General features: G+C 67.0%; 735 protein-coding genes, 6 tRNA genes, 2 rRNA genes, 1 other RNA gene, 25 pseudogenes and 2 riboswitches (2 of these 771 running past the window's edge). Of the genes and pseudogenes, 424 read left to right on the top strand and 345 right to left on the bottom strand.

The genetic code is table 11. The features are described from left to right. From HND92_RS16970 to HND92_RS16925, 10 genes are all read left to right on the top strand, one after another. Nucleotides 1-2,671 (top strand): 23S ribosomal RNA (locus HND92_RS16970); it begins 204 nt to the left of the window's first position. Between the two features lie 120 nt (nucleotides 2,672-2,791). Then, nucleotides 2,792-2,904: ribosomal RNA gene (gene rrf, locus HND92_RS16965) — 5S ribosomal RNA — on the top strand. 219 nt (nucleotides 2,905-3,123) lie between these two features. Continuing rightward, nucleotides 3,124-3,534, top strand: a complete 411-nt coding sequence (locus tag HND92_RS16960; RefSeq protein WP_011806870.1) for a MerR family DNA-binding transcriptional regulator — start codon at nucleotides 3,124-3,126, stop codon at nucleotides 3,532-3,534. A gap of 129 nt (nucleotides 3,535-3,663) precedes the next feature. Next, nucleotides 3,664-4,854 carry an isovaleryl-CoA dehydrogenase gene (locus HND92_RS16955; protein ID WP_011806869.1) on the top strand — a complete coding sequence of 397 codons (1,191 nt, stop codon included), beginning with the start codon at nucleotides 3,664-3,666 and terminating at the stop codon, nucleotides 4,852-4,854. A 55-nt stretch (nucleotides 4,855-4,909) separates the two neighbouring features. Then, nucleotides 4,910-5,572, top strand: a complete 663-nt coding sequence (can, locus tag HND92_RS16950; protein ID WP_015914330.1) for a carbonate dehydratase — start codon at nucleotides 4,910-4,912, stop codon at nucleotides 5,570-5,572. A 37-nt stretch (nucleotides 5,573-5,609) separates the two neighbouring features. Then, a complete protein-coding gene (gene aceK / locus HND92_RS16945; protein WP_172208654.1) occupies nucleotides 5,610-7,439 on the top strand; it encodes a bifunctional isocitrate dehydrogenase kinase/phosphatase in 1,830 nt (609 codons plus the stop codon). Further along, nucleotides 7,436-8,626: an acetyl-CoA C-acyltransferase gene (locus HND92_RS16940; protein WP_172208652.1), complete on the top strand. Its 1,191-nt coding sequence runs from the start codon at nucleotides 7,436-7,438 to the stop codon at nucleotides 8,624-8,626. The genes aceK and HND92_RS16940 overlap by 4 nt, the downstream gene beginning before the upstream one ends. A 102-nt stretch (nucleotides 8,627-8,728) precedes the next feature. Further along, a complete protein-coding gene (locus tag HND92_RS16935; protein WP_172208650.1) occupies nucleotides 8,729-9,397 on the top strand; it encodes an SDR family oxidoreductase in 669 nt (222 codons plus the stop codon). A gap of 49 nt (nucleotides 9,398-9,446) precedes the next feature. Continuing rightward, the gene (locus HND92_RS16930; protein ID WP_011806864.1) at nucleotides 9,447-10,577 is read left to right on the top strand and encodes an acyl-CoA dehydrogenase family protein; all 1,131 of its coding nucleotides are present in this window, start codon (nucleotides 9,447-9,449) and stop codon (nucleotides 10,575-10,577) included. Nucleotides 10,578-10,647: 70 nt separating this feature from the next. After that, nucleotides 10,648-11,310 carry an HAD family phosphatase gene (locus tag HND92_RS16925; protein ID WP_172208648.1) on the top strand — a complete coding sequence of 221 codons (663 nt, stop codon included), beginning with the start codon at nucleotides 10,648-10,650 and terminating at the stop codon, nucleotides 11,308-11,310. Between the two features lie 263 nt (nucleotides 11,311-11,573). On the opposite strand, the gene HND92_RS19515 is transcribed toward HND92_RS16925, so the two are convergent. After that, nucleotides 11,574-13,334, bottom strand: coding sequence for a methyl-accepting chemotaxis protein (locus tag HND92_RS19515; protein WP_172208646.1), 1,761 nt, complete (start codon nucleotides 13,332-13,334; stop codon nucleotides 11,574-11,576). Between the two features lie 314 nt (nucleotides 13,335-13,648). Between HND92_RS19515 and HND92_RS16915 the strand changes: the two genes are divergently transcribed. After that, complete coding sequence (locus HND92_RS16915; protein ID WP_172208644.1) at nucleotides 13,649-14,080, top strand: YchJ family protein; 432 nt, start codon at nucleotides 13,649-13,651, stop codon at nucleotides 14,078-14,080. 304 nt (nucleotides 14,081-14,384) lie between these two features. Further along, complete coding sequence (locus HND92_RS16910; RefSeq protein WP_172208642.1) at nucleotides 14,385-15,080, top strand: DUF4197 domain-containing protein; 696 nt, start codon at nucleotides 14,385-14,387, stop codon at nucleotides 15,078-15,080. Nucleotides 15,081-15,199: 119 nt separating this feature from the next. On the opposite strand, the gene HND92_RS16905 is transcribed toward HND92_RS16910, so the two are convergent. From HND92_RS16905 to HND92_RS16890, 4 genes are all read right to left on the bottom strand, one after another. Continuing rightward, the gene (locus HND92_RS16905) at nucleotides 15,200-16,753 is read right to left on the bottom strand and encodes an AMP-binding protein (protein WP_253940062.1); all 1,554 of its coding nucleotides are present in this window, start codon (nucleotides 16,751-16,753) and stop codon (nucleotides 15,200-15,202) included. Nucleotides 16,754-16,859: 106 nt separating this feature from the next. Continuing rightward, nucleotides 16,860-17,528: a glutathione S-transferase family protein gene (locus HND92_RS16900; protein ID WP_172208640.1), complete on the bottom strand. Its 669-nt coding sequence runs from the start codon at nucleotides 17,526-17,528 to the stop codon at nucleotides 16,860-16,862. Between the two features lie 62 nt (nucleotides 17,529-17,590). Beyond that, nucleotides 17,591-18,415: an HTH domain-containing protein gene (locus HND92_RS16895; protein WP_253940061.1), complete on the bottom strand. Its 825-nt coding sequence runs from the start codon at nucleotides 18,413-18,415 to the stop codon at nucleotides 17,591-17,593. Nucleotides 18,416-18,540: 125 nt separating this feature from the next. Further along, complete coding sequence (locus tag HND92_RS16890) at nucleotides 18,541-19,623, bottom strand: AraC family transcriptional regulator (RefSeq protein WP_172208636.1); 1,083 nt, start codon at nucleotides 19,621-19,623, stop codon at nucleotides 18,541-18,543. A 145-nt stretch (nucleotides 19,624-19,768) separates the two neighbouring features. Here HND92_RS16890 and HND92_RS16885 point away from each other — a divergent pair, with 145 nt between their 5' ends. From HND92_RS16885 to HND92_RS16850, 8 genes are read left to right on the top strand one after another with little or no spacing between them, the layout of a single operon-like run. Then, entirely contained in the window at nucleotides 19,769-21,505 is a 1,737-nt protein-coding gene (locus HND92_RS16885) for an AMP-binding protein (RefSeq protein ID WP_172208634.1), read from the top strand. 14 nt (nucleotides 21,506-21,519) lie between these two features. Beyond that, nucleotides 21,520-23,124 (top strand): carboxyl transferase domain-containing protein, encoded by a 1,605-nt coding sequence (locus HND92_RS16880; RefSeq protein ID WP_015914318.1) that lies wholly within the window; start codon nucleotides 21,520-21,522, stop codon nucleotides 23,122-23,124. A gap of 10 nt (nucleotides 23,125-23,134) precedes the next feature. Continuing rightward, entirely contained in the window at nucleotides 23,135-23,644 is a 510-nt protein-coding gene (locus HND92_RS16875) for a DinB family protein (RefSeq protein WP_172208632.1), read from the top strand. Continuing rightward, on the top strand, nucleotides 23,641-24,423 hold the full coding sequence (locus tag HND92_RS16870; protein WP_011806852.1) for an enoyl-CoA hydratase/isomerase family protein: 783 nt from the start codon (nucleotides 23,641-23,643) through the stop codon (nucleotides 24,421-24,423). The genes HND92_RS16875 and HND92_RS16870 overlap by 4 nt, the downstream gene beginning before the upstream one ends. Before the next feature lie 6 nt (nucleotides 24,424-24,429). Then, nucleotides 24,430-25,149, top strand: a complete 720-nt coding sequence (locus HND92_RS16865) for a DUF4126 domain-containing protein (protein ID WP_172208630.1) — start codon at nucleotides 24,430-24,432, stop codon at nucleotides 25,147-25,149. Next, nucleotides 25,150-27,168, top strand: a complete 2,019-nt coding sequence (locus tag HND92_RS16860; RefSeq protein WP_172208628.1) for an acetyl/propionyl/methylcrotonyl-CoA carboxylase subunit alpha — start codon at nucleotides 25,150-25,152, stop codon at nucleotides 27,166-27,168. A gap of 38 nt (nucleotides 27,169-27,206) precedes the next feature. Continuing rightward, nucleotides 27,207-28,127: a glyoxylate/hydroxypyruvate reductase A gene (locus HND92_RS16855; RefSeq protein WP_103738665.1), complete on the top strand. Its 921-nt coding sequence runs from the start codon at nucleotides 27,207-27,209 to the stop codon at nucleotides 28,125-28,127. Between the two features lie 28 nt (nucleotides 28,128-28,155). Next, a complete protein-coding gene (locus tag HND92_RS16850; protein WP_172208626.1) occupies nucleotides 28,156-29,070 on the top strand; it encodes a hydroxymethylglutaryl-CoA lyase in 915 nt (304 codons plus the stop codon). A 14-nt stretch (nucleotides 29,071-29,084) separates the two neighbouring features. Here the strand turns inward: HND92_RS16850 and HND92_RS16845 are convergent, their stop codons facing one another. Further along, nucleotides 29,085-30,605, bottom strand: a complete 1,521-nt coding sequence (locus HND92_RS16845) for a diguanylate cyclase (RefSeq protein WP_172208624.1) — start codon at nucleotides 30,603-30,605, stop codon at nucleotides 29,085-29,087. A 325-nt stretch (nucleotides 30,606-30,930) separates the two neighbouring features. Between HND92_RS16845 and HND92_RS16840 the strand changes: the two genes are divergently transcribed. The 6 genes from HND92_RS16840 (at nucleotide 30,931) to HND92_RS16815 (ending at nucleotide 36,050) form a co-directional block, all read left to right on the top strand. Next, nucleotides 30,931-31,419 carry a YbaK/EbsC family protein gene (locus HND92_RS16840; RefSeq protein WP_011806846.1) on the top strand — a complete coding sequence of 163 codons (489 nt, stop codon included), beginning with the start codon at nucleotides 30,931-30,933 and terminating at the stop codon, nucleotides 31,417-31,419. After that, on the top strand, nucleotides 31,416-31,700 hold the full coding sequence (locus HND92_RS16835) for a DUF1289 domain-containing protein (protein WP_172208622.1): 285 nt from the start codon (nucleotides 31,416-31,418) through the stop codon (nucleotides 31,698-31,700). The genes HND92_RS16840 and HND92_RS16835 overlap by 4 nt, the downstream gene beginning before the upstream one ends. Further along, nucleotides 31,697-32,350: a 2-hydroxychromene-2-carboxylate isomerase gene (locus HND92_RS16830; protein ID WP_103738662.1), complete on the top strand. Its 654-nt coding sequence runs from the start codon at nucleotides 31,697-31,699 to the stop codon at nucleotides 32,348-32,350. The genes HND92_RS16835 and HND92_RS16830 overlap by 4 nt, the downstream gene beginning before the upstream one ends. Nucleotides 32,351-32,796: 446 nt before the next feature. Then, nucleotides 32,797-34,491 carry an MFS transporter gene (locus HND92_RS16825; RefSeq protein ID WP_172208620.1) on the top strand — a complete coding sequence of 565 codons (1,695 nt, stop codon included), beginning with the start codon at nucleotides 32,797-32,799 and terminating at the stop codon, nucleotides 34,489-34,491. A 238-nt stretch (nucleotides 34,492-34,729) separates the two neighbouring features. Further along, the gene (locus HND92_RS16820) at nucleotides 34,730-35,740 is read left to right on the top strand and encodes a porin (RefSeq protein ID WP_172208618.1); all 1,011 of its coding nucleotides are present in this window, start codon (nucleotides 34,730-34,732) and stop codon (nucleotides 35,738-35,740) included. A gap of 136 nt (nucleotides 35,741-35,876) precedes the next feature. Further along, on the top strand, nucleotides 35,877-36,050 hold the full coding sequence (locus tag HND92_RS16815; RefSeq protein WP_162844577.1) for a hypothetical protein: 174 nt from the start codon (nucleotides 35,877-35,879) through the stop codon (nucleotides 36,048-36,050). Between the two features lie 86 nt (nucleotides 36,051-36,136). Here HND92_RS16815 and HND92_RS16810 read toward each other — a convergent pair whose 3' ends face one another. Next, nucleotides 36,137-37,261, bottom strand: coding sequence for an ABC transporter substrate-binding protein (locus tag HND92_RS16810; protein WP_172208616.1), 1,125 nt, complete (start codon nucleotides 37,259-37,261; stop codon nucleotides 36,137-36,139). Between the two features lie 134 nt (nucleotides 37,262-37,395). Next, a complete protein-coding gene (locus HND92_RS16805; RefSeq protein WP_088888310.1) occupies nucleotides 37,396-38,508 on the bottom strand; it encodes an ABC transporter substrate-binding protein in 1,113 nt (370 codons plus the stop codon). Nucleotides 38,509-38,666: 158 nt separating this feature from the next. Here HND92_RS16805 and uvrA point away from each other — a divergent pair, with 158 nt between their 5' ends. The 7 genes from uvrA to HND92_RS16770 all read left to right on the top strand — a co-directional run bounded on the left by uvrA (nucleotide 38,667) and on the right by HND92_RS16770 (nucleotide 49,449). Then, the gene (uvrA, locus tag HND92_RS16800) at nucleotides 38,667-44,492 is read left to right on the top strand and encodes an excinuclease ABC subunit UvrA (RefSeq protein ID WP_172208614.1); all 5,826 of its coding nucleotides are present in this window, start codon (nucleotides 38,667-38,669) and stop codon (nucleotides 44,490-44,492) included. A gap of 137 nt (nucleotides 44,493-44,629) precedes the next feature. After that, nucleotides 44,630-45,142 carry a hypothetical protein gene (locus HND92_RS16795; protein ID WP_172208612.1) on the top strand — a complete coding sequence of 171 codons (513 nt, stop codon included), beginning with the start codon at nucleotides 44,630-44,632 and terminating at the stop codon, nucleotides 45,140-45,142. A 138-nt stretch (nucleotides 45,143-45,280) separates the two neighbouring features. Beyond that, nucleotides 45,281-46,324 carry a dihydroorotase gene (gene pyrC / locus HND92_RS16790; RefSeq protein WP_253940060.1) on the top strand — a complete coding sequence of 348 codons (1,044 nt, stop codon included), beginning with the start codon at nucleotides 45,281-45,283 and terminating at the stop codon, nucleotides 46,322-46,324. Between the two features lie 34 nt (nucleotides 46,325-46,358). Continuing rightward, nucleotides 46,359-47,216, top strand: coding sequence for an NYN domain-containing protein (locus tag HND92_RS16785; RefSeq protein ID WP_172208608.1), 858 nt, complete (start codon nucleotides 46,359-46,361; stop codon nucleotides 47,214-47,216). Further along, the gene (locus HND92_RS16780) at nucleotides 47,213-47,986 is read left to right on the top strand and encodes a DUF3025 domain-containing protein (protein ID WP_172208606.1); all 774 of its coding nucleotides are present in this window, start codon (nucleotides 47,213-47,215) and stop codon (nucleotides 47,984-47,986) included. The genes HND92_RS16785 and HND92_RS16780 overlap by 4 nt, the downstream gene beginning before the upstream one ends. A 127-nt stretch (nucleotides 47,987-48,113) precedes the next feature. After that, nucleotides 48,114-48,992 carry a protease HtpX gene (htpX, locus tag HND92_RS16775; RefSeq protein ID WP_047350709.1) on the top strand — a complete coding sequence of 293 codons (879 nt, stop codon included), beginning with the start codon at nucleotides 48,114-48,116 and terminating at the stop codon, nucleotides 48,990-48,992. A gap of 94 nt (nucleotides 48,993-49,086) precedes the next feature. Beyond that, nucleotides 49,087-49,449, top strand: coding sequence for a YXWGXW repeat-containing protein (locus tag HND92_RS16770; RefSeq protein WP_011806832.1), 363 nt, complete (start codon nucleotides 49,087-49,089; stop codon nucleotides 49,447-49,449). Between the two features lie 13 nt (nucleotides 49,450-49,462). On the opposite strand, the gene HND92_RS16765 is transcribed toward HND92_RS16770, so the two are convergent. Further along, nucleotides 49,463-50,401, bottom strand: a complete 939-nt coding sequence (locus HND92_RS16765; protein ID WP_011806831.1) for a LysR family transcriptional regulator — start codon at nucleotides 50,399-50,401, stop codon at nucleotides 49,463-49,465. A 132-nt stretch (nucleotides 50,402-50,533) separates the two neighbouring features. On the opposite strand from HND92_RS16765, the gene HND92_RS16760 reads away from it, so the two are divergent. From HND92_RS16760 to HND92_RS16710, 11 genes are all read left to right on the top strand, one after another. Continuing rightward, nucleotides 50,534-52,651, top strand: a complete 2,118-nt coding sequence (locus HND92_RS16760) for a 3-hydroxyacyl-CoA dehydrogenase NAD-binding domain-containing protein (RefSeq protein WP_172208604.1) — start codon at nucleotides 50,534-50,536, stop codon at nucleotides 52,649-52,651. Between the two features lie 142 nt (nucleotides 52,652-52,793). After that, nucleotides 52,794-53,993, top strand: a complete 1,200-nt coding sequence (locus HND92_RS16755; RefSeq protein WP_011806829.1) for an acetyl-CoA C-acyltransferase — start codon at nucleotides 52,794-52,796, stop codon at nucleotides 53,991-53,993. A gap of 10 nt (nucleotides 53,994-54,003) precedes the next feature. Next, the gene (locus HND92_RS16750; protein WP_172208602.1) at nucleotides 54,004-55,215 is read left to right on the top strand and encodes an acyl-CoA dehydrogenase family protein; all 1,212 of its coding nucleotides are present in this window, start codon (nucleotides 54,004-54,006) and stop codon (nucleotides 55,213-55,215) included. A 25-nt stretch (nucleotides 55,216-55,240) separates the two neighbouring features. Beyond that, nucleotides 55,241-56,371 carry an acyl-CoA dehydrogenase family protein gene (locus HND92_RS16745; protein WP_172208600.1) on the top strand — a complete coding sequence of 377 codons (1,131 nt, stop codon included), beginning with the start codon at nucleotides 55,241-55,243 and terminating at the stop codon, nucleotides 56,369-56,371. A gap of 112 nt (nucleotides 56,372-56,483) precedes the next feature. Then, complete coding sequence (locus HND92_RS16740) at nucleotides 56,484-57,314, top strand: oxepin-CoA hydrolase, alternative type (RefSeq protein ID WP_172208598.1); 831 nt, start codon at nucleotides 56,484-56,486, stop codon at nucleotides 57,312-57,314. Between the two features lie 35 nt (nucleotides 57,315-57,349). Further along, nucleotides 57,350-58,585: a CaiB/BaiF CoA-transferase family protein gene (locus HND92_RS16735; protein ID WP_011806825.1), complete on the top strand. Its 1,236-nt coding sequence runs from the start codon at nucleotides 57,350-57,352 to the stop codon at nucleotides 58,583-58,585. 70 nt (nucleotides 58,586-58,655) lie between these two features. Then, a complete protein-coding gene (locus HND92_RS16730) occupies nucleotides 58,656-59,651 on the top strand; it encodes a tripartite tricarboxylate transporter substrate binding protein (protein WP_011806824.1) in 996 nt (331 codons plus the stop codon). A gap of 11 nt (nucleotides 59,652-59,662) precedes the next feature. After that, the gene (locus HND92_RS16725; RefSeq protein ID WP_011806823.1) at nucleotides 59,663-60,637 is read left to right on the top strand and encodes a nitronate monooxygenase family protein; all 975 of its coding nucleotides are present in this window, start codon (nucleotides 59,663-59,665) and stop codon (nucleotides 60,635-60,637) included. A gap of 21 nt (nucleotides 60,638-60,658) precedes the next feature. Continuing rightward, nucleotides 60,659-61,408 (top strand): electron transfer flavoprotein subunit beta/FixA family protein, encoded by a 750-nt coding sequence (locus HND92_RS16720; protein ID WP_011806822.1) that lies wholly within the window; start codon nucleotides 60,659-60,661, stop codon nucleotides 61,406-61,408. 21 nt (nucleotides 61,409-61,429) lie between these two features. Next, a complete protein-coding gene (locus HND92_RS16715; RefSeq protein WP_135148239.1) occupies nucleotides 61,430-62,362 on the top strand; it encodes an electron transfer flavoprotein subunit alpha/FixB family protein in 933 nt (310 codons plus the stop codon). Nucleotides 62,363-62,626: 264 nt separating this feature from the next. Further along, the gene (locus HND92_RS16710; RefSeq protein ID WP_234305472.1) at nucleotides 62,627-62,878 is read left to right on the top strand and encodes a trimeric intracellular cation channel family protein; all 252 of its coding nucleotides are present in this window, start codon (nucleotides 62,627-62,629) and stop codon (nucleotides 62,876-62,878) included. A 12-nt stretch (nucleotides 62,879-62,890) separates the two neighbouring features. On the opposite strand, the gene HND92_RS16705 is transcribed toward HND92_RS16710, so the two are convergent. The 5 genes from HND92_RS16705 to cysK all read right to left on the bottom strand — a co-directional run bounded on the left by HND92_RS16705 (nucleotide 62,891) and on the right by cysK (nucleotide 68,946). Beyond that, complete coding sequence (locus tag HND92_RS16705; protein WP_172208596.1) at nucleotides 62,891-64,672, bottom strand: NAD(P)/FAD-dependent oxidoreductase; 1,782 nt, start codon at nucleotides 64,670-64,672, stop codon at nucleotides 62,891-62,893. 102 nt (nucleotides 64,673-64,774) lie between these two features. Beyond that, the gene (locus HND92_RS16700; RefSeq protein ID WP_172208594.1) at nucleotides 64,775-65,827 is read right to left on the bottom strand and encodes a YbhN family protein; all 1,053 of its coding nucleotides are present in this window, start codon (nucleotides 65,825-65,827) and stop codon (nucleotides 64,775-64,777) included. Between the two features lie 8 nt (nucleotides 65,828-65,835). Then, on the bottom strand, nucleotides 65,836-67,053 hold the full coding sequence (gene clsB / locus HND92_RS16695) for a cardiolipin synthase ClsB (RefSeq protein WP_172208592.1): 1,218 nt from the start codon (nucleotides 67,051-67,053) through the stop codon (nucleotides 65,836-65,838). Next, a complete protein-coding gene (locus HND92_RS16690) occupies nucleotides 67,053-67,823 on the bottom strand; it encodes an endonuclease/exonuclease/phosphatase family protein (RefSeq protein WP_172208590.1) in 771 nt (256 codons plus the stop codon). The genes clsB and HND92_RS16690 overlap by 1 nt, the downstream gene beginning before the upstream one ends. A 205-nt stretch (nucleotides 67,824-68,028) precedes the next feature. After that, a complete protein-coding gene (gene cysK, locus HND92_RS16685; RefSeq protein ID WP_011806815.1) occupies nucleotides 68,029-68,946 on the bottom strand; it encodes a cysteine synthase A in 918 nt (305 codons plus the stop codon). Between the two features lie 243 nt (nucleotides 68,947-69,189). Here cysK and HND92_RS16680 point away from each other — a divergent pair, with 243 nt between their 5' ends. Both HND92_RS16680 and rnpB read left to right on the top strand, forming a co-directional pair. Then, a complete protein-coding gene (locus HND92_RS16680; RefSeq protein WP_015914283.1) occupies nucleotides 69,190-69,360 on the top strand; it encodes a hypothetical protein in 171 nt (56 codons plus the stop codon). Nucleotides 69,361-69,409: 49 nt separating this feature from the next. Further along, nucleotides 69,410-69,751: RNase P RNA component class A (gene rnpB, locus HND92_RS16675), an RNA gene on the top strand. Between the two features lie 65 nt (nucleotides 69,752-69,816). Here rnpB and HND92_RS16670 read toward each other — a convergent pair. From HND92_RS16670 to HND92_RS16655, 4 genes are all read right to left on the bottom strand, one after another. Beyond that, a complete protein-coding gene (locus HND92_RS16670) occupies nucleotides 69,817-70,941 on the bottom strand; it encodes a M48 family metallopeptidase (RefSeq protein WP_172208588.1) in 1,125 nt (374 codons plus the stop codon). A 58-nt stretch (nucleotides 70,942-70,999) separates the two neighbouring features. Further along, on the bottom strand, nucleotides 71,000-72,259 hold the full coding sequence (locus tag HND92_RS16665; protein WP_047349375.1) for a YjgN family protein: 1,260 nt from the start codon (nucleotides 72,257-72,259) through the stop codon (nucleotides 71,000-71,002). A 466-nt stretch (nucleotides 72,260-72,725) separates the two neighbouring features. Continuing rightward, the gene (locus tag HND92_RS16660) at nucleotides 72,726-73,526 is read right to left on the bottom strand and encodes an HpcH/HpaI aldolase/citrate lyase family protein (protein WP_172208586.1); all 801 of its coding nucleotides are present in this window, start codon (nucleotides 73,524-73,526) and stop codon (nucleotides 72,726-72,728) included. Between the two features lie 20 nt (nucleotides 73,527-73,546). Then, a complete protein-coding gene (locus tag HND92_RS16655; protein ID WP_172208584.1) occupies nucleotides 73,547-74,395 on the bottom strand; it encodes a 3-hydroxybutyryl-CoA dehydrogenase in 849 nt (282 codons plus the stop codon). 112 nt (nucleotides 74,396-74,507) lie between these two features. Here HND92_RS16655 and HND92_RS16650 point away from each other — a divergent pair, with 112 nt between their 5' ends. The 3 genes from HND92_RS16650 (at nucleotide 74,508) to HND92_RS16640 (ending at nucleotide 77,426) form a co-directional block, all read left to right on the top strand. Continuing rightward, nucleotides 74,508-76,103: a GMC family oxidoreductase gene (locus HND92_RS16650; protein WP_172208582.1), complete on the top strand. Its 1,596-nt coding sequence runs from the start codon at nucleotides 74,508-74,510 to the stop codon at nucleotides 76,101-76,103. Between the two features lie 175 nt (nucleotides 76,104-76,278). After that, nucleotides 76,279-76,998 carry a hypothetical protein gene (locus HND92_RS16645; protein WP_172208580.1) on the top strand — a complete coding sequence of 240 codons (720 nt, stop codon included), beginning with the start codon at nucleotides 76,279-76,281 and terminating at the stop codon, nucleotides 76,996-76,998. Next, the gene (locus HND92_RS16640) at nucleotides 76,995-77,426 is read left to right on the top strand and encodes a hypothetical protein (RefSeq protein ID WP_011806807.1); all 432 of its coding nucleotides are present in this window, start codon (nucleotides 76,995-76,997) and stop codon (nucleotides 77,424-77,426) included. Before HND92_RS16645 ends, HND92_RS16640 begins: the two co-directional genes overlap by 4 nt. Nucleotides 77,427-77,446: 20 nt before the next feature. On the opposite strand, the pseudogene HND92_RS16635 reads toward HND92_RS16640, so the two are convergent. From HND92_RS16635 to HND92_RS16620, 4 genes and pseudogenes are all read right to left on the bottom strand, one after another. Then, nucleotides 77,447-78,792: pseudogene (locus HND92_RS16635) on the bottom strand (GAF domain-containing protein). Next, nucleotides 78,789-79,058: a hypothetical protein gene (locus HND92_RS19425; RefSeq protein ID WP_246867541.1), complete on the bottom strand. Its 270-nt coding sequence runs from the start codon at nucleotides 79,056-79,058 to the stop codon at nucleotides 78,789-78,791. Before HND92_RS19425 ends, HND92_RS16635 begins: the two are co-directional and overlap by 4 nt. 227 nt (nucleotides 79,059-79,285) lie before the next feature. Further along, a complete protein-coding gene (locus HND92_RS16625) occupies nucleotides 79,286-80,095 on the bottom strand; it encodes an ABC transporter permease (protein WP_011806805.1) in 810 nt (269 codons plus the stop codon). A 1-nt stretch (nucleotide 80,096) separates the two neighbouring features. After that, entirely contained in the window at nucleotides 80,097-81,038 is a 942-nt protein-coding gene (locus tag HND92_RS16620) for an ATP-binding cassette domain-containing protein (RefSeq protein ID WP_172208578.1), read from the bottom strand. 178 nt (nucleotides 81,039-81,216) lie between these two features. On the opposite strand from HND92_RS16620, the gene HND92_RS16615 reads away from it, so the two are divergent. Beyond that, entirely contained in the window at nucleotides 81,217-82,467 is a 1,251-nt protein-coding gene (locus HND92_RS16615; protein ID WP_253940059.1) for a DUF4010 domain-containing protein, read from the top strand. A 72-nt stretch (nucleotides 82,468-82,539) separates the two neighbouring features. Here the strand turns inward: HND92_RS16615 and HND92_RS16610 are convergent, their stop codons facing one another. Together HND92_RS16610 and HND92_RS16605 are read right to left on the bottom strand one after the other, a co-directional pair. Next, nucleotides 82,540-84,021, bottom strand: a complete 1,482-nt coding sequence (locus tag HND92_RS16610; RefSeq protein WP_012655520.1) for an AMP nucleosidase — start codon at nucleotides 84,019-84,021, stop codon at nucleotides 82,540-82,542. Between the two features lie 61 nt (nucleotides 84,022-84,082). Next, nucleotides 84,083-86,074 (bottom strand): bifunctional diguanylate cyclase/phosphodiesterase, encoded by a 1,992-nt coding sequence (locus HND92_RS16605; RefSeq protein WP_253940156.1) that lies wholly within the window; start codon nucleotides 86,072-86,074, stop codon nucleotides 84,083-84,085. A 229-nt stretch (nucleotides 86,075-86,303) separates the two neighbouring features. Here HND92_RS16605 and HND92_RS16600 point away from each other — a divergent pair, with 229 nt between their 5' ends. Genes HND92_RS16600 through dbpA form a run of 3 tightly spaced genes read left to right on the top strand, consistent with a single transcriptional unit; the run spans nucleotide 86,304 to nucleotide 89,143 of the window. Continuing rightward, nucleotides 86,304-87,263, top strand: coding sequence for a cation diffusion facilitator family transporter (locus HND92_RS16600; RefSeq protein WP_012655522.1), 960 nt, complete (start codon nucleotides 86,304-86,306; stop codon nucleotides 87,261-87,263). Next, nucleotides 87,260-87,724 carry a D-aminoacyl-tRNA deacylase gene (dtd, locus tag HND92_RS16595; RefSeq protein ID WP_011806799.1) on the top strand — a complete coding sequence of 155 codons (465 nt, stop codon included), beginning with the start codon at nucleotides 87,260-87,262 and terminating at the stop codon, nucleotides 87,722-87,724. The genes HND92_RS16600 and dtd overlap by 4 nt, the downstream gene beginning before the upstream one ends. A 9-nt stretch (nucleotides 87,725-87,733) precedes the next feature. After that, nucleotides 87,734-89,143: an ATP-dependent RNA helicase DbpA gene (gene dbpA, locus HND92_RS16590; RefSeq protein WP_172208565.1), complete on the top strand. Its 1,410-nt coding sequence runs from the start codon at nucleotides 87,734-87,736 to the stop codon at nucleotides 89,141-89,143. A 26-nt stretch (nucleotides 89,144-89,169) separates the two neighbouring features. Here the strand turns inward: dbpA and HND92_RS16585 are convergent, their stop codons facing one another. The 3 genes and pseudogenes from HND92_RS16585 to HND92_RS16575 all read right to left on the bottom strand — a co-directional run bounded on the left by HND92_RS16585 (nucleotide 89,170) and on the right by HND92_RS16575 (nucleotide 91,598). Then, entirely contained in the window at nucleotides 89,170-89,946 is a 777-nt protein-coding gene (locus HND92_RS16585) for a sulfite exporter TauE/SafE family protein (RefSeq protein WP_011806797.1), read from the bottom strand. Between the two features lie 175 nt (nucleotides 89,947-90,121). After that, nucleotides 90,122-90,580 carry an rRNA maturation RNase YbeY gene (ybeY, locus tag HND92_RS16580; protein WP_011806796.1) on the bottom strand — a complete coding sequence of 153 codons (459 nt, stop codon included), beginning with the start codon at nucleotides 90,578-90,580 and terminating at the stop codon, nucleotides 90,122-90,124. A 65-nt stretch (nucleotides 90,581-90,645) separates the two neighbouring features. Then, nucleotides 90,646-91,598, bottom strand: a pseudogene (locus tag HND92_RS16575) (PhoH family protein). 56 nt (nucleotides 91,599-91,654) lie between these two features. Here HND92_RS16575 and ruvA point away from each other — a divergent pair. From ruvA to HND92_RS16560, 4 genes are all read left to right on the top strand, one after another. Then, nucleotides 91,655-92,227, top strand: a complete 573-nt coding sequence (ruvA, locus tag HND92_RS16570) for a Holliday junction branch migration protein RuvA (RefSeq protein ID WP_172208563.1) — start codon at nucleotides 91,655-91,657, stop codon at nucleotides 92,225-92,227. A 22-nt stretch (nucleotides 92,228-92,249) separates the two neighbouring features. After that, on the top strand, nucleotides 92,250-92,603 hold the full coding sequence (locus HND92_RS19420) for a hypothetical protein (RefSeq protein ID WP_253940058.1): 354 nt from the start codon (nucleotides 92,250-92,252) through the stop codon (nucleotides 92,601-92,603). A 60-nt stretch (nucleotides 92,604-92,663) separates the two neighbouring features. After that, complete coding sequence (locus tag HND92_RS16565) at nucleotides 92,664-93,716, top strand: serine protease (RefSeq protein ID WP_253940057.1); 1,053 nt, start codon at nucleotides 92,664-92,666, stop codon at nucleotides 93,714-93,716. A 76-nt stretch (nucleotides 93,717-93,792) separates the two neighbouring features. After that, nucleotides 93,793-94,872, top strand: coding sequence for an IS630 family transposase (locus HND92_RS16560; RefSeq protein ID WP_005801445.1), 1,080 nt, complete (start codon nucleotides 93,793-93,795; stop codon nucleotides 94,870-94,872). A gap of 290 nt (nucleotides 94,873-95,162) precedes the next feature. Here HND92_RS16560 and HND92_RS16555 read toward each other — a convergent pair whose 3' ends face one another. The 4 genes from HND92_RS16555 to HND92_RS16540 are packed head-to-tail and all read right to left on the bottom strand — an operon-like array spanning nucleotide 95,163 to nucleotide 101,199. Beyond that, nucleotides 95,163-98,033: an Hsp70 family protein gene (locus HND92_RS16555; RefSeq protein WP_172208561.1), complete on the bottom strand. Its 2,871-nt coding sequence runs from the start codon at nucleotides 98,031-98,033 to the stop codon at nucleotides 95,163-95,165. 4 nt (nucleotides 98,034-98,037) lie between these two features. After that, a complete protein-coding gene (locus HND92_RS16550; protein WP_172208559.1) occupies nucleotides 98,038-98,631 on the bottom strand; it encodes an NAD(P)H-dependent oxidoreductase in 594 nt (197 codons plus the stop codon). A gap of 10 nt (nucleotides 98,632-98,641) precedes the next feature. Continuing rightward, nucleotides 98,642-100,552: an Hsp70 family protein gene (locus tag HND92_RS16545; RefSeq protein WP_172208557.1), complete on the bottom strand. Its 1,911-nt coding sequence runs from the start codon at nucleotides 100,550-100,552 to the stop codon at nucleotides 98,642-98,644. An 8-nt stretch (nucleotides 100,553-100,560) separates the two neighbouring features. Continuing rightward, nucleotides 100,561-101,199, bottom strand: a complete 639-nt coding sequence (locus HND92_RS16540) for a DUF2760 domain-containing protein (RefSeq protein ID WP_172208555.1) — start codon at nucleotides 101,197-101,199, stop codon at nucleotides 100,561-100,563. 222 nt (nucleotides 101,200-101,421) lie between these two features. Between HND92_RS16540 and ruvB the strand changes: the two genes are divergently transcribed. Beyond that, entirely contained in the window at nucleotides 101,422-102,492 is a 1,071-nt protein-coding gene (ruvB, locus tag HND92_RS16535) for a Holliday junction branch migration DNA helicase RuvB (protein WP_011806788.1), read from the top strand. 4 nt (nucleotides 102,493-102,496) lie between these two features. Here ruvB and HND92_RS16530 read toward each other — a convergent pair whose 3' ends face one another. From HND92_RS16530 to HND92_RS16510, 5 genes and pseudogenes are all read right to left on the bottom strand, one after another. Further along, entirely contained in the window at nucleotides 102,497-104,290 is a 1,794-nt protein-coding gene (locus HND92_RS16530; RefSeq protein ID WP_172208553.1) for a lysoplasmalogenase family protein, read from the bottom strand. A gap of 181 nt (nucleotides 104,291-104,471) precedes the next feature. Beyond that, nucleotides 104,472-105,272: an rRNA pseudouridine synthase gene (locus tag HND92_RS16525; protein WP_172208543.1), complete on the bottom strand. Its 801-nt coding sequence runs from the start codon at nucleotides 105,270-105,272 to the stop codon at nucleotides 104,472-104,474. Beyond that, a pseudogene (locus tag HND92_RS16520) lies at nucleotides 105,265-106,972 on the bottom strand (MBL fold metallo-hydrolase). The gene HND92_RS16525 and the pseudogene HND92_RS16520 overlap by 8 nt, the downstream one beginning before the upstream one ends. 34 nt (nucleotides 106,973-107,006) lie before the next feature. Continuing rightward, entirely contained in the window at nucleotides 107,007-107,207 is a 201-nt protein-coding gene (locus HND92_RS16515) for a hypothetical protein (RefSeq protein ID WP_011806784.1), read from the bottom strand. An 82-nt stretch (nucleotides 107,208-107,289) separates the two neighbouring features. Beyond that, on the bottom strand, nucleotides 107,290-107,487 hold the full coding sequence (locus HND92_RS16510; protein ID WP_015914278.1) for a hypothetical protein: 198 nt from the start codon (nucleotides 107,485-107,487) through the stop codon (nucleotides 107,290-107,292). 194 nt (nucleotides 107,488-107,681) lie between these two features. Between HND92_RS16510 and dapF the strand changes: the two genes are divergently transcribed. The 25 genes and pseudogenes from dapF (at nucleotide 107,682) to ftsZ (ending at nucleotide 137,192) form a co-directional block, all read left to right on the top strand. Next, a complete protein-coding gene (dapF, locus tag HND92_RS16505) occupies nucleotides 107,682-108,560 on the top strand; it encodes a diaminopimelate epimerase (RefSeq protein WP_088888328.1) in 879 nt (292 codons plus the stop codon). After that, complete coding sequence (locus tag HND92_RS16500; protein ID WP_011806781.1) at nucleotides 108,557-109,249, top strand: DUF484 family protein; 693 nt, start codon at nucleotides 108,557-108,559, stop codon at nucleotides 109,247-109,249. Before dapF ends, HND92_RS16500 begins: the two co-directional genes overlap by 4 nt. Before the next feature lie 99 nt (nucleotides 109,250-109,348). Further along, the gene (locus HND92_RS16495) at nucleotides 109,349-110,320 is read left to right on the top strand and encodes a tyrosine-type recombinase/integrase (RefSeq protein ID WP_172208541.1); all 972 of its coding nucleotides are present in this window, start codon (nucleotides 109,349-109,351) and stop codon (nucleotides 110,318-110,320) included. An 81-nt stretch (nucleotides 110,321-110,401) separates the two neighbouring features. Next, a pseudogene (locus HND92_RS16490) lies at nucleotides 110,402-111,489 on the top strand (IS5-like element ISDisp1 family transposase). Nucleotides 111,490-111,734: 245 nt separating this feature from the next. Next, entirely contained in the window at nucleotides 111,735-112,922 is a 1,188-nt protein-coding gene (locus HND92_RS16485; protein ID WP_172208531.1) for a class I SAM-dependent rRNA methyltransferase, read from the top strand. Between the two features lie 107 nt (nucleotides 112,923-113,029). After that, a complete protein-coding gene (locus HND92_RS16480; RefSeq protein WP_103737188.1) occupies nucleotides 113,030-114,139 on the top strand; it encodes a GTP-binding protein in 1,110 nt (369 codons plus the stop codon). A 116-nt stretch (nucleotides 114,140-114,255) separates the two neighbouring features. Continuing rightward, the gene (gene dksA / locus HND92_RS16475) at nucleotides 114,256-115,008 is read left to right on the top strand and encodes an RNA polymerase-binding protein DksA (protein WP_371814804.1); all 753 of its coding nucleotides are present in this window, start codon (nucleotides 114,256-114,258) and stop codon (nucleotides 115,006-115,008) included. Between the two features lie 53 nt (nucleotides 115,009-115,061). Further along, nucleotides 115,062-116,870 (top strand): STAS domain-containing protein, encoded by a 1,809-nt coding sequence (locus HND92_RS16470; RefSeq protein WP_172208520.1) that lies wholly within the window; start codon nucleotides 115,062-115,064, stop codon nucleotides 116,868-116,870. A 93-nt stretch (nucleotides 116,871-116,963) separates the two neighbouring features. After that, on the top strand, nucleotides 116,964-117,509 hold the full coding sequence (gene hslV, locus HND92_RS16465; RefSeq protein WP_015914271.1) for an ATP-dependent protease subunit HslV: 546 nt from the start codon (nucleotides 116,964-116,966) through the stop codon (nucleotides 117,507-117,509). A gap of 95 nt (nucleotides 117,510-117,604) precedes the next feature. Then, nucleotides 117,605-118,945 (top strand): ATP-dependent protease ATPase subunit HslU, encoded by a 1,341-nt coding sequence (gene hslU, locus HND92_RS16460; RefSeq protein ID WP_088888335.1) that lies wholly within the window; start codon nucleotides 117,605-117,607, stop codon nucleotides 118,943-118,945. A gap of 264 nt (nucleotides 118,946-119,209) precedes the next feature. Continuing rightward, the gene (gene mraZ / locus HND92_RS16455; protein WP_011806773.1) at nucleotides 119,210-119,638 is read left to right on the top strand and encodes a division/cell wall cluster transcriptional repressor MraZ; all 429 of its coding nucleotides are present in this window, start codon (nucleotides 119,210-119,212) and stop codon (nucleotides 119,636-119,638) included. Between the two features lie 9 nt (nucleotides 119,639-119,647). Beyond that, complete coding sequence (rsmH, locus tag HND92_RS16450; RefSeq protein ID WP_011806772.1) at nucleotides 119,648-120,574, top strand: 16S rRNA (cytosine(1402)-N(4))-methyltransferase RsmH; 927 nt, start codon at nucleotides 119,648-119,650, stop codon at nucleotides 120,572-120,574. 106 nt (nucleotides 120,575-120,680) lie between these two features. Continuing rightward, nucleotides 120,681-120,983, top strand: a complete 303-nt coding sequence (ftsL, locus tag HND92_RS16445; RefSeq protein WP_088888337.1) for a cell division protein FtsL — start codon at nucleotides 120,681-120,683, stop codon at nucleotides 120,981-120,983. Then, on the top strand, nucleotides 120,980-122,728 hold the full coding sequence (locus HND92_RS16440) for a penicillin-binding protein 2 (protein ID WP_172208518.1): 1,749 nt from the start codon (nucleotides 120,980-120,982) through the stop codon (nucleotides 122,726-122,728). Before ftsL ends, HND92_RS16440 begins: the two co-directional genes overlap by 4 nt. Then, a complete protein-coding gene (locus tag HND92_RS16435; protein ID WP_047350618.1) occupies nucleotides 122,725-124,230 on the top strand; it encodes a UDP-N-acetylmuramoyl-L-alanyl-D-glutamate--2,6-diaminopimelate ligase in 1,506 nt (501 codons plus the stop codon). The genes HND92_RS16440 and HND92_RS16435 overlap by 4 nt, the downstream gene beginning before the upstream one ends. Continuing rightward, entirely contained in the window at nucleotides 124,227-125,675 is a 1,449-nt protein-coding gene (gene murF, locus HND92_RS16430) for a UDP-N-acetylmuramoyl-tripeptide--D-alanyl-D-alanine ligase (protein WP_011806768.1), read from the top strand. The genes HND92_RS16435 and murF overlap by 4 nt, the downstream gene beginning before the upstream one ends. Beyond that, a complete protein-coding gene (gene mraY / locus HND92_RS16425) occupies nucleotides 125,666-126,844 on the top strand; it encodes a phospho-N-acetylmuramoyl-pentapeptide-transferase (protein WP_088888341.1) in 1,179 nt (392 codons plus the stop codon). Before murF ends, mraY begins: the two co-directional genes overlap by 10 nt. After that, a complete protein-coding gene (murD, locus tag HND92_RS16420) occupies nucleotides 126,841-128,733 on the top strand; it encodes a UDP-N-acetylmuramoyl-L-alanine--D-glutamate ligase (protein WP_172208516.1) in 1,893 nt (630 codons plus the stop codon). The genes mraY and murD overlap by 4 nt, the downstream gene beginning before the upstream one ends. Then, nucleotides 128,730-130,010 carry a putative lipid II flippase FtsW gene (gene ftsW, locus HND92_RS16415; RefSeq protein ID WP_015914263.1) on the top strand — a complete coding sequence of 427 codons (1,281 nt, stop codon included), beginning with the start codon at nucleotides 128,730-128,732 and terminating at the stop codon, nucleotides 130,008-130,010. The genes murD and ftsW overlap by 4 nt, the downstream gene beginning before the upstream one ends. A gap of 94 nt (nucleotides 130,011-130,104) precedes the next feature. Next, nucleotides 130,105-131,304 (top strand): undecaprenyldiphospho-muramoylpentapeptide beta-N-acetylglucosaminyltransferase, encoded by a 1,200-nt coding sequence (gene murG / locus HND92_RS16410; RefSeq protein ID WP_011806764.1) that lies wholly within the window; start codon nucleotides 130,105-130,107, stop codon nucleotides 131,302-131,304. Then, nucleotides 131,301-132,734 (top strand): UDP-N-acetylmuramate--L-alanine ligase, encoded by a 1,434-nt coding sequence (gene murC, locus HND92_RS16405; protein ID WP_123676129.1) that lies wholly within the window; start codon nucleotides 131,301-131,303, stop codon nucleotides 132,732-132,734. The genes murG and murC overlap by 4 nt, the downstream gene beginning before the upstream one ends. Next, nucleotides 132,731-133,729, top strand: coding sequence for a D-alanine--D-alanine ligase (locus HND92_RS16400; protein ID WP_172208514.1), 999 nt, complete (start codon nucleotides 132,731-132,733; stop codon nucleotides 133,727-133,729). The genes murC and HND92_RS16400 overlap by 4 nt, the downstream gene beginning before the upstream one ends. Next, nucleotides 133,726-134,559, top strand: coding sequence for a cell division protein FtsQ/DivIB (locus tag HND92_RS16395; protein WP_015914260.1), 834 nt, complete (start codon nucleotides 133,726-133,728; stop codon nucleotides 134,557-134,559). Before HND92_RS16400 ends, HND92_RS16395 begins: the two co-directional genes overlap by 4 nt. Nucleotides 134,560-134,576: 17 nt before the next feature. Then, nucleotides 134,577-135,806: a cell division protein FtsA gene (gene ftsA / locus HND92_RS16390; protein WP_015914259.1), complete on the top strand. Its 1,230-nt coding sequence runs from the start codon at nucleotides 134,577-134,579 to the stop codon at nucleotides 135,804-135,806. A 162-nt stretch (nucleotides 135,807-135,968) separates the two neighbouring features. Beyond that, on the top strand, nucleotides 135,969-137,192 hold the full coding sequence (gene ftsZ, locus HND92_RS16385) for a cell division protein FtsZ (RefSeq protein ID WP_172208512.1): 1,224 nt from the start codon (nucleotides 135,969-135,971) through the stop codon (nucleotides 137,190-137,192). A 78-nt stretch (nucleotides 137,193-137,270) separates the two neighbouring features. On the opposite strand, the gene HND92_RS16380 is transcribed toward ftsZ, so the two are convergent. From HND92_RS16380 to HND92_RS16355, 6 genes are all read right to left on the bottom strand, one after another. Continuing rightward, nucleotides 137,271-138,470, bottom strand: a complete 1,200-nt coding sequence (locus HND92_RS16380) for an acyl-CoA dehydrogenase family protein (protein WP_094438324.1) — start codon at nucleotides 138,468-138,470, stop codon at nucleotides 137,271-137,273. A gap of 3 nt (nucleotides 138,471-138,473) precedes the next feature. Then, nucleotides 138,474-139,436, bottom strand: a complete 963-nt coding sequence (locus HND92_RS16375; protein WP_172208510.1) for a tripartite tricarboxylate transporter substrate binding protein — start codon at nucleotides 139,434-139,436, stop codon at nucleotides 138,474-138,476. A gap of 53 nt (nucleotides 139,437-139,489) precedes the next feature. Then, nucleotides 139,490-140,695, bottom strand: a complete 1,206-nt coding sequence (locus tag HND92_RS16370) for an ABC transporter substrate-binding protein (protein WP_094438322.1) — start codon at nucleotides 140,693-140,695, stop codon at nucleotides 139,490-139,492. A gap of 70 nt (nucleotides 140,696-140,765) precedes the next feature. Continuing rightward, entirely contained in the window at nucleotides 140,766-141,509 is a 744-nt protein-coding gene (locus tag HND92_RS16365; protein ID WP_172208508.1) for an SDR family oxidoreductase, read from the bottom strand. Further along, nucleotides 141,506-143,227, bottom strand: a complete 1,722-nt coding sequence (locus HND92_RS16360; protein ID WP_172208506.1) for an AMP-binding protein — start codon at nucleotides 143,225-143,227, stop codon at nucleotides 141,506-141,508. The genes HND92_RS16365 and HND92_RS16360 overlap by 4 nt, the downstream gene beginning before the upstream one ends. A gap of 11 nt (nucleotides 143,228-143,238) precedes the next feature. Beyond that, nucleotides 143,239-144,321, bottom strand: coding sequence for a cyclase family protein (locus HND92_RS16355; RefSeq protein ID WP_172208497.1), 1,083 nt, complete (start codon nucleotides 144,319-144,321; stop codon nucleotides 143,239-143,241). 89 nt (nucleotides 144,322-144,410) lie between these two features. Between HND92_RS16355 and HND92_RS16350 the strand changes: the two genes are divergently transcribed. From HND92_RS16350 to thiC, 4 genes are all read left to right on the top strand, one after another. Beyond that, on the top strand, nucleotides 144,411-145,175 hold the full coding sequence (locus tag HND92_RS16350; protein ID WP_172208495.1) for an IclR family transcriptional regulator: 765 nt from the start codon (nucleotides 144,411-144,413) through the stop codon (nucleotides 145,173-145,175). 39 nt (nucleotides 145,176-145,214) lie between these two features. Continuing rightward, nucleotides 145,215-146,138, top strand: a complete 924-nt coding sequence (lpxC, locus tag HND92_RS16345; RefSeq protein ID WP_172208493.1) for a UDP-3-O-acyl-N-acetylglucosamine deacetylase — start codon at nucleotides 145,215-145,217, stop codon at nucleotides 146,136-146,138. A gap of 9 nt (nucleotides 146,139-146,147) precedes the next feature. Further along, nucleotides 146,148-146,324, top strand: a complete 177-nt coding sequence (locus tag HND92_RS16340) for a hypothetical protein (RefSeq protein ID WP_172208490.1) — start codon at nucleotides 146,148-146,150, stop codon at nucleotides 146,322-146,324. A gap of 33 nt (nucleotides 146,325-146,357) precedes the next feature. Beyond that, nucleotides 146,358-146,467: riboswitch (TPP riboswitch) on the top strand. Between the two features lie 101 nt (nucleotides 146,468-146,568). Further along, nucleotides 146,569-148,413: a phosphomethylpyrimidine synthase ThiC gene (gene thiC / locus HND92_RS16335; RefSeq protein ID WP_172208488.1), complete on the top strand. Its 1,845-nt coding sequence runs from the start codon at nucleotides 146,569-146,571 to the stop codon at nucleotides 148,411-148,413. Nucleotides 148,414-148,464: 51 nt separating this feature from the next. Here thiC and HND92_RS16330 read toward each other — a convergent pair whose 3' ends face one another. Continuing rightward, nucleotides 148,465-150,090, bottom strand: a complete 1,626-nt coding sequence (locus HND92_RS16330; RefSeq protein WP_172208486.1) for a methyl-accepting chemotaxis protein — start codon at nucleotides 150,088-150,090, stop codon at nucleotides 148,465-148,467. A 254-nt stretch (nucleotides 150,091-150,344) separates the two neighbouring features. Here HND92_RS16330 and HND92_RS16325 point away from each other — a divergent pair, with 254 nt between their 5' ends. After that, nucleotides 150,345-151,997 carry a methyl-accepting chemotaxis protein gene (locus HND92_RS16325; RefSeq protein ID WP_172208484.1) on the top strand — a complete coding sequence of 551 codons (1,653 nt, stop codon included), beginning with the start codon at nucleotides 150,345-150,347 and terminating at the stop codon, nucleotides 151,995-151,997. Nucleotides 151,998-152,033: 36 nt separating this feature from the next. Here the strand turns inward: HND92_RS16325 and ruvC are convergent, their stop codons facing one another. The 5 genes from ruvC to HND92_RS16300 form a co-directional block, all read right to left on the bottom strand. After that, entirely contained in the window at nucleotides 152,034-152,594 is a 561-nt protein-coding gene (gene ruvC / locus HND92_RS16320) for a crossover junction endodeoxyribonuclease RuvC (RefSeq protein WP_015914253.1), read from the bottom strand. Nucleotides 152,595-152,673: 79 nt separating this feature from the next. After that, a complete protein-coding gene (gene mtgA / locus HND92_RS16315; RefSeq protein WP_041838892.1) occupies nucleotides 152,674-153,396 on the bottom strand; it encodes a monofunctional biosynthetic peptidoglycan transglycosylase in 723 nt (240 codons plus the stop codon). A gap of 3 nt (nucleotides 153,397-153,399) precedes the next feature. Continuing rightward, a complete protein-coding gene (aroE, locus tag HND92_RS16310) occupies nucleotides 153,400-154,248 on the bottom strand; it encodes a shikimate dehydrogenase (protein WP_172208482.1) in 849 nt (282 codons plus the stop codon). Continuing rightward, nucleotides 154,248-155,108, bottom strand: a complete 861-nt coding sequence (locus HND92_RS16305; RefSeq protein ID WP_015914250.1) for an energy transducer TonB — start codon at nucleotides 155,106-155,108, stop codon at nucleotides 154,248-154,250. The genes aroE and HND92_RS16305 overlap by 1 nt, the downstream gene beginning before the upstream one ends. A gap of 79 nt (nucleotides 155,109-155,187) precedes the next feature. Further along, nucleotides 155,188-157,359, bottom strand: coding sequence for a ribonuclease catalytic domain-containing protein (locus tag HND92_RS16300; RefSeq protein WP_172208480.1), 2,172 nt, complete (start codon nucleotides 157,357-157,359; stop codon nucleotides 155,188-155,190). A 128-nt stretch (nucleotides 157,360-157,487) separates the two neighbouring features. Here HND92_RS16300 and HND92_RS16295 point away from each other — a divergent pair, with 128 nt between their 5' ends. The 4 genes from HND92_RS16295 (at nucleotide 157,488) to HND92_RS16280 (ending at nucleotide 161,347) form a co-directional block, all read left to right on the top strand. Further along, on the top strand, nucleotides 157,488-158,219 hold the full coding sequence (locus HND92_RS16295; protein ID WP_172208478.1) for an RNA polymerase sigma factor: 732 nt from the start codon (nucleotides 157,488-157,490) through the stop codon (nucleotides 158,217-158,219). A gap of 108 nt (nucleotides 158,220-158,327) precedes the next feature. Next, nucleotides 158,328-158,912, top strand: a complete 585-nt coding sequence (locus tag HND92_RS16290) for a ferritin-like domain-containing protein (protein WP_172208476.1) — start codon at nucleotides 158,328-158,330, stop codon at nucleotides 158,910-158,912. A 71-nt stretch (nucleotides 158,913-158,983) separates the two neighbouring features. After that, the gene (locus HND92_RS16285) at nucleotides 158,984-159,379 is read left to right on the top strand and encodes a cytochrome c family protein (protein WP_371814800.1); all 396 of its coding nucleotides are present in this window, start codon (nucleotides 158,984-158,986) and stop codon (nucleotides 159,377-159,379) included. A gap of 414 nt (nucleotides 159,380-159,793) precedes the next feature. Further along, nucleotides 159,794-161,347: a Wzy polymerase domain-containing protein gene (locus HND92_RS16280; protein ID WP_172208474.1), complete on the top strand. Its 1,554-nt coding sequence runs from the start codon at nucleotides 159,794-159,796 to the stop codon at nucleotides 161,345-161,347. Here the strand turns inward: HND92_RS16280 and HND92_RS16275 are convergent, their stop codons facing one another. Then, the gene (locus HND92_RS16275; protein WP_172208472.1) at nucleotides 161,348-161,935 is read right to left on the bottom strand and encodes a YqiA/YcfP family alpha/beta fold hydrolase; all 588 of its coding nucleotides are present in this window, start codon (nucleotides 161,933-161,935) and stop codon (nucleotides 161,348-161,350) included. It abuts the gene before it with no gap. Between the two features lie 91 nt (nucleotides 161,936-162,026). On the opposite strand from HND92_RS16275, the gene HND92_RS19625 reads away from it, so the two are divergent. The 7 genes from HND92_RS19625 (at nucleotide 162,027) to HND92_RS16245 (ending at nucleotide 169,552) form a co-directional block, all read left to right on the top strand. Next, nucleotides 162,027-163,694 carry an HDOD domain-containing protein gene (locus tag HND92_RS19625; protein ID WP_371814798.1) on the top strand — a complete coding sequence of 556 codons (1,668 nt, stop codon included), beginning with the start codon at nucleotides 162,027-162,029 and terminating at the stop codon, nucleotides 163,692-163,694. Beyond that, complete coding sequence (locus HND92_RS19620; protein ID WP_371814797.1) at nucleotides 163,616-164,449, top strand: hypothetical protein; 834 nt, start codon at nucleotides 163,616-163,618, stop codon at nucleotides 164,447-164,449. Before HND92_RS19625 ends, HND92_RS19620 begins: the two co-directional genes overlap by 79 nt. Nucleotides 164,450-164,505: 56 nt before the next feature. Further along, nucleotides 164,506-165,678, top strand: coding sequence for a rod shape-determining protein RodA (rodA, locus tag HND92_RS16265; protein WP_047350660.1), 1,173 nt, complete (start codon nucleotides 164,506-164,508; stop codon nucleotides 165,676-165,678). 61 nt (nucleotides 165,679-165,739) lie between these two features. Continuing rightward, the gene (gene tldD / locus HND92_RS16260) at nucleotides 165,740-167,200 is read left to right on the top strand and encodes a metalloprotease TldD (protein ID WP_103737173.1); all 1,461 of its coding nucleotides are present in this window, start codon (nucleotides 165,740-165,742) and stop codon (nucleotides 167,198-167,200) included. A gap of 22 nt (nucleotides 167,201-167,222) precedes the next feature. Further along, complete coding sequence (locus HND92_RS16255) at nucleotides 167,223-167,771, top strand: hypothetical protein (RefSeq protein WP_172208470.1); 549 nt, start codon at nucleotides 167,223-167,225, stop codon at nucleotides 167,769-167,771. A 256-nt stretch (nucleotides 167,772-168,027) separates the two neighbouring features. Beyond that, the gene (locus tag HND92_RS16250; RefSeq protein ID WP_047350663.1) at nucleotides 168,028-169,146 is read left to right on the top strand and encodes a 3-deoxy-7-phosphoheptulonate synthase; all 1,119 of its coding nucleotides are present in this window, start codon (nucleotides 168,028-168,030) and stop codon (nucleotides 169,144-169,146) included. A gap of 94 nt (nucleotides 169,147-169,240) precedes the next feature. Continuing rightward, complete coding sequence (locus HND92_RS16245; protein ID WP_011806738.1) at nucleotides 169,241-169,552, top strand: hypothetical protein; 312 nt, start codon at nucleotides 169,241-169,243, stop codon at nucleotides 169,550-169,552. Between the two features lie 48 nt (nucleotides 169,553-169,600). Here the strand turns inward: HND92_RS16245 and mpl are convergent, their stop codons facing one another. Further along, nucleotides 169,601-171,025: a UDP-N-acetylmuramate:L-alanyl-gamma-D-glutamyl-meso-diaminopimelate ligase gene (gene mpl, locus HND92_RS16240; protein WP_172208468.1), complete on the bottom strand. Its 1,425-nt coding sequence runs from the start codon at nucleotides 171,023-171,025 to the stop codon at nucleotides 169,601-169,603. 216 nt (nucleotides 171,026-171,241) lie between these two features. Between mpl and HND92_RS16235 the strand changes: the two genes are divergently transcribed. The 7 genes from HND92_RS16235 to HND92_RS16205 all read left to right on the top strand — a co-directional run bounded on the left by HND92_RS16235 (nucleotide 171,242) and on the right by HND92_RS16205 (nucleotide 177,790). Then, complete coding sequence (locus HND92_RS16235; RefSeq protein WP_172208466.1) at nucleotides 171,242-171,853, top strand: hypothetical protein; 612 nt, start codon at nucleotides 171,242-171,244, stop codon at nucleotides 171,851-171,853. Beyond that, nucleotides 171,850-172,437: a TlpA disulfide reductase family protein gene (locus HND92_RS16230; protein WP_172208464.1), complete on the top strand. Its 588-nt coding sequence runs from the start codon at nucleotides 171,850-171,852 to the stop codon at nucleotides 172,435-172,437. The genes HND92_RS16235 and HND92_RS16230 overlap by 4 nt, the downstream gene beginning before the upstream one ends. 110 nt (nucleotides 172,438-172,547) lie before the next feature. Then, complete coding sequence (gene accB, locus HND92_RS16225) at nucleotides 172,548-173,012, top strand: acetyl-CoA carboxylase biotin carboxyl carrier protein (protein WP_011806734.1); 465 nt, start codon at nucleotides 172,548-172,550, stop codon at nucleotides 173,010-173,012. A 113-nt stretch (nucleotides 173,013-173,125) separates the two neighbouring features. Then, the gene (accC, locus tag HND92_RS16220; RefSeq protein ID WP_011806733.1) at nucleotides 173,126-174,475 is read left to right on the top strand and encodes an acetyl-CoA carboxylase biotin carboxylase subunit; all 1,350 of its coding nucleotides are present in this window, start codon (nucleotides 173,126-173,128) and stop codon (nucleotides 174,473-174,475) included. 84 nt (nucleotides 174,476-174,559) lie between these two features. Next, on the top strand, nucleotides 174,560-175,453 hold the full coding sequence (gene prmA / locus HND92_RS16215) for a 50S ribosomal protein L11 methyltransferase (RefSeq protein ID WP_047350667.1): 894 nt from the start codon (nucleotides 174,560-174,562) through the stop codon (nucleotides 175,451-175,453). 77 nt (nucleotides 175,454-175,530) lie between these two features. Then, a complete protein-coding gene (locus tag HND92_RS16210; protein WP_172208462.1) occupies nucleotides 175,531-176,868 on the top strand; it encodes a DUF3426 domain-containing protein in 1,338 nt (445 codons plus the stop codon). Nucleotides 176,869-176,893: 25 nt separating this feature from the next. Then, nucleotides 176,894-177,790 (top strand): carbohydrate kinase family protein, encoded by an 897-nt coding sequence (locus HND92_RS16205; RefSeq protein ID WP_047350669.1) that lies wholly within the window; start codon nucleotides 176,894-176,896, stop codon nucleotides 177,788-177,790. A 97-nt stretch (nucleotides 177,791-177,887) separates the two neighbouring features. On the opposite strand, the gene HND92_RS19415 is transcribed toward HND92_RS16205, so the two are convergent. The 8 genes from HND92_RS19415 to HND92_RS16165 all read right to left on the bottom strand — a co-directional run bounded on the left by HND92_RS19415 (nucleotide 177,888) and on the right by HND92_RS16165 (nucleotide 188,092). Beyond that, the gene (locus tag HND92_RS19415; protein WP_172208460.1) at nucleotides 177,888-178,469 is read right to left on the bottom strand and encodes a histone; all 582 of its coding nucleotides are present in this window, start codon (nucleotides 178,467-178,469) and stop codon (nucleotides 177,888-177,890) included. A 180-nt stretch (nucleotides 178,470-178,649) separates the two neighbouring features. Beyond that, nucleotides 178,650-179,840: a ribonucleotide-diphosphate reductase subunit beta gene (locus HND92_RS16195; protein ID WP_011806728.1), complete on the bottom strand. Its 1,191-nt coding sequence runs from the start codon at nucleotides 179,838-179,840 to the stop codon at nucleotides 178,650-178,652. A gap of 138 nt (nucleotides 179,841-179,978) precedes the next feature. After that, nucleotides 179,979-182,897: a ribonucleoside-diphosphate reductase subunit alpha gene (locus tag HND92_RS16190; RefSeq protein ID WP_135148845.1), complete on the bottom strand. Its 2,919-nt coding sequence runs from the start codon at nucleotides 182,895-182,897 to the stop codon at nucleotides 179,979-179,981. A gap of 355 nt (nucleotides 182,898-183,252) precedes the next feature. Then, nucleotides 183,253-183,852, bottom strand: coding sequence for a 1,6-anhydro-N-acetylmuramyl-L-alanine amidase AmpD (ampD, locus tag HND92_RS16185; RefSeq protein ID WP_172208458.1), 600 nt, complete (start codon nucleotides 183,850-183,852; stop codon nucleotides 183,253-183,255). Continuing rightward, nucleotides 183,833-185,341: a sigma-54 dependent transcriptional regulator gene (locus tag HND92_RS16180; RefSeq protein WP_135148847.1), complete on the bottom strand. Its 1,509-nt coding sequence runs from the start codon at nucleotides 185,339-185,341 to the stop codon at nucleotides 183,833-183,835. Before HND92_RS16180 ends, ampD begins: the two co-directional genes overlap by 20 nt. 15 nt (nucleotides 185,342-185,356) lie before the next feature. After that, nucleotides 185,357-187,057 carry a PAS domain-containing sensor histidine kinase gene (locus HND92_RS16175; RefSeq protein WP_172208456.1) on the bottom strand — a complete coding sequence of 567 codons (1,701 nt, stop codon included), beginning with the start codon at nucleotides 187,055-187,057 and terminating at the stop codon, nucleotides 185,357-185,359. 4 nt (nucleotides 187,058-187,061) lie between these two features. Then, nucleotides 187,062-187,295: a PP0621 family protein gene (locus tag HND92_RS16170; protein ID WP_172208454.1), complete on the bottom strand. Its 234-nt coding sequence runs from the start codon at nucleotides 187,293-187,295 to the stop codon at nucleotides 187,062-187,064. Beyond that, nucleotides 187,292-188,092, bottom strand: coding sequence for an inner membrane protein YpjD (locus tag HND92_RS16165; RefSeq protein ID WP_172208452.1), 801 nt, complete (start codon nucleotides 188,090-188,092; stop codon nucleotides 187,292-187,294). The genes HND92_RS16170 and HND92_RS16165 overlap by 4 nt, the downstream gene beginning before the upstream one ends. Before the next feature lie 91 nt (nucleotides 188,093-188,183). On the opposite strand from HND92_RS16165, the gene ffh reads away from it, so the two are divergent. Further along, nucleotides 188,184-189,563 (top strand): signal recognition particle protein, encoded by a 1,380-nt coding sequence (gene ffh / locus HND92_RS16160; protein ID WP_011806721.1) that lies wholly within the window; start codon nucleotides 188,184-188,186, stop codon nucleotides 189,561-189,563. 121 nt (nucleotides 189,564-189,684) lie between these two features. Here ffh and miaB read toward each other — a convergent pair whose 3' ends face one another. The 7 genes from miaB to HND92_RS16125 form a co-directional block, all read right to left on the bottom strand. Further along, nucleotides 189,685-191,031 (bottom strand): tRNA (N6-isopentenyl adenosine(37)-C2)-methylthiotransferase MiaB, encoded by a 1,347-nt coding sequence (miaB, locus tag HND92_RS16155; protein WP_172208444.1) that lies wholly within the window; start codon nucleotides 191,029-191,031, stop codon nucleotides 189,685-189,687. A 137-nt stretch (nucleotides 191,032-191,168) separates the two neighbouring features. Continuing rightward, nucleotides 191,169-191,618, bottom strand: a complete 450-nt coding sequence (locus HND92_RS16150; protein WP_172208442.1) for a hypothetical protein — start codon at nucleotides 191,616-191,618, stop codon at nucleotides 191,169-191,171. A 102-nt stretch (nucleotides 191,619-191,720) separates the two neighbouring features. Then, nucleotides 191,721-191,797: transfer RNA gene (locus HND92_RS16145), tRNA-Met, on the bottom strand. 26 nt (nucleotides 191,798-191,823) lie between these two features. Next, nucleotides 191,824-192,603: an enoyl-CoA hydratase gene (locus tag HND92_RS16140; RefSeq protein WP_015914224.1), complete on the bottom strand. Its 780-nt coding sequence runs from the start codon at nucleotides 192,601-192,603 to the stop codon at nucleotides 191,824-191,826. Nucleotides 192,604-192,653: 50 nt separating this feature from the next. Beyond that, nucleotides 192,654-194,435: a M61 family metallopeptidase gene (locus HND92_RS16135; protein WP_172208440.1), complete on the bottom strand. Its 1,782-nt coding sequence runs from the start codon at nucleotides 194,433-194,435 to the stop codon at nucleotides 192,654-192,656. A 167-nt stretch (nucleotides 194,436-194,602) separates the two neighbouring features. Beyond that, entirely contained in the window at nucleotides 194,603-195,313 is a 711-nt protein-coding gene (locus HND92_RS16130; RefSeq protein WP_011806716.1) for a DsbC family protein, read from the bottom strand. 44 nt (nucleotides 195,314-195,357) lie between these two features. Next, nucleotides 195,358-196,497, bottom strand: a complete 1,140-nt coding sequence (locus HND92_RS16125; RefSeq protein ID WP_172208438.1) for an FAD-dependent monooxygenase — start codon at nucleotides 196,495-196,497, stop codon at nucleotides 195,358-195,360. A gap of 101 nt (nucleotides 196,498-196,598) precedes the next feature. Between HND92_RS16125 and HND92_RS16120 the strand changes: the two genes are divergently transcribed. From HND92_RS16120 to HND92_RS16075, 10 genes are all read left to right on the top strand, one after another. After that, nucleotides 196,599-197,468 (top strand): MOSC domain-containing protein, encoded by an 870-nt coding sequence (locus tag HND92_RS16120; RefSeq protein ID WP_172208436.1) that lies wholly within the window; start codon nucleotides 196,599-196,601, stop codon nucleotides 197,466-197,468. Nucleotides 197,469-197,592: 124 nt separating this feature from the next. Next, nucleotides 197,593-198,687: a redox-regulated ATPase YchF gene (gene ychF, locus HND92_RS16115; RefSeq protein ID WP_011806713.1), complete on the top strand. Its 1,095-nt coding sequence runs from the start codon at nucleotides 197,593-197,595 to the stop codon at nucleotides 198,685-198,687. A gap of 196 nt (nucleotides 198,688-198,883) precedes the next feature. Continuing rightward, the gene (locus tag HND92_RS16110; RefSeq protein ID WP_172208434.1) at nucleotides 198,884-200,095 is read left to right on the top strand and encodes an integrase arm-type DNA-binding domain-containing protein; all 1,212 of its coding nucleotides are present in this window, start codon (nucleotides 198,884-198,886) and stop codon (nucleotides 200,093-200,095) included. 345 nt (nucleotides 200,096-200,440) lie between these two features. Next, entirely contained in the window at nucleotides 200,441-201,487 is a 1,047-nt protein-coding gene (locus HND92_RS16105) for a Fic family protein (protein WP_172208432.1), read from the top strand. A gap of 10 nt (nucleotides 201,488-201,497) precedes the next feature. Further along, nucleotides 201,498-204,785: a helicase-related protein gene (locus HND92_RS16100; protein ID WP_172208430.1), complete on the top strand. Its 3,288-nt coding sequence runs from the start codon at nucleotides 201,498-201,500 to the stop codon at nucleotides 204,783-204,785. Next, nucleotides 204,782-205,441, top strand: coding sequence for a DUF4391 domain-containing protein (locus HND92_RS16095; protein WP_172208428.1), 660 nt, complete (start codon nucleotides 204,782-204,784; stop codon nucleotides 205,439-205,441). The genes HND92_RS16100 and HND92_RS16095 overlap by 4 nt, the downstream gene beginning before the upstream one ends. 61 nt (nucleotides 205,442-205,502) lie before the next feature. Next, the gene (locus HND92_RS16090) at nucleotides 205,503-206,498 is read left to right on the top strand and encodes an AAA family ATPase (RefSeq protein ID WP_172208426.1); all 996 of its coding nucleotides are present in this window, start codon (nucleotides 205,503-205,505) and stop codon (nucleotides 206,496-206,498) included. Nucleotides 206,499-206,504: 6 nt separating this feature from the next. Beyond that, the gene (locus HND92_RS16085) at nucleotides 206,505-208,859 is read left to right on the top strand and encodes a S8 family peptidase (RefSeq protein ID WP_172208424.1); all 2,355 of its coding nucleotides are present in this window, start codon (nucleotides 206,505-206,507) and stop codon (nucleotides 208,857-208,859) included. A gap of 63 nt (nucleotides 208,860-208,922) precedes the next feature. After that, on the top strand, nucleotides 208,923-210,785 hold the full coding sequence (locus tag HND92_RS16080) for a site-specific DNA-methyltransferase (protein ID WP_172208422.1): 1,863 nt from the start codon (nucleotides 208,923-208,925) through the stop codon (nucleotides 210,783-210,785). 10 nt (nucleotides 210,786-210,795) lie between these two features. Continuing rightward, nucleotides 210,796-213,882, top strand: coding sequence for a type III restriction-modification system endonuclease (locus tag HND92_RS16075; protein ID WP_172208420.1), 3,087 nt, complete (start codon nucleotides 210,796-210,798; stop codon nucleotides 213,880-213,882). A gap of 15 nt (nucleotides 213,883-213,897) precedes the next feature. Here the strand turns inward: HND92_RS16075 and HND92_RS16070 are convergent, their stop codons facing one another. The 3 genes from HND92_RS16070 to HND92_RS16060 all read right to left on the bottom strand — a co-directional run bounded on the left by HND92_RS16070 (nucleotide 213,898) and on the right by HND92_RS16060 (nucleotide 217,514). Further along, entirely contained in the window at nucleotides 213,898-214,761 is an 864-nt protein-coding gene (locus HND92_RS16070; RefSeq protein ID WP_172208418.1) for an integrase domain-containing protein, read from the bottom strand. A 602-nt stretch (nucleotides 214,762-215,363) separates the two neighbouring features. Next, nucleotides 215,364-216,506, bottom strand: coding sequence for an STY4528 family pathogenicity island replication protein (locus HND92_RS16065; protein WP_172208416.1), 1,143 nt, complete (start codon nucleotides 216,504-216,506; stop codon nucleotides 215,364-215,366). A 474-nt stretch (nucleotides 216,507-216,980) separates the two neighbouring features. Further along, on the bottom strand, nucleotides 216,981-217,514 hold the full coding sequence (locus HND92_RS16060) for a YqaA family protein (RefSeq protein ID WP_172209370.1): 534 nt from the start codon (nucleotides 217,512-217,514) through the stop codon (nucleotides 216,981-216,983). 167 nt (nucleotides 217,515-217,681) lie between these two features. Here HND92_RS16060 and dusB point away from each other — a divergent pair, with 167 nt between their 5' ends. From dusB to HND92_RS16040, 4 genes are all read left to right on the top strand, one after another. Continuing rightward, a complete protein-coding gene (dusB, locus tag HND92_RS16055) occupies nucleotides 217,682-218,743 on the top strand; it encodes a tRNA dihydrouridine synthase DusB (protein WP_103737159.1) in 1,062 nt (353 codons plus the stop codon). Then, the gene (locus HND92_RS16050; protein WP_011806682.1) at nucleotides 218,724-218,957 is read left to right on the top strand and encodes a Fis family transcriptional regulator; all 234 of its coding nucleotides are present in this window, start codon (nucleotides 218,724-218,726) and stop codon (nucleotides 218,955-218,957) included. Before dusB ends, HND92_RS16050 begins: the two co-directional genes overlap by 20 nt. Before the next feature lie 82 nt (nucleotides 218,958-219,039). Next, the gene (purH, locus tag HND92_RS16045; RefSeq protein WP_172208414.1) at nucleotides 219,040-220,641 is read left to right on the top strand and encodes a bifunctional phosphoribosylaminoimidazolecarboxamide formyltransferase/IMP cyclohydrolase; all 1,602 of its coding nucleotides are present in this window, start codon (nucleotides 219,040-219,042) and stop codon (nucleotides 220,639-220,641) included. A gap of 19 nt (nucleotides 220,642-220,660) precedes the next feature. Further along, complete coding sequence (locus HND92_RS16040; RefSeq protein WP_172208412.1) at nucleotides 220,661-221,131, top strand: c-type cytochrome; 471 nt, start codon at nucleotides 220,661-220,663, stop codon at nucleotides 221,129-221,131. An 86-nt stretch (nucleotides 221,132-221,217) separates the two neighbouring features. Here the strand turns inward: HND92_RS16040 and HND92_RS16035 are convergent, their stop codons facing one another. The 3 genes from HND92_RS16035 to HND92_RS16025 form a co-directional block, all read right to left on the bottom strand. Continuing rightward, nucleotides 221,218-222,978, bottom strand: a complete 1,761-nt coding sequence (locus HND92_RS16035; protein ID WP_172208410.1) for an alkaline phosphatase — start codon at nucleotides 222,976-222,978, stop codon at nucleotides 221,218-221,220. 182 nt (nucleotides 222,979-223,160) lie between these two features. Next, nucleotides 223,161-224,465 carry a glutamate-1-semialdehyde 2,1-aminomutase gene (hemL, locus tag HND92_RS16030; RefSeq protein ID WP_015914198.1) on the bottom strand — a complete coding sequence of 435 codons (1,305 nt, stop codon included), beginning with the start codon at nucleotides 224,463-224,465 and terminating at the stop codon, nucleotides 223,161-223,163. Then, nucleotides 224,449-225,393, bottom strand: a complete 945-nt coding sequence (locus tag HND92_RS16025) for a bifunctional hydroxymethylpyrimidine kinase/phosphomethylpyrimidine kinase (protein ID WP_011806677.1) — start codon at nucleotides 225,391-225,393, stop codon at nucleotides 224,449-224,451. The genes hemL and HND92_RS16025 overlap by 17 nt, the downstream gene beginning before the upstream one ends. A gap of 115 nt (nucleotides 225,394-225,508) precedes the next feature. Between HND92_RS16025 and HND92_RS16020 the strand changes: the two genes are divergently transcribed. The 13 genes from HND92_RS16020 (at nucleotide 225,509) to HND92_RS15960 (ending at nucleotide 241,702) form a co-directional block, all read left to right on the top strand. Continuing rightward, complete coding sequence (locus HND92_RS16020; protein ID WP_011806676.1) at nucleotides 225,509-225,661, top strand: rubredoxin; 153 nt, start codon at nucleotides 225,509-225,511, stop codon at nucleotides 225,659-225,661. Between the two features lie 51 nt (nucleotides 225,662-225,712). Beyond that, complete coding sequence (locus HND92_RS16015) at nucleotides 225,713-226,105, top strand: PleD family two-component system response regulator (protein WP_011806675.1); 393 nt, start codon at nucleotides 225,713-225,715, stop codon at nucleotides 226,103-226,105. An 11-nt stretch (nucleotides 226,106-226,116) separates the two neighbouring features. Then, nucleotides 226,117-226,482: a PleD family two-component system response regulator gene (locus HND92_RS16010; RefSeq protein WP_011806674.1), complete on the top strand. Its 366-nt coding sequence runs from the start codon at nucleotides 226,117-226,119 to the stop codon at nucleotides 226,480-226,482. A 16-nt stretch (nucleotides 226,483-226,498) separates the two neighbouring features. Then, nucleotides 226,499-227,026 (top strand): chemotaxis protein CheW, encoded by a 528-nt coding sequence (locus HND92_RS16005; protein WP_011806673.1) that lies wholly within the window; start codon nucleotides 226,499-226,501, stop codon nucleotides 227,024-227,026. Between the two features lie 21 nt (nucleotides 227,027-227,047). Then, complete coding sequence (locus HND92_RS16000) at nucleotides 227,048-229,312, top strand: methyl-accepting chemotaxis protein (protein ID WP_172208406.1); 2,265 nt, start codon at nucleotides 227,048-227,050, stop codon at nucleotides 229,310-229,312. Nucleotides 229,313-229,358: 46 nt separating this feature from the next. Continuing rightward, the gene (locus tag HND92_RS15995; protein WP_172208404.1) at nucleotides 229,359-235,439 is read left to right on the top strand and encodes an Hpt domain-containing protein; all 6,081 of its coding nucleotides are present in this window, start codon (nucleotides 229,359-229,361) and stop codon (nucleotides 235,437-235,439) included. 126 nt (nucleotides 235,440-235,565) lie between these two features. Next, nucleotides 235,566-236,165: a YqgE/AlgH family protein gene (locus HND92_RS15990; RefSeq protein ID WP_011806670.1), complete on the top strand. Its 600-nt coding sequence runs from the start codon at nucleotides 235,566-235,568 to the stop codon at nucleotides 236,163-236,165. Further along, nucleotides 236,162-236,581: a Holliday junction resolvase RuvX gene (gene ruvX / locus HND92_RS15985; RefSeq protein ID WP_015914192.1), complete on the top strand. Its 420-nt coding sequence runs from the start codon at nucleotides 236,162-236,164 to the stop codon at nucleotides 236,579-236,581. Before HND92_RS15990 ends, ruvX begins: the two co-directional genes overlap by 4 nt. Next, the gene (gene pyrR / locus HND92_RS15980; RefSeq protein WP_011806668.1) at nucleotides 236,578-237,111 is read left to right on the top strand and encodes a bifunctional pyr operon transcriptional regulator/uracil phosphoribosyltransferase PyrR; all 534 of its coding nucleotides are present in this window, start codon (nucleotides 236,578-236,580) and stop codon (nucleotides 237,109-237,111) included. Before ruvX ends, pyrR begins: the two co-directional genes overlap by 4 nt. A 2-nt stretch (nucleotides 237,112-237,113) precedes the next feature. Beyond that, nucleotides 237,114-238,076 carry an aspartate carbamoyltransferase catalytic subunit gene (locus HND92_RS15975; protein WP_011806667.1) on the top strand — a complete coding sequence of 321 codons (963 nt, stop codon included), beginning with the start codon at nucleotides 237,114-237,116 and terminating at the stop codon, nucleotides 238,074-238,076. 213 nt (nucleotides 238,077-238,289) lie between these two features. Then, complete coding sequence (locus HND92_RS15970; RefSeq protein WP_172208402.1) at nucleotides 238,290-239,585, top strand: dihydroorotase; 1,296 nt, start codon at nucleotides 238,290-238,292, stop codon at nucleotides 239,583-239,585. A 19-nt stretch (nucleotides 239,586-239,604) separates the two neighbouring features. Further along, the gene (locus HND92_RS15965; protein WP_172208400.1) at nucleotides 239,605-240,345 is read left to right on the top strand and encodes a 1-acyl-sn-glycerol-3-phosphate acyltransferase; all 741 of its coding nucleotides are present in this window, start codon (nucleotides 239,605-239,607) and stop codon (nucleotides 240,343-240,345) included. 130 nt (nucleotides 240,346-240,475) lie between these two features. Then, entirely contained in the window at nucleotides 240,476-241,702 is a 1,227-nt protein-coding gene (locus HND92_RS15960; RefSeq protein ID WP_172208398.1) for a Yip1 family protein, read from the top strand. Between the two features lie 41 nt (nucleotides 241,703-241,743). Here the strand turns inward: HND92_RS15960 and HND92_RS15955 are convergent. Next, a pseudogene (locus HND92_RS15955) lies at nucleotides 241,744-242,818 on the bottom strand (ABC transporter ATP-binding protein). Nucleotides 242,819-243,061: 243 nt separating this feature from the next. On the opposite strand from HND92_RS15955, the gene HND92_RS15950 reads away from it, so the two are divergent. From HND92_RS15950 to HND92_RS15935, 4 genes are all read left to right on the top strand, one after another. After that, nucleotides 243,062-244,696 (top strand): iron ABC transporter permease, encoded by a 1,635-nt coding sequence (locus HND92_RS15950; protein WP_172208396.1) that lies wholly within the window; start codon nucleotides 243,062-243,064, stop codon nucleotides 244,694-244,696. A gap of 68 nt (nucleotides 244,697-244,764) precedes the next feature. Next, nucleotides 244,765-245,121, top strand: coding sequence for an arsenate reductase (glutaredoxin) (gene arsC / locus HND92_RS15945; RefSeq protein WP_103737212.1), 357 nt, complete (start codon nucleotides 244,765-244,767; stop codon nucleotides 245,119-245,121). A 330-nt stretch (nucleotides 245,122-245,451) separates the two neighbouring features. Next, nucleotides 245,452-246,855, top strand: coding sequence for a phosphatidylserine/phosphatidylglycerophosphate/cardiolipin synthase family protein (locus tag HND92_RS15940; RefSeq protein WP_172208394.1), 1,404 nt, complete (start codon nucleotides 245,452-245,454; stop codon nucleotides 246,853-246,855). Between the two features lie 290 nt (nucleotides 246,856-247,145). After that, nucleotides 247,146-247,508: a hypothetical protein gene (locus tag HND92_RS15935; RefSeq protein ID WP_015914186.1), complete on the top strand. Its 363-nt coding sequence runs from the start codon at nucleotides 247,146-247,148 to the stop codon at nucleotides 247,506-247,508. A gap of 30 nt (nucleotides 247,509-247,538) precedes the next feature. Here the strand turns inward: HND92_RS15935 and HND92_RS15930 are convergent. The 7 genes from HND92_RS15930 to HND92_RS15900 all read right to left on the bottom strand — a co-directional run bounded on the left by HND92_RS15930 (nucleotide 247,539) and on the right by HND92_RS15900 (nucleotide 256,787). Beyond that, a tRNA-Arg gene (locus HND92_RS15930) sits at nucleotides 247,539-247,613 on the bottom strand. A 105-nt stretch (nucleotides 247,614-247,718) separates the two neighbouring features. Continuing rightward, nucleotides 247,719-251,795, bottom strand: coding sequence for a translocation/assembly module TamB domain-containing protein (locus HND92_RS15925; RefSeq protein ID WP_253940054.1), 4,077 nt, complete (start codon nucleotides 251,793-251,795; stop codon nucleotides 247,719-247,721). Between the two features lie 172 nt (nucleotides 251,796-251,967). Then, nucleotides 251,968-253,872: an autotransporter assembly complex family protein gene (locus HND92_RS15920; protein WP_172208392.1), complete on the bottom strand. Its 1,905-nt coding sequence runs from the start codon at nucleotides 253,870-253,872 to the stop codon at nucleotides 251,968-251,970. Nucleotides 253,873-253,877: 5 nt separating this feature from the next. Further along, the gene (locus HND92_RS15915) at nucleotides 253,878-255,065 is read right to left on the bottom strand and encodes a VWA domain-containing protein (protein ID WP_103737148.1); all 1,188 of its coding nucleotides are present in this window, start codon (nucleotides 255,063-255,065) and stop codon (nucleotides 253,878-253,880) included. Between the two features lie 18 nt (nucleotides 255,066-255,083). Further along, nucleotides 255,084-255,686 (bottom strand): GNAT family N-acetyltransferase, encoded by a 603-nt coding sequence (locus HND92_RS15910; RefSeq protein ID WP_103737211.1) that lies wholly within the window; start codon nucleotides 255,684-255,686, stop codon nucleotides 255,084-255,086. Between the two features lie 17 nt (nucleotides 255,687-255,703). After that, nucleotides 255,704-255,931, bottom strand: a complete 228-nt coding sequence (locus HND92_RS15905) for a hypothetical protein (protein ID WP_011806654.1) — start codon at nucleotides 255,929-255,931, stop codon at nucleotides 255,704-255,706. A gap of 13 nt (nucleotides 255,932-255,944) precedes the next feature. Next, a complete protein-coding gene (locus tag HND92_RS15900; protein ID WP_011806653.1) occupies nucleotides 255,945-256,787 on the bottom strand; it encodes a MoxR family ATPase in 843 nt (280 codons plus the stop codon). A gap of 108 nt (nucleotides 256,788-256,895) precedes the next feature. On the opposite strand from HND92_RS15900, the gene HND92_RS15895 reads away from it, so the two are divergent. Next, nucleotides 256,896-257,555 carry a cytochrome c gene (locus HND92_RS15895; protein WP_015914180.1) on the top strand — a complete coding sequence of 220 codons (660 nt, stop codon included), beginning with the start codon at nucleotides 256,896-256,898 and terminating at the stop codon, nucleotides 257,553-257,555. 459 nt (nucleotides 257,556-258,014) lie between these two features. Further along, nucleotides 258,015-258,917 (top strand): universal stress protein, encoded by a 903-nt coding sequence (locus tag HND92_RS15890; protein WP_172208390.1) that lies wholly within the window; start codon nucleotides 258,015-258,017, stop codon nucleotides 258,915-258,917. Here the strand turns inward: HND92_RS15890 and HND92_RS15885 are convergent. Then, a complete protein-coding gene (locus tag HND92_RS15885; protein ID WP_041836092.1) occupies nucleotides 258,878-259,312 on the bottom strand; it encodes a DUF1841 family protein in 435 nt (144 codons plus the stop codon). The genes HND92_RS15890 and HND92_RS15885 overlap by 40 nt on opposite strands. A 150-nt stretch (nucleotides 259,313-259,462) precedes the next feature. On the opposite strand from HND92_RS15885, the gene HND92_RS15880 reads away from it, so the two are divergent. Further along, nucleotides 259,463-259,684: a hypothetical protein gene (locus HND92_RS15880; RefSeq protein ID WP_015914177.1), complete on the top strand. Its 222-nt coding sequence runs from the start codon at nucleotides 259,463-259,465 to the stop codon at nucleotides 259,682-259,684. 66 nt (nucleotides 259,685-259,750) lie between these two features. Here the strand turns inward: HND92_RS15880 and HND92_RS15875 are convergent, their stop codons facing one another. Then, complete coding sequence (locus HND92_RS15875) at nucleotides 259,751-260,554, bottom strand: IclR family transcriptional regulator (protein ID WP_047349744.1); 804 nt, start codon at nucleotides 260,552-260,554, stop codon at nucleotides 259,751-259,753. Between the two features lie 115 nt (nucleotides 260,555-260,669). Here HND92_RS15875 and HND92_RS15870 point away from each other — a divergent pair, with 115 nt between their 5' ends. The 5 genes from HND92_RS15870 (at nucleotide 260,670) to HND92_RS15850 (ending at nucleotide 265,242) form a co-directional block, all read left to right on the top strand. Continuing rightward, complete coding sequence (locus HND92_RS15870; protein ID WP_015914175.1) at nucleotides 260,670-261,365, top strand: 3-oxoacid CoA-transferase subunit A; 696 nt, start codon at nucleotides 260,670-260,672, stop codon at nucleotides 261,363-261,365. 27 nt (nucleotides 261,366-261,392) lie between these two features. Then, nucleotides 261,393-262,046, top strand: coding sequence for a 3-oxoacid CoA-transferase subunit B (locus HND92_RS15865; RefSeq protein WP_172208388.1), 654 nt, complete (start codon nucleotides 261,393-261,395; stop codon nucleotides 262,044-262,046). A 75-nt stretch (nucleotides 262,047-262,121) separates the two neighbouring features. Continuing rightward, the gene (gene pcaF / locus HND92_RS15860; protein WP_015914173.1) at nucleotides 262,122-263,333 is read left to right on the top strand and encodes a 3-oxoadipyl-CoA thiolase; all 1,212 of its coding nucleotides are present in this window, start codon (nucleotides 262,122-262,124) and stop codon (nucleotides 263,331-263,333) included. 27 nt (nucleotides 263,334-263,360) lie between these two features. Continuing rightward, nucleotides 263,361-264,161 carry a 3-oxoadipate enol-lactonase gene (gene pcaD, locus HND92_RS15855; RefSeq protein WP_172208386.1) on the top strand — a complete coding sequence of 267 codons (801 nt, stop codon included), beginning with the start codon at nucleotides 263,361-263,363 and terminating at the stop codon, nucleotides 264,159-264,161. An 88-nt stretch (nucleotides 264,162-264,249) separates the two neighbouring features. Then, nucleotides 264,250-265,242, top strand: a complete 993-nt coding sequence (locus tag HND92_RS15850; RefSeq protein ID WP_172208384.1) for a tripartite tricarboxylate transporter substrate binding protein — start codon at nucleotides 264,250-264,252, stop codon at nucleotides 265,240-265,242. Between the two features lie 122 nt (nucleotides 265,243-265,364). On the opposite strand, the pseudogene kefC reads toward HND92_RS15850, so the two are convergent. Continuing rightward, a pseudogene (gene kefC, locus HND92_RS15845) lies at nucleotides 265,365-267,234 on the bottom strand (glutathione-regulated potassium-efflux system protein KefC). Between the two features lie 287 nt (nucleotides 267,235-267,521). Here kefC and HND92_RS15840 point away from each other — a divergent pair. The 3 genes and pseudogenes from HND92_RS15840 (at nucleotide 267,522) to HND92_RS15830 (ending at nucleotide 269,474) form a co-directional block, all read left to right on the top strand. Beyond that, a pseudogene (locus tag HND92_RS15840) lies at nucleotides 267,522-268,159 on the top strand (LysE family transporter). Between the two features lie 147 nt (nucleotides 268,160-268,306). Further along, nucleotides 268,307-268,927, top strand: a complete 621-nt coding sequence (locus HND92_RS15835; RefSeq protein ID WP_047349749.1) for a ParA family protein — start codon at nucleotides 268,307-268,309, stop codon at nucleotides 268,925-268,927. An 82-nt stretch (nucleotides 268,928-269,009) separates the two neighbouring features. Beyond that, nucleotides 269,010-269,474 (top strand): MaoC family dehydratase, encoded by a 465-nt coding sequence (locus HND92_RS15830; RefSeq protein WP_011806640.1) that lies wholly within the window; start codon nucleotides 269,010-269,012, stop codon nucleotides 269,472-269,474. A 31-nt stretch (nucleotides 269,475-269,505) separates the two neighbouring features. On the opposite strand, the gene HND92_RS15825 is transcribed toward HND92_RS15830, so the two are convergent. Next, the gene (locus HND92_RS15825; protein WP_172208380.1) at nucleotides 269,506-269,994 is read right to left on the bottom strand and encodes a tRNA (cytidine(34)-2'-O)-methyltransferase; all 489 of its coding nucleotides are present in this window, start codon (nucleotides 269,992-269,994) and stop codon (nucleotides 269,506-269,508) included. A gap of 90 nt (nucleotides 269,995-270,084) precedes the next feature. Next, a complete protein-coding gene (locus HND92_RS15820) occupies nucleotides 270,085-270,813 on the bottom strand; it encodes a ComF family protein (RefSeq protein WP_172208378.1) in 729 nt (242 codons plus the stop codon). Between the two features lie 35 nt (nucleotides 270,814-270,848). On the opposite strand from HND92_RS15820, the gene HND92_RS15815 reads away from it, so the two are divergent. The 7 genes from HND92_RS15815 to HND92_RS15790 all read left to right on the top strand — a co-directional run bounded on the left by HND92_RS15815 (nucleotide 270,849) and on the right by HND92_RS15790 (nucleotide 276,927). After that, nucleotides 270,849-271,757, top strand: coding sequence for a class I SAM-dependent methyltransferase (locus HND92_RS15815; protein WP_172208376.1), 909 nt, complete (start codon nucleotides 270,849-270,851; stop codon nucleotides 271,755-271,757). A gap of 423 nt (nucleotides 271,758-272,180) precedes the next feature. Continuing rightward, complete coding sequence (gene coxB / locus HND92_RS15810) at nucleotides 272,181-273,350, top strand: cytochrome c oxidase subunit II (protein WP_172208374.1); 1,170 nt, start codon at nucleotides 272,181-272,183, stop codon at nucleotides 273,348-273,350. 32 nt (nucleotides 273,351-273,382) lie between these two features. Continuing rightward, the gene (ctaD, locus tag HND92_RS15805) at nucleotides 273,383-275,017 is read left to right on the top strand and encodes a cytochrome c oxidase subunit I (RefSeq protein ID WP_172208364.1); all 1,635 of its coding nucleotides are present in this window, start codon (nucleotides 273,383-273,385) and stop codon (nucleotides 275,015-275,017) included. Nucleotides 275,018-275,034: 17 nt separating this feature from the next. Then, nucleotides 275,035-275,145: a cytochrome oxidase small assembly protein gene (locus HND92_RS19205; protein WP_011806633.1), complete on the top strand. Its 111-nt coding sequence runs from the start codon at nucleotides 275,035-275,037 to the stop codon at nucleotides 275,143-275,145. Between the two features lie 15 nt (nucleotides 275,146-275,160). Continuing rightward, a complete protein-coding gene (locus HND92_RS15800; protein ID WP_088888409.1) occupies nucleotides 275,161-275,781 on the top strand; it encodes a cytochrome c oxidase assembly protein in 621 nt (206 codons plus the stop codon). Beyond that, nucleotides 275,778-275,987, top strand: coding sequence for a DUF2970 domain-containing protein (locus HND92_RS15795; RefSeq protein WP_011806631.1), 210 nt, complete (start codon nucleotides 275,778-275,780; stop codon nucleotides 275,985-275,987). Before HND92_RS15800 ends, HND92_RS15795 begins: the two co-directional genes overlap by 4 nt. 58 nt (nucleotides 275,988-276,045) lie before the next feature. Continuing rightward, nucleotides 276,046-276,927, top strand: coding sequence for a cytochrome c oxidase subunit 3 (locus tag HND92_RS15790; RefSeq protein ID WP_172208362.1), 882 nt, complete (start codon nucleotides 276,046-276,048; stop codon nucleotides 276,925-276,927). Nucleotides 276,928-277,104: 177 nt separating this feature from the next. Here HND92_RS15790 and HND92_RS15785 read toward each other — a convergent pair whose 3' ends face one another. Continuing rightward, nucleotides 277,105-277,329 carry a twin transmembrane helix small protein gene (locus tag HND92_RS15785; RefSeq protein WP_015914161.1) on the bottom strand — a complete coding sequence of 75 codons (225 nt, stop codon included), beginning with the start codon at nucleotides 277,327-277,329 and terminating at the stop codon, nucleotides 277,105-277,107. A 15-nt stretch (nucleotides 277,330-277,344) separates the two neighbouring features. Between HND92_RS15785 and HND92_RS15780 the strand changes: the two genes are divergently transcribed. The 6 genes from HND92_RS15780 to HND92_RS15755 all read left to right on the top strand — a co-directional run bounded on the left by HND92_RS15780 (nucleotide 277,345) and on the right by HND92_RS15755 (nucleotide 283,585). Then, complete coding sequence (locus tag HND92_RS15780; protein ID WP_088888411.1) at nucleotides 277,345-278,121, top strand: SURF1 family protein; 777 nt, start codon at nucleotides 277,345-277,347, stop codon at nucleotides 278,119-278,121. Next, nucleotides 278,063-278,812 (top strand): hypothetical protein, encoded by a 750-nt coding sequence (locus tag HND92_RS15775; RefSeq protein ID WP_172208360.1) that lies wholly within the window; start codon nucleotides 278,063-278,065, stop codon nucleotides 278,810-278,812. Before HND92_RS15780 ends, HND92_RS15775 begins: the two co-directional genes overlap by 59 nt. Further along, a complete protein-coding gene (locus HND92_RS15770) occupies nucleotides 278,809-280,008 on the top strand; it encodes a heme A synthase (RefSeq protein ID WP_172208358.1) in 1,200 nt (399 codons plus the stop codon). Before HND92_RS15775 ends, HND92_RS15770 begins: the two co-directional genes overlap by 4 nt. Then, nucleotides 280,005-280,925 carry a heme o synthase gene (gene cyoE, locus HND92_RS15765; RefSeq protein WP_011806625.1) on the top strand — a complete coding sequence of 307 codons (921 nt, stop codon included), beginning with the start codon at nucleotides 280,005-280,007 and terminating at the stop codon, nucleotides 280,923-280,925. Before HND92_RS15770 ends, cyoE begins: the two co-directional genes overlap by 4 nt. A 57-nt stretch (nucleotides 280,926-280,982) precedes the next feature. Further along, entirely contained in the window at nucleotides 280,983-281,546 is a 564-nt protein-coding gene (locus tag HND92_RS15760; protein ID WP_015914157.1) for an SCO family protein, read from the top strand. Between the two features lie 215 nt (nucleotides 281,547-281,761). After that, nucleotides 281,762-283,585, top strand: coding sequence for a bifunctional diguanylate cyclase/phosphodiesterase (locus HND92_RS15755; RefSeq protein WP_172208356.1), 1,824 nt, complete (start codon nucleotides 281,762-281,764; stop codon nucleotides 283,583-283,585). Nucleotides 283,586-283,606: 21 nt separating this feature from the next. Here HND92_RS15755 and HND92_RS15750 read toward each other — a convergent pair whose 3' ends face one another. The 3 genes from HND92_RS15750 to rpoH all read right to left on the bottom strand — a co-directional run bounded on the left by HND92_RS15750 (nucleotide 283,607) and on the right by rpoH (nucleotide 286,710). Next, nucleotides 283,607-284,389, bottom strand: a complete 783-nt coding sequence (locus tag HND92_RS15750) for a Crp/Fnr family transcriptional regulator (RefSeq protein WP_172208354.1) — start codon at nucleotides 284,387-284,389, stop codon at nucleotides 283,607-283,609. A gap of 248 nt (nucleotides 284,390-284,637) precedes the next feature. After that, nucleotides 284,638-285,648 carry a tripartite tricarboxylate transporter substrate binding protein gene (locus HND92_RS15745; protein ID WP_172208352.1) on the bottom strand — a complete coding sequence of 337 codons (1,011 nt, stop codon included), beginning with the start codon at nucleotides 285,646-285,648 and terminating at the stop codon, nucleotides 284,638-284,640. 126 nt (nucleotides 285,649-285,774) lie between these two features. Continuing rightward, nucleotides 285,775-286,710 carry an RNA polymerase sigma factor RpoH gene (rpoH, locus tag HND92_RS15740; RefSeq protein ID WP_172208350.1) on the bottom strand — a complete coding sequence of 312 codons (936 nt, stop codon included), beginning with the start codon at nucleotides 286,708-286,710 and terminating at the stop codon, nucleotides 285,775-285,777. Nucleotides 286,711-286,901: 191 nt separating this feature from the next. Here rpoH and cutA point away from each other — a divergent pair, with 191 nt between their 5' ends. Beyond that, on the top strand, nucleotides 286,902-287,264 hold the full coding sequence (gene cutA / locus HND92_RS15735; protein WP_011806619.1) for a divalent-cation tolerance protein CutA: 363 nt from the start codon (nucleotides 286,902-286,904) through the stop codon (nucleotides 287,262-287,264). 54 nt (nucleotides 287,265-287,318) lie between these two features. Here cutA and ftsY read toward each other — a convergent pair. Beyond that, nucleotides 287,319-288,466 (bottom strand): annotated as a pseudogene (ftsY, locus tag HND92_RS15730) (signal recognition particle-docking protein FtsY). Nucleotides 288,467-288,495: 29 nt separating this feature from the next. Here ftsY and HND92_RS15725 point away from each other — a divergent pair. The 4 genes from HND92_RS15725 (at nucleotide 288,496) to coaD (ending at nucleotide 292,611) form a co-directional block, all read left to right on the top strand. Continuing rightward, nucleotides 288,496-289,950: a pitrilysin family protein gene (locus HND92_RS15725; RefSeq protein WP_172208348.1), complete on the top strand. Its 1,455-nt coding sequence runs from the start codon at nucleotides 288,496-288,498 to the stop codon at nucleotides 289,948-289,950. 15 nt (nucleotides 289,951-289,965) lie between these two features. Continuing rightward, a complete protein-coding gene (locus HND92_RS15720; RefSeq protein ID WP_172208346.1) occupies nucleotides 289,966-291,348 on the top strand; it encodes a pitrilysin family protein in 1,383 nt (460 codons plus the stop codon). Continuing rightward, on the top strand, nucleotides 291,345-291,968 hold the full coding sequence (gene rsmD, locus HND92_RS15715) for a 16S rRNA (guanine(966)-N(2))-methyltransferase RsmD (protein ID WP_011806615.1): 624 nt from the start codon (nucleotides 291,345-291,347) through the stop codon (nucleotides 291,966-291,968). Before HND92_RS15720 ends, rsmD begins: the two co-directional genes overlap by 4 nt. Nucleotides 291,969-292,113: 145 nt before the next feature. After that, nucleotides 292,114-292,611, top strand: a complete 498-nt coding sequence (gene coaD / locus HND92_RS15710) for a pantetheine-phosphate adenylyltransferase (protein WP_011806614.1) — start codon at nucleotides 292,114-292,116, stop codon at nucleotides 292,609-292,611. Here the strand turns inward: coaD and HND92_RS15705 are convergent, their stop codons facing one another. The 6 genes from HND92_RS15705 to HND92_RS15680 form a co-directional block, all read right to left on the bottom strand. Further along, complete coding sequence (locus HND92_RS15705; protein WP_172208344.1) at nucleotides 292,612-293,712, bottom strand: putative zinc-binding metallopeptidase; 1,101 nt, start codon at nucleotides 293,710-293,712, stop codon at nucleotides 292,612-292,614. A 90-nt stretch (nucleotides 293,713-293,802) separates the two neighbouring features. After that, nucleotides 293,803-294,117 carry a BON domain-containing protein gene (locus tag HND92_RS15700; protein ID WP_172208321.1) on the bottom strand — a complete coding sequence of 105 codons (315 nt, stop codon included), beginning with the start codon at nucleotides 294,115-294,117 and terminating at the stop codon, nucleotides 293,803-293,805. A gap of 99 nt (nucleotides 294,118-294,216) precedes the next feature. Further along, the gene (locus tag HND92_RS15695; protein ID WP_011806611.1) at nucleotides 294,217-294,762 is read right to left on the bottom strand and encodes a bacterioferritin; all 546 of its coding nucleotides are present in this window, start codon (nucleotides 294,760-294,762) and stop codon (nucleotides 294,217-294,219) included. 22 nt (nucleotides 294,763-294,784) lie between these two features. After that, the gene (locus HND92_RS15690) at nucleotides 294,785-295,177 is read right to left on the bottom strand and encodes a hypothetical protein (protein WP_011806610.1); all 393 of its coding nucleotides are present in this window, start codon (nucleotides 295,175-295,177) and stop codon (nucleotides 294,785-294,787) included. A 55-nt stretch (nucleotides 295,178-295,232) separates the two neighbouring features. Next, a complete protein-coding gene (locus tag HND92_RS15685; protein WP_011806609.1) occupies nucleotides 295,233-295,397 on the bottom strand; it encodes a DUF1328 domain-containing protein in 165 nt (54 codons plus the stop codon). Between the two features lie 167 nt (nucleotides 295,398-295,564). Beyond that, nucleotides 295,565-296,908 (bottom strand): CHASE3 domain-containing protein, encoded by a 1,344-nt coding sequence (locus HND92_RS15680; RefSeq protein WP_172208319.1) that lies wholly within the window; start codon nucleotides 296,906-296,908, stop codon nucleotides 295,565-295,567. 153 nt (nucleotides 296,909-297,061) lie between these two features. On the opposite strand from HND92_RS15680, the gene HND92_RS15675 reads away from it, so the two are divergent. Next, nucleotides 297,062-297,694, top strand: coding sequence for a response regulator transcription factor (locus HND92_RS15675; RefSeq protein ID WP_015914143.1), 633 nt, complete (start codon nucleotides 297,062-297,064; stop codon nucleotides 297,692-297,694). A 118-nt stretch (nucleotides 297,695-297,812) separates the two neighbouring features. Here HND92_RS15675 and HND92_RS15670 read toward each other — a convergent pair whose 3' ends face one another. The 4 genes from HND92_RS15670 to gpmA all read right to left on the bottom strand — a co-directional run bounded on the left by HND92_RS15670 (nucleotide 297,813) and on the right by gpmA (nucleotide 301,458). Continuing rightward, nucleotides 297,813-298,223 (bottom strand): response regulator, encoded by a 411-nt coding sequence (locus HND92_RS15670; protein ID WP_011806606.1) that lies wholly within the window; start codon nucleotides 298,221-298,223, stop codon nucleotides 297,813-297,815. A 108-nt stretch (nucleotides 298,224-298,331) separates the two neighbouring features. Further along, entirely contained in the window at nucleotides 298,332-299,096 is a 765-nt protein-coding gene (locus HND92_RS15665; protein WP_135147750.1) for a molybdopterin-synthase adenylyltransferase MoeB, read from the bottom strand. A gap of 67 nt (nucleotides 299,097-299,163) precedes the next feature. After that, complete coding sequence (locus tag HND92_RS15660; protein ID WP_015914140.1) at nucleotides 299,164-300,600, bottom strand: S41 family peptidase; 1,437 nt, start codon at nucleotides 300,598-300,600, stop codon at nucleotides 299,164-299,166. A 114-nt stretch (nucleotides 300,601-300,714) separates the two neighbouring features. Next, on the bottom strand, nucleotides 300,715-301,458 hold the full coding sequence (gene gpmA / locus HND92_RS15655; protein ID WP_172208316.1) for a 2,3-diphosphoglycerate-dependent phosphoglycerate mutase: 744 nt from the start codon (nucleotides 301,456-301,458) through the stop codon (nucleotides 300,715-300,717). A 73-nt stretch (nucleotides 301,459-301,531) separates the two neighbouring features. Between gpmA and HND92_RS15650 the strand changes: the two genes are divergently transcribed. The 4 genes from HND92_RS15650 to HND92_RS15635 all read left to right on the top strand — a co-directional run bounded on the left by HND92_RS15650 (nucleotide 301,532) and on the right by HND92_RS15635 (nucleotide 303,864). Then, nucleotides 301,532-301,939, top strand: a complete 408-nt coding sequence (locus HND92_RS15650) for a rhodanese-like domain-containing protein (RefSeq protein ID WP_172208314.1) — start codon at nucleotides 301,532-301,534, stop codon at nucleotides 301,937-301,939. Nucleotides 301,940-301,988: 49 nt separating this feature from the next. Beyond that, nucleotides 301,989-302,246 carry a glutaredoxin 3 gene (gene grxC / locus HND92_RS15645; protein WP_011806601.1) on the top strand — a complete coding sequence of 86 codons (258 nt, stop codon included), beginning with the start codon at nucleotides 301,989-301,991 and terminating at the stop codon, nucleotides 302,244-302,246. 101 nt (nucleotides 302,247-302,347) lie between these two features. Further along, entirely contained in the window at nucleotides 302,348-302,800 is a 453-nt protein-coding gene (gene secB / locus HND92_RS15640; RefSeq protein ID WP_011806600.1) for a protein-export chaperone SecB, read from the top strand. A gap of 71 nt (nucleotides 302,801-302,871) precedes the next feature. Beyond that, nucleotides 302,872-303,864 carry an NAD(P)H-dependent glycerol-3-phosphate dehydrogenase gene (locus tag HND92_RS15635; protein ID WP_172208312.1) on the top strand — a complete coding sequence of 331 codons (993 nt, stop codon included), beginning with the start codon at nucleotides 302,872-302,874 and terminating at the stop codon, nucleotides 303,862-303,864. A gap of 304 nt (nucleotides 303,865-304,168) precedes the next feature. Here the strand turns inward: HND92_RS15635 and panC are convergent, their stop codons facing one another. Both panC and panB read right to left on the bottom strand, forming a co-directional pair. Further along, nucleotides 304,169-305,038 (bottom strand): pantoate--beta-alanine ligase, encoded by an 870-nt coding sequence (gene panC, locus HND92_RS15630; protein ID WP_172208310.1) that lies wholly within the window; start codon nucleotides 305,036-305,038, stop codon nucleotides 304,169-304,171. 16 nt (nucleotides 305,039-305,054) lie between these two features. After that, the gene (gene panB, locus HND92_RS15625; protein WP_011806597.1) at nucleotides 305,055-305,936 is read right to left on the bottom strand and encodes a 3-methyl-2-oxobutanoate hydroxymethyltransferase; all 882 of its coding nucleotides are present in this window, start codon (nucleotides 305,934-305,936) and stop codon (nucleotides 305,055-305,057) included. Nucleotides 305,937-306,001: 65 nt separating this feature from the next. Between panB and nadC the strand changes: the two genes are divergently transcribed. From nadC to pabB, 3 genes are all read left to right on the top strand, one after another. Continuing rightward, nucleotides 306,002-306,880, top strand: a complete 879-nt coding sequence (gene nadC / locus HND92_RS15620; protein ID WP_172208308.1) for a carboxylating nicotinate-nucleotide diphosphorylase — start codon at nucleotides 306,002-306,004, stop codon at nucleotides 306,878-306,880. A gap of 79 nt (nucleotides 306,881-306,959) precedes the next feature. Then, nucleotides 306,960-308,084: a quinolinate synthase NadA gene (gene nadA / locus HND92_RS15615; protein WP_172208306.1), complete on the top strand. Its 1,125-nt coding sequence runs from the start codon at nucleotides 306,960-306,962 to the stop codon at nucleotides 308,082-308,084. 53 nt (nucleotides 308,085-308,137) lie between these two features. Next, nucleotides 308,138-309,907 (top strand): aminodeoxychorismate synthase component I, encoded by a 1,770-nt coding sequence (pabB, locus tag HND92_RS15610; protein ID WP_172208304.1) that lies wholly within the window; start codon nucleotides 308,138-308,140, stop codon nucleotides 309,905-309,907. A gap of 51 nt (nucleotides 309,908-309,958) precedes the next feature. Here pabB and HND92_RS15605 read toward each other — a convergent pair whose 3' ends face one another. From HND92_RS15605 to HND92_RS15560, 10 genes are all read right to left on the bottom strand, one after another. Next, entirely contained in the window at nucleotides 309,959-310,318 is a 360-nt protein-coding gene (locus HND92_RS15605) for a 5-carboxymethyl-2-hydroxymuconate Delta-isomerase (RefSeq protein ID WP_172208302.1), read from the bottom strand. 30 nt (nucleotides 310,319-310,348) lie between these two features. Further along, nucleotides 310,349-310,735 (bottom strand): 6-carboxytetrahydropterin synthase, encoded by a 387-nt coding sequence (locus HND92_RS15600; protein ID WP_231403436.1) that lies wholly within the window; start codon nucleotides 310,733-310,735, stop codon nucleotides 310,349-310,351. A gap of 2 nt (nucleotides 310,736-310,737) precedes the next feature. Further along, nucleotides 310,738-311,376 (bottom strand): 7-carboxy-7-deazaguanine synthase, encoded by a 639-nt coding sequence (gene queE, locus HND92_RS15595; RefSeq protein WP_172208300.1) that lies wholly within the window; start codon nucleotides 311,374-311,376, stop codon nucleotides 310,738-310,740. Nucleotides 311,377-311,437: 61 nt separating this feature from the next. After that, nucleotides 311,438-312,640 (bottom strand): 8-amino-7-oxononanoate synthase, encoded by a 1,203-nt coding sequence (gene bioF, locus HND92_RS15590; RefSeq protein ID WP_172208298.1) that lies wholly within the window; start codon nucleotides 312,638-312,640, stop codon nucleotides 311,438-311,440. Beyond that, nucleotides 312,637-313,317: a dethiobiotin synthase gene (bioD, locus tag HND92_RS15585; protein WP_172208296.1), complete on the bottom strand. Its 681-nt coding sequence runs from the start codon at nucleotides 313,315-313,317 to the stop codon at nucleotides 312,637-312,639. Before bioD ends, bioF begins: the two co-directional genes overlap by 4 nt. After that, on the bottom strand, nucleotides 313,314-314,663 hold the full coding sequence (gene bioA / locus HND92_RS15580) for an adenosylmethionine--8-amino-7-oxononanoate transaminase (protein WP_172208294.1): 1,350 nt from the start codon (nucleotides 314,661-314,663) through the stop codon (nucleotides 313,314-313,316). The genes bioD and bioA overlap by 4 nt, the downstream gene beginning before the upstream one ends. A gap of 9 nt (nucleotides 314,664-314,672) precedes the next feature. Beyond that, entirely contained in the window at nucleotides 314,673-315,053 is a 381-nt protein-coding gene (gene panD, locus HND92_RS15575) for an aspartate 1-decarboxylase (RefSeq protein ID WP_172208292.1), read from the bottom strand. Nucleotides 315,054-315,080: 27 nt separating this feature from the next. Beyond that, nucleotides 315,081-316,670 carry an L-aspartate oxidase gene (gene nadB, locus HND92_RS15570; RefSeq protein WP_172208290.1) on the bottom strand — a complete coding sequence of 530 codons (1,590 nt, stop codon included), beginning with the start codon at nucleotides 316,668-316,670 and terminating at the stop codon, nucleotides 315,081-315,083. Nucleotides 316,671-316,719: 49 nt separating this feature from the next. Beyond that, complete coding sequence (locus HND92_RS15565) at nucleotides 316,720-317,580, bottom strand: ScpA family protein (RefSeq protein WP_172208288.1); 861 nt, start codon at nucleotides 317,578-317,580, stop codon at nucleotides 316,720-316,722. A gap of 75 nt (nucleotides 317,581-317,655) precedes the next feature. Continuing rightward, a complete protein-coding gene (locus HND92_RS15560; protein WP_011806589.1) occupies nucleotides 317,656-317,859 on the bottom strand; it encodes a DUF3460 family protein in 204 nt (67 codons plus the stop codon). Nucleotides 317,860-318,003: 144 nt separating this feature from the next. Here HND92_RS15560 and bamE point away from each other — a divergent pair, with 144 nt between their 5' ends. Further along, the gene (bamE, locus tag HND92_RS15555) at nucleotides 318,004-318,504 is read left to right on the top strand and encodes an outer membrane protein assembly factor BamE (protein WP_011806588.1); all 501 of its coding nucleotides are present in this window, start codon (nucleotides 318,004-318,006) and stop codon (nucleotides 318,502-318,504) included. A 149-nt stretch (nucleotides 318,505-318,653) separates the two neighbouring features. After that, nucleotides 318,654-319,340 (top strand): YitT family protein, encoded by a 687-nt coding sequence (locus HND92_RS15550; protein WP_011806587.1) that lies wholly within the window; start codon nucleotides 318,654-318,656, stop codon nucleotides 319,338-319,340. A 120-nt stretch (nucleotides 319,341-319,460) separates the two neighbouring features. Here HND92_RS15550 and HND92_RS15545 read toward each other — a convergent pair whose 3' ends face one another. The 3 genes from HND92_RS15545 to HND92_RS15535 all read right to left on the bottom strand — a co-directional run bounded on the left by HND92_RS15545 (nucleotide 319,461) and on the right by HND92_RS15535 (nucleotide 323,958). Further along, on the bottom strand, nucleotides 319,461-321,128 hold the full coding sequence (locus HND92_RS15545) for an acetolactate synthase large subunit (protein ID WP_172208286.1): 1,668 nt from the start codon (nucleotides 321,126-321,128) through the stop codon (nucleotides 319,461-319,463). 68 nt (nucleotides 321,129-321,196) lie between these two features. Further along, entirely contained in the window at nucleotides 321,197-322,348 is a 1,152-nt protein-coding gene (locus HND92_RS15540; RefSeq protein WP_172208284.1) for an L-lactate dehydrogenase, read from the bottom strand. Beyond that, a complete protein-coding gene (locus HND92_RS15535; RefSeq protein ID WP_172208282.1) occupies nucleotides 322,345-323,958 on the bottom strand; it encodes an FAD-dependent oxidoreductase in 1,614 nt (537 codons plus the stop codon). Before HND92_RS15535 ends, HND92_RS15540 begins: the two co-directional genes overlap by 4 nt. Before the next feature lie 115 nt (nucleotides 323,959-324,073). Between HND92_RS15535 and HND92_RS15530 the strand changes: the two genes are divergently transcribed. Then, nucleotides 324,074-325,087, top strand: a complete 1,014-nt coding sequence (locus HND92_RS15530; protein WP_253940053.1) for an AraC family transcriptional regulator — start codon at nucleotides 324,074-324,076, stop codon at nucleotides 325,085-325,087. Nucleotides 325,088-325,135: 48 nt separating this feature from the next. Here HND92_RS15530 and HND92_RS15525 read toward each other — a convergent pair whose 3' ends face one another. The 5 genes from HND92_RS15525 to mnmH all read right to left on the bottom strand — a co-directional run bounded on the left by HND92_RS15525 (nucleotide 325,136) and on the right by mnmH (nucleotide 330,639). Then, the gene (locus tag HND92_RS15525) at nucleotides 325,136-325,378 is read right to left on the bottom strand and encodes a hypothetical protein (RefSeq protein WP_253940052.1); all 243 of its coding nucleotides are present in this window, start codon (nucleotides 325,376-325,378) and stop codon (nucleotides 325,136-325,138) included. An 83-nt stretch (nucleotides 325,379-325,461) separates the two neighbouring features. Then, the gene (gene metG, locus HND92_RS15520; RefSeq protein ID WP_172208278.1) at nucleotides 325,462-327,528 is read right to left on the bottom strand and encodes a methionine--tRNA ligase; all 2,067 of its coding nucleotides are present in this window, start codon (nucleotides 327,526-327,528) and stop codon (nucleotides 325,462-325,464) included. 59 nt (nucleotides 327,529-327,587) lie between these two features. After that, nucleotides 327,588-328,820 (bottom strand): patatin-like phospholipase family protein, encoded by a 1,233-nt coding sequence (locus HND92_RS15515; protein ID WP_172208266.1) that lies wholly within the window; start codon nucleotides 328,818-328,820, stop codon nucleotides 327,588-327,590. Nucleotides 328,821-328,853: 33 nt separating this feature from the next. Next, nucleotides 328,854-329,423, bottom strand: a complete 570-nt coding sequence (locus tag HND92_RS15510; RefSeq protein ID WP_011806580.1) for a restriction endonuclease — start codon at nucleotides 329,421-329,423, stop codon at nucleotides 328,854-328,856. A gap of 166 nt (nucleotides 329,424-329,589) precedes the next feature. Continuing rightward, nucleotides 329,590-330,639 (bottom strand): tRNA 2-selenouridine(34) synthase MnmH, encoded by a 1,050-nt coding sequence (gene mnmH / locus HND92_RS15505; RefSeq protein WP_172208256.1) that lies wholly within the window; start codon nucleotides 330,637-330,639, stop codon nucleotides 329,590-329,592. A 128-nt stretch (nucleotides 330,640-330,767) separates the two neighbouring features. On the opposite strand from mnmH, the gene selD reads away from it, so the two are divergent. The 3 genes and pseudogenes from selD (at nucleotide 330,768) to apbC (ending at nucleotide 334,076) form a co-directional block, all read left to right on the top strand. Next, nucleotides 330,768-331,838, top strand: coding sequence for a selenide, water dikinase SelD (gene selD, locus HND92_RS15500; RefSeq protein ID WP_172208246.1), 1,071 nt, complete (start codon nucleotides 330,768-330,770; stop codon nucleotides 331,836-331,838). After that, nucleotides 331,835-332,884: pseudogene (locus HND92_RS15495) on the top strand (tellurite resistance/C4-dicarboxylate transporter family protein); the annotation flags it as partial. The gene selD and the pseudogene HND92_RS15495, both read left to right, overlap by 4 nt. A 100-nt stretch (nucleotides 332,885-332,984) precedes the next feature. Continuing rightward, complete coding sequence (apbC, locus tag HND92_RS15490) at nucleotides 332,985-334,076, top strand: iron-sulfur cluster carrier protein ApbC (protein ID WP_172208244.1); 1,092 nt, start codon at nucleotides 332,985-332,987, stop codon at nucleotides 334,074-334,076. 21 nt (nucleotides 334,077-334,097) lie between these two features. Here the strand turns inward: apbC and pstS are convergent, their stop codons facing one another. Further along, nucleotides 334,098-335,213 (bottom strand): phosphate ABC transporter substrate-binding protein PstS, encoded by a 1,116-nt coding sequence (gene pstS / locus HND92_RS15485; protein WP_172208242.1) that lies wholly within the window; start codon nucleotides 335,211-335,213, stop codon nucleotides 334,098-334,100. 339 nt (nucleotides 335,214-335,552) lie between these two features. Here pstS and HND92_RS15480 point away from each other — a divergent pair, with 339 nt between their 5' ends. The 19 genes from HND92_RS15480 (at nucleotide 335,553) to HND92_RS15390 (ending at nucleotide 358,828) form a co-directional block, all read left to right on the top strand. Further along, nucleotides 335,553-337,538 carry an NADH-ubiquinone oxidoreductase-F iron-sulfur binding region domain-containing protein gene (locus HND92_RS15480; protein ID WP_172208240.1) on the top strand — a complete coding sequence of 662 codons (1,986 nt, stop codon included), beginning with the start codon at nucleotides 335,553-335,555 and terminating at the stop codon, nucleotides 337,536-337,538. Continuing rightward, a complete protein-coding gene (fdhF, locus tag HND92_RS15475) occupies nucleotides 337,535-340,426 on the top strand; it encodes a formate dehydrogenase subunit alpha (RefSeq protein ID WP_172208238.1) in 2,892 nt (963 codons plus the stop codon). Before HND92_RS15480 ends, fdhF begins: the two co-directional genes overlap by 4 nt. A gap of 21 nt (nucleotides 340,427-340,447) precedes the next feature. Next, entirely contained in the window at nucleotides 340,448-341,029 is a 582-nt protein-coding gene (locus HND92_RS15470; RefSeq protein WP_015914112.1) for a DUF3305 domain-containing protein, read from the top strand. After that, complete coding sequence (locus HND92_RS15465; RefSeq protein WP_172208236.1) at nucleotides 341,022-341,705, top strand: DUF3306 domain-containing protein; 684 nt, start codon at nucleotides 341,022-341,024, stop codon at nucleotides 341,703-341,705. Before HND92_RS15470 ends, HND92_RS15465 begins: the two co-directional genes overlap by 8 nt. Then, entirely contained in the window at nucleotides 341,665-343,728 is a 2,064-nt protein-coding gene (locus HND92_RS15460; RefSeq protein ID WP_172208234.1) for a 4Fe-4S dicluster domain-containing protein, read from the top strand. The genes HND92_RS15465 and HND92_RS15460 overlap by 41 nt, the downstream gene beginning before the upstream one ends. After that, nucleotides 343,725-344,363 (top strand): molecular chaperone, encoded by a 639-nt coding sequence (locus HND92_RS15455; protein ID WP_011806566.1) that lies wholly within the window; start codon nucleotides 343,725-343,727, stop codon nucleotides 344,361-344,363. The genes HND92_RS15460 and HND92_RS15455 overlap by 4 nt, the downstream gene beginning before the upstream one ends. Nucleotides 344,364-344,538: 175 nt before the next feature. Beyond that, complete coding sequence (locus HND92_RS15450; RefSeq protein WP_172208232.1) at nucleotides 344,539-344,751, top strand: formate dehydrogenase; 213 nt, start codon at nucleotides 344,539-344,541, stop codon at nucleotides 344,749-344,751. Nucleotides 344,752-344,772: 21 nt separating this feature from the next. Further along, nucleotides 344,773-347,742: a formate dehydrogenase subunit alpha gene (locus tag HND92_RS15445; RefSeq protein ID WP_172208230.1), complete on the top strand. Its 2,970-nt coding sequence runs from the start codon at nucleotides 344,773-344,775 to the stop codon at nucleotides 347,740-347,742. A 10-nt stretch (nucleotides 347,743-347,752) separates the two neighbouring features. Next, entirely contained in the window at nucleotides 347,753-348,373 is a 621-nt protein-coding gene (gene fdh3B, locus HND92_RS15440) for a formate dehydrogenase FDH3 subunit beta (RefSeq protein WP_011806563.1), read from the top strand. Further along, on the top strand, nucleotides 348,370-348,603 hold the full coding sequence (locus HND92_RS15435) for a hypothetical protein (RefSeq protein WP_011806562.1): 234 nt from the start codon (nucleotides 348,370-348,372) through the stop codon (nucleotides 348,601-348,603). The genes fdh3B and HND92_RS15435 overlap by 4 nt, the downstream gene beginning before the upstream one ends. 13 nt (nucleotides 348,604-348,616) lie before the next feature. Continuing rightward, a complete protein-coding gene (locus HND92_RS15430) occupies nucleotides 348,617-349,822 on the top strand; it encodes a formate dehydrogenase subunit gamma (protein ID WP_172208228.1) in 1,206 nt (401 codons plus the stop codon). Then, nucleotides 349,819-350,211 (top strand): hypothetical protein, encoded by a 393-nt coding sequence (locus tag HND92_RS15425; protein WP_011806560.1) that lies wholly within the window; start codon nucleotides 349,819-349,821, stop codon nucleotides 350,209-350,211. Before HND92_RS15430 ends, HND92_RS15425 begins: the two co-directional genes overlap by 4 nt. A gap of 114 nt (nucleotides 350,212-350,325) precedes the next feature. Further along, nucleotides 350,326-351,216: a formate dehydrogenase accessory sulfurtransferase FdhD gene (locus HND92_RS15420; RefSeq protein WP_135149745.1), complete on the top strand. Its 891-nt coding sequence runs from the start codon at nucleotides 350,326-350,328 to the stop codon at nucleotides 351,214-351,216. 72 nt (nucleotides 351,217-351,288) lie between these two features. Then, nucleotides 351,289-353,862, top strand: a complete 2,574-nt coding sequence (locus tag HND92_RS15415) for an ABC transporter permease (protein ID WP_253940051.1) — start codon at nucleotides 351,289-351,291, stop codon at nucleotides 353,860-353,862. A gap of 9 nt (nucleotides 353,863-353,871) precedes the next feature. Then, nucleotides 353,872-354,099: a hypothetical protein gene (locus tag HND92_RS15410; RefSeq protein ID WP_015914103.1), complete on the top strand. Its 228-nt coding sequence runs from the start codon at nucleotides 353,872-353,874 to the stop codon at nucleotides 354,097-354,099. Between the two features lie 45 nt (nucleotides 354,100-354,144). Continuing rightward, entirely contained in the window at nucleotides 354,145-355,716 is a 1,572-nt protein-coding gene (locus tag HND92_RS15405) for a bifunctional aminoglycoside phosphotransferase/ATP-binding protein (RefSeq protein ID WP_172208226.1), read from the top strand. 43 nt (nucleotides 355,717-355,759) lie between these two features. Next, nucleotides 355,760-356,146: a TraR/DksA family transcriptional regulator gene (locus HND92_RS15400; protein ID WP_172208224.1), complete on the top strand. Its 387-nt coding sequence runs from the start codon at nucleotides 355,760-355,762 to the stop codon at nucleotides 356,144-356,146. 36 nt (nucleotides 356,147-356,182) lie between these two features. Further along, the gene (locus HND92_RS15395; protein WP_047349808.1) at nucleotides 356,183-356,608 is read left to right on the top strand and encodes a group II truncated hemoglobin; all 426 of its coding nucleotides are present in this window, start codon (nucleotides 356,183-356,185) and stop codon (nucleotides 356,606-356,608) included. Nucleotides 356,609-356,746: 138 nt separating this feature from the next. Beyond that, nucleotides 356,747-358,828 (top strand): bifunctional 2',3'-cyclic-nucleotide 2'-phosphodiesterase/3'-nucleotidase, encoded by a 2,082-nt coding sequence (locus tag HND92_RS15390; RefSeq protein WP_172208222.1) that lies wholly within the window; start codon nucleotides 356,747-356,749, stop codon nucleotides 358,826-358,828. A gap of 134 nt (nucleotides 358,829-358,962) precedes the next feature. Here the strand turns inward: HND92_RS15390 and HND92_RS15385 are convergent, their stop codons facing one another. Genes HND92_RS15385 through radC form a run of 3 tightly spaced genes read right to left on the bottom strand, consistent with a single transcriptional unit; the run spans nucleotide 358,963 to nucleotide 361,555 of the window. After that, nucleotides 358,963-359,631 (bottom strand): Smr/MutS family protein, encoded by a 669-nt coding sequence (locus tag HND92_RS15385; RefSeq protein WP_253940050.1) that lies wholly within the window; start codon nucleotides 359,629-359,631, stop codon nucleotides 358,963-358,965. Further along, nucleotides 359,628-360,842 carry an esterase-like activity of phytase family protein gene (locus tag HND92_RS15380; RefSeq protein ID WP_172208218.1) on the bottom strand — a complete coding sequence of 405 codons (1,215 nt, stop codon included), beginning with the start codon at nucleotides 360,840-360,842 and terminating at the stop codon, nucleotides 359,628-359,630. The genes HND92_RS15385 and HND92_RS15380 overlap by 4 nt, the downstream gene beginning before the upstream one ends. Further along, the gene (radC, locus tag HND92_RS15375) at nucleotides 360,839-361,555 is read right to left on the bottom strand and encodes a DNA repair protein RadC (protein ID WP_015914096.1); all 717 of its coding nucleotides are present in this window, start codon (nucleotides 361,553-361,555) and stop codon (nucleotides 360,839-360,841) included. The genes HND92_RS15380 and radC overlap by 4 nt, the downstream gene beginning before the upstream one ends. 82 nt (nucleotides 361,556-361,637) lie before the next feature. On the opposite strand from radC, the gene HND92_RS15370 reads away from it, so the two are divergent. The 3 genes from HND92_RS15370 to HND92_RS15360 all read left to right on the top strand — a co-directional run bounded on the left by HND92_RS15370 (nucleotide 361,638) and on the right by HND92_RS15360 (nucleotide 364,695). Next, nucleotides 361,638-362,114, top strand: a complete 477-nt coding sequence (locus HND92_RS15370; RefSeq protein WP_172208216.1) for a peptidylprolyl isomerase — start codon at nucleotides 361,638-361,640, stop codon at nucleotides 362,112-362,114. 13 nt (nucleotides 362,115-362,127) lie between these two features. Then, entirely contained in the window at nucleotides 362,128-363,123 is a 996-nt protein-coding gene (gene ispH, locus HND92_RS15365; protein ID WP_172208214.1) for a 4-hydroxy-3-methylbut-2-enyl diphosphate reductase, read from the top strand. A gap of 249 nt (nucleotides 363,124-363,372) precedes the next feature. Beyond that, nucleotides 363,373-364,695 (top strand): hemolysin family protein, encoded by a 1,323-nt coding sequence (locus tag HND92_RS15360; RefSeq protein WP_172208212.1) that lies wholly within the window; start codon nucleotides 363,373-363,375, stop codon nucleotides 364,693-364,695. 3 nt (nucleotides 364,696-364,698) lie between these two features. On the opposite strand, the gene HND92_RS15355 is transcribed toward HND92_RS15360, so the two are convergent. After that, a complete protein-coding gene (locus HND92_RS15355; protein WP_172208210.1) occupies nucleotides 364,699-365,379 on the bottom strand; it encodes an HPP family protein in 681 nt (226 codons plus the stop codon). A gap of 132 nt (nucleotides 365,380-365,511) precedes the next feature. Between HND92_RS15355 and serS the strand changes: the two genes are divergently transcribed. Together serS and HND92_RS15345 are read left to right on the top strand one after the other, a co-directional pair. Then, a complete protein-coding gene (gene serS, locus HND92_RS15350; RefSeq protein ID WP_172208200.1) occupies nucleotides 365,512-366,840 on the top strand; it encodes a serine--tRNA ligase in 1,329 nt (442 codons plus the stop codon). A gap of 34 nt (nucleotides 366,841-366,874) precedes the next feature. Continuing rightward, nucleotides 366,875-366,959 (top strand) — tRNA-Ser (locus tag HND92_RS15345). A gap of 116 nt (nucleotides 366,960-367,075) precedes the next feature. Here the strand turns inward: HND92_RS15345 and HND92_RS15340 are convergent. From HND92_RS15340 to HND92_RS15310, 7 genes are all read right to left on the bottom strand, one after another. Beyond that, nucleotides 367,076-367,870 (bottom strand): hypothetical protein, encoded by a 795-nt coding sequence (locus tag HND92_RS15340; protein ID WP_157497322.1) that lies wholly within the window; start codon nucleotides 367,868-367,870, stop codon nucleotides 367,076-367,078. Nucleotides 367,871-368,133: 263 nt separating this feature from the next. Next, complete coding sequence (locus HND92_RS15335; protein ID WP_172208198.1) at nucleotides 368,134-368,787, bottom strand: hypothetical protein; 654 nt, start codon at nucleotides 368,785-368,787, stop codon at nucleotides 368,134-368,136. A gap of 141 nt (nucleotides 368,788-368,928) precedes the next feature. Next, complete coding sequence (locus tag HND92_RS15330; protein WP_052952242.1) at nucleotides 368,929-369,234, bottom strand: hypothetical protein; 306 nt, start codon at nucleotides 369,232-369,234, stop codon at nucleotides 368,929-368,931. A 7-nt stretch (nucleotides 369,235-369,241) separates the two neighbouring features. After that, entirely contained in the window at nucleotides 369,242-370,162 is a 921-nt protein-coding gene (locus HND92_RS15325) for a hypothetical protein (protein WP_172208196.1), read from the bottom strand. After that, entirely contained in the window at nucleotides 370,159-371,496 is a 1,338-nt protein-coding gene (locus HND92_RS15320; protein WP_253940049.1) for a site-specific integrase, read from the bottom strand. Before HND92_RS15320 ends, HND92_RS15325 begins: the two co-directional genes overlap by 4 nt. A gap of 2 nt (nucleotides 371,497-371,498) precedes the next feature. Beyond that, entirely contained in the window at nucleotides 371,499-371,891 is a 393-nt protein-coding gene (locus HND92_RS15315; RefSeq protein ID WP_172208194.1) for a hypothetical protein, read from the bottom strand. A 188-nt stretch (nucleotides 371,892-372,079) separates the two neighbouring features. Then, nucleotides 372,080-372,577 (bottom strand): DUF1643 domain-containing protein, encoded by a 498-nt coding sequence (locus HND92_RS15310; RefSeq protein ID WP_172208192.1) that lies wholly within the window; start codon nucleotides 372,575-372,577, stop codon nucleotides 372,080-372,082. A 119-nt stretch (nucleotides 372,578-372,696) separates the two neighbouring features. Here HND92_RS15310 and HND92_RS15305 point away from each other — a divergent pair, with 119 nt between their 5' ends. After that, nucleotides 372,697-372,930 (top strand): helix-turn-helix domain-containing protein, encoded by a 234-nt coding sequence (locus HND92_RS15305; protein WP_172208190.1) that lies wholly within the window; start codon nucleotides 372,697-372,699, stop codon nucleotides 372,928-372,930. A 294-nt stretch (nucleotides 372,931-373,224) separates the two neighbouring features. Here HND92_RS15305 and HND92_RS15300 read toward each other — a convergent pair whose 3' ends face one another. Continuing rightward, on the bottom strand, nucleotides 373,225-374,877 hold the full coding sequence (locus tag HND92_RS15300) for an AAA family ATPase (protein ID WP_172208188.1): 1,653 nt from the start codon (nucleotides 374,875-374,877) through the stop codon (nucleotides 373,225-373,227). A 152-nt stretch (nucleotides 374,878-375,029) separates the two neighbouring features. Continuing rightward, nucleotides 375,030-375,416 carry a hypothetical protein gene (locus HND92_RS15295; protein ID WP_172208186.1) on the bottom strand — a complete coding sequence of 129 codons (387 nt, stop codon included), beginning with the start codon at nucleotides 375,414-375,416 and terminating at the stop codon, nucleotides 375,030-375,032. A 350-nt stretch (nucleotides 375,417-375,766) separates the two neighbouring features. Here HND92_RS15295 and HND92_RS15290 point away from each other — a divergent pair, with 350 nt between their 5' ends. After that, a complete protein-coding gene (locus tag HND92_RS15290) occupies nucleotides 375,767-376,618 on the top strand; it encodes an FRG domain-containing protein (protein WP_172208184.1) in 852 nt (283 codons plus the stop codon). Between the two features lie 49 nt (nucleotides 376,619-376,667). Here the strand turns inward: HND92_RS15290 and HND92_RS15285 are convergent, their stop codons facing one another. Both HND92_RS15285 and HND92_RS15280 read right to left on the bottom strand, forming a co-directional pair. Beyond that, a complete protein-coding gene (locus HND92_RS15285) occupies nucleotides 376,668-377,492 on the bottom strand; it encodes a hypothetical protein (RefSeq protein ID WP_172208182.1) in 825 nt (274 codons plus the stop codon). A gap of 251 nt (nucleotides 377,493-377,743) precedes the next feature. Further along, nucleotides 377,744-378,076 carry a YegP family protein gene (locus tag HND92_RS15280; RefSeq protein ID WP_172208180.1) on the bottom strand — a complete coding sequence of 111 codons (333 nt, stop codon included), beginning with the start codon at nucleotides 378,074-378,076 and terminating at the stop codon, nucleotides 377,744-377,746. A gap of 552 nt (nucleotides 378,077-378,628) precedes the next feature. On the opposite strand from HND92_RS15280, the gene HND92_RS15275 reads away from it, so the two are divergent. After that, the gene (locus HND92_RS15275) at nucleotides 378,629-378,814 is read left to right on the top strand and encodes a hypothetical protein (protein WP_216662932.1); all 186 of its coding nucleotides are present in this window, start codon (nucleotides 378,629-378,631) and stop codon (nucleotides 378,812-378,814) included. 34 nt (nucleotides 378,815-378,848) lie between these two features. Further along, nucleotides 378,849-378,938 (top strand) — tRNA-Ser (locus tag HND92_RS15270). A 159-nt stretch (nucleotides 378,939-379,097) separates the two neighbouring features. Here HND92_RS15270 and HND92_RS15265 read toward each other — a convergent pair. Together HND92_RS15265 and HND92_RS15260 are read right to left on the bottom strand one after the other, a co-directional pair. Continuing rightward, complete coding sequence (locus tag HND92_RS15265) at nucleotides 379,098-380,402, bottom strand: tryptophan--tRNA ligase (RefSeq protein WP_172208178.1); 1,305 nt, start codon at nucleotides 380,400-380,402, stop codon at nucleotides 379,098-379,100. A 24-nt stretch (nucleotides 380,403-380,426) separates the two neighbouring features. Next, nucleotides 380,427-381,113 (bottom strand): site-2 protease family protein, encoded by a 687-nt coding sequence (locus tag HND92_RS15260; protein ID WP_371814899.1) that lies wholly within the window; start codon nucleotides 381,111-381,113, stop codon nucleotides 380,427-380,429. A gap of 273 nt (nucleotides 381,114-381,386) precedes the next feature. Here HND92_RS15260 and HND92_RS15255 point away from each other — a divergent pair, with 273 nt between their 5' ends. The 4 genes from HND92_RS15255 (at nucleotide 381,387) to HND92_RS19410 (ending at nucleotide 386,557) form a co-directional block, all read left to right on the top strand. After that, a complete protein-coding gene (locus tag HND92_RS15255) occupies nucleotides 381,387-382,259 on the top strand; it encodes a c-type cytochrome (RefSeq protein ID WP_015914087.1) in 873 nt (290 codons plus the stop codon). Nucleotides 382,260-382,289: 30 nt separating this feature from the next. Next, nucleotides 382,290-383,663: a cbb3-type cytochrome c oxidase subunit I gene (locus HND92_RS15250; protein ID WP_172208176.1), complete on the top strand. Its 1,374-nt coding sequence runs from the start codon at nucleotides 382,290-382,292 to the stop codon at nucleotides 383,661-383,663. Nucleotides 383,664-383,682: 19 nt separating this feature from the next. Beyond that, complete coding sequence (locus HND92_RS15245) at nucleotides 383,683-384,486, top strand: CbbQ/NirQ/NorQ/GpvN family protein (RefSeq protein ID WP_011806537.1); 804 nt, start codon at nucleotides 383,683-383,685, stop codon at nucleotides 384,484-384,486. Nucleotides 384,487-385,249: 763 nt separating this feature from the next. Continuing rightward, on the top strand, nucleotides 385,250-386,557 hold the full coding sequence (locus tag HND92_RS19410; RefSeq protein ID WP_253940048.1) for a nitric oxide reductase activation protein NorD: 1,308 nt from the start codon (nucleotides 385,250-385,252) through the stop codon (nucleotides 386,555-386,557). Between the two features lie 124 nt (nucleotides 386,558-386,681). Here HND92_RS19410 and HND92_RS15235 read toward each other — a convergent pair whose 3' ends face one another. Together HND92_RS15235 and HND92_RS15230 are read right to left on the bottom strand one after the other, a co-directional pair. Beyond that, nucleotides 386,682-387,317 (bottom strand): L-threonylcarbamoyladenylate synthase, encoded by a 636-nt coding sequence (locus HND92_RS15235; RefSeq protein ID WP_015914083.1) that lies wholly within the window; start codon nucleotides 387,315-387,317, stop codon nucleotides 386,682-386,684. Nucleotides 387,318-387,334: 17 nt separating this feature from the next. Beyond that, nucleotides 387,335-388,213 (bottom strand): 3',5'-nucleoside bisphosphate phosphatase, encoded by an 879-nt coding sequence (locus HND92_RS15230; RefSeq protein ID WP_172208174.1) that lies wholly within the window; start codon nucleotides 388,211-388,213, stop codon nucleotides 387,335-387,337. Nucleotides 388,214-388,426: 213 nt separating this feature from the next. Here HND92_RS15230 and HND92_RS15225 point away from each other — a divergent pair, with 213 nt between their 5' ends. Further along, nucleotides 388,427-390,181, top strand: coding sequence for a methyl-accepting chemotaxis protein (locus HND92_RS15225; RefSeq protein WP_172208172.1), 1,755 nt, complete (start codon nucleotides 388,427-388,429; stop codon nucleotides 390,179-390,181). A gap of 108 nt (nucleotides 390,182-390,289) precedes the next feature. Here the strand turns inward: HND92_RS15225 and HND92_RS15220 are convergent, their stop codons facing one another. The 5 genes from HND92_RS15220 to HND92_RS15200 all read right to left on the bottom strand — a co-directional run bounded on the left by HND92_RS15220 (nucleotide 390,290) and on the right by HND92_RS15200 (nucleotide 394,787). Then, entirely contained in the window at nucleotides 390,290-390,964 is a 675-nt protein-coding gene (locus HND92_RS15220; RefSeq protein WP_172208170.1) for a DUF799 domain-containing protein, read from the bottom strand. After that, the gene (locus HND92_RS15215; protein ID WP_172208168.1) at nucleotides 390,961-391,338 is read right to left on the bottom strand and encodes a DUF4810 domain-containing protein; all 378 of its coding nucleotides are present in this window, start codon (nucleotides 391,336-391,338) and stop codon (nucleotides 390,961-390,963) included. Before HND92_RS15215 ends, HND92_RS15220 begins: the two co-directional genes overlap by 4 nt. Then, the gene (locus HND92_RS15210) at nucleotides 391,335-392,015 is read right to left on the bottom strand and encodes a CsgG/HfaB family protein (protein WP_172208166.1); all 681 of its coding nucleotides are present in this window, start codon (nucleotides 392,013-392,015) and stop codon (nucleotides 391,335-391,337) included. Before HND92_RS15210 ends, HND92_RS15215 begins: the two co-directional genes overlap by 4 nt. 94 nt (nucleotides 392,016-392,109) lie before the next feature. Beyond that, nucleotides 392,110-393,834, bottom strand: a complete 1,725-nt coding sequence (gene recJ / locus HND92_RS15205; RefSeq protein ID WP_172208164.1) for a single-stranded-DNA-specific exonuclease RecJ — start codon at nucleotides 393,832-393,834, stop codon at nucleotides 392,110-392,112. Then, on the bottom strand, nucleotides 393,831-394,787 hold the full coding sequence (locus tag HND92_RS15200) for a phosphoglycerate mutase (protein ID WP_172208162.1): 957 nt from the start codon (nucleotides 394,785-394,787) through the stop codon (nucleotides 393,831-393,833). The genes recJ and HND92_RS15200 overlap by 4 nt, the downstream gene beginning before the upstream one ends. Before the next feature lie 116 nt (nucleotides 394,788-394,903). On the opposite strand from HND92_RS15200, the gene HND92_RS15195 reads away from it, so the two are divergent. The 3 genes from HND92_RS15195 to lolD all read left to right on the top strand — a co-directional run bounded on the left by HND92_RS15195 (nucleotide 394,904) and on the right by lolD (nucleotide 398,158). Then, nucleotides 394,904-396,094 (top strand): glycerophosphodiester phosphodiesterase, encoded by a 1,191-nt coding sequence (locus HND92_RS15195; RefSeq protein WP_011806527.1) that lies wholly within the window; start codon nucleotides 394,904-394,906, stop codon nucleotides 396,092-396,094. Nucleotides 396,095-396,231: 137 nt separating this feature from the next. Beyond that, complete coding sequence (locus HND92_RS15190) at nucleotides 396,232-397,485, top strand: lipoprotein-releasing ABC transporter permease subunit (protein WP_015914075.1); 1,254 nt, start codon at nucleotides 396,232-396,234, stop codon at nucleotides 397,483-397,485. After that, nucleotides 397,478-398,158, top strand: a complete 681-nt coding sequence (lolD, locus tag HND92_RS15185) for a lipoprotein-releasing ABC transporter ATP-binding protein LolD (protein ID WP_011806525.1) — start codon at nucleotides 397,478-397,480, stop codon at nucleotides 398,156-398,158. The genes HND92_RS15190 and lolD overlap by 8 nt, the downstream gene beginning before the upstream one ends. A 55-nt stretch (nucleotides 398,159-398,213) precedes the next feature. Here the strand turns inward: lolD and HND92_RS15180 are convergent, their stop codons facing one another. Beyond that, nucleotides 398,214-398,585, bottom strand: coding sequence for a carboxymuconolactone decarboxylase family protein (locus HND92_RS15180; RefSeq protein WP_011806524.1), 372 nt, complete (start codon nucleotides 398,583-398,585; stop codon nucleotides 398,214-398,216). 140 nt (nucleotides 398,586-398,725) lie between these two features. Here HND92_RS15180 and HND92_RS15175 point away from each other — a divergent pair, with 140 nt between their 5' ends. The 11 genes from HND92_RS15175 to HND92_RS15125 all read left to right on the top strand — a co-directional run bounded on the left by HND92_RS15175 (nucleotide 398,726) and on the right by HND92_RS15125 (nucleotide 411,141). Next, entirely contained in the window at nucleotides 398,726-399,007 is a 282-nt protein-coding gene (locus HND92_RS15175; protein ID WP_172209352.1) for a helix-turn-helix transcriptional regulator, read from the top strand. Nucleotides 399,008-399,061: 54 nt separating this feature from the next. Continuing rightward, the gene (locus HND92_RS15170) at nucleotides 399,062-399,259 is read left to right on the top strand and encodes a DUF2892 domain-containing protein (protein ID WP_011806522.1); all 198 of its coding nucleotides are present in this window, start codon (nucleotides 399,062-399,064) and stop codon (nucleotides 399,257-399,259) included. Between the two features lie 121 nt (nucleotides 399,260-399,380). Next, nucleotides 399,381-400,220 (top strand): TatD family hydrolase, encoded by an 840-nt coding sequence (locus HND92_RS15165; RefSeq protein WP_172208160.1) that lies wholly within the window; start codon nucleotides 399,381-399,383, stop codon nucleotides 400,218-400,220. A gap of 93 nt (nucleotides 400,221-400,313) precedes the next feature. Then, nucleotides 400,314-400,844 carry a DNA-deoxyinosine glycosylase gene (locus HND92_RS15160; protein WP_103737203.1) on the top strand — a complete coding sequence of 177 codons (531 nt, stop codon included), beginning with the start codon at nucleotides 400,314-400,316 and terminating at the stop codon, nucleotides 400,842-400,844. Between the two features lie 4 nt (nucleotides 400,845-400,848). Then, nucleotides 400,849-401,610 (top strand): hypothetical protein, encoded by a 762-nt coding sequence (locus HND92_RS15155; RefSeq protein ID WP_011806519.1) that lies wholly within the window; start codon nucleotides 400,849-400,851, stop codon nucleotides 401,608-401,610. 20 nt (nucleotides 401,611-401,630) lie between these two features. Continuing rightward, on the top strand, nucleotides 401,631-403,427 hold the full coding sequence (locus HND92_RS15150) for a GspE/PulE family protein (protein WP_011806518.1): 1,797 nt from the start codon (nucleotides 401,631-401,633) through the stop codon (nucleotides 403,425-403,427). 299 nt (nucleotides 403,428-403,726) lie between these two features. Then, nucleotides 403,727-404,215 (top strand): tripartite tricarboxylate transporter TctB family protein, encoded by a 489-nt coding sequence (locus tag HND92_RS15145; RefSeq protein WP_011806517.1) that lies wholly within the window; start codon nucleotides 403,727-403,729, stop codon nucleotides 404,213-404,215. A gap of 16 nt (nucleotides 404,216-404,231) precedes the next feature. Beyond that, nucleotides 404,232-405,743: a tripartite tricarboxylate transporter permease gene (locus tag HND92_RS15140; protein ID WP_135148087.1), complete on the top strand. Its 1,512-nt coding sequence runs from the start codon at nucleotides 404,232-404,234 to the stop codon at nucleotides 405,741-405,743. Between the two features lie 676 nt (nucleotides 405,744-406,419). Further along, a complete protein-coding gene (locus tag HND92_RS15135; RefSeq protein ID WP_172208158.1) occupies nucleotides 406,420-407,250 on the top strand; it encodes an SDR family oxidoreductase in 831 nt (276 codons plus the stop codon). A 127-nt stretch (nucleotides 407,251-407,377) separates the two neighbouring features. Then, nucleotides 407,378-408,460, top strand: coding sequence for a TRAP transporter substrate-binding protein (locus tag HND92_RS15130; protein WP_172209350.1), 1,083 nt, complete (start codon nucleotides 407,378-407,380; stop codon nucleotides 408,458-408,460). Next, a complete protein-coding gene (locus HND92_RS15125) occupies nucleotides 408,457-411,141 on the top strand; it encodes an EAL domain-containing protein (protein ID WP_172208156.1) in 2,685 nt (894 codons plus the stop codon). Before HND92_RS15130 ends, HND92_RS15125 begins: the two co-directional genes overlap by 4 nt. Nucleotides 411,142-411,164: 23 nt before the next feature. On the opposite strand, the gene HND92_RS15120 is transcribed toward HND92_RS15125, so the two are convergent. Then, the gene (locus HND92_RS15120) at nucleotides 411,165-412,067 is read right to left on the bottom strand and encodes a DMT family transporter (RefSeq protein ID WP_041838882.1); all 903 of its coding nucleotides are present in this window, start codon (nucleotides 412,065-412,067) and stop codon (nucleotides 411,165-411,167) included. Between the two features lie 132 nt (nucleotides 412,068-412,199). Here HND92_RS15120 and HND92_RS15115 point away from each other — a divergent pair, with 132 nt between their 5' ends. The 3 genes from HND92_RS15115 to HND92_RS15105 all read left to right on the top strand — a co-directional run bounded on the left by HND92_RS15115 (nucleotide 412,200) and on the right by HND92_RS15105 (nucleotide 415,194). Next, nucleotides 412,200-413,186 carry a quinone oxidoreductase gene (locus HND92_RS15115; protein ID WP_103737068.1) on the top strand — a complete coding sequence of 329 codons (987 nt, stop codon included), beginning with the start codon at nucleotides 412,200-412,202 and terminating at the stop codon, nucleotides 413,184-413,186. Then, entirely contained in the window at nucleotides 413,183-414,004 is an 822-nt protein-coding gene (locus HND92_RS15110; protein WP_172208154.1) for an NUDIX domain-containing protein, read from the top strand. The genes HND92_RS15115 and HND92_RS15110 overlap by 4 nt, the downstream gene beginning before the upstream one ends. Nucleotides 414,005-414,225: 221 nt before the next feature. Next, nucleotides 414,226-415,194: a bile acid:sodium symporter family protein gene (locus HND92_RS15105; RefSeq protein WP_172208152.1), complete on the top strand. Its 969-nt coding sequence runs from the start codon at nucleotides 414,226-414,228 to the stop codon at nucleotides 415,192-415,194. Here HND92_RS15105 and HND92_RS15100 read toward each other — a convergent pair whose 3' ends face one another. From HND92_RS15100 to HND92_RS15050, 11 genes are all read right to left on the bottom strand, one after another. Next, the gene (locus HND92_RS15100) at nucleotides 415,195-416,865 is read right to left on the bottom strand and encodes a Na/Pi cotransporter family protein (protein ID WP_135149635.1); all 1,671 of its coding nucleotides are present in this window, start codon (nucleotides 416,863-416,865) and stop codon (nucleotides 415,195-415,197) included. It lies immediately after the preceding gene. A 22-nt stretch (nucleotides 416,866-416,887) separates the two neighbouring features. Next, nucleotides 416,888-417,727, bottom strand: coding sequence for a phosphodiesterase (locus HND92_RS15095; RefSeq protein ID WP_172208150.1), 840 nt, complete (start codon nucleotides 417,725-417,727; stop codon nucleotides 416,888-416,890). Next, nucleotides 417,724-418,785: an ABC transporter ATP-binding protein gene (locus HND92_RS15090; protein ID WP_172208148.1), complete on the bottom strand. Its 1,062-nt coding sequence runs from the start codon at nucleotides 418,783-418,785 to the stop codon at nucleotides 417,724-417,726. The genes HND92_RS15095 and HND92_RS15090 overlap by 4 nt, the downstream gene beginning before the upstream one ends. Next, complete coding sequence (locus tag HND92_RS15085) at nucleotides 418,775-419,575, bottom strand: ABC transporter permease (protein ID WP_172208146.1); 801 nt, start codon at nucleotides 419,573-419,575, stop codon at nucleotides 418,775-418,777. The genes HND92_RS15090 and HND92_RS15085 overlap by 11 nt, the downstream gene beginning before the upstream one ends. A 9-nt stretch (nucleotides 419,576-419,584) precedes the next feature. Continuing rightward, entirely contained in the window at nucleotides 419,585-420,394 is an 810-nt protein-coding gene (locus HND92_RS15080) for an iron ABC transporter permease (protein WP_172208144.1), read from the bottom strand. Further along, a complete protein-coding gene (locus tag HND92_RS15075) occupies nucleotides 420,391-421,404 on the bottom strand; it encodes an ABC transporter substrate-binding protein (protein WP_172208142.1) in 1,014 nt (337 codons plus the stop codon). The genes HND92_RS15080 and HND92_RS15075 overlap by 4 nt, the downstream gene beginning before the upstream one ends. A gap of 32 nt (nucleotides 421,405-421,436) precedes the next feature. After that, nucleotides 421,437-422,438, bottom strand: a complete 1,002-nt coding sequence (locus HND92_RS15070) for a LacI family DNA-binding transcriptional regulator (RefSeq protein WP_172209348.1) — start codon at nucleotides 422,436-422,438, stop codon at nucleotides 421,437-421,439. A gap of 83 nt (nucleotides 422,439-422,521) precedes the next feature. Continuing rightward, nucleotides 422,522-422,839 carry an EamA family transporter gene (locus HND92_RS15065; protein ID WP_172208140.1) on the bottom strand — a complete coding sequence of 106 codons (318 nt, stop codon included), beginning with the start codon at nucleotides 422,837-422,839 and terminating at the stop codon, nucleotides 422,522-422,524. A 46-nt stretch (nucleotides 422,840-422,885) separates the two neighbouring features. Continuing rightward, nucleotides 422,886-423,383, bottom strand: coding sequence for a signal peptidase II (gene lspA, locus HND92_RS15060; RefSeq protein ID WP_172208138.1), 498 nt, complete (start codon nucleotides 423,381-423,383; stop codon nucleotides 422,886-422,888). Next, nucleotides 423,383-426,238: an isoleucine--tRNA ligase gene (ileS, locus tag HND92_RS15055; protein ID WP_172208136.1), complete on the bottom strand. Its 2,856-nt coding sequence runs from the start codon at nucleotides 426,236-426,238 to the stop codon at nucleotides 423,383-423,385. The genes lspA and ileS overlap by 1 nt, the downstream gene beginning before the upstream one ends. A 114-nt stretch (nucleotides 426,239-426,352) precedes the next feature. Beyond that, the gene (locus HND92_RS15050) at nucleotides 426,353-427,396 is read right to left on the bottom strand and encodes a bifunctional riboflavin kinase/FAD synthetase (protein ID WP_011806508.1); all 1,044 of its coding nucleotides are present in this window, start codon (nucleotides 427,394-427,396) and stop codon (nucleotides 426,353-426,355) included. A 162-nt stretch (nucleotides 427,397-427,558) separates the two neighbouring features. Between HND92_RS15050 and HND92_RS15045 the strand changes: the two genes are divergently transcribed. Beyond that, nucleotides 427,559-428,116: an HNH endonuclease gene (locus HND92_RS15045; RefSeq protein WP_011806507.1), complete on the top strand. Its 558-nt coding sequence runs from the start codon at nucleotides 427,559-427,561 to the stop codon at nucleotides 428,114-428,116. Between the two features lie 187 nt (nucleotides 428,117-428,303). On the opposite strand, the gene HND92_RS15040 is transcribed toward HND92_RS15045, so the two are convergent. From HND92_RS15040 to HND92_RS15025, 4 genes are all read right to left on the bottom strand, one after another. Next, nucleotides 428,304-429,278, bottom strand: a complete 975-nt coding sequence (locus HND92_RS15040) for an IS5 family transposase (RefSeq protein ID WP_172208134.1) — start codon at nucleotides 429,276-429,278, stop codon at nucleotides 428,304-428,306. A 51-nt stretch (nucleotides 429,279-429,329) separates the two neighbouring features. Continuing rightward, on the bottom strand, nucleotides 429,330-430,445 hold the full coding sequence (locus HND92_RS15035; RefSeq protein ID WP_172208132.1) for an acyl-CoA dehydrogenase family protein: 1,116 nt from the start codon (nucleotides 430,443-430,445) through the stop codon (nucleotides 429,330-429,332). Nucleotides 430,446-430,457: 12 nt separating this feature from the next. Then, on the bottom strand, nucleotides 430,458-431,639 hold the full coding sequence (locus HND92_RS15030; protein WP_015914057.1) for an acyl-CoA dehydrogenase family protein: 1,182 nt from the start codon (nucleotides 431,637-431,639) through the stop codon (nucleotides 430,458-430,460). Nucleotides 431,640-431,724: 85 nt separating this feature from the next. After that, entirely contained in the window at nucleotides 431,725-432,402 is a 678-nt protein-coding gene (locus HND92_RS15025; protein ID WP_172208130.1) for a YceH family protein, read from the bottom strand. A 23-nt stretch (nucleotides 432,403-432,425) separates the two neighbouring features. On the opposite strand from HND92_RS15025, the gene purN reads away from it, so the two are divergent. Next, nucleotides 432,426-433,007, top strand: a complete 582-nt coding sequence (purN, locus tag HND92_RS15020; protein WP_172208128.1) for a phosphoribosylglycinamide formyltransferase — start codon at nucleotides 432,426-432,428, stop codon at nucleotides 433,005-433,007. Nucleotides 433,008-433,074: 67 nt separating this feature from the next. Here purN and HND92_RS15015 read toward each other — a convergent pair whose 3' ends face one another. Then, nucleotides 433,075-433,632 (bottom strand): hypothetical protein, encoded by a 558-nt coding sequence (locus HND92_RS15015; RefSeq protein ID WP_172208126.1) that lies wholly within the window; start codon nucleotides 433,630-433,632, stop codon nucleotides 433,075-433,077. Nucleotides 433,633-433,840: 208 nt separating this feature from the next. Next, the gene (locus tag HND92_RS15010; RefSeq protein WP_041836404.1) at nucleotides 433,841-434,089 is read right to left on the bottom strand and encodes a DUF1653 domain-containing protein; all 249 of its coding nucleotides are present in this window, start codon (nucleotides 434,087-434,089) and stop codon (nucleotides 433,841-433,843) included. A 50-nt stretch (nucleotides 434,090-434,139) separates the two neighbouring features. On the opposite strand from HND92_RS15010, the gene HND92_RS15005 reads away from it, so the two are divergent. The 3 genes from HND92_RS15005 to HND92_RS14995 all read left to right on the top strand — a co-directional run bounded on the left by HND92_RS15005 (nucleotide 434,140) and on the right by HND92_RS14995 (nucleotide 438,676). Beyond that, the gene (locus HND92_RS15005; protein ID WP_172208124.1) at nucleotides 434,140-436,011 is read left to right on the top strand and encodes a M48 family metallopeptidase; all 1,872 of its coding nucleotides are present in this window, start codon (nucleotides 434,140-434,142) and stop codon (nucleotides 436,009-436,011) included. Nucleotides 436,012-436,054: 43 nt separating this feature from the next. Beyond that, nucleotides 436,055-437,332 carry an RsmB/NOP family class I SAM-dependent RNA methyltransferase gene (locus HND92_RS15000; RefSeq protein ID WP_015914051.1) on the top strand — a complete coding sequence of 426 codons (1,278 nt, stop codon included), beginning with the start codon at nucleotides 436,055-436,057 and terminating at the stop codon, nucleotides 437,330-437,332. A gap of 132 nt (nucleotides 437,333-437,464) precedes the next feature. After that, on the top strand, nucleotides 437,465-438,676 hold the full coding sequence (locus HND92_RS14995) for a fatty acid desaturase (RefSeq protein ID WP_011806496.1): 1,212 nt from the start codon (nucleotides 437,465-437,467) through the stop codon (nucleotides 438,674-438,676). Between the two features lie 138 nt (nucleotides 438,677-438,814). Here the strand turns inward: HND92_RS14995 and rpmG are convergent, their stop codons facing one another. The 3 genes from rpmG to trxB form a co-directional block, all read right to left on the bottom strand. After that, nucleotides 438,815-438,985, bottom strand: coding sequence for a 50S ribosomal protein L33 (gene rpmG, locus HND92_RS14990; protein WP_011806495.1), 171 nt, complete (start codon nucleotides 438,983-438,985; stop codon nucleotides 438,815-438,817). Between the two features lie 20 nt (nucleotides 438,986-439,005). Further along, nucleotides 439,006-439,239, bottom strand: a complete 234-nt coding sequence (rpmB, locus tag HND92_RS14985; protein WP_003058229.1) for a 50S ribosomal protein L28 — start codon at nucleotides 439,237-439,239, stop codon at nucleotides 439,006-439,008. Nucleotides 439,240-439,472: 233 nt separating this feature from the next. After that, the gene (gene trxB / locus HND92_RS14980; RefSeq protein ID WP_172208122.1) at nucleotides 439,473-440,426 is read right to left on the bottom strand and encodes a thioredoxin-disulfide reductase; all 954 of its coding nucleotides are present in this window, start codon (nucleotides 440,424-440,426) and stop codon (nucleotides 439,473-439,475) included. A gap of 291 nt (nucleotides 440,427-440,717) precedes the next feature. Here trxB and HND92_RS14975 point away from each other — a divergent pair, with 291 nt between their 5' ends. Both HND92_RS14975 and lolA read left to right on the top strand, forming a co-directional pair. Continuing rightward, nucleotides 440,718-443,048, top strand: coding sequence for a DNA translocase FtsK (locus HND92_RS14975; protein ID WP_015914048.1), 2,331 nt, complete (start codon nucleotides 440,718-440,720; stop codon nucleotides 443,046-443,048). Between the two features lie 55 nt (nucleotides 443,049-443,103). After that, nucleotides 443,104-443,742, top strand: coding sequence for an outer membrane lipoprotein chaperone LolA (gene lolA / locus HND92_RS14970; RefSeq protein WP_371814789.1), 639 nt, complete (start codon nucleotides 443,104-443,106; stop codon nucleotides 443,740-443,742). A 60-nt stretch (nucleotides 443,743-443,802) separates the two neighbouring features. On the opposite strand, the gene HND92_RS14965 is transcribed toward lolA, so the two are convergent. The 20 genes and pseudogenes from HND92_RS14965 to HND92_RS14875 all read right to left on the bottom strand — a co-directional run bounded on the left by HND92_RS14965 (nucleotide 443,803) and on the right by HND92_RS14875 (nucleotide 454,550). Next, the gene (locus tag HND92_RS14965) at nucleotides 443,803-444,444 is read right to left on the bottom strand and encodes a uracil-DNA glycosylase family protein (protein ID WP_371814898.1); all 642 of its coding nucleotides are present in this window, start codon (nucleotides 444,442-444,444) and stop codon (nucleotides 443,803-443,805) included. A gap of 98 nt (nucleotides 444,445-444,542) precedes the next feature. Further along, on the bottom strand, nucleotides 444,543-444,932 hold the full coding sequence (locus HND92_RS14960) for a DUF488 domain-containing protein (RefSeq protein WP_135147904.1): 390 nt from the start codon (nucleotides 444,930-444,932) through the stop codon (nucleotides 444,543-444,545). A 313-nt stretch (nucleotides 444,933-445,245) separates the two neighbouring features. Next, nucleotides 445,246-445,859 (bottom strand): annotated as a pseudogene (locus HND92_RS14955) (IS110-like element ISAisp4 family transposase); the annotation flags it as partial. An 84-nt stretch (nucleotides 445,860-445,943) separates the two neighbouring features. Continuing rightward, nucleotides 445,944-447,169 (bottom strand): annotated as a pseudogene (locus HND92_RS14950) (IS110-like element ISAisp4 family transposase). A gap of 875 nt (nucleotides 447,170-448,044) precedes the next feature. Beyond that, complete coding sequence (locus HND92_RS19615) at nucleotides 448,045-448,116, bottom strand: DUF1010 domain-containing protein (protein WP_371814897.1); 72 nt, start codon at nucleotides 448,114-448,116, stop codon at nucleotides 448,045-448,047. Further along, nucleotides 448,097-448,324, bottom strand: coding sequence for a hypothetical protein (locus HND92_RS14945; protein WP_172204916.1), 228 nt, complete (start codon nucleotides 448,322-448,324; stop codon nucleotides 448,097-448,099). Before HND92_RS14945 ends, HND92_RS19615 begins: the two co-directional genes overlap by 20 nt. A gap of 143 nt (nucleotides 448,325-448,467) precedes the next feature. Continuing rightward, a complete protein-coding gene (locus tag HND92_RS14940; protein WP_172208116.1) occupies nucleotides 448,468-448,905 on the bottom strand; it encodes a hypothetical protein in 438 nt (145 codons plus the stop codon). A gap of 85 nt (nucleotides 448,906-448,990) precedes the next feature. After that, nucleotides 448,991-449,248, bottom strand: a complete 258-nt coding sequence (locus HND92_RS14935; protein ID WP_172208114.1) for a hypothetical protein — start codon at nucleotides 449,246-449,248, stop codon at nucleotides 448,991-448,993. A gap of 88 nt (nucleotides 449,249-449,336) precedes the next feature. After that, on the bottom strand, nucleotides 449,337-449,798 hold the full coding sequence (locus HND92_RS14930) for a hypothetical protein (protein ID WP_172208112.1): 462 nt from the start codon (nucleotides 449,796-449,798) through the stop codon (nucleotides 449,337-449,339). Nucleotides 449,799-449,862: 64 nt separating this feature from the next. Next, a complete protein-coding gene (locus HND92_RS14925) occupies nucleotides 449,863-450,108 on the bottom strand; it encodes a DUF1010 domain-containing protein (RefSeq protein ID WP_172208104.1) in 246 nt (81 codons plus the stop codon). Between the two features lie 16 nt (nucleotides 450,109-450,124). After that, a pseudogene (locus HND92_RS19405) lies at nucleotides 450,125-450,247 on the bottom strand (DUF1010 domain-containing protein); the annotation flags it as partial. Between the two features lie 211 nt (nucleotides 450,248-450,458). Continuing rightward, a complete protein-coding gene (locus HND92_RS14915; RefSeq protein WP_172208110.1) occupies nucleotides 450,459-450,860 on the bottom strand; it encodes a hypothetical protein in 402 nt (133 codons plus the stop codon). 91 nt (nucleotides 450,861-450,951) lie between these two features. Next, entirely contained in the window at nucleotides 450,952-451,251 is a 300-nt protein-coding gene (locus HND92_RS14910) for a DUF1010 domain-containing protein (protein WP_172208108.1), read from the bottom strand. A 19-nt stretch (nucleotides 451,252-451,270) separates the two neighbouring features. Continuing rightward, nucleotides 451,271-451,570, bottom strand: coding sequence for a DUF1010 domain-containing protein (locus HND92_RS14905; RefSeq protein WP_172208106.1), 300 nt, complete (start codon nucleotides 451,568-451,570; stop codon nucleotides 451,271-451,273). A gap of 20 nt (nucleotides 451,571-451,590) precedes the next feature. Continuing rightward, nucleotides 451,591-451,836: a DUF1010 domain-containing protein gene (locus tag HND92_RS14900; protein WP_172208104.1), complete on the bottom strand. Its 246-nt coding sequence runs from the start codon at nucleotides 451,834-451,836 to the stop codon at nucleotides 451,591-451,593. Nucleotides 451,837-451,988: 152 nt separating this feature from the next. Continuing rightward, nucleotides 451,989-453,215: an IS110-like element ISAisp4 family transposase gene (locus HND92_RS14895; protein WP_011803789.1), complete on the bottom strand. Its 1,227-nt coding sequence runs from the start codon at nucleotides 453,213-453,215 to the stop codon at nucleotides 451,989-451,991. 211 nt (nucleotides 453,216-453,426) lie between these two features. Next, entirely contained in the window at nucleotides 453,427-453,708 is a 282-nt protein-coding gene (locus HND92_RS14890; RefSeq protein WP_172208102.1) for a DUF1010 domain-containing protein, read from the bottom strand. A gap of 16 nt (nucleotides 453,709-453,724) precedes the next feature. Then, on the bottom strand, nucleotides 453,725-453,970 hold the full coding sequence (locus HND92_RS14885) for a DUF1010 domain-containing protein (protein ID WP_123675840.1): 246 nt from the start codon (nucleotides 453,968-453,970) through the stop codon (nucleotides 453,725-453,727). Nucleotides 453,971-454,000: 30 nt separating this feature from the next. Next, nucleotides 454,001-454,285: a DUF1010 domain-containing protein gene (locus HND92_RS14880; protein ID WP_172208100.1), complete on the bottom strand. Its 285-nt coding sequence runs from the start codon at nucleotides 454,283-454,285 to the stop codon at nucleotides 454,001-454,003. 19 nt (nucleotides 454,286-454,304) lie between these two features. Beyond that, nucleotides 454,305-454,550 carry a DUF1010 domain-containing protein gene (locus tag HND92_RS14875; protein WP_103737378.1) on the bottom strand — a complete coding sequence of 82 codons (246 nt, stop codon included), beginning with the start codon at nucleotides 454,548-454,550 and terminating at the stop codon, nucleotides 454,305-454,307. Between the two features lie 135 nt (nucleotides 454,551-454,685). Here HND92_RS14875 and HND92_RS14870 point away from each other — a divergent pair, with 135 nt between their 5' ends. The 9 genes from HND92_RS14870 to HND92_RS14830 all read left to right on the top strand — a co-directional run bounded on the left by HND92_RS14870 (nucleotide 454,686) and on the right by HND92_RS14830 (nucleotide 463,301). Next, entirely contained in the window at nucleotides 454,686-455,684 is a 999-nt protein-coding gene (locus HND92_RS14870) for an integron integrase (RefSeq protein WP_172208098.1), read from the top strand. After that, entirely contained in the window at nucleotides 455,681-457,009 is a 1,329-nt protein-coding gene (locus HND92_RS14865; protein ID WP_172208096.1) for a replication-associated recombination protein A, read from the top strand. The genes HND92_RS14870 and HND92_RS14865 overlap by 4 nt, the downstream gene beginning before the upstream one ends. Nucleotides 457,010-457,365: 356 nt before the next feature. Further along, nucleotides 457,366-458,295, top strand: a complete 930-nt coding sequence (locus HND92_RS14860) for a branched-chain amino acid ABC transporter permease (RefSeq protein ID WP_011806482.1) — start codon at nucleotides 457,366-457,368, stop codon at nucleotides 458,293-458,295. Between the two features lie 13 nt (nucleotides 458,296-458,308). Next, nucleotides 458,309-459,385 (top strand): ABC transporter ATP-binding protein, encoded by a 1,077-nt coding sequence (locus HND92_RS14855; RefSeq protein ID WP_047349897.1) that lies wholly within the window; start codon nucleotides 458,309-458,311, stop codon nucleotides 459,383-459,385. Between the two features lie 21 nt (nucleotides 459,386-459,406). After that, nucleotides 459,407-460,189, top strand: coding sequence for an ABC transporter ATP-binding protein (locus HND92_RS14850; RefSeq protein WP_011806480.1), 783 nt, complete (start codon nucleotides 459,407-459,409; stop codon nucleotides 460,187-460,189). A gap of 12 nt (nucleotides 460,190-460,201) precedes the next feature. Beyond that, entirely contained in the window at nucleotides 460,202-460,930 is a 729-nt protein-coding gene (locus HND92_RS14845) for an ABC transporter ATP-binding protein (RefSeq protein WP_047349847.1), read from the top strand. A 119-nt stretch (nucleotides 460,931-461,049) separates the two neighbouring features. Beyond that, entirely contained in the window at nucleotides 461,050-461,412 is a 363-nt protein-coding gene (locus HND92_RS14840; protein WP_011806478.1) for a DMT family protein, read from the top strand. A gap of 171 nt (nucleotides 461,413-461,583) precedes the next feature. Next, a complete protein-coding gene (locus HND92_RS14835; RefSeq protein ID WP_011806477.1) occupies nucleotides 461,584-462,231 on the top strand; it encodes a DUF47 domain-containing protein in 648 nt (215 codons plus the stop codon). Between the two features lie 59 nt (nucleotides 462,232-462,290). Continuing rightward, nucleotides 462,291-463,301, top strand: coding sequence for an inorganic phosphate transporter (locus HND92_RS14830; protein WP_011806476.1), 1,011 nt, complete (start codon nucleotides 462,291-462,293; stop codon nucleotides 463,299-463,301). A gap of 141 nt (nucleotides 463,302-463,442) precedes the next feature. Here HND92_RS14830 and HND92_RS14825 read toward each other — a convergent pair whose 3' ends face one another. Continuing rightward, nucleotides 463,443-463,889 (bottom strand): NINE protein, encoded by a 447-nt coding sequence (locus tag HND92_RS14825; RefSeq protein WP_011806475.1) that lies wholly within the window; start codon nucleotides 463,887-463,889, stop codon nucleotides 463,443-463,445. A gap of 22 nt (nucleotides 463,890-463,911) precedes the next feature. Next, a complete protein-coding gene (locus HND92_RS14820) occupies nucleotides 463,912-464,433 on the bottom strand; it encodes a GNAT family N-acetyltransferase (RefSeq protein ID WP_172208094.1) in 522 nt (173 codons plus the stop codon). 127 nt (nucleotides 464,434-464,560) lie between these two features. Here HND92_RS14820 and rpsP point away from each other — a divergent pair, with 127 nt between their 5' ends. The 6 genes from rpsP to HND92_RS14790 all read left to right on the top strand — a co-directional run bounded on the left by rpsP (nucleotide 464,561) and on the right by HND92_RS14790 (nucleotide 468,624). Further along, the gene (gene rpsP / locus HND92_RS14815; RefSeq protein ID WP_011806473.1) at nucleotides 464,561-464,812 is read left to right on the top strand and encodes a 30S ribosomal protein S16; all 252 of its coding nucleotides are present in this window, start codon (nucleotides 464,561-464,563) and stop codon (nucleotides 464,810-464,812) included. Nucleotides 464,813-464,901: 89 nt separating this feature from the next. Then, nucleotides 464,902-465,474: a ribosome maturation factor RimM gene (rimM, locus tag HND92_RS14810; RefSeq protein WP_047349845.1), complete on the top strand. Its 573-nt coding sequence runs from the start codon at nucleotides 464,902-464,904 to the stop codon at nucleotides 465,472-465,474. A gap of 18 nt (nucleotides 465,475-465,492) precedes the next feature. After that, complete coding sequence (trmD, locus tag HND92_RS14805) at nucleotides 465,493-466,260, top strand: tRNA (guanosine(37)-N1)-methyltransferase TrmD (RefSeq protein WP_172208091.1); 768 nt, start codon at nucleotides 465,493-465,495, stop codon at nucleotides 466,258-466,260. A gap of 113 nt (nucleotides 466,261-466,373) precedes the next feature. Further along, on the top strand, nucleotides 466,374-466,757 hold the full coding sequence (gene rplS, locus HND92_RS14800; RefSeq protein WP_011806470.1) for a 50S ribosomal protein L19: 384 nt from the start codon (nucleotides 466,374-466,376) through the stop codon (nucleotides 466,755-466,757). A 118-nt stretch (nucleotides 466,758-466,875) separates the two neighbouring features. Further along, a complete protein-coding gene (locus HND92_RS14795; RefSeq protein ID WP_103737507.1) occupies nucleotides 466,876-467,559 on the top strand; it encodes a CoA pyrophosphatase in 684 nt (227 codons plus the stop codon). Between the two features lie 78 nt (nucleotides 467,560-467,637). After that, nucleotides 467,638-468,624, top strand: coding sequence for a CobD/CbiB family protein (locus tag HND92_RS14790; protein ID WP_172208090.1), 987 nt, complete (start codon nucleotides 467,638-467,640; stop codon nucleotides 468,622-468,624). A gap of 65 nt (nucleotides 468,625-468,689) precedes the next feature. On the opposite strand, the gene rsgA is transcribed toward HND92_RS14790, so the two are convergent. From rsgA to HND92_RS14775, 3 genes are read right to left on the bottom strand one after another with little or no spacing between them, the layout of a single operon-like run. Beyond that, nucleotides 468,690-469,658, bottom strand: coding sequence for a ribosome small subunit-dependent GTPase A (gene rsgA / locus HND92_RS14785; RefSeq protein ID WP_041838880.1), 969 nt, complete (start codon nucleotides 469,656-469,658; stop codon nucleotides 468,690-468,692). Nucleotides 469,659-469,662: 4 nt separating this feature from the next. Then, a complete protein-coding gene (locus tag HND92_RS14780; RefSeq protein WP_172208089.1) occupies nucleotides 469,663-470,001 on the bottom strand; it encodes a 4a-hydroxytetrahydrobiopterin dehydratase in 339 nt (112 codons plus the stop codon). Further along, nucleotides 469,998-471,311 carry a M48 family metallopeptidase gene (locus HND92_RS14775; RefSeq protein WP_172208088.1) on the bottom strand — a complete coding sequence of 438 codons (1,314 nt, stop codon included), beginning with the start codon at nucleotides 471,309-471,311 and terminating at the stop codon, nucleotides 469,998-470,000. Before HND92_RS14775 ends, HND92_RS14780 begins: the two co-directional genes overlap by 4 nt. Before the next feature lie 38 nt (nucleotides 471,312-471,349). On the opposite strand from HND92_RS14775, the gene orn reads away from it, so the two are divergent. Next, nucleotides 471,350-471,928, top strand: coding sequence for an oligoribonuclease (orn, locus tag HND92_RS14770; protein ID WP_011806464.1), 579 nt, complete (start codon nucleotides 471,350-471,352; stop codon nucleotides 471,926-471,928). Nucleotides 471,929-472,210: 282 nt separating this feature from the next. Then, entirely contained in the window at nucleotides 472,211-474,088 is a 1,878-nt protein-coding gene (locus tag HND92_RS14765; RefSeq protein ID WP_088886187.1) for a DEAD/DEAH box helicase, read from the top strand. Nucleotides 474,089-474,364: 276 nt separating this feature from the next. Here HND92_RS14765 and HND92_RS14760 read toward each other — a convergent pair whose 3' ends face one another. From HND92_RS14760 to HND92_RS14745, 4 genes are all read right to left on the bottom strand, one after another. After that, on the bottom strand, nucleotides 474,365-475,600 hold the full coding sequence (locus tag HND92_RS14760; protein ID WP_172208087.1) for a multidrug effflux MFS transporter: 1,236 nt from the start codon (nucleotides 475,598-475,600) through the stop codon (nucleotides 474,365-474,367). Nucleotides 475,601-475,780: 180 nt separating this feature from the next. Further along, nucleotides 475,781-476,269: a copper chaperone PCu(A)C gene (locus HND92_RS14755; RefSeq protein ID WP_172208086.1), complete on the bottom strand. Its 489-nt coding sequence runs from the start codon at nucleotides 476,267-476,269 to the stop codon at nucleotides 475,781-475,783. A 93-nt stretch (nucleotides 476,270-476,362) separates the two neighbouring features. Then, complete coding sequence (locus HND92_RS14750; protein WP_041836083.1) at nucleotides 476,363-476,755, bottom strand: DUF2946 family protein; 393 nt, start codon at nucleotides 476,753-476,755, stop codon at nucleotides 476,363-476,365. A gap of 77 nt (nucleotides 476,756-476,832) precedes the next feature. After that, a complete protein-coding gene (locus HND92_RS14745; RefSeq protein ID WP_253940047.1) occupies nucleotides 476,833-477,573 on the bottom strand; it encodes a Crp/Fnr family transcriptional regulator in 741 nt (246 codons plus the stop codon). A gap of 75 nt (nucleotides 477,574-477,648) precedes the next feature. Here HND92_RS14745 and HND92_RS14740 point away from each other — a divergent pair, with 75 nt between their 5' ends. From HND92_RS14740 to HND92_RS14700, 10 genes are all read left to right on the top strand, one after another. Next, nucleotides 477,649-479,802, top strand: coding sequence for a TonB-dependent receptor domain-containing protein (locus tag HND92_RS14740; protein WP_172208085.1), 2,154 nt, complete (start codon nucleotides 477,649-477,651; stop codon nucleotides 479,800-479,802). Between the two features lie 10 nt (nucleotides 479,803-479,812). Next, nucleotides 479,813-480,952 (top strand): ABC transporter substrate-binding protein, encoded by a 1,140-nt coding sequence (locus tag HND92_RS14735; protein WP_172208084.1) that lies wholly within the window; start codon nucleotides 479,813-479,815, stop codon nucleotides 480,950-480,952. Further along, nucleotides 480,937-482,889 (top strand): TonB-dependent siderophore receptor, encoded by a 1,953-nt coding sequence (locus HND92_RS14730; RefSeq protein WP_172208083.1) that lies wholly within the window; start codon nucleotides 480,937-480,939, stop codon nucleotides 482,887-482,889. Before HND92_RS14735 ends, HND92_RS14730 begins: the two co-directional genes overlap by 16 nt. 94 nt (nucleotides 482,890-482,983) lie before the next feature. Next, a complete protein-coding gene (gene cobN, locus HND92_RS14725; RefSeq protein ID WP_253940046.1) occupies nucleotides 482,984-486,841 on the top strand; it encodes a cobaltochelatase subunit CobN in 3,858 nt (1,285 codons plus the stop codon). 5 nt (nucleotides 486,842-486,846) lie between these two features. Next, a complete protein-coding gene (locus tag HND92_RS19400; RefSeq protein ID WP_253940045.1) occupies nucleotides 486,847-486,984 on the top strand; it encodes a hypothetical protein in 138 nt (45 codons plus the stop codon). A 13-nt stretch (nucleotides 486,985-486,997) separates the two neighbouring features. Then, nucleotides 486,998-487,543, top strand: coding sequence for a MotA/TolQ/ExbB proton channel family protein (locus HND92_RS14720; RefSeq protein ID WP_172208082.1), 546 nt, complete (start codon nucleotides 486,998-487,000; stop codon nucleotides 487,541-487,543). Beyond that, the gene (locus HND92_RS14715) at nucleotides 487,540-487,869 is read left to right on the top strand and encodes a DUF2149 domain-containing protein (RefSeq protein ID WP_015914020.1); all 330 of its coding nucleotides are present in this window, start codon (nucleotides 487,540-487,542) and stop codon (nucleotides 487,867-487,869) included. Before HND92_RS14720 ends, HND92_RS14715 begins: the two co-directional genes overlap by 4 nt. A gap of 1 nt (nucleotide 487,870) precedes the next feature. Further along, on the top strand, nucleotides 487,871-488,662 hold the full coding sequence (locus HND92_RS14710) for an ABC transporter permease (protein WP_015914019.1): 792 nt from the start codon (nucleotides 487,871-487,873) through the stop codon (nucleotides 488,660-488,662). After that, a complete protein-coding gene (locus tag HND92_RS14705) occupies nucleotides 488,659-489,492 on the top strand; it encodes an ATP-binding cassette domain-containing protein (RefSeq protein ID WP_047349832.1) in 834 nt (277 codons plus the stop codon). Before HND92_RS14710 ends, HND92_RS14705 begins: the two co-directional genes overlap by 4 nt. Nucleotides 489,493-489,554: 62 nt before the next feature. Continuing rightward, entirely contained in the window at nucleotides 489,555-490,775 is a 1,221-nt protein-coding gene (locus HND92_RS14700) for an NnrS family protein (protein ID WP_172208081.1), read from the top strand. A gap of 118 nt (nucleotides 490,776-490,893) precedes the next feature. On the opposite strand, the gene HND92_RS14695 is transcribed toward HND92_RS14700, so the two are convergent. From HND92_RS14695 to HND92_RS14685, 3 genes are all read right to left on the bottom strand, one after another. Continuing rightward, a tRNA-Lys gene (locus HND92_RS14695) sits at nucleotides 490,894-490,969 on the bottom strand. 84 nt (nucleotides 490,970-491,053) lie between these two features. Then, entirely contained in the window at nucleotides 491,054-492,031 is a 978-nt protein-coding gene (locus HND92_RS14690) for a GMP reductase (RefSeq protein ID WP_172208080.1), read from the bottom strand. 196 nt (nucleotides 492,032-492,227) lie between these two features. After that, nucleotides 492,228-492,902, bottom strand: coding sequence for a TetR/AcrR family transcriptional regulator (locus HND92_RS14685; RefSeq protein ID WP_172208079.1), 675 nt, complete (start codon nucleotides 492,900-492,902; stop codon nucleotides 492,228-492,230). Nucleotides 492,903-493,052: 150 nt separating this feature from the next. Here HND92_RS14685 and HND92_RS14680 point away from each other — a divergent pair, with 150 nt between their 5' ends. The 6 genes from HND92_RS14680 to HND92_RS14655 all read left to right on the top strand — a co-directional run bounded on the left by HND92_RS14680 (nucleotide 493,053) and on the right by HND92_RS14655 (nucleotide 502,598). Next, nucleotides 493,053-494,687 carry an acyl-CoA dehydrogenase family protein gene (locus HND92_RS14680; protein ID WP_172208078.1) on the top strand — a complete coding sequence of 545 codons (1,635 nt, stop codon included), beginning with the start codon at nucleotides 493,053-493,055 and terminating at the stop codon, nucleotides 494,685-494,687. 39 nt (nucleotides 494,688-494,726) lie between these two features. Continuing rightward, entirely contained in the window at nucleotides 494,727-496,247 is a 1,521-nt protein-coding gene (locus HND92_RS14675; RefSeq protein WP_172208077.1) for a class I adenylate-forming enzyme family protein, read from the top strand. Nucleotides 496,248-496,281: 34 nt separating this feature from the next. Continuing rightward, nucleotides 496,282-498,675, top strand: a complete 2,394-nt coding sequence (locus tag HND92_RS14670; RefSeq protein WP_172208076.1) for a UvrD-helicase domain-containing protein — start codon at nucleotides 496,282-496,284, stop codon at nucleotides 498,673-498,675. Between the two features lie 288 nt (nucleotides 498,676-498,963). Beyond that, nucleotides 498,964-499,566, top strand: coding sequence for a hypothetical protein (locus HND92_RS14665; RefSeq protein ID WP_253940044.1), 603 nt, complete (start codon nucleotides 498,964-498,966; stop codon nucleotides 499,564-499,566). A gap of 173 nt (nucleotides 499,567-499,739) precedes the next feature. After that, nucleotides 499,740-500,267 (top strand): OmpA family protein, encoded by a 528-nt coding sequence (locus HND92_RS14660; protein WP_253940043.1) that lies wholly within the window; start codon nucleotides 499,740-499,742, stop codon nucleotides 500,265-500,267. A 180-nt stretch (nucleotides 500,268-500,447) separates the two neighbouring features. Further along, nucleotides 500,448-502,598 carry a PhoX family phosphatase gene (locus HND92_RS14655; protein WP_172208073.1) on the top strand — a complete coding sequence of 717 codons (2,151 nt, stop codon included), beginning with the start codon at nucleotides 500,448-500,450 and terminating at the stop codon, nucleotides 502,596-502,598. 266 nt (nucleotides 502,599-502,864) lie between these two features. On the opposite strand, the gene HND92_RS14650 is transcribed toward HND92_RS14655, so the two are convergent. From HND92_RS14650 to HND92_RS14635, 4 genes are all read right to left on the bottom strand, one after another. Next, nucleotides 502,865-503,692: a BPSS1780 family membrane protein gene (locus tag HND92_RS14650; RefSeq protein WP_103737397.1), complete on the bottom strand. Its 828-nt coding sequence runs from the start codon at nucleotides 503,690-503,692 to the stop codon at nucleotides 502,865-502,867. Nucleotides 503,693-503,842: 150 nt separating this feature from the next. Then, nucleotides 503,843-504,793, bottom strand: coding sequence for a homoserine kinase (locus tag HND92_RS14645; protein ID WP_172208072.1), 951 nt, complete (start codon nucleotides 504,791-504,793; stop codon nucleotides 503,843-503,845). Nucleotides 504,794-504,884: 91 nt separating this feature from the next. Continuing rightward, nucleotides 504,885-505,253, bottom strand: coding sequence for a hypothetical protein (locus HND92_RS14640; RefSeq protein ID WP_011806438.1), 369 nt, complete (start codon nucleotides 505,251-505,253; stop codon nucleotides 504,885-504,887). Between the two features lie 36 nt (nucleotides 505,254-505,289). Next, entirely contained in the window at nucleotides 505,290-505,706 is a 417-nt protein-coding gene (locus tag HND92_RS14635) for a hypothetical protein (RefSeq protein ID WP_172208070.1), read from the bottom strand. Between the two features lie 142 nt (nucleotides 505,707-505,848). Between HND92_RS14635 and polA the strand changes: the two genes are divergently transcribed. The 3 genes from polA to HND92_RS14620 all read left to right on the top strand — a co-directional run bounded on the left by polA (nucleotide 505,849) and on the right by HND92_RS14620 (nucleotide 510,605). Next, complete coding sequence (gene polA / locus HND92_RS14630; protein WP_047351589.1) at nucleotides 505,849-508,617, top strand: DNA polymerase I; 2,769 nt, start codon at nucleotides 505,849-505,851, stop codon at nucleotides 508,615-508,617. Between the two features lie 149 nt (nucleotides 508,618-508,766). Continuing rightward, a complete protein-coding gene (locus HND92_RS14625) occupies nucleotides 508,767-509,660 on the top strand; it encodes a dienelactone hydrolase family protein (protein ID WP_011806435.1) in 894 nt (297 codons plus the stop codon). Between the two features lie 114 nt (nucleotides 509,661-509,774). Further along, nucleotides 509,775-510,605, top strand: a complete 831-nt coding sequence (locus HND92_RS14620) for a ZIP family metal transporter (RefSeq protein ID WP_172208068.1) — start codon at nucleotides 509,775-509,777, stop codon at nucleotides 510,603-510,605. 154 nt (nucleotides 510,606-510,759) lie between these two features. On the opposite strand, the gene HND92_RS14615 is transcribed toward HND92_RS14620, so the two are convergent. Then, complete coding sequence (locus tag HND92_RS14615; protein WP_015914004.1) at nucleotides 510,760-511,512, bottom strand: LytTR family DNA-binding domain-containing protein; 753 nt, start codon at nucleotides 511,510-511,512, stop codon at nucleotides 510,760-510,762. Between the two features lie 46 nt (nucleotides 511,513-511,558). Then, nucleotides 511,559-512,626, bottom strand: coding sequence for a sensor histidine kinase (locus HND92_RS14610; RefSeq protein WP_172208066.1), 1,068 nt, complete (start codon nucleotides 512,624-512,626; stop codon nucleotides 511,559-511,561). 49 nt (nucleotides 512,627-512,675) lie between these two features. Between HND92_RS14610 and argH the strand changes: the two genes are divergently transcribed. Together argH and HND92_RS14600 are read left to right on the top strand one after the other, a co-directional pair. Beyond that, entirely contained in the window at nucleotides 512,676-514,136 is a 1,461-nt protein-coding gene (argH, locus tag HND92_RS14605) for an argininosuccinate lyase (protein WP_172208064.1), read from the top strand. Between the two features lie 133 nt (nucleotides 514,137-514,269). Next, nucleotides 514,270-515,244 carry a Bug family tripartite tricarboxylate transporter substrate binding protein gene (locus tag HND92_RS14600; protein WP_172208062.1) on the top strand — a complete coding sequence of 325 codons (975 nt, stop codon included), beginning with the start codon at nucleotides 514,270-514,272 and terminating at the stop codon, nucleotides 515,242-515,244. An 89-nt stretch (nucleotides 515,245-515,333) separates the two neighbouring features. On the opposite strand, the gene HND92_RS14595 is transcribed toward HND92_RS14600, so the two are convergent. Further along, nucleotides 515,334-517,442, bottom strand: coding sequence for a catalase (locus HND92_RS14595; RefSeq protein WP_103737405.1), 2,109 nt, complete (start codon nucleotides 517,440-517,442; stop codon nucleotides 515,334-515,336). Nucleotides 517,443-517,669: 227 nt separating this feature from the next. On the opposite strand from HND92_RS14595, the gene HND92_RS14590 reads away from it, so the two are divergent. The 7 genes from HND92_RS14590 to HND92_RS14560 all read left to right on the top strand — a co-directional run bounded on the left by HND92_RS14590 (nucleotide 517,670) and on the right by HND92_RS14560 (nucleotide 531,915). Further along, nucleotides 517,670-523,690, top strand: a complete 6,021-nt coding sequence (locus HND92_RS14590) for an alpha-2-macroglobulin (RefSeq protein WP_172208060.1) — start codon at nucleotides 517,670-517,672, stop codon at nucleotides 523,688-523,690. 544 nt (nucleotides 523,691-524,234) lie between these two features. Further along, nucleotides 524,235-526,331 carry a BCCT family transporter gene (locus HND92_RS14585; RefSeq protein ID WP_011806427.1) on the top strand — a complete coding sequence of 699 codons (2,097 nt, stop codon included), beginning with the start codon at nucleotides 524,235-524,237 and terminating at the stop codon, nucleotides 526,329-526,331. Between the two features lie 323 nt (nucleotides 526,332-526,654). Next, nucleotides 526,655-527,695, top strand: coding sequence for an ABC transporter ATP-binding protein (locus tag HND92_RS14580; protein ID WP_015913999.1), 1,041 nt, complete (start codon nucleotides 526,655-526,657; stop codon nucleotides 527,693-527,695). Between the two features lie 93 nt (nucleotides 527,696-527,788). Then, nucleotides 527,789-529,084, top strand: a complete 1,296-nt coding sequence (locus tag HND92_RS14575) for an ABC transporter substrate-binding protein (protein ID WP_172208058.1) — start codon at nucleotides 527,789-527,791, stop codon at nucleotides 529,082-529,084. 13 nt (nucleotides 529,085-529,097) lie between these two features. Beyond that, nucleotides 529,098-530,000 (top strand): carbohydrate ABC transporter permease, encoded by a 903-nt coding sequence (locus HND92_RS14570; RefSeq protein ID WP_172208056.1) that lies wholly within the window; start codon nucleotides 529,098-529,100, stop codon nucleotides 529,998-530,000. Between the two features lie 147 nt (nucleotides 530,001-530,147). Continuing rightward, nucleotides 530,148-530,969 carry a carbohydrate ABC transporter permease gene (locus HND92_RS14565; protein ID WP_011806423.1) on the top strand — a complete coding sequence of 274 codons (822 nt, stop codon included), beginning with the start codon at nucleotides 530,148-530,150 and terminating at the stop codon, nucleotides 530,967-530,969. 70 nt (nucleotides 530,970-531,039) lie between these two features. Further along, complete coding sequence (locus HND92_RS14560) at nucleotides 531,040-531,915, top strand: endonuclease/exonuclease/phosphatase family protein (RefSeq protein ID WP_172208054.1); 876 nt, start codon at nucleotides 531,040-531,042, stop codon at nucleotides 531,913-531,915. A 12-nt stretch (nucleotides 531,916-531,927) separates the two neighbouring features. Here HND92_RS14560 and HND92_RS14555 read toward each other — a convergent pair whose 3' ends face one another. Continuing rightward, on the bottom strand, nucleotides 531,928-532,143 hold the full coding sequence (locus HND92_RS14555; RefSeq protein WP_172208052.1) for a DUF3079 domain-containing protein: 216 nt from the start codon (nucleotides 532,141-532,143) through the stop codon (nucleotides 531,928-531,930). 144 nt (nucleotides 532,144-532,287) lie between these two features. Between HND92_RS14555 and HND92_RS14550 the strand changes: the two genes are divergently transcribed. The 7 genes from HND92_RS14550 (at nucleotide 532,288) to HND92_RS14520 (ending at nucleotide 541,453) form a co-directional block, all read left to right on the top strand. Next, on the top strand, nucleotides 532,288-532,665 hold the full coding sequence (locus tag HND92_RS14550) for a YkvA family protein (protein WP_172208050.1): 378 nt from the start codon (nucleotides 532,288-532,290) through the stop codon (nucleotides 532,663-532,665). Nucleotides 532,666-532,743: 78 nt separating this feature from the next. Continuing rightward, entirely contained in the window at nucleotides 532,744-533,616 is an 873-nt protein-coding gene (locus HND92_RS14545; RefSeq protein WP_172208048.1) for a methylglyoxal synthase, read from the top strand. Further along, nucleotides 533,588-535,894, top strand: coding sequence for a penicillin-binding protein 1C (pbpC, locus tag HND92_RS14540; protein WP_172208046.1), 2,307 nt, complete (start codon nucleotides 533,588-533,590; stop codon nucleotides 535,892-535,894). Before HND92_RS14545 ends, pbpC begins: the two co-directional genes overlap by 29 nt. 222 nt (nucleotides 535,895-536,116) lie before the next feature. Beyond that, on the top strand, nucleotides 536,117-537,289 hold the full coding sequence (locus tag HND92_RS14535; protein WP_172208045.1) for an alpha-hydroxy acid oxidase: 1,173 nt from the start codon (nucleotides 536,117-536,119) through the stop codon (nucleotides 537,287-537,289). A gap of 157 nt (nucleotides 537,290-537,446) precedes the next feature. Continuing rightward, nucleotides 537,447-538,382 (top strand): DMT family transporter, encoded by a 936-nt coding sequence (locus HND92_RS14530; protein ID WP_172208043.1) that lies wholly within the window; start codon nucleotides 537,447-537,449, stop codon nucleotides 538,380-538,382. Between the two features lie 216 nt (nucleotides 538,383-538,598). Further along, nucleotides 538,599-539,756, top strand: a complete 1,158-nt coding sequence (locus HND92_RS14525; protein ID WP_172209344.1) for a DNA polymerase IV — start codon at nucleotides 538,599-538,601, stop codon at nucleotides 539,754-539,756. 137 nt (nucleotides 539,757-539,893) lie between these two features. Then, the gene (locus HND92_RS14520) at nucleotides 539,894-541,453 is read left to right on the top strand and encodes a PAS domain-containing methyl-accepting chemotaxis protein (protein WP_172208041.1); all 1,560 of its coding nucleotides are present in this window, start codon (nucleotides 539,894-539,896) and stop codon (nucleotides 541,451-541,453) included. Nucleotides 541,454-541,568: 115 nt separating this feature from the next. Here HND92_RS14520 and queF read toward each other — a convergent pair whose 3' ends face one another. The 5 genes and pseudogenes from queF to HND92_RS14495 form a co-directional block, all read right to left on the bottom strand. Continuing rightward, entirely contained in the window at nucleotides 541,569-542,414 is an 846-nt protein-coding gene (gene queF / locus HND92_RS14515) for an NADPH-dependent 7-cyano-7-deazaguanine reductase QueF (protein WP_011806413.1), read from the bottom strand. Between the two features lie 58 nt (nucleotides 542,415-542,472). Continuing rightward, nucleotides 542,473-543,342: a 2OG-Fe(II) oxygenase gene (locus HND92_RS14510; protein WP_172208039.1), complete on the bottom strand. Its 870-nt coding sequence runs from the start codon at nucleotides 543,340-543,342 to the stop codon at nucleotides 542,473-542,475. A gap of 23 nt (nucleotides 543,343-543,365) precedes the next feature. Continuing rightward, complete coding sequence (locus HND92_RS14505) at nucleotides 543,366-543,752, bottom strand: hypothetical protein (protein ID WP_172208038.1); 387 nt, start codon at nucleotides 543,750-543,752, stop codon at nucleotides 543,366-543,368. A 31-nt stretch (nucleotides 543,753-543,783) separates the two neighbouring features. Further along, on the bottom strand, nucleotides 543,784-544,566 hold the full coding sequence (gene yaaA, locus HND92_RS14500) for a peroxide stress protein YaaA (RefSeq protein ID WP_172209342.1): 783 nt from the start codon (nucleotides 544,564-544,566) through the stop codon (nucleotides 543,784-543,786). 146 nt (nucleotides 544,567-544,712) lie between these two features. After that, nucleotides 544,713-547,799: pseudogene (locus HND92_RS14495) on the bottom strand (ribonuclease E/G). Between the two features lie 589 nt (nucleotides 547,800-548,388). Here HND92_RS14495 and HND92_RS14490 point away from each other — a divergent pair. The 4 genes from HND92_RS14490 to HND92_RS14475 are packed head-to-tail and all read left to right on the top strand — an operon-like array spanning nucleotide 548,389 to nucleotide 551,494. Further along, a complete protein-coding gene (locus tag HND92_RS14490; protein ID WP_172208036.1) occupies nucleotides 548,389-549,408 on the top strand; it encodes an RluA family pseudouridine synthase in 1,020 nt (339 codons plus the stop codon). Next, complete coding sequence (locus tag HND92_RS14485; RefSeq protein WP_015913984.1) at nucleotides 549,401-550,069, top strand: HAD family hydrolase; 669 nt, start codon at nucleotides 549,401-549,403, stop codon at nucleotides 550,067-550,069. The genes HND92_RS14490 and HND92_RS14485 overlap by 8 nt, the downstream gene beginning before the upstream one ends. Continuing rightward, on the top strand, nucleotides 550,069-550,446 hold the full coding sequence (locus HND92_RS14480) for a Rieske 2Fe-2S domain-containing protein (RefSeq protein ID WP_172208034.1): 378 nt from the start codon (nucleotides 550,069-550,071) through the stop codon (nucleotides 550,444-550,446). Before HND92_RS14485 ends, HND92_RS14480 begins: the two co-directional genes overlap by 1 nt. 4 nt (nucleotides 550,447-550,450) lie before the next feature. Next, nucleotides 550,451-551,494: a S49 family peptidase gene (locus HND92_RS14475; RefSeq protein ID WP_172208022.1), complete on the top strand. Its 1,044-nt coding sequence runs from the start codon at nucleotides 550,451-550,453 to the stop codon at nucleotides 551,492-551,494. 84 nt (nucleotides 551,495-551,578) lie between these two features. Here the strand turns inward: HND92_RS14475 and HND92_RS14470 are convergent, their stop codons facing one another. Beyond that, on the bottom strand, nucleotides 551,579-552,385 hold the full coding sequence (locus HND92_RS14470; protein ID WP_172208020.1) for an SAM-dependent methyltransferase: 807 nt from the start codon (nucleotides 552,383-552,385) through the stop codon (nucleotides 551,579-551,581). Beyond that, a complete protein-coding gene (locus HND92_RS14465; RefSeq protein WP_172208016.1) occupies nucleotides 552,382-552,981 on the bottom strand; it encodes a Maf family nucleotide pyrophosphatase in 600 nt (199 codons plus the stop codon). The genes HND92_RS14470 and HND92_RS14465 overlap by 4 nt, the downstream gene beginning before the upstream one ends. 26 nt (nucleotides 552,982-553,007) lie before the next feature. Here HND92_RS14465 and HND92_RS14460 point away from each other — a divergent pair, with 26 nt between their 5' ends. From HND92_RS14460 to HND92_RS14345, 24 genes are all read left to right on the top strand, one after another. Continuing rightward, nucleotides 553,008-553,559, top strand: coding sequence for a DUF177 domain-containing protein (locus tag HND92_RS14460; RefSeq protein ID WP_015913981.1), 552 nt, complete (start codon nucleotides 553,008-553,010; stop codon nucleotides 553,557-553,559). 132 nt (nucleotides 553,560-553,691) lie between these two features. Continuing rightward, complete coding sequence (gene rpmF, locus HND92_RS14455) at nucleotides 553,692-553,874, top strand: 50S ribosomal protein L32 (RefSeq protein WP_011806402.1); 183 nt, start codon at nucleotides 553,692-553,694, stop codon at nucleotides 553,872-553,874. Between the two features lie 122 nt (nucleotides 553,875-553,996). Continuing rightward, nucleotides 553,997-555,028, top strand: coding sequence for a phosphate acyltransferase PlsX (gene plsX / locus HND92_RS14450; protein ID WP_172208012.1), 1,032 nt, complete (start codon nucleotides 553,997-553,999; stop codon nucleotides 555,026-555,028). An 18-nt stretch (nucleotides 555,029-555,046) separates the two neighbouring features. Next, nucleotides 555,047-556,024: a beta-ketoacyl-ACP synthase III gene (locus HND92_RS14445; RefSeq protein ID WP_011806400.1), complete on the top strand. Its 978-nt coding sequence runs from the start codon at nucleotides 555,047-555,049 to the stop codon at nucleotides 556,022-556,024. Nucleotides 556,025-556,081: 57 nt separating this feature from the next. Further along, nucleotides 556,082-557,035 carry an ACP S-malonyltransferase gene (fabD, locus tag HND92_RS14440; RefSeq protein ID WP_172208010.1) on the top strand — a complete coding sequence of 318 codons (954 nt, stop codon included), beginning with the start codon at nucleotides 556,082-556,084 and terminating at the stop codon, nucleotides 557,033-557,035. Beyond that, nucleotides 557,032-557,772, top strand: a complete 741-nt coding sequence (gene fabG, locus HND92_RS14435) for a 3-oxoacyl-ACP reductase FabG (RefSeq protein ID WP_047351564.1) — start codon at nucleotides 557,032-557,034, stop codon at nucleotides 557,770-557,772. The genes fabD and fabG overlap by 4 nt, the downstream gene beginning before the upstream one ends. Before the next feature lie 103 nt (nucleotides 557,773-557,875). Next, complete coding sequence (gene acpP / locus HND92_RS14430; protein ID WP_003058049.1) at nucleotides 557,876-558,115, top strand: acyl carrier protein; 240 nt, start codon at nucleotides 557,876-557,878, stop codon at nucleotides 558,113-558,115. Nucleotides 558,116-558,172: 57 nt separating this feature from the next. Then, entirely contained in the window at nucleotides 558,173-559,417 is a 1,245-nt protein-coding gene (fabF, locus tag HND92_RS14425; protein WP_172208008.1) for a beta-ketoacyl-ACP synthase II, read from the top strand. Nucleotides 559,418-560,038: 621 nt separating this feature from the next. Beyond that, complete coding sequence (gene rpoE / locus HND92_RS14420) at nucleotides 560,039-560,674, top strand: RNA polymerase sigma factor RpoE (protein ID WP_172208006.1); 636 nt, start codon at nucleotides 560,039-560,041, stop codon at nucleotides 560,672-560,674. Between the two features lie 40 nt (nucleotides 560,675-560,714). After that, the gene (locus tag HND92_RS14415) at nucleotides 560,715-561,338 is read left to right on the top strand and encodes a sigma-E factor negative regulatory protein (RefSeq protein ID WP_172208004.1); all 624 of its coding nucleotides are present in this window, start codon (nucleotides 560,715-560,717) and stop codon (nucleotides 561,336-561,338) included. Nucleotides 561,339-561,403: 65 nt separating this feature from the next. Further along, nucleotides 561,404-562,429: a MucB/RseB C-terminal domain-containing protein gene (locus tag HND92_RS14410; RefSeq protein ID WP_172208002.1), complete on the top strand. Its 1,026-nt coding sequence runs from the start codon at nucleotides 561,404-561,406 to the stop codon at nucleotides 562,427-562,429. Between the two features lie 139 nt (nucleotides 562,430-562,568). Beyond that, on the top strand, nucleotides 562,569-563,999 hold the full coding sequence (locus HND92_RS14405; protein ID WP_370567828.1) for a DegQ family serine endoprotease: 1,431 nt from the start codon (nucleotides 562,569-562,571) through the stop codon (nucleotides 563,997-563,999). A 440-nt stretch (nucleotides 564,000-564,439) separates the two neighbouring features. Then, the gene (gene lepA / locus HND92_RS14400) at nucleotides 564,440-566,248 is read left to right on the top strand and encodes a translation elongation factor 4 (RefSeq protein ID WP_015913971.1); all 1,809 of its coding nucleotides are present in this window, start codon (nucleotides 564,440-564,442) and stop codon (nucleotides 566,246-566,248) included. Nucleotides 566,249-566,253: 5 nt separating this feature from the next. Continuing rightward, nucleotides 566,254-567,231, top strand: coding sequence for a signal peptidase I (gene lepB / locus HND92_RS14395; protein ID WP_041836392.1), 978 nt, complete (start codon nucleotides 566,254-566,256; stop codon nucleotides 567,229-567,231). 27 nt (nucleotides 567,232-567,258) lie between these two features. After that, the gene (locus HND92_RS14390; protein WP_172207998.1) at nucleotides 567,259-567,636 is read left to right on the top strand and encodes a DUF4845 domain-containing protein; all 378 of its coding nucleotides are present in this window, start codon (nucleotides 567,259-567,261) and stop codon (nucleotides 567,634-567,636) included. A gap of 5 nt (nucleotides 567,637-567,641) precedes the next feature. Then, nucleotides 567,642-568,328, top strand: coding sequence for a ribonuclease III (gene rnc, locus HND92_RS14385; RefSeq protein ID WP_172207995.1), 687 nt, complete (start codon nucleotides 567,642-567,644; stop codon nucleotides 568,326-568,328). Further along, a complete protein-coding gene (gene era, locus HND92_RS14380) occupies nucleotides 568,325-569,338 on the top strand; it encodes a GTPase Era (protein WP_011806387.1) in 1,014 nt (337 codons plus the stop codon). Before rnc ends, era begins: the two co-directional genes overlap by 4 nt. A gap of 253 nt (nucleotides 569,339-569,591) precedes the next feature. After that, nucleotides 569,592-570,380 (top strand): DNA repair protein RecO, encoded by a 789-nt coding sequence (gene recO / locus HND92_RS14375; protein WP_011806386.1) that lies wholly within the window; start codon nucleotides 569,592-569,594, stop codon nucleotides 570,378-570,380. Between the two features lie 216 nt (nucleotides 570,381-570,596). Further along, a complete protein-coding gene (locus HND92_RS14370) occupies nucleotides 570,597-572,285 on the top strand; it encodes a DUF4153 domain-containing protein (RefSeq protein WP_253940042.1) in 1,689 nt (562 codons plus the stop codon). 139 nt (nucleotides 572,286-572,424) lie between these two features. Then, entirely contained in the window at nucleotides 572,425-573,204 is a 780-nt protein-coding gene (locus HND92_RS14365; RefSeq protein WP_103737430.1) for a pyridoxine 5'-phosphate synthase, read from the top strand. A 51-nt stretch (nucleotides 573,205-573,255) separates the two neighbouring features. After that, the gene (gene acpS / locus HND92_RS14360) at nucleotides 573,256-573,648 is read left to right on the top strand and encodes a holo-ACP synthase (RefSeq protein ID WP_172207989.1); all 393 of its coding nucleotides are present in this window, start codon (nucleotides 573,256-573,258) and stop codon (nucleotides 573,646-573,648) included. Between the two features lie 67 nt (nucleotides 573,649-573,715). Beyond that, nucleotides 573,716-574,816, top strand: coding sequence for a beta-N-acetylhexosaminidase (gene nagZ, locus HND92_RS14355; protein WP_172207987.1), 1,101 nt, complete (start codon nucleotides 573,716-573,718; stop codon nucleotides 574,814-574,816). Nucleotides 574,817-574,830: 14 nt separating this feature from the next. Continuing rightward, on the top strand, nucleotides 574,831-575,883 hold the full coding sequence (locus HND92_RS14350; protein WP_047351555.1) for a 6-phosphofructokinase: 1,053 nt from the start codon (nucleotides 574,831-574,833) through the stop codon (nucleotides 575,881-575,883). A 241-nt stretch (nucleotides 575,884-576,124) separates the two neighbouring features. Further along, complete coding sequence (locus tag HND92_RS14345) at nucleotides 576,125-576,565, top strand: carboxymuconolactone decarboxylase family protein (protein ID WP_253940041.1); 441 nt, start codon at nucleotides 576,125-576,127, stop codon at nucleotides 576,563-576,565. A 352-nt stretch (nucleotides 576,566-576,917) separates the two neighbouring features. On the opposite strand, the gene HND92_RS14340 is transcribed toward HND92_RS14345, so the two are convergent. The 12 genes from HND92_RS14340 to HND92_RS14285 form a co-directional block, all read right to left on the bottom strand. Next, a complete protein-coding gene (locus HND92_RS14340; RefSeq protein WP_172207973.1) occupies nucleotides 576,918-577,220 on the bottom strand; it encodes a hypothetical protein in 303 nt (100 codons plus the stop codon). 329 nt (nucleotides 577,221-577,549) lie between these two features. Further along, nucleotides 577,550-578,263, bottom strand: coding sequence for an ABC transporter ATP-binding protein (locus HND92_RS14335; RefSeq protein WP_011806378.1), 714 nt, complete (start codon nucleotides 578,261-578,263; stop codon nucleotides 577,550-577,552). Continuing rightward, the gene (livG, locus tag HND92_RS14330; protein ID WP_015913961.1) at nucleotides 578,263-579,030 is read right to left on the bottom strand and encodes a high-affinity branched-chain amino acid ABC transporter ATP-binding protein LivG; all 768 of its coding nucleotides are present in this window, start codon (nucleotides 579,028-579,030) and stop codon (nucleotides 578,263-578,265) included. The genes HND92_RS14335 and livG overlap by 1 nt, the downstream gene beginning before the upstream one ends. Further along, the gene (locus HND92_RS14325) at nucleotides 579,027-580,268 is read right to left on the bottom strand and encodes a high-affinity branched-chain amino acid ABC transporter permease LivM (protein WP_011806376.1); all 1,242 of its coding nucleotides are present in this window, start codon (nucleotides 580,266-580,268) and stop codon (nucleotides 579,027-579,029) included. Before HND92_RS14325 ends, livG begins: the two co-directional genes overlap by 4 nt. Beyond that, a complete protein-coding gene (gene livH / locus HND92_RS14320) occupies nucleotides 580,268-581,194 on the bottom strand; it encodes a high-affinity branched-chain amino acid ABC transporter permease LivH (protein ID WP_011806375.1) in 927 nt (308 codons plus the stop codon). Before livH ends, HND92_RS14325 begins: the two co-directional genes overlap by 1 nt. A gap of 101 nt (nucleotides 581,195-581,295) precedes the next feature. Beyond that, nucleotides 581,296-582,417, bottom strand: coding sequence for a branched-chain amino acid ABC transporter substrate-binding protein (locus HND92_RS14315; protein ID WP_011806374.1), 1,122 nt, complete (start codon nucleotides 582,415-582,417; stop codon nucleotides 581,296-581,298). A gap of 359 nt (nucleotides 582,418-582,776) precedes the next feature. Then, the gene (locus tag HND92_RS14310) at nucleotides 582,777-583,445 is read right to left on the bottom strand and encodes a mechanosensitive ion channel domain-containing protein (protein WP_172207970.1); all 669 of its coding nucleotides are present in this window, start codon (nucleotides 583,443-583,445) and stop codon (nucleotides 582,777-582,779) included. Between the two features lie 39 nt (nucleotides 583,446-583,484). Then, on the bottom strand, nucleotides 583,485-584,510 hold the full coding sequence (locus HND92_RS14305; RefSeq protein WP_015913959.1) for a diguanylate cyclase domain-containing protein: 1,026 nt from the start codon (nucleotides 584,508-584,510) through the stop codon (nucleotides 583,485-583,487). 73 nt (nucleotides 584,511-584,583) lie between these two features. Then, a complete protein-coding gene (lysS, locus tag HND92_RS14300) occupies nucleotides 584,584-586,131 on the bottom strand; it encodes a lysine--tRNA ligase (RefSeq protein WP_011806371.1) in 1,548 nt (515 codons plus the stop codon). A 35-nt stretch (nucleotides 586,132-586,166) separates the two neighbouring features. Continuing rightward, on the bottom strand, nucleotides 586,167-587,318 hold the full coding sequence (locus HND92_RS14295) for a hypothetical protein (protein WP_253940040.1): 1,152 nt from the start codon (nucleotides 587,316-587,318) through the stop codon (nucleotides 586,167-586,169). Beyond that, complete coding sequence (locus tag HND92_RS14290) at nucleotides 587,315-588,187, bottom strand: glycosyltransferase (RefSeq protein WP_047350763.1); 873 nt, start codon at nucleotides 588,185-588,187, stop codon at nucleotides 587,315-587,317. Before HND92_RS14290 ends, HND92_RS14295 begins: the two co-directional genes overlap by 4 nt. Next, a complete protein-coding gene (locus tag HND92_RS14285; RefSeq protein ID WP_172207960.1) occupies nucleotides 588,181-589,176 on the bottom strand; it encodes a glycosyltransferase family 4 protein in 996 nt (331 codons plus the stop codon). Before HND92_RS14285 ends, HND92_RS14290 begins: the two co-directional genes overlap by 7 nt. Here HND92_RS14285 and HND92_RS14280 point away from each other — a divergent pair. Beyond that, nucleotides 589,171-589,911, top strand: coding sequence for a bifunctional 2-polyprenyl-6-hydroxyphenol methylase/3-demethylubiquinol 3-O-methyltransferase UbiG (locus HND92_RS14280; RefSeq protein WP_253940039.1), 741 nt, complete (start codon nucleotides 589,171-589,173; stop codon nucleotides 589,909-589,911). The two genes, HND92_RS14285 and HND92_RS14280, sit on opposite strands and share 6 nt — an antisense overlap. A 3-nt stretch (nucleotides 589,912-589,914) precedes the next feature. Here HND92_RS14280 and HND92_RS14275 read toward each other — a convergent pair whose 3' ends face one another. Genes HND92_RS14275 through HND92_RS14265 form a run of 3 tightly spaced genes read right to left on the bottom strand, consistent with a single transcriptional unit; the run spans nucleotide 589,915 to nucleotide 592,982 of the window. Then, complete coding sequence (locus HND92_RS14275) at nucleotides 589,915-591,228, bottom strand: exopolysaccharide biosynthesis polyprenyl glycosylphosphotransferase (protein ID WP_172207954.1); 1,314 nt, start codon at nucleotides 591,226-591,228, stop codon at nucleotides 589,915-589,917. Continuing rightward, nucleotides 591,225-592,328 (bottom strand): glycosyltransferase family 4 protein, encoded by a 1,104-nt coding sequence (locus HND92_RS14270; protein ID WP_172207941.1) that lies wholly within the window; start codon nucleotides 592,326-592,328, stop codon nucleotides 591,225-591,227. Before HND92_RS14270 ends, HND92_RS14275 begins: the two co-directional genes overlap by 4 nt. Before the next feature lie 6 nt (nucleotides 592,329-592,334). Next, nucleotides 592,335-592,982 (bottom strand): LON peptidase substrate-binding domain-containing protein, encoded by a 648-nt coding sequence (locus HND92_RS14265; RefSeq protein ID WP_172207937.1) that lies wholly within the window; start codon nucleotides 592,980-592,982, stop codon nucleotides 592,335-592,337. Nucleotides 592,983-593,067: 85 nt separating this feature from the next. Here HND92_RS14265 and HND92_RS14260 point away from each other — a divergent pair, with 85 nt between their 5' ends. Further along, entirely contained in the window at nucleotides 593,068-593,616 is a 549-nt protein-coding gene (locus HND92_RS14260; protein ID WP_015913950.1) for a YggT family protein, read from the top strand. Nucleotides 593,617-593,695: 79 nt separating this feature from the next. Here the strand turns inward: HND92_RS14260 and accD are convergent, their stop codons facing one another. The 25 genes from accD to grpE all read right to left on the bottom strand — a co-directional run bounded on the left by accD (nucleotide 593,696) and on the right by grpE (nucleotide 620,392). Continuing rightward, entirely contained in the window at nucleotides 593,696-594,568 is an 873-nt protein-coding gene (accD, locus tag HND92_RS14255) for an acetyl-CoA carboxylase, carboxyltransferase subunit beta (protein ID WP_135148127.1), read from the bottom strand. A 60-nt stretch (nucleotides 594,569-594,628) separates the two neighbouring features. Then, a complete protein-coding gene (gene trpA / locus HND92_RS14250) occupies nucleotides 594,629-595,438 on the bottom strand; it encodes a tryptophan synthase subunit alpha (RefSeq protein ID WP_088886264.1) in 810 nt (269 codons plus the stop codon). Next, nucleotides 595,435-596,703 (bottom strand): tryptophan synthase subunit beta, encoded by a 1,269-nt coding sequence (gene trpB, locus HND92_RS14245; protein WP_172207935.1) that lies wholly within the window; start codon nucleotides 596,701-596,703, stop codon nucleotides 595,435-595,437. Before trpB ends, trpA begins: the two co-directional genes overlap by 4 nt. Continuing rightward, complete coding sequence (locus tag HND92_RS14240) at nucleotides 596,704-597,447, bottom strand: phosphoribosylanthranilate isomerase (RefSeq protein WP_172207933.1); 744 nt, start codon at nucleotides 597,445-597,447, stop codon at nucleotides 596,704-596,706. Then, nucleotides 597,444-598,268: a tRNA pseudouridine(38-40) synthase TruA gene (gene truA / locus HND92_RS14235; RefSeq protein ID WP_172207931.1), complete on the bottom strand. Its 825-nt coding sequence runs from the start codon at nucleotides 598,266-598,268 to the stop codon at nucleotides 597,444-597,446. The genes HND92_RS14240 and truA overlap by 4 nt, the downstream gene beginning before the upstream one ends. Nucleotides 598,269-598,338: 70 nt before the next feature. Continuing rightward, a complete protein-coding gene (locus HND92_RS14230; RefSeq protein ID WP_172207929.1) occupies nucleotides 598,339-600,996 on the bottom strand; it encodes a FimV/HubP family polar landmark protein in 2,658 nt (885 codons plus the stop codon). A gap of 269 nt (nucleotides 600,997-601,265) precedes the next feature. Further along, nucleotides 601,266-602,396 carry an aspartate-semialdehyde dehydrogenase gene (gene asd, locus HND92_RS14225; RefSeq protein WP_011806356.1) on the bottom strand — a complete coding sequence of 377 codons (1,131 nt, stop codon included), beginning with the start codon at nucleotides 602,394-602,396 and terminating at the stop codon, nucleotides 601,266-601,268. A 279-nt stretch (nucleotides 602,397-602,675) separates the two neighbouring features. Next, a complete protein-coding gene (locus HND92_RS14220; protein WP_172207927.1) occupies nucleotides 602,676-603,446 on the bottom strand; it encodes an SDR family oxidoreductase in 771 nt (256 codons plus the stop codon). A gap of 163 nt (nucleotides 603,447-603,609) precedes the next feature. Beyond that, the gene (leuB, locus tag HND92_RS14215) at nucleotides 603,610-604,683 is read right to left on the bottom strand and encodes a 3-isopropylmalate dehydrogenase (RefSeq protein WP_172207923.1); all 1,074 of its coding nucleotides are present in this window, start codon (nucleotides 604,681-604,683) and stop codon (nucleotides 603,610-603,612) included. A gap of 96 nt (nucleotides 604,684-604,779) precedes the next feature. After that, the gene (leuD, locus tag HND92_RS14210) at nucleotides 604,780-605,430 is read right to left on the bottom strand and encodes a 3-isopropylmalate dehydratase small subunit (protein ID WP_011806353.1); all 651 of its coding nucleotides are present in this window, start codon (nucleotides 605,428-605,430) and stop codon (nucleotides 604,780-604,782) included. A gap of 41 nt (nucleotides 605,431-605,471) precedes the next feature. Next, nucleotides 605,472-605,879, bottom strand: a complete 408-nt coding sequence (locus HND92_RS14205) for a hypothetical protein (RefSeq protein WP_011806352.1) — start codon at nucleotides 605,877-605,879, stop codon at nucleotides 605,472-605,474. A gap of 32 nt (nucleotides 605,880-605,911) precedes the next feature. Then, the gene (locus tag HND92_RS14200; RefSeq protein WP_172207920.1) at nucleotides 605,912-606,034 is read right to left on the bottom strand and encodes an entericidin A/B family lipoprotein; all 123 of its coding nucleotides are present in this window, start codon (nucleotides 606,032-606,034) and stop codon (nucleotides 605,912-605,914) included. Nucleotides 606,035-606,047: 13 nt separating this feature from the next. Beyond that, the gene (gene leuC / locus HND92_RS14195) at nucleotides 606,048-607,469 is read right to left on the bottom strand and encodes a 3-isopropylmalate dehydratase large subunit (protein WP_172207917.1); all 1,422 of its coding nucleotides are present in this window, start codon (nucleotides 607,467-607,469) and stop codon (nucleotides 606,048-606,050) included. A gap of 40 nt (nucleotides 607,470-607,509) precedes the next feature. Continuing rightward, nucleotides 607,510-608,466 (bottom strand): LysR family transcriptional regulator, encoded by a 957-nt coding sequence (locus HND92_RS14190; RefSeq protein WP_047350751.1) that lies wholly within the window; start codon nucleotides 608,464-608,466, stop codon nucleotides 607,510-607,512. A gap of 153 nt (nucleotides 608,467-608,619) precedes the next feature. Then, complete coding sequence (locus tag HND92_RS14185; protein WP_172207914.1) at nucleotides 608,620-610,020, bottom strand: MBL fold metallo-hydrolase; 1,401 nt, start codon at nucleotides 610,018-610,020, stop codon at nucleotides 608,620-608,622. 44 nt (nucleotides 610,021-610,064) lie between these two features. Then, nucleotides 610,065-611,225: a cytochrome P450 gene (locus HND92_RS14180; protein ID WP_172207911.1), complete on the bottom strand. Its 1,161-nt coding sequence runs from the start codon at nucleotides 611,223-611,225 to the stop codon at nucleotides 610,065-610,067. Nucleotides 611,226-611,288: 63 nt separating this feature from the next. Beyond that, nucleotides 611,289-612,773, bottom strand: coding sequence for a 4-hydroxy-3-polyprenylbenzoate decarboxylase (gene ubiD, locus HND92_RS14175; RefSeq protein WP_172207910.1), 1,485 nt, complete (start codon nucleotides 612,771-612,773; stop codon nucleotides 611,289-611,291). Between the two features lie 56 nt (nucleotides 612,774-612,829). Then, nucleotides 612,830-613,417, bottom strand: a complete 588-nt coding sequence (locus HND92_RS14170; protein WP_011806345.1) for a UbiX family flavin prenyltransferase — start codon at nucleotides 613,415-613,417, stop codon at nucleotides 612,830-612,832. Then, entirely contained in the window at nucleotides 613,414-613,812 is a 399-nt protein-coding gene (locus HND92_RS14165) for a putative zinc-binding protein (RefSeq protein WP_015913934.1), read from the bottom strand. The genes HND92_RS14170 and HND92_RS14165 overlap by 4 nt, the downstream gene beginning before the upstream one ends. Beyond that, nucleotides 613,809-614,327, bottom strand: coding sequence for an SCP2 domain-containing protein (locus HND92_RS14160; RefSeq protein ID WP_172207908.1), 519 nt, complete (start codon nucleotides 614,325-614,327; stop codon nucleotides 613,809-613,811). The genes HND92_RS14165 and HND92_RS14160 overlap by 4 nt, the downstream gene beginning before the upstream one ends. A 25-nt stretch (nucleotides 614,328-614,352) precedes the next feature. Further along, nucleotides 614,353-615,255 carry a U32 family peptidase gene (locus HND92_RS14155; RefSeq protein WP_088886277.1) on the bottom strand — a complete coding sequence of 301 codons (903 nt, stop codon included), beginning with the start codon at nucleotides 615,253-615,255 and terminating at the stop codon, nucleotides 614,353-614,355. Nucleotides 615,256-615,364: 109 nt separating this feature from the next. After that, nucleotides 615,365-616,411, bottom strand: coding sequence for a peptidase U32 family protein (locus HND92_RS14150; RefSeq protein WP_011806341.1), 1,047 nt, complete (start codon nucleotides 616,409-616,411; stop codon nucleotides 615,365-615,367). 190 nt (nucleotides 616,412-616,601) lie between these two features. Continuing rightward, nucleotides 616,602-617,732 carry a molecular chaperone DnaJ gene (dnaJ, locus tag HND92_RS14145; protein WP_135148585.1) on the bottom strand — a complete coding sequence of 377 codons (1,131 nt, stop codon included), beginning with the start codon at nucleotides 617,730-617,732 and terminating at the stop codon, nucleotides 616,602-616,604. A gap of 95 nt (nucleotides 617,733-617,827) precedes the next feature. Beyond that, complete coding sequence (gene dnaK / locus HND92_RS14140; RefSeq protein ID WP_172207906.1) at nucleotides 617,828-619,768, bottom strand: molecular chaperone DnaK; 1,941 nt, start codon at nucleotides 619,766-619,768, stop codon at nucleotides 617,828-617,830. A gap of 87 nt (nucleotides 619,769-619,855) precedes the next feature. After that, the gene (gene grpE, locus HND92_RS14135; RefSeq protein WP_011806338.1) at nucleotides 619,856-620,392 is read right to left on the bottom strand and encodes a nucleotide exchange factor GrpE; all 537 of its coding nucleotides are present in this window, start codon (nucleotides 620,390-620,392) and stop codon (nucleotides 619,856-619,858) included. Between the two features lie 239 nt (nucleotides 620,393-620,631). Between grpE and rpsF the strand changes: the two genes are divergently transcribed. The 5 genes from rpsF to dnaB all read left to right on the top strand — a co-directional run bounded on the left by rpsF (nucleotide 620,632) and on the right by dnaB (nucleotide 623,692). Then, complete coding sequence (gene rpsF / locus HND92_RS14130; protein WP_172207904.1) at nucleotides 620,632-621,009, top strand: 30S ribosomal protein S6; 378 nt, start codon at nucleotides 620,632-620,634, stop codon at nucleotides 621,007-621,009. A 25-nt stretch (nucleotides 621,010-621,034) separates the two neighbouring features. Further along, entirely contained in the window at nucleotides 621,035-621,325 is a 291-nt protein-coding gene (gene priB / locus HND92_RS14125) for a primosomal replication protein N (RefSeq protein ID WP_088886279.1), read from the top strand. A gap of 18 nt (nucleotides 621,326-621,343) precedes the next feature. Further along, nucleotides 621,344-621,625 (top strand): 30S ribosomal protein S18, encoded by a 282-nt coding sequence (gene rpsR, locus HND92_RS14120; RefSeq protein WP_011806335.1) that lies wholly within the window; start codon nucleotides 621,344-621,346, stop codon nucleotides 621,623-621,625. A gap of 14 nt (nucleotides 621,626-621,639) precedes the next feature. Beyond that, nucleotides 621,640-622,092: a 50S ribosomal protein L9 gene (gene rplI, locus HND92_RS14115; RefSeq protein ID WP_011806334.1), complete on the top strand. Its 453-nt coding sequence runs from the start codon at nucleotides 621,640-621,642 to the stop codon at nucleotides 622,090-622,092. 181 nt (nucleotides 622,093-622,273) lie between these two features. Next, nucleotides 622,274-623,692, top strand: a complete 1,419-nt coding sequence (dnaB, locus tag HND92_RS14110; protein WP_172207902.1) for a replicative DNA helicase — start codon at nucleotides 622,274-622,276, stop codon at nucleotides 623,690-623,692. A gap of 71 nt (nucleotides 623,693-623,763) precedes the next feature. Here dnaB and HND92_RS14105 read toward each other — a convergent pair whose 3' ends face one another. The 4 genes from HND92_RS14105 to HND92_RS14090 form a co-directional block, all read right to left on the bottom strand. Continuing rightward, nucleotides 623,764-624,129 carry a hypothetical protein gene (locus HND92_RS14105; RefSeq protein ID WP_011806332.1) on the bottom strand — a complete coding sequence of 122 codons (366 nt, stop codon included), beginning with the start codon at nucleotides 624,127-624,129 and terminating at the stop codon, nucleotides 623,764-623,766. Beyond that, nucleotides 624,129-625,892 (bottom strand): PhoH family protein, encoded by a 1,764-nt coding sequence (locus HND92_RS14100; protein WP_172207900.1) that lies wholly within the window; start codon nucleotides 625,890-625,892, stop codon nucleotides 624,129-624,131. Before HND92_RS14100 ends, HND92_RS14105 begins: the two co-directional genes overlap by 1 nt. Nucleotides 625,893-626,047: 155 nt before the next feature. Further along, nucleotides 626,048-626,536 (bottom strand): peroxiredoxin, encoded by a 489-nt coding sequence (locus tag HND92_RS14095; RefSeq protein ID WP_011806330.1) that lies wholly within the window; start codon nucleotides 626,534-626,536, stop codon nucleotides 626,048-626,050. Between the two features lie 165 nt (nucleotides 626,537-626,701). After that, entirely contained in the window at nucleotides 626,702-627,076 is a 375-nt protein-coding gene (locus HND92_RS14090; protein ID WP_015913925.1) for an Mth938-like domain-containing protein, read from the bottom strand. Nucleotides 627,077-627,228: 152 nt separating this feature from the next. Here HND92_RS14090 and HND92_RS14085 point away from each other — a divergent pair, with 152 nt between their 5' ends. The 6 genes from HND92_RS14085 to moaD all read left to right on the top strand — a co-directional run bounded on the left by HND92_RS14085 (nucleotide 627,229) and on the right by moaD (nucleotide 633,471). Next, nucleotides 627,229-628,461 carry a pyridoxal phosphate-dependent aminotransferase gene (locus HND92_RS14085; RefSeq protein ID WP_172207898.1) on the top strand — a complete coding sequence of 411 codons (1,233 nt, stop codon included), beginning with the start codon at nucleotides 627,229-627,231 and terminating at the stop codon, nucleotides 628,459-628,461. Between the two features lie 70 nt (nucleotides 628,462-628,531). Then, a complete protein-coding gene (locus HND92_RS14080; protein WP_172207896.1) occupies nucleotides 628,532-629,893 on the top strand; it encodes a homoserine dehydrogenase in 1,362 nt (453 codons plus the stop codon). 15 nt (nucleotides 629,894-629,908) lie between these two features. Continuing rightward, nucleotides 629,909-631,339 carry a threonine synthase gene (thrC, locus tag HND92_RS14075; RefSeq protein WP_047349455.1) on the top strand — a complete coding sequence of 477 codons (1,431 nt, stop codon included), beginning with the start codon at nucleotides 629,909-629,911 and terminating at the stop codon, nucleotides 631,337-631,339. A 79-nt stretch (nucleotides 631,340-631,418) separates the two neighbouring features. Continuing rightward, nucleotides 631,419-631,970, top strand: coding sequence for a molybdopterin-guanine dinucleotide biosynthesis protein B (mobB, locus tag HND92_RS14070; RefSeq protein WP_103737464.1), 552 nt, complete (start codon nucleotides 631,419-631,421; stop codon nucleotides 631,968-631,970). After that, nucleotides 631,967-633,211, top strand: a complete 1,245-nt coding sequence (glp, locus tag HND92_RS14065) for a gephyrin-like molybdotransferase Glp (RefSeq protein ID WP_172207894.1) — start codon at nucleotides 631,967-631,969, stop codon at nucleotides 633,209-633,211. Before mobB ends, glp begins: the two co-directional genes overlap by 4 nt. After that, on the top strand, nucleotides 633,208-633,471 hold the full coding sequence (moaD, locus tag HND92_RS14060) for a molybdopterin converting factor subunit 1 (RefSeq protein WP_172207892.1): 264 nt from the start codon (nucleotides 633,208-633,210) through the stop codon (nucleotides 633,469-633,471). Before glp ends, moaD begins: the two co-directional genes overlap by 4 nt. Before the next feature lie 6 nt (nucleotides 633,472-633,477). On the opposite strand, the gene HND92_RS14055 is transcribed toward moaD, so the two are convergent. The 3 genes from HND92_RS14055 to HND92_RS14045 all read right to left on the bottom strand — a co-directional run bounded on the left by HND92_RS14055 (nucleotide 633,478) and on the right by HND92_RS14045 (nucleotide 634,391). Beyond that, nucleotides 633,478-633,807, bottom strand: coding sequence for a hypothetical protein (locus HND92_RS14055; RefSeq protein WP_172207890.1), 330 nt, complete (start codon nucleotides 633,805-633,807; stop codon nucleotides 633,478-633,480). 78 nt (nucleotides 633,808-633,885) lie between these two features. Next, on the bottom strand, nucleotides 633,886-634,026 hold the full coding sequence (locus HND92_RS14050) for a DUF3149 domain-containing protein (protein ID WP_123675929.1): 141 nt from the start codon (nucleotides 634,024-634,026) through the stop codon (nucleotides 633,886-633,888). A 110-nt stretch (nucleotides 634,027-634,136) separates the two neighbouring features. Further along, the gene (locus HND92_RS14045; RefSeq protein WP_172207888.1) at nucleotides 634,137-634,391 is read right to left on the bottom strand and encodes a hypothetical protein; all 255 of its coding nucleotides are present in this window, start codon (nucleotides 634,389-634,391) and stop codon (nucleotides 634,137-634,139) included. A 66-nt stretch (nucleotides 634,392-634,457) separates the two neighbouring features. On the opposite strand from HND92_RS14045, the gene moaE reads away from it, so the two are divergent. The 3 genes from moaE (at nucleotide 634,458) to HND92_RS14030 (ending at nucleotide 637,976) form a co-directional block, all read left to right on the top strand. After that, nucleotides 634,458-634,934, top strand: coding sequence for a molybdopterin synthase catalytic subunit MoaE (gene moaE / locus HND92_RS14040; protein WP_172207886.1), 477 nt, complete (start codon nucleotides 634,458-634,460; stop codon nucleotides 634,932-634,934). A 68-nt stretch (nucleotides 634,935-635,002) separates the two neighbouring features. Continuing rightward, a complete protein-coding gene (gene clpB, locus HND92_RS14035) occupies nucleotides 635,003-637,606 on the top strand; it encodes an ATP-dependent chaperone ClpB (protein WP_172207884.1) in 2,604 nt (867 codons plus the stop codon). 64 nt (nucleotides 637,607-637,670) lie between these two features. Next, nucleotides 637,671-637,976, top strand: coding sequence for a hypothetical protein (locus tag HND92_RS14030; protein ID WP_172207882.1), 306 nt, complete (start codon nucleotides 637,671-637,673; stop codon nucleotides 637,974-637,976). 83 nt (nucleotides 637,977-638,059) lie between these two features. Here HND92_RS14030 and HND92_RS14025 read toward each other — a convergent pair whose 3' ends face one another. After that, entirely contained in the window at nucleotides 638,060-638,464 is a 405-nt protein-coding gene (locus HND92_RS14025) for a GFA family protein (protein WP_015913916.1), read from the bottom strand. Nucleotides 638,465-638,579: 115 nt separating this feature from the next. Here HND92_RS14025 and HND92_RS14020 point away from each other — a divergent pair, with 115 nt between their 5' ends. Both HND92_RS14020 and HND92_RS14015 read left to right on the top strand, forming a co-directional pair. Next, nucleotides 638,580-640,016, top strand: a complete 1,437-nt coding sequence (locus HND92_RS14020; protein WP_172207880.1) for a coniferyl aldehyde dehydrogenase — start codon at nucleotides 638,580-638,582, stop codon at nucleotides 640,014-640,016. 155 nt (nucleotides 640,017-640,171) lie between these two features. Continuing rightward, entirely contained in the window at nucleotides 640,172-640,693 is a 522-nt protein-coding gene (locus tag HND92_RS14015; RefSeq protein ID WP_047349507.1) for a GNAT family N-acetyltransferase, read from the top strand. 78 nt (nucleotides 640,694-640,771) lie between these two features. On the opposite strand, the gene HND92_RS14010 is transcribed toward HND92_RS14015, so the two are convergent. Beyond that, entirely contained in the window at nucleotides 640,772-641,344 is a 573-nt protein-coding gene (locus HND92_RS14010; protein WP_172207878.1) for a hypothetical protein, read from the bottom strand. Nucleotides 641,345-641,553: 209 nt separating this feature from the next. On the opposite strand from HND92_RS14010, the gene HND92_RS14000 reads away from it, so the two are divergent. After that, nucleotides 641,554-642,552, top strand: coding sequence for a tRNA-dihydrouridine synthase (locus HND92_RS14000; RefSeq protein ID WP_172207875.1), 999 nt, complete (start codon nucleotides 641,554-641,556; stop codon nucleotides 642,550-642,552). On the opposite strand, the gene HND92_RS13995 is transcribed toward HND92_RS14000, so the two are convergent. The 9 genes from HND92_RS13995 to HND92_RS13955 form a co-directional block, all read right to left on the bottom strand. After that, nucleotides 642,512-644,242: a phosphatidylserine/phosphatidylglycerophosphate/cardiolipin synthase family protein gene (locus tag HND92_RS13995; RefSeq protein ID WP_172207871.1), complete on the bottom strand. Its 1,731-nt coding sequence runs from the start codon at nucleotides 644,240-644,242 to the stop codon at nucleotides 642,512-642,514. The genes HND92_RS14000 and HND92_RS13995 overlap by 41 nt on opposite strands. A gap of 122 nt (nucleotides 644,243-644,364) precedes the next feature. Next, nucleotides 644,365-645,474 carry a bifunctional diaminohydroxyphosphoribosylaminopyrimidine deaminase/5-amino-6-(5-phosphoribosylamino)uracil reductase RibD gene (gene ribD / locus HND92_RS13990; RefSeq protein ID WP_172207867.1) on the bottom strand — a complete coding sequence of 370 codons (1,110 nt, stop codon included), beginning with the start codon at nucleotides 645,472-645,474 and terminating at the stop codon, nucleotides 644,365-644,367. A gap of 26 nt (nucleotides 645,475-645,500) precedes the next feature. Beyond that, a complete protein-coding gene (locus HND92_RS13985; protein WP_011806310.1) occupies nucleotides 645,501-645,989 on the bottom strand; it encodes a type IV pilin protein in 489 nt (162 codons plus the stop codon). Between the two features lie 85 nt (nucleotides 645,990-646,074). After that, nucleotides 646,075-649,551: a pilus assembly protein gene (locus tag HND92_RS13980; RefSeq protein WP_172209336.1), complete on the bottom strand. Its 3,477-nt coding sequence runs from the start codon at nucleotides 649,549-649,551 to the stop codon at nucleotides 646,075-646,077. Between the two features lie 82 nt (nucleotides 649,552-649,633). Continuing rightward, nucleotides 649,634-650,386, bottom strand: coding sequence for a PilX N-terminal domain-containing pilus assembly protein (locus HND92_RS13975; RefSeq protein WP_172207863.1), 753 nt, complete (start codon nucleotides 650,384-650,386; stop codon nucleotides 649,634-649,636). A gap of 21 nt (nucleotides 650,387-650,407) precedes the next feature. After that, nucleotides 650,408-651,301: a PilW family protein gene (locus tag HND92_RS13970; protein WP_172207860.1), complete on the bottom strand. Its 894-nt coding sequence runs from the start codon at nucleotides 651,299-651,301 to the stop codon at nucleotides 650,408-650,410. 31 nt (nucleotides 651,302-651,332) lie between these two features. Continuing rightward, nucleotides 651,333-652,043 (bottom strand): type IV pilus modification protein PilV, encoded by a 711-nt coding sequence (gene pilV, locus HND92_RS13965; RefSeq protein WP_172209334.1) that lies wholly within the window; start codon nucleotides 652,041-652,043, stop codon nucleotides 651,333-651,335. After that, nucleotides 652,040-652,624, bottom strand: a complete 585-nt coding sequence (locus HND92_RS13960) for a GspH/FimT family pseudopilin (RefSeq protein ID WP_011806304.1) — start codon at nucleotides 652,622-652,624, stop codon at nucleotides 652,040-652,042. The genes pilV and HND92_RS13960 overlap by 4 nt, the downstream gene beginning before the upstream one ends. A gap of 37 nt (nucleotides 652,625-652,661) precedes the next feature. Next, the gene (locus HND92_RS13955; protein WP_011806303.1) at nucleotides 652,662-653,189 is read right to left on the bottom strand and encodes a GspH/FimT family pseudopilin; all 528 of its coding nucleotides are present in this window, start codon (nucleotides 653,187-653,189) and stop codon (nucleotides 652,662-652,664) included. A 178-nt stretch (nucleotides 653,190-653,367) separates the two neighbouring features. Here HND92_RS13955 and cbiB point away from each other — a divergent pair, with 178 nt between their 5' ends. From cbiB to HND92_RS13900, 12 genes are all read left to right on the top strand, one after another. Next, nucleotides 653,368-654,288, top strand: coding sequence for an adenosylcobinamide-phosphate synthase CbiB (gene cbiB / locus HND92_RS13950; RefSeq protein ID WP_172207857.1), 921 nt, complete (start codon nucleotides 653,368-653,370; stop codon nucleotides 654,286-654,288). A gap of 42 nt (nucleotides 654,289-654,330) precedes the next feature. Continuing rightward, nucleotides 654,331-655,449: an IS630 family transposase gene (locus tag HND92_RS13945; protein ID WP_231403305.1), complete on the top strand. Its 1,119-nt coding sequence runs from the start codon at nucleotides 654,331-654,333 to the stop codon at nucleotides 655,447-655,449. Nucleotides 655,450-655,503: 54 nt separating this feature from the next. Next, nucleotides 655,504-656,508 (top strand): aminotransferase class I/II-fold pyridoxal phosphate-dependent enzyme, encoded by a 1,005-nt coding sequence (locus tag HND92_RS13940; protein WP_172207846.1) that lies wholly within the window; start codon nucleotides 655,504-655,506, stop codon nucleotides 656,506-656,508. Continuing rightward, nucleotides 656,505-657,986: a cobyric acid synthase gene (locus HND92_RS13935; protein ID WP_172207836.1), complete on the top strand. Its 1,482-nt coding sequence runs from the start codon at nucleotides 656,505-656,507 to the stop codon at nucleotides 657,984-657,986. Before HND92_RS13940 ends, HND92_RS13935 begins: the two co-directional genes overlap by 4 nt. A gap of 30 nt (nucleotides 657,987-658,016) precedes the next feature. Beyond that, nucleotides 658,017-658,209, top strand: a riboswitch (cobalamin riboswitch). A 44-nt stretch (nucleotides 658,210-658,253) separates the two neighbouring features. Beyond that, nucleotides 658,254-659,015, top strand: coding sequence for a 5,6-dimethylbenzimidazole synthase (bluB, locus tag HND92_RS13930; RefSeq protein ID WP_047349473.1), 762 nt, complete (start codon nucleotides 658,254-658,256; stop codon nucleotides 659,013-659,015). 104 nt (nucleotides 659,016-659,119) lie between these two features. Next, the gene (gene cobT / locus HND92_RS13925; protein WP_172207832.1) at nucleotides 659,120-660,178 is read left to right on the top strand and encodes a nicotinate-nucleotide--dimethylbenzimidazole phosphoribosyltransferase; all 1,059 of its coding nucleotides are present in this window, start codon (nucleotides 659,120-659,122) and stop codon (nucleotides 660,176-660,178) included. Between the two features lie 92 nt (nucleotides 660,179-660,270). After that, a complete protein-coding gene (locus HND92_RS13920; protein ID WP_305792971.1) occupies nucleotides 660,271-660,714 on the top strand; it encodes a UDP-N-acetylglucosamine 2-epimerase in 444 nt (147 codons plus the stop codon). Between the two features lie 57 nt (nucleotides 660,715-660,771). Then, complete coding sequence (locus tag HND92_RS19395; RefSeq protein WP_253940036.1) at nucleotides 660,772-662,259, top strand: glycosyltransferase family 2 protein; 1,488 nt, start codon at nucleotides 660,772-660,774, stop codon at nucleotides 662,257-662,259. After that, entirely contained in the window at nucleotides 662,141-662,956 is an 816-nt protein-coding gene (locus tag HND92_RS19390) for a hypothetical protein (RefSeq protein WP_253940035.1), read from the top strand. The genes HND92_RS19395 and HND92_RS19390 overlap by 119 nt, the downstream gene beginning before the upstream one ends. A gap of 13 nt (nucleotides 662,957-662,969) precedes the next feature. Beyond that, complete coding sequence (locus HND92_RS13910) at nucleotides 662,970-665,783, top strand: tetratricopeptide repeat protein (RefSeq protein WP_172207829.1); 2,814 nt, start codon at nucleotides 662,970-662,972, stop codon at nucleotides 665,781-665,783. A gap of 155 nt (nucleotides 665,784-665,938) precedes the next feature. After that, nucleotides 665,939-667,672 (top strand): DUF2334 domain-containing protein, encoded by a 1,734-nt coding sequence (locus HND92_RS13905; protein WP_172207826.1) that lies wholly within the window; start codon nucleotides 665,939-665,941, stop codon nucleotides 667,670-667,672. Continuing rightward, complete coding sequence (locus HND92_RS13900) at nucleotides 667,639-668,520, top strand: hypothetical protein (RefSeq protein WP_371814783.1); 882 nt, start codon at nucleotides 667,639-667,641, stop codon at nucleotides 668,518-668,520. Before HND92_RS13905 ends, HND92_RS13900 begins: the two co-directional genes overlap by 34 nt. Before the next feature lie 37 nt (nucleotides 668,521-668,557). On the opposite strand, the gene nth is transcribed toward HND92_RS13900, so the two are convergent. Further along, the gene (nth, locus tag HND92_RS13895) at nucleotides 668,558-669,208 is read right to left on the bottom strand and encodes an endonuclease III (protein ID WP_047349476.1); all 651 of its coding nucleotides are present in this window, start codon (nucleotides 669,206-669,208) and stop codon (nucleotides 668,558-668,560) included. Between the two features lie 104 nt (nucleotides 669,209-669,312). Here nth and HND92_RS13890 point away from each other — a divergent pair, with 104 nt between their 5' ends. The 5 genes from HND92_RS13890 (at nucleotide 669,313) to HND92_RS13870 (ending at nucleotide 672,530) form a co-directional block, all read left to right on the top strand. Continuing rightward, nucleotides 669,313-670,515: a PLP-dependent aminotransferase family protein gene (locus tag HND92_RS13890; RefSeq protein WP_041836073.1), complete on the top strand. Its 1,203-nt coding sequence runs from the start codon at nucleotides 669,313-669,315 to the stop codon at nucleotides 670,513-670,515. A 5-nt stretch (nucleotides 670,516-670,520) separates the two neighbouring features. Next, complete coding sequence (locus HND92_RS13885; protein WP_011806292.1) at nucleotides 670,521-670,736, top strand: SlyX family protein; 216 nt, start codon at nucleotides 670,521-670,523, stop codon at nucleotides 670,734-670,736. A 76-nt stretch (nucleotides 670,737-670,812) separates the two neighbouring features. After that, nucleotides 670,813-671,814, top strand: coding sequence for an aldo/keto reductase (locus HND92_RS13880; protein WP_172207824.1), 1,002 nt, complete (start codon nucleotides 670,813-670,815; stop codon nucleotides 671,812-671,814). A gap of 18 nt (nucleotides 671,815-671,832) precedes the next feature. Beyond that, nucleotides 671,833-672,279 carry a CopD family protein gene (locus tag HND92_RS13875; protein WP_123675951.1) on the top strand — a complete coding sequence of 149 codons (447 nt, stop codon included), beginning with the start codon at nucleotides 671,833-671,835 and terminating at the stop codon, nucleotides 672,277-672,279. Beyond that, on the top strand, nucleotides 672,279-672,530 hold the full coding sequence (locus HND92_RS13870) for a DUF3820 family protein (protein WP_015913885.1): 252 nt from the start codon (nucleotides 672,279-672,281) through the stop codon (nucleotides 672,528-672,530). The genes HND92_RS13875 and HND92_RS13870 overlap by 1 nt, the downstream gene beginning before the upstream one ends. Nucleotides 672,531-672,643: 113 nt before the next feature. On the opposite strand, the gene ytfE is transcribed toward HND92_RS13870, so the two are convergent. Continuing rightward, a complete protein-coding gene (gene ytfE, locus HND92_RS13865) occupies nucleotides 672,644-673,366 on the bottom strand; it encodes an iron-sulfur cluster repair protein YtfE (protein ID WP_015913884.1) in 723 nt (240 codons plus the stop codon). Nucleotides 673,367-673,455: 89 nt separating this feature from the next. Between ytfE and HND92_RS13860 the strand changes: the two genes are divergently transcribed. Continuing rightward, the gene (locus HND92_RS13860) at nucleotides 673,456-673,956 is read left to right on the top strand and encodes an Rrf2 family transcriptional regulator (protein ID WP_047349478.1); all 501 of its coding nucleotides are present in this window, start codon (nucleotides 673,456-673,458) and stop codon (nucleotides 673,954-673,956) included. A 54-nt stretch (nucleotides 673,957-674,010) separates the two neighbouring features. Here HND92_RS13860 and HND92_RS13855 read toward each other — a convergent pair whose 3' ends face one another. Further along, entirely contained in the window at nucleotides 674,011-674,919 is a 909-nt protein-coding gene (locus tag HND92_RS13855) for an HTH-type transcriptional regulator ArgP (protein WP_172207822.1), read from the bottom strand. 70 nt (nucleotides 674,920-674,989) lie between these two features. Here HND92_RS13855 and HND92_RS13850 point away from each other — a divergent pair, with 70 nt between their 5' ends. Then, complete coding sequence (locus HND92_RS13850) at nucleotides 674,990-675,622, top strand: LysE/ArgO family amino acid transporter (protein ID WP_041836071.1); 633 nt, start codon at nucleotides 674,990-674,992, stop codon at nucleotides 675,620-675,622. Between the two features lie 80 nt (nucleotides 675,623-675,702). Here the strand turns inward: HND92_RS13850 and HND92_RS13845 are convergent, their stop codons facing one another. From HND92_RS13845 to mfd, 4 genes are all read right to left on the bottom strand, one after another. After that, nucleotides 675,703-676,488, bottom strand: a complete 786-nt coding sequence (locus HND92_RS13845) for a MetQ/NlpA family ABC transporter substrate-binding protein (RefSeq protein WP_011806284.1) — start codon at nucleotides 676,486-676,488, stop codon at nucleotides 675,703-675,705. Nucleotides 676,489-676,723: 235 nt separating this feature from the next. After that, the gene (serB, locus tag HND92_RS13840) at nucleotides 676,724-677,440 is read right to left on the bottom strand and encodes a phosphoserine phosphatase SerB (RefSeq protein WP_011806283.1); all 717 of its coding nucleotides are present in this window, start codon (nucleotides 677,438-677,440) and stop codon (nucleotides 676,724-676,726) included. A gap of 41 nt (nucleotides 677,441-677,481) precedes the next feature. Then, nucleotides 677,482-678,156 (bottom strand): hypothetical protein, encoded by a 675-nt coding sequence (locus tag HND92_RS13835; protein ID WP_172207820.1) that lies wholly within the window; start codon nucleotides 678,154-678,156, stop codon nucleotides 677,482-677,484. An 8-nt stretch (nucleotides 678,157-678,164) separates the two neighbouring features. After that, a complete protein-coding gene (mfd, locus tag HND92_RS13830) occupies nucleotides 678,165-681,668 on the bottom strand; it encodes a transcription-repair coupling factor (RefSeq protein WP_172207818.1) in 3,504 nt (1,167 codons plus the stop codon). Nucleotides 681,669-681,769: 101 nt separating this feature from the next. On the opposite strand from mfd, the gene HND92_RS13825 reads away from it, so the two are divergent. After that, complete coding sequence (locus tag HND92_RS13825) at nucleotides 681,770-682,609, top strand: 2-C-methyl-D-erythritol 4-phosphate cytidylyltransferase (RefSeq protein WP_015913878.1); 840 nt, start codon at nucleotides 681,770-681,772, stop codon at nucleotides 682,607-682,609. Between the two features lie 20 nt (nucleotides 682,610-682,629). After that, complete coding sequence (gene ispF / locus HND92_RS13820; protein WP_135148652.1) at nucleotides 682,630-683,109, top strand: 2-C-methyl-D-erythritol 2,4-cyclodiphosphate synthase; 480 nt, start codon at nucleotides 682,630-682,632, stop codon at nucleotides 683,107-683,109. Nucleotides 683,110-683,181: 72 nt separating this feature from the next. Here the strand turns inward: ispF and HND92_RS13815 are convergent, their stop codons facing one another. Both HND92_RS13815 and ompR read right to left on the bottom strand, forming a co-directional pair. Next, nucleotides 683,182-684,690 carry an ATP-binding protein gene (locus HND92_RS13815; protein ID WP_172207815.1) on the bottom strand — a complete coding sequence of 503 codons (1,509 nt, stop codon included), beginning with the start codon at nucleotides 684,688-684,690 and terminating at the stop codon, nucleotides 683,182-683,184. Nucleotides 684,691-684,773: 83 nt separating this feature from the next. Continuing rightward, nucleotides 684,774-685,505, bottom strand: coding sequence for a two-component system response regulator OmpR (ompR, locus tag HND92_RS13810; RefSeq protein ID WP_011806277.1), 732 nt, complete (start codon nucleotides 685,503-685,505; stop codon nucleotides 684,774-684,776). A gap of 220 nt (nucleotides 685,506-685,725) precedes the next feature. Here ompR and HND92_RS13805 point away from each other — a divergent pair, with 220 nt between their 5' ends. Beyond that, entirely contained in the window at nucleotides 685,726-686,439 is a 714-nt protein-coding gene (locus tag HND92_RS13805) for an SIMPL domain-containing protein (protein ID WP_172207813.1), read from the top strand. A 79-nt stretch (nucleotides 686,440-686,518) separates the two neighbouring features. Here HND92_RS13805 and HND92_RS13800 read toward each other — a convergent pair whose 3' ends face one another. Continuing rightward, complete coding sequence (locus tag HND92_RS13800) at nucleotides 686,519-687,301, bottom strand: 3-hydroxybutyrate dehydrogenase (RefSeq protein WP_011806275.1); 783 nt, start codon at nucleotides 687,299-687,301, stop codon at nucleotides 686,519-686,521. A gap of 69 nt (nucleotides 687,302-687,370) precedes the next feature. On the opposite strand from HND92_RS13800, the gene HND92_RS13795 reads away from it, so the two are divergent. The 5 genes from HND92_RS13795 to rimO all read left to right on the top strand — a co-directional run bounded on the left by HND92_RS13795 (nucleotide 687,371) and on the right by rimO (nucleotide 692,871). Next, nucleotides 687,371-688,306, top strand: coding sequence for an alpha/beta fold hydrolase (locus tag HND92_RS13795; RefSeq protein WP_172207802.1), 936 nt, complete (start codon nucleotides 687,371-687,373; stop codon nucleotides 688,304-688,306). 26 nt (nucleotides 688,307-688,332) lie between these two features. After that, the gene (locus HND92_RS13790) at nucleotides 688,333-690,546 is read left to right on the top strand and encodes a bifunctional (p)ppGpp synthetase/guanosine-3',5'-bis(diphosphate) 3'-pyrophosphohydrolase (protein WP_228403809.1); all 2,214 of its coding nucleotides are present in this window, start codon (nucleotides 688,333-688,335) and stop codon (nucleotides 690,544-690,546) included. Between the two features lie 60 nt (nucleotides 690,547-690,606). Then, nucleotides 690,607-690,683: transfer RNA gene (locus HND92_RS13785), tRNA-Val, on the top strand. Nucleotides 690,684-690,882: 199 nt separating this feature from the next. Further along, nucleotides 690,883-691,452, top strand: coding sequence for a polyhydroxyalkanoate synthesis repressor PhaR (gene phaR / locus HND92_RS13780; protein WP_011806272.1), 570 nt, complete (start codon nucleotides 690,883-690,885; stop codon nucleotides 691,450-691,452). A 27-nt stretch (nucleotides 691,453-691,479) separates the two neighbouring features. After that, nucleotides 691,480-692,871: a 30S ribosomal protein S12 methylthiotransferase RimO gene (gene rimO, locus HND92_RS13775; protein ID WP_015913872.1), complete on the top strand. Its 1,392-nt coding sequence runs from the start codon at nucleotides 691,480-691,482 to the stop codon at nucleotides 692,869-692,871. A 92-nt stretch (nucleotides 692,872-692,963) separates the two neighbouring features. On the opposite strand, the gene HND92_RS13770 is transcribed toward rimO, so the two are convergent. The 3 genes from HND92_RS13770 to HND92_RS13760 form a co-directional block, all read right to left on the bottom strand. Next, nucleotides 692,964-693,323, bottom strand: a complete 360-nt coding sequence (locus HND92_RS13770) for an FKBP-type peptidyl-prolyl cis-trans isomerase (RefSeq protein WP_011806270.1) — start codon at nucleotides 693,321-693,323, stop codon at nucleotides 692,964-692,966. A gap of 128 nt (nucleotides 693,324-693,451) precedes the next feature. Next, entirely contained in the window at nucleotides 693,452-693,757 is a 306-nt protein-coding gene (locus HND92_RS13765) for a helix-turn-helix domain-containing protein (RefSeq protein ID WP_011806269.1), read from the bottom strand. A gap of 174 nt (nucleotides 693,758-693,931) precedes the next feature. Then, nucleotides 693,932-694,834, bottom strand: a complete 903-nt coding sequence (locus tag HND92_RS13760; protein ID WP_047349488.1) for a LysR family transcriptional regulator — start codon at nucleotides 694,832-694,834, stop codon at nucleotides 693,932-693,934. 111 nt (nucleotides 694,835-694,945) lie between these two features. Between HND92_RS13760 and HND92_RS13755 the strand changes: the two genes are divergently transcribed. From HND92_RS13755 to HND92_RS13745, 3 genes are all read left to right on the top strand, one after another. After that, nucleotides 694,946-695,917 (top strand): hydroxymethylglutaryl-CoA lyase, encoded by a 972-nt coding sequence (locus tag HND92_RS13755; protein WP_172207799.1) that lies wholly within the window; start codon nucleotides 694,946-694,948, stop codon nucleotides 695,915-695,917. A gap of 41 nt (nucleotides 695,918-695,958) precedes the next feature. Further along, nucleotides 695,959-697,167 (top strand): CaiB/BaiF CoA-transferase family protein, encoded by a 1,209-nt coding sequence (locus HND92_RS13750; protein WP_172207797.1) that lies wholly within the window; start codon nucleotides 695,959-695,961, stop codon nucleotides 697,165-697,167. Nucleotides 697,168-697,263: 96 nt separating this feature from the next. Next, nucleotides 697,264-698,265 (top strand): tripartite tricarboxylate transporter substrate binding protein, encoded by a 1,002-nt coding sequence (locus HND92_RS13745; RefSeq protein WP_172207793.1) that lies wholly within the window; start codon nucleotides 697,264-697,266, stop codon nucleotides 698,263-698,265. A 44-nt stretch (nucleotides 698,266-698,309) separates the two neighbouring features. On the opposite strand, the gene HND92_RS13740 is transcribed toward HND92_RS13745, so the two are convergent. From HND92_RS13740 to dnaG, 4 genes are all read right to left on the bottom strand, one after another. After that, a complete protein-coding gene (locus HND92_RS13740; RefSeq protein WP_172207790.1) occupies nucleotides 698,310-698,768 on the bottom strand; it encodes an isoprenylcysteine carboxylmethyltransferase family protein in 459 nt (152 codons plus the stop codon). Between the two features lie 164 nt (nucleotides 698,769-698,932). Continuing rightward, on the bottom strand, nucleotides 698,933-699,892 hold the full coding sequence (locus HND92_RS13735; protein WP_172207788.1) for a ketopantoate reductase family protein: 960 nt from the start codon (nucleotides 699,890-699,892) through the stop codon (nucleotides 698,933-698,935). A 204-nt stretch (nucleotides 699,893-700,096) separates the two neighbouring features. Then, nucleotides 700,097-702,490 (bottom strand): RNA polymerase sigma factor RpoD, encoded by a 2,394-nt coding sequence (rpoD, locus tag HND92_RS13730; protein ID WP_172207786.1) that lies wholly within the window; start codon nucleotides 702,488-702,490, stop codon nucleotides 700,097-700,099. Nucleotides 702,491-702,775: 285 nt separating this feature from the next. Then, nucleotides 702,776-704,722, bottom strand: coding sequence for a DNA primase (gene dnaG, locus HND92_RS13725; protein WP_172209330.1), 1,947 nt, complete (start codon nucleotides 704,720-704,722; stop codon nucleotides 702,776-702,778). Between the two features lie 95 nt (nucleotides 704,723-704,817). Here dnaG and HND92_RS13720 point away from each other — a divergent pair, with 95 nt between their 5' ends. Together HND92_RS13720 and HND92_RS13715 are read left to right on the top strand one after the other, a co-directional pair. Continuing rightward, nucleotides 704,818-706,464 carry an acyl-CoA synthetase gene (locus HND92_RS13720; protein ID WP_088886322.1) on the top strand — a complete coding sequence of 549 codons (1,647 nt, stop codon included), beginning with the start codon at nucleotides 704,818-704,820 and terminating at the stop codon, nucleotides 706,462-706,464. Nucleotides 706,465-706,523: 59 nt separating this feature from the next. Further along, complete coding sequence (locus HND92_RS13715) at nucleotides 706,524-707,741, top strand: multidrug effflux MFS transporter (protein ID WP_172207784.1); 1,218 nt, start codon at nucleotides 706,524-706,526, stop codon at nucleotides 707,739-707,741. Nucleotides 707,742-707,835: 94 nt separating this feature from the next. Here the strand turns inward: HND92_RS13715 and HND92_RS13710 are convergent, their stop codons facing one another. Next, nucleotides 707,836-708,888 carry an Ldh family oxidoreductase gene (locus HND92_RS13710; protein ID WP_172207782.1) on the bottom strand — a complete coding sequence of 351 codons (1,053 nt, stop codon included), beginning with the start codon at nucleotides 708,886-708,888 and terminating at the stop codon, nucleotides 707,836-707,838. A 432-nt stretch (nucleotides 708,889-709,320) separates the two neighbouring features. Between HND92_RS13710 and HND92_RS13705 the strand changes: the two genes are divergently transcribed. The 3 genes from HND92_RS13705 to HND92_RS13695 all read left to right on the top strand — a co-directional run bounded on the left by HND92_RS13705 (nucleotide 709,321) and on the right by HND92_RS13695 (nucleotide 713,142). Beyond that, nucleotides 709,321-710,436, top strand: coding sequence for a TRAP transporter substrate-binding protein (locus HND92_RS13705; RefSeq protein WP_011806257.1), 1,116 nt, complete (start codon nucleotides 709,321-709,323; stop codon nucleotides 710,434-710,436). A gap of 127 nt (nucleotides 710,437-710,563) precedes the next feature. Next, entirely contained in the window at nucleotides 710,564-711,184 is a 621-nt protein-coding gene (locus HND92_RS13700; RefSeq protein ID WP_011806256.1) for a TRAP transporter small permease subunit, read from the top strand. Continuing rightward, entirely contained in the window at nucleotides 711,181-713,142 is a 1,962-nt protein-coding gene (locus HND92_RS13695; protein WP_172207780.1) for a TRAP transporter large permease subunit, read from the top strand. Before HND92_RS13700 ends, HND92_RS13695 begins: the two co-directional genes overlap by 4 nt. Before the next feature lie 36 nt (nucleotides 713,143-713,178). Here the strand turns inward: HND92_RS13695 and HND92_RS13690 are convergent, their stop codons facing one another. Then, nucleotides 713,179-714,300 (bottom strand): substrate-binding domain-containing protein, encoded by a 1,122-nt coding sequence (locus HND92_RS13690; RefSeq protein ID WP_172207770.1) that lies wholly within the window; start codon nucleotides 714,298-714,300, stop codon nucleotides 713,179-713,181. Between the two features lie 50 nt (nucleotides 714,301-714,350). Between HND92_RS13690 and HND92_RS13685 the strand changes: the two genes are divergently transcribed. Genes HND92_RS13685 through HND92_RS13670 form a run of 4 tightly spaced genes read left to right on the top strand, consistent with a single transcriptional unit; the run spans nucleotide 714,351 to nucleotide 717,546 of the window. After that, nucleotides 714,351-715,088 carry an ABC transporter permease gene (locus HND92_RS13685; RefSeq protein ID WP_103739104.1) on the top strand — a complete coding sequence of 246 codons (738 nt, stop codon included), beginning with the start codon at nucleotides 714,351-714,353 and terminating at the stop codon, nucleotides 715,086-715,088. Next, nucleotides 715,085-715,861: a phosphate ABC transporter ATP-binding protein gene (locus tag HND92_RS13680; RefSeq protein ID WP_103739103.1), complete on the top strand. Its 777-nt coding sequence runs from the start codon at nucleotides 715,085-715,087 to the stop codon at nucleotides 715,859-715,861. The genes HND92_RS13685 and HND92_RS13680 overlap by 4 nt, the downstream gene beginning before the upstream one ends. After that, nucleotides 715,858-716,682: a substrate-binding domain-containing protein gene (locus tag HND92_RS13675; RefSeq protein WP_172207766.1), complete on the top strand. Its 825-nt coding sequence runs from the start codon at nucleotides 715,858-715,860 to the stop codon at nucleotides 716,680-716,682. The genes HND92_RS13680 and HND92_RS13675 overlap by 4 nt, the downstream gene beginning before the upstream one ends. A 9-nt stretch (nucleotides 716,683-716,691) precedes the next feature. Beyond that, nucleotides 716,692-717,546: a molybdate ABC transporter substrate-binding protein gene (locus HND92_RS13670; RefSeq protein ID WP_088886328.1), complete on the top strand. Its 855-nt coding sequence runs from the start codon at nucleotides 716,692-716,694 to the stop codon at nucleotides 717,544-717,546. Nucleotides 717,547-717,670: 124 nt separating this feature from the next. Here HND92_RS13670 and modC read toward each other — a convergent pair whose 3' ends face one another. The 3 genes from modC to modA all read right to left on the bottom strand — a co-directional run bounded on the left by modC (nucleotide 717,671) and on the right by modA (nucleotide 720,270). After that, nucleotides 717,671-718,747, bottom strand: coding sequence for a molybdenum ABC transporter ATP-binding protein (gene modC, locus HND92_RS13665; RefSeq protein WP_371814779.1), 1,077 nt, complete (start codon nucleotides 718,745-718,747; stop codon nucleotides 717,671-717,673). An 8-nt stretch (nucleotides 718,748-718,755) separates the two neighbouring features. Continuing rightward, nucleotides 718,756-719,439 (bottom strand): molybdate ABC transporter permease subunit, encoded by a 684-nt coding sequence (gene modB / locus HND92_RS13660; RefSeq protein WP_371814778.1) that lies wholly within the window; start codon nucleotides 719,437-719,439, stop codon nucleotides 718,756-718,758. A gap of 75 nt (nucleotides 719,440-719,514) precedes the next feature. Next, nucleotides 719,515-720,270, bottom strand: a complete 756-nt coding sequence (gene modA / locus HND92_RS13655) for a molybdate ABC transporter substrate-binding protein (RefSeq protein ID WP_011806248.1) — start codon at nucleotides 720,268-720,270, stop codon at nucleotides 719,515-719,517. A gap of 78 nt (nucleotides 720,271-720,348) precedes the next feature. Here modA and HND92_RS13650 point away from each other — a divergent pair, with 78 nt between their 5' ends. The 6 genes from HND92_RS13650 to HND92_RS13625 all read left to right on the top strand — a co-directional run bounded on the left by HND92_RS13650 (nucleotide 720,349) and on the right by HND92_RS13625 (nucleotide 725,980). Further along, on the top strand, nucleotides 720,349-721,134 hold the full coding sequence (locus HND92_RS13650) for a TOBE domain-containing protein (RefSeq protein ID WP_246867557.1): 786 nt from the start codon (nucleotides 720,349-720,351) through the stop codon (nucleotides 721,132-721,134). Nucleotides 721,135-721,306: 172 nt separating this feature from the next. Beyond that, nucleotides 721,307-722,077, top strand: a complete 771-nt coding sequence (locus HND92_RS13645) for an ABC transporter ATP-binding protein (RefSeq protein ID WP_103738990.1) — start codon at nucleotides 721,307-721,309, stop codon at nucleotides 722,075-722,077. A gap of 1 nt (nucleotide 722,078) precedes the next feature. Continuing rightward, entirely contained in the window at nucleotides 722,079-722,792 is a 714-nt protein-coding gene (locus HND92_RS13640) for an ABC transporter ATP-binding protein (protein ID WP_172207755.1), read from the top strand. 44 nt (nucleotides 722,793-722,836) lie between these two features. Continuing rightward, nucleotides 722,837-724,039: an ABC transporter substrate-binding protein gene (locus tag HND92_RS13635; protein WP_172207752.1), complete on the top strand. Its 1,203-nt coding sequence runs from the start codon at nucleotides 722,837-722,839 to the stop codon at nucleotides 724,037-724,039. Between the two features lie 36 nt (nucleotides 724,040-724,075). Further along, nucleotides 724,076-724,960 (top strand): branched-chain amino acid ABC transporter permease, encoded by an 885-nt coding sequence (locus tag HND92_RS13630; RefSeq protein WP_011806242.1) that lies wholly within the window; start codon nucleotides 724,076-724,078, stop codon nucleotides 724,958-724,960. Nucleotides 724,961-724,978: 18 nt separating this feature from the next. After that, nucleotides 724,979-725,980 carry a branched-chain amino acid ABC transporter permease gene (locus HND92_RS13625; RefSeq protein ID WP_172207749.1) on the top strand — a complete coding sequence of 334 codons (1,002 nt, stop codon included), beginning with the start codon at nucleotides 724,979-724,981 and terminating at the stop codon, nucleotides 725,978-725,980. A gap of 201 nt (nucleotides 725,981-726,181) precedes the next feature. Here the strand turns inward: HND92_RS13625 and HND92_RS13620 are convergent, their stop codons facing one another. From HND92_RS13620 to HND92_RS13610, 3 genes are read right to left on the bottom strand one after another with little or no spacing between them, the layout of a single operon-like run. Beyond that, a complete protein-coding gene (locus HND92_RS13620; RefSeq protein ID WP_172207747.1) occupies nucleotides 726,182-727,324 on the bottom strand; it encodes a carotenoid 1,2-hydratase in 1,143 nt (380 codons plus the stop codon). Next, the gene (locus HND92_RS13615) at nucleotides 727,324-728,415 is read right to left on the bottom strand and encodes a PLP-dependent cysteine synthase family protein (RefSeq protein ID WP_172207744.1); all 1,092 of its coding nucleotides are present in this window, start codon (nucleotides 728,413-728,415) and stop codon (nucleotides 727,324-727,326) included. Before HND92_RS13615 ends, HND92_RS13620 begins: the two co-directional genes overlap by 1 nt. 9 nt (nucleotides 728,416-728,424) lie before the next feature. Continuing rightward, nucleotides 728,425-731,058 carry an ABC transporter permease gene (locus tag HND92_RS13610; RefSeq protein WP_172207742.1) on the bottom strand — a complete coding sequence of 878 codons (2,634 nt, stop codon included), beginning with the start codon at nucleotides 731,056-731,058 and terminating at the stop codon, nucleotides 728,425-728,427. A 135-nt stretch (nucleotides 731,059-731,193) separates the two neighbouring features. Between HND92_RS13610 and HND92_RS13605 the strand changes: the two genes are divergently transcribed. Then, nucleotides 731,194-731,622: an Hsp20/alpha crystallin family protein gene (locus tag HND92_RS13605; RefSeq protein ID WP_172207739.1), complete on the top strand. Its 429-nt coding sequence runs from the start codon at nucleotides 731,194-731,196 to the stop codon at nucleotides 731,620-731,622. On the opposite strand, the gene HND92_RS13600 is transcribed toward HND92_RS13605, so the two are convergent. From HND92_RS13600 to HND92_RS13590, 3 genes are read right to left on the bottom strand one after another with little or no spacing between them, the layout of a single operon-like run. Then, nucleotides 731,619-732,296: an ABC transporter ATP-binding protein gene (locus HND92_RS13600; protein ID WP_172207736.1), complete on the bottom strand. Its 678-nt coding sequence runs from the start codon at nucleotides 732,294-732,296 to the stop codon at nucleotides 731,619-731,621. The two genes, HND92_RS13605 and HND92_RS13600, sit on opposite strands and share 4 nt — an antisense overlap. Further along, a complete protein-coding gene (gene miaA / locus HND92_RS13595; protein WP_011806235.1) occupies nucleotides 732,293-733,264 on the bottom strand; it encodes a tRNA (adenosine(37)-N6)-dimethylallyltransferase MiaA in 972 nt (323 codons plus the stop codon). The genes HND92_RS13600 and miaA overlap by 4 nt, the downstream gene beginning before the upstream one ends. Beyond that, nucleotides 733,254-734,510: a multidrug effflux MFS transporter gene (locus tag HND92_RS13590; RefSeq protein WP_172207733.1), complete on the bottom strand. Its 1,257-nt coding sequence runs from the start codon at nucleotides 734,508-734,510 to the stop codon at nucleotides 733,254-733,256. The genes miaA and HND92_RS13590 overlap by 11 nt, the downstream gene beginning before the upstream one ends. Nucleotides 734,511-734,654: 144 nt before the next feature. On the opposite strand from HND92_RS13590, the gene HND92_RS13585 reads away from it, so the two are divergent. Continuing rightward, a complete protein-coding gene (locus tag HND92_RS13585) occupies nucleotides 734,655-735,644 on the top strand; it encodes a 2-hydroxyacid dehydrogenase (RefSeq protein ID WP_172207730.1) in 990 nt (329 codons plus the stop codon). A gap of 7 nt (nucleotides 735,645-735,651) precedes the next feature. On the opposite strand, the gene HND92_RS13580 is transcribed toward HND92_RS13585, so the two are convergent. From HND92_RS13580 to HND92_RS13570, 3 genes and pseudogenes are all read right to left on the bottom strand, one after another. Beyond that, a complete protein-coding gene (locus tag HND92_RS13580) occupies nucleotides 735,652-736,089 on the bottom strand; it encodes an HIT family protein (protein WP_015913835.1) in 438 nt (145 codons plus the stop codon). A 152-nt stretch (nucleotides 736,090-736,241) separates the two neighbouring features. Beyond that, nucleotides 736,242-738,074 (bottom strand): phosphodiesterase, encoded by a 1,833-nt coding sequence (locus tag HND92_RS13575; protein WP_172207727.1) that lies wholly within the window; start codon nucleotides 738,072-738,074, stop codon nucleotides 736,242-736,244. 222 nt (nucleotides 738,075-738,296) lie between these two features. Then, nucleotides 738,297-739,319, bottom strand: a pseudogene (locus HND92_RS13570) (porin). Between the two features lie 255 nt (nucleotides 739,320-739,574). Between HND92_RS13570 and HND92_RS13565 the strand changes: the two are divergent. Both HND92_RS13565 and HND92_RS13560 read left to right on the top strand, forming a co-directional pair. Beyond that, the gene (locus tag HND92_RS13565; RefSeq protein ID WP_047351073.1) at nucleotides 739,575-740,198 is read left to right on the top strand and encodes a Crp/Fnr family transcriptional regulator; all 624 of its coding nucleotides are present in this window, start codon (nucleotides 739,575-739,577) and stop codon (nucleotides 740,196-740,198) included. A 250-nt stretch (nucleotides 740,199-740,448) separates the two neighbouring features. Continuing rightward, the gene (locus HND92_RS13560) at nucleotides 740,449-742,551 is read left to right on the top strand and encodes a diguanylate cyclase (RefSeq protein ID WP_172207724.1); all 2,103 of its coding nucleotides are present in this window, start codon (nucleotides 740,449-740,451) and stop codon (nucleotides 742,549-742,551) included. A gap of 35 nt (nucleotides 742,552-742,586) precedes the next feature. Here HND92_RS13560 and xdhB read toward each other — a convergent pair whose 3' ends face one another. Both xdhB and xdhA read right to left on the bottom strand, forming a co-directional pair. Further along, nucleotides 742,587-744,914, bottom strand: a complete 2,328-nt coding sequence (gene xdhB / locus HND92_RS13555) for a xanthine dehydrogenase molybdopterin binding subunit (protein ID WP_371814896.1) — start codon at nucleotides 744,912-744,914, stop codon at nucleotides 742,587-742,589. A gap of 86 nt (nucleotides 744,915-745,000) precedes the next feature. Then, nucleotides 745,001-746,524: a xanthine dehydrogenase small subunit gene (xdhA, locus tag HND92_RS13550; RefSeq protein WP_172207703.1), complete on the bottom strand. Its 1,524-nt coding sequence runs from the start codon at nucleotides 746,522-746,524 to the stop codon at nucleotides 745,001-745,003. 180 nt (nucleotides 746,525-746,704) lie between these two features. On the opposite strand from xdhA, the gene HND92_RS13545 reads away from it, so the two are divergent. The 7 genes and pseudogenes from HND92_RS13545 (at nucleotide 746,705) to HND92_RS13515 (ending at nucleotide 756,519) form a co-directional block, all read left to right on the top strand. Then, the gene (locus HND92_RS13545) at nucleotides 746,705-748,306 is read left to right on the top strand and encodes an ABC transporter ATP-binding protein (protein ID WP_172207700.1); all 1,602 of its coding nucleotides are present in this window, start codon (nucleotides 746,705-746,707) and stop codon (nucleotides 748,304-748,306) included. Further along, on the top strand, nucleotides 748,293-749,357 hold the full coding sequence (locus HND92_RS13540) for an ABC transporter permease (RefSeq protein ID WP_172207697.1): 1,065 nt from the start codon (nucleotides 748,293-748,295) through the stop codon (nucleotides 749,355-749,357). Before HND92_RS13545 ends, HND92_RS13540 begins: the two co-directional genes overlap by 14 nt. Beyond that, the gene (locus HND92_RS13535) at nucleotides 749,357-750,277 is read left to right on the top strand and encodes an ABC transporter permease (RefSeq protein ID WP_172207694.1); all 921 of its coding nucleotides are present in this window, start codon (nucleotides 749,357-749,359) and stop codon (nucleotides 750,275-750,277) included. The genes HND92_RS13540 and HND92_RS13535 overlap by 1 nt, the downstream gene beginning before the upstream one ends. Nucleotides 750,278-750,307: 30 nt before the next feature. Further along, nucleotides 750,308-751,455: pseudogene (locus tag HND92_RS13530) on the top strand (BMP family ABC transporter substrate-binding protein). An 84-nt stretch (nucleotides 751,456-751,539) separates the two neighbouring features. Continuing rightward, nucleotides 751,540-752,694: a BMP family ABC transporter substrate-binding protein gene (locus HND92_RS13525; protein WP_047351071.1), complete on the top strand. Its 1,155-nt coding sequence runs from the start codon at nucleotides 751,540-751,542 to the stop codon at nucleotides 752,692-752,694. A 204-nt stretch (nucleotides 752,695-752,898) separates the two neighbouring features. Then, nucleotides 752,899-753,951 (top strand): adenosine deaminase, encoded by a 1,053-nt coding sequence (locus HND92_RS13520; RefSeq protein WP_015913824.1) that lies wholly within the window; start codon nucleotides 752,899-752,901, stop codon nucleotides 753,949-753,951. 123 nt (nucleotides 753,952-754,074) lie between these two features. Continuing rightward, nucleotides 754,075-756,519 (top strand): annotated as a pseudogene (locus HND92_RS13515) (penicillin acylase family protein). A gap of 118 nt (nucleotides 756,520-756,637) precedes the next feature. On the opposite strand, the gene kynA reads toward HND92_RS13515, so the two are convergent. The 3 genes from kynA to kynB form a co-directional block, all read right to left on the bottom strand. Next, nucleotides 756,638-757,507, bottom strand: coding sequence for a tryptophan 2,3-dioxygenase (kynA, locus tag HND92_RS13510; protein ID WP_172207690.1), 870 nt, complete (start codon nucleotides 757,505-757,507; stop codon nucleotides 756,638-756,640). Nucleotides 757,508-757,509: 2 nt separating this feature from the next. Beyond that, on the bottom strand, nucleotides 757,510-758,823 hold the full coding sequence (gene kynU / locus HND92_RS13505) for a kynureninase (RefSeq protein WP_172207677.1): 1,314 nt from the start codon (nucleotides 758,821-758,823) through the stop codon (nucleotides 757,510-757,512). A 73-nt stretch (nucleotides 758,824-758,896) separates the two neighbouring features. Then, nucleotides 758,897-759,568, bottom strand: a complete 672-nt coding sequence (gene kynB / locus HND92_RS13500; RefSeq protein WP_015913820.1) for an arylformamidase — start codon at nucleotides 759,566-759,568, stop codon at nucleotides 758,897-758,899. Between the two features lie 94 nt (nucleotides 759,569-759,662). Here kynB and HND92_RS13495 point away from each other — a divergent pair, with 94 nt between their 5' ends. Continuing rightward, nucleotides 759,663-760,130 carry an Lrp/AsnC family transcriptional regulator gene (locus HND92_RS13495; RefSeq protein ID WP_088886353.1) on the top strand — a complete coding sequence of 156 codons (468 nt, stop codon included), beginning with the start codon at nucleotides 759,663-759,665 and terminating at the stop codon, nucleotides 760,128-760,130. Between the two features lie 18 nt (nucleotides 760,131-760,148). On the opposite strand, the gene HND92_RS13490 is transcribed toward HND92_RS13495, so the two are convergent. Next, entirely contained in the window at nucleotides 760,149-760,475 is a 327-nt protein-coding gene (locus HND92_RS13490) for a YkgJ family cysteine cluster protein (protein WP_123675997.1), read from the bottom strand. Nucleotides 760,476-760,592: 117 nt separating this feature from the next. On the opposite strand from HND92_RS13490, the gene HND92_RS13485 reads away from it, so the two are divergent. Together HND92_RS13485 and feoB are read left to right on the top strand one after the other, a co-directional pair. Continuing rightward, complete coding sequence (locus tag HND92_RS13485) at nucleotides 760,593-760,886, top strand: FeoA family protein (RefSeq protein ID WP_015913817.1); 294 nt, start codon at nucleotides 760,593-760,595, stop codon at nucleotides 760,884-760,886. After that, nucleotides 760,883-762,616: pseudogene (gene feoB, locus HND92_RS13480) on the top strand (ferrous iron transport protein B); the annotation flags it as partial. The gene HND92_RS13485 and the pseudogene feoB, both read left to right, overlap by 4 nt. A 142-nt stretch (nucleotides 762,617-762,758) precedes the next feature. On the opposite strand, the pseudogene HND92_RS19385 reads toward feoB, so the two are convergent. From HND92_RS19385 to HND92_RS13470, 3 genes and pseudogenes are all read right to left on the bottom strand, one after another. Continuing rightward, nucleotides 762,759-763,939, bottom strand: a pseudogene (locus HND92_RS19385) (Tn3 family transposase). A gap of 332 nt (nucleotides 763,940-764,271) precedes the next feature. Further along, nucleotides 764,272-765,672, bottom strand: a complete 1,401-nt coding sequence (locus HND92_RS19380; protein ID WP_253940031.1) for a DUF4158 domain-containing protein — start codon at nucleotides 765,670-765,672, stop codon at nucleotides 764,272-764,274. A gap of 142 nt (nucleotides 765,673-765,814) precedes the next feature. Next, the gene (locus HND92_RS13470; protein ID WP_172207665.1) at nucleotides 765,815-766,006 is read right to left on the bottom strand and encodes a hypothetical protein; all 192 of its coding nucleotides are present in this window, start codon (nucleotides 766,004-766,006) and stop codon (nucleotides 765,815-765,817) included. A 98-nt stretch (nucleotides 766,007-766,104) separates the two neighbouring features. Between HND92_RS13470 and HND92_RS13465 the strand changes: the two genes are divergently transcribed. Both HND92_RS13465 and HND92_RS19375 read left to right on the top strand, forming a co-directional pair. Then, complete coding sequence (locus HND92_RS13465; RefSeq protein WP_087743484.1) at nucleotides 766,105-767,091, top strand: NAD(P)-dependent oxidoreductase; 987 nt, start codon at nucleotides 766,105-766,107, stop codon at nucleotides 767,089-767,091. Further along, nucleotides 767,048-767,917, top strand: a pseudogene (locus HND92_RS19375) (ELM1/GtrOC1 family putative glycosyltransferase); the annotation flags it as partial. The gene HND92_RS13465 and the pseudogene HND92_RS19375, both read left to right, overlap by 44 nt. 269 nt (nucleotides 767,918-768,186) lie before the next feature. On the opposite strand, the gene HND92_RS19370 reads toward HND92_RS19375, so the two are convergent. Next, complete coding sequence (locus tag HND92_RS19370; RefSeq protein WP_011806212.1) at nucleotides 768,187-769,071, bottom strand: hypothetical protein; 885 nt, start codon at nucleotides 769,069-769,071, stop codon at nucleotides 768,187-768,189. A gap of 187 nt (nucleotides 769,072-769,258) precedes the next feature. On the opposite strand from HND92_RS19370, the gene HND92_RS13455 reads away from it, so the two are divergent. Continuing rightward, on the top strand, nucleotides 769,259-770,164 hold the full coding sequence (locus tag HND92_RS13455; RefSeq protein ID WP_135148047.1) for a hypothetical protein: 906 nt from the start codon (nucleotides 769,259-769,261) through the stop codon (nucleotides 770,162-770,164). 4 nt (nucleotides 770,165-770,168) lie between these two features. Here the strand turns inward: HND92_RS13455 and HND92_RS13450 are convergent, their stop codons facing one another. The 5 genes from HND92_RS13450 to HND92_RS13430 form a co-directional block, all read right to left on the bottom strand. After that, the gene (locus HND92_RS13450) at nucleotides 770,169-771,350 is read right to left on the bottom strand and encodes an aminotransferase class I/II-fold pyridoxal phosphate-dependent enzyme (protein ID WP_011806210.1); all 1,182 of its coding nucleotides are present in this window, start codon (nucleotides 771,348-771,350) and stop codon (nucleotides 770,169-770,171) included. Beyond that, nucleotides 771,347-771,604: an acyl carrier protein gene (locus tag HND92_RS13445; protein ID WP_049756493.1), complete on the bottom strand. Its 258-nt coding sequence runs from the start codon at nucleotides 771,602-771,604 to the stop codon at nucleotides 771,347-771,349. The genes HND92_RS13450 and HND92_RS13445 overlap by 4 nt, the downstream gene beginning before the upstream one ends. 10 nt (nucleotides 771,605-771,614) lie before the next feature. Beyond that, complete coding sequence (locus HND92_RS13440) at nucleotides 771,615-773,426, bottom strand: fatty acyl-AMP ligase (RefSeq protein WP_087743489.1); 1,812 nt, start codon at nucleotides 773,424-773,426, stop codon at nucleotides 771,615-771,617. 229 nt (nucleotides 773,427-773,655) lie between these two features. Beyond that, nucleotides 773,656-775,617 (bottom strand): non-ribosomal peptide synthetase, encoded by a 1,962-nt coding sequence (locus HND92_RS13435; protein ID WP_172207662.1) that lies wholly within the window; start codon nucleotides 775,615-775,617, stop codon nucleotides 773,656-773,658. A 14-nt stretch (nucleotides 775,618-775,631) separates the two neighbouring features. After that, the gene (locus tag HND92_RS13430; RefSeq protein WP_087743492.1) at nucleotides 775,632-776,945 is read right to left on the bottom strand and encodes a cytochrome P450; all 1,314 of its coding nucleotides are present in this window, start codon (nucleotides 776,943-776,945) and stop codon (nucleotides 775,632-775,634) included. 63 nt (nucleotides 776,946-777,008) lie between these two features. Here HND92_RS13430 and HND92_RS13425 point away from each other — a divergent pair, with 63 nt between their 5' ends. Both HND92_RS13425 and HND92_RS13420 read left to right on the top strand, forming a co-directional pair. Beyond that, nucleotides 777,009-777,665, top strand: coding sequence for a 4'-phosphopantetheinyl transferase superfamily protein (locus HND92_RS13425; RefSeq protein WP_172207659.1), 657 nt, complete (start codon nucleotides 777,009-777,011; stop codon nucleotides 777,663-777,665). Nucleotides 777,666-777,728: 63 nt separating this feature from the next. Beyond that, nucleotides 777,729-778,520, top strand: a complete 792-nt coding sequence (locus tag HND92_RS13420; RefSeq protein WP_172207647.1) for a sugar phosphate nucleotidyltransferase — start codon at nucleotides 777,729-777,731, stop codon at nucleotides 778,518-778,520. On the opposite strand, the gene HND92_RS13415 is transcribed toward HND92_RS13420, so the two are convergent. From HND92_RS13415 to HND92_RS13380, 8 genes are all read right to left on the bottom strand, one after another. Continuing rightward, on the bottom strand, nucleotides 778,506-779,312 hold the full coding sequence (locus HND92_RS13415) for a nucleotidyltransferase family protein (RefSeq protein ID WP_011806203.1): 807 nt from the start codon (nucleotides 779,310-779,312) through the stop codon (nucleotides 778,506-778,508). The two genes, HND92_RS13420 and HND92_RS13415, sit on opposite strands and share 15 nt — an antisense overlap. A gap of 1 nt (nucleotide 779,313) precedes the next feature. Next, nucleotides 779,314-780,441: a hypothetical protein gene (locus tag HND92_RS13410; protein ID WP_011806202.1), complete on the bottom strand. Its 1,128-nt coding sequence runs from the start codon at nucleotides 780,439-780,441 to the stop codon at nucleotides 779,314-779,316. 6 nt (nucleotides 780,442-780,447) lie between these two features. After that, nucleotides 780,448-781,656, bottom strand: a complete 1,209-nt coding sequence (locus HND92_RS13405) for a CDP-alcohol phosphatidyltransferase family protein (RefSeq protein WP_011806201.1) — start codon at nucleotides 781,654-781,656, stop codon at nucleotides 780,448-780,450. Then, entirely contained in the window at nucleotides 781,653-782,720 is a 1,068-nt protein-coding gene (locus HND92_RS13400; RefSeq protein WP_011806200.1) for an LptF/LptG family permease, read from the bottom strand. The genes HND92_RS13405 and HND92_RS13400 overlap by 4 nt, the downstream gene beginning before the upstream one ends. Next, nucleotides 782,717-783,757 (bottom strand): LptF/LptG family permease, encoded by a 1,041-nt coding sequence (locus HND92_RS13395; protein ID WP_256376610.1) that lies wholly within the window; start codon nucleotides 783,755-783,757, stop codon nucleotides 782,717-782,719. Before HND92_RS13395 ends, HND92_RS13400 begins: the two co-directional genes overlap by 4 nt. A 167-nt stretch (nucleotides 783,758-783,924) precedes the next feature. Continuing rightward, a complete protein-coding gene (locus HND92_RS13390; RefSeq protein ID WP_172207642.1) occupies nucleotides 783,925-784,368 on the bottom strand; it encodes an HIT family protein in 444 nt (147 codons plus the stop codon). Between the two features lie 34 nt (nucleotides 784,369-784,402). Next, on the bottom strand, nucleotides 784,403-784,789 hold the full coding sequence (locus HND92_RS13385) for a metallophosphoesterase (RefSeq protein WP_172207639.1): 387 nt from the start codon (nucleotides 784,787-784,789) through the stop codon (nucleotides 784,403-784,405). 27 nt (nucleotides 784,790-784,816) lie between these two features. Further along, nucleotides 784,817-785,326: a metallophosphoesterase gene (locus tag HND92_RS13380; protein ID WP_172207636.1), complete on the bottom strand. Its 510-nt coding sequence runs from the start codon at nucleotides 785,324-785,326 to the stop codon at nucleotides 784,817-784,819. Nucleotides 785,327-785,408: 82 nt separating this feature from the next. Between HND92_RS13380 and HND92_RS13375 the strand changes: the two genes are divergently transcribed. From HND92_RS13375 to istB, 12 genes and pseudogenes are all read left to right on the top strand, one after another. Beyond that, a complete protein-coding gene (locus HND92_RS13375) occupies nucleotides 785,409-786,560 on the top strand; it encodes a CDP-alcohol phosphatidyltransferase family protein (RefSeq protein ID WP_172207633.1) in 1,152 nt (383 codons plus the stop codon). After that, nucleotides 786,557-787,489 (top strand): hypothetical protein, encoded by a 933-nt coding sequence (locus HND92_RS13370; protein WP_011806195.1) that lies wholly within the window; start codon nucleotides 786,557-786,559, stop codon nucleotides 787,487-787,489. The genes HND92_RS13375 and HND92_RS13370 overlap by 4 nt, the downstream gene beginning before the upstream one ends. A gap of 39 nt (nucleotides 787,490-787,528) precedes the next feature. Continuing rightward, entirely contained in the window at nucleotides 787,529-788,302 is a 774-nt protein-coding gene (locus HND92_RS13365) for a DUF3108 domain-containing protein (RefSeq protein WP_172207630.1), read from the top strand. Nucleotides 788,303-788,399: 97 nt separating this feature from the next. Next, on the top strand, nucleotides 788,400-789,515 hold the full coding sequence (locus HND92_RS13360) for a fatty acid desaturase (RefSeq protein WP_011806193.1): 1,116 nt from the start codon (nucleotides 788,400-788,402) through the stop codon (nucleotides 789,513-789,515). Then, entirely contained in the window at nucleotides 789,488-790,534 is a 1,047-nt protein-coding gene (locus tag HND92_RS13355; RefSeq protein ID WP_172207626.1) for a diacylglycerol kinase family protein, read from the top strand. The genes HND92_RS13360 and HND92_RS13355 overlap by 28 nt, the downstream gene beginning before the upstream one ends. Further along, nucleotides 790,531-792,303 carry an ABC transporter ATP-binding protein gene (locus HND92_RS13350; protein ID WP_083766767.1) on the top strand — a complete coding sequence of 591 codons (1,773 nt, stop codon included), beginning with the start codon at nucleotides 790,531-790,533 and terminating at the stop codon, nucleotides 792,301-792,303. Before HND92_RS13355 ends, HND92_RS13350 begins: the two co-directional genes overlap by 4 nt. 61 nt (nucleotides 792,304-792,364) lie before the next feature. Continuing rightward, complete coding sequence (locus tag HND92_RS13345) at nucleotides 792,365-793,312, top strand: lysophospholipid acyltransferase family protein (protein ID WP_011806190.1); 948 nt, start codon at nucleotides 792,365-792,367, stop codon at nucleotides 793,310-793,312. Between the two features lie 94 nt (nucleotides 793,313-793,406). Continuing rightward, a complete protein-coding gene (locus tag HND92_RS13340; protein ID WP_011806189.1) occupies nucleotides 793,407-793,727 on the top strand; it encodes a helix-turn-helix transcriptional regulator in 321 nt (106 codons plus the stop codon). Between the two features lie 20 nt (nucleotides 793,728-793,747). Next, a complete protein-coding gene (locus HND92_RS13335) occupies nucleotides 793,748-794,248 on the top strand; it encodes an arsenate reductase ArsC (protein WP_041836362.1) in 501 nt (166 codons plus the stop codon). 58 nt (nucleotides 794,249-794,306) lie between these two features. Next, nucleotides 794,307-794,462, top strand: a pseudogene (locus HND92_RS13330) (ArsB/NhaD family transporter); the annotation flags it as partial. A gap of 114 nt (nucleotides 794,463-794,576) precedes the next feature. Further along, nucleotides 794,577-796,091, top strand: coding sequence for an IS21 family transposase (gene istA / locus HND92_RS13325; protein WP_087748140.1), 1,515 nt, complete (start codon nucleotides 794,577-794,579; stop codon nucleotides 796,089-796,091). Further along, the gene (gene istB, locus HND92_RS13320) at nucleotides 796,084-796,884 is read left to right on the top strand and encodes an IS21-like element helper ATPase IstB (RefSeq protein ID WP_011806186.1); all 801 of its coding nucleotides are present in this window, start codon (nucleotides 796,084-796,086) and stop codon (nucleotides 796,882-796,884) included. The genes istA and istB overlap by 8 nt, the downstream gene beginning before the upstream one ends. Before the next feature lie 190 nt (nucleotides 796,885-797,074). Here the strand turns inward: istB and HND92_RS13315 are convergent, their stop codons facing one another. After that, a complete protein-coding gene (locus HND92_RS13315; protein ID WP_011806185.1) occupies nucleotides 797,075-798,613 on the bottom strand; it encodes an IS3 family transposase in 1,539 nt (512 codons plus the stop codon). Between the two features lie 99 nt (nucleotides 798,614-798,712). Here HND92_RS13315 and HND92_RS13310 point away from each other — a divergent pair, with 99 nt between their 5' ends. The 3 genes from HND92_RS13310 to HND92_RS13300 all read left to right on the top strand — a co-directional run bounded on the left by HND92_RS13310 (nucleotide 798,713) and on the right by HND92_RS13300 (nucleotide 802,261). Continuing rightward, on the top strand, nucleotides 798,713-799,225 hold the full coding sequence (locus HND92_RS13310) for a hypothetical protein (RefSeq protein ID WP_041836066.1): 513 nt from the start codon (nucleotides 798,713-798,715) through the stop codon (nucleotides 799,223-799,225). Next, the gene (locus HND92_RS13305; RefSeq protein WP_011806184.1) at nucleotides 799,218-800,396 is read left to right on the top strand and encodes a GIY-YIG nuclease family protein; all 1,179 of its coding nucleotides are present in this window, start codon (nucleotides 799,218-799,220) and stop codon (nucleotides 800,394-800,396) included. Before HND92_RS13310 ends, HND92_RS13305 begins: the two co-directional genes overlap by 8 nt. A gap of 728 nt (nucleotides 800,397-801,124) precedes the next feature. Further along, the gene (locus HND92_RS13300; RefSeq protein ID WP_011806183.1) at nucleotides 801,125-802,261 is read left to right on the top strand and encodes a helix-turn-helix transcriptional regulator; all 1,137 of its coding nucleotides are present in this window, start codon (nucleotides 801,125-801,127) and stop codon (nucleotides 802,259-802,261) included. Between the two features lie 226 nt (nucleotides 802,262-802,487). Here HND92_RS13300 and HND92_RS13295 read toward each other — a convergent pair whose 3' ends face one another. From HND92_RS13295 to nagB, 5 genes and pseudogenes are all read right to left on the bottom strand, one after another. Next, on the bottom strand, nucleotides 802,488-803,174 hold the full coding sequence (locus HND92_RS13295; RefSeq protein ID WP_172207623.1) for a choice-of-anchor K domain-containing protein: 687 nt from the start codon (nucleotides 803,172-803,174) through the stop codon (nucleotides 802,488-802,490). Then, on the bottom strand, nucleotides 803,171-803,470 hold the full coding sequence (locus HND92_RS13290) for a hypothetical protein (protein ID WP_172207619.1): 300 nt from the start codon (nucleotides 803,468-803,470) through the stop codon (nucleotides 803,171-803,173). Before HND92_RS13290 ends, HND92_RS13295 begins: the two co-directional genes overlap by 4 nt. Nucleotides 803,471-803,626: 156 nt before the next feature. Further along, a complete protein-coding gene (locus tag HND92_RS13285; RefSeq protein WP_003049965.1) occupies nucleotides 803,627-806,542 on the bottom strand; it encodes a Tn3-like element IS1071 family transposase in 2,916 nt (971 codons plus the stop codon). A 145-nt stretch (nucleotides 806,543-806,687) separates the two neighbouring features. After that, nucleotides 806,688-807,254: pseudogene (locus tag HND92_RS13280) on the bottom strand (aldehyde dehydrogenase family protein); the annotation flags it as partial. Between the two features lie 48 nt (nucleotides 807,255-807,302). After that, a pseudogene (gene nagB, locus HND92_RS19510) lies at nucleotides 807,303-808,083 on the bottom strand (1,2-dihydroxy-1,2-dihydronaphthalene dehydrogenase NagB). A 65-nt stretch (nucleotides 808,084-808,148) separates the two neighbouring features. Here nagB and HND92_RS13270 point away from each other — a divergent pair. Then, nucleotides 808,149-809,183, top strand: coding sequence for an IS30 family transposase (locus tag HND92_RS13270; protein ID WP_172207615.1), 1,035 nt, complete (start codon nucleotides 808,149-808,151; stop codon nucleotides 809,181-809,183). 86 nt (nucleotides 809,184-809,269) lie between these two features. Here HND92_RS13270 and nagAd read toward each other — a convergent pair whose 3' ends face one another. From nagAd to nagAa, 5 genes and pseudogenes are all read right to left on the bottom strand, one after another. Further along, complete coding sequence (gene nagAd / locus HND92_RS13265; protein ID WP_172207613.1) at nucleotides 809,270-809,854, bottom strand: naphthalene 1,2-dioxygenase system small oxygenase NagAd; 585 nt, start codon at nucleotides 809,852-809,854, stop codon at nucleotides 809,270-809,272. A gap of 14 nt (nucleotides 809,855-809,868) precedes the next feature. After that, nucleotides 809,869-811,209 carry an aromatic ring-hydroxylating dioxygenase subunit alpha gene (locus HND92_RS13260; protein WP_172207611.1) on the bottom strand — a complete coding sequence of 447 codons (1,341 nt, stop codon included), beginning with the start codon at nucleotides 811,207-811,209 and terminating at the stop codon, nucleotides 809,869-809,871. Between the two features lie 106 nt (nucleotides 811,210-811,315). Further along, entirely contained in the window at nucleotides 811,316-811,630 is a 315-nt protein-coding gene (locus HND92_RS13255) for a non-heme iron oxygenase ferredoxin subunit (protein ID WP_172207609.1), read from the bottom strand. A gap of 64 nt (nucleotides 811,631-811,694) precedes the next feature. Then, nucleotides 811,695-812,231, bottom strand: a pseudogene (gene nagG / locus HND92_RS13250) (salicylate 5-hydroxylase large oxygenase NagG); the annotation flags it as partial. 45 nt (nucleotides 812,232-812,276) lie between these two features. After that, entirely contained in the window at nucleotides 812,277-813,263 is a 987-nt protein-coding gene (gene nagAa / locus HND92_RS13245; RefSeq protein WP_172207607.1) for a naphthalene 1,2-dioxygenase/salicylate 5-hydroxylase systems ferredoxin--NAD(P)(+) reductase NagAa, read from the bottom strand. Nucleotides 813,264-813,383: 120 nt separating this feature from the next. Here nagAa and nagR point away from each other — a divergent pair, with 120 nt between their 5' ends. After that, nucleotides 813,384-814,289, top strand: coding sequence for a naphthalene degradation transcriptional regulator NagR (nagR, locus tag HND92_RS13240; protein ID WP_172207604.1), 906 nt, complete (start codon nucleotides 813,384-813,386; stop codon nucleotides 814,287-814,289). A 48-nt stretch (nucleotides 814,290-814,337) separates the two neighbouring features. On the opposite strand, the gene HND92_RS13235 is transcribed toward nagR, so the two are convergent. Further along, nucleotides 814,338-815,903 (bottom strand): methyl-accepting chemotaxis protein, encoded by a 1,566-nt coding sequence (locus tag HND92_RS13235; protein ID WP_172207601.1) that lies wholly within the window; start codon nucleotides 815,901-815,903, stop codon nucleotides 814,338-814,340. Between the two features lie 168 nt (nucleotides 815,904-816,071). Beyond that, a pseudogene (locus tag HND92_RS13230) lies at nucleotides 816,072-818,990 on the bottom strand (Tn3-like element IS1071 family transposase). Nucleotides 818,991-819,135: 145 nt separating this feature from the next. Between HND92_RS13230 and HND92_RS13225 the strand changes: the two are divergent. Both HND92_RS13225 and HND92_RS13220 read left to right on the top strand, forming a co-directional pair. Continuing rightward, nucleotides 819,136-819,321: pseudogene (locus tag HND92_RS13225) on the top strand (hypothetical protein); the annotation flags it as partial. Between the two features lie 24 nt (nucleotides 819,322-819,345). Beyond that, complete coding sequence (locus HND92_RS13220; protein ID WP_011806146.1) at nucleotides 819,346-819,543, top strand: hypothetical protein; 198 nt, start codon at nucleotides 819,346-819,348, stop codon at nucleotides 819,541-819,543. A gap of 131 nt (nucleotides 819,544-819,674) precedes the next feature. Here the strand turns inward: HND92_RS13220 and HND92_RS13215 are convergent, their stop codons facing one another. From HND92_RS13215 to HND92_RS13200, 4 genes are all read right to left on the bottom strand, one after another. After that, the gene (locus tag HND92_RS13215; RefSeq protein ID WP_011806145.1) at nucleotides 819,675-820,019 is read right to left on the bottom strand and encodes a YkgJ family cysteine cluster protein; all 345 of its coding nucleotides are present in this window, start codon (nucleotides 820,017-820,019) and stop codon (nucleotides 819,675-819,677) included. A gap of 143 nt (nucleotides 820,020-820,162) precedes the next feature. Beyond that, nucleotides 820,163-820,336: a hypothetical protein gene (locus tag HND92_RS13210; protein WP_172207598.1), complete on the bottom strand. Its 174-nt coding sequence runs from the start codon at nucleotides 820,334-820,336 to the stop codon at nucleotides 820,163-820,165. A 20-nt stretch (nucleotides 820,337-820,356) separates the two neighbouring features. Next, nucleotides 820,357-821,274 carry an ornithine carbamoyltransferase gene (gene argF, locus HND92_RS13205; RefSeq protein ID WP_172207595.1) on the bottom strand — a complete coding sequence of 306 codons (918 nt, stop codon included), beginning with the start codon at nucleotides 821,272-821,274 and terminating at the stop codon, nucleotides 820,357-820,359. A gap of 16 nt (nucleotides 821,275-821,290) precedes the next feature. After that, nucleotides 821,291-822,487, bottom strand: a complete 1,197-nt coding sequence (locus HND92_RS13200) for an aspartate aminotransferase family protein (protein ID WP_172207582.1) — start codon at nucleotides 822,485-822,487, stop codon at nucleotides 821,291-821,293. 234 nt (nucleotides 822,488-822,721) lie between these two features. Here HND92_RS13200 and HND92_RS13195 point away from each other — a divergent pair, with 234 nt between their 5' ends. Beyond that, entirely contained in the window at nucleotides 822,722-823,036 is a 315-nt protein-coding gene (locus tag HND92_RS13195; RefSeq protein WP_011806142.1) for a DUF3579 domain-containing protein, read from the top strand. Nucleotides 823,037-823,214: 178 nt separating this feature from the next. Here HND92_RS13195 and rpsT read toward each other — a convergent pair whose 3' ends face one another. Continuing rightward, on the bottom strand, nucleotides 823,215-823,517 hold the full coding sequence (gene rpsT / locus HND92_RS13190) for a 30S ribosomal protein S20 (RefSeq protein ID WP_011806141.1): 303 nt from the start codon (nucleotides 823,515-823,517) through the stop codon (nucleotides 823,215-823,217). Nucleotides 823,518-823,621: 104 nt separating this feature from the next. Here rpsT and murJ point away from each other — a divergent pair, with 104 nt between their 5' ends. The 3 genes from murJ (at nucleotide 823,622) to ppk2 (ending at nucleotide 827,071) form a co-directional block, all read left to right on the top strand. Further along, nucleotides 823,622-825,187 (top strand): murein biosynthesis integral membrane protein MurJ, encoded by a 1,566-nt coding sequence (gene murJ, locus HND92_RS13185; protein ID WP_047350742.1) that lies wholly within the window; start codon nucleotides 823,622-823,624, stop codon nucleotides 825,185-825,187. Nucleotides 825,188-825,200: 13 nt separating this feature from the next. Next, nucleotides 825,201-826,049: a SirB1 family protein gene (locus tag HND92_RS13180; protein ID WP_172207579.1), complete on the top strand. Its 849-nt coding sequence runs from the start codon at nucleotides 825,201-825,203 to the stop codon at nucleotides 826,047-826,049. Nucleotides 826,050-826,156: 107 nt separating this feature from the next. Beyond that, entirely contained in the window at nucleotides 826,157-827,071 is a 915-nt protein-coding gene (gene ppk2, locus HND92_RS13175) for a polyphosphate kinase 2 (protein WP_011806138.1), read from the top strand. Nucleotides 827,072-827,159: 88 nt separating this feature from the next. Here the strand turns inward: ppk2 and HND92_RS13170 are convergent, their stop codons facing one another. Next, nucleotides 827,160-827,552 carry a universal stress protein gene (locus tag HND92_RS13170; RefSeq protein WP_123676001.1) on the bottom strand — a complete coding sequence of 131 codons (393 nt, stop codon included), beginning with the start codon at nucleotides 827,550-827,552 and terminating at the stop codon, nucleotides 827,160-827,162. 223 nt (nucleotides 827,553-827,775) lie between these two features. Beyond that, nucleotides 827,776-828,706, bottom strand: the 3' portion of a protein-coding gene (locus tag HND92_RS13165) for an AI-2E family transporter (protein ID WP_172207576.1). 149 nt of this gene lie beyond the right edge of the window; 931 of the gene's 1,080 nt are visible here — the last part of the coding sequence; its start codon lies off the right edge, out of view; the stop codon is at nucleotides 827,776-827,778.

Below are 828,706 nucleotides of genomic sequence, written 5' to 3'. Positions count from 1 at the left end.
CGAGGAAAAGACATCAACCGAGATTCCGAAAGTAGTGGCGAGCGAAATCGGAGGAGCCTTCTAGTGATAGCACGACTGTTAGCAAAGCGGCATGGAAAGGCCGGCCATAGTGGGTGATAGCCCCGTATGCGAAAACAGACGTGTGGTACTGAGCTAGAGAAAAGTAGGGCGGGGCACGAGAAACCCTGTCTGAACATGGGGGGACCATCCTCCAAGGCTAAATACTCATCATCGACCGATAGTGAACCAGTACCGTGAGGGAAAGGCGAAAAGAACCCCGGGAGGGGAGTGAAATAGATCCTGAAACCGCATGCTTACAAAAAGTCGGAGCCCTTAGGGGTGACGGCGTACCTTTTGTATAATGGGTCAGCGACTTACATTCAGTGGCGAGCTTAACCGAATAGGGGAGGCGTAGAGAAATCGAGTCCGAACAGGGCGTTCAGTCGCTGGGTGTAGACCCGAAACCAAGTGATCTATCCATGGCCAGGATGAAGGTGCCGTAACAGGTACTGGAGGTCCGAACCGACTAGTGTTGCAAAACTAGCGGATGAGCTGTGGATAGGGGTGAAAGGCTAAACAAACTTGGAAATAGCTGGTTCTCTCCGAAAACTATTTAGGTAGTGCCTCAAGTATTACCTGCGGGGGTAGAGCACTGTTTTGGCTAGGGGGTCATGGCGACTTACCAAACCAAGGCAAACTCCGAATACTGCAGAGTACAGCTTGGGAGACAGAGCACCGGGTGCTAACGTCCGGACTCAAGAGGGAAACAACCCAGACCGCCAGCTAAGGTCCCTAAAATTGGCTAAGTGGGAAACGAAGTGGGAAGGCTAAAACAGTCAGGATGTTGGCTTAGAAGCAGCCATCATTTAAAGAAAGCGTAATAGCTCACTGATCGAGTCGTCCTGCGCGGAAGATGTAACGGGGCTAAGCCAGTTACCGAAGCTGCGGATGTGCAATTTATTGCACGTGGTAGGAGAGCGTTCTGTAAGCCTGTGAAGGTGTCTGGTAACGGATGCTGGAGGTATCAGAAGTGCGAATGCTGACATGAGTAGCGTTAAAGCGGGTGAAAAGCCCGCTCGCCGTAAGCGCAAGGTTTCCTACGCAACGTTCATCGGCGTAGGGTGAGTCGGCCCCTAAGGCGAGGCAGAGATGCGTAGCTGATGGGAAACAGGTCAATATTCCTGTACCGATCAATAGTGCGATGTGGGGACGGAGAAGGTTAGCTCAGCCAACTGTTGGATATGTTGGTTCAAGCCTGTAGTCGTGCCTGGTAGGCAAATCCGCCGGGCTTAGATGAGGGGTGATAACGAGTCTGCTTGCAGACGAAGTGAGTGATACCCTGCTTCCAGGAAAAGCCACTAAGCTTCAGCTATTGACGACCGTACCGCAAACCGACACTGGTGCGCGAGATGAGTATTCTAAGGCGCTTGAGAGAACTCAGGAGAAGGAACTCGGCAAATTGATACCGTAACTTCGGGAGAAGGTATGCCGCAAGTAGGTGAACTTGTACAAAGGAAGCCCAAAGCGGTTGCAAAAAATCGGTGGCTGCGACTGTTTAATAAAAACACAGCACTCTGCAAACACGAAAGTGGACGTATAGGGTGTGACGCCTGCCCGGTGCTGGAAGATTAAATGATGGGGTGCAAGCTCTTGATTGAAGTCCCAGTAAACGGCGGCCGTAACTATAACGGTCCTAAGGTAGCGAAATTCCTTGTCGGGTAAGTTCCGACCTGCACGAATGGCGTAACGATGGCCACACTGTCTCCTCCTGAGACTCAGCGAAGTTGAAATGTTTGTGATGATGCAATCTCCCCGCGGAAAGACGGAAAGACCCCATGAACCTTTACTGTAGCTTTGTATTGGACTTTGAACGGATCTGTGTAGGATAGGTGGGAGGCTTTGAAGTGAGGTCGCTAGATCTCATGGAGCCAACGTTGAAATACCACCCTGGTGCGTTTGAGGTTCTAACCTAGGTCCATTAGCTGGATCGGGGACAGTGCATGGTAGGCAGTTTGACTGGGGCGGTCTCCTCCCAAAGCGTAACGGAGGAGTTCGAAGGTACGCTAGTTACGGTCGGACATCGTGACGATAGTGCAATGGCATAAGCGTGCTTAACTGCGAGACTGACAAGTCGAGCAGATGCGAAAGCAGGACATAGTGATCCGGTGGTTCTGTATGGAAGGGCCATCGCTCAACGGATAAAAGGTACTCTGGGGATAACAGGCTGATACCGCCCAAGAGTTCATATCGACGGCGGTGTTTGGCACCTCGATGTCGGCTCATCTCATCCTGGGGCTGTAGTCGGTCCCAAGGGTATGGCTGTTCGCCATTTAAAGAGGTACGTGAGCTGGGTTTAAAACGTCGTGAGACAGTTTGGTCCCTATCTTCCGTGGGCGCTGCAGATTTGAGGAAGCCTGCTCCTAGTACGAGAGGACCGGAGTGGACACACCTCTGGTGTATCGGTTGTCACGCCAGTGGCATTGCCGAGTAGCTAAGTGTGGAAGAGATAACCGCTGAAAGCATCTAAGCGGGAAACTCGTTTCAAGATGAGATCTGCCGGGCCTTGAGCCCCCTGAAGGGTCGTTGTAGACCACGACGTTGATAGGCTGGGTGTGGAAGTGCAGCAATGCATTAAGCTAACCAGTACTAATTGCCCGTGCGGCTTGACCCTATAACTTTGACTGCCAATCGCAGTTCAAGACTGTTATGCCAAGTACGCAATCAAATCCACGCTGATTCACAGACTCTATGAATTCGCTGTGCAGTCCTCACTGCTCAGCAACCCTTTATGCCTGATGACCATAGCAAGTTGGTCCCACTCCTTCCCATCCCGAACAGGACAGTGAAACGACTTCGCGCCGATGATAGTGCGGGTTCCCGTGTGAAAGTAGGTCATCGTCAGGCTCTTACAGCCCAAACCGCCCTCCCACTAACATAGTGGGAGGGCGTTTTGCTTTGGGCTTGAGCGGTCTCAACATCGACTGGCGCACAGCATTCAACAACTCCCAGTTGTCCTGTAGACCTGCAGCCGCTTGGTGTGTTGACGAGGATGTATCTGCTGTAGCATTGACGTTCACGTCAACTAATACGCTACATTGGAGCAGATCTCCCGGTCTGCAATGCATGGCTACCTACACCATCAGTGACCTTGCCAAAGAATTCGATCTCACGACTCGCGCCATGCGGTTCTACGAGGACATGGGCTTGCTGCGTCCGGAACGGGCAGGTCCCGGGGGACGGAATCGGATTTACAGCGCACGCGATCGCACACGGCTCAAATTGACACTGCGGGCAAAGCGCCTGGGTCTATCGCTCACCGAAGCCAAAGAAATCATCGACCTCTACGACAGCCCTCGTGACACGGGGGTGCAACTGCGCAAGTTCCTAGAGGTTCTTGCGGTTCATCGCAGGCAGTTGGAGTCCCAGATGACGGATCTGCAAGCCAATCTGGACGAGGTGCGGGAGCATGAGCGCGAGGCTCAGGAACTGCTTCAAAAAATTGAGGCCCCAACGCCCAAAGTCGTGGATAATTGACGTTAACGTAAACGTCATATTTGCGCGTCCTGGCTTTGTCCGGCCTGTAGCGTCGTCGTCTTGGGCGTATCGCAGTGGGGACATATCGAGCCAACGACCCGTGAGAGATCATCTTCCGAGGAGACACCCATGAGCACCGCCACCCAGTTGCCAGGCCTGAACTTTCAGTTGGGCGAAGACATTGACGCCCTGCGCGACGCGGTGCGCGAATTCGCGCAAGCCGAGATTGCGCCTCGCGCTGCCGAGATCGACCGCAACGACCAGTTTCCCATGGACCTGTGGCGCAAGTTCGGTGATCTGGGCGTGTTGGGTATCACCGTGCCGGAGCAATACGGTGGTGCCGACATGGGCTACCTCGCGCACATGGTGGCCATGGAGGAGATTTCTCGCGCCAGCGCATCGGTGGGTTTGAGCTATGGCGCGCACAGCAACCTGTGCGTGAACCAGATCAACCGCAATGGCAACGAAGCACAGCGAAAGAAATACCTGCCCAAGCTGATCAGCGGGGAGCACGTTGGCGCCCTCGCCATGAGCGAGCCCGGTGCCGGCTCCGACGTGATCAGCATGAAGCTGCGTGCGGAGGACAAGGGCGGCTACTACCTCCTCAACGGTTCCAAGATGTGGATCACCAATGGTCCGGATGCCGACACGCTGGTGGTGTACGCCAAGACCGAGCCTGAACTGGGTGCGCGCGGCGTGACTGCCTTCCTTATCGAAAAAGGCATGCAAGGCTTCAGCATTGCGCAGAAGCTCGACAAACTCGGCATGCGCGGCAGTCATACGGGGGAACTGGTGTTCCAGAACGTCGAGGTACCGGCTGAGAACGTGCTGGGCGGCGTGAACAACGGTGCCAAAGTGCTGATGAGCGGCCTGGACTACGAGCGCGCCGTACTGACGGGTGGGCCGCTGGGCATCATGCAGAGCGTGATGGACAACGTAGTGCCCTACATCCACGACCGCAAGCAGTTCGGCCAGAGCATTGGCGAGTTCCAGCTCATCCAGGGCAAGGTGGCCGACATGTACACCGTGCTGCAGGCGGGCCGCTCGTTCGCCTACACGGTGGCCAAGAACCTGGACATGCTGGGTTCCGACCACGTGCGCCAGGTGCGCAAGGATTGCGCCAGCGTCATCCTCTGGTGCGCCGAGAAAGCCACTTGGATGGCCGGCGAAGGTGTGCAGATCTACGGTGGCAACGGCTATATCAACGAATATCCGCTCGGTCGCCTGTGGCGGGATGCGAAACTCTACGAAATCGGCGCCGGTACCAGCGAGATCCGCCGCATGCTGATCGGCCGGGAGCTGTTTGCCGAAACCTGCTGATGGCCCGCGCCGACGCCGCTCATTCATTCACAGCAAGAAGAAAAGGATTGCCTTTATGACCACCGCCTCCATCGACGAGCTGTTTGCCCACAACCGCGAGTGGGCGGAACGGATGGAGCGTGACCGGCCAGGTTTCTTCACCGGCTTGTTGGCGCAGCAGAAACCGCGCTACATGTGGATCGGTTGCTCCGACAGCCGCGTACCGGCCAACCAGATCACGGGGCTGGAGCCGGGCGAGGTGTTCGTCCACCGCAACATCGCCAACGTGGTCGTGCCCACTGACCTCAACTGCCTGTCGACCATCCAGTACGCGGTCGATCAGCTCAAGGTCGAGCACCTGATGGTCGTGGGCCACTACGGCTGCGGTGGCGTACTGGCGGCGCTGCAGGACGCACGCATTGGTTTGGCGGACAACTGGATCCGCCATGTGAAGGACGTGCGCGACAAGCACGCCGCCCTGCTTGAAGGCATGGACGTGCAGTGGCGCCACGACGCGCTGTGCGAACTCAACGCGATCGAGCAGGTGATGAACATCGCCCACTCCACGGTGATGCAGGATGCCTGGGCGCGTGGCCAGAAGGTGCAGTTGCACGGATGGTGCTACAGCCTGAACAACGGCTTGATCACCAATCTGCAGATGTCCGTACCTGACGTGGCGGGGCTCGGCGAGGCGCACCGCCAGGCGGTGGCCCTGGTGGCCAGCCGCGTGCGCCAATAGGGCGCACCGCACTGCGCGCGGTTCTGCAGGCACGGTCATGTTTCCCGAGCGACTCGATGCCCCGCAGGCCTACGACATCGCCAAGGCGATGATGGATGGCTTCAACCGCCACTACCGCCTGTTTCGCGCCGAGTCTGCGCGCGCCAAGCACCGCTTCGAGACCGCCGACTGGCATGGCCAGCAACGCGCCCAGCGCGAGCGCATCGAGTTCTACGATCTGCGCGTCAAGGAGTGCGTGCGCCGCCTCGACAAGGAGTTCCACGCGGGCGACCAGTCCATGGAGGTGTGGCACCAGATCAAGCTGCACTACATCGGGCTCATGGTGAACCACCTGCAGCCCGAGCTGGCCGAGACCTTCTTCAATTCGGTCACCACCAAGATCCTGCACCGCACGCACTTCCATAACGACTTCATCTTCGTGCGACCCGCGGTGAGCACGGAGTACATCGAAAGCGACGACCCCGGGGCGCGGCCCACCTATCGCGCCTACTACCCGTCGCGCGACAACCTGCACGAAACCGTCGTGCGGATCGTCGAGCACTGCGCGCTGCAGCGGGACTTCGAGAACCTGCCGCGCGATGCGGGCCACGTGGTGCAGGCCCTGCAGCAGCGCCTGGGCGCGGTCAAGCTGCGCACCAACTTTCAGGTCCAGGTGCTGTCCAGCCTGTTCTTTCGCAACAAGGGTGCGTACCTGGTCGGCAAGGTCATCAACGGCTATAACGAACTGCCGTTTGCGTTGCCCATCCTGCATGGTGAGGATGGTCGCCTGCTGATCGACGCGGTGCTGTTCGGCGAGAACGACCTGCAGATGCTGTTCTCCTTTGCGCGGGCCTACTTCATGGTGGACATGGAGATCCCCAGTGCCTACGTGCAGTTCTTGCGCAGCCTCATGCCGCGCAAGCCCCGTGCCGAGCTCTACACCGCGCTGGGCTTGGCCAAGCAGGGCAAAACGCTGTTCTACCGCGATTTCCTGCACCACCTGCGTTATTCCACCGACAAATTCCGCATCGCCCCCGGCATCAAGGGCATGGTGATGCTGGTGTTCGACCTGCCGAGCTTTCCCTACGTCTTCAAGCTCATCAAGGATCAGTTCCCAGCACCGAAGGACACCACGCGTGAACAGGTGCAGGGCAAGTACCTGCTGGTCAAGCAGCACGACCGCGTGGGGCGGATGGCCGACACGCTGGAGTACAGCCTGGTTGCCTTCCCGCGTGAGCGTTTCTCCGACGAGCTCATCGAGGAGATCCGAAGGCATGCGCCGAGCCAGATCGAGATCAGCGACCGCGACGGCGATGGCCGCCAGGAGGTCATCATTGCGCACCTGTACATCGAGCGGCGCATGATCCCGCTGAACATCCACCTGCAGGAATGCTTCGATACCGGGCTGGACAAGCCCGAGGCACGCAGCGCGCTGGAGCATGCCGTCACCGAATACGGCAACGCCATCAAGGACATGGTCGCGGCCAACATCTTCCCCGGGGACATGCTCTGGAAGAACTTCGGCATCACCCGCAATGGCAAGGTCGTGTTCTACGACTATGACGAGATCGAATACCTCACCGATTGCAACTTCCGCCGCGTGCCGCCGCCGCGTTGTGAGGAGGACGAAGTGTCTGGCGAGGTCTGGTGGCCCGTGGGGCCGCACGATGTGTTCCCCGAGACCTTCGGCCCGTTCCTGCTGGGTAACGACGCCGTGCGCGAGGCGTTCATGCGCCACCACGCCGACCTGCTGGACGTGGAGTTCTGGCAGTCGCACAAGGAACGCATCCAGGCCGGCCACGTGTACGACGTGTTTCCCTATGACAGCGCGCGGCGCTTTCGCTGCGCAAACCCTTCTTCATTTCAAACCCAAGGAGATTCCACATGAGCCAACACCACGACCCCGTCGTCATCGTCAGCGCCGCGCGCACGCCCATGGGCGCCTTCATGAGCGACTTTGCCGACCTCGCGGCGCATGACCTGGGCGGCGCCGCCATCAAGGCCGCCGTCGAGCGTGCCGGCATTGCCCCCGAGAAGGTGGACGAAGTGCTGTTCGGCAACTGTTTGATGGCCGGCCAGGGCCAGGCGCCTGCGCGCCAGGCAGGCTTCAAGGGTGGGTTGCCGCAGAGCACCGGCGCGGTGACGCTGTCCAAGATGTGCGGCGCGGGCATGGAGGCCACCATCCTGGCCCATGACCAGCTGATCGCCGGCAGCCGCGACGTGATGGTCTCCGGCGGCATGGAGAGCATGACCAACGCCCCCTACCTGCTCAAGAAGGGGCGCAGCGGCTACCGCATGGGCCATGACAAGGTGTACGACCACATGATGCTCGATGGCCTGGAAGACGCCTACGAGGCTGGCCGCTCCATGGGCACCTTTGGTGAGGACTGCGCCGCCAAGTACAGCTTCACGCGCGAGCAGCAGGACGCCTTTGCCATCGAAAGCGTCAAGCGCGCGCAGCAGGCGACGCAAAGCGGCGCCTTCGCAACCGAGATCACACCCGTCACGGTCAAGACCCGCAAGGGCGATGTGACGGTGAGCATCGACGAAGGCCCGGCCAAGGCCAAGCTGGACAAGATCGCCGGCCTCAAGCCCGCGTTCAAGAAGGACGGCACCATCACCGCCGCCTCCAGCTCCAGCATCAACGACGGCGCCGCCGCCCTGGTGCTGATGCGCCAGTCCACCGCCCAGCAACTGGGCTGCAAGCCCCTGGCCAAGATCGTGGCGCACGCCACCCATTCCCAGGCGCCCGAGTGGTTCACCACCGCCCCCGTGGGTGCAACCCAGAAGGCCCTGAAGAAGGCCGGCTGGAAGGTCGAGGACGTGGACCTGTGGGAAGTGAACGAGGCCTTCGCCGTCGTGCCCATGGCGCTGATGGCCGAGCTGAACGTGCCGCACGACAAGGTCAACGTGCATGGCGGCGCTTGCGCTCTGGGCCACCCCATCGGCGCCAGCGGCGCGCGCATCATCGTCACATTGATCCACGCGCTGCAGCGCCATGGCAAGAAGAAGGGCCTGGCCACGCTGTGCATCGGCGGCGGCGAAGGCACGGCGATGGCCATCGAACTGGTCTGACCCGCCAGCCATGGGCGCCCCTGCACACGCAGTGGCGCTCTTTTTATGATAGCTGCTAGCGCTTGCTGAATAAGCGCTGGCGGCCTATTTGGCTTATCACTTATGTCCACAGTCCTGGTGATTGGAGCGTCGCGCGGCATTGGTCTGGAGCTGGTGCGCCAGTACGCGACCGACGGCTGGCGCGTGCTGGCCACGGTGCGTGACGAAGCCGGCCGCGCGCGCGTGCAGACGCTGGGCGCGCAGGCCCTCACCGTGGACGTGGCCCAGCCCGCCAGCGTAAGCGGACTGGCCTGGATGCTGGACGGCGAAAAGCCCGACCTGGCGTTGTATGTCGCAGGCGTGATGCGCCGCCCCGGTGCGCGCACCCCGCCCACGCGCGAGGACTTCGACGCCGTCATGCACACCAACGTGCTGGGCTCCATGCAGGTCATTCCGCAGGTGGCGCCGCTGGTGGAGGCCGCGGGCGGCGTGTTTGCCTTCGTGTCCTCGTCCATGTCGCTGATCGGCGGCGTGCCGGACAGCAACGCCTGGCTGTACCGCACCAGCAAGGCGGCGCTGAACATGGCCGTGGCAGCGGCGCAGCACGATTACCCAGCCGCGACGCTCGTCACCATCGACCCCGGCTGGGTGCAGACCGACATGGGCGGCGAGGCCGCTCCGCTCACCGTGGCCGACAGCGTGCGCGGCATGCGCGCGGTGCTGGCCCAGGTCACGCCCCAAGACAAGGGGCGCCTGCTGCACCACGACGGCCGGCGCGCCACGCACTGGTAAGCCCGCGCAACGCGCCACTTCAAGAACCACTGAACCCTACGGAGACACGATGCTGCTGACCCAAGACCAGGAAATGATCCGCGACGCCGTGCGCGACTTCGCCCAGCAGGAGCTGTGGCCGAATGCCGCGCGCTGGGACAAGGAACACCACTTTCCACGCGAGGCGCACCAGGGCCTGGCCGCACTGGGCGCTTACGGCATCTGCGTGCCCGAGGAGCTGGGCGGTGCGGGCCTGGACTACCTGACGCTGGCCCTGGTGCTGGAGGAAATCGCCGCCGGCGACGGTGGCACGAGCACCGCGATCAGCGTGACCAACTGCCCGGTCAACGCCATCCTCATGCGCTACGGCAACGCGCAGCAGCAGCGCGACTGGCTCACGCCCCTGGCGCGCGGCGAGATGCTGGGCGCGTTCTGCCTGACCGAGCCGCATGTGGGCTCCGACGCTTCGGCCTTGCGCACGACGGCCGTCAAAGAAGGCAACGAGTACGTCATCAACGGCGTCAAGCAGTTCATCACCAGTGGCAAGAACGGGCATGTGGCCATCGTGATTGCCGTGACCGACAAGGGCGCGGGCAAGAAAGGCATGAGCGCGTTCCTGGTGCCCACGAATACGCCCGGCTACGTGGTCGCGCGCCTGGAGGACAAGCTGGGCCAGCACAGCAGCGACACGGCGCAGATCAACTTCGACCACTGCCGCATCCCGGCCGAGAACCTCATTGGCGCGGAGGGCGAGGGCTACAAGATCGCGCTGGGCGCGCTCGAAGGTGGCCGCATCGGTATCGCCGCGCAAAGCGTGGGCATGGCACGCAGCGCGTTTGATGCGGCGCTGGCGTACTCGAAAGAGCGCGAGAGCTTCGGCCAGCCCATCTTCAACCACCAGGCCGTGGGCTTTCGCCTGGCCGACTGCGCCACGCAGATCGAGGCCGCGCGCCAGCTCATCTGGCATGCCGCCGCGTTGCGCGACGCGGGCCGCCCCTGCTTGAAGGAAGCCGCCATGGCCAAGCTGTTTGCCAGCGAGATGGCCGAGCGCGTGTGCAGCGCCGCCATCCAGACGCTGGGCGGCTATGGCGTGGTGAATGACTTCCCGGTGGAACGCATCTACCGCGACGTGCGCGTGTGCCAGATCTACGAAGGCACGAGCGACGTACAAAAGATCATCATCCAGCGCGCGCTGGCTTGAATGCTATAAATACAATAGCTAATAGCGCTTGATGCATAAGCGCTAGAGGCCAAAAATACCTGATAAGTTGATGAACTACGAAGCCCTTCTGTTTGACTGCGACGGCGTGCTGGTGGACAGCGAGGCCATCACCAATGGCGTGCTGTGCGCCATGCTGAACGAGGCCGGCTGGGCGCTGGCGCCTGACGAGTGCATGCGGATCTTCATTGGCAAGACGGTGCGCAGCGAGGCCGCGCGCATCGAGGCGCACACCGGCCAGCCGCTGACCGACGCATGGATGGCCGCGTTTTACGCGCGCCGCAACGCGCTGCTGGAGGCCGAGCTGCAGCCGATCGAAGGCGCCATTGAGGCCGTGCGCGCCGTGCATGCGCGCCTGGGCGGGCGCATTGCCTGCGCCTCGGGAGCCGACCGCTACAAGGTCGAAATGCAGCTGCAGAAAGTGGGCTTGGCGCCGTACTTTGGTGCCAACGTGTTCAGCGGCCACGAAATGCCGCGCACCAAGCCCGCGCCCGATGTGTACCTGGCCGCTGCCGCCGCACTGGGCGTGCCGCCGCAGCGCTGTCTGGTGGTGGAAGACACGGTGACGGGCGTTGCCGCCGGGGTGGCCGCCGGCGCCATGGTGGTGGGCTTCAGCCCCTCGCTGGTGGGGCACGGCGCACCCGAGGCCCTGCTTGCCGCCGGGGCGGTGCGCGTCATTGCCCACATGAGCGAGCTGCCCGCCCTGCTGGGCTGAGAGGCGGAGGCTCTATGGCCCCTGCCCGCCTTGCACGCCAGAGCACGCCGCACAGGTTCCGTCAATGCCCCGCCATCGCCTGTTGGGCCATGGCCTTGCTTTGCGCCTTGATCAGGGGTGTTGACGCGCCGTGCGGGCACGGCCGAAAAAACCTCGGCCTTTGACGCGTCTGCGGCGGGCGCTGCTGGCGCGGCAGGTTCCCGGCTTTCAGTGCGGCAATGCAATGCAGCCCGCCCGCGCAAGGCCGGGCTGCAACCGGTGCCTTAAAACGATTCCCAGTCGTCCTCTGCGCCTGCACTGGCGGTCTTGACGGGTTTTGGCGGATTGGGGGCGTGCAGTGCGGCCGGTTTGGCGGGCGCTGCCTTGAAGGCCGTGGGCTTGCGTGCCGGTGCGGGCATGCGCACCGGGGCAGCGTTGGGTGCGGGGCGGGCTGTGGGCGTGCTGTAAGCGCTGGCGCCGCTCTGGCTGGCATCGAGCTTGAACACCGCCACGGCCTGCACCAGTTCTTGCGCCTGGCTGCTCAGGCTGCCTGCGGCGGCAGCCATCTCTTCAACCAGCGCGGCATTTTGCTGCGTGGCCTGGTCCATCTGCGTCACGGCTTCGCCCACCTGGGCCACGCCGCTGGCCTGCTCGGAGCTGGCCGCGTTGATCTCGCCCATCAGGTCGGTCACGCGGCGAATGCTCTGCACCACCTCGGTCATGGTCTCGCCCGCCTGGTCGGCCATGGCGCTGCCTTGCTCCACGCGCTCCACACTGGCGCTGATGAGCTGCTTGATCTCTTTGGCGGCCTCGGCGCTGCGCCCGGCCAGGGACCGCACCTCGCTGGCCACCACGGCAAAACCCCGGCCCTGCTCGCCGGCACGCGCGGCTTCCACAGCGGCGTTCAGCGCCAGGATGTTGGTCTGAAAAGCAATGCCATCAATCACGCCAATGATGTCGGCAATGCGCTGTGAGCTCTCGTTGATGCCCTTCATGGTCTGCACCACCTGGCCCACCACCTCGCCGCCGCGCACGGCCACGTCCGAAGCGCTGCGTGCCAAGGCGTTGGCCTGGCTGGCATTTTCGGCGTTCTGGCGCACGGTGGCGCCCAGCTGCTCCATGGAGGCAGCGGTTTCTTCCAGTGCGCTGGCCTGGCTCTCGGTGCGGGCCGACAAGTCCTGGTTGCCCTGTGCGATCTCCGAGCTGGCCATGGCCACGCTGTCTGAGCTGCGCCGCACCTGCGCGACGACTTGGGCAAGGCCTTCTTTCATGGCGGCAAGCTGGGCCATCAGGCTGGTGGTGTCGCCATCCTTCACGGCAATCGACTGGGTGAAATCACCGGCGGCCACGGCGCGGGCCACCTCGGCGGCGATGCTGGGCTCGCCGCCCAGTTCACGCGTCAGGCTGCGGCTGATCAGCCAGCCCAGGCCTATAGCCAACAGCAATGCTCCAATGCCCAACGCGATGAGTACAGTGCGTGCATTCGAGGCGGTGGTCTGTGCGTCCTGGCCTGCTTCAGTGATGGCTTGCTTTCCATGATCCACCAAGGCGGTGACAACCGATCTGTAAGTCTCCAGTTCAGGTCGCAGCTTGGTGTTCAGAAATTCCCGGCTTTGGTCAGGCTGATCGGACTTGACCAACTTGATCAATTCGTCCTGTCCGGCGATATAGCGCGCGCGCTGCTCTTTGACCTTTTCCAGTTTGGCGCGCTCGGTTGGGTCAGTCACCGACTTGTCCAGTGCGTCAATTTGCTTGCCGATTTCCTGGCGTGCCTTGGCAATGGCCTGCACTTGGCGCTCGCGGTCGGCTGCATCGGGGGTCAGCATCATGTTGCGCAGCGCTATGGCAATCTCGTTGGTATGCGTCAAAATGGTAGTGGATGCAACGATGCGGGGGAAATGGTCGGCGACCACGGCTTTGAGGTCTGCTCCCATGCGGCTCATGGCCATCAGGCCCATGAGCACTGAAGCCACCAGCAAGACACAGACCACGCCAAAACCAACGGTCAGGCGCGTGCGCACGCGCCAGGAAGAAAAATCAAACACGGCAACTCCAGATGAGGGGTAGGTACCTGCAAGGCAATCCGACGACGCTCGCCGCAGGCGGGTCAGCCACTTCACCTTGGAGGATTGAAAATACAGCACCTGCGCAGGTTGCAGTAGTGCAGTTTTTACTCAATTTTACATTTTAGGGGTTTTCCCTTGGTTTGGCTACCGGCGTGGCATGGTCTGGATCAAGGCGAACACTTGCGCGCGGTTGTATGTGCTCATCTCGGTGCGTCCGTGGGGCCCCGGGCTGCACAGACGGCATTCAATAATCAGAGGGTTGTCCCGCCGATTGCTTCCACCGCCCGTCTGCCATGCCCCAAACCCCGCACCCACCCCAGTTTTTGCCCGCCTCTCCCTGTCCCTGCGGTGCTTTGTCGCCCCGGCAAAAAGCCCGGGTCTACGCCGACTGCTGCGGGCGTTATGTGGAGGATTTCGATGCCACGCCCGCGCCCGACGCCGAGCGGTTGATGCGCTCGCGCTATAGCGCTTTTGTGTTGCAACGGCGCGACTATTTGCTGGCCACCTGGCACGCCAGCCAGCGCCCGGCCACGCTGGAGTTCGAGCCCGGCGCGCACTGGCTGGGCCTTGCGGTGCGCAGCCACCGCGTGCTGGATGCCGACCACGCCGAGGTCGAGTTTGTGGCCCGCTACCGTGTGGCCGGGCGCGCCGTGCGACTGCACGAATGCAGCCGCTTCGTGCGCGAGGCCGGGCGCTGGTACTACGTGGATGGTGACAGCCGCTGAGTTGAGGCCAAAAATGGCTCTAGCCCTTATGGAGTAAGCGCAAGCAGCTATCAAAAACAAAGTGCTTGCGGTGCAGGCCGTTGGAAAAAAAGAAATTTCAATGAAAACTGCCCCAAGCGCTTATGTAGCAAGCGCCCTTAGCTATTTATTACAGAGCAATTTTGTCGCGCTGTGGGGCAGGAAGAGGGGACATCGGTGGCGCGGCCACACTGCGGGTGGCGCCCGGTCAGCGGCCCGTCACAACACCACGGGCGCACACGGCACACTCGGGGGAGTTTCCCGTTTTTTCTTCAAGGAGCACTCCATGCAACGACGCCAATTCCAGGCCTGTACTTTTGCCGCACTGATCGCCCTGGCCACCACGCGGGCGCAGGCCCTGTCGCTGGGTGAGCTCAGCAATGCCGACGCCAGCAGCGGCGTGAAGGCCGCGCTGGAGCAGGGCGCGCTGGCGGCTGTGGGCTTGCTGGGCCAATCTGGCGGGTTTTTGAACAACCCCAAGGTGCGCATCCCGCTGCCGGGTTACCTCAACGACGCGGCCAAGCTGATGAAGCGATTTGGCCAGGGCCAGCGCATCGAAGAGTTGGAAACCTCGATCAACCGCGCGGCCGAAGCCGCCGTGCCCATGGGCAAGGACCTGCTGGTCGGCGCCGTGCGCAGCATGACGGTGACCGACGCCAAAAACATCCTGGCGGGCGGCGACACCTCGGTCACGCAGTTCTTTTCCGAAAAAACCCGCGCCCCGCTGGGCCAGAAGTTTCTGCCCGTCGTCACCCAGGCCACCAAGAAAGTGGGCCTGGCACAGCAATACAACGCCTTTGCGGGCAAGGCGGCGGGTTTTGGCCTGGTGAAGAAGGAAGACGCGACCATCGAGCAGTACGTGACTGGCAAGACGCTGGACGGCCTGTATCTGGTGATTGGCGAGCAAGAGCAGCAACTGCGCCAGAACCCGGCGGCAGCGGGCAGCGCCATCCTGAAGAAGGTGTTTGGGGCGCTGAAGTAAGGGGAGAAGGGCAGCGAAAAGAGTTTGAGCCAGATCGGGCTCTGGCGCTTATCTGGTAAGCGCCAGAAGCTATTATTTAAATAGCATCTGCCCGGGCAAAGCGCACGCAGCCAGCCCCGTCACCCCGCCTGCCGCTTCTTGAGCGCGCACAAATCCACCATGCCCGCCAGCGCCCGCGGGTCGCTGCCCGCCGGGAAGATGCGGTGCTTCTGGATCTTCTGCGTGCCGGTGGTCGGGATCTCGTCGGCAAACCACCACCAGCCCGGCGCCTTGTAGTAAGCCAGCTCGCGCAGGCAGAACGCCTGCAGGGTGTGCGCCGCGTCGGCGTGTGCCATGCCCGCTGCGGCAGCGGGGTCGAGCACCACGCAGGCCAGCACTTCCTCTTCGCGCACCGCGTCGGGCACAGCCATCACGGCCGCCTGGTGCACCAGCGGGTGGGTGAGCAGGAGCGCCTCGACCTCGGCGGCGGCAATGTTCTCGCCCGAGCGGCGGATAATGTTCTTGCGCCGGTCCATGAAGCGCAGCATGCCGCTGGCATCGCGCGTGACGATGTCGCCGGTGTGAAACCAGCCGCCGCGCCAGGCGGCCTCGGTGGCCTCCGGGTCGTTCAGGTAACCGCTGAAAAAGTCCTTGCGCGGCGTGGCCGCCGAATGGCGCACCCACATCTCGCCGGGCTGGCCGTCGGCCACCTCGGTGCCCGCTTCGTCCACCACGCACACCTCCAGGCCGGGCTCGGCGCGGCCAAAGGCGCGCGTGCCGATCTGGCGCGGCGCGTGGTGGTCGGAGATGACGCGCACGATCTCGGTCATGCCCCACAGCTCCACCAAGGGCAGGCCAAAGCGCTCTTCGAATACGGTGTGCAACTGCGGCTCGACACCGGCGCCGTAGCCAAAGCGCACGCTGTGCGCGCGCTCCAGCGGACTGGCAGGCTGGGCCAGCAGCATGGGCACCACCACGCCCAGGTAATGCACGATGGTGGCCCGGCTCTCGCACACCTCCTGCCACCAGCGCGACGGTGCAAAGCGGTCGGTCTGCACCTGGCAGCCGCCGGTCAGCAGCATGCAATAGAACGACAGGATGGACGCGTTCACATGGAACAGCGGCAGCGGGTTGTACAGCCGCTCCTGGCCTTCGCGGATGGCCACCATGCCACCCCGGCGCGCATACCAGTCGCCGGCCGCCAGTTCGTAGCGGTGCGACAGCACGCAACCCTTGGGCTGCCCGGTGGTGCCCGAGGTGTAAAGGATGCTGGCGGGCGTGTCGGCCTGCGGCGCGCCAGCCTGTGCGGGCTGTGCCGGTGGCGGCAGCGCAGCCATGTCATCGGGTGTGGCCACTGGCGGCTGGTGGCGCGCCTCGGCCAGCGCGGCGCGCACGGCGGGCAGGCGCGTGGGCAGGGCCACCACCAGGTCCACGCGCGCATGGTCGATCAGATAGGCCAGCTCGCGCGGGCGGTAGTCGCGGTTGATGGGCACCACGCACACACCCAGGGTGTTCAGCGCCAGTTTGTGCAGCAGGTGCTCGGGCCGGCTTTCCAGAAACAGGCCCACGCGGTGGCCCAGACCATAGCCGGCGGCGCGGTAGTGCTGCATGAGTGCGCGCACGGCGCTGGCGGCCTCGTCATAGCGGATCTCGCGGCCTTGCGGGTCGTAGCTGCGCGCCGGGTTGGCGGGCACGGCCAGCAGGCTGTTGGGCCCGTAGGCTGCGGCGGCGCGCTCGAAGGCGTCGCCGATGGTGGTGGCGGTGTCGATGGAAATCTTGGCGCGGAATTGGGAGGGACGCTCAAGGGCGAATATCGGGCGAGGGTTGGGGCGAAACGCCCTGGTCCAGTGCCGCCTGGTGCTGCACCGCCAGCGCGCGCTGATAGGCCGGACGCTGTTGAAGGCGCTCCCAGTAGGCGCGCGTGGCAGACCCCCACTGCGTGTGAAGGCCCAGGTGCTGCGCCAGTAAAAGCGCGTAACCCACGGCCACATCGGCAGCGGTGAAGCGGCCGGCGCAGAGCCAGTCGCTGTGCGCCGTGGCGCTTTCCACCGCCCGCAGCCGTGCCAGAAACCAGCGCGTGTAATCCTCCACCACCTGCGGCTGCTGCCGCTCTGCGGGCTCAAACTGGCCGTAGCGCAGCACCAGCGTCTGCGGAAAGGTCAGCGTGGCATCGCTCATGTGCAGCCAGTTCAGGTAGGCGCCATAGGCGGGGTCGGTGGGCGGTACATCCAGGCCCGCGTCGGGGTGCGTGGCGGCGAGGTACTGGCACATCGCGGCGGATTCGGTCATGCGCACATCGCCCTGGGTCAGCAGCGGCACCGTGCCCAGTGGGTTCAGTTCCAGAAAGCTGCGCGCCAGCGCCCGAGGCGGAAAGGGCAGCATGTGCAGCTGGTAGGGCAGTTGCAGCTCTTCGAGCATCCACAGGGGGCGGAAGGAGCGGGCGCTGATGCAGTGGTGGGGGTGGAGCATGGGAAAGTTGGGTACGTCGCCCCATGGCAAATAGTGAGCGGGGCCTTCGGCGCGATTGAACTTCAGCTTTGCCCTCGAAGCTTCTGCTCGATTGCACGTAGTGTGTTCTGTAGCTCGCGCTCTTTGAGTTCAGGGTCTACGTCTTGGATGTACTCCATCACTGAGAAATCGTCCCCTCTTTTTCGATTTTGAGGAGGCTCAAGTGCCTCGATCAATAACGCCTCAAGCGTCGCAATCAATGAGGGAAGTGTTACTTGAATCGGGATTTCTTCCAGTGTTCCGTCGTCTGTCACATCAAGGAGGCCAAACCAAGAGAAGCGATCCCAGCGACTACCTAACCGGTCAATGGTGTGTTCATAGAGGCGTTTGCCCAAGGGACGGTCCACAGAGCGCCCCACATATACGACAGTGTGGTGGTCGTAAAGGATGTAAATGCCTCTCTGATTACCGAAGTCCACTGGCTTGGACGAGGCTTGCTGCTTTCCAAATACTCGGGGCGTATTCTTCCAAACGACTAGATCCCGTTGCCAGTACATCCCGAGGCAGCGTATGACCGACTCGTCTGAATTCTCCTCAACCGTTGCCGTTTGAGCTTCTTTCAGAACAAGCGGTGTCGGGGGTGGGAGAGTGACGGGAGGCTTGCTGACTGATTGATCCAGCGGGGCAGCTTTACGTAGCGCAAACGTGCCTCGACTCACTTTCAGGAATGGCGATTTTTCGCCTTCGTGCTTGATGGAACTTGTTATTTGAGCATTTACTGTCGCATCGGGAGTCGCGCCTTCCGTTTTGTAGTACCCCTTCGAAAGAATTAGCTCAGAGATTTCGGAGTAGTGAAGCGCGCGCGCTTCCTCTTGAAGAACGCGTTCTATTGCTTCGCGCCATGACATAGCCATATGTGCTTCCTCAAATTTAAATGAGCCTTGCGGCCTCGTGCGCCTGCGGCTCTCGACCGGGAGTATGGTCGTTGTGTTAGGAGCAGAGGTCCAAAATCGTACGCAGACGATGGCGATTCTCACATCCTCACCACCCTCCGAAACTCCGCCGGCGACTGCCCCGTCCACCCCCGAAACGCCCGGATAAAACTCTTCTCGTTCTCAAACCCCGCCGCCTCGGCCACCTGCTTGATGGGGCGCTGCGTACGGTGCAGCAGCCCCACCGCGCGGGTGCGGCGCACCTCGTCCTTCAGGCCCTGCAGCGTGGCGCCTTCTTCCTTCAATTGCCGGTGCAGGGTGCGTGGCGACACATGCAGCAGTGCGGCCAGGGATTCGGCGCTGTGCTGGGGCAGGGCGTGGGCCGGTTGCCCCGGCAGGGGCGCGGCCAGCAGCTGGCGCACGCGCTGCACCAGCAGGCGGTCGCGGCGGTAGTGCAGCACCGTCAGGGGCAGGGCGTGCTGCAGCATCTGGCGCAGGGCCTGCTCGTCGCGGCGCAGAGGCAGGTGCAGGTATCGGGCGTCAAAGTGGATGGCGGTGCGCGGCGCGTGGAAGGTGACAGGGCCACGGAACAGCACGGCATACGCATCGGCATGCAGCGGCGCGTCAAACGCAAATTCGGCGGCGATGAGGGGGATGCGCGAGTCCACCATCCAGCAGGCCAGGCCGTGGGCATTGCGCAGCACCGATACCAGGCAGAACTCGCGCAGCGCGCCCAGGTCGCGCGCCTCGGTGATGGCCAGGGTGGCAGTGTCGCCGGTGGTGGTGAGATGCAGCGCAATGTCGTCCGCCAGCAGGCCGTGGTGGCGGCACCAGCGGGCCAGTGCCACTTGCAGCGTGGGTGAGCTGATGCTGGCGCGCGCCAGCATGCCGTAACTGCCCCAGGGCAGGCGGCGGCTGAACCAGCCCAGGGCTTCGTCGTCCAGCTCGCGCATCGCAGCGGCGGACAGCATCTCCATCTGCTGCGCCGTGATGCGGCCCGCAGAGTTGCCAACCTGCTCTGGCGGGATTTGTGCCAGCGCCAGCACCTGCGCCGCGTCCATTCCGCGCGCTGCGTAGGCCTGCCCGATGGCCTGCACAAACGCCATGGGCGTGGCGGCCGTGGGTGTAGCGAGGAGTGCGGTGGGTGCGGGCGGTGGCGGCGCGGGGTCAGGGCGGTCGGGCATGCGTGGAGTCTGCAACTCCGTGGCGCAATTTGCAACCTTTCTGACCCATCCCGGTCACCGCGCGTGCGGGGGTGCGGCGTATGCTGTGCAGCCTGTTGCCGGGCCCCGCGCGGGCGCTGGCCCACCCCGACCAGGAGACAAGCCCATGGAACCCGCATCCACCCCATCGGCCGCGTTGAGCCATGCGCGTGGCAGTGCCGCCACCCCCCTCATCGAGCAGACGCTGGGCGACTTCTTCGCCGGCATGGCGCAGCGCCAGCCCACGCGCGAGGCACTGGTCAGCCGCCACCAGGGCCTGCGCTACACCTACGCCGAGCTGCACCAGGCGGCCCGCCAACTGGCCAGCGCGCTGCTGGGCCTGGGGCTCGCCAAGGGCGACCGCATCGGCATCTGGTCGCACAACAATGCCGAATGGGTGCTGATGCAACTGGCCACGGCGCAGGTGGGCCTCATCCTGGTGAACATCAACCCGGCTTACCGCACGGCCGAGGTGGAGTACGCGCTGAACAAGGTCGGCTGCAAGGCGCTGGTGGCCATGCCGCAGTTCAAGACCAGCGACTATCTGGGCATGCTGCGCGAGCTGGCACCCGAGTTGGCCGCGTCCCAGCCCGGCGCACTGCAGGCCGCGCGCCTGCCCACGCTGCGCACGGTGGTGTGGATCGACGCGGCCGGCTCAGGCGTGGCGGGCCAAGGCGACGAACAGCCGGGCATGCTGCGGTTTTCCACGCTGATGGCGCGGGGCGACGCGCAGGACGCGCGCATCGACGCCATTGCCGCCCAGCTGCACAACACCGACCCCATCAACATCCAGTTCACCAGCGGCACCACCGGGTTCCCGAAGGGCGCCACGCTCACGCACCGCAACATCCTGAACAACGGTTTTTTCATCGGCGAGTGCATGCGCCTCACGCCCGAGGACCGGCTGTGCATTCCCGTGCCGCTGTACCACTGCTTCGGCATGGTGCTGGGCAACCTGGCCTGCCTCACGCACGGCAGCACCATCGTGTACCCCAACGACGGCTTCGACGCCCTGACCGTGCTGGAGACCGTGCAGGCCGAGCGCTGCACCGGCCTGCACGGCGTGCCCACCATGTTCATTGCCGAGCTGGACCACCCGCGCTTTGCCGAGTTCAACCTCAGCACCCTGCGTACCGGCATCATGGCTGGCAGCCCATGCCCGATCGAGGTGATGAAGCGCGTGGTGGGCGACATGCACCTGTCGGAGATCACCATCGCCTATGGCATGACCGAGACCAGCCCCGTGAGCTGCCAGAGCGACGCCGAAACGCCGCTGGCCAAGCGCGTGTCCACCGTGGGCCGCGTGCAGCCGCACCTGGAGGTGAAGATCATCGACCCCGAGACCGGCGCCGTGGTGCCGCGCGGCGAGCGCGGCGAGCTGTGCACCCAGGGCTACTCCGTCATGCACGGCTACTGGGGCGACGATGCCAAGACCCGCGAGGCGATCGACGAAGGCGGCTGGATGCACACGGGCGACCTGGCCACCATGGACGACGAGGGCTACGTGAATATCGTCGGCCGCATCAAGGACATGGTGATCCGCGGCGGCGAGAACGTGTACCCGCGCGAGATCGAGGAATTTCTCTACCGCCACCCCATGGTGCAGGACGTGCAGGTGGTGGGCGTGCCCGACCAGCGCTTCGGCGAGGAGCTGTGCGCCTGGATCATCGCCAAGCCCGGCACGCGCCCCAGCGAGGACGACATCCGTGCCTTCTGCAAAGGCCAGATCGCGCACTACAAGGTGCCGCGCTACATCCGCTTCGTTACCAGCTTCCCGATGACGGTGACGGGCAAGATCCAGAAGTTCAAGATCCGCGACGTCATGAAAGACGAGCTGGGCCTTGCCGAAGACAAAACCGCTTGAAACGAGCCACCGCCATGATTCTTGAATCCCAACTCAACCCGCGCTCGGCCGACTTCCAGGCCAATGCCGCCGCCATGCGCGCCGTGGTGGAGGACCTGCGCGCCCAGATCGAGCGCGTGTCCCAGGGCGGCGGCGAGGCCGCCCGCGCCAAGCATGTGGCGCGCGGCAAGCTGCTGCCGCGCGAGCGCGTGGAGATGCTGCTGGACCCCGGCACGCCGTTCCTGGAGATCGCCCCGCTGGCAGCCCTCAACATGTACGGCAACGACGCGCCCGGCGCGGGCCTGATCGCGGGCATCGGCAGCGTGGCCGGCATCGCCTGCATGATCGTGTGCAACGACGCCACGGTGAAGGGCGGCACCTACTACCCCATGACGGTGAAGAAGCACCTGCGCGCGCAAGAGATCGCGCAGCAGAACTGCCTGCCGTGCATCTACCTGGTGGACTCGGGCGGCGCCAACCTGCCCAACCAGGACGAGGTCTTCCCCGACCGCGACCACTTCGGCCGCATCTTCTACAACCAGGCCAACATGAGCGCGCAGGGCCTGGCGCAGATCGCCGTGGTCATGGGTTCGTGCACGGCCGGCGGCGCCTATGTGCCGGCCATGAGCGACGAGACCATCATCGTCAAGAACCAGGGCACCATCTTCCTGGGCGGCCCGCCGCTGGTGAAGGCCGCCACGGGCGAGGTCGTCAGCAGCGAAGACCTGGGCGGCGGCGACGTGCACACGCGCCTGTCCGGCGTGGCCGACCACCTGGCACAGAATGACCTGCATGCACTCTCGCTGGCGCGCGGGGCCGTCAAGAATTTGAATAGAAATCAGCCCGTAGCGCCCGCGGATCAAGCGCCAGTAGCTCCTAAATATGCAGCAGACGAGCTGTATGGCGTGATCCCCGTGGACACGCGCAAGCCCTTCGACGTGCGCGAGATCATCGCCCGCATCGTGGACGGCAGTGCGTTCGACGAGTTCAAGGCGCGCTACGGCAACACCCTGGTGTGCGGCTTCGCGCGCATCGAGGGCATGGCCGTGGGCATCGTGGCCAACAACGGCATCCTGTTCAGCGAAAGCGCGCAGAAGGGCGCGCACTTCATCGAGCTGTGCTGCCAGCGCAAGATTCCGCTCGTCTTCCTGCAGAACATCACCGGCTTCATGGTCGGGCGCAAGTACGAAAACGAGGGCATCGCCCGCCACGGCGCCAAGATGGTCACGGCGGTGGCCACGGCCAACGTGCCCAAGTTCACGGTGATCATCGGCGGCAGCTTCGGCGCGGGCAACTACGGCATGTGCGGCCGCGCGTACTCGCCGCGCTTTCTGTGGATGTGGCCCAACGCGCGCATCAGCGTGATGGGCGGCGAGCAGGCCGCCAGCGTGCTGGCCACCGTCAAGCGCGACGGCATCGAGGGCAAGGGCGGCAGCTGGAGCATGGAGGAAGAAGAGGCCTTCAAGACGCCCATCCGCCGCCAGTACGAGGAACAGGGCCACCCCTACTACGCCACCGCCCGCCTGTGGGACGACGGCATCATCGACCCCGCCGACACGCGCCGCGTGCTGGCGCTGGCGCTGGCGGCTTCGCGCCATGCACCGATCGAAGACATGAAGTTCGGCGTGTTCCGCATGTAAGGCGCGGTCCATGGATGCCGTCACCCATTTCAGCCGGCTCGCGCGCTACAACGTGTGGGCCACGGCGCGCCTGCTGGCAGCCGTGCAGGTGCTGCCCGAGGCGGACTACCGGCGCGACATGGGCCTGTTCTTTCGCAGCATCCATGGCACGCTCAACCATCTGCTGGTGGGCGAGCACCTGCTGTGGTTCGCGCGCTTTGCCGAAGGCGCGTCGCCCCGCATGGCGCTGGATGCCGAGGTGGAGAGCGATCGCGCGCGCCTGGCCGAGCGGCTGCGTGAAGGCGCCGCGCGCTGGGAGCCGCTGATCGCCGGCTTTGCGCCAGCGCGCTGGGAGGGTGCGCTGTCTTACACCACCACGCGCGGCACGCCCGCCGTGCTGCCGTTTGCCGCCACGCTGGCGCATGTGTTCAACCACGGCACGCACCACCGCGGACAGATCACGGCGGCACTCACCGCGCTGGGCCAGCCGTGCCCGTCGCTCGACCTTGTCTACTTCCTGCAGAACCCGGATACGCCATGAGCCAGAACCTTTCCATCACCCAATCGGGCGCGGTGGCGCGCATCACGCTGACGCAGCCCGAGATCCGCAATGCCTTCAGCGACGAAGTGATCGCAGAGATCACCGCGGCCTTCACGGAAGTCGGGGGCCGCGCGGACGTGCGCGCCGTGGTGCTGGCCGCTGAGGGGCCGGCCTTCTGCGCGGGTGCCAATCTGAACTGGATGCGCCGCATGGCCGACTACACGCGCCAAGAGAACCTTGCCGACGCCGCCAAGCTGGCCGAGATGCTGCGCGTGATCTACGAATGCCCCAAGCCCACCGTGGCGCGCGTGCAGGGTGACGTGTACGCCGGCGGCATGGGGCTGGTCGCGGCCTGCGACATGGCGGTGGCGGTCGATACCGCGGGCTTTTGCCTGTCCGAGGTGAAGATCGGCCTGATCCCCGCCACCATCAGCCCCTACGTGATCCGCGCCATGGGCGCGCGCGCCGCGCACCGCTACTTCCTCACCGCGGAACGCTTCAGCGCGGCCGAGGCCCTGCGCATCGGTTTCGTGCACCAAGTGGTCGGCGCAGAGCAGCTCGACGCCCAGGTGGACGAGCTGCTCAAGGCACTGACGGCCGCGAGCCCGAACGCCGTGCGCGCCTGCAAGACGCTGGTGCGCGACGTGGCCGGGCGCGAGATCGACGCCGCACTCATCGCCGCCACGGTGGAGGGCATTGCCGACATCCGCGCGAGCAGCGAGGGCCGCGAGGGCGTGCAGTCGTTCCTGCAAAAGCGCAAGCCGTCCTGGCTGGGCTGATCCGCCATGGACGCGCTCTGGCTCCAGATCGTGCAGTGGCTCCACGGCGTGGGGCTGCATGTCGATGCGGGTGCCGCCCAGGCGGTGGCCGAAGGGGCTGCGCGCGCCACGCAGCAGCTGGACATGCCCGCCCTGCTGGCGCTGGCCGCCGCACTGGGCTGGGCCAGCGGCTTTCGCCTGTACGCCGTGGTGTTCCTGGTGGGCATGATGGGCGTGGCCGGCTGGCTGGCGCTGCCGCCGGGGCTGGCGCTGCTGCAGCACCCGCTGGTGCTGATGGCCAGCGGCTTCATGCTGCTGGTGGAGTTCTTCGCCGACAAGGTGCCCTGGTTCGACAGCGCCTGGGATGCCATCCATGCCTTCATCCGCGTGCCCGCCGGCGCGCTGCTGGCCGCCGGCGTGTTCGGTGCCGACAACGCCACCATGGCGCTGGCCGCGGGGCTGCTGGGCGGCTCGCTCTCGGCCACGGCGCTGGCCACCAAGATGACCACGCGGGCGGCGGCCAACACCTCGCCCGAGCCGTTTTCCAACTGGGGCCTGTCGTTCTTTGAGGACGGCCTGGTCGTCGGCGTGGTCTGGCTGGCTACGCAGTATCCGCTGGCCTTCGGCATTGCGCTGGTGGTGATGCTGGCGTTGTCGGCGCTGCTGCTGGTGGTGCTGTTCAAGTTCCTGCGCGCCGTGCTGCGGCGCATTTCCTCATTCTTTTCCGATTCCGCCAAGGTGGCCTGAATGTTCCAAAAAATCCTGATTGCCAATCGTGGGGAGATCGCCTGCCGCGTGGCCGCAACCGCCCGCCGCATGGGCGTGAAGACCGTGGCCGTGTACTCCGACGCCGATGCCCAGGCCAAGCACGTGGCCGCCTGCGACGAGGCCGTGCATATCGGCGGCAGCGCCCCCAAGGACAGCTACCTGCGCTGGGAGCGCATCATCGAGGCCGCCCAGGCCACGGGTGCGCAAGCCATCCACCCAGGCTACGGCTTCCTGAGCGAGAACGAAGACTTCGCCCAGGCCTGTGCCGCTGCGGGGCTGGTGTTCATCGGCCCGCCGCCTTCGGCCATCAAGGACATGGGTTTGAAGGCCGAGTCCAAGCAGCTGATGGAGAAGGCGGGCGTGCCGCTGGTGCCTGGCTACCACGGCAAGGACCAGGACCCGCAACTGCTGCAGCGCGAGGCCGACCGTATCGGCTACCCCGTGCTCATCAAGGCCAGCGCCGGTGGCGGCGGCAAGGGCATGCGCCTGGTGGAAAAGAGCGAGGACTTTGCCGCGGCGCTGGCCAGCTGCCAGCGCGAGGCCATCAACAGCTTTGGCGATGATGCCGTGCTGGTGGAGAAGTACGTGCTGCGCCCGCGCCACATCGAGATCCAGGTGTTCGGCGACACGCAGGGCAACTGCGTCTATCTGTTCGAGCGCGATTGCTCCGTGCAGCGCCGCCACCAGAAGGTGCTGGAAGAAGCCCCCGCCCCCGGCATGACCGAGGCCCTGCGTCGCCAGATGGGCGAGGCTGCGGTGGCAGCCGCCAAGGCCGTGGGCTACGTGGGCGCGGGCACAGTGGAGTTCATCGTGGAACAGCCCGGCGGCTACGACGCGCCCGAGCAGATGAAGTTCTACTTCATGGAGATGAACACCCGCCTGCAGGTGGAGCACCCCGTGACCGAGGCCATCACCGGCGAAGACCTGGTGGAGTGGCAGCTGTGCGTGGCCAGCGGGCAGCCTTTGCCCAAGCGCCAGGACGAGCTGAAGATCATCGGCCACGCCATCGAGGCGCGTATCTGCGCCGAGAACCCTGACAACAACTTCTTGCCCGCCACCGGCCAGCTGCACGTGTACCGCAAGCCGGCATGCACCAGCTTCGAACGGGGCAGCGTGCGCGTGGATGACGGCGTGCGCGAGGGCGACGCCATCAGCCCCTTCTACGACAGCATGATCGCCAAGCTCATCGTGCACGGCGACACGCGCGCGCAGGCCCTGGCGCGGCTGGACGATGCGCTGGCGCAGACCCACATCGTGGGCCTGGCGACCAACGTGCAGTTCCTGCGCCATGTGGTGAAGAGCGATTCGTTCGCCCAGGCGCGGCTGGACACCGCGTTGATCCCGCGCGAAGAGGCCGTGTTGTTCGGCCAGGAGCGCGTAGGCCTGCCTTTGGCCGCGGCAGCCGCCGTGGCCAGCCAGTTGCAGCGTGAGCAGGCGCAGGAAGGCGCCAATCCGTTCAGCCGCCGCGACGGCTGGCGTTCGCTCGTAGCGTGCCGCCGGCGTTTCGAGTTCGACTTCAATGGCACACATGCCAAGGCCTGGCTGACCTATGAACGCGATGGCGGCTACCAACTGACCGTGGGAGAAGGCGAGGGAGCCGCGCGGGGTCCGCTGGCTTTCACGCCCTGGGCGGGCGGCCTGGACCTGCAATACGCCGGCCAGCGCACCCGCGCAACGGTCTATGCCCAGGGCGAGACCGACCACATCTTCACCCCCCGTGGCGCCACGCGCATCGAGGCATTGGACCTGCTGGCCCATGCGGGCGAAGCGGCCAGCGAGGGCGGGCGTCTCACCGCGCCCATGCCGGGCAAGGTGGTGTCGTTTGCCGTGCAGGCCGGCGACAAGGTGACCAAGGGCCAGCCCCTGGCGGTGATGGAGGCCATGAAGATGGAGCACACCATCGCCGCCCCCGCCGATGGCGTGGTGCAGGAGCTGCTCTACGCGCCAGGCGACCAGGTGGCCGAAGGCGCAGAACTGCTGCGGCTTTCCGCCGAGTGACGGCGGGGGCTTGCCCAGCCGCGGTACGCTCGTTGGCCATGAAGATCACCTTTTGCTGTACCGATACCAAGGCCGAACCCTGGCTGCAGGGGCTGGCCGCCGCCCTGCCGGGAGCCGACATTACCGTCTGGCAGCCCGGAGCCCCGCAGGCCGACTACGCCGTGGTCTGGGCACCGCCCCAGCAGTTCATCGACGAACAGCCCGCTTTGCGGGCGCTGTTCAACATCGGCGCGGGGGTGGATGCGCTGCTCAAGCTGCGCCTGCCGCCGTCCGTGCGCGTCGTGCGTCTGGATGACGCCGGCATGGCCGTGCAGATGGCCGAATACGTGTGCCACGCGCTGATCCGGCATTTCCGCGAGTTCGACCAGTACGAAGCCGCCATGCAGGCGGGCCAGTGGAGCTACCGCAAGCCGCGCCTGCGCCAGGACTTTCCTGTGGGCGTGATGGGCCTGGGCGTACTGGGCGAGCGCGTGGCGCGCGCGGTGGCGCAGTTCGACTTTCCCGTGCTCGGCTGGAGCCGCAGTCCGAAGCAGATGGCGGGCGTGCGCTGTTTCAGCGGGCAGGAGGGCTTCAACGAGTTCCTGGCCGCTACCCGCGTGCTGGTCAATCTGCTCCCGCTCACGCCCGAGACGCAGGGCATCATGAACCGCGACACGCTGGCCCGCCTCCTGCCCGGCGCCTACGTGATCAATGTGGCGCGTGGCGCGCACCTGGTCGAGGAGGACCTGCTCGCGCTGATCGCCGCCGGCCATGTGGCGGGCGCCACGCTGGACGTGTTCCGCACCGAGCCGTTGCCTGCCGGGCATCCCTTCTGGGGACATCCCAAGATCACCCTCACACCCCACACTTCGGCACGCACGCTGCGCGACGAGAGCATCGCCCAGATCGCCGGCAAGATCGCGGCGCTCGCGCGCGGCGAGGCCGTGGCCGGCGTGGTGGATGCCGGACGCGGCTACTGACGAATCCCTCACCCAAGGACACCCACCGATGAACCCGAACATCCCCTCCCGCGTCAAGCTTGTGGACGTGGGCCCGCGCGACGGGCTGCAAAATGAGAAGCACCCGGTGCCGGCGGCCGTCAAGATCGAATTGGTACACCGCCTGCAGCAGGCGGGCCTCAAGGAAATCGAGGTCACCAGCTACGTTTCTCCGAAGTGGGTGCCGCAGATGGCCGACAACCACGAGGTCATGCAAGGCATTACACGCATGCCCGGCGTGCGCTATTCGGTACTGACGCCCAACCTGAAAGGCTGGGAGGCGGCCGTGCTCGACAAGCCCGACGAGATCGTGGTCTTCGGCGCCGCCAGCGAGGCCTTCAGCCAGAAGAACATCAACTGCAGCATTGCCGAGAGCATCGAGCGCTTCGCCCCCGTGGTCGAAGCCGCGCGCGCCGCTGGCGTGTATGTGCGTGGCGCCATGAGCTGCACCGTGGGCTGCCCCTACGAGGGCGAGATTGCGCCCGAGCGCGTGCAATACCTGGCCGGGCTCATGAAGGGCATCGGCGTGCAGCACATCGGCGTGGCCGACACCATTGGCGTGGGTACGCCGCGCAAGGTGCAGCGCGCCATCGAGGCAACGCTCAAGCACTACGACCTGAACGACGTGTCCGGCCACTTCCACGACACCTACGGCCAGGCGCTGGCCAACACGCTGGCGGCGCTGGAGCTGGGCGTGTGGCAGTTCGACACGTCCGTGGCCGGCCTGGGCGGCTGTCCCTATGCCAAGGGCGCCACGGGTAACGTGGCCACCGAGGACGTGGTCTACATGCTGCACGGCATGGGCATCGAGACCGGTATCGATCTGGACCAGCTGATCGACGCCGGCGCCTACATCAGCGACTTCCTGGGCCGCAAGCCGCAGTCGCGCGTGGCCGTGGCGGTGCTCACCAAGCGCAAGGGCTGAGCGGCCAGCCGGCGTCAGGCCAACGGCAGAGCCGGCGCTGCCGGGTGCTGCGCCGCGTCCTTGTGCGCCTGCTTGGCCTGGTACATGCGCTGGTCGGCGCAGCGCATCAGCTCCGTCAGCGTGGGGCCGTCCTGCGGGCTGTGCGCAACGCCCGTGCTGCCGCCCACGCACAGTTCCTGGTGCTGGAAGTACACCGGCTGGCAGATAGCCAGCTCCAGATGCTTGACCAGCGCCGTCAGGGCGTCGCCCGCGGGCGCGTGGGCCAGCATGACCACGAACTCGTCGCCGCCCAGCCGGGCCACGATGTCGCCGGACCGCGTGTGCGTCTGCAGCCGTGTGGCAACGGCGCGCAGCACCTCGTCGCCGGCGTCATGGCCATAGGTGTCGTTGATGGGTTTGAAGCGGTCCAGGTCGAGCAGCAGCAGGGCGTGCGTGCCCCCTTCCGACAGTAGTTGCGTTGCGCCCTGGGTCAGCCCCATGCGGTTGGTCAGGCCCGTGAGAGGGTCGGTGGTCGCGGCCTTGGCCAGATGGTCCGCGCGCAGCCGCAGGGCGATCTGGGAGGCGTTCAGGCTGTCGATGCGGGTGCTCAACGCAACGGCGAACACCACCATCTCGGCCGCCACGCCGATCTGCAGGCCGTTGGCGAGCATGAAGGGCGCGTCAATCACCTTCCAGTTGCTCAGCACCACGCCGGCCACCGTGACGAACAGCAGCGCCTGCGCGCCCAGGTACCAGCGCGCGGGCGTGAAGCCTCGGCGCAGCACCAGAATGGCCGCGAGCGACGCGGCCGCGATGCCGGCGCTGGCCAGCAGTTCGTTCTGCGTCTGGGCGATGGCAAATTGCCCGAGCCCGCCGAGCACGGCGGTGAGCGCCGCCAGCAGGCCGATTGCCACCAGCACTCCGTCCATCAAGGGCGTCTGCCGGGTGTCCAGGAAACTGCGCGTGAACAGCGCGCCGAAGAACAGCCACAGGCTGGGCAATACGAAATAGCTGCGCTCCTGCCACCACGGCGCGTCGCCCCACAGGTAATGGGCCGTGTGGCCGTTGAAGGTGGCCAGCGTCAACAGCGCGAAGATGCACTGGCCGACGTAGAAGGTGTACGTGGTGTCGCGGAAGATGCCCACGAGTGTGAGGTTGTAGACCAGCAGTGCGATCAGGATGCCGTAGCAGATGCCGTCGAACAGCCGCTTGTGCTGGCGCCATTGCAGGTATTCGGCCGTGTCCCAGACGGACAGGTCGAAGGACGGCGCCGTCTCGCTGTACAGCCGGGCGTAGACCGTGTAGGTGCCCGGGCCCGGGGGCTGCAGGCGCATGAGGTAGCGCTCGCTGCCCAGGGGCCGCGTGGCGAAGGGCTGCGCCAGGCCCGTATGCACTGGCGGCGCAAGCGCCGTACCCGACGCATCGAACGGGCCGTAGAACCGCACGTCCTGCAAAGACGTGGTCTGGGTGGCCAGCACCCAGTCGCCGCTGGCCGCGCGCTGCTCCAGGACCACTTTGAACCAGTGGTAGGCCGGTGTGGCCCCGCGCAGCGGCATGCGGGGGGCGGGCCGAAGCGCGCATCGGTAGCCGCTGCGCGCACATCGTCGATGGTGAGGGTGCCCAGGTCGTCCACGAGCCACAAAAGCTGGCCGGTGCTTCCCAGCGATAGGCCCTTGCGGTGATCGTCCAGCACCGCAGGGGCGCCACCGGCCCAGGCCAGTTTGCCGACGAGAAGCCACAAGAGCAGGCAGGCGCGAAGCAGGTTCATGGACAATGGATGGCAGCCATCACACTGTAACCCCGCCTGGGGCTTGTGGTTGCGCCGAGGCACTCCGCATCCGTGCGTGCGCTTCGCCGTCCCAGGCCCCGGATTGCCCTGTTATGCACGCATTACCTGAAAGCACCCAGCGGGTGGCTGCCGAGTTGCAGCGCCTGCGCCACCCCCACGCGCCGCGCATGCTTGACGACGCCGCGCGCACCGCGCAGCAGGCGGCTGACGGGCTGGGCGTGGCGCTGGGGCAGATCGCCAAGAGCATCATCTTCCGGCGCAAGAGCGATGACGCGGCCGTGCTGGTCGTTACCTCCGGCGACCGGCGCGTGGACGAGAAGAAGGTCGACGCCCTCGTGGGCAAGACGGGCCGCGCCGACGCGGAATTCGTCAAGGCCAAGACCGGATTCGCCATCGGCGGCGTCTCGCCCGTGGCCCATTCCACCACGCCTGTCACCCTCATCGACCGCGAGCTGTTCCGCTTCGATGTGATCTGGGCTGCCGCCGGCCATCCCCACGGTGTGTTCCAGTTGAGCCCGCACGATCTGCAGCGGCTCACCGGTGCCCCGGTGGCCGACGTGGTGCAGGAGGTCAGCGCATGAGCGACGCCGCAGTGAATGCTTCTGAATTGATAGCTGCTCGCGCTTGTGAAATAAGCGCTAGAGGCCAATTTGGCTTAAATTCCCAGGAGCCGGTTCCGTCGCCCTGCGTGTCGGTCTGCCGCATGACGGCCGACCGCAGCCACTGCGAGGGGTGCTTCCGTACGATCGACGAGATCCGCGCCTGGTCGCAAGCCGATGGCGCCGCGCGCCGCGCGATCTGGACCGCCGCATTGCAACGCGCGGGGGTGGACCTTCCCGAAGAGCTGGAGCCACTGGCATGAAGCACATCACGTTCTACCTGGATTTCGTCTCGCCGTACGCGTGGCTGGCCTTCGAGCGGCTGCCGCAGGTACTGGAGGGGCTGAACTACCACCTGCACTACAAGCCGGTGTTGTTGGGCGCGCTGCTGCAGCAGCATGCCAACCCCGGGCCGGCCGGCGTGCCGCCCAAGCGCGACTGGACGTACCGGCACGCCACCTGGCTGGGCCATACGCTGGGCTGCGGTCTGGACATGCCGGCGCGCCACCCCTTCAATCCGCTGCCGTTGCTGCGCCAGGCGCTGGCGTGCAGCGACGATGGCACGGTCAACCGCTATGTCGCCGGCACCGTGCTGCGGCATGTCTGGCTGGGCGGGCAGGATGCGCTGGACCCCGCGCGCCTGGACGTGCTGGCGCAGGCCCTGGCAGAGCAGTTGCGGCCCGACGCCGAAGGCGCGGGCGCCCTGCCCAAGGCCCTGCTGCGCGCCAACACGGACGAGGCGTCGGCCCGTGGCGTGTTTGGCGTGCCGGCCTTTGAGGTGGATGGGCGCCTGTTCTGGGGGCTCGACAGCCTGCCCATGTTGCGCGCCTACCTGGACGGCGACGCGTGGTTTGACGGGCCGGCATGGGATGCGGCCCCCGCGGTGCCATCGGGCCTGCCTTCCGTGCGCTGAAGCGCATTCCTCGGCGGCGGCCGACGGGGCCGCGGCAGGCGTTCCAGGGCGCCGCAGACAGCGTTCTGCGGCGCCTTTTTGCATGGGGCCGTGCCCAGCACTGTGCGGCGGGCGTGGGTTTGTCATGCGTCAAGGGTTTGTCCTAGGGAGGGCAAACCCTGGCGAAAAACTGCGGGGTTACCCGTGTCTGGTGCCGTGCGCGGGACTCACCGCAGCCTCGCGCAGTCCAATTTTTCGCATCAAGAAAAACGATCTGCGGGTTGCCACGGAGTTTGTCAGATGGCCGTAAGACTGGGGTGGCGGCAGCGTTTGGCGCATGTCAGCTTTCGGTCAGATGGCGGCCCGATATTGCGTCGCAAGCACCGCAGAGTGCTTCAGATCGTCGGTTTTTCGCGCTTTCTTACGCGCATTTTCGATTCCATCCCAATAAGCAGGAGACAGCATTCATGGCTACCAGCACTGCATACGCCGGCCGCCCCGGCGCTGCCGCCCGACCGATGTCGGCGGAAGAAAAGAAGGTGATCTTCGCCTCGTCCCTCGGCACCGTGTTCGAGTGGTACGACTTCTACCTCTACGGCTCGCTCGCGGCCATCATTGCCAAGCAGTTCTTCAGCGGGCTGGATGCTGGCGCGGCGTTCATCTTCGCGCTGCTGGCCTTCGCGGCCGGCTTCCTGGTGCGCCCGTTCGGCGCGCTGGTGTTCGGCCGCCTGGGCGACATGATCGGGCGCAAGTACACCTTCCTGGTGACCATCCTGATCATGGGCATCTCGACCTTCATCGTCGGCATCCTGCCCACCTACGCCAGCATCGGCATCGCGGCACCGGTCATCCTGATCGCGCTGCGCATGCTGCAAGGCCTGGCGCTGGGCGGTGAATACGGCGGTGCGGCCACCTACGTGGCCGAGCACGCCCCGCACGGCCGCCGTGGTGCCTACACCTCGTGGATCCAGACCACGGCCACGCTGGGCCTGTTCCTGTCGCTGCTGGTCATCCTGGGCACGCGCACCGCCATGGGCGAGGCGGCGTTCAACGACTGGGGCTGGCGCATTCCGTTCCTGGTGTCGATCCTGCTGCTGGGCATCTCGGTGTGGATCCGCTTGTCGCTGTCCGAGTCGCCGGCCTTCCAGAAGATGAAGGCCGAGGGCAAGACCTCCAAGGCGCCCCTGTCCGAATCGTTCGGCCAGTGGAAGAACCTGAAGATCGTGATCCTGGCGCTGGTGGGCCTGACGGCTGGTCAGGCCGTGGTCTGGTACACCGGCCAGTTCTACGCGCTGTTCTTCCTGACGCAGCAACTCAAGGTGGACGCCGTCACGGCCAACCTGATGATCGCCGCGGCCCTGCTGATCGGCACCCCGTTCTTCGTGGTGTTCGGCTCGCTGTCCGACAAGATCGGCCGCAAGCCCATCATCATGCTGGGTTGCGTGCTGGCCGTGCTGACCTACTTCCCGGCCTTCAAGATGCTGACGGAAGCCGCCAACCCCGACCTGGCCAAGGCCCAGGCGACAGCGGGTGTCGTGGTGATCGCCGATCCCGCCACCTGCTCGTTCCAGGGCAACCCCGTGGCACGCGAGATCGACTTCAAGAGCTCCTGCGACATCGCCAAGCGCTACCTGGTGCAGAACTCGGTGAGCTATGAGAACGTGGCCGGCCCCGCGGGCTCGCCCGCGGTCGTGAAGATCGGCGAAAAGACCATCACCGCGCCCACCGGCAACGTGGTCAACCACAAGTTCGACGAGGCAAGCGTGAAGGCCATCGCCGCCTTCAAGAAGGAGATGGCCGAAGACCTGAAGCTCGCCGGCTACCCCTCCAAGGCCGATCCCGCCAAGATGAACAAGGTGATGATGATCGTCATCCTGACGTATCTGGTGATCCTGGTGACCATGGTGTACGGCCCCATCGCGGCCATGCTGGTGGAACTGTTCCCCACGCGCATCCGCTATACCTCCATGAGCCTGCCGTACCACATTGGCAATGGCTGGTTCGGCGGCCTGCTGCCCACGACATCGTTCGCCATCGTGGCGTCCACCGGCAATATGTATAACGGCTTGTGGTACCCCATCATCATCGCCGGCATGACGGCAGTGATCGGCACGCTGTTCATCCGCGAAACCAAGGACGTGGACATCTACGCCAACGACTGACCTCGTTCCGCTCTTTTGTCAGGGTTTTCCCTGGCTGAGCCCTGCCGCCACACCTTTGCCTGTGCGAAAGTGTGGCGGCAATACGTCAGGGGTATTACAGGCGGGACTTTCCTCTGTGTTGGCCCAGATGGTTACACCTAGAATTTGCGCCGTAGCTGCACATTGTGCTAATCGGCTCCCTGCGGGCGGCGAGCTGTGCCTACCACAACTGATGGACACAAGCATTCAAGGAACTCAAATGCAAAAACCAAGTCGTTTGCTGCTCGCTACCCTGGCTCTGCTGGGTACTTCCGCTGTTTTCGCGCAAAGCAGCGTGACCCTGTACGGCCGCGTGAACACGTCGGTGGAACGCCAGAAGGTCGGCGGTACCAGCAACACCGTCATGCAGAACAACGCCTCGCGCTTCGGCTTCAAGGGCACTGAGGACCTGGGCGGCGGCCTGAAGGCCGGCTTCCAGCTGGAAAGCGGCTTCAACTCCGATACCGGCACGGGCTCGGGCTGGACCCACCCCACTACCGGCATGACCTTCGCCCGCCAGAGCGAAGTGAACCTGTCCGGCGGCTTCGGCATGATCCGCCTGGGCAACTTCATGCCCGAGTCGTACTACGCTACGGCCGACTACGTGAGCATGCACAACCATGACACGGGCACGTCTTCGGACGCTCTGTACTACGATCCCGTGTGGTTCGGCGGCCTGAGCACCACCAACAAGATCGGCTATCGCACGCCCAGCTTCGGTGGGCTGACGGTGGACGCTTCCGTCTCGTTGCATGAGAAAAACGCTGCCATTCCGCAAAAGAATGGCTATGACCTGGCTGCCAACTACAACATCGGCGCGCTGAACCTGGGCGCCGGCTACAGCCAAGTGGACAGCAATCGCCAGCTGGGCCTGCGCGCGTTGTACACCTTCGGCCAGTTCGTCGTGGGTGGCTACTACCAGCGTAACAAGGACGACAACCAGCTCCTCGCCACGGGCGCAGGCAACCGCAACAACTTCCGCCTGGCGGGCGCCTACATGATGGGTGCTTCCGAGTTCCACGTGAACGTGGGCCGCGCTGGCAAGTGGAGCGACATTGCCGACAGCTCCGCTACGCAGTGGACCCTGGGCTACAACTACAACTTCAGCAAGCGCACCAAGGTGTACGCTTTCTACACGAAGGTGGACAACAAGGCAGGTGCTACCTACATGACGGGCGCCGCTGGCCAGGACTTCAGCTCGCTGGCGCTGGGCGTTCGCCACAACTTCTGATGCACCGGCAGCGTAAGCTGCATGCAATGCAAGCCTGATTCAATGGAGTCGGGCTTGCGATCAGACAGGCCTCACACGATGGTGTGAGGCTTTTTTATTGGTGCCGCCCTTTTCCGTCGACAACAATTTTCAGGAGATGAGCATGTGGAAGATCGTGGTGGGTTTCGTGGTGTTCGCAGTGATCATGCTGTTCGTGATCATGAAGGCAGGAGACCAGGTGGACATGAGCGGTGAAAAGCATGGGGTGGAAGCGACGCACGTGCCCGAGTCCGCAGCTGCTCCCGCGTCCGGCGCCAGCGCAGCGCAGTGAACCGGCCCCACCCATCCAAAACGCGGAGCCAGGCTCCGCGTTTTGGATGGGGCGGTGGACTCCGCCGCCTTGGCGTTACGGCCCGCTCAGCGCTGGAACCGGCCGTCCGCTCCGATGATGGACAGGTCGGCGAAGTCCAGCCCCGAGTGTTCCTTTGCGCTGTAGGAAAGCTCCAGGCCCCCCAGGTCGAATTTGCTCAGGCTTTCCAGGGCCGCGTGCAGCCGTGCACGGTCCGGCTTGGGGCCGGCGCGGCGCAGGCCCTCGGCCAGCACCTTGGCGTTCATGAAGCCCTCGACCATGGCCGGAGTGAGTTCCTTCAGCCCTTGCGCCTTCGCCAATTCCAGGGCTTCTTTGATCACCGGGTAGTTCAGCGACCGCTCGGACGGAAAGACCTGCGTGACGATGACGCCGCGGGCCTGGTCGCCCAGCGCCTTGGTGAAGCCCCCCGACGCATTGTTTGACAGCGTGACGATCTGCCCGCCCACGCCGGCCGCGCGCAGTGCCTTGATGCCGTCCACGACCGCCGCGCCGGTGCCGATGAAGATGACGGCCTGGGGATCCTGCGCACGCACGCGCGGGGCGATGGCTGAGAAGTCTGGCTTCGCCCGGTCGAACTTCTCCACGAACAAGGCGGGCAGCTTGTTGTTCTGCAGGCCCTTTTGCGCACCGGCCAGGCCGTCCTGGCCGAAGGCGTCGTCCACATGCACGATGCCGATGCGCTGAACTCCCAGCAGCGCAAGGTGGGCGATGGCTTTCTCCACCTCGCGCTGGTAGGGCGCGCGGACGTTGAAGATATTGCGGGAAACGGGCTGGTGCAGCGCCATGGCGCCCGTGGAGGGCCCCACCAGCGGCACGCCGTACTTGTCCAGCAGCGCAACAATGCCCTGGGTGTGGGGTGTGCCGCGCGTCATGAACAGTGCCAGCACACCCTTGTCCTCGATGAGCGTGCGGGCGTTGTCCTGCGTCAGCTTGGGGTCGAACTTGTCGTCGAGCGCGACGAGTTCGATCTTCTGCCCGTTCACGCCGCCGCGGGCGTTGACATGGTCCAGGTACAGCGACGCGCCCAGCATCGATTCCTTGACGGTTGCCGCCGCGGACCCGGTGATGCCGACGGTCTGACCCACGAGCAACTGCGCGTGGGCCAATGATGAGGCCGCACTGACCACCGCAAGGGCGCACGCTGCGCCCCACTTTTTCCAATGTGTCTTCATGAGGTGTCTCTTCCCTGTGTATTTGCGCGTGAGTGCGAGCAGGGGCGAGTGTATCGGCGGCAGCCTACGCTGGAATGACGTGCCGCAGACGCCGCGCGATCACCCAGGCGGCGTCTGACCTCATGAAAGGGGTTTCAGCGGCGGAACTTGCCGTCCGTGCCGATGATGGAAAGATCGGCGAAATCCAGGCCCGTGTGATCGTCGGGGCCGTAGGAGATGTCCAGCCCGCCCAGATCGAACTTCTGGATGGATTCCAGGGCCGTCTGAATCTTCTCGCGCGACGGCTTCGGGCCGGCGCGGCGCAGGCCTTCGACCAGCACCTTGGCGGCGGCAAAACCTTCGAGCATGGCCGGGCTGACCTCGGTCATTCCCTTGGCCTTGGCCAGGTCGATGGCTTCCTTGACCAGCGGGAAGGTCAGGCTGCGCTCGTTCGGGTAGACCTGCGTGACGATCACGCCGCGGGCATTTTCGCCCAGGCTCTTGATGAAGCCGCCCGAGGCATTGTTGGACAGCGTGACCACCTGTGCCGTGGAGCCCGCCTGGCGCAGCGCGTTGTAGCCATCCACCACCGACGTGCCCGAGGCGACCATCAGGACGGCCTGGGCCTGCGCCTGGGAGATCTTGGCCACCAGCGGGGTGAAGTCCGGCTTGGCGCGATTGAACTTCTCCAGCACCACGGGCTGCAGCTTGGCCTGGGCCAGGCCTTTCTGCGCGCCCGTCACGCCATCGGCGCCGAAGCTGTCGTCCGCATACAGCACGGCGATGCGCGTGATGCCCATCGAGGCCAGGTGGGTCATGGCCTTCTCGGCCTCGCGCTGGTAGGTGGCGCGCACGTTGAAGATGTGCTTGCGCACCGGCTGGTGCAGCACCATGGCGCCCGTGGACGGGCCCACCAGGGCCACGCCATGCTTGTCCAGGTGCGGGATCATGGATTCGGTGTGGGGCGTGCCGCGCGTGAGGAACATGACATGCACGTTCTTGTCCTCGATCAGCGTGCGCGCGTTCTCGCCGGCGGTTTTGGGGTCGAACTTGTCGTCCATCGAGATCAGTTCGATCTTCTGCCCGTGCACGCCGCCCTTGCCATTGACCGCGTCCAGGAACAGCTTGGCGCCCTGCGTGGTCTCCTGCACCCCTGCGGCCACCTGGCCGGAGAACCCGGCCGTTTGCCCCACCAGGATCTGTGCATGGCTTGCGCCCAGCGTTGCGCCCAGGACCAGGGCGGCCCCCCATTTATGCCATGGCTGCATGGCGTCTCCTCTCTTTGGTTGTTGGTGCGGCGCAGTCTAACGGATAGGGCCGGATGCGCCATCACCTGCGTGACCGGCTGTGGTGTGGTGTCCACCCGGTCGATGCGGAATCCGGCTCGTCCCTAGAATGTTCCGCCTCATTGCAGAAAGACCCGCTCATGACCCAGGGACTGATCCGTATCCACGGCGCGCGCCAGCACAACCTCAAGAACATCGACCTGGACATCCGCACGGGCGAGCTCACCGTGGTCACCGGTCCCAGCGGCTCCGGCAAGTCCAGCCTGGTGTTCGACACGCTGTATGCCGAGGGCCAGCGCCGCTACGTGGAGACCTTCAGCGCCTACGCGCGCCAGTTCCTGGACCGCATGGACAAGCCCGCCGTGGACAAGGTGGAGGGCGTGCCCCCGGCCATCGCCATCGACCAGACCAACCCGGTGCGCTCGTCGCGCTCCACCGTGGGCACGATGACCGAGCTGAACGACCACCTCAAGCTGCTGTTCGCGCGCGCCGGCCAACTCTTCGACCGCGAGACGGCGCTGCCTGTGCGCCACGATTCGCCGGACACCATCCATGCCGAGTTGCAGCGGCGCTGCGCGGCGGAGGACGACCCGCGCATCGTGCTCACTTTTCCCGTGGAACTGCCCGCGGGCACCACCGCGGAACAGCTGGAGCAATGGCTGTCGGCCAGCGGCTTCACCAAGGTGCAGGCCGAGCGCGAGGTGGCCACGCCCACCGGCCCGCGCAAGCTGCTGGACGTGGTGGCCGACCGCTTCCGCATGGGCAACGTGGAGCGCGCGCGCGCGGTCGAGGCGATCGAGGTCGCGCTCAAGCGCGGCGGGGGGCGGCTCAACGTCTATCGCCTGCGGGACGATGGCGAAGCGGACCTGTGGCGCTTCTCCACCGGCCTGCATTGCCCCGAGAGCGACCTGCGCTACGCCGAACCCATCGCGTCCATGTTCTCGTTCAACTCCGCCGTGGGCGCCTGCGACACCTGCCGGGGCTTCGGCCGCGTGATCGGCGTGGACTACGGCCTGGTCATTCCCAACGACAAGCTCACGCTGCGCGCCGGTGCGATCAAGACCATCCAGACCCCCGCCTGGAAAGAAGCGCAGGACGACCTCATGCGCCACGCCGAGGCCGCCGGTATCCCGCGCGACACACCCTGGTACAAGCTCACCGCGGAGCAAAAGCACTGGGTGATCGAAGGCACACCCGGCTTCAAGAACGGCAACTGGAACAAGCAGTGGTACGGCATCCGCCGCTTCTTCGAGTACCTGGAGAGCAAGGCCTACAAGATGCACATCCGCGTGCTGCTGTCCAAGTACCGCAGCTACACGCCATGCCCGGTGTGCGCCGGCGCGCGCCTGAAGACCGAGAGCCTGCTGTGGCGGCTGGGCAGCAAGGAGGACGCCGATGCCGTGCTCGACCCCGCGCAGCGCTTCCTGCCGCAGGGCGTGGCCTGGACGCGCGCGCAGCTGGAGGCGCTGCCCGGCCTGTGCCTGCACGACCTGATGTTGTTGCCCATCGACCGCCTGCGGCGCTTCTTCGCGCGCATGGCGCGTGTGCAGAATGCTCCTGTTTCAATAGCTGGTGACGCTCTACAGGTAAGCGCTACAGTCCAAAACGACTCTCAGGCTGGCGATCGTCAGGCGCTGCAGCTGCTGCATGACGAGATCGCCACGCGCCTCAAGTACCTGTGCGACGTGGGCATCGGCTACCTCACGCTGGACCGGCAAAGCCGCACGCTGTCGGGTGGCGAGGTGCAGCGCATCAACCTCACCACGGCGTTGGGCACCTCGCTGGTGAACACGCTGTTCGTGCTGGACGAGCCCAGCATCGGCCTGCACCCGCGCGACATGCACCGCATCACCGAGGCCATGCTGCGCCTGCGCGACGCGGGCAACACGCTGGTGGTGGTGGAGCACGACCCCGCCGTGATGCTCGCGGCCGACCGTGTCCTCGACTTCGGCCCGGGTCCCGGCGAGCGCGGCGGGCAGATCGTGTTCGACGGCACGGTGGGCGAACTGCGCCGCGCGCCCACGCTGACCGGCCAGTACCTCGGCGGGCACAAACAGATCGGCACCGGGCTCAAGCGCCTGGTGACGGATGCCACGCCGCGCCTGGTGCTGGAGGGTGCGCGCGAGCACAACCTGCGCGATGTGAACGTGGAGTTCCCGCTGCAGCGCCTGGTCACCATCACCGGCGTGTCGGGCTCGGGCAAGTCCACGCTGATCCAGGACGTGCTGGCGCCCGCGCTCATGCGCCACTTCGGCAAGGCCACGGAGACGCCCGGCGCGCATGAGCGCCTGCTGGGCGCCGACCACCTGAGCGACGTGGTGTTCGTGGACCAGTCGCCCATTGGCAAGACGGCGCGCTCCAACCCCGTGAGCTATGTGGGTGCGTGGGATGCCATCCGCGAGCTGTTCGCTGTGGCGCCGCTGGCCCGGGAGCGCGGCTACACCGCGGCCAAGTTCAGCTTCAATTCGGGCGACGGGCGCTGCCCGACCTGCGGCGGCTCGGGTTTCGAGCATGTGGAGATGCAGTTCCTGTCGGATGTGTACCTGCGCTGCCCCGACTGCGACGGCAAGCGCTACCGGCCCGAGATCCTGGAGGTGCGCATCGAACGCGGTGGCAGGCTGCTCAACGTGGCGGACGCGCTGGACCTCACCGTGCACGAGGCAGCAGAACTGTTTGCGAAAGACCGCGAGGTGATCCGCGCGCTGCAGCCCATCGTGGACGTGGGGCTGGAGTACGTGAAGCTGGGCCAGCCCGTGCCCACGCTGAGCGGTGGCGAGGCGCAGCGCTTGAAGCTCGCCGGCTTCCTGGCCGAGGCGGCCCGGAGCCAGGCCAAGTCGCGCCAGCCGCTGGCCCGCAAGGGCACGCTGTTCCTGTTCGACGAGCCCACCACCGGCCTGCACTTCGACGACATCGCCAAGCTCATGCGCGCGCTGCGCAAGCTGCTGGACGCGGGGCACTCGCTCATCGTCATCGAGCACAACCTGGACGTGATCCGCGCCAGCGACTGGCTCATCGACCTGGGGCCTGAAGGCGGCGACGCCGGCGGCCAGGTGGTGGCCGAGGGCGCACCCGAGGAGGTGCGCCAGCACCCCACGTCGCACACCGCGCAGGCGCTGCGCGAGTACGAACTGGCGCTGGGCGAGGGCGGCCATTCGGTGCACGAGCAGCAGGCGGTGCTACGAAAAGAGAAGCTGCTCGCGCTGGATGGAAAAGCGCCAGAGGCCAAAAACGCCATAGAGATCGTGAACGCGCGCGAGCACAACCTGCGGCACCTCACGCTGGACATTCCGCGCGGCCGGTTCAACGTGATCACCGGCGTGAGCGGCTCGGGCAAGTCCACGCTGGCGTTCGACATCCTGTTCAACGAAGGCCAGCGCCGCTACCTGGAGAGCCTGAACGCCTACGCCCGCAGCATCGTGCAGCCGGCCGGGCGGCCCGAGGTGGACGCGGTGTACGGCATACCGCCCACCGTGGCCATCGAGCAGCGCCTGTCGCGCGGCGGGCGCAAGAGCACCGTGGGCACGACCACCGAGGTGTGGCACTTTCTTCGCCTGCTGTATGTGAAGCTGGGCGTGCAGCACTGCGTGCACGACGGCGCGGCGGTGCAGCCACAGACGGCCGAGAGCATCGCCGCGCAACTGCTGCGCGACTACCGCGGCCAGCACATCGGCCTGCTGGCGCCGCTGGTGGTGAACCGCAAGGGCGTCTATACCGAACTGGCCGACTGGGCGCGCCCGCGTGGCTACACCCACCTGCGCGTGGACGGCCACTTCCTGCCGACCGCGGGTTTTCCGCGCATCGACCGCTTCAAGGAGCACACCATCGAGCTGCCCGTGGCCAGCGTGGACGTGTCGCCGGAGCATGAAGACACGCTGCGCACGCAACTGTCCAAGGCGCTGGAGCTGGGCAAGGGCGTGGTGCATGTGCTGAGCGGCCTGGACGGCCTGCAGCAGGCGCTGCAGGACGGAGCGCCCACGGCGCACATCGGGCGGTTGCAGGTGTTTTCCACCAAGCGCGCCTGCCCCGTGTGCGCCACCAGCTATGCCGAGCTTCAGCCTTCCCTGTTCTCCTACAACAGCAAGCATGGCTGGTGCCCCGACTGCGTGGGCACGGGCGTCAAGCTCACATCGGCGCAGCGCAAGGTGTTGGACGACTCCGTGCAGTCGGAGGACAACCGCGGCCGCGAGCAAACCTTTGCCGAGCCCGAAGTGGAGGACGTGGCCGACGCCGCCTGTCCCACCTGCCAGGGCACGCGCCTGAACCCGGTGGCGCGCGCCGTGCGGTTCGCCGGCACGCCGATCACCGAGGTGGCGCGCCTGTCGGTGGCCGAGGTGCGGCAGTGGATCGCCGGGCTGCAGCTGTCGGGGCGCGAGGCGGAGATTGCGCGCGACCTTGTGCCCGAGATCCAGAGCCGGCTGGAATTCCTGGAGGAAGTCGGGCTGTCCTACCTCACGCTGGACCGCGGCGCGCCCACGCTCAGCGGCGGCGAGGCGCAGCGCATCCGCCTGGCGGCGCAGCTGGGCAGCAACCTGCAGGGCGTGTGCTATGTGCTGGACGAGCCGACCATCGGCCTGCACGCGCGCGACAACCAGATCCTGCTGAACGCCCTGCACAAGCTCGGCGACAAGGGCAACACCCTGGTGGTGGTGGAGCACGACGAGGACACCATCCGCCGCGCCGACCACATCATCGACATCGGCCCCAGCGCGGGCAAGCGCGGCGGGCGCCTGGTGGCCCAGGGCACGGTGGCCGACGTGCAGGCGGCTGCGGACTCGCAGACCGGCCGCTACCTGCTGCATGCCATGCGCCACCCGCTGCAGGCGCGTCGCCCGGTGGATGCTATTGAAAAAGTAGCTGGTGGCGCACATCCGGCGGGCGCTGGAGGCCAAAACGATGCGGAACCCCTGCGCTGGCTCACCGTGCACGGCGCGCACCTGCACAACCTGCAGCAGGTCACTGCACGCGTGCCGCTGCAGCGGCTGGTGGCCGTCACGGGCGTGAGCGGCTCGGGCAAGTCCACGCTGGCACGCGACGTGCTGCTGGCCAACGTGGCGGCCTGGGTGGGCCAGCGCGCCACCAAGGCCGGGCGCGACGCCATGGATGCGGGCAAGGCGCCGCCGCTGGCCGGCTGCACCGGCCTGTCGGGCTTCGAGACCATCGACCGCGTGCTGGAGGTGGACCAGACGCCCATCGGCAAGACGCCGCGCAGCTGCCCCGCCACCTACATCGGCTTCTGGGACACCATCCGCAAGCTGTTCGCCGAGACCCTGGAGGCCAAGGCGCGCGGCTATGCTCCCGGGCGCTTCAGCTTCAACACCGGCGAGGGGCGCTGCCCGGCCTGCGAAGGGCAGGGCGTGCGCACCATCGAGATGAGCTTCCTGCCCGATGTGAAGGTGCCCTGCGAGGTCTGCCACGGCGCGCGCTTCAACCCCGAGACGCTGGCCGTCACCTGGCGCGGCAAGAGCATCGGCGATGTGCTGCAGATGGAGGTGGACGAGGCCGTGGAGTTCTTCGCCAGCATGCCCGGCATCGCGCACCCACTGCAGCTCTTGAAGGACGTGGGCCTGGGCTACCTCACACTGGGCCAGCCCAGCCCCACGCTCAGCGGCGGCGAGGCACAGCGCATCAAGCTGGTGACCGAGCTCACCAAGGTGCGCGACGACGTAGGCCGGCGCGGGCAGAAAAGCCCGCACACGCTCTACGTGCTGGATGAGCCCACCGTGGGCCTGCACATGGCCGACGTGCACAAGCTCATCCAGGTGCTGCACCGCCTGGTGAACGGCGGCCACAGCGTGGTCGTGATCGAGCACGACCTGGACGTGATTGCCGAGGCCGACTGGATCATTGACCTGGGCCCCGAAGGCGGCAAGGAGGGCGGGCGCATCGTGGCCGCGGCCACGCCGGAGGACGTGGTGCGCCAGGGCACGCACACCGGCAAGGCGCTGGCACCGGTGTTGGCACGCTGACCGGGCCGCGGGGGCTTTTCCTACAGGGGGCGGCGTGCGTGGCTCACACGCCGCCCCCGGGCGCGCTTTCTAGGATCGAACCCATGTTGCCAGCACGCGTTGCTGGCGGTGTTCAACCCCCAACAGCACACAGCGCCATGAATTCCTTTGTCAGAACCTCCTGCGCCGCGGCGGTGGCCGCCGCCACTGCCCTTCTTCTCAGCGCCTGCGGCGGAGGCAACGACGACGATCCCACGCCCAGCGACCAACTGGGCGTGCTGACCGTCACCGGCTCCACCGTGGACGGCCTCAACGGGGTGTATGGCGACGGCAACATCAACCTCACCGATGTGGACAAGAAGAACCCCATCGGCTCCTATCCCGAGGTGTGCACCTTCCGCTTCGACGGTGCCAACCGCGTGGGCGGCAGCGGCCAGGCGTTTGGCGACATCCGCTACCGGCCCGATGCCACATCGGTGTACGAGGCCTTCTTCACCTTCATGGACCGCGAGTTCCGCGCCGACGACGGCTGGAGCGACGTGGCCGTGGTGCGCGACACCGATCGCATCCGCCTGGTCAACAAGACGCTGACGGCCACCGACGGCTCGGGCGCCCGGGTGACGGTATCAGGCGTGATCCCCATGCGGCCCAACCGCCCGCCGGGCTGCTGAGCACCGCTTCCTTCCGCTCTTTCACGGCTCTCTTTTGCTTACCCCTCGCCCCTACTACGGGGTTTGCCCCGGCCCGCTACGGCGCCGGGGCTCTTTTTTGCGCGTGTTGCGCACGTAGTGGATGGGACAATGCGGTCCATGACCGCCACCACCGACACCCTCACGATCACCCGCCCCGACGACTGGCACCTGCACGTGCGCGACGGGGAGCCGCTGCGCACCGTGGTGCCGCACACGGCCGCGCAGTTCGGCCGCGCCATCATCATGCCCAACCTGCGACCGCCGGTGACCACGGCGCAGCAGGCCGCTGAGTACAAGCAGCGCATCCTCGCCGCCGTCCCGGAGGGGGTGGCCTTCGAGCCGTTGATGACGCTCTACCTCACCGACAACCTGCCGCCCGACGAGATCGCGCGCGCCAGGGATGCGGGCGTGGTCGCCGCCAAGCTCTACCCCGCAGGCGCCACCACCAACAGCGACGCGGGCGTGACCGATCTGCGCAAGACCTACAAGACGCTGGAGGCCATGCAGGAGGCGGGTCTGCTGCTGCTGGTGCATGGCGAGGTGACCAGCAGCGACATCGACCTGTTCGACCGCGAGGCGGTGTTCATCGAGCAGCAACTCATTCCGCTGCGCCGCGACTTCCCCGAACTGAAGATCGTCTTCGAGCACATCACCACGAAAGAGGCGGCGCAGTACGTGCAGGAGGCTGGCCGCCTTACGGCCGCCACCATCACCGCGCACCACCTGCTGTACAACCGCAACGCCATCTTCACCGGCGGCATCCGCCCGCACTACTACTGCCTGCCCGTGCTCAAGCGCGAGGTGCACCGCCAGGCGCTGGTGCAAGCGGCCACCAGCGGCAGCGACAAGTTCTTCCTGGGCACCGACAGCGCGCCGCACCCCGCGCACCTGAAGGAGCATGCCACCGGCTGCGCGGGCTGCTATACCGCGCACGCCGCCATCGAGATGTACGCCGAGGCCTTCGACAACGCGGGCGCGCTGGACAAGTTGGAAGGCTTTGCCAGCTTCCACGGCCCGGCGTTCTACGGTCTGCCGCGCAACACGGGCACGGTCACGCTGCGCCGCGAGAGCTGGACGCCGCCCGACAGCTTCGCCTTCGGCGAAGCCGCGCTCAAGCCGCTGCGCGCGGGCGAGGCGCTGCCCTGGCGCCTGGTGGCATAAAAAGCGTCACAACCCACACAGGGGGAGGTCACCCATGGCGGAACGCCAATTGCGCATTGCGCTGCTGATCGACGCCGACAACGCGCCGGCCGACAAGATCGACGAGATCCTCACCGAACTGTCCACGCTGGGCGAGATCAACGTGCGCCGCGCCTACGGCAACTGGACCAAGTCCGGCCTGGGCGGCTGGCAGCAGCGGCTGCTGGAGTTCGCCATCCGACCGATCCAGCAGTTCGACTACTCCAAGCGCAAGAACGCCACCGACATGGCGATGACGGTGGACGCGATGGAACTGCTCTATTCAGAGCGGCCCGACGCGTTCGGCCTCGTGTCGTCCGACGCTGACTTCACCCCCTTGGTCATGCACCTGCGGGCCAAGGGCTCGGCGGTGTACGGCTTTGGCGCCGCGCAGACGCCCAAGCCTTTCGTGAATGCCTGCTCGCGTTTCCTGTACCTGGAGTCGCTGGTCAGCGAGGAAGACGCCGAGGGCGCACCCCTGCCGGCGCAGCCCGAGGCCACGGCCGCGCCCGCGCAACCCGCCCCCGCCAAGACCGAGGATGTGCCCGCCCCCGGCGTGCCGCTGTGCCCCGCCACGCTGCGCGTGCCCACGGCCCAACTGCGCCAGGACACGCGCCTCATGAACCTGCTGCGTGATGCCGTGCAGGCGTGCGCGGACGAAACCGGCTGGGCCCGCGTGGGCGCGGTGGGCACACAGATTGGCAACAAGACCTCGTTCGATGCCCGCAACTACGGTTATGCCTCACTGTCCAAGCTGCTGGCGGCCACGCAGGCCTTCGAGTTCCGCGACGAGGGCACCTCGCGCGTGGCCGTGCGCGACAAGCGCGCGGCGCGTGCTCCGGCCCCGCCCGCCGGTGGGCCGGCCAGCACGTGAGCGAACCCTCCGCCGCGCAGGCGTTGGCGGCCATCGACTGGCAACGCCCCTGGCTTGCGCCGCTGGCGGTTCTGGGGCCACAGGTGGCGGCGCGCGTGCGGGCCGGCGCCTGCGTGGCCGACGCGCTCAACGCTGCCATGGACTGCGCGGGGCTGGCGCCGGGTATTCGCTTCGCGCCGCAGCAGGCACTCCCAGTGGGCGAGGCCTATGAGCAGTTCGTCCATGGCCAGCGCCGCGTGCCCACGCGCGACAACCTGCATGACTTCTTCAACGGCCTGATCTGGCTGCACTACCCGGCTACCAAGCGGCGTCTCAACGACTTGCAGGCCCGCGCCATCGCTGCGCAGGGCGTGGGCGCGGTGCGCGGGCCGCTGCGTGACGCGGTCACGGTGTTCGACGAGAACGGCGCCGTGCTGCTGGCGCCGCAACCTCTGCACGAAGCCCTGGCCGCGCGCGAGTGGCGCCGGCTGTGCGTGGAACTGCGCCCGCTGTGGCGGCAGGCGCGGCTGCTGGTCCTGGGCCATGCCCTGCTGGAAAAGCTGGTTTCACCCCGAAAATCGATCACAGCGCACGTCTATCAAGCGCAGGCAGCTATCAAAAACGAAGCAATGGCGGACCAGGCGCTGGCGCGAGACCTCAGCGCGCCATGGCTCGCGGCCAAGCCGTTCAATCCCCTGCCGATTCTGGGTGTGCCGGGCTGGTGGCCCGAGAACGAGAACTTTTGCTTCTATGATGACTCCCTCGTTTTCCGCAGCGCGCGCGTCGCATAATGCAACCACAACAGGCGCACCCTTCGCTGCCCGCGCGGCTTGAAGCGCCGCGCTCCATCCCCAACTTGTTTTCTGCCCGCCGCGCCTGTCCGCGGCCTTACCGTCGCTTTCCACGGAGAAGCCATCGATGAAACGCATTGCGCTCTTTTTGCTGACCAACGTCGCCGTCGTGGTGGTGCTGGGCATCGTTGCCAGCCTGCTGGGGGTGAACCGCTACCTGACGGCCAACGGCCTGAACCTGGGCGCCCTGCTGGGCTTTGCCTTCATCATGGGTTTTGGCGGCGCCATCATCTCGCTGCTCATGAGCAAGCCCATGGCCAAGATGAGCATGGGCGTGCAGATCATCAACGCGCCGCGCAATGCCGACGAGGCCTGGATCGTCGAGACCGTGCGCCGCTTCTCCGAAAAGGCTGGCATCCAGATGCCCGAAGTCGGCATTTACGAGGGCGAGCCCAATGCCTTCGCCACGGGCGCGTTCAAGAACTCGGCCCTGGTCGCCGTCTCCACGGGTCTCTTGCAGGGCATGACGCGCGAGGAGGTCGAGGCCGTGATCGGCCACGAGGTCGCGCACGTGGCCAATGGCGACATGGTCACCATGGCGCTGATCCAGGGCGTGATGAACACCTTCGTGGTGTTCCTGTCGCGCGTGATCGGCTACGCGGTGGACAGCTTCCTGCGCAGGAACGACGAGAACAGCTCGGGCCCCGGCATCGGCTACATGATCACCACCATCGTGCTGGACATCGTGCTGGGCTTCCTGGCTGCCATCATCGTGGCCTGGTTCTCGCGCCAGCGCGAGTTCCGCGCCGACGCCGGCGCCGCCCAGCTCATGGGGCGCAAGCAGCCCATGATCAACGCGCTGCGCCGTCTGGGCGGCATGCGCCCGGGCGCCATGCCCCCGAGCCTGCAGGCCATGGGCATCACGGGCAACATCGGCAAGCTGTTCAGCTCGCACCCGCCCATCGAGGAGCGCGTGGCCGCACTGCAAAACAGCCCGAGCGCCTGATCCAGCGCACGGTCTTTACTTTCGCTTCACAAGCCCCTGTCAACAACCGGCAGGGGCTTTTGCGTTGTAAAAGCATGACTGCCAGGAATGCGCCATGACGATGAACTTCCCTGTTTCTCTGGGCATGCGCCGCGTGCTGCCAGCCGTGGCGCTGGCCAGCGCCATCGCGGCACTGACCGGCTGCGTGGTGGCGCCGGCGTATCCCGTCGTGCCGCAGGGCGAGGTGGTGTATGCGCCGGCGCCCCCGCCGCCGCTGCGCACCGAGGTGATTCCTGTCGCGCCCTCGCCGGTGCATGTGTGGATCAACGGTTACTGGGGCTGGGGTGGCGGGCGCTATGCATGGACGCCGGGCTACTGGGCCGTGCCGCCGCACCGCGGCCACGTGTGGCACCCCTACCGCTGGCAACAGGGCCCGCAGGGCTGGTACCGCGGCGGCGGGCGCTGGGGGCCGCGCTGAACCCGACCGGCGATCAACCGCCGGTCGCTGCTGTCTCTGGCGCCGCCTGCGGGGCGGGCGGCAGCGCACTGCGGCCGGCCTTGGCCAACAGGAAGTCGATGCAGGTGCGCACCGCGCGCGTCTGGTGCCGGTTGGGCATGTACAGCAGGTACATGTGGGTGCCGAAGATGCTCAGCCGGTAGTCCTGCAGCGTGGTCAGCACCTCGCCGCTGGCGATCTTGTCCTGCACCACATAGTCCGGCACCACGCCCACGCCCAAGCCCGCCAACACACCCTGGCGCAGGAAGGGAAAGTGCTCTGAGATCAGCGTGGGCTCCAGCATCACCTCTTGCCGCTCCAGCCCCTGGTAGGCCGCCAGGCGCAACTGGCGCCCCATCACGCCGGCCGTGATCACCGGGGCATTGCGCAGCTCCAGCAGCGTGCGCGGCAGGCCGTGGCGCGCGGCGTAGTCCAGCGATGCGCAGGCCACATAGCGCACGTCGCCCAGGCTGCGCGCCACCACCGACAGCGGCGGCTCCTGGATCACGCGGATGGCGATGTCCACCTCGTCGCGCAGGTTGTCGGCGCGGTTCTCGAACAGCACGTCCAGCACGATGCCCGGGTACAGCTGCTTGAACTCGATCAGCCAGTCGCTCATCACCATCTGGCCGTAGCCGCTGGGCACGCTGATGCCCACGCGCCCGCGCAGCTCCTGGCCCAGGCTGGTGATGGTCTCCTGTGCGGCGGCCAACTCGTTGCGCACATTGCGGCCATGTTCATACAGGCGCAGCCCCAGCTCGGTGGGCTCCACGCGGCGCGTGGTGCGCTTGACCAGCTGCACGCCCAGCGACTTCTCCAGCTGCGCCAGGTGGTAGCTGACGTTGGCGCGGGTCATCTTCAGCTTGCGCGCGGCCTGGCTCAGGTTGCCGCTGTCCACGATCTCCACCAGCAGGGTCAGGGCATTCAGGTCCATGTCAGGCTCCGGTGGAAGGTAGGTATTTGTTCAAAAGGATTTGACGCTCTGTCAATTTGACTGTGGATTGTAAAGAACCATTATCAGAACAAGAATGCGACTTTTCCGTTACGAGACACCGGAGACGTACGCATGAGCCCTGCCGCCCAGGCCCCTGAAGTCCAGACCCGCCGCGAAGGCGCGGTGCTGGTGGTCAGCATCAACAACCCGCCCGTCAATGCCCTGGGGCAGGCGGTGCGCGCCGGCTTGCTGGCCGCGGTGGAGCAGGCCGAGGGCGATGCCGCCGTGCGCGCCCTGCTGATCGTGGGCGAGGGCAAGGCCTTCATCGCCGGTGCCGACATCCGCGAGTTCGGCAAGCCCCCGGTGCCGCCGTCGCTGCCCGAGGTGTGCAACCGCCTGGAGTCCTGCGGCAAGCTGGTGGTCGCCGCCATCCACGGCGCCGCGCTGGGCGGCGGGCTGGAAGTGGCGCTGTCTGCGCACTACCGCCTGGCCTTGCCCGCGGCCAGCCTGGGCCTGCCCGAGGTGAACCTGGGCCTGCTGCCCGGCGCCGGCGGCACCCAGCGCGCGCCGCGCCTGATGGGCGTGAAGGCGGCAGCCGAGCTGATGCTCAGCGGCAAGCATTTGAGCGCCAAGGCCGCCGCCGCGGCGGGCCTGGTGGACCGACTGGTCGAAGGCACCGACCCCGTGGCCGCCGGCCTGGCCTACGCCAACGAGCTGCTGGCCCAGGGCGCGCAGCCGCGCCGCACGCGGGACCTGAAGATTGCCGACCAGGCCGCCGCGCTGGCCGAGCTGGACGCGCTGGCGCTTGAGACCGCCAAGAAGACCCGCGGCCTGTTCTCGCCCGGCAAGATCGTGGAATGCGTGCGAGCCGCTGTGGAGCTGCCGTTCGACGAGGGCATCGCCAAGGAGCGCGCGCTGTTCGTCGAATGCCTGAACAGCCCGCAGCGCCAGGGCCTGGTGCACGCGTTCTTCGCCGAGCGCGAGACGGCCAAGATCCCCGAGGCGCAGGCCGCCGCGCCGCGCCACTTTGCCAAGATCGCCGTCATCGGCGGCGGCACCATGGGCGCAGGCATCACCGTGGCCGCGCTGGACGCAGGCCTCACCGTGACCATGATCGAACGCGACGCCGAGTCCATCGCGCGCGGCCAGAAGAACGTCGAGAAGGTCTACGACGGCCTGATCGCCAAGGGCCGCATGACCGCGGAAGGCAAGGCCGCCATCCTGGCGCGCTACACGCCCAGCACCCGCTACGACGACATCGCCGATGTGGACCTGGTGATCGAGGCCGTGTTCGAGGACCTGGAGGTCAAGAAGGCCGTGTTCAAGGAGCTGGACCGCGTCTGCAAGCCGGGCGCGGTGCTGGCCACCAACACCTCGTACCTGGACATCGACGCGATTGCCGCCGCCACCTCGCGCCCGCAGGATGTGATCGGCCTGCATTTCTTCAGCCCGGCGAACATCATGAAGCTGCTGGAGATCGTGGTGCCCGCCAAGGTGGCGCCCGACGTGGTGACCACCGCCTTCGCGCTGGCCAAGAAGATGAAGAAGGTGCCCGTGCGCGCCGGCGTGTGCGACGGCTTCATCGGCAACCGCATCCTGGCCGTGTACAAGCAGGCGGCTGACTACCTGATGGAAGACGGCGCCAGCCCCTACGAGATCGACGAGGCCGTGCGCGGCTTCGGCTTTGCGATGGGCCCGTTCCAGGTGACCGACCTGGCCGGTGGCGACATCGGCTGGGCCACGCGCAAGCGGCGCGCCGCCACGCGCGACCCTCAGGCCCGCTACGTCGAGGTGGCCGACCGCGTCTGCGAGCGCGGCTGGTTCGGCCAGAAGACCGGCCGGGGCTTTTACCTCTACCCGCAGGGCGCCCGCGTGGGCCAGCCCGACCCCGAGGTGCTGGCCATCGTGGACGCCGAGCGCGCCAGGAAGGGCATCACGCCGCGCCAATTCACGGCCGACGAGATCATGCGCCGCTACATGGCTGCCATGGTCAACGAAGGCGCCAAGGTGGTGCAAGAGGGCATTGCCCTGCGCCCGCTGGATGTGGACGTGACCTTCCTGTCCGGCTACGGTTTTCCGCGCTGGCGCGGCGGCCCGATGAAGTGGGCCGACATGACGGGCCTGGACAAGGTGCTGGCCGACATCCGCGCCTTCGAGAAGGAAGACCCGCTGTTCTGGAAGCCCGCGCCGCTGCTGGAGCAGCTGGTGGCCGAGGGCCGCAACTTCGACAGCCTGAACAAGGCAGCTTGATTCTCTGGCCGATTATCAAAAACAGGAGCTGCCAGCGCTTGTCATTCAAAGGTTTCAAGGGGTTTTCATGCTTGAAGGCCCGTTGAACAAGCGCTAGCAGCTATCAAAAACACAGCATCCCGAGACACCCAGGAGACCCGCCATGCGCGAAGCCGTCATCGTTTCCACCGCCCGCACGCCGCTCACCAAGTCGCACCGCGGCGAATTCAACCAAACCCCGGGCGCCCAGTTGGGGGCCTTCTCGGTGCAGGCCGCCGTGCAGCGCGCCGGCATCGACCCCGGCCTGATCGAGGACCTGGTCTGGGGCTGTGGCTACCCCGAGGGCACCACCGGCCGCAACATCGGCCGCCAGACTGCGCTGCGCGCCGGCCTGCCGGTGACGGTGGGCGGCACGGTGATCAACCGCTTCTGCTCCTCGGGCCTGCAGGCGATCGCCGTGGCCGCAGGCCGCATCGTGCTGGAGGGCGTGCCGGCCATGGTCGCCGGCGGCGTGGAGAGTATCTCGCTCATGAACCCCGCCGGCCGCAGCGGCGCCTCGCACCTGGACCCCTGGTTGGTGGAGCACAAGCCCGCGCTGTTCATGGAGATGATCGACACCGCCGACGTGGTGGCCCAGCGCTATGGCATCACGCGCGAGGACCAGGACGCGTTTTCGCTGCAGAGCCAGCAGCGCACGGCGGCCGCGCAGGCCAGTGGCGTGTTCGACAACGAGATCGTGCCCTGCGCCACCACCATGGCCGAGAAGAACAAGGAAACCGGCGAGGTGACCTACCGCGAGGTGGTCGCCACCATGGACAACTGCAACCGCCCCGGCACCACGCTCGAAGGCCTGGCCAAGCTGGAGCCCGTGAAGGGCGCGGGCAAGTTCGTCACGGCGGGCAATGCCTCGCAGTTGTCAGACGGCTCGGCCGCCTGCGTGATGATGGAAGCGAAAGAGGCCGAGCGCCGCGGCCTGCAGGCCCTGGGCGCGTTCCGCGGCTTTGCCGTGGCGGGCTGCGAGCCCGACGAAATGGGCATTGGCCCCGTGTTTGCCGTGCCCCGCCTGCTGGAGCGTGCGGGCCTGAAGGTCGAAGACATCGCCCTGTGGGAGCTGAACGAGGCCTTTGCCTCGCAGGCCCTGTACTGCCAGCGGCAGCTCGGCATTCCCATGGAGCGGCTGAACGTCAACGGCGGCGCGATTTCCATCGGCCACCCGTTCGGTATGACGGGCGCGCGGCTGGCCGGCCACGTCTTGCTGGAAGGCCAGCGCCGCAAGGCCAAGGACCCGTCCGTGAAATGGGCCGTGGTGACCATGTGCATCGGCGGCGGCCAGGGCGCGGCCGGGCTGTTTGAAATTTTCTGAAGAGACTTCCATGGATCTGCAATTCACCCCCGAGGAGCAGGCATTTCGCGACGAAGTGCGTGCGTTCCTGAAAGACAAGCTGCCCGCGCGCATCGCCGCCAAGGTCAAGGCCGGCCAGCGCCTGACCAAGGAAGACCAGGAGGAATGGCACGCCATCCTCAACGAGCGCGGCTGGCTGGCCAACCACTGGCCCCAGGAGCACGGCGGCCCCGGCTGGGGCGCGGTGCAGAAGTTCATCTTCGACACCGAATGCGCGCTGGCCGGCGGCCCGCGCATCGTGCCGTTTGGCGTGAACATGCTCGGCCCGGTGCTGATCAAGTACGGCAACGATCAGCAAAAGAAGTACTGGCTGCCCCGCATCCTGAACGGCGATGACTGGTGGTGCCAGGGCTATTCGGAGCCCGGCGCGGGCTCGGATCTGGCCTCGGTCAAGACCACGGCCGTGCGAGTCACTGACGAAACAGGCGACCACTACATCGTTAACGGGCAAAAGACCTGGACCACCCAGGGCCAGCACGCCAACATGATCTTCTGCCTGGTGCGCACCAACAAGGAAGCCAAGGCGCAGGCCGGTATCAGCTTCCTGCTGGTGGACATGACGGCGCCCGGCGTGGAGCTGCGCCCCATCCGCACGCTGGACGGCGACAAGGAAGTCAACGAAGTCTTCTTCACCGATGTGAAGGTGCCCGTGGAAAACCTGGTCGGCGAAGAGAACAAGGGCTGGACCTATGCCAAGTACCTGCTGACGTATGAGCGCACCGGCATCGCCGGCGTGGGCTTTTGCATCTCGGCGCTGGCCAAGCTCAAGGTCATCGCCGCCAAGGTGCACAAGAACGGCAAGCCGCTGAACCAGGACCCGCTGTTCGCCGCCCGCATGGCCCGCGTGGAGATCGACCTGGAGAACATGAAGACCACCAACCTGCGCGTGATCGCCGCCGTGGCCGGCGGCGGCGTGCCCGGTGCGGAAAGCTCCATGCTGAAGATCCGCGGCACCGAGATCCGACAGGAAATCCTGTCGCTGATCCGCCGCGCCATGGGGCCGTATGCCGTGCCCTACATCGACGAGGCCCAGTACGAGGGCTGGAACGAGGCGCCCGTGGGCGGCATCGACGAGGCCGCCACCGCCGCTGCCAGCTACTTCAACTACCGCAAGCTGTCGATCTTCGGCGGCTCCAACGAAATCCAGAAGAACATCATCTCCAAGATGATCCTGGGCCTGTGACCTGATCGCGCGGGAAGAAAAGCACATGAACTTCGCACACACCGAAGACCGCCGCATGCTGGCGGACACGCTCGGCCGCTTCGTCTCCGAGCAGTACGCCATCGAGGCGCGCAACCGCATCGCCTATGGCGACGAGGGCCACAGCCCGCAGCTGTACGCGCAGATTGCCGAGCTGGGCGCCATTGGCGCGCTGTTTCCTGAATCTGCAGGCGGCTTTGGCGGCGCGGGCTTTGACATCAGCGTGGTGTTCGAGAGCCTGGGCCGCGGCCTGGTGGCCGAGCCGCTGCTGGGCGCACTGCTGGTGGGCCAGGCGTTGATCGCCGCAGGCAGCGACGCGCAAAAGGCGCGGCTGGAGGACATCATCAGCGGCGCCGCCATCGCAGCACTGGCGCACGATGAGCCCGGCAGCCACTACGAGCTGAACCGCGTGACCGCCACCGCCACGCGCACGGCCAACGGCTGGGTGCTGAACGGCGCCAAGGGCGTGGTGGCCTTCGGCGAAAAGGCCGACCTGCTGCTGGTCTCGGCACGCACGGCCTGCGGGCCGCTGGACGAGGCGGGCATCAGCCTGTTCCTGGTCGATGGCAACGCGGCCGGCATCGCCAAGCGCGCCTACAACCGCTTCGAGGGCGGCCGTGCGGCCGAACTCACCTTCAACAATGTGCAACTGCCGGCCGACGCGCTGCTGGGCGCCGAGGGCGAGGGCCACGCCGTGCTGCAGCACATCGCGGGCTATGCGCTGCTGGCGCTGTCGGCCGAGTCGCTGGGCGCGATGGACGTGGCCAAGGACATGACGCTGGAATACCTGCGCACGCGCAAGCAGTTTGGCGTGGCCATCGGCACTTTCCAGGCGCTGCAGCACCGCATGGCCGACCTGCTGCTGGAGGTGGAGCAGGCGCGCTCGGCCGTGATCAACGCGGCCGACGCCATCGACAACGCCCAGGGCGCCGCACGCGCCAGGGCGCTCAGCGCTGCCAAGTACACCGTGGGCTATGTGGGCACGATGGTGGCCGAGGAGAGCATCCAGCTGCACGGCGGCATTGGCATGACCTGGGAGCTGCCGCTGGCCCACTACGCCAAGCGCCTGGTGATGATCGACCACCAGTTTGGCGACGAAGACCACCACCTGCAGTGCTTCATGGCGCTGGCTGCCTGAGGCAGTTTGCTGCAGCCCCCCCCTCTTCTTTGGAAGAGGGGGTTAAAGATAAAAAATGCTTCAAGCTGTTGCGCATAAAGCGTCAATAGCTACAAAATAAATAGCATAGGAGATGCCCGTGACCGACCAAGCCCTGGATGACGCGCCAGACAGCGTCCTGCTCACCCGCTGCGAAGGCGCCGTGCTGGTGTTGTCCAACAACAACGTGGCGGCGCGCAATGCGCTGTCGCCCGCGTTCTATGCGGCCGTCACCCGGGCTCTGACCGATGCTGCGGCCGACCCCGCCATCGGCGCCGTGGTGCTGACCGGCGAGGGCGGGCATTTCTGCGCGGGCGGCGACCTGCGCCAGCTGGCCAGGCGGCGCGATCTGCCCGTCGAAGAGCGCCGCGCCAAGCTGGAAGGCCTGCACAACCTGATCCGCACCGTGCGCGACTGCCCCAAGCCCGTGATCGCGGCAGTGGAGGGCGCGGCCGCGGGCGCCGGCCTGTCGCTGGCGCTGGCCTGCGACATGCTGGTGGCGGCAAAGAATGCGGTGTTCTCCGTGGCCTACGTCAAGGTGGGCCTTACGCCCGACGGCGGCGCCACCGCTTTCCTGGCCGAGTTCGTCTCGCGCCAGGTGCTGACCGAGCTGTGCCTGACGGGCGAGCGCATCAGCGGCGAGCGCCTGCACCAGCTGGGCCCCGTGAACCGGCTGTCCGAGCCTGGTCAGGCGCTGACCGATGCGGTGGCGCTGGCTGCGCAGGTGGCCAGCGGCCCCGCATGGACCATGGCCCGCATCAAGGAGCTGTGCCGCGCCGCGCCGCGCACCACGCTGGAGCAGCAGCTGGAGCTGGAGGCGCAGTGCATGGTGCGTGCGCAGGAGACCGCCGAATCGCGCGAGGGCATCGGGGCCTTTCTGGAAAAGCGCGCACCCGACTACACGAAACTGCGCGGCGCGCACTGATTTTCGTATTGGCCGATATCCAAGGAGACAAGCCCATGGCATCCAACGCACCGACCCACGACATCGACTTTCCGCTCGACGGCGTGAGGGTGCTTGATCTTTCCCGCGTGTTCGCCGGGCCGCTGTGCGGCCAGGTACTGGCGGACCTGGGGGCCGAGGTCATCAAGGTGGAGCACCCGGGCCGCGGCGACGATACCCGCGACTGGGGCATGCGCATCGGCAAGACCGAGACCACCTACTACAACAGCATGAACCGCAACAAGCGGTCCATCACCCTCGACCTGCAAAGTCCCGAGGGGCTGAAGATCGTCCACGAGCTGCTGCCGCAGTGCGACGTGGTGATCCACAACTTCAAGACCGGTGGCGCCGAGAAGCTGGGCCTGGGCTACGAGCAGCTCAAGGCGATCAAGCCAGATCTGATTTACTGCGCCGTGGCCGGCTACGACACCAGCGGCCCCGAGGCCAAGCGCCCCGGCTACGACCTGGTGATCCAGGGCGAGACCGGCCTCATGGCGCTCAATGGCGAGGCGGGCACGCCGCCGCTGAAGTTCGGTGTCGCCGTGGTGGACCTGATGACCGGCATGTACGCCGGCCAGGCCGTGCTGGCGGCGCTGTTCCAGCGCAGCAGAACGGGGCGCGGGCGCCTGATCGAGATGGCGCTGTACGACTGCGGCCTCACCATCACCGGCTACTACGGCCTGGACGCGCTCAAGCTCGGCCACGACCCCGAGCGCTACGGCAACGCCCACCCGTCCATCGTGCCGTACGGCATGTACGAGTCCGCTGACGGCCCGCTGATCATTGCGGTGGGCAACAACGCGCAGTTCGACAAGTTCTGCCGCCAGGTGATCGAGCGGCCCGACATCGTCGAGGACCCGCGCTTTGCCACCAACGTGAACCGCGCCAAGCACCGGCTGGAGCTGGGTCCCATGCTCAAGGAGCTGATCGCCACCTTCCCGCGCGACCTGCTGCTGCAGCGCCTGACCGCGGCCGGCATCCCCTGCGGCAAGGTGGCAGGCCTGCACGAAGCGCTGACCAGCGAGCGCACGCGCCGCGGCCGCCTGGTGCAGGACATGCCGCACCCCGTCGAGGGCACCACGCCGGTGTTCGCACCGCCGTACCGGCTGGACGGCCAGCGCCTGCCGATCCGCAATGCCCCGCCCACGCTGGGAGAGGGCACGCGTGAGGTCTTGCACCGGCTGCTGGCGCTCAGCGATGAGCAGCTGCAGGCCTTGCAGGCGCAGGGTGTGCTGACGCTGCCGCCGCAGTGAGCTATCTAAAAGATAGCTGCCAGCGCTTGATGGGTAAGCGCTGGAACCATTTTTTATTCTAGGAGACGTCATGAAATTTTCTGCAATCACCCGCCGCACCGCACTGGCCCTGGCCGCCGCGCCCCTGCTTGCCAGTGTGGCCGGCGGCGCCATGGCGCAGGCCGCCTGGCCCGACAAGATGGTCAAGCTGATCGTCCCCTTCCCGGCGGGCGGACCTACCGACACGGCCTCGCGCATCGTGGGCCAGAAGCTGGCCGACCGCCTCAAGCAGCCCGTGGTGGTGGAAAACCGCGCTGGTGCCTCCGGCTCGATCGCTGCCGCACAGGTCGCCAAGAGCCCGGCCGACGGCTACACGCTGATGATGCTGGCCACCCCCACGCTGCTGGCGCCGCACCTGTACAAGAAGGCGGGCTACGACACGGTGAAGGACTTCACCCCCGTGGCCATGGTGTACGACCTGCCCATCGTGGTCGTGGTGAACCCCACGCAGCTGCCCAACGTGACCGACCTGGGCTCGCTCATCCAGCATGCCAAGGCGCAGAAGGTGCCGATGAACTACACCAGCTCGGGCACGGGCAGCTTCGGCCACCTGAGCATGGAACTGCTCAAGCAGATGGGCGGCTTCGACATGCAGCACGTGCCCTACAAGGGCAGCGCCCCTGCCATCACCGACACCATCGGCGGCCAGGTGCCCGTGATGTACTCGGACCTCATCGCCGCACTGCCGCACATCCAGGCCGGCAAGCTGCGCGCCATCGCCGTGGGATCGCCCCAGCGCGTGGGCGTGGTGCCCGATGTGAAGACCATTGCCGAGCAAGGCTTCAAGGGCTACGAGGCCGTGTCCTGGGGCGGCTTGGTGGCGCCCTCGGGCACGCCCAAGGCCGTCGTGGACCGCGTGGCCCATGAGGTGCGCCAGATCCTGGCCGAGAAGGAAGTGCAGGACCGCCTGCTGGGCGCCGGGGCCATTGCCCATTTCATGGACCCCGCCCAGATGGGCCAGCGCGTGCAGCAGGACTACACCCGCTGGGGCCAGGTGATCCGCGACAAGGGCATCGCCAACGACTGAGCGAGCGCGCCATGAAGACCCGCATCACCGAGCTCTTCGGCATAGAGCACCCGATCCTCCAGGGCGGCATGCACCACGTGGGGTATGCCGAGCTGGCCGCAGCCGTCTCCAATGCCGGAGGGCTGGGCATCATCACCGGCCTGACGCAGAAGACGCCCGAGCTGCTGGCGCAGGAGATCGCACGCTGCCGCACGATGACCGACAAGCCGTTCGGCGTGAACCTCACGTTCCTGCCGTCGGTGAATCCGCCCGACTACCCGGGCTATGTGAAGGCGATCATCGAGGGCGGCGTGAAGATCGTCGAGACGGCAGGCAACAACCCGCAGAAGTGGATGCCCGCGCTGAAGGAGGCCGGCATCAAGGTCATCCACAAGTGCACCTCGGTGCGCCACGCGCTCAAGGCCGAGTCCATCGGCTGCGACGCGATCAGCGTGGACGGCTTCGAATGCGGCGGCCACCCGGGCGAGGACGACATTCCCAACTTCATCCTGCTGCCGCGCGCGGCCGAAGAACTCAAGATCCCCTTCGTCGCCTCGGGCGGCATGGCCGATGGGCGCAGCCTGGTGGCTGCGCTGGCGCTTGGCGCTGACGGCATCAACATGGGCACGCGCTTCATCGCCACCCAGGAAGCGCCGGTGCACGAGAACGTCAAGCAGGCGATCGTTGCGGCCTCCGAACTGGATACGCGGCTCATCATGCGCCCGCTGCGCAATACCGAGCGCGTGCTCACCAACAGCGCCACCGAGCGCGTGCTGGACAAGGAGCGCGCACTGGGCGCCGCCATCACCTTCGCGGACATTGCGCCCGAGGTGGCCGGCGTCTACCCGCGCATCATGCAGCAGGGCGACATGCAGGCCGGCGTGTGGTCCTGCGGCATGGTTGCCGGGCTGATCCATGACGTGCCCACCGTGCAGCAGCTCATCGACTCCATCATGTCCCAGGCCGAAGCGCTGATCTCCCAGCGCCTGGCGGGCATGCTCCGATAACCCAGCAGAAAGAGACTTGTTATGAAAATCCTCGTCCCCGTCAAGCGCGTGGTGGACTACAACGTGAAGGTCCGGGTGAAGTCGGACGGCACGGGCGTAGACATCGCGAACGTGAAGATGAGCATGAACCCCTTTGACGAAATCGCCGTGGAAGAGGCGGTGCGGCTCAAAGAAAAAGGCGTGGCCACGGAAGTGATCGCGGTGAGCTGCGGCGTGGCGCAATGCCAGGAAACGCTGCGCACGGCGATGGCCATTGGCGCCGACCGCGGCATCCTGGTGGAGACCGATGCCGAGCTGCAACCCCTGGCCGTGGCCAAGCTGCTCAAGGCCCTGGTGGACAAAGAGCAACCGGGCCTGATCATCCTGGGCAAGCAAGCCATCGACGACGACGCCAACCAGACCGGCCAGATGCTGGCGGCCCTGGCCGACCTGCCCCAGGCCACCTTCGCCAGCAAGGTCGAAGTGGCCGGCGACAAGGTCAGCGTCACACGCGAAGTCGACGGCGGCCTGGAAACCCTGCAACTGACCACCCCGGCCGTCATCACCACCGACCTGCGCCTGAACGAGCCGCGCTACGTCACGCTGCCCAACATCATGAAGGCCAAGAAAAAGCCGCTGGACACCATCAAGCCCGAAGACCTCGGCGTGGACGTGGCCCCGCGCCTCAAGACCCTCAAGGTGGCCGAACCCCCGAAGCGCGGCGCTGGCGTGAAAGTGCCCGACGTCGCCACACTGGTGGACAAGCTCAAGAACGAAGCCAAGGTCATCTAAAGGCAGGACAGGAGAAACAACATGACCGTACTCGTCATTGCAGAACACGACAACGCCAGCCTCAAGGCCGCCACCCTGAACACCGTCACCGCCGCACTCGCCTGCGGGGGCGACGTGCACGTGCTCGTAGCCGGTGAAGGCGCGCAGGCCGCCGCCCAGGCCGCCTCCCAAATCGCCGGCGTCGCCAAAGTCCTGCACGCCGACGGCGCCAGCCTGAAGGACGGCCTGGCCGAGAACCTGGCCGCCCAGGTGCTGCAGATTGCCGGCAACTACAGCCACATCCTGTTCCCGGCCACCGCCAGCGGCAAGAACGTCGCCCCGCGTGTGGCCGCCAAGCTGGACGTGGCGCAGATCAGCGACATCACCAAAGTGATCTCCGCCGACACCTTCGAGCGCCCCATCTACGCGGGCAACGCCATCGCCACCGTGCAAAGCGCGGACAGCGTCAAGGTCATCACCGTGCGCGGCACCGGCTTTGACGCGGCGCCCGCCACGGGTGGCAGCGCCGCGGTGGAACCCACCGCCGCCGTGGCCGACGCCGGCAAGAGCAGCTTTGCCGGACGCGAAGTCACCAAGAGCGACCGCCCCGAGCTCACCGCCGCCAAGATCATCGTCTCGGGCGGCCGGGCGCTGGGCAGCAGCGAGAAGTTCAACGAAGTCATGACCCCGCTGGCGGACAAGCTGGGCGCGGCCATTGGCGCGAGCCGCGCAGCGGTGGACGCGGGCTACGCCCCGAACGACCTGCAGGTGGGGCAAACGGGCAAGATCGTTGCGCCGCAGCTGTACATCGCGGCGGGGATCTCGGGGGCCATCCAGCACCTGGCAGGGATGAAGGACAGCAAGGTGATCGTGGCGATCAACAAAGACCCGGAGGCGCCGATCTTTGCGGTGGCCGACTACGGGCTGGAGGCCGATCTGTTCCAGGCCGTGCCGGAGATGGCCTCTCGGTTGTAACCGGGCGCACCCGCACGGCACTGGGGTGCCGTGCGGGATCGAACCTCTCGTTCTTCCTCAGGCTCCTGAGCGACGATCCGCGGGACCTTCTTGATCCCCCAGCTTGGCGTCGGAGTGGGCATTTCCGGCCGCATCGCGCTGCGCCGCCTGCCCCCAGCGGCATTCGTGTGCTGCCAGTAGTGTTTTGCGCATCGACCGCGGACGGTGGTGTCGTGCGGCGACAGAATGCGGCACAGTTGCACACGCACACCCATCCTCCTGGGGATGGTGACGGCCGTCGGCGGCGGCGTGGTGCGCGACGTGCTGCTCAACCGCGTACCGATCATCCTGCACAAGGAGATCTACGCGCTTCCGGCATTGCTGGCGGCGGCGATCCAGGTGATGGGGCAGCACATGGAATGGTGGGTGACGCTGACGCCCTGGTTTGCCGCGTCGGTCTGCCTGGCCGTGCGTCTGCTGGCGTTGCGGTATTCGTGGAGCCTTCCGCCGGTCTGGAGAAAGGCGCCGCCGCAGTGAACTGGCCCCGGCTCAGGCCGCGCCGCCCGAACCGCGCGTGCCCGAGGAGGGCAGCGGCAGACCCAGCATGGCACAGGCCACGGCTTCGCCGACCTTGATGCCGTCCACGCCGGCCGAGAGGATGCCGCCCGCGTAGCCCGCGCCCTCGCCGGCGGGGTACAGGCCGGCGGTGTTCAGGCTCTGGAAGTCGTCGCCGCGGCCGATGCGCAGCGGTGACGAGGTGCGCGTTTCCACGCCGGTCAGCACCGCGTCGTGCATGTCGTAGCCACGGATCTTGCGGCCGAAGGCGGGCAGGGCCTCGCGCATGGCCTCGGTGGCGAAGGCGGGCAGGGCGTCGTCCATGCCGACCAGCGTGACGCCGGGCTTGTACGAGGGCTGCACGTCCCCCAGCGCGGTGGATGCGCGGCGCGCCAGGAAGTCGCCCACGCGCTGCGCGGGGGCGTTGTAGTTGCCGCCGCCCAGGCGGTAGGCGTTCGACTCCAGCTGGCGCTGCAGCACGATACCGGCCAGCGGATGCACCTGCCCGGCGGGCAACGTGTCCACGCCGTGGGAGGTGCCCAGCGCGGCCTCGAAGGCCGCGGGGTCGCGCGGATAATCCTGCGGGTCCACGCCCACCACCATGCCGGCGTTGGCGTTGCGCTCGGCGCGCGAATACTGGCTCATGCCGTTGGTGACCACGCGCCCGGGCTCGCTGGTGGCGGCCACCACGGTGCCGCCGGGGCACATGCAGAAGCTGTACACGGTGCGCCCCTGGCTGGCGTGGTGCACCAGCTTGTAGTCGGCCGCGCCCAGCAGCGGGTGGCCTGCATGCTTGCCCCAGCGCGCGCGGTCGATCACGCTCTGCGGATGCTCGATGCGCACGCCCACGGAGAACGGCTTGGCCTCCATGGCCACGCCATGCGTGTGCAGCATGGCGAAGCTGTCGCGCGCGCTGTGTCCCAGGGCCATGACCACGTGATCGGCGCGCAGCTCCTGCACTGCGCCGCTGGCCAGATCGCGCACGCGCAGGCCGCGCAGGTGGCGCCGGCCGGCGGTGTCGGTTTCGATGACCACGTCGTCCACACGCTGCTCGAAGCGCACCTCGCCGCCCAGCGCGATGATCTGTGCGCGCAGCGACTCCACCACTTTCACCAGCTTGAAGGTGCCGATGTGCGGGTGGGCCACGTACAGAATCTCGGGCGGGGCGCCCGCTGCGACGAATTCCTCCATCACCTTGCGGCCCAGGTGACGCGGGTCCTTGATCTGGCTGTAGAGCTTGCCGTCGCTGAAGGTGCCGGCGCCGCCTTCGCCGAACTGCACGTTGGACTCGGGGTTCAGTGCGCGCTTGCGCCACAGGCCCCAGGTGTCTTTGGTGCGCTCGCGCACGGGCTTGCCGCGCTCCAGCACGATGGGCCGGAACCCCATCTGCGCCAGCACCAGCGCCGCGAAGATGCCGCAGGGCCCGAAGCCCACCACCACCGGGCGCTGTGCGGGCGCTTCGCCAGCGCAGTCCACCGGGTGCCAGGCCATGTCGGGCGTGGGCTGGATGTGCGGGTGGCCGGCATGGCGTGCCAGCAGGGCGCCGGCCTGGGACGCGTCCGCGAGCTGCAGGTCCAGGATGTACACCGCCATCAGGTCGGCCTTGCGCGCGTCGAAGCTGCGCTTGTGTACGTGCAGGGCGGCGATGGCGGACTGGGGCACGCCCAGCACCTGTGCGGCCTGGGCGCGCAGCAGGGCCTCGGGGTGGGTGTCGGCGTCGTAGGCGCCGGCGGGCAGGGCTGCCAGCGGCAGCTTGATTTCGGAGAGGCGAATCATGGGGTGCGGCCCGTGACTATCGGGCGGTGCCAAAGAGGAGGGCGATCATAAGGGAGCGCCGCACGCCCATGACCGGTGAGGAGAACTCAATTTGCTATTGTATTAATAGCTGCTTGCGCTTGTCTGAAAAGCGCTAGGGGCTGTTTTTTCTTGAGAACTGGTGGTCGGCTGATGCCGCCGCCACCACAGCTCGGTCGCCAGCAGGGCCAGCGCCGCGGGCGCGAGCGGTGCGAAGTAGTACACCGCGCGGAAGGCCAGCACCACGGCCAGCGCCTGGCTCACGGGCAGGTGCACGGCCAGCACGGCCGTACCCACGGCCTCCAGCACACCCAGGCCGGCGGGGATGCGCGAGACCAGCCCGGCCACCGCGCCCAGCAGCACCGTGGCCAGCGCCGCGGCGTAGGGCACCTGCTGGCGCGCCAGCACCCACACGGACGCGGCCATCAACGCCCAGTGGGTGCACGACAGCACCAATTGCAGCAGCGCCACGCGGCAGGTCGGTAGCGGCAGGCATCGCCCGCGCAGCATCAGCGGTCGGTGCCCGCCGCGCTGCGCGCACAGCGCCAGGTAGCCCAGCGCCACGCAGGCCAGCACCGTGCCCAGCCAAGGGAGCTGGCCGCTGCCCATGCGCCAACCCTCGGGCAGCGGCGGTGTCCAGGCCCAGAACAGCGCACAGGCCAGCACGCAGTAGCCCAGCCAGTTGGTGGCGATGGACAGGCTGATCACCTGCGCGATCTGGCCCACGTCCAGGCCCTGGCGCGAATACAACCGGTAGCGCACCGAAGCGCCGCCGATCAGCGAGCCCAGGTTGAGGGTGAAAGGGTAGGCGATCAGCGTGACGCCCATGGTGCGGGCGACGCCCAGCCCGTGGCGTACCACGTGGCGACCGAACAGGTCGAAGCACCCGTACACCAGGTGGCCGGCCCAGGCCAGGGCCGCCGCTGCAGCCAGCGTGGGCACAGGCAGCGCGCGCAGCGCCTGCCACACGCCGGGCCAGTCCACCTGCAGGCCCTGGCGCACCAGCAGCCATACCACCAGGGCGGCCACCGCTGCCATGGCGAGCCCGGCCAGCCAGCGCCAGCCCCGTAACCGGCGCCACCCGCTGCGGCGCTGGCGGCGCGCGGTGTGGACAGGCGAAGTGGCAGGGCCGTGCATGGGCTGCCTCAGGACGCGCGCGCAGTTTGGTCAGCGGGCGGCTCGGCCTGCATGACGGCGATGGCGGGCTCGTGTCGCGGCAGCCAGCCCGCCCAGGCGGGAAACCAGCGCATGAGGTGGTACACGCAGTAGCCGCGCAGCAGGCGCAGTGCCTCCCAGGCGCCGCGCGGAGCGGGCTCCACCTGGCGGCAGTGCCGCTGCATCAGGCGCGACAGGCGCTGATACAGCAGCGCATTGAAGGAGGCATCGCGGATGACGACGTTCGCCTCCAGGTTGAGCGACAGGCTGAGGGGGTCGAGGTTGCTGGAGCCCACGGTGGACCACTCGCGGTCCACCAGCGCCACCTTGCCGTGCAGCGGGCGCTCGCAGTACTCGTAGATGCGCACCCCCGCGCGCAGCAGGTGGTCGTACAGCAGCCCGGCCGCGGTCTTCACGATGGGCATGTCGGGTTCGCCCTGCAGGATCAGGCGCACGTCCACCCCGCGTCGCGCGGCGCGGCGCAGCTCGCGCACCAGCCGGTAGCCGGGGAAGAAATACGCGTTGGCGATCACCACGCGCTCGCGCGCGGCCCGCAGGGCGATACGGTAGTGGCGCTCGATGTCGTTGGTATGCCGGTGGTTGTCGCGCGTGACGAACATGGCGTGGGCCGAGCCCGCCGCGGGCAGCTGCGGCAGCGGCTCGTGGCGGTGGGTGCGCTGGACAGATGGGGGCAGGACCGCCGTGCGGGTGAAGCGGTGCATGTGCGCCACGATGGGGCCATGCACCTCGACGGCATAGTCTTGCTTGGCCTGCGGGCCGAAGTCCGCCACATGGTCCGCCGAGTAGTTGATGCCGCCGATGAAGCCCAGCGTGCCGTCCACCACCACAATCTTGCGGTGCATGCGCCGCAGCAGGTTCAGGCGCTGGCCGAAGAGGCGCCGCCCTGGGTCGAACACACGAAAACGCACGCCCGCCTGCACCAGGCTGTCGACAAAATGATCAGGCAGGTCGGGCGAGCCAAAGCCGTCCACCAGCAGGTGCACCGACACGCCGCGCCGCGCCGCCTGCAGCAGCGCCGCGTGCAGCCCCTGGCCGATGTGGTCGTCGAACAGGATGAAGGTCTCCACCATCACCTCGCGCTGCGCCTGGGCAATGGCCTCGAACACGCGCGGGAAGAACTCCTCGCCGTTCTCCAGCAGGCGAAAGTGGTTGCCGGGTATCCAGCGCGAGGACGGTCGCGGGCGCATCACAGGAGGATCTCCGCGGCCAGCGGCGCATGGTCCGACAGGCGGTTCCAGGGCCTGCGCGGCAGGCTCATCGGCGTGTGCACCGAGGTGCCGCGCACATAGATGCGGTCCAGCGGCAGCAGCGGCAGCGATGCGGGAAAGGTGCGCACGGCACGCCCGCAGGCTTGCACGAACACTTCATGCAGGCCGGCTTCGCGCTGCAGCACGTCGTGCGCGCGGCCGCGCCAGTCGTTGAAGTCACCCGCGACGATCACCGGGTCCTGCGCGGGAAAAGAATGCACCAGCGCGGACACGCGGCGCAACTGCTGCTGGCGGTGCGCCTCCTGCAGGCCCAGGTGCACGCAGATGGCATGGACCGGCCTTGAATGCTGGGGCGGCTGCAGCACGCAGTGCAGCATGCCGCGGCGTTCCGGGCCGCTGACCGAGATGTCGTGGTTCTCGTAGTGCACGATCGGGAACTTGGACAGCAACGCGTTGCCGTGGTGGCCATCGGTGTAGACCGCATTGCGGCCATAGGCGTACTGCGTCCAGATGGAGTCGGCCAGGAACTCGTAGTGCGGCTCCTGTGGGAAATTGGTCACGCGCCCCGCATGGCGCTGGTGCGTGCCCAGCACCTCCTGCAGGAACACGAGGTCGGCCGATACCTGGCGCACCGCCTCGCGCAACTCGTGCAACATGAAGCGGCGGTTGAAGGACGTGAACCCCTTGTGCACGTTCACGGTCAGCACCTTGAACACGACGGGGGAGGAAGAGGGCGGGTTCTGAGTCATGGGGGAATCCAATGCCGGCCCGCTGCCGGGGGGCGCACCGCAGCGCGGCAGCGGAGGGCGATGGGGCATTGTTTCCCTGGCGGCCGGCACGCGGCTGTAGGACGGTGGACCATGCCGGTGCGTGAACATGCCGCGTCGTTGCGTTGGCGGCAAGGCATAAAAAAGGCCCCTTGCGGGGCCTTGTCAAAAAGGTGCGCCAGGCGTGTCAGGCGGGCAGGAAACCCTCGACCGACAGATAGCGTTCGCCGGTGTCGTAGTTGAAGCCCAGCACCCGCGCGCCCGCGGGCAGCTCGGGCAGCTTCTGGGCAATGGCGGCCAGTGTGGCGCCGGAGGAAATGCCCACCAGCAGACCTTCCTCGCGCGCGGCGCGGCGGGCGTATTCACGCGCGGGCTCGGCCTCGACCTGGATCACGCCGTCCAGCAGGCTGGTGTCCATGATCTGCGGCACGAAGCCCGCGCCCAGGCCCTGGATGGGGTGCGGGCCGGGCTGGCCGCCCGACAGCACGGGCGATTGCGAAGGCTCCACCGCGAACACCTTGAGCTGCGGAAACTGCGCCTTGAGCACGCGCGCCACGCCCGTGATGTGCCCGCCCGTGCCCACACCGGTGACGAGTGCGTCCAGCCCGTCGGGGAAGTCGGCGGCGATTTCCTGCGCCGTGGTGCGCATGTGCACCTCGACGTTGGCCGGGTTTTCGAACTGTTGGGGCATCCAACTGCCGGGTGTCGCGGCCACCAGTTCCTGCGCGCGGGCGATGGCGCCTTTCATGCCCTTTTCCTTGGGCGTGAGGTCGAAGCGGGCGCCGTAGGCCAGCATCAGGCGGCGGCGTTCGATGGACATGCTGTCAGGCATCACCAGCACCAGCTGGTAGCCCTTGACGGCCGCTACCAGCGCCAAGCCAATGCCGGTGTTGCCCGAGGTGGGCTCGATGATGGTGCCGCCTGGCTGCAGAGCGCCACTGCGCTCGGCCGCCTCGACCATCGCCAGGGCGATGCGGTCCTTGATGGAACCGCCGGGGTTGGCGCGCTCGGACTTCACCCACACGTTGGCACCCGCGCCGAACAGGCGATTGATGCGCACATGGGGGGTGTTGCCGATGGTGTGCAGGATGTTGTCGACTCGCATGGTGTCTCCAGGGTAGAGGGTGGGAATCCGGCAAAGCGGGAGAGGCGTCCATTGTGGGGGAGTCGTTCAGCGGCGTCGCGATATGGATATTCCCGCTGTGGATATGGCGCCGGCGTGAATCGTCCGCCTGTGGGCCGGCTCGATTGATATGCATCAAGATTTGCCGGCGCGTGCGCGCCTGCCTGTGCCATCAGTAGGGTGTGTGCGCGACAATGGTCTCGTCTTCACTTTCCCTCCTGCGCCATGACCTTGCTGCACACCACCATGCTCATGCTCACCGCGAGCTGTGCGCTGATGCTGATCGGTTTCTCGGCGCGCGAGTCGCGCTGGGGCCCGGCGCTGATGATGGTGGGCATCGTGGGCGCGCTGCTGCTCATCGCCTACAACATCTTCCAGTTGTTGCCCGCGCATTGAGCGCGCCGGCCGCGCGCCGCAGCGGAGAAACGCGGATAATTGCGCCCGTGAAGCACGCCAGACCGCCGCTGGTGCAATCTGGGAAACCAGGCACTGGAGGAACGTCCGGACTGCACAGGACAGCGTAGCAGCTAACGGCTGCCCACCGTGAGGTGAGGATCAGAGCAACAGAGACGAGTCCCGGGGGAGTGCCTGCGAAGGCAGACCACTGGGGGTGAAACGGGCAATCTCTACGCGCAGCAATACCAAGTAGGCCAGCGTTGACGTGGTTCCGCGGAGCTGGCGGGTAGGTAGCACCGAGCCGTGGTGGTGACACCCGGCCCAGATTAATGGCGGTCACGCTGCGGGCAACCGCAGTGCACAGAATCCGGCTTATCGGCGCGCTTCACACTTTTATGCCAAAACAGCTGCCAGCCCTTGACAATCAAGCGCTGGCAGCTCTTTTTTCAGGAGCGCTCAGGAGCAATACGGCGCACGGCCGGCGCGCAGCGCGGTGGCGCGCTCCAGCGTGTCCGGATGGGTGCTCAGCAGCGTCCACAGGCCGTGGGATTGCGGCGGGTCCTCGGGCGTGGACGGGGCCTTGCCGGCCTGCGGGGAGGGGGTTGCGGAATCCTCGTCCCGCAGCATGGCCAACAGCAGGTCGCCCATCGGTGCGGTGGGCAGGCCGGCATGGCGCATCAGTGCGAGCGCATGGCAGTCGGCCTCGCGCTCATGGCTGCGGCTGTAGGCCAAGCCCGTGAGCAACGAACTGCCCGTGGCCACCAGGCCGGACACGTCACCCAGCGCCAGCCCCAGACCCACCTGCAGCACCCCCTGCTCGACGAGCATGCGCGTGGTATGCCGGTGGGCCACATGGCCGATCTCGTGTGCCAGCACGCCCACCAGCGCGTCGTCGTCCAGGCGTTGCGCGCGGGCGGTTTCCACCAGCGCATCGGTCATCACCACCGTGCCGCCGGGCAAGGCGAAGGCATTGGGCCCCAGGCCGGAGCGGAACGCGAGCGTGAAGTGCGGCGCGTAACCGCCATAGCGCTGCAGCGCCGCGGGCGAAGCGGCCAGCAGTGCATCGAAACGTGCGCGCAGCGCGGCTTGGCGCGCAGGTGTGAGCGTGGTGGGCTTGAGCGTGCCCGCGTCCATCTGCGCCAGCGCACTCTGGGCCAGCGCCACCTCCCAGGCCAGCGGCACATGGCGCGTGAGCTGCGCGGCCAGCCAGGGCGTGCCGTGGCGGTAGAACGCGAACAACCCGGCCACGGCCAGCACCAGGACGACGGCAAACACGCCCCAGCGCGTTTGCATGCGCTGCGCCAGCCCCGGCCGGTGGCCGGCCGCATCCAGCGCGGCCTGCCAGGCGGCGGGGTCGTCGATCTCCAGGCTGCCGTCGTCGCCCAGATCGGCCACGAGTTTTGGTTGCGGACGCCGGGCGTTCCAGGACTCGGGCCAGGTCACGTCTCGGTGGGCAAAGCGGCGCGGCGGCGCACCGGGCACATGCAGTTCCAGCGCGGGGCCGTCGGGCGCGGGCAGCAGCCGCACCTGCACCGCGCGCGGTCGGCTGCTGCGCCCGTCGAACCAATGGGCGAGCACCATGCCCGTCAATCGCGTCTCCGCGAGGGGGCGCCGGGCGAAGGTGTTTTGGGGCGGCCGGTCATCCGATCAGGTCCAGGCCCGCCGCGTCAGCCAGTGCGTCGCCGATGCCGCCCGGCTGCTGCCGGCCCAGGCGCCCCGCCACCTGGTCCACGCCGCCCTTGACATGGACGGTGACGGATTCGAGCTTCATGCGGTATTCGCTCACCATGGCGAATGGGCGGAAGAACCCCAGCGTCAGTACCGTGAGCAGCATGTTGCGCAGCCGCAGCAGCACATAGCCGCCCGTGCTGAGGTTGCACTTGAAGCGCGCGATGCGGCTCACACCGATGTTGCTCCAGGTCAGGCGAAACAGCGCGGCCTCGCGATAGGCGCGTGCCGGCGCGGTGGCCAGCATCATCGCCAGCAGCGCGCCCACGAAGGCCGCCATGATCAGCACGAAGATGCCCAGCCCCATCCCGCCCTTGCCCAGCTTGGACACGAGTCCGAGCGAGCCCGTGAAGAGGCCCGCGACCAGCGCGACGAGCACCAGCAGCGAGACGAGAAACACCGCCAGCGTGGCCAGCCACAGCTTCACGAAATCCATGTACACGGGCTTCCAGCGGCCGGCCTCGTTGCCGATGCGTGAGCGCAGCACCAGGAGGCTGCGGTAGTTGAACTCCAGCCGGATGATGCACAGCACCGTGAGCAGCAGGCCCAGCGCCACCAGACCTATCAGCGGCGCGGTGACCTCGGGCAGCTTGCGGCCGGTTTCTTCGTTCACCACCGCGGCCGGGGCCAGGGACTGCAGGCCCCAGAACACGCCCAGCCACACCAGTGCCAGAGCGAACACGGGCCAGCTGGCGGTGTAGACCTCGCGCCAGCTCGCCACGAACTGCAGACGCAGCCCGCGCCAGCGCGTGTTGGCCAGGCGAAAGCGCATGGCGCTGCCCCAGATCAGCGGCGACAGGGCCGCGCCGCCCAGGATGAAAAGGCCCACGGCCGTGTCCTGCCCCGTGTTGACGGCCAACTGGTAGGCGACCGTGAGCAGCAGCAGCACGACGAAGCCCACCACCATGCGCCGCTGCTGCGCGGTGAATTCCAGGGGGCTGCCTGCCACCAGCGTGTGGCCGTAGAAGTACTGAGCCGTACGCCGCCGCGCCCAGGGGGTGTACAGGCCCAGCGTCAGAATGCTCAGCAGTACGTTCACGATCCACACGCGGAAGTACTCGCCGCCGCTGCCCGTGAAGCGCATGGCGTGTGGCTCGATGTCTTGTGACTCGAAGGACGAGCGCAGCCCAGAGCGCGCCCGCGCGCGCTCGGACGATACCTGGACGTCCATGGTTTTTCCCTCTCTGGTGGTTGTTGGCGCGCAGTGTAGCGCAGCGCCCAGATGGAATTTTTCTAGACGTAGAAAGCTGGAACCGCCGCCATATCACCGCTGGCAGCTATAGCTAGGGCCTGTTCACACTATTTTTGCCAGATGCGTTGCGATCAAAAAGGGCCAGGCGCAAGGCGCCAAACGAAGCTGGGGTGCTACCCCAGCGAGGCTTGGCAACGCCGCGAATGGCCCTTTTTGATCGCAACCCGGAGGGAACGGAGTGAAAACCGCGCCACGCGTCGTTGCCCTCCTAGCCAAGGCCCCGGCCTTGGCGTCGTCACGCGCCTAGATTGGCGCGGTTTTCACGCCATTCGCACTGGCAAAAATAGTGTGAACAGGCCCTAATGTAGCGAGATTGACGACCGGGACACGCTGTGGCGGGCGGTTTGGTAGGCGGAAGCGCCGACCGCGCGGGCGGCGCTCGGGGTCAGTAGCTCGTGGCGACGGGCCCGCGTGCGCCTGGCCGGAAGCGCGCGGCCAGCCCGTCCGCGGCCTGGCGCAGCAGGAGCATGTCCATGCCCACGGCCACGAACTGCGCGCCCAGGGCCAGGCATTCGCGCGCCCGGGCTTCGTCCACCACGAGGATGCCCGGTGCCTTGCCGGCCGCGCGGATGCGGCGGATCGCGTCGTCGATCGCGGCGCGCACCGTGGGGTGGTTGGCCTCACCCGGGAAGCCCATGCTGGCGGACAGGTCGGCCGGGCCGATGAAGATGCCGTCCACGCCCTCCACCGCGGCGATGGCCTCAATATGCTCCAGCGCCTCGGCCGTCTCCACCTGCACCAGCAGGCAGAGCTCGTTCTCCGCATCGCGTACATAGGCCGCGTCGCGGCCGAAGTCCGAGGCGCGCATGGAGCCGCCCATGCCGCGGATGCCGCGCGGCGCGTAGCGCATGGCGGCCACGGCGGCGCGCGCCTCGTCCGCGTTCTGCACGAAGGGCAGCAGCAGCGTTTGCGCGCCGATGTCCAGGTAGCGCTTGATCAGTACCAGATCGTTCCAGGCCGGGCGCACCACGCCGTGCGTGTGGTTCCGGCAGCCGGCGGCCACAGCCTGCAGCTGCTGCACCATGAGCGGTACGTCGCTGGGCGTGTGTTCCGTGTCCAGCAGCACCCAGTCAAAGCCCGATCCCGCGATCAGCTCGGTGACCAGGGGCGATGGCAGGGTGGACCAGATGCCGATCTGCGCCTGACCGGCGGCCAGTGCGTGCTTGAAGGGGTTGCGAACGGGCATGGCAGGTGGTCTGGGTCAGGTCAGTACTGGTACACGCCGCGGCCGGTCTTGCGGCCCAGGCGGCCGGCGGCCACCATCTCCTTGAGCAGCGGGCAGGGGCGGTACTTGCTGTCGCCGAACTCGGTCAGGTACACATCCATCACGGCCAGGCACACGTCCAGGCCGATCATGTCGGCCAGCGCCAGCGGGCCGATGGGCTGGTTGCAGCCGAGCTTCATGCCGGCGTCGATGTCCTCGGGCGTTGCCAGGCCCTCTGCCAGCACGAAGAAGGCCTCGTTGATCATGGGCACCAGGATGCGGTTGACCACGAAGCCGGGGGCGTTCTTCACGGTGATAGGCGACTTGCCCAGGCGCTCGGAGAGCTGCTTCACCGTGTCGTGCGTGGCGTCGGAAGTCTGCAGGCCGCGAATGATCTCCACCAGCGCCATCATCGGCACGGGGTTGAAGAAATGCATGCCGATGAACCGGTCGGCGCGCGACGTGGCGGCCGCCAGCTTGGTGATGGAGATCGAAGAGGTGTTGGACGCAATGATCACTTCGGGCGCCACCAGCGCGTCCACCTGCTTGAGGATCTTGAGCTTGAGTTCGTAGTTCTCGGTGGCAGCCTCGATCACGATCTGGGCGGCCTTCAGGTCGTCGTAGTTGGTGGAGGTTTGGATGCGCGCGAGGGCGGCGCTCTTGTCGGCTTCGGCGATCTTTTCTTTCTTGATCAGGCGGTCCAGGCTGCCCGCCACGGTGGCCACGCCCTTTTGCACGGCGGCGTCGGAGATGTCCACCATCACCACATTGATGCCCGACACAGCGCATGCCTGGGCAATGCCGTTGCCCATGGTGCCCGCGCCGATGATGCCGACGGTCGAAATCGTCATATAAATGTCCCTTGAAAGTGTAGTGGTGAGAAAAAAACGATGCCGTGATGGTATCGGCAATCGCGCGTCTGCTGCTGCGTTGCAGCATCGCCATACAACGAGGGGACACTGCATGCGTGAGTTCGACTATGTCGTGATCGGGGGCGGCTCGGCGGGCTGCGTGCTGGCGGGGCGGCTGAGCGAGGACCCCACGGTGCGCGTGTGCCTGCTGGAGGCGGGCGGCAGCGATGCCAGTGTGCTCATCCATTGCCCGGCGGGGCTGGCCGCCATGGCGCGCAGCGGCGCCTTCAACTGGGGGCTGCACACCACGCCGCAGGCGGGCCTGGGCGGGCGTCGGGGCTACCAGCCGCGCGGCAAGGTGCTGGGTGGTTCCAGCTCGGTCAACGCCATGATCTACGCGCGCGGCCACGCCAGCGACTACGACCACTGGGCTGCGGCCGGCAATGCAGGCTGGGGCTGGAACGACGTGCTGCCGTACTTCCTTCGGGCCGAGCACAACGAGCGCGGTGCAAGCGCCTGGCACGGCACGGACGGGCCGCTGAATGTGGCGGACCTGCAGTCGCCGCAGCGTGCCAGCCGCGCCTTCGTCGAAGCCGGCGTGCAGGCTGGTCATCCACGCAATGACGACTTCAACGGCGCGCAACTGGAGGGCGTGGGTCTCTACCAGGTCACGCACCGGGCGGGCGAACGCTTCAGCGTGGCCAAGGCCTACCTCACGCCCCACCTGGGCCGGACCAATCTGCAGGTCGTGACCGGCGCGCAGGCCACGCGCATCCTGTTTGAGGGCCGGCGCGCCACGGGCGTGGAATACCGCCGAGGCGGCCAGACGCAGCAGGTGCGCGCCACGCGTGAGGTGCTGCTGTCGGCGGGGGCGCTGCTGTCGCCGCAATTGCTCATGCTCTCGGGTGTGGGGCCGGGCGCGCAGTTGCAGAGCCACGGCATTGGCGTGGTGCACGATCTGCCGGGCGTGGGCGCGCATCTGCACGACCATCCCGACGTGGTGCAGGTGATGGACGCACCGCGGTTGACGGACCTCTTCGGCCTGTCGCTGCCCGGGGCGCTGAACGTGTTGCGCGGCGTGCGGGAGTGGCGTGCGCACCGCAGCGGCATGCTGACCACCAACTTCGCCGAGGCTGGAGGCTTCATCAAGAGTCGCCCCGAGGAGCCATTGCCCGACCTGCAGCTGCACTTCGTGGTCGGCAAGCTGCTGGACCACGGCCGGCAGGCCACATGGGGCCATGGCTATTCCTGCCATGTATGCCTGCTGCAGCCCCGAAGCCGCGGCCGGGTGACGCTGGCCAGCGCCGACCCGGCGGCCGCTCCGCTGGTGGACCCGGCATTCTTCAGTGATCCCGACGACATGCAGCGCCTGGTGCGCGGCGTGCGGCGCATGCGCGAGATCCTGGCGCAGCCCGCCCTGGCCAGCCTGGGCGCGCGTGAGCTGTCCCATTCGTCCCGTGCGCAAAGCGATGCACAGATCGAGCAGTTCATCCGCGACTGGGCCGACACCATCTACCACCCCGTGGGCACGTGCCGCATGGGCTGCGGTCCGCTGGACGTGGTGGATGCCCAACTGCGTGTGCATGGCCTGCAGGCTCTGCGTGTGGTGGACGCATCCATCATGCCGCGCATTGTGAGCGGCAACACGAATGCACCCACGGTGATGATTGCCGAGCGCGCGGTGGACTTGCTGCGCCAGGCTGCATGACGCGCTCCGGTTCGCCAGTGCGCGCTTAAGAAATTTTGAGGGTTCGCATAAGCGTTTTCTAGCAGCACGCGCGCTGCACCGTTCCTAGACTGCACAGCACCTGTGAGACACACGATGTGCCGCATGGGAAGGCGAGGCTCCCAAGCCGCAACACCCACAAGAACCGGAACCGACAATGCAGTTCAACCCTCAGGAAATCACCGCGCTCGCGCAGGCCGACGCCGCCGCACCGCGCATGGACCTCTATGCCTTCATCCACAAGGCCTTGCGCGCCTATATGGTCGACACACTCGTGGGCCTGGGTCGCGTGGACGCCGAGGACGACCTCGAACTGTCCCAGGCCGGCGCACGCGTGCTGCAGCTGCTGAGCTTTTGCCGCGCGCACCTGTACCACGAGAACACCTACGTGCATCCCGCCATGGAGCGCCATGCACCTGGCAGCGCCGCCGCGGTTGAGCAGGAACATGATGGTCATGGACAGGCGATTGCGGCGCTGGCGGATGCGGCGCAGCAGCTCATGCAATGCCCGCGCGAGCGGCGAGCGCGCGTGGCTCATGCGCTGTACCAGCAGCTGGCGCTGTTCGTGGCGCACAACTTCGAGTACATGCAGTTGGAGGAGACGGCGCACAACGCGGTGCTCTGGGCGCATTACAGCGACGCGGAACTGGCTGCCATCGAGGGTGCGCTGGTCGCGTCGATACCGCCGGACGAGATGCTCGTCACGCTGCGCTGGATGCTGCCCAGCATGACCCCGAGCGAGCGGGCCATGGTGCTCGGTGACATGCGGCGCAATGCGCCTTCCGGCATCTTTGACACGGCATTGAGTGTCATGCGTCCGCACCTGTCGGATGGCCAGTGGGGCAAGCTGGCACATGCTTTGGAGCTGGCGCGATGAGCCATGGGTTGCTGCGCCATACCCTGGCTGCATTCTGGCTTTGCATGGCCAGCGCGAGTGCCCTGGCTGCGGGCCCCCCGCCCCCCGAACGCTTTCGGCTCACGCCCCAATTGCTGGAGCGCATGGAGGCACCGCAGGCTGCGTCGCCAGAAGCCGCACGTCCCTGCGACGACGACGAGCCGGACGCGCAGTCCGTTCAGGAGCTGGCGCGTCAGCTGGATGCGGATCCGCGCATCCGTGCCTTGCTGGCCCGCCACCGGGTTAGCAGCATCGAGTACGCCACGGCGGTGTATGCCGCACTGCACGCGGGCATGTTCCTCGCCATGGAATCGCTGGCTGACAAGGCTTCGCGCACCAGCGCGCTGGCATCCTTCACCCCAGAGCAGCGCGCCAACATCGAGTTGCTGCGCCGGCGCCCAATCAAGTGAGCGCCGCGGCGGCGCGACCTTCAACCGCCGGCCATCTCTTCCAACTGCACAGGTGCGTCCAGCCGCAGCCGCAGTCGCCCACGGCCGGTCTTGTCGATATGGATGCCGGTGTCGCTTTCCTGCAGCCGGCGCTGCAGCAACAGCAGGCGCGCCTCCAGGTTGTCGGCCACGCCTGGCAGGCGCAGGCTGGGGTCCAGACGCAGTTCACGGTTGCTGAAGTCCTGCCGTCCGGTGCGCTCATGGTCGCGCAGCAGCTTCCACAGGATCGCGCCCGCCACGCCCTTGATAAGGTAGGTGTCATTGACGAACACGCTGTCGTTCACCGCGAAATGCCGCACCCGCACGGGCGCCCCCTGCGGCGCCGGCGCGGGCGCTGGTTCTTGCGATGCCTCCGTGGCTTCGTCGGCCGACTGCAGCAGGTCGATCGCGGCGGCCAGCTGTCCTGCCAGCGCCACCAGCGCATCTTCCTCGGGGTAGCGGAACTGCAGTCCAGCGGGCTTTCCACGAACAGCACCCCCAGGGTGCGGCCGCAGCTCAACAGGGGCACGGCCAGCTGGCTGTGCGGCGCGGGCAGGCCCGGGTAGGGGATCTCGTGCGCGGGCGCGCTCTGTCCCAGGCTGCTGCGCATGGCATGGCTGTACAGCGCGGCATGGGTCATGTGGCTGATGCGTACCGGCGTGGCTTCGCGCGCGGCCACGCCTATCACGCCCTGGCCCAGCTTGATCTCCGAGCCCACGCCCGAATGTGTGTAGCCATGGCTTGCCACGGTGTACAGGTGGCCCGCTTGCGCATCCAGCATGAGCACCATCGCATGCTGCACGTGCAGATGCTCGTGTAGGCCCGCCAGCAGTGTCTGTAGCAGCTCGTCGAGCGTGGTGCAGCGCGCCAGGCGCTGGCTGCACAGGCGCACGGCGCCCAGCAGATCGGCGCGTGGCAGTTGCGCGGGGCTGGGTGCCAGTCCTTCTCCGGGCACGGGTTCGATGCGCTCGAAGGCGTAGCCATCCGATCCCTTGAGTTCGAAGACGCCCGCCATGCCGTTGTGCGAGGCGATGCCCGCCAGCTGCGCGCGCATGCGCTCGAACAGTGCGCCTTCCGCCTCCGTGCGCAAGAAGCGCAGGTGCAGGCGAAAGCAGCGCGCTGTCACGGGGTCCAGCACCAGCACGCTGGCATAGGGGTTGGCGAGGATGTTGGCGCGCGTCTTGTTGAAGAACTGGAACGACAGGGCCACATGCTGCTCATCGACGTAGACCACCTGTGAGATGTAGGCCACGTTGGGCGTGCCGTCGGGGGCGCAGGTGGCCATGATGGCAGGAATCGCGCCCTCCAGGCAGGCGCGGATGGAGCGCAGGGTGGGCGGCACGTTCACGGCTGGCGCTCCTTGCGCAACGGTTCGCCGGCATGCGGGCCGGGGGTCTGGTCGAACGCGGCTTCGGGTGAAAACTCCACTGCCACCAGATCGTCCCGTGGTGCATTCAGCATGGCCGCGGTGTACTGCGGGCCATAGCCCACCTGGGCCACGGCATGCTGCATGGCGGACAGGTAGCTTTGCAGCGCGGGCTCGTCGGCCGGCAGCACGGCACGTTGCACGGCGGCGGTGGCCTTGACCTGCACCGTGCGGTGCGAGGGGGGCACTGAAGACCACGGCAATGTGGCCGGTGGTGGCAATGTCGGCCAGAAGCTGTCGTGACTGGCTTCGCCGCAGGAAGACCGTGATGCGCTGGCCGTTGGTGCTGATGCGCGCGTCTACCGCGTCACGCTGGGACGCAACTGCGCGTCGCGCGAGGCCACGATGGTGGAGACGCCCCGGTCCACCAGGGCGATGTATTCGGCGCTCAGAAGCGTAGGCATGCGTGAAAGGCTCAGGCGCGAAAGCGCTTGCGGGTGAGCGCCAGGGCCACCCAGTACGCGGCCACGGTGGTCACGGCGATCACCAGGCCGTGGCGCAGCGGGTGCTGCGGCCACTGGTCCATGAAGAGGGGGCGCACCAGCTCCACGGCATTGGTGAGCGGCAGCCAGTCCGAGGCGAGGCGTATGGCCGTGGGCAGCTGCTCGCGCGGGAAGAAAACACCCGACAGGAACATCATGGGCGTGAGCACCAGCGTGAAGTAGTAGGTGAAGAAGTCATAGCCCTTGGCCAGCGCATTGAAGATGAGCGCGATGCTGGAAAACATGATGCCCACGCACAGCAGCACCGGCCAGGCCACGATCAGCTTGGGGCTGTAGCTGATGCCCAGCGCGAGCATCACCCCCAGGATGGCGGTGGTGGTGAACAGCGCCTTGAATGCGGCCCACAGCATCTCGGCCAGCAGCACGCTGTCCAGACTGATGGGGGCGTTCATGATGCCGTCCCAGGTCTTTTGCACATGCATGCGCGAGAAGGCCGAGTACAGCGCTTCGAAGCTGGCCGCATTCATGGCGCTCATGCAGATCGACCCGCTGGCCAGGAACAGGATGTAGGGCACGTTCTGCCCGCCCACCTGCACCTGTCCCACCAGCGCACCCATGCCGTAGCCGAAGGCCACCAGCCACATCAGCGGCTCGGCGATGTTGCCCAGCAGGCTGGGCACCGCCAGCTTGCGCCACACCAGCAGGTTGCGCAGAAACACGGGCCACCAGCGCATCGACAGGTCGGGCGCGCGCCAGGGGCTGGGCGTGGTGGGCGTGGGCATGTCAGCCTTCCTCGCGGATTTGACGTCCGGTGAGCTTGAGGAACAGGTCCTCCAGGTTCGCGGGCCGGTGCAGGGTGCGCAGGCTGCCGTGGGCCGACAGCGCCTGCAGCAGCGGGCGGGCGTCCTTCGTGTAGAAGAACACGGTCTCGCCGCTGACTTCCACACGCCGCGCCAGCGGACGCAACTGCGCATCCTGCGCCAGGGCCAGCGCGCCGGGGCCGTAGGCCTCGACCACGTCGGGCTCCAGGTGCTCGGCGATCAGCACGCGCGGCGTGCCTTCGGCGATCTTGCGGCCATGGTCCAGCACCAGCAGGCGCGAGCACAGGCGCTCGGCCTCATCCATGAAGTGCGTCGTCAGCAGGATGGCCTTGCCGCCCTGCAGCAGCTGCTGCAGCCGCTCCCACATCAGGTGGCGTGCCTGCGGGTCCAGGCCGGTGGTGGGCTCGTCCAGCAACAGCAGGCGCGGGTCATTGACCAGGGCGCGCGCCAGCGACAGGCGCCGGCGCATGCCCCCCGACAGTTCGCCCGGCCGCGCGTCGGCCTTGGCCGTGAGCGCGGCGAACTCCAGCAGCGGCGCGATGCGCTGTGCCATGGCCGCGCCCTTCAGGCCGAAGTAGCGGCCGAACACGCGCAGGTTTTCGGCGCAGCTGAAGTCCGGGTCCAGGCTGTCGAACTGCGTGACCACGCCCAGTTGGGCCTTGATAGCCAGCGCGTCCTGCGGCATGGCGAGCGGCGCAGCGCCGCCGCCAGGGTGAAAGTGCACGCTGCCCTCGTCGGGCGCCGTGAGGCCCAGGCACATGCGCAGGGTGGTGGTCTTGCCCGCGCCGTTGGGGCCGATCACGCCCAGGCACTCCCCCGGCGCGATGGCGAACGACAGCCCATCCACCACGGTGGCGGTGCCATAGCGCTTGCGCAGGTCGCGGGCTTCCAGAAGCACTTGCATGGCGCGATTGTGGGGGGAAGACCGCGCCATTGCAGAGGTTTATGAGAAAAATGGCGCTGGCGCTTTATTGATAAGCGCTGATAGCTATCAAAACCAGAGTGTTCTGAGAGCGGGGCGCCCTTTGGATGCCCGCTTTCCATGGTCCAATCGTCAAAGCCAACCAACCACGATGGACACCATGGACACAACCGGCTTCCAGGACACGCTGGCCGTTCTGGCGGGCGCCCTGGGCAGCGGCCTGCTGATGGGGATCGAGCGCGAACGGCGCAAGGGCCAGGGCCCGTTGCGCGCGCTCGCGGGCGTGCGCTCGTTCACGCTGGCGGCGGTGTCGGGTGCGACGGCGGCGCTGCTGGGCAGCGAGGCGCTGGTGGCGGTGGGCGCGGTGTTCATTGCGCTGCTGGGCGTGGTGGCCTATGCGCGCGACCGCTCCGAAGACCCCGGCGTGACCACCGAGATCGCGCTGCTGCTGGCCTACCTGATCGGCGTGCTGTGCACGCAGAGCCTGCCCGTGGCGGCAGGGCTGGCCGTCGCCGTGACCAGCCTGCTGGCGGCGCGTGAGGCGCTGCACGAGTTTTCGCGCGAGTGGCTGCGCCAGGGCGAGGTGCGGGGCGGGCTGATCCTGGCTGCGCTGGCGCTGCTGGTATTGCCGCTGGCGCCCAACCAGCCCCTGTGGGGGGAGGCGCTGAACCCCCAGGTGCTGGTGCGCCTGGTGGTGGTGCTGCTGGTGATCCAGGCGCTGGCGCATCTGGCGCGCCGGCTCATGGACGCACGCCGCGCGAACGCCCTGTCGGCGCTGGCCTCGGGTTTCATCTCCAGCACCGCCACCATCGCCAGCCTGGGCGTGGCCGTGCGCGAGGGGCGCGAGCCCGTGCGCGCGCAGGGGGGCGCGGCCGTGCTGTCGTGCGTGGCGACCATGGTGCAGATCCTGGTGGTGGCGGCCACCGTGCAGCCCCAGTGGCTGGTGCGGCTGTGGGCGCCGGCACTGGCGGGCGGGGTGGTGGCGCTGGTCTGGGGGTGGGCACTGTTGCGCAGCATGCCCGCGGGTGAGGCGCCGGTCCCGGCGGACGTGGACGGCACGGCGCTGTTCAAGCTGCGCGACGCGCTGCTGATCGCCGCGCTGCTCACGGCTGTGCAGGTGCTGGTGCAGGCACTGCGCGGCTGGTGGGGCGACGCGGGCCTGCTGGCCGGCGCCCTGGTGGCGGCGCTGGCCGACGTCCATGCGGCCGCCGCGGCCATCATGTCGCAGGGCCGGCCGCTGGACCCCGTGGGGCCCAGCCTGGTGAGCGCGCTGGCGGCGGGGCTGAGCGTGCACGCCGTCAGCAAATGCGTGACGGCGCTGGTCAGCGGGGGCTGGCGTTATGCCGTGGCGGCCGGTGGCGGCGTGGTGCTGCACACGCTGGCCTTCGTCGCGGTGCTGGTGCTACTCTAAATTGATAAAAAACGGCTCAAACGCTTATGGGGTAAGCGCGAGAAGCTATCGATGAAGTAGCAATGGCTGCGGCTACTGGAACGCCACCTCGGCAAAGCTGCGCAGCTTGCGGCTGTGCAGCCGGTGCACTCCACCCGCGCGCAGGATGTCGATGGCGCGCATGCCGATGCGCAGATGCTGGTCCACGCGTTCGCGGTAGAAATGGTTGGCCATGCCGGGCAGCTTGATCTCGCCGTGCAGCGGCTTGTCGCTCACGCACAGCAGGGTGCCGTAGGGCACGCGAAAGCGAAAGCCGTTGGCGGCTATTGTTGCGCTTTCCATGTCCAGCGCCACTGCGCGGCTTTGGCTGAAGCGGCGCTGGGGCATGTTGTCGGGCAGCAGCTCCCAGTTGCGGTTGTCGGTGCTGGCCACGGTGCCGGTGCGCATGATGCGCTTGAGCTGGTCCTGCGGCATCTGCGTCACGTCGGCCACGGCCTGCTGCAGCGCCATCTGGATCTCGGCCAGCGCGGGGATGGGCACCCACAGCGGCAGCTCCTCGTCCAGCACATGGTCCTCGCGCACGTAGGCGTGGGCCAGCACGTAGTCGCCCAGCTGCTGGCTGTTGCGCAGGCCCGCGCAGTGGCCCAGCATCATCCAGGCGTGGGGGCGCAGCACGGCGATGTGGTCGGTGATGGTCTTGGCGTTGCTCGGGCCCACGCCGATGTTGACCATGGTGATGCCGCTGCGGTCCGCGCGCACGAGGTGGTAGGCGGGCATCTGCGGCAGGCGGGCCGGGGCCACGCCCAGGTCGTCGCCGACCTGCGCGGGCAGGCCCGTGCGGCGCGTGACCACGTTGCCCGGCTCAATGAAGGCGATGTACTCGCTGTCGGGCTTGGCCATCTCGGCATGGCCCAGGCGCACGAACTCGTCGATGTAGAACTGGTAATTGGTGAACAGCACGAAGTTCTGGAACCACTCGGGCTGCGTGCCGGTGTAGTGGCGCAGGCGGTGCAGCGAATAGTCCACGCGCGGCGCGGTAAACAGCGACAGCGGCTGCGCCTCGCCAGCGCGCGGCGACCAGGTGCCGTTGGCAATGCCGTCGTCCATGGCCTCCAGGTCGGGCAGGTCGAACACGTCGCGCATCAGCATGCGCCGCTCGGGGCTGAGCGTGCCTTCGATGTGGTCGTGCTCGGCGAACGAGAAGTGGATGGGGATGGGCTGATTGCTCACGCCCACTTCCAGCTCGACGTTGTGGCTGGCGCGCAACAGGCGTAGCTGCTCCGTGTAGTAGTCGGCGAACAGGTCAGGCCGCGTGAGCGTGGTCTCGTAGCGCCCCGGCCCCTCCACGAAGCCATAGGCCAGGTGCGTGGGCGCGCGCGCCACGGTGCTGGTCTGCACGCGCACGAAGGGATAGAACGCGCGCACGGGCGCGGCGGGCGTCTCTCCCGCCACGAAGCGCTGCATGGCGCTGCGCAGGTGGTCGATCTGCTGCTGGTAGATGCGCTGCACCTGGGCCAGTGCTTCGGTCTCGGTCGCGTGGAAGGTGGGATCGGGAAGTGCGGGGATCTGAGCCATGGTGCCTATTGTCCACGCCGCATGTGTCAGCGTGGGCACGGCGCCGGGCCAGGCCGGCCGCTCACTCGGCCTGGGCGCGCAGCCACTCGCGGGCGCGCTGCGCATCCATGGGCGGTGCGATGCCAAAGCCCTGCGCCAGTTCGCAGCCCAGGCGCTGCAGCAGCGCGAGCTGCTCCGCGGTCTCCACGCCTTCGGCCACGGGCTGCAGCTGCAGGCTGTGCGCGAGCTGGATGATGGCGGTGACGATGGCCACGTCTTCGCTGTCGGCAGGCGTGTCGGTGACGAAGGAGCGGTCCACCTTGATCTTGTCCAGCGGGTAGCGTTTGAGGTAGGCCAGCGACGAGTAGCCCGTGCCGAAGTCGTCCACCGTTACGGCAACGCCCAGGGCCTGCAGGGCCTGCAGGGTGGTGCGCGTGTGGTCGGCCTGCTGCATGAGGGCGGATTCGGTGATCTCCACCTCCAGGTACTGCGGTGCGAGCCCCGCGGACTGCAGCACCTGGGCGATCTCGCCCACCACGTCGCGCTGGCGGAACTCGATGGCCGAGAGGTTCACCGCCACCGGCACCCGGGGCAGCCCTTCGTCGTGCCATGCCTTGAGCTGACGACAGGCTTCGTGCAGCACCCAGCGGCCAATGGGCGTGATGAGCCCGCGCGATTCGGCGAGCGGAATGAACTCATCCGGCCCCACGAGGCCGCGCACCGGGTGTCGCCAACGCACCAGCGCCTCAAAGCCCACCAGCCGGCCGTCGGCCACCCGCACCTGGGGCTGGTAGTGCAGTGCGAAAGCCCCTTGGAACACCGCCTCGCGCAGCAGGTGCTCTTGCTGCAGCAGCTCCGTGGGTTGGCCTTCCATGCCCGGTTCATAGAACATGCGCGTGCCCCGCCCGCTTTCCTTGGTGTGGTGCATGGCCGCGTCGGCGCGGCGCAGCAGCTCGTCGGGGCTGTAGCCGTCGTCCGGAAAGACGCTGATGCCGATGGAAGGCGACAGCGACAGCGGCGTGCCCCCGATGGCGAACTCGGCGCGCACGCGCGCCAGCAGCGCATCGGCCACTTCGGCCGCTGCGGCGCGGTTGGCCAGGTCGGGCAGCAGCACGATGAATTGGTCGCCGCCCACACGCGCGACGAAGTCGGTGGCCTTCACTCCGTCCTGCAGGCGCCGCGCAATCTCGATCAGCAGCTGGTCGCCGGCCTGGTTTCCCAGCGACTCGTTGACTGTCTTGAAGTGGTCCAGGTCGATGAACAGCACGGCGGCGCGGGTCTGCCGCTCCTGCGCGGCACTCGCCATGCGTGCCAGCTGCATCATGAGGTGGCGCCGGTTGGGCAGTTGGGTCAGCGTGTCATGCAGCACCAGGAAGCGCGCCTGCTCCTGCGCCTGCTTGCGCGCCGTGATGTCGCGCACCACCACCACGCGGTAGTCACCCTCCTGCTGGGGCATGGTCTTGCCCACCACCTCGATCGGGATCACGCGGCCGTCCTTGTGGCGCATGGCGAGCTCGCAGGGCTTCTCGCTGCCGCGGCGCGTGTATTCCACGGCCAGCGCGCGGTACTCGGGCAGCGCGAAATCGAAGATGGACTGGCCTACGAGCTCGGCCAGCGAATAGCCAACCATGCGCTGCAGCGCTTCGTTGGCATCCAGAATGCGCCCGTCGCGGTGAAAGGCAAGTCCCTCCTCGGTAGCGATGGCGAACTTGCGCATGCGCTCCTCGCTCTGGCGCACGGCGCGCTCGGCCTCCCAGTGGTGGGTGATGTCGTTGATGAGCACGAATGCACCCACCATCGCGTTGCGTCCTTCGCGCACCCCGAAGTGCGGCTGCAGGCTGATCTCCAGCATATGCGCGCGCCCCTGCGGGCCGACGTATTCGCGGGTGTACTGAACGCTCTCCCCAGCCAGCGCGCGCTGCACGTAGGGCAGGATCTCCTGCCAGGCCTTTTCGCCGATCGCCTCGCGCACCGTCTTGCCGATGATGCTCTGCACCGTTTGCCCGCTGAAGGCGGCATAGCGCTGGTTGGCGAACACGCAGCGCAGGCTGGTCGATTCGTAATAGGCCAGCATGACGGGCACCGAGTCGGCGATGAGCCGCAGCAGCGCATCACTGGCGCGGGGGCCCAGGTCGGGCAGGGGGGGGAGGCAGGGGGGCGAGGGGAGGGCATATCCAGTGCCAGTGGGCGGTCGGTCCCGGAGCTTATATCCCAACGCCTGGCCTTTGGCGAGCAGGCGCGTCCGGCGGCGCGCCGGGCGCTTGTGTGCCAGCAGGGCGGCAAGGCGGCGGGATAATCGCTGCATGCCTTCCGCACCCTCCGGCCCCTTGAGCGTTCCCGCGTGGATGACGCCCCACAACCTGCTGCGCGCCTCGGTGGGCGTGGCCCTGCTCACCATCGTGCTCAAGACGCTGGCCTGGTGGGTCAGCGGCTCGGTGGGCCTGCTGTCGGATGCGCTGGAGTCGTTCGTCAATCTGGCGGGCGCGATGTTCGCGCTGGCCATGGTGACCATTGCGCGCCGCCCGGCGGACGAGGACCACCCCTACGGACACCACAAGGCGGAATATTTCTCGTCCGGCTTCGAGGGCATTCTCATCGTGGGGGCCAGCATCGCCATCCTCTGGGCGGCCGTGCTGCGGCTGATGCACCCGCAACCGCTGGAGCAACTGGGCTGGGGCATGGGCCTGTCGCTGTTGAGCACGGCCTGCAACGGCCTGCTCGCATGGGGCATGCTGCGCGCGGCGCAGGTGCACCGGTCGCTGGCGCTGGAAGGCGATGCGCGGCACCTGATGACCGATGTGTGGACCTCCATCGGCGTGGTGGGCGGGCTACTGGCCGCTGGCGCCACCGGTTGGCTGTGGCTGGACCCGCTGGTGGCGATCGCGGTGGCGTTGAACATCCTGCGCGAAGGGGGCGCACTGATCTGGCGCGCCTCGCAGGGTCTCATGGACGAAGCCATGGAGCCTGGCCTGCTGGCGCGCGTGTTCACGGTGTTGGGCGAGCACAACCACGCCAGCGCAGGGGTGGTGTATTTCGACAGCCTCACCTCGCGCCGCGCCGGCGCGCGCAACTACGTGGATCTGCACATGCATGTGCCCGCGCACTGGACGCTGGGGCACGCCGCCGAGCAGCGCACCGCCGTCGAGCAGGCCCTGATGCAGGCCGTGCCCGGCCTGCGCGCCACCATCGAACTGCTGCCCGAAGGGCAGGCTACGGTGTTCGAGACTGCCGAGGCGGCCGCGCCGGGAGGAGCCGGCACATGATCGGCCTGCTGCAGCGCGTGCGCGAGGCGCGCGTGGAAGTGGCCGGCGAGATCGTGGGCCGCATCGGCCCGGGGCTGCTGGCGCTGGTGTGCGCCGAGCAGGGCGACAGCGAGGCGCAGGCCGACAAGCTGCTGGCCAAAATGCTCAAGCTGCGCATCTTCAGCGACGAGGCCGGCAAGATGAACCGCAGCGTGCAGGACCTGGACGGGCAGGGCACCTGCGGCGGCCTGCTCATCGTCAGCCAGTTCACCCTGGCCGCCGACACGCGCGGCGGCAACCGGCCCAGCTTCACGCAGGCGGCACCGCCGGCGCAGGGGGAGCGGCTGTACGACTACTTCGTCGCCCAGGCGCGCGCCGTGCACCCCATGGTGGCCACGGGCCGCTTTGCCGCCGACATGCAGGTGCACCTGGTCAACGACGGACCGGTGACCCTTCCGCTGCGGATAGCGCCGCCGGGATAATTGGCGACCATGACCATCTCTTCAGGCGCGTCGCCTGCCCCGTCCGCCACCGCCTTCTCATCGCTGCCTCTGTCCCCTGAAATGCTGGCCAACCTGCAGCAGCTGGGCTATGCGCAGATGACGCCCATCCAGGCCGCCAGCCTGCCTTTCAGCCTGCAGGGCCGTGATCTGATCGCCCAGGCCAGCACCGGCAGCGGCAAGACAGCGGCCTTTGGCTTGGCCATGGTCGATCGGCTGAACCCGCGCTGGTTCGCCGTCCAGGGCCTGGTGCTGTGCCCCACGCGCGAGCTGGCCGATCAGGTGGCCACCGAGATCCGCCGCTTGGCGCGTGCGCAAGACAACATCAAGGTCGTCACTGTGTATGGGGGCGTGCCTTCGCGCGGCCAGATTGCTTCGCTGGAGAACGGTGCCCACATCGTGGTCGGCACGCCGGGCCGCGTGATGGACCTGATGGAGCGCGGCAAGCTCGACATCGCCAACCTCAAGACCTTGGTGCTTGACGAGGCCGACCGCATGCTGGACATGGGCTTCCTGGCCGATATTGAGACCGTGGTGCGCCAGTGTCCGGCCGAGCGCCAGACCCTGCTGTTCTCCGCCACCTATCCCGACGGCATTGCGGGACTGGCACAGCGTTTCATGCGCGCGCCCCAGATGGTGAAGGTGGCCGCCCAGCACGGTGCAGGCAAGATCGCGCAGCGCTGGTATGAGGTGGATGCACGCGAGAAGGTCGACGTGGTGGCGCGCATGCTCGCGCACTTTCGCCCTGCGTCGAGCATTGCCTTCTGCAATACCAAGCAGCAGTGCCGTAACGTGGTGACTGCGCTGCAGAGCCAGGGATTCAGTGCCCTCGCCCTGTTTGGCGAGTTGGAGCAGCGCGAGCGTGACGAGGTGCTGGTGCAGTTTGCCAACAAGAGCTGCAGCGTGCTCGTGGCCACCGACGTGGCGGCGCGCGGCATCGATATTGCCGACCTCTCGGCCGTGATCAACGTCGACGTGACGCCCGATCCCGAGGTGCACATCCACCGCATCGGCCGCACGGGCCGTGGCGATGCCGAGGGGCTGGCGCTGAACCTGGTCAGCATGGATGAGATGGGCAGCGTGGGCAAGATCGAATTGCTGCAAGGCCGTGCCTGCGAGTTCTTTCCGGTGGATGAACTCACCCCTACGGCAGGGGGCGAACTGCGGCCACCCATGTGCACCATCCAAATCATCGGCGGGCGCAGGGAGAAGATCCGCGCCGGCGACGTGATGGGCGCCATGTGCGCCGACTTCGGCTATGCGCGCGAGCAGATCGGCAAGATCAGCGTCAACGATTTTTCCACCTATGTGGCCGTGGACCGCGCCATCGCGGCCCAGGCCTGCGCCAAGCTGAATGCGGGCCGCGTCAAAGGCAAGATGGTGAAGGCGCGCTTGCTGTAGCGCGCCTGGGGCCTTGGGGGCGGGGTTCAGCCCTTCAGGAAGAACAGCCCCGCCATCACCAGCCCCGTGGCCACAATGCCCCAGCGCAGCACCGGCGCAGGCAGTTGGCGCGCCACGCGCGCGCCGCCATAGCCGCCCAACGTGGCGGCCACCATCATCACCAGGGCCTGCGGCCACAGCACGATGCCGCCTGCGGCATAGATGGCCACGGCAATCGCCGTGAGCAGGGCCGACACGAGGTTCTTCATGCCGTTCATGGCGTTGAGCTGCGTCTGCCCCAGCAGCCCGAACAGCGCCAGCAGCAGGATGCCCAGGCCCCCGTTGAAATAGCCCCCGTAGGCCGCCACCGCCAGCATGCCCGCGCCGGCTTTCAGAGCCGAGGGCGTGCCATGGCCGGCTTTGCCGGCCCATTGCCGCAGCTGCGGGCCAAAGGCGAAGAGTGCCGTGGCCGCCAGCAGCAGCCAGGGCACGACCTTGCGGAAGGTGGCGTCGGGCGTGAACAGCAGCAGCGCCGCACCGGCCGAGCCGCCGATGAGCGACAGCACGACCACGGCGCGCATCGACAGGCCCGGCGGCGGTTGCATGTCTTCCCGAAAGCCCCAGGCACCGGCCATGTAGCCGGGCAGCAAGGCCACAGTGCCGGTGGCGTTGGCGACCACGGGCGGCACGCCGGTGAACACCAGCGCGGGCAGGGTGAGGAAGCTGCCGCCGCCGGCTACCGCGTTGAGCGCACCGGCGATGAATGCGGCGGTGAGCAGAAGTGCCAAGTGGCCGATGGAGGTCGTCCAGCCCAGGATGTCCATGCGTGGGTTCTTCCCTTAAGAGATGGTCGCCGCGTGAGAGGCGGACCTGCAGGACGCAGCTCGCGCGGCATCTTAGGCCGCACCGGCGGGCGCGTTTGTGACCTGGGCGCAAAACAGCTTTCCGCACCCCGGCGCCCGCGGTGGCGAGCGCCTGCGCGGTCGCGCCGCCTGCCAGTTATGCCGCGTAGGGGTCCGCGAAGCCCAACTCCTGCAGGATGGCGGTCTCGTAGGCCTCCATTTCCTGCGCGTCCTGTTCGCTGGTTTCGTGGTCCCAGCCCTGGGCGTGCAGCGTGCCGTGCACCAGCAGGTGGGCGTAGTGTTCCTCTAGCGTCTTGTTCTGCTCGCGGGCCTCGCGCTCGACCACGGGGGCGCACAGCACCAGGTCGGCCACGGCCACGGGCTCTTGCTGGTAGTCGAAGGTGAGCACGTTGGTGGCGTAGTCCTTGTGGCGGAACTCGCGGTTCAAGCGCTGGCCTTCCTCGGCGCCCACGATGCGCACCGTGATCTCGGCATCTACGGCCAGGGCGTGGCGGATCCAGCGCGCAACCGCGTGGCGGGGCAGGGTGGCGCGGTGCGCGGTGGCCTCCGCGTCGCGTGCAAATTGGAGGGACAAGGACAATTGGTTCAAAGCCATTTTGGCCTCCAGCGCTTATCTATCAAGCGCGAGTAGCTACGAATTTATGAGCTTTTGGCCGGCGACTACTCGCCTGCGCCGCGGCGGCTGCGCTGCGCGTCGTAGGCATCCACGATGCGCGCCACCAGCGGGTGGCGCACCACGTCGGCGCTGGTGAAGCGCGTGACGGCGATGCCCTTGACGCGCTTCAAAACCCGCTCGGCGTCGATCAGGCCGCTCATCGCGCCCTTGGGCAAGTCGATCTGGCTCACGTCGCCTGTGACCACCGCGCGCGCGCCGAAGCCGATCCGCGTGAGGAACATCTTCATCTGCTCGGGCGTGGTGTTCTGCGCCTCGTCGAGGATGACGAAGGCATTGTTCAGCGTGCGCCCGCGCATGAAGGCCAGCGGCGCGATCTCGAGCGCATTGCGCTCGAAGGCCTTCTGCACGCGGTCAAAGCCCATCAGGTCGTACAGCGCGTCATACAGTGGGCGCAGGTACGGGTCCACCTTCTGCGTCAGGTCGCCCGGCAGGAAGCCCAGGCGCTCGCCAGCCTCCACGGCCGGGCGGGTGAGCACGATGCGCTGCACGCTGCTGCGCTCCAGCGCATCCACCGCGCAGGCCACGGCCAGGTACGTCTTGCCGGTGCCCGCCGGGCCGATGCCGAAGGTGATGTCGTGCGTGGCGATGTTTTCCAGGTAGGTGGCCTGCGTGGGCGTGCGCGCGCGCAGGTCGGCGCGGCGCGTGGTGAGCTGGATGGCGCTGGCTTCGTCATCGCCCTGCATGCTGGCGTCGCCGGCCAGCATGAGCTGCAGGTGTTCTTCCTTGATGGGGCGATCCGCCATCTCGTACAGCGCCTGCAGCAACTCCATGGCTTGCGTGGCCTTGGCCTTGGGGCCGTCCACCTTGAACTGCTCGTGCCGGTGGGCGATGGAGACCTGCAGCGCCGCCTCGATGGTGCGCAGGTGCACATCGGCGGGGCCGCACAGATGGGTCAGGCGCGTGTTGTTATGGGGGTGAAGGTGTGGCGCAGGATCACGCTGATAATTCCGGTCGAAGTTCCGCGGCGGGTGTCCGGCGCGGCAAAGGACATCCATGATAGGCAAATTGACCGGCACGCTGCTGGAAAAGAACCCCCCCGAGGTGCTGGTGGACTGCCACGGCGTGGGCTACGAGGTGCAGGTCAGCATGAGCACCTTCTACAACCTGCCCGCCGTGGGTGAGCGGGTGAGCCTGCTCACGCAGTTCATCGTGCGCGAGGATGCGCAGCTGCTGTACGGCTTTGGTACGGCGCAGGAGCGCCAGGCGTTTCGCGAACTCATCAAGATCAGCGGCGTGGGTCCGCGCACAGCGCTGTCCATCCTCTCGGGCATGGGCGTGGCGGACCTGGCGCAGGCCGTCTCGCTGCAGGAAACAGGGCGCCTGGTCAAAGTGCCGGGCATCGGCAAGAAAACCGCCGAGCGGCTGCTGCTGGAGTTGAAAGGCAAGCTGGGCGCGGACGTCGGCGTGCGCGCGCATGCGACCAACGACAACCAGGCCGACATCCTGCAGGCGCTGCTGGCCCTGGGCTATAACGACAAGGAGGCCGCCGCTGCGCTCAAGGCGCTGCCGGCGGATGTGGGAGTGAGCGAGGGGATCAAGCTGGCGCTGAAGTCGCTATCCAAATAGTTCTTACGTAGAGGAGAGAGCAATGCAATTACTGACAACAACTGCGGCGCAATGGGCCGCGATACCCCTGGTGCTGGCCTTGTCCGCTTGCGGTGGAGGTGGCGGCGGCAACGACACTCCCTCTCCTGCGCCTCCGGTGGCGGGCGACCGCATCGAGCCCTACGACCCCAGCGGCACGGCCAAGGTGGCCACCTCGCAGCAGCCGGTGAGCCCGGTCGTCAGTGCGCAGGCAACCCGCACCATCGCCCTCGGCGCGCTCACGGCCGTGAAGGGCGTGGTCTCCGCCACTCCCGGAACGCCCTTGCAGATCGGCGAGGCGCGCAGCGTGGCGGACACCGCCACCGTCGCGGCCACTGCGGCCCTGCTGCGCTGGTAACCGACGGCGCGGGGCACGCAGGCCGCTGCGCTGCGCTTCACGGCCGACGGGGCGCATGGCGTGCGCCTGGGCGTGCTCGTGCAGTCGCTGCCCGAGGGCGCGGTGCTGCGCTTCTACGGCGAGCAGGGCGCGGGGGCCATGGAGGTGCGCGCGTCCGAGCTGCAGGACATCGCTGCGCGCAATGCGCGTGGCGGTGCGGATGACACCACCGCGCGCACCTATTGGAGCCCGGACTTCAGCGGCCCGCAGACCACACTGGAAGTGGAGATTCCCGCTGCGGCCTCGCCAGCGGCCGTCCGGCTGTCCGTGCCGCGGCTGTCGCATTTCACGCTGGCGCCCGCACAGGCCGAGCAGGCCCTTGCCCAGAAGGTGGGCGAGTCGGGCAGCTGCAACGTGGACGCGACCTGCCGGCCGGAGTTCAACGACCAGAGCCGCTCGGTGGCGCGCATGATCTTTGTGCGCGACGATGGCAAGAGCTACCTGTGCACCGGCACGCTGCTCAACGATGCCGCGTCCAGCGGTACGCCCTACTTCCTGAGCGCCAACCATTGCATTTCCACGCAGCCCGTGGCGTCCACGCTCACCACGGACTGGTTCTACCGTTCCAGCAGCTGCGGCATTGCCACCGTGAACCCCGCCGCCGTGCGCGTCACCGGCGGTGCGGCGCTGCTGTACGCGTCCGCCACCACGGACACGGCCTTCATGCAGCTCAACAGCCAGGCGCCTGCCGGCATCGTCTATGCAGGCTCGTACTTTGGCAGCGTGGGCGTTGGCACGGTGCTGGCGGGTGTGCACCATCCCCAGGGCGATCTGCAGAAGGTCAGCCTGGGCTCCGTGCAGCGCTACAGCACGTGCGTGGACAACAGTTGCCGTTCCAGTAATGCGGACGACGGCACCTTCCTTACGCTGGGCTGGCAGGAGGGGACGACCGAAGGCGGCAGCAGCGGCTCGGCCGCGTTCGTGACGTTTGGCGAGCGCCGCTATGTGGTGGGCCAGCTTCTGGGCGGAACCGCCAGCTGCGCTGCGCGCGACGGCGTGGACTATTACGGTCGTTTCGACACCAGCTACCGCACGGCGCTGCGGCGCTGGCTGAATCCGACGGCGGCCAACTAGTGTGGTGTCTCAAAAATAGATAGAACTATTTTGACCGGTGTTGGTCGAATCAGCTTCCTTATAGGAGACTACGCTGATGGCCCACCCTGGACGCCCCGCCACGAAGCTGCAGATCACCGATGCCGAGCGCGCAGAGCTGCATGCGCGACTGCGCGTACGCAAAGCGCCCGAGGACGAGAAGCTGCGCATGCGAATCGTGCTGGGCTGCGCAGATGGGGAGTCGGGCACCATGATTGCCCAACGCTTGGGCACGACGGTGCAAACTGTCTCCAAGTGGCGGCGGCGCTACCGGGCGTATCGTCTGGCGGGTTTGACCGATGCCCCGCGCGCTGGCCGCCCGCGCAGTGTGGGCGACGAGCAGGTTCAGCTCATTGTGGACAAGGTTCGCCAGAGCAAGCCTGACAACGCCACGCACTGGAGCGTGCGCCAGATGAGTCGGCACGCTGGCGTATCGCCCGCGACGGTGCAGCGCATCTGGCATGCCTTTGGGCTGAAGCCGCACCTGCAAGAAACCTTCAAGCTATCGACGGATCCCCATTTCGTGGACAAGGTACGGGATGTGGTGGGGCTGTATATGGCACCACCCGATCGCGCCTTGGTGCTGTGCGTGGACGAGAAGAGCCAGATCCAGGCTCTGGATCGCACCCAACCAGGGTTACCACTGACGTTTGGCAAACCCAGCACGCGCACGCACGATTACAAGCGCCATGGCACAACGTCGCTGTTTGCAGCGCTGGATGTGGCCACTGGCAAAGTCATAGGACAGCTCAAGCGCCGTCACCGCAGTGTGGAATTCCTGCAGTTCCTCAAAGCCATCGATGCAGCGGTGCCTGGCGAACAAGACATCCACCTGATCATGGACAACTACGGCACGCACAAGACGCAGGCAGTGCGGGCCTGGCTAGCAGCCCATCCTCGCTACCACGTTCACTTCACGCCCACCTCAGCGTCCTGGCTCAATCTGGTCGAGCGTTTCTTTAGCCAGATCAGCGAGCAGTGGATCAAGCGCAGCGCCCACACCAGCGTTGCTCAGCTGGAGCAATCCATACGGGAATACATTGATCGTCACAACGAGGATCCCAAGCCGTTCGTGTGGCATAAAAGTGCGGACACCATCTTGGCATCTGTGGCGCGGGCAGCGAGTACCATTATTTGATGATTACTTTTGAGACACCACACTAGGGCCTGTTCACACTATTTTTGCCAGTGCGAATGGCGTGAAAACCGCGCCAATCTAGGCGCGTGACGACGCCAAGGCCGGGGCCTTGGCTAGGAGGGCAACGACGAATGGCGTGGTTTTCACTCCGTTCCCTCCGGGTTGCGATCAAAAAGGGCCATTCGCGGCGTTGCCAAGCCTCGCTGGGGTAGCACCCCAGCTTCGTTTGGCGCCTTGCGCCTGGCCCTTTTTGATCGCAACGCATCTGGCAAAAATAGTGTGAACAGGCCCTAACCCACCAGCACCAACCCGGGCGGCAGGCTGTCGCCCAGGCTGCGCTGCTGGTCCTCGGCCTCCATGGCCGTGGGCTGTTCCACCAGCGCGATCCAGCGTGCGGGCGCGTGGGTGGCGCGCATCTTTTCCAGCACTTCGGTGCGCAGAGCGTCGGGCAGGTCGCGAGCGCGGTCGCCGGTCATGCGGGCGATCTGCACGGCGGCGAACAGGGCATGCTCGTTGTGGCGCCAGTCCTCGCGCAGCGTGGCATGCAGAAACTCGGCCGCGGCCTCGGGCGGCATCACGCGGTGGGCGTTGGCTGCCAGCGGCTGGCGCGCGGCCAGGCGGCCGATGGCCCACCAGGTCTGTGCGGACTCATCGGGCCGCAGCAGGCGCTGCAGCATCCACTGGCCCATTTCCTGGCGGTACTGCCAGGGCACGGCCTCCATGGCGGCGAACAGGCGCAGCATGTCGTCGTAGCTGCCCCACGCGGCCTTGCCCTGGCTGCGTTGCACGGTCTTTTGCATGCAGCCGGCCACCGCTTCCAGCACCTGCATCTGCTGCGCCTCGTCCAGACCCGCGGCCACACGGCGCCAGAACACCCACCATTCGGTCCAGTTGGCGGCGTCCTGGCCGTGGCCCAGGCCCTGGGGGTAGAGCTGCCAGACCTGCGCGATGCGCCACGCGTCCAGCTCGGCGCCCACCCCCGGGCGCAAGCACCAGCCTGCCAGGTTGAGCCACGTGCGTTCGTGCTCGGGCGTGCGCCGGCGGCGGCGCGCACGCGCCAGCAATGCATCGAACAGCGCGCGCAGCAAGGCCACGTCCCAGCCGGCGCGCGGGCCCAGGAGTTTTTCCAGCGACTGGCGCAGCTGGCGCACCTCCCTGGGCGCCACGTCCTGTGCCTGGGTGCCGAAGATGCGGTCGATCAGCGCCAGCGCCTGGGGCAGGCGTGAGGCTTTACCCTCCGAGCCTTTTTGGCCGCTGACGCTTTCCGATTCTGCGCTGGCAGCTATCGATTTGGAAGCGCCATCGGTGCCCGCCGCGCCGCGCACGGCGAAGGGCAGCAGCCAGGATTGGTCCGCCTCCTGCGTTGCCACGCAGCGCACCTCCAGCGTGCCCACCTCGGTCATGCAGGCCTGCAGCTGCACCTCCACCTGGGCGGTGGCGCGGCCTTCGGGTGCGGGCAGCACCGTGGCCAGCGGCGGCAATTCCGCCCAGCCGTCGCCCTCCAGCGGTGCGATCTGCCCGGCCTGCGCCTGGCCCTGGCTGCGCGCCACCAGCGCGAAGCGCACGGCCTGGCCCAGCCGCAGCGCGAAGCGCCGGCTCGTCAGGACCAGGCGCACGCCTTCTTCGGTGCCGCGGGGCAGCAGGCAGATGCCCTGCGGCGCAGTGCCCGCCTTGCCCGGCAGCACCAGCCAGTAGCTGCGCGCCGAGCCGCCGCCGATGCGTGGGACTATGGTTTTAGGAGCTGCTGGCGCTTGTTCTGACTGGGCTGTGTGCGTATTTGATGATGAATGCTGCGCCAACCCGTACGCCGCAGCGCCGCGCGCCACGGCCCAGTCGGGGTGCGGGTTGTGCAGCACGCGGGGCAGTGCGCCGCGCCAGTGCGCAAGCACCTCCGCGAGCCGCTGCACCAGCGCCGGTGCATGGAATACCCCGCCGTTGAGCAGCAGGGTGTCGGGCAAGTCGCCCCCGGCGTGCTGCGCCAGGAACTGCGCCAGATGGCGCGTGATGGCCGCGTCGGCGGGGTAGGGCAGGCCCAGCCCGCGCAGCGCACCCTGGCGGCGCGCCGGGCGATCGCCGATCGGCACCTGCGGCAGAAAGCCGTCCACCACGCATTGCAGCACCTGCGCGCGCGTGAGCGTGGCCGTGTGTGTCTGCGCCAGCATGCGGCTGCCTGTGCCCAGCAGCGTGACTGCGGCGCTGTCGGGGGCGCCGTCGGCCAGCAGCAACTCCTTGGCCTGCCGGCAGCGCTGCACCAGTTGGGCAAAGCGCGCGGCGGGCAAGCGCGCGGCGGGCAAACGCGCGGCGGGTAACCGCGCGGCGGGCAGGTGGCCACCGTCGCCGGCGAACTGCGGCTCCAGCAGGTGCGCCAGCGCCAGGTCCATGTTGTCGCCGCCCAGCATCAGGTGCTCTCCCACGGCGATGCGCGTCAGCCGGGGCGTGCCATCGGCCTGCGTGTCCACGCGGATCAGCGTGAGGTCCGTGGTGCCGCCGCCCACGTCCACCACCAGCACCAGGCGGCAGCCCGCCAATTGCGCGGCCAGTTGTTCGCCTTGCAGCGCCAGCCAGTCGTGGAATGCGGCCTTGGGCTCTTCCAAGAGCTGCAGCGCTGGCAAGCCGGCCAGGCGTGCGGCTTCCAGCGTGAGCGCGCGCGCGCCCTCGTCGAACGAAGCCGGCACGGTGAGCACCAGGTCTTGCGCATGCAGCGGCGCATCGGGGTGGGCGGCGTCCCATGCCGCGCGCACATGTGCCAGGTACGACGCGCTGGCCTGCACCGGCGAGACCCGGGCCACGTCCTGCGGCGCGCCCCAGGGCAGGATGGGCGCCGTGCGGTCCACGCCTGGGTGGGACAACCAGCTTTTGGCGCTTTCCACCAGCCGCCCTGGCACGGCTGCACCCAGGTCGCGTGCCCAGCGGCCGAGGGTGGCGGGGGTGTCGTCCGTGGCCTCCAGGGGCGGCCAGGGCTGTCGCCACGCCTCGCCCAACTCGCCGGGTGCCGCCTGGTAGCGCGCCGAGGGCAGCAGCGGCTGCGCCTGCACCTCGCCCGCCGAGAGGCGCTGCGGGATGGGCAGCAGTGCGATGTCCGCCGCGCGGCCTTCCAGCGGCGCATAGGCGCAGGCGGTGTGGCTGGTGCCCAGGTCGATGCCGACGGTGTAGCGCTTCACCCGGCTAAGCCCACGAAGACAGCGCGCGTGCGATGCGCGCGTTGAACCGCTGCACCTGGGCGGCGGACAGGCGCTCGGCGCCGTAGAGCGAGAGCATGTCGAAGGCACTGCGTGGCGCGCAGGTGCCCAGCAGCGCGGTCTTGAGCACGCGCCGCACAGGCCGGCGCAGCACCAGCCGGTCCACCCACCAGGGCGACCCCAGCGTGGTGATGGCCAGCGTCGTGCGCAGCCGGTGCAGGCGGGGGCGGATGGGCCCCAGGTCGCTCGCATGGTCGTAAGCCACGCCGGGCGCCCATACGCGGTCGAACCAGCCCTTGAGCACCGCCGGAAAGCCGAACCACCAGGTCGGAAAGACCAGCACCAGCGCCTCGGCCTGCAGCAGCCGGTCGATCTGCGCTTGCACGGCGCCGCCGTCGAAGGCCGTGCCGTAGTAGCTGCGGCGCTCCGCCGCCGTGAGCGCGGGCGCGAAGCCCGTGCGGCACAGGTCCTCCACCTGCACCGTGTGCCCTGCGGCGGTGAGGGTGCGGATGGCTTCCTGCGCCAGCGAATGGCACAGGCTGTCCTCCAGCGGATGCGCGATGACGACCAGGCAGTGCATGGCGCCGGCGTCAGGCCTGTGTCTGGGCGCGCACGTCGAACTCCACCTTCCAGCGCTCATGGCCTCCCACGGGCACGGCGCTCAGCTCCAGCGTGCCGATGTCGGTCACGCGGGCGTGCAGGGTGACGGGTACGACCTCGCCGGGCGTGCGGCCCTCGGGGGGCAGGTGGGCCTCGATCTCCTGCAGTTCCACCAGCTCTTCGGGTCCCCAGAAGTCCAGCAGCGTGCCCACGGTGTCGCCGCGGCGCACGCTGGAGCCGAAGAAGCGCAGCCGCACCGGCTCGCCCACCACCAGGCCGAATTCCTGGGCATGCAGCGCGACCTCGGTGCCTTCCTCCATGCCGAACGGCGCCAGGCACAGGGCGCTCAGGGGCGGCTCCATGCCGGGAATGGCGGGCATGTTGCTCTCCACGCCCACGTAGTAGCTTTGCGCCGTGCCGCCGCGGATGCGCACGCCGCGCCCCGCCGCAGTGACATGGCCGAAGTACGCCGCGCCGCGTGCCACGGCCAGGTCCAGCTGGGCGCCTTCCAGCAGCCGGGCCGGGGCGGCGCCCTCGGCAGCCAGCCAGCCGTTGATGACACCGACGATGCGCTCAGCGATCTGGGGGGCCTTCAGCACGCCCCCGTTGAACAGAAGGGCCGTGGGGTGCAGGAAGCTGGCGCCCCCCGCTTGCCTGCCGGCCAGGCCAGGGATCTGTGCCGTGGCATCCAGCTGGCGCGACAGGAAGGCCGCCAGGTGGCGCGTGACGGCCGCGTCCTGCGCGTAGGGCAGGCCCAGTTGCGTGAGCGCGCCGCGCGCGCGGGTCAGCGGCTTGTCGCCCACGGCCACCTGCGGGAAGAACCCCTCGACCAGCAGCGCCTGCACTTCGGCGCGCGTCACCTCGGTGCGGATGCTGCCGCCGATCAGCTTGCTGCCGCGGCTGGGGACAACCACAGGCACGGATGGCAGCGCCTCGTCGGCCAGCAGCTGCTCCTTGGCCGCGCGGCAGCCATGGGCCAGGGCGCGGGTCTGCCAGGCATCCAGCGGCTTGCCCTCCTGGGCCAGCTTGCGCGCCACGCCATAGGCCAGCGCCAGGTCCATGTTGTCGCCGCCCAGCAGGATGTGCTCTCCCACCGCCACGCGCTGCAGTTCCAGGGCGCCGTCCTTCTCCAGCACCGCGATCAGCGACAGGTCCGTGGTGCCGCCGCCCACGTCCACCACCAGGATGACGTCGCCGCTCGCGACCTGCTTGCGCCATCCGCCGCCGCTGGCCTGGATCCAGCTGTACAGCGCGGCCTGGGGCTCTTCCAGCAGCGTCAGGCGCTCCAGGCCGGCGGCGCGGCAGGCCTCGGCGGTCAGCTCGCGCGCGGCCGGGTCGAACGATGCGGGAATGGTGACGGTGATGTCCTGCTGCTCCAGCGGCGCCTCGGGGTGGGCCTGGTTCCAGGCCCAGCGCAGGTGCGACAGGTAGCGCGCCGATGCGGCCAGGGGCGACACGCGCGGCACCTCCGGCGGCGCATCGGGCGGCAGGATGGGCGCACGCCGGTCCACGCCCGGGTGGCACAGCCAGCTCTTGGCGCTGGACACCAGGCGGATCGGCGTGGCCGCGCCGCGCGTGCGCGCCAGCTCGCCCACCACGCCGTCCTGGCCTGCGCCGCCACCGGGCAGCGCCGTGTCGGCGGCGCTCAGCTCGCTCTCATGCGGCAGGTACAGGAAGGAGGGCAGCAGCGGCCGCGCCTCCACGCTGGCCGGTCCGGTGAGCTGCGGAATATCCAGCACCTGCTGCACGACGGTGTCGCCGTCGCTGGCGTGCCGGTCCACGTACGACAGCGCGCAGTGCGTGGTGCCCAGATCGATGCCGATGCTGTACTGGGCGTTGTTTTTGCCTGTAGCGCTTGCAGGGTAAGCGCTGGCAGCTATGGTTTCAGGAGTGTTGGGCATATCCGTGTTCACAGCTCCACCTCGGCCTGGGCCAGCACGGCGGCGGCCCGCGGGTCGGTGAGCTGCGGCAGGCGCACGGCGGTCGCCTTCCAGCCGCGGTGGGTCAGCTGGCCCGTGAACGGCGCCTGGCCCAGCACATTGCCCGTGAGGCGCACGGCCGTGGCGTCAAAGCCGACCGGCAGGGTGACGTGGCTGCCCTCGCCCTCCGGGCGCACGGCCTCGATGGTGAAATGCTCGCGCAGCACCTTGCGGCAGCCCTCGTGGACCACGCGCGCGGCGGCGCCGATCTCGGCGTCGGAGTAGGGCGCCACGTCTTCCTGCAGAAAGTCCACCAGACGCGCCTCGCGCTGCAGCAGGCCCAGCAGCTGCAGCGCGGCGGTGTCGGTGGCGACTTCGACGCGCTTTTCCACCACTTTCTCGACGGGCACCTCCACGCGGACCTCGACGATCTTCTCCACGATTGTCTCCACGGGCACTTCCACCCGCACTGCCTGGGGAGCCGGCGGCGCCACGTCGGCGGCCAGCGCTTCACCCGCGCGCAGGCGCTGGATGTCGGCGGCCAGGCGGCCGTTGCCCAGGATGGCGAAAAAGCTGCCGATGGCGATGGCCATGCGGCTCAGGAAGGAGGGGGGTGCTGGAGTGTTCATGGGCTGTCGCTGCAAGGGGGGCGCCGGGCCGAGGCGGCGCGGCGCACAGGGGCGGGTGCGGCGTTCGAGTGGTCCGGGAGGGGGGCGGTCGCCCGCGCGCGGCGCGCGAAGGCGGCGATGTTACCGAAAGGCGGCTATCCCTGGCCCGCGCGGGGTGGCGGGGCGGCCCGGCAGCGCGGGGGAATGGGGGACAATGCACGCGCCCTTCCTGGTCCGCTTCGCATGACGATCCATACCGACGACTTTGCCCCCTCTCCCCCTCCGGCGCGCGAGCGCGTGGTGTCGGCCGCGCCGGCCTCCTCGCAGGAGGAAGCGCTGGAGCGTGCGCTGCGCCCCAAGCTGCTGCAGGAGTACGTGGGCCAGGCCAAGGCGCGCGAACAGCTCGAGATCTTCATCGGCGCGGCCAAGAAGCGCGGCGAGGCGCTGGACCATGTGCTGCTGTTCGGCCCGCCGGGCTTAGGGAAGACCACGCTCAGCCACATCATCGCCACCGAACTGGGCGTGAACCTGCGCCAGACCAGCGGCCCCGTGCTGGAAAAGCCCAAGGATCTGGCAGCGCTGCTCACCAACCTGGAACGCAACGACGTTCTCTTCATCGACGAGATCCACCGCCTTTCGCCCGTGGTCGAGGAAATCCTCTACCCCGCGCTGGAGGACTACCAGATCGACATCATGATCGGCGAGGGGCCGGCCGCGCGCAGCATCAAGCTGGACCTGCAGCCCTTCACGCTGGTGGGCGCCACCACGCGCGCGGGCATGCTCACCAACCCGCTGCGCGACCGCTTCGGCATCGTTGCGCGGCTGGAGTTCTACACGCCCGATGAATTGGCGCGCATCGTCATGCGATCGGCCGGCCTGCTGGGCGCGCCCATCGATGCCGAGGGCGGCATGGAAATCGCGCGCCGCTCGCGCGGCACGCCGCGCATCGCCAACCGCCTGCTGCGCCGCGTGCGCGACTATGCCGAGGTGAAGGGTTCGGGCCACATCACCCTGGACATTGCCAACCGCGCGCTGACCATGCTGGACGTGGATCCGCAGGGCTTCGACGTGATGGACCGCAAGCTGCTGGAGGCCGTGGTGCATCGCTTCGACGGCGGCCCCGTGGGACTGGACAACATTGCCGCCAGCATCGGCGAGGAGAGCGGCACCATCGAGGACGTCATCGAGCCCTACCTGATTCAGCAGGGCTATCTGCAGCGCACCCCACGCGGGCGCGTGGCCACGCTGGCCGCCTACCGCCACCTGGGCGTGGCGCCGCCGCGCGCCGCGGGCGGGCTGTTCGAGTCCGCCTGATCGCTCAGGCCGCGTGGGGGGTGAGCGGCTGCGTCCGCGCGTCGGCTTGGTGCGCCGCGCCGCGGGTCAGCGCTGTGACCATCCCGCTCACGATGAGCACCTGGGCCGCATAGTAGGTGGCCAGCACCCACAGCTGCGACAAGGGCAGCGGCTGCACGAAGCGGTTGGTGGCCAGCAGCGAATCGCTGAGCATGAAGCAGCACGCGCCCAGCGCCACCGCAAGCGACGAGCGCTCGCGCAGCGCCGCGTGGCGCCCCCAGGCCTGCGCCGCCATCAGCGCGATCACCACCACATACACGGCCACCGGCACCCGCAGCGCGGCCGGCAATCCGCCCTGCCACAGGAAGGCGTACATGCCGATGCCCAGCGCCAGCGTACCCCCGAGTGCCCCGCGGTGGCCGAACCACCCCACGCCCTGCTTGAACAGCGCGATGTAGCACAGGTGCGCCAGCAGGAAGCTCACCAGCCCGGGAATGAACAGGTGCTCTGACAGCATCAGGAACACGTCGCCCGCCAGCGAACCCAGCAGCGCGCCCAGCAGCAGCCAGCATGATCGGTTCAAGCCAAAACGGCCTGTAGCGCTCATTGGATAAGCGCGAATAGCTACATAAGTGATAGCAATCGCCATGGTCAGCGGCTTGAACAGCAGGTGCCACGCCGTGAACCCCAGCGCGCTGGTCGCCGTGGCCAGCGCCCCGGCTTCGATCATCAGCGCCAACCCCATGCCAATGCGCCCCTGCATGGCCGCGCCCAGCGCCCACTGGCAGGCCAGCAGCGTGGCGAACCACACGGCGTTGGTCGCCAGCGGTGCGCCGTCGGCCTGCCACAGGAATGCCGCCACGCCCGCCAGCAGCAGCACGAACTGCACGCCGGCAAACCAGCGCAGCGGCGCGGACAGGGGCGGGTCGAACAGGGGCATGTCGTGGAGGTTGAAGGCCGGCTTGGGGAAGCGCTGCGCCACGTCGGCGGGGCGCCAGCCGGGGGCTTTCAGCCACACGCGCAGCTTGTCCGCCCAGCGGCGGGCGTGCCAGCTGTCGTGCAGCAGACCTGCATACACCTGGGCGTTGGCCCAGAGCGGGTCCCAGCTGTTGAGCAGGCCGCGCGTGCCGTACACGCATTTCTCCCGGGGGTCCTCGTCCTTGAAGGTACCGAACAGCCGGTCCCACACGATCAGGATGCCGCCGTAGTTCTTGTCCAGGTAGCTGTCGTTCACGGCGTGGTGCACGCGGTGGTTGCTGGGGCTGCAGAACCAGCGGTCGAACCAGCCCAGCCGCCCCACCTGCTCGGTATGCACCCAGAACTGGTACAGCAGGTCGACCAGCCCCACCACCACGAACACCAGCGGCGGCACGCCCGCCAGCGCCATCGGCAGGTAGAACACCCAGCCCAGCACCGCGCCGGAACTGGTCTGGCGCAGCGCGGTGGACAGGTTGTAGTCCTGGCTCTGGTGGTGCACCGCATGCGCGGCCCACAGCACGGCCACTTCGTGCCCCATGCGGTGCAGCCAGTAGTAGCAGAAGTCGTAGAACACCAGCGCGATGAGCCAGCCGTACCAGGTGGTCCAGAACGCCTCGCTGCGCCACAGCGCCAGGTGCTCATAGGCCAGCGTGTACAGCCCCACGCGCAGCAGCACGGTGAACACCGCGCTGGTCTGGCTGAGCATGCCCAGGCTGACGCTGCTCACCGCATCGGCCAGCCGCAACGCGGGCCGCCCGCGCCAACGGCCGATGGCCCATTCCAGCGCCATGAGGGCGAGGAACACCGGGGTGACGAGGACGATGATCTGGCTGCCGGACATGGGAACGATTGTGGGCTGCAGCCAAGTCCGCCGCGAGGAGGGCAACCCTTAAGCGCCTGCGCCTGAAAATCGGGTAGGTGGGCCTGGTTGCGCTGAAGGGGGCCGCGCCCTTCCACGCCGCCGCAAGGCGACCCGCGTCGCCGTCATCGCTGTCCGTCCCCGCCGCCGGGGCCCGCGTCGTTCAGAACCGCTCCCACGGTTGCAGGTAGCGCCACTGCCCCTGGGGCACCTTGGCGAGCGGCACGCGGCCGATGCGGATGCGCTTGATGGCCCGCACGGACAGGCCCACGGCTTCGCACATGGCCGGGATCTGGCCGGGGCGGATGCCCTTGAGCGCGAAGCGCAGGCGTGTCTCGCTTTGCCAGCTGACCTTGATGGGCGGCAGCGGCCGGCCGTTGAAGCTCAGGCCGTGGCAGAGCTTTTGCAGGCCGCCGTCCGCGATCTGGCCTGCCACCTCCACGATGCACTCCTGTTCCAGCGTTTCGATGTCTTCCTGCAGCTTGCGGGCCACGCGCCGGTCCTGCGTGTAGACCACCAGGCCGCTGGCCTCGGTGGGCAGCGGCGTGAAGCATTCGAGCTGTTTGAAATGGCGCAGCAGCACGCGCGTGCCGGCGGCGTCTTCGGGCAGGTGCGACTGCGCGTTGAGCAGCGCGACGGCTTGCGGCGCACCCTGGCTGCGGCTGCCGTGCGCGCCCGGTGCGCCGTGCGTCGCGCCAGTGACCAGGCCCAGCCCCGCCTCGTAGCCCGGCGGCTTGTGCAGCAGCAGGGTGACGGGGGTGAGCTCCATCAGACTGGCGTCTGGCGCCAGCACCACGCTTTGCGCGGACGCCACGCGCGCGCCGGGCAGCTCGACCACCTGGCCGTCCACCGACACCCATCCGCCCTCGATGTACTGCTCTGCCGTGGTGCGCGAGCACTGGAACTGCTGCGCCACGCGCTTGGACAGGCGCACCGCGTCCGTTGGATGGCTGGACTCAGTCATTGCCGGGCTCCAGCATGCGGATGCGCTCCACATGCGCGAGCAGCGAGCGCTGCGCGATGGGCCACATGCGCGGCGGCACGTCGTCGTAGGCCAGGCGCACCCAGTCATCCATGCTGCCTTCGGGCTGGGCCTGCATGGCGGCCAGCACCTTGGCCTCGCGCGCCAGGCGGTGGGCCTTCAGGCGCGCGATGGCGGTGCGCGCCCCATCTTCCGGGCCTCCCAGCACGTAGCCGTGCGCGGGCAGGATGAAATCGGCGCCGTGCTCGGCGCACAGCGCGTCCAGCCGGTCCAGCGAATCCAGGTAGTCCGCCATGTTGCCGTCGGGCGGGTCGATGACCGTGGTGCTGCCGTTCAGGATGTGGTCGCCCGAGAACAGCAACCCGTCCTCGCGCAGCAGCAGGCACAGATGGTTGGCTGCATGGCCGGGCGTGTGGATGACCTGCAGGGTATGGGTGATTTCGCCGTCCGGCCCTTGTCCAGCAAGCGTGAGCAGCTCACTATCTTGTAGCGAGCGGTCGGGCGTGAATTGGCTGGCCGCACGCGCCGTGGGCGCCGAGGGCAGGCCCAGAATGGGGGGCGCCGCGCGCCCGGCGCGCACGCACATCGCCTGCAGCGGCGCGGCGCCGGGGGAATGGTCGGCGTGCGAATGGGTGCACACGATCATGCGGATGTCCCCCCCCCGCGGCGCGCCAGAGCTTGTCCAGGTGCTCGGTGTCGGCCGGACCGGGGTCGATGGCGATGTAGCCCGTGGCCGGGTCGCCCACCAGGTAGCTGTTGGTGCCGGGGCCGGTCATCACGCCGGGGTTGGGGGCAGTGAGGCGCTGCACGTTCTTCAGCAGGGGCACGGGCGTCTCGCTCTGCCAGTCCAGCGCATGCTCGCCGCGGCCCGTGGGCGTGACCAGCGCCAGCTCGCCAAAGGGCGCCTCGTCCTCCATGAAGCGCGCCTCCTTGCCGCCCAGCAGGCCCGAGCGCGGGCTGCTGACCCACAGGGGCTGCTCGTGCGCGACGGCGGCGAGCACGGCGTCCACGTCCGCAAACTGCGCCAGGCGCTGCAGCGTGCGGATGGTGGGGAAGATCATGAAGAACTGCCCCGCCTCGTGGCGCGCCAGCGCGTCGGCCGGGCTCACCCACACGGGCTCGAACTGCTCGGACTCGTCGGCCACGGGCTCCTGCCCCTCGGGCATGCGCGCGACGAGAAAGGGCACGGCGAAGCGCTTCGGTAAATTGCGGTCGGCCGTCCAGTGGGCCAGCCAGTACACGCGGTCGGCCGCCAGGCGCAGGCCGCGCTCGGCGCATTGCGCGGCGAACGTGGTGCCGGCCGGTGCTTGGCGTGCGATGGCGGCGATGTCGTCGGCCCCGGCCCAGCGGCCGTCGCCGTGGCGCGCCAGCAGCACGCCCAGCTCCTCGAAGCTTTCGCGGATGGCGGCCAGCGCGTCGGTCAGGCGCGCGGCGGTCTGCGCCGGGCGGTGGTCGGCCAGGGCGTGGGTGGCGGGGTCGGCGTCCTGCGTCTCGATGCCGCCGCCGGGGAACACGTAGGCGCCGGGCACGAAGCTGGCCTTGTCGGAGCGGCGCGTCATCAGCACCTGCAGCGTGCTGCCGCCGCCGGGTTGGGGCGCATCGCGCAGCAGCAGCACGGTGGCCGCGTGAAGGGGGGTGACCGGCTCGCGGTGGGGGTGTAGTTGTTGGCTCAGGCGTGGCATCGGCGCATTATCGGCAGGCGCACGCCGCCCGCCATCAGCCCTGCAGCGGGCGCAGCTGGGACAGGCGCTCCAGCACCGGGCCGATCAGCGGCTTGGCGCGCGGGATGCCCACGCTCCAGAGCATCTCCAGCAGCTCGATCAGCGCGGCGCCGTCGGCGCTGCGCTGCACGAGATGGGTGGCGGTGGCAACGTCTTCGGCATGCAGCCGGTCAAGTACGTCAACGGTCAGAGTCATGGTGGCCTCGCTATCTCTTTTCTGGGGCGATCAAAGGGACAACCTGCCCGTGCCGGCCGAACCGCACCCGCGGCGGACGTGTTCAATCCGTGGGACGCAGCTGCAGCAGCCGCTGGAGCACGGGCTCCAGCAACTGCGGCGCGCGCGGAATGCCGCAGTTCCACAGCATCTCCAGCAGTTCGATGAGCGCCACGGCGTCGGCGCTGTCTTGCACCAGTTCCGTCGCGGCATTCGGGTCGGCGGCATGCAGCCGGTCGAGTACATCCATCGTCAGGGTCATCGCACCTCCGTTGTCGTTATCGTGGCCCGCCGCTGCCGGCAGGGCGGCGCGGCGGGAACCCCGGATGCTCCCCATGCAGCCCAGGGGCGGGCTGATCGAAATCAATAGCCGAGCAAAAAACTCGGATGTCAGCCGTGCGGGGTTTCCCCGTGGTTGCACCCAGGCGACGCGCGCATGCGGCGGATAATCGCGCCATGCACATCCGCTTCACCAAGATGCAGGGCGCGGGCAACGACTTCGTGGTACTCGACGAGACGCAGGGGCGCCTGGGGCTCACGCCCGCGCAGTACCGCTTTCTGGCCGACCGCCACTTCGGCGTGGGCGCCGACCAGATCCTCACCGTGCGCCCCTCGCCCGGCGCGGGCATCGACTTCGAATACGTGATCCACAACGCCGACGGCGGCCAGGTGGAGCAGTGCGGCAACGGCGCGCGCTGTTTCGCGCGCTATGTGCGCGACAAGGGCCTCACCGCGCAGGACACGATCCGCGTGCAGACCATGGCCGGCGTCATCGCCCCGCATCTGACCGCCGACGGCCGTGTGACGGTGGACATGGGCCGCCCCGAGCTGGAGCCGGCGCGCGTGCCGTTCGACACCACGGGCCTCGCGCCCGTGTCGCAAGGTTCAGGCCAAAAATGGCCTCTGGCGCTTGATGGACAGGCGTCAGCAGCTACGCTATTGGTAGCAGTGGTGTCCATGGGCAACCCGCACGCCGTCCAGTTGGTCGACGATGTGGACACTGCCCCCGTGGCGCAGACCGGTCCCTTGATCGAAAGCCACCCGCGCTTTCCCCAGCGCGTGAACGCGGGCTACCTGCAGATCGTGAACCGTGGTGAAGTGCGCCTGCGCGTGTACGAGCGCGGCGCGGGCGAGACGCTGGCCTGCGGCACGGGCGCCTGCGCCGCCGTGGTGGCCGGCATCCGCCTGGGGCTGCTGGATGCGCGCGTGCAGGTGCACACGCGGGGCGGCCTGCTCACCATCGACTGGGCCGGCGGCTTGCAAGACCCCGTGTTCATGACCGGCCCCGCTACCACCGTCTTCGAAGGCGAGATCGACATTCCGGACGCTTTATGACCTCTTCCTCTCCCGTATCCCCCATCACCGAAGACGACATCGCGCACTTCCTGGCGAACACGCCGGGCTTCTTCGAGCGCCATGCCGAGTTGCTGGCCAGTGTCACCATCGCCAGCCCCCACGGCCAGCGCGCCGTGAGCCTGCACGAGCGCCAGGCCGAGATGCTGCGCGAGAAGATCAAGGGCCTGGAACACCGCGTGATGGAGATGGTGCGCCACGGCACCGAGAACGCCGCCATCACCCAGAAGATCCACCAGTGGACGCGCGAGGTGGCCGCGGTGCGCGATGCGGCCCGCCTGCCGCGCGCCGTGGAGAACGGCCTGCGCACGCTGTTCGACGTGCCACAGGTCGCGCTGCGGGTGTGGAACGTCGCGCCCGAGCACGCGGGCCTCGTCGCCACCCAGCCGGTGAGCGAGGACCTGCGCCTGTTCGCCTCGTCGCTGACCATGCCGTTCTGCGGGCCCAACCTGGGTTTCGAGGCCACGGCCTGGCTGCCCGAGGCGGGCGAGGTGCAGTCGCTGGCGCTGCTGCCGCTGCGCGAAGGCGCGATCGACAGCGCCGACCAGCCGGCCTTCGGCCTGATCGTGCTGGGCTCGCACGACCCGCACCGCTTCGAGGCCACCATGGGCACGGAATTCCTCTCGCGCATGGCCGAGCTGGCCAGCTCGGCGCTGTCGCGCATGCGATGAAAAAGTGAGCGGCTTGCGCTGGATGGATAAGGGTTTGCGTAGGTTTTTTGCCTGAAAACACCACGCATCAAGCGCAAGAAGCTCCTTATTCAGTAGCAAATGAACGACACGCCAGTTGCCCTGCACCTGCCGCCTGAGGCGTTGCAGTACCTGGAGCATGTGCGCGTGGAAAAGCGCCTGGCCGCGCGCACCCTCACGCTCTACACGCTGGACCTGCAGCGCCTGGCCGCCATGGCCGCGGGCGTGGATCTGCCGCTGCTGCGCCTGACCAGCGCGCACATCCGCCGCTTCGTGGCGCAGATGCATGCCGGCGGGCGCAGCGGGCGCGGTATCGCGCTCATCCTCTCGGGCTGGCGGGGGTTCTACACCTGGGCCGCGCGCCAGGGGCTGGTGCCGCACAACCCCGTGCAGGACGTGCGCGCGCCCAAGGCGCCCAAGCCCCTGCCCAAGGCCCTGCCCGTGGACGAAGCGGTGCGCCTGGCCGAGCACCAAGAGACGGGCGTCGACCCCTGGCTGGAGGCGCGCGACGCGGCCATCGTCGAGCTGCTCTATGGCTGCGGCCTGCGCGTGGGCGAACTGGTGGGCCTGGACGTGGCGCCCAGCCCCGCCGCGCACCAGCAGGGGCGCGGCTGGGTGGACCTGCAGGCGGGCGAGGCGCATGTCTTCGGCAAGGGCTCCAAGCGCCGCAGCGTGCCCGTGGGCCGCGCCGCGGCCGCGGCGCTGCAGGCCTGGCTGGCGCAGCGCGCGCTGCCGTTGGGTGCCACGGGCGCGGCGCGGCTGGAGTCGGCGCTGTTCATCGGCCGGCGCGGCGCGCGGCTCACGGCGCAGTCCGTCTGGTCGCGCCTGCGCCAGCGCAGCCAGGTGGCGGGCCTGACCACGCCCGTGCACCCGCACATGCTGCGCCACTCGTTCGCCAGCCACCTGCTGCAGTCCAGCGGCGACCTGCGCGCCGTGCAGGAGCTGCTGGGCCACGCCAACATCACCACCACCCAGGTCTACACGCGGCTGGATTTCCAGCACCTGGCGCGGGTGTACGACGCGGCGCACCCGCGCGCACGGCGCAAGCCCTAGCAGGCCGTTGAAAAATCCCCGCCGACGCCCGCGTTGGCCGCTACGATCTGAAGCCATCGGTGAACGACCCAGACGAGGACGATGAGAGGCAGTCAAGATTTCCAGGGGGCGATGTTCAGCTACATCAGCCTTGAAGAGCGCGTGCCGCAGGCACACCCGCTGCGCAAGTTGCGCGCGGTGGTTGATGCGCTGCTGGCAACCATGAACCGCGAGTTCGAAGCGGTGTACGCCCGCCGTGGCCGCCCATCGGTGCCACCGGAGATGCTGCTCAAGGCCTTGCTGCTGCAGATCCTGTTCTCCATCCGCAGCGAGCGCCAGTTGGTCGAAGCGATCAACTACAACCTGCTGTACCGCTGGTTCGTGGGCCTGAACATCGAAGACAAGGTCTGGGACCACTCCACTTTCAGCGCCAACCGCGAACGTCTGTTCAACGAAGACCTCGCCCGCGCCTTCTTCGAGCGCGTCAAGCTCAGTGCCCAGTGGGGCAAGCTCGCCAGCGACGAGCACTTCAGCGTGGACGGCACGCTCATTGACGCCTGGGCCTCGCACAAGAGCTTCAAGCGCAAAGACGACGACAGCGGCACGCCGCCTGGGCGCAACCCCGAGGTGGACTTCAAGGGCAGGAGCGCTGCAACGACACCCACGAGAGCACCACGGACGCCGATGCCCGGCTGTTCAAGAAGAGCCAGGGCGACAAATCCCGCCTGTGCCACATGGGGCACATCCTCATGGAGAACCGCAACGGGCTGATCGTGGATGTCGAGATCACCCACGCCAGCGGCACGGCCGAGCGCGAGGCGGCGCTGGCCATGTTGGAGCGTCGGGGCAACAGGAACAAACGGGCCACGGTCGGTGCCGACAAGGGCTACGACAGCAAGGCCTTCATCAAAGGCTGCAGAAAGCTCAAAGTCACGCCCCACGTGGCGGCCAAGGACAAACACTCGGCGGTGGATGCGCGAGTGACACGGCACGAGGGCTACAAGACCAGCCTGAAGGTGCGCAAGCGCATCGAAGAGGCCTTTGGCTGGATCAAGACCGTCGGTGGTCTGGCAAAGACCAAGCTGATCGGTCAGGCCAAGCTCACGGGCCAGGCGCTGCTGTGCTTTGCCACCTACAACCTTGTGCGAATGGGCAGCATCGGCGGCTGGTGGGACGCGCATCATGCGTGAGCCCAGGGATACGTGCGCCCGAAATGGGCGGGAGGGCCTGCAAACCGGCCAGATGGGCCGTTGCAATCGCTGCGCAGACGCGTCTGGGCCACTCGTTTCTTCGAAAACAGCGTCCCTGATGCGTTCGATGCCCACTTTTTCAACGGCCTGCTAGGTGGCGGGCGGCGGGCGGTAGCCTGGTCCCGCACGCTCTGCGTCCGGCCGGGTGCGACAAAAGCGCTCACCCGCGCGCGCACAATCCGGGGATGAAAACCATTCGACTGAAACCCGGCAAGGAGCGTTCGCTGCAGCGCCGCCATCCCTGGATTTTTGAAGGTGCCATCGCCAAGGGCGGCGGCGACAGCGGCGAGACGGTGCGGGTGGAGTCGGCGCAGGGCCAGTTTCTTGCCTGGGCGGCGTTCAGCCCCCAGTCGCGCATCCGTGCCCGGGTGTGGAGCTTTGACGAGAAGCAGCGCATCGACGCTTCTTTTTTTATAGCTGCTTGCGCCCGATCCATAAGCGCTAGAGACCGTTTCCCCATTGAAAGCAATGGCGTGCGGCTGGTCCATGGCGAATCCGATGGGCTTCCGGGGCTGATCGTCGACCGCTACGAGGACACGCTGGTGGCCCAGTTCACCAGCGCGGGCACGGAGCGCTGGAAGGCCGTCATCGCCGATGCGCTGCTTCAGGCGACAGGCCTGTCGCGCCTGTACGAGCGCTCCGACGCCAGCGTGCGCCAGTTGGAAGGCCTGGCGCCCGCCACCGGCTGGCTGCGCGGGCAGGGGCCGCAAGAGCTGACGATCCGCGAGCATGGCTGGCGGCTCACGCTCGATATTGCCGAAGGGCACAAGACGGGCTTCTACCTCGACCAGCGCGACAGCCGGCACCATTTCTTTGCCACGGTGCAGCGCCTGGGCCTGCAGCGCGTACTCAACTGCTATTGCTATACGGGCGGCTTCACGGTGGCGGCGCTGGCCGGCGGCGCGGGGCAGGTCACGTCCATCGATTCTTCCGGTCCCGCGCTGGAGCGTGCGCGGGCGCACGTGCAATTGAACGGGTTCGACGCGGCGCGGGCCGAATTTCTGGATGCCGACGTGAATGGATCCCTGCGCCGCTTCCTGGCCGAAGGGCGGCGCTTCGACGCGATCGTGCTCGACCCGCCGAAGTTCGCCCCCACCGCGGCGCATGCCGAGCGTGCGGCGCGCGCGTACAAGGACATCAACCGCCTCGCGCTGCAACTGCTGGAGCCGGGCGGCGTGCTGTATACCTTTTCCTGCTCGGGCGGCATCAGCGCCGAGCTGTTTCACAAGATCGTGGCCTCGGCGGGGGCGGATGCGGGCGTGGACGGCTACGTGCTGGGGCGCCTGGCCGGCGCGCCCGACCACCCGATGACGCTGGAGTTCCCCGAGGGCGAGTACCTCAAGGGTCTGGCCGTCATGCGCAAGCCGGCATGACGCTGCGGGCGCGAAGGTCTTGACAGGCTCTGTACACTGAAATTCGATTCCCATGCGGCGGTCGTCCAGGCCGCCGTTTTGCGTTTGCACTCCACGGAAAGCGACCCATGGCCCTGATTCCCGTCACCATCCTCACCGGCTTCCTCGGCTCCGGCAAGACCACGCTGCTCAAGCGCGTGCTGTCCGAAATGCACGGCCAGAAGATCGCCGTGATCGAAAACGAGTTCGGCGAGGAAAACATCGACACCGACATCCTCAAGACCGAGTCCAAAGAGCAGATTCTGCAGATGAGCAACGGCTGCATCTGCTGCACCATCCGCGAGGATCTGCGCGAAACCCTGCAGCTGTTGGCTGCCAAGCGCCGCAAGGGGCTGGTGGCGTTCGACCGCGTGGTGATCGAGACCACGGGGCTTGCCGACCCCGGCCCCGTGGCGCAGACTTTTTTCATGGACGATGAGATCGCCGAGACCTATCTCATCGATTCCATCATTACTTTGGTGGACGCCAAGCACGCCCAGCAGCAGCTGGACGACCGCCAGGAAGCACGCCGGCAGGTGGGCTTTGCCGACCAGATCTTCCTGTCCAAGACCGACCTGGTGAGCGAGGAGGAGAAGAACGACCTGATCCACCGCCTCAAGCACATGAACCCGCGCGCGCCCATCCGCGCGGTGCATTTTGGCGATGTGCCGCTGGCCGAGGTGCTGGACCTGCGTGGCTTCAATCTCAATGCCAAGCTGGACATCGACCCGGACTTCTTGAAGGAAGAAGACGCGCACGACCACAGCCATTGCGACCATGACCACGGGCACTGCGAACACGAGCACGACCATGGTCATGGCCATGCGCACGGCGGCCACGACCATGGCCATGAGCACAAGCACGACGAGCACTGCAAGCACCCGCATCACCACCACCATGACGACGACGTCAAGAGCTTTGTCTACCGCGCCGACCGTGCCTTCGATCCGGCCAAGCTGGAGGACTTCCTGGGCGCCATCGTCAATATCTACGGCCCGCGCATGCTGCGCTACAAGGGCGTGCTGAATATGAAAGGCACCGACCGCAAGGTGATCTTCCAGGGCGTGCACCAGCTCATGGGCAGCGACCTGGGTCCCCAGTGGGCCGAAGGCGAGGCGCGCCAGAGCAAGATGGTGTTCATCGGCATCGACCTGCCGCAGGACATCCTGCAACAGGGGCTGGAGCAGTGCCTGGTGTGAGACCCGTGGTGGCTGGCGGCAAAGTGCACTACGCCTGTGTGGTATCCACAACGTTTTGCGCTCGGCCAGCGCAGGTCTATACAATCGCGCCCCGGCAAAAACGCCCCCTGGGGCGCGTGCCATTCGCACCGTGCTGCACGAGGGGCCCTGGGCCCCGCACGCAGGCGGAAAAAGCCCGAACTGCGAGGAGACAGGAAGTGAAAGCCCAGTCCAGCAAAGCCCAGGCTGCGGCCCAGGCCAAGCGCGCGGGCGACGAACCCGCGCCGGTAACCGCGCGGCGCCTCCGGCCTTCTCCTTCCGGTTCCGGGCAATTGACCGTACCATCCAAGGCCACCGCGGCGGCGCCCGGCGCCCCCGAAGCCAGCTTTACCCAAACTATGCCTACGACCCTGCAAACCCCTGTGGCGGCCGCCAAGAAAGATCCCAAGCTGGCCAACAACTGGAAGACCAAGTCTGCCGAAGACCTGACGGATGCCGAAGTGCTGGCCATGCCCGAGAGCGAGTACATGAATGAGAAGCAGCTGGCGTTCTTCCGCCACAAGCTGACTCAGCTCAAGCAGGACATGCACCACAACGCGGGTGAAACCACCGAGCACCTGCGCGAGGACACCGTGGTGGTCCCTGATCCGGCCGACCGCGCGACGATCGAGGAAGAGCACGCGCTGGAACTGCGCACGCGCGACCGCGAGCGCAAGCTGCTCAAGAAGATCGAGCAGTCCATCGCGCGCATCGACGCCGGCGACTACGGTTATTGCGACGAGACGGGCGAGCCCATCGGCGTAGGCCGCCTGCTGGCGCGCCCCACGGCCACGCTGTCGCTGGAGGCGCAGCAGCGCCGCGAACTCAAGCAGAAAATGTTTGGCGACTGACCCAGCGGTCGATTGCCGCGAGACGTCCGCACTGCGCACGCCCATTTGCATCCATGAGCAAGGAGGACACCACCACATCCGGCGGCCTGCTGTCCAAGATGGTGCGGTTCGTGCGCAATCCCACCGTCAACTGGTCCGATCTCGATGCGGTCGAGGCGGACCGCGAGAGCCAGTACAGCAAGCAGATGCTCAAGGAGATGATCGAGCGCAAGCGGCGCAACGATTTCGTGCGCCGCCGCGAGTTCGATCAGCTGCGCAAGCTGCGCCAGCGCGAGGCCCTGCACGGCCAGCGCCCTGAAGACATCACTGCGCGCACGTCGTTCTTCCAGACCAGCATGACCTCGCCCGATGAGCGGGCCGTCACGCTCAAGAAGATCGACGAGATCGAGGCGCAGATGTCGCAGCAATGGTGGAAGGGCAAAGGGTCGGGCGAAACCCCGGCCCCAACCCCTGCGGCGCCCGCGCCTGACGGTGCGGCGCTGCCCGCAGCGTCCGCAGCCCCCGCGCCGCGACCCCCACCGGTGGCTGCCGCGGCTTTTGCCGCCGCACCCACCGCAGGACAACCGTCGCCTGCGGCCGCGGCCATGGCGGCGGCGCTGGCCTCCAGCGGGCTGGCCGGCGACCCCGCGCGCGCCTTTGCGCCGACGGCGCCGCTGAGCCTGCCGCCGACGCTCGACAAGGCGCCCGCCGTCGAGCCGATGTTCCACGACGCGAGCCCGGTGGTCGTACCCCCGCCGCTCGCGGAGGACGCGCCGCAGCCCGCGCCGTCCCAACCGGAGAAGTTCGTGCACGAACCCGACCTGGAAGAGGCCGCGATCCGCTTTGCCAATGGCGACTATGCCGGCGCGGAGTCGGGCCTGAAGGAAGTGCTGGTCCAACACGAGCACAGTGACCCCCAGCAGCAGCATGACATCTGGATGACCCTGTTTGACCTGTACCGGGCCACGGGCCAGCAGGAGCCTTTCGACGCGCTGGCCATTGACTATGCCGCTCGTTTCGGTCGCTCGGCGCCGCTGTGGTTCTCGTTGCCCGAACAGCTGGGTTTGAAGGCCATGACGCCTGACGTGGGTGCACCCGCCATCCCGCAGAGGGAACTGAGCTGGAGTGCGCAATCCACCCTCACGCAGCAATCGATTGCGGCGCTGCAGGCCTCGCTGGCGCGTTCCGCGCCGCCCTGGACCCTGAACTGGACGCGGCTGACCGCGATCGATCTGCCGGCGGTCACCGCGCTGGCCGAGCTGTTCGAGGCCTGCGCGGAGCGGGATGTGCAGATCCACTTCGTCGGCACCGCCGCGCTGCAGGGGGTCCTGCAGGCCCACACCCAGTCGGGGGACCGCGGCGCCGATCCACAGTGGTGGCGGCTGCGCATGGCGGCACTGCGGCTCATGGGGCTGCCCGATGAATTCGAACTCGTCGCGCTGGACTACTGCGTCACCTACGAGGTCTCGCCGCCATCGTGGGTGCCTCCGCGCTGCGGCTACAGCGGCGACGACGGTGCGCAGCCACCGGCCACGCCAGACGCGGCCGACAGCGCGCTGTACGCGTCGGGGTTCGCGCTGTCGCAGCCGGGCGGCGTGGACGAGGGGCCTGCCGCCACGCTCGAAGGCCACATCGAGGGGGATGCGGCCTCCGTCCTGGAGCCGCTGGAGCCTCTCGTGCGCCCCGGTGTGCCGCTGAACGTGGCCTGCGACCGGCTGATCCGCATCGATTTCGCTGCCGTGGGCTCGGTGCTGAACTGGGCGGCCACCCAGCAGGCGCAAGGGCATGTGGTGCAGTTCACCAACCTGCACCGGTTGGTCGCCGTGTTCTTCAACGTGATCGGCGTGAACGAGCACGCCTGGGTGGTGCCCCGCAAGAACTGAGGCCGCACCGGCTATTTGCCACTCCGGGGCCGTTGCCGAGAAGGTGCTCTGCCGTGCTTGCAAGGCGGCGCGGCGCCCCCATATGCACGAGCTATGGAACAGTACCACGGCACCACCATCCTCAGCGTCCGGCGCCAGACGGCAGACGGCATCCAGGTCGCCCTTGGCGGCGACGGCCAGGTCACCCTGGGCAACATCGTTGTCAAGGGCACGGCGCGCAAGGTGCGCAAGCTCTACCAGGGGCGGGTCCTGGCGGGCTTTGCCGGCGCCACGGCCGATGCGTTCACGCTGTTCGAGCGTTTCGAGGCCAAGCTGGAAAAGCACCAGGGCCAACTGACGCGCGCGGCCATCGAACTCACCAAGGATTGGCGTACCGACCGCGTGCTGCGCCGCCTGGAGGCCATGCTGGCCGTGGCGGACCATTCCGCGTCCCTCATCATCACCGGTAACGGCGACGTGCTGGAGCCCGAGCAGGGCATCGTCGCCATCGGCTCGGGCGGCGCCTACGCCCATTCGGCCGCCAAGGCGCTCTTGAGCAACACCGACCTGCCCGCGGCCGAGATCGTCAAGAAGTCGCTGGAGATCGCTGGTGAGCTGTGCATCTACACCAACATGCACCACACCATCGAGACGTTGTAGGCGTCGTGTGGTTGGCTATCTTTTTTGTAGCTGTTTGCGCTTGTCTATCAAGCGCCAGCGGCTCATTTGACTCATAAAGACAGGCAGGCTGCAGCATGTCCTCCATGACTCCCCAGGAAATCGTCTCCGAGCTCGACCGCCACATCGTCGGCCAGAACGGCGCCAAGCGCGCCGTGGCCATTGCACTGCGCAACCGCTGGCGCCGCCAGCAGGTGGACGCCAGCCTGCGGCACGAGATCACGCCCAAGAACATCCTCATGATCGGCCCCACGGGCGTGGGCAAGACCGAGATCGCGCGGCGCCTGGCGCGCCTGGCGGACGCGCCGTTCATCAAGGTCGAGGCCACCAAGTTCACCGAGGTGGGCTACGTGGGCAAGGACGTGGATTCCATCGTCCGCGATCTGGTGGAAGTGGCCGTGAAACAGACGCGCGAAGCCGACATGAAGAAGGTGCGCGTGCGTGCCGAAGACGCCGCCGAGGACCGCATCCTGGATGTGCTCATTCCTCCGGCGCGCGGCGCCAGCGTCGATACCGCGCGCACCGGCGAGCCCGCGGGTGACAGCACGGCGCGCCAGGTGTTCCGCAAGAAACTGCGCGAGGGCCAGCTGGACGACAAGGAGATCGAGATCGACCTGGCGGATGCGCGGCCGCAGTTCGAAATCATGAGCCCGGCCGGCATGGAGGAGATGACCGAGCAGTTGCGTGGCATGTTCAGCCAGATGGGCCAGGAGCGGCGTCGCGCGCGCAAGCTCAAGATCGCCGAGGCCATGAAGCTGCTGGTCGAGGAAGAGGCCGCCAAGCTGGTCAATGAGGAAGAAGTCAAGACGCGGGCGCTGGCCAACGCCGAGCAGAACGGTATTGTTTTCATCGATGAGATCGACAAGGTCGCGTCGCGCCAGGAGGCCGGCGGCGCCGACGTCTCGCGTCAGGGCGTGCAGCGCGACCTGCTGCCGCTGGTGGAGGGCACCACGGTGTCCACAAAGTACGGCATGGTCAAGACCGACCACATCCTGTTCATCGCCTCGGGGGCGTTCCACCTGGCCAAGCCGAGCGACCTGATCCCCGAGCTGCAGGGGCGCTTCCCCATCCGCGTGGAACTCACCTCCCTGTCGGTGCAGGACTTCGAGGCCATCCTCACGCAGACCCATGCGTCGCTGGTCAAGCAGTACCAGGCGCTGCTGGAGACGGAAGGCGTCACCCTGGATTTCACGCCCGAGGGCATCACCCGCCTGGCCCACATTGCCTTCGAGGTGAATGAGCGCACCGAAAACATCGGCGCGCGCCGCCTGTCCACGGTGATGGAGCGGCTGCTGGACGAGGTGAGTTATGACGCCACGCGCCTGTCGGGGCAGACCGTGGTGGTGGATGCCGGCTACGTGAATGCGCGGCTGCAGTCGCTGAGCCAGGACGAAGACTTGTCCCGATACATCCTGTGATGCCTGGTTGCGCGGGGCGTCAAGCCTTCATAAACCACTTGCATACCTGCAGCTAAGTGCTTAATCAATAAGGACATTTGCCCGATTTTCACCTTGGAAATCGGCGCTAAGTCCTTGATTTCATTGCAAAATTTTGTTGCGGCGCCTCTTGCCTGGTGTTCTTTTCCTGCTACAGTGCAAAAAAGTGCAATTAAGTGGTGAAAAGTGCCCTTTGCGCCCTCTCTCGGGGTGGAAAGCGGCAGTAGCGGGCAAGGGGTTCCATCGGTGTTTCAAGGGGCGTCATCGCTGAGTCTGGATGCAAAGGGGCGGCTGTCCGTGCCGACCCGGCATCGTGACGCCCTCACGGCGCAGGCGGGCGGCCAGCTCACCCTCACCAAGCACCCCGATGGCTGCCTGATGGTCTTCCCCCGTCCCGAGTGGGAGAAGTTCCGCGAGCGCATTGCCCAGCTGCCCATGTCCGCGCAATGGTGGAAGCGCATCTTCCTCGGCAACGCGATGGACGTGGAGATGGACGGCACCGGCCGGGTGCTGGTCTCGCCCGAATTGCGCGAGGCGGCCGGCCTGTCCAAGGACGCCATCCTGCTGGGCATGGGCAACCACTTCGAGCTGTGGGACAAGGCCACCTACGAGGCCAAGGAAGCCGCGGCCATGCAGGCCGAGATGCCCGATGTCTTCAAGGATTTCTCTTTCTAGGGGCCGCGTGTGAACCAGCCCCTGCAACACACCACGGTCCTGCTCGACGAGGCGGTGCACGCCTTGCTGGGCGATGGCGATGCGCCTGCGGGCACCTTCGTGGACGGCACCTTTGGCAGGGGAGGGCATTCGCGGCTCATCCTGCAGCGGTTGGGGCCGCAAGGCCGGCTGGTGGCGTTCGACAAGGACACCGAAGCCATTCAAGCAGCGGCGCGCATCACGGATGCGCGCTTTTCCATTCGGCACCAGGGGTTCAGCCATCTCGGGGAACTGCCCGCCGCCAGCGTGTCCGGTGTGCTGCTGGACCTGGGCGTGAGCTCCCCGCAGATCGACGACCCCCAGCGCGGGTTCAGTTTTCGTTTCGATGGTCCGCTGGACATGCGCATGGACACCACGCGTGGCCAGAGCGTGGCCGAGTGGCTGGCAGATGCCGAAACGGCACAGATTGCGGAGGTGATACGTGACTACGGTGAAGAACGGTTTGCTGGCCCCATTGCAAAGGCGATTGTTGCTCGGCGCACGGAACGCGGCCCCATTGCAAGCACCGCCGAACTGGCCGACATCGTGGCTGGCGCGGTCAAGACCCGCGAGCCGGGCCAGAACCCTGCAACGCGCACATTTCAGGCTCTTCGGATTTTCATCAACGCCGAGCTTGAGGAGCTGCAGCAGGCGCTAGAGGGCAGCCTGCACGTGCTGCGGCCCGGTGGCCGGCTGGTGGTCATCAGCTTCCACTCGCTGGAAGACCGCATCGTCAAGCAGTTCATCGCACAGCACTCCAAGGAGGTCTACGACCGCCGTGCGCCGTTCGCGCCGCCCCAGCCGATGCGGCTCAGGGCGCTGGAGCGCATCAAGCCGAGCACGGACGAGGTGGCCGCCAACGCGCGTGCGCGCAGCGCCGTGATGCGCGTGGCGGAACGCACGGAGGTGCCCGCATGAGCGACGCGCGGATGCGCCATGTGGCCACGCTGCACGCGCATGCACGGGGCGCGCTCGCTCCGCGGCACAGTCCTTCGAGCGTTGCAGGGCACACGGGAGGCGGGCGATGACGCGCATCAGCCTTGTGCTGCTGCTGGCGGTGATGGCCAGCGCTCTATACCTCGTGCATACGCAATACCAGTCGCGCAGGCTGTTCACCGAACTCGATCGCGCGGTGGCTGAGTCGCGCCGCCTGGAGACCGAGCACCAGCGTCTGCAGGTGGAAAAGCGCGCGCAGGCCACGCCGCTGCGCGTGGAGCGCCTGGCGCGCGACCGGCTGCAGATGCGTACCGCCACGCCGGCCATTACCGAATACGTGACCGACGGCGGTAACGTCGTCGTGCCAGCTGGCGAGGGGCGCGCGCCGTGAGCAGCCGCAGCGTCAACTACACCTCCAGCCCTCTGCTGGCCAGCAAGACACCTGTCTGGCGCAGCAAGTTCATCGTCGCCCTGGTGGCGCTGGGTTTCGTGGGCCTGGCGGGGCGCGCCGCCTACGTGCAGGTGATTGGCAACGACTTCTTTCAGCGCCAGGGCGAGGTACGTTTTGCGCGCACGCTGGAGCTGCCGGCCAACCGGGGCCGCATCCTCGACCGCAATGGCCTCATCCTCGCTTCCAGCGTTCCGGCGGCCAGCATCTGGGCCATCCCTGAAGATGTGGAAATGGCCAAACCCGAGGTGCGCGCCAAGCTCAAGGACCTGGCGCGTCTCATGGACATGCCGCTGTCCACGCTGCAGGGCAAGCTGGCCGACGAGGACAAGACCTTCGTCTGGATCAAGCGCCAGCTCGACTGGGACGTGGGCCAGCAGGTCACCGCCCTGGGGCTGAAGGGCATCTACCTGCGCAAGGAATACAAGCGCCAGTATCCCGAGGGCGAAGCCGCCGCGCACGTGGTGGGCTTCACGAACGTGGAAGACCATGGCCAGGAAGGCATGGAACTGGCCTTCGACAAGGATCTGGCGGGCAAGCCGGGGTCGCGCCGCGTGATCAAGGATCGCCTGGGCCGCGTGGTGGAGGGCGTAGGCGCCGAAGTGCCGCCCGTGGATGGCAAGGACATGCAGCTGTCCATCGACAGCAAGGTGCAGTTCTTCGCCTACCAGAAGCTGCGCGACACCGTGCAGGCGCACAACGCCAAGGCCGGCAGCGTGGTGGTGCTGGATGCGCGCACGGGCGAGGTGCTGGCCTTGGCCAACTACCCCAGCTATGTGCCCGACAAGCGCCAGAACCTGACGGGCGAGCAACTGCGCAACCGCGCGCTCACCGACGTGTTCGAACCCGGCTCCACCATCAAGCCCATCACGGTGGGGCTGGCGCTGGAGAGCGGCCGCTTCAAGCCCGAAACCAGCGTGGACACCACGCCAGGCCGCTTGACCATCACCGGCTCGACGATCAGCGATACGCACAACTACGGGCTGTTGACCGTGGAGGGCGTGATCCAGAAGTCCAGCAACGTGGGTACGACGAAGATCGCGATGCAGCTGCCGGCGCAGGAAATGTGGGAAACCTTCTCTGCCGTCGGCTTCGGGCAAAAGCCGCAGATCGCCTTTCCGGGGGTGGCGAGCGGGCGGCTGCGCCCCTACAAGAGCTGGCGGCCCATCGAGCAGGCCACCATGTCCTACGGCTACGGGCTGTCGGCCAGCCTGTTCCAGATGGCGCGCTCCTATACCGTGTTTTCCAACGGCGGCAAGGTGATTCCCGCCACCATGCTGAAGACCCACGAAGCGCCCGTGGGCGTGCCCGTGTTCTCCGAACGCACCGCCAACCAGGTGCGCAAGATGCTGCAGATGGCCGCGGGACCCGGCGGCACGGGCCAGAAGGCGCAGACGGTGGGCTATTCCGTGGGCGGCAAGTCCGGCACGGCGCGCAAGCAGGTGGGCAAGAGCTACGCCTCGGGCAAGTACCGCGCCTGGTTCACCGGGCTTGCGCCCATCGACCACCCGCGCATCATCGTGGCCGTGATGGTCGACGAACCCAGCAACGGCGTGATCTACGGCGGTGCGGTTGCGGCACCGGTGTTCAGTGAGGTGGTGCAGCAGACCCTGCGCATGATGGGAGTGGCGCCCGACATGGCTGTCAAGCCGCTCATCGTCTCCAACGGTGTGGAGGAATCGCTGTGAACGCACTGCACACGCTCACCACCCTGCAGGAGGCCGTGGACTGGCTGCGCCAGCGCGTCACGGGCACGCTGCAGACGGACAGTCGCCTGATCCAGCCGGGCGATGGGTTCATCGCGTGGCCCGGCGCGGCCACGGACGGGCGCGCCCACGTGGGCGACGCCGTGGCGCGCGGCGCTGCCGCCTGCCTGGTGGAGTGCGAGGGCGTGGAGCCCTTCGCCCTCGCGGGAGACCACATCGCGGCGCTGCGCGGCCTCAAGGCCGCGACCGGCATGATTGCCTCCGAGTGGTTCGGCCACCCCACCCAGCGCCTGCAGGTGCTGGCCGTGACCGGCACCAACGGCAAGACCAGCACGGCCTGGTGGCTGGCGGATGCGCTCAATCAGCTATCAAAAGAAGAGCTTCCAGCGCTTGCTGGATGCGCGCTGGTGGGTACTTTGGGCATGGGCGTTCCGCCAGCGTTGCAGACCACGGGCATGACGACCCCCGACCCGGTGCGCCTGCAGCGCGCCTTTGCGCAGTTTGCGGAAGCGGGCCATCGCGCCTGCGCCATCGAGGCATCGTCTATCGGCCTGGCCGAGCACCGCCTGGACGGCACACGCATTCACGTGGCGCTGTTCACCAACTTCACGCAGGACCACCTGGACTACCACCCGGGCATGGCCGCCTACTGGCAAGCCAAGCGCGCACTGTTCGACTGGCCGGGGCTGCGCGCATCCGTAGTCAATGTGGACGACCCGCAGGGCGCCGCTCTGCATGCCGAGCTGCAGGGCAGTGACCTGGATCTGTGGAGCGTCTCCCTGCAGGGCCCCGCCCGCCTGCAGGCCAAGCACATCGTGCACACGGGTGCCGGCCTGGCCTTCACGGTGGCCGAAGGCGCGCATACCGAGGTGCTGCAAACCCAGGTCATCGGCCTGTACAACGTGTCCAACCTGCTGGGCGTGATTGCAGGCATGCGTGCGCTGGGGGTGCCCCTGGCGCAGGCGCTCCAGGCCTGTGCGCGCCTGCGGCCCGTGCCCGGGCGCATGGAGCAGTTGGCGGCCGCTGGCCAGCCGCTGGTGGCTGTGGACTATGCCCACACGCCCGATGCGCTGCACCAGGCGCTGGCCGCGCTCAAGCCCGTGGCGGCGCAGCGCGGAGGGCGGCTGTGGTGCGTGTTCGGCTGCGGTGGCAACCGCGACGCCGGCAAGCGTCCGCTGATGGGAGCCGTGGCACAGCGCGAGGCCGACGAGGTCATCGTCACCAGCGATAACCCGCGGGGTGAGGAGCCGCAATCCATCATCCATCAGATCCTGCTGGGCACGATTGCAGGCACCAGCGTGCGTGCCGAGGTCGACCGCGCCGCGGCCATCGCGCAAGCGCTGGCCGAGGCCGGCGCCAACGATGTGGTGCTGATTGCCGGCAAGGGCCATGAGGACTACCAGGAGACGGCGGGCCAGCGTGTGCCGTTCTCCGACATGGCGCACGCGCGTGCAGCGCTCGCGCGCCGAGGAGGCGTGGCATGAGCCACCACCAGAACAACTCCCCCATGATGACGCTGCACCAGGCGTTTGATCTGCTGCGCGCCCGCATTCCTGGTGTGCGACTGGTCGGCGAAGGTGCCACGCCGCTCGCGCGCGCGCACACCGATACCCGCACGCTGGCCGCAGGTGACCTGTTCGTGGCGCTCAAGGGTGAGCGTTTCGATGCGCACCAGTTTCTGTCCCAGGCGCGAAGGGCCGGCGCCGCGGCGGCCATTGCGCATGCGGGCCTGGCCGACGCCGGTCTGCCCGGCATCGAGGTCCCCGACACCCTGGCCGCCCTGGGTGCGCTGGCCGCTGGCTGGCGCGCGCAGCGGGATCTGCCGCTGATCGCCGTGACCGGCAGCAACGGCAAGACCACGGTCACGCAAATGATCGCGGCGGTGCTGCGGGCCTGGAAAGGCGACGCCGCGCTGGCCACACAGGGCAACTTCAATAACGACGTGGGCGTGCCCCTCACGCTGCTGCGCCTGCGGCCGGGCCATGAGGCTGCGGTGGTCGAGTTGGGCATGAACCATCCCGGCGAGATCGCGAATCTGGCGGACATTGCCCGGCCCACCGTGGCCCTGGTCAACAACGCCCAGCGCGAGCACCTGGAATTCATGCACACGGTCGAGGCCGTAGCGCGCGAGAACGGCAGCGTGCTGTCTGCCCTGCCGGCCGATGGCACGGCTGTGTTCCCGGCGGCAGATGCCTTCACGCCCTTGTGGCGCGAGCTGGCCGGCACGCGGCACTGCCTGACCTTTGGTGAGACCGCGGGCGAGGTGCGTTGCGCCGCTGCGCAATGGGGCGGCGGTGCTTGGCAGGTGCGCATTGACACCCCCAACGGCGCATTCGATACGCGGCTGGCCATCGCAGGGCGCCACAACGTCACCAATGCCCTGGCCGCCACCGCCTGCGCGCTGGCGGCGGGGGTGCCTCTGGCGAGCATTGCGCAAGGGCTGGCGGCTTTCGCGCCGGTCAACGGGCGCTCGCGGGCGCTGGCCGTGCGTTGCGGGGGGCGTTCCATCACGGTGGTGGACGACAGCTACAACGCCAACCCCGACTCGGTGCATGCGGCCATCGAGGTGTTGGCCGCACTGCCTGGCCCGCGCCTGCTGGTGCTGGGGGACATGGGCGAGGTGGGCGACCAGGGGCCGCAGTTCCACGCCGAGGCCGGCGCGCACGCCCGTGCGCGCGGCATCGAGCAGCTGTTTGCGCTGGGCGACCTGAGCGCCCACGCCGTGCAGGCCTGTGGGACGGCCGCACGGCATTTCAAGGACATGGCCACGCTGCAGGCCGCAGTGGGGCAGGCCCTGCCCACGGTGGGCAGCGTGCTGGTGAAGGGATCGCGATTCATGAAGATGGAACAGGTCGTGCAGGCGCTGCAGGCACTGCATGAGGACGGCGCCGCAGGCGCGGCCGCGCAAGGGGGAGCCGCATGCTGCTGATGCTGACCCAATGGCTGCAAGGCCTGTCGCCCGAGCTGAGCTTTCTGCGGGTGTTCCAGTACCTCACGCTGCGGGCGGTGATGGCGGCGCTGACGGCGCTGCTCATCGGCCTGATCGCGGGGCCGAAGGTCATCCGCATGCTGACCTCGCTCAAGATCGGCCAGCCGATCCGCGGCTACGCCATGCAGACGCACCTGTCCAAGAGCGGCACGCCCACCATGGGCGGCGTGTTGATTCTGGGCTCCATTGCCATCTCCACGCTGCTGTGGTTCGACCTGTCCAACCGTTTCGTGTGGATCGTGCTGGCCGTGACGCTGGGGTTTGGCGCCATCGGCTGGGTGGACGACTGGCGCAAGGTGGTCAACAAGGACCCCGAGGGCATGCGTTCGCGCGAGAAGTATTTCTGGCAATCGGTGATCGGGCTGCTGGCCGCGCTGTACCTCGTCTTCAGCATTTCCGAGAACTCCAACACGCGGGTGTTCGAGCTGTTCATCACCTGGGTGCAGTCCGGCTTTTCGATGGACCTGCCGCCCAAGGCAGGCCTGCTGGTGCCGTTCTTCAAGGAAGTGAGCTACCCGCTGGGGGTGCTGGGCTTCGTGATCCTGACCTACCTGGTGATCGTGGGCTCCAGCAACGCCGTGAACCTGACCGACGGCCTGGACGGCCTGGCCATCATGCCCGTGATCATGGTGGGTGCCTCGCTGGGCATCTTCGCCTACGTGACCGGTAACGCGGGCTATGCGAAATACCTGCTGTTCCCTTATATCGCCGGCTCGGGCGAGTTGTTGATCTTCTGCGCCGCCATGGCGGGCGCGGGCCTCGCCTTCCTGTGGTTCAACACCCACCCCGCCCAGGTCTTCATGGGCGACGTCGGCGCGCTGGCTTTGGGCGCTGCGCTGGGCACGATCGCGGTCATCGTGCGCCAGGAGATCGTGCTGGCCATCATGGGCGGCATCTTCGTGGTGGAAGCGCTGTCGGTGATGCTGCAGGTGACCTGGTTCAAGTACACCAAGCGCAAGTATGGCGAGGGCCGGCGCCTCCTCAAGATGGCGCCGCTGCACCACCACTTTGAGAAGAGCGGCTGGAAGGAGACGCAGGTCGTCGTGCGCTTCTGGATCATCACCATGCTGTTGTGCCTCGTGGGTCTGACCACGCTGAAGCTGCGATGAACACTGGCCACCACGATCCCCTGCACCCCGACGCATTCGGCGCCGCAGCGACGACTGTGCCGCCGGCGCCCGTGTCCGCGCCCGGGGAGCGGGACGACGCGTTGCCGCAGGATGCGGCGCACGACAGTCCGCCGCAGGATCTATCGCCCTTGCCAGCGCCCGCGCAAGATGCAGCGGCGCGCTATGACTACACCGCACCCGCGGTGTCGGCCGCGGCCGCCGCTGCCGAGTTCGTGGCGCGCATCTTTGCCGACGCGGCTCCGGCGGAGGGTGGCGCTGGCACGTCTGCTGAAGACCCCCCCGGTTCTCCGGCTGCGGACCACGCCGTTGAGGAGCCTGCCGTCGCGTCCGAGGAGGCCCCGCAGGCGCCGCCCGCGCTTGCCGGCAAGCAGGTGCTGGTGCTGGGCCTGGGCGCCTCGGGCCTGGCCATGGCGCGCTGGTGTGTGCGCTGTGGTGCGCAGGTCACCGTGGCCGACACGCGCAGCAGTCCGCCGCAGCTGGCGGTGCTGCGCGCAGAACTGCCGCAGGTGGAGTTCATCGCCGGCGCCTTCGATGAGACCCTGGTGCAGGGGCGCGCGCTGCACGCGGTATACCGTTCGCCAGGTCTGAGTCCGAATGAGATTGCTCCTGTTGTTATAGCTGCTCGCGCCCGCCAGATAAGCGTGGAAGGCGAATTGGGTTTGTATGCGCAGGCGCTGCGCGAGCTGCGCGCCGGTCAGGGCTACGCGCCCGCGGTGCTGGCCATCACCGGCACCAATGGCAAGACCACCGTGACCTCGCTCACGGGGCTGCTGGTGGAGTGCGCGGACAAGCGCGTGGCGGTGGCCGGCAACATCGGCCCCACGCTGCTGGATACGCTGGCGCAGCACATCGACGCGGGCACGCTGCCCGAGGTGTGGGTGCTGGAGCTGTCGAGCTTTCAGCTCGATGGCGTGCAGGGCTTCGAGCCCACAGCCGCGGCCGTGCTCAACATCACGCAGGACCACCTGGACTGGCACGGCAGCCTGCAGGCCTACGCACAGGCCAAGGGGCGCATCTTCGGCGAAACCGGCCTCATGGTGCTCAACCGCGAGGACGCGGAAGTCATGGCCCTGCTGCCACCGCCAGTGCGCGTGAAGCTGCAAAAGCCCCAGTTGCGCGCACACGTGACCTTCGGTGGCGACATGCCGCAGCGCCCGGGGGACTTCGGCATCGAGGTGGTCAGCGGCATGGCCTGGCTGGTGCGTGCACACGAAGCGGACGAAACGGCCAAGCGCGGCAAGGCGCAGGACGCCGAGCTGCACATCCAGCGCCTGATGCCCGCCGACGCGCTGCGCATCCGCGGGCGGCACAACGCCATCAATGCCCTGGCTGCGCTGGCGCTGGCCCAGGCTGCGGGCTGCCCGCTCGCGCCCATGCTCTACGGCCTGCGCGAATACCGCGGCGAGCCGCACCGCGTGGAGTCCGTGGGCATCGTGCGCGAGGTGGAGTACTTCGACGACAGCAAGGGCACCAACGTGGGCGCCACGGTGGCTGCGCTGACCGGGCTGGGCGCCGACCGGCGCCTGGTGGTGATCCTGGGTGGCGACGGCAAGGGTCAGGACTTCTCGCCGCTGGCCGCGCCCGTGGCGCGCTATGCGCGCGCGGTGGTGTTGATCGGGCGCGACGCGCCGCAGATCCGCGCCGCGCTGCAGGGCTGCGGCGTGCCGCTGCAGGACGCCGCCACGCTGCCCGAGGCCGTGCAGTTGGCCACACAGCGCGCCCATGCGGGCGACGCCGTGCTGCTGTCGCCCGCCTGCGCCAGCCTGGACATGTTCGACAACTACGCGCACCGCGCTCGCGTTTTCTGCGAAGCCGTGCAGGCGCTGGCCGAAGACGCCGGCCAGACGCTGGAAGGAGGGACGGCATGACCGCCGCGACCGCCGCTTCCCGTCCCTCGTTGTGGCAGCGCATGCGGGCCTGGGCGGGTGCCGCGCCGGCCGCAAACGCCGACGTCCTGCCCGTGCGCGTGGGCGGCACCGAATACCGGCGCACGGCCGCCACGCCCGCGCGCGTGCTGGGCTTCGACCAGGCGCTGCTGTGGGTGGTGGTCCTGCTGCTGGCCTTCAGCGTGGTGATGGTGTATTCGGCCTCGATCGCCATGCCGGACAACCCGCGCTTTGGCAACATCGCGCCCACGCACTTCCTGCTGCGCCACGCGATTGCCATCGGCGTGGGGTTCGTCGCGGCACTGATCGCGTTCCAGGTATCGATGGACACCTGGGAGCGCATGGCGCCGTGGTTGTTCGTGGCCTCCATCGTGCTGTTGATCGCGGTGCTGATCCCGCACGTGGGCACCATGGTGAACGGCGCGCGGCGCTGGCTCAGCCTGGGGTTCATGAACTTCCAGCCGTCCGAGCTGGCGAAGTTCGCGGTGCTGATCTACGCATCGGACTACATGGTGCGCAAGATGGAGGTCAAGGAGCGGTTCTTTCGCGCCGTGCTGCCCATGGCCGCCGCCGTGGCGGTGGTGGGTGCGCTGCTGCTGGCAGAGCCCGACATGGGCGCCTTCATGGTGATCGCGGTGATCGCCATGGGCATCCTGTTCCTGGGGGGCGTGAACGCGCGCATGTTCTTCCTGATTGCGGGTGTGCTGGTGGCGGCCTTCGCCATCATGATCGCCAGCTCACCCTGGCGCCGCGAGCGCGTGTTTGCCTACCTCGATCCGTTCAGCGAGCAACACGCCCTGGGCAAGGGCTACCAGCTCTCGCATGCGCTGATCGCCATCGGCCGCGGCGAGATCTTCGGTGTGGGGCTGGGTGGCAGCGTCGAGAAGCTGCACTGGCTGCCCGAGGCGCATACCGACTTCCTGCTGGCGGTGATCGGCGAAGAATTTGGCCTGGTGGGTGTGCTCACGCTGATCGTCGCCTTCCTGTGGATGACGCGGCGCATCATGCACATCGGCCGCCAGGCCATCGCGCTGGACCGCGTGTTCTCGGGCCTCGTGGCCCAGGGCGTGGCGATCTGGGTGGGCTTTCAGGCCTTCATCAACATGGGAGTGAACCTGGGGGCGCTGCCCACCAAGGGGCTGACGCTGCCGCTGATGAGCTTTGGCGGATCGGCCATCCTGATGAACCTGGTCGCCATCGCGGTGGTCCTGCGTGTGGATTACGAAAACAAGCTGCTCATGCGCGGAGGCCGTGCATGAGGAACCTTATTCACCGCCTCGGGCTTGTGGCAGTGCGTCGGTACTGCCGGCTTGCCATGCCCCTGCGCGCGCGCCGCGCACCAGGAGCGCCGACATGACGTCACGTTTCGGCCACAGCCAGCACCCCCGCCGTGGGCGATCCGCGCGCGCGCGGGCCGGACGGCGCGAGGGCGTTCAGTCCAACTTTCCCGCGACGCAGGTCCTGGAGCGCTCTGCGCACTCCCTTCCCGCGCGCCAACGCACGGCGCTGGTCATGGCCGGTGGAACGGGTGGACATATCTTTCCTGGCCTGGCACTGGCCGAGGCGCTGCGCGAACGTGGCTGGCAGGTGCATTGGCTGGGCACGCCCGGCAGCATGGAAGAGCGCCTGGTGCCGCCGCGCGGTTTTGCGTTCGAGCCCATCGATTTCTCCGGCGTGCGCGGCAAGGGCCTGAAGACGCTGCTGGCCTTGCCGCTGCGGCTGGCACGCGCATGCCTGCAGGCGCGCGCGGTGGTGCGCCGGTTGCAGCCGGACGTGGTGATCGGTCTGGGCGGGTACGTCACCTTCCCTGGCGGCATTGCCGCGCGCCTGGCGCGCAAGCCGCTGCTGCTGCACGAGCAGAACTCCGTGCCCGGCATGGCCAACAAGCTGCTGTCGCGGCTGGCCACGCGGGTCTACACGGCCTTTCCCAATGTGCTGCCCGATGCGCAGTGGGTGGGCAACCCCATGCGGCGCGCCTTTACGCGCCAGCCCCGTCCCGAGCGGCGCCTTGCCGGGCGCGAAGGTCCGCTGCGCCTGCTGGTGGTGGGCGGCAGCCTGGGCGCCAAGGCGCTCAACGACATCGTGCCCCAGGCGCTGGCATGGATCCATGAGCAGGACCGCCCCATCGTCACCCACCAGAGCGGAGAGTCCCAGATCGAGGCGCTGCGCCGCAGCTACGCGGCGGCGGGCGTCGAGGCCACGCTCACGCCGTTCATCGAGGACACCGCGGCCGCGTTCGCCGAAGCGGACCTGGTGCTGTGCCGCGCGGGCGCCAGCACGGTGACGGAGATTGCGGCCGTGGGGGCTGCGGCGGTGTTCGTGCCATTCCCGCACGCGGTGGACGACCACCAGACCACCAACGCGCAGTACCTGGTGAAGGTGGGCGGGGGCTGGCTGGTGCAGCAGGCCGACCTGACCGCCCACGGCCTGGCCGAGATGCTGCAGAACATGAAGCGCCAGGACCTGCTGGCCAAGGCGCAAAAGGCACGCACGATGCGAAAGATCAACGCAACCCGCGACATCGTCGCGGCATGTGAAAGGCTGGCACGATGAAGCAGGCCATTCGCCACATCCACTTCGTCGGCATCGGCGGCTCCGGCATGTGCGGCATTGCCGAGGTGTTGCACAACCTGGGCTATGTGGTTTCCGGCTCCGACCTGGCCGACAGCCCCACGCTGCGCCGCCTGCAGTCACTGGGCGTGGCCACCCATGTGGGCCACGCGGCGGCGCACATCGCTGGTGCGGACGCCGTCGTGACCTCCACCGCTGTGCAGGCCGACAACCCCGAGGTGCTGGCCGCACGTGAGCGCAAGATTCCCGTGGTGCCGCGCGCGTTGATGCTGACCGAGCTGATGCGCCTGCGCAAGGGCATCGCCATTGCCGGCGCACACGGCAAGACCACCACCACCAGCCTGGTGGCCAGCGTGCTGGGGGAGGCGGGGCTGGACCCGACCTTCGTGATCGGCGGGCGGCTGAACAGCGCGGGCACCAATGCCAAGCTCGGCCAGGGCGAGTACATCGTGGTCGAGGCCGACGAGTCGGATGGCTCGTTCCTCAACCTGCTGCCCGTGATGGCCGTGGTCACCAACATCGATGCCGATCACATGGAGACCTACGGCCACGACTTCGGCCGGCTCAAGCAGGCATTCGTGGACTTCCTGCACCGCATGCCGTTTTACGGCACGGCCATCCTGTGCATCGACAACCCGGCGGTGCGCGACATCCTGCCGCTGGTGACCTGCCCGGTGACGAGCTACGGCCTGTCCGAAGATGCCGAGGTGCGCGCCGTGGATGTGCGTGCCGTGGGCACGCAGATGCATTTCACCGTGCAGCGGCGCAACGGCGTGACGCTGCCGGACCTGCAGGTCGTGCTCAACCTGGCCGGCGAGCACAACGTGCTCAACGCCCTGGCGGTGATCGCCGTGGCGGCCGAGCTGAACGTGCCCGACGAGGCCCTGCTGCGCGCACTCGCCGGTTTCACCGGGGTGGGTCGGCGCTTCCAGCGCCACGGCGACCTGCCCGCGCAGGGCGGGGGGCACTTCACGCTCATCGAGGACTACGGGCACCACCCTGTGGAGATGGCGGCCACGCTTGCGGCCGCGCGCGGGGCGTATCCGGGGCGGCGCCTGGTGCTGGCCTTCCAGCCGCACCGCTACAGCCGCACGCGCGACTGCTTCGAGGACTTCGTCAAGGTGCTGGGCACAGCCGACGCGGTGCTGCTGACCGAGGTCTATGCCGCGGGCGAGGCGCCCATCGTGGCGGCCGACGGCCGGTCGCTGGCGCGCGCACTGCGCGTGGCCGGGACGGTGGAGCCGGTGTTCATCGACAACGTGGCCGACATGCCGCAGCGCATTGCCGCGGGCGCCCGGGATGGCGATGTGGTGCTGTGCATGGGGGCGGGCTCGATCGGTGGCGTACCCGCCAAGGTGGTTGATTTGCTACAAAAAAATGAGCTGCTAGCGCAGGAAGGACGGGCGCAATGAGCCAAAATGACCTCAAGATTGATGTGAAGGCGCTGGGCAAAGTGGCCGTGCTCATGGGGGGCACGTCGGCCGAGCGTGAGGTGTCGCTGATGTCGGGCGGCGGCGTGCTGCAGGCGCTGCGCTCGCGTGGCGTGGACGCGCATGCGTTCGACCCCGCGCACAGTGATCTGTCGGAGCTCAAGGCCCACGGCTACAGCCGCTGCTTCATCGCGCTGCACGGCCGCCATGGCGAGGACGGTACGGTGCAGGGCGCGCTGGAGCTGCTGGGCATTCCGTACACCGGTCCCGGCGTGATGGCGTCCAGCATCGCCATGGACAAGATCATGACCAAGCGCATCTGGCGCGCGGACGGCCTGCCCACGCCAGACTGGCGCCTGGTGTCCAGCAGTGCGGAGACGGCCCAGGCCTTCCAGGAGCTGGGCGCGCCGATGATCGTCAAGCCCTCGCGCGAGGGCTCCACCATCGGCCTGACCAAGGTCACTTCGCTGGGGCAGTGCGAACAGGCGTATCGGCTGGCCGCGCAGCATGACCCCGAGGTGCTGTGCGAGCAGTTCATCGATGGTGACGAGACCACCTGTCCCATACTGGGCCAAGGCGCCGAGGCGCGCGCGCTGCCGGTGATCCGCATCGAGGCGCCGCAAGGCAACTACGACTACCAGAACAAGTACTTCACCGACGTCACGCAGTACCACTGCCCGAGCGGCCTGCCCGAGGCCGAGGAGCGCGAGATCCAGCGCATCGTCGTGCAGGCTTACCGTACGCTGGGTTGCCGCGGCTGGGCGCGCGCCGACATCATGATCCGCGCGAGCGACCGCAAGCCCTTCCTGCTGGAAATCAACACCTCGCCCGGCATGACCGGCCACTCGCTGGTGCCGATGTCGGCCAATGCCAGCGGCGTCAGCTACCCCGACCTGTGCCTGCGCATCCTGGCGAGCGCGTCGCTGGACGCGCTGCAGGGCCGGGCCGGTGCGGCAGGAGGACGGGAGCCGGTATGAACAACACGCTGCCCGCACCGCTGGACGTTCGCCTCATGAACATGACCGCCACGGTCCTGTTCCTGGGCTGCGCCCTGGCCGTGCTGGCGGTGGGCGGGGGCTGGCTGCTGCGCCACCCTGCGTTTTCGATCGGGCGCATCGTGGTGGAGGGCGACCTCGTGCACACCAGCGCGTTGAGCCTGCGTGCCAACGTTGCGCCGCAACTCGTGGGCAACTTCTTCACCATCGACCTGCAGGCCGCGCGCCGCGCCTTCGAGCAGGTGCCCTGGGTGCGGCAGGCCTATGTGCGCCGCGAGTTCCCCAGTGGCCTGCGCGTGCAGCTGCAGGAGCACGACGTGGTCGCCTACTGGGGCGCCGAAGGCAGCGACACCCTGGTCAATAGCCGGGGCGAGGTCTTCGAAGCCGACGCGGGCGACCTGGAGCAGGACAACCTGCCGCGCCTGATGGGCACGCCCGAGCGCTCCGCGGAGTTGCTGCAGATGTACCGCCAGCTGGCGCCCGCGTTGGCGCCGCTGGGTTCCGGCATCGACTCGTTGCAGCTCACGGGAAATGGAGGCTGGCGGGTCACGCTGGACAGCGGGGCGGTGCTGGAGCTGGGGAGTGGCTCGACGCAATTGCTGATGCAGCGCGTGTCGCGCTTGGTGCACACGCTGCCGGACGTGGCGCAGCGGCAGGGGCGTCGCGTGGATGCGCTGGAGTACGCCGACTTGCGGCATGAAAGCGGCTATGCGCTGCGCCTGCGCGGCGTCACCACCGTGAGTACGGATGCACAGAAGGCGGCTGCGCTGCGCGCGGCGTCGCGTGCGCGCAGGGCGGGGCAGAACAACTGAGGGCAGGACAGAGAACTATGGCAAGAGAATACAAAGACGTGGTCGTGGGGCTGGACATCGGCACCGCCAAGGTCATGGCAGTCGTCGCTGAAGTGCTGCCCGGGGGCGAGCTGAAGCTGGCCGGCCTGGGCGTAGCCCCCAGCAACGGCTTGAAGCGCGGCGTGGTGGTGAACATCGACGCCACGGTGCAGAGCATCCAGCAGGCGCTGAAGGAGGCCGAGTTGATGGCCGACTGCAAGATCCAGCGCGTCTATACCGGCATCACGGGCAGCCATATCCGCGGCCTCAACTCCAGCGGCATGGTGGCCGTGAAGGACAAGGAGGTCACGCCGGCAGACGTGGCGCGCGTGGTGGAGACGGCCAAGGCCATCAACATCTCCAGCGATCAGCGGCTGCTGCTGGTGGAGCCGCAGGAATTCGTGATCGACGGGCAGGATGTCAAAGAGCCCATCGGCATGAGCGGCATCCGCCTGGAGGCCAAGATCCACATCGTGACCGGCGCGCAGAGCGCGGCCGAGAACATCATCAAGTGCGTGCGCCGCTGCGGCCTGGAAGTGGAGCAGCTGATGCTGAACCCGCTGGCGAGCAGCCAGGCCGTCCTTACCGATGACGAGCGCGAACTGGGCGTGGCCGTGGTGGACATTGGCGCGGGCACCACCGATGTGGCCATCTTCACCGGGGGGGCGATCCGCCACACGGCGGTGATCCCGATCGCGGGCGACCTGATCACCAGCGATATCGCGATGGCGCTGCGCACACCCACCAAGGACGCCGAGGACATCAAGGTGGAGAGCGGCTACGCCAAGCAGTTGCTCGCCGACCCTGAGGCGCAGGTCGAGGTGCCGGGCCTGGGCGACCGCAGCCCGCGCATGCTGTCCAAGCAGGCGCTGGCGGGTGTGATCGAACCGCGCGTGGAGGAGATCTTCTCGCTGGTGCAGCAGGTGATCCGCGAGTCCGGCTATGAGGAGGTGCTGTCCTCGGGCATCGTGATCACGGGCGGCAGCTCCGTCATGCCGGGCATGGTGGAGCTGGGCGAGGACATCTTCCTCAAGCCCGTGCGCCGCGGCATCCCGAAGTACTCCAGCGCGCTGGCCGACATGATTGCCCAGCCGCGCGCCGCCACGGTCATGGGCCTGCTGGAAGAGGCGCGCCTGGCGCGCCTGCGCGGCTTCAAGGTGGCAGCCAAGAGCGGGTCGGTGAAGACCGCATTTGGCCGGTTCAAGGACTTCATCGTGGGGAACTTCTGACATGACCTTCCCCCCGCTCTGGATGGCACGCGCCAGTCCGCCGCCGCGGCGCCGGGGGCGATGGCGAAGTACCGCGCCTCCGCCCGACGGCAATGACCGTCCCCTAACAAACACCAACCTACGGCAATTGCAAATCACAACCCAAGTTTCAGGAGCACCATCATGACCATCGAAATGATCGAGTCCGAAGAGTTCAACCAGGGCACGCAGATCAAGGTGATCGGTGTCGGCGGGGGCGGCGGCAACGCCGTCGAGCACATGATCTCGCGCAACGTGCAGGGCGTGGAGTTCGTCACGGCCAACACCGACGCGCAGGCGCTCACCCGCAGCACGGCGCATCGCACCATCCAACTGGGCGCAAGCGGCTTGGGCGCGGGCAGCAAGCCCGACAAGGGCCGCGAGGCCGCCGAGGCTGCGCAGGAGGACATCCGCCAGGCCATCCAGGGCTCGCACATGCTGTTCATTACCGCCGGCATGGGCGGCGGCACGGGCACGGGCGCTGCGCCCGTGATCGCGCGCGTGGCCAAGGAGATGGGCATCCTCACGGTGGGCGTGGTCACCAAGCCCTTCGATTGGGAGGGCGGGCGCCGCATGAAGAACGCCGACGATGGGCTGGCCGAGCTCGAAGCCAACGTCGACTCGCTGATCGTCGTGCTCAACGAGAAGCTGCTGGAGGTGCTGGGCGATGACATCACCCAGGAAGAAGCCTTCGCGCACGCCAACGATGTGCTCAAGAACGCGGTCGGCGGTATCGCCGAGATCATCAACGAGTACGGCCAGGTGAACGTGGACTTCGAGGACGTGCGCACCGTGATGGGCGAGCCCGGCAAGGCGATGATGGGCACGGCCACGGCCAGCGGCCCGGATCGCGCGCGCATCGCGGCCGAGCAGGCCATCGCCTGCCCGCTGCTCGAAGGTATCGACCTGTCGGGCGCCAAGGGCGTGCTGGTGCTGGTCACGGCTAGCAAGGGCAGCCTCAAGCTGGCTGAGTCGCGCCTGGCGATGAATACCATCAACGCCTACGCCTCGCCGGACGCGCATGTGATCTTCGGCGCGGCATACGACGACACGCTGGGTGACGAGATCCGCGTGACCGTGGTGGCCACGGGCCTGTCGCGCCAGAACGCGCGCCGCCAGCCCATGCAGGTGGTGCAGGGCAGCCTGCGCACCGGCACGGACAACGTGGCGTACCAGATGCCGATGGCGGGCGCCGCCGTGCCGGGCGGCGTGCTCGGCGGCGCGGCCCAGGCCGAGTACGGCAACATGCAGGTGCCCAGCGTCTGGCGCAGCACCCGCACGGCGGCCACGGCGCGCGTGGACGCGCTGTCCTCGGGCGGCATGGACGAGCTGGAGATTCCCGCGTTCCTGCGCAAGCAGGCGGATTGACCGCACGGCGGCAACGCCCGCGGCCCAGAAAAAAACCGGTGACTCGTCACCGGTTTTTTGTTGGGTGCGACCGCCGGCTCAATGCGGCGCGAAGGGCTTGAGCACCTCCCGGCTGATGATGAGCTTTTGGACTTCCGTCGCGCCTTCGTAGATGCGCAGCGAGCGGATGTCCCGGTATAGGCGTTCGAGCGGATTGCCCACGGTCACGCCCTTGCCGCCGAACATTTGCAGCGCGCGGTCTATCACCTGCTGCGCCGACTCGGTGGCTGCCATTTTCGCCATCGCCGTTTCCGCGGTGGATGCGCGCTTTTGCACGTCACGCACCCACGCGGCCCTGTAGGTGAGCAGGGCGCTCTGGTCTATGGCCGTGGCCATGTCCCCGAAGGCGGCCTGCGTCAGCTGGAAGTCCGCCAGCGTCTGCCCGAACATCCTGCGCCGGGTGGCGTGCTGCAGGCCTTCCTGCATCGCCCGGCGCGCAAAGCCGATGGCCGCGGCGGCGACCGAGGCGCGGAAAATGTCGAGCGAGCGCATGGCCAGCTTGAATCCTTGGTCGGGCGGCCCCAGCATGCAGCTTCGGGGAACCCTGCAGTTCTCGAACCGGAGCGAGGCCAGCGGGTGGGGCGAGATCACGCTGATGGAGTCGTCCACGCTCAGGCCCGCGGTACCGGCATCCACGATGAAGGCGGAAATGCCGCGCGAACCCGCATCGGCCTGCGTGCGCGCGAACACGCAGTAGAAATCCGCAAGCCCTCCGTTGGAAATCCAGGTCTTGCTGCCATTGAGCACGTAGTCGTCGCCATCGGCTTCGGCCCTGCACGACAGCGCAGCCACGTCCGAACCGGCGTCGGGCTCGGACAGTGCGAACGCGCCGATCTTCGTGCCCCGCGCCACCGCGGGCAGATACGCAGCCTTTTGCGCATCGCTGCCTGCCAGGGAGATGGTGCCGCTGCCCAGCCCCTGCATGGCGAATGCGAAGTCCGCCAGCGCATGGTGGCGCGCCAGGGTCTCCCGGATGATGCACAGGCTGCGGGAGTCCAGCTCGGCCGCATGGCCGCCGAACTGGCCCTTGTCGCCCGCGACGACGCAGTACCGCAGCCAGCCGCCTTGCCCGAGCGCGGAAACCAGGGCCCGGCACGCGGCACGCAGATCGGTCTCGTCGATGTGCTGCAGGTGGTCCTGGCACCAGGCGTCAAGCTCCATGGCGAGCCGGCGGTGGCCGTCGTCGAGAAACGGCCATTCGAGCCAGGCGGGGGGGCTCTGGGTGTGTTGGGTGGTCATCGTTCATTCCTTGCTTGCGAATTGCCGCAGCAGCGGCGTCCAGCCGGCCAGCGTGTCCTTCAGGAACGCCCCGAAGGCCGCGGAGTCCTTGAAGTCGGGCTTCAGGCCGAACTGGTCCGCGCAGCTTTGGAACTCGGCCGTCTGGATCGCCTTGTGGAAAGCGTCCTGCAGCTTCTTCACGATGGCCGCGTCCATTCTTGCGGGCCCCGCGATGCCCAGGATGCTGGGGGCGACGAGGTCGTACCCCAGCTCCCTGAGGGTCGGCGCATCGAAGCCCTTGATGCGCTCGCCGGTGAAGACCGACAGCAGGCGCAGGCGCCCGTCGCGCACATACGGCACCCACTCCGCGGTCTGTGCCATGAAGTCGACGTCTCCGCGCATCAGCGCGGTGATCGCTTCCGGGCCGCTCTTGTAGGGGGCGTGGACCCACTGCGTGCCCGTCTTCTGCGCGAGCCGCTCCGTCGTCAGGTGCTGCGGCGTTCCAATGCCTGCAGTGCTGTAGGTCAGGGGCTTCCTGGCGCTCTGGGCCGCATTGATCAGATCGGCCATCGTCTTGTACGCCGAGTCCGCCCGCACCAGCAGGCCGACCTGGTACTGCGCCACCATGGCGATGGGCGTGAGGTCTTTGGTGACGTCGTACTTGACGTTGGGCGAAAGCACCTGGTTGAGCACGCCCCCCGTGGAGAGCGACGCGATGCTGTAGCCGTCCGGCCGCTGCCGGGTGATGAAGCCGACCGAGAGCGACGAGCCGGCCCCGGGCTTGTTGTCCACCACCAGGGGCTGGCCCAGCTGCCTGCCGACGTCCAGCGCCAGGGCACGGTTGCAGACGTCGGTGCCGCCGCCGGCTCCGTACCCTACGACGAGGGTGATGGGCGTCCTGGGATAGTCCTCCGCGGCGAAGGCCGGCAGAGCCAGGACGGTGGCGCACGCCAGTACGGCGGCGCGCTTGAGCATGGAGGAATGCATGGATGTTCGTCTCCTGTAGAAGGGCCGTACGGACCGGGGCAGGCTTCGCCTGCTCAGTTCCGCTTCACCAGGGGACAGGTGGACTCGCCCAGCGGTACGAAGGCCTTGTCGGCGGGCACCGAGCCCATGACCTTGTAGTAGTCCCACGGGTATTTCGATTCGGCCGGCGTCTTGACCTGGAAGAGGTACATGTCGTGGACCATCATCCCGTCGGTGCGCAGCTTCCCGTTCTTGACGAAGGTGTCGTTGACCGGCAGTTCACGCATCTTGGCCATGACCGCGCCGGCGTCCGTCGTGCCGGCCGCCTCGATGGCCTTGAGGTAATGCTTGACCGAGGAATAGACGCCCATCTGGCTCATGTTGGGCATGGCGTTCATCCTGGAGAAGAACTTCTTTGCGAACGCACGCGTCTCGTCGTTCATGTCCCAATAGAACGCTTCGGACAGCAGCATCCCTTGCGCGGTCTTCAGGCCCAGCGAGTGCACGTCGGTGATGTACATCAGCAGGCTGGCCAGCTTTTGCTTGCCGTCGGGCTTGATGCCGAACTCGCGCGCCGCCTTGATCGAGTTGACCAGGTCATTGCCGAAGTTGGCCAGGCCCACGACGTCGGCCTTGCTGGACTGGGCCTGCACGACGGCGGACGAGAAGTCGGATGCGTTCAGCGGGTGCTTGGCCTCGCCGATGACCTTGCCGCCCACGGTTGCAATGGCCTGGGTCGTGGCCTTGACCACGTCCTGGCCGCCCGAGTAGTCGGCCGCAATGAAGAACCAGTTCTTGCCGAAGCGCTCGGCCGCCGCCTTGCCGACGGTGTTGGCCAGCGCATAAGAGTTGTATGCCCAATGGGCCACGGTGGGTGCGCACATGTCGCCCGTGATGCGGTCGCTGGCGGGGCCGCTCATCACCAGCACCTTGTTCTTTTCCTTGGCTACGTTGAGCACGGCCAGCGCGGCGGCGGAGCCGCTTGCCTCGTGGATGGCATCGACGCCGTTGTCGTACCACTCCCTGGCTTTCGATGCCGCGGAATCCGCCTTGCTCTGGTGGTCGAAATTCAGCAGCTCGATGGTGCGCCCGAGCACTTTGCCGCCATGCTCCTCGATCGCCATTTGCGCACCCGTGATGCTGCCCTTGCCCGTGACGGCGGAGTACACGCTGGACTGGTCCACGATGAGGCCGATGCGCACGGGCTGGCTGCCCTGTGCCTGGGCTGCCGTGCACAGCAGCGCGACGGCGGCCGCCGCGCAATGGTGTCTGAATGACATGGTGTCGTCTCCTTCTCTCTTTGTGTGATGGATGGTTGGGTGGATGAAGCAATGGGCCGCCGCGCCGGCTTCACAGCCGGGCGGCGCTGATGGTCAGGCCGCCGTCGATGTGCAGCGTCTGCCCGGTCATGTAGCCCGCCAGCGGATGCAGCAGAAAACCGATGGCATGGGCGATTTCCTCCGGTTCCGCTACGCGCTGCAGCGGCACCGCGGCCAGCAGGGCGCGGGTCTGCTCGGCGCCGGGCGGGCTGGCCTGCTTGAACAGCTCCGTGGCCACCGGGCCGGGCGCGATGACGTTGACGGTGATGTTGTGCGGGGCCAGTTCCAGCGCCCAGGTCCGGCTCATCCCGATCAGGGCCGCCTTGGTTGCGCTGTACGCGGTGCGGTTGGGTTTGCCCAGGGCCGCGCGCGAAGAGATGTTCACCACGCGGCCCGCGCCGGCTTGCCGCATGCCGGGCATCAGGGCCTGCAGGCAGACCAGCGCGGCGTTGACGTTCAGGGTCATGGCCTCGTTCATGTCGGCGACCCGCGTGTCGGCGATGCTGGTGGTGTGGGCGATGGCGGCGTTGTTGACCAGGGCGTAGAAACCTCCCTCCCGGGCCAGGCCTTCGACGACCTGGCGCGCGGCCTCCAGGTCCGCCAGGTCGCATTGCACGAACCGCTCGTCCGGGCGCGCATCGCCAGGGGCGTGGCGCGCCAGGCCGACGACCTGGTAGCCGGCATCGGCCAGATAACGCATGGCGGCACGGCCAATGCCGCGGCTGGCGCCCGTGACGAGGACGCGCCGGGTGGTTTGCTGGGGTGTCGGGCTCATTTCGATGCCTCCTGTGCGAGCAGCGATTGGGCGAGCTCACGGAGCTCGTTGCGTTTGACCTTCGTGCCGTTGGGCCCCGTGGTGCAGGGAAAGGCATCGACGGCGAAGATGCGGATCGGCACCTTGTAGCGGGCGATCTGCTGCTGCAGCCGGGCCTTGACGGCGCTTTCGTCCACGGCCTTCCCTGCGTCCGGAATCACGAAGGCGACGGGCCGGGAGCTGCCCGCCGCATTCACCGCGACGACCTGGCAGGCACCGGCGCCGCTGGCGTTGAGGACGGCCTCTTCGATCTCGGCCGGGTTGACCAGGAAACCACCGATGCGCAGCACGTCGCCCAGCCGCGACACATGGGTGAAGCCTCCGTCGCCGTTCACGTAGCCCAGGTCGCCCGAGCGCAGAAAGCCATCGTCGGTGAAGGCCTGGGCCGTCGCCTCCGGGTTGCTCAGGTATTCCCGCATCATGTTGGGGCCGCGGAACTCCAGCTCGCCCGGCTCCATGGGCGCGGCCAGCGCCCCGGTCTCCACTAGGCGGGCGCGCACCTCGGCGCCCGGAGTGATGGGGAAGCCGCCCGCCTGGGAGCGCCGTTCCAGCGGCGCGGCCGGGTCCTGGTGGGCGAACAGCGCCAGGATTTCGCTCATGCCGAAGCAGCCCACCATGGGGATGCCCAGTTGCTGCGCCTTGGCGGGCAGTTCATCGAGTCCGGGGACGAAGTTCGCGTGCCCGAAGAAGCGCAGCGCCCTGGGGCGCCAGTCCGCGGGCAGGGGCGCGATCATCTTGTCCACCATGTCGTTGGTGCCGAACATGTGGGTGATGGCCTGCTGCCGCAGCGCGTCGGCGGCCTGCGCGGGATGGAAGGCCTCGTACATCGCCAGCCTGGCCCCGGCCGCGAGCGTCGCCATGGTCGCGCAGTAGCCGAACGCGCCGCACATGGGCAGCGCCAGCAGGGTGGCGCTGCCGCCATCGATGGCAAAGCCGGCGGCTGCGTCCTGGGAGTGCAGCGCGACGTTGGATTGGCTGTGGACGATCAGCTTGGGCATGCTGGTCGTTCCCGACGAAGATAGGATGATGCAGGCGCTGCGGGCCAGCGTGGCCGGGTCGCCGTCCATCGAGGCCATGGGCGCCGCGGCCAGGGCTTCCCACCGGATCCAGCCGGGCGCGCGATGAGGGGCCGTTGGCATCTGTTGCGCCAACGCAGGCCAGCCGGGGGCGTCGGCATCCCCCGCATGCACCGAGGCATCGACGATCAGCCGCAGGGAGCCGGCATGCTGCTGCCATACCTGGGCAAGGCTGTTGCCCTCCAGAAAGCCGGCGCCGCCGCCCGGCGGGGCGCAGCCGGCCGGCGCGTGGGCGTTGGCGATGCCGCGGTCGAATGCCAGGGCCTTGCATTCCGACCGGTCGATGAAGCTGACCAGTTCCTTGACCCCCAGCTTGAGGTTGAGGCTCAGGGTCGCCACTCCCAGCGAGGCGCAGGCCAGATGCAGGATGAGCCAGCGCGGCGTGTTGGGCAGCCAGATACCCAGCACGTCTCCCGCCCGCAGCCCCCGCCCGTGCAGGCCGCCGGCCATGCGCGCCACCTGTTCGCGCAGCTGGGTGTAGGTGAGCGTCTGGTGTTCGAAGGTCAGGGCGATCGCGCCGGCAGGAGCCAGCGCGAGCATGCCGCCCACGGTGGCGGGGCGCTCGGCGGCGGTTTCTTGCGCGCCCGGAATCATGGAGGCCATGGGGTCGGCCCTCACACCGTGGCAACCGGTGTCACGGGGGAGCCTACCGCGCCGGGGAGCCGCAAGGCAGGGGCCGTCAGCATGAAGCGGTAGCGGCCGGCCTGCTCCAGCCATTGCGCCAGCTCGTGCAGGTACCACAGCTCGCCGAACGGCATGCCGAGCTTGAACAGGCACAGCTCATGCAGGGGCAGGAAGGCGCAGGAGCCGTCCACGGGGCGGCCCGGAACGGACTCGATGCCGTAGTTGTCCGCCACCAGGCTGGCGATGTGGCTGTCGATGATCCACTGCTGCAGTTCCGGGTCGCGTCCGTCGAGCACCGCGCAGACGGTCTCCGCCATGTCTGCGCGGGGCTGTCCGTTGCACCCGGTGAGGACGTCGGAAAAGCCGGTGTACAGCGCGACGATGTCGCCCTTTTCCACCTCGATGCCGTCCTGCTCCAGCACGCGCTTGAGCATGCTGCCGGACACGAGGGTATGGCCGTCACCGAAATGCTTGCGCAGATTGACCAATACGCCCCGGCCCTGGATGGCCTGCTCGGCCAGGCGCTCCACGCCCAGTGCCTTGGCGCGCGACTGGCCGTCCATGCCGGGCAGGTCCTTGGGGGCCAGGATGTCTATGCCCGCCTGGAAGCCGTTGTAGTAGACCAGTTCGTCGATGCCGTCGCCATCGACGTCGAAATGGCTGCCGACATGCGACAGTGCGTCCCACTGGGTCGAGTACTGCAGGTAGATTTGCGCGTAGTCGTCGCTGATCACGTCGGTGTAGTTCGGGTTCTCCTGGGAGAGCGCAAAATTCATCCCGGGGCCCTGCGGGCGCGTGGATGGCTTGATGACGGGAGGATGGCGGCGCGGGTTGAGGGCGTTGCCGCCGGGGAGGTTCAGCGGCAGGCTCAGGCAGAACCGCTGCCCGGTCCGGATTTCCAGCGCGGCTTGCTTCACCTTCTCGGCGTCCAGGTAGTTCAGGCGGCCGTACTGGTCGTCCGGGCCGAAGTCTCCCCAGTTCGATTGGGGCGGGCGCCGTGTCCAGCGGGGCGTCTTTCCATCCCCGACGACGGGCGGTATGTGGGGTGCGTGTACGGGCCGGTAAGTGCTCATCTCATGTTCCTGTGGAAGCGGGCTGACGGGCGCACTATGGGCCGGGGGGGAGGGGGATGGCAAAGTTGGATGGGCAGGATGTTCACGATATGAACTCGGGGTTTCCCGGAGCGCAGAGTCCTGCCCGTCTGGTGGCCGTGCTGCGGCTGATCGCCGGCCACCATGTGCAGGGCCTGGCCATCAACGAGCTGGCGCAGCTGGCCGGGCTCAACCGGACGACGGCACGGCGGCTGCTGATGGTGCTCACGCAATCGGGGTTTGCCGCGAAGGACGAGAGCAGCGGCCGCTACCGGCTGGGCGTGGAGGCCATGTTCACGGGCATGTCCGCCATGACGAAACCTCCCATCTTCGAGGCCTGCCGTCCCGCCATGGAGCGCATCGCCCGCCGCACCGGCCATTCGGTATTCCTCATCGTGCGCATTGGCGACTTTGCGCATTGCCTGCACGTGGAGGCGGGCGACCACCCGCTGCATGCGCACAGCCTGATGACGGGCCAGATCCGCTTGCTGGGCCAGGGCACGGCCAGCCTGGCCCTTGCGGCCACCTTGCGCGACAGGGAGCTGAAGCAGATTTACGAGCGCCGCTGCCTCGACTACGAGGCCGCGGGCATCACGCAGGACCGCCTGTGGCAGATGGTGGCGTTCACGCGCAAGCTCCAGCATTCGGAAAGCGAGAACCTCTTGACGACGGGCGCCGTGGGCATCGGTGTCGCCATCCGTGTCCAGGCCGACCACGTCGCCGCCATCAGCGTGGCGACCCATGCGTCGAGAATGACGGACGAACACAAGGAAGCCGCCCTCCGGGTCCTGGAGGAGGAACTGCAGACGCCGGCGATACGCCTATTCGGATACTGAGCAGCAAGGGGCGGGCCTGCCAACTAAAATCTCGCTTCTATGCTCCAGCAACGCACCATCAAGACCCTGACCCGCGCCGTCGGCGTGGGGCTGCACAGCGGCCAGCGGGTCGAGTTGACGCTGCGCCCAGCCCAGCCGGACACGGGCATCGTGTTCCGCCGCGTGGACCTGCCCGAGCCGGTGGACATCCCCATCACCGCCACGGCCGTGGTCGATACGCGCATGGCCTCCACCATCGGCGCGGGCGGGGCCAAGGTGCACACGGTGGAGCACCTCATGTCGGCCTGCGCCGGCCTGGGGCTGGACAACCTGTACATCGACATCACGGCCGAGGAGGTGCCCATCCTCGACGGCTCCTCGGCGTCCTTCGTGTTCCTGCTGCAGAGCGCGGGCGTCGAGTTGCAGAACGCCCCCAAGCGCTTCATCCGCGTCACGCGCCCCGTCGAGGTGCGCGAGGGCGAGGGGCACAACCTCAAGTGGGCGCGCCTGGAGCCCTACCACGGCTTCAAGCTGCGCTTCGAGATCGATTTCGCCCACCCCGCCGTCGATTCCACGGGGCAGAGCGTGGAGTTCGACCTTGGGAGCGGCAACTACGCGCGCGACATCGCCCGCGCGCGCACCTTCGGCTTCACCAAGGACGTGGAGATGCTGCGCACCAGCGGCCTGGCGCTGGGCGGGGGGCTGGACAACGCCATCGTCATGGACGACTACAAGGTGCTCAACGCCGACGGCCTGCGCTACGACGACGAGTTCGCCAAGCACAAGATCCTGGACGCCATGGGCGACCTGTACCTCGTGGGCAAGCCGCTGCTGGCGGCCTACAGCGCCTTCCGCTCGGGCCACGGCATGAACAACCAGCTGCTGCGCGCGTTGCTGGCCCAGCCCGACGCCTGGGAGGTCGTGAGCTTCGACAACGAGCGCCAGGCGCCCACGGGCTTCGCCCAGCCGGCGCGCGCCTGGTAGCGGGCCGCCATGCTGCTCTTTCGCTGGGCCGTCATGCTGCTGCTGCTCGTGGCGGCCGTGTCGTTCGCCTTCTTCGCGGCCACGGGCCAGCAGCGCTACAAGCGCTTCGGGCTCGTGACCGTCAAGTGGACCGTCATCGCGGCGTCCATGTTCTTCCTGGTGCTGATCCTCGAGCGTCTGCTGTAAGGCACCTTGCTGGCGGTCAAGTCGCCTATACTCGGCCCCGCTCCGGGGTGCACGTAACGGCGTGCTGAGATGGCGGACCTGACCGCCGGAACCGCGAACTTGATCTGGTTCATGCCAGCGTAAGAAGAGCTGCAGTCGGATAGGGGGAAACGGGTACACCCGCAAGAAGGGTCGTGCTCCGTCCGTCCATCCGATCGATAGCGGAGCAATTCCATCCATCCCGCCGATGAAGGAGCTGCCCGCCATGAATGCCCCCGACAAGTTCGCCAGCCTGCTTGCGCTCACGCGCGAACCCTTTCCCGCTTCCACCAAGTCCTACCTCGCCGGCAGCCAGCCCGGGCTGCGCGTGCCGGTGCGCGACATTCAGCTCACCAACGGCGAAGTGGTGAGCGTGTACGACACGTCCGGCCCCTATACCGATCCTGCCGTGCAGATCGACGTGCGCAAGGGCCTGGCGAGCGTGCGGGGCGAATGGATTGCCGCGCGCGGCGACACCGAGGGCTATGAGGGTCGCGTGCGCAAGGCGCTGGACGACGGCCAGAAGGCCGAGGATGGCGACCGACTGGCCCAGCTGCGCGCCGAGGCTGCGGCGCTGCAGCGCCAGCCGCTGCGCGCCAGGAGCGGCGCCAACGTCACGCAGATGCACTACGCGAAGAAGGGCATCGTCACTCCCGAGATGGAATACGTGGCCTTGCGCGAGAACGGTCGCCGTGAGTGGATGCAGCAGTACATGCAGGACGGCGCACGCGAGCAGCGCCTGGCCGGCAACCCGCTGGGTGCGAGCATCCCGAAAATCATCACGCCCGAGTTCGTGCGCGACGAGGTCGCCCGTGGCCGCGCCATCATTCCCGCCAACATCAACCACCCCGAAGTGGAGCCCATGGCCATCGGGCGCAACTTCAAGGTGAAGATCAACGCCAACATCGGCAACTCCGCCGTCACGTCGAGCATCGAGGAAGAGGTGGAGAAGCTCGTCTGGGCCATCCGCTGGGGCGCCGACAACGTGATGGACCTGTCCACCGGCAAGAACATCCACACCACGCGCGACTGGATCGTGCGCAACTCGCCCGTGCCCATCGGCACGGTGCCTATCTACCAGGCGCTGGAAAAGGTCGGTGGCATTGCCGAGGACCTGACCTGGGAGATCTTCCGCGACACGCTGGTCGAGCAGGCCGAGCAGGGCGTGGACTATTTCACCATCCACGCGGGCGTGCGCCTGGCCTACATCCAGCTCACCGCCGCGCGCCGCACGGGCATCGTGTCCCGTGGCGGCTCCATCATGGCCAAGTGGTGCATGGCGCACCACAAGGAGAGCTTCCTCTACACGCACTTCGAGGACATTTGCGACATCATGAAGGCGTACGATGTGTCGTTCAGCCTGGGTGATGGCCTGCGTCCGGGCTGCGCCTCGGACGCCAACGACGAAGCACAGTTTGCCGAGCTGCACACGCTGGGCGAGCTGACGCAGATTGCCTGGAAGCACGACGTGCAGACCATGATCGAAGGCCCCGGCCACGTGCCCATGCACATGATCCAGTCCAACATGACGGAGCAGCTCAAGACCTGCCACGAGGCGCCGTTCTACACCCTGGGCCCGCTGACCATTGACATCGCTCCCGGCTACGACCACATCGCCAGCGCCATCGGTGCCGCCATGATCGGCTGGATGGGCACGGCCATGCTGTGCTACGTGACGCCCAAGGAGCACCTGGGCCTGCCCGACCGCGACGATGTCAAGCAGGGCATCATTGCCTACAAGATCGCGGCCCACGCGGCAGACGTCGCCAAGGGGCATCCGGGTGCCCGTGCGCGCGACGACGCGCTGAGCCAGGCGCGGTTCGACTTCCGCTGGCAGGACCAGTTCAACCTGGGCCTGGACCCCGATACGGCCAAGGAGTACCACGACGAGACCCTGCCCAAGGACAGCGCCAAGGTGGCGCACTTCTGCTCCATGTGCGGGCCGAAGTTCTGCTCGATGAAGATCACGCAGGAAGTGCGCGAATTCGCCCAACAGGGCCTGCAGTCCAAGGCAGAGGAGTTCAACCGCACGGGCGGCGAGCTCTACGTGCCCATCCACCGCGCCGACTGACCCACGCAAAGCCGCCGGCCTGTCATGCCAGGCCGGCTCCAAGTGACCGTATCAGGCCGCGGCCAGCAGCCGGGTGGGCATGGGCGACGGCAGTGCGTGCGCCAGTTCACCCGGCAGGCGAAAGCGGCTGACCTGCGCCGCCAGCTCATGGGCCTGGCCGCGCAAGCTCTCGGTGGCGGCCGCGGACTCTTCCACCAGGGCCGCGTTCTGCTGGGTCATCTGGTCCAGCCGCGACAGCGCCGAGTGGATGGAGAGGATGTCCTGCTGCTGCGCATGGTGGCTGGAGCGTATGTCGGCCATCGTGCGCGCGGCGTCCTGGATGGCCGCCACCACCTGCTCCATGGTGCGCCCCGCATCAGCGGCCAGGGTGGCGCCGGCATCCACCTGCTGCACGGACGCCTGGATCAGCGCCTTGATCTCTCGCGCGGCCTCGGCCGAGCGGTTCGCCAGGCTGCGCACTTCGCTGGCCACTACCGCGAAACCGCGGCCCTGTTCGCCGGCACGTGCGGCTTCCACCGCGGCGTTCAACGCCAGGATGTTGGTCTGGAACGCGATCGAGTCGATCATGCCCGTGATGTCGCCGATCTGGTGCGCGCTGTGGGCCACTTGCTGCATGGTCTGCTCCATGCGCGTCACCACGTTGCTGCCTTCGTGCGCGGTGGCTGCCGCCTGTGCGGCGCGTGCCTCGGCATGCTCGGCGGTCTCGGCCGATTGTTGAACGGCGCGTGTCACATGCTCCAGCGCGGCGGCCGTTTCCTGCAGGCTGGCTGCGGCCTCCTCGGTGCGGGTGGACAGGTGGGCGTTGCCGTTGGCCATCTCGGACGAAGCCGTGTGCAGGCTGTGCACAGAGGTGCTCACCTGTCCCGCCAGGCTGCGCAGCGCGGACTGCATGACCGACAGGGACGTCAGCATGTGCCCGGTTTCGTCCCGGTCGTGGCCCACGATGTCCTGGCGCAGGTCCAGTCCCGCAACACGCTGCGCGGTGTCGCTGGCCAGTGCAATGGGCCGCGTGATGCTGCGCACCAGCCACAGCGCGAGCAGGGTGCCCAGCACCAGGGACAGGCTGCCGAACGCCAGCAGCGACCAGCGCGCCTGCTGGCTCCAGCCGCCCACGGCCAGGGCGGCCGTGTCGATGGACTGGCGCTGCGACTGCGTGAGCGCATCCAGCGACCCCAGCAATGCCTGGGACGCGGGCAGGAAGCGTTCGCCATACACCTGCTGAATGCGTGACGTGAGGCCGAAGTCGCGTGCCTGCACCAGTGCGGCCTGGGCCTCGTGGAAGTCGGCGGCCCGCGCCTTCACGCGGGACAGCAGTTCCTCGTCGGCTGTGCCGGCCAGCCGCTGTGCCAGGGTGGCTACCAGCCTGTCGTACTGCTGCTGCGTAGCGGCAATGTCGGCGCCGATGGCTTGCCCCACCTCGGGCTCTGAACTCAACGCCACGGCCTTGTAGCGCTCGGCATTGATGGCCTGCAGCCGGTAGGCATCGGCCACCAGCCGTTCGTTGGCCACGCTGTGCTGAACCATGTCGTCCGTCGATTGGCCGATGTGCCGCAGCGACCACACGCCGATGGCCGAGCCGACCAGACTCAGCGCCAGCACCGTCATGAACAGGCCCAGCAGCCGGCGACCCAGCGGGCCGATGGAAAGAGAGCGGGTAGGGGAAGAAGAGAAGGACATGCGCGTGTTCGGGGTGACCAAAGCCTTAGGGCCGAACCGCACTATGGACAAAGATTGTGACAATATGTTTTCTAGGCATGCCTTGCCGCGTTCCCTAAGCCCCATCTCACCAGAGACAACGGGACCGTGATTACCCTGCCTTGGGATTGAGCGCTTGCAACACACAGTTGCATTCCGGTCCGCCCACGAGGCGGTATCTCTGCCATGGCGTGGAACTTGCACACGCCGGTCATCATGTTCAGCAAAGGAATGCCATGAGGGTTCTGGGGCAGCTTTCCATTCGCGCGCGGCTGTATTTCGCCACGACTTTTTCCCTGGTCCTGCTGACTGCAGTGGGCGCTCTGGGCTACGTTGCGCTCGACCGCTCGCGCAGCACGCTGCAAGAGCTGTTCGCGCGCCAGGTGCAGACGCTCACCGACATGGCCGAACTTCGCACCGGCCTGGGGCACCTGCGCCGCGCCGAGAAGGACATCATCATCAACTTCAACAACGCCGTGGAGGTGCAGGCGCTGCGTGAGGGCTGGAGCCGCCAATTGGATGCGCTGCGCAAGAGCATGGCGCAGGTGCGCGAGGTGCAGGCCGGCAACGTGGAATTCACCGGCGCACTGGACAAAGCGCTGGCCGAGGTCGGGCAGTACGAAGGCGGGCTCGTGCCGATCTTCGACCAGATCGAGCGCGCCCTGCTCGATGGCGCGGGTGCGGGGGCGTATGCCGAGCGTTTCAAGGCCCACATGGACACCACCGATGCCCTGCTGGCCAGCCTGGCCACGCAGGCGCGCGGCCACATGGAAGAGGCGCGCGCCGCCCTGGACCAGCGCACCGCCACCATGTCCATGCTGATTGCTGCAGCCGTGCTGTTGGGGTTGGCGGTGCTGGTGCCGCTGACGTTGTTCAGCGTGCGTTCCATCACGCAATCGCTGGAGCAGGCGCGTGCGCTGGCCGAGCGCATTGCCGCGGGTGACCTGTCGCATGCGGTGCAGTCCCGCCAACGTGACGAGATCGGCAGCCTCGTCGCTGCCATGGGCCGCATGCAGGATGCGCTGCGCACCCTGGTGGGCCAGGTGCAGCAGGCTGCGGGCAGCATCGCCACGGCCAGTGACGAGATTGCCCTGGGCAACCAGGACCTGAGCCAGCGCACCGAGCAGACCGCCGCCAGCCTGCAGCAGACCGCCTCGTCCATGGAGTTGCTCACCGGCACGGTGCAGCACAGTGCCGAATCGTCCCGCCAGGCCAGCGGGCTCGCGGCCAACGCGGCCGAGGTGGCGGTGCGCGGCGGCGCGGTGGTTGCGCAGGTGGTGCAGACGATGGGCGAGATTTCCGACAGCTCGCGGCGCATCGGCGACATCACGGGCGTGATCGACTCCATCGCGTTCCAGACCAACATCCTGGCACTCAATGCCGCCGTGGAGGCCGCGCGCGCCGGTGAACAGGGCCGGGGCTTTGCCGTCGTGGCCAGCGAGGTGCGCAGCCTGGCGCAACGCAGCGCCGACGCCGCCAAGGAAATCAAGGCGCTGATCGGCGCCTCCGTCGAGCGGGTGGAGGGCGGCTCGCGCCTGGTGGCGCAGGCGGGCGAGACCATGACCGAGATCGTGGCCAGCGTGCGCCGGGTTTCCGACATCGTGGCCGAGATCACCAGCGCGGCCGCCGAGCAGGCGGGCAGCATTGGCCAGGTAGGCCAATCGGTCAGCCACCTGGATCAGATGACGCAGCAGAACGCCGCGCTGGTGGAAGAGTCCGCAGCCGCGTCGCAGTCGCTGCGCGACCAGGCGGGCCGACTGACCGAGGCGGTCAGCCGCTTCAAGCTGCAGGGCGGCGCGCCGCAGCCGGGGGCCGTGGCGTTGGCGCGCGCAACCACCGCTCGGGAAATGGCGGAGAAGGACGTTGGCTTGCCCGCGCTTGCTGCGTAGGGAAAGGCCCCAGAGGCAAGGGCCGCGTTCAGTCGTTCAGTAACTGCGCCCGGCCTTGTACATGGCGTGCTGGCGCCGCGTGAGCTGCGCGACCTCGCCCACGCGGGCCATGGCCGCCCCGGCGTGCGCGTGGGTGATGGCCAGGCCCAGGGCGTCGGCGGCATCGGTGCCCGGCAGGCCGGGCAACTCCAGCAGGCGGCGCACCATCTCCTGCACCTGCGACTTGGCCGCGCGGCCGTGGCCTACCACGGCCTTCTTCATCTGCAGCGCGGTGTATTCGGCCACGGGCAGATTGGCATTCACCAGCGCGGTGAGCGCCGCGCCGCGCGCCTGGCCCAGCAGCAGCGTGGACTGCGGGTTGACGTTGACGAAGATGATTTCCACCGCCGCTGTGCTGGGCTGGTAGCGCGCTGCCACCTCGCTCACGCCGTCGAACAGCACCTTGAGGCGGCCCGGCAGATCCCCCAGCGCGAGGCCCGTGGCGCGCCCCGTGGTGCGGATGGTGCCGCTGGCCACGTAGCGCAGGCGATGGCCGTCCACGTCCACCACGCCGAAGCCCGTGGTCTGCAGTCCGGGGTCGATGCCAAGGATTCTCATGGACTATTAAATTTATAGCTGTTCGCGCTTGCTGCTATTGGCGTGGAGGTCGATATTGCTTGTATAAATGACGCGTGGTTCAGGGCAACTCGCTGCGCCCCATGCGCGCCAGCAGCGCGCGCGTGCGCCCGGCCAGGTAGGCCGAGCCGGGCGCCTTCTCGAAGCGTTTGGGCGCCGGCAGCATCACGGCCAGGCGCGCGGCCTCGGGCGCGGTGAGCTGGCGTGCGCTCTTGCCGAAGTAGCGCTGCGCGGCGGCCTCGGCGCCGAACACGCCTGCCCCCCATTCCACGTTGTTCAGGTAGATCTCCAGGATGCGCTGCTTGGGCAGGAGCTGCTCCAGCGCCAGGGTGAGCACGAATTCCTGCCCCTTGCGCACCAGGTTGCGCTCGCCCGACAGCAGCAGGTTCTTGGCCAGTTGCTGGGTGATGGTGGAGCCGCCGCGGATCTTGGGCGCGCGCCCCGTGGCCGACGGCCGGGCGGCCAGTTGCGCCTCGATGCGCGCATTGCGCTCCCAGGCCTTTTCGATGGCATCCCAGTCCACGCCGTCGTGGTTGACGAAGTTGTCGTCCTCCGATGCGACCACCGCGCGCTTGAGGTGGTCGGATATCTGTGCGTACGGCACCCACTGCTGGCGCCAGCGCACGCCGCTGCCTTGGGACCATTGCGCCCAGGCCTCGGACCGCTGGAGGGTGGTGGATTCCGGGTCGATCACCGCCATGGCCGCGATGCGCGCTACGAAGAACAGCTGCAGCGCCAGCAGTGCCAGCAGCACCAGCATGCACCAGCGCAGTGCGCCCCGCATGCCTCAGGCCCCCGCGGCGATGGCCGCGCGCAGCTCCTGCAGCACTGGGGCCGACGGCGGGCGCACGCCGCGCCAGAGCAGGAACGCCTCGGCCGCCTGCTCCACCAGCATGCCCAGTCCGTCGCGCGCGGTGGCGCCGTGGGCCGTGGCCCAGTCCAGAAAGGGCTGCGCCGCGGGGCCGTACATCATGTCGTAGGCCAGGCTCCCGGGGCGCAGCACGCTGGCGGGCACGGGCACCGGGCCGCCTTCCAGGCTACTGGCCGTGGCGTTGATGATCACATCGAAATCGGCCCCTGGCGCTTGCATATCCAGCGCCAGTAGCTCTGTTTTTTGTAGCGCTGCGAGCGCGGCGTGGCTGTCCACCAGTGCCTGGGCGCGCGCGGGCGTGCGGTTCACGACGGCGATGCGCCGGGGGTGCTGCCGCAGCAGCGGGCCCAGCACGCCGGCGGCCGCGCCGCCCGCGCCCACCAGCAACACGTCGCGCCCGGCGAGTGGAGCGCCCGCGCCTTGCGTGATGTCGGCCACCAGGCCCAGGCCGTCGGTGTTGTCGGCATGGATGCTGCCGCCGTCGAACACGAGGGTATTGGCCGCGCCGGCCAGTTGCACGCGCTCGCTGCGCGTGGTGGCCAGTTGCGCGGCCTGCAGCTTGAAGGGCACGGTGATGTTGCAGCCGCGCCCGCCTTCGGCGGCGAAGCTCTGCAGCGCCTGGGCGAAGCCGTCCAGCGGAACCAGGCGGCGCTCGTAGTGCAGCGACTGGCCCGTCAGTTGGGCAAAGCGCGCGTGGATCCACGGCGAGCGGCTATGGGCGATGGGGTTGCCCATCACGCAGTAGAGGTCGGCGGCGGCGGTCATCAGCGCAGGTCGGTTTCCAGGGTCTGGTCGCGCGTGAACTTGAAGCGCGAGACCACGGCGATCTGATCGGCCTTGGCGCGCATCGCCGGGCCGAAGTGGCCAAAGGGCCCCGCGGCGCGGGCGATGGCCTCGGCGCGGCGGTCCAGCAGGCGATTGCCCGAGCCCTGCACCACCTCGGTGGCCAGCACGCGGCCGTCATGGTTCACGGTCAGGATCATGATCAGCTCGCCGTAGAGCTTCTTGCCGCCCTGCTCGGGGAAGTTCTGCGTGCCCTTGTCCTCGACCTTGCGGCGCAGCGCGTCGTAGTACACGGCGTACACCTCCTCGCGCGTGGCGGGGCTGATGTAGCGCTTGCGCGGGCGGGCGTTTTCCTCGTTGATGCGCTTTTCGATCTCGGCCAGCAGCTTCACCAACTGGCGGCGCTTTTCGTCCTGGGCCTGGCTGTCGGTGCTCTGGCTGGGCTTGCGCGGGTCGGGCTCGGGCAGCACGGCGAGCTGCTTGCGCAGCTGGGCCAGCATCTGGGTCTGCTGCTCCAGCATCTGGTCCATCTTGCGCTGGGCTTCTTCCAGGTCGTCGCCGATTGTGGTGAGGGCCGAGTAGGGCAGGGGGCTGGTGGCGCGTCCCTTGGCGGCCTCGCCGCCACCGGCCAGCGACGCCTGCGCGATGGCCTGCGCCTTGTCGGGGCGCTCGTTGGACTGCGCGTTGACCAGGATCACCTCCAGCGGCGTGTCCTGGAACACGCGGTTGAAGCTCTCGGGGTCCACGAAGCGCACCGTGAGCAGTGCGGCATGCACGGCGATGGAGACGCCCAGCGCGATCTGCAGCGTCGTCAGGCGTTGAAGCAGGGTGGAGATTTTCATCGTCGGGCCGCCATCACTGCAGGCCGCGGCGCCCCTGTGGGGCGGCGCGCTGCATGGCGGTGGAGCAAGGGAGCGGTTGTCACGGCGCCCGATTATCAGCGGTGCCGCCGGCGCCCTCGCCCTCGGCCTCGTTGACATCGACCGCGATGGCGATCGGGCCGGCCACGGCCTCCTCGTCGCCCTCGTCCTCGTCCACCGGGCCGTCGTCGCTGGCATCCAGCGGGTCGTCCAGGCGCGCCACCAGGGTGCCCGCCACGTCCAGCGTGATCTCGTCGATCTCGCCGAGCTTGACGCGCACGCGTGCGCCGCGCGGCAGCTGCTGCGCGCCCAGCACGGGCAGCACCAGTGGCAGGGTGTCGGCGCGCACCAGGAAGCTGCCGTTCGGCCCTTCCTTGAACACGGTGGCTTCCAGCTCGGTGATCTGGTTCTGCTGCAGGTACTTGAGCGTCCAGAAGCGCTCCATGCCAGCCTGGTAGCCGTTGTAGGCGCTGTAGGCGGCATCGAAGCTGCTGATGATGGAGAACAGCTCCGCGTCCTTGGGCTTGAACGGTGCGGCCAGTGCAGCGGTCTTGCCGTGGCGCGCGCAGGCAATGATCTGCCACTGGTTCACCAGGTCCACGTAGCGGCGCAGCGGCGAGGTGGCCCAGGCGTAGCTCTTCACGCCGATGCCGGCGTGCGGCAGCGCCTTCGTGGACATGCGCACCTTGACCCCCGGCGCCAGGCTGGCCTGGCTGCGGTAGATGCCGGGCACGCCGTGCTCGGCCAGCATGTTGCCCCAGGTGCTGTTGGCGACGATGGCGGCCTCGGCCACGATCAGGTCCAGCGGCGCGCCGCGCTTGCGGGTGGTGATGTCCACCGTTTCGCTGCCATCGGGCTCGGCGCCGTCGTTGCGGGGCTTGTGGGCCCCCACGCTTGCCGCTTCGCTGGCTGCGCTGCCCCCCGCGGGGGCGTTCGCGCCTTCGGGCGGCCGGGCGGCGCTCAGGCGGAAGGTGTAGTCCGGCCGGTTGAAGGTCTCCGGCTTGCCGCGCACCACCTCGCGCTGGGCCTTCAGGCTTTTCGCCAGGCGGTGCAAAAAGGAGAGCTGCTCGCGCAGATCCAGCAAGGCCTGTGGCGTGTTTTCATGTTGAATGGTTGGGTCGGCCAACCACTCTTCCGTCACGATGTGGTCGAGCTGGTCGTGGCGCAGGTTCACCGTCACGGGCACGCGCTCCAGGCGCGTCTCGGTGGCGGTGATGGCCAGCGTGGCCTCGTCGATCGTCACATACAGCGACACGGCCGGGTTGGCGCGGCCCTCGTCCAGCGTGTAGATCTGCACCACGTCGCCCGGCAGCATGGTGATCTTGTAGCCCGGCATGTAGACGGTGGACAGGCGCGTGCGCCCCAGCTTGTCCAGGTCGCCCCCGGGTTGGATCACCAGGCCCGGCGCTGCAATGTGGATGCCCAGCGTCACGGTGCCGGTGCCCAGGCCCTGCACCGACAGGGCGTCGTCGATCTCGGTGGTGGCCGAATCGTCGATGGAATAGGCCTGCACATCCGCCAGCGGCAGGTCGGCCGGCGGCTGGGGTGCCGCCAGCTGGGGAAAGCCCGTGCCCTTGGGGAAGTTGTCGAACAAAAAGCGCTTCCAGTGGAACTGGTAGCTGGAGTCGATCGCACCCGCGGCCTGCAACAGGTCCAGCGGAGCCTTCTGCGCGCTGCGGCTGGCCTCGACCACGGCCTTGTACTCGGGCGCGTTCTTGTCGGGGCGGAACAGAATTTTGTAGAGCTGCTTGCGCACAGGCTGCGGGCAGGTGCCGGCGACGAGTTCGGCGGCCCAGGCGTCGATCTGCGCCTGGATCTGCTTCTTCTTCTCGATGGCGGCGAGGGCCTGCTGCAGCACCTCGGCCGACGCCTTGCGAAAACGCCCCTTGCCCGCGCGGCGAAAGTAGTGCGGCGCCTCGAACAGCGCCACCAGCATGCCGGCTTGCTCGGTCACTGGCGCCTGGGCAGAAAAATAGTCGCGCGCCAACTCGGCGAAGCCGAACTCCTCCTCGGGCGCGAACTCCCAGGCCAGCGGAAGCTCCACGCCGGCGGCGATCTCGCGCGCCTGCGCCAGCAGCTCGGCCGGGGCGGGCTTGTCGAACTTCAACAGGATGTTGGCGGCCTTGACCTTGACGCGTTTACCCGAGTCGAGCTCAATCTGTGCCGAGCTTTCGGCTTCGGAGAGGATGCGGCCGGCCAGGAACTTGCCGGCTTCGTCGAACAGTGCATGCATAGGGGCGCGATTTTCCCATGGCGGCGGGCAGCGCCCCTGTTCGTGGCAGGTGATTGCGGGTGTTTGTCACGCCAGGCCTTCGGCGTGCGTCCAATGGGCAAAGGGTCTCAACGAAAGCGAGGCGAGCCATGCACCCATCCGAGGACCTGCCGCAGGCGGCGGTTGTCACTGCCATCCCGATCGCCGACCGTGCGGCGGACGCGGCCTTGGTGACGCGCGCCCTCGCCGGCGAGGCGGGAGCCTTCGCCGCCATCATGCGGCGCCACAACCGGCTGATGTTTCGCGCCGCGCGCGGCGTGGTGTATGACGACGCCGAGGCGCAGGACGTGGTGCAGGAGGCCTATTTGCGCGCCTTCACGCGGCTGCGGGCCTTCCGCGGCGATGCCGCGCTGGGCACCTGGCTGGCGCGCATCTGCCTGCGCACGGCCTTGGACGTCTTGCGCCGGCGTGCGCGCAGCGTGGCCATCGACCCCGCGCAGGCCAGCGACCAGGAGCCGCAGCCGGAGGATGCCATGTCCTATTTCGCCCCGCCCGACGACGCGCCCGACCAGGCACGTGCGCGTGCCCAGTTGCGCGCCCTGCTGGAGTCGGCCGTGCACAGCCTGCCGCCGCTGTACCGCAGCGTGTTCCTCCTGCGTGCCGTGCAGGAGATGAGCGTGCAGGAGGCGGCCTTCTGCCTGGACATCAGCGAAGAGCTGGTGCGCACCCGCTACCTGCGTTCGCGCGCCATGTTGCGCGACGCGCTGGGCGCGCGGGTGGAAGCCTGCGCCGACAGCGTCTTTCCGTTTGCGCTCGCGCGCTGCGACCAGGTCGTGCAGCAGGTGCTGGACGCACTGGCGCGGCGCGGGCTGCTGGCCTGACGGGCCGGCGCCACCCCGCCCACGCCTATGGCCTGCGCGCCGCTGTGCGCCGCGCCGATTACCCGCGCCGCCGGCGCGGCACTTGTCCCTTTCTTCAAGGAGATGACCATGAACCACTCTTCCTTCCTCTTGACTCCTTCTTCCGCGCTGCTCGCGCGCCGCCGCACGGTGGGCGCGGCCGTGCTCTCGGCCTCGGCTGTGGCCCTGCTGGGCGGGCGCGACGCGCTGGCCGCTGGCGCCAAGACCGATGCGCGACAGCACGAGGCCGACGTGCGCATCCTCAACACCGCACTGGCGGCGGAGTACGAGGCCGTGGCCGCCTACCAGGTGGGCGCCGAGAGCGGTCTGCTCACCTCCGGCGTGCTGCCGCTGGCGCAGCAGTTCCAGGGCCACCACAAGGAGCATGCCGACGCGATCGCCGGCGCCGTGCAGAAGATGGGCGGCAAGCCCGTGCAGGCCAAGGCGCAGTACGGCTTTCCGACCGACAAGCTCAAGGCCGAAGCCGACGTGCTGCGCTTTGCCGCCGGACTGGAGCGCGGCGCCGTGTCGGCCTACCTGGGCGCGGTGCCGCTGTTTGCCGACCGTGCCCTGGCGCAGGTGGCCGCCAGCATCCTGGGCGACGAGGCCATGCACTGGGCCGTGCTGCGCCAGGCCCTGGGTGAGGCGCCGGTGCCCTCGGCGTTCCTGTCGTGACCCGCGTCCAGGCGGGTGGGCGTAGGCGGGTCTGGGCATTGGTGGGCGGATTGGCGCTTGGTGCTGCGGGCATGGCGGTCGCCGGGCCCGCGCCGGCAACGCCAGCGCCGGCCGCGCCCCAGCCCATGGCGCCTGACGCAGCCCAGCTGGCACGCGGCCAGCAGATCTACGCGCGCTGCGCGGGGTGCCACGCCATCGAGGGCCACCGCACGGGACCGCAGCACTGCGGCCTGTTCGGCCGCCGCGCGGGCACGGCGCCGGGGTTCGACGGCTACTCCCCGGCCATGAAGGCCAGCGGCATCGTCTGGGACGAGCGCACGCTGCAGCGCTTCCTGAAGGACCCGCCAGCCACCGTGCCCGGCACGTCCATGGGCTACGCAGGCGTGAAGGACGATGGCGAGCGTGCGGCGCTCATCGCCTGGCTGCGCCAGGCCACGCAGCCGGGGAGCGCCTGCACGCCCAGGTAGTTCATTGCTCTTCCTTTGATAGCTACCAGCGCTTGCTGAAAAAGCGCTGGAGGCATTTTTGGCTTGAAGTGCGGCTAGGGCCTGTTCACACTATTTTTGCCAGTGCGAATGGCGTGAAAACCGCGCCAATCTAGGCGCGTGACGACGCCAAGGCCGGGGCCTTGGCTAGGAGGGCAACGACGAATGGCGCGGTTTTCACTTCGTTCCCTCCGGGTTGCGATCAAAAAGGGCCATTCGCGGCGTTGCCAAGCCTCGCTGGGGTAGCACCCCAGCTTCGTTTGGCGCCTTGCGCCTGGCCCTTTTTGATCGCAACGCATCTGGCAAAAATAGTGTGAACAGGCCCTATTGCCATGGCGGCGCCTATGATGGGCGTCACCATGACGTCCACGATCGCCTTTGCACCACCACCCCGCCATGCGTCCTGATTTCGCGCCGCTGGCGGTCCTGGCGATGGCGCTGCCCTTCGTCTTTGGCATTACCGAGGCTCCGTATTCCAACTTTTGGCCGCTGCTGGCCAGCGGCGCCTGCGCCTGGCTGCTGGCGGCGCTGGCCTGGTGCGGCGCCTGGCGTCCCAGTGCCGCGCGCCTGGGCGCCCATCTGGCGGCGGGTCTGCTGCTCGCGGCGCTGGTGGCCGCGGCCATCGGCCTGGTGCAGTTCTTCATGGGCGACCCGGGGTGGGCGCCGTGGGTGCATGCCTCCAGCCCGGGCCTGGCCTTCGGCAACTTGCGCCAGCGCAACCAGCAGGCCACGTTGCTGGCGCTGGGCGTGTGGGCGCTGCTGTGGTGGGTGGCGCGCCTGCAGGAGCAGGTGGACGGCAACCCGGTGCTGGGAGGGCGCGGCGCGCGCTGGCCGGTGCTGGCGGCGGTCGCGGTGCCCTGGGCCATGGTGCTGCTGGCCACTGCGGGCGCGGCCACGGCCTCGCGCACGGGGGCGCTGGAGTGGCTGGTGGTATTGGCGCTGCTCGCCGTGTGGCGGCGCAGCAGCGGCGCACTGGCGCTCGGCATGGCCGGCGTGGGGCTGGCGGTCTATGCGGTGGCCGCGTGGGGCTTGCCGCAGCTGCTGCTGCGGTGGACGGGCATGCGCATGGACGGCCTGTTCATGCGGATGGCCGATGGCTCCCAGACCTGCGTCGGCCGCGCTACGCTGTGGTCCAACGTGCTGGAGCTGATCGCCCAGCGGCCCTGGGCCGGCTGGGGCTGGGGCGAGCTGGACTACGCGCACTACATCCACCCGTTTGCGGGAGAGCGTTTTTGCGTGCTGCTGGACAACGCCCACAACCTGCCGCTGCATCTGGCAGTGGAACTGGGCCTGCCGGCCGCGCTGCTGCTGTGCGGCGTGCCGCTGTGGGCCGCGCTGCGCGCGCGCCCCTGGCGCGAGACGCAGCCCCACCGCCAACTGGCCTGGGGCGTGCTGGCCCTTGTGGGCGTGCACAGCCTGCTGGAGTTCCCGCTGTGGTACGGGCCGTTCCAACTGGCCACTGCGCTGGCCGTGCTGGTGCTGCTGGCACCCTGGCTGTCGCGTGCGGCGCGCTGGCGCCCCGTGGGTGCGGTGGTGGTGGGCGTGGCACTGCTGGCGGCCCCGGCCATGGGGTTCGTACTGGTACGGGACTACGCGCGCGTGAGCGCGCTGTACCGTCCCACGGCCGAGCGGCCCGCGGCGCTGCGCGCGCTGACGGCTGCCGACGCGGCGCGGCAGGTGTGGTTCTTCCGTGCGCCAGCGCAGTTCGCGCAACTCACCACTGCGGTGGTCACGCCCGCCAATGCGGCCGAGATGCATGCCCTGGCGTTGCAACTGCTGCACTACTCGCCCGAGCCGCGCGTGATCGAGAAGCTCATCGCCAGCGCGCGGCTGCTGGGCCGCGAGGACGAGGTGGCGCTGCACACCGACCGCTACCGCCGCGCCTATCCGTACGACTTCGGGCGCTGGCAGCGCGGCCAGCCTTCCGGTGGCCCGCCGCTGGAGCGCTGATCAGACCAGGTCGCAGAACGCCAGCACCTCGGGCAGGTGCTGGGCGAAGTCGCTCAGCGCGTGGTCGCCGCCGGGCAGTACGCGCTGGGTGGCTTGCGGGTAGCGCGCGACCATCTCGCGCCAGTCCAGCAGTTCGTCGCCCTGCGCGGCGACCAGCAGCTCCGGCCCTGCGGGCGGCAGGTGGCGCACGTCCAGCGCCTGCAGCTCGGCGATGTACTCGGGGCGGAAGAAGAACCGCTCTTCGGGGTTGTGCCACGCGGTCTGCTCGCCGATGTAGCGCTCCAGGTCGCGCGCGGGGTGGACGGCGGGGTTGAGCAGCACGCTGGTGCAGCGCGCCTGTTGCGCCACCCAACTGGCGTAGTAGCCGCCGAGCGACGAGCCGACCACCGCCATGCCCGGTCCCTGCGGCCAGGTGGCGATGCCGCCTGCGACCAGCGCCATCGCCGCGCGCGGCGAAGGGGGCAGCTGTGGGCACCAGAACGTCACGCCCGGGTGGTGCTGGGCCACGTGCGCGGCCACCTGGCGGGCCTTGGTGGACTGGGGTGATGAGCGAAAGCCGTGCAGGTACAGCAGGTGGGTGGTGGGCATGGCTGTCAGCGTCTGCGCTGTCGAAAGGCAAGTGCCGGTCCGGCAACGGTTTTTGGTGGATGATGCGTGGATCTTGTAGCCAGCTTACGCCATGCCCGATTCCGTTTCCCGTCCGGCCACCCTGGGCGCTGCAGCGGGCGCCATGCCCGCTCGCCAACGCCTGGGGCGATTCGAGTTGCAGCACGTGCTGGGCCGAGGCGCGCAGGCGACCGTGTGGCTGGCGCGGGACACGCGTCTGCACCGCGAGGTCGCGGTCAAGTGGCTGGCCGACGGCGGCGACGCGCAGGCGCAGGAGCAGTGGCTGCGCGAGGCGCGCCATGTGGGCCGGCTGTCGCACCCGCGCATCGTGCCGGTGTTCGAGGCCGACGTGCACGAAGGCCAGCCCGACCTGGTGTTCGAATATGTGCCAGGCTGCACGCTGGCCGAGCATCTGGCGCATCAGGGCCGCTGTGCGGTGCACGACGCGGTGGAGCTGATGGTGGACCTGCTCGAAGGGCTGCAGGCGGCGCATGAGGCCGGCATCGTGCACTGCGACCTGAAGCCGTCGAACGTGATGGTGGATGCCCAGCGCCATGCGCGGATCATGGATTTCGGCATCGCCGCGGCCATGGCCAGCCCTGCGGGCGGCCCCGTTGCGCGCGGCACGCCGGCCTACATGGCGCCAGAAGCGGTGGCGGGCGCGGCGCCCGCGCCCGCGTCGGACATCTACGCCGCTGCGCTGGTGCTCGTGGAACTGCTCACCGGCAGGCGTTTGATTACTGAGCGTGATCCGGCGCAGGCGCTCGCGCATGTCGCCCGCCACGCGCCGCAGCTGCCCGACGATCTGGGGGCGGGCGTGGACGATGGCCTGCGCTCCATCCTGCGCCGGGCCCTGGCGCGCGACCCTGCCGAGCGCTACGCCAGCGCGCAGGAAATGTGCGATGCCTTGCGTGCCTGGGCGGCGCCGGTGAGCGCCCCTACCGCGGCAAGCAATGCCGCGCTGGACTTCCTGCTGCGGCGCATGCGCCACAAGAGTGACTTTCCGGCGCTGTCCGATTCGGTGGCGCGCATCCAGCGCATGACCCACTCGGAGGACGACAGCATTGCCGATCTGACCAACGAGATCCTCAAGAGCGTTGCCCTCACCAACAAGCTGCTGCGATTGGTCAACAGCGCCCCCTTTTCCCACCTGGGGGGCGGCATCGGCACGGTCTCGCGCGCGGTGAGCCTGGTGGGCTTCAATGCGGTGCGCAACATGGCGCTGTCGCTGGTGCTGCTGGAGCACATGCAGGACCGGGGGCATGCCAAGCAGATGCGCGAGGAATTCTTGCGCACCATGATGGCCGGCGCCGTGGCGGCGCAGCTGTGCGGGCCGAGCGACCAGCGCGAGGAAGCGTTTCTCGGCGCGATGTTCCAGGGCCTGGGGCGCATGCTGTGCTCGTTTTATTTCCCGGAGGAGGCGGCCCGGATCCGTGCGCTGGTGGCCTCTGACCGGCCGTCGGGGGGCGATGAAGCCGCGGCTTTGCAGGTGCTAGGACTGAGCCTGGAAGACCTGGGTGTCGGCGTGGCGCGTGTGTGGAGCCTGCCCGATTCCCTGCAGCGCTGCATACGGCCACCGCAGGGGCGGCCGCCGCAGCGCCGCCCGAGGGCGTGGAGCGGTTGCGCTGGGTGGGGCGTGCCGCGAACCAGGCGGCCACCATCATGCTGCAGCATGAGCCGGAACCCGCTGGCGCCCGCCTGCAGCGGCTGGCGGCGCACTATGCGGTCGCTTTCTCGATGACGCAGCAGGAGTTCGTCAAGGCCACGGTGCTGGCACGCGAGCAGCTCATCGCCATGGCCGACGCCCTGGACTTGCGCGTGGACAAGGGCTCGCCCGCGGCGCGCCTGCTGGCTCCGCCCACCGCCCTGGATGCGCCGCCGGTATGGGCCGACCCGGCCACGGGCCATGAGCTGCATTACGACGCCCTGCAGACCCTGCCTCTGACGCTGGCGCAGTCCACTGATGCGGCGCCTGCCGCCAGCCAGGCGGCCGAGGTGCTGGCCGCTGGCATCCAGGAGGTCAGCAACGCCATGGTGGAGGACTTCCGCCTGAATGACATCGTGCGCATGGTGCTGGAAACCATGCTGCGTGCGCTGGGCGCGCGGCGCATCGTGTTCTGCCTGCGCGAGGTCAAGACCGAGCGCATGACCGGGCGCTTCGGACTGGGCGAAGGCAGCGCAGACGCCGTGCGCGCCCTGGCCGTGCCCCTGAAGGACGCGGATGACCTGTTTGCCGCCGTGTGCCAGCGGGGCGCCGATACCCTGATTGCCGACGCCACCGAGGAGCGTGTGCGAGCGCGTCTGCCGGCATGGTTCCTCGGCAGCTTCGATGCCACCAGCTTTCTGCTGCTGCCGCTGTCGATCAAGCAGCGTCCCTTTGCGCTGATCTATGCCGATCATGAGCGCCCTGGCGGCCTGGTGGTGGACGACAAGGTGCAGGGGCAGCTGCGCACGCTGCGCAACCAGCTGGTGCTGGCGTTTCGCCAGGCCGACTGATGCCTAGTCCTGGAATCACGCAGGGGGCTTGGCCTGGCACCCGATAATCGCGCCCCATGGCCGCCGCTTTCGACAAACCTTCCCTGCCGCAACGCGTCCTGCCGCTGTTGCGCGGCTTTGACTGGCCGCTCATCGCGCTGCTGCTGGCGTTGTCATCCATCGGCCTGGTGGCCATGTATTCGTCGGGTTTCGATCATGGCACGCGCTTTTACGACCATGGCCGCAACATGCTGCTGGCCGCGGGCATCCTGTTCGTGGTGGCCCAGGTGCCGCCGCAGCGGCTGATGATGCTGGCCGTGCCGTTGTACACGCTGGGCGTGGCGCTGCTGGTGGGCGTGGCGCTGTTCGGCATCACCAAGAAGGGGGCGCAGCGCTGGATCAACGTGGGTGTGGTGATCCAGCCCAGCGAGCTGCTGAAGATCGCCACCCCGCTGATGCTGGCCTGGTGGTTCCAGAAGCGCGAGGGCCAGCTGCGTGCGCTGGATTTCGTGGTGGCGGGGGCGCTGCTCATGGTGCCCGTGGGGCTGATCATGAAACAGCCCGACCTGGGCACCTCGCTGCTGGTGATGGCCGCGGGGCTGTCGGTGATTTTCTTTGCGGGCCTGCCCTGGAAGCTGGTGGTGCCGCCGGTGCTGCTGGGCGCGGTGGGCATTGCGCTCATCGTCTGGTTCGAGCCGCAACTGTGCGCCGAGGGCGTGCGCTGGCCGGTGCTGCACGACTATCAGCAACAGCGCATCTGCACGCTGCTGGACCCCACGCGCGATCCGCTGGGCAAGGGCTTTCACATCATCCAGGGCATGATCGCCATCGGCTCGGGCGGCGTGTGGGGCAAGGGGTTCATGGCCGGCACGCAGACGCACCTGGAGTTCATTCCGGAGCGCACGACCGACTTCATCTTCGCCGCGTTCTCCGAGGAGTTCGGCCTGGTGGGCAACCTCACCCTGATCGTCTGCTTTGTGCTGCTGGTGTGGCGCGGGCTGGCGATTGCGGCCAACGCCAATACGCTGTTCGGGCGCCTCATGGCGAGTGCCGTGGCGATGATCTTCTTCACCTATGCCTTCGTGAACATGGGCATGGTCAGCGGCATCCTGCCCGTGGTGGGGGTGCCGCTGCCGTTCGTCAGCTACGGCGGCACGGCCATGGTCACGCTGGGGCTTGCGCTGGGGGTGCTGATGTCGGTGGCACGCGCACAGCACCAGCCTGAGCAGGGGCCGCCGCGGGCGCGGTAGCGGGGCTGCGGAGGGAACCTGCGTGCACGCAGGGTCTAGGGCGCCTGCCTACAATCGGCCGATGATTTCCCGCGAACCCACCATCGAACGCCTGGGCCTGGCCCGTGAGCTGCTGCTCACCCCCTTCGGCCTGGACGAGTCCCACCTCTCCCGCGCCCTGGCGGAGATCCGCGCGCACCGCGTGGACGACGCCGACCTGTACTTCCAGTACACGCGCAGCGAAGGCTGGAGCCTGGAAGAGGGCATCGTCAAGACGGGCTCGTTCTCCATCGACCAGGGCGTGGGCGTGCGCGCGGTGAGCGGCGAGAAGACCGCCTTCGCCTACTCGGACGATATTTCCGAGGCCTCGCTGCTCGACGCAGCCCGTACCGTGCGGTCCATTTCGGCTGCGGATAAGGTGGGACGAGCGCGAGTAGCTTCCAAAAAGATAGCAAACAGCCGTTCGCTGTACCCGCACATCGACCCCATCGCCTCGATGGACAGCACCGACAAGGTGCGCCTGCTGGAGCGCGCCGAGCAATGTGCCCGCGCCAAGGACCCGCGCGTGGTGCAGGTCATGGCGGGCCTGGCCAGCGAGTACGACGTGGTGCTGGTGGCGCGTGCCGATGGGCTGATGGCCGCCGACGTGCGCCCGCTGGTGCGCCTGTCGATCACCGTCATCGCCGAGCAGAACGGCCGCCGCGAGGTGGGCTCGGCCGGCGGGGGCGGGCGCTTTGGTCTGGCCTATTTCACCGACGAGCAGATCGGGCAGTATGTCCATGAAGCCGTGAATGCTGCGTTGGTCAACCTCGAGTCGCGCCCCGCGCCTGCGGGCGAGATGACCGTGGTGCTGGGCCCCGGTTGGCCCGGTGTGCTGCTGCACGAGGCCGTGGGCCACGGGCTGGAGGGCGACTTCAACCGCAAGGGGTCGAGTGCCTTCAGCGGCCGCATCGGGCAGCGCGTGGCGGCCAAGGGCGTCACCGTGCTGGACGATGGCACGCTGGCCGACCGCCGCGGCTCGCTCAACGTGGACGATGAAGGCCACGCCACGCAGCGCAACGTGCTCATCGAGGACGGCATATTGAAGGGCTACATCCAGGACGCGATGAATGCGCGCCTCATGGGTGTCAAGCCCACGGGCAACGGCCGGCGCGAGAGCTATGCCCACATCCCCATGCCGCGCATGACCAATACCTACATGCTGGGCGGCGACAAGGACCCGCAGGAAATCGTCGCCAGCATCAAGAAGGGCCTGTACGCCACCAACTTCGGCGGCGGACAGGTGGACATCACCAGCGGCAAGTTCGTGTTCTCCGCGAGCGAGGCCTACTGGGTGGAAAACGGCAAGATCCAGTACCCCGTGAAGGGTGCAACCATCGTCGGCAGCGGCCCGGAGTCGCTCAAGAAGGTGACCATGATCGGCAACGACATGCGCCTGGACAGTGGTGTGGGCACCTGCGGCAAGGAGGGTCAGAGCGTGCCCGTGGGAGTGGGCCAGCCCACCATGCGCATCGATGGCCTGACGGTGGGCGGCACGGCCTGAGCGCCGCGGCCGGTTGTGTGCCATGCCCGCGCCACACTCCAGCCGCCCGCAGACTTTCACCGATCCGGACCGTAACCCGCATTGCGGCGAGGCGGACGAGGACGCGCGTGCGCTGCGCGACAGCCTGGGCGAGCTGGCCCAGCATATCGAGGCCGCCACGCGCGCGCGCCGGGGGCAGCTGGGGCCCGAGGCCGTGCGGCGCAGCGCCGAGGCGCTGGCGTATTGCGCAAGGCGCCACCAGTTGCACCTCACAGGCCTGGGGTCGGCCTGGCATGCGCTGTATGAATTCGGTGTCTACCAGCGCGCGTTGCGCGAATTGCGCGATGCCCTGGCGCAATGGCAGCAGGCCTTGCAGCAGCGCAGCCCCTCTGAGGCCGAGCGCTTCAGTACTTTTGAGCGGCAGGCGTGGCGCACGCTGGGAGAGGCACGGCTGGTGCTCGACATCTATATGCAGGGCGACCCCTGCATGGAGCGATCGGCGCCCGACACCCGGCCTGCCGCGGAGCGCCCACCGCGTGCGCCACTGCTGGCGCGCCTGCGCCGGTGGTGGTTCGAGGGACGGCATCCGTAAGCGGTTGTAGCGCGACGGCAACACGGTGCCTATGTTGCGGTGCCGCAATACGTGCTACATTGGTTCGCATGTCAGTTCACAGCGCGTTTTACTTTTACTTTTGGTTCTCTGTCCCTGGCGGATGAGAGGTACGCGCGCACCCAGACTGAGCCCCCTTCTCTAAGAAACCGCCGAAGCTGAAAAGCCCGGCGGTTTTTTGTTATCTGTTCTCCGTTTTCCATCTTCACCCCCCCCACACACCCGAGAGGAAGCACCCATGAACGCCCATGTCTCCAGCAGCGATGCCTGGTATCCCAACGTCGAGAAAACCAGCGAGACCGACGACCAACGCATCAAGGACATCACCGTGCTTCCTCCTCCAGACCACCTGATTCGCTTCTTCCCGATCCGCGGGTCGGAGGTGGAGTCGCTGATTGCCAACACACGCCGCAGCATCCAGCGCATCATGAGCGGCGAGGACGACCGGCTGCTCGTCATCATCGGCCCCTGTTCGATCCACGACCCGCACGCCGCGGTGGACTATGCCCGCAAGCTCAAGGCGGTGCGTGAGCAGTACAAGGACCAACTGGAAGTGGTGATGCGCGTGTACTTCGAGAAGCCCCGCACCACCGTGGGCTGGAAGGGCTTGATCAACGACCCCTACCTGGACGGCAGCTACCGCATCGACGAGGGCCTGCGCATCGCGCGCCAGCTGCTCATCGACATCAACCGCCTGGGCGTGCCGGCGGGCAGCGAGTTCCTGGACGTGATCTCGCCCCAGTACATCGGCGACCTGATCAGTTGGGGCGCCATCGGCGCGCGCACCACCGAAAGCCAGGTACACCGCGAACTGGCCTCCGGCATTTCGGCCCCCATCGGCTTCAAGAACGGCACCGACGGCAACATCCGCATCGCCACCGATGCCATCCAGTCCGCCAGCCGCGGCCACCACTTCCTGTCGGTGCACAAGAACGGCCAGGTGGCCATCGTGCATACCGCGGGCAACAAGGATTGCCACGTGATCCTGCGCGGCGGCAAGGCGCCCAACTACGACGCTGCCAGCGTTGCCGCGGCCTGCAAGGACCTGGAGGCCGCCGGCCTGCCGGCGTCGCTGATGGTGGACTGCAGCCATGCCAACAGCAGCAAGCAGCACGAGAAGCAGCGCGATGTGGCGCGCGACATCGCCGCGCAGATCGCAGGCGGCTCGCGCAGCGTGTTCGGCGTGATGGTGGAAAGCCACCTGCAGCCCGGAGCGCAGAAGTTCACGCCGGGCAAGGACGATGCCACGGCGCTGGAATACGGCAAGAGCATCACCGATGCCTGCCTGGGCTGGGACGACTCCGTTGCCTGCCTGGCCGAGCTGGCGGCCGCCGTGCAAGCGCGGCGCGCGCGCTGAAGCGGGCGCGGTGTAAGCTCGAGGCACGGGAATGGCGCGGCCGCGCCGTCCCGTTCACCCGTCAACACTATTCCATCAAGAGGCGAGACAGCTCATGCACAGCGAAGTATTGGTCACCCTGAGCCCCGATCAGGAATTCCGTCTGGACGCGCAGGGGGGACAGCCCCTGTCGCACGAGGACGCGCGCCGCTGGCTGGACGATGAATTTCTACGCCTGGAATGCGAACCGCTGCGCGCCAGCGGCAAGGTGCTGCTGGCCGACAAGGTGCTGACCGTGGCCCGCGCCGCGGGGGCGACGCTGCTGGCCGATCCTGCATGGTCCGGCCAGTTTGCCCGCGCCACCGTCGCTGCGCTTGCCAGGCCCGTCGTGCGCGTGGACGTGCCGGGCATGGCTGTCAGCTTCTAAGTCTCAAGCCAAAAAGGCCGCTAGCGCTTATTAATCAAGCGCTAGCAGCTATTGTTTTGATAGTTCTGCGAGCAGTTGGGCGTGCACTCCGCCAAAGCTGCCGTTGCTCATGCAGACGATGTGGTCGCCCGGCTGCACCGCCGCGCGGATCTGGCCCACCAGCGTGGGCAGGTCGCCCGCCGTCTGCGCGCGCGCACCCATGGGGGCCAGCGCCGCAGCGGCGTCCCAGTCCAGGCCGGCGGTATGGCAGAAGGCCAGGTCGGCCGGCTCCAGCGCCCAGGGCAACTGCGCCTTCATGGTGCCCAGCTTCATGGTGTTGCTGCGCGGCTCGAACACCGCCAGGATGCGCCCGCGGCCTTCGCCCTTGGGGCCCACGCGCCGGCGCAGTCCGTCCAGCGTGGTGCGCAGCGCCGTGGGATGGTGCGCAAAGTCGTCATAGACAGCGATGCCCCGCACCGTGCCGCGCAGCTCCATGCGGCGCTTGACGTTCTCGAAGCGCGCCAGCGCCTCGGCCGCCTGGGCCGGCGTCACGCCCACATGCTCGGCGGCCGCGATGGCAGCGAGGGCATTGAGCTGGTTGTGCACGCCCGTCAGCGTCCACTGCACGCGTGCCACTGTGCGGCCCCGCTGCAGCACCTCGAAATCGTGCGGCGCGCCTTGCGCGCCGAAGTCGCTCACCGCGGTGCCAAAGTTGGCCACGCCGCTCCAGCAGCCGGCGTGCAGTACGCGTGCCAGGCTCTCCTCCAGCCCATTGACCACCACGCGGCCCGAGGGCGGCACCGTGCGCACCAAGTGGTGGAACTGCCGTTCGATCTGGCCCAGGTCGTCAAAGATGTCGGCGTGATCGAACTCCAGGTTGTTCAGCACGGCGGTGCGGGGGCGGTAGTGCACGAATTTGCTGCGCTTGTCGAAGAACGCGGTGTCATATTCATCCGCCTCGATCACGAACAGCGGCGCCGTGGCGAGCGGTCCTGGCCCGGCCAGGGGCCGTACGGGTGCGCCCAGACGCGCGGATACGCCGAAGTTCATCGGCACACCGCCCACCAGGAAGCCGGGCGCCAGGCCCGCGCATTCCAGAATCCAGGCCAGCATGGACGTGGTGGTCGTCTTGCCGTGCGTGCCGGCGACGGCCAGCACATGGCGGCCCTGCAGCACATGCTCGGCCAGCCATTGCGGCCCGCTGGTATAGGGCGCGCCCGCGTCGAGGATGGCCTCCATCAGCGGAAACTTCGGCGTGCCGTCCGCCAGCCGCGCGCGGCTGACCACGTTGCCCACCACGAACATGTCGGGCTTCAGCGCGAGCTGGTCGGCGCCATAGCCTTCGATCAACTCTATTCCCAAGGCGCGCAACTGGTCGCTCATGGGAGGGTAGACGCCGGCGTCGCAGCCGGTGACACGGTGGCCCGCCTCGCGCGCCAGCGCGGCCAGGCCGCCCATGAACGTGCCGCAGATGCCCAGGATGTGTATATGCATGGCTCCCGATTCTATGGACCTCGGTGGAACCTCCAGGATTTATGAGAAAAATGGGTCTAACGCCCGTTGATCAAGCGCGAACAGCTATCGAATAGGGAGCAAATGGCGGATGCATGGTGCATTGCCCCTGCGGCGGGTGCGCCGTCACGGTTGCGTCAACGGTATTGCGGGGCATTGGGGCGACAATGGGCGTCCTGCGTTCTGGACCGTGCCGCCATGCAAAACGCCTTTGCCATCGAAATCGCCAATGCCGCAGCCCGCCTGGTGGTCGAGGAGGGGCTGGAGTGGGGGGCGGCCAAGCGCCGCGCGGTCAAGGAGTTGGGGCTGCCCCAGCGCACGCCGCTGCCCGACAACGACCTCGTCGAGGATGCCGTGCGGGAGTACATCGGCCTGTTTTGCGCCGATACCCAACCCTCCGAATTGCGGGCGCTGCGCGAATTGGCGCTGGTGTGGATGCAACGCATGCAGGACTTCCGCCCCTACCTGGGTGGTGCGGTCTGGCACGGCACGGCCACGCGGCTGTCCGACATCTACCTGGCGCTGTTCTGCGACGATCCCAAATCGGCCGAGATTGCCCTCATCGACCACCATGTGAATTACGAGCCGCGCACCGTCATGGGTTTCCGGGGCGAGCCGGTCGATGCCTTGAGTCTGAGCAGCCGATCCGCCGCGTTGCACGAAGAGATCGGCGTGCATCTGCTGATCTATGACCTGGACGACCTGCGTGGCGCGCTGCGCCCCGACGCCCGGGGGCGCGCGCCCCGGGGTGATCTGCAAGCCGTGCGCCGGTTGCTGCAGGAAATGCCTACTTCCACCCTGTCTTCATGAACGAGCCCACTCTTTCCTCTTCGGCGTCTGCCGATTCCGCAAAGGCGCCGAGCGCCCATCCGCTCCGCCGCCGCCGCTGGCTGCTGGTGGGGGCCGGTGCCCTTGCCGCCCTGGGGGGCGCGGGGCTGGCGACCTGGCGGCTGCGGCCGGGCCCGGTGCAGGAGGGCGTGTCCGACGACGTCTGGGGCGCGCAGTTTGAAGGCCCGGCGGGCGAAGTGCTGTCCATGGCCGCCTTGCGGGGTCGCCCCCTGCTGTTGAATTTTTGGGCCACCTGGTGCCCCCCGTGCGTGGAAGAACTGCCGCTGCTCAATGCCTTTTATGGGGAACACCGCGCCAAAGGGTGGCAGGTTGTGGGCTTGGCGATCGATCAGCCTTCCAACGTGCGCAAATTTCTAGAGCGCATGCCTCTCGATTTCCCAATCGCCTTGGGGGGGCTGGGCGGCACCGACCTGGCACGCCGGCTGGGCAACGAAAAGGGCGGGCTGCCCTTTACCGTACTGTTTGGCGCAAATGGCAGCATTTTGAAGCGTAAAATGGGCCAACTGACGGCGCAGGATCTCCAAGGCTGGTCCACAACGTGGTGAGCGCCTGTGTTTCCTCAATGGAGATGGTGGCAATTGGGGGCATTTCGGTGAAATAGTCCGAAATTAGGGTAAATTCGCTCCCCATTCCGTTTCTAGCCGTTGGAGCCCCCATGGATTTGCGCAAACTCAAGACCCTCATCGATCTGGTCTCCGAGTCGAATGTTTCTGAACTCGAGATCACCGAAGCCGAGGGCAAGGTCCGCATCGTGAAGAGCGGCGGGGCCGTGGTGCAGCAGTTCGTCGCCGCTCCCGTCCAAACCCCCATGGCCGCCGCGCCCGTAGCGGCCGCGCCCACCGCGCCCGTCGCTGAATTGCCTGCCCCCGCGGCGGCGGCCCCTTCTGGCCATATCGTCAAGTCGCCCATGGTGGGTACGTTCTATCGCGCGTCCAGCCCGGGCGCGAAGCCGTTTGTCGAGGTGGGCAGCAAGGTCAAGGAAGGTGACACGGTGTGCATCGTCGAAGCCATGAAGATCCTGAACGAGATCGAGGCCGACAAGTCCGGCACGGTGACCCGCATCCTGGGTGAGAACGGGCAGGCGGTGGAATACGGGCAGCCGCTGTTCGTCATCGAGTAAGCCGCGCATGAGCGCTTCAGCCCCCGCCGCATGCGCTCGTTGCGCATGCATGGCAGCACCAGGCGCTGGCGCGGGTTTTTGTCTGCATGCGGCCTTGAGCCGCGAGGCCAACCATGTTTAAGAAGATTTTGGTCGCCAATCGCGGCGAGATTGCCCTGCGAATCCAGCGTGCCTGCCACGAACTGGGCGTGAAGGCCGTGATGGTCTATTCCGAGGCCGACCGCGACGCCAAATATGTCAAGCTGGCGGAGGAGGCTGTGTGCATCGGCCCCGCGCCCTCGCCGCTGTCCTACCTCAACATGCCTGCCATCATTTCGGCGGCCGAGGTGACGGACGCCGAGGCCATTCACCCGGGGTATGGCTTCCTGTCGGAAAACGCCGATTTCGCCGAACGGGTGGAAAAGAGCGGGTTCCAGTTCATCGGCCCGACGCCCGACTCCATCCGCATGATGGGTGACAAGGTGTCGGCCAAGCAGGCCATGATCCGCGCGGGCGTACCCTGCGTGCCGGGCTCCGATGGCGAGTTGCCGGATGATCCGGTGCAGATCCGCCGCATTGCCAAGAGCATCGGTTACCCGGTCATCATCAAGGCCGCTGGCGGTGGTGGCGGCCGTGGCATGCGGGTGGTGCACACCGAGGCGGCGCTGGTCAACGCGGTGCAGATGACCAAGGCCGAGGCGCAGGCCGCCTTTGGCAACCCGGCCGTGTACATGGAGAAATTCCTCCAGAACCCGCGCCATATAGAGATCCAGATACTGGCCGACAAGTACCGCAATGCCGTGTACTTGGGCGAGCGCGACTGCTCCATGCAGCGTCGCCACCAGAAGGTGATCGAGGAAGCGCCGGCACCGGGTATTCCGCGCAAGCTGATCGAGAAGATTGGCGAACGCTGCGTGGCCGCCTGCAAGAAGATCGGCTACCGCGGTGCGGGTACGTTCGAGTTCCTGTACGAGAACGGCGAGTTCTACTTCATCGAGATGAACACCCGCGTGCAGGTGGAGCACCCGGTGACCGAGTGGATCACGGGCGTGGACATCGTGCGCACGCAAATCATGGTGGCTGCGGGCGAAAAACTGCCGTTCACTCAGCGCCAGGTTCAGATCCATGGCCATGCGATCGAATGCCGGGTGAACGCCGAGGACCCCTACAAGTTCATCCCGTCGCCGGGGCGCATCACGATGTGGCACGCGCCTGGCGGCCCGGGCGTGCGCGTGGACTCGCACGCCTATACGAACTACTACGTGCCGCCGAATTACGACTCCATGATCGGCAAGATCATCGTGCACGGCGATACGCGCGAGCAAGCCCTGGCGCGCATGCGCACGGCACTGTCGGAAACGGTGATCGAAGGCATCAATACCAACGTGGCGCTGCACCGCGAACTCATGGTGGATGCCAAGTTCGTAGCGGGCGGCACCAACATCCACTACCTGGAGGAGTGGCTGTCGCAGCGCCAGCGCTGATCGTCAGCACTTCTGACCTGCCCGCTGGCATCCGGAAACGGATGCCAGCTTTTTTCATGGATCGCGTGCAAGGAGGCTGATCCCATGTTCGAGCTGAACCTGTTGTGTCCCGAGGAACGGGTGGAGACCGTGAGCGACGCGCTCGATGCGCTGGAAGCCTTGAGCGTGTCCGTGGAAGATGCCGACGCGCACACCGATGCCGAGCAGGCGCTTTTTGGAGAACCTGGCATGCCGCCCCCGCGTGAGGGTTGGCAGCGTAGCCGCATCACTGCCCTGTTTCCTACGCAAGAGGCGGCCGAGGAGGCGCGGCAACTGTTGCAGGCCCAGGATTTCTTCGAGGGCTGCATCGTGCAGGGGGTGAGTGTGGTGCAGGAGCAGGACTGGGTCCGGCTCACGCAATCCCAGTTCGCGCCGGTGGACATCACGCCCGATTTCTGGATCGTGCCGACGTGGCACGAGATGCCCGCGGCTGCGCGCCGTAGCATCCGCCTGGATCCAGGGCTGGCCTTTGGCACGGGAACCCACCCAACCACGCGCATGTGCCTGCGCTGGATTGCCAAACATGGCGACGCGGCCGGGCAGGCGCTGGGGCGCGTGCTCGACTATGGCTGCGGCTCCGGCATCCTGGCGATCGGCGCCGCGAAATTTGGCGCCACAGAGATCGACGCGGTGGACATTGACGCGGCAGCCGTGGAATCCACGCGACAAAATGCGCAAGCCAACGGCGTGCAGGTGAACGCGGGTCTGCCCGAGCGCGCGCAAGGGCAATACCAGACCGTGTTGGCGAATATTCTGGCGACGCCGCTGAAGGTGCTGGCGCCCTTGCTCAGCGGCCATGTTGCGCAGGGCGGGCACCTTGTGCTGGCCGGCATCCTGGAGCGGCAGGCGCAGGAGCTGCAGGAGGCCTATGCGCCGTGGCTGCAGCTGCAGGTGTCGGACCGTGAGGATGGCTGGATCCTGATGACCGCGCGTCGCTAACCGCGCGTCGCTAACCGCGCGTCGCTGACCGCGCGGGCTGCGCGGGGCCGTAGAGGGGCCCCTACAATCCACAGCCGATGAGCCAGATCACCCGCTGCCCCCACTGCTCCACCACCTTTCGGGTGGTTGCCGATCAGCTGCGGATATCGGAAGGCTGGGTGCGATGCGGGCACTGCAAGGAGGTGTTCGATGCATCGCAGCACTTGCAGGTGCAGGAGGCGGAGCCGTTGCTTTCCGACCTGCTTCTGGATGCGCTCAAGCCTCCGCCACAGCCCGTCGGTACAGCCTCGGAAGGCATTCAGGTCTGGGGCAGTGCGCGGCATGTGGACGCTCCAACGTCGCTTGCGCCGGACCCGGTGATGTCTGCAGCGGCCGCGTGTGCACCGCAGGAAGTGGTTCCCGCGGTGGATGAAGGCCTGCGTACGGAAAGCGAAACTCCACCATGGGTTCCCCCACCGCCCCCGGTCCCCGCCTTTCTGCTGGCGAATCCGGAGGGCGCAGCGCCTGCGAAGACGCCGAAAGCAATGGCCGCGCCCCCGGTGGATGCCGATGCGGCGCCCCTGTCTCCAGCCGCGCGCGATATTCACGCCCCGCCAGTCCATACGCTCCCGCAGGGTTACGAGTTACCGGCGGCGCCTCTTGAGGACGATGCGGAATCGGAGGAACCCAGCAGCCAGGAATCCGCGGAAGCACCTGCCGTTCTGGTTTCACCGATGCCCACAGAGGAGGGGGGCACGTCCGCTGTGGGGAGGGCGGCGCAGGAGACCATCGAATCACCAGAGATGGCGCCCAGCCCGGCTGAACCGCTGGAGTCCCTGGCGCCATCGGAGGATGCAGGCGCGCCATCGCTGGCGCGGGAAGAAGGACATGCCGACGACCGCACGGACCCCGTCATTGAACCTGGCTTCGTGAAGGCTGCGCGCCGCAACGCGTTCTGGCGCAGGCCCTCCGTGCGTGTGGGCCTGTCCTTGGTCGGCTTGACGTTGGTGGTGGCCTTGCTTCTCCAAATAGCCATCCAGGAAAGGGACGACATCGCATCGCGTCATCCCGCGGCCCGCGCATGGATGGAGCGACTGTGCGCGCGCTTGCAGTGCGTGCTGCAACCTCCACGGCACATCACGGCCGTGGTCATCGACAGCTCATCATTTCTGAAGGCGCGCCACGATCCGTCCGGGTACCAGTTGCAGATGAGCGTGAAGAATACGTCGACCCAGGCCGTTGCGATGCCGGCGCTGGAACTCACGCTGACGGATGCGCAAGACCAGCCGATTGTGCGGCGCGTATTGCTGCGTGACGAACTGGGGGCCCCCCTGGAATTGGCACCAGGTTTCGTGTGGAGCGGTGCACTGCCGTTGCAGGTGATCCAGGGCGCTGCGCAGGTGGCCGGCTATCGGCTGGTGGCCTTCTATCCCTGATTTTTTACTCTTGAGCTTTGACCCTATGGCTGCGCTGATTTGCGGTTCCCTGGCCTTCGACACCATCATGACGTTCGATGGGCGTTTTGCAGAGCAAATATTGCCCGAGCAACTGCATATCCTGAATGTGTCGTTTCTCGTTCCCACATTGCGCCGCGACTTTGGAGGATGCGCTGGCAATATCGCATACAGCCTCAAGCTGTTGGGAGGCAACCCGCTGCCCATGGCCATGCTGGGCGCTGATGGCGGCGAATACTTGGCGCGACTGCAGCAACTCGGCGTCGACACCCGCTTTGTCGGCCGCGTGGAGGATACATACACCGCCCAGGCGATGATCATGACCGATCGGGACAACAACCAGATCACGGCGTTCCACCCCGGTGCCATGATGCAGGCCCACCTGCACCGCATCCCGCCCGGGGCGGGTGCGCACGTGGGCATCATCGCGCCGGACGGCCGTGAGGCCATGCTGCAGCACGCGGCGCAATTCGTCGAGGCGGGCATTCCGTTCGTGTTCGATCCGGGACAGGGGTTGCCCATGTTCGATGGCGCAGACCTGCGTCGATTCATCGAGCAGGCGAGCTGGATCGCCGTCAATGACTACGAAGGCAAGATGTTGTGTGACCGTACGGGCTGGAGCCTGGCAGAGATCTCGCATCGGGTCCGCGGCCTGATCGTCACACTGGGAGCACAGGGATGTGAAATTTGGGAACAGGGTGTCAGGACGCATGTTCCCCCTGTGCAACCGGCGCAGGTGGTGGACCCCACGGGCTGCGGGGATGCCTGGCGTGGCGGTTTGCTCTACGGCCTGGAGAAGGGGTGGACCCTGGCACGTTGCGCTCAGTTGGGCAACCGGCTGGGCGCGCTCAAGATCGCGCAACGTGGTCCGCAGAATTACCAACTGGACTTTCAACCCGACTGAGCGAGTGGCTGGGATCGAAGAAGCGTTTCTGACTGCGGATTCGCCATAAAAAAACCCGGTGCAAGCACCGGGTCGTAGGCTGGACTGTCCCGTAGCCTTATGGCTTGCCACCCGTAGGGAAGGGCCATGCGGCTTGCGGGTTCAGCGTTGTTTGCGCGACAGGAGCGGGCGCTGCGGCAGGAGCCTTAGCCTTCTTCGCGGGCGCGGCTGCCTTCTTGGCGGGCGCTGCCTTCTTGGCTGCTACGGCCTTTTTGGCAGGAGCGGCTGCCTTTTTGGCGGGTGCTGCCTTCTTGGCTGCTACAGCCTTTTTGGCAGGAGCGGCTGCCTTCTTGGCGGGTGCTGCCTTCTTGGCTGCTACGGCCTTTTTGGCAGGAGCGGCTGCCTTTTTGGCGGGTGCTGCCTTCTTGGCTGCTACAGCCTTTTTGGCAGGAGCGGCTGCCTTCTTGGCGGGTGCTGCCTTCTTGGCTGCTACGGCCTTTTTGGCAGGAGCGGCTGCCTTCTTGGCGGGTGCTGCCTTCTTGGCTGCTACAGCCTTTTTGGCAGGAGCGGCTGCCTTCTTGGCGGGTGCTGCCTTCTTGGCTGCTACGGCCTTTTTGGCAGGAGCGGCTGCCTTCTTGGCTGGAGCCGTCTTCTTAGCGGGAGCTGCTTTCTTTGCAGCGGGTTTCTTCGCAGTTGCCATCATTTTCTCCTTGGGTCGATTTGCAAAGAGCACCCCACGCCTGCATTGGGCGTGGAGCGATCCATGGCGACGACTGAATATGCGTCACCACGAATGCGGAAACGCCCCAAGGCCGCAGCGCCGAACGGTGCTGTGTGCGCGGAGCGTGGTTGAAAAATCATGGCCTGGTCTACGAAGATGTCAGTCCCAGGACAAGGCGCCGCCCGACTGGTACTCGATGACGCGCGTCTCGAAGAAGTTGCGTTCCTTCTTCAGATCAATCATCTCGCTCATCCAGGGGAACGGATTCTCTTCATTCGGAAAGAGCGCTTCCAGCCCGATCTGTGTGGCGCGGCGGTTCGCGATGTAGCGCAGGTAGCCTTTGAACATGGAGGCGTTCATACCCAGCACGCCACGCGGCATGGTGTCTTCGGCATAACGGTATTCCAGTTCCACTGCCTTGATGAACAGGGCCTTGATCTCGTCCTTGAACTCGGCCGTCCACAGATGTGGGTTTTCGAGCTTGAGCTGGTTGATCAGATCGATGCCGAAGTTGCAGTGCATGGACTCGTCGCGCAGGATGTACTGGTACTGCTCGGCAGCGCCGGTCATCTTGTTCTGGCGGCCGAGTGCCAGGATTTGCGTGAAACCCACGTAGAAGAACAGACCTTCCATCAGGCAGGCAAAAACGATCAGCGACTTGAGTAGTGTCTGGTCGCTCTCGGGTGTGCCGGTCGTGAAGCGCGGATCCATGATCGCTTCGATGAAGGGGATCAGGAACTCGTCCTTGTCGCGAATGGACTGGACCTCGTTGTAGGCGTTGAAAATCTCGCCTTCGTCCAAGCCCAGTGACTCCACGATGTACTGGTACGCATGGGTGTGGATGGCTTCCTCGAACGCCTGGCGCAACAGGAACTGCCGGCATTCCGGCGCCGTGATGTGGCGGTAGGTGCCCAGCACGATGTTGTTGGCGGCCAGCGAGTCGGCCGTGACGAAGAAGCCCAGGTTGCGCTTGACGATGCGCCGTTCGTCCTCGGTCAGGCCGTTCGGGTCCTTCCAGAGTGCGATGTCCCGCGTCATGTTCACTTCCTGCGGCATCCAGTGATTGGCGCAGGTGGCGAGGTATTTCTCCCACGCCCACTTGTACTTGAACGGCACCAGCTGGTTGACGTCGGTCTGGCCATTGATGATGCGTTTGTCGACCGCAGACACGCGGCGGTGTTGGGGTGCTGCAGACGCGGTAGGGGCAGTGCGCGTCGAAGTGCTGGCGACGGACTGCAACACGGGTGCTTGGAAACCGTTTGGCGGAGGCTCCACAGGGCGGTCGTTGGAGTGACTGCCGTCCAAGAGTTTTTGCGATGAGGGCTTGACTTCGTCGTCCCAGGTGAGCATAGGTTTTCCAGTGGTCGGATTATGGAAGCAGTGCTTCAAAATGAAAAGCACCGAAGCGTTGCCAGGCGTGATCTGTTGCTTCACGACACATGCGAACGAGGCGACGATGTGTCGCGCTGCGCCCGCATGCGCACGGCATCACTGGCAGGCTTCGCAGCCGGGGTCGTCAATGGCGCAGAACTTCACGTCGGTCGCAGGGATGGCAGCAGCCTGCGCCTGCGCTGCGGCCACGGCAGCGTTCAGTGCCGAGCTTGGTGCCATCGTTCCCTCCCCCGTGTCGCTTGCGCCAGACGCGACGGCATTGAGCTGGCGTGTGTTCACGGTACTCATCTCCACATGCGTCGCGCTCTGCGTGCGCAGGTAGTAAGTGGTCTTCAGACCGCGTATCCACGCAAGCTTGTATGTCTCGTCGAGCTTCTTGCCTGAGGCGCCGGCCATATAGATGTTCAGGCTCTGCGCCTGGTCGATCCATTTCTGTCGACGCGCCGCCGCTTCGACGAGCCAGGTGGGAGCGACTTCAAAGGCCGTGGCATACAGTGCCTTGACGGTGAGGGGAACGCGGTCGATCGCGTGCAGCGATCCCTTGAAGTGCTTGAGGTCCATGAGCATCACGTCGTCCCACAGGCCCAGCTGCTTCAGGTCGCGCACCAGGTACTGGTTGATGACCGTGAACTCTCCCGAGAGGTTGGATTTGACGGAGAGATTGCCGAAGGAGGGCTCAATGGAGGCGTCCACGCCAACGATGTTAGAGATGGTGGCTGTGGGCGCAATGGCGATGCAGTTGGAGTTGCGCATGCCGTCTTGCGCGATCTTGGCGCGCAGCATGTCCCAGTCCAGACGGGTCGTACGGTCCACCTCCACGTATCCGCCACGTTCCTGCTCCAGCAACTGCAGTGAATCCAGCGGCAGGATGCCCTGGGACCACAGAGAACCCTGGTAACTGGAGTATTGGCCCCGTTCTTGGGCGAGATCGGTTGAGGCCCAGTAGGCGTAATAGCAGAGAGCCTCCATGGAGGTATCGGCAAACTCCACTGCGGCGTCGCTTGCGTAGGGGATGCGCAGTTCATACAGCGCGTCCTGGAACCCCATCAGGCCCAGGCCGACGGGGCGGTGGCGCAGGTTGGAGTCCTTGGCCTTCTGTACGGCGTAGTAGTTGATGTCAATCACGTTGTCCAGCATGCGCATGGCCGTGCTCACGGTTTTGCGCAGCTTGTCGTGGTCGATGCCTCCGTCCTTGAGATGGCGCGCGAGGTTCACCGATCCCAGGTTGCAGACGGCCGTCTCGGCATCGCTGGTGTTGAGCGTGATCTCGGTACAGAGATTGGAACTGTGCACTACGCCTACATGCTGCTGAGGAGAGCGGATGTTGCACGGGTCCTTGAAGGTGATCCAGGGATGGCCGGTCTCGAACAGCATGGACAGCATCTTGCGCCAGAGGTCGACGGCCGGTACGCGTTTGAACAGAGGCAGCTCGCCGCTCTCGGCCTTGGCCTCGTAGGCGATGTAGGCTTTCTCGAAGGCCTGTCCGTACAGGTCGTGCAGGTCAGGGACATCCGAGGGGGAAAACAGTGTCCACAGGCCCTTTTCCATTACGCGTTTCATGAACAGGTCGGGAATCCAGTTGGCCGTGTTCATGTCGTGTGTGCGTCGCCGGTCGTCGCCGGTGTTCTTGCGCAGCTCCAGGAATTCTTCGATGTCCAGGTGCCAGCTTTCCAGGTAGGTGCAGACGGCACCCTTGCGCTTGCCGCCCTGGTTCACGGCCACGGCCGTGTCGTTGACCACCTTGAGGAACGGCACCACGCCTTGCGACTCGCCGTTCGTGCCCTTGATGCGTGCACCGAGGGCGCGTACGCGTGTCCAGTCGTTACCCAGGCCGCCCGCGAACTTGGACAGCAGGGCGTTTTCCTTGATGGATTCGTAGATGCCCTCCAGCTCGTCGGGCACCGTCGTCAGGTAGCAGCTGGACAGCTGCGAGCGCAATGTCCCGCTGTTGAACAGCGTGGGCGTGCTGCTCATGAAATCGAAGGAGCTGAGCAGTTCGTAGAACTCGATGGCGCGGGCGTTGCGGTCGTCCTCGCGCAGCGCCAGGCCCATGGCCACGCGCATGAAAAAGGTCTGAGGCAGCTCGATGCGCGTTTTGCGCACATGCAGGAAGTAGCGGTCGTACAGCGTCTGTAGGCCAAGATAGTCGAACTGCAGGTCGCGCTCGGCCTTCAGTGCGCTTCCCAGGCGCTGCAGGTCGAATTCCATCAGGCGCGGGTCGAGCAACTCGTTGTCCACGCCCTGGCGGATGAACTGTGGAAAATTTTCGGCGTAGGCCAGGGCCATGTCGGCGGGATTCACGTCGCGGCCTAACACCTCGCGCACGATGGTGTGCAGCAACAGTCGTGCCGTCGCGTAGGTGTAGCCGGGATCTTTCTCGATCAGGGTGCGCGCCGCGAGGATGGATGCCTTGTACACCTCGTCCATGGGTACGCCGTCGTACAGGTTGCGCATGGTCTCCGCGATGATGGGCGCGGCCTGGACGTCCGATCCCAGGCCCGTGCATGCGGCTTCCACCAGGCTCTGCAGGCGCAGAATGTCAAGCTCCACGCGCTGACCTTGGTCCTGTACATACAGGGCCGGCATCTGGGGTAGCAGTTGTTCCTTCTTCTGTGCGCGTTCTTGCGCGCGGCGCTCGCGGTAGAGCACGTAGGCGCGTGCCACCTCATGATGGCTGCCTCGCATCAGGCCCAGCTCCACCTGGTCCTGCACGTCTTCAATGTGGAACGTTCCTCCTGCGGGGCGCGAGCGCATCAGCGCGCGCACGACTGCCTGGGTCAGCTGATCCACCACTTCGCGCACGCTCGCCGAGGCTGCTCCCTGTGCCCCGTGAACGGCCAGGAATGCTTTCATCATCGCCACGGCGATTTTTTGCGGCTCGAAGGGCACCACGGCGCCGTTGCGGCGGATGATCTGGTAGTGCATCAGTGGATGGGCCCCGGTCGGCGTGGCCGACGGGGTGGCCCGTGCAGGCGATGGGGTGTCAACAGGAGCGGATAGGGGCGCAGCGTGCATGGAGGTCCTCGGAGGTGTTCGGAGAAATGGCCAGGCGGACGGCAGTCACCTTCGGCCGGCGAAACGGCGGCGTAGACTGTCGCCGCACACTATATCTAGTGTGTGTTGATGGCTCAAGACACTAGGGGTAGTGTATCCCCGTAAGAGGCTGGCGAGATCGTTTCGACGTGATTGAACGCCTGGGCCTTCTACTGCCGTCGCAGCCCCCGTAGGATCAGGCCCGCATCCGACGGCTTGAGCCATGGTGCGGCATGCTGGCCGATCTTGCGCGCAAACGCGCGTGCAACTTCATCCTGAGCAGTGAAGGCGAGGCGAAGGCGCAAAGTGCGGCAATGCGTCCGGGTGGCTGGAGGGATCAGCACCCTGGCGGAAAAAGAACACCCGTGCCGGCGAAGGCTCCATGAAGTACACGCCAGTCAAACCCAGGGCCTGGGTCGTGTTTGCGTTCAGGGGCGATGTGCTCATGTCCCGCGATGTAGCGCACGGGGTAGCGCTGCCGCAGCGCCTTGCAAAGGGTCACAAGGGTGGCGTACTGCGCCTGCTCAAAGCTCCCACCTTCCAGCCCCTCGAGCTCAACGCCGATCGAGTCGTCGTTGCAGGCATCGCGCCCCCGGTAGTGGGAACGGCCCGCGTGCCAGGCGCGTCGGCCCACGTCCACGAACTGCCACAGCACACCTGCGCGCGTGATGAAGAAATGCGTCGACACTTCCAGGCCGCGAATCTGCTGGAAATAAGGATGGGCGTCCCAGTTCAGCCGGTTCATGAAAAGCCGGTGCACATGACCCCCGCCAAACTCTCCGGGGGGAAGGCTGATGGAATGCACCACGATGAGGTCCACGCTGGCCTGCGGGGGGCGTGGCCCGTGGTTGGGCGAGTCCATGCGTCTCGCATTCGCGTACCAGCCGCCATGCCAGGCAGGCCGCCGGGTCGCAGGCTCAGGGCTGCGCGTCGCCATGGCTGTCGCCGTCTTGCGGTACCTCGATGTGCAGCCGGGCAATCCGGTAACGGATTTGGCGCAGGCTGATGCCCAGGCGGGCTGCGGTGGCCGTGCGGTTGAAACCCGCCTCGCGCAGGGCGCGCACGAGTATTTCCCGTTCCTGCTGGTCGAGCCAGGCTTGCAGATCGTTGGGCAGGGGCATGCCTTCGCTGATGCCGGACCAACGAGGGGGCGCGTGCGGCTCAGCGGGCTGCGCGATGGCTGGTGCGGACGGTACGGGCTGCGGTAGGGGCGGCGGTGCCTCCACTGTGGAGGCTGGCGCGCCTTCAACGTGCAGCTCATGGCCATCGCTGAGGGCTACCGCGCGGTGCAGCAGGTTTTCCAGCTCGCGCACATTGCCGGTGAGCGGGTGCTGTGCAATGCACTGCAGCGCTTCCTCTGTCAGGTGGGGAACGGCCACCCCCGATTCTTGCTCGATACGGGCCAGCAAGGCCTCGCACAGCGCGGGCAGGTCCTCTCGCCGCTCGCGCAACGGTGGGATCAGCAGTTCGATGACATTCAGCCGGTAATACAGATCCTGGCGGAAGCGCCCCGCCTGCACGTCGGCGGCCAGGTCTCGGTGCGTGGCGCTGACGATGCGCACGTCCACGGCTTCTTCCTGCGTGGAGCCCAGGGGCCGTACCGTGCGCTCCTGGATCGCACGCAGCAGTTTGGATTGCATGGGCAGCGGCAGGTCGCCAATTTCGTCAAGGAACAGCGTGCCTCCACGGGCGGCCTGGAAGTAGCCCTCCCGGTCGTGCGTAGAGCCGGTGTAGGAACCCTTGCGCGCGCCAAAGAACTCTGCCTCCAGCAGGTTCTCAGGAATCGCGCCGCAGTTGACGGCGATCAGCGGGCCTTCGGAGCGCTGGCTGCTGGCATGCAGCGCGCGGGCCACCAGTTCCTTGCCCGTGCCTGACTCGCCACGCACCAGCACGGGGGCCATGCTGCGCGCCACCTTGGCGATGCGCTGCTTCACATTGCGCATGGCTTCGGAGTCGCCGATCAGGCGATCCAGCACAGGATCTTGCATGTCCGGCCACTGCGTGACATTGCGTGCGCCGGGGCGGGTGGCTTTGGGCGCCGCCAGTACGGCGCCAATACCCTGCACCGCCGAGGCCACCACGGCACGGAATTGCTTCAGGTCCACGGGCTTGGTCAGGTAGTCGAACGCGCCCGCGCGCAGCGCCTCCACCGCGTTCTCGGCCGATCCATAGGCCGTCATGACCACGCAGCGTTCACGCCGCTGCTGGCTGCGCAGGTCGTGCAGCAAGTCCATGCCGAAGCCGTCGGGCAGCCGCATGTCGGTGATCACGACGTCGAACTTCTGCGTCTGCAGCTGTTGGCGCGCGTCGTCCACGCTGGCGGCGGTCTCCACGCGGTAGCCTTCGCGCAGCAGGGTCAGCTCATAGAGGGTGCGCAGATCGGGTTCGTCATCAACGACAAGAATGGAGGCGGTGGATGCATTCATGGTCTGTGGGCCGTGTCAGACCACGATTGTGTCAAACAGTGATGCGCTGTCTGCAGGGCGCGAAAGGCTGCGGAAGGTCACAGTGAAGGCGTTTCCCGCCACCTCGCCGCGCGCCAGGCTGCGTGTGGTGCGCTGGTGACCGATGTCCGCCCCGTGGCGCTGGCACAGCTCGCGGCAGATGTACAAGCCCAGCCCGCTGGAGCGGCTTTCGGATGAGAAGAAAGGCTCGAACAGATGCCGCTCCACCGATTTGTCCAGCGGCGCGCCGTCGCTCCACACCTGCACGCCGGCCTTCCCGCCGGGGGTGGCGCGCGTCGCGAGGCACAGCGAATCGGGTTCGGGTCCCTTGTAGCGCAATGCGTTGTCCAGCAGGTTCACTAGCACACGCCGCAGGTGCTCGGCGTCGAACTCCACCTGCGCCGAGCCCGCGTCCAGTATCAGTTGCCCCTGGCGGCGTGCGGGGTCCTGCGCCGTCCAGTCGTTCCACACCTGCTGCACCATGGCATCCAGTGCCACGGTGGAGGAGCTGGCCTGGTGGATCTGGTGCTGCACGCGCGCGATGTCCAGTACGTCCTCCGTGATGCGCACCAGCCGGTCGGCGTTTTGACGCACCATGTGTGTCAGGCGCTTCTGTGTGGGGTCGTCCAGGTCTTCTTCCAGCAGTTCGTTGGCCTGCACGATCGCTGCCAGCGGGTTGCGGATCTCATGTGCCACGGCGGCCGACATGCGCCCCATGGCGGCCAGCTTCTCGGTGCGCAGGCGCGCTTCCATTTCGCGCAGGTCGTGCAGGAACATCACGCACAGCGGCTCCCCCGGAGAGTCGTCCGGGGCGTCCTGCGTGTGGGTGAGCCATGCGCGCACGCGCAGGGCCATGGGGATCTGGCCATCGTGCAGGACGTTGACATCGGCATGCTGGGGACGCTCCATCTGGAAAGTGGCGCACGCCAGGTCCATGAGGGGTTTGAAGGCCGCCGTGTGGGTGAGCGTCAGGGAGGAATCTCCGGAGATCTTGTGGCCGAGCATCAGCAATGCCGCGGGGTTGGCCAGGCGGACCTGGCCATGCAGGTCCAGCACCAGCACGCCATCGGCCACGTGCTGCATCACCAGGGCGCTGACTGCGCGGTGGGTGCGCGCATCCATCTGGCTGCGCCGGGCCATCTGCTGCTCGCTGGTGAGCTTGGCGGCCAGCAGGTGCACCAGATAGGCGACGATGAAGTAGCCGGTGCCTGTTAATGCCGCCTGCAGGTAGCGCTGCGTGCCGTCTCCGGCGCCGCCGTATGTGCCCAGCCACCAGGCCCAGGCCAGCAGCAGCAGCGTGGCGCCGGCTGTGGTTGCCAGAGCCAGTGTCAAGGATCCCAGCACGCCTGCCATCAGGACCGGAAGCCCGAACAACGGCGTGAAATTCAAGCCGCCCGACTGCTGCAGCGCCTGCAGCACGCTGACCAGCAACAGATCCAGCCCGATGGACGGCAACCACTGGATGCCGGGCCGCGGATCAGGGACGGCGCCGTGCCCCCACACCCGCAGCGCCACCGTGGCCACCAGGTAGCCCAGGCAGATGCTGAACAGCAGCGGTTCGCCGGCCTGGTTGAGTGCAATGCCCAGCAATTGCAGCAGCAGCAGCGCCAGCGCCACCATCACGCGCGCTGTGAGGAAGGCATTCCACAGGCGATGAAAGGGCAGGGGAGAGGCGGCGGCTGCCAGCTTGGAGGGCATTGGCTCAGGCGGGCCCACGGTCCCGGTGGGCGGTGCTGCAGTAGTACATATGCGCCCCCCCGGGCACGGCATCGCCACGTGGCAGGTGCACGCCGCAGTGGGCGCAGCGCACCATGTCCTGTGGCGGTGCGATGGGCGGACGCTGGGTGTTGCCTTGCCGCGGCGCAGACGCACGGCGCTGCGCGCGCCACACCGCGTAGACCACGGCCAGCACAGCGAACAGGACCAGGTATTTCATGCCGCCCGCCCCAGCACCACTTCCATCACGAAGCGCGAGCCCACGTAGGCCAGCAGCAGCAGTGCCGTGCCTGCATACAGCACGCGCACGGCGCTGCGGCCGCGCCAGCCAAAGCGCGAGCGGCCCAGCAGCAGCACTGCGAAGGTGATCCAGGCCAGCAGCGAGAACACGGCCTTGTGGTCCCACAGCCAGGCGCGGCCGTAGAGCTGCTCGCTGAACAGCCAGCCCGCCACCAGCGTGGCCGAGAGCAGCACAAAGCCCGCCGTCACGAAGCGGAACGTGAGCCGCTCCAGCGTCAGCAGCGGCATGCCGCTGTGCGAATCGGCTGCCAGGCGCATCTGGCGCTCGGCACGGCTCATGAGCCAGGCGTGCACCACCGCTGCGGCAAACAGGCCATAGCATGCAATGCCCAGCGTGAGGTGCAGCGGCAGCCAGGGCGAGGCGGATACGTGCAGTGGCCGGCCCGGAAACAGCGCCGCCACCAACACGGCCGCGCCGCCCAGCGCGCACAGCACCCAGCGCGCGCGCATCTGCGGAAACAGCTGCCGCTCAACGGCGTAGGTGGTCAGTACCAGCCAGGCCGTCATCGACAAGGCAGCGGCAAAGCCGAAATGCGGCGTGCTGCCCAGCAGGCCCCAGACCAGCGCGGCGCCATGCAGCGTCCAGGCAGGGGCCATGATGGCCAGTTGGCCGCGGCCTGTGGAGGTGCGCGGCGCCAGGGTTGCCGCCAGCGCGTAGGCGGCCGCGGTGGCCAGGGCGAGCAGCCAGCCGAGCGGGGAAGCACTGGGTAAAATCATGGGTTCGCAGTTTAGCCTTTCGCCCCTGGTCGTCGGGGCTGTGCCATCGGCCGGCATTACGCCCGGGCCGGTGCATCTGGAGCATTTGGCCATGGCCTCCGCACTCACCGAAAAACTCACCCGTCTCGTCAAGGAGATGCGCGGCCAGGCCCGCATCACCGAAGCCAACGTGCAGGACATGCTGCGCGAGGTGCGCATGGCCCTGCTGGAGGCCGACGTGGCGCTGCCCGTGGTGCGCGACTTCATCGCCCGCGTGAAGGAAAAAGCCCTGGGCCAGGAGGTGCTGGGTAGCCTGAAGCCCGGCCAGGCGCTGGTGGGCATCGTGAACAAGGAGCTGGCCGCGACCATGGGCGAGGGCGTGGCGGACATCAACCTCAACGCGCAGCCGCCGGCGGTGATCCTGATGGCCGGCCTGCAGGGCGCGGGCAAGACCACCACCACGGCCAAGCTGGCCAAGCACCTGATCGAAAAGCGCAAGAAGAAGGTGCTGACCGTCTCGGGCGACGTGTACCGCCCCGCCGCCATCGAGCAGCTCAAGACCGTGACCAAGCAGGCCGGCGCCGAGTGGTTCCCCAGCACGCCCGACCAGAAGCCGCGCGACATCGCCCTTGGAGCGCTGGACTACGCCAAGAAGCACTTCTTCGACGTGCTGCTGGTGGACACGGCCGGCCGCCTGGCCATCGACGAGGTGCTGATGCAGGAAATCAAGGACCTGCATGCCGTGCTGAACCCGGTGGAGACGCTGTTTGTCGTCGATGCCATGCAGGGCCAGGACGCGGTGAACACCGCCAAGGCTTTCAAGGAAGCGCTGCCGCTCACGGGCATCGTGCTCACCAAACTAGACGGTGACTCGCGCGGCGGTGCGGCGCTGTCGGTGCGCCAGGTGACGGGCGCGCCGATCAAGTTTGCCGGCGTGTCCGAAAAGATCGACGGCCTGGAGGTGTTCGACGCCGAGCGCCACGCGGGCCGCATCCTGGGCATGGGCGACATCGTCGCGCTGGTCGAGCAGGTCACGGCCGGCGTGGACATGGAGGCGGCGCAAAAGCTCGCCGCCAAGGTCAAGAGCGGCGACGGGTTCGATCTGAACGACTTCCTGGCCCAGTTGCAGCAGATGAAGCAGATGGGCGGCCTGTCCAGCCTCATGGACAAGCTGCCCGCGCAGCTCACGGCCAAGGCCGGTCAGGTGGACATGGACAAGGCCGAGCGCGACATCCGCCGCAAGGAGGGCATCATCTGCAGCATGACGGCGCTGGAGCGCCGCAAGCCCGAGCTCATCAAGGCCACACGCAAGAAGCGCATCGCCCAGGGCGCCGGCGTGCAGGTGCAGGAGGTCAACCGCCTGCTCAACGAGTTCGAGCAGATGCAGGGCATGATGAAGAAGATGAAGGGCGGCGGCCTCATGAAGCTCATGAAGAAGATGGGCGGCATGAAGGGCGGCCTGCCGGGCATCGGAGGCATGCCGCGGTTCTGAACAGGGGAGCGGTGACCGCTCCTATAAATAGAGCTGCTCGCGCTGGTATTTCAAGGGTTTCAGGCGAAAAACCATCGGAAATCCAGAGGTAGCAAGCGCTGGTAGCTATGGTTTTTGAGGGTCATCCGGCCGCGGTCGTGACCTCGCCCGTCACCACCTCGCCGCGCAGCGTGTAGGTACGCGCCTCGGTGATCTTCACGTCGATCATCTGGCCGATCAGCCGCTCGTGGCCGGGGAAGTTGACCACGCGGTTGCACTCGGTGCGGCCCATCAGCTCGCTGCCGTCGCGCTTGGATACGCCCTCCACCAGCAGACGCTGCACCGTGCCCACGCGCTCCTGGCTGATCTCCAGGATGTTGCGGTTGATCACGGCCTGCAGCTCCTGCAGGCGGCGCAGTTTCACCTCATGCGGCGTGTCGTCGTGCAGGTTGGCGGCGGGCGTGCCGGGGCGCGGGCTGAAGATGAAGCTGAAGGAATTGTCGAAGCGCACGTCGTGGATCAGCTTCATCATCTTCTGGAAGTCTTCCTCGGTCTCGCCCGGGAAGCCCACGATGAAGTCGCTGCTCATCGCCATGTCGGGGCGGATGGCGCGCAGCTTGCGGATGGTGCTCTTGTATTCCATGGCCGTGTAGCCACGCTTCATGGCCATCAGGATGCGGTCGCTGCCGTGCTGCACGGGCAGGTGCAGGTGGCTCACCAGCTTCGGGATCTTGGCGTAGGCCTCGATCAGGCGCGGCGTGAACTCGTTGGGATGGCTGGTGGTGAAGCGGATGCGCTCGATACCGGGGATTTCGGCCACGTACTCCAGCAGCAGCGCAAAGTCGGCTTTCTCCGCCGTGTCGCCCATGGCGCCCAAATAGGCGTTCACGTTCTGGCCCAGCAGCGTGACTTCGCGCACGCCCTGGTCGGCCAGGCCGGCCACTTCCACCAGCACGTCCTCGAACGGGCGGCTGACCTCTTCGCCGCGCGTGTAGGGCACCACGCAGTAGCTGCAGTACTTGGAGCAGCCTTCCATGATCGACACGAACGCGCTGGCGCCCTCCACGCGCGCGGGCGGCAGGTGGTCGAACTTCTCGATCTCAGGGAAGGAAATATCCACCTGCGGCCTGGCCTTGGCGGCACGGGCGTTGAGCAGCTCGGGCAGGCGGTGCAGCGTCTGCGGGCCGAAGACCACATCCACGAACGGGGCGCGCTTGATGATCTCCTCGCCCTCCTGGCTGGCCACGCAGCCGCCCACGCCGATGAGCACGCCCTTGTCCTTGAGGTGCTTGACGCGGCCGAGGTCGCTGAACACCTTCTCCTGCGCTTTCTCGCGCACCGAGCAGGTGTTGAACAGGATCAGGTCGGCTTGCTCCGGGTCGTCGGTGGGCTCATAGCCCTGGGCGGCGCCCAGCACATCGGCCATCTTGTCCGAGTCGTACTCGTTCATTTGGCAGCCGAAGGTCTTGATGAAAACTTTCTTGGACATGGCTTGTGTCTCTTCAATCTCGCGAAAGACCAGCCGCCGCGGCGCAGGCGGCAGCGGGGCGGTTGCGGGCTGGCCAGCGGGGCCGGCGAAACGCGAACGCGCGCCGGGCTTCAGCGCGGTGGATCAGCGCGGGTGTGTCAGCGCAGCGCGGCGGGCTTGGTGTCCCACTCGAAACGCACGTTGGTTTCGGTGTCGCTGCCCTTGCGGGGCAAGGCGGCCTCGGCGGGCGTGAGGATCCAGGCGGTGAGCAGCATGCCCGTGCTGGCCTCTGTCACGTAGTTCACCTTCAGCGGCTTGCCCTGCACGGTGTGGGTCATGACCAGCGCGTTCTGCGGGCTGAACAGGCGCATGCCCGGCGCCACCTGGATGGCATTGCCGTTGAGCAGGGCCGTCGTGCGGTCTTGGAAGTTCAGCGTGCCGCGCAGCGCATTGGCGGGGAAGGTGCGCGCAAGGCCGGTGGCCGCCACCGTCTGGGCCGTGGCGGCCGTGGACGCGGCGCCGCCCAGCAGTACCAGGCATGCGAGGGTCGCCAGCCAGGCGCCGCGGGTGCGGGTGGACGCGAAGGTGCGGGTGTTGCAGCGATTCATGGTGTACATCCAGGGGCTGAAACGAAAATTCTAGTGGCAGGCGCCGGCCCGCCACGCGGCTAAAGAAAAACCCGCAGCACCTGGGGCGCTGCGGGTTGTATCTGGTGGTGGTACCGGGACTTGAACCTGGGACATCAGCATTATGAATGCTGCGCTCTAACCAACTGAGCTATACCACCGAAGACGCGAATTATAGAACAAAAATTTATTGGTGCGTGAAGACTGCTGCGCGCTTGTTCACGAAGGCGTCCATGCCTTCCTTCTGGTCCTGGGTGGCGAACAGCGCATGGAACAGGCGGCGCTCGAACATCACGCCATCGCTCAAAGTCCCTTCGAAGGCGCGGTTCACCGATTCCTTGGCGGCCATCACGGCGATCTGCGAGAAACCGCTGATGACGAGGGCCGCACCCAGGGCTTCTTCCATCAGCTTGTCCAGCGGCACCACGCGGCTGACGAGGCCGGAGCGCTCGGCTTCCGTGGCGTCCATCATGCGGCCGGTGAGGGCCATGTCCATGGCCTTGGCCTTGCCCACGGCGCGCGGCAGGCGCTGCGTGCCGCCCGCGCCGGGGATCACGCCCAGCTTGATTTCGGGCTGTCCGAACTTGGCATTGTCCGCCGCGATGATGAAGTCGCACATCATCGCCAGCTCGCAGCCGCCGCCCAGGGCGTAGCCGCTCACCGCCGCGATGACGGGCTTGCGGATGCTGCGGATCTGCTCCCAGTTGCGCGTGATGTAGTCACCCTTGTAGGCATCGGCAAAGCTGTACTTGGCCATGGCGCCGATGTCGGCGCCCGCGGCGAAGGCCTTCTCGCTGCCCGTCAGGATGATGCAGCCGATCTTCTCGTCGGCGTCGAACGCCTTGAGGGCCTCGCCCAGCTCGGTCATGAGCTGGTCGTTGAGCGCGTTGAGCTGCTTGGGACGGGCGAGCGTGATGATGCCGACCTTGTCCGCTTCGGTGCGGACTTCGATGCATTCGTAGGCCAAGGTGATCTCCTGTTTGTAGTGGGTGGGATGCCGGGAATATACCCAAGCCTTCATGCCTGTGGGCCCGGCTGGGCCGGCCCCAGCCAGCGCTGGGCCACGGCGGCGTCCTGCACGTCCAGGCGCACCGTGTCAGAGGCCGCGCCGGCGCCTGGCAGAGTGAGCGCCAGGCGCATCAGACGCTGGTCACGCGCCACCAGGGCCGTGATCCGGGTGGCGCTGGCGGCGTACAGCGGCACATCGTCCAACTTGTGCAGGCGCCAGGCCTGGCCCGGCGTTTCCAGCGCCAGCCATTCGTCGCCGGCCATGAAGCCGGCGGCCTCTGCCGCACCGCCGCGCAGCACGGTCTTGATGTGTACGCCGTGGTTCTCGTTCACGCGCAGGCCCAGGCGCTGGGCGATCTGCGCGGGCTCCGCCTGCAGCCGGATGCCATGGGCAGCCAGCAGCTCGGCCAGCGGCAGCTCCGCCGTGCCGTGCGCCCACTGCCCGATCTCGCCGGACCAGTCGCGCCCCGACAACTCCTGCAAAACGGCCAGCAGGTCGGTCTCGGCCATGGGGCCGCCGCCGGTGCGCTGCCACAACGCGCGCATCACGTCGTCCAGCGTGGTGCGGCCTTCGCGGCGCAGCGCGAGGTCCAGGCACAGGCCCACCAGCGCGCCCTTGGTGTAGTAGCTCACGGTGCTGTTGGGCGTGTTCTCATCCTGGCGGTAGTACTTGACCCAGGCGTCGAAGCTGGCCTGCGCCACCGACTGCACCTGGCGGCCCGGCGTCTGCAGCATCTGGTTGATGTTCTTGGTCAACAGACGCAGGTAGGTGGCGTGGTCCACCAGGCCCGCGCGGCGCAGCAGCAGGTCGTCGTAATAGCTGGTGAAGCCTTCGAAAAACCACAGCAGCTCGGTGTAGTTCTCGCACGCGTAGTCGTAGCGCGCGAACTCGGCGGGGCGCAGGCGCTTGACGTTCCAGGTGTGGAAGTATTCGTGGCTGATGAGGCCGAGCAGGGTGGTGTAGCCCTCGGGCGTGGCGGCCTCGCCCACGCGCGGCAGGTCGCGCCGGCCGCAGATGAGGGCGGTGGAGTTGCCGTGTTCCAGCCCGCCGTAGCCGTCGTGCACCACGTTGAGCAGGAACACGTAGCGCGTGAACGGCGGCTGCTGCGCGCCATGCCAAAAGCGGATGGCCTCCTCGCAGATGCGCTGCACGTCGCGCAGCAGGCGTTCGCCATCCAACGACGGCGCGGCGCCGGCCACCACCAGCTGGTGCGCCACGCCGCAGGCGGTGAACTGGGCGCTCCAGAACGGGCCCATCTCCACGGGGCAGTCGACCAGTTCGTCATAGTTGCGTGCGCGGTACAGCCCGAAGCCGGACGGGGCGACCGCCACCGGCTCCAGCCCCGTGGCCAGCGACCAGCCGGCCAGCGCGGGCGGGCACGCGACCTCCAGCGTGTGAGGCGCGTCCTCTTGCCCGTGCACGCGCAGGCACAGGCTGGTGCCGTTGAAGAAGCCCCGCGTGGCGTCCAGCCAGGCGGTGCGCACCGAGGTGTCGTAGGCGGCGACCTCGTATCTCAGCACCAGCGGCGTGCCCGCCGTGCACTGCGCGCGCCAGCGGTGCTTGTCCAGCTGCAGCAGGGGCACGGGGTCGCCGCCCTGCTGCGCCTGCAGCGACTGCAGGTTCTTGGAGAACTCGCGCACCAGGTAGCTGCCCGGAATCCACACCGGCAGAGACAGCTCCTGCTGCGCCGCCGGCACCGCCACGGTGAGCGTGACGCGGTACAGGTGGGCGTGGGTCTGCGAGGGGTCGATGCGGTAGTGGACGGCGGCGGTGCTGGCGGCAAGAGACATGGCGGGATGCAGCGAGAGGGGGTGATATCAAAAAAATAGCTGCTCGCGCTTGCCGCACAAGGGTTTCAATATGAAATGTATTGAAAGTCCTCAGTGAGCAAGCGCTAGCAGCTCTCATATTTGCAGCGCATGCCGATGAAGGATGCGCGGTGGGCGGCAGTGGCGCCTTACTTCCCGGCAGCGGCCAGGCGCTTTTCCACGTCCTGCGCGCCGATGGCGCCGGGCACGCGCGAGCCGTCGGCAAAGATCAGCGTGGGCGTGCCGGTGATCTTGTGCTTGCGCCCGAACGCCAGGTTGCGCTGCAGCGCTGCCGTGTCGCAGCTGGCCGCTGCGGGCGTCTTGTCGCGCAGCATGTGGTCGTCCCACGCGGCCGCGCGGTCCTTGGCGCACCAGATGTTGCGCGACTTCTCGGCAGAGTCGGGGCTGAGGATGGGGTAGAGGAACAGGTACACCGTCACGTTGTCCACGTTCTGCATGTCCTTCTCGAAGCGCTTGCAGTAGCCGCAGTTCGGGTCCTCGAACACCGCCAGCTTGCGCTCGCCGTTGCCGCGCACCAGGGTGAAGGCGTCCTGCAGCGGCAAGGCCTTGAAGTCCACCGCCGTCAGCTTGTTGATGCGGTCCTCGGTGAGGTTGCGCCGCGCCTTGGTGTCGATCAGCTCACCCTGGATCAGGTAGTTGCCCTGGGCGTCGGTGTAGAACAGGTCGGTGCCGATGCGCACCTCGTACAGCCCCTTCATGGGCGTGGAGCGCACTTCGTCGATCTGCTGCAGCTGCGGGATGCGCTCGGCCAGCGCCTTGCGGATCGCTGCGTCCTGTGCCGATGCGTTCAGGCCCAGGCACAGGGCAGTGGCGGCCAGCAAGGTGGGGAGGAGTTTCATTGCGTTGGTTTCCGTTCTACTCAGAAAAAAGGGGGCTCGTCGTATCAGTCAGCGCCCATGGCCTGGCGGGCCACCCAGGCCTTGAGCGGGCCGCTGCGCTCGAAGCCCTTCATGCCCCAGTTGCGCAGCGCGGCCAGCGCGCCCTCGCGCCGGGTGAAGAGTTGCTGCAGGCCGTCCATGGCCATGCCCATCGGCAGCAGCGCGGCCTTGCGTTCGCGCTCGTAGCTGCGCAGCAGGCGCAGATCGCCCACGCTGCGCCAGGCCGCGCGCTCGTGCAGCACACGCGCCAGCGTGCGCGCGTCGCCCAGGCCCAGGTTCAGGCCCTGGCCGGCCAGGGGGTGCACGTTGTGTGCGGCGTCGCCGGCCAGTGCCCAGCTGCGGCGCGCACCCAGGGCGGACTGGCCGGGCAGGGCGCCGCACCAGTGGCGCGCCTGGGCCTGCTGCAGCGGCCAGCTGGCGCGCGGGCCCGCGAGCTGCAAAGCGCCCAGCGCATCGCGGCTGGCTTCGCGCAGGCGCTGGGTGAAGCTGCCCTCGTCGGCCTGCAGCCAGTGGGGAGCCTGCTCCTGCGGCACCGACCACACCACGGCCACGGCGCGCCCCTGGGCGCCGTCCAGCGGCAAGAAGGCGAGGATGCTGCCGTCGGGCAAGAACCACTGGCGCGCCACCTGGCCGTGGGGCCGCTCGCACACCAGCCGCGTGGCGATCGCGTGCTGGGCGTAGGGGGTGATGTCGAATTCGGCACCGAACTCGGCGCGCGTGCGGCTGGCGCGGCCTTCGCACACCACGGTGAGCGCGGCGTCCACGGGCGCGGCGACCGGCTCCACCAGCGGCTGAAAGCGCACGGCATCTGCCAGGCGCGCCTCCAGCGCGGGCACGTCCACGATCCAGGCCAGCGCGTCGTGGCCCTGCTGGGCCGCATCAAAGCGCACCTGGCCGTCCTGGTCGGCGTGCACCTGCATCTGCAGCACGGCCGTCGCATGCTGCGCGTCGGGCCAGCCGCGCACGGATTCCAGCAGCGCGCGCGAGGCGGCGTTGAGCGCGTAGGCGCGCACGTCGCCGTCGGAGGGGGCGCTCTCCGGCGGGCCCACCAGCGCCACGCGCAGGCGGTCGCGCGCCAGCAAGAGTGCCAAGGTGCGGCCCACCACGCCCGCGCCGCGGATACATACGTCAAATGTCTGCGCCATCCCGGGATTGTAGGAGCCGCGCTACGCCCCTGCGCCGGGTGGGGCGGCGGCACAATCGCGGGCCAATCCCCTCATCCATCGCCAGCGACAGGAGCAGCAGCGTGAGCTTTCGTGCAGACCATGATTTGACCGGTACCGTGGCCCGGCTGTTCATCCATCCCGTGAAGTCCTGCGCGGGCATCGAGGTGCAGAAGGCTCTGCTGACCGATACCGGGTTGGACCTGGACCGCGCCTGGATGGTGGTCGACGCGCAGGGCGTGTTCCTGTCGCAGCGCACGCTGCCGCGCATGGCGCTGATTCGCCCGCAGTTGCGCAGCGACGACCTGGTGCTGCGCGCGCCCGGCATGCTGGCGCTGCATGTGGCGCTGGACCGGGTGGAGCAGCCGGCCACCGTGCAGGTGTGGGACGACACCGTGCCCGCCTGGGACATGGGCGACCTGGCCGCGCAGTGGTTTTCGGACTTTTTGGGGCTGCGCTGCCGGCTGGTGCGGTTTGACCCGGAGCACCGCCGGCTGTCCAGTCTGCGGTGGACCGGCGGCATCGAGGCGCCCACCCAGTTCGCGGACGGCTTTCCGCTGCTGGTGGCGAGCCAGGGGTCGCTGGACGGCCTCAACGAGCGGCTGCTGGCCGCGGGCGAGGGGGCGGTGGGCATGGAGCGCTTTCGGCCCAACCTGGTGATTGCCGGGGTCGAGGCGCACGACGAAGACCGCATCGACGAGCTGTTCATCGGCACGGGCGAAGGCGAGGTGCGGCTGCAGCTCGTCAAGCCGTGCACACGCTGCCCCATCCCCAACATCGACCCCGCCACGGCCGAGAGCACCCCGGCCGTCAGCACGGCCCTGCGCCGTTACCGCCAGGACCCGCGCATGGACGGCGCGATCACCTTCGCCATGAATGCCATCGTGCGCGAGGGCACGGGCACGGTGCTGCGCGTGGGCCAGCCCGTGGCGGCCAACCTGCGGTTCGACTGAGGGGGGCCCTGCGGGGGCGCCCGGCGAGGGGAGCGCCTGCGGGGCATTGGCCCGCGCGCGCTTCGCTGCATACCCCCTCCCGTAAAATGGCGGGTTTGTCTCCCGAACCTACGAAAGCCCTGCCATGAGCCTGAAATGCGGCATCGTGGGCCTGCCCAACGTCGGCAAGTCCACCCTCTTCAACGCCCTCACCAAGGCCGGCATTGCCGCCGAGAACTACCCTTTTTGCACCATCGAGCCCAACACCGGCGTGGTGGAGGTGCCCGATCCGCGCCTGCAGCAGCTGGCAGAGATCATCAATCCCGAGCGCATCGTGCCCGCCATCGTCGAGTTCGTCGACATCGCGGGCCTGGTGGCTGGTGCCTCCAAGGGCGAAGGCCTGGGTAACCAGTTCCTGGCGCACATCCGCGAGACCGATGCCATCGTCAACGTGGTGCGTTGCTTCGAGGACCCGAACGTGATCCACGTGGCCGGCCGCGTGGACCCCATCGCCGACATCGAGGTCATCCAGACCGAGCTGTGCCTGGCCGACCTGGCCACCGTCGAGAAGGCCCTGCAGCGCTACAGCAAGGCGGCCAAGAGCGGCAACGACAAGGAAGCCGCCAAGCTGGTGCAACTGCTCACGCCCATCCAGGCTGCGCTGGATGAGGGCAAGCCGGCGCGCACCGTGCCCGTGTCCAAGGAAGACGCGCCGCTGCTCAAGCAGTTCTGCCTGATCACCGCCAAGCCGGCGATGTTCGTGGGCAACGTGGCCGAGGACGGTTTCGAGAACAACCCCCTGCTGGACAAGCTCAAGGCCTATGCCGAGGCCCAGGGCGCGCCCGTGGTCGCCATCTGCGCCAAGATCGAGGCCGAGATGGCCGAGATGGGCGACGAGGACCGCGACATGTTCCTGCAGGAAATGGGGCTGGAGGAGCCGGGCCTGAACCGCCTGATCCGCGCGGGCTTCAAACTGCTGGGCCTGCAGACCTACTTCACCGCCGGCGTGAAGGAAGTGCGCGCCTGGACCATCCACGTGGGCGACACGGCGCCGCAGGCGGCCGGCGTGATCCACGGCGACTTCGAGCGCGGCTTCATCCGCGCGCAGACCATCGCGTTCGAGGATTTCATCCAGTACAAGGGCGAGCAGGGCGCCAAGGACGCGGGCAAGATGCGCGCCGAAGGCAAGGAATACGTCGTCAAGGACGGCGACGTGATGAACTTCCTCTTCAACGTCTGACGATTTTTGCTGGATCTCGGTGGCGCTCAGTAGCGCTTGTTGGATAGGTCGACCCGTTTCAAATCAATGGGTTGCATAAACAATACGGTCTACTGAGCGTTCCTATTGTTCATCGAGGTCCAGAAAATTCGGGGGTAGCGTTGGGGGTACTCGTGTTCAACCGTGGGGGTACTTTTCCCCGCAGTGGAGTCCAACGATGCCCGAGAATCTACTCACCGACCTCAAGGTCAGGTCGGCCAAATCGACTGATCGTGACTGGAAACTTTCAGATGGCGGGGGCCTGTTCCTGCTGGTCAAGCCTACTGGCGGCAAGCTCTGGCGGTGGAAGTACCGTCTGCAAGGTAAGGAGAACCTCTTTGCCATTGGCGGCTTTCCCCAAGTAAGCCTTGCAGAGGCGCGTGCTGCCCGCGAGAAAGCGCGTGCCTTGGTCAAGCAAGGCATCCACCCTGCGCATGAGCGGCAGCAGGTCAAGCAGCGCAACCTGGAAGTCTTGGAGGAACGCAAGCGTGCTCGTGAAAGCACGTTTGCCAAGGTGGCGCAGGCTTACCTGGCGGAGATCAAGCCCGTCTTTGCGCTCAGTTCCTACCGCACCAAAGAGTCCCGCATCAGGAAGTACCTGTCACCCAAGTTCGATGGGATGCCGATGAGCGACATTGGCGTGAAGCAGATTCGCCCGTTGCTGGAGGAGTGCAAGTCTCACGGTGCGTGGGCGGCCATTCACGTCAAAGGCGATCTTTCGGCCATCTTCGAGTTCGCGGTGGTGCGGGGGCTGGTCGAGGCAAATCCAATTCCCAGCCTTCGCGGGCTGCTGCGCGTGCCGTTCAGCGAGAGCAAGGCGGCGATGACGCGAGAGCAAATCCAGAGGTTCTATCAAGAGTTGCGCGGCTACCGGGGCTATCCGGAAACCTCTTTGTGCCTGCGGCTGATCGCGCTGACCGCCTGCCGTCCCGGGGAAGCGGCGGATGCCGAGTGGGAGGAGTTCGACTTTGAGGATGCGTTGTGGCGTCGGCCAGCGGCGAAGATGAAGGCGCGGCGTGACCATGTCAGCCCGTTGTCTGTGCAGGCCATTGCCGTGCTGAAGGATTTGCAGTGCATCACGGGTGGTGGACGCTATTTGTTCCCGCACCGGAGCGGCAAGGGCTTCACCACACCCAACCGGCTGACCTACGCGATGCGCGACATGAGCCTGGGCCGGGGCACGACGCCGCATTGCTGGCGGACGACCTTTTCGACCTGGGCCAACGAGAACGGATACCGGCCTGATGCGATTGAGCGGCAGCTTGCCCACGTGGAAAGCAACAAGGTGCGGGCGACGTACAACAAGGCGCTGCTGCTGGATCAAAGAAGGGCTCTGTTGCAGGATTGGGCGGACTATCTGAGTGCGGCGGAGGGCAGTGGCACGGTGTAGGGGCAACTTCGCCGGGTGTTGCAGAACGAATGGACAGGTGCGGCCTTTTCCTTTTCTGGGTAGGGCCGTTGCCCCTTGGGTGCCGTTCCCTTGCCATTTGCCTTTGCCCAAGGATGGTCGCTGGAAAATGGTGTAAACAATGGATTAAATGGGGTAATTATTTATTAATTACCCTTTTTAAATTCATGTCGTTCATTTCTTTTTTGGTCGGCCATACCAGCCCCACGACAGATCCAATGTTCAGGAAATGGGGTAGTCAAACACCATAAAAGAGGCATTTTTAGAGACAATACCCCATTTAAGAGCTATGATTACCCCATTTACACAGCCTGGGCTTACATTTCCATGCACTCGCTCACACCCGAGTACCTTGCCGCGCTTCGCTTCGATGGCACTCAGGCCGCCACGTTGCGCACACTGGGCGAGTACCAGGGTAAGCAGCAACTCTACGCCGCGCAGTCGCCCGAAGCCCTCAAGGGCCTGCGCCAGATCGCGGTGGTGGAGTCCACCGAGTCATCCAACCGGCTGGAAGGAGTTGTTGTCGCACCCTCGCGGTTGAAGTCTCTGGTCATCCGCAACGCAACGCCAAAGAGCCGCTCCGAACAGGAGATCGCCGGCTACCGTGACGCCCTGGCGCTGATCCACGAATCGGCCGCGCACATGCCCTTCAGCGAGGGCGTAGTGCTGCAACTCCACACCCTGCTGTACCGCTATATGCCGCAGGCGGGCGGGCGCTGGAAGGCTACCAATAACGACATCATCGAACGTCACCCGGACGGCACGTCACGTCTACGCTTCCAGCCGGTCGCTGCGCACCTCACACCCATGGCTATGACCGATCTGGCCGGGCGCTACGCCACCGCGCTGGATCAGCACCTGGCCGACCCCCTCGTACTGGTGCCGCTGGCGATGCTCGACTTCCTGTGCATTCACCCCTTCCCGGACGGCAACGGTCGCATGTCCCGCTTGCTGACCCTGCTGCTGCTCTACCACTTCGACTATGCCGTGGGGCGCTACATCAGTTTGGAACGCATCTTCGAGGAAACCAAGGAAGGCTATTACGAGACGCTGGAAGCCAGCTCGCAAGGCTGGCACCAGGGGCAGCACGACGTAAAGCCCTGGCTAGACTACTTCTGGGGTGCCTTGCTACGGGCCTACCGTGAGTTCGAGGAGCGTGTCGGCACCATCGAACGGGGACGTGGCAGCAAAGGCGACCGAGTGCGGACGGAAGTTCTGGGGCGCACCCTGCCGTTCTCGATTTCCGAGATTGAAGAAGCCTGCCCGGGCGTGAGCCGGGACATGGTTCGACTAGTGCTGCGAGCGATGAAATCAGAGGGGTTGATCGAATCGACTGGCAAGGGGCGAGGTGCGAAATGGATCAGGCGAGCGTAAGGGGAGCACGATGGAACTGATCGACAACATTAGTCGCTTGCTGGGTGATGACCTTAAGCAAACCATCCGGCCAGGGGCGCGGCTGAAGATCGCCGCTTCGTGCTTTTCGATGTATGCCTACGAAGCTTTGAAGTCCGAACTGGAAAAGATCGACGAACTGGACTTCATCTTCACCTCCCCCACCTTTGTTGCCGACGAAGTCACGGACAAGATCCGAAAAGAGCGCAGGGAATTCCATATACCCAAGCTCGACCGGGAGCGCAGCCTGTATGGCAGCGAGTTCGAAATTCAGTTGCGCAACCAACTCACCCAGAAGGCGGTTGCCAGGGAATGTGCCGACTGGATGCGGCGCAAGGCCAAGTTTCGAAGCAACCGCAGCAAGGCGCCGATGCAGCAATTTGCCTGCGTGGAAGCCGATGGAACCCATAGCGCCTATGTGCCTCTGCATGGCTTCACGGCTGTCGATCTGGGTTACAGCCAGGGTAACGCCGTTTCCAATTTGGTGAACAAGGTCGAGGCCCCTTTTGCGAACACCTACCTCAGTCTGTTCGATCAAATCTGGGATGACCTCGAAAAACTGGAGGATGTGACCGCCCAAATCTGTGAGCACATCGCGTCCGTCTATCAGGAAAATTCGCCCGAAAGCATCTACTTCTTGATGCTCTACAACATCTTCAACGAGTTCCTGGACGACATCGACGAAGACGTGTTGCCCAATGACCGCACCGGCTATCAGGACACCCTGATCTGGAACAAGCTCTTCAACTACCAGAGGGATGCGGCAACCGGCATCATCAACAAGCTGGAAACCTATAACGGCTGCATCCTGGCAGACAGCGTCGGCCTAGGAAAGACCTTCACCGCGCTGGCCGTAGTGAAGTATTACGAGCTACGGAACAAGTCCGTTCTGGTGCTGTGTCCGAAAAAGCTGGCGGACAACTGGCTCAACTACAACCGCAATCTCAAGACCAACATCTTTGCCCGCGACCGCTTCGGCTACGACGTGCTGTGCCACACCGACCTGAGCCGCACCAGCGGCGAATCCTTCGGTACACCACTCAACCGCATCAACTGGGGCAACTACGACCTCGTCGTCATCGACGAGTCGCACAACTTCCGTAACAACGACGCCTTCAAGGATCGCGAGACCCGCTACCAGAAGCTGATGAACAAGGTCATCAGCGAAGGTGTGAAGACCAAGGTGCTGATGCTCTCGGCCACGCCAGTGAACAACCGCTTCACCGATTTGCGCAATCAGCTCGCGTTGGCCTATGAGGGAGACTCCGAGAACCTCGGCAAGAAGCTGCGCACCAGCAAGTCGGTGGAAGAAGTCTTTCGCAATGCGCAGACCGCCTTCAATGCCTGGTCCAGGCTCCCGCCAGAGGAACGCACGCCTCGGGCGATCCTTGGCGCACTGGACTTCGACTTTTTCGAGCTGCTGGACAGTGTCACCATCGCGCGCTCGCGCAAGCATATCCAGACCTTCTACGACACCAAGGACATCGGCCATTTCCCTGAGCGTCGCAAGCCTTTGTCATTCCATTGCTCGCTGACTTCCCGCTCGGACGTGATGGGCTTCAACGAGATTTTCGAGCACCTGTCCAGGCTCAAGCTCGCTGTCTATGCCCCGGTCAGCTACATCCTGCCGAGCCGCTTGAGGAAATACGAAGAGATGTACGACACGCAGGTTCCAGGTGGTGCAGGAAAATTCAGGCAAGTTGACCGCGAAAAGAGCCTGCAGGCTCTGATGACGACCAATCTGCTCAAACGTCTGGAAAGCTCCGTCCAGTCATTCCGTCTCACGCTGCAATCCCTGCAGACCAATCACCAGAACACGTTGGCGAAAATCGCGGTATTTAACCAGAGCGGCATCGCTGCCAGCGTGGGCGATCTGACCGAGGTACTGGAAAGTATCGATGCAGAAGAAGATGACCCATTCGAAAGGCTGGATCAGGGTGGCGATGTGGGCGGCAAGGTCAAGATCAGCTTGGCCGATATGGACTTGCCGTCATGGGAGCACGACCTCAAGGTCGATCTCGCCAACATCGACGCGTTGCTGGCTTCGATGTCGAGGATCACCCCCGCTGACGATGCCAAACTTCAGCACCTTAAGGAACTTGTTCTGGGAAAGATCGCCAACCCGATCAACCCCGGCAACAAGAAGGTGCTGATCTTCACTGCTTTTGCAGATACGGCGGACTACCTCTACGCCAATCTAGCGCCCGACCTGCTGGCTCACCAGCAACTGCATTCCGGCAAGATTACGGGCAGTGACCGGCCCAAGTCCACATTGCCCAAAGCATATGACTTCCAGGAACTGCTGACGCTGTTCTCGCCGCGCTCCAAAGAAAAAGCCATCGTGCTGCCCAACGAGTCGGCGGAAATCGACCTGCTCATTGGCACCGACTGCATTTCCGAGGGCCAGAACCTTCAGGATTGCGACTACCTCATCAACTACGACATCCACTGGAACCCGGTGCGCATCATCCAACGCTTCGGGCGCGTGGATCGCATCGGTTCGCCCAATAGCAGCATTCAGTTGGTGAACTACTGGCCCGATATTTCGCTGGACGAATACATCAACCTCAAGGAGCGTGTCGAAAACCGGATGATGATCGTAGATGTGACCGCCACCGGCGACGACAACGTCATTTCCGCGCAGGCCAACGACATGGCCTACCGCAAGGAGCAACTGCGCCGCTTACAGGAAGAAGTTATCGAGTTGGAAGACCTGAAGACCGGCGTCTCCATCACCGACCTGGGCTTGAACGACTTCCGCATGGACTTGCTGAACTACGTCAAGACCCATGGAGAACTGCATAGGTCCCCCAACGGCCTGCATGCCGTCGTTCCGGCCGACCCTGACCTGGGCCTTGCGCCTGGTGTCATCTTCACCCTGCGCAATCGCAGCGCGGGCGTGAACCCGCCCGCACACTTGCCCCAACACAACCGGCTGCACCCCTACTACCTGATCTACATCAGTCAGGCAGGCGAGGTGATCCACGACCACACCGAGGTCAAGCGCCTGCTCGACCTGGCGCGTTCGTGCTGCAAGGGCCAGGCAGCACCGATTGCGGATGCCTGCCAACAGTTCAACAAAACCACGGCGGACGGCCGCAAGATGCAGGCGTACTCCGACCTGTTGAACCAAGCCATCCGCTCGATGATCGAGGTGAAGGAAGAAAAGGATCTGGACAGCCTGTTCACCGGCGGCAAGACCACGGCGCTCACGGGCACCATATCCGGGCTGGACGACTTCGAACTCATCAGCTTCCTCGTGATTCAGGAGGTTGGATGAGTGCGCTGATCGCTTACCCCAAACAGGCCGCCTTCGGGCGCGTTCTGCCCAAGAACAAGATCTACGAGCACGGCGGAGCCAACTCCCGCCTCAAAGACTTGTTCGTCAAACAGGTGGAACAGGTCATCTGGCAGTACAAGCTGGCCCCGGAGACACTGCATCTGCCTGCGCGCCTCGGCGTACCGGAAATCCAGATCTTCAGCATCCAGCTCAAAACGCCGGAACTGCACGCCGATGTGCTGCGCTGCATCGACGGGGCTATCCCGTTTCCCATTGTGTTCGAACTGACTTTCGACGGCAGAACGCAGGTGGTCGCCGCCTATAAGCGCCCGAACGAAGCCGACGCCAGCCGCTGGGTGCTCTCGGGCTACTTTGCATCGGACTGGCTGCCAATGGATAGCGAACGCACCGCGATGCCCGTGGCCTTGCATCTGGGCGGCCTGTACGAGCAATTGCTGCACCGCCTGATCCCGCTGTCAGCGCGGCCACAGGAAACACTGGCCGAGCTGGTGGCGCGCGTCGAACAGGCACAAGCCAAGCAGCGCGAGCTGGATAAGACCACGGCGCGGCTGGCCAAGGAAAAACAGTTCAACCGCAAGGTGGAGATCAATGCCGAACTGCGGAAGCTGAGAACCGAACTGAACGGGTTAAAGTAACCACGAATTGAGAGCCATGCTTCTGACACGACAAGCATGGCTCTGAGAAAGGAGAAAGATAATGGCCACAGCCAAGCTGCTTAGACAACTTATTAAAACTGGAACTGAAGGCAATCAGGACGCTTTCAAGCGTGTTTCCGAACAGTTGATTCAGGAGGAGCGCACCAAGAATCACCATTTGCTGGCGAATGACCTGGAGAGAATTCTCTATGGTCGCCGTAATGCTGGTGGGGCAGCCAACTCGTTGCTGAGTGATCGCATACCTAAAGATAAAGAGCGCAACCTGCCTCTCTTACAGATCAAGGAGGCAGTCCGGCGCATGGAAGACGTCGTATTGTCGGATGAAAATTCGTCCTTGTTGAATGAGTTGCTGCAAGAACACCATCGAGCGGAAGCGCTGCAAAGCTATGGTTTGTATCCCGCGGATCGCCTGTTGTTTTGTGGTCCACCTGGATGCGGAAAAACGTTAACGGCTGAGGTACTGGCCAGTGAGCTGGGCTTGCCGCTGGCCATAGTCCGTATTGATAGCGTGGTGTCTTCTTTTCTCGGGGAAACGGCAGCCAATCTGAGGCAGGTCTTTGACTTTATAGCCACCATACCAATGGTCGTCTTGTTCGACGAGTTCGATGCGTTGGCCAAGGAGCGTGCCGATACTGCCGAGCATGGCGAGTTGAAGCGCGTGGTGAATGCTTTCTTGCAAATGCTGGACGCCTATGAAGGTAAAAGCATCCTGGTGGCCGCCACCAACCACGAGCGTATCCTCGACGCCGCCATCTGGCGCCGGTTTGATGAGGTATTGGTCTTTGAATCGCCCAATCTGGAGCAGTTGCGGAGGCTGTTGAGCATCAAGCTGCGTGGGTTGCGCCGTGAATTCGAGATTGAGGATACTCGCATTACGAGCATGTTCAAAGGCATGAGTCATGCCGATGTGGAGCGCGTTCTGCGTCGGGCAGCCAAAGACATGGTGCTGACTGGAAAAGAGTTTCTGAGTGAACGGCATCTGCAATCCGCCATTCGTCGTGAAGATGCCCGCAGGGCGCGCATACAAGGGAGCTAAGTCGTCATGGAGGAGAACTTTCCGCACCTGAACATACAACGAGAAGCGCCAGTCAATGAAAAGCGAGCTGGACGTGCTATGTCTCCACCACCGCCAGCGGATGCTCGTGGCCATGGGCGTGGGCTGTTGACCAAACTGGCTCATGCACAAGAAGAAGCCAGTGAAGATGTAGGCGGGTTTGATGAGCGCAAGCTTTTCCGCTTCACGGTGCAGAAAGGATTCAATCCGGATGACCTGAGAAAGATCTCCTCGGAAATCGAATTCGTCAGCCAGGAGGACGAAACCATCGTCATCGGCTTCGCCACCAATGCCGCATTGGCGCAGTTTGAAGCCCGTCTTTCCAGTATGGCTGCTGGTGAGCACGTTACCAATAAAGAAGTGATCTATGCCCTGCAAAGTGTGGATGGCTGGAGTTCTGAAAATCGAAAAGGGTGGGCACTGAAGCAGCAAGGCTTCCCTGATCGGGATGAGTTCATGCTGGATGTCGAGCTATGGCCGCTGGAAGACAGTCATCAGGCGAGGCAACAAGCCTGGCAAGCGTTTGAAGGCTGGCTGGCAGAACAACGTATCGAGAAGTTGGATCAAATCAAGAAGCCAGAGCTGACGCTGTATCGTGTACGCTGCACAGCCGCACAGGCTGGCATGCTGCTTCACCATCGGGATGTGCGATCCATTGACTTGCCGCCGAACTTTGCGCTGGAGCGATCGGTCGTCTTTCAGGATATTCAGAAGATTCCTGATATTCAGGCTCCTTCAGCGCAAGCGCCGGGCGTGGTGGTGCTCGATAGTGGCATTGCGGATGGCCATCCTCTGCTGAAAGCCGCTGTCGGCGAGGCCAAGAGCTTCTTGCCGGGCGAAGGCCCGCAGGATGAAAATGGGCACGGCACACATGTTGCCGGTCTGGCTCTTTACGGTGACTTTGAAAAACACCTGCGTGCTGGCACCTTTGTGCCCACCTTGCGCTTGTACAGCGGCAGAATTCTCGACAAACACAATGAGAACACCACGGGCTTTGTAGAGAACCAGATAGAAGAAGCCGTTCGCTATTTTGTAAGAGAGCATGGTTGCAAAGTGTTCAACCTGTCTTTCGGAGATGCCAACAAGCCCTACTTGGGCGGACACCTGAAAGGCTTGTCGGTGACGTTGGATACCCTCTCGCGGGAACTGGGTGTGCTGTTTGTGGTGTCCTCTGGAAATCATCGAATTAATGAGCGCTCTCCGGATGGTTTGGAATGGCGAGATCAGTATCCAGGCTATCTTCTGAGTGACGACTGGCGGCTCATCGAACCAGCACCTGCATTGAATGCGCTGACGGTTGGTAGTCTGGCGCGCCACAACCAAACCTTCAACAGCCAGTACCATTCTGCGGATCCTGCAGAACTACCGATTGCACAGCCGGATCAGCCATCGCCTTTCACTCGCAGCGGCCATTCTGTCGATGGTGCTATCAAACCGGAACTGACGGCATATGGCGGAAATTGGGCAATCAATACACGCGCCAACTACGCATTACTGGACAGAACTGCTGGGCTGGGTGTGGTATCGACCAGTTACCAGTTTGCGGGCGGCCATCCTTTTATGGTGGATGTAGGCACCAGCATGGCCGCGCCTCAAGTAGCGCATCTGGCCGCATCCGTGCTTCATGAACACCCGGATGCCACTGCCAATTTCGTGCGCGCCCAACTCTGCCTGAACGCTGTATTGCCGCAGGCCAGCCACCAACTGATGGAGCATCATAAAGCACTTAAACGTGCGTGTGGTTATGGGCAGGTGGATGAAGCCGCCCTGCATCGCTCGCTGGAAAACGCCGTCACGCTGATTACGGATGGCAAGATCGAGAACAAGCGGCACCATTTCTACGAAATACCCATTCCGCCGGAATTTACCAGCGGAGGCAAAAAACGCCTACGGGAAATCGCCGTCGCGCTGGCCTATACGCCGCCTGTGCGCTCAACACGCATCAAGTACCGTGCTACACGTATTGACTTCAGGCTGGTCGCTGCTCGTGACCTTGAACACGTCACGACCATGTTCAACAAGGCGACCAGAAAGGAAGATTACCAGAGCATCAAGGAGCTGGCTGGCGCCAGCATTGGGCAGGTGGCTCGCAGTAAAGGGACGGTTCAGGCCGATTTCTGGCAGTTCAAACAGTTTCAGAAGGATTCACCACTACGAACCAACAAACTGTTTGTGGTGGTCACTCGCAATGACTTTCCGTGGGGTGAAAACCTGTGTGACAGCGAAGAAAGCTATTCGCTTTTGGTCAGCCTGCGTGACAAAGAGAACCTTCTGGCTCAACTCTATACCCAAATCAAGGCACGACTGGATGCCAGGGTTCCACCGTTGCGCGTTCGTGCCTAAAGGCTGTTGGCCCGCACATAAAGCAAAAATTTCAAGAGATTGTTATTCGTGGATAAATTAAAAATGCACTCGCCCAACCTGACTCAAGACAACATCGCGCGTATCCGCGATCTGTTCCCCGGCTGCGTGACCGAGGCGCGAGGTGAGGACGGCAGTGTGAAGCTGGCGGTGGACTTCGACCAGCTCAGGCAGGAACTGTCCAGTTCCATCGTCGAGGGGCCGCAGGAACGCTATCACCTCAACTGGCCGGGCAAGCGCGAGGCACTGCTGACGGCCAATGCGCCGATTGCCAAGACCCTGCGCCCGGTGCGCGAGGAAAGCGTGGACTTCGATACGACAAAGAACCTGTTTATCGAGGGCGATAACCTGGATGCGTTGAAGCTGTTGCAGGAGACGTATCTGGGCAAGGTGAAGATGATTTATATCGACCCGCCGTACAACACCGGAAATGATTTCATCTACGAGGATGATTTTTCGGAAGACTATGAGCAGTATTTGCTACGGTCAAACCAAGTAGATGCAGCCAAAAATCGGTTGGTAGTGAACCCAGAAAGTAGTGGGCGGCATCATTCAGACTGGTTGGATATGATCTATGCGCGTATCAGACTTGCTAGGAATCTACTTTCGGATGAGGGAGTGATTTTCATATCGATTGATGATAACGAGCACGCAAATATCAAAAAAATATGTGATGAAGTCTTTGGAGAGCAGAACTTTATTACCAATTTCGTTTGGAAGCGCAAGGCTGGTGGTGGTGACGATAGCGGTCAGGTGGCCACAGAACATGAATACGTTGTGTGCTACGGCAGGGATGTTTCGAAAACTCAATTAGCGAATATTAAGCATGAGAGCCCAGCGATGACCGCGAAATATAATCGGTCTGAGAATGGGCGTAGGTATTACTTAGAAAGACTCGATAAAACCAGCTTGACATATAGCGAGTCAATGGACTTTCCAATTGAGTGCCCTGATGGTTCCTTTGTGTCTCCCCTTCAACCAGATGCGAATAATCCGACTACAGCGTGGCGCTGGGGGAAAAAAACCGTCCTCGAAAGGAGATCGGAACTGGAGTTTCTTAAGGACGAAAAAACAGGGCAGTGGAGAGTCTATACGAGGACATGGGAGTCTCTGGATGGCGTAACGCCGCGCAGTCTTTTGGTGGAAAAAGAACATGGCCGAAATCGCGATGGCACTCAAGAGCTCAGTAATTTGCTAGGCCCAAAGATTTTTAGCAATCCGAAGCCGACAAAACTGCTAACTCACTTGATAAAGATAGGGGCATCCGCGGAGGATTCGATTGTTCTTGATTTTTTTGCAGGGTCAGGGTCGTTGGCTCATGCGGTGATGCTTGCTAATGCGGAGGATGGAGTTTCGAGGAGAGTAATTTGTATTCAAATTCCTGCGGTCACGGAGCGGGATGATTATGTAACCATCGCCGAAATTTGCAAGGAGCGAATTCGCAGGGCAGGAAAAGAGAGCCTTAGTGGAAAGTGTCGCGAGAGCTGGAACAAAGACATTGGTTTCCGCGTACTGAAAATCGACACCTCGAACATGTCCGACGTGTACTACGCACCCGATGCTCTGGACAAGACCAACCTCGACCTGTTCGTCGACAACATCAAACCCGACCGCACGCCGGAAGACCTGCTGTTCCAGGTGATGCTGGACTGGGGCGTCGACCTTGCCCTGCCCATCGAGAAGAGGACCATCCAGGGCAAGGATGTGTTTTTCGTGGATGGTGACGCGCTCGCCGCCTGCTTCGACGCGCACGGCGGCATCGACGAAGCCTTCGTCAAGGAACTGGCCACGCACAAGCCGCTGCGCGTGGTGTTCCGCGATGCCGGGTTTAAGGACAGCGCCGTCAAGATCAACGTAGAGCAGATCTTCAAGCTGTTGTCGCCATCCACCGAAGTGAAGAGTATCTGAGGGGGCGGCAATGAAACTGAAGTTCAAGACGCAGGCCTACCAGACGGCGGCAGTGCAGGCGGTAGTGGACTGCTTCAAGGGGCAGGTTCCACATCACGGCGGTATTCGCTACCGGCTCGATCCCGGCAGCCAGAAAGCAGCCCCAGAGAGCCCGCAAGCGGCGCTCGCGCTGGAGGCCGCTTCGCCTGAAGCTGCTGCGGAAAAGGAAGCCGCGTTTCGCAACGCCGACTTCACGCTGTCGGAAACAGCGCTGCTGGACAACATCCAGGCCGTCCAGCGGAGTCAGAACCTGCCGTTGTCGGATACGCTGGTCAGGACCAAAGTGGCTAAGGTCAATCTCGACATCGAGATGGAGACCGGCACTGGCAAGACTTACTGCTACATCAAGACCATCTTCGAGTTGAACAAGCTGTACGGATGGAGCAAGTTCATCATCGTGGTGCCCAGCATCGCCATCCGCGAGGGCGTGGCCAAGTCGCTGGAGATCACGGCCGAGCATTTCCTGGAGACGTACCACAAGAAGGCGCGCTTCTTTATCTACAACTCCAAGCAACTGCACCACCTGGAGAGCTTCTCGTCGGACGCGGGCATCAACGTGATGGTGATCAACGTGCAGGCTTTCGCTTCGCGCGGGGCGGAAAACCGCCGTATCTACGACGTGCTGGACGACTTCCAGTCCCGCAAACCAATCGACGTGATCAGCGCCAACCGTCCGATCATGATTTTGGATGAGCCGCAGAAGATGGAAGGTGTGGCGGCGCTGAAATCGCTGGAGACGTTCAAGGCACTGATGGTGCTGCGCTACTCGGCCACCCACAAGACTACCCACAATAAGATTCACCGCCTCGATGCGCTGGACGCCTACAACCAGAAGCTGGTGAAGAAAATTGCCGTGCGCGGCATCGCGGTGAAGGGACTGGCGGGCACGGCGGGCTATCTGTACCTGCAATCCATCGAAATTTCGAGCAAGAAGCCGCCCGAGGCGCGCGTGGAGTTGGAGCACAAGCTCGCCAATGGCGACATCAAGCGCGTGCTGCGCAAGCTCGGCAAGGGCGACAACCTGTTCGATCTGTCGGGCGGGTTGGATCAGTACCGCAATTACGTGGTGACGGACATCAACGCCAACACCGACACCCTGAGCTTTGCCAATGGCGTGGAGCTGACGGTCGGCGACGCCACCGGCGACGTGACCGAGGCCGCGCTGCGCCGCATCCAGATTCGTGAGGCCATCAAGGCGCACTTCGACAAGGAGCAGGCGCTGTTCCAACAGGGCGTAAAGGTGCTGACCCTGTTCTTCATCGACGAGGTGGCCAAGTACCGCGACTACACGCAGGCGGACGAAAAGGGTGAATACGCCCGAATCTTTGAAGAGGAGTACACGCAGTACCTGAACGAGGCGCTCGATCTGGACGAGACGGCCTACGTCAAGTATCTGAAGGGCATCCCGGTCGACAAGACCCATAGCGGCTACTTTTCCATCGACAAGAAAACCAAGCGGCTTGCTGATCCGACGGTTGCCGCGCGCGGCGAGAACGCCGGGCTTTCAGATGATGTGGATGCCTACGATCTGATCTTGAAGGACAAGGAGCGCTTGCTGTCGCTCACCGAGCCGGTACGCTTCATTTTTTCGCACTCTGCCCTGCGCGAAGGCTGGGACAACCCGAACGTGTTCGTCATCTGCGCGCTCAAACACAGCGACAACACCATCTCCCGGCGCCAGGAGGTGGGACGTGGCTTGCGGCTGTCCGTCAACCAGACAGGCGACCGGATGGATCATCCGGCTACCGTTCACGAAGTGAACGTGCTGACCGTGGTCGCCAGTGAGAGCTACAAGGACTTCGTTGCCGCGCTGCAGAAGGACATCAGCGAGTCGCTGTCGGAACGGCCGCGCGTGGCGGACAAGGCATTCTTTACTGGCAAGATGGTGACCACAGCCACGGGCTCAGTGACCGTCACAGAAGATCAAGCGACCGACATCGAGTTCTACCTGATTCAGAACGGCTACGTCGACAAAAAGCGCAACATCACCGAGAAATACCATCAGGCCAAGAAAGACGGCACGCTGGCTGCGCTGCCGGATGAACTCGCTCCCTTAGGCGGCCAAGTGTTCACGCTTGTGGATAGCGTCTTCAGCGAAAGCCAATTGCCCGACATCGGAGACGACCGCAAACCCAAGAAGAACCCGCTCAACGCCAACTTCGACAAGCAGGAGTTCAAGGCGCTGTGGCACCGCATCAACCGCAAGGCGGCCTACAGTGTCGATTTCGACTCGGACGAGCTGGTGCAAAAGGCGGTCAAGGAGCTGGACGCAGCCCTGCGCGTGACACCGCTGCAATACACCATCCAGGCAGGTGAACAGATCGACCAGGTGACTGGCGAGGCGCTAAAGCGTGGAGATGGTTTCAAAGTTTCCGAGACAAAGACCGAATACAACAAGCAGTCGATTCATTCAGCGGTCAAGTACGACCTGATCGGCAAGCTGGCCGAAGGTACTCAATTGACTCGCCGCACGGTGGCGGAAATCCTCAAAGGTATTAACGTCGCGGTTTTTGCACAGTTCAAGACCAACCCGGAAAGTTTCATCGCCGAGGCCACGCGACTCATCAACGAACAGAAGGCCACGGTCATCATCGAACACCTGGCCTACGACCCAGTTGAGGACAAGTTCGACCTCGACATCTTCACCGCCGGGCAGACCAAGCAGGACTTCAGCAAGGCCGGCAACAAGCTCCAGCGACACATCTACGACTATGTGCTGACGGATTCGAAGGTAGAGCGAGAGTTCGTGAAAGAGCTGGACACAGCAAATGAAGTGGTGGTCTATGCCAAGTTGCCACGCGGTTTCCTCATTCCCACGCCCGTGGGTGACTACAACCCAGACTGGGCGATCAGCTTCAAGGAAGGCGCTGTCAAGCACATCTATTTCGTGGCGGAAACCAAGGGGTCCATGTCCTCGATGGACCTGCGTGAGATCGAAAAGACCAAGATCAAGTGCGCCCGCAAGTTCTTCGACGAGATGAACCGCCGCTACGCCCCGGAGAACGTCAAGTACGATGTGGTGGACAGTTTCGGCAAGCTGATGGAGGTGGTGAAGTAGCGGGCGCCAAGCTGTTTATCTTCCGAGATAAACAGCCGTAACTTGCAGCCGTTCGTGCCCAAGCTCTCGGCTGATGATTTGTCGTGCTGCGGTATCCTGGGTTCGCTGTGTATCGCTCAGCGTCCTGACGGGTGGCCCTCCCGCTGCGGGTGCAGGCCACCCCGTCAGAGTCTCATAGCGGCTTTGCGCGTACTGATGACGAAGGCCATGCGTATGGCTGAGGCCCGCCGCCTTGCACTGTCCATCGTAGACATGCCGTTGCTGGATGTAGGTCTTGTGTGGCGGGATCAATGACCCGGTAGCCGCCTGACGGTGCGCTGCCTGGAGCACGTCGCGTTGCTCTACTGTGGTGATGGGCACCGTTCGCTCCCGGCCGCCCTTCGTCCACGATCTCTTGAGGGCGATGTGATCACCCCGATCCGCATAGCAGGGCTGGAACTTGATCGCTTCCTCCCGACGCAATCCGAAGGCGGCCTGTAACTGAAGGCTCATGCGCACGTGGACATCGGTGACCTGCTCAAGACCTGTGCCCAATTCGCGGGCCTTGCTGATGTTGGTCACATAGCGGCGCTCGGCCACGCCGAGTTGCGTGTTGTCCGCTGGCAGGATGCCGGCCTTACCGATCTTCTCGGCCCACCAGCGCAGATGAGAGAGCCGATTCTTGATGGTGCCCGACGACAAACCTTCGCCCTGCCAGCGATCCAGCAGCGTCTGGACGTGCTTGCCCTTGAGCGACGATGCCTTCATCTGCCGGAAACCGGTCTCGCGTAGTTGCCGCGCAGCCAGCGAGAGAGAACGCATCCGGTCAGCCTGTGTGTTGTGGCTGCCGTCACGGTTGCGCTGGCAAAGCTGCCGCAGGGTATAGGTCAAGTCGTCCATCTTCCGGCCTCCAAGCAAAGCGCTGTACTGCGTTGTCCTGAAACTCAATGGTTAGTGTTGGTGCCAACTCGCAAAGGCGAGATCCCGTGAGGGCAAGGGCATGGTGTTCAGGAGACACCAGAGCCTCGAATGAGGCGTCCGTCTTGCTTCCTGCTGGAAGCCCGGACGGAGGTACTACAAGACGAAAGTGATGTGAACGTGTACGAGTCCTCCTATGAAGTGAGTGGTATGAGAAATGCAGCGGGAGCCCTGTGCGTTGCACAGAGGAAATTGCCGCAAAGGACAGCGCGCCAGGCGGCGCAGTAGGGATGAGATCAAACAGACGAAGAAGGCTCCGCCCTGGGTAGGGCCGGTATGCGGTCGGAGCCTGGGAATACCTGGGGGTGGCTCTACCCTTTCGGGCCAGCGCTTGCAGGAACCTGCGCTGTTGGGCTTGCCGATGTACGAAGCCCATCGGTCTTGGCGACTGCCCGGTCAGTGTAGGGCGGCCATCATCATGTCTGCCGCACGCAATAGGATTCGGCCTTCGCCCGCATTGTTGCTGGCGTGGGCGGGGTCGTCACTGCGGCGTGCAGTGACGACCCGTTTCGCGGCAGCATTTGCTACGCAGGTTGCGGCTGCCATCCCCTGGCCTGCATTGCCTGCGCAGCAATGTCCCCAGCGTTCGTCGAGGCGTTCAGCATCTTGCGGATGTTGGCGATGTGCGCCAGGGCGGTTTCACGCGATGCCGGTTGCGCAGTTGGTTCTGGGCGGGCTTCGGTGTGCGGCGGAGTTGTAAGCCGGTTCGCGACAGACGTCTCTTTGCGACCTGCCCACAGGCGGAACTCGCCAGCAAAGACGCGCTTCACCAAGGCGAAGAAGTAGGCCACGACATTGCGCACGGTGCCGCTCTGGCTGCGTGCCTGCAACTCGTCGAGTACTTCCTGGCGATGCTGCGGCGGCAGCCGCCGCAAGGCGGCCTGCACGTCCTTTTGCTGATCTGCTTGGGCATTGCTCAGGCAAGGCGGCAAGCTCACCGACTGCGATGCCGGATCGTCGTCGCCTTCGCGCGCGCAGTACGTACGTTCTTTTTTATACATATACGTCTTATACGTACTGCCCTGCTCAGCCGTCATGTGGCGAGCGTGTCCGGTCTGTTGCGAAACAAGCGTGCTGCCAGCGGAATCGTCGGACAATGGCAGTGGGTCGGCTGCCTCGCTCGCCTGCGACGGCGGCGTGGGGGGCAAATCATCGTCATCGTGGCGCTGATCGTGGGCCGCAATGGGAGCAGCTTCAGGTGCCTGTGCCAGCGTTGCCTGAATGTGGACAGCTACCCGATCCACCTGGTTGTTTTCGTGGCCGATAGACCCTTGCAGAAGCGCGGACAGACTGGCATCGAGCGCGCAGGCCTGCTCGAAGTGCAGGGCGCTTTCGTGAACCTGATACATCTCGCTGAGTACATGGCCGGTCAGAGGATCGCGGTGCTGGCCCACCAGACTGATCCACCCCGTCAGCCGAAGCACGACGAGAACGCGCCGGGCCGTCTCGTACCCGGCCCGCTGCCCCAGCGGGGTGGAGGTGAGATAGCGGCGCAACTGCCCAAGGTTCGCCAGCGGGCTGAAGCCCTCGGCAGAGCGCAGCATGCGCAGCACCTGCCAGCCATTGCGCTCCAGCGGCGTGAGGCGAGCATCGAGCATGAGCGAGGCGGGCGTGCTGAACAGGGCGTCTTGCCCCAGCGGATTGTGGCGGGTGTGGTGGTCTGCCATGAGAGTTCTCCAGGGTCTGGGCCACAGCGGCCCGTTCCCCTGCATCTCATCGCGTACCGTTCCAAGCGTCAGCCAACAATGCGGTCTGCGCCACAACCGTTTTATCAGGCAGGCGCAGCGCTGGCACCCGCATCCAGACTGATCTATCATCCCGATACCCCCTTGGGGGTACAACTGGGGGTACTTCCAGCGATTCCCACAAAGGCCGCAGCCTGATTTCCCCGCGAAACCTAGCATTCACGGCCCTTTGCCGACCGATCAATGTTTAAACGTGTGATCAACGTCTGACCCGCACTTCGGCTGGCAGCGCCCGCTTGACGGGCACAAAGGCCCAGGAAAGTCCGCGGTGCCTGGTGTGCATGCGTGGGGAGCCAGCACCCGCGCTGCCGCACTTGCTGAAGCTGTGGCGCGCCGTGCATCCCCTCGCGTGACCCCCGGCGGCGGGTGCGAGTGGCGCGCCCGTATGCCGTGCGATCAGGGATGCAGCCAGCGTACCCAGTCGCCCGGCACCAGGTACAGCAGGCCGGCCGTCATGCTGGCATAGCGGAAGAACTTGCCAATCGCCATGTAGACCAGGCAGGGCCAGAACGGCATGCGCAGCCAGCCGGCCACGGCGCACAGCGGGTCGCCCACCACGGGCAGCCAGCTCAGCAGGCAGGTCTTGGGCCCCCAGCGGCGCAGCCACACGCGGGCGCGCCGTTCGGTGCGGCTCAGTTCGCGGGCGGGCTTGGCGGGGGGCTGCGCATGGCCCGCATGGCGGTGCCGGCGCGCGGCGTCCCAGGCGCGGTGCGCGCCCAGGCCCATCCACCAGCTGACCGCACCGCCCAGCGTGTTGCCGGCCGTGGCCACCAGGATCGCGGGCCAGAGCAGTTCGGGGTTCAGCTTGACCAGGCCGAACACCGCCGGCTCCGAGCCCACGGGCAGCAGCGTGGCGGAGATGAAGGCCACGATGAACACCGTGCTCAGGCCGAATTGGGGCAGAGCCAGCAGGTCCAGCAGTTGGTGCATCCAGATTTCCATAGCAGGGCTGCAAGTGTAGGGGCAGCGGTGCGCTGGCTGCGTCGCCACCCGCGGGCGCAACATGCGCAATCGCAGTGCTGGCTTTTCGGTTGCTGAAATTTTGGGCAGGTAGAATCCGCCCCTTCGCCCACACCCCCAGCCCGCCCCTACCGTCCATGCAGATCGGCCCCATTCCCTTGGCCAACCGCCTGTTCGTCGCCCCCATGGCGGGCGTGACGGACCGGCCGTTTCGCCAGCTGTGCAAGCGGCTGGGCGCGGGCTATGCGGTGAGTGAGATGGTGACCTCGCGCAAGGACCTGTGGAACAGCCTCAAGACCAGCCGCCGCGCCAACCACGAGGGCGAGCCCGGTCCGATCGCGGTGCAGATCGCCGGCACCGACGCGGCCATGATGGCCGAGGCCGCGCTCTACAACATCGACCGCGGCGCACAGATCATCGACATCAACATGGGATGCCCCGCCAAGAAGGTCTGCAACAAGTGGGCGGGCTCCGCCCTGATGCAGAACGAGGCGCTGGCCGTGGAGATCGCCCAGGCCGTGGTGGCCGCCTGCGCACCGCGCGGCGTGCCCGTCACACTGAAGATGCGCACCGGCTGGTGCCAGCAGCACAAGAACGCCGTGGTGCTGGCGCGCCGCTTCGAGGACGTGGGCATCCAGATGCTGACCGTGCACGGCCGCACGCGCGAGCAGGGGTACAAGGGCCAGGCGGAGTACGACACCATCGCTGCCGTGAAGGCCGCCGTGCGCGTGCCCGTGGTGGCCAATGGCGACATCACGTCGCCCGAGAAAGCCCGGGCGGTGCTGGCCGCCACAGGCGCCGACGCGGTCATGATCGGGCGCGCGGCCCAGGGCCGGCCGTGGATCTTCCGCGAGATCGGCCACTACCTCGCCACTGGCGAGCACCTCGCGCCGCCGCTGGTGGCCGAGGTGCGCCGCCTGCTGCTGGAGCACCTGCAGGACCACTACGGCCTGTACGGCGAGGCCAGCGGCGTGCGCAGCGCGCGCAAGCACATCGCCTGGTATGTGCGCGCGCTGCCGGGCGGCGAGGCACTGCGACAACACATCAACACCATCGAGGACTGCGCGGCGCAGTGGCAGGCGGTGGCCGATTTCTTCAGCGCGCTGGGCGCGCAGATGGACCGGCTGCCGTCCGCACACGACGGCGCCGACGCGGTCCCGCCCGTGAGGGAAACAGAGCATGAGCCGGAACAACATTGAACAATGCGTGCGCGAGAGCCTGCAGGGCTACTTTCGCGACCTGGGCGGCGAGACGCCCGACGGCGTGTACGACATGGTCGTGCGCCTGGTGGAAAAGCCGCTGCTGGAGGTGGTGATGAGCCACGCCGACAACAACCAGTCCCGCGCCGCCGAATGGCTGGGGCTGAACCGCAACACGCTGCGCAAGAAGCTGGTGGAGCACAAGCTGCTTTGACGTTGCTTCTAAAAGAATAGCTGGTGGCGCTTGTCCATCAAGCGCTACAGCCCGATTTCATCAAAACCATCACGAGTCCCCCATGAACGCACTCCTTTCCGTCTCCGACAAGACCGGCATCGTCGAATTTGCCCAGGCGCTGCATGCGCTGGGCATCCGCCTGCTGTCCACCGGCGGCACCGCCAAGCTGCTGGCCGAGAGCGGCCTGCCCGTCACCGAGGTGGCCGAGGTCACGCAGTTCCCCGAGATGCTGGACGGCCGCGTGAAGACGCTGCACCCCAAGGTGCATGGCGGCCTGCTGGCGCGCCGCGAGCTGCCTGCGCACATGGCGGCGCTGAAGGAGCACGGCATCGACACCATCGACCTGCTGGTGGTCAACCTGTACCCGTTCGAGGCCACGGTGGCCAACGCCGGCTGCACGCTGGCCGACGCCATCGAGAACATCGACATCGGCGGCCCCGCCATGGTGCGCAGCGCCGCCAAGAACTGGAAGGACGTGGGCGTGGTCACCTCGGCCGACCAGTACGACGCGGTGCTGGGCGAGTTGAAGGCCGCGGGCAAGCTGTCCGACAAGCTGCGCTTCGCGCTGTCGGTGGCGGCGTTCAACCGCATCGCGCAGTACGACGGCGCCATCAGCGACTACCTGTCGTCCATCCAGTTCGACGAGGCCAAGCTGTCCGAGAGCTACGTGCCCGAACGCGCGCTGTTTCCCGGCCAGAGCAACGGCATCTTCACCAAGATCCAGGACCTGCGCTACGGCGAGAACAGCCACCAGCAGGCCGCGCTGTACCGCGACCTGCACCCCGCGCCCGGCTCCATCGTCACCGGCGTGCAGCTGCAGGGCAAGGAACTCTCATACAACAACATCGCCGACGCCGACGCGGCCTGGGAATGCGTCAAGAGCTTCAAGCTGCCGGCCTGCGTGATCGTCAAGCATGCCAACCCCTGCGGCGTGGCCGTGGGCACGAGCGCGCTGGAGGCCTACAGCAAGGCCTTCCAGACCGACCCGACGAGCGCCTTCGGCGGCATCATCGCGCTGAACCGCCCCGTGGACGGCGCGGCCGCGCAGCAGATCGCCAAGCAGTTCGTCGAAGTGCTGATGGCGCCCGACTTCACGCCCGAGGCGCTGGAGGTGTTCAAGGCCAAGGCCAACGTGCGCCTGATGAAGATCGCGTTGCCTGCCTCCGGCGGTGCCACGGCGTGGGAGCAGGGCCGCAACCTGATGGACGCCAAGCGCGTGGGCTCGGGCCTGCTGCTGCAGACGGCCGACAACCATGAGCTGCAACTGCCCGATGTGAAGGTGGTGACCCTCAAGCAGCCCACGCAGGAAGAGATGCAGGACCTGCTGTTCGCCTGGAAGGTGGCCAAGTACGTCAAGAGCAACGCCATTGTGTTCGTGAAGGGCGGCATGACCATGGGCGTGGGTGCGGGCCAGATGAGCCGGCTGGACTCGGCGCGCATCGCCAGCATCAAGGCGCAGGCCGCGGGCCTGTCCCTGCAGAACACCGTGGTGGCCAGCGACGCCTTCTTCCCGTTCCGCGATGGGCTGGACGTGGTGGTCGACGCGGGCGCGACCTGCGTGGCTCAGCCCGGCGGCTCCATGCGCGACCAGGAGGTCATCGACGCGGCCAACGAGCGCGGCGTGGCCATGGTCTTCACGGGCGTGCGCCACTTCCGTCACTGACACGCGCTGACCACGCCGCATGCCGGTGGACCCAGACCCGCTGCACGACGACGACACACCGCCGCCCCGGCCCCGTTGGCTGGGTTGGGCGCTGGTGGTGTTCATGGTGCTGGTGGTGCTGGGCGTGCTCAACGTGGGCTGGCGCATCCTGCAGCCGGGGCCCGCAGCCCAGGCGCTGGATGCCGCGCAGCAGGCGCACCCGGAACGGGCCGCGGGCCGCGCGCTGGTCGAAGCATCGGATTGCCTGCGTTGCCATGGCCTGGAGCGGCACGCCGTAGGCCCGGGCTTTCGCCAGATCGCCGCGCGCTACGCCGGCCGCAGTGATGCGGCCGCGTACCTGGCCGGCAGGATCCGCGAGGGCAGCGTGGGCGTATGGGGCCGCACGCTGATGCCGCGCCATCCCCAGATCACCGAGGCACAGGCCCTGCAGATGGCGCAGTGGCTGTTGGCGCTGCCGCCCGCCGAGGGTGGTGTGCTATTGAATCAATAGCTGTTAGCGCTTATTAGACGGGCGTTAGAGTCAGAAAACGCTGTAAACCACTCGCGTGGACGGCGGCACCGCTTGCGCCGTCCCGCTCACACCTTCAGCAGGCTGCCCGGCGTGCCGGCCTGTACGGCCAAGGTGGTCTCGGCGCTGGTGGTGAACTGGCGGCTGGTGATGGTGTTCACGTACACCCACTGCGCACGGCATTCGGTGGCCGTGGCGGTCACCACCATGTAGCCGCGGCGCGCGGTGTCGCAGTACTTGAGCGGCTCCACCAGCTGCAGCAGCGCCGCCGACAGCGTGGCCGGGTTTTCATTGGGCAGGTATTCCTCGAAGCCGGGCGAGCTCACCGACGAGGTGGCGAACTCCACGCCCACGGGGTTGCCGTTCATGTCGTTCAGCTCGCTGGCCCAGGCATTGTGCGTGTCGCCCGCCAGCACCACCAGGTTCTTGTTCATGGCGCGGGCCATGCCCAGCACCGTCTCGCGGGCGGCCTGGTAGCCGTCCCACGCGTCCAGGTTGTAGGGGATGGAGGGCTGCGCCAGGATGGCTTGCTCCTCGGGCGTGAGCGTGGCGGGCGCCGTGCGCGCCTTGGCGACGATGGCCGCGTAGCGCGACACCGTCACACCGCTGCCGGGCTGCAGCGTTTCCATGAGGATGGGCGCGGGGATGTTCATGCGGCCCATCAGCACCTGCTGGCCCAGTACCTGCCAGGTAGCGCTGGAGGCCGTCATCTGCTGCTGCAGCCATTGCGTCTGCGCGGTGCCCAGCAACTGGCGCGCGGGATTGCCCACGGCCGCGGTGAAGCCCGCTGCGTCGAAGCCGCCGGGCTTGAAGAAGGCGGTGTAGTCGACCTGCGCATCGCGTCCCACCACGCGCGTGTCCAGCATGTGCAGCGCCAGCAGGTTGCCGAAGGCGAAGCTGCGGTAAATGACGTCCGGCTGCGCGTTGCGTGTGGGCATCCACTCGTGGTAGGCCTGCAGCGCCACGGCCTTGCGCGCGGCGAAGCTGCCTTCGGCGGCTTGGTGGTTTTCCGCGCCGTTCATCCAGGTGTCGTTGGCGATCTCGTGGTCGTCCCATACGGCGATCATGGGCGCGGCGGCGTGCAGCGCCTGCAGGTCGGCATCCGTCCGGTACTGGGCATGGCGCGTGCGGTAGTCGGCCAGGCTCAGGATCTCGTTGGCCGGCTGGGACAGTCGGCTCAGCGCCGCCGCGTTGCCCGAGGCGTAGCCGCCCTGGCCGTATTCGTAGAGGTAGTCGCCCAGGTGCACGGTGGCATCCAGGTCGCCGCGCCGGGCGGCATCGGCGTACACGTTGAAGTAGCCGGCCGGGTAGTTGGCGCACGAAAACACGGCCAGCTTCACCTGGGCCACGCTGCCCGTGGGCAGGGTGCGGGTGCGTCCCGTGGGCGAGGTGGCCTCGAAAGCCTTGAAGCGGTAGTGGTAGGCGGTGGCGGGCTTCAGGCCCGTGGCGTCCACCTTGACCGTGTAGTCGCGCGCGGCGCTGGTGCGCACCTCGCCGCGCGCCACGATGCTGGCGAAGGCGGCGTCGCTGGCCACCTCCCACTGCACGGGGATCTCGGCGCTGAAGTCGGCGGGCGGCGTGACGCGCGTCCAGAGCATGACGCGGTCGGCCAGCGGGTCGCCGCTGGCCACGCCGTGCGCGAACTGTACGGCGGGTGCGTCATCGTCGCCGCCGCCACAGGCCGCCAGGGGCAGGGTGCCCAGCGCGGCGGCGCCCAGCGTGATCTGCCGCACGAAACGGCGGCGCCCGCCGTCTGCGGCGGGCGGGGTGCTGGCGTGCGCAGCCTGCAGGAGGTTGGTGAGGGGCTTGGAATCGTCGTGTCGCTGCATGGCGGGCGGGTGAAAGGTGATGAACCCGCCAAGGCTCGCAGCAAGGGATGACGGTTTCATGAACCACCGTCGCGCACGCGTCAGTGCGCCCATCCGCCGGTCACCCGCAGGGATGGATGCGGGCGAGTAAGCACGTTTTATGCCTCCAGCGCTTTCCCATCAAGCGCTGGAAGCTATGAAAACTATAGCTTCTGGAACACGTCGCGCGCCACGGCCACGGTGTCGGCGATGTCCTGCTCGGTGTGGGCGGCACTCACAAAGCCGGCTTCGTAGAGCGCCGGGGCAATGTAGACGCCGCCGTCCAGCAGGCCGTGGAACAGCGTGTTGAAGCGCATGCCGTCGGTGTTGAGCACCTCGGGGTAGTTCTGCGGCAGTTGCGGCAGCAGGAAGAAGCCGAACATGCCGCCCTGGGTGTCGCCGCAGAAAGGCACACCCGCAGCGCTGGCCGCGCCCGCGAGGCCGTCGATCAGGGCGCGGGTGCGAGCGCCCAGGGCGTCGTAGAAACCGGGCTTGGCGATCTCGCGCAGCGTGGCCAGTCCGCAGGCCGTGGCCACCGGGTTGCCCGACAGCGTGCCCGCCTGGTAGACCGGGCCCAGCGGCGCAAGCTGCTCCATCACGGCGCGCGAGCCGCCGAAGGCCGCCAGCGGCATGCCGCCGCCGATGACCTTGCCGAGCACGGTGATGTCCGGCTTGAAGCCCGGGATGGCCTGGGCGTACAGGCTTTGCGCCCCGCCCAGCGCCACGCGAAAGCCGGTCATGACCTCGTCGATGACCAGCAACGCGCCGTGCTGCGTGCACAGCTCGCGCGCGCGGCGCATGAAGGGCACGCTGGCGCGCACGAAGTTCATGTTGCCGGCGATGGGCTCCATGATCACGCAGGCCACGTCGGGGCCGTGCAGCGTGAAGGCCTCCTCCAGTTGGGCCACGTCGTTGTATTCCAGCACCAGGGTGTGCTGCACCACCTCTTGCGGCACGCCGGCGCTGGTGGCGTGGCCGAAGGTGGCCAGGCCCGAGCCGGCCTTGACCAGCAGCGAGTCGGCATGGCCGTGGTAGCAGCCGTTGAACTTGATGATCTTGTTGCGCCGGGTGGCGCCGCGCGCGAGGCGGATGGCGCTCATGCCGGCCTCGGTGCCTGAGCTGACCAGGCGGATCATCTCCATGGACGGCACGTGGCGGATGATTTCCTCGGCCAGCTCCACTTCACGCTCGGTTGGCGCGCCGAAGCTGAAGCCCTCCAGGGCTGCTTTCTGCACGGCCTCCAGCACGGCCGGGTGGCCATGGCCCAGGATCATGGGTCCCCAGGAGCCGATGTAGTCGATGAAGCGCTGGCCGTTGGCGTCCCACATGTAGGCGCCCTGGGCACGCGTGATGAAGCGGGGCGTGCCGCCCACGGCGCGGAAGGCGCGCACCGGCGAATTCACGCCGCCGGGGATGAGCGCCTTGGCGCGTTCGAAAAGGGGGAGATTGAGATCAGTGTTGTGTGTCATGGGGTGGCAAATCGAAGCCCTCCACGACCGCGGAGGGAGATACGTCGTCGTCGGTGTCCTCGTCGTCGGGCTGGGCCCAGAACATGCGGTCGGGCAGCACATGGCCCATGCCGGGGCGGAATCCGTGCTGCAGGCAGCCGTCCAGGTAAGTGAGCGCTTCGCTCGTGGCCTCGCCCAGGTCGCTGCCGGTGGCAATGAGCGCCGCCAGGGTGGCCGACAGGGTGTCGCCCGCTCCGATGAAAGTCACTTCAAAGCGTTCGAAGCGCCCGCTGCCCAGCACCGTCTGCGGTGAGGCGAGCACATTGTCGATATGCCGCTCCGCCGCGGGAATGCCGGTCACCAATAGATAGGGCACGCCTATCTCCGCGACTGCCATGGCCAGGTCGCGTGCCGAGGGTGGGCGCTCACTGCCCCAGTCCGGCAGCAGCCAGCGCCACAGGGTGCTGTGGTTTCCAACCAACACCGATGTCTGCGGCAGCAACAGCTCGCGGAAGGCGTCGTGGTACTGGTCGATCAGGTCGTCCTGCCACCACGACAGGTCCGGCATGAAGGCGATGACGGGCACGTCCGCATAGTCGGCGGCGATCTCGGAGATGGCGCTCAGGTTCTCGGGGCTCCCCACGAAGCCGACCTTGATCGCGTGCAGCGGCATGTCTTCCAGCACGGCACGGGCCTGCTCGGCGACCGTCTCGTCTTCGAAGGCGTAATGGTCGAATATCTCGGCGCTGTCACGCACATAGGTCCCGGTCACCACCGGCGCGACATGCCCTCCGACCGAGGACACCGCCGAAATATCGGCCGCCAATCCTCCCGCGCCGCTGGGGTCGTTTGCATTGAAAACCATCACGCAGATGGTGGGGGCGGTGGATTCGCTGTCATCCGCCGTCAAGCTTTGGCTGTCGGGTGCTGAAGGGGTATTCGATTGCATGGGTGGGTGCCAGCGTAACCGGTGGCACGAAAGCTGCATCCGGCAGTGATGACTAGATACAATCGTTGCATTCTATGTGAAGGCCCCTTAAGCTGTGACGGACCCAAAAACTTGGATGTGTTTGATTTGCGGTTGGATATATGACGAAGCTGCGGGCTGCCCCGAGCACGGCATTGCCCCCAACACCCGCTGGGCAGACGTTCCCATGAACTGGACCTGTCCCGAATGCGGCGCCCGCAAGGAAGACTTCGAGATGGTCGAGATTTGAGGCGCGGCTCCTGCCAGCGTTGTTTTTTCGTTCCTCAGGAGCAGTGAGAAATTGGCTACGACGACGACCGGTCCCACCTTCCGTGTCCTGGTGGTGGACGACAGCAATACCATACGGCGCAGCGCCGAAATTTTCCTCAAGCAGGGAGGGCACGAGGTTTTATTGGCCGACGATGGTTTCGATGCCTTGGCCAAAGTCAATGATTACCAGCCTCAGCTGATTTTCTGCGACATCCTCATGCCCAAGCTGGATGGTTATCAGACCTGCGCCATCATCAAACGCAACGCGCATTTTGCTGATACGCCCGTGGTAATGCTTTCATCCAAGGACGGGGTTTTCGATAAGGCGCGCGGCCGCATGGTCGGTTGCCAGGAATATCTGACCAAACCATTTACCAAAGACCAGTTGCTGCAGGCTGTGCAGCAATTTGGAAATGCCCAATAAGGAGTTTTGTAATGCCGATTCAGAAAGTTTTGGTCGTGGACGACTCGAAGACCGAGTTGATGTTTCTGACCGACTTGCTGCAGAAAAAGGGCATGCAAGTGCGTACCGCCGAGAATGCCGAAGAGGCATTTCGCCGTCTGGCCGAGGAAAAGCCGGACCTGATCCTGATGGACGTGGTCATGCCCGGCCAAAACGGTTTCCAGCTGACCCGTGCCATTACCCGCGATCCGCAGTATGCGGATGTGCCCATCATCATGTGCACGAGCAAGAACCAGGAAACCGATCGCGTGTGGGGCATGCGCCAGGGCGCGCGCGGCTACATCACCAAGCCAGTCGATCCTGCAGAACTGCAGGCCAAGATCGACGCGCTGAACTGAGGCCGGCTGCATACCCATGGCTAACCGCGAAGCCCTGAAAGAGCTACAGACACGACTTGCCGCCCGGCTGCAGGCTGCCAGAGGCGAGGGTGTGTCCGTGTCGTCCTGGTTGGCCGTGGAGTCTGCCGGACGCTATTTCCTTCTTCCCCTTGGACAGTCGGGGGAGATCTTCCCCTGGGGCGGGGTGCAGCCCGTTCCGTATACCCAACCGTGGTTCCTGGGCGTGGCCAACCTGCGTGGCGCGCTCACCGGCGTGGTGGATCTGGCGGGCCTCCTTGGCGCCGCGCAGATGCGCACGGAGCAGGCCTTGGCAGAATCCAGCCTGCTGGCCTTCAATGGTGCGCTGGACGTGAATGCCGCCTTGCTCGTGGACCGGCTGTCCGGCCTGCGGGGAATGGAGGCCTTCGTCGCCTCCGAGCCGCCGGAGGCCGATGCGCCCCCCTATTTCGGCACCACCTATCTTGATGCACAGGGCACGCGTTGGCAGGAATTGAACCTGCACGCTCTTTCCCAGCATCCCGCTTTTCTCAGCATCAGCGCTTGATTATTTCTGTAAGGCAGCACCATGTCCGTCGTCAATCCATTTGGAAAATTGTTTAACCGCAAGCCCGCCGACCCGGATGCTGAGCTGAACCCCACTGACTTGGCGCAGCACCCGGCGGGCGGACTGCTTGCCGATGCGTACCAGACCGATGGCATGGCCAGCGTGCAGGGCGATCCCGGCGGTGCGGCGCAATATCCCGAAGGGGAGTTTGCGGATGAAGACTTGGTCTCGCTGCCTCTGCTGGGCCGCGCAACCACTGCCGTCCACCAGCGCCGCCTGCTGATGCTGCTGGGTGTTGGCTTGGTGGTGCTCGCCTTGATTGCCGGCTGGGTTCTGCAGCAAGCCAACCGCTCGGCGCAGCAGCTGACGGCGACCGGCCAGTCGCTGATGCAGTCGCAGCGGCTTGCAAAGTCCGTGTCGCAGGCCTTGGTGGGCAGCCCCCAGGCCTTCCCCGACGTGGTGGAGAGCTCGGGCGTGCTGGCGCGCAACGTGCGCGCACTCAACGGGGGCGACAACGAACTGGATGTGCAGGCACTGGGTGAGCCTTTCCGCCCCGAACTGGATGCCATCACGCCGTTGGTGGAGCGTGCCGAGCGCAACGCGGGCGTGGTGATGGGTCAGCAAAAGATCCTGACGCAGGTGGGCGACGCTCTGCGTACCATCAACCGCCAGTCCTCGGACCTGCTGGAGATCGCGGAGACGGTCTCGTCCCTGAAGCTTCAGCAAAATGCGCCGGCCTCCGAGATTTCTGCCGCAGGCCAGCTGGTGATGTTGACCCAGCGTATCGGCAAGTCGGCTAACGAGTTCCAAACGACGGAGGGCGTGAGCCCCGAGGCGGTGTTCCTGCTCGGCAAGGACTTGAACTCCTTCAAGGAAATCGCACAGGGCATGCTGGACGGTAGCGCCGACCTCCGCCTGGCTGCCACCCGCGATGCCCAAACCCGCGAGCAACTGGAGTCGCTCATCAAGCTGTATGAGCAGACGCGTACACAAGCCGGCGCCATCCTGGGCAACCTCCAGGGTCTGGTGTCCGCACGTGAGGCGCAGTCGGCCATCCTGGCAGACAGCGAACCGCTGCGCCGTCAACTGGAAGGTCTGCAAAGCAAGCTGTCGGCACAATCGGGCATGGGGGCGGGCCAGTTCGCCGCGCTCGCCGTGGCCGGTATCTTCGTGCTGCTGTGCGGCGTGGGTATTTCGCGCGTGCAGCTGCTGGACAGCCGCAGCCGCCAAGCCACGGCCGAAGCGCAGCAGCGTGATGCCAAGCGCCAGGAACAGGAAGCCAAGCGCATCAACGACGCCAACCAGGCGGCCATTCTGCGACTGATGAACGAACTGCAATCGGTCGCTGAAGGGGACCTGACGCAGGAAGCCACCGTGACGGAGGACATCACGGGCGCCATCGCCGACTCGGTGAACTACACGGTGGAAGAACTGCGCCAACTGGTGGGCAGCGTGCAGAAGACGGCAACCCGGGTGGCGCAGACGACGGCCATGGTGGACAACACCTCCACGGAGCTGCTCGCAGCGTCCACCGAGCAGCTGCGAGAAATCCGTGAAACGGGCCGTTCGGTGCTCGAGATGGCAAGGCGTATTAACGACGTGTCTTCGCAAGCGCAGGAATCCGCCTCGGTGGCCCGCCAGTCGCTGCAGGCCGCCGACCAGGGTCTGCAGGCCGTGCAAAACGCCATCGGCGGCATGAACGCCATCCGCGACCAGATCCAGGATACGTCCAAGCGCATCAAGCGCCTGGGCGAGTCATCCCAGGAGATTGGCGAAATCACCGAGCTGATCTCGGACATTACCGAGCAGACCAACGTGCTGGCTCTGAACGCGGCCATCCAGGCTGCCTCTGCCGGTGAAGCCGGTCGCGGCTTCTCGGTGGTGGCGGAAGAAGTGCAGCGTCTCGCGGAGCGCTCCGCAGACGCCACGCGCCAGATCTCGGCGCTCGTGAAGGCCATTCAGACCGACACCCAGGACGCGGTGGCCGCTATGGAGCGTTCCACCCAGGGCGTGGTGGAAGGAGCGCGTCTGTCGGACAGCGCAGGAACGGCGCTTTCGGAGATCGACCGCGTGTCGCGGCGGCTGGCCGAGCTGATTGAGCAGATCTCATCGTCAGCCTCCCGCGAAGCGGACCTCGCCAACGGCGTGGCAGACAACATCCAGCATATTTTTGCGGTGACGGAGCAGACCGGAGAAGGTACCCGTACGACTGCGCAGCAGGTGCGTGAACTGTCTCACGTGGCCGAGGAACTGCGCCAGTCGGTGGCGCGATTCAAGATTGCCTGACGTCTTCCATTAACGAACTTGCTCCGGATCAGCCGGGGACGAATCCATGTCATCTGTTGACGCCGCAAACGCACAGGGCGCCGATTGGGCCCAGGGCGAGCAGGATCTTGGGCCGCTCGCATGGGTGCTCGATGAACTGCGCAAATCCTTGGATGGTGCCGTCAAGGCCATGCGCCGTTTCGTGCGCGATGCCGAGATAGCGCGGGAGTCCGATCTCGCCTCACTGGACGCGGGGCCCTTGCGCATCGCACGCCAGCAACTCCACCAGGCCAGCGGCGCGCTGGAGATGGTGGGCATGGCGCCTCCGGCCCTGGTGTTGCGCGCCATGGAAACTGCGGTCCAGCGGTTCGTTCATCGGCCGGAGACCTGCAGCGATGATGCAGCGGCCGTCATCGAGCGCGCCAGCTTTGCCTTGATCGAATACCTGGAGCATGTGCTCGCAGGCAAGTCCGTGTCGCCGGTGGCGCTGTTTCCCCAGTACCGCGAGGCGCAGACGCTGGCGGGGGGCGAGCGGGTGCATCCGGCGGACTTGTGGCCCGTGGAGCGGCGTTTCCATGATCCTGACGTGCCGGTTGCCGCTGCGCCGCTGCCCTATGGCTCGGAAGCGCGTGCGCGGCTGGACAGCGCGGTACTGCGGCTGGTGAAGAATGCGGACCCGGGCGCCGCTGCAGACATGCAGACAACCTGCCTGGGCTTCGCCGCGGCGCAGACCGACCGCCAGGCCCGCGCTTTCTGGAAGATCTGTGCAGGCTTTTTCGAGGCGCTGGCGCAGCAGGCACTCAATCCGGACCTGTATGCCAAGCGCGTCGCTTCGCGCGTGCTGATGCAATACGCCACCTTGGCCAAGGGGGACACGGCGATCAGCGACCGTCTGGTGCAGGATCTTCTGTTCTTCTGCGCCCAGGCCGTGGTGCCTGCGACGGCGGAAGCAGCTTCCCGCATGCCGGTGCTGACGGCCGTGCGGCGCGCGTTTGATTTGAATCGCTACCAGCCGGTGGACTATGACCAGCCGCGCTTCGGTCTTTTCGACCCTGCCATTCTTGCGCAGGCGCGCAAGCGCATTGCCGCGGCCACGGAAACCTGGTCCGCACTTGCGGGTGGAGACCGCAACAAGCTCAAACCGGCAGCGGACCAGTTCAGCCTGGTGTGCGATTCATTGCGCAAACTGCACCCGGACAGCGAAAGCCTGGCACTGGCCCTGACGCGTGCCCTGGAGGCCACCACACGGTCGGGCGAGCCTCCTTCGGCAGCGCTGGCCATGGAAGTGGCCACCTCTGTGCTGTATCTGCAAGCGTCCTTCGAGGAACTGGATGCCGCCCAGCAGTACATGGCGGAGCGAGCTGCGCGGCTGTCCGAGCGACTGGACAGCGTGGTTGCCGGCGGGGAATCGCAGCCTCTTGAACCCTGGATGGAAGAGCTGTATCGCCGCGTCAGTGACCACCAGACCATGGGTAGCGTGGTCGGTGAACTGCGTGCGACTCTGGCAGAGGCAGAGAAGTCCATGGACCAGTTCTTCCGCAGCCCGGAAGACATGAGCCTGCTTGCCTCCGTGCCTGGCAGCCTGCAGCAGATGCGCGGCGTGCTGTCCGTGCTGGGACTGGATCAGGCCTCCTTGGCCGTGGTGCGCATGCGCGACACGGTCGAGCGCATGCTGACCAACGACCTGCCCGAGGAAGAGCGCCCGCAGGTTTTCGAGAAACTGGGCAACAGCCTGGGAGCGCTGGGCTTTCTCATCGACATGCTGAGCTACCAGCGTGCCATGGCGCGCAAGCTCTTCGTTTACGACGAAGAGCTGGGCGAGTTGCGTGTCCTCATGGGGCGGGCGCGTGCGCAACTGCCTCATCCGGGCGCGCATGATCAGGAAGCGCCTGCCGTACCCGCGTTGGAGCTCCCATTCCCCGACGCACCCGAACCCGCGGCTGCGGCTGTGGTCGAGAGCGCCACGCCGTCTGCACTGGCGGACATTGATTTTTCGCTGCTTGACGTGGACGCGGCGACGTCGGAAGGCGCCGTTTCGGCGGTGGCCGCTCCGGAAGAGCCCGCGCTTCCAGTGGTTCCTTCGAGCAAAGCCGCTGCCGCAGCCCTGCCGGAGGACGATGGCGAGGATGAACTGCTCGACATCTTCCTGGAAGAGGCGCGCGAAGTTGTCGCTACCGGCTTGTCGGCCATTGACGCGCTGCGTGCTGCACCGGGTGACCTGAGCGAGCAGACCACGCTGCGGCGGGCCTTCCATACCCTCAAGGGTAGCTCGCGCATGGTGGGGCTGAACGAATTTGGTGAAGCCGCGTGGTCCATGGAGCAGACGCTCAATGCCTGGCTGGCCGAGCAAAAACCCATCAAGGAAGCGCTGCTGCAACTCTCCTCCGAGGCGTTGGGCGCCTTCGGTCGATGGGCCGATGACATCGCAGCAGGAGCTGCGGACCCGTGGAAGGCCGAAGCCTTCCGGGTTGCGGCGGATGCGATGCGCACGGATGGCACGCTGCTGCCACTGGGCGTGCCCTCCTCCGATTCCGCGGACACCACTGCGGCCGTGGCGCCGCAAGTGCCCGCAGAACCGCTGTTGCCTGACGAGCCCGTGTTGTCGGTGCCAGATCTTCCTGAGCCCGCGGCCGAACCACAAGCATTTGCCATTGAACCGCCTGCACCGCTCGAAGCTGTTGACGCCCACGCCAACGCTGCCGCGCTGGAGTTTGATCTGGTGCTGCCGGATGTCGACGTGCCGTCTCAGGACGCGACGGCGGGCCATGAGGAAGTGGGCGGCGACTTTGTCGACACCTTCATCGATGCGGATGAGGCCGACCAGGCCGTGTTGCCGGTGGAGGGGGTGCCCGCAGCTCCCGAGACGGCGACGGAGGAGGTGGATTTCTCCCTGTTCGAGGCTGCGCTGCAAGCCACCGATGCGCCAGCACAGGAGGTCGGCGAACCCGCTTCAACAGTAGCGGCTGACACGGTGGCGGAGCCGGCGGATAACGCATCCGCGGTGCGGCAGGACGAGACATTCTTTATCGGCACGGATGGCGTCCAACCCGAGTTCATCCTGGACGAGGAGCCAGCGGCGGACGTACCGTCTGCGCAAGCCGCCGAAACCGCGGCTGGGACGGACGGTCCGGTGGAGGAAGCGGTCGACGAAGCGGTCAAGGTCATCGAGCACCTGCGCATCGGCATACCGCTGTACAACGTGTACCTCAACGAGGCCGACGAATGGTCGCGCCGCCTTGTGACTGCGTTGCAGGAATGGTCGCTGGAATTGCACCAGCCGCTGCCGGACAGCGCGGTGGCGTTGGCGCACTCGCTGGCAGGCAGCTCTGCCACTGTCGGGTTCTTGGCACTGTCCAATCTTGCGCGTACCCTGGAACATACGCTGCAGCATGTTCAACTGCTGCAGCAGGGTCTCCCCGAGCATGCGCAGGCATTCAACGCCGCTGCCGAGGACATCCGGAGGCTGCTGCACCAATTCGCCGCAGGCTTCCTGAAGGAGCCCAGCGCCTCGGTGCTGGAACAGCTCAACGAGATCCTGCAGACCGAAGTGATCAGCGGCATGGTGTCGCTGGAAGACCGTGCTTTCGCCGAGGCAGAGGCACAGGCATTTGAGACGCCGGAGCCGGCGCCGGCAACGCCTCAGGGCACCGCGCATGCGACGGCCGTCGACGAGCCGACTGCCCCATCGCCCGTGGTGGCGCCTACGCTCCCCGTAGGCCGCGATCGCGTGATGGGCGATACTGTCGCGCCTGCCGTGTCGACCACCGTCGATATCGATGACGACATCGATGCGATGGACAACATCGACCCCGATCTGTTCCCCATTTTCGAGGAAGAAGCGGTTGAACTGCTGCCCACGCTGGGTGGGGCGTTGCGCCAGTGGTCGTCCCGGCCGGAGAACCTGGGCGCACGCAGCGAACTGCTGCGCGCCCTGCACACCCTCAAGGGCAGTGCGCGCCTGGCAGGCGCGATGCGGCTTGGCGAAATGGCGCACCGCATGGAAACGGCCGTGGAGCAGATCGACACGGAAACCGTGGCGGCCGCAGACATTGAGCCCTTGCTGGTCAACTTCGACGCATTGCAGGCGAGTTTCGACGCGCTGCGCGCAACTGGAGCGGAGCCGGCGGTACCGGCCGCTGAGCATGGACAGGACGCACAGGTGGTCCAATCCGCTCCCGCGCCAGGGCTTTCCCAGCCGCTCGCTCCGCCCGTTGCGTTGCGTGCGCCGTTGGGTGCAGCCCCTGCGCCGGCCCCCCTGCGTGCGGCAGGTGGGCATTCCGTGCGCGTGCGTTCGCAACTGCTCGACCGGCTGGTGAACCAGGCGGGCGAAGTGATGATCGCGCGTTCGCGGCTGGACGTGCGCATGTCGCAACTGCGCAGTTCGCTGACCGATTTGTCGGGCAACCTGGAGCGCCTGCGCCAGCAGTTGCGTGACATCGAGGTACAGGCGGAATCGCAGATGCAGTCCCGCTTGGCACTGTCCAAGGACATGGCGGCGGGCTTCGACCCGCTGGAATTCGACCGCTTCACCCGCGTTCAGGAACTGACACGCATGATGGCGGAGTCGGTCAACGACGTGGCCACCGTGCAGCGCAACATGCAGCGTGCGATGGAAGACGCCGAAGACGATCTGATCGCCCAGGGCCGCCAGGCACGTGAGTTGCAACGCGATCTGCTGCGCACGCGCATGGTGGAGTTCGAGGGCATCTCGGAACGCCTCTATGCGGTGGTGCGCCAGGCATCCAAGGAAACCGGCAAGCAGATCAAGCTGGACATTTCGGGTGGTTCCATCGAGATGGACCGCGGCGTGCTGGACCGCATGACCCCTGCGTTCGAGCACCTGCTGCGCAACTGCGTGGGGCACGGCATCGAGGAACCCGAGACGCGCGCTGCTGCCGGCAAGGCTCCTGTGGGTTCGATCTCCATCGACTTGCGGCACGAGGGCAACGACGTGTCGGTGGCGTTCCGCGACGACGGGGCAGGCCTGAACATCGCCCGCATCCGGGACAAGGCCGTGGCGCAAGGGTTGATTGCCCCCGATGCGCAGCTGAGCGATGGCGAGGCGGCCAACCTGATCTTCATGCCGGGCTTCTCCACGGCGTCGGAGATCACGGGCCTTTCCGGCCGTGGTATCGGCATGGACGTGGTGCGCTCGGAGGTGAATGCCCTGGGTGGCCGCATCGAGACCTCCACCGAGGCGGGCAAGGGAACGTCCTTCCGCATGGTGCTGCCGCTCACGACAGCGGTGACCCAGGTGGTGATGCTGCGCGCGGGCAACCTGACCATCGGCGTGCCAGCCAACCTGGTGGAGATCGTGCGCCGTAGTTCCGGCACGGAGCTCGACGCTGCCTACGCCAGCCATACCTTCTCGGATGGCCTGGAGGATCTGCCCTTCTACTGGGCGGGTGCATTGCTCCAGTCGTCCTCGCGCAGCACGGAGGTCACGGGCAAGAGCCGCCCCGTGGTGATCCTGCGCAGCGCGTCGCAGCGCATCGCGATGCACGTGGACGAAGTGCTGGGCAACCAGGAAGTCGTGGTGAAGAACCTGGGGCCGCAGCTGTCGCGTCTGCCAGGCCTCGCGGGCATGTCCGTGCTGGCTTCGGGCACCGTGGTGCTGATCTACAACCCGGTGGCGCTGGCCACGGTGTACGGCGACCAGGTGCGCGCGGCCACGCACGCACCGGCGGTGGACCAAGCCGGCGCGGTGGTGGCTGCCGAGGGCGGCACGCCCGCCGCTTCGCTGCTGGTGCCGGTGCAGCAGGTGCCGTTGATCCTGGTGGTGGACGACTCGATCACCGTGCGCCGCGTCACGCAGCGCCTGCTGCAGCGCGAAGGCTACCGCGTGGCCCTGGCGGCCGACGGCCTGCAGGCGCTGGAGCGCCTGCAGGAAGAGCGCCCCGCGGTCGTGTTGTCCGACATCGAGATGCCGCGCATGGACGGTTTTGATCTCGCGCGCAACATCCGCTCCGATGCTGCGCTGCAGGACCTGCCGATCATCATGATCACTTCGCGCATTGCGCAGAAGCACCGCGACCATGCGATGGAACTCGGCGTGAACCACTACCTGGGCAAGCCCTACTCCGACGAGGAGCTGATGAGCCTGGTGCGCCACTACGCCAGCCTGAACACGGAGGCAGTGACCGCCTGACGGCGACGCAGTCCAGTGTCACCCAGGCCCGGCAGGCTGCACGCCTGCCGGGCCTTGTCTTTTGTGTGCCGGGGGCGATGCCCTCGGATAACGGGCCGATGCGGTGGTTGGCCGTAAAATTGGCGCATGCCTGCCGATACCGCGCCCATGAATCTGACGCACCACTTCCTGATCGCCATGCCGGGCGTGGAAGATGCCTCTTTTTCGCGCAGTGTGGTGTATTTGTGCGAGCACAGCGAGCGCGGCGCGCTGGGGTTGATCATCAACAAACCCACGCCTATCAGCCTGGAAGGGCTGTTCGAGAAGGTGGACCTGTCCCTCGGGCGAGAGGATCTCACGCTGCAGCCGGTGTTCCAGGGCGGCCCGGTGCAGACCGAGCGCGGCTTCGTGCTGCACGAGGCCATGCGCGGCCCGCAAGAGAGCGAGGACGAGTCGCCCTACGCCTCCACGATGACCATCCCCGGCGGGCTGGAAATGACCACTTCCAAGGATGTGCTGGAGGCGCTGGCCCATGGTGCGGGCCCACGGCGCGTCCTCGTGACGCTGGGCTACTCGGCCTGGGGCGAAGGCCAACTGGAGTCCGAGTTGGCCGAAAACAGTTGGCTCACCGTGGGTGCGGACGTGTCGGTCATCTTCGAAACGCCTGTGCAAGAGCGCTATGACCGTGCCCTGGGGTTGCTGGGCCTGCAGTCGTGGATGCTGTCGCCCGAAGCGGGGCATGCATGAGCGGCCAGCCTGCTCCAGCCGTCGTCCCCGCGCATTTCCAATCCTTTCTGGCTTTCGATTACGGGCTCAAGCGCACCGGCGTCGCCGTGGGTACGCGCATGCTGCGCAGCGCCACGCCCCAGGGCACGATCCGCGCGGAGGGCGATGCCCGCTTCGCCCAGGTGGCCGAGCGCATCCGCGAGTGGCAGCCCGATGCCCTGGTGGTGGGCGTGCCGCTGCATCCCGACGGGGCTGCCCATGAGAACACCGCCCGTGCGCTCAAGTTCGCGCGCCAGCTGCGCGGGCGCTTCGGCCTGCCGGTCTTCGAGGTGGACGAGCGCTACAGCACCACCGAGGCCCTTTCTGCGGGCGCGGCTGATGCCGACGCCGCGTCGGCCTGCATCATCCTGGAACAGTTTTTGAGGAACCTGCCATGAGTTCTGCTACGACCCCGCCGGGTGCCACGCGCCCGGGCCATCTCACGCTGGATGCCGAGGCGCTGTACGCCGAGCTGCTGCGCGGCGTGCGCATGCTGCGCGAATCTGACACTTACTTGGCGGGCATCGCCTCGGGCGGCGCTTGGCTGGCCGAGCGTCTGCAAAAGGACCTGGGCTTGCCGGGCCAGGCCGGGGTGCTGTCGTCCGCCATGCACCGCGACGATTTCTCCCAGCGGGGCCTGGCCTCCAGCGCGCAGACCACGCTGCCGTTCGACGTGAATGGCGCGGACATCCTGGTGCTGGACGATGTGCTCTACACCGGCCGCACCATCCGCGCCGTACTCAATGAGCTGTTCGACTACGGCCGCCCGGCGCGCGTGCGCCTGGCGGTGCTGGTGGACCGCGGCGGCCGCGAGCTGCCGGTGGCCGCCGAGTTCGCTGCGGCGCGCGTGGCGCTGCCGCCCACGCAATCGCTGGCACTGGCCCGCAGCGAGGCCGGCGCTTTCCATTTCGACGTCAAAGAGGTCTGACGGTGCTGTACAAGCGCAACCCCCAACTCAACAAGAACGGCGAGCTGATCCACCTGCTGTCGATCGAGGGCCTGCCCAAGGACATCGTCACGCACATCCTGGATACGGCCACCAACTTCGTCAGCGTCCAGGAGCGCGAGGTCAAGAAGGTGCCGCTGCTGCGCGGCAAGAGCGTGTTCAACCTGTTCTTCGAGAACAGCACGCGCACGCGCACCACTTTCGAGATCGCGGCCAAGCGCCTGTCGGCCGACGTGTTCAATCTGGATATCGCGCGCAGCTCCACCGCCAAGGGCGAGACGCTGCTGGACACCATCGACAACCTGAGCGCCATGGCGGCGGACATCTTCGTCGTGCGCCACAGTGAATCGGGCGCGCCCTACCTGATCGCACAGCATGTGGCACCGCACGTGCACGTGGTGAACGCCGGGGACGGCCGGCACTCGCACCCCACGCAGGGGCTGCTGGACATGTACACCATCCGCCACTACAAGAAGGACTTCTCCAACCTCACCGTGGCCATCGTGGGCGACGTGCTGCATTCGCGCGTGGCGCGATCGGACATCCATGCCCTGACCACCCTGGGCGCAGCCGAGGTGCGCGTGGTGGGCCCACGCACGCTGGTGCCTTCCGACATGGCGCAGATGGGCGTGCGGGTGTTCCACAACCTGGAGGAAGGCATCAAAGGCTGCGACGTGGTCATCACGCTGCGCCTGCAGAACGAGCGCATGAGCGGTGCGCTGCTGCCTTCCAGCCAAGAGTACTTCAAGAGCTTCGGACTCACGCCCGAGAAGCTGCGGCTGGCCAAACCCGATGCCATCGTCATGCACCCGGGCCCCATCAACCGCGGCGTGGAGATCGACTCCGCCGTGGTGGACGGTCCGCAGGCCGTGATCCTGCCGCAGGTCACCTTCGGCATCGCGGTGCGCATGGCGGTCATGTCCATCGTGGCAGGGAATGAAGCATGACCTCGCTGAGCCGCTTCGCGCAATCCCCCCCGGGGGACGCCGCGAACGCGGCGGGGCGGCCCTTGCACGGCGGCCCCGACCTGGGTTGTCCCAGTTTCATGGGGTGTGGGTGGCGCACGGCGCCATGGATCACCAGCATGACTCATTTGCTATTGTGTTGATAGCTGCTAGCGCTTGTGGGACGGGCGCTAACGGCCAATTTGGCTTAGAACCATGAAAATCCTCATCCAGAACGGCCGCGTCATCGACCCCGCCAGCGGCCTCGACAAGGTGTGCAACGTGGCGCTGGCCGCGGGCCGCATCATCGCGGTGGACCGCGAGCCCCAGGGTTTCACGCCCACCCGCGTGATCGATGCCAGCGGCTGCCTGGTGCTGCCGGGTCTGGTGGACCTGGCGGCGCGCCTGCGCGAGCCGGGGCATGAGCATGAGGGCATGCTGGAGTCCGAGATGGCGGCGGCCGTCGCGGGTGGCGTGACCAGCCTGGTCTGCCCGCCCGACACCGACCCGGTGCTCGACGAGCCTGGCCTGGTGCAGATGCTCAAGTTCCGCGCCGAGAAGCTGCACCAGGCGCGGCTGTTCCCCTTGGGCGCAGTCACGCGTGGGCTGGCCGGCGAGGTGCTGACCGAGATGGCCGAGCTGACGGAGTCCGGCTGCGTGGGTTTCAGCCAGGCCGAGGTGCCGCTGACCAGCACCCAGGTGCTGCAGCGCGCGCTGCAGTACGCCGCGACCTACGGCTACACCGTCTGGCTGCGCCCGCAGGAACTGCACCTGGGCAAGGGCGTGGCCGCCAGCGGCCCGCTGGCCACACGGTTGGGCCTGTCGGGCGTGCCCGTGGCGGCGGAGACGATCGCTCTGCACACCATCTTCGAGTTGCTCAAAACCACGGGCGCGCGCGTGCACCTGTGCCGCCTGTCCAGCAGCGCGGGTGTGGATCTGGTGCGTCAGGCCAAGGCGGCGGGTCTGCCGGTGAGCTGCGACGTGAGCATCAATTCGCTCATGCTCACCGATGCGGACATCGGCTACTTCGACAGCCGCGCGCGCCTCACGCCGCCGCTGCGCCAGCAGCGCGACCGCGATGCGCTGGCCGCGGCGCTGCTGGATGGCACCATCGACGCGTTGGTGTCCGACCACACGCCGGTGGACGAGGATGCCAAAGCTCTGCCATTTGCCGAGGCCGAGCCCGGCGCGACGGGGCTGGAGTTGCTCCTGTCCGTGGCGCTGAAGTGGTCGCAGGAAGGCGGCGCGCCGCTGCAGCGTGCGCTGGCCGTGGTCACCGCAGAGCCCGCGCGGGTGCTGGGCACGTCGCTGGGCACGCTGCAGGCCAGCGTGGGCCGCATTATCGAAGGCGGGGTGGGCGACCTGTGCGTGCTGGACCCTGCGGCGCATTGGACCGTGCAGGCCGACGCACTGGCCAGCCAGGGCAAGCACACGCCGTTCTCGACCTATGAACTGCCGGGCCGGGTGCGCTACACCCTGGTGGGCGGCCAGGTCGCGTTCGAGCGCGGCTGAGCGACGCCGGCACACGCACATGCTGCGGGGATTACGGGCCTGCTGGCGGGTGTTGCGGCTGGTGTTGCACGCTGCACAGGGGTTGCTGGTGGTGGCGTGGCGCTTCCCCCGCCTATCGGTGGAGCAGCAGCAGGCGCGGGTGCAGGCGTGGGCGCTGGGCCTGCTGGCCTGCGCGGGGGTCACGCTGGAGGTGCGCGGCACCCCGCCGAGCCAGGGGCCGGTGCTGCTGGTGGCCAACCATCTGTCCTGGCTCGACATCCCGGTGATGCATGCGGCGCGCTACTGCCGCTTCATCTCCAAGTCCGACGTGCAGGCTTGGCCCATCGTCGGCACGCTCGCCACGGCAGCGGGCACGCTGTACATCGAGCGCGCGTCGCGGCGCGATGCCCTGCGCATGGTGGGCAGCATGCGGGATGCCCTGTTGCGGGGCGAAATACTCGCGGTGTTTCCCGAAGGCACGACCGGCGACGGTCGCACGCTGCTGCCCTTTCACCCCAACCTGCTGCAGGCTGCGCTGCAGGCGGACGTGCCCGTGCAGCCCATCGGCCTGCGCTTCGTGGACCGCGCAAGCGGCCAGACCACCCGCGCCCCGAGCTACATCGGCGACGAAACGCTGGTGGGCTCCATCTGGCGCACGCTCACCGCGCCGCCCATCACGGCGGTCGCGCATTTCGGCATGCCCGAGCGTGCGCAGGGGCGCGACCGCCGGGTGTGGGGCCAGGCATTGCATGCCGCAGTGGACGATCTGCGCCAACGCTGAATAGCCTCCTGCTGTCGCCAAAAGTGCACATGTGTGTGCAACGGGGCTGTAACGGTCTGTTTACATCCATCGCATCGACATGCGCCTGCAGTATGGTGCGCCTCTTTGCCAATAACCGAGGGAGGGATGCATGCAACTGATGGAGCGCGTGAAGGGGATTTTGCTCAAGCCCCGCGAGACCTGGGCCGCCATTGATGGAGAGCCTGCCGATACGGCACGCCTGTTCACGGGCTACCTGATGATCCTCGCGGCCATTCCGGCTGTCTGCGGATTCATCGGCATGTCGCTGATCGGCATGGGAGGCTTTGGCTTCAGCATGCGCGTACCGGTGCTCGCCGGGCTTGCCAACATGGCCGTGTCCTATGTGTTGAGCCTGGTCGGCGTGTATGTGCTGGCCCTGGTCATCAATGCGTTGGCACCCACGTTCGGCGGCACCCAGAACCAGGGACAGGCGCTCAAGGTCGCGGTCTACGCCAGCACGGCCGCCATGCTGGGCGGCGTGTTCAGCCTGTTGCCGGCGCTGGCCATCCTGGGCCTGGTGGCGGCGCTGTATTCGCTGTACCTGCTGTACCTGGGGCTGCCGCTGCTGATGCGCAGCCCGGCTGCGCGCGCCGTGCCCTATACGGCGGTGGTCGTGGTGGTGGCCATCGTGCTGGGCATCGTCATTGCGGCCATCGGTTCGCTGTTCATGCCGCATGGCCCCGCCATGTGGGGCAGTGCGGGCGGCCCGGCCGTGGTCATCGACACGCCGCGTGGGCAGGTCACGCTGGACACCGCCAAGCTGGAAGAGGCCGGCAAGAAGATGGAAGAGGCTGCCCGCCGTATGGAGCAGGCGCACAAGAGCGGCGATACCCAACAGATGACCGAAGCCGCAGGGCAGGCGATGGCGGCGGCCATGGGAGGTGCCAAGCACCAGACGGTGGGGGTTGATGCGCTCAAGGCCGCGCTGCCCGCCAAGCTGGGTTCGCTGGAACGCACCAGCTATGAGGTTCACGACGGCGCTGCCACAGGCCTGCCGACCAGCCAGGCGGAGGCCGAGTACGGCAACGGTGACAAGGTTGTGCGCATTTCGGTCGTGGATGCGGGTGCATTCGGCCAGTTGGCCCAACTGGCGGGGATGGTGCAGGGCGAGCGCGAGAGCGACGGCATCGTGGAAAAGACCTGGCAGGAGAATGGCCGCACGTTGCACCACAGCTACGCCAAGGACGGCAGCCAGGCGGAACTGCGCGCGGTGCTCAAGAACGGCGTGGTGGTCACGGTGGAGGCCGAGAACCTGCCGTTGAAGGACGTACAGGGCTTCATGGGCCAGATCGACCTGGCCACGCTGGAGAACCTGCCGCGCAAGGACAAGTCCTGATCCTGCCGCTCCGCGACGGCAGGGGCGCTTGGGAGGCGCGGTCAGGGTGCGGCGTTCTCCCGTGCGAACGCCACCACGTGGTCGACCTGCGTGCGGATGCCGATCCATTCGCCCATGGCATGGTCATGGTGGCTGGGCACGTGGGCCATCACGGTGAGGCCGTTGGCCAGTTCCAGCGTGTACAGAAATTCCGAGCCGCGGAAGGCCTTGCGCACGATGCGCGCCCGCACGGGTGAGCTGTCGTCATGCACCACGTCGTCGGCACGCAGCAGCACGTCGCATTCGCCGCCGGGGTAGCTTGCCGGCAGCAGGCAGCCGTCGATGTCGGTCAGGTCGCCCAGCGGGGTGCGCGCCACCACATGGCTGCCCTGCTGCACCAGCGTGGCGGGGGCGAACACGCCATGGCCGATGAAGTCGGCCACGAAGCGCGTGGCGGGGCGGTGGTAGAGGGAGTAGGCATCGTCCCACTGGTGCAGGTGGCCGCCCTCCAGCACGCCGATGCGGTCGCCGATGGCGAAGGCCTCCAACTGGTCGTGCGTGACGAACAGTGCCGTGGCGCCGGCGGTCTTGAGGATGCTGCGCACCTCGTGGGCCAGTCGCTCGCGCAAGTCCACATCCAGATTGGAAAACGGCTCGTCCAGCAGCATCAGCCGCGGGCGCGGTGCCAGCGCGCGCGCCAATGCCACGCGCTGCTGCTGGCCGCCCGAGAGCTCGTGCGGAAAGCGCGCCTCGCTGCCCTCCAGACCCACCAGGGCCAGGGACTCGCGCACGCGTTCGGCCTGCTCCGCGCGGGGGAGTGCGTGGATGCCGAAAGCCACGTTGCGCCCGACGCTGAGGTGCGGAAACAGCGCATAGTCCTGGAACACCATGCCCATGCGCCGCTGCTCGGGGGCATGCTGCGCCCCGGTGCGCCCACCACCTCGCCCCCAGGCGGATGGCTCCTTCGGCGACGGGTTCCAGCCCCGCCACCGCGCGCAGCAGGGTGGTCTTGCCGCAGCCCGAGGGGCCGATGAGCACACCGATCTCGCCGGCGGCCAGGCCCAAGGTCACGCCGCGCACGGCGGCTTGCGGGCGGTTGGCGTACCGCACGTCCAATTGAGACACTTCCAGAAACATGGCGTGAGTTTAGGGCGTGTCCCGCCCTGAATGACCCCACGCCGCAGCGCCGTACTGCGCAGGCGTGGCCCCGCGCTGCGCCGCCTGGGCGCGCCGCCCCAGGGCCCACATGCTGGTAGGGCGCGGCCGACCTGCGGCCCGCGGTTGCGTAGAATTGTTCCCATTTGCATCACAACTGCCAGGGTTCACCGGGCAGGCGGTGGATGCGCTCTCTTCGCCTTGCACCTCGCTACCGGCCGTCCCTTGCTGCCACGAATCCGCCGCGCCCTGCGCTCCACTTCACTGATCCTGTTGGCCTTGCTGCTCACGCTGCCCCTGCTGGCCGTGCTGGGGGCTTGGCTGCCCTGGGGCGAGGGCGGCGCGCAGTCCGGTGCCATCCTGCGCGCCATGGCCACCACGGTGCTGCCGGGGTACCTGTGGACCACGCTGTGGCTGGGTCTCGCCGTGGCCGTGGGCGCGGCCGTGGTGGGCACGGCCTGCGCCGCGGCGGTCACGCTGTTCGACTTCCGTGGCCGGCGCTCGCTGGAGTGGCTGCTGCTGCTGCCCCTGGCCATGCCGGCCTATGTGACGGCCTACGCCTATACCGACTTCCTGCAGTTCAGCGGCCCGCTGCAGGTCGGGCTGCGCGCCACGTTCGGCCTGGAGGGCCGCCTGCTGCCCGAGGTGCGCAGCCTGGGCGGTGCGGTGTGGGTATTCATCTTCTCGCTCTACCCCTACGTGTACCTGCTGGCGCGCACGGCGCTGGGCGAGCGTGCTGCGCACCTCATGGAGGCGGCGCGCCTGCTGGGCGCATCGCCCGCGCGGCGCATCCGTAGCGTGGCGCTGCCGCTGGCACGCCCGGCGGTGGCCGCGGGCGTGGCGCTGGTGCTCATGGAGACGCTGGCCGACTTCGGCGTCGCGGCGTACTTCGGCATCCAGACCTTCACCACGGGCATCTACAAGGCCTGGCTGTCCATGGACGACCGGCTCGCCGCGGCGCAGCTGGCCACCGTGCTGCTGGTGCTGGTCGTGCTGCTGCTGCAGCTGGAGCTGCGCGCGCAGCGGCGCATGCGCTTTGCCACGGGCGGCGTGGGCCGCGCCGGCTCGACCGAGGCGCAGCCCACGCGGCTGCGCGGTGCAAGCGCCGTGGCGGCGTGGCTGGTGTGCGCCCTGCCAGTACTGATGGGCTTCGTGGCGCCGGTGCTGTTCATGCTGCGGCCGCTGGCGGCCGACTGGTCGGTGCTGCCCTGGTCGCGTTTCATCGAATGGGCGGGCAACAGCGTGCGGCTGGGGGGTATTACGGCCGTGCTGGCCGTGGGCATTGCCCTGGTGCTGGCGTTTGCCGTGCGCCGCCGGCGCGATGCGCTCACGCGTGGCGTGGTGCAGCTGGTCAGCTTGGGCTACGCCGTGCCCGGGGCGGTGATCGTCGTGGGTCTGCTGCTGCCCGTGGGCTGGATGCAGGCCGCGGCGCCCGGCTGGGGGCTGCCCGCGATCATCACCGCCACGGCCGTGGGCATTGTGTGGGCCTACCTGGTGCGTTTTTGCGCGGTAGCGCTGCAGTCGGTGCAAAGCGGCTACGCGCGCGTCTCGCCCAGCCTGGACGACTCGGCGCGCATGCTGGGCGTGGGCAGCCTGGGCGTGCTCACGCGCGTGCATTGGCCGCTGCTCAAGCGCTCCACCGCGGCGGCGGCGCTGCTGGTGTTTGTGGACGTGATGAAAGAGCTGCCGGCCACCATGGTGCTGCGCCCCTTCAACAGCGACACCCTGGCCGTGGTGGCCTACCAGCTGGCCCGCGACGAGCGCCTGGGCGAGGCCGCGCTGCCCTCGCTGGCGCTGGTGGCCGTGGGGCTGGTGCCGGTGATCCTGCTGAGCCGCACGCTGCGCGCGTCGTCGCGCTGACCCGGCGCCGCCTCATTGGACACCGAGGCGGCCCGGTACGGCCCAGCGTGGCGGCCTACACTGCGCGCATGACCCCTGCCGACATCACCATCTACCACAACGCCCGCTGCAGCAATTCGCGCGGCGCCTTGGCGCTGCTGCGCGAGCGCGGCATCGAGCCCACCGTTGTGGACTATCTCGCCCAGCCGCTGGATGCCGTCCAGCTCACCGCCTTGGTGGCGCGCCTGGGCGTGCCCGTGCGCGAAGTCATGCGCACCAAGGAGGCCGCCTACACCGCGCTGGATCTGGCCGACCCGGGCCGCACCGATGCCGAGCTCATCGCCGCCATCGCCGCGCACCCGGTGCTGCTCAACCGCCCCATCGTCGTGACGCCGCGCGGTGCCCTGCTGTGCCGCCCGCCCGAGCGGGTGCTGGAGTTGCTCTGATACCGGGCCATCGGAATTTCGGGTATTTCGGTTAAATTGGCCTGTAACGCTTATGTTTAAAGCGCTAATAGCTATTAAATAAATAGCAAAAAGACCCATTCCCTGGCGCCGCGCCGCTTTCCTACAGTCGCGCGCGGCGCCGGGCCGATATGCTGGGCGGCATGCTGCCTGTTCCGGGCCGTGGGAGAGCGCCATGACACCACCCGTACCGCCAGAAGAATGCGCCCCGCATGCGGGGCCCATGCATGCGGTCGCTGGCCGTGCGGCCGCGGCGCGCGCTGTGCAGCAACGGTCGTCGGCGGGCCCTCGCCGCGTGCTCCACCCCCGCGCATGATCCGCGTGGCCGTGCTCTCGGGCCTGGGCCACGCGATCTTCGTGGCCGTGGGGCTGCTGGTGTACGTGATGGGCACGCGCATCGGCCACCAGCGCCGCCACCCCTCGGCCGCGATGGGCTGGGTGCTGGGCATCGTCACGTTTCCCTATCTGGTCGTACCGCTGTTCCTCTTGTTCGGCACGCGCAAGTTCGCGCGGCCCGCGCGCCGCCCGCACGGCCCGCCGCTGGAGGCAACGGAAGGCGGGCCGCCCTGGGCCACGCGGCTGCTGGCCAGCCTGGAGCTGGCGCCCGCCGTGCGCAATGCGCAGGTGGTGCTGCATGCCGACGGCACGCAGGCGCTGCAGGGGCTGCTGGCCACCATTGCGTCGGCCCGCCACCGGCTGGACCTGTGCACCTACGTGTTTGCCTACGACGAGGTGGGGCGCGAGGTGGCGCGCGCGCTGCTGGACTGCGTGCACCGCGGCGTGCGCGTGCGCCTGCTGGTGGACGCCATGGGCAGCATGCGCACGCCGCCCGGCATGCTGCGCGCGCTGCGGCGCCAGGGCCTGCAGGTGCGCCGCTTCATGCCGCTGCTGCACAACCCCCTGCGCGGGCGCACCAACCTGCGCAACCACCGCAAGCTGGTCGTGGCCGACGGCGAGCGGCTGTGGAGCGGCGGACGCAACCTGGCCTGCGAGTACTTCATCGACCGGCCGGGCCACCCCGCCTGGGCGGACTTGAGCTACGAGGTCCATGGCCCGCTGGCCGCGCAGGCGCAGGCCCAGTTCGCCACCGACTGGCGTGTGGCGCGCGGCCTGGTGCTGCGCCGCCGCCGCAAGGCACGTAGCACCGCCGCGCCGGCGCTGCCCGCTCCGCCCGCACACGGCCCGTTGGCGCAGTGGCTGCCCAGCGGTCCCGACCATGCCGACGACACCGTGCATGCGCTGCTGCTGGCGGCTGCCTACCATGCCCAGCGGCGCATCGTGGCCGTCACGCCGTACTTCGTGCCCGACGACGCGCTGCTGGACGCCTGGTGCCTGGCCTGCCGGCGCGGCGTGCAGGTCAGCGTGGTGGTGCCGGCGCGCTCCAACCACCGCCTGGCAGACCTGGCCCGCGAGCGCGCGCTGCGCCAGCTGGCCGCCGCGGGTGCGCGGGTATGGCTGTCCCCGGCCATGGTGCATGCCAAGGCGGTGCTCATCGACGACGAACTGGCTCTCGTCGGCTCGCTCAACCTGGACGCGCGCAGCCTGTTCCTGAACTACGAGGCCATGACCGTGTTCTACGGCCCGCAGGAACTGCACTGGCTGGCGCAGTGGAGCGACCAGCTGCTGGCCCGCGCGCGCCCCTACCACGCGCGTGCGCCCTCCTGGCTGCGCGACGTCATCGAAGGCGTGGTGCGCTCGGTGGGCTTTCAGCTCTAGGCGGCTGCCGCGCCCGTGCAGGGCGAAGGGTAGGCCGGTGCGTTCGCTGTTGGGCGGCGCGGCGGTGATGGGTAGTCGTGGTGCCCGGGTTGCCCGGCACAGGTGCGCCGCACGTCCCTTCGGACCCATGGGGCGTGGGATGCGCGATCGGGCCCGTGCAGTGATGCGATGGCGCCCTCGTCCGACACGCCTGCGGCCGGCTGGCGGGCACGCCCGCAGCCACCGCCACACTACAACGGGGGTATCGGGCGCACGCAGCGTGCGTCCACCACTGTTTTAAGGAGAGCGCCATGAACGCCACCGATCCGCGATTTCCCCAGAACCCACCCATCGACCCCGACCTGGCCGAACAGGCACGACCCGGCCACGGCGTGCCGTCACAAGACCCGGAGCCGCAGGCACAGCAGCCCCTGCCGCCCGAAGACCAGGAGCGCGAATCCAAATCGGTGCTGATGGGCGGCGGCGCGATGGCGGGCGCAGCTGCCGGCGCGGCCGTAGGCGCTGCCACGGCGGGGCCGGTGGGCGTCTTTGTGGGCACCCTGGCGGGCAGCGTGGCGGGGGCGCTGGGCGGCGCTGCGGCGGGCCGGCTGGTGGACACCGACCCCACGGCACCGGAAACCGACCCCAAGGCCGGGCCGGACGGCGAGCGCTAGATGATCCTGCGCCGGCATCTGCCCGGAAAGTGGTCCCTCCGACAGGAATCGAACCTGTATCTAGCGCTTAGGAGGCGCTCGTTCTATCCATTGAACTACGGAGAGGGAGGCAAGATTGTAAGGGCGGTGCCATGCCGCCCTTTTGCTATTGAGTTAATAGCTGCTTGCGCTTGAAGGGAAAGCGTTACGGCCGATTTTTGGCATAGAACTTCAGTCGTAGCGCACCGTGTAGATCAGGTCCACCGCGCTTTGCATGCCCGTCTGGCCGCGCAGGGTAAGGTGCTGCGACAGGTCGTAGAAGATGTACAGCGTGCCCAGCACGCCCGAGAGGCTGCGCTCGTAGGTCACGTACAGGTCCTTGGACAGGCGCTTGCCGAAGGTGAGGGCGGCGGCGCTCGCGTCCTCGCCCGTGCCGGGGCCCTTGAAGCCGATCTCGTCCAGTCCCACGCGCTTGGCGATACCGCCGGTGCCGCTGCCGGAGCCACCGCCCAGCAGGGCCAGCGCGGCCTGCTGCAGCAGCGCGGCCTCGGCGCCGCCGCTGGCGGCGCTGCGGCCCAGCACCACCCACGAGAGCTTCTCGGCGTCCGGCAGGTCGGGGTCGGCATACAGGCGCACGCGCGGCGACTGGGCCGTGCCGGTGACCTGCACGCCGGCGCGCACGCTGATGTTGGGCCGGATGGCCAGCACGTCCAGCGACGGGTTGTCGTAGGGGCCGTTGAAGCGCAGCAGGCCCGTCTCCACGTCCAGCGCCTGGCCCCAGGCGCGGTAGCGGCCCTGCACGGTGCGGACCTCGCCGGTCACGCGCGGCGGGGCGCCGGCCGTGCCGCTGCTGCGGATGTCCAGCTGCCCCGTCAGGCGCGTGGTGATGCCGTGGCCCTGCAGGGCGAAGTCGTTGCCCAGGTCCAGCGTGACGGCGATGTCGGGCGCGCGCGCGGCCTGCACCTGCCCGCCGGCCTCGGCCTTCTGGGCGTGCTGCGCGTCGCGCGCGGCCTTGGCGGCGGCTTCTTTGTCCAATGCGGCGGAGCGCACCACCACGTCGCTGCCCAGCGTGGGCGCGCCCGCCTCGGGCAGGATGATGGTGGCGCGGTCGGTGGTGAGCTGGCCGCGCAGCGTGAATTGCCCGCCCTGCAGCCGCGCCGTGAGGTCGCCCGAGACGCTGACCTGCCGGTCGGCGCGCACCAGCAGCTGCAGCGCCCGCGCCTGCGCGCGCAGGTCCATGCGGATACCGGCGCCACCTGCGCCTGCCGCGCCCCACGATACGGTGCCGCCGCCGGTGAGCGTGCCGCCGTCCTGCGGCGCCGCGGTGCGGTTGCCGCTGTAGCCCGCGATGCGTGCGCGGCTGCCCTGGCCGCCGTGCAGGCTCAGCTCGGTGATGGTGAGCCGGTCGCCCTGCAGCGCGGCGCGCAGGCGCCCGTCCTGCAGGTCCACGCCGTCCAGCAGCGAGCGGATGGCGAACTGGTCCGCCGCCAGCTGTCCGCTCCACTGCGGCGCGGTGCGCGTGCCGGACAGGCGCGCGTCGGCGCTCAGCGTGCCGCGCACGCGCCAGCCCGGCGGCGCCAGGGCGGACCACACGCCCACGTCGGGCAGTTCGGCACGCACGGTGGCGGCCAGTGGGGCCTCGGCGGGCCAGGTCCAGCCGTCGGGCGTGCGCGCCAGTTGGGTGCTGCCTTCGGCGTGCAATTGGCCGGCGCGCTCACTGTCCCAGTCCAGTCGGGCGCGCAACGCCGGGCCTTCGGCGCTGACCGTGAGTTCGGCCCGGCGCACGCCGGCGGGTGTGCCGCGCGTGGGCGTGGCTTGGGCCGCCTGGGCACCCTTGCCCTGGCCGCTGCTGTGCACCACGGTGGTCGGCGTGGCATCCAGCGTGAGGATGCGCAGGTCGCCGCTGCTGCGCCGCAGGCTGGCGCTGGCGCGCAGCGTGTCGCCGGCGTCGATGTCCCAGGTGCCGTCCAGCAGCAGGTCGCCCGCCAGGCCCGCCCGCTCCAGCATGCCGTCGCCGTCCATGCGCCAGGCGTTGGCCCAGTCCAGCGGCAGGCCCTTCAGTTCGCCCTGGCTGCGCAGCTGCAGGGCACCCTGCGCGCCCTGGGCATAGCGCAGGGGTTGCCAGCGCAGTTGCAGATGACCGGGCCGCGGCCCTTCGACGAAGGCCTGGCCGGCGCCGGCCTCCACCACCAGCTGGGGGGACTGGCGCAGCTGGATGGCCACCGGCTCGGCCAGGCGCAGCTTCCACGGGCCGGGCTGGCCGGCCGCGTCGGCCTGCATCTGCAGGGATTCCAACTGGGCCTGCCATTGGCCCGCGCCGCGGCTGGCCGCCGTGGCGCGCAGGCGCAGCTGGGCACGCTGGCCCGTGAGGGTGGCGCTGCGGGCGGAAGGGCCCTCGTCAGGCTGCGGGCCGTGGCGCAGCTCGCCATCCCAGTCGAGCGCGGCCCGCGCCAACGAGCCCTGCAGCGTGGCGGTGGTGCGCCGCAGCTCCAGCGTGAGCGGGCCCGCGTCCGTGCCGGGCTGGGGTGCGCGCGCGATCTGCAGGCGCGGCGCGGACAGCTGGGCCTGCAGGTCAAAGCGCTGCGGCGCGGTTGCGGCAGCCACGGCCGTGCCTGCCGGCAGGCCCGCGGCCTGCAGTTGGCGCTGCAGGTCGTGCCAGCCGCCGCGCCAGGTGGCGGTCAGCGTGGCGTTGCCGTCCAGACTCCAGCCCGCCAATGCAGCGGGCAGGCCCGGCAGGCCCTGCAGCCAGCGCTGCGCGCGTTGCGTGTCCGTCATGTGCAGGGCCAGCGTGCCATTGCCGCGCTGGGGTGCGAGTTGCCCGTCGAACTGCGCGCTGGCGCCGGGCAGCGTGGCCTGCAGCGCGCCTTGCACGGCCGGTCCCGCCAGGTCGATGCGCAGCGCCTGGGCGCGCACTTGCGCCCGCAGGGCGTCCAGCTGCAGGCGGGCGATGTCGATCCGATCGCCCTGCCACTGGCCCTGCACGGTCAACTGGTCCAGGCGCAGCGGCGCGGGGGTGCTCGCCTTCGCCGCGGCCGTGGGGGCGGGGCGGCCGGCGGCGCGCAGGTCGGCGCTGAAGCGCACGGCGCCGCCCTCGGCAGCATCGCGGCTTTCGGCGCTGGCGGTGCCGTTCACGGGCGCGGCGTCCAGCAGGGTGTGCAGCGCCGCAGGGTTGAGGGCGCGCACCTCGGCCTGACCCTGCAGCGCGCGCGTGGCGGGTGTGTAGGCGCCCTGCAGTGCGACGCTGCCGCTGCCCACCCGCGCCAGCGATTCGGACACGGTCCAGGTGGTGCCGTCGAACGCGGCGCGGGCCTGCAGTGTGTCGACAGGCAGGCGCTGCTGGTCCCACGGGCCGGGCAGGGCGTTGCGCAACGCGGCCTGGATCTGCCAGCCGGGCGCGTTGGCCTCGGCGGGCTCCAGCGCGGCGGTGCCGCTGAGTTGGGTGGCGGGCGCCTGCGGCCACAGCGCGGCGAGGTCCAGGGCCTGCACCTCGGCCGCGGCCTGCAGCAGCGGTTGACCGGCCCAGGGGGCGATGCGCGCTTGCAGGTCGGCACGCAGCGGTGGATGAGCGGGGCCTGCGCCATCGGTGCCGCGCAGCTGGGCCGTGAGCTGGATCTGTGCGCCCGCGCCGGCCAGCGTGCCCTGCGCGCTGGCCTGGGCCAGGGCCTGCAAGGGTTGCGCGCTGCCGGGCACCGGCGTGCGCAGCGTGCCGTTGAGCGTGGCGGTGAGCGCCATGGGCGCCTGGGCCTGCAACGTGGCCAGCAGCGCGTAGCGGCCCTGGGCCAGCGTGACCTGGTCCATCGCCAGGCGGTGTTGCTCGCCGTCGTAGCGGTAGGTGCCCTCCAGTTGCTCGGCGACGGTGCTGCCGGCCCAGTCGATGCGGTCCGCGTGGAAGGGCAGCTCGATCCGCAGTGGCAGCACCAGCTGCTGCAGCGGCGGAGTGGGCGGCTCCTGCGGGCCGGGCACGTCCTGCGGCGTGATGAGCACCTGCGCGGCCCGTACCTCGCCCAGGCGCAGTTGGCGGCGCAGCAGCGGCGCGACGCTCCAGGCGATGCGCGCGTCGTGCACCTCCACGGCCAGCGTGGGGCTGCTCCAGCGCAGCCAGCCAATCGTGCCGCCCGAGCGCAGCGAGCCGCTCACGTCGCGCGCCTGCAGGCTCTGCCCCTCGGGCAGGTATTGCGCCGCGCGCGCCAGTGCGCTGGCCAGCGAGGTGTTGCTGCCGGCCCACCACCACAGCCCGCCCAGCAGCACCAGCGCCGCCATGAGCAGGCCCCCAGCGCAGCCAGCACCCAGCGCCCGGCGCGGCGGCACGGCGGCGGCCGCGGCGTGGGCGTCGCGCCTGCGGCGTAGGGCTGGTGGCTGGAGGGGTGGGTCATGGAGGTTTAAAAACAATAGCTGCTAGCGCTTGCCAGCAAAGGAATTCGAAACGAAAAATATCAAAATCCCTTGTGTATCAAGCGCTGGCAGCTCACTTTTTTGCATATCAGAACGTGTAGCCCAGCCGCAGGTGCAGCCGTACCTGGTGCGTGTGCAGGCCATAGGCCAGGTCGGCCTGCAGCGGGCCCACCGGGCTTTGCCAGCGCAGGCCTGCACCCACGCCCACGCGCGCCGTGAGATCGCCAGGTGTGTCGGCCACGGCGCCGGCGTCGATGAACAGGGCGCTCTCAAAGTCGGTGCGGTTGCCGCGCACGGTGATGGGGCGCTGCCATTCGGCGCTGCCCACGGCCATGTAGCGCCCGCCGAAGAGCTTGTCCGCGTCGGTGCGCGCGCCGATGCTGCGGTAGCCGTAGCCGCGCACGGTGGTGTCGCCGCCGGTCAGGAACAGCTGGGTGACGGGGATGTCGGCGCCGTCGCGCGCCAGCACCGCGCCGCCCTCCAGGCGCAGCGACAGGCGGCTGCCGCGGCGCACGTTGTTCCCCAGGTCCACGCGGCCCAGGCCGACGAAGGACTGCCAGCGCAGCAGCGTGCGCACGAAGGGGTCGCGCTCCGGGCGCAGCGTGGTGCCCACGCCCAGCTCGGCCGCCAGGCCCCAGCCGCGCATGGGGTTGGTATTGCTGTTGAAGTAGCGCCCCGTCCAGCCGTAGTTGGCGGAAATCGCGCTGCTGGACGGCGGTGCGTCCTCGCCGCGGTTCTTGGCCGTGTCGTGCTGCAGGAAGTAGCTGCGGTCGATGCGGTCCGTGCTCTTGGTGCGCCCGGCGCGCAGCCGCGAGCTGTCCACGTCGTAGCTGCCCGTGGCCTCGCGCTGCAGCTGCAGGCCGGTGAACCAGCGCCAGCCGTTCGCATGCGGCAGCCCGGTCCAGTCGGTGGACAGCAGCTTGCGCTTGTTGTCCACCGCCACCTTGCTCACCGCGCGCCAGCCCAAGCCCGGCAGGTGGTTGTGCGTGTGGTCCATGGACAGGCGCGGCCCGCTGTCGGTGGAGATACCGACGCCGAAGACCATTTTTTGCAGCGGTGCGTCGCGCACCTGGGCAATCACGGGGGCGGACTGCGGGTCGCCGTGCTCGGTGTCCAGCGTGAGGAACACCGCGTCGTAATAACCGCTGCTGGCCAGGCGCTGCTGGGTGTCCAGCAGGCGCGCCTCGCTGTAGTCCTCGCCCGTGGGCAGGCGCGCAATGCGGCGCATGCCCTCGTTGTCGTAACGCTCGCCACCCTGGATCTGCAGGGTGCCAAAACGGTAGGCCGGGCCAGGCGCGTAGGCCACCTGCAGCTTGGCCTCGGCGCGGTCGGCGTCCACCTCGGCGCGGCTGCTGGCGATGCGCGCCGTGGGGTAGCGGCGCGCCTGCAGATCGCGCAGGCCCTGGTTCTTGGCACTGTCCCAGCCCTCCTGCGTGAACGGCTCGCCGGGCGGCAGCGACCAGCCGCGCTGCAACCGGGCCTGGCGGCGCGCGAGCTCGGTCGCGTCGGCACCCTGGCCGTCCTCGCCCATCAGCGTGATGTCGGCACTGGCGATGTGCGTGCGCGGGCCGGGCGACACGTTGACCAGCACGGTGCGCGGGGGCGCGTCGGCGTCGGTGGCCTGCTCGCGCAGCTCGATGGTGATCTCGGGACTGAAGTAGCCCTGCGTGGCCAGCAGGTCGCGGGCGTTCGCGTCGGCCGAACCCAGCAGCCGCGTGAGTTCATGCGCCTGCAGGTCGGGCAGTTGGCGAAAGCGCTGCAGCTCCAGATGGCGCGTGAGGTACTCGCGCAGGGTGTCGTCCTCCACCTGCACATCCAGCGCGAACGCATCGGGGCCGGAGTCCGGGACCGCCTCGGAGGTGATGGAAGAGGGTGCGTCGTGCGGCGCGGGGGAGGGGCGCTGCAGCAGGCTGCAGCCCTGCAAGAGGGCCAGGCCGATCAGCAGAAACAGCAACGCCGGCCGCCGGGCCGGCGCTGAGCTTGGCTTGGTCATGCGGGCTATTTTGACAAAAGCCGCATCGTTTCTTCGAGGCCTTTGAGTGACAAAGGGTACATGCGATCGCCCATGAGCTGCTGGATGATGCCAATGCTCTGGCGGTACTGCCACACGCCCTGGGGTTCGGGGTTGATCCACGCGAACCGGGGGAAGGCGTGCGTGAGGCGCTGCAACCACTCGGCGCCGGGCTCCTCGTTGTTGTATTCCACGCTGCCGCCGGGCTGCAGGATCTCGTACGGGCTCATGGTGGCGTCGCCCACGAAGATGAGTTTGTAGTCCTTGTTGTACTTGCGGATGATGTCCCAGGTCGGGAACTTCTCCGCGAAGCGGCGGCGGTTGTTCTTCCACATGAAGTCGTAAACGCAGTTGTGGAAGTAGTAGAACTCCAGGTGCTTGAACTCGCTCTTCACGGCAGAAAAGAGTTCCTCCACGCGCTGGATGTGCTCGTCCATGGTGCCGCCCACGTCCATCAGCAGCAGCACCTTCACGTTGTTGTGGCGCTCGGGCACCATCTTGATGTCCAGCCAGCCCGCGTTGGCCGCCGTGGCGCGAATGGTGTCCGGCAGGTCCAGCTCCAGCTCATGCCCCTCGCGTGCGAACTTGCGCAGGCGGCGCAGCGCCACCTTGATGTTGCGCGTGCCCAGCTCCTGCGTGTCGTCGTAGTCGCGGTAGGCGCGCTGCTCCCACACCTTCACGGCGCTCTTGTTCTTGCCCGCGCCGCCGATGCGGATGCCCTGCGGGTTGTAGCCGCCATGGCCGAAGGGGCTGGTGCCGCCCGTGCCGATCCACTTGTTGCCGCCTTCGTGGCGCTCCTTCTGCTCCTCCAGGCGCTTCCTGAGCGTCTCCATCAGCTCGTCCCAGCCCATCTTCTCGATGGCGGCCTTCTGCTCGGGCGTGAGTTCGCGCTCCAGCATCTTGCGCAGCCAGTCGGCGGGGATCTCCTTGCGGAAGTCGGCCAGCATCTCCACGCCCTTGAAGTAGGCAGCGAACGCGCGGTCGAACTTGTCGAAGTGCTTCTCGTCCTTCACCAGCGCGGTGCGCGCGAGGTAGTAGAAGTCGTCCAGGCTCCAGGCGTCGTCGGACTTGGGGCCGACCACGCCGGCCTGCAGCGCCTCCAGCAGCGTGAGGAATTCCTTCACGGACACCGGCAGCTTGCCGGCGCGCAGGGTGTAGAAGAAGTCGATCAACATGAAACAGGCCTCCAGCGCTTATTCAGCGGGCGCATGGCGCTGCAGAAGGTATAGCAACTGCGCGCGCGCTTCGGGCCATTCGCCGCTGCGCATGCTGTACATCACCGTGTCGCGGATGGTGCCGTCGCGGCGCAGCGCATGGCCGCGGATCACGCCGTCCTTCTTCGCGCCCAGGCGTTCGATGGCGCGCTGCGATGCAAAGTTGAAGTTGTCCGTGCGCCAGCCCACCACGTGGCAGCCCAGCGTGTCGAAGGCATGGCCCATCATCAGCAGCTTGGCAGTGGTGTTCACATGCGTGCGCTGCACGCTCTGGCGGTACCAGGTGTAGCCGATCTCCACCCGCTTCACGGCGGGCAGGATGTCGTGGTAGCTCGTCGTGCCCAGCACGCGGCCCGTGGCATCGTCGAGCACGGCAAACGCGAAACGGTTGCCTTCGTCGCGCATGCGCAGCGCCGTCTCGATGTAGGCGCGCGTGTCCTGCGGCTCGGGCACGCTGGTGACGCGCAGTCTCCACAGCTCGCCGTCGGCCGCGGCGGCGGCGAGGCCGGCTTCATGCGCCAGGGCCAGGGGCTCCAGCCGCACGCCGCTCTGGCGCAGGGTGACGGGCTCGACGAAGGCCATGGACTGTTGCTCCTTGCTCATTCTTTCCGTGCGCTGCGGGCCGCGCGCCAGCGCCGTGCCAGGTGCAGGCCCAGCCCGCCCCCGATGCCCACCAGGGCGATGCCTGCAATGCTGGCCGCCCCGTAGCCCTCGCTGAAGATGTCCATCCCCAGCAGCAGGCCCACGCCATAGCCCGCGAGCGCGCCGCCCACGAACCCTATCGCGTCGGACGCACCTTCCATCAGAAGCCGCTGTGCAGTGCTCATGACGGGCTCTGGCTCAGCGGTTGCGCTGGTTCATGAAGACCAGCTTCTCGAAGAGGCTCACGTCCTGCTCGTTCTTGAGCAGCGCGCCCACCAGCGGCGGCACGGCCACCTTGTTGTCGGCGCTTTGCAGGGCTTCGAGAGGGATCTCCTCGGCCACCAGCAGCTTGAGCCAGTCGATGAGCTCACTGGTCGAGGGCTTCTTCTTCAGGCCGGGCAGGTTGCGCACGTCGTAGAAGGTCTTCATCGCCACGGTGAGCAGTTCGCTCTTGAGCGTGGGGAAGTGCACGTCGACGATCTTCTTCATCGTCTCGGCCTCGGGGAACTTGATGTAGTGGAAGAAGCAGCGGCGCAGGAAAGCGTCGGGCAGCTCCTTCTCGTTGTTGGAGGTGATGAACACCAGCGGGCGGTGCTTGGCCCGGATCATCTCGCGCGTTTCGTAGCAGTAGAACTCCATGCGGTCGAGTTCGCGCAGCAGGTCATTGGGGAATTCGATGTCGGCCTTGTCGATCTCGTCGATCAGCAGGGCCACCGGCTTGTCGGCCGTGAAGGCCTGCCACAGCACGCCCTTGACGATGTAGTTGTGGATGTCCTTGACGCGCTCGTCGCCCAGTTGCGAGTCGCGCAGGCGGCTCACCGCGTCATATTCGTACAGGCCCTGCTGCGCCTTGGTGGTGGACTTGATGTGCCACTGCAGGAGCGGCATGTCCAGCGCCTGCGCCACTTCCTCGGCCAGCATGGTCTTGCCCGTGCCGGGCTCGCCCTTGACCAGCAGCGGGCGCTGCAGTGTGATGGCTGCATTCACCGCGAGCATCAGGTCCTGGGTGGCAACGTAATTCTGGGATCCTTGGAATTTCATGGGCCTGGGAATAGGGAAATCGTTGATGAAAGGGCTTGACAAGCGCTGGCTATAATCGTCCACGAACTAGAACGCGGAGACAACCAATCGCCTGATTGTGCGCGCAAAATGAAGAAGACACTGACCACGATATTCGGCCTGTCTGTCGCTTGTGCGACCGGTTTTCTCCATGCCGAGGAGATCAAGGGAGATGCCAAGGCTGGGGCGCAAAAGATCGCCATGTGCATCGGGTGCCACGGCATCCCGGGCTACCAGGCCAGCTTCCCCGAAGTGCACAAGGTGCCGATGATTTCCGGCCAGGGTGCCAAGTACATCGCCTCCGCACTCGACGCCTACAAGAAGGGCGATCGCAAGCATCCCACCATGCGCGGCATCGCCGATTCGCTGTCCGAGCAGGACATCGCCGATGTGGCGGCCTACTATGCCGAGCACGGCACGAGCGCCGGGGCACCCGCCAAGCCCTCGCGCGAACCCAATGCCCAGGTGGCGCAGCTGCTGCAAAAGGGCGCTTGCGTGTCCTGCCACGGCGAGAACTTCGCCAAGCCCATCGACCCGTCCTATCCCAAGATCGCGGGCCAGCATGCGGACTACCTGTTCGTGGCGCTCAAGTCGTACAAGACCGACAAGGGCGCGTACGTGGGCCGCAGCAACGGCGTGATGGCCGGCATCGCCAAGCAGTTTTCCAACGCCGAGCTGAAGGCGCTGGCGGGTTACCTGGGTTCGCTCGATGGAGACCTGCAGGTCGTTCCGCAGCCGCGCTTTCGCTGACCGTGGCACGCACCCGAAGAAGCCCGCCAACGCGGGTTTTTTTACGCCCGGTTGAGGCAAGCGGGCCGGGTTCCTTATCTGGCACGCCCAGGTGCGCAATGGTTGCCCCAGAGAGAGGGACTTCCTACAATCGGCCCTATGCGTTTCCTGGTTTCCACCCCGTGCGTCCGTATCGCGCGGCTTGCATCTGCAGCCGTCGTGATGGCGCGCGCCATGCGCAGGATGGGTGTTCTGAAACCAGCTTCGCCGGCCGCAGATCACTAGGCCCGGCGGTTCTCCACTCCTTTCGTCCAAGCGTCACGCGTACCGCCGGGCAGCCAGCTCCGGTGCGCTGGGGCCTGCTTGCCGCGCGCCCCGCCGTGCGGCACCCCGGATGCGCACCTTCTTCCCGCCGATGACGCGCCGCTGACGGTCGCTTTGTGCGCCGTTGTTCCCGCTTGTTGACCAGGAGTTTTGACCATGCGCCTTCAGACCATTGTGGCCCTCACCGATTTTTCGACCGCGGCGGAGCATGCGCTTGACCGTGCCGCGCTGTTGGCTGCCGAGCACAAGGCGCGCTTGCATCTTCTGTTCGGTGCGGAGCAGCCGGACCCGAAGTTCGTCGACCCGCAGGCGCGGCTGGAGCAGCGCGCGCGCCAGCTGGCGCGCCGCCACGACCTGCCGGTCAAGGCCCTGGCGTACCGCGGCGCCGGCGTGGTGGATGAGGTCTTGCGCGCGGCCGAGGGCGCCGACCTGCTGGTGCTGGACAAGCGCGCGCACCAGGGCGTGGAGCAGTTGTGGCGCGGTGGCACGTTGAGCCAGATCCTGCGGCGCAGTCCGTGCCCCGTGCTGGTGGTGCAGCGTGCGGCGCGCGAGGCTTATGCGCATGTGCTGCTGGCCGTGGATTTTTCGCCGGCGGCCGATGCCATGGTGCGCTACGCGAGCGGGCTGGACACTGCCGCTGCGGTGGAGCTGTTCCATGCCGTGGACCTGCGCGATGAGGCCAAGCTGCGCAGTGCCGAGGCATCGGCCCAGGCCGTGCGCGCGTGGCGCGCGCAAATGCAGCGGCATGCGCACGACCGGCTGGTGCGGCTGTCCGATGCCTTCGAGGCGCGGCGCAATCGTGTGGGAATGACCGTCGGCATGGGCGATGTGGCGCGGCAGGTGGCCGTGCAGCAGGAGCGCTCGGGCGCGGAGCTGGTGGCGCTGATGCACCGGCGCCGGGGATGGATGCTGGATCTGCTGCTGGGCAGCGTAGCCCAGCGGCTGCTGGGGGGTGTGGGCTGCGACGTGCTGGTGTACCCGCACGACTACGCGGGCGCCGCACCGCGCGGCACCACGTCTCAGCCCCGCGTGGCGCGCCGCTGGACGCAGGCGATATAGGCGTCGCCGTCGGGTGCCCGGCCCGCGCGCTGGGCCTCCCACAGCATGGTGCCCAGGCACTCCATGGCGGCGTGGTGCGCGTCGTGCAACGACCCCAGGCGCGCGGCCAGCAGCTCCACGGCCTGGCGGATGCCGCGCGGCTGGTCGATGCTGCACTGCTCGCTGATCGAGAGGTGCATCGACAGGTGCAGGAAGGGGTTGGTGCGGTCCGGCGTCTCGTCGTAGTTGCGCGCCAGGGCGGTGTCCACATCGGCCAGCTCGGGCTGGTACTCGGGGTGCTCCGCGATCCACAGGCCGGCCAGCGTCTCGATGGCCTCCATGGGCTGGCCGGCCTGCTGCTTGGCATGCGTGGCGCAGAAGAAGCGGCGTACGTCGGCTTGGGTGGGATTGAACATGGATTCCAGAGTAGCATGCAACGCGGCGGCTCTGCCGCGGGATGTCGCGGTGGCCTCCTACGCCGGCGGGGTTACGCCGACTCTACATTAGCGGCGGGCGCCGCTGGCGGTTGCCGACCCTACGACCAACATAAAAAAGAGGTGGACACCATGACGGGCATGCGCATTCTGGGCGTGATCTTGCTGATCCTGGGCCTGGCCGGGTTCTTCACCGGGGGCTTCAGCTTCACCAAGGAAACCACGCAGGCCCGCATCGGGCCGCTGGAGCTGTCGGTGAAGGAAAAGGAATCCGTCAATGTGCCGCAATGGCTCAGCATTGGCGCGATCGCCGTGGGCGCCCTGGTGCTGGTACTCAGCATGCGCAAGCCCTGACGCAGGTTCCATTGCCGCGCACGGTTTGCGCCGTGCGGGCGGGCGTTGGCCCAGGTCCTACGTGCGTCAGGGCCGGCGCGTGCCCAGCATGCGCGAGATGGTCTGGGCCGTGGCCAGCAGTTCGGGCAGCAACTGCTCGCGCAGCATTTCGGTGCTGGTGCGATTGGCCTGGCCGCTGATGTTCAGGGCCGCCACCACCTGGCCCGCCCGGTTCTTGAGTGGCGCGGCCACCGAAATCAAACCCTCTTCCAGTTCCTGATCCACCAGGCACCAGCCCTGGGCGCGTGCCTGGGCGATGCGCGCGAGCAGCGTCGCATCGTCCAGCACCGTGTGGCGCGTGAACTGCTGGCGCGGCAGCGCGGACAGCCGGGCGCGCAGGTCCTGCTCGGGCAGCTCGGCCAGCAGCACGCGGCCCAGCGACGTCCAGAACGCCGGCAGGCGTGAGCCCACGGCCAGGTTGGTGCTCATGATCTTGTGGGTGTGTACGCGCAGCACATAGACGATGTCCAGCCCGTCCAGCACGGCGGCGGAGCAGGACTCGTGCACGCGGTCGGTGAGGGCCTCCATCAGCGGCTCGGCCAGGTCCCAGATGGGCATGGAACTGAGGTAGGCAAAGCCCAGGTCCAGGATGCGCGGCGTGAGGCGGAACAGCCGGCCATCGCTCTCCAGATACCCGAGCGTCTGCAGCGTCAGCAAGATGCGGCGCGCGCCTGCGCGCGTCAGGCCGGTGCGTGCCGCGACTTCGCTCAGGGTCTGCTGCGGCGCCGCCGCGCTGAAGGAGCGGATCACCTCCAGCCCGCGTGCAAACGACTGCACGTAGCTATCCCCCGGCTTGTGGGTATTACTTACGGAAAGGGGAGTGTCATCCATGGCTGTTCGTCCTAAAATTCATTATACGAACATTTGTTCTATATACGAACAAAGTGACACGATCACGACAGCCGGCCCGGGCCGGCTCCTTTTCCCCTCACTGGACCAGCAACACATGATCAACAAGATTGCGGATTCCGTTGCCGAGGCGCTCGCGGGCGTGCAGGACGGCGCCACCGTACTGATTGGCGGCTTTGGCACTTCGGGCAACCCCATTGAACTGATCAACGGCCTGATCGCCCAAGGCGCGCGCGACCTCACCGTGGTCAACAACAACGCCGGCAACGGCGATGCCGGCCTGGCCGCGCTGCTCAAGAGCGGGCAGGTGCGCAAGATCATCTGCAGCTTCCCGCGCCAGGTGGACAGCTATGTGTTCGACGAGCTGTACCGCAGCGGCAAGATCGAGCTGGAGCTGGTGCCCCAGGGCAACCTGGCCGAGCGCATGCGCGCCGCGGGCGCTGGCATCGGCGCCTTCTTCTGCCCCACGGCCTATGGCACGCAGCTGGCCGAAGGCAAGGAAACCCGCGAGATCAACGGCAAGCACTACGTGCTGGAGTACCCCATCTACGGCGATGTGGCCTTGGTCAAGGCCGAGAAGGGCGACCGCTGGGGCAACCTGACCTACCGCATGTCGGCGCGCAACTTCGGCCCCGTGTGCGCCATGGCGGCCAAGTACACCGTGGCCACCGTGCACGAACTGGTGGAGCTGGGCGAGATGGACCCCGAGGCCGTGGTCACCCCCGGCATCTACGTGAGCAAGGTCGTCCAGGTGCCGCGCGTGGCCACCCAGGCCGGTGGATTCAAGAAGTAAAGCCCGTTCAGCCCAAGGAGATACAGCGTGAGCAGCTATCAAAAACGAACCAAGGACGAACTGGCCGCACGAGTGGCACAGGACATCTTCGACGGTGCCTATGTGAACCTGGGCATCGGCCAGCCGACCCTGGTGGCCAACCACATCCCCGCAGGCCGCGAGGTGGTGCTGCATTCCGAGAACGGCATCCTGGGCATGGGCCCCGCACCCGCCAAGGGCCAGGAGGACTATGACCTGATCAACGCCGGCAAGCAGCCCGTGACGCTGCTGCCCGGCGGTTGCTACTTTCACCATGCCGACAGCTTCGCCATGATGCGCGGCGGCCACCTGGATATTTGCGTGCTGGGTGCCTTCCAGGTGTCTAGCACCGGCGACCTGGCCAACTGGAGCACCGGCGAGCCCGGCGCCATTCCCTCCGTGGGCGGCGCCATGGACCTGGCCGTGGGCGCCAAGTCCACCTGGGTGATGATGGATCTGGTCAGCAAGACCGGCGAATGCAAGGTGGTCCAGGCCTGCAGCTACCCCCTGACGGGCCTGGCCTGCGTCAAGCGCATCTACACCGACCTGTGCACGCTGGAATGCACGCCCCAGGGCCTGCGCCTGATCGACACCGTGCCCGGCCTCTCGCACGAGGAGCTGGAGCGCATCGTCGGCCTGCCGATCCAGCACGCACAGCAATAAGTACCAAAACGGCCTCCAGCGCTTGATGGACAAGCGCTGGCAGCTCACTTTTTTGATATTCCCCTCGGAGACACCATGAGCAACGCCCGCCAAGCCTTCATCTGCGACGCGATCCGCACCCCCTTCGGCCGCTACGGCGGCGCCCTCTCCAGCGTGCGCACCGACGACCTGGGCGCGTTGCCCATCAAGGCGCTGATGGAGCGCAACCCTGGCGTGGACTGGGCAGCGGTGGATGACGTGCTGTATGGCAACGCCAACCAGGCCGGCGAGGACAACCGCAACGTGGCGCGCATGTCCAGCCTGCTGGCCGGCCTGCCCATCGACGTGCCCGGCGCCACCATCAACCGCCTGTGCGGCTCGGGCCTGGACGCCGTGGGCTCCGCCGCGCGCGCCATCAAGTCGGGCGAGGCGCGCCTGATGATCGCCGGCGGCGTGGAAAGCATGAGCCGCGCGCCCTTCGTGATGCCCAAGGCCGAGAGCGCCTTCAGCCGCAGCAACGCGGTGTACGACACCACCATCGGCTGGCGCTTCATCAACAAGCTGATGAAGGCTCAATACGGCGTGGACTCCATGCCCGAGACGGCCGAGAACGTGGCTGACGATTTCAAGATCGAGCGTGAGGCCCAGGACCGCATGGCCCTGGCCAGCCAACAGAAGGCGGCCGCCGCGATGGCCGCCGGCTACCTGGCCAAGGAAATCGTCAACGTCGTCATTCCCCAGAAGAAGGGCGACGCCGTCGTGGTCAGCCAGGACGAGCATCCCCGCGCCACCACGCTGGAGGCGCTGGCCAAGCTCAAGGGCGTGGTGCGCGAGGGCGGCACGGTCACGGCCGGCAACGCCAGCGGCGTGAACGACGGCGCCTGCGCGCTGCTGCTGGCCGATGAGGCGGCCGCCCAGCAATACAACCTGGTGCCCCGCGCCCGCGTGGTGGGCATGGCCGTGGCCGGCGTGGCGCCGCGCATCATGGGCTTTGGCCCCGCGCCCGCCGTGCGCAAGGTGCTGGCCCAGACCGGCCTGACGCTGGACCAGATGGACGTGATCGAGCTGAACGAAGCCTTCGCCGCACAGGGCCTGGCCGTGCTGCGCGACCTGGGTGTTGCCGATGACGACAAGCGCGTCAACCAGTGGGGCGGCGCCATCGCCCTGGGCCACCCGCTGGGAGCCTCGGGCGCGCGCCTGGCCACCACCGCCGTGAACCAGCTGCACACGCTGGGCGGCCGCTACGCGCTGTGCACCATGTGCATCGGCGTGGGCCAGGGCATCGCCGTGGTGCTGGAGCGCGTGTAAGCGCGCGGCGTGACCCGAGGAGCGAGCATGAACAAGCAAGAACGCTGGGTGGACGTGCAAGGCGGGCGCCTGCGCGTGTGCGTGCAAGGCCCCGGGGGCGCCCCGGCCCTGGTGTTTTCCAACTCCCTGGGCACCACGCTGGAGATGTGGGACGCGCAGGCCGCGCGCTTCGCCCAGGACTTCCGCGTGGTGCGCTACGACACGCGCGGCCACGGCGCGAGCGTGGTGACACCTGGCCCCTACACCTTCGAACTGCTGGGCGGCGACGTGGTCGCGCTGCTGGATGCGCTGCGGATCGAGCGTGCGCACTTCTGCGGCATTTCCATGGGCGGCTTCACGGGCCTGTGGCTGGGCGTGCACCAGCCCCAGCGCCTGCTGAGCCTGGCGGTATGCAACAGCGCCGCCAAGATCGGCACGGCCGAAGGCTGGCAGGCCCGCGCCGCGCTGGTGCGCGAAAAGGGCCGTGACGCCATGGCGGAGCTGGCCGCATCGTCACCCGCGCGCTGGTTCACCCCAGCCTTCTGCGCGGCCGAGCCGGACGTGGTGCTGCGCGCGCAGAGCTGGATTGCCGGCATTTCCCCTGAGGGCTATGCCGCCTGCTGCGAAGCCCTGGCGCTGGCCGACCTGCGCTCGCAGGTCGGTGGCATCGACGTGCCCACGCTGATCGTGGCCGGCAGCGCCGACCCCGTGACCACTGTGGCCGACGGCCGCTTCATGCAGGCGGCCATTGCCGGTGCGCGGCTGGCCGAGGTGCCGGCTTCGCACCTGTCCAACCTGGAAGCGCCGCAGGCCTTTGACGAGGCCCTGGCGCAGTTCCTGCGCGGCTGAGACCGCAGGTAGCGATGCAGTGCGGCTTGCTGCGCTGCCCACGCCGCTTCCTTCCATTCATCCAATCCTAGAGAAAGAGGAAACAAGCATGACCAACCTTCATCACACCACCCGCCGCACGCTGCTGGCCTCCCTGGCCGTGGCCGCCGCCGGCGCGCTGCCCCTGGGCGCCCTGGCGCAGAACTTCCCCACCAAGCCCATCACCATCATCGTGCCGTTCTCGGCCGGCGGCACCACCGACATCCTGGCGCGCATCGTGGGCCAGGGCCTCACCACCGAGCTGGGCCAGTCCGTCGTGGTGGACAACAAGCCCGGCGCGGGCGGCAACATTGGCGGATCGCTGGCCGCCAAGGCCGCAGCCGACGGCTACACCCTGTTCATGGGTACGGTGGGCACGCACGCCATCAACCAGTCGCTGTACAAGAAGATGCCCTTCGACCCGGTGAAGGACTTTGCACCGCTGTCGCGCGTGGCCACGGTGCCCAACCTGCTGGTGGCCCACCCCAGCCAGCCGTTCAAGACCGTGAAGGAAATGATCGCCTATGCCAAGGCCAACCCCGGCAAGATCACGTTTGGCTCGCCCGGCAGCGGCGCGTCGCCCCACGTGTCGGGCGAGCTCTTCAAGAGCATGACCGGCACCGACCTGCTGCACATCCCCTACAAGGGCAGCGCCCCCGCCATGACCGACCTGCTGGGCGGCCAGACCTCCGTCATGTTCGACAACATGCCTTCGGCCATCCAGCACGTGCGCTCGGGCAAGCTGCGCCCCATCGCCGTGACCACCGCCAAGCGCTCGCCCGAGCTGCCTGACGTGCCGACCATCGCCGAAGCCGGCGTGCCCGGCTACGAGGCAACCTCCTGGTTCGGCATGTTTGCCCCGGCCGGCACGCCCAAGCCGGTGCTGGACAAGCTGCACGCTGCGCTGATCAAGGTGCTGAACCAGGCCGACGTGAAGAAGAAGATCGCCGAACAAGGCGGTGACGTGGTGGCCGAGACCCCCGACCAGTTCGCCGCCTTCATCAAGGCCGAAAGCGTGAAGTGGGGCAAGGTGGTGAAGGAGTCCGGCGCGACGGCCGACTGACCCTTCGCTGAGCGGTTCAGCCGCTTACCCCTCCCTCACACGGCGGGTGGAGGGGTAGCGGTAATCTGCTATTGATACGAGAGCTTGTAGCGCTTGATAGGCGGGCGCTACAGGCTCTTTTGTTATGGAGCCTTGGGTGCCTGGGGCACATCGGGCGGCAGGCCGGCGCCAGCCTCCGCCGCGGCCATGCGTTCCTGGCGCTCCTTGGCCATCTGCTCCACCAGCTGGGCGCGGCCCTGCTTGGCGACGGCGATCATGGCCTCGCGGTCGTTGTGGTGCTCGTACATGCGGTTGGACAGCGCCATGTTGTGCGCGCGGAAGCGCTCGGCCAAGGTGTCGGCCTCTTGCGGCGACAGGCCGTTGAGCTCCAGCACGGTGCGTGCGGTGCGCAGGCTGGACTCGAATACCTCGCGCTCCACATGCTCCACGCCCAGATCGCGCAGCGCGTGCCAGTGCGTCACGTCGCGCGCGCGCCACGATCTGCAACTGGGGAAAGTGCTTCTTCGCCAGTTGCACGATCTTGAGCGACTGCTCCGGCGCGTCCACCGCCACCACCAGGATGCGCGCATGCTCGGCGCCGGCCATGCGCAGCAGGTTCACGCGCGTGGCGTCGCCATAGAACACACGGTAGCCAAAGGTGTGGGCCACCTCCAGCATCTCCACGCTGTGGTCCAGCACCGTGGCGGGCACGCCCTGCGCCAGCATCATGCGCGCCACGATCTGCCCATAGCGCCCGAAGCCGGCAATGATCACCGGGGCCGACTGCGGCTCGGAGATCTCCTGCGCCTGCGGGGCGGTCTTCAGCGTGGCAAAGCGCTTGAGCAGCACCCGGTCCAGCAGCACCAGCAGCAGCGGGCTGATCAGCATGGACAAGGCTACCGCGCCGATCAGCAGCGACGCCATCTCGGCCGGAATCGCGCGAAAGCCCGCGCCGGCCTGGAACACCACGAAGGCGAATTCGCCGCCCTGCGCCAGCAGCAGCGTGAACACCGGCCGCTCCTGGTAGGGCATGGCGGTCACGCGCGCCAGCGTCCAGATCACCAGTGCCTTGATGCCCAGGAAGCCCAGCAGCAGCGCCAGCATGCCCCAGGGCGTGCGCAGGATCACGCCGAAGTCGATGCTCATGCCCACCGCGATGAAGAACAGGCCGAGCAGCAGTCCCTTGAAGGGCTCGATGTCGGTCTCCAGCTCGCGCCGGTACTCGCTGTCGGCCAGCAGCACGCCGGCAAGGAACGCGCCCAGCGCCATCGACAGGCCCACCGACAGCATCAGCATGGCGATGCCCACCACCAGGAACAGCGAGGTGGCGGTGAAGATCTCGGGCGTCTTGCTCTTGGCGATCCAGCGCAGCAGCGGGCGCAGCGCGAGCCGCCCGCCGAGCACGATGGCGCCCACCACGCCCAGGATCTTGGCTGCCTCCAGCAGCAGCTCCTGCACTTCGTGCGGATGGTCCAGCTCGGCCGCGCGCGCGGCCACGCCCAGCAGCGGCAGCAGCGCCAGGATGGGGATCGCCGCCACGTCCTGGAACAGCAGGATCGAGAAGGCCTTCTGCCCGCTGTCCGTGCGCATCAGGTTGCGCTCGTGGATCACCTGCAGCGCGATGGCGGTGGACGACAGCGCCAGCCCCAGCGCACCCACCAGCCCCACGCGCCATGGCAGCCCGAAGGCCCAGGCCGCGGCCCACAGCAGTGCGGCGCAGCCCACCATCTGCGCCGTGCCCAGGCCGAAGATGGGGCGGCGCAGGCTCCACAGGCGGCTGGGTTGCAGCTCCAGCCCCACCAGAAACAGCATCAGCACCACGCCGAACTCCGCGAAATGCAGGATGTCCTGCACATTGCTCACCAGCGCCAGGCCCCAGGGGCCGATGGCGATGCCTGCGGCCAGGTAGCCAATGATGGCGCCCAGCCCCAGCGCGCGGGCGATGGGGACGGCGATCACGGCCGCGGCGAGATAGGTGAATCCGTAGGTGAGCCAGACGGGGGCTTGGGCCATGGTGTGCAGGAAGAGGGCGCGAAAAGTGATGCGGGGAAGTGCGTGCGCCGCGCTCGGGCGCGGGCAGAAATTGTGCACCCGGCCCGCGGGCGGCGCAGGCGCGGGGGGCCGCCGGGCGGGCAAGGTGCCGTGAATGCTCTGGTTTTGATAGCTGTTAGCGCTGGATGGAAAAGCGCTAGGCCGCGTTTTCATGCCGGACGCCAGAGGACCGCCGCGCAGCGTGCCGGCTGCGTCGGCCGATAGAATCGCCGCATTCCTTCCCCCCTCATTTCCCGACGGACCACGACATGGACTGGCATACCTGGATGGCTTTTTTGCGGCGTCGTGGGTGATCGCCATCTCGCCGGGCTCGGGCGCCGTGCTGTCCATGAGCCACGGGCTGTCCTACGGCGTGCGCAAGGCGGGCGCCACGATCCTGGGGCTGGAGCTGGGCCTGCTGCTGATCCTGGTGGTGGCCGGCGCGGGCGTGGGCTCGCTGCTGGTGGCGTCGGAACTGGCCTTCAGCATCGTCAAGGTGCTGGGTGCGTGCTACCTGATCTACCTGGGCTTCATGCAGTGGCGCGCGGGCGCCGCCGGCACGCTGCAGGGCGACCTGCAGGCGCAGCCCGCGAGCTGGCGCCGCCGCGTGCTCACCGGCCTGCTGACCAATGCCACCAACCCCAAGGGCATCATCTTCATGGTGGCCGTGTTGCCGCAGTTCATGACCGACACGCGCCCGCTGTGGAGCCAGCTGCTGGTGATGGCCGTCACCATGCTCTCGGTGGACCTGATCGTGATGAACGGCTACGCCGCCAGCGCCAGCGCGCTGCGCACGCTGATGCGCAGCGGCCGCGCCATGCGCACGCAGAACCGCGTGTTTGGCGGCCTGCTGATGCTGGTGGGCGCAGGGCTGTTTTTCGTCAAGCGCGGCACACAGCACGGGTAGCCGGTGGTTTGCTATTTTTATGATAGCTATTGGCGCTTGATGGACGGGCGCTAAGGCCTGTTTTTGCTTATGTGGAGCCAGCGGCCGTGACCGCCGGCACTACGATGCGGGCTGGCCCCGCGCGGGTACGGAACACAGGAGGCAGGCATGACCGTGGTCGCAGTTGCAAATCCCAAGGGCGGCGTGGGCAAGTCCACGCTGGCCACCAACATCGCCGGCTACTACGCCAGCCGCGGGCATGCGGTGGTACTGGGCGATGTGGACCGCCAGCAGTCCGCGCGGCTGTGGCTGCAGCAACGCCCGGCCGCGGCGCGCCCCATTGGCGCGTGGGATGTGGAGCCCGATCGCTTCGACAAGCCGCCCAAGCACGCCACCCACGCCGTGCTCGACACGCCCGCGGGCCTGCACGGCTGGCGGTTGAAGGACATGCTCAAGCTGGCCGACCGCATCATCGTGCCGCTGCAGCCCAGCGTGTTCGACATCTTCGCCACGCGCCAGTTTCTGGACGAGCTGGCCGCGCACCGTCGCAGCGCGGGCGTGCCGATCGGCATCGTGGGCATGCGCGTGGACGCGCGCACCATCGCGGCGGACAAGCTGCATGCCTTCGTGGACAGCCTGGGCCTGCCGGTGCTGGGCTACCTGCGCGACACGCAGAACTACATCCACCTGGCGGCGCACGGCCTGTCGCTGTTCGATCTGTCGCCCGGCCGCGTGGCGCGCGACCTGGAGCAGTGGCAGGGCATCTGCGCCTGGCTGGACGGCGCCTGACGCGCGCGCTGGCCGAGTTCCAGCGCCTGGGCTGTCGCGGTGCCGACAGGCGCCCGCGCGCGCAGGCCGCTACAGTGGCCGCATGAAAACCTTCCGCAGCTATTCCGAAGTGGCCTCCTGCGTCGGGCAGGAAGTGGCCGTCACCGACTGGGTGGAAGTCACCCAGGCGCAGATCGACCGGTTTGCCGACGCCACGGGCGACCACCAGTGGATCCATGTGGACCCGCAGCGCGCAGCGCAGGGGCCGTTCGGCACCACCATCGCGCACGGCTTTCTGACACTGTCGCTGCTGCCGCGCTTCATGGAGGCATCGTTTGCCATCACCGGCGCGCGCATGGGCGTGAACTACGGGCTCAACCGGGTGCGCTTCCCCGCTCCCGTGCCCGTGGGCAGCCGGCTGCGCGCGCACATGGTGCTGGCAGCGGCCGAGCCCGTCGCGCCCGACGGCATGCAGATGACCTGGGAGGTGACCCTGGAGCGCGAGGGTGGCGACAAGCCCGTGTGCGTGGCCGAGGCGCTGGTGCGCAGCTACGGCGCACCCGCCTGAAGGGGCTGCGCCGGGGGCCTGCCGGTCCGGTTCAGGCAGTCTGGGTCTGCGTGGACGGAGTGAGAAAGCTGTTTTGCCGCCACGCCTCGTAGACCGTCACGGCCACGGCGTTGGACAGATTCAGGCTGCGCTGGTTGGGCAGCATCGGCAGGCGCAGGCGCTGCGCGGGGGGGAACGTCTCGCGCAGTTCCGGCGGCAGGCCGCGCGATTCGGCGCCGAACACGAACCAGTCGCCCGGCAGGAAGCCCGTGTCGTACACCGACTGCGTGCCATGGGTGGTCAGCGCGAACATGCGCGACAGGTCGGGCTGCATGTCGCGCAGCAGGGCCGTCCAGCCCGGGTGGCGGCGCACCTCGGCGTACTCGTGGTAGTCCAGCCCCGCGCGGCGCATGAGAGGGTCTTCCATGGAGAAGCCCAGCGGTTCCACCAGATGCAGCATGCAGCCGGTATTGGCGGCCAGGCGGATCACGTTGCCGGTGTTGGGCGGAATCTCAGGCTCGACGAGGACGATGTGAAACATGGTGGCTATTGTCGGCGGCCCGCGGGTGGCAGGCTGACGGATGAGGCGGCAGATGGTAATGAATCGTATACCGGCGGCCATGCCCGCGCGTCACGGCGTGCGGGCCAGCACCAGCGCGCAGACCTGCAGCGCACCCGCATCGCGCAGGGGCGCTGCGGCCGCATGCAGCGTGGCGCCGGTGGTCATCACGTCGTCCACCAGCAGCACCCGCTTGCCGGCCAGTTGCGCGGCCCGCAGCGGGTCGGGCACGAAGGCGCCGCGCAGGTTGCGCAGCCGTTCGGCACGCGCCAGGTGGCTCTGCGCCTCGGTATCGCGCACGCGCAGCAGCATCCGCGCGTGCACCTGTGGGTGGCCCAGCGCGCGCGCCAGCAGCAGGGCCTGGTTGTAGCCGCGCTGGCGCAATCGCTCGGGTGACAGCGGCACGGGCACCACCAGGTCGGCCTGGGCCAGCGCTGCCTGCGCGCCTGGGGCACGCACCATCAGTTGCGCCAGGGCGCCGGCCCAGCCGGGCTCCGCATGGAACTTGAACTGGGCCAGCAGGTCGGCCCAAGGAAAGGCGTAGCTCACCGCGGCCACGCAGGCATCCAGCGGCGGAGGGCGGCGCAGGCAGTCGCCGCACTGCGCGACGCCGTGGGGCAGCAACCGCGCGCAGGTGGCGCAGCGCGGGAGCGGCGGAGCAAACTGCATGCGGCAGGCGTCGCACACGGGGCGCGCGGGCCAGGCATGGCAGACCGCGCAGCGGCTGGGCACTGCCGCGCCCACGCGGGCCAGGCCGCGCGATATCCCTGCCAGGTGCGTGGCCAGATGCGTGAACAGCATGGGCTCAATATACTCGCGGCCATTTGCGGCCCGCCATGTCCGAACACCTTCCGCCCACCATCGACCCGGTTGCCGCTGCACGCTGGCATGCCATGGTGCCCGAGGTCTCGCCCTGGTTGCACGAAGAGGTGGCGCAGCGCATGCAGGAGCGGCTGCAGTGGATCGTGCAGGCGCCGCAGGCCTGGTGCGACTGGGATCCGCTGCGCGGCGGCGTGCAGGGCCATGGCCTGGTGGGCCAGCATTTCGAACAAGCCGCCAGCCATATCACCGAGACTTCATCACCCGCGGGGGAGGCGCTGGCGCGCGTGCGCTTCGCAAAGCCCTGGTGGAGCCCCGCGCGCTGGACCGCGGCGGCGCCGCGCTTCGGGGTGCCGCCCGAGGGCAGCGTCCAGATGCTGTGGTCCAACATGGCCCTGCACATGGCGGCGGACCCGCAGGCGCTGATCACCCAGTGGCATCGGGCACTGGCGGTGGACGGTTATCTGATGTTCTCGTGCCTGGGCCCTGACACGCTGCGCGAGCTGCACGCGCTGTATGCCGAGCTGGGCTGGCCCGCCGCCGGCCACGCCATGACCGACATGCACGACTGGGGCGACATGCTGGTGCATGCGGGGTTTGCCGAGCCTGTCATGGACATGGAACGCATCACGCTCACCTTTGCCACGCCCGAGCGGCTGCTGCAGGAGCTGCGCGGCCTGGGGCGCAACCTGCATCCGCAGCGCTTTCCCGCGTTGCGCGGGCGCCACTGGCGCCAGCGACTGGAAGAGGCGCTGGCCCAGCGGCTGGCCGACCCTCGCCACGAGGGGCAGCTTGCATTGACCTTCGAGGTCGTTTACGGCCATGCCTTCAAGCCCGCGCCCCGCGTGCGCGTGGAGGGCAGCAGCGCGGTGTCGCTGCAGGACATGCGCGCCATGCTCCACGCAGGACGCACGGTGCCGCGCTGAGGGGGCTGCGGCGCAATTTGCGCTGTCAATGACCTCAATCAATGCAGGCTATAATTCTTTGAGATTGCAGATTCGGAACTCTCTTGGCGCGCCTGCATCGGGTGGTCGCCCGCGGCCGGCGGCGCGTCTTCTGGGGTTCTGATGGCGCCACGCGGCGCTCTCAGGCCTCCTTTCTGCGTCACTTCTTGGCAGTGTTCTCTCGGGACTAACGTGTATTGCAGCCATGTCCCGTGCTGGGCATGCTGAATGCGATCAAGAGAGTCCGTGTTGGATTGCGGAGACAACAGGCTGCCAGGAAAGCGGTCTGGACTGATTGGTGAAAGCGGGTGCACGGCATGCCCGCATGGCTTTGTGCGCCGCCTGACCCCACGCAGGCGCGCACCGAGGGATTGGTCAATTGGAGCTTAGAAGTAAGTGAGAACTATGAAGAGCATTTCCAACAAGCTGGCTTCTGGGCTGCTGATGGCCGGAGCATGGGTGGGCACGGCGGCCCATGCGGTTCAAAGCCTGCCCGGCGGCCCGGCGGTGAACCAGCTGAACTTGCACCCCCCCGTGACCAAGATCGCCGAGGAGCAGCACTTCCTGCATTGGATGATGCTCATCATCTGCACGGTGATCTTCGTCGGCGTGTTCTCGGTGATGTTCTATTCGATCTGGAAGCACCGCAAGTCGCGCGGCGCCCAGGCCGCCAATTTCCACGAGTCCGTCACCGTCGAGGTGGTCTGGACGGTGATCCCCTTCATCATCGTGGTCCTCATGGCCCTGCCGGCCACCAAGGTGCTGGTGGCGCAAAAGGACACGACCAATGCCGACCTCACGGTGAAGGTGACCGGCTACCAGTGGATGTGGGGCTACGACTATCTGTCGGGCGAGGGTGAGGGCCTGTCTTTCATCTCCACGCTGGACAGCAGCCATCGCCGGATGTCCGACAGCGGCAACGTGGCCAATGCACCAGCCGACTACCTGCTGAAGGTGGACGCACCCCTGGTGGTGCCGGTGGGCAAGAAGGTGCGCGTGATCACCACGGCCAACGACGTGATCCACGCCTTCATGGTGCCGGCATTCGGCATCAAGCAGGACGCGATCCCCGGCTTCGTGCGCGACACCTGGTTCCGCGCGGAAAAGGTGGGCGACTACTACGGCCAGTGCGCCGAGCTGTGCGGCAAGGAGCACGCCTACATGCCGATCCACGTCAAGGTAGTGTCCGCACAGGAATACACGCAGTGGGTGGATGGCGAGAAGAAGAAGGCCGCCGCCAAGCTGGACGATCCCAGCAAGGTCTGGACGCTGGACGCGCTGCTGCCGCGCGGCGAGAAGGTCTACGCCGCCAACTGCGCCGCCTGTCACCAGGCCAACGGCAAGGGAGCCGGCCCCATCAAGCCGCTGGACGGTTCGGCCATCGTCACCGACGCCGACCACGCCAAGCAGATCCAGGTGGTGCTCAAGGGCGCTGCCAACGGCGCCATGCCCGCCTGGGCGCAGCTCAGCGACACCGATCTGGCCGCCGTGGTGACCTACACCAAGAACGCCTGGTCCAACAAGACGGGTCAGCTGGTGCAGCCGTCTGAAATCGTGGCCCAGCGCGGCAAGTGAACCGCAACGCCCAACGCATTGAGGAATCGAACATGAGCGCAGTTCTGGACAATCACGGGCACGCCGGCGGCCACGCACACGACCACGGTGACCACCACCACGGCCCCACCGGCTGGCGCCGTTGGGTGTTTGCCACCAACCACAAGGACATCGGGACGCTGTACCTGCTGTTCTCGTTCACCATGCTGATGATCGGCGGCGTGCTCGCGCTGCTGATCCGTGCCGAGCTGTTCCAGCCCGGGCTGCAGGTGGTGAACCCCGAGCTGTTCAACCAACTTACCACCATGCACGGGCTGATCATGGTGTTCGGCGCCATCATGCCGGCCTTCGTGGGTTTCGCGAACTGGATGATCCCGCTGCAGATCGGCGCGTCCGACATGGCGTTCGCGCGCATGAACAACTTCAGCTTCTGGCTGCTGATTCCGGCGGCGCTGCTGCTGGTGGGCTCGTTCTTCATGCCCGGCGGCGCACCGGCTGCGGGCTGGACGCTGTATGCGCCGCTGACGCTGCAGATGGGCCCGTCGATGGACGCCGGCATTTTTGCCATGCACATCATGGGCGCCAGCTCCATCATGGGCGCGATCAACATCATCGTCACCATTTTGAACATGCGCGCGCCAGGCATGACGCTGATGAAGATGCCCATGTTCGCCTGGACCTGGCTGATCACCGCCTACCTGCTGATTGCCGTGATGCCCGTGCTGGCCGGCGCCATCACCATGACGCTGACCGACCGCCACTTTGGCACCAGCTTCTTCAACCCCGCCGGCGGCGGCGACCCGGTGATGTACCAGCACATCTTCTGGTTCTTTGGCCACCCCGAGGTGTACATCATGATCTTGCCGGCCTTCGGCATCATCAGCCAGGTCGTTCCCGCCTTCAGCCGCAAGAAGCTGTTCGGCTACGCCTCCATGGTGTACGCCACCTCGTCCATCGCGATCCTGTCGTTTATCGTGTGGGCCCACCACATGTTCACGACCGGCATGCCGGTGACCGGCCAGCTGTTCTTCATGTACGCCACCATGCTGATCTCCGTGCCGACGGCCGTGAAGATCTTCAACTGGGTGGCTACCATGTGGCGCGGCTCCATGACCTTTGAAACCCCCATGCTGTTTGCCGTGGGCTTCATCTTCGTGTTCACCATGGGCGGTTTCACCGGCCTGATCCTGGCCATGGCCCCGATCGATATCCAGCTGCAGGATACCTACTACGTGGTGGCCCACTTCCACTACGTGCTGGTGGCCGGTTCGTTGTTCGCCATGTTCTCGGCCTACTACTACTGGAGCCCCAAGTGGACGGGCATCATGTACTCGGAGACGCGCGGCAAGATCCACTTCTGGGGCTCGCTGATCACCTTCAACATCACCTTCTTCCCCATGCACTTTCTGGGGTTGGCGGGCATGCCGCGCCGCTATGCCGACTACCCCATGCAGTTTGCCGACTTCAACGCGCTGGCGTCCGTCGGGGCACTGGGCTTTGGACTGATGCAGGTGTACTTCTTCCTGTTCGTCGTGCTGCCGGCCATGCGCGGGCGGGGCGTGAAGGCGCCGCAAAAGCCCTGGGAAGCCGCTGAAGGCCTCGAATGGGAAGTGCCGTCGCCCGCGCCGTTCCACACCTTTGAAGTGCCGCCCAAGCTGGACGCTACGGCCACGCGGGTGATCGGCTGACATTCCGGGAGATCGCCATGACCACGCCGGAGCAAAAAAAATCCAACCTGCGCATGGCGCTGATCCTGGCGTCGGTGGCGGCGGTGTTCTTCATCGGCTTCATGGTGAAGATCGCCTGGCTGCATTGACGAAAGGGCGGGACCATGGGTGCGCGTAGCGAGAACCTGAAGATGGTGGGCAAGCTGGCCGTGGTGACGGTCGGCATGTTCGCCTTCGGCTACGTGCTGATCCCGATCTACAAGCACATTTGCGAGATGACGGGCATCAACATCTTGTCGCTGTCGGAGCGGCAGGTGCCCGGCAACGGCACGGCCGGCCGCAACGCCCAGGTGCCCGCCAACAGCCAGGTGGACAAGACCCGCCTCATCACTGTGGAGTTCGATGCGAACGCGCGTGGTCCGTGGCAGTTCCGGCCCGCGCAGCGCTCCGTGCAGGTGCACCCGGGCGAGCTGGCCACGGTGATGTACGAGTTCCAGAACGTGCAGGACCGCCGCATGGCCGCGCAGGCCATCCCCAGCTATGCGCCGCGCCAGGCGGCCGCCCACTTCACCAAGCTGGAGTGCTTCTGCTTCAACCAATACACCCTTGAGCCCGGCGAGAAGAAGGAATGGCCCGTGGCCTTCGTGATCGACCCGCGCCTGTCCAAGGACGTCACCACGATCACGCTGTCCTACACCTTCTTCGAAGTCGGCGGCAAGACGCCGGCCGCGCCCCAGTCCACGGCCGCCGCACTGCCGGCGACTTCCGCGGAGGCCGGTTCATGAGCCCCACGCCCCCGCGTCCGCCGCGCAAGGGATCGCTGTTGCGCACCCTGCGTGCCGTGGCATGGTCGCTGATCGGGTTGCGCAAGGGGGAGCAATACCAGCGCGACCAGGAGACGCTGCAGCCGCTGCACATCGTGTTCGTGGGATTGGTCGCTCTGTTTGTGCTGGTGCTGCTGCTGATCGGACTGGTGAACTGGATTGCTTGAGGCCTGCCGCCGCTGATAACAACGAGACAACCGAGAACTTTGAGAACGAGGAGCTGAAATGAGTGCATCTACCCACGGCACGACGCCTTACTACTACGTCCCCGCGGAGTCTCGCCACCCCGTGCTGGCGGCGGCGGGGTTGTTCTTTGTCCTCCTCGGCGCGAGCCAGTGGATCAACGGCCATGACTGGGGCAAGTATTCGCTGGCCTTCGGCCTGGCCTGGTGGCTGTTCGTGCTGTACCAGTGGTTTCGCGACGCTGCGCGCGAGAGCGAGGGCGGCCTGTATGGCCGCAAGATCGACCTGTCGTACCGCTGGAGCATGAGCTGGTTCATCTTCTCGGAGGTGATGTTCTTCGGCGCCTTCTTCACCGCGCTGTGGTGGGCGCGCGCGCACTCGGTGCCGGCGCTGGGTAGCCTGGACAACGCGCTGCTGTGGCCCGACTTCAAGGCCGTCTGGCCCAGCATGGCAGCGGGGGTGACCGCCTCGCCGGCGGGCATCGTCGAGCCCTTCCAGACTGTCGGCCCGTTCTGGCTGCCCACCATCAACACCGCGCTGCTGCTGACGTCGGGCGTCACGCTCACCATCGCCCACCACGCGCTGCGCGAAGGCCAGCGCGCCAAGACGATCGGCTTCATGTGGGTCACGGTGCTGCTGGGCTTCGTGTTCCTGTGCGTGCAGGGCTACGAGTACTTCCACCTCTACACCGACCTGAACCTCAAGCTCACCTCGGGCGTGTACGGCTCCATCTTCTTCATGCTCACGGGCTTCCACGGTTTCCACGTGTTCGTGGGCATGCTGATGCTGCTGTTCATCACGCTGCGCCTGCACAGCGGCCACTTCACGGCCGAGCGCCACTTCGGCTTCGAGGGCGCGGCCTGGTACTGGCACTTCGTGGACGTGGTCTGGCTGGGCCTGTACATCCTGGTGTATTGGATGTAATCCCGTCTCCGGATCGGGAAAAAGCGCCGCAAGGCGCTTTTTTTACGCGGAGGTGGTTGCTTCAAAAACAGGAGCTGCCTGCGCTTGATAGATAAGCACTTTGGATATAAATACTATTGAAAGCCCTGTGCACCAAGCGCAAGGCGCTCACTTTTTTGATGGCCATCGGCGTGCGCCTCAGCGCACTGCGGCGGGCAGCCCGGTTGGCTGGATGTACCCCAGCTTCCAGGCCAGCAGCAGGCACAGGAACAGCACGATGGACAGCCCCACGCGCAGCCCCAGCGCGCGGGCCATGCGCTTGCCCTGTTGCCGGTCGTCGCCCTTGCCGCGCATCATGAAAAACAGCGCCGAGCCCAGGCTTGCGATGATGGCGAGAAACGCCAATGCCACCAGAATCTTCATGAGGCCCATTATCCGGTGAACCCTGCCCGACAACCCTTCGGCCTGCGCTTCTGGCTGGTGACCCTCGCGGCGCTGGTCGCCATGGTGGTGACCGCGTCCCTGGGCCGCTGGCAACTGTCGCGTGCCGCGCAGAAGACCGCGCTGCAGGCGGCCATGGACGAACGCCAGTCCCGCGCACCGCTGCAGGGTGCCGAACTGGCACAGGCGCTGCAGTCGGCATCGCAGGAGGCCACCGCGCCGCTGCTGCACCGCCGCGCCGAGCTGCGCGGCCAGTGGCTGCCCGAGGCCACGGTGTTCCTGGAGAACCGCCAGATGTACGGGCGTCCGGGCTTTTTCGTGTTCACGCCCCTGCAACTGGCGGACAGCCCGCGCGTGGTGCTGGTGCAGCGCGGCTGGGCGCCGCGCAACTTCCTGGAGCGCACGCGCCTGCCGGAGATCACCACCCCTGCCGGACCGGTGCAGTTGGAGGGGCGGCTCGCCGGACCGCCGGCGCGGTTGTATGAGTTCGCACCCACCGCCCAGGGCGAGGGGTCTTCGCGCATCCGGCAGAATCTGGACCTGGCCGCCTATGGGGCCGAGACCGGCCTGGCGCTGGCGCCCCTGACCGTCGTGCAGACCGGCGCCGCCAGCGACGGGCTGCAGCGCGACTGGGCGCCCATCGACAGCGGCGTCGACAAGCATTACGGCTACGCATTCCAATGGTTCGGGCTTTGCGGCCTGGTGGCAATCCTCTATGTCTGGTTCCAATTCGTCCGACGCTTCCTTCGCCCAGGCCGCCAGCGTGGTGCCTGAGACCGGCGGCCAGCAGCCGCTGGGCCTCACGGTGCACAGCCTGCCCCAGGCCGGCGATGCCATGGCGGCGCTGCAGCGCTCGCGCAGCGGCCGCTGGCAGATGCTGGGGCTGTTGCTGGTGTGCGCGGCGCCCGTGATCGCTTCGTACTTCACCTATTACGTGCTGCGTCCCGAGGGCCGGCGCAACTTTGGTGAGCTCATCGAACCCCAGCGCGCCTTGCCCGCGCAGGCCGCAGCCACCGCATTGGACGGCACGGCGCATACGCTGGGCGAGCTGCGTGGCCAGTGGCTGCTGGTGAGCGTGGCAGCCGGCGCCTGCGACGACGGCTGCCGCAACAACCTGTACCTGCAGCGCCAGTTGCGCGAAACCATGGGCCGCGAGAAGGAGCGCATGGACTGGGTCTGGCTGGTGTCCGACGGCGCCGTGCCCCCGGCGGAGATCGCCCCCGGCCTGCAGGGCGCCACCGTGCGCCGCGTGGATGCCGCCACCTTGGCCACCTGGCTGCAACCCGCGCCCGGCCATACGCTGGAAGAACACCTGTACGTCGTAGACCCGCAGGGCCACTGGATGATGCGCTTTCCCGCGCGGCTGGACCGCGCTGGCGCGGCCAAGGCCAAGCGCGACCTGGACCGGCTGCTGCGCGCCTCGGCATCATGGGACCAGCCCGGCCGCTTGCAGGAGGCCCCGTGACGGACATGCAGCCGCTGTACGACCTGGCGCCGGCCCTGGAGCTGATGGCCCTGGGCATCGTGATCGCCCTGGGCCCGCTGGCCTGGGTGTGGTGGCGCGGGCGCGGCAACACGCCGGTGCGGCGTCTGCAGGCGCTCACCGTGCTCACGCTGTTCCTCACCTTCGACTTGGTGCTGTTCGGCGCCTTCACGCGCCTGACGGACTCCGGCCTGGGCTGCCCCGACTGGCCGGGCTGCTACGGCAACGCCAGCCCGGTGGGCGCGCGTGCGGAGATCTCGGCCGCACAGGAAGCCATGCCCACCGGCCCCGTCACCCACGGCAAGGCCTGGGTGGAGATGATCCACCGTTACCTTGCCACCGGCGTGGGCGTGCTGATCATCGCGCTCACCGTGGGCGCGTGGCGCCAACGCCGCGCAGCCGCACAGTTGCCTCAGTTGGCAGGGGCGGCGCCCGCGCTGAGCCCCTGGTGGCCCACCGCCACGCTGGTGTGGGTGTGCCTGCAGGGCGCTTTCGGCGCGCTCACCGTGACCATGAAATTGTTCCCGGCCATCGTCACGCTGCACCTCATCGGCGGGCTGGTGCTGTTGGCGCTGCTGTGCGTGCAGGCCGTGCGCCAGACGCAGATGACGCAGGGCGTGGTGCCCGTGGCGCTGCCACGCGGCCTGCGCTGGCTGCTGGGCGTGACGGCGGCGCTGGTGGCGCTGCAGGTCGTGCTGGGCGGCTGGGTCAGCACCAATTACGCGGTGCTGGCCTGCACCACTTTCCCGCAGTGCCAGGGCAGCTGGTGGCCCGACATGGCGTTTGCGGAGGGCTTTCAGGTCTGGCGCGCGCTGGGCCTGCTGCAGGACGGCAGCCACATCAGCTTCGCCGGGCTCACGGCCATCCATTACGTGCACCGGCTCGCGGCCTACCTGGTGCTGGCGGCGCTGGTGGTGCTGGCCTGGCGCCTGCGCCGCGCGGGCGTGTTGCGCGACCCGGCGCGCTGGCTCGCAGGCCTGGCGCTGCTGCAGTTTGTCACCGGCCTGTCCAACGTGGTGCTGGACTGGCCGCTGGTGGCCGCCGTGCTGCACACGGGCGGCGCTGCCGCGTTGGTGGTGGTGCTGACCTGGGCGCTCACGGCCAGCCGCGCCACTGCCGGCGCCACGGCTTCGCAGCCGCGCGCCGGTGCCGATTCCGTCAAGAGAGTTTCCGCATGAGTGCCGCTCCTGCTCCCGCCCCCGCCGCCGCAGCGCCGCGCGCTCTGCCGTCGCGGCTGTCCCAGTTCTACGCGCTGACCAAGCCGCGTGTGGTGCAGCTCATCGTGTTCTGCGCCTTCATCGGCATGGTGCTGGCCGTGCCGGGCATGCCCAGCGGCGCGCAGTGGGCGTTGATGGCCGTGGCCAGCGCGGGCATCTGGCTCGTGGCTGGTGCGGCGGCGGCGTTCAACTGCATCGTGGAGCAGGGCATCGACGCCAAGATGAAGCGCACGGCCTGGCGCCCCACGGCCAAGGGCGAGCTGTCCAACACGCAGACGCTGCTGTTCTCGGCGCTGCTGTGCGCGGCGGGCTCGGCGCTGCTGTACTGGTGGGTGAACCCGCTGACCATGTGGCTGACGTTCGCCACGTTTGTCGGCTATGCGGTGATCTACACGGTGATCCTCAAGCCGCTCACGCCGCAGAACATCGTGATCGGCGGCGCCAGCGGCGCCATGCCGCCCGTGCTGGGCTGGGCCGCGATGACCGGCGAGGTGGGCCCCGAGGCACTGATCCTGTTCCTCATCATTTTCCTGTGGACGCCGCCGCACTTCTGGGCACTGGCGCTGTACCGCGTGGAGGACTATCGCAAGTCCGGCCTGCCCATGCTGCCCGTCACCCACGGCAACGAGTTCACGCGCCTGCAGGTGTTTCTCTATACCTTGATCCTGTTCGCAGGCTGCCTCATGCCTTTCGTGTACGGTATGAGTTCGTGGATCTACCTTGCAGCCGCCGTGGTGCTGAGCGCGGGCTTTTGCCTGTACGGCTTCCGGCTGTGGCGCGACTACTCCGACACGCTGGCGCGCAAGACCTTTCGTTTCTCGCTGATCCACCTGAGCCTGCTGTTCGCGGCGCTGCTGGTGGACCACTACCTCCTGTGAAGCAAGCTTATGGATAAACGTGATGCTCTGAAAAAAATAGCTGCTGGCGCTTTCTGGATGGGCGTTGCAGGCACTTTTGCCGCATGTTCTCCGAAGGCGCCCAAGTTCCAGGGGGTGGACCTCACGGGTGCCGAGTACGCGCGCGACCTGCAGTTGACCGACCACAACGGCCAGCCGCGCAGCCTCAAGGACTTCGCGGGCAAGGTGGTGGTGGTGTTCTTCGGCTACACGCAATGCCCGGACGTTTGCCCCACGTCGATGTCCGAACTGGCCGACGTCAAGCGCGCCCTGGGCGCGGACGGCGACAAGCTGCAAGGCATCTTCGTCAGCGTGGACCCCGAGCGCGACACGCCCGAGGTACTCAAGGCCTACATGGCCAACTTCGATCCCAGCTTCCTCGCGCTGCGCGGCACGCCCGAGCAACTGGCCGCCGTGGCCAAGGACTTCAAGATCTACTACAAGCGCGTGGAGGGCCAGACCCCCACGAGCTACACCATGGACCATTCCGCCGGCAGCTATGTCTATGACCCTGCCGGCCGCCTGCGCGTGTACCACCGCTACGGCAGTGGGGCACAGAGCCTGGCGGCCGACGTGCGCGCTCTGCTGGACGAAACCCGCTGATTCCACGCGCTCCACGCGCCCAGGGGCTGGCGTGTGGCAAAAACCACATTGCCCGTAGGGCCTGAATTGACGTGTGCGTCACCTTGGGTGGCGATAGGCGCCAGGAGAGCGTCGCGCCTGCCTAGAGTGCACAGTGGCTGGGCGCCAGGCGCATCGACGGTGATGGCGCAGGCGCCGGCCACGGCCTCAACCTACCGACGCCCTACCGACGCGCCATGGATTCCTTTGCCCCTGCCGCCCGCCCCCGGTCCGAGGACGGCGTGACGCACCCGCCGCCCCATCGGACCGATGACGCCGCCGACGACAGTGCGGCGGCCTTCCTGCAGCGCATCGGCAGCCTGAGCGCGGGAACGCTGGAGCGCGCTGCCATGGATGCGGCGCCCGACGGCATCGTGCTGGCCGACCGACAGGGCCGCATCCTCATGGTCAACGCCCTCATGGAGACCATCAGCGGCTACACCAACGCGCAGTTGTGCGGCCAGTCCATCGACCTGCTGGTGCCGGTGCACGCGCGGCCCGAGCATGGCCAGCATATGCAGCGCTACCACCAGTCTCCCAGCCGCCGGCCCATGGGCATGGGGCGCGACCTGTGGTTGCAGCGACGCGACGGTAGCCAGGTGCCGGTGGACATCGCCCTCGGCCATTCCTCCTCCCACGGGGGTACGGTGGTGGCTTTTGTGCGCGACGTCTCCGACCTGCGGCGCCTGGAGGCGCGCATGCACTACCAGGCCACGCACGACACGCTGACCGGCCTGCTCAACCGCTGGACGTTCGGCCAGCGGCTGGAACAGGCGATCGCGGAGCAGGCGGCAGCGCAAAGCCCGCCCTTCGCGCTGCTGCTGCTCGATCTGGACGACTTCAAGGCCATCAACGATGGCTACGGCCATGCCGCCGGCGACCAGGTGCTGCAGGAGGTGGCGCGGCGCCTGCGGGGTGCGCTGGGCACGGGCGACATCCTTGCGCGCCTGGGCGGCGACGAGTTCACCGTGCTGTTGCCCGGGGTGGCCAGCGCCGCGCAGGCCGAGGGCGTGGCCGCGCGGCTGATGCAGGCGCTGTGCGTGCCCTGCCGCGTGCAGGGGTTCGAACTGAACTTCGGCGCCAGCATGGGCATCGCGCTGTGCCCTCAGGATGCGGGCGACGCCGCCACGCTGCTGCGCTATGCCGACATGGCCATGTACCACGCCAAGCACCGCGGGCGCGCCAACTTCGCGTTCTACGCCCCGTCCATGGGCCGCAAGATGGCCGAGAAGATCCAGTTGCACGACCGGCTCAAGCTGGCCCTGGCCTACGGCGGGCTGACGCTGCATTACCAGCCGCAGGTCGAGGTGGCCACCAACCGCATGGTGGGTGTGGAGGCCCTGCTGCGCTGGCACGACCCGCAGCTGGGCGAGGTGTCGCCCGAGCGCTTCGTGCCCGTGGCGGAGGCCACGGGACTGATTCTGGAGTTGGGCGCCTGGGTCATGGCCGCGGCCTGTCGCCAGATCGCGGCGTGGGAGCGCCAGGGCATGCGTTTGCGCGTGGCAGTGAACCTGTCCGCCCAGCAGCTGCGGCAGACAGACCTCGTCGAGCAGGTGGCGCGCAACCTGCGCACCCACCATGTCCCGCCCGAGTTGCTGGAACTGGAGGTGACCGAGTCCGAAGCCCTGGCGGACCCCGAGCAGGCCTGCCAGGTGCTGAACGAGCTGCGCGCGCTGGGCGTGGCCGTGGCGCTGGACGACTTCGGCACGGGCCACTCGTCGCTGGCCTACCTCAAGCGCCTGCCGGTGTCGCACATCAAGGTGGACCGGGAATTCATGCGCAACGTGCCTGCCAGCGGAGGCGACACCACGCTGGTGCGCGCCGTGGTCGCGCTGGCGCACACCATGGGGCTGCGGGTGGTCGTGGAGGGCGTGGAAACGCGCGAGCAGCTGCAGTTTTTGCGCGAGATGCAGTGCGCCTGCTACCAGGGCTGGCTGTTTGCCAAGGCGCTGGCGCCCGACGACGTGGCCCTGCTGTACGCGGCCGGTGCCGACGTGGCGGCGGAAGGTGCGCTGGGCTGAGGTGCAGGCAGCGACGCTGGCTTACAGCGCGGCGTGCACCGGCGCTTGCGCCGCAGGGGTGGTGCGCGCAGCCGCACGCGCCTGGTACAGGTTGGCCGCCGAGCGGCGGCCGCCGCGCGTGAGCGCCAGCAGCGGCGCGCGCTGGATCTCGCAGTGCCAGCGGTCGCGCCGCAGCACGCCTTGCTCCTGCGCCAGCAGCGCCAGGGCGCGCGCCACGGACTCGCGCGTGGTGGCGAGCAGGGCAGCCAGCACCGTATGGCTGGGCAGGCGCACCAGCGTGCTGCGCTGCAGCTCGGCCAGTTGCAGCAGCGCGCCCGCCAGTTGGCCCACCACGCCGCGGATGCGGGCGATGCGGCCCCAGTCGGCCAGGCGCGCGTTGGCGTTCAGTTGTTCGCGCGCCAGTTCCAGCAGGAATTCGCCTTGGGACTGGCGGCCCGCCCCCAGCAGGGGCGCCAGGTCCAGTTGGCAGACGCGCCCCGGCGTGACCGCCACGTAGGACAGGTCCGCCGGCTGCTGCAGCAGCGCGGGGGCGCCCAGGGCCTCGCAGCAGCCCGCCATGCCTACGGGGTGCTCCACTCCATCGTCGCCGCGGCGCTGCACCAGCAGCGTACCGATCTTGACCACCTGCACCCTGTGGATGCTCTCGCCCTGGCGCTGCAGCATCTCGCCCTTGCGAAAGCGCCGCTCCGTCAGGTGCCCGCGCCAGCCCGCGCGCGTTTGCGGGTCCAGGCGGCCCAGCAGGCACTGCTGCTGGCAGGCGCAGTCGTTGCAGGTATGGCCGCCGGAGGACGGATGGTCGGTCATGAGTACAAGCCAAAATGGGCTTCAGCGCTTGTCTGGCAAGCGGTGGAAGCTATGAATACCGTAGCGCCTCGCGGAGGGCCGGTCAACGGCCTCGGAGTGCTGGGGATTGGCGGAGAGTGTGCAAGGCGGGGCCGTCCTGCCCCGTGACCTAGGTCAACGTTTGGGACCAAGTGCCTGCACTGCGCGCCGCAGGCCGCGCCCCACGCCGTCCCTTACCGGCGTGGCCGCCGCGCTGCGACGGTGCGCGGTCAATCGGCGCGGATGCCCTGTTCGCGGATGACGCGGCTCATGGTGGCCGTATCGGCCTGGATCCGGTTGGCCAGCCCCTCGGCCGACGAGCCAATGGCCTGCCAGCCCTGCTGGAACAGCTTGGCGCGCACTTCGGGGCTGCGGGCGATCTCACCGATCACGCGGGACAGCCGTGCGCGCACCGGGGCGGGCATGGACGCGGGTGCGGCAAAGGCGTTCCAGATCTCCAGCTGGAAGTCGCGCACGCCGGCCTCCGCCAGGCTGGGCACCTCGGGCGCCAGCGTGCTGCGGCCCGCGGAGGTCACACCGATCAGGCGCAGCTTGCCCGCCCGTGCCTGGGCCTGCGCGAGCGCGGGCGGCAGCAGCGCCATTTGCAACTGGCCACCCAGCATGGCGGTGGCTACCTGCGGGTAGCCGGGGTACGGTACGTGCACCGGTGCAATGCCGGTGCGCGCCTTGAGCAGCTCGGTGCCCAGGTGGCCCACGGTGCCCACGCCGGGGGTGCCGTAGCTCCAGCGGTCGCCCGCGGTGCGCGCGGCCTGCAGGAAGGCGCGTGCGTCGGCGCCCGCGGGCACGTCGGGCTGGTTCACGGGAGCGGTCAGGACCAGGGGCGATACGCCGATCAGCGACAGCGGCGCGAAATCCTTCACGGGGTCGTAGGGCACGTGTGCGTTGAGCAGCTTGGCGATCGTCAGGTTGCCGTTGATGAACAGGCCGATGGTGTGGCCGTCCTGCGCCTTGGCGACCGCATCGGCGCCGATGTTGCCGCCCGCACCCACCTTGTTTTCCACGACCACGGGTTGGCCCAGGGCCTGGGACAGTGGCTCGGAGAAGGTGCGCGCCGTCAGGTCGGGCGAAGAACCCGGTGGGAAGCCCACGATGATGCGCAGGGGCTTGGCGGGCCAGCCGGGGGTGGCGGGCGCGGCATCCTTCTGGGCCACGGCGGCGCCGCAGGCCGAAGCCAGGGCCAGTGCCAGCAGGCCGCGGCGGGCGAGGGGGTGGGGGAACATGGGTGGCGATCTCCAGTCTGGGCCAGGCAGCCAGGTGCTGCCCCGCCGGCAAAGAAAAAGGCGCGTAGCCGTTGAGGGCTGCGCGCCTGGATTATCTGCCCGCGATCCGGGCTGCTGGGCGACGGCTCAGGCGTACTCGGCCAGCGCCTTCTTCATCTTTTTCATGGCGGCCACCTCGATCTGGCGGATGCGCTCCGCGCTCACGCCGTACTCGGCCGCCAACTCGTGCAGTGTCATGCCGCCCGAGCCATCGTCGTTCACCTGCAGCCAGCGCTGCTCCACGATGCGGCGGCTGCGTGCGTCCAGGCTGTCCAGGGCGGCGGCAATACCGTCCGTGGCCAGCGCGTCTCGCTGGCGCGCCTCGATCATGGCGGTGGGCTCATGGCCCGCGTCGGCGAGGTAGGCGATGGGGCCAAAGGCCTGCTCGCCGTCGTCGCTGGGAGCGGGGTCCAGCAGCACGTCGCCACCGGACAGGCGCGTTTCCATCTCGATGACTTCCTCGCGCTTCACGTTGAGCTGCTCGGCCACCAGGTCGATCTCGTGGTCGGATAAGGTTTCGCGGTGCGTGTCGGCGTCCAGCGCGTCGGCCTTGAAGCCCTGCTTCATGGAGCGCAGGTTGAAGAACAGCTTGCGCTGCGCCTTGGTCGTTGCCACCTTGACCATGCGCCAGTTCTTCAGGATGTACTCGTGGATCTCGGCCTTGATCCAATGCATGGCGTAGCTCACCAGGCGAACGCCCTGGTCAGGGTCAAAGCGCTTGACGGCCTTCATCAGGCCCACGTTGCCCTCCTGGATGAGGTCGCCATGCGGCAGGCCGTAGCCCAGGTACTGGCGCGAGATGGACACGACCAGGCGCAGGTGCGACAGCACCAGGCGGCCGGCAGCCTCGACATTGTTGTCATCCTTGAGCTGGCGCGCGTAGCGCTGCTCCTCCTCCTGCGTGAGCAGGGGAAGGCGGTTGACGGCGGAGATATAGGCGTCCAGGTTGCCCAGCGGGGGAACCAGCGCCCACGGGTTCGCGGGCGAGAGGGTCGTCACGGAGGTTGCAGTCTGGAGTGCCATATCGGTAGTCCTTTCTTCCATGCAAATCATATTAGCACTCCATTGGATAGAGTGCTAAAGGCATAGTTCCCCTACGGATGTAGGAAATAACCACCAAGAGGCGCAACGACGGCCCTTAAAACGCAGGTGGGGCTGCTTTCCCGCGCGGTCAAGGTCCGTTGTGCAGTTACGCCTTGTGCCAGACTTCGATCATGACATCTTCCCCAGACGCCCAGATCGCCGTTGTGACCACCACCGTGGGCGACGCCGCCGCCGCACACCGACTGGCCAGGGGCGCTGTCCAGGCGCGCCTGGCCGCCTGCGTGCAGGTGGAGGCCATCACCTCGCACTATGTCTGGCAGGGGGTGCAGCAGGCGGAAGCAGAGTGGCGGCTGGTGTGCAAGACGCTGCTGTCTGCCGCGCCCGCCTTGCGGGACTGGCTGCGTGCCCAGCACCCCTACGAAGTGCCGCAACTGCTCACCCACGCCGTGCAGGCAGAGCAGGACTATGTGCTGTGGGTGGCGCAGCAGGTGGACCCGGCCTCGATAGCCGGGCCTGGTCAAGCGCCGCGTTGAAGCAATGGCTGGCGGATGCCGCCTGCATCCGCCCACAGGGGGTAAGTAACTATCTCAGGTCAGAAGGGCCTGGGCGAATTCGCGTGCGCTGAAGGTCTCCAGGTCTTCCACTTTCTCGCCCACGCCAATGAAGTACACGGGCACGGGCCGCTCCTGCGCGATGGCGGCCAGCACGCCGCCCTTGGCCGTGCCGTCCAGTTTGGTGACGATCAGGCCGGTGAGTTGAAGCGCGTCGTCGAACGCGCGCACCTGCGCCAGCGCGTTCTGGCCGGTGTTGCCGTCGATCACCAGCAGCACCTCGTGCGGGGCGCTGGCATCGGCCTTGGTGACCACGCGGCGGATCTTCTTCAGCTCTTCCATCAGGTGCAGCTGCGTAGGCAGGCGGCCGGCGGTGTCCACCAGCACCACATCTTTGCCGCGCGCGCGGCCGGCGGTAACGGCGTCAAAGCTCACGGCGGCAGGGTCGCCCCCTTCCTGGCTGACGATCTCCACCGTGTTGCGCGTGGCCCAGACACCCAACTGCTCGCGCGCCGCGGCGCGGAAGGTATCGGCGGCGGCCAGCAGCACGCTCTCGCCATGGTCGGCCAGGTGCTTGGTGAGCTTGCCGATGGAGGTGGTCTTGCCCGCGCCGTTCACGCCGGCCACCATGATCACGGTGGGTGTGTGCTCGCCGATCACCAGCGGCTTTTCCAGCGGCCGCAGCAGGTCGGCCAGCGCATCGGCCAGCAGTCCCTTTACGGCAGCAGGCTCGGTGGTCTTGGTCTCTTTCACGCGGCGCTTGAGGTCCTCCAGCAGGTGCTGTGTGGCTTTCACCCCGGTGTCGGCCATGAGCAGGGCTTCCTCCAGCTCGTCGTACAGCGCGTCGTTGATCTGCGTGCCCGTGAAGACGGTCGCGATGCTGCTGCCGGTCTTGCGCAGGCCGGATTTCAGCCGGTCCATCCAGCCCTGGCGTGCGCCCCCGGGCTTCGGGGTGGGCTCGGGGACGGCAAGGGGCACGTCGATGGCTGCGGGGGCGCCGGCCGAAGGGGCAGCCGGCTCCGCCACGCTGGTGGCGCCTGCGCCAAAGGGCTTGCGCAGCCAGCCGAATGCTCCGCCACTGGCGGGGGCGTCGGCCGCGGGCGGCGCCGCAGGGCTGGCCACGTCCTCGGGTGCAAGGGCGGGTTCGGCGGGGCGGGCGGTTTCTTCTTGAAAAAACTGAACATTGGCGGGTTCGTAGAATCGCAGCCATTCTATGAAACGCGCTATCACCCTTGTGGGCCTGCTGGCCTGTCTGCACGCCTGGGCGCAAAACCCAGCGCATGAATCCCCACCTGCTGCGTCTGCCGCGGCGGCGCACGCCCAGGCCACCACGGCCAGCGGTGCGCAGCAATTCACCCTGAAGAACGGCATGCAGCTCATCGTGCAGCCCGACCGGCGCGCGCCCACGGCGGTGCACATGGTCTGGCTGCGCGTAGGCGCCATGGACGAGGTGGACGGCACCTCGGGCGTGGCGCATGTGCTGGAGCACATGATGTTCAAGGGCTCGAAGGCCGTGCCGCCGGGCGAGTTCTCGCGCCGCGTGGCGGCGCTGGGCGGGCAGGAGAACGCCTTCACCAGCCGCGACTACACCGGCTACTACCAGCAGATCCCGGCCGGGCGGCTGGCCGACGTGATGCAGCTCGAATCCGACCGCTTCGCCCACAACCAGTGGCCCGACGCGGAGTTCACCAAGGAGATCGAGGTCGTCAAGGAAGAGCGCCGCATGCGCACCGAGGACCAGCCGCGCGCCGCGCTCATCGAGCAGCTGTTCGCCTCCACCTTCATCGCTTCGCCCTACCGTCGCCCGGTGGTGGGCTGGATGAGCGATCTGGAATCCATGACCCCCGACGACGTGCGCCGCTTTTACCGCGACTGGTACGTGCCCGGCAATGCCGCCGTGGTGGTGGCGGGCGACGTGGACCCGGCGCAGGTGCTGGCCCTGGCGGAGAAGACCTACGGCACCATTCCCGCACGTGCCCTGCCGGCGCGCAAGCCGCGCACCGAGCCGGCGCAGCAGGGCCTGCGCCGCATCGCCTTCAAGGCGCCGGCCGAGCAGGCCTACGTGGCGCTGGCCTTCCGCGTGCCGGGTGTCACGCGCCTGGAGGACATGACCGATGCCGACCGTGACGGCCTGGCGCTGCTGGTGCTGTCGGCCGTGCTCAGCGGCTACGACGGCGCGCGCCTGGAGCGAGCCCTCACGCAGGGTGCGGACCGTGTGGCCGACGGCGCGGACAGCCAGGCGTCCATCCTCGGACGCGGGCCGGCGCTGTTTCTCATGACCGGCGTGCCCGCCGCGGGCAAGACCTCGGCCCAGGTCGAGGAGGCGCTGCGCGCCGAGGTGGCCCGCGTGGCGCGCGAGGGCGTGAGCGAGGCCGAGCTCTCGCGCGTAAAGACGCAGTGGGCGGCCTCCACCATCTACGCGCGCGATTCGCTTTACAGCCAGGCCAGCGATCTGGGCAGCAACTGGGTGCAGGGCCTGCCGCTGGACGCGGACGAGCGCATGCTCAAGCTGCTGCGCGCGGTCACGCCGCAGCAGGTGCAATCCGTGGCGGCGCGTTACTTCGGCGACGATCAGCTCACCGTTGCCACGCTGCTGCCCCAGCCCGTGGCGGCAGGCACCAAGCGTGCCGCCCCAGCACCCGACGCTGCCGGTGGCCGCGTGCATTGAGCCAAGGTGTCAGCGATGTACAAAACTCTTAAAACGATAGCTGCTCGCGCTTTGTTGATAAGCGCTGGAGCCATTTTTTATACCCAATCCGCGTGGGCGCTGCTGCCCATCCAGCACTGGACCGAGCCCAGCGGCGCGCGCGTGTGGCTGGTGGAAAGCCCGGCCATTCCGATGGTGGACGTGCAGGTCGACTTCGATGCCGGCGCGCGCCGTGATCCCGCGCCGCAGGCGGGCCTGGCTGCGGCGGCGGCCCTGATGAGTTCCAAGGGCGTGACTGCGGGCGGGCCGAACGAGCCCCCGATGGACGAGAACGAACTGGGCGAGGCTTGGGCCGACCTGGGCGCCAGCTTCGAGGCTGGCGCCGAGCGCGACGGCCTGGCGTTCTCGCTGCGATCGCTGACCGAGCCCGACTTGCTGGACCGTGCCGCGCGTCTGGCCGCGCGCCAGCTGGGCCAGCCCAGCTATGCACCGGACGTGTGGCAGCGCGAGCGGGCGCGCTGGAGCGCCGCCATCAAGGAGGCCGACACACGCCCCGGCACCGTGGCCAGCAAGGCCTTCAACGCCGCAGTGTTCGGCGGCCACCCCTACGGCCAGCGCGCCACGGCCGAGACACTGAACAACATCCAGCCGGCCGATCTGCAGGCTTTCCATGCCCAGTACCTGCAGGCCTGCCATGCGCGGGTGAGCATCGTGGGCGCCCTCACGCGTTCCCAGGCGCAGACGTTGGTGCAGACGCTGCTGTCGCGCCTGCCTGCGCCCCAGGCCGGGGCCTGCGCGCCGTTGCCACCCGTGGCCGAGGTGCAGCCGCTGGCACGCGCCGTGCAGGTGGATGTGCCCTTCGCTTCGGCACAGGCCCATGTGCTCATCGGCCAGCCGGGCTTTGTGCGCCGGGATCCGGACTTCCTCGCGTTGCTGGTGGGCAACCACATCCTGGGTGGCGGTGGCTTCACCTCGCGCCTGACCAATGAGGTGCGCGAGAAGCGCGGCCTTTCCTACAGCGTGGGCAGCAGCTTCTCGCCTGGCCTGAACGGCGGGGCCTTCGTCGTCGGCCTGCAGACCCGGCCCGACCAGGCCGCCCAGGCCGTGCAGGTCACGCGCGACGTGCTCGCGCGCTTCGTGGCCGAAGGACCCACCGAGGCCGAACTGCGCGCCGCCAAGGACAACCTCGTCGGCGGCTTTGCACTGCGCATCGACAGCAACCGCAAGCTGCTGGCCAACGTGGTCAACATCGCCTGGAACGACCTGCCGCTGGACTACCTGGAGCACTGGACCGACCGCGTGGAGGCCCTCACCGTGGCCGACATCCGCGCCGCCCTGCAGCGCAAGCTGCAGCCCGAGCGCATGGTGACCGTCATCGTGGGCGCGCAGCCGGCCGCCACGGCAAAGGCACGGCCATGAACCGGCGCGCCGCGGCGCCAGCCGCCCCGCGCACAGCCCCACGTACGGCAGTGCGTGCGCCCGCCAAGGGCGCCGGCGAGGTGCGCATCATCGGCGGTCAGTGGAAACGCACGCGCTTGCCCGTGCTGGACAAGCCCGGACTGCGCCCCACGCCCGACCGCGTGCGCGAAACGCTGTTCAACTGGCTGGGCCAGGACCTGACGGGCTGGCGCTGCCTGGATGCCTTTGCCGGCACGGGCGCCTTGGGTTTCGAGGCCGCATCGCGCGGCGCGGCCAGCGTGCTGCTGGTGGAGGGCGACGCCGCACTGGCCGCACAGCTGGAGACGCTGCGCCAGCGCCTGCACACGAGCGCCGTGCGCGTACAGCGTGGCGACGGCGTGGCCGCGCTGCGCCAGTGCGCGCCGGCCAGCATGCACCTGCTGCTCATCGACCCACCGTTTGGCGGCGAGCTGTTCGCCCCTGCGCTGCAGGCCGCCGCACAGGCCGTGGCGCCCGACGGCTTCATCTACCTGGAGGCGCCCGCAGCCTGGACGCAGGAGCAGCTCGGCCCGCTGGGGCTGGCGCTGCACCGGCACCTGAAGGCCGGGGCCGTGCATGCGCACCTGCTCCACAAAGCCTGATTGCTATTGATATAGGAGCTGCTCGCGCTTGTTGGTAGGGCGCTGGAGGCTGATTTGGCTTCAATGGCCCATGGACAGGCGTGCGCTGCATAATCCGCCCCACGGAGCCCGTGCGGGCTCCGCCACTGCAAGGAGACCCCACGCCATGGCGCATGTGCTCGCCGTTTATCCCGGAACCTTCGACCCCATCACGCTGGGGCATGAGGATCTGGTGCGCCGCGCGGCAAGACTGTTCGACCGCGTGATCGTGGCCGTGGCCATTGCCCACCACAAGAAAACCCTGTTCAGCCTGGACGAGCGCATGGAGATGGCGCGCCAGGCGCTTGCCGACTGTCCGCAGGTGCAGGTCGAGTCCTTCGAGGGGCTGGTGACGGAGTTCACTGCCGCGCGCGGCGGCACGGCCATGGTGCGCGGGCTGCGCTCGGGCACGGACTTCGACTACGAGTTCCAGCTTGCCGGCATGAACCGCGCGCTGGTGCCCGGTGTCGAGACGGTGTTTCTCACACCCGCGAGCCAGTACCAGTTCATCAGCAGCACGCTGGTGCGCGAGATCGGCACGCTGGGCGGCGACGTGGCGCAGTTTGTCTCGCCCGGCGTGCACGAGCGCCTCTTGCACAAGCTGGGCCGCACCGCCGCGGCGTGATCAGCGCCGCGCCACGGTGTCGTGCACGAAGCGCAGCTTGCGCAGCGCGCCCGTGGACAGGGCAAACGGATAGGCATCGCGCTGGCCCATGCTGCGGTTCAGGCTGTTGAGTAGCAGCGTCAGCGGCATCCACGCCGAGACCATGGCATCAAAACCGGGCGCCGGCTGTGCAAACGGGTCGGGCATGGCGTAGTGCTGCGCGTGATCGGGTGTCGTGCCGGGAATGGCCATGCGGGTCTGAAAGCTGGCGGCCGTCTCCAGCAGATCGACCAGGTGCAGGTAATGCGCCCACGTTTCGGCCCAGTCCTCCCAGGGGTGCGCGGCGGCATAGGCGCTGACGTGCTGCGGCTGCCATTGCGCAGCGGGCAGGGGGGCACGCTGGTAGTGCGCCTGCAGCGCCTGGGCGTAGTCGCGCCGCTCGTCGCCGAAGAGTGCGCGGAAGGCCTCCACATGTCCGGCGCGCAGCACCAACTCTTCCCAGTAGTAGTGGCCGGATTCATGCCGCAGGTGACCCAGCAGCGTGCGGTAGGGCTCATGCATGGCCTGGCGCCGGCGCGCGCGCTCGTCGTCATCGGCCTCGGCCACGTTGAGGGTCACGACACCCTGGGCATGCCCCGTCATGACGGGCGGCGCGCCCGCCACGTCCGCCAGGAATTCATACACCGGCCCGGGCTGCTGCGTGCTCAACAGTCCCAGGCGCGCCAGCGTGTAGAACAGGTGCCGCTTGGCGCTCTCTATCTGCGACCAGCGGCGCAGGTTGTCGGGCACGGACAGGTCCGGCAGCACGCGCGTCCGGCGGCAGGCGGCGCACAGCCCGCCGTGCGCCTGGGCATCTGCGGCCGGTAGCGCAAAGGTGCAGGCGCCGTAGGTGGTGCGGTTGGTGCATAGCTGGTAGTGGGCCGGTGGCGCAGTGCCGTCGCTGCCGCGTGTAGGAACACGCTGCCAGCTGCGCGACAGGGCGTGGTCGCCGTCGTCCGCAGGCGCGAGCGCCAACATGGACATGTCTTCGGGAGAGAACGCCAGCGTGCAGCCGCAGTGCACGCATTGCACGCTCTCGAAGAACACGAGGGAGCCGCATTGGCCGCAGTGGAACAGTCGCATGCGTAGGGATTCTGACGCAGGTAGTGCGCGTCACCTGCCAGTGAAAAAAAACGCCGCCCAGAGGGCGGCGTTCCTGCGCAGTCGTGTGCGTCACGGGCGCACGATGATGCTGTTGCGCACCTCGCGCACATGCTTGGTGTTGCGCGCGATGGCTTCGGCGCGGTCCTTCTCGGCCTGGGTCTTGGCAAAGCCCGAGAGCTGGACGGTGCCGTTCAGCGTCTCCACGCTGATGGCGGTGGCAGAGACGCTCTTGTCCTCTGCCATCTTGGCCTTCACGGCGGTGGTGATACCCGCGTCGTCCACGTAGGAGCCCACGGTTTGCTGGTTGCGTGCTACCGAGCAACCGGTGGAAACGATGGTGGCACCTGCAAGCAGGGAAAAGGCGATGGCACGTGCGTATTTCATGGTTGTGTCCTTGGGTTATGGTTGAAAACACGGGTGCTGGGATAACCCCGCTGCGGCCTGTTGCACCCTCCGGTGGCCTCAACGGTTGGGAAAGGGAGGCTAGCGGTGCAGCCAGTCCTTCAGTTCATCCGCATGCTCCTCCTCGTCGGCCAGGATGCCTTCGAGCATGCGCCGCGTGGTGGGATCCTTGTCGCCGATCAGCTGGATCATCTGGCGATAGGCCTCCACCGCGATGCGCTCCGCCACCAGGTTGGCGCGCACCATGTCTTGCAAATCGGACGACTCATCGTATTGCGCATGGCTGCGCGACAGCAGCGTAGAAGGGGAGAAGTCCGGCGATCCGCCCAACTGCACGATGCGTTGGGCGAGCAGATCGGCATGGGCTGCCTCCTCGTTGGCGTGCACCAGGAACTCTGCCGCGATCGCCGGCGACTCGCGGCCGTCCGCCGTGAAATAGTGCCGCTTGTAGCGCAGCACGCAGACCAACTCGGTCGCCAGAGCGTCGTTGAGCAGGGCAATGATGGCATCGCGGTGTGGGCCGTACGCGGGCGTCACGGCGCCTTCGTCCAGATCCGCGGTGGCTGCCTGGCGCAGCGCGGCTTCGTCAAGCTGAAGCGCGCTGGCGTGGGTATCGCTGTGCATCATCGGGTCGGTTCCTGCGGTGGTCTCAATAACGCTCGCTGCGGTGGCGTGTCCACATCAACGCAGTGGCAAAGGCGGCGCCCGCGGCTGCGGCGATCAGCAGGGACTTGCCGGGTTGTTCCGCGACGTAGCGGTTCGTGGCGTCCGCAGCCTGGTGGAACTGGCGCCGCGCGCGTTCGCCGGTGTGCGCGCAGTACGAAATGCCGCGCGTGGCCAGGTCCTGCGCCTTGGCGGCCAGGTCGTCGATCATCGGGTCCACGCCCTCTTGCATGCGCTGCATGCGGGTCTCGGCCTTGTCGATGGATTCATTGGTCATCCGGCGGGTGGACTGCAGTGTTTCGGACGCCTTGTCGAACACGCCTTCGGCCACGTTGTGCGCCGTCTCTGCCGCCTTCTGGGTGGTGGTTTGGATCGTCATTGGGGGATTTCCTTTCTGTGGTGGCATCTGCCTGGCGGGCCAGGTTGATGGGGCGTCAGCCCCTCTTCAACAAGCTGAGCACGAAGGTCACAACCGCCATGATCACGAACACGAAGAACAGGATCTTCGCGATGCCCACGGCACCGGCGGCGATGCCGCCAAATCCGAACAGGGCGGCCACCAACGCGATGACCAGGAATACCACTGCGTAATGCAACATAACCAGCTCCTTGTTTTCGGCGCGGTGCGCCGGGTGGTTGCGAATGCGCCTGAGCACATGGCTTGACTGTAGGGAGGCTGGCGTTGCATGAGTGCCGGTGGCTGGCGCACCCCGCTGTAGGACGCCACCGATCAGATGAGCAGCCCGGACGCAGGGCTGCGAACGCGTCAGGTCAGCGTGTGCGGCAGCACGGCGCTGACCAGGGTGCCCTCGCCGGGCGTGGACGTGACCGTGAGCTTGCCGCCCGCCGCCTCGACACGGTGGCGCATGCCGAACAGACCATGCGCGTCGGGGGCGATGCTTGAGATGTCGAACCCGTCGCCGTCATCCCGCACCTGTACCGATACATGGTTGGGATAGCTGTGGACCGACACCAGCACCTTGCGCGCGTTGGCGTACTTGCTGATGTTGGTCAGCGACTCCTGCACCAGCCGGTAGACGGTGAGCTGCGCTGCGTCGGACAGCTTGGCGGACTCCAGGCTGGTGTCTATCTGCAGGTTGCTGCGCTGCGCGAAGTCGCGCGTGAGGATTTCCAGCGACGTGTTGAGCCCGAGATTGGAGAGCGACGAAGGGCGCAGGTCCTCGATGATGCGCCGCTTGAGCGCGATGCCGCTGTTGAGCGTTTCGGTGAGGTGCTGCACGCGCTCGGCGTTCTCGGGGGTGTGCAAATCGATGCGCGACTTCAGGCGCGCCACGTCCAGCTTGGCGGCCGTGAGCAAAGCACCCAGCTCGTCGTGCAGCTCGCGCGCCAGGTGTGCGCGCTCCTCCTCGCGTACTTGCTGCAGATGGCTGGCCAACTCGGAGAGCGCGGCAGTGCGTTCACGTACCAACTGCTCCAGTCGGTCGCGTTCGCGCGCCAACACCTCCTGCTCGCGCGCATGCGCAGCCTGCAAGGCGCTGGTCTGGCGCAGGTACAGGTAGAACGCCAGCAGCCCCACCACCGCCACGGCGGCGATGCCGATGCGCGAGAGCATCAGCGAATGCAGGATCTCCTGCGTGCTGTGTTCCGTTTGCTGGGCGCTGCGCGCCACCAGTCGGGCTGCGATCGCCCGAATGGCATCCATGTTCTCCTTGCCCACGTCGGTGGAGAGCACGAACTTCCAGGCGTCGTCGTTGTCCTGGCGGCGCAGCTTGAGGCTGAGGTCGAGTTCGGAAAGCTTGCGCGTGATCTGCTGCGACAGCTGGGAAAAGTCGTCCAGGTCCTGCGGTGCGTGCCGGTAGGTCTGGCGCAGCTCATCAAGGTTGGTATTGATGGTGGCGACCGCCTGCTCGTAGGGCTGCAGATAGCGCTCGTCGCCGGTGAGCAGGTAGCCGCGCAGCCCTGTCTCGGCGTTGAGCATGTTCTGCAGAAGCCGGTCGAGCGCAGCGCGCGTGGCGTGCGAGCGGGCCAGGTCGCCCACGGCCGCGTGCGAGCGCATGTACCCGGTTTCGTTGATGCCGACCAGCAGGGCCACAGCCAGCAATGCCAGCGGCAGACTGACGGCGATCTTGCGCAAACGGGACCAACTCATGCTTGGGCTTCTCCAAGGGGACTGGCAGGGCACGGTTGAAAATGCATATCATCGGCCTGCGCTGCCATGCTAGTGCAATGCAGAGCAGATGGGCAGATCTTCAGACCATACCTTACCGGGGAGCAAGGCGCTCTCCTCTTGAAAGAAGGCTCAATGATCAAGATTGGCATTGTGGATGACCATGCGATAGTCCGTGCCGGGCTGCGCCAATTTCTCTCGGAACATGTGGACCTGCGGGTCGTTGGCGAGGCAAGCAACGGCAGGGAAGCCATCGATCTGGTGCGCGTTCACGAGATCGACGTGCTGGTGATGGACCTGTCCATGCCCGGCCAGAGCGGCTTGGATGCGTTGGCCATGCTGCGCGCCAAGGCGCCCGACATGGGCATTCTTATCCTCAGCGGCTACCCCGAGGAGCACTATGCGATCAATCTGATCCGCCAGGGTGCGAGCGGCTATCTGAACAAGGAATGCGAGCCCAAGGAGATCGTGGAGGCCATCCGCACCATCGCCCTGGGTCGCCGCTACCTGACCCCGTCCGTGGCTGACCTGCTGGCCCAGCAGCTCAACCGCAAGGACGATGCGCCGCCCCACGAGCAGCTGTCGGAGCGCGAGTTCCAGGTGTTCCTCAAGCTGGCCAAGGGCGAGACGGCGGGTGACATCGCCAAGTCGCTGTCGCTGAGCGTGAAGACCGTGAGCACCTACCGCACGCGGCTCATGGAAAAGATGGGGCTGTCCTCCAACAGCGATCTGACGTACTACGCGCTCAAGAACAAGCTCATCGATTGAACGCAAAGCGCACAAAGCACAAGGGCCAGTCACTGACTGGCCCTTGTGCTTTGTGCAGAGGTTTGAGAGTAAGGATGGGCGCGTGTCAAAGTGCAGATGGGCCCGCGCAGCGCCTCCTTCAATTGGTGGCTGCGGAGCTGGAGGCTGCCCGATGCGTGCTGTTGCTGTGTTCGATGCAATAGTCCACCAGCGCCTCGATCTCGTTGGATTTGTCAAACACGGCGTCCACCCCCAACTGCGCACAGCGCATGCGCACGTCAGGTGTCGCGTAGTTGCTCAGCACCACCATCTTCTGCGCTGAAAGGCGGTTGCGGCAGGCGGCCAGCACGCCCAGCCCGCTGCCTTGGCGCAGGAACAGGTCCACGATGGCCAGGTCCCACTGGGAGGTGTGCGAGGTAAGCCACTCCTTGCCCTCGTCCTCCGTCTCGGCGATGCCGACGGCTTCCACCTCCGCCAGTTCTTCGAGCGTTCCGATCAGGTTTTCGCGGATGGTGGCGTTGTCTTCGACGATGTACGTGCGCAGTTTCACGGTGCTTCCTGTTCGGCCGGGAACGAAAAATAGGGCGTCGGCGCTACTGTATGAAAACAGGCTGGCGGATTCTGCCAGCAGCCGGGTGCAGTGCCCGTAGGTGCATTCCTACCGGGCGGGTGCGTGCAGGGATCCGCACACGGGGCAGGCCGGGTCGCGCTCGGTGCGCACTTCGGTCCACTGCATGTCGCGCCCGTCCAGCATCAGCAGCCGGCCTGCGAGCGAGCTTCCGACCCCCACAAGCAGCTTGAGCGCCTCGGCCGCCTGCATGGTGCCGATGATGCCCACCATGGGGGCGAACACGCCCATGGTGGAGCACTGCACTTCCTCGAACTGCGCCTCGGGAGAGAACAGGCAGGCATAGCAGGGCGTGTCATCCCGGCGGGGGTCGTACACGGAAATCTGCCCGTCGAAGCGGATGGCCGCGCCTGCCACCAGGGGCTTGCGTTGGCGTACGCACGCGGCGTTGATGGCCTGGCGCGTCTGGTAGTTGTCCGTGCAGTCGAGCACCACGTCTGCGGCGTTGACCAGCCCATCCAGCGCGGCGGCGTCCACACGCTGGCGCACGGTGCGCACTGAAACCAGGGGGTTGATGGCCTGCACGGCCTGGGCCGCGGAGTCGACCTTGGGCGTGCCGACGCGCGCCGTGGTATGGGCGATCTGGCGCTGCAGGTTCGTGAGGTCCACCACGTCGTCGTCCACCAGCGTCAGGGTCCCCACGCCTGCGGAGCCGAGAAACAGCGCGGCCGGCGAGCCCAGACCGCCGGCACCGATGACGAGTACGTGGGCTGCCAGGATGCGTTCCTGCCCCTCGATACCGATCTCGTCGAGCAGGATGTGGCGGGAATAGCGCAGCAGTTGATCGTCGTTCATGGGGTGGTGGGCGTGAAAAAGGCCGGGCTCCGCGGGAGTCCCGGCCTGGTTGCCAAGAAAGACAGCGTCAGTTGTCCTTCTTCTCTTCCTTGCGTTCCGTGAGGGTCTTGCTGGCCAGCACGGTGCGGCCCTTGAGCTGGTTGAGTGCCTGGCTGAGCTGGAAGTCCTTGTCCGAACCGTACTCGGGCAGCTTGCGCTCGGACACGGGCTTCTTGGCCTCTTCCTCGAGGCGCTTGCGGGCCTCCTCGCGCGCCTTCTCGCGGCCGGCATCCTTCGCTTCCTCGCCCTGGCCGCTGGTCAGGTGCTTTTCCAGGTCGGCTTCGCGCATGCGCAGCGATGCGTAGATGTCGCCCTCGGCGGTCTCGTCGAGCATGACGTCTGGCACGATCCCCTTGGCCTGGATCGATTTGCCCGACGGCGTGTAGTAGCGCGCCGTCGTGAGCTTGATGCCCGTGTCGGGGCCCAGCGGCCGCACGGTTTGCACCGAGCCCTTGCCGAAGGTCTGGCTGCCCATGATGGTGGCGCGCTTGTGGTCTTGCAGCGCCCCCGCGACGATCTCGCTGGCCGAAGCCGAGCCTTCGTTGACCAGCACCACCAGGGGCACGGTCTTGATGGCGGCGGGCAGGCGCTTGAGCGGGTCGCCGCTGCCGCGGCGCAGATAGAACTCGGGCGAGGCCTTGAAGGTGGCCTTGCTCTCGGCCAGCTGGCCGTTGGTCGAAACCACCGTCACGTTCTCCGGCAGGAAGGCAGCCGACACGGCCACGGCCGCATCCAGCAGGCCGCCGGGGTCGTTGCGCAGATCCAGCACCAGCCCCTTGAGGCGGGGATCCTGCTTGTAGACCTCTTCGACCTTGCGCACGAAGTCGTCCACCGTGCGTTCCTGGAACTGCGACAGGCGGATCCAGGCGTAGCCCGGCTCGATGATCTTGCCCTTGACCGATTGGGTCTTGATCTCCTCGCGCGTGATCGTGACGGGAAAGCTGCGGCTCTCGTCGCGGCGCAGGATGGTCAGCGTCACCTGCGTGTTCGGCTCGCCGCGCATGCGCTTGACCGCGTCGTTGAGGGACAGGCCCTTCACGGCCGTATCGTCGATTTTCGTGATGAGGTCGTTGGTCTTGAGCCCCGCGCGGTCGGCGGGGGAGCCCTCGATGGGCGAGACGATCTTGATCAGGCCGTCTTCCTGGGTGATTTCGATGCCCACGCCCACAAACCGGCCGGTGGTGCCTTCGCGGAATTCCTTGAACGACTTCTTGTCGAAGTACTGCGAATGCGGGTCGAGGCTGGCGACCATGCCACCGATGGCATCGGTGATGAGCTTGCGGTCATCGACCGGCTCTACATAGTCGGTCTTGATCAGGCCGAACACGGCCGAGAGCTGCTGGATTTCCTCCAGCGGCAGCGGGGTCATGGCGCCGCGTGCCACGGTCTGCAGCGAGACGGTCGTGAGCGCTCCGGCCACCACGCCCACCGATATCCATCCAGCAATTTTGAGTTTGTGGCCCATAGAACACCTCTACCGATTCAATATACACCTTGGAAGGGCTGCGGCCTGGGCAGTTCCTTCAGGATCTGCCTATTTTTCAAGCAAGACCGCGCTACGCTTTCCAGAAGCGGCGGCTCAGGCCTTGCCCTGCGCGGCCACGGCGGCGGCGGCCTTGGCGGCGGCCTCGGCGTCGCCCAGGTAGTAGCTGCGCAGGGGCTTGAGTTCCGCGTCCAGCTCGTACACCAGCGGAATGCCGTTGGGAATGTTCAGGCCCACGATGTCCTGGTCGGAAATGTTGTCCAGGTACTTGACCAGCGCGCGGATGGAGTTGCCGTGCGCTGCGATCAGCACACGCTTGCCCGAGCGGATCGTTGGCGCGATGGCTTCGTTCCAGTAGGGCAGCACGCGCGCCACCGTGTCCTTGAGGCACTCGGTCAGCGGCACCTGCTCGGGCGCCAGGCCCGCGTAGCGGATGTCGCCGCGCTCGCAGCGCGGGTCGGTGGGCTCCAGGGCCGGCGGCGGCGTGTCGTAGCTGCGGCGCCACACCAGCACCTGCGCGTCGCCGTACTGCTTGGCCATGTCGGCCTTGTTCAGGCCCTGCAGAGCGCCGTAGTGGCGCTCGTTCAGGCGCCAGCTGTGCTCCACGGGCAGCCAGGTGCGGTCCATCTCGTCCAGGCAGTGCCACAGCGTGCGCGTGGCGCGCTTGAGCACACTGGTGTAGGCCAGGTCAAAATCGTAGCCCTCGGCCTTGAGCAGGCGGCCGGCATTCTTGGCCTGCTCGATGCCCGTGGGGGTCAGATCCACATCGGTCCAGCCGGTGAAGCGGTTTTCCAGATTCCACGTGGATTCGCCGTGGCGGATCAGAACGAGTTTGTGCATGGTGTCCCTTGGGGCTTCAGGTCAAAAACCCGACATTCTAGAATTGCGCGGTTTGCATACCCCAAGGAACCCCGTGAATTTCGTTCTCGACAATTGGTATTTGATCTTCCTCGCGCTGGCCTCGGGCGTCATGCTGCTGCTGCCGGCCCTCAAGGGGGCCGGGGCCGGTACCCTGGGCACGGCGCAGGCCGTACAGCTCATCAACCGTGAGAAGGCGGTGGTGATCGACGTGTGCGAGCCTGAGGAGTTCGCCGCGGGCCACGTGGGTGGCGCCAAGAACATCCCGCTGGGGCAGTTGCAGGAGCGCCTGCCGCAGGTGGTCAAGAACAAGGCCGTGCCCATCATCCTCGTCTGTGCCAAGGGCGCCCGCGCCTCGCGGGCTGCAGGCATCGCCAAGGGCCTGGGCTACGAGAAGGCGCAGGCGCTGGCCGGCGGCCTGGCCGCTTGGCGCGAGGCCAACCTGCCGGTTGAAAAGGCCTGAGGCGCCCGCATCTACCAGCATTGTTCGTTACGCAGAAAGGTCGCCGTCCATGCAAGCCGTGAAGATGTACACCACCGCCGTGTGCCCCTACTGCATCCGCGCCAAGCAGTTGCTGAAGCTGAAGGGTGTGGAGCAGATCGAGGAAATCCGCGTGGACACCGACCCCGCCGCGCGCCAGCACATGATGGAGATCACCGGCCGGCGCACCGTGCCGCAGATCTTCATTGGTGACACCCACGTCGGTGGACACGACGACCTCGTGGCCCTGGACAGCCGTGGCGGCCTGGTGCCGCTGCTGGGCGCCTGAGCCTTTGCCGCCATTGGCGCGTTGCATAATGCGCCCCATGTTGCCCGCTGCGGGAGCCTCTCCCGGGCGGGCTTTGTTTTGACCGAAAGACCGAGACCACCATGGCCGAAGAAACCCCCGTGTTCCAGATTCAGCGCGTGTACCTGAAGGACCTGTCGCTGGAGCAGCCCAATTCGCCCGCGATCCTGCTGGAGCAGGAGCAGCCCAGCGTGGACATCCAGCTGGGGGTCGAGGCCACACCCGTGGTCGAAGGCATCTTTGAAGTGGCCGTGACCGCCACCGTGCAGACCAAGATCAAGGACAAGACTGTGTTCCTGGTGGAGGCCAAGCAGGCCGGCATCTTCGAGATCCGCAACGTGCCCGAGGACCAGATGGGCGCCATCATCGGCATTGCCTGCCCCCAGATCATCTACCCCTACCTGCGCGGCAACGTGGCCGACACCGTGACGCGTGCGGGCTTTCCGCCCGTGCACCTGGCCGAGATCAACTTCCAGGCCATGTACGAGCAGCAACAGGCCGCAGCCGCCGAGGCTGCCACCAGCACAGCCCAGTAACGGCTTCTTGGTCGTAACGGGTGTTAGAGCCATTTAAGGCTCTAGCGCCCGCCTGATAAGCGCGAGTAGCTATGAAAATAGTAGTCCTTGGCGCAGGCGCCTGGGGCACTGCCCTGGCCATGAGCGCGGCTGCGCACGCAGCCTGCCATGAGGTGACGCTGTGGGCCCGTGACGCACAGCAGGCGCAGGCCATGCAGGCGAAGCGGCAGAACCAGCGCTACCTGCCCGGCCTTGCGTTCCCGCCCGGGCTGCACGTGGCGTCGGGTGACATGGGCGCGCTGGCCGCTGACGCCGACCTCGTCGTCGTCGGCACGCCCATGGCGGCGCTGCGCGGCATGCTGGAACGGCTGGACGGCTGCACCGCGCCCATCGCGTGGCTGTGCAAGGGCTTCGAGGCCGGCACGGGGCTGATGGCGCATGAAGTGTGCGCGCAGGTCGCACCGCGGCTGCACAGTGGCGTGTTCAGCGGCCCCAGCTTCGCCCAGGAGGTCGCCACCGCCCAGCCCACGGCCATGGTGGCCGCCAGCCCCCGTGCCACGGTGCGCGATGCGCTGGTGCTGGCCTTCCACGGGCCCGCATTGCGCGTATACGCCAGCGAGGACATCGTAGGCGTGGAAGTCGGCGGCGCGGTCAAGAACGTATTGGCGATTGCCACCGGCCTGTGCGACGGGCTGCAACTGGGGATGAATGCGCGTGCGGCATTGATTACCCGCGGCCTGGCGGAAATGACCCGCTTAGGCCTTGCCCTGGGCGCGCGGCCCGAGACCTTCATGGGCCTGTCGGGCCTGGGGGATCTGGTGTTGACTGCTACGGGCGACCTGTCGCGCAACCGCCGTGTGGGGTTGTTGCTGGCCGAGGGGCGGACCTTGGCACAGGCGGTGGAGTCACTGGGCCATGTCGCTGAGGGGGTGTACAGCGCCCGCACCGTGGTGCAGCGCGCGCGTGCGCTGGGCGTTGAGATGCCCATTGCGGAGTGCGTCGTCGCGCTGCTCGACGGTGAACTGCGCGCTGCCGAGGCGGTGGCCCGGCTCATGGAGCGCGAGCCTACTGTCGAGCGCCATTGATGCGCACGCATCTCCAGTGAACAGCAAAAAGCGGCCCGCAGGCCGCTTTTTGTCGTGCGCGGTTCAGGGTGCTTGGGTCACACGACACCGAACAGCATCAGCAGCAAAACGATACTCAGCGGGACACCCAGAAGCCAAAGAATGATCGGCATGTACGCCTCCTATAGGGATGGTTGAAACATGCCTTCACCTTAGCGATGGGCCAGACGCCCCGATGTCCGTCCAGGCTGCCACGCCGCGTAGGTCATCGCGGTCCTGTGCTTGTGCGTGTGCGCCTACGCACGGACTGTCGCCGCGCGCGGTCTCAGAACTCCAGGTTGTCGATCAGCCGCGTGCTGCCCAGGCGTGCCGCGCCCAGCGCCACCAGCGTACCGGCGGCTGCGCCTGCAGCGGGGGGCTGAAGATTGTGGCGCTGGCGCACGGTGAGGTAGTCGGGCGCCCAACCTTGCTGCGCCAGGTTCTGCAGTGCCTGTTGTTCCAGGGCGGCCAGCGGGGGGGCGCCGGGTGCCTGCGCCGCCTGGGCCAGCGCGCGCAGCGCCGCGGACAGTTGCACGGCCTGGACGCGCTCGGCGGTGCTCAGGTAGCCGTTGCGTGAGCTCAGGGCCAACCCATCGTCGGCGCGGGCCGTCTCGCCTGCCACCACCTCTACGGGCAGCGCGAACTGCTGCACCATGCGGCGGATCACCATGAGCTGCTGGTAGTCCTTCTTGCCGAACACGGCCGTGCCGCCGCCGCTGGCGAAGAACACTGCGGAAAACAGCTTCATGACCACGGTGCACACGCCCGTGAAGAAGCCTGGGCGGAAATGCCCTTCCAGGATGTCGGCCAGTTGCGGGTCGGGCTGCAGCTTGAAGGTCTGGGGCTCGGGGTAGAGATCGCTCTCGCGCGGCGCGAAGACGATGTCGCAGCCCGCGGCCTCCAGCTTGGCGCAATCGGCCTCCCAGGTGCGGGGGTAGCTGTCGAAGTCCTCGTGCGGGAGGAATTGCAGGCGGTTCACAAAAATGCTGGCGACCAGCACGTCGCCCAGCGGCCGGGCCTGGCGCACCAGGGCGATGTGGCCGTCGTGCAGATTGCCCATGGTGGGCACGAAGGCGGGGCGCTTGCCGGGGCGGCCTGCGCCGGGATGCGCGGCGATGGCGGCGCGCAGTTCGGGAATGGTGCGGACGGTGATCATGGGTGAAGGTGTTTGGTCAGTTCCAGGCGTGCAGTGCGTCGTCGGGAAAGCGCCCTTGCTTGACGGCCTGCACATAAGCCTCGATGGCGCCGCGCACGCTGCCCGCGTCCCGCATGAAGTCGTGCACGAACTTCGGGTTCTTGCCCAGGTTGATGCCCAGCATGTCGTGCATCACCAGCACCTGGCCGGCCGTGCCGCTGCCCGCGCCGATGCCGATGGTGTGGCAGCGTGGCAGGGCCTGCGTGAGGTCGCGTGCCAGGGGAGTCGGCACCATCTCCAGCACCAGCATGGCGGCGCCGGCGTCCTGCAGCTCCAGTGCCTGGCGGCGCAGCTGCTGGGCGGCCTGGTCGCCCTTGCCCTGCACACGGTAGCCGCCCAGGGCGTGCACCGTCTGCGGGGTGAGGCCCAGGTGGGCGCACACTGGCACGCCGCGCTCCACAAGGAACTGCACCGTGGGCGCGGTCCAGCCGCCGCCTTCGAGCTTGACCATGTGGGCGCCCGCCTGCATGAGCTGGCAGGCACTGCGCAGCGCTTGCTCGCGGCTCTCGGCATAGCTGCCGTAGGGCAGGTCGGCGATCAGCCAGGCCGTGCCCTGTACGCGGTGCAGGCCGCGTGCCACGCTGGCCGTGTGGTAGGCCATGTGCTCCAGCGTCACGCCCACGGTGCTGGGCAGGCCCTGGCAGACCATGCCCAGCGAATCGCCCACCAGGATGCACTCCACACCCGCCGCATCGGCCACGGCTGCGAAGGTGGCGTCGTAAGCGGTGAGCATGGTGATCTTCTCGCCCGCCTCGCGCATCTGCGCCAGGCGGGGCAGGCTCACGGGGCGTCTCTGGGGCAGCGGCGACGCGGGCGGCAGCGTGCCATAGGGCGTGCCGGCGGTGGGGGAGTCGGTCATGGCGCTTGGGATCCGTCGGGTTGCAAAAGTGCGGCGAGTCTATGCGATGCGGCTATGCTCGCCCCATGACGACGAGAGACTTGTTTGGCGCCGACGCACTCGCGGCGCTGGCCCGTGCCGATGTGGACCGCGCCCTGCAGGAAGACGTGGGCAGCGGCGACCTGACGGCCGGCCTGATCGACCCCGCGCGCCGCGTGCGTGCGCGCATCCTGGCGCGCGAAGCCGCCGTGATCTGCGGCGCTCCTTGGGTCGAGGCCGCGCTGCGTGCGCTGGACCCCGGTGTGAAGCTGACCTGGCATGTGGCCGAGGGCGCGCGCTGCGCTACCGACCAGGTGGTATTGGAGATCGAAGGCCAGGCGCGCGCGCTGCTGAGCGCCGAGCGCACGGCGCTCAACTTCCTGCAGCTGCTGTCGGCCGTGGCCACCAAGACGCGCACCTATGTGGATGCCGTGGCCGGCACCCGCGCCCACATCGTGGACACGCGCAAGACGCTGCCGGGCCTGCGCCTGGCGCAGAAGTACGCCGTGCGCACGGGCGGTGGCACCAACCATCGCATCGGCCTGCACGATGCCGTGCTCATCAAGGAAAACCACATCGCTGCCGCCGGCGGCGTGACGGCGGTGCTGCGGGCCGCCCAGGCGGTGGCTGCGCAGGCTGCATTCATCGAGATCGAGGTGGAAACGCTGGCGCAGCTGCAGGAGGCGCTCGATGCGGGCGCGACGATGGTGCTGCTGGACAACATGCCGCTGGCACAACTGCGCGAGGCCGTGCGCATCAACGCGGCGCATGCGGGCGGGGGCGCCATCCTGGAGATCTCGGGCGGCGTCACGCTGGAAGGCCTGCGTGCGCTGGCCGAGACGGGCGTGGACCGCATCTCCATCGGCACGCTGACCAAGGATGTGAAGGCCACGGATTTCTCCATGCGCCTGCAGGATTTGGCCTGACATGGCGTAGCGTCTTCCAAGACGCGACAATCGATTCCCCCTCGTGAAGCCGTCGCGTCCCGGCGGCGAGAGCATTGCCATGAATACGACCGCCATCAAGGACGTCGAGTACGAACAGCCCCTCGCGGGCGCGGACGGCGCCACCTGCTCCACCAAGCACGCCTGGGCGCGTGTGCCGCCCGAGTTATCGCCCGCCGAGCGTGCGGCGCTCAAGGACAGGATCCGCCGCCTGCTGAAAGAGAAGAACGCGGTGATGGTGTCGCACTACTACGTGCACCCGGACCTGCAGGACCTGGCCGAGGAAACCGGCGGCATCGTCAGCGATTCGCTGGAGATGGCGCGCTTCGGCCGCGACCACGCGGCGCAGACACTGGTGGTGAGCGGCGTGCGCTTCATGGGCGAGACGGCCAAGATCCTCAGTCCCGAGAAGACCGTGCTCATGCCCGACCTGGACGCGACCTGCTCGCTGGACCTGGGCTGCCCCATCGACGAGTTCAGTGCTTTCTGCGACCAGCACCCCGACCGCACGGTGGTGGTCTACGCCAACACCAGCGCCGCCGTGAAGGCGCGTGCCGACTGGCTGGTCACGTCCAGCTGCGCGCTGGACATCGTGCGTGCGCTCAAGGATGCGGGCCACAAGATCCTGTGGGCCCCCGACCGGCACCTGGGCGCCTACATCGAGCGCGAGACGGGCGCCGACATGGTGTTCTGGAACGGCGCCTGCATCGTGCACGACGAATTCAAGGCGCTGGAGCTGGAGCTGCTCAAGAAGGAGCACCCCGAGGCCAAGATCCTCGTGCACCCCGAGAGCCCGACCGAGGTCGTGGCCCTGGCCGACGCTGTGGGCTCGACCAGCGCCATCCTCAAGGCCGCGCGCGAGATGGATGCCCGCGAATTCATCGTGGCCACCGACAACGGCATGATGCACAAGCTGCGCACGCTGAACCCCGGCAAGACCTTCCACGAAGCCCCCACGGCCGGCAACAGCGCCACCTGCAAGAGCTGCGCGCACTGCCCCTGGATGGCCATGAACGGCCTGGCCGACGTGGCCCGCGTGCTGGAGACAGGCGCGAACGCCATCCACGTGGAGCCCGCGCTGATACCGCGCGCACGCCAGCCCATCGACCGCATGCTCGCCTTCACCGCCGCACTCAAGAGCGGGCAGCCGGCCGGTGCGCTGGTGCCGCATTTCGGGGCGGCATAGCGCTTTTGTTTTGATAGCTGTTGGCGCTGGATGGATAAGCGCTGGAGGCCGATTTGACTCTGACCGCCCTGATCGACTTCGCCGACCCGCGCGCGAGCGCCGGGCCGCGCTTGCGCCATGCCTTTGGCGTGCCGCGCGCCACGCTCGTGGCCCAGGCCCCGCACGAGGTGCGCGGCGTGCTCGACGCCGTGGAGGACGCCGCGCGCGCGGGCGCCTGGGTGGTGGGCCAGTTGCGCTACGAGGCGGCGTCCGCCTTCGACAAGGCCCTGCGCACGCACGCGGCCGACGGCCCGCTGGCCTGGTTCGCGGTGTTCGATGCGCCGCAGCCCTGGGATGGCAATCTGGCGCCTGGCGAGGCCCGGGTGCCATGGCAGGGCGAGATCGCGCGGCCCGCGTTCGATGCGGCCATTGCGCGCATCCGTGGCGCCATCGGCGCGGGCGAGTGCTACCAGGTCAACTTCACGGCACCGCTCGCGGGGAACTGGCAGGGCGATGCGCTGGCCCTGTTCGCGGCGCTGCGCCGCGCGCAGCCGGGCGGCTATGGCGCCTTCCTCGACATGGGCAATGAGAAGACGCTCTCCGTCTCGCCCGAGCTGTTCTTCGACTGGCGCGGCGGCAGCCTGCTCGCGCGGCCCATGAAGGGCACGGCCCCGCGCGGCGCCACGCCCGAGGACGACGCGGCCCAGGCCGCGCAGCTGCGCGCCAGCCCCAAGGAGCGGGCCGAGAACGTGATGATCGTGGACCTGCTGCGCAACGACCTTTCGCGCGTGGCCGAGCCGCACAGCGTGCGCGTGCCGCGCCTGTTCCATACCGAGCAGCTGCCCACCGTGTGGCAGATGACTTCCGACGTGGTGGCGCGCACGCGTGCGGGCACGCGTCTGGCCGACGTATTCGGTGCGCTGTTCCCCTGCGGCTCGGTTACGGGCGCGCCCAAGGTGCGCGCCATGCAGCTCATCCAGGAACTGGAGGCCGCGCCGCGTGGCGTGTACTGCGGCGCCGTGGGCGTGGTGCGGCCCGACGGCGCGGGGGGCGTGGCCGCCACCTTCAACGTGCCGATCCGTACCGTGGCGCTGCGCGGCACGCAGGCCGTATGCGGCATCGGCAGCGGCATCACCTGGGGATCGGAGGCCGGGGCCGAGTGGCGCGAGTGGGGCGCCAAGCGCGCCTTCGTGGAGCGCGCGAGCGCGCCGTTCGAGCTGCTCGAAACCCTGGCGCTCGACGAGGGCGCGCTGCGCCACCGCGCCGAGCACCTGGCGCGCATGGCGGCCGGGGCCGCGCATTTCGGCGTGCCCTGGGACGCTGCGCGCATGCAGGCCTGCCTCGATGCCCTGTGCGCCGCCCACCCTGCGGGCCTGTGGCGCGTGCGCCTGCTGCTCGATGCGGCGGGCCTGCCCCGGGCCGAGGCCTTCGCGCTCGCGCCCACGGCCGAGCCCGTGCGCCTGGTGCTGGCGCAGCGCGCGTTCATGCAGGCGCACAGTGAATTCGTGCGCCACAAGACCACGCGGCGCGCGCACTACGCGGCCTTCGAGCCCACGGAGCCCGGCGTGTTCGACACCCTGCTGTGGAACGAGGCGGGCGAGATCACCGAATGCACGCGCGGCAACATCGCGGCGCTGCTCGACGGCCGCTGGATCACGCCGCCGCTCGCCTGCGGCCTGCTGCCCGGCGTGGGCCGTGCCGTGGCCCTGCGCGAAGGCCGCGTGCAGGAGGGGCTGCTGCGCGTGCAGGACCTGCCGCGCGTGCAGGCCTGGGCCTTCGTCAACAGCCTGCGCGGCTGGCTGCAGGCCAGGCTCGGCGAACCGGGCGCGCTCTCGGAAAAATAGCTGCAGGCGCTTTATGCAAGCACGCTGCGGGCCATTTTCTTGAAAACGACGTTAGAGCCGTTCCTTCACATAGGACGGCCGGTCCATGTCCACGATCTCCACGCTGAGCTGCACCATCACGCCTGCGGGGTGGGGTGTGAGGCGGCGCAGCACGCCGGCCACGCGCTCCGAGAGGTCTTTCTTGGCCTCTGGCGTGCGGCCTGAGAGCAGGCGCAGCTGCGCGTGCACGAAGCCGCGGTTCGCGGGCGCGGTACCGATCTCGAACTGCGGCACGGGCGCGATGCGGCTCTTGAGGTCGGCCTCGTCGGCCACCTCGGGGCTCGCGCAGACGGCGGCGTTGAGTTCGGCGAGCGCCTGGGCCTCGGGGAAGCCGGCGAGGTTGCGGGAGTATTCAACGATCAGGTGGGGCATGGCAGGTCTCGGTGGTTCGGGGAAAGGGGTTCAGGACAGGTCGAGCGTGCAGCCGTCGCCGAGCGCGTCGCGCCACACGCGCACGCGGCTGGGCGGGGGCTGCATGTCGGACAGGGCCTCGGCGATGAAACGGCAGAGGTTCTCGAGCGTGGGGATGCCCAGGCCCGGCACCTCGTCGAGCAGGTGGTGGTCGAGCCGCTCGCGCAGCACGGCCAGGCGCTGGCGCAGGTAGCCCAGGTCCTGGACCATGCCCGTGGCGGGGTCGAGCGGCCCGGTGAGCGAAACCTCGGCGTGGTACGTGTGGCCGTGGATGCGGCGGCTGCCCTCGGCCTCGATCTCGCGGCGCAGGGTGTGGGCCGCGTCGAAGAAGATGCGCTGGTGGACGGTGTATTGCTGCGGCATGGCGGGGTGGGGCATCGTCAGCGGATGCCGGTGAGCTTGTGGGTCTGCAGGCTCAGGCGCCACGCCGGGCGCTGCATGCAGAGATCGATGCACAGCGCGATGTGGGCCGCCTGGTCGGGGCCGTCCATGGGCTGCAGGAAACGGTGGGTGAAACGGCCCGTGGTTTCGAGCGCGTCGAGGTCCAGGCCGCTTTGGGGCCAGACCAGCTTGAGCTCTTGGCCCTCGCGCTGCACCCACTCGGCACCGGCCTTGGGGCTGATGCACAGCCAGTCGATGCCGGGCGGCGCCGCGATGGTGCCGTTGCTCTCCACGGCGATGCGAAAGCCCTCGGCATGCAGCGCGTCGATCAGCGGCGCGTCGACCTGCAGCAGCGGCTCGCCGCCCGTGAGCACCACGAGGCGGTGGGCGCGATCCTGCGCGGGCCATTGCGCCGCGATCTGGTGTGCCAGTGCGCCCGCGTCGGCGAACTTGCCGCCCAGCGTGCCGTCGGTGCCCACGAAGTCGGTGTCGCAGAAGCGGCAGATGGCACTCGCGCGGTCCTGCTCGCGGCCGCTCCAGAGGTTGCAGCCCGCGAAGCGGCAGAACACGGCGGGCATGCCGGCCTGGCCGCCCTCGCCCTGCAGGGTGTAGAAGATTTCCTTGACGCTGTAGCTCATGGGATAACCTCCGTGCTGCGCACTGCGGTGCGAGCTTGCTTGGGGCGGCCCGGCGCGGCGCTCATACGGCCTTCCCCGTGCGCGGCGCGAGTTCGGCCAGCGCGCCCAGCAATTGGGCCACATCGGCCTCGGTGTGGGCGGCCGACAGCGCGATGCGCAGCCGCGCCGTGCCTTCGGGCACCGTGGGCGGGCGGATCGCGGGCACCCACAGGCCGCGCGCGCGCAGGCCTTCCATCACGGCCAGGGCCTCGTCGTTGGCGCCGATCACCAGAGCCTGCACGGCCGTGCGCGAGTCGCCCAGCTGCCAGTGCGTGCCCTGCAGCAGCGGCGCCAGGCCGTCGCGCAGCTGGGCGATGCGCTGCGCCAGGTGCTCGCGCCGCCAGCCTTCGGCGGCGATCACGCGCAGGCTGGCCTGCAGCGCGCGTGCCAGCAGCGCGGGCGCGGCCGTGGCGAAGATGTAGCTGCGCGTCTTCTGCACCAGCCATTCGACGAGCGCGTCGGGCCCTGCGACGAAGGCGCCCGCCACGCCCGCAGCCTTGCCCAGCGTGGCCATGTAGAGCACGCGCGGCGAGGCATGGGCGCCGACGAGGCCCGCCTCGGCCAGCGTGCCGCGCCCCTCGGGGCCGAGCACGCCGAAGCCGTGCGCGTCGTCGATCAGCAGCAGCGCGTCATGCCGCTCGCACAGCGCGTGCAGCGCGCGCACATCGGCCACGTCGCCGTCCATGCTGAACACGGCATCGCTGATCACGAGCTTGCGCCGTGCGGGGCTGGCCGCGAGCAGGGCGTCGAGCGCGGCGAGGTCCGCATGCGGGTAGCGGTGCACCGTGGCGCGAGACAGGCGCGCGCCGTCGATCAGGCAGGCGTGGTTGAGCGCGTCGGAGAACAGCGCATCGCCCGCGCCCACGAGCGCGGGCACGATGCCGATGTTGGTGGCGTAGCCCGCATAGAAGTAGAGCGCGCGCGGCAGCTGCACGAAGTGCGCGAGGTCTTGCTCCAGCGCGGCGTTGGCCTCGCTGTGGCCGCTGACCAGGGGAGAGCCGCCCGAGCCCACGCCGAACTCGCGCGTACCCGCGCAGGCGGCTTCGGCCAGGGCAGGGTGGGCTGCGAGGCCCAGGTAGTCGTTGCTGCAGAAGGCCAGCATGGGGGTGCCGTCCACCCGCAGGTGGGCGCCCTCGGCGGGCGCCACGGCGCGGCGCCTGCGGCGCAGGTGGGCATCGTCCAGCGCGGCGATGCGCGCGGGGAATTCGTCGATCCAGGAGGTCATGTCCAGTCAGGGGGCAATTGGTAGAGCGCGGCGAGGGCGCGCGCATCGGGCCGGGGCTGGTGCGGCAGCGTGGCCAGCAGCGGCACGCCCAGGTGCTGGCGCAGCCAGGCGATGTTGTCTGCGGGGGCCAGCATTTGCGGGTCCACGCGGTTGGCGACCCAGCCCGCGAGCGTGAGGCCGCGCGCGCGGATCGCCTCGGCCGTGAGCGCGGCGTGGTTCAGGCAGCCCAGGCGCAGGCCCACCACCAGCACCACGGGCAGGGCCAGGGCCTGGGCCAGGTCGGCGCCGGTCTCGGTGTCGGACAGCGGCACGTGGAAGCCGCCCGCGCCCTCGACCACCACGGCATCGGCGCGCTCGGCGAGCTGGCGGTAGCTTTGCACGATGGCGGGGATGTGAATGCGTACCCCGGCGCGCGCGGCTGCGATGTGCGGCGAGAGCGGGTCGGGCAGCAGCACGGGGTTGTCGAGTTCGGGAGGCACGGCCACGGTGGAGGCGGCGCGCAGCGCGACGGCATCCTCGTTGGCCAACTGGCCGCCGTGCCATTCGGCGCCTGCGGCCACGGGCTTCATGCCCACCACGCGAGCATGGTGGCGCGCGAGCGCGTGCAGGAGCGCGGCCGAGGCGAGGCTCTTGCCCACGCCCGTGTCGGTGCCGGTGACGAATACGCCCAGGGTCATGGCAGGCGTTCCTCCGTGGAGGTGGGCGTGCCGGCTTCCTCGGCCAGCGTGGCGTCGAGCGCGGACAGGGCGTTGACTGCGAGGTGCTGCACCGCCTCGGCGTCGAGCACGTAGGGCGGCATGGCGTAGACGGTGGTGCCGATGGGGCGCAGCAGCAGGCCGCGCGCCATGGCGTGGCGGTGGTAGCGGCGTGCGAAGTCGGGCAGGGTGGTTTCCACGTCCCAGGCCCAGACCATGCCCTGGCGGCGCGCGTGGCGCACGCGTGGGTGCGTCGTGAGCGGCGCGCAGGCCGCATCGATGGCTTGAGCGAGCTGCCCATTGCGCGCGAGCGCATCGGTCTGCTCGAACAGCTCCAGCGTGGCCAGCGCCGCGCGGCAGGCCAGAGGGTTGCCGGTGTAGGAGTGCGAGTGCAGGAAGCCGCGTGCCACGTCGTCGTCGTAGAAGGCGGCGTAGACCGCATCCGTGGTCAGCACGGCCGACAGCGGCAGCGTGCCGCCCGTGAGGCCCTTGGACAGGCAGAGGAAGTCGGGCCGGATGCCCGCCTGCTGGTGCGCGAACATGCTGCCCGTGCGGCCGAAGCCCACGGCGATTTCGTCGGCGACCAGATGCACCTCGTAGCGGTCGCACAGCGCGCGCGCCTGGCGCAGGTATTCGGCGTCGTGCATGGCCATGCCGGCGGCGCACTGCACCAGGGGTTCGAGGATCAGCGCGGCCGTGGTGGCATGGTGCTCGGCCAGCCAGGCTTCGAGCGCGGCGGCGGCGCGCAGGGCCATATCGCGGGCTGATTCGCCGGGCCGCGCATTGCGCGCGTCGGGGCTCTGCACGGTGGCGGCCAGGCGCACGAGGGGCGCGTAGGCCTCGCGGAAGAGGGCGATGTCGGTCACGGCCAGCGCGCCCACGGTCTCGCCGTGGTAGCCGCCGGCCAGGCCCACGAAGCGGCTCTTGGCCGGGCGGCCCTGGTTGCGCCAGTAGTGCGCGCTCATCTTGAGCGCGATCTCGGTGGCGGAGGCACCGTCGCTGCCGTAGAAGGCATGGCCCAGGCCCGTGAGCGCGGCCAGGCGCTCGGACAGCTCCACCACGGGCGCGTGCGTGAAGCCCGCGAGCATCACGTGGTCGAGCCGCGCGAGCTGGTCGGTGAGCGCCGCCTGGATGTGCGGGTGGCCGTGGCCGAACAGGTTGACCCACCAGGAGCTGATGCCGTCGAGGTACCGGCGGCCGTCGGCGCCGTGGAGCCACGGCCCCTGGGCGCGCGCGATGGCCACGGGCGGCTCGGCCTCGTGGCGCTTCATCTGCGTGCAGGGGTGCCAGACGCTGGCGAGGCTGCGCGCGGCGAGGGTGTCGGTCATGGGGCGGGCTCAGAGCGACTGCGTGGGCACGTGGTGGCGCAGCGCCACCTGGCGGTTGCGCTCGTCCACGAACACGAGTTGCGGCTGGTGCGCGGCCACGTGTTCCTCGTGCACCTGGGCGAAGGCCGCGATGATGAGCAGGTCGCCCACGGCGGCGCGGCGCGCGGCCGAGCCGTTCACCGAGACCATGCCGCTGCCGCGCTGGCCCTTGATGGCGTAGGTGACGAAGCGCTCGCCGTTGTCCACGTTCCAGATGTGCACCTGCTCGTTCTCGCAGATGTTGGCGGCCTCCAGCAGGTCTTCGTCGATGGCGCACGAGCCCTCGTAGTGCAGCTCGCAGTGCGTGGTCTTGACGCGATGGATCTTGGATTTGAGCAGGGTGCGGTACATGGAATCTCCTTGGATTGTGAAAAGGGGTCAGCGTGCGGGCGGCACCAGGATGGTGGGCGCGGCGGGGGCGGCCATGTCGGGCCAGTCGCGGCTGAAGTGCAGGCCGCGGCTTTCATGGCGCATCTGCGCGCTTTTCACGATCAGGTCGGCCACCTGCACCAGGTTGCGCAGTTCCAGCAGGTCGCGCGTGACGTGGAAGTTGGCATAGAACTCCTGGATCTCGCCCTGCAGCAGCGCGATGCGGTGCGCCGCGCGCTCCAGGCGCTTGTCCGTGCGCACGATGCCCACGTAGTCCCACATGAAGCGGCGCAGCTCGTCCCAGTTGTGCGAGATGACCACGCACTCGTCGGCGTCGGTCACGCGGCTGTCGTCCCACGCGGGCAACGGAGGCAGATCCGCGCGCTGCGCCTGCTGGATGTGGGCGGCCGCGGCGCGCGCGAACACCATGCATTCCAGCAGCGAGTTGCTGGCCAGGCGGTTGGCGCCGTGCAGGCCGGTGCAGGCGGTCTCGCCAATGGCGAAGAGGCCGTGCAGGTCGGTGCGGCCCGCCAGGTCGGTCAGCACGCCGCCGCAGGTGTAGTGCGCGGCGGGCACCACGGGGATGGGCTCGCGCGTGATGTCGATGCCCAGCTCCGCGCAGCGCGCGAGGATGGTGGGAAAGTGCGCCTGCAGGAACGCGGGGCTTTGGTGCGAGATGTCCAGGTGCACGCAGTCCAGGCCGTGCTTTTTCATCTCGAAGTCGATGGCGCGCGCCACGATGTCGCGCGGCGCCAGTTCGGCGCGCGCGTCGTGCTGGGGCATGAAGCGCGTGCCGCCGGCCTGCGGCGGCAGCTTGAGTTGCCCGCCCTCGCCACGCACGGCCTCGGTGATGAGGAAGCTCTTGACGTGCGGGTGGTACAGGCACGTGGGGTGGAACTGGATGAACTCCAGGTTGGACACGCGGCAGCCCGCGCGCCAGGCCGCGGCAATGCCGTCGCCCGTGGCCGTGTCGGGGTTGGTGGTGTACAGGTACACCTTGCCCGCGCCCCCCGTGGCCAGGATGGTGTGCGGTGCGCGAAAGGTGAGCACCTCGTCGGTGGCCTCGTCCAGCGCGTACAGGCCCAGGCAGCGCTGCGCGCCAGCCAGTCCCAGCTTGGCGCTGGTGATCAGGTCCACCAGGGTGTGGTGTTCGAACAGCGTGATGCCGGGCGTGGCGCGCACCACGTCGATCAGCGTGCGCTGCACGGCCGCGCCCGTGGCGTCGGTGGCGTGCACGATGCGCCGCGCGCTGTGGCCGCCTTCGCGCGTGAGGTGCAGGGCGCCGTCTTCCTGCGAGAACGGCACGCCCAGGCCCTGCAGCCAGCGGATGGCCTGCGGCGCGTTCTCCACCACGAAGCGCGTGGCCGCCAGGTCGCACAGGCCTGCGCCGGCCACCAGCGTGTCCTGCACGTGCGACTCGAAGCTGTCGCCCTCCGCCAGCACGGCGGCGATGCCGCCCTGGGCCCAGCCGCTGGCGCCGTCGGCCAGCTGGCGCTTGGTGAGGACGGCCACGCGGTGGGTGGGCGCCAGCTTTAGCGCGGCGGTCAGCCCTGCGAGGCCGCTGCCTACGATGAGTACGTCGAAGTCGTGTGAGGTCATGGCAATGTGCGCCGCAGCCACCCGGCCGTGGCGAGGGGGATGGGGGCGATCAGACAGGCGTATAGGCCAGGCGCACGTAGATGGGTGCGAACGCCTCGGCCTGGGTGATCTCGATGAGGGTTTCCTTGGCCAGCTCCAGCAGCGCGATGAAGGTCACCACGAGCACGGTGCCGCCCTTCTCGGGCTGGAACAGTTCCTCGAATTCCACGAAGCGCCGGCCCTGCAGCGCCTTGAGCACATGGCTCATGTATTCGCGCACCGAGAGTTCCTCGCGCGTGATCTTGTGGTGCTGCACCAGCTTGGCGCGCTTCAAGATGTCGCGCCAGGCTTCCTGCAGGTCGGTCAGGCTCACGTCCGGAAAGCGCGGCTGCAGGCTCTGCTCGATGGTGACCTGCGCGCGGAGGAAGTCGCGGCCGTACTGCGGCACCTGGTTCAGGCGCATGGCGGCCAGCTTGATCTGCTCGTACTCCAGCAGGCGGCGTACCAGTTCGGCGCGCGGGTCCTCGGGCTCGGCGCTGCCTTCCTGCTTCTTGGGCGGCAGCAGCATGCGCGACTTGATCTCGATGAGCATCGCCGCCATCAGCAGGTACTCGGCCGCCAGCTCCAGGTTGCGGCTGCGGATCTCCTCCACGTAGCCGAGGTACTGGCGCGTGACATCCAGCATGGGGATGTCCAGGATGTTGAAGTTCTGCTTGCGGATCAGGTACAGCAGCAGATCCAGCGGGCCTTCGAAGGCCTCCAGGAACACCTCCAGCGCGTCGGGGGGGATGTACAGGTCCTGCGGCAGCGCGAACAGGGGCTCGCCATACAGGCGCGCCAGCGCCACCTGGTCCACCACCTGCGGCAGGCCGTCGCCAGAGGCCGGCGGCGCACCGTCGGCGGCAGTCGCGGTGAAACGCGGGGCGGCCATGGAGCTTACTATTTATTCAATAGCTTCCAGCGCTTGCTGCATGGGCGCTGGAGCCTGATTTGATGTGTAGCGCGCTCAGGAGCGCGACTGGTACACGTAGGGCTGCTGGGGGATGCGCCCGGCGTTGTAGTCCTGCCAGGCATCGCGGTCCACCTGCTTGTCCCACAGCAGGGCGCGGCCGGCCTGCTGCTGGGCATCCAGCTCGGGCTTCTGGGCCTTGAGCTGCTTGATGAACTGGGTGGTGTCGGATTCGTAGTCGGGGCGGCGAAAGAAGGACATGGTGCGGTGCGTGAGCCTCTTGGTAACCGCGCATTTTAGCCCCGGCCCCTGGGCGACGGCCCGTGCGGCAGGCCCGCGGACGCTCTACAGTGCAGCCTGTGCGCCGCGACCGGGCGGCCGATCACCATGAGGATGGACCTACCGATGGCTTTACACCACTGGCTCAAGGGCGCGGGCGCCTCCCTGCTGGCCGTGCTCACCCTGCTGGCGGGCTGCGACGAGCAGCGCATCCGCGAGCTGGAAGAGGGCGTCTCTACCGAGCAAGACGTACGCGCGCGCTTTGGCGAGCCCGAGCAGGTCTGGCAGGAGGCCGACGGCTCGCGCACCCTGGAGTACAACCGCCAGCCGGCCGGGCGGCGCAACTACATGATCACCATCGGCACCGACGGCAAGATGAGCGCGCTGCGCCAGGTGCTGGCGCCGCACCACTTCGCCAAGGTGCAGCCCGGCATGACGCAGGAGCAGGTGCGCCGCCTGCTGGGCAAGCCTGGCAAGCAGGTGACCTACGAGCTCAAGCAGGAGACAGAGTGGGACTGGCACTGGACCGACGCCCCCGCGCAGGAGAAGCTGTTCACCGTGGTGTTCGGCGCCGACGGGCGCGTGCTGCGTGCGGCCAGCACCGAGAAGCTGCACGACGGTCCTTGAGCCGATCCTGGGCCGCCTCCTTGGAGCCGCCCTGAAATGCGCGAGCGGGGAGGGACGGGCGCGGGCGTCCAGCAGACCTAGGGTTTTCCATGAGATGATTGCGCCCCGGCGCCACCAGCGCCGCCCGCAGGATGCTCAGGAACCACACCATGGCCAGCCGCACCGCACACACTTTGCACGCCCAATCGTCTCTTTCCGCACTCGCGCCCGCTGGCGCGGCGCACGTTCCCTCTTCCAACGCCACCCTGCGCCACGGCCCGTTCGAGGACGCCCAGGCGCTGTTCGCCGGCTCGCTGTTCGTCGGGCTGGCCATGCTCATGTACGCCCAGGCCGGGCTGCTCACGGGCAGCACGGCGGGGCTGGCGTTCGTGCTGCACTACGCCACGGGCTGGTCGTTCGGCGCGGTGTACTTCCTCATCAACCTGCCGTTTTACTGGTTTGCCTGGCGCCACCTGGGGCGCGCCTTCACGCTCAAGACCTTCGTCTGCGTGGCCATGCTGTCGCTGGTGATGGTGCTGGCGCCGAACGTGTTCCACATCGACTACCTGCACCCGGCGTTCGCCGCGGTGGCCGGAGGGTTGCTGATGGGCACGGGCGTGCTGTTCCTGGCGCGCCACCAGTCCAGCCTGGGCGGCGCGACCATCGTGTCGCTTTACGCGCAGCAGCGCCACGGCATCCGGGCTGGCAAGGTGCAGTTGGGCATCGACTGCTGCGTGGTGCTGCTGGCGCTGTGCGTGGTGCCATGGCAGCGCGTGGCCTGGTCGGTGCTCGCCACGGTGGTGATGTGCGTGTTCCTGTGGGTGAGCCACCGGCCGGGACGCTACCAGGGCGGTTGATGCCGTTGATATGAAAAAGTGAGCTGCTCGCGCTTGTCTGGAAAGCGCTAGAGGCCAAAATCATTCATATAAAGAAAGCCCCGCGGTGCGGGGCTTTCTTGCGTGGGGCTCTCGGCCGCCTCACGGCGCGATCTTGCGCTTGAGCGCGCGCGCCACCTGCGGCGGCAGGCTGGGCAGGGCGCGCAGCAGCCAGGGCAGCACTTTGCGTTTGGGGCCGGCGAGCGACTCGGGCACCAGTGCTTCGATCAGGTGCGGCCCGGGGTGCGCCAGCGCGTATTCCAGCGCCTGGCAAAAGTCCTCGGCCGTGCTGGCGCGCACCGCATGCACGCCCATGCCCTGCGCGAGCTGGGCGAAGTTGAGTACCGGGCCCTTCAGGTCGAGCTGCGACTTGGCCTTGGGGCCCGCTTGCTCAGCGCCCACGCGCTCCAGCTCCACGTTCAGCACCGAGTAGCTGGCGTTGTTGAAGATCACGGACACCACATGCAGGTTCTCACGCGCCATGCTCCACAGCGCCTGGAGGGTGTACATCGCCGTGCCGTCGCCGATCAGTGCGATCACCGGGCGGTTGGGGCAGGCGATGGCCGCGCCCACGGCATTGGGCAGGCCCTGGCCGATGGCGCCGCCGGTCAGTGTGATCAGGTCGTGGCGCGGGCAGCCCGCCGTCATCACGCCCAGCATCAGGCCGGAGGTGATGGCCTCGTCGATGAGGATGGCGTTCTCGGGCAGCAGGTGGCCCACGGCCTTGCACACTTTGGGCGCGGTGAGCGGCCCGCGCGGGCGGCCGGGGCGCTGCGCCGGGGCCAGGGGCGGCTGCGTGGCGCTGGCGCCCAGCGCGGCGGACAGCTTGTCCAGGCTTGCCGCCGCGTCCTGCGCCGGGCTGCACAGGGTGTGCACCGTGCAGCCTGCGGGCACCAGGTCGCTGGCCTTGCCGGGGTAGGCGAAGAACGAGACGGGCGACTTCGCATCGACCAGCACCAGGTGCCGCGCGCCCGCCAGTTGCACGCCGGCCAACTCGGCCAGGTAGGCCACGCGCTCCACGGCGGGCAGGCCCGCGCCGCGCTCCATGCGGGTGGGAAACACCTCGGCGAGCAACTGCACGCCGCTGTGGGCGGCAATGCGCGCGGCGCTGCGCAGCGCCCCCTCGCGCAGCGCGTGGCCGCCCAGCAGCAGCACGGTCTTCTCACCCGCGCGGATGGCCTGCATGAGGGTCTGAGCCAGGGCCTGCACGGCCTCGTCGCTGGCGGCCGCGGGCGCGGGCACCTCCGGGGGCGGGCAGGGCTGGCCGCCCTCGCCCCACGACACGTCGGCCGGCAGGACCAGCGTGGCCACCTGGCCCGGCAGGCCGCGCGCGGCAGCAATGGCGTCTGCCGCGTCCTGGCACAGGGCCGCAGTGCTTTGCGCGGTGCGCACGAAGCCGGGCGAGACGTTGCGCGCCACGGTCTCGATGTCGGACTGCAGCTGCGCGTCGTACTGCGTGTGGTACGTGGCGTGGTCGCCCACGATGTTGACCACCGGCACCTTGCCCTTGCGTGCGTTGTGCAGGTTGGCCAGGCCGTTGCCCAGGCCGCAGCCCAGGTGCAGCAGCGTGGCGGCGGGCTTGCCGGCCATGCGTGCGTAGCCGTCGGCCGCGCCGGTGGCCACGCCCTCGAACAGCGCCAGCACGGCGCGCATGCGCGGCTCGCTGTCCAGCGCGGCGACGAAGTGCATCTCGCTCGTGCCGGGGTTGGTGAAGCAGACCTCGATACCGGCATCGGCCAGGGTCTTGAGCAGGGCTTGTGCGCCGTTCATGGGAATCTCCTTGCTTCTTTATTGATAGCTGCTGGCGTTTGATGGATAAGCGCTGGAGCCGTTTTTTGTCATAAATCCGTGTCGAGGTGCTGGGGGCCGATGTCGGCCACGCGCGTCACGCCCGCCAGCGTCATTGCCAGCAGCAACTCGCGCTGCCACTGGGCCAGCAGGGTGCGCACGCCCGCCTCGCCCTGCGCCGCCAGCGCCCACACCCAGGGGCGGCCGATGAGCACACCGCGCGCGCCCAGGGCCAGGGCCTTGAACACATCCACGCCGCTGCGCACGCCGCCGTCCACCAGCACCTCAGTCTGCGCGCCCACAGCCTGGGCGATGGCGGGCAGCTTGGCGGCGGTCGAGGCCACGCTGTCGAGCTGGCGCCCGCCGTGGTTGGAGACGACGATGCCGTCCGCGCCCACCTGCACGGCGGCTTGGGCGTCCTGCACGTCCAGAATGCCCTTGAGCAGCAGGAGGCCCTTCCATTGGCCGCGCAGCCAGTCGATGTCCTGCCATGTCACGCTGGGGTCGAACTGCGCGTCCACCCAGGCCTTGAAGGCGTTTAGGTCGCGCGCGCCGGGCACCTGCGCGGTCAGGTTGCCAAAGCGCAGCGGCTGGCCGCGCAGCGCCACGTCCTGCACCCAGCCGGGGCGCGCCAGCACCTGTGCGGCGCGGATGAGCGCCGGGCGCACGCCGCTCGCGGCCATGCCGTGGCGGATGTCGCGCAGGCGCATGCCGGGCAGCGGCGGGTCCACCGTGAAGACCAGCGTGCGGCAGCCGGCGGCCCAGGCACCGTCCAGCAGCGCGCGCACCGCGCCGCGGTCGCGCAGCATGTAGAGCTGGAACCAGGGAGGCGTACCGGCGGCGGCCGCCACCTCGGAGATGGGGCAGATGCCCACGGTGGAGAGCGTGAATGGCACGCCCGCCGCCCACGCCGCGCGCGCGGCCTGCGCCTCGCCCCGGCGCGCGGCCATGCCCGCCAGACCGATGGGCGCCAGCGCCAGCGGCAGCGCGCAGGGTTGGCCTGCCAGGGTGGCGCGGGTGTCCACCTGGGCCACGTCCACCAGCACGCGCTGGCGCAGGCGCAGGGCGGCGAGGTCGTGCACGTTGGCGGCCAGCGTGCGCTCGTCGCTGGCGCCGCCGTCGATGTAGTCGAACAGGAAGCGCGGCAGGCGCTGCGCTGCGAGGCGGCGCCAGTCGGCGACCGATGCGGGGTAGCCCCTCATGCGCCGGCCCTCCCGGTGATGGCGCGCGCCGCTGCGCGTGCGGTGAGGATGCAGCCGGGCAAAAAGGTGCCTTCCAGCGAGCGCTTGCCGTTCGCACCGCCGCCGCCAAAACCTGCCGCCTCGCCCACGCAGTACAGGCCGTCGATGGGCTGGCCTGCGCCGTCGAGAACGCGGCTGTGCAGGTCCGTTTGCAGCCCGCCCAGGCTTTTGCGCGTAATGAGCTGCATCTGGATGGCGATGAACGGCCCCGCGCCGCGTTGTTGCAGCGGTGCGGGCGCGCAGGTGCGCAGCCGGTCGGGGCCCCACTGGCGCGCGTGCAGGATGCGGCGGATCTGGTCGTCGTTGTGCAGCTTGGCGCCGTGGGCGAAGTTGGCGTCGAACGCGTCGGCCGTGGCCTGCAGTACCTCAGGCGCCACATCGAGCGAGGCGGTCAGCGCGTTCATCTTCGCGGCCAGCCCGGCCAGCGTGTCGTCCACCAGGAAATGCGGGCTTTGCCGCTGCATCTGGCGCACCAGGCGGTGGTTGCCCAGCAGCGTTTCCTTGAGGAACTGCGGGAATTGCCTGTCGCGGATGCGCTGGTTGTGCTCGGCGCCGGAGATGGCGAACTCCTTGGCCGCGATGCGCCAGTTGAGCAGGTGCCAGGTCCAGGGCTTTTCCTGCGCGGCCACACGCTGGCACAGCCAGTGCGTGTCGAAGCCGGTGACCAGCGGCGCGGGGCCGATGCGCTCGCCCCGGTGGTTCAGCCACAGCGCCGACTTGCACGGAATGGCCGACAGGCCGTGCCCGTCGAAATGCGGGAACGGGTGTGGAAAGCCCGCCGCGTAGTTCCACATCTCGCCCGCGTGCGTGATCTGCGCGCCCAGGCGGGCGGCGTGGCGGTGCAATTTGCCATCGGCGAACGGGTGCGCGCCATTGAGCATGGCGGCGGGGCGGGGCCGGCCCTGGGGCCAGTTGGCGCGGGTCTCCTCGTGCCCGCCGTTGATGCCGCCCATGGCCAGCACCACCACCGGGGCTTGCAGGCGTACTTCCTCGCCCGTGGCTTCGTTCACCGCCACGGCGCCGGAGATCCGTCCACCCTGGTGGTCCAGTGCCGTGACGCGGTGGCCGTGCAGCAGTGTGAGCCTGCTGCCTTCACCCGCACGCCGCAGCGCCGCGATCAGGCACCGCGTGAGTTCGCGCGAGGTGCCCCAGACGATGTGGTAACGCGGCAGGCTGTTGCCCTCGCCGTTCAATCCACGCTCCACCCAGTTCACCGCGGGCATGAACTTCACGCCCTCCTGCAACAGCCAGTCGTGCACCTGCGCGCGCGAATGCTCCACGTAGTGGCGCGCCCAGGCGCGGGGCCAGTGGTCGTCAGCGTCCAGCTCGCCAAAGCGCAGCCAGTCGGCCAGCGCACGCTCGGGCGTGTCGGGGATCTTCATCTTTGCCTGCAGCGGCGTGCCCACCAGGGCCATGCCGCCGAAGGCCCGCAGCGCCAGGCCGCCGAAGCGTTCAGGCGTGTCGCGGTCCACCAGCGTGACGCGCTGGCCCGCGCGCAGCAGCTCCAGCGCGGCCACGATGCCGGCCAGACCGCCGCCAATGACGACGGTGTCGGAATGTTGGGTTGCCATGCGGCTGTCTCCTTGCGCGCTCTGTGTGGCGCACTGCCGGCCAAGATAGCGGCATATCATGGCGCGGCATAGACTTTGGAGGCCATGGAAATTGACCTTGCAGGCCAGCGTTTCGATGAGTTGGGTGAACACCGTGCTGGCCGCCGCCGAGCGCGCGGGCGTGGCGCGCGAGCGCCTGCTGGCGCAGGCGGGCATCGTGCCGGCCGAGCTGGCGCACGAGCGCTGGCCCATTGACCACATCACGCGGCTGTGGCGCGCAGCCGTGCACTGCACGCAAGATTCGGGTTTTGGCCTCAAGGTGGGGGCACAGGTGGGGCCGGGCAGTTTCAATGTGGTGAGCTACCTGCTGCAGTCCGCGTCCAGCCTGCGCGCGGCCATTGCCGCGGTGCAGCAGTACCAGCGCCTCATCAGCGACGGCGGGCGTTTCCAGACGATCGCGGGCGAAACCGCCAGCTGGGTGGTGTACCACCCGCGCCAGGGCGCGCTGGCATTCAGCCCGCACCAGATCGAGGCGGTGCTGGCCGCGGTCGTGGCGTTTGCGCGGTGGGTCACGGGACAGGTGGTGCGTCCGCGGCAGGTGCAGTTCAGCCAGGCACGCATCGGGCCGCTGGCGGGTTACCGCGAGGCCTTCGGCTGCGCCGTGGAATTCGAGCAGGCCTTCAGCGGCGTGCTGCTGGACAACGCGCTGCTGGACGCGCCGCTGCCCCAGGCCGACGAGCAGCTCGCGCGCCTGCACCGCGAACATGCGACGACACGGCTGGCGGCGCTGTCAGCGCCGGCCGACCTGGCGCAGGCGCTGCACGCATGGATGGCCGATCAATTGCAAGCGCCGCTGCAAGGCAAGGCCCCCGAGCGCGCCCAGGCCGCGGCAGCGCTGGGACTGAGCGAGCGCACCCTGGCGCGACGCATGCAGGCGCTGGGCTTGAGCTACACCGCCGTACTGGACGCGGCGCGGCACCAGGCCGCACTGCACGCGCTGGCGCAGGCGGACCGCCCGCTGGGCGAGATCAGCCAGTCGCTGGGGTTCGCGGAGCCCAGCGTGTTCAACCGGGCCTTTCGCCGCTGGACAGGCTGCACACCGGGGCAGTGGCGGCAGGCCGCGCGGCCACCGGGCGAACCCTCGGCGTGACCATGCGTCCGTCCTGTGGCGGGTGCCGCCAGGCAACGCGCGCAGCGGCTACGGCAGCGCCTCAGGCGTGGGTGCCGCCTGCTCCTGCGGCGGGGCATCCGGCAGCGGCTGCGGTGCGCCGCCTTCGCGGTAGCGGACGGTGATGCCGCTGTGGTCTTCTTCGTCGGTCATCGCGTCATAGGCCTTGCCCACGCCTTTACCGACAACCTTGGCCGTGCCCACGGCGGCGTCGGCCGCCAGCCCCACGGCGGTCGCCGTGACACTGACGGCGGCTGCACCCACCGCCACCACCGTGCACCCCGAAAGCAAGGCGCACAAAAAAACCCCTGCCGCCGCAAGGCGCAGGGGCTGGCGCGATCGCCGAGGCTGGGGCATCAGTGGATGCGCATGCCCGGCTGCGCGCCGGGGAAGGGCTCCAGTACGAAGATGCCGGGGTGCGCCTTCTCGTCGGCGTGGCTGGCGGCCAGCACCATGCCCTCGCTCAGGCCGAACTTCATCTTGCGCGGCGCCAGATTGGCCACCATCACCGTGAGCTTGCCCTGCAGGTCCTCGGGCTTGTACATGCTGGCGATGCCGCTGAAGACGTTGCGTGTCTGCCCTTCGCCCACGTCCAGTGTCAGGCGCAGCAGCTTGGTGGAGCCTTCCACGGCCTCGCATTTCACGATCTTCGCGATGCGCAGATCCACCTTGGCAAAGTCGTCGATGGTGATCGTCGGGGCGATTTCCTCTCCGCCGGGGATGACCTTTTCGACTGCGGGAGCCGGCGGCTCGAACAGCGCGTCCAGTTGCTCCTGCGTCACGCGCTGCATCAGGTGCTGGTACTGGCCGATCTGGTGGCCGGCGCCCAGGGGCTGGGCCACTTCGGCAAACTGCTCGGGCGGCACGATGAGAAAGCGGGCCACCTCGGCCGCCACCTGCGGCAGGATGGGCTTGAGGTAGATCGTCAGGATGCGGAAGGCCTCGATGCAGGTGGTGCAGACGTCCTGCAGGCGCGCCTCCATGCCCTCCTGCTTGGCCAGCTCCCAGGGCTTGTTGGCGTCCACGTAGCTGTTCACGCGGTCGCACAGCAGCATGGTCTCGCGCACGGCGCGGGCCGTGTCGCGCGCCTCGTAGGCCGCAACGATGGGACCGGCCTGTTCGCGCAGCTGCGCCAGCAGCGCCTGGCCATCGGCGCTGACTTCGCCCAGCTTGCCGCCGAAGCGCTTGAAGATGAAGCCCGCGGCACGGCTGGCGATGTTCACGTACTTGCCGATCAGGTCGGAATTCACGCGGGCCATGAAGTCTTCGGGGTTGAAGTCGATGTCTTCGTTCTTGCCGTTGAGCTTGGCGCCCAGGTAGTAGCGCAGCCACTCGGGGTTCATGCCCAGGGCCAGGTATTTGAGCGGGTCCAGCCCCGTGCCGCGGCTCTTGCTCATCTTCTCGCCGTTGTTCACGGTCATGAAGCCGTGCACGCAGATCTTCGTGGGCGTCTTGCGGCCGCTGAACTTCAGCATGGCGGGCCAGAACAGCGTGTGGAAGGTGATGATGTCCTTGCCGATGAAGTGGTACTGCTCCAGCTGCGGGTCGGCCATGTAGGCGTCGTAGTCCTCGCCGCGCTTGTTCAAGAGGTTCTTGAGCGAGGCCAGGTAGCCCACGGGGGCGTCCAGCCACACGTAGAAGTACTTGCCCGGCGCATCGGGGATCTCGATGCCGAAATAGGGGGCGTCGCGGGAGATGTCCCAGTCGTCCAGACCTTCGCTGGTCGTGCCGTCGGGATTGGTGCGCGTGCCGAACCATTCCTTGATCTTGGCGGCCACCTCGGGCTGCACATGCTGGCCGTTCTGCGTCCACTCGGTCAGGAACTCCACCGCGCGTGGGTCGGAGAGCTTGAAGAAGAAGTGCTCGGAGGTCTTGAGCACCGGCTTGGCGCCCGACAGCGCCGAGTAGGGGTTGATCAGGTCGGTGGGCGCGTAGACCGAGCTGCAGACCTCGCAGTTGTCGCCGTACTGGTCCTTGGCATGGCAGCGCGGGCACTCGCCCTTGATGAAGCGGTCGGGCAGGAACATGTTCTTCTCGGGGTCGAAGAACTGCTCGATGGTGCGCGTCTCGATGAAGCCGGCGGCCTTCAGGTCCAGGTAGATCTGCTGGGACAGCTCGTGGTTCTCCGGGCTGTCGGTGTTGCTCCAGTTGTCGAAGGCGATGTGAAAGCCATCCAGGTATTGCTTGCGCCCGGCGGCGATGTCGGCCACGAACTGCTGGGGCGTCTTGCCCGCCTTCTCGGCGGCAATCATGATGGGCGCGCCATGGGCGTCGTCCGCGCCAACGAAATTGACCGCGTTGCCCTGCATGCGCTGCGCGCGCACCCAGGTGTCGGCCTGGATGTACTCCATGATGTGGCCGATGTGGAAATTGCCGTTGGCATACGGCAGGGCGGTGGTGACGAAGATCTTGCGTGCGGTCATCGGGGGCGGCTCTCCAGTCGCCTCGGGTTTCGAGGCGCAACCCTCGATTTTAGGGCGTGTCAGTACCTGGGAAGGCGCACGGGATTGCCGTGGTCCTGCCAGCCGAAGAAGGCGCAGATCTCGCTGCGCCGCGCCAGCGCGTCCCCGTGGCCCAGTGCCATGAGCTCTTGCGTGTAACCCCGCTCGAACAGCAAATAGCTGGCCAGCGCGCCGGTGCCCGCGTCAGGCCGGTCGGCGCGCACGCCCAGCGCGCTGAGCAGGGTGCGGATGGTCCCCGGCAGGTCGCACACATGCCGCGCCGCCATCTCGTCCAGGTTGCGCGAGGGGGCGAACACCAGCAGCTCCAGCGGCCGCAGCGGGCTGTGGCTGCGCGCCTCGGGCGGAATCAGCGCCAGCGTCTGGTTGATGCGCTGGGCGCGCTCGATATCCACCGACAGCGCATCCAGAAAGATGTTGGACAGCGTGTGGCCCGCCACCTGGGCCAGCGCCGGATAGGGCTGCTGCGTGCCAGCCATGCAGGGGCGCGGCGGCTCATAGGTGCGGCTGGTGCCCACCACCAGCAGGCGCCGCGCACCCAAGTGGATGGCGGGCGCCAGCGGCGCGGTCTGGCGCATGGAGCCGTCGCCGAAGTATTCGGTGTGTCCGTCGATGGCCAGTGGCGCTGCCGGGAACATGAACGGAATGGCCGACGAGGCCAGCAGGTGGTTGCGCGTGATGGGGCCGCGCGCGGATTTGCGCAATGAGCGTACCCAGGGCTCCTGGGCGTCTCCGGCGTCAAAGAACGCCACGTGCTGGCCCGAGCTGTAGCTGGACGCGGTCACCGCCAGGGCGCGCAGGTGGCCCGCGCGGATCAGCCGCGGCACGCGCGCCAGCGGTACCAACTGGTCCAGCAGTTGCGCGAGCGGCGCGTTGTCCAGCAGCGAGTGCGGGCGCATGCGGCTCCAGCGGGTGAGGGCCCAGCCCAGCGATAGCAGCGTGAGCCAGCGCGCGCCGCTGCGCATCACGCTCAGGGAGTCGGCGCGGTACACCTGTCGGGCATGGAACTGGGTCCACACGCGCGCCAGGCGCCGCACCGTGCGGTCGAACTGGTCCGCGCCACAGGCCAGGGCCGCGGCATTGATGGCCCCGGCCGAGGTGCCGGTGAGGATGCCGAATGGCGCCGGCCCGCGCCGCTCGCCGCAGGCCAGCCGCAGGTCGGCAATCGCCTGCAGCACACCCACCTGGTAGGCGGCGCGCGCGCCTCCGCCCATCAGCACCAGGCCGGTGTGCGCATGGGCAGGGGTGCGGGTCATGGAACAACGCGGCGTGGGTTGCGCCTTGCTTTTTTACCCTGCGGGCGTGGCCTTGAGCAGCAGGGCGGCCAGGGCGTTGCCCTCCAGCAGCACCACGCCATGCTCGCGTGCAAAGCTGCGCGCGGTCTCGCTCACGGTGCCGGTCAGCGCCACGTACACGGCCTGCGCGCCTTGCTGCTGCGCTTGGGCGTGCAGTTCACGCAGGGGTTCCACACCATGGGTGGCGGCCTTCCAGCGGCGTGCGGCCACCAGCACCGCGCGGTCGCCCTGCGTGATGCGCAGGTCCGCGTGCAGACCGGCCAGGCGCTGCACCTCGTGCCCCTCGGTGCGCCATGCGCGCTCCAGCGTGTTGGCGAAATCCTTCCACGGCATGGCGGCGGCTGCCTGCAGCACACCTTCCACCCTCGCGGCGCTCGGGGCGCGCCACTGGCGCCACGCGGCGATGCAGCCAATCACGGCGATCGGCAGCGCGCCCATGGCGGCGAACGGGGCGATGTCCCTCGGCAGCAGTGCGCCGCAGACGAGCACGATGGCGGCGGCGATGGCAAAGCTCACCCACCAGGGCGAGCGCAGCAGGATTGCGAAGCCCGAGTTCGGGGCCATCTTCAGTTTCACAAAGGAGTCCTTGAGGAATGAGGTGGGTTTGAGCCTAGCCGAAGGCGGCGTGTTCCCGTACGAATCGCCGGGATTTCATGTGCGCAAGAGGGGTTCAAAAATGATAGCTGCTCACGCTTGCCCATAAGGCGATGCAGCCTGATTTGACGCTAATCTATTCCAGCGCCAGCACGGCCTGCGCCACGCCGGCGATGCCCTCGGGCGACAGGTCCGGTGCGCCTACGCGCTGGCGCTGCTCCCACCGCGCAAAGTTGCGTGCCTGGGAGCGGCCGTAGTGCGGGTCGTAGTGCAGCAGCATCAGCTCGGCGAACAGCGCGGACAGCTCCCCCGCCCGGGCCCAGGCCTGCCAGCGCTGCACGACTTCCTTGCCCTGCAGCTCGGTGAGCGTGCCCAGGCGCTTGGCCAGTGCATCGGGGTCGTCGCCTAGGTAAGCGTAGTCGCGCAGCAGGTAGGCCAGGCGCTCTTCGGGCGTGGCTTCGATCTCGATGCACGCGGCGGCGCGCAGGCGTTGCACCAGCGGCACGGGTACCGTGAGGCGGCCGATGCGCGCGCTCTCACCCTCCACATACACGGGGCGGGACAGGTCCAGCGCCTCCAGTGCGGTGGCGATCTGTGTCTCGAAATTTTTCTGCGATGGCTGGGGCACGCCCGGCAGCGCGCCGAGCAGCGAGCCCTTGTGGCGGGCGCAGTGCTCCAGGTCCAGCACCTGCGCGCCCATACTGGCCAGTTGCTGCAGCACGCGCGTCTTGGCGCTGCCGGTGGCACCCACCAGCACGCGCAGCTCCAACTGCGGCACCAGGGTCTCGATCTGCGTCATCACATGGCGGCGAAAGGACTTGTAGCCGCCGGCGAGCTGCTGCGCGTCCCAGCCCACCAGGCGCATCCACTGCACCATGGAGCCGCTGCGCATGCCGCCGCGCCAGCAGTAGACCAGCGGGCGCCAGTGTGCGGGCTTGTCGGCGAAATGCGTGCGCAGGTGGTGCGCCAGGTTGGCCGCCACCATGGCCCCGCCCACGCGGCGCGCCTCGAAGGCGCTTTGCTGCACGTAGATGGTGCCGACGATGGCGCGCTCCTCGTCGTTCAGCACCGGACAGTTGATCGCGCCGGGGATGTGGTCCTCGGCGTATTCGGCGGGCGAGCGCGCGTCGATGAGGGTGTCGAACTGATGGCGGTCTTCGGGACGGGTGGGGCGGTGGTGGGACACGGGAATGCAGTGCTGAACAAAGCCGGGCAGGTGCGAATCTGGGATGATGCGCGCGGCGCGCCCGCGGCACACTTTTTTGCGTCGGGGCAGGCGCCATTGTCCGTCACCGCGCTTTTTCCCTGTTTGCCATGAATGCTTCCGCCCCCACCGCCGCCCCTTCCCATCCGCGCCTGACCTCGCTGTCGCATGGCGGCGGCTGCGGCTGCAAGATCGCGCCGGGCGTGCTGTCGCAGATCCTGCAGCAAAGCGGCGCGGGCGCCGTCATGCCGCCCGAATTGATGGTGGGCATCGAGACCTCGGACGACGCGGCCGTGTACCGCCTGAACGAGAGCCAGGCGCTGGTGGCTACCACGGACTTCTTCATGCCCATCGTGGACGACCCGTACGAGTTCGGCCGCATCGCCGCCACCAACGCGCTGTCCGACGTGTACGCCATGGGCGGCAAGCCCATCATGGCGCTGGCGCTGGTGGCCATGCCGGTGAACACGCTGCCGCTGGACGTGATCGGCGCCATCGTGCGCGGCGGGCAGGACGTGTGCCGCGCGGCGGGCATCCCGATCGCGGGCGGCCACACCATCGACTCGGTCGAGCCCATCTACGGCCTGGTGGCCATGGGCCTGGTGCACCCGGACCGGGTGCGCCGCAACGCCGGCGCCCAGCCGGGCGACGTGCTGGTGCTGGGCAAACCGCTGGGCGTGGGCGTGTATTCGGCTGCGCTGAAGAAGGAGCAACTGGCCGACGCCCACTACCGCGAGATGATTGCCGCCACCACGCGTCTGAACACCCCCGGCCCGCTGCTGGCCGAGCTGCCCGGCGTGCACGCCATCACCGACGTGACGGGCTTCGGCCTGGCCGGCCATGCGCTGGAGGTGGCGCGCGGCGCGGGCGTCACGGTGCAGATCGACTGGGCGCGCGTGCCGCTGCTGCCCGGCGTGGCGGACCTGGCCGCGGCGGGCTTCGTGACCGGCGCCAGCGGCCGCAACTGGGCCGGCTATGGCGACGGCGTGGCGCTGTCCGCCGGCCTGCCGGCCACCGCACAGGCGTTGGTGACGGACCCGCAGACCTCGGGCGGCCTGCTGGTGGCCTGCGCGCCGGACAGCGTGCAGGACGTGCTCGCGGTGTTCGCGCGCGAGGGCTTCGCGCAGGCGGCGGTGATCGGCAGCGTGCAGGCGGGGCCGGCACGGCTGGAGCTGCGTTGAACACGCCGCCGGGGTCGCCGCCGCAGCTGGCTACTCCGGCGGGGCAGGGGGGATTGCGCGAGCTGTCGCCGGCCTACTTCGGCCTGGTCATGGCCACAGGCATCGTTTCACTGGCTGCGGACATGCTGGGCCATCCCCTGCTGGCGCGCGCGTTGCTGGCCCTGAATGCCGTGCAGTACGTGGTGCTGTGGGTCTTGTATGTACTGCGGGCCTGGCGCTATCCCCGGCGTTTCTTTGGCGACATGGTGGACCACGCGCGCGGGACCGGCTACTTCACCATGGTGGCTGCCACGGGCATCCTGGCCAGCCAGTGCATCGTGCTGCTGGGCCATGTGCCGCTGGGCTTCGCGCTATGGGCGCTGGCGGCGCTGCTGTGGCTGGTGTTGACCTACACCATCTTCACGGCCTTCACCATCCGCCGGGACAAGCCCCCGCTGGACCGGGGCATCAGCGGTGCCTGGCTGCTGGCCGTGGTGTCCACGCAGGCGCTGGCCGTGTCCAGCGCCCTGCTGGCCGCGCGCATCGGCCAGCCGCTGCGGCTGGAACTCAACCTGCTGGCGCTGTCCATGTGGCTGTGGGGCGGCATGCTCTACATCTGGATGATGGCGCTGATCTTCTACCGCTACCTGTTCTTTCCCTTCTCACCGGGCGACTTGTCGCCGCCGTACTGGATCAACATGGGGGCCATGGCCATTTCCACGCTGGCCGGATCGCTGCTGATCCTGAACGCGCCGCAGGCGCCGTTCCTGGTGTCGCTGCTGCCGTTCCTCAAGGGCTTCACGGTGTTCTACTGGGCCGCGGGCACCTGGTGGATTCCCATGCTGGTGCTGCTGGGCATCTGGCGCCACGGCGTGCGCCGCTTTCCGCTGCGCTACGACCCGCTGTACTGGGGCGCGGTGTTTCCGCTGGGCATGTACGCGGCCTGCACCTGGCAGATGGACCAGGCCATGGCCTTTGGCTTTCTGGATGCGCTGCCCCGGCTGTTCTTTGCCGTGGCGCTGCTGGCCTGGCTGCTGGCGTTCATCGGCATGCTGCGCATGCGTGGCGCGCCAGCTGCGTGGGCTGTAGGCAAACAAAGGCACAGGCGCGCCAGTGCCAAGGCCGCTTGGCTAGACTCCGGCTTTCTCTTCAGCAAACCACACAACCATGGCACTCACAGAACAGGCATTGTTGGCGGCGATCGCCGGCGTCCAGGATCCGCACACGGGCAAGGACTTCGTGAGCACGCGCGCGGTGCGCAATGTGCAGATCAACGGCGGCGATGTCGCCTTCGACGTGGAGCTGGGCTACCCCGCCAAGAGCCTGGTGCCCGAGTTGCGCCGCCAGTTCATCGCCGCTGCCAAGGCAGTGGCGGGCGTGGAGAACGTGTCGGTCAACATCAACACCAAGGTGATCGCGCACGCGGTGCAGCGGGGCGTACAGCTGCTACCGCAGGTGAAGAACATCATCGCCGTGGCCTCGGGCAAGGGCGGCGTGGGCAAGAGCACCACGGCCGCCAACCTGGCCCTGGCGCTGGCCGCCGAAGGCGCCCGCGTGGGCGTGCTGGATGCCGACATCTACGGTCCCAGCCAGCCCATGATGCTGGGCATCAGCCGCCGCCCGGAGAGCGAGGACGGCAAGACCATGGAGCCGCTCGAGAACTACGGCGTGCAGGTCATGTCCATCGGCTTCCTGGTGGACCAGGACGAGGCCATGATCTGGCGCGGCCCCATGGCTACGCAGGCGCTGGAGCAGCTGCTGCGCCAGACCAACTGGAAAGACCTGGATTACCTCATCATCGACATGCCGCCGGGTACGGGCGACATCCAGCTCACGCTCTCCCAGCGCGTGCCCATGACCGGCGCGGTGATCGTCACCACGCCGCAGGACATTGCGCTGCTGGACGCCAAGAAGGGCATCAAGATGTTCGAGAAGGTGGGCGTGCCCATCCTGGGCATCGTGGAGAACATGGCCGTGCACGTGTGCAGCAACTGCGGCCATGTGGAGCACATCTTCGGCGCCGACGGCGGCAAGAAGATGGCCGCCGACTATGGCATGGACTACCTGGGCGCGCTGCCGCTGGACATGCACATCCGCCTGCAGGCCGACAGCGGCAAGCCCACCGTGGTGGCCGACCCTGACGGCGAGGTCGCGCAGATCTACAAGAAGGTGGCGCGCGATGTAGCCGTGAAGATTGCGCAGCGGGCCAAGGACTTCTCCAGCAAGTTCCCCACCATCTCGATCAGCAAGAACACCTGATCTGTCAGGGCGCGGTGCGGCTCAGCGCAGCGCGAGCCGCGCGCCCGCGCCTTCCTCTGCTTCGCCCATCACGGGCAGCGGCTTGCCGTCCGGTGCGCGCACCGTGCTCAGCAGCGCCACCACGCGGGCCTGCGTCTCGGCAGGTAGTGGCGCAAAGCCGGTGCCGGCCACCGCGCGGTCGCCCATCAGGAACGAGCGATAGAAGAAGTTGAGCGCGCGTGCCGTGCGCTCGGGCGCGGCGGGCTTGCTGTTGATCACGATGTAGGTGGCCGACACGATGGGCCAGGCCATGGGGCTGTCCACGTCCACCAGCGGCGGCGCGTTCAGGCCGTCACGAAACAGGTTGGCGCCGCGCACGGCGGCGCGGTAACTCGCCAGCGAAGGGGTCACCCATTCGCCGCGCCGGTTGCGCAGCGCGACGGCGGCGGGACCGTCGCCCACCACATAGTCCGATGACACGTAGCCCAGGGCACCGGCGGTGGCCTGCACCGCCGCCACCATCTTGCTGGAACCCTCCACGGCCTGGATCGCGCCGCCGGCGGGCCAATTCGCACGTCCGTCCTTGAGGGGGATGGCGCTGTCGTCCGCGGCCGCGGCCAGCCGCAGGTAGGCGAGCAGCACTTGCGTGGTGCCCGAGCCGTCGGCCCGCACGACGCGCGTGATCGGCAGGTTGGGCAGCTTCAATTCAGGGTTCAGCGCGGCAATCGCCTTGTCGTTCCAGTGGTCGATGCGTGCGGCGAAGATGGCGGCCAGCACGTGCGCATCCAGGCGCAGCCGCCCGCTGGCTACGCCCGGCAGGTTCACGACTGGCACCACACCGCCCACCAGCGTGGGGAACTGGATCAGGTGATGCTGGGCCAGTTCCTGCTGCGACAGGGGAATGTCGGTGGCGCCGAAGTCGACCTGCTGCGCCTTGATCTGCTGCACGCCTTGGGTAGAGCCGACGGCTGCGTACTGGACCTTGGTGCCGCGCTCCTGCGCATAGTGGCTGGCCCACTGGGCATACACCTTGGCAGGAAAGGAAGCGCCCGCGCCACGCAGGGTGATGTCTTGGGCCAGTGCGGGTGCGGCCAGGCCGAGGCTGACCAGCGCGGGGGCGGCGATCAGCGCGATACGCGATCGGAAAGTCGTTTGCATAGCGAGAAAGCGTCGGAAAGAGTGGTAGAGCAGGGCCCGCATGCGCCGCAATCCAGGGGTGCGGCGGCGGGGGCCTGCAGGGCCGGGCGGGAGCCAGGAGCGGAGCGCGGCTTTGAAGGGCGCGCATCTTACCGGCCTTTGCAAGGAGGCAGGACGGCTGGATGAAATGCCATGCAGCGGGAGCGGTATGGGGCCAAGGTGCCGAGGGCAAGCGAAATGCGGCGGGGCGGTGTGCCGGACAGCAGGGCCCCGCCTCAGTCCTGCCAGGTGGGACGGCGTGCATTGACGCCGCGGGGGGCGCGGCGCACACTGCCTGCGCTTCCTTTTCCCCGCGATTCCATGATCTCCCGACCCGAATTCACCGCCGTGCCCGTGGCCACGGCAGACGATCTGCGCGAGCGCCTGCGCCGCAAGGCCCACCTCAAGGGTCGTCAGCCCGAGGCCTCTGCCTTGGCCGAGGTGCAGGCGCTGATCGGCACGCGCCCGCCCGAGGGCTATGCGCGCGACCGGCTTATCGAGCACCTGCACCTGATCAACGATCGCCACGGCGCGCTGTACGAGCGGCACCTGGTGGCGCTGGCGCGCCTGATGAACCTGCCCATGGCCGAGGTGTACGAGGTGGCAAGCTTCTACCACCACTTCGAGGTGCTGCGCGACGCCGACGGGCCGCCACGCCTGGTGCTGCGCGTGTGCAACGGGCTGTCCTGCTGCATGGCGGGGGCCGACGCGTTGCTGGCCGAACTGCCCGGGCGGCTGAGCGCCGCGGGCCATGGCGACGTGCGTGTGCAGGCCGCGCCGTGCGTGGGCCGCTGTGAGCAGGCGCCCGTGGCCGTGGTGCACCAGTGCCCGGTGCCGCGTGCCACTGTGGGCGCGGTGCTGGAGCAGGTCGATTTGATGCCGAATCGGGCTCAGGCCCAGCACCCTCAAGCGTCAACAGCTCCTGATTTTGAAGCGCTGCCGCAAACGGCCATCACGCGCGGACCGGAGGTGGTCGCGCCGCCGTGGGTGGGATTGGCCGCCTATCGGGCGCGCGGCGGCTATGCGTTGGTCGCCGGCCTGGCGCAGGGGCGCGTGCCGGCCGACGGCGTGCTCGCGGCCATGGAGGACTCAGGCCTGCGCGGCCTGGGCGGTGCGGGTTTCCCGGCGGGGCGCAAGTGGCGCATCGTGCGCGAGCAGGCGGCCCTTGCCGGGCGCCAGGCCGCCCCGAGCGAGGCAGCGGCCCCCTCGGCGGGTAGCGGACCACGCGAAGCCGGGGAGCGTGGGGGCGTGGCCCTCATGGCGGTGAACATCGACGAGGGTGAGCCCGGCACGTTCAAGGACCGCACTTACCTGGAGCGCGACCCGCACCGCTTCCTGGAGGGTGTGCTGGTGGCTGCACAGGTGGTGGGCACCGCAGAGGTGTACATCTACCTGCGCGACGAATACCACGGCTGCCGCGCCCTCCTGCAGGCAGCGATTGCCGAACTGCAGGCCGACCCGCCGTGCGCCTTGCCGCGCATCAAGCTGCGCCGCGGGGCAGGCGCCTACATCTGCGGCGAGGAGTCCGCGATGATCGAGAGCATCGAAGGCAAGCGCGGCGAGCCGCGCATGCGCCCGCCCTATATCGCCCAGGTGGGGTTGTTCGGCCGGCCCACGCTGGAGCACAACTTCGAGACGCTGTACTGGGTGCGCGACATCGTGGAAAAGGGCCCCCAGTGGTTTGCCAGCTTCGGCCGCCACGGGCGCAGGGGGCTGCGCAGCTTCAGCGTGAGCGGGCGGGTGAAGGAACCCGGCGTGAAGCTGGCGCCCGCGGGCATCACGCTGCGTGAACTGGTGGATGAATACTGCGGCGGCATGGCCGACGGGCACGTGCTGTATGCCTACCTGCCCGGTGGCGCGTCGGGCGGCATCCTGCCGGCGCGGCTGGCCGATGTGCCGCTGGACTTCGACACGCTGCAGCCGCACGGCTGCTTCATCGGATCGGCGGCCGTGATCGTGCTCAGCCAGCACGACCGCGCGCGCGATGCGGCGCTGAACATGATGCGTTTTTTTGCGCACGAGAGCTGCGGCCAGTGCACGCCGTGCCGCGTGGGCACGGCCAAGGCGGCGCAGCTCATGCAGGCGCCGCTGTGGGACGAGGACACGCTGGACGACCTGGCGCAGGTGATGGCCGACGCTTCCATCTGCGGGCTGGGGCAGGCGGCACCCAACCCGATCCGCTGCATCCACAAGTACTTTGCGCATGAGGTGGGCGAGGGCCCCTGGCCCGGCGACCTGCCGCTGCCGCGCGGCGGCGTGCGCACCGAGCGCATCCCGCCCGCCGCAGTGCCGGAGGATCGCCCATGAGCGCCGCACCGCACACCGGCGCAGGCGCCGTGCCGTTCGAGCTCGACGGCGAACTCTTGCAGGCCCTTCCGGGCGAAACCCTGTGGCAGGCCGCGCGCCGCTACGGCGTGCAGATCCCCCACCTGTGCCACACCGATGGCCTGCGGCCCGACGGTAACTGCCGCGCCTGCGTGGTGGAGATCGAAGGCGAGCGCACGCTGGCGCCCAGCTGCTGCCGCGCGCCCACGCCCGGCATGCGCGTGCACGCCCAGAGCCCCCGCGCGCTCAAGAGCCAGCAAATGGTGCTGGAACTGCTGCTGTCCGACATGCCAGAGACCGGCTACAAGTGGAACGACGCTTCAAAAACAATAGCTGATAACGCTTGCCAGGAGAGCGCTGGAGCACAATTTGACCAAGTACCAACGCCCCCGGGGCAGCATGGCGAGTTGAGCGCCTGGGCCGATGCGCTGGGCGTGGCCGTGCGTCCCGCGCTGGCCGCGCTGCGCCGCGCGCAGCCCGCGCCCGACCTGAGCCACCCGGCCATGGCCGTGCACCTGGACGCGTGCATCCAGTGCAACCGCTGCGTGCGCGCCTGCCGCGAGGAACAGGTCAACGACGTGATCGGCTATGCGCTGCGCGGAGCCGACAGCAAGATCGTCTTCGACCTGGACGACTCCATGGGCGCCAGCACCTGTGTGGCCTGCGGCGAATGCGTGCAGGCCTGCCCCACGGGCGCGCTGAGTCCCAAGACCCACATCGGCCCGCAGAAGGTGGACCGCACGGTGGACTCGGTCTGCCCGTTCTGCGGCGTGGGCTGCCTCGTCACCTACCACGTGAAGGACGAAAAAATCGTGCGCGTGGACGGCCGTGACGGCCCGGCCAACCGGGGGCGCCTGTGCGTGAAGGGGCGCTTTGGCTTTGACTACGCGCACCACCCGCAGCGCCTCACGGTGCCGCTGGTGCGCAAACCTGGCGTTCCCAAGGACTGGCAGGGCGCTGTGAGGCCCGAGGACTGGCGCGAGGTCTTCCGCGAGGCGTCCTGGGACGAGGCGCTGCAGCGCGCCGCAGGCGGACTGCGTGCGCTGCGCGATGCGCACGGCCCCAAGGCGCTTGCGGGGTTTGGCTCGGCCAAGGGCAGCAACGAAGAGGCCTACCTGTTTCAGAAGCTGGTGCGCGCCGGCTTTGGCAGCAACAACGTGGACCATTGCACGCGCCTGTGCCACGCCTCCAGCGTGGCGGCGCTGCTGGAGGGCGTGGGCTCGGGCGCGGTGAGCAACCCGGTGAGCGACGTGGCGCATGCCGAAGTCATTCTGGTGATCGGCTCCAACCCCACATCCAACCACCCCGTGGCCGCCACATGGATGAAGAATGCCGCCCGGCGGGGTGCAAAGATCGTGCTGGCCGACCCGCGCGTGACCGACATCGGGCGCCACGCCTGGCGCGTGCTGCAGTTCCGGCCCGACACCGATGTGGCCGTGCTCAACGCGCTGATCCACACGGTGATCGAGGAGGGCCTGGCCGACGAGGCCTTCATCCGTGACCGTGCGCTCAACTACGAGGCCCTGCGAGAGAACGTGCGCGCCTACAGCCCTGAGGCCATGGCGCCGCTCTGCGGCATTCCCGCGGACACGCTGCGCGAGGTGGCACGCGCGTTCGCCACGGCCAAGGCGTCGATGGTCCTCTGGGGCATGGGCGTGAGCCAGCATGTGCATGGCACCGACAACGTGCGCTGCCTGATTGCCCTCGCCACCGTCACCGGGCAAATCGGCCGGCCCGGCACGGGCTTGCATCCGCTGCGCGGCCAGAACAACGTGCAGGGCGCAAGCGACGCGGGCCTGATCCCGATGATGTTCCCCAACTACCAGCGCGTGGACAACGCCGAGGCGCGCGCGTGGTTCGAGCAGTTCTGGGGCTTGCCGCTGGACGACGCGCCGGGTTACACCGTGGTCGAGATCATGCACAAGGCCCTGGCCGATGAGGCCGACCCGCACAAGGTGCGCGGCATGTACATCATGGGCGAGAACCCGGCCATGAGCGACCCTGACCTGAACCATGCGCGCCAGGCGCTCGCGAGCCTGTCGCACCTCGTGGTGCAGGACATCTTCCTGACCGAAACCGCCTGGCTGGCCGACGTGGTGCTGCCCGCCAGCGCCTGGCCCGAGAAGACCGGCAGCGTGAGCAACACCGACCGCATGGTGCAGCTGGGCCGGCGCGCTCTCACGCCACCGGGTGACGCGCGGCCCGACCTGTGGATCGTGCAACAGATGGCGAAGGGCATGGGCCTGGCCTGGGACTACGAGGGCGCAGAAGCTGGCGTGGCTGCCGTCTACGAGGAAATGCGTCAGGCCATGGCCGGCGCCATCGCGGGTATCAGTTGGAACCGGCTGGAGCGCGAGTCCAGCGTGACCTACCCCTGCCTCTCGGCCGAGGACCCGGGCCAGCCCATCGTATTCACCGAGCGCTTTCCCACGCCCACGGGCCGCGTCACGCTGGTGCCGGCCGACATCATCCCGGCCGACGAGCGGCCTGATGCCGACTACCCGCTGGTGCTCATCACGGGCCGCCAGCTGGAGCACTGGCACACGGGCAGCATGACGCGGCGATCGGCCGTGCTGGACGCCATCGAGCCGCACGCCACGGCCTCGCTGCACGGCGACGAACTGGCGCGCCTAGGGCTGGCGCCGGGCGACTGGGCGGCGATCCGCTCGCGCCGCGGTGCCGTGCAGGTGCGTGTGCGCCGCGACGACGGCACGCCGCGCGGCGCGGTGTTCATGCCGTTTGCCTATGTGGAAGCGGCGGCCAACCTGCTCACCAATGCGGCGCTGGACCCGTTCGGGAAGATTCCCGAGTTCAAGTATTGCGCCGTGGCCGTGCGGGGCATTGCGCCGCCGCAGGGGCAGGGCGGCTGACTCCGGCGTACAGTGGCGCGCATGTCCTCTCGCCCCTTTATCTCCGTTGCTGTGGTCATGCGCCGCGAGCACCTGAACAACCGCTGGCAGCCCTGGCGCTGGTCCCTGGGCGAGGTCGTGCCGCATGAAGACGTGTTTGGCTCCGTGCCCCGCCTGTTGCGCCAGAGCGAGGCCGAGGAGCACTGGCTGTTCCCCGGCTTCGCCGTGGAGCTGTTCCGCGACGATGTCGAGGGCTACCACCTCAATCTGAGCGCGCCCGAGCCCTGTTGGTTCGTGCACTGGCGCATGGACGAGGAGCCCGGCGCGGACGGGCACCAGCTGGCGCGCCCGGTCGATGTGAGCCTGAGCTACCACGACGCGGGCCGATGGCTGGATGCGCAGGAAAACGTGGACCAGGTGCCCGCGCCCGGCCCGGTGCGCGAATGGCTTCAGGCCTTCGTGACGGAGCACTACCAGCCCGAGCCCAAGCGCCGCCGCCGGCCCGAGAGCTTCCGCCCACTGACCGACCGGTTCGGCAACCCCGCTTCCATCTCCACGGGCAAGACGCGCGGAGGCGGCGGTGGCGGTGGTGCGCCGGCAGAAGGCGAGGGCGGTCATGGCTGAGGGCTTCCTGGGCCGGTGGTCGCGGCGCAAGCAGGAGGCGCGAGACCCCGAAACCGCTTCCCAGACCGAGGTGGAGGTTGCTGCGGCGCCCGATCTGCCTCCGCAGCGTGAAGCACCTGTGGCACCCGTGCAGCAACTCACCGCACAGCCAGCAGCGCAACCGGCAGCCGCAGCGCGGCCGTTGCCTACGCTGCAGGACGTGCAGGCGCTCACGCCAGAGTCCGACTTCTCCAGTTTCGTGACGCGCGGCGTGGCGCCGGAGGTTCGCAACGCCGCCATGAAGAAGCTGTTCAGCGACCCGCACTTCAATGTGATGGACGGGCTGGATGTCTATATCGACGACTACACCCAGCCCACGCCGCTGCCGCTGAGCACGCTGCGCCAGCTCGCCAGCGCCAAGGTGCTGGGGCTGGTGCAGGAGGACGCGCCGCAGGAGCGCTCCAGCACGGCAAAGGCCGGCCAGGGTGCTGGGGTGATCGAGCCGCAGCAGGCCGCGGGCGACCTTGATGTGGCACAGTCCGGCGTATGCAACGCCATTCCTAGCCCGCAGGCGCCGGATGCTGTACCGCAGCAGACCGCGCCCGCCAGCCACCTACCCGATGCCCAAGACGCTGATATGCGATTGCAACCGGACCATGCCTCTGGACCCCAGGGCACTGGGAACGGCTCTGCATGAGGAGCTGACGCTCCACTCCACCCTGTGCCGCCGCGAGGCCGGCGCCTTCCAGCAGGCCGTGCGCAGCGGCGAGACGGTGCTTGTCGCCTGCACCCAGGAACAACGCCTGTTCACCGAACTGGCCGAGCAGACCGAAGGGGCCACTTCGCCCCTGCGCTTCGTCAACATTCGCGAGACTGGCGGCTGGAGCCGCGATGCGCGCCAGGCCGGCCCCAAGATCGCTGCGTTGCTGGCGGCGGCCCATCTGCCAGAGCCCGAGCCTGTGCCCACCGTGAGCTTTCGCAGTGGTGGACGTCTGCTGATCATCGGCGCGCTGGATGCCGCCGAGCGTGCGGCCACGCTGCTGGCTGACGTGCTGGACGTGACGCTGTTCGCGCAAGGCCCCGGTGATGCCGGTGGCCGGCAAGAGCGGCGCTTTCCCGTGCTGGGCGGGCGCGTTGTGTCACTCAAGGGTTGGCTGGGGCGATTTGCGCTGCAATGGACGGCGGACAACCCCATCGACCTGGACCTGTGCACGCGCTGCAATGCCTGCGTGACCGCCTGCCCCGAGAACGCCATCGGGCTCGATTACCAGATCGACATGACGGCCTGTACCGGCCACCGCGATTGCGTGAAGGCCTGCGCGGTGGCGGGTGCCATCCGCTTCGAGCGCGAGGCCGAGGTGCAGTCGCAGGACTTTGATCTGGTGCTGGACCTGCGCCCTGCCGGCGCCGGGCCCACCTTTTTGCAGCACGCGCTGCCGCAGGGGTACTTCCGCTGGGACGGGCACGACCTGCAGGCGCTGCTGCGCCTGCGCGACCTGGTGGGTGAATTCGAGAAGCCCAAGTTTTTCAGCTACCGCCAGAAGCTCTGCGCCCACAGCCGCAACCGTGGGGTGGGCTGCAATGCCTGCGTGGACATCTGCTCGGCCGAGGCCATCAGCAGCGACCCCGTGCGCCAGCAGGTGGTGGTCAATCCACACCTGTGCGTGGGCTGCGGCGCCTGCACCACGGTCTGCCCCACGGGCGCCATGGGCTATGCCTACCCGTCCGCGCAGGACATGGGCACGCGCATCCGTACCCTGCTGTCCACTTACGCCCAGGCCGGCGGCCGCCAGCCCAGCCTGCTGCTGCACAGCCAGGAGAGCGGGCAGCAGCTCGTGCATGAACTGGGGCGCGCGGCCCAACTGGGCGTGGCCCAGGGCGTGCCCGCGCACATGATCCCCGTGGCGCTGTGGCATACAGCCAGTGTCGGTATCGATCTGTGGCTCAGTGCCATCGCGCAGGGGGCGACACAGGTGGCGGTGCTGTTCACGGGGGACGAGGCACCGCAGTACGTGGAAGGCCTGCAGTCGCAGATGGCGGTGGCGCAGGCGTTGTTGCACGGCCTGGGCTATACGGGCACGCATCTGCATTGCGTGCATGCGCGCTCCGCGACCGATCTGGATGCGGGGCTGCGCGCGATCGGCGGCGCGTGTGGCAGCGTACCGGCGCAGGCCGCCCGCTTCACGCCGACCAATGACAAGCGCGCCACGCTGGAGCTGGCGCTGGATCATCTGGTGACCAATGCCCCCGCGCGCGAGTTGCCCGAGGCCATTGCGCTACCCAAAGGGCCATCTCCGTGGGGTACGGTGGTCGTGGACAAGGACCGCTGTACGTTGTGCCTGAGCTGCGTGAGCGCCTGCCCCGCCGGCGCGCTGCAGGACAATCCGCAGGCACCGCAGCTGCGCTTCACTGAGCAGAATTGCGTGCAATGCGGCCTGTGCGAGCGCACTTGCCCCGAGAACGCCATCGCGCTGCAGCCGCGCATGCTGCTCACGCCGGAGCGCGGCCAGCCGCGCGTGCTGAACGAGACCCAGCCCTATGGCTGCATCCGCTGCGGCAAGCCTTTCGGCACGCTGCAGGCCATCGAGGCCATGCTGGGCAGGCTGGCCGACCACCCGATGTTCCAGGGCGAGGCGCTGGAACGCCTCAAGATGTGCGGCGACTGCCGCGTGATTGACCTGTACTCCGCCCAGAACGAAGCGAAAGTGACCGACCTGTGAGCAGCCCCACCACAGCCCACCTCACCGCCCCGGCCACCACCTCCGCGCTGGATGAGGAAACCGCGCGCGCAGAGTTGTACGGCCTGTTGGCCCAGCTGTACTACGCCTCGCCCGATCCGGCGCTGCTGGATGCGTTGCGCGTCGCCGTGACCGAGGCGCCCGCCAGCGGCGCCTTTTTGCAGGAGCCTTGGCAGCAGCTCGTTGCCGTGGCGCGTGAGCTGACGGACGGCGCGGTGGCCGACGAGTACGACGCGCTCTTTGGCGGCGTGGGCAAGCCCGAGGTATTCCTGTACGGCTCGCACTACCTGAGCGGCTTTCTGAACGAAAAGCCCCTGGCGCGGCTGCGCACCGACCTGCAGCGCCTGGGCCTGGCCGCCCCGGAGGACATGCCCGATACCGAGGACCACATCGCCTACCTGTGCGAGGTGATGCGCTACCTGATCGCTGGTGACGATGGGGGCGTGTGCCACCTGGAGTCGCAGCGCACCTTCTTTGCCGCGCATATCCAGCCCTGGGTGCTGCAGTTGTGTGATGTGCTGGAGCAGCAGCCGCGGGCGCGCTTTTACGCCGTCCTGGCGCGGTTCACGCGCGCCTTCGTGGCAGTGGAGTCGCAGGGCTTCGACATGCTCGAGTAAGCGCGGCGCCGCACCTAGCGCGGAACGTGCAACGGTGCAGCAGGCCCATCGCCAAAGGCGAGCCCGGTCCTCGGGTGACGTTGCCGCATTGTGACCAATGTCATAGACTGTATGCATGCGGCTTCATACGCCGCGATTTTTTCCGTTTTCTTGCCAGCATTCCTGGAGACAAAAAATGCAGGACCGCCAGCCCACCCCTTCCCGTCGTCGTTTCTTTGCAGGTGCTGCCACCGTCGGTGCCGCAGCCGCTTCCGTGGCCGTGCTTGCGCGCATGGTGACCACCCCGCAGGCTGTGGTGGAACAGGCCCCGCGCCCTACCCCCGAGCGGGGCGGCGGCTACCATGAATCGGACCATGTCCGCCACTACTACAACACCACCCGCATCTGATGCGGCACAGCGGGGTTCGCCATGTTGCTGACTAAAAAATCTTCCCATGCGCCGCAAGGTGCACAGGCCTCTTCCCCTTTCGTGCACAGCCTGCGGCGCGGACTCTCGCAGGCGCTGCCCACCATGGACCGCCGCGCGTTCCTGCGCCGCTCGGGCCTGGGGGTAGGCGTTGGCATTGCAGCCTCGCAACTTACCCTGGTCAAGAAGTCGCAAGCGGCTGAAGGTGCCAAGGTGGGCCTGGGCGACAGCAAGATCGAAGTGCGCCGCACCGTGTGCACCCATTGCTCGGTGGGCTGTGCTGTGGATGCCGTGGTCGAGAACGGCATCTGGGTGCGCCAGGAGCCGGTGTTCGACTCCCCCATCAACCTGGGCGCGCACTGCGCCAAGGGTGCGTCGGTGCGCGAGCACGGCCACGGCGAGTACCGCCTGCGCTACCCGATGAAGCTGGTCAACGGCAAGTACGAGCGCATCAGCTGGGACACAGCCCTCAATGAGATCACCGCCAAGATGCAGGAGCTGCGCAAGGCCAGCGGCCCTGACAGCGTGTACTTTGTGGGCTCGTCCAAGCACAGCAACGAGCAGGCGTACCTGCTGCGCAAGTTCGTGAGCTTCTGGGGCACCAACAACTGCGATCACCAGGCGCGCATTTGCCACTCGACCACCGTGGCGGGTGTGGCCAACACCTGGGGCTACGGCGCCATGACCAATTCGTACAACGACATGCAAAACAGCAAGGTCGCTCTGTACATCGGCTCCAACGCGGCTGAAGCCCACCCCGTGAGCATGTTGCACATGCTGCATGCCAAGGAAACCGGCTGCAAGATGATCGTGGTGGACCCACGCTTCACCCGCACCGCTGCCAAGGCCGACGAGTACGTGCGCATCCGCTCGGGCACCGACATTCCTTTCCTGTTCGGCCTGGTCTATCACATCTTCAAGAACGGCTGGGAAGACAAGAAGTACATCCATGACCGTGTCTACGGCATGGAAAAGGTGCGCGACGAGGTCATGGCCAAGTGGACACCCGACAAGGTGGAAGAGGCCTGCGGCGTCAAAGAAGAACAGATGTTCAAGGTTGCGAAGATGCTGGCCGACAGCCGCCCCGGCACCATCGTGTGGTGCATGGGCCAGACGCAGCATTCCATCGGCAACGCTATGGTGCGTGCCTCCTGCATCTTGCAGTTGGCCCTGGGCAACGTGGGCAAGAGCGGTGGTGGTACCAACATCTTCCGTGGCCACGACAACGTGCAAGGCGCGACTGACGTTGGCCCCAATCCTGACTCCCTGCCAGGCTACTACGGCCTGGCCGAAGGCGCGTGGAAGCACTTTGCCAACGCCTGGGGGGTCGACTTCGAGTGGATCAAGGGCCGCTACGCCACGCCCGCGATGATGACCAAGAACGGCATCACCGTCTCGCGCTGGATCGACGGCGTGTTGGAGAAGAACGAGCTCATCGACCAGGATTCCAACCTGCGCGGCGTGTTCTTCTGGGGGCATGCCCCCAACTCGCAGACGCGCGGCCTGGAGATGAAGCGTGCGATGGACAAGCTCGACCTCTTGGTCGTGGTTGATCCCTATCCGTCGGCCACCGCCGCCATGGCGGCCATGCCCGGCAAGCCCGAGGACTTGAACCCCAACCGCGCGGTGTACCTGCTGCCCGCGGCCACCCAGTTCGAGACCAGTGGCTCGTGCACGGCATCCAACCGCTCGCTGCAGTGGCGCGAAAAGGTCATCGAGCCGCTCTGGGAGAGCCGCAGCGACCACATGATCATGTACCAGTTCGCGCAGAAGCTTGGCTTCGACAAGGAACTGGTCAAGAACTACCAGATGCAGAAGGTCAAGGGCATGGACGAACCCGTGCCCGAGGACATCCTGCGTGAGATCAACCGCTGTGTCTGGACCATTGGCTACACGGGCCAAAGCCCTGAGCGCCTGAAGGCCCACATGAAGAACATGCATGTGTTCGACGTGAAGACCCTGAAGGCCAAGGGCGGCAAGGACAAGGAAACCGGCTACGACTTTGCAGGTGACTACTTCGGCCTGCCATGGCCCTGCTACGGCACGCCCGAGCTCAAGCACCCCGGCACGGCCAACCTGTACGACACATCCAAGCACGTCATGGACGGTGGCGGTAACTTCCGCGCCAACTTCGGCGTGGAGCGCAATGGCGAGAACCTGCTGGCCGAGGATGGATCGCACTCACTGGGCGCAGACATCACCACCGGCTACCCCGAGTTTGACCACGTGCTGCTCAAGAAGCTGGGCTGGTGGGACGAGTTGACCGACGCCGAGAAGACGGCGGCCGAAGGCAAGAACTGGAAGACCGACCCCTCGGGTGGCATCATCCGCGTGGTCATGAAGAACCATGGTTGCCATCCCTTTGGCAACGCCAAGGCGCGGGCCGTGGTGTGGAACTTCCCCGATGCGATTCCCCAGCACCGCGAGCCCATCTATGGCACGCGTCCCGATCTGGTGGCCAAGTACCCCACGCACGAGGACAAGAAGGCTTTCTGGCGCCTGCCCACGCTCTACAAGAGCCTGCAGGACAAGAATGTGGCCGACAAGGTGTACGAGAAGTTCCCGCTCATCCTGACGTCGGGCCGCCTGGTCGAGTACGAAGGCGGTGGTGAAGAAACCCGCTCCAACCCCTGGCTGGCCGAGTTGCAGCAGGAAGCGTTCGTGGAAATCAACCCCAAGACCGCTGCCGACCGTGGCATTCGCAACGGCAGCCGCGTGTGGCTCAGCTCGCCCACCGGCGCACGCCTGAATGTGCAGGCCCTGGTCACCGAGCGCGTAGCGCCCGACACCGTGTGGATGCCATTCCACTTCTCCGGCCGCTGGCAAGGCGCTGACATGCTGGCGTACTACCCCAAGGGGGCAGCGCCTTTGGTGCGTGGCGAGGCCGTGAACACCGCGACAACGTATGGCTACGACAGCGTGACCATGATGCAAGAATCCAAGACCACGATCTGCAACGTGGAAGCTGCGTGAGGAGACCGCAATGGCCCGCATGAAATTTATCTGTGATGCAGAGCGCTGCATCGAATGCAACAGCTGCGTGACGGCGTGCAAGAACGAGCATGAAGTGCCCTGGGGTGTGAACCGCCGCCGCGTGGTGACCCTGAATGACGGCGTGCCCGGTGAAAAGTCCATCTCGGTCGCCTGCATGCACTGCAGCGATGCGCCTTGCATGGCGGTGTGCCCCGTGAACTGCTTCTACCGCACCGAAGAAGGTGTGGTGCTGCACGATAAGGATGTCTGCATCGGCTGTGGCTATTGCAGCTATGCATGCCCGTTCGGTGCGCCGCAGTTCCCCTCGCAGGGCACTTTTGGTGTGCGCGGCAAGATGGACAAGTGCACCTTCTGTGCCGGTGGTCCCGAGGAGCACGGCAGCCAGGCCGAGTTCGAGAAGTACGGACGCAACCGCCTGGCCGAGGGCAAGCTGCCCGCCTGTGCCGAAATGTGCTCCACCAAGGCGCTGCTGGCCGGTGACGGCGACGTGGTCGCCGACATCTTCCGCACCCGCGTGGTCCAGCGCGGCAAGGGCGCCGAGGTCTGGGGCTGGGGCACGGCCTATGGTTCCAAGCAGGCCGGCCAGCCGCCGGCGGGAGCAAAGTCATGAAGACGCGTGCATGGCATGTTCTGGGCGCCCTGGGCGCAGCCGTGGCCCTGACGGCCTGCGGCGAAAAACCGCAGACCGGCGGCGGTGTGAAGTACGACGCACCGCCCTACGCAGGCACGGGCAGCAACTTCACTTCTCCCGACTGGAAGGCGGGCGATGCGGGCAGCTGGGAGCAAAAGCTCAAGGCCCGCATGCAATACGGCCAAAACGAATACAACCGCGTGCGGTGATGCGAGGTCTGCCATGAAACACCTCTTGTGTGCATTGCTGCTTGCCAGCGGTGCCGCGTGGGCGCAGGCCCCGGCGGCGCCCGCCAGCGACGCGGCAGCGCCCGCGGCGGCAGACGCTGCCCCTGTGCCGGCGGCGGTTGGTGCCGTCAAAAGCCAGAACATCTTCGACGTGAAGCCCGATGCCAGTGAGGAGCCGGGCTACGCCCAGCAGACCAACGGTGAGCGTGCCAAGGTTCAGCCGGGCAACAACGCGCCCATGTGGCGGCAGGTGCGAGATGGGGTGACGGGCTACAGCAGCCTGCCGGCGAGCCAGGCCCCTGAGGCCGGCAACCTGATCCAGCCGTTCGCGCAATACCCCGGCTCGCGCTACACCACGGCAGGCCAGGCGTGGCGCGAGGTGCGCAATAACTGGATCATTCCCTACGGCGCGGCCTTGCTGGGCATCACCGTGCTGGCGCTGGCCATCTTCTTTGTGACCAAGGGCACCCTGGGCCACGCGGATGCCGAGGCTGGCGGTCGCCGGATCGAGCGCTTCACGCCCTTCGAGCGCGCGGCGCACTGGTCCAATGCGATTGCGTTCGTCACGCTGGCCATCACGGGCATCCTGATGGCGTTCGGCAAGTTCTTCCTGCTGCCCGTGCTGGGCGCACAGCTCTTCGGCTGGCTGGCGTACGCGGCGAAGAACGTGCACAACTTCATGGGCCCGCTGTTCGCCGTGTCGCTCACGGTGATCATCGTCACTTTCATCAAGGACAACATCGCCAACCGCGCGGACTTCGTCTGGCTGTCCAAGGCAGGTGGCATGTTCACCAACAAGGAAGTGCCGTCGCACCGCTTCAACGCAGGCGAGAAGGGCATGTTCTGGTGGGGCATCACTATTCCCGGCGTGTTTGTTGTGCTGTCGGGCCTGGTGCTCGACAAGTTGATCCCCGGCTGGGGCCTGCTGCGCGGAGAGATGCAGATCGCCCACATGGTGCACGCCACGCTGGCCCTCTGGATGATGGCGCTGCTGCTGGGTCACATCTACATGGGCACGATCGGCATGCGCGGGGCCTACAAGGCCATGAAGACCGGTTACGTAAGCGAGGCCTGGGCGCGCGAGCACCATGAGCTGTGGGCCGACGATGTCCGCAGCGGCAAGATTCCCGCACAGCGCAGTGGTGCGGCTCCCGCCGCGCAAACCACGCCTTCCCACCCCGCCGTAGGAGGAACCTCATGATTTTTGCAGCAACTCTCGTGCGCCGCTGCACAGCGGGTCTGGCGCTGGCGTCGTTGGCCGGCGTGGCAGCCGCCAAGCTGCCGCCCCTGTCGCCCGAGGCACAGGCCAAGGCGGCAGAGACCGCCGCCAAGGCCGCATGGTCCGGCAAGATGGACGCCTATAAGCTGTGTCAGGCACAGGACCGCGTGGTGGCGCACTACCGCCGCACCGCGCCGAACCCCGCGCCTGCTGTTCCTGCCCCCGCGTGCCTTGATCCGGGTCCTTTCAGCTACACGCCGCCGGAGGCCAAGCCGCTAGAGGCCGCGGGTGCTCACTCGCCTGCGGGCACGGCCACCAGCCCCCCCAACACGGCCGTGCCGGCCGCCGCCGCGTCGGCCCCAAAGAGCTGACCGAGCCGCCAGTCCGCGGTGCCTGGAGGCCCGTGGGCCGGTGACCGTGGCCTCTGTCCTGCACGCCCCGCCGCGCTCTGCGCGCCGGGGCGTCGTTACGTGTACGCTGCACCCATGACGCCAACGTCCCAACCACAGACCCTCTCTCGCCATGCCAGTGTGCCGCGGCTCACGCAGGCGGTTGCGCCGCTCACCCATGCGGTGCAAGCCATCAACGAAAGAGGCGAGCGCGAAGAGCTGTACATTCCCGCCGAACGCCCGCTCACGGTGTACGTGGATCGGCGCGAGCTGGTCACGCTGATGACGCTGGGCGCACACCCTGAGCTGCTGGTGTTGGGATACCTGCGCAACCAGCGGTTGGTGGATTCCGTGGAGGAGATCGAGTCCATCACCGTGGACTGGGAGGTCAACGCCGCCGCCGTCGCCACGCGCCGCGGCATCGCACGCATCGAAGAGCGCACCGCGCGCAAGGTCGTCACCACCGGCTGCGGCCAGGGCAGCGTGTTCGGCGGCTTGATGGACGAGGTGGCCGGCATACAGCTGCCTCCCGCGCAACTGACGCAGGCCGAGCTGTACGGTATCGTCAACGCCATCCGACTTCAGGAATCCACCTACAAGTCCGCCGGCTCGGTGCACGGCTGCGCCCTGTTCCAGGGGCCGCAGATGCTCGTCTTTGTGGAGGACGTGGGACGCCACAATGCCATTGACACCATTGCGGGCTGGATGTGGATGCAGCAGCCTGCCGAGGCCATGCAGGGCAGCGACAAAGTGTTCTACACCACGGGTCGCCTCACGAGCGAGATGGTCATCAAATCCGCCCAGATGGGGGTGCCCATCGTGGTGTCGCGCAGCGGCATGACGCAAATGGGGCATGCCGTGGCCAGCCAGCTGGGGCTGTGCGCCATCGGACGTGCGACCAATCGGCGCTTTCTGTGCTACAGCGGGGCGGATCGGCTGGTGCTGCAGCCAGAGCTGGCACAGGCGCCGCCTGTACCCGCTGCGTAGCGGCGCAAGGGGCCCTATGTGGCCAATGGCGGGCACGGAGGCACACATAGTGCCGGTGGCATGATGCACGCCATGCCCGCATCCCCCGCCTCCGCATCTTCGCAAGACTCGCCAACCGGCCGCATCGCTGTGCCATGGGCTCGCCTGGGCTGGCGCACGCTCTGGCGTGATCTGCGCGCGGGCGAGTTGCGCCTGCTCATGGTCGCCGTGACGCTGGCCGTGGCAGCGCTCACCTCGGTGGGTTTCTTTGCGGATCGACTTCAGGGTGGCCTGGCGCGCGACGCACTGCAACTGCTGGGAGGCGACGCAGTGGTGGCCAGCGACAACCCCACGCCCGTCGCGTTTGTGGAGCAGGCACGGGCGCTGGGTTTGACGGGCGTGACCACCCTGAGCTTTCCCACCATGGGGCGCGCGCCCGATCTGCAGGGCGGCGCCAGCCGGCTGGTGGCGCTCAAGAGCGTGGAGCCGGGCTACCCGTTGCGCGGCCGCCTGCAGGTGGCGGACGCCCCTCAGCGCCCCGGCATTCCCACACACAGCATTCCAGCGCAGGGCGAGGTCTGGGTGGACGCTCCGCTATTGGAGTCGTTGGCGCTCCAGTTGGGTGACTTCCTGCTGCTGGGGGACACGCAACTGCGCATCACGCGCATCATCACGCTGGAGCCCGACCGTGGGGCGGGCTTCATGAACTTTGCCCCGCGCGTGATGCTCAATGCGATGGATCTGCCCGCTACCGGGCTGGTGCAGCCCGCCAGCCGCATCACTTACCGCTTTGCGGTGGCCGGCACACCGGACGCCGTCAAGCGCTTCACCGCCTGGGCCAGTGCGGCGGCGGCCGAGCCGGGCATGCGCGGCGTGCGTGTGGAGTCGCTGGACAGCGGCAGGCCTGAGATGCGCCAGACGCTGGACCGCGCGCAGAAGTTCCTCAACCTCGTGGCGTTGCTGGCGGCGTTGCTCTCGGCCGTGGCCGTGGCGCTGGCCGCGCGCGGCTTCGCCAACGAGCATCTGGACGCCGCCGCGCTGCTGCGCGTGCTGGGCCAGAGCCAGCGCACGATCGCCGGCGCCTATGTGATGGAGTTCGCTCTGGTCGGCCTGTTCGCCAGCGCGCTGGGTGTGCTGCTGGGCTTTGCGGTGCACCATGTGTTCGTGTTGCTGCTTGCGGGGCTGGTGGAATCGGCACTGCCTGCGGCCAGCCTCTGGCCCGTGGCCTTCGGCGTGGGCGTGGGCCTCACGCTGATGTGCGCCTTCGGCCTGCCGCCGGTGCTGCAGCTGGCGCAGGTGCCGCCGCTGCGCGTGATTCGGCGTGACCTGGGGAATGTGCGGCCCACGTCCCTGGCTGTGCTGGGCCTGGGCGTGGCGGGGTTTGCGGCGCTGCTGCTGGTGGTCAGCCGCGACTGGAAGCTCGGCGCGATCGCCGTGGGTGGTTTTGCCGCAGCCGCGCTGCTGTTTGCCGCGCTGGCCTGGGCGGCTGTGGGGCTGCTGCGCAAGAGTGTGCGCGAGACCACGGCGCCGCGCTGGCTGGTGCTGGCCACGCGCCAGATCGCCGCGCGCCCCGCCTATGCCGTGGTGCAGGTCAGCAGTCTGGCGGTGGGGCTGCTGGCGCTGGTGCTGCTGGTGCTGCTGCGCACGGACCTCATCGCCAGCTGGCAGCGTGCCACGCCGGCCACGGCGCCCAACCGTTTCGTGATCAACATCCTGCCGGACCAGGCCGAGGCCTTTCGCCAGATGCTGCAGCGGGCGGGCGTGGCGCAGTACGACTGGTACCCCATGTTCCGCGGCAGGCTGGTGGCCATCAACGACCGCCCGGTGGGCATGGACGACTATGAGGACGACCGCGCCAAGCGCCTGGTGGACCGTGAGTTCAACCTCTCCAACGCCCACGACGCGCCGGAGCACAACCCCATCGTGGGCGGGCGCTGGACCCCTGACGAGCACGGCGCCGTGAGCGTGGAGGAGGGTATCGCCAAGACGCTGGGCCTCAAGCTGGGCGATCGACTGCGTTTTGACATCGCCGGCGTGCAGAGCGAGGCGCGCATCACCAGCCTGCGTCAGGTGGACTGGAGTTCCATGCGTGCCAATTTCTTCGTGATGTACCCGGTGGCGCAGATGCCCGACGTGCCCTACACCTACCTGGCCGCCTACCGCGCGCCGCAGCAGCCGGGCTTTGACAACGCGCTGGTGCATGCCTTCCCCAACATCACCAACGTGGACATGAGCGCCACGCTGGCCCAGGTGCAAGGGGTGCTGGCGCAGGTGATCCGCGCAGTGGAGTTTCTGTTTGCCTTCACGCTGGCGGCTGGGCTGGTGGTGCTGTTCGCGGCCGTCACCGCCACGCGCGAGGAGCGCGCACGCGAATTCGCCATCATGCGTGCCGTGGGCGCGCGTGCCAGCCTGCTGCGACAGGTGCAGCGTGCCGAATTGGCCGGCGTGGGCCTGCTGGCGGGCTTCCTGGCCAGCTGTGTGGCCGTGGCCGTGGGCTGGGCGCTGGCGCGCTATGTGTTCGACTTCAGCTGGACGGCCCAGTTCTGGGTGCCGATCGCCGGTGCGCTGGCGGGTGCGCTGCTGGCGCTGGCGGCGGGTTGGTGGGGTTTGCGCGAGGTGCTGCGCCGCCCCGTGGTACAGACGTTGCGCAGCGCAGCGCAGGAGTGAGGAGGGGCCATGCCGCAACACGACACGCCGCATTGGGAACCCGACTGGTCGCAGGCGCCCGAGGGCTGGGATTGGCTGGCGCAGGACGAAGACGGGCGCTGGTACTGGTACCGCACGCAGCCGCAGGTGGGCGTGGGCGGCGGCGTGTGGCGCTCCAACTCGCGCAACCAGCAGTACGCCGGCCAGGGCCTGCCCAACCCGGCCTGGGACGCCTCGCTGCGCCATCGTCAACAATGATTTTGATAGCTGCCAGCGCTTGCTGGTATTGCGCTGGAGGCCAATTTGCTTATTGACGCAGACGAGAGTGCCGATCTGGCTGCCGCGCTGTGTCGGGCCCTGGGCGTGGCCGAGGGGGGGCCGGTGGAGCATGTGCAGACGCACCTGTCGCATCTGCTGCTGACCCCTACGCATGCCTACAAGCTCAAAAAGCCGCTGCACCTACCCTTTGCCGATTTCCGCACGCTGCAGGCGCGGCGCCATTTCTGCGGCGAGGAACTGCGCCTGAACCAGCGCCTGGCGCCCATGCTCTACCGGGACATACTGCCGGTGGTGGGCAGCGCCAAGGCGCCGCGCCTGGGGAGCGTGGAGCAAACCGGCAACGCTATCGACTGGGTGCTGCGCATGCGCCGCTTTCCCGCGGGCAGCGAGGCCGACGCCCTGGTGCGCGCCGGCGCGTTGCTGCCCGCGCAGGTGGACGCGTTTGCAGTGCATCTCGCGCGCTTTCACGTCGGCGCGCCGGTGGCGCCGCCGGATGGCGGCTGGGGCACCGCCGTGCAGGTGGAGCAGGCCATCACCGGCGTGCTGGACACGCTGGCGCCGCTGCTCGGCGAAGCCGAGCGCGCGCGGCTGGCGGCGCTGCGCACGTGGTTCAGCGCGCGCCAGCCCACGCTGGCCCAGTGCTGGGCCGTGCGCCACGCCACGGGCCATGTGCGCGAAGGCCATGGGGACCTGCACCTGGGCAACGTGGTGCTGCTGGCGGGTGCGCTCACCGCCTTCGACTGCATCGAGTTCAGCCCGCCGCTGCGCTGGATCGACACGCTGGCCGACGCGGGTTTCTTCAGCATGGACCTGCATGCCCATGGCCGGTCGGACCTGGCCTGGCGCTTCCTGGACGGCTACCTGGCGGTCACGGGCGACTATGCCGGCCTGGCCGTGCTGCGCCCCTACGAGATCTACCGCGCGCTGGTGCGGGCCATGGCCGCGCGTCTGCGCGCCGCGCAGGGTCTGGCGGGGACATCGGGGCCGGACTATCTGGCTTGCGCCGAACGCCTGGCCGCGCCGCTGGCCCCCCGCCTGCTGATCACCTACGGACTGTCGGGGTCTGGCAAGTCCACCGTCGCCGCCGCGCTGCTGGAGCAAGGTGCCGTGCGCCTGCGCTCGGATGTAGAGCGCAAGCGCCTGTATGGCCTGGCGGCGCTGGACCGCTCCGCCGCGCGGGGCGTGGACATCTATACCCCCGAGGCCTCGCAGCGCACCTTCGCGCACCTGCGCCAGCAGGCCCGCGCCGTGCTGCAGGCAGGCTACCCGGTGATCGTGGACGCGGCCTTCCTGCACCGGCGCGAGCGCGACGCCTTTCGCGCGCTGGCAAGCGAATTGGGCGTTCCGTTCACCATCCTGCATTGCCATGCGGACCCACAGCAACTGTGCGAGCGCGTGCTGCGCCGCAGCGCGGCCGGCACCGACCCGTCGGAGGCCAGCCTGGCCGTGCTCGCGCGCCAGCAGGACAGCGCCGAGCCACTGGCGCCCGACGAGCAGGCGCAGGTGCTGGACCTGGCCACCGACCGGGCATGGGATGCGGCCGCGCTGTGGCGCCGTTGGCAGGCGGCGGGTCGTGGCGCGGAGGGCGGTGCTTGATGTGTGTCAACATGCCCCGTATCGCCAGTGGCATGCTGAAACCATGAACACCACCCCTCTCTCCGATTCCCAACGCGAACAGCTGCGCGGCGCGCTGGAGCAGCGCAAGCAGCAATTGCTGGCCGAACTGGGCGAGGCCCAGCGCGACACGCTGGCCGTGGTCACCAACCGCGCCGATGCCGAGCGGCTGGACGACCGCAAGGATCAGGCCGACCGCATGGCGCAAGCCACCGTGCGCGACGCCGAGGCCACGCGCGACCACGACGAGCTGGTGGCGGTGCGCGCGGCCCTGGCACGCCTGGCCGACGGCAGCTATGGCGAGTGCACTGACTGCGGCCAGCCCGTGGGCGTGGCCCGCCTGCTGGCCCAGCCCGCGGCGGCGCGCTGCATTGCCTGCCAGTCCAAGGCCGAGGCGCGCGGCGAGCGTTGACAGCCCTGAGGAAGCGGCGCCGGCCCGCTTTCTACAATGGCGCGTATGTCAGCACCTGATCCCGCGCCGTCCGCCCCCACGCCTGCCACACCGTTCGAGCGGATCGGCGGTGAGCCGCGCATCCGCCAACTGGTGGACCGTTTCTACGACCTCATGGACCTGGAGCCCGGCTACGCCGAGCTGCGTGCCAGCCACGGCACTACGCTGGATGACGCGCGCGACAAGCTGTTCTGGTTCCTCTGCGGTTGGCTCGGCGGGCCCGACCATTACCAGAGCCGCTTCGGCCACCCGCGCCTGCGCGCGCGCCACATGCCGTTTTCCATCGGCATCCTGGAGCGGGACCAGTGGGTCGCCTGCATGGACCAGGCCATGGGCGAGGTGGGTGTGCCCGACGACCTGCGCGCGCGCCTGAACGAGAGCTTCATGGGCACGGCCGACTGGATGCGCAACCGCGGCGGTTGAAATAGCTATTGATTCAATAGCTATTGGCGCTTGTGGCAAGCGCGGTGAAGACGGATGCGACATGCGGACCCGCGGCGTCACATGCCTGTCAAACCCGCCCTACAGACTCTGGCGTTTTATCCACCACCAGGGTCTTCCATGCAGGACACTTTCTTGCGCGGCCAGCCATTTGCCGCGCGCCTAGCCTTTGTTTTCCCCCGTCGCCATGCGCTGGGCGCGCTGGCCTGTGCCGCGCTGCTGGCCGCCTGCGGCGGCAACGACGACGATGGCGACAGCTCTGCCGCCACGCCCGCCACGGCCACGCTGGCCGTGCTGGAAACCACCGATCTGCACTTCAACGTGCGCAGCTTCGACTACTTCAAGCTGGCCGAGGACAAGACCTACGGCTTCGAGCGTACGGCCACGCTGGTGCGCGCCGCGCGCAAGGAGTTCGCCAACACCCTGCTGGTGGACAACGGCGACACCATCCAGGGCACGGCCCTGGCCGACTACGAGGCCACGGTCAGCCCCATCCCCTGCACGCAGCAGCTGTCCATGTACAAGGCCATGGGCGCTTTAGGCTTTGACGCGGGCACGCTGGGCAACCATGAGTTCAACTACGGCCTGCCGTTCCTGAACCAGGTGCTGGGCGGCGGCCTGGAGGTGGACGGCGTGGACGCCACCAAGAAATGTGCGGGCAACGGCTATCCCGCCGTGCTGGCCAACGTGTACAGCAGCAAGACCAAGAAGCCCCTGGTGCAGCCCTACACGGTGCTGGAGCGCACGCTGGTGGCCAAGTCCGGCGACGGCAAGGAGGTCCAGCTGCCCATCAAGATCGGCGTGATCGGTTTCACCACGCCGGGCATCATGAACTGGGACAAGCGCTTCCTGGAGGGCAAGGTCTACACCGAAGGCGCCGTGGAGGCCGCGCAGAAGTACGTGCCTGAGCTGCGTGCCAAGGGTGCCCAGCTGGTCGTCGCGCTGCTGCACGGCGGCCTGGACGCCAGCAGCTATTCGCCCACCATGGAGAACCCGGGCCTGCACCTGTCCAAGGTGCCGGGCATCGACGCCATGGTCATGGGCCACCAGCACAGCGTGTTCCCGGACCTGTCGGCCAAGCCCGCCTTCACGCAGGCTGGCGTGGACAACAAGGCCGGCACCATCAATGGCGTGCCTGCCGTGATGGCCAGCTCCTGGGGCAAGGCGTTGGGCGTGATCCAGCTCGCGCTGAAGTGGGACGGCAAGGCCTGGAGCGTGGACAAGGCCGCCAGCAAGAGCGAGCTGCGCAACATCCAGACCAAGGACGCCGCAGGCGCCAACGTATTCGTGGCCGCCGACCCCGCCGTGGCACCGTTGATCGAGAGCCAGCACCAGGCCGCCATCAACTACGTGAAGACGCCGATCGGCAACACCGACTTCCGCATGAGCACGCTGTTTGCCGACGTGGGCGACCCCGGCGCGATCCAGATCGTGAACCAGGCGCAGCAGGCCTACGTGGCGGCCTACATCCAGGCCAACCTGCCGCAGTACGCGCAGCTGCCCGTGCTGTCGGTGAGCGCGCCGTTCAAGTCGGGCTTCCAGGGCGGCAAGGACTTCACCGACGTCGCGGCCGGCCCGCTGGCCATCTACAACGCGGCCGACCTGTACCTGTACCCCAACACCGTGTACGCGGTGAAGGTGAACGGCGCCGACGTCAAGGACTGGCTGGAGGCCGCCGCCAAGCGCTTCAACCAGATCGACCCCGCCAAGGCCGGCGAGCAGGCGCTCATCAGCACCTTCCCCGGCTACAACTTCGACATGTTCACCACCGCGGACGTGCAGTACGAGATCGACGTGACGCAGCCCGTGGGCAGCCGCATCAAGGGCCTGACCTACAAGGGCCAGCCCATCGATCCGGCGCAGGAGTTCGTGATCGCCACCAACAACTACCGCGCCACCAGCGGCAAGAGCTTCATCCCGAAGCTGGACGGTTCGGCCACCATCTGGGCCTCGCCGGATGCCAACCGTGACGTGGTCATCGAGTACGTGCGCAAGAACCCGCAGGTCACGCGCGTGGCCAACGGCGCGGCCAAGAGCTGGCGCTTCACCCAGGTGTCGACCGCGGGCGACGTGGTGTTCAGCTCCGGCGCGGACGCGCTGCCCGTGGCCCAGGCCGCGGGGCTGGCCGGCGTGTCGCTGCTCGCGGCCGATGACGGCTCGGGCAAGGGCATGGCCAAGTACAAGATCGACCTGTCCAAGTAAGCGCTGCGCGTCCCCCCGCACGGGGGCGGGCCCACGGTGGTGCACGCCCCCGTGGGCCTTTTGCTTCTAAAACAATAGCTGCTGGCGCTTGATGGATAAGCGCTGGAGGCTGTTTTGGCTTGTAGTGCTGGTCGTCAGCCGCCCGGCCTGCGCCGCCCGGGCTGCAGCAGCACCACCAGCGCGCCCGCGCCGCCGTCCAGCGGCCGCGCCTGCACGAAGGCCAGCACCTCTTTCTTTTGCACCAGCCAGCGTTGCACCCGGCCCTTGAGCACCGGTGTGCGGCCCGGCGACCCCAACCCCTTGCCATGCACCACGCGCACGCAGCGCAGGCCCGTGCGGTGCGCCAGGCGGATGAAATCGCCCAGCGCCTCGCGCGCCTCATCGGTGCGCAGGCCGTGCAGGTCCAACTGGCGCTGGATGCTCCAGTGCCCTCCGCGCAGCTTGCGCGTCACGTCCAGCCCGATGCCCGGGCGGCGAAAGCTGAGCTGGTCGTCCACGTCCAGCAGCGTGGTCACGTCGAACTCGTCGCTCAGCGACTCGCGCAGCACGCGCTCTTCGTCCAGCGCGCGCTGCACGGGCAGGGGCTCGGGCGGCTCGGGCGTGGACCAGCGCCGCTCGTGTCCCCGCTTGAGCGGCTGCACGGGGCCCACCGCATCGGCGAACAGGTGGCGCTCGGCGCGGGCGCGCCGCTCGGCCTCGCGGCGCAGGCGCTCGCGCTCGGCCCGCTGCTGCGCGGCCTCCTGCAACGCACGGCGCAGGGGCTTGAGGTCGGCGAAGGAACGGGCGGTGAGGGCAGCGTTCATGGGCTGGGGGCGGTTGTACCGCATCGTCCATGTCCGCCCTGGGGGTCCAGGTATTCGGCGGCAATGAACTGCGTGACCTGCGCGGGGTTGAAGTTGTCGTCGCTCACGAAGACCAGCACGCAGCTGCCCGCCGTGCTGCCGCCTGCGCCACCGCCGGGCAGGGGCGGGCCCCAGGTCATGCCCTCCAGGTTGTCCACATCCAGGCCCAGGGCGGCGAAGTCGGCCACCAGGGTCTTGGGTGGGCTGTGGTGGTTGGCGGGGGTGAGCGCATCCAGCGCCAGCGTGTCGCTGCCCGCGCGCGTGTCGATGCGGTACAGCCGCGCGGCAAAGCCGGCGCCGGCGCTGTAGGCGCGCTCCAGCACCAGCAGGTGGTGCGCACCATCGGCCAGGATCTCGCTTACCCCGTTCATCTGCGGCCCCCAGGGCAGGCGGCGGGCCTGCGGCACGGCGTCGGGCGGGTAGGCGATCTGGCGCAGCGCTTGGCCGCTGACCAGGTCGATGGCTGTGATGCGAACCGGCGCACCGCCCGACGCGGGCGTGGCCGGGGGGCCGTCCTGGCGCCAGGGCAGTTCCATGGACAGCCATGCGGTGCGGCCATCGGTCGCCAGGGCGAGGCCCTCCAGCGTGCCGTTGCTGCGCGGTCCGCTGCCGGCCTGGGGCGTGAAGCGGGCGGGCAGGGCGACATCGCGCACGGCCGCGCCGTCGGCGCGGCTTACGCGCAGTTGCGGGCCGAAGCCGCGGCTGAAGTCGCCCTCGCTGGTCCACACGAACTGCGCGCCGCCAGGCAGCCAGCGCACGGCCTCTGCGTCGGGCACGTCCATGCCGGGGTGCGCCCTCAGCCACGGCGCGTAGGGCCGGCCGCCGGCATGCAGCAGCGTATGCACGCCGGTGAATTCGGGCGGGGCGAGGGCGGTGGCGTCGTAGCGCAGCCGGGCGGTGTAGATGCGCGCCGGGTCATGGCTGGAGCGGTCGTCGCTGATGAGCAGGTAGGTGTCTTGCGCGGCGTTGTAGTCGATGCCGGAGAGGCCGCCCACCGTGGTGCCGCCATAGCGGGTGAGCGGCGGCACGGTGGCGGTGCCGATGAGCCGCAGCAGCGGGGCCTGGGCCGGCGGCTGCGGGGGCGGCAGGCGCGTGGCCAGCGGGGCGCAGCCCGCCATGGCCAGCAGCAGCGCCTGGGCCAGTACGCGCCGCGCGCGCCCCGGTGCGCTCACACCAGCCCTTGCTCGGCCATGGACAGGGCCGCGCCTGGCGCCACGATCACATGGTCGAGCACGCGCACGTCCACCAGCGCCAGCGCGGCCTTCAAGGTCTGGGTCAGCGCCTCGTCGGCGCGGCTGGGCTGCACGCTGCCGCTGGGGTGGTTGTGCGCCAGCACCACGGCGGCGGCATGGTGGTGCAGGGCGCGCAGCACCACTTCACGGGGGTAGACCGAGGTCTGCGTGAGCGTGCCCCGGAACAGCTCTTCCATGGCGATCAGGCGGTTGCCGCTGTCCAGGAACAGCACGGCGAACACCTCGTGCGTGCGCCCCGCCAGGTGCAGCTGCAGGTAGTGCTGGACGGCCTGCGGGGAGTCGAACACCTCGCGCTCGCGCAGCTGCTGGGCCATGGCGCGGCGGGCGAGTTCCAGCACGGCCATCAGCTCGGCGCGCTTGGCGGGGCCCAGGCCCTTGATGCGCTGCAGGTCCTGGCTGCTGGCGTGCAGCAGCCCGGCAATGCCGCCAAAGCCGCCGCCGGCGCTGCGGCCCGTGGCGGGATCGCGCACGGGATCATCCAGCAGCTCCTGGGCCAGCTGCAGCACGCCCTTGCCCGCCAGGCCCGTGCGCAGCAGGATGGCCAGCAGTTCGGCGTCGGACAGTGCTGCGGGGCCGCGTGCGAGCAGCTTTTCGCGGGGCTGGGCATCCAGCGGCAGGTCTTTGAGGGGCATGGCGCGGTGGGCGCCGCCCCGGCATACGGCCGTGGGGGCTTGCCCGGTTTTCTACAATGCCGGCAGTTTATCGAGAGCTTTCATGACCGCAGACGCCTTCGCATCCTCGTCCTCCGTGCCCACTGTGCAACAGGGCTCGTTCCTCACGCTGCACTACCGCCTGGCCGGCCCAGCGGGTGACGTGATCAATACCTTCGAGGACAAGCCCGCCACGCTGTCGGTCGGCACGGGCGAGCTTTCGCCCGCGCTGGAGCAGCGCCTGATCGACCTGCCCGAGGGTGCGCGCGCCACGTTCGAGCTGGCCGCGGGCGAGGCTTTCGGCGAGCGCAACCCCGACATGCAGCAATGGGTGGCCAAGAAGCTGCTGAACGAGCTGGGCGACCCCCACGAGGAGTACACCGTGGGCGACGTGGTGCAGTTCCCCACGCCCGACGGCACGGGCCAGTACGCCGGCGTGGTGCTGGAGGTGCGCGAAGACGGCGCCGTGCGCTGTGACTTCAACCACCCGCTGGCGGGCGTGCCCGTCACCTTCGAAGTGCTGCTCATCGGCGTGCTCTGAACGGGACGCCGCCATGCAAAAACCCCAGGAAATCGTTCTGGCCGAGCCGCGCGGCTTTTGCGCGGGGGTGGACCGGGCCATCGAGATCGTCGAGCGCGCCATTGCCAAGTTCGGCGCGCCCATCTACGTGCGCCACGAGATCGTGCACAACACCTACGTGGTGAACGACCTGAAGGCCAAGGGCGCGATCTTCATCGAGGACCTGGACGAGGTGCCGCCCGGCGCCACGCTGATCTTCTCGGCCCACGGCGTGAGCCGCGCTGTTCAGGACGAGGCGCGCGCGCGGGGTTTCACCATCTTCGACGCCACCTGTCCGCTGGTGACCAAGGTGCATGTCGAGGTGGTCAAGCTGGCCAAGGAAGGCTACGAGTTCATCATGATCGGCCACAAGGGGCACCCCGAGGTCGAGGGCACCATGGGCCAGTTGGACCATGGCATCCACCTGGTGGAAGACGTGGCCGACGTGGCCCGTGTGCAGCCCGCGCAGACCGAGAAGCTGGCCGTGGTCACGCAGACCACGCTCAGCGTGGACGACGCGGCCGAGATCACCGCCGCCGTGCGCGCGCGCTTTCCCTCCATCCGCGAGCCCAAGCAGCAGGACATCTGCTACGCCACGCAGAACCGCCAGGACGCGGTGAAGCTGCTCAGCCCGCAGGTGGACCTGGTGATCGTGGTGGGCAGCCCCACCAGCTCCAACAGCAACCGCCTGCGTGAGCTGGCAGCGCGCCTGGGCACGCCGGCCTACATGATCGACAGCGTGGACGAGCTGCGCCACGAGTGGTTTGACGGCATCTCCCGCGTGGGCCTCACGGCCGGTGCGTCGGCACCCGAGGTGCTGGTGCAGGCCGTGATCACGCGGATCAAGGAACTGGGTGCGGTGGCCGTGCGCAAGCTGGACGGCATCGAGGAAACCGTGAAATTCCCGCTGCCCAAGGGCCTGAAGCTGGACACCGCGACGGGCCTGGAGATCACCGAGCGCCCGCCCGAAACCGGACCGGGCGGACACTGAACGCACTTCTTCGCCCGCTAAAGCCGGGCGTCGCGGGGCTGCACAAACCCTGTCTGCGACAGCTTTGCTTCATTATTGATAGCTGCTCGCGCTTGATGGATAAGCGCTAAGGGCATATTTGGCATCTATATTGCAATGCCTGGGCGTGGGTGGGGCATGTGGCACCGGATGGCCAATCCCCCGCAGAATGTGGGCCTCTTTACAATTTCCGCTTCTTCACACCGTGGGGGCACGCTGGGCCCCCTGCATATGGAAATAGCAATACTGTTCGCCCTCATCCTGCTCAATGGCGTGTTCGCCATGTCCGAGCTGGCTCTGGTCTCCGCGCGCAAGACGCGCCTGCAGAAGCTGATCGATGAGGGCGATAGCGGGGCGATCGCAGCGGCCAAGCTGGGTGAGAACCCCACGCGCTTTCTCTCCACCATCCAGATCGGCATCACTTCGATCGGCGTGCTCAACGGCATCGTGGGCGAGTCGGCCCTGGCCAAGCCGCTGGGCGAGTGGCTGCTGGGCCTGGGGGTGGAGCCGCAACTGGCCGGCTACCTGGCCACGGGCCTGGTGGTGGTGCTGATCACCTACTTCTCGATCGTCGTCGGCGAGCTGGTACCCAAGCGGCTGGGCCAGAGCTACCCCGAGACGGTGGCGCGCGTCGTGGCGCGCCCCATCAACTGGCTGGCGCTCGCCACCAAGCCCTTCGTGCGCCTGCTGTCGATCTCCACCGAGGGGCTGCTGCGCGCCCTGGGGGTGAAGGAGTATTCCGCCAGTGCCGTGACGGAGGACGAGATCCACGCCGTGCTGGCCGAGGGCACGAGTGCCGGCGTGATCGAGTCCCACGAGCACCAGATGGTGCGCAACGTGTTCCGCCTGGACGACCGGCAGATCGGCTCGCTCATGGTGCCGCGCGCGGACGTGGTGTTCCTCGATGTGGAGGAGCCTTTCGAGGAGAACCTGCGGCGCATCGAGGAGTCCGACCATGCGCGCTTTCCGGTGGTGCGCGGCGGCATGGAGAACATCCTGGGCGTGCTCAACGCGCGCCAGTGGCTGTCGCGCACGGTGCGCGATGCCCAGGCGCGCGACCTGACGACCCAGCCGCTGCAGACGGCGCTGTACGTGCCCGAGACCATCAATGCCATGGAACTGCTGGACAACTTCCGGCAGTCCGACGTACAGATGGCCTTCGTCATTGACGAGTACGGCGAGGTGCAGGGCATCGTGACAGTGCAGGACATCATCGAGGTCATCACGGGCGAGTTCCAGCCGCGCGACCCTGAAACCTCCTGGGCCGTGGAGCGCGAGGACGGCAGCTGGCTGCTGGATGGCCATATCCCCGTGCCCGAGCTCAAGGACCGGCTGCAACTGTCCACCGTGCCCGAAGAGGACCGCGGCCGCTACCAGACCCTGAGCGGCATGGTCATGCTGCTCACCGGCAAGCTGCCCAAGGTCACCGACACGGTGCAGTGGGAACGCTGGCGCTTCGAGGTGGTGGACATGGACGGCAAGACCATCGACAAGGTGCTGGCCTCCCGCCTGCCCGATGAGGAGGCCAGCGCCGATCCCGCGAGCGGCGACTGAGGCTCAACTCCACAGGTCCAGCGGCGGGTCCGCCGCCACCGCGCGCAGGATGTCGGTGCGCGAGATGAAACCCGCGAGCAACCCGCGCTCATCCGTCACCGGCAGGCCGGGCAGGCCGGTGTCCAGCAGCACGCCCGCCACGCGGCGCAGTTCCGTGTCCGCAGCCACCGTGGGCACGGGACTCACCATCACTTCGGAGACCGGCCGGCGCGCGAGCTCAATGGCCTGCTTGACCGCGCCGGGCTCGGGCAGCAGGTCCAGGGGCGCCATGTCGGCACGCAGCAGCAGGCCCACCACTTGGCCCTGATCATTCACCACGGGGGCCTGTGCGATTTCGTGCTCGGCCAGCGTCTGCCATGCATCGTTCACGCGCTGATCGGGGGCCACCGTGAGCGCGCCCCTGGTCATCACGTCGCCCACGCGCGACAGCGGCTGACGCGGCTGGGCGGGGCCCTGATCGGTCTGCACATAGGCCGATACGGCCTCCAGCAGGCGCAGGGGCTTGGGCGTCGCCGTCTGCGCCGTGGCGGGAGGGGCTGCGGTCGCAACAGGTGCCGCGTCGCTGTCCAGGGCGCGTGTGCGCAGGGCCTGGGGGCGGTGCACGCGCCGCACCGGCGCCACCTGCGCCAGCTTGTCCGGTCCACCCCGGTAGATTTGCCCCGAAGGGCCGAACACGAAAAACATGGCTTTGCCTCCTGACCCCTGGCCAATGCACCCGCATTGGTGGTGCATTGCCATGTTATCGGCGCGAAACGCCGCGGCTTTCGCCCCAGTACGCTCTTAGCATGCCGGGCTGCGCCACTAAAATCGCCGCCTATGCTAGACATCCTCCTCCTTCGCAAAGACCTCGCATCGGCCGTCGCACGGCTGGAAACCCGCAAGAAGCCCCAGGCCTTCCTGAATGTGGAGGCGTTCCAGGCCCTGGAGTCCGAGCGCAAGACCATCCAGATGCGCACCGAGGAGTTGCAGTCGCAGCGCAACCAGCTGTCCAAGCAGATCGGCATGCTCATGGGCAAGGGTGAGAAGGACGCCGCCGAGGCTGCGAAAGCCCAGGTGGCCGCGATCAAGGCGGAACTGGACGGTTCTGCCACCCGGCTGGATCAGATCCAGGGCGAACTGCAAACGATGCTGGCCGCCGTCCCGAATCTGCCGCACGAGAGCGTGCCCGTGGGCTCGGACGAGAGCGCCAACGTGGAGGTGCGCCGCTGGAGCCCCGATGGCCCACAGCCGCGCAGCCTGGGCTTCACCCCCAAGGACCATGTGGACCTGGGCGAGCCGCTGGGCCTGGACTTCGACATGGGCGTGAAGCTCTCGGGATCGCGCTTCACGGTGATGAAGGGGGGCATCGCGCGCCTGCACCGGGCCCTGGCGCAGTTCATGCTGGACGTGCAGACCCAGGAGCACGGCTACACCGAGTGCTACGTGCCCTACGTCGTCAATGCAGACTCGCTCAAGGGCACGGGCCAATTGCCCAAGTTCGAGGGCGACCTCTTCGCGGCCCAGAAGGGCGGTCAGGATGCCGAGCCCGTACCCGACAACGCGCAGCTGTACCTCATCCCCACGAGCGAGGTGCCCCTGACCAACTTCGTGCGCGACGAAGTCTTGGCCGAGGCCCAGCTGCCGCTCAAGCTCACGGCCCATACGCCCTGCTTTCGGTCGGAAGCCGGCAGCTACGGCCGGGACACGCGCGGCATGATCCGCCAGCATCAGTTCGACAAGGTCGAGATGGTGCAGATCGTGCATCCCGACAAGAGCTACGAGGCGCTGGAGGAAATGACCCGCCATGCTGAGGCTGTACTGCAGAAGCTGGGCCTGTCCTACCGCGTGATGAGCCTGTGTACGGGCGACATGGGCTTTGGCGCCGCCAAGACCTACGACCTGGAAGTGTGGCTGCCCGCCCAGAACACCTACCGTGAGATCAGTTCGGTGAGCAACTGCGAAGCCTTCCAGGCCCGCCGCCTGCAGGCGCGCTTCAAGAACGCGCAGGGCAAGAACGAGCTGGTGCACACCCTCAACGGGTCTGGCCTGGCCGTGGGCCGCACGCTGGTGGCGGTGCTGGAGAACTACCAGAACGAGGACGGCAGCGTGACCATTCCCGAGGTGCTGCGCCCCTACATGGGCGGCCAAGCCACGCTGCCGGTCTGAAATTTCCTGCTAGAATCGCGGGCTTCGACACACAGGAGAGGTGGCAGAGTGGTCGAATGTACCTGACTCGAAATCAGGCGTAGTGGCAACACTACCGTGGGTTCGAATCCCACCCTCCACTGCAAGTATTCATATCAGACGGGCCCGAGCGGCCCGTTTTGCATTTCTACCTTCTGCTTTATCTATCGCAGCGACGAGTGCGTCGCGGTGCGGCTAGCAGTTAGATGGGCATTCTTCATTTCCAGCCAGCCGCGTACACACCCTGCATGACTGCGATGTGTGTCTCGTTTACGGCCTGAGAGTATTGGCTCAATCTACTCCGAGTGATCTGCACAGCGTTGTTTTCATTCACGGCGAGGTGCGGCGCTCGTTCAATATCTCGTGGGCCCAGACGACCGTATCTGTGGAGGAGCACGTTGCGCACCATAGATGCCTCATTCAGAGTGTTTGAGGTATTTGTTGGGATAGCTATATCGGCTCCCAGCCAACCGAATAGCGTCGTCAATCGCGCGGCAATATCCCATCCACCGTCGGGAGTTTTTTGTTTCGCTTTCTGGTCAAGTTTTTGAGCGATTTCCAGACACTTCTCATCTGACCATGGCCAAGCTGCCATGTCATATGTTCCGCGAGCAAACTTGTCGGCAGCAGATGTTGCGGCGGAGTTGATCGTCCCCAGTGCAGCCGCGATGATGTTTTCAGTGCCGGTCTCGTACGCAGACCAAAGACTCAGGAATGCAAGCACATTGACGCGGTGATAGTCCTCCGCTTGCATTTCAGATACCCAGCGCATGTTGTCTTCTGCTTGAGCGACGAGTCTTGTGATCGTCTCAGGAGCGGCCCCTCTCTTCTGCCCCGCATCCGCCAGCAAGACTTTGTGTAGGGGCCCCAGTCCTCCCACCATGTGCAGGCAGTCAGTGAGATAGCTGGCCAGGAATCTATCTCCGACCAGTCGAGATCCGGTCTGAGCCACGGCATGCAGCACCTTGTGCTCTGGCGATGTTCCTAGCGGACGGTCGTGCAGTTCTGGCATGGCAGGTGCGAGTGGCTCGGGTAGACCTATCGTACCCGTGACCACGCTTTTTTCTCGTTGCCGTCAGTACGCCCGGAGCTTGGTTCCGCCCACCAATTTTGAGGAGAGAGTCGTTGGTCCCTTGAGGGACTCTCCTTTGACTGCCCTAGTCTTTGATGGCGCAGCAGCGATATCGTGATCCTTTGATTTCCGCCAGCCATAGGTTTCTTCCCAGCGTTTTATCTATCGTGGCGCACGAGGCTGCTCGTCTTTCCGACTACCCATTACTTCAGCCACTTCTCGAGTTCTGGTGCCGCCCCACCAAAGATGGTCCCGACGAAGAGCAGGACGACCCCAACGGCAGATACATGGACCCCGCCCGTTGCGGTGGATTCGATTTTTTTTGAGACGGCATCAATTTGCCCCGACAACTGACGGGCCTGTGCGTCCAACGCTTCTTGTGCCTTCGCTTGGGCCTCCACTACCGCTACATGTGTTCTGCCTTGCGCGTCTTCTAGTTTCTTGACTATGCCCTCCAGATGCGTCACGCGACCTTCAATGGTTTGGTCGGCAGAGGGGCCGTGAGTTGTATGTAGATACCCTCGACCAGAGAGCCCAGACAGTATTCCGTTCACGCTGAGCGTTACTGCTGGAGGATGGAGTCGCGGGAATACCTTTATCCATGCCTTGAATTGCGAGCGGACGGTTGGTTGTCCGAAATCAGCTCGTGTTTTCAAGATGCCCAACACTACTGTTAACACTCCGCCCAGCTGCAAGCACATGCCAGTCAGACGAAACGACTGTTCTGTCTTGCCGAATGTGCCTACGCTAGCGATAGATATGCCAACCCCCGCGATTGCCCACCAGTAGTAGCTATTGATCGGTACACGTAGTACCCAACGGCCTATCTCCCTCAGCCAACGGACAAGATTCTTCATAGTTCATGACTATCCAGATTGTTGCCACCCATTGTGTCAGGTGTGCAGATAGAGCTTTCATCATCATCGTTGCCTGCACTGCAGGCGATGCCACCTACGTCAGATTACCCAGTAGAGTTGCCGCGCCCAGTTCTCTTGAGACTACCCGCGCACGGGTTTACCAGGGAGAGCCAAACACGCCTTGCGACTGTCCTGGTCTTTGATCGCGTAGCAGCGATCCCGCGATCCTTTGATTTCCGCCAGACACTGGTTGCGCTTGTCACCATCCTTGATGCGATAGCAATTTCCAGGGTCCCGCTTGACCTGCGCCAGACAGTACGCCCGCTTGTCCGCATCCTTGATTGCGTAGCACTCCGAGGTGCCCGCCATGGCCTCCCCCATCCAGACCACTGCGATCATGCAGAGCGGCACGAGGAGGTGTCTTCTCGCTATGTTGTTGATGGTCATGGTGCCCTCATTCGCAGATGCTGTGGAACATGGCCTGCTCCTCGCCAGCGGTGCATATGGTCAGTTGTTGCCCATCACGTCGCCAGCGGAATCTACACATGGCCAGCCCTGATCCGCTACAGGTCTGCATTTCCGGACGGCCCTCACATCGGGTGTCACCCTCCATGCATTGATCGGCATCTTTGGAGATCACTGGCTGCCAGCCATCACGCATCAGTACCACCCGCACCTGTGCATAGGATTCGTTGCGAGCGAATGGCGGGACAGGACGCCGTTTGATGCTGGTCTGGGCCTGGGTTTCATCCACCACTGGCGGCGGCGAGCGATCATTCCCGTCTGGTGACTTGCGAGAGATCATGAGTGGCGCGCGATCCTCTGCAGCCACGGTGTTACCCGTGACCTTCTGCCATTGCCCGGCATATGCCCAGTATGTCTTCCCTTGGTAGGTGACCAGCATGCGCTTGGGTTTGAGGTGATCGGCATCCTTCGATGTTTGCCATTCCATCCAGTCCGCCTTCACAGGGTCCCCATGTGTCACCTCACGGCATTGCCCACGCGCGATCTTGCGTATTCTTTCTTGATAGAAAACCCAGTTACTACGCTGTAGGTAGCCGTCGTCGGTGACTATGCGCACCAGCACCTCCGGTTGGTGCCGAAATTTCTCCAGCAGAGCTTGGTTGGTCACGTCCGTGGCACCAATGATTTCATCGAATGATTGCTGTTGATGGCATAGCAGGGCAGGTTCCTTCATGGCAGGGCGCAGTTCCAGTTCTACGTCCGGCATGAGTAGTGCGACCGGGACCATGACTGCGACAGTCAGCCCGTACCACGCCATCACTACCTTGGCCTTGCCTATGCGGCCCTGCCTCCATGTGCCCGATGACCATGCAGTGAGAGACTTCCATTGGGTGGTGAGATAGTTTTTCATTGCATTGCTCCCTCTGTGTTGTTGTGCTGATTTGGTGTGTTGTCCCGTGTTGATGCGATTGGGGCAGAGCTATGACCGTCGGTCGTATTTTCCGCGCGGCGACCGTGGGCGTAGTCCGCCCAGTCCTGCATGAGCTGCTGCCTCTTGGCGAGGAGGTCACCACGCCGATACGCAGCCTCCACCTTGTTGCCCACCGCATGGGCCAGTGCCATTTCCGCCACCTCGTTCGGGTAGTCGGTTTGCTCCGCGCACCAGTCGCGGAACGTGGAGCGGAACCCATGGGGCACCGCCTCCAGCTTCAGGCGACGGAGTACCGCCGTGAGCGTCATGTCTGAGAGCTGGCTACCCAGTTCGGGGTCACGGCTGTTAGGACTCGGGAATACATACGCCTTGCCCAAGTTGCGTCCTGCTGCCTGGGCGAGTGCTTTCATTTCTTGCAGGAGTGCAATGGCCGCATCCGACAGCGGCACCCGATGGGCCTTGCTGGCCTTCGTGCGTTCGGCGGGGATCGTCCACACCCGCGCAGCCAAATCGATTTCCTCCCAGGTGGCACCGCGAACTTCTCCGGAGCGGGCTGCCGTCAGGATCAGGAATAGCAGGGCCTTGGCACCCATGCCGTCCTGCCCCACCAGTTGCTCCATGAATACTGGCAACTGCGTATAGGGCAGCGCCTGAAAATGCGTCGTCTTTGTCACCTTGCCCGGAGCAGGCAATAGCTTGTCCAGTAGCCCTTTCCAGCGCGCAGGATTGGAATCTGTGCGGTATCCCCGTGCAATGGCCCAGTCGATGATGGATTCGATGCGACCGCGCAGGCGGGTAGCAGTCTCCGTCTTGCTGGACCAGATTGGCTCCAGCACCTTGAGCACCATCGCGAGCGATATGTCCCGCACAGGCATCTTGCCCAGCACGGGCGTGGCATACATGTCCAGCGACCGTTGCCACTGCTGTGCATGCTTGGCGTTCTTCCAGCCCTTCTCATGCGAGGTGATGTACCGTTTGGCCGCTTCACCGAATGTCATGCTGGTGTGGATTTCCGCGACCAGACGAGCACGCGCTCTCCGTGCATCCTCGATGGGGTCGATGCCCTGCGCCAATTTGGCACGGGCAGCCCGAGCCGCCTCTCGTGCATCCGCCAGCGTGACGGACGGATACGAGCCCAGGCCCAGGTCTCGTCGCTTGCCTGCCACCTGATAGCGCAGCACCCAACTGCGTGATCCGTACATCGTGACGTTGAGGATCAGGCCACGCACGCCGCCGACATGGTTGGTGCCACGGCGCCAGAGGGCTGCGACCTGCGCCGCACCCAGTTCCTTGCGCGGTTCGCGGGGCATCATGGCTACACCTCCGCTGGTGCAGGACACGGATAGCCAGGGGGCTCATAGATCAGTACCTGCCATTCGCACACCGAGGCACGAGAGAGGGCTGGAGCAGGGTCACCCCCATCCATGGCGATCAGCTCACTCTCGACGGCGCGAGTGCGGCCCTCGGAGAGCCAGTTGGTCCAGGTGCGGTAGCGGGCGATCATCCCGGCGTCGCGCTGGTGGAGATAGACGACCTGCAGTGGCGCAGGCGGGTTGGGTGCAGTCAATCGAGTTTCCTCCTTGACCGCCACTCTGGAGAATTTGGAGGACTTGCGGGAAATTTCGATTTCATCGTCCCGGAACCCGCATGGGGCAAGGCGTTGCTCTCCTCTCCCCAATTCTATTGAGTTGGTTGCTATCAATTTCATATCAATGACTCCTATGTCATTGATTTTCAATAGCTTTTTTCAGGGGCGGAGAGGGGGTGTCCGGAGTGGGCGCGCTGTCTTGACGGACGAGACAAGGGGCAATTTTTCTTGCGACGCGAGACACGGAGACTCCCTGGCGATGGGGCGTATGGAGGGGAGATCAGCGGGTAGACCTACCCGCCATCTGTTCAGGCCAGTTCGTAGGGTTCCAGCGTCCAGGCGTAGTTGAGGCGGCTGGGGTGGCGGGGATGGCCGCTGGCGGTCAGCTCACCGAATCTGCGCCATTGCGGCTGATACTGCGCCAGCCGTTCATGCAGCGTGTCACGGGCCCGGAGGAAATAGGTCCGGTCCACCACCGTTTCGCCCCAGGCAGCCCAGAGCGTGGGATTGGCGTATTGAGCGACGACTTTCTCGATGGTCTCCAGATTGCGCTCGTAGGCCACAGGGTCAGCCTTGGATGGTAGGTCCTGATGCTTGGTGGCCCGCACCGGGTAGAGGTTCAGCATGACAAATCCATCGAATCCGCATTGCTGCGCGACCTTCTCCACGCGGGTCACAGTGGGGTCAAGTTTCTCTTGGGTGGCAGTGCTTGGATTGAGGCCGATGACCAGCAGCGGACGAGCTCCGGAGCGGCCTAGGGTGTAGCGCCATTGGTCGTTTTGGTCGGAGTGGTAGATGTCGTACATGGAGGCTTTCAGATGGGCATTCGTAGCGTCTGCCCAGTCCGCTCCGGCTCAGGCATCAGATTATTTTGTACCACATATGCGGGTGCATAGAGTCGTCAGGCAACGGACAGTCCCTGCCCATGACCAGGGACGAGGCATTGATCGCTGCGTTCGCCGACGAGCTTCGCTCCCGGCGTGCTGCGCTGCGTCTGTCCCAAGAGGAATTGGCCCATCGTGCGGGCGTCAATCGGACATACATCGCCAAGTTGGAGCTGGCACGCAATCAGCCTACATTGACTGTGTTGTTGCGCGTGGCGGAGGCGCTGGAGGTGCCGCTGCCGGAGTTGATTGCTGGGGCTCTTGTTCGGCGGTAGTTGCCGCGCATTTCCGGGGGGCGCTAGCTGGGGAGCTGACAGCGCAGCTGGAGATACTTACTCTGGCCCAGGTATTTGCGTATCGCTCAGCGGACCCTTCTGGGCCCAGTAGAAATCTTGATCGCCCATTGCTTATCGTCAGGGTGCAGTCGCCAGCTTCGCACTGGATAGCTTTCCCGGTTTGGGCCAGGTCCACCTTCTAGGCTTCCCACCTCCGACCTCCCAGCCAGTCCCCCGCTCCCCCGCCCCCTCTCCCCCTTTAGGGGAGGGGGCGTGGGGAGTGGGAGGCTAGGGTCAGCGTGGCAGACGCACCTTACCCTCATGCAGGATCAGGAGTCCGGCATCGATCAGGGACTGGATCGCCTCGCGCACATTCTTGGCGCGGTGGTTACTGCCATAGCCTTCTTCCCCGTTGTCGCACTTGTCCTTGAATGCTTGCGCGACAACCTTGCTGATGGCCTCATGGGTCGCCTCTCCGGGAGACTGTTCGCCATCGACGCCGATGCCTGCCACGTGCAGCTGCAAGGTGATAGCCTTCAGTGCCTCATCGGCCCGCTCCTGTGCCTTGGTCTTGGGCGACGGCAGGGCCGCCGGAGCCTTTGCATCCTCGACATGCCGCACCACGATGGATTTGAGGGGCTCCGTTTCGTGCTCTGGCTGGAAACTGACCCCCTCGATCTTGAACCATCCTGCCGCCGGTTCGCCATCCCGGCCCTTGGCCAGGCGCCAGTAGCGATCTTCGCCCGAGCGGCCTACTTCGATGGAGACGTCCGGATTCGCGTGCAGCGCATATGCGCCGCGCGCGCCCCGCTTGGGGTCATTACCGCAGTGGTGCACGAGCAGCACCGCCGCCCCGGTCATCTGCGTCAGGCGTTGCACGTTGGCGATCATCCCAGCCATGGCAGAGTTGCTGTTCTCTTCCGCCATCCCGGCGATGGACGCCGACAGCGTGTCGATCACGATGAACTTAGCATCGTGCTTCAGCGCCGTCAGCGCCAGCTCGTTGACATCCTCCTCGCTGGAAACATTGCAGGGATTGAAGACATAGTGGATGCCCTCCAGGTGATTGACGCCCCGGTCGTGCTCCAGCGCCTGCACGCGGGTACGCACCCCGATCTGCCCTTCCAGGGCTACATAGATCACATTCGTGGGGGTCACGGGATGCCCTGCCCAGTCAGATCCACTCGCAATAGCCGCCACCATATCGAGCAGCAGCGCGGTCTTGCCCGCCTGGGACTCGCCCCACAGGATGATGATCTCGCCCCCATGGAACACATCCCGCACCAGCCAGACATGCCGGGGCAGATGGCGGAAGTCCTGAGAGGTATGGGTGGGCAGCCCGCGCTTTACCCCCGGCGGGAGCGGCAAGGTAGGCTCGGGCAATTGGCGCGGAGGCGGAGATGCAGGGGGCAGATCCGCTTCTTCCAGTTCGGGTGCAGGTGCCGCCATTGAGGACACGAGCAGAGGTTCAGCTTCCAGGCCGGGAGCGGTTTCCGACTGCTCGTCTTCCTTCGGGCTCGGCTCGGGCTGGAGTCCCACAGCTTTGGCGACGACCAGCTTCGCCCTGTAGTTGCTATCACTGCCAGCAGGCGGGTGCTCGGTTGCCAGATTGTCGGCCTCCAGCTCCTTGCGCAGATTGCGCTGCCAATCGAGGATGGCAGCCATGAGTTGAGCTTCTCCGGCGTACTGGCGCAGGGGCAGAGATACCGGAGGCAGAGACACCTCTTCAGATTCAGATTCGGACGCAGGAGCTACCGTCGAGGACACGAGCACCGGTTCAGCTTCCTGGCTGGGTGTAGTGCCAGCGGCTTCCGTCTGCTCGTTTTCCACGGGGCTCGGCTTGGTATTGAGCCCCAGCGCTTGGGCCACTACCTGCTTCGCCACGTAGTTGTTGAGGTTGCGATTGGCCCCAGAGTGGTCAGCGGGGTTGACTTGATGGATAGACATATATGTTTTCTCATTGAATGTTGGGTGACATGCGCAAGACGCCGTGAGACGGGCAGACAGTTGCCTTGCCCGATCGCCGGTGGATTGGCGTGTGAGCGCCCTGCGACATGCGGATAGACAGGGGCCGGAGCCCCTATCGCTTTAGGTCATGCCTACTTACCTGAGCGCTTGCGAGCGGCAGACTGCTTGCGGGCCAGACGGCGCTTCTTGGCTGCCCGCTGGCGCGTCCCGGCTTGATCGACCGGCGGGGTAGTGAGACGGCGTTCCACGCGCCACAGTCGGTCGCCTACCGACTCCATGCCATCGAGGAGTTCGAGCAGCATGGCGTTCTGCCGCTTGAGCATCTGGTTCTGCTGGATGAGGCAGGCGGTTTGCAGGGAGAGGGTGAATTGGTCTTGGTTAATCGTCTGTTCCTTTGGCGATGCGCAGCCTGCCGGTTCTGTCACTGCCGACCAGGGACGATGCGCAAGATACGATTTGTTGCAAATTTCCCCATTCGCCGGGCGATGAGATTGAGTGATTGAGATTGAATATTTCATGATGTGAGATGACTCCTATGGTTGTGTGCGTTTGAGCGCGAAATGCGCGGGCCACATAGGGAATCGGGCGAGCAGGCGCGGACAACGCCGTCGGAAAAACCGAATTTGTATCTGTATGTATCTGATCTGTGAGAGCCACAGAGGAGGTTGCCCGCTAGGGGGTGGGGCGTATGACCCTTGGTGATCGCCGGGCTGGCGAGGGGTAGCGTGAGGGGGAGAGGTGCGGAACTGGCTACGCTGCCGTCCCTAGGATCAGAGCGCAGAGGTGGGGTGGGCCTTCGGTGGGCGGGCCCCTTGTGGCAACATCATCTGGAAACGGTGGATGTGTCCGTTCCTATATTCAGCCAGCCATGAACCTTAATGAGATCACCCGCGCAGAGATTGCATCCCCGTCAGATCTGATGACATGGGCCGAGCATCTAGAGCGACTGAATCTTGAGCAAGGGCCAATGCTCTTCAGAGGGCAAGCCGAGACATATACAAACCTTCAGCCAACATTGGCCCGTGCTACCCAAGGTGGTGCGCACGACGCTGCCGTGTTGTTAGAGCGGCAACTGATCAGGAATTTCCGGACGCACTATCGTGACCTCAAGACGTTGCCTGCTGATATGCCATCGGCTGATGATGTGGTGGCGCGATCAGATGTTGACGTGCTGAGTCTTATGCAGCACTACGAGGTACCGAGCCGCTTACTTGATTGGTCTGAGAGTGTCTGGGTGGCCGCATATTTTGCGTGTGCGTCCAGCGCCAGCAAGGATGCTGAGCTTTGGTTTGTGGATAGCTCACTACTTGACTTGACGCCAGATGAGCTCCCAGCGTCGGCAGTGCGGGAACGCATTGCCTCTTCGATTGGCGGACGTCCTGCCGAGTATCACCCGAGATGGGGAATGCCGTTACTGGCGGTAGTCGAGCCTTCATCCAATACACGCCTGGCGGCTCAGCATGGGCGATTGACGGCAAGCGACAACGCAACTGTTGACCATGCCGGGCTCTTTTGGCGGCTCGCTACGTTGCGTCATGGAAATGAGCGCACAGGCCAGTCATTTGGTCGTCACATCATCCGGGCCAGCCGGAAGCGAGACATCTTGAGATTTCTGTCCGAGGAGAAGGGAGTGAGTGCGAAATCCCTTTTTCCGGACATCGTTGGCCTTGGGCGGTTCCTGAGATGGGAGTTTGAGGCGTTGCGGACTGAGCTGTATTGAGTTTTCTGATCCGCTGCTTACGCTTCAGATACCGCAGTATTGTTTCGCGCTATTTTTTTGCCTTGCTTTCGTCGTCTATTTTCCAACGTACCGACTCAATGGAGAATTTGTTCAAATTAATGAACTCTCCATTCTGATCCTTATCCATTACTCGGAACTCACCCGTTGCTCTCGGCGGAGTGCCTTCATATCGAATGGCAATTAAGCGATCACCATACCGTTTGATGACAGCAATGTCTGGTGCCGATTTGAGGACGATGAAACTATCTTGGAACCGTGCGTGTATTGCACCGATTAGCCAGGCCCCAAGCAGTGCCATATAGGCAATCAGCACTAAGCCAACTGCAGTGGTCCCGAAAGTCCTCTTGGGGCCGTCCCATGCAGATTTAGAAGTTTCGGTTTCTTTTTCTCCTCGCGAAATGCGCTGGGTAAGCGGACCAGTGGTAAATATCAGCGCAAAGATGTAGTCTGACAAGAGAAGCAGGGTAGATACGGCAAGGTTGAGTGTCATGAGCCAGCGGAATGGCGTACCTGTCAGCGTAGGAGTAATCCACATGAGTGCGATTAATACTAGCCGCGTCCGTAGCCGTGGCCAAGGGATTGCTGCTAGCAATTCACGAGGCAAGTGACTCATTTCTATGAGCAGGATAACTGCCCCCAAAATGAACAGTGCTGCGAAGAGAATGGTTCCGGTTGAGGGCTCGATCAAGAAGCCTGGTATCCCGAAATAGGCGCAGTAACCGTACTCGTAGGCGAACGTCAGAAGGTAGGCAGCTGCAGTGGCACTTGCAATAATCAATCCGTCGGTAACTAGCGATCTCGGCTTTTGCACTTCAGCCGCTCTTTGCGTTTTTAGCCGGTGGGAACGTGGCAAGACCCTCTCCTCTATTACATATCGGTCAAGGATTGGATCATGGTTTTGCAGTGGGGGCTGTTGAGTTCACACGGTGCTTGCTTTGTGCAAGGGCACACCCATACACGACCATGGGCCTAGCTTAGACGGGTGTGCTAGCGCTCAGGATCAACCGGAGCGCGTTGCCGCAAGGTCTAGCTGTGGCTACAACATATACAGCCTGAGCACAGGAGTGCCTGAACGCAGCAGATGAGCCGCGCTCGGCGTACCTCTTACGTCAGATCAACGGTCGGTGCAGATGGGGCATGGGTCTTCACCCATGTGATCCCGTTGTCACGCGCCGTGGTAGACGAGTACAGCTCGCTAGTCCCGATCACTTGACCATTCGTGGCAGTCAGCGTGAAGTAGGGGCTGCCGTTGCTGGCAGTGAGCTTCTGATAGCGCGCATCGTATGGCGCGTTGGCCTTTACCGACGCGATGCCTGCTTCTGCGTTCTGCTTGGTGGTGTAGCGTTCACTGGTCAGGACAACCTCGCCATTCCCCGTGGACTTGAGATTGAACATGTACTGGGTACCGCTGCGCTTGAGATGAAAAATTCCGGACATCTAGTGTTCCTTAGTTGAGCATTGATGAGGTGAGGACACCTTCAGGAGACCTGCGGGTGCCCTCACCGGGCTACGTCACCGCTTGCTATTCGGCGTACGGCTTACTGGCTTCCATGTGCTGCCAGGAGTCGTAGTCGGAGGCAAGGGCTTACGGTCAGGCACCGCCGCGAAGTTGTCACGCAGGCCCCCACGAGGCCCCACTTCTTGGAAGATGCCGCCACTGTTGCCGGTACTCGTACCGGGCTTCTTTCCTGCTGTCATAAATTTCCTTTCTGTACAGCAAGTTCCCCCGGTACGTAGAACCCTCTAAAGCGAGATCAAATTGATTCCGCTATGCTCAACGCTTCCTAGGACGTGAGTTCGGGAGCAGATTTCGCCGGTATCGGTAGTCTGCTGGCCTGCCGGGACTGGTACTCTCGGCAGGTCTTTCTCTTAGCTGGATGGAAACCCAGCACGCACACTATATATGGGGTCTTTGGCGGTTGCAAGACACTACCGGTAGTGTGTTGTGCATAACTTTGTGGATAAGCTGGACCCGTTATGTGGATGGGTGTGTATAGGCCAATTTTTGGCTTACCCATCAGGCTACCCACCGCTCCGGAGTTCAACGGCTCGGGCCTGGCCGTGGGCCGCACGCTGGTGGCGGTGCTGGAGAACTACCAGAACGAGGACGGCAGCGTGACCATTCCCGAGGTGCTGCGCCCCTACATGGGCGGCCAAGCCACGCTGCCGGTCTGAAATTTCCTGCTAGAATCGCGGGCTTCGACACACAGGAGAGGTGGCAGAGTGGTCGAATGTACCTGACTCGAAATCAGGCGTGGTAGCAATATCACCGTGGGTTCGAATCCCACCCTCTCCGCCAAACTAAAAAGCCTTGCAAGCCAGTCGCCTGCAAGGCTTTTTTCTTGGTGCGTCCCTTCTGGGGCCAGCTCTTGTGACCAAATTTCGAGCGATTTTGCCCCCGGGGCCTTGCTGAGCTAGCGCCAGTAGCTATTTAAATAATAGCAACGGGCGCCGGGATTCATTCCTGCGCAGCTGCCAGAGCCAGCAGCGCTGCCTCCACCTCTGATGCTGGCACGCCGTCCACCGGCGTCAACAGGGGGGCTAGGGCCTGCAGTGCGCCGGCTTCCTTTTGCAGCCGAGCGATGGACTGGCCGGCGTCGCGCGGGGCGTCGAAACCCGTGCTTTGCAGCAGCAAGCGGCCGTCGGCAGCCACCAGCTTGAAGTAAAACTTGCCGTCGGCCTCGCGGTATTGCTTGAAAGCGGGCAGGGCGGCCTTGCTGGTCTTCTGCGTGGCCGGTGCGGGGTGTGCGACGGCACTCAGGCCGCGCAGGCCTACGGCGGCGCGCAGGCGCTGCAGGAAGGGGGCAGCGATGGCGCGGGCACGCTTGGCGCCGATTTGCAGGGCGGCCTCCACCTTCTCGGGATGGGCCATCAGGTCGTCATAGCGCGCGCGCATGGGCGCGATTTCGCGGTCGATCCGCTCGAACAGCATCTGCTTGGCGTCGCCCCAGGCGATGCCGTCCGCATAGGCGCGCCGCATGGCGGCGGTCTCTTCGGGTGTGGCGAAGGCCTGGTAGATCTGGAACAGAGCCGAGCCCTCCACCTGCTTGGGCTCGCCAGGAGCGCGCGAGTCGGTGACGATGGAGCCGATGAGCTTCCTCAACTGTTCGCGCGTCGAGAACAGCGGAATGGTGTTGTCGTAGCTCTTGCTCATCTTGCGCCCGTCCAGGCCCAGCAGCAACGCCACGTTGTCCTCGACGGCCGCCTCGGGCAGCGTGAAGTGTTCGCCGTAGAGGTGGTTGAAGCTGGCCCCCATGTCGCGGGCCATTTCGATGTGCTGGATCTGGTCGCGGCCCACGGGCACCTTGTGGGCGTTGAACATCAGGATGTCGGCCGCCATCAGCACGGGGTACATGAACAGCCCTGCGCTCACGCCGTCGTCCAGGTCGCGGCCGGCTTCCTGGTTCTTGTCCTGTGCGGCCTTGTAGGCGTGGGCGCGGTTGAGCAACCCCTTGCCAGTCACGCAGGTCAGCAACCAGTGCAGCTCAGGAATTTCAGGGATATCGGACTGACGGTAGAAGGTGACCTGCTGCGGGTCCAGTCCAGCGGCGAGCCAGCTGGCGGCGATCTCCAGCGTGGAGCGGTGTACGCGCTCGGGCTCCTGGCACTTGATGAGGGCGTGGTAGTCGGCCAGGAAGTAAAAACTCTCTACGCCTGCGTTGCGACTGGCGGCCACGGAGGGGCGGATGGAGCCCACGAAGTTGCCCAGGTGCGGCGTGCCCGAGGGGGTGATGCCGGTGAGGAAGCGGATGGTCTTTGGCATGAGGGGGATCAGAGAAGGAGCCGGTCAGCGCAGCAGCGCGACCAGTGGCGACAGCATGAGGTTGATGGCGCTGTAGCCCAGCGCCATCAGGGGGCGCAGCCACAGCGCGCCCACGACGCCCGCCACCACCAGTGCAAGCACGATGAAGAAGCCGTAGGGTTCGATGCGCGAGAGAAAATGGGCTTGCTTCCACGGCAGCAGGCCGACGAGGATGCGGCCTCCGTCCAGGGGTGGCAGCGGAAACAGGTTGAACGCCCACATCACGAGGTTGACGGCAATGCCGGCGCGCGCCATCTCCGGGAAGAAGCGCTCCTGTGTGCCGGTGGCGACCAGCGCGACCAACAGCAGCGCCCAGCCGATGGCCTGGATGAAGTTGGATGCCGGACCCGCCAGCGCCACCCAGATCATGTCGCGCTTGGGGTGGCGCAATTGGCTGAAGTTCACCGGCACGGGCTTGGCATAGCCAAACAGAAACGCCCCCGAGGTGGCGAAATACAGCAGCAGCGGCATGAGCACGGTGCCCACCGGGTCGATGTGCTTGAGGGGGTTGAGCGTGATACGGCCCATCATCAGCGCGGTGTTGTCGCCAAAGTGCCGGGCGGCATAGCCGTGCGCGGCTTCGTGCACGGTGATGGCAAACAGCACCGGCAGGGCGTAGATGAGGACGGTCTGGATAAGGTCGGTCATGGGCACCCGCCGATTGTCGCCCATGCGCGCCGCGGCTTCCTGTCTGACAGCGCACGGGCAGTTGTCCGACAGCCGCATGCTGGACAGGCCGTCACCATGCACGGCAGTGGCGCGCGTTCCCACGGCGCGTCGGCCCAAACAACAAGCTAGAGGAGGCCACCCCCATGCATGCCTGGTATCTGCCTGTGAAGGTGTTTGCGCTCGTCGTGGTGCTGCTGATGGTCGTGGCCATGGTCTACGCCGGCACCATGGCCGTTATGTACTGGTCTGGCATCGGCGTGTGAAAGGGAGAACCCCATGAACAAGCGCCAGACGCGTCTTTTCGCCATCGTCGCCACGGGCATCTCGGCGGCGGTGTTCCTCCTCCTCACTTTTGACAGCCACCGCAAGTTCGATGCGCTGACCAATGCCGAGTCCATCACTCCGGCGGTCGTGCACGGCAAGGATGTCTGGCACAAGAACAACTGCATCAACTGCCACACCATCTTTGGCGAAGGCGCCTACTACGCGCCCGATCTGACCAAGATCACCAAGCTGCGCGGCGAGGCTTATCTGAAGGCTTACCTGAAGGATCCTTCCAAGTTCTACGACGAGCAGCGCCACCGTCGCCTGATGCCCAAGCAAGACCTGAGCGACGAAGACATTGCCGGGCTCATCGCCTTCTTCGACTGGGTCAGCAACGTGGACAACCAGGGATGGCCGCCGCGGCCCATCCTCGTGACGGGCTCCACACTGCCGGGGGCTGACCGCAGCGCCGCGCAGCAGGCGGACGACGCGAAGATCGAACGGGGCGGCATCGCTGCGCCCCCCGGTGCGCGCCCGCTGTCGGGCAACGAGGACCCGATTGCCCTGGGCGAGCGGGTATTCCGCACGGCCACGCCCGCCTGCACCGCCTGCCACTCCACCGCGCCCGGCGTGAATATGGCCGGGCCGTCCCTCGCAGGTGTGAAGGGCCGCACCGAGGCACTGCTGGGCTCGGCCGACTACAAGGGCCAGGCCAAGGATGTGGCGGCCTACTTGCATGAGTCCATCGTTTCGCCCAGTGCGCACCTGGTGCCCGGGCCCATGTACTCGGCTGATGGGACCTCTTTCATGCCCACGACCTACGCCAAGGACCTCACGGCCGAGCAGATCGACCAGCTTGTGGCCTACCTGATGTCCATGAAGTAAGCACGCCCGCAGCCATCGCCGGAGTCCGCCATGAGATACAAGTCCCAATCCGTCGCCTACTGGTACTTCGCCGTGGCTGTGGCCCTGTTCGGGCTGCAGCTGGTGTTCGGCCTGCTGTCGGCCACCAAGTACCTGGGGCCGGATCCGCTGCTGTACATCCTGCCGTTCGACGTGACCAAGATGATCCACACCAACATCCTGATCGTCTGGGTGTTGTGCGGCTTCATGGGGGCCACGTACTGGATGGTGCCCGACGAGTCGCGCACCGAACTGCACAGCACACGGCTGGCCTACATCCAGCTCGTGCTGTGGACGGTGATGGGCGTGGTCACTGTGGTGGGCTACCTGTTCCGCTGGGGCACGGGCAACAAGCTGCTGGAGCAGCCGCTGCCCTCCAAGATCGTGATCGTGATCGTGATGCTCATGTTCCTCTACAACGTCGGCATGACGATCCGCAAGTCCGGCCGTTTCACGACACCGGAGGGTGTGCTGCTGGGCGGCCTGGGCCTGGCGGCGGTGCTGTACCTGCCGGCGTTGCTGGAGTTTCACAACTACACCGTGGCCATCTTCTACCGATGGTGGACCATCCACCTGTGGGTGGAGGGCGTGTGGGAGATGATCCAGGGCGGCTTCCTCGCGTACCTGCTGATCCGCCTGTCGGGCGCAGACCGCGAGGTGATGGAAAAGTGGCTCTATGTCATCGTGGGGCTGGTGTTCATTGCCGGCATCCTGGGTACGGCGCACCACTATTACTGGGTGGGCGTGCCGCAGTACTGGCTGCCCATCGGGGGTTTCTTCAGCGCACTGGAGCCCGTGGCCCTGGTGGGCATGGCCATGTATGCCTACTTCGCCATGCGCCGCTCGGGCATGGCCCACCCCAACAAGCTGGCGCTGCACTGGACGGTGGGCAGCGCCGTGTTCACGCTGTTCGGTGCCGGCCTGCTGGGCCTGGCCCACACTTTCCCCAGCGTGAACAAGTGGACGCACGGCACCCTCATTACCGCCATGCACGGGCACGCGGCGTTCTACGGAGCCTACGCGATGATCGTGATGGCCATGATCAGCTATGCGCAGCCGGCCCTCACACGCAGGCCCGAGGAAGGCACCGCCATGGGCTACCTGTCGTTCTGGATGCAGCTGGCGGGCATGTTCGGCATGACGCTGTCGTTCGCCACCGCGGGCATTGGGCAGGTGTACCTGGAGCGCATCATGGGCATGGGCTACCTGGATGCGCAACTCAAGATCCAGGTGCACTTTGTCATGCTGGTCATCACCGCGTCCATCTTCGCGATTGGCGTTGCGTTGTTCATCATCGATTTCTTCCGCCACCCGCTGCGGCTGGAGGTCAGCGCCAGCGATCCGGTGGACCGTCCCCTCGATACGCACCGTGCTGCAGCGATTTGATCTACAGGGCGGGGCGGGGATGGCCCGCCCGGCAACGTCCCCTGCGCCGGAGCCCCCCTATTACCTGCCCAGCGGCGACGAGATCGAGGTCTTCGCGCAGTGCCACGCACAGGGCCTGGCCGTCATGCTCAAGGGACCCACAGGTTGCGGCAAGACGCGCTTCGTAGAGCACATGGCCTGGCGCCTGAAGCGCCCGCTCATCACCATCGCCTGCCATGACGACCTGAGCGCCAGCGACCTGATCGGCCGCTTCCTCATCCAGGGCAGCGGCACCGTGTGGCACGACGGGCCGCTGACCCGCGCTGTGCGCGAGGGCGCGCTGTGCTACCTGGACGAAGTGGTGGAGGCGCGGCAGGACACGGTGGTGGTATTGCACCCGCTCACCGACCACCGGCGCATCCTGCCCATCGACAAGACGGGCGAGGTGGTCGAGGCCGCGCCCGGCTTCGGGCTCATCGTGTCATACAACCCCGGCTACCAGCGCATGCTCAAGGACCTGAAGCCCAGCACGCGCCAGCGCTTCGTGGCGCTGGACTTCGGCTTTCCCGCGCCTGAGGTAGAGGCGCGCATCGTCGCGCAGGAAAGCGGTATTGCCGAGCCCGAGGCGCGCGCGCTGGTGCAGCTTGCCACGCGGCTGCGCGCACTGCAGGACCGTGGCTTGGCCGAGGTGCCTAGCACGCGGCTGCTGGTGGCGGCCGCGCAGCTGGCGGTGCGCGGCGTGGACCTGCGCCGCGCCTGCCTGCACGCCATCGTGGCGCCGCTGTCGGACGAGGCATCGCTGGTGGGCGCCATGCGCGACCTTGTCGACGCCACCTTCGTCTGACCATGGCCGAGGCCGAGGACGTCATCACCGACGCGGCGCGACATGCCACGATCTATGCCCAGGCGCTGTGGCGCCGCCACCGCCCCCCGCCGGCCGGCCCACCCCGGCTGCATCTGGCCGATGTGGCGCCGCGCCTGGACCTGTTGGTAAGCGCCGCGCTGGGCATCCGCCTCCAACTGCGCGCGGCGCAACCGCCTGCTCCGCCTACCTTCCTCTCGCGCTGGATGCTGCGTGCAGAGGCCCCCAGCCAGCGCGACGCCGTGCCCGCCACCGACGGCGCCAACCTGTGGCTGCCCCCCGCGCTGACGGATATACCCGGCGCGCAAGCGGGGAGGGACGGGGCGCTCACCGCCGACGAGCGCTACCGCACGCTGGCGCTGATGCACGGTATGCGCGCAGTGCGGGGGGCGCCGGCATACGCTGCCCAGGCGGTGGACGGTTTCGAGCGGGCGTTGTTTGCACTGCTTGAAGCCCATGCCGCCGACCACGCGCTGGCCCTGCGCCTGCCGGGCATGGCCGCGCCACTGGCGCGCCTGCGGCAGGCCATGCTGGCAGCGCGCCCGGCCGTGGCGGCGCTGCCGCCGCACCTGCAACCGCTGGAGTCGCTGGCGCACGCCCTGCTGGCCGGCCCACCCGCGGGCGCCGGGCCTCCCGGCCTGATGCCATCGCTGCCGGCCCCGGCGCCACAGGTGCTGGCGCATGCACGTGCCCTCGCTTCGCGCCTGCGCCCGGCCGCGGCCCCGCGCGCCAGCAGCGCTGGTGCATGGCCGACGCGTGGCTGGGCGAGCTGCGCACGCCGGCTACCCCCGCGCCTGCGCACGCCACGGCGGACGGCGCAGAGGATGCCTCTGGGACGACCCATGCTGCCCGTCTGGCGCGGCGTCCGCAGGTGCGCCAGGCGCTTCCCGATGAGGACGATGCGAACGGTCCCGGCGCTTGGATGGTGCAGACCGCCCAGCCGCACGAACAGGCCGCGGACCCCATGGGCATGCAGCGCCCGAGCGACCGCGACGCCAGCACGGCGGCCGAGGAGTTCGCCGATGCGCTGTCCGAACTGCCCGAGGCGCGCCTCGTGGCCACGCCCGGCCGTCCGAAGGAGGTGCTGCTGTCCGATGACCCGCCGGAGCATCTGGCGCGCCAGGCGCGGGCGGGCGGCGGTGCGGCCGCCGCGCCGGGCGTCGACGTTCTGTACTACCCCGAGTGGGACGGCGCCAGCGGCAGCTACCGCCGCCCCGGCGCCGCCGTGTGGGTGCACGACGCAGCCCCGGGCGCGCCCGGTTGGTTGGAAGCCACGCTGCATGAGCGCCGGGCCATGCTGCACGCCGTGCGCAGGCGGTTCGAGCTATTGCGCAGCCGCCGCGTGGCCGTGCGCCGCCAGCTCGACGGCGACGAGATCGACCTGGAGGCTTGCATCGAGGCGCGCGCAGACTTTGCCGCGGGCCTGCCGCTGCCCCAGCGCCTGTACCGCAGCGAGCGCCGCCTGCACCGCGACCTGGCGGTGCTGGTACTTATGGATGTGAGCGGCTCCACCGACGCCTGGGTGGCGCCGGGCCGGCGGGTGGTTGACGTAGCGCGTGAGGCGCTGCTGCTGGTGAGCATGGCGCTGGACGGCATGGGCGCGCCGTTTGCGGTGCAGGCGTTCTCCGGTGAGGGGCCGCAGGGGGTGGTGGTGCGCAACGTCAAGCGTTTTGACCAGCCCTACGGGCGGGACGCTGCGCTGCGCATCGCCGGTCTGGAGCCCGAGCACTACACGCGCGCCGGCGCCGCGCTGCGCCATGCCACCAGCACGCTGATGCGCCAGCCGGCCGCGCACCGCCTGCTGTTGCTGCTGTCCGATGGCAAGCCCAACGACATCGACGCCTATGAAGGCCGCTATGGACTGGAGGACATGCGCCAGGCCGTGACCGAGGCGCGGCTGCAAGGCATTGCGCCGTTTTGCCTGACCATCGATCGCCAGGCGGCCCGCTATCTGCCCACGGTGTTCGGTGCCCATCACTACGCGCTGCTGCCCCGGCCCGAGGAACTGCCGCAGGTGCTGCTGCAATGGCTGCGCCGGCTGGTGGTGGTGTGACTGATTGCTACTGTTTTGGTAGCTATTGGCGCTTGCTGGATGGGCGCTAGAGGCCTTAAACGTTCTGAATCTTCCGTCGGCGCATTTCGCCGCCGTGGCACGCACCAAGCCCGGGCGCGTGCCCTTAAAGCCCCAGCTTGGCCAGGCTGCCGCCACCTTCGCGCACCACGATGGGGTCGCCGCCGGTATTCATGGGCGTGAGGTCCAGCACCGTGGTGGGCTCCAGCGGGCAGCCGCCCGCATCGAGGATGCCATCGAGCTGCTTTTCAAAGCGCTCGCGGATCTCCTGCGGGTCGTTCAGCGGCTCGCTTTCGCCCGCCGGGATCAGTGTGGTGGCCAGCAGCGGCGCGCCGTGCAGCTCCAGCAGCATCTGCAGGCCCTTGCGGTCGGGCACGCGCAGACCGATGGTCTTGCGCTGCGGATGGCTCACGCGGCGCGGCACTTCCTTGGTGGCGTCCAGGATGAAGGTGTAAGGCCCCGGCGTGGCCAACTTCAGCAGGCGATATTGGCGGTTGTCCACATGCGCGTAATTGGCCAGCTCCGACAGGTCGCGGCACAGCAGGGTGAGGTGGTGCTTGTCGTTGATCTGCCGAATACGACGAATCCGGTCCACGGCGTCCTTGTCGTCCAGGCGGCAGACCAGCGCGTAGCTGGAGTCGGTGGGCACGGCCAGGATGCCGCCGCTCGACAGCAGCGTGGCGGCCTGCTTGAGCAGGCGCGGCTGCGGGTTGTCGGCGTAGATCTCGAAATATTGGGCCATGGAGGGGCGCGCGGCGGTCAGCCGGCGATGGTGCGGGGGGCGCGCAGGATGCGATCGGACAACAGTTCCCACACGGGGGTGAGCTGGCCTGGCAAATCCGGCAGGGCGCCCAGGTCGGTGTGTGATTCGTTCGGGCTGTGGAAGTCGCTGCCGCGCGAGGCGGCCATGCCGAACTCCTGCGCCATGGCGGCGTACACGGGGTATTCGGATGGCGTATGACTGCCGGTCACCACTTCCACGCCCTGGCCGCCGTGCTGCTTGAACTCGGAAAACAAGGCGTATTCCTCATTCGCTGTGAAGCGGTAGCGTGCAGGATGGGCGATCACGGCCATGCCGCCGGCCTCGCGGATCCAGCGCACCGCATTGCCCAGCGTGGCCCAGCGGTGGGGTACGTAGCCGGGGTTGCCCTCGGTGAGAAAGCGCCGGAACACTTCGGAGGTGTCATGGCACACGCCGGTCTCCACGAGGAAGCGGGCAAAGTGCGTGCGCGAGACCAGTTCGGGGTTGCCCGCGTAGCGCAACGCCCCTTCGAATGCGCCGCGGATACCCACGTGCGCGAGTTGCTGCGCCATCTCCTGTGCCCGTTCGCTGCGCCCGCCGCGCGTGGCCGCTAGGCCCTGGGCGAGTTGTGCATTGTCCGGGTCGAACCCCAGTCCCACGATATGCACCGTGGTGTCGGCGAAGGTGACCGAGATCTCGGTGCCCGTGAGGTAGTCCATGCCCAGCGCGTGCGCGGCGGCGGCGGCGCGGTGCTGGCCGCCGATCTCGTCATGATCCGTCAGCGCCCACAGCGCTACACCGTTGGCATGCGCACGGGCCGCCAGCGCTTCGGGGGTGAGGGTGCCGTCGGACACCACGGAGTGGCAGTGGAGGTCGGCATTGAGAAGGATGGACACGATTTCATTTTAGGGGGAGCCCGCAGGGCATGTTGTCGTGGTGGTTGCAACACAGTGACAAACGGGTCGGGCTGCAGGCAGCGACGAATATTTGTAATCAAATGCGCATAAATGCGACAATATGAGCCTCTTTTTGTCCAGGCTGCCGGGTTGTTGCGCCCGTGTGCCTCCTTCCACCGCTATGGCGCCACGACGCCCCTGATTGCGTAGAACATGAACTTCAACCATTTCCCCGTCGCCCGCAAACTGTGGGGCCTCGTCCTGGGGCTGCTGGTCTCCATGCTGCTTTTGCTGGCGGGCCTGTTGGCCTACACCGCCCAGCTCGATGATGAGGCGGCGCGCATCGTGCAGGCCAACGAAGACCGCATCAGCCTGGCCCTGCGCTGGAAAGGGCTGACCATGCTGGCCGTGGACCAGTCCGTGAGCGCGCTGGCCTCGGCCGACGAGACCCTGGCGTCGGGCCTGCAGAAGAAAGCCAAGCAGGGGATCGAGGCCATCAATGCCCTGCAAAAACAGGTGGAGGCCGTGGCCTTCTCTGCGGAGGACAAGGCCCAGATGGAACGCGTGGCCGCCGCCCGCAAGGTGATGCTGGACGCGCTGGCGGAGGCCACCAAGGCCCGGGCCGAAGGCGACTTTGCCCGCACGCAGACCCTGGTGGACAGCAAACTGCTGCCCGCCGTGGAGCGCTACGTGGGCGAACAGGACGCCTATGTCCAACTGCAAGAACGCCAGCGCGACGCCGCCAAGCAAGAGGCCCAGGCCTTGCACCAGCGCGCCATGTGGATGGGCGCGGGCATCGCCGCGGTGGTGGTGGTCTTGGGCCTGGTGTTGGCGAATCTGCTCGTGGGCTCCATCACGCATCCCCTGGAGCGGGCCGTGGGGCTGGCTGACGCGATTGCCGGTGGCGACTTGACGCAAGACGTGCACGATGACCGTCGTGACGAACTGGGCCACCTGCTGCGCTCGCTGTCGGCCATGGGAGCACGTCTGCGCGGCGTGGTGGGCGAAGTGCGCTCGGGCGTGGAATCGGTCTCGGCGGCGTCCAGCCAGATCGCCACGGGCAACCACGACCTGTCTGCGCGAACCGAGCAGACCGCGGCCAACCTCGAAGAGACGGCCGCCAGCATGGAAGAGCTCACCGCCACCGTCACCCAGTCGGCCGACACCGCGCGCCAGGCCAACCAACTCGCCGCCAACGCTGCGCAGGCCGCAGAGCGTGGCGGCGAAGTGGTGGGCCAGGTGGTCACCAGCATGCAGCAGATCACCGAATCCAGCCGCAAGATCGCCGACATCATCGGCGTGATCGATGGCATTGCCTTCCAGACCAACATCCTGGCGCTGAACGCCGCCGTGGAAGCCGCGCGCGCGGGCGAGCAGGGCCGCGGCTTTGCCGTGGTGGCGGGCGAAGTGCGCAGCCTGGCGCAGCGCAGCGCCGAGGCCGCCAAGGAGATCAAGCAGCTCATCACCACCAGCGTGGACAACGTGCAATCGGGCTCGGCCCAGGTGGAGCAGGCCGGCCAGAGCATGCAGGACATCGTGCACAGCGTGCGCCGCGTGAGCGACCTGATCGGCGAGATCACCGCTTCGTCCACCGAGCAGCGCGACGGCATCGGCCAGGTGAACCAGGCCGTGGCGAACCTGGATCAGATGACGCAGCAAAATGCCGCGCTGGTGGAAGAGTCCAGCGCCGCCGCCGCCGCCATGCATGAACAGGCGCAGCGCCTGGCGCAGGTAGTGGCCGTGTTCAATGTGGGCAATGGCGCCGTCGCGGCGCCCCGCAGCCCGGCCCGCGTGGCGCCGCCAGCGGTAGCGCCCGCCCCGGTCAAGACACCGGCCGCAACGCCGGCGCGCGCGACGCTGGCCAAGCCCATGCCGACAAAGGCTGCCGCCAAGGTGTCCACCCCCCAGATCGCGCCGGCCAAGACGCCTGCGGCATCGGATGCGGATGGCGAATGGGAGAGCTTCTAAGCTCTAAAAAATAGCGTCATTGGTACGTCCCGTCCCCAGTCGGGACAAAAAAAGCGCGGCCTGTGCCGCGCCTTTCGCCATCCATACGCCGCTTTGGACGTTACGTGGTCATGGCTTGCTGTCTGCTCCGTACTTGGGAGAGCGTGGCCCATGCAATAGTCCTCCCGGACGGCCGGCATACAGCAGTCGGCCGTTTGCGACCTCGGCGATCTGCACGCTGCGGTCTGACAAGGTTTCCACAATCTGGTCAATGAGCGCAGACACCAGCATGCCCACCAAGCCGCCGCTTGAACGCTTGTTTTCTGCACTCGAGGCTGTTGCCTCCCCGGACCACAGTTGCTCGCCCGTGCGCAGATCCATGAGTCGGGCGGCCAGCGTTACCCGGGTTTCACTGCTCACGATGGAGTACACCGAGCCGTACTGCCGCACGTCCAGGTAGAGCGCCGCATCCGCACCAAAAATTTCCCGCAACTTGGCCACGGGCAATTCCTGTGCGTCTTGGGCCGAAATGATGCCGTTGTTCCTGAAAGTCTCTTCGGTCACGGCCACTGGCAGCACGTAATAGCCGGACTCCGCCAGGGGGAGCGTGGCGCGTGAGAGCACGCCCGCCGGCGCGGTCACTTCGGGCGTCTGGTTCAATGGAGGGAGCACCAGAATGGACTGGGGCTTGGCTTGACGCAATGCCGAATAGTCGTAGGGCTGAGGTGTCGCGCAACCACTCAAAAGCAGGATGACGGCGGCGCCGGCTGCCACGGCAGTGCGAACGCCAATACGGGAAATCATTGGGAGGCCTTTCCGGTGAGTGTGCGCAAAAGGAAGTCCATGAATGACGCCGATTCGGGGAAGGTGGTCTTTTCCGCGGTGAGGGCCGCGACGCTTTTCTCGTCCTGCCCTGCCTTGGCGTACAGCATGCCCATATGGGCGCGATAGCCAGGGGGCAAGGCTTGGCCGCGCTGCTCTATTTTTTGCTGCGCTTCTTCCAGCTTGGCCACTTGCTGTTCAGCATCGGCATTGCCGCTGCTTTTGAGGTATTCGTACACCTGAGGCTGATAGCCGTCCCAGCCGTACAGGGGCTGATGGGATGTGGTGGCGCAGCCCGCCATGACCAACGCAGCTGCGATGGGAAGCGCCAGGCGGGTGGTGGTGTGGCGGCTCATTGTGCGGGCACCCATGCGCCAGATTCGACACCGCTCACGAGCTTGTCCACGGCTTCGCGGATGGCCAGGTCAAGCACTTTGCCGTTCAGGGTGGAGTCATACCCTGCGCGGCTGCCAAAACCTACAACCTCGCGGCTGGACAGGCTGTATTCGCCGGCCCCCTGGGCCGCAAAGACCACTTCACCGGTCTGTACGCGCACCACGTTCAGGCTGACTTTGGCGTAGGCCACCTGTTCCTTGCCGCGCCCCAGCACCCCGAACAGCTGCCGGTCACCGACTTCCTTGCGACCGAACTCGGTGACATCGCCGGTGATGACGAACTGCGCCCCCTTGAGTGTCTGGGCTTGCTTGAGGAGGGCGGCCTCTTGCTGCGTTTCCGACATATTGGTGCGGTCGAGCACGTTAAAGCGTCCGCTTTGCTGCAGGTGCGTCATCAAAATGGTTTGCGCCTGACCGCCGAGACGGTCCACACCATCGGAAAAGATTCCGCGTTGGAAGTTGGACCGGTTGGCGAACTTGCCAATGGAAATGGGGCTGCGCACCCCCTGATACGCGCGCGCGGACGCGGTGGGCTTCGGAGTTTCGAGGGTGCGCGATTGCTCGGTGGTCACGCAGCCGGCAGTCAGGGCGGCGACTGCAATGACGAGGGCGTTGCAACGCCAGAGAGAACCATTCATGGGGAAAACCAATAAGAGTCCAGGAATGGCGCAGGATCATACGGTTGAATGCATACAAAATTCACATTTTGTTGCGTTTAGGTTGCTCCGAGCGTCACATTGCAGGCGACTCCAGTCCCTCCACCAGAAACTGCACCCGCCGCTCGCCCCGCCACTCGTTCACGTCCAGCCGGAAGGCCAGCAACGCCCGTTCGGGCAGCGGGTCGGTGTGGCCGAACCAGATGGCGTCCACCGGCTGACCCTGGTGCAGCAGCTTGATGGACAGATGGTTGCGCGCCTCGCCCACCAGGCGCTGGCTCAGCACCTGCACCTCCTCGCTGAAGGTGGGCGGCGCAAAGCCCTGGCCCCAGACCTCGCGGTGCAGGGTGTCCACCAGCTCGGCGCGGCAGTACTCCGGGGCCAGCGGGCCGTCGGTTTCCAGCCGGCGCGTGAGCGTCGCGGCATCCAGCCATTCCTGTGCGACCTGGGCGAAGGCCTGCTCGAAGAGGTCGAAATGCTCCTCGGCCACGGTGCAGCCGGCCGCCATGGCGTGGCCGCCGAACTTCAGGATCACGCCGGGGTGGCGCTTGGCTACCAGGTCCAGCGCGTCGCGCAGATGAAAGCCGGGGATGGACCGCCCCGAACCCTTCAGCTCATGCTCCTTGCCCGGCGCGCTGCTGGCAGCGAACACGAAGGTGGGGCGGTGCAACTTGTCCTTGAGCCGCGAGGCCACGATGCCCACCACGCCCTCGTGAAAGTCCGGGTCGAACACGCTGATGGCGGGCGGCGGCTCCTCGCCTTCGTCGAACAGGCTCTCGGCCAGCAGCAGGGCCTGCTCGCGCATGCCCCCTTCCAGCTCGCGCCGCTCGCGGTTGATGGCATCCAGTTGCCGGGCCAGGTCGGCGGCGCGCGCCGGGTCGTCGGTCAGCAGGCATTCGATGCCCAGCGTCATGTCGGCCAGGCGCCCCGCGGCATTGATGCGGGGCCCAAGGGCAAAGCCGAAGTCGAAGGTGGTGGCGACGGGGGCCTTGCGCCCGGCCGCGTCGAACAGGGCCTGGATGCCGGGCTGCATCTGGCCGGCGCGGATGCGCTTCAAGCCCTGCGCCACCAGGCGGCGGTTGTTGTTGTCCAGGCGCACCACGTCGGCCACGGTGCCCAGGGCCACCAGCGGCAGCAGCGGCTCCAGCTTGGGTTGCGTGGCCTTGTCGAATACGCCGCGCGCGCGCAGCTCGGCGCGCAGCGCCATCAGTACATAGAACATCACGCCCACGCCGGCGATGGACTTGCTCTCGAAGCCGCAGCCGGGCTGGTTGGGGTTGACGATGGCGTCGGCCGCGGGCAGTTCGGGGCCGGGCAGGTGGTGGTCGGTGATGAGCACCGTCAGCCCCAGCGCCTTGGCGCGCGCCACGCCCTCGATGCTGGCGATGCCGTTGTCCACGGTGATGAGCACGTCGGCGCCGCGCTCGTGCACGCGCTGCGCGATGGAGGCGGTGAGGCCGTAGCCGTCCACCACGCGGTCGGGCACCAAATACTGAACATGGCGTGCGCCCAGCAGGCGCAGGCCGCGCACCCCCACTGCGCACGCAGTGGCGCCGTCGCAGTCGTAGTCGGCCACGATGAGCAGGCGCCGGTCCTGGCTGATGGCGTCGGCCAGCAGCGCCGCGGCCTGCCGCACGCCCATGAGGGTGTCCGGCGGCAGCAGGCGGGCGAGGGCGTCGTCCAGCTCCTCCTTGGCGCGGATGCCGCGCGCCGCGTACAGGCGTGCCAGCAGCGGGTGCACGCCGGCCTGCTCCAGCGCCCAGACCACGCGCGGCGGGATGTCTCTTGCTACTATTTTCATAGCTGCTCGCGCACGCTGGAAAAGCGCTGGGGCTTAAAAAGACTCTGAATGCGCTGGCCCAGGCTGCGCGGCGCCGTATGCCAGGACTGTGCGCCGCGTTCGCCACACAGCGTGAGGCGCGCCGCGCCGCCGCCCGCCACATGCGCGGCCAGGCGCGCCACGGGGCCAGCGTCCAGCGCGGCCCAGGCTTGGCGCCAGGCGTGCCAGTCCTCGCGCAGCGCGGCGTCCAGCAGGGTGGTGGGCATCTCGGGCGCCGGCACGGGGGCGGGCGGCTGGAGCAGTGCGCCTGCGCCGTGCACCCAGAAGGCATTGACCGGCGGCAGGCCCTGGGCCGCGCGCGCGTCGTTGAAGGGGTGGGTGTACAGCAGCATCTGCATCTCGCTGTGCAGGCGGTGCAGCAGGCGCGCGCGGGCGGGGTCGGGCATCCAGGCGCGCACGTCGCGTTGGATCACGCGGTCCAGCGACGCGGTGGGCAGGTTGTCGAACACTGCGCCTTGCGCGACCCAGCGCGTCGGCTGGTCGTAGGTGAGGGTGATGCCGTCCTCGGCAAACCAGGGCGCCACGATGGCGAGCAGCGCGCGCGAGGCGGCCTCGTCCAGCTGCAGCCGCGCCGGGTCGCCCAGCGTGACATGGTCGGCACCGACCTGCCAGTGGCAAGGGGTGATGAAGGCCCAGGCGCTGGTGGCCGCATGGGGAGCGCTGACCTGCTGGTGCTGGTGCCACGCGGCCCAGGGCGTGGTGCCCTCGCTGGTGGCGGGCAGGCCGTGGTGGCGGGCCAGGGCGCGTTCGTGGGGCGGGGCGAAGTCCGTCTCGGCGCCGGCGTCCAGGCCGGTGCTGGACAGGCGGGCCAACAGCCGGTCCAACTGGGGCAGTTCCAGGCCTTCAAGCGCCTGCTGGCATCCCTGGGCCGGGCTGGCGGCCAGCGGGATGAGTAAATGGGGCATGTCCGACATAGGGGTGTATTGTCCCGGATGCACCCGATGACGGTGGGCGCAAAACCCACAGCGTCATGCAAGCGTCACAAGTGCAACAGAGACTGGATCGCTCACTTTTACGGCCAAGGATGCCCATGTCTTCTCACCGTCTTCCCCTGATCATTGCGATGAGTGCCTCCCTGCTGGCGACCGCCTGTGGCGGCGGCGACGACCCCGCACCGCTGCCGACGCTGAGCGGCCAGGCTCCGCTCGTGGTGGGGCACCGCGGCGCCTCGGGCTACCGCCCGGACCACACGCTGGAGAGCTATGCACTGGCCATCCAGATGGGGGCGGATTTCATCGAGCCCGATTTGGTAGCCACCAAGGACGGCCACCTGGTGGCGCGCCATGAACCCAACATCACCAGCACCACCGATGTGGCCAGCCGCCCCGAGTTCGCCAGCCGCAAGACCAAGCGCATGGTCGATGGCGTGGAGGAAGAAGGCTGGTTCGCCACCGACTTCACGCTGGCGGAACTGAAGACCCTGCGCGCCATCCAGCCGCTGGCCGAGCGCGACCAGTCCTATAACGGCAAGTTCCAGATCCCCACGCTGCGCGAGGTGCTGGACCTGGCCAAGACCGAGGGCGGCAAGGTGGGCCGCGTGATCGGCGTCTATCCCGAGACCAAGCACCCCACCTACCATGAAGATGCGGGCCTCAAGCTCGAAGACCGCCTGCTGGCCATCCTGGCCGAGTACGGCTACACCAAGAAGGATTCGCCGGTCATCCTGCAGTCGTTCGAGACGGCCAACCTCAAGTACCTGCGCACCAAGACGCAGGTGCGCCTCATCCAGCTGGTGGATGGCAACGACTACGACTTCAAGACCGGCGCGGTCACCTTCGAGGCGCCATATGACCGCCCCTACGACTGGACACGCGCGGGCCGCAAGGACCTGTTCGCTTCCATGGTCACGCCGGCGGGCCTGGCCGAGATCGCCAAGTACGCCGACGGCGTGGGTCCCTGGAAGCCCTACATCGTGCCGGTCAAGGGCACCTTTGGCGCCGACGGCAAGATGGTCGACGTGAACAAGGATGGCGCGGTCAACTACGCCGACGCTTCCAGCAGCACCCCCACCAGCCTGGTGGCCGACGCACACAAGCTGGGCCTGATGGTCCACACCTGGACCATGCGCAACGAAAACCGCCGCCTGGCCTTCGACTACAAAGGCGACCCCCAGGCCGAGTACCTGCAGTTCTACCGCCTGGGCGTGGATGGTGTGTTCTCCGACTTTGCCGACACCGCGGTGGCTGCGCGCAAGGCCTATCTGACGGAAACGGGCCGCTGAGCCGCGGGCCGGCGCCGCGCAGGGCAGGCGGCCTTGGCGCGTCAGCCCCTGCGGCACCCGGCTTGCGCTGAGGCCGCCGCGCGTTGCTGCCCTGGGCCCGCGCCGCGGGCCCGGGTCGATGACACAATCGCGCTTCCATGCAAATTCCCTACGAACTGGCCCTGGGCTGGCGCTACACCCGGGCAGGCCGGGCCACGCGGCGCAACGGCTTCATCTCCTTCATCTCGGGCGTGTCCATGCTGGGCATATCGCTGGGGGTGGCGGCACTCATCATCGTTCTGTCCGTGATGAACGGCTTTCAGAAGGAGGTGCGCGACCGCATGCTCAGCGTGGTCTCGCACATCGAGATCTTCGCGCCGGGCGGTGCAGCGCTGCCCGACATGCCGCGCACGCTGGCCGAGGCGCGGGCCAATCCGAACGTGGTGGGCGCCGCGCCCTTCGTCGCCGCCCAGGCGCTGCTGGCGCGTGGCGAGGACATGAAGGGCGCGCTGGTGCGCGGCATCGACCCCGCGCACGAGGCCGAGGTGACCGACCTGGCCGCCGAGAATCTGGAGGGCCTGAAGGCCCTGGTGCCGGGCGAGTTCCGCGTGATCCTGGGCAGCGAACTGGCGCGCCAGCTGGGCGTGCGCGCGGGTGATGCGGTCACGCTGATCGCACCGGCCGGCCAGGTCACGCCTGCGGGCGTGGTGCCGCGCCTCAAGCAGATGACGGTGGCGGGCACCTTCAATTCGGGCCACTATGAATACGACTCTGCGCTGGTGATGCTGCACCACGAGGATGCCGAGCGCATCTTCCGCCTGGAAGGGCCGACCGGCGTGCGCCTGAAGCTCAAGAACCTGCACGACGCACCCGAAGTCACGCAGCAGCTGGCGCACAGCCTCTCGGGCAACCTGTTGATCCGCGACTGGACGCAGCAGAACCGCACCTGGTTCGCGGCCGTGCAGCTGGAAAAGCGCATGATGTTCATCATCCTCACGCTGATCGTTGCGGTGGCGGCATTCAACCTGGTGTCCACGCTGGTGATGACCGTGACCGACAAGCGCGCGGACATCGCCATCCTGCGCACGCTGGGCGCCAGCCCCGCCAGCATCATGGGCGTGTTCATGGTGCAGGGCGCCATGGTGGGCGTGATCGGCACGCTGGCCGGCCTGCTGCTGGGCTTGGGCGTGGCCTTCAACATCGACGTGATCGTGCCCGCCATCGAGCGGGCGCTGAACGCCAGCTTCCTGCCCAAGGACATCTACCTCATCAGCAAGATGCCCAGCGACCCGCAAAGCAGCGACATCGTGCCCATTGCCGTCATTTCCCTGATCCTGGCCTTCGTGGCCACCCTGTACCCGAGCTGGCGCGCCAGCCGCGTGAACCCCGCGGAGGCGCTGCGCTATGAGTAATGGGCAAGTGGTGCTGCAGGCGCAAGGCCTGACCAAGCGCTTTACCGAGGGCCGGCTGGACGTCACCGTGCTCAAGGGCGTGGATCTGGCAGTGCACGCCGGCGAGACGCTGGCCATCGTGGGGGCGTCGGGCTCGGGCAAGAGCACGCTGCTGCATCTGCTGGGGGGGCTGGACGCGCCCAGCGCCGGCACCGTCACGCTCCAGGGGCAGGCGCTGCAGGCGCTATCGCCCGCGCAGCAGGGGCGCCTGCGCAATGCGCACCTGGGCTTCATCTACCAGTTCCACCACCTGTTGCCCGAGTTCAGCGCCCAGGACAACGTGGCCATGCCGCTGCGCATCCGCCGCGAGCCGTACGCGCAGTGCATCGAGCGGGCGGTGCGCATGCTCCAGGCCGTGGGCCTGGGCGAGCGTGTGCACCATCGCCCGGCGGAACTGTCGGGTGGCGAGCGCCAGCGCGTGGCCATTGCCCGGGCGCTGGTCACGCAGCCGGCCTGCGTGCTGGCCGACGAGCCCACCGGCAACCTGGACCGCGCGACCGCCGACGCCGTGTTCGCCCTCATGCTGCAGCTTGCGCGCGAGCAGGGCACCGCCTTCGTGATGGTCACGCACGATGAATCGCTGGCCGCGCGGTGCGACCGCGTCGTGCGCTTGGTCTCCGGGGTTTTGAGCTAAAACGGCCTCCAGCGCTTGTTGGACAAGCGCTGACAGCTATCTTTTCAGTAGTAAATCAGGCCGTCGCGGCGGGCGCCTGCGCGGGTGCGCACTCGTCGAACGCGGCCACGGCATTGGCTGCGTACATCAGCGCGGGGCCGCCGCCCATGTACACCGCAATGCCCAGCACCTCGTGCACCTCGGCGCGCGTGGCGCCCAGGCGTGCCAGCGCTTGGGTGTGAAAGCCGATGCAGCCATCGCAGCGCGCGGCCACGCCAATGCCCAGCGCGATCAGCTCCTTGGTCTTGGCGTCGATGGCGCCGCCCGCGAGAGCCGCCTTGCCCAGCGCGTTGAAACCTTGCATCACCTGCGGAACGCTGTTGCGCAGCTCGCTGACGTTGCTAGAGATTTCGCGCGTGAGGGCCTTGTAGTCGGTGGACGAGGTCATGGTGGAACTCCTGGTGGTGAAAGGGATGCGCCAGCTCGGCGCTGTTGACACATTTATTAGTATCTACTAAATTAGCATACGTTAATTTAGATATTTATCAACAAGGAGCGCAGGTGGCCACTACCGCCGACCTGGAATTCATGCAGCAGGGCGCCGCGCGCGCTGCCGCGCTGCTGCGCGCGGTGGGCAACGAGCACCGGTTGCTCGTGCTGTGCCTGCTGATCGAGCAGGGCGAGGCCTCCGTGGGCACGCTGCTGGAGCAGGTGCGCCTGAGCCAGTCCGCGCTGTCGCAGCACCTGGCGCGCATGCGCGATGAGGGGCTGGTGACCTTCCGCCGCGACGCGCAGACTCTGTACTACCGCATTGCCGACCCGGCGGCGGAAAAGCTCGTGGCTGCGCTCAAGGACATCTTCTGCCCCTGAGCGGCCGCGTCGCTGCGCAGAGGTACCGTTTTTTCGTCAACTAGGAGAAGTGTCATGAAACACAACGTTGGGGGTTGGGACCGCGGGCTGCGCATCGCGGTGGGTCTGGTGCTCATCGGCCTGGCGGCCACGGGCACCGTGGGCTGGTGGGGCTGGCTGGGCGTGGTGCCACTGCTGACCGGCCTGGCGGGCACCTGCCCTGCGTACTCGCTGCTGGGCATGAACACCTGCCCGCTGAGCAAGAAGGGCTGATGGGGCTCAGCAGCTCCGGCGGCGCCGATGCGCCGCCGACCGATCCGCAGGACATTGGCGCTGCAACGCACTGAGACACTGCGGACCGGCGCTGGGGGCGTGCGGTGGCATGATCCGGCGCATGGACGTCTGGATCGACACCCATTGCCACCTGGATGAATTTGCAGATCACGGCGGCGCAGCGCTCGCAGATGCCGAGCGTGCACGCGCCGCGCAGGCCGGCGTGGCCCACTGCGTGCTGCCCGCGGTGGAACTCGCCAATCTGCAGGCCGTGCGGGACCTGGCGCACCGCCACGGCGACAGCTATGCGCTGGGCATCCATCCCCTGTTCACTCCCGTCGCCGGCGACGAAGACTTGCCCGCCCTGGCGCGCGCGCTGGAGCAGTACCAGGATGACCCGCGCCTGGTGGCCGTCGGCGAAATCGGGTTGGACCTCTTCGTGCCCCATCTGGACAGGGGGCGCCAGCAGCACTTTTACCGGGCGCAGCTGCAGTTGGCGCGCCGGTTCGACCTGCCCGTGATCCTGCATGTGCGCCGCTCGGCGGACCAGTTGCTCAAGGCGCTGCGCGAGCTGCCGGTGCGCGGCGGCATCGCCCATGCCTTCAATGGCAGCCTGCAGCAGGCGCAGGCCTTCATCGATCTGGGCTTCAAGCTGGGCTTTGGCGGCGCGGTCACCTTCGACCGTGCGCTGCAGTTGCGCCGCCTGGCCACCGAACTGCCGCTGGACGCGCTGGTGGTGGAGACCGATGCGCCCGACATTCCGCCGCACTGGCTCTACGTGACCGCGGCCGAGCGCGCCGCTGGCCGCCCGCCCGCACGCAACACGCCTGCACAGTTACCGCGCATCGGTGCGGTGGTGGCGCAGCTGCGCGGCATCTCCAGCACAGAACTGGCCCATGCCACGCGCGCCAACGCTTGCGCAGCGTTGCCACGGCTGGCTGAACTGTTGGCACAGGTTTGAGTGCTTTTGGGCTCAAAGGCTTATGCAGCAAGCGCTAGCAGCTATACAAACAATAGTAATGGAGGGCCGGTGGCTGCGCAGAAAAAAACGGTAGTGCTGTCTGCCGGTCGTCTGGTCGGCCTGCCGCCCGTGGTGGGCTCCGGCACGCGGGTGCTGGTGCTGGGCAGCTTCCCCGGTGTGGCGTCGCTCGCCGCGCAGCAGTATTACGGCCATCCGCAGAACCACTTCTGGCGCATCCTGGCGGCGCTGTGGCCGCAGCATCCGCTGCCGGGCCGCGACCAGTACGCCGCGCGCTGCGACTGGCTGCTGGCCCGCGGCCTGGGCCTGTGGGACGTGTATGCCGCCTGCGAGCGCGAGGGCAGCCTGGATACCAGCATCCGCAACGCGCAGGTCAACGACTTCGCCGGCCTGCATGCCCGCGCGCCGGGGCTGGCCGCCATCGCCCACAATGGCGGGGAAAGCTTCCGCCACGCCAAGGCCGTGCGCGCCAGCCTGGGGCTGAAGGCAGATGCGCCGATGCCATCGCTGCGCCTGCCATCCACCAGCCCGGCCAACGCGTCGTGGAGCTTCGAGAAAAAACTGCACGCCTGGGGCGAGGCCCTGGCGACTTTTGGATTGGTATAACGATTTGACCCGCAAGAAAACCGCCGCCACCGAACTGCCCGAGGTGAGCGTCTCCGATGATGGCGAAGTGCGCCATCTGCACCTGGGCACGCCGTGGATCCAGGGCTCCATGCGCATCGCGCAGCCGTTCGAGATCGAACTGGAATACGTGCAACGCATGATGGCCTGGCTGCTGTTCGTGGAGCCCGCCAGCGTGGCCAAGCGCCACGCGATGCAACTGGGCCTGGGGGCCGGCGCCATCACCAAGTTCTGCCGCAAGAAGCTGCGCATGTGCTGCACCGTGGTCGAGCTGAACCCGCGCGTGGAGGCCGTCTGCCGCGCCTGGTTCAAGCTGCCACCCGACGGCCCCATGCAGCGTGTGGTGCTGGCCGACGCGGCCCAGGAAATCAAGAAACCCGAATGGCACGGCACGGTGGACGCGCTGGCGGTGGACCTGTACGACCATGAGGCCGCCGCGCCGGTGCTGGACAGCGCGGAGTTCTATGCCGACTGCCGCGCGCTGTTGACGCTGGACGGCTGCCTCACGGTGAACCTGTTCGGCCGCGCCTCCAGCTACGAGCGCAGCCTGGACAAGCTCGCCGAGGCCTTTGGCGCCGACGCGCTCTGGGCCTTCAAGCCCACGCGCGAGGGCAATACCGTGGTGCTGGCCCAGCGCACGCCCACGCGGCCCAAACGTGCCGAACTGCTGGCCCGCGCCGAAAGCGTGCAGGCCCGCTGGGACCTGCCGGCCACCAAGTGGCTGCGCGTATTCAAACCGGTCGCCTGACCTCTGCCGCCACTCGCACCATGACTGCCGAAGCATTGCCCGCATCCCCCCCCACGGCCGCCGGCGGGCCCACCGGCCCGTTGCAGTGGCGGCTCATCGTCGATTGGCTGCGTGCCGATGGCGTGATCACCGCCGAGCAGGCGCAACGCACCATCGCACGCTGCTCGCAGGCCGAAAGCAGCCAGCACCCGCTGGTGCGGCTGGGCAACGTGGCCATGCTGCGCGCGAGCGACGGCAAGCCGCTGGACGTGGACATCCTCACCGAATACGTGGCCCAGCGCTGTGGCCTGGCGTTTCTGCGCATCGACCCGCTGAAGGTGGACGTGGGCCGTGTGGCCGACGCCATGAGCGCCAGCTACGCCGAGCGCCACAAGGTGCTGCCGGTGCAGGTGACCTCCAAGGAGGTGGTGGTGGCCACGGCCGAGCCCTTCCTGCATGACTGGGTGGCCGAGGTGGAGCGCCAGTCCCGGCGCACGGTACGGCGCGTGCTGGCCAACCCCCAGCACATCACGCGCTACACGGCGGAGTTCTATGCGCTGGCCAAGTCGGTGCGCGAGGCGCAGAAGGCCGGAGGCGGCGCCGCGGGCAGCAGCTTCGAGCAGCTCGTGGAGCTGGGCAAGACCAACAAGCAGCTGGACGCCAACGACCAGGGGGTGGTGCGCGTGGTGGACTGGCTGTGGCAATACGCCTTCGACCAGCGCGCGAGCGACATCCACCTGGAGCCGCGCCGCGAGCAGGGCGTGATCCGCTTTCGCATCGACGGCGTGCTGCATGCCGTCTACCAGATGCCCATGGGCGTGCTCAATGCCATGGTGGCGCGCGTGAAGCTGCTGGGCCGCATGGACGTGGTGGAAAAGCGCCGCCCGCAGGACGGCCGCATCAAGACGCGCAACCCGCGTGGCGACGAGGTGGAAATGCGCCTGTCCACGCTGCCCACCGCTTTCGGCGAGAAGATGGTGATGCGCATCTTCGACCCCGACAACGCCGTGAAGGATCTGGACGCGCTGGGTTTCACCGCGCACGATGCGCAGCGCTGGGAGCAACTCGTCAAGCGCCCGCACGGCATCATCCTGGTGACCGGGCCCACGGGTTCGGGCAAGACCACCACGCTGTACTCCACCCTGAAGCGCGTGGCCACCGAGGAGGTGAACGTGAGCACGGTGGAGGACCCGATCGAGATGATCGAGCCCAGCTTCAACCAGACGCAGGTGCAGCCGCAGCTGGACTTCACCTTCGCCGAAGGGCTGCGTGCCCTCATGCGCCAGGACCCGGACGTGATCATGGTGGGCGAGATCCGTGACCTGGCCACCGCCGACATGGCCGTGCAGGCCGCGCTCACGGGCCACCTGGTGTTCTCCACCCTGCACACCAACGACGCGCCCAGCGCCGTCACGCGCCTCATGGAGCTGGGCGTGCCGCCGTACCTCATCAACGCGACGCTGCTGGGGGTGCTGGCGCAGCGCCTGGTGCGCACGCTGTGCCGGCACTGCCGGCAGGTGGACGAGGCGGCCGACCCCGAGGCGCTGGCCGACATGATCCGCCCCTGGAAGATCAACGGGGGCTATCGCGCCTACAAGCCCGTGGGGTGCGTGGAGTGCCGCATGACGGGCTTTCGCGGCCGCATGGGGCTTTATGAACTGCTCACCGTGAGCGAGGCGCTCAAGACCCAGGTGAACCAATCGCCCTCCATCGACGCGCTGCGCCGCCAGGCCGTGCAGGACGGCATGCGCCCGCTGCGCCTGGCGGGCGCGCTGCGCGCGGCCGAAGGCGTGACCACGTTCGAGGAAGTCATCGCCGCCACCCCGCCGCTCGAGTAGCACCCACACCTCTGCCATCGCGGCGCAGCAGATGCGCCTTTCCGCCGCATGCATCAGGCGCGCCCATCCTTCACAACGCGGTGGAAGGCGGTATGTCCGCGCTCCTGCGGCGCAGGCCCGGCCTGACCAGGGCCCTCGCGCCACCTTCGACGCCGCGCAGTGGTCGGTGCCGTGCTGAGGGCAGTTCCGGGGGTGTGGCCTCTAGGGAAAACTTGTATCTACCGGTAGGTGGAATCCACATCGAGAAACGCTGCCCGACACTCCACAATCGCCCGTCGCGTTCCTTTTGGGAGACATTCGTGAAAATCAAGAGTCAGAAAGATTTCTTTTCCGGCCTCATGTTCCTCGTCGTCGGCGGTGGTTTTGCCTGGGGCGCCACCACCTACAGCGTAGGAACCGGCGCCCGCATGGGCCCGGGCTACTTCCCCCTGCTGCTGGGCATTCTGCTGGGCATCATCGGCGCCGTCATCATGTTCAAGGCCACCGTGGTCGAGACGGTGGACGGCGACAAGATCGGCAAGTGGGCGTGGAAGCAGATCTTCTTCATCATTTCCGCCAACCTGTTGTTCGGCGTGCTGCTGGCGGGCCTGCCCAGCTTCGGCGTGCCGGCCATGGGCCTGATCGTTGCCATCTACGGCCTGACTTTCGTGGCCAGCCTGGCGGGCAACCAGTTCCACTTCAAGGAAGTGTTCATCCTGGCCACCATTCTGGCCGTGGGCAGCTACGTGGCATTCATCTGGGGGCTGGCTCTGCAGTTCCCCGTCTGGCCTAGCTTCATCGTGGGTTGATTCGGAGATCTAGACCATGGAATTGTTTGAACACCTCTCGATGGGTTTTGGCGTCGCGTTTACGTTCCAGAACCTGATCTACTGCTTTATCGGCTGTCTGCTGGGCACGCTGATCGGCGTGCTGCCCGGCGTGGGCCCCGTGGCCACCATCGCCATGCTGCTGCCCGCCACCTATGCGCTGCCGCCCGTGGCCGCGCTGATCATGCTCGCTGGCATCTATTACGGCGCGCAGTACGGCGGCTCCACCACCGCCATCCTGGTGAACCTGCCGGGCGAGTCGTCCTCCGTGGTGACCGTGATCGACGGCTACCAGATGGCGCGCGCGGGCCGTGCAGGCCCGGCACTGGCGGCTGCCGGCATTGGCTCGTTCTTCGCGGGCTGCGTGGGTACGTTGATCCTGGCGGCCTTTGCGCCCCCGCTGACGGAAGTGGCCTTCAAGTTCGGCCCCGCCGAGTACTTCTCGCTGATGGTGCTGGGCCTGATCGGTGCCGTGGTGCTGGCTTCGGGCTCGCTGCTCAAGGCCGTCGCCATGATCGTGCTGGGCCTGTTGATGGGCCTGGTGGGCACGGACGTGAACTCCGGCGTGGCCCGCTACAGCTTTGACATCCCCGAGCTGACCGACGGCATCAGTTTCACCGTGATCGCCATGGGCGTGTTCGGCTACGGCGAAATCATCGCCAACCTGTCCAAGCCCGACGACGAGCGCGAAGTGTTTGCCGCCAAGGTGCACGGCCTGTTCCCCACGGCACAGGACTTCAAGCGCATGCTCCCCGCCATGCTGCGCGGCACGGCCCTGGGGTCGTCCCTGGGCATCCTGCCCGGCGGCGGCGCGCTGCTGTCGGCCTTCGCGGCCTACACGATCGAGAAGAAGACCAAGCTCCATCCCGGTGAGGTTCCGTTCGGCAAGGGCAACATCCGCGGCGTGGCGGCTCCCGAGTCGGCCAACAACGCGGGTTCGCAGACCTCCTTCATCCCGCTGCTGACGCTGGGCATTCCGCCCAACGCCGTGATGGCGCTGATGGTGGGTGCCATGACCATCCACAACATCCAGCCCGGCCCGCAGGTGATGACCAGCAACCCCGAGCTGTTCTGGGGCCTGATCGCCTCGATGTGGATCGGCAACGCCATGCTGGTGATCCTGAACCTGCCGCTGATCGGCGTGTGGATCAAGCTGCTCTCCGTGCCTTATCGCTGGCTGTTCCCGTCCATCGTGCTGTTCTGCGCGGTGGGGGTGTACTCCACCAACAACAACACATTCGACGTGTGGATGGTGGGCGGATTCGGTTTCATCGGCTACCTGTTCTACAAGCTGGGGGTGGAACCCGCTCCCTTGCTGCTGGGCTTCATCCTGGGCCCGATGATGGAAGAAAACCTGCGCCGTGCGCTGCTGCTGTCGCGTGGCGACTGGAGCGTGTTCGTCACGCGCCCCATCTCTGCCGGCCTGCTGGCGGCCGCGGCCCTGCTGCTGGTCATCGTGCTGCTGCCCGCGGTGAGCAAGAAGCGCGAGGAAGCGTTCGTCGAGGACTGACGCAGATGGCCGCCCTGGCATGTGCCAGGGCACCCCTTGCAAGGCGCCCCTTTCCGGGGCGCTTTTTTTATGCGTGGCGGCAACGGGGTAGTGGCGCAGATGCTCCTGAAAGGGGCGCTGGTGGCGCTTGGGCGACAAGCGTTGGAAGGGTGAGGGATGCTTTGGTGGGGGGCGCGTTCCGGCCTGCCTCCAACGTAGCTGCCGGCTACGCAGCCGCGTGTCGCGCCGACAACCGCCGCGCGGTGCCCGCCCGCTGCGATGCCGCGGTCGCCGGTCTTCCTGGCGGGCGGTGCGGTGTATCTCGTCTACAGTGGCGGGCTGGTGCGGCGACGCATCGGGTGAACGCGCTGAAGGAGCAGGTACTGGGCGCCAGCGCCGGCTGCCTGGGCGGCACCCGACGGCGCTGCAGCCGCTGCTCAGGCGCGCCGAAGAGAATCGCCTTCCAGCATGCGGGCCCTGGCATGGCGGCACACAGGCATGATCGGTGCAACACCCGTCATGGCCGCGCGCGTCTGACGGTTCGGTTGATGGTCATTCCCTGGGACGGAGGACGGGTTTTCGTGCCCCGCGCGGTGTTCGACGCGGGCGGTGGTCCTGATGCGGGTGTGGGCAGTGTCCACTATGATCGTTTCAAATTGTTTTGCAGGAACCGCCTCCGGCGGCGATGGAGCACGGTATGGATCTGGGTATCGCGGGTAAATGGGCGCTGGTCTGCGGGGCCAGCAAGGGGTTGGGCCGCGGCTGCGCCGAGGCGCTGGTGCGCGAGGGCGTGAACGTGGTGATCAACGCCCGCAATGCCGGTGAATTGCAGCGCACTGCTTCTGATTTGATAGCTATTGGCGCAGATGCATCGGGCGTTAGAGGCCAAAATGGCAGCCAACCCACGGTGCTGGCTGCGGCGGCCGACATCACCACCCCAGAGGGGCGCGCAGCCGTTTTTTCCATAGCCGGCGGGCCAGGCCGGGACTTCGACATCGTGGTCACCAACGCCGGCGGCCCCCCGCCCGGCGATTTCCGCGAGTGGGACCGCGATGCCTGGATGCGCGCGGTGGATGCCAACATGCTCACGCCCATCGAACTGATCCGCGCCACGGTGGACGGCATGGCGCAGCGGGGCTTTGGCCGCATCGTCAACATCACCTCCAGCGCAGTGAAGGCCCCCATCGACATCCTGGGCCTGTCCAATGGCGCGCGCAGCGGCTTGACCGGCTTTGTGGCCGGCGCGGCGCGCAGCGCCATTGCCGCGCAGGGCGTCACCATCAACAACCTGCTGCCGGGCAAGTTCGATACCGACCGGCTCGCGGGCACCCTCCAGGCCGCGGCCGGCAAGACCGGCAAGAGCCTCGATGAAGTGCGCCGCGCCCAGCAAGGCGCCATCCCGGCGCGCCGTTTCGGTACGCCGCAGGAATTCGGCGCCATCTGCGCCTTCCTGTGCAGCGTGCACGCGGGCTATATGACGGGGCAGAACGTATTGGCCGACGGCGGTGCCTATCCCGGCACCTTCTGAGGGACGCGCCAGACCACAACGGGCGAGAACGCGCCGACCGACCGCCATGCCCTACGCCGCGATGGGGGCGGGTGGCTGCGGGGCTCAGGTGCCGAAAGGGTGTTGCATGCAACTGCTGGGACGACCGATGCGCTGCCCCGCACTGCGCGGGCGGCTGGCCCTGTGGGGCGCGGCGCTGCTGTGCGCGGCCGCGCACGCCGGCGCGCCGGACACGCCAGCGGCCGATGCCCCGCAGTTGCGCCTGCGCGTGGTGGGAGGGCTGGCAGGCGTCACGCAGTACACGCAACTGGAGGCGCCCTTCTGGACGCGCGATCTGCCGCGCCTGAGCGAGGGCCGCTACCGCGCCGACATCGTGCCCTTCGACCGTGCCGGCGTTCCGGGCATGGAGATGCTGCGCCTCTTGCAACTGGGCGTGGTGCCCTTCGGCACGGTGCTGATGAGCTCCCTGTCGGCACAGTACCCCCAGTACACCGCCGTGGACCTGCCGGGGCTGAATCCGGACTTGGCGACGCTGCGCGCTTCGCTCGCGGCCTTCCGTCCGTACCTGGAGAAAGCCCTGCGCGAGGAGCATGGCGTGGAGCTGCTGGCGGTTTACGTTTACCCGGCGCAGGTGCTGTTCTGCAAGGACCCGCTGCTGGGCCTGGATGACCTGCGCGGACGGCATGTGCGGGTGTCCTCGGCCGCGCAGGGCGATTTTTTTGCGGCGCTGGGCGCCAAGCCCCAGCGCGTGCCGTTCGCACAGGTGGTCAAGAGCATGGAGACGGGCGCCAGCGAATGCGCCGTCACCGCCAGCATGTCGGGCAACATCCTCGGTCTGCACGCACATGCGGCCTATCTCTATCCCATGCCCATCAGCTGGGGCATGGCGGTGTTTGCGGCCAATCGCGCGGCCTGGCAGGCGCTGCCCGCCGATCTGCGCCAGCTGCTGCAGGCCGAGCTGCCCAAGCTGGAGACGGCCGTGTGGCTCAGTGCCCAGGGCGAGACCGAGCAGGGCCTGGCCTGCAATGTCGGGAGCCCCAGCTGCACCACGGGGCGCCAGGGCGCCATGGCGCTGGTGCCGGTGCGCGCGCAGGACGAGGCGCGGCGCGAGACCATCTTCAACACCGTGGTGCTGCCGCGCTGGGTCCGGCGCTGCGGCGCCCGCTGCCGCGATATCTGGGATCGCACCATCGGCCCTGCGCGCCGCATGAGCGCGCCGGTGCAGCCATGAAGCCCATGCCCGGCAGGCGCCTGCACCTGATCACCTGGGGGGTGGTGGCTGCGCTGCTCGCGGGGCTGGCGGTGGCGGTGGCCGTGCTGCTGTGGCATACGCGCGCGGACGCGCTGGACGTTGCCGAGGCGCGCGTCACCCGTTTTGCCGCGGGGGCGGAGGCGGGCATGAACCGCACGCTGCTCTCTTTCGACGTGCTGTTGGCGCATACGGAAGAGCTGCTGGCCCTGCGCGCACGCGACCGTGCGGGCCTTGACGTGGCGGCGGCCGACACGCTGCTGCGCGGCGTGGCGCGGCAGAACCTCCTGCTGCGCTACGTGGCGCTGCTCGATGCGCGGGGCGCCGTGCTGGCATCTTCGGCGTCCACCGGCGAACTGGACGGCGTGGAGCTGCCCGAGGGCTTCCTGGCGGCCGCCCTCGCGCCCGCGGTGGCCACGCTGTCCGTCAGCCAACCCGTGGTGAGTCCTACCAGTTCCGAGCGGGTGCTGTACATGGCGCGCCAGTTGCGCATGGGCGACGGCACGCCGCTGCTGGTCGTCGCGCAGGTGCCGACGGAAGCACTGGTGGCGGTGCTGATGCAGGGGCTGGAGGTTCCCGACATGGAAGTGACGCTGGAGCGCACGCAAGGCGTGCTGCTGCTGGGCGTGGAGGCGCCACAGGGGACCGTGGAGCGGCAGGAGCGCGCAGCGCCGGTCCTGCAGGAAGGCAGCGCGGACGATGGCGTGCACGCATGGCAGGCCAGCGCGCGGCTGTCGGGCAAACCGGCCATGGTGGTGGCGCGTCCGCTCATCTACCCCGATCTGTGGGCCACCGTCAGCCTGCCGCGCGACGCGGCGCTGGCGGGCTGGCGGCAGGAGGCGCTGACGGTGCTGTTCGGCGCGCTGCTGTTTGCGGCCACGGTGGTGGCCGCGGGAAGCGTGGTCGCCCTGTACCTGCGGCGCATGCACAGTGCGCGGCGGGTGGTGGCGCGCTCCAAGGCCACGCTGGACCAGGCGCTCGAAGCCATGGTGAGCGGCTTCGTGTTGCTGGACGCACAGCGCTGCGTGGTGCAGTGGAACCTGCGCTTCGAGGAGATGTTCCCCTGGCTCGTCAGCACCATCGGGGAGGGCGTGCCGTTTCGCCGCGTGCTGGAGACGACTGTGCACTACCACCTGCCCGGCGCGAGCGCGGAGGAAAAGCGCGCGTGGGTGGAGGAGCGCCTGCAGCAGCAGTGCACGCCGCGAGGCGGGGTGGAGCAGCTTTTGCCCAACGGCCATTACGTGCAGATCACCGAGCGCGCCACGGCCGATGGCGGCGTGGTCATCATCTACCACGACGTGACCGACCTGCGGCTGGCCACGGCCGAGGTGGAGCACCTGGCGTTCTACGACCAGCTCACCGGCCTGCCCAACCGGCGCCTGCTGCTGGATCAGCTGGGCGACGCCAGCGCATCGGCGGTGCGTACGGGCACGCATGGCGCGGTGCTGTTCATCGACCTGGACCACTTCAAGACCCTCAACGACACCCTGGGCCACGAGATCGGGGACTACCTGTTGCAGCAGGTCGCCCGCCGCCTGGAAAGCGGCGTGCGCGTGGGCGACATCGTGGCGCGCCTGGGCGGGGACGAATTCGTGGTGCTGCTGGCCGGCCTGGCGACCGAGGCGGAACGCGCCCGCGAGCAGGTGCGCGCCGTGGCCGAGAAGGTCGTGCAACTGCTGGCGCAGCCCTATCCGATCGCGGGACAGAGCTACCACGGCAGCTGCAGCGTGGGCGCCGCGCTGTTCGGCAGCGTACTGCAGACTGCGGCCGAAGTACTCAAGCAGGCGGACATCGCCATGTACCAGGTCAAGGCGCAGCGCGGCAACGCGGTGTGCTTCTTCGACCCTCGCATGCAGGTGGCGCTGAGCGCGCGTGCGCGGCTGGAGTCGGACCTGCAGGCTGCGCTGCGCGAAGGGCAGTTCCTGCTGCACCTGCAGCCCCAGTTCACGCGCGACGGCGCCGTGGTGGGGGTTGAGGCGCTGCTGCGCTGGCAGCACCCGGAGCGCGGCCTGGTGCTGCCGGCGGATTTCATCGGCGTGGCGGAGGACAGCGAGCTCATCGTACCCCTGGGCCGCTGGGTGCTGGCCAGCGCCTGCGAGCTGCTGGCGCGCTGGCAGGCATCGCCGCGGCTGCGCGAGCTGTCGCTGAGCGTGAATGTGAGCGCGCGCCAGTTCCGCAGCCCCGACTGCGTGGAGCAGCTGGCGCAGCTCCTGCAGCACAGCGGCGCACCGGCCCACCGGCTGGAGCTGGAGCTCACCGAATCCCTGGTGCTGGAGGACGTGGAGGACTCCATCGCCAAGATGCACCAGTTGCGCACCAAGGGCGTGCGCTTCGCCGTGGACGACTTCGGCACGGGCTACTCTTCACTGGCCTACCTCACGCGGCTGCCATTGCATCGGCTGAAGATCGACCGCACTTTCGTGCACCACCTGGGCGAGAGTCGCAGCGACGATGTGGTGGTGCAGACCATCCTGGGCATGGCGCGCAACCTGGAGCTGGAAGTGGTGGTCGAGGGGGTAGAGACAGAGGAGCAGCGCAGCTTTCTCGCGCTGCATGGCTGCGACGTGTACCAGGGCTACCTGCTGGCGCACCCCATGCCGGTGGAGGTGCTGCAGGCCCGCTTCGGCGACGCGCCGCAGGCGCAGCCCGCAGCAGCGCACTGACGCCTGTGCGCGGCCCTAGCCGATCAGGCCCTGCGCGACGACACCACGATGCCGCCGACGATCAGTGCGAACGCCAGGGCGTGGTACAGGTGCGGCGCTTCGCCGAGGAAGACCGTGGACAGCACTGCCGCGAACAGCGGTGTGAGGTTGATGAAGAATCCCCCCACCACCGGCCCCGCGCGTTGCGCCGCCACGCCCCAGAAGCGATAGGCCAGGATGGCCGGGCCCACGGCGATGAAGGCCAGGCCAGCAGCCAGCGGCCAGCCCCAGGTGATCTGCGTGGCGCCCAGTGACCATTCCACGCCCGCAAAGGCGCCCGACCAGCCCAGTCCGAAGATCATCTGCGCCATGAGGAAGGCCGCCCAGTCGCCGCGCAGTTCGCGCGGCTCGCTGGTGCGCACCAGCAGCCAGCTGTAGAACGACCAGGAGATGGTGGCCGCCACCATGTACAGGTCGCCCGGCACCAGGCGCAGTGCCAGCAACTGCTCCCAGCTGCCGCGGCTGAGCACCAGCACCACGCCGGCCACTGACAGCAGCACTCCCGCTATTTGCCTGCGCGAGGCCGGCACGCCGAAGCACAGCGCGCCGATGATGAGCATCCATACCGGCATGCCCGAGCCCACCAGCGTCACGTTCAGCGGCGTGGAGGTCTGCAGTGCCAGGTACTGCAGCGCGTTGTAGCTGCCGATGCCCAGCAGGCCCAGCAGCGCATAGCGGCGCCAGTGCGGCCACAGCGGGCTGCCGGGGCGCAGCACCTGCCAGGCCAGCGGCAGCAGCAACGCAAACGCCAGCAGCCAGCGCACGAAGTTCAGGGTGATGGGCGGGATCAGCGTGTTCAGCGCGCGGCCAACCACGGCATTGCCGGCCCATAGCAGCGGCGCGGCCACGAGCATCGCAATCGTGCCCGGTGAGAGTCGTTGGGTCATAGGGGCAGCAACTGTAAGCGAAAGACGTGACAGTCGGCGTCCTCCCGTGTGTGTCCCGCGCACGGCAAGGGCTGGCAAATCATGGCAGCATCTGCGGCGTTCGCTTGCAATCATTCCAGGAGACCCATTCCCATGACCCTCGCCGTTCAGATCCGCCAGCACGGTGGCCCCGAAGAACTCCAGATCGTTGACGTGCAGGTCGGCGAGCCCGGCCCGGGCGAGGTGCGCATCCGCCACCGCGCGGTGGGCCTGAACTTCATCGACGTGTACCACCGCACCGGCCTGTACCCCTTGAACATGCCGGCCAGCATCGGCATGGAGGGCGCGGGTGTGATCGAGGCGGTGGGCGAGGGCGTCACGCACCTGCGTGTTGGCGACCGCGCGGCCTACGCCAGCCAGCCGCCCGGCAGCTACTGCGAAGTGCGCGTGATGCCCGCCAAGTGCGTGTGCAAGCTGCCCGATGCGATCAGCTTCGAGACCGGTGCGGCCATGATGCTCAAGGGCCTGACCGCCCAGTACCTGCTGAAGAAAACCCGCCCCGTCGAAGGGCTGGAGCCCGGCGACTTCGTGCTGTTCCACGCGGCCGCGGGGGGCGTGGGCCTGATCGCCTGCCAGTGGGCCAAGGCCCTGGGCCTGCAGCTCATCGGCACCGCAGGATCGGACGCCAAGTGCCAGCTGGCGCTGGACAACGGCGCGGCCTACGCCATCAACTATGCCAAGGAAGACTTCGCCGCCCGGGTCAAGGAGATCACCGGCGGGCGCGGCGTGAAGGTGGTGTACGACTCCGTGGGCAAGGACACCTGGGACAAGTCGCTGGATTGCCTGCGTCCCTTCGGGTTGATGGCCAGCTTCGGCAACGCGTCGGGCCCCGTGGCGCCGTTCGCACCCGGTATGCTGGGCGCCAAGGGCTCGCTGTACGTCACGCGCCAGACGCTGTTCAGCCACATCACCACGCGCGAGGCCACGCAGGCCATGGCGGACGACCTGTTCGCCGTGGTGGCCAGCGGCCAGGTGAAGATCCACATTGCCCAGCGCTATGCGCTGCGCGACGTGCAGCAGGCGCACCGCGACCTGGAGGCGCGCAAGACCACGGGCTCCACCATCCTCACGCTGGAATGACGGCGCCCAGCCAGCCGGCGCCCGCCTGGGTGGCCGCCGCACGCCGGCAGGCGCATTGCCCGCCAGTGGCACCGCGCGTGCCGCTGCTGTTGGGGCGCGAGTGCGTGGGGTCGGTGGATGCCGCGGTTTTTGACCAGATTGGCATCCAGAGGTTACTGGACAAGCGCTGGCAGCTATCACAAGTAGAGCATCAAGGGCAACCCGCCTGGGCCCTGCCGGCGCAGGAGGCCACGGCGGCGCTGAATGCGCTGGCCCATGCGCTGCGCACGGCGGGCTGCTGCGGCCCCTGGCGCGACGAGCAATTGGCCGTGTGCACGCCCGATGGCCGGCGCCTGGCGACCGTGGAGCGCGGGGCCGTGCGCGTGCTGGGCCTGGCCACGCAGGCCGTGCACCTGGTGGGCCGCACGGCGGGGGGCGCCCTGTGGGTGCAGCAGCGCTCCTTCACCAAGCCCAACAACCCCGGCCAGTGGGACACGCTGATGGGCGGAATGGTGTCCGCGGCCGACAGCCTGCATGAAGCCCTGGCGCGCGAGACATGGGAGGAGGCCGGGCTGCGCCTGGAGCAACTGCAGGCCCTGGCAGCCGGCGGCCATGTGCAGTTTGCGCAGCCCAGCAGCGAGGCGGGTGGCACCGGCTACATGGTGGAGCGCATCGACTGGTTCCACGCCACCGTGCCCGAGGGCGTGGTGCCGGTGAACCAGGATGGCGAAGTGGCGCACTTCGAATGCCTGCCCCATGGCGAGGTGCACGAGCGCCTGGCTCAAGGGGCGTTCACGCCGGAGGCGGCGCTGGTGCTGGCCGGTTTTTACGGATGGTGATTTGCTATCAAAACAATAGCTGTTACCGCATAATGGACAAGCGTTAGACAGCGATCTCATTCGTTAGTGGAGCGCCGCCGCGGCGGTTGCCTGTGCAGCGGACTGGAGAACATGCGGCGCGCCGACGCCATAGGGGCACATGCCCGACAATCCAGGCCTCATGCCTGCGCCGGCAGGCTCGCCGCACTACGGCACGCTTTCTCCACCGCTCTTCGCACACCATGGCCCGTTCCCGTCTGCTGCCCGACAACTTCACCCTTGCCCTCGTGGCCACCGTCACGCTGGCCAGCCTGCTGCCTGCATCCGGCGCCGTGGGCGCGTTTTTCGAGAAGGCCACCGTGGGCGTGGTGGCGCTGCTGTTCTTCATGCACGGCGCCAAGCTGTCGCGCGAGGCCGTGATCGCGGGCATCGGCCACTGGCGGTTGCATCTGCTGGTGGTGGCCAGCACCTTCATGCTGTTTCCGGTGCTGGGCCTGGTGCTGCGGCCGGTGCTGCAGCCGCTGGTGACGCCCGAGCTGTACACCGGCGTGCTGTTCCTGTGTGTGCTGCCGGCCACGGTGCAGTCGGCCATCGCCTTCACGGCAGTGGCGCGCGGCAACATGGCGGCGGCCATCTGCAGCGCCTCGGCCTCCACCCTGCTGGGTATCGTGATCACGCCGCTGTTGGTGGGCGTGGTGCTGCCGCAGGCCTCGGGCACGGTGCAGCAGGACGTGCTGGGCAGCATCGGTCGCATCATGCTGCAGCTGATGCTGCCCTTCGTTGCGGGGCACCTGCTGCGGCCGTGGATCGGCGGTTTCATTGGCCGCCACGCGGCGACGCTCAAGTACGTGGACCAGGGCTCGGTGCTGCTGGTGGTCTACACCGCATTCAGCGCAGCCGTGGTGGGCGGCCTGTGGCGCGAGTTGCCGCTGCCCGCGCTGGCCGGCCTGCTGGTGGTGTGCGCGGTGATCTTGGGGCTGGCGCTCACCGCCACCACTTGGCTGGCGCGGCGCCTGGGTTTTTCCAAGGAGGATGAGATCACCATCGTGTTCTGTGGCTCCAAGAAGAGCCTGGTGAGCGGCGTACCCATGGCCAAGGTGCTGTTCCCCTCGGAGGCCGCGGGCGCCATCGTGCTGCCGCTGATGGTGTTCCACCAGATGCAGCTCATGGTGTGCGCGGTGCTGGCGCAGCGCTACGCCCGGCGCGCCTGACTACAGCCGCTCGTCGGGCATCGCCGGGGCGCCTGCCGCCTTCGCATGCAGCGGGCGGATGGCGGCATTGGCTTCCAGCACCGGATAGGCCACCGAGCACAGCAGCGAGTTGATGCGCTTGAGGTCGCTGATGATGTCGATGTGCAGCGAGCTGGTTTCTATGCTCTGGATGGTGTTTTCCGCCAGCCGGTTCAGGTGGGTTGCGGCGTAGGCCAGTTCCAGCTCGCGGAAACGGTTTTTTTCCTCCAGCAGCTTTTGCGCGTCGCGCACATTGCTGGTCAGGAACACGCTCATGGCCAGGCGCAGGTTGGCCACCAAGTGGTCGTGCATTTCATTGATTTCCTGCAGGCCGGCGTGCGAGAACTGGCGCCCCTTCTTGATCTTCTTGTCCTCCACGTCCTGCAGCACGCGCTCCACCAGATCGCCGATCTGCTCCATGTTGATGGTGAAGCTGATGATTTCGGTCCAGCGCCGCCCCTCGCCTTCGTCCAGCTCGGAGCGCGAGATCTTGGTCATGTAGTACTTGATGGCCGAGTACAGGCTGTCCACCTGGTCGTCCAGGGCGCGCAGCTCCTGGCCCAGCTTCTGGTCGTCGGTCTGCCACACGGTCTTCAGGCCGCCCAGCATGGTCTCCACCAGGTCGGCCAGGTGCAGGGCTTCGCGCGCGGCGCAGGAGATGGCCAGCGAGGGCGTGGACAGGGCCGAGGCGTCGAGATGGTGCGGGCGCGACAGCGCGGCCGACACCTCCTCCTTGGGGGTGATTTTCTTCACCGCGGTGGCGATGTGGCCGGCGATGGGCAGGCACAAGAGCGCCACCATGAAGTTGAAGGCCAGGTGAAACAGCACCACCTGGCCGGCCTTGTCGGGCACCAGGGCCTGGATATGGGTATGCCACAGGCCGATGAGCGGAATCATGACCAGCGCCCCCACCATCTTGAACAGCAGGTTGCCGATCGGCACCTGGCGCATCTGCAGGCTGGAGCGCAGCGTGGTGAGCACGGCCAGCACGCCGCTGCCCAGGTTGGCGCCCACCACCAGGCCCAGTGCCACCTCGGTGGGAATGCCGCCCGAGCCTGCCAGCGTGGCCACCAGCAGCACCGTGGCCAGGCTGGAGTAAGAGATCACGGCCAAAATGGCGCCGGTTAGCACCTCCAGCGTGATGTCGCTGGTCAGCGTCATGAGCAGGGCGCGCACCACCTCTGACTGCGTCAGCACCAGTGTGGACTCGGTGATCAGGCGCAGCGCCAGCAGCATCAGGCCCAGGCCGATGAGCACGCGCCCCACGCGCCCCGGCTTGGCGTCCTGGCGTGCGACGAACAGCACGACGCCGACAAAAATGCACAGCGGCGAGAGCCAGGACAGGTCCAGGGAAAACACCACCGCCATCAGCGCCGAGCCCACGTCGGCGCCCAGCATCACGGTCAGCGCCGCCATCAGCGAAATCATGCCCTGGCCCACGAAGGCCGACACGATCAGCGCCGTGGCGGTGCTGGACTGCACCACCGCCGTCACCCCTATGCCCGAGAGCACGGCCAGCAGCCGCGTGCGCACGCCGCGCGCGATCAGCTGGCGCAAATTGGCGCCGAAAACGCGCAGGATGCCGGTGCGCACCATCTGGATGCCCCACACCAGCAGGGCAATGGCGGCCAGCAGATTCAGCAGGTGCTTCATGGAGAACGGTGGTGCAGTGCTATCAGTCTATGAGCATGCCATTCTCGTGGAAAGGATAGGGGCCTTCGAAGATTCCCGATGCCGCGAGATGCGAAACCAGGCGCTGGCCGTCCCAGGCGTGCACGCGCAGGGCCGGCGGCTCCAGCATCCAGGCCGAGGGCGCATCGGGCTGCAGGTCCAGCGCCACCTGGTGTCCCGGCGCGGGGCAGGTGGAGGCGATGGTGCCGCCGAAGCGCACGTCGATGGCGCGGTGCAGGTGCCCGCAGATGATGCGCTCCACGTTGGGGTGGCGCGCCACGATGGCTTCGAGCTGCCCGGCGCCCTCGAGCAGGCCGATCTTGTCCATGTGGCCGATGAGCGTGCGAAACGGCGGGTGGTGCATGGCGATGACCACGGGCTCGCCGCGGCAGGCGGCGAGTTCGTCCTCCAGCCACTGCAGGCGCGCGGCGCACAGCGCGCCGTGGCTCTCGCCCGGCACCATCGTGTCCAGCGCGATCAGGCGCAGCGGGCCGACTTTCACGCTGTACTGCACGAATTCGCCGCCGCCCTGCAGGTAGCCGTGCCGCGCGAAGCTGCGGCGCAATTGCGCGCGCTCGTCGTGGTTGCCGGGCAGCAGGTACACGGGTAGGTCGCCGAGCGGCGCCAGCAGTGCGGCCAGGTGCGCGTATTCGGCCTCGCGGCCGAAGTCCGACAGGTCGCCGGTGATGACGAGCGCGTCGGGTTGCTGGCGCAGGGCCAGCACGCTGTCCACCGTGCGCCGCAGGTAGGGCGCGGTGTCGATGCGGCCGTAGGCCAGGCGGCCGGGCTCGCGGATGTGCAGGTCGGTGATCTGGACCAGGAAGGTGTAGGGGGTGGGGTTCATGCGCTGGCCTCCGCGGTACTCATCAGGCGTTGGGGATCGATGTGGATGCCCACCTCGTCGCCGTTGCGGTAGGGCGCGTCGCGCCCCACGTCGGCCAATAGGGTACTTGCAATACCGGCTGCGCTCAGGCGCAGCTGCACGCGGTCGCCGAGGAAGCTGCGCTGCTCGACCCGCGCCATGCCCCAGCCGTCCTGGCGCGGGCCGATCTGTATGTCCTCCGGGCGCACCAGCAGCGCGCTCTGGCTCAGCGCTGGCGGGCAGGTCAGCGTCATGCCGCCCAGCGTCAGCACGCCGCGCGCCTGCGATTCGGGCGTGCGCTCGATGCGGTTCACCCGGCCGAGGAACTCGGCCACGAAGGGATGGGCGGGCGCGCGGTACAGGTCCTCGCCTCGGCCCACTTGCACGATGCTGCCGGCGCGCATCACCGCCAGCCGGTCGGCGATCGCCATGGCTTCCTGCTGGTCGTGCGTGACGTGGATGGCGGTGATGTGCAGCCGCCGCAGCAGTTCGGCCAGCTCCTCGCGCAGCGACTCCTTGAGCTTGGCGTCCAGCGCCGCCAGCGGCTCGTCGAGCAGCAGCACGCGCGGGCGCACGGCCACGGCGCGCGCCAGGGCCACGCGCTGGCGCTGGCCGCCCGAGAGTTCACCCGGGCGCTTGGATTCGAGGCCGGTGAGGCGCGTGAGCTCCACCAGCTCGCCCACCGCGCGGCGTTCCTCGGCGGCGGATGCGCCCCGGATGCGCAGGCCGTAGCCGATGTTGGCGGCCACGCTCATCTGCGGGAACAGCGCGTAGCTCTGGAACACCATGCCCACGCCGCGCTGCTCGACCGGGCGGTGGGTCACGTCCTGGTCGCCGAACAGGATGCGCCCGCCCGCGTCCAGCGTCTCCAGCCCGGCGATCAGGCGCAGCAGCGTGGTCTTGCCGCAGCCCGAGGGCCCCAGCAGCGCGAGCACCTCGCCGGGCTCGACATGCAGGCTGGTGGGCTGCAGGCCGCGTGTGCCGTCGGCGTAGGTTTTGGAGCAGTGGTCGATGTCGACCGGGATGCGTTCAAGTTCCATAGCGTTTCTGCATGAGCTGGGCCAGGGCCTGCAAGGCCCACAGCACCGGAAGGATGACGATGAAGAACACCAGCGTGTAGGCCGAGCCGATCTCGATGCGCATCGACGCATAGCTGTCGGCCAGGCCCACGGGCAGGGTGCGGGTCAGCGGGGTGTGCAGCATCCAGGTCAGATTGAACTCGCCGACCGAGAGCGTGAACACCATCAGCGCGCCCGCGACGATGGCCGGGAACACGGCCGGCACCAGCACGCCCAGGAAGCGCTGGGGAAAGCTGGCGCCGAGCGTGCGCGCGGCCTCTTCGAGCGCGACCAGGTCGTTGCGCTGGAAGGCCGAGGCCACGGTGCGCACCATGAAGGGCAGGGTGAAGACGATGTGGCCCACGAGGATGAAGGCAAAGCTCTGGCGGAAGGCCGCGATCTGGCCGTAGGCCAGGATCAGCGCCAGTGCCGTCGCCAGGCCCGGCACGGCCACGGGCAGGGTCAGCAGTTCCTCGAAGGCGCGCGCCAGGCGCGAGCGGCTGCGCGCCAGCGCGTAGGCGCAGGGCACGCCGATGGCGGCCGTGGCCGCCACGCTGGCCGCGGCAATGGCCAGCGACCAGCCGACGGTGCCGCCGTAGACCTCCCACACCTCCTGCAGCCAGCGCAGCGTGAAGCCGCTCTTGATGCCCACGCTGTAGTTGTTGACCAGGCCGGCCAGCACCGACAGCAGCATGGGCGCGATCATGAACAGGCTGGTGAGCGCGGTGACAGCGAACAGGAACGGAGCGCGGTTGTGCGTTGGTTGTCGCATGCGATGCCCTCAGCGTGCAGCCTGGCCGCTGCCGAACTGGCGCGTCAGGAACAGCGCCAGCCAGGTGACGATGCCCAGCGCGATGGACAGCGACGCGGCCAGCGCGAAATTGGCGTAGTTGGTGAACTCGTTGTAGATGGTGATGGGCACCACCTCGAACTTGCTCGCCAGCGTGAAGGCGGTGCCGAACGCGCCCATCGACGTGGCGAACAGGATGGCGCCGCAGGCCACGGTGGTGGGCGCGAGTTCGGGCAGCCACACGTCGCGCACGATGCGCAGGCGCGACGCGCCCAGCGAGCGCGCGGCCTCCTCGAGCTGCAGGTCCATGGCCTCGGCCGCTGCCGCATAGGTGGCGATGGCGCGCGGCAGCGAGAAATACAGGTAGGCCAGGAACAGGCCCAGCAGCCCGTAGGCGAAGGTGATGCGCTCGCCGAAGAGCTGGCTGGACAGCTCCGCCACCAGCCCCTGGCGTCCGCCCAGCAGGATCACGAAGAAGCCGATGATCACGCCGGGGAACGACAGCGGCAGCGTCAGCAGGGCCAGCAGCAGGCGCTTGCCGAAGAAGCTGCGCCGCGCCAGGTAGATGCCCACCGTGGCGCCGATCACCAGAGTGGCCAGCGTCACCGCCACCGACAGCAGCACCGTGTTGAGCATGCTCTCCATGTAGCGGCCGTCGGTCAGCACCACGAAATAGGTGCCCCAGCCCTTCTCCGCCGGCAGCGCCAGAAGGCGCAGCACCGGCAGCAGCCAGAAGGCCAGGAAGAAGACGCCCGCCGGAGCCGCGCAGCCGGCCAGCAGCAGGCGCTGGCGCGGGCTCAACGTACTTCCTTGAGGTAGCGGTCGGAGAAGCCGCGCTGCGCCGCGGCCATGCCGGCGTAGTCCACGGTCTTGGCGCGGGCGTATTCGGAGGCCGGCAGGAACTGGGCCTGCACCTCCTTGGGCATGGCGCCGGCGCGCACCGGGCGCAGGTAGGCCTTGGCCCAGATGGCCTGGCCCTCGTCGGAGAGCACGAAATCCAGCACCTTCTTGGCCTCGGCCGGGTGGGGCGCCTTGTTCACCATGCTCATCACGTAGGGCACGACCACCGTGCCTTCGGCGGGGATGACGAACTGCACGTTGGCGTGGTCCTTGTACTTGGCGCGGTAGGCGTTGAAGTCATAGTCCAGCAGGATGGCGATCTCGCCCGACAGCACGCGGGCATACGAGGTCTGCTTGGGCACGATGGGTTCGTTCTTCTGCAGCGCCTTGAAGTAGTCGATGGCCGGCGCGAAGTTGGCAAGCGTGCCGCCGCGCGCCTCGTTGACCGCGACCGCGCCCACGTAGCCGACGAAGGCCGAGGCCGGGTCGAGGTAGCCGACCAGCCCCTTGTAGTTGGGCTTGAGCAGGTCTGCCCAGGACTTCGGGACCGGCTTGCCCTTGAGCGCATCCACGTTGACCATGAAGCCCAGCGTGCCCGAGTGGATGCTGAACCAGTTGCCGGCCGGGTCCTTCATCCCGTCTGGAATGTCCTTCCAGCCCGCGGGCTGGTAGGGCGCGACCACGCCGTCCTTTTGCGCCTGGATGGCGAAGGTCACGCCCAGGTAGGTCACGTCGGCCACCGGGCTGCCCTTTTCGGCCACCAGCTGCGCCAGTGCCTGGCCCGAATTCTTGTTGTCGGCCGGCACCGTGACGCCGGTCTTGGCCTTGATGGCGCGCAACTGCGTGCCCCAGTCCGCCCACTCGGTGGGGCAGTTGTAGCAAATGGCCGTCTGCGCCCAGGCGCCGGTGGCTGCCAGGCCGGCGGCCGCCAGCACGCCGATGCGGGCGAAGCGTTGCAGGGTCGAGGTCATGGGGATTCTCCTTGGGTTGGAAAAGGGCGGGGTCAAACGAGCGGGGCGGGTCCGCAGGACTCGCCATCGCAGAAGCGGTAGGGCAGGTACAGGCTGTCGCTGGCGCCGGGCGGGCTGCCGCGGGCAATCGACCGCACCAGCAGCTCCACGCTGTGGCGGCCGATGTCATCGTTGGGCTGCGCGATGGTGCTCAGCGCCGGAGTGAGGTCCTGGCCGATGGCGATGCCGTCGAAGCCGATGACGGCCAGATCCTGCGGAACGGACAGCCCCGTCAGGCGCGCGGCGCGCAGGCTGCGTATGGCCAGCAGGTCGTTGGAGCAGAACAGGGCCGTGGGCCGCTGGGGCGCTCGCAGGTACTGCGACAGCGCCTCGACGGCGGTGTCGACGAAGGGCACCTCCACCACGGGCGGCGCGGCCAGCCCCGCTGCCGCCATGCCGCGCAGGTAGCCGCGGTAGCGCTGCTGGGCCCGGTCGGAGGCCGCCAGCGTGCCGCTGACCATGGCGATGCGCCGGTGGCCTAGCGCCGCCAGCCGCGCCACGGCCTCGGCCGCCGCGGCCTCGCCATCGACCGAGATGCAGGGGTGGTCGGGGTGGGCGTTGTAGGCCAGCACGTGCGGCAGGCCCGCGCCGCGCAGGCGCTGGAGGGCCCGCGAGTGCGACGGGCTGGACACGACCAGGATCATGCCGTCCACGTTGGCGGCCAGCAACTGCGTGACGGCCTGCTGCTCCTGCTCTTCCTCGTAGCGCGTCATGACCGGCACGATGGCGTAGCCACCCGCGGCTGCCGCCAGGGCGATGCCCTGCAGGCATTCGGCGAAGACCGGGTTGAGCAGGGTGGGCAGCACCACGCCGAGCACGCGGCTGCGCTGGGTGCGCAGCGTGCGGGCGCTCGCGTTGGGGTGGTAGCCGAGTTCGCGCGCCGCCTGCGCTATCAGGTCGCGCGTGGCGGGCGCCACCTTGTCGGGGAAGTTGAAGGCCCGGGACACGGTGGCGGCGGAGACGCCCGCGAGCGCGGCGACGTTGTGGATGTTCAGGGGTTCCTTCGGCATGGCGTAATGAAATCGATTTCATTGCACCACGCGAGTATGACGCCGCGATGACATGCGGCCCGATCGGGTTAACCCTGGGCAATGGTGCCCACGCGGAGCGCGGCCTGGGTGCGCCGAGGCAGCGTCAGCACGAGGATGTCCAGCAGCACCGCCAACGCCCCCAATGCCTGCCGCGCGCCCACGGGCTCGCCCAGCCAGAGCGCCGCGAGCGCCACCGCCGTGAGTGGCGCAATGGCAGTGAAGGCCGCCGCCTCGCTGCCGGCAACGCGCGCGGCGCCCGCATACCACAGCAGAAAGCCGCCCACCGTAGGCACCAGCGCATACCAGGCCACGGCTGCGAGCGCTTCGGGCGGAGGCAGCGCGGCTGCGGGCAGTTCACGCGCCACTTCGTGCGCGCCTACGGCCTCACGCCGGGCGCGGTGGCGCGGGCGGTTAGCCCGCCTTCTTGACGCGCAGCAACTCGTCGAGGATCAGGCAGGCCGCGCCCACGGTGATGGCGCAGTCGGCCACGTTGAACGCGGGGAAGTGCCAGCCGCGCAGGTGAAAGTCCAGGAAGTCCACCACGTAGCCATGCTGCAGGCGGTCCACCACGTTGCCGATGGCACCGCCCAGGATGCTGGACAGCGCGAAGCAAAACAGCTTCTGCCCCGGGTGGGCGCGCAGCTGCCACAGGATGAAGACCGCCGTTGCCAGCGCAATGCCCGTGAACAGCCAGCGCTGCCATCCCCCGGCATCGGCCAGGAAGGAGAACGCCGCCCCGGTGTTGTGCGCCCGCACGATGTTGAAGAAGCTGGTCACGTAGGTCGCGTCGCCCAGGCGGTAGTAGCCCAGGATCAGCGTCTTGGTGAACTGGTCGGCAATGACGAGCAGCACGGCCCAGGCCAGCCAGGGCCACAGGCTGGCGCTGCGGGATGCGGCGGCGCGCGCCATCAGGCGTGCACCCGGTTTTCACCGGCGCCATGCAAGTTGCTGTCGCAGCGCCCGCAGAGCGTGGGGTGCTCGGGATTCTGGCCCACGTCGGCACGGTAGTGCCAGCAGCGCTCGCACTTGGCATCGAAACTGGGCGCAACGCTGATCTGCAGGGCGCTTCCAGCTACCAAATGTGTAGCTGAAACGATGAGCACGAACTTCAGATCGTCGCCCAGGCTGGCCAGTAGCGCATGGTCTTCGGGCGCGGCAGTGAGCGTGACCACAGCCTGCAGCGACGAGCCCACGGTTCCGGCAGCGCGCACGGTCTCGATCTCCTTGTTCACCGCGTCGCGGATCTCACGCAGGCGTTCCCACTTGGCGGCCAGGCCCTCGTCGGCCGTGGGAATGGTCTGGTAGGTCTCCAGGTAGATGGTCTCGGACTGGCCGAACATCTTCCACGCTTCTTCGGCCGTGAAGGACAGGAACGGCGCCATCCAGCGCAGCATGGCATGGGTGATCTGGTAGAGGGCGGTCTGCGCGCTGCGGCGCGCCAGGCTCTTGGGCGCCGTGGTGTACAGGCGGTCCTTCAGCACGTCGAGGTAAAAGCCCCCCAGGTCTTCCGAGCAGTACAGCTGCAGCTTGGCGACCACGGGGTGGAACTCGTACACCTTGTAGTGCGCCAGGATGTCCTGCTGCAGCTGCGCCGCGCGCGAGAGGGCGTAGCGGTCGATCTCCAGCAGCTGCTCGAACGGCACGGCGTCCTGGGCCGGGTCGAAGTCGCTCACATTGGCGAGCAAGAAGCGCAGCGTGTTGCGGATGCGGCGGTAGGCGTCCACCACACGTGCCAGGATCTTGTCGTCGATCGCCAGGTCGCCCGAGTAGTCGGTGGCGGCACACCACAGGCGGATGATTTCGGCGCCCAGCTTGCCGCTCACCTCCTGCGGCGAGACGGTGTTGCCCAGCGACTTGCTCATCTTCTTGCCCTGGCCGTCCACCGTGAAGCCGTGCGTGAGCAGGCCGCGGTAGGGTGCGCGCCCGAAGATGGCGCTGGCCAGCAGCAGCGAGCTGTGGAACCAGCCGCGGTGCTGGTCATGGCCTTCGAGGTACAGGTCGGCCTCGGGACCCTCGTCATGGTGCATGGTGGGGTGGGTGCCGCGCATCACATGCCAGAAGGTGGAGCCGGAGTCGAACCACACTTCCAGGATGTCGGTGCTCTTGGTGTAGTGCTTGGCGTCCTCCGCGCCCAGGATCTCCTCGGCCGTCACACGGCTCCAGGCTTCGATGCCGCCCTGCTCGACGATCTCTGCGGCCTGGTCGATGATCTCCATGGTGCGCGGGTGCAGCTCGCCCGAGTCCTGGTGCAGGAAGAACGGGATCGGCACGCCCCAGCTGCGCTGGCGCGAAATGCACCAGTCGGGCCGTCCGGCAATCATGTCGCGCAGGCGGGCCTTGCCGTTGTCCGGGTAGAAGGCCGTGTGCTCGATGGCTTCCAGCGCGATCTGGCGCAGGGTCTGCGCGGGCTTTTGCGCCGGGTCGGTGAACACGCCCTCGCCCTCGTCCATGCGCACGAACCACTGGGCCGCGGCGCGGTAGATCACCGGCGACTTGTGGCGCCAGCAGTGCGGGTAGCTGTGGCTGATGGTGGTGGTGTTCAGCAGACGGCCGGCAACCTTCAGCGCATCCAGGATGACCGGCACGGCCTTCCAGATGTGCTGGCCGCCAAACAGCGGGAAGTCTGCCGCGTAAGTGCCGTTGCCCTGCACCGGGTTCAGGATCTGGTCGTAGGCCATGCCGTGGGACACGCACGAGTTGAAGTCGTCCACGCCATACGCGGGCGCGGCGTGCACGATACCCGTGCCGTCGCTGGCGGTGGCGTAGTCGGCCAGATAGACGGGCGACAGGCGACGGTAGCCCGCATCCATGTCGAACAATGGGTGCTCAAACTCCAGGCCCGCCAGCTTCTCGCCCGCCGCCACGGCCAGCACCTGGCCCGTGAGGCCCCAGCGCGTCATGCAGGCCTCGACCAGCGATTCGGCCACGATGAACAGGCCGCGCTCGGTGTCCACCAGTGCGTACGGCAGCTCGGGATTGAGGTTCAGTGCCTGGTTGGCGGGAATGGTCCAGGCGGTGGTGGTCCAAATGACCGCGAAGGCGTCCTTGGACAGGGCGGGCAGGCCGAAGGCAGCGGCCAGCTTGGCCGGCTCATGTGCCTTGAACGCCACGTCCAGCGTCTGGCTCTTCTTGTCCTGGTATTCGATCTCGAACTCCGCCAGCGACGAGGCGCAGTCGAAGCACCAGTACACGGGCTTCAAGCCACGGTACACGAAACCGCGCTCCATGACCTTCTTGAGCGCGCGGATCTCGCCGGCCTCGCTCGCAAAATTCATGGTCTTGTACGGGTTGTCCCAGTCGCCCAGCACGCCCAGGCGCTTGAAGTCCACCATCTGCTGCGCGATCTGCTCGGTGGCAAACGCGCGGCCCTTGGCCTGCATCTCGTCGCGCGGCAGGTTGCGGCCGTGCAGCTTTTCGATGGCGTTCTCGATCGGCAGGCCGTGGCAGTCCCAGCCCGGCACGTAGATCGCGTCAAAGCCCTCGAGCTGGCGCGCCTTGATGATCATGTCCTTCAGGATCTTGTTGACTGCATGGCCGATGTGCAGCTGGCCGTTGGCGTACGGCGGGCCGTCGTGCAGGATGAACTTCGGCGCGCCGCTTCGCGCGTCGCGCAGCTTCTTGTAGATGCCCTTGTCGTCCCATTCCTTGACCCAGCCCGGCTCGCGCTTGGGCAGGTCGCCGCGCATGGGGAAGGGCGTGTCGGGCATGTTCAGCGTGCCGCGGTAGGCACTGGCGGGGGCGTTCTTGGGGTTGGAGTCGGACATGGGAACCTTCAGGTCAAGGGCGTTCCGGGCGTGGCCCGAAAGGCAAACACGGGGGCAGGACAAGGGCGGGGCTGGCGCGGCCCGCCAAGCGCTGGCGGGGCGAAGGCGGCCCCGTCAAATTCGGTCGCGGGTGGTCTGGCGACGGGTCTCTGCGTGGGAGGATGCGAAGTACGCGCGGGCGTCATCGCAGTCCTTGGCGATGCCGGTTGTGAGGGCGCCCAGGCTGTCGTACTTCAGCTCGTCGTGCAGTTTGTGCAGGAGTTCCACGCGCACGATTTTACCGTAGGCCCCCTCGGCCCCCAGGTGAGCGGGCCACTGCAGGCAATGCGTCTCCAGCAGCACGCGCCCGCCGTTCACGTCGCTCGGGTCCAGCGACGGGCGCACGCCCAGGTTGGCCACACCGGGCAGGGGCTCGGCGTCCAGCCCGTGCACCAGTACCGCGAAGATGCCGCTGGCGGCGGGTTTCCAGTGCGCGAAGCGCAGGTTCAGCGTGCGAAAGCCGTCCTGGTGAGGCCCGCTGGCGGCTGAGCGGCCCAGCGACCGGCCCAGCTTGCGTCCATGCACCACGTGGCCAGAGATCGCGTACGGGCGCCCCAGCAGGCGAGTGGCTTCCTCCATGTCGCCGGCGCCCAGGGCGTCGCGCACGGCGGAGCTGGAAACACGCAGCCCGTGCACCTCGTAGCTGTTCATGCGCGCCACCTCGAAGCCGCGCTCGCGGCCGGCGGTGTCCAGCATGGCGTAGTCCCCCGCGCGCTGGGCGCCGAAGCGGAAATCGTCGCCCACCAGCAGGTAGCGCGCACCCAGGCCGCCCACCACCACATCGTCGATGAAGGCCTGGGGTGCCTGGCGTGCCAGCTTTTCGTTGAACGGCAGCACGATGGTCTGCTGCACGCCGCAGCGCGCCAGCTCGGACAGCTTGTCGCGCAGCGTGCCGATGCGCGCGGGCGCGAGATCCGGGCGCTTGTGCACCCCGGCGAAGTAGTCGCGCGGATGCGGCTCGAAGGTCAGCACGCAGCTTTGCACGCCGCGGTGCTGCGCCTCGCTGTTCAGCAGGGCCAGCATGGCCTGGTGGCCGCGGTGCACGCCGTCGAAATTGCCGATGGTGAGGGCGCAGGCCGGTGCCACCTCCGGGTGATGGAAGCCGCGGAAGATCTTCATCGCAGTGCTTTTCTTTTGATAGCGGCTGGCGCAAGTCCATCAAGCGCTTGACGCCAATTTGTCATGAAAAAGAGTATATTGTGCGCTACCGGCTGCGCTGCACAGTGCGACCGGCGAGACATCAACGTTCCGATTCTTGTGTTCCATGGCAGGAGGCGTGTTGTGAAGGTCTTGAAGCTGTCGGCCCAGGGGCTGCCGCAATCCTGGATAACGCTGGAGCAGGCGGTCACGCACTACGCCGCGGGCGAGGTGCGCTGGGAGATCGGCGCGCAGGTCGCGCTGTTTCGCGGTGGCCATAACGCCATCACCGGCGAGCAGTCACAGATCGCGGTGAGCAGCATCATCGGTACGCGTGGCGTGCCGAACATCAACCCCTTCGACCTCTACCCCAGCCTCACCAACGCCAAGCTGTTCGCACGCGACCGCAACGTGTGCGCTTACTGCGGAGGGCATTTCCAGGAACAGGACCTGACCCGCGAGCACATCGTGCCGTTTGCCAGGAACGGCGTGGACCACTGGATGAACGTGGTCACCTCGTGCCGCCCCTGCAACCACCGCAAGGGCCCGCGTACGCCCGAGCAGGCGCATATGCCGCTGCTGTACACGCCTTACGTACCCAGCCTGTGGGAAGACTTCATCCTGCGCAACCGGCGCATCCTGGCTGACCAGATGGAGTTCCTCATGGCCCACGTGCCCAAGTCGTCGCGGCTGTTGAGCTGACGCAGGCAGCATCCGAAAAAACGCGGCCAGGGGCCGCGTTTTGCGTTGAGAACGGGCCCTTAGGGCAATGCTGAACAAGTAACGTCATATCCATCGCACAGCCATTTGAATGCCAAATGGCCCGCAAAGATACTGTGCTTTGCCCCACAGGGCCTGTTTCGGGAGCCTTTGAGCCCCCTTCGGACCCTTACGGGCGCACCTGTCCCTGCAGGCGCCCTCGGGCAAGGTAGATGTTGGCCAGCGCCAAGGCCGTGAACGCACGCGTGGCGTTCTTTTGCAGCCCGCGATAGCGCACCTTGGTGAATCCCCACAGGCGCTTTACCACCGCAAAGACATGCTCGACCCGAGCGCGCACCCGTGACTTGTTGCGGTTCTTGGCCCGCTGAACTTCGTCCACCTCGCCCGCACGGCGGGCGCGCTGGTTGGTGAAGTCCTTGGCCCTGGGGGCTTTGCTCGCTATCAGTGTTTTCTGGCTGGCATAGGCCGAGTCGCCGTACACGCGTCGCTCATTGCCATGCAGCAGATCGGGCAGTGGGTGTTTGTCGTGCACGTTGGCCGCCGTCACCACGGCGCTGTGCGCCAGCCCGCTTTGGCTGTCCACCCCAATGTGCAGCTTCATGCCGAAATACCATTGCTGGCCTTTGCGGGTCTGGTGCATGTCGGGGTCGCGCGCCTTGTCGGCGTTCTTGGTAGAACTGGGTGCGGCGATGATGGTGGCATCCACGATAGTGCCGGTATTGACCTTGAAGCCGCGCTCCTGCAATTGCTGGCCTACCTTGGCAAACAGGGCTTCGCCCAGTTTGTGCTCATGGAGCAGTTTGCGAAACTTCAGCAGCGTGGTGGCATCGGGCACCCGTTCACGACCCAGGTCAATGCCCGCAAAGCGGCGCAGACTGGCACTGTCATAAAGAGCCTCCTCGCACGCCAGATCGGCCAGGTTGAACCAGTGCTGCAGGAAATGGATGCGCAGCATGCGCTCTAGGCCAATGGGCGGGCGGCCGTTGCCTGCCTTGGGGTAGTGCGGCTCTATCACCTGACACAGAGCGGCCCATGGAACTATTGTCTGCATGGTCCGCAAGAACTCTTCGCGTCGGGTGGGTTTGCGCGAATGCTCGAATCCGTTGTCTTGATCTGCGGCCATTGCCAGGGTCTGCTGCTTCATCTGCGGATAACGTTTGACCCCCCTCAACGGTGGACCTTAATCAGCGTTGCCTTAGGCAAACACCCCCGCCGTGTCCTGCATGCGCGCGCCCACCTCGCCCAGGTGGTGCAGCGTGTCGCCCCACGACATCTCCAGCTGCGTGAGTGTCTTGAAGTAGTGGCTGATGATGTACTCGTCCGTCACGCCGATGCCGCCGTGCAACTGCACCGCCTGCTGGCCGACGAAGCGCATGGACTGGCCCAGTTGCACCTTGGCGCGGGCCAGGGCGCGGCGGCGCTCGCCGGCTTCCTCGCCCAGCTTCAGGCTGGCGTAGTAGCTCATGGAGCGCGCCAGTTCCAGCTGCATCTTCATGTCGGCGATGCGGTGGCGCAGCGCCTGGAAGCTGGCGATGGGCACGCCGAACTGCTTGCGCTGGTTCATGTAGTCGGCGGTGATGGCCAGGGTCTGCTCCATGGCGCCCACGGCGTAGGCGCAGGCGCCGGCAATGCCGGTGTCCACGGCCAGCTCCAGCGCGGGCAGGCCGTCGGTGGCGACGAGCGTGGCGGGCGCCTGGGTCAGCGACAGTTCCGCGGCGCGGCTGCCGTCCTGCGTGAGGTAGCCGCGCGTGGCCACGCCGGCGGCGCTGCGTTCCACCAAGAACAGCGCGATGCGGCCGTCCAACTGCGCGGGTACGAGGAAGGCGTCCGCCTGGTCGCCAGCGGGGACTATGCTTTTGATAGCTGTGAGCGCATATCCACCGGGCGCTGCAGCCGCTTTTGCCTCGCAAACATCGAGGCGGTAGCGGGCCTTGCGCTCCTGGTGGGCCAGCACCACCAGGGCTTCGCCGCTGGCGATGCGCGGCAGCCAGGCGGACTGCATGTTGTCGTCGGCGCACTCGCTGAGCACGCGGGCCGCAATGAACGCATGCGCCAGCGGCTCCAGCACGATGCCGCGGCCCAGCTCTTCCATGGCCACCATGGCATCCGCGGCGCCCTGGCCCAGGCCGCCGTGGGCCTCGGGCACGGTGAGGGCCGTGAGGCCCAGTTCGGCCAGCTCGTTGTAAGCGGCGCGGTCAAATCCACCTGCGGCCACGATGGCGCGGCGGCGCTCGAAACTGTAACCCTTGTCCACCCAGCGGCGTACGGCGTCGCGCAGTTGCTGCTGGTCGTCGGAGAAGTTGAAATCCATGGTCTTGTCTCCTTAACCCAGCACGGTCTGAGCGACGATATTGCGTTGCACTTCATTGCTGCCGCCGTAGATGGTGGTCTTGCGCAGGTTGAAGTAGGTGGAGGCGAGCGGGGCGTTGGCGGCCACGCCGCCAGGGAAGTCGCCCTGCCAGCCGGCTTCCATGGCTTCCTCGATGAAGGGCAGGGCGAAGGGGCCGGCGGCCAGCATCATCAGCTCTGCATAGCGCTGCTGGATCTCGCTGCCGCGGATCTTCAGCAGGCCGGCGATGTCCAGCGGGTTCTTGCCGCTCTTTTCCATCGACAGCACGCGCAGCACCAGCATCTCCAGTGCGACGATGTCCACCTCCAGCAGCGCGATCTGGTCGCGAAAGCGCATGTCGTCCCACACGCCCTCGGCCTTGGCGATGCGCTTCAAGCGCTCGAGCTCGCGCTTGGCGCGGTTCACGTCGGCGATGTTGGTGCGCTCATGGCTGAGCAGGTGCTTGGCGTAGGTCCAGCCCTTGTTCTCCTCGCCGATGAGCTGGTCGGCAGGCACCTCGACGTTGTCGAAGAACACCTCGTTGACCTCGCACTCGCCATCCAGCAGTTTGATGGGCCGCACGGTGACGCCGGGCGACTTCATGTCCAGCAGCAGGAAGCTGATGCCCGTCTGCGGCTTGCCTTCCGTGCTGGTGCGCACCAGGTTGAACATCCAGTCGCCGTACTGGCCGAGCGTGGTCCAGGTCTTTTGGCCGTTGACGATGTACTTGTCGCCCACGCGCTCGGCGCGGGTCTTGAGGCTGGCCAGGTCCGAGCCCGAACCCGGCTCGCTGTAGCCCTGGCTCCACCAGACTTCGCCGCTGGCGATGCCGGGCAGGAAGCGTTGCTGCTGCTCCTTGCTGCCAAAGGCCATGATCACGGGCGCCACCATCACCGGCCCGAAGGGCACGATGCGCGGCGCGCCGGCGAGGGCGCATTCCTCTTCGAACAAGTGCTTTTGCACGGCATTCCAGCCGGGTCCGCCGAACTCCCGGGGCCAGCCGTAGCCCAGCCAGCCCTTGGCGCCGAGGATCTTGGCCCAGCGCTGCATGTCGTCCTTGGTCAGGCGCAGGGCGTTGTGCACCTTGTGTGCGATGTCCTGGGGCAGGTGGGTGCGCACCCAGGCGCGAATTTCCTCGCGGAATGCCTGCTCTTCGGGGGTGAATGCAAGGTCCATGTGCTGTCTCCTGTGAAGCCGCCGTTGTAGCACGGGCGTGCTTTTCAGCCCTGTCCGAACCGTGACAGGGGCGGGGTCTTGGCGGTCAGTGCTCGGCCACGCCCAGTTGCTCGCACAGGCGCTGCACGGTGGCGCGCAGCGCGGCCACCTCATCCTCCAGGGCCTGTACGCGCTGCGCCAGTGCGCCGTCTTCCTTGCTGCGTGACGTGGGCGATGCGCTGGCCATCTGGGCGGGGCTGGCATCCACCGGGCCGCACAGCAGGTGGGCCCAGCGCGGCTCGCGCGCGCCCGGCGCCCGTGGCAGCAGCGTGACCAGCGGCCCGCCCTTGTCATCGGAGCGCGACTGCAGCTCGTCCAGGAAGGCCTCGACCGAGGAGATATCGGCAAACCGGTGCCAGCGCTCGGCATTGATGCGCAGCTCGCCCGCGGTTTGCGGGCCGCGCAGCATCAGCAGGCCCAGCAGCGCGGCGGACTGGTCGGGCACGCCCACGCCGCGGGTGAAGTTGTGCTCCCAGCGCGCCACGCGCGCGCCGCCGATCTCCAGCACCAGCGTCTGCTGGCGCAGCTCATCCAGCGCCTGCTGCACCTCGCTCTCGGTGAGTTGCATGACCGGATCGCGGCTGCTCTTTTGGTTGCAGCCGGCCAGCAGGCTGTTGAGGGTGAGGGGATAGCTGTCGGGCACGGTGCGGGACTTTTCCAGCAGCGTGGCAAGCACGCGCGCTTGCGGCGCGGTCAGGGGGCGGGTGCGGGCGTCAAAGGGCATGGGCAGGGGATAATTTCCGGCAAATGAAGAACATCGTGATTTTGATCTCCGGCGGCGGCTCCAACATGGCGGCCCTCGTGCGCACCGCGCAGCAGCAGGACTGGGCGGGCCGCCACGGCATCCGTGTGGCCGCGGTGCTGAGCAACAAGGCCGATGCCAAGGGCCTGGCGCTGGCGCGCGAACAGGGCATTGCCACCCAGGTGCTGGACCACAAGGCCTATCCCTCGCGCGAGGCGTTCGACACCGCGCTGGCCCAGGCCATCGACGCTTACGAGCCGTCCCTGGTGGTGCTTGCTGGCTTCATGCGCATTCTCACCCCGGGGTTCGTGGACCACTTCGCGGGCCGGCTGGTCAACATCCACCCCTCGCTGCTGCCGGCCTTCACGGGCCTGCACACGCACCAGCGCGCCATCGACGCCGGATGCAGGTTCGCCGGCTGCACGGTGCACGAGGTCACGGCAGAACTGGACGTGGGCCCCATCCTGGACCAGGCGGTGGTGCCCGTGCTGCCGGGCGACACGGCCGACGCGCTGGCCGCCCGCGTGCTCACGCAGGAACACCTGATCTATCCACGCGCCGTACTGGCGCATTTGCTTGCAAATTGATAGCTGTTAGCGCTGATGGGGCGTGCGCTGGAGCATGATTTGAATGCAATCTGCCCGGGCGGCACGCTCACAGCGTGCGCGCCACCTGCGCGCCGCCGCCATCCTGCAGCAACGCGCGCGTCTGCCGTGTCTGCGCGGTGTCGGTCGGGTGCACCACCACCGCCCAGCGGCCCTGCTCCAGGGCTTCGCGCACCTCGGTGATCAGCCCCACGTGGTCAGGGCGCATGGTCACCAGGCCGCCGGCCAACAGGCCGAAGGTGGTGCAAAAGCCCACCACGGCGATGAAGGCCAGCAGTGGGCTGCTGGCGATCAGCGGGGTGCCCGAGCGCAGCAGCCACGCGTACAGCAGCAGGCCGACCACGCCGCCCGCGAAACCGGCCACCACGTGGGCGCGGATCATCGTGCGGAAGATGCCACGCTGCTCGGGCTCCAGCGTGCGGCCGAAGTGCTCGGCATGGTCTTCCCGCGCATCCTCCGGCCCCAGCATGCGCACCTGGCCGGGCGCCATACCGGGCAGGCTTTGCAGCCGCGCCACCATCGCCTGCGCGTCGGCGCGGTCGTTGAACACGGCGGCCACCTTGGTCAGCGACCGCTCGCCAAACATTCCCTGCAGCAGATAGTCCATGGAAGGCTCCTTTCCGCGGCGCACGGGGCTCGCCTGCGCACGCCGCCGCTTGTCGTCCTGACTACACCGTAGTGCCCGCCTTTGGGCGCCGACGTAGGACAAGGGAGGGCCGGGGTGCCGGGCCGCGCGCGCAGCCAGTAGGTGGTGTTTGCTATTGAAAGAGGAGCTGCTGCCGCTTGATGGACAGGCGCAAGGGCCGTATTTGGCTTCAATCCTCGGGTGTGCCCGCGCATGCGGCGAAGCGCGGCTGCTCGCGGCCATCGACCACCACCGTCCCGTTGAACATGGCGGCCGGGCGCACCCACAGACCCTGCTCGCCGTACAGCGCGCGGTACAGGGTCATGGGCTCCAGCGTCTCGCTGTGGCGTACCGTGCCGAGCACCTCGTACAGCCCGCCTTTGTAGTGGCGATAGCGGCCGGGGGGTGTGCAAACCAGGGGTGGCAGTTCATCGTTCATGGATAGCATTCGCGGTGGGAAAAATACGCATCACAACGGGAGGGCGGTTGATGGAGAAGGCGGACTTCATACACATGGTGCGCATGAGCGAGATGGCCAGCGCCGACGACAGCCGTGCCTACCGCCGCGGCGTGGCCGCCTTTGCGGCGCTGGGCTACGCCTGGGTGCTGGGCTGCCTGGCGCTGGCCGTGGGCATGCTGGTGTGGGTGGTGCCCCAACTCCTCCACGGCAAGTTCCGCTTCGCCTGGGTATGGATTGTGATGGCCGCGTGCGGCCTGTTATGGCTGAGCCTGCGTGCGCTGTGGGTGCCGCGCAGCCCGCCCCAGGGCGTACAGATCACCGCGCGTGAGGCGCCGGCACTGTTCGATGCGCTGGAGCGCATCCGCCGCAAGATCAAGGGGCCGCCCATCCACGAGGTGTATCTGGACGACGACTTCAACGCCAGCATCCGCCAGGAGGCACGCTGGGGCATGCTGGGCGGTGCGCGCAATCAGCTCACCGTCGGTCTGCCGCTGCTCATGGCGCTGGACAAAAAGCGCCTGCTGGCGGTGCTGGCCCACGAGTACGGCCACCTGCGTGGCGACCACGGGCGCTTTGCGGCCTGGATCTACCGCACCCGCCTGAGCTGGCACCGCCTGCACGAGGGCATGCAGGACGATGCCGGCCCCATGGCCGTGGCCACGCGGGCGTTCCTGGACTGGTACTGGCCGCGCTTTGCCGCCAAGACCTTCGCCCTGGCCCGCCAGGACGAATACGAGGCCGACCGCATCGCCGCGCGCCTGCTGGGCCAGGATGAGGTGGCCGCCGCGCTCACCGAGGTCGAGATCAAGGGCGCCTGGCTGGGCGAGCAGTTCTGGCGCCAGCACTGGCAGGGCGCGCTGTCCCAGCCGTTGCCCGCCGGGCCCTACGGCGCCCTGCAGCGCCTGCTGGCACTGCCGCCGGAGCCGGCCTTCGCCCAGACGGCGCTGCGCGAAGCGGTACGGCGCCTGAGCGGCGTGGACGACACCCATCCCGTGCTGCGCGACCGGGTGGAGGCGCTCACGGGTGGGCGCCCCACGCTGCCGCCGTGGTCGCAGCGCGGGGCGCTGTCGCTGCTGGGGGCGCAGGCGCGCGGCTGGCTGGCGCACTTCGATGACCAGTGGTGCAAGGCCAACGCCACGGTGTGGAAGCAGCACCACGCCCGCCTGCAGCGGGCGCAGGAGCGCGTGCGCACCCTGCAGTCCACCCAGGCCGGCAACAGCGCCACCGAGACCGTGGAGCTGGCGCGGTTGATGCGCCGGCTGGACCCGCAGGCCGCCGTGCAGCCGCTGTACGAGCGCGTGCTGGCGCGCGAACCCGCCCATGTGGGTGCGCTGCTCGGGCTGGCCGACAGTCTGCCGCCACAGGACGTGGCAGGGCGCCTGCGCTGTTGCAAGGCATTGTGGGACGGCAGTCCCACCCATCGCTGGGGTGCGGCCCGGGGCGCGGTGCAGGCGCTGGAGCAGCGTGCCGATGCCGGTGGGGACTATGACGCCGAGGCCCTCAAGCGCTGGCGCGAGCGCGTGCGCCAGGCGGAGGAGGTGGAGGATGCCGCCCTGGAGGAGCTGTACGACACGCCCTTCTTCCAGCGCGTGACGCGCCACGATCTGAGCGCGTTCGAGCTCGGCGAGCTGCAGGCCGAATTGGCCCTGCACCGCGCGGTGGCGCGCGCCTGGCTGGTGTGCAAGCAACTGCGCGCCATGCCCCAGCGGCGCACCTACCTGCTGTTCGTGCAATTGCACGGTCTGGATGCGCAGGCGCGCTATGCCCTGTGCCGCCGTCTGGAGAGCGAGCTGGAACTGCCGGGACAGGTGCTGGTGCTCGCGGCCGGTGACGCGGCGGCGCTGGAGGACATCGAGCGCCAGGCGTTTGAGCCCGTGCACGCCGGGCCCGGAGGGGCTTGAGGCGGCGGCGGATGATGCGGGCGCGAGATGGGACAATCACGCCATGCATCCCAAAGCCCTTGTGGACGCCTGCGCGGAACTCGTCAGGCTGGTCCTTACTTTTGAACACCCGGCCGACGCCGTGGTCTCGCGCTACTTCCGCGAGCACCGCGGCCTGGGCCCGCGCGAGCGCGCCACGCTGGCCGAAACCGTCTACAACGTCCTGCGCAAGAAGCTGTTGTTCGAGCAGCTCGCGCGCTCGGGCGCGGGCCCCAAGGAGCGGCGCCTGGCCATCCTGGGCTTTCACGGCCCGCGCGACTTCGTCAAGAGCGCACTGACCGAGCAGGAAAAGTCCTGGCTGGACCAGTGCGACGCCGTGCGTCCTGAAGACCTGCTGGCGCCGCACCGCCACAACCTGCCCGAATGGCTGGTGGCGCCGCTCAAGGAGCAGCTGGGCGAGAGCGGCTTCTGGGCCCTGGCCGACAGCCTGGCGCAGCCGGCGCCATTGGACCTGCGCGTCAATGCCTTGAAGGAAAAACGCGACCAGGTGCAGAAGGAGCTTGCGCAAGCAGCTATCAAATCGGTAGTGACACCTTACTCTCCCTGGGGACTGCGCATCGCCGGCAAGCCTGCGCTCACCAAGCTGGACGCGTTCACGCGCGGCGCTATCGAGGTGCAGGACGAGGGCTCGCAGTTGCTCGCGCTGCTGCTGGACGCCAAGCGCGGCGAGATGGTGGTGGACTTCTGCGCCGGTGCCGGCGGCAAGACGCTGGCCATCGGCGCGGCCATGCGCAGCACGGGGCGGCTGTACGCCTTCGACGTGTCGGCCCACCGGCTGGAGGCGCTCAAGCCCCGCCTGGCGCGCTCGGGCCTGTCCAACGTGCACCCCGCGGCCATCGCCCACGAGCGCGACGAGCGCGTCAAACGTCTGGCCGGCAAGATCGACCGCGTGCTGGTGGACGCCCCCTGTTCGGGCCTGGGCACGCTGCGCCGCAACCCCGACCTGAAGTGGCGCCAATCGCCCGAGGCGCTGCGGGAGCTGGCCGGCAAGCAGACCGCCATCCTGGAAAGCGCGGCGCGCCTGGTCAAACCTGGCGGGCGGCTGGTCTATGCCACGTGCAGCGTGCTGCCGCAGGAAAACGAGGCCATCGCCGAAGCCTTCGGCGCGGCGCATGCCGATTTCGAGCCGCAGGACGCCGGCGCGCTGCTCACGCAGCTGAAGGTGCCCGATGCCGCACGCCTGTGCCATGGCGGCGCCAGCGGTACTGGATATCTGCGGCTGTGGCCTCATCTGCACCAGACGGACGGTTTCTTCGCTGCCGTCTGGACCCGGCGCGCGTAACTTTCCTACGCGCTGGCACGCAACGCGAAGCCATCCTGGCGGCCGGGCATGTTCCGGTCCGCGGAGACGGCGTCCGACAATGTGGAACGCCGCCGGCTGCGCGGCGGTATTGGATAGTGGATCGAGGTTTGTATGTTGTTTGATGGCGCCGCGTGGAATACCGCGCTCGACTGGCTGGCGCATGGCGTGTGGGACCTGGCCTGGTGGCAGATCGTGCTCTACACCCTGGCCACCACTCACATCACGATCGCGGCGGTGACGATCTTCCTGCACCGCTCGCAGGCGCACCGTGCGCTGGACCTGGGGCCTGTGCCTGCGCATTTCTTCCGTTTCTGGCTGTGGCTGGGCACGGGCATGGTCACCAAGGAATGGGTGGCCATCCACCGCAAGCACCACGCCAAGTGCGAGACGCCCGACGACCCCCACAGCCCGCAGACGCGCGGCCTGCGCACCGTGATGTGGCGCGGGGCCGAGCTGTACCGTGCCGAGGCGGCCAACGCCGAGACGCTGAAGAAGTTCGGCCATGGCACGCCGGACGACTGGATGGAGCGCAACGTCTACAGCCGCTTCACCTGGCAGGGCGTGGGGCTGATGCTGGTCATCAACCTGGTGCTGTTCGGCGCCGTGGGCGCCGCCGTGTGGGCCGTGCAGATGGCGTGGATCCCGTTCTGGGCCGCGGGCGTGGTCAACGGCGTGGGCCACTATTGGGGTTACCGCAACTTCGAGGCGCAGGACGCCTCCACCAACCTCGTGCCCTGGGGCCTTGTGATTGGCGGTGAAGAACTGCACAACAACCACCACACCTATCCGACGGCCGCGAAGTTCTCGGTCAAGCCGTACGAGTTCGACGTGGGGTGGCTCTACATCAGCGCGTTGCAGCGCCTGGGCTGGGCCAAGGTCAAGAAGGTGCCGCCCAAGCTGCGCCTGGGCGCCGTGAAGCCGGTGGCCGACGAAAAGACGCTGGAGGCGCTCATCGCCAACCGCTACGAGGTCATGGCTGGCTATGCACGCGGCGTGCGCCAGGCCTGCAAGGACGAGATCGCCGCGCTCAAGGCGCGCAAGGCCGACGTGTCGGCCCTCAAGCGCGCCAAGCGCTGGCTGCACCGCGACGCCGAGAAGGTCCCTGCGCAGGCACAGCCGACGCTGGCCGAAGTGCGTGCGGCGCACCCCGTACTCGACAAGATGGTCACCATGCGCGAGGAGCTGCGCCAGCTCTGGCTCAACACCTCGCAGTCGCGCGATCAGCTGACCGCAGACCTGCAAGCCTGGTGCCAGCGGGCCGAGGCCAGCGGCATCGCGGCGCTCAAGGAGTTTTCGCTGAAGCTGCGGGCAGCCCACGCCTGAGCGACGCGGCGGCTGGCTCTTCTGACCGCAGTACCGCGGCGACCCGAAAGGGTGCCGCGGTTTTTTATGCCCACGCTGGACATGAAAAAAGCCGCCGGGCGCAACGCCGGGCGGCTTTTTGACAGGAGCCGGGCCGAATTACTTCAGCTTGGCTTCCTTGTACTCGACGTGCTTGCGAGCCTTGGGGTCGAACTTGATGATCGACATCTTCTCAGGCATCGTCTTCTTGTTCTTGGTGGTGGTGTAGAAGTGACCGGTTTCGGCCGTGGACACCAGCTTGATCTTTTCGCGTCCGCCTTTGGAAGCCATGGTTGTTCTCCTTGAGGAAATTAGGCTTGGCCACGGGCACGCATGTCTGCGAGCACGGAGTCGATACCGTTCTTGTCGATCAGGCGCAGAGCGGCGCTGGACACGCGCAGGCGCACCCAACGGTTCTCGCTTTCCACCCAGAAACGGCGGTACTGCAGGTTGGGCAGGAAACGGCGCTTGGTCTTGTTGTTGGCGTGGGAGACGTTGTTTCCCACCATGGGCTTCTTGCCCGTTACTTCACATACGCGTGCCATCAGGACACTCCGATAGTTGCAACGGCTGCCGGCGCTGAAGTCCCGCGAGAGCAGGAGCGTGCCGGTCAGCCTCACCTCGCCAGTTTGAACGGGTGGCGGTAACCCGGTCGCCGCAGCCTTTGCGCTGCAATTTGCAGGCGCAGGATTTGGCAAAGCCGCGCATTATAGCCCGAATATCAAAAAGCCCCTGCATGCCGAAACCTGCAGGAGCCGGGTGGGCAGGGCTTAGTGCGTTATTCCTGTTGTTCCAGGAAGCGCTGCGCGTCCAGCGCGGCCATGCAGCCCGTGCCGGCGCTGGTGATGGCCTGGCGGTACACATGGTCCTGCACGTCGCCGGCGGCGAACACGCCCGGCACGCTGGTCTGCGTGGCAAAGCCCTTGAGGCCGCCCTGGGTCACGATGTAGCCGTTTTCCATCGCCAGTTGGCCCTGGAAGATGTCGGTGTTGGGCGCATGGCCGATGGCGATGAAGCAGCCTTGCAGCGCGATGTCCTCGGTGTGGCCGTCTTCGGTGTGCTTGAGGCGGATGCCGGTCACGCCGGTGGCGTCGCCCAGCACCTCGTCCAGCGTGAAGAAGGTCTTGAGCTCGATCTTGCCGGCCGCCACCTTCTCCATGAGCTTGTCGATCAGGATGGGCTCGGCGCGGAACTTGTCGCGGCGGTGTACCAGCGTCACCTTGCGGGCGATGTTGGACAGGTACAGCGCTTCCTCCACGGCGGTGTTGCCGCCGCCGACCACGCACACGTCCTGTTCGCGATAGAAGAAGCCGTCGCAGGTGGCGCAGGCGGACACGCCCCTGCCCATGAAGGCTTCCTCGGAGGGCAGGCCCAGGTACTTGGCCGATGCACCCGTGGCGATGATGAGCGAGTCGCAGGTGTAGGTGCCACTATCGCCCGTAAGGGTGAAGGGGCGCTTGGACAGGTCCACCTGGCTGATGTGGTCGAACACGATCTGCGTCTTGAAGCGCTCGGCATGTTCCTGGAAGCGCTGCATCAGCTCGGGGCCCTGCACGCCGTGCACGTCGGCGGGCCAGTTGTCCACCTCGGTCGTGGTCATGAGCTGGCCGCCCTGGGCCAGGCCCGTGATGAGCACGGGGTTGAGGTTGGCGCGCGCGGCGTACACCGCGGCGGTGTAGCCCGCCGGGCCGGAGCCGAGGATCATGACTTTGGCGTGTTGGGTAGTGGACATGGCTGAAAAGTAAGGTTTTGTTATGCCGGGCGACCGGCGTGCCCCGTAAGAACCTGGGGCCGGGCCCCCAGTATCAACCGGTCCGCGCGGGCGCCTGCGGTCGGGTTTTCAATCGCGGCCATTGTAAGAAGCCATGAATAACACGGCCGGGGCGGGCGTATCGGCCTTTGCGCTGGCGCAGCGCGGTGACAAAAAGGCGCGCAGCCGGCAGGCCTGGGGCGGGCTGCCGCACGCAGCGCACGGCGCACAGACGCGTCGTCGGCATGGGGTAAGCTTGCGCGCTCTTATCCCATGACGTACTCCCTCAACACCCTGAACGCTTCTTCCTCCAGCAAGTCGGCGCCACGCACCGGCGCGGCGCGCTTCGGCCATGAGATCGGCCTGGTGCTGGGCCTGCTGGGCCTGGTGTTCTGGCTGCTGGCCCTCGTGAGCTATTCCGCGCAGGATGCGGCCTGGTCCACATCGGGTGCGGGCAATGGACAGCCACTGTCCAATTGGGTGGGCAGGCTCGGGGCGTGGCTCGCCGACGGCAGCTACTTCGTGCTGGGCTTTTCCGTCTGGTGGTGCGTCGCCGCGGGCGTGCGCGCCTGGTTTGCGTCGCTGGCGCGCTGGATGCGCGGCGATGGCGCCGCAGGCCACGCGCCGTGGCAGCGCCGCGGCGTATTCTGGGGCGGCCTGGCGCTGCTGCTGTGCGCCAGCACGGCACTGGAATGGTCGCGGCTGTACCGGTTCGAAGCCCTGCTGCCCGGCCATGCGGGCGGCATGCTGGGCTATATGACGGGGCCGCTGGCCGTGCGCTGGCTCGGGTTCACGGGCTCGGGGCTGGCCGGCGTGGTGGTGGTCGTGCTGGGCGCGGCGCTGGTGTTCCGTTTCTCCTGGGGGCATCTGGCCGAGCGCCTGGGTGGGCGCATCGATGCGCTGGTGCAGCGCGGCCGGGCGCGGCGCGAGAAGGCCAAGGACGTGGCCGTGGGGCGGCGCGCCGCGCGCGAGCGCGAGGAAGTGGTGCAGGAAGAGCGCCACGAGATTGAGGTGCAGCACCCGCAGCCTGTCACCATCATCGAGCCCGTGCTGTCCGATGTGGTGCAGAGCACCCGCGTGGTGAAGGAGCGCCAGAAACCCCTGTTCAGCGAGATGCCCGACAGCAACCTGCCGCAGGTGGACCTGCTGGACGCCGCGCAGGCGCGCCAGGAGACCGTGTCGCCCGAGACGCTGGAGATGACCAGCCGCCTGATCGAGAAGAAGCTCAAGGACTTCGGCGTGGACGTCACCGTGGTGGCCGCCATGCCCGGCCCGGTGATCACGCGCTACGAGATCGAGCCCGCCACGGGCGTGAAGGGCTCGCAGATCGTGAACCTGGCCAAGGACCTGGCGCGTTCGCTGTCGCTGGTGTCCATCCGCGTGATCGAGACCATTCCTGGCAAGAACTTCATGGCGCTGGAACTGCCCAACGCCAAACGCCAGACCATCCGCCTGTCGGAGATTCTGGGCTCGCAGGTCTACCACGACGCCAAGAGCCTGCTGACCATGGGCCTGGGCAAGGACATCGTGGGCGCGCCCGTGGTGGCGGACCTGGCCAAGATGCCGCACGTGCTGGTGGCGGGCACGACGGGCTCGGGCAAGTCGGTGGGGATCAACGCCATGATCCTGTCGCTGCTCTACAAGGCCGAGGCGCGCGACGTGCGCCTGCTGATGATCGACCCCAAGATGCTGGAAATGTCGGTCTACGAGGGCATTCCGCACCTGCTCGCGCCGGTGGTCACCGACATGAAGCAGGCCGCCCACGGGCTGAACTGGTGCGTGGCCGAAATGGAGCGCCGCTACAAGCTCATGAGCAAGCTGGGCGTGCGCAACCTCGCGGGCTACAACACGAAAATAGACGACGCCAAGGCGCGCGAGGAGCACATCCCCAACCCCTTCAGCCTCACACCGGAGAGCCCGGAGCCGCTGGAGCGGCTGCCGCACATCGTGGTGGTGATCGACGAGCTGGCCGACCTGATGATGGTCGTGGGCAAGAAGATCGAGGAGCTCATCGCCCGCCTGGCGCAGAAGGCGCGCGCTGCCGGCATCCACCTGATCCTGGCCACGCAGCGCCCCAGCGTGGACGTGATCACCGGCCTGATCAAGGCCAACATCCCCACGCGTATCGCTTTCCAGGTCAGCAGCAAGATCGACAGCCGCACCATCCTGGACCAGATGGGCGCCGAGGCCTTGCTGGGCATGGGCGACATGCTCTACATGGCCAGCGGCACGGGCCTGCCCATCCGCGTGCACGGCGCCTTTGTCTCCGATGACGAGGTGCACCGTGTCGTCAGCTACTTGAAGGAACAAGGGGAGCCGGACTACATCGAAGGGGTGTTGGAAGGCGGTACCGTCGAGGGCGACGACAGCGGCTTCGGCTTTGGCGACAGCGAAGGCGGCGGCGAGAAGGACCCCATGTACGACCAGGCCGTGGAGGTGGTGCTGAAAGACCGCAAGGCCAGCATCTCCTACGTGCAGCGCAAGCTGCGCATTGGCTACAACCGCTCCGCGCGCCTGCTCGAAGACATGGAGAAGGCCGGCCTGGTGAGCGCACTCACCGCCAGCGGCCAGCGCGAGGTGCTGGTGCCCGCGCGCAGCGAGTAAAGCTGCCTGGGCACGCTCCCTGGCCCGCTGTCCACGCAACCGCTTGCATGGAGAAATGGTGTTGAAGAAAGTATTTGCTGCGATTTTGATAGCTGCTGGCGCTGGTTGCGCCTGGGCTGACGGCCTGAAAAGCCTTGAAACCTTCATGAAGTCCGCCCAGAGCGGCCGGTCCGAGTTCACGCAGACCGTGACCTCGCCGCCCAAGGACGGCCAGGCGGGCCGCACCAAGACCTCCAGCGGCAGTTTTGAATTCCAGCGTCCAGGGCGCTTCAAATTCCATTACCGCAAGCCGTTCGAGCAGCTCATCGTGGCCGATGGGCAGACCCTGTGGCTGTACGACGCTGACTTGAACCAGGTGACCCAGCGCACGCAATCCAAGGCGCTGGGCAGCACGCCCGCGGCGCTGCTCGCGTCCGCGCCCGACCTGGCGGCGCTGCGCGCCGACTTCGCGCTGGAGTCGGCGCCCGAGCAGGACGGCCTGCAGTGGGTGCTGGCTACGCCCAAGGCCAAGGACGGCCAGCTCAAGAGCGTGCGCGTGGGCTTCGCGGGGGAGCAACTGGCGGCGCTGGACATCCTGGACAGCTTTGGGCAGCGCTCGCTGATCCGCTTCACCGGCATGCAGCTCAACCCGGCGCTGCCGGCAGGCACCTTCCAGTTCAAGCCGCCTGCGGGGGCGGATGTGCTCTCGCAGTAGGTGCTTCTGTTTCGATAGCTGCTAGCGCTTATAGGGTAAGCGCTAGAGCCATGTTTTGCTCTAAACCGCCAGCACGGTCGCCACGCGTGCCCGCACCAGCGGCAGCAACTCGGACTCGAACCACGGGTGGCGCTTGAGCCAACCGTTGTTGCGCGGGCTGGGGTGCGGCAGGGCCAGGACGGGCGCATCTGGCAGTGCGCAGGTGCTGCGCACGGTTTCCCCCAGCGGCCGGCCACGGCAGGCGGCCAGATGCCAGGCCAGCGCGTATTGGCCCACGGCCACGGTCAGCGCGATGTTCGGCAGCCGTGCCAGCAGCGGCACGCGCCACGCGGGGGCGCATTCGGGGCGGGGCGGTGCATCGCCCGAGGCGCCACGGCCCGGATAGCAAAAGCCCATCGGCACGATGGCCACTCGCGCCGGGTCATAGAAAGTCTCGCGTGTCAGCCCCAGCCACGTGCGCAGGCGCTCGCCGCTCGCGTCATCGAAGGGGATGCCCGAGGCATGCACCTTGCGCCCCGGTGCCTGCCCCACGATCAGCAGGCGCGCGCGTGCATCGGCCTGCAGCACGGGACGCGGGCCCAGCGGCAGGAAGGGGGCGCAGATCGTGCAGGCGCGCACGCGGCGCAGCAGCGCGTCCAGCGGCTCGTTGGGGGGCACTTCGACGCTCGGCGCTTTGGCCCGCGGCATTTCGACACGCGGCATTTCGACGCGCGGCAGGTCGTTGCCCGGCAATGCGTTGCGCGGCAATGCGTTGCGCGGCAATGCGTTGCGCGGCAATGTGTTGCCCGGTGGCTTCGCCATCAGTCTGCGATGCGTGCGCCGGCTTCGGACAGCAGCGCGCGCAACACCGAGCGGTGGCAGCGCGCCTCGTCTTCGCAGTAGCAACCCACCGAGAAATTGTTGTGCTGCGACAGCGCGGCCAGCAGCGCGATGGTGTGGCGGTTCTCCGGCGTGGCCATCTCCTGGCGGAACTGCTGGGTGAAGGCCGCCCATTCCTTGGGCGTCTGCGCGGCCTGGGCGAGCTTGACGGTCTCGGGGCTGGGCGAGAGGTTGGGGTACCACACGTCATACCAGTCCTGCGCCGCGAACTGTTCCTTGGGCACGCCGCGCGGCGGGCGGCGCACGGTGCCGATGCGCGTGCCTTCATCGCGTGCGCGGGGAGTGCCGAGGCGGACGATGCGGATGGGCATGGTGGGTACAGATACGGGCGACAGGAAGAGCTAACACCTGAACTCAGCCGCGCTGCACAGTGGCGGCAACGCATGCTAGCGTAGCGCATGCACGCGACTGCTGCCACGAACCAACGTCTAACACTCGCGGCAAGCCACGCCGGATCGAGAAGCACGGAGGGCAGCCGCAAGGGGAGTTTGCCGGCGTCGGCTTGTCCAGTTGGTCAGGCAGCCCCAGTCATGCCAATTGTTAATGTGGAAGACACCCGCCACCGGACGTGCCGACACCTGACCTGAGGCTGGCCAAGGCCGATGGTCAGCGGGCAAGCGCGTCTCAGGCGGCAGCGGGCGTGGCGATGAAGCCGTGCTTGCGCAGCATTTTGATCCAGCGCGGCGCGTTGCGCTGAACGTTCAGCGCCTCGTAATCGACCTCCTTGTCCTGGTAGTGGCTGCCGTTGCTGAGCATGGCGTAGATGGTGCGCAGCATCTTGTGGGCCAGCGCCACCACTGACTTCTTGTGACCCTTTCGGATGGTCAGCGCGTCGAACTTGGCCTTGAGTGCGCAGCGCGTTCGTGCTGCAGCCTGGGCGAACTCGCACAGCAGCCTTCTGACCCAGGCGTTGCCCTTGCGGATGCGCCCGGTTTTGCGCTTGCCCGCGCTCTCGTTGTTGCCTGGGCAGATGCCCACCCAACTGGCCAGGCGCTCTGCACTGCCAAACACGCTCATGTCCGCACCAATCTCCACCAGCAGCATGGCCGCCCCTGCTCGTCGATGCCCGGCAGGGTCTGCAGCAGCCTGAGCTGTGGCTGCCAGGGTTGCAGGCCCTGCAGCAGGTACTGGTCCATGCGGGCGATGCGCTGCTCGATCTGCTCAATGTGCTGCACGATCTCCTGGGCCACAAAGCGGTGCACTGCGCTGAACTGCTCGGTGCTCAGGGCCTCGCACAGTTAATGTGGAAGACACCCGCCACCGGACGTGCCGACACCTGACCTGAGGCTGGCCAAGGCCGATGGTCAGCGGGCAAGCGCGTCTCAGGCGGCAGCGGGCGTGGCGATGAAGCCGTGCTTGCGCAGCATTTTGATCCAGCGCGGCGCGTTGCGCTGAACGTTCAGCGCCTCGTAATCGACCTCCTTGTCCTGGTAGTGGCTGCCGTTGCTGAGCATGGCGTAGATGGTGCGCAGCATCTTGTGGGCCAGCGCCACCACTGACTTCTTGTGACCCTTTCGGATGGTCAGCGCGTCGAACTTGGCCTTGAGTGCGCAGCGCGTTCGTGCTGCAGCCTGGGCGAACTCGCACAGCAGCCTTCTGACCCAGGCGTTGCCCTTGCGGATGCGCCCGGTTTTGCGCTTGCCCGCGCTCTCGTTGTTGCCTGGGCAGATGCCCACCCAACTGGCCAGGCGCTCTGCACTGCCAAACACGCTCATGTCCGCACCAATCTCCACCAGCAGCATGGCCGCCCCTGCTCGTCGATGCCCGGCAGGGTCTGCAGCAGCCTGAGCTGTGGCTGCCAGGGTTGCAGGCCCTGCAGCAGGTACTGGTCCATGCGGGCGATGCGCTGCTCGATCTGCTCAATGTGCTGCACGATCTCCTGGGCCACAAAGCGGTGCACTGCGCTGAACTGCTCGGTGCTCAGGGCCTCGCACAGTTCTTGCCTGCTCGCTCGCAGCCGCCCCTTGTGGTTCAGCACCTCGTGCATGGGCTGTCCCTCGATCAGGGCTTTGACCATGGCACGCGCGCTCTGTCCGTGGATGTCGGCCACCAGCACGTTGATGCGAATGCCCGCGTCCACCAGCACCTTGTGCAGCCGGTTCTTCTCGGCGCTGCACATGCCCACCAGCTTTTGCCGCTGGCGCGCTACCAGGCGAAGCTGGCGCATCTGCACCGGTGGAATGAACGAGGCGCGCAGCAAACCCGCACGCGCCAGCGTGGCCAGCCACTGTGCATCGGCCATGTCGGTCTTGCGACCGGGCACAGCCTTGACATGCCGCGCGTTGACCACCCAAGCAATAAGGCCCACCGCCTCCAGCGCCGCAAACGGGCTTTTCCAATACACCCCTGTGCTCTCCATCACCACGACCTCAGGGGCCATCTCCAGCGCCCACTGCGCCAAGGCGCGGCGGTCGCGTTTGAAGGCGCCGAAGTCTCGCTTGGTGACCTCTACCCGGCCATCGTCATGTTCGACAACGGCGCAGGCCGTGATCTTGGCCTGGTGAACGTCCAGCGCAATGACGCGCTTGTGCATCGGGGTCAAATCCATTGCGGCTCTCCTGCAGCTTGAATGACAATCACAAGCGTGCGGACCAGCCAAGGTGCCGCCGACCAACGGCCTGCCGGGCAAGCCCGGCGGCTCTCTTTAATGTGGGCTGTCAGGCGCGCTCTGACCCGGCTGGGTCTGGGCAACGCCCGCAGGCAATCCTGGGTACGAGTGGTCGGCAGCGGGTCAAGTTAGCGATCGCGGTCGAGTGCCATCAAAGAATTGACCGACCTCTACCCGCGCTGGCCCGCACGCCCCCAGTGTCTTCCATCATCCAGGGTGAACCGCAAGGGTCATGACAGTTAGGCAGGGGTGCGGAGTGGAAGGTTTTTGATATGCACATTGCTTGAAATTTTAGTGTTGCACTTCATAGCTCAATCTGCGCCGGGGTTTGGTTTGTGATGCCTAGTTTTCAAGTTCGAACTTGGCCCACGTTTCCGCAAGCCTTGACTTCAGGGTCTGCTGCCGTTGCTCGTATACGAACTTTGGCTCCTGTGTGCCAGGTAGGAGCCCCTCCAAGGCAGTAACAAATGCGACGTGGTAGTTCTTTAACGCCTCCTTGGCCGCTGGCTTCCGGATTGTCCTTAGCGCCTTGTTAAAGCTTGTCTTTGCTTCCGTCTTCCCCTTGCTGATGCAGCCCTGTACGTCACTACTGTTGTCTTGTGGTCGATAGAGGTCTCCGCGTGCCAAAGCTAAGCTCAATGTGGCTTCACACATTATTTGGTGATAGTACGTAGATCCTTGGTAGGCCTCGAGAGGAGTGCGATTGTCTTTCTCTTGCGCGCCAACGAATTGAAAAGCGGAGAGAAGTGCCAAGGTAATAAGAGCATGACGCATAAAGTTCGTATCCTTTCGAAATTATTTGCGAGTCGTGAAGCCTAACGGACTAGGTAAGCGGGCCGCCGAAGGCGGATCCGCTTGACCGCCGGGTTAGAGCCTACCGTGGCCAAGAATTTTCTCCCTAGCCTTAAAAAATTCTTCACGGGAAATCTCTTGCGCGCTACGCATAGCCTGCAGCTCTTTTAGCGCATCTTTTGTCTCCTGCTCAGCTATGTGAACAGCTTCCCAAGGTGCATAGCCACAGCCCGCAGCATCAGCAATATCTGCGGAGCTATAGCCACGATCATGCATTTCGTGAAGAAAATCCCAATCGCTCATTTTTATTTCCTTTCTCTAACTTCAAGCTCAGAGGCGCTGTGCTGCTTTATCGCACAGCGTCCCTTGGAGCGCAGTGTTAAGTAAACAGCTCCATGAAGTCGGCGCTGGCAGTACGGCGCAAAACCAGTGTTTTCAAAAACCTGTTAATAACCACAGGCTGCAACGATTCCAGCATTAGAAGCGTCATTGATATGCGGGTATTTGCTACTCGTGTTGTAAATTGTTGCCGCTGAGGTTCCTGCAACAAATCGCTTATATCCCACATAGCCACCATAGCCGTTTTTGGCATTAATCTCGCCGCATACAACCTTACCGCCATCAAAATCGGCTATTCGTAGATTCTGGAATTTAGCGCTATCAGGATCCTTCAGGCCTTTCTTTGCAGCGTCTTGAGAGGCTGCGATAGCCTTTTCTTGGCCATTCTTTTCAAGGAAAAGACGCATTTCTGTTGCATACCCTCGCGCCTCGTTCATGGAAATAGTCCGAAGGTTTTGTATTGGATTTTGATAAACACCACCAGGTGATGCGCATCCAGTCAGTGCAATAGCAATAGAAATGGGCACAAGAAATTTCAAAGTCATGTTTATCTCCAATGATAGATGGTTGCTCAAGATGCTTGCTGCCTAACGTTGACCGAAAGGCTAGCGCGTACTGTCAAGAGTTTCGCTAGCCTGTGACAATACGAGAAGCCATGAAATCGGTGTAAATCTTTTTCACTAGCTGTTGTGCTTTAGTTACTTGTTCTGGCGTTAAATCTTCCGGATAGTTGTAGAAAAACTGAACGGAACCATCTTCAATTACTTCCGAATGCGTGAACTCAACACCCTTGATGTAATCCGTATCAGCTCGGAGATTTTCATTCATCTTTGCGACGTCTGCTTCGGCTGCTGGATTGATTCTGATGAAATGCTTGGAGTTAGACATGTGTGAATCTTTCGAACTGTGATTTAAGAGTAAATCGCTAACGAACCAAGGTAAGCGGCGGCTGGAAGCCGTCCGCTTGAGCGACGGGTTAGGGCTCGCTTTTGCCGGACGGAGGAGCCTGCATGTAAACGACTTGCTTGTCTCTCCCGACAAGTAGGCCAATGACAAGAAATACGGCTCCAAGAAAGAAGCCCAGAATTCCCATGAAGCCGGAAACGAGTCCACCGCCGATGGCGGCACCGGCTGCTGCTGCCCCAGCGTATTCGCCGCCTTTCTCCAGTGTTCCGGCGACGTGTGACCCAGTAAACAGGATGGCTGAAAGAGGGAGAAAGAAGGACAAGACGCCTGAAGTGATAAGCAGGCGGCGCCATGCCTTTGCCACTGATGGTGCTTTCAATGCCACAAAAATTCCAACTGCCCAGAGCACGAAGAAGGCAATAGCACCGTAACTCCCACCGCTTGACGGTTTAGATGCACCGCCGACCGCTATGACTATGGCCCCGATAATCGCGATGATTAGACCGCCAATGATGCCTGCAAGGATTTTCATAGATGCTCCCTCGTTGTTGAATGAGAAGTGTAGATCGTGATGTGAGAAGGGTGGACTGCGAGATCTAACGGCCAAGGTAAGCGGCCCGCAGAATGCGGGTCCGCTTGACCGCAGAGTTAGACCCGAAGGCCAAAAGGGAGCGCCCAGCCTTGACGACGTGCGCAGCCCAAGAAAAACCGCTGGGCCATGGAAGCGGCGCAGCGCTGCAAGAATGATAGCTGGTGGCGCTTGGCTGGCAAGCGCTGGAGGCCAAAAAGGCTAGAAAGCCTTTGGAACAGGGCCGAGCGCTGAAATAAGTGGCTGCGCGCATAGAGCGGGTGATGGGACTAACGGCCCAGGTAAGCCGCCCGCCGCAGGCGGGTCGGCTTGAACGCAGAGTTAGACCCGAAGGCCAACAGGGAGCGCCCAGAATTGGACAAGCGCGCAGCCCACGAAAAAGCGCTGGGCCACGAGAGCGGCGCAGCGCTGCAAGATTGATAGCTGGTAGCGCTTGATACGCAAGCGCTGGGGCCAAAAAGGCGTGAAAGCCCTTAAAACAGGGCCGAGCGCTGGAACAAGTGGCTGCGCGCATAGAGCGGGTGATGGGACTAACGTGCAGCTTGAGGGGCGCGGAAACAGGCGGCGAAGCCGGCTGTTGGAGCGTCCCTCTCGAAGCGTTTGTTAGGTATTTTCAGTGAGTTTTTTGGGGGTGAAGGCCGGAAACACTATGCCTTCCGATGTGAGAAGTAGTGCGGGCCATTCGACACCGCTCACATGGATGATTTCCACATCGTAGTGACCTTCAGTTGGTTCCCAGTCATTTGGGGTGAATTCGAATTGCCATGCGTGTGGCGATTTGTCTCGCACCGTTGCCACATAGCGATCAAATTCTGTGGGGTCTCTTGTGATGGCAATAGATATCTTGCCTTTCGACTGCGTTCCGCTGTGCAAGGCTGCAATTGCATTTCTCCAGTGGGGGGCGGCTTCTCTTGCCGCAATAGCCGCAAGCCCAGCAAACGCACCCACAACGAAGAAAAATTCGTATCCACTCATGAATCCCAAGGTTATGAGCGCCAACGTCATTACGAACATCCCTTTGGGAATCCATGAGAGCCGTGCTGCACGACGAAGTTTCTCGATTTGTTGATCTCGTGACATGCCCATTGGTTGATGCCTAACGGCCAAGGTAAGCGGCCCGCAGAATGCGGGTCCGCTTGACCGCAGAGTTAGACCCGAAGGCCAAAAGGGAGCGCCCAGCCTTGAAGACGTGCGCAGCCCACGAAAAAGCGCTGGGCCACGGAAGCGGCGCAGCGCTGCAAGAAGGATAGCTGGTGGCGCTTGCTACACAAGCGCCAGAGGCCCAAAAGGCCTGAAACCGACCAAGCGAACGCAGGCGAAGCCCGGCAAAGCGCCAAAAACCCAAAGGAGAAACCTTGGATAAAGGCGAAGCGCTGGAATGAATGTAGGCCTGCATAAAGAGGAATATGAGAGGACTAACGGCCAAAGTAAGCGGCTGGCCGTAGGCCAGTCCGCTTGACTGCAGAGTTAGACCCGAAGGCCAAAAGGGAGCGCCTGGATTTGAAGACGGGCGCGACCCACAAAAAAACGCTGGGCCACGGAAGCGGCGCAGCGCTGCAAAAATAATAGCTACTGGCGCTTGAGTGGCAAGCGCTAGAGGCCAAAAAGGCTACAACCTGACGCAGCGAATGCGCGCGAAGCCCGGCGCAGCACCCAAACCCCAAAGGAGAAACTTTTGAGAAAGGCGAAGCGCTGGAATGAATAGCGGCCTGCATAAATTGGGGTGTCTGCGGGACTAACGGCCAAGGTAAGCGGCCCGCAGAATGCGGGTCCGCTTGACCGCAGAGTTAGACCCGAAGGCCAAAAGGGAGCGCCCAGCCTTGACGACGTGCGCAGCCCAAGAAAAACCGCTGGGCCATGGAAGCGGCGCAGCGCTGCAAGAATGATAGCTGGTGGCGCTTGGCTGGCAAGCGCTGGAGGCCAAAAAGGCTAGAAAGCCTTTGGAACAGGGCCGAGCGCTGAAATAAGTGGCTGCGCGCATAGAGCGGGTGATGGGACTAACGGCCAAGGTAAGCCGCCCGCCGTAGGCGGGTCGGCTTGAACGCCGGGTTAATGTGGAAGACACCCGCCACCGGACGTGCCGACACCTGACCTGAGGCTGGCCAAGGCCGATGGTCAGCGGGCAAGCGCGTCTCAGGCGGCAGCGGGCGTGGCGATGAAGCCGTGCTTGCGCAGCATTTTGATCCAGCGCGGCGCGTTGCGCTGAACGTTCAGCGCCTCGTAATCGACCTCCTTGTCCTGGTAGTGGCTTGCGTTGCTGAGCATGGCGTAGATGGTGCGCAGCATCTTGTGGGCCAGCGCCACCACTGACTTCTTGTGGCCCTTTCGGATGGTCAGCGCGTCGAACTTGGCCTTGAGTGCGCAGCGCGTTCGTGCTGCAGCCTGGGCGAACTCGCACAGCAGCCTTCTGACCCAGGCGTTGCCCTTGCGGATGCGCCCGGTTTTGCGCTTGCCCGCGCTCTCGTTGTTGCCTGGGCAGATGCCCACCCAACTGGCCAGGCGCTCTGCACTGCCAAACACGCTCATGTCCGCACCAATCTCCACCAGCAGCATGGCCGCCCCCTGCTCGTCGATGCCCGGCAGGGTCTGCAGCAGCCTGAGCTGTGGCTGCCAGGGTTGCAGGCCCTGCAGCAGGTACTGGTCCATGCGGGCGATGCGCTGCTCGATCTGCTCAATGTGCTGCACGATCTCCTGGGCCACAAAGCGGTGCACTGCGCTGAACTGCTCGGTGCTCAGGGCCTCGCACAGTTCTTGCCTGCTCGCTCGCAGCCGCCCCTTGTGGTTCAGCACCTCGTGCATGGGCTGTCCCTCGATCAGGGCTTTGACCATGGCACGCGCGCTCTGTCCGTGGATGTCGGCCACCAGCACGTTGATGCGAATGCCCGCGTCCACCAGCACCTTGTGCAGCCGGTTCTTCTCGGCGCTGCACATGCCCACCAGCTTTTGCCGCTGGCGCGCTACCAGGCGAAGCTGGCGCATCTGCACCGGTGGAATGAACGAGGCGCGCAGCAAACCCGCACGCGCCAGCGTGGCCAGCCACTGTGCATCGGCCATGTCGGTCTTGCGACCGGGCACAGCCTTGACATGCCGCGCGTTGACCACCCAAGCAATAAGGCCCACCGCCTCCAGCGCCGCAAACGGGCTTTTCCAATACACCCCTGTGCTCTCCATCACCACGACCTCAGGGGCCATCTCCAGCGCCCACTGCGCCAAGGCGCGGCGGTCGCGTTTGAAGGCGCCGAAGTCTCGCTTGGTGACCTCTACCCGGCCATCGTCATGTTCGACAACGGCGCAGGCCGTGATCTTGGCCTGGTGAACGTCCAGCGCAATGACGCGCTTGTGCATCGGGGTCAAATCCATTGCGGCTCTCCTGCAGCTTGAATGACAATCACAAGCGTGCGGACCAGCCAAGGTGCCGCCGACCAACGGCCTGCCGGGCAAGCCCGGCGGCTCTCTTTAATGTGGGCTGTCAGGCGCGCTCTGACCCGGCTGGGTCTGGGCAACGCCCGCAGGCAATCCTGGGTACGAGTGGTCGGCAGCGGGTCAAGTTAGCGATCGCGGTCGAGTGCCATCAAAGAATTGACCGACCTCTACCCGCGCTGGCCCGCACGCCCCCAGTGTCTTCCATCATCCAGGGTGAACCGCAAGGGTCATGACAGTTAGACCCGAAGGCCAACAGGGAGCGCCCTGACTTGAAGACGGGCACAACCCACGCAAAAGCGCTGGGCCACGGAAGCGGCGCAGCGCTGCAAGCATGATAACTGGTGGCGCTTGCTGCACAAGCGCTGGAGGCCCAAAAGGCTTCAAAGCCTTTGGAACAGGGCCGAGCGCTGAAATAAGTGGCTGCGCGCATAAAGCGGGTGATGGGACTAACGGCCCAGGTAAGCCGCCCGCCGCAGGCGGGTCGGCTTGAACGCAGAGTTAGACCCGAAGGCCAACAGGGAGCGCCCAGAATTGGACAAGCGCGCAGCCCACGAAAAAGCGCTGGGCCACGAGAGCGGCGCAGCGCTGCAAGATTGATAGCTGGTAGCGCTTGATACGCAAGCGCTGGGGGCCAAAAAGGCGTGAAAGCCCTTAAAACAGGGCCGAGCGCTGGAACAAGTGGCTGCGCGCATAGAGCGGGTGATGGGACTAACGCCCTGAGTTCAGCCGCCGCCGTAGGCGGTCGGCTGCGACGAATAGTTAGACCCGAAGGCCAGAAGGGAGCGCCCAAACTTAAAGACGGGTGCGGCCCAGGAAAAAGCGCTGGGCCTCGGGAGCGGCGCAACGCTGCAAGAATGATAGCTGGCAGCGCTTGCTGAACAAGGGCTAGAGGCCAAAAAGGCTTGAAACTTGCGCGGCGAATGCAGGCGAAGCCCGGCGCAGCGCCGAAACCTCAAAGGAGAAACCTGTGAGAAAGGCGAACCGCTGGAGTAAATGCTGGCCTGCATAAAGCGGAATATGAAGGGACTAACAGCCCAGATAAGCCGCCCGCCGTAGGCGGGTCGGCTTGAGCGCAGAGTTAGACCCGAAGGCCAAAAGGGAACGCCCTGCCTTGAAGAAGGGCGCAGCCCACGAAAAAGCGCTGGGCCACGGAAGCGGCGCAGCACTGCAAGAATGATAGCTGGTGGCGCTTGGCTGGCAAGCGCTGGAGGCCCAAAAGACTAGAAAGCCTTTGGAACAGGGCGGAGCGCTGAAATAAGTGGCTGCGCGCATAGAGCGGGTGATGGGACTAACTAGAATTAGATCTCTGCATGCTATCGACCCGCCGCGGCCTAAGTCAAGCAGGCTGTCAAGCCTCTCCATAAACGCCCATGGCAGCGGTAATTTAGACCGCCTAAAATTTCACGGATGGATGCGCCTTCCGTTTCACGCCAACCCGCCGTGCGACAGCCGCCCCGGCTGCTGGAGTCGATGCGCGAGCGCATCCGGGTGCTGCACTATTCCATTCGCACCGAGCAGGCTTACGTGGATTGGGCGCGCCGCTTTATCTTGTTCCATGACAAGCGCCATCCGCGCGAGATGGGGGCGCCGGAGGTCACCGCTTTTCTGACCCACCTGGCTGTTGAGCGCGATGTGTCCGCCTCTACGCAGAACCAAGCCAAGGCCGCCATTTTGTTTCTCTACAAAGAGGTGCTGCAGCACGACTTGCCCTGGCTGGATGAGATTGTTTCGGCCCGCAAGGCGCGCCGCCTGCCGGTGGTGTTGACACAGCGCGAGGTGCGCGAGCTGCTGATGCACCTGCAGGGCACGCAGTGGCTGGTTGCCTCGCTGCTGTACGGCACGGGGATGCGCATTCTGGAGGCACTGCGCCTGCGCGTGAAGGATGTGGAGTTCGAACGGCGTGAACTGATCGTGCGCGAAGGCAAGGGGAACAAGGATCGTGTGACCGTCCTGCCCGAGAATCTGATCACTCCGTTGCGCGAGCAGATGGAGCGTGCCCGTGCGCTGCACCGCAAGGACTTGGATGCGGGTCTTGGTGCCGTGTGGTTGCCTGATGCGTTGGCCGTGAAGTACGCGAATGCAGCCACGGCCTGGGGGTGGCAGTACGTATTCCCCAGCGCGGTGCGTTCGGTGGACCCGCGCTCGGGCGTGCAGCGGCGCCATCACCTGCTGGAGCAGTCGGTGCAGAAGGCCGTGGCGTTGGCAGCGCGCCGCGCGGGCATCGACAAGCCTTGCACACCGCATGTGCTGCGGCATTCTTTTGCCACCCACATGCTGCAGGCAGGTTACGACATCCGCACCGTGCAGGAGTTGCTGGGTCACAAGGATGTGAGTACCACCATGGTCTACACCCATGTCTTGAACAAGGGCGGGCGCGGGGTGTTGAGCCCGCTCGATACGCTATGAGTCGCGCTTCCCCGCTGGCCCACCAGCCCTTGGCCGAACGCCTGCGTCCGCGTTCGCTGGCCGAAGTCATTGGCCAGCAGCATGTGCTGGGGCCGGGCATGCCGCTGCGGCTGGCGTTTGAATCGGGCCGCCCGCACAGTTGCATCCTGTGGGGGCCGCCCGGCGTGGGCAAGACCACAATTGCGCGCCTGATGGCCGAGGCGTTCGATGCGCAGTTCATCAGCATCAGTGCCGTGCTGGGCGGCGTGAAGGACATTCGCGATGCCGTGCAGCTGGCCGAGAGTGCACGCGACGGGCTGATGCAGCAGCGCACTATCGTCTTCGTGGACGAGGTGCACCGCTTCAACAAGAGCCAGCAGGACGCGTTCTTGCCGCATGTGGAAAGCGGCCTGTTCACTTTCGTGGGGGCGACGACCGAGAACCCTTCGTTCGAGGTCAACTCGGCCCTGCTGTCGCGTGCCGCGGTCTATGTGCTGCAGCCTCTGGGCAGCGACGACTTGAAGCAAATTGTGGCCAAGGCCCAGGCGCTGCAAGCGCTACCAGCTATTGAAAATGCAGCACTGGAGCGTCTCATCGCCTATGCCGACGGGGATGCGAGGCGCCTGCTCAACACGCTGGAAACCCTGGAGGTCACCGCAAGCCAGGCGGGCATCGAGCGCATCGAAGACGCCTGGCTGCTGCAGGTGCTGGGCGAGCGCATGCGCCGCTACGACAAGGGTGGCGAACAGTTCTACGACACCATCAGCGCGCTGCACAAGTCGGTGCGCGGCTCCGATCCCGATGCTGCGCTGTACTGGCTGGTGCGCATGCTCGACGGCGGGGCGGACCCCCGCTACATGGCGCGGCGCATCGTGCGCATGGCCTGGGAGGACATCGGTCTGGCCGATCCGCGCGCCATGCAGATCGCGCACGACGCTGCGCAGACCTATGAACGCCTGGGCAGCCCGGAGGGCGAGCTCGCGCTGGCGCAGGCCGTCATCTACCTCGCCGTGGCGCCCAAGAGCAATGCGGGCTACATGGCCTACAACAAGGCCCGCGCCTTCGTGAAGCAAGACGGCACGCGCCCCGTGCCGCTGCACCTGCGCAATGCGCCCACCCAACTCATGAAGCAGTTGGACTACGGCAAGGACTATCGCTACGCGCACGACGAAGAGGGCGGCTTTGCCGCGGGCGAGAACTACCTGCCCGATGGCATGGATCCGCCGGGCTTTTACGCACCGGTGCCGCGCGGGCTGGAGATAAAGATCGGCCAGAAGCTCGATGAACTGCGCGCGCGCAATGAGGCAGCGCAGGGTGGCCCCGGCGACGTGCCCCCAGACGCCTAGGCTTCGAGTGGCTTCTTGTGTGAGGGGCATGCGGCGGGCCGACCACGGTCCCGTTGCACGGCTTTGTTCAGCCCAATCCATGGCCGTTGGAAATAAGCGCATTCCCTGATCGCGTCGCAATCATCAATATTTCTAATGCGCGCGGCACCCGCCTGATGCGCCCTCCAATCAAGGGAAAACCCCGTCCAAACGTGGTAGGGACGGCGTGTTTCCTCTGACTACAATTTCTTCACAAACCCGCGCAGACCCTTGCCTGGCGGGTTTTTTGCTAGATGGCGAACGGGCCCACAAGGCTGCATCGATTCGCGGTGCTTGGCTGGTGTGCACGTCAATAGTCGATACAAAGGACTCAACATATGGACATCTTGCTGCAGCAGATCATCAATGGTCTGGTTCTGGGCAGCATGTACGCCTTGATAGCCTTGGGCTACACCATGGTGTACGGCATCATCCAGCTCATCAACTTCGCGCACGGGGAAGTGCTCATGGTCGGCGCGCTGACCAGCTGGAGCTGCATCGGCCTCATGCAGGAGGCCATGCCGGGCGCGCCCGGCTGGCTCATTCTGCTGCTGGCCACGCTGATCGCCTGCGTGGTGGCGGCGGTACTCAATTTCACCATCGAAAAAGTCGCCTACCGGCCGCTGCGCAACAGCCCGCGCCTGGCCCCCTTGATCACCGCCATCGGCATGTCGATCCTGCTGCAGACGCTGGCGATGATCATCTGGAAGCCCAACTACAAACCGTACCCCACGCTGCTGCCCACGCAGCCGTTCCAAGTGGGCGGCGCGGTGATCACCACCACCCAGGTGCTGATCCTGGGCGTGACGGTGGTGGCGCTGGCTTCCATGGTCTACCTGGTCAACTACACACGGCTGGGCCGCGCCATGCGCGCCACGGCAGAGAACCCGCGCGTGGCCGCGCTCATGGGCGTGAAGCCCGACATGGTGATCTCGGCCACCTTCATCATCGGCGCGGTGCTGGCCGCCATCGCCGGCATCATGTGGGCCTCCAACTACGGCACGGCGCAGCACACCATGGGCTTCTTGCCGGGGCTGAAGGCGTTCACCGCGGCGGTGTTCGGCGGCATCGGCAACCTGGCTGGCGCCGTGGTGGGCGGACTTCTGCTGGGGCTCATCGAGGCCATCGGCTCCGGCTACATCGGCACCCTCACCGGGGGCGTGCTGGGCAGCCACTACACCGACATCTTCGCTTTCATCGTGCTCATCATCATCCTGACGCTGCGCCCCTCGGGCCTGCTGGGTGAGCGTGTGGCCGACCGCGCCTGAGGAGCCAACGACCATGAAAAACCACAAGATCCAATGGATCCTGGGCGGCATTGCGCTGCTGGTTCTGCCCCTGGTGCTGCAGTACTTCGGCAACGCATGGGTGCGCATCGCCGATCTGGCCCTGCTGTACGTGATGCTGGCGCTGGGCCTGAACATCGTGGTGGGCTACGCTGGCCTGCTCGACCTGGGCTACGTGGCGTTCTATGCCGTCGGTGCCTACATGTTCGGCCTGCTGGCCTCGCCGCACCTGACGGAGAACTTCGCCTGGTTTGCCGCCAATTTCCCCGACGGGCTGCACATGTCGCTGTGGATGGTGATCCCGCTGGCCCTGGTGCTGGCGGCATGCACCGGCGTGCTGCTGGGCATACCGGTGCTCAAGCTGCGCGGCGACTACCTGGCCATCGTGACGCTGGGCTTTGGCGAGATCATCCGCATCTTCATGAACAACCTGGACCACCCGGTCAACATCACCAACGGCCCCAAGGGCCTGGGGCAGATCGATTCGGTGAAGATCTTCGGGTTGGACCTGGGCAAGCGGCTGGAGCTGTTCGGCTACGACATCAACTCCGTCACGCTGTACTACTACCTGTTCCTGTTCCTGGTGCTGGTCACCATTTTGGTGTGCTATCGCCTGCAGGATTCGCGCATCGGGCGCGCGTGGATGGCCATCCGCGAAGATGAGATCGCCGCCAAGGCGATGGGCATCAACACGCGCAACATGAAGCTGCTGGCCTTCGGCATGGGCGCTTCGTTCGGCGGCGTGGCCGGCGCCATGTTCGCCGCGTTCCAGGGCTTCGTCTCGCCCGAGTCGTTCAGCCTGATGGAGTCGGTGATGATCGTTGCCATGGTGGTGCTGGGCGGCATCGGCCACATTCCCGGCGTGATCCTGGGTGCCGTGCTGCTGTCCGCGCTGCCCGAGGTGCTGCGCTATGTGGCCGGCCCGCTGCAGGCGATGACCGACGGGCGGCTGGACTCGTCCATCCTGCGCCAACTGTTGATCGCCTTGGCCATGATCATCGTGATGCTGCTGCGCCCGCGGGGCCTGTGGCCCGCGCCCGAGCATGGCAAGAGCCTTGCGCAGAAGTCCTGACACCACCGGTAGAGCAACAACATGGCAGATACATCGAAAGAAGTGGTGCTGAAGGTCGCGGGCATCTCCAAGCGGTTTGGCGGCCTGCAGGCGCTGTCCGACGTGGGCATCACCATCCAGCGAGGCCAGGTCTATGGCCTGATCGGTCCCAACGGCGCGGGCAAGACGACGTTCTTCAACGTCATCACCGGCCTGTACACGCCCGATGCGGGCAGTTTCGAACTGGCGGGCCAGCCCTACGAGCCCCGCGCCGTGCACCTGGTGGCCAAGGCGGGCATTGCGCGCACCTTCCAGAACATCCGGTTGTTCGCCGACATGACGGCGCTGGAGAACGTGATGGTGGGGCGGCACATCCGCACGCATTCCGGGCTCTTCGGGGCCATCTTCCGCACCAAGAGCTTCAAGGAGGAGGAGGCGGCCATCGCCAAGCGCGCGCAGGAGCTGCTGGACTACGTGGGTATCGGCAAGTACGCCGATTTCAAGGCGCGCACGCTGTCGTACGGCGACCAGCGCCGCCTGGAGATCGCGCGCGCCCTGGCCACCGATCCGCAACTGATCGCGCTGGACGAACCCGCCGCCGGCATGAACGCCACCGAGAAGGTGCAACTGCGCGAGCTGATCGACCGCATCCGCAACGACAACCGCACCATCTTGCTCATCGAGCACGACGTGAAGCTGGTCATGGGCCTGTGCGACCGTGTCACGGTGCTGGACTACGGCAAGCAGATTGCCGAGGGAACCCCTGCCGACGTGCAGAAGAACGAAAAAGTGATCGAGGCCTATCTGGGCACCGGCGGGCACTGAAGGACGCAAGACATGGCCGAAAAATCCAACAAAGTTCTATTGCAGGTCAAGGGCCTGAAGGTGGCCTACGGCGGCATCCAGGCCGTCAAGGGGGTGGACTTCGAGGTGCGCGAGGGCGAGCTGGTCACATTGATCGGCTCCAACGGGGCGGGCAAGACCACCACCATGAAGGCCATCACCGGCACACTGGGCATGAACAATGGCGACATCGAGTACCTGGGCCAGAGCATCAAGGGCAAGGGCGCGTGGGACCTGGTCAAGCAGGGGCTGGTGATGGTGCCCGAGGGGCGCGGCGTGTTCGCGCGCATGACCATCACCGAGAACCTGCTCATGGGCGCCTACACGCGCGACGACAAGGCGGGTATTGCCGCCGACATCGAAAAGATGTTCACCATCTTCCCGCGCCTGCGCGAGCGCAAGGACCAGCTGGCGGGCACCATGTCCGGTGGCGAGCAGCAGATGCTGGCCATGGGCCGCGCGCTGATGAGCCAGCCCAAGGTGCTGCTGCTGGACGAGCCCTCCATGGGCCTGTCGCCCATCATGGTGGACAAGATCTTCGAGGTGGTGCGCGACGTGTACGCCCTGGGCGTGACCATCGTGCTGGTGGAGCAGAACGCCAGCCGCGCGCTGGCGATTGCCGACCGCGGCTACGTGATGGAGTCCGGCCTGATCACCATGGCCGGCGGGGGACGGGATCTGCTCAGCGATCCGCGCGTGCGCGCCGCCTACCTGGGTGAGTGAAAGGGCGGCCGCTGGCCGCTGGAACAGGCACCGCTGCGGCGGTGCTTTGTTTTTTATAGCTACCAGCGCTTGATGGATATGCGCTAGAGTGTGATTTGGCTTGTAAAATCCGCCGCGCCATGCACGCCCTGCAATCCCTGCCCATCCCCCTCCAGACCATCCTGCTGCTGGTTGCCAGCAACATCTTCATGACCATGGCCTGGTACGGCCACCTGAAGAACCTGGCCACCGCCCCGTGGTACGTGGCGGCGCTGGTGAGCTGGGGCATCGCCCTGTTCGAATACCTGTTGCAGGTGCCGGCCAACCGCATTGGGCATACGCAGTTCAGCGTGGGGCAGCTCAAGATCATGCAGGAGGTGATCACGCTGACGGTGTTCGTGCCCTTCGCCGTGTTCTACCTGAACGAGCCGCTCAAATGGGACTACCTCTGGGCGGGTCTGTGCCTCGTCGGGGCGGTGTATTTCATCTTCCGCAGCGCGTAGGAGCCGAGCCGCGCAGGCCCTGCCGGGGGGCGCCGGTCTCTGCGCATCCGCTTTGACCTGGTGCGCCGGGCGCTGTCTAGCGCCGGTTAAACTCGCGGTTTTCGCAGATTTGTCACGTCTTGGTCATCTCTGCGTCACATATACCGCCAGAAGGTTCGATCAGGAGTCGGCATGTTGTTTGGAAAGCTGTTGCCCCGCGAGGGCAATTTTTTCGAGATGTTCAACCAGCATGCAGACCGCATCGTCGAGGCCGCGCGGGCGTTCTCGCAACTGGTGGCGAACTACAGCGACACCCACCTGCGCGACCAGTACAACCAGGACGTGGACAACGCCGAGCGCGCCGCCGACCGCGTGACGCACGAGGTCAACCGCACGCTGCACAAGACCTTCATCACGCCCATCGACCGTGAGCAGATCCACTCGCTGATCAACACCATGGACGACGTGGCCGACCTGATCCAGGACTCGGCCGAGACCATGGCGCTGTACGACATCCACCACATGACGGACGAGATCACCCGCCTGACGGACCTCAGCCTCAAGTGCTGCGAGCGCGTGCAGGACGCGGTGAAGCTGCTGTCGCGCATTGCCGATCCGGCCGTGGCCGAGGCCGCGCTCAAGACCTGCGAGGAAATCGACCGCCTGGAGGGCGACGCCGACCGCGTGCTGCGCAGCGCCATGAGCAAGCTGTTCCGCGAGGAGCCGGACGTGCGCGAGGTCATCAAGCTCAAGGCCATCTACGAGCTGCTGGAGACCATCACCGACCGCTGCGAAGACGTGGCCAACCTCATCGAGGGCATCATCCTCGAGAACTCCTGAGGCGCGGCCGCAGGCCTGCGCTTCGCATTCCTGGCAGGGCTCGCCCCCTCATTCCCAGCATGGAAACAGTACAAACCGCCCTGTGGATCGTGGTCGTGCTCGTGGCGCTCGCCATCGTGTTCGACTTCATGAACGGGTTCCACGACGCCGCCAACTCCATCGCCACCGTGGTCTCCACGGGCGTGCTCAAGCCCACGCAGGCCGTGGTCTTCGCGGCTTTCTTCAACTTCGTCGCCATCTTCGTGTTCCACCTGAGCGTGGCGGCCACCATCGGCAAGGGCATCGTGGATCCGAGCGTGGTGGACACCCACGTGATCTTCGGCGCGCTGGTGGGGGCCATCACCTGGAACGTCATCACCTGGTACTACGGCATCCCCAGCAGCTCATCGCATGCACTGATCGGCGGCATCGTGGGCGCGGTGATCGCCAAGACCGGCGCGGGCGCACTGGTGGCCAGCGGCATCTTCAAGACCGTGGCCTTCATCTTCGTGTCGCCCATGCTGGGTTTCCTGCTGGGCTCGTTGATGATGCTGATCGTGGCCTGGGTCTTCCGTCGCACCAGTCCGAACCGCGTGGACAAGTGGTTCCGCCGGCTGCAGCTCGTCTCCGCCGGGGCCTACAGCCTGGGCCACGGCGGCAACGATGCGCAAAAGACCATCGGCATCATCTGGCTGCTGCTGATCGCCACGGGCTACGCCTCGGCGGGCGATGCCTCGCCCCCCATGTGGGTCATCATCTCGTGCTACGCGGCCATCGGCATGGGCACCATGTTCGGCGGCTGGCGCATCGTGAAGACCATGGGCCAGAAAATCACCAAGCTCAAGCCCGTGGGGGGCTTCTGCGCCGAGACCGGCGGCGCGATGACGCTGTTCATCGCCACTGCGCTGGGCATCCCCGTATCCACCACCCACACCATCACGGGCGCGATCGTGGGCGTGGGTTCCACCCAGCGCGCCAGCGCCGTGCGATGGGGTGTGGCCGGCAACATTGTCTGGGCGTGGATCCTGACCATCCCCGCCAGCGCCTTCGTGGCGGCGATCGCCTATTGGGTGAGCCTGCAGCTCTATTGACGACCTTTGCGGGGGCGGCGGAGCCGGTGGACGCCAGTTTTATGCCGCAGTGCGCGGCGCCCGCGATCTGCCAGGCTGGAGTGATTTTGCTATCGTGTTAGTAGCTGCTCGCGCTTGTCCATCAAGCGCTAGAGCCTGATTTCATTGTGAAATCTTGCGCGCTTCCTCGATCTGGTATTCAAAGTAGCGCTGGAAACTGAAGGCAATGCTGGCCATCAGCACGGCCGTGCCCACCAGCAGCGAGGTCGCAATGGCAAACACCGTGAACCAGTGCGTCCGCCCCGGCGCGGCGTCGGGCGCCGCAGCGGGGTTGAAGCGCGCGTTCCACCGCTCGGGCGTCATCAGACCGTAGAGGATCGCGCGCAGTGCGCAGCCTGCGATCGTGAATCCCAGCAGCGGAATCAGCATCCAGCTCAGTTGGTCGTCCTGCCCCCATTGCTGCACGCGCTGGATGCCGTACACGCCCAGGGCCGTGGGGATCGGCAGCAGCCAGCCGATCCAGTCGCCCAGTCCGTACAGGTAAAAGCGGTGCAACCCCAGCGGGCCGCCCAGGAACGCCAGCCACGCGGCAACAGTCTTGTTCTTCATGGCCGCGATTATTGGCGCGCCTTCATTCGGGGGCGGTGGTATCGCCCGCGCCCAGGGGCTTTTCCATGAGCACGATGTCGCGCCAGGCGCCGAACTTCCAGCCCACGGAGCGCATCACGCCCACATCGGTGAAACCTGCGGCCCGGTGCACGCCGATGGAGCCCGCATTGGCCGAGTCGCCGATCACTGCCAGCAGCTTGCGTACGCCGGCGGCCTCGGCCTGCATGGCGAGGGCCTCCAGCAACTGCCGTCCCAGGCCCCGGCCGCGTGCCGCGTCGGCGACATAGATCGAATCCTCGGCCGAGAAACGGTAGGCCGGGCGGGGCTTGAACCAGTTGCAGTAGGCAAAGCCCAGGACCTGGCCCGCTTCTTCGGCCACCAGGTAGGGCAGGCCCTTGGCCAGCACATCCGCGCGCCGCGCCGCCATGTCCAGCGCCGTGGGCGGGTCGATCTCGAAGGTGCCCGTGCCGTGCAGCACATGGTGGGTGTAGATGGCGGTGATGGCGGCGACGTCTTCGTCCCGGCTGGCGCGGATGAGGGGCATCTTTTCTGTGTTGTGGATATAATCGCGGACTTTGCAGCGTGTCGCTGGCCGGGTGGCCAAGTCGCGTGTCTCAAACGCCGCAAAACAGAGCGCAGCCACTGCTGTGTAACCACCCGAAGGATTCATTATGGTCGTGATTCGACTCTCCCGCGGCGGCTCCAAGGGCCGTCCGTTCTTCAACATCGTCGTTGCCGACAAGCGCGTGCGCCGCGACGGCCGCTTCATCGAGCGGCTGGGCTTCTACAACCCTTCCGCCAAGGAAGGCGAAGAAGGCCTGCGCATCGCCCAGGACCGCCTGACGTACTGGAAGGGCGTGGGCGCACAACCCTCTCCCACCGTGGACCGTCTGATCAAGCAAGCCGCCCAGAAGGCCGCCTGATCGTTCGCACTCCCGAAAAGGGCGGGCTCCGTTGGTGCAACTGACGGACCCCGCCTTTTTTCTTTGCCTCACCCTCGCATCCCGCCGCCATGCCCCAGCTGCCTGTCCTGGAAACCGCCGAACTGCCCTCCGACGCCGTGGAGGTGGGCCGCATCACCGATGCCTGGGGCGTGAAAGGGTGGTTCAAGGTGCTGCCCTACAGCAGCAACCCCGAGGCCCTGCTCGCCGCCAAGTCCTGGCTGTTGCAGCCGGCGGAAAAGGGCGCCAAGAGTTTTTTCACCGGCACCGTGCTGCTGCCCATCCGGCAGGCGCGCACGCATTCGGACTCCGTGGTCGCCTGGGCGCAGGGTGTGGACGACCGTGACGCAGCAGAGGCGCTGCGCGGCGCGCGCATCTTCGTGCCCCGCGCCAACTTCCCGGTGGCGGGCGATGACGAGTACTACTGGGTGGACCTGATTGGCCTGCCTGTGGTCAACCGCGAGGGCGTGGCGCTGGGCACCGTGCGCGACCTGCTGCCCACGGGGCCGCAGACCACGCTGGTGCTAGCCTACGAGCACGAAGGCAAGCCGCACGAGCGCATGATTCCCTTTGTGTCGGCGTATGTGGACAAAGTGGACCTGGCGGGGCGCTGCATCACCGTGGACTGGCAACCCGACTATTGAGGCGGTTGCCCGCGTGCCATGCGTTTCGATGTCATCACCCTGTTCCCCGAGCTGTTCGAGCCGTTTCTTGCCAGCGGCGTGACGCGGCGCGCCTACGCGTCGGGCCAGGTAGCAGTGCGGCTGTGGAACCCGCGCGACCATGCGGAGGGCAACTACCGCCGCGTGGATGACCGGCCCTTTGGCGGCGGCCCCGGCATGGTCATGCTGGCCGAGCCGCTGGCGCGCTGCCTGGCCGCCATCCGCGCCGATCGCGCCGAGGGCGAGCAGGCGCGGGCGCCCCTGGTGCTGTTCTCCCCCATTGGCCGCCGGCTGGACCATGCCGCGGTGCAGGACTGGTCCGCTGGCGCGGGTGCCATCTTGCTGTGCGGACGCTACGAAGGCGTGGACCAGCGTTTCATCGACGCCTACGTGGATGCGCAGATCAGCCTGGGCGACTTCGTGCTTTCGGGCGGCGAGATCGCGGCCATGGCGCTGCTGGATGCCGTGGCGCGCCTGCAGCCGGGCGTGCTGCACGACGAGGGTAGCCACCAGCTCGACAGCTTCAACCCCGCGCTGGACGGGCTGCTGGACTGTCCGCACTACACGCGCCCCGAGGAATGGGCCGGCCGCGCCGTTCCCGCGCCGCTGCTGTCCGGCCACCATGCGCAAATCGAGCGCTGGCGGCGCGATCAGCGCCTGCTCATCACCGCGCGCCACCGCCCGGACCTGCTGCAGGCCGCGCGCGAGCGCGGGCAGCTCACGCGCGCGGACGAGGCCCTCTTGGCGCAAAACGCAAGCTTGCTATAATCGCCTGTTCTCGATCCTCTGGCCGGCCGCTGTGGGCCTGAACCATAGCCACAAAGGCGCCAATAGGGGCGCCCTGCCAATCCTGGCGCGGACATGATCGTCGGAAACCAACCATGAACCTGATCCAGATCCTCGAGCAGGAAGAAATCGCCCGCTTGAACAAGACCATTCCCTCGTTCGCGCCTGGCGACACCGTCATCGTGAACGTGAACGTGGTGGAAGGCACCCGCAAGCGCGTGCAGGCCTACGAAGGCGTCGTGATCGCCAAGCGCAACCGTGGCCTGAACAGCGGCTTCACCGTGCGCAAGATCTCCAGCGGCGAAGGCGTGGAGCGCACGTTCCAGACCTACAGCCCGCTGATCGCCAGCATCGAAGTGAAGCGCCGCGGCGACGTGCGCCGCGCCAAGCTGTACTACCTGCGCGAGCGCAGCGGCAAGTCGGCGCGTATCAAGGAAAAGCTGCCTTCGCGCGTCAAGGCAGCTGCAGTGGCCGCATAAATACGGCTGCGCTTCCCGCGCGACTCGAAACCGCTACAGTGCGAAAGCCTGTAGCGGTTTTTTCTTTTTGACCCCCGTGAGTTCTCATCGTCCTGTCGGCGCGTCCTCTGCGGCGGCCCTGCCTTCGCTGTCCTCGCTGCCTCACTTCGATCCGCGCACCGTGCCGCTCGTAGGGGTGGACGACCATTTACCCGCCGTGCCCCCGCATGCGCAGACGCCGGAGGCACTGCGACTGCGCTTTGCCGCGCCGCCGCCCTGGACGCCTGAGGTGCAGCGCGAGAAGAAGTTCGCGGAACGCGAGCCCGCGCACGCCGCCGTCCTCGTGCCCATCGTGCTGCGCGAGCGGCCCACGGTATTGCTCACCGAGCGCACGGCGCACCTGTCCACGCATTCCGGCCAGGTGGCCTTTCCGGGGGGGCGCACCGATCCCGAGGACCGCGATGCCGCCGCCACCGCGCTGCGCGAGGCGCAGGAGGAGGTGGGCCTGGAGCCGCACTGGGTCGAGGTGCTGGGCAACCTGTCGATGTATGTGACGGGCACCTCGTTCCTCGTCACGCCGGTGGTCGCGCTGGTGCGGCCGGGCTTCGCGCTCCAGCCCAACCCGTACGAGGTGGCCGACGTGTTCGAGGTGCCGCTGGACTTCCTGCTCAACCCCGCGCACCACGAGCGCCATCGGCTGCAGTGGCAAGGCGCGCAACGCGAATGGTTCGCCATGCCCTACCAGGACGGCGCGACGACGCGCTACATCTGGGGTGCCACGGCTGGCATGCTGCGCAACTTCTACCGCTTCATGATGGCCTGAAGGGGGGCGCCGCAGCGAGGCTGCCGCGCTGTCGCCCGCGGTGTTGGGCCTTGTAACAAGCGCCAGTATGATTGCCGCATGAGTTTCTTTGCCATCCTGTTCGCATTGCTGATCGAGCAGGCGAGACCGCTCGCGCGCAGCAACCCCATCCATACCGGACTGCGTGCCTGGGCGGTGTCGGTGAACCGTAACTTCGACGCGGGGCAGTCGCACCACGGATGGGTGGCGTGGGGACTGGCCGTGCTGGTGCCGCCGCTGGTGGTGTTGGCGGTGCACCTGGCGCTGCTGCACTGGCTGGGGTGGCCGTTCGCCCTGGTCTGGAACGTGGCCGTGCTCTACGTGACGCTGGGTTTTCGCCAGTTCAGCCACCATTTCACGGGGATACGCGACGCGCTGGAGGAGGGCGACGCGGCCGATGCGCGGGCGCGTCTGGCGCAGTGGAAGCAGGTGGAGGTGAGCGAGCTGCCACGCAGCGAGATCGTGCGCCACGTGATCGAGTACTCGGTGATTGCGGCGCACCGTCATGTGTTTGGCGTGCTGGCGTGGTTCTCCATCCTTGCGGCGCTGGGGTTGGGCCCGACCGGGGCGGTGCTCTATCGCCTGGCGGAGTTCGTGTCGCGCTACTGGGGCGCGCGTGCGCGCGGGGCGACGCAGCCGCCCAGCGAGTCGCTGCAGCAGGCTGCGGCCCAGGCATGGACGGTGATCGACTGGCTTCCCGCACGGCTGACGGCGTTGTCTTTTGCCGTGGTGGGCAGCTTCGAGGAGGCCATCGAGGGCTGGCGCTTCCACGCACAGCGCTTCCCCAACGACAACGATGGCGTGGTGCTGGCGGCAACCGCCGGGGCCATCAATGTGCGCCTGGGCGGCGAGGCGCTGCGCAGCCGCGCAGGTGCGCAGGTGCAGCCGGGCTTCGAGGTGGACGCCGACATTGGCGACAGCGACAGTACTCCTGGCCGCGAGCCCGAGGTAGGCCACCTGCGCAGCGTGGTGGGGCTGGTGTGGCGCTCGGTCGTGGTGTGGATGCTGCTGCTGGCCTTGCTCACCTTCGCGCGGCTGCTGGGGTGATGCTCCTTATTTAATAGCTGTCAGCGCTTGCTGAATAAGCGCGAAAGCCACTTTTCGCTTCAAACTCAGTAGGGGCTCTCGCTCAACTCCGCAAACAACTCGCCATAGATGCGGTAGCGCTGGGGGCTGATGGCCTGCGCGTCTTGTTCGTCGCGCACCTGGGCCTGCACCGCGCACCCGGGCTCGTGCAGGTGGGTGCAGTTGTAGAAGCGACAACCCTCGGCATGGGCTGCGATGTCGGGCATGTAGCGCGCCAGATCGGTGGGCGCGAGGTGGCGCAATCCAAATTCCTGAAAGCCGGGCGAATCGATGAGCGCCGTAGTGCGCTGCGGGTCGATCCAGTACAGCGTGGTGGTGGTGGTGGTGTGGCGGCCCGAATTGAGGGCCTGCGAGATCTCGCCCGTCTGCGCCGAGGCGCCGGGCACCAGCAGGTTGACCAGCGTGCTCTTGCCGGCGCCCGAGGGGCCCAGCACCAGCGTGGTCTTGCCGGCCAGCAGGTGCATCAGCATGTCGCGGTCCACCGCCCCCGATTCGCTGAGCGACAGCGGCAGCACGCGGTAGTGGTGCTGCGTGTCCTGCTCGCCCCCCATATGGCGGTAGGGCCACAGGCGCTCCCAGGCGCGCGCGAACGGCTCGACCAGGTCGCTCTTGTTGAGCGCGATCAACGGCGTGATGCGCGCCGCTTCCGCGGCGATGAGGGCGCGCGCGAGTTGGCTTTCGGAGAACACAGGCTCGGCCGCGATCAGGATCAGCACCTGGTCCAGGTTGGCGGCGAACGACTTGGTGCGCACCTCGTCCTGGCGGTACAGCAGGTTGCGCCGCTCCAGCACCTTTTCGATGGTGCCCTCGTCGCCATGGCCGCGGCCCTGGCCGGGCGCGGCGGGCTGCCACAGCACGCGGTCGCCCACCACGGCCTGGCTCTTCTTGCCGCGCGGATGGCAGATGCGGCGCTCGCCGCCCGCGCTCTCCACCACGCAATGGCGGCCGTGGCTGGCGACCACCAGGCCTTCAAGGCGCGCAGGGGCTTGGGCCATGGGCTCAGGGTGCGAGCAGTGCATCGATGCGCGTCGCGCAATCGATGTCGGTCGCCGAAATGCCGGCCACATCATGCGTGTTCAGGCGCACCACGCAGCGGCCGTAGTGCACCGACAGATCGGGGTGGTGGTCCTGCGCATGGGCAATGAAGGCCACGGCATTCACGAAGGCCATGGTCTCGTGGTAATTGGAGAAGCGGTAGGTCTTCTCGATGGCGACATCGGCGCCGTCGCCGGACAGTTGCCAGCCCGGCAGATCGACCAGTTTTGCTAATATTTCAGTAGCTTTCAGCGCGCGCCTGGTTTGTGTGGACCAGTCTTTCTTGGGGAACATCGAATTCATGGCTGCAAGGCCACGGGCAGACGCGCCAGGCGCTCCGTGGCGGGAGGGTGGGAGTAGTAGAACTTCGCAAACACCGGATCGGGCGTGAGCGTGGAGGCGTTGTCTTCGTAGAGCTTGAGCAGGGCGGACGCCAGGTCGTCGCCGCTGCTCTGGGCCGCGGCGTAGGCATCGGCCTGGAACTCATGGCGCCGCGAGAGCTGCGCCAGTACGGGCGTGACGAACAGCGTGAACACGGGCGCTGCAAGCAGGAACAGCAGCAGCGCCAGCGCGTCGTTGGGCGCGGCGCCGGGCACGCCCGGCAGCATCAGGTTGGGTTGCACGCCCAGGCCCGTGTAGAACCACGTGCGCGTGGACAGCCAGCCCAACAGCGCAAAGCCCGCCAGGCTGATGGCGAACATGCCGACCAGGCGCCGCGTGATGTGCTTGTGCTTGAAGTGGCCGAGTTCGTGCGCGAGCACGGCTTCCACTTCGCCGGGCGACAGCTGTTTGAGCAGCGTGTCGTAGAACACCACGCGCTTGGCCTTGCCCACACCGGTGAAATAGGCGTTGGCGTGCGCGCTGCGGCGGCTGCCGTCCATCACGAACAGGCCCTTGGCTGCGAAGCCGCAGCGCTGCATCAGCGCGGTGACGCGCGCCTTGAGCGATTCGTCCTCCAGTGGCTGGAACTTGTTGAACAGCGGCGCGATGAACAGCGGGAAGACCACCATCAGCAGCAGATTGAAGCCCATCCACGTGCCCCAGGCCCACAGCCACCACAGCGGTCCGGCGGCACCCATGAGCCACAGGATCAGCGCCGCGATCGGCAGGCCGATCACCGCGCCCAGCAGCGTGGACTTGAGCAGGTCGGCCAGCCACAGGCGCGGGGTCATCTGGTTGAAGCCGAAGCGCTGCTCGATCACGAAGGTCTGGTACAGCGCGACGGGCAGGTCGACGGCACCCCCGATGAGCACGAAGCAGGCCAGCAGCGCCAACTGCTGCAGCATGCCACCGCCCAGCCAGGACAGCAGCGCCTGGTTCAGCGCATCCAGCCCACCCAGCAGCGTCCAGCCCAGCACCACGGCGGTAGTCAGCGCCATTTCCAGCAGGCCGAAGCGCGCCTTGGCAATGGTGTAGTCGGCCGCCTTCTGGTGCGCGGCGAGCGGAATGCGGTGGGCGAAGGCCGTGGGCACGGCGCCGCGGTGCTGCGCCACGTGGCGGATCTGGCGTGTGGCCAGCCACAGGCGCAAGGCAAGGCCTGCGAGCAGCAGTCCGGCGAACACCAGTGTGGTCAGGTGGGATGGCGAGAGGAGGGAGGCGGAAGGAGGCTGCATCTGCGCGCGAGTTTAGGCCATCGGCGACAATTCCCGGCATGTCTGACACTGCCAACCCTACTGTTCCCGCGCTTGCCAAATCCGACCAGAACCTCGTCTGGCTGGACTGTGAAATGAGCGGCCTCAACCCCGAAACCGAACGCCTGCTGGAGATCGCCGTGGTCGTCACCAGTGCCGACCTCACGCTGCGCGTCGAAGGGCCGGTGTTCGCCATCCACCAGGCGGACGCGGTGCTGGACGGCATGGACGCCTGGAACAAGGGCACGCATGGCCGCAGCGGCCTCATTGACAAGGTGCGGGCCTCCACGGTCACCGAGGCCGATGCCGAGCGCGAGCTGCTCGCCTTCCTGTCGCGCTATGTACCCAAAGGCGTGGTGCCGATGTGCGGCAACAGCATTGGGCAGGACCGGCGCTTCCTGGTGAAGTACATGCCCAAGCTGGAGGCGTTCTTCCACTACCGCAATGTGGACGTGAGCACGCTGAAGGAGCTGGCCAAGCGCTGGAAGCCCGAGGCCTACAGCTCGTTCAAGAAGGCGCAGCGCCACACGGCCCTGGCCGATGTGCACGAATCCATCGATGAACTACTGCACTACCGCACGCATCTGCTGGCCGTTTGATCCCCGTTTGCGGGAAAACCCGAATCGTGCGACAATTGCAGGCTTGCGTGAAAACGACTCCCAAACCCGACTGAAGGTTTGGCCGCATCGCGCAGCCCTTGCGCATCTCCCTTCTCACAATGGGTTGCGGGCCTTGAACGGTTTCCAGCGTTCCAGTGCCTGCGTCAATGACCCACCCGCCCAGCTCTCACTGCTGGTGCAGGTTTCGTTGGATGGTTGATGTTTTGATGAACCACTGACGAAGCCGCCGCGGGTTGCACCCGCGCGCTTCATACATACGACATGACAGACACCATGCACGTGCAGGGCGAGATCGCGCCTGCCCAATCCCCTATGGCCGCTTCGATTGAGGCGCCTGTTTCTCCGACCACCGCCGCGCCCGCTCTGCCCGCCGGCTTCATCGAACTGGGCCTTGCGCCCGAACTGGTGCAGGCTGTGGCCGACCTCGGCTACACCGAGCCCACGCAGGTGCAGACTCGCGCGATTCCCTTGGCCATGGGCTCGGGCGATGACGCGAGCTTCATCGATCTGATGGTCTCCAGCCAGACTGGCAGCGGCAAGACTGCGGCCTTCCTGCTGCCCGTGCTGCACACGCTGATCCGCCAACAGGCCGAGGCCGAAGTCGCCGAGCGCGCCGCTTTCGAGCGCGCCGCCGCCGAGGCGGCCGCGCGTGGCGAGGCTCCCCCGAAGCGCCCCAAGCGCAAGAACCCCACGCAGGCGCGCAACTTCAAGGCGGCGACGCCCGGTGCGCTGGTGCTGTGCCCCACGCGCGAACTGGCGCAACAGGTGGCGCACGATGCCATCGATCTGGTCAAGCACTGCAAGGGCCTGCGCATCGCCAACGTGGTGGGTGGGATGCCCTACCAGTTGCAGATCGCCAAGCTGCAGAATGCCAACCTGGTGGTGGCGACGCCGGGCCGCCTGCTGGACCTGCAGCGGTCGCAGCAGATCAAGCTGGACCAGGTGCAGTTCCTGGTGGTCGATGAGGCCGACCGCATGCTGGATCTGGGCTTCTCCGACGACCTGGCCGAGATCAACCAGCTCACCGCCCAGCGCAAGCAGACCATGATGTTCAGCGCCACCTTCGCGCCGCGCATCCAGCAGCTCGCCATGCGGGTGATGCACGACAACGGCGCGTCGGTGAAGAAGATCCAGATCGACACGCCGCAGGAAAAGCACGCCAACATCAAGCAGATGCTGTACTGGGCCGACAACGCGCAGCACAAGCGCAAGCTGCTGGACCACTGGCTGCGCGATGCCTCCATCGACCAGGCCATCGTGTTCGCCAGCACCCAGGTGGAGTGCGATGGTCTGGCCAATGACCTGCAGCAGGAAGGTTTCAGTGCCGTGGCTTTGCACGGCGCCCTGAGCCAGGGCCTGCGCAACCGCCGCCTGATGGCGCTGCGCAATGGCCAGGTGCAGATCCTGGTGGCGACCGACGTGGCCGCGCGCGGCATCGACGTGCCGACCATCACCCACGTCTTCAACTTCGGCCTGCCCATGAAGGCCGAGGACTACACGCACCGCATCGGCCGTACGGGCCGCGCCGGCCGCGACGGTTTGGCCGTGACCTTTGCCGAGTTCCGCGACCGCCGCAAGATCTTCGACATCGAGGGCTACAGCCGCCAGCAGTTCAAGGCCGAGGTGGTCGCAGGCCTGGAGCCTACCCAGCGCTTCCCGCAAGGCGGCCGCGCAGACTTCGGCGGTCGTGGCGGGCGTGATGGCCACCGTGGCCCGCGCGAGCAGCGCTTTGGCCGCGGCGGCAGCGAGCGCGGCTTTGGTGATCGTGGTGGCTATGGCGACCGTGACCCACGTGGCAGCTTCGGCGACCGTGGCGGCTTCAATGACCGTGGCGGCTTTGCCGACCGCGGCCCGCGCGGCGCAGCCCCCCGCTCTGGCGAGGGCTATGGCGCACCGCGCGGTGGCGATCGTGGCAACAGCTTCGGCGGCCGCCGCGACGGTGAAGGCTATGGCCGCAAGAGCGGGTTTGGCGAAGCCTCCCGGTTTGGCGACGCCGGCCGCCATGGTGGTGGCCGCGGTGACGCTGCAGCACCCCGCGCAGACTTTGGCCGCAAGCCCGCGTTTGCCAAGCCGCAGGGCGCGGGCAAGCCGTTCGTACCCCACGGTGCCGGCAAGCGCCCGGCGCGCAACGACCGCTAAGCCGGCAGCGCGGACCCCATGACAAGCCAGCCCTCTCGTCCAGGGCTGGCTTTTTTATTGCGCGCCAACTCCCCGCGAAGCGCACCGGGGCCGCGCAGGAGATCAACAACCCGTTCGTCCGGGCCGGGGCCGTGGACCTCTCGGAGGGCAGGCTATTGCGGCTTGAGGGGCGAGTTGGTGGGTGCACCGAGCCGGCCCGGCGAGTAGATGCAGAAGCTGCACGACTGCGGCGCCAGGGGCGCCGGTCGCCGCGGCACACGGGGCCGCGCGCCGCTCTCAGCCCACGTGCATGGTGTGGCGGCCGATGTCCGGCCAGCGGTGGTGCAGGTAGATCCAGGACACCAGCCCCACCAGCATCAGCAGCAGTGAGGCCGCCGCCAGCGCCAGGGCCGAATGCATGACCAGCGGCGCCACTACGCCCGCCACCAGGCCGTTGGCCGTGGCGCCCACGAATGCCTGCAGCGACGAGGCCATGCCCCGGCGCTGCGGGTACAGGTCCAGCACCAGCAGCGTGACCACGGGCACCATCAGGGCCCAGCCGAACGAGAAAATGCCGATGGGCCACAGCGCCCACGACACATGCGGCGCCAGCGCCAGGTTGGCGCCCAGGTTGAGCAGCGCCATCGCCAGCATGATCACGAAGCCGTGGCGGATCTGGCGCTTGGGCGGGATGCGACCGGCCAGCCGGCCGCTGGCCCAGGCGCCGCCCATGATGCCGGCGATGTTGATCACGAAGAACCAGAAGAACTCCGTGGGCCCCAGGCCCAGCAGCTCACCCAGGAAGGCCGGGGCCGACAGCACGTACAGGAACATGCCGTTGAACGGCACGCCGCTGGCCAGCGCCAGCAGGATGAATCGTGGGCTGGTGCCCAATTCCCAGTAGCCGCGCAGCAGGTGGCCCATGTGGATCGGCTGGCGCTTGTGCGCGGGCAGCGACTCGGGCAGCAGGCGCCAGTTGGCCACCCACAGCAGCACGCCCACGCCCGTCAAAAACCAGAACACGCTGTGCCAGCCCAGGTGTACCGACAGCCAGCCCCCTACGATGGGCGCGATGGCCGGCGCCACGCCGAAGAAAATCGTCACCTGCGCCATGACGCGCTGCGCCTGCGTGGGCGGGAACATGTCGCGGATCACGGCGCGCGACACCACGATGCCCGCGCCGGCCGACAGGCCCTGCAGCGCCCGGAACGCTACCAACTGTCCGATGCTCTGCGACAGCGCGCAGCCCAGGGAAGCGAGCGTGAAAACGGCCAGGCCCCACAGCACCACGGGCCGCCGCCCGAAGCTGTCGGACAGGGAGCCATGGAACAACGTCATGAAGGCAAACGCGAACAGGTAGGCCGACAGCGTCTGCTGCATCTGCACCGGTGTGGCCTGCAGCGCGCCCGCGATGGCGGGGAAGGCGGGCAGGTACGTGTCGATGGCGAACGGCCCCACCATGCCCAGCAGAGCCAGCAGGATGGCCAGTGCCCAGCGCGGCGCGCGCCACAGGTGTTTCGCGTCAGAGTGCATGGTGTGGGAAATCGGGGGAGGGCGCGCAACGCAGGCGCCGTGCAAAGCGCCGCATTATCGGCCAAGCCCCTCGTCCGCGCCCGCGATGGGCGCGTGTGGAAGCTATGCTATTGATAGCTGTCAACGCTTGCTGTGCAAGCGCTAGAGGTCTAAAAAGCCTTCAGCCGTACCGGATGAGCCTCAATGGCCGCCGTGCGGCTTGCCATGGCCCATGGCCGGCGCGGCCGTGGCGCTGACGGCGCGCACGGGCGCCTGCAACTCCTGTGTCGTGCGTTGGCCATCCTTGGCTTCGAAAACCAGCGTCAGGGGCACGGTCGAGCCTTGGGCGACGGGCTGCTTCAGGTCCAGCAGCATGATGTGGTAGCCGCCGGGCTTGAGTTCCACGGCCTGGCCGGCTGGCAGGTCCAGCGCGGGCAGCGGGCGCATCTTCATCACGTTGTCCACGAGCTTCATTTCATGGACTTCGGTGACGCCGGCCACCGGGCTGCTGGCGCTGACCAGGCGGGCATCCTGCGCGGCCGTCAGGCGCATGAAGGCGCCGGTGGCCTTCTGCTGCGGCACCGTGGCGCGCACCCAGGCGTCCTGCACGGTGACCTGGGCGTGGGCTGCGCCGGCCACGAGCAGGGTGGCGGCGACGGCGATGCGGGAGACGAGCGATTGGGAGAACATGAAAAATCCTTGAATAAACGATGGGGCAGGCGGTCAGCGCTGCCGTGGTATGCGGGAGAAGGGCGGGTGCACGGGGGCCCGTGCCCGCCGTTTTCAAAACGGTGCGAGGGCGAGTGGCGCCGCAGGCGGGGCGCGCGGCGGGAAAGGCGCGCGGCTGAGCGCCGGTACATGGGTCTGGCGCACCACATCCGCAGATGGGACATGCGAGAGCTGCTGCAGGCCGCGCCACGGGGGTGCATCCAGAGCGGGCAGCAGGGGCGGCAGGCACAGGGCGCAGTCCAGCGCATGCGTTGGGTGGGAGGCATCGTTGGTGCCCACCGCGCTGTTGCCGCCGGCGGCAACCCAGCGCTCCTCGCCCGAGGCGGTGCAGACGCGCTCTAAATGGCCTGCCTGCACGAAGGGCGCTGCCGTCGCCACGCCCAGCGACACGGCAAAGCACGCCAACAACAGGCGTGCCAGGTGACGGGCGTTGCGCAGGATGTGCATGGTGGGCGCATTATCGGTGGGTGAGGGCGCGCCGGCCAGCCGCCAGCCACCCAAGTTGCGGCCCTGTGGCCAGGGCGTCAGAACGTGCGCGTGCCGGGCGCGGCGAGTTGACGCAGCTGGTGTGCATCGCACAGGCGCCAGGTGCGCCGCTCGCCGCGGATCCAGCCTTTGGCCTGCCACTGGGCGAGCAGGCGGTTCAGCGTCTCGGCGCGGATGCCCAGGCGCGCCGCCAGGTGCCGCTGGCTGGTGGGCAGCTCGACCGGCTCGCCGCCCTCGCTGCACCGCGCCACCAGGTAGGCGGCCAGGCGCTGCTGCGCATTGCTGCTGGTGAGCCAGTCCACCTCGTTCACGCAGTGGTACAGGCGCAGGCTCAGCGATTCCAGCAGCCGCAGCGCCAGCAGCGGGTGGCGCTCGCACGCCGTGCGCAACGCCTGCCGGGGAATGCGCCAGACCCGCGTGGCGCCTTGCGCGCGCGCCGTCATCGGATAGAGCCCGTGCGGCATGAACATGGCCGCCTCGGCCACCCACTGCCCGGGGGTGAAACAGTGCAGCATGCGCTCCTCGCCCGTGGCGTCATAGCGCAGCACTTCCACGGCACCTTGCGCCACCAGCAGGCAGTGGCAAGCGGCTTCGCCTTCGTGGAACAGCGTTTCCCCATCGGGGTGCGTGCGCGCGAGGGCATGCTGGGCCAGATCCTGCAATGCCGGCGCCGGCAAGCCCTGCAGCAGCGCGTTGGTGCCCAACAGGCTGCTCGCCTCTCTGAAGCCGCTCTGTTGCGCGTCCGCCGCGCCGCCCGGGGCCGTGTTGATAAAAGTCATTTCATATTCCGGTTATGTGGTGGCATGCTTTGAGAATACGAATGAATCGCATTTATTTCAAATTCTCTCACTTTCATGCCGCCGCACCCTCTTCTTTCCTTCCGCTCCAGCCTTCGTGTATGGACCTGCACGACGGCCCCCGCCCTGGCACTGCTGTGCCCGCTGGCGATGGCGGCCGAGCCTGCTCCGGCGCAACTGCCCACGGTGACCGTGCGTGCCGAGGGCGATGCCGAAGCGGCCGCGCCGCTGCGCCCCTCCGTGGCGGCGGAGCAGCAGCGCCTGGACCGCGTTCCTGGCGGGACCAACCTGGCCACTCCGCAGCAGGAGACGCGCCTGGCCACGCTGCGCGACGCCCTGGACTACCAGCCGGGCATCGTGATCCAGGACTTCTTTGGTGCCATGGACCAGCCGCGCCTGTCCATACGCGGGTCGGGCATCCAGAGCAACCCGCTGAACCGCGGCGTGCTGCTGTTGCAGGACGGACTGCCGCTGAACGACGCCGATGGCTCCTTCATCATCGGCCTGGTGGAGCCGCGCAACGCCGCGTTGGTCAGCGTGCGACGCGGTGCCAACACGCTCACCCCGGGCGCGACCACGCTCGGGGGCGAGTTGGACTTCCAGTCGCTCACGGGCGCCGACGAGCGGGGCCGCGTGCGCGCCGAGGTGGGCAGCTTCGGCCGCCAGGCGCTGCAGGGCGCCGTGGGCCTGCAGGGCGCGCAATGGGATGGGCGCATCAGCGTGAGCGGCGACCGCTACGACGGCTACCGCCACCATTCGGCGTCGCAGCGCGATGCGCTGCATGCCAACGTGGGGTTCCATGCCGCAGGCGGGTTCGAGAACCGCACCTACCTGTCGTGGACCGATCTGGACTTCGACATCCCCACCGTCGTGCCCAAGGACCGCGTGCGCACCCAGCCGCGCGGTGTGATGGGCGACGGCGCCACGCCGCAGGACCAGTTGCTCAACGTCTACCGCCGCGACCCGCGCCGTGAAGCCACGCAGCTGCGCCTGGCCAACCGCTCGCGCTGGGGTGACGATGCGCTGCGCCAGGAGCTGGGTGTCTACTGGCAGGACACGGACGACCTGTTCAACAACCAGACCAGCTACACCAACACCCGCAGCCGCACGGCAGGTGCGCAGTGGCAGGCCAGCGGGCAGACGGCCGGTCCCCTGGCCTGGCGCGCGGCGCTGGGCTGGTCGCGCAGCCGCATGGACCGCGATCTGGATGCCACCAGCCCCGTGAACGGGGCAGCGCTGCAGCGCTTTGGCGCCTATGACCTCACGGCCGACAACCTGCAGGCGCTGCTGGCGGCCGACTGGCGCCTGGCGCCGGCATGGACGCTGGTCGGTCAGTGGGGCTGGAGCCACCAGGAGCGCGACGCCGCCAGCCGCCTGGACGGCCGCACGCTGCAACAGCAGTGGAGCTTTTCCACGCCCAAAGTGGGTGTGAACTGGACGCCCACGCCGGCCGTGCGCTGGTGGGCCAACTTGAGCCGCAGCCAGGAGGCGCCCACGTTCTGGGAGATCGTCTCCGCCACCGTGGCGCCCAACGCGCCCGCGGCGGCCAGCAGCGAGCTGGTGCGGCTGGACCTGCAGCGCGCCACCACCTTCGAGGTCGGCGGGCAAGGCCGCTGGGGCGAGGGTGCCCGTGCGCTGCACTGGACGGCCGCCGTGTACCGCAGCCAGGTGGCCGGCGAACTCATGAGCACCACCGATGCCAACGGCATCAAGGTGGGCACCTACAACTACGCCGGCGGCACGCGCCACCAGGGCGTGGAGGCAGGGCTGTCGGGCAGTTGGCCGCTGGGCATGGGCGCACTCGACTGGCGTGGCTCCTGGACGTACAGCGACTTCCGCTTCAAGGACGGCATCTACGCCGGCAACCGCATCGCCGGCGTGCCGCGCCACCTGATCAATGCCGAGGTGCTGTGGCGCGTCGCCACGGGTGCGGGCGTCTGGCGCATGGGTCCCAGCCTGCGCTGGATGCCCACCGACACGCCCACCGACCACGCCAACACCGCCGGCAGCGAGCAGGACGCTTACGCGCTGCTGGGCTTCAAGCTGGAATGGAAGAGCGGCCCCTGGACGGCCTACCTGCAGGCCGACAACCTCACCGACCGGCGCTACGCCAGCAGCTATGCCATTCGCAACCAGGCCACGGCTGCGCAGCCGGGCTACCTGCCGGGCCTGGGCCGCAACGTGGCGGCGGGCGTGAGCTACCAGTTCTGAGGGAGATGCGATGCTGACGAACCCTGTGCAGTCCGTTGACCAGGGCCGCCGCCGCCTGCTGCAGACCTCGGGTGCGTTCGCGCTCGCCGGGTTGCCGGCATGGGGTGCGGCGGCTCCCGCTGCGCCTGCCGCACCTGCCGCACCTGCCGCGCCGCTGGCCCGCCTGGTGCTGGCCGGGCCGCCAGCCATCGTCTCGGCGCCCCTGATCCACATGGCCGAGAGTCAGGCGCTGGCGGGCGTGGCCGAGCGTGTGGAGTTCACCCCCTGGCGCGACCCCGACCAGTTGCGCGTGATGGCCTTGGGCCGCAAGGCGGATGTGCTGGCCATGCCCAGCAACGTGGCGGCCAACCTCTACAACCGTGGCGCGGGCGTCACGCTGCTGAGCATCTCCACCTGGGGCGCGCTGTGGATCGTCACGCGTGATGGCGCGCGGCGCACGCTGGCGGATTTTCGCGGCGAGGAAATCGCCGTGCCTTTCCGCGGCGACATGCCGGATCTGATGCTGCAACTGCTTACCGCCCGGCAGGGGCTGGACGTGCGGCGCGACTTCCGCGTGCGCTACGTGCCCACGCCCATGGAAGCCATGCAGTTGCTCATCACACGCCGGGTGCGCCATGCGCTGCTGTCGGAGCCCGCCGTGTCCCTGGCGCTGCGCAAGACGCAGTCCTTTCCCCTCGGGCTGGTGGCGCCCGAGTTGCACCGCGGCGCCGATCTGCAGCAGGAATGGGGCCGTGTGTTCCAGCGCGCGCCGCGCATCCCGCAGGCGGGTATTGCCGCCGTGGGCGCCCTGCGCGGGCAAGGCGCCGCGCTCGCGGCCGTGGACGCAGCCTATGCGCGCTCCGTCGCCTGGTGCCGTGCCCATCCCCAGGAGTGCGGCCGCATGGTGGCCGCACGCATCGACCTGCTGACCCCCGACGCCGTGGCCGACGCGCTGGCCACCAGCCAGCTGGACGCGGTGCCGGCGCAGCGGGCGCGCGCCGAGGTCGACTTCTTCTTCCAGCAACTGCTCGCGCGCGACCCTGCGCTGCTGGGCGGGCGGCTGCCCGACTCCGGTTTCTTCCACTCTCCCGCCCAGCCCCACGCCAGCAATGCGGCGCCAGCGTCCAGCCACTGCGGTCTTTCCTCAGGACGTTCATGCCACACCACTTGATCCATGTGACCCTTTGCCGTCGCCATCCGCTGGCCCTGGCCGCCTTGCTGTGCCTGTCGGGCGCTGCGCGTGCCCAGGCCGCGGCCGAGGCCCCCGCCGCCACCGCCCTGGCGCCCGTCACCGTGACCGCCACACTGACCGAGCAGGACGCCCGCACGGCGCCCGCCAGCGTCACCGTGATCACCGCGCAGGACCTCGCCGAGCGCAACGCGGCCGACCTGCTGGACGCCGTGCGCGGCGCGCCGGGCATCACCTTCAGCGCGCGCCAGGTGGGGGGGCGCAAGACGCTCGCGCTGCGCGGGCTGGAGGGCAAGCACACGCTCACACTCATCGACGGGCGGCGCATCAGCGCGAGCGACGACGTGATCGGGCATTCCGACTACCAGTACGGCTGGCTGCCGGTGTCGGCCATCGAGCGTGTGGAAATCATCCGCGGGCCGATGTCAGCGCTGTACGGGTCCGAGGCGCTGGGCGGCGTGGTCAACATCATCACGCGCAAGCCGGGCGACCGCTGGATCGGCTCGCTGGGCTTCAACGCCGCCTTCCCCGCCGGCGGCGAGGCCGCGGCCGAAGGGGGCGCCTCGCTGTTTGCGGCGGGCCCACTGAACGACCGGCTGCGCCTGTCGGTGAATGCCGAGTACGCCCACCGCGACGCCGTGGCGCAGCGCGAGGACCCGCGCTACAGCGAGATCGAGGGCCGCAAGCCGCGCAGCCTGGGGCTGAACGCCGAGCTGGACCTGGCGCCCGGCCACCGGCTGGAGGCCGGCGTGACCGATGGCGAGGAACGGCGCTTCTACGACGACGTGAGCGGCACGCGCCCCTATGCCAACCGCTATGACCTCGACCGCCGCCAGACGCACGTGGGGTGGAAGGGCGAGATAGGCGCCTGGAAGGCGCAGGCACGCGCCTACCGCAGCGAGATCAGCGTGCGCAACAGCCGCACCAACGGCGTCAGCCCCACGCGGGCGCAGGACATGACGGACGATGTGGTGGACGGCCACGCCACCACCCGCTGGGGTGGCCACCAGGTCACCGTGGGCGGCGAGTGGCGCAATGAAGAGCTGGTGAATTCCGGCCTGCTGAACGGCCGCGACGACGTGTCGCACAAGGCCCTGTTCGTGCAGGACGAGTTCGCGCTGGGCACGAACCTGCTGGCCACGCTGGGCCTGCGCGCGGACCACCATGGCATCTTCGGCTCCGAGCTGAGCCCCCGCGCCTACCTGGTGTGGGAGGCCAGCCCCGCGCTGGTGGTCAAGGGCGGCCTGGGACATGCCTTCAAGGCGCCCACGCTCAAGCAGATCTCGCCGAACTATGTGGGCGCCGAGGGGCCGCACACCTTCCGGGGCAACGCCGACATCCAGCCGGAGACCTCCAACTCCTTCGAGATCGGGGCCGACTGGCAGGTCAGCCCGGCCTGGTCGCTGCGCGCCACCGCGTTCCATACCGAGGTCAAGCAGCTCATCACCTACCGCCTGATCCAGCAGGTGGGCACGCGCCGCACCTACCTCTACGACAACGTCGACGCGGCGCGCATCCAGGGCCTGGAGGCCGGCTTCACCTGGGCCATCACGGACGCGCTGCGCTGGAGCATGGACGCCACGCTGCTGCGCACCCGCGACAAGGCCACGGGCGAGCGCCTGTCCGACCGGCCCGACACCAGCGTGGCCTCGCGCCTGGCATGGCGCGTGGCGGGCTGGGACGCGCAGCTGGGCGCCGAGTACACGGGCCGCCAGACCAGCTCCGGCCAGCGCCTGCCCGCCTACACGCTGTGGAACGCGAGCATGGGCCGCGCCTGGGCGCTGGGCGCGCACCAGCGGCTGAACCTGCGCGCCGGCCTGGAGAACCTGGGCGACCTGCGCCTGGCGGAGAAGTCCCCCGCGTTCGGCTATGCCGAGCAGGGCCGCCGCGTCTTCGTGAGTGCGCGGCTGGATTTCTGAGCTCTTTGCGCGGGCGGTATTGTTTTGATAGCTGCTTGCGCTTGATACACAAGGGTTGGAGGCCGATTTGCTTAAAAAATGGTTGATGGGCCTGATGCTGCTGCTTGCGGGCGCGGCGCAGGCGGCATCGGTGCTGTTCATTGCCACGGGCAACGTACCGGCTGGCAAGTTCCATCAGTTGACCGAGATCGCGCGCCCGCACGGGCTGACCGTGGAGGTGCGCTTCCTGGGCAGCCTGCCCGCCGACGTGGACGGCGGGCTGTGGCGCGGGCATGACGCGGTGTTCTTCGACAGCTACCTGCAGGACGAGGTGCGCGCGCGGCTCACGCGCGCGCTGCCCGCCCTGGCAGTGCCGCATGCCTGGCTGTACGACGCGCGTCCCGCCTGGGGCGGCGGCCTGCCCGAGGCCGTGGCGCAGCGGCTCGTGCGCTACTACGCCAGCGGCGGGCGCCAGAACTTCGAGGGGTTCTTCGCCACGCTGGCCGCACAGTTGCAGGGGCGCGACGCGCTGGCCGCCGCTGCGCCGCCCGTGGTGTTCCCCAAGACCGGCATCTACCACCCGCGCGCGCCGGGCCTGGTGACGGCCGACCCCGCCGCCTACCTGCGCGCGCAGGGCGTCGACCCCACGGACGGCCAGCGCCGCCCCGTGGTCGCCATCGCCCTGCACCAGCAGTACATCGCCTCGATGCAGACGGCATTCATCGACGACCTCATCGCGCGCATCGAAGCCGCCGGCGCCACGGCGCTGGCGTTCTACACGCCCATGCTCGACCCGGGCGGCGTCACGCGCGTGCTGCAGCCCGGTGGCGCGGGCACGCCGGTGCTGGCCGACGTGCTCATCAACACGCAGATCATGTTGAACGCTGACGAGCGGCGCGCCGAGTTCACGCGGCTGGGCATGCCCGTGCTGCAGGCCATGCCCTACCGGCGGGGCGACGAGGCCGCGTGGGCCGCCAGCCCGCAGGGCGTGGCCCTCATGGACGTGCCCTTCTACCTGGCCCAGGCCGAGTACGCGGGCGTGGTGGACATCCAGGTGGCCGCCGCCACGCGCGCGGGGGACGAGCAGGTCGTGCCCATCGCCGCGCAGGCCGCCGCCGTCGTCGGCAAGGCGATCAACCTGGTGGCGCTGCAGCGCAAGGCGAACGCCGACAAGCGCATCGCCGTGTTCTTCTGGAATTACCCGCCGGGGGAGAAGAACCTGTCGGCCTCGTTCCTCAACGTGCCGCGCAGCCTGCAGGCCACGCTGGCCGCGCTGCGCGGGGCGGGCTACGACACCCAGGCCGCGGACGAGCAGCCGCTGATCGCGCAGCTGCAGCGCCTGCTCGCGCCCGCCTACCGCGACGGCATGCTGGCGCCCTTGCTGCGCGATGGTCTGGCCGACCGCCTGCCGGTGCAGGAATACCGCGCCTGGCTCGCCACGCTGCCCGCGGCCACGCGCAATGCGCTGCACAAGAGCTGGGGCGCACCCGAGGACTCGTCGATGGTGGTGCGCGAAGGCGGCCAGGCGTTCTTCGTCATCCCGCGCCTCATGCTGGGCAAAGTGGCGCTGCTGCCGCAGCCGCCGCGTGGCGAAAAGTGGGCAGACAAGGAGAAGTCGCTCTACCACTCCACCAGCGCCTGGCCTTCCCACCACTACCTGGCCGTGTACCTGTGGGCGCGGCGGAACGTGGGCGATGCCTTCGTGCACTTCGGCACGCACGGCAGCCAGGAATGGCTGCCGGGCAAGGAGCGCGGCCTGGCCGTGACCGACCCCGGCATGCTGGCCGTGGGTGACGTGCCCGTGGCCTACCCCTACATCGCCGACAACATCGGCGAGGCGCAGCAGGCGCGCCGGCGCGGGCGCGCGGTGATCGTGAGCCACCAGACGCCGCCGTTTCAGCCCGCGGGGCTGCATGCGCGGCTCACCGCGCTGCACGACCTGCTGCACGCCTGGGTGGCGCAGGACGAGGGTGCGGTGAAGGAGCGCATCGCCGCCGATCTGCTGGCGGGCGCCGAGAAGCAGCGCATCGTGGCCGACATGGGCCTCACCGCCGCGCAGGCGCGCGCCGACTTCGCGGGCTTCGTCAACCAGTTGCATGCGCACCTGCACGAACTGGCCGAGACCGCCCAGCCCCTGGGCCTGCACACGCTGGGCACCGCGCCGGCCGACGCGCACCGCCTGGGCACCGTGCTGCTGATGCTGGGCCGCCCTTACTGGGAGGCGGCCGCGCGCCATGCGGGCACACCGGCCGAGGACATCGACGAAGCCCTGGTGGGCGACTACGAGCGCATGGCGCAGACCGTGCCCTACCGCCTGCTGGCGCGCCATCTGCTGGAGGGCGAAGCCGACGATGCGCTGCCCGCGCCGCTGCGACACCACATGACCCAGGCGCGGCAGTGGTGGCAGGCCATCGGCGCACAGAACGAACTGCCGGCGCTGCTCGCCGTGCTGGCGGGGCGGCACCTGCCCACGTCCTACGGCGGCGATTCGCTCAAGAACCCCGACGCCTACCCGACGGGCCGCAACCTGTATGGCTTCGACCCTTCGCGCGTGCCTACCCCGCAGGCCTGGGAGGCCGGCAAGCAGGCCGCCGAGCAGCTCATTGCCGCCTACCGTGAACAGCATGGCGGCACCGCGCCCACCAAGGTCACCTTCTCGCTCTGGTCGGTGGAAACCATGCGCCACCAGGGCATGCTGGAGGCGCAGGCGCTGTGGCTCATGGGGGTGGAGCCGGTGTGGGACCAGGGCGGGCGCGTCACCGGCGTGCGGCTGGTGCCGCGCAAGCAGCTCGCCCGTGCGCGGGTGGACGTGGTGCTGTCGGCCACCGGCCTGTACCGCGACCATTTCCCCAACGCCATGCAGCAGCTTGCGCGCGCCGCGCAGCTGGCCGCGCAGGCCGACGAGCCCGACAACCCCGTGGCGGCCAACGCCCGCGCCATCGCCCAGCGGCTGCGCGCGCGCGGCATGGCGGAGGGCGTGGCGCTGCGCGCGGGCCAGACACGCATCTTCTCTTCCGAGTCGGGCCGCTACGGCACGGGGCTGGACGACGCGGTGCTGGCCACCGACACCTGGCAGGGCAAGGCCGAGGGCGACCGCAAGCTCGCGCAGCTCTATCTCTCGCGCATGCAGTACGCCTACGGGCCCGACGAGTCCGAGTGGGGAAGCCTGCCTGCCGCGCAACGCGGCGGCAAGGACGGGACGGGCAACCTCTATGCCGAGCACCTGCGCGGCACGCAGGCCGCCGTGCTCTCGCGCAGCTCCAACACCTACGGCATGCTGACCACGGACGACCCGTTCCAGTACCTGGGCGGCATTGCGCTGGCCGTGCGCCACCTCGACGGCAAGGCTCCGCAGCTGCTCATCAGCAACCTGCGCGGGCCGGGCAGCGGGCGTGTGGAAGGCGCGGCGCAGTTTCTCGCCAAGGAGCTGGCGACGCGCCAGTTCCACCCCGGCTACATCCAGGGGCTGATGAAGGAAGGCTACGCGGGCACGCTGCAGGTGCTGGATGCCACCAACAACTTTTGGGGCTGGACGGCCGTGGCGCGTGAGATCGTGCGCGACGACCAGTGGCAGGAGATGGCCGACGTCTACGTGCGCGACAAGCACCGCCTGGGCCTGGATGCGTGGTTCGAGCAGCACAACCCGCACGCCCTGGCCCAGACCATCGAGCGCATGCTGGAGGCCGCGCGCCAGGGCTACTGGCAGGCCGATGCGCAAACGCTGCAGACGCTCAAGAGCCGCTGGCGCGACCTGTCGCGGCGCTTCGACGTGCGCAGCGACAACGCGCACTTTGCGTCCTTCGTTGCCGAGGGGGCGCCGCAGGCCGCCGCGATGGGCTTCGGCCTGCAGTCGCCTGCGCGCGCCGCGCGTCCCACGGCAACGCCAGCCGTGGCCCCGCGAGCAGCGACGGTGCCTGAGCCGCAGGCCCCGCCCGAACCGGCCCCGAACCCGTGCCGCCACCGCCCACGGTAACGGGCATGCGCCTGGCACCCGTGGAGCCGGTGCAGCCCCCCCGACCTGCGCTGGCCACGGTCGCGCTGGGGCTGCTGCTTGCGGCCATCACCGCAGCGGGCGCCCTGCGCCAGCGCCGACGCGCCCTTGTTCCATCCCATTGAACCTCGATACACCATGACCAATCCGATCGAATCGGCGATGTACGTCGCCAGCCAGCTTTTCCTCTATCCCGTGCTCATCGCCATCGCGCTGCTGTTCGTGCATGCGTTCTATGCGCTGGGGGCCTTCGCATGGCAGGCGTGGCAGCGCCACCGGGGCCAGCCCGGCGGGTTTGAACTGGCCGCCGCGCGGGCGCGCAATCCGGCGCTTTCGCTGATCGACCTGGAGGCGCTGGCCACGAAGCGGCTGGAGTTCGCCCGCATTGCCACCCGCGTGGCGCCCATGCTGGGCCTGGTGGCCACCATGATCCCCATGGGGCCTGCGCTCATGGCACTGGCCGACGGGCAACTGGCCGACGTCTCGCGCAACCTCATGGTGGCGTTCTCGGCGGTGATTCTTGCGCTGCTGGCGGCGGCCATCAGTTATGCCGTGGTCAACGTGCGCCGGCGCTGGTATGCCGTGGACCTGGCCGTCATCGAACAGGGTGCGCCGGTGCAGCCGCCCGCGCCCGCGCCCGTGCACGACCCCGTGGCCGCGCTGGCGATGGAGGGGGTGCAATGAGCCGCCTGCGCCTGCTGGACGACACGGAGACGGATGACCCCATCCTCTCGGTCGTCAACCTCATCGATGTGTTCCTGGTCATCATCGCAGCGCTGCTGCTGGCGGTGGCCAACAGTGCGGTCAATCCCTTTGGCAGCGAATCGGTCACCGTCATCAAGAACCCCGGCCAGCCCAGCATGGAGGTGATCGTGAAGGACGGCCGCAAGATCGACCGCTACCGCGCCAGCGGCGAGATCGGGGAGGGCGAGGGCGCCAAGGCCGGCGTGGCCTACCGGCTCAAGGACGGCTCCATGGTCTACGTGCCCGAGCCGGGGGAGGGCGGCTGACATGGGCCTTGCCTGGCGCTGGCTGCGCGGCATTCCCGCGTACCTCTGGAGCGGCTGGGGCGCGGCTGCCAGCCTGCTGCTGTTCGTGGCGCTGTGGGAGCTGGGCGCGGGCTTGTATGGCCCGCTGATCCTGCCCGACCCGATGACCACCTTCGCCACCCTCTGGGGCCTGGTGCAATCGGGCGTTGCCTGGCCCGAGCTGGCCGTGACCGCGCGACGTGCGCTTGCCGGCCTGCTGCTGGCGGTGACCGTGGGCAGTGCGCTGGGGCTGCTGGCGGGGCTGTCGATGACGGCCTCGATGATGGCGCGGCCCTGGGTCACGCTGCTGCTGGGCATGCCGCCCATCGCCTGGCTGGTGCTGGCCATGCTGTGGTTCGGCGCGGGGGATGGCACGCCGGTGTTCACGGTGTTCGTGGCCTGCCTGCCGGTGGTGTTCATCGGCGCGCTGCAGGGCACGCGCACGCTGGACCACCACCTCAAGGACATGGCGCGCGCCTATCGCCTGCCCTGGCGCATGCGCCTCACCGATCTGTACCTGCCGCATGTCGCGGCGTACCTCTTCCCCGCGTGGATCACGGCGCTGGGCTCGTCGTGGAAAGTGGCCGTGATGGCCGAACTGCTGGCCACCAGCGACGGCGTGGGCGCGGCGCTGGCGGTGACGCGCTCGCACCTGGACACGGGCGCATCGCTGGCCTGGATCTGCGCCGTCGTGGGCAGCCTGCTGGTGCTGGAGTACGCGCTGCTGGAGCCCATCAAGCGCGAGCTGGAGCGTTGGCGGGGAGCGGGCACATGAGCGGCCTGCAGATTGAGGCGCTGCACCACGCCTACGGGCCGGCGATGGTGTTGCAAGGCATCGATTTGCAGGTGCCACCAGGGCGCATCGTTGCGCTGGTGGGCCCCTCGGGCTGCGGCAAGACCACGCTGCTGCACCTGTGCGCCGGCTTGCTGGCGTCGCAGCAGGGCCGCATCGAGCAGCCCCTGCAGCCCACCGCGGTGATGTTCCAGCAGCCGCGGCTGCTGCCGTGGATGACCACCCGCGACAACATCGCACTGGGCCTGAAGGCGCGAGGGGCCGCGCGAGCCGAGCGCCACCGCCAGGCCGCCGAGATGGCGCAGGCCCTGGGCCTGCCGGTTGCGGCGCTGGCGCAGTACCCGGCCGAGTTGTCGGGCGGCATGCAAAGCCGTGCCGCGCTGGCGCGCGCGCTGGTACTGGCACCCGCGCTGCTGCTGATGGACGAGCCCTTTGCCGCGCTGGATGTGGGCTTGCGCAGCCAGTTGCACCAGTTGCTGCTGGCCCGGCAGGCACACACCGGCATGGCCGTGCTGCTGATTACCCACGACCTGATGGAAGCCGTTCGGCTGGCGGACGAGGTGCTGGTGATGGCCGCATCGCCGGGCCGCATCGTGGCGCGCTACCACCCGCCCGGCGCGGCGGTAGCGCGTGGCGACGCGCTGGTGCACCGCTGCGCGGCGGAGTTGCAGCAGCATCCCGCGGTGCGTGCCGCGTTCGGGTTGCCCGACAGGGCGGGCTCCGCCACGGACGCGGACGACAGCGTGGCGGCTGCGGGCACGTGGCACGCCACCGCCGCCATGGTCGGCGGGCCGCAGCGTAGTGGTTGTTGAAATTGATATGAAAAATGCCGCCAGCCATTGCAGGGAAAGCGCGAGCAGCTCCTTTTTTTGAAATGAATCACCCCGCGAACCTGCTGCGCAGCGGCCATCCCATCTGGATGTGCGGCATGCGCCCCTTCTTTGTATTGACCATGGTGGCGGCCATCGGCCTGCTGGGCTGGTGGGCCTTCGTGCTGGCGCTGGGCTGGCCCGTGCCCCGGGTGGTCGGCGGGCCGCTGGTGTGGCATGTGCATGAACTGGTCTACGGCTTTGCCATGGCGGCGGTGGCGGGCTTTGCGTTGACGGCGCTGCCGGAGTTCACCGGCAGGCCTGGCGCCACGCGAAGCCAGTTGCGCGCGCTGGTGCTGCTGTGGCTGTGTGGCCGGCTGGGGTTCTGGGTGTCAGGCCATGCCGGCGGTGTGGCGTTGTGGCTGGCGGCCGCGGCGCAGGTGGGCCTGCCGCTGGCGCTGCTGGCGGTGTTGGCACCCGCGCTGCGCAGCCCGCAAGGGCGACGGCACGGGTCGTTTGGCGTGCTGCTGCTGGCTCTGGCAGGAACGGCGGCGGGCTTCTACGCCGATGCGCTGCGCGGCATGGCGGGGCTGCGGTGGCTGCATGCGGCGCTGGGCGTGCTCATGTTGCTCATCGTGGTGGCGGTCAGCCGCATTTCGATGCGCATCGTGAACCGCGCCATCGAGCAGGTCACGCCGGGTGCTACGCCCTACGTGGCCCGCCCGCCGCGGCGCCACCTGGCGGCACTGTGCATCACGTTGTACACCGCGGCCGAGTTCCTGCGCCCGGCGAGCGCGCTGGCGGGCTGGCTGGCGCTGGCTGCCTCGGCGGCGGTCTTTCACCTGATGGGCGACTGGCATGTCGGTGCCGCTCTGTGGCGTCGGCGGTTTCCGCTGCTGCTCTACGCGATGTACGCCTGCATGGCCCTGGGCTATGGCGCGCTGGGGCTGGCGCATCTGGGTGTCCTTCCCGGTACCGCTGCAGGCCGGCACCTGATGGGCATGGGCACCGTGGGGCTGGGCATTTACGTGGTGATCGCCATTGCCGGGCGTGCCCACGCCGGACTCGCGCCGGACCCCGGGCGGTGGGTGCCCCTGGGCGCGGCCACGCTGCTGGCGGCGACGACCGTGCGTGCGGCCGCTGGCGGGATGGGCGGGGGAAGTGGCTGGCTGGCCCTGGCGGCTGCAGGTTGGTGCCTGGCCTTCCTGGCGGTTCTGTGGCGCATCGGCCCGCCGCTGTGGCGGCCGCGCAGCGATGGGCGCCACGGGTGCGATGGGCCTGAATAGGTGGGGAGGAGAAGGCCCGCATCAAGCGGGCGAAGGGGCGGGAGAGCCGGGCTGGGGTGGAGCCCAGATCGCCATGAAAAAAGCCGAATCCGCGGTGCGGATTCGGCTTGGCTGTCTTTGGTGGGCCCTGAGTGACTCGAACACTCGACCAACGGATTAAGAGTCCGCTGCTCTACCAACTGAGCTAAGAGCCCTCTCTTTTCAGAGGTGCCGCGTTGCAGCACAGCCATGGATTATGCACCATTTTTTTCGCCTCGCTGCGACATCGGCCGAAAAATTTACATCAACAGGTGCTCGCCAGCGTTGTCGCCGCCCAGGATCACGTAATTCACCTTGCGGATGTCCATGAGCTTTTTGCCGCCCGAATAGCTGATGGAGCTCTGGATGTCCTGTTCCATCTCGGTCAGGGTGTCCGCCAGCTTGCCCTTGATGGGCTCCAGGATGCGCTTGCCCTCGACGTGCTTGTACTCGCCCTTGTTGAAGTCGGATGCCGAGCCGTAGTACTCCTTGTAGAGTTCGCCGTCCACTTCCACCGTCTTGCCGGGAGACTCTTCGTGCCCGGCGAAGAGCGAGCCCACCATGACCATGGTCGCGCCAAAACGCACGCTCTTGGCGATGTCGCCGTGGCTTCGGATGCCGCCGTCGGCGATGATGGGCTTGGTGGCCACGCGCGCGCACCATTTGAGCGCCGAAAGCTGCCAGCCGCCTGTGCCGAAACCGGTCTTGAGCTTGGTGATGCAGACCTTGCCCGGGCCGATGCCGACCTTGGTGGCGTCCGCGCCCCAGTTCTCAAGGTCGATCACGGCCTCGGGCGTGCCGACGTTGCCCGCGATCACGAAGGTCTGCGGCAAGTGTTCCTTGAGGTAGCCGATCATGTCGCGCACGCTGTCGGCGTGGCCGTGGGCGATATCGATGGTGACGTACTCGGGCGCCAGGCCTTCGGCCTTGAGCTGATCGACCGTGTCGCGATCCGCCCGCTTGACGCCCAGCGAGATCGACGCGAAGCATCCGGCCGCGCGCATGTCGCGCACGAACTGCACGTTGTCCAGGTCGAAGCGGTGCATCACGTAAAAATAATCGTGCTGCGCGAGCCAGATACAGATGGTCTCGTCCACCACGGTTTTCATGTTCGCCGGCACCACGGGCAGGCGAAAGCGCCGCCCGCCCAGCTCGATGCCCGTGTCGCATTCCGAGCGGCTTTGCACGCGGCACTTGCGCGGCAGCAGCAGGATGTTGTCGTAGTCGAAGATTTCCATGAGGTTCCAAGCTCCTGTGGGTAGGCGCGGCCGACTGATTTCAGCCGCGTGGGGCGCTTGGCCTGAAGACCGGTTTCGCGGATGGACCGGTGGCTGCGGCCTCATCGAACCCCGCTGTGCGCGGGCACAAAAAACCGGGCGTCAAGAAACTTGGGCCCGGTGCGCGATTGTAGGTCTTTTGCCCGGGTTGTGGTGCTCACTCGTCCTGCGCTGCGTGCACGCAGGCGATGATGGCGCGGGTGGCGGTGCGCTCCAGCGCCTGCATGTCCGGGCCTTCAGGCGCGGCCATGCAGGCGTGGGCCACCAGGCCGTAGAGGAGGGTTTGCGCGCCCAGGGCGGCAGTGGCCGGGCTGGCTCCCTTGGGCCAGTCGCTTGCGGTCTCGATCGCGTGCGCCCAGGCCTGCACGAAGCGCTCATACATCGCGAGATAGGCCTGCAGGCTGGAGAAGTGGCGCTCCAGCAGGTAGTGCGCGGCCCACTCCCGGGGAGTGCGCTGGTGGCGCGCGAGCACGGCCCGCACGATGGCCTGCACCTTGGTGGCCAGCGGCGCGCCTTCGTGCTCGGCGCCCGCGCCGCGCAGCGCCGCCAGCAGCGCCTTGCTGCGCAGGTGCAGGCTCACGCGGGCCAGATCGTCCATGCTGCTGTAGTAGTCGTAGAAGCTGCCGATGGCCGTGCCCGCGACGAGCGAGACCTCGCGCACCGTGACGGCGGCGTAGCTGCGCCGCTCCACCAGAACCTGAACAAAGGCCTCGCGCAGGGCACGCGCGGTATGGCGCGCGCGCTCCTGCCGCGGCCTGCGGCGCGTGCCCTGCGCGGCGGCTGGCGCGCGTTTGCGCGCGGCCGGGGAAGAGGAGGTTCTGGAGGGTTTCATGGGCCGTCGAATCCGAACATGTTTCGGGGTTGTGCCGCCTAGAATTTTTCCAAGTTGCCGGCGGGTTTGCAGGGGGCTCCCGCAGACCGGCTGGAGTCTGAACAAAACCGCCATCCAGGCTGGGCCCGGCTGGCATCACAGGAGAAGCGCATGTTGGGAATCCACCCGGACAATCAGGTGCCGGAACTCAAAGACTACAACCTCTACACCAGCGACCCGCTGCTGCAGGCCGCGGTGCAGCGCGGCGGCGCACCCTGGCGCACGCCGGAACTCGAGCGCCAAGGCGCCGAGTATGGCGCGGCCGACACCTTGCGCGCAGGAGAGGAGGCCAATACGCACCTGCCCGAGCTGCACATCTATTCACCGATGGGCGCGCGCATCGACGAGGTGCGCTTTCATCCGGCGTGGCACCGCATGATGGCGATGGCCCGGCGCAACGGCATCTGCAACCTGCCGATGTTCGATGCGCGCCCCTCGGCCTGGGTGGCGTATGGCGCGTCGATCTACATGCACTGCCAGGTCGAGGCCGGCTCCACCTGCCCGAGCACGATGACCAAGGCGAGCATTCCCCTGCTGAGAAAGAACGCTCCGCTCTGGGCGCAGCTCGAATCCAAGCTCGCTTGCAACGAATACGACGCGCGCGACGTGGTGTTCACCGACAAACCCGCGCTCACCATCGGCATGGGCATGACCGAAAAGCAGGGCGGCAGCGACCTGCGCACCAACACCACCACGGCCGTGGCCGCCGGCAGCGGCGCCTGGGGCGACGAGTACCGGATCAACGGCCACAAATGGTTCTTCTCGGCGCCCATGTGCGACGGGCATCTGGTGCTGGCCAACGCACTCGAGGGCGGCCTGACGTGCTTTTTCGTTCCGCGCTGGCGCCCGGATGGCACGAAGAACGGCGTGCACATCCTGCGCCTGAAGGACAAGGTGGGCGACCGCTCCAACGGCAGCGGCGAGGTGGAATTTCATGACGCCTGGGGCGTGCGCGTGGGCGAGCTCGGGCGCGGCATCGCCACGACGGTGGAGATGGCCAGCCAGACGCGCCTCGACTGCGCGTTCGCGGGTGCGGGCCTGATGCGCCAGGCGCTGGTGCAGGCGCTGCACCATGCGCGCCACCGCTTTGCGTTCGGCAAGGCGCTGGCGGACCAGCCGGCCATGACCGTCCTGCTGGCCGACATGGCGCTGGAGGCGCAGGCCGCGCTGCTGCTGGCGATGGATCTGGCCCAGCGCCATGGCAGCGACGAAGCCGCCGACATGACGTGGCGGCGCATTCTCACCCCGGCGGCCAAGTTCTGGAACTGCAAGCGCTCGGTGGCCTTCACGGGCGAGGCGATGGAAGTCTTTGGCGGCAATGGCTACGTGGAAACCGGCCCCATGGGGCGGCTCTTCAGGCAGGCGCCGGTCAATTCGATCTGGGAAGGCTCGGGCAACGTGATGTGCCTGGATGTGCTGCGCGCCGTCTCGCGCGAGCCGCAGGCGGCGGTGCAGTTGCTGCAGGATCTGCGCGCGCAGCTGGGCGCCGAGCCGCGCGTGGCGGCGCGCCTCGATGCCCTGCAGACTGCCTTGCGCGACCCCGAGCAACTGGCGCGGCGTGCGCGCTGGTTCGCGCAGGAGCTGGTGCTGGTGGCGCAGGCCGCCCTCATGCTGCGCCATGCGAGCGCGCAGGCCGCCGCGGCCTTCGTTGCCAGCCGCTTCGGCGGCGATTGGGGCATGGTGCTGGGCGCCAACTGCGGCACCAGCGATCCGGCGGCGCTGTTGCGTGAAGCCTGGGTCGAGTGAGTGCCCGAAAGAGATTTTCATGTGAGGAGACCCATCAAGATGATCGATTTCGTTTCGGTGCTGGACCAGCACGCACGCACGCGAGGCCATGAGCTGGCCTTGCGCGCCGACGGGCGTGACTGGACTTACACGCAACTGGCCGAGCAGACGCGCCGCGCGGCACGCGTGCTGGCCGACGCGGGCGTGGTGGCGGGCGATCGCATCGCCATCTTCACGCTGAACACGCCGGGGTTCGTGTTTGCTCTCTTCGGTGCGTGGCGCCTGGGCGCGGCCGTGGTACCGGTGAACCACAAGCTGCAGGCGCCGGAGGTGCAGTACGTGCTGCAACACAGCGGCGCGCGCGTGGCCGTGGTCGACGCCGCCCTTGTGCCCGTGGCGCGGCGTGTGCAGACCGGGGTGCGTTGGCTCGCGACGGCGGGTGATGCCGAGGGCTGGGCGTCGCTTGATGCGCTGATGGCTCAGGCCGAGCCGTATGGGGCCGAGCACCCCGCGCCGGCGGGCGATGTCCTGGCTGAAGTCCTCTACACCTCGGGCACCACGGGCCGGCCCAAGGGCTGTCTGCACAACCACGCCAATCTGTTCCAGACCGCGGTGTGCGCGGCGGCATCGGTCTCGCTCACGCCATCGGACCGGGTGCTCACGGCCATGCCCATCTGGCATTCGTCGCCGCTCAACAACTGGTTCCTGGGCGCGCTGCTGATTGGCGCCGCCAATGTCCTGCTGCGCGAATACACGCCGCAGGCGTTTGCCGATGCGCTGGTGCGCGAGCGCATCACCTTCACCTTCGGCGCGCCGATCGCCTTGCTCGCGCCGCTGCAGGTGGTGGCTGGCATAGGTGAATATGACTTCGGCGCGATGCGCATGTGGGCCTGCGGCGGCGGGCCGCTGAGCGCCGACAACACCCGGCGCCTGATGGCGGGTTACCGTACCAGCCGCCTGATGCAGGTCTATGGCATGACCGAATCGGGGCCCCTGGGCGCGGTGCTCTATCCCGAGGAGGCCGAGCGCAAGGCGGGCTCCATCGGCCGCTGTGGCAATCCCGGCGTACTGCTGCAACTGCGCCGCCCCGATGGGCGCCCGTGCGCGGCGGGGGAAGTGGGCGAGATCCACCTGCGCAGCGCGTCGATGATGGAGGGCTATCTGGACGATCCGCAGGCCAGCACGGCGGCGTTCACCGAGGACGGCTGGTATCGCAGCGGCGATCTGGCGCGCATCGACGAAGAGGGCTACATGTTCATCGTCGATCGCATGCGCGACATGATCGTGACCGGCGGCGAGAACGTCTACTCCAGAGAAGTGGAAGACGCGCTCTCGGGGCATCCCGATGTGGCGCAAGTGGCCATCATTGGCCGTCCGCATCCGGACTGGGGCGAGACGGTGACGGCTATCGTCGTACCCAAGCCGGGTGTGGCGTTGCGGGAAGATGAACTCAAGCAGTTCCTGGAGCCGCGTCTGGCGCGCTACAAGATTCCGCGCATTTACGAGTTTCGCGCCGAACTGCCCTGCACGCCCAGCGGCAAGGTCCAGAAGCACTTGTTGCGTCACGTAGCGTCCATCTGACACGGGAGCATCCGGGCATTTTTACAATGCCTGGATGTTTCCTGATTCGTCCGTGCCGGCTGTTGCCGCACCCTTGCTCGCCCACCTCAACCCCGAGCAGCTCGCTGCCGTCACGCTGCCCGCGGGCCATGCGCTGATTCTTGCCGGCGCAGGTTCGGGCAAGACGCGCGTGCTCACCACGCGCATCGCTTGGCTGCTGCAGACCGGGCAGGCGTCGCCCGGCGGAATTCTGGCCGTCACCTTCACCAACAAGGCCGCGAAGGAGATGCTCACGCGCCTCGCCGCGATGCTGCCGATCAGCGTGCGCGGCATGTGGATCGGCACCTTCCACGGTTTGTGCAACCGCATGCTGCGCGCGCACCACAAACTAGTGGATCTGCCGCAGACTTTCCAGATCCTGGATGCGCAGGACCAGCTTTCGGCCATCAAGCGCCTGCTCAAGGCGTACAACGTTGACGAGGAGCGTCACCCGCCCAAGCAGGTCGCGTGGTTCATCAACGGTTGCAAGGAAGAGGGGCTGCGCCCGGCGGGCGTGCCTGCGCCCAATGAAGAGACGAAAAAGCGCGTGGAGCTTTACCAGCTCTACGAGGCGCAGTGCCAGCGCGAGGGCGTGGTCGATTTCGCCGAGCTGCTGCTGCGCTCGTACGAGCTGCTGCGCGACAACGACCCGGTCCGCGCGCACTACCAGCGGCGCTTCGCGCACATCCTGGTCGATGAATTCCAGGACACCAACCGCCTGCAATACCTGTGGCTCAAGCAGCTCGCTGGCGACGTGGTCGATGGGCGGCTGGTGACCCAGGGCAGCGTGCTGGCCGTGGGTGACGACGACCAGAGCATCTACGCCTTTCGCGGTGCACGCGTGGGCAACATGCAGGACTTCGTGCGCGAGTTCGACGTGCAGCACCAGATCAAGCTGGAGCAGAACTACCGCAGCTACAGCAACATCCTGGATTCGGCCAACGCGCTGATCAGCCACAACAGCCGGCGCTTGGGAAAAAACCTGCGCACCACGCAGGGCCCGGGCGAGCCCGTGCGCATCTACGAGGCCAACAGCGATCTGGCCGAGGCGCAGTGGATGGTCGATGAGATCAAGCAGCTCGTGCGGGACGGCGAGATGCCGCGCAAGGAGATCGCTGTGCTCTACCGCAGCAATGCGCAGAGCCGGGTGATCGAATCGGCCCTGTTCAACGCCAGCGTGCCCTACCGCGTGTACGGCGGGCTGCGCTTTTTCGAGCGCGCCGAGATCAAGCACGCGCTGGCCTACCTGCGCCTGCTGGAGAACCCGCACGACGACACCAGCTTTCTGCGCGTGGTGAACTTCCCGCCGCGCGGCATTGGTGCGCGCACGCTGGAGGTGCTGCAGGATGCGGCGCGCAGCAGTGGCTGCTCGCTGCACGACGCGGTGAGTGCGGTGCCTGGCAAGGCCGGCACCAACCTGGGGGCCTTCGTGGCCCTGGTTCAAGTGCTGCGCGAGCAGACGCAGGGCCAGAACCTGCGCGGCATCATCGGCCAGGTGCTCGAATCCAGCGGCCTGCTGGAGCATTACCGCCACGAAAAGGAAGGCGCGGACCGGCTGGAGAACCTGGACGAGCTCATCAACGCGGCCGAGAGCTTCGTCACCCAGGAGGGCTTTGGCCGCGATGCGGTCGCGCTGCCGCTGGACGAGCACGGCAACGCCCTCACGCAAAGCCCGGCCAGCCAGGGGCTGGACCCCGATGCGCCGATGCTGGATATCCCTGGCAACGTGGATGCCGACACCGGCGAAACGCTGTCGCCGCTGGCGGCCTTCCTGACCCACGCCGCATTGGAGGCGGGTGACAACCAGGCCCAGGCGGGGCAGGATGCGGTGCAGCTCATGACCGTGCATGCCAGCAAGGGGTTGGAGTTCGACTGCGTGTTCATCGGCGGCATGGAGGAAGGGCTGTTCCCGCATGAGAACTCCATGAGCGACCGCGACGGCCTGGAGGAAGAACGCCGCCTGATGTACGTGGCCATCACCCGCGCGCGCAAGCGTCTGTACCTGAGCCATTCGCAGACGCGCATGCTGCACGGGCAGACGCGCTACAACGTCAAGAGCCGCTTTTTTGATGAGCTACCCGAGGTGGCGCTCAAATGGATCACACCGCGCCAGGCAGGGTTTGGATCTTTTGCTCCTGATTCAGGAGCTGATCGCGCTTACCAGTCGGGCGCTAGAGGCCAATTTGGCTTCAAGACCGAAGTATTCGCCAGTCCCCCCGTACCCCCGGTCAAGGCGGCGCCGGGCCATGGCCTGCGCGTGGGGCTGGCGGTGTTCCACACCAAGTTCGGCGAGGGCAAGGTGCTGGCCATCGAGGGCGCGGACGCCGACGCGCGGGCGCAGGTGCACTTTCCGCGCCACGGCACCAAGTGGCTGGCGCTGTCGGTGGCCAAGCTCACCATCGTCGAATAAGTGCTCGCCCAGAGACCGCGGCCTTCTGTCTTGCTTATTCAAAAGTAACTTGAAATTTCCCCGACATCGGGAGGCAGCGCGGGCTTCACGCCCAGGGAATGCCGCGTGGGGCTTGAGACGTATGGGGCCAGCGCATGTCCCTCATCGATTTTTCGGGATAACTTTTGATTACAGGAAACCCCGCTGGCACGCATTGCCGCGAATAAATTGCTCCTTGGGAATGAACGCCGCCAGCGCCCCTGTGATGCGCGTTCACTGTCAAGCACCACGCAAGGAGTAGAGATGGGGATGGAACACAGAGGAACCCTGGGTTGGATGGCGGTGGCCATGGCGGCGGTGTGGCTCGCGGGCTGCAAGGATCCGGCGGGCACGGCGGCGGTGCAGGCCTCCACCCCGACTCCGGCCACGGCTCCACCCCTCGCCATGGCTGCGGCGTCGGCGGCAACAACCACGGCGGCGCCTGCCGCAACAGCGGTGGTTGCGGCTCCCCCTGGTGCTGCTCCGGCCGCGCCACGCACCTTGCCGCTGGGCGTGCAAGGCGTGGCACCGGCGGGGGTGACGGTACGCGTCAAGAGTGTGCAGATCGGGGGGGACGCCACGGTGCTGGATGTGAGCATCTCCTTTGCCAACCGCATCACCGATTCCACCATGCTGGCGCTGGCCGATACCTACCTGCAGGACGAAAGCGGCGCGCGCCTGCACGTCAAGCGGCCGGACCACAACCGGGACATCACCATCCGCGAAGGCCAGACCCTGGATGGGCAACTGGTTTTCCTGGGCCGCGTGCTGCCCACCGCGCGCACGCTCAAGCTGGTCTTCAATGACGGCAACGATGGCGACAACATCGTGGCGCCGGGGCTGTCCATGGACCTGCCGCTGCAGGCGGGCTGATGGCGGTGCGGTGTTCGCCAGCCTGGCAGGCTGCCCTGTGGGCCGCGTGCTGCGCCGCTGTGGCCTCAGCAGCGCAACCATTGGAAGTGCGGCGCAGCAGCCAGTCGCTAGCGGCGACGCCCACCCATTTGCAACCAGCGGACGCTGCCCCGCTGACCCAATTGCAGCCGCACGTGACGCACGGCGGCCTGGTGCCGCGCGAGACCGAAACCCGGCTGCAGGCGGCGGCAGGGCCGGCCACGCTGCTGCGCGCGGCCGAGGTGCCGCCGCAGCGGCTGGAGCAGACCCGCGCGCTGCTGGTGGAACTGCAGGCCCAGCCCACGCCCGAGCAGGCCATCTCCATCGACCTGCCTGCCGATGTGTTGTTTGACTTTGACAAGGCCGAGTTGCGGGCCGATGCCGCGCGCTCGCTTGACAAGGCGGCCGAGCTGCTCAAGAGCTACCCCCAAGCGCCCATCGACGTGGTGGGACACACAGACGGCAAGGGGGGCGATGCCTACAACGACGCCTTGTCGCAGCGCCGCGCCGCCGCCGTTGCCGCCGCGCTGCAGTCGCGCACGGGGCGGCCGATCGCCACGCGCGGCATGGGCAAACGCCAGCCTGTCGCGCCCAATACCACGCCGGATGGGCGGGACGATCCTGATGGGCGCCAGCGCAACCGGCGCGTGCAGATCGTGATCGGGGCATTGCCGGTGCGGTAGGGGATGGGACCCGGGCCCGCGCGTGGCTCAGGCGCTGTGGGTCCGTGTGTCCTCGCGTGTGCACGGAAGGCCCGGCGTGCGAAGCAATGTCTTGAAGATGTCATGTACACGTCATGCGGGCGCAACAGACGTACTCCAGGATCGCGGGACCTTGATTGCCACTACCGAGTCCAACGACCCATGAACACCACGATCGTTTCCGAGTACGACGACAATGAAATCGTCAACCATTCGTCCAACCAGCACATCGACAGCGTCCTGGCCGCGCGCCTGAGCCGTCGCAGCGCCCTCAAGGGCGGTGTCGGCGCCACCACTGCGGCTCTGCTGGGCGGCGTGAGCCTGAGCGCCTGCGGCGGCGGCAGCGACGATGACGAAACTCCCGCACCCGAGCCGATCCGCCTCAACTTCAATGCCGTCGCCAAGAGCAACGCCGACCTGGTAACGGTACCCGAGGGTTACCAGGTCAGCATCCTGCACGCCCTGGGCGACCCGATCCACTATGGCGACGAGTCCTGGAAGGACGATGGCTCCGAGACGGCCGAGTCCTATGACCGCCGCATCGGCGACGGCCACGACGGCATGTACTACTTCGGCATGTCCGACGACGGCAAGTTCGACCCCAGCCGCTCCGACCGCGGCCTGTTGTGCGTGAACCATGAGTATGTGGTTGCGCCTTATGGTCTGCATCCCACGGGGCGCATCACGGTGGACGGCAAGCGCCCGGCCGAGCAGGTGGACAAGGAAATCCGCGCCCACGGTGCCAGCGTGGTGGAAGTCAAGCGCAAGAGCGGCAGCAACGAGATGGAGATGGTGCGCGGCTCCAAATACAACCGCCGCATCACCTCGGCCACGCAGATGGACTTTGGCGGCCCCGCCGCCGGCAACGCCAAGCTGTTCAACAAGCTCTCGCCGGACGGCAAGCAGGCCTTCGGGATGAACAACAACTGCGCCAACGGCTATACGCCCTGGGGCACCTACCTGACGTGCGAGGAGAACTTCCTGAACGTCATCGGCCGTGCCGCCGGCGACGACGCCCAACGCTCCGCCACCGAAATCGTGGCCCTGAAGCGCTATGGCTTGCCCGAGAACCGCAAGAGCCCTTACCTGTGGGACACCGCCGAGGGCGAGCAGTACCAGCGCTGGAACAGCAAGGTGAGCGCCGCCAGCGCCGCGGAGGACTATCGCAACATCTTCAACACCTTCGGCTGGGTGGTGGAGATCGACCCCTTTCGCCCCGACAGCAAGCCCGTCAAGCGCACGGCGCTGGGCCGCTTCAACCATGAAGGGGCATGGCCGGCACCCGCCAAGGCCGGCGAGCCGATCGTCATCTACTCTGGCGACGATGCGCGCAACGAGTACGTGTTCAAGTTCGTGTCCGATGCCAAGTGGGACCCCAAGGACATCAACGGCGGCGTGGCCGCCGGTGCCAAGTACCTGGACAAGGGCACGCTGTACGCCGCCAAGTTCAACAACGATGGCAGCGGCGAGTGGCTGGAACTGACGTTCGGCAAGAACGGCATCGACGCCACCAACGCGCTGTACCCGTTCGCCGACCAGGCCGACGTGGTCATGCACTGCCGCCTGGCGGCCGATGCCCGCGGCGCGACCAAGATGGACCGTCCCGAGTGGGGTGGCGTGAACCCGTTGAACAACGAGGTGTACATGACCATGACCAACAACTCGCAGCGCACGGCCGCCACGCTGAACGCCGCCAACCCGCGCGTGGGCAACACCAATGGCCACATCATCCGCTGGAAGGAAGAGGGCGGCCAGGCGGGTACCAAGTTCCAGTGGGACGTGTACCTGTTCGGCGCGCGCAGCGACAACAAGCAGAGCGAGAACCTGTCGGGCCTGACGGCCGTGAACGATTTCTCCAGCCCCGACGGCCTGCATTTCGACCAGCGCAGCGCCAATGCCGGCGGCCTGCTGTGGATCCAGACCGACGACGGTTCCTACACCGATGTGACCAACTGCATGATGCTGGCCGCCATTCCCGGCAAGGTCGGTGACGGCGGCAAGGTCACCACCAAGGAGGGCCAGGCCACGATCATGGGCTCCAAGCCCACCGAGGCCACGGTGCGCCGCTTCCTGGTCGGCCCGTTCGACTGCGAGATCACGGGTGTGGTGGTCACGCCCGACGGCAAGACGCTGTTCTTCAACGTGCAGCACCCGGGCGAGGATGCTGAGAAGGCCAACTTCGCCACCAGCACCTTCACCAGCTACTGGCCCGGCAACCAGCCTGGGATCACCAGCAGCCACAAGGGCCTCAAGCGTCCGCGCTCGGCCACCGTGGTGGTGACGCGCAAGGACGGCGGCACGATCGGTATCTAACCGGCTTGCACGGGAGCCGTCTCTCGCCTTGCGCGCAGGACGGCTCCGCGGTACTTCCAACCCGCCTCTGGCGGGTTTTTTCTTGCCTGTTCAGGGCGAGGGCGCGGGTGGAACCTTGTTCGCTGAGGAGCAGCCACCCCAAGCGCACTGTTTGGCTCGGGGCACGCCCGGGTACGCCGAAGCGCGCGGGGACTCGGCCCGCTCCGTCGGAATATCTGGAAGCACGGGACCGGGCGGAGCGCCCCGACGACTCCGCTGGCGCAGCTTTATGAATCCTGCTCGGGTGACGCCGCAGCGGACGAGTCGCCGTGGTCGTGGTGGGGCGCGTCGAAGCTGTCGCGGAACGTGAACACCACCGACGAGAAGAACATGGCGGCCAGCATCATCGCCGTCGCCACCATGATGCCGCCGGCCATGCCGGCGCCCAGGCCGATGGCGCTCAGCATCGTGACCAGCAGGCTGATGACCACGCCTGCGCCGAGGAACACGCCCATCCACGACAGCCCATACACCGTGAAGGCCCCGAAGTTGCGCAGGCAGGCGACGATGCTGAAAAACAGCGCCTTCACGGGCGGCACGTTGTGCCAGTGCACCAGGCCGGGCGCGTGCCAGAACAGCAGCGACAGCGGCACGTACAGCAGCAGCGACAGCCACATGGCCGCCTGGAAGCTGCCCGACTCGGCCATCTCGCGCGTCAGCGGCTCGCCGCCCAGGTACACGCGTGCGAACTGCCCGCCGTCCACCAGGGCCGACAGCCCCATCAGGCCGAGGAAGCCCACGGCGTAGAGCGCGCCCAGGGTCAGCATGTGGTTCAGCCGCTGCTTGCCGGTGCGAAACGCCACCAGCAGCAGTGCGGGCGTGGGCACGCGGTCCTGGCTGGCCTCGGCCGCGGCCACCATCATGGCCAGCGTGGCCGAGGGCAGCAGGCCCAGCGCCACGGCGGGGCCGATCAGGGGCAGCATGGTGGCCAGCGACATCGCCGCCATGGTCATGAAAAACAGCGCGGCCAGCGCCATGGGCTGGCGCCAGAACACGCGAATGCCCAGGCGTACCCATTCCAGGCCCGCGCGCGCGGGGACGATGTGCAGTTTCATGGATTGGAAATCGAAGGTGGAGCGCCGCGGCAGCGGTGCGGGCGCATGGGGGAATTTACCCCAGTTGCCGCTGCACAGGCCGCAGCGGTGGATGAAACCAACGGTTATGTGTGGAGTGGCTGTTGCGCGGCGCGCGGCGCACCATGGTGGCTACAGAGTCACCGGGTGGGCCGCTCGCTGGCGCAGCACGCGCTCAAAGTGTGTGGGGTCGTGGGGCTTGAGCATGGCGGCCTCGCGCGGCAGGTAGAAGTCCCACAGGCGCGAGATCCAGAAGCGCAGCGCCCCGGCGCGCAGCATGGCGGGCAGCAGGGCGCGTTCATGCGCGGTGAGCGGGCGCACGGCCTGGTAGGCGTCGATCATGGCCTGGGCGCGCGGTGCGGCGTGCGCGCCGGTGGGCAGGTCGATGCACCAGTCGTTCAGGCACACGGCCAGGTCGAAGAGGAAGGGGTCCACGCCCGCGAAATAGAAGTCGAAGAGGCCCGTGAGTTCCTCGCCTTCGAACATCACGTTGTCGCGGAACAGATCGGCATGGATGGGGCCGCGCGGCAGCGCCGCGTAGGCGCTGGAGGCCGCCACATGGTTCTGGTAGGCCAGTTCGGACTGCAGCAGCGCCGCCGGCTCGGCGCCGATGTGCGGCAGTACCACCGGCACGGTCTCGTTCCACCACGGCAGGCCGCGCAGGTTGGGCTGCTGGCGTTCATAGCCGCTTGCGGCCAGGTGCATGCGCGCCAGCATGGTGCCCACGGCCGCGCAGTGCGCTTCCTGGGGGCTGAGCTGGCTCTTGCCGCGCAGCTTGGTGGCCAGCGCAGCGGGCTTGCCGCACACCTGGTGCAGGATCTCGCCATGCTTGTCGGCCTGCGGGTCCGGCACGGGGATGCCCGCGTGCGCCAGATGCTTCATCAGGTGCAGGTAGAACGGCAGCTGCTCTGCGGTGAGGCGCTCGAACAGCGTGAGTACGTACTCGCCCTGCTCGCAGGTGACGAAGTAGTTGGTGTTCTCGATGCCGCCCTCGATGCCGCGCAGCTCAAGCAGCTTGCCCAGCTGCAGCCGGCGCAGCAATTCGCGCGCCTCTTTGGTGGAGACTTCGGTGAAAACGGCCATCGGTCAGTACGTCAGTGCACGCGGCGTGCTGAAAAAAGCGGGGGAAGGAGCGGGCGATGCGGGCCGCCCAGGAATGCCGCGTTGGCAGCGGTCAGAAATTGCGCAAGTTCCACACGCGCGGTGCGGTCACGGTGTCCGACTCGTTGAAGTTGCCGGGGCGTGCGCGGGCTCCGTCGTTGGAGCGCACTTCGTACGCGGGCAGCGGAGTGCCGGTCTTGGGTTGCACGGTGATGCTCTGCGTCTGCCCGCCCACGCGCAACTCTTGCACGCGGCTGCCGGCGTCCTCCACCACGATGTGCTCTACGCGCTGGTTGTGGCGCCCTTCAGCCTGCTGCTCTCTTTCCAATAGCTGGCCGCGCCCGTCCGTACTGGGCTGAATGGCATTTTGGCTTGCATTCTGAGCCAGGGCGGGAGCACTGGCCAGGGCCAGCAGCAGGAAGGTGGAGTGGAGAGCGCGCATGGCGCGATTGTAGGCGCCGTGCGCCGGCGTGCGCGCTCAGCGCTGCGGCGGGCAGGTGCTGGCGCTGCAGGCCTGCGTGTACTTGCCGATGAAGGTGCGGAAGTTCTTGCCGAGCTTGCCCATCTCCTCGCATACGTCGCCGCGCGCATCGAAGGCAAAGCCCTGCGTGCCGGCGGCGTTGAACAGCTCCACGCGCGTGAGGCCCAGGCGCGCGAACTGCGCTGGGTCGTGCCACTGCTGCGCGCAGATGTTGTGGAAGACGAAGGTGTTGTACACCAGCTCGGTGACCTCGGGCTTGTTCATCTGCGCGCGCAGCACGCCGCCGTCAAACTGTGCGGCACTGATGCCGTGCAGCGACTTCTGCATCGAAGGCGGCACGTTCTTGAAGTCCGGGTTGGCCCACGCCAGGGTGGTGGTGGCGCAGGCGAGGAGGGCGAGCAGGTGGTGTTTCATGGGGCAGCCTTGGGGAGAGGGGAGGGCGCGGCGCACCGCCGGGCCATGGCGACGGATTGTGCCGCTTTCCACTGCACCTGCCCGCGTGCGGGGTGCTGATTGCGATGGCGGCCACGGCCGATGAGCGTGGGAGAATTCGCCGATGACACGCCCCAAGACCCTGGTGCTGGTGGATGGCTCCAGCTACCTGTACCGCGCATTCCATGCCATGCCCGACCTGCGCGCCGTGCCGGGCGATCCCGCCAGCGCCCCCACGGGGGCCATCCGCGGCATGATCAACATGCTGCAGGCGCTCAAGAAAGAGGTCCCTGCCGACTACGCCGCCTGCGTTTTCGATGCCAGCGGCCCCACTTTTCGCGATGCGCTGTACCCCGAGTACAAGCAGCACCGCGCGCCCATGCCCGATGACCTGCGTGCGCAGATCGAGCCCATCCACGAGGTGGTGCGGCTGCTGGGCTGGCCGGTGCTGTGTATCCCCGGCGTGGAGGCCGACGACGTGATCGGCACGCTGGCTGCTACCGCGGCCGGCCAGGGCATGCAGGTGGTGATCTCCAGCGGCGACAAGGACCTGAGCCAGCTGGTGAACGAAAACATCACCATCATCGACACCATGAACGGCAAGAAGCGGGACGTAGCCGGCGTGACCGCCGAGTTCGGCGTGCCCCCGACGCTCATGGTGGACTACCAGGCCCTGGTGGGCGATGCCGTGGACAACGTGCCCGGCGTGCCCAAGGTCGGCCCCAAGACCGCCGCCAAATGGCTCACGGAATACGGTTCGCTGGATGCGCTGCTGGCCAACGCGGGCGCCATCAAGGGCGTGGCCGGCGAGAACCTGCGCGGGGCGCTGGACTGGCTGCCCACCGCGCGCACGCTGGTCACCATCAAGACCGACTGCGACCTGGCGGGCCACCTCGATGGTCTGCCTGCTATCGATGCGATAGCTGTTGGCGCTGAGCAGGCGGACGCGTTGCGCGATTTTTATCAAAAGTACGGTTTCAAGAGCCTGGCACGCGCGCTGCCGTCCGCGGTGGTGCCGGATGCTGGCGCCAGCGGAGACCTCTTCGCCACGCCCGACGCCAGCGCCGTCGCCGTGCAGGCGCAGCAGCGCGAGGTGACCTACGACACCATCCTCACCTGGGAGCAGCTCGACGGCTGGCTCGCGCGCCTGAAGGCCGCGCCGCTGGCGGCGCTGGACACCGAGACCACGTCGCTGGACGAGTTGCGCGCCGAGATCGTGGGCGTGTCCTTCAGCGTTGAGCCCGGAGCCGCCGCTTACATCCCGCTGGCGCACAACGGCCCTGACGCGCCGCCGCAGCTGCCGTTGGCCGAGGTGCTGGAGCGCCTGCGCCCCTGGCTGGAAGACCCGGCCTGCCCCAAGCTGGGCCAGCACGTGAAGTACGACCGGCATGTGTTCGCCAACCATGGCATCCAGGTGCGCGGCTATGCGCACGACACCATGCTGCAAAGCTACGTGCTGGAAGTGCACAAGCCCCATGGCCTGGCCAGCCTGGCCGAGCGCCACACGGGCCGCACCGGCATCAGCTACGAAGACCTGTGCGGCAAGGGGGCCAAGCAGATCCCGTTTGCCCAGGTCCCGGTGGACAAGGCTGCGGCCTACTCGTGCGAGGACTCCGACCAGACGCTGGATGTGCACCGCGTGCTATGGCCCCAGCTGCAGGCCGACGACAAGCTGCGCGGCATCTACGAGCTGGAGATGGCCTGCAGCGAGACCTTGTTTCGCATCGAGCGCAACGGCGTGCTGATCGACGCGGGCAAGCTGGCCGCCCAGAGCCACGCGCTGGGCCAGCGCATCCTGCAGCTGGAGCAGGAGGCGTACGCCATCGCCGGCCAGCCCTTCAACCTGGGCTCGCCCAAGCAATTGGGTGAAATCTTCTTCGACAAGCTGGGCATGCCCGTGGTGAAGAAGACCGCCACCGGCGCGCGCAGCACCGACGAAGAGGTGCTGGAGAAGCTGGCCGAGGACTACCCGCTGCCCGCCAAGCTGCTGGAACACCGCAGCCTGTGCAAGCTCAAGGGCACCTACACCGACAAACTCAGCACGCTGGCGGACCCGCGCACCGGCCGTGTCCACACCCACTATGCGCAGGCCGTGGCCGTCACCGGGCGGCTGTCCAGCAACGAGCCCAACCTGCAGAACATCCCCATCCGCACGCCGGAGGGCCGGCGCGTGCGCGAGGCCTTCGTGGCACCCGCGGGCCGCGTGATTGCCAGTGCTGACTACAGCCAGATCGAGCTGCGCATCATGGCGCACATCAGCGGCGACGAGGCGCTGCTGCACGCCTTCCGCGAGGGCCTGGACGTGCACCGCGCCACGGCGGCCGAGGTGTTCGGCGTGGCGCTGGACCAGGTGAGCAGCGAGCAGCGCCGCTACGCCAAGGTCATCAACTTCGGCCTGATCTACGGCATGAGCAGTTTCGGCCTGGCCAAGAACCTGGGCATCGAGACCAAGGCGGCGGCGGCCTACATCGACCGCTACTTCCAGCGCTACCCCGGCGTGAAGCAGTACATGGAAGAGACCAAGGCCCAGGCCAAGGCGCGCGGCTACGTGGAGACCGTGTTCGGCCGGCGCCTGTACCTGCCGGAGATCAACTCGCCCAACGGCCCGCGCCGCGGCGCGGCCGAGCGCGCCGCCATCAACGCGCCCATGCAGGGCACGGCGGCCGACCTCATCAAGAAGGCCATGGTGGCCGTGCAGGGCGAGCTGGACGCGCGCAAGCCCGAGGTGCTCATGATCATGCAGGTGCACGACGAACTGGTGTTCGAGCTGCCCGAGGGCGAGGTGGACTGGCTGCGCCGTGAGATCCCGCGCCTGATGGCCGGCGTGGCCGCGCTGCAGGTACCGCTGCTGGCCGAAGTGGGCGTGGGGCCCGACTGGGACAAGGCGCACTGATAGCGCTTGTAGCCCGTTGGCCCGGTGGCGCGGGCGGGTCGCATGCGCAAAATGGCCATTGCCGCTACATTGGCACGCCATGCCTCCTGGCCAGCGCCGGGGGGCGTCCGTCCCCCAACCCTTGCCACCCCTTGCCAGGAGCCTCCGTCATGCACAGCGATCTCCAGAACGACTTCGATGCACTCGTCCCCGGCCGTAGCACGGCAGCGGGCGCCAGCCGCCGCACCGCGCTGGGCGTCATGCTGGGGGCCGGCTATGCCGCCGCGGCCGCGCCGGTGATGGCGCAGACAGCGGTCTCCACCCCGGCCGACGGGCTCACGGCGGGGGAGGTGCACTTTGCGGTGAACGGCTTTGACGTGCGGGCCTACCGCGCGGCGCCGCAGGGCAAGACGGGGCTGCCCGTGGTGCTGGTGATTTCAGAGATCTTCGGCGTGCACGAGTACATTGCCGACGTTTGCCGCCGCTTGGCGCACGAGGGCTACCTTGCCGTTGCCCCCGACCTGTTCGCGCGCCAGGGCGACCCGCGCGCCTACAGTGAAGTCGCCAAGCTCATGAGCGAGCTGGTGTCCAAGGTGCCCGATGCCCAGGTCATGGCCGACCTGGATGGCGCCGTGCAATGGGCCGGAGCCCATGGCGGTGACCTCCAGCGCGTGGGCATCACCGGCTTTTGCTGGGGCGGCCGCATCACCTGGCTCTACGCCGCGCATGGCCCGGTGAAGGCCGGGGTGGCCTGGTATGGCCGTCTGGTGGGGCAGGCCAGCGCCCTGAATCCCAAGCACCCCGTGGACCTGGCGCCCATCCTCAAGGCACCCGTGCTGGGTCTGTATGGTGAAAAAGATGCCGGCATACCTCTTGACACGATTGATAAGATGAAAAGCGCCCTGTCAGAAGGGTCTGCCGCAGCGAAAGCCTCGCGGTTCGTGGTCTACCCGGACGCGCCGCATGCCTTCCATGCCGACTACCGCCCGAGCTTTCGCAAGGAAGCCGCGCAGGACGGCTGGAAGCGCACGCTGGCCTGGTTCAAGCAGCACGGCGTGGCGTGAGCCACGGCAGCCAGCACGCACACAAGCCCTTCGGGGCTTTTTTTGATGGCGCGGCGAGAGTTTGGTTTTGAATGAAATTGGCATCTGAGCCAATAAGAGAAAGCGCAAGTAGCTATGACATTGATAGCGATCATCCTGGCCACGTTGGCCGCGGGCATTGGCAGTGTGTGGGTGGCGGCGGCGCTGCTGCGCCTGGGCATGGGCACGCGCCAGCGCGTGGGGCCGCAGCATCTGCTGAGCCTGGCCGCGGGCGCGCTGCTGGCGACCGCCTTCATGCATCTGCTGCCCGAGGCGTTCGAGAGCCAGGCCAGTGCGCACGACCTGTTTGCCACGCTGCTGCTGGGGCTGGTGTTCTTCTTCCTGCTGGACAAGGCCGAGCTGTGGCACCACGGCCATGAGCACAGCCCGTCCGAGCGGCACATCCATGGCCAGGGCCACCACGACCACCACCCTGACCACGCGCACGACCACCACCATGGCCCGGGCCAGCACGGGCATGGCGGCTGGGCGTTGCTGACCGGTGACAGCGTGCACTGCTTTGGCGACGGCTTGCTGATCGCCTCGGCCTTCATGGCGGACATGCGGCTGGGCGTGGTGGCCGCGCTGTCGGTGCTGGCGCACGAGGTGCCGCACCACATTGGCGACCTGGTGGTGCTGCGCCACAGCATCCGCCACCGCAACGCGGCGCTGCTCAAGGTCTCGCTGGCGGGCGCGCTGACGGCGCTGGGCGGCCTGGTGGGCTACTACCTGGTGGGGCTGTGGGACGGCGGGCTGCCGTATTTCCTGGCCATCGCCTCCAGCAGCTTCGTGTACGTGGCGCTGGCCGACCTGATCCCGCAACTGCAAAAACGCCTCTCGGCCGCGCAGACGCTGGCGCAGATCGCCTGGCTGGCGGCCGGCATCGCGGTGGTGACCTTTGTGAGCGGGCTGGCGCACGCGCATTGAGCACGGCAGCGCGTTCGCCGGTGTGCGCGCCGCGCCTGCCTGCCCGGGGAGGACCGCGGCGCCAGTCCAAGGGCCGGCGGCCGCGCAGAGGGTGCAGCCGTTTAGAGGGTGCGGGCGTGTGGGCGCCTGGAACGCCGTGAACGTCGCAGCCGTATCAACCCGTGGCCAGCGCCTCGCGCACCCCGGCCACCTGGCGGCGCGAGACCGGCAGGGGCTCGGTGAGCCCGTGCAGGCGCACGGCCCAGCCTTCGCCCTCCTCGGCGTCGTAATAGCGCTCCAGTGCGCGCATGGCGCGGCGGGCCACCAGCGTGCTGCGGTGCACGCGCAGAAAGTGGCCCGCGTGGCGCGCCTCCAGGTCGGACAGCGCGCTGTCGATGACGAAGCTGCGCGTGAGGGTGCGCACCGTCACGTATTTCTGCTCGGCGCGCAGGAACAGCACGTCGTCCAGCGGCACGCGCTCGGTGCGCCCGCGCTCCTGGATCAGCAGCACCTCGCAGCTGGGTGCCGGCAGCGGCGAGCGCGTGGGAGCGGCGCTGGGGGCCGCGGCGCGCTGCGCCTTGGCCAGTGCCTGCTGCAGGCGCTGCAGGCGCACGGGCTTGGTCAGGTAGTCCACGGCATCCAGTTCGAAGGCCGACAGCGCATGGTCCGCGTGGGCGGTCACGAACACGATGGCCGGCGGGTGCGGCAGGCGCTGGATGTGGTGCGCCAGTCCCAGGCCGTCCTGGCCGGGCATGTGGATGTCCAGCAGCACCACGTCCACCGCGCGGCCGCCGCTGGCCTCGAGCTGCGCCAGTGCGTCCGCGGCGTGCGCGGCCTCCGTCACGCTGTGGCGGGGGTCGCAGTCGGCCAGCAGCGTGCGCAGGCGGCTGCGGGCCAGAAGTTCGTCGTCCACGATCAGGATGTGCATGGGGCGTCGACTGTAGTGGATGTGGCGTGCCGCGTGGTCCGGGGATTCAGGGCGCGGGCAGCGAGATGCGCACCTGGTACAGGCCGCCCTGTACGCCGGCGCTGAAGTCGCAGTCCACGTCGTGCAGCAGGCGCAGGCGGTCGCGCACGTTTGCCTGGGCGATGCCGTGGCCGCGCGGCGCGTCCTCGGCCGTGGGGCGATCGGTGGGCAGGGTGTTGGTGATGGTCAGCACCACGCGGCCGCCGCGCCGTTCGGTGGCGATGCGCAGCTTGCCCCCGCGCGCACTGGGCTCCACGCCGTGCTTGACCGCGTTTTCCACCAGCGGCTGCAGCAAGAGCGGCGGCAGGCGCGCGGCGTTGGCGCGCGCATCCAGCACCCATTGCACGCGCATGCGTTCGCCAAAGCGCACCTGCTCGATGTCCAGGTAGCGGCGCGCCAGCACGATCTCTTCCTCCAGTGTGGCGGACTCGCCCTGCTCCACCAGGGCGTGGCGGAACAGGTCGCTCAGGTCTTCCAGCAGCGCCTCGGCCTTGGCGGGTTCGTCGCGCACCAGGGCAATGGCGCTGTTGAGCGTGTTGAACAGGAAGTGTGGGCGGATGCGCGCCTGCAGCTCGGTCAGGCGCGCGGTGGTGGCGGCGGGCGTGCGCGCGCGTGCGCGCATTCTCAGCGCGGTGACCAGCAGCGCCGCCAGCAGCGCGCCGCTGGCGGCGCTGGCCAGCCACGGCGGCGGGGCGCCCGCGGGGCCGCTGGCCAGGGCCAGCATGGCGCAGGCCAGCAGGCCGGCCAGTGCGCCCAGCAGCACGCCGGCGGCGTACTGCAGCGGCTCCTGCAGGCGCTGCAGCGCCGTCTTGAGGCTGCAGGCCGTGATCAGCCAGGCGAGGGTGGCCGGCAGCGCGCCGCCCGTGAGCAGCGCCAGGCGCGCCAGCCATTCGGCCAGGCTGCCCGCGGCGAACAAGGCGCCCACGCCCAGCACCAGTTCCACGAACAGCACGGCGCGCAGCACCACGCCCACCTGGCAGGCGTCGAACACCAGCGCGCGGCCGCGTACCGCACTGCGCGGTGCGGCTTCGGGCAGGGCGGCGGGGCGGGTCGATAAAATTTGCGTCTCTTGCATTGCGGCATCCGGGCGTTCCGGGTGTCGAAACCCCCGGATTATTGCCCCCATGTCCTCTTCTTCCGCCTCGCAACCGTCCCACGACCAGCTCGCCACCAAGGCCCAGGCCTGGTCGGCCTTGTTCTCCGAGCCCATGAGCGATCTGGTCAAGCGCTATACGTCGAGCGTGTTCTTCGACAAGCGCCTGTGGCAGGCCGACATCGCGGGCAGCCTGGCCCATGCCGAGATGTTGGCCGCGCAAGGCATCATCAGCGCGCAGGACCACGCCGACATTCAGAAGGGCATGGCCCAGATCACGCAGGAGATCGCGTCCGGGGCGTTCGAGTGGAAGCTGGACCTGGAGGACGTGCACCTGAACATCGAGGCGCGCCTGACCCAGCTGGTGGGCGACGCCGGCAAGCGCCTGCACACCGGCCGCAGCCGCAACGACCAGGTGGCCACCGACGTGCGCCTGTGGCTGCGCGGCGAGATCGACCTGATCGAGGGCCTGCTGAGCGAGCTGCAGCTGTCGCTGGTCGAGGTGGCCGAGCAGAACGTCGAGGTGATCCTGCCCGGCTTCACCCACCTGCAGGTGGCGCAGCCCGTGAGCTTTGCGCACCACCTGCTGGCTTACGTGGAGATGTTCGCACGCGATGCCGAGCGCATGCGCGACGTGCGCCGCCGGGTGAACGTGCTGCCGCTGGGCTCCGCCGCGCTGGCCGGCACCACCTACCCGCTGGACCGCGAGCGCGTGGCCAAGACGCTGGGCATGGAGGGCGTGTGCCAGAACAGCCTGGACGGCGTGAGCGACCGCGACTTCGCCATCGAGTTCACGGCCGCCGCCAGCCTGTGCATGGTGCACGTGAGCCGCCTGTCCGAAGAACTCATCATCTGGATGAGCCAGAACTTCGGCTTCATCAAGATCGCCGACCGCTTCACCACCGGCTCGTCGATCATGCCGCAGAAGAAGAACCCCGACGTGCCGGAGCTGGCGCGCGGCAAGACCGGCCGCGTGGTAGGCCACCTGATGGGTCTGATCACGCTGATGAAGGGCCAGCCCCTGGCCTACAACAAGGACAACCAGGAAGACAAGGAGCCGCTGTTCGACACAGTGGACACGCTGAAGGACACGCTGCGCATCTTCGCCGAGATGATCGGCGGCCAGATGAACCCCGCCACCGGCTGCAAGGACGGCGGCATCACCGTGAACGCCGAGGCCATGCGCGCCGCGGCGCTCAAGGGCTACGCCACGGCGACCGACCTGGCCGACTACCTCGTCAAGAAGGGCCTGCCGTTCCGCGACGCGCACGAGACCGTGGCCCACGCGGTGAAGGCCGCCGTGTCGCACGGCGTGGACCTGTCGGAGCTGCCGCTGGCCGTGCTGCAGGGCTTTCACCCGGCGATCGAGAAGGACGTGTTCGATGCCCTGAGCCTGCAGGGCTCGCTGAACGCGCGCAACACCCTGGGCGGCACCGCGCCCGCGCAGGTGTGCACGCAGCTGGCGCGCCACCGTGCGCGGCTGTCGGCCTGATTGCCCGTCAAAAATAGGAGCTTGCAGCGCTTGATGTAAGCGGTTTTCAGTATGTTTTGATGCTGAAACGCTTTGCTGGCAAGCGCGAACAGCTCCTGAATTTGTATCGCCCTGCCGCCCCAGGAGAGCCACCATGAACCTGCACCGCCGCCACCTGCTGGCCCGCGCCCTTGCCGCCAGCGTGCTGCCGGCGTTGCCCGCCTGGGCCGACGGCACCAAGCCGGTGCGCATCCTGGTGGGCTTTCCGCCCGGAGGCGGCTCGGATGCCATCGCCCGCCTGCTGGCCGACAAGCTCAAGGACGTGCTGGGCATCCCCGTGGTGGTGGACAACCGCCCCGGCGCGGGCGGGCAGATCGCGGCGCAGGTGCTCAAGGCCGCGCCGGCCGACGGAACCACGCTGTTCCTCACGCACGACCACACCCTCTCCATCCTGCCGCTGGTGGTGAAGAACCCCGGCTTCGACCCGGTGAGCGACTTCGTTCCGGTGGCGGGCTTTGCCACCTTCGTGAACGCGTTTGCCGTTTCGGGCGGCACGCCCGCGCGTTCGTTCAACGAGTATGTGCAGTGGCTCCAGGCCGCGCGGGGCGGCCAGGGCGCGGTGGGCGTGCCGGCGCCGGCGTCCACGCCGGAGTTTCTGGTCAAGCTGCTGGGCCGCAAGTACCGGCTGGACCTGGTGGCCGCGCCCTACCGCGGCAGCGCGCCCATGATCGGCGACATGCTGGGCAACCAGATCGCGGCGGGCGTGGGATCGGTGCAGGACTTCATCGAGCACCACCGCGCCGGCAAGCTGCGCGTGGTGGGCGTGCTGGGCACGCAGCGCCAGGCCGCGCTGCCCGATGTGCCCACGTTCGACGAACTGGGCCTCAAGGGCTTCGAGGACCTGCCGTACTACGGCATCTACGCGCCGGCCGGCACGCCCGGCGCTTTCATCGCGCAGTTCTCCGCCGCACTGGCGCAGGTGCTGGCGCAGCCCGCGGTGCATGAGCAGCTCACCACCCTGGGCCTCACCGTGGGCCACATGGCGCCCGGGCAACTGGCCGCGCGCCAGAAGGCCTACACCGCAGCCTGGGCACGCATCATCCGCAACAGCGGCTTCACGGCGCAGTAGGCGTGCAGTAGCCGCGCGGTAGGGGCGCGGTAGGGGCGCGGTAGGGGCGCACCCCGGCCGCTGCCCCGCAGGCCAGCGCAGGCCCGCGTTCACGCCAGCGTGCGCACCTGCGGCTCGCGCGCCCACTGGCGCGTCTGCGCGGCGGCGATGAAGCCCTGCGCGTCGGCCGGGTCCACCACGCCCGCGTCGGGTTCGATGCCGCCGGCCTGCAGGATGGCCTGCGTGCCCTTGCAGGCAGCGATGGCCTTGAGGTGGCCGAAGGCGTCGCGGAACCAGTCCACCGCCACGGCCTCGCGCGCCAGCTGCGCGCCCATCTCCGGCGACAGCACCGAGGCCACCGCGTCGAACACCGCCGAGGGCGTGCCTGCCAGCTGCCCGTCGGCAGGCAACTGCGTGCCGTCCTTGAGCAGCGCGCCACCCACCTTGGGCGCGACGATCTTCACCTGCGCGCCCGCCTTCTCCAGCGCCTTGCGCAGGTTGGCCACGGTGGTGCCGTTGGAGCCGTCGGCCACCAGAATGCCCACGCAGCGGCCCTGCAGCGTGGGCTTCATGCGGTCGATGATGCGCAGGGCGGGCGAGGGCGGCAGGTCCTGCACCGGCACGGCCAGCGGGGGGGCGGGCGGCAGCTGCGGCAGCGCCAGGCCATCGGCCACGCGCTGGGCCAGCTGCGGGTCGATGTGCAGCAGATGGCCCACCACGCCTTCGCGCACGTGCAGCGTCTGTACCTTGGACAGCTCGAACACCAGCGCCGACGCCAGGTGCGCCTGCTCCAGCGGGCTCTGGCTGCGGTAGAACATGCGCGCCTGGCTGTAGTGGTCGGCAAAGCTCTCGGGGCGGATGCGCCCCTTGCCGCTGCCTTCGTCGGTCTGCGCCACATGCCGAAAGCCTGCCGCCTGCGATGCGCGGGGCGAGTCGGCCTGCAGGCTGCTGGGCTCGTAGTTCACGCGGCCCTGCGGCACGAGCATCTGCATGTGGCCGTCGCGCTGGTTGTGGGCGAAGGGGCACTTGGGCGCGTTGATGGGGATCTGCACAAAGTTGGGGCCGCCCAGGCGCAGCAGTTGCGTGTCCAGGTAGCTGAACAGGCGCCCCTGCAGCAGCGGGTCGTTGCTGAAGTCGATGCCCGGCGGCAGGTTGGCCGGGCAGAAGGCGACCTGCTCGGTCTCGGCGAAGAAGTTGTCGGGCCAGCGGTTGAGCACCATGCGCCCGATGGGCCGCAGCGGCACCAGCTCTTCGGGGATGAGCTTGGTCGCGTCCAGGTGGTCGAAGGGGAACGTGCCGGCCTCTTCCTCGGTGAACAGCTGCACGGACAGCTCCCACTCGGGGTAGTCGCCCGCCTCGATGGCCTCGAACAGGTCGCGGCGGTGGAAGTCGTTGTCCGCCGCCTGCAGCTTCATCGCCTCGTCCCACACGGTGGACTGAATGCCCAGCTTGGGCCGCCAGTGGAACTTGACGAAGGTGCTCTCACCCGCGGCATTCACCAGCCGGAAGCTGTGCACGCCAAAGCCCTCGATCATGCGCAGGCTGCGCGGAATGGTGCGGTCGCTCATGATCCACATCACCATGTGCATGGATTCGGGCATGAGCGAGATGAAGTCCCAGAACGTGTCGTGCGCGCTGGCGGCCTGCGGGAAGGCGCGGTCGGGCTCCATCTTCACGGCGTGCACGAGGTCGGGGAACTTCATCGCGTCCTGGATGAAGAACACCGGGATGTTGTTGCCCACCAGGTCCCAGTTGCCCTCGGGCGTGTAGAACTTCACGGCAAAGCCCCGCACGTCGCGCGGCGTGTCCACCGATCCGGCGCCACCGGCCACCGTGGAAAAGCGCGTGAACACGGGCGTGCGCGTGCCGACTTCGGTCAGTACCCGTGCAGTGGTGTAGTCCGCGAGGGAGTGCGTGAGCTCGAAGAAACCGTGCGCTGCGGAACCGCGCGCGTGCACCACGCGCTCGGGAATGCGCTCGTGGTCGAAGTGGGTGATCTTCTCGCGCAGGATGAAGTCTTCCAGCAGCGCCGGCCCGTGCGGCGAGGGGCGCAGGGTGTTCTGGTTGTCGGGCACCGCAATGCCCTGCTGGGTGGTCAGCACCGGGTGCTGGCCGGCGGCCTGCTGCTGCAGTTCTCCGGCATGGCCGCGGTAGCTGTCCGCATGGGCCGCGGCCTGGCGGGCGGGTAGGGGTTGCTTGGTGGCGGGGGTTCGTGGCATGGACGCTCCTTGGGCGAAATGGCGGTGGGTGTTGCACGGTGCCGCGCTGCGGCGAGCCGCCATGTTTCGCGCGGTTTTGCGGCGCCTGGGTAGGACTTGCGCCCCTTCGCGCGTCGTCATGCGCCACCGCGCGGGACGGGGCTGCCCAGCCTGTAAGCGCATGCAACAGCCGCGTGGCGCATGGAGCGCTTTGATACGCTCGGCCAAAGCACTGCAGGGGGGATCTCTTGAATACATGGATACGGTGGGTTGCCGCGGGTGGCGCACTGCTGGCGGGCGGCGCGCAGGCGCTGCAGGTGAGCAGCTTTTCGCCCCAGGGCGAGGTGGCGCAGGTGCGCCAGGTGGTGGCGCGGTTTGACGCGGCCGCCGTGCGCTTTGGCGACCCACAGGCGCCGGCTCCCTTCACGGTGCAGTGCAGCGACGCCGATGCGGCCAAGGGCACGGGCCGCTGGACGGGCGAGCGCGAATGGGTGTTCGACTTCGCGCGCGACCTGCCGCCGGGCGTGCGCTGCACGGCCACCGCCAGGTCGGGGTTCAAATCGGCCTCCGGCGCAGAGCTGTCGGGCGCGAAAAGCTATCAGTTCAATAGTGGCGGCCCGTTTGTCCGGCGCATCCTGCCCGGCACCTACCAGTCCATCGACGAGGAGCAGGTGTTCGTGCTGCAACTGAACGGCGCGGCCACGCAGGACAGCCTGCGCAGCCATGCCTGGTGCGCGCTGGACGGCGTGGGCGAGCGCGTGCCTGTGCGCCTGGTCGAAGGTGCGCAGCGCGGCGACATCCTCAAGGCCCTCGGGCTGGACAAGCGCGCCGCGCAGGCGCCGCTGCAATACGCCACGCTGGCATGCAACCGCCGCCTGACCTCGGGCACGCGCATGCAGCTTGTCTTCGGCAAGGGCGTGGCCACGCCCAGCGGCGTGGCGAACACGGTGGAAAAGCGCTTTGCCTTCCAGGTGCGCGAGCCCTTTGCCGTGGAGTTCCAGTGCGAGCGCGAGAACGCCCAGGCCGCGTGCCTGCCGATCCGCCCCATGGTGCTGTCGTTCAACGCACCCGTGTCGCGCAAGGTGGCGGCGGGCATACGGCTGAAGTCCAGCTACGAGACGCTGCTGCCGCGCTTTGAGGGCGAAGGGGAGGGCACGGCCGCGCAACCGGGCGATACGCTGGTGAATGCCGTGCGCTTTGGCGTGCCGCTGGCCGAGAGCACGTCCTTCACGGTGGAGCTGCCGGCGGACTTTCGCGATGCCGCGGGGCGCGCGCCGCGCAATGCGGCGAGTTTCCCGCTCAAGGTGGCCACGGGCGGCATGCCGCCGCTGGCCAAGTTTGCGGCGGCGCCTTTTGGCATCGTCGAGCGCTTTGCCGAAGGCCCGGCCGAGGACCACCCGCCCGCGCTGCTGCCCGTGACGCTGCGCAAGGTGGAACCCGCGCTGCGCGTGCAGGGCCTGCAACCTGCGTCCACCCCCGAGGCGCCGGCAGGCCGGGTGCGCACGCTGCAGCCCGGCGGCGATGCGGAGATCATCGCCTGGATGCGCAAGGTGCGCCGCTACCACGGCGCGCTGGTGGAGCGTGGGCAGGCCCGCAGGGACGGCGTGAGCACCCTGCCCCAGCCGCTGCAGGGGCAGGAGAACAAGGAGTACGTGCAGACCCGCATGCTGTCGCTGCTGGCCGGCCAGAGCGGCGCCAAGGCGCTGGAGCTGCCCCGCGCCGCGGCAGCGGACCCGCGGCCGTTCGAGGTCGTGGGCATACCGCTGGCGCCGGGTTTCCATGTGGTGGAGGTGGCGTCGCAGGCGCTGGGCGGCGCGTTGCTGGACGAGCGCCACGGCGCCGGCCGCACCATGTATGTGCGCACGGCGGCGCTGGTGACCAACCTGGGTGTGCATTTCAAGCTGGGCCGCGAGAACGCGTTGGCCTGGGTGACCACGCTGGACAAGGGGCAGCCCGTGCCGGGCGCGAGCGTGCGCGTGTCCGATTGCCGGGGCCGCCTGCTGGCCCAGGCGCAGACCGATGCGCAGGGTATTGCGCGCTTTGACGGACTGTCGCCCGAGCCGCCGCGCTGCGGCGACGCAGACGGCTACGACGACTACGGCGATGGCTCGCAGGCCTACTTCGTGAGCGCGCGCCACCGCGGCGCGGACGGGGTGGAGGATCTGGCCTTTGCCTGGAGCGACTGGCAGCGCGGCATCGAGCCCTGGCGCTTCAACCTGCCCACCAGCAGCGACCCGCGCCCGGATACCGTGGCCCACACCATCTTCGACCGCACGCTGCTGCGCGCGGGCGAGACCGTGTCCATGAAGCACGTGCTGCGTCTGCAGAACCGCCAGGGCTTTGCGCTGCCGCAGGAGCGGCCGTCGGAACTGGCGATCACCCACGTCGGCAGCGGCCAGCAGTTCACCCAGCCGCTGCAGTGGCGCAAGACGCGCACGGGCGGCCTGTCGGCCACCAGCGAGTTCGCGGTGCCGCCGGCGGCCAAGCTGGGCCTGTACCAGGTGGAGCTGCGCGGCGCTGACGTCAATGGGGGCGAGCGCTCGTTCGAGTCCGGGAGCTTCCGCGTGGAAGAGTTCCGCCTGCCGGTGCTGGAAGGGCGTATCGCGCCCGCGGACAGCAAGCCGCTGGTGCGCGTGCGCTCGGTGCCGGCCGACGTGCGGGTGGGCTACGTGTCTGGCGGCCCTGCCGGCCAGTTGCCGGTGCGGGTGTCGGCCATGGTGCGCGGCAAGTTCCTGCAGTTCGGCGACTTCGACGCCTTCAGCTTTCAGCCGCCCCGCAAGCGCGGCGCGCAGGCGGGCGATGACGACGAGGAGACCGCGGCGCGGCAGGACACGCGCGTGGTGGCCGACAAGCTGGCGCTCACGCTGGACAAGAGCGGCGCGGGCCGCGTGACCATCGAAGAACTGCCCCCGGCCCGCCAGGCGCAGGACCTGGTGCTGGAGGCCACCTATGCCGACCCCAATGGCGAGGTGCAGACGGTGCGCAGCACGCACACGCTGTGGCCGGCCGCCGTGGTGGCTGGCGTGAAGACCGAGGGCTGGGCATCGGCTGCGAGCCGCGTGCGCTTCCAGGCGCTGGCGCTGTCGCTGCAGGGCCAGCCCCAGGCCGGAGTGCCACTGGCCGTGCAGGCCATCGCGCATGTCACCACCACCAGCCGCAAACGCATGGTGGGGGGCTTCTACAGCTACGACAACAAGACCGAGACCAAGGACCTGGGCACCGTGTGCACCGGCAAAAGCGACAGCCGCGGCCTGCTGCTGTGCGACGCCAAGCTGGACGAGCCCGGCGAGGTGGAGCTGGTGGTCACCGCGCGCGACAAGGACGGCAACGAGGCCCAGGCCGCGTCCTCCGTCTGGGTCACGCGGCGCGGCGAGCTGTGGTTTGGCGGCGAGGACCATGACCGCATCGACGTGCTGCCCGAGAAAAAGAGCTACCAGCCTGGCGAGACCGCGCGGCTGCAGGTGCGCATGCCGTTTCGCCATGCCACTGCGCTGGTCAGCGTGGAACGCGAGGGCATCATCGACACGCGCGTGGTGCAGCTCAATGGCCAGGACCCGACGGTGCAGGTACAGATCGGGCAGGACTGGAGCCCCAACGTCTACGTGAGCGTGCTGGCCCTGCGCGGGCGCCTGCGCGAGGTGCCCTGGTACAGCTTCTTCACCTGGGGCTTCAAGGCGCCGCGCGAATGGTGGAACGCCTTCTGGTACGAGGGCCGCGAGTACGTCGCACCCACGGCCATGGTGGACCTGTCCAAGCCCGCCTACCGGCTGGGCGTGGCCGAGCTGCGTGTGGGCCATGCCGCGCACCAGATCGCGGTGCAGGTCAAGGCCGACAAGGACAGCTACCCGGTGCGCGGCAAGGCGCAGGTCACCATCACCGCCACGCTGCCGGACGGCAAGCCCGCCGCCGGCGCCGAGGTGGCGCTGGCCGCCGTGGACCAGGCGCTGCTGGAGTTGATGCCCAACACCAGCTGGAACCTGCTGGAGGCCATGCTGCAGCGCCGGGCGTGGGGCGTGGAGACTTCCACCGCGCAGATGGAGATCATCGGCCGGCGCCACTACGGCAAGAAGGCCGTGCCCGCGGGCGGCGGCGGCGGCCACACGGCCACGCGCGAGCTGCTGGACACGCTGCTGCTGTGGCGGCCCGCCATTCAGCTGGACGCGAACGGCCGGGCGCAGGTGACCGTGCCGCTCAACGACGCGCTCACCACCTTCAAGGTGGTAGCGGTGGCGGATGCGGGAACGGGCCTGTTCGGCACCGGTGCCACGCAGATCCGCGCCACGCAGGACCTGCAGATCATCAGCGGCCTGCCGCCGCTGGTGCGCGAGGAAGACCAGTTCCGCGCGCAGCTCACGCTGCGCAACACCACCAAGGCGGCGATGAAGGTCGAGGTCACGCCGCGTGCCACGCTGCTGCAGCTGAACCAGCAGACCGTGGAGATCCCCGCGGGCGAGTCGCGCGAGGTGGCGTGGTCGGTCACCGCGCCCGCGCAGCTGGCCCAGACGCGTGCCCAGGCGCTGCTGTGGGAGATCGAGGCGCGCGATACGGTCAGCGGCGCGCGCGATGCGCTCAAGGTGACCCAGCGGCTGGTGCCCGCCGTGCCGCTGGCCGTGCAGCAGGCCACGCTGGTGCAGCTGGACGGCAGCTTCCAGACCGAGGCGGCGCCGCCCGCCGGCGCGCTGCAGGGGCGCGGCGGCCTCAAGCTGGCGCTGCAGCCCCGGCTGGCCGAGGGCCTGCCCGGCGTGCGCGACTGGTGGGCCAACTACCCGTTCGCCTGCCTGGAGCAAAAGACCAGCAAGGCCATCGGCCTGCGCGATGCCGCGCTGTGGCGCAGCGTGGCCGCGCAGATGCCCACCTACCTGGACGGCGACGGCCTGGCCTACTACTTCCCGCCGAGCGAAGGCAGTGCGAACCGGGGCAGCGACACGCTCACCGCCTACCTGCTGGCCGCCACACACGAAGCGGCCGCGCTGTACCCCGAGTTCACGCTGCCTGTTGAAGTGCGCGAGGCCATGGAGCGTGGGCTGACGGCTTTCGTGGAAGGACGCATCCAGCGCGACTTCTGGAGCCCGCGCAAGGATCTGGACCTGCGCAAGCTGGCGGCCATCGAGGCGCTGTCGCGCACGGGCCATGCCCCGGCGCGGCTGCTGGAGAGCATCACCATCGCGCCCAACCAGTGGCCGACGCACGCGGTGATCGACTGGATCAATGTGCTCAAGCGGGTGCAGGGCGTGCCGCAGCGCGAGCAGCGCCTGGCCGAGGCGATGCAGATCCTCAAGGGCCGCCTGTCCTACCAGGGCACCAAGCTGCTGTTCAGCACCGAGCAGCAGGACTACTGGTGGTGGCTGATGCAGAACGGCGACGTGAACACCGCGCGCCTGATGCTGGCCGTGCTGGACGACCCCGCGTGGAAGGACGACATGGGGCGCCTGGCCAGCGGCTTCATCGCACGCCAGCAGGGCGGCGCATGGCACACCACCACAGCCAACCTGTGGGGCGGGCTGGCGCTGGAGAAGTTCAGCGCCCGCTTCGAGTCCACGCCGGTGGCCGGCACCACCCGCGCTACGCTGGGCGGCCACAGCGCCAGCGTGGACTGGGCCAAGGTGGAGCCGGCCAAGGCCAGCGACGCCACGGGCGCTGCGCACCAGACCCGCTGGTTCGGCGCGCCAGCGGCGCCCGGCATGCTCAAGAACAACGGCATGTTCCTGCCGTGGGGCACGGGCGCTGGCGCGGCGCAGCCGCTCGTGGTCACGCACCAGGGGCCGGGCAAGCCGTGGCTCACGCTGCAGTCGGTGGCGGCCGTGCCGCGCCAGCAGCCGTTCAGCGCGGGCTACACCCTCAAGCGCACGGTCACGCCGGTTGAGCAGGCCGACAAGGCACTGCCCGCGGGCAGCTACTCGCGCGGCGACGTGCTGCGCGTGACGCTGGAGGTGACCGGTACGGCCGACATGACCTGGGTGGCGATCACCGATCCCATCCCCGCAGGGGCGACCATCCTGGGCAGCGGCCTGGGGCGCGACTCCGAAATCGCCACGCAGGGCGAAAAAACCGAGGGCCGGGGCTGGCCCGCGTTCGAGGAGCGCGGCTTCGAGTCCTTCCGCAGCTACTACGAGTACCTGCCCAAGGGCACGGTGACGATGCAGTACACCGTGCGCCTGAACAATGCGGGCGACTTTGCGCTGCCGCCCAGCCGCGTCGAGGCACTGTACGCGCCCGAGATGTTCGGCGAGGCACCGAATGCGCGGGTGAAGGTCGAGGCGGCGAAATAGGGCAGCAGCGTGACTGAAAGCAATTTTTTTGGTTGCTTCAGGCGCTGTGTTGGCGATCGGTGAGGCCGTTTACAGGTCCATTCGCGGCGCCGCCGTTGCCGGTCGCTGGCCTGGTCGTGCGTCTGGCTGCTGCCGTGCCTGCCGTTCCCTCCGCCCAGTCCGGCGCGGGCGGCGCTGCTCAGGCTGTTCACGGTCCATTGGGCGTATTTGGCGTGCGGCGCCTCGGGCAAGGCTCCGGCCGTTCGAGGTGCAGCCTTCGCCAGAGTTGACATCGAGGGACGGTGCGAACGGGTGTGTGCAGAGGGCGCTGACGGGCGGGATGACCCCGGGCGGTGGGGATGCACGGCTGTCCACTACCCCTGGCGATGCACAGACGTTCTCGCGCCACATTGGGTAGGTGACGGCCCGCCAGGGGCGCGTCGCTCGCACCGAGTTGGAGTACCTTGACTGACGGCGTGCGCATCGCTTCGTGGCGCTGTATGCTGACTGGCGCGTGCCGCGATGCACGCCTGCTGCTCGTCATGCACTGCTCCAAGGAGTTCCTATGTCGAATGAACGCTCCCTCTCTGGCGGTCACGGCTCTGGGCCGCAGGGGCAGCCGCCTGCGGCTGGCTCCGAGGCAGGCCCACGGTTTACGTTTTCGGCTCCGGTGGTGGTTCCGTCATTGCTGGTGCTGGGCTTGCTGCTGGTGCTGTGCGGCATGTTCCCGCAGCAGGCTGTCCGCTTTTTCACCGGTGTGCAGGTCTGGGTGGTGGGCCACTTTGACTGGTTTTACAGCGCAGCGGTGACGCTGTTCCTGGTCTTTCTGGCGCTGGTGGCGGCCAGCAGTTTTGGCGACATCCGCCTGGGCCCCGATGATGCGAAGCCCGATTTCAGCTTTCTGTCGTGGACCGCGATGCTGTTTGCCGCAGGCATGGGCATCGGGCTCATGTACTTTGGCGTGGGCGAGCCGCTGCAGCACTACATCAAACCGCCCATGGCGCCGGCAGGCACGGCCAACGCGGCGCGCGAGGCCCTGCAGTCCACGTTTTTTCACTGGGGGTTTCATGCCTGGGCGGTGTACGGCACCATGGGACTGGTGCTGGCGTATTTCGGCTTTCGCTACAACCTGCCGCTGACCATGCGGTCGGGCCTGTACCCGCTGCTGCAGCAGCGCATCAACGGGCCCATCGGACATACGGTGGATGCTTTCGCGCTCGTGGGTACCATCGCGGGCATTGCCACCACGCTGGGTTATGGCGCGCTGCAGCTGGCTGCAGGCATTGGACTGTTGACCGGCTGGGACACCAACACCGCGCTGTTTCGCGTGGCCGTGGTCGCCGTGGTGGCGATCCTGGCCGGGCTGTCAGCCGTCACGGGTTTGGACAAAGGGGTGCGCGTTCTGTCCGAGTTCAACCTGGCGCTGTCCTTCGTGCTACTGGCTTTCGTCATCGCTTTCGGGCCCACCGTCCATCTGTTCCAGGCGCTGAGCGAGAACGTCGGCAACTATTTCTCCGGCCTGGTGCAGATGTCGCTGCGCACCTTTGCCTACGAGGCACCGCAGCAGCCCGGCTGGTACGGCGACTGGACGGTGCTGTACTGGGCATGGTGGATCTCCTGGTCGCCCTTCGTGGGCATGTTCATTGCGCGCATCTCACGCGGGCGTACTGTGCGCGAATTCATCGTCGGCGTGCTGCTCGTGCCCACCGCATTCAACCTGCTGTGGATGACGGCGTTTGGCAACAGTGCCATCTGGATTGACACCCATGTTGCGCAGGGCGCGCTGGCCCAGACGGCTGGTAACGTGGATGCGCTGTTGTTTCGCTTCTTCGAGTACCTGCCGTTCGTGAAAATCGTTTCGTGGCTGGCCATCGTGCTGATCTCGGTGTTCTTCATCACATCTGCCGACTCGGGCGCGTACGTGCTGGACGCGATCGCAACGCGAGGCAACCCGCGCTCGCCGGTGTGGCAGCGGCTGTTCTGGGCCGCCGTGCTGGGCGTGACGGCGGCGGTGCTGCTGGTGGCGGGCGGCCTCAAGGCGCTGCAGGCCTTGACGCTGGCGGCTGCCCTGCCCGTGGCGGCCATCATGGTGGCGCTGTGCTGGGGTCTGTGGCGCGCCATGCAGGCCGACCGCGCCCATGCCTCGCAAGATCTGGCCATGGCCACCAACTTCTGGAGCGGGCAGCACTGGCGCAAGCGGCTGGAGCAGATCGTGCACCAGCCCACGCGCGCTGACGTGCTGCGCTTCATGCAGGCCACGGTGCTGCCCGCCATGCGCGATGTGGTGGCAGAGTTGGGCCGCCGCGGCGTGCAGGCGCATGTGCAGGACGACACCGCCGTTGCCGACCCCGATGCCGCCCAGATCCGCCTGACCATCCCCATGCCCGAGCTGCGCGATTTTGTCTATGGCGTGCGCCCCGTGCGGCGCAAGCTGCCGGGCTTCATGCTGGCCGAGGTGGCGCCGCAGGACAAGGAGCGGCTCTACGTGGTGGAGCCCATCACCTTTTTTGCCGACGGGCGATCGGGCTACGACATCCAGTACCTGCGTGGCGAAGAGGTCATTGCGGACATCCTTCGGCATTACGAGCGCTATCTGTCGGCCAGTGCCAGTCAAAGCACGCAGCTGCTCAACCGCGCCCCAGGCCACGACGGGCCCGTGTGAGCAGAACCCAATCCGCGTGATGGGATGCATACGCCAGACCTGCCCCTGTTCGCCACGGGCCTGAGGAGGGCTCAGCCCGAGAGAAAGGGCGGTGTATCTGAGGTATGCAGCCAATGGGGCCCAATAGGTCCGCAGGGCCTGTGCACGAATCGCAGGTGGCTACGTGGATCGTGGCAAGTCATGTGGCCGCACCTGGCGATCACCCTCTGCATTCCCCATTGCTGGTAATGAAAGCGCGGCGGGTAAAGGACCAGGACCGCAGGGGCCCTGGCAGTGCGCTTGTGCGTAACGCCAGCGTCACAAGCGGTCCCTACACTGCCGCGATGTCACTGATCGAACTTGATGCGGTTGCCAAGTCCTGGGGGAGCACCACGGCATTGCAGTCCATGAACCTGCGCATTGAGCCCGGTTCTTTCTGCGTGCTGCTGGGACCCTCGGGCTGCGGCAAATCGACCACGCTGCGCATCATCGCCGGGCTGGAGTCACCCACGTCGGGCAGCGTGCGCATCGACGGGCAGGACGTCACGCAGCTGCCGCCGGCGCGGCGTGGCATCGCGATGGTGTTTCAGAACTATGCGCTGTTTCCGCACCTGAGCGTGGCGCAGAATATCGGCTTTGGACTGGCGGTGCGCAAGGTGCCCAAGGCCGAGGCCGCGCAGCGCGTGGCGCAAGCCGCCGAGCTGCTCGGCCTGGCCCCGCTGCTGGAGCGTCGGCCCGCACAGTTGTCCGGCGGGCAGCAGCAGCGCGTGGCGCTGGGCCGCGCCCTGGTGGCCCAGGCCCGCGTGTGCCTGATGGACGAGCCGCTGTCCAACCTGGATGCGCAATTGCGCCAGGAGATGCGCACCGAGCTGCGTGAGCTGCAGCAGCGCCTGGGCCTCACCGTGGTGTACGTGACGCACGACCAGGCCGAGGCCATGAGCATGGCCGACCAGGTGGTGCTGCTGCACCAGGGGCGTGTGGAGCAGTGCGCGCCGCCGCGCGATGTGTACGCCGCGCCCGCTTCCACCTTTGCCGCGCGCTTCATCGGCACGCCTGCCATGAACCTGGTGCGACTGGAACAGGGCCGCATCGCGGGCACCGACATCGCCGTGGGTCGCACGCAGGCGCACTGGCTCGGCCTGCGTCCCGAGGCCGTGGCCCTGGACGATGGCAGCGGTGGGTCGAGCGGCGTGGCCGCCTCCGTGCACAGCCAGGAATACCTGGGCGCGGATGCCGTGTTGCGCTGCGCTATCGGCACCGAATTCATCACCGTGCGCGCGCCGGGGCAGCACGCCCCCGCAGCCAACGGGCAGGGTGTGCGCCTGCGGTGGTGCGGGCACGACCAGCATTTCTTTGACGCCCAGGGCCAGCGCCTGGCGGCTTGAGCCACTTCTTACGCAGCCTGCGCCGCATGCGCGTGCACGGCGCTGCCTTTCGTTTCCTCTCTCCACTCTTTCCAGACCTCAGGAGCTTTCGCAATGCAACGCAAGATGTTTTTGAAGACCTTGGCTGCGCCCGCCCTCGCGGCCATGGCGCTGTGTGCCGTTACCGCCCATGCGCAGACCCCGGTGGAGGTGCCGTTCTACTACCCCGTGGCCGTGGGCGGCCCCATCACCAAGGTGATCGACGGCTACGCGGCCGATTTCAACAAGGCGCATCCGCAGTACAAGGTGGTGCCCATCTATGCCGGCACGTACCAGGAGACCATCGTCAAGGCGCTCACCGCGCACAAGTCCGGCAAGGCGCCGGCCACGTCGGTGCTGCTGTCCACCGACATGTTCACGCTGATCGACGAGGACGCCATCGCCCCCATCGACGACTTCGTGAAGACCGACGCCGATCGTGCCTGGCTCAAGGGCTTCTACCCGGCCTTCATGGCCAACAGCCAGACGGGCGGCAAGACCTGGGGCGTGCCGTTCCAGCGCTCCACCGTGGTCATGTACTACAACAAGGACGCGTTCAAGGAAGCCGGCCTGGACCCCCACAAGGCACCCCAGAATTGGAAGGAACTGAAGGAAGCGGCGCACAAGCTCACCAAGAAGGACGCCAGTGGCAACGTGACACAGTACGGCATCCAGATCCCGTCCACCGGCTTTGCCTACTGGATGCTGCAGACGCTGACCACGCCCAACGACGTGCTGCTGGCCAACGGGGCCGGCACCCAGGTCACCTTCGACCACCCCAAGGTCATCGAGGCGCTGGACTTCTGGGTCAACCTGGCCAAGGAAGGCGTGCACCCCAAGGGCGTGGTGGAGTGGGGCACGACGCCCAAGGACTTCTTCGAGAAGAAGGCCGCGATCATCATCACGACCACGGGCAACCTGACCAACGTGAAGAACAACGCCAAGTTCGACTTCGGCGTGGCCCAGATTGCCGGCAACCTGCGCAAGGGCTCGCCCACGGGCGGCGGCAACTTCTACATCTTCAAGACGGCGCCACAAGAGCAGCAGCAGGCCGCGTTCGAGTTCGCCAAGTGGATCACCCAGCCCGAGCGCGCCGCGCAGTGGAGCATGGACAGCGGCTACGTGGCCGTGTCGCAGGCCGCCTATGACACACCCGCACTCAAGAAGTACGGCCAGGACTTCCCGCCCGCGCTGGTGGCGCGCGACCAACTGCCGGTATCGGTGGCCGAGTTCTCCACGCACGACAACCAGCGCGTGACCAAGGTGCTCAACGACGCCATCCAGGCCGCGCTGAACGGCACCAAGACCTCGGCGCAAGCGATGAAGGACGCTCAGCGCGAGGCCGACCGCATTCTGCGCAGCTACAAGTAAGGGTGGGCCTCCCATGCCGGTGATGCGCAGCACGCCGGATGCGGGCAGCAGTCAGCGTGCTGTGCACGCCTGGCTGCTGCTGCTTCCGGCCCTGGTCCTGTTGGTGGCCTTCACGCACTGGCCCACGCTGGCCACGCTGATCGACAGCTTCCATTCCACGCCCCGCGGCGGCCGTGCGGGGGTGTGGGTGGGGCTGGAGAACTATGCGGCCATGGCGGACGACCCCGTGTTCTGGCAGGCCGTGCGCAACAACCTGTGGTTCGCCGGCGCGACCATTCCGCTGTCCATCGGGCTGGCGCTGATCATGGCGCTGTGGGTGAATGAACGCATGGTCGGGCGCACCTGGGTGCGCATGGCGTACTTCACACCCACCGTGCTGCCGATGATCGCCGTGGCCAACATCTGGCTGTTCTTCTACACGCCGCAGTACGGGCTGCTGGAGCAGATCACCGGCCTGCTCGGGCTGCCGTCGCGCAACTGGCTGGGCGACCCGGCGACGGCGCTGGCCTGCGTCACGGTGGTGGCGGTGTGGAAGGAGGCGGGCTTCTTCATGATCTTCTACCTGGCCGCGCTGCAGACGCTGAACCCCAGCCTGAAGGAGGCTGCGGCCATCGAGGGCGCGTCGCGCTGGTACTTCTTTCGCCGCGTGCAGTGGCCGCTGCTCATGCCCACCACGCTGTTCGTGCTGGTCAATGCCGTGATCAACGCCTTCCGTCTGGTGGACCATCTCTTCATCCTCACGCGCGGCGGGCCGGACAACGCTTCCACGCTGCTGCTGTACCACCTGTACGAGGTGGGCTTCAAGTTTTGGGACACGGGCTATGCCGCGGCGCTCACGGTGGTGCTGGTGGTGGCGCTGGCCGGCGTGGCGCTGGTGCAGTTCTTCGTGTTCGACAAACGGGTGCATTACCAGTGAAACAACCCCCTGAGCGCTGCACCGCTTCCCCCTTCTCTCACGCTGCGCGTGGGAAGGAGGACGCTGCCCGTGCGGCGGGGCGGCCCTTGCACGGCGGCCCTGGCTTGGGTGGTGCCGGTTTCATCCCTTAGGAGGGCGCGACGCGCCATGAGAACCAATACGCTGTACCAGGTCACCCTGCTGGACACCCTGGCCGCCTGGACGCTGGCCCTGCTGTGGCTGCTGCCGCTGGCCTATGCGGTGTGGACGGCCTTTCACCCCGCGGAGTACGCCACGCGCTTCGATCTGCTGGCGCCCTGGACGCTGGAGAACTTCCGCCGCGCCTGGGAGGCCGCGCCCTTCGCGCGCTACTTCCTCAACACCACCGTGCTGGTGGCGATGATCCTGGCCGCGCAGCTGGTGCTGTCCACGCTGGCGGCCTATGCCTTCGCGCGCTATCGCTTTCGCGGCCAGAACGTGGCCTTCGCGCTGGTGCTGGTGCAGCTCATGGTCATGCCCGACATCCTGCTGGTCGAGAACTACAAGACCATGGGCCGCCTGGGCCTGGTGGACTCGCTGGTGGCCATCGGGCTGCCGTACTTCGCCTCGGCGTTTGCCATCTTCCTGCTGCGCCAGACCTTCATGGGCATTCCCAAGGAGCTGGACGAAGCTGCGCGCGTGGAGGGCGCCAGCGCCCTGCAGATCCTGTGGCGCGTATACGTGCCGCTGGCGCGGCCGGTGTACACCGCGTTTGCGCTGGTGTCGGTGAGCTTTCACTGGAACAACTTCCTGTGGCCGCTCATCATCACCAACAGCGTGGAATCCCGCCCGCTCACCGTGGGGCTGCAGGTGTTCTCGTCGGTGGAGCAGGGCGTGGAATGGTCGCTCATCACCGCGGCCACGCTGATGTCCACCGCGCCGCTGCTCATCGGGTTCATACTCTTTCAGCGCCAGTTCGTGCAAAGCTTCATGCGCGCGGGCATCAAGTAGCAATTCAAACCAAATCAGCCTCCAGCGCCCGTGCAGCAAGCGCGAGCAGCTCTGTTTTCAGGAGTAAACCATGCAGCTCGTCACCTGGAACACCCAGTGGTGCCGCGGCCTGGACGGCCGCGTGGACCCCGCGCGCATCGTGCAATACGCATTGGCGCTGGGCGACGTGGATGTGCTGTGCCTGCAGGAGATCGCGGTGAACTACCCCGGCTTGGCCGGTGCGCCCGGCGACCAGGTGGCGCAGGTGCAGTCCGCGCTGCCCGCAGGCTGGCAGGTGTTCTTTGGCGCGGCGGTGGACGAGTGGACCGCCGCGGGCCGCCAGCGCTTTGGCAACCTGATCGCCACGCGCCTGCCCGTGCTGCAGCTGCAGCACCACCCGCTGCCATACCCGCCCGATGCCGGCGTGCGCAGCATGCCGCGCCTGTGCAGCGTGCTCACCGTGCAGGACCCCGCGCTGGGCCCGGTGCGCGTGATGACCACGCACCTGGAGTACTACTCCAAGCCCCAGCGCATGGCGCAGGCGCTGGCGCTGCGTGCGCTGCACCTGCAGGCCTGCGCGCAGGCCGCGCAGCCGCCGCAGGGCCTGGCCGACGGCTCGCCGTTCCAGCCCAAGGCGCACACGCCCCATGCCGTGCTGTGCGGCGACTTCAACCTGCAGGCGCACGAGCCTGAATACGCCGTGCTGGCCGCTGCGCTGGCGGACGAGGAGGGCGCGACCGCGGGTCAGGCAGGCCAGCCCCCGCTGTGGGATGCATGGCGACTGCTGCACCCCGGCGCGCCGCAGCCGCCCACGTTTTGCGTGTTCGACCAGACCTATGCGCCGCAGCCGCTGGCCTGTGACTTCATCTGGGTCAGTGATTCGCTGAGGAGCCGGGTGCGCGCGGTGCGGGTCGATGGCGTGACGCAGGCATCAGACCACCAGCCCGTGCTGCTGGTGCTGGAATGAGTGGCGGCGCGGTCAGGCTGGCTGTGATGCGGCGGGCTGCTGCTGTGCAGGCGCCTCGCCGGCAGAAGGCGACTCCCACTCGGCCCAGTCGGGGCCGAACAGCTCCGCCGGATGCTGGCTGCGTTCCGATCCGTTGCCGCACTGCATGGCATCGGCGGCGCAGTAGCGGTCGCAGCCCCAGCACGTGCGCTCGGGATGTGCGGGGTTCAGCGGAAACTTCTTGGCCATGGGGCAGGGGAGGGTGTCGAAGGGGGAATGCAGCCACTGTCGTCACCCGATCCCAGTGGGGTTTTGATGTACATCAAGCCATTTCCGCGCGGGGCAGCTCGTACGATGCAGCCCTTTGGATGAATCACCCCGCCTGAACACGCCATGGGACTGCTGCAAACCGCCAAGCAATGGGCGCGTGCGCTCAAGCGCGACGTGCTCGTCGTCTACCTGGCTGCGCGCGACCCGCGTACCCCCTGGGCGCTGCGCCTGCTGGCGCTCGCCGTGGCCGCCTATGCGCTGAGCCCCATTGACCTGGTGCCCGATTTCATTCCCATGCTGGGCTATCTGGACGACCTGCTCATCGTGCCCCTGGGCCTGGCGCTGGTGCTGCGCCTGCTGCCGCCGCCGGTGCTGCTGGCCGCGCGCGAGCGTGCCGCGCGCATGCTGGCGCGCCCGCGCAGCTGGCTGGCCGCGGCGATCATCATCATGCTGTGGGTGCTGCTGGCTGTGCTGCTCTTCGCCTGGTGGCGTGGTCGGTAAGGTCGCGGCAGCGGTGGCGTGTGCGGCTGCGACTATGCTCGGCAGTTGTCCCTCTTCTTCGTCTGAAAGCCTTTGCACATGCTGATGGGTCTAGCCGCCAACCGTTTGCACCACCATACCGAAGACGGGGCGCTGTTCGCCTTCCTGCGCGCCTGCGAGGCGGGCATACGCGAACTGCGGCTGGGCCTGCACACCGTGGGCCGCACCCATGATGCGATCGCCGCCGCCGGCATGCTGCAGGGCTACCGGCCGCTGGTGCGCTACCCCTATGGGCGCGAGGGCGGGCTGATGAAGCTCGTGGCCGAGGTGGTGGGCATGCCCGAGCCGGGCCGCACGCTGGACGGCGCCATCTACCTCATCGACCCGGTGGACCCGTCGTCCATCTTCCCGGAGGCGCTGGCGCTCAAGCGCCAGTGCGTGATCCACGGCAAGCCGTTCCTGTCCACCGTGGCCAGCGCGCGCGACTGGGTGGAAATGGAGCGCATGCATGCCGGCCTGCCGGCCGACCGTAATGCCGACCGCTTCCATGACTACAGCGCGCAGACGCTGGCGCTGATCGCCCACGATGCGATGAAGTCCGCCATGCTGGACTTTGCGGCGCGCAACTTCGAGCTGCTCTCGCGCTTTCGCCAGCGCGTGGCCACGGGCACCACGGGCCAGCGCCTGAACGAACTGGCCTGGGCGCGCGGCTGGCCCGCCGATACGCCCTGGGTGCAGCGCTTCAACAGCGGCCCGCTGGGCGGCGACGCGCAGATTGCCGACTGGGTGCTGCAGCGGCGCTGCCACCGCGCCATCTTCTTCGAGGACCCGCACGTGGCGCGCCAGCACGAGGCCGACATCCAGTTGCTGGAGCGCGCCGTGACCACCGCCACGCACGACGCGGTATGCACCACCTCGCCGCAGGTGGCGCAGCGCTGGTGCGATGCGGCCGCACTGCGCGCCACGCGGTGATGCGCCTGTGAGGTGGCGACGCGCCCTCGCGGCGGCGTGTCTGGCGCTGGCCAGCACCGTCAGCCTGGCGCTGCCCACGTTCGATGAGGTGCGCGCCAGTTTCCGCTCGTCCGAGACCCTGGTGCTTTCGCGCGAGGGCGAGGTGCTGCAGCGCCTGCGTACCGACGCCACCGTGCGCCGCGGCCAGTGGCTGGGCCTGGCCGATGTGTCGCCCGCGCTGCGCCAGGCGCTGGTGCTGAGCGAGGACCGGCGCTTTTACGAGCACAGCGGCGTGGACTGGGCCGCGGTGTCGGCCGCCGCCTGGGGCAACCTGTGGAACCAGCGCACGCGCGGCGCCAGCACGCTGACCATGCAGCTGGCGGGGCTGCTCGACGGCCCGGATGCCGATTTCTTGCGCCAGGGCCCCGGTGGGCGCAGCGTGCCGCAGAAGCTGGGGCAGGCCGTGGCCGCACAGGTGCTGGACCGACGCTGGCGCAAGGACCAGATCCTGGAGGCGTACCTGAACCTGGTGCCGTTTCGCGGGGAGATCGTGGGCATCGACGCGCTGGCGCGCACGCTGTTCGGCAAGGCCGCGCACGGCCTGGACGAGCGCGAGGCCGCCGTGGCCGCGGCCCTGGTGCGCGCGCCCAATGCGCGGCCCGCATTGGTGGCCCGGCGCGCCTGCGGCGTGCTGCGCGACATGCGACGGGCGGGCCACAGCGGCGCGCGGGGTACCGATTGCGACGCGCTGGACCTCTTCACCACCGCCGCGCTGCAGCGCCGCGCGTTCGACGCCAGCGAGGGCATCGCGCCGCACTTTGCGCGCCAGCTGCTGCGCCAGGCTGGGCGCACGCAGGAGCGCGTGTCGCAAGATGGTGCATCGCGGGATGGCACTGCCGCGCAGCGCGTGCGCTCCACGCTCAGCGCGCCGCTGCAGCGCATGGCGGTGGACACGCTCACGCGCCACCTGCGCGAGCTGCGCGGGCGCAACGTGGAAGACGCCGCGCTGGTGGTGCTGGACAACGCCACGGGCGAGGTGCTGGCCTGGGTGGGCTCGTCCGGCCCCTTGAGCCAGGCGGCCGAGGTGGATGGCGTGCTGGCCCTGCGCCAGCCTGGCTCCACGCTCAAGCCCTTCCTGTACGCGCAGGCGATTGCCGAGCGACGGCTCACGGCCGCCTCGCTGGTGCACGATTCGCCCGCGCACATCGCCACCGCCGGCGGGCTGTACATCCCGCAGAACTACGACCGCCAGTTCAAGGGCTGGGTGTCCGCGCGCACCGCGCTGGCCGCCTCGCTGAACGTGCCGGCGGTACGCACGCTGGTGATGGTGACGCCCGACGCCTTCTTCGAGCAACTCCGGCGCCTGGGGCTGCCGCTGCCGGAATCGGGCGGCTATTACGGCTACAGCCTGGCGCTGGGCAGCAGCGAGGTGCCGCTGCTGCACCTGACCAATGCCTACCGTGCGCTGGCCAACGGCGGGCGCCTGAGCCCCGTGGCCTATGCGCCTGCGCAGCGCCCGGCGTTCACGCCGGCGCTGGATGCCGGCGCGGCCTTCATCGTGGGGGACATCCTGTCGGATGCCAACGCGCGCATGCGCACCTTTGGCACCGACAGCGTGCTGGCCACGCGCTTCTGGATGGCGGTGAAAACCGGCACCAGCAAGGACATGCGCGACAACTGGGCCGTGGGCTGGTCGCAGCGCTACACCGTGGGCGTGTGGGTGGGCAACGCCAGCGGCGCCGCCATGCATGACGTGAGCGGCACCAGCGGCGCAGCACCCATCTGGGCCGAGGTCATGGGCTGGCTGCACCGCAGCACGCCCAGCCGCGCGCCGCGCCCGCCACAGGGCCTGGTGCGGCAGGCGGTGCGCTTCGGGCCGGGCGACGGCGGCCAGCCGCTGGAGGGTGCGCGGCAGGAGTGGTTCATGGGCGGCACGCAGCAAGCGTTATTTGCTATCGAAAGTGAAGCTGGTGGCGCAAGCGAGACGGGCGTTACAGGCACAAATGATGCAAGTCCTGAGGCGGTAGCGGCGCGCATCCTGGCGCCGGCGTCGGGCACCGTGGTGGCGCTGGACCCGGACATTCCGCCCGCGCACCAGCGCCTGCAATTCACGGCGGGCGGTGTGGGCCGCGCGGCGGTGCGCTGGCGCATCGACGGGCGGATGGCCGGCAGCGGCGCGCAGTGGGCATGGCTGCCTTGGCCGGGCCGCCACCGCGTGGAGCTGGTGGACGCCCAGGGCAAGGTACTGGACCAGGTGCAGATCGAGGTGCGCGGCGCGGGCGTGCGCGCGCGGCGCTGACGCAGCGGCACGTGCGAGCCCGGTGCCTGGTGCCCGCGCCCGCGCCCGCGCTGCAAAATTTTCACAGCGCGCTCAAATCCTTCAAGCACGCGGCGCCGGGCTGGGACTACGATCCACGCTTTTCCGTCAACGCACTCACCAAGAGCCTGCCGGACTGGGAAGGCGCCGGCCATTCGCTGGCGCTCCAGGCGCGGCACGCTCGCACAGCCCGAGGGATTTGCCGTGGCCGACCTGTCCAAAATCACCTGCATCGAAGACCTGCGCGTGGTCGCTGAACGCCGCGTGCCGCGCATGTTCTATGACTACGCCGACTCGGGCTCCTGGACCGAGAGCACCTACCGCGCCAACGAAGACGACTTCCACCCCATCAAGCTGCGCCAGCGCGTGGCGGTGAACATGGAAGGGCGTACCACGGCCACCACGCTGGTGGGGCAGCAGGCCAAGATGCCCGTGTGCATCGCGCCCGTGGGCCTCACGGGCATGCAGCATGCCGACGGCGAGATCCACGCCGCGCGCGCGGCCGAGAAGTTCGGCATTCCGTTCACGCTGTCCACGATGAGCATCTGCTCCATCGAGGACATTGCCGAAAACACCAGCGCGCCGTTCTGGTTCCAGCTGTACATGATGCGCGACCGCGATGCGATGGCCCGCATGATCCAGCGCGCCAAGGACGCCAAGTGCAGCGCCCTGGTGCTCACATTGGACCTGCAGGTGATCGGCCAGCGCCACAAGGACATCAAGAACGGCCTGACCGCGCCGCCGAAGCCCACGCTGGCCAACATCATCAACCTCATGACCAAGCCCCAGTGGTGCTTGGGGCTGGCCGGCACGCGCCGGCGCACCTTCCGCAATCTGGTGGGGCATGTGAAGGGCGTGTCGGACATGAGTTCGCTGGCCGCCTGGACCAACGAGCAGTTCGACCCGCGCCTGTCCTGGGCCGACGTGGCCTGGGTGAAGGAGCAGTGGGGCGGCAAGCTGATCCTCAAGGGCATCATGGTCGAGGAGGACGCGCGCCTGGCCGTGCAGCACGGCGCCGACGCCATCGTGGTCAGCAACCACGGCGGGCGCCAGCTGGACGGCGCGCCGTCCTCCATCCACGCGCTGCCAGCCATCGTGGATGCCGTGGGCTCGCAGACCGAGGTGTGGATGGACGGCGGCATCCGCAGCGGCCAGGACGTGCTCAAGGCCTGGGCGCTGGGCGCGCGCGGCACCATGATCGGCCGCGCCATGGTGTATGGCCTGGGCGCATTCGGCGAGGCGGGCGTGACCAAGGCGCTGCAGATCCTCCACAAGGAGCTGGACGTGACCATGGCCTTCTGCGGCCACACCAACATCCAGAACGTGGGCCGCTCCATCCTCGTGCCCGGCACCTATCCCACCGCGCCGCAGAGCTGACGCGCACTATTGTTTTAATAGCTGCTGGCGCTTGATAGATAAGCGCTGGCGGCCGATTTGGCGTCGGGTATTCAGGATGGCCATCGCCATGGGCTGAGGCGCCCCTCGCCAATCGCAGGGGCTGCGCGGCGATGGCGCTGGCTATGCTCGGCGGCGCATGACCTCCTCCCTGACCGCCGTTGCACCCTGGCTCTGGGTGCCCGTGGTGCTGTTTGCCGCGCTGGCGCAGACCGTGCGCAACACCGCGCAGCGCTCCCTGACCGCCGAGCTGGGCACGCTGCCCGCCACGCTGGTGCGCTTTCTCTACGGCCTGCCGTTTGCCGGCGTGTGGCTGGCGTTGCTGTACGCCTGGCCCGCGCAGCCGCCGGCCGTGCCGCATTTCAGCGCCGCCTACCTGGGCTGGATCGCGCTGGGCGCGTTCTTCCAGATCGCGGGCACGGCCTTCCTGCTGCTGGCCATGGCCGAGCGCAACTTCGCCGTGGCCGTGACCCTGTCCAAGACCGAGGTGCTGCAGGTGGCGCTGTTCGCCAGCGTGTTCCTGCACGAACTGCCCACGCCGCTCGCGCTGCTGGCGATGATGGTGGCCACGCTGGGCGTGCTGCTGCTGTCGCTGCCCCCGCGCGGGCAGCTGCTGTCGCCTGCGGCCTGGCTGAGCCGCCCTGCGCTCTATGGCCTGGCCTGCGGCGCCAGCTTTGCGATCGCCTCGGTGGGTTTTCGCGGCGGGGCGCTGGCACTGGGGGCCGAGACGCCGTGGCTGTCGGGCGCCTGGGGCGTGCTGATCGCGCAGACGCTGCAGACGCTGGGCCTGGGCGCCTGGGTGGCGCTCAAGAACGAGCGGGGCCTGGCGCCGCTGTGGCCGGCGTGGCGCATGTCGCTGGTGGCGGGCAGCATGGGTGCGGCCGCGTCGCTGGCGTGGTTCACCGCCTACGCCATGCAGACCACGGGCGCCGTGCGCACGCTGGGCATGGTGGAGGTGGTGTTCAGCTACCTGGTATCGCGCCGCCTGTTCAGCGAGTCCTTCACGCGGCCCGAGAAGATCGGCATGGCGTTGATGCTGGTGGGGTTGGTGCTGACCTGCCTGCAGGGCGTGTGAAGAGAAACATCCCCTGAGTCGCTTCGCGCCTTCCCCCCGCTCTCGCATTGCCGCGCAATGCGGGCAGGGGGACGCCACCAGCGCGGCGGGGCGGCCCTTGCGCGGTGGCCCACGCCGGGGGGCGCGCCAGTTTCCTGGGCGGCACGACTCGCGCAGCGCGCGACAATTGCGGCCGTGACCGCTACTGCCTCTGATCGCCGCATCGCCCACCTCGACATGGATGCGTTCTACGCCTCCGTCGAACTGCTGCGCTACCCGCAGCTCAAGGGGCTGCCCGTGGTGATCGGCGGCGGCCGCCGCCCGCAGGACGAAGCGCTGGCCGCTGCCTACGCCGGGCGGCCGGGGGATATTCCGGTGGCGGCGTTTGCGCTGCTGAAGGACTACGCGGGCCGCGGCGTGATCACGACCGCCACCTATGCGGCGCGCCAGTTCGGCGTGGGCTCGGCCATGGGGTTGATGAAGGCCGCGCGCCTGTGTCCGCAGGCCGTGCTGCTGCCGGTGGACTTTGCTGCCTACCGCCGCTACTCCAGGCTTTTCAAGGAAGTGATCCTCTCCATCGCGCCCGTCATGGAAGACCGCGGCGTGGACGAGGTGTACATCGACTTTACGCAAGTGCCCGGTGGCCAGCGCGACGGCGGGCGGGTGCTGGCGCGGCTGATCCAGAAGAGCATCTTCGACGCCACGGGGCTGACCTGCTCGATCGGCGTGGCGCCCAACAAGCTCATCGCCAAGATGGCGAGCGAGTTCAACAAGCCCAATGGCATCTCCATCGTGCAGCCAGGCGACCTGCAAGACCTGATCTGGCCGCTGGACTGCCGCAAGATCAACGGCGTGGGCCCCAAGGCCGAGGCCAGGCTGCTCGCCCACGGCATCCGCACCATTGGCGAACTGGCCCAGCGGCCGCTGCCGTGGCTGATGCAGCAGTTCGGGCGTTCCTACGGTGCCTGGCTGCACGACGCGGCCTGGGGGCGCGACGAGCGCGCGGTGGTGACCGAGAGCGAGCCCGTCTCCATGAGCCGCGAAACCACCTTTGAGCGCGACCTGCACGCGGTGCACGACCGCGCCGAACTGGGCCGCATCTTCACCGCACTGTGCGAGCAGGTGGCGGGGGACCTGATTGCTAAGGGCTACGCCGGCCGCACCATCGGCATCAAGCTGCGCTACGACGATTTCAAGATCGCCACCCGCGATCAGACAGTGGCGGACTTCACCCAGGATGCGGCCACCATCCGCCGCGTGGCGGGCCTGTGCCTCAAACGCGTGCCCTTGACCAAGCGCCTGCGCCTGCTGGGCGTGCGCGTGGGCAACCTGCTGCCCCAGGCAGCCGTTGCCCAGCAGGCGGCGGGTTGGGGCGAAAGCGCGCCGTTGTTCTGATGGGGTCGGGATGTCGCACCATGTTGGTGCGAATTTGCTTGACGTAAATCTAGGGGGAATTTCATAAAAGTTACACTCGTTTACTCACATTCCTGACAGCCCCGCAGAGGGGCCGTTTGTCCTTTCAGAGGTTCTGCATGCGTGTGAACGTCCCGGTCACGGGCCGCGGGTATGACTATCCCGCCGATGAGTTGCTGGTGTCTCTCACCAATACCCGGGGTGAAATCACCCACTGCAATCCCGCGTTCGCGCGGGTGAGCGGCTATTCCCATGACGAACTCATGGGCCAGCCGCACAACCTCGTCCGCCATCCCGACATGCCCCCGGCGGCCTTCAAGGACCTGTGGTCCACCATCGGCCGCGGCAAGCCCTGGACGGGGCTGGTCAAGAACCGCCGCAAGAACGGCGACCACTACTGGGTGCGCGCCAACGTGGTGCCGGTGCTGGAACGCGGCAAGCCCGTGGGCTACATGTCGGTGCGGGTGAAGCCATCGGCCGACGAGGTGGCCGCGGCCGACGCTCTGTATGCGCGCATGCGCGCCGAGGCACAGTCCGGCCGCGTCACGCTGGTGCTGCGCGAGGGCGAGTTGCTGCACGCCGGCCCACGCGGCTGGGTGGAGCGCCTGGTACGCCTGGGCCTTACGGCACACATGGCCCTTACGTTGGCGGTGCTGTCCTTCGCCGTACTGTTGCCCGACGTGCTGGGCCTTGCGGGCTGGGCGGCCGTGGCGTGGCGGGCTGCCGCGCTGGGGCTGGGCGCGGGCGTCATGCTGAACTACTTTCACCGCCACTTCTCGACCGCGCTGGAGGAGGCCGAGCGGTTTGCCGGCGACATCGCGGGCTGCAACCTGGCCACCACGGCGCGCACCGACTATTCGGCGTCGCTGGGAGCGCTCATGCGCCGTCTGGTGCAGATCCAGATCAACCTGCGCGCCGTGGTGGGCGATGTGCGCACCGAAGTGCAGGGCTTTTCTTCCGCCGCCACGCAGGTGGCGCAGGGCGGACGCGAACTGTCGGCGCGCACCGAAGCGCAGGCCGGCAGCCTGCAGCAGACGGCAGCTGCCATGGAGGAACTGGCCAGCACCGTGGCCCACACGGCGGATGCGGCGGCGCAGATGGCGAGCGAGAGCGAGCGCAATATGGCCGTGGCCAGCCGCGGCGGCGCCGCCATCGCCGAGGTGGCGCAGTCCATGGAGCACATCCGCCGCTCGTCGGCGCGCATGGGCGAGATCATCGGCGTGATCGAGAGCATTGCCTTCCAGACCAACCTGCTGGCGCTCAACGCCGCGGTGGAAGCCGCGCGCGCGGGCGAGCAGGGCCGCGGCTTTGCCGTGGTGGCGGGCGAGGTGCGCGCGCTGGCGCAGCGCAGTGCCACCGCCGCCAAGGAGATCAGCGGCCTGATCGGCCAGACGGTGGACGGCATCGCCGATGGCAACCGGCGCATGGCGCAGGCGGGCCGCACCATCGAGGAGATGGTGGATGCGGTGCGGCGCGTGAGCACCCAGGTGCAGGAGATCACGACCGCCACGCGCGAGCAGTCCGAAGGCATCGGCCAGGTGAACGAGGCCATCGTCCAGCTCGACAGCGTGACGCAGCAGAACGCCGCGTTGGTGGAGGAGTCGGCCGCCGCGGCCCAGGCGCTGCGCGCAGGCGTGACTTCGTTGGGCCGCAGCGTGGATGTGTTCCGCCTGGGCTGACGGGCCGTCCAGCGCGTGGCGCTTTCGGTGAAAAGGCACGCGCGGCCACCGGCTGCATGGGGCGGTGCCGGGCCCTGTGCTGCTACGGGCGCGCGGCTGCCATGCGATTGCCGCTTTATTGCCGCGCGGTGCGCACGTTGCGCTGCAGCTGCTGCGGGTGGCTGGTGCGCAGGGGGTTGATGTCCAGGCCGCCGCGGCGTGTGTAGCGCGCGTACACGGCCAGCTTGATGGGGCGGCAGCGCGTCCAGATGTCCATGAAGATGCGCTCCACGCACTGCTCGTGGAATTCGTTGTGGTTGCGAAAGCTCACCAGGTACTGCAACAGGCCGGCCTGGTCGATCTGCGCGCCGCTGTAGGTGATCTGCACGCTGCCCCAGTCGGGCTGGCCGGTCACCAGGCAGTTGCTCTTGAGCAGGTGGCTCACCAGCGTCTCGGTCACCGGGGCCTCGTCATGGTGTGCGGCCAGCAGCTCGGGCGCGGGCTGGTAGCGCGTGCATTCCACGTCCAGGCGGTCCAGCAGCAGGCCGTCCAGCTCGTGGATGGGCTCGCGGTCGAAGGCCTCGGGCAGCAGCAGCGTCACGCCCACGGTGCCGGGATGCTCGGCGCCGCGCCACACGGCCTCGCTCACGTCGGCGCGGATGCGCGCACGCACTTCGGCCTCGCTGGCAAAGCGGGTGTTGTTGAAGCTGTTCAGGTACAGCTTGAACGACTTGCTCTCGACGATGTGGGGCGTCTCGCAGGGCACGGTGATGTGGGCGATGGCCACCTGCGGCTTGCCGCGCAGGTTGAGCCACGACAGCTCGAACGCCGTCCACAGGTCCGCGCCGAAGAAGGGGGCGTTGCCGTCGATGCCGATCTCGGCGCGCTTGTCCGCGCGCGGGATGGGAAACAGCAGCGACGCGTCGTACTGGTCGGCATAGGCCGAGGCCTTGCCGAGCTGGGAGTGTTCCGGGGTGTTCATTGTGTGCTATGGATTGGATAGCTGCTAGCGCTTGTCGAATAAGCGCTAGCGGCCCATTTCATTTGAATTCCCGTTCGCGCAGCCATTTGGTGGCGATCCACTTCTCGCCCTCGATCACCGAGGCGCCGCCGTGCAGCGTGCGCGTGCTGGGGTGGGGCCGTTCGTAGCTGAAGAACACCGCATTGCCCTGGCGCGGCGCCACTTCCAGGGGCACGTCGGGGAAGGTGGTGCCGCCGCCCTTGAGCGGGTTGTTCAGGTAGATCACCAGCGTTGCCACGCGCTGGCCGCCGCGGCGCACGATGGTGGAGGTGCCGGGCTGGTCGGGGTCGAAGTAGTCGTAGTGCGGCTTGTATTCCGCGCCGGGGCGGTAGTGCAGCACCTGCAGGCCTTCGCCGTTCTGGATGGGCCAGCGCACCAGGCGGGCGATGCGCTCTTCCAGCCGCTGCACCACGGGCGTCTCGCCGCGCTGGAAGAACATGCCGTCGCTGGTGCGGTCCGCGTTCACCTCTTCGCCGCCGGTGGTGGTCTGCACGGTGAGCGAGCGCGCCATGCGCGGCCGTGCGGCATCGATGATGGCCTGGCATTCCTCGGGCGACAGCAGGTTGCCGAACAGCACCACGCGCGGGTGGGCCATCGACATCAGCACCTCGACCTGGCGGTCGCCCACGTCGATGAAGAGCGGCGCGTCGGCGATGTCGGGCTCGGGCACCGGCACGGCGGGCGGCAGGCCTTGCGGCTGCACCGCGCCGTCCAGATGCGCACGCAGTACCTCCTCCACCGCGCGCACGGCAACGCTATCGGCCCAGCCCGCGTTGCGCATGGCCTCGATCAGTGCGGGCGTGGCGATGCCGGCGCCGGACTGGTCGAGGATCCACTGGCGCAGCTCGGGCGTAACGGACTGGGAGGAGGCGAAGCTGTGATCGGGCATGGGCTTTCGTCGGGGCAAAGGTTTCAGGTGCGCTTGAGGCCCAGCACCTGCAGTTCGGCATCGCTCAAGCGCGACAGCACGTCGCTGCGCAGCGTCTGCAGGCGCTGGTGGTGGCGAAAGTCCAGGTCTACACCCTGCAGCGGCTGCACGCCGTCGGACGCGAGCGCATAAGCCTCGCCGGCCGTCTCGTTCACCAGCAGCCACATGCGCCGCACCTGGCCCCGCTGGCCGCCATGCGTGTGCTGGGCGGCAAACGCCTCCGCATCGGCGCGCCGGGTGAAGGTGGCTTTCAGGAATTCTTCGCGCATGAACGTGATCCACACGCCCCAGCCTTCGCGCACGGTGGCCTCGAAGGGCTGGTCGACGGCTTGGGTGGCGGGGTAGTGCGCGGTTTTGACGGCGTGGTTCATGGGGGGCGTCCAGGAAAGGAGGGGAACCCGTCTAGCTGCCGGCGGCGTGGCGGCGGAACACGAGCCGGTCGGGCTGGGACGAGGCCGGGTGGAAAGCATAGCCTTCCAGGTCGAATTCCTCCAGCCGCCGCGGGGTGGCCGCGCGCTGCTGAATGGCCCAGCGCGCCATCAGGCCGCGCGCGCGCTTGGCGTAGAAGCTGATGATCTTGTACTGGCCGGCCTTGTGGTCCTCGAACACGCATTCGATCACGCGCGCCCTGAGCACCTTGCGGTCCACGGACTTGAAGTACTCCTGCGAAGCCAGGTTCACCACCACCGGCGTGGCGTCCGCGGCCAGGCGCTGGTTCAGGTGTTCGGCGATGCGCGCGCCCCAGAACTGGTAGAGGTTGGCGCCGGCATCGGTCGCCAGGCGCGTGCCCATCTCCAGGCGGTAGGGCTGCATGCGGTCCAGCGGCCGCAGCACACCGTACAGGCCGCTCAGGATGGCGACATGCTGCTGCGCCCACTGCAGGTCTTCGAGGGAGAGCGACTGTGCCTGCAGCCCTTCGTACACGTCGCCGTTGAAGGCCATCACCGCCTGGCGCGCGTTGGTGGCCGTGAAGCGCGGCTGCCAGGCCGCATAGCGCGCCACGTTGAGGGCGGCCAGCGGGTCGCTGATCGACATCAGCGCGGCCACTTCCTGCGGCGACTTCTCGCGCAGCACCGCGATCAGGCGCTGTGCGTCGGGCACGAACGCGGGCAGCGTGTGCGGCAGGCCGGCGGGCAGGGGGGTGTCGTAGTCCAGCGACTTGGCGGGCGACAGCAGGAACAGCACGGTCATTACTCCCAATGTGCGAGCTGCCGTGGCTATCAGCTGAATATGCCTCTAAGGCTTATCCATCAAGCGCCAGCAGCTCATTTATCGATAGCGTAAACGCCACCGGGGGCATGACGCCCCCGGTGTTCTGCCATGACGCGGGCTTAGGCGGCCGCGTTGTCCTGGTCGAACGGCAGCTGCATCGCACCCAGGTCGCGGCGGGTTTCCACCAGCACCAGCGGACCTTCATCCAGCACCACCACGGGCGCACGCTCGCGCGGCACGTGGACGGGCTTGGGCTCGGCCGCAATCGCGGCCTGCGCGGCGGCGATCTTCTGGGCGTCGGAATTCACCCATTGCAGGCCCGAAGCCTGCGCCACCTGCTGCAGCGTGTCCACGGGCAGCGTGAATGCCTGCACGCGCGGCATGCCGCCGGTTGCCGGCGCTACCGCGGTGGCAGCCGGAGCCGGTGCGGGCACAGGTGCCGCTGCAACGGGCGCGGGCGCCGGTGCGGGGACTGGCACGGCGGCCGGGGTGGCGTCACTGCGGCCGTGGCTTCGGGCGCGGCTTGCGGCGCTGCCGCCGGGGCAGATGCCGGAGCGGAGGCGAAATAGCTGCGGCGTGCGGGGCGGAGTCTTCCTCGGCCGCCGCAGCGGGAGCGGGGAGGTCCAGGTCCATCAGCGGCGCGCCAGGCGCTTCGGCATCGGCACCGGTGGCGCTGGCCTCGGCATTGCGCGGGCCGCGCTCGCCACGTTCGCGGCGGTCGCGTCCATAGCGGTCGCGCGAACGGCGCTCGCGGCGCTCCTCGCCGGCGGGGGCCTCGGCGCCGGACGTACCGACTTCAGCGCCGGACAGGTCCAGGTCCGGCAATGCGGCCAGGGGCGCAGTGTCGGCAAAGTCGGCGCCAGCGGCGGGGGCGTTGGCGTCGATGGTGCGCGGGCCGCGTTCGCGGCGCTCGCCGCCGCGTTCGCCACCGCGCTCACGGCGCTCGCCTCGTTCACCCCGTTCGCGGCGTTCACCGCGCTCGCCGGTGCGTGCCGTGCGCTCCTCGGTCACTGCCACGTCGGCATCGGTCGTGACCGGTGAGTTGGCCAGGTCGGCCGCAGACTGCACGGGCGGCTGTGCGTTGCGCTCACCGCGCTCGCGGCCGCCACGGCCTTCGCGCGGCTCGCGGCGGCTCTCGCCTTCCGCGTGCTCGCCACGGCGTTCGCCGTCGCGGCCATTGCGTGGCTCACGCGGTTCGCGGTTCTCGCGGCCCTCGGCGCTGCGCTCGCCGCCACGGCCTTCGCCACGGCGGCCGCGGCCTTCGCCGCCTTCGCGGTTGCCATTGCGCTCACCGCCACGCTCGCCGCTGCGTTCACCAGTGCGTTCGCCACGGCGACCGCCGCGCTCACCGCGACGCCCTTCGCCGCGTGCGCCGGGTTCCGCGGGCGTCTGCGCGGGGCGGCCACAGGTGCGGGCGCGGGTGCGGCGCCAAAGCCGAACAGGCTCTTGATCCATGCGAAGAAGCCCTGCTCGGGCGCAGGTGCGGCGGCCGGGCGCTGGGGCGCAGGCGTGGGGGCCGTTGCCGGGCGCTGCTGGCCCTGGCCCTGCGGGCGCGTGGCGCCGCGGGCGGCGCCTTCGGGGCGCGGCTCGGCCACAGGGGCCGGTGCGTCGGGCAACACGCCCTTGATCACGGGCGTCTGCTTGTTGGTGGGCTCCTGCGAGCGGCGCGTGACCTTGGTCTGGTCTTCCTCCACGTCGGCCAGCTTGTAGCTGGCGTCCAGGTTTTCCAGGCGCGGGTCGTCGTGCTTGAGGCGCTCCAGCTTGTAGTGCGGCGTTTCCAGCGACTTGTTGGGGATCAGCACCACGGAGACGCGCTGCTTGAGTTCGATCTTGGCGATCTCGGTGCGCTTTTCGTTGAGCAGGAAGCTGGCCACCTCCACCGGCACCTGGCAGTGCACGGCGGCGGTGCTGTCCTTCATGGACTCTTCCTGGATCATGCGCAGCATCTGCAGCGAGAAGCCTTCCGTGTCGCGCACGTGGCCGGTGCCGTCGCACAGCGGGCAACGGATATGCGCGCCTTCGGACAGCGAGGGCTTCAGGCGCTGGCGGCTCATCTCCATGAGGCCGAACTTGCTGATGGTGCCGAACTGCACGCGGGCGCGGTCCTGGCGCAGCGCGTCGCGCAGGCGGTTTTCCACTTCGCGGCGGTTCTTGCTCTCCTCCATGTCGATGAAGTCGATCACGATCAGGCCGCCCAGGTCGCGCAGGCGCATCTGGCGTGCCACTTCGTCGGCGGCCTCCAGGTTGGTGCGGGTGGCGGTTTCCTCGATGTCGCCGCCCTTGATGGCGCGTGCCGAGTTCACGTCCACGCTGACCAGCGCCTCGGTGTGGTCGATCACGATGGCGCCGCCCGAGGGCAGGGTCACGGTGCGCGCGTAGGCGGATTCGATCTGGTGCTCGATCTGGAAGCGCGAGAACAGCGGTGCGTCGTCGCGGTAGCGCTTGACCTTGCCGGCATGCTCGGGCATGACGTGCGCCATGAACTGGTGCGCCTGCTCGTAGATGTCGTCAGTGTCGATGAGGATGTCACCGATGTCGCTGTTGAAGTAGTCGCGGATGGCGCGGATCACCAGGCTGGATTCCTGGTAGATGAGGAAGGCGCCCTTGCCGGCCTTGGCGGCGCCATCGATGGCGGTCCACAGCTTGAGCAGGTAGTTCAGGTCCCATTGCAACTCGGGCGCGGAACGGCCGATGCCGGCGGTGCGCGCGATGATGCTCATGCCCTTGGGGTACTCCAGCTGGTCCATCGCCTCCTTGAGCTCGGCGCGGTCCTCGCCCTCGATGCGGCGCGACACGCCCCCGCCGCGTGGGTTGTTGGGCATCAGCACCACATAGCGGCCGGCCAGGCTGATGAAGGTGGTCAGGGCCGCGCCCTTGTTGCCGCGCTCTTCCTTCTCGACCTGGACGATCAGCTCCTGGCCTTCCTTGATCACGTCCTGGATCCTGGCCTGGCTGGGTGATACGCCCTCGGCGAAATACTGTTTGGAGATTTCCTTGAACGGCAGGAAGCCGTGGCGGTCTTCGCCATAGTCAACGAAGCAGGCCTCCAGCGACGGTTCCACGCGCGTGACGACGGCTTTGTAGATGTTGCCCTTGCGCTGCTCGCGCCCTTCGATCTCGATCTCGTAGTCCAGCAGCTTCTGGCCGTCCACGATGGCCAGGCGCCGCTCCTCGGGCTGCGTGGCATTGATGAGCATCCGCTTCATGATGCAATTCCTTTTCGTTGTGTCGTGGCGGCCCGCGCGCAGCGCTCTCTCAGGGCTGCAGCGGCGCGTACCGCCGGTTCCAAACCAAACAGGCTCTACACGAGCCGGAAATGCCTGGACTGACGCATCGAAACGAGGGAATTGCCGGGATGCACCACGACTGCTGGGTTGGCTAACTCAGCAGGCGGGGTGGTGGCGCGTGGATGGGGGCGAGCCGGTCAGCGCGCAGGCGTGCTACTAAAATTGTAGCTGTTGGCGCTTGACCGGCGGGTGTTGGTGGCGATTTGCGTGTACGTGGCAAAGGCTGACGCCCTCGCCACAATGACACCATCCATGCCAGCAACACCCACATGATTTTCGCTTTGATCCGCTGGCCGCAGTGCCCGGGTGGGGTGCGCGGCCAGCTTGGGATTCCGTAGATTCAGTGTTTCGATTTGTCAGCCTGCACGGCCGGCATGCGGACCTTCGCAGGCAACCGGCCTGCAATCTGCGCGCATGACGCCCGTTGGCATCAACCATGCTGCGCGCCGAGCCGGGCTGGGTCCATTAAACTCCAGACAAATCAACCACTTACACATTCGTCGCGCAGGTGAAACACATTATAGGGGGCAAACCGGCCGCAGGCCGCACCCCGCCAGAAGCCCCAGCGGCCCGCATCGTCGAGGTCGACGCCGAATCCGCGGGCCAGCGGCTCGACAATTTCCTCATCCGCCATCTGAAGGGCGTGCCCAAGACCCACGTCTACCGCATCATCCGCAGCGGCGAGGTCCGCCTGAACAAGGGGCGCACCAGCGCCGACGCGCGCGTGGCACCGGGCGACCTGGTGCGTCTGCCCCCCGTGCGCGTGTCCGACAAGGTGCTGGACAAGGCGGAGCGCCCCGCGCCCGCGCGCGAATTCCCCATCCTGCTGGAAGACGAGCACCTGATCGCCATCGACAAGCCCGCCGGCACGGCCGTGCACGGCGGCAGCGGCGTGAGCTTTGGCGTGATCGAACAGTTGCGCCAGGCGCGCCCGCAGGCGCGCTTCCTGGAACTGGTGCACCGGCTGGACCGGGAGACCTCGGGCATTTTGCTGGTGGCCAAGAAGCGCTCGGCGCTCACACATCTGCAGGACCAGTTCCGGGGGCGCGAGACGGGCAAGACCTATCTGGCGCTGGTCAGCGGCCACTGGCCTGCCAACAAGAAGGTCATCGACACGCCGCTGCACAAATACCTGCAGGAGGATGGCGAGCGCCGCGTGCGCGTGACCACGCCCGACGATCCGGACGGCATGCGCTCCGTCACCCTGGTCAAGGTGCGCAGCCAGCTCGCGCCGCGCCCCTTGCAGGGCCTGCCGGCGATGAGCCTGCTGGAGGTGACCATCAAGACCGGGCGCACGCACCAGATCCGCGTGCACCTGTCCTCCCAGGGCCACCCGATCGCGGGCGACGACAAGTACGGCGACTTCGACCTGAACCGGCGCCTGCAGAAGCAAGGCTTGAAGCGCATGTTCCTTCACGCATGGCGGCTACAGTTTGACCACCCGGCCAGCGGCGAGCGCCTGGAATTGCGCGCCGAATTGCCGCCCGAACTGACCGCTTTCCTTTCCGACGACCCCGCACATGCCTGATTTCCGCCCGCGCCGATTCGATCTCATTGCCTTCGACTGGGATGGCACGCTATTTGACTCCACCGCCATCATCGTGCGCAGCATTCAGGATGCGGTGCGCGATGTGGGCGGCACCGTGCCTACGGATGAAGCCGCCGCCTGGGTGATCGGCATGGCGCTTCCGCAGGCCCTGGCCCATGCGGCCCCCGACGTGCCGCGCGAGCGCTATACGGAGTTGGGCAACCGCTACCGCTACCACTACCTGCAGCACCAGGACGACCTGAGCCTGTTCGACGGCGTGCTGCCCATGCTGGAGGGCCTGCGCACGCGCGGCCACCTGCTGGCCGTAGCCACGGGCAAGAGCCGACGCGGCCTGGACCAGGTGCTGCACCAGGTGCAGCTGCGTGGCATGTTCGACGGTTCGCGCACCGCGGACGAAACCGCCGGCAAACCGCACCCGCTGATGCTGCAGGAGCTGATGGCCGAGTTCGGCGTGGAGCCCGAGCGCCTGCTGATGATCGGCGACACCACGCACGACCTCGCAATGGCCCGCGCCGCGGGCTGTGCCAGCGTGGGCGTGGGCTATGGCGCGCACGACACGGCGGGCTTTGCCGAACTGGGGCCGCTGTGCGTGGCTTCGTCCGTGGCCGATCTGCACCGTTGGCTGCAGGAGCACGCGTAATGGCGACTCCGGTGGAGCAACGCATCGACCTCTGCCCCAGCGAGGCACTGGTGGATGGCGGCCGCGCCGTGGCGTTCGACGTGCGCTACTGCGGCCAGATCTGCCGCGCTTTCGCCATCCGCTATCAGGGCCGCGTGCACGCCTACCTGAACCGCTGTACCCATGTACCGATGGAGATGGACTACCAGGAAGGTCAGTTTTTCGACGACACCGGCCGCTGGCTGCTGTGTGCCACGCATGGCGCGGCCTTCCAGCCCGACACGGGAGCCTGCGCTGGCGGTCCGTGCCGCGGCGGGCTGGTGAAGATCGCCTTGTCCGAGGAAGGGGGCCGGGTGCGCTGGCATACTGCCCTCCATCTGCACACCGTAGAGTTTTGACTCCATGACCGATCCCAACCGCACCGAACCCACGGGATTCGAGGGAAATCCGCCCGCAGCGCCCGACCTGTGGGCGCAACAAGCCACAAAAAATGAAGCGAGCAAGGCCGCAGCCGCCCCCGGCTGGGAGCGCGAGATGCTGGAGAAGCTGGTGCTCGGCACCCTGGCCGAGCAGCGCGCGGCGCGCCGCTGGCGCAACTTCTGGCGCCTGGCGTGGGTCCTGTTGGCGGGCGCGGTGATCTGGGCCGCGCTTTCGCGCGAAATGACCGCCACCAGCAAGAGCACGCCGCATACGGCCGTGGTGGACGTGAAGGGCGAGATCGCCGCGGGCGCCGAGGCCAGCGCCGAATTTGTCGTAGCCGCCATGCGCAGCGCATTCGAGGATTCGGGTTCGCAGGCCGTGGTGCTGCTCATCAACTCGCCGGGGGGCAGTCCGGTGCAGGCGGGCATCATCAACGACGAGATCGTGCGGCTGAAGGCCAAGTACAACAAGCCCGTCTATGCCGTGGTCGAGGAAACCTGTGCCTCGGCGGCCTACTACATCGCCGCGGCGGCGGACGGCATCTTCGTGGACAAGGCCAGCATCGTGGGCAGCATCGGCGTGCTGATGGACGGCTTCGGCTTCACCGGCGCCATGGAAAAGCTGGGGGTGGAACGCCGCCTGCTCACCGCCGGTGAGAACAAGGGGTTTCTCGATCCGTTCAGCCCCCAGACCGAAACCCAGCGCGCATATGCCCAGGCCATGCTCGACCAGATCCACCAGCAGTTCATCGGTGTGGTGAAGCAGGGGCGGGGCGAGCGGCTCAAGGTCACGCCCGAAACCTTCAGCGGCCTGTTCTGGACGGGCCAGCAGGCGGTGGAGATGGGACTGGCCGACCAACTGGGCAACCTGGACTACGTGGCGCGCGAGGTGGTCAAGGCCGAAGACGTGATCGACTACACCCGCCGCGACAACGTGGCCGAGCGCCTGGCCAAGAAGTTTGGCGCCGCGGTAGGCATGGGTGCCGTGAAGGGCCTGGCTGCGCTGCAGTTGCCGCAGCTGCGCTGATATTGGGTTAAATCAGGCTCCAGCGCTTATCCATCAAGCGCTGCAAGCTATCATTTTTGAATCAACCGGGGCCGTGCGTACGGCCTACGCACCGATGGCGAAGACCGTGGGTACCCGGTTGTCCGGCGTGCCGGCGGTGTGTTGGCGCCATTCGCGCACCGTGTGGCTGGCAACTTGCGCATCGGCCAGCGTCAGGCCGCTTGCGCGCGCCAGCCGGGTCTGCGGCTGCAGCCCCTGCAGCAGCGCCTGCCACAGTGCGGCGTTGCGGTAAGGCGTCTCGATGAAAAGCTGTGTCTGGCCTTGCTTGTGGGCCAGAGTTTCCAGCTCGCGCAGGCGTTTGGTGCGCTCGCCTGCGTCCTGCGGCAGATAGCCCACGAAGGCGAAGTTCTGGCCGTTGAGTCCGCTGGCTGCCAGTGCCAGCAATAGCGACACCGGTCCCACCAGCGGTACCACGCGCAGCCCCAGGTCATGCGCGGCGCGCACCACGGAGCTGCCGGGGTCGGCGACTGCGGGCATGCCCGCCTCGCTGACCAGGCCCATGTCGTGCCCTGCCAATGCCGGCGCCAGCAGCGGACGTGCGTCGAACGATGCATGGCCCCGGGCGCCGTGGTCGCCCTTCTTGTGCACTTCGCGCGGCAGTTCGGTGATCTGCTGCGCCTGCAGCGGCGCCCCCAGCGGGTGCAGCGCGTCCACGCGCTTGAGGTAGGCGCGGCAGCTCTTGGCGTTCTCGCAAATCCAATGGGTGAGGTGTGCGGCCTGGCGCAGCGTGCCCTCCGGTAGGGCTTCGGTCAGGGGCGCCTGGCTCTCGCAGCCGAAGTCCAGCGGCGCGGGCACCAGATACAGGGTGCCCCGAGCCGGGGTCGAGCCACCCGTTGCAGTGCTTTCGCTCATGGCAGCACCAGCCCCGCGGCGCGCAGCATGCGGCAGGTGCGTATCAAGGGCAGCCCGATCAGGGCGGTGGGGTCGTCGCTGTCGATCGCGTCGAGTAACGCGATGCCCAGGCCCTCGCTCTTGGCGCTTCCGGCGCAATCGTACGGCTGCTCGGCACGCAGATAGCGCTCGATCTCGTCGTCCGAAAGGTCACGAAAGCGCACCCGCACCGGCGCCAGGTCCACCTGCTCGAAGCCGCAGTCCTGGCAGACCACCGCCACGGCGGTGTGGAACACCACGGTCTTGCCGCGCATGCGGCGCAACTGGGCGGTGGCGCGTTCGTGGTCGCCGGGCTTGCCCAGCGGCTCGCCGTCCAGGTCTGCCACCTGGTCGGAGCCGATCACGATGGCCTGCGGATGCAGGCCGGCCACGGCGCGCGCCTTGGCCAGCGCCAGGCGCAGTGCCAGCGCGCGCGGGGCTTCGTCCGGTCGCGGTGTCTCGTCCACCGCGGGGGCGGCCACGTCGAAGGGCAGGCCCAGTCGGGCCAGGAGTTCGCGCCGGTAGCGCGAGGTCGATCCCAATACCAGGGAGCGGGACAGGGGGGAGAAATCCGGCATGCCTGGATTCTCTTACACTGCCCAGCATGACCAAGGAACACTCCCCTGACCGGCTGGACGTCAAGGCTTTTGCACAGGCCGGCGCTCACCTGTCCGGTCATGACACGCTGCTCAAATACAAGCGTCTGGCCGAGGAGGCGCAGGGGCTGCACCCGGATCTGCGCGTGGATTGGGCGGCGGACGGCGAAGTGCGCACCACGCACGGCGTAGGCGGCCAGGTCTGGCTGCGCCTGAAAGCCAGCGCCACCTTGCCGATGACCTGCCAGCGCTGTCTGCATTCCGTGGACGTGCCCCTAGAGGTAGAGCGCGAATTCCGCTTCGTGGCCGATGAAGCCACCGCCGAGGCACTGGATGGCGACAGCGATGAGGATCTGCTGGCATTGAGCCGCGAGTTCGATTTGCGCGAGCTGATCGAAGACGAACTGCTCATGGCCCTGCCGGTGGTGCCGCGCCATGAGGAATGCCCGACAGATGTCACGCTGGCCTCCAGCGACGAGGACTTCGAGCAGGCCAGTGCCGACAAGCCCAATCCGTTTGCAGCCCTGGCAGGGCTTCGCAAGGACAATCCGGACGCCTGAGAAACGGCCCGTTCGGCGGTTTCGATCAAAAACCATTTGAGATATAATCGAGGGCTTCGCGCGAATCCCCTCGTGTCTTCAATGGGCTGATCGCGTTTTTCACCAACCCTTTCAAGACCCTAGGAGCCGATCATGGCTGTTCAGCAAAACAAGAAGTCTCCCTCCAAGCGCGGCATGCACCGTTCGCATAATGCCCTGACGGTGCCTGGCATCGCCGTGGAGCCCACGACCGGCGAAACCCATATGCGCCACCACATCAGCCCCAACGGCTTCTACCGCGGCCGTCAGGTACTGAAGAACAAATCCGAAGCCTGATCCAGGCTGCGCACCCTCCGGGCCCGCTGCTACGAAAAAAGTAGCGCGGGCCTTTGTCGTTTTGGCATGCGCCAAAATGGCCCTTTTATTTAACGGCCGCCTGACGGCTTGACGATTTGCCGATGATCACACTGGCTGTTGACTGCATGGGGGGCGATCATGGCCCCGGCGTCACGCTTCCCGCGTGCCGACAGTTCCTGGAGCATCACCCTGACGCACGCCTGATCCTGGTGGGTGGGCAGGACAGTCTGCAGGGTCTGGTACACGAGCGCGTGACGCATGTCGTGGCGTCGGAGGTGGTCACGATGGACGATGCGGTGGAGGTCGCGCTGCGTCGCAAGAAGGACTCCTCCATGCGCGTGGCCATCCAGCAAGTCAAGGATGGCGTGGCGCATGCGGCCATCTCCGCCGGTAACACTGGCGCGCTGATGGCCATCGCGCGCTATCTGCTCAAGACGCTGGACGGCATCGACCGCCCGGCCATCGCCACCCAGATGCCCAATGCGCAAGGCGGTGCCACTACCGTGCTGGACCTGGGCGCGAATGTCGATTGCACGGCCGAGCATTTGCTGCAATTCGCTGTCATGGGATCTGCGTTGGTGTCGGTGCTGCAGGACCGCGATGAACCGCTCGTAGGATTGCTGAACATTGGCGAAGAGGTCATCAAGGGCAACGATGTCATCAAGAAAGCCGGCGGACTGCTGCGTTCTGCGGCCAAATCCCGCGACCTGAACTTTCACGGTAATGTGGAAGGCAACGACATCTTCAAGGGCACTGTGGACATCGTGGTGTGTGACGGTTTCGTTGGCAATGTGGCACTCAAGGCCAGTGAGGGCGTGGCATCGATGATTGCGGGAGCGCTCAAACAGGAGTTTTCGCGCAACATTTTCACGAAAATTGCTGCCATCGTCGCTTATCCGGTGCTATCTGCCATCATGAGGCGCATGGATCACCGGCGTTATAACGGAGCCGCCCTGCTCGGACTGCGGGGGCTCGTGTTCAAGAGCCATGGTTCGGCCGACGCGCTGGCTTTCGAGCAGGCTTTGATCCGGGCGTATGATGCGGCCCGCAACAACCTGCTCGACCGCGTCCGCGCGCGGGTTGCGCATGCGGCGCCTTTGCTGGCAGCCGCAGACGCCCAGCCCGCTTCCTGACCGGCCGTGCCTCCCCCAATGACACGCTATTCACGCATTACCGGCACCGGCAGCTATTTGCCGCCGCACCGGGTAACCAATGATGACCTGGTGGCCCAGCTGGCGCAGCAGGGCATCGAGACCTCCGATGAATGGATCGTGGAGCGCACGGGCATCCGCGCACGCCATTTCGCCGACCGGGACGTCACCAGCAGCGACCTGGCGTTGGAAGCATCGCGCCGCGCGCTGGAGGCCGCCGGTTGCCAGGCGCAAGATCTTGACCTGATCATCGTCGCCACGTCCACACCGGACATGGTGTTTCCCTCCACCGCCTGCATTCTGCAAAACAAGCTGGGTGCCAATGGCTGCCCCGCCTTCGACGTGCAGGCCGTGTGCAGCGGCTTCGTCTATGCACTCACGGTGGCCGACGCCATGATCCGCTCCGGTGGAGCGCGCCGTGCGCTGGTCGTGGGGTCCGAGGTCTTCAGCCGCATTCTGGATTTCAACGACCGCACCACCTGTGTGCTATTCGGCGACGGCGCCGGCGCAGTGGTGCTGGAGGCCTCGGAAGCGCCCGGCATCCTTGCGAGCGACCTGCATGCCGATGGCAGCCATGTCGGCATCCTCTGCGTGCCGGGCAACGTCTACGGCGGCCAGATTCTGGGCGACCCTTTGCTCAAGATGGATGGCCAGGCCGTCTTCAAGCTGGCCGTCGGCGTGCTGGAGAAAGCGGCGCGGGCCACGCTGGACAAGGCGGGCATGACCGACGCCGATATCGACTGGCTGATTCCCCACCAGGCCAACATTCGCATCATGCAGAGCACGGCGCGTAAGCTGAAGCTGTCCATGGACAAGGTGGTGGTCACGGTGGATCAGCACGGCAATACGTCGGCCGCCTCCATTCCCTTGGCACTGGACCATGGCGTGCGCAATGGCCAAGTCCAGCCGGGCCAGACGGTGCTGCTGGAAGGGGTGGGCGGCGGCTTCACCTGGGGTGCGGTGCTCCTGAAAATGTAGCTATTGGCGCTTGCTGTGCAAGCGCTGGAGCCGCTTTTTGTCTTGAACTGTTTGACCATGTCGAAAACTTTTGCATTTGTGTTCCCCGGCCAAGGCTCGCAGTCGGTGGGCATGCTGGACGCTTGGGGTGACCATCCCGTGGTGGCCGAGACGCTGCGCGAGGCTTCAGAGGCGCTCGGCGAAGACGTCGGTGCGTTGATTCATGCGGGGCCCAAGGAGGTGCTGGCCCTTACCACCAACACCCAGCCGGTGATGCTGGTGGCCGGGATTGCGGCTTGGCGCGTATGGTGCGCTGAGGGGGGGGCACTGCCGGCTGCCGTGGCCGGGCACTCCCTGGGCGAATACTCCGCGTTGGTGGCCTCGGGTGTTTTGAGTCTGGCCCAGGCAGCCCCGCTGGTGCGCCTGCGTGCCGCTGCCATGCAGGAGGCCGTGCCCGTGGGGGTTGGCGCCATGGCGGCCATCCTCGGACTGGAGTCAGCCAAGGTGATCGCCGGTTGCGCCGAGGCTACGGCCAGCTTTGGTGCTGGATCCACCGATGTGGTGGAAGCCGTGAATTTCAACGATCCCGCTCAGACCGTGATTGCGGGTACCAAGGCGGGCGTGGAGAAAGCCTGCGAAGTGCTCAAGGCAGCGGGCGCAAAGCGTGCACTGCCACTGCCGGTGTCGGCGCCCTTCCACTCCAGCCTGATGAAGCCCGCCGCAGAAAAACTGCGTGCCGCGCTCGCTGCACTGGAACTGGGCGCTCCGCGCATTCCCGTGGTCAACAATGTGGACGTCGCGGTGCAGCAAGACGCAGATGCCATCCGCGATGCACTCTATCGGCAGGCCTTTGGCCCGGTGCGCTGGGTGGAGTGTGTGCAGGCGCTGAAGGCGCGTGGCGTGACGCATGTGATCGAATGCGGGCCCGGCAAGGTGCTGGCCGGGATGACCAAGCGCATCGACCCCGAACTGGTTGGCGCCTCACTGTTTGACCCGGCCACCCTGGCCGAAACCAAGGAACTGCTGGCATGAGTGAATCCGCCTCTCCCCAGATTGCGCTGGTTACCGGCGCCACCCGCGGCATCGGAGCCGCCATTGCCGCCGAGCTCGCCCAGCGGGGCTTGCGCGTGATTGGTACGGCCACCACGGATGAAGGCGCGCAGCGCATCGGCCAGGCCCTGGCGGCCTACGGCGGCAAGGGCGTCAAACTGAACGTGACCGACGGCGCAGCCGTGGACGCGCTGGTGGATGCCATCGTCAAGGAGCATGGGGGCCTGCATGTGCTGGTGAACAACGCGGGCATCACGCGTGACACGCTGGCCATGCGCATGAAGGACGACGACTGGGATGCCGTGCTTGACACCAATCTCAAGGCCGTTTTCCGCGTCAGCCGTGCGGCTATTCGGCCCATGATGAAACAGCGCTTTGGGCGCATCATCAGTATCACCAGCGTGGTGGGCGCATCGGGCAACCCCGGACAGGCCAACTACGCGGCCGCGAAGGCTGGTGTGGCAGGCATGAGCCGCGCGTTGGCGCGTGAACTGGGCAGCCGCGGTATCACGGTGAACTGCGTGGCTCCGGGTTTCATTGCCACCGACATGACTGCCGATCTGCCGGAAGAGCAGAAAAAAGCGCTGAAATCCCAGATCGCCATGGGCGAATTGGGGCAGCCCAGTGACATCGCCCATGCCGTGGCTTACCTTGCATCGGCTGGTGCAGGTTATGTGACGGGACAAGAGTTGCATGTCAATGGCGGCATGTACATGTAATTAAAGTCAGTTGACGCCGTTTTGTCCGTACGGCGGGCTGCTACGGGGCTTTACCCGGAGCGGCTAGAATCGCGGATTCATTCACAACCCCCTGAGGGAAACCATGAGCGATATCGAAGCACGTGTCAAAAAAATCATTGCCGAACAACTCGGCGTGGAAGAATCCCAAGTCACCAACGAAAAAGCCTTCGTGGCAGATCTGGGTGCCGACTCGCTGGACACGGTGGAACTGGTGATGGCGCTGGAAGACGAGTTCGGCATCGAGATCCCTGACGAAGACGCAGAGAAGATCACGACGGTGCAAAACGCCATCGACTACGCCAATACCCACCAGAAGGCCTAAGGCGCTGCCGCCCCGCACTCCCTGGGGCGCGGCATCCCATCAGCAAAGGTTTAGCGCATGAGCCGTCGTCGCGTTGTCGTGACCGGCCTGGGTTGCATCACCCCCGTTGGCAATACGGTGGCCGATGCCTGGGCCAACATCCTCGCCGGGAAATCCGGCATAGACCTCATCACCAAGTTCGATACGACGAACTTTGCCTGCAAGATAGCTGGCGAGGTCAAGGGTTTTGACCTGGACTCCTTCATCAGTGCCAAAGATGCGCGCACGATGGATACGTTCATCCATTACGGTATCGCGGCGGCCGAAGAGGCAGTGCGCGACGCTGGTCTGCCCACGGGCGAGGCGCTGGACGATGAATTGGCCACCCGCATCGGCTGCATCATTGGTTCCGGCATCGGCGGACTGCCGCTGATCGAGAACACGCATGCGGAGTTGACCAACCGGGGGCCGCGCCGCATCACGCCGTTTTTCGTCCCTGCATCCATCATCAACATGGTGGCTGGCCAGGTGTCGATGCGCTTTGGCTTCAAGGGACCGAACCTGTCGGTGGTCACAGCCTGCACCACGGGCCTGCACTGCATCGGCGAAGCGGCCCGCAAGATCGAATACGGGGACGCCGACGTGATCGTCGCTGGCGGTACGGAGTCCACCGTCTCGCCCCTGGGTGTGGGCGGCTTCGCAGCCATGCGTGCCCTGTCCACGCGCAACGATGATCCGCAGACGGCGTCACGCCCCTGGGATAAGGACCGCGATGGCTTCGTTCTCGGCGAGGGCGCGGGGGTTCTGGTGCTGGAAGAGTACGAACACGCCAAGGCGCGTGGCGCGCGCATCTACGCCGAGGTGTTGGGCTATGGCATGAGCGCCGACGCCGGGCACATGACGGCACCCAATATGGATGGCCCGCGGCGTGCCATGGTTGCCGCACTGCGCAATGCCGGCGTGAATGCCGACGAGGTGGATTACCTCAATGCGCACGGCACGTCCACGCCGCTGGGGGATCTCAACGAAACCAATGCCATCAAGGCGGCACTGGGTGACCATGCCAAGAAGATGGTGGTGAGTTCGACCAAATCGATGACCGGGCATTTGCTTGGTGGAGCGGGAGGCATTGAGAGTGTGTTCACCGCACTCGCTTTGCACCAGCAGAAGGTGCCTCCTACCACGAATATCTTCGAGCAGGATCCGGAGTGCGATCTGGACTACTGTGCCAACACGGCGCGGGACATGAAGATCGACATCGCAGTCAAGAACAATTTTGGCTTTGGTGGCACCAACGGAACGCTGGTGTTTCGGCGCGTCTGATTGATCGGGCCTGGCGCGGCGGTCGGCGCGTCCGCGAGTCTCTGGATCATCGGGCGGGCTCGTCCTCCCCAGTGTTTGGCTAACGTCCACCATGCGTGAGTCCTTGCACGCTCCCGCCGTTCGCTACCCCTATGGCCGCTCGCTCGTGGTGGCCCGCACCCTTGTCGTGTTGGCGCTGGCCGGCATGGCCTGTCTGTCGGTCTGGTTGCTATCCCATGGACGTCAGCCCGACCTGGCCATGCGCGCCTGGGTTGGTGCTGTGGCCTGGGTGTTGGGTGCGGCGGCGGCCTGGCGCTTCTGGCACCGCCTGCCGGAAGGCTTTTTGGTGTGGGATGGCAGCCTGTGGTGGTTGGAGACTGGGCGAACGGGCATGCGTATGCCCGTGGATCCGTCTCTCAGGGTGCATCTTGACTTTCAGACCATCCTGATGCTTTCCGTGCAAGGGGCATCCCACACACGGCAATGGCTGTGGATGGAATGCAGGAGCGACCCTCTCCAATGGCCGGCTCTGCGGCGTGCGGTATATTCGCGCGCCCGTGGCGGCCCCCTCGCTGGCGCGCCCGCGAAGCAGACAACCGACGGAATGCCACCCCCGCAGGGTGGCGGAGCATCCCACAAGACATGACGACCCCACCGCCCGCGCCCCAAGAGCCCGCCGACAGTGATCTGCGATTGGTCGAGCGCACCGTCGCGGGGGACCAGCGCGCTTATGAACTTCTGGTCATCAAATACCAGCGGCGCATTGAGCGCCTGGTGGGGCGTATGGTGCGCGATACCGATCTGGTGGCCGACATCACGCAGGAAACCTTTCTGCGTGCCTACCGAGCCTTGCACCAGTTCCGTGGAGAGGCACAGTTCTATACCTGGCTCTACCGCATCGCCGTGAACACCGCCAAGAAGGCGCTGGTAGACATGAAACGCAATCCGGTTGTCACGGAGAGCGCTCTTCGCGGCAGCAACGACTCCGAAGATGAAACTTCCTTCCTGGATCGTGAACTAATCAGCGACGAAACCCCCGAAACCGTGTTGGCGGCCCAGGAAATCGCTGCCGCTGTCAATGCGGCCATGGAGGCACTGCCCGAGGATTTGCGGCAGGCCGTGACTCTGCGGGAGATCGAGGGGTTGAGTTACGAGGAAATTGCCGTAGCCATGGAATGCCCCATCGGTACGGTGCGCTCGCGGATCTTCCGTGCGCGCGAGGCAATTTCCGCGCGGGTCAAGCCTTTGCTGGAGAAGCGCTCCGGCAAGCGGTGGTAGGCGTGTGAATGGCAATGGCGCGGTTTGGCGAGTAAACACCATGAACGACGACATGATGATGCGAGAACAGCTGTCGGCTTTGGCCGATGGGGAGTTGCAGGGCGAAGAATTTGCGCACGCGCTCACCTATGCCGCGAACGCCGAGGGGCGGGCGACGTGGCAGCTCTACCATTTGATAGGTGACACCCTGCGCAGTTCTGAAGCAGCGGGTATGGGAGACCTTGAACTCGTAGACCGCCTGCGCACGCAACTGGCGCGCGAACCGGCGCCTCGCTTGGCGGCCGTGGAAGTAGGTCACGTGGCCTCTATGAAGGCGGGGCGGACGAAAGACAACGCAGCCAACGCCGCAGTGTTCCGCTGGAAGGTGGCGGCAGGGGTCGCGTCGTTTGCCGCAGTCGCGGCTGTTGGATGGAGTGTTTATCTGGGCGCCGAAGGTGACGGCCGCGCGGCAGGCGCGCAGTTGGCGGCGGTCCAGCCAGCCATGACGGCCCCGGCGCCCGCTCTGCTGGCCACAGCCGCCGGCCCTGATGGGCAACAGGTCATGTTGCGTGATCCGCGTCTGGATGAGTTGCTCGCGGCGCACAAGCAGTTTGGCAGCACGACTGCACTGCAGATGCCGGCAGGCTTCCTGCGGAACGCCACGTTTGAAGCGCCTGCGCGCTAAAGGGTCGGGCTCATCGTTGGAATGTCTAGGCTAGGGAGTCCAGGCGCGTGATTCGGTGGCGAGTAATGCAGTGCTGCCGCAGGTTGCGGTCATGGTGGTTGGTGTGTGGCGGTTTGATGCTCTGTGGCGTGGCTGCGGCGAACTGCATGTCAGGCCCCGCACCAACGACCCCTGGCGAACCACGCGACGTGGCGGAGTGGGTTGCGCGCATGCACCATGCTTCGCTGTTTCGCAGCTACCGTGGCACGTTCGTGGTTCTTTCTTCCAATGGGGCCATGGTCAGTTCCCGGATCTGGCATGCCTGCGAGGGTGCGCGGCAAATTGAGCGGGTCGAGGCGCTGAGCGGAACACCACGGGTGGTCTTCCGGCGCGAAGAGGAGGTCCGCACCTTCCTTCCGCATGCCCGTGTGGTACGCAGCGAATTGCGCGACGTGCCCGGTGCTTTTCCGCGTGTTGCCGATGCCAAGGGTGTCCATCCTTCGCAGCATTACGCACTGCGAGCCCTCGGGCAGGAGCGCGTGGCCGGGAGGGATGCCGATCGGCTTTTATTCCAGCCCCGTGATGCCTGGCGATTCGGCTACCAGATCTGGGTGGATCGTGTGTCTGGACTGGTTGTCAAGATGCAGACCTTGGACGGCGAAGGTCGGCTCCTGGAGCAGGCGGCATTTTCGGAACTGAATCTGGATGTCCCGGCGGATCTGTCGCGCATCGAACAGATGATGGAGGACTTGCAGGGGTATCGTCTCGTGAAGGTCCCTCTTCAGCGGACGACGGCCGAAGCGCAAGGCTGGACCATGGGCAAGGCTGTGGCCGGATTCGTCTCCCAGGGCTGCTATCGCAAAGACGTGATGGCCATGGCGTCCGGCCCGCTATTGCAGTGCATTTACTCAGACGGCTTGGCCACGCTTTCCGTCTTCGTGGAGCCGTTCGATGCCGCACGCCATGCTGCATCTGTGCGCAGTGCCAGTATGGGCGCCACACAAGTGGTGGGCCGGCAGGTGCACAAAACTGCCTGGGTGACCGCTGTGGGGGAAGTTCCTGCCCGCACGCTCCAGCGGTTCATCGAGTCCGTCCAACGCAAGGACGAGTGATGCGTGCCGTTCCCGGTGTACGGGAACCAATGCGCGCGGCTTTCTCACAAACCGCTATTCCCGCTGTTGCGGGTTGTCTGGAAAAGAAAGGCTGATGATGACGAAACTCCGTGCAAAGCGCGCATGGTGGCCCTGCGCTATGGCCATCGCCTTGGCAATGGGCGGCGCAGGCTTGGTGGCGGCGCCCGCTTCGGTGCAGGCCCAGCCTGCTGCCGTGGTGCGTGGCCTGCCTGACTTCACCGAACTGGTCGAGCAGGTGGGACCGTCCGTGGTGAACATTCGCACAACCGAGAAGGTGACGGCGAGGCCCTCCATCGGGGGCATGGATGAAGACATGCTGGAGTTCTTCCGGCGTTTTGGTGTCCCGGTGCCCAACATTCCACGCCAGCAGGGGCCGCAGCGTCCGCAGCCCGAAGAGCAGCCGCGTGGCGTGGGATCGGGGTTCATTCTGAGTCCTGACGGCTATGTCATGACCAACGCCCACGTGGTGGAGGGGGCGGACGAAGTGATTGTGACGCTGACGGACAAGCGGGAGTTCAAGGCCAAGATCATTGGCTCGGACAAGCGCACCGACGTTGCCGTCGTCAAGATCGACGCCACGGGACTGCCCGCGGTAAAGGTGGGTGACGTGGGCCGTCTTAAGGCGGGTGAATGGGTCATGGCAATCGGCTCTCCCTTTGGCCTGGAAAACACCGTGACCGCCGGCATCGTGAGTGCCAAGCAGCGCGATACGGGCGACTATCTGCCCTTTATCCAGACGGACGTGGCCATCAACCCCGGTAACTCCGGCGGCCCTCTGATCAACATGCGGGGCGAGGTGGTGGGCATCAACAGCCAGATCTACTCCCGCTCCGGCGGATTCATGGGTATCTCGTTCGCCATTCCCATTGACGAGGCCATGCGCGTGAGCGAGCAACTGCGCGTGAGCGGTCGCGTGAGCCGTGGCCGCATTGGTGTTCAGATTGGCTCGGTTCCCAAGGATGTGGCGGAGTCCATCGGGCTTGGCAAAACCGACGGCGCGCTGGTGCGCGGCGTGGAGACTGGATCCCCCGCGGAGAAGGCTGGCATCGAGGCGGGCGACGTGATCACGCGCTATGACGGCAAGGCCGTCGAGAAGGTGTCTGACCTTCCCCGCCTGGTGGGCAACACCAAGCCAGGAACCAAGACCCATATCACGGTGTTCCGCCGTGGCGCATTGCGCGACCTGTCGATCACCATTGCCGAGGTGGAGCCCGATGAAAAGGTGGCAGCCAAGGCAGCCGAAGCAGAAGGCAAGGGCAAGTCCTCGACAGCGGCTCAGCAGATCGGCTTGGTCGTTGCCGACCTGACCGCTGCGCAGGCGAAAGAGCTGAAGGTGAAGGGGGGGGTGCGCGTGGTCTCTGCCAACGACGCGGCGGCGCGTGCCGGTCTGCGGGCAGACGATGTGATCATCGCGCTGGCTAACACCGAAGTCCGTAACCTCAAGGATTTCGAAGCGGTACTAGCGAAGGCTGACATGGGGAAACCCATCAACGTGCTTTTCCGTCGCGGCGAATGGGCGCAATATGCACTGATCCGCCCCAGCCGTTAGGCAGCGTCGCCAGGGCTCGCTGGAGCCCTGCGATTCCGTAGCGGGGAACGCTCTTTCGCAGGGTTGGTATCAACGGGGCGCTATGTACTTATTGATAGAATAAGTGTGTTTCAAAGGCGCCAATCAATATAACTCCACCTTGAACGTCGCCATGCGGAAAACGCGCTAAGTCATGCACAGGTTTTCCATGGCTTGTTCACTTGTTATTCAGCAATTTGAGATGTGTTGGTTGAATAAGATGTGGATAAGTGCCTCGTTGCAGCCCGGCAACGACCCCGGGCGCTTGTAGGACGCACCCCTTGTCGGGGCCTTTTTGCCTACAATGAAGCTCCAACTATCGCAGTTGCCAAAGATTGTTGGTTCAGGGCGCGTCGCTTGTTTGACGCGCCCTTTTTTCTTGTCATGAGCCTTGCGGTTCAAATACTTGTCGTATCCCGTTGATGAACCACATCAGAAATTTTTCGATCATTGCGCACATTGACCACGGCAAGTCCACGCTTGCTGACCGCATCATCCAACGCTGCGGGGGACTGGCCGACCGGGAGATGGAAGCACAGGTGCTCGACTCGATGGACATCGAGAAGGAGCGCGGGATCACCATCAAGGCGCAGACCGCGGCACTGCAATACAAGGCGCGTGATGGCAAGGTCTACAACCTGAACCTGATCGATACGCCGGGCCACGTGGACTTCTCATATGAGGTGTCGCGCTCGCTTTCGGCGTGTGAGGGTGCATTGCTGGTGGTCGATGCATCGCAGGGCGTCGAGGCGCAGACCGTGGCCAACTGCTACACCGCGCTGGATCTGGGTGTGGAAGTGCTGCCTGTGCTCAACAAGATGGATCTGCCCCAGGCCGATCCAGACACCGCCAAGGCCGAGATCGAGGATGTGATTGGCATCGACGCAAGCGAAGCCATTGCCATTTCGGCCAAGACAGGCATGGGCATCGACGACGTGCTCGAGCAGATCGTCGCCAAGGTGCCGGCACCGCGCGGCAAGCCCGACGCGCCGCTGCGCGCGATGATCATCGACAGTTGGTTTGACTCCTACGTGGGCGTCGTCATGCTGGTGCGCGTGGTCGATGGCCGGCTGCAGAAGGGCGAACGCTTCAAGATGATGGCCAGCGGCGCTGCCTACGAGGCGAACAACCTCGGTGTGTTCACGCCCGCGCAGCAGTCGCGCGATGCGTTGGAGGCGGGCGAGGTGGGCTACATCATCGCCGGCATCAAGGAACTGAAGGCAGCGAAGGTGGGCGACACCATCACGCTGGAAAAGAAGCTGCCCAACAACCTGGGCCCCGCCACGGAGGCGCTGCCGGGCTTCAAGGAAATCCAGCCCCAGGTGTTTGCCGGCCTGTACCCGACGGAAGCCAACCAATACGACGCGCTGCGCGACGCCCTGGAAAAGCTGCAGCTCAACGATGCGTCGCTGCACTTCGAGCCCGAGGTGTCGCAGGCGCTGGGCTTCGGCTTCCGGTGCGGCTTCCTGGGGCTGCTGCACATGGAGATCGTGCAGGAGCGCCTGGAGCGCGAATTCGACCAGGACCTGATCACCACCGCGCCCAGCGTGGTGTACGAGGTGGTCAAGGGCGACGGCGAGGTCATCATGGTCGAGAACCCGTCCAAGATGCCCGACCAGGGCAAGATTCAGGAGATCCGCGAGCCCATCGTGACCGTGCACCTGTATATGCCGCAGGACTACGTGGGCCCGGTCATGACGCTGGCCAACCAGAAGCGCGGCGTGCAGATGAACATGCAGTACCACGGCCGCCAGGTCATGCTGACCTACGAACTGCCGCTGGGCGAGATCGTGCTGGACTTCTTCGACAAGCTCAAGAGCGTCTCGCGCGGCTATGCCTCGATGGACTATGAGTTCAAGGAGTACCGCCCTTCCGACGTGGTCAAGGTGGACATCCTGCTCAACGGCGAAAAGGTGGACGCGCTGTCCATCATCGTCCACCGCAGCCAGTCGCAATACCGCGGCCGCGCGGTGGCGGCGAAGATGCGCGAGATCATCTCGCGCCAGATGTTCGACGTGGCCATCCAGGCGGCCATCGGCGCCAACATCATCGCGCGCGAGACCATCAAGGCATTGCGCAAGAACGTGCTGGCCAAGTGCTACGGCGGCGACATCACCCGCAAGCGCAAGCTGCTGGAAAAGCAGAAGGCAGGCAAGAAACGCATGAAGCAGATTGGGTCGGTGGAGGTGCCGCAAGAGGCCTTCCTGGCGATCCTGCAGGTTGAGGATTGATCGCTGTGCAAGTCATGCAATACATCACGGCCGCGGTGCTCGCGGCATTCGTGGGCTATGTGGGCGCGTGGTATTTCGGCGCGCTTGAGGGCAACTTCGCGCTGCTGCTGTTCCTGGCCACGGTGGTGACTGGGGCGTACTGGCTGGCCGAGCGCTTCATCTTCCTGCCCCGGCGCCGCCAGGCCGCGCAGGCACTGGAGGCTGCAGCGGCCCAGCGCCGCGCCGAGTTGGATCGCATGGGCATCCAGAAGGTGGACCAGGACGACCTCCAGGAAGCCAAGGGGCGCATCCTCATGCAACCCTGGTGGCTGGACTGGACAGCGGGGCTCTTCCCCGTGATCGCCATCGTCTTTCTGCTGCGCTCGTTCCTGTTCGAGCCCTTCAAGATTCCCTCGGGTTCGATGATCCCGACGCTGCTCGTGGGCGACCTGATCCTGGTGAACAAGTTCACCTATGGCCTGCGCCTGCCCGTGATCAACACCAAGATCACTGAAGGCAATCCGCTGCAGCGTGGTGACGTGGTGGTGTTCCGCTACCCGCCGCAACCCAACATGGACTACATCAAGCGCGTGGTGGGTATCCCAGGGGATGAGGTGGCCTACCTGAACAAGCGCCTGACGGTGAATGGCACGCCGGTGCCCACCACGGCACTACCGGACTTCTTCGACCCGGATGCGATGCGCTATTTCAAGCAGTTCGAGGAGCACCTGGGGGCACACCCGCACCGTCTTCTCAACAACCCCGAAGTTCCGGCGTTCGTGCAGGGTGCGAGCAATTACCAATTCCGCGATCAGTGCCGCTACAGCGTCGAGGGCGTGACCTGCAAGGTGCCTGAAGGGCACTACTTCATGATGGGTGACAACCGCGATAATTCGCTCGATTCGCGCTACTGGGGTTTCGTGCCGGACGGGAACATCGTGGGCAAGGCCTTCTTCGTGTGGATGAACTTCGGTAATCTCAAGCGCATCGGACCATTCAACTAACCAGTATTGGCAGAGAGGGAAGCAGACATGGGAGCACAACGCACCACCACTCGTTCGCGTCAGCGGGGGCTGTCGTTCATCGGCGTGATTTTCGTGGGCCTGATCGCTGTGGCCGCATTCGCGATCGGCGGGCAGTCCGTACCCATCTTCCTGGAATACTTCGCGATCAAGAAGGCCGCAGCGAAGGCGGCACGTGACGGCTCGACGGTGCCCGAGATCCGCGCAGCGTTCGACCGGGCAGCAGCCATTGACGACATCCATTCCATTGCCGGCAAGGACCTGGAAATCACCAAGCGCAATGACAAGATCGTGGTGTCATTCAGCTATTCGCGTGAAATTGCCCTGGCGGGACCGGCCTTCCTGGTCTACCGCTTCCAGGAATCGACCCAACCCCCGAATTACTAGTCTTAGTGCAACCGGTCAGTCTCTCCACGCTGCAGCAACGCCTGCAGCATCAGTTCTCCGATGCGTCGCTGCTGCAGCGCGCGCTCACCCACCGCAGCTTCAGCGCGGACCACAACGAACGCCTGGAATTCCTGGGCGACTCGGTGCTGAGCCTCGCGGTCTCCAGCCTGCTGTTTCGCCGCATGCGCGACCTGCCCGAAGGGGAGTTGTCGCGCGTGCGTGCACTGCTCGTCAAGCAGGACTCGCTGCACCAGATCGCCGTGCGGCTGCAGTTGCCGCCGGTGCTGCGCCTGGGGGAGGGCGAGGCCAAGTCCGGCGGCAAGCTGCGCCCGTCCATCCTGGCCGATGCATTGGAAGCGATCATCGGTGCGGTGTACCTGGATGCGGGCTATGAGTGCGCCGAGCAGCTGGTGCACCGCCTGTTCGAGGGCGTGGAGTTGAGTCCGCGCTTGCAGGAGGCGGCGAAGGATGCCAAGACCGCGTTGCAGGAGTGGCTGCAGGGCCGCAAAATGAATCTGCCTCAGTACCGGGTCGTCTCCACCACGGGCGCCGCGCACAACCAGGTGTTCCATGTGGAGTGCGAGGTGGTCGAGTTGCAGCGCGTGGAGCGCGGCAGCGGCGCATCGCGCCGCGCCGCTGAGCAGGCCGCCGCCGGTGCCATGCTGGCCCAGTTGAAAGCGAAAAACGTATGAATGCTACTGAAACCGTAGCTGGTAGCGCAGACGATTCGGGCGCTAGCGGCCAAAATGACCTGGAAGCCATGCTGGCGGCCGCGCGCCCCGGCGGCGATGCCCCGGCCGAGGCCAGCGGCCAGCGCTGCGGGCTGATCGCCATCGTGGGCAAACCCAATGTGGGCAAGTCCACGCTGATGAATGCGCTGGTGGGGCAGAAGATTTCCATCACCAGCCGCAAGGCGCAGACCACGCGCCACCGTATCACGGGCATCCGCACACGCGGCGCCACGCAGTTCGTGTTCGTGGACACGCCGGGCTTTCAGACCCGGCACTCCACCGCGCTCAACAAGTCGCTCAACAAGACCGTGATGGGCGCGATTGGCGACGTGGACCTGATTCTCTTCGTGGTCGAGGCCGGCAGCTTCACGCTGGCCGACGCCAAGGTGCTGTCGCTGTTCAAGCCGGGCATCCCCACGCTGCTCATCGCCAACAAGCTCGATACCGTGCACCGCCGCGCCGAGATCGCACCGTGGCTGCGGGACATGCAGGGCCGCCACCCGTTCGCGGAGTTCGTGCCCATGTCGGCCAAGAACAAGGGCGATATCGAGCGCCTGTACGGCATCTGCGAAAAGTACCTGCCCGAGCAGCCCTGGTGGTATGCCGAGGACGAGTTGACTGACCGCAGCGAGAAATTCCTTGCCTCTGAAACCGTGCGCGAGAAGCTGTTCCGCTTCACGGGCGACGAATTGCCCTACACCTCCACGGTGGTCATCGACAAGTTCGATGAGGAAAAGAGCAAGCAGCACAAGCGCTTCATCCGCATCGCGGCCACCATCGTGGTGGAGCGCGACGGCCACAAGGCCATGGTGATCGGCGAAAAGGGCGAACGCCTGAAGCGCATCAGCACCGAGGCACGGCAGGAGCTTGAAAAGCTCATGGATGCCAAGGTGTTTCTGGAGGTCTGGGTCAAGGTGCGTTCCGGCTGGGCCGATGATGAAGCGCGCGTGCGCTCCTTCGGTTATGAATAGGACCGTCCCGTGAGCGGCTGTGCCGTCTTCCCCTGCGCGCAGCGCTGCGTTTCGCGGGCACAGGGGTGACGCGGTGGCTGGGCAAGGCTCGCTCCGCGCAGGCTTCTGGCGTGGCCCGTTTCGCTGCTCTCTGACGGGTGGTGCAGTGGCGACGTCACGCGGCGCGGGGGATGCTTGCACACGGATTTTCAAGCAAATCAGCCTCCAGCGCTCATCTGTCAAGCGCTGGGAGCTATTAAAAAGATAGCAATTCATGGCCGCCCGCCGCATCGCCGACGAGCCCGCCTACGTACTCCACAGCTACGACTGGAGTGAATCCAGCCTGATCCTGGAGACGTTCACGCGCCATTACGGCCGCGTGGCGCTGGTCGCCAAAGGGGCGAAGAAGCCCACCTCCAACTTTCGGCCCGTGCTGCTGCCGCTGCAGCCGCTGCGGGTGACCTACACGCTGGGCGGCGAGGGGCATGGCGAGATCCATGCGCTCAAGGGCGCGGAGTGGGCGGGTGGCCATGTCATGCCGACGGGCGATGCGTTGCTGTCGGGCCTGTACCTCAACGAACTGCTCCTGCGGCTGCTGGCGCGTGAGGACACCCACGCGCCGCTGTTCGATACCTATGCCGGCGTGGTGCGCGTGCTGGCAACCGTGGACCATGAGGGGGAACATGGCGATGCGCTGGAGCCCGTGCTGCGCAGCTTCGAGCTGCTGCTGCTGCGCGAGATCGGCCTGCTGCCGGGCCTGGATGCCGAGACCTCCACGCTTGCCCCGCTGCACGCGGCGGCGCGCTACGCGCTCGTGCCGGAAGCCGGCCTGCGCCCGGCCGTGCCGGCCGACCGGGCGGCGCTTTCGGGAGGCCAGTGGCTGGCCCTGCAGGGCGCGCTGGACGAGCCCGCGCGCTACACCGCCACGCTGCGGGCCATCGCGACAGCCGAGGCGCCGGTGGCGGCCGATCTCAAGACGCAGTTGCGTGCGCTGCTGCAATACCACTGCGGCAGCCCCTTGCTGCGCACGCGCCAGCTGATGATGGATCTGCAGAAACTCTGAGAGGCTGTCCTCAGGCTTTCCACGCGGCGCGTGGTCTTAGCTCCGTGCCCAGGCGCCGTGACATATCTTGCCAATGGCACGCGCTGTCGGCGCCCGATGTGCCGTGCAGACGGGCCAGTCCGCGAGAATCGCTTCCGCGATGGGTTTGAGGGCAGCTTCTGAAACACAGACGACGGGAGGGAACAGGGCATGGAGCATGGCAGGGCAAGAGGGTGGATGATCGGCTGGGCGATCGCGCAGGGCGCCGCATTGTGGGCGTTGCACGGGCTGCTGCCGAAGGGCGACGCCGCTGTGCTCTGGCCGCTCTACGCCGTGGTGCTGGCGGTGCCGCCGACCCTGCAACTGCTGGCCGCGCACCGTGCACGCCGCCTGCTGTGGGTGCACGCGGCGGCCCTGGCCATGGTGTTCGCCGCTGCCGCGGCTTATGCGGGCCATGCCTCGCTGGGTGAGAACCGCGGCCGCGCCGCCATGGCCCTGGGGGTGCTGCTGTCCTGCAGCTGGTTCGTGCTGCTGCCTTTTGCCGAGCAACGCCTGGCCAGCGGCACCTGGGCGCGCGACTACGCCAGGCTTTTCGCCACGGCCTGGCGCCATGCCTTCCAGTTGCTGTTGGCGGGCCTGTTCGCCGGGCTGTTCTGGGCGCTGCTGTTCCTGCTGGCCGGGCTGTTCAAGGTGCTGGGCGTGTCGCTCTTCATGGACACATTCACCAGCCGCCCGTTCGTCTACATGGCCACCCCGATGGCGTTCAGCATGGGGTTGTCGCTGTACGCGGCGCGGGAAGAAGCGTTGGCGGGTTTCTGGCGTTCGATGCTCCAGGTGCTGGGCTGGCTGTTGCCGCTGGCCTGCCTGATCGCTGTGCTGTTCCTCGTGGCTTTGCCGGTGCGCGGCCTGGCACCGCTGTGGAAGACCGGGCACGCCACGGCGCTCATGCTCGGGCTCATGGCGTGGCTGGTGTTTCTGTTCAACGTGGCCTGGAGCGACGGCCGGGCGGAAAGCCAGCGCTTCGGCCCCGGGCTGCAGCGCTTTTGCGCGGCCGGCCTGCTGGCAATGCCCGTGTATGCCGCGCTGTGCGCCTATGCGCTGGGACTGCGGGTGGCGCAGTACGGCTGGAGCGCGGACCGCGTCTGGGCCGCGCTGGCCGTGGCCCTGATGGCGGTCTACGCCGTCGGGTATGCGGTGGCCGCACTGCGGCGCGGTGCGCCGTGGATGGCGCTGGCGCGGCGGGTGAACGTGGCGGCGGCCTGGCTGGCCGTTGCGCTGGCCTTGTTGACCTGTACGCCCGTGCTGGACCCGGCGCGCATCGCTGTCGCCAGCCAGCTGGCGCGCCTGCAGGCGCAACGCGTGGACGTGCAGGCCTTCGACTTCCGCTACCTGCGCTGGGACGCGGGCCGGGCCGGTCGCGCGGCGTTGGAGCAGTTGGCGCAGGAGCAGAGCCACCCCCAGGCCGCGCAGATCCGGGAACAGGCCCAGGCGGCCCAGCAGGACACGCACCGGTACGCGCGGGGCCGTGGAACGCCTGTTTGGACCGCCGAGACCCTGCGCGCCCGGTTGCAGCCGTTTCCCGCCGAGGCGGCGCCCGATGCCGCATGGCTTGAATTCCTGCTCACCCAGCTGCGGGGGAGCCAGCTGTCGCTGACCTGCACCGAGGCCGCGCCCTGTCCCGTGCTGCGCATCGACCTGGACGGTGACGGGCAGGCGGAGCAGGTACTGCTCAGCGGCTATGCGAGCCAGGTGTTCGCGCGGGACAGTGCGCAGTGGCGGACGGTGGGGCGTCTGCAGGGCAACCTCCGGCATGTGCAGGGCGCGCGGGCCCAGCAGTGGGTGGAGCAGGGCGTCCAGACCCAGCCGCCCCGCTGGCACGACCTGGTGATCGGCGGCGAGCGCTACTCGGTACGCGAGACGGACTGAGGTGGCCCGGCGGCGTTGCGCAGGCGCCCCGGCGCGGCCGCAACCCGCGCCGCCGCGCGCCGCGGCCTTGCGCAGCGTCGTCCCCGCCCCCGTCGCAGATTGCTATATTGCCTAGCTTCACGCCACCGCTTCGCATCCCATGACCACCTCCCACGCGCGTACCGCCCTCTCCGTGAACGTCAACAAAGTGGCGCTGGTGCGCAACACGCGCCATCTGGGCATCCCCAGCGTGCTGCGCGCCGCGCAGCTGTGCCTGGAGGCGGGGGCGCAGGGCATCACCGTCCATCCGCGCCCCGACGAGCGGCACATCCGTGCGCACGATGTGTACCAACTGGCCGAGCTGCTCAAGCAATGGCCGCAGGCCGAGTACAACATCGAGGGCAACCCCACGCACAACCTGATGGAGTTCATCCGCCAGGTGCGCCCGCACCAGGCCACCTTCGTGCCCGACAGCCAGGACCAGTTCACCAGCGACCACGGCTGGAGCTTTCCGCAAGATGCCGAGCGCCTGGCGCCCCTGATTGCCGAATGCCGGCAGTTGGGCGTGCGCGTGAGCCTGTTCATGGACCCCGTGCCCGAGCAGATGGCCGCCGCGCGCGCCGTGGGGGCCGACCGCGTGGAGCTGTACACCGAGCCTTACGCCGCCGCCTGGGGCACGCCGCAGCAGGCCGCGCAACTGGAGCGCTACCGTGCTGCCGCCCAGGCTGCGCTGGATGTCGGCCTGGGGGTGAACGCGGGCCACGACCTCAGCCGCGACAACCTGGCGGACTTCCTGGCCCACGTGCCCGGCGTGCTGGAGGTGTCCATCGGCCATGCGCTGATCGCCGATGCGCTGGAGTTGGGCTACGGCGACACGGTGCGCGCCTACCAGCGCTGCATCGCCCAGGGCATGACGGAGCGGGGACTCCTGAAACCATAGCTGCTGGCGCTTGTTGGATAAGCGCTAGAGACCTATTTGACTCATAACCCCATGATCTACGGCATCGGTACCGACATCTGCGACGTGCGCCGCATCCGCGCCAGCCTGGCGCGCCATGGCGATCGCTTCGCCGAAAAGGTGCTGGCCGATGGCGAGCTGGCCACCTGGCGCGCGCGCTCGGCACGCTGGCCCGAGCGCGGCGTGCGCTACCTGGCCACGCGCTTTTCTGCCAAGGAGGCGTTCAGCAAGGCCATCGGCTTGGGGCTGCACATGCCCATGACCTGGCGGCACTGCGAGGTGGCCAACCTGCCCAGCGGCCAGCCCACAATCGTGCTGCACGGCGCGCTGCAGGACTGGTTTGACGCGCGCGGCCTGCGCTGCCACCTGAGCGTGACCGACGAGAGCGACTACGCCGCCAGCTTCTGCGTGGTCGAGAAAGATTGAAGCCAAATCAGCCCGAAGCGCTTGTGTGGCAAGCGCTGGTAGCTATCAAAATGAAAGCATGCAACCCATGACAGAACACGCACCCCTCATCATCGACGTGGCCGGCACGCAGCTCACCGCCACCGATCGCCAGCGCTTGGCCCACCCGCTCGTGGGCGGCGTGATCCTGTTCGCGCGCAACTGGCAGCACCGCGCGCAGTTGCTGGAACTCACCGCCGCCATCAAGGCCGTGCGGGGCGACCTGCTGATCTGCGTGGACCACGAGGGCGGTCGCGTGCAGCGCTTCAAGACCGATGGCTTCACGCACATCCCGCCCATGCGTGCCTTCGGCGAGCTGTGGATGGACGACGGCAAGGGCAGCAAGCACCGCGAAGGCAGCGGCGCCCTGCGCGCCATGGACGCCGCCACGGCGGCGGGCTACGTGCTGGGCAGCGAGCTGCGCGCCTGCGGTGTGGACTTCTCCTTCACGCCGGTGCTCGACCTGGACTACGGCGCCAGCGGCGTGATCGGCGACCGGGCCTTTGCCCGCGACCCGCGCGTGGTCGCCATGCTGGCGCGCGCGCTCATGCAGGGCCTGCTGCAGGCCGGCATGGCCAATTGCGGCAAGCACTTCCCGGGCCACGGCTTCGTAGCGGCCGACTCGCACACCGAGATTCCGGTGGACCGCCGCAGTCTCACGGCGATCCTGGCCGATGACGCGGCCCCGTACCCGTGGCTGTCCACGGTGCTCACCAGCGTGATGCCCGCGCATGTGATCTACCCCAAGGTGGACAACCGCCCGGCGGGCTTCTCCACCAAGTGGCTGCAGGACATCCTGCGCGGACGGCTGCGCTTTGACGGCGCCGTTTTCAGCGACGACCTGAGCATGGAGGGCGCCCGTCGTTTGAACGGCCTGGACGGCGAGGTGGTCAGCTACACCGACGCCGGCGTGGCCGCGCTCAATGCGGGCTGCGACCTGGTGCTGCTGTGCAACCAGAGCCTGGGCGGCGGCGCGGCGGTGGACGAACTCATCGATGGCCTGGCCGCCGCGCAGGCCGCGGGCCGCTGGCAGGCCAGCGGTGCGAGCGAGGCGCGCCGCCTGGCCCTGCTGCCCGAGACACTGCCCCAGCCGTGGGACGACCTCATGGTGCAGCCAGCGTACATGCACGCGCTGGACCTGCTGCCTTGAAACGGGTGGCGGCGATGCGTGTCGGCGTACTCACCGGCGGGGGCGACTGCCCGGGGCTGAACGCGGTGATCCGCGCGGTCACCAAGTCGCTGATCCACCACGGACACTGCGAGGTACTGGGCATCGAAGACGGCTTCGAGGGCCTGATGGGTGAAGCGTCGCGCGCGCGGCTGCTCACCTGGGACCAGGTCTCGGGCATCGTGCACATGGGCGGCACCATCCTGGGCACGAGCAACAGCGCCAACCCGCTGAAGGACGAAGCGACGCTGGCCCAGGTGGAGCGCAACGTGCGCGCGCTGGGCCTGGACGTGGTGGTGGCCATTGGCGGCGACGGCACCATGAGCCTGGCCCATGGCCTGGCGCGGATCGGGCTGCAATGCGTGGGCGTGCCCAAGACCATCGACAACGACATCGCGCTGTGCGAGCGCAGCTTCGGCTTTGACACCGCCGTGGCCACGGCCACCGACGCGATGCGCCGCATCGAGAGCACGGCTTACAGCCACCACCGCGTCATGATCGTCGAGACCATGGGCCGCCATGCGGGCTGGCTGGCCCTGGAAAGCGGCATTGCCGCCGCAGCCGACGTGATCCTGCTGCCCGAGATCGACTACGACCTGCAGCCCATCATCGAGCGCTGCCGTCGGCGCGAGCAGCGCCAGCGTTACACCGTCATCTGCATCGGCGAAGGCGCCAAGGAGCGCGGCGCCGGCCTCACGGTGCGCGAGCAGGTGGCCCACAGCCCCGACCCCGTGCGCCTGGGTGGCGTGGGCCATGTGCTGCGGCAGCGGCTGCAGCCGCACCTGCAAAGCGAGGTGCGCACCACCGTGCTGGGCCATGTGCAGCGCGGGGGCGACCCGACCGCGTTCGATCGTGTGCTGGCCACGCGCTTCGGTCACCGGGCGGCGCAACTGGTGATCGATGGCCAGTTCGGCCACATGGTCACGCTACAGGGCGGGCACATCGCCAGTGTCCCCATCGCCCAGGTGGCCAACACCCAGCGCAAGGTGCCGCTGGACCATGAACTGATCGCCATCGCGCGGGCGATCGACGTGTGCCTGGGGGAGTAGATAGGCCGGTTGTGCTTCATGTTTAGGAGCTGCTCGCGCTTGATAAGCAAGGCTTAGAGACAAAATCGATTCGCATTTTGTCCTGCATGCCAACGCGGTCTTATGACCGTGCCGGCCGGGTGTTCTGCCGCGCATCTGCGACAATCAGGGCTGGCCGGAACGCCGGGCCAGCCAGCGGTAGCCCATCGCTGGCGCCGGGTTTTTCTGCCGGACTGGCATCGGGAGCCGTATGTGTGAACGGGTGAATCTTGGAAAGAGCGCCCCCGCGCTGTATCAGGCGGTGGTGGAGTTGGACCGGTTGGCGTCCGAGGCTGCGGCACAGGCCGGCATCGCGACGGGGTTCGCGCACCTCCTGCGCCTGCGGGCATCCCAGCTCAACCAGTGCGCCTTCTGCGTCAGGCTGCACGCACGGGACGCGCTGGCCAGCCAGGAGAGCGGCGACCGCATTGCGGTGCTGCCCGCGTGGCGTGAAACCGATTATTTCAGCCCGAAGGAGCGCGCCGCTCTGGAACTGGTGGAGGCCGTCACCTTGGTCGCGGATGGGCAGGTGCCCGATGCCGTTTACGCGCAGGCAGCTGGCGTCTTGTCCAAGGAGGAGATAGCCGCCGTTGAATGGCTGGCGGTGGTCATCAACGCCTGGAACCGGATCGCCATCTCCAGCCGCTACCCCGTCAGGGCCTGACGGCGCGGGCACCCGCAGCGGCCCATGCCCTTACGTGAAGTCCGCCGCACGGTGCGGGCCCTGGACAAGCGCGCGTGCGGACGACACGCCCTGCGGGCGCCGGCATGGCTGTATGGGGAAGGGTGTTCACACGCATCAGTTGTGCCTGAACGCACTCACCGCGCCTTTGGTGCGAATGACGAGGGTGCCGCGGAGCTGTGCGCTGGGTGCCAAGCCAGCGGTGGGCGGTAATCGGCCGCGCTGTTGGGGCCGGGAAACCCGTTCGGGAGATTGGTAGACGGCGGCAGCGGCGGTGCCTACCCGCAGGTGCCGAAAGCGCTTGCGCGCCCAGGCACCGTTGGGGTTACCACGTTCAGCGATCCTGCTGGTTCTGCTTGCCGCCCATTTGGTTGGGGCTCTGCTGGCTCTGCAATTTCTGCTGATCACGCTGATCCTGCGGGTTCAGGTTCTGCTGCCGGCTCGGATCCTGCTGGCCTTGTTGGCCCTGCTGTTGGTTCTGTTGGTTCTGCTGGTTCTGCTGGTTCTGCTGGTTCTGCTGGTTCTGCTGGTTTTGCTGGTTCTGCTGGTTTTGCTGGTTTTGCTGGTTTTGCTGGTTTTGCTGGTTTTGCTGCTGTTGTTGTTGCTGATTCTGGGTTTGGTTGCCTTGCTGTGCCATGGTCGTTCTCCAAAGAGGTGGACAGGCGGGATTGCCTGCAGATCCATTGAAATGGTCGCGTACAGGGAAACAGGTCAGCGGTTTCCTACCTGCGTGGTAGGAGGCACGCTACTGCGACGGCCATTCTTTGGGCTGCGACGTGGGGCAGTCCCGGCACTTGCCACGGGAAACGCGGGGGCCTCAGCACCGCACGCGTTGCAAAGCAGGGCGCGCTTGGCGTTCAGGTGGAATCTGAAGGAAATATGATTCCAAGCCTTATGGAGTAACCGCGAGCAGCTATCAAAAGAAAAGCGGCCTGTAGGCCGCTTTCGTGTCGCACCAGCGTTGCGTCAAGCGCCCAGATAGGCCTTGCGCACGTCCGCATTGGTGAGCAGGGCGGCGCCGGTGTCCTCCAGCACCACGCGGCCGTTTTCCAGCACGTAGCCGCGGTCGGCGATCTGCAGGGCGCGGTTGGCGTTCTGCTCCACCAGAAACACGGTCACGCCCTCGGCACGGATGGCCTGGATGATCTCGAAGATCTGCGCAATGATCAGCGGCGCCAGGCCCAGTGTGGGCTCGTCCAGCAGCAGCAGGCGGGGCTTGCTCATCAGCGCGCGGCCGATGGCCAGCATCTGCTGCTCGCCACCCGACATGGTGCCGGCACGCTGCGCTGCGCGGTCCTTCAGGCGCGGAAACAGCTTGAACACGTGTTCCATGCCCTCCTCAATGGCCGCGCCGTCCTGGAAGAAGCCACCCATCTTCAGGTTCTCGACCACGGTCAGGTTCGAGAAGATGCGGCGTCCCTCGGGCGAGACGGCGATGCCCTTGCGCATGATGAGGTGCGTGGGTTGCTGGGTGATGTCCTCGCCCTCGAAGCGCACGGTGCCGCCGCTGGCGCGCGGCGTGCCGCACAGGGTCATGAGCAGCGAGGTCTTGCCCGCGCCATTGGAGCCGATCAGCGAGACGATTTCGCCCTGGTTCACGTGCAGGCTCACGCCATTCACGGCGCAGATCGCGCCGTAGTGCGTGGACAGGTTTTCTACTTGCAGCATGGGCTGGGCCATCACGCTTCCCCCAGATAGGCCTTGATGACCCGTTCGTCGTTGCGGATGGCGTCGGGCGTGCCCATGGCGATGGGCTTGCCGTATTCCATGACCAGGATGCGCTCGGAAACGCCCATCACCAGCCCCATGTCGTGCTCGATGAGCAGCACCGTCACGCCGTACTGGCGGCGCAGCTGATCGATCAGCGCCTGCAGGTCCTTCTTCTCCTGCGGGTTCAGGCCCGCGGCGGGCTCGTCCAGCATGAGCAGGCGTGGCTTGGTGATCATGCAGCGCGCGATCTCCAGGCGGCGCTGGTGCCCGTAGGCCAGGTTGCCGGCCTCGCGGTTCACGAACTCGCGCAGGCCCATGACGTCCAGCCAGTGCATGGCTTGATCGATCTTCTCGGCCTCGCTCCGGCGGTAGCGTGCGGTATTGAACAGACCCGCCAGCAGCGGCGCCTGCGACTGGTGGTGCTGGGCCACCAGCAGGTTCTCCAGCACCGTCATGCCCTTGAACAGGCGCACGTTCTGGAACGTGCGCACCACGCCCTGACGCGCGACCTGGTGGCTGGTGTAGCCCGCAATGGCCTGGCCCTGCAGCGCGATCTGGCCGCTGCTGGGCTGGTAGAAGCCGCTGATGCAATTGAACACCGTGGTCTTGCCCGCACCGTTGGGGCCGATGATGGCAAACACCTCCTGCGGTTTCACGTCGAAGGCCACATGGTCCACCGCCAGCAGGCCGCCGAAGCGCATGCACAGGTCCTTGACCTCAAGCAGGGGGGCGCTCATGCGGGCACCTCCACATGGTGGCGTTTCATGGGCAGCAGGCCCTGCGGGCGCCACACCATCATCAGGATCATGACCAGGCCGAAGATCAGCATGCGGTACTCGGAGAATTCGCGTGCCAGTTCGGGCAGCACGGTGAGGATGATGGCCGCCACGATCACGCCCAGCTGCGAGCCCATGCCGCCCAGCACCACGATGGCCAGGATCAGCGCAGACTCGATGAAGGTGAACGACTCGGGGTTCACGATGCCCTGGCGCGCCGCGAAGAACGCGCCGCCGAAGCCCGCGAACATGGCGCCCAGCGTGAAGGCCGAGAGCTTGATCTTCATGGGGTTCAGGCCCAGCGACCGGCAGGCGATCTCGTCCTCGCGCAGTGCCTCCCAGGCGCGGCCGATGGGCATGCGGATCAGGCGGTTGCTGATGAACAGCGTGACCACCGCGAGCAGCAGCGCCATCAGGTACAGGGCGATCACCATGTGCAGGGAGTTGAACTCCATCCCGAAGAACTGGTGGAAGGTGGTGCCGCCCTCCACGGTGGGCGAGCGCGTCATCTCCAGGCCCAGCACGGACGGCTTGGGAATGCTGGAGATGCCGTCCGGTCCGCCCGTCCAGTCGGTCAGGTTGACCAGCAGCAGCCGGATGATTTCGCCAAAGCCCAGCGTCACGATGGCCAGATAGTCACCCCGCAGGCGCAGCACTGGAAAGCCCAGCACGAAGCCGAACAGCGCCGCCGCCGCGCCGGCCAGGGGAAGGGCTTCCCAGAAGCTCCAGCCGGCCCAGTGGAACAGCAGCGCATAGGTGTAGGCACCCACGGCATAGAAGCCCACGAAGCCCAGGTCCAACAGGCCGGCGAAGCCCACCACGATGTTCAGGCCGAGGCCCAGCATCACGTAGATCATGGCCAGCGTGGCGATGTCCACGGCGTTGCGGCCGGCGAAGAACGGCCACGATGCCGCGATCATCAGCGCCACGAAGATCAGCACCTTGCGCTGGCCCGGCGCCGCCTGAGGCAGGCTGGGCAGCGACAGCTTGGGCAGCCGCGCGCCCAGCAGCGGGCGCAGCAGTTGCACCACGAACACGGCGAGGCACCCCCACAGCAGCGTGCGCCATTCGGGCACGATGATGGTGCGCGTGCCCGCGCGCTCCAGGTGCAGCGTGAAGATGGGCAGTACCACGATGGCCGCCAGAAAGGTGGCGATCAGTGCGTTCTTGAGATGGGAAGAAAAACCGGTGGCGTGCATCAGACTTTCTCCACTTCAGGCTTGCCCAGCAGGCCCGTGGGGCGCACCAGCAGGATGAGCACCAGCAGGCCGAAGGCCACGATGTCCTTGTACTCCGACGAGATGTAGGCGGCGGCGAAGGTCTCGGCCACGCCCAGGATCACCCCGCCCAGCATGGCGCCGGGAATGGAGCCGATGCCCCCGAGGACGGCCGCCGTGAACGCCTTGATGCCTGCGATGAACCCGATGAAGGGGTTGAGCTTGCCCACGGCGAGTGCGATCAGCACGCCGCCCACGGCCGCCAGCATGGCGCCCAGGATGAAGGTGAACGAGATCACGCGGTTGGTGTCGATGCCCAGCAGGTTGGCCATGTGCATGTCCTGCGAGCAGGCGCGCGAGGCGCGGCCCATGCGCGAGTGCTGGATGTACAGCGTGAGCGCAATCATCAGCACCACCGCCACGGCGATGATGAGGATGCGCGAGTAGGGCACGTAGACCTCGAAGCCGCCTTCACTGCCAAAGCGCAGCGCGCCGGGGATCAGCGAGGGCACGGCCATGTCGCGCGCGCCCTGGCCCAGCGCCACCCAGTTCTGCAGGAAGATGGACATGCCGATGGCCGAGATCAGCGCCACCAGGCGCGGGCTGCTGCGCAGCGGCTTATAGGCCACCTGCTCCACCACGAAGCCGTAGACGCCCGTGATGGCCACCGCTACCACCAGCATCAGGGCGATGATCGCCCACACCGGCAGACCACTCTGCACGCCGACGGCCGACAGCGTGACCAGGCCGATGTAGGCGCCGATCATGTAGATGTCGCCATGGGCGAAGTTGATCATTCCGATGATGCCGTAGACCATCGTGTAGCCGATCGCGATCAGCGCGTAGATGGCGCCCAGCGAAAGACCATTGAACAGCTGTTGTACCAGCTGGGGTATGAGATCAGACATGCATGCCACCCCTCAACAGGAAAAGGCCCCTCCAGGGGCCGAATGCAATGGACCAAGGGTGCGTGGCTTGCGCAACGCACCCTTGGGACGGGGAGGTGGGTTTACTTGGCGGCCAGGCTCTTGCTGCCGTCCTTGTGCCACTGGAAGACCTGGAAGTCGAAGCTGTTCAGGTCGCCCTGCTTGTTCCAGGACACGGGGCCCAGCACCGTTTCGATGGTGCTCTTGTGCAGGTGGTCGGCCACCTTGGCAGGGTTGTCACCCACGGCCTTGATGCTGTCCAGCAGTGCCTGGGTGGCGGCGAACGAGGTCAGCTGGAAGGCGCCGGACGCATTGCGCTTCTTGTCCTTGAAGGCGGCCACGACGGCAGCGTTCTTGGGGTTGGCAGCGAAGTCGGCCGGCAGCGTCACCAGCATGCCTTCCACGGCGTTACCGGCAATGGCGTTCACCTCAGGGTTGCCCACGCCCTCGGGGCCCATCATGCGCACCTTCAGGCCTTGCTCGCCGGCCTGGCGCAGCAGCAGGCCCATCTCGGGGTGGTAGCCGCCGTAGTACACGAAGTCCACGCCAGCGCTCTTGAGCTTGGTGATGACGGCGGAGTAGTCGCTGTCGCCGGCGTTGATGCCTTCGAACAGCGCCACGGTGATGCCGGCCTTCTTCAGGTCGTCACGCACGGAGGAGGCGATGCCCTGGCCATAGGACTGCTTGTCGTGCAGCACGGCGACCTTCTTGGGCTTGGCCTTTTCGGCGATGAACTTGGCAGCGGCAGGGCCCTGTTGGTCGTCACGGCCGATGGTGCGGAAGATGAAGTGGTAGTTCTTGCCGTCGGTGAGCGCCGGGGAGGTGGCCGACGGGGTGATGACGACCACGCCCTCGTTGTTGTAGATGGGAGCGGCAGCGATGGAGGCACCCGAGCACACCGGGCCGATCACGTAGCCGATCTTGGCATTCACCACACGGTTGGCGGCCACGGGGCCTTGCTTGGGTTCGCAGGCATCGTCGATGGAGACCAGCTCGATCTTCTTGCCGCCCACGCCGCCAGCGGCGTTGGCCATCTCGACGGCCGTTGTCACGCCTTCCTTGACCATGTCACCGTACTGCGTCAGCGGGCCAGTGGTGGGCATCACCATGGCGATCTTGACTTGCGCATGCGCGGTGGAGAACAAAGCGGCACCGGCCAGACCCAGTGCGGCAACGACGGTGTGCATGCGGAACGGAATGCTCATAGGACTCTTTCAACTTTGGGTAAAGCGGTCTGAAAAATCAACAGGCCCCGGTGGGGCCTGAGACGTAGGCCGCAAAGATTAACGGGATGTGTGGCGTTGGCAACAGGGTAACCGGGGTGGCCCTGCCGGAAGGTTTTTGCTAGGGCTGTTGCCGAAAGACGGGCAGCGTTGTCCGCGGGCTTACGGCGGACTGACATGCGCGGGGGCGATAGGGTTTTGCCCGTCACCCGGGGCGCAGTGACCGCGCTGTGCGGCCGTGGGGTGCCCGAATATATGTCAAAAAGGCCTGCAGCGCCCGCCCATCAAGCGCGGACAGCTATATTTTGATGAGCATCAACCCCGTCGATGTACTTGGGCCATCAAGGAAAGCTCGCCGGCTTGGGCGCGGGCGTGCTGGCGGGCTCGCGAGCGGTGGCGGCGCAGGCGGCGGAATCCGGAGCAGGATGTAGCCGTGACTCCGGCACCGGCGTGCCGGCACGCCAGCGGCGCACCACGCGCTGGAAGATCAGTGTGTTGGGAATCTGCAGCAGCGTGCCAGGCTGGGGGGCGGTGGCGTCCTCCAGCGTGATGTAAAGCAAGTTGATGTCCATCACGCGGCCCAGGGCGCCGGGCTTGTCGGCGGTGTCCAGCAGTTCGATGTGGTCTCCCACGCGGAACGGGCCGACGGTGAAGATCAGAAAGGCGCAAAACAGATTGGACAGCACGCTCCATGCCGCGAAGAACGCCACCGCGCCCACTGTGGCGAAGCCGGTGAAGGCCGTCCACAGCACGGCCGCTGACACCCCCAGGCGCTCCAGTACCAGCAGGCCGGCGCTGCCCAGGATGAGCCAGCGCACCACGGCGTTGATGGGTATGAGCAGTTCGTGCGGGAACTGGTAGTGGTCGCTGGCCCGCATGATGATGCGCAGCAGCAGGCGCTGCAGCAGCAGCGCGGCCAGGACGATGAGCACAATCTGCACACCGGGCACGATGATGTCGAGCCAGTCGTGCATCCAGAGGGGGAGGGCGGTTTTCAGTCGCGGCAGCATGTCATGGGCAATGAACGGGTGGGCAAGCGCCGGCGCGGCTCAAATCTGCCGCTGCTCGATGGTGTCCATCTGCATCTCGAAGCTGAAGAAGCGGTCCCGGCCCTGGGCCTTGGCGGCATACAGGGCCTCGTCGGCGCGCATGAGCATGGTCTCGGCGCTGGTACCGTCGTCGGGCACGCACGTGGTAATGCCACCCGACAGCGTGAGCGTTTCGCCGTTGGGCGAGCCCGGATGGGCGATGGCGCGGGACTTCAACAGCTTGCCCAGCGCGCGCGCGAACGTCATGGCACCCGAGCGCGGCGTGTTGGGCAGGATCAGTGCAAATTCTTCGCCGCCATAGCGCGAGGCCACGTCGCGCGGTCGCATGCAGACGTCGTGCAGCACGCGGCCGACCTCCTTCAGGCAGGCATCGCCCTGCACATGGCCCAGGGTGTCGTTGTATCTCTTGAAATGGTCCAGGTCGCACAGCATCAGCGTGAGCGGCACTCCGTCGCGCCGCGCGGCGAGGATCTCGCTGTGCAGGATGCGGTCGAAGCCGCGGCGGTTGACCAGCCCCGTAAGCGGGTCCATCTCCACCATTTCGTTGAGGTGCTGGTTGGCCACGTGCAGCTCTTCGGTCAGTTCCACGAGGCGCCTGCGCATGTCGCGCAGCCGGCGCATGGCGCGCAGCTTGGCGGCCAGAACGATCGGCTTGACGGGCTTGACGAGGTAGTCATCTCCACCGGCTTCGATGCCGCGCCACACATCCAGGTCGCCATCCAGCCCCGAGAGGAAGATGATGGGCGTCCAGCCGCCGGGTTCTGCCTCGCGCATGCGCTGGGCCACCCAGTAGCCGTCGTTGCCGCCAGGCAGGCGTATGTCCAGCAGCACCAGGTCGGGACGCCGCAGCTTGAACAGCTGTAGCGCCGCGTCGGCCGAGGCGGCCTCCAGTACCTCCGACACCCCCACATGGCGCAGCTCGCCTGCCAGTGTGGCGCGCACGGATGCCTGGTCTTCCACCAGCAGCACGCTGAAGGGCTCATGCAGGAACTGCGGAAATGCGTTGGCGCTGGCAGGAGGGCTCATGAGGTGGTGCGGTAGAGGCCGCTGGTGCGGCGGGATGTCAGCGTGGCCACGTACGGCCACGCATGCCCACGGGTCAGTGCTCGCGCCGCAGGGCCGGAAACAGGATCACGTCACGGATGCTCGGGCTGTCGGTGAGCAGCATCATCAGCCGGTCGATGCCGATGCCGCAACCACCTGTGGGCGGCATGCCGTATTCCAGCGCACGTACGAAGTCGTGGTCGAAGAACATGGCCTCGTCATCGCCCGCGTCCTTGGCAGCCACCTGCGCATGAAAGCGGGCGGCCTGGTCTTCGGCGTCGTTCAGCTCCGAGAAGCCATTGCCGAACTCGCGGCCGGTGATGTAGAGCTCGAAGCGTTCCGTCACCTCGGGGCGCAGGTCGTTGGCGCGCGCCAGAGGGCTGATCTCGGTCGGGTGCTCCATGATGAAGGTTGGCTGCCAGAGCTTGTCCTCCACCTCTTCCTCGAAGTAGAGCACCTGCAGGCTGGCGAGGGTCCGGGTGGACAGGCGGTCCTTCTCCTCGGTCATGCCCAGTTTCTTGAGCGCGCTGATGAGCCAGGCGGCATCGTCCACATGTGCGCCGGCCTCGGTGTGCTGGTAGATGGCCTCGCGGATCGTGAGGCGCTGGAAGGGCTGGGCCAGATCCACCGCGCGGCCACCGTAGGTGAGCTGCAGCGTGCCCGTGGCCTTGAGTGCGGCATCGCGCACCAGCGCCTCGGTGAAATCCATCAGATCGCGGTAGTTCCAGTAGGCCGCATAAAACTCCATCATCGTGAACTCGGGGTTGTGGCGCACCGAGATGCCTTCGTTGCGGAAGTTGCGGTTGATCTCGAACACGCGCTCGAAGCCGCCGACGATCAGGCGCTTGAGGTACAGCTCGGGCGCGATGCGCAGGAACATCTCCTGCTCCAACGCATTGTGGTGGGTGACGAAGGGCTTGGCGTTGGCGCCGCCGGGAATGGGGTGCAGCATGGGCGTTTCCACCTCCAGGAAGCCGTGCTCCATCATGAAAGAGCGGATGCTGCCCACCGCCTTGCTGCGCGCGACGAAGCGCCGGCGCGCGGCCTCGTCGGTCATCAGGTCCACGTAGCGCTGGCGGTACTTGACCTCCTGGTCGGCCACACCGTGGAACTTGTCGGGCATGGGGCGCAGGCTCTTGGTGAGCAGGCGCAGGCGCGACACCTTGACCGATAGCTCGCCGGTCTTGGTCTTCATCAGCGTGCCTTCGGCACCCAGGATGTCACCGAGGTCCCAGCGCTTGAAGTCGGAATAGGCTTCCTCGCCAATGGCGTCGCGTGTCACGTAGAGCTGGATGCGCCCGCCGGTGTCACCCAGCGATCCATCCTGCAGGGTCGCGAAGCTGGCCTTGCCCATGACGCGCTTGAGCATCATGCGGCCGGCCACGCTCACCGTGATCGCCTGCGCTTCGAGCGCTTCTCCATCCAATGTGCCGTACTGCTGCTGCAGCACTGCGGCATGGTGCTGGGGCTTGTAGTCGTTGGGAAATGCCACGCCTTGACCCTGGGCCTGGTTCTCGCGCAGAGCCTTGAGCTTTTCACGGCGTTCGGCGATGAGTTGGTTTTCGTCCTGGGGGGCTGGTGCAGGAGTGGCTTCAGTGGACATGGCGGAGTGCTGGCTGGAATTTGGGCAGAAACCCTCTATTTTGCCATCCAGGCCGACAGCATCAGCAGCCCAGCGGTGCAAAGGCCGGCGAGCCACCACAGGTGCACCTGCGGCGTCCAACCCATGGGGGCGAGCAGCACCATTATCTGCATGATATTGAAACCTATGGTCAGCAATGAGTAGCGGCGCGCCAGTCCCTGCTGGAAGGGCCGATGGCTCAGGGCCGCGAAGATGCATGCGCTACCCTGCCACAGCATGATGGGCAGGATATAGGGCAGCAGGCCCTGCCATGGAGGCGCCAGCAGTGTGGTCTGCAGTACGGCGGCGCTCCCCAGACCGATCAGCCCTGTGACCAGGGCAGCTCCCATCCCTACGCCCAGCGACTTCAAGCGTGAGGGCCGCGCTTGTGCCAGCAGCACTTGTGACCAAGCCGCGTGCACGATGGCGGGCATTAAGCCGAACAGCCGTAGCAGCACTGCCAGATAGCTGGCGTCCGCCGTGCCATGCTGCCGCTGCCAGGCCAACACCAGAGCTACGCCGGCCACGGCATCCATTACCGCGTGCGCCATGCGCAAGAGAGCGCTGCGGCCGTCGGATTGCCTTGCTGCGGATTGAGGTGGATGGTCGGTGCGGCTACCGTGAAGCAACCAGAGCGCCCCCACTGCATAGCCGCACGCCGCCGCGGCCAGTAGGCCGGTGGCGTTGTCAGCGCTTCCACGCATACCCAGCCCGGCGGCCAGCGCCAGCGCCAGCAAGGGGGGGGCTGTGCGTACGCAGGCGGCGGACATCGGTGATGCCGTACGCAATACCCAGGGCTGGGCCAGGTACCAGCCCATTTGCAACAGCGCTAGCAGCCCGGCCCAGGCCACCACGGTGGCCAAAGGGAGGACGGGATCCGACCACCATAGGGCTGCGGCCACCAGGGGCAGCAGCAGTATCCAGCGCAACAGGCTGGCGCGCAGAGCAGCACGAAGCGCCCGCTGTGGGGGCAGGTGTGCGTCGGCAAGGAACTGAAGTGGGCTTTGTGCCAGTGCCAGCGTGACCCAGAAAAACGCCACTTGTGCTACGACGGCGAAGTGGCCTGCCGCCGTGGGCGTGAAGAAGTGGAGCATGGCCGCACCCATGAGCGCTTGTGCGATCAGCGCGATCAGGCTGGCTCCGGCCATCAGCAGCGAGGTGCGGTTCACGGGCACAGCCCCAGGCGGCGCCAGAGTGCCAGTCGTTCAAGTACGCGCGGCCATGCCAGTGTGGATACATCAGGCACCACGCAGCCAGCCATGTCTGGTATGGGCAGGTAGGCAAAGCGCGCTCCGTGCTGCGCTTCGAAGGCCCGCACCCAGTCGTAGTCGGTGCTGACCACTGGCAAACCTGCCGCGCAGTATTCGATGAGTTTGGTGGACGTCTGTTGGCTGTACGGCAATTGGTCAGGAACCAGGTTCAGTCCGTAGCGCGCGCGGCGCAGCAGGGTGGGTACCTGACCGTGCGGAACGCGACCCGTGACGTGCCCCAAGGTGTGCAGTGTTTTACGCAGATCGACAGGCGGCTCGCCAATCAGCAGAGTGCGCTGGCCTGCCTGTTGTAGTGCGGTCAAGAGTGGCACAAACTGCCGCAGGCGTTGCATGTCCCCCAGATAGACTCCGTCGAACTCGGGCGCAGCCCGTCTCGCACACGTGGCAAGAAAGGATGGCTCCACGCCCATGTCACGGAACTCGTACGGCACGCCGTCGGAAAATCCCAGCCGATCGCGCACCCAGGTATTCTGGAAAAGGCGGTACTGCGGCACGGGCTGCAGGGCGCGCTTGGCCCGGTCCTTGACCTTGGGCCAGGGCGGCACTGAAGCCGATGCGTATTCATGGATGTGAAAGGCATGGCTGAGCCGCCGCGCCGCGTCGTGCGGCACGCGGCCGCACATCCACCAGCAGATGACCGCATCTGCAGGCACGCTCGCAGGGCGGGAATGCACCTGCGCGCTGTGCCCCAGCGCCGCAAGGAAGTCGCCATATGCCGCCAGTTCGGGCAGGTAAGCGCTGCCGGGGTGAATGAAGTGGATCAGCACGCCGCCTCCTGCAGCACGCGTTGCCAGTTATGCGAAAAGCGCTCAGGACTGTAGCGGCGCAGCACCTGGGCCATGTCGTGCGCCAGTTGTTCGGGTGGCATGGCGCACACGGTTTGCACGGCGCGAGCGAGCGCAGCCGCGCTGCAGTCGTGGGCCAGCGCATAGGGCATGTCTGGCCCCAACATTTCGCGCAGCGCGGGGATAGGCAGGCCTACGCAGGGCCTGCCAGCGGCCAGCGATTCCAGCGCTGCCATGGGGCAGCCTTCGTAGAGCGATGCGAGCACGGTAACTTGCCATGGGGCGTACACCGTGGCCTGTACGAGGTGAAAAGGGCGCAACTCCAGCCGACCGACTTGCTGCAGGTCAGCACCGGCTGCACACAGCGCCGGTTGTGAAGGGCCATCGCCTACCATGCAAAGCCGATAAGTAGTCGGCAGCAAGCGCAGCATCTGCACCAGCAATTCGGGCTGCTTCTCCGGCGCAAGCCTGCCCACGAAACCCAGGTATTGCGGTGACGCGCCCATTGGCGCGGGCTGCCAATCAGGATGGGCGTTAGGAATCACCTCCAGGCGTTGCCCTGCCGCTGCACCGCCCGTGAATTCAAGGAACGAGTCGCGTGTGTGGGCTGAGACGAACACCACCCAGCGTAGTCGGCGATACAGCCAGCGCAGCCAGGCGCGTTTGGCAGCACTGGCATGGGCGTGCTCCAGCACCTCCTGCGTGGGGCCGTGAAGCCATGCCACCACGGGCCGGCGCAGCAGCATGCCCAGCAGCCAGGCTGCATAGGACGGTAGAAAGCCGTTCGTGGCTACGATGATGTCGGCCCGCCAAACGGCACGCAGTAGCGCTCCGATGTGCGTATTGCGCAGGGCCAAGGCGACCGGTATCTGGCCTGCGCACCGCAGTGCATTCGCCAGCGTCTGTGTGGCGGTGTGAATACCGCCAACGGCCATGTCTTCTTGCAACAACAGGATGTAGCGCGTGTGCATTCTGGTGGAGGGCGCGCCAATAATCGCACGATGCCACACATTGAAACCTATTTGCTGGGCGAGGCTTTCAGCGACGATTTGCCTTTCAGGCCGGGGATTATCGGACATGCCCAGCCACGCGGTGATTTGCTGGCCGGCTGGGTCGCGCAGCAGTGCGTGCTGCATGTGGGCTTTGCCGACCATGCACCGCTGATTGCACGCCGCGCCTCCGACGGCAGTTGGTTGCACGCGCTTCTCAGCCGCAGCGCACGGATCTGCCATGGTATCGACATCAACGCCACCGCTGTGGACACGGCGCGCAGCCTGGGTTTTGACCACGTGCAGCAGCTCGACGTGTTCGCTCACGAGGCCCCGCAGGTGCTGGCCCGGTGTGCGCCCGACATGGTGCTGGTGCCTGATGTAATTGAGCACCTGCCTGACCCCGCCGCGTTCCTGCGCCGGCTGGCGCAGTGCCTGCCAGAGGCAGAGTTCGTCGTCAGTGTGCCCAATGCGTTGTCCCTGCGCAATGCGCTTCACGGCGTGTGCGGGGTGGAGCATGTCAACACCGACCATCGGGCGTGGTTTTCACCCTTCACCCTACTGAAGGTGCTGGCGGATGCAGGGCTAGTGGGCGCCGAACTGCACAGCTGCCAGGTGGCGGCGCCGGGGACGATGAAGGGACGACTGTTGCATCGGCTGGCAGTGCGCAGGCCGTTGTGGGCGGATGTGCTGGTTGCGCGAGTGAAGGCACGTTGACAACTAGCGCGCTCCGAAACCTGTGAGCACCGTGCGCACCGTCTTGTAGGCAATGAGCAGATCCAGAGCCATGGAGCAGTGCGTCACGTAATACAGGTCATAGCTCAGCTTGATAGCGGTCTGCTCGGCGCTATCGGTATAGCCATGCTGCACCTGCGCCCAGCCCGTGAGACCGGGGCGCATCAAGTGGCGGTAGGGGTAGGCGGGCATGGCTGCGGCAAAGTGGTGCGCGAACTCTGCCTGCTCGGGACGGGGGCCGATGAGGCTCATTTCTCCGCGCAGTACGTTCCAGAGCTGGGGTAGTTCATCGAGCCGCGTGCGGCGGATGAAGCGGCCAACTGACGTGATACGGTCGTCCTGCTGTTTGGCGAACTGAACGATGTGGCTGGCAGGCTCGTGACGCATGCTGCGCAGCTTCCATATGCGGAAGCTGCGTCCGTGGCGACCCATGCGCTGCTGCGAGTACAACATGGGGCCGGGTGAATCTAACTTCACTGCCAGCCCCGTGGCCATACACAGCGGAACCCATAGCGGCATCGTGATGAGGGTCAGGCCCAAGTCCAGCATGCGCTTGGCGATGTCGTAAGCAGGGTAATTGGTCAGTTGCCATAGATCTTGCTCGCCCAGCGTCCCGGTGATTTTGCGGCCCGACAGCATTTCCGCTGCCGCTTCTGCGCTGTAGAGAGGGATGCGCTGGAGTTTGAGCTCGCTGATCCATTGTTGGCGTTGCGGGTCGGGATCAGCCAGCCGGTCTAGCACCACACCGTCCACGGCTGCGCGCTGTTTTCGCGCTGGTAGTCCGGCCACCCAGCTGGTCAGGCGCAGTCGGTCATCGCCTTGCTCCTGCGGGCGCAGCATTTGGCGCAGGACGTAGGGTAAGTCGGCATCCACGTAGGCCAGGTGCAGCGTACGACGGGTCCCCCACAGCGCATGCCCGCACAGCAGCCAAGCCAAGGCCAGCATGTAGGCCATCAATACGGCGCCGCGCGAATAGGGCGCCTGCAGCAGTGCAAAGCCCAACGGGGTGAGCAGAAAGGCCACCGTGATCACCACCAGCAAAAAGCCACCCTGCTCCCGCGGCGGCAGATGGGCGCCCTGGTGCAGCCAGCGTGTTGCCAACAGGTAGGACACCGCACACCACAGCACGGTGGCGGGGAACAGCGGTGTGACCCAGCCTGCGTGTTGCATCTTGTGCGCTATGGCGTAACCCAGTGCTTGAGGCAACAGGCCGAGCAGGCTCCACCACAGCAGCGCGCCATCACGCCGTGCCGGGTCGGGTTCGGCGCAGGGTCGGGAGGTGACAACAGGCTGGGTCATGCACGGACCTGGGTGTAGATGGAGAGTATGGCCGACGCCATGCGTTCCGGGGCATGATGTTCTTCGTAATGGCGGCGGGCCATTCGGCCCATTTGCTCGCGCAGCGCGGGGTTGCGGATTAGGCGCTCCATGGCTTGAGCGATGGCCTCCACGTCATTGGACACCAGGAATCCGTATTGTTCGGAGGGGAGCAATTCCGCTATCCCAGGCAGTCGACTGACCACGACGGGCAGCCCCGCCCGCATGGCTTCGATCACGGAGATGGGAAGACCTTCGTGGTCAGACAGCAACACGAAAAGGTGGTGCTGCGCGAGGCGCTGGGGCACGTCATCCACGTCGCCCACAAAACTCACTTGAAATAAGCCCAACCCGGATGCCAGCGCCTGCAAGGCCGTGCGATCCGGGCCATCGCCAATGATGCTGGCCGCTACCTCATGTCCTAGGCCATCGCGCAGCCGGACCAGGGCATGCAGGAGCAGGTCCGGGCGCTTGGGTGCGGCCAGCCGGGCTACCATGGCGACGCGCACGGGTTCCAGCCCAGGCTGAGCGCGTTGGCTATTGTTTTCTATGGCATTGGGTACGACGGTCAGCCGGCCAGCGCGAATCGGCAAACCTCGGGCAAGTTGTCGCTCGTGCTGCGATACACACACCATGTGCTCCGTCCAACGCGCCAGCAACCATTCACAGCACCACGCCACTGTGCGGCGTACCCGGGGTACTTCGGGTTTGAAAGCGAAGCCATGCACTGTGTAGATCACGGGCTTGCGGCACAGTCTGCCCGCCAGGCGTGCGACCACGCCCGATACGGCGCTGTGCGCGTGCAACATGTCGGGTTCGTGCTCGCGGATCAGGGCGCGCAGTTGCAGTACCGAACGGAACAGATGCCAGGGCGCCAGCGAATTGCGCAGGCTTGGCAGGCGGTAAATCGGCAGTCCCAGCGTGTGTAGGTCGCTTTCGAGCGGTGTGGGACCCGTGCCGCCAATGACAGCGCTGAAATGGATGCGGGAGGCCAGAGCCTGGCACAAGGTGCGCACATGGGTCTGGGCACCTCCTCGTTCGCCCTTGGTGATCACTTGCATCACCCTGAGTTTGGCCTGCATGCGACGCTAGCCAGAAATGCCGGTACGTTCCAGGATGTCACTCACCAGCTCCAGCCGCACCAGCGGGTTGTCCAGTTGCATGAGCTGCTGCTTGAGTTCCAACGGAATGGGCAATAACTCGCACCAGCGATTGGCAAGCCAACCGCAGTCTTGCAGATCTGTGCGTGAGGGCTGTGCGTGTGCGGCTGGTCCCCCGGCTGCTCCTGCCGCCTGCTCGCGCAATGACGACAACACCTGCGTCAGTGTGCTAGCTGCACGCTGCAAGTCTGGGGGAACTTGGACCGGCGTGTCGCAAGGGATCTGTTCCACATTGGCGGTCCACAGCCCGTGGGGCAGCAGTTGTTGGCGCACGATACGAAAGCGGGCGATCCCCCGGCAACGTACGTGCATCAGCCCCGCTTGCAGTTCGTCTAAATGCTCGATCATGGCCAATGTGCCGACGCTGTACAGGCTTTCCGGCAGGGCTCCCGCCTGGCGCACCTCATGGCCGCGGGCCAGGGCCACGACGCCGAAGGGGGCACCCGCGCGGTGGCATTTGCGCACCATGTCCAGGTAACGCACCTCGAACACACGCAGCGGTAGTACACCACCGGGAAACAGCACGGTGTTGAGCGGAAACAGGGGCAGGGAGGTCAGCGTGAGGGGATCGGACATGGCGGCATGCGTAGCGTCGCTATCATCCCACGTTGAACCCGTGTGCGGCGCACCGCAACGGGGTCGACCTATTTGCTAATCGGCCATGCTGTTTCAAATTCTGTCTTTTCTCCTCGACGTTGCCAGCGGCCTGCTCACCGGGGCTTGCCTGTTGCGGCTGTACATGCAGCTGCAGCGGGTGTCGTTTGCCAATCCCGTGGGCCGTCTCGTGTTTGCCCTGAGCGACTGGCTGGTGCTGCCACTGCGCAAGCTCGTTCCGTCGGCGGGGCGGTGGGATCTGTCCTGCCTTGCGGCGGCGCTGCTGCTGCAACTGGTCCAGTATCTGCTGCTGTGGCTTCTGGTGGGCGGGGGGATGGGACTGGCCTGGCTGCCGTGGATGGCGCTTTTTGGCCTGGCGCGCGTGGCCGTGTCGGGATTGATGGGCTTGCTGATCGTTTATGCCGTGCTCTCGTGGGTGCAGACGCGATCGCCCATCAGCGATGTGATCACCCGCCTGTGCGAGCCGTTGTTGCGCCCCGTGCGCCGTGTTCTGCCGCTATTGGGTGGGGTGGACCTGTCGCCGCTGGTGGTGCTGGTACTGCTGCAGGTCGTGATGATCGTGCTGGGGCATCTGCAGGCCAGCGTCATGATGTAGCGACACTGTTCTCAATAAAAAATAGCTGCTAGCGCCCGTCCACCAAGCGCTAGCAGCTATTGTTTTTGATGCCCGTGGTTCAGGCTACCGCGTCGGCCGGCAGGCGCTGCAGCATGGACAGGCATTGCGCCACGGTGTGGCGCAGTTCGCGGCGGTCGCAGATGAAGTCCACAGCGCCCTTGGTCTGCAGGAACTCCGCGCGCTGGAAACCCTCGGGCAATGTGACGCGCACGGTGGATTCGATCACGCGCGGGCCGGCAAAGCCGATCAGGGCCTTGGGCTCGGCAATCACGATATCCCCCACGAATGCGAAGCCGGCCGACACGCCACCCATGGTAGGGTCGGTCAGCACGCTGATGTAGGGCAGGCCTTTCTTGGCCAAACGGGTGAGGGCCGCATTGGTCTTGGCCATCTGCATCAGGCTGAGCAGGCCTTCCTGCATGCGTGCGCCGCCCGTGGCGGTGAAGCAGATGAAGGGCACCTTCTGCTCGATGGCGGTTTCCACGCCGCGAACGAAGCGCTCGCCCACCACGGAACCCATGGAGCCGCCCATGAAATCGAATTCGAAGCAGGCCACCACGACGTTGATGCTCTTGACCGCGCCGCCCATCACGATGAGCGCGTCGGTCTCGCCGGTGTTCTCCAGGGCTTCTTTCAGGCGTTCGGGATACTTGCGGCTGTCCTTGAACTTGAGAGCGTCGACCGGCAGCACTTCCTGGCCGATCTCATAGCGTCCCTCGCCGTCCAGAAAGGCGTTGAGCCGCGCACGGGCACCGATGCGGTGGTGGTGGCCGCACTGGGGACAGACGTTTTCGTTGTGCTCCAGATCGGTCTTGTAGAGCACGTTCTCGCAGCTCGGGCACTTGATCCACAGGCCCTCGGGCATCTGGCGACGCTCGGTAGGGTCGGTCTGCTGGATTTTGGAAGGCAGGAGTTTTTCGAGCCAGGACATAGGTTTCCTCTGTTCAGATCGCGGCTGCGCGCGGGCCGTGGCCGGCGCGCAGGGCCGTCATTATGCGTCCAGCGCCTTGCGCACCCCACGCAGAAAGTCCACGGTGATGCCGACCACTTTCTCATGGGGCTGGTCTTCGATGAGCTGGATGATGCGGCTGCCGATGACCACCGCATCGGCCACGCGGCCGATGGCCTGCGCGGTGGCAGCATCGCGAATGCCAAAGCCCACGCCGACGGGGACCTTCACATGCTCGCGGATGCGCGGCAGCATGGCCTCGACGGCGGCCGTGTCCAGCGCGCCGGAGCCGGTCACGCCCTTGAGCGAGACGTAGTAGACGTAGCCGCTGGCTACGCGAGCCACCTGCTGCATGCGTTCCGCCGTGGAGGTAGGCGCCAGCAGGAAGATCAGGTCGATGCCGTGGCCGCGCAGGTCGGCGGCGAACTGCTCGCACTCCTCGGGCGGGTAGTCCACGATCAGCACACCGTCCACGCCGGCTTCGCCCGCGTCGCGGGCGAAGGCGCCCTTGCCGTGGCGCTGCTCGTAGCGCTCCACCGGATTCGCGTAGCCCATCAGCACCACGGGCGTGGTGCTGTTGCGCAGGCGGAAGCTGCGCACCATCTCCAGCACCTGGGCCAGGCCCACGCCCAGTGCCAGGGCCTTCTCGCCCGCCTTCTGGATGACGGGGCCGTCGGCCATCGGGTCGGAAAAGGGCACGCCCAGTTCGATCACATCGGCGCCGGCCTCGACCATGCCGTGCATCAGGGCCGGTGTGATGTCGACGAAGGGAAAGCCTGCCGTGACGTAGGGGATGAGCGCCTTGCGGCCCTTGGACTGCAGCTCTGCAAAAGTGTCAGCGATGCGGCTCATGCGGCGGGTCCTCCCTTGACGGTCAACCCGCGCATGGAGGGACGGTCGTAGAAGTCCACGCCAGACAGGTCGGCCACGGTGCCGATGTCCTTGTCGCCGCGGCCGGACAGGTTCACGAGGATGGATTGCTGGGGCGTCATGGTCTTGGCGAGCTTGAGCGCGTAGGCTACGGCGTGGCTGGATTCAAGGGCCGGGATGATGCCCTCGGTGCGGCACAGGTAGTGAAAGGCTTCCAACGCTTCCGTATCGGTGATGCCCACGTACTCGGCTCGCTTGATTTCCTGCAGCCAGGCGTGCTCGGGGCCCACTCCGGGGTAGTCCAGGCCGGCGCTGATGCTGTGCGTCTCCGTGATCTGGCCATTCTCATCTTGCAGGATGAAGGTGCGGTTGCCGTGCAGCACGCCACTGGAGCCGCGCTGCAGGCTGGCGGAATGCTTGCCGCTGTCCAGGCCTTCGCCTGCGGCTTCCACGCCGAACAGGCGGGTTTTCTCGAACGGGATGTAGGGGTGGAAGATGCCCATGGCATTGCTGCCACCGCCCACGCAGGCCACGACGGCGTCGGGTTGCTCGGCGGCGATCTTCTGTTCGGCCAGCATGGCGGGCATCTGCGTGAGGCATTCCTTGCCGATCACGCTCTGGAAGTCACGCACCATCATGGGATAGGGGTGGGGGCCTGCCACGGTGCCGATGATGTAGAAGGTGTTGTCCACGTTGGCCACCCAGTCGCGCATGGCCTCGTTGAGCGCATCTTTCAGCGTCTTGCTGCCCGACTCGACGGGCACCACGGTGGCGCCCAGCAGCTTCATGCGGTAGACGTTGGGGCTTTGGCGCTTGACGTCCTCGGCGCCCATGTACACCACGCACTCCAGGCCATAGCGCGCGCAGATGGTGGCGGTGGCCACGCCGTGCTGGCCGGCGCCGGTCTCGGCAATGATGCGCGGCTTGCCCATGCGCTTGGCGAGCATGGCCTGGCCGATCACGTTGTTGATCTTGTGTGCGCCGGTATGGTTCAGGTCTTCGCGCTTGAGGTAGATCTGCGCGCCGCCCATCTCGCGGCTGGTGCGCGCCGCGTGGTAAACCGGCGAGGGGCGGCCCACGAAGTGCGCAAGCTCATAGTGGAATTCCTTGAGGAACTCCGGGTCGTTCTGGTAGCGCGCATAGGCTTCGCGCAGTTCATTGATGGCGTGCGTCAGCGTCTCGGAGACGAAGCTGCCGCCATAGGGGCCAAAATGGCCCGAAGCATCGGGTTGGGTATATGCAGGCATTTACAAATAAGGAACTGGTGCCGCATCGGCCGCGCGTACGGCGGCGATGAAGCGGTCGATCTTGCCGGCGTCCTTGATCCCCTTCAGGGGCAGACCATCGGGGCCCGTGGCCTCCACGCCGGAACTGACATCAACGGCCAGCGCCCGGCAACGCGGGCGCACTTGCCGTATGCCATCGGTCACGTTTGCAGGCGTGAGTCCACCAGACAAAACGAGATGACAGTCGACGTTTGTTGGAAGGAGTGACCAATTGAATGCCTTGCCACCGCCGCCATAGCCCTCGACATGGGCGTCGAGCAGGATGGCGCGGGCGTGAGAGTGATCGTGGGCGTATTTTACGAGGTCGAACCGTGCCGCACCTTCGCCCAGGGGAATGCGCGCGGCGCGCAGGAAGGGAATGCGGCCCCCGTCGCTGGAGCGCAGGCAGTCCTCGGGCGTTTCGTCACCATGGAATTGCGCTGTAGCGCCCGGTACAGCATCGCAGGCAGCTATCACATCAGTAGCGCGGGCATTCACGAACAACAGCACTGGCGTGACAAAGGGCGGCAGCCGCCGGGCCAGTTGCGCTGCGCGCTCTGGGGTGACGGCGCGCGGGCTCGCGGGATAGAGCACGAAGCCGACGGCGTCGGCACCGCTGGCGACGGCCGCGTCCACGTCCTGCTCGCGCGTGAGGCCGCAGATCTTGATGCGTGTGCGCGCGGTGGAGTGGACGCGGGTGCTCAGTGCTGCGGTCGGGCTGCTCATGGCAGCCAATCATACGCAGCCGTGCGCGTCGGCAGGCCCCATTCCGCGCCGTATACCGGGCCCTGGAAGTACAGGCCATCGGGCGAAAAGGTAGGAGCAGCCGCGTCGCGCGACCGCGCCTCCAGCACCGTGCGCATCCATTCGGGCGGATACAGCCCCTGGCCAATGGCGACGATGCAGCCCATGATGTTGCGGATCATGTGGTGCAGGAACGCATTGCCTTCGAATTCAAAGCGCCAGTAGCAGGGGACACACCCGTGGGTGCCGGTGGATTCGCCCGCTGGCGGAGCCCGGCGCGTGATGTCGATGCGGTGCAATGTCTTCACCGGCGACTTGGCCTGGCAGGCCGAGGCGCGAAATGACGTGAAGTCATGCTCGCCCAGCAAATGCTGCACGGCCTTGTGCATGGCCTGCTCATCGAGGGCATGAAAGACCCAACCCACGCGCCCGGCATCGACGCTGGGGCGTACGGGCGACTGCAGCAATACGTAGGCATAGCGCCGGGCCACGGCGCAGGCGCGCGAATGAAAGGCATCGGGAACGGGTTGCGCCCACTGCACGGCGATGTCCGCCGGCAGGAAGGTGTTGGTGCCGCGGACCCATGAAAACGGCGCACGCTGCAGTTCCGTATCGAAGTGCACCACCTGCATCAGCCCGTGCACGCCGGCGTCGGTGCGCCCGGCACAGATCGTGTGCACCTCCTGCGTGGCAAAGCGACCCAGGGCCGCTTCCAGACGGTCTTGCACCGTTTTGCCAGAGGGCTGACTCTGCCAGCCGTTGTATGCCTGACCGTTGTAGCTGACGCCGAGGGCCACCCTCATCGGATGCTCCTTTCGGAGGGCAATGGCACGTCAGCGCGGCAATGGCCGCGTGCCCACCGCCGCATGGACATCAGCCCAGTTCGGCGAGCAGTCGCTGGGCGCGGGCCTTCAGCTCACCGGACGATTCGGCGATGACCTCTTCCACCAGGGCCCGCGCGCCTTCGCTGTCGCCAATGGTGTTGAACTCTTCCGCCAGTGCGAGCTTGGTGGCCAGAGGGTCGTCCGGCAGCGCGTCGGCAGCGGAGGACGCTGCCTTGGCGGCGACCGAGGGCGCGACGGGAGCGGCCGCCGTGGGGGTGTCAAGGTCCAGCGACAGATCGCCGAGGTCGAATTCCAGGGATTCCGAGGTGACAGCCTTCGCGTCGCGGCTGGTCAGGGGGGCGACGCCGGAGTCCATCAGGGACAAGTCATCGTCCAGGTTCAACGGAAGAGGCTCGCTTTGCACGTCGGGCTCTGTCGTCGCCTGCGGCGTCACCGCTGGCTCGTCCCAGGAGGCCTGGGGTAGTTCCAGGTCGCCCAGATCCAGGGACGGGACGGGCGCCTGGGCGGCCGACACTACCGGCGCGGCTGCGGCGGTGTTGTTGGCTGCGGCCATGGCAAACGTGCTTGGCGCCGGGGCCGGGGCCGACGGTGCTTCGTGCAGGTCGAGATCCAAGTCCAGATCGAGGTCTGGCAGCACAGAATCCGGTCCGCCCGTGGGTGTCGCGGGAGCAGTTGCTGCGCCCAGCGTGCTTGCAAAGGCCGCGGTCGATGCAGCGGCCGCTGTGGCGCTGGCGGCAACGGCAGGACGGCCACCGGGCTGATACAGCGGATTTTCAGGGTCGAGCGTACGGCCCAGGTCGGACACGCGGGTCCAGTCGGGCCCCTGGCCGTTGGTGAGCCGGAACACGTCGTTGGCGACGGACTCCAGCGCCTTGCGGTCCTGGCGCTTGGCATAAATCTCGGCCAGTTTGGCGGGGATGGAGACGCGCTCCGGATGGTGGCGCAGCGCCTCCTTGAGAATTTCCTCCGCCTGCAGGTCACGGCCGTAGGCGAGGTAGACGTCGGCTTCCGCCACCGGATCCACATCGCCACCGGCATCCAGTTGGCTGGGCGAATAGGTCATGAACGAGGAGCCGGTCGTGAGTTCGCTGTTGGCCGTGTCCACACGCTGGCCGCCACTGGCGCCGAAGAAGGAATCCGGCTGCAGGCTGCTTTCCGAGAACGAACTGTCCAGGGCACCCTGGTTGCGGCGGCTTTGGACCACGCGGTAGCCGCCATAGCCCAGCAACGCAAGTACGAGCGCCAGCGCGCCTCCAGCCAGCAGCGGGTCCTCCGTGAGGGCATCCAGGAAGCTGGGCTCTTCGTAGGGAACGGGCTGGGGGGCTGGACGCGGGGCCACGGCGGCGGGAGCGGGTGCTGCGGCAGAAGCCTGGGATGCTGCTTCGGCGGGAACAGCCGCCTCGGCGGCAGAGGCCTCGGGCGCTGGTGCGGCAGCTTCTGCCGTGGCAGTGCTCATGTCGGCGCTTGCAGCCGCGGTAGCGGGTGCGGGCAGCCCCCCGGCGGCGGGTACTGCCACCGCCGGCTGGCTGGCAGGGGCGGAAGGCGCCGTGGCTCTTGGCGCAGCTGCGCCAGCGCCGGCTGGCGCGGAGGCGCCGCTGAGCTGGTTCAGGTCCGAGATGTTCTTGGACAGCTCTGCCATGCGGGCGCTGTTCTGTTCGGCCTGCTTGTCGCGGGCCATCTGCTCCTCGGTCTTCTGGGCCTGAACGCTGCCTTTGGAGAGAGTGAGCTTATCGGGGCCGGCAGCGGCGGGCTTGCTCTCGTCCACCTGGGTCTGCACAGTGCCGCGCGCGGAGCGCTCTGCGGCTGCAACCTCGGCCTTGGGCGCTGTCGCTGCCATGCGGCGACGGAATTCATTGAAATCGCGGCTTTGCGCGGCGACGATCTTGCGAGCTTCGGTGGCGTCCGTGGCTTGCGCCTCCGTTTCGCTAGGCATCTGCAGCACTGCGCCGGAACGCAGACGATTCACATTGCTGTTGACGAACGCGTCCGGATTGGCGCGCATCATTGCTACCAGCATCTGGTCCAGCGAGACGCCAGCGGGGCGATGGGCTTCCGCGATGCGGCCGGCCGTGTCCCCGGGGCGCACGCGAATCTCGTCACCGCCAGCGAACGCGGGTGCCTCTGCGGGGGTGGGACGGCCGGCTACGGCGGGTGCGGGAGGGGTTGCTGGGCGTGCGGCAGGCGCGGGCGCCGCGGTGGTGGCGGGGGCGCGCGGCGCAGTTGCCGCGGCACGGGGTGACGTTACCTGAGGTGCGGCGGTCACCGCCGCCTGCGGGCGGCTCGCCGGCGGGTCGAACAGCATCGTGTAGCTACGCACGATATGGCCGGAACTCCAGGTCGCATCGATAACCAAATCCACGAAAGGATCGTTGACCGGGCGGGTACTGCTCAAGCGCAGCACCATGGAGCCATTCGTGCGGCGGTGCAGTTGCACTTGCACGCTATGCGCAGCGGGGGAATATTCCATGCCCTGGCTGCGGAAAACTTCAGGGCTGGCGGTGCTCACGCGCAGCGATTCGGCCTCGGCAGCAGTGATCTGGGGCAGTTCGATTTCCGCGCGCAGGGGCTCGCCAAGCGCCGACTGGACATTCACGCGGCCCAGGGCGAGAGCACGGGCATCGGTGGTGTAGAGGCCAGCCGAGAGAATGGCCGCGGTGGCCAGGACAGAGAATTTCCAGCGATGCATGTGTGCGACGAATGAATGGATGAGGGTGCCGGCGGGAGCGGTATTTTTTCTGGTCGTGATGAAGCCGCCCGGGCGCGTGAAAATATGTAAAAAGCACCATAGCATCAATGTTTTGCACTGACAAGCTGAGGTGTCGCGCCACGTTTTATACGGTGCGGGAAGAGGCCGGGACGGCCTTATTCCTGTTGGTAATGGACAACGATCGGTAACGGGCCGTATCAATCTATGACCTCGAAAAAACGCCACCCGAAGGTGGCGTTGAATCTGCGTCAGGCGTCTAGCAGGATGCGCAGCATGCGGCGCAGCGGCTCGGCGGCGCCCCACAGCAACTGGTCGCCGATGGTGAACGCGCCCACATACTCCGGACCCATGGCCAGCTTGCGGATGCGGCCGACGGGAATGGTCATGGTGCCGGTGACGGCCACGGGAGTCAGGTCCTTCAGCGTCGCCTCACGCGTATTGGGAACCACCTTCACCCACTCGTTGTCGGCAGCGATCATGGCTTCGATGTCGGCTACGGGCACATCCTTCTTGAGCTTGAAGGTCAGTGCTTGGCTGTGGCAGCGCATGGCGCCTACGCGCACGCAGAAACCGTCCACCGGCACTGCGGCGGTGTTGAAGCCTTCCCCCTGGCCCAGGATCTTGTTGGTCTCGGCCATGCCCTTCCACTCTTCCTTGGACATGCCGTTGCCCAGGTCCTTGTCGATCCACGGGATGAGTGAGCCGCCCAGCGGCACGCCGAAATTGGCCGTCTCCGCGCCCGACAGGCTGCGCTGCTTGGCGATGACCTTGCGGTCGATTTCCAGAATGGCGCTCTTGGGATCGTCGAGCAGGGCCTTCACCTCGGCATTCAGCGTGCCGTACTGCGTCAGCAGTTCGCGCATGTGCTGCGCGCCGCCGCCGCTGGCCGCCTGGTAGGTCTGGGTGCTCATCCACTCGACGAGCCCGGCCTTGTACAGCGCACCCACGCCCATCAGCATGCAGGACACGGTGCAGTTGCCGCCAATCCAATCCTTGCCGCCGTTCGCCAGTGCGTTCTTGATGACGGGCATGTTCACCGGGTCGAGCACGATGACCGCGTTCTTTTCCATGCGCAGGGCGGAGGCGGCGTCGATCCAGTGGCCGTTCCAGCCGGCCGCGCGCAGCTTGGGGTACACCTCGTTGGTGTAGTCGCCGCCCTGTGCGGTGAGGATGATGTCGCAGCGCTTGAGCTGTTCGATGTCGAACGCGTCCTGCAGCGTGGTCTCGTTCTTGGCCTGGGCGGGCGCCTTGCCGCCTGCGTTCGAGGTGGAGAAGAACAGGGGCTCGATCAGATCGAAGTCCTTTTCCTGCGCCATGCGGTCCATCAGGACCGAGCCGACCATGCCGCGCCAGCCGACCAAACCTACCAACTTGCTCATTTCATCGCCCTTTCAAAGTAAAAAACAGTACGCACGCGACCGGTGGCTGCTTTCTTCCGCCCCCGGCTCGTCTAGGCCAGGGAGGGCGCACGACGATGCCGGAGCTGGATCAGCCCGTAATGGTCGTGGTTTTGGTGATTGCGCGCGCAGCCTTGCGTGCCTTGGCGGCAGAGGCGGTGTTCAGGGCGAACGGGCGGGCGGCAAACATAGCTGGGCATTGTAGCGGAACCCATCCAGGCCATGGCTGGGCATGCCGCCGCCATCACCGCTGCGCTGCGGTCATCCCCGCTGGATGGACACCCCGCCATCCACCAGCATGGCTGTCCCGGTGACGAACGATGCCGCGTCGGACGCCAGGTACAACGCGGCCTGGGCAATCTCCCGGGGCTGCGCCAGGCGCTTGAGTGCATGCAGTTGGGCGACCTGGGACAGCGCCTCGGGTGTTCCGTTCATGGCGCGCGCCATGGGGGTGAGGGTGCCGCCGGGCAGCAAGGCATTCACACGGATGGCCTTCGCTCCGAACTCCGTGGCCAGTGCCTGGGTCAGGCCGATCAGGCCGGCCTTGCTCGCGGCATACGCGGCCGTGCCCGCAAATGCGGCGGTATACCCCACGAAGGTGGAGGTGAGGATGATCGAGCCACCTCCGCGCGCCAGCATTGCGGGAATCTGGTGCTTGGCGCCCAGGAAGGCACTGGTGAGGTTGGTCTCCAGGGTGTCGCGCCAATCGCTCGACTGCACGTCCGGCGTGGGTTGCAGCGGCCCCATGGTGCCCGCATTGTTGAAGGCGATATCGAGGCCGCCAAAACGCTCCACGGCAGTGGCGACGAGCGCTTGTGCGTAGGCCTCGTCGCGCACGTCGCCGGCCACTGCCGCAGCCGACCCTCCCTGCTGGGTGATGGCAGCGACGAGTTGGTCCAGCTCCGCTTGGCGCCGTGCGCCCACGACGACGGCCGCGCCGACCTCCGCGAAAAGCAGGGCCGCTGCGCGGCCGATGCCGGAACTGGCGCCGGTGACGATGGCGACGCGATGGGAGAGGGACGGTTGGGACATGGGACGCTCCTTCGGGTTGGGTGAAGGAAGAGTCTCCCGGCCCGTGGGCGATGCGTCTGGCCGGATCCGGACTTGCGATGCCGCTTGTGCCGCTGGTGCTGCTTGCGCGCCACGAAAAAGCGGCCCCGAAGGGCCGCTGTCGCGTTGTGCGGGAGGCCGCTCGTCAGGCAGCGAGGGCCTTCACCACGGCATCGCCCATCTGCGCCGTGCCCACCTTGGTGGTGCCGTCGCTGTAGATGTCAGGCGTGCGCAGGCCTTGGGCCAGCACCTGCTGCACCGCGGCTTCGATGCGGCGCGCGGCTTCTTCCTGGTTCAGGCTGAAGCGCAGCATCATGGCGGCGCTGAGGATGGTGGCCAGGGGGTTGGCCACGCCCTTGCCGGCGATGTCGGGGGCGCTGCCGTGGCTGGGCTCGTACAGGCCTTGCTTCTTGTCGTTCAGGCTGGCCGAGGGCAGCATGCCGATGGAGCCGGTGAGCATGGAGGCTTCGTCGGAGAGGATGTCGCCGAACATGTTGCCGGTGACGATCACGTCGAACGCCTTGGGCGCTTTCACCAACTGCATGGCCGCGTTGTCCACGTACATGTGCTGCAGCTCCACGTCGGGATAGTCCTTGTGCACCTCGGTCACGACGTCCTTCCAGAACTGGAAGGTTTCCAGCACGTTGGCCTTGTCCACGCTGGTCACCTTCTTGTTGCGCTTGCGGGCGGCCTCGAACGCGACGCGGGCGATGCGCTCGATCTCGGGCTTGCTGTAGCGCATGGTGTCGAATGCTTCCTCGGCGCCGGGGAAGTGGCCGTCGGCGGCGGTGCGACGCCCGCGCGGCTGGCCGAAGTAGATGTCGCCGGTCAGTTCGCGGATGATGAGGATGTCCAGGCCGGCCACCAGCTCGGGCTTGAGGCTGGAGGCGTGCGTGAGCTGCTCGTAGCAGATCGCGGGACGGAAGTTGGCGAACAGGCCCAGGTGCTTGCGCAGGCCCAGGATGGCCTGCTCGGGGCGCAGCGGGCGCGCCAACGTGTCGTACTTCCAGTCGCCCACGGCGCCGAACAGGATGGCGTCGGCACTCTGGGCGAGATTCAACGTGGACTCCGGCAGCGGGTGGCCCGCGGCCTCGTAGGCGGCGCCGCCCACGGGTGCCGTCTCCATCTCCAGCTTCAGGTCCAGGGCTTCGAGCACCTTGACGGCCTCGGCGACGATCTCGGGGCCAATGCCGTCACCCGGCAGAACTGCGATTTTCATGGTCATTCACTTCTGTTTTGATAGCTGTCAGCGCTTGATGGATAAGCGTCGGAGGCTGTTTTTGCTTGTAATCAATCGGCCAGAGCCCGGGGCGGGTCACGCGGCCATGGTGTGGCTCAGCCACGGCTTGCTGGCCAGGCGTGCGGCTTCGAACGCGCGGATCTTGTCGGCATGGCGCAGCGTCAGGCCGATGTCGTCAAAGCCGTTGAGCAAGCAGTACTTGCGAAACGGCACCACGTCGAAGGGGATCTCCTCGCCCTGGGGACGCACCACCACCTGGCGCTCCAGGTCCACGGTGAGCTGGTAGCCGGGGAAGGCGGCCGCTTCGTTGAACAGCTGGTCCACCGTGGCTTCGGGCAGCACGATGGGCAGCAGGCCGTTCTTGAAGCAGTTGTTGAAGAAGATGTCGGCAAAGCTCGGCGCGATGATGGCGCGAAAACCGTATTGGTCCAGCGCCCAGGGCGCGTGCTCGCGGCTGGAGCCGCAGCCGAAGTTCTTGCGCGCCAGCAGGATGCTCGCGCCCTGGTAGCGCGGCTGGTTCAGCACGAAGTCGGGGTTGGGCTTGCGCTGGGATTCGGGCACGCCCGGCTCGCCCTTGTCGAGGTAGCGCCACTCGTCGAACAGGTTGGGGCCGAAGCCCGTCTTCTTGATCGACTTGAGGAACTGCTTGGGGATGATGGCGTCGGTATCGACGTTCTCGCGGTCCATGGGGGCGACGAGGCCCTTGTGGAGGGTGAATTTCTGCATGGTGGTGTGTCCGGAAAGAAGTGGCGTTGGGGCCCGCGGGCTTACTGGCCGTTGGTCCAGGTGCCGGCCTTGATCTGTGCGCTGGAGGTTTCGCAGGCCTTGCGCTTGTCCTGCAGCGCATCGGCGGTCAGGTTGTAGTAGTAGGCATCCACGGGCTGACCCATCAGCCCCTTGCAGGCGCCGCTGGCCGGGCGCGGGCACTGCGGCAGGTAGCTCACCTTGCCGGGCTTGCCGCCCAGTTGGGCGGACATCTGCGCCAGGCCGCCGCAGCTGCCCTTGATCTGGTCGTCGGGCACGCCGGCGGCGAATTCCATGCAGTCCTTGACCTGCGTGGTCTTGCCACTGAAGGTGATGCTGCCTTCGATGACGCAGGCGCGGTTGGCGGCCCACGACAGGGCGGGGCTGGCCAGCAGCAGCGTGGTGGCGAGGCAGGCGAGGGCTTTCTTCATGCGGAGCTCCTGGGATGGCGGTGTGGAGGGGCTTACTTGGCGGCGCGTTCGATGGCGCTGCCGGCGCGCTGCACGTCCTGGCCCATGCCCTTGACGGTGTTGCAGCCGGCCAGCACGAAGGCCAGCGCGAGCAGGGCGGCGAGAGACTTTTTCATGGTGGGAGGCTCCTTAAGCAAACTGGCGGATGTCCACGAAGTGGCCATGGATGGCGGCGGCCGCGGCCATGGCGGGGCTCACGAGGTGCGTGCGCCCGCCCGCGCCCTGGCGGCCTTCGAAGTTGCGGTTGGACGTGGAAGCGCAGCGCTCGCCGGGCTCCAGGCGGTCGGCATTCATGGCCAGGCACATGGAGCAACCGGGCTCGCGCCATTCAAAGCCCGCGGCCTTGAAAATCGCATCCAGCCCCTCGCGTTCGGCCTGTTCCTTCACCAGGCCCGAGCCAGGTACCACCATGGCCAGCTTGATGTTCTTGGCGACCTTCTGGCCGAGCTTCTTCACCACGGCGGCGGCTTCGCGCATGTCCTCGATGCGGCTGTTGGTGCACGAGCCGATGAACACCTTGTCCACGAAGATGTCATCCATCGGCTTGCCGGGCTGCAGACCCATGTAGGTCAGCGCACGCTCGATGGCGCCGCGCTTGGACGGGTCCTTCTCATTGTCCGGGTCGGGCACCACGGCGTCGATGCCCAGCACCATCTCGGGGCTGGTGCCCCAGGTGACCTGCGGCACGATCTCGACGGCGTTCAACTCCACCACCGCGTCGAACTTGGCGTCCGCGTCCGAGTGCAGCGTCTTCCAGTACGCCACGGCCTGGTCCCACTCCACGCCCGTGGGTGCGAGCGGGCGGCCCTTGACGTAGTTGATCGTCTTGTCGTCCACCGCTACCAGGCCCGCGCGCGCACCGGCTTCGATGGCCATGTTGCACACGGTCATGCGGCCTTCCATGCTCAGGTCGCGGATGGCTTCACCGGCAAATTCAATCGTGTAACCCGTGCCGCCGGCGGTGCCGATCTTGCCGATGATGGCCAGCACGATGTCCTTGGCCGTGATGCCAGGGGCGACCTTGCCATTCACTTGGACCAGCATGTTCTTGGCCTTCTTGGCCAGCAGGGTCTGCGTGGCCATCACGTGCTCGACCTCGCTGGTGCCGATGCCGTGGGCCAGCGCGCCGAACGCGCCGTGGGTGCTGGTGTGGCTGTCGCCGCAGACCACGGTCATGCCCGGGAGGGTGGCGCCGTTCTCGGGGCCGATCACGTGCACGATGCCCTGGCGCTTGGACAGGAACGGGAAGAACGCCGCCGCACCGGACTCCTGGATGTTCTTGTCCAGCGTGACGATCTGCTCCTTGCTGATCGGGTCGGCAATGCCGTCGTAGCCGCGCTCCCACCCGGTGGTGGGGGTGTTGTGGTCGGCCGTGGCCACGATGGAGCTCACGCGCCAGACCTTGCGGCCCGCCTCGCGCAGGCCTTCGAAGGCCTGCGGGCTGGTCACCTCATGCACCAGGTGGCGGTCGATGTAGAGCACGGCGGTGCCGTCCTCTTCCGTGTGGACGACGTGCTCGTCGAAGATCTTGTCGTACAGGGTGCGTCCCATGGCAGTCTCGTTTCTTGGGTTCAGTGGGGTGGTGAGAATTCTAGGTGGGGGTGTCGCCGTCCTCGGCGGGCGTCGCGGCAGGCGCGGGCGCCAGGTGTTCGACCAGCAGCCGTGCCGTGACGGGCAGGGCCTCGAAGTCGCGCGCCACCAGGCGCAGCGCGCGCCGGGCCCAGGGTTCGTCCAGCGGCACGGCCGCCAGTTGCCCCACGCCGCGCATCAGCGAAAACGCCCGGTCGGGCAGCAGGCCCACGCCCAGGCCGTTGTCGATCATGCGGCACATCGCGTCCAGGCTGGTGACCTGGATGCGCTGGCGCAGCGGGCGCGCGGCCTGCGCGGCGGCCTGGCGCATGGCCAGGCTGATGCTGCTGCCCGCGTGCAGCCCGACGATGTCCCAGTCCAGCACTTCTTCAAAGCGGATCGATGCGCGGGTCGACAGGGCGTGCGTCTGGGGCACGACCAGCACCAGCCGGTCGCTGCGGTAGGGGCGGCTTTGCAGGCCTTCGTGGGCGGCCGTGGCGGGTACGTTGCAGATCCCCAGATCCGCCGCGCCTTCGTGCACGGCCTGCAGCACGTCGGGCGAGAGGTGCTCCTGCAGATCGATCTTGATCTGGCTGTGTGCCTGGGCAAACGCGCCCAGGTCCTCGGGCAGGAACTGCACGATGGCCGAGATGTTGGCGTGCATGCGCACATGGCCGCGCACGCCGTCGGCGTACTCGGAAAGCTCACCCTGCATGCGCTCCAGTCCGAACAGCACGTTGCGCGCGTGGTGCAGCAGGCTTTCGCCAGCGGGGGTCAGCGTCACGCCGCGGCTGTGGCGGTACAGCAGGGCCGTGTCGACCGCAGCCTCCAGGTCGGACAGGCGCTTGCTCACCGCCGAGGCGGCGATGAACTCCCGCTCGGCCGCGCGGCCGATGCTGCCCAGTTCGCAGACGGCCACGAACAGTTGCAGCGAGGTGAGGTCAATGCGGCGCGCAAAGCTGCGCTCTGAGCTTTTCATCGGGGGGGTGGAGCGACTTCTCGTTTGACGAGGTGATTCCCCTATTTTCCCCTGTATATCCGCCGATTGTCATCGCGATACGCGATGGCTCACATGCCGCTGGATGGGGCGTAGCGGCGGATTTGCTATGAAAAATATAGCTTGAGGCGCTCATCAGATAAGCGCTGGAGGCTGTTTTGACTCTTGTTTTAGAGCGTTACGCATGTCGCCATGCTCGGGAACCTCCACGGGCCAGCCCAGCGCATGGTCGATGCGTTGGCGCAGCATGTCGGCCGCGGCCATCTCCCCATGCACCACGTACACCTGACGGGGTGTGGAGGGCATGGAGCGCAGCCAAGCCACCAATTGGTCACCATCGGCATGGGCCGAGGCCGTGGCCAATTGCACCACCTCGGCGCGGATGGCCACGTCGCGCCCGTGGATGCGGATGGTTTTTTCGCCCGCGGCGATGCGGGCGCCGCGCGTGCCGCCCGCCTGGTGCCCGGTGAGGATGATCATGTTGCGATGGTCGCCCGCGTGCAGCGCCAAATGGTGCAGCACGCGCCCGCCCGTGGCCATGCCGCTGGCCGACAGGATCACGCGCGGCCCGTGCAGACGGGCCAGCGCCTTGGACTCGTCCACGCTGTGCACCAGCGTCGTGCCGCGCGCCATGGCGTGCAGTTCGGAGCGGTTGATCCGGGTCTCGCTCAGGTGGTTCTGGAACAGCTCCGTGGCGCTCACGGCCATGGGGCTGTCCAGGTACACGCGCAGTCCGGAAGGCACTTCGCCGCGGGCCTTCAACTGGGCGATGGCGTACATCACCGTCTGCGCGCGCCCCACGGCGAATACCGGCACCACCGCCACGCCGCCACGCGCGGCCAAGCGTGCCAGCGCGGGCCCCAGCTCGTCCAGCACCGTGCCGGGCGGGTGGCTGCGGTCGCCGTAGGTGGACTCGATGAGCACGGTGTCAGCCGCGGGCGGCGCGTCGGGCGCATGCATCAGCAGGTCGTCCGGGCGGCCCAGGTCGCCAGAGAACAGGATGCGCCGCCCTCCCACCTCCAGCAGCACGCTGGCCGCACCCAGGATGTGGCCTGCGTTCTGGAAGGTGGCGCGCCAGCCGCGGATGGGCTCGAAGGTCTGGTGCGTGGGCTGCACTTGCAGCAGCGACAGGCAGTGCTGCGCGTCCAGGCGCGTGTACAGCGGCAGGGCGGGTTCGTGCTTGCTGAGCTTGTGCCGGTTGAGGAAAGCCGCGTCTTCTTCCTGCAGATGGCCGCTGTCGGGCAGCAGGATGGCGCATAGATCGCGCGTGCCGGCCGTGCAGAACACCGGCCCGCCAAAGCCGTCCTTGGCCAGCAGCGGCAGGTAGCCCGAGTGGTCCAGGTGGGCATGGGTGAGCAGCACGGCGTCAATGTCCTGCGGTGCCACCGGCAGCGGGTTCCAGTTGCGCAGGCGCAGCGGCTTGTAGCCCTGGAACAGGCCGCAGTCCACGAGCAGCGCCTGGCCGCCGTGGCGTACGAGGTATTTGGAGCCGGTGACGGTGCCGGCCCCGCCGAGGAAAGTGATGCTGACGGACATGGAATGGCTTTGTGAAGTGACGACCGTCAGCGTAGCAGACGGCGCTACGCGGGTGTTTGATGCAAACGCACCCGCAACGTGGCGTAGCCGGCGTCCGGGGCTGTGGCCCGCGTAGGCGCATGGCCTGCGGGCAGTGCGATGGCGCTGGTGCGCGCCAGCAACTCCTCCATCAGCACCCGCAGTTCCAGCCGCGCCAACGGCGCGCCGGGGCAGACGTGGATGCCTGCGCCATACAGCAGGTTGAGCGCGGGATCGCGGTCCATGCGAAATTCATCCGGGTCGCCGAACACGCGCGGGTCGCGGTTGGCGGCGATCCAGTGGATGGACAGGCGCTCGCCCATCGGCACGGGGCAGCCGCCCAGCGTCACGTCGCGGGTGGTGATGCGGCGGTTGGCCACGAGCGGGCCATCGATGCGCAGCACCTCGTCGATGGCCGTGGGCAAGAGGCCGGGCTGCGCGCGCAGGCGTTGCTGCCAGTCGGGGTGGCTCGCCAGCCAGTGCAGCAGGATGCCGATGGAGGCGGCAATCGTGCCGACCTCGCCCACCGTCCAGTTGCGCAGCACGCTGGCAAGCTCGCGCAGGTCCAGCAGGCGGCCCTCCACACGGGTGTGCATCAGTTCGCTGGTGATGTCCTGCGTGGGCGGCGCCTCCAGGCGGGCCTGGCGCACGCGCCCGACCAGGTCTTCGAACTCCTGCGCCACGGCCGAGGTCTGCGTGCGGTCGCCCGAGCGGGTGGCGGCCTGGCTGCGGCGCAGCCAGCCGAGCAGCTCGTCCTGCAGCAGCGTGGGCCAGCCGAGGAACGCGGACTGCACGCGCACCGCGAAGGGCAGGGCGAACTCGTGGGTGATCTCCAGCTCGCCGCCCAGGGCCATGGCCTCCTGCACCGTGGCGGCCGACAGCGCGCGACACACGGGCTCGAAGTGCGCCATGCGCTCAGGGGCGAAGAACGGGTCAAGCGCGCGGCGGTACTGCGTGTGCAGGGGCTGGTCGTAGCCGTTGGGCACGGCCGGGTGGGCGGACACCGCACTGCTGAAGGTGGCATGGTCGCCGAGCACCTGCATGACCTCGGCGTGGCGCAGCACGGACCAGTGCTGCGCGTCGCTGTGCGCCAGCGGGCAGCGCTCGCGCAGCTGGTCGTAGGCGGCGCGCTGGTCGCGCAGGACTTCGGGGGCTTGCGGGTCCCAGCGGGGCGGTGTCGTGGTCATGGCAGTCTCCTTGGAAGGCTTCCTGCGGCTTCGCCCACCCGGCGAGGCGATCGCAGACGGGTTCTACAGTCCCAGCGCGTCGGCCAGCGCGTTCATGCGCTGGCTCACGCCGGCATCCATGGCCATGGGACGGCCCCATTCGCGCTGGGTCTCCCCGGGCCATTTGTTGGTGGCGTCCAGCCCCATCTTGCTGCCCAGGCCTGCCACGGGCGAGGCGAAGTCCAGGTAGTCGATGGGCGTGTGCTCGATCAACAGGGTGTCGCGCGCCGGGTCCATGCGTGTGGTCAGGGCCCAGATGACTTCCTTCCAGTCGCGTGCGTCCACGTCTTCGTCCACCACCACGATGAACTTGGTGTAGAGGAACTGGCGCAGGTGGCTCCACACGCCCATCATCACGCGCCGTGCATGGCCCGCATAGGCCTTGCGGATGCGCACCACCGCCATGCGATAGCTGCACGCCTCGGGCGGCAGGTAGAAGTCGATGATCTCCGGGAAGGCGCGCTGCAGCAGCGGCACGAACAGCTCGTTCAGCGCCAGGCCCAGCATGGCCGGCTCGTCGGGCGGCTTGCCCGTGTAGGTGCTGTGGTACAGGGCGTCCTGGCGCTGCGTGATGCGCTCTACGGTGAACACGGGGAACTCGGCGCACTCGTTGTAGTAGCCAGTGTGGTCGCCGTAGGGGCCTTCCAGCGCGTGCTGCCAGCCGCTCTTGTCGTTGGCATCGGGATGGATGTGGCCTTCCAGCACGATCTCGGCGCTGGCCGGTATCGACAGCGGCACGCCTAAAGCGGGCGCCACCTCGGTGCGCGCGCCGCGCAGCAGGCCGGCGAACTGGTATTCCGACAGCGTGTCGGGCACAGGCGTGACGGCGCCCAGGATGGTGGCCGGGTCGGCCCCGATGGCCACGGCCACCGGGTAGGGCTGGCCGGGGTTGAGCCGGCAGTGGTCGGCAAAGTCCAGCGCACCGCCGCGGTGCGACAGCCAGCGCATGATGAGCTGGTTCTTGCCCAGCAGCTGCTGGCGGTATATCCCTAAGTTCTGCCGTGCCTTGCGCGGCCCGCGCGTGATGGTGAGACCCCAGGTGACCAATGGCGCCACGTCGCCAGGCCAGCAGTGCTGGATGGGCAGGCGGGTCAGGTCGACGTCGCTGCCCTCCCACACCACCTCCTGGCAGGGCGGGCGGCGCACGGTGGCAGGGGCCATGCTCCACAGCGTCTTGAGCAGATCGCGCTTGCCCCACAGGTCCTTCATGCCGCGTGGCGGCTCGGGCTCCTTGAGCTGAGCCAGCACCTCGCCGAAGGCGCGGATCTCCGGCAGCCCCGCCACGCCCAGCGCGCGCGCCACGCGCCCGGGCGTGCCGAACAGGTTGGCGAGCACCGGCATGGTATGGCCCGTGGGGTGCTCGAACAGCAATGCGGGGCCGCCCGCGCGCAGTACGCGGTCGGCCAGCGCGGTCATTTCCAGGTGAGGGGATACGGGCTCGGCAATGCGGCGCAATTCGCCCGCGGCCTCCAGCTGGGCCATGAAGTCGCGCAGGTCGCGGTAATGCATGCTTTGAATGAAATCAGGCTCCAGCGCTTATCCAGCAAGCGCTAGCAGCTATTGTTTCAGGAGTCCAACGGCAGGCCCTGCCATTGCGGCGCCAGGGCGTGCTCCAGCCCCAGCAGGTCCAGCACGCGGGCCACGCTGTGGTCCACGATCTCGCCCACGCTGGTGGGGCGCTGGTAGAACGCGGGCATGGGCGGGCACACGATGCCGCCCATCTCGGTCACCGTCGCCATGTTGCGCAGGTGCACCAGGTGCAGAGGGGATTCGCGCACCATCAGCACCAGGCGGCGCCGCTCCTTGAGCACCACGTCGGCCGCGCGCGTGAGCAGGTTGTCCGCCAGGCCGTGGGCCACGGCCGCCAGCGTGCGCATGGAGCAGGGCGCCACCACCATGCCGTGCGCGGCGAACGAGCCGCTGGCAATGCTGGCGCCCACGTTGGCGAGGTCGTGCACCACGTCCGCCAGCGCCTCGACGCTGGCGCGGTCCATGTCCAGCTCGTGGCGCAGGTTGCGCCAGCCGGCGTCGGAGACGACCAGGTGCGATTCCACGTTGGGCATGTCCTGCAGCGCCTGCAGCAGGCGTGCGCCATACACGGCGCCGCTGGCACCCGAGATGCCCACGATCACGCGGCGGGGCGGCTGGCTCATGCGGCGGCCTTGGAGCGCAGGGGATGGTCGTGCAGGTCGGCCTGGATGCGCGCCAGCACCTGGGCGGCCTCGGCCGGGTCGAAGTCCTGGTGGTTGCGCTTCTTCACGCCGTATTCATGCAACTGGAAGTGGCGTGCCGGCGTAATGCCGTGGCGCGCCAGGCTGCTTTTCACGCACACCAGGGGGCAGCCGTCGAGCGCGATGATGGGACGGCCCGAGCGCGCCAGCTTGACCAGCTTGGGCACGTCGCCCCCCACGCCAGCGATGCACGACATCTCCGCCACGCCCTCACGGTCCAGCCGCACGGCGACATGGTTGGCCAGCTGCGCGGCGCTGGAGCAGCCGGAGCAGGAATAGACCAGCGGGTGGACATCGCAAGGGGCAGGTTCCGTCACGAACGACCTCCAAAGAAGGGCGCAAGAGGCGGCAATTGTCGCGCAAGCTGCGGGGCCCAGCGCGAGAGCACGGCGCGCGGCGCCCAGTGGCGCGGGTCGAGCACGGGCAGGTCGATGGCGTCCAGCGCGTTCTTGACCACCAGGCCCAGCTCGGTGTCGCCCTCCATCACCAGGCGGCGGTTGAAGAACAGCGTGTCCGGGTCCTGGCGGCGTTGCGCCAGCAGCACGAAGTCCTGCGCATTGGCGCTGATCGCGAGGTCCGGGTTGCCCTGCGGCGCGCTGGGCGCAAAGCGTTGGCCGTTCCAGGTGAAGTCGAAGGCCACGCGCGCGTCGCGCACGCGGATGGACAGGCGCTTGTCCTTGAGCAGGTCCTTCACGTCCTGCGGCAGGTGGCGCGACAGGGCCAGGTTGATGGCCGTAACCAGCAGGACCGAGCCCGGATAGGCGGGCAGACGCGAGAGCACGGCGCCCACGGGGCGCGGCAGGGTGAACGGTGCGGGTGGGGTAGCGGTCATGGCTTGAAGGAGTAAGTGCGGTGGCTCAGGATGTCACGGCGGGCTGCACCAGATCCAGCCCGGGCTTGCCGTGCCAGTAACCGTTGCAGGGGGCCTCGGGCATCAGGGGGCGCATGCGGTCAAGGGCACCTGCATCGGGTTGGGGCGCCTTGCGGGCCGCGTCGAAGGCGGCAATGACCTCTGCCATGTGCTGCGATTGGGGGGACAGGCGCAGCAGTTCCACGCCCAGCGCGCGCAGCGCAGGTACGTCCTGTATGAGGTTGTGCACGCGCGCCGACTGGGTCTGGATGCCGTTGAGCACCAGGAAGCCCTCGCCTTCGCGGGTGGCCAGCAGCTGGCCGTCCGGGTGCTCGATGCAGCGAAAACCGCAGTCGTCCTTGGGCAGGTTGTAGTGGCGTGCCGTGAAGCAGCGCGCCGAGAACGCCAAGGGCATGCGGCCGTAGGCGAAGACTTCGGTCTCCAGCCCCGCGGGTTTGTGCTGCTGCAGCACGGCCAGGTCGGCCTGGCGCATCTCCAATGGCATGACCCAGCGGCTGGCGCCCAGGCCGACCATCCAGTTCAGCGAATCGGCATTGAACAGGTTGAGCTGGGGGCCGGCGACGAAGGCGCGCTTGCCTGCGAGCTGGTGCACGGCGCCCATGTCGTTCGCCTCGATGAGGAATTCCTCGTCCTGGGCGATCTTGTGCATGGCGGATACGTCGGAGGTGGACTCCAGCAGCACCATGGTGGAGAGCACCGCCTGCTTGCCGGCGTCGCGCAGCATGCGTGCGATGTCGATCCAGTCGCTCTGGCGCAGCTCGCGGCGGCGCGAGCACACGGCTTCGCCAAGGTAGACGACGTCCACCGGCGTCTCGGCCATGGCCTGGTAAAAATCAAAAACGGTATCGCGCGGCCAGTAGTACTGCAGCGGGCCCAGGGCTAGTTTCATCTTGATGCTCTCAGTTCTTCAGGGGGCCAAGCGCAGTCCCCGCCGCATAAATCGGCGTGACCCAGGCCCAGGCTGCCGGGCAACGGCACAGGGGGGTGTTCTTCGCACTTCATTTCCAGGGGCGGTGGTAGGCGCCCAGCGTGTGCTGCTGGCCCTCGGCCACCTGGTCCAGGCTGGCCATCCAGGCGGTCTTGGGGCTGTACAGGTGGCCTTGCGCCATGCAGTGGTCGATGGCCTCGCGCCAGACCTTGGTCACCTGGGCCACGTACGCGGGGCTGCGCTGACGGCCCTCGATCTTGAAGGCACGCACGCCCATCTTCACAAGCTTGGGCAGCAGTTCCAGCGTGTTGAGGCTGGTGGGTTCCTCCAGCGCGTAGTAGTTGCTCTCGTCGCCCACGTCGAAGCGGCCCTTGCACAGCGTGGGGTAGCCGGCGTTCTCGCCGTTGCCGTAGCGGTCGATGAGCACGCCATTCAGGCGCGACTCCAGGCCCTTGGGCGTCTCCTGCCAGCGCACGAACTTCGCGGGTGAGCACACGCCGTGCGTGTTGGGCGACTCACCCGTGGCATAAGACGACAGCGCGCAGCGCCCTTCGACCATCACGCACAGGCTGCCGAAGGCGAACACCTCGATCTCCACCGGCGTGCGGTCGATCACCTGGCGCACCTGCTCCAGCGAGAGCACGCGCGGCAGCACGGCGCGCTGGATGCCGAACTGCTGGTGGTAGAAGTTGATGGCGTCGTGGTTGGTGGCCGAGCCCTGCACCGACAGGTGCAGCCGCAGCTGCGGATGGTGGCGCATGGCGTATTGCATAAGGCCGGGATCGGCCATGATCACGGCGTCGATCCCCCAGGCGGCCGCGCGGTCCAGGGCGGCGCGCCAGGGGGCGGGGTTGGCGGCCTGCGGGTAGGTGTTGAGTGCCAGCAGCACCTTGCGCCCGCGCGCATGGGCGTAGGCAATGCCGTTCTGGATGGCCGCCTCGTCAAAGTTCAGACCCGCGAAATTGCGTGCATTCGTCGCGTCGCGCAGTCCGAGGTAGACACAGTCGGCTCCGCCGTCAACGGCCGCCTTGAGTGCAGGCAGGCTGCCGGCGGGGCAGACCAGTTCGGGTGCGGAAGGGATGTCGGGGGAAGTCGGTTGGCGGGCTGGGTCGGTCACGGGGGCGCTCTTTCGGCTGGCTTGTGCGCGGATCGTCTGATCCTGCGCAGGCTGCGTACCTTAGGTCGCGGTGAATACCCATAACCTGATTTTTGTCAACGATGGGCCGGTCGTTCCTGAATAAACAGATCGGGATTGACCAAAGCCCAGGCAAAAAAAGGCCCGCTGTCCGCGGGCCTTGTCCAGGGGGTCAGCTGAAGAAGCTCTTGAGCCGGTCGGTCCAGCTCTCGGTGGACGGCGAATGCTTGGCACCGCCCTTCTTGAGCGACTCGTCCAGTTCCTTGAGCAGCTTGCGCTGGTGCTCGGTGAGCTTGACCGGGGTTTCCACGATGATGTGGCAGTACAGATCGCCGGGGTAGCTGGAGCGCACCCCCTTGATGCCCTTGCCCCTCAGGCGAAACTGTTTGCCGGCCTGTGTGCCTTCGGGGATATCGATGGCCGCCTTGCCCTGCAGCGTGGGCACCTCGATCTCTCCACCCAGCGCCGCGGTGATGAAGCTCACCGGAACCTGGCAGTGCAGATCGTCGCCGTCGCGCTCGAAGATGTCGTGCTTCCTGATGCGGATCTCGATGTACAGGTCGCCCGGCGGCCCGCCATTGGTGCCCGGTTCCCCGTTGCCGGTGGAGCGGATGCGCATGCCGTCGTCGATGCCGGCGGGGATCTTCACCTCCAGCGTCTTTTGTTTCTTGACCCGGCCCTGGCCGTGGCAGGCCGTGCAGGGCTCGGGAATGATCTTGCCCGTGCCGCGGCAGTGGGGGCAGGTCTGCTGCACGCTGAAGAAACCCTGGCGCATCTGCACCGTGCCAGAGCCCTGGCAGGTGCCGCAGGTCTTGGCGCTGGTGCCGGGTTTGGCGCCGCTGCCGTGGCAGGTCTCGCAGCTTTCCCAACTGGGAATGCGGATCTGCGCTTCCTTGCCCTTGGCGGCTTCCTCCAGCGTGATTTCCATCGCGTAGGAGAGGTCGTTGCCGCGGTACACCTGCCGGCCGCCGCGCCCGCGCGCGCCGCCGAACATGTCGCCGAAGATGTCTCCGAAGGCTTCGGCAAAGCCACCAAAGCCCTCGGCGCCACCCATGCCGCCACGCATGTTGGGGTCTACGCCCGCGTGGCCGTACTGGTCGTAGGCGGCGCGTTTCTGTGCGTCGGACAGGATCTCGTAGGCTTCCTTGGCCTCCTTGAACTTCTCTTCGGCAGGCTTGGCAGCATCACCCTGGTTGCGGTCAGGGTGGTACTTCATCGCGAGCTTGCGATAGGCTTTCTTGATCTCATCGTCCGAGGCGTTCTTGGGAACGCCAAGGACCTCGTAAAAATCTCTCTTGGACATGGGCAATCTTCAGGCCGGTTGGGAGCACGAACGCCGCGCGAACCCCGGCTGGCGGGGCCCGACGCGGCGGCTAGGCACGGGATGCGCTGGCGCGATCAGCCCTTCTTGACTTCCTTGACCTCGGCATCCACCACGTTGTCGTCCTGCGCGGCGGCGCCGGCGGAGCCACTGGCGGCAGCTTGCGCACCCGCAGCCTCGGCCCCTTGAGCGGCCTGCGCATCGCCGTACATCTTCTCGCCGAGCTTCTGGCTGGCAGCCATCAGTGCGGTGGTCTTCTCGTCGATGGCGGCCTTGTCCTCGGTCTTGAGGGCAGCTTCCAGGTCCTTGACGGCGGCCTCGATCTTTTCCTTCTCACCGGCGTCCAGCTTGTCGCCGTGCTCGGACAGGCTCTTGGTCACGGTGTGCACGGCGGCCTCACCCTGGTTGCGGGCCTGCACCAGCTCCAGCTTCTTCTTGTCGTCGGCGGCGTTGAGCTCGGCGTCCTTCACCATCTTCTGGATCTCGTCCTCGGACAGGCCGGAGTTGGCCTTGATGGTGATCTTGTTCTCCTTGCCCGTGCCCTTGTCCTTGGCGCCCACGTGCAGGATGCCGTTGGCGTCGATGTCAAAGGTCACTTCGATCTGGGGCGTGCCGCGCGACGCCGGGGGAATGCCTTCCAGGTTGAACTCGCCCAGCAGCTTGTTGGCGCTGGCAATCTCGCGCTCGCCCTGGAACACCTTGATCGTCACGGCGGGCTGGTTGTCCTCGGCCGTCGAGAAGGTCTGCGCGAACTTCGTCGGGATCGTGGTGTTCTTCGTGATCATCTTGGTCATCACGCCGCCCAGGGTCTCGATGCCCAGCGACAGCGGCGTCACGTCCAGCAGCAGCACGTCCTTGCGGTCGCCCGACAGCACCTGGCCCTGGATGGCTGCGCCCACGGCCACGGCTTCGTCGGGGTTCACGTCCTTGCGGGGTTCCTTGCCGAAGAATTCCTTGACCTTTTCCTGCACCTTGGGCATGCGGGTCATGCCGCCGACCAGGATCACGTCGTCGATGTCGGACACGGAGATGCCGGCGTCCTTGATGGCCGTGCGGCAGGGCGCGATGGTGCGCTCAATCAGGTCTTCTACCAGCGATTCCAGCTTGGCGCGGGTCAGCTTGATGTTCAGGTGCTTGGGACCCGAGGCATCGGCCGTGATGTAGGGCAGGTTGATGTCGGTCTGCGCGCTGTTGGACAGCTCGATCTTGGCCTTCTCGGCGGCTTCCTTCAGGCGCTGCAAGGCCAGCACGTCCTTGGACAGGTCCACGCCCTGTTCCTTTTTGAACTCGCCGATGATGTAGTCGATGATGCGCTGGTCGAAGTCCTCGCCGCCCAGGAAGGTGTCGCCGTTGGTGGACAGCACTTCGAACTGCTTCTCGCCATCGACGTCGGCGATCTCGATGATGGACACGTCGAACGTGCCACCACCCAGGTCATACACGGCGATCTTGCGGTCGCCCCTGTCCTGCTTGTCCAGGCCGAAAGCCAGCGCGGCGGCGGTAGGCTCATTGATGATGCGCTTCACATCCAGGCCCGCGATACGGCCGGCGTCTTTGGTGGCCTGGCGCTGGGCGTCGTTGAAGTACGCGGGAACCGTGATCACGGCCTCGGTCACCGGCTCGCCCAGGAAGTCCTCGGCGGTCTTCTTCATCTTGCGCAGCACTTCCGCGGAGATCTGCGGGGGGGCCAGCTTCTGGCCGCGCACTTCCACCCAGGCATCGCCGTTGTCGGCGCGGGTGATGGTGAAGGGCATCAGGTCGATGTCCTTCTGCACTTCCTTTTCCTCGAACTTGCGGCCGATCAGGCGCTTGGCGGCGTAGATCGTGTTCTTGGGGTTGGTCACGGCCTGGCGCTTGGCCGAGGCGCCGACCAGAATCTCGCCGTCTTCCTGGTACGCGACGATGGACGGCGTGGTGCGCGCGCCTTCGCTGTTCTCGATCACGCGCGTGTTGTTGCCTTCCATGATGGCCACGCAGCTGTTGGTGGTGCCCAGGTCAATACCGATGATTTTTCCCATGTTTTTCTCCGTGATGTCTGAAATGGCTGGATAGCCAGTAACTTGTGGATAACTTGCCCGTCTTCAAGCGGCGGTGCTGAGATTTATTTACTTGGGCGCGGCCACCGTGACCAGCGCAGGGCGCAGGACGCGGTCAAAGATCAGATAGCCCTTTTGCAGCACGCTCACGACGGTGTTGGCTTCCTGGTCGGCGGGCACCATGCTGATGGCCTGGTGCTGGTGCGGGTCGAACTTGGTGCCGGCCTCGGGGTTCACGATGACCACCTTGTTGCGCTCCAGCGCCGACATCAGTTGGCGCAGGGTGGCGTCCGAACCCTCGCGCAGTTGCTCGGCCGTGGCGTTCTCGATGGCCAGGGCGGCGTCCAGGCTGTCGCAGACAGGCAGCAGGCTTTCGGCGAAGCTCTCGATGCCGAACTTGCGGGCCTTGGCTACCTCATCCTCCGCACGCCGGCGGGCATTCTCGGCCTCGGCCTTGGCGCGCAAAAATTGATCGGCCAGGTCGGCGCTCTTGGCTTTGAGCTCGGCCAGTTCGCCCTGCAGGCGGTTCAGTTCGTCGGCGGCATTGGCGGACATCGCCGCTTCAATCTCTTCAGGAGAGGGAGGGGGATTCTGGTTCTCGGACATGTCGACTCGGGTTGAATTGGAATGCTTGTGCGCGCCAGTTAGGGGCGCATCCGCGGTTTTCAAGCGCGAATGGTGCAAATGGCGTTCTTTGCGTGCAACGCGGGGGCGTTGGCGTGCCGCGTGCGGGAGTGTGGACGGTGCGCAGTGTACAAGGTGAGCGCGCGTTGCTATAATCTCGCGCTTTGCCTTGCCACACCGCTACACGACGCGGCGGGTGGTGTCATCCAAAAGGAGTTTGCATGCGTCACTACGAAATCATTTTGTTGATCCATCCGGATCAGAGCGAACAGGTTCCGGCCATGCTGGAGCGCTACAAGGGCATGATCGTTGCCGGCGGCGGCCAGGTGCACCGTGTGGAAGATTGGGGTCGCCGTCAACTGGCTTATCTGATCAGCAAGCTGGCCAAGGCCCACTACCTGTGCCTGAACATCGAAGCCGACCAGGCTGTGATGGCCGAACTCGAGCACGCCTTCAAGTTCAACGACGCCGTGCTGCGTCACCTGACGGTGCAGAAGAAGAAGGCCGAAACGGGCGCGTCCTCCATGATGAAGACCGTCGAGCGCGAAGAAGCACGCAAGGCCAGCCAGGCCGAGTTTGCCGCTTCGAACGAGCGCTGATCGACCAGCCTGTCAGTCAGGAGGTGTGAACAACCATTGGGTCCTGACAGCCTGTATCGCCGAGGTCCAGCCTCTGCGCTACACGCCCGCCGGCCTGCCGGCGCTGGATATACGACTCGAGCACGAGTCGCTCCAGCGGGAAGCCGGGGCGGATCGGCAGGTCAAGGCCAGCGTGAAAGCCCTCGCATTTGGCGCTCTTGCGGAGCGCCTGGCCCGGCAAGCACTGGGAAGCGTCTGGAAGTTCCAGGGCTTCTTGGCCACGGGGCGCGGCGGCAAGGGATTGGTGTTCCACATCCAGGATATTCAACAAGATTAATTTTCAAGAGGTCCGAAAATGGCCACGTTCAAGAAATTCAACAAGGACAAGCGCCCGAAGCGCAACACCCAGTCGCTGCTGTTCAAGCGCAAGCGCTTCTGCCGCTTCACGGTCGCAGGCGTCGAAGAAATCGACTACAAGGATGTCGACACCCTGCGTGACTTCATCGCCGAGAACGGCAAGATCATCCCCGCGCGCCTGACCGGCACGCGCGCGATCTACCAGCGCCAGCTCAACACCGCCATCAAGCGCGCCCGCTTCCTGGCCCTGTTGCCCTACAGCGACCAGCACAAGATCTAAGGAGCACGATTACCATGCAAATCATCCTGCTCGACAAGGTCGTGAACCTCGGTAACCTCGGCGAGATCGTCAAGGTCAAGGACGGTTACGCCCGCAACTTCCTGATCCCTACGGGCCGCGCCCGCCGCGCCACCGAAGCCGCCAAGGCCGAGTTCGAGGCCAAGCGCGCCGAACTTGAAAAGGCCGCCGCCGAGAAGCTGGCTGCCGCCCAGGCACAAGGCGAAAAGCTGGCCGGCACCACCGTCAAGCTGACGCAAAAGGCTGGCGTGGACGGTCGTCTGTTCGGCTCCGTGACCAACCATGACATCGCCGAAGAGCTGAACAAGCAAGGCTACAACGTGGTGAAGTCGCAAGTCCGCCTGCCCAACGGCCCGATCAAGGTCGTGGGCGACAACACCGTCACGGTGGCCCTGCACACCGACGTGGCCGTTGAAGTCACCGTGTCCGTCTACGGCGAAACGGCCTGATCGGTTCACACCCTGGCTCTGCCATACAAAGCCGCCCTTGGGCGGCTTTTGTTTTTTCACCCGCACCTGTGCACCTGCTGCCCACTGCCTTTGCACGCCTTATCCACAGAGTTGTGCAATGACGGGCGTGGCACCGCCCGCTAGCATCGTCTGCTTGCCCTCCTGAAAGCCCCTGAGTCCCATGTCTGCCGTTGTGCCCACCCTTCCTGACGGTTATGCCGTCCCATCGCTGGATCGCGAGGTGGCCCAGTTGCGCGTTCCGCCCCATTCCATCGAGGCAGAGTCCAGCGTGCTGGGCGGCCTGTTGCTGGACAACATGGCGTGGGACCGCGTGGGTGACCTGCTGGTGGATGGCGATTTCTACCGCCACGAGCACCAGCAGATCTACGCCGCCATCGGCGCGCTGATCAACGCCAGCAAGCCTGCGGACGTGATCACGGTCTACGAGCATCTGCAGGGCATGGGCAAGGCCGAGGAGATCGGCGGGCTGGCCTATCTGAACAGCCTGGCGCAGTACGTGCCCAGCGCCAGCAACATCCGCCGCTACGCAGAGATCGTGCGCGAGCGCGCCATCCTGCGCAAGCTGGTGACCGCCAGCGACGACATCGCCACCAACGCCTTCAATCCCCAGGGCCGGCCGGTGGAGCGCATCCTGGACGAGGCTGAGCAGAAGATCTTCGCCATCGGCGAAGAGGGCTCGCGGATGAAGCAGGGCTTCCAGTCGCTCGATTCGCTCGTGATCGACCTGCTGGACCGCGTACAGGAGATGGCCGACAACCCCATGGACGTGACCGGCGTGCCCACGGGCTTCGTCGACCTGGACCGCATGACCAGCGGTCTGCAGGCAGGCGACCTGGTGGTGCTCGCGGCGCGCCCTTCCATGGGCAAGACCTCGTTCGCGGTGAACATTGCCGAGCATGTGGCGCTCAACGAGGGCCTGCCGGTGGCCATCTTCTCGATGGAAATGGGCGCCGCCCAACTGGCGGTGCGTATCGTGGGCTCGATCGGGCGCGTGAACCAGGGCAACCTGCGCACCGGCAAGCTCAGCGACGAGGAGTGGCCGCGCCTGACCGAAGCCATCGAGCGGCTGCGCACCGTGAGCCTGCACATCGACGAGACGCCGGGCCTGACCCCATCCGAGCTGCGCGCCAACGCGCGCCGCCTGGCGCGCCAGTGCGGCAAGCTCGGCCTGATCGTGGTGGACTATCTGCAGCTCATGAGCGGCTCGGGCAGCAACAGCTCCGACAACCGCGCCACCGAGCTGGGCGAGATCTCGCGGGGCCTGAAGATGCTGGCCAAGGAGCTGCAGTGCCCGGTGATCGCGCTGTCGCAGCTCAACCGTTCGGTGGAGCAGCGCACCGACAAGCGTCCCATGATGAGTGACCTGCGCGAATCGGGCGCCATCGAACAGGACGCGGACATCATCATGTTCATCTACCGCGACGACTACTACAACAAGGAGTCCAAGGAGCCGAACATTGCCGAAGTCATCATCGGCAAGCAGCGTAACGGCCCCACGGGCACGGTGAAGCTGTTCTTCCAGAAGAACCAGACGCGCTTTGAGAACCTGGCGGTGGGCGCAGGTGACGATTACTATTAAGAGTCAAAAATGGCTCTAGCGCTTACTGGGTAAGCGCTAGCAGCTATTTATTTAATAGTGATTGAGCGGTCTCAACGCGACAGTGCCCAGGCGAGCAGCGCCAGCGTGCATACGCCGAGCCCGCAGACGGCGAGCAGCAGGTGCAGGCTGCGCCGGCGCAACCCATCGACGGCGCGCACCAGTTGGGCGTTCTGCTCGGCCAGCGATTTGATCAGCGCGGCGGACGCGCGCTGGTCTTCCTCCAGCTGGGCCATCCGCGCTTGCAGTACTGCCAGTTGATCGGGCGTGCTGTCGATCCGCTGCGCGGGCGCCTCGGGCGGCGGCGCCTTGCGCGTGTTGCTGATGAGTTTGCGCGCGGCCTGCATGATCTGGGGCGTGGCCTCGATCACGTCGCCCCAGGGCACAAGCTTCAGCGCGGACATCCAGCCCACGGCCATCAGAGCACCTCGCTGGCGAAGTCGGCCAGGCGCGAGCGCTCGCCGCGCGCGAGCAGGATATGCCCGCTGTGCGGCCAGCCCTTGAACCGGTCCACCGCATAGGTCAGGCCGGAGGAGCCTTCCGTGAGATAGGGCGTGTCGATCTGTGCCAGGTTGCCCATGCAGATGATTTTGGTGCCGGGGCCCGCGCGGGTGACCAGCGTCTTCATCTGCTTGGGCGTCAGATTCTGCGCCTCGTCGATGATGACGTACTTGTTCAGAAAGGTACGCCCGCGCATGAAGTTCATGCTCTTGATCTTGATGCGGCTGCGGATCAGCTCATTGGTGGCCGCGCGGCCCCACTCGCCAGCATTGCCCCCGTCGCCCTTGGCAAGAAATTCCAGGTTGTCGTCCAGCGCGCCCATCCAGGGGCCCATCTTTTCTTCCTCCGTACCGGGCAGGAAGCCGATGTCCTCGCCCACGCTCACCGTGGCGCGGGTCATGATGATCTCGGTATAGCGGCGCTCGTCCAGCACCTGGGTCAGGCCCGCGGCCAGCGCCATCAGCGTTTTGCCGGTGCCGGCCGTGCCGGTCAGCGTCACGAAGTCCACGTCGGGGTCCATGAGCAGGTTCATGGCGAAGTTCTGCTCGCGGTTGCGGGTGTTCACACCCCAGACCGTATTCTTGGACGAGCCGTAGTCCTTGAGCGTCTCCAGCACCGCCGTCTTGTCCCGGATCTCGGTCACGCGCGCATACAGGCTGGGTTCGCCCGGCGCCTCGAAATACACAAACTGGTTGATCATCAGCTGCGCCACCACGGGGCCGCTGATGCGGTAGTACATGTGCACGCCGCTCTGCCAGCTTTCGACGTTCTTGCCGGCCTTGGTCCAGAAGTCCGTTGGCAGCGCAAGGCTGCCCGAATAGAGCAGGTCGCCGTCTTCCAGCGTCTTGTCGTTCTGGTAATCCTCCGCGACCAGGCCCAGGGCGCGCGCCTTCACGCGCATGTTGATGTCCTTGGACACCAGCACCACCTCGCGCGGCGCATGCAGCTTGCGCAGCGCTTCCACCACGCCCAGGATCTGGTTGTCGGCCTTGCCCTGGGGCAGGCTGGAGGGCAACTGGTAGTTCAGGGGGGCGGTCTGGAAGTACAGGCAACCGCCGGCGGCGCGCTGGCCCGTGGAATCCAGGCGCAGGCCCAAGGCCATGTCGGCGCTGCCATGGGCTGCCGCCAGCGCATCCAGCGTACGGCTGGCCTGGCGGCCGTTGCGGGCCACTTCGGTCATGCCCTTCTTGTGGCCGTCGAGTTCCTCCAGCACGATCATTGGCAGGAAGATGTCGTGTTCTTCGAAGCGGAACAGGCTCGTGGGATCGTGCAGCAGCACGTTGGTGTCGAGCACGAACATTTTCTTCGGCCCGGCAGCACGCTTCTTGCGCAGTGCAGCGTCCGGTGCGGCGCGCGGCGCGGCAGCCGGGGGCACTGCGGTGACGGGGGGCCTCATGCGCACTGCGCCCTCATCCGCAGGGCGTGCGCGCGAATGGGCGGGTGCAGCAGATACCCCTGCTTTGGTCGAGCGGCCTGCACCGGATGGGATGGCGGTATCAGGTGCGGCGGCTTTCTTGGCGGCGCTGGTCTTGGTGGCCGCGCGCTTGCGAGTGGGAGCGGCCGCTGTAGCGGGCGGGGCCGCGGAAGCCTCCGCGGCCTCGTCATCCTCGAAAACCGTCATGCGATAGGCGTCTGGTTTGAGCAGGGCGGCGCGCTGGGTCGGGGCGGGGGGCAGGGGCATTGCAGGGAGCCTTGAGGAAAGTAACGTTCAAAAAGCACAAAGCCGCCTAGGAGACCGAGGCGGCTTTGGATTGCGGGGAGCGTGTTGCGTTTCTCAGCAGCATTGACCCATTATGCATGCTCCCCGTGACGGCCCACGGTAGAGCCGTCAGGTGTTCAGGCGGCTTTCTTGACAGGGGCTTTGATCGCCTTCACGGCCTTCAATACCTCGTCCACATGGCCGGGTACCTTCAGGCCGCGCCATTCCTGCACCAGAATGCCTTCGGGATTGACGAGGAAGGTGCTGCGCTCGATGCCCTTGACCTTCTTGCCGTACATGATCTTGTTCTTCACTACGCCGAACATGTGGCACATCTTCTCTTCGGTGTCGGCGATCAGCTCGAAGGGCAGCTCCAGCTTTTCCTTGAAGTCGTCATGCGACTTCATGTTGTCGCGCGACACGCCGAAGACCACGGCACCGGCCTTCTCGAAATCCTTGAACTTGTCGCGGAACTGCATGGCCTCGGTGGTGCAGCCCGGGGTGTTGTCCTTCGGGTAGAAATACAGAATCAGAATCTGGCCCTGGTGCGAGACGTTGGAAACCTTGATTCCGCCAGTCGCGTTGGCTTCAAATTCAGGAAGGGGTTTGTTGACAACGATCGCCATGGCACTTCTATCTCTCACGAATTAGTCGAAGAAAAGCCGGGGGAGTGGGGGTGTACTCTTTTTTGGGTGGTGCCCCCGACCGCAACAGGCTATTTTACCCCGAAACCCCCTCCAGGAGAACCGGCCGCACTGGCACCCGGATACAGCGACAGGGGAAATCTGCCGTTACTCGGTTTCCAACAGCAGGGCTGCGACCACGTTGCGCCCTTCGCCTGCCAGGACGTTGTAGGTCCGGCAGGCGGCCTGGGTGTCCATGGTTTCCAGGCCGATGCGCCGCGCCATCAGTGGCTGCAACCAGGCGGGCGGTGGAAAGCGGTTGCGCAGGCCGCTGCCGAAGATCACCACCTCGGCGTCCAGTTCGGCGAGTTGCGCGAAGTGCGCGGCAGTCAGGTCCTCGAAGCGGCGGCAGTTCCAGGCGATGCGCTGGCCGCGCGCACCGATGATGACGCTCTCGGTCACCCGATCGGCGTCCACGCCGATCCAGTCCGGCCCGTAGGCGGTGATGGACTGGGTATCGGGGCGTTCGGGCTGGAATTTCATGGGCGTTGCGGAGGCTGCCCGCACCCTGCGCGGTTGTGCGGCGGCCGGGGCCGTGGGTGGAACTGTGGTCAAATTATAGGTTTCACCGAGGCGCCCTGCGCCCGGCGGGGCCGCAGCCCCACTTGTGCCCCTCTCCTCACGCCTGCCCGCACATGAAGCCCATCCGCAAATCCGCCAAGCTCAACAATGTTCTCTACGATGTCCGGGGCCCCATCGTGGACGCGGCCAAGCAGATGGAGGACGAGGGCCAGAAGATCATCAAGCTGAACATCGGCAACCTGGCGCCGTTCGGCTTTGACGCGCCCGAGGAGATCCAGCAGGACATGATCCGCAACCTGCCCAACTCGGCGGGCTACTCGGACAGCAAGGGCATCTTTGCGGCGCGCAAGGCCGTGATGCACTACAGCCAGCAGCAGGGCGTGGCCGGCGTGACGCTGGACGATATTTACCTGGGCAACGGCGCGAGCGACCTGATCACCATGGCCACCAACGCGCTGCTCGACGACGGCGACGAGCTGCTGGTGCCCGCACCCGACTATCCGCTGTGGACGGCGGCGGCCAGCCTGTCGGGCGGTCGGCCTGTGCACTACCTGTGCGATGAAGACAACGGCTGGATGCCCAGCCTGACGGACATCCGCGCCAAGATCACCTCGCGCACGCGCGGCATCGTGGTCATCAACCCCAACAACCCCACGGGCGCGCTGTACTCGGACGAATTGCTCAAGGGCATCGTGCAGATCGCGCGCGAGCACAACCTGGTGCTGTTTGCCGACGAGGTGTACGACAAGGTGCTGTACGACGGCGTCAAGCACACGGCCATGGCCAGCCTGTCGACCGACGTGGTCACGCTCACCTTCAACTCGCTCTCCAAGGCCTACCGCTCCTGCGGCTACCGCGCCGGGTGGATGGTGATCTCGGGCGACAAGACGGCCGCGCGCGACTACATCGAAGGCATCAACATGCTGGCCAACATCAAGCTCGGCTCCAACGTGCCGGGCCAGTGGGCCATCCAGACCGCGCTGGGCGGCTACCAGAGCATCAACGACCTGGTCAAACCCGGCGGGCGCCTGTGCCGCCAGCGTGACCTGGCCTACGAGCTGATCACCGCCATCCCCGGCGTCACCTGCGTCAAGCCGCAGGCGGCGCTGTACATGTTCCCCCGCCTGGACCCCGAGATGTACCCCATCGCGGACGACCGCCAGTTCTTTATGGAAGTGCTGCGCGCCACGCGGGTCATGCTGGTGCAGGGCTCGGGCTTCAATTACCCCGACAACCAGCACTTTCGCATCGTGTTCCTGCCGCACGAAGACGACCTGCGCGAGGCCATCGGCCGGCTTGCGGGCTTCCTGGCCGCCTACCGGCAGCGCCACGCCAAGGCGGCGTGAACTTCATTTTTGATAGCTGCCGGCGCCCGTCAATAGGGCGCTGGGGCCTTTTTTGACGGGTAACCCTGATATGAAACCGATCCAAGTGGGCCTGCTGGGCATTGGCACCGTGGGCAGCGGCGTGTTCAACGTCCTGTCGCGCAACCAGGAAGAAATCCGCCGCCGCGCCGGCCGCGGCATCGAGATTGCTTGTGTGGCCGACCTGGACACCGCCCGCGCACGCGCCATCGTGGGCGAGAACGCCCGCGTGGTGGGCGACGCGCGCGAAGTGATCGCCAACCCTGAGATCGACATCGTGGTCGAGCTGATCGGCGGCTACGGCATCGCCAAGCAGCTGGTGCTGGAGGCGATCGCCGCCGGCAAGCATGTCGTGACGGCCAACAAGGCCCTGCTGGCCGTGCATGGCACGGAGATCTTCAAGGCCGCGGCCGAGAAGGGGGTGGTGGTCGCCTACGAGGCGGCGGTGGCCGGCGGCATTCCGATCATCAAGGCGCTGCGCGAGGGGCTGGCGGCCAACCAGATCCAGTGGGTGGCGGGCATCATCAACGGCACCACCAACTTCATCCTGTCCGAGATGCGCGACAAGGGCTTGGACTTCGACGTGGTGCTCAAGGAAGCGCAGCGCCTGGGCTACGCCGAGGCCGACCCCACCTTCGACATCGAGGGCGTGGACGCCGCGCACAAGGCCACCATCATGAGCGCCATCGCCTTCGGTATCCCGGTGCAATTCGACAAGGCCTACGTGGAGGGCATCACCAAGTTGTCCGCCGTCGACATCCGCTATGCCGAGCAACTGGGCTACCGCATCAAGCTGCTGGGGATCGCCAAGCGCCGCCAGGGCGACGCGACCAAGCGCACGCCCGATGGCGTGGAGCTGCGCGTGCACCCCGCGCTGGTACCGGCCAAGCGCCTGATCGCCAATGTCGAAGGCGCGATGAACGCCGTGGTGGTGCACGGGGACGCCGTGGGCACCACGCTGTACTACGGCAAGGGCGCGGGCAGCGAGCCCACCGCCAGCGCCGTGATCGCCGACCTGGTGGACATCACCCGCCTGATCGAGGCCGACCCCGCGCACCGCGTGCCGCCGCTGGCCTTCCAGAGCCACACGCTGCGCGAGGCGGGGCAGGAGCTGCCCGTGCTGCCCATGGCCGACGTGGTCACCAGCTACTACCTGCGCATCCGCGTGGCCGACGAGGCCGGCGTGCTGGCCAAGATCACCGGCATCCTGGCCGGCGCGGGCATCAGCATCGACGCCGTGCTGCAGCGCGAGGCCGACGAGGTGGGCGGCGAAGGCAGCACGCAGACCGACCTGATCATCCTCACGCACGACACGCGCGAGGGCGACATGGACGCCGCGCTCGCCCAGATCCAGGGCCTGCCCACGGTGCTGGCCAGCATCACGCGCATCCGCAAGGAAGAGCTCAACAACTAAGAGGGGCTGCACGCCATGCTGTACCTGTCCACCCGCGGCCACGCGGACCGCAAGCATTTCTGCGACATCCTGCTCGAAGGCCTGGCGCCCGACGGCGGCCTGTACCTGCCCGAGCGCTACCCGCAGATCAGCGACGCCGAGCTGACCGCGCTGCGCACCGCCTATCACACGCAAGGCTATGCCGAGCTGGCCTTGCGCATCCTGTCGCTGTACATCGACGACATCCCGCCCGCGGACCTGAAGCGCCTGTGCGAGAAAACGTACACCGCCGAAGTGTTCGGCACGGGCGAGATCGTGCCGCTGCGCCACCTGGAAGACGGCCTGTGGATCGAGGCCCTGTCCAACGGTCCCACGCTGGCCTTCAAGGACATGGCCATGCAACTGCTGGGCAACCTGTTCGAGTACGAGCTGGCCCGCCGTGGCGAGCAGCTCAACATCCTGGGCGCCACCAGCGGCGACACCGGCAGCGCGGCCGAGTACGCCATGCGCGGCAAGCAGGGCGTGCGCGTGTTCATGACCAGCCCGCACGGTCGCATGAGCCCGTTCCAGCAGGCGCAGATGTTCAGCCTGCAGGACGCGAACATCCACAACCTGGCCATCGAAGGCGTATTCGACGACTGCCAGGACATCGTCAAGGCGGTGAGCAACGACCACGCGTTCAAGGCCCAATACAAGATCGGCACCGTCAACTCGATCAACTGGGCGCGCCTGCTGGCGCAGGTGGTGTACTACTTCGCGGGCTACATCCAGGCGACGGAGACGAACGGCCAGAAGGTCAGCTTCACCGTGCCCAGCGGCAACTTCGGCAACATCTGCGCCGGCCACGTGGCGCGCCAGATGGGCCTGCCGATCGATCGCCTGATCGTTGCCACCAACGAGAACGACGTGCTCGACGAGTTCTTCCGCACCGGCGCCTACCGCGTGCGCGGCGCGGCCGACACGCACGAGACCAGCAGCCCCAGCATGGACATCAGCAAGGCCAGCAACTTCGAGCGTTTCGTGTTCGACCTGCTGGGGCGCAATGCGGAGCGCACGCGCGAGCTGTTCGCCGAGGGCGTGGCCAAACAGGGCTTCTTCGACCTGGGGAGCGACCCCGTGTTCCGAGACGCACGCGCCAAGTACGGTTTCGAGAGCGGCAAGAGCACGCACGCCGACCGCCTGGCCACCATCCGCGACACGTACGAGCGATTCGGCCAGATCATCGATACCCACACCGCCGACGGCGTGAAGGTGGCGCGCGAGCACCGTGGCGATCCCGCCGTGCCCATGATCGTGCTGGAGACGGCCCTGCCCATCAAGTTCGCCGAGACCATCCAGGAAGCCCTGGGCCGCGCACCCGAGCGCCCGGCCAGGTTCGAGGGCATCGAGCAATTGCCCAAGCGCCTGCAGGTGCTGGCGGCCGATGCCGAGCAGGTCAAGGCCTATATCGCAGCCCATTGCGATTAGGGATCAAATCGGCCTCTGGCGCTTATCCATCAAGCGCGGGTAGCTATTAATAGATGAGTGAAACTGAAGGAGTGTCGGGATGAAGGTGGTTGGCTTTGCCGGCTATTCAGGCAGCGGCAAGACCACGCTGGTGGAGCAGCTGATTCCCGAACTGCGCCTGCATGGCCTGCGCGTGTCGGTGGTCAAGCATGCGCACCACAAGTTCGACATCGACCATGTGGGCAAGGACACCTGGCGCCACCGCGAGGCCGGCGCCTACGAAGTGGCCGTGGCCTCCGACCGGCGCATGGCGCTGATGCGCGAATTCGAGCAGGAGCACACGCCCAGCGTGCACGAACTGCTGGCCGAGCTGGATCCGCGCGTGGACTGGGTGCTGGTGGAAGGCTTCAAGGAAAGCGACCTGCCCAAGATCGAGATCTGGCGCGCCGCATCACCCGATTACCGCGAACGGCCCGCACTCTATCCGCACGATCCCTGCATCGTCGCCGTGGCCACCGACGCGCCGCTGCCGCCGGTGGCCACCGCGCTGCCGGTGCTCAACCTGGACGACCCTCACGCCGTGGTGCAATGGCTGCTGGCACAGGGCGCGCGTTTTGACTATGTGCCCGACCGGGCGGAGGCCTGCGAATGAAACCCCAAGCGCGTGCACCCCTCAAGCCACTGGACGAAGCCCTGGCCGAACTGCTGGCGCAGGCCGCCCCGCTGGCAGGCACCGACACCGTCAACACCTTCGACGCCGACGGTCGCGTGCTCGCGCAGGCCGCCACCTCGCCGCTGCAGGTGCCGCCCAACGACAACAGCTCGATGGACGGCTACGCCGTGCGCTGCGCCGACGTGCCGGCAGCGGGGGTGGAGTTGCCGGTGGCGCAGCGTATTCCCGCGGGCGCCTTCGGCGTGCCGCTGGCGGCGGGTACGGCGGCGCGCATCTTCACGGGCGCGCCGGTGCCCGAGGGGGCCGATGCCATCGTGATGCAGGAAGACTGCGAGGCGCTCGACGGGGATCGCGTGCGCGTGAATGCCGTACCGGCCCAGGGTCAGTGGATTCGGCGCGCGGGCGAGGACATCACCCGGGGTGCTGAGGTGCTGGCCGCTGGCACGCGCCTCACTCCCGCAGAGCTGGGCCTGGCTGCCAGTATCGGCTTGGGCACCCTGCAGGTGGCGCGCCGGCCCCGCGTGGCGCTTTTTTCCACGGGCGACGAACTCGTCATGCCGGGTGATGTGCCGCCCGCGCAGATGAAGCCCGGCGCCATCTACAACAGCAACCGTTTCTTCCTGCGCGCCATGCTGCTGCGCCTGGGCTGCGAGGTGAGCGACTTAGGCATCGTGCCCGACCGGCGCGAGGCCACCGTGGCCGCGCTGCGCGAGGCTGCCCAGGGACATGACCTGATCCTGACCAGCGGCGGCGTGAGTGTGGGCGAGGAAGACCACATCAAGCCGGCGGTGGAGCGCTTGGGCACGCTGCAGCTCTGGCAGATCGCCATGAAGCCGGGCAAGCCCTTCGCCTACGGCCAGATTCCCCACGCGGGCGGCAGTGCACACTTCATGGGCCTGCCGGGCAACCCCGTGTCCAGCTTCGTCACCTTCGGCCTGCTGGTGCGCCCCTTCCTGTTGCGCCTGCAGGGCGTGCGTGATGTTGCTCCTAAAGCGATAGCTGCTACGGCTGGATTCAACTGGCCCCGGGCCGATAAACGCCGTGAATTCCTGCGCGTGCGCCAGGGCGCCGATGGCACGCTGGAACTGTTTCCCAACCAAAGCTCGGGCGTGCTTACCTCGGCCGCCTGGGCGGACGGCGTGGTGGACAACCCCGCCGGCCAGACCATTGCGCGCGGCGACACCGTGCGCTTTCTGCCATTTGCGGAGTTGCTGTCATGACCACGCCCTTCACGATCACGGTGCGCTACTTCGCCTCCATCCGCGAGGCCGTGGGCACGGGGCAGGAGACGGTGCAGACCGGCGCCACCACGCTGGGCGCCTTGCGCGATGAACTCATCGCCCGTGGCGAGCCCTGGGCCACCTGCCTCTCGCGCGGGCGCGCCGTGCGCGTGGCCCTCAACCAGACCATGGCGCATGACGCCACGCCGCTGGCGGCAGGCGCCGAGGCGGCGTTCTTTCCGCCCGTCACGGGCGGTTGACGGCCTTCAAGGCTGCCGCACCGCCAGGGCGGGCAGCTCGGGGCTGCGCCACCCCAGCAACTCGGCCAGGCGCAGCGTGATCCAGCGCGCCTCGGCCAGGGTCACGCCCGCGTCCGGGCCGGCCAGGCCGGCGTGGATGCCCAGCAGCACCCCTTCTTCCGACCGCGCACCGCCGTGGTACAGCTGCTGCGCCTGTTCCACCAAGTGGCAGGCCAGGTCCTCGCACCACTCGTAGCGCGCCCGCACCTCGGCGGCAGGCGCCTGCAGGCGTGCGCGTGTGTCGCTGTACAGCGCGATGAAGGAGGGCGGGACCAGGATCTGGTTGTCGTCGTGCATCTGCCTATTGTCTGGCACGGCGAAAAAACACAGGCGCCGCTCTTGCCGGAGACGGCGCCCGCGCGGGTCTGGAGCGGATCAGCGCTTTTGCTTTGCCGGGGGCGCATCGTTGCGCGTGAACAGCCAGATGAAGAAGCCCCCCATGCACAGCATGAAACCGATGCCTATGGCGCTGAACAGGCCCACCTCGGTGGTGAAGAGTTGCTTGAGCAGTTGCATGGCGTTTCCTCCGTCGTTATGTGATGGAGCCATTGCAGCGCAGCCCGGCGGAAGCCCCTTTGAGACAAGTCAAAAATCCGGGTATACCCCACTATTGTCGTCAAGTACCTTCAAACAGGCACGAACAGGCGCTCAAAGCGCTGCTGGTCGCCTTCCAGCTCGAAGGTCACGAGCTGGCCCATCTTCGCGTCAGCCTTGCGGTGGGCGGAGAACAGGCTGTAGCGGCCCGCCAGGTCGAAGCTGGGCAGATCGATCAAGGCATAGGGGTGGGGCACGAAAGTCTGGAACTCAAACACCACACGGTGCGCATTGCGCGGCGAGGGGTAGAGCAGGTAGTCGTCGGTGGTGATGGTCTGCAGGGCCATGGTGTGCAAGTGTGGGGTGGGCGTTAAAGTGCCGTCAATTCCGCAATTCTGCCGCTGACCACTGCCATGCACCGCGTTTCCATCCAGACCCATGACTTCGACGTTTCCACCGAGCTGGCGGCGCTGCGTGCGCGGGACGCGCGCGTGGGGGCGGTGTGCTGCTTCGTGGGCACGGTGCGCGACCGCAACGAAGGGGACAGCGTGGCCTCCATGGAGCTGGAGCACTACCCGGGCATGACCGAGAAATCCATCGAGGCCATGGTGGATGCGGCGTTTGCACGTTTTGACCTCTATGGCGTGCGCGTGATCCACCGCGTGGGGCTGCTCGCGCCCTTGGACCAGATCGTGATGGTGGCCGTGACCTCGGCGCACCGCGGCGAGAGCTTTCAGGCCTGCGAGTTCGTCATGGACTACCTCAAGACCCAGGCGCCGTTCTGGAAGAAGGAGCAGACGCCAGATGGTGCGCGCTGGGTGGATGCGCGCGTGAGCGACGATGCGGCGCTGGCGCGCTGGGGCATCGCCGCGCCGCCCCAGGTGGGCTGACTTTTATCGTCCGGCGGCTTGAAATCGAGGCCCCGGAGCCCTAGCTAGCGACAAGTTGGAGGTTTCACATGCGTCTCGATAAATTCACCACGAAGTTCCAAGAAGCGCTGTCTGATGCACAGTCGCTGGCCCTGGGACATGACAACGCCTACATAGAGCCCGTGCACATGCTGGTGGCCATGCTGCGCCAGGATGAAGGCCCGCGCGCGCTGCTGCAGCGTGCCGGCGCCAATGTGCCGGGCCTGCTGGCCGCGGCCGAGGCCGCCGTCAAGCGCCTGCCCCAGGTGCAGGGCCAGGACCAGGTGCAGGGCAGCCCCGAGCTGGGCCGTGTGCTGCAGGCCACCGAGAAGGAGGCCATCAAGCGCGGCGACCAGTTCATCGCCAGCGAATTGTTTTTGCTGGCGCTGGTCGACAGCAAGGGCGAGGCCGCGCAGCTGGCCAAGGACAACGGCGTGACCCGCAAGAGCCTGGAGGCGGCCATCGACGCCGTGCGTGGCGGCCAGAAGGTGGACAGCGCCGAAGCCGAGGGGCAGCGCGAGGCGCTGAAGAAATACACGCTGGACCTGACCGAGCGCGCCCGCCAGGGCAAGCTGGACCCGGTGATCGGCCGCGACGACGAGATCCGCCGCGCCATCCAGGTGCTGCAGCGGCGCAGCAAGAACAACCCCGTGCTGATCGGCGAGCCCGGCGTGGGCAAGACCGCCATCGTCGAGGGGCTGGCCCAGCGCATCGTCGAGGGCGAGGTGCCCGAGACGCTGAAGAACAAGCGCGTGCTGGTGCTGGACATGGCCGGCCTGCTGGCGGGCGCCAAGTACCGCGGCGAGTTCGAGGAACGCCTGAAGTCCGTGCTGAAGGAAGTGGCGCACGAGGAAGGCCGCATCATTCTCTTCATCGACGAGATCCACACCATGGTCGGCGCCGGCAAGGCCGAAGGCGCCATGGACGCGGGCAACATGCTGAAACCCGCACTGGCGCGCGGCGAGCTGCACTGCATCGGCGCGACCACGCTGGACGAGTACCGCAAGTACATCGAGAAGGATGCGGCGCTGGAGCGGCGCTTTCAGAAGGTGCTGGTGGATGAGCCCAGCGTGGAAGACACCATCGCCATCCTGCGCGGCCTACAGGTGCGCTACGAGGCGCACCACGGCGTGGACATCACCGACCCGGCCATCGTGGCCGCGGCCGAGCTGTCGCACCGCTACATCACCGACCGCTTTTTGCCTGACAAGGCCATCGACCTGATCGACGAGGCCGCGGCCAAGATCAAGATCGAGATCGACTCCAAGCCTGAGTCGATGGACAAGCTTGAGCGGCGCATGATCCAGCTCAAGATCGAGCGCGAGGCGATGAAGAAGGAGACCGATGAGGCCTCGCAAAAACGCCTGCAGCTCATCGAGGAAGAGTTGGGCAATGTGGAGCGCGAGTACGCCGATCTGGAAGAGGTCTGGAAGGCCGAGAAGGCCAGCGCGCAGGGCTCCGAACAGATCCGCAAGGACATCGATGCCATCCGCACGCAGATCGACGACTTGAAGCGCAAGGGCGACTTCAACAAGGTCGCCGAGCTGCAGTACGGCACGCTGCCCGAGCTGGAAAAGCGCCTGAAGGAAGCGCAGGACAGCGAGGCCGGCGGGACCGGCACCAAGCACAAGCTGCTGCGCACCCAGGTGGGTGCCGAGGAAATCGCCGAGGTGGTCAGCCGCGCCACCGGCATTCCCGTGGCCAAGATGATGCAGGGCGAGAAGGACAAGCTGCTGCACATGGAGGAGAAGCTGCACGAGCGCGTGGTGGGCCAGGACGAGGCGATCTCCGCCGTGGCCAATGCCATCCGCCGCTCGCGCTCGGGCCTGTCGGACCCCAACCGGCCGCTGGGCAGCTTCCTGTTCCTGGGGCCCACGGGCGTGGGCAAGACCGAGCTGTGCAAGGCGCTGGCCGGGTTCCTCTTCGACAGTGAAGAGCATCTGGTGCGCATCGACATGAGCGAGTTCATGGAAAAGCATAGCGTCGCGCGCTTGATTGGTGCGCCTCCCGGCTATGTGGGCTATGAAGAGGGCGGCTACCTGACCGAGGCCGTGCGCCGCAAGCCCTACAGTGTGCTGCTGCTGGATGAGGTGGAAAAGGCACACCCCGACGTGTTCAACGTGCTGCTCCAGGTGCTGGACGACGGACGCCTGACCGATGGCCAGGGGCGCACCGTGGATTTCAAGAACACGGTGATCGTGATGACCAGCAACATTGGCTCGCACCTGATCCAGGCCATGGTGGGCCAGGATGCCGAGGACATCAAGGAAGCCGTGTGGGGGGAACTCAAGGGCCATTTCCGTCCCGAATTCCTCAACCGCATCGACGAGACGGTGGTGTTCCACGGGCTGGATGCCAAGCACATCGAAGCGATTGCACGCATTCAGTTGCGTCTGCTGGAGGCGCGGCTGGCCAAAATGGACCTGACCCTGCAGGTGTCGCCGGCCGCGATGGGCGAACTGGCCAAGGTGGGGTTCGATCCGGTGTTCGGGGCGCGTCCGCTCAAGCGGGCCATCCAGCAGCGCATCGAGAACCCGCTGTCCAAGCTGCTGCTGGAGGGCCGCTACCCGCCCAAGAGCGTGATTCCGGTGGATGTCGATCCTGTGACAGACCCAGGGGTATTCCACTTCGGCGAGGCCCGCCCCGCGGGGTGAGGTCTACCATTGAACGAGGGCGCGGGCCTTTCCCGCGCTCTCATCTGCCAGAAAGGGGCATGGTTTGAACGACATTGTGGCCGGCGCGATCCGGTGGACGTTGCGGCTCGTGGTCGTCGCCATGGGTGCGCTTTTTTTCCTGAGTCTGCTGGCCGCGGCCGCCGTTCTGGCACTCGTGTGGGGCGCACGCGCCGTGTGGGCGCGCCTCACGGGCCGCCCGGTCATGCTCTGGGCGATGCGCATGAACCCGCGCGAGGGGTGGAGCACCGTGTACCGCAGCACGGCGCGCTGGACGGCGCCCGGCCCGACGGCGCATGCCCCGCAGCGCAGCACGGACGTCACCGACGTCGTGCCGCGCGAAGTGCATTGATTGCTATTGAAAAATGAGCTGCTTGCGCTTGCTGGATAAGCGCTGGAGGCTTAAAAGGCTGTAACACTCTTTGCCCCGCGCATTCAGCCGTTGGGCGGCCCGTATTGCGCGATCACCTGTTGCTCGGTGAGCGTCGGCGTCTGGTTCGCGAAGGCGTAGTACGCGGGCTTCTTGTCGATGTAGATCTGGCTGGCCAGTTCGAAGTCCTGCGTCTCGAAGGCCCCGGCGGGAATGAAATATTCGCCCGTCGCCAGCAACTTGTAGTACAGGTGTGTTCCGCAGCGCGTGCAGAAGGCCCGCTGTGCCCAATCAGAGGACGCATACACGCCGATATGCTCCTCACCCGTGAACTCCACCTCCGGCCCGCAATGCACGGCCAGCAGCGGCCCGCCACCCCAGCGGCGGCAGAAGCCGCAATGGCAGGCGCCGATTTCCTTGGCCACGGGGGACGTGAAGTGGACTGCGCCGCAAAGACAATGACCGTTCATCTCGTGTTCCTTTCAAGCGGAAGGGCAGGGGCGCATCTTACGGGGGCAGGGCAGCAACACAATGTCACGCGCGGCTCGGTCTGGCGGTGGGGTGGCGAGCCCTATCATGCACGGCATGAGCCCTGATGACATCCGCCACCTGTTCGACCTCCAGCGCCAAGCCAGCCGCGCCCACCCCGATGTGCCCTTGATGGTGCGTCGAGAGCGCTTGCTGCGGCTGTCCAAGATGCTGGACGAACATGGGCCGGTGCTGGCAGCGGCGGTGCAGGCGGACTTTGGCATGCGCTCACAGCGCCTGACGGAGGTGGCCGACCTTTTCGTGCTGCGCGCGGAACTGGGGCACACGCTCAGGCATCTGGCGCGTTGGAGTCGGCGCACCAAGGTGCGCACGCCGCTGTTCCTGCAGCCAGCGCGTGGCTGGATAGAGCGTCAGCCGCTGGGCGTGGTGGGCATCATCTCGCCGTGGAACTACCCGGTGCAGCTGGCGCTGGGGCCGGCCATTGGTGCGCTGGCCGCGGGCAACCGGGTGATGCTCAAGCCGAGTGAGCTCACGCCCCACACGTCGGCCCAACTGGCCGCGCTGGTGGCACAGTTCTTCGCGCCCGAAGAGTTCTGCGTGGTGCAGGGCGACGCGGCCACGGCCGCGCTCGTGGCATCGCTGCCGTTCGACCATCTGGTGTTCACCGGCTCCACCGCCGTGGGGCGCAAGGTGGCGCAGGCGGCGGCGGCCAACCTCACGCCGACCACGCTGGAGCTGGGCGGCAAGTCGCCGTGCATCATCGATGCGGACTGCGACATGCAGGAGGCAGCGCTCAAGATCGCCCATGGCAAGCTGCTCAACGCGGGCCAGACCTGCATCGCACCCGACTACGTGCTGCTGCCGCGTGGCAACGAGGCGGCCTTTGCCGAGGCGTTCCGCGTGGCGGTGGCGCGGCTGTTTCCGTACTTCGAGGGCAACCCGGATTACGCCTCCATCATCAGCACGCGCCACCTCGCGCGGCTGCGCACCATGCTGCAGCAGGCCCAGACGCAAGGGGCGGAGGTACACGTGCTGCAACCCGTGCCTGGCTCGCCCCCGCCACCGCCTCCGGGTATCGGCGACGGGGTAGGGCGGCAGATGGCGCCAACGCTGGTGTTCGGTGCCAGCCCGAACATGCAGCTCATGCAGGAAGAGATCTTCGGGCCCGTGCTGCCCGTGCTCAGCTACGAGCGCCTGGACGATGCCATTGCCCACATCAACGCGCACCCGCGTCCGTTGGCGCTGTATTGGTTCGGGCGCAGCGAGGCGGTGCGCGACGATGTGCTGCGGCGCACCGTGAGCGGCGGCGTCTCGGTGAACGACACGCTGATGCACATCGCGCACGACGCGCTGCCTTTTGGCGGCGTGGGCGACAGCGGCTGGGGCGCCTACCATGGCGAGGCGGGCTTTCTGCGCTTTTGCCACCAGAAGTCGGTGCTGGCGCAGTCGCGCTGGTCGCTGGGACACCTGCTATACCCGCCCTATGGCGCGCGTTTCGACCAGGTGATGGCGCTGCTGCGCCGCCTGATGTAGCGCGGCGTGGCCGTGGCATGTGCGCTATGCCACAGATGGCCGCGTTTGCGTGCAATGGCGGGGTTGGCAAGGTGGAAACTGCGGGGTATGAGAGGCGAAGCGGCATTTGCGCGAAAATGCTGGGTTTTTCGCTTTTCACCTGCTTTCGTTTTCCCATGTCCAGTATCCAGGTTCGTCCCGCCACCCTTCGCGATGCCAAAGCCATTGCCCAGGTTCATACCTCCGCCGCGTTGGAAGCTTACCGAGGGCTGCTGCCTGACGATCAGTTGAAGTCCATGTCGTCCGTCGAGAAGCGCCAAGCCTACTGGCGCGAGGCGATCGAGTATTGCGAGCCCCAGGTCCAGGTGGCCGTGGACGGCGACAAGATCGTCGGTTTCGTCGGCTTCGACCGCTCGCGTGATGAAAAGACGCGCAACACCACCGGTGAAATCTGGGCCATCTACGCGGCCCCCTCGCATTGGAACAAGGGTGTGGGCGTGGCCCTGTGGGACGCCGCGCGCGAGGGCCTGCACGAAGAGGGCTGCACCACCGTGACGGCCTGGGTGCCGCTGCGCAATGAGCGTGCCCTGCGCTTTCATGAACTTGCCGGCTTCAAGCGCGAGATGACGACCGCCAAGACCGCTGTGGTCGGCGGCGTGAAGATCGAGGAAGTGCGCCTCAAGCGGCCCATCAACTGACAGGGCGGGGCTGCGGCATGGCAAGCAGCTTTGCGGCCGCGGCCTGACCGCTATGCGGTGCCACGCCAGCACACCCATTCAAGGCAGTAACTGCACCAGACGCTCGCGCACGCTGGCGGCGCGGTCATGGCCGGCCAGGTTCGTGATTTCATCCAGCAGTGCTTCGCCGACCTCCAGCATGCTGTCGCGGTCACGGGCATTGCGCAGTGCCTCGTGAAACTCGCGTGCCAGGTCGGCATTGCGGCGCGCAAACATGCGTTCGTTGATATCAAACAGATACATGCGCGTGCCAGCCAGCGAGCGGGTCGCGCTGGGCGCCGGTATGTCGGCTGCGCTGGCGCTCTCATCGCTCTGGCTGACGGGTTCAGCGCCTGATGTGAGGGCGTGTGCAGTTGCTGGGGCAGGCGCTGGAGCTGGAGCCGTTATCGCAGCCGATGCAACTGCTGGCGCCGGAGCATGCGCAGTGCTGAAGGCCAAGTAGCCCTGGTGGATCAGCCCTTGCACAATTTGCGCGCCCATGCCGTTGTACATGGCCTGCAAGGATTCGATGGGTCGGCCATCGGCCATCAGCAGCAACGAACGCTCGCGCAGGCTCAGGGTGCGAACACCCGGCGAGAGTTCCTGGCGTGCCTTGTCGGTTTTCTGCAGCATGGGAGTATTGAAAGCGGCCACACAGAGCGGCCAAATGGCCGGATTACACCGCTGGCCTGTTACGTAACGATGACCCTGCCCAGCGTCGGCGCCATTGAGCGTGCGGGCGGAGTGCTTTTTGACTACAGTATTGATAGCTGCTGGCGCTTTCTGCACAGGCGTTGGAGGCTGTTTTGAATCATATTTTTTAGCGTGCCCGCCCAGCTGTCATGACCCTATTGCTGGCCCCGATGGAGGGGCTTTTGGACTTCGTGTTGCGTGACGTGCTCACCCGGGTGGGCGGCGTGGACCGGTGCGTGTCCGAGTTCATCCGCATCACCGGCAGCCTGCTGCCGGACAAGGTGTTCCTGCGTTACATACCCGAGCTGAACCACGGCGGCCGCACGCTGGCAGGGGTGCCCGTGCGGGCGCAGCTGCTGGGATCGGACCCGGTCAGCATGGCCGAGAACGCGGCCCGGCTGGCAGAGCTGGGTCCGGAAGGCATTGACCTGAATTTCGGTTGCCCCGCCAAGACGGTGAACCGCCATGGGGGTGGCGCGGCCCTGTTGCGCGAGCCCGAGCGCATCGCGGCGGTGGTGGAGGCGGTGCGCCGCGCCGTGCCCGCGCATGTACCGGTGTCCGCCAAGATGCGCCTGGGCTACGACGATGCAGGCCTGGCGCGTGAATGCGCGCAGGCCATGGCACGCGGCGGCGCCTGCGAGCTGGTGGTGCATGCGCGCACGAAGGCCGACGGCTACCGCCCGCCCGCGTACTGGGAGCAGATCCCCGCGATTCGCGAGGCGGTGGGCATTCCGGTGGTGGCCAACGGCGAGATCTGGACCGTGCAGGACGCACTGCGGTGCCGCAGCGTGTCGGGCTGCGACGCTCTTATGCTGGGCCGCGGCATCGTGGCAGACCCGGGCCTGGCACTGTCTATCCGCGCGCACGACCGCGGTGCGCCTGCACTGGGCCTGCCCTGGGAAGACCTGCTGCCGCACATGGCGCGCTTCTGGCATCTGGTGTGCGAAGACCTGGAGCCGCGCCAGCGCGCCGGCCGGCTCAAGCAGTGGCTGAACCTGCTGCGCCGCCGTTACCCGCAGGCGCAGGCGGCGTTCGACGAGGTGCGCGTGATGACCGACCAGCAGGCCATTACCGCGTGGGTGGCGCGCGTCTGCGCTGGGGCATCTGTCACAGCAGGTGGTCGGGCGCCAGCGGCCCCAGCAGCTTGAGCAACAGCCGCAAGGCCAGGCTGCTGTCGGGGTCGGTGTGCGTATCCTCCAGGCCGCTGCCCTGCGGCGCGCGCCAGACCAGGTCACCGTCGGCGCTGCGTTGCAGGTGCCACGCCCCCTCGCGCATGGCGGTGTCGATCTGCTGCGCAGCTTCGGCGGCCAGGGCGCGGCTGCGAATCAGCAGGGCGATCTCGGTGTTGTGCAACTGGGAGCGCAGATCCAGGTTCATGGAGCCGACCACCACCATGCGGCCGTCCACGACCATGACCTTCGAATGCAGCATGGAGCGCGAAGCCCCCGCCGCGCTGGCGCCCGAACTGCCAAAGGCCGAGCGCAGGCCGGCCTGCTCGCTGCGCAGTTCGTACAGCTCCACACCCATGGCCAACAGGTCTTTGCGGTGGCGGGCATAGCCCACGTGGGCAATGGGCGCGTCATTGGACGCTAGCGAATTGGTGAGCAACCGCACACGCACGCCGCGCTGGCGCGCACGTGCAAAGGCGCGCTTCATGTCGTCGCCTGGAACGAAGTAGGGTGAGATGATGAGCAGCTCGCGCCGTGTACGGTCCATGAGGGTGAGCAGCCCGTCCACCACCGTGTCCCCGCTGGAGACGGGCGCAGCGGGCGCCGGCGGTGCCTGGGGCGTGTCGCTGGCTTCCGGATGGGCGCCCGGCGTTGTGCCCGCGCGTATCGCGGCCGATGGTGGCGGTTCGTCACCCTCCAGCGGAATCTTGGTCGGCTCGTCCACCAGCATGGCGGCGGGCGCCCATATGAAATCGACGGTGCGCAGGTCCATGGGCTGCGTGTCCCACTGGGGCGATGAGGCGCTGGGGCGGTCTGCAGGGGTGGTGGAGCCGGGCGAGCCGGCTTGCGCGCCTGCCTTCTCGCCACTGCTGCGCACCTGCGCACGCAAACGGTCCAGCTCTTCTCGGCTGACGAGCGACTGCACGGGATAGGCGCGCGGGTTGTTCCAGTAGCTGTCAAAACTGCGCGACATGTCGGCCACGATGGGGCCGACGGCCAGCACGTCCAGGTCAACAAAATTCTCGGCCTCTGCCTTGCCGAAGTACGCGTCGCCCAGGTTGCGCCCTCCGGTTACGCCCATCATGTTGTCGGCCAGGAACAGCTTGTTGTGCATGCGCTGCTGCACACGCGAAAAATCGCTGACCGCGCCCCACATCCGGCCCAGGAACGATGCGCGGGGACCCGCCACCGGGTTGAACATGCGCATCTCGATGTTGGGCTCGAACGCCATGCGCATGACCAGCGCGTTGCGCCCCGTGCTGTGAAAGTCATCGAGCAGGATGCGCACGCGTACGCCACGCCGCGCCGCGTTCACCACGCTGCGCAGCAGGTGCGCGGAGCTGGCATCGGCATGGATGGCGTAGTACTGCAGGTCCAACGTCTTTTGGGCCGACTGCACCAGCGCGAGCCGGCTGCCATAGGCCTCCTGCGGGCCGCTCAAGAGGGAGAATCCTGACGCATGGCGGGCGCCTGCCTTCTGGCGCAGCTGTTGCACCATGGTGGCTAACTCCGTAGGCTCGCCCGCCGTGTCCAACGCCATGGACACGGGCCGGTCCACATCCTTGGGCAACCCACCGCAACCGCCGAAGGACAGGACCAGCAAAGCCATGATCGGCCAGCGCGACCAGGTGCGATGGCGAAGGTGGCGGAGCAGGTCTATGAAGGACATCGAACGCAATAAGGTGAGGTGACGACAGGGGTATAGCGCGAAACTCGGCAGCGCGACTGTCGGACAACGGCATGCAAGCACGCGGGCGTGTGGTGCATCGCCTGGACTGCGCAGGGCGGGATTCAGAAGTCCGCGCGCCCCGCGATGCGGGCCACCACCCGTAGATCGGGCCCCACCTGCTGCACGGCTTGGAATTGCATCGGAATCCCGTCGGCCAGCGTCTGCAACGGCCCCCAGTTGGACAGGCCCTGGGCTCCCTGGCCTAGCATGATCGGGGCCAGATAGAGCAGCAACTCATCCACGAGCCCTTCCCGCAGGAAGGAGCCGTTGAGCTTGTGACCGGCCTCCAGGTGCAGTTCATTCACGCCTTCGCGGGCCAGGTCGCGCAACAGGGCGGGCAGATCCACCTTGCCCTGGTCATTGGGCAGTTCGATGACCGTGGCGCCGCGTGCCCGCAGCGCCGCGGCGCCAGCGGCATCTGGCCGGGCGGTGTAGATCAGTACACGCCGGTCGGCAACGTCGAACAGCCGGGCATTCGCAGGCGTCTGCAGCAGGCTGTCGACAATCACCAGATGCGGCTGGCGTGGGGTGGCGATCTCCCGCACATCCAGGCGCGGATCATCCGCCAACACGGTGCCGACGCCTGTCAACACGGCGCAGGCGCGGGCACGCCAGGCATGCCCGTCGGCACGGGCCGCCGGGGATGTGATCCATTGGCTGGTGCCATTGGCCAATGCGGTCACGCCATCGAGCGAGGCCGCGGCCTTCATGCGCACCCAGGGGATGCCGCGCACCATGCGGCTGAAGAAGCCGATATTCAGTTCGCGTGATTGCGTACCGCCGGGGCCCACCTCCACCTGCACTCCCGCAGCCCTCAGCCGCGCGAACCCTTGACCCGCCACCAGCGGATTGGGGTCGGCGATGGATGCCACTACGCGTGCAATCCCGGCCTGAATGAGCGCATCGCAACAGGGGCCGGTGCGCCCCTGGTGTGCGCACGGCTCCAGCGTGACGTATGCGGTGGCGCCGCGCACGTCGCATCCCCGCGCGGCTGCGTCACGCAAAGCCATCACCTCGGCATGGGGTGCCCCTGCGCGCTGGGTAAAGCCCTGGCCCAGCATGTTGCCGTTAACGTCGGTGATGACGCATCCCACGCGGGGGTTGGGATTGGAAAGAAAAAGCGCCTGGGCAGCGAGCCCAAGCGCTTGGTCGATGTGTGGCAATTTAGTCATCACCCCGCTGAGAAGGCAATGCGGTGTTATTTACGCCAGCATTCGGCAGAGGTGGTGCCTGAGCCGAGATTATTGTTGCCTTGCCGTCCTGTGTGCGTCAAAAGATAACTGCCACATTTGTCGTTAGCCTGTGGTCCATTTGCGTTGGGAGTAGCGATCAGGGTAAAACAACCATTGTTGCTCCTTGGACAGCGCGGCGGGGTATTAAATGCGGCATCTGTGGTAAATCCAATTGTGTAGCGTTTAGTGGGATCAGCGGTGCCATCTGCAAGACGCCACTGGAGCGAATTTGGCAGTGTGGTACCTCCGTCAGGTGTAGTTGGATACACCCCTGTTGCTGTCGATGCACGCTCCAACCACTGCTGTGCCTGCAACAGCCCCGCGCGTGCATCTGCCCGGTGACCACGGCGCACATACTCGGAATAGCTAGGGTAGGCAATGGCCGAGAGAATGCCGACGATCGCCACCACGATCATCAGCTCGATCAGAGTAAAACCTCGGTGCTGGTATTTCATGTCTTCATCGTCCAGTCAGAACACATGCGAGGCAGTGAGCCGACCTCCCTCACGAGAGAAACAACTGCCCCGCGATCCATGCGTTTTACTTGAGCTGCCGCCAGTTGGGGCGCAGGGACATTTCGGGCATGCGGCGCATCTTCTCCTCGACGAGGTCGGAACCCGTTCCGCCCGGCTTAGGCTGCCGGCCTCGCATGTGGATGCGATTGTCCTTCGTGATCATCGTCAGAGCCCCAGGCGGCATGCTATAGCGTGCCAGTCCAGTGGGGCCATCAATGATAGGCACGCGCGGTGCTTGGCCATCCATGATGTTGATGAAGGTCACATACTGGGTTTCCTTGTCCACGGCACCCCCTTCACAGCTTTCGACAGAGGGATCCAGACGAGAGCCCTTTGCGGGGATTTGTGACGGGACCACAAGCAGATTGCTGCCGTCATAGAACTGCATCGGCTTGAGCAGGCGCTCGCGCGTCAGCGGGAAGTCCATGAACCAGCCCTTCTTTTCCGCCCAGTTGATGGTAGTGGCGTTCACTTTCCAGAACTGCCGCCCATCGCCGCGGGTCTGCGCCACAGTACTGGGTACCGTGGTCTGGACCAGTTCGTCTTGCTCTTGCGATACGGCACGGGGCAGATCGGCACTGGACTTGACCAGTTCACCGCAGACACCGGAGGTGGTCGTGCAGACGTTGATCCGTCCGGTGGGTTTTTCATTGGGTGCGGTACCCGTCATCTCGCGGACGTAACGGGTGTTGTCCAGGACGGAGTACAAAGTCTGCTGCTGCAACTCAGCCTGGTCGAGCTTGGTGATGTTCCGGCCCGTGCCAAAGGCGACCATCATCCCTCCCACAGGCAGAGTCTTGTCCACACCGCCTTCGGTGACGGTCTTGGTGCGGTCGTTCACCCGTACCGAGGGGGCAGCGGTAATGGATTGCCGGGTGGAACTGTTCGTGTTGGCAGAGTGGCCAATGCCTCGATTCGCAATGAACAGTGGCGTGCCGGCAGGTTTGCCTTCCCAACTGGCGACACCCCAACTGCTTGAATCTTCCGTGTTGATGAGGAACTTCCAAAGGTTGCCCTTAAGGTCCCCTGCGTATACGACATCGGGCTTGCCATCACCACTGATGTCTACGAGCCGAGGAGCTGAAAGGCCGTTTCCGCTGTCCGTTGCTACCGCCGGGATGCGCAGAAGTTCCTTGTCGCCATCAAGGTACTGGATCAACAGAACCGGCCGTCCATTAGCACTGTTATAGCCATTGCCCATAACGACAGCCCAGCGGTCGTTGTTCAGCCGCACGATTTGCGTGGTGCGTTGGGGGTTGGCATCATCCAGCACCGGTTTGGCAAAGATGTGTCCCAGATCGTTGATGGCATCATTTTTCACCGGTGTCGTACTGGCCGGCAGCGTTTTGTCCATCACTACCAAGTTGCTGGCATTGGCCTTGGTGAAGCTGCTGGCACCGCCATCGGTGGTGCCAGGGTTCGTCACGTCCAGAACGAAGTAGCCTCGTCCCCCGGCTCCAAGGGTACCTACCAAGAGTGTTTTCCAGGCACCATCGAATACGTCGCCTGTCATCGGCGAGCCATCAACGAAATATTGATGGTTGTCGTTGAACGACGGATTGGTGAGCTTGGGAAGGTCACGCATCACGCCGCGCGGGACATAGGCGAGGCGTTCCGTTCCATCCTTCGCTGTGAACCCGTGCAGCATCCCATCATTTCCACCTACATACAGCATGGGCTCGCGCTTGGCCCACGTGCGGGTGAACGCTGCGTACCCATCTAGCGCGTAGTTGCTCACAGGAGCGCCTACGTACCAGACCTCGGAGTTCACGATGCTGCCTTGGCGGCTCCATCGTTTACGGAAAGGTTTGTCCGCTGTGCAACCTGTGCTGGGGCATTCGAGGGTGCGATCTCCCCGCAAATAGGCTATACGGTTGGCATCGCTTTCCCCTGTAGTCCCTGAGGGCCCTCCATCTGCTCCGGTTGCTTTGAGGAGGGTTTGCTGAGCCTCGCTGAGGCTGTCCCATTCGAAGGATGTGCCCCCGATTTCCTTGGTACTTCCACTGCGAATCGCGTCGCTCCAAGTAAGCACCAGGCGATTGGAAACATTGAACGATGGGTCATCAAGCTTGTCTGCAGTGGTCTTGCCTTCCCAGGCTTGTTCCGTGGAACCATCGTCGCTTTTGAAGGTTTCGGCTGAGACGGCACCACGCCAGCCTTCCTTGGGCACGTAGCTTGCTGTGAAAATGCCAACGTCGTTTTGTGATGCATTGCTACCGCTGGTGGCGGTGGAGCCTCGGTCTGGCTCTGTTTGGGCGTTGATTTGCTTGACGATTTCACGAAAGGCTTTTTCCAGATCTTCCCCGCGCTCAACGGCATAAAACCGGCCGCGACCGTTGAGTGCAGCGTGCCACAAATCTAGCGAACGCCTATCTTCATTGGACATATTTGGCCAAGTCTTGGTCCCATTCACCAAGTTGGGAAAGTCGCCGTCGTAGCCGAACGGGACCATTGTGGTCGGACGGGTGATGTTGTATTTTGCATCCGAGAAATCGGTTTTCCACGTATAGGCCATCGCGCTGAAGCCGATGGTGTAAGTCACCATGTGCGGCCAGTTGGCAGGGTCAAATGCGGGATTCCAATATTTTGGCAGGTTCACACCACCAATCAGTTCGGTCGCTGGAGCTCGGTCGTACTCGCTGGGGGGGAATATTTGACCTGTCAGACCACTGGGTTGAAGGGGATCTGACCAGCTCTTGAATGCCCAATCGGCGAGAGTATTTTCCGTTTCGTCGCGGTAGAGTTTTGTGTAGTCTTTTTGGTCCGTGGCTGAGCCATATTTGGTGCCATCGGGCAATTCGGTGGAGGAAGCTCCGTCCAAGTTCCCTGTCTGGTAGGTGTCAGAATAACTGTTCCATCGCCCATCAGTCATCACAATGTGGTAATTGCGTCGACAACCCAGGTAAGGCTTATCCTTCACTCCGGGCTCTGACGCCCAGGGGCTGTTTATGCCCAGTTCCCGACGCATATAGTCATCGGCTTGTTTGAACATTTTATGGGTTGGCGTTCCGTTATTGGGCCTCAGACTGTTGATGAAGCTAATGAAGTTGTCTCGGTGGCTTCCCTTCAGCACTCGCATAGAGTTTGTCTTCATGGTGTCGGAGTCCACGTTTTTGGCGTCTGGTGCATCCCCATTGTTGTGCATTACTTGCCAAGCCAGTCGAATCTTTCCGTCTGGCAGCAAGCTTGTGTCGTTGAAAACTTGCTTGAGTGCATATTTCAATACGTTCATACGGCGATCAGTACTGAGCCACGAACCATTGGTAGGAGTGACGTTATCCGTGGCGCCTGTAGCAGATTCCTTGTCCAACCGAAAATTCATACTGCCTGAATCATCGATAGAGATGATTACGTTCGGTGCAACATAAGGCTCCACCGTACCGGGCGGGGCCTGCGCAAAATCCAACGCGGCCAGCGCGCTCTGCGACGAGAGAGCGGCGCCAATCAAAACGGCCAGTGGTGTTTGTCGAAAATGGCGGCGGGCGCTTGCATGGAAAGGCATGGCGTTCTCCGTTGAAAATAGTACTGAAATCTGGCTGTAGGGCTTGTCTGTCAAGCGCTAACAGCTCCTATTTCTATAGCTCTTAGTCTTTAAGTCGGTGCCGCACGTAGGTCTCCTGCAAAACAACCAGCGTGTTGCGTTTGAGCCCTCGGGCCATGGCGGTGATCCGGTAGATGACGTTGGGTTGTACGTTCACTGCCAGGTAGTTGGCGCCGATGCCTGCGATCAGGTTGGCGTTGGCAACGTCGGGCAGGTAGGGCAGCACTTCGATCCAATACCAGCCGCCCTGGCCTGTAGCCGTATTTCGCAAAATGGGGTTGGCGGGTGAATCGTCATTGCCCACTTTGGCGCCGGTGTAGGTGCCGTAGCGCGTGCCCACGGCCTGCATTGCGGCAAGGCCGGTGTTGGCATCGTTGTCGTTCCAGAAATCTTGGTAGCCGGTACGCTTGAGGCACAGGCCATCCTTGCAGCGCGGCCCGGTATTTATGCCTTCGAGAGTGGCGAGGAGTTCTGCAACGTCTTTCGCCTCCACGGGAATCTTGGCAACCGAACCCAGACGGCATACGGGCGCAGAGCCCGTACACACTGTGCCATCTGCGCGTTCTCCCCGAATGTCCAGCTCCGCGTCTTGCAGCAGCGCCTGGGCTGCTTCCATGGCGCGCTGGTAGTCTGCATCGTTGCCCACGACCAGCTCGTTGAAGAGCGAGGTGCGTGACGCCCACAGCGCCAGCAACATGGAGAGCATGACGAAAACAAGGACCACGAAGAGTGCGACACCGCGCTGCGCGCCTTGGGAGCTGCGTGGGAGTCGATGTGTAGGCATGCGCTGGTGCATGGTGAACGTCCCCGACATTGGTTAAAGCACCGCGCCTGTTTGGCCTTGGCCGCGCAACTGGAACACGCTGCGGAAAGCGAGATGCAGGCGACGTGCCCGTTCGCCCGTGAGCGTGCTGTAGGCCACGGGACCGGAACATCCTGTATAGGTACTGCCCGCCGGAAGGTCGATGGGCTCGTTTCCGTACAACTCCAGGCAAACCTCTACAGCCTGCACCTTGGCCCATCCATTGGTGGCTGATTCCACTGCACTGTGGCTGGCCACGTATTCGACTTGCGGGATGCCGGGGGTGGTCGTGATGTCCTGCATCACGTAGCGCACCTGAAAGGCTGCCACATTGCGAACAATGGGCTCGTCATCAGCGCCCCCGTCGCCGCAGCGCAGCACGCCGTCTTGCAGCCGGAAGTTGCTGCGTGTGACTGTGGTTCCCGCGCGGCCTAGGCAATTGAATGCCTGATGGGCCTCATTTTTGGGGCCAGTGCCCGTGGTGACTTTCTCTTTGAAACTCGCAAAGCCGAATATGGGACCGCCGGGCTTGCCCGATGGCGTGTAGAAACCGACTGTGTCGGTGGCTGGGTCCCAGCCGGCGTCGCTGCCTGGGGGTGTGCGCGCCTCGAGGGCGACTGGCACCACATGTTCCAAGGTGTCGCTTGCTCCCGCCATCGCTCCAGAGGGGAATAGATCCAACTTGAGAGAACCGGCTTGGCGGATTTGCTGGCCAATGACGCGCATGGCGTAGGAGCCTTGCTGCTGAATTTCGCTGGCGTCACTGACTGTGCCGCTGACGCCGCGAGAGACCATGAGCGCTCCCATTGCGACGGCGACGGTGAGCAGACCAATGATGAGACCGACGAGCAGTTCGATGAGGGTGACGCCGCGTTGGCGCTGCGGAAAAGGTGCTGCAGAACGTGTCATGCCAATAGCCTTGTGATGTCGTCCTGGAGGGTCAGGCCCCGGCACAGAAGTGCCAAGTCGAGCCGGCCCAGATATCGGGGGCACAACGTGCACTGATGGGGATGTACTGAAGGTGGCAGGTAAAGCTGGCGTCGCCACAGCCGGTGTCCAGCGTAGTTTTGCCAGTGCCACTCACGAAACTGCCGTCAGCCTTTTGAAGCTTGCTGGCATCAATGTTGTTCTTGTATTTCTTTTTATCCTCCTCAGTGCCGTCGATTTGGCGCTCGTTCTCCCGCCAACGGAGCATGATTCCCAGTTGCCTTTGGTTGCCCGCAGCTCCATCTTCCCCTTTAGTGAGAAAGACCACGCCGTCTCCGGCGGGAAGAGTGTTGCGAACCAAGGTACGCCAGGCCCACAGGTCGTAGGCGGCCAGCTGGGCTGGTGTGCATTTGGCTGTGGTGCAGTTCACGCTGGGAGCAGTCAATGCGGACCCCCAGCTATCGGCCACATAGCTGGCGGCCGCACCGCCTGTGGGGTTGACGGCGTTGAGCGCGTTGGGGTGAACCTTGAGCCGTTCGCTCAGGTCCTCGATGAGCCGGATGGCTTGAGCTCTACGCACAGTGGTTTGCGTGTCGCTGAGCGTACGCATCTGAACACCTACGACACCCAGGATTCCCAGGGCAGCAACCACGATCGCGACCAGAGACTCAATCAGGGTGATGCCGCGCTGGCTTCTGGGGCGGAAGGAGACGGAGAGGGTCAGGGCGTGCACGGAAGTTCCTCCGATCGAATGGTGCGAATACGTCCGCCTGCGCTCATGCAAACGCCGCGGGCAGCAGGGTGACTGACTGATTGATCGAGTGGCACGATGCTGAAACCCACCCAGGTGCCATTCACTAGTCCCCAGCGATTGAGCTTGATGGCGGTGCCACCGCCCGTGCGGGTGACCTGGACCCTGGATGGAGTCTCATAGCGCTGCAACACTGGCTCTGTGGAACTGCATGTGCCATTGCCGTTCGTGTCTTCGCAAACGAACCATCCGCAGTCCCAGTCGGCGTTTCCGGTCGCGGTGGTGCAGCCATTGGTGTTGTTGGCAATCTTTTGGATGAGCACGTTTCCTCCGCGCTTGATGGCCTCCGAGCGGGCGTAGTGCAGTGTGGACTTCAACATGTCGGTGGTCTGCGTGATGCGCCAGCGCTCAATGAGCGCAGAGAAACTGGGAGCCGCCAGGGCTGCAAGCACGCCCACGATAGCGACGGTGACCATCAATTCGACGGCTGTGAATCCCTTGTTCCTGAGTCTTTTGGCGTCGCGGGTGTGCTTTGCTAAGAGAAAGGAGGGCATGTGGATACCTCGTCATCGATCGAGCCTTCACATGGGGTCAGCAGGCGGTTGCCTGCCGTTTGATGGCCGCTCCGCCGTTAATGCACAAGGACGCAGCGGAGGAGTCATTGCTGAGCTTGCCCTGGGGGACCAGGCGAAAACCGAAGGTGGACACGCCCGCACCTTTGTTCATGCGCCCCCATCGGTCTAGCGTGATGGTGCCCCCTGCAGGGTCCGGCGTGACGGAGACACGATCGGGAGCATTGGACGTTTGCAAGGTGGTGCTTGCTGAACACGCGCCGGCACACACTGACCAGCCTGTGGCCCAGTCGGCGCCGCTTGTTGCGACGACTGTGATATCCCCGCCACGCTTGATGGCCTCGGATCGCGCGTAATACAGTGTGGATTCCAGGCCGTTGGCTGCCTGCCGCACGCGCCATCCTTCAATGATCGGAGTGAAACTAGGCGTAGCAAGCGCTGCAAGGACGGCCATGATGGTCACCACCACCATCAGCTCGATGACGGTGAAACCGCGTTCGGCAGTCTGAGGCCAGTGCTGTCTGGAAGGTGCGTGCGGGAGTTGCATGCCGGCATGCTAGGCAGAATTCATTGCATGTGTTTGGAACGAAGGATGAGCGGGGGGTTAGTGCCGACAGACGGCGCATTGAGACGTGTGGTCAGCAGATCCGGTGTCCGACAAAGCATGAGTTAGCGCGAACCGCGCGGCTTCCGTGTATCGCTTGTATTCACGTTAGGCTTGCCCCATGCCGCTCTGGACTCTGGATCCTTTCCTCCTGGCTTGCGCCCTGCTGCTGGCGCTGGCCATCGACGGCCGCTGGGGCGAGCCCCCCGCTGCCTTTCATCCCGTCGTGTGGATGGGGCGGGCGCTGGGGTGGGCCGGTATGCGCATCGCGCCGCTGCAGGCCACAGGTCGGGATATACGGTCTTTTTGCGCTGCAGCGCTTGTCTGGTGCGCGCTGGCAGCTATCGTTTTAATAGTATCCGGCGCTTTGCAGTGGGTCGCCATCACGTTGCTTCCCGTCTGGGGTGCAGCGCTCGTAGTGGGATTGCTGCTGAAACCTTTGCTGGCCTGGCGCATGCTGCGCGGGGAAGTGCTGGCGGTGGAAGATGCGCTGGCGCAGTCGCTGGATGCGGGGCGCGAGCGACTGTCCTGGCTGGTCAGCCGTGATGTGCAAGGGCTCGATGCGGCGGCCGTGCGCGAGAGCGCCATTGAATCCCTGGCCGAGAATCTCAGCGACTCCGTGGTTGCGCCGCTGTTCTGGTTCGTGCTGCTGGGCCTGCCCGGTGCGGCGCTTTACCGCTTTGCCAATACGGCCGACGCGATGTGGGGATACCCCGGCATGCGCGGTGGGCGCTACTGGAAATGGGCGGGCAAGTGGGCGGCGCGTGCGGACGATGTGCTGTCCTGGCTGCCCGCGCGCATCACGGCGGTGCTGTTGTGGGGTGTGTCGCGTGGCAACGGCGCCCGCTTGACTGATCTGCGCGCGCAGTCGCGTCTCACGCCGTCGCCCAACGGCGGGTGGCCCATGGGGGCGATGGCGCTGGCGTTGGGGGTGCGCCTGTCCAAACCAGGTGTGTACGTGTTGAACGCCCCCGGGCGTGCGCCCCAGGCCGCGGACACGCAGCGTGCGGTGCATTTGGCATCAAAAACACTGCTAGTGTAGTGTTTGATTCTTAATGAAACTTAATTGAGCAACCACGCTCCAATGCTCTACTACGGTTTGCATTGGAGTGAAAAATTGCGAGTTGCCCCGACGATTGTGTTGACGGATGAAGAGGAAAGCGAGCTGAGCCGGCTGGCGCGCTCCAAGCGCACCAGCGTCAGATTGGCCCAGCGCGCCCAGATCGTGCTGCTGGCCGCGCAGGGGCTGCAAAACAAGGATATTGCCGAGCAGCTTGGCATTGGGCGCGTGCAGGTGGCGCGCTGGCGTGAACGCTACCTGCAATTGGGGCTGCAAGGTATCGAGCGCGACTTGCCGCGCGGCGCACCGCCGGTGAAGGTGGATGTGGCCAAGCTTGTGAAGCTAACCACACAGACCAAGCCCGAGGCGGCCACGCACTGGAGCACGCGCACGATGGCCGCTGAGTTGGGCGTCAGCGCCAGCACCGTGATGCGCCATTGGCAGGCCCACGGTCTCAAGCCTCACATCGTGCGCGGCTTCAAGGTCTCGCGCGATCCGCAGTTCGTGCAAAAGCTCGAAGACATCGTGGGGCTTTACATGTCGCCGCCCGAGCATGCGCTGGTGCTGTGCTGCGACGAAAAGAGCCAGGTGCAGGCGCTGGACCGAACGCAGCCCGGGCTGCCGCTCAAGAAGGGGCGCGCGGCCACCATGACGCACGACTACAAGCGCAACGGCACAACCACCTTGTTCGCTGCGCTCAACGTGCTCAACGGTCAGGTCATCGGCCAGTGCCAGCAGCGCCACACCCACATCGAGTGGCTGAAGTTCCTGCGTCAAATCAATCGGGAGACGCCCAAGGACAAGACGCTGCATCTGATCGCCGACAACTACGCCACGCACAAGCATCCAGCTGTGCAGGAGTGGCTGGCCAAGCACCCCAGATTCAACATGCACTTCACGCCGACCTCGGCATCGTGGCTGAACATGGTCGAGCGCTTCTTTCGCGACATCTCCGAGAACCGGCTACGCCGCGGGGTGTTCACCAGCGTGCCCGAACTCGTCTCGGCCATCGATGAGTACATCGCGCATCACAACACCAACCCCAAGCCGTTCATCTGGACCAAGAACGCTCGCGACATCCTGCAAAAGGTCATCCGCGCCAATAGCCGATTAAGTTCCAAACAGAATGCAACACTACACTAGCGCTTGTGGTGCTTGCGGTAGCAGCTCTGTTATTGATAGCTATAGTGCACACCCATGTCTGACCATGCGCCACAGCACGGCGGCCCGGATGCGCTGGGCGTGCCGCTGCATGACTTCTCCACCAACGCCAACGCCTGCGGTCCTTGTCCGCAGGCCATCGCGGCGCTCCGGCAGAGTGACTTCACCCACTACCCCGACCCGGCCTACACCGCGCTGCGCGCGCAGATCGCCACGTTCCACGGCGTGGCGGTGCAGCGCGTGGTGCTCGCCGCCAGCGCCAGCGAGTTCATTCATCGCATCACCGCGCACGCGGCACGCAGCGGCGTGCGCCAGGTCGTTGTGCCCGCGCATGGCTACGGCGACTACACCTGCGCGGCCCAGGTGTGGGAGCTGGACTGCCGCCACACACCTTCTTCTGAACCGGCGCTGCACTGGGCGTGCGAGCCCGCCAGCCCGTTGGGAACGACCGATGCTGCACTGACGGCGTGGTGCGCCCCGGCCCCTGTCGGCGTGTTGCGCATACTGGACTGCGCCTATGCACCCCTGCGCCTGGAGGGAGCCGCCACCGTAGCGCCTGATGCCGCCTGGCAGATGTGGACGCCCAACAAGGCGCTGGGCCTGACCGGCGTGCGCTCGGCCTATGCCATTGCGCCGAGTGCCGCGGTCGCCGATGGCAGTGTCGCCGCTGTGCAGGCGCTGGCGGCCTCCTGGCCGGTCGGTGCCGACGGTGTTGCCCTGTTGGCGGCCTGGGTCCGGCCGGATACGCAGGCATGGCTCGCGCAATCGCTGGCGACCCTGCGCGAATGGAAGGCCGCGCAACTGGCGCTGTGCGCGGCCCTGGGCTGGGCCGTTGCGCCGGGCAGTCTCGCCAACTTCTTCACGGCATGTCCGCCGGTGCAGGATGTGGGGACCTTCCTGCAATGGCTGCGCGCGCGCGGCGTCAAGCTGCGCGACTGCACCTCGTTTGGCCTGCCCGGGCATGTGCGCCTGGGCGTGTTGCCACCGCAGTCGCAGCGGGCGCTGGAGGTATCGTGGCGCCTCTACAAGGAATCGCAATGAACAAGACCCGACCCGGGCCGGCGCGCTGCGTCATGGTGCTGGGCACCACCAGCGGCGCGGGCAAGAGCTGGCTGGCCACCGCGCTGTGCCGCTACTACAGCAACCAGGGCCTGAAGGTGGCGCCTTTCAAGGCGCAGAACATGAGCAACAACGCGCGCGTGGTGGCTGCACCGGGCGACCAGTTCGGCGAGATTGGCAGTGCCCAGTATTTCCAGGCGCTGGCAGCGCGGGCCGTGCCCGACGTGCGCATGAACCCGCTGCTGCTCAAGCCCGAAGCGGACACGAAGAGCCAGGTGGTGCTGCTGGGACAGGTGAGCGATGAGCTTTCGCAACTGCCATGGCGCGGCCGCAGCCAGCGTGTGTGGCCGCAGATCGCGGCGGCGCTGGACGCACTGCGGGCCGAGAACGACGTGGTGGTCATCGAAGGCGCGGGCTCGCCGGCAGAGATCAATCTGCACGCCAGCGACGTGGTCAACATGCGCGTGGCGCGCCATGCTGAGGCGCGCTGCCTGCTGGTGACGGATATCGACCGCGGTGGCGCCTTTGCCCACCTGTTTGGCACATGGGCGTTGCTGCCCGAGGAAGAACGCGCGCTCATCGCTGGCTTCGTGCTCAACAAGTTCCGTGGCGACGAGGCACTGCTGGCGCCAGCGCCGCAAATGCTGCAGGACAAGACCGGCGTGCCCGTCGTCGCCACCATTCCGATGCAGTGGAACCATGGCCTGCCCGAGGAGGACGGCGTGTTCGACATGCGCTCCACCGCCGCGGGTGCCGTGCATACGCGCATCGCCGTGGTGGCGTATCCGCGCATCAGCAATCTGGACGAATTCCAGCCGCTCAAAAATGTGCCGGGTGTGCGTCTGTCCTGGGCGCGCAGCCCCGCGGATGTGGAGGGCGCCGACTGGATCGTCCTGCCCGGCAGCAAGGCCACGGCGGCTGACCTGGCCTGGCTGCGCGCACAGGGGTTGGACGCGGCGATTGCTGCCCATGCGGCACGCGGTGGCCGTGTGCTCGGAGTCTGCGGTGGACTGCAGATGCTCGGCGAGGCGTTGATCGACACCGTGGGGGTGGACGGCAATGGCCCAGGCCTGGGCCTGCTGCCGTTGGTGACGAGCTTCGAGGCCACCAAGACCGTGCGGCCCACGCGCCAGTGCTTCGGCGCCGTACAAGGCGCCTGGCGGCATCTTGCCGGCGTGGCTGTGCAAGGCTATGAAATCCACCACGGCCAGACTGCTCAGCACCCGGCCATGGCAGCCAGCGGCGATGTGGCGCGCGAAATCATGCCCGGGTTGGCGTGGCAGAACCCCGGGGGCAATGTGCTGGGCCTGTACCTGCACGGCCTGTTCGAGGACGCAGCCGTGCTGCGGGCACTGTTCGGTGCCGATGCTCCGACACTGGATGCGGTGTTTGAGGGGCTGGCCGCCGGCATCGCACGGCACTTCGAGCCCGGGGCGTTGGATGCCCTCGCTGCGCAGTAAAGGACGATAACTGCGGTTGAATTGCGGTTGTTATCATCCCCGTCCTCAGGTGCCCGCTGCCGCAAGGCAAAGGGAGAATCGGGAAGGCGGTTGGAGTCCGCCGCGTGCCCAACGCTGTAAGGAAGATGACCCCCGCTCAATGCCACTGGCCGCCAAGGCCGGGAAGGCGCGGCGGGTCAGATGAATCCAAGCCAGAAGACCGGCCTGAACGTTCATCGCGCTGCAAGGCCAGGCAGCGTGCGACCTATTCACGCACAGGGGACTGCCATGAATACCGCGCAGGCGCAAGCCACGCAAAGCGTTCACGCCTTTACGCAAGAGGCCCGCGACGCCATTTACCGCACCATCTTTTCACGCCGTGATGTGCGCGGGCAGTTTCTGCCCACCCCGGTACCGGACGAGGTGCTCAGCCGCATCCTGACCGCGGCGCACTATGCGCCTTCCGTAGGCTTCATGCAGCCATGGAACTTCCTGGTGGTGCGATCGCAGGACACCAAGCGCCGGGTGCATGATGCCTTCGCCAAGGCCCATGCCGAAGCGGCCGGTATGTTCGAGGGCGACAAGCGCGCGGTGTACCAGCGTCTCAAGCTCGAGGGCATTCTGGAGTCGCCCATCGGCCTCTGCATCACGTGCGACCGCGAGCGCACCGGTCCGGTGGTGGTAGGGCGTACCCACATGAAAACCATGGACCTGTACAGCAGCGTCTGTGCCGTGCAAAACCTGTGGCTCGCCGCGCGCGCCGAGGGGCTTGGGGTGGGATGGGTGAGCATCTTTCACCAGGCCGACCTGCAGCAGGCGCTGGGTATTCCCAAGGGCATCACCCCCATCGCCTACCTGTGTGTCGGCTATGTCAGCCACTTCCATGCCAAGCCCGAACTGGAAACCGCTGGCTGGCTTCCGCGCCTGCCCGTGGAAGACCTGGTGTACTTCGAGCAATGGGGGCAGCGCGACGACCAGCAGCCGCTCATCGCGCATCTGCGGTGCGACCAGGCTGCGGCGCAATGCAGTCGCCAGACCGCACCGGCATAAGCCAGCCACAACGCATGGGGCCCGCCCCGCAATACGGCCACCTCTTGATGTGCGCCCCGTGAGTCGGGGCCGCGCTGGACCTTTTTTGACAATCGAAACACGCCATGATCATCGACCTGCCTTTCATTGCTGACCTCACCGATCGGCCGTTGACCCAAGCCCTGCAGCACAAGCTGGACAACAAGACCAAACCACTGGGTGCGTTGGGGCGCCTGGAGCAACTCGCCCTCCGTCTGGGCCAGATCCAAGGTACCGAATCACCCATGCTGCAGGCGCCGCAGATGCTGGTGTGCGCGGGCGACCATGGCCTGGCGGCCAAGGGCGTATCGGCCTACCCGAGCGACGTGACCTGGCAGATGGTCGAGAACTTTCTGGCAGGCGGCGCAGCCGTGAGCGTGCTGGCGCGCCAGCACGGCCTTCAGCTCACCGTGGCCGACTGCGGCGTGGCGCGCGAAGTACCCGCGCGCCACGCCGTTCCCGGTGCGCCCCGCCTGGTGCACTGCCGCGTGGCGGCGGGCACGCAGGACGCGAGCGTCGGCCCTGCGATGACCGAGGCGCAGTGCGCCCAGGCGCTGCGCAACGGCATGGATATCGTGCGCGCCATGCCCGGCAACGCGCTGCTGCTGGGCGAGATGGGCATCGGCAACACGTCCGTGGCGTCGCTGCTGTTGGCGCGTCTGGCAGGTGTGCCGCTGACCGAGTGCACGGGTGCCGGTACGGGACTGGATGCGGCAGGCATCGCGCGCAAGCAGGCCGTGCTGGAGCAGGCGCTGGCGGCCAACGCCGGTGCTACGCAGCCCTTGGAGGCCCTGGCCGCCCTGGGTGGTTTTGAAGTCGCCACGCTCACCGGCGCCGTGCTGCAGGCCGCCGCCGAGCGTCGTGTGATCGTGGTCGACGGCTTCATCACCTGCGCGGCTGTGCTGGTGGCCGTGCGCCTGGCGCCTGCCGTGCTGCAGCGCTGTGTGTTTGCCCATCGCTCCGGCGAACGGGGCCATGGCCACATGCTGCAGGCTTTGCAGGCGCAGCCGCTGCTGGACCTGGGGCTGCGCTTGGGAGAAGGCTCAGGTGCCGCTCTGGCTTGGCCGTTGCTGGAGTCGGCATGCCGCGTGCTGCGCGAGATGGCGAGTTTTCAAGCGGCCGGGGTGGACGGAGCGATGCGCTAAGTGTCTTGCCGGCACTTGCCATCTTCAGGATGGGCGCATGAGGAATTCGACGGGGCTGTGCAACCAGAAGCTGTCCTATCACGCACTGGGCCGTGGTACGCGACCCCGTGCACCGGCACCTGGGCGCGCTGCCCAATGTGCGCCTGACGGCGCCGCTGGACTACCTGGCCATGCAGCAGGCGATCGCCGATGCCTGGCTGCTGCTCACGGACTCGGGTGGTCTGCAGGAAGAGGCGCCGACCTTCAAGGTGCCGCTGCTGGTACTGCGTGAAGAAACCGAGCGGCCGGAGGTCATCGATGCGGGCTGCGCCGCGTTGGTCGGGGCCGACCGCCAGTTGATCGTGCGCTCCGTGCGCCATCTGATGGACGACGGAGAGGCCTACGGCCGCATGCAGGCCGCAGCCAACCCCTTTGGGGATGGCCAGGCGTCCCAGCGCATCGTGGCACGGCTGGAGCAGATGCTGGCGCCCGCGCCCGCGCCCGCGCCCGCGCCCGCACATGCGGCTGCGCCCGCGGTTGCGGCCCTGAGTGTCTAGAGGAGCCGCACCCTGTCCTGGATAGATGTTTTTACCGCCTATCTCTACCTGCTCAAGATGGTGGCGATCGGGGTGGCTGTCGTCATCTTCATCAGCAGCCTGGATGACCTGTTCATCGATATCGCCTACTGGGTCCGCCGCGTCTGGCGCGCCTTCACGGTGTACGCACGCCACGCGCCGCTGAACTACAAGACGCTCTACGACGCCGAGGAGAAGCCGCTGGCCATCATGGTGCCCGCCTGGCAGGAGCACGGCGTGATTGGCCAGATGGCGCAACTGGCCGCCACCACGCTGGACTACGAGAACTACCACATCTTCATCGGCACTTATCCCAACGACCCGCAAACGCATGCCGACGTGGAGCAGGTGCGTGCACGCTTCCCCAACGTGCACACGGTGGTCTGCGCGCGTCCCGGACCGACCAGCAAGGCCGACTGCCTGAACAATGTGGTGGACGCCATCCTGCAGTTCGAGAAGCGTTCTGGCGTGCGCTTTGCCGGCTTCATCCTGCACGACGCCGAGGACGTGCTCTCCAAGCTGGAGCTGCGGCTGTTCAACTACCTGGTCAACCGCAAGGACCTCATCCAGCTGCCCGTGTACCCGCTGGAGCGGCCCTGGAACGACTTCACCGGCGGGCACTACCTTGACGAGTTTGCGGAGCTGCACGGCAAGGACATCGTGGTGCGCGAGGCCCTGGTGGGCCAGGTGCCAAGCGCGGGCGTGGGGACGTGCTTCAGCCGTCGCGCCATCATGGCCCTGCTGCAACAGGGCGATGGCATTGCCTTTGACACGCAGAGCCTGACCGAGGACTACGACATCGGCTTTCGCCTCAAGCAGCTGGGCATGCAGGAGGTGTTCGTGCGCTTTCCCGTCGAGGAGGACGATCACATTGGTCGCGCGCCCTCGCCAGAACGTGTGCCCCTGCGCAGCGAACGCGAGGCCAGCGTCATCTCCGTGCGCGAATTCTTCCCTGACACCGTGGCCGCCGCCGTCCGGCAGAAGTCCCGCTGGATCACGGGCATCGTCATCCAGGGTTTTCGTACGCTGCGCTGGACGCACAGTGCCGTGCTGAACTACTTCCTCTGGCGCGACCGCAAGCAAGGGAATCATCACCAATTTCGCCAGCTTCACGGCCACGCTGCTGGCCATGCAGCTGATCGGCATCTGGCTCTACCAGCGTCTGGTGCCGGATGCCTACCGGTTCCTCTCGGTCTTCGAGGGCGACTGGTGGTTCCATGCGCTGCTCTTGGCCAACCTGGTGCTCATGTTCAACCGCATCGTGCAGCGCGTGTTCTTCGTCACCAGCTACTACGGCGTGGTGCAGGGATTGCTGTCGGTGCCTCGGCTGCTGTGGGGCAACTTCATCAACTTCCTTGCCGCCTGGCGGGCGCTGGCCCAGGCATGGCGTGCCAAGGACCTGCGGCGCATGGCCTGGGTCAAGACGGACCACGAGTTTCCCCTCTTGGGCGAAGGGCCGCGTCAGCATCGCGCACTGGGGCAGATCCTGGTCCACCAAGGCGCCCTGACCGAAGCGCAACTGCTTGATGCGCTGGAGCATCCCGTGCGCGGGCTGCGTCTGGGCGCAGCGCTTGTGCACCGTGACGTCATCACGCCCCAGCAGTTGGCTGCGGCGGTTGCCGAGCAGGCCGGCGTGCCATGGGAAACCCTGGGAGGGCAGGCCGTGGACAGCGACCTGGCGGCACTGGTGCCAGCGGCCGTGGCGCTGCGCTATAGCGTCGTGCCGCTGCGCGAGCAGGGGCGGGTCCTGGTGGTGGCCAGCGAGGCGGCGATCGACCCGGTGTCGCTGGCCGCCATCGAGCGCAAGCTGGGACGTACCGTGCGCTACGTCATCGTGCCCAAGGGCGAGGTCACCGTGGAACTGCGGCGCCTGTATGCACACCACGGCACAGAACCCGCACGCGACCTGCTGGCGCAGGCCGTGCAGCAGCAGCGCGTTACCGCCGAAGAGGCGCGGGGCATCTGGCCCCGCTATCTCTCGCGCCAGTTGCTGCTGGGCGACGTGCTTCTGGCCGTGGGCAAGATTGACCAGGCGGTGCTGGGTGCCCTGCTGCTGCAAAAGGAGAAGTCCGATGCCAGCCTGGGCGCCTTCCTCGTGGAGCATGGCGTTCTGACGGAGTCGGCCGTGCAGGAGGCGCTGCAGCTGCAGCAGCAGCTGCAGGTCACCATGGAGCAACTGCTGTGCCGCGCCAATGCGCAGCCCACCGTCCGGGCCATTGCTTGAGAAGGCCGTCATTATGAATTTCGCCCCCCGCATTCTTGCCCTCGCCGTCATGCTGGCCTCCACGGGCGCCCCGGCGCAGACCCTGGACCTGGGCCCCGACATCAGTCCGCTGAAGCGATTCCAGGTCTATCCCCACATCGACAAGGCCTTCGAGGCGATGGCCCGCGGCGACGGCACGCGCGCGATTGCCGAGCTGGAGCATGCCCACCGGCTCGTCCCAGAGAACACCGCGATTGCGCTGCACCTGGCCCAGGCGTATCAGCGTTTTGGCCAGCCCGCGCGTGCCGCGGCGTTGCTGCGGGCCCAGAGGTCACGCCATCCGGGCGATGAGCGCATCGCCCAGGCACTGCGCGAATTGCAGCCCCCACCCGCACCCGTGCAGGAAAGCGCCACGGTCGTCGCGCAGCCCGAGGCGGCACCCGCCGCGCCAGTGCTCGCCGCTGCGCCTTACGCGACTGCGCCCGAACCCGCGTCGGAACACGGCACGCCTGCGGCGGCTCCGGCCATTGCGGCGCCGCCCGATCAGCTTGCCAAGCCTGCGCCTGCGGTGCGTGCGCAGCGACGCATGGCGCAGGTGCCACGGCCTCGGCGGGCCGACGGCGCCCCGGGCTATGCCGCTGCCAGCCGTGCCTACGAAGCGGTGGAGCGTGCAGAGTTGCCCGCCGCCCTGGCGTGGGCGCGCGAGGCCGCGCAGGCCGCCCCTGCCAATGCCGACTACCAGCGCCTGCTGACCTACCTGCTGATCGAGAACGGGTTGTACGAGGAGGCACAGACCAAGGCACGGGAAGCGGAACTGACTTTCGCCCCGCAAGGCGATACGCAATGGCAGGCGTTGGGCGACACCGCGCGGCAGCGCCACGCCTATGCGCAGTTCGAAGCCGCATCGCAAGCGCAACGGCAGGGCCGCGCCAGCGATGCCCTTGCCCATGCACAGGCGGCAGCGGAACAAGCCCCGGGTGTGCCGGCGTATCGCCTGCAGTGGGTAGGCCTGCTGTTGGCCGCGGGCCGCCATGCGCAGGCGCAGCAGTTGGCCGAGCAGGGCCTGGCCCAGGGCGATGGTGCAGCATTGCAGGTTCTGCGCGGCGCGGCGTTGCAGGCGCAGGGGCAGACGGACGATGCGGCGCGGGTTTTCGACGGTGTGATCGGCAGGCCGGATCTTGCGCCGCACGAGCAGCAGAACTACCGGGTGATCGCCGCCGATGCGGCGCTCGCGGCGCGCCAGCCCGAACGCGCTAAAGCCCTGCTGCAGCCGCTGGCGCAAGGCGGCGCCGTGGATGTGTCGGGGCGAGAGGCCGAGATACGGGCCGCCACGCGCCGGCCGATCTCGGCCGCATCCCTGCAGACGTTCTCCCTGCGCTTGCCGGTTGTCAATTGCTTTGGCAGCGCCCAGGCGCCCGGCTGCGAAGTGTGGCCCGGGCAGGACGCGCCGGACCCCGCGCGTGCCGTGGCGCAGGAGGCGTTCCGCGCCTATACCGAGCGCGACTATGGACTGGCCGCGGCCAAGGCCGAGGAAGCCGCGCGGCTGCAGCCTGCGCATTTGCCGTACCGCCTGTTGCGGCTGCAGGCCTTGGTGGCCGCGGGCCAGGTGGAGCAGGCTCTGCGCGAGGCTGACGACACCCTGCAGTCGCGCGCCGACGGGGCAGAGGTGCTTGCCCTGCGCAGCCGGGTGTACCACGACCTGGGGCGGCGCGAGCAGGCCTCTGCCGATGCGCGCGCGGCCTTGCAGGCAGGTGGCCTGTCCCTGTCGAGTGAAATCAACCTGCTGCTGCAGGAAGGCCGGCGCGACGAGGCCGTGCAGCAGTTCGCACACGCGATGGCGGGGCCGGATTTCGCGGGCAGCGCAGACCCCGATCTGGCCTACCTCGCTGCCCGGGTGGGCGACGACCGCACCGCGCTGGCCGTGTTCGACCGCGCGCACGCCAACGACGCGCTGCCGGCCGCCGCGTTACCCGACGGCGCCTACACCGCGAGCCGCCTGGCCGAGAACGACCGCGCCATCTACTACCTGCAGCAGACCATCGATGCGGTGGAAGCCGGACGGCTGGAGCAGACGCCCCGCCAGCAGTTCGCCACCCGGCGCGAGCTGGCGGACCGCACCCGCACCTGGGGCATCAATGCGTTGCTGGGTTACCGGGGCATGTCTCCCGGCTCCATCTCGCCTGTGCCCGGGCTGTACCGGGATGCCGCCCAACTGGTGGGTGAGGCCTATTGGCGCCCGCAGGGCTATCGCGACGGCAGCTTCTGGGAAATCTATGGCGGCGTAGTGCAGACGGTCTACAGCCGCCACGGCGGCACGAGCGGCAGCGACACCACGCAAGGCGCGCTGGGCGTGCGCGCCAAGCCTTTGCGCGACCACAACCTCGTGTTGTCCGCCGAGCGGCGCATCCGCATCGGCTCGTTGTCCTTCAGCGACTGGCTGCTGCGCGCCGGTTATTCCTACGGCGTGGGCACCGACCTGCGCGTGGACGTTCCGGACTGGTTCACGTTCAACGTCTATGCCGAGGCGGGGCGGTTCCTGCAGCGCAAGCAGGACTACGTGACCTTCGAGGCGCAGGCCGGGCGCAGCTTCCGCATGGGGGATGCGGACTCGCGCCTGGTGCTGTTCCCGCACGCGGTGGTGGGTGTGGACTACAACTCCGCACGCACGGCCGCGGGCTACAACGGCGCCGCGGGTGCGGGCGTGGGCATCGCGCTGCGCCGCTGGTTCCGCGAGGACCGCTACAACGCGCCGCGTTCGTACCTGGACCTGTCGCTGCAGTACCGCGCGCGCCTTGCGGGCGACGAGCGGGGCAAGGGCGTGTTCCTGCGCGCTGCGCTGGTCTTCTGACGTCAGCGATCGATAGTTTTTATTTTGCTTCAATAAATATAGCTAGGAGCGCTTGATCCAAAACGGTTTCAAGGTGTTTTATGCATGAAACCTTTGATGGAAGAGCGCGAGCTGCTATTCGTTTTGTTCAACCTTGGCTGCCGCGGGAGGAGACCATGAACCGACTGTTGCGATACACCCTTGTGGTACTGGGCGCCCTCGCGCTGCACGCGTGTGGTGGCGGAAGTGATCCGTTTTACAGCGCGCCGAGCGTGCCGCTATCGCCGTTTGGCACCAACGACCCCGTCCGGCGCGACCCCATCGCCTCGATGCCGGCGCCCGTGCGCGCGCAGCCGGCCGGGCCGCGCGTGCTGGTGCTCTACGACCAGCCGCCTGGCAGCCCCTTCGCCAAGATGGGCGCGGGCTACGCGATCATGCTGCAGAACCTGCTGGGACATTTCGATGCGGCGGTGGACATGCGCCCCGTGGAGCAATACGCGGCGCAAAGCCTGGCGGGCTACCAGGCCACGTTCTATATCGGCTGGGCCGAAAGCGACAGCATTCCCGCAGCGTTCTTGCAGGACGTGGCCGCGGCCAGCCAGCGCGTGATCTGGCTGGGTCGCAACCTGCAGCAACTGGCGGATGAGCAAGGCGCGGCATTCGTGAGCCAGCGCGGCTTTCAGCCCGTGGGGCCGCGCACGAAGGACAACGCACCGGCCGGCGTGGAGCCGAGCTTTTTCAGCGATGTCTACTACCGCAAGCACCCGGGCCTGTTGTTCCAGAAGGCAGTCAAGACGATCAACGGGGAGCCTGCCGCCGCGTGGGACATGTTCATGACCCAGGTGACCGACGGCGCCAAGGCGCTCGTGCATGCGGACATCATCAACCCGGCATCGAACGAGCAGGGACCCTATGTGCTGCAGTCGGGCAACTTCTGGTTCGTGGCCGATACGCCCTTCGATTACGCGGGTCCGCGCGACCGGTACGTGATCTTCTCGGACTTGCTGCACGACATGCTGGACATCGACCATGCCGAGAACCACCAGGCGATGATGCGTTTCGAGGATGCGGACGCGAAGGTGAACCCGGTCGCCTTCAAGCGGGTGGTGGACCTGGCGTTTGAGCGCAAGGTGCCCTTCTCGGTGGGGGTGGTACCGCACTACAAGGACCCGCTGGGCGCCCAAAGCGCGGGCGTGCCCACCGACATTCCCATGGCGAACGCCCTCAACCTGCGGCTGGCGCTGGACTACGCGCTGGCGCGTGGCGGCGAGATCCTGCAGCACGGCACCACGCACCAGACCGAGGGCATGATCAACAACGCATCGGGTGCCACGGGCATCGACTACGAGTTCTGGGACGCCGTCAACGACCGCCCGCTGCCCGGTGATTCCGTGGACTGGGCGAAGAACCGCATCAACAACGGCCTGCGCCAGATGCTGGACCTGGGCTATATGCCCGTGGCGTGGGAGACGCCGCACTACGTGGGCTCGCCGTCCACCCTGCAGGCCGTCGCGCAGATCTACGAGATGGGCTACCAGCGGCACACGTACTACACGTCCGACCAGCCCGACCTCAAGGCCGGGGACTACATGGTGGACCAGTTCTTCCCCTTCGTCATCGAGCGCGACCGCTATGGCCTGCGCGTGCTGCCGGAGAACCTGGGCAACCTGCAGTATTTCGAGTTCGGGGCGGATGAGGAGCTGACATCCAAGGAGGTGCTGGAAAACGCGCGCTACCAGAAGGTCGTGCGTGACGGCTTTGCCTCGTTCTTCTTCCACCCCTTCCTGGCGGTTGAGTCCCAGGCGCAGAAGTATGACGGGCGCGGTTATACGCACCTGAAGGAAATCGTGGATGGCCTGACGGCCATGGGCTACACGTGGACCTCACCCAGCCGCCAGCGCAAGCGCTGACCCTGACACGGCGCGCGGCCATGGCGGCCATGCTGCCGTGCGCGGTGTCTTTGCCGCCGTCGTCCGGCGCGCCATTGCGCCACCTCGGCGGCATGGTGTGGCAGCCCAGCCTGCGCACGCTGCGCCCCCAGGGCAACTGGGCGCAACTGGGCATTCGCCGCCTGTTGGTGCAATGGACGGCGGTGGATTCACAGGCTTTTGTGCCGGGCACCGGCCTGCCTCCGATCGCGGCTGAGCTACCCGACTGGGAGCGCATCGCCGCCGAGCCCTGGGCCCAGGAGGTGATCGTGGGCCTGGCGGCCATGCATGGCGAGGCGCAGGCACGTGCCTCGGTGGCGCTGCTGGTGGAGCAGGCGCACGCCCTGGTGCCCATCGTGCAGCGGCTCCCGCTGAAGCTGGGTGGCTGGTATTTCCCCCTGGAGGTGGATCCCACCTGGCTGCCGGGGCCAGAGTGGTCCCAGGGCCTGGCGCAGTTGCCACGCCCGCTGTGGATCAGCGCCTATGACAGTGCCAACCTCGGCCCGCACGCGCTGGCGGACTGGATCGAGCGCTGGCTGCCGGCCGATGTAGGGGTGTTCTTCCAGGACGGCGTGGGCGTGCATGCGCGCAGTCCGGAGGTTGCGCTGAAGTACTTGCAGGTGCTGACCTACCGTCTGGGGCAGGCGCGCGTGCAGATGATTGCCGAGGCTTTTCGCCCCGCGCCAGAAGGCGGGTTCCGCAGCGCCACGGCGGCGGAGTTCCTGCCGCAGATCGATGCCTACAAGGGGTGGGAGGTGCTGGCCTTCGACGGCCCGCACTACCTGGGAGAGCCGCTGGTGGCTGAGCTGGTGGCGCAGGGCGTGCGCTGATGCCGGCGGCTGCCGCGGCAGCACCCCGCAAGGTTGATCAACCCGCGTTGAACGGCGCCGGCGTCTTCGGCTCGTAGTCGCACCAGGGTGCGACCACGCATTCCCAGCAGCGCGGTTTGCGTGCCTGGCACACGTAGCGGCCCAGCAGAATCAACCAGTGGTGGGCGTCCACCAGATACTGCGGTGGCACGCGCTGCAGCAACTGCATCTCCACGGCCAACGGGTTCTTGCCGGGCGCCAGGCCGGTGCGGTTGCCCACGCGGAAGATGTGCGTGTCCACCGCCATGGTGGGCTGGCCGAACGCCACGTTCAGCACCACGTTGGCGGTCTTGCGGCCCACGCCGGGCAGGGCTTGCAGCGCCTCGCGCGTGCGCGGCACCTGGCCGCCGTGCTGCTCCACCAGGATGCGGCAGGTCTGCATCAGGTTCTTCGCCTTGGTGCGGTACAGGCCGATGGTCTTGATATAGCCCTCCAGGCCGTCCAGGCCCAGCTCCAGAACGGCCTGCGGTGTATTGGCGACCGGAAACAGCCGGCGCGTGGCCTTGTTCACACCCACGTCGGTGGCCTGCGCCGACAGCAGCACGGCGGCCAGCAGCTCGAATACGTTGGTGTATTCCAGTTCGGTGTTGGGCTGCGGGTTGGCGGCCTGCAGCGCCGCGAAGAAGGGCTCGATGTCCTGGGGCTTCATGGGCGGCGATTGTCGCCGGCTGTGGGGCGCGCCGCAGGAAAGCTGCGCGGCAATTGGCGACAATGGGGGCTACCGTCTTTCACCCATCCACCCGATTGCCGTCCATGCCGCTTGCCTTTGCCGACCGCCTGAATAACGTTGAAACCTCCGCCATCCGCGAACTGTTCAAGCTGCTGGGCAAGCCCGGCATCATCAGTTTTGCGGGCGGCTTCCCGGACAGCGCCATGTTCGACGTGGCTGGCATCCGCGCCGCCAGCGAGCGCGTGCTGGCCGAGGAGCCCGGCGCCGCGCTGCAGTACGGCGCCACCGAGGGCTACCAGCCGCTGCGCGAGCAACTGGCCACCTTCATGCAAGGCAAGGGCGTGGCGGGGCTGGCGCCCGAGCAGCTCATCGTCACCACGGGCAGCCAGCAGGCGCTGGACCTGCTCGGCAAGACCATGATCGACCCCGGCGACAAGGTGATCGTCGAGGGCCCCACCTTCCTCGCGACCATCCAGTGCTTTCGCCTCTATGGCGCCGAGGTGATCAGCGCGCCCGTGGACGGCGAGGGCGTGCAGCCCGATGCGCTGGAGCGGCTGATCGTCGAGCACCGCCCCAAGCTCGTCTACCTGATTCCTACCTTTGGCAACCCCAGCGGCGCCACCTTGAGCCTGGAGCGCCGCAAGCGCGTGCTGGAACTGGCCGCGCGGCACCAGGTGCTGGTGGTGGAGGACGACCCCTATGGCGACCTGTACTTCGGCGAGGCGCCGCCGGCCAGCCTGCTGGCGCTCTCGGCCCAGGTGCCGGGCAGTCGGGAGTGGCTGGCGCACTGCGGCAGCCTGAGCAAGGTGCTGTCCCCCGGCCTGCGCGTGGGCTGGCTGATCGCACCGCCCGAGCTGTTGGCGCGCGCCGTGATGTGCAAGCAGTTCAGCGATGCACATACCAGCACCTTTGCCCAGGCCACGGCCGCGCAGTACCTCAAGAGCGGCGCCATGCCCGCGACGCTGGCCCATGTGCGCACCGTGTATGCCGAGCGCGCGCAGGCCATGGGCGATGCGCTGCGTGCGGAACTGGGCGACGCGGTGGAGTTCGTGCAGCCGCGCGGCGGCCTGTTCCTGTGGGTGCGCCTGACAGGGGCGCGCGGGCAGGAGCGTGATGCCGGCGCATTGGCCAAGCGCGCGATCGACAAGGGTGTGGCCTTCGTGCCCGGCACGCCGTTCTTCAGCCAGAACCCCGATGCGGCCACGCTGCGCCTGTCGTTCGCCACGGCCGATGTGGCCAAGATCCGCGAAGGCGTGGCGCGCCTCGGGCAGGCGCTCAAGGGTTGATGGCGATGGTGGACGCACGCACGCAGGAGCGGGTGGAGGCGCTGGAGGTCAAGGCCGCCTTCACCGAAGACCTGCTGGACCAGCTCAACCTGACCATCTACCGCCAGCAGCAACAGATCGACGAGTTGGCGCGCACCGTGGCGCAGTTGCGCCAGCAGGTGCCCGAAGGTGGCGGCGCCACCGTGCGCAGCCTGCGCGACGAACTGCCACCGCATTACTGAGGTTTACGTCAAATTGGCCGCTAGCGCTCGTCCATCAGGCGCTGGTAGCTCTTATTTATATAGCGAAGGCTGCCCCATGCAATACCGTTTTCTTGGCAAGAGCCAGCTCCAGGTGTCCACGCTGTGCCTGGGCACGATGATGTTCGGCGACCAGACGGATAAGGCCGAGGCCGCTTCCATCGTGGCGCACGCGCGTGCGCATGGCGTGAACTACATGGACACGGCCGACGTGTACACCAAGGGCGCGTCCGAGCGCATGCTGGGCACGCTGCTGCAGGGCCAGCGCCACGACTGGGTGTTGGCCACCAAGCTGGGCAACAAGATGTCCGAGCGGCCCAACGAGGGCCGCTACTCGCGCGCCTGGATGCTGCGCGAGGTGGAAGCCAGCCTGACGCGGCTGCAGACGGACCATGTGGACATCCTCTACCTGCATCGCGACTACGAAGGCATGGACCTGGAGGAGCCGCTGTTCGCCATCGATGCGCTGCTGCGAGCGGGCAAGATCCGCTACTGGGGCGTGTCCAATTTCCGCGGCTGGCGCATTGCCGAGCTGGTGCACGGTGCGCGCCGCATCGGCATGCCCGGCCCCGTGGTGTGCCAGCCGTACTACAACCTGCTCAACCGCATGCCCGAGGTGGAGATCCTGCCGGCCTGCCAGCATTACGGGCTGGGCGTGACGCCCTACAGCCCCGTGGCGCGCGGTGTGTTGACCGGCAAGTACCTGCCAGGCCAGCCACCCCAGCAAGGCACACGTGCCGGGCGCGGCGACCGGCGCATGGGCGAGACCGAGTTCCGCGAGGAGTCGCTCCAGATCGCCCAGCGGCTCAAGCTGCATGCCGAGGCCCGGGGCATCACGCTTGCGCAGTTCGCCACGGCCTGGGTGCTGGCGCACCGCGGCGTCAGCTCCGTCATCGCCGGGCCGCGCACGCTGGCGCAGTGGCAGGACTACCTGCCGGCGCTCGACTATGCGGTCACGCCCGAGGACGAGGCGCTCGTCGACACCCTGGTGGCCCCCGGCCATCCGTCGACGCCGGGCTTCACCGACCCGGCCTATCCGCTGCAGGCGCGCCGCGCCTGACGCCCGAGGACCGGCGCCATGTATCCGTACGTCTTTGCATTGCACCTGCTGGCCGCCACCGTCTGGACCGGCGGCCATCTGGTGCTGGCATTCACCGTGTTGCCGCGCGCGCTGCGCCAGCGGTCGCCCCAGGTGCTGCTGGACTTCGAGCAGGGCTACGAACACGTGGGCATGCCCGCGCTGCTCATCCAGGTCGCCACCGGGCTGTGGATGGCCTTGCAACTCGTGCCCGACTGGGGGCAGTGGTTCAGCCCTGATGCGCCGCTGGAACGCGCCGTGTCGCTCAAGCTCGCGCTGCTGGCCGCCACGCTGTTGGTGGCCGCCCATGCGCGGTTGCGCGTCATTCCCACGCTGAGCGCACGCACGCTGCCGCTGATGGCGTGGCACGTGGCGGCCGTCACGCTGCTGTCGGTGGGCTTCGTGCTCACGGGCATCGCGTTCCGCTACGGCGGACTGGGAATGTGATGGAAGGGGCGGGCCCTGCGGTGCCGGGCTGCGATGCGCGGCGCCTGCAGTTGCTGCTGACGCGCGAGATGCCGTTTGGCAAGCACCGTGGCACGGTGATCGCCGATCTGCCCGCCAACTACCTGCATTGGTTCGCCCGCGAGGGGTTTCCGCGCGGCGAGATCGGCCAGCTTCTCGCGCTGATGTACGAGCTGGACCATAACGGCTTGCGCGATCTGCTGGCCCCGCTGCGCGCTGCGCCAGGGCGGTGAGCGGCAGTCGCGGGCCGCTTTCACGCTTTTTACGCAAGGGCGCGGAGCGCCGCCATGCGGGCCCCGTCCGCGCCTACCGGCTCACGCCCGTTGGCGCGCGCCGCTGACGGGCATCAGCCGCCGCTGCACGAACATGCCGAGCCGCTGCCGCAGCCCTGCGAGGCGCCGGCCTCGAACTGCGGGAACAGCACGTTGTTCTCCAGGTGGATGTGGTTCACCAGGTCGTCGCTGAGCTGCGCGAGGCCCGCATACAGCGCGCGCCAGGTGTTGCAGGCGCCCATGGGCGGGGTGATGTCGTTGGTCAGGCGCGCGATCTGCTCCAGTGCCTCGCCGTGGTCCACGTGCTCGCTGCGCATCATGCCGATGGGCTGGGTCACGAAGGCGTTGCCGCCGCTGCGCAGCATGGGGAACAGGATGGCTTCCTCCTTGTGCATGTGGGTCAGCAGCTCCTGCTGCATCTCTTCCAGCGCGTCGGCCAGGCCGTGCGGGGTGTTGGGGTTGTCGCGGTGCACGGCTTCCACGCGGCGCGCCATGCGCACCAGCTCGGGCAACTGGGCGCGGTGCACCTCGTGGTAGCGCGCGACGATGTGGTCGATCAGTTCCGTGGGTGTGCCCGCGTCGGGCAGTTCGTTGGGGCGTTGCAGGGCGGAAAGCTCATCCACCACGGCCTGCAGGTCCAGGCCTTTGTCCGCGGCCGCCTGTTCCAGCGGCACTTGGCCGCCGCAGCAGAAGTCCAGCTTCAGGCGGCGGAACACGGCGGTCGCGCCAGGCAGTTCAACGGCAATCTGGCCGATGGCCTGACGAGGGTCGAGGGAGGGAGAGGTGGCGGTATTCATGGGGCTTCCTTAAAGGTTCACTTGTGATGAATATTTTATTCATTAAAATCCACATAGAGTGAATCTTTGTGTGAACCCTTGGTGCAACCATGCGACTGACCCAGTGGACCGACTACACGCTGCGCGTGCTCATGTACTGCGCCGCCTGCCAGGAGCGCGAGCAGCCCGTGACCATCAGCGAGGTGGCCGAGGCACACGGCATCTCGCGCAGCCATCTCACGAAGATCGTGCAGCAACTCGCGGCCCAGGGGCTGCTGGACACCACGCGCGGGCGTGGCGGCGGCATGCGCCTGATGAAGCCCGCCAGCGAGATCAACCTGGGCCAGATCGTGCGCATGACGGAGACCGACTTCGACATGGTCGAGTGTTTCAATGCCGAGTTGAACCAATGCCGCATGAGCAGCCACTGCCGTCTGCAAGCCGTGCTGTCCGACGCCACGCGGGCCTACCTTGCAGTGCTGGACAGCTTCACCGTGGCCGATCTGGTCACCCCGTCCATCGCTGCGCAGCGGCAGGGCGGGGCGGCGCTGGTGCAGTCCATGCGCTGGGTGCCAGGGTTGCCCATCACCCGCGCCGAGACATTGGCGTAAAAACGGGCTCCAGCGCTTTACCTGCAAGCGCGAAGCGCTCTACTTTTTGATGATTCAGGCCGCCAGCGGCTCCAGCCACTGGCGCGCCGCCGCCATCACGCACTGGGTGAGGCGCTCCAGCGCCACCTGCGCCGTGCGCGGGTGGGCCCAGTACAGCGGCACGTCCATGGCGGTGTTCGGCAGCAACTGCACCAGACGGCCCTCGGCCAGTTGCTGGCCGATCAGCGTCAGCGGGTGCATGCCCCACCCCATGCCCACCTCGCAGGCGCGCACGTAGCCAAAGTTGGACGGCAGGAAGTGCCTGGGTGCATGCGTGCGCGACGTGAGGCCGTGCGCCTGCATCCATTGGTCTTGCAGCCGGTCCTTGCGGTCGAAGGTCATGATCGGCGCGCGCGCCAGCGTGGCCGCCGTCACACCGTCGGCAAAGTGCCGCGCAATGAACCCGGGGCTGGCGGCGGCCACATAGCGCATGGTGCCCAGCGGCCAGGTGTTGCAGCCGGCGATGGCCGTGCCCGTGGCGGTGACGGCGGCGATCACTTCGCCCTGGCGCAGCCGCTCGCCCGTGTGCTCCTGGTCGTCGATGCGCAGGTCCAGCAGTTCGTTGCCGCCCGCGGTGAAGGCGGCCATGGCGTCCATGAACCAGGTGGACAGCGAATCCGCGTTGACGGCCAGTTTGAGCGTTGGTGCCGGCGCGGGCATGTCGGGCAGCAGGTCGGGGTTGGTACGGCGCAACTGGTTTTCCAGCAGCGCTACCTGTTCCAGGTGCAGGCACAGCCGGCGGCCGGCGTCGGTGCCGGTGCAGGGGCTGCCGCGCTGCACCAGCACCTGTCCCACGCGCTCCTCCAACTGCTTGATGCGCTGCGACACGGCCGATGGCGTTACGTGCAGGCGGCGCGCTGCCCGCTCGAAGCTGCCTTCGCGCACCACGGCGGCCAAGGCTTCCAGTCCAGCGTAGTCCAGCATTCAGTTTTACTTAATATCGGTTAGAAGTTTGAAGTGTACTTAAATGAATGCGAGGCCTACCATCGGGCGCATGTTCACTCAACACGCCGCTTCCTCCTGGCTCACGGGCTTCACCGTGTGCCTGTCGCTCATCGTCTCCATCGGGGCACAGAATCTGTACGTGCTGCGCCAGGCCGTGCAGGGTCAACACGTGCGCGCCTGCGTGGCGTGGTGCGTGGCCAGCGACGCGCTGCTGGTGGCGCTGGGCGTGGCCGGTATGGCGCAGGTGCTGGGCCGTTCGCCCACGCTGGCGCATGCGCTGCAACTGGGCGGTGCGCTGTTCCTGTTGGCCTACGGCTTGTTTGCCTGGCATCGCGCCTTCTTCGCACCGGATGCGGGGCTGAACGCCTCGGGCGGCGAACGCGTGGCGCGCGGGGTGCTGGGGGTGCTCAGCGGCCTGGCCGTCATTACCCTGCTCAATCCGCATGTGTACCTGGACACGGTGGTGCTGATCGGCTCCATCGGTGCGCGCCAGGATGGTTGGCTCAAGTGGGTGTTCGTGCTGGGGGCGGCGTCGGCCAGCCTGACCTGGTTCGTGGTGCTGGCCTTCGCCGGGCGGCGCCTGCAGGGCGTGTTTGCCAACCCGCGCGCCTGGCGCGTGCTGGACACGCTGACGGGCGCGATGATGTTCGTGCTGGCCTGGTGGGTGTGGCAGGGCGCCTGACGTCGTGCCCGCACCCATGAAAAAAGCGCTGCCGCGGCAGCGCTTTTCTTCGTACAGCGTTGCCGCTGCGCGGTGCGCGGTCAGAACGCGGGGACCACGGCGCCCTTGTACTTGTCCTGGATGAACTTCTTCACCTCGGGCGTGCGCAGCGCCTTGATCAGCTTGGCGATGTTGGGGTCGTTGGCGCGGTCGGCACGGGCCGCCACGATGTTGGTGTAGGGCGAGTCGGCGCCTTCGATGAACAGCGCATCCTTGGTGGGGTTGAGCTTGGCTTCGATCGCGTAGTTGGTGTTGATCAGGGCCAGGTCCACATCGGCCAGCGCGCGCGGCAGCAGCGGGGCTTCGAGCTCCTTGAACTTGAGCTTCTTGGGGTTCTTCACCACGTCCAGCGGCGTGGGCGTGAGGCTCTTGGGGTCCTTGAGCTCGATCAGGCCCTGCTTGGCCAGCAGGATCAGCGCGCGGCCGCCGTTGGACGGATCGTTGGGGATGGCCACGGTGGCGCCGTCCTTCAAGTCCTTCACGTTCTTGATCTTGTTGGAGTAGGCGCCAAAGGGCTCCACGTGGATCTTGCCGTTGGGCACGGCCACCAGGCTGCTCTTGCGGTCCTTGTTGTAGCTGTCCAGGTAGGGCTGGTGCTGGAAGAAGTTGGCGTCCAGCTGCTTGTCCTCGACGGCGGCGTTGGGCTGCACGTAATCGCTGAATTCCTTGACCTGCAGGTCCAGGCCCTGGGCCTTGAGCTGGGGCTTCACGAAGTTCAGGATCTCCGCGTGCGGCACGGCCGTGGCGGCTACCTTGAGCACGTCGGCGGCTTGCGCGCCCAGCGCGGCAGCGGCCAGGGCAATGGCAGACAGGGTTTTCTTCAGCATGGAGAACGGTTTCCTTGTAGCGGTGACTTGAGAGCACCGCCCTGTGCAAGAGGGCGATGGCCAGGGTGTGAAGTGTAAGCGGGACGACTCAGCCGCAAGTCGTTTTTATTTTTATATTCATATATGGAATGGGTTCTTTATCCTATGAAATTTTGCCGAAAAACCATTCAAGCGCTTATTTAAAAAGCGCTAACAGCTATGAATAAGAGAGCTTCAATGGGTTGCCGTATGAGACTCAGCGCAGCACTTCCAGCAGCCGGTCCAGTCCACCCTGGTTGATGGCCACGCGGGCCTGTGCGCGCACGGCGGGCTTGGCGTGGTAGGCCACGGACAGCCCGGCCGCGCCCATCATGGGCAGGTCGTTGGCGCCGTCGCCCACGGCGATGGTCTGGCGCGCGTCGATGCCCATGAGCGAGGCGACCTCCAGCAGGGTGCGCCGTTTTTCCGCGCCATCGCAGATGTCGCCCCAGGGTTGGTCCACCATGCGACCGGTGAGCAGGCCGTTCTCGATCTCCAGCACGTTGGAGCGTGCGAAGTCGATCCCCAGGTGCGCCTTCACGCGGTCGGAGAAGAAAGTGAACCCACCCGAAACGAGCAGCGTGGCCAGCCCCGCGGCCTTGGCGGCGGCGATGAGTTCGGCCGCGCCGGGGTTGAAGCGCAAGCGCTCGGTGAACACGCGCTCCAGGTGGTCCGTGCCCACGCCCTTGAGCAGCGCCACGCGCTGGCGCAGGCTTTCCTTGTAGTCGGCGATCAGGCCCTGCATGGCGGCCTCGGTGATGGCAGCCACCTCGGCCTTGCGGCCGGCGGCGTCGGCGATCTCGTCCACGCATTCGATGCTGATGAGCGTGGAGTCCATGTCGAAGGCGATGAGCTTGTAGTCGGCCAGCCGCAGCGGCGGCGTGATGCCCTGTACGACGAGACCGGGGGCAAATTCAAAAGGAGTCTGGGACATGGAAGCGGAGTAGAGCGGATGCGAAAAAGAGGGATTGTCGTTCAGGGCTTGGGCAGGTACAGCTGGTCGGACCAGGTGGCCAGCCACCCGGGCTTGAAGGCCACGAACACCGCGCACAGCATGCCCGTGACCATGCCATCGCCCCAGGCCATGAGCCAGCGCGCCACCAGCGACAACTGCTTACCCACGCCCGGCAGCACATGGCCCGCCCAGTGCGACAGCGAGCCTGCCACGAACACGCACAGCGCCGTGCCCAGGAAGCCCCGGCCCAGCACATAGACGAAGATGCGCACGCCGGTGAGCGCACGCGCGCCCGCCAGGCGCCGCAGCAGCACGCCCACGAGCAGCGCGAGCGTGGCGGGGACGATGCCCTGCCACACGGCCAGGCCCAGCGCGTCGCCCCAGCCCAGGCTGGGCGAGACCAGCGCGGCGATCGTGCCGACGGCCAGCAGGGCCGGAACCGCCAGCGGCCAGCCCAGCATGAGCAGCACCAGGCAGGCGCCTGACCACTGCAGCTGCAGCGGCATGCGGTGCAGCGTAGGCAGGGCCCAGGCCCAGGGCAGCAGCACGAGCGTGGCGAGCAGCGGCGTCCACAGCGTGGCAGGTGCGCCATGGGCCTCGTGCGCCAACGGTTTGCGGCTGCCCAGCAGCCGCCAGGGCCGCGCGGCCAGCGCGAAGGCCAGTGCCAGCAGGGCGAGGGCGGCTTCCAGTGCCATGGATCTGCCTAGGCGGGGACGGCGGCCTGCGCCTCGGCCAGCGGCTGGCCCAGGCTGCGCAGCACGTCGCGCACCATCTGGGCGCGCGCGGCGGGGCCGGGCAACTCGCGCTCGATGCGCAGCTTCTCATTGCCCGCCAGCTTGATGTGCTTGTTTTTCTGAATCAGGTGGATGATGGCCATCGGGTCCACCGGGGGCTGCGGTTTGAAGGTGATGGTGATCACGCCGGGGGCGGCATCCACCTTCACGACGCCGTAGGGCGCGGACAGCACGCGCAGACGGTGCACGTCGATCAGCGTCTGCGCCTGCGGCGGCAGCTTGCCGAAGCGGTCCACGATCTCTTCGAGCAGGCCATCGATCTGGTCGCTGGTCTTGGCCGTGGCCAGCTTCTTGTAGAACGACAGGCGCAGATGCACATCGCCGCAGTAGTCATCGGGCAGCAGGGCCGGGGCGTGCAGGTTGATGTCGGTGGCGGCCTGCATGGGGGCGAGCAGGTCGGGCTCCTTGCCGGCCTTGAGTTGCTTCACCGCCTCGGCCAGCATCTCGTTGTAGAGCTGGAAGCCGATCTCCATCATGTTGCCGCTCTGGCTCTCGCCCAGCACCTCGCCCGCGCCGCGGATCTCCAGGTCGTGCATGGCCAGGTAGAAGCCGCTGCCCAGCTCCTCCATCTGCTGGATGGCGTCCAGGCGCTGCTGCGCCTGCTTGGTCAGGCCGTCGATGTCGGGCACCATCAGGTAGGCGTAGGCCTGGTGGTGGCTGCGGCCCACGCGCCCGCGCAACTGGTGCAGCTGCGCCAGGCCGAACTTGTCGGCGCGGCTGATGATGATGGTGTTGGCCGTGGGCACGTCGATGCCGGTCTCGATGATGGTCGAGCACAGCAGGATGTTGTAGCGCTGGGCCACGAAGTCGCGCATCACGCGCTCCAGCTCGCGCTCGGGCATCTGGCCGTGGGCCACGGCGATGCGCGCCTCGGGCAATATCTCTTCGAGCTTCTGGCGCCGGTTCTCGATGGTCTCGACCTCGTTGTGCAGGAAGTAGCACTGGCCGCCGCGCTTGAGCTCGCGCAGCACGGCCTCGCGGATCACGCCCGTGCCTTCGTTGCGCACGAAGGTCTTGATGGCCAGGCGCCGCTGCGGCGCGGTGGCGATCACGGACAGGTCCCGCAGCCCCTCCAGCGCCATGCCCATGGTGCGCGGGATCGGCGTGGCGGTGAGCGTGAGCACATCCACCTCGGCGCGGAACTGCTTCATCGCCTCCTTGTGGCGCACGCCGAAGCGGTGTTCTTCGTCGATGATGAGCAGGCCCAGGTTCTTGAACTGGGTCGATTCGCTGAGCAGCTTGTGCGTGCCCACGACGATGTCCACCGTGCCGTCGGCAATGCCCTTCACGGCGGCGGTGATCTCCTTGCCCGAGCGAAAGCGCGAGACCTCGGCCACCTTCACGGGCCACTTGCTGAAGCGGTCGCTCAGCGTGCGGTAGTGCTGCTCGGCCAGCAGCGTGGTGGGCGCCAGGAACGCCACCTGCTTGCCCCCGGCCACGGCCACGAAACAGGCGCGCAGTGCGACCTCGGTCTTGCCAAAGCCGACGTCGCCGCAGACCAGCCGGTCCATGGGGCGCGGGCTGATCATGTCCTGCACCACGGCGTGGATCGCGGCCTTCTGGTCCGCGGTCTCCTCGAAGCCGAAGTCGTTGGCGAACTGCTCGTAGTCGTTGGGCGAGTAGCGGAAGGCATGCCCCTCGCGCGCGGCGCGGCGGGCGTAGATGTTGAGCAGTTCGGCCGCGGCGTCGCGCACCTGCTCGGCGGCCTTGCGCTTGGCCTTTTCCCACTGGCCGCTGCCCAGCTTGTGCAGCGGGGCCTCGTCGGCAGACACGCCCGTGTAGCGGCCGATGAGTTGTAGCTGACTCACGGGCACGTAGAGCACGGCCTTGTCGGCGTATTCCAGGTGCAGGAACTCCTGCAGCGCGGGGCTGCCGTCGGGGTTCTTGTTGCCCACATCCATGTGGATGAGGCCGCGGTAGCGCCCGATGCCGTGCTGGTTGTGCACCACCGGGTCGCCCACCTTCAGCTCGGACAGGTCCTTGATCAGCGCTTCGACGTCGCTGGCCTGCTCCTGCTTCTTGCGCCGGCGCGTGGTGGAGCCGGCGGCGAACAGTTCGGTCTCGGTGACCAGGTCCAGGCCTTCTTCCATCCACGCGAAGCCCGAGGCCAGCGCCGCCGTGGCGATGCCCACACGTTCCTCGGGCGTGGACTGGAACTCAGCCAGCGAGTCGAAGGCCGGCGGGTTCAACCCCGAGGCCCGCAGGAAATCCAGCAGGCTCTCGCGCCGGCCGTCGCTTTCAGCCAGCAGCAGCACGCGCTGGCCGGTCTGCCCGGTGGCGCGGATGTGCGCCTGCAGCCGCGCCAGCGGGTCCTCGGCGCCGCGCACCACGGACAGGTCGGGCAGCTTCTGGAACTGCGCGTTGTCCGCCACGTCTTCCACACCGGGGCGCAGCGACAACTGGGAGTGCTGGTTGGCCTGGGCGTAGAACTGCTCGGCGCCCAGGAACAGCGCCTCCGGCGGCAGCGTGGGGTGGTCCGGGTCGCCCTGGATCAGGCGGTAGCGGTCGCGCGTGTCCTGCCAGAAGCGCTGGAAGGCTGTCTCCAGGTCGCCGTGCAGCACCACGGTGGCTTCGTTGCCCAGGTAATCGAACACGGTGGCCGTCTCATCGAAGAACAGCGGCAGGTAGTACTCGATGCCCGCCGTGGCCACACCGTTGCCCATGTCCTTGTAGATGCGGCTCCTCGTGGGATCGCCCTCCAGCAGCTCGCGCCAGCGCTGGCGGAACTTGGCGCGCGCCGCGTCGTCCATGGGGAACTCGCGCCCGGGCAGCAGGCGCACCTCGGGCACCGGGTAGAGGCTGCGCTGGCTGTCGGGGTCGAACGTGCGGATGGAGTCGATCTCGTCGTCGAACAGGTCCACCCGGTACGGCACGGCCGATCCCATCGGGAACAGGTCGATCAACCCGCCGCGCACCGCGTATTCGCCATGGCCCACCACCTGGGACACATGCTGGTAGCCCGCGAGCGTGAGCTGGGCGCGCAGCTTGGCCTCGTCCAGCTTCTGCTTGACCTTGAAATGGAAGGTGTAGCCCGCCAGGAACGAGGGCGGCGCCAGCCGGTACAGCGCCGTGGTGGCCGGCACCAGCACCACGTCGGCGCCCGTGTCCTTGTCGCGCTGCTGGATGCGCCAGAGTGTGGCCAGCCGCTCGCTGATCAGGTCCTGGTGCGGCGAGAAGCTGTCGTAGGGCAGTGTTTCCCAGTCGGGAAACAGCGCGCAGCGCAACTCGGGCGCGAAGAAGGCCATCTCGTCGATGAGGCGCTGGGCGTCGGTTGCATCGGCGGTGACGATGGCGGTGGTGCGGCCTGCGGCCTTTTCCCGCTCGCCCAGGCGGGCCAGCAGCAAGGCGTCGGCGCTGCCCACGGGACGGGGCAGGGTGAATCGTTTTCCGGGGGAGAGTTTGGGCAGCTGCATGCAGGTGGCGTCGCCCCATGGTGTGGGATTGGGCGCAGGACACGGAGCAGTGTGCGCCAGGAGGCTCAAGACGACGACCGGGGATTTTAGAATGCCCGCCCATGACCGACCTGCTGCCGCCCACCACCCCTGCTCGCCCTGTGGCCGGGCGCTTCTGGGGGCTGGTGCCCTGCGCCGGCACCGGCACGCGCGCCGTGCGCAGGGGCGGGCAGGACGGCCCCCCCGTGCTGCCCAAGCAGTACCACACGGTGGCGGGTCACCCGATGGTGCTGCACACGCTGGCGGCCTTTGCGGGCGTGGCGCGCCTGGCGGGCACGCTGGTGGCCGTGGCCGCGGGCGACACCTTCTTCGACGGTCACCCCCACCCGGCCTTCTTTGCCGTGCCCTGCGGCGGGCCCGCGCGCGCCGACACGGTGCTGGGCGGCCTGAAGGCCCTGCAATCGCGCGGCGCGCAGGATGAGGACTGGGCGCTGGTGCACGATGCGGCGCGCTGCCTGGTGACGGCACAGCAGATCGATGCGCTCATCGACGCCTGCCAGCACGACAGCGTGGGCGGGCTGCTGGCGCACAAGCTGGCGGACACGCTCAAGGTGGCGAGCGACGGCCCCGGCGGCGTGCGCGTGGCAGCCACCGTGGACCGCAGCGACAAATGGCTGGCGCAGACGCCGCAGATGTTCCGCATCGGTGCGCTGCGCCATGCGCTGGAGCGGGTGGGCGCCACCGCCACCGACGAGGCCAGTGCCATGGAGGCCATGGGCCTGCGCCCGCGCCTGGTGCCTGGCGGCGCGCAGAACTTCAAGGTGACCTACCCCGAGGACTTCGCGCTGGCCGAGGCCGTGCTGGCCCAGCGCATGCACGGCGCCACGCTGGAGCGCTTTGGCGGCGAACGCGGAGCCGCGGCGAGCGACCCGGTCAAGACTTTCTTTTCTTCCAAGGCATGAGGGCGGCGAACGCAATGGGCATGAATTTCAGAATCGGCGAAGGGTGGGACGTGCATGCGCTGGTGCCCGGGCGGCGCCTGGTCATCGGCGGGGTGGAGATCCCGCACACCATGGGCTTGCTGGGCCATTCCGATGCCGATGTGCTGCTGCATGCCATCACCGATGCGCTGCTGGGCGCGGCGGCGCTGGGCGACATCGGCAGCCACTTCCCCGACACCGACGCGCGCTTCAAGGGCGCGGACTCGGTGGCGCTGCTGGAGGAGGCGGCGCGCCGCGTGGGCGACACGGGCTACGCCATCGGCAACATTGACAGCACAGTCGTTGCGCAGGCACCGCGCCTGGCGACGCACATCCCCGCCATGCGCGAGCGCATTGCCGCCGCGCTGGGCCTGGTGCTGGACCAAGTGAACGTGAAGGCCAAGACCGCCGAGCGCCTGGGCCCCGTGGGGCAGGGCCTGTCCATCGAGGCGCGCGCCGCCGTGTTGCTATTCAAAAAATAGCTGCTTGCGCTGGAAGAGTGCCGGTTTTCGGCAGAAAACGCTGTAAATCAGCCACGCAGCAAGCGCTGGCTGCTATCGATTTTGCTGGGATGACGGCACACCGCTGCGCGGTGGCAGGTGGCGCTTGATCTGCGGGCGCTGCAGGCGCTGCTGGGGGTCCTGGCCCTGCCGTAGATTCATCGCGCGCTGCAACTGGATGTGGGCGACCAGCCCGCCCGAGCCCGAGTTGGCCAGCGCGAAGATGCCGCCCATGCGCTGCACGGTCTTGTCCACGATCGACAGGCCCAGGCCCGCGCCAGCGGCGGCCGTGCGCGCGGAGTCGCCGCGAAAGAACGGCTTGGTGAGGTTGGCCAGTTGCTCCGGTGGCGCGCCGGGCCCGTGGTCGCGCAGCTTCACCAGCACCCACTTCTCGCGCGCCTTGGCGGCGATGTCCACGGTGGTGATGCCGGTTTCGCGGTTCTTGCCGTAGCGGCGGGCGTTCTCCAGCAGGTTGGAGATCACGCGCGCCAGCTCCACCTCGTCGGCCATCACGATCAGGTCCTCGGGCACGTTCATCGAGATCTGCAACTCGCGGTGGTCCTGCACCGCGTACACGCAGGACGACACCACGCCATGCAGGTTGACGGGGCTCAGGGCCACCGTGGTGTCGGGCCGCGCATAGTCCAGGAACTTGTCGATGGTGGCGTCCAGCTGCACGATGTCGGCCACCATGTGCTCGCGCGCCACGTCGTCGGTGACGCTCATCTCGGTTTCCAGGCGCAGCCGCGCCAGCGGCGTGCGCAGGTCGTGCGAGATGCCGGCCAGCATCACCGCGCGGTCCTGCTCCAGCTTGGCGAGCTTTTGCGCCATGCGGTTGAAGCCGATGTTGACCTCGCGGATCTCGCTGGTCACGGCCTCTTCGTCCAGGCGGCTGTTGGCAAAGTCGCCGTCGCGCACGCGGTTGGCCGCGTCGCTGAGCTGCTTGAGCGGACGGTTGATCAGCCGCGCGATGACGGCGGCACCCGCCAGCGACAGCGCGCCTGCGGTGATCAACCAGATCATCCAGGTCTTGCCGCCAGCGGCACTCAGGCGCGAACGGTCCATCAGCATCCAGTTGGGGTCGCCATTGATGGTGAAGCCCACCCACAGCCCCTTCTCGCCATTCACGCTGGCGGCCACGATGGTGCCGGGCCCCAGGCGCTGGGTGAGTTCTTCGGTCAGGCGCGAGCCGAGCGGGGAGGGCGAGAGCAACTCGAACTTGTCACCCGGCTCGCGCGGCAGGATGCGCACGCCCTCCTGGTCGGCCATGGTCTTGAGCAGCGACACGCGCGCGATGGCGTCGGAGTGGATGAGCGCCGCGCGGCTCAGGTTGACCAGCGATGCAATCTGCTGCGCCGTCTGCAGGGCGCGGGGCTCGAACTCCAGCGCGCGCAGCGTCTGCAGCCACGCCATGATGCTGCCGATCAGCAGCACCGCCAGCAGGAAGAAGGTGCGCCAGAAGAGGTTCAGCCCCACGCGTGCACGCTGGGCCCGCCGGCTGGCGGACGTTTCCAGCGGCGCGGGGCTGGTGGCATCGGAAGGCGCGTCGTGGGTGGCGCTCATGTCAAGGTGGCGTGCAAGCGGTCATGCAGGGCACGGCGTGCCGATGGAGTGGGCCGCCGTTCCTTTCGGATGGGATGCCCTGGTCAGTTCGTGCCGTCCGGCACGAACACGTAGCCCACGCCCCACACCGTCTGGATGTAGCGCGGCGCGGCGGCGTCCACCTCGACCAGCTTGCGCAGGCGCGAGATCTGCACGTCCAGGCTGCGGTCGAACGGCTCGAACTCGCGCCCGCGCGCCAGCAGCGCGAGCTTTTCGCGCGACAGCGGCTGGCGCGGGTGGCGCACCAGGGCTTTCAGCATGGCGAATTCGCCCGTGGTCAGCGGCAGTTCCTCGCCGTTCTTTTGCAGCGCGCGCGTGCCCAGGTCGAAGGTGAAGGGGCCGAAGGTCACCACTTCGTTGTCGCCCGACGGTGCGCCCGGGGCCTCCTGCGGTGGGCGGCGGCGCAGCACGGCGTGGATGCGGGCCAGCAGCTCGCGCGGGTTGAAGGGCTTGCCCAGGTAGTCGTCGGCGCCCACTTCCAGGCCCACGATGCGGTCCACGTCCTCGCCCTTGGCGGTCAGCATGATGATGGGCGTGCGGTCATTGGCCGCGCGCAGGCGCCGGCAGATCGACAGGCCGTCTTCCCCCGGCATCATCAGGTCCAGCACGATCAGGTCCACGGTCTCGCGCAGCAGGATGCGGTTGAGGGCCTTGCCGTCTTCCGCGACCATAACTTCAAAGCCTTCCTGGGTGAGGTAGCGGCGCAGCAGGTCGCGGATGCGCGCATCGTCATCCACCACGAGAACTTTGTCGGTACGGTTGGTTGTTGAAGCCATGCTTTCTTTCCCAGTCCAATTTGTAACAGAGCCGATTCTGACCAGCTTGCGAACGGAAAGTCCGGTTTTACCCCGGGGTCTGACCAACTGTTACAGGTTTTGCGACACCTCGCAACGACATTACCGGGCATTCATGCCAGCGCTGCGCTGACGCGGTTAGCGTCGGTCCTGGGGCATGCTGCACATGCCCGTACAACGTCAACCCAAGAAAAGGAACACCATGCAAAGAACTATAAAAACAATAGCTGCTTGCGCACTGATGGCGGGCGCTGTGGCCGCTTACGCTCAGAATCCTCCGGCGCCGCCGCAGAACGTGCTGCAGCTCTCCGCATCGGGCACGGTGCAGGTGCAGCAGGACTTGCTGGTGCTGACGCTGGCCGCCACCAAGGAAGCCGCGGACGCCGCAGGCGTGCAAACGCAACTCAAACAGGCGCTGGACGCCGCGCTGGCCGAAGCCCGCCGCGCCGCCCAGCCGCAGCAGATGGACGTGCGCACGGGGGCCTTCGGCATGTACCCGCGCTATGGCAAGGACGGCAAGATCACCGGCTGGCAGGGCCGCGCCGAGCTGGTGCTGGAAGGGCGTGACTTCCCGCGCATCACGGCCACGGCGGGCAAGATCCAGAGCATGTCCATCAGCCAGATCGCATTCGACCTGTCGCGCGAGGCGCGGGCCAAGGTGGAGACCGAGGCCCAGGCGCAGGCCATCGAGGCCTTCAAGGCACGCGCCTCCGAACTGGCGCGCGGCTTTGGTTTTGGCGGCTACACGCTGCGCGAGGTGGCGGTGAACAGCAATGAGATGTCGCCCGGCCCGCGCCCGCGCATGATGGCCATGGAGGCCAAGGCGGCATCCTATGCGTCCGACGCTCCCGTGCCTGTGGAGGCCGGCAAGGCCCAGGTGGTGGTGACGGTGGCTGGCTCGGTGCAGCTCAAGTGACCCCAGCGGCCGCTATCAGCCATTTTGGACTGCAGCGCCCGCCAATCGGGCGTTACCAGCTATCTTGTTGATAGCGGTCTTACTGCGCCACCCAGCCGCCGTCCATATTCCATGCCACGCCGCGCACGTTGTTGGCGGCGGCCGAGCAGAAGAACACGGCCAGTTCACCCAGCTCTTCGGGTGTGGTGAACTGCATGGAGGGCTCCTTCTCGCCCAGCAGCACTTTCTTGGCTTCTTCATTGGAGATGCCCAGCGCGGCGGCCTTGGCGTCCACCTGCTTTTGCACCAGCGGCGTGAGCACCCAGCCGGGGCAGATCGCGTTGCAGGTCACGCCCGTCGGGGCGGTCTCCAGCGCCGTCACCTTGGTCAGGCCCACGATGCCGTGCTTGGCCGCCACGTAGGCCGACTTCTGCGCCGATCCCACCAGGCCGTGCACCGACGCCACGTTGATGATGCGGCCCCAGTCATTGGCCAGCATGCCGGGCAGTGCCAGGCGCGTGGTGTGGAAGGCGCTGGTCAAGTTGATGGCGATGATGGCGTCCCACTTTTCCACGGGGAAGTCCTGCACGCTGGCCACGTGCTGGATGCCGGCGTTGTTGACCAGGATGTCCACGCGGCCGAACTGGGATGCGGCGTACTTGAGCATGTCCTCGATCTCCGCGGGGCGGCTCATGTCCGCGCCGTGGTAGGCCACGCGGGCGCCTGCGGCCTCGCCGGCGGCCAGCACCTCGGCGCGCGGACCGTCCACGTCGCCAAAGCCGTTGAGCACGATGTTCGCCCCCTGGCGCGCGAGCGCCTTGGCGATGCCCAGGCCGATGCCGCTGGTGGAGCCGGTGACGAGGGCGGTTTTGCCGTTCAACATGAGAGTCTCTCCGAATGAATTAGGATGCAGCGCAGGCATTATCGAGCGCTGCATGACGGTACCGTTTCCATGATTCAACCTACGCTGAAATACGTACCGTGCCCCGGCCCCGCGGCCGCCGGCCACCCGGAACAAGGCCATCGCATGGCCTACTGGGAGTGGAACGAGACGGGCGACGCGGCCCATCCCCATGTGATCGTCTGCGTCCACGGGCTGGCACGCCAGGGGCGGGACTTCGACACCCTGGCACGCGCGCTGGCCCGCCATGCGCGCGTGGTCTGCCCCGATGTCGTGGGGCGCGGACGCAGCCATTGGCTGGCCGATCCGATGCAATACCAATTGCCGGTGTACGCGGCCGACATGCGGGCCTTGCTGGTCCAGCTGCATAGCCAGGGCCCCATCGCCACCCTGGATTGGGTGGGCACGAGCATGGGCGGGCTCATCGGCATGGGCCTGTGCGGCCAGCCGGGAGTGTTGCCGGTACCCGTGCGGCGCCTGGTGCTCAATGATGTGGGGCCGCGGGTGGAGTGGCAGGCGCTCGCGCGCATCGGCCAGTACCTGGGGCAGCCCGCGCATTTCGCGACGCTGCAGCAGGCGGCCGACGCGCTGTGGGCGGTGTCGCGCAGCTTCGGGCCGCACACACCTGCGCAGTGGCTGGAACTGTCTCGCGCCATGGTGCGCGAGGCGCCCCAAGGGGGCTTGGCCCTGCACTACGACCCGGCGATCGCCGTGCCCTTTCGCGCCCTCACGCCCGAGGCCGCGCTGGCGGGTGAGCAGCAGCTATGGCAGCTGTACGACCAGATCCCGGCCCAGGTGCTGCTGCTGCGCGGCGCGGAGTCGGACCTGCTGTCCAGCGCCACGGCGCGCGAGATGACCGCGCGCGGCCCGCGTGCGCGGCTGGTGGAGTTCGCCGGCGTGGGCCACGCGCCGACGCTGGTGCAGCCGGACCAGGTGGCCGTGGTCGCGCAGTTCCTGCTGGAGCGGCAGGAGGAGTTGACAGCATGAAGAGCAGTTCCATCGGCCATCTGCCCATGGGGCAGGGCGCGGCCGCCGGGCCCCGACCCGAGGCGGTGCCGCAGCTCATCGCAGCCACCGCGCAGGCGGGACCGGAGCATGCCGACGCCCTGGTGCGCGCCCGCGCCTTTGCCGAGCCGCTCTTGATCGGCGAAACGTTGGAAACCGGAGAGAACACCCTCGTCCATGCCGATGCGGTGTCCGCCATCCTCAAGCACCTGGGCGGCTCGGAAACCATGCAGGCGGCGGCCTATCTGGTGTATGCCTGCTCGCACCTGAACAAGCCCGAGGAAGTGATCACCAAGGCCTTCGGCAGCAATTTCGCCGCGCTGGCGCTGGAGACCACCAAGCTCATGCGCGTGCAACTGCAGGCGCGCGAGGCGCAGGTGACGGGCCAGCAGGTGGACGATGCGGCCACGCAGACCGAGAACGTGCGCAAGATGCTGCTGGCCTTCTCGCGCGACCTGCGCGTGGTGATGCTGCGCCTGGCGTCCCGCCTGCAGACGCTGCGCTTTTATGCCGCAGCCAAGCGCCCGGTATCGCCGGCCATCGCGCGCGAGGCGCTGCAGGTGTTCGCGCCGCTGGCCAACCGCCTGGGCATCTGGCAGATGAAGTGGGAGCTGGAAGACCTGGCCTTCCGCTTCCTGGAGCCCGAGACCTACAAGGAAGTGGCCCGCCTGCTCGACGAGAAGCGCGTGGAGCGCGAGCTGTACATGGAGCAGGTGCGCAGCCGGCTGGAGTCCGAATTGCGCGCGCGCAGCATCAGCGCCAGCGTGCAGGGCCGGCCCAAGCACATCTACAGCATCGTCAAGAAGATGCGCGGCAAGTCGCTGAACTTCGACCAGGTGTTCGACATCCGTGCGCTGCGTGTGGTGGTGCCGAGCGTCAAGGACTGCTATGCTGCTTTGAGCTGGGTGCACAGCCAGTTCAAGCCCATCGAGGCGGAGTTCGACGACTACATCGCCCGCCCCAAGCCCAACGGCTACCAGTCGCTGCACACCGTGGTGCGCGACGAGGCGGGCAAGGCCATCGAGATCCAGATCCGCACCCAGGCCATGCACGACCATGCCGAGCATGGCGTGGCCGCGCACTGGGCCTACAAGGAGGCGGGCACCAAGGGCTACGCCGGCGTGTCGGCCAGCAGCGAGTACGACGCCAAGATCGCCGTACTGCGCCAGCTGCTGGCGTGGGAGCGCGACCTGGTGGGCTCCGCCAGCCGCAGCGGGTTGTTCGAAGACCGCATCTATGTGCTGACCCCGGACGCGGCCGTGGTGGAACTGCCCCAGGGCGCCACTCCCGTGGACTTCGCCTATGCCGTGCACACCAGCGTCGGCCACCGCTGCCGGGGCGCGCGTGTCGACGGCAACATGGTGCCGCTGAACACGCCGCTGCAGAACGGCCAGACGGTGGAGATCACCACCGTGAAGGAAGGGCGTCCTTCGCGCGACTGGCTCAACCCGGAACTGGGCTACCTCACCAGCAACCGCGCGAAGGCCAAGGTGCGCGCGTGGTTCAACGCACAGGCCACCCATGCCACGGTGGCGCGCGGCCGCGAGCTGGTGGAAAAGCTGCTGCAGCGCGAGGGCAAGACGGCCCTCAAGCTTGACGACCTGGCGGTGCAGCTGGGCTTCAAGTCGGCCGAGGCCTTGTTCGAAGTGGTGGGCAAGGACGAATTCTCGCTGCGCAGCATCGAGACCCTGTTGCGCCCACCCGAGCCGGCGGTCGACGAGCCTGACGTGCTGCTCAAGAAGGCGCGCACACCCGACGGCGCGCCCAAGGGCGGCGTGCTGGTGGTGGGCGTGGATTCCCTCATGACGCAGTTGGCCAAGTGCTGCAAGCCCGCGCCGCCCGATGAGATCCGCGGTTTCGTCACGCGCGGCAAGGGCGTGAGCGTGCACCGCGCCGACTGCAGCAACTTCCGCGAGATGGCGGCGCGCAATGCGGAGCGCGTGATCGACGTGGAGTGGGGAAAGTCGCAGCGCGCCGCCGGAGAAGCCGCCGTCTACCCCGTGGACGTGGCGGTGGAAGCCTCGGACCGCCAGGGCCTGCTGCGCGACATCTCGGAAGTGTTCGCCCGTGAGAAGACCAACGTCATCGGCGTGCAGACACAGTCCGTCAAGGGAACGGCATGGATGACCTTCACCGTGGAAGTGTCCGATGCGGGGCGGCTCAACAAGGTGCTGGGTATCGTGGCCGCGGTGCAGGGGGTGCGCTCGGCGCGCCGGCGATGACGGCCGCCAGGGCCGAGGCGGCATTTTTTGCTGCTATACTCCCGCTTCTCGAACAAACACAGGCGCGTAGCTCAGCTGGTTAGAGCACCACCTTGACATGGTGGGGGTCGTTGGTTCGAGTCCAATCGCGCCTACCATTTCTCTCTGCTGAAGCCACCCAGACTTCAGCATGCAAAGAGAGAAATTCTGTACAAAACGCCGCTCGACAGAGCGGCTTTTTTGTTTCCGGATCCCCCGCATTCCGCCTGGAGCAGGCGGTCGTGCAGGCCATCAGGGTATTCCTGCGCGCTGCGCGGGTGCGGCCTGCCTAGAATCTGCTGCACTGCAATACAAGCCATGACGGGCCATGTACCCGAGGAGCCGCCTGTGCCAGACAAGAACCCAGCACCCGACCCAAAAACCGCCCAGCGCGTGATCAAGAAGTACCCCAACCGCCGGCTGTACGACACGTCCACCTCCACCTATGTCACGCTGGCCGAGGTCAAGCAGCTGGTGATGCAGGGCGAATCCGTCGTGGTGCGCGACGCCAAGACCAGCGAAGACCTCACGCGCAGCATCCTGCTGCAGATCATCCTGGAGGAGGAGGCAGGCGGCGCGCCGATGTTCAGCGAGGCGGCGCTGGCCAACATCATCCGCTTCTATGGCCACGCCATGCAGGGCTTCATGGGCGCGTACCTGGAAAAGAACGTGCAGATGTTCACCGAGATCCAGGCCAAGCTGGCCGAGCAGTCGCAAGGCCTCACGCCCGAGATGTGGACGCAATTCATGAATCTGCAATCGCCCATGATGAAGGGGCTGATGGGCAACTACGTGGAGCAGTCGCAGAACATGTTCCTGCAGATGCAGGACCAGATGCAGAAGCAGACCGAGCAGATGCTGGGCGCGTTTGGCCTCAAAAAGCGCTGAGCCCGGCAGAACTGGGAAAATGCGGGGATGAGCCAAGCACTCTCCCCCGCCAAGACCCCCAAGATCGGGTTCGTCAGCCTCGGCTGCCCCAAGAACCTCACCGACTCCGAACTCCTCCTCACGCAACTCAGCGCCGAGGGCTACGAAACCTCCAAGACCTTCGAGGGCGCAGACCTCGTCATCGTCAACACCTGCGGCTTCATCGATGAAGCCGTGAAGGAAAGCCTGGACACCATTGGCGAGGCCTTGGCCGAGAACGGCAAGGTGATCGTTACCGGCTGCCTGGGCGCGCGCGCCGGCGAGACGGGCGGCAACCTCGTGAAAGAGGTACACCCCAGCGTGCTGGCCGTGACCGGGCCGCATGCGGCGCAGGAAGTGATGGAGGTCGTGCATACCCACTGCCCCAAGCCGCACGACCCCTTCCTTGACCTGGTGCCGGGCAGCTTCGGCGAGGCGGGCATCAAGCTCACGCCGCGCCACTATGCCTACCTGAAGATCAGCGAGGGCTGCAACCACCGCTGCACCTTCTGCATCATCCCCTCGATGCGCGGCGACCTGGTGTCCCGCCCGGTGGGCGATGTGCTCAAGGAAGCCAAGGCGCTGTTCGAGGGCGGGGTGAAGGAACTGCTGGTCATCAGCCAGGACACATCGGCCTATGGCGTGGACGTGAAGTACCGCACGGGCTTCTGGGACGGCAAGCCCGTCAAGACGCGCACGCTGGAGCTGGTGCAGACGCTGGGCGAGATGGCCGCCACCTACGGCGCGTGGGTGCGCCTGCACTATGTCTACCCCTACCCGAGCGTGGACGACATCATTCCGCTGATGGCGCAGGGCTTGGTGCTGCCGTACCTGGATGTGCCCTTCCAGCACAGCCACCCTGACGTGCTCAAGCGCATGAAGCGCCCCGCCAGCGGCGAGAAGAATCTGGAGCGCATCCTGCGCTGGCGCGAGGCCTGCCCGGAGATCGTGATCCGCAGCACCTTCATCGCGGGCTTCCCCGGCGAGACGGAAGAAGAGTTCCAGCACCTGCTGGACTTCGTGCGCGAGGCGCAGATCGACCGTGCGGGCTGCTTTGCCTACAGCGACGTAGAGGGCGCCGCCGCCAACGAGCTGCCGGGCATGCTGCCCATGGAACTGCGCGAGGAGCGCCGTGCGCGCTTCATGGCGGTGGCGGAGGAAGTCTCCACCGCCAAGCTGCAGCGCCGCGTGGGCCAGACCATGCAGGTGCTGGTGGACCAGGCCGTGGGCCTGGGCAAGAAGGGCGGCGTGGGCCGCAGCTACGCCGATGCGCCCGAGATCGACGGCGTGGTGCACCTGCTGCCGCCCGAGAAATTCAGCAAGACCTACAAGGTGGGCGACTTCGTGAAGGCGCGCATCGTGGGAACGCAGGGGCATGACCTGGTGGGCGTGCCGGTGTAATCAACGGCGGCCATACACGCCCACAAAAAAGGGAACGTGCGAACCACGTTCCCTTTTTTTCGGGCGCCCCGCCAGCGGGGCGCGGAGTTCCGTCAGACGCCGACGGCCAGCAGCTCCACGTCGAACTTCAGCGTGGCGTTGGGCGGGATCACGCCGCCGGCGCCGCGTGCGCCGTAGCCCAGGGCTGCCGGGATGATCAGTGTGCGCTGGCCGCCGATCTGCATGCCTTGCACGCCCTCGTCCCAGCCCTTGATGACCATGCCCGCGCCCAGGGGAAACTCGAACGGGTCGTTGCGGTCGCGGCTGGAATCGAACTTGGCGCCTTGCTGGCCGTCGTTGTAGAGCCAGCCGGTGTAGTGCACGCGCACCGACTGGCCGCGCGTGGCCTGCGCGCCGGTGCCGACGACGGTGTCTTCATACTGCAGGCCGGAGGCGGTGGTGGTGAATGCCATGGTGAACGGTTCCTTGATTTGATTCAAAAAAGATAGCTGTTAGCGCTTATCCAATAAGCGCTAGGGGCCAAAAAGACCAAAACCCGCACACGGCGGGCTGGTGGGGGCCGAAGGGCTTGCGGGGCGCTTTACTTCTTCACGCGCGCGGCGGACCAGCGGGTGGCAAAAGCCTGCACATCGGACAGGCGCTTGAGCAGATCCTGGCCCACGGGGGTGACGGTGTAGCCGTCGCTGCCGTGGTCCAGCAGCCCGCACTCGCGCAGTTCCTTGATGCGGGTGTTGAGCGTGTTGGGCGTGATGCCGCCGACGCTGTCTTGCAGCAGGCGGAACGTCTGCGGATGGCCGTCGCGCAGGGCCCACAGCACGCGCAGCGCATAACGGCATTCGAGTTTCTCGAACAGCTGGTTGACGGCGGCGTTTTCCTTGGAGCTCATGAACGCTTCTCCTTGCGCATAGGGTGGTGGGGTGCCGCGCCGCGCAGGCGCGGAGCGGCAGTGGTTGCAAAAAACGATAGCAATATAGCCTGGAAATGTACCTGCTACAAGTTTAGTAGCTCGTTGCGTCCGGCTGACATGTGCAAACCCTGAAAAATGGGGTAGCCATGCGGCTCACTCCGGCGCCCTGCGCACGAGGTGCTCCACCAGCAGCCGGGCGGCGGGTGACAGGCCCTCCTCGCTGCGAAAGCAGATGGCAAAGCGCCGCCGTGCCCAGCCGTCGGCCAGCGGAATCACCCGCACGCCGGTGGCGGCGGCAAACGGCTCGGCCACTTCGCGTGGGATCACGCTGATGGCCAGGTTGGCGCGCACCACGCGCAGCGCAGCGTCGAAGTTGGACACCTGCACGCGGTGTGCCAGCATCTTGCCCTCCACGGCCGCGGCGCGCGCCAGCAGCACCTGCACGGCGCTCAGCGCCGGCATGCTGACGAACTCATGCCCCAGCACGTCGGCAAAGCGCACGCGCGCCGACTGGGCCACGGGGTGATCGGGGTGGGCGACGATGGCCAGATGGTCGTGGCGGTAGCTGCGGGTCTGCAGCCCCTGCAGGTCCGCCGCGTCCCAGCAGATGCCCACGGTGGCGCTGCCCTCGCGGATGCCGCGCACCACCTCGGGGCTCACGCGCTCCTCCATGCTCACCTGGATGTCGCGGTGCGCGGGGTCCTGCAGGAACGCTGCTACGTCGTCGGCCAGCGACTCGGCCATGACCGAGGCGGTGACCAGCATGCGCACCTGTCCGCGGATGCCGGTGTTGAACGCGGCCATGTCGCGCTCGATGCGCCCCACGCTGGCCAGCATCTCGCGCGCATGCTCCAGCAGCGCCTCACCCGCCGGGGTGGGCGCCACGCCATGCCGGCGGCGCACCAGCAGGCGCGCGCCCACGGTGTCTTCCAGTTGCGCCAGCCGCTTGCTGACGGCCGAGCCCACGATGGCCTCCTGCTGCGCAGCACGCGCAATGTTGCGGTGCTCGCACACGGCGACGAACAGCTTGAGCGAGAGCAGGTCGGGCAGACGCATGAAAATTTCCGTTTGGGAACGCTTGGGGTTCCTAAATTGAGGTTTCGTAGTGTGCTGGAATTTTTAAAATCCACAACGGCACTGACGCACATCAACCCTCCAGGCAATTCCATGGCTTCGCTACCCACCCTCTGCGACCCGCGCCCCGGCCACGCCACCGTGCGCGAGGTGGGCCTGCGCGATGGCCTGCAGAGCATCGCCACCACGCTGCCGACAGCACACAAGATCGCCTGGCTGGACGCCGCCTATGCCTCCGGCCAGCGCGAGATCGAGGTGGGCTCCTTCGTGCCCGCGCGCCTGCTGCCGCAACTGGCCGACACCGCCGAGGTGCTCGCGCATGCGCTCACGCTGCCGGGTTTGGTGGCCTCGGTGCTGGTGCCCAACCTCAAGGGGGCCGAGCGCGCCATCGACGCGGGTGCGCACTGGATGATCGTGCCTCTGTCGGCCAGCCATGCGCACAGCCTCGCCAACCTGCGCAAGACGCCCGACGAGGTGGTGGCGGAGGTGGCCCGCATCCGCGCCACCCGCGATGCGGCGGGCAGCGCGACGCGCATCGAGGGCGGCGTGGGCACGGCCTTCGGCTGCACGCTCCAGGGCGACGTGGCCGAGGACGAGGTGCTGCGCCTGCTGCAGGCGCTGCTGGATGCCGGCGCCGACCGCGTGAGCCTGGCCGACACCGTGGGCTATGCCGATCCGGCCGGCGTGCAGCGCCTCTTCGAGAAGGCGCGCACGCTGGTGGGCGACCGCCTGGCCGCCGCGCATTTTCACGACACGCGCGGCATGGGGCTGGCCAACTGCTACGCCGCCTGGCAGGCGGGCATCACGCGCTTCGACGCCTGCCTGGGCGGTATCGGCGGCTGTCCGCATGCGCCCGGCGCCAGCGGTAACGTGACCACCGAAGACCTGGCCTTCATGCTGGAGCGCATGGGGCTGTCCACGGGACTCGACGTGGCCGCGCTGCTCGCGCTGCGCCAGCGCGTGCAGGGCTGGCTCGCGGGCGAGACGCTGCATGGCACGCTGTGGCAGGCCGGTCTGCCGCGCCACGCGGGCGCTTCTGTTTCCACCCTGGCGCACCCTGCCTGAGTGGGCGCGCCTGTTTTGCCTCTTTCTCTTTTTTGAACGCCATGGATTCCAACGCTTCCTCTTCGCCCCGGCTGCCCCTGGAGGGCCTGCGCGTGGTGGAGTTCACCCACATGGTCATGGGCCCCACCTGCGGCATGGTGCTGGCCGACCTGGGCGCCGAGGTCATCAAGGTCGAGCCCGTGGATGGCGACCGCACACGCCACCTGCTGGGCGCGGGCGCGGGCTTCTTTCCCATGTTCAACCGCAACAAGAAGAGCATCGCCATCGATCTGCGCAGCCGCGCGGGACTGGAGGTGGCCATCCGCCTGGCCTCGTCGGCCGACGTGGTGGCGCAGAACTTCAAGCCCGGCGTGATGGCCAAGTACGGCCTGGACTACGCGGCCCTGTCGCGCCTGAACGAGCGCCTGGTGTATGTGAACCACACGGGTTTCCTGCCCGGCCCTTACGAGCACCGCACGGCGCTGGACGAGGTGGTGCAGATGATGGGGGGGCTGGCCTACATGACCGGCCGCCCGGGCGACCCGCTGCGCGCCGGCAGCAGCGTGAACGACATCATGGGCGGCATGTTCGGCGCCATCGGCGCCATGGCGGCGCTCATGCAGCGCCAGCAGACCGGGCGCGGCCAGGAGGTGGACTCGGCGCTGTTCGAGAACAACGTGTTCCTGGTCGGCCAGCACATGATGCAGTACGCCGTCACCGGCCAGCCCGCCGCGCCCATGCCCGACCGCATCTCGTCCTGGGCGGTGTACGACGTGTTCAGCGTGAAGGACGGCGGCCAGATCTTCCTGGCCGCGGTGAGCGACGCGCAGTGGCAGACCTTCTGCGACGCCATGGGCTATGCCGACCTCAAGGCCGACCCGCGCTATGCCACCAACAACGACCGCGTGCGCGCGCGGCCCACGCTGTTGCCCGAGCTGCGCCAGCGCCTGGCCGCCCACACGGCCGATGCACTGGCGGCGGTCTTCGAGCGCCATGGCCTGCCGTTCGCACCCATCCTGCGGCCCGAGCAATTGTTTGACGACCCGCACCTCAACGCCACGGGCGGCCTGGCCGAGATCACCCTGCCCGACGGGGAGCGCGCGGGCGGCACCGCACGCACCACGCTCATGCCGCTGCGCCTGGACGGCCAGCGCATGGGCGTGCGCCTGGACCCACCGCGGCTCGGCCAGCACACGCAGGATCTGCTGGCAGGCCTGGGCTACACGGCCGAGCAGGTGGCCGCGCTGCGCGCGTGCGCGGCCGTGGCCTGAGGGGTATCAATCGGGCCACGGCCTTGTGCATGCGTGGCCCGCCAATCCCTGAGTCCGCGCTTTCTGAGACCCCTATAAAAACCACCGGAGACACCCATGCCCCTCGATGCATTCCCCGCACCCCGCCGCCTCACGCGCCGCCAGGCGCTGGCCTGGAGTGCTGCCCTCTGTGCGCCCGCGCTGGCGCATGCGCAGGGCCCCGGTGCGGCCGACCGGCCGCTGCGCGTGATCCTGCCGCTGTCGGCCGGCTCGGGCGCGGACGGTGCCATCCGCGCCATTCAGGCCAGCCTGTCCAGGGCGCTGGGCCAGGCGGTGGTGATCGAGAACCTGCCCGGCGCGGGCGGCATCACGGGCACCACGCAGCTCGTGCGCGCGCCCAAGGACGGCTCGGTGATCGGCGTGGTGTCCAACAACCACGTGGTGAACCCGCATGTGTACCCATCGGCGCCTTTCGATGCCATCGAGGACATCACGCCCATCACCGTGATCGGCGCCACGCCCTTCGTGCTCGTCGCCCATCCCTCGGTGCAGGCCCGGAACGCGCGCGAACTCATCGCGCTCGCCAAGGCCAAGCCCGGGGTGCTCAACTACGGCTCATCGGGCAACGGCACCATCCTGCACCTGGGCGCGGCCATGTTCGTGGACCAGGCGCAGCTGGACATCAAGCACATCCCCTACCGCGGCATGGGCCCGCTGATGAATGACATCCTGGGCGGGCAGGTGCAGCTGGGCGTGGTGGCCGTGGCGCCGGCGGCCGCGCACATCAAGTCCGGCAGCCTGCGCGCGCTGGGCGTGACCACGGCTGCCCGCGTCCCCTCGCTGCCCGGCGTGCCCACCCTCGCCGAACAGGGCCTGCCGCGCTATGAACTGGAGGGCTGGATCGCCGCCGTGGCGCCTGCCGGCGTGCCCCCGGCGGACGTGGCGCGGCTGTACCACGGCTTCAAGGCCGCGCTGGCCATGCCGGAGGCGCGCGACGCGCTGGTGGCGCAGGGCTACGAGATCAAGCTCACGCCGCCCGATGCCTCGGCCGCGTTCTTTCGCAGCGAACTGGCGCGCATGGGGCAGGTGGTGAAGAGCGCCAGCGTGAAGATGGACTGACTTCGCTATCGTTCAAGGAGCTGTCAGCGCTTGCTGGATAAGCGCTACAGCCACCTGCGCACCCTGGATCGATAGGCGGCGAATTCCGGCCCGAACTTCTGCGCCAGCACCCGCTCTTCCGGAACGATCTGAAAGCGCGTGATGTAGGCCACGAACGCCGCAACGCCCAGCAGCGCCAGCGGCGCACCCAGGTACACCGTCCATGCGAGCAGCAGGAGGGCGAGGCCCACGTACATCGGGTTGCGCGTGACGCGGTACACGCCGCCCACCACCAGCGCCGAAGCACCGCCCGGCCGCAGCGGGTTGACGGTGGTGCGCGCGCGCCGAAACGCGTGCAGGCCGGCCACGTCGAACGCCAGGCCCACCAGCGCGAGCAGGACGGCCGCCGCGGTGCGCGGCGCGCTGTCCGTCACGCCGCCGCTGGCCTGCGCGGTGAACCACATCGCCACGCCGGCAAGGGCGGCGACGAGCGGCGGAGGGATCTTGTGTTCAAGCCAGTGCATGGGTGTGGGCCGCCGGACGCCCGGCAGCGGAAAAGGTGGTGGACGCACGCGCAGCCAGTGTAGGCCGGTCCCGAGGCGGCGCCCAGCCCGCGGTGCGGCGCGTCTGCGTTGTGGCGATTCAGAATGTTTTTGGCCTCCAGCGCTTACCTATCAAGCGCTGGCAGCTATGTTTTTTGATGGTCCTGGGGGCCACGCACGCCACTGGCCTCGGCCATGCGTACCAGCACCAGCAGCGCGCGGTTGACCGGCGTGGCGACACCCAGCGCGGCGCCGCGCTGCACCACGTAGCCATTCAGGTGGCCGATCTCGGTGGGGCGGCCCCGTGCCAGGTCCTGCGCGGTGGAGGACCGTTGGCCCGCCATGCTCTGCGCGATGCCGCGCACGGCCGCGTGGATGTCTGCGGGAAGGTGCACTCCGTCCGCCTGCGCCACGGCCAGGCATTCGGCCACGACGTCGGCGATCACATCGGTCGCGCCGTCCTGCTGCACCAGCCAGCCGTAGGGCTGCTGCACGATGGCCGACAGCGCGTTGTAGGCGCAGTTGATGACCAGCTTGGCCCACAGGGCGCTGCGCACGTTGTCCGACACCTCGGCGGGGATGCCCGCGTCGCACAGCTCCCGCGCCACGCGCGCGCTGGCGGGCGACGGGCCGATCACCAGCTCACCCCGCCCGAAGTGACGCACGTGCCCAGGCCCGGCCATGGCAGTCGCCACATACACCACGGCGGCCGCCACGGGGTGCGCCGCGCCCAGCACGGCGCGGGCGCGCTCGTCGTTGTCCACGCCGTTTTGCAGCGTGAGCACCAGCGCGCCCGGTGCCAGGTAGGGCTGCATCTGGCGCGCCGCTGCTTCGGTGTCGGTGGACTTCACGCACAGCAGCACCACGTCGGCGCCACGCACGGCGCTGGCATCGGTACTGGCCTCCAGTGGCACATGGGTGTCCTGCGTGGCGGTTTGCAGTCGCAGGCCGTGGGCCTGGATCGCCTGCACGTGGTCCGGGCGGCCGATGAGCGTGACCGCGTGGCCCGCACGCGCCAGCAGGGCGCCAAAGTAGCAGCCCACCGCGCCTGCGCCCATCACGGCGAAGCGCAGACGGCCGGTGTGCGAAGGGGTGTTCAGAGGCATGGCGGGCAGCTTTCAGGAAGGACGGGACGGCCATTGTCCACCGATCGGGCGTTCCATGTTTTGCTATCAAAAATATAGCTGCTGGCGCCTGCTGTATAAGCGTGAAAAGCCGATTTGGCTTGAAACCCTGACGCGCAATAAAAAACGCCCCGGCCGAGCGGCGGGGGCGTTGGCAGCGCGAGGTGTGCGCGGAAGATGCGTGGCTTACAGCGAGTCGATGAAGCTGCGCAGCTTGTCCGAGCGGCTCGGGTGCTTGAGCTTGCGCAGCGCCTTGGCCTCGATCTGGCGGATGCGTTCGCGCGTCACGTCGAACTGCTTGCCCACTTCTTCCAGCGTGTGGTCGGTGGACATTTCGATGCCGAAGCGCATGCGCAGCACCTTGGCTTCGCGCGGGGTCAGGCCGTCGAGGATGTCCTTCACCACGTCGCGCAGGCCGGCCTGCATGGCGGCGTCCACGGGTGCGGTGTTGTTGCTGTCCTCGATGAAGTCGCCCAGGTGGCTGTCGTCGTCGTCGCCGATGGGGGTTTCCATCGAGATCGGCTCCTTGGCGATCTTCATGATCTTGCGGATCTTGTCCTCGGGGATCTCCATCTTCGCGGCCAGGATGGACGCATCGGGCTCGAAGCCGAACTCCTGCAGGTGCTGGCGGCTGATGCGGTTCATCTTGTTGATGGTCTCGATCATGTGCACCGGGATGCGGATGGTTCGAGCTTGATCCGCGATGGATCGTGTGATCGCCTGGCGGATCCACCACGTGGCGTAGGTCGAGAACTTGTAGCCGCGGCGGTATTCGAACTTGTCCACCGCCTTCATCAGGCCGATGTTGCCCTCCTGGATCAGATCCAGGAACTGCAGGCCGCGGTTGGTGTACTTCTTGGCGATCGAGATCACCAGGCGCAGGTTGGCCTCGATCATCTCCTTCTTGGCGTCGCGCGAGCTGGCTTCACCCGCGTTCATGCGCTTGTTGATCTCCTTGAGCTCGGACAGCGGCACCACCACGCGCGCCTGCAGGTCCATCAGCTTTTGCTGCAGTTCCTGGATCGGCGGGATGTTGCGCTGCATCACGGCGCTCCAGGGCTTGCCGGCGGCGGCCTGCTTCTCGACCCACTGCAGGTTCAGCAGGTTGGCCGGGAAGTCCTTGATGAAGGTCTCCTGGGGCATACCGCACTTGTCCACGATGATGCGGCGCAGCTCGCGCTCCATCTTGCGCACGTCGTCCACCTGGGCGCGCACCATGTCGCACAGCTTCTCGATGGTCTTGGCCGTGAAACGGATGGTCATCAGCTCTGCCGAGATCTCGTGCTGCACCTTCATGTACGCGGGACCGCCGTAGCCGTCCTTGTCGTAGATCTTGTGCATCTTCTCGAACAGCGCGCGCAGCGTGTCGAAGCGGCGCAGGGCCTCGTTCTTGAGCTCTTCCAGCTTCTTGGTCAGCGCCTTGGAGCCGCCCTTGCCGTCGTCGTCGTCTTCCTCGTCGAACTCGTCGAAATCCTCCTCGGCCACGTAGTCGTCGGCCTCGTTGGGATTGGAGAAGCCGTCCACCACGGTGGAGATGACGACCTTGCCCTCGCGGATTTCCTCACCCATGTTGAGGATCTCGGCGATGGTGGCGGGCGAGGCGCTGATGGCCTCCATCATGTCCATCAGGCCGCCCTCGATGCGCTTGGCGATCTCGATCTCGCCTTCGCGCGTGAGCAGCTCCACCTTACCCATCTCGCGCATGTACATGCGCACGGGGTCGGTGGTGCGGCCGAATTCCGAGTCCACGGTGGACAGGGCGGCCTCGGCTTCTTCCTCGGCCTCCTCCACGGTGGTGGCCGTGGGGGTCACGTTGTTCTGGAACAGCGTCTCGGCGTCGGGCGTTTGCTCGTACACGGCCACGCCCATGTCGCCCAGCATGGCGACCACGACTTCCATGGTTTCGGCGTCCACCAGCTTGTCGGGCAGGTGGTCGGAGATTTCCACCTGCGTGAGGTAGCCGCGCGTCTTGCCCAGCGTGATCAGCTTCTTGAGCTGCGAGCGGCGCTTGGCCATGTCCTCTTCGGACAGGACGGTTTCGTCCAGGCCGAACTCCTTCATCAAGGCGCGTTCCTTGGCCTTGCTGATCTTCATGCGCAGGGGCTTGGCCTTCTCGACCGGGGCGGCTTCGGCGGCCTCAACCACCTCGGCTTCGGGCTCGCCTTCGAGGTCGGACTCGATGTCGGACAGGTCGGCGTCGTCCTCCAGGCCTTCTTCCTTGGCCTTGGGCTTGCGGCCGCGCTTGGCAGCAGCGGTGGTGCCGGCGGCCTTGGCGGGGCGGCCGGGCTTCTTCTTGGGCGCCTCTTCGGCGACTTCGGGCTCGGCAGCAGCCGCCTTGGCGCGCGCGGGCTTCTTCTTCAACAGTTCATCAGCGGCTTTTTTCAGCTCGGCAGCAGTTTTCGGCGTGGACACAGTCTTGACTTTCGGCGCAGCCTTGGGCGCGGCGGCAGCGGCCTTGACAGGGGCGGCTTTCGCGGGCGCCTTGGCGGCGGCTTTCACAGTGGTTGCGGCTTTGGAAGCGGCCTTCGCGGGGGTGCCAGAGGCAGACTTGGGCGACTTCGCGGACTTTTGAACGGGCATGGACAACCTCAGGGTCAAAAACGGACACACAAAGAAAACACAAGCGCCAAGGAACCCGGCGCGGGCAGGCACGGCGAAGGCAGGGGCCTTCGCGGTTCGAGGGGCAAATCCTCAGGGGCAAGATGTCTGGGCGAACATTTGGTGTGCAGTCCTTGCGGTGGGGGAGGGCGGTTGTGCGCGTTTGTCACGGTTGCCTGGTCCGGAGGTGCTGCTGTCGCTCTTGCCGACAAACCGTACATTATACCGGCGCAGCAAAATTCAAGGGGCTTTGTCAAGCCCCCGAGGTCATTTTGTAAGCCCCTCTTCCAGCGCGCGGCGGCGCTCCTGCAATTGCCGGTAGCGCTCGATGGCCGCCGGGTCCTGCGAGGCCGCGGCGATCAGGGCGTTCTGCTGCAGCTTGATGGCTTCGATGAGCATGCGGTTGAGCAAGCCACGCAGTTCGGCGCGCAACTCGGTCTCGTCCCCCTCGGTCTGGGCGTGGGAGCCAGTCATCACCCGCTCGGCCAGGGCCTGGCAGTCATGGCCTGCCAAGGCCTCGCGCAGCACCGCCCAGGACTGGGGGCCGTGCTCGTGCAATTGCCCTTCCAGCCAGACGAACAGCGCGCCGTGCGGCGCGGGCTGGTCGCACAGCAGCGCGTGATCTTCGTGCGACAGCTCTTCGAGGAATTCCATGTGCGACAGCAGCAGGCGCGCGGCATGGTCGGCGCGCCCCGTGAGGGGGCGGCGCGGCAGCGGCGGCTGTGGGGGGCGCTGCTCTTCGCGGCGCCAGCGCCCGCCCTTCCATTCGCCGCCCTTGCGCCAGCGGCGTGCGGGCTCGCCACCGGCAGGGCTGCCGTATTCCATGCCCGGCGGTTCCTGCCCCCAGGGCGGCTCGTCGCCGAAGGGGGCGCCGTCATGCGCGGGCGGGTGCGCGGCGGAGCCGGGGCGCGGGCTCTCCTGCGCCCAGAGCTGGGCCAGATCCGGCGCGGGCAACTGGCCCAGTTCACCCAGCTCGGTCAGCAACTGGCGCTTGAGCGCGCCGTCGGGTAGCGCTGCCCACAGCGGGCGCGCGTTGCTCAGCATGTGGGCGCGGCCCTCGGCCGTTCCCAGGTCGCAACCCTCGCGCGCAGCCTCCAGCAGGAAGCGCGACAGCGGCACGGCGTCGCCCACATGGCGCGCGAACGCCTCCGGTCCATAGGCGCGCACGAAGCTGTCGGGGTCGTGCTCGGCCGGCAGGAAGAGGAACTTCACGCTGCGCGTGTCGCTGGCGTAAGGCAGGGCGCCGTCCAGTGCCTTGCGCGCCGCGCGCCGCCCGGCGGCGTCGCCGTCAAAGCTGAACACCACCGTGTCGGTGAAGCGAAACAGCTTGTGCACATGCTCGGGCGTACATGCCGTGCCCAGCGTGGCCACGGCATTGGGAAAGCCCAGTTGCGCCAGCGCCACCACGTCCATGTAGCCTTCGGTGACCAGGGCGTAGCCGTGTTCGCGGATGGCGTTGCGCGCCTCGTACAGGCCGTAGAGCTCGCGGCCCTTGTGGAACACCGGGGTTTCGGGGGAGTTGAGGTACTTGGGCTTGTCGTCGCCCAGCACGCGCCCGCCAAAGCCGATGCACTCGCCCTTGACGTTGCGAATGGGGAACATCACGCGGTCGCGGAAGCGGTCGTAGCGCTTGCCGTCTTCCTCGTTCACGATCACCAGGCCGCTTTCCTCCAGCAGCGGGCTGTCGTACTCGGGGAACACGCTGGCCAGGCCGCGCCAGCCCTCCGGCGCGTAGCCCAGGCCGTAGCGCTTGGCCACCTGGCCTGATACGCCCCGGCCCTTGAAATACTGGACGGCGCGCGGCGACTCGCGCAGGTGGCGTCGCCAGGCGTCGCCGGCCTTCTCCAGCACGTCGGTCAGCGTGGCCTGCTTCTGGCGCTGGGCGGCGGCGCGTTCGCGGTCCTGAGGCGAGGTGTTCTCGTCGTCGGGCACCTGCATACCGATCTGCTGGGCCAGGTCCTGCACGGCCTCGCGAAAGCCCATGCCCGCGTGGTCCATGAGAAACCCGATCGCATTGCCGTTCTTGCCACAGCCAAAGCAGTGGAAGAACTGCTTGGACGGGCTGACGCTGAATGAGGGCGATTTTTCCCCGTGGAAGGGGCACAGGCCCATGAAGTTGGCGCCGCTCTTCTTGAGCTGCACATAGCGGCCAACCACATCGACGACGTCAACGCGCGCAAGCAACTCCTGGATGAACGACTGGGGGATGGACACCGGGGTATTTTCCATCAGCCCGCCGTCAGCTGGCTTTGCTCTAATGAACGGGTCTTGCATTCCCGGCCTGAACAAGAAACAAAGGAGCCCCGCACGTGACCAGCATGTACGACCAGAATCTGCCGCGCACCGAAGCCAACCATGCGCCGCTGTCGCCCCTGTCCTTCATCGAACGCACGGCCGAGGTCTACCCCGACCGCCTGGCCATCGTGCATGGCGAGCTGCGCCAGACCTGGGGGCAGACCTACGCGCGCTGCCGCCGCCTGGCCAGCAGCCTGCGCCGCGCGGGCATCGGCAAGAACGACACCGTGGCCGTGATGCTGCCCAACACCCCGCCGATGGTGGAGGCGCATTTCGGCGTGCCCATGGCGGGTGCGGTGCTCAATGCGCTGAATACCCGGCTGGACCCGGAGACCATCGCCTTCATGCTGGACCACGGCGAGGCCAAGGCGGTGATCGTGGACCCCGAATTCGCCCCCGTGATGGCCAAGGCGCTGGCGCTGCGCCAGTCGCAGGCGCCGCTGCTGCTCATCGACGTGGAAGACGCCGTCTACGGCCCGGCCGCGCAGCGCCTGGGCACGCTGACGTACGAGGACTTCCTGGCCCAGGGTGACGCGCAGTTCGCGTGGGAACTGCCCGGCGACGAGTGGGACGCCATCGCACTCAACTACACCTCGGGCACCACGGGCAACCCCAAGGGCGTGGTCTACCACCACCGCGGCGCGCACACCAATGCCGTCAGCAACGTGCTGGAGTGGGACATGCCCAAGCATGCCGTCTACCTCTGGACGCTGCCCATGTTCCACTGCAACGGCTGGTGCTTTCCCTGGACGGTTGCGGCGCGCGCGGGCGTCAATGTGTGCCTGCGCCGGGTCGAGGCGCAGGCCATCTTCGACGCCATTCGCAACCACGGCGTCACACACTACTGCGGCGCGCCCATCGTGCATGGCCTGCTGGTCAACGCGCCTGCGGCGATGAAGGAGGGCGTTCCCGCGGGCGTGAAGGCCATGGTGGCCGGGGCAGCGCCGCCGGCCTCGATGATCGAGGGCATGGAGCAGATGGGGTTCGACCTGACCCATGTGTACGGCCTCACGGAGGTGTACGGCCCGGCCACCGTCTGCGCCAAGCACGCGGCCTGGGACGCGCTGGACATCGGCGAGCGTGCGCGCCTCAATGCCCGCCAGGGCGTGCGCTACCACCTGCAACGCGCGGCCATGGTGCTCAACCCAGACACCATGGAGCCCGTGCCGCACGACGGCGAGACCATGGGCGAGATCATGTTCCGCGGCAACATCGCCATGAAGGGCTACCTGAAGAACCCCAAGGCCACCGAGGAGGCCTTCCGTGGCGGCTGGTTCCACAGTGGTGACCTGGCGGTGCAGTACCCCGACGGCTACATCAAGATCAAGGACCGCAGCAAGGACATCATCATCTCGGGCGGCGAGAACATCTCCTCCATCGAGGTCGAGGACGTGCTCTACCGCCACCCCGACGTGCTGGCCGCCGCCGTGGTCGCCAAACCCGATCCCAAGTGGGGTGAGACGCCCTGCGCCTTCGTGGAGCTGAAGGCGGGCGCGCAGGCCACGCCTGAGGACATCGTGGCGCACTGCAAGAAGCACCTGGCGGGCTTCAAGGTGCCGCGTGCCGTGGTGTTCGGCGAGTTGCCCAAGACCAGCACCGGCAAGATCCAGAAGTTCGAGCTGCGCAAGCAGGCGGGATCGGCCGCGGCCATCGACGTCTGACGTCCGCCGAGGGCCGGCGGCGGCAGCCAGCGCCACGGCCTGGCTGCTAACCTTCCGCGATGCGCGCGTCCCCTTCGCCTTCTGCCGGCGCACCCCCGCTGTGGCTGCTGGTGCTCATCACCCTGAGCGGCACCCTGGCCATGCACATGTTCGTGCCCGCGTTGCCGGACGCGGCGCGCGCGCTCGGCGTGGGGCCCGCGGCGGTGCAAGCCACGATCAGCATCTACATCGTCGGGCTGGCGCTCGGGCAGCTGGTCTACGGCCCCTTGTCCGATGCGTTGGGACGGCGTCCCCTGCTGCTGGGCGGGCTGGCGCTGTACGCGGCGGGCAGCATCGCCGCCATGCTGGCGCCGACCGCACCGGCCCTGATCGCTGCGCGGTTCATCCAGGCGCTGGGCGGCTGCGCCGGGCTGGCGCTGGGGCGCGCCATGGTGCGCGACACCAATGGCCCGGTGGAGGCCGTGCGCACCCTGGCACTGCTCAACTTGATGATGATGGTCGGCCCCGGCATGGCGCCGCTGGTGGGTTCGGGCCTGGTGGCGCTGGGCGGCTGGCGGGCGGTGTTCGTGGCACTGGCCCTGGCCGGTGTGGCGACGCTGCTGCTTTCCTGGCACAAGGTGCCCGAAACGGGTACGCCCACGGGCCGTGTGAGCCCGGGTCGGCTGGCACGCGCCTACGCCGCGCTCTTGCGCTCGCCCACCTTCGTGGCCTATGCGGTGGGCGGTGGTTGCGCGACCACGGCGGTGTATGCCTTCATCGCGGCGGCGCCGTTCATCATCACCGATCAGTTGGGGCACCCGCTGCGCGACGTGGGCATTGCGCTGGGCGTGGTGATGGTGGGCATGGCGATCGGCAATGCGCTCACGCGGCGCCTGGCACTGAGCATGCGGCTGGGCCGGCTGCTGGTCTGGGGCAACGCGGTGAGCGTGGCCTGCGCGCTGGTCTTTCTGGCGCTGGAGCTGCTGGGCCATCTGACGCTGGAGGCCACCGTGGGGCTGATGCTGCTGTTCGTGCTGGGTGCCGGCATGGCCAGCCCGGCGGCGCTGTCCAAGGTGCTGACGGTGGATGCGCGCCACGTCGGCGCGGCTGCCGGGTTGTACGGTTTTGCGCAGATGGCGCTGGGCGCGCTGTTCACCCTGCTGGTGGGCTGGGGCTCCAACCCGGCGCTGGCCTCGTCCTGCGTGCTGCTGGGTGCGGCGCTGGTGGGGCAGGGGTGTCTGCAGTTCGCGCTGCGGCGCGAGAAGCGGGCGCGCGGCGAGCGGGTGCGCGGCGAGTAGACGCGCGGTTTCCGGAGTGAACCCTGAATGCTATTGTTTTAATAGCTGTTGGCGCACGTTGACTGGGCGCTGCAGGCCCATTTGATTCAATTTTCTAAATTGGCCCGTCGGCGAGGCGCTGCAGCTCGGCCCAGGTGGTGGCAGGCAGCGGTACGCCGTCCTTCAGCGACCGCGCGCGCTGGCGGTAGCGGCGCTCGCCGGGCTGGCGCGTCTGGCCCGCGGCCGCCATGGCCTGCACCAGGTCTTCGCAACGCTGCGCAAAGCTGCTGCCCGCGCTCTTGGCTGGGTCGATGGCGATGATCAGCTCGCCCGTCCAGGGTGTCTGTGCGCCGGGGTGGCCGCTCCAATCGAACTCGAACGAGAAGTTGCCGCCCGTGAGCGCGGCCGCGAGCAGCTCCACCATCATCGACAGGGCCGAGCCCTTGTAGCTGCTGTGCACGCCGCCGAAAGGCAGCAGCGCGCCGCCGTCCAGGATGGCGCGCGGGTCGTTCGTGGGCTGGCCGTGGCGGTCCACGCCGTGGCCGTCGGGCAGCAGGCGGCCCTCGCGCGCGGCGATCTGCACGTCGCCGTGGGCGATGGCGCTGGTCGCCAGGTCGAACACCAGCGGCTCATGGCCCGCGCGGGGCGCTGCGAAGGCGATGGGGTTGGTGCCGAAGAGCGCCTTGGTGCCGCCACTGGGCACCACGCAGGCCATGCTGTTGACGAGCGCCAGCGCCACCAACCCGTCGTCAGCCAGCGGCTCCACGTCGGGCCACAGCGCCGCAAAGTGGTGCGAGTTGCGGATTGCCAGCAGCGCCACGCCGTTCGCGCGCGCTTTGGCCACCAGCGCCGAATAGGCGGCCCGGTAGGCGGGTTGGGTGAAGCCATTGCCGGCATCCACCGACAGGTAACCGGGCGCCACATCCTCCACACGCGGCACGGCGTGGCCGTCCACCCAGCCGCTGGCCAATGTCGACAGGTAGCCGGGGATGCGGAACACGCCATGGCTGTGCGCGCCGTCGCGTTCGGCACTGGCGCAGTTGTGGGCCAGCACGGCGGCCACTTCGGCGCTGGTGCCGTGCCGCTCGAAGATGCGTGCGAGCGTGCCGCGCAGGTCATCGAAGGGCACGTGCTGGACGTCGCCGCTGGCGGTGTGAGAAAGGGGCATGCAGAGGTCTCCTGTGTGGGGCGCGTAAGTGGTGTGCAGGGGCGCTTTGCTTCCAAAAGCATAGCTTCTCGCGCTCTCCCACTATGGGGTTAACGGTGTTTTTGCTTCAATCTTCGCATGATCCGCCCCGCTGGGGCGCGTGTGGTGCGCATGCCGCTAAATGCCGAGTGGGTCCTGCGTGCTGCGCCGCAGTAATTGCGGGGCCATACCCCACCACCATGCTTCGCAATTCGTAGCGCTCTGCGCCAGATATGCACGGCATTGCACAGGTGCGGTGCGCTGGAGCTGCGCAGGTGTGCACTGCGCAAAAAGCGGCGGAACGCCGTGGTGGGGTGCGCGATGCTTCGCGTAAACCCTCTTTGGTATGCATTTGCAACCCGCCAAAGATGCGGGTCTGGATTGTCCAGGCATCCCAATCAAGGAGTGAAGTAGATGACAGAGCAGACCAAGACCCCAGGCCGCCGAAACCTACTCAAGGGTGCTGCGGTTGCCGCGGGAGCCATGTCCGTGCCCATGATCAGCACGGCCCAGACCACGGTGTTCCGATTCCAGAGCACCTGGCCCGCCAAGGATATCTTTCACGAGTTCGCGGGAGACCTGGCCAAGAAGATCAACGACATGGCGGGCAGCCGCCTGAAGATCGAGGTGTTGCCCGCGGGTGCCGTGGTGCCGGCCTTCCAGTTGCTGGATGCCGTGGCCAAGGGCACGCTGGACGGTGGCCACGGCGTGGTGGCCTACTGGTACGGCAAGAACCAGGCCGTGGCGCTGTGGGGCTCGGGCCCGGCCTTTGGCCTGGATGCCAACGGCGTGCTCGCGTGGCATTACTACGGCGGCGGTAAGGAGCTGCTCGACGAGATCTACAAGAGCCTGAACCTGGACGTGGTCTCCAAGCTCTACGGCCCCATGCCCACGCAGCCGCTGGGCTGGTTCAAGAAGCCGGTGGCGCGCGTGGAAGACCTCAAGGGCCTGAAGTTCCGCACCGTGGGGCTGGCGGTGGATGTGTTCACCGAGATGGGCGTGGCCGTGAACCCGCTGCCCGGCGGCGAGATCGTGCCCGCGCTGGACCGCGGCCTGCTGGATGCGGCCGAGTTCAACAACGCCTCCAGCGACCGCGTGCTGGGCTTTCCCGACGTGGCCAAGAACTGCATGCTGCACAGCTTCCACCAGTCCAGCGAGCAGTTTGAAGTGCTGTTCAACAAGAGCAAGTACGACGCGCTGTCGTCGGAGCTGAAGGCGGTCATCGACTACGCCGTGCAGGCCGCCAGCGCCGACATGAGCTGGAAGGCCGCCGACCGCTACGCCAAGGACTATGCCGAGATGCAGTCCAAGCAGGGGGTGAAGTTCTACAAGACGCCGGACGCCATCCTGCGCGCGCAGTTGGCCGCCTGGGACAAGGTCACGGCCAAGAAAGCCGAAGAGAACGCCATGTTCAAGAAGGTGATGGACTCCATGCGCACCTTTGCGCAGAGGAGCGGCCGCTGGAAGAACGACACCGACGTCGACTTCAAGATGGCCTGGAACCACTATTTCGCGCAGCGCAAGAGCTGATGCCGCGGCAGGCCCGGCGGGCCTGCCTTTCATTCTGACGAGGGCCGGGGGCACGCGCAGGCGGTGCCGCCCGGGCCAGCGTGTATCCGTTCATTGCCCCGCGGGGCCGCAGCGTTCTCTTCCAGCCATGCAAAAACTCTTACTCGGCATCGATGCCGTGTCCACCTTCATCGGCAAGGCGGCGGCCTGGGCCGTCGTGGGCCTGACGGCCCTGATCTGCTGGGAGGTCTTCTCGCGCTACGCGCTGAACAACCCCCATGCCTGGGTGCTGGACGCACAGATCATGCTGTACGGCACCATGTTCATGCTGGCGGGCGCCTACACCCTGGCCAAGAACGGCCACGTGCGCGGCGACGTGCTGTACGGCTTCTTCAGCCCGCGCGTGCAGGCCGGGCTGGACCTGCTGCTCTACATCCTGTTCTTCCTGCCGGGTGTGCTGGCCATGACCTGGGCCGGCTGGACCTATGCGCAGGAATCGCTGGCCATCCGCGAGCAGACGTTCTCCGCCACGCCGCTGCCGCTGTACCCCTTCAAGTTCGTGATTCCCCTGGCGGGCGCCGTGCTGCTGCTGCAGGGGCTGGCGGAGATCGCGCGCTGCGTGATCTGCCTGCGCCAGGGCGCGTGGCCCCGGCGCGGCGAGGACGTGGAAGAGGTGGACGTCGAGAAGCTCAAGGAGATGGTGCACGTGAACGACAGCGACCTGCAGGTGCCGGCTCCCGCATCCGCCGCGCAGGGGGGCAAGCCATGAAGATGCGCAAGGAACTGTGGTTCGGCTTTTCCATCATGGCGCTGGTGGTGACCGGCGCCGTCGGGATGCTGCTGGGCGTGGAGACGATCACGCGCGGCCACCTGGGCTTGCTGATGCTGTCGCTGGTGGTGGTGGCCATCATGCTGGGTTTTCCCACCGCGTTCACGCTCATGGGCATGGGCATGATCTTCACCTGGCTGGCGTACGACCGCGACATCACGCGCACGCTGGACCTGATGGTGCAGGCGGCTTACAAGAGCATGGCCAACGACGTGCTCATCGCCATCCCGTTGTTCGTGTTCATGGGCTACCTGGTCGAGCGGGCCAACCTGATCGAAAAGCTTTTCAAGAGCCTGCACCTGGCCATGGCGCGCGTGCCGGGTTCGCTGGCCGTGGCCACGCTGATCACCTGCGCCATCTTTGCCACCGCCACGGGCATCGTGGGCGCGGTGGTCACGCTGATGGGCCTGCTGGCGCTGCCGGCCATGCTGCGCGCGGGCTACAGCACGCCCATGTCGGCCGGCGCGATCACGGCGGGTGGCTGCCTGGGCATCCTGATTCCGCCGTCGGTGCTGCTGATCCTGTATGGCGCGACGGCGGGCGTATCGGTGGTGCAGTTGTACGCGGGCGCCTTCTTCCCCGGCATCATGCTGGCGGGCCTGTATGTGATGTACGTGATTCTGATGGCCAAGCTCAAGCCGGCCTGGGCGCCGCCGCTGTCGGCCAAGGAACGGCAGGTGGTGCTGCCGGCCATGACCGCCGCGCTGCCCGCCGAGACGCGGCAATATGCCCCCGTGCGCTTGCTGGATGCCCTCAAGGGCAAGCGCAATGCGCAGGTACCCACGGCCTATGTGCTGCGGCAACTGGCACTGGTGGTGATGCCGGGGCTGCTGTTCGTACTGCTGGCCACCAGCAGCTGGCGTGCGGTCACCACGGTGTCGGTGGAGGAGGCGTACGGCATCCAACCCATCGGCTTCAACGACAACTCGCCCCGGGTGGCGTCGGAGTTTGGCTTGCAGGAGCCGCCGGTGGAGGGCGGCCTGCAAGAACCGCCGCAGGAATCCACGGGCCTGCAGGAGCCTCCGGGCGCGGACAGTGGTGCGCTGGCCGAGCCCCCCGGTGCCGAGCCCGCACAGTCCGCCCCATCCGCAGTGGGGGAGCCGCCCGGCTCCACCGCAGGTGCCACGCCCCAGGCCGCCACGCAACCCGCGCCCACCTGGTGGTGGGTCATGTTTGGCGTGCTGGGTGCGGCCACAGCGCTCTTCTATCTGTTCCTGAGCTTCGCGCGGCTGGAAATCTTCAAGATGCTGCTGGGCTCGTTCTTCCCGCTGCTGACACTGATCATGGCCGTGCTGGGCTCCATCGTGTTCGGTCTGGCGACGCCGACCGAGGCGGCGGCCATGGGGGCGTTCGGCGGCTTCGTGCTGGCCGCGGCCTACAAGCGTCTGAGCATGGATGTGGTGCGCGAGTCGGTGTACCTCACGGCCAAGACCTCGGCCATGGTGTGCTGGCTGTTCGTGGGCTCGGCCATCTTCTCCGCGGCCTTCGCGCTGTTGGGTGGGCAGGAGCTGATCGAGAAGTGGGTGCTCTCCATGAACCTGAGCAAGATCGAGTTCATGGTGCTGTCGCAGGTGGTGATCTTCCTGCTGGGCTGGCCGCTGGAGTGGACGGAGATCATCGTGATCTTCATGCCCATCTTCATTCCGCTGCTGAGCCACTTCGGCGTGGACCCGCTGTTCTTCGGCCTGCTGGTGGCGCTGAACCTGCAGACGGCCTTCCTGTCGCCGCCCGTGGCCATGTCGGCGTTCTACCTGAAGGGCGTGGCGCCGCCGCATGTGACGCTCAACCAGATCTTCCTGGGCATGCTGCCGTTCATGGGCATCCAGGTGCTGGCGATCGTGCTGCTGTATGTGTGGCCGCAGATCGGTCTGTGGCTGCCGCAACTGCTCTACAAGTGATGCCGGGCCGGGGACTGCGGTCCCCGCCTCATGGCGTCAACGCGCCGCGGCCCTGCGGCGCGTGAAGTTCCACCACGGCAGCACGCGGCTCATGGCCAGCACTTCGCCGCAGTGCATGGGCGCATAGCCGGGCATGGCAGCCATGCGCCGTTGCCAGGCAGGGGTCTGCAGCAGTTCGCGCAGCGCGCGCGTGGCCGGCTGCTCCAGTGAGGACTTCAGGCAGGCCAGGTGGTAGCGCTCGTACACCAGCGGCACGAAGTCCAGCCCGCGCGCACGCGCCGCCAGCTCGATGCCCATGCCCACGTCGGCACTGCCGGCGGCGATGGCCTGCGCCAGCGCGGCGTGCGAGGGCTCATCGCGGTCGTAGCCCTCGATCTCTGCGGGTTCCAGGCCCGCCTGCGCGAGCAGGTCGGTCAGCAGCACCCGCGTGCCCGTGCCCAGCGGGCGGTTGACGAAGCGCGCGCCCGTGCGCGCCACGTCCGCCAGCGAGGTCAGGCCCAGCGGGTTGCCGCGCGCCACGATCAGGCCCTGCGCGCGGCGCGCGAAGCCGATCACCTTGTGCAGCCCCGGCTGCAGCAGCGGGCGGTAGGTCTGCGCGGCCAGGGTATCCATGCCCGGCTCCTCCAGCGTGTGAAAGCCGGCGATGGTGCACCGCCCTTCGTTGAGTGCGCGGATCGCGTCCACGCTGCCGGTGAAGCGGATGTCCAGATGCAGCGCGCCGCCCTGGCCCGCGTGGGCGGGCGCGGTGGCGAACGCACGCAGCACGGACAGCGCATCGTCGTGGCTGGCATACAGCGTGAGCACGTGGGCATGTTCGTCGAACGCCACGGCAAACGCGCGCTCCAGATCGGCGCGCAGCGCCTCGATCTGCGGCGCGAGCCGCGCCTGCGCCTGGCGCTCGGCCCACAGCAGCTTGGTGCCGAATTCGCTGAGCTGGGCGGACTGGCCCTTGCCCCAGACGATGAGCTCGCTGCCCAGTTGTTCTTCCCAGCGCTTGAGTGCGCCCCACACGTGGCGGTACGACAGGTCCAGCGCGCGCGCCGCGCCCGAGATGGAGCCCTGCTGCGCCACGGCCTGCAGCATGTCGAGCAGGGGATTGCGGATCAGCGCGTCGTCCGCGTCGCGGTCGAGCGTGTAGTGGAGTTGGATCCTATGCACAAGTTTTCATATCGCCGGGTATTGGATTGCTGCATACGATAGCCCAACCCATGTCCACAATGACCCAGAGCGTCGCCACGGCGCTGCACCTCATCACCTCCGCCGATGCCGCCTTGTGGACCATCGTCGTGCGTTCGCTCGCCGTGAGTGCCACGGCCTGCCTGCTCGCCTGCGGCGCGGGCGTGGTGCTGGGGGCATGGCTGGGCGTGGCGCGCTTTGCCGGGCGCGACGCGGTGCTCGCGGTGCTCAATACCCTGCTGGCCGTGCCCTCGGTGGTGGTGGGCCTGGGCGTGTACCTGCTGCTGTCGCGCACCGGCCCGCTGGGCAGCCTGGGCTGGCTGTTTTCTTTCAAGGCGATGGTGCTGGCGCAGGCGCTGCTGGTGTTGCCCGTGGTCACCGCGCTTACGCGCCAGGTGGTCGAGGACGTGGACCGCCTGCATGGAGAGCAGTTGCGCTCGCTGGGCGCCGGCACCCTGTTGCGTGCCCTGTTGGTGTCCTGGGACGAGCGCTATGCGCTGCTCACGGTGCTGATCGCCGCATTCGGCCGCGCCATCTCGGAGGTGGGCGCGGTGATGATCGTGGGCGGCAACATCGACGGCTTCACGCGCGTCATGACCACCGCCATCGCGCTGGAGACCAGCAAGGGCGACCTGCCGCTGGCGCTGGCGCTGGGCCTCGTGCTGCTGGGCGTCGTGTTGTTGCTCAACGTGGGCATTGCGCTGCTGCGCCGCTGGCGTGAACGCGTGGATGGTGCCGCCGTGGGCGGCCTGGCCGGGGTGGGGGCATGAGCGCGCTGCCGTCACCCGTCTTCCCCGGGGAGGAGAGCACGGGCGACGTTTCCACCATCGAGCCGCCGTTGTTTGCACTGCGCGAGCTGTCCGTGCGCTACGGCGCGGTGCAGGCGCTGGCCGGCATCAATCTGCGTGTGATGCCCGGCGAGCGCGTGGCTCTGGTGGGTGCCAACGGCAGTGGCAAGAGCACGCTGCTGCGCGCATTGCACGGCCTGGTGCGGCCCAGCGCGGGACAACTGCGCCGCGACGGCGCGCCGCGCGTGGCCATGGTGTTCCAGCGGCCTTTCGTGTTGCGCACCAGCGCGCTGAACAACGTGGCGCTGGGATTGTGGCTGCGCCGGGTGCGCTGGCAGGAGGCCTGCGCCCAGGCCGCCGTGGCGCTGCACCGCGTGGGGCTGCAGGACATCGCGCGGCAGAACGCGCGCACCTTGTCCGGCGGGCAGCAGCAGCGGCTGGCGTTTGCGCGCGCCTGGGCCCTGCGGCCCGACGTGCTGCTGCTGGACGAGCCCACCGCCAGCCTGGACCCGCATGCCAAGCGCGAGATCGAATCGCTGATGGCCGACTTCGCCGCCAGCCACGGCAGCGCCGGCCCCGATCAGCCGGTGACCATGCTGTTCAGCAGCCACAACCTGGGACAGGTCAAGCGCCTGGCCAGCCGTGTGCTCTACCTGGAGCACGGGCGCGTGCTGGCGGACCTGCCCGTGCACGATTTTTTCAACGGCCCCCTGCCCGAGGCCGCCCGTCTGTTCGTCAAAGGAGAAATGGCATGAAGAGTTACAAGCGTTTTGGGCCCCTGGCGCTTACCCAGACTGCGGTAGCAGCTATTGCTTTGGTAGCTTATGGCAGCGCTGCGGCACAGGCCATCACGATGGCGTCGACCACCTCGACCGAGCAGTCGGGCCTGTTCACCCACCTGCTGCCGGCCTTCAAGCAGGCCACCGGTATCGACGTGAAGGTGGTGGCGGTGGGCACAGGCCAGGCGCTGGACATGGCGCGCCGCGGCGACGCCGACGTGCTGTTCGTGCACGACCAGGTGGCCGAGGAGAAGTTCGTGGCCGACGGCTGGGGCGTGAAGCGCTACCCGGTCATGTACAACGACTTCATCCTCGTGGGTGGCAAGGCGGATGCTGCTGGCACCAAGGGCAACGACATCGCCGCCGCACTCAAGAAGATCGCCGCGGCCAACGCGGAGTTCATCTCGCGCGGTGACAAGAGCGGCACCCATGCAGCCGAGCTGCGTTACTGGAAGATCGCCACCGAGGGCGTGAAGGGCAGCGGCTACAAGGAATGCGGGTGCGGCATGGGCCCGGCGCTGAACATCGCGGCCTCCAGCGGTGCGTACGCGCTGACGGACCGAGGCACCTGGCTCAACTTCAAGAACCGCGACAACCTCGCGGTGCTGGTGGAAGGCGACAAGCGCCTGTTCAACCAGTATGGCGTGATGGTGGTGAACCCCGCCAAGCACCCGCATGTGAAGCAGGCTGAGGCGCAGAAGTTCGTGGACTGGGTGGTCTCGCCCGCGGGCCAGAGCGCCATCGCCGGCTACAAGATCAACGGCGAGCAGCTGTTCTTCCCCAACGCCAACCCGTAAGGCCATGCCATGGACCGCCGTTCCTTGCTCTGCGTGGCCGGCGTGGCCGCAATGGCTGCCGTGTTGAGCGGTTGTGCCCAGCCTGGCGGCACGGCAATGGGTGCAAGCACGCCGTCCGCGGGCATGGGCGCGGCCACGAACGTGACCGTCTATGCCGCCGGCAGCCTGCGCGAGGCCTTCACCGAGATTGCGCGTGAGCACGAGGTGCGCACGGGCCAGAAGGTGGCATTGACCTTCGGAGCGTCCGGCCTGCTGCGCGAGCGCATCGAGTCCGGCGAGCCGGCCATGGTATTCGCCTCCGCCGATACCGAGCACCCGCAGCGCCTGGCGCGCGCGGGCGATTGGGGCGCGCCGCAGGTGTTCACCCGCAATGCCCTGTGTGCACTGGCTGCGCCCGGCGTGCCGGTGACCACGGCCAACCTGCTGGACACGCTGCTGCGCGCCGACATGCGGCTGGGCACCTCCACGCCCCAGTCGGACCCGTCGGGCGACTATGCCTGGGAGCTGTTTCGCCGGGCAGAGCAGGTACGCCCCGGCGCCTTTGCGCGGCTGGAGGCCAAGGCGCTGCAACTGACCGGCGGGCCCACCTCGCCCAAGGCGCCACCCGGTCGCGGCACCTATGCCTGGGTCATGGCCGAGGGGCGGGCGGACGTGTTTCTGACCTACTGCACCAACGCTGTTTCTGCCCAGCGCGAAGTGCCGGCGCTGCAGGTGGTGCAGGTGCCGCCAGAGCTGCAGGTGGCTGCAGCTTATGGGCTTACGGTGCGTCGCGGTGCGCCCCAGGCCGCGCTGGACTTTGCCCAGACCCTGATGGCCGAGCCCGCGCAGCGCGTGCTGCGGCGCCTGGGATTTGCCGCGCCCTGAGCGGCGCGCGGCACGGCTTCACCATCGCGGGCGTTGAACTTGACAATGGGTGGGCGCACCTGCGTGTCGCGGCATGGCTGGCCCAGATGACGTGTAGCGCCGTGCGTCCGCAGGAGTGATCGCCTCAGTCCACCAGCGCCACGCCCTTGACCTGCGCAAACACCTCATCGCCCACGGCCAGCGCCAGCGTGCGGCAAGAGCGCAGCGTGATGCGCGCCAGCAGCGTGGTGCCCACCACGTCCAGCGCCACCAGCACCTGGCCGGGGCCGTCGTCGGCCAACTGCGTGATGCGCGCGGGCAGCAGGTTCAGGATGCTGCTGTCCGCCGCGCGTGTGCGCGCCAGGCTCACGTCGCGCGCCAGCACGCGCAGACGCACGCCCTCGCCCACGGCGCGCGGGCGGCCGCTGGCCAACTGAATCTGCCCGCCGTCGATGGCCACAGTCAGCAACTGGTCGTGCGCGTCGTGCGCCAGCACGCGGCCCTGCACCAGCGCGGCGGCGGCGTCGCCGTGCGCCAGGGGCAGGTCCAGCCGCGCCATCAGCTCGGCCGTGGGGCCCTGGGCCGTGACGCGGCCGGCCTGCAGCAGCACCAGGTGGGAGGCCAGCCGGGCCACCTCGTCGCTCGAGTGGCTCACGTAGAGCACGGGAATGTCCAGGCTGCGCTGCAGGCGCTCCAGGTAGGGCATGACCTCGGCCTTGCGCGCGGCGTCCAGTGCAGCCAGGGGTTCGTCCATCAGCAGCACGCGCGGGCTGGTGGCGAGAGCCCGCGCAATCGCCACGCGCTGGCGCTCACCGCCCGAGAGGGTGTGGGGCATGCGGGGCAGCAGGGCGCCCAGGCCCAGCAGTTCCACCGCCTGCTCCAGCGACACGCGGCGGCGTGCGGGCGGCTGGCGGCGCAGGCCGTATTCCATGTTGCGGCGCACGTCCAGGTGCGCGAACAGGCTGGCCTCCTGGAACACATAGCCCAGCGCGCGCTGGTGCGTGGGGCGCCACTGGCCGGTGGCGTCGTCCTGCCAGACTTCGCCGTTGACCTGCACGCTGCCGCGCGCGCGCTCCAGCCCCGCCAGCGCGCGCAGGCAGGTGGTCTTGCCGCAGCCCGAGGGGCCGAACAGCGCCGTCACGCCATGGCCCGGCAGCGCCAGCTGCACGTCCAGCGTGAAGTCCGGCCGCGCCAAAGACAGCCGGGCGTGAATGCCGTTCATTGCGCCCGTCATCGCCCCCCCCTGGGCTGCAGCCAGTGCAGCAGCATGAGCACGATGAACGAGAACGCCACCATGCCGCCGGCGAGCCAGTGCGCCTGGGCGTACTCCAGGGCTTCCACATGGTCGTAGATCTGCACCGACACCACGCGCGTCACCCCGGGGATGTTGCCGCCCAGCATGAGCACCACGCCGAATTCGCCCACCGTGTGCGCAAAGCTCAGGATGGCGGCCGTCACGAAACCGGGGCGCGCCAAGGGCAGGGCGACACTGAAGAACCGGTCCAGCGGGCTGGCGCCCAGCGTGGCCGCCACCTCCAGCGGTCGGCGGCCCAGCGCTTCGAAGGCGCGCTGCAGCGGCTGCACGGCAAATGGCAGTGAATACACCAGGGAGCCGACGACCAGCCCCGGGAAGGTGAACGGCAGCCGTCCCAGGCCCAGCGCCTCGGTCAGCTGCCCGATGGCGCCGCCTGGCCCCATGCTCACCAGCAGATAGAAGCCGATCACCGTGGGCGGCAGTACCAGCGGCAGCGCCACCACGGCCCCCACGGGGCCGCGCCAGCGCGAGCGCGTGTGGGCCAGCCACCAGGCCAGCGGTGTGCACAGCACCAGCAGCAGCACGGTGGTGACGCTGGCCAGCTGCAGCGTGAGCCAGATGGCGGCCCAGTCTTCGGGGGACAGTGGCAGAAGGTGCATTGCTGCTGGACTAAAGGGTTGCTTGGGTTTAAGGGAAAAACGGCTCTAACCCTTGTCGGATGGGCGCAAGCTGCTTCAAAAAGAATAGCCGTAAGACTGAATGATGGCGCGCACCTTGTCGCCGCGCAGGTAGTCCATCAGCGCAGCGGCGGCGGCGTTGCCCTGGCCGGGCTTTAGCACGATGGCGTCCTGGCGGATGGGCGCGTGCATGCTGGCGGGCACCACCCAGGCCGAGCCCTCGCGCAGCCGGCCGCCTTCCATGACTTGCGACAGCGCCACAAAGCCCAGCTGTGCATTGCCCGACGCGGCGAACTGGTAGGTCTGGCCGATGTTCTCGCCGGTGACCATACGCGGCTGCACCTGCGCCGTAAGGCCCAGCTTGTCCAACGTCTGCACGGCCGCCAGGCCGTAAGGGGCCAGCTTGGGGTTGGCGACGGCGATGTGCCGCCAGTCGCTTTGCTGCAGTACCTTGCCCTCGGCATCCACGTAGCCGGCCTGTTTGCTCCACAGCACCAGCCGGCCGATGGCGTAGGTGAAGCGCGTGGCGCCATTGCCCAGGCCTTCGCGGGCGGTCTTTTCGGGCGTGGCGTCGTCGCCTGCCAGCAGCACGCCAAACGGCGCACCGTTGGCGATCTGCGCATAAAACTTGCCCGTGGCGCCAAACGACAGCACGGCCTTGTGGCCCGTGTCGCGCTGAAACTGCACCGCAATCTGCTGCATGGGCGCGGCAAAGTTGGCCGCCACGGCCACCGATACCTCGGCACTGTGCGCTGCAAAGGCTGCCATAAGCGCCAAGCCTGCAAGGGTTTTGCCCACAGATGAAGCCGCCATCAGCACCACCTCGCTATTCCATTGATGAATAGCGGGCAGTATAGCCAGCGCCCTGTGGCGGGCGGCATGATGCGGGCCATGCACCAACACCCCTCATTTCTGGATGCCCTGCGCCACGACATGGCCGACAAGCGCATCGACATCCTGCGCCAGATCGGGCAGGGCGGCTCCATCTCGCAGGCCGCGCGGGCTGTGGGCGTGAGCTACAAGGCGGCGTGGCAGGCGCTGGACACGCTCACCAATCTGGCTGGCGTGGCGCTGGTGGAGCGCGTGGTGGGCGGCGTGGGCGGTGGCGGCGCGCGGCTTACCGCCGCCGGCGATCAGCTGCTGGCAGCGGCCGATGCCATGCAGCAGGCGCGCACCGTGGTGCTGCAGCGGCTCGATGGCAGCGAGGTGGCGCAGGCGGTTGCCGCGCGCCTGGCCTTGCGCACCAGCATGCGCAACCAATGGCCTTGCATCGTTCAGGGGATGCATGCCAGCGGGCAGATCGTGCGCGTGCACTTGCGCGGTGCGGGTGAACTGGCTGCGTCGGCCGACGGCCTGGCGGTGTATTCGCGCATCACCCGCGAGAGCGCCGAGCTGCTGGGCCTGCGCCCCGGCGTGCCCGTACAGGCCCTGTGCAAGGCCACTGCGGTGCGCGTGCTGCCGGCAGCCGTCGCGCCAGCGGCGCCCGGTGCCAATCACTGGCCTGCGCGGGCCACGCGCGTGTCACGTGGCGAGCTGGGCGACGAGGTGTCTGCGCAACTGGATGCGGGCGTGCAGATGGTCGGATTTGCGGCGCCGCAATCGCGTCTGCGCGTGCGCTCGCGCGTCGTAATGGCGGCGGATGAGTCGGCTATCGTCCTGGCGTTTGAGGGCGCATGAATGTCCCGCACAACCCCGCGTATGACGGGGTGATGACGTGTTGTTACGTAGGTGTTGCTACATAGGCATTTGTCCCAGTTATGTCGCAAGGTGTGTCCCCTTAGGATGCGATGCAACATAAACACGGAGTCGGACTGTGTCGCACACCCTGTGCGGTAAGGGTCCGGTGGCAATGAGCGACGTCATACTGAAAACTTCTCGCCTCACCAAGGAATTCAAGGGCTTCACCGCAGTCAGCGACGTGAGCCTGAGCGTGCGCCGTGGTTCCATCCACGCACTGATCGGCCCCAACGGCGCAGGCAAGACCACCTGCTTCAACCTGCTGACCAAGTTCCTGGAGCCCACCTCGGGCACCATTCATTTCAACGGCAACGACATCACCCGTGAGCAGCCTGCGCAGATCGCGCGGCGCGGCGTGATTCGCTCGTTCCAGATCTCGGCGGTGTTCCCGCACCTCACGCTGATGGAGAACGTGCGCCTGGGCCTGCAGCGCAAGCTGGGCACCAGCTACCACTTCTGGCGCAGCGAGCGCAGCCTCGGCCAGCTCAACGACCGCGCCATCGAACTGCTGACCGAGGTGGGCCTGCAGGAGCTGGCCGACGAGGTCACCGTCAACCTGCCCTATGGCCGCAAGCGCGCGCTGGAGATCGCCACCACGCTGGCCATGGAGCCCGAGCTCATGCTGCTCGACGAGCCCACGCAGGGCATGGGCCACGAGGACGTGGACCGCGTCACGCAGCTCATCAAAAAGGTGTCGGCCGGCCGCACCATCCTCATGGTGGAGCACAACATGAAGGTCATCGCGACCATCGCCGACCGCATCACGGTGCTGCAGCGCGGCGCTGTCCTGGCCGAAGGGCCCTACGAAGAAGTCTCGAAGAATCCACAAGTCATGGAAGCGTACATGGGCACGACCGACGGCCAACTGCAGGGGGCGCACTGACATGGCCGGCACCCCCGCACTGGAAATCCGCAATCTCGAAGCCTGGTACGGCGAGTCGCACGTGCTGCACGGCGTGGACATGGTCGTGCAGCCCGGCGAGGTGGTCACCCTGCTCGGGCGCAACGGCGCGGGCCGCACCTCCACCATGCGCGCCATCATGGGCCTGACCGGCGCACGCAAGGGCTCGGTGAAGATCCACGGCGTGGAGACCATCCACCTGCCCACACACCGCATCGCGCACCTGGGCCTGGGCTACTGCCCCGAGGAGCGCGGCATCTTCTCCAGCCTGTCGTGCGAGGAGAACCTGCTGCTGCCTCCCGTGCTCAAGACCGGCACGCAAGGCATGCCGGTCGACGAGATCTATGCCATGTTCCCCAACCTGGCCGAGCGCAGGAACAGCCAGGGCACGCGCCTGTCGGGCGGCGAGCAGCAGATGCTGGCCGTGGCGCGCATCCTGCGCACCGGCGCCAAGCTGCTGCTGCTCGACGAAATCTCCGAGGGCCTGGCGCCCGTGATCGTGCAGGCGCTGGCCCGCATGATCACCATGCTGCGCGAGAAGGGCTACACGGTGGTGATGGTGGAGCAGAACTTCCGCTTCGCCGCGCCGCTGGCCGACCGCTTCTACGTCATGGAGCACGGCCAGATCGCCCTGCAGTTCGGCGCCGACGAGCTGGAGGCCAAGATGCCCGTGCTCAACCAGTTGCTGGGCGTCTGACCGACCCCTTTCCCATTCGTTTCGCACCCACCAAGGAGACAACAATGCAAAAGACACTCAAGACACTGGTCGCAGTGATGGGGGCCGCCGGCCTGGCGGTATCCGCCATGCAGGCCCATGCACAGGACAAGGTCAAGATCGGTTTCATCACCGACATGTCCAGCCTTTACGCCGACCTGGAAGGCAAGAACGGCGTGGTAGCGATCCAGATGGCCATCGACGACTTTGGCGGCAAGGTGCTGGGCAAGCCGATCGAGCTGCTGTCCGCCGACCACCAGAACAAGGCCGACATCGCCGCCAGCAAGGCGCGCGAATGGATCGACACGCAGAACCTGACCATGCTGTTTGGCGGCACCAACTCCGGCACCGCGCTGGCCATGGCCGAGGTGGCGAAGGATAAGAAGCGCGTCTATTTCAACAACGGCGCGGGCTCCTCGGCGCTGACCAACGCCCAGTGCAGCCCCTACACCGTGCACTACGCCTACGACACCGTGGCACTGGCCAAGGGCACCGGCGGCGCCGTGGTCAAGCAAGGCGGCAAGGACTGGTTCTTCCTGACGGCCGACTACGCCTTCGGCCAGGCGCTGGAGAACGACACGGCCGCGGTCGTGAAGGACAACGGCGGCCGCGTGCTGGGCAGCGTCAGGCACCCGCTGAACGCATCCGACTTCTCTTCGTTCCTGCTGCAGGCGCAAAGCTCCAAGGCGCAGATCCTGGGCCTGGCCAACGCGGGCGGCGACACCATCAATTCCATCAAGGCCGCCAAGGAATTCGGCATCACCAAGACCATGAAGCTGGCCGGTCTGCTCGTGTTCCTGACCGACATCCACAGCCTGGGCCTGCGCAACACCGAGGGCCTGCTGCTGACCACCAGCTGGGACTGGAACCTGAACGACCAGACGCGCGCCTTCGGCAAGAAGTTCTTCGCCAAGACCAAGCGCATGCCCACGGACATCCACGCGGCCGACTACTCCGCCACCATGAACTACCTGAAGGCCGTGCAAGCCGCCGGCACTACCGATGCCGACAAGGTCATGGAGAAGCTCAAGTCCACGCCGATCGACGACTTCTACGCCAAGGGCACGATCCGCGCCGACGGCCGCTTCGTGCACGACATGTACCTCATGCAGGTGAAGTCGCCCTCCGAATCCAAGGAACCCTGGGACTACTACAAGGTCGTGGCCAAGCTGCCCGGCGACCAGGTGTTCACCACCAAGGCCGAGAGCAAGTGCGCTCTGTGGAAATAAGCTCCTGACCTGACCCCTCACCCTCTGCCGCCTGCCATGGAAATTTTTGGTGTCTCATTGCCGGGTCTTTTGAGCCAGCTCCTGTTGGGGCTGGTCAATGGCTCGTTTTACGCAATCCTCAGCCTCGGGCTGGCCGTGATTTTCGGCCTGCTCAACGTCAACAACTTTGCGCACGGTGCGCTGTTCATGATGGGGGCCATGATTACCTGGATGGCCATGAACTACTTTGGCATCAGCTACTGGTGGATGCTGGTGCTGGCGCCGCTGGTGGTGGGGGTGTTCGGGGTCGTGATCGAGCGGCTGCTGCTGCGCTGGATCTACAAGCTGGACCATTCGTATGGCCTGTTGCTCACATTGGGCCTGGCGCTGCTGATCGAGGGGGCGTTTCGCTCGGTCTATGGCGTCTCGGGCCTGGGTTACGACACGCCCGAGTTGCTCGAAGGCGCCACCAACCTGGGCTTCATGGTCATGCCCAACTACCGTGCCTGGGTGGTCGTGGCCTCCGTCACGGTGTGCATTGCCACGTGGTACGTGATCGAGAAGACCAAGCTGGGTGCCTACCTGCGCGCCGGCACCGAGAACCCCCGTCTGGTGGAAGCCTTCGGCGTCAACGTGCCCGTCATGGTGACGCTGACCTACGCCTTCGGCGCAGCGCTCGCGGCCTTTGCCGGCGTGCTGGCGGCGCCCGTGTACCAGGTCACGCCGCTGATGGGCCAGAACCTCATCATCGTCGTGTTTGCGGTGGTGGTGATTGGCGGCATGGGCTCGATCATGGGCTCCATCCTCACCGGCCTGGGCCTGGGCGTGATCGAGGGCTTCACCAAGGTGTTCTACCCCGAAGCCTCGTCCACCGTCGTGTTCGTCATCATGGCCATCGTCCTGCTCATCCGCCCCGCCGGCCTGTTCGGCAAAGAGAAGTAAGCCAACGGGGTGAACCACATGAACGTCAATAAATTCGCTCCCATTGGCTACGGCCTGCTGCTGCTCGGCCTGATCGTCGCGCCCTTCCTTGGCGCCTACCCGGTGTTCGTGATGAAGCTAATGTGCTTCGCGCTGTTCGCCTCGGCCTTCAACCTGCTGCTGGGCTACACGGGCCTGCTGTCGTTCGGCCACGCCGCCTTCCTGGGCGGTGCGGCCTACGTGACGGGGCACTCCATCAAGGTCTGGGGCGCCACGCCCGAGATCGGGCTGCTGCTGGGCCTGCTGAGCGGCGCGCTGCTGGGCCTGGTGATGGGCTTCTTCGCCATTCGCCGCCAGGGCATCTACGCCACCATGATCACGATGGCGCTGGCGCAGATGCTGTTCTTCGCGGCGCTGCAGGCGCCCTTCACGGGCGGCGAGGACGGGCTGCAGGGCGTGCCGCGCGGCAAGCTGTTCGGCGTGCTCGACCTGTCCAGCGACATGACCATGTACTACGTGTGCCTGATCGTGGTGGTGGTGGCCTTCCTGCTGATCGTGCGCACCATCCACTCGCCGTTCGGGCAGGTGCTCAAGGGCATCAAGGAAAACGAGCCGCGTGCCATCTCGCTGGGCTACGACACCAACCGCTTCAAGCTGCTGGCCTTCGTGATCTCGGCCGCCATCGCGGGGCTGGCCGGGGCGCTCAAGACGCTGGTGCTGGGCTTCGCCACGCTGACGGACGTGCACTGGAGCGCCTCGGGCCACGTGGTGCTGATGACGCTGGTGGGGGGCCTGGGCACGCTGAGCGGCCCGCTGGTGGGCTCGGCCGTGGTGGTGCTGCTGGAGAACAAGATCGGCGAGCTGGGCACGCTGCTCGCGCAACTCACGACCATCGACTGGTTCAACACCCTGGGCGAGTCGGTGACCATCGTCACGGGCCTGATCTTCGTGGTCTGCGTGCTGGCCTTCCGTCGCGGCATCATGGGCGAGATCATCGCCTGGCTGGAGCGCCGCCGCACGGGGGGCAGCGGCAGCCACTGACGCCCTCGTCACCGCATGCCGGCTGGGCCAAGCCCCAGGCCGGCGGCACCCTCGGCCATGCGCGGCAACCGCCCTGCATGGCCGCTTTGTTTTTGATAGCTGGCGGCGCTTGTTGTGTCTAGGTTTTAGAGACAAACCGGGTGGAAATGCCCAAAAGCAAAGCGCTGGCAGCTATCACATGCATAGCGACAGGCCGCGCCGTCAGCCCAGCCGCAGGCGCTGCGCATAGCCCGTCATTTCCAGATAGCCGCGCCCCACCTCGGGGCCGGCCGGTTCGCCCGCATCGCCCCGCGCCCGCGCTGCATGCAGCGTGCACAGCCCTTCCCAGTAGATCGCGCCGGTGGAGCCGCGGCTGTCCAGCTCCTGCGCGTCCAGCAGCGCACGCACGATGAAGCCGCCCGCGGGCGTGTCCACGCGCCACTGCACCGGGTAGCGCGCGCCGCTGGCCGGGCTGTGCCAGTGGCGCAGCGGGGAGAACACCACGGCCTCGGATGCGAACACCTGCGCGGCGTCCGCTCCTGCGGGCCGCCAGGAACCCCCGGTCCAGAGCGTGCTGCCGTCGGCGCGCCGCAGGCGGAACGCGGTGAGTGCGGCGCCGTCGTGCAGGTTCATGCCGATCCAGTCCCAGCCCACGGCCTCGGGGTGCATCAGCGCCTCGCTCCACTCATGGTCCATCCAGGCGCGGTTGGCGGGCGCGGCCAGTGGTTGCACCGGCATGCGCCGGCCCGCGAGGGTGATGGCGCCCGTCACGGCCAACTGGGGCTGGCTGTAGTAGTAGCTGGCCTGCGCCGCGTCGGGCCCCTTGCGCGACAGGCCGGCCTGGCCCTGCAGCAGCACGGGCTGGGTGCTGGCGCAGTCCAGCTCCAGCGCAAACCCTTCTGCCTGCGCGCGCACCTCGTAGCGGCTGCCGCCCGGCGCGCTGCTGGCATGGCGCGTGAGCGACCAGTCGCGCAGGCGCACCTGCGTGTCGCCCTCCAGCGCCTGGGCAATGCCGAAGCCCGCGCGGGCTATGCGCTGGTCGTGCAATTGGCGACGGCCTTGCACGTCGGTCAGCGCCGCGTGCGCAAACACGAGCTGGCGCGCGGCGAAGGCCGACTGCATGCCCTGCGTGGCCTCCACGCGCGTGCGAAAAAAGGTGATCTGAAAGCCCCACAGCCGCTCGTCGGCCTGCGCATGGCCGGTGATGTACCACCACTCGGTGCGCAGATCGGGGTGGCTGCCGTGGTCGCGCGGGAAGGCCAGCGTGCGCGGCGCCAGGGCCCAGGCGGGAGCAGCCCAGCCGCAGGCAGCACTGCCCAGCGCGCCCTGGGCCGCGAATGCCAGCAGCGCGCGGCGCCCGATCATCAGGCCAGCAGCGCCTGCAGCCGCGCGTGCGCGGCCGCGCAGTCGCCCAGGCAGCGCTGCACCCAGGCGTCGTCGTGGTAGGTGGGCAGGTAGCGCTCGCCCGCGTCGCACAGCAGCGAGAGGATTGACCCCTGCTGCCCCTGCGTGCGCATCTCCTGCGCCAGCCGCAGCATGGCGACGAAGTTGGTGCCCGTGGACGGGCCGACGCGCCGCCCCAGCAGGGTGGACAGCACGCGCATGGCGGCGACGGAGTCGTCGTCGGCCACTTCCTCCATGCGGTCCACCAGCGTGCGGAGGAAGCTCGGCTCCACGCGCGGGCGGCCAATGCCTTCGATGCGCGAGCCCGGCGCGGTGAGCGTGGCGTCGCCCGTGCGGTGGTAGGCGCCGAACACCGAGCCCGCCGGGTCGGCCACGCAGACCTGCGTGGCGTGGCGCTGGTAGCGCACGTAGCGGCCGATGGTGGCGCTGGTGCCGCCCGTGCCTGCGCCCACCACGATCCAGCGCGGCACCGGGTGGCGCTCGCGCTGCATCTGGGTGAACATGCTCTCGGCGATGTTGTTGTTGCCGCGCCAGTCGGTGGCGCGCTCGGCGTAGGTGAACTGGTCCATGTAGTGGCCGCCCGTGTCGGCGGCGATGGCGCGCGCAGCGTCGTATACGTCGCCCGCACGCTCCACGAAGTGGCAGCGTCCGCCGTAGAACTCGATCAGCGCGATCTTCTCGGCCGAGGTGCTGCGCGGCATCACCGCCACGAAGGGCAGGCCCAGCAGGCGCGCGAAATACGCCTCGCTCACGGCGGTGGAGCCGCTCGATGCCTCCACGATGGTGGAGCCCTCGCGCACCCAGCCATTGCATAGCGCATACAGGAACAGCGAGCGCGCCAACCGGTGCTTGAGGCTGCCCGTGGGGTGGGTGGATTCGTCCTTCAAATACAGGTCGATGCCGGCGCCGGCAAAAGCGGGCAGCGGCAGCGGGATCAGGTGGGTGTCGGCGCTGCGCTGGTAGTCGGCCTCGATGCGGGCGATGGCCTCGTGCAGCCAGCCGCTGCCGGCCGCCGGGGCGGAAAGAGAGGAGGGGGACAACATGGCCCGCATTGTCGGCGACTACCAGTCTTCCTTGACGGCCATCACCGCGTCGCGCCCCGCGGCCAGGCGGCCTGCCAGCCAGGCGGTCAGCGTGCCTACCGCCACCACGGCCAGGGCCAACGCGCCCAGGCGTGGCCAGGGAACGGCCAGGTCCATGGTCCAGTGAAAGCTCTGCGGGTTCACCACATGCACCAGCACCGCCGCCACGGCCAGGCCCAGCAGCGTGCCGGCCACCGCGCCCACGGCCGTCCAGGCCGCGCCCTCGCCGGCGACCACCGCCAGGATCTGCCGCCGCGTGAGCCCCAGGTGGGCCAGCAGCCCGAACTCCTTGCGCCGCGCCAGCACCTGCGCGCTGAAGCTGGCCGCCACGCCGAACAGCCCGATGCCGATGGCCACCGCCTGCAGCCAGTAGGTGACGGCGAAGCTGCGGTCGAAGATCGCAAGCGACCGTGCGCGGATCGCATCGGCCGAGGTGAATTCCAGTGCATCCGCCGCCGAGGCGCCCAGACTCTCGCGGGCCTGCTCCAGCACCTCGCTGCGCAGCGCGCCGGCCTCGCGGCCCGGCGCGGGCCACAGCGCCAGGTCGCTGGCGCGCGCGTCACCCGTCAGGCGCGCGAAGTCCTGCAGGTCCAGCGCGATGGCGCCGTGCTGGCGCACATAGTCGCGCCACACACCAGCTACGAAAAATGTAGCTGCTGGCGCTTTTCCAGACAGCGCTGGAGGCCTGAAAACCTCTGAAAGCCGCGGCCAGTCCGCGCCTGGGCGGGCGCCGTACAGGTCCACCACCGCCTCGCTCACATACACGCCGACGCGCCCTGGCGGCACGGGGCGCGCAGGGTCCACCAGTGGCAGAGCGCGGGCCGGATCGCCCTCCAGCGGCCGGGCCAGCAGCGCGACGGGGGCGCGGTCGGGTGCCAGTTGCAGGCTGCTGGTGCGCAGCGCCTGCACGCGCGCCACGGCGGGCAGGCGCGCCACGGCATGGACGAAATCCGGGGGAAACACCGCGGCCTCGTCGCCGCTGGCGCCGCCGGCCGCGCGCAGGTACAGCGGCGCGGGCAGCACGCTGTCCAGCCACTGGCTGACCGAGCCGCGAAAGCTGCCCACCATCACCGTCAGCGCCACGGCCAGGCTCAGCGCCGCCACCACGCCGCCCACGGCCACGGCGGCGCTGGCGCGCATGCGGCGGGCGCGCTCCAGCGCCAGCAGGGCCAGGGCATGGCCCGCCGCCAGCGGCTGTAGCCGCGCCAGCAGCGCCTGCACCAGCCAGGGCAGCAGGGCAATGCCGCCGATCAGCAGCAGGCCCACCGCCACGTAGGCCGCCAGCGGTATGCCAAAAATGGGTGGAAGCATTGCCAGTAAAGCGCTAGCAGCTATCAAAACAAGACCGATCCAGGCGCGCGCGCCGCGCCCGGCCTGCGCACCCAGGCCCCTGAGGGTCTGCGCCGGCGGCAACTGCTGCGCATGGCGCGCGGGCCACCAGCCGCCGATCAGCGCGGCCGCTACGCCCAGCAGGCCGTAGAGGAGCGCCGCTGGTGTACTCCACTGCAGCGCAGGCTGTGCGCCGGTGAAGTAGCCGCCGCCCAGGTCGCCACCCAGCAGGGTGAGCGCCAGCGCCGCCAGCGCCGTGCCCAGGGCGATGCCGGCCACGCTGCCGATGAGGCCCAGCGCGCAGGATTCCAGCAGCACCAGCGCCAGGCGCTCGCGCGGCGTGGTGCCCAGCACGGCCAGCAGCGCGAACTGCGGCGCGCGCTGCGCCACGCTGAGCGCCAGCACCGAATACACCAGGAAGCCCCCGGTGAACAGCGCCACCAGCGCCAGCACCGTGAGGTTGACGCGGTACGCGCGCGAGAGGCTGTCCACCCGCTGCATGTCGTCCTGCGGCGCGGCGAACTGCACGCCCGCCGGCCAGCCGGGCAGGGCGGCCAGCGCCTGCTGCACGCTGGCGGGCGTGCTGCCGGGGTGCAGCCGCAGGTCGATGCGGGTGAGCTGCCCCGTGCGGCCGAACAGATCCTGCGCGGCGCCGATGTCCATCACCGCCAGGGGCGCGCCGCCCGCGGCCACCGTGCCCGCCACGCGCACGGGGTGCGCCGCCAGGCCTGCCTGCAGTGTGATGGCCGGGGTGTGCGCGTCGATGGCGCCCAGGCCCAGCGCCTGTTGCGCCGCAGGGTTGAGGAACACGCTGGCGGGCGCCAGCATGGCCAGGCGGTCGGCGCCGTCGTAGGCACGCGGCGCCAGGGCCGGCGCCATGGCGGGCAGCAGCAGCGCATCGGCGCCCAGCACGCGCAGCGCCACGGGTGTCTGGCCGCTGGTCGTGGACGCCCGTACCGGCACTTCCAGCCACGGGCTGGCCAGGCGCACCTGCGGCTGGCGGGCAACCTCGCCATAGAGCGATTCGGGCAGCGCGCCGCGTGTGGCGCGCAGTTCCAGGTCGGGCTGGCCGTTCACCGCGCGCACGGCCTGCGAAAACTCGTCCAGCGCCGACGCATTGATCACATGCACTGCGAACCCCAGCGCCACGCCCAGCATGACGGCGGCCACGGCGGCTGCGCTGCGCCAGGGGTGGTGGCGCAGCGCACGCCAGGAGAAGGTGCGCAGCAGGGCGGTCAGCATGCCGCGATTGTGCGGGCCGCGGCGCGTGGAGTTGCGCTGCATCAAATTCAAACGTGCGGGGGTTCTTGAACCGTGGCGCGACAGCGCCTATATAGCCTGAAGACGGCGGGGCCGACCCGCCGGACGGATGGCCCGTGCGGGCCGCTTCACCTTGTTCTCGAAAGAAGGAGTTTCATCATGAATTCACTGGTCACCCGTGGCAGCTTGTTTGACGATTTCTTCAAGGACTTTGCGCCGGGCTTCTATGTCCGCCCGTTGCACGGCGATGGGCTGCCCACGCCGTCGCAGATCAAGATCGATGTGAAGGAGGATGACGCCGCCTACACCGTGCAGGCGGAAGTGCCGGGCGTACCCAAGGAAGACATCCATATCTCCATCGACGGCAACGTGGTCAGCCTGCGTGCCGAGGTGCGCCAGCATGACGAGAAGAAGGAGGGCGAAAAGGTGCTGCGCAGCGAGCGCTACTATGGTGCCGTGGCTCGCAGCTTCCAATTGCCTGTGGATGTGGATGCGACCCAGGCCAAGGCCAAATACGACAACGGCGTGCTCACGCTCACCTTGCCCAAGAAGCAGGGCAACAAGACGCAGCGCCTGACGATCGACTAAGCAGTTCCTGCCGGGCGGATGCCCTGTGCCGTGAGGCGCAGCGCCCGGTCCGCCCGCGCCGCGGCGGCCTGCGAATGGGTCACCAGCACCAATGCGGCGCCGTGCTCGCGGGTCTGGGCGATGAGCAGATCCATGACCAGCGCCGCCGTGGTGGGGTCCAGGTTGCCCGTCGGCTCATCGGCCAGCAGCAGAGCGGGGCGGTGCACCAGCGCGCGGGCAATGGCCACGCGCTGCAGCTGCCCCCCGCTGAGTTGCTGCGGCAGCCGCTCGCCCAGGCCTTCCAGGCCCACGGCGGCCAGCATGTGCTGCACGCGCTGCGCATCTGGGCGGTTGAGCAACATCAGCGGCAGGCCCACGTTCTGCGCCACGTCCAGATGCGGCAACACATGGAAGGCCTGGAAGACGAAGCCCACATGGGCGCGACGCCACAGAGCGCGCTGCGTGTCGTCCAACTGCCCCAGATCCACGCCCTCGTGCAGCACCTGACCGGCATCCCAATGGTCCAGCCCCGCCAAGCAGTTGAGCAGCGTGGACTTGCCCACGCCCGAGTCGCCAACGATGGCGACGAACTCTCCGCGCTGCACCTGCAGATCCACGCCTTCGAACACCGCCTGCCCGCCGTAGCGCTTGGCAAGGCCGCGCACCTGCAGCAGGGACGTGGGTTGGGGGCTCATGCGCTGCCACCCCACACGCGCGCGCGCACGGCCTGCACCAGTTGCGCAGTGGCGTCGGGCGCGTCGCAGGCGATCGAATGGCGCTGGGGCATGCTGCGCAGCCAGGTGATCTGGCGCTTGGCCAACTGGCGCGTGGCGGCGATGCCGCGCTCCGGCAGGCTGCTCATCGGGTAGAGGCCGTCCAGTGACTCCCACGCCTGGCGGTAGCCCACGCAGCGCATGCTGGGCAGCTCGGCGTGCAGGTCGCCGCGCGCACGCAGGCGCAGGACTTCGTCCAGAAAGCCGGCGGCCAGCATGGCGTGAAAGCGCTCGGCAATGCGCCCATGCAGCCAAGCGCGGTCGTGTGGTTCCAAGGAAAAAAGGCTTGCAGCGCTCATCGGGCGGTCGCTGGCTGCTACGGTTTTGGTCGTGTGAAAGCTCGACAGCGGCCGGCCCGAGACATGCCACACCTCCAGTGCGCGCTGGATGCGCTGGCTGTCGCCGGGTGCCAGGCGCGCGGCGGTCGGCGGGTCCACGCGCGCCAGTTCGGCATGCATGCCGCTCCAGCCGATGGCGGCGGCCTGGGCCTCCAGGCGCGCGCGCACGGCGGCGTCGGCGGGCGGCATGTCGTCGATGCCGTCAAACAGCGCCTTGAAGTACAGCATGGTGCCGCCCACCAGCAGCGGTAGCGCGCCGCGCGCGCGGATCTCGCCGATCAGGCGCGTGGCGTCCTGCACGAACTCGGCCGCGCTGTAGGCCTGCAGCGGGTCGCGGATGTCGATCAGGTGGTGCGGCACGCGCGCCTGCTCGGCGGGCGTGGGCTTGGCGGTGCCGATGTCCATGCCGCGGTACACCAGGGCCGAGTCCACGCTGATGATCTCCACCGGCAGGCGGGGGGCGAGCGCGTCGGCAATGGCAAACGCCGCTGCCGTCTTGCCCGAGGCCGTGGGCCCAGCCAGTGCGAGCGCGGGAATGTGGTCAGCGGGCATGGGCAACCTCCTGCGGGGCATGGCGCTGCACCAGCGTCCAGGCAATGGCGGCCAGCAGCAGCGACCACAGGGCCACGCCTTGCACCAGCGGCCACACGCTGCCGTCCAGCGCCCCGCCCAGCCACTGGCCGATGGCGAAGCCCGCCAGCATCATCATGAAACCATTGAGTGCCGAGGCCATGCCCGCCGCCTGCGGGAACGGTCCCACCGCGCCCGACTGCCCACAGGGCTGGTGGATGCCGTGGCCCACCATGTAGAGGTAGAACGGCGGCAGCAGCGCGGCCACGCTATGCCAGCCCAGCGCGGCGGCGAGCAACATCAGCAGGCCGCCGCTGGCCGACAGCGCGCCGGCGATGGCGACCGTGCGCTTGAGGCCCTGGCGCGCCAGCAGCCGCCGACACAGCAGCGTGCCCAGCAGGTACGCCACGGCCGTGGACAGCAGCGCCAGCCCGTACTGCGTGCGCGAAATGCCCAGCACGTCGAGATAGACAAAGGACGAAGCAGCCAGGAAGGTGAACAGCCCGCCATAGCTGGCCGTGGTGAGCAGCGAGAACGCCCAGAACGCGGGCGTGCGCAATACCTGCGCCGCGGTGCCTGCCAGCATGGCGGGGCGCAGGGCGTGCGGGTTGCGCTGGTGCAGCGTCTCGGGCATGCGCAGCGCCACCAGCGCCAACGTGCCCATGGCGTAGCCGGTGAGCGCCAGCAGTGCCGCGCGCCAGTTGAACCATTCGGTCAGCAACCCGCCCAGCGGCGCGCACAGGCAGGCCACGAGCCCCAAGCCGGTCAGCGCCTTGGACATGGCGCGTGCGCCCGCCAGCGGCGTGTACAGGTCGCGCACGATGGCGCGCGCGCACATCACCACGGCACCCATGGCCACGCCCTGGGCCGTGCGCCAGGCAATGAGCACCGCCATGGACGGCGCCAGCGCCGCACCCACCGCCGCCAGCGTGTACAGCGCCAGCCCGGTGAGCAGCACCGGCCGGCGGCCGAATCGGTCGGACAGTGGCCCCCATGCCAGTTGCGAGCAGCCAAAGGCCAGCAGCAGCGCGGACAGCGTGAGTTGGCCTGCGGCCACGGGTGCGTTCAGGCTGCGCGTGAGCGCGGGCAGGGCGGGCAGGTACAGATCGGTGGTGACGGGCTGGATGCTCAGCAGCAGGGCCAGCACCAGGATGGCCAGGCCGGGAGGCACAGGCACGGGTACCGCAGGCGCCTGCTGCGGGCCGATGGCGGCGGACGGGACGGACATGATGCGCGCGAGGGTAGCAGAGTCGATGGCGCGGCAGACCCAAGGCCCCGCACCCCCGCCGGGGCTTGGAGCGGGGCGCAGGGCAGGTCCAACACATTTGGATGAAAATGGCCTGTACCGCCCTATGGACAAGCGCGAGCAGCTATGAAAAACGTAGTCCACTGCGCGCATTCAGCTTCGAGCAACGCCGTGACCTCCACCACCCGCATTCCCTTGCTTATCCTCAACGGCATGACGCCGCAGCACCTGGACCAGATCGGCCAGCGTTTTGACGTCTGCTATGCCCCCACGCCCGACGCGCGCGCCCAGGCCATCGCACAGCAGGGCGCGCGCTTCAGGGCGGTGCTGACCATCGGCGCCGTCGGTCTCACGGCGCAGGAGATCGCCGCCATGCCGGCGCTGGAGCTGGTATGTGCCCTGGGCGCGGGCTACGAGAACGTGGCGCTGGACGCCGCCCGCGCGCGCGGCATCGCGCTGGCCAACGGCGCAGGCACCAACGACGACTGCGTGGCCGACCATGCGTTCGGGCTGCTGATTGCCATCGTGCGCGGCATGCGCACCCTGGACCAGCAGTGCCGCGCCGGCGTGTGGCGCGATGCGATCGGCCTGCCGCCCAATGTCTCGCGCAAGCGGCTGGGCATCTTCGGGCTGGGCACCATCGGCCACAAGATCGCGCGCCGCGCCGCAGGCTTTGACATGGAGATCGGCTACCACAACCGCAGCCCGCGCGCGGAGGTGCCGCACCGCTACTTCCCCAGCCTGCAGGAGCTGGCCGCCTGGTGCGACGTGCTGGTGTGCGCCACGCCGGGCGGGGCGTCCACGTGCCACCGCGTCAATGCCGAGGTGCTGCAGGCGCTGGGCCCGCAGGGCTACCTGGTGAACATCGCGCGCGGCAGCGTGGTGGACACGCAGGCCCTGGCGGCCGCGCTGCGCGAGCGCCGCATTGCCGGTGCGGGGCTGGATGTGTACGAGAGCGAGCCCGCGCCGCCGCAGGAGCTGGTGGGCCTGGACAACGTGCTGCTCACCCCGCACGTGGCCGGCTGGTCGCCCGAGGCCGTGCAGGCCAGCGTGGACCGCTTCCTGGCCAACGCCGAGGGCCACTTTGCGGGCCGCGGCGTGGTCTCGCCGATCTGACCGCGGACTACAGCGCCGCGCGCAGGCGCTCGGCATAACCGGCCAGCACGGCGGCTGGCGGTTCCTGGCGTGGCCAGGTGAAGGTGATGCCGTCGTCCTCATGGCGCGGCACCACGTGCAGGTGCACATGCGCCACGGTCTGCCCGCCCAGCGCGCCATTGGCCTGCAGCAGCGTGAGCCCGGGCGGGTCGAAGGCGGTGCGCACCGCCAGCGCGACGCGGCGCGCGGTCTGCATCAGCGCCGCGGCCTCTTCGGGGGTCGTGTCGAGCAAGGTGGCTGCATGCCGTTTGGTCGCAACGAGGACATGACCCGGCGTGACCTGGCCGATGTCCATGAAGGCGATCGTGAGCGCGTCCTCATAGACCTTGGCACTGGGGATCTCGCCGGCCACCAGCCGGCAGAAGATGCATTGGCCGGGCGGCGAGGTGTCAACGAACATGGGCACGGGCGGTCTCTCCTGTAGGTTGGAATATCCAGGTTGGCCGCGGATGGGGATGCGGCGACCCTGTCGCGCTGGAGTGTAAGGACCTAGTGCGCGCCGGCCTGGGCCCGCGGCGCGGCGCGCGCCGCATCGATGGTCGTCAAGGGCGATTGCAGTCAGACCAGCCCGCCTGGGCCGGCGTCGCGCCAGGCGATGCCCGCGTGCGACTGCTTGGCATCGCGCTTGGCCAGCGCCGCGAGGTTGGCCACCTCTTCGGCATGCTCCATGCTGCCCGGCGACACGCGCACCGCGCCGATCGACAGCGTGGTGCAGCGAAAGAAACGGTTCACGCCATGCCGGTCCTCGGCCCAGATGCCGCCTTCCTGGCGCGCGGATTCATCGAACAGGGCGATGGCCTCGCGCGCGAACGAGTCCACGATGCGCTGGCAGCGCGCCAGCCAGTCGCTGCTCTGGAACAGCAGCATGAAGTCGTCACCACCCACATGGCCCACGAAGTCGGCCCGCGGGTCGCAGTGCGTCAGCGCCAGCCGCGCCACCAGGCGGATCATCTGGTCGCCGCGCCAGTAGCCGTAGTGGTCGTTGAAGGGCTTGAAGTGGTTCAGGTCGGCGTAGCAGGCGACGAAGGCCGCGCGGTTGTCCAGCAGGCGCTGCATGTGCAGGCTGATGGGGATGTTGCCGGGCAGGAAGGTGAGGGGGTTGGCGTGGCGCGCGGCCTCGATGCGCGCTTCGGTCACGCCGCGCACCAGTTGCTCGCCGGTGCCCAGGCCCGCGTAGCGCCCGTTGTCGGTGACGATGAAACCGTCGTTGAGGTAGCGCTGGTCCTGCGAGGTGAGGATGCCCACCAGATGCTCCACGTCGCAGTCCATCTCCACCACGCGCGGCGACGTACTGGCGAACGCCATGCAGGGCTTGCGGCCGTGCACCTCGCGAAAGTACAGCGTGGCGTAGTGGTTCATGAACTCTTGGCGGTTGATGAGCGCCACGGGGCGTTCGCCCTCCAGCACCGCAATGGCGTGCAGATCGCCATGCGTGCGAAACAGCTCGGCCACCGCGTCGTTGCTGGTGCAGGGCGTGACGGTGGGCGCCTGCGCCATGAGCAGGTTGCGCAGGATGCCCGGGCGCATGGGCTGGCCGCCGTGCGGCAGCACGGCCACGCGGCGGTCCCGCAGCACGGCCAGCGCGGGCGGCTCGATCGCCATGCGAGCGGTACGCGCGGGCCGGCCCAGCAGGTAGCCCTGGCCGTAGGAAATATCGAGGTCGCGCAGCGCGCGCAGCTCGTCGCTGGTCTCGATGCCTTCGGCCACCAGCGTGGTGCCGAACACTTCGGCAATGCCGCGGATCGCCTGCAGCATCTGCAGCTTCTCGGGGTGCTGGCCGATGTCGCGCGTGAAGTACTTGTCGATCTTCACGAAGTCGGGGCGCACCTCCGACCACAGGCGCAGGCTGGAATGGCCGTCGCCGAAGTCGTCCAGCGCCAGGCGCATGCCACTGGCGTGCACCTGGCGCAGTGCGTCGCGCAGCGGCACCAGGTCGTGCACGCGCTCGTGCTCGGTGATCTCCAGCACCACCATGTGCGGCGACACGCCCAGCCGGCGCACCACGTGGGCCAGAGGCTCCGCGCCGCACAGCCCGACGCCCCAGACCAGCGCGTCGGCGCTGATGTTCACGAACAGCCGGCCCGGCGTGGCCTGCTGGCCCCATTGGGTGAGTGCCTGCGCGACGCACAGCAGTTCGAAGTCGTGCAGCAGGTCTTCGGCGCGTGCCTGGGCCAGCAAGGCGTCGGGCGACTGCAGCGGCGAGTTTTCCGGGCCGCGAATCAGCGCCTCGTGTGAATAGATGTTCCCCTCGCGCAGGTCGGCCAGGGGCTGGAATACGCAGTGCAGCCCACCCGCGCGCAGCAGCCGCGCCAGCGGCCCTTCGCCCCGCCGCACCCTGGGTGACAGCGAAGGCAGCAGTGCGCGCAGAGACAGCCGCGGAGCATCAGGCATCGGTAGCAATTGGTAACTGTTAAAAGGGGAGCGTAGGCCTTCCGGGTGACAGGCCCGTGACGCGCATGCGCCTGGCAAGGGCGATGGACAGTATTGAATTGATAGCTGCCGGCGCTCTTTTCGTGAGCGCCAGGGCCACTTTTCATTGGTATTTGCAGGCGAAAAAAAAGCACGCGGCGCCATGCGCCGCGTGCCGTGCAGTGGCCGACAGGGCCGGCTTCGTCAGAACCGGTGGCGGATACCCACGCCGAAGCTGTTGCCCGTGGACTGGTTGGTGATCTTGTCGTTCATGTACATCGCGTACACGTCCGTGCGCTTGGACAGGTTGTAGTCATAGCCCAGCGTGAAGGTCTTGCGGTCCAGGTCCGAGTCCGTCAGCTCGGTCTTGACCCAGGAAGCCAACAGGCTGCCGCCGCCCAGCGGGGCCGATGCGCCGACCTGCATCGTCTTGGCCTTGCCGGGGCTGTTGTCGGCCTTGGTCTGGCCGTAGCTCAGGTACGGCTTCACGACGTTGAAATCGTAGGCTGCGGCCAGCATCCAGTCCTTCTTGGTCGTGCCCAGGTAGGTGCCCTGGCCGGGGTTGCTGATCTGGTCGCGCTCGTATTAGCCAGTCAGCGTCAGCGGGCCGCCGAAGTAGAAGAAATTAGCGCCGACGTTCTTCTTGCCGTTATCGCCCGGCAGTTCGCCGAACTGGTACTGCAGGTTGGCCTTGAAGCCGCCGATGTCGGGCGTGCTGTAGGCGATCTGGTTGCTCCAGCCTGTGTCGGATGGGGTCGTGGCCTGCCAGCCGGAGGCGTTGAACAGCGGCACGTTCTTGTGCAGGATCAGCGGCGAGAACGTGAACGAGTCGCCCAGCGGGTTGCCCACCACGGACGGCAGGAAGTTGGGTGCCATCCAGCGGCCCAGCAGCACGGAGCCAAAACTGCCCGACAGGCTCACGTTGGCGTCGCGCGAGAAAAACGTATCGCCCGGAAAGCGGCCCTGCGTGCCGGCATCCACCTGGATGAACGAGGTGAGCTGGAAGTTGGCCTTCAAGCCGCCGCCCAGGTCTTCGGAGCCGGTGAAGCCGAACCACGAGGTGGTCATGCCACCGCTATTGACCACCGAGCGGCGGTCGGCGTCGCCGGCCATCTTCATGGAGCCGACGTAGACGTCGGTCAGACCCGAAAGCGTGACGGAGGTCTGGGCGTGCGCCGTGGCCGCGCACAGCGTGGCGGCGGCAAGGGCGATCAAATGGCGGTACATGGGTTCTCCTCTGTAGGGCGGGGATGCGCGGCTGGCGCAGGGGTTGTTATGACGGTTTCGTGTCAGGCAGCGATTGTGGTCAAGCAAACATCATGCCGCCAGCCTTTTTCGTGTTTTTGCAACACTGCGAACGCAAGTTGTTGCGCCCGGACCCGCCGGAACGGCGCGTGAGGCGGCCCGGCACGCCGGCGGTTGCACGTTCACTTTTGATTTCGCTCAAAGCAGGACGGGCGGTGCGCCGGCACAGTGGCGGTCATGTTCCCCCTACCGTCCTCCGACCAGTCCGCACAGATCGAGGTGGCCACCGCGGGCGAGGTGCTGCGTGAGCGCCACCAACAACCTGCGTCCGTGCTCTACCTTGACAGTGGCCGCGTGCTGCTGGGCGTGCGCGAGGACGGCGTGATGCGCCACCAGCTTGGTGTGGTCGAAGGGCCGTTCTGGCTCGACGCCGCCACCGCGCTGCTGGAGCAGCCCTGCGCCGTGGACATGGTGGCGGACACCCGCGTGCAGTTGCGCCGGCTACCGCTGGAGGACTTCAAGCGCACCTTTGATGAGTTGCCCGTGGGCGCACAGGCGCTGCTGCGCGACATGGCCACCGGTTACTGCCAACAGACGGAACTGGCCGTGAGCCGCCTGGCCCAGGACGCAGAAGCCCGCTGCGCCCAGTGGCTGCTGCGCCATGCGCAAAACAGTGAAGACGGCGGCTTGCGCGTCACGCTGCACCAGCGCAAGCGCCTGATTGCGGCGCAGTTGGGCATTGCGCCCGAGACGCTCTCGCGTGTGCTGCGCCATCTGCGCGAGCACGGCCTGATCGCTGGCACGGGCAACGTGCTGAGCCTGCCGCAGCCCCGCGCGCTGCAGATGGTGGCCGGCGCCTGAGCACACGCTGGGCACTCCGCCCGATGGGGCCGCTGCGGCGGCCCTTTTGCATCCAGTTGTTACCGCTCTCTACCTGAAGGCCTGAGGCGTCAGGGTTTTTCCCGCGCCGTCACAGGGTTCCACCCAGTCTGGAGCCGAGGGTGCCTGCGTATATTGGTTCGGGCCTCTGGTGAGGCTGCAGCCCCCCTACGACCATGGTTCGCGCCTTCCTCGATCCTCTCGTTTCGGGCGCTTCGAACGCGGAGCGCCCATGACACCGCCCGAGCATGTTGCCGCGTGGGAAGACGTGGCGCCCGAGCGGGAGCCTGAAGGCTTCGCATGGCTGCCCGGTCCGCTGGTGGGCAAGCTGCTGGCGGTGGCGGCGCTGGCCATCGTGCTCTGCGCAATGCTCACCGTGTGGGTGCTGTCGCGCGCCGCGGGCCAGGAGGTCATGCAGCGCCTGGTCAGCCAGCAGAACGACGAGGTGGAACTGGTGGCGCGGTTGCTGGCCAGCAAGATCGAGCAGAGCCAGAAGGTGCTTGCCACCGTGGCCGAGGGCATTACCCCCGAGCTGTTGGAGTCTCCCGCGTCGCTGGAGTGGCTGCTGCAGCAGGGCCTGCCGGCCGTGCGCTTCTTCGACGCCATCCAGGTTGCGCGCAAGGACGGCAACCTCGCCATCAACCTGCGCTATGGCAAGCTGGAAAAGGCCTCGGGTCTGGACCCGGGCGAGCGCGATTACCTCGTGCGCACGCTGCTGGACGGCAAGCCGCTGGTGTCGGGCCTCATCGGCGCCACGCCGGCCGAGGCGCGCGTGATGTTCACCATGCCGCTGCTGCGGGGGGAGGGGCGCGTCATCGGGGCCGTGGCGGGCGTGCTGCGGCTGCAATCGCAGGGACTGCTGCCGCATTCCCTGGCGCTGCCTGCGCGCAGCGACTCGCAACTGGTGGTGTTCACGCGCGACGGGGTGATCCTGGCGCACCCCAATATGGAGCGCGTGCTGGGCCAGGTGGCCGATGAGCCCGGCCTGGGCGAGGCCTATGCGCGCTGGCGCCGCGCGGACGATGCGCCGCTGGCCGGACGCGCGCAAACCACCGTGCAGGCGGACCACGTGGTGAGCTTGGCCAGCGTGCCCATGCCGCAATGGGTGGTGGCCCGGGTGAGCGCTTCGCAGGCCGTGCTGGCGCCAATGCAGGGCGTCCAGCGCCGGGCCTGGGCGCTCGCGGCCACGGCCACGGCGCTGGTGGCCCTGCTGGCGCTGGGCGCCATGCTGTGGATCGCGCGCCCACTGATCCTGCTGCGCCAGCGTGCCCGAGCGCTGATGGACGCAGAGGCCGCTGGTGCGCCGGCGAGCGGGTCCGCCGGGCATGACGGCCCATGGCCGCACAGCCCTGGCGAGGTGGACGATGTGGTGCGCGTCTGCACCCGGCTGCTGGAACACCGGCGGCTGCAACAGCGTGGGTCGGAGGCGTCGGCGCGCCAGTTGCGTGCGGTGCTGGCGCACGTGCCGCTGGGCATCGTCGTCAGCCGCGACGAGCAGGTGGAGGTCGTGAGCCAGCAGGCCGGCCGCATGCTGGGCTATGCGCCGGCGCAGCTCCAGGGGCGCCGGCTGACGGATCTGCTGGCTTCGCCGCCCGGCGCAGTGGATGTGGCCCAGCAGGTGCGTGCGCGGTTTGCGGCCCACGGCAGCTTCGATGGCGAACTGCCGCTGCTGCGCAAGGACGGCAGCACGCTGTGGGTGCGCGCGCAGGGGCAACTGGTGGAGCCCGGCGTGCCGTCCAGCGGCCTGGTGTGGACGCTGGAGGACTTCACTGCGGAGCGTGCAGCGCGCCAGCAGCAGTCCTGGGAGCGCGCCCACGACCCCTTGACCCAACTGCTCAACCGCGCGGAGTTTGAGTTGCGCCTGCAGATGCTGCTGGACGCGCGTGCTGCGCGGGGCCCGCGGGGTGTGCCGGAGGAAGACGGCGGGGTGCTGCTGTTCATGGACCTGGACCATTTCACCGTGGTCAACGACGTTGCCGGCCATGATGCGGGCGATGACGTACTGCGCCATCTGGCACGTCTGCTCGAATCGGAAGTGCGGCACAACGGCTGGGCTGCGCGCGTGGGCGGCGATGAGTTCGCCATCGTGCTGCCGGGCAGCTCCTTGGCGCGCGGGCAGGCCGTGGCCGAGCAGTTGCGCGCCGCCGTGCAGGCGTGGGAGCCCGCATATGGCGGGCGCAGCTTCACCCTGGGCCTGAGCGTGGGGCTGGTCCCGCTGGCGCCCGGTGCGCACGGTGTGGCGGCGCTGCTCTATGCCGCCGACATGGCCTGCTACCAGGCCAAGCGCGCCGGGCGCAACCGCATCGCCGTAGGCAGCGTGCAGGTACCGGCCTGAAGGGCTCGGCTGGCATGGCCGCACACGGCGGCGGGTTACTCCAGCCGCCCGAGCGCGCGCAGCACGTTCTCTGCCGTGGCGGGCGCGGTCAGTTGCACGGGCGCGCGCGCATCGGCGTCGTCCCCCCGGGCCGCAGCGATTGCATTGCGCAGTGCTTCGTACACGCTGATGGCCAGCATGAACGGGGGCTCGCCCACGGCCTTGCTGCCGCCCACGTTGTCCTCGCGGTTGGGCTGGTGCCACAGCTGCACGCGCAGGTGCTCGGGCACGTCGCCCGTGGCGGGGATCTTGTAGGTGCTGGGGGCGTGCGTGGCCAGGCGTCCTTCGTCGTTCCACACCAGTTGCTCGGTGGTAAGCCACCCCATGCCCTGCACGAAACCGCCCTCGATCTGGCCGAGGTCGATGGCCGGGTTGATGCTGTGGCCCACGTCGTGCAGGATGTCCACGGCCAGCACGCGGCTCTCGCCGGTGTGGGTGTCGATGGCCACCTCGGTGCAGGCGGCGCCATAGGCGAAGTAGTAGAAGGGCCGGCCGGTGAGCGTGGTCTTGTCGTAGTGGATCTTGGGCGTGCGGTAAAAGCCGTCGCTCCACAGCTGGATGCGGTTGGCGTAGGCCTCCTTCACCACGTCCTCCCAGCGCCGCGTGCGCTTGGGGGATATGACCTGTCCACCCGCGAAGCGGATGGCGCCCGCGCCGCAGCCGTCCAGCCCGCAGACGAACGCCGCCAGGTTGTCGCGCACATGGCGCGCCGCGAACTGCGCGGCGCGGCCGTTCAGGTCGGTGCCGCTGCTGGCGGCGGTGGCGCTGGCGTTGGGCACCTTGGCAGTGTCGCTGGCGGTGACCAGCACGCGGGAGAGGGGCACGCCCAGCTCATCGGCCACGATCTGCGCCACCTTGGTGTGCAGGCCCTGGCCCATCTCGGTGCCACCGTGGTTCACCTGCACGCTGCCGTCGGTGTACACATGCACCAGCGCCCCGGCCTGGTTGAACAGCGTGGCCGTGAAGCTGATGCCGAACTTCACCGGCGTCAGGCCCAAGCCGCGCTTGAGCACGGGGTTCGCGGCATTCCATGCCGAAACGGCCTCCTGCCGTTGCCTGTAGAGCGCAGACTGCTCCAATTGCGGTAGCAAATCGTGCAGGATGTTGTCCTCCACGGTCATCAGGTAGTGGGTCACGTTGCGTTCGTGCAGCCCGTAGAGGTTGGCCAGGCGCACGTCCAGCGCGTCCCGGCCCAGGGCGCGGGCGATGTCGCCCAGGATGGTCTCGATGGCGATCACCCCCTGCGGCCCGCCAAAGCCGCGGAACGCGGTATGGCTCTGGGTGTGCGTCTTGCAGCGGTACGAGGCGATCTCCACATGCTCCAGGAAGTACGCGTTGTCGCAGTGGAACACCGCGCGGTCGGCTACGGGGCCCGACAGATCGGCGCTGAAGCCGCAGTTGGCGGCCATCATCAGTTTGAGGCCGGTGATGCGCCCGGCGTCGTCAAAGCCCACATCCCATTCGTAGGCGAAGGGGTGGCGCTTGCCGGTGACCATGAAGTCGTCGTCGCGGTCCAGGCGCAGCTTGACGGGCCGGCCGAACTTGTGCGCCGCCAGCGCCGCCCACACGGCCAGGTGGCCGGCCTGCGTTTCCTTGCCGCCAAAGCCGCCGCCCATGCGCCGGCACTCCACGCGCACCGCGTGGCTGTCGATGCCCAGCGCATGCGCCACCCAGTGCTGCACCTCGCCGGGGTGCTGGGTGCTGGAGTGGATCAGCCACTGCCCCTGTTCCTGCGGCAGGGCATAGGCGATCTGACCCTCCAGATAGAAATGCTCCTGCCCGCCGACTTCCAGACGCCCCTGCAGGCGGTGCGGCGCCTGCGCCAGCGCCTGGGCCGCGTCGCCCCGGCGTACGTGCACGGGCGGTAGAACATAGCTCTCGGCGGCCAAGGCGTCCCGTATGGTGAGAATGGCGGGCAGGGCGGTGATGCTCAGCTTCACCTGCCGCGCCGCGCGCCGCGCCTGCATCACCGACTCGGCCACCACCAGGCCGATCACCTGGCCGATGTGTTGCACCGTAGCCTGCGCGAACACCGGCTCATCATGGGCGAACGCCGCCAGTACCGGATCGCCCGGAATGTCCTGTGCCAGCACCACGCCGTGCACGCCCGCGAGCTGCAGCGCGGCTTGCGTGTCCACGCTTTCCAGCCGCCCGTGCGCCACGGTGCTGAGGATGGGGGCGGCGTAGAGCGTGCCCTTTACCTCGGGCAGGTCGTCGATGTAGTGGGCGCTGCCTGCCACCTGTGCGCGTGCGCTCTCGTGCGCGTGGGGCTGGCCCATGGCGGGCTGGCCCATGGCGGGCTGGCCCATCGCGGGCTGGCCCATCGCGGGCTGGGTCATGACCGTTGGATTGCCAGCGGCCGCGCGGCCAGCGGTCGTGCGCGCAGTGGGAGCGTGGTCGTCATCGCGCTTCATGGCGTGGCCTCCAGCGTCAGGGGTTGCAGGCGCTCCAGCGCTGGGGTTTCCGCACCGCCGCGGGTCTCGCGCCAAAAGCGGCGCACCAGCGCGCCCAGCACTTCACGGCGATAGGCGCCGCTCGCGCGCATGTCGCTGATGGGGTTGAATTCGGCCTGCAGCACGGCGGCGGCGCGCTCCGCCGTTGCGGCGGTCCAGGGCTGGCCGGTCAGCGCAGCCTCGGTCTGGCGGGCGCGTGCCGGGGTGGCGGCCACGCCGCCCGCGCCGATGCGCGCCTGGGTGATGGTCTGCCCTTCGATGCGCAGCTGGATGGCCAGGCACACGGCAGAGATGTCGTCGTCGAAGCGCTTGGAGACTTTGTAGGCCGCCAGCCGCTGGTCCGCCAGCCCCTGGTCCGGCGTGGGCAGAGGTAGGTGGATGAAGGTGAGCAGCTCGTCTGCTGCCAACTGGTTCTGCCGGTAGCCGGTGTAGAAATCCTCCAGGGGCATGCGCCGGCTGCCGCGCGTGCTGGCCAGCTCCACCTGCGCCCCCAGCGCGATCAGCAGCGGCATCGAGTCGCCAATGGGCGAGCCGTTGGCCACGTTGCCCCCCAGCGTGCCGCTGTTGCGCACCGGCAGACCCGCAAAGCGCGCGGCAAAGCGGTGCAGTTGCGGCCAGCGGGCCTGCAGCGCAGAGAAGGCATCGGTGAGCGATACGGCCGCGCCCAGCGTGAGCTGGCCGTCGTGCTCGACCACGCCGGTCAGTTCCGCGGCGCGCGTCACGTCCAACAGGCGCGGGAAGCGGCGGTGCTGCTTGGTGATCCACAGGCCCAGGTCGGTGGCGCCGGCCACCAGTTGCGCGTCGGGGTGGGCGGCGCGCGCGGCCAGCAGATCAGGGAGCGTGGCCGGCGAGATATAAGAGAAATCTGCCTCTAGCGCTTGCGGGGCAAGCGCGAGTAGCTCCAATTGTTGTAGCAATGCGGTTTCGTCCACCTGCACGCGCGGCAGTTGCTGCATCTGCTGTGCGGCATCCAGGATGGGGCGGTAGCCCGTGCAGCGGCACAGGTTGCCCGACAGTGCCTCGGCCGCCTGCGTGCGCGTGATGCCTCGGTTCTGGCAGACCTCGTTCTGGTACAGGCCGAACAGGCTCATGGCAAAACCCGGCGTGCAAAACCCGCACTGCGAGCCGTGGCATTGGACCAGCGCCTCCTGCACGGGATGCAGTGCGCTGCCCTTTGGGCCGGACGCGGGCCGGATCAGCGGGTCGTGCGCCAGGTCCTCCACCGTCCACAGCGCCATGCCGTCGATGGAATGGGCCAGGCGGATGCAGCTGTTGACGGCCTGGTAGTGCATGCGGCCCTGGCGCGCCTCGCCCAGCACCACGGTGCAGGCGCCGCAGTCGCCTTCGCCGCAGCCCTCCTTGGTGCCGGTGGCGCCCAGGTCCTCGCGCAGAATCTCCAGCAGGGTGCGGTCGGGCGCGATGCCGTGCAACTGCACGGTGCGGCCGCGGCGGACGAAGCGTATGGGGCGGGGCGTTGTCATGTACCCAAGGGTATGCCGCAGGCGCCGGCTTGACCATAGGGCGGTACACACAACCCCGCCGGCGTGGTTGGTGGCCGACGGTTTGCTATAAAAAAAGTAGCTGCTGGCGCCCGGTGGGTCGGCGCTGCATGCTGTTTTGATTCCAGGCAGCCGTCCAAAAAACTAGGAGACAATCGCAGGATGAATCCCTCACCCCCTTCTGCCCCCGCCACCGGCGCGCCGCGGCTGCAGCTGACGGGCATCACCAAGCGATACCCGGCCGTGGTGGCCAACGATGGCGTATCGCTCACGGTGCAGCCCAGCGAGGTGCATGCGGTGCTGGGCGAGAACGGCGCCGGCAAGTCCACGCTGATGAAGATCATCTACGGCGCCGTGAAGCCCGACGAGGGCCAGATGCTGTTCGACGGCCGCCCGGTGCAGGTGCGCAATCCGCAGGAGGCGCGCCAGCTGGGCATTGCCATGGTGTTCCAGCATTTCAGCCTGTTCGACACCCTGACCGTGGCCGAGAACGTCTGGCTGGGCCAGGACAAGAGCGTGCCGCTGGCCGAGGTGGAGCGCCGCATCCGCGCCACGGCCTCCGAGTACGGCCTGGGTATCGACCCGCTGCGGCCCGTGCACACCCTGAGCGTGGGCGAGATGCAGCGCGTGGAGATCATCCGCGCGCTGCTCACGCAGCCCAAGCTACTGATCCTGGACGAGCCCACCTCGGTGCTCACGCCGCAGGCGGTGGACAAGCTCTTCGTGGTACTCAAGCAATTGGCCAGCGAGGGATGCAGCATTCTCTACATCAGCCACAAGCTGCATGAAATCCGCGCGCTGTGCACGGCCTGCACGGTGATGCGCGGCGGGGTGGTCACAGGCGTGTGCGATCCTTCGCAGGAGTCCAACGCGTCGCTGTCGCGCATGATGATTGGCGCCGAGCCGCCGGCCCTGGCGCACCGTGAGGTGACCACGGGCGGGGTGGTGCTGCGCGCCAGTTCCTTGAGCCTGCCGGCGGCCGACCCCTTCGGCGTGCCGCTCATCGACATCGACCTGGAGGTGCGTGCGGGCGAGGTGGTGGGCATTGCCGGCATCTCGGGCAATGGGCAGAAAGAGTTGCTCTACGCCCTGTCGGGCGAGGACCAGCGCGCCGCGCCCGCCATGGTGCAGGTGGCGGGGCCGCAGGGGCTGGTGCCCGTCGGCCGCATGAACCCGCGCCAGCGCCGCGCGCTGGGCCTGCACTTCGTGCCCGAAGAGCGCCTGGGCCGCGGCGCCGTGCCCAGCATGGGGCTGGCGCACAACCTGCTGCTGACCCGCACCGATGCGGTGGGCGCTTTCGGCTGGCTGCGCATGGGGCAACTGCAGGCGCAGGCGCGCGCCATCATCGCGCGCTTTCAGGTCAAGGCGGGCGGGCCGAATGCGGCGGCCAAGTCGCTGTCGGGCGGCAACCTGCAGAAATTCATCGTGGGGCGCGAGATCGACGCCGGCCCGCGTCTGCTCATCGTCTCGCAGCCCACCTGGGGCGTGGACGTGGGCGCGGCCGCGCAGATCCGCGGCGAGATATTGAAGCTGCGCGACCAGGGCTGTGCCGTGCTGGTGCTTAGCGAGGAGTTGGACGAATTGTTCGAAATCTGTGACCGGCTGCACGTGCTGGCCAAGGGGCATCTGTCGCCGTCCGTGCCACGCGCCGAGGCGACGGTGGAGCGCATCGGCGAATGGATGAGCGGCCTGTGGCACGCCGAGGTGCAGGCGCACCTGCGCGCGACCAGCGCACCCGAGGAGGCCGGCCATGCTCAAGCTTGAGGCGCGCCCCGAGGCGTCGCGCCTGTTCGTTTTTGGCTCGCCGCTGCTTGCGCTGGCGATCACGGTGCTGATCGGCGTGCTGCTGTTTGCGGCCCTGGGCAAGGACCCGGTGCGCGGGCTGCAGGTGTTCTTCTGGGAGCCTATCAAGTCGCCCTATGCGTTGGGCGAATTGGCCGTGAAAGCCACCCCGTTGCTGCTCATCGCGCTGGGGCTGGCGGTGTGTTTTCGCTCCAATGTCTGGAACATTGGCGCGGAGGGGCAGTTCGTGATCGGCGCCGTGGCTGCGGGCGGCGTGGCACTGCTGGCCGACAAGGCCACCGGTCCGTGGATCGTGCCTGTCATCCTGGTTGCCGGAGTGCTGGGGGGCATGGCGTGGGCGGGCATCACGGCGCTGCTGCGCGACCGCTTCAATGCCAACGAAATCCTGGTCAGCCTGATGCTGGTGTACGTGGCCACGCTGTTGCTGGGCTACCTCGTGTATGGGCCGTGGAAGGACCCGATGGGCTTCAACTTCCCGCAGACCAAGATGTTCGAGCCCGTCACGCAGATGCCCAAGCTGTTCACGGGCTCGCGCGTGACCATCGGGCTGCCGCTGGCGCTGCTGGGTGCGGCGCTGCTGTGGGTGTTTCTGTTCCGCATGCGCGCGGGCTTCGCGCTGCAGGTGGGCGGGCTGGCGCCGGCGGCGGCGCGCTACGCGGGCTTTTCGTCGCGGCGCGCGCTGTGGACGGCGCTGCTGATCTCCGGCGGCCTGGCGGGGGCGCTGGAAGTGGCCGGACCCATCGGCCAGCTCACGCCGTATGTCCCGGCGGGCTATGGCTTTGCGGCCATCATCGTGGCCTTCGTAGGGCGGCTGCATCCGGTGGGCATGGTGCTGTCGGCGCTGCTGATGAGCATGTTCTACATCGGCGGCGAACTGGCGCAGTCGCGCATGGGGTTGCCGAAGTCGCTCACGGGCGTGTTCCAGGGCCTGCTGCTGTTCACGCTGCTGGCATGTGACACCTTGATTGCCTACCGCGTGCGGTGGGTGGGTGCCAGGGGAGGGCGCGCGTGATGGAATCGTACGCATTGCTGCTGGGCAGCACGCTGAGCGCAGGCACGGTGCTGGCCATCGCCGCGCTGGGCCTGCTGATCAACGAGAAGGCCGGCATCGTCAACCTGGGGGCCGAGGGCATGATGCTGTGCGCGGCCATCGCCGCGTTTGCCACCGTGGTGCACACGGGCAGCTTCACGCTGGGGCTGCTCGCGGGCATGGCGGCCGGCGCGGTGCTGGCGGCGCTGTTCGGCGTGCTGGTGATCTGGTTCAACACCAACCAGTACGCCACCGGCCTGGCCCTGAGCCTGTTTGGCGTGGGCTTCTCGGCCTTCGTGGGCATCGGCTATGTGCAGGCCAAGCTGCCGGACACGCCCAAGTTCGCCTGGCCGGTGTTGGGCGATCTGCCGGTGGTGGGCCAGGCGCTGTTCAGGTTGCACCCGCTGGTCTATCTGACCGTGGTGCTGGTGGCGCTCCTGGTGTGGTTCCTCTACCGCACGCGCGCCGGCCTGGTGCTGCGCTCGGTCGGCGAGTCGCCCGAATCCGCCCACGCGCTGGGCTACCCCGTGCGTGGCATTCGCCTGGGAGCCGTGGCGGCGGGCGGTGCGCTGTGCGGGCTGGCGGGCGCCTACATCTCCACCGTGTACACGCCGCTGTGGGTGGAGGGCATGGTGGCCGGGCGCGGCTGGATCGCGCTGGCGCTGACCACTTTCGCCACCTGGCGGCCCGCGCGCGTGCTGCTGGGCGCCTACCTGTTCGGCGGCGTGACCATGCTGCAGTTCCACCTGCAGGCCACGGGCGTGCAGGTGGCCAGCCAGTTGCTGTCCATGCTGCCCTATGTGGCGACCATCGTGGTGCTGGTCCTCATTTCGCGCAACCCGGCCTGGATTCGTGCGAACATGCCGGCCGCGCTCGGAAAGCCGTTCCATCCGGGCAGCTGACCCCGTTTTCCATCCATAAAACCCATCGCAATGAACGTACTGAACAAACGATCCCTTTTAAAGGCTGTGGCCCTGTCGGCTGTGGCCCTCGCCACGCTGGCGGCCTGCGGCAAGAAGGAAGAGGCGCCTGCCGCCGCACCGGCGCCGGCCGCCGCACCCGCAGCCGACAAGCTGAAGATCGGTTTCATGTATGTGAGCCCCATCGGCGATGGCGGCTGGACCTACCAGCATGAGCTGGGCCGCAAGGCGATCCAGGAGAAGTTCGGCGACCGCATCGAGACCTCGTTCGTCGAGAGCGTGCCCGAGAGCGCAGACGCCGAGCGCGTGATGCGCGACATGGCAGGCCAGGGCAACAAGCTGATCTTTGCCACGAGCTTCGGCTACCAGGAGTTCGTGCAGAAGGTCGCGGCCGACCTGAAGGACGTGAAGTTCGAGCACGCCACTGGTTACAAGCAGGCCGACAACGTCGCCACCTACGACACCAAGACCTTCGAAGGCGCGTACCTCGCGGGCATCGTTGCGGGCGGGATGAGCAAGACCAAGACCGTGGGGGTGGTGGCCTCGGTGCCGATCCCCGAAGTGGTGCGCAACATCAACAGCTTCGTGCTGGGCGCGCAGAGCGTGGACCCGTCGATCAAGGCCAAGGTGGTGTGGGTCAATGAATGGTTCAGCCCGCCCAAGGAGGCCGAGGCCGCCGCATCGCTGCTCAACGGCGGCGTGGACGTGATGTACCAGAACACCAACTCGCCGGCCGTGCTCAAGGCGGCGGAGGAGCGCGGCGCGCGCGCCTTCGGCAAGGACGGCGACATGAGCGCCTATGCGCCCAAGGCGCACCTGGGCTCGGCCGTGATCGACTGGACGCCCTACTACACCAAGGTGGTCGAGGACACGCTGGCCGGCAAGTGGCAGGGCGGCGCGCACTGGTGGGGTGTGAAGGAGGGGCGATCGACCTCTTGAAGATTGCTGACGACGTGCCGCAGGAGATCAAGGACCGCGTGGCCAAGGCCAAGGCAGGCATGCAGGACGGCAGCTTTGCCGTCTGGACCGGCCCCATCAAGGACAACGCTGGCAAGGAAGTGCTGGCCGCCGGCACGGTGGGCGACCTGAAGTTCCTCTCCGGCATCAATTTCTACGTGGCCGGCGTGGAGGGCAAGGTGCCCGGCACCGACGGCAAGTGACAAACACGGGCGCGCCCCTCAAGATGGGCGCGCCTTTTGCTTTGAAACCTGGGTCCGCTTTCACATTCCGACGAAAGAAAAACCATGACTGATCTGCGCAAACGTTCCCTGTTCCAGATGGCTGCACTGACGGCCGTCGCCGCCACCGCTTTGGTGGCCTGCGGCAAGAAGGAGGAGCCGGCTCCGGCGGCCCCCGCGCCGGCTGCGGCACCAGCGGCTGCGGCCGGCCCGCTGAAGATCGCCTTCGCTTACGTGGGACCTGTGGGCGATGGCGGCTGGTCCTACGCGCATGACCAGGCGCGCAAGAAGCTGGAGGCCGAGTTCGGCGACAAGATCCAGACGTCGTACGTCGAAAGCGTGCCCGAAGGCCCAGATGCCGAGCGCGTGCTGCGCGACATGGTCACGCAGGGCAACAAGCTGATCTTCGGCACCACGTTCGGCTACATGGACGTGATCCAGAAGCTGGGTGCCGAGTTCAAGGACGTGAAGTTCGAGCACGCCACCGGCTACAAGACCAGCGACAACACGCGCATCTACGACAGCCGCACCTACGAGGGCGCGTACCTCGCGGGCATCATCGCGGGCGCCATGACCAAGACCAATACGCTGGGCGTGGTGGGCTCGGTGCCGATTCCCGAGGTGATCCGCAACATCAACAGCTTCACGCTGGGCGCGCAGAGCGTGAACCCCCAGATCAAGACCAAGGTGGTCTGGGTCAACGAGTGGTTCAGCCCGCCGAAGGAGACCGAAGCCGCCACTTCGCTGATCAATGGCGGCGCCGACGTGCTGTTCCAGAACACCGACTCGCCCGCCGTGCTCAAGACCGCACAGGAAAAGGGCAAGCGCGCCTTCGGCTGGGACAGCGACATGACGGCGTACGGCCCCAAGGCCCACCTGGCGTCGGCCATCATCAACTGGGCTCCGTACTACACCAAGGCCACCAAGGACGTGCTGGAAGGCACCTGGACCACCGGCCAGCACTGGTGGGGTGTGAAGGAAGGCGCGATCGACCTCGTCTCCATCGCCGAGGACGTGCCCGCCGAGGCCAAGGCCAAGGTCGATGCGGCCAAGAACGGCCTGAAGGATGGCAGCTTCGTGATCTGGAAGGGCCCCATCGTGGACAACGCGGGCAAGACCGTCCTCGACCAGGGCGCAGTGGCTGATGACAAGTTCCTCACCAGCATCAGCTTCTACGTCAAGGGCGTGGAGGGCCAGGTGCCCGGCGGCGACAAGAAGTAAGCGGCCATTGCCGCACCAGGCGGCTTTCTTTGCGGAGATCGTCCGCCCGGTACAACGAGCCACCCTTCGGGGTGGCTTTTTTGTCGGTATGGCCATGCCCGCCGTTGCGGGCCGGGAGGTGTTGCACATGGGCGCCGACAAGGCATCATCGGCCTACCGCCGCGATGTCCCGTAGGTTGCGGCCTCATTTTTTGGAGCCTGCCGATGTTCAAGGTCCCGCCCATTCCCGCCGAACGCCTGCCCGGCCTGCTGAGGGCCATGCCCAAGGCCGAACTGCACATCCACATCGAGGGCTCGCTCGAGCCCGAGATGATCTTCGCGCTGGCACAACGCAACGGTGTGCCGCTGCCCTACGCCAGCGTGGAAGAACTGCGCCGTGCCTACGCCTTCACCGATCTGCAGAGCTTCCTGGACATCTATTACGCAGGCGCCAGCGTGCTGCTGCATGAGCAGGATTTTTACGACATGGCCCGCGCCTATCTTGCGCGAGCAGCTATGGATAACGTAGCGCATGCGGAAATCTTCTTCGACCCGCAGACGCACACCGCGCGGGGCGTGCACATCGAGACCGTGATCAACGGGCTGCACCGTGCCTGCGCGGACGCGCGCAGCAGCCACGGCCTGTCTGCGTCGCTCATCCTGTGCTTTCTGCGGCACCTGAGCGAGGAGGACGCCCTCGCCACGCTGGAGCAGGCCCTGCCGCTGCTGGACCGCATCGTCGGCGTGGGGCTGGACAGTAGCGAGCGAGGCCACCCGCCCGAGAAGTTCGCCCGCGTGTTCGAGCGCTGCCGCGCCCTGGGCCTGCACGTGGTGGCCCATGCGGGTGAAGAGGGTCCGCCGGCCTATATCTGGAGCGCGCTGGACGTGCTGCAGGCCGAGCGCATCGACCACGGCGTGCAGGCCGTTCACGACCCGGCGCTGATGCGCCGACTGGCCGATGAGCGCATACCGCTCACCGTGTGCCCCTTGTCCAACCTGAAGCTGTGCGTGTTCCCGCGCCTGGCCGATCACAACCTGCTGCAGTTGCTGGAGGCGGGGCTGGCGGTGACCGTGAACTCCGACGATCCCGCGTACTTCGGCGGTTACGTCAACGACAACTTCACGCAGCTCTTCGCGGCGGTGCCGGCGCTCACGGCGCGCCATGCCTACCAGTTGGCCTGGAACAGCTTCGAGGCCAGCTTTGCCGCCGAAGCCGACAAGCGCGCATGGCACCACCGGCTCAAGGAGTGCTTCGAGCAGTTCACGGAGAACGACTGAGGCACCGCGGGGCGTGTTGCTCGCGCGCAGCCGGGTGCTAGGGATTCCGCTGCGTTGCGTCTATCCTGCGTTGGCCCGGGCCGGGGGACCGGCAGGGGTGCACCACAACAAAGGAGACAACGCATGCAAGAGAGAGTGACTCGTGCTGCGGCGCCACGCGCGCTGTTGGCGACGGCGGTCCTGGCCCTGCTGGCCGGCTGCGGGGGCAACGACGATGCGGACGATGCGCCGCTGGCGTACCAGGCGGAGATCCGCCGCACCGCGATGGGCGTGCCGCACATCAAGGCCTCCAACTGGGCCGGCGGGGGCTTCGGTATGGGGTATGTCCAGGCGCAGGACAACCTGTGCACGCTGGCGGATGCGTTCCTCACCTACCGGGGCGAGCGCTCGCGCTACTTTGGCGGCAGCGCACAGCTGGTCTACAACAGCACCATCGGACGCCCGCGCAACATCGACTCGGACTTCTTCCACCGCCATGTGATCTCCGCCGACGTGGTGCAGAAGATGGCCGCGGCGCAGCCCGAGAATCTGCGGCAGATGGTCGAGGGCTTCGTGGCCGGCTACAACCAGTACGTGGACGTTGCCAAGAAAGGGACGGCCCACGCGGCCTGCCGCAGCGAGGCATGGGTGTAGCCCATCACGCAGGAGGACGTCTGGCGCCGCATGTACGCGGCCAACCTGGCGGGGGGGTACAGCAATTTCGTGGAGGCCATCGCCAATGCCGTCGCCCCTGCCGCAGCCAAGGCCGGCGCGGCGCAAGACGCGCAGACCGCCCCGTCCCTGGACCAGCGCCTGACCACACCTCCCGCCCTGCAGGTGGGCGGTGACGCGGGCATCGGCAGCAACATGTATGGCTTTGCGCCGGCGGCCACGGGCGAGTCCAGCGGCGTGATGTTCGGCAACCCCCACTGGTACTGGAAGGGGCCGGACCGGTTCTACCAGGCCCAGGTCACGATCGCCAATCAGGTGAACGTCAGCGGCGTCGGATTCCTGGGCGTGCCGCTGGTGCTGATCGGCTTCAACGACAACGTCGCCTGGAGCCACACGGTCTCCACGGCGCGGCGCTTCGGCTTCTTCCAGCTGCAGCTGCAGTCGGGCGACCCCACCACCTATCTGCGTGACGGCCAGCCGGTCAAGATGGCGCCGCACAGCATCACCGTGTCCAGCCGCAATTCCGACGGCACGCTGAGCGATGTGACGCGCACGCTGTACACCTCCGAGTACGGGCCGTTGGTCAACCTGGCGGGGCTCAACCCCGCTCTGGCCTGGAGCCAGAGCACGGCCTTCGCCATCCGTGACATCAACGGCGAGAACTTCCGCACCTTCCGCAACTGGATGCGCTGGAACCAGGCGCGTTCGCTGGAAGAGTTCATGGCCATCCAGAAGGAAGAGTCCGCGATCCCCTGGGTCAACACGGTGGCCGTGGGGCGTGGCAGCGCGCGGGTCTGGTACGCGGACATCGGCGCGGTGCCCAACGTGTCGCCCGAGCAGGTGGCCGCGTGCACCACGCCGTTCGGCGCGGCCGTGGGCGCGGCGCTGCCCAACGTGCCGTTCTTCGACGGCTCGCGCAGCGCCTGCGACTGGCAGACCGATGCGGACTCCAAGCAAAAGGGCGCCATCGGCCCGTCGCGCATGCCCAGCCTGTTGCGCGAGGACTATGTGGGCAACATGAACGACAGCTACTGGCTGTCCAACGCGAATGCCCCGCTCACGGGGTACCCGGCCATCTTCGGTCCCGCGGGCACGGCGGCGTTGACGCTGCGCACGCGCCTGGGCCACACCATGGCCCTGGAGCGGCTGGCCGGCACCGACGGCTACAGCGGCAACAAGGCCAGCGCCGCCATCGTGCGCGACATGGTGCTGAACAGCCGCGTGTTCTCGGCCGAGCGGTTCAAGGACGAGATCCTGACGCTGATCTGCACGCCCTCGCAATGGATGGTGAACGGTGCCACGGTGGACGCCACGCAGGCCTGCGCCACGCTGCGTGCGTGGGACAACCGCGGGAACAAGGAGTCCCGGGGCTCCCATTTGTGGGACGAGTTCTGGACCCGCGTGCCCACCACCGGGCTGTACTCGGTGCCCTTTGACGCGGCCGACCCGCTGAATACCCCGCGCGGGATCAACGTGGCGGCCGTGACCGCGCTGCGCCAGGCCATGGCCACGGCCATCAGCCGCGTGGGGCAGAGCGGGTTTGCGCTGGATGCACCGCGCGGCGAAGTGCTGTTTGCCACGAAGGGCGGTGCCAAATTGCCGCTGTACGGCGGCTGCGGCGGCGTGGGCTACTTCACCATCACCTGTTCCGAGAACGACATCACGGCGGGCGGCTACAGCATGGACGGGCAGCCGCATGGCAACTCATACGTGCAGGTGGTGAGCTTCCCCTCCAGCGGCGTGCAGGCCCATACCTTCCTGACGTTCTCGCTGTCCGACGACCCGGCGTCGCCGCATTTTGGCGACTACACCAAGGCCTACAGCGCCAAGCAGTGGGTGCGCATGCCGTTCTCGGAGTCCGAGATCACGGGCCACCCGGACTACCGGACGACCACCGTCTCCGCCAGCGCCAAGTAACGGCGCGTAACGGCGCGCAACGGCGCGCCGGTGCCATGCGCACCGGCCGGGACGACCCTCCGTGCAAAGGCCCCGCCATGCGGGGCCTTTGTTCATGGAGCGCCGGGGAGGCGGCAGTTCACAGCGCGGTGCGCAGCCGCCAGATCTCGGGGAACAGCACCACGTCCAGCATCTTGCGCAGGTAGCTCACGCCGCCGGTGCCGCCGGTGCCACGCTTGAACCCGATCACGCGTTCCACCGTGGTCACGTGGCGAAAGCGCCAGAGGCGGAAGGCATCTTCCAGGTCGGTGAGATCCTCGCCCAGTTGGTACAGGTCCCAATACCTTTGTGGATCGCGGTACACGGCGAGCCAGGCCTGCTCCACGGCTTCGCTGGCCTCGTAGGGCTGGCGCCAGTCGCGCTCGGTATGGCTGGCCGGCACGGGCAGGGCGCGGCGCGCCAGCAGGCGCAGTGCTTCGTCGTAGAGCGAGGGCGCCTCGTAGGCCGCCTGTACCTGGGCCAGGCGCTCGGGGTGGTGGGCATGGGGCTGCAGCATGGCGCGGTTCTTGTTGCCCATGGCGAACTCGATGCACCGGTACTGGTAGCTCTGGAAACCGCTGGACTGGCCCAGGTACGGGCGCATGGCGGTGTACTCGGGCGGCGTCATGGTGGCCAGCACGTCCCAGGCGTGCACCAACTGCTCGAGGATCTTGGACACGCGCGCCAGCATCTTGAAAGCGGGCGGCAACTCGTCACGCGCGATATGGGCGATGGCCGCGTGCAGCTCATGCAGCATGAGCTTCATCCACAGCTCGCTGGTCTGGTGCTGCACGATGAACAGCATCTCGTCGTGCGCGGGCGACAGGGGCTTTTGCGCGCCCAGCACGCTGTCCAGCTGCAGGTAGTCGCCATAGCTCATGCTGTGGCTGAAGTCGAGCTGAGCGCCCTCCTGGCGCACGATGGCTTCGGTGGCGCCGGAGGATGCGCTGGGGTGGTGGGGGCAGGTCATGGTCAGGTCACGGCGTTGAGGTGATTGAACTCGGGCTTGCGCCATTCGCCGGATTCCAGCACCTGGCGCAGGTGCTGCACGGCATTCCACACGTCTTCAAATCCGACATACAGCGGCGTGAAGCCAAAGCGCAGGATGTCCAGGTGCTTGCCGCCGTCGCCCTTGCGGAAGTCGCCGACCACGCCGCGCGCGATCAGGGCCTGCACGATGGCGTAGGCCCCGCTGCCGACGCCCTGAACGCCCAGGCCGTCGCCGCGTGTCAGGCACACCTGCGAACCGCGCGCCGCATGATCGCGCGGCGTCGCCAGTCCCAGGCCGTGGCCGGCGCAGTGCTCCTCGACCAGCGCGATGAATAGATTGGTCAGTGCGAGCGACTTGGCGCGCAGCGCCGCCATGCCGCCCAGAGGCTCGGCGGCGGTAAAGATGTCCAGCCCGCACTGCAGGGCCGACAGGCTCACGATGGGCTGCGTGCCGCAGAGGTAGCGTGCGATACCCGGTGCGGGCTGATAGTCGGGCGTGAAGGCGAAGGGTGCGGCATGGCCGAACCAGCCCGACAGCGGCTGCGCAAATGTCGCATCCGGGCGGTCCGCCAGGCGCGGGTGCACCCACACGAAGGCGGGCGCGCCAGGGCCGCCGTTGAGGTACTTGTAGCTGCAGCCCACCGCATAGTCGGCGTTCGCGTCCAGCAGGTGCACGGGCACGGCGCCCGCGCTGTGGCACAGGTCCCAGACGCACAGAATGCCGTGGGCGTGCGCCTGCGCGGTCACGGCGGCCATGTCGTGCATGGCGCCGGTGCGGTAGTTCACGTGGGTGAGCAGCAGGACGGCGACCTGGGGCGTCAGCCGCGTGGCGATTTCCTCGGGCTCCACCAGCACCAACTCCAGTCCGTACTCCTGGCACACGGACTGGGCGATGTACAGGTCGGTGGGGAAGTTGCTGCGCTCGCTGACGAGCTGGGTGCGACCGGGATGGTCCGCGCGGGCCACGCGCGCGGCAGCCGACAGCACCTTGTACAGGTTGACCGAGGTGGTGTCGGTGAACACCACCTGGTCCGGCCCCGCGCCGATCCAGGGAGCGAACTGGTTGCCCAGGCGCTGCGGCAGGCTGACCCAGCCGGCCTTGTTCCACGAGGTGATGAGGTCCTGTCCCCATTCCTGCTGCACTACTTGGGCCACGCGCGCCGGCGTGGCGCGGGGCAGGGCGCCCAGGGAATTGCCGTCCAGGTAGATCACGCCCTCGGGCAGGCTGAAATGGTCGCGCAGGCTGCGCAGCGGGTCCTGCGCATCGCGTGTGCGGCACTCTTGCAAGGTAGTCATGTGGTTTGTGCTATTAATAAAGTAGCTATTGGCGCTTGCTGCATGAGCGTTAGAGGCCAAAACGGCTTAATGTTCATGCGCGCGGCGGCAGCGCACGCAGCACGGCGCGCACGGGCGATGCGTCGGCCGTGGTGAGCTTGAGCGGCAGCGCGATGAGTTCGTAGTCGCCCTCGGGCACATCGTCCAGCACCAGGTTCTCCAGCACGCGCAGGCCGCGCCGGCGGATCACCTGGTGGCTGGGCAGCGGCTTGCTGTCGGCGGGGTCGATGCTGGCGGTGTCGATGCCTACGAGCACTACGCCGGCGTCGGCCAGGCGCTCGATGGTGTCGGGCGCGTAGGCCGTGAGGCCCGCGTCCCAGCGGTCCACGGGCATGCGGGCGTAGGTGCGCACCAGCACCCGCGGCGGCAAAGTGCCCGTCATCGCATGGGCAATGTGGGTCCATTCGATGAGCGGCCCGCAGTCCAGCGCATGCACCACGCGGCAGGGGCCGATGAAGGCTTCCAGCGGCACAGCGCCGATGGCTGCGCCGTCCGCTGCGTAGTGCAGGGGCGCGTCAGCGTGCGTGCCCACGTGGGGCGAGAGCGTGAGTGCACTCACGTTCACCGGGCAGCCGGGGCCCAGTGTGGCGCTCCACTGCTGCTGGTAGGGTGTATCGCCCGGGAACACCGGGCTACCCGCATGCACGGGGGCAGAGATGTCCCACAGCGCGGGCGATGGCGTGGAGGTGGCGGTCATGGCGCGCATGCTATGCGCGGCGGAGGGGCGGGTAAATGGTTTATCCCTGATGGGTGATTCATTTGGATAATCCATTCTCGCAAAGACATTTTTGGGTTAAATCATGCAAGCCGAGATCGACCGTACCGACCGCCAGCTGCTGCGCGCGCTGCAGGACAACGCCCGCCTGACCTCCGGCGAACTGGCCGAAATGGCGCACCTGTCGCAGTCGCCCTGCTGGCGGCGCGTGAAGCGGCTGGAGGACGCCGGGGTAGTGCGCGGCTACCACGCGCAGCTGGACCGGCGTGCGGTGGGGCTGGGTGTGATGGCTTTCGTGATGGTGGGCATCGACCACCAGACGGAGGCGCTGTCCGTGGCGTTCGAGGAGGCGGTGTGCGCCATTCCCGAGGTGGTGCTGTTCCACGGCATCTCGGGCCCCGCGGACTTCCTGCTGGTGATCGTGACGACCGACCTGGACGCGTATTCCGAGCTGCTGCAGCGGCGCCTGCACCGCCTGCCGGGCGTGCGCCAGGTACAGACTTATTTTTCGCTGCAGGAGTTCAAGGGGCGCATCGGCGGATTGCCCGTGTGAAAGCGGGTCCTGCGGCGTTCAGAGCACCAGCCCGTCCAGTGCCGGCAGATGGTGGCGCTGGCGCGCGCGGTTGCAGGCAGCGCTGCCGGCTTCGAATTCGCGGCAGGGGGAAGGGCGCCACTCGTAGATGCCGCAGGCCGCGCGCAGGCCCACCTGGCCCGTGAGGGCCGAGCAGCGCGGCTGCGCATGGTCCGTGCCGCGCATGCGTGCAGTGTGGTCCGTGACCGGCACCACCAGCCCATCGGGAACGCAGCCGCCCAGCTCCTCCGTCTCGTGCACCGAGAAGTCCACGCGAAAGCTGGCGCAGCAGGCGCCACAGGTCAGGCAGGGGTGAAGAGTGGTCATGGCGTACGTCGCAGGGGGTGTCATTGTGACGCGCCACAGGTCCTGATGTGCATCAATCCAGCAGCGTGCAGTTCCATTAGAATGAGAATTACTTTTATTCATTGACTGCAATACAACATGCTTCACACGGGGAATGACGCCGCGCAGCCGCGGGGGCTGGACACCTTGCCGCATGGCGTGCCGGCCACGGTTGCCGGGCTGCTGCCGGCGCAGGATGGCCGGTCGCAGGCCATGGTGCTGCGCCTGATGGAGATTGGTTTCCTGCCGGGCGAGCCGGTGCGCGTGATTGCCCGGGGCTTTCCCGCGGCCGACCCCCTGGCCGTTCGCGTGGGCCAGGCCACTTTTGCCCTGCGCCGCCATGAGGCGGCCCTGGTGCAGGTGCGCGTGGATGCGCTGGAGGCCGCGGCATGAGCACGGCGGCATCTCCCCTGCACATCGCGCTGCTGGGCAACCCCAACTGCGGCAAGACGGCGCTGTTCAACGTGCTGACCGGCGCACGCCAGAAGGTGGCGAACTACGCGGGCGTCACCGTGGAGCGCAAGGAAGGCCTGTTCACCACCGCCAGCGGCCGGCGCGTGCGCGTGTTGGACCTGCCCGGCGCCTATAGCCTGCACGCGCAGAGCCTGGACGAGGCCGTCACCCGCGATGTGGTCACCGGCCGCCGCCCAGGAGAGGCCATGCCCGAGCTGCTGGTCTGCGTGACCGATGCCACGCACCTGCGCCTGAACCTGCGCCTGGTGCTGGAGGCGCGCGACCTGGGCCTGCCCATGGTGCTGGTGCTGAACATGAGTGATATGGCGCAGCAGCAGGGCATCCAGATCGACCGCGAAGTCCTGGCGCGCGAACTGGGCCTGCCCGTGGTGACCACCGTGGGCGTGCGCGCCGACGGGGCGCGCGAGCTGCTGCAGTGGCTGGACACGGCCACCCCGCAGGCCACCCCGCAGGCCGCCCGCGGCGCCGCCGTGGGCACGCAGGCGCCACCGCCCGTCAATGCGCTGGAGGAAGACCGCCCGCAGCGCGTGCAGCAATTGCACCAGGAAGTGCGCCGCATCATGGGGCTGGCCGTGCGCGAGCCCGCGCTGCGCCTGCAGCGCGACGACCGCATCGACGCCGTGGTGCTGCACCCGCTGTGGGGCATGCTGCTGCTGGCGGTGACGCTGTTCCTGATGTTCCAGGCCGTGTTCAGTTGGGCAGAGGTGCCCATGGGCTGGATCGAAGGCGCCACGGCCGCCGTGGCCGAATGGCTGAACGCCCACATGGCCGAGGGGCCGCTGCGCAGCCTGCTGGCCGACGGCGTGATCGCCGGCGCAGGCGGGGTGCTGGTGTTCCTGCCGCAGATCCTGATCCTGTTCTTCTTCATCCTGGCGCTGGAGGAATCCGGCTACCTGCCGCGCGCGGCCTTCCTGCTGGACCGCGTGATGGGCACCGTCGGCCTGTCGGGACGCTCGTTCATCCCGCTGCTGTCCAGCTTCGCCTGCGCGGTGCCGGGCATCATGGCCACGCGCTCCATTCCGGACTGGCGCGACCGGCTCGTCACCATCCTCATCGCGCCGCTGATGACCTGTTCGGCCCGCCTGCCGGTGTACGCGCTGCTGATCGCGGCCTTCATCCCCGATCGCACGGTGGCGGGGCTGTTCAACCTGCAGGGGCTGGTGCTGTTCGCGCTGTACCTGGGCGGCATCGTGAGCGCCATGGCCGTGGCGGCCGTTGCGCGGCTGGCGCGGCGCGGCGACGGCGCCACGCCGCTGCTGATGGAGCTGCCCGCCTACCGCTGGCCCAGCGTGCGCAACCTGGCGCTGGGGCTGTGGGAGCGCGCAGGCATCTTCCTGCGCCGCGTGGGCGGCATCATCCTGCTGGTCACCATCCTGCTGTGGTTCCTGTCGTCGTACCCCGCGCCGCCGGCGGACGCCACGGGGCCGGCCATCGAATACAGCTTCGCCGGGCGCATCGGCGCGGCGCTGGAGGTGATCTTTGCGCCCATCGGCTTCAACTGGCAGATCAGCATCGCCCTGGTGCCCGGCATGGCCGCGCGGGAGGTGGCGGTGAGCGCCCTGGGCACGGTGTACGCGATTGCCGCTTCGGCCGACGACACGGCCGCGCAGCTCGCACCCATGCTGGCGGCGCAATGGTCGCTGGCCACGGGGTCTCCTCGTTTTCAGTGCAATAAGTGACGGTACGAAAAGCTAGCACTGGCGCGGAGGTGGTGTTGGTAGATCGTTGATTTCATTGACTTTCCTGTTCACTTTCAAATCTGCGATTCGTGGCGTCAAACCGTGGTCGGTTTCATCCATTGGTGCCAGTTATCGATGCATTTGGCCGCGAAGGCAGGATTTGGTCAGCATAGCGGTCAACCGGGAAGCGAAACACACCCCGCAAGTTGATGCTCTCCAGCCTGGTGGGCGCAATCTTCCCGATCAGTTCCGGTGGAATGACCTGGCGGCGGTTCGACCAGCGATCCAGGACCGCCTGCATCTGTGAGGTATTCCACGCCATCACGATGTTGGCCATCAGGCTCAACGCATCGGCCACAGCCTGCATTTCATCGACACGTTTGGCCTGCGCCGGGCTGATCCGGCCGGTATAAATGGCGCGCTTGAGGGCGTTAACAGCCTCGCCCCGATTGAGCACCCGGCGCAACTCGTTCCTGAAAGCGTCCTTGACAAAGTAGTCAGCCAAAAACGCCGTACGCAGCAACCGCCCCAATTGCACGCCAGCCTCATAGATTGGATCGCCCTGGGCGGCAGAACCGAACCGCGCAAGAGCTGCCACCGCACTGGCATGTCCGCTCATGACCGAGGCTGCCAGGTGCACCAGACTATCCCAATGCTTTTCGATCAAAGCGACGTCGACATTGGCTTCGCACGCCGCAGCGATTTCTGCGGGCACTTTGGTGCCGCGTGGCACAAAGAGGTGGCGCTGTTTGAGTTCCTTCAACCGCGGGCAAAGATCAAAACCAAGCAAACGGGCATGTGACATGGCAAAGTCGGTGTAGCCATGGGTATCCACAGCAAGCTGGCTGGTCTCCAGCTTTTCTTGGCGGATGACACCTTCAATGGCCACGCCCGCCTGGCGCTCATTGAGCACAAAGGGCTGCGCATGGAAGATGCCCCACCGGTCTTTTACATGGGAGTAGATTCCAATGGAAGGTGTGTTGCGCCGAGGATCAAGCCGGGCTTGCCACACCCGTTTGGTGGTCTCCATGCTCATCATGTCAGAAGATGCCAAATCGGACCGCCCCAGGTGGCGGCAATCGGGTGTCGCTGCATGAATTCCAGCACAGCCTGGCAGGCCTGGCTCAGACGCCGTTCGTCCCGCGCCCAGCGCATGGCCTGGCGAATGCTGGTGGCAGACAATTGCGGAATCATGCGCGCGCATTCGACCGCAGTCAGACTGGTGCCGTGGGCCATGATGCCGGCATAGACCATCAGCAGCTCGTCGGTAGAGCGCGGCTCACGTCCGAGCATGATCCAGCTAAAGCGCACCTGGGCGTCAACGGCCAGAATCACTTCCGGCAATTGAACCTCACCGATGCGGTGATCCAAAGCCGCGCGCAGCTTGGTCACTTCTGGGTCTTCGTCCTCTGCGGGCAATGGCGACAAATGGAGTTCATCATCCACGCGCAGTACGCCACTGCGGGCTGCAGCGGCCACCGCATCGACACCGGCAGTTACTCTGGCCAGCAAAGGCTTCAAGAAAGTGGCAGCCTTGCTGGGTAACGATAGACGGGCATAGTGTTTCTTGGACTCTGCCTGCCAACGCTCGTCCGTGAAGAACAAGCGCGCACGACCCCGAAAGCTCAGGCTGTGCTCAATCCAGACCGAGCCATTGCGCACCGCGCGGCGCAGGGCAAACGGGTGGCCACCTCCAACGCCTGAAACGCCCGTTCCCGGTCTGGGCTGGAGATCGAAACCTGCCAGATCATTCCCAGACTTGGTGCCACCACTTCAACTGGCAGCTTTCTGGATCCTTTGAGATATAAAGCTTGCAGCTTGGCAAGGTACTCGATGGCAGGATGCTCGCCGGTGGCCTGCCAGGGCAGCTTTGCAATGGCGACGAGCAACGACCGCACGGGGCGAATTCCATCAATCAATCCCTCGCGGACCAGGGAGGCCCTGCTCGGTGGTTTGCGTTTCTGGGTTTCGGTGATCAAGGCTTCAAGACGGGCACGCAACTCAGCATCTGGCACCGCACCTTGCGCGCTCAAGGCAACAAGTTCGCCGAGCAGCGTTTTGTACATTGCGGCCCAATTGACGGTAGCGGGGACATCGGCGGCAGCCTGACGCCACAGATCGGCGATCCGGCGCTGCACCATAAGGATCAACTGGTCTGTGGTGGCGAACAGGCAATACCGAAGAAAGCATGCGACCTCCACGGTGCGCGCTGGCTCTTTGATCTTGGCTCCGGCTGAGGGCGGCCTGGAGACAAGTCGGCGCGCGTAGCGGCGCAAGATGAGATCGGGGATGTCTGCCAGGTGCTTATGAACGTCCAGCGTGTAAAGCAGGTCGATGCGCTCCAGTACCTCGCTGATTTGGCGGGTTGAGTGTTTCGCCGGTGCAGCCCATAGCCAACTCTGCTGGGTTTGTCCATCTGGGCGCAGCTCTGAAACTGAGGCTCGCCAGCGATCAAGTGTTGCTGGATCAACGCTGGCGGCGATGGCGGTGCCTGTTTCAACTTCAAGCTGGGCAAGTGCCGCCGCAATCAGTGTCCGAATTGCCCGCTCGTGCACGATCACCAGCTTGTTCTTGTACAGCCATTGACGCGCCCGCACGAGTAGCTGATCGCGGTCGGCGCAGCGCGCCACTTCGTCGCGCAGTTCACGTACCAGTGAGCGGCGCTGGTGCTCGCTCATCCACTGGAATCCAAGGACCGTGCAGGCTACTTGTTGGTGATCGAATAGCGTGCGCCCGCGTTCATACATGGCTCTCAGCGAGGCGACTTCTGGTGCTGCAATGCCAAGCTCGTTGCCAAGGTGGCGCCACAAGGCTACTGGAATTACCCGAAAGGCACCGAGCAAACGCCCACTCATGCGCAGGAAACCAATATGGAGCGCCAGACCAAGCTTGTGGGAATCACCTCGGCGTGCATTGATTGCGTCGCGCTCGGCACCATCGAAGGTGAAAAATGCCTTCATCTCGAAGTCGCTGATATCGCGGGGGAGCCCACGCATCCCCAAAAACGTTGTGTGCCAACCCTGCATCGTGAACCTCAAAAGTGGGAGGCCACCATACCCGTTTACAAAGCGAACAGGAAAGTCAATGAAATCAACGGTCTACCCAGACCACCCCCGCGCCAGTGCTAGCTGCGTAGCCTTTGCATGCGTGAGCCGCGGTGCTCACGCGTTATTCGCAGCGTCGAACGAAGCGCTGAGGGATGCAGCCGCGCGTGTCCGGCCGAGCTGGACTGCGCGCAGGCGCGCTGTTCTGTTCCTGCCGAAAGGCGCGCTGCTCGGCGTGGTCGCGGTGCTTGTTGCGGGCGTCGGCCATGCCGGGCAGGGCGGCGAAGAGGAGGCAAAGAAGAAGGGTCTTGGTCATGGTGGAAGGCCGCGGCGCCCGGGCCGCGGTGCTCTATGCTATCCGGCTGCCGCGCGGGGTGCCGCACGTTGTCGCCCGCTCTCTTTCTCACTTCTCAGATGCACTTGCCGTTCCCGAATTCCGATGTCGCTACCGCGCGCGCGCCCCTGGTTGCCGTGACCGGCGCGACCGGCTTCATCGGCCGGCATCTCATCGCCGCGCTGGTGCAGGCGGGCTGGCGGGTGCGGCTGCTGCTGCGGCGCGAACCGTCCGGCGCCGAATGGCGCCAGTCGACGCCCGAAGTCGTGGCCGGCTCGCTCGACAACGAGGCCGCAGTGGCGCGTCTCGTGGAGGGCGTCGATGCGGTGATCCATCTGGCCGGACTCATCAAGGCGGCACGGCGTGCCGATTTCTTTGCGGTGAACGAGCAGGGTGTCGCGCGGATCGCGCGGGCGACGAAGCAACTGTCGCCCGACGCGCATTTCCTGCTGGTCTCCAGCCTGGCCGCGCGCGAACCGCTGCTTTCCGACTACGCCGCCAGCAAGCGTGCCGGCGAGGCTGCGGCACTCGACGCGATGGGCGCGCGCGCCACCGTGCTGCGCCCACCGGCTGTCTACGGCCCGGGGGACCGCGAAACGCTGCGCTTCTTCCAGGTTGCCCGCTGGCCGCGCGTGCCCCTGCTCGGCGGGCCGGACGCGCGCGCCGCGCTGATCCACGTGCGCGACGTGGCCCGGCTGATCGTCATGCTCGTCGCGTCGACGCCGCAGGGCCAGGTGCTGGCGGCGGCGGATGGCCAGCCAGCGGGCTATCGCTGGGACGAACTGCTCGGTGCCGCGGCGCGGGCGGTCGGCAACCCGACGCCGCGCTTCCTGCAGGCGCCGCAGGGGCTGCTGCGTGGCATCGCATGGGTCGGCGATGTGGCGCGCCTCGGCGGCTCGGCGGCCATGCTCAATTCGCAGAAGCTGCGCGAGCTGCGCCATGCGGATTGGGGCGTTTCGCCGGCCGAACTCGCGCGGCCGGAGGGCTGGTCGCCGCAGTTCGACATCGACACCGGCTTCGCCGATGCGGTCGCCTGGTACCGGTCGGCCGGCTGGTTGCCGGGCTGATGACATCGCTCCGATTCCGGCGCAGTGCGGTCTGGGTGCTGCTCGGTGCGCGCCATGGCGACAACCAGCAACTGCTGGCCATCGCCGATGCCTTGGGCGTGCCGTACCGCACCGTACGCCTTGCGCTTCAACGCCGCTGCGGGGCTGCCGCCGGTTCTGCTGGGCCCTCGCGGCTGAGTTGGCGCAGCGAAGATCCGGCAGTGCTGCAGCCGCCTGGCCGCGCGTGGTGCTGGCGGCCGGGCGCAAGAGCGTGCCGGCGGCGCGGTGGATCCGGCAGCGGTCGGGCGGGCGCACGCAGCTGGTCCACGTCAACCGGCCGTGGGCGCCGCTGTCGTGGTTCGACCTGATCGTGACGACGCCGCAGTACGCGGTGCCCGAGCGCGTCAACGTGCTGAGCCATCGCCTGCCCTTCATGCAGCGCCGTCGCGAGTCGAGGTCCCGTGCCGTGCGCTGGCAACTGCAGGCGGCGCGTATGCCGCGGCCCTGGACGCTGGTGATGGTCGGTGGCGACAGCCGGCCCTTCGTGCTCGACGACGCGGCAGCCGTTGGCCTGGCGCGCCTCGTGAATGCACAGGTGCGAGCGCAAGGTGGCAGTGCCTGGGTGCTCGGCAGCCCGCGGACGCCAGCCGCTGCAATCGATGTGCTGGCCCAGTGCCTGGACGTGCCTGCGCATGTCGTCCGCTGGGGCGAGGGCGAGAACCCCTACGCCGCCCTGCGCCAGCGCGCCGACCGCATCATCGTCACGACCGACAGCGCGTCGATGCTGACCGAGGCCTTGCTCACCGGACGGCCGGTCGCGCCCTTCGCATTGCCACGGCAACCGGATTGGCGCTGGCGCCTGGCGACGGCCTGGCGCGCCGCCGCGGCACGGCGGCCAGGGTCGCTGGTGGCGCGCAGCTTCGATGCCCTGCAGGACCTCGGATTGCTCTCGTCGCTGCGCGACCTGGGCTTGCTGCACGCTGCGCTGGACGCGCTGGCGCGTTCGACGGCAGCGGCAGGTGCTCGCGTTGGCACGGCAGGAGCGCGAGGCCACGCTGGCGCGCATCCGCGCACTGATCGATCGGCGCTGATCGGGCTCGATCGGGCAGACGGTGCTCAGGCGATGGCGTGCGCGGCGCGGGCCACGCAGTCCATCGCATCCCTGCGCACATGGCCGCGCGCGATCTCGACGTCGAGCAGGGCGCGGTCGATCGACCCGTTGTCCAGGCATTCGCCCAGCATCCGGAAGAACAGCCGCTCCTGCGCCGGATCGGGATGCCGGCGGTAGCGACCGGCGCCGCGCCCCGTCAGCTTGCGCAGCCAGATGCCGGCGCGCGAGGTGAGCGTGGTGCCGCGCGGCGTGAAGTCCGAGGGCAGGCCGGTTTTCCACGGCTGCGTGCGGCGGTGCGTGTTGTGCAAGAGCTTGGTCTCGGGCGTGAGCCGGTCGAAGTCGTTCCACTCGGGCTCCAGCGCCGCGACGCTGCCGGGCGGCTCGAGCAGCAGCCACATCCAGTCGCGGTAGTCACGCTCGCTGCGGAAGGTGCGTTCGAAGTCCGCTTCCCATTGCCAGTGCGCAAGGCGCGCGCAGTCCATCAGCATCACGCTCGACGCGTAATGCAGCGGGCGGCGGAAGTCGCCGTCCATCTGCCGCGCCATCACGGCGGCACCGCCCATGTCGCGCTCGAGCAGCGCGTTGATGTCGCCGAGCGCGAAGATGTCGGGGTCGATCAGCACTGCACGGCCGGCGTAGCCCATCTGCTCGGGCACGGCGAAGCGCAGCGGCGTGAACGACTGCAGGTCGTCGTTGCGCCACAGCACCTGCTGGCCTTCGCGCAGGTAGCGGCGACCCTCGAAGCGTTCGAAGGCCGGGAAGTCCGTCGTCTGGAGGATGCGCACGTCGAAGCGCTCGGGCGCGGCGCTGCGGCTGCGCAACGCGTGCTGCGCCACCAGGGCGCCGACGATCTGCTTGGGGTTGGTGTGGATGAAGACGGCGTTGCGCATGCCGTATTTTCACCTCTGGCACGACCCTAGCCGAGAACGATCCATCTCGGGTCACCCGAGCCGACTCGACCGCCGGGATACACTGGCGCCGCATGAAGGTAGTACATCTCCTACACGAGCCACATTTTCCGCAATCAATCCGAATGGCTGTCGACGTCCGAGTCGGTGCTGCATGGGGGAGTTCAGCATGCATTTGCTGATGACCGGTAAGGGCGCCAGCGGCAGTTGGCAAATCCGGGGCGTTCAACTGGGGCAGACATTGCGGGCAGCCGTGGTCCCGAACGCCAAAGATCTTGCACCCTACAACTTGGCAGTGCTCGTGAAGCGGCAGACAACCGATTTGCTGGAGAGATTCCATCAGTCCAAGGTCCCGCTGATCTGGGATGTGGTCGATGCATGGCCTCAGCCCATTGGAAACGCATGGCAGAAAGACCGGTGCTTGGAGTGGCTGGCCGGCGAAGTGAAGACGATCCGGCCTGCGGGGATCGTCGCGGCGACACGAGCGATGGCTCGGGACTGCGAGGGCTTTGGCGTGCCGGTGCTGGCGCTACCGCACCACGCACGGCCGGGCCTGCGGCAGAACCCGATCCGGCCGCTGAAAGTGCTGGGGTATGAAGGCGGGGAGAAGTACCTGGGACGCTGGCTGCCGATCATCAAACGTCAGTGCTCAGCACGCGGATTGCGGTTCGTCATCAATCCCACAGAGGTGGCGGACGTGGACGTCTTGGTCGCGCTGCGTGACTGCGATGGCTATGCCCCAAGGAATTGGAAGAGCAATGTCAAGCTGGCCAACGCACAGGGAAGCGGGACGCCAGTGATCTGCAATCGCGAGGCGGGGTATCTTGAGACGGCTTGCGGGGCTGAACAGTGGGCCGACGACGAAGCTGAATTCGCCGCGGCACTGGATGCGTTGGAGTCCACCGAGGCGCGGCGATCAACTGCGCAAGTCTTACGCGCTGCTGCTCCCAGCATCGATAGCGTCACCGCTACGTACCTTCAATGGCTGCGGTCGGAGTTCCAAATTTCCAAGGTACCATCGATAGCCGTTGCGACGACGGCCAAGCGACGATGGGGTATTTGGGGCGCGTCGTGAGCGCTCAACGCCGCGCGCTGGCCAGCGCGGCGATGATCTGCCCGATGTCGTCGTCGCTGTGCGCCGCGCTGAGGCTGATGCGCACCAGGCTCAGGCCTGCGGGCGTGGCCGGCGGGATCATGAGGTTGGTGTAGATGCCGCTGTCCAGCAGCGACTGCCACAGGGCCTGTGCTTCGGCGCGTTCGGTGAAGACCAAGGCCACGACCGGGCCGGGCGTCGTGGTGCCCAGCCGGTAGCCGAGCTTCGTTGCTTCGGCGTAGAGGCGTTCGGCGTGCCGCCACAGTCGTTCGCGCAACGCATGGCCATCCAGCATCTGGCGCAGCGCTTCGCGCGTGGCCGCGATCGAGGGCGGCGACGACGAGGCCGTGAAGATGTAGGGGCGACTCACCATCCGAACGTATTCGAGTTCCGCGTGCCGGCCGATGCAGAAGCCGCCGACGCCGCCCAGGCTCTTGGAGAAGGTGCCGACGATGAAGTCCACGTCGTCGAGCACGCCCAGTTGCTCTGCCAGGCCGAGGCCGCGTTCGCCGAACACGCCGAAGGAATGCGCTTCGTCGACCAGCAGCCAGGCGCCATAGCGCCGTTTGATCTCGGCGATTTCCTGCAACGGCGCGCGGTCGCCCAGCGTGCTGTAGACGCCTTCGACCACGATCAGCGCGCGATGCGCATCGTCGCCCAGCCGCGCCAGGCGGCGGTCGAGGTTTTCGGGGTCGTTGTGCCGGAAGCGGATGGTCGTCGCATTGCTCAAACGGCAGCCGTCATGGATGCTGGCATGGCTGTCGGCATCCACCAGCAGGTAGTCGCCGGTGTCGGCCAGCGCGGAGATCACGCCGAGGTTGGTCTGGTAGCCGGTGGAAAAAACGATGCAGGACGGCCAGCCGACGGCGTCTGCCAGTTCACGTTCGAGGGCGCGGTGGCCGGCGTAGTTGCCGCTCGCCATGCGCGAACCGGTGGAGCCGGTGCCCTGGGTCTCGATGGCCGCGATGGCGGCGGCGCGGCAGGCGGCGTCGTAGGTCAGGCCGAGGTAGTTGTTGGTCCCCGCGAGCACCATGCGGCGCCCCCCGATGGTCGCTGAGGTGGCTGAATGGATCTCGTCCATCGGCGTCGCGATCGGTGCCACGCCACCCATCGCGTCCAGGCTCGCCTGGAGCTGGCGCTGCGCGCCGAACTTGTTGAGAAGACTCACGCCGCACCGCCGGTCAGTTGGGCGATGCCGGCGCGCAGCCCGTTGATGGTGTGCGCCTGGGCCAGCGTCTCCACCGGGATCGACAGGTCCAGACGGTCCTCGATCTCCATGACGAGGTCCATCACGCCGATCGAGTCGAGGTCTGCCTCCTGCATCAGGTCGGCATTGCCGCCCAGGCTCGCCGTGCCGGGACGGATCGCGTCGAGTGCTTCGCGGATGGCGCTTTCGATGGTTGCCAGATTCAATTCGGTCACGGGTGAGGGCTCAATCAGGGGTCGTCAGGGCAATGTCGCGGCCGATGCTCGCGTGCTGGGTCTGCACGCGCGCATCGTCCTTGACGAAGCCGACCTGCGGCTCCTCGCCGCAACGCTTGAGGAAGTCGCTGCGCGCCATGCTGCGCGACAGCTTGCCCGACGAGGTGCGCGGCAGGGTGTGCGGCGGCACCAGTTCGATCAGGCAATGGATGCCGAACTCGGCGTTGATGGCCTGCTTCAGGCGCACCGACAGCGAGGCCAGCTTGATCGGATCGGTTTCCCGGCACTGCACGACCAGCACTGCGGTTTCGTTCTCGTCCTCGTCCACGACCGTGAAGGCGGAGGCATCGGTCGGCCGGACTTCGGGCTGCTGCTCGGCCAGGTATTCGAGGTCCTGCGGCCAGATGTTGCGGCCCTTGATGATCATCAGGTCCTTGGCGCGGCCGGTGACGAACAGCGAACCGTCGGCGAAGTAGCCCAGGTCGCCGGTGTTGAGCCAGCCATCGTCCGACAGCACCTCTTGCGTGGCCTCGGGGTTGCCGAAGTAGCCCGACATCACGCTGGGCCCGCGCAGATAGATGGCGCCGCACCGGCGTTCGGGTAGCGCGTTGCCCCGGTCGCCCCGTACTTCGACCTCGAAGCCCGGCAGTGGCCGGCCGCAGTCGATGAAGGCCTTGCCCTTGACCGCGGCTTCACCCTCGATCGGCGGACGTGCCTCGCCCGTGCGGGACAACCTGTCGATGTCGATGAGGTCGCTGCGTGAGCCGCTGCCCACGGGCGCGAAGCTCACGCCCAGCGCACATTCCGCCATGCCGTAGCTGGGCAGGAAGGCGCGTTCGTCGAAGCCGGCCGGTGCCAGGATCTCCGACACCTGGCGCAGGGAATCAGGGTGGATCATCTCGGCGCCCACGCCGGCGATGCGCCAGGAGGACAGATCGAGCGCCTCGATGTCCGCCGGACGCAGGCGGCGTGCGCACAGCGTGTAGCCGAACGGCGGGCTGTAAGAGATGGTGCAGCGGTTGCGCGAGATCAGCTTGAGCCAGAGGCGCGGGCGCATCGCGAACTCGCGCGTCGGCAGGTAGTCGACCGAGCGCTGCGTGGCCATGCACCCCAGCACGATGCCCACCAGCCCCATGTCGTGGTAGTGCGGCAGCCAGGAGCAGAAGCGATCGTCCGCGGTGAGCGCAAAGCCATGGTTGAAGATGGCGCCCAGGTTGGCCATGACCGCGGACTGTGTGATCATCGTGCCGCGCGGGAAGCGGGTGCTGCCCGAGGTGTACTGCAGATAGGCCAGGTCGGTCGGCGCGGGCGGTGGCGGCAGCTTTTCCTGGGCGTCCAGTGCCAGGAAGTCGTCCAGCGTGCCGGACAGCGCGAGCGGCAAACCTTCGCTGGCTTCGTTCAGGAAGCCGACGAATTCGGACGGTGCGAAGGCAGCGACCGCCTGGCAGTCGCGCATCAGCTGGCGCAGGTGGCGAACGTACGCCTCGCGGCCGCCCAGGTGCACGGCGGCCGGCAGCGGCACGGGCACCAGCCCGGCGTACTGGCACGCATAGAACATGACGGCGAAGTCCGGGTGCGTTTGCGCAACCAGGGCCAGCCGCTGACCGCGGCCGAGCGGCGCCAGGTGGCGCGACATCTCCAGGGCGCGGCGACGCAGTTCACGGTACGGCAGAACGGCCGAGAGCTTGTCGCGGCCATCGTAGTAATTGAACCCGGTCTCGCCGGTCGCGGCATAGTCCAGGGCTTCCGTCAGGGTGGAGAAGAGCGCGCTGCGCAGCGGAATGCCACTGGCCGTCGGCGTCGGTGTCGTACCGAGGAGCATTGCTTGCGTCACCTTGCACCCTCCCGCTTCCCGTGCTCCTGAACTCTCGGGAGAACGCTAGAACACAACATTTTGGGCATGCACTGCTTCACTCTATAACTTGACTGAACTGTACGATACTGTACGGTTTTGGCTACCCGCAGGCCGCGCACCCCATGGAAAAAACTCGACCGCCGCGGGATTGTAAAATCCGGAAACGTCAAACTGTCATAAATGCTATGCACAGTGATCAGGTCTGGGTTTCGTCCAGAAGTTTCGCCAACTGCACCAACGTCGGGTAATCGAAAAGATCCGTGACTTCGATCCGTTGGGGGAATTCGCGCTCGATCGCTTCATGGATACGCGCCAGGGTGAGCGATTTGAGGTTGATTTCGAGCAAGTTGGTTTGGACCGTGATCTGCTGGTCTGGAATCAACGGCTCGCAGATCTCCTTGAGGCGCAGGGCCGTGGATTTCGGCTTCGCCTCGGCAGGTTCGATCGCAGCGTTCGCTGACATAAACCCTGCCAATTCCGCGAGTATTGTAGCGAATTCGCCTTGTTCGAAGGCGGCGGCCAGGGCATAGCGTTGCAGCTTGCCACTTGTGGTCTTCGGAATGGCGCTCACGGGCACGACGTTGTTCAGCGCCAGGTCGGTCTTCTGGCCGATGATGCGCCGCAATGCCTGCGCCTTCGGCACGAAGTCCGCCAGATTCCCGCGGTGGATCACGAAGAGGGCCACCGACTCGGTGCCTTCGATCGCATCGCGCACACCGACCGCCGCCACGCGGTTGGCCTCGATGCCAGGCACCTGTTGGGCGATTTCCTCGAGGTCGGTCGGGTAGTAGTTCTGGCCGTTGACGATGATCAGGTCCTTGGCCCGACCGGTGATCACGAGTTGGCCGTCGAGGATCAAACCCAGATCGCCGGTGTCCAGCCATCCTGGGTTCGCGCCCGAATCGGCGCTGGTGCGTCCGCCGGGAAAGTAGCCGTGGGATACGTTGTCGCCGCGGATCCGCACATGGCCGACCGTCTGCTCGGGCAGCCCGTCGCCGGTGTCGCCCACGATGCCGAGCTCGCATCCGGGCACGGCGCGGCCGAGCTTGACGAATTCGAGGGCATGCGCCGACCCGGGTGCCGCAGCCCGCACCGGCGCGCCGACGCGAAGGGTTGTCCGGTCGAGTTCGATCGTCTCGAGCGGCGTCGAGGGGGGCGGAAAGCTGACCGCCAGGCTGGCTTCGGCCAACCCGTACACAGGAAACATGGCGTTCGGCCTGAGTCCGTGGGGCGCCATGGCCTGGGTGAAGCGCCGGCACAACTCGGCGGAGATCGGCTCGGCGCCATTGAAGATCAAGCGCACGGCAGACAGGTCCAAGCCCTGTGGCGGCTTGAGCGCGAACTGCCGCAGGTAATGCTGGTAGCCGAAGTTGGGCGAGCAGAGCACCGTGGCGCGGCGCTGGCTGGCCTGCTCGAGCCAGAGCAGGGGGCGGCGCGCGAACAGGTCGGTGCGCATGATCGCGTGGCTGGCGCCGCAGGCCAGCATGTTCAGGTGGAAGCCGATCAGGCCCATGTCGTGGGACAGCGGCATCCAGCTGAGCGCCACGTCGCGGTCTGAGAAGGCCGCGGCTTCGATGATCGCGGCGATGTTGGCGCACAGGTTGCGGTGCGTCAGCAGCACGCCCTTGGGTTCGCCGGTGGAGCCGGAGGAATACTGGATGAACGCCAGGTCGTCCGGTCGCGGCGACACGGGCTGCCCCGGGTCGCCGCCGATGTCCAGGCTGCCGGGCACCAGCGCACGGGCGCGAAGCGCTGCAGCCTGGTCGGCCATGCCTTGCGCCGCTGCGAAGCCGTCGAGCCGTTCCAGCGAGGTGCCGTCGATGTAGACCGAGGCCTTCGGGCCGAGCTGCGCGAACACACGCAGCAGCTTCTGGCGGTGCGCATCGGTGGCGCCGGGTGCGATGGGCACCGGGACGATGCCGCCCAGCACGCAGGCCCAGAACATTTCCAGGAAGCGCTCGTTGTCTGCCAGGCACAGGACCACCGTGTCGCCGGTCGCGATCGACTGGCGCTGGAGCGCGCCGAGCACGGCGAGCGCGCGCTGGCGCAGCCGCTGGAAGCTCAGCACGCGCTGCTCCTTGTCGCCTTCGATGAGCGTGATCTGGCGGTCGTCGCGCGTGGTGGCGGGCAGGATGGCGTGGAGGGTATCGAATCGCATGAAGGAGGTGCCGCTCAGCGGCGCGACACGAGCCGCATCCGCAGGGGATGGCGCGTGCGCAGGTTGATCTGGAACTCGGCTTCGGCCGGCTCGGTGCCGACGGGAACCAAACGGAAGCGCTCCGCCACCATCGTCAGGTGCGTGGCCATCTCCGCCATGGCGAAACCCGCACCCACGCAGAAACGCGGGCCGGCCGAGAAGGGCAGGTAGGCGAAGCGATGCCGGCCCGCGGCCGCATCGGGCATGAAGCGTGCGGGATGAAAGGCCTCGGGGCGCTCCCACTGGGCCGGGTCGCGGTGCAGCAGGTAGGGGCAGATGAAGATGTCGGTGCCAGCCGGCACGTGGTAGCCGCCCAGGGTGTCGTCCTGCACGGCTCGGCGGCTGAAGAGCCACACCGGCGGGTAGAGCCGAAGCGCTTCCTGCAGCACCTGTTCGACGTAGTCTGCCGATGCGAAGGGTGTCGCCAAGGCCTGGTCCGGCGCGGCTTCGGTGGGCGCCGCATTGGCGATGGCGGCGTGGAGCGCCGCCTCGGCTTCGGGGTGCCGGGCCAGCAGGTACCAGGTCCAGTTGAGCGTGCTGGCGGTGGTCTCGTGGCCGGCGACGATCAGCGTCATGACCTCGTCGAGCAAGGCCCGGTCGGGCATCGGCTCGCCGCTGGCCTTGTCGCGGGCCTGCATCAGCATCGAGAGCCAGTCGGACTCGACCCGCGCCTCCAGGCGGCGGGTCTCGATGATGGCGCGCACGAAGCGGGCCAGGCCGCGGAAGCGGGCCGCGAACTGCAGATCGCGACGGCTCTCTTCGGTCAGCAGGTCGAAGGGGCTGCCGCCCTCGGTCTCGACCAGTCGGTCGAAGTCCGCACTGAACAGCGCCCGCAGCACGATCTCGAGCGCGACGCTGCTGAGCTCGTGCGTCAGGTCGATGGGCTCGCCGCTGTCGGCATGCGCGCTCCAGCGCGTCAGCAGGTCAGCGTTGACCTGCCGCACCACCGGTGCGAAGCCGCGCGTGGCCTGGCCCTGGAAGGCGGGCTGGATCATGCGGCGCTGGCGCACCCACAGGTCACCGTCGCTGACGATCAGGCCGTTGCCGAGGAGCACGCGCACACGCTCCAGGCCCGCGCCCTTGACGTAGTTGCCGCGGTTGGTCAGCAGCACGCGGCGGATGTCGTCGGGGTCGTGGATGACGAGGCCGTCGCCCGGGCGCGTCAGCGACGGAACGCGACAGATCGGGCCGTAGCGTGAACGCAATTGCTGCAGCACCGGCAAGGTCTCATCATTGGCGTCGAGGTCGTAGCCCTGGTCGGGGCCCGGCGCCAAATGTCCCTGTGCCATAATCCAAAATTACCCTTGGTGGTGAGCCTTCGATTATGTCATGTGCGCGCCAATGCTGCGCCCATGCCCATCTCCGTCTTGATTGCCCATGACTTCGTGCTTTCCACGGCGCTCGAGGCGGCCTGGATGGACGAATTGCCCCTTGCCCGCCGGACCCAGATCGCGCGCTGGCCCAGCGCCCGCGCGCGGCACCGGTCGCTGATTGCCAGCCGGCTGCTGCGCGAAGGGCTTCGGCAATTCGGTCACCGCGGGGCCGTGCTGTCGTCCCTGCACTACACCGCGCACGGTCGGCCGGCGCTCGATCTGCCGGTCGACTTCAGCATCTCCCACTGCGAAGGGCGCGTCGTCTGCGCCGTGTCGACCGACGGCTCGATCGGCGTGGACGTCGAGGCGATCGGCACGCTGACGGGCGACGACTTCCCGCGCTACCTCAACGACGGCGAGCGTGCCTGGGCCGGTCGTGATCCGCGGCGCTTCTGTGCGGTTTGGACGCGCAAGGAGGCGGTGGCCAAGGCTGCGGGCGCCGACAGCCTGGACAAGCTTCGCGACATCGATACCCGGCCGGCGGGTGAGGACGCTGCATTCGCCGGCCAACTCTGGCAGACTTCGGCGCTCGATATGGGAAGCGCCCACGTGGCGCATCTCGCGTTTCGAAACCGGTGCGCGACACGGGTGTCCAGCGCATGGCTCGAACTCGACCTGTGCATCGATCGGGCCTGATTCCCCGACCCGCATCGCCGACCCACCCCCAACCGTCCTTCCTTTTCTGATTGGTGAACCAACGTGTCCAGACCTGAGCGTGCCCTCATCCTCGGCGCCGGCCAAGGCAGCCGCCTGCTGCCGCTGACCGAACAACTCCCGAAGTGCCTGCTCGACCTGGGCAATGGCCGCAGCATGCTCGAATGGCAACTGCGCGGACTGATGGAGGCGGGCATCGGCGAAGCGGTCGTCGTGACCGGCTTCCGTTCCGACCTGGTCGAGCAGGCGCTGCAACGCATCACACCGGCCGGCATGACGGTGCGCACCCTGTTCAATCCGTTCTACAAGCTGGCCGACAACCTCGCGAGCTGCTGGATGGCCCGGTCCGAACTCCGGGCGCCTTGCCTCATCCTCAACGGCGACACCCTGTTCGAGCCCGAGATCGCGCGCCGTCTGCTCGCGGCACCCGCGGCGCCGATCACGGTCACCATCGACCGCAAACCGGGCTACGACGCCGACGACATGAAGGTCGAGGTGGAGGGAGATCGCCTGCGCGCCATCGGCAAGACCTTGTCGGCCGATCGGGTCAATGGCGAATCGATTGGCTTCCTTCGCTTCGATTCCAACGGCGCCGCGCTGTTCATCGCCGAACTCGAACGCACCATGCGCACTGCCGAAGGCCCGGGCCTGTGGTACCTCTCGGCGATCAACCGCCTGGCCGGTGCGGGTGCGGACATCCGCGTGGCCTCGATCGAAGGACTGCAGTGGGGCGAACTCGACTTCCCCGCCGACCTGGCCTACGTCCGGACGTTGGCCGCCGGCTGGCTCGGTGCCGACGCGACGGCGAAAACCGCCAAGGTCTCAGCGACCGCCTGAGGTGGACGGGCCGTCGGCCGCCACCATCCGGCGCACCAGATCCAGGTCCGCGGGCTTGTCCACGTCGATCGCGGCACGCCCGTCGCGCATCGACACCAACGCGAGCCGCGCGCCACCGGACAGCGCCCCCAACCGTTCGGCCGCCGCTGCCGAGCTGAGCCAGCCCAGCCGATAGCGCAGCGCGAAAAGCCAGCCCAGGCGCTGCATCATGCGCAGCGGCTCCTTGCGAGCGCGCTCCATCTCGCCCCAGAACGCAACGGCGCCCGCTGCCTTCGGCCGCGCCAGCAGGAACAGGTTGCACCCAGAGAAATCGTCGTCCGAGAAGCGCAGCCAGGTGCGCCGCGTGGCCGGCGCGGCCGCTTCGACCGCGTGGCGCGGCGCCAGCGCGGCGGCTACGTCGGCCTCGGGCGGGCAGGCGGCCAGGAATTCGTCGATCCATGCGGCCTGCAGCAGCGCGTGGTCGGCCGTGGTGACGAGCAGCGGCGTGCCTTCGCGCGCCAGCGCTGCGGCCACGGTCGCGCTCGGGCCTTCCTGCGTGGGCATGGTGGTCCAAGGCTTGCCGCAGACATCAGGCTGGAGACCGGGCAGGTCCTCCAGCAGTCCGGGTCGGTCGATCGCGATCACGATGCGCCCGACGGCCGGCGCAGCCACCAGTGCCGCGACGACGCGCTCGATCATGGTCGTGCCACCGATCTCGATCAGCGCCTTGTGGCTCACGCCGGCGTAGTCGGCCAGCGGGTCGCCGCCGGTCCGTGTGCCGGCCAGCACCAGCGCGGTGAGTGGGGCTGCCATGTCAGGTGGAGAGCGTCTTCTCGTACACGCGGTAGGTCTTGTACGGGGCGGCGCCGAGAGACTCGATGATGTGCCGCATCGGCCGGTTGTCCTCCAGGATCCACGACAGTTCGACCTGCTTCACGCCCTTGGCGCGCAGGCCCTGGCGCATCGTGTCGATGGCCAGGAAGGGCGCGATGGCGCCGGCCAGTTCGCCGCTGATGCTGCGGCTGATGCCCATCAGCGGCACGCGCGCCGTCTTCGTGCCGCGCTTGAGACGCAGCATCAGCTTGGCCCAATTGAAGGGCAGCAGCTTGCCGCCGAAGTCCGCGATCATCTCGTTGAGGTTGGGCAGGGCGATGCCGAAGCCCACGGCCTTGCCGTTGAGTTCGACGATGGCCACGCAGGTCGGGTCGATGAACATCTTCAGGCTCTTGGCCATGTGCGCGATCTCCGCTTCGGTGAACGGGATGAAGCCCCAGTTCTGCGACCAGGCGTCGTTGAAGATCGCGGTGACCGTGTCGAACTCTTCGAGGTAGCGCTTGGTGTCGAGGTTGCGCACCGTCAGCGCCGACGGCTTGCGCGGGCCGATCATGCGGCGCGCGGCGGCGGGCATCTCGTGCTCGATGTCGTAGAGGTAGGCGATCGTGTCCTTCGCCTTCGCGTAGCCCTCGGCCTCGACCCGTGCGCCGACGTAGCGGGCGTCGTGGCCCATCAGCATCATCGGCGGCGTATCGAAGCCATCGATCAGCAGGCCCGTCTCCTCGTTGATCGACAGGTTGAAGGGGCCGAGCACCTTCGTCTTGCCGCGCGCGGCGAGCCACGCTTCGGCGGCCTTGAACAGCGCCGCGAAGACCTCGGCGTCGTCTTCCGCGCAGATCATCCCGAAGTGGCCGACCGAAGGGTCCTTCACGAGCTTGTCGATCTGTGCGCTGATGCGGCCGACGTCGCGCCCGTCCTTGCGGGCGAGCCAGAACTGCGTTTCGGCATGCGCGAAGTAGGGGTTCTTGCGCGGCGACAACGCCTCGCGCCGCTCCATCATCAGCGGCGGCACGAAGTGCGGGTCGCGTGCATGGATGCGCGAAGGCAGCTGGATGAAGCGGTCCAGTTCCGCCGGTGTGCGCACCGGAACGATTTCGAGCGTGGTCATCAGACTTCAGACAGCCGGGCGGGCCTTGTTGCGTGCGAGGAAGCCGAGCCAGAGCGTGCGAACGCCGTGCCAGGCGAACGTCAGCCCTTGCCAGGCGGTGACGAGGTACAAGCCGGCCGGGCCGGCGCCGATCAGCAGCGCGAGCGCCATGATCGTCATGGTGATGTTGCGGCGGGCGATGAAGCTGCGCACCCGGCCGTCCAGCCGGGTCGCCGCGTGCAGCGCGAAGCCCAGGCGCGCCTTGGCGACGCCGAGCACGATGCGGTCGCCCAGGTAGAAGACGATCAGCCAGACGGCCGATGCGTAGAGCGGATCGTCCATCGACCGCCCGCCCAGGCCCCAGGCCCAGGCGAAGTACCAGAAGGGCGGGTGCACGATGTCCAGGCCATGGTCGAGCACGTTGCCGATGGCCGAGTCGGTGAGCGTCACGCGCGCGATCTTGCCGTCGACGCTGTCGAGCACGCTCATGCCGTAGGCGCACAGGAAGCCCAGCAGGAAGTCGCCCCGCGCGAACAGCGGCACGGCCACGACCGTCAGGATGATCGACAGCACCGTCACCGTGTTGGGGTGGATGCCCCAACGGGTGCACAGGCGCACCAGCGGCCACACCAGCGGCGGGTAGACCCAGCGCGTGAGCAGGTCGGTCGAGCCCTTGTAGTTGTCCCAGAACATCTGGCGCTCGAGCCGGCGGCGCGTGGCCTTGTCGTTCACCGCGTAGATCCAGTAGGGCAGAGAGCGCCGCAGCTTGTTGACGTAGGCGGGGAAGTCCTGCTCGTCGTACGGCGCGATACGGCCTGCGGCCAGCAGGGCGTCGGCCACCTCGCGCAGCGTCTGTGCGTCGGCCGGGATGGCGTCGATCAGCGCGGGCTCGAGGCGCAGCACGACGGCGCGTTCGGCGCCCTCGCCGCGGGTGGCGACGCACGGGGACGTGCCGCGCAGCAGCACGTCGATCAGCCGCGGGTCGACCGCATTGCCGCCGTCGATCGCCACCAGCGCGCCGCCGGCCAGCGCCTGGCGCAGGCGCGCGCCCAGCGCTGCGGTGTCGACCTCGGGTCGTGCAGCGGGCCAGGCGGTGCGCCCGGCGTCGACGCCGGACAGGACGACCTGCACCCCGGCATCGAGGTGCTTCACGCTGCGCCGCAGGCGCTCGACCGGCGGGATGCCGTAGAGGGGTTCGGCGCGGGTGGCGCCGGTGGTGTCGATCCAAAGATTCATAGACGCTCGGAGGCTCTCAGTTGCAGGAGGCCGATCGCGGCGAACAGCGCCGGCGCGGCGAGCGCGATGACCAGGGGGGGCCAGCGGGCGGCGAGCCCCAGGGCTGCGACGATCCCGTCGCAGAGAAGAAAGCCCAGGCCCAGGATCAGCGCCATCGCCATTCTCGACCCACCGCCCGTTCCGCGCGGCAGCGACACCGCCGTCGGCAGCGCCAGCAGCAGCATGACGAAGATCGCCAGCGGCGCGGCGTACGAACGGTACAGCACGCTCTGGTAGTAACGGTGGGGCTGGGTCCCGGTGCGCGTGCCGGCGATCACCTCGGCCAGCATGGCGGTCGAGAGGTTCGGCCGCGCGACGTCGAGCCGCAGCACGTCCTCGGGCCGCAGGTTGGTGTCCCAGGCGCGCTCGGCCACCTGGATGCGTTCGACGCGCCGGTCCCCATAGACGAATTCGTTGACGCCCTTGAACCGCCAGACCTGGCCGTCCCATTGCGCCTCGGTGGCGGTGAGTCGGCTCTGGATCAGGCCGCGGTCGTCGCGGACATACAGCCGGACGTCGATCAGCCGCCGGCCATCGGGGCTGGTGCTTTCCATGGACACGGTGCCGCCGGAGGTGTGCGCCCAGCGCTTGGTCGGCGTGTCGTCGGCCGGCGCGCTCGCGCTCCACCATTCCTTCAGGCCGTTCTCGGCCGGCGGCAGGACATGGTCGGACAGCACGAACTGGGCGACGGCCAGCACCGCCGCCAGCGGCAGCAGGTAGCCGAGCAGCCGCATCATGCTCAGGCCCGCCGTGCGCATGGTGGCGATCTCGAGGTTGCGCGCCATGTTGGCCAGCGCCATCAATGTGCCGAGCAGCACCGCGGGCGGCAAGGCCATCACCAGCTCGGCCGGCAGGCGCAGCAGGCCGTAGTAGACGATGCCGATGAAGCCCTGGTCGCGCTTGAGCACGTCGGTGGTCACGTCGAGTAGCTCGAGCACCTGCATCAGCGCGGTGATGACCAGCAGCAGCACGAGGATCTGCGTGCCGACGCGGCGCCGCAGGTACGAAGCCATCGCGCGGTTCATGGCGCGGCCTTCGCCACGTTGCTCAGGCGCCGCGGCTTGAGGCGTTCGATCAGGCGCTCCAGCACGCCGACGGTGCGCGACACCGGGCTGTCGCCGGGCCAGGCGAGGCTGCCGCGGAAGATCCACAGGCTCAGCAGCGCGAAGAGCAGGAAGGGCGTCCACACCGCCAATGCAGCGGGCAGGCGGCCGCTCTCGGCCAGGCTCTTGCCGAACTGGAGCGTGTGGTTGAGCAGCAGCAAGGCCAGCGACGCGAAGACCACGCCCGGCGTGCGGCGACCGCGCTTGGACGCCATGCCCAGCGGCAGCGCCAGCAGCGGCAGCAGCAGGGGCAGCAGCGCACGTGCCAGCCGGCTGTGGAATTCGGCGGCCGAGTCGGGGTCGCAGGTCTTGCACATGGCCAGCCAGAGTTCGGGCAGCGTGCGTTCGGTGGCCGTCTCGCCGCGATCGCGGTAGGGCGCACGCGTCTTCGAAAAATCTTCCACGTAGCCGTCGACGAAGCGGGTGGTGGCGATCGCGCCGTCGGGCGTCTGGCGAACGCGCAGGCCGTCTTCCAGCTTGAGGCGCATCTTGCGTGTGTCGGGGTTGCTTTCGAGCTGGCCGCGCACGGCGGTCGTGATTTCCTCGATGCCGTTCTGGCGCCGTTCCATGAACACGCCGATGAAGCGGCGGCCACCGTCTTCCACCCGGTCGGCGCTGAAGCTGAAGCCGTGGGCGATGTCGATGAAGCGGTTCTCTTCGATTTTCGCGTCCCAGTTGGTCTGCAGCACCGCGTCCATCTTCACGTGGTAGTCGTAGCGCGCCAGCGGCTGCAACCGGCCGAACAGGTAGAGGTTGAACACGCACACGAAGAGCGCGAGGATGAAGTAGGGCGCCGCGATGCGTGCGATAGAGCGGCCGGTGGCGAGCATCGCATCGAGCTCGCTGTCGTCGCCCATGCGCGCCGCGGCCATGAAGATCGCGGCCGTGAACGCCACCGGCAGCGCGAGGCCCAGGTAGTGCGGCACCAGGTCGGCCGCAAGCAACAGCACGCTGGCGATCGATGCACCGTGGACGCCGCGATGTCGAACAACGCAGCAGGCGCTGGAGCATGGTCGCCAGCAGCATGGTGGCCAGCGCCGTGAAGAGCGGCACGGCGAACAGGCGCACCGCGTAGCGGTCGAGCCGATCGAACGAGAGAAAGCGCAAGGGACGATGCCTCAGTCTCTCAGGGAGCGGTGCGCTGCAGGGCCTCGCGCAGGGCGACGCTCAGTTGGGCGGTCATCGCGGCGTCGAGCGCGACGGCCGCGTCCAGCGCCGGCGGGCCGGGCCAGCCGGCGTCGGGAAAGGCCACGCCTTCGAAGGTGCGCGCGCCGTCGTAGCGAGGGATCACGTGGAAGTGCACGTCGGGGTCGACCATCATCAGCATCAAATAGTTGATGCGTTCGTAGCCCACCACGTCGCGCAGCGCGGCCTCGGTGCGCTGCACCATGCCCTGCATTTCCGCGAAGGCCTTCGCGCTCACGTCGGCGAAGGCCTGGACGGGTTCGCGGCACACCAGCACCAGGGCACCCAGCGTGGGCTGCTTGGGGCGCAGCAGCAGCGTCCAGCAGTCCGTCTGCGCGAGGCGTGTGGCAGGATCGCCGAATTTCGTTTCAGTGGCATTGGTCATCGCAGTCGTCCAGGGTCGTGTATCGCTTGAGCTCTCAGCGTCCGACATTCTCGCCTGAGTCGCGGGAGCGGACGCGCGGCAGGCTCAGCGCATAGGCGCCGTCCGGGACGAAGGCCTCGGCCTCGGTCGACCAGCGGCGCACCTCGACCATGGCCCGTGGGCCACCGGCGCCGTCCATCAGCCGCAGCCGATGCCAGAGCGCGCCCTGGTCCTTCGGGTTCGGCACGGCCGACGACGAGGGCACGCAGAGGCACGGGATGGGCAGCGACGGCCCGGCCACCACGTCCATGCGGGCGTCGCGGGCATGGCCATGCAGCACCAGCTCGGCGCCGGCACGCCGCAGCACGGCGCGCAGTGCCGGCGCGTCGGCCAACGCCTTGCGCCAGCCAATGGCGCCTGCGGCCGGCGGGTGATGCAGCATGACGATGCGGGTTCGTCCCGCCGGCCTTCAGCGATCCAGCAGCTGTTCGAGGCGTGCGAGTTGCGCGTCGCCGAGCCGGCCGCGGGCCAGCAGCGGCGCGGTCGGCAGCGCCGAGTTCAGCCCGATCAGCGCCACGCCGTCGCGGTGATGCACGAAGGGCCAGCCGTCTTCGGCGCGGGTCCAGCCCTGCCAGAGCCCGAGGCCCTGCGCATGCGGCACGGGCACCAGCGCATCGTGGTTGCCCGGCACGATGCTGATGCGCTCCGGCGGCGCGAGCGCCGTGAGCCAGCGCGCCGCCTGCTCGAACTCGCCGGGCAGCGAGAAGTTGGTGATGTCGCCGGTGACCAGGATGTGATCGACCGCATGGGCGCGCAGGTCCTGCGCGAGCGCGTCGAGGATGTCGGTGCGGTGCAGCGCGCGCCGCCGCTGCCAGGACCAGGCGCTGAGCTGGCGCTTCGACAGGCGCTGCCGCGGCGAGAGCACCGGCTCGAAGGGGAGGTGCAGGTCCGACACGTGGGCCAAGGTCAATCCGCTCATCGATAATCGCCCGCTGCTTCTTTTCTAGACACTTCGCTTCGATCATGCCAAAACTTCATTCCCCGCGCGCCGGGCTGTCTTCATGAGCGCCAATACGGCGCCCACCCAGCGCGTTGCGGGGATCGTCGTCGGCCAATCGCCCTTGCGTGTCTGGGGCCTTACCTCGGAGGCGCGGTTGCAGCGCCAGTTCGCGCGCGCCGGTGTGGCTGCGACACCGGCCGATGCCGACCGCGTCGTGCTGCTGCGCGCCGACTGGGTGTTCGACGAGGCGCTGGTGCGCGGCCTTGCCGGTGCGACGGACGACGTCGCCCTGCGTGCTGGCGATGGCGATGGCGATGGCGATGGCGATGGCGAGGTGGTCGCGCTGTCCGTCGCGGCCGCGCAGGCCGCCGAAGCCGCCCGGCGGCTGGCCGAGCGGCAAGCGCTGGCCGGTGCACGCACCGTGTCGCCAGCGCAGATCGCCGACGGCTACAACGACAAGCTGCGCAAGCGCGAACCGCCCTACCTGCTGCCGCTGACTGCGGAGAGCATGGACGCCATCGAATGGCGCACCTTCCGCGGCGCCTACAAGGGTGTGACCGACCTGGTCACGCTCTACGCCTGGCCGCGGCCGGCGCGTTATGTCACGCGGCTGTGCGCCGAAGCCGGCATCACGCCGAACCAGGTGACCTCGCTCAGCCTGGTGCTGGTGCTGGCCGCGATGTGGCTGTTCTGGACCGGGCACTACGGCTGGGGACTCGCGGCCGCCTGGGGCATGACCTTCCTCGACACGGTGGACGGCAAGCTGGCGCGCGTCACGCTGAACTCGTCGCGCTTCGGCGACTTCTTCGACCATTCCATCGACCTGGTCCATCCGCCGTTCTGGTGGTGGGCCTGGATCGTCGGGCTGACGGCCGTCGGCCTGCCCCTGACGCATGCGGCGCTGGCGCTCACGGCCATCGTCGCGGGCTACGTGCTGCAGCGGCTGGAAGAAGGCCTGTTCATCGCGTGCTTCGGCATCGAGATGCACGTGTGGGAGCGCTTCGACAGCCGCTTCCGGCTCATCACCGCGCGCCGCAACCCGAACCTGCTGCTGCTGACCGCGTCCCTTCCCTTCGGCCGTCCCGACCTCGGCATCCTCGCCGTGGCGATCTGGACCGTCGCCTGCCTGGCCGTGCATGCCGTGCGGCTGCTGCAGGCCGCCGTGGCGCGCCGCCGCGGCCCGCTGCGCTCCTGGCTTTCGGCCTCGACGTGAGCGAGGACCTGCGCGCGCTGATCGACGACGAGCTGCGGCGCGCCGTGTCGCCCGCCGTCGTCACGCTGGCCGAGCGGCTGGCCGCGCGCGCGCAGGGCGGGGCGGCGGCCGTGCTGTTCTACGGCTCGGCCCTGCGCGATAGCGCGCTCGACGGCGTGCTCGACTTCTACGTGCTGGTCGACCGCGTCGGCGACTGGCCGGGCTCGTGGCTCGCGGCCTGTGCCAACCGCGTGCTGCCGCCGAACGTCGGCTACCTGGAGGAGTCGGTCGATGGCCGCAGCCTGCGCGCCAAGTACGCGGTGATGACGGTCGCGCAGTTCCGGCGGGCGATGTCGGTGCAGCGCATCGACACCACCCTGTGGGCCCGCTTCTCGCAGCCCTGCGCCTGCATTCATGCGCGCAGCGAGGCCGACCGGCTCACGATGCGCGATGCGGTGTGCGACGCGGTGGTGGCCGCCGCGCATTGGGCGGCGATGCTCGGGCCGCTGCGCGCCGAGCCGGTCGCCTTCTGGCGCGCCCTCTATGCGCGCACCTACGCGGCGGAGTTGCGGGTCGAGCGCAGCACGCGCGGCGCAGACCTGCTCGCGCACGACGGGCCGCGCTATGCGCGCCTGCTGCCGCTGGCCTGGGAAGAGGGCGGGCTGGCCTTCACCACGGCGCCGGGCGAAGTGGCACCCGTGCTCGCGCCGGACGAGCGCACCACCGCCGAGCACCGCTGGCGCAGGCGTCGCCGGCTGGGGCCGGTGCTGAACCTGCTGCGGCTGCTGAAGGCGGCGCTGACCTTCGACAACGCCACCGACTATGTCGCGTGGAAGGTCGAGCGCCACAGCGGCTACAGGATCGAACCCACCCCCTTTCAGCGGCGGCATCCACTGCTGGCGGCGCCGGGTATCTACTGGCGGTTGCGCCGGCTCGGCGTGCTGCGCTGATGCGCCGAGAATGGGGGGATCTTTCCCGCCTTCTCGCCCATGCCCTTCTTTCCCCTGACTTTTTCCCGGCATCGCCTCTGGCTATGCACGGCGGTCCTGCTGGCCTCGGTCGCGTCCGCCGCGGAACCACCGGGCACAGCGCCGCCGGCACGCGACGCCGAGGCCAAGGTCTACCCGACCCGCATCGCGCGCTCCTTCACCGTGCTCTACCAGATGCAGCGCGGCGGCATCCGGGGCAGCGGCGAGTTCGTCTGGAAGCGCACGGGCGATGCCTACGAGGCGCACCTCAAGGGCACGGTCGCCGGCCTGGCGCTCATCAACTGGGCCAGCCAGGGCGGCTTCGACGCCGCGGGCGTGGCCCCCGGCAGCTATGTGGAGAAGCGTTTGGGCAAGTCCGTGCGGGAGGCCACCTTCGTGCGCAGCGAATCGAGGATCGATTTCTCGGGCTCGGCCCCCGACATCCCGCTGGTGCCTGGCGCACAGGACCGCGTGAGCTGGCTGGTGCAACTGCAGGCCATCCTGACGGCGGACCCGGCCAATGCGAAGGCTGGCGAGCGGGTCGTTATGCCGGTGGTGGGCGTGCGCGGCCGAGCCGAAACATGGATCTTCGAAGCGGCGGGTGCCGAGACGATCAAGACCCCCGCGGGCGACCTGCGGACCCAGAAGCTGACACGCGTGCTGCGCCAGCCCGACGACACGCGGGCCGAGGTCTGGGTCGAGCCGGCGCGGCAGTTCCTGCCGGTGCGCATCCGCCTCACGCTGCCGCCCTTCGACGCGCCGCTCGACATGACGCTGGCCGACGTCAGCGGGTAAACCGTCTGCTGCAGGGCGACCGCGGTACTGGAGCCCCTGTCGGGGACATCCCGTACCCGCTATGCTTTAGCCCCCTCCCGATCCCTTCCGCAGAGCCGTGACTGCCATTTCCACCCCCCTTGAACGGGCACCCGCCGCCTCAGCGGCTGCACGAAATTTCGCATGGCGGGGGCAGGCGCGCGCGCTGATCGACGACCTGTTCGAGCGCTCGCCCGCCATCTACTGGACCGACTTCCTGCTCAGCACGGGCATCGGCTGGGCGTTGACGGCCGTCTATTTCCTGGCGACGCCCTGGAGCGCCGTGCAGATCGCGGCATTCCTCGTCGCCAGCCTGCTGTTCTTCCGCTCCGGCACCTTCATCCACGAGATCATCCATATGCCGAGCCAGCAGATGGTGTGGTTCAAGCGCACGTGGAACCTGCTGCTGGGCATCCCGTTACTGATGCCGTGGATCATGTACAGCAACCACATCGAGCACCACAACCATCGCCGCTTCGGCACCCCGTCGGACGGCGAATACCTGCCGCTCGGTTCGTCGCCGGTGAAGGAGACCCTCAAGTACCTGGCGCAGGCGCCGCTGCTGCCGCTGTTCATGGCGGTGCGCTTCGGCGTGCTGGGGCCGCTGTCGTGGCTGCACGGCGGGCTGCGCCACTGGGTGCTGACGCGCGCGTCGGCGGCGGTGTCCAACCCGTACTACAGCGAGCGCTTCCCCAAGCGCTTCGAGAAGCACCTGAAGATCGTCGAGGTGCTGTGCTTCGCGTACATCGTGGCGCTCGCCGTGCTGGTCTGGCGCGACGTAATCAGCTTCAAGCACGTGGCCATGGGTTACCTGCTGCTGGCCTTCACGCTCGGGCTGAACTGGGTGCGCAACCTGGCCGCGCACCGCTACGTCAACGACGGCACGCCGATGGATCTCGCCGGGCAGGTGGAGGAATCCATCAACATCACCGGCCAGACCTGGCTGACCATCGCCTTCTTCCCGGTGGGCCTGCGCTACCACGCGCTGCACCATCTCTTCCCGGCGCTGCCGTACCACAACATGGACGAAGCGCATCGCCGCCTGATGCAGAACCTGCCGGCGGATGCGTCCTACCGCACCACCAATCGCGACAGCTTCTTCGCTGCCGTGCGTGAACTGTGGCAATCGGCCCGGCAGACGCCGCACGAGCAGTCGGCGATGCGTGCGTGGCTGCCGCGGTCCGGCCGATCTTGATCGCCAGCGTACCCGGAGGGACGCCTCTCTCCGAAGTGATCGAGTCGCTGGCGAACGCCGCGCTGCCGCCGTGCCTCATCGTCAACCCGCTGAGCTTTCGCGCCTCGCGCGGCCTGGCCGAGCAGGCGCAGGCCGTGGCGAAGGCGCAGGGCGCGGAGGTGGTCGTGGTCGACGGGCCCGCATCGCTCACCGCCGCGGTCGAGGCCATCCTGGCCCGTCGCCAGCGCCACGTGATGGTGCTGGCCGGCGACGGGACCGTGCGCGCGGTCATCGACCAGCTGGCCAGCCTGCCCACGGGGGCCTGGATGCCGGACCTGCTCGTGCTGCCCGGCGGCCGCACCAACCTGACGGCCGCCGACCTGACACCGGGTATCGACGCGATGCGCCTGCTCGAGCGCGGCCTGGCGGCCGTCGCGGACAAGCGCTGGGATGCTGCCGTCGTCGAGCGCGCCACGCTGTGCATCGAGCAGGGGCCGGCACCGGCACGCCGCGGCCTGTGGGTGGGCGCGGCGCTGATCGACGGCGTGATCCGCCGCACGCACGCCCACCGCATCGGTGGTGACGGCGCGCTGCGCACCGGCCACCTGAGCACGCTGTCGTCGCTGCTGCGCCTGGTGGTTCTCGCGTTGCGCGGTCGGTCGGGGCTGTCGTGTCCGACATTGCGCATCGATGCCGGTCCGCTGGGCCGCTTCGAGGGCAAGGTGAACCTGCTGCTGGCGACGACGCTGCAGCACCGCCAGGGTTTGTTCGACCCCTACGCCACGCGCGCCGATGGCGGCATGCGCCTGACGGCCGTGTCGCGCCATGCCAGCCGCTTCTACCGCTCGCTGCCGCGCCTGCTCACGGGGCGTTTCTCGCGCGCGATGGACACCGCCCACGGCTTCCTCAGCGGCGGCTGTGCGCAGGTCGAGATCACGGGCCTCGGCGGCTATTCGCTCGACGGCGAGGCCTACGACACCGACCCGGCGCGCCCGGTCGTGATCCGTCGCGGCCCCTCTCTTCGGTTCTTTGCCGCATGAGCGGTGAGCCCATCGACGCCGTGACCGCCGCCCGCGCCCGCGGCGCGGTGCCCATGATCGCCGCCTTCGTGCGCGCCTATCCCGGTCGCAGCCTGGCCGCGCTCGCCGCGGTCTTCGTCGCGGGGCTGCTCGACGGCCTCGGCATGTCGATGCTGCTGTCGATGCTCACGCTCACGACCGCCGACGATCCGGGCCGCAAGCCCTCCATGCCCGAGCAGGTCGCCACGCGCATCGCCGATGTCCTCGGCCTGCAGCCGACCGCGCCGGTCATGCTCACGCTGGCGATCGCGCTGATCGCGCTGCGTGCCGGACTCACGCTGGTGGCCAACAAGCAGGTCGGCTACACGGTGGCGCACATCGCCACCGACCTGCGCCTGGCGCTGATCCGCGCGGTGATGGGCGCGCGCTGGAGCCATTACCTGCAGCAGTCGGTCGGCCGGCTGTCGAACGCGGTCGCCACCGAGGCGCAGCGTGCCTCCGAAGCCTTCCAGTACAGCGCCGAGATGGCGGCGATGCTGCTCAATTCGCTGATCTACATGGGCATCGCGCTGGCGATCTCGTGGCAGGCGGGCGTGGCCACGGCGATTGCCGGCGGCCTGCTGCTGACGCTGCTGCACACGCTCATCCGCAGCTCGCGCCGCGCGGGTCAGCACCAGACGCAGCTCTTGACCTCGCTGCTGTCGGCCATCGGCGCGCAGCTGGCCGCGGCCAAGCCGCTCAAGGCGATGGCGCGCGAAGACCACGTCGATGCGCTGCTGTCGGACCAGATGAAGCAGTTGCGCCGCGCGCTGCGCCGCCAGGTGGTCAGCCGCGAAGCGCTCAGCGCGCTGCAGGACCCGCTGCTCGCCATCATGGTCGGCACCGGCTTCTTCCTGAGCCTGGTGGTGCTGAAGATGCCGCTGGCGTCGGTGCTGGTCATGCTCTTCCTGCTGGCGCGGGTGGTGAGCTATCTCTCGAAGACGCAGCGCGCGTACCAGCAGATCGTCGTGCGCGAGAGCGCCTATTGGGCCCTCATCGACGGCATCGACGCCGCGCATGCGCAGGCCGAGCCGAAGGGCGGCGACCGCACGGCGACGCTGTCCGACGGCATCGCGTTCGACGGCGTGCGCTTCCGCCACGGCGACGGCCGCCTGGTGCTCGAGGACGCGTCCTTCACCATCCACGCGCGCGAGCTGACCGTTGTCGTCGGCCCCTCGGGCGCCGGCAAGACCACGATGCTCGACCTGGTGGTCGGCCTGCTGCAGCCGGAGGCCGGCAGCGTGCGCGTCGATGGCGTGCCGATGCCCGAGCTGGCCCTGCGCCCCTGGCGCCGGCAGATCGGCTACGTGCCGCAGGACTCGGTGCTGGTCAACGAATCCATCGCCTACAACCTCGCGCTGGGCGAGCAGGACCTGAGTGAGGCCGACCTGCGCGATGCCCTGCGTGCCGCCGATGCGCTCGACTTCGTCGACGCCATGCCCGAGGGCCTGCAGACGCGGGTGGGCGAGGGCGGATCGCGCCTGTCCGGCGGCCAGCGCCAACGCCTGGCCATCGCGCGGGCGTTGGTGCACAAGCCCAGCCTGCTGGTGCTCGACGAAGCCACCAGCAGCCTCGACGCCGAGGCCCAGGCCGTGGTGATCGACACCGTGCGGCGCCTCAAGGGCTACCTGACCATCCTGGCCGTGGCGCATCAGGGCCTGCTGATCGACGCGGCCGACCGGATCTACCGGCTGGCCGATGCAGAGGTGAGTCTGGTGCGCGGTCCGCAGGAGCCAGAGGGGGACGCATGAGCGACGCGCCGGGCCGCCCCAAGAAAGCTCGCACCGCAGTGCGCAGCACGAAGGTACTCCTGTGAGCGACGCGGAACGCCCGGTCGACCTCGGCCGCCGCCTGCGGCGCGCCCGCCGTCGCGCGCTCTTCCTCGGCCTGCGCACGGTGCTGCGCGTGGCTGGCTTCCAGCGCGTGCGCCTGCTCGGCCAACTGACGGGCGCGCTGCAGTACCGGCTGGCCTGGCGCCAGCGCCGGCGCATCGCGCACGACATGGCCGTGGCGCTCGGCCGCCCGCCCGGCGACCCGTCGATCGCGCCGCTGCTGCGCGAGGCCTACCGCGTGAACAACACTGCCGTGCTCGAGATCCTGGCGATGTTCGACCAGCGCCAGGACGAGGACATGCTCATCGCGCGCTGCGAGGTCGACGGCCTCGCGCACCTGCGCACCGCCATGGCCGGCGGGCGCGGCGCGATCCTGCTGGCCACGCACATGGGCAATGCGGCGCTGCTTACCATCAAGCTGGCCCGCGCCGGCTGGGGCGTGAGCGTGGTCTACCGCGAGGCGCGGATGATGTCGGCGGGCCTGCTGCAGAACGGGCTCGAGCAGTACGGCATCGAAGGCATCCTCGCGAACACCGGTCTGCGCGCCTACGCCCAGATGGTCTCGGCGTTGAAGCAGGGCCGCATCGTCTTCGTCATGATGGACCAGGGCGTGCAGCAGGCCGAGACCGGGCTGATGCAGCGCTTCCTGGGCAAGGACGCCGCCATGCCGGCCGGCCCCGCGCAACTCGCCCGCGCGGCGCGTGCGCCGCTGCTGCCGGTGACCACGACGGCGGCCGAGCCGGTCTGGCGCTTCGAGATCCAGCCGCCGGTGCTGTTGGGTCAGGGGTCACTGGCGTCGGATGTCGAGCGCCTGGTTCAGCTCACCGAACAGCAGGTGCGCCAGCATCCGCAGCTGTGGAGCTGGCATCACCGCCGCTGGCGCAAGCTGCCGCTGGCCACCACGCCGCCGCCCGTCGCGTCTTCCTGACGCGGCCTTCTGACGAAGCCCCATCGGACTTGCTTTCGGTGAGTTCGACTTGCTGCTGTCATCTAAAATTCAATCATTCGACTATGATTGAATAATGGAAACAAATGAGGCTGTCCGTGCGCTGGCCGCGCTTGCCCAACCCCTGCGGCTGCAGGTCTTCCGGAGTCTGGTGATCGCCGGCACCGACGGCATGACGCCCGGGGCGCTGGTCGAAGCCCTCGGTGTCCCCAACACCAGCCTCTCGTTCCACCTCAAGGAGCTGACGCATGCCGGCCTCGTCACGCAGGAGCGCCAGAGCCGCAATCTCATCTACCGCGCTGCCTTCGACCAGATGAAGGCGCTGCTCGGCTACCTCACGGACAACTGCTGCCAGGGCGAGGCTTGCATGGCCTCGGACGGCTCCCTTCGTTGTTGATCTCCACCAACCCACCGACCATCATGACCGACACCCTCCACAACGTGCTGTTCATCTGCACCGGCAACTCCGCGCGTTCCATCCTGGCCGAAGGCCTGCTCAACCAGTTGGGCGGCCGCCGGTTCAAGGCCTTTTCCGCCGGTAGCCATCCCAAGGGCGCCGTGAACCCGCTGGCACTCGAAACGCTGCGCACGCTCCACATCGAAGACCGCGGCTACAGCAGCAAGAGCTGGGACGAGTTCGCCAAGGAGGGCGTTGCGCCGATGGACTTCGTGATCACCGTCTGCGACCAGGCCGCGGGCGAGATGTGCCCGGTGTGGCCCGGCCAGCCGATCACCGCGCACTGGGGCCTGCCAGACCCCGCCGCAGTGGAAGGCACCGAGGAAGAGAAAAGGCGGGCCTTCATGGACACGGCGGTGACGCTCAAGCGCCGCATCGAGTTCATGCTGTCGCTGCCGATGGACAAGCTGGAGCGCATGGCCATCCAGCATGAAGTGCGCGAGATCGGGACCCGCCGGTGAAGATGATCGTCCTGATCCTCCGCACCCACAAGAAACGCGCCGTGTGCGAGCAGCCCCCATGCTGACGGCCATCCTCATTTTCATCTTCACGCTCGTCCTGGTCATCTGGCAGCCCAGAGGCCTGGGCATCGGCTGGAGCGCGTCGCTGGGCGCCGTGATCGCGCTGATCTTCGGCGTCGTGCAGCTGGGCGACATCCCGGTGGTCTGGGGTGTTGGCGCCGGCCGAAATTTGACCCACTTGTGAGGGTTGTGCCGGTTCAAATTTGACCCGGGTGTTCAGCCTACCCTGCTGCTTTTTTAAGCGGTGGGGGAATGAGGATTGATCACCATGGCCATGATTGGCAAGGTCCTGCGGATGCACCACCGCGAGAACAAATCGGTGCGAGAGATCGCGAGGGCGACGAGCCTGTCGCGCAACACGGTGAGGAAGTACCTGCGCGTGCCGGTGGCGCAGCCACCGAAGTACGTGCGCCGAGCGGCCTCGACGAAGCTGACGCCGTTCGTCGAGATGGTGAAGATGGCGTTGTTGGCCGACGCGCGTCGCCCGAGGAAGGAGCGGCGAACCGCGCGAGCGCTGCTGCAGCAGATTGCGGCGGCCGGCTATGAAGGCGGCTACACCCAGCTGACCGACTTCATCCGCGCTTGGAGAGCGCAGCAAGGAGGTGTCGCAGTCGGCAAGGCATTCGTGCCGCTCGCCTTCGAGCTGGGCGAGGCGTTCCAGTTCGATTGGAGCGATGAGGCGCTGGTGATCGGCGGGATCTACCGCAAGCTGCAGGTTGCGCACATGAAACTGTGCGCGAGCCGCGCGTTCTTCCTTGTGGCGTATCCGGGCCAGGGGCACGAGATGCTGTTCGATGCCCACACCCGGTCCTTCGCGGCGCTGGGCGGGGTGGCGCGTCGCGGGATCTACGACAACATGCGCACGGCCGTGGACAAGGTCCACAAGGGCAAGGGCCGCACCGTCAACGCCCGCTTCTCGGTGATGTGCGCGCACTATCTGTACGACCCCGACTTCTGCAACGTCGCCTCGGGCTGGGAGAAGGGGGTGGTGGAGAAGAACGTGCAGGACAGCCGCCGGCGCATCTGGATCGACGCGCGTGAGCGGCGCTTCGCCAGCTTCGACGAGCTCAACGCCTGGCTGGGCGAGCGCTGCCGGGCGCTGTGGGAGGAGATCAGGCATCCCGAACACAAGCAGTTCAGCGTGGCTGAGGTGCTCGAGCACGAACGGGTGCAGTTGATGCCGATGCCCGCCGCCTTCGACGGCTACGTCGAGGAGGTGGCACGGGTGAGCAGCACCTGCCTGGTGTCGGTGGCGCGCAATCGCTACTCGGTGCCATGCGAGCTGGCCGGGCAGATGGTCAGTTCGCACCTGTATCCGACGCGCGTAACGGTGGTGGCCGGCGACGTGGTCGTGGCCGAGCACGAGCGGCTCACGGACAAGGGCAAGACGCTCTACGACTGGCAGCACTACATTCCGTTGGTGCAGAGGAAGCCGGGGGCGTTGCGCAATGGAGCGCCGTTCACGGATCTGCCGGAATCATTGCAGCGGCTGCGCCGGGGGCTGTTGCGCGAGAGCGGCGGCGACCGCCTGATGGCGCGGGTTCTAGCCCTGGTGCCGACGGCGGGACTGGAGGCGGTGCTGGTGGCCGTGGAGTTGGCGTTGGACGGCGCGCCGCCGTCGGGGCGCGTGAGCGTCGAGCACGTCATCAACGTGCTGGCGCGTCTGAACGCTGCGCCGAGGCCGGCCAACGTGCAAACTTCGCTGCAGGTGCTGACGCCGCCGATCGCCGATACGGCTCGCTACGACCGGCTGCGCGACATCCAGGAGACCGGCCATGCGTGACGTCATTGCCGAACTCAAGGCGCTTCGCCTGCACGGGATGGCCGGGACCTGGGCCGATCTGATCGAGCAGAACAATGCCGAGCTGGAGCGATCGCGCTGGCTGGTCGAGCAGATGCTGCGCGCCGAGACGACAGAGCGCGCCACGCGATCGGTGAGCCACCAGTTGAACGCGGCCAAGTTCCCGGTGCATCGGGATCTTGCGGGGTTCGACTTCGAGGTCTCCCCGGTGGACCGCAAGCTGGTGGCGCAATTGGCCGAGATGGCCTTCACTGACGAGGCGCACAACGTCGTGTTGGTGGGCGGACCCGGCACCGGAAAAAGCCATCTTGCGACGGCCATCGGCGTGGCAGGCATCGTGCAGCATGGCAAGCGCGTGCGCTTCTACTCGACGGTGGACCTGGTCAACGCGCTGGAGCAGGAGAAGGCCCAAGGCAAGGCGGGTCGCATTGCGGCGAGCATGCTGCGCCTGGATGCGGTCGTCCTGGACGAGATGGGGTACCTGCCCTTCAGCCAGGCCGGAGGGGCGCTGCTGTTCCATCTGCTGTCGAAGCTCTACGAGCACACCAGCGTGGTGGTGACGACCAACCTGGACTTCGCCGAGTGGTCCAGCGTGTTCGTAGATCCGAAGATGACCACCGCGCTGTTGGACCGGCTCACGCATCACTGCCACATCGTGGAGACGGGCAACGACAGCTACCGCATCACGCACGCCACGGCCAACTCGAAGAAACGCATCAGGGCTCGCGAGCAGGAGCTCAAGGAGGCCAAGGCGCCACCCAACGACCTCACCTGATCAACCGCACGCAGGGACAAGGCGCTGCGGGCTTCGCCCTTCGCGCCCTATGGGACCGAACATCAACAAGCAAGTGAAAAGGAGGAAAGCGCTACAGTTGTCCACAGCCAGCATCAACGATGCCGGCCTCCGTCCCCGGGTCAAAGTTCAACCGGCAGGGTGGGGGTGCGGATAAAAACTTGGACTGGTTTTATGCCGCAAGTCCAAGGCTCACCCGGTATTCGATGGGGCTGAGAGAGCCAAGGGAGATCTTGATCCGCTTCTCGTTGTACCAGCGGATGTACGAGTCGACCACTTCAATGAACTGCTCGATGGTCGTGCCCTTCCAGTCCCGAGGATAGAACAGTTCGTTCTTGAGGCGACCGAAGAAGCCTTCGCAAGCCGCATTGTCCGGAGAACAGGCCTTGCGGGACATCGAGCGGATGAGGTTGGCATCGCTCATTCTCGATAGCCAGCCTGGCCAGCGATAGTGGCCGCCGCGGTCGGAGTGGACCACAGGCCGGTCAGCGGTGTCCGTCACCGTCTCGATGGCTGCATCCAGCATGGTATTGACCAGCTCAGCGTCGGGGCTCGTGCCAATGGTCCAGCTCACCACCATGCCGTCGAAGCAATCGATGATCGGCGACAGGTAAACCTTGCCGGCGGGGATCTGGAACTCTGTGATGTCCGTGAGCCACTTCTCATTGGGTGCCGCAGCCTGGAAGTCGCGGTTGATGATGTTCTCTGGTGCTGGACTGATCTCCCCCAGGTACGAGGCGTATCTGCGCTTCTTGTGCATTGGAACAACCAGGCGCTCCTGCTTCATCAGCCGCTGCACCACCTTCTCCGAGATGTTGACCTGCTGCCTGGTCAGCGAGGCCTGTAGCCTGCGGTAGCCGTAGCAACGGTGGTTCGACTCGAAGATCTCGGTGATGGACTGACGCACTTGGAGGTACTTGTCACCCACCGCTGCGCGGGCCCGATGGTAGAAGTACGAGCTACGTGCAAGACCCAACTGTCCAAGGAGCTCTGGCAAGTCATAGTGCTCCTTGAGGGCGTCAATCAGCAGTGTCTTCTCCCGGTTGGACAGGAGCTGCAGATCGACGCCCAGGCCTTTTTTTAACAGTTCATTGGCCTTGTTCAAGAGGTCCTGCTCAAGGCGCAGTTGCCTGACTTCGCGGCGCAACGCATCAACCTCGCGCTCGAGCTCGTCGCGCTCTTGAGCCCGTGGGGACTGATTGGTGTGTTTCATGGATGCGGGTGCCTCACGTCCCAGAAGCTGGTTCTTCCAGTTGTACAACGTCGGCCTGCTCACACCAAGCTTCTGAGCAACCACCTGCGCACTTCCCTCACGAGTGCACAGTTCGAGGACCGCCAGCTTCTTCAGTTGCGGCGGCCGAGGTGCACTGACGGCCCTGCCGACAACGCGCTGCCGGGAGTTGGGGTCCAGTTCATCAATCCAGGCACGCAGCAAATCGCGGCACGGATAGCCCAACGCCTTGACCGTGGAGGCGATGCAGCGCCCGTGCTCGGCGTAGTGTTTGACAGCCTGCTCCTTCTGAATTTGAGAATACTTCGGCTTTGAGCGCACGTAGCCGGACGACAGGTCCAGGCGCCGCTCGTACTCCTCATGCCAGCTCTTCAAAGAGTTCTTCGTCGGGTAGCCCAACTGGCGGATAGTCGCCCCGGTGCGCTTGCCCAGCTTGATGTAGAGCGTGACCGCTCGGATGCGGTCTTCATATGAATACATGAACTACTTTCAGGTAGTCCAAGTTTTCCGCCGCACCCCCGGTGGGTCAAAGTTCAACCGGCGCCGACAACCCTGCCCGAAGAGCTGACGCAGCTCCGTATGGGCAAGATCGTGCGCGAACGCTATCCAGAGCTGAGCGACGCCGACCAAGAGGCCATCCGACAGCATGCCATTGCGGCGATGAATATCACCCAGCAGGCAAAGCTGGCCCTGGCCCAAGCTGACGCCGGTGGCAGCGGGCCAGCGCAGGGCAGCATGGCCTTGCTGGTTGGTGTCCGTAAGTTCGTCAATGTGCGCGACTTGAACATCGATCTGATCGACAGCATCAACCCCTTCGAAGCTGCCTATTCAGTTCTGGCCAAGGCGATGGACGAGAAATCTTTGCGCCAGGTGCAGGCCGCCATCGCAGCAAAGAAGGTCAACATTCCCGAGGATGAGGCCCGTGATCTGTCGAAACGCGCCCTGCAATTCAAGAACGAGCGTGGCCGCCTTCCGGACATCAACTCGGCCGACGCCTGGGAAAAGCGTATGGCTGAGGGCGTTGCCGCCTTCGCGCGCTACCGCGCGCAGACCAAGGCGGCGCAGGCGCAGGTAGATTCGAGCCATGGCTGACTTGGACGACGATGAACTGCTGGACGCGTTGGGCGTCGATGCAACCCCTCTCAAGGCCTCCAGCCGCACGCCGCGCGAAGAACGCATCATCGCGGGCTTTGAAGACATCTTGCGCTTCCACCAGGCGCACGGGAGAGCGCCAAAGCACGGCGAAGCGGGCGACATCTTCGAACGGCTCTACGCCGTGAGGCTCGACCAGTTGCGCAAGCTGCCGGAAGCGCGGCTACTGCTTGCGGATTTGGACGCCCCCGGGCTGCTGGGGACCGCAAAGCCGTCGAACCTAGACATCGATGCCTTGGGCGAGGACGCGCTGCTAGCAGAGCTGGGCGTGACTACTGAGCCAGAGGCCGACGACATCACCGTGCTGCGGCACGTACGGTCCAGCGCAGAGATACGCGCGGCTGAAGAGGTGGCAGACCGCACGCCATGCAAAGACTTCGAACGCTTCCAGCCGTTGTTCGAACAGGTTGAACGTGAACTGGCATCGGGTGTGCGCAAGGCCTTGCCCTTTGGGCGTGATGCCAGCGTGTTCAACGGCAACTATTTCATCGTCGGTGGCCAGCTCGCCTATGTGGCCGATGTCGGCGACACCATCAAGGCCCCGAATGGTGAGAGCGACGCGCGGTTGCGCGTCATCTATTTCAACGGCACCGAAAGCAACCTGCTTCGCCGCTCGCTGCAACGCGCCCTTTACAAGGACGAGACAGGGCGCCGGCTTTCAGACACGGACATGGGGCCGCTGTTCGGTAGCGAGGCCGAGCCGGACGACATCGAGTCCGGCACCATCTATGTATTGCGCAGCCTTTCCGACAACCCCTATGTGGCCAAAAATCGCCAGGTGCTCCACAAAATTGGCGTGACCGGAAGCAAGGTAGAAACGCGCATCGCGTCAGCAAGCAAAGACGCCACCTATTTGTTGGCTGACGTAGAGGTCGTCGCGACGTACAAGTTGCATAACCTGAACCGAACCCGGCTGGAGAACATATTTCACCGCTTGTTCGGTGCTGCTCAATTGGACCTGACGATCGAAGACCGATTTGGAAATCCGGTCAAACCCCGGGAGTGGTTCTTGGTGCCGCTCAACGTGATCGATGAAGCTGTGCAGCGAATCCGGGACGGGTCAATTTCAAAAGTGCATTATGATTTAGGAACTGCTCGACTAACGTTTTGAAGATCGAACTAAAGGTTGGCACTATTTTGCCAAACCGAATAATCGGTGGCGTGCGATCCTGAATGATTTTTCATACCGGGTTTGGTTAAGCAAAACCGCCGCGGTGCCCACGCATGAATCGTTTTTTGTGGATTACGCTCGCCATCCAATTTTAAATGCGAGCACTTCGTTTTTGGTGAAAAACTCAACTTCCGAGTATCCCGGAATGTTGTCATGGATCCACCAGCTAAAGCACGTCAATCCTTTGTTGCTTGGTAGTAAGGCAAATAGGTCGTCAGAACTACACAAGCCATTTCGTCAATTATCTCCCATCTGCGTCTTTTCCCAGATATGGCGGCATCAATTGGCTTCGTTGCTCGCATAATCATACTGATTCTTGTTTTCTGCCTCGATTGCATTGATTTCGTCTGACCGATAAGCGGAACGTATGTATAGACGCCCAAGCTGCAGTTGAAGAGGCTCCAACACTTGTTCGCACAAACCTGATCCTGCCGCAATGGCGAGCGCAGGATCGTTTGGGATATTAGGCGTTCGACCGGTGGAGGTCGAGCAAGGGGTTCGCCTGGGGCCATCGAGATTGCAACTGGTTTAGCTCCAAGGTGTTCCAACGACGTTGTGAGCGCTCATCTTCCTCCAGGGCATCCCCCTTCCGTTTAACGGCTAAACGATGGCTCGATCCGTTTGCTTTAAGCTGGCGTGGTTGCCCACCTGGCCCATTCACACCCCTCATGCACCACGACGCCGTGTATTCCGGAATCTATGCCGCAGCCAGCGGCCGGCTCGATTGGCAGGTTGCATTGAAAAACGTGGCCGAGTTGCTCGGCCTGCTCTTCGTGCAGGTGCTTGGCATCGACAAGCACAACGGCCAATTGGTCTTCAGCAGCCATGGCGGCCACGTTTCCGCGCAAGCTGCGCTCGACTACTTTCGGCACTACAACAGCATCGACCCTCGGGTGGCTCTGGCGATGTCCACGCCTACGGACGAGTGGATGCACTGCCACCACCATCTGGACGATGTCTACGTGGCGCAGAGTGAGTTCTACCAGGATTTTTTGATTCCACTCGGCGGCCGTTATGTCGCTAGCACGCGGCTGCTGGACGAGAACTCGGTGCAGTTTTATGTCGCTTTCTCACGCGGATTTGGCAGCGAGCCGCTTGGGCAGACCGAGTTCGGTTTGATGCACCAGTTGAAGCACCACTTCACCGAGGCGTTCCGCAACTTGGTGCACCTGCGTGAAACGTATGCGGAACTCGGAATGGCGCGCGAACTACTGGGCCAGTTCGCCTTTCCGATGCTGCTCGTGGACGAGATGGGCGCCATCTGGCACCGCAATGCGATGGCGCGGCAATTGCTGTTGCTCGGCGACCCGGTCGGAGAGCGACAGGGCTACCTGACCTGCGGCAGTGCAATAGGACAAAAGGCGCTGGCCGACGCTCTGCACAGCCTGCAGCTTGACGCTGCTACGGCCTCGGCCGCCGCCGCCCCACGCCGCAAGGCCATCGCATTGCCAACGACCGACGGTCGTCGCTTTCTGGCTTTCGTGAGCGCGGTGAGGCCGGACACGGCTATGGGCGCTTTCGGTCGCGCGCCACGCGCTCTCGTGATTCTGCACGACACGAGGCATTACTCAACCCGCACCCAGTTCGATCCACTGATCCTCGGAGAGTGTTTCGGTCTGACACCGGCCGAGGCACGCGTGGCGATGCAGGTGGCCGCCGGCGCAAACCCCAAGCAGATCGCACTGCGCAGCGGCGCGGCAGTCGCCACAGTCAGGACGCAGCTTCAGTGCGTAATGGCCAAGACCGAGGTCGAGCGCCAGACCGATCTGGTGCGCGTTTTGATGGCGTTGCCAATCCGTCGTTAGCCGCCTGATCGGGCATGCGGGGGCCTGGCTTGTCGGCCCCGGCGGTGCGCCTCTTAGAGCTTTACCCACCCACCGCAGCCGCGATTAGTCGGGCGGTTCGCAGCGCACTGCCACTGGTGCCGAATAGTGCAATTGGCCGCTAAACCCACTACCAAGCCAACGTCCGTGTGGCTAATCGATGCATAAAGCTATGGCGTTTCAGTGGCGACGCGATTGAGAAATCGTATCATATCCGCTTGCGGCGACGCAATCCCACTAAGCCAGCCAGCGCGAGTCCCATTAGAACTGCTGAACCTGGTTCGGGAACCAACATCGATGGACCGTCAAACACCTGCGCGCCCAATTGATTTGGTTCTGGAACTATTCCGGTTAGTTGCAGCGGAGAGTGTTTCGAACCAATCAGACTGAAGACAGCGGTGTCACCCTCAAACACCCAAGCGGATTTATTGAACGACGGGAAATAAATTCCATCGCGTTGCAAATAAGGGTCAATGTTTCCCGGCGTATTTATTAATGAAATCGAATAATCCACCGGATCAATCGCATCACTAGCATTGCAGGTGGTCAATGTCACGTATTGGCATTCGCTCACGTTGAGACGCAACGTGATTGCCGAAATAAGTGTGACTAAAAAAGCATTTCCGTTTGTAAAGGAAATTTTTCCCACAGCAAGCTCGTCGAATCCCTGTTGTGGAGTGTCAAAAGAGCCGCTCTGAAAAGTCAACCTGTTAGATGGGCCAGAAACGGTCTGGCCCCAAGTGAAATTGTCTGTACCAACACCAGCCAGAACGCTGCCACCAACTGGACTCACAAACTGGCCCGAAATAAAATAGCTCCAGTCTCCGATATTCGGCGCAGCGAGGGAAGACCCGCAAGCAACAGAAAAGAAAAAGGAAAGGGCTAGTTTTTTCATAGTGCGAGTTTGTAGTGAAGGCGTAGGATGGTTGTCTGCACGATAACGCGGAAGTCCATAAGTCGCATCATCTGTTCGGAGTAGGCCTCGCGCTCTAAGCTGATGTTGCCCCGCTTCACCAGCTCGCTTACACGTTGCGCTTGATCTCCGCTTGGCGCGATCTCCTGCGGCGACCATGCCCGCAGCCCGAAGGTATCGAAGCAGGCGCGGATCTCCGGGGCGGCGATCACCTTGACCACGTCGGCATTGATCCTGGCCTTCACCTCGGCGGGCACGCCCTCGGGCGCCAACGGCAAGAACGTCGAAACGGGGGTCTCCTCGTTTTCAGTGCAATAAGTGACGGTACGAAAAGCTAGCACTGGCGCGGAGGTGGTGTTGGTAGATCGTTGATTTCATTGACTTTCCTGTTCACTTTCAAATCTGCGATTCGTGGCGTCAAACCGTGGTCGGTTTCATCCATTGGTGCCAGTTATCGATGCATTTGGCCGCGAAGGCAGGATTTGGTCAGCATAGCGGTCAACCGGGAAGCGAAACACACCCCGCAAGTTGATGCTCTCCAGCCTGGTGGGCGCAATCTTCCCGATCAGTTCCGGTGGAATGACCTGGCGGCGGTTCGACCAGCGATCCAGGACCGCCTGCATCTGTGAGGTATTCCACGCCATCACGATGTTGGCCATCAGGCTCAACGCATCGGCCACAGCCTGCATTTCATCGACACGTTTGGCCTGCGCCGGGCTGATCCGGCCGGTATAAATGGCGCGCTTGAGGGCGTTAACAGCCTCGCCCCGATTGAGCACCCGGCGCAACTCGTTCCTGAAAGCGTCCTTGACAAAGTAGTCAGCCAAAAACGCCGTACGCAGCAACCGCCCCAATTGCACGCCAGCCTCATAGATTGGATCGCCCTGGGCGGCAGAACCGAACCGCGCAAGAGCTGCCACCGCACTGGCATGTCCGCTCATGACCGAGGCTGCCAGGTGCACCAGACTATCCCAATGCTTTTCGATCAAAGCGACGTCGACATTGGCTTCGCACACCGCAGCGATTTCTGCGGGCACTTTGGTGCCGCGTGGCACAAAGAGGTGGCGCTGTTTGAGTTCCTTCAACCGCGGGCAAAGATCAAAACCAAGCAAACGGGCATGTGACATGGCAAAGTCGGTGTAGCCATGGGTATCCACAGCAAGCTGGCTGGTCTCCAGCTTTTCTTGGCGGATGACACCTTCAATGGCCACGCCCGCCTGGCGCTCATTGAGCACAAAGGGCTGCGCATGGAAGATGCCCCACCGGTCTTTTACATGGGAGTAGATTCCAATGGAAGGTGTGTTGCGCCGAGGATCAAGCCGGGCTTGCCACACCCGTTTGGTGGTCTCCATGCTCATCATGTCAGAAGATGCCAAATCGGACCGCCCCCAGGTGGCGGCAATCGGGTGTCGCTGCATGAATTCCAGCACAGCCTGGCAGGCCTGGCTCAGACGCCGTTCGTCCCGCGCCCAGCGCATGGCCTGGCGAATGCTGGTGGCAGACAATTGCGGAATCATGCGCGCGCATTCGACCGCAGTCAGACTGGTGCCGTGGGCCATGATGCCGGCATAGACCATCAGCAGCTCGTCGGTAGAGCGCGGCTCACGTCCGAGCATGATCCAGCTAAAGCGCACCTGGGCGTCAACGGCCAGAATCACTTCCGGCAATTGAACCTCACCGATGCGGTGATCCAAAGCCGCGCGCAGCTTGGTCACTTCTGGGTCTTCGTCCTCTGCGGGCAATGGCGACAAATGGAGTTCATCATCCACGCGCAGTACGCCACTGCGGGCTGCAGCGGCCACCGCATCGACACCGGCAGTTACTCTGGCCAGCAAAGGCTTCAAGAAAGTGGCAGCCTTGCTGGGTAACGATAGACGGGCATAGTGTTTCTTGGACTCTGCCTGCCAACGCTCGTCCGTGAAGAACAAGCGCGCACGACCCCGAAAGCTCAGGCTGTGCTCAATCCAGACCGAGCCATTGCGCACCGCGCGGCGCAGGGCAAACAGGGTGGCCACCTCCAACGCCTGAAACGCCCGTTCCCGGTCTGGGCTGGAGATCGAAACCTGCCAGATCATTCCCAGACTTGGTGCCACCACTTCAACTGGCAGCTTTCTGGATCCTTTGAGATATAAAGCTTGCAGCTTGGCAAGGTACTCGATGGCAGGATGCTCGCCGGTGGCCTGCCAGGGCAGCTTTGCAATGGCGACGAGCAACGACCGCACGGGGCGAATTCCATCAATCAATCCCTCGCGGACCAGGGAGGCCCTGCTCGGTGGTTTGCGTTTCTGGGTTTCGGTGATCAAGGCTTCAAGACGGGCACGCAACTCAGCATCTGGCACCGCACCTTGCGCGCTCAAGGCAACAAGTTCGCCGAGCAGCGTTTTGTACATTGCGGCCCAATTGACGGTAGCGGGGACATCGGCGGCAGCCTGACGCCACAGATCGGCGATCCGGCGCTGCACCATAAGGATCAACTGGTCTGTGGTGGTGAACAGGCAATACCGAAGAAAGCATGCGACCTCCACGGTGCGCGCTGGCTCTTTGATCTTGGCTCCGGCTGAGGGCGGCCTGGAGACAAGTCGGCGCGCGTAGCGGCGCAAGATGAGATCGGGGATGTCTGCCAGGTGCTTATGAACGTCCAGCGTGTAAAGCAGGTCGATGCGCTCCAGTACCTCGCTGATTTGGCGGGTTGAGTGTTTCGCCGGTGCAGCCCATAGCCAACTCTGCTGGGTTTGTCCATCTGGGCGCAGCTCTGAAACTGAGGCTCGCCAGCGATCAAGTGTTGCTGGATCAACGCTGGCGGCGATGGCGGTGCCTGTTTCAACTTCAAGCTGGGCAAGTGCCGCCGCAATCAGTGTCCGAATTGCCCGCTCGTGCACGATCACCAGCTTGTTCTTGTACAGCCATTGACGCGCCCGCACGAGTAGCTGATCGCGGTCGGCGCAGCGCGCCACTTCGTCGCGCAGTTCACGTACCAGTGAGCGGCGCTGGTGCTCGCTCATCCACTGGAATCCAAGGACCGTGCAGGCTACTTGTTGGTGATCGAATAGCGTGCGCCCGCGTTCATACATGGCTCTCAGCGAGGCGACTTCTGGTGCTGCAATGCCAAGCTCGTTGCCAAGGTGGCGCCACAAGGCTACTGGAATTACCCGAAAGGCACCGAGCAAACGCCCACTCATGCGCAGGAAACCAATATGGAGCGCCAGACCAAGCTTGTGGGAATCACCTCGGCGTGCATTGATTGCGTCGCGCTCGGCACCATCGAAGGTGAAAAATGCCTTCATCTCGAAGTCGCTGATATCGCGGGGGAGCCCACGCATCCCCAAAAACGTTGTGTGCCAACCCTGCATCGTGAACCTCAAAAGTGGGAGGCCACCATACCCGTTTACAAAGCGAACAGGAAAGTCAATGAAATCAACGGTCTACCCAGACCGCCCCCGCGCCAGTGCTAGCTTTGCGTACCGTCACTTATTGCACTGAAAACGAGGAGACCCCCTGTACGCACTTCGCGATCAACGCGTGCGTGCCGGGGCTGAACTCGGAGCCTTTGAACACCACGGTATTGCCGCAGACCAACGGATACGCGATGGCCCGCGCCGCGAGCACTGCGGTGCCGTTCCATGGCGCGATACTCAAGATGGGGCCGACCGGCTGACGCAGCGTCATCGACAGGGTGTCAGGCTTGTCCGTCGGAATGGTTTCGCCTTGAATTTGGGTGGCTAGTGAGGCGGCTTCCCGGAATACATTGGCCGACAGGTGCACGTTGAACCCCGCCCACAGCGCGGAGGCTCCCACTTCCTTGGCCATCACTTCGATGAACTCGGGCGTTTTGCTCTCCATGACGTCTGCCACCTTCAAAAGAAGGCGCCGCCGCTCCGAGGGTCCGACGGCCTTCCAGGACTTGAACGCCTCTTGAGCGGCTCGAGCCGCATTGACCGCATCGTCCACCGTGGCGTTCGCGCATTGGGTCACGACCTCGCCACTGACAGGGTGCTTGCGATCAAAGTATTTTTTGTCACCTGAATCGATCCAGGCGTCGTTGATAAACAATTTCGTCTTCATGGGGTGTCTCCTGAGAACGGGGTTGATAAATTTGCTTCAGTTAAAAATTCACTTGCGGCCGAGCGCCATGCCGCCATCAATGCTGATCACCGTGCCAGTGATGAACTTCCCTTGTTCCCGGGAGGCCAGCAAAAGGTACGGTGCCACCACGTCCTCGGGCCTTGCCGCGAACCCCAGGGGAGTCAGGCCTTTGATCATGTCATCGATGCCGGGCATGTCTTTCATTTTGGTTTTGTCGAAGCCAGCGCTTGCCGGGCCAGCCAAAGAAGTGACCGTGCCACCTGGCGCAACGCCATTGACCCGGATGTGCGGAGCCAATTCGTAGGCCAAAGCCTTGACCATGCCCAGCACCGCATGTTTGCTGGCAATGTAGCAAGAACCGCCGCCACCGACCGCATAGGAAGAAACGGAAGCCGTCACTACGACCGATCCGTTCGTCTTTTTGAGCTCCGGCAAGGCCGCGCTGATGCCGCTGAAATAGCTTTTGACGTTGATGTCAAATATCTCGTCGAAACTGCCCGAGAATTTCTCCCAAGGCATCATCGATGCTCAGCATGTAATCCCATATCCCGGCATTTCCGATGAAGCAATCCAGGCGCCCGAACTTGGCAACCGTCTGTTTAACCAGCTTCTCATTGGTGGCGTGATCACGGACATCGCCCGCCACGATCTCAATGTCGTCTTTGAATTCACTGCGAAGACCCGCCTCTTGCTCCTCGTTGCGAACGAGTGCAGATACGCGATAACCGGCTGCCTTAAAAGAGCGAACCAACTCGAAACCAATGCCCGAGCCGGCGCCAGTGATGGCAACAACTTGCTGTGTGTTCATGGCAATAAATTTCTGGGCGGATTCAAAAGTGAAGTGCAACACCTGCCAACCTGTAAGGTCCGCAGATGCCAACCACTTCCTCGCACTATCACCAGCTTCAGCCTGAAGACCGAGTCACCATCGCCAGCCTGAGGCAGCAGAACCACAGCGTACGAGCAATTGCCCGGCAACTGCACCGCTCCCCGGCGACCATCAGCCGCGAACTGGAGCGCAATGCATCTTCATCTGGCTATGGCAGCGCACATGCCCAGTGCCAGTCCCTGCAGCGCAGACGCTGTGGCAGACCAGCTATCAAGCTGCATCCCGAGTCGATCTTGTCCTGCCTGGTGATCCATCTGCTGCGGCTGCGCTGGTCGCCCGAGCAGATTGCCCTGACACTGGCACGTTTGTATCCCCTGGGCCATGAATACCGCGTGTCACACGAAACCATCTACAACTGCATCTATGCCATGCCCGTGGGAGAGCTGCGCAAAGAGCTGATCGCCACCCTGCGTCACGCCCACAACAAGCGGCTGCCGCGCAGCAAGGGCAAGGACCGCAGAGGCCAGATTCCCGACATGCTGAGCATCCATGTACGCCCGCCCGAGATCGAAGACCGCCAGTTTCCCGGGCACTGGGAAGGTGATCTCATCAAGGGAGAAGGCAATGCCAGCGCAGTCGGGACCTTGGTGGAACGCACCAGCCGGCTGGTGATGCTGGTCAAGCTGCCTGAGTTCAAGCCGGCCAGTGCTGCCAACGTCTTGCAGGCCTTCACGGACAAGCTGCTGGGCATTGCGCAGCCGATGCGGTTGAGCATGACGTACGACCAGGGCCGGGAGATGTCCATGCACAAGAAGCTCAGTGAGCAAACCGGCATAGCCGTGTACTTCTGCGACCCGCACAGCCCTTGGCAAAGAGGCTCCAACGAGAACATGAATGGCCTGGTGCGCCAGTACCTGCCCAAAGGGACGGATCTGAGCATCTACAGCCAGGAGCAGCTCGATGCGATTGCCGATGAAATCAACAACCGGCCAAGGAAAGGGCTGGGAGTACGATCACCGCTGGCGGTCTACCGCGAACTGCTTGTGAATAGCCCGCAGCACTCCACTCTCATTCACTGAAATCCAGGGTGTTGCACTTCACTTTTGAATCCGCCCTGTTAAAAATAATCACGAATGCCCGCCATCCAGGCAGGCATCCCCAGGGCTCACAGGAAGATCATCAGGTTGTGGGTTTGGGGACTGCGCTCCGGGTAGTCCACAAAGCGTTCGACCAATTTGATGCCACCACCTTCGATGCGTTTCCATTTGTCTTCTCGCGTTGCATAGAAGACGTCAACTTGGTTTCCTCGTCTGGCGCGATGGAGAATGAGGTTGGACCGCACATGCAGCATTTCCGGTGCGCTCTTGTCCTTGGCCGCCGTGACATTGGTGACGAAGCGGGTGAAGCGGATCTTCGGGCTGTTGTACCAGTTCTGAGGATCCATCTGGTGTTCAACTCGAACTTTCAGCTGTTGATAGTTCTCGTTGTAGATATTCACCGCATCATTCAGTTGGTATCGACGCTCGGAAGTGGAGCGAAGTTCTCGCGAGATCACTTGGTATTTGATCTCGGGGGCAACGCAGTGTTCAAGCCAGGCTTTGTAGGCCTGAATGTCCAGCAGGTGCGCTTCGCGGGTCAGGAGTGTGGTGACTTCTTGCTGCAGATCGCTGTCGTGCCCGACGAAGAAACGGTGAAATTCTTCGGCGTCGTGCGCGGAGACCAGCTTGTTTTCCTGGGTATTGATCATCATGATTGGCTCCTGGATTAGCGATCAGTCGTCTTGGTGAGTTCGGTGTGCCAATTTCGGGAGGTGTTTTCGAACTCGGCCCAATTGGAGCTGCTGATGTGAGCCTGGTAGGCACGGTAGAATCCGCGATAGTTGGTATCGCTGAATGCCGATTTGCCAACGACGCCCGGATAGCATTCGTCGCCGTAGACGTCCTTGCCGAAACCCATATCGGCAATCAGATCACTGTTGCTGGATTGGTATTTCTTGGCATTTTGCGATAACGCCATGTTGTCGTTGTCGTCGCTTTCCCAGTATCCTGCTGGTCCGGTACAGCGCTGAGCCGCGTCAGCCAAGCGACGCTTTAAGTCCTCAGGCATGTCTTTTTCTACGATGGCATACGTCCAAGCCTCGGTCGTGTTTTCATCGATCGGGTTAAAGACCTTGAAGACACCGGCGCCGGTCAAAAAGCAGTTGTTCGGGAAAATCGTGCCGTTCAATTGGCTGCGGTAAATCCGCGCCCGGACATCGCCGATTTCTTTGGCGAGCTTTTCCTGTTTTGCGCCGCTGAATGCCATCAATTCGGGAACCAGATCAGCGCTCTGGACACCGGAGTAGGCGTCCAACGATACGCCAAGTCCACTGCCATACTTGGTGGTCATGTGCAAGCCCGAGCCTTCGGGTGGAGGCATAGCGTTGCCCGCAAGAGGAGCATATATCGACTGCCCTGCGCGCATAATAGATGCGTGCGTCCAACCAATGTGGTAGAGGTCAGCTACAAAGTTTTCCGCAAAAGCCTTCCAGTTGCCCTTAACCACCACTTTGCCGGGGGGGCCTACAAGTTCCAGGCCACCAGAGTGCTTGAAGGTGGGTTCCAGGTACCAGGCTGCATCACCCAGATAATCGATGAGCGGGGGAGCTTCTGCATCAAAACAGCCATAGATAAAGCCATGAAAGCTTTCGATGCGGGGGACTTCTTTCAAGCCCAGGCATTTCTTTTTGATCGCATCTCCGTAAAACTCTTTTTCAAAGGGAACGCTTTGCAGTTCGCCGTTGGAGCCATAGCCCCAGCCGTGGTAACCGCACACAAAGCCTTTCGCATTTCCGGCTTCAGCGTTAACTATTGTCATGCCCCGGTGACGGCAAACATTCAAAAAGGCTCGCACCGAGCCATCGTTCTGGCGGGAGACGATGACTTCATCGACGCCCATTTTGGCTTTGACATAGTCGCCGGGGGAGGGAATCAGACTGTCATGGGTCAGAAAAAGCCAGTTCCGCGCGAAGATGGTCTTCAATTCGTGCTGGAAAAGTTCTTTGTCGCCATAAATCAGGTGCTTTTGCGTCAGCCCTGCTTCACTCACTAAGTTTTGGTAACTCATAATTGCTTGTCTCCTCTTGTTTGAAAACGGGTAGTGATTGGGTTGGGTGGGGTGATTTCCGGATTTGGCTTTCCTCCTGCAAAGAATTTTAGTCCAGCTTGAGCATTTAGTCCAGCTTGAGCATCACGCGCATGTTTTCGATTTTTACGGGGTAGGTTTTGATGTCCTGTGTCAGGGGTGCGCACAAGGCTTTACCCGTGCAAACATCGAATCGGCCTTGATGCAAAGGACATTCAATTTCCCGGCCTTCGAGAAAGCCGTCGCTCAAGCGCGCAGCCCCGTGGGTACACAAGTTGTCGGTGGCGAAGACCTCACCTTCCACCTCATAGAAGGCAATGTCTTTGCCTGCCACGATGACTCCGACCACATCGCCCTCAGGCACAGCGTCCCGTGCGATGGCATCAATCCAGTTCTCGGACATGTTCTGCAACCTCAAATGGGGTAGATGAGGGAGTTGGGGATCATCTCGCTGTCGTACACGCACAGTCCTCGAAAGGCTCGACATCGTGGTCGAAAGAGGCAAACACTGCACCGCCTCGGGCGGCCACCTTGAGCTTGGTCAGGCCGTGTTCTTCGAGTTTGAAGTCCTTGGGCATGCCGCCGTTGACCTTGCCGTCCTGCTTGACGCCACGGCGGAAGGGCACGCCCTGCAGGTCACCCTTGAGGCTGTAGTTCCACTGGTGGTAGGGGCAGAAGAAGTCCTTGGCGTTGCCGTGGCGCTCGCGGCAAAAGCGCATGCCACGGTGGGCGCAGACGTTCTCCACCACGTTGATGCCGCCATCCGGATCACGCACCATGATGACCGAGCGCTCACCGATCACCGTTCGCTTGAAGTCGCCTGGATTCGGAATCTCGGCTTCCAGGCCTACATAGCACCAGTGGTTTGCATAGAACAGGCGCTCCAATTCGCGCTTGTACAGGTCTTCGCGGGTGTAGGCCCAGAAGGGAACGCGGCTGCTACCTTCGCCCGGCCATTTCGGATCTTGGGGAAACACGGGTTTTAATCGTTGGGGTTCACTCATGGCTTGGTATCCTTGGGTTGAATTGGGTTCGCATGGTGCCTTCGCTCAGACGCCGCTGGGATAGAACGCATCGGCATGGATGTGCCCGGGTACTATGCCTAGGCGAGCAACGAGCAGGTTCAGGGCCTCGACCATGGCCGGAGCGCCACACAGGTAGGCGCGCCATCCCGCCAAATTGGGCAAGCCACGGCCGATCAGATCGGTGACCAGGCCGGATCGATGACCAGGGCCGGCAGGGCCTGTTGCAACAACGACATTCACCTTGAGATTCGGAAACCTTGCAGCCAATGCGTGAAGGCGTTCCTCGTCATAGATGTCCTGCTCGCTCCGCACACCGAAGTACAGATGGATGGGGTTGCTCATCCCGCTTTCCAGTGCGCCTCGAACGATCGAAAGGACGGGCGCCAGACCTGTTCCACCCCCCACACAAAGCATGGGGCCGGTGTGCGTGCGCCGCAGATAGGCCGTTCCGAGGGGGCCGCTGATCCGCACCGAAGCGCCTACGGACAGTTCATTGAAAACGTAGTTGCTGACATGCCCGCCCGGAACCGCGCGAATCTGAAACTCCATTTCCGCATCGCTAGGCAGCCCGGCCATCGAATAGGGGCGGACGCATTCGGGCGTGAACTGCACCGTTGCGTACTGGCCAGGGCTGAACTCAAGCGGTTTGGCCAGTTTGATGCGCAGGCGCCGGATGTCATGGGTGGCTTCGTCTATCGCTGTGACCGTCCCCTTGACGATGCGCGCCGGGTGAACCACGATCTCGTCAGATTCAGGAATCTCGATCGTGCAGTCTTCGGTCAGAACCGCCTGACAGGCCAGGACATAGGCCCCCTTTCCTGCCTGCGGGCGCCCTGTCTCGGAGCCGTTATCGCGAAGATGGCCGGCAATCACACGGCAACGGCAAGTGCCGCAGCGGCCCGACATGCAGCTATAAGAAATGGGGACCTCGTTGGACCTGAGCACGTCAAGCAGGGTGCTGCCGGTCTCCGCGTTCAGATGCAAATTGAGGGGTTCTACTACCAGTTCCATGCAAGCTCTTTTTTCAGTTGTCTCCGAATGGCTGCGATTCTAGCGCGTCGATCGGTATAGCGCTATAGATCAAGTCTGATAGTTAAAATCACCAGCATGAATAATGGTGAGGGTGAGGTCATGGATCTGCGCGACATCGACTTGAATCTGCTGGTGGTCTTCAACCAGCTACTGCTCGACCGGAGCGTATCGACGGCCGGCGAAAAACTGGGGCTGACGCAGCCTGCCGTCAGCAATTCACTTAAACGGCTGCGTGCGGCGCTAAAGGACGATTTGTTCTTGCGCACCTCAAAAGGCATGGAGCCGACACCGTATGCACTGCATCTTGCGGAGCCCGTGGTCTATGCGCTCAACACGCTGCAGACGGCACTGACGACCCGTGACTCTTTCGACCCATTTGCCAGCACGCGCACCTTCAACTTGGCAATGACCGACATCGGCGAGATGTACTTCATGCCCCCACTGATGGAAGCGCTTGCGCAACGAGCTCCTCACATCCAGATCAGCACGCTGCGCCCGAATGCTGGCAATCTGAAGGAGGATATGGAGTCCGGTGCGGTTGATCTCGCCTTGGGTCTTCTGCCAGAGCTACAGACCGGATTCTTCCAGCGGCGCCTCTTTCGCCTCCGCTACGTATGCATGTTCCGCAAGGACCATCCAAGCGCCAAATCCCCCATGAGCCTGAAACAGTTCAGTGAACTGGAGCATGTCGGCGTGGTCGCACTCAACACCGGACACGGTGAGGTCGATGGCCTGCTCGAACGCGCAGGCATCAAAAGGCGCATGCGGCTGGTGGTGCCGCATTTCATTGCGATCGGCCCCATTCTGCACAGCACCGACCTCATCGCGACCGTGCCGCAGCGTTTTGCCGTTCGCTGCGAAGTGCCTTTTGGTCTGACGACATCCCCGCACCCGGCCAAGCTGCCTGACATCGCCATCAACCTGTTTTGGCATGCCAAGTACAACCGGGATCCGGGCAACATGTGGCTACGTCAGTTGTTCGTCGAGCTTTTCTCTGAAGCATAAGCGTCCAGCAAGCCCATATTGACTGCCGCGGGCGGCCATAGCTGAGAATCAGGATGTCGGTGGTCTGCCAACCGATGCGGCAGCAGTTCTTCCATGCGACTGGCCTTGTGCGTAGGCAGCCGGGTCAGAACTGCCTTCACCCGCCAGTTTGAACACCGCCACCGTCTGCACCAGCTCCTCGGACTGGCCCTTCAGGCTGGAGGCCGCCGCGGCCATCTGCTCGACCAGCGCCGCATTCTGCTGCGTGACCTGGTCCATATTGGTGACGGCCTCACCCACCTGCGCTACTCCCTGGCTCTGCTCGGTGCTGGCCGCGCTGATCTCGCCCATGATGTCGGTCACGCGCCGGATACTGTCCACGACCTCTTTCATGGTGGCGCCGACCCGGTCCACCAGGGCGCTGCCTTGCTCGACCCGGCCCACGCTGTCGCTGATCAGGGTCTTGATTTCCTTGGCAGCCTCGGCGCTGCGCTGGGCCAGGCTGCGCACTTCGGCGGCCACCACGGCAAAGCCGCGACCGTGTTCACCCGCTCTGGCGGCCTCGACCGCGGCATTCAGGGCCAGGATATTGGTCTGGAAGGCGATGCCGTCAATGACGCCGATGATGTCGGCTATCTTGCGTGAGCTTTCGTTGATGCCGGTCATGGTGTTGACCACCTGGGCCACAGCTTCGCCGCCTTGGACGGCCACGGCGCTGGCGCTTTGCGCGAGCTGGTTGGCATGGCGCGCGTTGTCGGCGTTCTGGCGCACGGTGGAGCTCAGCTCCTCCATGCTGGCGGCGGTTTCTTCCAGGGCGCTGGCCTGGCTTTCGGTGCGCGCCGACAGGTCGTGGTTGCCCTGGGCAATCTCGGAACTGGCCGCCTCCAGGCTCTCGGCGTTCTGGCGCACATGGGCCACCATGCTGGAAAGGCTGCCCTGCATGTCCGCCAGGGCGGTTATCAATTGGCCGACTTCGTCGTTCGAACGCGTCACGATCTGCCCCGTGAGGTCGCCCTGGGCAATCTGGCCCGCCAGCCGCAGCGCCTCCTCCAGCGGCCCGAGCACCGCTTTGCGGATCGCCCAAAAGGAGGCCAGCAGCACCAGACCGCCCAGCAGGTTGATGCTGAAGACAAGCGCCTTGATGAAGCCGACCGCCTCGGCCACTAGCGGGGCGAAACGTTCGGAGCCATCTTGCACCACCGCCATGTCGGGTCGCAGCCGCTCGACCAGTGCCGGGCTCACGGTGCTGCCAGGTTCGAGCTCGATGATTTTCTTCATGCGCTCCAGGTCGCCAATGTCCTTGCTCGGCAAGTCAAGAACGCCACCAAAGCCGAACAAGCGGAACAACCCCTGCTCGACCTTGAACAACTCCACATCGACCTGCGCGGCAAGCCACTGCCCGTGCTTGATCGGCTTGAGCAGCAGGTCCTTGCCAACCGCCGGGGCCGTGTCACCCGAGCTTGCCCGCTGCATGGCGAGTGCCATCTGCATGACAGCCGCAAGATGTTCCCGCTCCAGGTGGTGGAAGCGCGCGGCCTTGCCAAGGAATCGCCCCCCCAACATCACCAGCAGTGACACCGTGAGCACGGCGACCATGCCGAACAAAAATTTCTGGCGCAGGGTGAATTGGGGCATGGGTTGTGTTCTTTCAGTGGAAAGGGGGGTCTCCTCGTTTTCAGTGCAATAAGTGACGGTACGAAAAGCTAGCACTGGCGCGGAGGTGGTGTTGGTAGATCGTTGATTTCATTGACTTTCCTGTTCACTTTCAAATCTGCGATTCGTGGCGTCAAACCGTGGTCGGTTTCATCCATTGGTGCCAGTTATCGATGCATTTGGCCGCGAAGGCAGGATTTGGTCAGCATAGCGGTCAACCGGGAAGCGAAACACACCCCGCAAGTTGATGCTCTCCAGCCTGGTGGGCGCAATCTTCCCGATCAGTTCCGGTGGAATGACCTGGCGGCGGTTCGACCAGCGATCCAGGACCGCCTGCATCTGTGAGGTATTCCACGCCATCACGATGTTGGCCATCAGGCTCAACGCATCGGCCACAGCCTGCATTTCATCGACACGTTTGGCCTGCGCCGGGCTGATCCGGCCGGTATAAATGGCGCGCTTGAGGGCGTTAACAGCCTCGCCCCGATTGAGCACCCGGCGCAACTCGTTCCTGAAAGCGTCCTTGACAAAGTAGTCAGCCAAAAACGCCGTACGCAGCAACCGCCCCAATTGCACGCCAGCCTCATAGATTGGATCGCCCTGGGCGGCAGAACCGAACCGCGCAAGAGCTGCCACCGCACTGGCATGTCCGCTCATGACCGAGGCTGCCAGGTGCACCAGACTATCCCAATGCTTTTCGATCAAAGCGACGTCGACATTGGCTTCGCACACCGCAGCGATTTCTGCGGGCACTTTGGTGCCGCGTGGCACAAAGAGGTGGCGCTGTTTGAGTTCCTTCAACCGCGGGCAAAGATCAAAACCAAGCAAACGGGCATGTGACATGGCAAAGTCGGTGTAGCCATGGGTATCCACAGCAAGCTGGCTGGTCTCCAGCTTTTCTTGGCGGATGACACCTTCAATGGCCACGCCCGCCTGGCGCTCATTGAGCACAAAGGGCTGCGCATGGAAGATGCCCCACCGGTCTTTTACATGGGAGTAGATTCCAATGGAAGGTGTGTTGCGCCGAGGATCAAGCCGGGCTTGCCACACCCGTTTGGTGGTCTCCATGGTCATCATGTCAGAAGATGCCAAATCGGACCGCCCCCAGGTGGCGGCAATCGGGTGTCGCTGCATGAATTCCAGCACAGCCTGGCAGGCCTGGCTCAGACGCCGTTCGTCCCGCGCCCAGCGCATGGCCTGGCGAATGCTGGTGGCAGACAATTGCGGAATCATGCGCGCGCATTCGACCGCAGTCAGACTGGTGCCGTGGGCCATGATGCCGGCATAGACCATCAGCAGCTCGTCGGTAGAGCGCGGCTCACGTCCGAGCATGATCCAGCTAAAGCGCACCTGGGCGTCAACGGCCAGAATCACTTCCGGCAATTGAACCTCACCGATGCGGTGATCCAAAGCCGCGCGCAGCTTGGTCACTTCTGGGTCTTCGTCCTCTGCGGGCAATGGCGACAAATGGAGTTCATCATCCACGCGCAGTACGCCACTGCGGGCTGCAGCGGCCACCGCATCGACACCGGCAGTTACTCTGGCCAGCAAAGGCTTCAAGAAAGTGGCAGCCTTGCTGGGTAACGATAGACGGGCATAGTGTTTCTTGGACTCTGCCTGCCAACGCTCGTCCGTGAAGAACAAGCGCGCACGACCCCGAAAGCTCAGGCTGTGCTCAATCCAGACCGAGCCATTGCGCACCGCGCGGCGCAGGGCAAACGGGGTGGCCACCTCCAACGCCTGAAACGCCCGTTCCCGGTCTGGGCTGGAGATCGAAACCTGCCAGATCATTCCCAGACTTGGTGCCACCACTTCAACTGGCAGCTTTCTGGATCCTTTGAGATATAAAGCTTGCAGCTTGGCAAGGTACTCGATGGCAGGATGCTCGCCGGTGGCCTGCCAGGGCAGCTTTGCAATGGCGACGAGCAACGACCGCACGGGGCGAATTCCATCAATCAATCCCTCGCGGACCAGGGAGGCCCTGCTCGGTGGTTTGCGTTTCTGGGTTTCGGTGATCAAGGCTTCAAGACGGGCACGCAACTCAGCATCTGGCACCGCACCTTGCGCGCTCAAGGCAACAAGTTCGCCGAGCAGCGTTTTGTACATTGCGGCCCAATTGACGGTAGCGGGGACATCGGCGGCAGCCTGACGCCACAGATCGGCGATCCGGCGCTGCACCATAAGGATCAACTGGTCTGTGGTGGCGAACAGGCAATACCGAAGAAAGCATGCGACCTCCACGGTGCGCGCTGGCTCTTTGATCTTGGCTCCGGCTGAGGGCGGCCTGGAGACAAGTCGGCGCGCGTAGCGGCGCAAGATGAGATCGGGGATGTCTGCCAGGTGCTTATGAACGTCCAGCGTGTAAAGCAGGTCGATGCGCTCCAGTACCTCGCTGATTTGGCGGGTTGAGTGTTTCGCCGGTGCAGCCCATAGCCAACTCTGCTGGGTTTGTCCATCTGGGCGCAGCTCTGAAACTGAGGCTCGCCAGCGATCAAGTGTTGCTGGATCAACGCTGGCGGCGATGGCGGTGCCTGTTTCAACTTCAAGCTGGGCAAGTGCCGCCGCAATCAGTGTCCGAATTGCCCGCTCGTGCACGATCACCAGCTTGTTCTTGTACAGCCATTGACGCGCCCGCACGAGTAGCTGATCGCGGTCGGCGCAGCGCGCCACTTCGTCGCGCAGTTCACGTACCAGTGAGCGGCGCTGGTGCTCGCTCATCCACTGGAATCCAAGGACCGTGCAGGCTACTTGTTGGTGATCGAATAGCGTGCGCCCGCGTTCATACATGGCTCTCAGCGAGGCGACTTCTGGTGCTGCAATGCCAAGCTCGTTGCCAAGGTGGCGCGCGCCACAAGGCTACTGGAATTACCCGAAAGGCACCGAGCAAACGCCCACTCATGCGCAGGAAACCAATATGGAGCGCCAGACCAAGCTTGTGGGAATCACCTCGGCGTGCATTGATTGCGTCGCGCTCGGCACCATCGAAGGTGAAAAATGCCTTCATCTCGAAGTCGCTGATATCGCGGGGAGCCCACGCATCCCCAAAAACGTTGTGTGCCAACCCTGCATCGTGAACCTCAAAAGTGGGAGGCCACCATACCCGTTTACAAAGCGAACAGGAAAGTCAATGAAATCAACGGTCTACCCAGACCACCCCCGCGCCAGTGCTAGCTTTGCGTACCGTCACTTATTGCACTGAAAACGAGGAGACCCCGCCACGGCGCTGTCGCTGCTGGTGTGGTTCATCTTCGCGCCGCAGTGCGTCTCCACCATCGCCGCCGTGCGCCGCGAGACCAACGGCTGGCGCTGGCCGCTTGTCATGACGGGCTATCTCTTCGCACTGGCCTATGCGGCCAGCTTCATCACCTACCGCGTGGCCCTGGCGCTGGGCGGTGGTTGAAAACCGTCACCAAGGAGCAGAACCATGTGGCAAGACATTCTCACCGCCGTGATCGTGGCCGTGGCCGCCCTGGCGCTGCTGTGGCGCTGGCTGCCACAGCGCTGGCGCGCCCGCGCCGCGCGCGTGCATCCGGCACTGGCGCCCATGGCCAAGACCGGCAGCAGTTGCGGGGGCTGCAATGCCTGCGCCGGAGACCGCTGCGCGCCGGCACGCAAGCCCTGAAGCCGGGATAGCCCTGGTCGCGGGCCTAAAAGCATAGCTGCCGGCGCTTGCCAGGCAAAGGTTTCAGTATCAAAACTATCTGAAATCATTGCCTGGAAAGCGCCAGCAGCTCTTCTTTTTGAAGAACCACTTCAAGCGGCCTGCGGCCACTCCTGCGTGTCGCCCAACGGCGGCAGGCCCAGCTTGGCGCGCGTGTCGTGGCAACCGTAGGAGGCGAACGGAAAGTCGCGGCACGGCTGGGGACGTTGGTCGTAGATGCCGCAGCCGATGCAGCCGTTGCCCAGGTCGGCCAGTGCCACGCAGCGCACGGGGTGGCGCTCGGTGCCGTTCATGCGGTAGCGGTTGCCTCCGGCCTCATGGGCCAGGGCGTCGGGCACGCGCCCGCCCATGGACTGCAGTTCATAGACGGAGAACTCCACGCGGTAGTTCTGGCAGCATGCACCGCAGTGCAGGCAGGGGTGGACGGGGACGGACATGCAGGTTCCTCGGGTTCTGGTGCATCGGCAACGGGCCCCATCCCAGGTGCGACGCGCAGCCGGCACCGGGGATCGCGGGCGATCAGGGGGAGCGATGGGAGGGCGGGCATGCGCTGGGGCGCCTGCCGCGCAGAACCGGGCCGCTAGGTGTGGCCCTGGAGGAACTTCAGGTAGAAGGTATGAATGCGCACCTGCAGCGCATGCACGCGTGCCGCCATGCGCCGGGCGGCCGCGTGCAGTTCAGGCGCCAGCGGGCGCTGGCGGGCGGGGCAGGGTGGATGACCCGGGCGCCTGGGGTGGAGTTGCGCTGGGGCCATGGGTGGGATGCGGGATGGGTTTAGACGCGACCGAGCAGCAGGTACTCCATGAGTGCCTTCTGCACGTGCATCCTGTTTTCCGCCTCGTCCCAGACGACGGACTGGGGGCCGTCGATCACGTCGGCCATCACCTCCTCGCCGCGGTGCGCGGGCAGGCAGTGCATGAACAGCGCGTCGGGCTTGGCCACGGCCATCATCTCGGCGTCCACGCACCAGTCGGCAAAGGCCTTGCGGCGCGCTTCGTTCTCGGCCTCGTAGCCCATGCTCGTCCACACGTCGGTGGTCACCAGGTCGGCGCCGCGGCAGGCATCCATGGGATCGGCAAAGACCTTGTAGGAGCCCGCGCGGTGGGGCTTGCCGCCGAAGGCGAGCTTCTCGTCCACCTCGTAGCCGCCGGGGGTGCTCACGTGCACGGTGAAGCCCAACAGATCGGCCGCCTGCAGCCAGGTGTTGGCCATGTTGTTGCCGTCGCCCACCCAGGCCACCACCTTGCCGGCGATGGTGCCGCGGTGCTCGATGAAGGTGAACAGGTCGGCCAGGATCTGGCAGGGGTGGAACTCGTTGGTCAGCCCATTGATCACCGGCACGCGCGAGTGCGCGGCAAAGCGCTCGATCTTTTCCTGGCCGAAGGTGCGGATCATCACCAGGTCCACCATGCGGCTGATGACGCGCGCGCTGTCCTCGATGGGCTCGGCGCGGCCCAACTGGCTGTCTCCCGTGGTCAGGTGCACCACGCTGCCGCCCAGCTGGTACATGCCGGCCTCGAAGCTCACACGCGTGCGGGTGCTGGCCTTCTCGAAGATCATGGCCAGGGTGCGGTCGGCTAGCGGGTGGTACTTCTCGTAGCTCTTGAACTTGCCCTTGATGATGGCGGCGCGCGAGAACAGGTAGTTGTATTCGTCGGCGGTGAAGTCGGTGAATTGCAGGTAGTGCTTCATACGCGGTCGATCTTCTTCATTCAGACAGGAAGGTCTGCACCAGGGGTGTGAGCAGGGCGACGATCTCGTCGGCCTCTGCGCGCGTGAGGATGAGCGCGGGCACCAGGCGGATCACGCGCTCGGCGGTCACCGACAGCAGCAGGCCGGCCTCGGCCGCGCGATCGATCAGCACGCCGCAGGGGCGGTCCAGCTCCATCCCGATGATCAGGCCCTGGCCGCGGACTTCGTTCACGCCAGCGGTCTTACCCAGTGCGCGCTGCAACTCGGCCTTCAGGTGGGCGCCCACGTCCGCGGCGTTCTGCAGCAGGCCGTCTTCTTCCATGATGCGGATGGTCTCCACACCCGCGCGCATGGCGAGCGGGTTGCCGCCGAAGGTGGAGCCGTGGTTGCCCGGCTTGAGCACCTGCGCGGCGGCGCCGTGCGCCAGCACTGCGCCCACGGGAACGCCCGAGCCCAGGCCCTTGGCCAGCGTCATCACATCCGGGACAATGCCGGCCCACTGGTGGGCAAACCACTTGCCGGTGCGGCCCATGCCGGCCTGCACCTCGTCAAGCATCAGCAGCCAGCCGTTGGCGTCGCACAGTGCGCGCACCTGCTGCAGGTAGTCGGCGCGCATGGGATGCAGGCCACCTTCGCCCTGGATGGGCTCCATCATCACGGCGACGATGTTGGCGTTGCCTTCGGTGGCCTCCTGCAGCGCCTCGATGTCATTGGGCGCCACGCGCAGGAAGCCCTCCAGCAGCGGGCCGAAGCCGTTGCGCACCTTGGGGTTGCCAGTGGCGGTCATGGTGGCGATGGAGCGGCCGTGGAAGGCATGGTCGTAGACCACGATCACGGGTTTTTCGATGCCCTTGTCCACGCCGTACTTGCGCGCGATCTTGATGGCAGCCTCGTTGGCCTCCAGGCCGGTGCTGCAGAAGAACACGTTGGTCATGTGCGCGCGCTCGGTCAGCAGCTGGGCCAGCTTTTCCTGTCCCGGCACATGGTAGTAGTTGGAGGTGTGGATCAGCTTGGCGATCTGGTCCTGCAGCGCCGGCACCAGCTTGGGATGGTTGTGGCCCAGCGTATTCACGGCGATGCCGCCCAGTCCGTCGAGGTACTGCTTGCCGTTCACGTCCCACACACGCACGCCCTGGCCTCGCTCCAGCGCGATGGGTACGCGGCCATAGGTGTTCATCACGTGGGGCGAGGCAGCCTCGACAAATGCGGTCATGCGGACATCTCCTGACAAGAGAGGGAAACGGGGAACAGCCCCAAAAAGGGAAATGCGATTCTAGGGGCTGCCCTCGCGCGCACCATTGAAGATTGCGCATCACAGTCATGCGCTGCGCTTGCGTTCAATGCTGGCAGGCGGTGCTGGGGCATTGGAGGGTAGCTCTTATATAAGAGTTAGAATCCGTGCCACGCCGACGCACAAGGTCGGCGCCCCTTACACGACCCGAACCCGATGGTTGCTCCCTCCTCCAAAGAAGTCTTCATCCAAGGCATTACCCTCGAAGGGAGGACCTTTCGGCCCAGCGACTGGGCCGAGCGCCTGGCGGGGGTCATGAGCCAGTTCCGCCCCGGCGGTGCCGTGCCTGGCAGCCACCTGAACTACTCCCCCTGGTGCATTCCTACCAGCATGAACGGAGTGAAGTGCGTGGTGGTCCACCGCGACCTGCAGGCGCACGAGCCCATGGCGTGGGACTTCGTGCTCAACTTTGCCAGAGACAACAACTTGCAGGTCGTCGAAGCCTGCCTGCTCCCCGATCCCAAGGCCTGACAACACAGGCCTTTTCTTTTGGGTGGGCGTGTGTGCCCCCGGGGTGCTGTGCCGAGCAGCGCCGGGCACAAAAAAACCGCCCGGAGGCGGTTTCTCTGCTTTGCTGACAGCGCACCCGTTACAAACGGCGGGTGGCGAGCCACCCGGGCTGTTGGCCTGCGCGGGGCAGGCGGTGAATTTAGGCGGCTGCCAGAGCCAAGGCTTTCACCTTGGCGGACAGGCGGCTCTTGTCGCGAGCTGCCTTGTTCTTGTGGAAGATGCCCTTGTCGGCGATGGTGTCCAGCACGGACTGGGCCTTGGCGAACAACTCGGTTGCCTTGGTCTTGTCACCGGCCAGAACAGCCTTCTCGACGTTCTTGACGGCGGTGCGGTACTTGGAGCGCAGCGAGGTGTTGGCTGCGTTCAGCTTGAGGCCTTGGCGGGCGCGCTTGCGGCCCGATGCCAGGCGGGGGTTCTTTTTCTTTGGCTTTCCAGATGCCATGGTATGTGTTCCTTGTGTCTGAGGATGTTGTCAGCAAAGCCGGCCATTATAGCGCAGCCGCCATTTCGGGCGTGGCGCGACGCCAAACGCATACACTTGCGCCGGTGTCCCTGTTCAAAGCCGCTTCCACCGTATCGCTGTTGACCCTGGCCTCCCGCGTGACGGGCCTGGTGCGTGATCTGCTCATGGCCTCGATGTTCGGCGCCAACGTTCTGACAGACGCTTTCAACGTCGCTTTTCGCATTCCCAACCTGTTTCGCCGCTTGTTCGCCGAAGGGGCGTTCAGCCAGGCCTTCGTGCCCGTCCTGGCCGCGCACAAGGCGCAGCATGGCGATGAGGACACCCATGCACTTGTGAACGCCGTGGCCACGGCGCTGTTCTGGGCGCTGCTACTGACCTGCGTGCTGGGGGTGGTAGGAGCGCCGCTGCTCGTGTGGGCGCTGGCCAGCGGGTTGCGCCAGAGTCCGGAGGGGTTCGACGCCGCCGTGTTCATGACGCGCTGGATGTTCCCCTACATTGGATTCATGTCGCTGGTGGCCCTTTCGGCGGGCGTGCTCAACACCTGGAAGCGCTTTGGCGTGCCGGCCGCCACACCCGTGCTGCTGAACCTGTGCATGATCGCGGCCGCTTGGCTGGGCGCGCCACAACTGGCGGCGCGGGGCATAGAGCCCATCTACGCCATGGTGGGCGGGGTGATGGGCGGCGGGGTGCTGCAACTGGCGGTGCAACTGCCCGCATTGCGCCGCCTGGGGCTGCTGCCCCGCATCGGCATGACCTGGGGCAGGGTACGCAGTGCCTGGCAGGACCCAGGCGTGCGCCGCATTCTTACCCTGATGGCGCCGGCGTTGCTGGGCGTGGGGGTGGCGCAGATCTCGCTGATGATCAACACGCAGATCGCGTCCTATCTCACACCGGGCAGCGTGACATGGCTGTTTTATGCCGACCGCCTCATGGAATTTCCCACGGCCCTGCTGGGCGTGGCGCTGGGCGTGGTGCTCACGCCGCAGTTGTCGGCCGCCAAGGCTGCGGGGGATGGTGAACGCTACTCGGCCATGTTGGACTGGGGGCTGCGCATCGTGGTGCTGCTGGCCGTACCCTGCGCCGTGGGACTGCTGACCTTCGCAACGCCGCTGGTGGCCACGCTGTTCCACCATGGTGCGCTGAATGACGGCGACGTGCGGCAGATCTCCGTGGCGCTGGCAGGCTATGGAGCGGGGTTGCTGGGCCTGGTGGCCATCAAGGTGCTGGCGCCGGGTTACTACGCCAGCCAGGATATCCGCACGCCCGTGCGCATCGCCATCGTGGTGCTGGTGGCCACGCAGATCATGAATGCCGCGCTGGTGCCCCTGCTGGCGCATGCTGGGCTGGCGCTGTCGATTGGCCTGGGTGCGCTCATCAACGCCCTGTGGCTGCTCACGGGGCTGCTGCGGCGGGGAAGCTTTCGCCCGCGCGAAGGCTGGGGCCGGTTTGCGCTGCAGGTGATTGCCGCCAGTGCGCTGCTGGCCGTGTTCCTGCTCTGGGCCTCCCACCACTTCGACTGGCTGGCGCTGCGGGCGCACAGCTTGCAGCGTGCGGGACTGCTGGCGCTGCTGCTCGCCGCATCGGCCGCGCTGTACTTTGGCGCGCTGTGGGCCTGCGGGCTCAAGCTGCGCCAGCTGTTGCGCCGCTGAAGGGAGAGGGCGCATGGCGTTGAGCTATTCCGTTCCCACGCCGCTGGAGTATTTCGCGTCGCTGGTCCAGGTGCCGCAGGGCGGCGCCATCGCGTTGCTGGAGTCGGCCGCCTGCATCGCGCAGGACGAATATCCGCGCCTGGATGTGCAGCAGTTCCTGGACGAGATGGACCGCCTGCAGGCGCGGCTGCAGAGGCGCATTGCGCAGGATGCCGAACCGCTGCTGCGGCTCAATCTGCTCAACCAGTTTTTCTTTGGCGAACTGGGCTTTGCGGGCAATCTCAACGACTACTACGCGCCGGGCAACAGCTATTTGCACATCGTGCTGGAGAAGCGGCGCGGCATTCCCATCTCGCTGGCGGTGCTGTGGCTGGAGCTGGCGCAGGGGGTGGGCCTGCGTGCGCACGGGGTGGCCTTTCCCGGGCATTTCCTGGTCAAGGTGCTCATGCCCACGGGCCAGGTCGTGATGGACCCGATGACGGGGCTTTCCCTCTCGCGCGAAGCGCTGGGCGAGCGGCTGGAGCCTTTTCGCCGCGGACACGGACCGCTGGAGGACGAAGCTCCGCTGGGCCTGTATCTGCAGGCCGCCACGGAGCGGGATATTCTTGCGCGCATGCTGCGCAATCTGAAGGAAATCCACCGCGCGCGCCAGGACTGGAGTCGCCTGGTGGCGGTGCAGGACCGGCTCATCGTGTTGCTGCCCGATGCCTGGAGCGAGTGGCGCGACCGCGGCCTGGCGTATGCGGAGAGCGGCGCATCCCTGCAAGCGCTGGAGAACCTGGAGACCTATCTGGCCCATGCTGAGGGTGCCGAAGATGCCCCTGCGATCGCACAGCGCGTGAAAGAATTGCGCCGTTTCTGATCCAGGCCAAGCGTGCCATGTGACAAAAACATGGCAAAAGCGCACCATGTCATGTGCTGGACACGAAGAGTTGTCACCATCTTCTGCCTGCCGAGAAGGTACCAGTCATGCCGCATATATCCGAGATCAATTCCCACGAACTCATGGAACGCATCGCCGACGATCTGGCCGACGGCTATGACGAGGAGTTGGAGCTGGAGATCGAGGACCGCGCCTTCGATGAGCACGGCCTGCAGGCGCCCGTGGACCGGCTGGCACGCCAGCAGTATTTCCGGGAGCTGTTCCGCCTGCAGGGCGAGCTGGTCAAGCTGCAGGACTGGGTGCAGCACTCAAGGCAGAAGGTGGTGGTGATCTTCGAGGGGCGCGATGCCGCCGGCAAGGGCGGGGTGATCAAGCGCATTACGCAGCGGTTGAACCCGCGCGTGGTGCGCGTGGCGGCGCTACCTGCGCCCAATGACCGCGAGCGCACGCAGTGGTACTTCCAGCGCTATGTGGCGCACCTGCCCGCGGCAGGCGAGATCGTGCTCTTTGACCGCAGTTGGTACAACCGCGCGGGCGTCGAGAAAGTGATGGGCTTTTGCACGGAGGAGGAGTACGAGGAGTTCTTCCGCAGCGTGCCGGAGTTCGAGAAGATGCTCGTGCGCTCAGGCATCCGGCTCATCAAGTACTGGTTCTCGATCTCCGACGAGGAGCAGCACCTGCGGTTCCTGGGGCGCATCCACGACCCGCTCAAGCAGTGGAAACTGAGCCCCATGGACCTGGAGAGCCGCGTGCGCTGGGAGGAATACACCAAGGCCAAGGAGGCGATGCTGGAGCGCACCCACATCCCCGAGGCCCCCTGGTGGGTGGTGCAGGCCGTGGACAAGAAGAAAGCGCGCCTCAACTGCATCGCCCACTTGCTGGAGCAGCTGCCGTATGCCGATGTGCCGCATACCGAGGTGGTGCTGCCCGACCGCGTGCGCCACCCGGACTACCTGCGCCAGCCCACACCCGGCAGCATGATCGTGCCCGAGCGGTACTGACGATTGACGATTGGGCGGGTGTCCAGTCCACGCCAAGGCAAGCGGAGGCCGGGGGGAGCCGAGCGCCCTGGGGCGCTCGGACGTGCCTTTAAGCGGCCTTGACGGCCAATACCGGGCAATCGACGTTGAGCAAGATCTCCTGTGCCATGCTGCCCAGCAGCAGCTTGCCGACGGGCGAGCGTTTGCGCAGGCCGATCACCAGCACGGATACCTGCAGCGTCGCGACCATTTCCTCGATCTCCTCGATGGTGCTCTTGCCGCGCACGAACTGCTTGAACTCGGCCTCGATCGGCAGCGTGGCCAGGCGCTCCTCCACACGTTCGGCCTCGTAGCCGTTGACGATGCTGGGGTCTTCCTGGCGCCCGCCGGGGCCGGCGTTGACGACGACCAGGCGTTCATTGCGGCGGGTGGCGATTTCGATGCCCTTGTCCAGCGCGGCCCGGCCTTCGGGGCGTGGAACGTAGGCGACGAGAATGGTCATGCAAAGTCTCCCTTATGGCTGTGATGACGATGTGTCTGGCGCACTGCGCGCCAGCCGCCAGAATAGCCCAACATCGCAGGCGCTGGCGAGTGTCATCCCGGGTGCGGGGCGCGCGATGGGGGCCAGGCGCCGCGCCGGACGCGGGAAGAGGGTTTGAGGGTGAAAAAGCCCTGCAGCGCTTGCTGGATAAGCGCTGGCAGCTATGGTTTTTGCGGCGCGGCGGTTATACCAGCCGCGCGGCTTCCAGCTCTTTCTTCAGGTAGGCGTAGAACAGCGGTGCCGCCACCAGCCCCGCAGGGCCGAAGACGGCTTCGGCCACGAACATCACCGACAGCAGCTCCCACACGCCCATGTGGGTGCGCCGCCCGACGACCTTGGCGTTGATCACGTACTCGGCCTTGTGGATCAGGATCAGGAAGGCCAGGCAGGCCACGGCCGCAACGGGCGATACCGACAGTCCCACCAGCGTGATGACCGCGTTGCACAGCAGGTTGCCCACGATGGGCACCAGGCCGGCCACGAAGGTCAGGGTGATCAGCGCGGGGGTGTAGGGCAGGTCCAAGTCCCACAGGGGCAGCACCAGCAACAGGAACAGTGCGGTGAGCAGCGTGTTGAAGGCGGCAATCCAGAACTGCGCCGCGACGATCTGACGGAAGGCCTCTCCCATACGCGCGATGCGCAGCACCAGCTCTTGTGCCAAGGGGCCGCGTGAAGCGCCCACGCTGCGCACGGCGGCCAGTGCCCCGATCAGCAGGCCCACATAGGCATACAGCAGGCCCGTGAGCCAGGCGCGCCCCGCCATGGCCAGGGCGCCGGCCTTGGCGGCCAGATAGGCGGCGATGGTGCGCTGGATTTCGGCGGCGCCTTCGGGCAACTGGGCCGCGATGTCGGTGGGCAGCTTCAGCCGCAGTTCCAGCACGGTGCGGGCCAGGAAGTCCAGCAGTTCGCGGTATTGCTGGGGGGCGTCGACGATATAGGTGCGCAAATGCGACAGCGCCAGCGCCAGCAGCAGCAAGGGAGACAGCATGACCAGCGTGGCGGCTGCCGTCTGGCCGCGGGTTGCCATGCTGTTCGCCGTGCGCGACGGGAACCACGCCAGGCGTGGCGCCAGCCAACGCGTGAGCAGAAAACCCAGGCACACGCACAGCAGCCCG

This window comes from Diaphorobacter sp. JS3050 (assembly GCF_013154915.1).
Lineage (GTDB): Bacteria > Pseudomonadota > Gammaproteobacteria > Burkholderiales > Burkholderiaceae_C > Diaphorobacter > Diaphorobacter nitroreducens.
Note: the sequence above shows the minus strand (reverse complement) of the source record. Positions and strands in the feature narration are given on the sequence as shown.

Excerpts from the sequence above, each read along its gene's own strand:
- HND92_RS16960 (WP_011806870.1), top strand. The coding sequence starts at position 3,124 with ATGGCTACCTACACCATCAGTGACCTTGCCAAAGAATTCGATCTCACG.
- HND92_RS16955 (WP_011806869.1), top strand. The coding sequence starts at position 3,664 with ATGAGCACCGCCACCCAGTTGCCAGGCCTGAACTTTCAGTTGGGCGAA.
- can (WP_015914330.1), top strand. The coding sequence starts at position 4,910 with ATGACCACCGCCTCCATCGACGAGCTGTTTGCCCACAACCGCGAGTGG.
- aceK (WP_172208654.1), top strand. The coding sequence starts at position 5,610 with ATGTTTCCCGAGCGACTCGATGCCCCGCAGGCCTACGACATCGCCAAG.
- HND92_RS16940 (WP_172208652.1), top strand. The coding sequence starts at position 7,436 with ATGAGCCAACACCACGACCCCGTCGTCATCGTCAGCGCCGCGCGCACG.
- HND92_RS16935 (WP_172208650.1), top strand. The coding sequence starts at position 8,729 with ATGTCCACAGTCCTGGTGATTGGAGCGTCGCGCGGCATTGGTCTGGAG.
- HND92_RS16930 (WP_011806864.1), top strand. The coding sequence starts at position 9,447 with ATGCTGCTGACCCAAGACCAGGAAATGATCCGCGACGCCGTGCGCGAC.
- HND92_RS16925 (WP_172208648.1), top strand. The coding sequence starts at position 10,648 with ATGAACTACGAAGCCCTTCTGTTTGACTGCGACGGCGTGCTGGTGGAC.
- HND92_RS16915 (WP_172208644.1), top strand. The coding sequence starts at position 13,649 with ATGCCCCAAACCCCGCACCCACCCCAGTTTTTGCCCGCCTCTCCCTGT.
- HND92_RS16910 (WP_172208642.1), top strand. The coding sequence starts at position 14,385 with ATGCAACGACGCCAATTCCAGGCCTGTACTTTTGCCGCACTGATCGCC.
- HND92_RS16900 (WP_172208640.1), bottom strand. The coding sequence starts at position 17,528 with ATGCTCCACCCCCACCACTGCATCAGCGCCCGCTCCTTCCGCCCCCTG.
- HND92_RS16895 (WP_253940061.1), bottom strand. The coding sequence starts at position 18,415 with ATGTCATGGCGCGAAGCAATAGAACGCGTTCTTCAAGAGGAAGCGCGC.
- HND92_RS16890 (WP_172208636.1), bottom strand. The coding sequence starts at position 19,623 with ATGCCCGACCGCCCTGACCCCGCGCCGCCACCGCCCGCACCCACCGCA.
- HND92_RS16885 (WP_172208634.1), top strand. The coding sequence starts at position 19,769 with ATGGAACCCGCATCCACCCCATCGGCCGCGTTGAGCCATGCGCGTGGC.
- HND92_RS16880 (WP_015914318.1), top strand. The coding sequence starts at position 21,520 with ATGATTCTTGAATCCCAACTCAACCCGCGCTCGGCCGACTTCCAGGCC.
- HND92_RS16875 (WP_172208632.1), top strand. The coding sequence starts at position 23,135 with ATGGATGCCGTCACCCATTTCAGCCGGCTCGCGCGCTACAACGTGTGG.
- HND92_RS16870 (WP_011806852.1), top strand. The coding sequence starts at position 23,641 with ATGAGCCAGAACCTTTCCATCACCCAATCGGGCGCGGTGGCGCGCATC.
- HND92_RS16865 (WP_172208630.1), top strand. The coding sequence starts at position 24,430 with ATGGACGCGCTCTGGCTCCAGATCGTGCAGTGGCTCCACGGCGTGGGG.
- HND92_RS16860 (WP_172208628.1), top strand. The coding sequence starts at position 25,150 with ATGTTCCAAAAAATCCTGATTGCCAATCGTGGGGAGATCGCCTGCCGC.
- HND92_RS16855 (WP_103738665.1), top strand. The coding sequence starts at position 27,207 with ATGAAGATCACCTTTTGCTGTACCGATACCAAGGCCGAACCCTGGCTG.
- HND92_RS16850 (WP_172208626.1), top strand. The coding sequence starts at position 28,156 with ATGAACCCGAACATCCCCTCCCGCGTCAAGCTTGTGGACGTGGGCCCG.
- HND92_RS16845 (WP_172208624.1), bottom strand. The coding sequence starts at position 30,605 with ATGCCGCTGCGCGGGGCCACACCGGCCTACCACTGGTTCAAAGTGGTC.
- HND92_RS16840 (WP_011806846.1), top strand. The coding sequence starts at position 30,931 with ATGCACGCATTACCTGAAAGCACCCAGCGGGTGGCTGCCGAGTTGCAG.
- HND92_RS16835 (WP_172208622.1), top strand. The coding sequence starts at position 31,416 with ATGAGCGACGCCGCAGTGAATGCTTCTGAATTGATAGCTGCTCGCGCT.
- HND92_RS16830 (WP_103738662.1), top strand. The coding sequence starts at position 31,697 with ATGAAGCACATCACGTTCTACCTGGATTTCGTCTCGCCGTACGCGTGG.
- HND92_RS16825 (WP_172208620.1), top strand. The coding sequence starts at position 32,797 with ATGGCTACCAGCACTGCATACGCCGGCCGCCCCGGCGCTGCCGCCCGA.
- HND92_RS16820 (WP_172208618.1), top strand. The coding sequence starts at position 34,730 with ATGCAAAAACCAAGTCGTTTGCTGCTCGCTACCCTGGCTCTGCTGGGT.
- HND92_RS16815 (WP_162844577.1), top strand. The coding sequence starts at position 35,877 with ATGAGCATGTGGAAGATCGTGGTGGGTTTCGTGGTGTTCGCAGTGATC.
- HND92_RS16810 (WP_172208616.1), bottom strand. The coding sequence starts at position 37,261 with ATGAAGACACATTGGAAAAAGTGGGGCGCAGCGTGCGCCCTTGCGGTG.
- HND92_RS16805 (WP_088888310.1), bottom strand. The coding sequence starts at position 38,508 with ATGCAGCCATGGCATAAATGGGGGGCCGCCCTGGTCCTGGGCGCAACG.
- uvrA (WP_172208614.1), top strand. The coding sequence starts at position 38,667 with ATGACCCAGGGACTGATCCGTATCCACGGCGCGCGCCAGCACAACCTC.
- HND92_RS16795 (WP_172208612.1), top strand. The coding sequence starts at position 44,630 with ATGAATTCCTTTGTCAGAACCTCCTGCGCCGCGGCGGTGGCCGCCGCC.
- pyrC (WP_253940060.1), top strand. The coding sequence starts at position 45,281 with ATGACCGCCACCACCGACACCCTCACGATCACCCGCCCCGACGACTGG.
- HND92_RS16785 (WP_172208608.1), top strand. The coding sequence starts at position 46,359 with ATGGCGGAACGCCAATTGCGCATTGCGCTGCTGATCGACGCCGACAAC.
- htpX (WP_047350709.1), top strand. The coding sequence starts at position 48,114 with ATGAAACGCATTGCGCTCTTTTTGCTGACCAACGTCGCCGTCGTGGTG.
- HND92_RS16770 (WP_011806832.1), top strand. The coding sequence starts at position 49,087 with ATGACGATGAACTTCCCTGTTTCTCTGGGCATGCGCCGCGTGCTGCCA.
- HND92_RS16765 (WP_011806831.1), bottom strand. The coding sequence starts at position 50,401 with ATGGACCTGAATGCCCTGACCCTGCTGGTGGAGATCGTGGACAGCGGC.
- HND92_RS16760 (WP_172208604.1), top strand. The coding sequence starts at position 50,534 with ATGAGCCCTGCCGCCCAGGCCCCTGAAGTCCAGACCCGCCGCGAAGGC.
- HND92_RS16755 (WP_011806829.1), top strand. The coding sequence starts at position 52,794 with ATGCGCGAAGCCGTCATCGTTTCCACCGCCCGCACGCCGCTCACCAAG.
- HND92_RS16750 (WP_172208602.1), top strand. The coding sequence starts at position 54,004 with ATGGATCTGCAATTCACCCCCGAGGAGCAGGCATTTCGCGACGAAGTG.
- HND92_RS16745 (WP_172208600.1), top strand. The coding sequence starts at position 55,241 with ATGAACTTCGCACACACCGAAGACCGCCGCATGCTGGCGGACACGCTC.
- HND92_RS16740 (WP_172208598.1), top strand. The coding sequence starts at position 56,484 with ATGCCCGTGACCGACCAAGCCCTGGATGACGCGCCAGACAGCGTCCTG.
- HND92_RS16735 (WP_011806825.1), top strand. The coding sequence starts at position 57,350 with ATGGCATCCAACGCACCGACCCACGACATCGACTTTCCGCTCGACGGC.
- HND92_RS16730 (WP_011806824.1), top strand. The coding sequence starts at position 58,656 with ATGAAATTTTCTGCAATCACCCGCCGCACCGCACTGGCCCTGGCCGCC.
- HND92_RS16725 (WP_011806823.1), top strand. The coding sequence starts at position 59,663 with ATGAAGACCCGCATCACCGAGCTCTTCGGCATAGAGCACCCGATCCTC.
- HND92_RS16720 (WP_011806822.1), top strand. The coding sequence starts at position 60,659 with ATGAAAATCCTCGTCCCCGTCAAGCGCGTGGTGGACTACAACGTGAAG.
- HND92_RS16715 (WP_135148239.1), top strand. The coding sequence starts at position 61,430 with ATGACCGTACTCGTCATTGCAGAACACGACAACGCCAGCCTCAAGGCC.
- HND92_RS16710 (WP_234305472.1), top strand. The coding sequence starts at position 62,627 with ATGGTGACGGCCGTCGGCGGCGGCGTGGTGCGCGACGTGCTGCTCAAC.
- HND92_RS16705 (WP_172208596.1), bottom strand. The coding sequence starts at position 64,672 with ATGATTCGCCTCTCCGAAATCAAGCTGCCGCTGGCAGCCCTGCCCGCC.
- HND92_RS16700 (WP_172208594.1), bottom strand. The coding sequence starts at position 65,827 with ATGCACGGCCCTGCCACTTCGCCTGTCCACACCGCGCGCCGCCAGCGC.
- clsB (WP_172208592.1), bottom strand. The coding sequence starts at position 67,053 with ATGCGCCCGCGACCGTCCTCGCGCTGGATACCCGGCAACCACTTTCGC.
- HND92_RS16690 (WP_172208590.1), bottom strand. The coding sequence starts at position 67,823 with ATGACTCAGAACCCGCCCTCTTCCTCCCCCGTCGTGTTCAAGGTGCTG.
- cysK (WP_011806815.1), bottom strand. The coding sequence starts at position 68,946 with ATGCGAGTCGACAACATCCTGCACACCATCGGCAACACCCCCCATGTG.
- HND92_RS16680 (WP_015914283.1), top strand. The coding sequence starts at position 69,190 with ATGACCTTGCTGCACACCACCATGCTCATGCTCACCGCGAGCTGTGCG.
- HND92_RS16670 (WP_172208588.1), bottom strand. The coding sequence starts at position 70,941 with ATGGTGCTCGCCCATTGGTTCGACGGGCGCAGCAGCCGACCGCGCGCG.
- HND92_RS16665 (WP_047349375.1), bottom strand. The coding sequence starts at position 72,259 with ATGGACGTCCAGGTATCGTCCGAGCGCGCGCGGGCGCGCTCTGGGCTG.
- HND92_RS16660 (WP_172208586.1), bottom strand. The coding sequence starts at position 73,526 with ATGCCCGTTCGCAACCCCTTCAAGCACGCACTGGCCGCCGGTCAGGCG.
- HND92_RS16655 (WP_172208584.1), bottom strand. The coding sequence starts at position 74,395 with ATGACGATTTCGACCGTCGGCATCATCGGCGCGGGCACCATGGGCAAC.
- HND92_RS16650 (WP_172208582.1), top strand. The coding sequence starts at position 74,508 with ATGCGTGAGTTCGACTATGTCGTGATCGGGGGCGGCTCGGCGGGCTGC.
- HND92_RS16645 (WP_172208580.1), top strand. The coding sequence starts at position 76,279 with ATGCAGTTCAACCCTCAGGAAATCACCGCGCTCGCGCAGGCCGACGCC.
- HND92_RS16640 (WP_011806807.1), top strand. The coding sequence starts at position 76,995 with ATGAGCCATGGGTTGCTGCGCCATACCCTGGCTGCATTCTGGCTTTGC.
- HND92_RS16625 (WP_011806805.1), bottom strand. The coding sequence starts at position 80,095 with ATGCCCACGCCCACCACGCCCAGCCCCTGGCGCGCGCCCGACCTGTCG.
- HND92_RS16620 (WP_172208578.1), bottom strand. The coding sequence starts at position 81,038 with ATGCAAGTGCTTCTGGAAGCCCGCGACCTGCGCAAGCGCTATGGCACC.
- HND92_RS16615 (WP_253940059.1), top strand. The coding sequence starts at position 81,217 with ATGGACACAACCGGCTTCCAGGACACGCTGGCCGTTCTGGCGGGCGCC.
- HND92_RS16610 (WP_012655520.1), bottom strand. The coding sequence starts at position 84,021 with ATGGCTCAGATCCCCGCACTTCCCGATCCCACCTTCCACGCGACCGAG.
- HND92_RS16605 (WP_253940156.1), bottom strand. The coding sequence starts at position 86,074 with ATGCTGGCCTATTACGAATCGACCAGCCTGCGCTGCGTGTTCGCCAAC.
- HND92_RS16600 (WP_012655522.1), top strand. The coding sequence starts at position 86,304 with ATGCCTTCCGCACCCTCCGGCCCCTTGAGCGTTCCCGCGTGGATGACG.
- dtd (WP_011806799.1), top strand. The coding sequence starts at position 87,260 with ATGATCGGCCTGCTGCAGCGCGTGCGCGAGGCGCGCGTGGAAGTGGCC.
- dbpA (WP_172208565.1), top strand. The coding sequence starts at position 87,734 with ATGACCATCTCTTCAGGCGCGTCGCCTGCCCCGTCCGCCACCGCCTTC.
- HND92_RS16585 (WP_011806797.1), bottom strand. The coding sequence starts at position 89,946 with ATGGACATCCTGGGCTGGACGACCTCCATCGGCCACTTGGCACTTCTG.
- ybeY (WP_011806796.1), bottom strand. The coding sequence starts at position 90,580 with ATGGCTTTGAACCAATTGTCCTTGTCCCTCCAATTTGCACGCGACGCG.
- ruvA (WP_172208563.1), top strand. The coding sequence starts at position 91,655 with ATGATAGGCAAATTGACCGGCACGCTGCTGGAAAAGAACCCCCCCGAG.
- HND92_RS19420 (WP_253940058.1), top strand. The coding sequence starts at position 92,250 with ATGCAATTACTGACAACAACTGCGGCGCAATGGGCCGCGATACCCCTG.
- HND92_RS16560 (WP_005801445.1), top strand. The coding sequence starts at position 93,793 with ATGGCCCACCCTGGACGCCCCGCCACGAAGCTGCAGATCACCGATGCC.
- HND92_RS16550 (WP_172208559.1), bottom strand. The coding sequence starts at position 98,631 with ATGCACTGCCTGGTCGTCATCGCGCATCCGCTGGAGGACAGCCTGTGC.
- HND92_RS16545 (WP_172208557.1), bottom strand. The coding sequence starts at position 100,552 with ATGCCCAACACTCCTGAAACCATAGCTGCCAGCGCTTACCCTGCAAGC.
- HND92_RS16540 (WP_172208555.1), bottom strand. The coding sequence starts at position 101,199 with ATGAACACTCCAGCACCCCCCTCCTTCCTGAGCCGCATGGCCATCGCC.
- ruvB (WP_011806788.1), top strand. The coding sequence starts at position 101,422 with ATGACGATCCATACCGACGACTTTGCCCCCTCTCCCCCTCCGGCGCGC.
- HND92_RS16530 (WP_172208553.1), bottom strand. The coding sequence starts at position 104,290 with ATGTCCGGCAGCCAGATCATCGTCCTCGTCACCCCGGTGTTCCTCGCC.
- HND92_RS16525 (WP_172208543.1), bottom strand. The coding sequence starts at position 105,272 with ATGACTGAGTCCAGCCATCCAACGGACGCGGTGCGCCTGTCCAAGCGC.
- HND92_RS16515 (WP_011806784.1), bottom strand. The coding sequence starts at position 107,207 with ATGACTCTGACCGTTGACGTACTTGACCGGCTGCATGCCGAAGACGTT.
- HND92_RS16510 (WP_015914278.1), bottom strand. The coding sequence starts at position 107,487 with ATGACCCTGACGATGGATGTACTCGACCGGCTGCATGCCGCCGACCCG.
- dapF (WP_088888328.1), top strand. The coding sequence starts at position 107,682 with ATGCACATCCGCTTCACCAAGATGCAGGGCGCGGGCAACGACTTCGTG.
- HND92_RS16500 (WP_011806781.1), top strand. The coding sequence starts at position 108,557 with ATGACCTCTTCCTCTCCCGTATCCCCCATCACCGAAGACGACATCGCG.
- HND92_RS16495 (WP_172208541.1), top strand. The coding sequence starts at position 109,349 with ATGAACGACACGCCAGTTGCCCTGCACCTGCCGCCTGAGGCGTTGCAG.
- HND92_RS16485 (WP_172208531.1), top strand. The coding sequence starts at position 111,735 with ATGAAAACCATTCGACTGAAACCCGGCAAGGAGCGTTCGCTGCAGCGC.
- HND92_RS16480 (WP_103737188.1), top strand. The coding sequence starts at position 113,030 with ATGGCCCTGATTCCCGTCACCATCCTCACCGGCTTCCTCGGCTCCGGC.
- HND92_RS16470 (WP_172208520.1), top strand. The coding sequence starts at position 115,062 with ATGAGCAAGGAGGACACCACCACATCCGGCGGCCTGCTGTCCAAGATG.
- hslV (WP_015914271.1), top strand. The coding sequence starts at position 116,964 with ATGGAACAGTACCACGGCACCACCATCCTCAGCGTCCGGCGCCAGACG.
- hslU (WP_088888335.1), top strand. The coding sequence starts at position 117,605 with ATGTCCTCCATGACTCCCCAGGAAATCGTCTCCGAGCTCGACCGCCAC.
- ftsL (WP_088888337.1), top strand. The coding sequence starts at position 120,681 with ATGACGCGCATCAGCCTTGTGCTGCTGCTGGCGGTGATGGCCAGCGCT.
- murF (WP_011806768.1), top strand. The coding sequence starts at position 124,227 with ATGAGCCACCACCAGAACAACTCCCCCATGATGACGCTGCACCAGGCG.
- mraY (WP_088888341.1), top strand. The coding sequence starts at position 125,666 with ATGCTGCTGATGCTGACCCAATGGCTGCAAGGCCTGTCGCCCGAGCTG.
- murD (WP_172208516.1), top strand. The coding sequence starts at position 126,841 with ATGAACACTGGCCACCACGATCCCCTGCACCCCGACGCATTCGGCGCC.
- ftsW (WP_015914263.1), top strand. The coding sequence starts at position 128,730 with ATGACCGCCGCGACCGCCGCTTCCCGTCCCTCGTTGTGGCAGCGCATG.
- murG (WP_011806764.1), top strand. The coding sequence starts at position 130,105 with ATGACGTCACGTTTCGGCCACAGCCAGCACCCCCGCCGTGGGCGATCC.
- murC (WP_123676129.1), top strand. The coding sequence starts at position 131,301 with ATGAAGCAGGCCATTCGCCACATCCACTTCGTCGGCATCGGCGGCTCC.
- HND92_RS16400 (WP_172208514.1), top strand. The coding sequence starts at position 132,731 with ATGAGCCAAAATGACCTCAAGATTGATGTGAAGGCGCTGGGCAAAGTG.
- HND92_RS16395 (WP_015914260.1), top strand. The coding sequence starts at position 133,726 with ATGAACAACACGCTGCCCGCACCGCTGGACGTTCGCCTCATGAACATG.
- ftsA (WP_015914259.1), top strand. The coding sequence starts at position 134,577 with ATGGCAAGAGAATACAAAGACGTGGTCGTGGGGCTGGACATCGGCACC.
- ftsZ (WP_172208512.1), top strand. The coding sequence starts at position 135,969 with ATGACCATCGAAATGATCGAGTCCGAAGAGTTCAACCAGGGCACGCAG.
- HND92_RS16380 (WP_094438324.1), bottom strand. The coding sequence starts at position 138,470 with ATGACCACCCAACACACCCAGAGCCCCCCCGCCTGGCTCGAATGGCCG.
- HND92_RS16375 (WP_172208510.1), bottom strand. The coding sequence starts at position 139,436 with ATGCATTCCTCCATGCTCAAGCGCGCCGCCGTACTGGCGTGCGCCACC.
- HND92_RS16370 (WP_094438322.1), bottom strand. The coding sequence starts at position 140,695 with ATGTCATTCAGACACCATTGCGCGGCGGCCGCCGTCGCGCTGCTGTGC.
- HND92_RS16365 (WP_172208508.1), bottom strand. The coding sequence starts at position 141,509 with ATGAGCCCGACACCCCAGCAAACCACCCGGCGCGTCCTCGTCACGGGC.
- HND92_RS16360 (WP_172208506.1), bottom strand. The coding sequence starts at position 143,227 with ATGGCCTCCATGATTCCGGGCGCGCAAGAAACCGCCGCCGAGCGCCCC.
- HND92_RS16355 (WP_172208497.1), bottom strand. The coding sequence starts at position 144,321 with ATGAGCACTTACCGGCCCGTACACGCACCCCACATACCGCCCGTCGTC.
- HND92_RS16350 (WP_172208495.1), top strand. The coding sequence starts at position 144,411 with ATGAACTCGGGGTTTCCCGGAGCGCAGAGTCCTGCCCGTCTGGTGGCC.
- lpxC (WP_172208493.1), top strand. The coding sequence starts at position 145,215 with ATGCTCCAGCAACGCACCATCAAGACCCTGACCCGCGCCGTCGGCGTG.
- HND92_RS16340 (WP_172208490.1), top strand. The coding sequence starts at position 146,148 with ATGCTGCTCTTTCGCTGGGCCGTCATGCTGCTGCTGCTCGTGGCGGCC.
- thiC (WP_172208488.1), top strand. The coding sequence starts at position 146,569 with ATGAATGCCCCCGACAAGTTCGCCAGCCTGCTTGCGCTCACGCGCGAA.
- HND92_RS16330 (WP_172208486.1), bottom strand. The coding sequence starts at position 150,090 with ATGTCCTTCTCTTCTTCCCCTACCCGCTCTCTTTCCATCGGCCCGCTG.
- HND92_RS16325 (WP_172208484.1), top strand. The coding sequence starts at position 150,345 with ATGAGGGTTCTGGGGCAGCTTTCCATTCGCGCGCGGCTGTATTTCGCC.
- ruvC (WP_015914253.1), bottom strand. The coding sequence starts at position 152,594 with ATGAGAATCCTTGGCATCGACCCCGGACTGCAGACCACGGGCTTCGGC.
- mtgA (WP_041838892.1), bottom strand. The coding sequence starts at position 153,396 with ATGCGGGGCGCACTGCGCTGGTGCATGCTGGTGCTGCTGGCACTGCTG.
- aroE (WP_172208482.1), bottom strand. The coding sequence starts at position 154,248 with ATGACCGCCGCCGCCGACCTCTACTGCGTGATGGGCAACCCCATCGCC.
- HND92_RS16305 (WP_015914250.1), bottom strand. The coding sequence starts at position 155,108 with ATGAAAATCTCCACCCTGCTTCAACGCCTGACGACGCTGCAGATCGCG.
- HND92_RS16300 (WP_172208480.1), bottom strand. The coding sequence starts at position 157,359 with ATGCATGCACTGTTCGACGAAGCCGGCAAGTTCCTGGCCGGCCGCATC.
- HND92_RS16295 (WP_172208478.1), top strand. The coding sequence starts at position 157,488 with ATGCACCCATCCGAGGACCTGCCGCAGGCGGCGGTTGTCACTGCCATC.
- HND92_RS16290 (WP_172208476.1), top strand. The coding sequence starts at position 158,328 with ATGAACCACTCTTCCTTCCTCTTGACTCCTTCTTCCGCGCTGCTCGCG.
- HND92_RS16285 (WP_371814800.1), top strand. The coding sequence starts at position 158,984 with ATGGCGGTCGCCGGGCCCGCGCCGGCAACGCCAGCGCCGGCCGCGCCC.
- HND92_RS16280 (WP_172208474.1), top strand. The coding sequence starts at position 159,794 with ATGCGTCCTGATTTCGCGCCGCTGGCGGTCCTGGCGATGGCGCTGCCC.
- HND92_RS16275 (WP_172208472.1), bottom strand. The coding sequence starts at position 161,935 with ATGCCCACCACCCACCTGCTGTACCTGCACGGCTTTCGCTCATCACCC.
- HND92_RS19625 (WP_371814798.1), top strand. The coding sequence starts at position 162,027 with ATGCCCGATTCCGTTTCCCGTCCGGCCACCCTGGGCGCTGCAGCGGGC.
- HND92_RS19620 (WP_371814797.1), top strand. The coding sequence starts at position 163,616 with ATGCTGCAGCATGAGCCGGAACCCGCTGGCGCCCGCCTGCAGCGGCTG.
- rodA (WP_047350660.1), top strand. The coding sequence starts at position 164,506 with ATGGCCGCCGCTTTCGACAAACCTTCCCTGCCGCAACGCGTCCTGCCG.
- tldD (WP_103737173.1), top strand. The coding sequence starts at position 165,740 with ATGATTTCCCGCGAACCCACCATCGAACGCCTGGGCCTGGCCCGTGAG.
- HND92_RS16255 (WP_172208470.1), top strand. The coding sequence starts at position 167,223 with ATGCCCGCGCCACACTCCAGCCGCCCGCAGACTTTCACCGATCCGGAC.
- HND92_RS16250 (WP_047350663.1), top strand. The coding sequence starts at position 168,028 with ATGAACGCCCATGTCTCCAGCAGCGATGCCTGGTATCCCAACGTCGAG.
- HND92_RS16245 (WP_011806738.1), top strand. The coding sequence starts at position 169,241 with ATGCACAGCGAAGTATTGGTCACCCTGAGCCCCGATCAGGAATTCCGT.
- mpl (WP_172208468.1), bottom strand. The coding sequence starts at position 171,025 with ATGCATATACACATCCTGGGCATCTGCGGCACGTTCATGGGCGGCCTG.
- HND92_RS16235 (WP_172208466.1), top strand. The coding sequence starts at position 171,242 with ATGCAAAACGCCTTTGCCATCGAAATCGCCAATGCCGCAGCCCGCCTG.
- HND92_RS16230 (WP_172208464.1), top strand. The coding sequence starts at position 171,850 with ATGAACGAGCCCACTCTTTCCTCTTCGGCGTCTGCCGATTCCGCAAAG.
- accB (WP_011806734.1), top strand. The coding sequence starts at position 172,548 with ATGGATTTGCGCAAACTCAAGACCCTCATCGATCTGGTCTCCGAGTCG.
- accC (WP_011806733.1), top strand. The coding sequence starts at position 173,126 with ATGTTTAAGAAGATTTTGGTCGCCAATCGCGGCGAGATTGCCCTGCGA.
- prmA (WP_047350667.1), top strand. The coding sequence starts at position 174,560 with ATGTTCGAGCTGAACCTGTTGTGTCCCGAGGAACGGGTGGAGACCGTG.
- HND92_RS16210 (WP_172208462.1), top strand. The coding sequence starts at position 175,531 with ATGAGCCAGATCACCCGCTGCCCCCACTGCTCCACCACCTTTCGGGTG.
- HND92_RS16205 (WP_047350669.1), top strand. The coding sequence starts at position 176,894 with ATGGCTGCGCTGATTTGCGGTTCCCTGGCCTTCGACACCATCATGACG.
- HND92_RS19415 (WP_172208460.1), bottom strand. The coding sequence starts at position 178,469 with ATGGCAACTGCGAAGAAACCCGCTGCAAAGAAAGCAGCTCCCGCTAAG.
- HND92_RS16195 (WP_011806728.1), bottom strand. The coding sequence starts at position 179,840 with ATGCTCACCTGGGACGACGAAGTCAAGCCCTCATCGCAAAAACTCTTG.
- HND92_RS16190 (WP_135148845.1), bottom strand. The coding sequence starts at position 182,897 with ATGCACGCTGCGCCCCTATCCGCTCCTGTTGACACCCCATCGCCTGCA.
- ampD (WP_172208458.1), bottom strand. The coding sequence starts at position 183,852 with ATGGCGACGCGCAGCCCTGAGCCTGCGACCCGGCGGCCTGCCTGGCAT.
- HND92_RS16180 (WP_135148847.1), bottom strand. The coding sequence starts at position 185,341 with ATGAATGCATCCACCGCCTCCATTCTTGTCGTTGATGACGAACCCGAT.
- HND92_RS16175 (WP_172208456.1), bottom strand. The coding sequence starts at position 187,057 with ATGCCCTCCAAGCTGGCAGCCGCCGCCTCTCCCCTGCCCTTTCATCGC.
- HND92_RS16170 (WP_172208454.1), bottom strand. The coding sequence starts at position 187,295 with ATGAAATACCTGGTCCTGTTCGCTGTGCTGGCCGTGGTCTACGCGGTG.
- HND92_RS16165 (WP_172208452.1), bottom strand. The coding sequence starts at position 188,092 with ATGATTTTACCCAGTGCTTCCCCGCTCGGCTGGCTGCTCGCCCTGGCC.
- ffh (WP_011806721.1), top strand. The coding sequence starts at position 188,184 with ATGGCCTCCGCACTCACCGAAAAACTCACCCGTCTCGTCAAGGAGATG.
- miaB (WP_172208444.1), bottom strand. The coding sequence starts at position 191,031 with ATGTCCAAGAAAGTTTTCATCAAGACCTTCGGCTGCCAAATGAACGAG.
- HND92_RS16150 (WP_172208442.1), bottom strand. The coding sequence starts at position 191,618 with ATGAATCGCTGCAACACCCGCACCTTCGCGTCCACCCGCACCCGCGGC.
- HND92_RS16135 (WP_172208440.1), bottom strand. The coding sequence starts at position 194,435 with ATGTCTCTTGCCGCCAGCACCGCCGCCGTCCACTACCGCATCGACCCC.
- HND92_RS16130 (WP_011806716.1), bottom strand. The coding sequence starts at position 195,313 with ATGAAACTCCTCCCCACCTTGCTGGCCGCCACTGCCCTGTGCCTGGGC.
- HND92_RS16125 (WP_172208438.1), bottom strand. The coding sequence starts at position 196,497 with ATGGCGCAGACATTTGACGTATGTATCCGCGGCGCGGGCGTGGTGGGC.
- ychF (WP_011806713.1), top strand. The coding sequence starts at position 197,593 with ATGAGCCTGAAATGCGGCATCGTGGGCCTGCCCAACGTCGGCAAGTCC.
- HND92_RS16110 (WP_172208434.1), top strand. The coding sequence starts at position 198,884 with ATGCCCGAGAATCTACTCACCGACCTCAAGGTCAGGTCGGCCAAATCG.
- HND92_RS16105 (WP_172208432.1), top strand. The coding sequence starts at position 200,441 with ATGCACTCGCTCACACCCGAGTACCTTGCCGCGCTTCGCTTCGATGGC.
- HND92_RS16100 (WP_172208430.1), top strand. The coding sequence starts at position 201,498 with ATGGAACTGATCGACAACATTAGTCGCTTGCTGGGTGATGACCTTAAG.
- HND92_RS16095 (WP_172208428.1), top strand. The coding sequence starts at position 204,782 with ATGAGTGCGCTGATCGCTTACCCCAAACAGGCCGCCTTCGGGCGCGTT.
- HND92_RS16090 (WP_172208426.1), top strand. The coding sequence starts at position 205,503 with ATGGCCACAGCCAAGCTGCTTAGACAACTTATTAAAACTGGAACTGAA.
- HND92_RS16085 (WP_172208424.1), top strand. The coding sequence starts at position 206,505 with ATGGAGGAGAACTTTCCGCACCTGAACATACAACGAGAAGCGCCAGTC.
- HND92_RS16080 (WP_172208422.1), top strand. The coding sequence starts at position 208,923 with ATGCACTCGCCCAACCTGACTCAAGACAACATCGCGCGTATCCGCGAT.
- HND92_RS16075 (WP_172208420.1), top strand. The coding sequence starts at position 210,796 with ATGAAACTGAAGTTCAAGACGCAGGCCTACCAGACGGCGGCAGTGCAG.
- HND92_RS16070 (WP_172208418.1), bottom strand. The coding sequence starts at position 214,761 with ATGGACGACTTGACCTATACCCTGCGGCAGCTTTGCCAGCGCAACCGT.
- HND92_RS16065 (WP_172208416.1), bottom strand. The coding sequence starts at position 216,506 with ATGGCAGACCACCACACCCGCCACAATCCGCTGGGGCAAGACGCCCTG.
- HND92_RS16060 (WP_172209370.1), bottom strand. The coding sequence starts at position 217,514 with ATGCACCAACTGCTGGACCTGCTGGCTCTGCCCCAATTCGGCCTGAGC.
- dusB (WP_103737159.1), top strand. The coding sequence starts at position 217,682 with ATGCAGATCGGCCCCATTCCCTTGGCCAACCGCCTGTTCGTCGCCCCC.
- HND92_RS16050 (WP_011806682.1), top strand. The coding sequence starts at position 218,724 with ATGAGCCGGAACAACATTGAACAATGCGTGCGCGAGAGCCTGCAGGGC.
- purH (WP_172208414.1), top strand. The coding sequence starts at position 219,040 with ATGAACGCACTCCTTTCCGTCTCCGACAAGACCGGCATCGTCGAATTT.
- HND92_RS16040 (WP_172208412.1), top strand. The coding sequence starts at position 220,661 with ATGCCGGTGGACCCAGACCCGCTGCACGACGACGACACACCGCCGCCC.
- HND92_RS16035 (WP_172208410.1), bottom strand. The coding sequence starts at position 222,978 with ATGCAGCGACACGACGATTCCAAGCCCCTCACCAACCTCCTGCAGGCT.
- hemL (WP_015914198.1), bottom strand. The coding sequence starts at position 224,465 with ATGACACACAACACTGATCTCAATCTCCCCCTTTTCGAACGCGCCAAG.
- HND92_RS16025 (WP_011806677.1), bottom strand. The coding sequence starts at position 225,393 with ATGCAATCGAATACCCCTTCAGCACCCGACAGCCAAAGCTTGACGGCG.
- HND92_RS16020 (WP_011806676.1), top strand. The coding sequence starts at position 225,509 with ATGTGTTTGATTTGCGGTTGGATATATGACGAAGCTGCGGGCTGCCCC.
- HND92_RS16010 (WP_011806674.1), top strand. The coding sequence starts at position 226,117 with ATGCCGATTCAGAAAGTTTTGGTCGTGGACGACTCGAAGACCGAGTTG.
- HND92_RS16005 (WP_011806673.1), top strand. The coding sequence starts at position 226,499 with ATGGCTAACCGCGAAGCCCTGAAAGAGCTACAGACACGACTTGCCGCC.
- HND92_RS16000 (WP_172208406.1), top strand. The coding sequence starts at position 227,048 with ATGTCCGTCGTCAATCCATTTGGAAAATTGTTTAACCGCAAGCCCGCC.
- HND92_RS15995 (WP_172208404.1), top strand. The coding sequence starts at position 229,359 with ATGTCATCTGTTGACGCCGCAAACGCACAGGGCGCCGATTGGGCCCAG.
- HND92_RS15990 (WP_011806670.1), top strand. The coding sequence starts at position 235,566 with ATGCCTGCCGATACCGCGCCCATGAATCTGACGCACCACTTCCTGATC.
- ruvX (WP_015914192.1), top strand. The coding sequence starts at position 236,162 with ATGAGCGGCCAGCCTGCTCCAGCCGTCGTCCCCGCGCATTTCCAATCC.
- pyrR (WP_011806668.1), top strand. The coding sequence starts at position 236,578 with ATGAGTTCTGCTACGACCCCGCCGGGTGCCACGCGCCCGGGCCATCTC.
- HND92_RS15970 (WP_172208402.1), top strand. The coding sequence starts at position 238,290 with ATGAAAATCCTCATCCAGAACGGCCGCGTCATCGACCCCGCCAGCGGC.
- HND92_RS15965 (WP_172208400.1), top strand. The coding sequence starts at position 239,605 with ATGCTGCGGGGATTACGGGCCTGCTGGCGGGTGTTGCGGCTGGTGTTG.
- HND92_RS15960 (WP_172208398.1), top strand. The coding sequence starts at position 240,476 with ATGCAACTGATGGAGCGCGTGAAGGGGATTTTGCTCAAGCCCCGCGAG.
- arsC (WP_103737212.1), top strand. The coding sequence starts at position 244,765 with ATGACCCCTGCCGACATCACCATCTACCACAACGCCCGCTGCAGCAAT.
- HND92_RS15940 (WP_172208394.1), top strand. The coding sequence starts at position 245,452 with ATGATCCGCGTGGCCGTGCTCTCGGGCCTGGGCCACGCGATCTTCGTG.
- HND92_RS15935 (WP_015914186.1), top strand. The coding sequence starts at position 247,146 with ATGAACGCCACCGATCCGCGATTTCCCCAGAACCCACCCATCGACCCC.
- HND92_RS15920 (WP_172208392.1), bottom strand. The coding sequence starts at position 253,872 with ATGACCAAGCCAAGCTCAGCGCCGGCCCGGCGGCCGGCGTTGCTGTTT.
- HND92_RS15915 (WP_103737148.1), bottom strand. The coding sequence starts at position 255,065 with ATGTTGATCGACTTCTTCTACACCCTGCGCGCCGGCAAGCTGCCGGTG.
- HND92_RS15910 (WP_103737211.1), bottom strand. The coding sequence starts at position 255,686 with ATGGCCTTCGTCGAGCCCGTCACCCTGCGCCAGAGCGGCGTGCGGCTG.
- HND92_RS15905 (WP_011806654.1), bottom strand. The coding sequence starts at position 255,931 with ATGAGCACTGCACAGCGGCTTCTGATGGAAGGTGCGTCCGACGCGATA.
- HND92_RS15900 (WP_011806653.1), bottom strand. The coding sequence starts at position 256,787 with ATGAAATTCCAAGGATCCCAGAATTACGTTGCCACCCAGGACCTGATG.
- HND92_RS15895 (WP_015914180.1), top strand. The coding sequence starts at position 256,896 with ATGAAGAAGACACTGACCACGATATTCGGCCTGTCTGTCGCTTGTGCG.
- HND92_RS15890 (WP_172208390.1), top strand. The coding sequence starts at position 258,015 with ATGCGCCTTCAGACCATTGTGGCCCTCACCGATTTTTCGACCGCGGCG.
- HND92_RS15885 (WP_041836092.1), bottom strand. The coding sequence starts at position 259,312 with ATGTTCAATCCCACCCAAGCCGACGTACGCCGCTTCTTCTGCGCCACG.
- HND92_RS15880 (WP_015914177.1), top strand. The coding sequence starts at position 259,463 with ATGACGGGCATGCGCATTCTGGGCGTGATCTTGCTGATCCTGGGCCTG.
- HND92_RS15875 (WP_047349744.1), bottom strand. The coding sequence starts at position 260,554 with ATGGATGACACTCCCCTTTCCGTAAGTAATACCCACAAGCCGGGGGAT.
- HND92_RS15870 (WP_015914175.1), top strand. The coding sequence starts at position 260,670 with ATGATCAACAAGATTGCGGATTCCGTTGCCGAGGCGCTCGCGGGCGTG.
- pcaF (WP_015914173.1), top strand. The coding sequence starts at position 262,122 with ATGAGCAACGCCCGCCAAGCCTTCATCTGCGACGCGATCCGCACCCCC.
- pcaD (WP_172208386.1), top strand. The coding sequence starts at position 263,361 with ATGAACAAGCAAGAACGCTGGGTGGACGTGCAAGGCGGGCGCCTGCGC.
- HND92_RS15850 (WP_172208384.1), top strand. The coding sequence starts at position 264,250 with ATGACCAACCTTCATCACACCACCCGCCGCACGCTGCTGGCCTCCCTG.
- HND92_RS15835 (WP_047349749.1), top strand. The coding sequence starts at position 268,307 with ATGACCGTGGTCGCAGTTGCAAATCCCAAGGGCGGCGTGGGCAAGTCC.
- HND92_RS15830 (WP_011806640.1), top strand. The coding sequence starts at position 269,010 with ATGAAAACCTTCCGCAGCTATTCCGAAGTGGCCTCCTGCGTCGGGCAG.
- HND92_RS15825 (WP_172208380.1), bottom strand. The coding sequence starts at position 269,994 with ATGTTTCACATCGTCCTCGTCGAGCCTGAGATTCCGCCCAACACCGGC.
- HND92_RS15820 (WP_172208378.1), bottom strand. The coding sequence starts at position 270,813 with ATGCTGTTCACGCATCTGGCCACGCACCTGGCAGGGATATCGCGCGGC.
- HND92_RS15815 (WP_172208376.1), top strand. The coding sequence starts at position 270,849 with ATGTCCGAACACCTTCCGCCCACCATCGACCCGGTTGCCGCTGCACGC.
- coxB (WP_172208374.1), top strand. The coding sequence starts at position 272,181 with ATGAAGAGCATTTCCAACAAGCTGGCTTCTGGGCTGCTGATGGCCGGA.
- ctaD (WP_172208364.1), top strand. The coding sequence starts at position 273,383 with ATGAGCGCAGTTCTGGACAATCACGGGCACGCCGGCGGCCACGCACAC.
- HND92_RS19205 (WP_011806633.1), top strand. The coding sequence starts at position 275,035 with ATGACCACGCCGGAGCAAAAAAAATCCAACCTGCGCATGGCGCTGATC.
- HND92_RS15800 (WP_088888409.1), top strand. The coding sequence starts at position 275,161 with ATGGGTGCGCGTAGCGAGAACCTGAAGATGGTGGGCAAGCTGGCCGTG.
- HND92_RS15795 (WP_011806631.1), top strand. The coding sequence starts at position 275,778 with ATGAGCCCCACGCCCCCGCGTCCGCCGCGCAAGGGATCGCTGTTGCGC.
- HND92_RS15790 (WP_172208362.1), top strand. The coding sequence starts at position 276,046 with ATGAGTGCATCTACCCACGGCACGACGCCTTACTACTACGTCCCCGCG.
- HND92_RS15785 (WP_015914161.1), bottom strand. The coding sequence starts at position 277,329 with ATGAAGATTCTGGTGGCATTGGCGTTTCTCGCCATCATCGCAAGCCTG.
- HND92_RS15775 (WP_172208360.1), top strand. The coding sequence starts at position 278,063 with ATGTCTGGTTCCAATTCGTCCGACGCTTCCTTCGCCCAGGCCGCCAGC.
- cyoE (WP_011806625.1), top strand. The coding sequence starts at position 280,005 with ATGAGTGCCGCTCCTGCTCCCGCCCCCGCCGCCGCAGCGCCGCGCGCT.
- HND92_RS15760 (WP_015914157.1), top strand. The coding sequence starts at position 280,983 with ATGGGCGTTGCAGGCACTTTTGCCGCATGTTCTCCGAAGGCGCCCAAG.
- HND92_RS15755 (WP_172208356.1), top strand. The coding sequence starts at position 281,762 with ATGGATTCCTTTGCCCCTGCCGCCCGCCCCCGGTCCGAGGACGGCGTG.
- HND92_RS15750 (WP_172208354.1), bottom strand. The coding sequence starts at position 284,389 with ATGACCGACCATCCGTCCTCCGGCGGCCATACCTGCAACGACTGCGCC.
- HND92_RS15745 (WP_172208352.1), bottom strand. The coding sequence starts at position 285,648 with ATGTTCCCCCACCCCCTCGCCCGCCGCGGCCTGCTGGCACTGGCCCTG.
- rpoH (WP_172208350.1), bottom strand. The coding sequence starts at position 286,710 with ATGGCACTCCAGACTGCAACCTCCGTGACGACCCTCTCGCCCGCGAAC.
- cutA (WP_011806619.1), top strand. The coding sequence starts at position 286,902 with ATGACATCTTCCCCAGACGCCCAGATCGCCGTTGTGACCACCACCGTG.
- HND92_RS15725 (WP_172208348.1), top strand. The coding sequence starts at position 288,496 with ATGAAACGCGCTATCACCCTTGTGGGCCTGCTGGCCTGTCTGCACGCC.
- HND92_RS15720 (WP_172208346.1), top strand. The coding sequence starts at position 289,966 with ATGTACAAAACTCTTAAAACGATAGCTGCTCGCGCTTTGTTGATAAGC.
- rsmD (WP_011806615.1), top strand. The coding sequence starts at position 291,345 with ATGAACCGGCGCGCCGCGGCGCCAGCCGCCCCGCGCACAGCCCCACGT.
- coaD (WP_011806614.1), top strand. The coding sequence starts at position 292,114 with ATGGCGCATGTGCTCGCCGTTTATCCCGGAACCTTCGACCCCATCACG.
- HND92_RS15705 (WP_172208344.1), bottom strand. The coding sequence starts at position 293,712 with ATGCGACTGTTCCACTGCGGCCAATGCGGCTCCCTCGTGTTCTTCGAG.
- HND92_RS15700 (WP_172208321.1), bottom strand. The coding sequence starts at position 294,117 with ATGAAATACGCACGTGCCATCGCCTTTTCCCTGCTTGCAGGTGCCACC.
- HND92_RS15695 (WP_011806611.1), bottom strand. The coding sequence starts at position 294,762 with ATGATGCACAGCGATACCCACGCCAGCGCGCTTCAGCTTGACGAAGCC.
- HND92_RS15690 (WP_011806610.1), bottom strand. The coding sequence starts at position 295,177 with ATGACGATCCAAACCACCACCCAGAAGGCGGCAGAGACGGCGCACAAC.
- HND92_RS15685 (WP_011806609.1), bottom strand. The coding sequence starts at position 295,397 with ATGTTGCATTACGCAGTGGTATTCCTGGTCATCGCGTTGGTGGCCGCC.
- HND92_RS15680 (WP_172208319.1), bottom strand. The coding sequence starts at position 296,908 with ATGAGTTGGTCCCGTTTGCGCAAGATCGCCGTCAGTCTGCCGCTGGCA.
- HND92_RS15675 (WP_015914143.1), top strand. The coding sequence starts at position 297,062 with ATGATCAAGATTGGCATTGTGGATGACCATGCGATAGTCCGTGCCGGG.
- HND92_RS15665 (WP_135147750.1), bottom strand. The coding sequence starts at position 299,096 with ATGAACGACGATCAACTGCTGCGCTATTCCCGCCACATCCTGCTCGAC.
- HND92_RS15660 (WP_015914140.1), bottom strand. The coding sequence starts at position 300,600 with ATGGGCCACAAACTCAAAATTGCTGGATGGATATCGGTGGGCGTGGTG.
- gpmA (WP_172208316.1), bottom strand. The coding sequence starts at position 301,458 with ATGCACAAACTCGTTCTGATCCGCCACGGCGAATCCACGTGGAATCTG.
- grxC (WP_011806601.1), top strand. The coding sequence starts at position 301,989 with ATGCAAGCCGTGAAGATGTACACCACCGCCGTGTGCCCCTACTGCATC.
- secB (WP_011806600.1), top strand. The coding sequence starts at position 302,348 with ATGGCCGAAGAAACCCCCGTGTTCCAGATTCAGCGCGTGTACCTGAAG.
- HND92_RS15635 (WP_172208312.1), top strand. The coding sequence starts at position 302,872 with ATGAAAATAGTAGTCCTTGGCGCAGGCGCCTGGGGCACTGCCCTGGCC.
- panC (WP_172208310.1), bottom strand. The coding sequence starts at position 305,038 with ATGATCACCGTCCGCACCATTCCCGAACTGCGCGCCGCCATCGCCGCG.
- panB (WP_011806597.1), bottom strand. The coding sequence starts at position 305,936 with ATGACCGACTCCCCCACCGCCGGCACGCCCTATGGCACGCTGCCGCCC.
- nadC (WP_172208308.1), top strand. The coding sequence starts at position 306,002 with ATGACGACGAGAGACTTGTTTGGCGCCGACGCACTCGCGGCGCTGGCC.
- nadA (WP_172208306.1), top strand. The coding sequence starts at position 306,960 with ATGAATACGACCGCCATCAAGGACGTCGAGTACGAACAGCCCCTCGCG.
- HND92_RS15605 (WP_172208302.1), bottom strand. The coding sequence starts at position 310,318 with ATGCCCCACCTGATCGTTGAATACTCCCGCAACCTCGCCGGCTTCCCC.
- HND92_RS15600 (WP_231403436.1), bottom strand. The coding sequence starts at position 310,735 with ATGCCCCACCCCGCCATGCCGCAGCAATACACCGTCCACCAGCGCATC.
- queE (WP_172208300.1), bottom strand. The coding sequence starts at position 311,376 with ATGAGCTACAGCGTCAAGGAAATCTTCTACACCCTGCAGGGCGAGGGC.
- bioF (WP_172208298.1), bottom strand. The coding sequence starts at position 312,640 with ATGACCTCCTGGATCGACGAATTCCCCGCGCGCATCGCCGCGCTGGAC.
- bioD (WP_172208296.1), bottom strand. The coding sequence starts at position 313,317 with ATGACCCTGGGCGTATTCGTCACCGGCACCGACACGGGCGTGGGCAAG.
- bioA (WP_172208294.1), bottom strand. The coding sequence starts at position 314,663 with ATGACCGACACCCTCGCCGCGCGCAGCCTCGCCAGCGTCTGGCACCCC.
- panD (WP_172208292.1), bottom strand. The coding sequence starts at position 315,053 with ATGTACCGCACCCTGCTCAAATCCAAGATCCATCGCGTCAAGACCACG.
- nadB (WP_172208290.1), bottom strand. The coding sequence starts at position 316,670 with ATGACCTCACACGACTTCGACGTACTCATCGTAGGCAGCGGCCTCGCA.
- HND92_RS15565 (WP_172208288.1), bottom strand. The coding sequence starts at position 317,580 with ATGGCCGCCCCGCGTTTCACCGCGACTGCCGCCGACGGTGCGCCGCCG.
- HND92_RS15560 (WP_011806589.1), bottom strand. The coding sequence starts at position 317,859 with ATGTCCTTCTTTCGCCGCCCCGACTACGAATCCGACACCACCCAGTTC.
- bamE (WP_011806588.1), top strand. The coding sequence starts at position 318,004 with ATGGCTTTACACCACTGGCTCAAGGGCGCGGGCGCCTCCCTGCTGGCC.
- HND92_RS15550 (WP_011806587.1), top strand. The coding sequence starts at position 318,654 with ATGGCCAGCCGCACCGCACACACTTTGCACGCCCAATCGTCTCTTTCC.
- HND92_RS15545 (WP_172208286.1), bottom strand. The coding sequence starts at position 321,128 with ATGAACGGCGCACAAGCCCTGCTCAAGACCCTGGCCGATGCCGGTATC.
- HND92_RS15540 (WP_172208284.1), bottom strand. The coding sequence starts at position 322,348 with ATGAGGGGCTACCCCGCATCGGTCGCCGACTGGCGCCGCCTCGCAGCG.
- HND92_RS15535 (WP_172208282.1), bottom strand. The coding sequence starts at position 323,958 with ATGGCAACCCAACATTCCGACACCGTCGTCATTGGCGGCGGTCTGGCC.
- HND92_RS15530 (WP_253940053.1), top strand. The coding sequence starts at position 324,074 with ATGAGTTGGGTGAACACCGTGCTGGCCGCCGCCGAGCGCGCGGGCGTG.
- metG (WP_172208278.1), bottom strand. The coding sequence starts at position 327,528 with ATGACCGCACGCAAGATCTTCGTCACCACCGCCCTGCCGTATGCCAAC.
- HND92_RS15515 (WP_172208266.1), bottom strand. The coding sequence starts at position 328,820 with ATGACCCGCACCCCTGCCCATGCGCACACCGGCCTGGTGCTGATGGGC.
- HND92_RS15510 (WP_011806580.1), bottom strand. The coding sequence starts at position 329,423 with ATGGCCCCGAACTCGGGCTTCGCAATCCTGCTGCGCTCGCCCTGGTGG.
- selD (WP_172208246.1), top strand. The coding sequence starts at position 330,768 with ATGAATGCTTCCGCCCCCACCGCCGCCCCTTCCCATCCGCGCCTGACC.
- apbC (WP_172208244.1), top strand. The coding sequence starts at position 332,985 with ATGGCACTCACAGAACAGGCATTGTTGGCGGCGATCGCCGGCGTCCAG.
- pstS (WP_172208242.1), bottom strand. The coding sequence starts at position 335,213 with ATGCAAACGACTTTCCGATCGCGTATCGCGCTGATCGCCGCCCCCGCG.
- HND92_RS15480 (WP_172208240.1), top strand. The coding sequence starts at position 335,553 with ATGATCTCCCGACCCGAATTCACCGCCGTGCCCGTGGCCACGGCAGAC.
- fdhF (WP_172208238.1), top strand. The coding sequence starts at position 337,535 with ATGAGCGCCGCACCGCACACCGGCGCAGGCGCCGTGCCGTTCGAGCTC.
- HND92_RS15470 (WP_015914112.1), top strand. The coding sequence starts at position 340,448 with ATGTCCTCTCGCCCCTTTATCTCCGTTGCTGTGGTCATGCGCCGCGAG.
- HND92_RS15465 (WP_172208236.1), top strand. The coding sequence starts at position 341,022 with ATGGCTGAGGGCTTCCTGGGCCGGTGGTCGCGGCGCAAGCAGGAGGCG.
- HND92_RS15460 (WP_172208234.1), top strand. The coding sequence starts at position 341,665 with ATGCCTCTGGACCCCAGGGCACTGGGAACGGCTCTGCATGAGGAGCTG.
- HND92_RS15450 (WP_172208232.1), top strand. The coding sequence starts at position 344,539 with ATGCAGGACCGCCAGCCCACCCCTTCCCGTCGTCGTTTCTTTGCAGGT.
- HND92_RS15445 (WP_172208230.1), top strand. The coding sequence starts at position 344,773 with ATGTTGCTGACTAAAAAATCTTCCCATGCGCCGCAAGGTGCACAGGCC.
- fdh3B (WP_011806563.1), top strand. The coding sequence starts at position 347,753 with ATGGCCCGCATGAAATTTATCTGTGATGCAGAGCGCTGCATCGAATGC.
- HND92_RS15435 (WP_011806562.1), top strand. The coding sequence starts at position 348,370 with ATGAAGACGCGTGCATGGCATGTTCTGGGCGCCCTGGGCGCAGCCGTG.
- HND92_RS15430 (WP_172208228.1), top strand. The coding sequence starts at position 348,617 with ATGAAACACCTCTTGTGTGCATTGCTGCTTGCCAGCGGTGCCGCGTGG.
- HND92_RS15425 (WP_011806560.1), top strand. The coding sequence starts at position 349,819 with ATGATTTTTGCAGCAACTCTCGTGCGCCGCTGCACAGCGGGTCTGGCG.
- HND92_RS15420 (WP_135149745.1), top strand. The coding sequence starts at position 350,326 with ATGACGCCAACGTCCCAACCACAGACCCTCTCTCGCCATGCCAGTGTG.
- HND92_RS15415 (WP_253940051.1), top strand. The coding sequence starts at position 351,289 with ATGCCCGCATCCCCCGCCTCCGCATCTTCGCAAGACTCGCCAACCGGC.
- HND92_RS15410 (WP_015914103.1), top strand. The coding sequence starts at position 353,872 with ATGCCGCAACACGACACGCCGCATTGGGAACCCGACTGGTCGCAGGCG.
- HND92_RS15400 (WP_172208224.1), top strand. The coding sequence starts at position 355,760 with ATGAACACCACCCCTCTCTCCGATTCCCAACGCGAACAGCTGCGCGGC.
- HND92_RS15395 (WP_047349808.1), top strand. The coding sequence starts at position 356,183 with ATGGCGCGTATGTCAGCACCTGATCCCGCGCCGTCCGCCCCCACGCCT.
- HND92_RS15390 (WP_172208222.1), top strand. The coding sequence starts at position 356,747 with ATGCAGGACACTTTCTTGCGCGGCCAGCCATTTGCCGCGCGCCTAGCC.
- HND92_RS15385 (WP_253940050.1), bottom strand. The coding sequence starts at position 359,631 with ATGAACGCTGCCCTCACCGCCCGTTCCTTCGCCGACCTCAAGCCCCTG.
- radC (WP_015914096.1), bottom strand. The coding sequence starts at position 361,555 with ATGCCCCTCAAAGACCTGCCGCTGGATGCCCAGCCCCGCGAAAAGCTG.
- HND92_RS15370 (WP_172208216.1), top strand. The coding sequence starts at position 361,638 with ATGACCGCAGACGCCTTCGCATCCTCGTCCTCCGTGCCCACTGTGCAA.
- ispH (WP_172208214.1), top strand. The coding sequence starts at position 362,128 with ATGCAAAAACCCCAGGAAATCGTTCTGGCCGAGCCGCGCGGCTTTTGC.
- HND92_RS15360 (WP_172208212.1), top strand. The coding sequence starts at position 363,373 with ATGGAAATAGCAATACTGTTCGCCCTCATCCTGCTCAATGGCGTGTTC.
- HND92_RS15355 (WP_172208210.1), bottom strand. The coding sequence starts at position 365,379 with ATGTTTTTCGTGTTCGGCCCTTCGGGGCAAATCTACCGGGGTGGACCG.
- serS (WP_172208200.1), top strand. The coding sequence starts at position 365,512 with ATGCTAGACATCCTCCTCCTTCGCAAAGACCTCGCATCGGCCGTCGCA.
- HND92_RS15340 (WP_157497322.1), bottom strand. The coding sequence starts at position 367,870 with ATGCCAGAACTGCACGACCGTCCGCTAGGAACATCGCCAGAGCACAAG.
- HND92_RS15335 (WP_172208198.1), bottom strand. The coding sequence starts at position 368,787 with ATGAAGAATCTTGTCCGTTGGCTGAGGGAGATAGGCCGTTGGGTACTA.
- HND92_RS15330 (WP_052952242.1), bottom strand. The coding sequence starts at position 369,234 with ATGACCATCAACAACATAGCGAGAAGACACCTCCTCGTGCCGCTCTGC.
- HND92_RS15325 (WP_172208196.1), bottom strand. The coding sequence starts at position 370,162 with ATGAAAAACTATCTCACCACCCAATGGAAGTCTCTCACTGCATGGTCA.
- HND92_RS15320 (WP_253940049.1), bottom strand. The coding sequence starts at position 371,496 with ATGATGCCCCGCGAACCGCGCAAGGAACTGGGTGCGGCGCAGGTCGCA.
- HND92_RS15315 (WP_172208194.1), bottom strand. The coding sequence starts at position 371,891 with ATGAAATTGATAGCAACCAACTCAATAGAATTGGGGAGAGGAGAGCAA.
- HND92_RS15310 (WP_172208192.1), bottom strand. The coding sequence starts at position 372,577 with ATGTACGACATCTACCACTCCGACCAAAACGACCAATGGCGCTACACC.
- HND92_RS15305 (WP_172208190.1), top strand. The coding sequence starts at position 372,697 with ATGACCAGGGACGAGGCATTGATCGCTGCGTTCGCCGACGAGCTTCGC.
- HND92_RS15300 (WP_172208188.1), bottom strand. The coding sequence starts at position 374,877 with ATGTCTATCCATCAAGTCAACCCCGCTGACCACTCTGGGGCCAATCGC.
- HND92_RS15295 (WP_172208186.1), bottom strand. The coding sequence starts at position 375,416 with ATGAAATATTCAATCTCAATCACTCAATCTCATCGCCCGGCGAATGGG.
- HND92_RS15290 (WP_172208184.1), top strand. The coding sequence starts at position 375,767 with ATGAACCTTAATGAGATCACCCGCGCAGAGATTGCATCCCCGTCAGAT.
- HND92_RS15280 (WP_172208180.1), bottom strand. The coding sequence starts at position 378,076 with ATGTCCGGAATTTTTCATCTCAAGCGCAGCGGTACCCAGTACATGTTC.
- HND92_RS15265 (WP_172208178.1), bottom strand. The coding sequence starts at position 380,402 with ATGCCAAAGACCATCCGCTTCCTCACCGGCATCACCCCCTCGGGCACG.
- HND92_RS15260 (WP_371814899.1), bottom strand. The coding sequence starts at position 381,113 with ATGGGCGACAATCGGCGGGTGCCCATGACCGACCTTATCCAGACCGTC.
- HND92_RS15255 (WP_015914087.1), top strand. The coding sequence starts at position 381,387 with ATGAACAAGCGCCAGACGCGTCTTTTCGCCATCGTCGCCACGGGCATC.
- HND92_RS15250 (WP_172208176.1), top strand. The coding sequence starts at position 382,290 with ATGAGATACAAGTCCCAATCCGTCGCCTACTGGTACTTCGCCGTGGCT.
- HND92_RS15245 (WP_011806537.1), top strand. The coding sequence starts at position 383,683 with ATGGCCCGCCCGGCAACGTCCCCTGCGCCGGAGCCCCCCTATTACCTG.
- HND92_RS19410 (WP_253940048.1), top strand. The coding sequence starts at position 385,250 with ATGGCCGACGCGTGGCTGGGCGAGCTGCGCACGCCGGCTACCCCCGCG.
- HND92_RS15235 (WP_015914083.1), bottom strand. The coding sequence starts at position 387,317 with ATGGCCCAATATTTCGAGATCTACGCCGACAACCCGCAGCCGCGCCTG.
- HND92_RS15225 (WP_172208172.1), top strand. The coding sequence starts at position 388,427 with ATGAACTTCAACCATTTCCCCGTCGCCCGCAAACTGTGGGGCCTCGTC.
- HND92_RS15220 (WP_172208170.1), bottom strand. The coding sequence starts at position 390,964 with ATGATTTCCCGTATTGGCGTTCGCACTGCCGTGGCAGCCGGCGCCGCC.
- HND92_RS15215 (WP_172208168.1), bottom strand. The coding sequence starts at position 391,338 with ATGAGCCGCCACACCACCACCCGCCTGGCGCTTCCCATCGCAGCTGCG.
- HND92_RS15210 (WP_172208166.1), bottom strand. The coding sequence starts at position 392,015 with ATGAATGGTTCTCTCTGGCGTTGCAACGCCCTCGTCATTGCAGTCGCC.
- recJ (WP_172208164.1), bottom strand. The coding sequence starts at position 393,834 with ATGAAAATAGTAGCAAGAGACATCCCGCCGCGCGTGGTCTGGGCGCTG.
- HND92_RS15200 (WP_172208162.1), bottom strand. The coding sequence starts at position 394,787 with ATGTCGGACATGCCCCATTTACTCATCCCGCTGGCCGCCAGCCCGGCC.
- HND92_RS15195 (WP_011806527.1), top strand. The coding sequence starts at position 394,904 with ATGTCTTCTCACCGTCTTCCCCTGATCATTGCGATGAGTGCCTCCCTG.
- HND92_RS15190 (WP_015914075.1), top strand. The coding sequence starts at position 396,232 with ATGCAAATTCCCTACGAACTGGCCCTGGGCTGGCGCTACACCCGGGCA.
- lolD (WP_011806525.1), top strand. The coding sequence starts at position 397,478 with ATGAGTAATGGGCAAGTGGTGCTGCAGGCGCAAGGCCTGACCAAGCGC.
- HND92_RS15180 (WP_011806524.1), bottom strand. The coding sequence starts at position 398,585 with ATGACCTCGTCCACCGACTACAAGGCCCTCACGCGCGAAATCTCTAGC.
- HND92_RS15175 (WP_172209352.1), top strand. The coding sequence starts at position 398,726 with ATGCAGCAGGGCGCCGCGCGCGCTGCCGCGCTGCTGCGCGCGGTGGGC.
- HND92_RS15170 (WP_011806522.1), top strand. The coding sequence starts at position 399,062 with ATGAAACACAACGTTGGGGGTTGGGACCGCGGGCTGCGCATCGCGGTG.
- HND92_RS15165 (WP_172208160.1), top strand. The coding sequence starts at position 399,381 with ATGGACGTCTGGATCGACACCCATTGCCACCTGGATGAATTTGCAGAT.
- HND92_RS15150 (WP_011806518.1), top strand. The coding sequence starts at position 401,631 with ATGACTGCCGAAGCATTGCCCGCATCCCCCCCCACGGCCGCCGGCGGG.
- HND92_RS15140 (WP_135148087.1), top strand. The coding sequence starts at position 404,232 with ATGGAATTGTTTGAACACCTCTCGATGGGTTTTGGCGTCGCGTTTACG.
- HND92_RS15135 (WP_172208158.1), top strand. The coding sequence starts at position 406,420 with ATGGATCTGGGTATCGCGGGTAAATGGGCGCTGGTCTGCGGGGCCAGC.
- HND92_RS15130 (WP_172209350.1), top strand. The coding sequence starts at position 407,378 with ATGCGCTGCCCCGCACTGCGCGGGCGGCTGGCCCTGTGGGGCGCGGCG.
- HND92_RS15125 (WP_172208156.1), top strand. The coding sequence starts at position 408,457 with ATGAAGCCCATGCCCGGCAGGCGCCTGCACCTGATCACCTGGGGGGTG.
- HND92_RS15120 (WP_041838882.1), bottom strand. The coding sequence starts at position 412,067 with ATGACCCAACGACTCTCACCGGGCACGATTGCGATGCTCGTGGCCGCG.
- HND92_RS15115 (WP_103737068.1), top strand. The coding sequence starts at position 412,200 with ATGACCCTCGCCGTTCAGATCCGCCAGCACGGTGGCCCCGAAGAACTC.
- HND92_RS15110 (WP_172208154.1), top strand. The coding sequence starts at position 413,183 with ATGACGGCGCCCAGCCAGCCGGCGCCCGCCTGGGTGGCCGCCGCACGC.
- HND92_RS15105 (WP_172208152.1), top strand. The coding sequence starts at position 414,226 with ATGGCCCGTTCCCGTCTGCTGCCCGACAACTTCACCCTTGCCCTCGTG.
- HND92_RS15100 (WP_135149635.1), bottom strand. The coding sequence starts at position 416,865 with ATGAAGCACCTGCTGAATCTGCTGGCCGCCATTGCCCTGCTGGTGTGG.
- HND92_RS15095 (WP_172208150.1), bottom strand. The coding sequence starts at position 417,727 with ATGAACCCCACCCCCTACACCTTCCTGGTCCAGATCACCGACCTGCAC.
- HND92_RS15090 (WP_172208148.1), bottom strand. The coding sequence starts at position 418,785 with ATGGAACTTGAACGCATCCCGGTCGACATCGACCACTGCTCCAAAACC.
- HND92_RS15085 (WP_172208146.1), bottom strand. The coding sequence starts at position 419,575 with ATGCGACAACCAACGCACAACCGCGCTCCGTTCCTGTTCGCTGTCACC.
- HND92_RS15075 (WP_172208142.1), bottom strand. The coding sequence starts at position 421,404 with ATGACCTCGACCCTGCAACGCTTCGCCCGCATCGGCGTGCTGGCGGCC.
- lspA (WP_172208138.1), bottom strand. The coding sequence starts at position 423,383 with ATGGCGCGCGCCGCCGCATCCCGCAGCGCCAGCCTGTGGCCCTGGCTG.
- ileS (WP_172208136.1), bottom strand. The coding sequence starts at position 426,238 with ATGTCCGACTCCAACCCCAAGAACGCCCCCGCCAGTGCCTACCGCGGC.
- HND92_RS15050 (WP_011806508.1), bottom strand. The coding sequence starts at position 427,396 with ATGAAGATCTTCCGCGGCTTCCATCACCCGGAGGTGGCACCGGCCTGC.
- HND92_RS15040 (WP_172208134.1), bottom strand. The coding sequence starts at position 429,278 with ATGAAGCAGCAGACCCTGGCAATGGCCGCAGATCAAGACAACGGATTC.
- HND92_RS15035 (WP_172208132.1), bottom strand. The coding sequence starts at position 430,445 with ATGGATTTCAACTTCTCCGACGACCAGCAGCAACTGCGCGACGCCGTA.
- HND92_RS15030 (WP_015914057.1), bottom strand. The coding sequence starts at position 431,639 with ATGGACCTTGCATTCACCCCCGAAGAGCAGGCATTCCGCGAGGAAATT.
- HND92_RS15025 (WP_172208130.1), bottom strand. The coding sequence starts at position 432,402 with ATGCCCTTTGACGCCCGCACCCGCCCCCTGACCGCGCCGCAAGCGCGC.
- purN (WP_172208128.1), top strand. The coding sequence starts at position 432,426 with ATGAAGAACATCGTGATTTTGATCTCCGGCGGCGGCTCCAACATGGCG.
- HND92_RS15015 (WP_172208126.1), bottom strand. The coding sequence starts at position 433,632 with ATGGACTATCTGCTGCAGGGAATGTTTGGCGAGCGGTCGCTGACCAAG.
- HND92_RS15010 (WP_041836404.1), bottom strand. The coding sequence starts at position 434,089 with ATGAACGATGAACTGCCACCCCTGGTTTGCACACCCCCCGGCCGCTAT.
- HND92_RS15005 (WP_172208124.1), top strand. The coding sequence starts at position 434,140 with ATGGAGAAGGCGGACTTCATACACATGGTGCGCATGAGCGAGATGGCC.
- HND92_RS15000 (WP_015914051.1), top strand. The coding sequence starts at position 436,055 with ATGCATCCCAAAGCCCTTGTGGACGCCTGCGCGGAACTCGTCAGGCTG.
- HND92_RS14995 (WP_011806496.1), top strand. The coding sequence starts at position 437,465 with ATGTTGTTTGATGGCGCCGCGTGGAATACCGCGCTCGACTGGCTGGCG.
- rpmG (WP_011806495.1), bottom strand. The coding sequence starts at position 438,985 with ATGGCTTCCAAAGGCGGACGCGAAAAGATCAAGCTGGTGTCCACGGCC.
- rpmB (WP_003058229.1), bottom strand. The coding sequence starts at position 439,239 with ATGGCACGCGTATGTGAAGTAACGGGCAAGAAGCCCATGGTGGGAAAC.
- trxB (WP_172208122.1), bottom strand. The coding sequence starts at position 440,426 with ATGTCCACTACCCAACACGCCAAAGTCATGATCCTCGGCTCCGGCCCG.
- HND92_RS14975 (WP_015914048.1), top strand. The coding sequence starts at position 440,718 with ATGACGTACTCCCTCAACACCCTGAACGCTTCTTCCTCCAGCAAGTCG.
- lolA (WP_371814789.1), top strand. The coding sequence starts at position 443,104 with ATGGTGTTGAAGAAAGTATTTGCTGCGATTTTGATAGCTGCTGGCGCT.
- HND92_RS14965 (WP_371814898.1), bottom strand. The coding sequence starts at position 444,444 with ATGCCGCGTGTCGAAATGCCGCGGGCCAAAGCGCCGAGCGTCGAAGTG.
- HND92_RS14960 (WP_135147904.1), bottom strand. The coding sequence starts at position 444,932 with ATGCCCATCCGCATCGTCCGCCTCGGCACTCCCCGCGCACGCGATGAA.
- HND92_RS14945 (WP_172204916.1), bottom strand. The coding sequence starts at position 448,324 with ATGAGCGATTGGGATTTTCTTCACGAAATGCATGATCGTGGCTATAGC.
- HND92_RS14940 (WP_172208116.1), bottom strand. The coding sequence starts at position 448,905 with ATGACTTTGAAATTTCTTGTGCCCATTTCTATTGCTATTGCACTGACT.
- HND92_RS14935 (WP_172208114.1), bottom strand. The coding sequence starts at position 449,248 with ATGTCTAACTCCAAGCATTTCATCAGAATCAATCCAGCAGCCGAAGCA.
- HND92_RS14930 (WP_172208112.1), bottom strand. The coding sequence starts at position 449,798 with ATGAAAATCCTTGCAGGCATCATTGGCGGTCTAATCATCGCGATTATC.
- HND92_RS14925 (WP_172208104.1), bottom strand. The coding sequence starts at position 450,108 with ATGCGCGCAGCCACTTATTTCAGCGCTCGGCCCTGTTCCAAAGGCTTT.
- HND92_RS14915 (WP_172208110.1), bottom strand. The coding sequence starts at position 450,860 with ATGACGTTGGCGCTCATAACCTTGGGATTCATGAGTGGATACGAATTT.
- HND92_RS14910 (WP_172208108.1), bottom strand. The coding sequence starts at position 451,251 with ATGCAGGCCTACATTCATTCCAGCGCTTCGCCTTTATCCAAGGTTTCT.
- HND92_RS14905 (WP_172208106.1), bottom strand. The coding sequence starts at position 451,570 with ATGCAGGCCGCTATTCATTCCAGCGCTTCGCCTTTCTCAAAAGTTTCT.
- HND92_RS14900 (WP_172208104.1), bottom strand. The coding sequence starts at position 451,836 with ATGCGCGCAGCCACTTATTTCAGCGCTCGGCCCTGTTCCAAAGGCTTT.
- HND92_RS14895 (WP_011803789.1), bottom strand. The coding sequence starts at position 453,215 with ATGGATTTGACCCCGATGCACAAGCGCGTCATTGCGCTGGACGTTCAC.
- HND92_RS14890 (WP_172208102.1), bottom strand. The coding sequence starts at position 453,708 with ATGCGCGCAGCCACTTATTTCAGCGCTCGGCCCTGTTCCAAAGGCTTT.
- HND92_RS14885 (WP_123675840.1), bottom strand. The coding sequence starts at position 453,970 with ATGCGCGCAGCCACTTGTTCCAGCGCTCGGCCCTGTTTTAAGGGCTTT.
- HND92_RS14880 (WP_172208100.1), bottom strand. The coding sequence starts at position 454,285 with ATGCAGGCCAGCATTTACTCCAGCGGTTCGCCTTTCTCACAGGTTTCT.
- HND92_RS14875 (WP_103737378.1), bottom strand. The coding sequence starts at position 454,550 with ATGCGCGCAGCCACTTATTTCAGCGCTCCGCCCTGTTCCAAAGGCTTT.
- HND92_RS14870 (WP_172208098.1), top strand. The coding sequence starts at position 454,686 with ATGGATGCGCCTTCCGTTTCACGCCAACCCGCCGTGCGACAGCCGCCC.
- HND92_RS14865 (WP_172208096.1), top strand. The coding sequence starts at position 455,681 with ATGAGTCGCGCTTCCCCGCTGGCCCACCAGCCCTTGGCCGAACGCCTG.
- HND92_RS14860 (WP_011806482.1), top strand. The coding sequence starts at position 457,366 with ATGGACATCTTGCTGCAGCAGATCATCAATGGTCTGGTTCTGGGCAGC.
- HND92_RS14855 (WP_047349897.1), top strand. The coding sequence starts at position 458,309 with ATGAAAAACCACAAGATCCAATGGATCCTGGGCGGCATTGCGCTGCTG.
- HND92_RS14850 (WP_011806480.1), top strand. The coding sequence starts at position 459,407 with ATGGCAGATACATCGAAAGAAGTGGTGCTGAAGGTCGCGGGCATCTCC.
- HND92_RS14845 (WP_047349847.1), top strand. The coding sequence starts at position 460,202 with ATGGCCGAAAAATCCAACAAAGTTCTATTGCAGGTCAAGGGCCTGAAG.
- HND92_RS14840 (WP_011806478.1), top strand. The coding sequence starts at position 461,050 with ATGCACGCCCTGCAATCCCTGCCCATCCCCCTCCAGACCATCCTGCTG.
- HND92_RS14835 (WP_011806477.1), top strand. The coding sequence starts at position 461,584 with ATGTTGTTTGGAAAGCTGTTGCCCCGCGAGGGCAATTTTTTCGAGATG.
- HND92_RS14830 (WP_011806476.1), top strand. The coding sequence starts at position 462,291 with ATGGAAACAGTACAAACCGCCCTGTGGATCGTGGTCGTGCTCGTGGCG.
- HND92_RS14825 (WP_011806475.1), bottom strand. The coding sequence starts at position 463,889 with ATGAAGAACAAGACTGTTGCCGCGTGGCTGGCGTTCCTGGGCGGCCCG.
- HND92_RS14820 (WP_172208094.1), bottom strand. The coding sequence starts at position 464,433 with ATGCCCCTCATCCGCGCCAGCCGGGACGAAGACGTCGCCGCCATCACC.
- rpsP (WP_011806473.1), top strand. The coding sequence starts at position 464,561 with ATGGTCGTGATTCGACTCTCCCGCGGCGGCTCCAAGGGCCGTCCGTTC.
- rimM (WP_047349845.1), top strand. The coding sequence starts at position 464,902 with ATGCCCCAGCTGCCTGTCCTGGAAACCGCCGAACTGCCCTCCGACGCC.
- trmD (WP_172208091.1), top strand. The coding sequence starts at position 465,493 with ATGCGTTTCGATGTCATCACCCTGTTCCCCGAGCTGTTCGAGCCGTTT.
- rplS (WP_011806470.1), top strand. The coding sequence starts at position 466,374 with ATGAACCTGATCCAGATCCTCGAGCAGGAAGAAATCGCCCGCTTGAAC.
- HND92_RS14790 (WP_172208090.1), top strand. The coding sequence starts at position 467,638 with ATGAGTTTCTTTGCCATCCTGTTCGCATTGCTGATCGAGCAGGCGAGA.
- rsgA (WP_041838880.1), bottom strand. The coding sequence starts at position 469,658 with ATGGCCCAAGCCCCTGCGCGCCTTGAAGGCCTGGTGGTCGCCAGCCAC.
- HND92_RS14780 (WP_172208089.1), bottom strand. The coding sequence starts at position 470,001 with ATGAATTCGATGTTCCCCAAGAAAGACTGGTCCACACAAACCAGGCGC.
- HND92_RS14775 (WP_172208088.1), bottom strand. The coding sequence starts at position 471,311 with ATGCAGCCTCCTTCCGCCTCCCTCCTCTCGCCATCCCACCTGACCACA.
- orn (WP_011806464.1), top strand. The coding sequence starts at position 471,350 with ATGTCTGACACTGCCAACCCTACTGTTCCCGCGCTTGCCAAATCCGAC.
- HND92_RS14765 (WP_088886187.1), top strand. The coding sequence starts at position 472,211 with ATGACAGACACCATGCACGTGCAGGGCGAGATCGCGCCTGCCCAATCC.
- HND92_RS14760 (WP_172208087.1), bottom strand. The coding sequence starts at position 475,600 with ATGCACTCTGACGCGAAACACCTGTGGCGCGCGCCGCGCTGGGCACTG.
- HND92_RS14755 (WP_172208086.1), bottom strand. The coding sequence starts at position 476,269 with ATGTTCTCCCAATCGCTCGTCTCCCGCATCGCCGTCGCCGCCACCCTG.
- HND92_RS14750 (WP_041836083.1), bottom strand. The coding sequence starts at position 476,755 with ATGCACATCCTGCGCAACGCCCGTCACCTGGCACGCCTGTTGTTGGCG.
- HND92_RS14745 (WP_253940047.1), bottom strand. The coding sequence starts at position 477,573 with ATGACTTTTATCAACACGGCCCCGGGCGGCGCGGCGGACGCGCAACAG.
- HND92_RS14740 (WP_172208085.1), top strand. The coding sequence starts at position 477,649 with ATGCCGCCGCACCCTCTTCTTTCCTTCCGCTCCAGCCTTCGTGTATGG.
- HND92_RS14735 (WP_172208084.1), top strand. The coding sequence starts at position 479,813 with ATGCTGACGAACCCTGTGCAGTCCGTTGACCAGGGCCGCCGCCGCCTG.
- HND92_RS14730 (WP_172208083.1), top strand. The coding sequence starts at position 480,937 with ATGCCACACCACTTGATCCATGTGACCCTTTGCCGTCGCCATCCGCTG.
- cobN (WP_253940046.1), top strand. The coding sequence starts at position 482,984 with ATGCTGCTGCTTGCGGGCGCGGCGCAGGCGGCATCGGTGCTGTTCATT.
- HND92_RS19400 (WP_253940045.1), top strand. The coding sequence starts at position 486,847 with ATGCGCCTGGCACCCGTGGAGCCGGTGCAGCCCCCCCGACCTGCGCTG.
- HND92_RS14720 (WP_172208082.1), top strand. The coding sequence starts at position 486,998 with ATGACCAATCCGATCGAATCGGCGATGTACGTCGCCAGCCAGCTTTTC.
- HND92_RS14715 (WP_015914020.1), top strand. The coding sequence starts at position 487,540 with ATGAGCCGCCTGCGCCTGCTGGACGACACGGAGACGGATGACCCCATC.
- HND92_RS14710 (WP_015914019.1), top strand. The coding sequence starts at position 487,871 with ATGGGCCTTGCCTGGCGCTGGCTGCGCGGCATTCCCGCGTACCTCTGG.
- HND92_RS14705 (WP_047349832.1), top strand. The coding sequence starts at position 488,659 with ATGAGCGGCCTGCAGATTGAGGCGCTGCACCACGCCTACGGGCCGGCG.
- HND92_RS14700 (WP_172208081.1), top strand. The coding sequence starts at position 489,555 with ATGAATCACCCCGCGAACCTGCTGCGCAGCGGCCATCCCATCTGGATG.
- HND92_RS14690 (WP_172208080.1), bottom strand. The coding sequence starts at position 492,031 with ATGGAAATCTTCGACTACGACAACATCCTGCTGCTGCCGCGCAAGTGC.
- HND92_RS14685 (WP_172208079.1), bottom strand. The coding sequence starts at position 492,902 with ATGAAACCCTCCAGAACCTCCTCTTCCCCGGCCGCGCGCAAACGCGCG.
- HND92_RS14680 (WP_172208078.1), top strand. The coding sequence starts at position 493,053 with ATGTTGGGAATCCACCCGGACAATCAGGTGCCGGAACTCAAAGACTAC.
- HND92_RS14675 (WP_172208077.1), top strand. The coding sequence starts at position 494,727 with ATGATCGATTTCGTTTCGGTGCTGGACCAGCACGCACGCACGCGAGGC.
- HND92_RS14670 (WP_172208076.1), top strand. The coding sequence starts at position 496,282 with ATGTTTCCTGATTCGTCCGTGCCGGCTGTTGCCGCACCCTTGCTCGCC.
- HND92_RS14665 (WP_253940044.1), top strand. The coding sequence starts at position 498,964 with ATGGAACACAGAGGAACCCTGGGTTGGATGGCGGTGGCCATGGCGGCG.
- HND92_RS14655 (WP_172208073.1), top strand. The coding sequence starts at position 500,448 with ATGAACACCACGATCGTTTCCGAGTACGACGACAATGAAATCGTCAAC.
- HND92_RS14650 (WP_103737397.1), bottom strand. The coding sequence starts at position 503,692 with ATGAAACTGCACATCGTCCCCGCGCGCGCGGGCCTGGAATGGGTACGC.
- HND92_RS14645 (WP_172208072.1), bottom strand. The coding sequence starts at position 504,793 with ATGGCCGTTTTCACCGAAGTCTCCACCAAAGAGGCGCGCGAATTGCTG.
- HND92_RS14640 (WP_011806438.1), bottom strand. The coding sequence starts at position 505,253 with ATGCGCGCTCTCCACTCCACCTTCCTGCTGCTGGCCCTGGCCAGTGCT.
- HND92_RS14635 (WP_172208070.1), bottom strand. The coding sequence starts at position 505,706 with ATGAAACACCACCTGCTCGCCCTCCTCGCCTGCGCCACCACCACCCTG.
- polA (WP_047351589.1), top strand. The coding sequence starts at position 505,849 with ATGACACGCCCCAAGACCCTGGTGCTGGTGGATGGCTCCAGCTACCTG.
- HND92_RS14625 (WP_011806435.1), top strand. The coding sequence starts at position 508,767 with ATGCACAGCGATCTCCAGAACGACTTCGATGCACTCGTCCCCGGCCGT.
- HND92_RS14620 (WP_172208068.1), top strand. The coding sequence starts at position 509,775 with ATGACATTGATAGCGATCATCCTGGCCACGTTGGCCGCGGGCATTGGC.
- HND92_RS14615 (WP_015914004.1), bottom strand. The coding sequence starts at position 511,512 with ATGCACATCCTGATCGTGGACGACGAACTTCTGGCCCGCAGCCGCCTG.
- HND92_RS14610 (WP_172208066.1), bottom strand. The coding sequence starts at position 512,626 with ATGCAAGAGACGCAAATTTTATCGACCCGCCCCGCCGCCCTGCCCGAA.
- argH (WP_172208064.1), top strand. The coding sequence starts at position 512,676 with ATGTCCTCTTCTTCCGCCTCGCAACCGTCCCACGACCAGCTCGCCACC.
- HND92_RS14600 (WP_172208062.1), top strand. The coding sequence starts at position 514,270 with ATGAACCTGCACCGCCGCCACCTGCTGGCCCGCGCCCTTGCCGCCAGC.
- HND92_RS14595 (WP_103737405.1), bottom strand. The coding sequence starts at position 517,442 with ATGCCACGAACCCCCGCCACCAAGCAACCCCTACCCGCCCGCCAGGCC.
- HND92_RS14585 (WP_011806427.1), top strand. The coding sequence starts at position 524,235 with ATGTCGAATGAACGCTCCCTCTCTGGCGGTCACGGCTCTGGGCCGCAG.
- HND92_RS14580 (WP_015913999.1), top strand. The coding sequence starts at position 526,655 with ATGTCACTGATCGAACTTGATGCGGTTGCCAAGTCCTGGGGGAGCACC.
- HND92_RS14575 (WP_172208058.1), top strand. The coding sequence starts at position 527,789 with ATGCAACGCAAGATGTTTTTGAAGACCTTGGCTGCGCCCGCCCTCGCG.
- HND92_RS14570 (WP_172208056.1), top strand. The coding sequence starts at position 529,098 with ATGCCGGTGATGCGCAGCACGCCGGATGCGGGCAGCAGTCAGCGTGCT.
- HND92_RS14565 (WP_011806423.1), top strand. The coding sequence starts at position 530,148 with ATGAGAACCAATACGCTGTACCAGGTCACCCTGCTGGACACCCTGGCC.
- HND92_RS14560 (WP_172208054.1), top strand. The coding sequence starts at position 531,040 with ATGCAGCTCGTCACCTGGAACACCCAGTGGTGCCGCGGCCTGGACGGC.
- HND92_RS14555 (WP_172208052.1), bottom strand. The coding sequence starts at position 532,143 with ATGGCCAAGAAGTTTCCGCTGAACCCCGCACATCCCGAGCGCACGTGC.
- HND92_RS14550 (WP_172208050.1), top strand. The coding sequence starts at position 532,288 with ATGGGACTGCTGCAAACCGCCAAGCAATGGGCGCGTGCGCTCAAGCGC.
- HND92_RS14545 (WP_172208048.1), top strand. The coding sequence starts at position 532,744 with ATGCTGATGGGTCTAGCCGCCAACCGTTTGCACCACCATACCGAAGAC.
- pbpC (WP_172208046.1), top strand. The coding sequence starts at position 533,588 with ATGCGGCCGCACTGCGCGCCACGCGGTGATGCGCCTGTGAGGTGGCGA.
- HND92_RS14530 (WP_172208043.1), top strand. The coding sequence starts at position 537,447 with ATGACCTCCTCCCTGACCGCCGTTGCACCCTGGCTCTGGGTGCCCGTG.
- HND92_RS14525 (WP_172209344.1), top strand. The coding sequence starts at position 538,599 with ATGGATGCGTTCTACGCCTCCGTCGAACTGCTGCGCTACCCGCAGCTC.
- HND92_RS14520 (WP_172208041.1), top strand. The coding sequence starts at position 539,894 with ATGCGTGTGAACGTCCCGGTCACGGGCCGCGGGTATGACTATCCCGCC.
- queF (WP_011806413.1), bottom strand. The coding sequence starts at position 542,414 with ATGAACACCCCGGAACACTCCCAGCTCGGCAAGGCCTCGGCCTATGCC.
- HND92_RS14510 (WP_172208039.1), bottom strand. The coding sequence starts at position 543,342 with ATGCCCGATCACAGCTTCGCCTCCTCCCAGTCCGTTACGCCCGAGCTG.
- HND92_RS14505 (WP_172208038.1), bottom strand. The coding sequence starts at position 543,752 with ATGAACCACGCCGTCAAAACCGCGCACTACCCCGCCACCCAAGCCGTC.
- HND92_RS14485 (WP_015913984.1), top strand. The coding sequence starts at position 549,401 with ATGCCTGATTTCCGCCCGCGCCGATTCGATCTCATTGCCTTCGACTGG.
- HND92_RS14480 (WP_172208034.1), top strand. The coding sequence starts at position 550,069 with ATGGCGACTCCGGTGGAGCAACGCATCGACCTCTGCCCCAGCGAGGCA.
- HND92_RS14475 (WP_172208022.1), top strand. The coding sequence starts at position 550,451 with ATGACCGATCCCAACCGCACCGAACCCACGGGATTCGAGGGAAATCCG.
- HND92_RS14470 (WP_172208020.1), bottom strand. The coding sequence starts at position 552,385 with ATGAGCGAAAGCACTGCAACGGGTGGCTCGACCCCGGCTCGGGGCACC.
- HND92_RS14465 (WP_172208016.1), bottom strand. The coding sequence starts at position 552,981 with ATGCCGGATTTCTCCCCCCTGTCCCGCTCCCTGGTATTGGGATCGACC.
- HND92_RS14460 (WP_015913981.1), top strand. The coding sequence starts at position 553,008 with ATGACCAAGGAACACTCCCCTGACCGGCTGGACGTCAAGGCTTTTGCA.
- rpmF (WP_011806402.1), top strand. The coding sequence starts at position 553,692 with ATGGCTGTTCAGCAAAACAAGAAGTCTCCCTCCAAGCGCGGCATGCAC.
- plsX (WP_172208012.1), top strand. The coding sequence starts at position 553,997 with ATGATCACACTGGCTGTTGACTGCATGGGGGGCGATCATGGCCCCGGC.
- HND92_RS14445 (WP_011806400.1), top strand. The coding sequence starts at position 555,047 with ATGACACGCTATTCACGCATTACCGGCACCGGCAGCTATTTGCCGCCG.
- fabD (WP_172208010.1), top strand. The coding sequence starts at position 556,082 with ATGTCGAAAACTTTTGCATTTGTGTTCCCCGGCCAAGGCTCGCAGTCG.
- fabG (WP_047351564.1), top strand. The coding sequence starts at position 557,032 with ATGAGTGAATCCGCCTCTCCCCAGATTGCGCTGGTTACCGGCGCCACC.
- acpP (WP_003058049.1), top strand. The coding sequence starts at position 557,876 with ATGAGCGATATCGAAGCACGTGTCAAAAAAATCATTGCCGAACAACTC.
- fabF (WP_172208008.1), top strand. The coding sequence starts at position 558,173 with ATGAGCCGTCGTCGCGTTGTCGTGACCGGCCTGGGTTGCATCACCCCC.
- rpoE (WP_172208006.1), top strand. The coding sequence starts at position 560,039 with ATGACGACCCCACCGCCCGCGCCCCAAGAGCCCGCCGACAGTGATCTG.
- HND92_RS14415 (WP_172208004.1), top strand. The coding sequence starts at position 560,715 with ATGAACGACGACATGATGATGCGAGAACAGCTGTCGGCTTTGGCCGAT.
- HND92_RS14410 (WP_172208002.1), top strand. The coding sequence starts at position 561,404 with ATGCAGTGCTGCCGCAGGTTGCGGTCATGGTGGTTGGTGTGTGGCGGT.
- HND92_RS14405 (WP_370567828.1), top strand. The coding sequence starts at position 562,569 with ATGGCCATCGCCTTGGCAATGGGCGGCGCAGGCTTGGTGGCGGCGCCC.
- lepA (WP_015913971.1), top strand. The coding sequence starts at position 564,440 with ATGAACCACATCAGAAATTTTTCGATCATTGCGCACATTGACCACGGC.
- HND92_RS14390 (WP_172207998.1), top strand. The coding sequence starts at position 567,259 with ATGGGAGCACAACGCACCACCACTCGTTCGCGTCAGCGGGGGCTGTCG.
- era (WP_011806387.1), top strand. The coding sequence starts at position 568,325 with ATGAATGCTACTGAAACCGTAGCTGGTAGCGCAGACGATTCGGGCGCT.
- recO (WP_011806386.1), top strand. The coding sequence starts at position 569,592 with ATGGCCGCCCGCCGCATCGCCGACGAGCCCGCCTACGTACTCCACAGC.
- HND92_RS14370 (WP_253940042.1), top strand. The coding sequence starts at position 570,597 with ATGATCGGCTGGGCGATCGCGCAGGGCGCCGCATTGTGGGCGTTGCAC.
- HND92_RS14365 (WP_103737430.1), top strand. The coding sequence starts at position 572,425 with ATGACCACCTCCCACGCGCGTACCGCCCTCTCCGTGAACGTCAACAAA.
- acpS (WP_172207989.1), top strand. The coding sequence starts at position 573,256 with ATGATCTACGGCATCGGTACCGACATCTGCGACGTGCGCCGCATCCGC.
- nagZ (WP_172207987.1), top strand. The coding sequence starts at position 573,716 with ATGACAGAACACGCACCCCTCATCATCGACGTGGCCGGCACGCAGCTC.
- HND92_RS14350 (WP_047351555.1), top strand. The coding sequence starts at position 574,831 with ATGCGTGTCGGCGTACTCACCGGCGGGGGCGACTGCCCGGGGCTGAAC.
- HND92_RS14340 (WP_172207973.1), bottom strand. The coding sequence starts at position 577,220 with ATGGCACAGCAAGGCAACCAAACCCAGAATCAGCAACAACAACAGCAG.
- HND92_RS14335 (WP_011806378.1), bottom strand. The coding sequence starts at position 578,263 with ATGGCCCAGCCCATGCTGCAAGTAGAAAACCTGTCCACGCACTACGGC.
- livG (WP_015913961.1), bottom strand. The coding sequence starts at position 579,030 with ATGAGCGCCCCCCTGCTTGAGGTCAAGGACCTGTGCATGCGCTTCGGC.
- HND92_RS14325 (WP_011806376.1), bottom strand. The coding sequence starts at position 580,268 with ATGCACGCCACCGGTTTTTCTTCCCATCTCAAGAACGCACTGATCGCC.
- livH (WP_011806375.1), bottom strand. The coding sequence starts at position 581,194 with ATGTCTGATCTCATACCCCAGCTGGTACAACAGCTGTTCAATGGTCTT.
- HND92_RS14315 (WP_011806374.1), bottom strand. The coding sequence starts at position 582,417 with ATGAGCATTCCGTTCCGCATGCACACCGTCGTTGCCGCACTGGGTCTG.
- HND92_RS14310 (WP_172207970.1), bottom strand. The coding sequence starts at position 583,445 with ATGCTGCCGCGACTGAAAACCGCCCTCCCCCTCTGGATGCACGACTGG.
- HND92_RS14305 (WP_015913959.1), bottom strand. The coding sequence starts at position 584,510 with ATGAGCCCTCCTGCCAGCGCCAACGCATTTCCGCAGTTCCTGCATGAG.
- lysS (WP_011806371.1), bottom strand. The coding sequence starts at position 586,131 with ATGTCCACTGAAGCCACTCCTGCACCAGCCCCCCAGGACGAAAACCAA.
- HND92_RS14285 (WP_172207960.1), bottom strand. The coding sequence starts at position 589,176 with ATGCACACGCGCTACATCCTGTTGTTGCAAGAAGACATGGCCGTTGGC.
- HND92_RS14275 (WP_172207954.1), bottom strand. The coding sequence starts at position 591,228 with ATGACCCAGCCTGTTGTCACCTCCCGACCCTGCGCCGAACCCGACCCG.
- HND92_RS14270 (WP_172207941.1), bottom strand. The coding sequence starts at position 592,328 with ATGCAGGCCAAACTCAGGGTGATGCAAGTGATCACCAAGGGCGAACGA.
- HND92_RS14265 (WP_172207937.1), bottom strand. The coding sequence starts at position 592,982 with ATGTCCGATCCCCTCACGCTGACCTCCCTGCCCCTGTTTCCGCTCAAC.
- HND92_RS14260 (WP_015913950.1), top strand. The coding sequence starts at position 593,068 with ATGCTGTTTCAAATTCTGTCTTTTCTCCTCGACGTTGCCAGCGGCCTG.
- accD (WP_135148127.1), bottom strand. The coding sequence starts at position 594,568 with ATGTCCTGGCTCGAAAAACTCCTGCCTTCCAAAATCCAGCAGACCGAC.
- trpA (WP_088886264.1), bottom strand. The coding sequence starts at position 595,438 with ATGAGCCGCATCGCTGACACTTTTGCAGAGCTGCAGTCCAAGGGCCGC.
- trpB (WP_172207935.1), bottom strand. The coding sequence starts at position 596,703 with ATGCCTGCATATACCCAACCCGATGCTTCGGGCCATTTTGGCCCCTAT.
- HND92_RS14240 (WP_172207933.1), bottom strand. The coding sequence starts at position 597,447 with ATGAGCAGCCCGACCGCAGCACTGAGCACCCGCGTCCACTCCACCGCG.
- truA (WP_172207931.1), bottom strand. The coding sequence starts at position 598,268 with ATGAGGGTGGCCCTCGGCGTCAGCTACAACGGTCAGGCATACAACGGC.
- HND92_RS14230 (WP_172207929.1), bottom strand. The coding sequence starts at position 600,996 with ATGCATCGCTGGAAATTCTCTGTCCTGGCCACCGCGGCCATTCTCTCG.
- asd (WP_011806356.1), bottom strand. The coding sequence starts at position 602,396 with ATGAGCAAGTTGGTAGGTTTGGTCGGCTGGCGCGGCATGGTCGGCTCG.
- HND92_RS14220 (WP_172207927.1), bottom strand. The coding sequence starts at position 603,446 with ATGTCCCAACCGTCCCTCTCCCATCGCGTCGCCATCGTCACCGGCGCC.
- leuB (WP_172207923.1), bottom strand. The coding sequence starts at position 604,683 with ATGAAAATCGCAGTTCTGCCGGGTGACGGCATTGGCCCCGAGATCGTC.
- leuD (WP_011806353.1), bottom strand. The coding sequence starts at position 605,430 with ATGCAGAAATTCACCCTCCACAAGGGCCTCGTCGCCCCCATGGACCGC.
- HND92_RS14205 (WP_011806352.1), bottom strand. The coding sequence starts at position 605,879 with ATGAAGAAAGCCCTCGCCTGCCTCGCCACCACGCTGCTGCTGGCCAGC.
- HND92_RS14200 (WP_172207920.1), bottom strand. The coding sequence starts at position 606,034 with ATGAAAAAGTCTCTCGCCGCCCTGCTCGCGCTGGCCTTCGTGCTGGCC.
- leuC (WP_172207917.1), bottom strand. The coding sequence starts at position 607,469 with ATGGGACGCACCCTGTACGACAAGATCTTCGACGAGCACGTCGTCCAC.
- HND92_RS14190 (WP_047350751.1), bottom strand. The coding sequence starts at position 608,466 with ATGAAAAGCTCAGAGCGCAGCTTTGCGCGCCGCATTGACCTCACCTCG.
- HND92_RS14185 (WP_172207914.1), bottom strand. The coding sequence starts at position 610,020 with ATGTCCGTCAGCATCACTTTCCTCGGCGGGGCCGGCACCGTCACCGGC.
- HND92_RS14180 (WP_172207911.1), bottom strand. The coding sequence starts at position 611,225 with ATGACCACGACACCGCCCCGCTGGGACCCGCAAGCCCCCGAAGTCCTG.
- ubiD (WP_172207910.1), bottom strand. The coding sequence starts at position 612,773 with ATGCATTACCGCGACCTGCGCGACTTCATGGCCCAGCTGGAGGCCGCG.
- HND92_RS14170 (WP_011806345.1), bottom strand. The coding sequence starts at position 613,417 with ATGAGCCAGCCGCCCCGCCGCGTGATCGTGGGCATCTCGGGTGCCAGC.
- HND92_RS14160 (WP_172207908.1), bottom strand. The coding sequence starts at position 614,327 with ATGACCGCTACCCCACCCGCACCGTTCACCCTGCCGCGCCCCGTGGGC.
- HND92_RS14155 (WP_088886277.1), bottom strand. The coding sequence starts at position 615,255 with ATGAAACTAGCCCTGGGCCCGCTGCAGTACTACTGGCCGCGCGATACC.
- dnaJ (WP_135148585.1), bottom strand. The coding sequence starts at position 617,732 with ATGTCCAAGAGAGATTTTTACGAGGTCCTTGGCGTTCCCAAGAACGCC.
- dnaK (WP_172207906.1), bottom strand. The coding sequence starts at position 619,768 with ATGGGAAAAATCATCGGTATTGACCTGGGCACCACCAACAGCTGCGTG.
- grpE (WP_011806338.1), bottom strand. The coding sequence starts at position 620,392 with ATGTCCGAGAACCAGAATCCCCCTCCCTCTCCTGAAGAGATTGAAGCG.
- rpsF (WP_172207904.1), top strand. The coding sequence starts at position 620,632 with ATGCGTCACTACGAAATCATTTTGTTGATCCATCCGGATCAGAGCGAA.
- rpsR (WP_011806335.1), top strand. The coding sequence starts at position 621,344 with ATGGCCACGTTCAAGAAATTCAACAAGGACAAGCGCCCGAAGCGCAAC.
- rplI (WP_011806334.1), top strand. The coding sequence starts at position 621,640 with ATGCAAATCATCCTGCTCGACAAGGTCGTGAACCTCGGTAACCTCGGC.
- dnaB (WP_172207902.1), top strand. The coding sequence starts at position 622,274 with ATGTCTGCCGTTGTGCCCACCCTTCCTGACGGTTATGCCGTCCCATCG.
- HND92_RS14105 (WP_011806332.1), bottom strand. The coding sequence starts at position 624,129 with ATGGCCGTGGGCTGGATGTCCGCGCTGAAGCTTGTGCCCTGGGGCGAC.
- HND92_RS14100 (WP_172207900.1), bottom strand. The coding sequence starts at position 625,892 with ATGCCCCTGCCCCCCGCCCCGACCCAGCGCGCCGCCCTGCTCAAACCA.
- HND92_RS14095 (WP_011806330.1), bottom strand. The coding sequence starts at position 626,536 with ATGGCGATCGTTGTCAACAAACCCCTTCCTGAATTTGAAGCCAACGCG.
- HND92_RS14090 (WP_015913925.1), bottom strand. The coding sequence starts at position 627,076 with ATGAAATTCCAGCCCGAACGCCCCGATACCCAGTCCATCACCGCCTAC.
- HND92_RS14085 (WP_172207898.1), top strand. The coding sequence starts at position 627,229 with ATGAAGCCCATCCGCAAATCCGCCAAGCTCAACAATGTTCTCTACGAT.
- HND92_RS14080 (WP_172207896.1), top strand. The coding sequence starts at position 628,532 with ATGAAACCGATCCAAGTGGGCCTGCTGGGCATTGGCACCGTGGGCAGC.
- thrC (WP_047349455.1), top strand. The coding sequence starts at position 629,909 with ATGCTGTACCTGTCCACCCGCGGCCACGCGGACCGCAAGCATTTCTGC.
- mobB (WP_103737464.1), top strand. The coding sequence starts at position 631,419 with ATGAAGGTGGTTGGCTTTGCCGGCTATTCAGGCAGCGGCAAGACCACG.
- glp (WP_172207894.1), top strand. The coding sequence starts at position 631,967 with ATGAAACCCCAAGCGCGTGCACCCCTCAAGCCACTGGACGAAGCCCTG.
- moaD (WP_172207892.1), top strand. The coding sequence starts at position 633,208 with ATGACCACGCCCTTCACGATCACGGTGCGCTACTTCGCCTCCATCCGC.
- HND92_RS14055 (WP_172207890.1), bottom strand. The coding sequence starts at position 633,807 with ATGCACGACGACAACCAGATCCTGGTCCCGCCCTCCTTCATCGCGCTG.
- HND92_RS14050 (WP_123675929.1), bottom strand. The coding sequence starts at position 634,026 with ATGCAACTGCTCAAGCAACTCTTCACCACCGAGGTGGGCCTGTTCAGC.
- HND92_RS14045 (WP_172207888.1), bottom strand. The coding sequence starts at position 634,391 with ATGGCCCTGCAGACCATCACCACCGACGACTACCTGCTCTACCCCTCG.
- moaE (WP_172207886.1), top strand. The coding sequence starts at position 634,458 with ATGCACCGCGTTTCCATCCAGACCCATGACTTCGACGTTTCCACCGAG.
- clpB (WP_172207884.1), top strand. The coding sequence starts at position 635,003 with ATGCGTCTCGATAAATTCACCACGAAGTTCCAAGAAGCGCTGTCTGAT.
- HND92_RS14025 (WP_015913916.1), bottom strand. The coding sequence starts at position 638,464 with ATGAACGGTCATTGTCTTTGCGGCGCAGTCCACTTCACGTCCCCCGTG.
- HND92_RS14020 (WP_172207880.1), top strand. The coding sequence starts at position 638,580 with ATGAGCCCTGATGACATCCGCCACCTGTTCGACCTCCAGCGCCAAGCC.
- HND92_RS14015 (WP_047349507.1), top strand. The coding sequence starts at position 640,172 with ATGTCCAGTATCCAGGTTCGTCCCGCCACCCTTCGCGATGCCAAAGCC.
- HND92_RS14010 (WP_172207878.1), bottom strand. The coding sequence starts at position 641,344 with ATGCTGCAGAAAACCGACAAGGCACGCCAGGAACTCTCGCCGGGTGTT.
- HND92_RS14000 (WP_172207875.1), top strand. The coding sequence starts at position 641,554 with ATGACCCTATTGCTGGCCCCGATGGAGGGGCTTTTGGACTTCGTGTTG.
- HND92_RS13995 (WP_172207871.1), bottom strand. The coding sequence starts at position 644,242 with ATGTCCTTCATAGACCTGCTCCGCCACCTTCGCCATCGCACCTGGTCG.
- ribD (WP_172207867.1), bottom strand. The coding sequence starts at position 645,474 with ATGACTAAATTGCCACACATCGACCAAGCGCTTGGGCTCGCTGCCCAG.
- HND92_RS13985 (WP_011806310.1), bottom strand. The coding sequence starts at position 645,989 with ATGAAATACCAGCACCGAGGTTTTACTCTGATCGAGCTGATGATCGTG.
- HND92_RS13980 (WP_172209336.1), bottom strand. The coding sequence starts at position 649,551 with ATGCCTTTCCATGCAAGCGCCCGCCGCCATTTTCGACAAACACCACTG.
- HND92_RS13975 (WP_172207863.1), bottom strand. The coding sequence starts at position 650,386 with ATGCACCAGCGCATGCCTACACATCGACTCCCACGCAGCTCCCAAGGC.
- HND92_RS13970 (WP_172207860.1), bottom strand. The coding sequence starts at position 651,301 with ATGACACGTTCTGCAGCACCTTTTCCGCAGCGCCAACGCGGCGTCACC.
- HND92_RS13960 (WP_011806304.1), bottom strand. The coding sequence starts at position 652,624 with ATGCCCTCCTTTCTCTTAGCAAAGCACACCCGCGACGCCAAAAGACTC.
- HND92_RS13955 (WP_011806303.1), bottom strand. The coding sequence starts at position 653,189 with ATGCAACTCCCGCACGCACCTTCCAGACAGCACTGGCCTCAGACTGCC.
- cbiB (WP_172207857.1), top strand. The coding sequence starts at position 653,368 with ATGCCGCTCTGGACTCTGGATCCTTTCCTCCTGGCTTGCGCCCTGCTG.
- HND92_RS13945 (WP_231403305.1), top strand. The coding sequence starts at position 654,331 with ATGCTCTACTACGGTTTGCATTGGAGTGAAAAATTGCGAGTTGCCCCG.
- HND92_RS13940 (WP_172207846.1), top strand. The coding sequence starts at position 655,504 with ATGTCTGACCATGCGCCACAGCACGGCGGCCCGGATGCGCTGGGCGTG.
- HND92_RS13935 (WP_172207836.1), top strand. The coding sequence starts at position 656,505 with ATGAACAAGACCCGACCCGGGCCGGCGCGCTGCGTCATGGTGCTGGGC.
- bluB (WP_047349473.1), top strand. The coding sequence starts at position 658,254 with ATGAATACCGCGCAGGCGCAAGCCACGCAAAGCGTTCACGCCTTTACG.
- cobT (WP_172207832.1), top strand. The coding sequence starts at position 659,120 with ATGATCATCGACCTGCCTTTCATTGCTGACCTCACCGATCGGCCGTTG.
- HND92_RS19395 (WP_253940036.1), top strand. The coding sequence starts at position 660,772 with ATGGTGGCGATCGGGGTGGCTGTCGTCATCTTCATCAGCAGCCTGGAT.
- HND92_RS19390 (WP_253940035.1), top strand. The coding sequence starts at position 662,141 with ATGGCCTGGGTCAAGACGGACCACGAGTTTCCCCTCTTGGGCGAAGGG.
- HND92_RS13910 (WP_172207829.1), top strand. The coding sequence starts at position 662,970 with ATGAATTTCGCCCCCCGCATTCTTGCCCTCGCCGTCATGCTGGCCTCC.
- HND92_RS13905 (WP_172207826.1), top strand. The coding sequence starts at position 665,939 with ATGAACCGACTGTTGCGATACACCCTTGTGGTACTGGGCGCCCTCGCG.
- nth (WP_047349476.1), bottom strand. The coding sequence starts at position 669,208 with ATGAAGCCCCAGGACATCGAGCCCTTCTTCGCGGCGCTGCAGGCCGCC.
- HND92_RS13890 (WP_041836073.1), top strand. The coding sequence starts at position 669,313 with ATGCCGCTTGCCTTTGCCGACCGCCTGAATAACGTTGAAACCTCCGCC.
- HND92_RS13885 (WP_011806292.1), top strand. The coding sequence starts at position 670,521 with ATGGTGGACGCACGCACGCAGGAGCGGGTGGAGGCGCTGGAGGTCAAG.
- HND92_RS13880 (WP_172207824.1), top strand. The coding sequence starts at position 670,813 with ATGCAATACCGTTTTCTTGGCAAGAGCCAGCTCCAGGTGTCCACGCTG.
- HND92_RS13875 (WP_123675951.1), top strand. The coding sequence starts at position 671,833 with ATGTATCCGTACGTCTTTGCATTGCACCTGCTGGCCGCCACCGTCTGG.
- HND92_RS13870 (WP_015913885.1), top strand. The coding sequence starts at position 672,279 with ATGGAAGGGGCGGGCCCTGCGGTGCCGGGCTGCGATGCGCGGCGCCTG.
- ytfE (WP_015913884.1), bottom strand. The coding sequence starts at position 673,366 with ATGAATACCGCCACCTCTCCCTCCCTCGACCCTCGTCAGGCCATCGGC.
- HND92_RS13860 (WP_047349478.1), top strand. The coding sequence starts at position 673,456 with ATGCGACTGACCCAGTGGACCGACTACACGCTGCGCGTGCTCATGTAC.
- HND92_RS13855 (WP_172207822.1), bottom strand. The coding sequence starts at position 674,919 with ATGCTGGACTACGCTGGACTGGAAGCCTTGGCCGCCGTGGTGCGCGAA.
- HND92_RS13850 (WP_041836071.1), top strand. The coding sequence starts at position 674,990 with ATGTTCACTCAACACGCCGCTTCCTCCTGGCTCACGGGCTTCACCGTG.
- HND92_RS13845 (WP_011806284.1), bottom strand. The coding sequence starts at position 676,488 with ATGCTGAAGAAAACCCTGTCTGCCATTGCCCTGGCCGCTGCCGCGCTG.
- serB (WP_011806283.1), bottom strand. The coding sequence starts at position 677,440 with ATGTCCCAGACTCCTTTTGAATTTGCCCCCGGTCTCGTCGTACAGGGC.
- HND92_RS13835 (WP_172207820.1), bottom strand. The coding sequence starts at position 678,156 with ATGGCACTGGAAGCCGCCCTCGCCCTGCTGGCACTGGCCTTCGCGCTG.
- mfd (WP_172207818.1), bottom strand. The coding sequence starts at position 681,668 with ATGCAGCTGCCCAAACTCTCCCCCGGAAAACGATTCACCCTGCCCCGT.
- HND92_RS13825 (WP_015913878.1), top strand. The coding sequence starts at position 681,770 with ATGACCGACCTGCTGCCGCCCACCACCCCTGCTCGCCCTGTGGCCGGG.
- ispF (WP_135148652.1), top strand. The coding sequence starts at position 682,630 with ATGAATTTCAGAATCGGCGAAGGGTGGGACGTGCATGCGCTGGTGCCC.
- HND92_RS13815 (WP_172207815.1), bottom strand. The coding sequence starts at position 684,690 with ATGAGCGCCACCCACGACGCGCCTTCCGATGCCACCAGCCCCGCGCCG.
- ompR (WP_011806277.1), bottom strand. The coding sequence starts at position 685,505 with ATGGCTTCAACAACCAACCGTACCGACAAAGTTCTCGTGGTGGATGAC.
- HND92_RS13805 (WP_172207813.1), top strand. The coding sequence starts at position 685,726 with ATGCAAAGAACTATAAAAACAATAGCTGCTTGCGCACTGATGGCGGGC.
- HND92_RS13800 (WP_011806275.1), bottom strand. The coding sequence starts at position 687,301 with ATGTTGAACGGCAAAACCGCCCTCGTCACCGGCTCCACCAGCGGCATC.
- HND92_RS13795 (WP_172207802.1), top strand. The coding sequence starts at position 687,371 with ATGATTCAACCTACGCTGAAATACGTACCGTGCCCCGGCCCCGCGGCC.
- HND92_RS13790 (WP_228403809.1), top strand. The coding sequence starts at position 688,333 with ATGGGGCAGGGCGCGGCCGCCGGGCCCCGACCCGAGGCGGTGCCGCAG.
- phaR (WP_011806272.1), top strand. The coding sequence starts at position 690,883 with ATGACGGGCCATGTACCCGAGGAGCCGCCTGTGCCAGACAAGAACCCA.
- rimO (WP_015913872.1), top strand. The coding sequence starts at position 691,480 with ATGAGCCAAGCACTCTCCCCCGCCAAGACCCCCAAGATCGGGTTCGTC.
- HND92_RS13770 (WP_011806270.1), bottom strand. The coding sequence starts at position 693,323 with ATGGCATTCACCACCACCGCCTCCGGCCTGCAGTATGAAGACACCGTC.
- HND92_RS13765 (WP_011806269.1), bottom strand. The coding sequence starts at position 693,757 with ATGAGCTCCAAGGAAAACGCCGCCGTCAACCAGCTGTTCGAGAAACTC.
- HND92_RS13760 (WP_047349488.1), bottom strand. The coding sequence starts at position 694,834 with ATGCGTCTGCCCGACCTGCTCTCGCTCAAGCTGTTCGTCGCCGTGTGC.
- HND92_RS13755 (WP_172207799.1), top strand. The coding sequence starts at position 694,946 with ATGGCTTCGCTACCCACCCTCTGCGACCCGCGCCCCGGCCACGCCACC.
- HND92_RS13750 (WP_172207797.1), top strand. The coding sequence starts at position 695,959 with ATGGATTCCAACGCTTCCTCTTCGCCCCGGCTGCCCCTGGAGGGCCTG.
- HND92_RS13745 (WP_172207793.1), top strand. The coding sequence starts at position 697,264 with ATGCCCCTCGATGCATTCCCCGCACCCCGCCGCCTCACGCGCCGCCAG.
- HND92_RS13740 (WP_172207790.1), bottom strand. The coding sequence starts at position 698,768 with ATGCACTGGCTTGAACACAAGATCCCTCCGCCGCTCGTCGCCGCCCTT.
- HND92_RS13735 (WP_172207788.1), bottom strand. The coding sequence starts at position 699,892 with ATGCCTCTGAACACCCCTTCGCACACCGGCCGTCTGCGCTTCGCCGTG.
- rpoD (WP_172207786.1), bottom strand. The coding sequence starts at position 702,490 with ATGCCCGTTCAAAAGTCCGCGAAGTCGCCCAAGTCTGCCTCTGGCACC.
- HND92_RS13715 (WP_172207784.1), top strand. The coding sequence starts at position 706,524 with ATGCGCGCGTCCCCTTCGCCTTCTGCCGGCGCACCCCCGCTGTGGCTG.
- HND92_RS13710 (WP_172207782.1), bottom strand. The coding sequence starts at position 708,888 with ATGCCCCTTTCTCACACCGCCAGCGGCGACGTCCAGCACGTGCCCTTC.
- HND92_RS13705 (WP_011806257.1), top strand. The coding sequence starts at position 709,321 with ATGACAGAGCAGACCAAGACCCCAGGCCGCCGAAACCTACTCAAGGGT.
- HND92_RS13700 (WP_011806256.1), top strand. The coding sequence starts at position 710,564 with ATGCAAAAACTCTTACTCGGCATCGATGCCGTGTCCACCTTCATCGGC.
- HND92_RS13695 (WP_172207780.1), top strand. The coding sequence starts at position 711,181 with ATGAAGATGCGCAAGGAACTGTGGTTCGGCTTTTCCATCATGGCGCTG.
- HND92_RS13685 (WP_103739104.1), top strand. The coding sequence starts at position 714,351 with ATGTCCACAATGACCCAGAGCGTCGCCACGGCGCTGCACCTCATCACC.
- HND92_RS13680 (WP_103739103.1), top strand. The coding sequence starts at position 715,085 with ATGAGCGCGCTGCCGTCACCCGTCTTCCCCGGGGAGGAGAGCACGGGC.
- HND92_RS13675 (WP_172207766.1), top strand. The coding sequence starts at position 715,858 with ATGAAGAGTTACAAGCGTTTTGGGCCCCTGGCGCTTACCCAGACTGCG.
- HND92_RS13670 (WP_088886328.1), top strand. The coding sequence starts at position 716,692 with ATGGACCGCCGTTCCTTGCTCTGCGTGGCCGGCGTGGCCGCAATGGCT.
- modC (WP_371814779.1), bottom strand. The coding sequence starts at position 718,747 with ATGAACGGCATTCACGCCCGGCTGTCTTTGGCGCGGCCGGACTTCACG.
- modB (WP_371814778.1), bottom strand. The coding sequence starts at position 719,439 with ATGCACCTTCTGCCACTGTCCCCCGAAGACTGGGCCGCCATCTGGCTC.
- modA (WP_011806248.1), bottom strand. The coding sequence starts at position 720,270 with ATGGCGGCTTCATCTGTGGGCAAAACCCTTGCAGGCTTGGCGCTTATG.
- HND92_RS13650 (WP_246867557.1), top strand. The coding sequence starts at position 720,349 with ATGCACCAACACCCCTCATTTCTGGATGCCCTGCGCCACGACATGGCC.
- HND92_RS13645 (WP_103738990.1), top strand. The coding sequence starts at position 721,307 with ATGAGCGACGTCATACTGAAAACTTCTCGCCTCACCAAGGAATTCAAG.
- HND92_RS13640 (WP_172207755.1), top strand. The coding sequence starts at position 722,079 with ATGGCCGGCACCCCCGCACTGGAAATCCGCAATCTCGAAGCCTGGTAC.
- HND92_RS13635 (WP_172207752.1), top strand. The coding sequence starts at position 722,837 with ATGCAAAAGACACTCAAGACACTGGTCGCAGTGATGGGGGCCGCCGGC.
- HND92_RS13630 (WP_011806242.1), top strand. The coding sequence starts at position 724,076 with ATGGAAATTTTTGGTGTCTCATTGCCGGGTCTTTTGAGCCAGCTCCTG.
- HND92_RS13625 (WP_172207749.1), top strand. The coding sequence starts at position 724,979 with ATGAACGTCAATAAATTCGCTCCCATTGGCTACGGCCTGCTGCTGCTC.
- HND92_RS13620 (WP_172207747.1), bottom strand. The coding sequence starts at position 727,324 with ATGATCGGGCGCCGCGCGCTGCTGGCATTCGCGGCCCAGGGCGCGCTG.
- HND92_RS13615 (WP_172207744.1), bottom strand. The coding sequence starts at position 728,415 with ATGCGGGCCATGTTGTCCCCCTCCTCTCTTTCCGCCCCGGCGGCCGGC.
- HND92_RS13610 (WP_172207742.1), bottom strand. The coding sequence starts at position 731,058 with ATGCAGCGCAACTCCACGCGCCGCGGCCCGCACAATCGCGGCATGCTG.
- HND92_RS13605 (WP_172207739.1), top strand. The coding sequence starts at position 731,194 with ATGAATTCACTGGTCACCCGTGGCAGCTTGTTTGACGATTTCTTCAAG.
- HND92_RS13600 (WP_172207736.1), bottom strand. The coding sequence starts at position 732,296 with ATGAGCCCCCAACCCACGTCCCTGCTGCAGGTGCGCGGCCTTGCCAAG.
- miaA (WP_011806235.1), bottom strand. The coding sequence starts at position 733,264 with ATGCCCGCTGACCACATTCCCGCGCTCGCACTGGCTGGGCCCACGGCC.
- HND92_RS13590 (WP_172207733.1), bottom strand. The coding sequence starts at position 734,510 with ATGTCCGTCCCGTCCGCCGCCATCGGCCCGCAGCAGGCGCCTGCGGTA.
- HND92_RS13585 (WP_172207730.1), top strand. The coding sequence starts at position 734,655 with ATGAAAAACGTAGTCCACTGCGCGCATTCAGCTTCGAGCAACGCCGTG.
- HND92_RS13575 (WP_172207727.1), bottom strand. The coding sequence starts at position 738,074 with ATGCCTGATGCTCCGCGGCTGTCTCTGCGCGCACTGCTGCCTTCGCTG.
- HND92_RS13565 (WP_047351073.1), top strand. The coding sequence starts at position 739,575 with ATGTTCCCCCTACCGTCCTCCGACCAGTCCGCACAGATCGAGGTGGCC.
- HND92_RS13560 (WP_172207724.1), top strand. The coding sequence starts at position 740,449 with ATGACACCGCCCGAGCATGTTGCCGCGTGGGAAGACGTGGCGCCCGAG.
- xdhB (WP_371814896.1), bottom strand. The coding sequence starts at position 744,914 with ATGGGCCAGCCCGCGATGGGCCAGCCCGCCATGGGCCAGCCCGCCATG.
- xdhA (WP_172207703.1), bottom strand. The coding sequence starts at position 746,524 with ATGACAACGCCCCGCCCCATACGCTTCGTCCGCCGCGGCCGCACCGTG.
- HND92_RS13545 (WP_172207700.1), top strand. The coding sequence starts at position 746,705 with ATGAATCCCTCACCCCCTTCTGCCCCCGCCACCGGCGCGCCGCGGCTG.
- HND92_RS13540 (WP_172207697.1), top strand. The coding sequence starts at position 748,293 with ATGCTCAAGCTTGAGGCGCGCCCCGAGGCGTCGCGCCTGTTCGTTTTT.
- HND92_RS13535 (WP_172207694.1), top strand. The coding sequence starts at position 749,357 with ATGGAATCGTACGCATTGCTGCTGGGCAGCACGCTGAGCGCAGGCACG.
- HND92_RS13525 (WP_047351071.1), top strand. The coding sequence starts at position 751,540 with ATGACTGATCTGCGCAAACGTTCCCTGTTCCAGATGGCTGCACTGACG.
- HND92_RS13520 (WP_015913824.1), top strand. The coding sequence starts at position 752,899 with ATGTTCAAGGTCCCGCCCATTCCCGCCGAACGCCTGCCCGGCCTGCTG.
- kynA (WP_172207690.1), bottom strand. The coding sequence starts at position 757,507 with ATGACCTGCCCCCACCACCCCAGCGCATCCTCCGGCGCCACCGAAGCC.
- kynU (WP_172207677.1), bottom strand. The coding sequence starts at position 758,823 with ATGACTACCTTGCAAGAGTGCCGCACACGCGATGCGCAGGACCCGCTG.
- kynB (WP_015913820.1), bottom strand. The coding sequence starts at position 759,568 with ATGCGCGCCATGACCGCCACCTCCACGCCATCGCCCGCGCTGTGGGAC.
- HND92_RS13495 (WP_088886353.1), top strand. The coding sequence starts at position 759,663 with ATGCAAGCCGAGATCGACCGTACCGACCGCCAGCTGCTGCGCGCGCTG.
- HND92_RS13490 (WP_123675997.1), bottom strand. The coding sequence starts at position 760,475 with ATGACCACTCTTCACCCCTGCCTGACCTGTGGCGCCTGCTGCGCCAGC.
- HND92_RS13485 (WP_015913817.1), top strand. The coding sequence starts at position 760,593 with ATGCTTCACACGGGGAATGACGCCGCGCAGCCGCGGGGGCTGGACACC.
- HND92_RS19380 (WP_253940031.1), bottom strand. The coding sequence starts at position 765,672 with ATGCAGGGTTGGCACACAACGTTTTTGGGGATGCGTGGGCTCCCCCGC.
- HND92_RS13470 (WP_172207665.1), bottom strand. The coding sequence starts at position 766,006 with ATGACCAAGACCCTTCTTCTTTGCCTCCTCTTCGCCGCCCTGCCCGGC.
- HND92_RS13465 (WP_087743484.1), top strand. The coding sequence starts at position 766,105 with ATGCACTTGCCGTTCCCGAATTCCGATGTCGCTACCGCGCGCGCGCCC.
- HND92_RS19370 (WP_011806212.1), bottom strand. The coding sequence starts at position 769,071 with ATGCGCAACGCCGTCTTCATCCACACCAACCCCAAGCAGATCGTCGGC.
- HND92_RS13455 (WP_135148047.1), top strand. The coding sequence starts at position 769,259 with ATGCATTTGCTGATGACCGGTAAGGGCGCCAGCGGCAGTTGGCAAATC.
- HND92_RS13440 (WP_087743489.1), bottom strand. The coding sequence starts at position 773,426 with ATGCTCCTCGGTACGACACCGACGCCGACGGCCAGTGGCATTCCGCTG.
- HND92_RS13435 (WP_172207662.1), bottom strand. The coding sequence starts at position 775,617 with ATGCGATTCGATACCCTCCACGCCATCCTGCCCGCCACCACGCGCGAC.
- HND92_RS13430 (WP_087743492.1), bottom strand. The coding sequence starts at position 776,945 with ATGGCACAGGGACATTTGGCGCCGGGCCCCGACCAGGGCTACGACCTC.
- HND92_RS13425 (WP_172207659.1), top strand. The coding sequence starts at position 777,009 with ATGCCCATCTCCGTCTTGATTGCCCATGACTTCGTGCTTTCCACGGCG.
- HND92_RS13415 (WP_011806203.1), bottom strand. The coding sequence starts at position 779,312 with ATGGCAGCCCCACTCACCGCGCTGGTGCTGGCCGGCACACGGACCGGC.
- HND92_RS13410 (WP_011806202.1), bottom strand. The coding sequence starts at position 780,441 with ATGACCACGCTCGAAATCGTTCCGGTGCGCACACCGGCGGAACTGGAC.
- HND92_RS13405 (WP_011806201.1), bottom strand. The coding sequence starts at position 781,656 with ATGAATCTTTGGATCGACACCACCGGCGCCACCCGCGCCGAACCCCTC.
- HND92_RS13400 (WP_011806200.1), bottom strand. The coding sequence starts at position 782,720 with ATGAACCGCGCGATGGCTTCGTACCTGCGGCGCCGCGTCGGCACGCAG.
- HND92_RS13390 (WP_172207642.1), bottom strand. The coding sequence starts at position 784,368 with ATGACCAATGCCACTGAAACGAAATTCGGCGATCCTGCCACACGCCTC.
- HND92_RS13385 (WP_172207639.1), bottom strand. The coding sequence starts at position 784,789 with ATGCTGCATCACCCGCCGGCCGCAGGCGCCATTGGCTGGCGCAAGGCG.
- HND92_RS13380 (WP_172207636.1), bottom strand. The coding sequence starts at position 785,326 with ATGAGCGGATTGACCTTGGCCCACGTGTCGGACCTGCACCTCCCCTTC.
- HND92_RS13375 (WP_172207633.1), top strand. The coding sequence starts at position 785,409 with ATGAGCGCCAATACGGCGCCCACCCAGCGCGTTGCGGGGATCGTCGTC.
- HND92_RS13365 (WP_172207630.1), top strand. The coding sequence starts at position 787,529 with ATGCCCTTCTTTCCCCTGACTTTTTCCCGGCATCGCCTCTGGCTATGC.
- HND92_RS13350 (WP_083766767.1), top strand. The coding sequence starts at position 790,531 with ATGAGCGGTGAGCCCATCGACGCCGTGACCGCCGCCCGCGCCCGCGGC.
- HND92_RS13340 (WP_011806189.1), top strand. The coding sequence starts at position 793,407 with ATGGAAACAAATGAGGCTGTCCGTGCGCTGGCCGCGCTTGCCCAACCC.
- istA (WP_087748140.1), top strand. The coding sequence starts at position 794,577 with ATGGCCATGATTGGCAAGGTCCTGCGGATGCACCACCGCGAGAACAAA.
- istB (WP_011806186.1), top strand. The coding sequence starts at position 796,084 with ATGCGTGACGTCATTGCCGAACTCAAGGCGCTTCGCCTGCACGGGATG.
- HND92_RS13315 (WP_011806185.1), bottom strand. The coding sequence starts at position 798,613 with ATGTATTCATATGAAGACCGCATCCGAGCGGTCACGCTCTACATCAAG.
- HND92_RS13310 (WP_041836066.1), top strand. The coding sequence starts at position 798,713 with ATGGGCAAGATCGTGCGCGAACGCTATCCAGAGCTGAGCGACGCCGAC.
- HND92_RS13305 (WP_011806184.1), top strand. The coding sequence starts at position 799,218 with ATGGCTGACTTGGACGACGATGAACTGCTGGACGCGTTGGGCGTCGAT.
- HND92_RS13300 (WP_011806183.1), top strand. The coding sequence starts at position 801,125 with ATGCACCACGACGCCGTGTATTCCGGAATCTATGCCGCAGCCAGCGGC.
- HND92_RS13295 (WP_172207623.1), bottom strand. The coding sequence starts at position 803,174 with ATGAAAAAACTAGCCCTTTCCTTTTTCTTTTCTGTTGCTTGCGGGTCT.
- HND92_RS13285 (WP_003049965.1), bottom strand. The coding sequence starts at position 806,542 with ATGCAGGGTTGGCACACAACGTTTTTGGGGATGCGTGGGCTCCCCCGC.
- HND92_RS13270 (WP_172207615.1), top strand. The coding sequence starts at position 808,149 with ATGCCAACCACTTCCTCGCACTATCACCAGCTTCAGCCTGAAGACCGA.
- nagAd (WP_172207613.1), bottom strand. The coding sequence starts at position 809,854 with ATGATGATCAATACCCAGGAAAACAAGCTGGTCTCCGCGCACGACGCC.
- HND92_RS13260 (WP_172207611.1), bottom strand. The coding sequence starts at position 811,209 with ATGAGTTACCAAAACTTAGTGAGTGAAGCAGGGCTGACGCAAAAGCAC.
- HND92_RS13255 (WP_172207609.1), bottom strand. The coding sequence starts at position 811,630 with ATGTCCGAGAACTGGATTGATGCCATCGCACGGGACGCTGTGCCTGAG.
- nagAa (WP_172207607.1), bottom strand. The coding sequence starts at position 813,263 with ATGGAACTGGTAGTAGAACCCCTCAATTTGCATCTGAACGCGGAGACC.
- nagR (WP_172207604.1), top strand. The coding sequence starts at position 813,384 with ATGGATCTGCGCGACATCGACTTGAATCTGCTGGTGGTCTTCAACCAG.
- HND92_RS13235 (WP_172207601.1), bottom strand. The coding sequence starts at position 815,903 with ATGCCCCAATTCACCCTGCGCCAGAAATTTTTGTTCGGCATGGTCGCC.
- HND92_RS13220 (WP_011806146.1), top strand. The coding sequence starts at position 819,346 with ATGTGGCAAGACATTCTCACCGCCGTGATCGTGGCCGTGGCCGCCCTG.
- HND92_RS13215 (WP_011806145.1), bottom strand. The coding sequence starts at position 820,019 with ATGTCCGTCCCCGTCCACCCCTGCCTGCACTGCGGTGCATGCTGCCAG.
- HND92_RS13210 (WP_172207598.1), bottom strand. The coding sequence starts at position 820,336 with ATGGCCCCAGCGCAACTCCACCCCAGGCGCCCGGGTCATCCACCCTGC.
- argF (WP_172207595.1), bottom strand. The coding sequence starts at position 821,274 with ATGAAGCACTACCTGCAATTCACCGACTTCACCGCCGACGAATACAAC.
- HND92_RS13200 (WP_172207582.1), bottom strand. The coding sequence starts at position 822,487 with ATGACCGCATTTGTCGAGGCTGCCTCGCCCCACGTGATGAACACCTAT.
- HND92_RS13195 (WP_011806142.1), top strand. The coding sequence starts at position 822,722 with ATGGTTGCTCCCTCCTCCAAAGAAGTCTTCATCCAAGGCATTACCCTC.
- rpsT (WP_011806141.1), bottom strand. The coding sequence starts at position 823,517 with ATGGCATCTGGAAAGCCAAAGAAAAAGAACCCCCGCCTGGCATCGGGC.
- HND92_RS13180 (WP_172207579.1), top strand. The coding sequence starts at position 825,201 with ATGGCGTTGAGCTATTCCGTTCCCACGCCGCTGGAGTATTTCGCGTCG.
- ppk2 (WP_011806138.1), top strand. The coding sequence starts at position 826,157 with ATGCCGCATATATCCGAGATCAATTCCCACGAACTCATGGAACGCATC.
- HND92_RS13170 (WP_123676001.1), bottom strand. The coding sequence starts at position 827,552 with ATGACCATTCTCGTCGCCTACGTTCCACGCCCCGAAGGCCGGGCCGCG.